Annotated in this window: 906 protein-coding genes, 10 tRNA genes, 3 rRNA genes, 2 other RNA genes, 7 pseudogenes, 7 riboswitches and 9 other annotated features (2 of these 944 running past the window's edge); of the genes and pseudogenes, 726 read left to right on the top strand and 202 right to left on the bottom strand. The window is 42.8% G+C overall.

Annotation, left to right across the window (positions count from 1 at the left end):
• The 6 genes from KS242_RS14600 to KS242_RS14575 form a co-directional block, all read left to right on the top strand.
• Positions 1-878 carry the 3' portion of a phospho-sugar mutase gene (locus KS242_RS14600; protein WP_217322001.1) on the top strand. It extends 841 nt beyond the left edge of the window, so 878 of the gene's 1,719 nt are visible here — the last part of the coding sequence; its start codon lies off the left edge, out of view; it ends in the stop codon at positions 876-878.
• Positions 879-1,135: 257 nt separating this feature from the next.
• Complete coding sequence (locus KS242_RS14595; protein WP_217322000.1) at positions 1,136-1,924, top strand: TerC family protein; 789 nt, start codon at positions 1,136-1,138, stop codon at positions 1,922-1,924.
• A gap of 122 nt (positions 1,925-2,046) precedes the next feature.
• Positions 2,047-2,502 carry an OsmC family protein gene (locus tag KS242_RS14590; protein WP_217321999.1) on the top strand — a complete coding sequence of 152 codons (456 nt, stop codon included), beginning with the start codon at positions 2,047-2,049 and terminating at the stop codon, positions 2,500-2,502.
• A 35-nt stretch (positions 2,503-2,537) separates the two neighbouring features.
• On the top strand, positions 2,538-2,951 hold the full coding sequence (locus KS242_RS14585; protein ID WP_217321998.1) for a Fur family transcriptional regulator: 414 nt from the start codon (positions 2,538-2,540) through the stop codon (positions 2,949-2,951).
• 111 nt (positions 2,952-3,062) lie between these two features.
• Positions 3,063-4,274 carry a metal ABC transporter solute-binding protein, Zn/Mn family gene (locus tag KS242_RS14580; protein WP_217321997.1) on the top strand — a complete coding sequence of 404 codons (1,212 nt, stop codon included), beginning with the start codon at positions 3,063-3,065 and terminating at the stop codon, positions 4,272-4,274.
• A 207-nt stretch (positions 4,275-4,481) separates the two neighbouring features.
• Entirely contained in the window at positions 4,482-5,726 is a 1,245-nt protein-coding gene (locus tag KS242_RS14575) for an aminopeptidase (protein ID WP_217321996.1), read from the top strand.
• Here the strand turns inward: KS242_RS14575 and ligD are convergent, their stop codons facing one another.
• Positions 5,727-7,511 (bottom strand): DNA ligase D, encoded by a 1,785-nt coding sequence (gene ligD / locus KS242_RS14570; protein WP_217321995.1) that lies wholly within the window; start codon positions 7,509-7,511, stop codon positions 5,727-5,729.
• A gap of 98 nt (positions 7,512-7,609) precedes the next feature.
• Here ligD and KS242_RS14565 point away from each other — a divergent pair, with 98 nt between their 5' ends.
• Together KS242_RS14565 and KS242_RS14560 are read left to right on the top strand one after the other, a co-directional pair.
• Positions 7,610-8,458 (top strand): non-homologous end joining protein Ku, encoded by an 849-nt coding sequence (locus tag KS242_RS14565; protein WP_217321994.1) that lies wholly within the window; start codon positions 7,610-7,612, stop codon positions 8,456-8,458.
• Positions 8,459-8,608: 150 nt separating this feature from the next.
• Positions 8,609-9,565 carry an acyltransferase family protein gene (locus KS242_RS14560; protein WP_217321993.1) on the top strand — a complete coding sequence of 319 codons (957 nt, stop codon included), beginning with the start codon at positions 8,609-8,611 and terminating at the stop codon, positions 9,563-9,565.
• A gap of 86 nt (positions 9,566-9,651) precedes the next feature.
• Here KS242_RS14560 and KS242_RS14555 read toward each other — a convergent pair whose 3' ends face one another.
• Entirely contained in the window at positions 9,652-10,389 is a 738-nt protein-coding gene (locus KS242_RS14555; protein WP_217321992.1) for an AraC family transcriptional regulator, read from the bottom strand.
• Positions 10,390-10,604: 215 nt separating this feature from the next.
• Between KS242_RS14555 and KS242_RS14550 the strand changes: the two genes are divergently transcribed.
• The 5 genes from KS242_RS14550 (at position 10,605) to KS242_RS14530 (ending at position 13,654) form a co-directional block, all read left to right on the top strand.
• A complete protein-coding gene (locus KS242_RS14550; RefSeq protein ID WP_217321991.1) occupies positions 10,605-12,254 on the top strand; it encodes an ABC1 kinase family protein in 1,650 nt (549 codons plus the stop codon).
• Between the two features lie 2 nt (positions 12,255-12,256).
• The gene (locus tag KS242_RS14545; protein WP_217321990.1) at positions 12,257-12,562 is read left to right on the top strand and encodes a phasin family protein; all 306 of its coding nucleotides are present in this window, start codon (positions 12,257-12,259) and stop codon (positions 12,560-12,562) included.
• Positions 12,563-12,676: 114 nt separating this feature from the next.
• Entirely contained in the window at positions 12,677-12,817 is a 141-nt protein-coding gene (locus tag KS242_RS14540; RefSeq protein ID WP_217321989.1) for a hypothetical protein, read from the top strand.
• Positions 12,818-12,967: 150 nt separating this feature from the next.
• The gene (locus tag KS242_RS14535; RefSeq protein ID WP_217321988.1) at positions 12,968-13,270 is read left to right on the top strand and encodes a YwdI family protein; all 303 of its coding nucleotides are present in this window, start codon (positions 12,968-12,970) and stop codon (positions 13,268-13,270) included.
• Between the two features lie 15 nt (positions 13,271-13,285).
• Positions 13,286-13,654 (top strand): DUF423 domain-containing protein, encoded by a 369-nt coding sequence (locus tag KS242_RS14530; protein ID WP_217321987.1) that lies wholly within the window; start codon positions 13,286-13,288, stop codon positions 13,652-13,654.
• A gap of 35 nt (positions 13,655-13,689) precedes the next feature.
• On the opposite strand, the gene gerQ is transcribed toward KS242_RS14530, so the two are convergent.
• Positions 13,690-14,187 (bottom strand): spore coat protein GerQ, encoded by a 498-nt coding sequence (gerQ, locus tag KS242_RS14525; protein WP_217321986.1) that lies wholly within the window; start codon positions 14,185-14,187, stop codon positions 13,690-13,692.
• A gap of 480 nt (positions 14,188-14,667) precedes the next feature.
• Positions 14,668-15,417 carry a hydrogen peroxide-dependent heme synthase gene (hemQ, locus tag KS242_RS14520; protein WP_217321985.1) on the bottom strand — a complete coding sequence of 250 codons (750 nt, stop codon included), beginning with the start codon at positions 15,415-15,417 and terminating at the stop codon, positions 14,668-14,670.
• A 260-nt stretch (positions 15,418-15,677) separates the two neighbouring features.
• Between hemQ and pta the strand changes: the two genes are divergently transcribed.
• Positions 15,678-16,652 carry a phosphate acetyltransferase gene (gene pta, locus KS242_RS14515; RefSeq protein ID WP_217321984.1) on the top strand — a complete coding sequence of 325 codons (975 nt, stop codon included), beginning with the start codon at positions 15,678-15,680 and terminating at the stop codon, positions 16,650-16,652.
• A gap of 176 nt (positions 16,653-16,828) precedes the next feature.
• Positions 16,829-17,632 carry a YtvA family blue-light photoreceptor gene (locus tag KS242_RS14510; RefSeq protein WP_217321983.1) on the top strand — a complete coding sequence of 268 codons (804 nt, stop codon included), beginning with the start codon at positions 16,829-16,831 and terminating at the stop codon, positions 17,630-17,632.
• Between the two features lie 12 nt (positions 17,633-17,644).
• On the opposite strand, the gene KS242_RS14505 is transcribed toward KS242_RS14510, so the two are convergent.
• Positions 17,645-18,481, bottom strand: a complete 837-nt coding sequence (locus tag KS242_RS14505) for a lipoate--protein ligase family protein (protein WP_254391724.1) — start codon at positions 18,479-18,481, stop codon at positions 17,645-17,647.
• Positions 18,482-18,666: 185 nt separating this feature from the next.
• Here KS242_RS14505 and KS242_RS14500 point away from each other — a divergent pair, with 185 nt between their 5' ends.
• Both KS242_RS14500 and KS242_RS14495 read left to right on the top strand, forming a co-directional pair.
• On the top strand, positions 18,667-19,962 hold the full coding sequence (locus KS242_RS14500) for an HD domain-containing protein (RefSeq protein ID WP_217321981.1): 1,296 nt from the start codon (positions 18,667-18,669) through the stop codon (positions 19,960-19,962).
• A gap of 12 nt (positions 19,963-19,974) precedes the next feature.
• On the top strand, positions 19,975-20,478 hold the full coding sequence (locus tag KS242_RS14495; RefSeq protein ID WP_217321980.1) for a YwgA family protein: 504 nt from the start codon (positions 19,975-19,977) through the stop codon (positions 20,476-20,478).
• Positions 20,479-20,611: 133 nt separating this feature from the next.
• On the opposite strand, the gene KS242_RS14490 is transcribed toward KS242_RS14495, so the two are convergent.
• Positions 20,612-21,346: a ZIP family metal transporter gene (locus tag KS242_RS14490; RefSeq protein ID WP_217321979.1), complete on the bottom strand. Its 735-nt coding sequence runs from the start codon at positions 21,344-21,346 to the stop codon at positions 20,612-20,614.
• 257 nt (positions 21,347-21,603) lie between these two features.
• On the opposite strand from KS242_RS14490, the gene KS242_RS14485 reads away from it, so the two are divergent.
• Positions 21,604-22,104 carry a YwhD family protein gene (locus tag KS242_RS14485; protein ID WP_217321978.1) on the top strand — a complete coding sequence of 167 codons (501 nt, stop codon included), beginning with the start codon at positions 21,604-21,606 and terminating at the stop codon, positions 22,102-22,104.
• A 444-nt stretch (positions 22,105-22,548) separates the two neighbouring features.
• Here the strand turns inward: KS242_RS14485 and KS242_RS14480 are convergent, their stop codons facing one another.
• A complete protein-coding gene (locus KS242_RS14480) occupies positions 22,549-24,579 on the bottom strand; it encodes a transglycosylase domain-containing protein (protein WP_217321977.1) in 2,031 nt (676 codons plus the stop codon).
• 184 nt (positions 24,580-24,763) lie between these two features.
• Here KS242_RS14480 and speE point away from each other — a divergent pair, with 184 nt between their 5' ends.
• The 3 genes from speE to argS are packed head-to-tail and all read left to right on the top strand — an operon-like array spanning position 24,764 to position 27,753.
• The gene (gene speE / locus KS242_RS14475) at positions 24,764-25,591 is read left to right on the top strand and encodes a polyamine aminopropyltransferase (RefSeq protein WP_217321976.1); all 828 of its coding nucleotides are present in this window, start codon (positions 24,764-24,766) and stop codon (positions 25,589-25,591) included.
• Positions 25,592-25,645: 54 nt separating this feature from the next.
• Entirely contained in the window at positions 25,646-26,086 is a 441-nt protein-coding gene (locus KS242_RS14470) for a YwiB family protein (protein WP_217321975.1), read from the top strand.
• Positions 26,083-27,753 (top strand): arginine--tRNA ligase, encoded by a 1,671-nt coding sequence (gene argS, locus KS242_RS14465; protein WP_217321974.1) that lies wholly within the window; start codon positions 26,083-26,085, stop codon positions 27,751-27,753. The genes KS242_RS14470 and argS overlap by 4 nt, the downstream gene beginning before the upstream one ends.
• 210 nt (positions 27,754-27,963) lie before the next feature.
• Here the strand turns inward: argS and KS242_RS14460 are convergent, their stop codons facing one another.
• Entirely contained in the window at positions 27,964-29,151 is a 1,188-nt protein-coding gene (locus tag KS242_RS14460) for a phospholipase D-like domain-containing protein (RefSeq protein WP_217321973.1), read from the bottom strand.
• Positions 29,152-29,432: 281 nt separating this feature from the next.
• On the opposite strand from KS242_RS14460, the gene rsgA reads away from it, so the two are divergent.
• The 50 genes from rsgA (at position 29,433) to KS242_RS14210 (ending at position 78,124) form a co-directional block, all read left to right on the top strand.
• Positions 29,433-30,491: a ribosome small subunit-dependent GTPase A gene (gene rsgA / locus KS242_RS14455; RefSeq protein ID WP_217321972.1), complete on the top strand. Its 1,059-nt coding sequence runs from the start codon at positions 29,433-29,435 to the stop codon at positions 30,489-30,491.
• 109 nt (positions 30,492-30,600) lie between these two features.
• Positions 30,601-31,146 (top strand): DNA-directed RNA polymerase subunit delta, encoded by a 546-nt coding sequence (gene rpoE, locus KS242_RS14450; protein WP_217321971.1) that lies wholly within the window; start codon positions 30,601-30,603, stop codon positions 31,144-31,146.
• A 176-nt stretch (positions 31,147-31,322) separates the two neighbouring features.
• Complete coding sequence (locus KS242_RS14445) at positions 31,323-32,933, top strand: CTP synthase (RefSeq protein WP_217321970.1); 1,611 nt, start codon at positions 31,323-31,325, stop codon at positions 32,931-32,933.
• A gap of 136 nt (positions 32,934-33,069) precedes the next feature.
• Positions 33,070-33,447 (top strand): response regulator, encoded by a 378-nt coding sequence (locus KS242_RS14440; protein ID WP_217321969.1) that lies wholly within the window; start codon positions 33,070-33,072, stop codon positions 33,445-33,447.
• Between the two features lie 119 nt (positions 33,448-33,566).
• Positions 33,567-34,430, top strand: coding sequence for a class II fructose-bisphosphate aldolase (locus tag KS242_RS14435; RefSeq protein WP_077307082.1), 864 nt, complete (start codon positions 33,567-33,569; stop codon positions 34,428-34,430).
• A 310-nt stretch (positions 34,431-34,740) separates the two neighbouring features.
• Positions 34,741-35,382 carry a fructose-6-phosphate aldolase gene (gene fsa, locus KS242_RS14430; protein ID WP_217321968.1) on the top strand — a complete coding sequence of 214 codons (642 nt, stop codon included), beginning with the start codon at positions 34,741-34,743 and terminating at the stop codon, positions 35,380-35,382.
• Between the two features lie 62 nt (positions 35,383-35,444).
• The gene (locus tag KS242_RS14425) at positions 35,445-36,734 is read left to right on the top strand and encodes a UDP-N-acetylglucosamine 1-carboxyvinyltransferase (protein WP_217321967.1); all 1,290 of its coding nucleotides are present in this window, start codon (positions 35,445-35,447) and stop codon (positions 36,732-36,734) included.
• Positions 36,735-37,515: 781 nt separating this feature from the next.
• On the top strand, positions 37,516-38,802 hold the full coding sequence (gene rho / locus KS242_RS14420; protein WP_217321966.1) for a transcription termination factor Rho: 1,287 nt from the start codon (positions 37,516-37,518) through the stop codon (positions 38,800-38,802).
• Between the two features lie 134 nt (positions 38,803-38,936).
• Entirely contained in the window at positions 38,937-39,182 is a 246-nt protein-coding gene (locus KS242_RS14415; RefSeq protein WP_077307090.1) for a type B 50S ribosomal protein L31, read from the top strand.
• 178 nt (positions 39,183-39,360) lie between these two features.
• A complete protein-coding gene (locus KS242_RS14410) occupies positions 39,361-39,933 on the top strand; it encodes a thymidine kinase (RefSeq protein ID WP_217321965.1) in 573 nt (190 codons plus the stop codon).
• A 72-nt stretch (positions 39,934-40,005) separates the two neighbouring features.
• Positions 40,006-41,076, top strand: a complete 1,071-nt coding sequence (prfA, locus tag KS242_RS14405; protein ID WP_217321964.1) for a peptide chain release factor 1 — start codon at positions 40,006-40,008, stop codon at positions 41,074-41,076.
• A complete protein-coding gene (gene prmC / locus KS242_RS14400) occupies positions 41,057-41,944 on the top strand; it encodes a peptide chain release factor N(5)-glutamine methyltransferase (protein ID WP_254391723.1) in 888 nt (295 codons plus the stop codon). The genes prfA and prmC overlap by 20 nt, the downstream gene beginning before the upstream one ends.
• Positions 41,945-42,062: 118 nt before the next feature.
• Positions 42,063-42,689, top strand: coding sequence for a stage II sporulation protein R (gene spoIIR / locus KS242_RS14395; RefSeq protein WP_217321963.1), 627 nt, complete (start codon positions 42,063-42,065; stop codon positions 42,687-42,689).
• A gap of 63 nt (positions 42,690-42,752) precedes the next feature.
• Positions 42,753-43,121 carry a hypothetical protein gene (locus tag KS242_RS14390; protein ID WP_217321962.1) on the top strand — a complete coding sequence of 123 codons (369 nt, stop codon included), beginning with the start codon at positions 42,753-42,755 and terminating at the stop codon, positions 43,119-43,121.
• 72 nt (positions 43,122-43,193) lie between these two features.
• Positions 43,194-44,210 carry an L-threonylcarbamoyladenylate synthase gene (locus KS242_RS14385; protein WP_217324178.1) on the top strand — a complete coding sequence of 339 codons (1,017 nt, stop codon included), beginning with the start codon at positions 43,194-43,196 and terminating at the stop codon, positions 44,208-44,210.
• A 161-nt stretch (positions 44,211-44,371) separates the two neighbouring features.
• The gene (locus KS242_RS14380; protein ID WP_217321961.1) at positions 44,372-44,977 is read left to right on the top strand and encodes a low molecular weight protein arginine phosphatase; all 606 of its coding nucleotides are present in this window, start codon (positions 44,372-44,374) and stop codon (positions 44,975-44,977) included.
• 49 nt (positions 44,978-45,026) lie between these two features.
• Positions 45,027-46,403: a methyl-accepting chemotaxis protein gene (locus tag KS242_RS14375; RefSeq protein WP_217321960.1), complete on the top strand. Its 1,377-nt coding sequence runs from the start codon at positions 45,027-45,029 to the stop codon at positions 46,401-46,403.
• Positions 46,357-46,797, top strand: coding sequence for a ribose 5-phosphate isomerase B (gene rpiB / locus KS242_RS14370; protein ID WP_217321959.1), 441 nt, complete (start codon positions 46,357-46,359; stop codon positions 46,795-46,797). Before KS242_RS14375 ends, rpiB begins: the two co-directional genes overlap by 47 nt.
• Positions 46,798-46,813: 16 nt before the next feature.
• Positions 46,814-47,353 carry a TIGR01440 family protein gene (locus KS242_RS14365; RefSeq protein WP_217321958.1) on the top strand — a complete coding sequence of 180 codons (540 nt, stop codon included), beginning with the start codon at positions 46,814-46,816 and terminating at the stop codon, positions 47,351-47,353.
• 46 nt (positions 47,354-47,399) lie between these two features.
• Positions 47,400-48,635, top strand: coding sequence for a serine hydroxymethyltransferase (gene glyA / locus KS242_RS14360; RefSeq protein WP_217321957.1), 1,236 nt, complete (start codon positions 47,400-47,402; stop codon positions 48,633-48,635).
• Between the two features lie 253 nt (positions 48,636-48,888).
• A complete protein-coding gene (upp, locus tag KS242_RS14355; RefSeq protein WP_217321956.1) occupies positions 48,889-49,518 on the top strand; it encodes a uracil phosphoribosyltransferase in 630 nt (209 codons plus the stop codon).
• Positions 49,505-50,659, top strand: coding sequence for a non-hydrolyzing UDP-N-acetylglucosamine 2-epimerase (gene wecB, locus KS242_RS14350; protein WP_217321955.1), 1,155 nt, complete (start codon positions 49,505-49,507; stop codon positions 50,657-50,659). Before upp ends, wecB (KS242_RS14350) begins: the two co-directional genes overlap by 14 nt.
• Positions 50,660-50,726: 67 nt before the next feature.
• Positions 50,727-52,913 carry a S8 family serine peptidase gene (locus KS242_RS18225; RefSeq protein ID WP_217321954.1) on the top strand — a complete coding sequence of 729 codons (2,187 nt, stop codon included), beginning with the start codon at positions 50,727-50,729 and terminating at the stop codon, positions 52,911-52,913.
• 441 nt (positions 52,914-53,354) lie between these two features.
• A complete protein-coding gene (locus KS242_RS14340; protein WP_217321953.1) occupies positions 53,355-53,726 on the top strand; it encodes an ATP synthase subunit I in 372 nt (123 codons plus the stop codon).
• Between the two features lie 20 nt (positions 53,727-53,746).
• Positions 53,747-54,475 (top strand): F0F1 ATP synthase subunit A, encoded by a 729-nt coding sequence (gene atpB, locus KS242_RS14335; protein ID WP_217321952.1) that lies wholly within the window; start codon positions 53,747-53,749, stop codon positions 54,473-54,475.
• A gap of 30 nt (positions 54,476-54,505) precedes the next feature.
• A complete protein-coding gene (gene atpE, locus KS242_RS14330; protein ID WP_217321951.1) occupies positions 54,506-54,712 on the top strand; it encodes a F0F1 ATP synthase subunit C in 207 nt (68 codons plus the stop codon).
• A 129-nt stretch (positions 54,713-54,841) separates the two neighbouring features.
• Complete coding sequence (gene atpF, locus KS242_RS14325; RefSeq protein ID WP_254391722.1) at positions 54,842-55,351, top strand: F0F1 ATP synthase subunit B; 510 nt, start codon at positions 54,842-54,844, stop codon at positions 55,349-55,351.
• Between the two features lie 3 nt (positions 55,352-55,354).
• Entirely contained in the window at positions 55,355-55,900 is a 546-nt protein-coding gene (locus KS242_RS14320) for a F0F1 ATP synthase subunit delta (RefSeq protein ID WP_217321950.1), read from the top strand.
• Between the two features lie 18 nt (positions 55,901-55,918).
• Positions 55,919-57,424: a F0F1 ATP synthase subunit alpha gene (gene atpA, locus KS242_RS14315; protein ID WP_077307128.1), complete on the top strand. Its 1,506-nt coding sequence runs from the start codon at positions 55,919-55,921 to the stop codon at positions 57,422-57,424.
• A 59-nt stretch (positions 57,425-57,483) separates the two neighbouring features.
• Positions 57,484-58,350, top strand: coding sequence for an ATP synthase F1 subunit gamma (atpG, locus tag KS242_RS14310; protein ID WP_217321949.1), 867 nt, complete (start codon positions 57,484-57,486; stop codon positions 58,348-58,350).
• A gap of 23 nt (positions 58,351-58,373) precedes the next feature.
• On the top strand, positions 58,374-59,765 hold the full coding sequence (atpD, locus tag KS242_RS14305; RefSeq protein WP_217321948.1) for a F0F1 ATP synthase subunit beta: 1,392 nt from the start codon (positions 58,374-58,376) through the stop codon (positions 59,763-59,765).
• 41 nt (positions 59,766-59,806) lie between these two features.
• Positions 59,807-60,211 (top strand): F0F1 ATP synthase subunit epsilon, encoded by a 405-nt coding sequence (locus tag KS242_RS14300; RefSeq protein WP_217321947.1) that lies wholly within the window; start codon positions 59,807-59,809, stop codon positions 60,209-60,211.
• Between the two features lie 195 nt (positions 60,212-60,406).
• Positions 60,407-60,640, top strand: coding sequence for a DUF1146 family protein (locus KS242_RS14295; RefSeq protein WP_077307136.1), 234 nt, complete (start codon positions 60,407-60,409; stop codon positions 60,638-60,640).
• A 115-nt stretch (positions 60,641-60,755) separates the two neighbouring features.
• On the top strand, positions 60,756-61,463 hold the full coding sequence (locus tag KS242_RS14290; protein ID WP_217321946.1) for a YwmB family TATA-box binding protein: 708 nt from the start codon (positions 60,756-60,758) through the stop codon (positions 61,461-61,463).
• 33 nt (positions 61,464-61,496) lie between these two features.
• Entirely contained in the window at positions 61,497-62,801 is a 1,305-nt protein-coding gene (gene murA, locus KS242_RS14285) for a UDP-N-acetylglucosamine 1-carboxyvinyltransferase (protein ID WP_217321945.1), read from the top strand.
• 546 nt (positions 62,802-63,347) lie between these two features.
• Complete coding sequence (locus KS242_RS14280) at positions 63,348-64,283, top strand: ABC transporter permease (protein ID WP_217321944.1); 936 nt, start codon at positions 63,348-63,350, stop codon at positions 64,281-64,283.
• 2 nt (positions 64,284-64,285) lie between these two features.
• Entirely contained in the window at positions 64,286-65,239 is a 954-nt protein-coding gene (locus KS242_RS14275) for an ABC transporter permease (protein WP_217321943.1), read from the top strand.
• Positions 65,240-65,243: 4 nt separating this feature from the next.
• Positions 65,244-66,245, top strand: a complete 1,002-nt coding sequence (locus KS242_RS14270) for an ABC transporter ATP-binding protein (RefSeq protein WP_217321942.1) — start codon at positions 65,244-65,246, stop codon at positions 66,243-66,245.
• 13 nt (positions 66,246-66,258) lie between these two features.
• Positions 66,259-67,884 (top strand): peptide ABC transporter substrate-binding protein, encoded by a 1,626-nt coding sequence (locus tag KS242_RS14265; RefSeq protein WP_217321941.1) that lies wholly within the window; start codon positions 66,259-66,261, stop codon positions 67,882-67,884.
• Positions 67,885-67,965: 81 nt separating this feature from the next.
• Positions 67,966-68,886, top strand: coding sequence for a S66 peptidase family protein (locus KS242_RS14260; protein ID WP_217321940.1), 921 nt, complete (start codon positions 67,966-67,968; stop codon positions 68,884-68,886).
• Positions 68,883-69,980 carry a mandelate racemase/muconate lactonizing enzyme family protein gene (locus KS242_RS14255; RefSeq protein ID WP_217321939.1) on the top strand — a complete coding sequence of 366 codons (1,098 nt, stop codon included), beginning with the start codon at positions 68,883-68,885 and terminating at the stop codon, positions 69,978-69,980. The genes KS242_RS14260 and KS242_RS14255 overlap by 4 nt, the downstream gene beginning before the upstream one ends.
• A complete protein-coding gene (locus tag KS242_RS14250; protein ID WP_217321938.1) occupies positions 69,977-70,864 on the top strand; it encodes a C40 family peptidase in 888 nt (295 codons plus the stop codon). Before KS242_RS14255 ends, KS242_RS14250 begins: the two co-directional genes overlap by 4 nt.
• Before the next feature lie 102 nt (positions 70,865-70,966).
• On the top strand, positions 70,967-72,001 hold the full coding sequence (gene spoIID, locus KS242_RS14245) for a stage II sporulation protein D (protein ID WP_217321937.1): 1,035 nt from the start codon (positions 70,967-70,969) through the stop codon (positions 71,999-72,001).
• 76 nt (positions 72,002-72,077) lie between these two features.
• Positions 72,078-73,028 carry a stage II sporulation protein SpoIIQ gene (locus KS242_RS14240; RefSeq protein ID WP_217321936.1) on the top strand — a complete coding sequence of 317 codons (951 nt, stop codon included), beginning with the start codon at positions 72,078-72,080 and terminating at the stop codon, positions 73,026-73,028.
• Positions 73,029-73,369: 341 nt separating this feature from the next.
• A complete protein-coding gene (locus tag KS242_RS14235; protein ID WP_217321935.1) occupies positions 73,370-74,437 on the top strand; it encodes an AimR family lysis-lysogeny pheromone receptor in 1,068 nt (355 codons plus the stop codon).
• A gap of 212 nt (positions 74,438-74,649) precedes the next feature.
• On the top strand, positions 74,650-74,919 hold the full coding sequence (gene spoIIID, locus KS242_RS14230) for a sporulation transcriptional regulator SpoIIID (RefSeq protein WP_077307162.1): 270 nt from the start codon (positions 74,650-74,652) through the stop codon (positions 74,917-74,919).
• A gap of 179 nt (positions 74,920-75,098) precedes the next feature.
• Positions 75,099-76,100: a rod shape-determining protein gene (locus tag KS242_RS14225; protein WP_217324176.1), complete on the top strand. Its 1,002-nt coding sequence runs from the start codon at positions 75,099-75,101 to the stop codon at positions 76,098-76,100.
• A gap of 108 nt (positions 76,101-76,208) precedes the next feature.
• Positions 76,209-77,027: a flagellar hook-basal body protein gene (locus KS242_RS14220; RefSeq protein ID WP_217321934.1), complete on the top strand. Its 819-nt coding sequence runs from the start codon at positions 76,209-76,211 to the stop codon at positions 77,025-77,027.
• A 15-nt stretch (positions 77,028-77,042) separates the two neighbouring features.
• Positions 77,043-77,840: a flagellar hook-basal body protein gene (locus tag KS242_RS14215; protein ID WP_217321933.1), complete on the top strand. Its 798-nt coding sequence runs from the start codon at positions 77,043-77,045 to the stop codon at positions 77,838-77,840.
• Positions 77,841-77,860: 20 nt separating this feature from the next.
• Positions 77,861-78,124, top strand: a complete 264-nt coding sequence (locus KS242_RS14210) for a DNA-directed RNA polymerase subunit beta (protein ID WP_217321932.1) — start codon at positions 77,861-77,863, stop codon at positions 78,122-78,124.
• Between the two features lie 35 nt (positions 78,125-78,159).
• Here the strand turns inward: KS242_RS14210 and KS242_RS14205 are convergent, their stop codons facing one another.
• On the bottom strand, positions 78,160-78,318 hold the full coding sequence (locus KS242_RS14205; protein WP_217321931.1) for a lmo0937 family membrane protein: 159 nt from the start codon (positions 78,316-78,318) through the stop codon (positions 78,160-78,162).
• 124 nt (positions 78,319-78,442) lie between these two features.
• Between KS242_RS14205 and fabZ the strand changes: the two genes are divergently transcribed.
• The 9 genes from fabZ (at position 78,443) to KS242_RS14160 (ending at position 88,166) form a co-directional block, all read left to right on the top strand.
• Positions 78,443-78,865 carry a 3-hydroxyacyl-ACP dehydratase FabZ gene (gene fabZ, locus KS242_RS14200; RefSeq protein ID WP_217321930.1) on the top strand — a complete coding sequence of 141 codons (423 nt, stop codon included), beginning with the start codon at positions 78,443-78,445 and terminating at the stop codon, positions 78,863-78,865.
• A 116-nt stretch (positions 78,866-78,981) separates the two neighbouring features.
• Positions 78,982-79,467, top strand: a complete 486-nt coding sequence (locus tag KS242_RS14195; protein ID WP_217321929.1) for a competence protein ComK — start codon at positions 78,982-78,984, stop codon at positions 79,465-79,467.
• 90 nt (positions 79,468-79,557) lie between these two features.
• Positions 79,558-80,184, top strand: a complete 627-nt coding sequence (locus KS242_RS14190; RefSeq protein ID WP_217321928.1) for a hypothetical protein — start codon at positions 79,558-79,560, stop codon at positions 80,182-80,184.
• Between the two features lie 192 nt (positions 80,185-80,376).
• Positions 80,377-81,495: an acyltransferase gene (locus KS242_RS14185; protein WP_217321927.1), complete on the top strand. Its 1,119-nt coding sequence runs from the start codon at positions 80,377-80,379 to the stop codon at positions 81,493-81,495.
• Positions 81,496-81,596: 101 nt separating this feature from the next.
• Positions 81,597-82,271 (top strand): hypothetical protein, encoded by a 675-nt coding sequence (locus KS242_RS14180; RefSeq protein ID WP_217321926.1) that lies wholly within the window; start codon positions 81,597-81,599, stop codon positions 82,269-82,271.
• A gap of 13 nt (positions 82,272-82,284) precedes the next feature.
• The gene (locus KS242_RS14175; protein WP_217321925.1) at positions 82,285-83,544 is read left to right on the top strand and encodes an efflux RND transporter periplasmic adaptor subunit; all 1,260 of its coding nucleotides are present in this window, start codon (positions 82,285-82,287) and stop codon (positions 83,542-83,544) included.
• A gap of 129 nt (positions 83,545-83,673) precedes the next feature.
• Positions 83,674-84,762, top strand: coding sequence for a glycosyltransferase family 4 protein (locus KS242_RS14170; protein ID WP_217321924.1), 1,089 nt, complete (start codon positions 83,674-83,676; stop codon positions 84,760-84,762).
• A 614-nt stretch (positions 84,763-85,376) separates the two neighbouring features.
• Positions 85,377-87,776, top strand: a complete 2,400-nt coding sequence (locus tag KS242_RS14165) for a cell wall-binding repeat-containing protein (protein WP_217321923.1) — start codon at positions 85,377-85,379, stop codon at positions 87,774-87,776.
• 111 nt (positions 87,777-87,887) lie between these two features.
• Complete coding sequence (locus KS242_RS14160; RefSeq protein WP_217321922.1) at positions 87,888-88,166, top strand: AbrB/MazE/SpoVT family DNA-binding domain-containing protein; 279 nt, start codon at positions 87,888-87,890, stop codon at positions 88,164-88,166.
• Between the two features lie 42 nt (positions 88,167-88,208).
• Here the strand turns inward: KS242_RS14160 and KS242_RS14155 are convergent, their stop codons facing one another.
• Positions 88,209-88,979: an SDR family NAD(P)-dependent oxidoreductase gene (locus KS242_RS14155; RefSeq protein ID WP_217321921.1), complete on the bottom strand. Its 771-nt coding sequence runs from the start codon at positions 88,977-88,979 to the stop codon at positions 88,209-88,211.
• Positions 88,980-89,157: 178 nt separating this feature from the next.
• On the opposite strand from KS242_RS14155, the gene KS242_RS14150 reads away from it, so the two are divergent.
• A complete protein-coding gene (locus tag KS242_RS14150; RefSeq protein ID WP_217321920.1) occupies positions 89,158-89,772 on the top strand; it encodes a TetR/AcrR family transcriptional regulator in 615 nt (204 codons plus the stop codon).
• Positions 89,773-89,794: 22 nt separating this feature from the next.
• Here the strand turns inward: KS242_RS14150 and KS242_RS14145 are convergent, their stop codons facing one another.
• The 4 genes from KS242_RS14145 to KS242_RS14130 are packed head-to-tail and all read right to left on the bottom strand — an operon-like array spanning position 89,795 to position 93,140.
• Positions 89,795-90,112 carry an EamA family transporter gene (locus KS242_RS14145; RefSeq protein WP_254391879.1) on the bottom strand — a complete coding sequence of 106 codons (318 nt, stop codon included), beginning with the start codon at positions 90,110-90,112 and terminating at the stop codon, positions 89,795-89,797.
• Positions 90,102-90,458: an EamA family transporter gene (locus tag KS242_RS14140; RefSeq protein ID WP_217321918.1), complete on the bottom strand. Its 357-nt coding sequence runs from the start codon at positions 90,456-90,458 to the stop codon at positions 90,102-90,104. Before KS242_RS14140 ends, KS242_RS14145 begins: the two co-directional genes overlap by 11 nt.
• Positions 90,433-92,172 carry a DUF6020 family protein gene (locus KS242_RS14135; protein ID WP_217321917.1) on the bottom strand — a complete coding sequence of 580 codons (1,740 nt, stop codon included), beginning with the start codon at positions 92,170-92,172 and terminating at the stop codon, positions 90,433-90,435. Before KS242_RS14135 ends, KS242_RS14140 begins: the two co-directional genes overlap by 26 nt.
• The gene (locus tag KS242_RS14130) at positions 92,172-93,140 is read right to left on the bottom strand and encodes a glycosyltransferase family 2 protein (protein ID WP_217321916.1); all 969 of its coding nucleotides are present in this window, start codon (positions 93,138-93,140) and stop codon (positions 92,172-92,174) included. Before KS242_RS14130 ends, KS242_RS14135 begins: the two co-directional genes overlap by 1 nt.
• Positions 93,141-93,432: 292 nt before the next feature.
• Here KS242_RS14130 and murJ point away from each other — a divergent pair, with 292 nt between their 5' ends.
• The 5 genes from murJ (at position 93,433) to KS242_RS14105 (ending at position 98,642) form a co-directional block, all read left to right on the top strand.
• Positions 93,433-94,944, top strand: a complete 1,512-nt coding sequence (gene murJ, locus KS242_RS14125; RefSeq protein WP_217321915.1) for a murein biosynthesis integral membrane protein MurJ — start codon at positions 93,433-93,435, stop codon at positions 94,942-94,944.
• 33 nt (positions 94,945-94,977) lie between these two features.
• Positions 94,978-96,363, top strand: a complete 1,386-nt coding sequence (locus KS242_RS14120; RefSeq protein ID WP_217321914.1) for an O-antigen ligase family protein — start codon at positions 94,978-94,980, stop codon at positions 96,361-96,363.
• Between the two features lie 33 nt (positions 96,364-96,396).
• Positions 96,397-96,867 carry a PssD/Cps14F family polysaccharide biosynthesis glycosyltransferase gene (gene pssD, locus KS242_RS14115; RefSeq protein WP_217321913.1) on the top strand — a complete coding sequence of 157 codons (471 nt, stop codon included), beginning with the start codon at positions 96,397-96,399 and terminating at the stop codon, positions 96,865-96,867.
• Complete coding sequence (pssE, locus tag KS242_RS14110; protein WP_217321912.1) at positions 96,864-97,349, top strand: PssE/Cps14G family polysaccharide biosynthesis glycosyltransferase; 486 nt, start codon at positions 96,864-96,866, stop codon at positions 97,347-97,349. The genes pssD (KS242_RS14115) and pssE overlap by 4 nt, the downstream gene beginning before the upstream one ends.
• 201 nt (positions 97,350-97,550) lie before the next feature.
• Positions 97,551-98,642 carry a glycosyltransferase family 4 protein gene (locus KS242_RS14105; protein WP_217321911.1) on the top strand — a complete coding sequence of 364 codons (1,092 nt, stop codon included), beginning with the start codon at positions 97,551-97,553 and terminating at the stop codon, positions 98,640-98,642.
• Between the two features lie 66 nt (positions 98,643-98,708).
• Here the strand turns inward: KS242_RS14105 and KS242_RS14100 are convergent, their stop codons facing one another.
• Both KS242_RS14100 and tagD read right to left on the bottom strand, forming a co-directional pair.
• Positions 98,709-99,908 carry a CDP-glycerol glycerophosphotransferase family protein gene (locus KS242_RS14100; RefSeq protein ID WP_217321910.1) on the bottom strand — a complete coding sequence of 400 codons (1,200 nt, stop codon included), beginning with the start codon at positions 99,906-99,908 and terminating at the stop codon, positions 98,709-98,711.
• Entirely contained in the window at positions 99,901-100,299 is a 399-nt protein-coding gene (gene tagD / locus KS242_RS14095; protein ID WP_077307210.1) for a glycerol-3-phosphate cytidylyltransferase, read from the bottom strand. Before tagD ends, KS242_RS14100 begins: the two co-directional genes overlap by 8 nt.
• A gap of 689 nt (positions 100,300-100,988) precedes the next feature.
• Between tagD and KS242_RS14090 the strand changes: the two genes are divergently transcribed.
• The 8 genes from KS242_RS14090 to KS242_RS14055 all read left to right on the top strand — a co-directional run bounded on the left by KS242_RS14090 (position 100,989) and on the right by KS242_RS14055 (position 115,907).
• Positions 100,989-101,702: an IspD/TarI family cytidylyltransferase gene (locus KS242_RS14090; protein WP_217321909.1), complete on the top strand. Its 714-nt coding sequence runs from the start codon at positions 100,989-100,991 to the stop codon at positions 101,700-101,702.
• Positions 101,699-102,724 carry a ribitol-5-phosphate dehydrogenase gene (locus tag KS242_RS14085; RefSeq protein ID WP_217321908.1) on the top strand — a complete coding sequence of 342 codons (1,026 nt, stop codon included), beginning with the start codon at positions 101,699-101,701 and terminating at the stop codon, positions 102,722-102,724. Before KS242_RS14090 ends, KS242_RS14085 begins: the two co-directional genes overlap by 4 nt.
• On the top strand, positions 102,725-103,873 hold the full coding sequence (locus KS242_RS14080) for a CDP-glycerol glycerophosphotransferase family protein (RefSeq protein ID WP_217321907.1): 1,149 nt from the start codon (positions 102,725-102,727) through the stop codon (positions 103,871-103,873).
• Positions 103,874-103,891: 18 nt separating this feature from the next.
• A complete protein-coding gene (locus KS242_RS14075; RefSeq protein WP_254391721.1) occupies positions 103,892-105,805 on the top strand; it encodes a CDP-glycerol glycerophosphotransferase family protein in 1,914 nt (637 codons plus the stop codon).
• Positions 105,806-106,060: 255 nt separating this feature from the next.
• A complete protein-coding gene (locus tag KS242_RS14070) occupies positions 106,061-107,959 on the top strand; it encodes a glycosyltransferase (RefSeq protein WP_217321906.1) in 1,899 nt (632 codons plus the stop codon).
• Between the two features lie 385 nt (positions 107,960-108,344).
• The gene (locus tag KS242_RS14065; RefSeq protein WP_217321905.1) at positions 108,345-111,614 is read left to right on the top strand and encodes an N-acetylglucosaminidase; all 3,270 of its coding nucleotides are present in this window, start codon (positions 108,345-108,347) and stop codon (positions 111,612-111,614) included.
• A 191-nt stretch (positions 111,615-111,805) separates the two neighbouring features.
• Positions 111,806-114,856, top strand: coding sequence for a peptidoglycan recognition protein family protein (locus tag KS242_RS14060; RefSeq protein WP_217321904.1), 3,051 nt, complete (start codon positions 111,806-111,808; stop codon positions 114,854-114,856).
• Between the two features lie 310 nt (positions 114,857-115,166).
• Entirely contained in the window at positions 115,167-115,907 is a 741-nt protein-coding gene (locus KS242_RS14055) for a WecB/TagA/CpsF family glycosyltransferase (protein ID WP_254391720.1), read from the top strand.
• A 10-nt stretch (positions 115,908-115,917) separates the two neighbouring features.
• Here the strand turns inward: KS242_RS14055 and tagH are convergent, their stop codons facing one another.
• From tagH to KS242_RS14040, 3 genes are all read right to left on the bottom strand, one after another.
• The gene (gene tagH / locus KS242_RS14050; RefSeq protein ID WP_217321903.1) at positions 115,918-116,700 is read right to left on the bottom strand and encodes a teichoic acids export ABC transporter ATP-binding subunit TagH; all 783 of its coding nucleotides are present in this window, start codon (positions 116,698-116,700) and stop codon (positions 115,918-115,920) included.
• Positions 116,701-116,715: 15 nt separating this feature from the next.
• Entirely contained in the window at positions 116,716-117,549 is an 834-nt protein-coding gene (locus tag KS242_RS14045) for an ABC transporter permease (protein WP_217321902.1), read from the bottom strand.
• A 156-nt stretch (positions 117,550-117,705) separates the two neighbouring features.
• Positions 117,706-119,013 (bottom strand): LCP family protein, encoded by a 1,308-nt coding sequence (locus KS242_RS14040; protein ID WP_217321901.1) that lies wholly within the window; start codon positions 119,011-119,013, stop codon positions 117,706-117,708.
• A 247-nt stretch (positions 119,014-119,260) separates the two neighbouring features.
• On the opposite strand from KS242_RS14040, the gene KS242_RS14035 reads away from it, so the two are divergent.
• The 3 genes from KS242_RS14035 (at position 119,261) to KS242_RS14025 (ending at position 119,922) form a co-directional block, all read left to right on the top strand.
• The gene (locus tag KS242_RS14035) at positions 119,261-119,488 is read left to right on the top strand and encodes a DUF1659 domain-containing protein (protein ID WP_254391719.1); all 228 of its coding nucleotides are present in this window, start codon (positions 119,261-119,263) and stop codon (positions 119,486-119,488) included.
• A 26-nt stretch (positions 119,489-119,514) separates the two neighbouring features.
• Complete coding sequence (locus KS242_RS14030; protein WP_097039296.1) at positions 119,515-119,724, top strand: DUF2922 domain-containing protein; 210 nt, start codon at positions 119,515-119,517, stop codon at positions 119,722-119,724.
• 63 nt (positions 119,725-119,787) lie between these two features.
• Positions 119,788-119,922: a YvrJ family protein gene (locus KS242_RS14025; protein ID WP_077307232.1), complete on the top strand. Its 135-nt coding sequence runs from the start codon at positions 119,788-119,790 to the stop codon at positions 119,920-119,922.
• A gap of 23 nt (positions 119,923-119,945) precedes the next feature.
• Here KS242_RS14025 and KS242_RS14020 read toward each other — a convergent pair whose 3' ends face one another.
• Together KS242_RS14020 and KS242_RS14015 are read right to left on the bottom strand one after the other, a co-directional pair.
• A complete protein-coding gene (locus tag KS242_RS14020) occupies positions 119,946-122,951 on the bottom strand; it encodes an ATP-binding protein (RefSeq protein ID WP_217321900.1) in 3,006 nt (1,001 codons plus the stop codon).
• A gap of 20 nt (positions 122,952-122,971) precedes the next feature.
• Positions 122,972-124,087, bottom strand: coding sequence for a response regulator (locus tag KS242_RS14015; protein WP_217321899.1), 1,116 nt, complete (start codon positions 124,085-124,087; stop codon positions 122,972-122,974).
• 226 nt (positions 124,088-124,313) lie between these two features.
• On the opposite strand from KS242_RS14015, the gene KS242_RS14010 reads away from it, so the two are divergent.
• From KS242_RS14010 to KS242_RS13990, 5 genes are all read left to right on the top strand, one after another.
• Entirely contained in the window at positions 124,314-133,412 is a 9,099-nt protein-coding gene (locus tag KS242_RS14010; RefSeq protein ID WP_217321898.1) for a SpaA isopeptide-forming pilin-related protein, read from the top strand.
• Position 133,413: 1 nt separating this feature from the next.
• Positions 133,414-134,004 carry a class D sortase gene (locus KS242_RS14005; protein WP_217321897.1) on the top strand — a complete coding sequence of 197 codons (591 nt, stop codon included), beginning with the start codon at positions 133,414-133,416 and terminating at the stop codon, positions 134,002-134,004.
• A 212-nt stretch (positions 134,005-134,216) separates the two neighbouring features.
• Positions 134,217-136,310 (top strand): choice-of-anchor I family protein, encoded by a 2,094-nt coding sequence (locus KS242_RS14000; RefSeq protein ID WP_217321896.1) that lies wholly within the window; start codon positions 134,217-134,219, stop codon positions 136,308-136,310.
• 108 nt (positions 136,311-136,418) lie between these two features.
• Positions 136,419-137,345, top strand: coding sequence for an AEC family transporter (locus tag KS242_RS13995; RefSeq protein WP_217321895.1), 927 nt, complete (start codon positions 136,419-136,421; stop codon positions 137,343-137,345).
• Between the two features lie 349 nt (positions 137,346-137,694).
• Positions 137,695-138,990 carry a CitMHS family transporter gene (locus KS242_RS13990; RefSeq protein WP_217321894.1) on the top strand — a complete coding sequence of 432 codons (1,296 nt, stop codon included), beginning with the start codon at positions 137,695-137,697 and terminating at the stop codon, positions 138,988-138,990.
• 46 nt (positions 138,991-139,036) lie between these two features.
• Here KS242_RS13990 and KS242_RS13985 read toward each other — a convergent pair whose 3' ends face one another.
• Complete coding sequence (locus tag KS242_RS13985) at positions 139,037-139,237, bottom strand: DUF2536 family protein (RefSeq protein WP_217321893.1); 201 nt, start codon at positions 139,235-139,237, stop codon at positions 139,037-139,039.
• Positions 139,238-139,278: 41 nt separating this feature from the next.
• On the bottom strand, positions 139,279-140,157 hold the full coding sequence (locus KS242_RS13980; protein ID WP_217321892.1) for a GNAT family N-acetyltransferase: 879 nt from the start codon (positions 140,155-140,157) through the stop codon (positions 139,279-139,281).
• Between the two features lie 172 nt (positions 140,158-140,329).
• On the opposite strand from KS242_RS13980, the gene KS242_RS13975 reads away from it, so the two are divergent.
• The 3 genes from KS242_RS13975 to galE all read left to right on the top strand — a co-directional run bounded on the left by KS242_RS13975 (position 140,330) and on the right by galE (position 142,518).
• Positions 140,330-141,196, top strand: a complete 867-nt coding sequence (locus KS242_RS13975) for an ROK family protein (RefSeq protein WP_217321891.1) — start codon at positions 140,330-140,332, stop codon at positions 141,194-141,196.
• Between the two features lie 2 nt (positions 141,197-141,198).
• Positions 141,199-141,456, top strand: a complete 258-nt coding sequence (locus KS242_RS13970) for a YciI family protein (protein WP_217321890.1) — start codon at positions 141,199-141,201, stop codon at positions 141,454-141,456.
• A gap of 72 nt (positions 141,457-141,528) precedes the next feature.
• Positions 141,529-142,518: a UDP-glucose 4-epimerase GalE gene (gene galE, locus KS242_RS13965; RefSeq protein ID WP_217321889.1), complete on the top strand. Its 990-nt coding sequence runs from the start codon at positions 141,529-141,531 to the stop codon at positions 142,516-142,518.
• A 98-nt stretch (positions 142,519-142,616) separates the two neighbouring features.
• Here the strand turns inward: galE and KS242_RS13960 are convergent, their stop codons facing one another.
• The gene (locus KS242_RS13960) at positions 142,617-143,600 is read right to left on the bottom strand and encodes a GTP-binding protein (protein WP_217321888.1); all 984 of its coding nucleotides are present in this window, start codon (positions 143,598-143,600) and stop codon (positions 142,617-142,619) included.
• A gap of 250 nt (positions 143,601-143,850) precedes the next feature.
• Positions 143,851-144,363 (bottom strand): GNAT family N-acetyltransferase, encoded by a 513-nt coding sequence (locus tag KS242_RS13955; RefSeq protein WP_217321887.1) that lies wholly within the window; start codon positions 144,361-144,363, stop codon positions 143,851-143,853.
• Between the two features lie 116 nt (positions 144,364-144,479).
• On the opposite strand from KS242_RS13955, the gene KS242_RS13950 reads away from it, so the two are divergent.
• Complete coding sequence (locus KS242_RS13950; protein ID WP_217321886.1) at positions 144,480-145,349, top strand: SMP-30/gluconolactonase/LRE family protein; 870 nt, start codon at positions 144,480-144,482, stop codon at positions 145,347-145,349.
• Between the two features lie 50 nt (positions 145,350-145,399).
• Here the strand turns inward: KS242_RS13950 and KS242_RS18220 are convergent, their stop codons facing one another.
• The 4 genes from KS242_RS18220 to KS242_RS13935 all read right to left on the bottom strand — a co-directional run bounded on the left by KS242_RS18220 (position 145,400) and on the right by KS242_RS13935 (position 149,284).
• Positions 145,400-145,528, bottom strand: coding sequence for a hypothetical protein (locus KS242_RS18220; protein WP_256444497.1), 129 nt, complete (start codon positions 145,526-145,528; stop codon positions 145,400-145,402).
• Positions 145,529-145,533: 5 nt separating this feature from the next.
• On the bottom strand, positions 145,534-146,631 hold the full coding sequence (locus KS242_RS13945) for a response regulator aspartate phosphatase (RefSeq protein WP_217321885.1): 1,098 nt from the start codon (positions 146,629-146,631) through the stop codon (positions 145,534-145,536).
• A gap of 197 nt (positions 146,632-146,828) precedes the next feature.
• The gene (locus KS242_RS13940; RefSeq protein WP_217321884.1) at positions 146,829-147,833 is read right to left on the bottom strand and encodes an acyltransferase family protein; all 1,005 of its coding nucleotides are present in this window, start codon (positions 147,831-147,833) and stop codon (positions 146,829-146,831) included.
• 92 nt (positions 147,834-147,925) lie between these two features.
• Positions 147,926-149,284 (bottom strand): MATE family efflux transporter, encoded by a 1,359-nt coding sequence (locus KS242_RS13935; RefSeq protein ID WP_217321883.1) that lies wholly within the window; start codon positions 149,282-149,284, stop codon positions 147,926-147,928.
• Positions 149,285-149,490: 206 nt separating this feature from the next.
• Here KS242_RS13935 and KS242_RS13930 point away from each other — a divergent pair, with 206 nt between their 5' ends.
• The 5 genes from KS242_RS13930 (at position 149,491) to KS242_RS13910 (ending at position 152,007) form a co-directional block, all read left to right on the top strand.
• Positions 149,491-149,841, top strand: a complete 351-nt coding sequence (locus KS242_RS13930; protein WP_217321882.1) for a hypothetical protein — start codon at positions 149,491-149,493, stop codon at positions 149,839-149,841.
• 79 nt (positions 149,842-149,920) lie between these two features.
• Positions 149,921-150,610 carry a Na-translocating system protein MpsC family protein gene (locus KS242_RS13925; RefSeq protein ID WP_217321881.1) on the top strand — a complete coding sequence of 230 codons (690 nt, stop codon included), beginning with the start codon at positions 149,921-149,923 and terminating at the stop codon, positions 150,608-150,610.
• A 176-nt stretch (positions 150,611-150,786) separates the two neighbouring features.
• Positions 150,787-151,194, top strand: coding sequence for an ATP-binding protein (locus KS242_RS13920; RefSeq protein WP_217321880.1), 408 nt, complete (start codon positions 150,787-150,789; stop codon positions 151,192-151,194).
• A 117-nt stretch (positions 151,195-151,311) separates the two neighbouring features.
• Entirely contained in the window at positions 151,312-151,761 is a 450-nt protein-coding gene (locus KS242_RS13915; protein WP_217321879.1) for an AraC family transcriptional regulator, read from the top strand.
• An 84-nt stretch (positions 151,762-151,845) separates the two neighbouring features.
• Positions 151,846-152,007, top strand: a complete 162-nt coding sequence (locus tag KS242_RS13910) for a hypothetical protein (RefSeq protein WP_217321878.1) — start codon at positions 151,846-151,848, stop codon at positions 152,005-152,007.
• On the opposite strand, the gene KS242_RS13905 is transcribed toward KS242_RS13910, so the two are convergent.
• Complete coding sequence (locus tag KS242_RS13905; protein WP_217321877.1) at positions 152,001-153,062, bottom strand: C40 family peptidase; 1,062 nt, start codon at positions 153,060-153,062, stop codon at positions 152,001-152,003. The two genes, KS242_RS13910 and KS242_RS13905, sit on opposite strands and share 7 nt — an antisense overlap.
• A gap of 335 nt (positions 153,063-153,397) precedes the next feature.
• Between KS242_RS13905 and galU the strand changes: the two genes are divergently transcribed.
• The gene (galU, locus tag KS242_RS13900; protein ID WP_217321876.1) at positions 153,398-154,282 is read left to right on the top strand and encodes a UTP--glucose-1-phosphate uridylyltransferase GalU; all 885 of its coding nucleotides are present in this window, start codon (positions 153,398-153,400) and stop codon (positions 154,280-154,282) included.
• Positions 154,283-154,288: 6 nt separating this feature from the next.
• Here the strand turns inward: galU and KS242_RS13895 are convergent, their stop codons facing one another.
• Positions 154,289-155,971: an IS1182 family transposase gene (locus KS242_RS13895; RefSeq protein ID WP_217321875.1), complete on the bottom strand. Its 1,683-nt coding sequence runs from the start codon at positions 155,969-155,971 to the stop codon at positions 154,289-154,291.
• 452 nt (positions 155,972-156,423) lie between these two features.
• On the opposite strand from KS242_RS13895, the gene KS242_RS13890 reads away from it, so the two are divergent.
• The 18 genes from KS242_RS13890 (at position 156,424) to KS242_RS13805 (ending at position 174,605) form a co-directional block, all read left to right on the top strand.
• Positions 156,424-157,191 carry a YveK family protein gene (locus KS242_RS13890; protein ID WP_217321874.1) on the top strand — a complete coding sequence of 256 codons (768 nt, stop codon included), beginning with the start codon at positions 156,424-156,426 and terminating at the stop codon, positions 157,189-157,191.
• On the top strand, positions 157,166-157,858 hold the full coding sequence (locus KS242_RS13885; protein WP_217321873.1) for a CpsD/CapB family tyrosine-protein kinase: 693 nt from the start codon (positions 157,166-157,168) through the stop codon (positions 157,856-157,858). The genes KS242_RS13890 and KS242_RS13885 overlap by 26 nt, the downstream gene beginning before the upstream one ends.
• Positions 157,859-157,965: 107 nt before the next feature.
• The gene (locus KS242_RS13880; protein ID WP_217321872.1) at positions 157,966-158,733 is read left to right on the top strand and encodes a tyrosine-protein phosphatase; all 768 of its coding nucleotides are present in this window, start codon (positions 157,966-157,968) and stop codon (positions 158,731-158,733) included.
• 19 nt (positions 158,734-158,752) lie between these two features.
• Positions 158,753-159,424: a sugar transferase gene (locus KS242_RS13875; RefSeq protein WP_217321871.1), complete on the top strand. Its 672-nt coding sequence runs from the start codon at positions 158,753-158,755 to the stop codon at positions 159,422-159,424.
• A gap of 17 nt (positions 159,425-159,441) precedes the next feature.
• Positions 159,442-159,891 (top strand): PssD/Cps14F family polysaccharide biosynthesis glycosyltransferase, encoded by a 450-nt coding sequence (pssD, locus tag KS242_RS13870; RefSeq protein ID WP_217321870.1) that lies wholly within the window; start codon positions 159,442-159,444, stop codon positions 159,889-159,891.
• Positions 159,891-160,376, top strand: coding sequence for a glycosyltransferase (locus KS242_RS13865; protein ID WP_217321869.1), 486 nt, complete (start codon positions 159,891-159,893; stop codon positions 160,374-160,376). The genes pssD (KS242_RS13870) and KS242_RS13865 overlap by 1 nt, the downstream gene beginning before the upstream one ends.
• Positions 160,377-160,387: 11 nt before the next feature.
• A complete protein-coding gene (locus tag KS242_RS13860) occupies positions 160,388-161,122 on the top strand; it encodes a glycosyltransferase family 32 protein (RefSeq protein WP_217321868.1) in 735 nt (244 codons plus the stop codon).
• Between the two features lie 10 nt (positions 161,123-161,132).
• Positions 161,133-162,041, top strand: a complete 909-nt coding sequence (locus tag KS242_RS13855; RefSeq protein WP_217321867.1) for a glycosyltransferase family 2 protein — start codon at positions 161,133-161,135, stop codon at positions 162,039-162,041.
• Positions 162,042-162,056: 15 nt separating this feature from the next.
• Positions 162,057-163,190: a glycosyltransferase gene (locus KS242_RS13850; protein ID WP_217321866.1), complete on the top strand. Its 1,134-nt coding sequence runs from the start codon at positions 162,057-162,059 to the stop codon at positions 163,188-163,190.
• Complete coding sequence (locus KS242_RS13845) at positions 163,187-164,203, top strand: glycosyltransferase family 2 protein (RefSeq protein ID WP_217321865.1); 1,017 nt, start codon at positions 163,187-163,189, stop codon at positions 164,201-164,203. The genes KS242_RS13850 and KS242_RS13845 overlap by 4 nt, the downstream gene beginning before the upstream one ends.
• Before the next feature lie 10 nt (positions 164,204-164,213).
• Positions 164,214-165,344, top strand: a complete 1,131-nt coding sequence (locus KS242_RS13840) for a polysaccharide pyruvyl transferase family protein (RefSeq protein WP_217321864.1) — start codon at positions 164,214-164,216, stop codon at positions 165,342-165,344.
• A 17-nt stretch (positions 165,345-165,361) separates the two neighbouring features.
• Positions 165,362-166,864: an oligosaccharide flippase family protein gene (locus tag KS242_RS13835; protein WP_217321863.1), complete on the top strand. Its 1,503-nt coding sequence runs from the start codon at positions 165,362-165,364 to the stop codon at positions 166,862-166,864.
• Between the two features lie 29 nt (positions 166,865-166,893).
• Entirely contained in the window at positions 166,894-168,294 is a 1,401-nt protein-coding gene (locus KS242_RS13830; RefSeq protein WP_217321862.1) for a Coenzyme F420 hydrogenase/dehydrogenase, beta subunit C-terminal domain, read from the top strand.
• A gap of 212 nt (positions 168,295-168,506) precedes the next feature.
• Positions 168,507-169,805, top strand: coding sequence for an O-antigen ligase family protein (locus KS242_RS13825; protein WP_217321861.1), 1,299 nt, complete (start codon positions 168,507-168,509; stop codon positions 169,803-169,805).
• The gene (locus KS242_RS13820) at positions 169,802-170,338 is read left to right on the top strand and encodes a serine O-acetyltransferase (protein ID WP_254391718.1); all 537 of its coding nucleotides are present in this window, start codon (positions 169,802-169,804) and stop codon (positions 170,336-170,338) included. Before KS242_RS13825 ends, KS242_RS13820 begins: the two co-directional genes overlap by 4 nt.
• A gap of 58 nt (positions 170,339-170,396) precedes the next feature.
• Positions 170,397-171,413: an acyltransferase gene (locus tag KS242_RS13815; RefSeq protein ID WP_217321860.1), complete on the top strand. Its 1,017-nt coding sequence runs from the start codon at positions 170,397-170,399 to the stop codon at positions 171,411-171,413.
• A gap of 1,207 nt (positions 171,414-172,620) precedes the next feature.
• Complete coding sequence (locus tag KS242_RS13810; protein ID WP_254391717.1) at positions 172,621-173,568, top strand: LCP family protein; 948 nt, start codon at positions 172,621-172,623, stop codon at positions 173,566-173,568.
• A gap of 113 nt (positions 173,569-173,681) precedes the next feature.
• A complete protein-coding gene (locus tag KS242_RS13805) occupies positions 173,682-174,605 on the top strand; it encodes an LCP family glycopolymer transferase (protein WP_371747553.1) in 924 nt (307 codons plus the stop codon).
• Between the two features lie 41 nt (positions 174,606-174,646).
• On the opposite strand, the gene KS242_RS13800 is transcribed toward KS242_RS13805, so the two are convergent.
• Positions 174,647-176,299, bottom strand: a complete 1,653-nt coding sequence (locus tag KS242_RS13800) for a Na/Pi cotransporter family protein (protein WP_217321858.1) — start codon at positions 176,297-176,299, stop codon at positions 174,647-174,649.
• 467 nt (positions 176,300-176,766) lie between these two features.
• Here KS242_RS13800 and KS242_RS13795 point away from each other — a divergent pair, with 467 nt between their 5' ends.
• The gene (locus KS242_RS13795) at positions 176,767-178,059 is read left to right on the top strand and encodes an amino acid permease (RefSeq protein WP_217324170.1); all 1,293 of its coding nucleotides are present in this window, start codon (positions 176,767-176,769) and stop codon (positions 178,057-178,059) included.
• Here the strand turns inward: KS242_RS13795 and KS242_RS13790 are convergent.
• Positions 178,036-178,656, bottom strand: coding sequence for a LysE family transporter (locus KS242_RS13790; protein WP_217321857.1), 621 nt, complete (start codon positions 178,654-178,656; stop codon positions 178,036-178,038). The two genes, KS242_RS13795 and KS242_RS13790, sit on opposite strands and share 24 nt — an antisense overlap.
• A gap of 354 nt (positions 178,657-179,010) precedes the next feature.
• Between KS242_RS13790 and KS242_RS13785 the strand changes: the two genes are divergently transcribed.
• On the top strand, positions 179,011-179,529 hold the full coding sequence (locus KS242_RS13785) for a sigma-70 family RNA polymerase sigma factor (protein ID WP_217321856.1): 519 nt from the start codon (positions 179,011-179,013) through the stop codon (positions 179,527-179,529).
• A 195-nt stretch (positions 179,530-179,724) separates the two neighbouring features.
• Positions 179,725-181,068: a UDP-glucose dehydrogenase family protein gene (locus KS242_RS13780; protein ID WP_217321855.1), complete on the top strand. Its 1,344-nt coding sequence runs from the start codon at positions 179,725-179,727 to the stop codon at positions 181,066-181,068.
• Positions 181,069-181,105: 37 nt separating this feature from the next.
• On the opposite strand, the gene KS242_RS13775 is transcribed toward KS242_RS13780, so the two are convergent.
• Entirely contained in the window at positions 181,106-182,101 is a 996-nt protein-coding gene (locus KS242_RS13775) for a helix-turn-helix domain-containing protein (RefSeq protein WP_217321854.1), read from the bottom strand.
• A 130-nt stretch (positions 182,102-182,231) separates the two neighbouring features.
• On the opposite strand from KS242_RS13775, the gene KS242_RS13770 reads away from it, so the two are divergent.
• From KS242_RS13770 to KS242_RS13735, 8 genes are all read left to right on the top strand, one after another.
• A complete protein-coding gene (locus KS242_RS13770; RefSeq protein ID WP_217321853.1) occupies positions 182,232-183,137 on the top strand; it encodes an ROK family protein in 906 nt (301 codons plus the stop codon).
• Position 183,138: 1 nt separating this feature from the next.
• On the top strand, positions 183,139-184,554 hold the full coding sequence (locus KS242_RS13765; RefSeq protein ID WP_217321852.1) for an aryl-phospho-beta-d-glucosidase: 1,416 nt from the start codon (positions 183,139-183,141) through the stop codon (positions 184,552-184,554).
• 168 nt (positions 184,555-184,722) lie between these two features.
• Complete coding sequence (locus tag KS242_RS13760; RefSeq protein WP_217321851.1) at positions 184,723-187,260, top strand: LuxR C-terminal-related transcriptional regulator; 2,538 nt, start codon at positions 184,723-184,725, stop codon at positions 187,258-187,260.
• Positions 187,261-187,314: 54 nt separating this feature from the next.
• Positions 187,315-187,749 carry an SMU1112c/YaeR family gloxylase I-like metalloprotein gene (locus KS242_RS13755; protein ID WP_254391716.1) on the top strand — a complete coding sequence of 145 codons (435 nt, stop codon included), beginning with the start codon at positions 187,315-187,317 and terminating at the stop codon, positions 187,747-187,749.
• Positions 187,746-188,474: a hypothetical protein gene (locus tag KS242_RS13750; RefSeq protein ID WP_217321850.1), complete on the top strand. Its 729-nt coding sequence runs from the start codon at positions 187,746-187,748 to the stop codon at positions 188,472-188,474. Before KS242_RS13755 ends, KS242_RS13750 begins: the two co-directional genes overlap by 4 nt.
• Before the next feature lie 113 nt (positions 188,475-188,587).
• Positions 188,588-190,135: an exopolyphosphatase gene (gene ppx / locus KS242_RS13745; RefSeq protein ID WP_217321849.1), complete on the top strand. Its 1,548-nt coding sequence runs from the start codon at positions 188,588-188,590 to the stop codon at positions 190,133-190,135.
• A gap of 93 nt (positions 190,136-190,228) precedes the next feature.
• Positions 190,229-192,349: an RNA degradosome polyphosphate kinase gene (locus tag KS242_RS13740; RefSeq protein ID WP_254391715.1), complete on the top strand. Its 2,121-nt coding sequence runs from the start codon at positions 190,229-190,231 to the stop codon at positions 192,347-192,349.
• A gap of 122 nt (positions 192,350-192,471) precedes the next feature.
• The gene (locus KS242_RS13735) at positions 192,472-193,143 is read left to right on the top strand and encodes a hypothetical protein (RefSeq protein ID WP_217321848.1); all 672 of its coding nucleotides are present in this window, start codon (positions 192,472-192,474) and stop codon (positions 193,141-193,143) included.
• Positions 193,144-193,233: 90 nt separating this feature from the next.
• On the opposite strand, the gene KS242_RS13730 is transcribed toward KS242_RS13735, so the two are convergent.
• Both KS242_RS13730 and KS242_RS13725 read right to left on the bottom strand, forming a co-directional pair.
• Complete coding sequence (locus KS242_RS13730; RefSeq protein WP_217321847.1) at positions 193,234-195,495, bottom strand: glycosyltransferase family 2 protein; 2,262 nt, start codon at positions 195,493-195,495, stop codon at positions 193,234-193,236.
• Positions 195,496-195,676: 181 nt separating this feature from the next.
• On the bottom strand, positions 195,677-196,714 hold the full coding sequence (locus tag KS242_RS13725) for an endo-1,4-beta-xylanase (protein WP_217321846.1): 1,038 nt from the start codon (positions 196,712-196,714) through the stop codon (positions 195,677-195,679).
• A gap of 239 nt (positions 196,715-196,953) precedes the next feature.
• On the opposite strand from KS242_RS13725, the pseudogene KS242_RS13720 reads away from it, so the two are divergent.
• From KS242_RS13720 to KS242_RS13690, 7 genes and pseudogenes are all read left to right on the top strand, one after another.
• Positions 196,954-197,870 (top strand): annotated as a pseudogene (locus tag KS242_RS13720) (proline dehydrogenase family protein).
• Between the two features lie 19 nt (positions 197,871-197,889).
• Positions 197,890-199,437: an L-glutamate gamma-semialdehyde dehydrogenase gene (gene pruA / locus KS242_RS13715; RefSeq protein ID WP_217321845.1), complete on the top strand. Its 1,548-nt coding sequence runs from the start codon at positions 197,890-197,892 to the stop codon at positions 199,435-199,437.
• A gap of 846 nt (positions 199,438-200,283) precedes the next feature.
• Positions 200,284-201,294 (top strand): CobW family GTP-binding protein, encoded by a 1,011-nt coding sequence (locus KS242_RS13710; protein WP_217321844.1) that lies wholly within the window; start codon positions 200,284-200,286, stop codon positions 201,292-201,294.
• A 58-nt stretch (positions 201,295-201,352) separates the two neighbouring features.
• A complete protein-coding gene (locus KS242_RS13705) occupies positions 201,353-202,555 on the top strand; it encodes a GTP-binding protein (RefSeq protein ID WP_217321843.1) in 1,203 nt (400 codons plus the stop codon).
• 16 nt (positions 202,556-202,571) lie between these two features.
• The gene (gene rpsN, locus KS242_RS13700) at positions 202,572-202,841 is read left to right on the top strand and encodes a 30S ribosomal protein S14 (RefSeq protein ID WP_217321842.1); all 270 of its coding nucleotides are present in this window, start codon (positions 202,572-202,574) and stop codon (positions 202,839-202,841) included.
• 3 nt (positions 202,842-202,844) lie between these two features.
• Complete coding sequence (locus KS242_RS13695) at positions 202,845-204,020, top strand: GTP-binding protein (protein ID WP_217321841.1); 1,176 nt, start codon at positions 202,845-202,847, stop codon at positions 204,018-204,020.
• A 95-nt stretch (positions 204,021-204,115) separates the two neighbouring features.
• The gene (locus tag KS242_RS13690) at positions 204,116-205,012 is read left to right on the top strand and encodes a quinate/shikimate dehydrogenase (RefSeq protein WP_371747638.1); all 897 of its coding nucleotides are present in this window, start codon (positions 204,116-204,118) and stop codon (positions 205,010-205,012) included.
• A gap of 369 nt (positions 205,013-205,381) precedes the next feature.
• Here the strand turns inward: KS242_RS13690 and KS242_RS13685 are convergent, their stop codons facing one another.
• Positions 205,382-207,388, bottom strand: coding sequence for a methyl-accepting chemotaxis protein (locus KS242_RS13685; protein WP_217321840.1), 2,007 nt, complete (start codon positions 207,386-207,388; stop codon positions 205,382-205,384).
• Positions 207,389-207,617: 229 nt separating this feature from the next.
• On the opposite strand from KS242_RS13685, the gene KS242_RS13680 reads away from it, so the two are divergent.
• Entirely contained in the window at positions 207,618-208,838 is a 1,221-nt protein-coding gene (locus tag KS242_RS13680) for a PucR family transcriptional regulator (protein WP_217321839.1), read from the top strand.
• A 365-nt stretch (positions 208,839-209,203) separates the two neighbouring features.
• Here the strand turns inward: KS242_RS13680 and KS242_RS13675 are convergent, their stop codons facing one another.
• Positions 209,204-210,049: a MurR/RpiR family transcriptional regulator gene (locus KS242_RS13675; RefSeq protein ID WP_217321838.1), complete on the bottom strand. Its 846-nt coding sequence runs from the start codon at positions 210,047-210,049 to the stop codon at positions 209,204-209,206.
• 134 nt (positions 210,050-210,183) lie between these two features.
• Here KS242_RS13675 and gnd point away from each other — a divergent pair, with 134 nt between their 5' ends.
• From gnd to KS242_RS13650, 5 genes are all read left to right on the top strand, one after another.
• Positions 210,184-211,080, top strand: coding sequence for a phosphogluconate dehydrogenase (NAD(+)-dependent, decarboxylating) (gene gnd / locus KS242_RS13670; RefSeq protein ID WP_217321837.1), 897 nt, complete (start codon positions 210,184-210,186; stop codon positions 211,078-211,080).
• Positions 211,081-211,115: 35 nt separating this feature from the next.
• Complete coding sequence (gntK, locus tag KS242_RS13665; RefSeq protein WP_217324166.1) at positions 211,116-212,642, top strand: gluconokinase; 1,527 nt, start codon at positions 211,116-211,118, stop codon at positions 212,640-212,642.
• A 62-nt stretch (positions 212,643-212,704) separates the two neighbouring features.
• On the top strand, positions 212,705-214,030 hold the full coding sequence (locus KS242_RS13660) for a GntT/GntP/DsdX family permease (RefSeq protein ID WP_217321836.1): 1,326 nt from the start codon (positions 212,705-212,707) through the stop codon (positions 214,028-214,030).
• 156 nt (positions 214,031-214,186) lie between these two features.
• Positions 214,187-214,387, top strand: a complete 201-nt coding sequence (locus KS242_RS13655; protein WP_077307385.1) for a DUF3311 domain-containing protein — start codon at positions 214,187-214,189, stop codon at positions 214,385-214,387.
• Entirely contained in the window at positions 214,384-215,841 is a 1,458-nt protein-coding gene (locus KS242_RS13650; protein WP_217321835.1) for a sodium:solute symporter family protein, read from the top strand. Before KS242_RS13655 ends, KS242_RS13650 begins: the two co-directional genes overlap by 4 nt.
• A 653-nt stretch (positions 215,842-216,494) precedes the next feature.
• On the opposite strand, the gene KS242_RS13645 is transcribed toward KS242_RS13650, so the two are convergent.
• Positions 216,495-216,875, bottom strand: a complete 381-nt coding sequence (locus KS242_RS13645) for a hypothetical protein (RefSeq protein ID WP_217321834.1) — start codon at positions 216,873-216,875, stop codon at positions 216,495-216,497.
• Positions 216,876-216,936: 61 nt separating this feature from the next.
• On the bottom strand, positions 216,937-220,134 hold the full coding sequence (locus tag KS242_RS13640) for an efflux RND transporter permease subunit (RefSeq protein WP_217321833.1): 3,198 nt from the start codon (positions 220,132-220,134) through the stop codon (positions 216,937-216,939).
• Between the two features lie 202 nt (positions 220,135-220,336).
• On the opposite strand from KS242_RS13640, the gene KS242_RS13635 reads away from it, so the two are divergent.
• The 5 genes and pseudogenes from KS242_RS13635 (at position 220,337) to KS242_RS13615 (ending at position 225,340) form a co-directional block, all read left to right on the top strand.
• The gene (locus KS242_RS13635) at positions 220,337-221,218 is read left to right on the top strand and encodes a TetR/AcrR family transcriptional regulator (RefSeq protein ID WP_217321832.1); all 882 of its coding nucleotides are present in this window, start codon (positions 220,337-220,339) and stop codon (positions 221,216-221,218) included.
• Positions 221,219-221,341: 123 nt separating this feature from the next.
• Positions 221,342-221,668: pseudogene (locus KS242_RS13630) on the top strand (PTS sugar transporter subunit IIB); the annotation flags it as partial.
• Positions 221,669-221,673: 5 nt separating this feature from the next.
• On the top strand, positions 221,674-223,008 hold the full coding sequence (gene celB / locus KS242_RS13625) for a PTS cellobiose transporter subunit IIC (protein ID WP_217321830.1): 1,335 nt from the start codon (positions 221,674-221,676) through the stop codon (positions 223,006-223,008).
• Between the two features lie 31 nt (positions 223,009-223,039).
• On the top strand, positions 223,040-223,366 hold the full coding sequence (locus KS242_RS13620; RefSeq protein WP_217321829.1) for a PTS lactose/cellobiose transporter subunit IIA: 327 nt from the start codon (positions 223,040-223,042) through the stop codon (positions 223,364-223,366).
• A gap of 66 nt (positions 223,367-223,432) precedes the next feature.
• Positions 223,433-225,340 carry a BglG family transcription antiterminator gene (locus KS242_RS13615; RefSeq protein WP_217321828.1) on the top strand — a complete coding sequence of 636 codons (1,908 nt, stop codon included), beginning with the start codon at positions 223,433-223,435 and terminating at the stop codon, positions 225,338-225,340.
• A gap of 29 nt (positions 225,341-225,369) precedes the next feature.
• Here KS242_RS13615 and KS242_RS13610 read toward each other — a convergent pair whose 3' ends face one another.
• The gene (locus tag KS242_RS13610) at positions 225,370-225,636 is read right to left on the bottom strand and encodes a hypothetical protein (RefSeq protein WP_217321827.1); all 267 of its coding nucleotides are present in this window, start codon (positions 225,634-225,636) and stop codon (positions 225,370-225,372) included.
• A gap of 144 nt (positions 225,637-225,780) precedes the next feature.
• On the opposite strand from KS242_RS13610, the gene KS242_RS13605 reads away from it, so the two are divergent.
• On the top strand, positions 225,781-226,137 hold the full coding sequence (locus tag KS242_RS13605; RefSeq protein ID WP_217321826.1) for a nuclear transport factor 2 family protein: 357 nt from the start codon (positions 225,781-225,783) through the stop codon (positions 226,135-226,137).
• Between the two features lie 36 nt (positions 226,138-226,173).
• Here KS242_RS13605 and KS242_RS13600 read toward each other — a convergent pair whose 3' ends face one another.
• Entirely contained in the window at positions 226,174-226,662 is a 489-nt protein-coding gene (locus tag KS242_RS13600; RefSeq protein WP_217321825.1) for a phenolic acid decarboxylase, read from the bottom strand.
• A 13-nt stretch (positions 226,663-226,675) separates the two neighbouring features.
• Positions 226,676-227,131 (bottom strand): DUF3237 domain-containing protein, encoded by a 456-nt coding sequence (locus KS242_RS13595; protein WP_217324165.1) that lies wholly within the window; start codon positions 227,129-227,131, stop codon positions 226,676-226,678.
• A gap of 101 nt (positions 227,132-227,232) precedes the next feature.
• Here KS242_RS13595 and KS242_RS13590 point away from each other — a divergent pair, with 101 nt between their 5' ends.
• A complete protein-coding gene (locus KS242_RS13590; protein ID WP_217321824.1) occupies positions 227,233-227,805 on the top strand; it encodes a PadR family transcriptional regulator in 573 nt (190 codons plus the stop codon).
• Positions 227,806-228,097: 292 nt separating this feature from the next.
• Here the strand turns inward: KS242_RS13590 and KS242_RS13585 are convergent, their stop codons facing one another.
• Entirely contained in the window at positions 228,098-229,543 is a 1,446-nt protein-coding gene (locus KS242_RS13585) for a glycoside hydrolase family 30 protein (RefSeq protein WP_217321823.1), read from the bottom strand.
• A 56-nt stretch (positions 229,544-229,599) separates the two neighbouring features.
• Entirely contained in the window at positions 229,600-232,251 is a 2,652-nt protein-coding gene (locus tag KS242_RS13580; protein ID WP_254391713.1) for a beta-glucosidase, read from the bottom strand.
• 411 nt (positions 232,252-232,662) lie between these two features.
• Here KS242_RS13580 and KS242_RS13575 point away from each other — a divergent pair, with 411 nt between their 5' ends.
• The 15 genes from KS242_RS13575 (at position 232,663) to pfkA (KS242_RS13505) (ending at position 248,469) form a co-directional block, all read left to right on the top strand.
• Positions 232,663-233,109, top strand: a complete 447-nt coding sequence (locus tag KS242_RS13575; protein ID WP_217321822.1) for a MarR family winged helix-turn-helix transcriptional regulator — start codon at positions 232,663-232,665, stop codon at positions 233,107-233,109.
• The gene (locus KS242_RS13570) at positions 233,106-235,757 is read left to right on the top strand and encodes an MMPL family transporter (protein ID WP_217321821.1); all 2,652 of its coding nucleotides are present in this window, start codon (positions 233,106-233,108) and stop codon (positions 235,755-235,757) included. Before KS242_RS13575 ends, KS242_RS13570 begins: the two co-directional genes overlap by 4 nt.
• Before the next feature lie 516 nt (positions 235,758-236,273).
• Entirely contained in the window at positions 236,274-236,684 is a 411-nt protein-coding gene (locus KS242_RS13565; RefSeq protein ID WP_217321820.1) for a hypothetical protein, read from the top strand.
• Between the two features lie 92 nt (positions 236,685-236,776).
• Positions 236,777-236,974, top strand: coding sequence for a hypothetical protein (locus tag KS242_RS13560; RefSeq protein WP_217321819.1), 198 nt, complete (start codon positions 236,777-236,779; stop codon positions 236,972-236,974).
• A gap of 2 nt (positions 236,975-236,976) precedes the next feature.
• Positions 236,977-237,783 (top strand): alpha/beta fold hydrolase, encoded by an 807-nt coding sequence (locus KS242_RS13555; protein WP_217321818.1) that lies wholly within the window; start codon positions 236,977-236,979, stop codon positions 237,781-237,783.
• Positions 237,784-237,845: 62 nt separating this feature from the next.
• Complete coding sequence (locus tag KS242_RS13550; protein WP_217321817.1) at positions 237,846-238,754, top strand: hypothetical protein; 909 nt, start codon at positions 237,846-237,848, stop codon at positions 238,752-238,754.
• A 189-nt stretch (positions 238,755-238,943) separates the two neighbouring features.
• The gene (locus tag KS242_RS13545) at positions 238,944-240,896 is read left to right on the top strand and encodes an SGNH/GDSL hydrolase family protein (RefSeq protein WP_217321816.1); all 1,953 of its coding nucleotides are present in this window, start codon (positions 238,944-238,946) and stop codon (positions 240,894-240,896) included.
• A 330-nt stretch (positions 240,897-241,226) separates the two neighbouring features.
• A complete protein-coding gene (locus tag KS242_RS13540; RefSeq protein WP_217321815.1) occupies positions 241,227-241,931 on the top strand; it encodes an HAD family hydrolase in 705 nt (234 codons plus the stop codon).
• A gap of 12 nt (positions 241,932-241,943) precedes the next feature.
• On the top strand, positions 241,944-242,693 hold the full coding sequence (locus tag KS242_RS13535) for a Cof-type HAD-IIB family hydrolase (protein ID WP_217321814.1): 750 nt from the start codon (positions 241,944-241,946) through the stop codon (positions 242,691-242,693).
• A gap of 39 nt (positions 242,694-242,732) precedes the next feature.
• On the top strand, positions 242,733-244,343 hold the full coding sequence (gene ggt / locus KS242_RS13530) for a gamma-glutamyltransferase (RefSeq protein ID WP_217321813.1): 1,611 nt from the start codon (positions 242,733-242,735) through the stop codon (positions 244,341-244,343).
• 14 nt (positions 244,344-244,357) lie between these two features.
• On the top strand, positions 244,358-244,909 hold the full coding sequence (locus tag KS242_RS13525; RefSeq protein ID WP_217321812.1) for a chromate transporter: 552 nt from the start codon (positions 244,358-244,360) through the stop codon (positions 244,907-244,909).
• On the top strand, positions 244,906-245,436 hold the full coding sequence (locus tag KS242_RS13520) for a chromate transporter (RefSeq protein WP_217321811.1): 531 nt from the start codon (positions 244,906-244,908) through the stop codon (positions 245,434-245,436). Before KS242_RS13525 ends, KS242_RS13520 begins: the two co-directional genes overlap by 4 nt.
• Positions 245,437-245,597: 161 nt before the next feature.
• The gene (locus tag KS242_RS13515; RefSeq protein WP_217321810.1) at positions 245,598-246,326 is read left to right on the top strand and encodes a ThuA domain-containing protein; all 729 of its coding nucleotides are present in this window, start codon (positions 245,598-245,600) and stop codon (positions 246,324-246,326) included.
• Between the two features lie 67 nt (positions 246,327-246,393).
• The gene (locus tag KS242_RS13510) at positions 246,394-247,410 is read left to right on the top strand and encodes a zinc-binding alcohol dehydrogenase family protein (protein ID WP_217321809.1); all 1,017 of its coding nucleotides are present in this window, start codon (positions 246,394-246,396) and stop codon (positions 247,408-247,410) included.
• Between the two features lie 93 nt (positions 247,411-247,503).
• A complete protein-coding gene (gene pfkA, locus KS242_RS13505; RefSeq protein WP_254391712.1) occupies positions 247,504-248,469 on the top strand; it encodes a 6-phosphofructokinase in 966 nt (321 codons plus the stop codon).
• A gap of 167 nt (positions 248,470-248,636) precedes the next feature.
• Here pfkA (KS242_RS13505) and KS242_RS13500 read toward each other — a convergent pair whose 3' ends face one another.
• The 5 genes from KS242_RS13500 to KS242_RS13480 all read right to left on the bottom strand — a co-directional run bounded on the left by KS242_RS13500 (position 248,637) and on the right by KS242_RS13480 (position 253,149).
• A complete protein-coding gene (locus KS242_RS13500; protein WP_217321808.1) occupies positions 248,637-249,374 on the bottom strand; it encodes an ABC transporter permease in 738 nt (245 codons plus the stop codon).
• A complete protein-coding gene (locus KS242_RS13495; protein WP_217321807.1) occupies positions 249,375-250,088 on the bottom strand; it encodes an ABC transporter permease in 714 nt (237 codons plus the stop codon).
• Complete coding sequence (locus KS242_RS13490; RefSeq protein ID WP_217321806.1) at positions 250,081-250,995, bottom strand: ABC transporter ATP-binding protein; 915 nt, start codon at positions 250,993-250,995, stop codon at positions 250,081-250,083. Before KS242_RS13490 ends, KS242_RS13495 begins: the two co-directional genes overlap by 8 nt.
• A 124-nt stretch (positions 250,996-251,119) precedes the next feature.
• Positions 251,120-252,481, bottom strand: a complete 1,362-nt coding sequence (locus KS242_RS13485; protein WP_217321805.1) for a sensor histidine kinase — start codon at positions 252,479-252,481, stop codon at positions 251,120-251,122.
• A complete protein-coding gene (locus KS242_RS13480; protein WP_217321804.1) occupies positions 252,478-253,149 on the bottom strand; it encodes a response regulator transcription factor in 672 nt (223 codons plus the stop codon). The genes KS242_RS13485 and KS242_RS13480 overlap by 4 nt, the downstream gene beginning before the upstream one ends.
• A gap of 202 nt (positions 253,150-253,351) precedes the next feature.
• Between KS242_RS13480 and KS242_RS13475 the strand changes: the two genes are divergently transcribed.
• The 10 genes from KS242_RS13475 to KS242_RS13430 all read left to right on the top strand — a co-directional run bounded on the left by KS242_RS13475 (position 253,352) and on the right by KS242_RS13430 (position 264,029).
• The gene (locus KS242_RS13475; protein ID WP_371747550.1) at positions 253,352-253,681 is read left to right on the top strand and encodes a metal-sensing transcriptional repressor; all 330 of its coding nucleotides are present in this window, start codon (positions 253,352-253,354) and stop codon (positions 253,679-253,681) included.
• A gap of 12 nt (positions 253,682-253,693) precedes the next feature.
• The gene (locus KS242_RS13470) at positions 253,694-256,078 is read left to right on the top strand and encodes a heavy metal translocating P-type ATPase (protein ID WP_217321803.1); all 2,385 of its coding nucleotides are present in this window, start codon (positions 253,694-253,696) and stop codon (positions 256,076-256,078) included.
• Positions 256,079-256,106: 28 nt separating this feature from the next.
• Positions 256,107-256,313 (top strand): copper chaperone CopZ, encoded by a 207-nt coding sequence (copZ, locus tag KS242_RS13465; RefSeq protein ID WP_217321802.1) that lies wholly within the window; start codon positions 256,107-256,109, stop codon positions 256,311-256,313.
• Positions 256,314-256,491: 178 nt separating this feature from the next.
• Positions 256,492-257,163 (top strand): hypothetical protein, encoded by a 672-nt coding sequence (locus KS242_RS13460; protein WP_217321801.1) that lies wholly within the window; start codon positions 256,492-256,494, stop codon positions 257,161-257,163.
• A gap of 401 nt (positions 257,164-257,564) precedes the next feature.
• Positions 257,565-258,839, top strand: coding sequence for an ABC transporter substrate-binding protein (locus KS242_RS13455; RefSeq protein ID WP_217321800.1), 1,275 nt, complete (start codon positions 257,565-257,567; stop codon positions 258,837-258,839).
• A gap of 13 nt (positions 258,840-258,852) precedes the next feature.
• Entirely contained in the window at positions 258,853-260,181 is a 1,329-nt protein-coding gene (locus tag KS242_RS13450; protein WP_217321799.1) for a carbohydrate ABC transporter permease, read from the top strand.
• A 19-nt stretch (positions 260,182-260,200) separates the two neighbouring features.
• Positions 260,201-261,022, top strand: a complete 822-nt coding sequence (locus KS242_RS13445) for a carbohydrate ABC transporter permease (RefSeq protein ID WP_217321798.1) — start codon at positions 260,201-260,203, stop codon at positions 261,020-261,022.
• Positions 261,023-261,047: 25 nt separating this feature from the next.
• On the top strand, positions 261,048-262,109 hold the full coding sequence (locus tag KS242_RS13440) for a Gfo/Idh/MocA family protein (RefSeq protein ID WP_217321797.1): 1,062 nt from the start codon (positions 261,048-261,050) through the stop codon (positions 262,107-262,109).
• Positions 262,106-263,074 carry a sugar phosphate isomerase/epimerase family protein gene (locus KS242_RS13435; protein WP_217321796.1) on the top strand — a complete coding sequence of 323 codons (969 nt, stop codon included), beginning with the start codon at positions 262,106-262,108 and terminating at the stop codon, positions 263,072-263,074. The genes KS242_RS13440 and KS242_RS13435 overlap by 4 nt, the downstream gene beginning before the upstream one ends.
• A 121-nt stretch (positions 263,075-263,195) precedes the next feature.
• Entirely contained in the window at positions 263,196-264,029 is an 834-nt protein-coding gene (locus KS242_RS13430; protein ID WP_254391711.1) for a lysozyme inhibitor LprI family protein, read from the top strand.
• 246 nt (positions 264,030-264,275) lie between these two features.
• Here the strand turns inward: KS242_RS13430 and KS242_RS13425 are convergent, their stop codons facing one another.
• The 7 genes from KS242_RS13425 to KS242_RS13395 form a co-directional block, all read right to left on the bottom strand.
• Entirely contained in the window at positions 264,276-264,776 is a 501-nt protein-coding gene (locus KS242_RS13425; RefSeq protein WP_217321795.1) for a hypothetical protein, read from the bottom strand.
• Between the two features lie 64 nt (positions 264,777-264,840).
• On the bottom strand, positions 264,841-265,233 hold the full coding sequence (locus KS242_RS13420; RefSeq protein ID WP_254391710.1) for a DUF4176 domain-containing protein: 393 nt from the start codon (positions 265,231-265,233) through the stop codon (positions 264,841-264,843).
• Complete coding sequence (locus tag KS242_RS13415) at positions 265,223-265,528, bottom strand: DUF4176 domain-containing protein (RefSeq protein WP_217321794.1); 306 nt, start codon at positions 265,526-265,528, stop codon at positions 265,223-265,225. The genes KS242_RS13420 and KS242_RS13415 overlap by 11 nt, the downstream gene beginning before the upstream one ends.
• Positions 265,521-265,757 (bottom strand): hypothetical protein, encoded by a 237-nt coding sequence (locus tag KS242_RS13410; protein ID WP_217321793.1) that lies wholly within the window; start codon positions 265,755-265,757, stop codon positions 265,521-265,523. Before KS242_RS13410 ends, KS242_RS13415 begins: the two co-directional genes overlap by 8 nt.
• Positions 265,758-265,778: 21 nt before the next feature.
• Positions 265,779-267,203, bottom strand: a complete 1,425-nt coding sequence (locus tag KS242_RS13405; RefSeq protein ID WP_217321792.1) for an LXG domain-containing protein — start codon at positions 267,201-267,203, stop codon at positions 265,779-265,781.
• Complete coding sequence (locus KS242_RS13400; protein ID WP_217321791.1) at positions 267,200-267,484, bottom strand: DUF5344 family protein; 285 nt, start codon at positions 267,482-267,484, stop codon at positions 267,200-267,202. The genes KS242_RS13405 and KS242_RS13400 overlap by 4 nt, the downstream gene beginning before the upstream one ends.
• Before the next feature lie 13 nt (positions 267,485-267,497).
• Positions 267,498-267,845: a YwqH-like family protein gene (locus tag KS242_RS13395; protein WP_217321790.1), complete on the bottom strand. Its 348-nt coding sequence runs from the start codon at positions 267,843-267,845 to the stop codon at positions 267,498-267,500.
• A gap of 304 nt (positions 267,846-268,149) precedes the next feature.
• Between KS242_RS13395 and KS242_RS13390 the strand changes: the two genes are divergently transcribed.
• The 4 genes from KS242_RS13390 to KS242_RS13375 are packed head-to-tail and all read left to right on the top strand — an operon-like array spanning position 268,150 to position 272,400.
• Positions 268,150-269,010 (top strand): MurR/RpiR family transcriptional regulator, encoded by an 861-nt coding sequence (locus tag KS242_RS13390; RefSeq protein WP_217321789.1) that lies wholly within the window; start codon positions 268,150-268,152, stop codon positions 269,008-269,010.
• A gap of 9 nt (positions 269,011-269,019) precedes the next feature.
• Positions 269,020-269,910 carry an N-acetylmuramic acid 6-phosphate etherase gene (murQ, locus tag KS242_RS13385; RefSeq protein ID WP_217321788.1) on the top strand — a complete coding sequence of 297 codons (891 nt, stop codon included), beginning with the start codon at positions 269,020-269,022 and terminating at the stop codon, positions 269,908-269,910.
• A 15-nt stretch (positions 269,911-269,925) separates the two neighbouring features.
• Positions 269,926-271,302, top strand: a complete 1,377-nt coding sequence (locus KS242_RS13380; protein WP_217321787.1) for a PTS transporter subunit EIIC — start codon at positions 269,926-269,928, stop codon at positions 271,300-271,302.
• 45 nt (positions 271,303-271,347) lie between these two features.
• Positions 271,348-272,400 (top strand): DUF871 domain-containing protein, encoded by a 1,053-nt coding sequence (locus tag KS242_RS13375; protein ID WP_217321786.1) that lies wholly within the window; start codon positions 271,348-271,350, stop codon positions 272,398-272,400.
• Here KS242_RS13375 and KS242_RS13370 read toward each other — a convergent pair.
• Positions 272,312-274,081: an IS1182 family transposase gene (locus KS242_RS13370; RefSeq protein WP_217321785.1), complete on the bottom strand. Its 1,770-nt coding sequence runs from the start codon at positions 274,079-274,081 to the stop codon at positions 272,312-272,314. The genes KS242_RS13375 and KS242_RS13370 overlap by 89 nt on opposite strands.
• Before the next feature lie 145 nt (positions 274,082-274,226).
• Positions 274,227-275,513 (bottom strand): cation:dicarboxylate symporter family transporter, encoded by a 1,287-nt coding sequence (locus KS242_RS13365; RefSeq protein ID WP_217321784.1) that lies wholly within the window; start codon positions 275,511-275,513, stop codon positions 274,227-274,229.
• Between the two features lie 448 nt (positions 275,514-275,961).
• Here KS242_RS13365 and KS242_RS13360 point away from each other — a divergent pair, with 448 nt between their 5' ends.
• A complete protein-coding gene (locus KS242_RS13360) occupies positions 275,962-276,651 on the top strand; it encodes a FadR/GntR family transcriptional regulator (RefSeq protein ID WP_217321783.1) in 690 nt (229 codons plus the stop codon).
• A gap of 53 nt (positions 276,652-276,704) precedes the next feature.
• Here the strand turns inward: KS242_RS13360 and KS242_RS13355 are convergent, their stop codons facing one another.
• On the bottom strand, positions 276,705-277,301 hold the full coding sequence (locus KS242_RS13355) for a class D sortase (protein ID WP_217321782.1): 597 nt from the start codon (positions 277,299-277,301) through the stop codon (positions 276,705-276,707).
• A gap of 182 nt (positions 277,302-277,483) precedes the next feature.
• On the opposite strand from KS242_RS13355, the gene KS242_RS13350 reads away from it, so the two are divergent.
• The 4 genes from KS242_RS13350 (at position 277,484) to nagB (ending at position 280,310) form a co-directional block, all read left to right on the top strand.
• Positions 277,484-277,987: a VanZ family protein gene (locus KS242_RS13350; RefSeq protein ID WP_254391709.1), complete on the top strand. Its 504-nt coding sequence runs from the start codon at positions 277,484-277,486 to the stop codon at positions 277,985-277,987.
• A gap of 129 nt (positions 277,988-278,116) precedes the next feature.
• The gene (locus KS242_RS13345) at positions 278,117-278,257 is read left to right on the top strand and encodes a hypothetical protein (RefSeq protein ID WP_217321781.1); all 141 of its coding nucleotides are present in this window, start codon (positions 278,117-278,119) and stop codon (positions 278,255-278,257) included.
• Between the two features lie 137 nt (positions 278,258-278,394).
• Positions 278,395-279,552 (top strand): N-acetylglucosamine-6-phosphate deacetylase, encoded by a 1,158-nt coding sequence (gene nagA, locus KS242_RS13340; protein ID WP_217321780.1) that lies wholly within the window; start codon positions 278,395-278,397, stop codon positions 279,550-279,552.
• Positions 279,553-279,554: 2 nt separating this feature from the next.
• Complete coding sequence (gene nagB / locus KS242_RS13335) at positions 279,555-280,310, top strand: glucosamine-6-phosphate deaminase (protein WP_371747549.1); 756 nt, start codon at positions 279,555-279,557, stop codon at positions 280,308-280,310.
• Between the two features lie 58 nt (positions 280,311-280,368).
• Here nagB and KS242_RS13330 read toward each other — a convergent pair whose 3' ends face one another.
• Complete coding sequence (locus KS242_RS13330) at positions 280,369-281,001, bottom strand: YigZ family protein (RefSeq protein ID WP_217321778.1); 633 nt, start codon at positions 280,999-281,001, stop codon at positions 280,369-280,371.
• Positions 281,002-281,144: 143 nt separating this feature from the next.
• Between KS242_RS13330 and KS242_RS13325 the strand changes: the two genes are divergently transcribed.
• From KS242_RS13325 to KS242_RS13140, 38 genes are all read left to right on the top strand, one after another.
• The gene (locus KS242_RS13325; RefSeq protein ID WP_217321777.1) at positions 281,145-282,284 is read left to right on the top strand and encodes a sensor histidine kinase; all 1,140 of its coding nucleotides are present in this window, start codon (positions 281,145-281,147) and stop codon (positions 282,282-282,284) included.
• Between the two features lie 167 nt (positions 282,285-282,451).
• Positions 282,452-283,132 carry a response regulator gene (locus tag KS242_RS13320; protein WP_097039536.1) on the top strand — a complete coding sequence of 227 codons (681 nt, stop codon included), beginning with the start codon at positions 282,452-282,454 and terminating at the stop codon, positions 283,130-283,132.
• Between the two features lie 515 nt (positions 283,133-283,647).
• Positions 283,648-284,490 carry a DegV family protein gene (locus KS242_RS13315; RefSeq protein ID WP_217321776.1) on the top strand — a complete coding sequence of 281 codons (843 nt, stop codon included), beginning with the start codon at positions 283,648-283,650 and terminating at the stop codon, positions 284,488-284,490.
• A gap of 48 nt (positions 284,491-284,538) precedes the next feature.
• Positions 284,539-285,933, top strand: a complete 1,395-nt coding sequence (locus KS242_RS13310; RefSeq protein ID WP_217321775.1) for an ATP-dependent helicase ComFA — start codon at positions 284,539-284,541, stop codon at positions 285,931-285,933.
• A gap of 140 nt (positions 285,934-286,073) precedes the next feature.
• A complete protein-coding gene (locus KS242_RS13305) occupies positions 286,074-286,607 on the top strand; it encodes a ComF family protein (protein ID WP_217321774.1) in 534 nt (177 codons plus the stop codon).
• A 117-nt stretch (positions 286,608-286,724) separates the two neighbouring features.
• The gene (locus KS242_RS13300) at positions 286,725-287,132 is read left to right on the top strand and encodes a TIGR03826 family flagellar region protein (protein WP_217321773.1); all 408 of its coding nucleotides are present in this window, start codon (positions 286,725-286,727) and stop codon (positions 287,130-287,132) included.
• 93 nt (positions 287,133-287,225) lie between these two features.
• Positions 287,226-287,483 carry a flagellar biosynthesis anti-sigma factor FlgM gene (gene flgM / locus KS242_RS13295; protein WP_217321772.1) on the top strand — a complete coding sequence of 86 codons (258 nt, stop codon included), beginning with the start codon at positions 287,226-287,228 and terminating at the stop codon, positions 287,481-287,483.
• Positions 287,484-287,501: 18 nt separating this feature from the next.
• Positions 287,502-287,993, top strand: coding sequence for a flagellar protein FlgN (locus KS242_RS13290; protein ID WP_217321771.1), 492 nt, complete (start codon positions 287,502-287,504; stop codon positions 287,991-287,993).
• A 40-nt stretch (positions 287,994-288,033) separates the two neighbouring features.
• The gene (gene flgK, locus KS242_RS13285) at positions 288,034-289,551 is read left to right on the top strand and encodes a flagellar hook-associated protein FlgK (protein ID WP_217321770.1); all 1,518 of its coding nucleotides are present in this window, start codon (positions 288,034-288,036) and stop codon (positions 289,549-289,551) included.
• Positions 289,552-289,558: 7 nt separating this feature from the next.
• Positions 289,559-290,443, top strand: a complete 885-nt coding sequence (flgL, locus tag KS242_RS13280) for a flagellar hook-associated protein FlgL (RefSeq protein ID WP_217321769.1) — start codon at positions 289,559-289,561, stop codon at positions 290,441-290,443.
• Positions 290,444-290,498: 55 nt separating this feature from the next.
• A complete protein-coding gene (locus KS242_RS13275; protein ID WP_217321768.1) occupies positions 290,499-291,092 on the top strand; it encodes a DUF6470 family protein in 594 nt (197 codons plus the stop codon).
• Between the two features lie 11 nt (positions 291,093-291,103).
• Positions 291,104-291,541 carry a flagellar assembly protein FliW gene (gene fliW, locus KS242_RS13270; protein WP_217321767.1) on the top strand — a complete coding sequence of 146 codons (438 nt, stop codon included), beginning with the start codon at positions 291,104-291,106 and terminating at the stop codon, positions 291,539-291,541.
• On the top strand, positions 291,541-291,771 hold the full coding sequence (csrA, locus tag KS242_RS13265) for a carbon storage regulator CsrA (RefSeq protein WP_217321766.1): 231 nt from the start codon (positions 291,541-291,543) through the stop codon (positions 291,769-291,771). The genes fliW and csrA overlap by 1 nt, the downstream gene beginning before the upstream one ends.
• Before the next feature lie 122 nt (positions 291,772-291,893).
• Entirely contained in the window at positions 291,894-292,706 is an 813-nt protein-coding gene (locus KS242_RS13260) for a flagellin N-terminal helical domain-containing protein (RefSeq protein WP_217321765.1), read from the top strand.
• A gap of 73 nt (positions 292,707-292,779) precedes the next feature.
• Positions 292,780-293,292 carry a hypothetical protein gene (locus KS242_RS13255; RefSeq protein ID WP_217321764.1) on the top strand — a complete coding sequence of 171 codons (513 nt, stop codon included), beginning with the start codon at positions 292,780-292,782 and terminating at the stop codon, positions 293,290-293,292.
• Between the two features lie 4 nt (positions 293,293-293,296).
• Positions 293,297-294,973, top strand: a complete 1,677-nt coding sequence (locus KS242_RS13250) for a motility associated factor glycosyltransferase family protein (RefSeq protein ID WP_217321763.1) — start codon at positions 293,297-293,299, stop codon at positions 294,971-294,973.
• 12 nt (positions 294,974-294,985) lie between these two features.
• On the top strand, positions 294,986-295,996 hold the full coding sequence (locus KS242_RS13245; RefSeq protein ID WP_217321762.1) for an NAD-dependent 4,6-dehydratase LegB: 1,011 nt from the start codon (positions 294,986-294,988) through the stop codon (positions 295,994-295,996).
• Positions 295,993-297,153, top strand: coding sequence for a LegC family aminotransferase (locus KS242_RS13240; protein WP_217321761.1), 1,161 nt, complete (start codon positions 295,993-295,995; stop codon positions 297,151-297,153). Before KS242_RS13245 ends, KS242_RS13240 begins: the two co-directional genes overlap by 4 nt.
• Before the next feature lie 2 nt (positions 297,154-297,155).
• Positions 297,156-298,337: a UDP-N-acetylglucosamine 2-epimerase gene (gene neuC / locus KS242_RS13235; RefSeq protein ID WP_217321760.1), complete on the top strand. Its 1,182-nt coding sequence runs from the start codon at positions 297,156-297,158 to the stop codon at positions 298,335-298,337.
• A complete protein-coding gene (neuB, locus tag KS242_RS13230; protein WP_217321759.1) occupies positions 298,312-299,385 on the top strand; it encodes an N-acetylneuraminate synthase in 1,074 nt (357 codons plus the stop codon). The genes neuC and neuB overlap by 26 nt, the downstream gene beginning before the upstream one ends.
• On the top strand, positions 299,382-300,014 hold the full coding sequence (locus KS242_RS13225) for an acetyltransferase (RefSeq protein ID WP_217321758.1): 633 nt from the start codon (positions 299,382-299,384) through the stop codon (positions 300,012-300,014). The genes neuB and KS242_RS13225 overlap by 4 nt, the downstream gene beginning before the upstream one ends.
• Entirely contained in the window at positions 300,011-301,060 is a 1,050-nt protein-coding gene (locus KS242_RS13220; RefSeq protein WP_217321757.1) for a nucleotidyltransferase family protein, read from the top strand. Before KS242_RS13225 ends, KS242_RS13220 begins: the two co-directional genes overlap by 4 nt.
• The gene (locus tag KS242_RS13215) at positions 301,057-301,749 is read left to right on the top strand and encodes an acylneuraminate cytidylyltransferase family protein (RefSeq protein WP_217321756.1); all 693 of its coding nucleotides are present in this window, start codon (positions 301,057-301,059) and stop codon (positions 301,747-301,749) included. Before KS242_RS13220 ends, KS242_RS13215 begins: the two co-directional genes overlap by 4 nt.
• Positions 301,750-302,259: 510 nt before the next feature.
• Entirely contained in the window at positions 302,260-303,105 is an 846-nt protein-coding gene (locus KS242_RS13210; protein WP_217321755.1) for an STAS domain-containing protein, read from the top strand.
• Positions 303,106-303,189: 84 nt separating this feature from the next.
• Positions 303,190-303,957, top strand: a complete 768-nt coding sequence (locus tag KS242_RS13205; protein WP_217321754.1) for an acetoin reductase — start codon at positions 303,190-303,192, stop codon at positions 303,955-303,957.
• Between the two features lie 123 nt (positions 303,958-304,080).
• Entirely contained in the window at positions 304,081-304,434 is a 354-nt protein-coding gene (flaG, locus tag KS242_RS13200; protein WP_217321753.1) for a flagellar protein FlaG, read from the top strand.
• A gap of 15 nt (positions 304,435-304,449) precedes the next feature.
• Entirely contained in the window at positions 304,450-305,982 is a 1,533-nt protein-coding gene (locus KS242_RS13195) for a flagellar hook-associated protein 2 (protein ID WP_254391708.1), read from the top strand.
• 20 nt (positions 305,983-306,002) lie between these two features.
• Positions 306,003-306,401, top strand: a complete 399-nt coding sequence (gene fliS, locus KS242_RS13190; RefSeq protein WP_217321752.1) for a flagellar export chaperone FliS — start codon at positions 306,003-306,005, stop codon at positions 306,399-306,401.
• Complete coding sequence (locus KS242_RS13185) at positions 306,401-306,754, top strand: flagellar protein FliT (protein ID WP_217321751.1); 354 nt, start codon at positions 306,401-306,403, stop codon at positions 306,752-306,754. Before fliS ends, KS242_RS13185 begins: the two co-directional genes overlap by 1 nt.
• A 168-nt stretch (positions 306,755-306,922) precedes the next feature.
• Entirely contained in the window at positions 306,923-307,510 is a 588-nt protein-coding gene (hpf, locus tag KS242_RS13180) for a ribosome hibernation-promoting factor, HPF/YfiA family (protein WP_217321750.1), read from the top strand.
• Between the two features lie 747 nt (positions 307,511-308,257).
• Complete coding sequence (gene secA / locus KS242_RS13175; RefSeq protein WP_217321749.1) at positions 308,258-310,774, top strand: preprotein translocase subunit SecA; 2,517 nt, start codon at positions 308,258-308,260, stop codon at positions 310,772-310,774.
• Positions 310,775-310,865: 91 nt separating this feature from the next.
• Positions 310,866-311,964 (top strand): peptide chain release factor 2 gene (prfB, locus tag KS242_RS13170; protein ID WP_371747547.1). Its coding sequence is split into 2 segments (ribosomal slippage): positions 310,866-310,937 and positions 310,939-311,964, totalling 1,098 coding nucleotides; the frame shifts between segments, so codons are not numbered across the junction.
• A 73-nt stretch (positions 311,965-312,037) separates the two neighbouring features.
• Positions 312,038-312,334 (top strand): c-type cytochrome, encoded by a 297-nt coding sequence (locus tag KS242_RS13165; protein ID WP_217321747.1) that lies wholly within the window; start codon positions 312,038-312,040, stop codon positions 312,332-312,334.
• Between the two features lie 285 nt (positions 312,335-312,619).
• Positions 312,620-313,306: a cell division ATP-binding protein FtsE gene (ftsE, locus tag KS242_RS13160; protein ID WP_217321746.1), complete on the top strand. Its 687-nt coding sequence runs from the start codon at positions 312,620-312,622 to the stop codon at positions 313,304-313,306.
• Positions 313,296-314,183, top strand: a complete 888-nt coding sequence (gene ftsX, locus KS242_RS13155) for a permease-like cell division protein FtsX (RefSeq protein WP_217321745.1) — start codon at positions 313,296-313,298, stop codon at positions 314,181-314,183. The genes ftsE and ftsX overlap by 11 nt, the downstream gene beginning before the upstream one ends.
• A gap of 49 nt (positions 314,184-314,232) precedes the next feature.
• Positions 314,233-315,585, top strand: a complete 1,353-nt coding sequence (locus KS242_RS13150; protein WP_217321744.1) for a murein hydrolase activator EnvC family protein — start codon at positions 314,233-314,235, stop codon at positions 315,583-315,585.
• Positions 315,586-315,731: 146 nt separating this feature from the next.
• Positions 315,732-317,156, top strand: coding sequence for a S41 family peptidase (locus tag KS242_RS13145; RefSeq protein ID WP_217324157.1), 1,425 nt, complete (start codon positions 315,732-315,734; stop codon positions 317,154-317,156).
• A gap of 110 nt (positions 317,157-317,266) precedes the next feature.
• The gene (locus KS242_RS13140) at positions 317,267-318,460 is read left to right on the top strand and encodes a PDZ domain-containing protein (RefSeq protein ID WP_217321743.1); all 1,194 of its coding nucleotides are present in this window, start codon (positions 317,267-317,269) and stop codon (positions 318,458-318,460) included.
• Between the two features lie 423 nt (positions 318,461-318,883).
• On the opposite strand, the gene KS242_RS13135 is transcribed toward KS242_RS13140, so the two are convergent.
• Both KS242_RS13135 and KS242_RS13130 read right to left on the bottom strand, forming a co-directional pair.
• Positions 318,884-322,084, bottom strand: a complete 3,201-nt coding sequence (locus tag KS242_RS13135; RefSeq protein WP_217321742.1) for a DEAD/DEAH box helicase — start codon at positions 322,082-322,084, stop codon at positions 318,884-318,886.
• A gap of 116 nt (positions 322,085-322,200) precedes the next feature.
• On the bottom strand, positions 322,201-322,695 hold the full coding sequence (locus KS242_RS13130; RefSeq protein WP_217321741.1) for a PTS sugar transporter subunit IIA: 495 nt from the start codon (positions 322,693-322,695) through the stop codon (positions 322,201-322,203).
• Positions 322,696-322,942: 247 nt separating this feature from the next.
• On the opposite strand from KS242_RS13130, the gene KS242_RS13125 reads away from it, so the two are divergent.
• The 25 genes from KS242_RS13125 to KS242_RS13005 all read left to right on the top strand — a co-directional run bounded on the left by KS242_RS13125 (position 322,943) and on the right by KS242_RS13005 (position 349,220).
• On the top strand, positions 322,943-324,532 hold the full coding sequence (locus tag KS242_RS13125) for a peptide chain release factor 3 (protein WP_217321740.1): 1,590 nt from the start codon (positions 322,943-322,945) through the stop codon (positions 324,530-324,532).
• A gap of 172 nt (positions 324,533-324,704) precedes the next feature.
• A complete protein-coding gene (uvrB, locus tag KS242_RS13120; protein ID WP_217321739.1) occupies positions 324,705-326,693 on the top strand; it encodes an excinuclease ABC subunit UvrB in 1,989 nt (662 codons plus the stop codon).
• A 5-nt stretch (positions 326,694-326,698) separates the two neighbouring features.
• Complete coding sequence (uvrA, locus tag KS242_RS13115) at positions 326,699-329,578, top strand: excinuclease ABC subunit UvrA (protein WP_217321738.1); 2,880 nt, start codon at positions 326,699-326,701, stop codon at positions 329,576-329,578.
• A 485-nt stretch (positions 329,579-330,063) separates the two neighbouring features.
• Entirely contained in the window at positions 330,064-330,555 is a 492-nt protein-coding gene (locus KS242_RS13110) for a MepB family protein (RefSeq protein WP_217321737.1), read from the top strand.
• A gap of 168 nt (positions 330,556-330,723) precedes the next feature.
• On the top strand, positions 330,724-331,071 hold the full coding sequence (locus KS242_RS13105; RefSeq protein WP_217321736.1) for a YojF family protein: 348 nt from the start codon (positions 330,724-330,726) through the stop codon (positions 331,069-331,071).
• A gap of 15 nt (positions 331,072-331,086) precedes the next feature.
• Entirely contained in the window at positions 331,087-331,761 is a 675-nt protein-coding gene (gene bshB2 / locus KS242_RS13100) for a bacillithiol biosynthesis deacetylase BshB2 (protein ID WP_217321735.1), read from the top strand.
• Between the two features lie 27 nt (positions 331,762-331,788).
• Entirely contained in the window at positions 331,789-332,898 is a 1,110-nt protein-coding gene (locus KS242_RS13095) for a DUF4097 family beta strand repeat-containing protein (RefSeq protein ID WP_217321734.1), read from the top strand.
• Positions 332,899-332,912: 14 nt separating this feature from the next.
• Positions 332,913-333,269 carry a phage holin family protein gene (locus KS242_RS13090; protein ID WP_217321733.1) on the top strand — a complete coding sequence of 119 codons (357 nt, stop codon included), beginning with the start codon at positions 332,913-332,915 and terminating at the stop codon, positions 333,267-333,269.
• Between the two features lie 104 nt (positions 333,270-333,373).
• Entirely contained in the window at positions 333,374-334,330 is a 957-nt protein-coding gene (gene hprK, locus KS242_RS13085; protein ID WP_217321732.1) for an HPr(Ser) kinase/phosphatase, read from the top strand.
• A complete protein-coding gene (gene lgt / locus KS242_RS13080) occupies positions 334,317-335,141 on the top strand; it encodes a prolipoprotein diacylglyceryl transferase (protein ID WP_217321731.1) in 825 nt (274 codons plus the stop codon). The genes hprK and lgt overlap by 14 nt, the downstream gene beginning before the upstream one ends.
• A gap of 15 nt (positions 335,142-335,156) precedes the next feature.
• On the top strand, positions 335,157-335,828 hold the full coding sequence (gene ppaX, locus KS242_RS13075; protein WP_217321730.1) for a pyrophosphatase PpaX: 672 nt from the start codon (positions 335,157-335,159) through the stop codon (positions 335,826-335,828).
• Positions 335,800-336,309, top strand: a complete 510-nt coding sequence (locus tag KS242_RS13070) for an acyltransferase (protein WP_217321729.1) — start codon at positions 335,800-335,802, stop codon at positions 336,307-336,309. The genes ppaX and KS242_RS13070 overlap by 29 nt, the downstream gene beginning before the upstream one ends.
• 31 nt (positions 336,310-336,340) lie before the next feature.
• A complete protein-coding gene (locus KS242_RS13065; protein WP_217321728.1) occupies positions 336,341-336,883 on the top strand; it encodes a glycerol-3-phosphate responsive antiterminator in 543 nt (180 codons plus the stop codon).
• A 271-nt stretch (positions 336,884-337,154) separates the two neighbouring features.
• A complete protein-coding gene (locus KS242_RS13060) occupies positions 337,155-338,000 on the top strand; it encodes an MIP/aquaporin family protein (RefSeq protein ID WP_217321727.1) in 846 nt (281 codons plus the stop codon).
• Positions 338,000-339,490 carry a glycerol kinase GlpK gene (glpK, locus tag KS242_RS13055; RefSeq protein WP_254391707.1) on the top strand — a complete coding sequence of 497 codons (1,491 nt, stop codon included), beginning with the start codon at positions 338,000-338,002 and terminating at the stop codon, positions 339,488-339,490. Before KS242_RS13060 ends, glpK begins: the two co-directional genes overlap by 1 nt.
• 199 nt (positions 339,491-339,689) lie before the next feature.
• Positions 339,690-341,372, top strand: coding sequence for a glycerol-3-phosphate dehydrogenase/oxidase (locus KS242_RS13050; RefSeq protein ID WP_217321726.1), 1,683 nt, complete (start codon positions 339,690-339,692; stop codon positions 341,370-341,372).
• Between the two features lie 125 nt (positions 341,373-341,497).
• A complete protein-coding gene (locus KS242_RS13045; protein ID WP_217321725.1) occupies positions 341,498-342,505 on the top strand; it encodes a tetratricopeptide repeat protein in 1,008 nt (335 codons plus the stop codon).
• A 91-nt stretch (positions 342,506-342,596) separates the two neighbouring features.
• Positions 342,597-343,547, top strand: a complete 951-nt coding sequence (gene trxB, locus KS242_RS13040; protein WP_217321724.1) for a thioredoxin-disulfide reductase — start codon at positions 342,597-342,599, stop codon at positions 343,545-343,547.
• Between the two features lie 292 nt (positions 343,548-343,839).
• Entirely contained in the window at positions 343,840-344,307 is a 468-nt protein-coding gene (locus KS242_RS13035) for an NUDIX hydrolase (RefSeq protein WP_217321723.1), read from the top strand.
• Between the two features lie 15 nt (positions 344,308-344,322).
• Positions 344,323-345,204, top strand: a complete 882-nt coding sequence (gene rapZ / locus KS242_RS13030; RefSeq protein WP_217321722.1) for an RNase adapter RapZ — start codon at positions 344,323-344,325, stop codon at positions 345,202-345,204.
• Complete coding sequence (yvcK, locus tag KS242_RS13025) at positions 345,204-346,145, top strand: gluconeogenesis factor YvcK family protein (RefSeq protein WP_217321721.1); 942 nt, start codon at positions 345,204-345,206, stop codon at positions 346,143-346,145. Before rapZ ends, yvcK begins: the two co-directional genes overlap by 1 nt.
• Before the next feature lie 32 nt (positions 346,146-346,177).
• Complete coding sequence (whiA, locus tag KS242_RS13020) at positions 346,178-347,128, top strand: DNA-binding protein WhiA (RefSeq protein WP_217321720.1); 951 nt, start codon at positions 346,178-346,180, stop codon at positions 347,126-347,128.
• 110 nt (positions 347,129-347,238) lie between these two features.
• Positions 347,239-347,505, top strand: a complete 267-nt coding sequence (locus tag KS242_RS13015; protein ID WP_217321719.1) for an HPr family phosphocarrier protein — start codon at positions 347,239-347,241, stop codon at positions 347,503-347,505.
• A gap of 117 nt (positions 347,506-347,622) precedes the next feature.
• On the top strand, positions 347,623-348,630 hold the full coding sequence (gene sppA / locus KS242_RS13010) for a signal peptide peptidase SppA (protein ID WP_217321718.1): 1,008 nt from the start codon (positions 347,623-347,625) through the stop codon (positions 348,628-348,630).
• A gap of 14 nt (positions 348,631-348,644) precedes the next feature.
• On the top strand, positions 348,645-349,220 hold the full coding sequence (locus tag KS242_RS13005; RefSeq protein ID WP_217321717.1) for an RDD family protein: 576 nt from the start codon (positions 348,645-348,647) through the stop codon (positions 349,218-349,220).
• Positions 349,221-349,266: 46 nt separating this feature from the next.
• Here KS242_RS13005 and clpP read toward each other — a convergent pair whose 3' ends face one another.
• Positions 349,267-349,854 (bottom strand): ATP-dependent Clp endopeptidase proteolytic subunit ClpP, encoded by a 588-nt coding sequence (gene clpP, locus KS242_RS13000; protein ID WP_077307618.1) that lies wholly within the window; start codon positions 349,852-349,854, stop codon positions 349,267-349,269.
• Positions 349,855-350,152: 298 nt separating this feature from the next.
• On the opposite strand from clpP, the gene KS242_RS12995 reads away from it, so the two are divergent.
• A complete protein-coding gene (locus KS242_RS12995; RefSeq protein WP_217321716.1) occupies positions 350,153-350,959 on the top strand; it encodes a manganese catalase in 807 nt (268 codons plus the stop codon).
• Positions 350,960-351,055: 96 nt separating this feature from the next.
• A tRNA-Arg gene (locus KS242_RS12990) sits at positions 351,056-351,131 on the top strand.
• 1,207 nt (positions 351,132-352,338) lie between these two features.
• Here the strand turns inward: KS242_RS12990 and KS242_RS12980 are convergent.
• Complete coding sequence (locus KS242_RS12980) at positions 352,339-353,073, bottom strand: HNH endonuclease (RefSeq protein ID WP_217321715.1); 735 nt, start codon at positions 353,071-353,073, stop codon at positions 352,339-352,341.
• 75 nt (positions 353,074-353,148) lie between these two features.
• Positions 353,149-353,973 (bottom strand): SMI1/KNR4 family protein, encoded by an 825-nt coding sequence (locus KS242_RS12975; RefSeq protein WP_217321714.1) that lies wholly within the window; start codon positions 353,971-353,973, stop codon positions 353,149-353,151.
• Between the two features lie 640 nt (positions 353,974-354,613).
• On the opposite strand from KS242_RS12975, the gene KS242_RS12970 reads away from it, so the two are divergent.
• From KS242_RS12970 to KS242_RS12960, 3 genes and pseudogenes are all read left to right on the top strand, one after another.
• Positions 354,614-355,093 (top strand): hypothetical protein, encoded by a 480-nt coding sequence (locus KS242_RS12970; protein WP_217321713.1) that lies wholly within the window; start codon positions 354,614-354,616, stop codon positions 355,091-355,093.
• Positions 355,094-355,218: 125 nt separating this feature from the next.
• Positions 355,219-355,542, top strand: a complete 324-nt coding sequence (locus KS242_RS12965) for a hypothetical protein (RefSeq protein ID WP_217321712.1) — start codon at positions 355,219-355,221, stop codon at positions 355,540-355,542.
• A gap of 65 nt (positions 355,543-355,607) precedes the next feature.
• Positions 355,608-356,653 (top strand): annotated as a pseudogene (locus KS242_RS12960) (PBSX family phage terminase large subunit); the annotation flags it as partial.
• 151 nt (positions 356,654-356,804) lie between these two features.
• Here the strand turns inward: KS242_RS12960 and KS242_RS12955 are convergent.
• Together KS242_RS12955 and KS242_RS18115 are read right to left on the bottom strand one after the other, a co-directional pair.
• Positions 356,805-357,290, bottom strand: coding sequence for a hypothetical protein (locus tag KS242_RS12955; protein ID WP_217321711.1), 486 nt, complete (start codon positions 357,288-357,290; stop codon positions 356,805-356,807).
• A gap of 624 nt (positions 357,291-357,914) precedes the next feature.
• Positions 357,915-358,010, bottom strand: coding sequence for a putative holin-like toxin (locus tag KS242_RS18115; protein WP_254391706.1), 96 nt, complete (start codon positions 358,008-358,010; stop codon positions 357,915-357,917).
• Positions 358,011-358,322: 312 nt separating this feature from the next.
• Between KS242_RS18115 and KS242_RS12950 the strand changes: the two genes are divergently transcribed.
• The 15 genes from KS242_RS12950 (at position 358,323) to KS242_RS12880 (ending at position 371,788) form a co-directional block, all read left to right on the top strand.
• A complete protein-coding gene (locus tag KS242_RS12950; protein WP_217321710.1) occupies positions 358,323-359,027 on the top strand; it encodes a GntR family transcriptional regulator in 705 nt (234 codons plus the stop codon).
• A 55-nt stretch (positions 359,028-359,082) separates the two neighbouring features.
• Positions 359,083-360,117: a Gfo/Idh/MocA family protein gene (locus KS242_RS12945; RefSeq protein ID WP_217321709.1), complete on the top strand. Its 1,035-nt coding sequence runs from the start codon at positions 359,083-359,085 to the stop codon at positions 360,115-360,117.
• A gap of 39 nt (positions 360,118-360,156) precedes the next feature.
• The gene (locus tag KS242_RS12940; RefSeq protein ID WP_217321708.1) at positions 360,157-361,161 is read left to right on the top strand and encodes a TRAP transporter substrate-binding protein; all 1,005 of its coding nucleotides are present in this window, start codon (positions 360,157-360,159) and stop codon (positions 361,159-361,161) included.
• A gap of 16 nt (positions 361,162-361,177) precedes the next feature.
• Positions 361,178-361,678, top strand: a complete 501-nt coding sequence (locus KS242_RS12935; protein ID WP_217321707.1) for a TRAP transporter small permease — start codon at positions 361,178-361,180, stop codon at positions 361,676-361,678.
• A 37-nt stretch (positions 361,679-361,715) separates the two neighbouring features.
• A complete protein-coding gene (locus tag KS242_RS12930) occupies positions 361,716-362,993 on the top strand; it encodes a TRAP transporter large permease (RefSeq protein WP_217321706.1) in 1,278 nt (425 codons plus the stop codon).
• Positions 362,994-363,033: 40 nt separating this feature from the next.
• Positions 363,034-363,864, top strand: coding sequence for a sugar phosphate isomerase/epimerase family protein (locus KS242_RS12925; protein ID WP_217321705.1), 831 nt, complete (start codon positions 363,034-363,036; stop codon positions 363,862-363,864).
• 33 nt (positions 363,865-363,897) lie between these two features.
• Complete coding sequence (locus KS242_RS12920; protein WP_217321704.1) at positions 363,898-364,725, top strand: citryl-CoA lyase; 828 nt, start codon at positions 363,898-363,900, stop codon at positions 364,723-364,725.
• Complete coding sequence (locus KS242_RS12915; protein ID WP_371747637.1) at positions 364,725-366,158, top strand: aldehyde dehydrogenase family protein; 1,434 nt, start codon at positions 364,725-364,727, stop codon at positions 366,156-366,158. The genes KS242_RS12920 and KS242_RS12915 overlap by 1 nt, the downstream gene beginning before the upstream one ends.
• A gap of 33 nt (positions 366,159-366,191) precedes the next feature.
• Complete coding sequence (locus tag KS242_RS12910) at positions 366,192-367,955, top strand: thiamine pyrophosphate-binding protein (protein ID WP_217321702.1); 1,764 nt, start codon at positions 366,192-366,194, stop codon at positions 367,953-367,955.
• A 16-nt stretch (positions 367,956-367,971) separates the two neighbouring features.
• Positions 367,972-369,165, top strand: coding sequence for a CaiB/BaiF CoA transferase family protein (locus KS242_RS12905; RefSeq protein ID WP_217321701.1), 1,194 nt, complete (start codon positions 367,972-367,974; stop codon positions 369,163-369,165).
• A 166-nt stretch (positions 369,166-369,331) separates the two neighbouring features.
• Positions 369,332-370,168 carry a manganese catalase gene (locus KS242_RS12900; protein WP_217321700.1) on the top strand — a complete coding sequence of 279 codons (837 nt, stop codon included), beginning with the start codon at positions 369,332-369,334 and terminating at the stop codon, positions 370,166-370,168.
• Between the two features lie 110 nt (positions 370,169-370,278).
• Positions 370,279-370,563 carry a holin gene (locus KS242_RS12895; protein ID WP_371747546.1) on the top strand — a complete coding sequence of 95 codons (285 nt, stop codon included), beginning with the start codon at positions 370,279-370,281 and terminating at the stop codon, positions 370,561-370,563.
• Between the two features lie 60 nt (positions 370,564-370,623).
• Positions 370,624-370,950 (top strand): hypothetical protein, encoded by a 327-nt coding sequence (locus tag KS242_RS12890; protein ID WP_217321699.1) that lies wholly within the window; start codon positions 370,624-370,626, stop codon positions 370,948-370,950.
• 218 nt (positions 370,951-371,168) lie between these two features.
• Positions 371,169-371,489, top strand: coding sequence for a hypothetical protein (locus KS242_RS12885; protein WP_217321698.1), 321 nt, complete (start codon positions 371,169-371,171; stop codon positions 371,487-371,489).
• Between the two features lie 20 nt (positions 371,490-371,509).
• Complete coding sequence (locus KS242_RS12880) at positions 371,510-371,788, top strand: hypothetical protein (RefSeq protein WP_217321697.1); 279 nt, start codon at positions 371,510-371,512, stop codon at positions 371,786-371,788.
• Positions 371,789-371,972: 184 nt separating this feature from the next.
• Here KS242_RS12880 and KS242_RS12875 read toward each other — a convergent pair whose 3' ends face one another.
• Both KS242_RS12875 and KS242_RS12870 read right to left on the bottom strand, forming a co-directional pair.
• Positions 371,973-372,323, bottom strand: coding sequence for a P-II family nitrogen regulator (locus KS242_RS12875; RefSeq protein WP_217321696.1), 351 nt, complete (start codon positions 372,321-372,323; stop codon positions 371,973-371,975).
• Between the two features lie 20 nt (positions 372,324-372,343).
• On the bottom strand, positions 372,344-373,555 hold the full coding sequence (locus tag KS242_RS12870) for an ammonium transporter (RefSeq protein WP_217321695.1): 1,212 nt from the start codon (positions 373,553-373,555) through the stop codon (positions 372,344-372,346).
• 639 nt (positions 373,556-374,194) lie between these two features.
• Positions 374,195-374,306: riboswitch (SAM riboswitch) on the top strand.
• A gap of 74 nt (positions 374,307-374,380) precedes the next feature.
• On the opposite strand from KS242_RS12870, the gene metX reads away from it, so the two are divergent.
• The 7 genes from metX (at position 374,381) to KS242_RS12835 (ending at position 382,577) form a co-directional block, all read left to right on the top strand.
• Complete coding sequence (gene metX / locus KS242_RS12865; RefSeq protein WP_217321694.1) at positions 374,381-375,448, top strand: homoserine O-acetyltransferase MetX; 1,068 nt, start codon at positions 374,381-374,383, stop codon at positions 375,446-375,448.
• A gap of 1 nt (position 375,449) precedes the next feature.
• Positions 375,450-375,557: riboswitch (SAM riboswitch) on the top strand.
• Between the two features lie 74 nt (positions 375,558-375,631).
• Complete coding sequence (locus KS242_RS12860; RefSeq protein ID WP_217321693.1) at positions 375,632-377,422, top strand: PLP-dependent aspartate aminotransferase family protein; 1,791 nt, start codon at positions 375,632-375,634, stop codon at positions 377,420-377,422.
• Positions 377,415-378,416: an aliphatic sulfonate ABC transporter substrate-binding protein gene (locus KS242_RS12855; RefSeq protein WP_217321692.1), complete on the top strand. Its 1,002-nt coding sequence runs from the start codon at positions 377,415-377,417 to the stop codon at positions 378,414-378,416. Before KS242_RS12860 ends, KS242_RS12855 begins: the two co-directional genes overlap by 8 nt.
• A 6-nt stretch (positions 378,417-378,422) precedes the next feature.
• A complete protein-coding gene (locus tag KS242_RS12850; protein ID WP_217321691.1) occupies positions 378,423-379,199 on the top strand; it encodes an ABC transporter permease in 777 nt (258 codons plus the stop codon).
• Between the two features lie 16 nt (positions 379,200-379,215).
• Positions 379,216-379,968 carry an ABC transporter ATP-binding protein gene (locus tag KS242_RS12845; RefSeq protein WP_217321690.1) on the top strand — a complete coding sequence of 251 codons (753 nt, stop codon included), beginning with the start codon at positions 379,216-379,218 and terminating at the stop codon, positions 379,966-379,968.
• Complete coding sequence (gene acsA / locus KS242_RS12840) at positions 379,928-381,613, top strand: acetate--CoA ligase (protein ID WP_217321689.1); 1,686 nt, start codon at positions 379,928-379,930, stop codon at positions 381,611-381,613. The genes KS242_RS12845 and acsA overlap by 41 nt, the downstream gene beginning before the upstream one ends.
• A 94-nt stretch (positions 381,614-381,707) precedes the next feature.
• A complete protein-coding gene (locus KS242_RS12835) occupies positions 381,708-382,577 on the top strand; it encodes a manganese catalase (RefSeq protein WP_217321688.1) in 870 nt (289 codons plus the stop codon).
• A 229-nt stretch (positions 382,578-382,806) separates the two neighbouring features.
• Here the strand turns inward: KS242_RS12835 and KS242_RS12830 are convergent, their stop codons facing one another.
• A complete protein-coding gene (locus KS242_RS12830; protein WP_217321687.1) occupies positions 382,807-383,328 on the bottom strand; it encodes a hypothetical protein in 522 nt (173 codons plus the stop codon).
• 185 nt (positions 383,329-383,513) lie between these two features.
• Between KS242_RS12830 and KS242_RS12825 the strand changes: the two genes are divergently transcribed.
• The 8 genes from KS242_RS12825 (at position 383,514) to KS242_RS12790 (ending at position 393,240) form a co-directional block, all read left to right on the top strand.
• Positions 383,514-384,881: an MATE family efflux transporter gene (locus tag KS242_RS12825; protein ID WP_254391705.1), complete on the top strand. Its 1,368-nt coding sequence runs from the start codon at positions 383,514-383,516 to the stop codon at positions 384,879-384,881.
• A 225-nt stretch (positions 384,882-385,106) separates the two neighbouring features.
• Positions 385,107-386,129, top strand: coding sequence for a sugar-binding transcriptional regulator (locus tag KS242_RS12820; protein WP_217321686.1), 1,023 nt, complete (start codon positions 385,107-385,109; stop codon positions 386,127-386,129).
• A 35-nt stretch (positions 386,130-386,164) separates the two neighbouring features.
• Positions 386,165-387,172 (top strand): type I glyceraldehyde-3-phosphate dehydrogenase, encoded by a 1,008-nt coding sequence (gap, locus tag KS242_RS12815; protein ID WP_217321685.1) that lies wholly within the window; start codon positions 386,165-386,167, stop codon positions 387,170-387,172.
• A gap of 391 nt (positions 387,173-387,563) precedes the next feature.
• Positions 387,564-388,745, top strand: a complete 1,182-nt coding sequence (gene pgk / locus KS242_RS12810) for a phosphoglycerate kinase (protein ID WP_217321684.1) — start codon at positions 387,564-387,566, stop codon at positions 388,743-388,745.
• A 24-nt stretch (positions 388,746-388,769) separates the two neighbouring features.
• On the top strand, positions 388,770-389,528 hold the full coding sequence (gene tpiA / locus KS242_RS12805) for a triose-phosphate isomerase (RefSeq protein WP_217321683.1): 759 nt from the start codon (positions 388,770-388,772) through the stop codon (positions 389,526-389,528).
• On the top strand, positions 389,525-391,063 hold the full coding sequence (gene gpmI, locus KS242_RS12800) for a 2,3-bisphosphoglycerate-independent phosphoglycerate mutase (RefSeq protein ID WP_217321682.1): 1,539 nt from the start codon (positions 389,525-389,527) through the stop codon (positions 391,061-391,063). The genes tpiA and gpmI overlap by 4 nt, the downstream gene beginning before the upstream one ends.
• Before the next feature lie 17 nt (positions 391,064-391,080).
• Entirely contained in the window at positions 391,081-392,367 is a 1,287-nt protein-coding gene (gene eno, locus KS242_RS12795) for a phosphopyruvate hydratase (protein ID WP_097039724.1), read from the top strand.
• Positions 392,368-392,526: 159 nt separating this feature from the next.
• The gene (locus tag KS242_RS12790) at positions 392,527-393,240 is read left to right on the top strand and encodes a 3-ketoacyl-ACP reductase (protein ID WP_217321681.1); all 714 of its coding nucleotides are present in this window, start codon (positions 392,527-392,529) and stop codon (positions 393,238-393,240) included.
• Between the two features lie 74 nt (positions 393,241-393,314).
• Here KS242_RS12790 and KS242_RS12785 read toward each other — a convergent pair whose 3' ends face one another.
• From KS242_RS12785 to KS242_RS12755, 7 genes are all read right to left on the bottom strand, one after another.
• Complete coding sequence (locus KS242_RS12785) at positions 393,315-393,572, bottom strand: YesK family protein (RefSeq protein ID WP_217321680.1); 258 nt, start codon at positions 393,570-393,572, stop codon at positions 393,315-393,317.
• A 630-nt stretch (positions 393,573-394,202) separates the two neighbouring features.
• Positions 394,203-395,105: a class A beta-lactamase gene (gene bla / locus KS242_RS12780; protein WP_254391704.1), complete on the bottom strand. Its 903-nt coding sequence runs from the start codon at positions 395,103-395,105 to the stop codon at positions 394,203-394,205.
• A gap of 117 nt (positions 395,106-395,222) precedes the next feature.
• Positions 395,223-396,938, bottom strand: a complete 1,716-nt coding sequence (gene ptsP, locus KS242_RS12775; protein WP_217321679.1) for a phosphoenolpyruvate--protein phosphotransferase — start codon at positions 396,936-396,938, stop codon at positions 395,223-395,225.
• A 5-nt stretch (positions 396,939-396,943) separates the two neighbouring features.
• Positions 396,944-397,210, bottom strand: coding sequence for a phosphocarrier protein HPr (locus tag KS242_RS12770; RefSeq protein WP_077307709.1), 267 nt, complete (start codon positions 397,208-397,210; stop codon positions 396,944-396,946).
• Between the two features lie 77 nt (positions 397,211-397,287).
• Entirely contained in the window at positions 397,288-399,198 is a 1,911-nt protein-coding gene (locus KS242_RS12765; RefSeq protein WP_217321678.1) for a PTS fructose transporter subunit IIABC, read from the bottom strand.
• A 15-nt stretch (positions 399,199-399,213) separates the two neighbouring features.
• Complete coding sequence (pfkB, locus tag KS242_RS12760; protein ID WP_217321677.1) at positions 399,214-400,125, bottom strand: 1-phosphofructokinase; 912 nt, start codon at positions 400,123-400,125, stop codon at positions 399,214-399,216.
• Positions 400,122-400,874 (bottom strand): DeoR/GlpR family DNA-binding transcription regulator, encoded by a 753-nt coding sequence (locus KS242_RS12755; protein WP_217321676.1) that lies wholly within the window; start codon positions 400,872-400,874, stop codon positions 400,122-400,124. The genes pfkB and KS242_RS12755 overlap by 4 nt, the downstream gene beginning before the upstream one ends.
• 212 nt (positions 400,875-401,086) lie before the next feature.
• Between KS242_RS12755 and secG the strand changes: the two genes are divergently transcribed.
• The 3 genes from secG (at position 401,087) to rnr (ending at position 404,529) form a co-directional block, all read left to right on the top strand.
• A complete protein-coding gene (gene secG / locus KS242_RS12750; RefSeq protein WP_077307717.1) occupies positions 401,087-401,320 on the top strand; it encodes a preprotein translocase subunit SecG in 234 nt (77 codons plus the stop codon).
• A 122-nt stretch (positions 401,321-401,442) separates the two neighbouring features.
• Positions 401,443-402,198: an alpha/beta hydrolase gene (locus tag KS242_RS12745; protein WP_217321675.1), complete on the top strand. Its 756-nt coding sequence runs from the start codon at positions 401,443-401,445 to the stop codon at positions 402,196-402,198.
• A gap of 42 nt (positions 402,199-402,240) precedes the next feature.
• Entirely contained in the window at positions 402,241-404,529 is a 2,289-nt protein-coding gene (gene rnr / locus KS242_RS12740) for a ribonuclease R (RefSeq protein ID WP_217321674.1), read from the top strand.
• A 38-nt stretch (positions 404,530-404,567) separates the two neighbouring features.
• Here rnr and KS242_RS12735 read toward each other — a convergent pair whose 3' ends face one another.
• Positions 404,568-405,425 (bottom strand): GNAT family N-acetyltransferase, encoded by an 858-nt coding sequence (locus KS242_RS12735; RefSeq protein ID WP_217321673.1) that lies wholly within the window; start codon positions 405,423-405,425, stop codon positions 404,568-404,570.
• A 119-nt stretch (positions 405,426-405,544) separates the two neighbouring features.
• Here KS242_RS12735 and smpB point away from each other — a divergent pair, with 119 nt between their 5' ends.
• The 3 genes from smpB to map all read left to right on the top strand — a co-directional run bounded on the left by smpB (position 405,545) and on the right by map (position 407,366).
• Positions 405,545-406,006 (top strand): SsrA-binding protein SmpB, encoded by a 462-nt coding sequence (smpB, locus tag KS242_RS12730; RefSeq protein WP_217321672.1) that lies wholly within the window; start codon positions 405,545-405,547, stop codon positions 406,004-406,006.
• Between the two features lie 99 nt (positions 406,007-406,105).
• Positions 406,106-406,471: a transfer-messenger RNA gene (ssrA, locus tag KS242_RS12725) on the top strand.
• A 154-nt stretch (positions 406,472-406,625) separates the two neighbouring features.
• On the top strand, positions 406,626-407,366 hold the full coding sequence (map, locus tag KS242_RS12720; RefSeq protein ID WP_217321671.1) for a type I methionyl aminopeptidase: 741 nt from the start codon (positions 406,626-406,628) through the stop codon (positions 407,364-407,366).
• 376 nt (positions 407,367-407,742) lie between these two features.
• Here map and KS242_RS12715 read toward each other — a convergent pair whose 3' ends face one another.
• The 3 genes from KS242_RS12715 to KS242_RS12705 form a co-directional block, all read right to left on the bottom strand.
• Entirely contained in the window at positions 407,743-407,898 is a 156-nt protein-coding gene (locus KS242_RS12715) for a YjzC family protein (protein WP_217321670.1), read from the bottom strand.
• 140 nt (positions 407,899-408,038) lie between these two features.
• A complete protein-coding gene (wecB, locus tag KS242_RS12710) occupies positions 408,039-409,148 on the bottom strand; it encodes a non-hydrolyzing UDP-N-acetylglucosamine 2-epimerase (protein ID WP_217321669.1) in 1,110 nt (369 codons plus the stop codon).
• Positions 409,149-409,162: 14 nt separating this feature from the next.
• A complete protein-coding gene (locus KS242_RS12705) occupies positions 409,163-410,656 on the bottom strand; it encodes a glycosyltransferase family 2 protein (RefSeq protein WP_217321668.1) in 1,494 nt (497 codons plus the stop codon).
• A gap of 234 nt (positions 410,657-410,890) precedes the next feature.
• Between KS242_RS12705 and KS242_RS12700 the strand changes: the two genes are divergently transcribed.
• Together KS242_RS12700 and murB are read left to right on the top strand one after the other, a co-directional pair.
• Positions 410,891-411,514 carry a nuclear transport factor 2 family protein gene (locus KS242_RS12700; RefSeq protein ID WP_217321667.1) on the top strand — a complete coding sequence of 208 codons (624 nt, stop codon included), beginning with the start codon at positions 410,891-410,893 and terminating at the stop codon, positions 411,512-411,514.
• Between the two features lie 153 nt (positions 411,515-411,667).
• Complete coding sequence (murB, locus tag KS242_RS12695) at positions 411,668-412,591, top strand: UDP-N-acetylmuramate dehydrogenase (protein WP_217321666.1); 924 nt, start codon at positions 411,668-411,670, stop codon at positions 412,589-412,591.
• A gap of 52 nt (positions 412,592-412,643) precedes the next feature.
• On the opposite strand, the gene KS242_RS12690 is transcribed toward murB, so the two are convergent.
• The 4 genes from KS242_RS12690 to KS242_RS12675 form a co-directional block, all read right to left on the bottom strand.
• Positions 412,644-413,612 (bottom strand): sodium:calcium antiporter, encoded by a 969-nt coding sequence (locus KS242_RS12690; RefSeq protein WP_217321665.1) that lies wholly within the window; start codon positions 413,610-413,612, stop codon positions 412,644-412,646.
• Between the two features lie 137 nt (positions 413,613-413,749).
• Entirely contained in the window at positions 413,750-415,204 is a 1,455-nt protein-coding gene (gene katA, locus KS242_RS12685; protein WP_217321664.1) for a catalase KatA, read from the bottom strand.
• Between the two features lie 472 nt (positions 415,205-415,676).
• The gene (locus tag KS242_RS12680) at positions 415,677-416,105 is read right to left on the bottom strand and encodes a BrxA/BrxB family bacilliredoxin (RefSeq protein ID WP_217321663.1); all 429 of its coding nucleotides are present in this window, start codon (positions 416,103-416,105) and stop codon (positions 415,677-415,679) included.
• Between the two features lie 4 nt (positions 416,106-416,109).
• Positions 416,110-417,234, bottom strand: coding sequence for a conserved virulence factor C family protein (locus KS242_RS12675; protein ID WP_217321662.1), 1,125 nt, complete (start codon positions 417,232-417,234; stop codon positions 416,110-416,112).
• Between the two features lie 233 nt (positions 417,235-417,467).
• Between KS242_RS12675 and KS242_RS12670 the strand changes: the two genes are divergently transcribed.
• From KS242_RS12670 to KS242_RS12645, 6 genes are all read left to right on the top strand, one after another.
• Positions 417,468-418,088: a DedA family protein gene (locus tag KS242_RS12670; RefSeq protein WP_217321661.1), complete on the top strand. Its 621-nt coding sequence runs from the start codon at positions 417,468-417,470 to the stop codon at positions 418,086-418,088.
• 12 nt (positions 418,089-418,100) lie between these two features.
• Positions 418,101-418,949 carry an undecaprenyl-diphosphate phosphatase gene (locus tag KS242_RS12665; RefSeq protein WP_217321660.1) on the top strand — a complete coding sequence of 283 codons (849 nt, stop codon included), beginning with the start codon at positions 418,101-418,103 and terminating at the stop codon, positions 418,947-418,949.
• A 94-nt stretch (positions 418,950-419,043) separates the two neighbouring features.
• The gene (locus KS242_RS12660) at positions 419,044-419,217 is read left to right on the top strand and encodes a hypothetical protein (RefSeq protein WP_217321659.1); all 174 of its coding nucleotides are present in this window, start codon (positions 419,044-419,046) and stop codon (positions 419,215-419,217) included.
• Positions 419,214-419,435, top strand: coding sequence for an alpha/beta-type small acid-soluble spore protein (locus KS242_RS12655; RefSeq protein WP_217321658.1), 222 nt, complete (start codon positions 419,214-419,216; stop codon positions 419,433-419,435). The genes KS242_RS12660 and KS242_RS12655 overlap by 4 nt, the downstream gene beginning before the upstream one ends.
• 49 nt (positions 419,436-419,484) lie before the next feature.
• Entirely contained in the window at positions 419,485-419,616 is a 132-nt protein-coding gene (locus KS242_RS12650; RefSeq protein ID WP_084160843.1) for a YfhD family protein, read from the top strand.
• A 66-nt stretch (positions 419,617-419,682) separates the two neighbouring features.
• Positions 419,683-420,297: a spore coat protein gene (locus KS242_RS12645; protein ID WP_254391703.1), complete on the top strand. Its 615-nt coding sequence runs from the start codon at positions 419,683-419,685 to the stop codon at positions 420,295-420,297.
• Between the two features lie 36 nt (positions 420,298-420,333).
• Here the strand turns inward: KS242_RS12645 and tlp are convergent, their stop codons facing one another.
• A complete protein-coding gene (gene tlp / locus KS242_RS12640; RefSeq protein ID WP_217321656.1) occupies positions 420,334-420,567 on the bottom strand; it encodes a small acid-soluble spore protein Tlp in 234 nt (77 codons plus the stop codon).
• 56 nt (positions 420,568-420,623) lie between these two features.
• Positions 420,624-421,358, bottom strand: a complete 735-nt coding sequence (locus KS242_RS12635; RefSeq protein ID WP_217321655.1) for a YqcI/YcgG family protein — start codon at positions 421,356-421,358, stop codon at positions 420,624-420,626.
• Between the two features lie 166 nt (positions 421,359-421,524).
• Here KS242_RS12635 and KS242_RS12630 point away from each other — a divergent pair, with 166 nt between their 5' ends.
• The 4 genes from KS242_RS12630 to KS242_RS12615 all read left to right on the top strand — a co-directional run bounded on the left by KS242_RS12630 (position 421,525) and on the right by KS242_RS12615 (position 425,208).
• Positions 421,525-422,475, top strand: a complete 951-nt coding sequence (locus KS242_RS12630) for an ABC transporter permease (protein WP_217321654.1) — start codon at positions 421,525-421,527, stop codon at positions 422,473-422,475.
• Positions 422,468-423,418: an iron chelate uptake ABC transporter family permease subunit gene (locus tag KS242_RS12625; RefSeq protein ID WP_217321653.1), complete on the top strand. Its 951-nt coding sequence runs from the start codon at positions 422,468-422,470 to the stop codon at positions 423,416-423,418. The genes KS242_RS12630 and KS242_RS12625 overlap by 8 nt, the downstream gene beginning before the upstream one ends.
• Positions 423,415-424,170, top strand: coding sequence for an iron ABC transporter ATP-binding protein (locus tag KS242_RS12620; protein WP_217321652.1), 756 nt, complete (start codon positions 423,415-423,417; stop codon positions 424,168-424,170). The genes KS242_RS12625 and KS242_RS12620 overlap by 4 nt, the downstream gene beginning before the upstream one ends.
• A 96-nt stretch (positions 424,171-424,266) precedes the next feature.
• Positions 424,267-425,208: a siderophore ABC transporter substrate-binding protein gene (locus KS242_RS12615; protein ID WP_217321651.1), complete on the top strand. Its 942-nt coding sequence runs from the start codon at positions 424,267-424,269 to the stop codon at positions 425,206-425,208.
• A 421-nt stretch (positions 425,209-425,629) separates the two neighbouring features.
• Here KS242_RS12615 and KS242_RS12610 read toward each other — a convergent pair whose 3' ends face one another.
• Positions 425,630-426,697, bottom strand: coding sequence for a nitric oxide synthase oxygenase (locus KS242_RS12610; RefSeq protein WP_217321650.1), 1,068 nt, complete (start codon positions 426,695-426,697; stop codon positions 425,630-425,632).
• Positions 426,698-426,833: 136 nt separating this feature from the next.
• On the opposite strand from KS242_RS12610, the gene KS242_RS12605 reads away from it, so the two are divergent.
• Positions 426,834-427,898 carry a methyl-accepting chemotaxis protein gene (locus KS242_RS12605; RefSeq protein WP_217321649.1) on the top strand — a complete coding sequence of 355 codons (1,065 nt, stop codon included), beginning with the start codon at positions 426,834-426,836 and terminating at the stop codon, positions 427,896-427,898.
• 30 nt (positions 427,899-427,928) lie between these two features.
• Here KS242_RS12605 and KS242_RS12600 read toward each other — a convergent pair whose 3' ends face one another.
• A complete protein-coding gene (locus KS242_RS12600; protein ID WP_217321648.1) occupies positions 427,929-429,524 on the bottom strand; it encodes a solute:sodium symporter family transporter in 1,596 nt (531 codons plus the stop codon).
• Between the two features lie 208 nt (positions 429,525-429,732).
• On the opposite strand from KS242_RS12600, the gene KS242_RS12595 reads away from it, so the two are divergent.
• From KS242_RS12595 to KS242_RS12560, 8 genes are all read left to right on the top strand, one after another.
• Positions 429,733-430,917 carry an MFS transporter gene (locus KS242_RS12595; RefSeq protein ID WP_217321647.1) on the top strand — a complete coding sequence of 395 codons (1,185 nt, stop codon included), beginning with the start codon at positions 429,733-429,735 and terminating at the stop codon, positions 430,915-430,917.
• A gap of 66 nt (positions 430,918-430,983) precedes the next feature.
• Positions 430,984-431,544: a GNAT family N-acetyltransferase gene (locus KS242_RS12590; RefSeq protein ID WP_217321646.1), complete on the top strand. Its 561-nt coding sequence runs from the start codon at positions 430,984-430,986 to the stop codon at positions 431,542-431,544.
• Positions 431,545-431,907: 363 nt separating this feature from the next.
• Complete coding sequence (qoxA, locus tag KS242_RS12585; RefSeq protein ID WP_217321645.1) at positions 431,908-432,939, top strand: cytochrome aa3 quinol oxidase subunit II; 1,032 nt, start codon at positions 431,908-431,910, stop codon at positions 432,937-432,939.
• Between the two features lie 20 nt (positions 432,940-432,959).
• Positions 432,960-434,909: a cytochrome aa3 quinol oxidase subunit I gene (gene qoxB / locus KS242_RS12580; protein ID WP_217321644.1), complete on the top strand. Its 1,950-nt coding sequence runs from the start codon at positions 432,960-432,962 to the stop codon at positions 434,907-434,909.
• Positions 434,910-434,924: 15 nt separating this feature from the next.
• Entirely contained in the window at positions 434,925-435,536 is a 612-nt protein-coding gene (gene qoxC / locus KS242_RS12575; protein WP_217321643.1) for a cytochrome aa3 quinol oxidase subunit III, read from the top strand.
• Between the two features lies 1 nt (position 435,537).
• Entirely contained in the window at positions 435,538-435,852 is a 315-nt protein-coding gene (qoxD, locus tag KS242_RS12570; protein WP_217321642.1) for a cytochrome aa3 quinol oxidase subunit IV, read from the top strand.
• 85 nt (positions 435,853-435,937) lie between these two features.
• Complete coding sequence (locus tag KS242_RS12565) at positions 435,938-437,080, top strand: acyl-CoA dehydrogenase family protein (protein WP_217321641.1); 1,143 nt, start codon at positions 435,938-435,940, stop codon at positions 437,078-437,080.
• Positions 437,081-437,156: 76 nt separating this feature from the next.
• On the top strand, positions 437,157-438,143 hold the full coding sequence (locus KS242_RS12560; RefSeq protein ID WP_217321640.1) for a ketoacyl-ACP synthase III: 987 nt from the start codon (positions 437,157-437,159) through the stop codon (positions 438,141-438,143).
• 50 nt (positions 438,144-438,193) lie between these two features.
• Here KS242_RS12560 and KS242_RS12555 read toward each other — a convergent pair whose 3' ends face one another.
• Together KS242_RS12555 and KS242_RS12550 are read right to left on the bottom strand one after the other, a co-directional pair.
• A complete protein-coding gene (locus tag KS242_RS12555) occupies positions 438,194-438,634 on the bottom strand; it encodes a DUF2512 family protein (protein ID WP_217321639.1) in 441 nt (146 codons plus the stop codon).
• Between the two features lie 473 nt (positions 438,635-439,107).
• On the bottom strand, positions 439,108-439,542 hold the full coding sequence (locus KS242_RS12550) for a GtrA family protein (RefSeq protein ID WP_217321638.1): 435 nt from the start codon (positions 439,540-439,542) through the stop codon (positions 439,108-439,110).
• Positions 439,543-439,687: 145 nt separating this feature from the next.
• Here KS242_RS12550 and KS242_RS12545 point away from each other — a divergent pair, with 145 nt between their 5' ends.
• On the top strand, positions 439,688-440,482 hold the full coding sequence (locus tag KS242_RS12545; protein ID WP_254391702.1) for a VLRF1 family aeRF1-type release factor: 795 nt from the start codon (positions 439,688-439,690) through the stop codon (positions 440,480-440,482).
• Between the two features lie 34 nt (positions 440,483-440,516).
• On the opposite strand, the gene KS242_RS12540 is transcribed toward KS242_RS12545, so the two are convergent.
• The 8 genes from KS242_RS12540 to KS242_RS12505 form a co-directional block, all read right to left on the bottom strand.
• Positions 440,517-440,696, bottom strand: a complete 180-nt coding sequence (locus KS242_RS12540; RefSeq protein ID WP_217321637.1) for a 2-hydroxymuconate tautomerase — start codon at positions 440,694-440,696, stop codon at positions 440,517-440,519.
• Positions 440,697-440,709: 13 nt separating this feature from the next.
• Positions 440,710-441,126, bottom strand: coding sequence for a Fur family transcriptional regulator (locus KS242_RS12535; protein ID WP_217321636.1), 417 nt, complete (start codon positions 441,124-441,126; stop codon positions 440,710-440,712).
• Positions 441,126-441,992: a metal ABC transporter permease gene (locus tag KS242_RS12530; RefSeq protein ID WP_217321635.1), complete on the bottom strand. Its 867-nt coding sequence runs from the start codon at positions 441,990-441,992 to the stop codon at positions 441,126-441,128. The genes KS242_RS12535 and KS242_RS12530 overlap by 1 nt, the downstream gene beginning before the upstream one ends.
• Positions 441,989-442,717 (bottom strand): metal ABC transporter ATP-binding protein, encoded by a 729-nt coding sequence (locus KS242_RS12525; RefSeq protein WP_217321634.1) that lies wholly within the window; start codon positions 442,715-442,717, stop codon positions 441,989-441,991. The genes KS242_RS12530 and KS242_RS12525 overlap by 4 nt, the downstream gene beginning before the upstream one ends.
• Positions 442,718-442,917: 200 nt before the next feature.
• Positions 442,918-443,985 carry a YhgE/Pip domain-containing protein gene (locus tag KS242_RS12520; protein WP_254391701.1) on the bottom strand — a complete coding sequence of 356 codons (1,068 nt, stop codon included), beginning with the start codon at positions 443,983-443,985 and terminating at the stop codon, positions 442,918-442,920.
• Between the two features lie 54 nt (positions 443,986-444,039).
• Positions 444,040-444,462 carry a MarR family winged helix-turn-helix transcriptional regulator gene (locus KS242_RS12515; RefSeq protein WP_217321633.1) on the bottom strand — a complete coding sequence of 141 codons (423 nt, stop codon included), beginning with the start codon at positions 444,460-444,462 and terminating at the stop codon, positions 444,040-444,042.
• Positions 444,463-444,596: 134 nt separating this feature from the next.
• Complete coding sequence (locus tag KS242_RS12510) at positions 444,597-444,920, bottom strand: spore coat protein (RefSeq protein ID WP_217321632.1); 324 nt, start codon at positions 444,918-444,920, stop codon at positions 444,597-444,599.
• A 12-nt stretch (positions 444,921-444,932) separates the two neighbouring features.
• Complete coding sequence (locus tag KS242_RS12505) at positions 444,933-445,172, bottom strand: hypothetical protein (RefSeq protein ID WP_306278121.1); 240 nt, start codon at positions 445,170-445,172, stop codon at positions 444,933-444,935.
• A 110-nt stretch (positions 445,173-445,282) separates the two neighbouring features.
• Between KS242_RS12505 and KS242_RS12500 the strand changes: the two genes are divergently transcribed.
• From KS242_RS12500 to yunB, 22 genes are all read left to right on the top strand, one after another.
• The gene (locus KS242_RS12500) at positions 445,283-445,642 is read left to right on the top strand and encodes an arsenate reductase family protein (RefSeq protein WP_217321631.1); all 360 of its coding nucleotides are present in this window, start codon (positions 445,283-445,285) and stop codon (positions 445,640-445,642) included.
• Between the two features lie 82 nt (positions 445,643-445,724).
• Complete coding sequence (gcvH, locus tag KS242_RS12495; RefSeq protein ID WP_217321630.1) at positions 445,725-446,114, top strand: glycine cleavage system protein GcvH; 390 nt, start codon at positions 445,725-445,727, stop codon at positions 446,112-446,114.
• 143 nt (positions 446,115-446,257) lie between these two features.
• Positions 446,258-446,608, top strand: a complete 351-nt coding sequence (locus KS242_RS12490) for a ribonuclease M5 (RefSeq protein ID WP_217321629.1) — start codon at positions 446,258-446,260, stop codon at positions 446,606-446,608.
• Between the two features lie 18 nt (positions 446,609-446,626).
• Positions 446,627-446,926, top strand: a complete 300-nt coding sequence (locus KS242_RS12485) for a thioredoxin family protein (RefSeq protein ID WP_217324149.1) — start codon at positions 446,627-446,629, stop codon at positions 446,924-446,926.
• An 83-nt stretch (positions 446,927-447,009) separates the two neighbouring features.
• Positions 447,010-447,339 carry a hypothetical protein gene (locus KS242_RS12480; protein ID WP_217321628.1) on the top strand — a complete coding sequence of 110 codons (330 nt, stop codon included), beginning with the start codon at positions 447,010-447,012 and terminating at the stop codon, positions 447,337-447,339.
• Between the two features lie 59 nt (positions 447,340-447,398).
• Positions 447,399-447,500: riboswitch (SAM riboswitch) on the top strand.
• A 93-nt stretch (positions 447,501-447,593) separates the two neighbouring features.
• Positions 447,594-448,616, top strand: a complete 1,023-nt coding sequence (locus tag KS242_RS12475; RefSeq protein ID WP_217321627.1) for a methionine ABC transporter ATP-binding protein — start codon at positions 447,594-447,596, stop codon at positions 448,614-448,616.
• The gene (locus KS242_RS12470; protein ID WP_217321626.1) at positions 448,609-449,277 is read left to right on the top strand and encodes a methionine ABC transporter permease; all 669 of its coding nucleotides are present in this window, start codon (positions 448,609-448,611) and stop codon (positions 449,275-449,277) included. The genes KS242_RS12475 and KS242_RS12470 overlap by 8 nt, the downstream gene beginning before the upstream one ends.
• A gap of 13 nt (positions 449,278-449,290) precedes the next feature.
• Positions 449,291-450,133: a MetQ/NlpA family ABC transporter substrate-binding protein gene (locus tag KS242_RS12465; RefSeq protein WP_217321625.1), complete on the top strand. Its 843-nt coding sequence runs from the start codon at positions 449,291-449,293 to the stop codon at positions 450,131-450,133.
• 223 nt (positions 450,134-450,356) lie between these two features.
• Positions 450,357-451,136, top strand: coding sequence for a Fe-S cluster assembly ATPase SufC (gene sufC / locus KS242_RS12460; protein ID WP_097039847.1), 780 nt, complete (start codon positions 450,357-450,359; stop codon positions 451,134-451,136).
• A 17-nt stretch (positions 451,137-451,153) separates the two neighbouring features.
• Positions 451,154-452,458, top strand: coding sequence for a Fe-S cluster assembly protein SufD (gene sufD, locus KS242_RS12455; RefSeq protein WP_217321624.1), 1,305 nt, complete (start codon positions 451,154-451,156; stop codon positions 452,456-452,458).
• A complete protein-coding gene (locus KS242_RS12450; protein ID WP_217321623.1) occupies positions 452,458-453,684 on the top strand; it encodes a cysteine desulfurase in 1,227 nt (408 codons plus the stop codon). The genes sufD and KS242_RS12450 overlap by 1 nt, the downstream gene beginning before the upstream one ends.
• On the top strand, positions 453,674-454,108 hold the full coding sequence (gene sufU / locus KS242_RS12445; RefSeq protein WP_217321622.1) for a Fe-S cluster assembly sulfur transfer protein SufU: 435 nt from the start codon (positions 453,674-453,676) through the stop codon (positions 454,106-454,108). The genes KS242_RS12450 and sufU overlap by 11 nt, the downstream gene beginning before the upstream one ends.
• 52 nt (positions 454,109-454,160) lie before the next feature.
• A complete protein-coding gene (sufB, locus tag KS242_RS12440; RefSeq protein WP_217321621.1) occupies positions 454,161-455,558 on the top strand; it encodes a Fe-S cluster assembly protein SufB in 1,398 nt (465 codons plus the stop codon).
• A 289-nt stretch (positions 455,559-455,847) separates the two neighbouring features.
• Complete coding sequence (locus KS242_RS12435) at positions 455,848-456,327, top strand: DUF2975 domain-containing protein (protein ID WP_217321620.1); 480 nt, start codon at positions 455,848-455,850, stop codon at positions 456,325-456,327.
• A 10-nt stretch (positions 456,328-456,337) separates the two neighbouring features.
• Positions 456,338-456,562: a helix-turn-helix domain-containing protein gene (locus tag KS242_RS12430; RefSeq protein WP_217321619.1), complete on the top strand. Its 225-nt coding sequence runs from the start codon at positions 456,338-456,340 to the stop codon at positions 456,560-456,562.
• A 114-nt stretch (positions 456,563-456,676) separates the two neighbouring features.
• Positions 456,677-457,468 (top strand): DUF817 domain-containing protein, encoded by a 792-nt coding sequence (locus tag KS242_RS12425; RefSeq protein WP_217324148.1) that lies wholly within the window; start codon positions 456,677-456,679, stop codon positions 457,466-457,468.
• Positions 457,469-457,545: 77 nt separating this feature from the next.
• Positions 457,546-458,337: an SDR family NAD(P)-dependent oxidoreductase gene (locus KS242_RS12420; protein WP_217321618.1), complete on the top strand. Its 792-nt coding sequence runs from the start codon at positions 457,546-457,548 to the stop codon at positions 458,335-458,337.
• A gap of 75 nt (positions 458,338-458,412) precedes the next feature.
• Positions 458,413-459,228, top strand: a complete 816-nt coding sequence (locus KS242_RS12415; RefSeq protein WP_217321617.1) for a sulfite exporter TauE/SafE family protein — start codon at positions 458,413-458,415, stop codon at positions 459,226-459,228.
• Positions 459,229-459,242: 14 nt separating this feature from the next.
• Positions 459,243-460,634, top strand: a complete 1,392-nt coding sequence (locus tag KS242_RS12410) for a bifunctional metallophosphatase/5'-nucleotidase (protein WP_217321616.1) — start codon at positions 459,243-459,245, stop codon at positions 460,632-460,634.
• Positions 460,635-460,686: 52 nt separating this feature from the next.
• Positions 460,687-460,986, top strand: a complete 300-nt coding sequence (locus KS242_RS12405) for a YunC family protein (RefSeq protein ID WP_371747636.1) — start codon at positions 460,687-460,689, stop codon at positions 460,984-460,986.
• Between the two features lie 99 nt (positions 460,987-461,085).
• Positions 461,086-462,177 (top strand): HD-GYP domain-containing protein, encoded by a 1,092-nt coding sequence (locus KS242_RS12400; protein WP_217321614.1) that lies wholly within the window; start codon positions 461,086-461,088, stop codon positions 462,175-462,177.
• Between the two features lie 54 nt (positions 462,178-462,231).
• Positions 462,232-463,017, top strand: coding sequence for a sporulation protein YunB (gene yunB, locus KS242_RS12395; protein ID WP_217321613.1), 786 nt, complete (start codon positions 462,232-462,234; stop codon positions 463,015-463,017).
• 1 nt (position 463,018) lies between these two features.
• On the opposite strand, the gene KS242_RS12390 is transcribed toward yunB, so the two are convergent.
• On the bottom strand, positions 463,019-464,011 hold the full coding sequence (locus KS242_RS12390) for a M23 family metallopeptidase (protein ID WP_217321612.1): 993 nt from the start codon (positions 464,009-464,011) through the stop codon (positions 463,019-463,021).
• A 146-nt stretch (positions 464,012-464,157) separates the two neighbouring features.
• Between KS242_RS12390 and KS242_RS12385 the strand changes: the two genes are divergently transcribed.
• The 3 genes from KS242_RS12385 to KS242_RS12375 are packed head-to-tail and all read left to right on the top strand — an operon-like array spanning position 464,158 to position 465,675.
• Entirely contained in the window at positions 464,158-464,439 is a 282-nt protein-coding gene (locus KS242_RS12385) for a YutD family protein (protein ID WP_254391699.1), read from the top strand.
• Between the two features lie 25 nt (positions 464,440-464,464).
• The gene (locus KS242_RS12380) at positions 464,465-464,908 is read left to right on the top strand and encodes a DUF86 domain-containing protein (RefSeq protein ID WP_217321611.1); all 444 of its coding nucleotides are present in this window, start codon (positions 464,465-464,467) and stop codon (positions 464,906-464,908) included.
• The gene (locus KS242_RS12375) at positions 464,908-465,675 is read left to right on the top strand and encodes a TIGR01457 family HAD-type hydrolase (RefSeq protein ID WP_217324146.1); all 768 of its coding nucleotides are present in this window, start codon (positions 464,908-464,910) and stop codon (positions 465,673-465,675) included. Before KS242_RS12380 ends, KS242_RS12375 begins: the two co-directional genes overlap by 1 nt.
• 51 nt (positions 465,676-465,726) lie before the next feature.
• On the opposite strand, the gene KS242_RS12370 is transcribed toward KS242_RS12375, so the two are convergent.
• Positions 465,727-466,230: a spore coat protein gene (locus tag KS242_RS12370; protein ID WP_254391698.1), complete on the bottom strand. Its 504-nt coding sequence runs from the start codon at positions 466,228-466,230 to the stop codon at positions 465,727-465,729.
• 127 nt (positions 466,231-466,357) lie between these two features.
• A complete protein-coding gene (locus tag KS242_RS12365; RefSeq protein WP_217321610.1) occupies positions 466,358-466,855 on the bottom strand; it encodes a phosphatidylglycerophosphatase A family protein in 498 nt (165 codons plus the stop codon).
• 126 nt (positions 466,856-466,981) lie between these two features.
• Between KS242_RS12365 and KS242_RS12360 the strand changes: the two genes are divergently transcribed.
• The 5 genes from KS242_RS12360 to KS242_RS12340 all read left to right on the top strand — a co-directional run bounded on the left by KS242_RS12360 (position 466,982) and on the right by KS242_RS12340 (position 471,629).
• A complete protein-coding gene (locus KS242_RS12360) occupies positions 466,982-467,941 on the top strand; it encodes a protein kinase family protein (RefSeq protein ID WP_217321609.1) in 960 nt (319 codons plus the stop codon).
• Positions 467,942-468,028: 87 nt separating this feature from the next.
• Positions 468,029-469,324, top strand: coding sequence for a homoserine dehydrogenase (locus KS242_RS12355; RefSeq protein WP_217321608.1), 1,296 nt, complete (start codon positions 468,029-468,031; stop codon positions 469,322-469,324).
• 5 nt (positions 469,325-469,329) lie between these two features.
• A complete protein-coding gene (gene thrC, locus KS242_RS12350; protein ID WP_217321607.1) occupies positions 469,330-470,385 on the top strand; it encodes a threonine synthase in 1,056 nt (351 codons plus the stop codon).
• Between the two features lies 1 nt (position 470,386).
• Positions 470,387-471,289 (top strand): homoserine kinase, encoded by a 903-nt coding sequence (gene thrB, locus KS242_RS12345; RefSeq protein WP_217321606.1) that lies wholly within the window; start codon positions 470,387-470,389, stop codon positions 471,287-471,289.
• Between the two features lie 136 nt (positions 471,290-471,425).
• Positions 471,426-471,629 (top strand): hypothetical protein, encoded by a 204-nt coding sequence (locus KS242_RS12340; RefSeq protein WP_217321605.1) that lies wholly within the window; start codon positions 471,426-471,428, stop codon positions 471,627-471,629.
• A 97-nt stretch (positions 471,630-471,726) separates the two neighbouring features.
• Here KS242_RS12340 and KS242_RS12335 read toward each other — a convergent pair whose 3' ends face one another.
• Complete coding sequence (locus KS242_RS12335; protein ID WP_093725868.1) at positions 471,727-471,948, bottom strand: NifU family protein; 222 nt, start codon at positions 471,946-471,948, stop codon at positions 471,727-471,729.
• A 160-nt stretch (positions 471,949-472,108) separates the two neighbouring features.
• Here KS242_RS12335 and KS242_RS12330 point away from each other — a divergent pair, with 160 nt between their 5' ends.
• The 4 genes from KS242_RS12330 (at position 472,109) to KS242_RS12315 (ending at position 474,077) form a co-directional block, all read left to right on the top strand.
• Positions 472,109-472,423, top strand: coding sequence for a YuzD family protein (locus tag KS242_RS12330; RefSeq protein ID WP_217321604.1), 315 nt, complete (start codon positions 472,109-472,111; stop codon positions 472,421-472,423).
• 72 nt (positions 472,424-472,495) lie between these two features.
• The gene (locus KS242_RS12325; RefSeq protein WP_077307861.1) at positions 472,496-472,732 is read left to right on the top strand and encodes a YuzB family protein; all 237 of its coding nucleotides are present in this window, start codon (positions 472,496-472,498) and stop codon (positions 472,730-472,732) included.
• Positions 472,733-472,796: 64 nt separating this feature from the next.
• Positions 472,797-473,660, top strand: a complete 864-nt coding sequence (gene dapF / locus KS242_RS12320) for a diaminopimelate epimerase (protein WP_217321603.1) — start codon at positions 472,797-472,799, stop codon at positions 473,658-473,660.
• 57 nt (positions 473,661-473,717) lie between these two features.
• A complete protein-coding gene (locus KS242_RS12315; RefSeq protein WP_077307865.1) occupies positions 473,718-474,077 on the top strand; it encodes a HesB/IscA family protein in 360 nt (119 codons plus the stop codon).
• A 102-nt stretch (positions 474,078-474,179) separates the two neighbouring features.
• On the opposite strand, the gene KS242_RS12310 is transcribed toward KS242_RS12315, so the two are convergent.
• Positions 474,180-474,785: an esterase/lipase family protein gene (locus tag KS242_RS12310; protein WP_217321602.1), complete on the bottom strand. Its 606-nt coding sequence runs from the start codon at positions 474,783-474,785 to the stop codon at positions 474,180-474,182.
• A gap of 200 nt (positions 474,786-474,985) precedes the next feature.
• Here KS242_RS12310 and KS242_RS12305 point away from each other — a divergent pair, with 200 nt between their 5' ends.
• Positions 474,986-475,462 (top strand): GNAT family N-acetyltransferase, encoded by a 477-nt coding sequence (locus tag KS242_RS12305; RefSeq protein ID WP_217321601.1) that lies wholly within the window; start codon positions 474,986-474,988, stop codon positions 475,460-475,462.
• Positions 475,463-475,484: 22 nt separating this feature from the next.
• Here the strand turns inward: KS242_RS12305 and KS242_RS12300 are convergent, their stop codons facing one another.
• Both KS242_RS12300 and KS242_RS12295 read right to left on the bottom strand, forming a co-directional pair.
• Positions 475,485-476,282: an MBL fold metallo-hydrolase gene (locus tag KS242_RS12300; protein ID WP_217321600.1), complete on the bottom strand. Its 798-nt coding sequence runs from the start codon at positions 476,280-476,282 to the stop codon at positions 475,485-475,487.
• A 102-nt stretch (positions 476,283-476,384) separates the two neighbouring features.
• Entirely contained in the window at positions 476,385-477,368 is a 984-nt protein-coding gene (locus KS242_RS12295) for an NAD(P)/FAD-dependent oxidoreductase (RefSeq protein ID WP_217321599.1), read from the bottom strand.
• A gap of 299 nt (positions 477,369-477,667) precedes the next feature.
• On the opposite strand from KS242_RS12295, the gene KS242_RS12290 reads away from it, so the two are divergent.
• Positions 477,668-478,885, top strand: coding sequence for an NAD(P)/FAD-dependent oxidoreductase (locus KS242_RS12290; RefSeq protein WP_217321598.1), 1,218 nt, complete (start codon positions 477,668-477,670; stop codon positions 478,883-478,885).
• Positions 478,886-479,001: 116 nt separating this feature from the next.
• On the top strand, positions 479,002-479,511 hold the full coding sequence (locus KS242_RS12285; RefSeq protein WP_254391697.1) for a hypothetical protein: 510 nt from the start codon (positions 479,002-479,004) through the stop codon (positions 479,509-479,511).
• A gap of 706 nt (positions 479,512-480,217) precedes the next feature.
• Here the strand turns inward: KS242_RS12285 and KS242_RS12280 are convergent.
• From KS242_RS12280 to deoD, 3 genes are all read right to left on the bottom strand, one after another.
• The gene (locus KS242_RS12280; protein ID WP_217321597.1) at positions 480,218-480,691 is read right to left on the bottom strand and encodes a divergent PAP2 family protein; all 474 of its coding nucleotides are present in this window, start codon (positions 480,689-480,691) and stop codon (positions 480,218-480,220) included.
• A gap of 76 nt (positions 480,692-480,767) precedes the next feature.
• Positions 480,768-481,358 (bottom strand): biotin transporter BioY, encoded by a 591-nt coding sequence (locus KS242_RS12275; RefSeq protein WP_217321596.1) that lies wholly within the window; start codon positions 481,356-481,358, stop codon positions 480,768-480,770.
• A gap of 107 nt (positions 481,359-481,465) precedes the next feature.
• Positions 481,466-482,176, bottom strand: coding sequence for a purine-nucleoside phosphorylase (gene deoD, locus KS242_RS12270; RefSeq protein ID WP_217321595.1), 711 nt, complete (start codon positions 482,174-482,176; stop codon positions 481,466-481,468).
• 193 nt (positions 482,177-482,369) lie between these two features.
• Between deoD and KS242_RS12265 the strand changes: the two genes are divergently transcribed.
• Positions 482,370-482,630: a phosphocarrier protein HPr gene (locus KS242_RS12265; RefSeq protein ID WP_217321594.1), complete on the top strand. Its 261-nt coding sequence runs from the start codon at positions 482,370-482,372 to the stop codon at positions 482,628-482,630.
• 161 nt (positions 482,631-482,791) lie between these two features.
• On the opposite strand, the gene KS242_RS12260 is transcribed toward KS242_RS12265, so the two are convergent.
• The 3 genes from KS242_RS12260 to KS242_RS12250 form a co-directional block, all read right to left on the bottom strand.
• The gene (locus KS242_RS12260) at positions 482,792-483,169 is read right to left on the bottom strand and encodes a kinase-associated lipoprotein KapB (RefSeq protein ID WP_217321593.1); all 378 of its coding nucleotides are present in this window, start codon (positions 483,167-483,169) and stop codon (positions 482,792-482,794) included.
• Positions 483,170-483,171: 2 nt separating this feature from the next.
• Positions 483,172-484,344 carry a MalY/PatB family protein gene (locus KS242_RS12255; protein WP_217321592.1) on the bottom strand — a complete coding sequence of 391 codons (1,173 nt, stop codon included), beginning with the start codon at positions 484,342-484,344 and terminating at the stop codon, positions 483,172-483,174.
• A 69-nt stretch (positions 484,345-484,413) separates the two neighbouring features.
• On the bottom strand, positions 484,414-485,226 hold the full coding sequence (locus KS242_RS12250) for an alpha/beta fold hydrolase (protein ID WP_217321591.1): 813 nt from the start codon (positions 485,224-485,226) through the stop codon (positions 484,414-484,416).
• A 255-nt stretch (positions 485,227-485,481) separates the two neighbouring features.
• On the opposite strand from KS242_RS12250, the gene yugI reads away from it, so the two are divergent.
• Complete coding sequence (yugI, locus tag KS242_RS12245) at positions 485,482-485,853, top strand: S1 domain-containing post-transcriptional regulator GSP13 (RefSeq protein WP_217321590.1); 372 nt, start codon at positions 485,482-485,484, stop codon at positions 485,851-485,853.
• Positions 485,854-485,905: 52 nt separating this feature from the next.
• Here yugI and KS242_RS12240 read toward each other — a convergent pair whose 3' ends face one another.
• Positions 485,906-486,139 carry a DUF378 domain-containing protein gene (locus KS242_RS12240; RefSeq protein WP_077307895.1) on the bottom strand — a complete coding sequence of 78 codons (234 nt, stop codon included), beginning with the start codon at positions 486,137-486,139 and terminating at the stop codon, positions 485,906-485,908.
• 144 nt (positions 486,140-486,283) lie between these two features.
• On the opposite strand from KS242_RS12240, the gene KS242_RS12235 reads away from it, so the two are divergent.
• Positions 486,284-487,630, top strand: coding sequence for a glucose-6-phosphate isomerase (locus tag KS242_RS12235; protein ID WP_217321589.1), 1,347 nt, complete (start codon positions 486,284-486,286; stop codon positions 487,628-487,630).
• Positions 487,631-487,671: 41 nt separating this feature from the next.
• Here the strand turns inward: KS242_RS12235 and KS242_RS12230 are convergent, their stop codons facing one another.
• Positions 487,672-488,673: a potassium channel family protein gene (locus KS242_RS12230; RefSeq protein ID WP_217321588.1), complete on the bottom strand. Its 1,002-nt coding sequence runs from the start codon at positions 488,671-488,673 to the stop codon at positions 487,672-487,674.
• Between the two features lie 70 nt (positions 488,674-488,743).
• On the opposite strand from KS242_RS12230, the gene KS242_RS12225 reads away from it, so the two are divergent.
• Positions 488,744-489,544, top strand: coding sequence for a phosphotransferase (locus KS242_RS12225; protein WP_217321587.1), 801 nt, complete (start codon positions 488,744-488,746; stop codon positions 489,542-489,544).
• Positions 489,545-489,944: 400 nt separating this feature from the next.
• On the opposite strand, the gene KS242_RS12220 is transcribed toward KS242_RS12225, so the two are convergent.
• Positions 489,945-490,502, bottom strand: coding sequence for a thioredoxin family protein (locus KS242_RS12220; RefSeq protein WP_217321586.1), 558 nt, complete (start codon positions 490,500-490,502; stop codon positions 489,945-489,947).
• A 110-nt stretch (positions 490,503-490,612) separates the two neighbouring features.
• Between KS242_RS12220 and KS242_RS12215 the strand changes: the two genes are divergently transcribed.
• Both KS242_RS12215 and KS242_RS12210 read left to right on the top strand, forming a co-directional pair.
• The gene (locus KS242_RS12215) at positions 490,613-491,671 is read left to right on the top strand and encodes a M20/M25/M40 family metallo-hydrolase (RefSeq protein WP_217321585.1); all 1,059 of its coding nucleotides are present in this window, start codon (positions 490,613-490,615) and stop codon (positions 491,669-491,671) included.
• Positions 491,672-491,729: 58 nt separating this feature from the next.
• Positions 491,730-491,876, top strand: a riboswitch (FMN riboswitch).
• A 189-nt stretch (positions 491,877-492,065) separates the two neighbouring features.
• Positions 492,066-492,650, top strand: coding sequence for an ECF transporter S component (locus tag KS242_RS12210; protein ID WP_217321584.1), 585 nt, complete (start codon positions 492,066-492,068; stop codon positions 492,648-492,650).
• 204 nt (positions 492,651-492,854) lie between these two features.
• Here the strand turns inward: KS242_RS12210 and KS242_RS12205 are convergent, their stop codons facing one another.
• The 3 genes from KS242_RS12205 to KS242_RS12195 form a co-directional block, all read right to left on the bottom strand.
• Positions 492,855-493,235, bottom strand: a complete 381-nt coding sequence (locus KS242_RS12205; protein WP_217321583.1) for a TraR/DksA C4-type zinc finger protein — start codon at positions 493,233-493,235, stop codon at positions 492,855-492,857.
• Positions 493,236-493,251: 16 nt separating this feature from the next.
• Positions 493,252-493,638: a hotdog fold thioesterase gene (locus KS242_RS12200; protein WP_217321582.1), complete on the bottom strand. Its 387-nt coding sequence runs from the start codon at positions 493,636-493,638 to the stop codon at positions 493,252-493,254.
• A 91-nt stretch (positions 493,639-493,729) separates the two neighbouring features.
• The gene (locus tag KS242_RS12195) at positions 493,730-494,677 is read right to left on the bottom strand and encodes a 1,4-dihydroxy-2-naphthoate polyprenyltransferase (RefSeq protein WP_217321581.1); all 948 of its coding nucleotides are present in this window, start codon (positions 494,675-494,677) and stop codon (positions 493,730-493,732) included.
• A 211-nt stretch (positions 494,678-494,888) separates the two neighbouring features.
• Here KS242_RS12195 and KS242_RS12190 point away from each other — a divergent pair, with 211 nt between their 5' ends.
• The 8 genes from KS242_RS12190 (at position 494,889) to KS242_RS12155 (ending at position 503,382) form a co-directional block, all read left to right on the top strand.
• Positions 494,889-496,244 carry an isochorismate synthase gene (locus KS242_RS12190; protein ID WP_217321580.1) on the top strand — a complete coding sequence of 452 codons (1,356 nt, stop codon included), beginning with the start codon at positions 494,889-494,891 and terminating at the stop codon, positions 496,242-496,244.
• On the top strand, positions 496,241-497,986 hold the full coding sequence (menD, locus tag KS242_RS12185; protein ID WP_217321579.1) for a 2-succinyl-5-enolpyruvyl-6-hydroxy-3-cyclohexene-1-carboxylic-acid synthase: 1,746 nt from the start codon (positions 496,241-496,243) through the stop codon (positions 497,984-497,986). Before KS242_RS12190 ends, menD begins: the two co-directional genes overlap by 4 nt.
• Positions 497,979-498,794 carry a 2-succinyl-6-hydroxy-2,4-cyclohexadiene-1-carboxylate synthase gene (gene menH / locus KS242_RS12180; protein ID WP_217321578.1) on the top strand — a complete coding sequence of 272 codons (816 nt, stop codon included), beginning with the start codon at positions 497,979-497,981 and terminating at the stop codon, positions 498,792-498,794. The genes menD and menH overlap by 8 nt, the downstream gene beginning before the upstream one ends.
• The gene (menB, locus tag KS242_RS12175) at positions 498,794-499,612 is read left to right on the top strand and encodes a 1,4-dihydroxy-2-naphthoyl-CoA synthase (RefSeq protein WP_077307923.1); all 819 of its coding nucleotides are present in this window, start codon (positions 498,794-498,796) and stop codon (positions 499,610-499,612) included. The genes menH and menB overlap by 1 nt, the downstream gene beginning before the upstream one ends.
• A 71-nt stretch (positions 499,613-499,683) precedes the next feature.
• Positions 499,684-501,168: an o-succinylbenzoate--CoA ligase gene (locus KS242_RS12170; protein ID WP_217321577.1), complete on the top strand. Its 1,485-nt coding sequence runs from the start codon at positions 499,684-499,686 to the stop codon at positions 501,166-501,168.
• The gene (menC, locus tag KS242_RS12165) at positions 501,159-502,256 is read left to right on the top strand and encodes an o-succinylbenzoate synthase (RefSeq protein WP_217321576.1); all 1,098 of its coding nucleotides are present in this window, start codon (positions 501,159-501,161) and stop codon (positions 502,254-502,256) included. The genes KS242_RS12170 and menC overlap by 10 nt, the downstream gene beginning before the upstream one ends.
• 63 nt (positions 502,257-502,319) lie before the next feature.
• Positions 502,320-502,487 carry a YqaE/Pmp3 family membrane protein gene (locus KS242_RS12160; RefSeq protein ID WP_217324143.1) on the top strand — a complete coding sequence of 56 codons (168 nt, stop codon included), beginning with the start codon at positions 502,320-502,322 and terminating at the stop codon, positions 502,485-502,487.
• A gap of 124 nt (positions 502,488-502,611) precedes the next feature.
• On the top strand, positions 502,612-503,382 hold the full coding sequence (locus KS242_RS12155) for a SurA N-terminal domain-containing protein (protein ID WP_217321575.1): 771 nt from the start codon (positions 502,612-502,614) through the stop codon (positions 503,380-503,382).
• Positions 503,383-503,435: 53 nt separating this feature from the next.
• Here the strand turns inward: KS242_RS12155 and KS242_RS12150 are convergent, their stop codons facing one another.
• Positions 503,436-504,275: a DUF6612 family protein gene (locus KS242_RS12150; protein ID WP_217321574.1), complete on the bottom strand. Its 840-nt coding sequence runs from the start codon at positions 504,273-504,275 to the stop codon at positions 503,436-503,438.
• A gap of 367 nt (positions 504,276-504,642) precedes the next feature.
• On the opposite strand from KS242_RS12150, the gene KS242_RS12145 reads away from it, so the two are divergent.
• Together KS242_RS12145 and ytkD are read left to right on the top strand one after the other, a co-directional pair.
• Complete coding sequence (locus KS242_RS12145; RefSeq protein ID WP_217321573.1) at positions 504,643-505,173, top strand: hypothetical protein; 531 nt, start codon at positions 504,643-504,645, stop codon at positions 505,171-505,173.
• A 30-nt stretch (positions 505,174-505,203) separates the two neighbouring features.
• Complete coding sequence (ytkD, locus tag KS242_RS12140; RefSeq protein WP_217321572.1) at positions 505,204-505,680, top strand: RNA deprotection pyrophosphohydrolase; 477 nt, start codon at positions 505,204-505,206, stop codon at positions 505,678-505,680.
• A 45-nt stretch (positions 505,681-505,725) separates the two neighbouring features.
• On the opposite strand, the gene pckA is transcribed toward ytkD, so the two are convergent.
• On the bottom strand, positions 505,726-507,309 hold the full coding sequence (gene pckA, locus KS242_RS12135) for a phosphoenolpyruvate carboxykinase (ATP) (RefSeq protein WP_217321571.1): 1,584 nt from the start codon (positions 507,307-507,309) through the stop codon (positions 505,726-505,728).
• A 191-nt stretch (positions 507,310-507,500) separates the two neighbouring features.
• Positions 507,501-507,606, top strand: a riboswitch (SAM riboswitch).
• Between the two features lie 185 nt (positions 507,607-507,791).
• On the opposite strand from pckA, the gene metK reads away from it, so the two are divergent.
• Both metK and asnB read left to right on the top strand, forming a co-directional pair.
• Positions 507,792-508,991, top strand: a complete 1,200-nt coding sequence (metK, locus tag KS242_RS12130; protein ID WP_217321570.1) for a methionine adenosyltransferase — start codon at positions 507,792-507,794, stop codon at positions 508,989-508,991.
• Between the two features lie 131 nt (positions 508,992-509,122).
• Positions 509,123-511,029: pseudogene (gene asnB / locus KS242_RS12125) on the top strand (asparagine synthase (glutamine-hydrolyzing)).
• A 36-nt stretch (positions 511,030-511,065) separates the two neighbouring features.
• Here asnB and KS242_RS12120 read toward each other — a convergent pair.
• A complete protein-coding gene (locus KS242_RS12120) occupies positions 511,066-511,575 on the bottom strand; it encodes a gamma carbonic anhydrase (protein ID WP_217321569.1) in 510 nt (169 codons plus the stop codon).
• Between the two features lie 92 nt (positions 511,576-511,667).
• Between KS242_RS12120 and KS242_RS12115 the strand changes: the two genes are divergently transcribed.
• Positions 511,668-512,750: a tetraprenyl-beta-curcumene synthase family protein gene (locus KS242_RS12115; protein WP_217321568.1), complete on the top strand. Its 1,083-nt coding sequence runs from the start codon at positions 511,668-511,670 to the stop codon at positions 512,748-512,750.
• A gap of 16 nt (positions 512,751-512,766) precedes the next feature.
• Here KS242_RS12115 and KS242_RS12110 read toward each other — a convergent pair whose 3' ends face one another.
• The gene (locus KS242_RS12110; protein WP_371747544.1) at positions 512,767-513,348 is read right to left on the bottom strand and encodes a tRNA 5-(aminomethyl)-2-thiouridylate-methyltransferase MnmM; all 582 of its coding nucleotides are present in this window, start codon (positions 513,346-513,348) and stop codon (positions 512,767-512,769) included.
• A 177-nt stretch (positions 513,349-513,525) separates the two neighbouring features.
• On the opposite strand from KS242_RS12110, the gene KS242_RS12105 reads away from it, so the two are divergent.
• The 8 genes from KS242_RS12105 to KS242_RS12070 all read left to right on the top strand — a co-directional run bounded on the left by KS242_RS12105 (position 513,526) and on the right by KS242_RS12070 (position 525,119).
• Entirely contained in the window at positions 513,526-514,482 is a 957-nt protein-coding gene (locus tag KS242_RS12105; protein WP_217321567.1) for a BMP family ABC transporter substrate-binding protein, read from the top strand.
• Positions 514,479-516,140: a methyl-accepting chemotaxis protein gene (locus KS242_RS12100; RefSeq protein WP_217321566.1), complete on the top strand. Its 1,662-nt coding sequence runs from the start codon at positions 514,479-514,481 to the stop codon at positions 516,138-516,140. Before KS242_RS12105 ends, KS242_RS12100 begins: the two co-directional genes overlap by 4 nt.
• A 41-nt stretch (positions 516,141-516,181) precedes the next feature.
• Positions 516,182-516,395 (top strand) — a binding site (T-box leader).
• A gap of 78 nt (positions 516,396-516,473) precedes the next feature.
• Positions 516,474-518,888, top strand: a complete 2,415-nt coding sequence (gene leuS, locus KS242_RS12095) for a leucine--tRNA ligase (RefSeq protein ID WP_217321565.1) — start codon at positions 516,474-516,476, stop codon at positions 518,886-518,888.
• Positions 518,889-518,951: 63 nt separating this feature from the next.
• The gene (locus tag KS242_RS12090) at positions 518,952-519,254 is read left to right on the top strand and encodes a rhodanese-like domain-containing protein (RefSeq protein WP_217321564.1); all 303 of its coding nucleotides are present in this window, start codon (positions 518,952-518,954) and stop codon (positions 519,252-519,254) included.
• A gap of 219 nt (positions 519,255-519,473) precedes the next feature.
• Positions 519,474-521,035: ribosomal RNA gene (locus tag KS242_RS12085) — 16S ribosomal RNA — on the top strand.
• 308 nt (positions 521,036-521,343) lie between these two features.
• A 23S ribosomal RNA gene (locus KS242_RS12080) occupies positions 521,344-524,268 on the top strand.
• 251 nt (positions 524,269-524,519) lie between these two features.
• A 5S ribosomal RNA gene (gene rrf, locus KS242_RS12075) occupies positions 524,520-524,632 on the top strand.
• Together the 16S, 23S and 5S rRNA genes form the textbook arrangement of a ribosomal RNA operon.
• 31 nt (positions 524,633-524,663) lie before the next feature.
• The gene (locus tag KS242_RS12070) at positions 524,664-525,119 is read left to right on the top strand and encodes a GNAT family N-acetyltransferase (protein ID WP_256444548.1); all 456 of its coding nucleotides are present in this window, start codon (positions 524,664-524,666) and stop codon (positions 525,117-525,119) included.
• Positions 525,120-525,139: 20 nt separating this feature from the next.
• Here the strand turns inward: KS242_RS12070 and KS242_RS12065 are convergent, their stop codons facing one another.
• Positions 525,140-526,408 (bottom strand): BaiN/RdsA family NAD(P)/FAD-dependent oxidoreductase, encoded by a 1,269-nt coding sequence (locus KS242_RS12065; RefSeq protein WP_217321562.1) that lies wholly within the window; start codon positions 526,406-526,408, stop codon positions 525,140-525,142.
• Between the two features lie 105 nt (positions 526,409-526,513).
• On the opposite strand from KS242_RS12065, the gene KS242_RS12060 reads away from it, so the two are divergent.
• Together KS242_RS12060 and KS242_RS12055 are read left to right on the top strand one after the other, a co-directional pair.
• A complete protein-coding gene (locus tag KS242_RS12060; RefSeq protein ID WP_217321561.1) occupies positions 526,514-528,157 on the top strand; it encodes a putative polysaccharide biosynthesis protein in 1,644 nt (547 codons plus the stop codon).
• 3 nt (positions 528,158-528,160) lie between these two features.
• Positions 528,161-528,883: a pseudouridine synthase gene (locus KS242_RS12055; RefSeq protein WP_217321560.1), complete on the top strand. Its 723-nt coding sequence runs from the start codon at positions 528,161-528,163 to the stop codon at positions 528,881-528,883.
• Between the two features lie 65 nt (positions 528,884-528,948).
• On the opposite strand, the gene KS242_RS12050 is transcribed toward KS242_RS12055, so the two are convergent.
• The gene (locus KS242_RS12050; protein ID WP_077307963.1) at positions 528,949-529,167 is read right to left on the bottom strand and encodes a DeoR family transcriptional regulator; all 219 of its coding nucleotides are present in this window, start codon (positions 529,165-529,167) and stop codon (positions 528,949-528,951) included.
• Positions 529,168-529,334: 167 nt separating this feature from the next.
• Here KS242_RS12050 and pepV point away from each other — a divergent pair, with 167 nt between their 5' ends.
• The 5 genes from pepV (at position 529,335) to KS242_RS12025 (ending at position 534,353) form a co-directional block, all read left to right on the top strand.
• Entirely contained in the window at positions 529,335-530,753 is a 1,419-nt protein-coding gene (gene pepV / locus KS242_RS12045) for a dipeptidase PepV (protein ID WP_217321559.1), read from the top strand.
• Positions 530,753-531,937 carry an MFS transporter gene (locus KS242_RS12040; protein WP_217321558.1) on the top strand — a complete coding sequence of 395 codons (1,185 nt, stop codon included), beginning with the start codon at positions 530,753-530,755 and terminating at the stop codon, positions 531,935-531,937. The genes pepV and KS242_RS12040 overlap by 1 nt, the downstream gene beginning before the upstream one ends.
• Positions 531,934-532,485: an RNA 2',3'-cyclic phosphodiesterase gene (gene thpR, locus KS242_RS12035; protein ID WP_217321557.1), complete on the top strand. Its 552-nt coding sequence runs from the start codon at positions 531,934-531,936 to the stop codon at positions 532,483-532,485. Before KS242_RS12040 ends, thpR begins: the two co-directional genes overlap by 4 nt.
• Positions 532,486-532,491: 6 nt before the next feature.
• Positions 532,492-533,403, top strand: a complete 912-nt coding sequence (locus KS242_RS12030; RefSeq protein WP_217321556.1) for an NERD domain-containing protein — start codon at positions 532,492-532,494, stop codon at positions 533,401-533,403.
• A gap of 164 nt (positions 533,404-533,567) precedes the next feature.
• Complete coding sequence (locus KS242_RS12025) at positions 533,568-534,353, top strand: phosphotransferase family protein (RefSeq protein ID WP_217321555.1); 786 nt, start codon at positions 533,568-533,570, stop codon at positions 534,351-534,353.
• Here the strand turns inward: KS242_RS12025 and KS242_RS12020 are convergent.
• The gene (locus KS242_RS12020; protein ID WP_217321554.1) at positions 534,350-534,634 is read right to left on the bottom strand and encodes a YtzH-like family protein; all 285 of its coding nucleotides are present in this window, start codon (positions 534,632-534,634) and stop codon (positions 534,350-534,352) included. The genes KS242_RS12025 and KS242_RS12020 overlap by 4 nt on opposite strands.
• Positions 534,635-534,720: 86 nt before the next feature.
• On the opposite strand from KS242_RS12020, the gene trmB reads away from it, so the two are divergent.
• Positions 534,721-535,359, top strand: coding sequence for a tRNA (guanosine(46)-N7)-methyltransferase TrmB (gene trmB, locus KS242_RS12015; RefSeq protein ID WP_217321553.1), 639 nt, complete (start codon positions 534,721-534,723; stop codon positions 535,357-535,359).
• A 343-nt stretch (positions 535,360-535,702) separates the two neighbouring features.
• Positions 535,703-537,205: an alpha-glucosidase/alpha-galactosidase gene (locus KS242_RS12010; RefSeq protein WP_217321552.1), complete on the top strand. Its 1,503-nt coding sequence runs from the start codon at positions 535,703-535,705 to the stop codon at positions 537,203-537,205.
• A gap of 111 nt (positions 537,206-537,316) precedes the next feature.
• Here the strand turns inward: KS242_RS12010 and KS242_RS12005 are convergent, their stop codons facing one another.
• Entirely contained in the window at positions 537,317-537,634 is a 318-nt protein-coding gene (locus tag KS242_RS12005) for a PepSY domain-containing protein (protein WP_077307979.1), read from the bottom strand.
• Positions 537,635-537,777: 143 nt separating this feature from the next.
• Between KS242_RS12005 and KS242_RS12000 the strand changes: the two genes are divergently transcribed.
• From KS242_RS12000 to KS242_RS11990, 3 genes are all read left to right on the top strand, one after another.
• Positions 537,778-538,845 (top strand): M42 family metallopeptidase, encoded by a 1,068-nt coding sequence (locus KS242_RS12000; RefSeq protein ID WP_217321551.1) that lies wholly within the window; start codon positions 537,778-537,780, stop codon positions 538,843-538,845.
• Positions 538,846-538,870: 25 nt separating this feature from the next.
• Positions 538,871-539,395 carry a DUF84 family protein gene (locus tag KS242_RS11995; protein ID WP_217321550.1) on the top strand — a complete coding sequence of 175 codons (525 nt, stop codon included), beginning with the start codon at positions 538,871-538,873 and terminating at the stop codon, positions 539,393-539,395.
• Between the two features lie 146 nt (positions 539,396-539,541).
• Positions 539,542-540,954, top strand: a complete 1,413-nt coding sequence (locus KS242_RS11990; protein ID WP_254391696.1) for a hypothetical protein — start codon at positions 539,542-539,544, stop codon at positions 540,952-540,954.
• Positions 540,955-540,994: 40 nt separating this feature from the next.
• Here the strand turns inward: KS242_RS11990 and KS242_RS11985 are convergent, their stop codons facing one another.
• The gene (locus KS242_RS11985) at positions 540,995-542,719 is read right to left on the bottom strand and encodes an IS1182 family transposase (RefSeq protein WP_217321549.1); all 1,725 of its coding nucleotides are present in this window, start codon (positions 542,717-542,719) and stop codon (positions 540,995-540,997) included.
• 213 nt (positions 542,720-542,932) lie between these two features.
• Entirely contained in the window at positions 542,933-545,050 is a 2,118-nt protein-coding gene (locus tag KS242_RS11980; protein WP_217321548.1) for a methyl-accepting chemotaxis protein, read from the bottom strand.
• Between the two features lie 234 nt (positions 545,051-545,284).
• Between KS242_RS11980 and KS242_RS11975 the strand changes: the two genes are divergently transcribed.
• The 9 genes from KS242_RS11975 to KS242_RS11935 all read left to right on the top strand — a co-directional run bounded on the left by KS242_RS11975 (position 545,285) and on the right by KS242_RS11935 (position 553,561).
• A complete protein-coding gene (locus tag KS242_RS11975; protein ID WP_217321547.1) occupies positions 545,285-545,602 on the top strand; it encodes a thioredoxin family protein in 318 nt (105 codons plus the stop codon).
• Between the two features lie 18 nt (positions 545,603-545,620).
• Positions 545,621-546,442 carry a DUF1444 domain-containing protein gene (locus KS242_RS11970; protein WP_217321546.1) on the top strand — a complete coding sequence of 274 codons (822 nt, stop codon included), beginning with the start codon at positions 545,621-545,623 and terminating at the stop codon, positions 546,440-546,442.
• A 1-nt stretch (position 546,443) separates the two neighbouring features.
• Positions 546,444-547,043: a YtpR family tRNA-binding protein gene (gene ytpR / locus KS242_RS11965; protein ID WP_217321545.1), complete on the top strand. Its 600-nt coding sequence runs from the start codon at positions 546,444-546,446 to the stop codon at positions 547,041-547,043.
• Positions 547,044-547,225: 182 nt separating this feature from the next.
• Positions 547,226-550,267, top strand: a complete 3,042-nt coding sequence (locus KS242_RS11960; protein ID WP_254391695.1) for a DNA translocase FtsK — start codon at positions 547,226-547,228, stop codon at positions 550,265-550,267.
• Between the two features lie 241 nt (positions 550,268-550,508).
• Positions 550,509-551,813 carry a UDP-N-acetylmuramate--L-alanine ligase gene (gene murC, locus KS242_RS11955; protein ID WP_217321544.1) on the top strand — a complete coding sequence of 435 codons (1,305 nt, stop codon included), beginning with the start codon at positions 550,509-550,511 and terminating at the stop codon, positions 551,811-551,813.
• Positions 551,814-551,980: 167 nt separating this feature from the next.
• Positions 551,981-552,463, top strand: a complete 483-nt coding sequence (locus tag KS242_RS11950) for a DUF948 domain-containing protein (RefSeq protein WP_217321543.1) — start codon at positions 551,981-551,983, stop codon at positions 552,461-552,463.
• A 28-nt stretch (positions 552,464-552,491) separates the two neighbouring features.
• The gene (locus KS242_RS11945) at positions 552,492-552,878 is read left to right on the top strand and encodes a YtxH domain-containing protein (protein ID WP_217321542.1); all 387 of its coding nucleotides are present in this window, start codon (positions 552,492-552,494) and stop codon (positions 552,876-552,878) included.
• 65 nt (positions 552,879-552,943) lie between these two features.
• Positions 552,944-553,279 carry a bacillithiol system redox-active protein YtxJ gene (gene ytxJ / locus KS242_RS11940; protein WP_217321541.1) on the top strand — a complete coding sequence of 112 codons (336 nt, stop codon included), beginning with the start codon at positions 552,944-552,946 and terminating at the stop codon, positions 553,277-553,279.
• 12 nt (positions 553,280-553,291) lie between these two features.
• Positions 553,292-553,561 carry a YrhK family protein gene (locus KS242_RS11935; protein ID WP_254391694.1) on the top strand — a complete coding sequence of 90 codons (270 nt, stop codon included), beginning with the start codon at positions 553,292-553,294 and terminating at the stop codon, positions 553,559-553,561.
• A 32-nt stretch (positions 553,562-553,593) separates the two neighbouring features.
• Here the strand turns inward: KS242_RS11935 and KS242_RS11930 are convergent, their stop codons facing one another.
• The gene (locus KS242_RS11930; RefSeq protein WP_217321540.1) at positions 553,594-555,717 is read right to left on the bottom strand and encodes a cell division protein FtsA; all 2,124 of its coding nucleotides are present in this window, start codon (positions 555,715-555,717) and stop codon (positions 553,594-553,596) included.
• 189 nt (positions 555,718-555,906) lie between these two features.
• On the opposite strand from KS242_RS11930, the gene KS242_RS11925 reads away from it, so the two are divergent.
• Positions 555,907-556,998 carry a bifunctional 3-deoxy-7-phosphoheptulonate synthase/chorismate mutase gene (locus KS242_RS11925; RefSeq protein WP_217321539.1) on the top strand — a complete coding sequence of 364 codons (1,092 nt, stop codon included), beginning with the start codon at positions 555,907-555,909 and terminating at the stop codon, positions 556,996-556,998.
• Positions 556,999-557,174: 176 nt separating this feature from the next.
• Complete coding sequence (gene ccpA, locus KS242_RS11920; protein ID WP_217321538.1) at positions 557,175-558,170, top strand: catabolite control protein A; 996 nt, start codon at positions 557,175-557,177, stop codon at positions 558,168-558,170.
• Between the two features lie 35 nt (positions 558,171-558,205).
• On the opposite strand, the gene KS242_RS11915 is transcribed toward ccpA, so the two are convergent.
• A complete protein-coding gene (locus tag KS242_RS11915; RefSeq protein ID WP_217321537.1) occupies positions 558,206-560,884 on the bottom strand; it encodes a transglycosylase domain-containing protein in 2,679 nt (892 codons plus the stop codon).
• Positions 560,885-561,040: 156 nt separating this feature from the next.
• Positions 561,041-561,245: a binding site (T-box leader), on the top strand.
• Positions 561,246-561,297: 52 nt separating this feature from the next.
• Here KS242_RS11915 and tyrS point away from each other — a divergent pair.
• The 5 genes from tyrS (at position 561,298) to KS242_RS11890 (ending at position 566,109) form a co-directional block, all read left to right on the top strand.
• Positions 561,298-562,575 (top strand): tyrosine--tRNA ligase, encoded by a 1,278-nt coding sequence (gene tyrS, locus KS242_RS11910; RefSeq protein WP_217321536.1) that lies wholly within the window; start codon positions 561,298-561,300, stop codon positions 562,573-562,575.
• Positions 562,576-562,689: 114 nt separating this feature from the next.
• Positions 562,690-563,199 carry a general stress protein gene (locus KS242_RS11905; RefSeq protein ID WP_217321535.1) on the top strand — a complete coding sequence of 170 codons (510 nt, stop codon included), beginning with the start codon at positions 562,690-562,692 and terminating at the stop codon, positions 563,197-563,199.
• A 134-nt stretch (positions 563,200-563,333) separates the two neighbouring features.
• Entirely contained in the window at positions 563,334-564,179 is an 846-nt protein-coding gene (locus KS242_RS11900; RefSeq protein WP_217321534.1) for a DUF2382 domain-containing protein, read from the top strand.
• A 204-nt stretch (positions 564,180-564,383) separates the two neighbouring features.
• Complete coding sequence (locus tag KS242_RS11895; protein WP_217321533.1) at positions 564,384-565,211, top strand: STAS domain-containing protein; 828 nt, start codon at positions 564,384-564,386, stop codon at positions 565,209-565,211.
• A 148-nt stretch (positions 565,212-565,359) separates the two neighbouring features.
• Positions 565,360-566,109 (top strand): SDR family NAD(P)-dependent oxidoreductase, encoded by a 750-nt coding sequence (locus KS242_RS11890; protein ID WP_217321532.1) that lies wholly within the window; start codon positions 565,360-565,362, stop codon positions 566,107-566,109.
• Positions 566,110-566,365: 256 nt separating this feature from the next.
• Here the strand turns inward: KS242_RS11890 and rpsD are convergent, their stop codons facing one another.
• On the bottom strand, positions 566,366-566,968 hold the full coding sequence (rpsD, locus tag KS242_RS11885; protein ID WP_077308029.1) for a 30S ribosomal protein S4: 603 nt from the start codon (positions 566,966-566,968) through the stop codon (positions 566,366-566,368).
• Positions 566,969-567,356: 388 nt separating this feature from the next.
• Here rpsD and KS242_RS11880 point away from each other — a divergent pair, with 388 nt between their 5' ends.
• Entirely contained in the window at positions 567,357-569,186 is a 1,830-nt protein-coding gene (locus KS242_RS11880) for a sensor domain-containing diguanylate cyclase (RefSeq protein ID WP_217321531.1), read from the top strand.
• Positions 569,187-569,224: 38 nt separating this feature from the next.
• Here KS242_RS11880 and KS242_RS11875 read toward each other — a convergent pair whose 3' ends face one another.
• Positions 569,225-569,710, bottom strand: a complete 486-nt coding sequence (locus tag KS242_RS11875) for a GAF domain-containing protein (RefSeq protein ID WP_217321530.1) — start codon at positions 569,708-569,710, stop codon at positions 569,225-569,227.
• 122 nt (positions 569,711-569,832) lie between these two features.
• Here KS242_RS11875 and refZ point away from each other — a divergent pair, with 122 nt between their 5' ends.
• From refZ to KS242_RS11830, 9 genes are all read left to right on the top strand, one after another.
• On the top strand, positions 569,833-570,468 hold the full coding sequence (refZ, locus tag KS242_RS11870; RefSeq protein WP_217321529.1) for a forespore capture DNA-binding protein RefZ: 636 nt from the start codon (positions 569,833-569,835) through the stop codon (positions 570,466-570,468).
• 153 nt (positions 570,469-570,621) lie between these two features.
• Positions 570,622-572,313, top strand: a complete 1,692-nt coding sequence (gene ezrA / locus KS242_RS11865; protein ID WP_217321528.1) for a septation ring formation regulator EzrA — start codon at positions 570,622-570,624, stop codon at positions 572,311-572,313.
• Positions 572,314-572,395: 82 nt separating this feature from the next.
• Positions 572,396-573,535 carry a cysteine desulfurase family protein gene (locus KS242_RS11860; protein WP_217321527.1) on the top strand — a complete coding sequence of 380 codons (1,140 nt, stop codon included), beginning with the start codon at positions 572,396-572,398 and terminating at the stop codon, positions 573,533-573,535.
• Between the two features lie 4 nt (positions 573,536-573,539).
• Complete coding sequence (thiI, locus tag KS242_RS11855) at positions 573,540-574,742, top strand: tRNA uracil 4-sulfurtransferase ThiI (RefSeq protein ID WP_217321526.1); 1,203 nt, start codon at positions 573,540-573,542, stop codon at positions 574,740-574,742.
• Positions 574,743-574,817: 75 nt separating this feature from the next.
• The gene (locus tag KS242_RS11850) at positions 574,818-575,012 is read left to right on the top strand and encodes an alpha/beta-type small acid-soluble spore protein (protein WP_077308043.1); all 195 of its coding nucleotides are present in this window, start codon (positions 574,818-574,820) and stop codon (positions 575,010-575,012) included.
• Positions 575,013-575,110: 98 nt separating this feature from the next.
• Complete coding sequence (locus KS242_RS11845) at positions 575,111-575,647, top strand: DUF2953 domain-containing protein (RefSeq protein WP_217321525.1); 537 nt, start codon at positions 575,111-575,113, stop codon at positions 575,645-575,647.
• 10 nt (positions 575,648-575,657) lie between these two features.
• Complete coding sequence (gene ytfJ, locus KS242_RS11840; RefSeq protein ID WP_217321524.1) at positions 575,658-576,098, top strand: GerW family sporulation protein; 441 nt, start codon at positions 575,658-575,660, stop codon at positions 576,096-576,098.
• 109 nt (positions 576,099-576,207) lie between these two features.
• Positions 576,208-577,806 carry a DcuS/MalK family sensor histidine kinase gene (gene dcuS, locus KS242_RS11835; protein ID WP_217321523.1) on the top strand — a complete coding sequence of 533 codons (1,599 nt, stop codon included), beginning with the start codon at positions 576,208-576,210 and terminating at the stop codon, positions 577,804-577,806.
• Positions 577,799-578,506: a response regulator gene (locus tag KS242_RS11830; protein WP_217321522.1), complete on the top strand. Its 708-nt coding sequence runs from the start codon at positions 577,799-577,801 to the stop codon at positions 578,504-578,506. The genes dcuS and KS242_RS11830 overlap by 8 nt, the downstream gene beginning before the upstream one ends.
• Positions 578,507-578,582: 76 nt before the next feature.
• Here KS242_RS11830 and KS242_RS11825 read toward each other — a convergent pair whose 3' ends face one another.
• Complete coding sequence (locus tag KS242_RS11825; protein ID WP_217321521.1) at positions 578,583-578,852, bottom strand: hypothetical protein; 270 nt, start codon at positions 578,850-578,852, stop codon at positions 578,583-578,585.
• A 230-nt stretch (positions 578,853-579,082) separates the two neighbouring features.
• Here KS242_RS11825 and KS242_RS11820 point away from each other — a divergent pair, with 230 nt between their 5' ends.
• The 4 genes from KS242_RS11820 (at position 579,083) to ald (ending at position 584,109) form a co-directional block, all read left to right on the top strand.
• The gene (locus tag KS242_RS11820; protein WP_217321520.1) at positions 579,083-580,447 is read left to right on the top strand and encodes a 2-hydroxycarboxylate transporter family protein; all 1,365 of its coding nucleotides are present in this window, start codon (positions 579,083-579,085) and stop codon (positions 580,445-580,447) included.
• A 117-nt stretch (positions 580,448-580,564) separates the two neighbouring features.
• Complete coding sequence (locus KS242_RS11815) at positions 580,565-581,560, top strand: class I SAM-dependent methyltransferase (RefSeq protein ID WP_217321519.1); 996 nt, start codon at positions 580,565-580,567, stop codon at positions 581,558-581,560.
• 105 nt (positions 581,561-581,665) lie between these two features.
• Positions 581,666-582,865 carry an acetate kinase gene (locus KS242_RS11810; RefSeq protein WP_217321518.1) on the top strand — a complete coding sequence of 400 codons (1,200 nt, stop codon included), beginning with the start codon at positions 581,666-581,668 and terminating at the stop codon, positions 582,863-582,865.
• A gap of 125 nt (positions 582,866-582,990) precedes the next feature.
• On the top strand, positions 582,991-584,109 hold the full coding sequence (ald, locus tag KS242_RS11805; protein ID WP_217321517.1) for an alanine dehydrogenase: 1,119 nt from the start codon (positions 582,991-582,993) through the stop codon (positions 584,107-584,109).
• A 37-nt stretch (positions 584,110-584,146) separates the two neighbouring features.
• Here the strand turns inward: ald and KS242_RS11800 are convergent, their stop codons facing one another.
• Entirely contained in the window at positions 584,147-585,244 is a 1,098-nt protein-coding gene (locus KS242_RS11800; RefSeq protein WP_217321516.1) for a M24 family metallopeptidase, read from the bottom strand.
• 103 nt (positions 585,245-585,347) lie between these two features.
• Between KS242_RS11800 and KS242_RS11795 the strand changes: the two genes are divergently transcribed.
• The 3 genes from KS242_RS11795 to KS242_RS11785 all read left to right on the top strand — a co-directional run bounded on the left by KS242_RS11795 (position 585,348) and on the right by KS242_RS11785 (position 588,494).
• The gene (locus KS242_RS11795) at positions 585,348-586,028 is read left to right on the top strand and encodes a metal-dependent hydrolase (protein ID WP_217321515.1); all 681 of its coding nucleotides are present in this window, start codon (positions 585,348-585,350) and stop codon (positions 586,026-586,028) included.
• A 182-nt stretch (positions 586,029-586,210) separates the two neighbouring features.
• Complete coding sequence (locus KS242_RS11790) at positions 586,211-587,527, top strand: DRTGG domain-containing protein (RefSeq protein ID WP_217321514.1); 1,317 nt, start codon at positions 586,211-586,213, stop codon at positions 587,525-587,527.
• 25 nt (positions 587,528-587,552) lie between these two features.
• Positions 587,553-588,494 (top strand): DHH family phosphoesterase, encoded by a 942-nt coding sequence (locus tag KS242_RS11785; RefSeq protein WP_254391693.1) that lies wholly within the window; start codon positions 587,553-587,555, stop codon positions 588,492-588,494.
• Here KS242_RS11785 and ytrI read toward each other — a convergent pair.
• Both ytrI and KS242_RS11775 read right to left on the bottom strand, forming a co-directional pair.
• A complete protein-coding gene (ytrI, locus tag KS242_RS11780; protein ID WP_217321512.1) occupies positions 588,491-588,994 on the bottom strand; it encodes a sporulation membrane protein YtrI in 504 nt (167 codons plus the stop codon). The genes KS242_RS11785 and ytrI overlap by 4 nt on opposite strands.
• On the bottom strand, positions 588,994-589,326 hold the full coding sequence (locus tag KS242_RS11775) for a sporulation membrane protein YtrH (RefSeq protein ID WP_077308069.1): 333 nt from the start codon (positions 589,324-589,326) through the stop codon (positions 588,994-588,996). Before KS242_RS11775 ends, ytrI begins: the two co-directional genes overlap by 1 nt.
• A gap of 128 nt (positions 589,327-589,454) precedes the next feature.
• Between KS242_RS11775 and dnaE the strand changes: the two genes are divergently transcribed.
• The 7 genes from dnaE (at position 589,455) to KS242_RS11740 (ending at position 599,466) form a co-directional block, all read left to right on the top strand.
• Complete coding sequence (dnaE, locus tag KS242_RS11770; protein WP_217321511.1) at positions 589,455-592,727, top strand: DNA polymerase III subunit alpha; 3,273 nt, start codon at positions 589,455-589,457, stop codon at positions 592,725-592,727.
• Between the two features lie 98 nt (positions 592,728-592,825).
• Entirely contained in the window at positions 592,826-594,064 is a 1,239-nt protein-coding gene (locus KS242_RS11765; protein WP_217321510.1) for an NADP-dependent malic enzyme, read from the top strand.
• Positions 594,065-594,217: 153 nt separating this feature from the next.
• Entirely contained in the window at positions 594,218-595,075 is an 858-nt protein-coding gene (gene accD / locus KS242_RS11760; RefSeq protein WP_217321509.1) for an acetyl-CoA carboxylase, carboxyltransferase subunit beta, read from the top strand.
• A complete protein-coding gene (accA, locus tag KS242_RS11755; RefSeq protein WP_217321508.1) occupies positions 595,072-596,025 on the top strand; it encodes an acetyl-CoA carboxylase carboxyl transferase subunit alpha in 954 nt (317 codons plus the stop codon). The genes accD and accA overlap by 4 nt, the downstream gene beginning before the upstream one ends.
• 185 nt (positions 596,026-596,210) lie before the next feature.
• Entirely contained in the window at positions 596,211-597,170 is a 960-nt protein-coding gene (gene pfkA / locus KS242_RS11750; RefSeq protein ID WP_217321507.1) for a 6-phosphofructokinase, read from the top strand.
• Positions 597,171-597,203: 33 nt separating this feature from the next.
• Positions 597,204-598,964 carry a pyruvate kinase gene (pyk, locus tag KS242_RS11745; RefSeq protein ID WP_217321506.1) on the top strand — a complete coding sequence of 587 codons (1,761 nt, stop codon included), beginning with the start codon at positions 597,204-597,206 and terminating at the stop codon, positions 598,962-598,964.
• A gap of 109 nt (positions 598,965-599,073) precedes the next feature.
• Positions 599,074-599,466 carry an FxsA family protein gene (locus tag KS242_RS11740; RefSeq protein WP_217321505.1) on the top strand — a complete coding sequence of 131 codons (393 nt, stop codon included), beginning with the start codon at positions 599,074-599,076 and terminating at the stop codon, positions 599,464-599,466.
• On the opposite strand, the gene ytvI is transcribed toward KS242_RS11740, so the two are convergent.
• A complete protein-coding gene (gene ytvI, locus KS242_RS11735; protein WP_217321504.1) occupies positions 599,463-600,581 on the bottom strand; it encodes a sporulation integral membrane protein YtvI in 1,119 nt (372 codons plus the stop codon). The two genes, KS242_RS11740 and ytvI, sit on opposite strands and share 4 nt — an antisense overlap.
• 46 nt (positions 600,582-600,627) lie before the next feature.
• Between ytvI and KS242_RS11730 the strand changes: the two genes are divergently transcribed.
• The 18 genes and pseudogenes from KS242_RS11730 (at position 600,628) to thrS (ending at position 621,193) form a co-directional block, all read left to right on the top strand.
• Positions 600,628-601,092, top strand: a complete 465-nt coding sequence (locus tag KS242_RS11730; protein ID WP_217321503.1) for a DUF441 domain-containing protein — start codon at positions 600,628-600,630, stop codon at positions 601,090-601,092.
• A gap of 174 nt (positions 601,093-601,266) precedes the next feature.
• On the top strand, positions 601,267-602,385 hold the full coding sequence (citZ, locus tag KS242_RS11725; RefSeq protein ID WP_217321502.1) for a citrate synthase: 1,119 nt from the start codon (positions 601,267-601,269) through the stop codon (positions 602,383-602,385).
• 74 nt (positions 602,386-602,459) lie between these two features.
• On the top strand, positions 602,460-603,731 hold the full coding sequence (icd, locus tag KS242_RS11720) for an NADP-dependent isocitrate dehydrogenase (protein ID WP_097041882.1): 1,272 nt from the start codon (positions 602,460-602,462) through the stop codon (positions 603,729-603,731).
• 21 nt (positions 603,732-603,752) lie between these two features.
• Complete coding sequence (gene mdh, locus KS242_RS11715; protein ID WP_217321501.1) at positions 603,753-604,691, top strand: malate dehydrogenase; 939 nt, start codon at positions 603,753-603,755, stop codon at positions 604,689-604,691.
• Positions 604,692-605,009: 318 nt separating this feature from the next.
• Positions 605,010-605,705, top strand: coding sequence for a response regulator transcription factor (locus KS242_RS11710; protein ID WP_217321500.1), 696 nt, complete (start codon positions 605,010-605,012; stop codon positions 605,703-605,705).
• Positions 605,705-607,078, top strand: coding sequence for a two-component system histidine kinase PnpS (gene pnpS / locus KS242_RS11705; RefSeq protein ID WP_217321499.1), 1,374 nt, complete (start codon positions 605,705-605,707; stop codon positions 607,076-607,078). Before KS242_RS11710 ends, pnpS begins: the two co-directional genes overlap by 1 nt.
• 93 nt (positions 607,079-607,171) lie before the next feature.
• The gene (polA, locus tag KS242_RS11700) at positions 607,172-609,805 is read left to right on the top strand and encodes a DNA polymerase I (RefSeq protein ID WP_217321498.1); all 2,634 of its coding nucleotides are present in this window, start codon (positions 607,172-607,174) and stop codon (positions 609,803-609,805) included.
• Positions 609,806-609,826: 21 nt separating this feature from the next.
• Positions 609,827-610,651 carry a DNA-formamidopyrimidine glycosylase gene (mutM, locus tag KS242_RS11695; protein ID WP_217321497.1) on the top strand — a complete coding sequence of 275 codons (825 nt, stop codon included), beginning with the start codon at positions 609,827-609,829 and terminating at the stop codon, positions 610,649-610,651.
• A 15-nt stretch (positions 610,652-610,666) separates the two neighbouring features.
• Positions 610,667-611,269, top strand: a complete 603-nt coding sequence (gene coaE, locus KS242_RS11690; protein WP_217321496.1) for a dephospho-CoA kinase — start codon at positions 610,667-610,669, stop codon at positions 611,267-611,269.
• 98 nt (positions 611,270-611,367) lie between these two features.
• Positions 611,368-611,790: pseudogene (locus tag KS242_RS11685) on the top strand (cytidine deaminase).
• Positions 611,791-611,967: 177 nt separating this feature from the next.
• Positions 611,968-612,999, top strand: coding sequence for a glyceraldehyde-3-phosphate dehydrogenase (locus KS242_RS11680; protein ID WP_217321495.1), 1,032 nt, complete (start codon positions 611,968-611,970; stop codon positions 612,997-612,999).
• A gap of 236 nt (positions 613,000-613,235) precedes the next feature.
• Positions 613,236-613,610 (top strand): adenosylmethionine decarboxylase, encoded by a 375-nt coding sequence (speD, locus tag KS242_RS11675; protein WP_305852593.1) that lies wholly within the window; start codon positions 613,236-613,238, stop codon positions 613,608-613,610.
• Between the two features lie 195 nt (positions 613,611-613,805).
• A complete protein-coding gene (gene fabF / locus KS242_RS11670; protein ID WP_217321494.1) occupies positions 613,806-615,041 on the top strand; it encodes a beta-ketoacyl-ACP synthase II in 1,236 nt (411 codons plus the stop codon).
• 141 nt (positions 615,042-615,182) lie between these two features.
• Entirely contained in the window at positions 615,183-615,641 is a 459-nt protein-coding gene (gene nrdR, locus KS242_RS11665) for a transcriptional regulator NrdR (protein ID WP_077308113.1), read from the top strand.
• Between the two features lie 36 nt (positions 615,642-615,677).
• Positions 615,678-617,045 carry a replication initiation and membrane attachment family protein gene (locus KS242_RS11660; protein ID WP_217321493.1) on the top strand — a complete coding sequence of 456 codons (1,368 nt, stop codon included), beginning with the start codon at positions 615,678-615,680 and terminating at the stop codon, positions 617,043-617,045.
• Positions 617,046-617,070: 25 nt separating this feature from the next.
• A complete protein-coding gene (gene dnaI / locus KS242_RS11655; protein ID WP_217321492.1) occupies positions 617,071-618,006 on the top strand; it encodes a primosomal protein DnaI in 936 nt (311 codons plus the stop codon).
• A 109-nt stretch (positions 618,007-618,115) separates the two neighbouring features.
• Entirely contained in the window at positions 618,116-618,925 is an 810-nt protein-coding gene (gene ytxC, locus KS242_RS11650; protein WP_254391875.1) for a sporulation protein YtxC, read from the top strand.
• Positions 618,926-619,246: 321 nt separating this feature from the next.
• On the top strand, positions 619,247-621,193 hold the full coding sequence (gene thrS / locus KS242_RS11645; RefSeq protein ID WP_217321490.1) for a threonine--tRNA ligase: 1,947 nt from the start codon (positions 619,247-619,249) through the stop codon (positions 621,191-621,193).
• Between the two features lie 311 nt (positions 621,194-621,504).
• Here thrS and KS242_RS11640 read toward each other — a convergent pair whose 3' ends face one another.
• The gene (locus KS242_RS11640; protein WP_217321489.1) at positions 621,505-621,996 is read right to left on the bottom strand and encodes a DUF1648 domain-containing protein; all 492 of its coding nucleotides are present in this window, start codon (positions 621,994-621,996) and stop codon (positions 621,505-621,507) included.
• A gap of 188 nt (positions 621,997-622,184) precedes the next feature.
• Positions 622,185-622,306, top strand: a sequence feature (ribosomal protein L20 leader region).
• A gap of 98 nt (positions 622,307-622,404) precedes the next feature.
• On the opposite strand from KS242_RS11640, the gene infC reads away from it, so the two are divergent.
• The 5 genes from infC (at position 622,405) to KS242_RS11615 (ending at position 624,500) form a co-directional block, all read left to right on the top strand.
• Positions 622,405-622,911: a translation initiation factor IF-3 gene (infC, locus tag KS242_RS11635; RefSeq protein ID WP_143588928.1), complete on the top strand. Its 507-nt coding sequence runs from the start codon at positions 622,405-622,407 to the stop codon at positions 622,909-622,911.
• Between the two features lie 26 nt (positions 622,912-622,937).
• Complete coding sequence (rpmI, locus tag KS242_RS11630; RefSeq protein WP_077308133.1) at positions 622,938-623,132, top strand: 50S ribosomal protein L35; 195 nt, start codon at positions 622,938-622,940, stop codon at positions 623,130-623,132.
• A 43-nt stretch (positions 623,133-623,175) separates the two neighbouring features.
• Positions 623,176-623,532 carry a 50S ribosomal protein L20 gene (rplT, locus tag KS242_RS11625; protein WP_077308135.1) on the top strand — a complete coding sequence of 119 codons (357 nt, stop codon included), beginning with the start codon at positions 623,176-623,178 and terminating at the stop codon, positions 623,530-623,532.
• Positions 623,533-623,589: 57 nt separating this feature from the next.
• Positions 623,590-623,850, top strand: a complete 261-nt coding sequence (locus KS242_RS11620) for a DUF1294 domain-containing protein (protein ID WP_371747542.1) — start codon at positions 623,590-623,592, stop codon at positions 623,848-623,850.
• 77 nt (positions 623,851-623,927) lie between these two features.
• On the top strand, positions 623,928-624,500 hold the full coding sequence (locus tag KS242_RS11615; protein ID WP_217321488.1) for a TVP38/TMEM64 family protein: 573 nt from the start codon (positions 623,928-623,930) through the stop codon (positions 624,498-624,500).
• Positions 624,501-624,530: 30 nt separating this feature from the next.
• Here KS242_RS11615 and KS242_RS11610 read toward each other — a convergent pair whose 3' ends face one another.
• Positions 624,531-624,908, bottom strand: a complete 378-nt coding sequence (locus tag KS242_RS11610) for a hypothetical protein (RefSeq protein ID WP_217321487.1) — start codon at positions 624,906-624,908, stop codon at positions 624,531-624,533.
• 114 nt (positions 624,909-625,022) lie between these two features.
• Here KS242_RS11610 and KS242_RS11605 point away from each other — a divergent pair, with 114 nt between their 5' ends.
• Both KS242_RS11605 and KS242_RS11600 read left to right on the top strand, forming a co-directional pair.
• Positions 625,023-625,511, top strand: a complete 489-nt coding sequence (locus KS242_RS11605) for a dUTP diphosphatase (protein WP_217321486.1) — start codon at positions 625,023-625,025, stop codon at positions 625,509-625,511.
• 16 nt (positions 625,512-625,527) lie between these two features.
• On the top strand, positions 625,528-626,607 hold the full coding sequence (locus tag KS242_RS11600; RefSeq protein ID WP_217321485.1) for a M42 family metallopeptidase: 1,080 nt from the start codon (positions 625,528-625,530) through the stop codon (positions 626,605-626,607).
• A 33-nt stretch (positions 626,608-626,640) separates the two neighbouring features.
• Here the strand turns inward: KS242_RS11600 and KS242_RS11595 are convergent, their stop codons facing one another.
• Positions 626,641-627,258: a lytic transglycosylase domain-containing protein gene (locus tag KS242_RS11595; RefSeq protein WP_254391692.1), complete on the bottom strand. Its 618-nt coding sequence runs from the start codon at positions 627,256-627,258 to the stop codon at positions 626,641-626,643.
• A gap of 82 nt (positions 627,259-627,340) precedes the next feature.
• Positions 627,341-627,556 carry a small acid-soluble spore protein SspI gene (gene sspI, locus KS242_RS11590; protein WP_217321484.1) on the bottom strand — a complete coding sequence of 72 codons (216 nt, stop codon included), beginning with the start codon at positions 627,554-627,556 and terminating at the stop codon, positions 627,341-627,343.
• Positions 627,557-627,650: 94 nt separating this feature from the next.
• Here sspI and KS242_RS11585 point away from each other — a divergent pair, with 94 nt between their 5' ends.
• The 7 genes from KS242_RS11585 to KS242_RS11555 all read left to right on the top strand — a co-directional run bounded on the left by KS242_RS11585 (position 627,651) and on the right by KS242_RS11555 (position 635,719).
• Positions 627,651-628,391 carry a TrmH family RNA methyltransferase gene (locus KS242_RS11585; protein ID WP_217321483.1) on the top strand — a complete coding sequence of 247 codons (741 nt, stop codon included), beginning with the start codon at positions 627,651-627,653 and terminating at the stop codon, positions 628,389-628,391.
• A gap of 342 nt (positions 628,392-628,733) precedes the next feature.
• Positions 628,734-629,768, top strand: a complete 1,035-nt coding sequence (gene pheS, locus KS242_RS11580) for a phenylalanine--tRNA ligase subunit alpha (RefSeq protein ID WP_097041839.1) — start codon at positions 628,734-628,736, stop codon at positions 629,766-629,768.
• A 17-nt stretch (positions 629,769-629,785) separates the two neighbouring features.
• On the top strand, positions 629,786-632,212 hold the full coding sequence (gene pheT, locus KS242_RS11575) for a phenylalanine--tRNA ligase subunit beta (protein WP_217321482.1): 2,427 nt from the start codon (positions 629,786-629,788) through the stop codon (positions 632,210-632,212).
• Between the two features lie 260 nt (positions 632,213-632,472).
• The gene (locus tag KS242_RS11570; RefSeq protein WP_217321481.1) at positions 632,473-633,690 is read left to right on the top strand and encodes an IS110 family RNA-guided transposase; all 1,218 of its coding nucleotides are present in this window, start codon (positions 632,473-632,475) and stop codon (positions 633,688-633,690) included.
• Positions 633,691-634,628: 938 nt separating this feature from the next.
• Positions 634,629-634,808, top strand: coding sequence for a hypothetical protein (locus KS242_RS11565; protein ID WP_217321480.1), 180 nt, complete (start codon positions 634,629-634,631; stop codon positions 634,806-634,808).
• A gap of 61 nt (positions 634,809-634,869) precedes the next feature.
• Positions 634,870-635,358 carry a GNAT family N-acetyltransferase gene (locus KS242_RS11560; RefSeq protein WP_217321479.1) on the top strand — a complete coding sequence of 163 codons (489 nt, stop codon included), beginning with the start codon at positions 634,870-634,872 and terminating at the stop codon, positions 635,356-635,358.
• Positions 635,359-635,413: 55 nt separating this feature from the next.
• Positions 635,414-635,719 (top strand): HNH endonuclease, encoded by a 306-nt coding sequence (locus KS242_RS11555; protein WP_217321478.1) that lies wholly within the window; start codon positions 635,414-635,416, stop codon positions 635,717-635,719.
• On the opposite strand, the gene rnhC is transcribed toward KS242_RS11555, so the two are convergent.
• Positions 635,716-636,657, bottom strand: coding sequence for a ribonuclease HIII (gene rnhC, locus KS242_RS11550; protein WP_217321477.1), 942 nt, complete (start codon positions 636,655-636,657; stop codon positions 635,716-635,718). The genes KS242_RS11555 and rnhC overlap by 4 nt on opposite strands.
• Positions 636,658-636,775: 118 nt before the next feature.
• Between rnhC and zapA the strand changes: the two genes are divergently transcribed.
• The 8 genes from zapA to KS242_RS11510 all read left to right on the top strand — a co-directional run bounded on the left by zapA (position 636,776) and on the right by KS242_RS11510 (position 645,009).
• On the top strand, positions 636,776-637,051 hold the full coding sequence (zapA, locus tag KS242_RS11545; protein ID WP_077308161.1) for a cell division protein ZapA: 276 nt from the start codon (positions 636,776-636,778) through the stop codon (positions 637,049-637,051).
• The gene (locus tag KS242_RS11540; protein WP_217321476.1) at positions 637,044-637,619 is read left to right on the top strand and encodes a CvpA family protein; all 576 of its coding nucleotides are present in this window, start codon (positions 637,044-637,046) and stop codon (positions 637,617-637,619) included. Before zapA ends, KS242_RS11540 begins: the two co-directional genes overlap by 8 nt.
• A 54-nt stretch (positions 637,620-637,673) precedes the next feature.
• Positions 637,674-639,389 carry a DNA polymerase/3'-5' exonuclease PolX gene (gene polX / locus KS242_RS11535; RefSeq protein WP_217321475.1) on the top strand — a complete coding sequence of 572 codons (1,716 nt, stop codon included), beginning with the start codon at positions 637,674-637,676 and terminating at the stop codon, positions 639,387-639,389.
• Between the two features lie 22 nt (positions 639,390-639,411).
• Positions 639,412-641,754 (top strand): endonuclease MutS2, encoded by a 2,343-nt coding sequence (locus tag KS242_RS11530; RefSeq protein WP_217321474.1) that lies wholly within the window; start codon positions 639,412-639,414, stop codon positions 641,752-641,754.
• 21 nt (positions 641,755-641,775) lie between these two features.
• The gene (locus KS242_RS11525) at positions 641,776-642,180 is read left to right on the top strand and encodes a DUF350 domain-containing protein (protein WP_217321473.1); all 405 of its coding nucleotides are present in this window, start codon (positions 641,776-641,778) and stop codon (positions 642,178-642,180) included.
• A gap of 99 nt (positions 642,181-642,279) precedes the next feature.
• A complete protein-coding gene (gene trxA, locus KS242_RS11520) occupies positions 642,280-642,594 on the top strand; it encodes a thioredoxin (protein WP_097041818.1) in 315 nt (104 codons plus the stop codon).
• Between the two features lie 79 nt (positions 642,595-642,673).
• Positions 642,674-644,479: an excinuclease ABC subunit UvrC gene (gene uvrC, locus KS242_RS11515; RefSeq protein ID WP_217321472.1), complete on the top strand. Its 1,806-nt coding sequence runs from the start codon at positions 642,674-642,676 to the stop codon at positions 644,477-644,479.
• A gap of 47 nt (positions 644,480-644,526) precedes the next feature.
• Positions 644,527-645,009, top strand: a complete 483-nt coding sequence (locus tag KS242_RS11510; protein ID WP_217321471.1) for a YxiJ-like family protein — start codon at positions 644,527-644,529, stop codon at positions 645,007-645,009.
• A 33-nt stretch (positions 645,010-645,042) separates the two neighbouring features.
• Here KS242_RS11510 and KS242_RS11505 read toward each other — a convergent pair whose 3' ends face one another.
• Positions 645,043-645,486, bottom strand: a complete 444-nt coding sequence (locus KS242_RS11505; RefSeq protein WP_217321470.1) for a YslB family protein — start codon at positions 645,484-645,486, stop codon at positions 645,043-645,045.
• A 320-nt stretch (positions 645,487-645,806) separates the two neighbouring features.
• Between KS242_RS11505 and KS242_RS11500 the strand changes: the two genes are divergently transcribed.
• The 4 genes from KS242_RS11500 to KS242_RS11485 all read left to right on the top strand — a co-directional run bounded on the left by KS242_RS11500 (position 645,807) and on the right by KS242_RS11485 (position 649,672).
• On the top strand, positions 645,807-646,427 hold the full coding sequence (locus KS242_RS11500; RefSeq protein WP_217321469.1) for a succinate dehydrogenase cytochrome b558 subunit: 621 nt from the start codon (positions 645,807-645,809) through the stop codon (positions 646,425-646,427).
• A gap of 31 nt (positions 646,428-646,458) precedes the next feature.
• Entirely contained in the window at positions 646,459-648,228 is a 1,770-nt protein-coding gene (sdhA, locus tag KS242_RS11495; RefSeq protein ID WP_217321468.1) for a succinate dehydrogenase flavoprotein subunit, read from the top strand.
• Positions 648,228-648,998, top strand: a complete 771-nt coding sequence (gene sdhB, locus KS242_RS11490; protein WP_217321467.1) for a succinate dehydrogenase iron-sulfur subunit — start codon at positions 648,228-648,230, stop codon at positions 648,996-648,998. The genes sdhA and sdhB overlap by 1 nt, the downstream gene beginning before the upstream one ends.
• Positions 648,999-649,117: 119 nt before the next feature.
• Entirely contained in the window at positions 649,118-649,672 is a 555-nt protein-coding gene (locus KS242_RS11485) for a hypothetical protein (RefSeq protein WP_217321466.1), read from the top strand.
• 242 nt (positions 649,673-649,914) lie between these two features.
• Here KS242_RS11485 and KS242_RS11480 read toward each other — a convergent pair whose 3' ends face one another.
• Both KS242_RS11480 and KS242_RS11475 read right to left on the bottom strand, forming a co-directional pair.
• Positions 649,915-650,433 (bottom strand): TetR/AcrR family transcriptional regulator, encoded by a 519-nt coding sequence (locus KS242_RS11480; RefSeq protein WP_217321465.1) that lies wholly within the window; start codon positions 650,431-650,433, stop codon positions 649,915-649,917.
• Positions 650,426-651,136 (bottom strand): MBL fold metallo-hydrolase, encoded by a 711-nt coding sequence (locus KS242_RS11475; protein WP_217321464.1) that lies wholly within the window; start codon positions 651,134-651,136, stop codon positions 650,426-650,428. Before KS242_RS11475 ends, KS242_RS11480 begins: the two co-directional genes overlap by 8 nt.
• Before the next feature lie 130 nt (positions 651,137-651,266).
• On the opposite strand from KS242_RS11475, the gene KS242_RS11470 reads away from it, so the two are divergent.
• Complete coding sequence (locus tag KS242_RS11470) at positions 651,267-651,455, top strand: hypothetical protein (RefSeq protein ID WP_217321463.1); 189 nt, start codon at positions 651,267-651,269, stop codon at positions 651,453-651,455.
• Between the two features lie 29 nt (positions 651,456-651,484).
• The gene (locus tag KS242_RS11465) at positions 651,485-651,670 is read left to right on the top strand and encodes a hypothetical protein (RefSeq protein ID WP_217321462.1); all 186 of its coding nucleotides are present in this window, start codon (positions 651,485-651,487) and stop codon (positions 651,668-651,670) included.
• Between the two features lie 72 nt (positions 651,671-651,742).
• Here KS242_RS11465 and KS242_RS11460 read toward each other — a convergent pair whose 3' ends face one another.
• The 5 genes from KS242_RS11460 to KS242_RS11440 all read right to left on the bottom strand — a co-directional run bounded on the left by KS242_RS11460 (position 651,743) and on the right by KS242_RS11440 (position 655,325).
• On the bottom strand, positions 651,743-651,928 hold the full coding sequence (locus tag KS242_RS11460; protein ID WP_217321461.1) for a PspC domain-containing protein: 186 nt from the start codon (positions 651,926-651,928) through the stop codon (positions 651,743-651,745).
• Between the two features lie 186 nt (positions 651,929-652,114).
• Positions 652,115-652,267: a hypothetical protein gene (locus KS242_RS11455; protein ID WP_217321460.1), complete on the bottom strand. Its 153-nt coding sequence runs from the start codon at positions 652,265-652,267 to the stop codon at positions 652,115-652,117.
• Positions 652,268-652,439: 172 nt separating this feature from the next.
• Positions 652,440-652,892, bottom strand: a complete 453-nt coding sequence (locus KS242_RS11450) for a DinB family protein (RefSeq protein WP_217321459.1) — start codon at positions 652,890-652,892, stop codon at positions 652,440-652,442.
• A gap of 107 nt (positions 652,893-652,999) precedes the next feature.
• Positions 653,000-653,743, bottom strand: a complete 744-nt coding sequence (locus KS242_RS11445; RefSeq protein WP_217321458.1) for a thermonuclease family protein — start codon at positions 653,741-653,743, stop codon at positions 653,000-653,002.
• A 103-nt stretch (positions 653,744-653,846) separates the two neighbouring features.
• Positions 653,847-655,325 carry an aldehyde dehydrogenase family protein gene (locus KS242_RS11440; RefSeq protein WP_217321457.1) on the bottom strand — a complete coding sequence of 493 codons (1,479 nt, stop codon included), beginning with the start codon at positions 655,323-655,325 and terminating at the stop codon, positions 653,847-653,849.
• 116 nt (positions 655,326-655,441) lie between these two features.
• Between KS242_RS11440 and KS242_RS11435 the strand changes: the two genes are divergently transcribed.
• Positions 655,442-655,594: an oxidoreductase gene (locus KS242_RS11435; protein WP_217321456.1), complete on the top strand. Its 153-nt coding sequence runs from the start codon at positions 655,442-655,444 to the stop codon at positions 655,592-655,594.
• Positions 655,595-655,674: 80 nt separating this feature from the next.
• On the opposite strand, the gene KS242_RS11430 is transcribed toward KS242_RS11435, so the two are convergent.
• The 5 genes from KS242_RS11430 to KS242_RS11410 form a co-directional block, all read right to left on the bottom strand.
• Entirely contained in the window at positions 655,675-656,526 is an 852-nt protein-coding gene (locus tag KS242_RS11430) for an STAS domain-containing protein (RefSeq protein WP_217321455.1), read from the bottom strand.
• A 594-nt stretch (positions 656,527-657,120) separates the two neighbouring features.
• Positions 657,121-657,351: a hypothetical protein gene (locus KS242_RS11425; protein WP_217321454.1), complete on the bottom strand. Its 231-nt coding sequence runs from the start codon at positions 657,349-657,351 to the stop codon at positions 657,121-657,123.
• A gap of 74 nt (positions 657,352-657,425) precedes the next feature.
• The gene (locus KS242_RS11420) at positions 657,426-658,031 is read right to left on the bottom strand and encodes an ABC-2 transporter permease (RefSeq protein WP_217321453.1); all 606 of its coding nucleotides are present in this window, start codon (positions 658,029-658,031) and stop codon (positions 657,426-657,428) included.
• A complete protein-coding gene (locus tag KS242_RS11415) occupies positions 658,024-658,890 on the bottom strand; it encodes an ABC transporter ATP-binding protein (protein WP_217321452.1) in 867 nt (288 codons plus the stop codon). Before KS242_RS11415 ends, KS242_RS11420 begins: the two co-directional genes overlap by 8 nt.
• A 5-nt stretch (positions 658,891-658,895) precedes the next feature.
• Positions 658,896-659,267, bottom strand: a complete 372-nt coding sequence (locus KS242_RS11410; protein ID WP_217321451.1) for a GntR family transcriptional regulator — start codon at positions 659,265-659,267, stop codon at positions 658,896-658,898.
• Positions 659,268-659,582: 315 nt separating this feature from the next.
• Between KS242_RS11410 and KS242_RS11405 the strand changes: the two genes are divergently transcribed.
• The 18 genes from KS242_RS11405 to KS242_RS11320 all read left to right on the top strand — a co-directional run bounded on the left by KS242_RS11405 (position 659,583) and on the right by KS242_RS11320 (position 671,483).
• Entirely contained in the window at positions 659,583-659,834 is a 252-nt protein-coding gene (locus KS242_RS11405) for a hypothetical protein (protein ID WP_217321450.1), read from the top strand.
• Positions 659,835-660,036: 202 nt separating this feature from the next.
• The gene (locus KS242_RS11400; protein ID WP_077308221.1) at positions 660,037-660,261 is read left to right on the top strand and encodes a helix-turn-helix domain-containing protein; all 225 of its coding nucleotides are present in this window, start codon (positions 660,037-660,039) and stop codon (positions 660,259-660,261) included.
• 484 nt (positions 660,262-660,745) lie between these two features.
• Positions 660,746-661,192 carry a hypothetical protein gene (locus tag KS242_RS11395; RefSeq protein WP_217321449.1) on the top strand — a complete coding sequence of 149 codons (447 nt, stop codon included), beginning with the start codon at positions 660,746-660,748 and terminating at the stop codon, positions 661,190-661,192.
• 29 nt (positions 661,193-661,221) lie between these two features.
• Positions 661,222-661,740, top strand: a complete 519-nt coding sequence (locus tag KS242_RS11390; protein WP_217321448.1) for a hypothetical protein — start codon at positions 661,222-661,224, stop codon at positions 661,738-661,740.
• Between the two features lie 284 nt (positions 661,741-662,024).
• Positions 662,025-662,540 (top strand): hypothetical protein, encoded by a 516-nt coding sequence (locus tag KS242_RS11385; protein ID WP_217321447.1) that lies wholly within the window; start codon positions 662,025-662,027, stop codon positions 662,538-662,540.
• A 322-nt stretch (positions 662,541-662,862) separates the two neighbouring features.
• On the top strand, positions 662,863-663,528 hold the full coding sequence (gene ytaF / locus KS242_RS11380) for a sporulation membrane protein YtaF (RefSeq protein ID WP_217321446.1): 666 nt from the start codon (positions 662,863-662,865) through the stop codon (positions 663,526-663,528).
• 263 nt (positions 663,529-663,791) lie between these two features.
• Complete coding sequence (locus KS242_RS11375) at positions 663,792-664,064, top strand: holin (RefSeq protein WP_217321445.1); 273 nt, start codon at positions 663,792-663,794, stop codon at positions 664,062-664,064.
• A gap of 121 nt (positions 664,065-664,185) precedes the next feature.
• On the top strand, positions 664,186-664,509 hold the full coding sequence (locus KS242_RS11370; RefSeq protein WP_217321444.1) for a hypothetical protein: 324 nt from the start codon (positions 664,186-664,188) through the stop codon (positions 664,507-664,509).
• Positions 664,510-664,619: 110 nt separating this feature from the next.
• The gene (locus KS242_RS11365) at positions 664,620-665,066 is read left to right on the top strand and encodes a hypothetical protein (RefSeq protein ID WP_217321443.1); all 447 of its coding nucleotides are present in this window, start codon (positions 664,620-664,622) and stop codon (positions 665,064-665,066) included.
• 152 nt (positions 665,067-665,218) lie between these two features.
• On the top strand, positions 665,219-666,700 hold the full coding sequence (locus KS242_RS11360; RefSeq protein WP_217321442.1) for a potassium/proton antiporter: 1,482 nt from the start codon (positions 665,219-665,221) through the stop codon (positions 666,698-666,700).
• A 15-nt stretch (positions 666,701-666,715) separates the two neighbouring features.
• Entirely contained in the window at positions 666,716-667,198 is a 483-nt protein-coding gene (locus tag KS242_RS11355) for a MarR family winged helix-turn-helix transcriptional regulator (RefSeq protein ID WP_254391691.1), read from the top strand.
• Between the two features lie 2 nt (positions 667,199-667,200).
• Positions 667,201-668,001 carry a glutamate racemase gene (racE, locus tag KS242_RS11350; protein WP_217321441.1) on the top strand — a complete coding sequence of 267 codons (801 nt, stop codon included), beginning with the start codon at positions 667,201-667,203 and terminating at the stop codon, positions 667,999-668,001.
• An 87-nt stretch (positions 668,002-668,088) separates the two neighbouring features.
• Positions 668,089-669,273 (top strand): GerMN domain-containing protein, encoded by a 1,185-nt coding sequence (locus KS242_RS11345; RefSeq protein WP_217321440.1) that lies wholly within the window; start codon positions 668,089-668,091, stop codon positions 669,271-669,273.
• Between the two features lie 173 nt (positions 669,274-669,446).
• Complete coding sequence (locus KS242_RS11340) at positions 669,447-670,046, top strand: XTP/dITP diphosphatase (protein WP_217321439.1); 600 nt, start codon at positions 669,447-669,449, stop codon at positions 670,044-670,046.
• 9 nt (positions 670,047-670,055) lie between these two features.
• Positions 670,056-670,568 carry a metallophosphoesterase gene (locus KS242_RS11335; protein ID WP_217321438.1) on the top strand — a complete coding sequence of 171 codons (513 nt, stop codon included), beginning with the start codon at positions 670,056-670,058 and terminating at the stop codon, positions 670,566-670,568.
• Positions 670,569-670,658: 90 nt separating this feature from the next.
• Positions 670,659-671,213 (top strand): DUF420 domain-containing protein, encoded by a 555-nt coding sequence (locus KS242_RS11330; protein ID WP_217321437.1) that lies wholly within the window; start codon positions 670,659-670,661, stop codon positions 671,211-671,213.
• A gap of 121 nt (positions 671,214-671,334) precedes the next feature.
• Positions 671,335-671,408 (top strand) — tRNA-Gly (locus KS242_RS11325).
• A gap of 1 nt (position 671,409) precedes the next feature.
• Positions 671,410-671,483, top strand: a tRNA-Arg gene (locus KS242_RS11320).
• Between the two features lie 44 nt (positions 671,484-671,527).
• Here the strand turns inward: KS242_RS11320 and KS242_RS11315 are convergent.
• Positions 671,528-673,174 (bottom strand): annotated as a pseudogene (locus KS242_RS11315) (IS1182 family transposase); the annotation flags it as partial.
• Positions 673,175-673,886: 712 nt separating this feature from the next.
• Here KS242_RS11315 and KS242_RS11310 point away from each other — a divergent pair.
• The 19 genes from KS242_RS11310 (at position 673,887) to yihA (ending at position 694,199) form a co-directional block, all read left to right on the top strand.
• The gene (locus tag KS242_RS11310) at positions 673,887-674,207 is read left to right on the top strand and encodes a DUF3784 domain-containing protein (RefSeq protein ID WP_217321436.1); all 321 of its coding nucleotides are present in this window, start codon (positions 673,887-673,889) and stop codon (positions 674,205-674,207) included.
• A 299-nt stretch (positions 674,208-674,506) separates the two neighbouring features.
• Entirely contained in the window at positions 674,507-675,796 is a 1,290-nt protein-coding gene (locus KS242_RS11305) for an ABC transporter substrate-binding protein (protein WP_217321435.1), read from the top strand.
• An 85-nt stretch (positions 675,797-675,881) separates the two neighbouring features.
• On the top strand, positions 675,882-676,775 hold the full coding sequence (locus KS242_RS11300) for a carbohydrate ABC transporter permease (RefSeq protein WP_217321434.1): 894 nt from the start codon (positions 675,882-675,884) through the stop codon (positions 676,773-676,775).
• A 2-nt stretch (positions 676,776-676,777) separates the two neighbouring features.
• Positions 676,778-677,617 carry a carbohydrate ABC transporter permease gene (locus KS242_RS11295; RefSeq protein ID WP_217321433.1) on the top strand — a complete coding sequence of 280 codons (840 nt, stop codon included), beginning with the start codon at positions 676,778-676,780 and terminating at the stop codon, positions 677,615-677,617.
• A gap of 17 nt (positions 677,618-677,634) precedes the next feature.
• The gene (locus KS242_RS11290) at positions 677,635-678,258 is read left to right on the top strand and encodes a YesL family protein (RefSeq protein WP_217321432.1); all 624 of its coding nucleotides are present in this window, start codon (positions 677,635-677,637) and stop codon (positions 678,256-678,258) included.
• A 16-nt stretch (positions 678,259-678,274) separates the two neighbouring features.
• Positions 678,275-679,555 (top strand): Gfo/Idh/MocA family protein, encoded by a 1,281-nt coding sequence (locus KS242_RS11285; RefSeq protein ID WP_217321431.1) that lies wholly within the window; start codon positions 678,275-678,277, stop codon positions 679,553-679,555.
• A gap of 15 nt (positions 679,556-679,570) precedes the next feature.
• Complete coding sequence (locus KS242_RS11280; protein ID WP_254391690.1) at positions 679,571-680,344, top strand: SDR family oxidoreductase; 774 nt, start codon at positions 679,571-679,573, stop codon at positions 680,342-680,344.
• A 755-nt stretch (positions 680,345-681,099) separates the two neighbouring features.
• On the top strand, positions 681,100-682,878 hold the full coding sequence (locus KS242_RS11275; RefSeq protein WP_217321429.1) for a cache domain-containing sensor histidine kinase: 1,779 nt from the start codon (positions 681,100-681,102) through the stop codon (positions 682,876-682,878).
• Positions 682,853-683,599, top strand: coding sequence for a response regulator transcription factor (locus KS242_RS11270; RefSeq protein WP_217321428.1), 747 nt, complete (start codon positions 682,853-682,855; stop codon positions 683,597-683,599). The genes KS242_RS11275 and KS242_RS11270 overlap by 26 nt, the downstream gene beginning before the upstream one ends.
• An 18-nt stretch (positions 683,600-683,617) precedes the next feature.
• Entirely contained in the window at positions 683,618-684,217 is a 600-nt protein-coding gene (locus tag KS242_RS11265; RefSeq protein ID WP_217321427.1) for an SGNH/GDSL hydrolase family protein, read from the top strand.
• A gap of 70 nt (positions 684,218-684,287) precedes the next feature.
• Complete coding sequence (locus KS242_RS11260; RefSeq protein ID WP_217321426.1) at positions 684,288-684,728, top strand: cell wall hydrolase; 441 nt, start codon at positions 684,288-684,290, stop codon at positions 684,726-684,728.
• 127 nt (positions 684,729-684,855) lie between these two features.
• A complete protein-coding gene (locus KS242_RS11255; RefSeq protein WP_217321425.1) occupies positions 684,856-685,170 on the top strand; it encodes a hypothetical protein in 315 nt (104 codons plus the stop codon).
• 112 nt (positions 685,171-685,282) lie between these two features.
• On the top strand, positions 685,283-686,476 hold the full coding sequence (locus tag KS242_RS11250) for a hypothetical protein (protein WP_217321424.1): 1,194 nt from the start codon (positions 685,283-685,285) through the stop codon (positions 686,474-686,476).
• A 74-nt stretch (positions 686,477-686,550) separates the two neighbouring features.
• Positions 686,551-686,889: a hypothetical protein gene (locus KS242_RS11245; RefSeq protein ID WP_217321423.1), complete on the top strand. Its 339-nt coding sequence runs from the start codon at positions 686,551-686,553 to the stop codon at positions 686,887-686,889.
• Between the two features lie 143 nt (positions 686,890-687,032).
• Positions 687,033-688,016, top strand: a complete 984-nt coding sequence (locus tag KS242_RS11240; RefSeq protein ID WP_217321422.1) for a tetratricopeptide repeat protein — start codon at positions 687,033-687,035, stop codon at positions 688,014-688,016.
• A 144-nt stretch (positions 688,017-688,160) separates the two neighbouring features.
• Positions 688,161-689,450: a trigger factor gene (tig, locus tag KS242_RS11235; protein ID WP_217321421.1), complete on the top strand. Its 1,290-nt coding sequence runs from the start codon at positions 688,161-688,163 to the stop codon at positions 689,448-689,450.
• Positions 689,451-689,858: 408 nt separating this feature from the next.
• Entirely contained in the window at positions 689,859-691,139 is a 1,281-nt protein-coding gene (gene clpX / locus KS242_RS11230) for an ATP-dependent protease ATP-binding subunit ClpX (protein ID WP_217321420.1), read from the top strand.
• A 155-nt stretch (positions 691,140-691,294) separates the two neighbouring features.
• Entirely contained in the window at positions 691,295-693,631 is a 2,337-nt protein-coding gene (gene lon, locus KS242_RS11225; protein WP_217321419.1) for an endopeptidase La, read from the top strand.
• Positions 693,618-694,199, top strand: coding sequence for a ribosome biogenesis GTP-binding protein YihA/YsxC (gene yihA / locus KS242_RS11220; RefSeq protein ID WP_077308300.1), 582 nt, complete (start codon positions 693,618-693,620; stop codon positions 694,197-694,199). Before lon ends, yihA begins: the two co-directional genes overlap by 14 nt.
• Positions 694,200-694,232: 33 nt before the next feature.
• On the opposite strand, the gene KS242_RS11215 is transcribed toward yihA, so the two are convergent.
• Positions 694,233-694,715: a LiaI-LiaF-like domain-containing protein gene (locus tag KS242_RS11215; protein WP_217321418.1), complete on the bottom strand. Its 483-nt coding sequence runs from the start codon at positions 694,713-694,715 to the stop codon at positions 694,233-694,235.
• A 235-nt stretch (positions 694,716-694,950) separates the two neighbouring features.
• Here KS242_RS11215 and hemA point away from each other — a divergent pair, with 235 nt between their 5' ends.
• From hemA to KS242_RS11175, 8 genes are all read left to right on the top strand, one after another.
• Positions 694,951-696,306 carry a glutamyl-tRNA reductase gene (gene hemA, locus KS242_RS11210; RefSeq protein ID WP_217321417.1) on the top strand — a complete coding sequence of 452 codons (1,356 nt, stop codon included), beginning with the start codon at positions 694,951-694,953 and terminating at the stop codon, positions 696,304-696,306.
• A 17-nt stretch (positions 696,307-696,323) separates the two neighbouring features.
• Positions 696,324-697,148, top strand: coding sequence for a cytochrome C assembly family protein (locus KS242_RS11205; protein ID WP_217321416.1), 825 nt, complete (start codon positions 696,324-696,326; stop codon positions 697,146-697,148).
• A 26-nt stretch (positions 697,149-697,174) separates the two neighbouring features.
• The gene (hemC, locus tag KS242_RS11200) at positions 697,175-698,107 is read left to right on the top strand and encodes a hydroxymethylbilane synthase (protein WP_217321415.1); all 933 of its coding nucleotides are present in this window, start codon (positions 697,175-697,177) and stop codon (positions 698,105-698,107) included.
• A complete protein-coding gene (locus tag KS242_RS11195) occupies positions 698,104-698,889 on the top strand; it encodes a uroporphyrinogen-III synthase (protein ID WP_217321414.1) in 786 nt (261 codons plus the stop codon). Before hemC ends, KS242_RS11195 begins: the two co-directional genes overlap by 4 nt.
• 1 nt (position 698,890) lies before the next feature.
• Positions 698,891-699,868 carry a porphobilinogen synthase gene (gene hemB, locus KS242_RS11190; protein ID WP_371747537.1) on the top strand — a complete coding sequence of 326 codons (978 nt, stop codon included), beginning with the start codon at positions 698,891-698,893 and terminating at the stop codon, positions 699,866-699,868.
• 13 nt (positions 699,869-699,881) lie between these two features.
• Positions 699,882-701,174: a glutamate-1-semialdehyde 2,1-aminomutase gene (gene hemL, locus KS242_RS11185; protein ID WP_217321413.1), complete on the top strand. Its 1,293-nt coding sequence runs from the start codon at positions 699,882-699,884 to the stop codon at positions 701,172-701,174.
• 126 nt (positions 701,175-701,300) lie between these two features.
• Positions 701,301-703,004, top strand: coding sequence for a LysM peptidoglycan-binding domain-containing protein (locus tag KS242_RS11180; protein ID WP_217321412.1), 1,704 nt, complete (start codon positions 701,301-701,303; stop codon positions 703,002-703,004).
• Between the two features lie 24 nt (positions 703,005-703,028).
• Positions 703,029-704,042, top strand: a complete 1,014-nt coding sequence (locus KS242_RS11175; protein ID WP_217321411.1) for a protein kinase family protein — start codon at positions 703,029-703,031, stop codon at positions 704,040-704,042.
• Here KS242_RS11175 and KS242_RS11170 read toward each other — a convergent pair whose 3' ends face one another.
• Complete coding sequence (locus tag KS242_RS11170; protein WP_217321410.1) at positions 704,043-704,231, bottom strand: hypothetical protein; 189 nt, start codon at positions 704,229-704,231, stop codon at positions 704,043-704,045.
• A gap of 122 nt (positions 704,232-704,353) precedes the next feature.
• Positions 704,354-704,594 (top strand) — a binding site (T-box leader).
• Positions 704,595-704,646: 52 nt separating this feature from the next.
• Here KS242_RS11170 and KS242_RS11165 point away from each other — a divergent pair.
• The 3 genes from KS242_RS11165 (at position 704,647) to KS242_RS11155 (ending at position 708,349) form a co-directional block, all read left to right on the top strand.
• Positions 704,647-707,301: a valine--tRNA ligase gene (locus tag KS242_RS11165; RefSeq protein WP_217321409.1), complete on the top strand. Its 2,655-nt coding sequence runs from the start codon at positions 704,647-704,649 to the stop codon at positions 707,299-707,301.
• Between the two features lie 65 nt (positions 707,302-707,366).
• Positions 707,367-707,924 carry a GNAT family N-acetyltransferase gene (locus tag KS242_RS11160; RefSeq protein ID WP_217321408.1) on the top strand — a complete coding sequence of 186 codons (558 nt, stop codon included), beginning with the start codon at positions 707,367-707,369 and terminating at the stop codon, positions 707,922-707,924.
• 236 nt (positions 707,925-708,160) lie between these two features.
• Positions 708,161-708,349 (top strand): hypothetical protein, encoded by a 189-nt coding sequence (locus tag KS242_RS11155; protein WP_217321407.1) that lies wholly within the window; start codon positions 708,161-708,163, stop codon positions 708,347-708,349.
• 95 nt (positions 708,350-708,444) lie between these two features.
• Here KS242_RS11155 and KS242_RS11150 read toward each other — a convergent pair whose 3' ends face one another.
• The gene (locus tag KS242_RS11150) at positions 708,445-708,957 is read right to left on the bottom strand and encodes a CarD family transcriptional regulator (RefSeq protein ID WP_217321406.1); all 513 of its coding nucleotides are present in this window, start codon (positions 708,955-708,957) and stop codon (positions 708,445-708,447) included.
• A 281-nt stretch (positions 708,958-709,238) separates the two neighbouring features.
• Positions 709,239-709,461: a binding site (T-box leader), on the top strand.
• 36 nt (positions 709,462-709,497) lie between these two features.
• Positions 709,498-709,717: a binding site (T-box leader), on the top strand.
• Positions 709,718-709,837: 120 nt separating this feature from the next.
• On the opposite strand from KS242_RS11150, the gene KS242_RS11145 reads away from it, so the two are divergent.
• Both KS242_RS11145 and KS242_RS11140 read left to right on the top strand, forming a co-directional pair.
• Positions 709,838-711,181: an amino acid permease gene (locus tag KS242_RS11145; protein WP_371747635.1), complete on the top strand. Its 1,344-nt coding sequence runs from the start codon at positions 709,838-709,840 to the stop codon at positions 711,179-711,181.
• A 155-nt stretch (positions 711,182-711,336) separates the two neighbouring features.
• Positions 711,337-711,627, top strand: coding sequence for a DUF3784 domain-containing protein (locus tag KS242_RS11140; RefSeq protein WP_217321404.1), 291 nt, complete (start codon positions 711,337-711,339; stop codon positions 711,625-711,627).
• A gap of 14 nt (positions 711,628-711,641) precedes the next feature.
• Here KS242_RS11140 and KS242_RS11135 read toward each other — a convergent pair whose 3' ends face one another.
• The 3 genes from KS242_RS11135 to KS242_RS11125 form a co-directional block, all read right to left on the bottom strand.
• A complete protein-coding gene (locus KS242_RS11135; protein WP_217321403.1) occupies positions 711,642-712,433 on the bottom strand; it encodes an ABC transporter ATP-binding protein in 792 nt (263 codons plus the stop codon).
• A gap of 135 nt (positions 712,434-712,568) precedes the next feature.
• Entirely contained in the window at positions 712,569-713,414 is an 846-nt protein-coding gene (locus tag KS242_RS11130; protein ID WP_217321402.1) for an ATP-grasp domain-containing protein, read from the bottom strand.
• The gene (locus tag KS242_RS11125; RefSeq protein ID WP_217321401.1) at positions 713,411-714,304 is read right to left on the bottom strand and encodes an ATP-grasp domain-containing protein; all 894 of its coding nucleotides are present in this window, start codon (positions 714,302-714,304) and stop codon (positions 713,411-713,413) included. The genes KS242_RS11130 and KS242_RS11125 overlap by 4 nt, the downstream gene beginning before the upstream one ends.
• A gap of 112 nt (positions 714,305-714,416) precedes the next feature.
• Here KS242_RS11125 and KS242_RS11120 point away from each other — a divergent pair, with 112 nt between their 5' ends.
• The 3 genes from KS242_RS11120 (at position 714,417) to KS242_RS11110 (ending at position 718,071) form a co-directional block, all read left to right on the top strand.
• Positions 714,417-715,634 (top strand): bifunctional folylpolyglutamate synthase/dihydrofolate synthase, encoded by a 1,218-nt coding sequence (locus tag KS242_RS11120; protein ID WP_217321400.1) that lies wholly within the window; start codon positions 714,417-714,419, stop codon positions 715,632-715,634.
• Positions 715,635-715,703: 69 nt separating this feature from the next.
• Positions 715,704-717,440, top strand: coding sequence for a sensor domain-containing diguanylate cyclase (locus KS242_RS11115; protein ID WP_217321399.1), 1,737 nt, complete (start codon positions 715,704-715,706; stop codon positions 717,438-717,440).
• 103 nt (positions 717,441-717,543) lie between these two features.
• The gene (locus KS242_RS11110) at positions 717,544-718,071 is read left to right on the top strand and encodes a YceI family protein (RefSeq protein ID WP_217321398.1); all 528 of its coding nucleotides are present in this window, start codon (positions 717,544-717,546) and stop codon (positions 718,069-718,071) included.
• A 40-nt stretch (positions 718,072-718,111) separates the two neighbouring features.
• Here KS242_RS11110 and KS242_RS11105 read toward each other — a convergent pair whose 3' ends face one another.
• Entirely contained in the window at positions 718,112-719,485 is a 1,374-nt protein-coding gene (locus tag KS242_RS11105) for a prepilin-type N-terminal cleavage/methylation domain-containing protein (protein WP_217321397.1), read from the bottom strand.
• A 38-nt stretch (positions 719,486-719,523) separates the two neighbouring features.
• Here KS242_RS11105 and KS242_RS11100 point away from each other — a divergent pair, with 38 nt between their 5' ends.
• The 30 genes from KS242_RS11100 (at position 719,524) to KS242_RS10955 (ending at position 744,269) form a co-directional block, all read left to right on the top strand.
• Positions 719,524-719,964 carry a prepilin-type N-terminal cleavage/methylation domain-containing protein gene (locus tag KS242_RS11100; protein ID WP_217321396.1) on the top strand — a complete coding sequence of 147 codons (441 nt, stop codon included), beginning with the start codon at positions 719,524-719,526 and terminating at the stop codon, positions 719,962-719,964.
• Positions 719,951-720,349, top strand: a complete 399-nt coding sequence (locus KS242_RS11095) for a hypothetical protein (protein WP_217321395.1) — start codon at positions 719,951-719,953, stop codon at positions 720,347-720,349. The genes KS242_RS11100 and KS242_RS11095 overlap by 14 nt, the downstream gene beginning before the upstream one ends.
• Positions 720,350-720,485: 136 nt before the next feature.
• On the top strand, positions 720,486-722,108 hold the full coding sequence (locus KS242_RS11090; protein ID WP_217321394.1) for a GspE/PulE family protein: 1,623 nt from the start codon (positions 720,486-720,488) through the stop codon (positions 722,106-722,108).
• A gap of 11 nt (positions 722,109-722,119) precedes the next feature.
• Complete coding sequence (locus KS242_RS11085; protein ID WP_217321393.1) at positions 722,120-723,160, top strand: type IV pilus twitching motility protein PilT; 1,041 nt, start codon at positions 722,120-722,122, stop codon at positions 723,158-723,160.
• Positions 723,161-724,363: a type II secretion system F family protein gene (locus KS242_RS11080; protein ID WP_217321392.1), complete on the top strand. Its 1,203-nt coding sequence runs from the start codon at positions 723,161-723,163 to the stop codon at positions 724,361-724,363.
• An 88-nt stretch (positions 724,364-724,451) separates the two neighbouring features.
• A riboswitch (cyclic di-GMP riboswitch) is annotated at positions 724,452-724,534 on the top strand.
• A 51-nt stretch (positions 724,535-724,585) separates the two neighbouring features.
• A complete protein-coding gene (locus KS242_RS18260) occupies positions 724,586-725,014 on the top strand; it encodes a type II secretion system protein (protein ID WP_305852591.1) in 429 nt (142 codons plus the stop codon).
• Between the two features lie 68 nt (positions 725,015-725,082).
• Positions 725,083-725,838 (top strand): prepilin peptidase, encoded by a 756-nt coding sequence (locus KS242_RS11070; protein ID WP_217321391.1) that lies wholly within the window; start codon positions 725,083-725,085, stop codon positions 725,836-725,838.
• 13 nt (positions 725,839-725,851) lie between these two features.
• Positions 725,852-726,802, top strand: a complete 951-nt coding sequence (gene pilM / locus KS242_RS11065) for a type IV pilus biogenesis protein PilM (protein WP_217321390.1) — start codon at positions 725,852-725,854, stop codon at positions 726,800-726,802.
• On the top strand, positions 726,803-727,306 hold the full coding sequence (locus tag KS242_RS11060) for a hypothetical protein (RefSeq protein WP_217321389.1): 504 nt from the start codon (positions 726,803-726,805) through the stop codon (positions 727,304-727,306).
• Positions 727,303-727,791: a type 4a pilus biogenesis protein PilO gene (pilO, locus tag KS242_RS11055; protein ID WP_217321388.1), complete on the top strand. Its 489-nt coding sequence runs from the start codon at positions 727,303-727,305 to the stop codon at positions 727,789-727,791. The genes KS242_RS11060 and pilO overlap by 4 nt, the downstream gene beginning before the upstream one ends.
• A 128-nt stretch (positions 727,792-727,919) precedes the next feature.
• Positions 727,920-728,753 (top strand): hypothetical protein, encoded by an 834-nt coding sequence (locus KS242_RS11050; RefSeq protein ID WP_217321387.1) that lies wholly within the window; start codon positions 727,920-727,922, stop codon positions 728,751-728,753.
• 184 nt (positions 728,754-728,937) lie between these two features.
• On the top strand, positions 728,938-729,612 hold the full coding sequence (gene radC / locus KS242_RS11045) for a RadC family protein (RefSeq protein WP_217324132.1): 675 nt from the start codon (positions 728,938-728,940) through the stop codon (positions 729,610-729,612).
• A 247-nt stretch (positions 729,613-729,859) separates the two neighbouring features.
• Positions 729,860-730,900 carry a rod shape-determining protein gene (locus KS242_RS11040; protein ID WP_217321386.1) on the top strand — a complete coding sequence of 347 codons (1,041 nt, stop codon included), beginning with the start codon at positions 729,860-729,862 and terminating at the stop codon, positions 730,898-730,900.
• Between the two features lie 12 nt (positions 730,901-730,912).
• Positions 730,913-731,809, top strand: coding sequence for a rod shape-determining protein MreC (gene mreC, locus KS242_RS11035; protein ID WP_217321385.1), 897 nt, complete (start codon positions 730,913-730,915; stop codon positions 731,807-731,809).
• Positions 731,809-732,348 (top strand): rod shape-determining protein MreD, encoded by a 540-nt coding sequence (gene mreD / locus KS242_RS11030; protein ID WP_217321384.1) that lies wholly within the window; start codon positions 731,809-731,811, stop codon positions 732,346-732,348. The genes mreC and mreD overlap by 1 nt, the downstream gene beginning before the upstream one ends.
• 35 nt (positions 732,349-732,383) lie before the next feature.
• The gene (gene minC / locus KS242_RS11025; protein ID WP_217321383.1) at positions 732,384-733,070 is read left to right on the top strand and encodes a septum site-determining protein MinC; all 687 of its coding nucleotides are present in this window, start codon (positions 732,384-732,386) and stop codon (positions 733,068-733,070) included.
• Positions 733,063-733,860 (top strand): septum site-determining protein MinD, encoded by a 798-nt coding sequence (gene minD / locus KS242_RS11020; protein ID WP_217321382.1) that lies wholly within the window; start codon positions 733,063-733,065, stop codon positions 733,858-733,860. Before minC ends, minD begins: the two co-directional genes overlap by 8 nt.
• 76 nt (positions 733,861-733,936) lie before the next feature.
• Positions 733,937-734,542 carry a trimeric intracellular cation channel family protein gene (locus KS242_RS11015; RefSeq protein ID WP_217321381.1) on the top strand — a complete coding sequence of 202 codons (606 nt, stop codon included), beginning with the start codon at positions 733,937-733,939 and terminating at the stop codon, positions 734,540-734,542.
• Between the two features lie 148 nt (positions 734,543-734,690).
• Positions 734,691-735,440, top strand: coding sequence for a class I SAM-dependent methyltransferase (locus tag KS242_RS11010; RefSeq protein ID WP_217321380.1), 750 nt, complete (start codon positions 734,691-734,693; stop codon positions 735,438-735,440).
• 97 nt (positions 735,441-735,537) lie between these two features.
• The gene (locus KS242_RS11005) at positions 735,538-736,302 is read left to right on the top strand and encodes a M23 family metallopeptidase (RefSeq protein ID WP_217321379.1); all 765 of its coding nucleotides are present in this window, start codon (positions 735,538-735,540) and stop codon (positions 736,300-736,302) included.
• Positions 736,289-737,143 carry a M50 family metallopeptidase gene (locus tag KS242_RS11000; RefSeq protein WP_217321378.1) on the top strand — a complete coding sequence of 285 codons (855 nt, stop codon included), beginning with the start codon at positions 736,289-736,291 and terminating at the stop codon, positions 737,141-737,143. The genes KS242_RS11005 and KS242_RS11000 overlap by 14 nt, the downstream gene beginning before the upstream one ends.
• Before the next feature lie 8 nt (positions 737,144-737,151).
• On the top strand, positions 737,152-738,564 hold the full coding sequence (locus KS242_RS10995) for a ribonuclease E/G (protein WP_217321377.1): 1,413 nt from the start codon (positions 737,152-737,154) through the stop codon (positions 738,562-738,564).
• Positions 738,565-738,599: 35 nt separating this feature from the next.
• Positions 738,600-738,677, top strand: a sequence feature (ribosomal protein L21 leader region).
• A gap of 12 nt (positions 738,678-738,689) precedes the next feature.
• Positions 738,690-738,998 carry a 50S ribosomal protein L21 gene (gene rplU, locus KS242_RS10990; protein ID WP_097041653.1) on the top strand — a complete coding sequence of 103 codons (309 nt, stop codon included), beginning with the start codon at positions 738,690-738,692 and terminating at the stop codon, positions 738,996-738,998.
• Positions 738,999-739,006: 8 nt separating this feature from the next.
• Positions 739,007-739,336: a ribosomal-processing cysteine protease Prp gene (locus KS242_RS10985; RefSeq protein ID WP_217321376.1), complete on the top strand. Its 330-nt coding sequence runs from the start codon at positions 739,007-739,009 to the stop codon at positions 739,334-739,336.
• Between the two features lie 14 nt (positions 739,337-739,350).
• The gene (gene rpmA, locus KS242_RS10980) at positions 739,351-739,641 is read left to right on the top strand and encodes a 50S ribosomal protein L27 (protein ID WP_077308417.1); all 291 of its coding nucleotides are present in this window, start codon (positions 739,351-739,353) and stop codon (positions 739,639-739,641) included.
• A gap of 129 nt (positions 739,642-739,770) precedes the next feature.
• Positions 739,771-740,301: a Spo0B domain-containing protein gene (locus tag KS242_RS10975; RefSeq protein WP_217321375.1), complete on the top strand. Its 531-nt coding sequence runs from the start codon at positions 739,771-739,773 to the stop codon at positions 740,299-740,301.
• Positions 740,302-740,313: 12 nt separating this feature from the next.
• A complete protein-coding gene (gene obgE, locus KS242_RS10970) occupies positions 740,314-741,594 on the top strand; it encodes a GTPase ObgE (RefSeq protein ID WP_217321374.1) in 1,281 nt (426 codons plus the stop codon).
• A gap of 29 nt (positions 741,595-741,623) precedes the next feature.
• The gene (locus KS242_RS10965; protein WP_077308423.1) at positions 741,624-742,073 is read left to right on the top strand and encodes an ACT domain-containing protein; all 450 of its coding nucleotides are present in this window, start codon (positions 741,624-741,626) and stop codon (positions 742,071-742,073) included.
• An 18-nt stretch (positions 742,074-742,091) separates the two neighbouring features.
• Positions 742,092-742,958, top strand: coding sequence for a prephenate dehydratase (gene pheA, locus KS242_RS10960; protein WP_217321373.1), 867 nt, complete (start codon positions 742,092-742,094; stop codon positions 742,956-742,958).
• 84 nt (positions 742,959-743,042) lie between these two features.
• Positions 743,043-744,269 carry a LysM peptidoglycan-binding domain-containing protein gene (locus KS242_RS10955; RefSeq protein ID WP_217321372.1) on the top strand — a complete coding sequence of 409 codons (1,227 nt, stop codon included), beginning with the start codon at positions 743,043-743,045 and terminating at the stop codon, positions 744,267-744,269.
• A 39-nt stretch (positions 744,270-744,308) separates the two neighbouring features.
• On the opposite strand, the gene KS242_RS10950 is transcribed toward KS242_RS10955, so the two are convergent.
• The gene (locus tag KS242_RS10950; RefSeq protein ID WP_143588877.1) at positions 744,309-744,518 is read right to left on the bottom strand and encodes a hypothetical protein; all 210 of its coding nucleotides are present in this window, start codon (positions 744,516-744,518) and stop codon (positions 744,309-744,311) included.
• Positions 744,519-744,683: 165 nt separating this feature from the next.
• Between KS242_RS10950 and KS242_RS10945 the strand changes: the two genes are divergently transcribed.
• The 7 genes from KS242_RS10945 (at position 744,684) to yajC (ending at position 749,781) form a co-directional block, all read left to right on the top strand.
• Entirely contained in the window at positions 744,684-745,169 is a 486-nt protein-coding gene (locus KS242_RS10945) for a BofC C-terminal domain-containing protein (RefSeq protein ID WP_217321371.1), read from the top strand.
• A 289-nt stretch (positions 745,170-745,458) separates the two neighbouring features.
• The gene (ruvA, locus tag KS242_RS10940) at positions 745,459-746,073 is read left to right on the top strand and encodes a Holliday junction branch migration protein RuvA (protein ID WP_217321370.1); all 615 of its coding nucleotides are present in this window, start codon (positions 745,459-745,461) and stop codon (positions 746,071-746,073) included.
• A gap of 12 nt (positions 746,074-746,085) precedes the next feature.
• A complete protein-coding gene (gene ruvB / locus KS242_RS10935) occupies positions 746,086-747,087 on the top strand; it encodes a Holliday junction branch migration DNA helicase RuvB (protein WP_217321369.1) in 1,002 nt (333 codons plus the stop codon).
• Positions 747,084-747,284 carry a DUF2905 domain-containing protein gene (locus KS242_RS10930; RefSeq protein WP_077308438.1) on the top strand — a complete coding sequence of 67 codons (201 nt, stop codon included), beginning with the start codon at positions 747,084-747,086 and terminating at the stop codon, positions 747,282-747,284. Before ruvB ends, KS242_RS10930 begins: the two co-directional genes overlap by 4 nt.
• 22 nt (positions 747,285-747,306) lie before the next feature.
• On the top strand, positions 747,307-748,335 hold the full coding sequence (gene queA, locus KS242_RS10925) for a tRNA preQ1(34) S-adenosylmethionine ribosyltransferase-isomerase QueA (protein WP_217321368.1): 1,029 nt from the start codon (positions 747,307-747,309) through the stop codon (positions 748,333-748,335).
• Positions 748,336-748,364: 29 nt separating this feature from the next.
• A complete protein-coding gene (gene tgt / locus KS242_RS10920) occupies positions 748,365-749,501 on the top strand; it encodes a tRNA guanosine(34) transglycosylase Tgt (RefSeq protein ID WP_077308442.1) in 1,137 nt (378 codons plus the stop codon).
• Positions 749,502-749,517: 16 nt separating this feature from the next.
• Positions 749,518-749,781, top strand: a complete 264-nt coding sequence (gene yajC / locus KS242_RS10915) for a preprotein translocase subunit YajC (RefSeq protein WP_097041630.1) — start codon at positions 749,518-749,520, stop codon at positions 749,779-749,781.
• 38 nt (positions 749,782-749,819) lie between these two features.
• On the opposite strand, the gene KS242_RS10910 is transcribed toward yajC, so the two are convergent.
• On the bottom strand, positions 749,820-750,194 hold the full coding sequence (locus KS242_RS10910; RefSeq protein WP_217321367.1) for a TIGR04086 family membrane protein: 375 nt from the start codon (positions 750,192-750,194) through the stop codon (positions 749,820-749,822).
• A 109-nt stretch (positions 750,195-750,303) separates the two neighbouring features.
• On the opposite strand from KS242_RS10910, the gene KS242_RS10905 reads away from it, so the two are divergent.
• The gene (locus tag KS242_RS10905; RefSeq protein ID WP_371747536.1) at positions 750,304-750,966 is read left to right on the top strand and encodes a DUF421 domain-containing protein; all 663 of its coding nucleotides are present in this window, start codon (positions 750,304-750,306) and stop codon (positions 750,964-750,966) included.
• On the opposite strand, the gene spoVB is transcribed toward KS242_RS10905, so the two are convergent.
• Complete coding sequence (gene spoVB / locus KS242_RS10900) at positions 750,967-752,520, bottom strand: stage V sporulation protein B (protein WP_371747535.1); 1,554 nt, start codon at positions 752,518-752,520, stop codon at positions 750,967-750,969. It lies immediately after the preceding gene.
• Between the two features lie 115 nt (positions 752,521-752,635).
• On the opposite strand from spoVB, the gene KS242_RS10895 reads away from it, so the two are divergent.
• The 11 genes from KS242_RS10895 to ssrS all read left to right on the top strand — a co-directional run bounded on the left by KS242_RS10895 (position 752,636) and on the right by ssrS (position 765,476).
• Positions 752,636-752,932, top strand: a complete 297-nt coding sequence (locus tag KS242_RS10895) for a post-transcriptional regulator (protein ID WP_217321366.1) — start codon at positions 752,636-752,638, stop codon at positions 752,930-752,932.
• 155 nt (positions 752,933-753,087) lie between these two features.
• Positions 753,088-755,346 carry a protein translocase subunit SecDF gene (gene secDF, locus KS242_RS10890; protein WP_217321365.1) on the top strand — a complete coding sequence of 753 codons (2,259 nt, stop codon included), beginning with the start codon at positions 753,088-753,090 and terminating at the stop codon, positions 755,344-755,346.
• Between the two features lie 85 nt (positions 755,347-755,431).
• The gene (locus tag KS242_RS10885) at positions 755,432-755,815 is read left to right on the top strand and encodes a LapA family protein (RefSeq protein ID WP_217321364.1); all 384 of its coding nucleotides are present in this window, start codon (positions 755,432-755,434) and stop codon (positions 755,813-755,815) included.
• Between the two features lie 57 nt (positions 755,816-755,872).
• Positions 755,873-758,215, top strand: a complete 2,343-nt coding sequence (recJ, locus tag KS242_RS10880; RefSeq protein WP_217321363.1) for a single-stranded-DNA-specific exonuclease RecJ — start codon at positions 755,873-755,875, stop codon at positions 758,213-758,215.
• A complete protein-coding gene (locus KS242_RS10875) occupies positions 758,205-758,720 on the top strand; it encodes an adenine phosphoribosyltransferase (protein ID WP_217321362.1) in 516 nt (171 codons plus the stop codon). Before recJ ends, KS242_RS10875 begins: the two co-directional genes overlap by 11 nt.
• Before the next feature lie 169 nt (positions 758,721-758,889).
• Positions 758,890-761,106 (top strand): RelA/SpoT family protein, encoded by a 2,217-nt coding sequence (locus KS242_RS10870; RefSeq protein ID WP_217321361.1) that lies wholly within the window; start codon positions 758,890-758,892, stop codon positions 761,104-761,106.
• A gap of 15 nt (positions 761,107-761,121) precedes the next feature.
• Positions 761,122-761,583, top strand: coding sequence for a D-aminoacyl-tRNA deacylase (dtd, locus tag KS242_RS10865; protein ID WP_217321360.1), 462 nt, complete (start codon positions 761,122-761,124; stop codon positions 761,581-761,583).
• An 82-nt stretch (positions 761,584-761,665) separates the two neighbouring features.
• A complete protein-coding gene (locus tag KS242_RS10860; protein WP_217321359.1) occupies positions 761,666-761,836 on the top strand; it encodes a hypothetical protein in 171 nt (56 codons plus the stop codon).
• 46 nt (positions 761,837-761,882) lie between these two features.
• Positions 761,883-762,098, top strand: a binding site (T-box leader).
• Positions 762,099-762,172: 74 nt separating this feature from the next.
• A complete protein-coding gene (gene hisS, locus KS242_RS10855; protein WP_217321358.1) occupies positions 762,173-763,465 on the top strand; it encodes a histidine--tRNA ligase in 1,293 nt (430 codons plus the stop codon).
• On the top strand, positions 763,458-765,242 hold the full coding sequence (gene aspS, locus KS242_RS10850) for an aspartate--tRNA ligase (RefSeq protein ID WP_217321357.1): 1,785 nt from the start codon (positions 763,458-763,460) through the stop codon (positions 765,240-765,242). Before hisS ends, aspS begins: the two co-directional genes overlap by 8 nt.
• Positions 765,243-765,297: 55 nt before the next feature.
• Positions 765,298-765,476, top strand: a non-coding RNA gene (gene ssrS / locus KS242_RS10845) — 6S RNA.
• A 58-nt stretch (positions 765,477-765,534) separates the two neighbouring features.
• Here ssrS and KS242_RS10840 read toward each other — a convergent pair.
• Together KS242_RS10840 and KS242_RS10835 are read right to left on the bottom strand one after the other, a co-directional pair.
• Positions 765,535-766,299, bottom strand: a complete 765-nt coding sequence (locus tag KS242_RS10840; RefSeq protein ID WP_217321356.1) for an RsfA family transcriptional regulator — start codon at positions 766,297-766,299, stop codon at positions 765,535-765,537.
• A gap of 106 nt (positions 766,300-766,405) precedes the next feature.
• Positions 766,406-767,674, bottom strand: a complete 1,269-nt coding sequence (locus tag KS242_RS10835; protein WP_217321355.1) for a replication-associated recombination protein A — start codon at positions 767,672-767,674, stop codon at positions 766,406-766,408.
• A 158-nt stretch (positions 767,675-767,832) separates the two neighbouring features.
• Here KS242_RS10835 and cymR point away from each other — a divergent pair, with 158 nt between their 5' ends.
• The 15 genes and pseudogenes from cymR to greA all read left to right on the top strand — a co-directional run bounded on the left by cymR (position 767,833) and on the right by greA (position 782,122).
• Positions 767,833-768,252: a cysteine metabolism transcriptional regulator CymR gene (gene cymR / locus KS242_RS10830; RefSeq protein WP_217321354.1), complete on the top strand. Its 420-nt coding sequence runs from the start codon at positions 767,833-767,835 to the stop codon at positions 768,250-768,252.
• A gap of 15 nt (positions 768,253-768,267) precedes the next feature.
• Entirely contained in the window at positions 768,268-769,416 is a 1,149-nt protein-coding gene (locus KS242_RS10825) for a cysteine desulfurase family protein (protein ID WP_217321353.1), read from the top strand.
• A 5-nt stretch (positions 769,417-769,421) separates the two neighbouring features.
• Positions 769,422-770,534 carry a tRNA 2-thiouridine(34) synthase MnmA gene (mnmA, locus tag KS242_RS10820; protein ID WP_217321352.1) on the top strand — a complete coding sequence of 371 codons (1,113 nt, stop codon included), beginning with the start codon at positions 769,422-769,424 and terminating at the stop codon, positions 770,532-770,534.
• Positions 770,535-770,588: 54 nt separating this feature from the next.
• Positions 770,589-771,263 (top strand): tetratricopeptide repeat protein, encoded by a 675-nt coding sequence (locus tag KS242_RS10815; RefSeq protein WP_217321351.1) that lies wholly within the window; start codon positions 770,589-770,591, stop codon positions 771,261-771,263.
• A 13-nt stretch (positions 771,264-771,276) separates the two neighbouring features.
• Positions 771,277-773,613, top strand: coding sequence for an SF1B family DNA helicase RecD2 (locus KS242_RS10810; protein ID WP_217321350.1), 2,337 nt, complete (start codon positions 771,277-771,279; stop codon positions 773,611-773,613).
• A gap of 58 nt (positions 773,614-773,671) precedes the next feature.
• Entirely contained in the window at positions 773,672-773,872 is a 201-nt protein-coding gene (locus KS242_RS10805) for a hypothetical protein (protein WP_077308482.1), read from the top strand.
• Positions 773,838-774,938 (top strand): AI-2E family transporter, encoded by a 1,101-nt coding sequence (locus tag KS242_RS10800; RefSeq protein WP_217321349.1) that lies wholly within the window; start codon positions 773,838-773,840, stop codon positions 774,936-774,938. Before KS242_RS10805 ends, KS242_RS10800 begins: the two co-directional genes overlap by 35 nt.
• A gap of 42 nt (positions 774,939-774,980) precedes the next feature.
• Positions 774,981-775,192, top strand: a binding site (T-box leader).
• Between the two features lie 50 nt (positions 775,193-775,242).
• Positions 775,243-777,880: pseudogene (gene alaS, locus KS242_RS10795) on the top strand (alanine--tRNA ligase).
• 67 nt (positions 777,881-777,947) lie between these two features.
• The gene (locus tag KS242_RS10790; RefSeq protein ID WP_077308488.1) at positions 777,948-778,214 is read left to right on the top strand and encodes an IreB family regulatory phosphoprotein; all 267 of its coding nucleotides are present in this window, start codon (positions 777,948-777,950) and stop codon (positions 778,212-778,214) included.
• On the top strand, positions 778,207-778,635 hold the full coding sequence (gene ruvX / locus KS242_RS10785; protein WP_217321348.1) for a Holliday junction resolvase RuvX: 429 nt from the start codon (positions 778,207-778,209) through the stop codon (positions 778,633-778,635). The genes KS242_RS10790 and ruvX overlap by 8 nt, the downstream gene beginning before the upstream one ends.
• Before the next feature lie 13 nt (positions 778,636-778,648).
• Complete coding sequence (locus KS242_RS10780) at positions 778,649-778,936, top strand: DUF1292 domain-containing protein (protein WP_217321347.1); 288 nt, start codon at positions 778,649-778,651, stop codon at positions 778,934-778,936.
• 138 nt (positions 778,937-779,074) lie between these two features.
• Positions 779,075-780,202 (top strand): endolytic transglycosylase MltG, encoded by a 1,128-nt coding sequence (gene mltG / locus KS242_RS10775; protein ID WP_217321346.1) that lies wholly within the window; start codon positions 779,075-779,077, stop codon positions 780,200-780,202.
• 22 nt (positions 780,203-780,224) lie between these two features.
• Positions 780,225-780,863, top strand: a complete 639-nt coding sequence (locus KS242_RS10770; protein WP_217321345.1) for an O-methyltransferase — start codon at positions 780,225-780,227, stop codon at positions 780,861-780,863.
• Between the two features lie 28 nt (positions 780,864-780,891).
• The gene (gene udk, locus KS242_RS10765; protein WP_077308498.1) at positions 780,892-781,524 is read left to right on the top strand and encodes a uridine kinase; all 633 of its coding nucleotides are present in this window, start codon (positions 780,892-780,894) and stop codon (positions 781,522-781,524) included.
• A 121-nt stretch (positions 781,525-781,645) separates the two neighbouring features.
• Positions 781,646-782,122: a transcription elongation factor GreA gene (gene greA / locus KS242_RS10760; RefSeq protein WP_097041587.1), complete on the top strand. Its 477-nt coding sequence runs from the start codon at positions 781,646-781,648 to the stop codon at positions 782,120-782,122.
• Between the two features lie 50 nt (positions 782,123-782,172).
• Here greA and KS242_RS10755 read toward each other — a convergent pair whose 3' ends face one another.
• Positions 782,173-782,427 carry a hypothetical protein gene (locus KS242_RS10755; protein ID WP_217321344.1) on the bottom strand — a complete coding sequence of 85 codons (255 nt, stop codon included), beginning with the start codon at positions 782,425-782,427 and terminating at the stop codon, positions 782,173-782,175.
• A 219-nt stretch (positions 782,428-782,646) separates the two neighbouring features.
• On the opposite strand from KS242_RS10755, the gene KS242_RS10750 reads away from it, so the two are divergent.
• From KS242_RS10750 to KS242_RS10740, 3 genes are all read left to right on the top strand, one after another.
• Complete coding sequence (locus KS242_RS10750; protein ID WP_217321343.1) at positions 782,647-783,288, top strand: YrrS family protein; 642 nt, start codon at positions 782,647-782,649, stop codon at positions 783,286-783,288.
• Positions 783,289-783,319: 31 nt separating this feature from the next.
• Complete coding sequence (gene mtnN, locus KS242_RS10745; RefSeq protein WP_217321342.1) at positions 783,320-784,012, top strand: 5'-methylthioadenosine/S-adenosylhomocysteine nucleosidase; 693 nt, start codon at positions 783,320-783,322, stop codon at positions 784,010-784,012.
• 79 nt (positions 784,013-784,091) lie between these two features.
• Positions 784,092-784,319: a YrhC family protein gene (locus KS242_RS10740; protein WP_217321341.1), complete on the top strand. Its 228-nt coding sequence runs from the start codon at positions 784,092-784,094 to the stop codon at positions 784,317-784,319.
• 394 nt (positions 784,320-784,713) lie between these two features.
• Here the strand turns inward: KS242_RS10740 and KS242_RS18215 are convergent, their stop codons facing one another.
• The 9 genes from KS242_RS18215 to KS242_RS10700 form a co-directional block, all read right to left on the bottom strand.
• Entirely contained in the window at positions 784,714-784,839 is a 126-nt protein-coding gene (locus KS242_RS18215) for a hypothetical protein (RefSeq protein ID WP_256444489.1), read from the bottom strand.
• 54 nt (positions 784,840-784,893) lie between these two features.
• Positions 784,894-785,592, bottom strand: a complete 699-nt coding sequence (gene sigK / locus KS242_RS10735) for an RNA polymerase sporulation sigma factor SigK (protein ID WP_217321340.1) — start codon at positions 785,590-785,592, stop codon at positions 784,894-784,896.
• A 116-nt stretch (positions 785,593-785,708) separates the two neighbouring features.
• Positions 785,709-786,095: a monovalent cation/H(+) antiporter subunit G gene (gene mnhG / locus KS242_RS10730; RefSeq protein WP_217321339.1), complete on the bottom strand. Its 387-nt coding sequence runs from the start codon at positions 786,093-786,095 to the stop codon at positions 785,709-785,711.
• Positions 786,076-786,387: a Na(+)/H(+) antiporter subunit F1 gene (locus KS242_RS10725; RefSeq protein ID WP_097041574.1), complete on the bottom strand. Its 312-nt coding sequence runs from the start codon at positions 786,385-786,387 to the stop codon at positions 786,076-786,078. The genes mnhG and KS242_RS10725 overlap by 20 nt, the downstream gene beginning before the upstream one ends.
• Positions 786,384-786,860, bottom strand: a complete 477-nt coding sequence (locus tag KS242_RS10720) for a Na+/H+ antiporter subunit E (RefSeq protein WP_217321338.1) — start codon at positions 786,858-786,860, stop codon at positions 786,384-786,386. Before KS242_RS10720 ends, KS242_RS10725 begins: the two co-directional genes overlap by 4 nt.
• Positions 786,861-788,345: a Na+/H+ antiporter subunit D gene (locus KS242_RS10715; protein WP_217321337.1), complete on the bottom strand. Its 1,485-nt coding sequence runs from the start codon at positions 788,343-788,345 to the stop codon at positions 786,861-786,863.
• The gene (locus tag KS242_RS10710; RefSeq protein WP_217321336.1) at positions 788,338-788,676 is read right to left on the bottom strand and encodes a Na(+)/H(+) antiporter subunit C; all 339 of its coding nucleotides are present in this window, start codon (positions 788,674-788,676) and stop codon (positions 788,338-788,340) included. The genes KS242_RS10715 and KS242_RS10710 overlap by 8 nt, the downstream gene beginning before the upstream one ends.
• On the bottom strand, positions 788,676-791,033 hold the full coding sequence (gene mbhE / locus KS242_RS10705) for a hydrogen gas-evolving membrane-bound hydrogenase subunit E (RefSeq protein ID WP_217321335.1): 2,358 nt from the start codon (positions 791,031-791,033) through the stop codon (positions 788,676-788,678). The genes KS242_RS10710 and mbhE overlap by 1 nt, the downstream gene beginning before the upstream one ends.
• Before the next feature lie 182 nt (positions 791,034-791,215).
• Positions 791,216-791,356: a sporulation histidine kinase inhibitor Sda gene (locus KS242_RS10700; RefSeq protein WP_077308525.1), complete on the bottom strand. Its 141-nt coding sequence runs from the start codon at positions 791,354-791,356 to the stop codon at positions 791,216-791,218.
• Positions 791,357-791,745: 389 nt separating this feature from the next.
• Between KS242_RS10700 and KS242_RS10695 the strand changes: the two genes are divergently transcribed.
• Genes KS242_RS10695 through KS242_RS10660 form a run of 8 tightly spaced genes read left to right on the top strand, consistent with a single transcriptional unit; the run spans position 791,746 to position 796,767 of the window.
• A complete protein-coding gene (locus KS242_RS10695; protein ID WP_217321334.1) occupies positions 791,746-792,261 on the top strand; it encodes a YqeG family HAD IIIA-type phosphatase in 516 nt (171 codons plus the stop codon).
• Between the two features lie 2 nt (positions 792,262-792,263).
• Positions 792,264-793,367: a ribosome biogenesis GTPase YqeH gene (gene yqeH, locus KS242_RS10690; RefSeq protein WP_217321333.1), complete on the top strand. Its 1,104-nt coding sequence runs from the start codon at positions 792,264-792,266 to the stop codon at positions 793,365-793,367.
• Positions 793,368-793,381: 14 nt separating this feature from the next.
• Positions 793,382-794,221, top strand: a complete 840-nt coding sequence (gene aroE, locus KS242_RS10685) for a shikimate dehydrogenase (protein WP_217321332.1) — start codon at positions 793,382-793,384, stop codon at positions 794,219-794,221.
• A 1-nt stretch (position 794,222) separates the two neighbouring features.
• On the top strand, positions 794,223-794,513 hold the full coding sequence (gene yhbY / locus KS242_RS10680) for a ribosome assembly RNA-binding protein YhbY (protein WP_217321331.1): 291 nt from the start codon (positions 794,223-794,225) through the stop codon (positions 794,511-794,513).
• An 11-nt stretch (positions 794,514-794,524) separates the two neighbouring features.
• Positions 794,525-795,094, top strand: a complete 570-nt coding sequence (locus tag KS242_RS10675; RefSeq protein ID WP_217321330.1) for a nicotinate-nucleotide adenylyltransferase — start codon at positions 794,525-794,527, stop codon at positions 795,092-795,094.
• The gene (yqeK, locus tag KS242_RS10670; RefSeq protein WP_217321329.1) at positions 795,081-795,653 is read left to right on the top strand and encodes a bis(5'-nucleosyl)-tetraphosphatase (symmetrical) YqeK; all 573 of its coding nucleotides are present in this window, start codon (positions 795,081-795,083) and stop codon (positions 795,651-795,653) included. Before KS242_RS10675 ends, yqeK begins: the two co-directional genes overlap by 14 nt.
• Positions 795,653-796,009 (top strand): ribosome silencing factor, encoded by a 357-nt coding sequence (gene rsfS / locus KS242_RS10665; protein WP_217321328.1) that lies wholly within the window; start codon positions 795,653-795,655, stop codon positions 796,007-796,009. The genes yqeK and rsfS overlap by 1 nt, the downstream gene beginning before the upstream one ends.
• Positions 796,009-796,767, top strand: coding sequence for a class I SAM-dependent DNA methyltransferase (locus KS242_RS10660; protein ID WP_217321327.1), 759 nt, complete (start codon positions 796,009-796,011; stop codon positions 796,765-796,767). The genes rsfS and KS242_RS10660 overlap by 1 nt, the downstream gene beginning before the upstream one ends.
• A 52-nt stretch (positions 796,768-796,819) precedes the next feature.
• Here the strand turns inward: KS242_RS10660 and comER are convergent, their stop codons facing one another.
• The gene (gene comER / locus KS242_RS10655) at positions 796,820-797,644 is read right to left on the bottom strand and encodes a late competence protein ComER (RefSeq protein ID WP_254391689.1); all 825 of its coding nucleotides are present in this window, start codon (positions 797,642-797,644) and stop codon (positions 796,820-796,822) included.
• A gap of 93 nt (positions 797,645-797,737) precedes the next feature.
• On the opposite strand from comER, the gene KS242_RS10650 reads away from it, so the two are divergent.
• From KS242_RS10650 to holA, 4 genes are all read left to right on the top strand, one after another.
• Positions 797,738-798,346, top strand: a complete 609-nt coding sequence (locus tag KS242_RS10650; protein ID WP_217321326.1) for a ComEA family DNA-binding protein — start codon at positions 797,738-797,740, stop codon at positions 798,344-798,346.
• A gap of 66 nt (positions 798,347-798,412) precedes the next feature.
• Positions 798,413-798,988, top strand: coding sequence for a ComE operon protein 2 (locus KS242_RS10645; protein WP_217321325.1), 576 nt, complete (start codon positions 798,413-798,415; stop codon positions 798,986-798,988).
• The gene (locus KS242_RS10640; protein ID WP_217321324.1) at positions 798,985-801,237 is read left to right on the top strand and encodes a DNA internalization-related competence protein ComEC/Rec2; all 2,253 of its coding nucleotides are present in this window, start codon (positions 798,985-798,987) and stop codon (positions 801,235-801,237) included. Before KS242_RS10645 ends, KS242_RS10640 begins: the two co-directional genes overlap by 4 nt.
• 277 nt (positions 801,238-801,514) lie before the next feature.
• Positions 801,515-802,552 (top strand): DNA polymerase III subunit delta, encoded by a 1,038-nt coding sequence (gene holA / locus KS242_RS10635; RefSeq protein WP_217321323.1) that lies wholly within the window; start codon positions 801,515-801,517, stop codon positions 802,550-802,552.
• A gap of 60 nt (positions 802,553-802,612) precedes the next feature.
• Here the strand turns inward: holA and rpsT are convergent, their stop codons facing one another.
• Positions 802,613-802,879: a 30S ribosomal protein S20 gene (gene rpsT / locus KS242_RS10630; protein ID WP_097041541.1), complete on the bottom strand. Its 267-nt coding sequence runs from the start codon at positions 802,877-802,879 to the stop codon at positions 802,613-802,615.
• Positions 802,880-803,042: 163 nt separating this feature from the next.
• On the opposite strand from rpsT, the gene gpr reads away from it, so the two are divergent.
• From gpr to KS242_RS10445, 37 genes are all read left to right on the top strand, one after another.
• The gene (gene gpr / locus KS242_RS10625) at positions 803,043-804,128 is read left to right on the top strand and encodes a GPR endopeptidase (protein ID WP_371747534.1); all 1,086 of its coding nucleotides are present in this window, start codon (positions 803,043-803,045) and stop codon (positions 804,126-804,128) included.
• A gap of 85 nt (positions 804,129-804,213) precedes the next feature.
• Entirely contained in the window at positions 804,214-805,407 is a 1,194-nt protein-coding gene (gene spoIIP / locus KS242_RS10620) for a stage II sporulation protein P (RefSeq protein ID WP_254391688.1), read from the top strand.
• Positions 805,404-805,730: a hypothetical protein gene (locus KS242_RS10615; RefSeq protein WP_217321322.1), complete on the top strand. Its 327-nt coding sequence runs from the start codon at positions 805,404-805,406 to the stop codon at positions 805,728-805,730. Before spoIIP ends, KS242_RS10615 begins: the two co-directional genes overlap by 4 nt.
• Before the next feature lie 115 nt (positions 805,731-805,845).
• Positions 805,846-807,666: a translation elongation factor 4 gene (gene lepA, locus KS242_RS10610; protein WP_217321321.1), complete on the top strand. Its 1,821-nt coding sequence runs from the start codon at positions 805,846-805,848 to the stop codon at positions 807,664-807,666.
• Between the two features lie 63 nt (positions 807,667-807,729).
• Positions 807,730-808,890, top strand: coding sequence for a radical SAM family heme chaperone HemW (hemW, locus tag KS242_RS10605; protein ID WP_217321320.1), 1,161 nt, complete (start codon positions 807,730-807,732; stop codon positions 808,888-808,890).
• 76 nt (positions 808,891-808,966) lie between these two features.
• Positions 808,967-809,995 carry a heat-inducible transcriptional repressor HrcA gene (gene hrcA / locus KS242_RS10600; protein WP_217321319.1) on the top strand — a complete coding sequence of 343 codons (1,029 nt, stop codon included), beginning with the start codon at positions 808,967-808,969 and terminating at the stop codon, positions 809,993-809,995.
• A gap of 69 nt (positions 809,996-810,064) precedes the next feature.
• Positions 810,065-810,625: a nucleotide exchange factor GrpE gene (gene grpE / locus KS242_RS10595; protein WP_097041532.1), complete on the top strand. Its 561-nt coding sequence runs from the start codon at positions 810,065-810,067 to the stop codon at positions 810,623-810,625.
• A gap of 36 nt (positions 810,626-810,661) precedes the next feature.
• A complete protein-coding gene (gene dnaK, locus KS242_RS10590; RefSeq protein WP_217321318.1) occupies positions 810,662-812,488 on the top strand; it encodes a molecular chaperone DnaK in 1,827 nt (608 codons plus the stop codon).
• 149 nt (positions 812,489-812,637) lie between these two features.
• Complete coding sequence (gene dnaJ, locus KS242_RS10585) at positions 812,638-813,762, top strand: molecular chaperone DnaJ (protein ID WP_217321317.1); 1,125 nt, start codon at positions 812,638-812,640, stop codon at positions 813,760-813,762.
• Between the two features lie 19 nt (positions 813,763-813,781).
• Positions 813,782-814,720, top strand: coding sequence for a 50S ribosomal protein L11 methyltransferase (prmA, locus tag KS242_RS10580; RefSeq protein ID WP_217321316.1), 939 nt, complete (start codon positions 813,782-813,784; stop codon positions 814,718-814,720).
• 15 nt (positions 814,721-814,735) lie between these two features.
• Complete coding sequence (locus tag KS242_RS10575) at positions 814,736-815,482, top strand: 16S rRNA (uracil(1498)-N(3))-methyltransferase (RefSeq protein WP_217321315.1); 747 nt, start codon at positions 814,736-814,738, stop codon at positions 815,480-815,482.
• A gap of 10 nt (positions 815,483-815,492) precedes the next feature.
• Positions 815,493-816,839: a tRNA (N(6)-L-threonylcarbamoyladenosine(37)-C(2))-methylthiotransferase MtaB gene (mtaB, locus tag KS242_RS10570; RefSeq protein ID WP_217321314.1), complete on the top strand. Its 1,347-nt coding sequence runs from the start codon at positions 815,493-815,495 to the stop codon at positions 816,837-816,839.
• 25 nt (positions 816,840-816,864) lie between these two features.
• Positions 816,865-817,530, top strand: coding sequence for a deoxyribose-phosphate aldolase (deoC, locus tag KS242_RS10565; protein ID WP_217321313.1), 666 nt, complete (start codon positions 816,865-816,867; stop codon positions 817,528-817,530).
• A 141-nt stretch (positions 817,531-817,671) separates the two neighbouring features.
• A complete protein-coding gene (gene rpsU / locus KS242_RS10560) occupies positions 817,672-817,845 on the top strand; it encodes a 30S ribosomal protein S21 (protein ID WP_077308578.1) in 174 nt (57 codons plus the stop codon).
• Positions 817,846-817,866: 21 nt separating this feature from the next.
• Positions 817,867-818,313 carry a GatB/YqeY domain-containing protein gene (locus KS242_RS10555; RefSeq protein ID WP_217321312.1) on the top strand — a complete coding sequence of 149 codons (447 nt, stop codon included), beginning with the start codon at positions 817,867-817,869 and terminating at the stop codon, positions 818,311-818,313.
• A 161-nt stretch (positions 818,314-818,474) separates the two neighbouring features.
• The gene (locus KS242_RS10550) at positions 818,475-819,176 is read left to right on the top strand and encodes an NfeD family protein (protein ID WP_217321311.1); all 702 of its coding nucleotides are present in this window, start codon (positions 818,475-818,477) and stop codon (positions 819,174-819,176) included.
• Entirely contained in the window at positions 819,173-820,165 is a 993-nt protein-coding gene (gene floA, locus KS242_RS10545) for a flotillin-like protein FloA (RefSeq protein ID WP_077308584.1), read from the top strand. Before KS242_RS10550 ends, floA begins: the two co-directional genes overlap by 4 nt.
• Positions 820,166-820,187: 22 nt before the next feature.
• The gene (locus KS242_RS10540; protein WP_217321310.1) at positions 820,188-820,631 is read left to right on the top strand and encodes a hypothetical protein; all 444 of its coding nucleotides are present in this window, start codon (positions 820,188-820,190) and stop codon (positions 820,629-820,631) included.
• A gap of 210 nt (positions 820,632-820,841) precedes the next feature.
• Positions 820,842-821,123, top strand: a complete 282-nt coding sequence (gene yqfC, locus KS242_RS10535; protein WP_179106540.1) for a sporulation protein YqfC — start codon at positions 820,842-820,844, stop codon at positions 821,121-821,123.
• Positions 821,124-821,146: 23 nt separating this feature from the next.
• Positions 821,147-822,382: a sporulation protein YqfD gene (yqfD, locus tag KS242_RS10530; RefSeq protein ID WP_217321309.1), complete on the top strand. Its 1,236-nt coding sequence runs from the start codon at positions 821,147-821,149 to the stop codon at positions 822,380-822,382.
• Between the two features lie 2 nt (positions 822,383-822,384).
• The gene (locus KS242_RS10525) at positions 822,385-823,341 is read left to right on the top strand and encodes a PhoH family protein (protein WP_097041509.1); all 957 of its coding nucleotides are present in this window, start codon (positions 822,385-822,387) and stop codon (positions 823,339-823,341) included.
• Positions 823,342-823,398: 57 nt separating this feature from the next.
• Positions 823,399-825,513 carry an HD family phosphohydrolase gene (locus KS242_RS10520; RefSeq protein ID WP_254391687.1) on the top strand — a complete coding sequence of 705 codons (2,115 nt, stop codon included), beginning with the start codon at positions 823,399-823,401 and terminating at the stop codon, positions 825,511-825,513.
• Positions 825,513-825,986 carry an rRNA maturation RNase YbeY gene (gene ybeY, locus KS242_RS10515; RefSeq protein WP_217321308.1) on the top strand — a complete coding sequence of 158 codons (474 nt, stop codon included), beginning with the start codon at positions 825,513-825,515 and terminating at the stop codon, positions 825,984-825,986. Before KS242_RS10520 ends, ybeY begins: the two co-directional genes overlap by 1 nt.
• The gene (locus KS242_RS10510) at positions 825,955-826,335 is read left to right on the top strand and encodes a diacylglycerol kinase family protein (protein WP_217321307.1); all 381 of its coding nucleotides are present in this window, start codon (positions 825,955-825,957) and stop codon (positions 826,333-826,335) included. The genes ybeY and KS242_RS10510 overlap by 32 nt, the downstream gene beginning before the upstream one ends.
• Positions 826,336-827,288: 953 nt before the next feature.
• Positions 827,289-828,197 (top strand): GTPase Era, encoded by a 909-nt coding sequence (gene era, locus KS242_RS10505; RefSeq protein WP_097041504.1) that lies wholly within the window; start codon positions 827,289-827,291, stop codon positions 828,195-828,197.
• Positions 828,198-828,306: 109 nt separating this feature from the next.
• On the top strand, positions 828,307-828,465 hold the full coding sequence (locus KS242_RS18330) for a YqzL family protein (RefSeq protein ID WP_077308600.1): 159 nt from the start codon (positions 828,307-828,309) through the stop codon (positions 828,463-828,465).
• 23 nt (positions 828,466-828,488) lie between these two features.
• Positions 828,489-829,232: a DNA repair protein RecO gene (gene recO / locus KS242_RS10495; RefSeq protein WP_217321306.1), complete on the top strand. Its 744-nt coding sequence runs from the start codon at positions 828,489-828,491 to the stop codon at positions 829,230-829,232.
• 296 nt (positions 829,233-829,528) lie between these two features.
• The gene (gene glyQ, locus KS242_RS10490; RefSeq protein WP_217321305.1) at positions 829,529-830,419 is read left to right on the top strand and encodes a glycine--tRNA ligase subunit alpha; all 891 of its coding nucleotides are present in this window, start codon (positions 829,529-829,531) and stop codon (positions 830,417-830,419) included.
• Positions 830,409-832,496: a glycine--tRNA ligase subunit beta gene (glyS, locus tag KS242_RS10485; RefSeq protein ID WP_217321304.1), complete on the top strand. Its 2,088-nt coding sequence runs from the start codon at positions 830,409-830,411 to the stop codon at positions 832,494-832,496. The genes glyQ and glyS overlap by 11 nt, the downstream gene beginning before the upstream one ends.
• 28 nt (positions 832,497-832,524) lie before the next feature.
• Positions 832,525-833,157: a transcriptional regulator CcpN gene (locus KS242_RS10480; RefSeq protein WP_077308606.1), complete on the top strand. Its 633-nt coding sequence runs from the start codon at positions 832,525-832,527 to the stop codon at positions 833,155-833,157.
• 21 nt (positions 833,158-833,178) lie between these two features.
• Positions 833,179-833,994, top strand: coding sequence for a pyruvate, water dikinase regulatory protein (locus KS242_RS10475; RefSeq protein WP_217321303.1), 816 nt, complete (start codon positions 833,179-833,181; stop codon positions 833,992-833,994).
• 146 nt (positions 833,995-834,140) lie between these two features.
• Positions 834,141-835,241, top strand: a complete 1,101-nt coding sequence (locus KS242_RS10470; RefSeq protein WP_217321302.1) for an acyltransferase — start codon at positions 834,141-834,143, stop codon at positions 835,239-835,241.
• A gap of 170 nt (positions 835,242-835,411) precedes the next feature.
• The gene (locus KS242_RS10465; RefSeq protein ID WP_217321301.1) at positions 835,412-835,882 is read left to right on the top strand and encodes a YaiI/YqxD family protein; all 471 of its coding nucleotides are present in this window, start codon (positions 835,412-835,414) and stop codon (positions 835,880-835,882) included.
• A gap of 23 nt (positions 835,883-835,905) precedes the next feature.
• The gene (gene dnaG, locus KS242_RS10460) at positions 835,906-837,729 is read left to right on the top strand and encodes a DNA primase (RefSeq protein ID WP_217321300.1); all 1,824 of its coding nucleotides are present in this window, start codon (positions 835,906-835,908) and stop codon (positions 837,727-837,729) included.
• A 39-nt stretch (positions 837,730-837,768) separates the two neighbouring features.
• The gene (gene rpoD / locus KS242_RS10455) at positions 837,769-838,890 is read left to right on the top strand and encodes an RNA polymerase sigma factor RpoD (protein ID WP_077308616.1); all 1,122 of its coding nucleotides are present in this window, start codon (positions 837,769-837,771) and stop codon (positions 838,888-838,890) included.
• Positions 838,891-839,063: 173 nt separating this feature from the next.
• Positions 839,064-839,774, top strand: a complete 711-nt coding sequence (locus KS242_RS10450; RefSeq protein ID WP_217321299.1) for a tRNA (adenine(22)-N(1))-methyltransferase — start codon at positions 839,064-839,066, stop codon at positions 839,772-839,774.
• On the top strand, positions 839,767-840,876 hold the full coding sequence (locus KS242_RS10445) for a Nif3-like dinuclear metal center hexameric protein (RefSeq protein ID WP_217321298.1): 1,110 nt from the start codon (positions 839,767-839,769) through the stop codon (positions 840,874-840,876). Before KS242_RS10450 ends, KS242_RS10445 begins: the two co-directional genes overlap by 8 nt.
• A 30-nt stretch (positions 840,877-840,906) precedes the next feature.
• On the opposite strand, the gene KS242_RS10440 is transcribed toward KS242_RS10445, so the two are convergent.
• Positions 840,907-841,854, bottom strand: coding sequence for a 4-hydroxy-3-methylbut-2-enyl diphosphate reductase (locus tag KS242_RS10440; RefSeq protein ID WP_217321297.1), 948 nt, complete (start codon positions 841,852-841,854; stop codon positions 840,907-840,909).
• 174 nt (positions 841,855-842,028) lie between these two features.
• Here KS242_RS10440 and KS242_RS10435 point away from each other — a divergent pair, with 174 nt between their 5' ends.
• Both KS242_RS10435 and KS242_RS10430 read left to right on the top strand, forming a co-directional pair.
• Positions 842,029-843,345, top strand: a complete 1,317-nt coding sequence (locus KS242_RS10435) for a DEAD/DEAH box helicase (protein ID WP_217321296.1) — start codon at positions 842,029-842,031, stop codon at positions 843,343-843,345.
• Positions 843,346-843,355: 10 nt separating this feature from the next.
• Positions 843,356-844,246, top strand: coding sequence for a deoxyribonuclease IV (locus tag KS242_RS10430; RefSeq protein WP_217324125.1), 891 nt, complete (start codon positions 843,356-843,358; stop codon positions 844,244-844,246).
• 45 nt (positions 844,247-844,291) lie between these two features.
• Here KS242_RS10430 and KS242_RS10425 read toward each other — a convergent pair whose 3' ends face one another.
• Positions 844,292-844,567 (bottom strand): DUF2624 family protein, encoded by a 276-nt coding sequence (locus KS242_RS10425; RefSeq protein ID WP_097041474.1) that lies wholly within the window; start codon positions 844,565-844,567, stop codon positions 844,292-844,294.
• Positions 844,568-844,684: 117 nt separating this feature from the next.
• Here KS242_RS10425 and KS242_RS10420 point away from each other — a divergent pair, with 117 nt between their 5' ends.
• A complete protein-coding gene (locus tag KS242_RS10420) occupies positions 844,685-845,008 on the top strand; it encodes a hypothetical protein (RefSeq protein WP_217321295.1) in 324 nt (107 codons plus the stop codon).
• 35 nt (positions 845,009-845,043) lie between these two features.
• On the opposite strand, the gene ispG is transcribed toward KS242_RS10420, so the two are convergent.
• Both ispG and KS242_RS10410 read right to left on the bottom strand, forming a co-directional pair.
• Positions 845,044-846,153 (bottom strand): flavodoxin-dependent (E)-4-hydroxy-3-methylbut-2-enyl-diphosphate synthase, encoded by a 1,110-nt coding sequence (gene ispG / locus KS242_RS10415; RefSeq protein WP_217321294.1) that lies wholly within the window; start codon positions 846,151-846,153, stop codon positions 845,044-845,046.
• 117 nt (positions 846,154-846,270) lie between these two features.
• Entirely contained in the window at positions 846,271-846,618 is a 348-nt protein-coding gene (locus KS242_RS10410; RefSeq protein WP_217321293.1) for a type IV pilus assembly protein FimV, read from the bottom strand.
• Positions 846,619-846,745: 127 nt separating this feature from the next.
• Here KS242_RS10410 and KS242_RS10405 point away from each other — a divergent pair, with 127 nt between their 5' ends.
• The 17 genes from KS242_RS10405 (at position 846,746) to phoU (ending at position 859,490) form a co-directional block, all read left to right on the top strand.
• A complete protein-coding gene (locus KS242_RS10405; RefSeq protein ID WP_217321292.1) occupies positions 846,746-847,372 on the top strand; it encodes an NfeD family protein in 627 nt (208 codons plus the stop codon).
• Positions 847,373-847,490: 118 nt separating this feature from the next.
• A complete protein-coding gene (locus KS242_RS10400) occupies positions 847,491-849,125 on the top strand; it encodes a Na/Pi cotransporter family protein (protein ID WP_254391686.1) in 1,635 nt (544 codons plus the stop codon).
• A gap of 172 nt (positions 849,126-849,297) precedes the next feature.
• Positions 849,298-849,372 (top strand) — tRNA-Asn (locus KS242_RS10395).
• Between the two features lies 1 nt (position 849,373).
• Positions 849,374-849,450 (top strand) — tRNA-Met (locus tag KS242_RS10390).
• Between the two features lie 24 nt (positions 849,451-849,474).
• A tRNA-His gene (locus tag KS242_RS10385) sits at positions 849,475-849,547 on the top strand.
• Positions 849,548-849,562: 15 nt separating this feature from the next.
• Positions 849,563-849,639 (top strand) — tRNA-Ile (locus tag KS242_RS10380).
• A gap of 28 nt (positions 849,640-849,667) precedes the next feature.
• Positions 849,668-849,760 (top strand) — tRNA-Ser (locus tag KS242_RS10375).
• Between the two features lie 4 nt (positions 849,761-849,764).
• Positions 849,765-849,837 (top strand) — tRNA-Phe (locus KS242_RS10370).
• 172 nt (positions 849,838-850,009) lie between these two features.
• Positions 850,010-850,621: a superoxide dismutase gene (locus tag KS242_RS10365; protein ID WP_077308640.1), complete on the top strand. Its 612-nt coding sequence runs from the start codon at positions 850,010-850,012 to the stop codon at positions 850,619-850,621.
• A 98-nt stretch (positions 850,622-850,719) separates the two neighbouring features.
• Complete coding sequence (locus KS242_RS10360) at positions 850,720-851,982, top strand: MFS transporter (RefSeq protein ID WP_217321290.1); 1,263 nt, start codon at positions 850,720-850,722, stop codon at positions 851,980-851,982.
• Positions 851,983-852,051: 69 nt separating this feature from the next.
• Complete coding sequence (locus tag KS242_RS10355) at positions 852,052-854,127, top strand: peptidoglycan D,D-transpeptidase FtsI family protein (protein ID WP_217321289.1); 2,076 nt, start codon at positions 852,052-852,054, stop codon at positions 854,125-854,127.
• A 171-nt stretch (positions 854,128-854,298) separates the two neighbouring features.
• Positions 854,299-855,225, top strand: coding sequence for a phosphate ABC transporter substrate-binding protein PstS family protein (locus tag KS242_RS10350; protein ID WP_217321288.1), 927 nt, complete (start codon positions 854,299-854,301; stop codon positions 855,223-855,225).
• 132 nt (positions 855,226-855,357) lie between these two features.
• Positions 855,358-856,287, top strand: a complete 930-nt coding sequence (pstC, locus tag KS242_RS10345; protein ID WP_217321287.1) for a phosphate ABC transporter permease subunit PstC — start codon at positions 855,358-855,360, stop codon at positions 856,285-856,287.
• The gene (gene pstA / locus KS242_RS10340; RefSeq protein WP_217321286.1) at positions 856,287-857,174 is read left to right on the top strand and encodes a phosphate ABC transporter permease PstA; all 888 of its coding nucleotides are present in this window, start codon (positions 856,287-856,289) and stop codon (positions 857,172-857,174) included. Before pstC ends, pstA begins: the two co-directional genes overlap by 1 nt.
• A gap of 20 nt (positions 857,175-857,194) precedes the next feature.
• Positions 857,195-858,022: a phosphate ABC transporter ATP-binding protein PstB gene (pstB, locus tag KS242_RS10335; RefSeq protein ID WP_217321285.1), complete on the top strand. Its 828-nt coding sequence runs from the start codon at positions 857,195-857,197 to the stop codon at positions 858,020-858,022.
• A 12-nt stretch (positions 858,023-858,034) separates the two neighbouring features.
• Positions 858,035-858,808 carry a phosphate ABC transporter ATP-binding protein PstB gene (pstB, locus tag KS242_RS10330; protein ID WP_217321284.1) on the top strand — a complete coding sequence of 258 codons (774 nt, stop codon included), beginning with the start codon at positions 858,035-858,037 and terminating at the stop codon, positions 858,806-858,808.
• Positions 858,809-858,830: 22 nt separating this feature from the next.
• A complete protein-coding gene (gene phoU, locus KS242_RS10325) occupies positions 858,831-859,490 on the top strand; it encodes a phosphate signaling complex protein PhoU (protein WP_217321283.1) in 660 nt (219 codons plus the stop codon).
• 30 nt (positions 859,491-859,520) lie between these two features.
• Here phoU and KS242_RS10320 read toward each other — a convergent pair whose 3' ends face one another.
• Together KS242_RS10320 and KS242_RS10315 are read right to left on the bottom strand one after the other, a co-directional pair.
• A complete protein-coding gene (locus KS242_RS10320) occupies positions 859,521-859,982 on the bottom strand; it encodes an endolytic transglycosylase MltG (protein ID WP_217321282.1) in 462 nt (153 codons plus the stop codon).
• Positions 859,979-860,326: a helix-turn-helix domain-containing protein gene (locus KS242_RS10315; protein ID WP_217321281.1), complete on the bottom strand. Its 348-nt coding sequence runs from the start codon at positions 860,324-860,326 to the stop codon at positions 859,979-859,981. Before KS242_RS10315 ends, KS242_RS10320 begins: the two co-directional genes overlap by 4 nt.
• 205 nt (positions 860,327-860,531) lie before the next feature.
• Here KS242_RS10315 and rpmG point away from each other — a divergent pair, with 205 nt between their 5' ends.
• From rpmG to KS242_RS10295, 4 genes are all read left to right on the top strand, one after another.
• The gene (gene rpmG, locus KS242_RS10310; protein ID WP_038561326.1) at positions 860,532-860,681 is read left to right on the top strand and encodes a 50S ribosomal protein L33; all 150 of its coding nucleotides are present in this window, start codon (positions 860,532-860,534) and stop codon (positions 860,679-860,681) included.
• A gap of 61 nt (positions 860,682-860,742) precedes the next feature.
• A complete protein-coding gene (locus KS242_RS10305) occupies positions 860,743-861,309 on the top strand; it encodes a 5-formyltetrahydrofolate cyclo-ligase (protein ID WP_217321280.1) in 567 nt (188 codons plus the stop codon).
• A 55-nt stretch (positions 861,310-861,364) separates the two neighbouring features.
• Positions 861,365-861,553, top strand: coding sequence for a hypothetical protein (locus KS242_RS10300; RefSeq protein WP_101896433.1), 189 nt, complete (start codon positions 861,365-861,367; stop codon positions 861,551-861,553).
• Positions 861,554-861,608: 55 nt separating this feature from the next.
• Positions 861,609-863,150, top strand: a complete 1,542-nt coding sequence (locus KS242_RS10295) for a rhomboid family intramembrane serine protease (RefSeq protein ID WP_217321279.1) — start codon at positions 861,609-861,611, stop codon at positions 863,148-863,150.
• Here KS242_RS10295 and KS242_RS10290 read toward each other — a convergent pair.
• Entirely contained in the window at positions 863,144-863,971 is an 828-nt protein-coding gene (locus tag KS242_RS10290; protein WP_217321278.1) for a hypothetical protein, read from the bottom strand. The two genes, KS242_RS10295 and KS242_RS10290, sit on opposite strands and share 7 nt — an antisense overlap.
• A gap of 80 nt (positions 863,972-864,051) precedes the next feature.
• On the opposite strand from KS242_RS10290, the gene KS242_RS10285 reads away from it, so the two are divergent.
• From KS242_RS10285 to KS242_RS10265, 5 genes are all read left to right on the top strand, one after another.
• Positions 864,052-865,086, top strand: a complete 1,035-nt coding sequence (locus tag KS242_RS10285) for a M42 family metallopeptidase (RefSeq protein WP_217324124.1) — start codon at positions 864,052-864,054, stop codon at positions 865,084-865,086.
• 142 nt (positions 865,087-865,228) lie between these two features.
• Positions 865,229-865,450 (top strand): YqgQ family protein, encoded by a 222-nt coding sequence (locus tag KS242_RS10280; RefSeq protein WP_217321277.1) that lies wholly within the window; start codon positions 865,229-865,231, stop codon positions 865,448-865,450.
• Positions 865,443-866,426: an ROK family glucokinase gene (locus KS242_RS10275; RefSeq protein ID WP_217321276.1), complete on the top strand. Its 984-nt coding sequence runs from the start codon at positions 865,443-865,445 to the stop codon at positions 866,424-866,426. Before KS242_RS10280 ends, KS242_RS10275 begins: the two co-directional genes overlap by 8 nt.
• 81 nt (positions 866,427-866,507) lie before the next feature.
• Entirely contained in the window at positions 866,508-868,439 is a 1,932-nt protein-coding gene (locus KS242_RS10270; protein WP_254391685.1) for an LTA synthase family protein, read from the top strand.
• 169 nt (positions 868,440-868,608) lie between these two features.
• Positions 868,609-869,286: an MBL fold metallo-hydrolase gene (locus KS242_RS10265; protein WP_371747532.1), complete on the top strand. Its 678-nt coding sequence runs from the start codon at positions 868,609-868,611 to the stop codon at positions 869,284-869,286.
• Positions 869,287-869,323: 37 nt separating this feature from the next.
• On the opposite strand, the gene KS242_RS10260 is transcribed toward KS242_RS10265, so the two are convergent.
• The 8 genes from KS242_RS10260 to comGA form a co-directional block, all read right to left on the bottom strand.
• Positions 869,324-869,394: transfer RNA gene (locus KS242_RS10260), tRNA-Gln, on the bottom strand.
• A gap of 36 nt (positions 869,395-869,430) precedes the next feature.
• The gene (locus KS242_RS10255; RefSeq protein ID WP_217321274.1) at positions 869,431-869,799 is read right to left on the bottom strand and encodes a hypothetical protein; all 369 of its coding nucleotides are present in this window, start codon (positions 869,797-869,799) and stop codon (positions 869,431-869,433) included.
• The gene (gene comGF, locus KS242_RS10250) at positions 869,774-870,184 is read right to left on the bottom strand and encodes a competence type IV pilus minor pilin ComGF (RefSeq protein ID WP_217321273.1); all 411 of its coding nucleotides are present in this window, start codon (positions 870,182-870,184) and stop codon (positions 869,774-869,776) included. The genes KS242_RS10255 and comGF overlap by 26 nt, the downstream gene beginning before the upstream one ends.
• Positions 870,168-870,491, bottom strand: coding sequence for a Clp protease/crotonase-like domain-containing protein (locus KS242_RS10245; RefSeq protein WP_217321272.1), 324 nt, complete (start codon positions 870,489-870,491; stop codon positions 870,168-870,170). Before KS242_RS10245 ends, comGF begins: the two co-directional genes overlap by 17 nt.
• Positions 870,475-870,918 (bottom strand): type II secretion system protein, encoded by a 444-nt coding sequence (locus KS242_RS10240; RefSeq protein WP_254391872.1) that lies wholly within the window; start codon positions 870,916-870,918, stop codon positions 870,475-870,477. The genes KS242_RS10245 and KS242_RS10240 overlap by 17 nt, the downstream gene beginning before the upstream one ends.
• Positions 870,902-871,213, bottom strand: a complete 312-nt coding sequence (gene comGC, locus KS242_RS10235; protein ID WP_217321270.1) for a competence type IV pilus major pilin ComGC — start codon at positions 871,211-871,213, stop codon at positions 870,902-870,904. The genes KS242_RS10240 and comGC overlap by 17 nt, the downstream gene beginning before the upstream one ends.
• Before the next feature lie 15 nt (positions 871,214-871,228).
• Complete coding sequence (locus KS242_RS10230) at positions 871,229-872,293, bottom strand: type II secretion system F family protein (RefSeq protein WP_217321269.1); 1,065 nt, start codon at positions 872,291-872,293, stop codon at positions 871,229-871,231.
• The gene (gene comGA / locus KS242_RS10225; RefSeq protein ID WP_217321268.1) at positions 872,193-873,248 is read right to left on the bottom strand and encodes a competence type IV pilus ATPase ComGA; all 1,056 of its coding nucleotides are present in this window, start codon (positions 873,246-873,248) and stop codon (positions 872,193-872,195) included. The genes KS242_RS10230 and comGA overlap by 101 nt, the downstream gene beginning before the upstream one ends.
• Positions 873,249-873,440: 192 nt before the next feature.
• Here comGA and KS242_RS10220 point away from each other — a divergent pair, with 192 nt between their 5' ends.
• The gene (locus KS242_RS10220; RefSeq protein ID WP_077308704.1) at positions 873,441-873,608 is read left to right on the top strand and encodes a YqzE family protein; all 168 of its coding nucleotides are present in this window, start codon (positions 873,441-873,443) and stop codon (positions 873,606-873,608) included.
• An 18-nt stretch (positions 873,609-873,626) separates the two neighbouring features.
• On the opposite strand, the gene KS242_RS10215 is transcribed toward KS242_RS10220, so the two are convergent.
• Together KS242_RS10215 and KS242_RS10210 are read right to left on the bottom strand one after the other, a co-directional pair.
• A complete protein-coding gene (locus KS242_RS10215) occupies positions 873,627-874,466 on the bottom strand; it encodes a YqhG family protein (protein ID WP_217321267.1) in 840 nt (279 codons plus the stop codon).
• Complete coding sequence (locus tag KS242_RS10210; RefSeq protein WP_217321266.1) at positions 874,459-876,114, bottom strand: DEAD/DEAH box helicase; 1,656 nt, start codon at positions 876,112-876,114, stop codon at positions 874,459-874,461. The genes KS242_RS10215 and KS242_RS10210 overlap by 8 nt, the downstream gene beginning before the upstream one ends.
• A gap of 198 nt (positions 876,115-876,312) precedes the next feature.
• A riboswitch (glycine riboswitch) is annotated at positions 876,313-876,401 on the top strand.
• A 156-nt stretch (positions 876,402-876,557) separates the two neighbouring features.
• On the opposite strand from KS242_RS10210, the gene gcvT reads away from it, so the two are divergent.
• From gcvT to gcvPB, 3 genes are read left to right on the top strand one after another with little or no spacing between them, the layout of a single operon-like run.
• Positions 876,558-877,658, top strand: a complete 1,101-nt coding sequence (gcvT, locus tag KS242_RS10205) for a glycine cleavage system aminomethyltransferase GcvT (protein WP_217321265.1) — start codon at positions 876,558-876,560, stop codon at positions 877,656-877,658.
• A 13-nt stretch (positions 877,659-877,671) separates the two neighbouring features.
• On the top strand, positions 877,672-879,024 hold the full coding sequence (gcvPA, locus tag KS242_RS10200) for an aminomethyl-transferring glycine dehydrogenase subunit GcvPA (protein WP_217321264.1): 1,353 nt from the start codon (positions 877,672-877,674) through the stop codon (positions 879,022-879,024).
• Positions 879,014-880,477, top strand: coding sequence for an aminomethyl-transferring glycine dehydrogenase subunit GcvPB (gene gcvPB / locus KS242_RS10195; RefSeq protein WP_217321263.1), 1,464 nt, complete (start codon positions 879,014-879,016; stop codon positions 880,475-880,477). The genes gcvPA and gcvPB overlap by 11 nt, the downstream gene beginning before the upstream one ends.
• 36 nt (positions 880,478-880,513) lie before the next feature.
• Here gcvPB and KS242_RS10190 read toward each other — a convergent pair whose 3' ends face one another.
• A complete protein-coding gene (locus KS242_RS10190; protein WP_077308716.1) occupies positions 880,514-880,900 on the bottom strand; it encodes a rhodanese-like domain-containing protein in 387 nt (128 codons plus the stop codon).
• Positions 880,901-881,093: 193 nt separating this feature from the next.
• Here KS242_RS10190 and mntR point away from each other — a divergent pair, with 193 nt between their 5' ends.
• Together mntR and KS242_RS10180 are read left to right on the top strand one after the other, a co-directional pair.
• Positions 881,094-881,513, top strand: a complete 420-nt coding sequence (gene mntR, locus KS242_RS10185) for a transcriptional regulator MntR (RefSeq protein WP_217321262.1) — start codon at positions 881,094-881,096, stop codon at positions 881,511-881,513.
• Between the two features lie 91 nt (positions 881,514-881,604).
• The gene (locus tag KS242_RS10180) at positions 881,605-882,492 is read left to right on the top strand and encodes a patatin-like phospholipase family protein (protein ID WP_217321261.1); all 888 of its coding nucleotides are present in this window, start codon (positions 881,605-881,607) and stop codon (positions 882,490-882,492) included.
• A 14-nt stretch (positions 882,493-882,506) separates the two neighbouring features.
• On the opposite strand, the gene KS242_RS10175 is transcribed toward KS242_RS10180, so the two are convergent.
• Positions 882,507-882,920: an SA1362 family protein gene (locus KS242_RS10175; protein WP_217321260.1), complete on the bottom strand. Its 414-nt coding sequence runs from the start codon at positions 882,918-882,920 to the stop codon at positions 882,507-882,509.
• Positions 882,921-882,963: 43 nt separating this feature from the next.
• Positions 882,964-883,908 carry a DUF1385 domain-containing protein gene (locus tag KS242_RS10170; protein ID WP_217321259.1) on the bottom strand — a complete coding sequence of 315 codons (945 nt, stop codon included), beginning with the start codon at positions 883,906-883,908 and terminating at the stop codon, positions 882,964-882,966.
• A gap of 115 nt (positions 883,909-884,023) precedes the next feature.
• On the opposite strand from KS242_RS10170, the gene KS242_RS10165 reads away from it, so the two are divergent.
• The 28 genes from KS242_RS10165 to spo0A all read left to right on the top strand — a co-directional run bounded on the left by KS242_RS10165 (position 884,024) and on the right by spo0A (position 909,527).
• The gene (locus KS242_RS10165; protein WP_217321258.1) at positions 884,024-884,503 is read left to right on the top strand and encodes a YqhR family membrane protein; all 480 of its coding nucleotides are present in this window, start codon (positions 884,024-884,026) and stop codon (positions 884,501-884,503) included.
• 84 nt (positions 884,504-884,587) lie between these two features.
• On the top strand, positions 884,588-885,016 hold the full coding sequence (aroQ, locus tag KS242_RS10160) for a type II 3-dehydroquinate dehydratase (RefSeq protein ID WP_217321257.1): 429 nt from the start codon (positions 884,588-884,590) through the stop codon (positions 885,014-885,016).
• A 17-nt stretch (positions 885,017-885,033) separates the two neighbouring features.
• Positions 885,034-886,095 (top strand): M24 family metallopeptidase, encoded by a 1,062-nt coding sequence (locus tag KS242_RS10155; protein ID WP_217321256.1) that lies wholly within the window; start codon positions 885,034-885,036, stop codon positions 886,093-886,095.
• Positions 886,096-886,120: 25 nt separating this feature from the next.
• Positions 886,121-886,678, top strand: a complete 558-nt coding sequence (gene efp, locus KS242_RS10150; RefSeq protein ID WP_077308733.1) for an elongation factor P — start codon at positions 886,121-886,123, stop codon at positions 886,676-886,678.
• Between the two features lie 116 nt (positions 886,679-886,794).
• Complete coding sequence (gene spoIIIAA / locus KS242_RS10145; RefSeq protein WP_217321255.1) at positions 886,795-887,709, top strand: stage III sporulation protein AA; 915 nt, start codon at positions 886,795-886,797, stop codon at positions 887,707-887,709.
• Positions 887,706-888,218 carry a stage III sporulation protein SpoIIIAB gene (gene spoIIIAB, locus KS242_RS10140; RefSeq protein ID WP_217321254.1) on the top strand — a complete coding sequence of 171 codons (513 nt, stop codon included), beginning with the start codon at positions 887,706-887,708 and terminating at the stop codon, positions 888,216-888,218. The genes spoIIIAA and spoIIIAB overlap by 4 nt, the downstream gene beginning before the upstream one ends.
• A gap of 22 nt (positions 888,219-888,240) precedes the next feature.
• Positions 888,241-888,447 carry a stage III sporulation protein AC gene (gene spoIIIAC, locus KS242_RS10135; RefSeq protein WP_038561221.1) on the top strand — a complete coding sequence of 69 codons (207 nt, stop codon included), beginning with the start codon at positions 888,241-888,243 and terminating at the stop codon, positions 888,445-888,447.
• 10 nt (positions 888,448-888,457) lie between these two features.
• Positions 888,458-888,850 (top strand): stage III sporulation protein AD, encoded by a 393-nt coding sequence (spoIIIAD, locus tag KS242_RS10130; RefSeq protein WP_077308739.1) that lies wholly within the window; start codon positions 888,458-888,460, stop codon positions 888,848-888,850.
• Between the two features lie 13 nt (positions 888,851-888,863).
• Positions 888,864-890,039, top strand: coding sequence for a stage III sporulation protein AE (gene spoIIIAE, locus KS242_RS10125; RefSeq protein WP_254391684.1), 1,176 nt, complete (start codon positions 888,864-888,866; stop codon positions 890,037-890,039).
• An 11-nt stretch (positions 890,040-890,050) separates the two neighbouring features.
• A complete protein-coding gene (spoIIIAF, locus tag KS242_RS10120) occupies positions 890,051-890,671 on the top strand; it encodes a stage III sporulation protein AF (protein ID WP_217321253.1) in 621 nt (206 codons plus the stop codon).
• The gene (gene spoIIIAG, locus KS242_RS10115) at positions 890,668-891,309 is read left to right on the top strand and encodes a stage III sporulation protein AG (protein ID WP_217321252.1); all 642 of its coding nucleotides are present in this window, start codon (positions 890,668-890,670) and stop codon (positions 891,307-891,309) included. Before spoIIIAF ends, spoIIIAG begins: the two co-directional genes overlap by 4 nt.
• A gap of 12 nt (positions 891,310-891,321) precedes the next feature.
• Positions 891,322-891,888 carry a SpoIIIAH-like family protein gene (locus tag KS242_RS10110; RefSeq protein WP_217321251.1) on the top strand — a complete coding sequence of 189 codons (567 nt, stop codon included), beginning with the start codon at positions 891,322-891,324 and terminating at the stop codon, positions 891,886-891,888.
• 203 nt (positions 891,889-892,091) lie between these two features.
• On the top strand, positions 892,092-893,795 hold the full coding sequence (locus KS242_RS10105) for an ABC transporter ATP-binding protein (protein WP_217321250.1): 1,704 nt from the start codon (positions 892,092-892,094) through the stop codon (positions 893,793-893,795).
• Complete coding sequence (locus KS242_RS10100) at positions 893,789-895,615, top strand: ABC transporter ATP-binding protein (RefSeq protein WP_217324121.1); 1,827 nt, start codon at positions 893,789-893,791, stop codon at positions 895,613-895,615. Before KS242_RS10105 ends, KS242_RS10100 begins: the two co-directional genes overlap by 7 nt.
• 98 nt (positions 895,616-895,713) lie before the next feature.
• The gene (accB, locus tag KS242_RS10095) at positions 895,714-896,196 is read left to right on the top strand and encodes an acetyl-CoA carboxylase biotin carboxyl carrier protein (RefSeq protein WP_217321249.1); all 483 of its coding nucleotides are present in this window, start codon (positions 895,714-895,716) and stop codon (positions 896,194-896,196) included.
• 14 nt (positions 896,197-896,210) lie between these two features.
• Positions 896,211-897,560, top strand: coding sequence for an acetyl-CoA carboxylase biotin carboxylase subunit (gene accC / locus KS242_RS10090; RefSeq protein WP_217321248.1), 1,350 nt, complete (start codon positions 896,211-896,213; stop codon positions 897,558-897,560).
• Between the two features lie 15 nt (positions 897,561-897,575).
• Positions 897,576-897,974, top strand: coding sequence for an Asp23/Gls24 family envelope stress response protein (locus KS242_RS10085; RefSeq protein ID WP_371747531.1), 399 nt, complete (start codon positions 897,576-897,578; stop codon positions 897,972-897,974).
• 121 nt (positions 897,975-898,095) lie between these two features.
• Positions 898,096-898,479, top strand: a complete 384-nt coding sequence (nusB, locus tag KS242_RS10080) for a transcription antitermination factor NusB (RefSeq protein WP_217321246.1) — start codon at positions 898,096-898,098, stop codon at positions 898,477-898,479.
• Between the two features lie 16 nt (positions 898,480-898,495).
• Complete coding sequence (gene folD, locus KS242_RS10075) at positions 898,496-899,356, top strand: bifunctional methylenetetrahydrofolate dehydrogenase/methenyltetrahydrofolate cyclohydrolase FolD (protein WP_217321245.1); 861 nt, start codon at positions 898,496-898,498, stop codon at positions 899,354-899,356.
• A gap of 12 nt (positions 899,357-899,368) precedes the next feature.
• The gene (xseA, locus tag KS242_RS10070) at positions 899,369-900,715 is read left to right on the top strand and encodes an exodeoxyribonuclease VII large subunit (protein ID WP_217321244.1); all 1,347 of its coding nucleotides are present in this window, start codon (positions 899,369-899,371) and stop codon (positions 900,713-900,715) included.
• Entirely contained in the window at positions 900,708-900,941 is a 234-nt protein-coding gene (locus KS242_RS10065) for an exodeoxyribonuclease VII small subunit (protein ID WP_077308763.1), read from the top strand. The genes xseA and KS242_RS10065 overlap by 8 nt, the downstream gene beginning before the upstream one ends.
• Positions 900,942-901,829, top strand: coding sequence for a polyprenyl synthetase family protein (locus KS242_RS10060; RefSeq protein ID WP_254391683.1), 888 nt, complete (start codon positions 900,942-900,944; stop codon positions 901,827-901,829).
• 291 nt (positions 901,830-902,120) lie between these two features.
• The gene (gene dxs / locus KS242_RS10055) at positions 902,121-904,016 is read left to right on the top strand and encodes a 1-deoxy-D-xylulose-5-phosphate synthase (protein WP_217321243.1); all 1,896 of its coding nucleotides are present in this window, start codon (positions 902,121-902,123) and stop codon (positions 904,014-904,016) included.
• Positions 904,017-904,020: 4 nt separating this feature from the next.
• Positions 904,021-904,881, top strand: coding sequence for a TlyA family RNA methyltransferase (locus KS242_RS10050; RefSeq protein ID WP_217321242.1), 861 nt, complete (start codon positions 904,021-904,023; stop codon positions 904,879-904,881).
• A complete protein-coding gene (gene ahrC / locus KS242_RS10045) occupies positions 904,874-905,323 on the top strand; it encodes a transcriptional regulator AhrC/ArgR (RefSeq protein ID WP_097041361.1) in 450 nt (149 codons plus the stop codon). Before KS242_RS10050 ends, ahrC begins: the two co-directional genes overlap by 8 nt.
• Before the next feature lie 24 nt (positions 905,324-905,347).
• Complete coding sequence (recN, locus tag KS242_RS10040; protein WP_217321241.1) at positions 905,348-907,072, top strand: DNA repair protein RecN; 1,725 nt, start codon at positions 905,348-905,350, stop codon at positions 907,070-907,072.
• A 155-nt stretch (positions 907,073-907,227) separates the two neighbouring features.
• On the top strand, positions 907,228-908,493 hold the full coding sequence (gene spoIVB, locus KS242_RS10035; protein WP_217321240.1) for a SpoIVB peptidase: 1,266 nt from the start codon (positions 907,228-907,230) through the stop codon (positions 908,491-908,493).
• A 242-nt stretch (positions 908,494-908,735) separates the two neighbouring features.
• Positions 908,736-909,527 carry a sporulation transcription factor Spo0A gene (spo0A, locus tag KS242_RS10030; RefSeq protein ID WP_217321239.1) on the top strand — a complete coding sequence of 264 codons (792 nt, stop codon included), beginning with the start codon at positions 908,736-908,738 and terminating at the stop codon, positions 909,525-909,527.
• 720 nt (positions 909,528-910,247) lie between these two features.
• Here spo0A and KS242_RS10025 read toward each other — a convergent pair.
• Positions 910,248-910,886: a DUF1349 domain-containing protein gene (locus tag KS242_RS10025; protein WP_217321238.1), complete on the bottom strand. Its 639-nt coding sequence runs from the start codon at positions 910,884-910,886 to the stop codon at positions 910,248-910,250.
• Positions 910,887-911,277: 391 nt separating this feature from the next.
• On the opposite strand from KS242_RS10025, the gene KS242_RS10020 reads away from it, so the two are divergent.
• The 10 genes from KS242_RS10020 to KS242_RS09975 all read left to right on the top strand — a co-directional run.
• Positions 911,278-912,210: a DMT family transporter gene (locus KS242_RS10020; protein ID WP_217321237.1), complete on the top strand. Its 933-nt coding sequence runs from the start codon at positions 911,278-911,280 to the stop codon at positions 912,208-912,210.
• A 256-nt stretch (positions 912,211-912,466) separates the two neighbouring features.
• Positions 912,467-913,762 (top strand): MFS transporter, encoded by a 1,296-nt coding sequence (locus KS242_RS10015; RefSeq protein ID WP_217321236.1) that lies wholly within the window; start codon positions 912,467-912,469, stop codon positions 913,760-913,762.
• A gap of 128 nt (positions 913,763-913,890) precedes the next feature.
• On the top strand, positions 913,891-915,957 hold the full coding sequence (locus KS242_RS10010) for a bifunctional aldolase/short-chain dehydrogenase (protein WP_217321235.1): 2,067 nt from the start codon (positions 913,891-913,893) through the stop codon (positions 915,955-915,957).
• A 12-nt stretch (positions 915,958-915,969) separates the two neighbouring features.
• The gene (rhaB, locus tag KS242_RS10005) at positions 915,970-917,403 is read left to right on the top strand and encodes a rhamnulokinase (protein WP_217321234.1); all 1,434 of its coding nucleotides are present in this window, start codon (positions 915,970-915,972) and stop codon (positions 917,401-917,403) included.
• Complete coding sequence (gene rhaM, locus KS242_RS10000) at positions 917,387-917,701, top strand: L-rhamnose mutarotase (protein ID WP_217321233.1); 315 nt, start codon at positions 917,387-917,389, stop codon at positions 917,699-917,701. The genes rhaB and rhaM overlap by 17 nt, the downstream gene beginning before the upstream one ends.
• Positions 917,702-917,713: 12 nt before the next feature.
• The gene (rhaA, locus tag KS242_RS09995; RefSeq protein WP_217321232.1) at positions 917,714-918,967 is read left to right on the top strand and encodes an L-rhamnose isomerase; all 1,254 of its coding nucleotides are present in this window, start codon (positions 917,714-917,716) and stop codon (positions 918,965-918,967) included.
• Positions 918,968-919,020: 53 nt separating this feature from the next.
• Positions 919,021-919,782 carry a DeoR/GlpR family DNA-binding transcription regulator gene (locus KS242_RS09990; protein ID WP_217321231.1) on the top strand — a complete coding sequence of 254 codons (762 nt, stop codon included), beginning with the start codon at positions 919,021-919,023 and terminating at the stop codon, positions 919,780-919,782.
• Between the two features lie 46 nt (positions 919,783-919,828).
• Positions 919,829-920,848: an autoinducer 2 ABC transporter substrate-binding protein gene (locus KS242_RS09985; protein WP_217321230.1), complete on the top strand. Its 1,020-nt coding sequence runs from the start codon at positions 919,829-919,831 to the stop codon at positions 920,846-920,848.
• Positions 920,838-922,589, top strand: coding sequence for a sensor histidine kinase (locus KS242_RS09980; protein WP_217321229.1), 1,752 nt, complete (start codon positions 920,838-920,840; stop codon positions 922,587-922,589). The genes KS242_RS09985 and KS242_RS09980 overlap by 11 nt, the downstream gene beginning before the upstream one ends.
• A 16-nt stretch (positions 922,590-922,605) precedes the next feature.
• Positions 922,606-922,746 carry the beginning of a response regulator transcription factor gene (locus KS242_RS09975; RefSeq protein ID WP_217321228.1) on the top strand. It continues 1,389 nt past the right edge of the window, so 141 of the gene's 1,530 nt are visible here — the first part of the coding sequence; it begins with the start codon at positions 922,606-922,608; its stop codon lies off the right edge, out of view.

Below are 922,746 nucleotides of genomic sequence, written 5' to 3'. Positions count from 1 at the left end.
AAGAACACCAAGCCTTTGCTCTTGCGATGGAACAAGGGAAAGAAATCGGTGCTGATGTACTCATCGGAACAGATCCTGATGCAGACCGTCTAGGTGTGGCAGTTCAAGATGGAAAAGGTGCTTATCAAGTGCTGACAGGTAATCAGCTCGGTACGCTGATGCTTGATTACGTGCTTACAAATGCATCCGAAGAGGACTTGCGTAATGGGAAGTTAGTGAAGACAATTGTAACTACCGAAATGGGACGTGCTGTAGCTGCATCTTACGGTGTTGATACAATTGACACGCTTACCGGTTTCAAATATATCGGAGAAAAGATTAAGCAGTTTGAATCGACATCTGAGAAATTCTTATTCGGTTATGAAGAAAGCTACGGTTATTTAATTGGTGACTTTGTACGTGATAAAGATGCAGTACAAGCTGCCATAATCGCTTGTGAAATGGCTGCGCATTGGCGCGCTCAAGGCAAGACGCTTCTAGAAGCACTGCATGTATTGTATGAGAAACATGGTTTCTTCCTGGAAGATTTGCATTCGATTACGTTAAAAGGAAAAGACGGAGCGGCTAAGATTGCCAGCATGATGGATGCTGTTCGTGCCGATACGCCAAAAGAGCTAGGCGGCTTAAAAGTGCTTGCAGTTGAAGACTATGCAGCACAAACCCGCCATAATATTGATTCCGGCAGCGAAGAGAAGCTGACACTGCCAAAAGAAAATGTTATCAAGCTATTCCTGGAAAAAGACAGCTGGGTATGTCTGCGTCCATCAGGAACAGAACCAAAAATTAAGAGCTATTATGGCGTCAGCAGCACAAGTTATGACAGCAGCTTAGAACTATTGGAGCAGCTCAAAGCAGACCTTGCGAAGTACTTGCAGTAATAGTTGACTTGAATGGAGATTTCGACTACACTTAATTTGTGATAAGCGCAATTTGCTTTTAAAGGGGAGTAGCTACACAATAAAGTCGTCATTCCGAGAGAAATCTCCGGCTTTATTGGCAACTCAGACGTTGTTAGCGAGACCTTTACCTTCTTGGTAAAGGTCTCGCTTTTTTTTATAAAAAGTGTTATGCCTAAGCCGAGAAGGGGTACGATTGCAAAAAGATCGCATACTAAACTTAAAAGGGGCGTAACCACATGGATGCACAATTACTATTTGAGTACGGGTGGGTGCTGATTGTCCTTGTCGGGCTTGAAGGAATTCTAGCCGCAGATAACGCATTAGTACTCGCAATTATGGTAAGACATTTGCCGGAAGAACAACGAAAGAAAGCACTTTTTTATGGACTCGTAGGAGCATTTGTCCTTCGCTTCGCATCTCTGTTCGTCATTTCCTTCCTTGTTGATGTATGGCAGGTACAGGCGATTGGTGCAGCGTATCTGTTATTTATCTCTATCAAGAACCTGTACGATAAATTTAGCGCAAAAAATAATGATGTTGCTAATAAGAAGCCAAAGAAGGAAAGTGGCTTCTGGATGACTGTCTTCAAAGTAGAGCTTGCTGACTTAGCTTTCGCGGTCGATTCCATTCTTGCCGCTGTTGCACTTGCAGTAGCTCTTCCTCCAACAGGATGGGGGAACGTCGGCAGCTTAGATACTGGGCAGTTCGCAGTTGTTTTAGCTGGAGGTATGATCGGTATTATTATCATGCGTTTTGCAGCGAATATATTTGTGGACCTGCTTCATACGCGACCTGCTTTGGAAATTGCCGCATTTATCATCGTCGGCTGGGTAGGTGTGAAATTACTTGTTAGTACGCTGGCTCACGAATCCCTTGGGGTCTTGCCGCATGATTTTGCGCACTCGACTATATGGAAGCTTATCTTCTATGGTGTGCTTGTAGCGATAGCTGTTATCGGCTGGATTGTCTCTGGCAAGAACAAAGTGGAGCATAAGAAAGAAGATTCCCCTGAAGGAACAGAATAATAAAACATCAGACCCTTCTGCTAATCATCTGGCAGAAGGGTTTTTTTAATCAGACATTTTGTCTTTCTGGCATAGAAGCGTTAAAATAGAAGTAAGAGAAGATAAAGAAAGGGATGCAAACCATGTCAGAACATCATTTTCACTTAGCAGCAGCTTGGCCAGGAGGAAGAAATAGCTCTGGTACAATAGAAGCAGGAAATCTAAAGACAGAAATTAGTATTCCGCCTGAAATGGGTGGTCCTGGCATTGGTACAAACCCGGATGAAATGTTGCTTGGTGCAGCAGCCACTTGCTATATTATTACCTTGGCAGCGATGATAGAGCGAGCAGACTTACCGCTTGCTTCGATGAAATTGGAGTCAGAGGGCATTGTTGACGAAACAAACGGTGTCATAACATATAAACGGATCATTCACCGGCCGACTATCTTTTTAAAAGCAGAAGCTTCAGCTAAGCAATTTCAGATGCTGGAAAGACTGGCCGTGAAAGCAGAAGAAAGCTGTATGATTACAAGAGCAATTAAAGGAAATGTGGAAGTGAGTCTGGAAGCTGATTTAAACATCGAACAAACTTCCTGACAAAGCTTTACTTTACAATAAAGGACGGAAAGCGTATGAATAGTGAACGTGCGATGCATATTCTGAAAGAGAATGGCTTTAAACAGACAAAGCAGCGCGAAAAACTGTTGGATATTTTTCAGAAGCGGTCTCAGTATTCCGCGGTAAACGATCTTTGGAAGGATTTTCGAGAAGATTTTCCAAGCGCCAGTTACGATACCGTATACCGCAATTTATATACAATGGCTGAGCTCGGTATTTTGGAGATGACAACAATTGACGGAGATAAGCATTTCCGTTACCACTGCAATGTAGAAGGCCACCATCACCACTTCATCTGTAAGCAGTGCGGCATAACAAAACCAATTGATGTCTGTCCGATAGCTGATGTGCAAACCGTGCTGCCGGGCGGTTATACGATAGAAAATCATAATTTTGAAGTGTATGGTGTTTGTCCTGCCTGTCAATAATTTATTGATAGGCAGTTTTTTTATGAAACAGACGTAACCATTACTATTTACAAATAGTAATGGTTACGATATAATTTCCAATAGAGTTTATCACGCAACGGGAGGATTATTATGTTCAAGAAATCATTATTTGCTATAAGTACCGCTCTCCTGCTTGTTTTGCTTGCAGCTTGTTCGGACGGCGGCAGTCAAAACAGCACAGAAGACGGTAAGATGAAGATTTACACAACTATTTATCCGATTCAGTATTTTACGGAGCAAATCGGCGGCGATTCAGTAGATGTTGAGTCTGTGCTTCCACCGGGAAGTGATGCACACAGCTTTGAACCAACATCCAATCAGATTGTTGACATCGCAAAAGCAAATGCATTTCTTTATTCCAGTGATGAGCTGGAAACGTATGCTGGAACAATAGCTGATGCAATTGGTGATGAAGATGTGACCATTAAGCAATTGGCAGGAGATATTAACTTATTGCCATTTGGTGAAGAACACGACCACAGCCATGAAGGTGAGGCAGCTGCAGAGGAAGAACACGACCACAGCCATGAAGGTGAGGCAGCTGCAGAGGAAGAACACGACCATAGCCATGAAGGCGAGGCAGCTGCAGAGGAAGAGCACGACCACAGCCATGAAGGTGAGACAGCAGCAGAGGAAGAACACGACCACAGCCATGAAGGTGAGGCAGCTGCAGAGGAAGAACATAACCATAGCCATGGAGATGAGGCAGCGGAAGAAGAACATGATCACAGCGATGAAGGTGCAGCAGAAGAAGCACACCATCACGATCACGGCAGCATGGACCCGCATTATTGGCTTGATCCAGAGCGTGCTAAACAAATGGCCGAAAATATAAAAGATACACTTGTCGAGTTGGATTCCGACAACAAAGCTGCTTACGAAGAGAACTATAAAGAAGTAGCAGAAAAATTGGACGAACTTGATCAGAAGTTCCAGCAAACTGTTGAAGGCAAGGAGAATAAGAAAATTATTGTTTCTCATGCTGCTTACGGATACTGGGAAGACAGATATGGTATTGAACAGATTGCCATCACTGGTTTGTCTCCTACCAATGAACCTTCTCAGCAAGAACTAGAGAATATCATTCATACAGCTGAAGAAAACAAGCTGAATTACGTTTTGTTTGAGCAAAATGTATCGCCGAAAGTAGCGACGATTGTACAAGATGAGATTGAAGCGGATGTGTTGCGTATTCATAATCTGGAGACAATTACCGAAGAAGAAGTGAATGATGGGGAAGACTATTTCAGTCTTATGAATCATAACATTGAAACACTGGAGCAAGCACTGACAAATAAATAAATGGGGATGCTAGTCCTCAGCTTATAGAAAATCTGAACGATGATGAGAATACAGGAATTCTCTCACGTTCAGATTTTTTTATTAGCGTTGCCTGTCTTGAAAAGAACTTCATCTATACAGAATGTACGTCGCTTCAATGTTATGTTTCGTGAATATTCTAATTTTAAGGTATAATGAAGTGATATAGATGTTAGTGGAGGGATACACATGAAGAAATTCGAAAAACAATTGCAGCAATTTGCTGAACTGGCTATCCAGACAGGAGTCAATCTGCAAGAAGGTCAAGGGTTACTGCTTGTTGCACCGATTGAAGCTGTTCGATTCGTTCGGATGGTATCTGAAGAAGCATACAAAGCAGGAGCAAAAGATGTACATACAGAATGGATTGACGAAGAGCTAGTCGTGCAGCGTTATACACATGCACCTCTAGAAGCTCTGGAGAATGTGCCAGCTTGGAAATTCCACGGCCGCAATGAAATGGTAAAAGATAATTATGCTGTTTTGAACATTATAGGAGAGAATCCAGATCTATTGGAAAAAGTGGATGGAGAAAAGGTTTCTGCCTATATGAAATCAGCAGGTAAAGGCCTGAAGCCATACCGTGAATTTATGATGAAAGACAAAATGCAGTGGTCCATCGTTGCTTATCCAACTGTAGCTTGGTCTAAAAAAGTATTTCCGGATAAACCTGTTGAAGAAGCACAGGAAGCTATGATGGAAGAAATCTTGCGCATCAGCCGTGTGACTGGAAATGAAGATCCGAATGCAGCTTGGAAGGCACACAACGCACAGCTTCATATAGCAGCGAATTATCTAAATAAACAGCAGTTCTCGAAATTAATTTATAAAGCAAAAGGAACAGATTTGTCAATTGAGCTTCCGAAGGGTCATATTTGGAGCGGCGGTTCAGGTCCGACAGAAGCAGGTGTTGATTTTAATGCCAACATCCCGACAGAAGAAGTGTTTACAATGCCGCACAAAAATGGCGTAAATGGTACCGTATCTAGTACACTTCCATACAATTTTAACGGCCAGCTGATTAAGGACTTTGAGCTGACTTTTAAAGACGGTGAAGTGGTGGATTACAAAGCGAAAAAAGGCCAAGAAGCACTGAAAAACCTTCTCGAAGCGGACGCTGGTGCGAAGCGTCTTGGTGAAGTAGCATTAGTACCGCATAAATCACCAGTTTCACAATCTGGATTAATCTTCTACAATACTTTGTTTGATGAGAATGCGTCCTGCCACCTTGCTTTAGGAAAAGCTTATCCGACTTGTATTGAAGGAGGCAATGACATGACTGCAGCTGAGCTAGATGCTGCAGGAGTGAATGACAGTATCATGCACGAAGACTTCATGATTGGATCTGCTGATTTGGACATCGATGGCGTGAAGGAAGATGGAACGGTTGTAGCAGTCTTCCGCAAAGGTGCCTGGGCATTCAAATTTAAATAATCACACCAGTTCTAAAATAGAATCCAGCTTTTGGCTGTTCCGCACTTCCTCATACGAAGTGAAGGGGCAGCCTTTTTGCCGTATCCGCTCCGGCATAGTCTCAATAGTGAAGTCTCGCAACGATAAACCTTCTTTCACTTCCTCCCAAAATAAGGGGGCGCTAACGGTTCCGGCGCTGCGCTTTCTGGCAGTGTATGGAACAGGGAGTGTCTTTCCTTTTCCAAATTGCACATAATCAATATACAATCGCTCATGGCGATTCTTTTTCATTCTTTCGATAGTAAAAAGATCCGGATGCTGCTGTACAAGTAATCTGGCCAATGCTTCGGTAAAAGTGCCTGCCTGCTCATAAGAGAGCTGTCTTTCAGGCAGCGGGATAAACAGCTGCAGTCCGCTGCTGCCTGACGTTTTAATAAATGGATGCAGTTCCATTTGATCAAGCCACTCTTTCAGTAAATTGGCAGCCTTAATAGCCAATGGAAGTGCATCATCAGTAGGCGGGTCCAAGTCGATCGCAATCTCGCATGGATAGTCAGCACCAATGTAATGAAAAGGTGCATGAAATTCAATGCTGCCATGATTGGCGTACCAAATTAAACTCTGCAAATCGAGGCACTGCAAGGTCTTGGTAGCAGGAATGAAGTCTGGAGCGTAATCCGGCCTGTGCTTTTGATAAAAAAAATCTGCTTCTACGCCGTCTGGGCAGCGGATAACGGTCAGCTCTCGATTTACCATATGAGGAAGCATAAAAGGAGCAACTTTTCGGATATACAAAAGGTAACTTAGCTTCTCAATGCTTGCTTGCTCCCAATATAGCTTATCCAGCTTACTTAATTCCACCGACTGCGGAAATTGTGCCAAGTCTAAAATTGCTTGCTGAACGGTACAGTCAGAAGCAGCTGTTTGCGGGGACAAGCCTTGAAAACGGGGCTCACGTAATTCTTCATCTGCCTGTCCTAAACAATGAATTTTAGCGCAGACCGCTGGCGGAAGCGTGAGGAGGTTGTTCGCTGATTTTCCGTTTTCTTTGAAAAACGCGGTCAGTGTGTTCCGTTCTTTATCTTCAAGACCATGCTTACATTTACCAATTGGTACGACCATTCCTTCACCAGCTGACAGCTGGGCATGGAAATAGTCATTTTCCGTATCGTAAGCTGTCAGGACGGCTGTAATGGTTCGCCAATTTTTGATCTTGTACCAGTCATGATGTTGTTTTCCAGCTTTGTACGTACTCACAGACCGTTTCGCTATTATACCTTCTCCTTGATGCAGCACAACATCATGAAATAATGCTTCCGGATCAAGTGAATAGTCAACAAAATGGATAGCGGGTGCGTGCACACGGAAAAGCGCTATTAGTTCCCGAAGTGCTTGTTTTCGTGAAGACAGTCGGCGCTTTTCTTGCTTTTTTCCGCTGTCGATTAGTAAATCAAATGCCATGAAAACAGCAGGGCGTTTGGATGCCATTTGCTGGATCCGGTCTGCTGCTTTCATTCTTCCTCGTGTCTGTAGCATACCGAAATCACCACTAAGTTTGTTTTTCGGTATTATTAATTCCCCGTCAATGGAGAAAGGGATATGTTTATGAACGAGTGGTTTTTGCTGCTTACAGAACGAAATCACTTCTGGAAACTGTGCAGTTAAGTCAACACCATTTTTACTAGTCAGTCGAATATGATCATCTGTCACCGATAACACGGCTCGAAACCCATCATACTTCACTTCATAAATCCATTCCTCGCCAACAGGATAGGTGTCTCGGTAAATTGGCTTCATCACCTGCATTGTATCGCACTCCTTTTCTCGTTCTAGTTTGAGAACATTGCCTTAGAATTAAACATGCACCTATCGCACAAACTAGCCAAAAAAGGAGGAAATAAATCATGCATACGATGTGGAAAGGAACCATCAGCTTCGGGCTAGTGAATATTCCCGTCAAAATGCATGCTGCTACGGAAAATAAAGATGTGAAACTACGGCAGCTGCATAAAGCGTGTAAAACACCAGTCAAATATGAAAAAGTCTGCCCGCATTGTGAGAAAGAATTAGAAACGGACGATATTGTGAAAGCCTACGAATACACGAAAAATAAATTTGTTGTATTGGATGAAGACGAACTAAAGGCTTTGCAGAAAGAGCAGGAAGATAAGGCAGTGGAGATTGTTGACTTTGTCAGTCTAGAAGAAATTGACCCCATTTATTTTGAGCGCTGCTATTATCTATCGCCAAATGAAGGCGGTACAAAAGCGTACAGCTTACTTCGTAAAGCGCTGGAAGAGACGGGAAGGATTGGGGTTGCCTCAATGGTTATACGCTCCAAACAACAGCTGGCTGTTATTCGTGTTTATAAAAATGTACTAGTTGCAGAGACAATCCACTATCCAGATGAAGTCCGCAATGTAGCAGATGTACCGAATATTCCTGCTGAAGATGCAGTTGCTGATAAAGAGCTGAAAACTGCCAAGCTGCTTATTGACCAGCTGACCGCCACCTTTGATCCTGAAAAGTACAACGATGATTACCGCGAAGCGTTGCTTGATTTGATCCAATCTAAGCGGGATCATGAAGAAGTTCATATCCCAACAGCTAAAAAGCAGCCGAGTAATGTAACGAATTTGATGGATGCGCTGCAAGCTTCTTTGGATAAAGCGAAAAAAGATAAACCGGCAGCGAAAAAGACGACAAAGCGAAAAACGACAACCAGAGCGAAGAAGAAGCCAGAGGCTGGATAATTCTGCCCCTTTCATTACACACAGATTGCGGGTATGACAGCGGTTTGACAGCATGCTTACAAGTGGATGAAGAATCCGTATAGGTGCTAGCATTCCTGATTTTTGCTCCGTATGATGAAACCATACAAGCAGGAAAAAGGAAGCGATAATATGGAACGTGATATGTATTTTGATAATGCAAGATGGCTTATGATTGCGTTAGTTGTATTCGGACACTTGATTCAGCCATATCAGGATATGTTAATTCTGCAAACAAGCTATACATGGATTTACACCTTCCATATGCCGGTTTTCATTTTTTTGGCGGGATTCTTTGCCAAAGGAATGGGACATAAGGCAGCTATTGAGAAGCTTGTTAAAAAACTGCTGCTGCCGTACTTGTTTTTCCAAGTCATCTACACATTGTTTTATTATGCAATTGGAAAAGAAGATTGGCTGCAGTCTGTACTGATACCACAGTGGGCGCTATGGTTCTTGATCAGCTTATTTTGCTGGCACATGCTATTAATACTTTTCAAATATGTAAGACCGCTCCTTGGCATTCCACTTGCTGTTTTAATCGGTGTGCTGGCAGGTTACGTTGATACAATCGGGTCAGAATTAAGTCTTTCCCGCACCTTCGTTTTCTTTCCGTTTTTCTTAATTGGCTATTGGGCGACAAAAGAGCAGCTCGCTGTCCTCAGGCGCCTGCCAATTCGGATAGGGGCTAGTGTGGTACTTATTTCAGCAGGTGTCATATTGTATCACTTTCCTGATCTATCATCAGGCTGGCTGCTAGGCTCAAAATCATTTGCAGAAATAGGTGCTGACGAATCAGGAGGTTTGATACGCATGCTTGTTTATGTCATATCAGCAGGGATGATGGCAAGTGTGCTGTCTCTTATACCAGCAAAGGAAACGCCATTTTCAAAATATGGGCAGCGAACTTTATACGTCTATCTATTGCACGGATTCGCTATTCAATATATCCGTGTGGAAGACTTGTTCGAAGTCAGCAATACACTTGATATCCTGGGGCTTCTATTCGTCGCTTTCAGTATTGTGTGGATCCTGTCTCAGCGTTGGGTTCTTCGTATTTGGAAGCCATTAATAGAACTGAAAAGCTAATGAGAAGGCAATATTGGAACCAATAAAAAAGTCCGACTATGATCAAACTCTAAAGCAGAATTTGACTTAGTTCGGACTTTTTTTGTTCAGCTAGTGCGTGCATCTCTGAATTGTTTTGGCGTCATTGATGTATAAAACTTAAACTGTGCGGTGAAATAGCTTTGATTGCAGAAGTTGAATTTTTTCGCCAAGTCCGCAATGGACTGACTTGTATGGAGAAGGAAGTATTTTGCTTCCTCAATCTTCTTCTGATTAATAAACTGGACAGTAGATACACCGACTTCTTTCTTAAACAGGTGAGAAAGATAACTTGGGTTTACGTTGCAATGAGAACTGATTGCCTGCAAACTAAGATCCTCGAGAATGTGTGACTGGATATATCCAATTGCTTCATTGATGATATTGGAATACTGCGTGGCTCTGCTTTTATTCAGTCCTTCAATAAAGCGGACGAGCATATCATACTCTAACTCGGAGAGTTCATCTTCGGTCTGACAGTTTTCAATTTCCAGCATGTAGGTCATGTTCAAATTGGAGGCAACTTCCTGTGATGCGCCTCCTCTTAGAATAGCTCGTGTGTACAAGGTGCAGATGCTAATCAATTGGTTTTTAGCAGAACGTAACGGCTGAAAGGCATACTTCGGGCGCTCTGAAGTGGATAGGCTTTCAATAATGGATAATGCCTCCGTAAGATTACCGTCGGATACCGCCTCCATTAGCTGATCTTCAAGCAAGTAGGAAGGATACAGATAGTGCTTTCTTGACTTTACATCTTCCGCGGAACGTCTGTCGGGCAGAACAGCATTTTTAGATATGCTAGACATACTATACCTCCGTTAAGGTTTATTGGTTTTATCATCAGTCGTATATATCAACATTGTAAGCGTTTACCGATAAAAAATAAACTGTTTTAATAAAAAATATTTATAAAACTTTAATTATTAGGTTTTATGACACCATGCCGGGTTAATAGACAACTAAGGATAAGAGTCGTTATAATAATAAGAAAGAAGGCAATTGTCAGAAAAAGAGGTGTGCCATGCGTGTCAGATCCACCCGACGTATTTTGACTATCGTATGGATGGTCATTCGTTTTATGGTTCAGATTTATAAATTTTACCTGCTGCACAGCCGGGTGTGGGATGAACAAGACAAACAGGAATGGGAAGCATTACTTACGAAACAGGCAAGAGAATATCGAAAGAATGCGGAAAAATTGGGAGGATTACTCGTTAAGCTCGGTCAGTTCCTGAGCTCGCGTGCCGATTTGCTGCCGAAGGTTTTCATTCGGGAGATGGAAGGACTAGTCGACCGAGTAAAAGCAACACCATTTACATATTCCGAAGCTATATTACGAAAGGAACTGGGCAGCCGTTATGAATTGGAAATCCAGCATCTCAATCCGCATGCTGTTGCATCAGCCTCTATTGGAGAAGTATACGAAGCTTATTTAAAGAATGGCAAAAAAATAGCTGTTAAAGTACAGCGTCATAATGTAAGAGAGATCTTTCACCAAGACTTTAAAGCATTGCGTATCGTTTTCTTCCTGCTTCGCAAGTTAACAAGTATTGGCAAGAAGTCGGATATGAAGGCGCTCTACACAGAAGTGGTCACAATAATCAGCAGGGAGTTGGATTTTCGGAAAGAATTAGAGCATGCCAATTATTTTAAAAAGAGACTGCAAGATAATTCGGATATCAACGTTCCTACATACTATCCGGAGTTTTGTACAGGAAGAGTATTAGTTATGGATTGGGTGGAAGGACGGAAAATAACAGATACGGACTATTTGGATGCCCAAAAGATATCACGTGAACAAGTTGCGCAGAAGTTATTTGCTTTCTTTTCAGATCAATTCTTAAACAGCGGCACTTTTCATGCAGATCCTCATGCGGGTAACATTATGATACAGCCTGACGGAACGATTGTACTGCTTGATTTCGGCATGGTAGGAGAAATCAAGTCTTCTGATACAGACTATTTACGAGAAGCAATTCAAGGAATTGTGCTTGATGACTATGATGCGGTTGTTCAAGCGCTGTACAAATTGGAGTTCTTGCTTCCATCAGCTGATACATACAAAGTAAAACGAATTATTCGCAAAACAGTGGATTTGTACAAAGGCGGACAGCTTGATATTGGAGATACGGAGTCTTTTCTGCAGCTGATGGAAGAGTTGCAAGCGATTGTGAAGGAACAGCCGATTCAATTGCCGGCCGATTTTGCATTCCTAGGCAGAGCGGTCTCCTTAGCGATTGGTCTAGTTGCCGCCATACATCCTCAAGCTGATCTTGTAGAATGGGGAAAGCCGGTTATTCTGCGCTGGATGCGAGGATCAAAACGGCATCAATCGATTTACACAGGTATTCTCACTAATTCCCTCCGTCCATTTTTATCGATGCCAAGAGCCGTTGTCGACTGGCTGACGGACGGAGAAAAGCAGCGGGGGTGGGAACGGGATAAGCAGAAGAATCAATTGCTGCACCAGTTTTATTTCTTCTATACGGTGCTGCTTCTCGCGTTGACTGCTGGATCTGTATACACAGGTATTCAAGGGATTCTACATCATACGCTATGGCTGCTGTTTGTTGGATTTATCCTTACATTCATTTTCTTTGGATTGTGGCTGATTTTATTTATCAAGCATGTTCTGATGCTCCGTTCCATAAATAAGACTAGGAGGTTATAAATATGGCAGATTTATTACGCAAAGGATTTCTTTTAGGTGTTGGTGCGGCGTTAACTGGGAAAGAAGTGCTGGATTCGAAATTGAAGGAGCTTGTTTCGAAAGGTGAGATATCCCCTCAGCAAGCGAAGGATCTGATTCAGCGATTTGTCGAAAAAGGGGAAGCGAAATCGAGTGAGTGGAACGAAAAAAATCAAGAAAATATGCAAAAGAAAGTGAATGAACTAGGCTTGGCAACAAAAGCAGAGGTAGATGAGTTGAAGCAGCGAATTAGTCATTTAGAGCTCCGTTTGCAAAATACCGAAGAATAACAAGATATTTGGCGAATGTTAATTTGTCGTGAATATTTTGAAAACTTATTGTCAAGCATAGCTTTGTCCATTAGAATGGATTACAGAGGCTATAACCAGAGGAGGTAATTAGCAATGATTAGCTTTTTATCCTTTGTCGACCAAGTGGAGGAGGAACTTAAGCGCCCTTCCACAGCCACAGAATACGACTTTCTCAAATGGATGCATGAACAATACGTTGCTGAACGGTCCGATATAATGAAACAAGCGCTTTAATAACAAGAAGGTTCGCCATGATGGCGGACTTTTTTTGTTCCAAGACAGTTGAGTAAAAAATACCAGTTAATTGTGCGTATTTCGTCATTTAATTTTTTATGACCGATTCTGTTATAATGCATAATGAAGTACATGATGGAGGTGGACGGTTTGTTAAGTGAAAAGGCAGTACTGCGACAGATGGAAGAGGAGCTGGAGCGGGCGCTGCAAATGGATGATGTCCAGAAACAGCGAGAGCACGTACGTGCAGTCCGTTCTATGTGTGATCTGTTTTTACAAAATGATGCACCGGCTAAGATACAAATGCCTGAACCTAAACGCTCAGAACCTTCTGCAGAGCCCTCAGCAGCAGAGTGGGCGGCAATGACAGGAGAATGGCCGGTTCAGCAGCCGAAAAAAACATTCGAAGACGATGATGAGGAATCAAACGGCAAATCTTTGTTTGATTTTTAATAAAGGAGCAGGATGATGAAAGCTTTATTACTAATAGGAGCGATCAGCGGATTTATTACCGTGGCACTGGGCGCATTTGGCGCACACGGCCTGGAAGGCAGATTGTCTGAGAAAGCCATTGCTACATGGGAAAAAGCGGTCCAATATCAAATGTTCCACACGATTGCGATCATTGGTGTTGCGTTATTGCTGCAAAAAATCCAAGCAGGCACGCTGACAACTGCCGGCCGTTTCTTCATAGCAGGTATTCTGCTGTTTTCAGGCACACTGTACCTATATGCTGTCAGTGGAATAACATTGTTTGCTTTAATTACACCAGTTGGCGGGGTCGCGTTCTTAATCGGCTGGATTCTGCTCGGTTATACCGCAATAAAACATTTATAAAGAAAACCCTCTGCCATGCGGGCAGAGGGTTTTTCTTATCGTGGAGGATAAGTTGCGATATTACCTTGATTGGCATAAGGGTACTCATAATTAAGCGGCTCGTCAAAAGTCACATAGTCCAGATAAATCATTAACAGCAAGTAACGTCGGTTATTTTCCGGATCGCGCAGGATAAGATGATCACGCCCGGCAGCTTCAATAACACCTTTAAAGATCTTCGCATTCCAGCGGTCATTATTTTCAAAAGTCATATAAACAGTAGCTAGTTTGTTACGGTTAAGACGTAAAATGTTCTCAATGTACGATTGTTCAACTGGCAGTCCAGTTCCTCCAACGCCTTGCGGGAATCCCATGTTGCCGCCTGCTGTTGTAGGCGGAACTGGCTGTTGCTGCTGCTGTGGATAATACGGCTGGTTCTGCTGGCGATACGGATAGCTGAAGTTAGGAACTTGCGGGTAAGAATAAGCCTGGGTTTGTTCCTGGAATTGCGGAGTGCTCGGAGTTTGGTTCTCTTGGTTTTGATTCTTGCTCATTTTTTCAATCCCCTTTCCATATCCTCTTCGTCCAAAGGTTCCCGGCTGAACTAATACATCAGGTCAGCCGCTTGCTCCTTTTGTCAGATAAACTCATGCCTGTTCTCTTACAAGGTATGTAGGCAATACGGGGAGTAGAACAAGTGCAAATAAAAAAAGCGCCGGGCAAAACAAGATACAATCATCCTAAAAGCAATCGATGACTAGATCCATACTTTTGAATGCAGCCCTCTGACTGCTGCTGCCTAACTTTAGCTGTTATCGTCGGACGGACGGAAATAGCTTTTAAAATAAGTACCGACAAGAAAATCGCTCTTATTTTCGGGGGAGTCTATGTAATCTGTCTACACGAGTGAAGGTTTCCCATAACAAAATCAGCGGAGTGTAGATCCTTAACGCAAAAAATCCAAACAATGCTGCTGTTACTTGCAGTATTGCTTGGATCTTTACATAGCTTAAACAATTATGTCTCAGCCTCTATTATGAAATATGGAAGTATGTTGCAGCGGCATCTTTTTCCAAGATATTACCGAAATAGAAATCACCGAACTCGCCGTAACGCGCACTCACTTCATCAAAGCGCATTTCGTATACAAGTTTCTTGATTGGCAGCGGATCATGTGCGAACAGTGTAACGCCCCATTCCCAATCATCGAATCCGAATGAGCCAGTTATAATTTGCTTAATTTGACCAGCATATTTGCGTCCAGTTTTACTATGTTCGTACATAAGCTTGGAACGCGCATCTTTTTCTAGAGAATACCAGTTATCCTCGTTCATCCGACGTTTGTCCATCGGATAGAAGCACATGTAATCCCAGCGAGGCAGGATTGGTTTCAAGCGTGCTTGCACTTCTGGTTTTTGTTCAATATCGACGCCTGGTTTGCTCATATATTTAGAAAGCTCCACAACGGATAAATAAGAAAAGCTCTTCGTCATAAACGAGGCAATCTTCGTCTTATCAAACGCTGTCTCGATTTCTTGCAGCTCATCCATTGTCGGACGCAAAATCATAAACATAATGTCAGCTTTGTGACCAATAATCTTATAGGCTAACTGACTGCCGTTATTTGCTTCCTCCACTTGTTCCATATCAGACATCCAGTTTTGGAATTCCTCGATTGCTGCTTGGCGATCTTCATCAGACGCTAGTTTCCAGCTTGTCCAATCCATTACACGGAAATCATGCAGGCAATACCAGCCGTCCATGGTTTCTACTGCTTCTGCCATGCCTAAACACTCCTTTTACGTACACATTTTCAATATAGTGTAACACAAACAGCAATGCTGCATCCCTGTCTGTGCTCACTTCTTCTATCTCTATTATACCAAGAGTGAACGCAGTAAAACGTGTATACTTTGACAAAAAAGGGAACATCTATAGAGGTGGTTATTTTAATTAAAAAAATCAGCGGCGGTTTATATGACTTTAAAAGTAAAACAAAAAGATTTACTATAGAAAAGCAGACATATTCTAGGAGGGTTTTTAGATGAGTGATTTATTTCAAACATTGCGGGAAAAAGTGACAGGTCAAAATAAAAGGATCGTCTTGCCAGAGGGCTTGGACGAACGTATTTTGGAAGCAGCTGCAAAGCTTGCAGAAGAGGGCATTATTGCACCGATTCTTATTGGTAATAAAGAACAAGTGGAGAGCAAGGCAAAAGAATTGTCTATCAACCTGCATGATGCAACAATCATCGACCCAGATACTTACGAGAAATTCGATGAACTAGTCGCAGCGTTTGTAGAACGCCGCAAAGGTAAAGCAACGGAAGAAGATGCAAAGAAAATGCTAAAAGATGAAAACTACTTCGGTACAATGCTTGTTTACACTGGCGAAGCAGATGGTCTTGTTAGCGGAGCGGCTCATTCTACAGCTGATACAGTTCGCCCAGCGCTTCAAATTATTAAAACAAAGCCAGGTTATAAGAAAACATCAGGTGCATTCGTTATGGTAAGAGACGACGAGCGTTATGTATTTGGCGACTGTGCAATCAATATTGCACCAGACAGCCAAGATCTTGCTGAGATTGCTGTAGCAAGCGCTGAAACAGCAGCTATGTTCGACATCGATCCAAAAGTCGCACTTTTAAGCTTCTCTACAAAAGGTTCCGCGAAATCTCCGGAAACAGAGAAAGTATCCGATGCGCTAGCAATCGCTAAAGAGAAAAATCCTGATCTTGTTGTAGACGGAGAATTCCAATTCGATGCTGCTTTCGTTCCATCTGTAGCAGCGAAAAAAGCTCCAGATGCTGTACTAAAAGGTGATGCGAATGTATTCGTATTCCCTAGCCTGGAAGCAGGAAACATTGGCTACAAAATCGCACAGCGTCTTGGTAACTTTGACGCAGTAGGTCCGATTCTACAAGGCCTTAACGCTCCGGTAAACGATCTATCCCGCGGCTGTGACGCAGAAGACGTGTACAAGCTTACACTAATCACTGCAGCACAATCCGTACAATAAGTACTGCTAAGAAGTGCTCAAAAAATCCAAACGATGATGAATCTCGACATGAGTTTCATATAAGTTTGGATTTTTTTTGTATTTATCTATCAGTCGACACAAAATACTATCTTTTGTATTTTCTGCCTGACTATAGTAAAATGACGTTGTTTACATGGTTAAAGGAGTGAGTGTGTTTGGTTAAGGATTTCCGCTATTCATCCGAAGTAACTGATCAATTTGTAAAGCATGCTATCGATTACGTAGGTGCAGGAGTGGTAATTACAGACCCTTCACTACCTGATAATCCGATTATTTATACCAATAAAGGCTTTGAAGAGCTTACTGGTTATACTTCCGAGGAAATTATCGGCCATAACTGCCGTTTTCTGCAAGGTGAAGATACAAGTAAAAATGATGTGACAATCATTCGCAATGCTATAAAGCAAGAAGATCCCATTGTTGTGGAATTAAAGAATTACCGCAAAGACGGCGAGATGTTTTGGAATGAGCTGGAGATATATCCAATTTACCTAGATGATGAAAAAAAGACATTTTTCGTTGGGGTGCAAAAGGATATAACTGAGCGAAAACTCAATGAAGAGCTTGTTGCGCATTATTTAGAGGAAGTATCAAGGCTGTCAACACCAATTGTACCAATTACGGATACAACGTCAATTTTGCCTTTGATTGGCGATGTTGATGATCGCAGGCTCAATCAAATACTTGAGAGAGTCGGGGAGCATGTGCAGCAAACCGGAGAGCAGAATTTTATAATTGATCTGCAAGGAATCAGCCGTTTTCACAGTGGTGTCCATGATGGTGTGCTTCGCTTGCATCAGCTTCTTGAATTAATGGGTACTCGCTTGATTGTGACAGGTTTTCACCCGAAGATGGCGATGGAAAGTGTGCGAAGCGTTGATTTCCACGAACAGAATATCCCGTTTTACTCGACAGTAAAACAAGCATTAAGCTTTCTTGAAAAAGAGAAAAACCGCTGACCGGCGAACGGTTTAGCGGTTTTTTTGTTGGAAATCTTCATTTCGTTTTAGCATGAGCTTCATTCGTTCTTGCTGCCACTGCATTTCTTGCTCCGTCATCTTGTCGGAAGGGTTGATGCGTGTAATGGAGGCAAGCCCATCGACAATTCGCTTGCATACTTGCTCGCTTGTTATCGGAACATGCAGCAGTTCTTCTAGGGATGCCATCGTTTCAGGCACTACTTCTGGGAACGTGAAGCGAGTTTCAGCATGTTGTTTTGCTCGCTCATAAAATGCTCGAACAACTTCGGCTCGTCCAGCACCGCTGCCATCCACACATAAGTAGATTTGCACGGCCGAACCATCTTTAACCCGGCGTTGTGAGATACCAGCAAATTTACGGCCATCTATACTTAAGTCATAGGTGCCTGGACAGTAAGAACCTTCTACTTCAAATGCTTCGATTTTGTTCGTTAAATCCTGGAAAATGTATTGAATGAAGGATACCATAGCTTGGTAGCCATCATGGATACCGATATGCTTTGCATCTGGGAAGATAAAAGATAAATTGACGACGCCTTTATCTAAAAGAACAGCTAGTCCGCCTGAATTTCGAACGACTGCTTTGTAGCCTTGTTCCTCTAAATAAGCCACGCCTTCTTCTATATATGGCAGCCGGGAATCGGGAATACCGAGCATAATCGTTCGGTCATGAATCCATAATCTTGCTGTTGGTACAGCTAATTCTTCTCCAACAGATATTGCAAGTGCATCATCAATAGCAAAAGAAGCCATTGCCTGGTCGGGACTGTCTTCCTTGGAATGGTCGATGATGCGGAATTCTGGTGATTCAAATAATGTATGCAACACGTCATACGCGCTCCTTTTCAACAAAATGGCATGAAAACGCCAATACATAGTATAGCAAAAAACAGGGCAGACAAGAAACGAGTAAAAATTACTTTAAGTTATTTACGTAACCAGCAATATTCTATAAACTAAGTCTATTGGACAAAAATAATCGAGATTCAATGACATAAAGTGAGGCAGAGGAAATGGCGTATCGAGACGAAAAGCTAGAGGAAGAGAAAGTTTTCAAAGATCCTGTGCATCGTTATGTACATGTCCGCGACCGGGTAATATGGGATTTAATCGCAACACCTGAATTCCAGCGGCTGCGCCGGATTAAGCAGCTTGGCACCTCTTATATGACGTTTCATGGTGCTGAACACAGCCGTTTTAACCACTCTCTGGGCGTTTATGAGATCGTCAGACGGATTGTCAGCAATTTCGAAAACCGTTTGAATTGGAAAAAGGAACAGCGCCTGCTCGTGCTTTGTGCTGCGTTGCTTCACGATTTAGGACATGGACCTTACTCTCATTCTTTTGAGAAGGTATTCGGTCTGGATCATGAGGAATTTACTCGTAAGATTATTCTTGGTAATACGGGTGTAAATCATGTGCTTCGTAAAGTGAGTGCCAGCTTCCCAAAAAAGGTAGCCGAAGTTATTAACAAGACCTATGGCGATAAATTGATCGTCAGCATTATCTCAAGCCAAATTGATGCTGACAGAATGGACTACTTGCAGCGGGATGCCTATTTCACTGGCGTAAGCTACGGTCACTTCGATATGGAGCGCATTCTCCGGGTCATGCGGCCGCGTGAAGATCAGGTGGTTATTAAAGAATCCGGTATGCACGCAGTCGAAGATTATATCATGAGCCGTTATCAGATGTATTGGCAAGTATATTTCCACCCTGTTACGCGCAGCGCGGAGGTTATCCTGACGAAAATCTTGCACCGTGCAAAAGCGCTCTATTTGAGTGATTATACGTTTAAATTGCGACCAGAGCATTTTATTTCTTTATTCGATGGAGATATAACGCTGGAGGATTATATTCGGCTTGATGAGAACGTCACAGGCTTTTATTTCCAAGCTTGGCTGGAGGAAGAAGATGATATACTAAGAGACTTGTGCGAAAGATTTCTGAATCGCAGATTGTTCAAATATGTCGAATTCAATCCGCTTCTGCACGTAAAGGAAATGGTAGAATTGTCGAAGCTTTTCTATGAAGTCGGCATCGATCCGGAATATTATTTGATTGATGACTCTTCTTCTGATTTGCCGTATGATTTCTACCGTCCTGGGGAAGAAGAGGAGCGGCTTCCGATTCACTTGCAGCTTCCAAATGGGAAACTGAAGGAATTATCCCGCCAATCGGATATAGTGGAAGCAATTTCGGGTAAGAAACGAACAGACCATAAATTATACTTTCCACAAGATATACTAGAAGCTTTGCCGGATGAGAGCACACAGAAGCAGCGGATTTTTGAGATATTATTTCAATAAGGAGGAGCAGCTATGCTAGCCAATCATGCGAATCTCCTGCAGTTCTTTTCTTCCGCGGAAGAAGTAGTAGGCAGGAAGAAATTGCAAAAGATGATCTACATACTGAAGAAAAATGGAGTTCCGTTCGGAGAGAAATATGAATTCCATTTATTCGGACCGTATTCAGAAGAATTATCTTTGCGTGTAGATGAATTGAGCAATCTTGGATTACTCCAGGAGACAAAAGAAGATAAAAGCAGTTATATTCAGTACCGATATACAATGACAGAAGAGGGGCAGCAGTTCCTCACCCATTATGATAATCACTTTCCTGATTACCAACAGGCCGTTCACCTGTTAAAAGAAAAAAGCTCCCGTTTTCTGGAACTCGTTTCGACGATGTTATATTTCGAAGAGCTGCAGCAAGAGGAAGTGGAAGAGAAGGTACGGACAGTCAAGAAGAAACAAAACTATACAGACGAAGAGATGACCCAAGCATGGGAATTCATCGCTTCAATGAAAAAGCTGCAAGCATAAAACAAAGCCGAGCAATTCTGGAGTTAAACAGAACTGCCCGGCTTTTTATATAGTATTGGTGAGAAAGGCTGTCGCTTTGTATTCGATTCCGGCCGAAGCGGTAACTTAAGCACCTTCGTCCTAAGCCCTTTCTTCAAATCAACAGTAGCAATGTTGTATAGCCTGCTGCACCAAGCAGGAAGCTGACTATACTGCTTTGTCTCTCTTCTGGAAGTTCCTCTTTCATTACATTTAATATAATTCCACCTGCAATAAAGGCTGTGAGCAAGGATATGATGAGCTCATTTAATTCTGTCATAACACCAACTATCCAACCCAAAAGGATTGCACCTGTCAGAAGTAATCTGCCATATTTGTCATAGATGTGCTTGTGGTCACTGCGCAGGCTCCGATCGTTCGTAACAAAATGCACACCTAGCGCAATAAAGTAGAAGAGCATACCGAATGGAGATTCATATTCTTCTCGCACTAATAAGTAACCAATAATACTGTTGTACAGGAAAAAAGAGCTCATATGAATCCAAAAGATACCCGATTTTGTCTCATCAGGATTATGCAGCTTAGTCGTTTGTTTTGACACTTTTACCAGTCTTTCCAAACCATAAAATAAGATTAAGCCGATCAGCGCTAGAATATAAATATGGTTCTCTGTATAGCTCCATATGTGGTGCTCTAATTCGTCATTCAGCAGCTCTTGGTAATGATTCAGTTCAGGAAGAAGGTGCACAAACACGTAAGCAACCGCTATTCCAGCTGAAATTGATAGAAATTTACTGCGCGGTGTTTCCTTTAAGAAGCCCATATACTTGGAGCAATAATGAATAAGCGCAAACCCAATTGCAAAAGTCAAACTAAGCCAAAAATACATCAAATCTTCCTTTCTGCAGTCGCTGTGTTGTACTCTTCCCGGGTGATGCATGACTTAATCTGTTTTTGTGAGGGGGCTATTCTTCTTTTAGAATGAAGTAGCTGGTGTTATTTTTGTGATCTAGCAGGTACAGTGATATGTTTAAGTTTGATTTATTTAGCAGTTTTGAGTGACTTGTCATATTGATAAAACAATTGAATTGAAGTAATAATCTGTCGCATGCTACTATAGAAGCAAAAGTCGAGGGAGCGGTAAATATGGAAAAGAAGAAGAATAATGCTTTCACGATTATGAAGGATGACTCAACAGATGGGCATGGCGGTTACGGCGTCGGTGCTATCAGTCTGGAGAACATGAGCCCGGTCATCGTGGATCCGCATGAGAAGACGGCCTATGTAGATATGGCTGCGATGCATGCGCGCAGCCAGGTAGAAAGACGTGTGCGTTTTCAGAATGATAAAGATAAAGTGCAAGACGGCAAACGGTATTGGATTGTTTGGGTTACAGTGCAAAATAGCAAAGACGGTCCATACTATCTTGGTGCAGCTGCCAGCGAGATCATCGTTGACCGTCCAAACCGAATTGCGTACAAGTCCATGCCAGAGCACGTGAAACACATGGAGCAATCGATGAAAGGCATGTACGTGCTGGAACATATGGATGACTTATCAAAAGAATTGCTGCTTGAATTCTTCCAGACATACAAACCTGAATTCTGGGAAAGAACTTCAAAAGACTTGGAAAACCAGCTTCAATAAGCTAAGAAGCCGCTGGGACATCACTGTTTAAGCTATAAAAAATCCAAACAATATTGCATTGTTTGGATTTTTTGCATTGGAAATGAAGGTGAGAGCATCGCTTCGGAAATACACTCCGCTTTCCTGCGGGCGGCTGGTTAGCCTCCTCGTGCAAAAACCGCACTGCGGGGTCTAACCTAGCCTTCCTCCCGCGGGAGTCTCCGTGTATTTCCTACGCTGATTCTTGTTATGAGAGACCTTCACTTTTGTAGAAGAAATACGTAGACTCCTCGAAAATAAGAAGCAATTTTCTTGTCGGTGTCTACTTCAAAAGCCATTCTTGTCCGGCGATAACAGCTAAAGTTGGAAAGGCAGCATCAGAGGGCTGCATTAAAAAGTATGGATCTAGTCATCGTTCGCTTTTAGAGTGAATTGATCTTGGTTTGTTCCAACGGCTCTTTTCATTTAAAATAACCAGTCAAACCAGCGTTTCCGTCTGGCAGGAGTTTCTTCATCTGGATGCAGCGGTTCCCTGTCTATATCTGCGTGACAGTACTGCTTTGGTTCTGTTCCTTTCACAAAATAAGTAAAACGACGCTTCTCGCAAGAAGGTGAAGACAAAAGACCAGAATCGGGGTCGATAAAAACACCGCGAACGCCAGCTGGCGGCTGAAAAGCTTCAATTGGCTGCCCTTTATGGGCATCCTCCATAAACCCAGCCCAAATTTGTTTACTGTAGGTAAGTTCCTTTACTTTATCCATGGAGCGGTTATCATCATAGCCAGTCCAAACGGTTGTCACCAAATCAGGACTAAATCCAGCCATCCAGCTATCAGAGCTGGTAGTCCCGGATTTTCCAGCATAAGGACGGCTCAGCTGGTCTTTAATAGTAGCTCCTGTTACACGCATATAGCTGCTGAGCGTATCGTCAAATATACCTGTCATTAAGTTGGTAAGAACAAATAGTCTTTTCGAATCCAGTCGGCTTTTCTGCTTGGTCGGTTTATGCGTGTAAACTGTTTTACCTTGCTGATCAACGACTTTTTCAATTGTATAGCTTTCTACTGGTTTACCACCATTGGCAATCCGGCTGTAAGCAACGCTCATTTCTTCGACAGTCACCGGCGAGGTCCCAAGTGCGAGGGAGGGAACAGCTTGCAAGTCACTCATTATTCCAAGCTTCTTGGCATCAGCCGCCACATTCTCTGCTCCAACCATCATATTTGTTTTGACAGCATAAATATTATCTGACATCGCAATGGCTTCTTCCATCGTAATCTCTTCATTGGCATAATAGCCATGGTAATTGCCAGGAGCGTACACTTCACCATTTGGCAGATCGAAAGTTGTTTCCTCGCTTTGCAGCTTTGTCGTTGGAGTGAATCCATGTTTTAGCGCTGTGTAATAAACAAAAGGTTTGAAAGCGGAACCAGGCATCCGCTTGGACGACGTGGCTCGGTTATATGTACTTTCGTTATAATCGGTTCCTCCAACCATGGCCGCAATAGCACCTGTTTTTGGATGCATAGCAACAGCTCCTGTTTGCACATCGGCAGAAGATGGGATGGTATCTGCTACTTGATGTTCAAGCTGCTGCTGAAGCACAGGGTCCATCGTTGTATAGACGCGATAACCAGCATCGGACACCTCGTCTTCATCCATCTCCAATACATCGGCAAGTTCATCTGTTATATGGTCTTGAAAGTAACCTGCACGTTTAATCGTTTCGCGTTCTTGCTCAGTCGATAAGGATACAGCAGGCAGCGTTTCCGGTTCCGTAATATAGCCTTCCTTTTGCAGCAGTCCATAAATGTAAGCTTGGCGTTCATTAGCAAGCTCTTTGTTCTGAAATGGCGAGTAATAGGATGGTCCTTTTGGTATACCGGCAAGCAGTGCAGCTTCTGCACCAGAAAGAGAAGCTGGGTCTTTGCCCACATAATAATCGCTGGCAGCTTGAATACCATACATGCCATGCCCGTAATAGATGCTATTTAAGTAGCCTTCTAAAATCTCATCCTTGGAATAAAACATTTCCAAGCGTATCGTGTAAATCGCTTCCTTCAGTTTCCGGGTCCACGTTTTATCATTGGTAAGATACAAGTTTTTCGCATACTGCTGCGTAATGGTGCTGGCACCTTCTACTTTGGCACCGGCCTGAAGATCCTTTAAAGCGGCAGCAAATATCCGTTTCCAAGCAAAACCGTGATGGTTGTAGAAATGCTTGTCTTCTGCCAAAATGGTGGCATGAATTAAATGAGGAGATACTTCCTCTAATGATTTCCAGCGTTTAGGTGTATTGCCATAGTGCTCTCCAAGGATGGTGTCGTCATTTGCATAAAATGTTGTACTCCACTTGCTTGTCATTGGCGGCGGTCCCATCAAATAGCAGATGAGGAGCAGTCCGGTGATTGCCGTAACGATACTTCCAAGTCCGAGTAAGAGCAATCTTTTCGGGCGGAGCCACTTGTGCCAACGTCGTATAGGAATCCGAATCAAGTCTATCGCCTGCTTCCTTCATGGTGTCTAGAACAGTATCGGCATCATGCAGGATAATAAACCTTCCCAAGGGTTGCTTTTTTTCTGATTTTCACTATAATTTGATTGTTTAAAGCTATAAAAATGACCAACACTAGTTGCGAGATGATATAGGATTCTATACACAGAGGGGTTTTGAGTGCTAATGGAACTTTGGTATACAGAAAAACAGACAGAGAGCTTTGGTATTACAGCTAAAGTGAAGCGCTCTTTGCATAGCGAACAGACTGAATTTCAAAAGCTGGACATGCTGGAGACAGAAGAATGGGGCAATATGCTGACATTGGATGGCATGGTTATGACAACAGAACGTGATGAGTTTGTTTACCACGAGATGCTAGCCCATGTACCTTTGTTCACACATCCGAACCCGGAAAACGTACTTATCGTAGGCGGTGGCGATGGCGGTGTTATTCGTGAAGTACTAAAGCATGACAAAGTAAAGAAAGTCATACTTGTAGATATCGACGGCAAGGTAATCGAATACTCGAAGAAATTCTTACCGACCATTGCTGGCATGATAGATGATCCGCGAGCGGATGTGCGTGTGGGAGACGGTTTTATGCACATTGCAGAAAGTGAAAATGTCTATGACGTAATTATGGTGGACTCCACCGAACCGGTAGGACCAGCAGTTAACCTTTTCAGCAAAGGATTTTATGCTGGTATTGCAAAAGCGCTCAAGGAAGATGGCTTGTTTGTAGCGCAGACGGATAATCCGTGGTTCAAGGCGGATTTGATTACGCAAGTCAACAAAGATGTCAAAGAAATTTTCCCTGTAACAGCACTTTATACGGCGAATATCCCAACATATCCAAGCGGTTTATGGACATTTACGATGGGAAGTAAGGTACATCATCCGAAAGAAGTGGATGCATCGGGTCTTCCGCACATAGAGACGAAGTATTACACGCCAGAACTGCACCACGCTGCTTTCGTACTGCCGAAGTTTGTACAGGATTTATTAAAATAAAAAAGAGAGGCGCTTCCTAAGGGAGCGTTTTTCTTGCTGCAAGGGGGAAGCTGCTTGAGTAAGACGAAAATTCCAGTATGGATTGAAATGGATACGGCAATAACAGATGAAGAAGATACAGAGCACACAACATTACAAACAGCTGGCACGTATTCCGCAAATGGCGGGTTGACAGTTGTACGTTTTACAGAGAAATCAGAAGAAGTTGAAGATACGAATACGATGATAACCATCACGGCAGATAAGGTGAGTATCAAACGTACAGGCGGCTTTGAAATGAAGCAAGTTTTTGTAAGAAATCTGCCGACAGAGAACGTATACCGGCATCCTTATGGTACAATGCATATGGAAACAAGCACACACGCGATGCAGTTCTCGCCGCTCGCTGCTGACAGCCCGGCAGAGCTTACAATAAGCTATACGGTAACACTCAATCAAGTGCAGACACGAAAGCATGCATTGACGTTGCGTGTGCAAAAGGAGAGTAACGGATGAACATCGTACAACAAACGGAACAAAAATTAAAAGCGGCAATTCAAGACGCCGTTTATACAGCAGGTCTGGCTGATGAACAGTCTATTCCAGCAATCATTTTGGAGCAGCCGAAAGATAAAGCACATGGCGACTATGCGACAAATATTGCAATGCAGCTTGCACGCGTTGCCAAAAAAGCACCGCGCGCCATTGCAGAAGATCTGCAAAAGCATTTTAATTATGAAAATGCTCCAGTTGAGAAAATTGAAATCGCTGGTCCAGGATTTATCAACTTCTTTATGAGAAACGATTATCTTGGGGAACTTGTATCAACAATCTTAAATGCCGGCGACGATTTTGGCCGCACGAATACAGGGCAAGGCGAAAAAGTACAAGTTGAGTTTGTTTCTGCAAACCCGACAGGTGATTTACACCTTGGACATGCCCGCGGGGCGGCTGTAGGAGATGCGCTTAGTAATATTCTTGATGCAGCTGGATATGACGTTGGCCGCGAATATTATATTAACGATGCAGGGAATCAAATCGACAATCTTGCACGCAGTGTGCAGGCGCGTTACTTGCAAGCATTAGGACAAGACGCTGAAATGCCGGAAGATGGCTACCACGGTAAAGACATCATCGGCATTGGACAAGAGCTTGCCAAAGAACATGGAGACAGCTTAACTGAAAAAACAGAAGAAGAGCGTCTTGCCTTCTTCCGTCAATATGGTCTGACATATGAATTGAAAAAGCTTGAAAAAGATCTTGCTGATTTCCGCGTTCCATTTGATGTATGGTATTCAGAGACTTCTTTATACCAAGATGGAAAAATTGATACAGCATTAGCAACACTTCGCGAAAATGGCTATGTCTTTGAAAAAGACGGAGCTGTTTGGTTCCGCTCAACTGATTTTGGTGACGATAAAGATCGTGTACTGATTAAACAAGACGGCAGTTACACCTACTTAACGCCAGATATTGCGTACCATAAATCAAAACTTGATCGCGGATTCTCCAAGCTGATTAACGTGTGGGGTGCCGATCACCACGGTTATATCCCGCGTATGCGTGCAGCAATTCAAGCGCTAGGTAACAATGCTGATACGCTGGAAGTAACAATTATCCAAATGGTTAACTTGTTCGAGAACGGCGAGAAAGTGAAGATGAGTAAGCGTACTGGTAAAGCTGTAACACTGCGTGAATTGATGGATGAGGTAGGCATTGACGCCATGCGTTACTTCTTCGTTATGCGTTCTAGTGATACGCACTTGGATTTCGATATGGATTTGGCTAAATCACAATCCAACGAGAACCCAGTATTTTATGTTCAATATGCTTATGCGCGAATTAGCACGATGCTGGCGCAGGCTGCGGAGAAAGGCTTCCAAACAGATGATGCCTTTGATGCTAGTCTTCTGACTGCAGAAAAAGAACTGGATCTCTTGAAACGTCTTGGTGAATTCCCGCAAGTTGTCGCAGATGCAGCGGAAAAACGCATGCCGCATCGCATGACACAGTATGCATTTGACCTTGCCAGCGCACTTCACAGCTTCTACAACGCCGAGAAAGTATTAAACCCGGAAAATGAAGCTTTAACAAAAGCGCGTATCGCATTAATGAAAGCAGTGCGAATTACTATTAAAAATACATTGAAACTTATCAGTGTAGAAGCACCGGAGAAAATGTAAGACGAAAACGTGGCTTGGACTAGAGCTAAATTAAAAATCCAAACGAGGCTGCTAATTAAAAGCCAATTCGTTTGGATTTTTTTGTGCACTAAAAACTGGAGAGAGCTTAGGAAATACATGTCGTTGTTTAGGAAACCTACATTAGCGGGGGACATCGTATTGCCTAACATTATTGCTCATATTTACAATTGATTATCTATGCTTTGTTCTTTACAGATAATGACGCAGCGGCCGGAAAAGGATGCCGGTTAGCTTGGCTAGTAATCGGCGTTCTTGCATGACAGCGAGTGATGCCGAGACACTGGCTTTCTCATCTTTTTTCCAAAGTTCCAGCAACTGGGCATAAAAGAGGTCATTTTCACGGATTGTGAGTGTGAGTTCCTTATTAATTAATAAACTCCGGCCATCAAGATTAGCAGAACCTACCGCACATCTTTCCCCGTCACTCAGCAAAATTTTAGCGTGATAAAAGCCATTGTGATATAAGTTTACACGTATCCCATAACGCAGCAGCCGCCGTGCAAAATGAAAGGATACTTGGTTAACGATATAATGGTCAACTTTGTAAGGTAAAAGCAGCCGAACGTCCACACCGCGATCAGACGCCCGCTTGAGCGCTGCTTCTATGCGCTTTGTCGGAACGCAGTAAGGTGTCCCGATATAAAGATACCTCTTCGCTTGGTGAATTTGATGCAGCAGCCAATCTTCATAACCATCTGATTCCGTTATGACAATTTCCACTTGCGCGCCATCAAGCGCTGGAGCTTCTTTCGGAAACGTAGGGAAATGGTGTCCCCAATCTGAGGCGAATACTTGGACGAAGGTGTAAACAGCTTCTCCTTCCAGTTTGACGACAGCATCCCGCCAAAAACCAAAGCGCGGCTCCTTGCTCAAATACTCTTTCCCGATATTGAATCCTCCGACATAAACGGTCCGTTGGTCGATAATGGTCACTTTTCGGTGATTACGAAAGTTAAGATTATACAACAGGTAAGGAAAGCGTGGTATATTGGCAAACCGAAGCATAACACCGGCTTGACGCAATAATCTGCGCTCCTTGCGCGGCAGTCGATAACCGCCGATTCTGTCCAGTAAGAAACGAATCTCAATGCCTTCCTGTGCCCGCTGCTTTAAAAGTTCTGTCAGCTGTTGTGTTGGTTCATCCCATTTTACAAGAAAGAATTGAATGTCTACCGAATGCTTGGCAGCTTTTATATCGCGAATGAGTGCATTATAAAAGCTGATACCATCACCAAATAAGGAAACAAAGGCTTGTTTATGGCCGATCAGCCGATTGACAGCCATTCTTTTGCTCTGCTTTTTGCCAAGTAACAAATCTATTAATACCAGTCCGGCAAAAAGAAGGAATAGTGCCAGCACAAGAAAGAAAATCGACATATACCGCACTCCTTTCTTTATGTAATTATAGGCTTTACAAATATAGCCAATCTCATGTATGATAAGAACAAATCAACGCGATTCGGCAAATAGCCGAGTGCAGAAAGGGATGATGTTTATGTTGACACCTATGATCGAATTAAAGCTGTCCGTCGCAATGCACATCCCTTCTGCCTGGCTGAATTAACAGGATATCCCTGTGATTTTCTAGCTTCTAGTGGAAGGGCTGTGCAAACAGTCCTTTTTATTATGGCCAAAAAAGCTATCACTAGGAGGAAAACATGAACAAAGCATGGAATCTATTAGGATGGAATGATCAATTAGAAGCAGCACGGCAGGAATATACGAAAGACTGGACCCCTGCGCGTATTGTATTAGAGCATAAGCACACGTACAGAGTATTAGATGATCACGGTGAACTGCTGGCAACACCGTCAGGAAAGTTTCGGCAGAGTGGAGATTATCCAGCGGTCGGTGATTGGGTATTAATTGACGCTCGGCATGAGGAAGGCAAGGCGACGATTCACCGCTTACTGCCGCGGAAGAGCAAGTTCTCCAGGAAGGAAGCAGGCAGTGTGACGAAGGAGCAGATTGTAGCTGCAAATGTGGATTATGTGTTTCTCGTCATGGCGCTGAATCAAGATTATAATGTCCGCCGGCTGGAGCGCTATTTACTGGCTGCTTATGATAGCGGAGCTCTGCCTGCTATTGTATTGAGCAAGGGAGACTTATGCGAAGACATCTCAGAGAAAGTGCCGGAAGTAGAAGCAATTGCTCCAGGTGTGGCAGTTCATATTACAAGCGCTGTCGATAGGCAAGGTGTGGATGCTATCTTGGAACAGCTTCAGCCAGGTGTAACAGCTGCTTTTCTTGGCTCTTCAGGTGCAGGGAAATCAACGCTCGTTAATATGCTGTACGGAAAAGAGGTACAGCTGGCGGGTGACATTCGGGAAGCTGACGGCAAAGGCAAGCACACGACCACACACCGAGAGCTTGTACAGCTTCCGGGCGGCGGAATGATTATTGATACTCCTGGCATGCGCGAGCTGCAGTTGTGGGATCAGCAGCAGGATGGTGTGTCGGCTGCATTTGCAGATATCGAACAGCTCGGAGAACATTGCCGTTTTCGAGATTGTACGCACAAAAATGAGCCAGGCTGCCAAGTACAACATGCCATACAAGTTGGGGAGTTAGATGCAGAACGTCTGCGCAGCTATGTTAAACTGCAGCGTGAACTGAAATATCTGGATGGAAAGACGTCTGTTAAAGCACAGCTTGAGCAGCGTAAACAATTTAAACAGCTGTCTAAACATGTCAAACAGAGCAAAAAAAACCGCTGAATTTAAGAAATATTGCATTTTGACAGGCCTGGCAATATAATGTAAGGTATGGTTCAAAAACGGAAGACGTGAACATAACCAACTTATTGACAAAGGGAGTGCTGTGACAGTGGGTTTGAAAGAATACAGCCAAGAAGAGCTTGCTGACTTTTCCCTCGTGGAATTGACGAACTTAATTCTTGAGGATGAAAACAAAGCAACCGATTATAGAGATATATTCAACAAGATTGTCGAAATCAAGCAATTCAGTGCAGATCAACGTGATGACGAATTGCTGCGGTTTTATACAGATCTAAACGTAGATGGACGCTTTATGACTGGAGGATCCAATCTTTGGGGACTGAAGAGCTGGTATTCAGTAGATCAGTTTGATGAGGATGTTACAGTCGAACCAACGAAGAAAAGAAAGAAACGTGCAGCAGACGAAGATGAAGATCTTGATGATCTGGAAGAAGACTTTACATTGGATGAAGAAGGCTTCGATGAAGATTTCGGTGACGAAGAAGATGATATTGACGGCGATGAAGTTGCAGAGGACGATTACGAAGGCGATTACCAAAGCGGGGATACCGACGAAGGAACTCGCGAAGTTGTCGACGAAGATATGCAGCTGACTGGTGACGAAGACGAAGACAATGACGAGGAAGACCGCTAAGCTAATAATCGCTGAATGTTATTGACTTTGACACAAAGAAGCAGTAATATTTTATGTGGGCTCTTTAATTGTCCAAAGCGCGTTCCCTTACAAAAGGGAGCGCTTTTTATTTTTTATATAACTTTTTTTACGGACATGGGTATTCTATAAATAAATGCTAGAAATGAGGGATTACGTTGACAAAGTACATCTTTGTTACAGGAGGAGTTGTATCTTCTCTAGGGAAAGGTATCACAGCGGCTTCTCTGGGCCGTTTGCTTAAAAATAGAGGGTTTCAAGTGACAATCCAGAAATTTGATCCATACATTAATGTTGATCCAGGGACAATGAGCCCTTATCAGCATGGTGAAGTTTTCGTTACAGAAGACGGCGCTGAGACTGACTTAGACCTTGGTCATTATGAACGTTTCATCGATATCGATTTAAATAAATACAGCAACGTAACAACAGGGAAAATTTATTCTACTGTGCTGAAAAAGGAACGTCGCGGCGATTATTTGGGTGGAACAGTGCAGGTTATTCCGCATATTACGAATGAAATTAAAGATAAAGTATTCCGTGCTGGTAAACAGACAAACGCAGATATCGTTATTACAGAAATCGGCGGAACGGTTGGAGACATCGAGTCTTTGCCATTCTTAGAGGCAATTCGCCAAATTAAATCCGATATCGGCCGTGAAAACGTGATGTATTTACATTGTACACTCGTTCCGTTTATCAAAGCGGCAGGTGAACTGAAAACAAAACCAACACAGCATAGCGTAAAAGAGCTGCGTTCGCTTGGTATCCAGCCAGATGTTATCGTTCTTCGTGCAGAAATGCCAATCGGCCAGGACATGAAAGAAAAGATCGCAGCTTCTTGTGATTTAGACATTAATGCAGTTGTTGAAGCAAAAGACGAAGAAACACTTTACGACGTACCGCTTGCATTGCAGCGTCAAAACCTTGATCAATACGTATGCGATCACTTCCAGCTGGAAAGTTCTGCTGCTGATATGACAGAATGGTCTGCTATGGCTGCGAAAGTTACCAATTTGCAGAAGACAGTTCGCATTGCGCTAGTTGGTAAATATGTGGAGCTGCAGGATGCTTATATTTCTGTAGTGGAATCGCTCAAGCATGCAGGTTACCCATATGATACGGATATCGAAGTGAAATGGATTAATTCCGAAGAAGTGACGGCTGACAATGTAGAAGAAATGCTTGGTAATGCAGATGGTATTCTTGTACCAGGAGGCTTCGGTGACCGCGGTATTCACGGAAAACTGGAAGCAATTCATTATGCACGAACAAGAAAAATTCCATTCCTTGGTATCTGCCTTGGTATGCAGCTGGCAACGATTGAATTTGCTCGTAATGTTTTGCAGCTTGAAGGCGCTCATTCCAGCGAGATTGATCCGCTAACGCCGCACCCAGTTATCGACTTGCTGCCAGAACAGAAGGATATATCTGATCTTGGAGGCACATTGCGTCTAGGCGTTTATCCTTGCCGTTTGCAGGATGGAACGAAGACAAAAGAAGCTTACGGAAACGAAGACGTGATTTACGAGCGTCACCGCCATCGCTTCGAATTTAACAATCAATATCGTGCACAAATGGAGGAAAAAGGTTTTGTGTTCTCTGGTACAAGCCCAGATGGCCGCTTGATCGAAACGATTGAATTAGCAGACCATCCTTGGTTTATCGCTTCTCAGTACCACCCAGAGTTCAAGAGCCGTCCAAACCGCCCGCACGCTCTGTTCCATGGCTTTGTAGGTGCTTCTTTACAGAACAAAGAAGGCAAATGATAGAAGTCGATACAATATTTCATAAGAAAAGCAGGAATTCAGAGCTTTTTACTAGAAAAAAGTGTCATTGCGTCAAAGCAGTGAACATTATGTCGAAGCAAGCAGCTGCTTGCTTCGTTTTCTAGGGGGATTACTGATGGATAAACGCGTGCTGATAGTGGATGACCAGCCAGGCATACGAATTTTACTGGAGGAAGTCATTCGGGATGAGGGATATGAGGCCGTTTCTGTCTGTACAGGAGCAAAGGCGCTTGATCAGATTAAAAAACAGGTTCCAGATCTTTTGCTTATTGACTATAAGCTTCCTGTATTAGATGGACCAGCAGTATTAGATAGATTGCAGGAACAAGGTCTGGTGATTCCAACAATCATGATGAGCGGATTGGCAGAGGAGATAGAGGCATTTCGCCAAAGGTATGACTTCTTAATCGATGTGCTTCCCAAGCCTTTCGATATTCTAAAAGTGCGGAATATGGTTAATCAAGCAGTAAATCAAGGTACAAATCAGGTATAAACGTCGAGAAATGTTGCGCCATGACCGGTGACTTGGTATTCTAGTATGGAAGCGATTTAACACGACTAGAAATACATAGTAGCTGACCGTCGTGCAAACTTTGAAGGAGGAACTTTGTTATGCCTTTAGTCTCAATGAAAGAAATGCTAGAAGTAGCGAAAAAAGATAACTATGCGGTTGGACAATTCAACATCAACAACCTTGAGTTCACACAAGCAATTCTGCAAGCAGCGCAGGAAGAAAACTCTCCTGTCATCCTTGGTGTATCCGAGGGTGCAGCTAAATATATTGGCGGCTTCAAAACAGTTGTCTTGATGGTAGAAGGTTTGTTAGAGGATTACAGCATTACTGTACCTGTTGCGATTCACCTTGATCACGGTTCAAGCTTTGATACTTGTGCGAAAGCAATTCATGCTGGCTTCACATCTGTAATGATTGATGGATCTCATCATCCATTGGAAGAAAACATCGCACTTACGAAAAAAGTTGTTGAGCTGGCTCACTTGCATGGTGTATCCGTTGAAGCTGAGCTTGGCCGTATCGGCGGACAGGAAGATGATCTTGTAGTAAGTGATGCAGAAGCTGCATATGCAATTCCTTCCGAATGTAAACAGCTTGTTGAAGAAACTGGCGTTGATTGCTTTGCACCAGCACTAGGTTCTGTTCACGGGCCGTATAAAGGTGAACCAAACCTTGGATTTGACCGCATGGAAGAAATCTTCAACACTACAGATCTTCCGTTAGTATTGCACGGCGGTACTGGAATCCCAACAAAGGATATCCAAAAAGCTATTACCCTTGGTACTTCTAAAATAAACGTAAACACAGAGAACCAAATTGCCTCTGCTGCACGCGTTCGCGAAGTACTAGCAGAAAAACCGAACGAATATGATCCGCGTAAATACCTAGGACCAGCTCGTGAAGCGATTAAAGAAACAGTAATCGGCAAAATGCGTGAATTCGGTTCTTCAGGTAAAGCGTAAGCAGATTTAACAAAGACATATATATCTTAGTCCAAAGAAAATCCGAACGATGATGAAAATTCTTCTTGCAGAATAACATCAGTTCGGATTTTTCTTTTTCATTTCAAAAGTAACTGTAAGATTGTTGAGTTCAATTAGTAAAAGAAGGAAAGTGGAGTGTATTATCGAAGCGGAGCTCTGCATCCGACCTTAGGCTTCAAATTTCTCTGTCTAAGCCCGAAATAATTGATATTACAGGAAAGTTGTGCAATCCTATGCCATATAAAGAAAAGCTGCATAAACTATATCGGAGCGCTTAAGGAGAGGGAAAATGAAATTCTTTTTGGATACTGCAAACTTGGAGGAAATTAAGCTTGCTAACGCGCTTGGTGTGTTGGAAGGAGTGACAACCAACCCCACGCTGGTGGCAAAAGAAGGTGCATCATTTCATGATAGGCTCCGCGAAATAACAGAAATAGATCCTGGCTCTGTCAGTGCAGAAGTTATTTCAGAGCAAGCCAATGGTATGGTAGAAGAAGGAAAAGATCTCGCTGAAATAGCGCCAAACATTACGGTGAAGATTCCGATGACACTCGAAGGACTTAAAGCAGTTAAGTCTCTTTCTGAGTTGAACATTAGAACAAATATGACATTGATATTTAATGCGAATCAAGCATTACTTGCGGCGCGTGCAGGTGCTACATATGTATCGCCATTTATTGGGCGGCTTGATGACATCGGTCATAGCGGGATGGAGCTGATTGGCACAATTGCAGCGATTTTTGATCAGCATGCAATTGAAACAGAAATCATTGCTGCTTCCATCCGCCATCCGATGCATATCACCGAAGCTGCACAACAAGGAGCACATATTGCCACAGTTTCTTTCGATATGCTAAAAAAATTAGCAGAGCATCCTCTGACTGATGCGGGAATCAAACGATTTCTTGCAGACTGGAACAGTCGTATATAGTATAATAATGGTAAAATAGCGAAAACTAACGTTGCTGTTATCCTAAATGTGAGGAGTTCCTTATGCAGAAAATATTAGTAGAGGGCGGAAACCTTTTAAAAGGACGAGTGAAAATCAGCGGAGCGAAGAACAGTGCAGTGGCACTCCTGCCAGCTGCAATTCTAGCTGAATCTCCTGTAACGATAGAAGGGCTGCCCGATATATCAGACGTTGAGACATTGAGTCATTTGCTTGAAGAGATTGGCGGTGTAGTAACGAAGGAAGAAGATCAAGGTCTAACAATTGATCCTGCCAATATGACATCCATGCCTCTGCCGAACGGAAAAGTGAAGAAACTCCGGGCATCTTATTATTTTATGGGTGCAATGCTCGGACGATTCAAACAGGCAGTTATCGGTTTGCCGGGCGGCTGCTATTTAGGCCCTCGACCTATTGACCAGCATATCAAGGGCTTTGAAGCGTTAGGAGCACAAGTGACGAATGAGCAAGGTGCGATTTACTTACGAGCTGATGAGCTGCGCGGGGCCCGAATTTATCTGGATGTTGTAAGTGTTGGTGCTACAATCAATATCATGCTTGCTGCAGTACGTGCTAAAGGCAAGACAGTAATCGAAAATGCAGCGAAAGAACCGGAAATTATTGATGTGGCTACACTGCTTACGAGCATGGGTGCGAAAATTAAAGGAGCAGGTACAGATGTCATTCGTATCGAAGGTGTTGATCAGCTGCACGGCTGTCAGCATACAATTATACCGGATCGAATTGAAGCTGGTACGTACACGATTTTAGCAGCTTCCCAAGGCGAAGAAGTAGTGATTGATAATGTCATTCCACAGCATTTGGAATCATTATTAGCCAAACTGCGTGAAATGGGCGTAGAAATCATTGAGGGAGAAGAGCAGCTCACGGTAAGAACACGGGAGAAACTAAAAAGTGTCGATGTAAAAACACTTGTCTATCCTGGATTTCCGACCGATCTGCAGCAGCCTTTCACAGCACTTTTGACGAAAGCCCAAGGTACTGGCGTTGTAACGGACACAATTTACCAGGCTCGTTTCAAGCATATTGACGAGCTTCGCCGCATGAACGCGCAGGTTAAGGTGGAAGGCGGTGCTTCCATTGTCACTGGCGCTGTCCAGCTGGAGGGAGCAAAAGTAAAAGCAAGTGATCTCCGAGCAGGCGCAGCATTGATTATCGCAGCATTGATGGCTGATGGTATCACAGAGATAACTGGCGTAGAACATATCGACAGAGGCTACGAACGTATTACCGAAAAACTGCTTGCAATTGGAGCCAACATCTGGCGAGAAGAAATGAGCGAACAAGAAGTCGAGCAATTCCAGAATTCTTGAATTTTAATGTCTGCTTTTGGGATGTCGAGTAAGCCAGAATAAAACCATATTCTCTAATACAAAACCCGAACTACGATGTAATTTCTCTACAAGATTTTACATCAGTTCGGTTTTTTAATTAAAACGTCAAGCATGAAGATTAGGTTGAACAACAAGGTATCGCTACTTTTATTTTAATGGAGTTGTTATGAAGTTTAACACTGCCACTAAGCTAGGAAGTCATACTTAGCGTAGGCAGAATACGTAGACTCCTCAAAAATAAAGAACGATTTTATTCGTGCGATGCTGCCGGAGCCTTTCTTGTCCAGCGGGAGCAGCGCGAGGAGGCTGAGGCCGTGCCCGCGGAAAGCGAAGTATTCTGTCGGAGCGGCAATTAAAGCAGTCCCACATTTGATAAGCCCTTTAATTAGAGCCATGTCCCAACCCATATGTCATAGAAAAAATCCACCATTCCGCTAAAAATACAGTTGAATATTACACACTGAAAATGTATGATTAGTTATGCTAAAAATACGCAGCAATGATAAAGTGGTTTAAAAAAGCTGTATTGTGGTAAAAAATGATAGTTATAATCTTCTATTCTAGTTATACACTACCATCCTTCCTTTTCTTCTAGAGATATGCATGGATGCCAGTAGCTTCTCTTGCACCTCTTCGGCCAAGACTGATGGCCAGCAGCTTAATTAGATTCCAACAGTTTAGAGTAAGAATGTTAGGATATTACATCCAACAGCCAAACAGATAAGGACAAGTCCTTAAATACAATAGGTGTGGTGATTTTGTGGCTGAACTATCGATTTCTCATCTAGAAACATTAACATTAAAAGATTTATACGCGATGGCTCGCGAATACCGTGTTTCCTATTATGCAAAGTTAACGAAACGTGAACTGATTTTTGCGATTTTAAAAGCGCAAGCAGAGAAAGACGGATTCCTCTTCATGGATGGTATTTTAGAAATCATCCCTTCCGAAGGTTTCGGATTCTTAAGACCGATTAATTATGCGCCAAGTGCAGAAGATATTTATATTAGTGCGTCGCAAATCCGCCGTTTTGATTTACGTAACGGAGACAAGGTTTCTGGTAAAGTTCGTCCGCCAAAAGAAAACGAACGTTATTATGGTCTGCTTCATGTTGATGCAGTAAACAATGAAGATCCGGAAGTAGCGAAGGAACGTGTGCATTTTCCAGCACTGACGGCTTTATATCCGGATAAGCATATGAACCTGGAAACGGAAGCACGTAAAGTCTCCACGCGGATTATTGATTTGATGACGCCGGTAGGTTTTGGGCAGCGTGGTTTGATTGTTGCGCCGCCAAAAGCAGGGAAAACGATGCTTTTGAAACAGATTGCCAACAGCATTACAACGAATCATCCAGATGCTAAATTAATCATCTTGCTTGTAGATGAGCGCCCGGAGGAAGTAACAGATATTGAACGTTCCGTACACCCGGATGTTGATGTAGTTAGCTCTACTTTTGACGAAGTACCGGAAAATCATATCAAAGTATCAGAGCTTGTACTTGAACGCGCGATGCGTCTTGTGGAGCATAAGAAAGACGTTATTGTACTTATGGACAGTATTACACGATTAGCACGTGCTTATAACTTAGTAATTCCGCCAAGCGGACGTACGCTGTCCGGCGGTATTGACCCTGCTGCATTCCACCGTCCGAAACGATTCTTCGGAGCGGCTCGTAACATTGAAGAAGGCGGAAGCTTTACTATCTTGGCGACAGCACTTGTTGATACAGGCTCACGTATGGATGATGTTATCTATGAGGAGTTTAAAGGTACAGGGAATATGGAGCTGCATCTGGACCGTTCTCTGGCAGAGCGACGTATCTTCCCGGCAATCGACATGGTACGCTCTGGTACGAGAAAAGAGGAGCTGCTCGTGTCAAAAGGACAGCTTGATAAGATGTGGGCGATTCGCAAAACGATGCAGGATTCGCATGACTTTGCAGACCGCTTCTTGCGCCGTCTGAAGCAATCGAAAAATAACGAGGAATTTCTCGCAAATATGGAAGAAGATATGAAGCGAAAAGGCACGAACAAGCGCGCCTGATTACAGTGATTTCCTCTTGCAATGGGATTATCGGACTGTTATAATCACGTTATGTGAGCTTTCACGACAGTTATCGGTCTCTCACAATAAACTCTGTTTCCAAAGGATTCAGGGCAAAAAGGAGTGCTTAACGTATGAAAGAACAAATCCATCCGAAATATAACAAAGTTGTATTTCTAGATACTAGTTCTGACTACAAATTCTTGACAGGTTCTACTCAGTCTTCCGACGAAACAATTGAATGGGAAGATGGCAACACTTACCCATTGATTCGTGTGGAAATCAGCTCAGCTTCTCACCCGTTCTATACTGGTAAACAAAAAGCTGACAAAGCTGGCGGCCGCGTAGATCGCTTCAAGAAGAAATACAACTTGGGCTAATAGCTTAAGATATGACGAAAACAGGCAAACACCCTTTGCCTGTTTTTTCTGCTTTATAACCAATTTAAATAGCCTTATGTACACTGACCATCCAGATTTACATAAATGGTTTTGATATAGTATAGATCAAGATAGTGTGCAGCTGCACTATCTTTTTTATTTGACAAGGAGAAATGACATGGCACAACTATTTTTCAAATATGGCGCGATGAACAGCGGAAAATCGATTGAAATATTAAAAGTAGCCAATAACTACGAAGAGCAGAATAAGTCCGTCCTTATTTTCACTTCAGGTATCGACACAAGAGATGAAGTCGGCTATGTTTCCAGTCGTATCGGATTGCGCCGCAAAGCAATTCCGATCTTTGAAGAGACAAACATCTTGCAATACGTTAAAAACCAGGAGCCGACGCCGCATTGTGTCTTGATTGATGAAGTGCAATTCCTAAACAAAGAGCACGTGCTTCAGCTTGCCGAAATTGTAGATACATTTGATATTCCTGTCATGGGCTTTGGACTGAAAAATGACTTTCAGAATGAATTATTCGAAGGCAGCCGCTATATGCTGATTTATGCGGATAAGATTGAAGAAATGAAGACAATTTGCTGGTTCTGTGCGCGTAAAGCCACAATGAATCTGCGGGTGGATGGTAATGGAAAACCTGTGTATACAGGCGACCAGATTCAAATTGGCGGCAACGATTCGTATTATCCTGTCTGCCGCAGGTGCCACAGCAATCCGCCGCTATGACAAAGCGATTCTTGCAGCGATTGCTAGGCTCCAGGGGAGAAGCTATAATAAAGCAAAGAAAGAGGTGTCGATATGCTAGACCGTTTACAAGCATTAGTAGACCGTTACGATAAACTGAACGAATTGTTAAGCGATCCAGATGTGATCAGTGATACAAAAAAATTGCGTGAGTTTTCCAAAGAGCAAGCAAGCTTGACGGACGTTGTACAAGCTTATCGCGAGTACAAAGATATTAGTGAACAAGTTGAAGACGCGAAAACAATGCTTGCCGAAGAGAAAGATCCAGACATCTTGGAAATGGCCAAAGCTGAAATTTCCGAGTTATCTCCTCGTCTTCCGGAATTAGAAGAGCAAATGCGTATTCTAATGCTGCCGAAAGATCCGAATGATGATAAAAACGTTATCATGGAAATCCGCGGAGCAGCAGGCGGAGATGAAGCAGCGCTGTTCGCCGGCGATCTTTATCGTATGTACAGCAGATTTGCAGAAGCCCAAGGCTGGAAGACAGAGATGATGGAAGCAACAACTACTGGTGTAGGCGGTTATAAAGAGATCATCTTCATGATCAACGGTGCAAATGCTTATTCCAACCTAAAATATGAAAACGGTGCCCATCGTGTGCAGCGTGTACCAGAAACAGAATCTGGCGGCCGAATCCACACATCGACAGCAACGGTGGTTGTTATGCCAGAAGCAGAAGAAGTGGAAGTAGATATCCATGATAAAGATATCCGCGTTGATACATTCACTTCCAGCGGCCCTGGAGGACAGAGCGTTAACACGACAATGTCTGCTGTGCGATTAACACATATGCCGACTGGTATTGTTGTGTCCATGCAGGATGAGAAATCCCAGATCAAGAACAAAGAAAAAGCGATGAAAATCTTACGCGCACGTATTTATGATAAGTTCCAGCAGGAAGCACAAGCGGAATATGATGATGCACGAAAATCGGCTGTCGGTTCTGGTGACCGTTCTGAACGAATCCGAACGTACAACTTCCCGCAAAACCGTGTAACAGATCACCGTATTGGTCTTACAATCCAAAAGCTCGACCAGATTCTAGAAGGAAAGCTTCATGAAGTGATTGATGCTTTAATAATGGAAGAGCAGGCGAAGAAGCTTGAGCAAATTGGAGAATAACAACCAAACACCTACTATCATGGAGGCGCTGAAAGAAGCGGCTGGCTTCCTGCAAGTCCATCAGCGTGAAGAGCGAGTAGCAGAGCTGTTACTGCTCTATCACTTAGGCATCAAAAAAACGGAGCTTCTGATGAAACTGCGGGATAAAGTGGATCCTGTTCTTTATGCTGCTTTTCGAAAGGATTTGGAAGAGCATGTGAACACAGGAATTCCGCTGCAGCATCTTACCGGAGAAGAAGAATTCCTTGGTCGTCGTTATTATGTGAATCGTGATGTACTGATACCAAGACCCGAAACAGAGGAACTTGTTTTGGGCATAGAAAAAATGATACAAGAGCGACTTCCCGGAAAGCAGCTGACAATAGCTGACATCGGCACAGGCAGCGGTATTATCGCGACTTCTTTAAAGTTAGCATTTCCTGCTGCTAACGTCATTGCAACCGATATATCAGAACGTGCCTTGCTCGTTGCTAAGAGCAATAGCAAGACACTCGGTGCCTCCATCACTGTGAAGCAAGGAAGTTACTTGGAGCCCGTTCACCAGCTGAATCAAAAGGTGAATGTACTCGTTTCCAACCCGCCTTATATTGATGAAGCAGACAAGGCCCAGATGGCAGATACAGTGAAATATTTTGACCCTACAATCGCCTTATTTGCTGACGACAAGGGGCTGGCCGCTTATAAGGCGATTGTTCAAGGTTTGCCGGATGTGCTTGCCTTCCCAGCTGTTGTCGGCTTTGAAATTGGCTGGCAGCAAGGAGAAGCAGTCCAAACGTTATTGCAGGACAGATTCCCTGCTGCTGAAGTGGAAGTACGAAAAGATATAAATGGCAAAGACCGGATGGTGTTTGCTTGGATAGAACAATAAAGAAGGAATTGTGCAAAAGCACATTTCTTTTTTTTATACCGAAAACTAGATTCATAGGTTTAAAACGATCTAGCTTGTTCATACTGTTACCAACAACCAAAAGAAAAGAGGTTATCGTATGAAGAAGCTTTTATTATCTCTATTCGCAATCGTCCTTTTATTTTTATATATCTTCTATCCAGGTACTAGTACAGAGGCACAAGTGAGCAATAATTCGCAGGCAGTAAAGCAAATTCCAGATGAAGCAATCCGGCTTCGTATTTTGGCCAATAGTGATTCAGAAGCAGATCAGCAGCTGAAGCGTTTGATTCGGGATGAAGTGAACAAACAAATTAACGAGTGGGTACGGGATATTTCAGATATTGAAGAAGCGCGAGAAATCATTGAAGAACAACTGCCAGAAATCAAGAAAATAGTAGCACGTGTTCTTAATGAGCAAGGAAAGAGCCAGGAATTTAACGTGAAATACAGTGAAGATATTTCGTTTCCAGCGAAGCTTTACGGAACTTACTTGTACCCGGCGGGGCAGTATGAAGCAGTCTTAATCACACTAGGGGAAGGGGAAGGCGAGAACTGGTGGTGTGTTTTGTTTCCGCCTTTATGTTTCTTGGATTTTTCTAGCGGGACGAGTGTAGCAGAAGCAGAGACAAATGCAGATGCAGAACCAATGGACATCGCAGCAGAAGAACCGCCAAAAGAGGAAAAACCAAAAGTAAAGTTCTTTCTATTAGAATGGTTCAGCTAGAATCATATCTTGTTCCTCCAGTTCATATAATCTATTAACTAGAATCTGACAGGAGGAATGAGTATGCAGTTGATACCAGCTCAAGCATTCGAGCTGACGCAATTGGAAGCTTTTTTTGGGGACAGTTTGCCACGATGGGAACAAGAACAGCAGAAGTTATATGAAGAAGGCTACGTTTTGGAAACAAATGATGGATGGCGCGCATTTTTCTGTCTGGAACAAGACGAACAGGCATTGCGTGTCCATTCCATGTATGTAAAGCCGCCGGCAAACGGCACCGTCATATTAGCGTGTATGGAACTTGCCAGCATGGAAGCAAGACGCCGTGAAGCAAGCCATCTGCGGCTGATCAGCCACCATAAGACACTTGATCAGCTCATCTCGCTATACGGTTTTGAAGCGAAGCAAGGCTGGTGGGAGAAAACGCTCTGACATTGGGGAATAGCTTTCTCTGTGGTATCATAGCTCATAGTGATATATAGGAGAAGGAGTATTTGATTCATGATGGAAACGAAGCATTGGACTGTGTCAGAGCAGTCTTTCGATAAACAAGCAATGAGCGAAGCTGCCGCTCTCCTTAAACAAGGGGAAGCTGTCGCTTTTCCAACAGAGACTGTCTATGGTCTTGGTGCAGATGCAACAAACGAACAAGCTGTCCGGAAGATATTTGAAGCCAAAGGACGGCCTTCCGATAATCCGCTGATTGTTCATGTGGCGAATATAAATCAGCTCGAGAACCTTGTTGAAGAGGTTCCAGATGTAGCGTATAAACTGTTGGAGGCATTCAGTCCTGGTCCGCTCACACTTATCCTAAAAAGTAAGGGAACTGTGGCACCGAATGTCAGTGCAGGTCTTGATTCAATTGGTATTCGCATACCGAGCCATCCAGTAGGATTGCGACTGTTGGAGGAAGCAGCTATTCCGATTGCTGCTCCAAGCGCGAACATATCTGGGCGCCCAAGTCCCACCAAAGCAGCGCATGTTGTGCATGACCTGAATGGACGAATTGCCGGCATTATGGACGGCGGACCAACAGGTATTGGCTTGGAGTCTACCGTATTAGATTGTACGGAAGCTGTACCAGTCATCTTGCGGCCAGGTGGTGTGACGGCAGAAGCAATTCAAAAAGTAATTGGGACAGTAATGATTGATCCAGGCCTTGCAGGGGAGCAGAAGGAAAAACCGAAAGCACCAGGTATGAAATACACGCATTATGCCCCAGAAGCACCGCTGTACTTAGTGAAAGAGAATATGCAGCAGCAAGCGGATAAGCTAACAGAAGCCGGAGAAAAAGTCGGCATCATTGCGACAGAAGAACTGGCGGCAACGCTGGATAGTGAGCGGGTTCAAGTTTGCGGTACGAGTAAGGACCTTGCTACTGTAGCAGAGCATTTATATGATGCATTGCGGCATTTCAAGAAATCAGATGTATCCGTCATTTTATGTGAAAGCTTTCCAAAACAAGATGTTGGAGCTGCCATCATGAACCGACTGGAAAAGGCAGCCACAGGCAGTATGTAACGAGGGAGACGTATCCATTAGGTGCGTCTTTTTTTTATCGCCAAATATAAAATATTGATAGTTTTACTTGTTAGACAAGTTCCATATATCGAAGCATGTAAGATAGTCTTTCCTGTTGTATACTAATGCTAGCACCATTTTAAAAGCAAGGAGAATTCTCAATGAAATTACTATTCGTTTGTACCGGCAATACATGCAGAAGCCCAATGGCTGAAGCACTTGTACGGAAGCGGCTTCCGCAGGTGGAAGTACAATCTGCGGGTATTTTTGCCAGCGATGGTTCAGCTGCTTCTCACCAAGCGGTAACTGTTATGGAAGAAGCCGGCGTCTTGTTCGGTCATCAATCCAAGCCTGTTACAAGAGAGCGCGTGGAATGGGCTGACTTGATTCTGACAATGACAGAACAACACAAACAGCTGCTGCTGGAGCAATACCCACACACTGCAGGAAAGCTTTATACGTTGCCTGAATTCGCTTCAGAGGATGCAGGTGCCTCCTGGAAGCTGCTGCAAGAAGCATATGCGGACTTAGAAACAAAACGCGTCCATTTTGCAAGCGGCTATCAAGGTGATCCGAACCGATTCCAAAGTGAATTTATGAAAGCGCACGAGCGAGAAGTCGCACATATTCAGGAGCTGGAGACTGCAATGCCAGCTTCAGATATCATGGATCCTTTTGGCCGTTCGGTGAATGTGTATCGAGAAACCTTGAAGGAATTGGAATTCTATGTTGATAAATTGGCAGAAAAGATTCACAATGAGAAGTAGGTAAAAAGACTCTCATACCAAATTATCAGCATGGAGGCTGGTTCATGTCATGAAAAGCTTTAGCTTGCGTTTTAAACTAGCGATTTTCGCCACAGTTCTTGCATTGGTCACGTACAGCGTGAGTGCCGTTTTCATTTATATCGTACATCCCTTTGTGCAGCAGTATTGGAATGTCGATGCAGCCGTACTTGTGCTTATCACTTTATTTTTAGGTGTATTGTGGACAGGGATTTTAGCGTTTTCTGCAGCGCGTTTCATTACGAAACCGCTAAAGGATTTAGAGAAGGTTGCTACGAGAGCGGCTGAGGGCAGCTTAGAAGGCGAATGGGAAGTTGTTCCTTCTAATGATGAGATTGGTGCGCTCTCACGTGCCTTCCAAAAAATGATGCACAACCTCAAATCAATGATCCGTGATATTGATGCAAATGCAAAAGCAAATGACCAGTACGCCAAACAAATCCAGACCGAGACAATGACGGCATCGGAAAAAGTGATTGAGATTGACGGGATTATGCAGACAATGGCCGAAGGAGCTCAATCAACTTCAGGTGCTGTCGGCAAAATCGTCCGGTCGCTCGATAATGCGACAACTATGTCAGAGGAAGTTCGCAGGAAGACAGATCAGTCCCAGAATCTTTCTAATGGCATGGTTGGCAAATTGCACAGTTCCCAATCTGTTGTGATGGAACTGGTAGAAGGTATTCGGCGTATTTCGGAAAAGCAGGAGCATTCAATTGGGAATGTAAAGCAGCTCGAAAAGAATGCCTCCGAAATTGAACAAATCATCCGTCTCGTCAGCGACATAGCGGAACAGACCAACCTGTTAGCACTCAATGCTTCCATTGAAGCAGCTCGAGCTGGAGAACAGGGGAAAGGTTTCGCCGTCGTAGCCGACGAAGTACGAAAGCTTGCTGATGAAAGCAGACAAGCAGCCCAAGATATTACAGGGAACATCAAGGAAATTCAGTCAAACATCGGTCAAGTTGTAACGGAAATTGATGAACAGTTGGCGCTGACGCGAACCGAAGCAGAAAAAGGTTCGGAGAGCAGTGTTGTGATGGAAGAGATGACAGCTGCGATTGGACAGGTTGTTTCTTCGATTGAGGAAATTGGCAAGCTCACACAGCAGCAAAAAGAAGAAATTGCTTCGGTAACAGGGCAGTCTAAAGATGTAGCAGAGCTGGCAGAACAGGCATCAGCCGGAGCGCAGGAAGTAAGTGCCTCTGTACAAGAACAAGCTTCTGTTATGCACAACCTGGAGAACTTGGCTGCATCACTCGAAGAACAAGCAGGTACGCTCAGAGAACAATTAAAGCAATTCCAATTTACACAACAAACATCCGTGCATCACGCGGAATTCGGAAGGAAGGATGAAGAAAATGAAAGTAATTCTAACATCAGACCACGGTGGAGTAAATCTTCGTAAAGAAATAGCAGACCTTTTGACGGAACTAGGTGTTGAGTATGTAGATACAGGATGTGATTGTGAAGGTTCTGTTGATTATCCGGATTACGGCATTCCCGCAGCAGAGAGAGTAGCAAACGGTGAATTTGATCGCGGTATTCTTATTTGCGGTACAGGTATTGGTATGAGTATTTCGGCAAATAAAGTACCTGGTATTCGTGCAGCGCTTGTACATGACGTTTTCAGTGCCAAAGCAACACGGGAGCATAATGATTCCAATATACTTGCAATGGGAGAGCGTGTTATTGGTGCTGGTTTGGCTCGTGAAATTGTTTCAACGTGGATTGGCACAGACTTTACAGCTGGGCGTCATCAAAATCGAGTAAACAAAATTACAGATTACGAAAACAAGTAAGAAGAGAAGGGTGTACATGAAAGCAATCGCAGATCATATAAAATCCGTTGTTCAGGAGCTTGCCTCTTGTGGACACTTGCACGCAGGGGATTTGTTTCTGATTGGCTGTTCAACAAGCGAAGTGGCTGGAGAGAGAATTGGCAGCGCCGGAAATACGGAAATTGCCAATCTGCTTTACCAGCAGCTGGAATGGCTGCAAAAAGAAACGCATATAAATCTCGTATTTCAGTGCTGTGAACACTTAAATCGTGCTATTGTAGTAGAGAAGCAAATCAGTCGGCAATACGGTTTGACCGAAGTTTCCGCGATACCTGTTGCAAAAGCCGGAGGTTCTATGGCTGCGTACGCCTACAAGCAGTTTCAGGATCCGGTATTGGTTGAAGACATTCAGGCGCATGCCGGAATTGATATCGGAGAGACGATGATTGGAATGCATTTGAAGTCAGTTGCAGTGCCTTTTCGATTACAGCAGCGATTCATTGGCGGTGCCCGTGTCAATACAGCTTATACAAGACCTAAACTAATTGGCGGCGTAAGAGCTGTGTACCCTGACTAACACCGGCTACGACATACATCAACCATACACGAGGAGGCATGTTTCAATGAAACATATTCAAGCGAATGATCCAGAACTATTTAAAGCTATGGAAGACGAAAGAGGGCGCCAGCACGATAAAATCGAGCTGATCGCATCTGAGAACTTCGTATCACAGGCTGTGATGGAAGCGCAAGGCTCCGTACTAACGAACAAATATGCGGAAGGCTATCCGGGCCGCCGCTACTATGGCGGTTGTGAATATGTTGATGTAGCAGAAAATCTAGCAATCAACCGAGCGAAGGAAATTTTCGGAGCAGAGCATGTCAACGTACAGCCGCACTCTGGTGCACAAGCAAACATGGCAGTTTATTTCGCCTTCTTGGAACCAGGCGATACAGTTCTTGGTATGAACCTCAGTCACGGCGGTCATCTGACACACGGCAGCCCGGTGAACTTCAGTGGTAAGCTGTATAACTTCACTGAGTATGGTGTGGATCAGGAAACAGAGCAGCTGGACTACGAAGCTGTTCGTGCTAAAGCGCTTGAAGTAAAGCCAAAAATGATTGTAGCTGGTGCAAGTGCATACCCGCGTGCAATTGATTTTGCGAAATTCCGTGAGATTGCAGATGAAGTTGGTGCCTACCTTATGGTTGATATGGCGCATATTGCGGGTCTAATTGCGGCCGGTGTGCACGCAACGCCAGTTCCTTATGCAGATGTTGTAACGACAACAACACATAAGACATTGCGCGGACCTCGCGGCGGTATGATTCTTACAAAAGAAAAGTACGCGAAACAAATAGACAAAGCGGTATTCCCAGCTATGCAGGGCGGTCCATTGATGCATGTTATCGCAGCAAAAGCGATGAGCTTTAAAGAAATCCTCGATAATGATTTTGAAGCATATGCACAGCAAATCGTTGCAAATGCACAGCGTCTTGCGGAAGGTTTAACAAAAGAAGGCGTGCGTCTTGTTTCTGGCGGAACAGACAATCACTTGCTTCTTTTGGATGTTAGCAAACTTGGTCTTACTGGCAAAGATGCAGAGCATGCTTTGGATGAAGTTGGCGTCACAACGAACAAAAACACCATTCCATTTGACCAAGAAGGACCATTCATCACAAGCGGTGTCCGCATCGGAACAGCAGCCGTTACGACGCGCGGCTTCAAGCTTGAAGAAATGGATGAACTTGCCAGCATTATCGCAGATACACTAAAACATCATGAAGATGCAGCAAAACTAGAAGAAGTTAAAGGCCGTGTCAAAACACTGGCTGATCGTTTCCCGCTTTATAAGTAAGAGAAGAATAGGCTGAAGCAGCAGTCATTCAGCCATTTCGTAGCTGCACGAATTAATAAGTTTTTAAGGACACCCAAAAGTTAACGTAATACTTAACTTTTTGGGTGTTTTTTTAAAGTCAAAAGCAAAAGGAAAAAAAGGGCTCTTTTTATTGTTACTGTCTAACACTGCTTTCCCTTGTCCCTCTTTTCTTTTGCTTTTATCTTCTGTATACTAGTAAAGATTTGAATATTTTTAGAGGGAGTGTTCGGAAATGAGTAATGTTTTTGTTTTAGATCATCCATTAATTCAGCATAAGCTTACGTACATACGTGATAAGCATACAGGTACGAAGGAATTCCGTGAATTGGTTGATGAGGTCGCGGCGCTAATGGCGTTTGAGATTACGAGAGATCTGCCGATGGAAGAGACAACAATTCAGACACCTGTCGTTGAAACGAAAACGAAAGTACTTGCAGGGAAGAAGATTGGACTTGTGCCTATCTTGCGTGCTGGTCTTGGTATGACAGAAGGTATCTTGCGTCTGATTCCTGCAGCGCGTGTTGGCCATGTCGGCATGTACCGTGATCCAGAGACGATGCAGCCGGTGGAGTACTACATCAAACTCCCTTCTGATATTGAAGAACGTGAATTGATTGTCATCGATCCAATGCTTGCAACAGGCGGATCTGCGAATGATGCGATTCATTCCTTGAAAAAACGCGGTGCGAAACAAATTCGCTTGATGTGCCTGATTGCTGCACCTGAGGGTGTAGAAGTGATTCAGAAAGAACATCCAGATGTAGATATTTATTTAGCTGCGATGGATGAGAAGCTTGATGATCATGGCTATATCGTTCCAGGTCTAGGAGATGCTGGGGACCGTTTGTATGGTACCAAATAAGAAGAAAGTCATGCTTGTCTTTGGGACACGTCCTGAAGCGGTCAAGATGGCACCACTCGTCCTTGAGCTCCAAAAACGGACAGAGCAATTTGAAACAATTGTTACGGTTACGGCGCAGCAGCGAGAGATGCTCGATCAAGTACTTACTATATTCGGCATTACACCTGATTATGATTTAAATATTATGAAAGCGCGTCAAAGCCTTACGCATATCACCACAAAAGTGATGGCAGGGTTAGATGAGCTTTATCAGGAGGTGAAGCCGGATATCGTGCTCGTCCATGGTGATACAACAACAAGTTTTGCCGCTTCGCTTGCGGCATATTATAACCAAATTCCGGTTGGCCATGTGGAAGCGGGTTTACGTACTTGGAATAAGTATTCGCCATTCCCTGAAGAGCTTAATCGGCAGCTGACAGGTGTCATTGCTGATCTGCACTTTTCACCAACTGACCAGGCACGACAGAATCTGCTTGATGAAGGCAAGAACACAACATCAATAACTGTGACAGGCAATACAGCTATTGATGCGATGTCCACGACTGTAGATGCGCATTATGAGCATCCGATTTTAGAACAAGCTGCTGGAAAGCGTTTAGTGCTTGTAACAGCACACCGGCGGGAAAATCTGGGTGGTAACATGGAGCATATGTTTACTGCCATTAGACGAATCGCAGACGCACATCCGGACACAATGATCGTTTATCCGGTGCATTTAAATCCAGCTGTTCGTGATATAGCGAATCGAATCTTAGGTAATCATGAACAGATTCAGCTGATTGAACCGCTCGGGTTAATTGATTTTCATAACTTTGCTTCTCGTTCTTACTTGATATTAACGGACTCAGGCGGCGTCCAGGAAGAAGCTCCTTCATTAGGAGTACCTGTTTTGGTATTGCGTGATACAACGGAACGGCCGGAAGGTATCCATGCAGGGACATTGAAACTTGCCGGTACCGATGAAGATAATATCTTTAAAATGGCAGATCATTTGCTGCGTGATGATGAAGCACACGAAGCGATGGCAAAAGCATCAAATCCATACGGTGATGGAGATGCTTCTGTTCGCATTGCTACATATCTCCAATATTATTTCGGTTTCCAGACGGAACCACCTGCTTTTTTTAAACCAGCTGATTAATCTCAGCTGGTTTTTTGTATAGTGGGTTCTTTCTCGTGCATGCTAATGGCACAAAGGGGGAGAGCCTGTGAAGCGTTTGTTCCTATTTTTTTTGGCATCATTTTTTATCATCAGCTTTCAGATACCGGCGCAGGCAGCAGAACAGCAAACAGTCATTGTAGAATTGGATGGAAGTGCTGCTGATTATCGTGATTATGTAGAATTGCACTATCCATTTATTGAAGTGGTCGAGGAATTTGATACGTTGTTTCACGGGCTGGCGCTTCGTGCAACGGAAGATCAATTGCAAGAATTGTCCCAGCAAAGCCATTTGTTGAACGTACATCAAGTACATACGTATAAAGCGACAGCTAAGAAAGTCGATATACCTTTTGTTACAAAAGATTTTCTTGGCACCAAAACAGCAGGCGTGACTGGTAAGGGCGTTAAAGTTGGCATTATTGACACTGGAATTGATTACAACCATCCAGATTTGAAACCCAACTTTAAAGGCGGTTTTGATGTGGTGGATTGGGATGAGGACCCGATGGAAACGCCGTCAGAAGAAGAAGGAGCTACCATTCATGGTACACATGTTGCTGGCATTATTGGAGCTAACGGCAAGATGAAAGGAATTGCACCGGGTGCTGACATATACAGTTACCGGGCGCTCGGACCTGGAGGGACAGGTACTTCGGTTCAAGTCATCGCTGCAATTGAAAAAGCAGTGGAAGATAAGATGGATATTATTAATCTGTCGCTCGGGAGCTCCGTCAACGGTCCAGATTGGCCAACCAGTTTAGCCGTCAATAAAGCAGTGGAGCTAGGTGTTAGTGTTGTAACTGCTAACGGTAATGAAGGACCAGCCAATTGGACAGTTGGGTCTCCCGCTACGGCTACCAAGGCTTTAGCTGTAGGAGCAGTCACAACACCGCAGACAACCGCTGTATTATATGAACGATTTTACAAAAAGATGATTCCAATTCAGCCGCTTCAAGGGACAATCCCTTGGAAGCAGCGTCGCACGCTGCCTGTAATTGATGCTGGCACAGGTGAGCATACGCTGAAGGATGCTTCTGGGAGCATTGTGTTATTCAAACGCGGAAAGATACCTTTCGCACAAAAAGCTCGGATGGCAGAGCGTGCGAATGCTGCAGCTGTTTTAATTTACAACGACCAGCCAGGAGCATTGAATGCCTCGCTTGAGGATGGGGGAGAACCGATCACCATTCCTGTAGCAGCAGTTACCAAGCAGGATGGCCAGTGGCTTTTGAAAAACCACAAAACAGTGCAGTTAGATGCAAAGCAAATAGAGCTGCAAAATCAAATGGCCGCTTTCAGCTCCAGAGGCCCTGTTACACGTAACTGGGCCATTAAGCCAGAGATTGCTGCCCCTGGCGCGCCGGTTTGGAGTACGGTGCCCGGTTCGAGCTATCAGGCACTGCAAGGAACGAGTATGGCAGCGCCTTATGTGGCAGGAGCTTTGGCGCTAGTAAAAGAAGCGCATCCAGAGTGGACGAACGAACAGCAAATAGGAGCATTGCTTACAACGGCACAGCCTTTGCTGCAGCCAGACGGAAGTCTTTATAAACCTATTGAGCAAGGTATGGGCAAGATGCAGCCAGCGAAAGCGATCAAAGCTCCTGTAATCATTGAGAACCCACTGCTTCGCTTTGGAAAGATTGATACAAAGCAAAAGTCCGAATATGAGCTGACCGTTTATAATGCAAGCAGCACAAGACAGGATATTCGTTTTGACCAGCCGAAAGCAACTGCCGGAATTCGCTGGGAGCTGCCAATGCCGCTAGAATTAGCTCCGCATGAGACGAAACGAATAAGAGCTGGAATTTCTGTCAATCCTGATATTCAGTCATCAGGTGTTCACCAAGGATATGTAACTGCTCATATTGGAGAACAACAAATAAATCTGCCATATTTATTTGTCGTAAAGCAAGCGGATAACCCGAAGGCAATGGGCTTAGAGATGGAATGGAAGCCATTGTCCAGACGAGGGGAATATCGTTATCAGATTTACCTGCCTGAAGGAGCAGCTTCTCTGCAAATTGATTTGTATGATCCGAATACGCTAATCTATCAGAGACGGCTGTTAGCAGCGAAACAAGTAGAGCCTGGACTGCTGAAGGGAACGATGACGAGACAGAAGGCAGGCAGGGAAGGTGCATACCTGGCATTAATCCAGCTTCGAACAGTAGATGGAGAAGTAGTAAGTGCAGAACTGCCATTTTATTTGTCAGAGCAGATGCGGATGAAATAGTACAGCCAAGTGAAACATGTGTCACAAAATTGTCATATATAAAGTGCGCAATATCAGATATAATGATTGGGAAAGGCCTATGCGTTTAATACGGGTAGACCTTTCCTTAACCACTTTTGTGGAAGCGTATCCAATGTTGTCGTGTAAGGTTTCTGTTAACTTTGTAAGTTATTTCACAATCTTGTATTGACACTGTGAATAACCCTATTGTATTCTATAACTTGCACATGGTGGGTAATCTGCTTCAAGTGTGTGGCGTGGTTTGCGCGCAGCGCCCAGACAGAGCAGTATAAGTACCAGTGCAGAAGACTATAATGGTGGACAAGCAATTATATGTACTTTGTGGTTTGCAGGTCGATCCAAGAGCTTCACGAATTTACCGCTTTCCATACATAAGTATAAGCAGTAAATGTACGTCTTACACGCATGGGAGTAATGAAAATGCAGCAGGTCAATAAGATGATACATGCACGACAATGCAAATGGATGCTATATTTACTGGCACTTTTGATGCTTGGAGCGGGTTTTACCCCGTACCAGCGCATTTTCCTCGGCTTGTTTCTTGGAGCTTCAGTCAGTTTTTTCTCCATGTGGCTTCTCCAACGGAAAGTCAGACAGTTCACTGAAGCTGTCGCAGCACATGGCAGAATACCTGCCTTAGGCACCTTTTCCCGCATGGCAGCGTCTGTGCTTGCAGTAATGCTCGCACTGCGTTTTGACGCTTATTTCCATCTTATCGCAGTAGTAATTGGATTGGCTGCTGGCTACATCATTATCTTTATAGATAGTTTCTTCACGAGTTTAAAAGACTAGTATGAAAGAGGTGAAATTAATTGAATCACGGATCACCAATGTGGAATAATGCATTCGGTATCGAATGGCTCGACTTTAACTTGTCGACATCTTTGATGACCATCATCTCCTCTATTATCGTCTTTATCATCTGTGTATTGGGCAGCAGGAATCTGCAGCGCAGACCTCGTGCTTTCCAGAACGTGATGGAGATGCTAGTTGACTTCGTAAAGAAAGTAATAGGCGACGCAATGGACTGGAAAACAGGCAAGCAATTCCTGCCATTGGGTTTAACGCTCTTTATGTACATCTTTATTAGTAACATGCTTGGTGTCATCATCATGGTTGTTGTAGGTCACGACCTTTGGTGGAAATCACCGACATCCGATGCAGCATCCACACTCACATTATCAGTGATGGTCATCTTGCTCACCAACTTCTATGGTGTCAAGATTCTTGGCGGAAAAGAATATCTGAAAGGATATATCCGGCCAGTGCCGTTCCTGCTTCCATTGAATTTAATTGAGGAAGCGGCGAATACACTAACACTCGGACTTCGTCTTTTCGGTAACATTTTCGCAGGAGAAGTATTGTTATCTCTGATTGGGGAGTCTCTAGCTGGCGTCAATCCGCCATTCACAACGATTGCGGCATTTGTGCCAATGATCGCATGGCAGGGCTTCAGTTTATTCATCGGGACAATTCAGTCTTATATATTCCTAGTGCTGACAATGGTTTACATGTCGCACAAAGTTTCAAAAGCACATTAATCAGTTTTTAAATACAAGGAGGAAATTAACATGGGTTCATTAGCAGCAGCAATTGCAATTGGTTTAGCCGCACTAGGCGCAGGTATTGGTAACGGTCTAATCGTTAGCCGCACAGTAGAAGGGATTGCTAGACAGCCAGAACTTGCTGGAAGACTTCAAACGACAATGTACATCGGGGTTGCACTAGTAGAGGTTATCCCTATCTTCGCCCTAGTTATCGCGTTCATGGTAATGTAATTCACCTATCGCAAGTACTCTATAATTTGAATGAATGGCGAAATTCTATATCTTGAATATTCGCCATTCTTTTTGTAAAACCCGATTGATTTGGGAAAATGACAGTTCAGCTCGAAAGGAGTGGCACAGTTGCAAACACTTACGATTGGTGCTGCAGTAGGTGGATTACCTATCGGTAGCATGTTGATTCAACTTATCAGCTTTATCATCCTGCTGGCGCTTCTTAAGAAGTTCGCATGGAAACCATTATTAAAAGTCATGCAGGACCGCCAGGAATACATCTCAAATGAGATTGATATGGCAGAAGCAAGCCGCAAGGAAGCTGAAGCAGCAACGAAAACAGCTGCAGAAGAATTAAAACAAACACGTGCGGAAGCACAAGCTATTATAGAAGAAGCAAGAAAAGCCGGGCAGCAGCAGGAAGAAAATATTATTGCTGCAGCACGACGTGAATCAGAGCGTCTGAAAGAGGCCGCTGTGGAAGATATCGCACACGAGAAGGAAAAAGCAATGCAAGCGTTGCAAGCACAAGTGGCAAGCCTTTCCGTTCAGATTGCAAGCAAGATCATCGAGAAGGAGATCTCTTCCGAAGATCAAGACAAGCTTATCAGTGAATATGTGAAAGAATTGGGGCGATAAGCCATGCGTGATGTGACAATTGTAAAACGATATGCAGAAGCACTGTTCGAAGTAGCAGTAAATCGTGATATCGTCGAGAGCGTGCGATCCGAATTGCACACAGCGAAGCAAGTGGCACAGAACGATGCTGCTTTTGTCCGTTTCCTTTCAGAGCCGAAGATTGGCTTGGATAAGAAGAAGACATTGATTGAAACAAGCTTCGCTGCTGGAAGCATCGAAGTTCGCAATACATTAAAGCTGTTATTGGATGCTGGACGAATTGACAGTATTCCTCAAGTAGCAGACAGCTTTCAAGCTTTGTATGACGAAAGCCAAGGCACTGCCCAGGCAACAGTTTATTCTGTACGTGCACTTTCTGAGACGGAGAAACAGACAGTAGCTGAGACATTCGCCCAAAAACTCGGCAAAAAAGCTGTTTCAATAGATAACAAAGTTGATCCGACACTGCTTGGCGGTTTAAAAGTACGGATTGGCAATACAATCTACGACAGCACGATTAAAAACAAGCTGACACGTATCGAACGTAATTTAGTAAATGTGAGCAAATAAGGATAGAGGTGAGACCGCATGAGCATGAAAGCTGAAGAAATCAGTGCATTGATTAAACAGCAAATCGAGAATTATGACACTGAAATAGAAGTAAGTGATGTAGGTACTGTTATTCAAGTTGGTGACGGTATCGCACGTGTCCATGGCCTGGATAATGTAATGTCCGGAGAACTTATCGAGTTCTCAAATGGTGTCATGGGACTTGCACAAAACTTGGAAGAATCAAACGTTGGTGTTGTTATTCTAGGTGAATACAGAGGCATCCGTGAAGGTGACGAAGTACGTCGTACAGGTCGCATCATGCAGGTTCCTGTAGGTGACGAACTAATCGGCCGTGTTGTTAACCCGCTAGGACAGCCAATCGATGGCAAAGGTCCAATCGAATCAAGCAAAACTCGTCCAATTGAAGCACCAGCTCCTGGTGTTATGGACCGTAAATCAGTAGATGAGCCGCTTCAGACTGGTATTAAAGCGATTGATGCGCTTGTACCAATCGGCCGCGGACAGCGTGAGCTAATCATCGGTGACCGTCAGACTGGTAAAACATCTGTTGCAATCGATGCGATTCTAAACCAGCACGATCAAGATATGATCTGTATCTACGTTGCAATTGGTCAGAAAGAATCAACAATCCGCGGAACAGTAGAAACACTTCGTAAGCATGGCGCACTTGATTATACAATCGTCGTTGCTGCGGGTGCATCTGATCCAGCTCCATTGCTTTACTTGTCACCATACTCTGGTGTTGCAATGGGTGAGGAATTCATGTACAACGGCAAGCACGTCCTCATCGTATACGATGATCTTTCTAAACAGGCAGCAGCATACCGTGAGCTTTCCTTGCTTCTTCGTCGTCCTCCAGGTCGTGAAGCGTTCCCAGGGGATGTATTCTACTTGCACTCCCGTCTATTGGAACGTGCAGCGAAGCTAAGCGATGCAAAAGGCGGCGGTTCAATTACTGCATTGCCATTCGTTGAAACACAAGCAGGCGATATTTCTGCTTATATCCCAACAAACGTTATCTCAATCACAGACGGACAGATCTTCTTGCAATCTGACCTGTTCTTCTCCGGTGTACGTCCTGCGATTAACCCAGGTCTATCGGTATCCCGTGTAGGTGGTTCTGCACAAATCAAAGCAATGAAGAAGGTTGCCGGAACATTGCGTCTTGATTTGGCTGCATTCCGTGAGCTGGAATCCTTTGCACAATTCGGATCTGACTTGGATGCTTCTACACAAGCTCGCTTAAACCGCGGTGCTCGTACAGTAGAAGTACTGAAACAAGGCTTACATCAGCCGCTTTCAGTAGAGAAGCAGGTTACAATCATCTATGCATTGGTTAACGGATTCTTAGATGATATCCCGGTAGAACAAGTCGTGAGCTTTGAGAATGAATTCCACACATGGTTCGCTGCAAATCAAGCTGAATTGCTGAAAGGCATCCGTGAAACTGGTAAGCCAGCAGATTCTGACAAGCTTAACAGTGCAATCGAGGAATTCAAGAAAACTTTCGTCGTAAAATAATGCTTTATAAATAACGGAATGCTGCACGTATTCCTTAGCGAAGGGAGGCTGCATGCGCCTTGGCATCCTTAAGAGATATTCAGAGTAAAATTAACTCTACAAAAAAGACTAAACAGATAACGAAAGCAATGCAGATGGTATCCGCTTCTAAGCTGACACGAGCGGAGCAGAATGCGAAAGCTTTCGTTCCATATAGTGAAAAAATGCAGGAGGTTGTGTCACAAATCGCCGCTTCAGGTGATGCGACACATCCCATGCTGCAAACGCGGGCTGTCAAGAAGACGGGTTACCTTGTTATCACTGCCGATCGCGGATTGGCTGGCGGATACAATAACAACGTCATTCGAGAAGTTTACCGCACAATTCAGCACCAGCACGCTTCAACGGATGAATATACGGTGATTGCTGCAGGTCGTTTCGGCCGGGACTTCTTCAAAAAGAACAACCTGCCGATCGCTAAAGAAATCATCGGATTGCCTGATCAGCCGGATTTTGCTGATATCAAGCAGATTGCATCCGAAGCTGTAGAAATGTTCTTAGAAGAAGAGATCGATGAATTGGTCTTATTCTACAACCATTTCAACAGCGCTATTTCTCAGGAAGTTACGTCTCAGAAGCTGCTTCCTTTAACAGATATTACGCCGGAGAGCGGACGTTCTGTACAAAGCATGTACGAGTTCGAACCGGATGCAGAAGGTATTCTAAAAGTATTGCTGCCTCAGTACGCGGAGAGTTTGATCTACGGCGCCCTGCTTGATGCGAAAGCAAGTGAGCACGCAGCACGTATGACAGCAATGAGAGCAGCGACAGACAATGCAAACGAACGAATTGATGATCTGACGCTAACCTTCAACCGTGCACGACAAGCAGCTATTACACAAGAGATTAGTGAGATTGTCGGCGGAGCGGCAGCGCTGCAATCATAAGGATTAAGATAGGAGGGTTCCAGATGAGCAATGGTATCATTACACAGGTTACGGGACCGGTTGTGGACGTACGTTTCCCAAACGGCCACCTGCCTGCCATCTATAATGCACTTGTTGTCCAAATAAATGAAACGACTACCCTCACTTTGGAGGTAGCACTTCATCTTGGTGATGACAGTGTTCGTACAATCGCGATGTCTTCAACAGAAGGCTTACAGCGCGGAAAAGAAGTAGTGGATACAGGAGCAGCAATCAGTGTGCCTGTAGGAGAAGCTACACTAGGACGTATTTTCAACGTATTAGGTGAAACAATCGATTTGGACGAGCCTATGCAAGGCGAAATCAAAAGAGATCCAATTCACCGCGAAGCACCAGAATTCGAGAATCTTGCAACAGAAACACAGATTCTGGAAACGGGTATTAAAGTTGTTGACTTGCTTGCTCCTTACATCAAAGGTGGTAAGATTGGACTCTTCGGTGGTGCCGGAGTAGGTAAAACGGTACTAATCCAGGAATTGATCAACAACATCGCACAAGAGCACGGCGGTATTTCTGTATTCGCTGGTGTTGGAGAGCGTACACGTGAAGGTAACGACTTGTACTTCGAGATGAAGGACTCTGGCGTTATTACGAAAACAGCAATGGTATTCGGTCAGATGAACGAGCCGCCAGGAGCGCGTATGCGTGTTGCCTTGACTGGTTTGACAATGGCAGAGCACTTCCGTGACCAAGAAGGTCAGGACGTACTTCTGTTCATCGATAACATCTTCCGTTTCACACAAGCAGGTTCTGAGGTTTCCGCATTGCTTGGCCGTATGCCATCTGCAGTAGGTTACCAGCCGACACTTGCAACAGAGATGGGTCAGCTGCAAGAACGTATTACATCTACAAACGTAGGTTCTGTAACATCTATCCAAGCGGTATACGTACCAGCGGATGACTATACAGACCCGGCTCCAGCAACAACATTTGCACACCTTGATGCAACGACGAACTTGGATCGTAAGCTTTCTGAGCAAGGTATTTACCCTGCGGTAGATCCGCTTGCTTCCACTTCTCGTGCACTAGACCCAGCAATTGTTGGAGAAGAGCATTACCAAGTAGCACGTCAAGTGCAGCAAACATTGCAGCGCTATCGTGAACTGCAAGATATCATTGCGATCCTCGGTATGGATGAGCTAAGTGAAGAAGATAAACTTGTCGTTTCTCGTGCACGTCGTGTGCAGTTCTTCCTTTCCCAGAACTTCCACGTTGCCGAGCAGTTCACAGGCCAAAAAGGTTCTTATGTACCTGTTAAAGAAACAGTTGCAGGCTTCAAAGGAATTCTTGAAGGCAAATACGACAATGTACCGGAAGATGCTTTCCGTCTTGTTGGTCGCATTGAAGAAGTGCTTGAAAAAGCTGGCGTTAATTAATAAGCAGCAATCATGTAATAGTAGGATAGGAGGGGCTCCGGATGAGTACCGTAACAACCAGTATTGTTACTCCTGATGGCCCTGTTCTGGAAGCAGACTATGAAATGGTTAGCTGTACAGCGGAGAATGGTGAACTTGGTATTTTGCCAGGACATATTCCGCTTGTAGCGCCATTGAAGGTTAGTTCGGTTCGTCTACAGATCCAAGGCCGCACGGATTATGTTGCTGTAAGCGGCGGATTCCTTGAAGTCCGTCCAGACAGGATCACAATTCTTGCTCAGACTGCCGAAAGCGCAGCTGATATTGATGTGGACCGTGCAGAACAGGCGAAGAAACGCGCTGAGAAACGTCTGCAGGATAAGCAGGCTAACTTAGACCAAATCCGCGCTGAACAGGCGCTTAACCGGGCAATCAACCGACTTGATGTCGCGTCACATTCCCGATAATGAAAAACAGCATTCCGACAAGGAGTGCTGTTTTTTTTTCTAGAATCTATTTCCTGGGCAATAATCATAGCGAATCAGCATGATTACCGGTATAATTTGATGAAACGTGTTTAATAGTACGGAAATAAGGATAACTAGGTATTATGTGACAAGAAAGTCAGCATGTATCTGCTTATCCGCTAAGGAGTGTAGCATATGTTTGCTGTATTAGGCCAAGATGCGATGCTTGGGATTGCTTCCCACATTGCTTTTATGGCACTTACATGGCGTATATTGATGGGGGTCAATGTAGACGCATTAATTAAAAAAGGAAAAGTATTTGAAGCAAGAATGTTAATCATCTTTTTGACTATTGTTATTGGTACAACTGTCAGCAATGTATTTCTTCAACTAGTAAGCTGGACGAAGCAGCTTCAGTACTTGTTCTAGCAGGATGGATGAAGAAGCACTAGTATTTATTCTAGTAATCTACCAGACTCTGTATATGTAACCGATTTAGTGTTCATACTGTTCCTATCATGACAGGGACAGGGGAGAAACAAAAATGAAACATTATCTCGCATTAATCGTAATTATATGTATGCTTATCGGTTATGGTATAGAGTCATATGCAGCAGAAGCAGTTCAAGTGACAGAAGATGTTGACCGGATGTACGATGTTTTGAAAAGCGAGGGAGCGGACCTGCTTCAGTATGAGGTTACGATACGGGAAGCTGTTTCACAGCACGAAATACAAGAAGTTTTGACAAGTTTGGAGACACATGGACATATTTCCAAGGAAATTTCGGAAAATGCCGCAAAATTTGTGGTACATACCCCCCATAAACAATTTGCTGCTGTCGAACGTATATTGCTAGTAGTACCGACTGATAAGGCGTATCAAGCGGAAATCGTTTATACTGTTTCCGGTTCAGAATGGACGGATAAAGCACAAGCATTTGTCCAAGACTTGACGGCTGAGGCAGAATCTCGATATTTCACGAGTAGTGCAAAAAAATTCGCTTGTCTGAAAGCGGGTTTCGGTGATAAAATAAGCGAGGATATTTTGTTTCAGAATGTCATGAAAAAATTAGATGTTCAACAACTCACGAATACGGAAGATAACGTTTACACGACTACAACAGGGTATACAACACAATTGAAAGCAAGCCATTCCTTAGCTGACAACATGAATGTTCAGCTTGCATTACATGAAGGGAATGGGCAATCAACAGTAACTGTAGGAACGCCTATCATAACGACTGAATATTAATATAGTGAAATTGGACGCGGAGGAGAATGAAACTTGGAAAAAATCATCGTCCGTGGTGGAAGGCAGCTGAAGGGATCTGTCAAGGTCGAAGGTGCGAAAAATGCCGTACTGCCTGTCATCGCAGCAAGTATAGTTGCAAGTAGAGGGAAAAGTGTTATTCATAATGTACCGGCTTTAGCCGATGTTTATACGATTAATGAAGTACTGCGCAGCATGAATGCTGAGGTTAATTTCAGCGAAGGTACAATCACTGTTGATGCAGCGAAGCCAATGACGACAGAAGCGCCTTTCGAGTATGTTCGGAAGATGCGTGCATCTGTATTGGTACTCGGACCATTGCTAGCTCGTTTCGGTCATGCGAAAGTTGCATTGCCAGGCGGATGTGCAATTGGATCCAGACCTATCGATCAGCACCTGAAAGGGTTCGAAGCGATGGGAGCTAAGGTGCAAGTAGGAAATGGCTATGTAGAATTGCGTACAGAAGGCCGCTTGCAAGGTGCGAAAGTTTATTTGGATGTACCAAGTGTCGGTGCGACAGAGAACATTATTATGGCTGCCGCATTGGCTGAAGGAACAACGGTTTTAGAGAATTGTGCGAAAGAACCGGAGATTGTCGATTTGGCTAACTACTTGAATAAAATGGGTGCCAAAATCGTCGGAGCCGGTACAGAAACAATTCGGATTGAGGGTGTCGAAGAATTAGTTGGTGCTGAGCATACAATGATTGGCGACCGTATCGAAGCGGGAACATTCATGGTTGCAGCAGCAATCACAAAAGGTGACGTCCTGATTGAAGGCGTGGAGTTGGAGCATGTAAGTGCGCTTGCTGCCAAGATGGAAGAGATGGGTGTATCCATTAAAGAGAAAGCGAATGGTATTCATGTCATCGGTCCTGATAAATTAACAGCAACGGATGTTAAAACATTACCACACCCAGGATTCCCAACTGATATGCAATCACAGATGATGGCATTGATGTTATGTGCAGAAGGCACTAGCATCATTACGGAGACTGTGTTTGAGAATCGTTTCATGCACGTGGAAGAATTCCGCCGGATGAATGCGAATATTAAGATTGAAGGCCGCAGCGTTATTATGGAAGGTCCAACAGATTTGCAAGGTGCTGAAGTTGCCGCAACGGACCTCCGAGCTGGAGCAGCGCTCATTCTAGCCGGTTTGATATCCGATGGTTATACGCGCGTAACGGAACTTAAGCACTTGGATCGCGGATACGTTGATTTCCACGGTAAACTCGCTTTGCTAGGTGCGGAAATTGAACGCGTGAATGATGAAGTTTTCGAAGAAGCAGCAGCTGCTGTAGAGGAAACAACATACTAAAGCGTAAAATAGGAATAAGTCTCTTGAAAAAGGGGCTTATTTTTTTTTGCTTTTGTAAGATAACCTTCCGTACAATATCTGAATCTGCCTTCCGCACCTAAATAGGCTGTGCTATAATAATTAGAAAATTCATTAAATAATGTAGCCTTAGCGAAAGGAGGATATACGGAAAACATGCCAAGCAACCCTGTCTTATTAGATTATACATACGGTTGCAGGGAGCAAGCTGGGCGATTCATGTTGGATGCATAATTAGCAGTAGAAACAGATTTGCAGACCGAGAAGGATAACCTGTTGATGACAAAGTTACATGAAGAGGCTTATTTACTAATAAAGATTAGTGTAAACGCTTCCAAAGAGTGCGGAGGGACAAGATTTTTTCATATTTTGCCGCTCAAAGCACTTTAAATCTGGAAAGCGGGTTCCAGACCCTTCTGAGATGTAACGTACAACTTTTAATCGAAAAAGAAATCTACAAAGCGGCACGCGTGCTTTAACCAGATTGGCGCTCGCTGCATACGATCTTCCGTTAGGAGTGAGGAGCTTATGGCGATTTATCTGATTCGCCGATTTCTGATTATGGTTGCAACCATTTTTGTAATCGCGACTTTGACCTTCATCTTGATGCACAGCATACCTGGTAATCCGTTTACAACGCAAGACCGAAGTACGAGCGAAGCTGTCCAGGAAAACTTGAACGCACATTATCATTTAGATGAACCAATGCTTACGCAATATGGAATTTGGCTCAAATCGTTGGTGACGTTTGACTTTGGACCGTCCATTAAACAGCCAACTGAAACAGTGAATGATCTGCTGAGCAGAGGGTTTCCAATATCAGCTGAGCTTGGTATGTGGACAATTACGATTGCCCTTTTATCTGGCATCACGTTAGGTGTGCTGGCAGCACTAAAGCATAATGGCATTATTGATTATATAGCAATGACACTAGCAGTGCTTGGTATCTCGGTGCCCAACTTTATTTTGGCTACCTTATTAATTCAGCAGCTCGCTGTTAATTTGCAGTTATTGCCCGCCGCAACGTGGTCTTCACCAATGCATATGATCATGCCAATCATCGCGCTGGCTACTGGTCCTACCGCCATCATTGCCAGACTGACAAGGTCCAGCATGCTGGAAGTATTATCACAGGACTATATCAAAACAGCCCGTGCCAAAGGACTTTCACCAGTAAAAATTGTTATCAAGCATGCACTGCGGAATGCATTGATGCCTGTTGTAACAATATTGGGAACGCTTGTGGCGGCAATTTTAACCGGTACATTTGTGATTGAGCGCATTTTTGCGATACCAGGAATGGGAAAATACTTCGTTGAAAGCATTAATAACCGCGATTATCCGGTCATTATGGGTACAACCGTCTTTTACAGTGCCTTTCTTATTTTTATGCTGTTCTTAGTTGATGTCGTTTACAGCATCCTCGATCCGCGTATTAAGCTGCATAAGAAAGGAGGCAGCTAACAATGGAACATTCCAATCGTCCAATCAATACAGCAGTACAGCAAATACCCGATGAATGGTTTCAGCCAATTGACAAGGATTTAAGCAAGGCGGAAGAAGTTTCTCGACCTAGTCTGTCTTTCTATAAAGATGCCTGGATTCGTCTGAAGAGAAATCGGCTCGCTGTAACGGGTCTGTTCTTTTTAGTCGTATTAATCTTGGCGGCAATCTTTGCGCCAATTCTTTCGCCATATTCCATTTCAGAAGGTGCTTTGCGAAATCAAAACTTGGCACCTACAGCTGCACATTGGTTCGGTACTGACAATTTAGGTCGCGATGTGTTTACCCGCTTATGGCATGGTGCGCGTGTGTCGTTGTTTGTGGGTATAGCGGCCGCATTAATCGATTTCTTTATTGGTATTATCTATGGCGGCATTGCAGGCTACAAGGGCGGCCGTATCGACAGTATGATGATGCGCATTATTGAGGTGCTTTACGGACTTCCGCATCTGCTCGTTGTTATTTTATTGCTCGTTGTAATGGGGCCGAGCTTGTTTACGATTATTATTGCTTTAACAATTACTGGCTGGATTGGAATGGCCAGAATCGTGCGCGGTCAGGTGATGCAGCTGCGAAATTATGAATATGTGCTTGCTTCCAAAACACTTGGAGCTAGTACTGCTCGAATCATCCGAAGAAATCTTCTGCCGAATACAATGGGACCGATTATCGTACAAATTACATTGACTGTTCCGTCCGCCATTTTTGCGGAAGCCTTCCTCAGCTTCTTAGGACTTGGAATCCAAGCGCCGAATGCTAGTTGGGGATCCATGGCTAATGATGGCTTGTCTGCTATTCTTTCTGGAGATTGGTGGCTGTTGTTTTTCCCGGCGCTATTCATCAGCTTGACGATGTTTGCTTTCAATGTGCTTGGCGATGGCTTGCGGGATGCATTCGATCCAAAGCTGAGGAGGTGACGAAATGGAAAAGATACTTGAAATTGATGATCTGCATGTACACTTCACAACATACGGTGGAACCGTACAGGCTGTCCGTGGTGTGAGTCTATACTTGAACAAAGGAGAAACACTTGCCATCGTCGGAGAATCTGGCAGCGGAAAGAGTGTAACGAGTAATAGTATCATGCAGTTGATACCGTCACCGCCCGGGAAGATTGTCAAAGGCTCTATCCAATTCAAAGGCAGAGATTTAGTCCAGACGTCCAAGAAGGAGATGCGTGCGATACGCGGTGTAGACATCTCGATGATTTTCCAAGATCCGATGACAGCACTTAACCCGACATTAACGGTTGGTGATCAGCTGACGGAAGGGCTAAAACAGCATACGTCGATAAACACCGATAGCGCCAAGCAAAAAGCGATAGATATGCTCCGTCTCGTAGGGATAGCTGAACCGGAAAGCAGATTCAAACAGTATCCGCATCAGTTCAGCGGCGGGATGCGGCAGCGTATTGTGATTGCAATGGCACTTATTTGTGAACCAGATCTTTTAATTGCAGATGAACCGACAACAGCTCTTGATGTAACTATCCAAGCGCAAATTATGGAGTTGTTCAGTGAGATTCAGGAGAAAACAGGTGTATCGATTATTCTTGTGACACATGATTTAGGGGTTGTAGCTCGAGTAGCGGATCGAGTTGCTGTTATGTATGGCGGCAAAATTGTAGAAACCGGCGACAAAGATGCTATTTTCTATAATCCGCAGCATCCGTACACAATTGGCTTATTGCATTCTGTCCCGCGTCTTGATATGCAAGAAGCGGTGCTCCAGCCGATTGATGGTACACCGCCAGATTTGTTTGCACCGCCACAAGGCTGTCCATTTACTGCTCGATGCGCCCATGCGATGCAAGTGTGCGCGAACGTGTATCCGTCTGCAACCAATTTGTCAGCATCACATCAAGTGGAATGCTGGCTGCAGGATGCACGAGCAACTAAAGCAGTCAATCTGATGAAACGCTAAAGGGGGAGAAATGATGAAAAGAAACTGGAAAATGGCTATTATTGCTTGCTTGGCAGCATGTGTTCTTCTGCTTACTGCTTGTACCGCGAATAACAATGCTGGCGGAAGCGGCGGCGAAGGAGATGAAGAGGATAAGAAGGTATTGCGTCTCAACAATGGGCAGGAACCTACTTCCCTTGATCCTCCAGAAGGTTTCGATAGTGTTTCTTGGGTCATGGTGAACAACTTAATGGAAGGTCTGACCCGTCTGGATGAAAATCATCAGCCGCAGGCGGCCATGGCGGAAAACTGGGATATTAGTGAAGACGGCAAAGTGTATACATTCCATTTGCGTGACGATGCCAAATGGTCCAATGGCGACAGTGTAACAGCAGATGACTTCGTGTATGCATGGAAACATATGCTCGATCCGGAGCAAGCTTATCAGCCTGCATTTTTAGCGTATGTTATTGAAGGAGCAGAAGCATATAACAGCGGAGAAGGTCGTGCTGATGATGTTGCCATCAAGGCGGTGGACGACAAGACATTTGAAGTAACGCTGACTGCACCGACTGGCTATTTCCTAAACTTGCTCACCAATCCGGCGTTCTTCCCGGTTAATGAAAAGGTGGCAGAGGAGAATCCAGAATGGTTTGCTGAAGCGGAAAGCTATGTGAGCAACGGACCTTTTAAAATAGACAGCTGGTCGCATGACAAAGAGCTTATCATGGCAAAAAATCCAGAATACTGGGATGCAGACACGGTAAAACTCGATCAAGTGAATTGGGCAATGGTAGCCGATACAAACACGGAATATCAAATGTATCAAAGCGGCGACTTGGATCGTTCGTCTATTCCAGCTGACAACGCCAAGGATTTGATGGGTAGCGAGGAGTTGGTAACCGAGGTACAGGCGGGCGACCAATTCCTTCGATTCAACGTTCAAAAAGAGCCATTCACCAATGAAAAGATTCGCAAAGCGTTTGCGATGGCAATGAACCGTAATGATATTGCGGAGTTTATCCGCGGTATTGGGGAACAGCCGGCACGCGGGTTCGTACCGTATGGCTTCGAGACACCAAGCGGCGGCGATTTTCGTGAAGAAAATGGCGACTTAATTCAAGATGACCCGGATGAAGCGAAAAAGCTGCTTGCAGAAGGAATGGAAGAAGAAGGCTGGGATGAGCTGCCGGCCGTCACCTTAACGTACGGAACAAATACAGAGAATGAACGCTTGGCTGAAGGGATTCAGAGTATGCTGTCAGACAATTTGGATGTCGATGTGGAGCTGCAGACTGTTGAATCGAGTGTGTTTAGTGAAGAGCAGACTAAGCTTGTGTATCAGCTATTCCGCGGTTCTTTCTTAGCGGATTACGGAGATCCTGTTAACTTCCTGGAAAGCTTCACGACCGAGTCTTCTTCAAACCGTACGGGCTGGTCCAACGAACAGTATGATAAGTTAATTGCAGATTCAAAAACAGAGAGTGATGAGGCGAAGCGCTTTGACATGCTAATGGAAGCAGAAAAGATTTTGATGGATGAAATGCCGATTATACCATTGCATTTCTACCAGCATGTGTACCTGCAAAAACCAAATGTGAAAAATATCGTCATGCACCCGGTCGGTTATTTAGAGTTGAAATGGGCGGATATCGAATAGGGCAGACGCGGAAGAAGTGGTGAAAATCACTTCTTTTCCGTTTGCCACCCCATACATATAAATGAAGGAGGAGATGCGCGCATGAAGCCGTCTGCATGGAAAAAAGGAGATACGATTGGGATAGTTGCTCCTGCGGGCCCTGTTAAACAAGAGGAACTATTACGAGGGATTGAAATAGTGGAATCACTTGGTCTAACTATTAAGCTGGGAAAACATGTGTATGACAAGTATGGTTATCTGGCCGGCAGTGATGCGGATCGAGCAGCTGACCTGAATCGGATGTTCCAAGATGATGAGGTAAAAGGTATTATTTGCGCTCGCGGCGGATATGGAAGCGGAAGAATTACCGACTTGGTAGACTATCAACTTATCAAACAAAAGCCGAAAGTGCTGCTCGGATACAGCGATATTACGTATTTACATACGAGCATCCGGCAGCGCACTGGGCTGGTTACTTTCCACGGACCAATGGTTGCTTCTGACATGGGCGAATCTGATTTCGCCAAGCTAAGTTATGATTTGCTGCAGCAGTTTTTCACTCCAACAGATGTTGTGTATACGTCAGCTATTTCTCCGCTAGAAGCGATTGTCCATGGCAATGCTGCTGGGCCTCTGGTTGGCGGCAACTTGTCTTTGCTGGTGAGTACACTCGGTACGCCGGACGAAATTGACACAGCCGGAAAGCTGCTTCTATTAGAGGATATTGAGGAGCCGCCTTATCGAGTCGACAGCATGCTCAATCAATTGAAGCAGGCAGGCAAGCTAGAGAGTGCCAATGGTGTTATCATTGGTGATTTTACAACTAGCATCCCGGAAGACCCGGAGAATTTACTTTCTTATGATCAAGTGTTTGTTGATTATTTAACCGAATTGCAAAAGCCGGTTATGAAAGGATTCCGTATTGGCCATTGCAACCCGAATATTACGGTTCCGCTTGGAACAGAAGCAACAATGGATACCGAAGCAAAAGTATTGCGTGTAACGGCAGGAGTATCAGTGTGAAAGTAGCGCAAATTAACTTGTTTCAGACGCGTGTTCCGCTAAAGAAACCGTTTAAGACAGCACTCCGCACTGTGACGGAAGCAGAAGCAATTGTTGTAAAGGTAACGACAGATGACGGGATTGTCGGCTGGGGGGAGGCTCCGCCAACGCATGTTATTACCGGTGACAGCTTGGCAAGTATTCGTTACAGCATTGAAGCGGTTATCAAGCCAGGCTTAATCGGCATGTCACTATTGGAGCGTGACATATTGTTTGGAAAACTGCAGTCTTGCATCGTCGGCAATACAAATGCAAAAGCAGCAGTCGATATGGCACTGCATGATTGCATTGCCCAATATAGCGGGATACCGCTTTTTCAGCTGCTTGGCGGAGCACGTCAGACGCTGGAGACAGATTACACAGTGAGTGTTAACGAGCCGACAGAAATGGCTGAAGACGCAGCAGCGTATGTGAAAGAAGGATTTCGTACCTTAAAGGTAAAAGTAGGCAAAGACAATATAGATACGGATATTAAGCGGCTCCAAGCCATACGGAAAACAGTAGGAAAAGACGTCGTACTGCGGCTGGATGCCAATCAAGGCTGGGAAAGCAAAACGGCTGTCCGCGCGATCAGCCGGATGGAAGAGATCGGATTGGATATCGAACTAGTAGAACAGCCCGTCCAAGCGGCAGACCTGCGCGGTTTACAATATGTGACCCAGCATGTGCAAACGCCGATTATGGCAGATGAAAGTTTGTTTTCTCCCCAAGATGCATGCACCTTACTGGAAATGCGGGCAGTTGACTTGCTAAACATCAAGTTAATGAAAGCAGGCGGTCTGCAGCCGAGCTTAGACATCGCCCGCATCGCCCGGACATACGGCGTGGAATGTATGGTTGGCTGTATGATTGAATCTCGTATCGGCATTAGCGCGGCCGCTCACCTGGCTGCCAGTCAGCTGCATATCACGCGCGTCGATTTTGATGCTCCGCTCATGCTGCAGAAGGATATCGTAACAGGTGGTGTGCAGTATGAAGGAAGCAAGCTGATACTTAACGATACACCAGGACTTGGTATTACAGCTGTAGATGCACCGGCGGAGATGGGAACATGAAAGCATATACCGTGGCAGCAGCTGTCGCTAATCTGTGGACAAATCCGGCCGCTCCCAGACAAGTAGATGCTTCCATTCTTGCCAATCCTGCTGATCCAGCAGCATGGGTGCATCAACTTTCACATACAGACCGTTTAGAGCTGCATGAGAATAATCTGGTTCAATCACAACTTCTTTTCGGAACATCAGTATGGCAAGTGGAGCGAAGAGAAAGCTGGGTGAAAGTGGTCGTTCCGTCTCAAGCAACACCAAAAGATGCAAACGGCTATCCTGGCTGGATACCAGTACATCAGCTCGCTTCACCGCTTCCGCAAACAGAACAGCAGATTGAGGTGCGTGCGAAGCAGACGAATCTATTCTTACAAGAAAGACGTGAAATCGTCCCGCTCAGCTTTTTGACCAGATTGCCTTATATAGAAGATACGCCATTGGCTTATAAAGTTTTAACCCCATATGGTCCAGGAATTATCCCGAAATCAGCGAGCAGCTTTTGGATACAACGGGCTGCCAGCGGAAAGGGTTTGCTCAAGTATGGAGAGCAATTTTTAGGGTTGGATTACTTATGGGGCGGTATGAGCAGCTGGGGCTATGATTGCTCAGGGTTCACCTACAATATGCATCTTGCTGGCGGCTATACTATTCCGCGTGATGCAAGTGCACAATGCTTGCAAGGCAGTTTTATTCCTTTGAATCAAGCAGAGCCTGGCGACTTATTATTTTTTGCTTATGAGAAAGGCAAAGGCCGTGTGCATCATGTTGGCTTTTATTATGGTAATGGGCAGATGCTGCATGCACCGAAGACAGGCAGGCGAATTGAAGTGCTGAACTTGGCAGGTACGGTATATGAAACCGAGCTTTGCGCGGTTAGAAGATATTGGAGCTGATAGAGTGCATCGTGCGCTCTATTTTTTTAGGCGCAATTGTTCTAGCAATCCCTGTCAGTTACATAGAGTAAAGAGTAGACCAGTCAGAGAAGGAGGTCCTCTATGTCCAAAAAAAGCAGATCGAAACGCCGCCTGAAGTCACATATACTCATCAGCATGCTACTAGCCTGTTTGTTTGCTGTCATTGTGGCACTCCCTACGTTAATTGTAGTACCATTTATAGACCCTGGCGGCAGTGAGAGGACGGCGACAGCAATGGAACAAGAAAAACAAGTGAAAGAAACAGCTAACGTGGCAGTCGAGGTGAGCCGAACAGCGAGCAATACGGTTGAAACCGTACCTTTGGAAACCTATGTAACGCGCGTTGTGGCATCTGAAATGCCGGCTGATTTCGAACTCGAAGCACTCAAAGCACAAGCAGTTGCAGCGCGAACCTTTGTTGTACGTTATATGGAAGATCATCAGGCTGAAGAACCGGAAGCGATCGAAGTATCTGACACAGTCAGTCATCAAGTATATAAGAATGAAGAAGAGCTCAGGCAGACATGGGGCAAAGAATACGAGAAGAAAATGAAGAAGCTGACCAAAGCGGTAGAAGCGACTAGCGGAGAGATACTTACCTATCAAGGGGAGCCAATCACCCCATCTTTTTTCTCTACGAGTAATGGCTACACCGAAAATGCAGAAGACTATTGGGAGAATGCGCTGCCGTATTTAAAATCAGTCGAAAGTCCATGGGATAAGCAATCTCCCAAATTTGCTGATCAAAAGGTTTTTGAAATAGCAGAAGCAGAAAAACTGCTAGGTATTAAAATCAATCCAAATGAGCCGCCAGGTAACATAAAGCGTACGGACAGCCAGCGCGTTGCGGAAGCGGAAATTGGCGGCAAGCAGTTTACTGGCCGAGACATCCGGCAAAAGCTAGGACTCAAATCGACAGATTTCACTATAGCAATGAAAGATGGTCATCTTATTTTTGAAACAAAAGGATATGGTCATGGAGTTGGGATGAGTCAATATGGTGCAAACGGCATGGCAGACGAGGGCAAGTCTTATCAAGATATCCTGACATACTATTATACGGATACGGAGATTAGTAAACTGCCGGCAGATGGGGCGAAATTAGTATCTAAATAAGTATTGGAAATTTTTTCTGCGTACAAGGTATAGGAATCTAGCTTTGTGACCACAATGGTTGCAGAGGTGATGATCTATGAAGGAAAAAAATAACGTTTCAAAATCCAAATGGAAACGTCTTTTCCGTAAAAAATGGTTTTTCCCAGCATTGTATCTTGGTATTTCCGCTTTGCTTCTAACCGCGGTATTGTGGTATCAAAGCGGCACGAATGACGCCGATCAGGCAGAAGAAGACAAAGGTATCTTCGACTCTCTATCTTTTGATAGTAATGAGGAAGCAACTCCTGTAACAGAACAGGATGAAGTTGTGAAGTCACCTGTAGCAGAAGATGCAGAAGCAACAGTCGTAACGAAGTTCTATGACCACAACGCAGACAGCGAATCCCAAGAGAATGCACTCGTACTCTACGACAACAAATACTATCAAAGCACCGGAGTGGATTACGCTGCAGCAGATGGCGGTTCGTTTGAAGTCCTCGCAGCATTAAGCGGGACTGTCACAGAAGTAAAAGAAGACGCTTTGCATGGCAATGTTGTGCAGCTAGAGCATAAAAATGGTGTTACAACATATTATGCTAGCTTGGAAGATGTAAAAGTTGAAGCAGGTCAAGAAGTGAAGCAAGGCGATGTATTAGCAGCAGCTGGACAAAGCTTGTTTGCTAAAGACAAAGCAACGCATGTACACTTTGAAGTGCGTAACGGAGAAACAGCCGTGAACCCAGAAACATTCCTTAACCAGCCTGTAAGCAAGCTTCAAGAAGCAAAAGCTGAATCAGAAGCAGTACAAGAAGATGCAGCAGATACAGCTGGTCAGACCGAACAACAGCAAGCAGATGCTGAAGCACCAGCAGATGAGAACACGGACGCTGAAGCACCAGCAGATGAAAACGCAGATGCAGAGCCAGCACCTTCTGAAGATGAAGAAGAGCCAAAGCCTGACGCTGGTGAAGAAGAAGCTCCTAAACAAGATGACGAGAAACAGCCAGAAGAAGATGCAACATCTTCTCGCTCTTCCGCTCAAACTTGATCTAAAGTGAGCATGAATGGATTAGAAAAAACCGAACCGCTAGAATCCGTAACAGGAATCACAGGCGTTCGGTTTTTTGCTGTTTAAAGAAAGATTCTTTTAATCAATGATAAATTGATCGGTAATTGTCTGGGAGTCGCTAAGTATGCTGCGTCTTAGTCAGAAAGCCGCCCTCCAAAATGAATAGGAAAAGCAGTAATTTGTCGAACGAATCAAACTTGAAAGAGGTTGTAATTATCTGAAAAGATGGAATAATGTAAAGGTGCCATGCATAAATAAAAAGTCGAAGTCAAGTGACTTTATGGGGGTAATATTGGGAAATGTGAGAGGAGAAAAGGAAGTTGAATCAATCTAGTGTACGTAAAGAAGCGATTGACTTGGGCAAGTTATCTGCGGCATCTGGCCGAATAACAGACTTGTGGTCGTTTGTCCAGCTTGTAGCGCCGAGTCATGAGGTGAAGCAGACTGCTGACTTAGCCGCCAGATTTTGTTTACAATCCGCTTCCGCTGACGTTCAGCTGGCGGGAATAGATTACCTTGGGATGAATTTCTATGAAAAAGAACTGCAGCTGCTGATTGACAAAAATAAGCAATCCTTACATGCGCGCAATAAATCATATGCCCAATTATACGAGTTGATTATTCAGTATCAAATATACAAACTGCCAGGAGATGAATATGAACGACAAACGAGCCGAGTTTGTGCTGATTATCCAGAGACAAAGGCACTTGTATTAATCGGCAAGATTTATCAGCACTTCTATTGCTCTGACTACTATATTCTCGGACATTATCTCGACGATCTTCAGGAGACTATCCTGCATATTAAAGATTACATGCTGCAGCGTATGATGACGGTTCGATTAGAAAAACTGCTATTCCAATATCATTGGAAGCGAAACGAATTAATCATAGCCCGGAAGCACAGTAATAATATTCTGGATCATACATATTTGCCAGGCCAGCGAGCGATGCAGCATTATAAGATGGGATTGACATTCCTCTTTGATGACAAAATTGCGAGCTTTTCACATCTAGCTGAAGGAAGTAAGTTAGCGAAACAATACGAGATTACATTTCTTGCCCCGCTTCTGGAGAGGCAAGTCCTGCCGATTGTAGCTGCGCACTTTGATCTGCCGCACAGGTTCGTGACTGATGATCCGTATGCACTCGCTTATATTGAGTTCCAGCTTGGGCAGACGAGCAGTGCAAGAAAACGGTATCCTGTCCGGAAACCTGAAAAACAGACTGCATTTTATAAATACTTCTACGGCCTCATTTATCAAAAGAAAGATTTTCTTGTTGACTCCTATCATCAATTCATCCGACGACATAAAGACTTCTATTTTTCCCGCTTGCCGATGTATGCTATTCAAGATATGGATAACCGCAGACCTTCTCCGCGCTGAGAAGGTCTTTTTTGTGGCATAAAAGAATGAAGCAGCTAATAAGATGTTACAAACCAATGCAAGTGATTGAAGGGAACGAGTGTGAAGCGCTCAACGCCGCGGACACGCCATCATCATTAGACTCCTCATAAAATCGTACATATATGATTCACGTCTGCTTCTCATCTTGTCTCACGAACATCAAGAACCGTCAACTTAAGGAGGCATGAGCTGTGCATGATTATATTAAAGAGCGCACGGTGCGCATAGGCAAGCACATTGTGGAGACGAAGAAAACGGTACGTGTAATTGCAAAAGAATTTGGTGTATCTAAAAGTACGGTGCATAAGGATCTGACAGAAAGGCTGCCTGAAATCAACCCCGATCTTGCAAACGAAGTAAAGGAAATCCTTGATTATCATAAAGCAATTCGTCATTTGCGAGGCGGAGAAGCTACAAAATTGAAATATAGTGTCGAAACAAATACCGAATCACCTGCTTGAAATCCAACTTTTAGCCTGAAAGCGAACATCCATTCTCTTCCTGACATTGCTACTTTTATCCTTATTTTCTTTCATAATTTGCTACTATTCTCCATGTTTTATGCTAGAATATATACTAAGTAGCATTATGTTCTCGAACGGATGCGACAAAGTTTCTATCTTACAGGGAGGATCTGAGGATATTGGCACGAGATATAGGAATTGACCTCGGTACGGCAAATGTACTAATACATGTAAAAGGAAAAGGAATCGTTCTCAATGAACCATCCGTTGTCGCGATGGACAGGAATACAGGGAATGTACTGGAAGTTGGGGAAGAAGCACGACGCATGGTAGGCAGAACACCTGGCAATATTGAGGCGATTCGTCCGTTGAAAGACGGCGTAATCGCTGATTTTGATGTAACAGAAGCAATGCTTCGCTACTTCATCAACAAGATCAATGTAAAAGGTTTTCTTTCCAAACCGCGCATGCTGATCTGCTGCCCGACAAACATCACGAAAGTGGAACAAAAAGCAATCAAAGAAGCAGCGGAAAAATCAGGCGGTAAGAAAGTATACTTGGAAGAAGAGCCGAAAATCGCTGCAATTGGCGCGGGAATGGATATCTTCCAGCCAAGCGGTAATATGGTTGTTGACATTGGCGGCGGTACAACAGACGTAGCTGTCCTATCCATGGGCGACATTGTTACCGCACAATCAATCCGTATGGCCGGAGATAAGTTTGATGCCGAAATCCTGCAATATATCAAACGAAAATACAAACTGCTGATCGGAGAACGAACAGCAGAGAATATTAAAATTGAGATTGCAACTGTCTTCCAAGGCTCACGCCAGGAATCAATTGATATTAGAGGGCGTGACATGGTAAGCGGTCTTCCGCGTACGATTACAGTCTATTCAGAAGAAATCGAAGAAGCACTTCGTGAATCAGTAGCATTGATTGTACAAGCGGCGAGAACTGTACTGGAACAGACACCTCCTGAGCTGTCTGCCGATATTATTGACCGCGGTATTATCTTGACTGGCGGCGGTGCGATGCTGCACGGCATTGATCAGCTGCTTGCAGAGCAGTTGAAGGTTCCTGTTTTCATAGCGGAAGAACCAATGGACTGCGTAGCAAAAGGTACTGGTATTATGCTGGAGAACATTGACAAGTTGGAAAAACGCAAAGTAGTTTAAAAATTAACCTCTTCTGTTTGCAGAAGGGGTTTCATTTGTTTAGCATTCAGCCGATATATAGGGAAGAGAAACAGATAACATGGTAATGAACCTAGGAGGATTTACGCTTTGCTAAAAGGATTATATACAGCAGCATCCGGTATGCTTGCCCAGCAGCGCCGGCAAGAAGTTCTGTCCAACAACTTAGCCAATGTGAATACGAATGGATACAAAGCGGACCAAGGACAGCTGCGTGCTTTTCCTGAGATGCTTTTGAAGTCCATGGAAAGTAAACCGACTTCTATGAACGGATCAGGATTCACCACCACATCTAAGGAGATCGGCAGCATCAATTCGGGCGTATACGTACAAGAAACAATTCCGAATTTCGTGCAGGGTGATTTACGGGAGACTGGTATTCGTACAGATGCCGCGCTTGTAGATGGCAATGTCCCAGATGACAATGGCTCTATTTTCTTCACGGTACAAACAGCTGAAGGAGAAGCGTATACACGGAACGGTAATTTCACGATTGATGCAGAAGGCTTTTTGACAAACGACCAAGGCAGCTATGTTCTGGATACAGAAGGCAATGCTATCCAGACAAACAATCAAACGTATAAGCTAACAGCGGATGGAACGATGCAGTTTGCAGACGGCCGTAATATACAGCTAGGCTTAGCGTATGTACAAGATAGCAACCTGCTGGACAAGCAAGGAGAAAATGTATATAGTGCGAGCGAAGAAGCACAAGTGGCAGATGCTCGAGCGACGGACGGCGTTACCTACAATATGGTCCAAGGCGCAGTGGAAGGATCAAATGTTAACTTGCAGCAAACAATGGCTGACATGATGCAGGCTTATCGGACATTTGAAATGAACCAAAAAGTGATGACAGCTTACGATGGGAGCTTAGGAAAAGCAGTTAATGAAGTTGGGAAGCTGTAAGGGAGGAAGAGCAATATGAGCAGAATGATGACGCAGGCAGCGGTCACAATGGGGCAGCTGCAGAATAAATTGGATGTAATCTCCAATAATATGGCGAACACGAATACAACAGGCTATAAGACACAAAATGCGAATTTCTCTTCCTTGCTTTTTCAGCAGATGAACAATCCGCCCGCTGACGAAGCGAATGAGCAAAATCGCGCCACCAGCGACGGGATCCGCATCGGAGCTGGTTCTTATTTAAGCAGCACCAACCCGCTTATGACTATGGGTACCATCCAGACAACAGACCGAAATTTAGATGCTGCACTTGTGAATGACAACCAATTTTTCACAATTACAGCAGAAGATGGGCAGGAACTATATACACGCGCAGGGAACTTCTATCTGCAGCCGCAAGATAATGGAACAGTTGCCTTAACGACTGCTGATGGAGATTTTGTGAACAGTGCCGAAGGTCCTATTGCATTGCAAGCTGATTTTGATAGTATTACAATCAATGACCGCGGAGAGATTGTGGTAGGCCGTAACGGCGTAAATGCTGTAGAAGCAAATTTAGCAATCACAGCCATTGATAATCCTCGTGTTTTGACACACACAGGAGATAACAAGTATACATTGGCTGACCCAACACTCGCCCGAGCAATAGGGCAAGATGAAGCAGAGCTGCAAGCAGGCAGCTTGGAAGGATCGAACGTTGATCTGAGTCAGCAGATGACAGCAATGATTAATACGCAGCGAGCCTATCAGTTTAATGCTCGCTCCATCTCCATGAGTGATCAGATGAGCGGCCTTATCAACCAGATTAGATAATAGTAAGGAGCCAGTACGTTATGCCGGATAATGCATCCAAACTTCAAACAAAAGAAGAGCACGACAACAAGAAGCAGGCAGAAGGAAAGAAAGCGCCGAAAAAGCAACGCAGAAGAGCCTTCCCCATTTGGCTTCGATTACTTGTCGTGCCGGTCATTTTGATCATATTCCTTCTGCTTGGTATGCTCTTCGGATATGGCGTACTAGGCGACGGCAATGCCTTTGACGTCCTGAAACGAGATACATGGACACATATTTATAACTTGGTTAATGAGAAATCATAAAAGAAGCTGGCTCCGGAATCCGGACCAGCTTTTTTCTATCGCTTACTCCTGCTCTTCTTAATCGCATAAATAACAAACATAATAACCGCGACGACGAGGAGAATATGAATGATTCCTCCAAGAATATTAAAAATGACACCAAGAAGCCAGAAAGCAACAACAATGATGCCAATCCATAGTAATAAATTAAGCATTTGGCTACCTCCCTACAACTGTTTTGTAAAAACATACCCTTCATAGCAGACAAGCTAAACATACACGCCTTGTTTTTGTTATAATACCTTAGGAAAGACAACCATTCAGGAGGCTCACCATATTATGTATGATGTACAACAAATCAAAGAAATAATCCCCCACCGCTATCCATTTTTACTTGTGGATCAAATAACAGAGATTGAAGAAGGCAAACGTGCTGTAGCGAAAAAGAACGTAACAATCAACGAACCGTTCTTCCAAGGCCATTTCCCAGATCATCCTGTAATGCCTGGTGTACTAATTATTGAAGCGCTGGCGCAAACTGGAGCGTTTGCAATGCTAATGAAAGAAGAAAACAAAGGAAAAATTGGCTTCCTTGCAGGTGTTGATAAATGCCGCTTTAAACGCCAAGTAGTTCCTGGTGATACATTGAAGCTTGAAGTGGAGATCATCCGCTTGAAAGGGCCTATCGGCAAAGGAAAAGCAACTGCTACAGTGGACGGCGAGCTAGCTTGCGAAGCAGAAATTACATTTGCGATTAAATAAACGGACGAAGCGACACGCTTCGTTCTTTTTTACTATTTTTTACATTTGCTTTACAGTTTAAAATCCTCTTTTATAGTAATATAGTCTTGTACAAGCGATTACTGAAGGAGGAAACCATGCACACAGAAAAAAGGGAACAGTATACAATTACACGAAATACCGTAGCCATTCTTCGTCTGTATGACCCAATTTATCAATCCCGCGTATTGGAAACAGACAAAGAGATTTTAGTTGAACAATCACCTCTTTCCATAATCGACCATAGCTGCATGCAGTATGGTTCCTCCTATGAAGGCAGGGTACATGCGATTGGCAGACTGCTGCGGACAGATAAGAAGGTGCCAATCCCAGTGCATCCAGCACATGGCGTTTATATGCTTCCATCATCCTCACCTACGAATACACATTGTGTCTGGCTATCCTTCTATCACATCCAATCTTATAAAGAAACGAAAAGCCGCACCCAAGTAGGCTTTTATAATGGTACTGCTTTGTTTGTCGAAACATCGGAGCGTTCCTTTGATCAGCAATACAAACGTACTGGCACTGTAATTGCGTTACTGAATAACGAACATTTTTTCGCTGGACAAAGCTTGTCTTAAGGCTGGCGCATTGCTTCTTCTTCCTAAGCTGAATATGTTATCATGTAAACTATCAATAGTAGCTTAGAAGTGGAGGAGGACAACTGTCTTATGCGCGACACATACACCGAAGTGGGACTTTTAGAGCAGCTGCTGCTGCATAAAGGACAGCTTTTGACATCCATCAGCCAAGACGACATCGCGCTTGATGCGTATTTACGCCGGGAAGCCAGGAAGAACGAACACCACCCGGTATTCCGATACGTGTTAAAGCATTACATAGGTTTAGTAAATCCCAATTTGACCGAGGAATTTGAACAGACCTTTTACCATTTGTTTCAAAGAGCTGCCCAAAACCCGGACAAGCGTAGTATTGTCGAGTTAACAAGAGCACTGTATGAAGTGAAGAACCGCCGGGGTAATCCTTCTATGCAGTTCCCCCAAGTAACACATCTGCTGCATTTACTGAATGTGCATTATCCCATATTCGATCCGGCGCGAGCTGCGTTTTTCGGTATGCCGTCAGCAAATCACTTGGCCGGATTTGAGAAGAAGATGAAACGGTATATCGAACAATACAGCCAGCTATATGAATGGAACCAAGCGATTTTACAAGATAGCCGCTTCGATGAACTGTCTGATATATTCGATGAATATTTCATGCAGCCAGGATGGGAAACGCCGAGCCGTGCTAAGAAATTGGATCTGTATCTAAAGGCATTAGTAACCACCAATTAAGTGCTCACGAAAGTGAGTGCTTTTTTTTATGGAAAAAATAAGGTCTGGTGGATAGAGTTTGTAATCATATTGCACCTAGATTGTATTGTCATTACAGTTCTGTTAAAAGCCTTGTGAGCGGGGCGGCAGGGGGTATATAAAGAAGGAAGGACGGATAGTATTCTGTAGAACAAAGAAAGCAGGTAGATGCACATGACGAGAAATTACTCCATCGACTTTTTTAAATGCTTGGCCATTTTCGGTGTCGTTTGTATTCATACACACACGTTCCGTGATACGGCTGTCCCATTCGGGACTGGGGAAACATGGGCATTCATCATTGATACACTCGCACGATTCTCTGTGCCATTTTTCTTTGCTGCATCCGGCTATTTATTTGCTATGAAATTGGAACGAACGGAAGATACATTTGCTTATTTCAAGCGCTATACCGGCAAGCTCATTGGACTTTTGGCAGCATGGTTTTCCTTTTATTGGATATATGACTTTATTAAAATTATTACCACTTCAACTGGCACGATGAATCAGCAAAAAGCAGCACTCACAGCTTATTTCCAAGATACATTCCAATGGCGTACACTATTAGATGGCATATCTTATACGCAATACCAGCTGTGGTTTATGTTCGCCTTAATCTTTTCCATTATAATCATTTACGCAGCATACCGTTTGCACCTGCTTAAACTGACATTATTGGCAGGTCTCTTGCTCAATCTAATTGGATTGATGGGGCAGTCATATGGTCCCCTATTCCATGTTACGATGGAGGAGACAACACGGAATGGAATCTACTTCGGATTGTTTTATACAGCACTTGGAGCTTGTTTTGGTTTATATGAAAAGCAGATCGTGCAAGCAATGGGCAGCATAAAAGCTAGAACAGTTGGGATGCTTGCGGTATCTGGCTTTGCACTGCATCTGATTGAGCGATTCATCCTTCATTACAACATGGATTTACCGCAAGGAGAGTACCTCATTAGTACGATTCCGTTAACTGTTTTCCTGCTGTTGTTCACCTTGAAGACGCGGAATATCGGCAAGCATCGTTATGTAGGGATTGTCGCTAAAAACGTAGTAGGAATCTATTTGATTCACACACTATGGCGCAGCATCTTTGATCAGGCATTGGAACAGTCACCATTTATCCATACCTTTGCTTGGGGATTGATTTATGCGCCGATCTTATATGGACTATCACTTGTTACGTATATGCTGCTGCAATATGGGAAAGCGAAACTAAGCAGTCCGGTTGTACCTCGTCAGGCCAAAACAAACAGAGCACTCAGACCGAACAGTACATTCGCCAAATAGACTGGTATTTCGCCAGTCTATTTTTTTATTGTAAATAATGTGCAAATTTTAAGAAATTAAGTTAATCTTTTACTATATACATAGAAAAAGGATGGCCGAACATGACATATCATACAAATCCTTTCCGCCTTTTGACGAGTCCAAAAGAGACATTATTCAAGCTGCGGGAGGCAGAAACTCTGCGGGGACATTGGCTATGGACGACTTTGCTCCTAGTTGCTTTTTGCATCGTTTATGCGGCTTTAGGATGGATTGGAGCCGGGACCGAAACATTGAATCAACTGAGAGCCGACTATACTGGAGCGGACTACGAATACGCCAAACTGTGGTTTGTGATTGGGCGGTTAGTGCTTGGGTTCGTAATAGGTCTCCTCGTTTTATTTGTCGTTTCGCTAGTATTCTATTTATTTTATGAAATTTCGTATCAAAAACTGCTGGTTTTGCAGCTAAGTGTTGGTATCGTGTTTCTATTTGAGGCACTTACCTGGCTGGTTTTATTGCCGGCTGCCGGATTAGAATGGAACCGATCGCCATTTTCACTTGGTGTGCTTGCAGACCTGTTTACAGATAAACCGTGGATCATCAGTTTATTTGGCACAGTGTCTATATTCCAACTGTTCATTTTATATTTTCAGACTCGATGCCTGCTTGTCTTATTTCCGGCAAAGCGGTGGCATGTATGGATTGTCGTAAGCATGATATATCTTTGCTATATGCTGTTACTTACTTTGCTTGGCGGTATTGGGAATAAACTTGTTGCATTCATCTTCGCATAGGAGGGCTTAAAGGGTGATCAAGAAAATTTTTCTGCCAGCAGCAGCCGTCCTTGTGCTGCTTAACATAGGTCTTCTGTTCTGGGACGATGAAGGTCGAATCGGACGAACGAATTTTATTCAAGACTGGGAACAGGTGATGGCACAGGATGTGGAAGAGACGTTATCTGCTCCGGCTGTACTCACTTCCGCAGATGAAATTCCCGTGTACCTCCAACCAGCTTCTGGTTCGTTATCGGAAATGCTTGTGGAAAAAGGGGATGCAGTTGAAGAAGGCGATGACCTCTTTACTTATCACGTTAGAGATTATACGACAACGCATCAAGAGCTCTCCGCATCTATTACAACGCTAGAGGAGCAGACAGCCGCTGTCGAACAAGCAATGAACCAAATAGATGAAATAGATGTTGCTGCAGGTGCGCTACCAACGGATATCGCTATTCCGGAAACTTTTGAGAATGCAGATGTGGTAAATGAAGAAAGTGCCGGGACAGAAGCAATAAGTGAAGCATTGCAGCAGGCCTCGGAAGAACAGACAGCTCAAATTCAGGAGCATTATCGCATCAGTCTGGAAAAAGAGCTTGCCGAGAAACAAGCGGCCCTGGCTGCGGCAGAAGAACAGCTGTCAGCGTTAGAAGATACAGGTGAATACATCACGGTCACAAGTCCAGCTGCTGGCACAATCAAAGATATTGCTGTGCCTGGAGAAGCGCCTGTCATTACCATTAATAGCAGCGACTTGGTTATTTCCGGGGAGCTAGAAGAAGCAGAACGAAAACAAGTGCAAAGCGGCATGACAGTAAAAGCAGCGGTAGCAGATGATGGTATTGTTTTAGAAGGCGAAATTACGGAGCTGGCAGATCAGCCTGCATCCATCAAGGATAAGACAAGCTTTTATACCTTTGAAGCAACTTATCAATCCGAGGAAGAACAAGCGGAGAAACTAGTGGCAGGTTATCACCTGAAAACAGATATACTGCTTGCATATGCTAGTCAAGCTCCTGCAGTGAAACCAGATCAGATTAAAGATGGAAAGGTTTGGACAATGGCTAACGGACAGGCCTTCACGACGAATGTCAAAGTCGGAGCTACGAACGACAAGCAAGCAGCTATTACTTCAGGAATGGAACCGGGCACAACGATACCAGCTCGAGCAGGCGATTATTATGACAACGAACCGTTTGTAACACCATGGAAACCACAGCAGATCAGTTGGTCAGACTTCCGAGAATCGTTTACAAGCTATGAATTTCTGCTAGGATTGCTGGATTATTGATTGTTGGAGTTTAGTGGATTGTTAGATCATGGTTTGTAAAGTGTTTTTAAAGTTATCTACAATCATACTGCAACAATTGGTGAATAAGCGTACAATTTGTTTACAATCACGTACGTAAGGGGCTCATTTATGAAAGTTCATTTAATCGCTAACATGTATCCAAGCAAAGAACATCCCAACTATGGCGTGTTCGTCGAGAATACAGAAAAGATACTTGCACAGGCTGGTGCAAGTTTTGACCGCACTGTCGTCACGAAACAATCAAGCTCCATCGGCAAGCTGCTAGCATACGGAAGTCATTTTTTTCGCATAATCGGTAAATCTATCTTTCGGAAGTATGATGTTACTTATGTGCACTATGCCACGCATAATTCCATTCCCGTGTTAATAGCGAAAAAGCTGAATAAAAATATGGTAGTTTATACAAATGTGCATGGCAGTGATGTGGTGCCTGAATTCAAGAAAAGGGAGAAATACCAGCCTTATGTAAAGCGGCTGTTGGAGGTATCTGACACTGTAATTACGCCAAGCGCGTATTACAAGCAGCTCGTACTGCAAAAATACGGACTGACCAATCGGATTGAAATCTTCCCTTCAGGCGGCATTAATAAGGAAACCTTCTATGAAAAAGATCCGCAGCATGCTTATCAAGAATTACAGCTGAATACTTCCTATAAATATATTGGGTTTGTCGGCCGCATCGACCGGGGCAAAGGCTGGGATGTTTATTTGAAAGCTGCGAAACTATTAAAGCAGCAAGGCAGATTGAACAACTACAAGCTATTGTTCATCGGTGATGGTTTAGAAAAGGAAGCATTTGAGGAGATGGTAGACAGCTATGGTCTAAGGGAAGTGCTTGTTCATTTCCCGCTGCTGCCCCAACAAAAGCTGAACAGTGTCTACAATAGTATGGAGATTTTCTGTTTTCCAACCATGCGCGAAGGAGAAAGTCTTGGTTTAGTTGGATTGGAGGCGATGGCCTGCGGCACACCTGTAATTGGCAGCCGTATGGCCGGATTGCTTGATTATATGGAGCATGGCCAAAATGGCTTTTTTTTTGAGCCTGGTTCAGCAGATGAACTGGCTGCCAGCATCATTACCTATATGGATCTGCCGGAAGAAACCAAGCAGATGATAAAAGCAGGTGCCCGAAAAACTGCTGCCTCCTATGAGGTGGACGCAATAAAGCCACGTCTTACAAAGATATTTTCCGTTTAATACCGACCGAAAGAGTCTGAAACAAAACAAGATTAAATAATCCTAAAAGCAAAAGATTACTAGATCCGTACTTTTTTAATGCAACCCTCTGACAGCTGCTGGCTCTAGCTGTTATCGTCTGACAAGAAATAGCTTTTGAAGTAGAAACCGACAAGAAAATTGCTTCTTATTTTCGAGGAGTCTACGTATTCTGACTACACGAGTGAAGACTTCCAATAACAAAAATCAGCGTAGGAAATACACGGAGACTCCCGCGGGAGGAAGGCTAGGGAAGACCCCGCGCAGTGCGTTTTTTTGCACGAGGAGGCTCACCAGCCGCCCGCAGGAAAGCGGAGTATATTTCCGAAGCGATGCTCGCAACTAAGTTTCCAATGCAAAAATCCAAACAACGCTGCTGTTAATCGCAGTATTGTTTGGATTTTTTTATATAGCCAAAGTATCTATGTCCCAGCCGCCTTTTATGTTAACTACATGTAAAACCGTATGATAGAGTGTTAAGTTTCATCTTTGTGTCTAGTAAAATCCACCTGCTCTTTCTATAGTGAAAAAGAAGCAGTTACATTATTCGACAGAAACCTTGAACTGCAAATTTAGAAAAAGAAAGAGGGTAACAGGTGGAAAAGAACAGATCATCGATAGCGTTTGTCCTTTTTGCGGGCCTATTTCTCGCTTGCTTGGCAGTGTTTCAGCCATTACATGTTCAAGCCGAAGAAAATATCTATACTTTTGCCACAGGTACAAACACCGTGCAATTGTCAGATGGAAAAGCAGCTAAGGTTACGAACCAAGAGAATGGCACGCTGCAAATTACTGGAGACATAGGGGAACTTTATACATCCACTATTCCGGATGCAGATGTAGCTTCCATTAAAGAAGCAATCATGAAGAATGAATCTTATTTGGTTGTGGAGTACCGAACGCACGGTACTGCACAGGCGCTGCGGTTTGATATCTTACATGTCACAGCAGAAAGTCTGGAACGTATTTATCAATCTGAATTATTTGAAGGAGCTCGACTGACAGTAGATCAAGAAAAAGCAGCAGTGGAAGTCAGCTATCCAAAGATAGAACAACATGTCCCGTTGGCAGCCCCAACCGAAGTGTATATCGAGGCATTTAAAGTTACGCCGCAGCAAGTACAGTCAGAAGGAAAGCGTACCGAAGCGGCAGATAAGGGTGTGAAACGAAGTATGTTCCGCGCAAGTTCTGTGGATCATGCGAATCCAAGTTATGCTGAAATTAGCCAGAAGCTGACGGACGCAGCCAATGCGTACAATGTGCCGCCGGAGATTGTGAAGTCAATCGCCTTTCGCGAAAGCGGCTGGAAGCAGTACTGGACGGGCAGCACACCTTCCTATCAGCAATCATGCTCAATTGCAGATGGTTCAAATGTCGTAATAGGCTATGATTGTATCGGAATCGGTATTATGCAGGTTTCCGATTATAATCGCGGCGATAAAGAAGAGATAAATCGTCTCATGCATGACATCGATTATAACATTGAGCGCGGAATGAAGATTCTAAAGGATAAGTGGAACGAAGCAAATGCAAAAGCGGAATCGGGCTTGCCTTATAACTTAATTCCGGTAGTAAACGATGGAAATCCTGATAAACTGGAAAACTGGTATTTTGCTATTCTAGCTTATAACGGCAGGTTAGAACGCAATGATCCGATTGCCAACCCCCAAACAGCATATCAGGAGCTTGTTTATAAGGAGATGGAGAATCAGTCGTTAATTTCCACGACACCATTCCCGACGCACTTACTGACTCCTGGCAGGATCACAGGAAAGCTCGGCACGTACTTCTCGTTTCAAACTGATCACATAGCTACTCCAGGCCCCTTGCACGAAAGCACACAGAACTTCCAGAAAGGCAGCACCGCTTATGTCACGGCTAGCAATCTGACATTACGCAGCAGCCCAAATGGTTCAAAAATCGGCTCACTGCCTAGGGGAGAGAAACTAACAATAACAGGAAACTACCAAACAAATAATTCAAATGTGAATCATTACGTTTGGTATCCTGTTCGAACAAGCAGCGGGAAAAGCGGTTACGTTGCTAGTGGGTACTTAAGCAAAGCACCTGTTGTGGTGCACAATTTAGAAGGTGCCCGACGCAACGCGACTAGCGCCAGTATTTCCAATTACGGCTGGCACTTAGAATCTCCGAAAGCAGTTGTGCTGGGACGCAGTGATTTGCCGATTGATGCTTTTACCGGAAGCGTCTTGGCAGCACAGCTGGATTCACCGTTATTACTGACAGACCAAGATCGCTTAGAACAAGTGACGATAACGGAAATTGACAGATTAAATCCTTCAACAATCTATATTATCGGCGCAGAACCAGCTATCTCAAGAAATGTAGAAAATGAGCTGCGTAAAAAGTTCCCAGGAAGCAGCATAAAACGTATTGCTGGCTCCCACCGATATGCAACAGCTGTTGAGGTAGCAGGAGAAGTGAGAGAAGTGGCTAGTAAGCCTTCGGAGATTTTCTTGGCTGTCGGAGATGAAAAATCACCAGATGCGCTGACAATTGGACCGCATGCCGGTAAAGAAGGTATCCCAATCTTATTGACAAGAACAGGTACACTGCACGAAGAAGTGAAGAAGTATATAAGAAACAATGCTATTAGAAAAGTAACCATCATCGGCAGTGAAACAGTCGTTTCAAAACGTGTAGTGAACCAGGTGAAGCAACTAGGAGCATCTGTCGAACGAGTTTATGGACCTGACCGTTATGCAACCAATACAGCTGTTATTAAGAAGTACTATGGATCTAATCCGGATAAAGTGTTCTTTGCTAATGGTCAAACGACAGTAGATAGCTTGTCCGGAGCGCCGCTGGGAGCAAAGTATGATGCTCCAATCGTGTTAACGAGACCAAACGCAGTGACGAAACCTACACGAGCATTCTTAAGCCGAATTGGGAAGCAACCAGAGGTATTCTATCTCGGATCAGAAGCAGCAATAGCGGATCGTACACGCAGCGAGCTTCAACGTATTCTGCAGTAATAGGAAGGAGCATGAACATAGCTATGTTTGTGCTCTTTCTTCAACCATAAGATTTTCAATAATTAGAAAAATATAGTATAGTAAGTCTATCACAGTAAAGGAGGCGTTCTCATGAAAAGCACTGGAATTACAAGACGCGTGGACCATCTTGGCCGTGTTGTTGTACCGAAAGAGATTAGAAGAGAGTTCGGCATTGAGGAAAAAGATCCAGTGGAGATCTTTGTTGAAGGAGATAAGATCATCTTCCGAAAATATCAGCCTGGTTTTACTTGTGCAATAACCGGAGAGATTACAGCAGAGAATAAGCAGTACGCAGATAATTTATACCTTAGTCCGGAAGGTGCGCGTATTCTTTACGATAGATTGAAAGATGAATTAGAGTCCAAATAAAAAAGACGAGACTGACAATCTATGTCGCTCGTCTTTCTTTTTTTATACGGAAGTAGTTCCTTGTCCGCCGTCAATGCGGAAATAAGAACCAGTAATAAAACTAGCTTTATTAGAAGCAAGAAAGAGCATAACATCGGTAATTTCTTTCACTTCTGCATATCGATTCATCGGTACACTCGCTTCAAAACCGCGGCGTGCGGCTTCTTCAAGTCCGCTGGCGGCTTTGGTTTCAATCGCATCCATCCACTCTGTATCAGCTGCCGAAGGACATATGGCGTTCACACGTATTCCATACTCTGCTACCTCTAATGCGGCAGTCTTATTCAAGCCAAGCAGAGCGTGCTTGGAAGCTACATACGTGCTCATGCCAGGACCGCCCAGCAAGCTCCCAGCACATGCAGTATTGACGACAGCACCGCCTTTTTGCTGTATCATAACACGCAGCACATGCTTTAATCCAAGAAAAGCGCCGACAACATTGACTTGGAGCACTTCATGAAGACTTTCTGCTGTCTGTTCTGTTATGGGAAGAAAATCACCACTAACGCCAGCATGATTAATAAATACATCAATACGTCCAAAGCGGTTGAGCGTTTCTTGAACGTAGCGTGCTGTATCTTGTTCATTCGTCACATCAGCCGCCAGCAGAAGCTTTTCTGTATCAATAGAAGCAGCTGCTTCTTCTAAAGCTGTTCGTGATAGATCAACTAAAGCGAGTTTTGCACCTGCTTCTGCAAAAGCTACGGCTGCAGCTGATCCAATACCGCCCGCAGCACCAGTGATTAATATGACCTTATTTTGGAATTCTTTCACTGTGCCAGCCTCCTAAAATTCGAACAGAAAAATTGATAGTTACCTTATTATATTAATCTTAGCTCATTGACAGGGAAGTAACAATACGCAATAATCTGGGTAATGTAACCTAATCAACACTCGTATAAAAATAATACAGCAGCATAATAATAAACGAACAAAAAGGACTGTTTTGTTGATGAATGGGAAGACAGATCGTCGCAGCAGGAGAAGCATCAATGCACTCAAGCGAGCATACGTTGACTTGGTTTTAGCAGAAGAAGAGAAACGTATCAGCATTCAGCAAATTGCTGATAAAGCGGATTATAATCGTGGTACTTTTTACAAGCACTTTGCTGATAAAGAGAGCTTGAAAGAAAGAATTTTGCAGGATTTTTTGGATGGTATTGCAATAGCATTGCTAGAGCCGTATAAACATAGTGCGTATGTTAATCTGCAAGAGCAGGCTCCGTCAACGATGCGGATATTTACGCATATCTATGAGGAGAGACACGTATTGCAGGCGCTGCGCATTTTGTATTCAGATATCCATGACAAGATGCTGAACGTTTTCGTGGAGTGCTTATCTGGTGATATATATATGGAAACGGAGGAACCAAGTATCCCAGTAGATTATGATTTGATGATTCATTTTCAAATGGCAGCTACTGTTGGTTTTATCATGCGTTGGGCGGATACAGACTTTAAGTTTTCCACTTTACATTTATCCCAGCAATTCACAGAGCTCGTGAGGGTGCGTCCTTACAGGCTAATTAATAAGAATATAGCAGAAGAAAAAGACTCCCATTCATGATGTATGAAATGGGAGTCTTTTTCTAGAGGACAAGGCATGCGGCGCCGGCAACAAGCAGCCCGACACCGATTGTTTGCCTCATCTTAATACGCTCCTTTAGAAAATAATACGAAAGTAAGAGCGTCCACACATAGGTGATCGCCGTCAGTGGGAAGACGACCGAGTAGGGAAGCAACGTCAGCACGTAAATATTGATTAAAGCTGCTGAACCGTAGCAGACAAGGCCAATAAATAAAGTACGATAGGTGTTCATCAGCGGATCGCTGGCGCGTTTGAAGTAGAATCCGCCAATGGCTCCGAGCAGTGTGCAAGACAGTAACAAGACCCAGCTAATTGTCACCGCCTCCAATCAAGATAGCACCTACAATAATTAACGCTGTGCCAATGATATGCATGAGCGAAATAGGCTCTTCTAAGAAAAACGCTCCCATGAATAGAGCAAATACATAACCAAGGCTCAGCATCGGATGCAGTACGCTTAGCTTCCCAAATCGAAACGCCGTTATCATCGTTACTGCACCTGCACCATAACAAACGCACCCAACCAGGAGCGGAAAATTAATCTCTCCATCCGCAATTTTCCATAATAGCTGTCCAACACTCGTGAAAGCTGCAGACAGCAGAATTAACGCAAGGCCAAGCTTTGGCTTATGCTGCGGATTACTTTCGGGATGCGTGTACGCCATAAGCTGGCTCCTTTCCTTTCTTATACAGACTAGCAAAGAGCAGGAAGAAGATACTTACCATTGCATTGCTTACAAGGTAACGGTAATCCTGTGCCGGCAAGCCGACAGAGATTGTCGCTGTATTAAAGAGAACTGGTAAGATCGGCAGCCAAGCTACTGCTCCTAATTTACGTGAAGCAATCAAGCTGAAAAAGATGATGAGTATACTGAATACCGCTGGGCGCCAGAACAGCTCTTCTGTATGATAGCGAGATGTCTCCAGTAAATATTCTACCCCATCGTACAATGTTTGGCTGACCGGTTTCGTTTCCAGACCCATTTCATTCGGGTCCACGTCAATTGTGTAAGGATTCGTATAGCCGTCAACTGGCTTATTAATTTGCCATACTAATGACGTTTGTTTCAAATAAGCTTCTACTACCAAGGCGGGATTCTGCTTCACAATATCAAACCATACAGACAAATATTTCCCCATATCTTCTATAATGACATCTTCATGAAAGTTGTCATGGAATTTAATTCGATCGGTTAAATACGGGTTATAAGCATTCCAGTCATTGATTGGCAAAATCGTATCAAGGTAAGCAAGCTGTTCTTCTGTCAGCTCTCCGTCCTGAGAGACAACAGCAGCTATTTGCTGTGTTGGGATGCTCATGGATTCATTCGGATTGGCTGATTGAATGTTATAAGCTGTAAACACGGGTCCCGTCACAATCACATAAAGCGCAGAGACGAGCACAAGCGGTGTCAGCAGCTGCTTCCAAATGTGACGGTAAGCGATTAGCATGCCAATTGCAGTCAGAATGGCAATCGGCAATCCGTTATTTCGGAAAAACGCAATGCCTACTAACACAATGGTAAAAGTAGCAATGCCGCTCCAGGTGCGCAGATTTTTCCCTTCTTGTAATACAGTCTTCATCACAAAGATAGTCAGGAAGACGATAAACGTACTATAAACAACATCTTTCCAGAGAATGGTGGAGAAGATACCGTTGATTGGCAGTACTGCCCAAAGGATTGCGGCTACCCAGGCGATTCTCTTACCAAGTCCATATTGGCGGAAAGAATACAGTCCAAATGAATAAACAAAAGACAACAGCAGCATTTGGAAAATAACAATAACAGCTGGTGAATCCCAAATTTGCGTCAATACAAGAATGACCATTGTATAAGCAAATGGATGCCAGTTATTGAATTCCATGTTCTCCACTTGCCGCCAATGGTTCAAGGAATCTGGACTCATATTTCCTGGGAAGAAGGCAAGCAAGTAAAACATCCAGACAAAAATCATCGGCAGCATATACCACAATATTGTCCACTTGCTTACCTCTGTCCGCTGCCATACATAGCCGCCCTTCAATAAAAGAAAGGCGATAAAGGAAAAGAAACAGAAAATTGTTGCCAGTGAAATGAAATCAATAATCACTGTCTCATACCAAGGCCGATTCAGAAACAGCGGCCAGTCAATTAAGCTAATCAGTGTAAACACCGAGAGAATCATGATACCAACTAATATGTAACGACGCTCCAGAACCGCATGTGTAATCCCTCTGCGAAATGTCAAGAAAGCAAAAAAGAAACAAATGCTAATCACAGTAAGAACAGCATACTTCAAAAGGGAGGTATCCTGTCTTTCCTGCATAACAGCTAATACAGAAATAGTGGCTGCAAATCCTGCAGCCACACTTATTAAAAAGTTCCGGAATTGCAGCATTACATAGAGCCTCCAGTTCTGGTCATACCTTGGACAGGTTTTGGTTTCGTTTCAGCTTGAATTCGATTCAATTCTAATTCGTACTGCTTGCGCTGATTGGAAGCTACAGTATCCAGTATGGCACCGCAGCCGAAGCTCAGCACCGATAGGACAATCAACCCGACAGCCAGAATCGCAGAAGGCACCCGAGTGATGAATTGCGTATTGAAGTATTCAACGATAACTGGTATTCCGACAACTAAACCGAGCACAAAAAACAGCATGGACCACGCTGTGAAAAACAGCATCGGTTTATACTCCTTGAATAGCGTAAAAATCTTATACAATACTTTGCGTCCGTCTGCTAATGTATTCAGTTTTGAATAACTTCCTTCTGGACGGTCCCGATACAAAATCGGCACTTCGACAATCGACAGCCGCTTGTCTAATGCGTGGATTGTCATTTCTGTTTCAATCTCGAAACCAGGGCTCATAATCGGCATTGTTTTAACAAACAAGCGGTCAAAAGCACGGTAGCCGGTCATAATGTCGCTAAGTTTCTTTTTATAAAGAAAGTTGATGCAGTTTTTTACCATCGTATTGCCAAGGTTATGGAACTTGCGTTTATTTTCTTTCACATACGTACCATTGGACAGTCTGTCACCAATAACCATGTTGGCTCGTCCTTCTTGGATTGGTGCAATCAGATCATGGACAAATTCAGCCGGATATGTGTTGTCACCATCCACCATCACATAACAGTCAGCATCAATATTGCGAAACATGGATCGAACCACATGTCCTTTCCCTTGCTGGAATTCTTGGCGGACAATCGCACCATGCTTTCGTGCTACTTCACTCGTTTTGTCTTTTGAATTATTGTCGAACACATATATATCTGCATTCGGCAGCTGTTTCCTGAAAGACTCAATTACGTCACCGATAGTCTGTTCCTCGTTGTAGCATGGAATCAATACAGCTATTTTCAATACGCACACTCCATTCCTTATCTAGGATATGTCGAACCAAGTCTAGCAAAGGATTATTGTGGATCTGTTAATAAAGGGTGAAGTAATTGTAAATAGTCTGTTTATGCGAATATATTGTAAAGAAATCCCCGAGATCAATAGCGTAAAGGGTTCAGGCATCTTGAGCCCATGAGCAAACGTTAAGTTACTGTAAATTGCCTTGAAACGGCTTTCGTTTCCGCCTTATAATTTACCCAGCAATACGCATCTCATCAGCTGCATGCTGTATGGGCATATAGAGAGAGGTCCTATCATGAAGTCGAAACTTCGCATCGCCAGTTTGCTGCTGTTATTGGTGACGCTCTTACTGAAGGTATCTGGTTTGATTCGTGATCAGCTGATTACCTTTTACTTCGGAGCAACCAGTGAAGCAGATGCTTACTATGCGGCATTTGCATTACCGAATATGTTCATTCTGTTCCTGACAACAGGAATGAAGAGCGCATTTGTACCTAGTTTCATTAAATATGAGGAAAAGAATAAAGGCTTGTCTCATCTTCAAAATGTATGGAAAGGCACGCTGCTGTTCAGTTTGCTGCTATCCATTCTGTTCATTGCTATTGCACCTGTTTATATTCAGCTTTTGTTTCCCAACTTAACAGGTGACACAGCGCAGATGGCGACAATCATGACGATTATATTTCTTTCTTCGTTATTATTCGTCGGAGTCAATGCTGTGCTGGAGGCCTACTTTGACGCAGAGAACAAGTATTACTTATCCGTCTTAGCCCAAGCAATCGTCTTGTTAGGAACGATTGGGAGTGCTTTACTCTTTGCGGATCAAATTGGCGCGTATGCTTTCGCTTTCGGTAATTTAGCAGGAGTCATCCTGAGCTTGCTTTTTAAATTAATACTGCTTATGCCAAAACGCACTCTTCGGTTGGAAGGCAAGATTAATTGGGCAGAGAACAAGCGGTTTTTCCACATTTTCATACCTGTAGCACTCACGGCTATGATTGGGCAGATTACATTAACGATTGATACATCGTTTGCTAACAGACTTGGAGACAGCTTCGTTACTTATCTGAATATAGCCAAGAATTTGACGCAATTTCCCCAGAATATTGTCGGCGTTACGATAGGGACGATTGTATTTCCGCTCCTGGCAGCTGCATACACAAAAGGAGATATAGCAGGATTTAAGGCGAATATTACGCGCGGCTTACAAATTATGTACTTCGTGCTTCTGCCAGTTCTGACAGGGATGATGCTGCTCATGCCCGAGATTGTTTCTGTATTATTTGAAAATGGAAAATTTACTGCGCAGCATACAGAAGAGACGAGCATAGCAGCATATTATTATTTTGGAACGATTCTGTTCTACAGCTTGGTTATTATCGTAAACAATGGCTTTTATACAATGGAAAAAGGGCACTACATGATGCGGCTCGGCTTTTTGTCCATTGCTTTAAAGCTCTTGCTAAACTACATATTTACAGCAAGCTTCGGTTTTATCGGCATTCCGCTGTCATCATCGGTAACAGGCTTTATTTATGCGCTGACTTGTTTCCTTTTGTTCCGCAAGCTGATGGGTGAGCTGCCGATTAAAGGAATGCTCCTGGATGTTGCGAAAACGACAATCAGTGTACTTATCATGGGAATTGCTGTTTACCTGCTAAAAGATGTAGTTAATCAGCTGCAGCCGATAATCACGATCCTGCTTTGTTCAATTAGCGGAGTCATCGTATTTCTGCTCTGCGTATTCCTGATGAAAATACAATCATTTTATATCCTATTGGGAAGAGGCGGCTCTGCTGCTAAGTAAATTGGCAAGAGTGGCACGAAGGAGGACATTCAGTTGCAAGCATTGATGCAAAGACTTAAGGATAATCATCATACATTAGAAAAACTATTCATCTTCTTTATACTAGCTCAGCCTTTTCTTGATTTACTGGCGTATTTCTCTATACCGGTTTCCAATCCGATACGACTTCTCGTCATTCCGATTGGCATGCTGTACATGCTTAGTTACCCGGATAGACGATGGAGCAGAAATACGTTCATTTACATGGCTGTTCTAGCTGTTTATTTTGCAGCCAATTTTGCAGTCAATATGGTATGGAAAGATCCCGTCTCGGCTGTGGGTGAGCTGACGTTTATCCTGAAGACTTTCTTCTTCATCACGGCGCTGCTCGTTTATGTCATGATCTTCCGCCATCTTGGTAAGAATCGTGATTGGAAGGTCACGGTGCCAAAGTACCTGTTCATCAATACAAGCGTTGTTAGCGTCGTTATGCTGATTGCCGAGTTAACAGGAACAGGCAAACGAAGCTACGATTACTTGGCGAAACAAGGTCATTCCGGTTGGTTCTTTTCCGGCAATGAAATCAGTGCCATTTTAGGCATGGGCTTCTGCGGAGCAATCATCTACTATCTGTTCGTTAAGAAGGGGATGCTCGCACAAATTATCTGCACAGCACTCGTCGCTGTCATGATATGGGCAATGCTCACAATCGGAACGAAGGTTGCGTTTGGCGCAGCTTTAGTTGTTTTAGGTTTTGCGTTTGTTCTGCTGCTTGTACAAGTCATTGTGAAGCGAAGCAATCTCATACAGGCAGGTGTTGTGCTTGTATTATTGGCGGTGACCATATTTGTTACACCGGAGATGCCAATCGGCAACAACCTCGGTTTATCTGTTGAAATGGCCAATGAAAAAGCGCAGCAGCAGGAAGAGGCCCTAGAAACAGCACCGCTTCCAGAAGAAGTGGAAGAAGGAGAGGTCCCGCCTCCGGGAAGTGTCAGGCAGTGGAGCTCCTGGCAGCTCATGGCTTTAAACGGCCGAGAGGAGTATTTCGGTACAGTTCTTTACTATTTTGAACATGCACCAGTTATCCAAAAAGTCTTTGGTATGGGTATTGGCGGGAACTATACAGGTGAACAACCGCGTATTATTGAGATGGATATTCTTGATTGGTTCTTTGGTTTCGGTTATTTAGGCACATTCATTCTGATACTTCCTTTATTGTTTGTTATCGGCAGCATTCTTGTATTTATTTTCAAACAGCGTTTCCGGACCTTACATGCTTCGGCATTATTTACAGGTGCCGGCGCTTGTATCGGACTTGGAGCAGCGTTCATAGCTGGTCATATTCTATCATCACCAGCATCTGGATTTTATTTAGCACTGCTCCTCGGGTTCCTATATGGATTACTCAGACAGAAACCGGAGAAGTTCTTTCAATAGCATCTAACCATAACGGAATGGAGCGAATTCTTGATGAAAAAGAAAAAACTGCTTCTAATCTCATCCATCGGCGGACATTTAACCCAGCTATTGCAGCTGGAACCATTGTTCAAGGAATATGATTATCATATTGTGACGGAGAAATCCGAAATTACGGAACAGATGAAAGGGAAGCACCCAATGAGCTTTCTTGTCTACGGAGCACGAAACTATCCTTTTCGCTATATTTTTAAGTTCAGTTATAACATCATCAAGTCGATCTTTTTATTCCTGAAACATCGCCCGGATGTCGTTATCTCCACAGGTGCGCATACATCCGTTCCGATGTGCTATATCGCTAAACTCTTTGGGAAAAGAGTTATCTTTATTGAAAGCTTTGCAAAGTCCACGTCGCCAACTTTATCAGGAAAGATGATCTATCCAATTGCCGACTTATTCATTGTGCAATGGGAAACAATGAAGCAGATTTACCCGAAAGCGGTCTACGGGGGGTCCATCTATTGATACTCGTTGTTTTAGGAACCCATGAACTTCCCTTTACACGGCTTTTAGAAGAAGTAGAGCGGCTCAAGAGGGAAGGAATTATAACAGAAACAGAAGAAGTCGTCGTCCAGGCAGGCCACACAAAGTACGAAAGTGATGTATTGAACATCAAGCCATTTGTTAACTATGACGTAATGGATCAGCTAATGGCAGATGCTAGAATTGTCATTACACATGCCGGCACTGGATCCGTTATTTCTGCTTTAAAGAAAGGAAAGAAAGTGATTGCAGCAGCACGGCTGAAAAAGTATGGCGAACATAATGATGATCACCAGCTGCAGCTTTTATCTATTTTCCTGGAACAAAAGCATATTCTAAGCTGGGGAGAAGGCGAAGATCTCGGTAAGGTCATGGAACAGACAGCAAGCTTTGAGCCAGTCCCGTTCAAATCTGGTAAAGAGCAAATGTTCTCCATTCTAAACAACTTCCTAAAAGAAGCCTAAGGAATATTAAGAGAATGTAAACGGCTGTCATAGGCTCGTCATACAAACTTTACAATGGATGTAATTGAGTTTTGCTGCCAGAAACATTATAATAGTACAGAACATGAATAGAATACTGTCGAAATCTAGTAGCTTATAATACTCGGAAAATAAAAAAATACGCATTTACGTTTGCAAGCAAGCTATTTTAGGAGGATACGAATGGTACACATAACGCCTTTAATCATAGCGTTGGCAGCCTGCTTCGTTTTATCGCTAGTGCTGACACCTATGGTGAAAAAGCTGGCATTCGCAATCGGAGCAACGGATAAACCAAACGCTAGAAAAGTACACCAGAAAATTATGCCGCGGCTTGGCGGACTGGCCATTTACATCAGTTTCATTCTTGGTTATCTGATTTTCATGCCAAATGATTCGAATACTGCACCGATTTTAATTGGTGCAACAATGATTACATTAATTGGAATGCTTGATGATAAATTTATCTTATCAGCAAAAGTAAAGCTTATCGGTCAGATTGCAGCAGCGACTGTAACAGTCCTTGGCGGCATTCAGATTGACTTTGTCACACTGCCTTTCACAGGCCGAATTGAATTTGGCGCATGGGCAATTCCAATTACAATTCTGTGGATTGTTGGTATCACAAACGCAATCAACTTAATTGATGGATTGGATGGATTAGCAGCAGGTGTTTCCGCTATCGCGCTGTTCACCATTTCCATGATCGCAATCAGCATGGGGAACCCAATTTCCGCCATGATGGGTGTGCTCCTTTTGGGAAGCACGCTTGGATTCCTAGTCTTTAACTTCCACCCGGCGAAGATATTCATGGGAGATACAGGAGCGCTGTTTCTTGGCTATATGATAGCCGTGCTATCTGTTAGCGGACTATTCAAGAACGTCGCTTTATTCTCCTTGATTGTGCCGATTATCATCCTTGGAGTACCAATCTTGGATACGACGTTCGCAATCATCCGCCGGATCGTACAAAAGAAACCATTGTCAGCGCCGGATAAGTTCCACCTGCATCACTGTCTGTTGAATCTAGGATTCTCGCATCGTCAGACGGTTATCGTCATTTATGCCATTAGCGGTATCTTCAGTATTACAGGTGTCCTGTATACAGAAGCAACGATGTGGGGATCAGCTATCCTAATTATTTCACTGGCAATACTCATTGAACTGATTGTTGAGATTACAGGATTGATTAGTGAACGCTATCGTCCGCTGCTCAATATGGTCGGTTTCCATAAAGAAACAGAAGAAGAAAAACGTAAACGACAGCATCAATAAGAGGAAGAACCCTTCTCTAATCGGAGAAGGGTTCTTTTTGTACAAAAAAAACACGCTGATAGAAAATCAGCGTGTTGTCTGTGCAGACGGCTTTACGGTGGCAGCCACAGCCGTATGGGACGAATACATAGCTTGGACGAGCTGATCGCTCGCATGGCCATTGGAATACTGGTTCCATTGTTTAGCGAAAGCTTGAACTTTTTCCAAATAGAAATCGTTCTTTTTGATCGTTTTAATTATTGCTTTTGTATCTCTTACCATTGGACCAGGTAAAGATTCGAGATATTCATCCGGTACTCCCCGTTTTCTCTGGTAATCTTCTAAGTCATAGGTAAAGAAGATGATTGGCCGATTTAGAAGAGAATATTCAAATGGAATGGAGGAATAATCGGTAATTAGAATGTCTGTCACTAATAAAAGCGGATTGATATTTTTATGGTGTGTAACATCAATGACAAAGTTTGGGTAAACATTAGCCAAATCCCAAGAAACCGCAGGATGGAGGCGCAGGAATAAGACATATTCTTGACCAAGTTCCCGATAGAGACGCTCAATATCGAGTGCTATCTTCGGCTTATCTAATTCATCATCACGGTAAGTTGGCGCGTACATAATGACCTTGCGCTTCTTTAGCACAGGATACTGTTCTAATAAGCTCGCTTCACAAACTGCTATATTGTCCTGGTTGAAAAAGAAGTCCGTTCTAGGCACACCAGTACGCAATATGTTCGTATTAGATAGCCCGAAGCTTTCTTTAAAAATAGTAGCCATCTTTTCAGAACCTACTGTGACATAAGAGAACTTGCTATACACCTTTTTGAATCTTTCCTGTGCTCTGGAGGTTCTCAACTTGGCAGAAGGATCCATTAATCCAAACTTTTTAAGTGCGCCAGCTGCGTGCCATAATTGGATGCACTCCACATTCTCATTAAAGTCAGTTACAGCTAAAAATCCAAAATAGTTATCTACCATGACAATGCGAGAGGTTGCTAGATGATAAATGCCTTTTACATATGCTGAGAAATTTACTAAGGAAAAAGGAATCACTTTTGATTGAATACTACTAAAATCTTCACGACAAGATGGGGTTTTTAATATTATTATTTCTCCTGTATTCCATTTCTCCAACGATTCTGCCGTATATAAGACATTATCCCCAAAAGAAGAAACCAGAGTGGTTTTGTTCTTTTGAGGAAATAACTTACATACTATGAAAATTGTTTTGAAGAAAAGTAGATAAAGAGAAATGGCAAGCTCTCTAACCATTATCCACGTCCAACAAATCACCCTTTATTTTAGTAGTAGATATTCCAATCGTTCTAGGAAGATAAATGACATTACAGTAATCCTTCAAATAGTCAAATTTTCCTTCCCAGTCATCTCCCATGACAAAAGTGTCAATTTCATACTTCTTAATATCCTCAATTTTTTGTTCCCAGCTATCTTCAGCAATCACTTTATCAACGTAGCGAATAGACTCTAAGATCATTTTTCTATTATCAAAACTATGATAAGATTTCTTGTTTTTTTCTTTATTAAAAGCGTCAGAAGAAATACCGACAATCAAATAGTCGCCCATTTCTTTTGCGCGATGAAGTAAATTCACGTGGCCCCAATGCAACAAGTCAAACGTTCCATACGTTAATACCTTTTTCATTGAGAAGCTCCTTCCAAATTTATAGAAATATATATGGAATATGATTGAGTTAAATAAAAAGGTGTAAATGCATATATGAGCAATTTACACCTCCTTAACATTATATTAACGTTTAACTTAAATATCAAGTAAACTCTTTACCTTACATTAATTTCATGTGCAGATACAACCTTTATAAATCGTAAAAATAAAATTTATTTGTTTTTATGGAATACGATCAATTTGTTAACTGCACCTTTTTTCACCTTTTCCCCAAATGACAATAATCTTATAGTTATTCAGATCAATAAGTATTCTTTTCTTAACACGCTTCGTTGAACAGCAGCAAAGTACTAACCAATAAGTAATTTTTAGATTCTTCTTTCTGTAATAACTAGATAACCTCATTTAACTACAGTAATAAAGTTCTTTAATATGGTGCTGTTACTGAAAGAAGCGCTTTTTATCTATTTGGGAATAAGTGTCTGTTTGTCGACAAATACTACTTCTATATTACAGGTAGTGCTAGAATGTTACAGTGTTGTCGTTGCCAAACGTTATGAAATCATATATCATTTATCTGGATATTTTATTTTACAAAAAATGAACAAAATCCATTTTAATTGTGAAACAAACGTAAATGATCAGCTTAACGATTGAATCATTATTTTAGTTAAAGTCTTGAGAAAATTAACCGAAGAGGTGACTATATGATTTACGCTGGAATATTGGCAGGTGGAAAAGGTACAAGAATGGGAAACGTACCAATGCCTAAGCAATTTTTGTTATTAAACGAGAAACCTATTATAGTGCATACAGTAGAAAAGTTTATCTTGAATAGTCAGTTTGATAAAATTATCATCGCAACGCCTAAAGAGTGGGTCAATCATACGTTAGATATTTTAAAAAAGTACAAACTTAACCTTCCTGTAGTAGAAGTAATTACTGGCGGCAGTGATCGAAATGAAACAATTATGAGTATTGTAAATTATATTGAAAAAGAGAATGAACTTACGGATGAAGATATTTTAGTAACACATGATGCCGTTCGTCCATTTTTGACACATCGTATCATTCAAGAGAATATTGAACATGGTCTTGAGAATAGTGCTGTTGATACAGTGATCCCGGCAATAGATACGATTGTAGAGTCGGAAGATAAGGATTATATTACTTCAATCCCTAGAAGAGACCATATGTACCAGGGGCAGACTCCTCAAACATTTAAAATAAGTGTATTTAAAGATCTATACAGTAAGTTATCAGAAGAAGAGAGAACGATTCTTACTGATGCTTGTAAGATATTCTCTTTAAAAGGCGAACAAGTAAAACTTGTACAAGGTGAGATCTTTAACATCAAAGTAACAACACCTTATGACTTGAATGTATCGAATGCTATTATTAAAGGGAGCTTGAACCAATGATTAATCAAGTATACCGTCTTGTCTCTCCAAGACAATTTGAAGTAACCTACCGAGATAAAACCGTAATGGGTAATCAAGTTGTGGTTAGACCTACGCATCTCTCTATCTGTGCTGCTGATCAAAGATACTATACAGGCACTAGAGGAAAAGAAGCGATGAAAAAGAAATTGCCAATGGCTTTAATTCATGAAGGCGTTGGTGAGGTGGTCTATGACCCTACCGGAAAACGTAAAGTTGGAACAAAAGTTGTTTTGGTACCAAACACTCCGACAGAAAAAAATGAAGTGATTGCTGAAAATTATTTACGGTCAAGTAAATTTCGTTCCAGTGGATATGATGGATTCATGCAAGACTACGTGTTTCTTGATGAAGATCGTATCGTAGAACTTCCTGAAGATATAAATATGAATGTAGCTGCTTTTACCGAATTGGTTACAATTGCAGTACATGCGATAAGTAGGTTTGAGAAGAAATCACACATACAGAAGGATTCATTTGGTGTATGGGGTGACGGAAATCTAGGATTCATTACATGCCTTCTTCTTAAGAAATTGTACCCAGAAAGCATTGTTTCCATCTTCGGCAAGACGGACTACAAGCTGGCAAGATTCTCTTTCGTAGATAATGCATATAAGATTGACGAGATACCGGATGAAGTTTCCATTGACCATGCAATTGAATGTGCAGGCGGGAAAGGCAGTCAGTATGCGCTGGATCAGATTATCGATCATATCAAACCTGAAGGTACTGTTTGCTTACTGGGAGTTAGTGAATATCCTATTGAAGTGAACACTAGAATGGTACTAGAAAAAGGATTGACTTTGCTTGGCAGCAGCCGCAGCGGAGCAGCTGATTTCCAAAGAACGGTCGATATCTACAGAGATTATCCAGAGATTGTGGAATACCTTAGTACCATCATCGGAGAGGTACACGAAGTTAAAAAAATAGAAGATGCGACGGACGCTTTTGAGAGCGACTTGTCCAATTCATGGGGTAAGACTGTCATGAGGTGGCTTATTTAAATGGATTCTCTGTCACCATGGAAGAGAATTTTTATCTGGCTGTATAGAAGTTTATTCCGTCTAGCTTATAAACTTTATAGATTTAAGAACAATGGGAATAGAGAGTACTACTTATTTGCTCTATATAGAACTGATAAACCAGAAGGCAATCTGGCTTATGTATATGATGAACTATTGCGCCAGGTGCCGAATGCAAAGGTTCGCTTTATAAGAGGGGCAAATAAGTGGAATCTCTCCATGCTGAAAGAAATTCCCTATCTTGCTGAAGCTAAATGTGTCATCTTAGATGATTACTACTTGCCAGTGTACTTGATTAAGGAAGACCAAAACCTTAAGATAGTCCAATTATGGCATGCCGCAGGAGCATTTAAAAAGTTTGGATACAGCACAATAGGAACCAATTTCGGCCCGAATCCATCTTATTTAAAGCTTGTACCGATCCATGCCACGTATACGCATGTGTATGTTTCTTCTACTAGCGTTGTACCTTTTTATGCAGAAGCTTTTAATCTTCCGCAAGAACGCGTTATTCCTATTGGTGTTCCCCGAACAGATTTATTTACATCCGTTAAGGACGTTGAAGCTGTTGAAAAGAAACTTTTCAGCAGCTTTCCAATTTGGAACAATGTCGATACGGTCCGTGTGTTAATTGCTCCAACTTACCGGGCAGGAGGAGCGCAGCGAGAATCAAATTTGAACATGGAGAAGGTAATCAAAGATATTGCTAAAGCAATTAACCCCAACGTTCAAATTATTTACAAAGCACATCCATATACACCTGTTGAAGAACTGAATAAGCTTGCAGAATTCAGTAATGTATTAGTTGCTTCGTCAGGTTTCATTAATGAATGGATGCTTATAGCTGATGCATTTATGACAGATTATTCTTCTTCCGTTTTCGAATTTGCCTTGTTAAGGAAACCATTTGCTCATTTTATTCCAGATTTGCATGAATACGAAACAAATCGGGGATTATATCAGCAATTAGAAGTCATCTCAGATGGTGATATGTTGGAAACAAGTGAGCAGCTGGTTGAATGGATTAACGCAAGAAGTAAAAATGAGTACTTTGATTCATCACGGATGGTATCACTGAATTTTGATAATACAAGTCGAGTTTCAGAATTAATAGTCCGTGACTTTAAGTAAAAGAGAGAGGCGTTACCTTTGTTTATTTCCTCTATTGATAATAAAAATATACCGGTTGATAGGAATGCTATCGTCGAGAGTGATATCACAGATCTAAGTATAAATGGGCCTTATCTTGAAATAGAAGGGTATGCTTCTGTAAAAGATATTAAGGCATATACGGAAGACCGTACACGAAAATCATTATTGCTTGTTCCAAATCTTGATATTGAGAAGCTTCAAAAAGATAATGAAAATCTACAAGACATAGACCCAATGGAAATACTTGAAATGCATACAATTACTATCGCATTAGATAACTGTAAGTATGGGGAGCTTAAGAATGTTGATCCTTTTATTGCAGAGGATCTAGACTTATTGGATGGTTTTAAGGGCGTTATTAACCTATCGGCAATGAATAACGGAAAACCACTTCAGGCAGGGGAATACGACTGTTTTATTAAATTAGAGCAGATGGCAGCCGAAGAGGATACAATTAAATATGAAAAAATTATTCCCTTGTCAAATGTGAAGACGTTCTTTAAAAGTGACCTTCTAACAACAAAATTGGAATACTTTTCGGCAAAAAAGGTACAGAAGTATAACCTACTTGTATCTTTTAACACGCATACGAAGACTTTAAATCTTAAGAATTCGCTATTACAATCGTATGATCCAAGAGATATGCCGGATAACGAAGAAACAAAAGAGCATAGACTTGTCAAAGCATTTAAGAGACGATTCTTTAGACTATTTTATATGCTGTTTTGTTTGCTTCCAATTAAATCAAAGAAAGTTGTATTTGCTTCTGACAGCAGATCTGAATTAGATGGTAATTTCTACTTTGTTTATGAAGAACTACATCGAAGAAATCTGGATTTGGATATCTTATTTTTATTCAATGAACGGATAAATAATAAGAAAACGATTTCGGATTTATTAAAGATGGCTTATCATTTCGCAACTTCGAAGATTATTTTGCTAGATGATTTCTATCCGTTAATATATCCATTGAAGATTAGAACGAATTCAGAATTAATACAAATATGGCATGCGGCAGGTGCTTTTAAAACGTTTGGTTACAGCAGAATAGGCCGCCCAGGCGGACCATCTCCGCACTCAAAAAATCATCGTAACTATACAAAGGCTGTAGTCAGCAGTGAAGGTGTACGAAAGAACTATTCAGAAGGATTTGGAATTTCTTTAGATAAAGTAGTTCCAACAGGCGTTCCGCGTGCAGATATATTTAGTGATGAGGAATATAAATCATATGTGAGAAATCGACTTTTTGATAAGTATCCTCATTTAAAAGAGAAGAAAGTGATATTGTTTGCCCCGACTTTTAGAGGAAACGGACAGGCATCTGCTCACTATCCTTTTGAAACGTTGAATTTAAAGCAGCTTTATGAGCAGCTACATGAAGAGTATGTATTCTTATTCAAGATTCATCCATTCGTAAAGAATAATCTCACAATACCATATGAGTACGCTGATTTCTTTTATGACTTTAGCGAATATCGGGAAATTAATGACTTGTTACTTGTAACAGATATCTTGATTACCGATTATTCTTCCGTTTGCTTTGAATTCGCCTTGCTAAATCGTCCTATGTTATTCTTTGGTTTCGACGTAGAGAAATATATTCAGGACAGAGATTTTTATTATAATTTCTTTGAATTTATCCCTGGGCCTCTCTTAAAAACAACGGATGAGATGATTTATGCAATTAAGAATCAGGAATTTGAAATGCATAAAATTAAACCTTTTGTCGATTACTTCTTCGATGATACACTTGGAAAAGCTTCACAAAATGTTGTCGATCAATTAATACTGCCAGGCCTTGAGAATAAAGCAGAAGCAGTTGATAAAGAGAAGGTAATTTTGTCTCCTCCAGTTTCACGCATAGAGTTATTTGAGCGGTCAATGCAGAAGAGTGAAGAAGCAGATGACTGATAGTAGAAAACCGAGCATCGAATATATTCGTTGGTCGGTTTCTTTGTAATATATAATGCTTAGGAATACTTTGAGAGAATACAGACGCCTAGTGCAGAGGTAGTAATACGAACACCTAACTAAATGAAAATACTTTTAAGTTTGCGCTTTTGTGTGTAAGCTTTTATAGTATAATTTCTTCCCTTATTAGTTACAGAAAATAGTATAATTAGTAATTGCGGTCATTCATTTTACATATAACATGGAGGTCTTAGTATGAATGTAGTATATATTACGAGCAGGTTAGATAAGGATCACGGTGGGTTAACCGCTTCATTACTTAATAAAGCCAGGATATTGGATGAATTGAAGGACTTAGGATCAACAATACTTACTTTTCACTTGGATCAAAAATTCACAGAAGTTAGAAAAGAGATTGCGGCGCGTTATAATTTATCCAATAATATTCGTATAGAAAATATAAATGATTTTTACAGAAGCAGGAATCAACTCCATGAAATGATTAAGTTCGAGATTCTAGAGAATGACTGTTTAGAGGTAAACATTTCAAATACAAAACGCGAGCTCTACAAAGATGGCATTAAAGTAATGGAAAAAGTATATAAAGATGATAATCTAGCAGAGTTATTATATTTCAACCCTAATAACGAAATGTATAAAAAAGAAACACTGGATCCGGATGGTTACCTATATTCCAGAAGCTTTTATTTGAATGGTTACATATCAAGACAGGTTTTATATAGGAAAGATCAGTCTGTATATCTGACTAGAGAGTTCGATGCAGCAAACGGTAAGGATACAATCAAGAGTATTATATTATTCCTTTCGAATGGAAGGTATCAAAGGTTTACTGATTTTGATGCTTTTAAAAAATATTTTGTTATGGAATTTGTAGAAGCTTCGTTAACCTATCTGGTAGGAGAAGCCAGAGGTTTGGATTCGGTTATACTTAGTATAGACAATGAAAATGTAAGAAAAGTATTTATGACCCACAGTATACATATTCGCCCTGGCACAGATATTATCCGAGCGGGTAATAGACCCGTATTAAATAACTTAAATGATGTCGATTCCCTTGTACTGCTCACGGAAAAACAAAAAAAAGATGTAATTAATAGATTCGGAAATCGAAGCAATTATTGTGTTATACCGCATTCTATTGAAGAGAAAGAAATAAAGCATAAGAAAAATAATAAAGAAGTTGTACTCATTTCAAGATTACATGAGGAAAAAAATATAGAAGATGCAATCAAAGCTTTCAGCATAGTTAGTAAGAAGGTGCATGATGCAAAACTTCTTATCTACGGTGAGGGCCCACATCGAAGTATTTTAGACAAGTTAATTACAGACTTAAAAGTGAAAGATAATGTAATTTTAAAAGGATATTCCAGTAATGTTGATGAGGTACTGCAAAAAGCAGATTGTTCAATACTTACGTCTAACTATGAAGGATTTGGGCTCGTGGTACAGGAAAGTCTTGCAAATGGGACGCCTGTTATAGCTTATGATATAAAATATGGTCCATCTGATATGATTCATAATGGTGAGAATGGTTTTCTGGTAGAAGATAAGAATGTGGAAAGATTGGCAGAGAAGATTACACATTATTTGAATTTGAGCCAGGATGAAAAAGCAATGTTCCAAGAAAAAGCACTGTATTATATTAAGGACTTCACCCATGAAAAGTTTGCAGAGAAGTGGCTGCAGTTATTCAGAGATACTGAAAAGAAGGTTAGTCCATATGATGTAAGCACCAAATTATTAGATATTAAAGAAAGTAATAAGTATGTATACAAGCTTCTAGTAGAAATAACGTGTAAGACGGAACGCGATGTACATCCGACAATTAAAGGTCTGTTTTATTTACGATCAACGTTGGAAAATAAAGAAAAACGAGAGTCTGTTGCTTTAAATGCAGAACTTACAGACAGCAGAGAAGGAAAAAAGATATATTCTGTAACCTTTGATGCAAAATCTATGCAAAAAAATGAAACGTACGATTTCAGTATTGAAGTTCAAGACGGAACTACTTATCATAATATAAGAGTGGGAAATAAAAGAGAAGTAAAAGGGGACTTAAGTAAGATATCAAACCGTAAAGTCAAACCTTATTTCACTGAGAAACATGGTAATTTAAGTTTTAAGATAAATTAATGTCATAGAGCTATATGGAAAAACCAAACAACACTGTCTTTAATTGCAGGTTGTTTGGTTTTTTTTATTTTCTTATATCCTAACCTAGGCGAAGTGGAGTCTATTACTGAACTAATCCAAAAGGGCTACTTTGCACTACTTTCCTTGTGTTTGTTTTAGTAGATTTGCCAACAAATTTATAAATGAGTAAATTTTTGATGATTATTGTTAAAAATTGTTTAAGTTTGTAATATAATTAACATTGGTAAGTTTATATGCGTATAGACTTTATACCTATGAATTCTCTGAAGGTGGTGCTCTTATAGTCTCGGGTTTATAGATAGACATACATATTAGTCTCTATTCTTTGCACATTGAAAATCAAATAAGCCGTTGGGGGAGAATTATGAGAAAAGTCGCAAGTCTTATTGTACTGCTGCTATTATTAAACTTAACTGCACCTGTTTATAGTTCAGCTGCAGAAAATACTGAAAAAACATCATCCCAAACAACAACAGAAGTCATTGATCAGGATAAGGTTGTCCCTGCAACTAGTCAAGATGATGTAAATTTAGAAGCCGAAGTGGAAACTAAAGATACAAAAGCTGTTGAGGTGGAGAAGATAGAAGCTGAAAATCCAGTTGAAACAGAGAAGGAAAAATCAACGGAAGAGGCATCCACTAAACAAGTTACGCCCGAATCATTATCAGAAGAGAACAATAGTGCGACTGAAAATGATGAAGAAGTAAATTCTGCTCCTGAAGAGAAGAAGTCCGAAGATGAAACAAATGCACAAAAAGCACCAGTAGCAGAAGACAAGGTCACACAGGCGAAAGAAAAAGTTCAAGAGGAGAAAACAATTTCTTCATCTGGCAGCATATCCGCAAAAGCTGAGAACGTATTAGAGTGGGGTTCTACGAGCAAGCTAGGACACCTTGGCAACAACTCCCGTATATACGCAGATTTAGCTAGTCTATCATCGTACAAAGTTGCCAAAGAAGCTAGACTTACAAATGCGGTATATTATGCAAAACAACAAGCGAAAAGAAACGGTGAGTTATTTTATCGTATTAGTACGCAGCCGCATAGTGGTGTAGTAGGCTGGGTGAAAGCATCTGAGTTTAATGAACGCACTCACAAATCTATCAGCAATGATAGAAAGACTTTGTATGTAAAAGGAACTGGTGAAGCTTTTACAAAAGCATGGGGCGGTTCTAAAGACAAAGTTTATACATTGTCTTCATTAAAAGGAGAAAAGTTTGAGGTTAATTTAACTGAAACTGTTGGTACCAATACATGGTACCGCGGAATGCTCAATGGCAAGAATGTATTTATCCATTCTGCTTACCTTACAACTAGTCCCAACGGTGCAACAGTGAGTGCAACAAGTAAGTTAGGGCATCTTGGTAATAGTTCTCGTATATACACAGATTTATCTAATCTGTCTTCATACAAAGTTGCCAAAGATACTGGACTTACAAATGCAGTATATTATGCAAAGCAGCAAGCAGATTTGAATGGTGAGTTATTTTACAAGATTAGTACACAGCCAAGCAGTAAACATGGTGTAGTGGGCTGGGTAAAAGCTTCTCAGTTTAATGAACGTACTCATAAATCTATCAGTAATGATAGAAAGACTTTGTATGTAAAAGGAACTGGCGAAGCTTTTACTAAAGCATGGGGTGGTTCTAAAGACAAAGTTTATACGCTGTCTTCACTAAAAGGAGAAAAGTTTGAGGTTAATTTGACTGAAACTGTAGGTACCAATACATGGTACCGTGGAATGCTGGACGGTAAGAATGTATTTATCCATTCTTCTTATGTTAAAGAAGTTGTAGCAAAAGAAAGTTCTACGAGTAAGTTAGGACATCTTGGCAACAATTCACGTATATATGCGGATCTATCTAATCTGTCTTCATACAAAGTTGCTGAAGAAGCTGGGCTTACAAATGCAGTGTATTATGCAAAGCTGAAAGCAGATCTAAATGGTGAATTATATTACAAGATTAGCACGCAGCCAAGCAGCAAAAATGGTGTAGTAGGTTGGGTGAAGGCATCAGAATTTAATGAGCGAACACACAAATCTATCAATAATGATAGAAAGACTTTATATGTTAAAGGAACTGGCGAAGCTTTTACGAAAGCATGGGGCGGTTCTAAAAACAAAGTTTATACACTGTCTTCATTAAAAGGAGAAAAGTTCGAAGTTAATTTGACTGAAACTGTTGGTTCGAACACATGGTACCGCGGAATGCTTAAAGGCAAGAATGTCTTTATCCATTCTTCCTACGTTGAATCATATAAAGACATTGGTGTGGAAAGTTCTACAAGCCGATTAGGCCATTTGAGAAAAGATGCAGTTGTTTATAAGCATTGGTATGATCAGTCAGAAGGAAAAGTTGCCTCCGAGGCAAACCTTACGGATACTGTTTACTACGTTAAACGCCAAGTGAAGGCAGCTGACGAAGTGTTTTATTTGATTAGCTTAGAACCGAGTGCAAAAAACGGAGTTTTAGGCTGGGTGCGAAGCAGAGATCTAAACAGCCGATCTCATAAAGGAATTGATAAAGAACATAAAACTTTCTATGTAAATGGGAAAGGTACATCCTATACTAAGGCTTGGGGTGGGTCAAAAGATATTGTTAAAGCTAATTTATCCGATTATGCGGGCGAAACATTCTCTGTGACACTAACGGAGAGAGTAGGAAGTAATGTTTGGTACCGAGGTGTGATGAATAACAAAACAATGTGGCTTCACGAGTCTTTTGTTACCGAAAGTTATCAAAGAAACACACAGTATGATTTGACTCTTCAAGAAGCAATCAATATTCAGAAAGATGCAGGCGCTCAAACAGATAATGAGTATAGTGCTTATGTATCAATGGATTATATCGATAATAGTAAAGTAACCGCTGACTTACTTAATGTAAGAGGAGGTCCAAGTAAAGATTACTGGATTCTAGGGACTTTAAGTAAAGACTCTAAAGTGAATATTATTGGTAAGTCAGGCAGCTGGTATAAGATTGAATTTACCGGCGATCGTCAATGGGTGAATGCCAGCCCTAGCGACATTGCTTACTACTTAAATCCAAATAATTTTCTAGATAATGAGAAACAAAAGTTTCAATTTCTAGACTTAACACGCGCAAGTGAGATTGATAAAGAAACACTAAATGCTTACATTGAGAAAAAAGCTCCGAAAGACAGTACATTGCGCGGCCAAGCGGAAGCATTCATTGAGGCTAGTAAGCTTTATGGGATTAATGATATTTACCTGGTTTCTCATGCTTTATTAGAGACAGGAAATGGAACGTCTTCATTGGCTAAAGGGAATAGTTACAAAGGTAAGACAGTATATAATATGTACGGTATTGGTGCTTTTGATAAGTGTCCACTTGAATGTGGTGTGAAGCGAGCATATGAAGAAGGTTGGTTTACACCTTATGATGCGATTGTAGGCGGAGCACAATATATTGGGAATGGTTATATAAAAAATGGTCAAAATACATTGTACAAAATGCGTTGGAATCCTGAGGGAATGGCAAATTTAGGTACAGCTAGTCACCAATATGCAACAGATATTGGATGGGCATCCAAGCAAGTTTCAACAATGTTTAACCTTTATCAAGAAATTGGCGTTTACACGCTTTACTTAGACATACCACACTATAATTAATAAAAAGTACATTGTCCTAAACAGGGCAATGTATTTTTTTTGCATTTATAACTTTAAATTGAAAGCGAAATACCGATATATAGGTATGGAGGGGTGAAGTTTATAAAATGAGCTATATGCCCTCTGTAGGCCTAAAGGAGGAAAAAGTTTTACAACTATCTTAGACTTAATCTAACATAAGGGGTTTGTTTATGAGAAGAGTATTAAGTATGATCTTGGTTGCCATATTAGTAGTTAGTTCTATCCCAATAGATGTTAAAGGGCAGTCCATACCAAAAGACACAGAAAAACCTGCAGATATATTAGAGGGTTCACAAGAAACCAACAATCAAAATGTAGGTGAAGAAGAGAGTGAAATAGTAGAGACAGAGGTACCTGCCGAAAAGAATACAATAGAAAACAATGACACAAGTGATGAAAGTGCTGAAGAGCTAACTTCAGATAATGTCACAAAGCAATCAGAAGACACAGAAAGTCTAAATCAAGATAATAGGAATAATGTTCAAGCTGAAAATGAAGATAAGAAAGAAGATACAGCAAGTGAAACAGCAGCTGTAAAAAAGAGTACAGAGAAGGAAGATACCGAGGTTGAAACAGAAGAACCGAGAGTCTCTGAATCTGAGAACGCAGATCCAATAGATGCAACCGATAGCGAATCAAAGGTTAATGAATTTGGAATCAAAGAAGGAACAATGGTTTACGGAATGGACATTAGTAAACTAACGGAAGAAGAGCTTCAATACATACCAAAAGATTGGCGAGATGGTATAGAGGAAAAAGAAGCTGAATCTCCTGAGGAGCCAAAGTTCTATTCGAAGAGTGCATATCCAGATGTGAATGACTGGATCTTAAAGAATACGCCGTCAACTGCAAATGTAAAATATGAGTATAAAAATTTCTTTGCACAATTCAACTATAGATATGGATATGGCAAGGTAGAAGGTGTTGTAGCACATGAAACAGCAAATCCACACTCTACTATCCGTTCGGAAATAGATTTTATGTCAAGAAATCATAACAATGCTTTTGTACATGCCTTTGTTGATCACGGTAACATTATTGAGATTCATCCGACAAATCGTGCAGCATGGGGAGCAGGATTCTTTGCTAATCAACGCTTTGTGCATGTAGAGCTAGTAGAAGAAGATAGATTTGTTGATTTTGCTAAGTCTATTAATAACTACTCTGATTACTTAGCATCGATTTTATATAAATATAATCTTGGTGTAACAGATGCAGAAAGAAGTGGCACTGGTACACTCTGGTCTCATAATGCAGTATCTAAGTTCTTAGGAGGAACAAACCATACAGATCCCATTGGCTACTTTGGAAGATGGGGCTATAGTTGGAATGAATTTGTTGAATTAGTAAAACTAAAGTATGCGGCTAAATCAATAAAAGAATCATCAACTAGTAAGCTAGGTCATATTCGATCCAGTCAATCAAAGATTTACAGCAATCTCGCAAATCTGCAATCTAGCAAGAAAGCGGGCAGCACATACACTAATCAAGTATATTATATTAAAAAAGAAGCAAAGCGTAATGGACAGCTTTACTATCTTCTTAGTAAGAAGCCAAGCAGCACTTCGGGTACTATCGGATGGATGCGCGCCAGTGACGTGACTGTTTACCACCATAAATCCATTGATAAGACAAAGAGAGACTATATCATTAATGGAAATGGAAAAGCTTATACAAAGGCTTGGGGTGGTTCTAAGAACTTTGTATATAATCTTTCTTCTTATAGGGGAAGCACACTTCACGTTAATTTATCAGAAGCTGTAGGCAGTAATTTGTGGCTGCGCGGAACATTGAATGGCAAGCAGGTATGGGTTCACTCCAGCTATGTAACAGCAAAGGGGAAAACATCTTATACAAGTAAGCTAGGGCACTTGAAGAGCAATTCTAAAATATATAAAGACCCATTAAAGCCTAGCACTGTACGAATTGCTGGAAACAAAGACCTAAATCAAGTTTACTATATCAAGAAGCAAATAGACTCGAACGGTGAAAGGTATTACTTAATCAGCTATTCACCGAGCAGTACTAGTGGTACATTAGGTTGGGTCAAAGCAACGGATATGTCAGTTCACGAGCATAAGGGAGTATCCAAAACACCTAAAACACTCTACGTTAAAGGTACAGGTACCGCTTATAATAAAGCTTGGGGCGGATCAAAAAACAAGATTTACAAGCTCTCTTCTCTAAAAGGAGAGAAGTTTAAAGTAAACCTGACAGAAAAAGTCGGCAGTAATACATGGTACCGAGGGATGCTTCATGGAAAGAATGTTTTTATACACTCTTCATTCGTCACGACTAGTATGGAAGTTAAGACGAGTCAGCTAGGGCATCTAGGAGATAATGCACGCATTTATACAAATCTGTCTAATCCCTCTTCCTACAAGGTTGCAGGGAAAGATGGCTTTACAAATGCCGTCTACTATGCAAAAAGACAAGCGAAGCTAAATGGAGAATTGTATTATAAAATAAGCACCCAGCCAAGCAGCACAGCAGGTGTTGTCGGCTGGGTAAAAGCTTCTGACTTTAACCACCGAGGGCATAAATCAATCAGTCATAACAGAAAAACATTGTATGTGAAGGGAACTGGCGAAGCTTTTACAAAAGCATGGGGCGGTTCTAAAAATAAAGTTTACACACTTTCTTCGTTAAAAGGAGAAAAATTCGAAGTGAACCTAACAGAAAAAGTCGGCAGCAATACATGGTACCGAGGAATGCTGAATGGAAAGAATGTGTTTATTCATTCTTCCTATGTGAGCGAGAGTGTGCAAAGCAGAACAAGCATGCTGGGTCATCTTAGGAATAACACGCATATCTATAGGGATTTAGGTAATCTCTCATCTTACAAAGTTGCGGGGAGAGATAGCTATACAAATGCAGTTTATTATGCCAAGAGACAAGCCAAGCTCAATGGGGTACTATACTACAAAATAAGTACAAAACCAAGTAGCTCATCGGGTGTTATCGGATGGGTGAAAGCATCTGAATTTAATCATCGATCACATAAATCAATTAGTAAAAATAGGAAAACATTGTATGTAAAAGGTTCTGGTGAGGCATTTACAAAAGCATGGGGTGGCTCAAAAAACAAAGTTTATTCATTGTCTTCATTAAAGGGAGAAAAGTTTGAAGTTAACCTGACAGAAAAAGTCGGAACCAATACATGGTACCGAGGAATACTACGTGGTAAGAATGTATTTATTCACTCTTCTTATGTCAGATAATTGATGGATATAGTACAGTTACTTTACTTTGTAAATAAGTTCTTATATATATGGCTTACAGTCTGTAAGGTAACCGAAATGAGCAGCTGGAATATCACAAAGTAAGGAAGGTACTGACTATAGTAAACATTGAAAAAAGAACACATTAGAGCTCATCGTGCTCATTGTGTTCTTTTTTATTTGTGTCTCTAATGAATTGAAATGTAAAGTTATTGTGTATAATTGTAAAGTTTTTGTTTTCATGGCATAATGGGAAAGTCTATTCTAGAGACTAAAGAAGTCTGTTATAGTCTTGAAAGGTTGTTAGGACTTGGATAATGAAAAAGTAGAGGTAATGCAAATTCCTTTCGATAAACTAACTCAAAAGGAATTATTAAAGCATTTGTATAAGCGTATAGAGAAGAATCAAAGGACATTTATTGTAACAGCAAATCCTGAAATTGTGATGCAGACACGCATTGATCATATATATAAAGAGAGCGTACAAAGTGCTGATTACATTATTCCTGATGGTGCTGGTATCGTTGTTGCATCGAAAATATTAGGAAATCCAATAGAAGAACGTGTGACGGGCTTTGACTTGATGTTCAGATTGCTTAGTTATGCAGACAAGCATAATTTGAGCTGCTACTTTTTAGGTGCTACCGAGGAGGTAAATGAGCGGGCTGTTAACCACGTGATGTCACAATATCCAGGTATCGTTATTGCTGGAAGGCACAACGGCTACTTTACAAACGATGAAGAAGTTGCTGAGCATGTGGCTGCAACTAAACCTGACTTTGTTTTTGCTGCACTTGGATTTCCGAAGCAAGAAAAGTGGATTGCTGCACATCAACACCTATTTGAAAAAGGCGTTTTGATGGGCGTTGGCGGTGTTTTCGATATACTTGCTGGACAGGTTAGCCGTGCACCGCGTATTTGGATCAAATTAAATTTGGAGTGGGCGTATCGCTTAGTAAAACAGCCATTCCGCTGGAAAAGAATATTAAAGGCATTTGAGTTTATGTTCCGGATTGTTCTCGGTCGAAACAAAAATAAGGCAGGAAGCTAAGCTTCCTGCCTTATTTGCTTTCTAAGACGCTTTGTCGATAAGCGTCTTTTTCTGCTTTTGTTTTCTTCTTATAGTCATTCAAGAAGGCTTCATATTTAGGAATTACTTCCTCAATTGTACCGTATTCACGTACGTGTCCAAATTCCAGCCAAAGTATCTTGTCGCAGAATTGTTTCATCTGGCCGATAGAGTGACTTACAAAAATCATTGTCTTACCTCTATCTTTGAATTCCTGCATCTTTGCCAAGCTTTTTTCAGCAAAAGCTTTATCTCCTACAGAGAGAGCTTCGTCAATAATGAGTATTTCTGGATCGATGTTGACCGAAATCGAAAATCCGAGCCTTGATTTCATCCCGCTGGAATAGTTCTTAACAGGCTGGTCGATAAATTTCTCGAGTTCTGCAAATTCTATTATTTCTGGTTCTAACTTGCGTATTTCTTTCTGGCTTAAACCGAGCATCAGGCATTTCAATTCAATGTTCTGCCTGCCTGTCAGATCTCCCTTTAATCCAGCTGCAACAGCAATTAAGGCTGCTTCACCGTTTAATGTAACGGTACCAGTCGTCTCGGGGACAATGCCTGAGATGATGTTGGACAAAGTAGACTTACCAGAACCATTTATTCCGATAAACCCAACTACGTCTCCTTTGTCTGCTGTAAAGTTGACATTGCGCAGTGCATAGAAGTCTTCACCATAATTCTTCGGCAAGATGATATCTTTAATGCGGTCTGAACTCTTGCTATATAATTTATACTTTTTACTCACGTTCTCCACAATAATTGATTTTTCCATAATAAACCCTTTCGTTTAAAGAAAGTCTATAAAATGTCTTCGGAATCTAACATGTAATATTGAACCTATTGTAAACAGAATAATCGTTACTACCCAGAAATAGATAGAGTATTGCCAGGAGTTGATTAAGTACCAGCCATGTTGACCTAGCAAACCTGCTCGGTAGCCCTCCACTAAGTAATAAAGTGGATTAAGCTTCATTAATGTATCCAGAAAACCGGGAAGATTTTGTGATGTCCATAATATCGGTGTTAAATACAATACCATGCGCAGTACTGCTTGTAACAATAACTGAATATCACGTATAAGTGTAGTCAAAGTCGTCATTAGTAAAGCAAATGCATACGTAAATGCAAATCCCGCAAATATAAAATAAGGTAGCTGAAGGATATAGATACTGATTGTATAACCAGTTATTTGCGCTATAACAAGTGCTATCACAATTAGTATTAAATGCGGATAGAACTTAGAAAAGATCGTAATGTTAGGGATAACACTCATTGGGAAGTTCATCTTAGACAACAATCGCAGCCTTGTATAAATTGATTTGGCTCCTTGAGTAGCAGCAGGCTGGAAAAACATCCAAAGAATGAGCCCGGTTATTAACCACGGCAGAAACTGTATAGGTTCTCCTCCAGATGGATTGTCTATTTCCTTCTTCTCGCCTCCGCTGATAAGATAGCCGAATACAAGCCAGTAAATAGCAATCTGAATAAGAGGGCTTAGAATCTCCCATGCCAATCCAAGATAATTAGCACTATTGTTATTTCTTAATTCATAAAGTGAAATGCGTCGAATGAGATTAAAATGCTTAAATTGTTCTTTTAGAACAGTAATTGCTGATTTCATAAAAGCGTCCTTCCTGCTAGGATGTTCTTTTTGTTCAGACCTCTTAAATTATACTAGCAACAATGCTAGAAAACAATTTTATTTTACATTGCCTTTACTTTCAAGCTGATGGACATAAGGAACTGCCACCCAAAATGAGGTGGCAGTTTTATTAGTTTATGGTGTTGTCGTGCTTTCTGACGTGCCATATGGTTGGCTCGTGCTATCGTAAGAACTGGAAGAGTCAGTACTGTTATAAGTAGAGCCAGTATCTGTGCTGCTCTCTGTATATCCATTAGAACTGCTGCCAGTAGAGTCGTTAGAGCCTGTACTGTCATAAGCAGAGCCAGTATCTGTACTGCTGTCTGTATATCCATTAGAACTGCTGTTTCCAGCAGCATCGGTAGTACCAGTGCCGTCTGTCCCATCAGTCGTTCCTGTACTATCATATACACCGCTGCTTCCAGTTTCAACGCTATCCGTGTCTATCTTCACCGATAACCCAAGATGTTCACGCAGTTCTTTCTGTGCATCTGCCAGGGATGCCGGATCGACTTGGTAATACCAAATGCCGTCGGAGAGTTTGCCTCCGGTACCGTCAAGGTTCAGCGTATTAATTGTTAACTCGTTGCTTGTACCATAAGAGACAAAGCTCTTAATTTGATCAAATGTTAAGCTCGTCGTTAGGTTGTCCCCAACATCTTGAATTAAGTCATCATACTTAAAGATAGAACTTGCAGAGGAAGCTTTGCTGATCATTGCTTTAATGATCTCCTGCTGACGCTTTCCGCGTTCGATATCATTGTCGTAGTGGCGGGTACGTGCAAGTGCAAGTGCTTCTTCTCCATTAAGTTCTTGTAAGCCTTCCTCTAAGTGGATGGCGTTCTTCTGGTCTTTTGAGTTTTGTTCATATAGTTCATAAGGTACTTCTACTTCAATTCCGCCTAGTGTATCGATAATGTCCATGAAGGCGTTGAAGTTGATTTCGGCATAATAATCGACCGGAACGTTAAGGAAGTTTTCTACTGTTTCAACGCTGGCTTGGGCGCCGCCATAAGCATGTGCATGCGTGATTTTCGTCTTTCTGTCCACTTCTGGAACGTACACGTACGAGTCACGCGGAATGCTTAGCAAGTCTACACTATGCTCTTCTTTGTTGAAAGTAGCTAGAATCATGGCGTCGGAACGTGAATTTGACTGATCTCTTGTGTCGCTGTCATCCACTCCCATAAATAAAATCGAAACATTATCTTCAACGGGGTCGACTGCTGCTTCACGCAAGTTGGATTTTTCCCGTGCATCTGCGACATGCGATTTTTCGATAGCACTGGCAGCAGAACTGTACAAGTGCGCCGCATACGCTGCACCGCCAGCTCCCAAAATTAAAATCGGGAGAAGGATGAGCATTATAATTCGCTTTTTTTTGAGTTTCTTCTTTACTGTTCGCCTAGGAGGCTGAGATTGATTAGGTGACCTTCTTGACATAATTAAGCTCCTTTATATGAATGTATCTGTATATTTATTCGTTGTCTGTTATGGGAAAATGGTGCCTAAAGTCATACATACTATCCTTTATTGTACTATGAAAGCCGATCGACGTAAAATTACTATTAGATTACAAGCAGAGTCTGCTCTCATGCGGGTTCTGCAGTGATTGCTGTCATTTTTCTAAACTTTTTCCACACTTTTTTATCGAGAGCGCCGATTATAGGGGTGAAAGGAGGCGAGAGACATGGCAGTTACATCATCCCATATGAAAACGCGACTCAGCATCGTACTAAACGATGGAGTAGACGCGGAAACAGGCAAAGACAAATACAAAACAAAATCTTTTAACAACGTTCGTCTGGATGCAACACCGGAAGAGCTGTACGCATTCACTAGTGCTTTAGTACCCCTTCAGCAGCGTGAATTGTATACAGTAGAGAAAAACGATCAATCCACTTTGCGTAACGCGTAATTCGACAAATGAAGGAGGCGGAAAGCATGAAGAAACTGGACTTGCAGTTTTTAAATGAGATGGGCAGAACGGTAACAATCAGCTTAGAACAGCCGGTAGAACCAGCCGATGAAGCACTTATCAATGAAGCAATGGATACAATTTTAGCCCAAAATGTTATCACATCAAGCGGTGGACTATTGGTTTCGAAAAAGGGCGCCCGCATTGTTGATCGTACTGTCCAAGAAATATTCTGATACCAAGGGGTGCAGCTTTTGGAAGCTGCGCCCTTTTTCTTATAAGGAGAGGAGGCGGTTCTAATGGAACCATGGCTTGCAATCATAAAAGAATTTGGCTTTCCGGCGGCAGTCACCTTTTATCTGATGCACCGGATTGAGAACAAATTAAATACGCTGATTGCTTCCATTCACAGTTTGCCGGAGAAATTGAAATGAAGAGAAGACCAGCTTCCCTGCAATTAGGGCTGCTGGTCTTCTGCATTTTTGTTAGGTAACGGAAGGCGAATTTGAATGGTCGTTCCAACACCTTCTTCACTGCAAACAAGCAATCCGGATCCATTTATTTTTTGCAGACGTGTATGTGTATTAAGCAAGCCAATACTGTCTTTATGTTCACAGAAAACAGATAAATCTTGCAGCTTAGCGGAAGGTATTCCAACGCCGTTGTCTTTAATGAAGATAACCGCTGTGGCATCTTCTTTATATACCTCGATAATAATGGTGCCGCCATCCTCTTTTGCTTGCAGTCCATGAAGTACGGCATTCTCGACCAAAGGCTGCAGCGTGAGCGGGGGAATGCGCAATTGCACATGCCGATCGATATGCCATTTCACTTGAAGCCGTCTGCCAAAACGTTCTTGCTGGATATATAAATAGGAGCGGACCAAATCGAGTTCCTCTTCAAGCGGAATGCAGCTGGATATATTCTTTCCATTAAAGCTGGACTGCAAATAATTACCGAATTCTTGGAGCAAGCGCATCATCCGATCTGTATCTATCGCACTTAAGGAAGCAATCGTATTCAACGTATTGAACAGGAAATGCGGATGAATTTGGGCTTGAAGCCAGGCTGCTTCCATGCGCAAGCGGTCTTCGATGGAGCTTTTAAGCTCCAACATGGAGTTAATTCGTGTTTTTAGCTCCAGCATGTCGATTGGTTTGGAGACGTACTCATTTGCACCTGCCCGAAAACCTGCATACGCATCTGTCGCTTGAGAGCGAGCTGTTAGCAGTAAAACGGGCAATTCCGTCAGACTGTACGTTTGCCGGACGATTTCTGTCAATCGGAAACCAGACATCTCGGGCATCATGACATCAATAACGAGCAGATCATACTGTTCTTTTGTTAAGCACTCCAAAAATGCAGTTGGTGTGGAAACTGTGTGAATATGATAGCCATCTGGTTCTAATGCTTGTCTTAAGACGACCAAGTTAACCGCATCATCATCTATTGCTAAGATACGTCGGCCAGAGGTTGTTGCTAGATCCGTTTCTATTCTTTCTGCAAGGGTAGAAGCCACTTCTGTATAAGCTGGAGTCTTGGAAGTCGAACGAACATACTGATCAACAGCCAGAGGTAAAGATAATGTAAAGACAGAACCCTTATTTATTTCGGACTCGACAGTCAATGTCCCGCCATGCATTTCTGCCAGCTGTTTACTAATACCGAGACCAAGGCCGATTCCTTCACTTTCCGAGATTGTATTATCTCCCTTTTCATAAGGAAGAAAAATGCGTTCTTGTGTATGCGCATCTATACCTATTCCTGTATCAATCACTTTTACATAAAGCTGTGTCTCATCCGCCGAGACAACTAAGCGAATGCTGCCTTCTGGTGTGAATTTTAAGGCATTATGAAGCATGTTCGTCACAATTTGTGTGACGCGGTGTTCGTCAGCATACACACAAGGAAGGGATTCTGGCATGTCTACATGAATGTCCACGTGTTTTTCCTCAGCCATGAAACGAAGCATGTCTACAGTTCCAATAAGAAGAGGCTCTATTTGCATGGCTGCAGGTTCCAGACGCAGCCGATTTTGCTTCATCTGTGTCACATCGATCAAGTCATTCAGAAGATAAGACATCTTCCGGCTGATCGTTTGAATGAGCTGCAGCTTATATTTGCTTTGATTGTTCAGCTTACTTTCCTGCTCGATTACACTTTGGGCCATGTTCATCATCCCATGTAGCGGAGTACGCAACTCATGTGACGTGTTCGCCAGGAACTGATCTTTCCGCTTTTGTTCCGTTTCCAGCTGTTCGATATACCGTTTGTTTTCTGTTTCTGTCTGGAAGAAACGGATAAACCAAAAGCTGCAGAAACATATGAAAGCGACGGTTATATCGAATGGATAAAAGCCGCTTTTAATTGCTGCTTGCAAAGCATCATCAATGAAGGGAAGATTTCCGACTAAAACAGTCCAAACAACGTGTGAGACAGCTGCCGCACCTGCCAGAAACAGCGGCAGTGCTCTTTCCCCGGTTGTAATTACGGTTCGGAATAAAATCCAGCATACGATGGAAAAAGCAATCATTAAAGAAATGCCTATACCGAGTACATAACGCACATAATCAATTGGCGCTAAAAGGATATAAACTAGGTAAGCTGCATACAACAAAGAAAGCACGCGAAAGAACCACTTGTTTGCTGCGTTCGTGAACGTGACTACGGCAAATAGCAGGAAGAAGAAACTCAACCCAATATAACTAAAATAGACAATTCGCACATGCCAGTTGTGAGACAAATTAATTATATATCCGAACGCATTGTAATCAGATGTAACAACAGCTATCCCGGTCAATAGAACAGCAATGGAGAAATAGAACGTCCCTATCTTCTTTGGTCGCATCAAATAAAGGACAAACGCATAAACCGCATGGATAAACAGAATGGCTCCAACAAAAAATTGGACACCTGCAGCTAAAAACGTTTCCTGCTGGATCTGTTTGCTGGAACCAAATCTTGTCTCAATCAATGCTCTCGCATGGTCATTTCCATGGAATGCATGGAATCGCACATGCAGTCTTATATAGCCGTCTCTAGCTGCTTTTAAATTCGAAATAGCAATAGGAGTCGCTGGTCCTTGATGGAAATCTGGTGTTTGGTAGACGAGCTTGTCATTAGCAAACACGGTCACATCCGCATAGAGTGCGCGCATGGAGAGTGCGTATTGCGCTGCGCTGTCTCCAGTATGTATGTCTAATTCGTATGCACCGATTGCATCATGCGTCATGTATGCTGGCAGCGGGCCATATGCATCCGGCGTTTCTGCATCAGTAAACATCCAATCGCCATTCAATTCAATCGAGTGGCTATTGGCCAAATCAATTTCTCGTACATCTAACTGACCATCTACTGCTGTCGGCTGTATAGCCGGTGTCTGAAAGTGATACCAGACGAATCTGCCTAAAGTCAGTAGTACAGCAAAAGCTAAAATAAGGAGCAGCTTTGTTCTACCTCTCATAATGTTCCTCCTGTATGCTGCTACATATGCTGCATTCTCCAAGATTTGTACCACGCTGTTATTTCTGGATCTGGCTGGACGCCGTATTCATCTGCCAGCATAACTTCTAAGCGTTCATATTGGTTCATTACTTCCCCGGATTCTCCTAATGCATCATACAAATGCAGCATACGATGGTAACTATGTGCAATGTACGGAAAATGTGCTTGCATGATGAAGTATAGAGAAAGTGCGTCTTCAACCATTTGCAAATCCTCCAGACATTTTCCTGCTTGAGCAGCAGTATTATACCAAGACTCTCGCAAATGTCTTCGTTTCGTCTCCGCCCATTCATAGCCTTCGGTAGCAAAATAATCTCCTTTATATGCTCGCAGAAATGCTTGATAGCTAGGCAGTGCATCTTGCTGTAAAGGGGGCAATTGATGTAATTGCTCCTCCCATTCCTTCACATCAATTTTGGTATCTCCTACATGAAGCTGATAGCACTGATCCTTGCTGGTTAAGGACAAGGATGGCAGCGATTTAGCTAACGTTTTCCGTATTACATAGATAGTAGAATACAGCTGGGTAGTTGATTTGGATAATTCTGCTTCTCCCCAAAATTCTTCAATAAGGATATCCTTGCGAACTGGCTTTCCTGCATGGTGAAGCAAATAACAAAACACTTCTTTTGCCTTAGACGTCCGCCATTGAACAGGTATTGCTGTATCGTTCTGAATAAACTGTAAAGTGGGCATACACATAATTTCAACGGGTGCCTCAGATGCACTCTCGGTGATATTATCTCGCCGCAAACGTTGAATCGTTTTAATTAATCTATCTTTCTGTATCGGCTTCACAATATAGTCCAGCGCATTTACCTCGAATGCCTGGACTGCGAATTCATGAAATCCTGTCACGAAGACAATGGGGAGCTCCGGTTTCACTTCTTGTATCGTTGATGCCAGCTCGACACCATTTACCGCGCCAATCTGTATATCTAAAAAAAGCAGCTCTGGCTGCTGTTCTATGATTTTTTCCGTTAGTCCCCGTGTAGAGTCATAAGCACCAACAATTGTAAAGTCTCCAATGCTATGTAACTGTGATTCTAAAAATTGCAGTGCCAACGGCTCATCATCAACTAACATAACCCTCATCATCAAGCCTCCCGCATGTCGTTTTCCTAGCTGTATTATAACAATTTTTACTAGATAAGCGTCCTAATTTTGGAAGATTTATTGCCATTCGACAATCTTTGCAGGTCTATTTCCGTGTATTTCTGGATAAAATGTACAGTTTTTGTTCAGAAAGCTTTGCTAATGTGAGAAAAGCTTTGGAGTTCAGTATTTCAAAGACTAGAAAAGCGCAAAGGAGAACGATGCAGTGAAGAGGAAAATTCCTGTAATGTTGCTGATTATGATTCTGCTTATGCAAACGGTGTTATCGGGTTCGCTCGGGACAGCGCAGGTTTTTGCAGAAGGAACAAATGCTGACCCATTTCAAGCAGAAATCGAGCTGACTGATCAAGAAGATAATTTAATCAGTCAAGAACACCGTGCAGAAAGAGACGCGAAACTGAAGCTGAAAGTGAATTGGAACAAAACCCAGCACACATCAGATGAAAATACATACCAGATTATACTGCCAGAACAGCTGGATTTTGAGGCAGTAGAGTCTGCCATTCTTGTAAATGAAGAGAACAAAGAAGTAGGAAAGTATAGTCTGAAAGATGGCCTTTTAACTTTCGAGTTTACAAATGGAGAGCAAGAACCTGCTAAAGGTGCGGTAGAAGTATTAGTTAGCAGTACTCAGGCAGTACAAGAAAGCGAAGAAGAACAAGTGGAACTAACTTTCGCAGTCGAAAGTAAGGTGCAGCTTGTGCCCTTGTATTTGACGGTACCAGCTGAGACAGAGCAAACGCCAGCAGAACCAGCAACGGAGAAAGAACAAACAGAAGAAACACCTGCAGACGATGCAGCGACAGAACAGCCTGCTGATCAACAATCAACAGATGAAGAGAATGCAGCGGCAGAAAAGCTAGCCGATGAAGAACCTGCATCGGAAGAAAGTGCATCAGAAGAAAAGCCAGCGGAAGAAAAAGAAGAAGTAAAGGAGCCTGCTACAGAAGAAACACCTGAAGCAGGAGAAGAGAAAACGGATGAGGTAACGGAAGCGGAAGCAGAAAAAGAAGAAACAGATGAAGAGAAAGCAGAAGAACAAGCACCAGAAGATGTAGAACGCAAAACTGGTGAAATCGAAGAAAACATTATTACAAGTGTTGTTTTGAAAGATGAAAAAGGGGATATCATTGATGCTAAGGAAAACCCTGAGAACCAGCCAGCATTAGGAGAAGCAGTTACGATTGATATGGAATGGGCATTGCAAAATGGGCATCCATATGGGGAAGGATCTACATTTACCTTCAAACTGCCTGATTACTTTAAGCTCTACAATGATGTAAAAGGTGAGCTTGCCTTTGGCAATGATAGTGTCGGATCATACGTTATGAAAATGGATGGCACGGTCGTGATGACGTTCAATGACAACATCAGCAAGCTGTCCAACGTAAAAGGAACCTTGCATTTGTGGACAGAATTCAAGGAAGAGATTGTGGGAAGTGTTGAGCAGGAAATTGTTTTCACCATTAAAGAAGAAGCTATAGACATTATTCCGATAAGATTCACACCAAAAACAGAGATTGCAATCGATAAAGCCGGCAAAGCCGACCGTGGCTATAATGCTAAAGAAATTACATGGACGGTAGATTTCAACAAAAAGCTGGCGACGATTGAAGATGCAGTACTGCAAGATCCGCTTCAAGATAACCTGCAGCTGCAGTCGGGTTCCATTAACGTATATAAACTCGATGTTCAGTTGGATGGAACGGTCAAGCAAGGAGAACTTGTAGATCCTTCTACTTACCAAGTGCAGGAAGAACCGTTTGGCATTAGTTTTGGGCAGCTGAAGGATGCGTATCGGGTTGAGTTTACAACAGATATTACGGACGCTGACGGCAGAAATTATTCAAACACTGCTACATTAACAGGTTCTAATCTTGAGAAGGATTTATCTGCTAAAGCCTCTGTTCATGTAAGGCGCGGAGAACCGTTGAAGAAGACCAACGCCCATTATGATGAGAAAAAGCAAATCATCACTTGGGAAATAGAATACAACTATAATGAAAAAACAATCCAGCAGCAGGATGCAGTATTAACAGATTTGTTTGATGACAGTCATATGCTGCTTGACAATATTAGTGTGGAAAGAATTACGATTGGAGAGAACGGAGAAGAAGTATCAGCAGCAGAAGTTAAAAACTATCATATAGACGAATTGACAGCCAAAGATGGAAAGCGCGGCTTCCAGTTGCAATTTGATGAGGACATTCAAAATGCCTATAAAATCACATATCAAACAAAAGCAGAAGGACGCGTATTAGAGGATGGCCGAATTAATAATACGGTGACAACTGGAGAGTATGAGAAGGGTGCTGGCGGAGATATTAAACAGCAAGTACTTTCTAAGTTCAGTTCGAATGTCAATTACCAAAAGAAAACGAACAATTGGACCATTGACTTCAATAAAGATTCCCATGAAATGAAGAATGTCGTTATTACAGATACGTACCCAAATAAGGGTCTTACGATGAAAGAGGATACATTCAAGATTATTAATAGCGATAGCAATAAAGAGGTATCCAGAGACGAGTATGAACTAACCGTTACACCAGACGGATTTACAGTAGAATTCAAAAATCAAATCAACACACCGCATAAAATCACGTATTCTACTGATTTCAAATATGACAGCTTAACGGAAAATAAAGTATTTAAAAACAAAGTACAGCTGGACTGGACGGATGAATGGGAGAAAGAGCAAACCAAAGAAGCTACAGCAGAGTTCTATCCAGATGACTATACAAAGAACAACGGTTTTAAGAATGGGTCCTATAATGCTGTAACGAAAGAAATCACTTGGAACGTCGGAGTTAACTATGATCTAAAAGATTTGAAGAATATTACGGTTACTGACTATATACAAGGTAAGCAAAACTTGGTAGAAGGTTCCATTAAGGTATATGACACCAACCTTTTGGGCTGGTGGAATGGTGTAAATAAAGGTGAGCTTTTAGCAGAAGGAAAAGACTATACAGTTGAAAAGGTAACTAATGCAAAGGATGAACCAGGCTTTAAAGTGAATATATTGAAAGATAACAGTAAGCCCTACTGGATTGAATACAAAACCAGCCTTGCTGGAGAATTGATTGTCAATCGTTACAATAATACCGCCACGCTGGATAGTGATGGTCTGGAATCTGTTAACCTAGATGCGCATGTATCTGTCATCAATGGCGGCAACTATAACGAAAAAAATGGATCTCAAAATGGGAATGCAATTAATTGGAGAATCGATATTAATAAAGGGCAATCTCATGTGACCGAAGCAAAGGTGACGGATGAACTAAGAGCGGACCAAATCCTTTTGGAAGATAGCTTCAAGCTTTACACAACAAATGTTGATGAAAGAGGCAATCTTTCAAAAGGGGAAGAAGTTCCAAAAGAAGATTACAAGATAGAGATTACGCATGCTGATGATGGCAGCCAAACGTTCGTACTATCTTTCTTGAAAGATATCGATCGTGCTTATATGCTGGAATATCAATCCTACATCAATGCGGCAAATGGACAGCAAGTTAGCAATAAAGCGGTATTCTCAGGAAAGAACATTACGACAGAAACCGTAGAATCAAGTAAAACAATCGTTGTTAAACGAAGCGGAGGCAGTGGTTCTGGATCCGGCGAATACGGCAGTTTGGAAGTTGCCAAAGTGGACGCAGCTACAGGTGATCCGCTGAAGGGCGCAACGTTTACGTTATACGACAGTGCAGGTGAGATCGCGATTCGCAGTGTGACAACAGGTGAAGATGGCAAAGCCGTTTTCAAAAACCTTCTATATGAAAACTATCTGTTAAAAGAGGATAAAGCGCCAGAAGGTTATGTGGTAGGTATCCAAGATACACAAAAAGTAACCGTAGACGGTGAATCGAAAGTTACGATTGAAAATAAAGAAATTACGCGCGATGCACAAATAACGAAAAGAGATGCTGAAACAGGTAAACCTATCGCCGGTGCTGTATTTGAACTAGAGCAGCAAATCGATGGCGAATGGAAACAAAGACAAAACAAGCTCACTACAAATGAAGACGGAATTATTTCTGTCAAAGATTTGGATGCAGGGAACTATCGCTGGGTTGAAACAGCAGCACCAGATTTGTATGAATTGAATGCAGATCCTGTGTATTTCAATATTCAAGAAAATCAAACGTGGGTAACAGAGGTTACTAAAGACAACACAATTAAAAGAGGCAGTGTAAAACTGCAAAAAACAGATGAAGCGGGTGATCCGCTGCAAGGCGCTGTTTTCACAGTGAAAGATGCTGAGGGAAATGCAGTAAAAGAAGGCATCACAAGTGATGAGAATGGTTTGGTTGAAGTAAAAGACCTTCGTCCAGGCACCTATACGATCGTCGAAACAAAAGCACCAGAATTTTACCAGCTGGATCAAACCGTGCATAAATTTACAATTGATCCAAATAAAGAAGCGCAAGTTGATTTAGGTATGATTGAAAACAAATTAGTAACGGGCAGCATGAAACTAACGAAAGTGGATGCCGACCAGAAAGAGAGCTTGCTGGAAGGAGCAGTGTTTGAACTGCAAACAGCAGACGGTGACACACTTCGAGAAGGCTTGACTACAAATGCTGCAGGTGTATTGGTTGTTGACCAGCTAGCACCGGGCAACTATCAACTTGTTGAAACAACTGCACCCAACAATTATCAAGTAGATGCTACACCTATACAGTTTACGATTGAAAAAAGCAACGAAGAAAAAATCCAAGTAGAACGTGAAATCAGCAATAAGCTAACACCTGGAGAAGTAACGCTGACAAAAGTCGACGACAAGGACGGCACTGTCTTGGCTGAAGCAGAATTTGTGCTTTACCAGGAGAATGGGGACCTAGTCAAAGAAGGACTTAAAACAGATGCAGACGGCAAACTGACTGTTGCTGATTTGCATCCAGGTAACTATTATTTCCAAGAATCAAAAGCACCAGCAAATTATAAGCTGCATGATGAAAAACTTCCATTCACGATTGAACGCGGACAACTCGCTGCGGTAGAAGTAACAGCAACGAACACATTGACGCCAGGAGCAGTCGTTTTGGTCAAGACGGACGAAGATGATGATAACTTGAAGTTGGCCGGAGCAGAGTTTAAGCTGCTGGATGCAAATGGTGAGGTAGTAAAAGAAGCACTGGTTACAAATGAAGCAGGGCAAATTGTAGTGGAAGATTTGGCACCAGGGACATATACGTTTGTAGAAACAAAAGCACCTGAACACTATCAGCTTGATGACACGCCAATAGAAGTAACAGTGGAAAAAGGGCAGAAAGCAGCAGCTGTCGTAACAGCAGCAAATGCGCTCATCCCAGGAAGTGTTGTCTTAGAGAAAGTGGACAGTGCGGATCATACGATCAAACTAGAAGGCGCAGTTTTCCAGCTAGTGAACAGTAAAGGCGACGTTGTTGAGGAAAAATTGACAACTGGTGATGACGGACGCATTGTAGTAGAAAATCTGAAGCCAGGTGACTATCAATTTGTTGAAGTAACAGCTCCAAACGATTACGAATTAGACAAAGAAGCAATTGAATTTACGGTAGATAAGAGCCAGCAAGAAGCACTTGTCATTGAACAGACGAACACGTTAACACCAGGTTCACTGGAACTGACGAAAGTGAACAAACACCATACAGAGGAAACATTAGCTGGTGCAGAATATGTGCTGAAGGATGCAGCAGGCACTATCGTAAAAGACAATTTGATCACAGATAAAGATGGCAAAATAGTTGTGAAAGATTTGGCGCCAGGAACGTATCAATTTGAAGAAGTAAAAGCGCCAGAACACTTTGTTTTGGATGGCACACCAATTACAGTGGAAGTGGAACGCAGCCAGGAAAAAACAGTTTCAGTAACAGCGACGAATGAGCTAAAACGAGGCGCTGTGGAAATGAAGAAGGTTGGCGAAGATGATACAGCGAAAGGCTTGGAAGGAGCAGAATACGAGCTTCGTACTTCTGCTGGGGTAACTGTTGCGTCAGGCAAGACCGACGAAACAGGAATACTTCGGTTTAGCAATCTGCTTCCAGGTGAGTATGTGATTGTAGAAACGAAAGCACCATTCGGCTATGACGTGGATCGTACACCAATTCCTGTCACAGTAGAACGCAGCCAAAAAGAAACCGTAACAAAACAGCAAGTCGACAAACTCTCAACAGGATCTATTCTATTGAAGAAAGTCGACAGTGAAGAAAACACAATTGGCTTAACAGGAGCAGAATTTACGCTGCAAGATGAAAACGGAAAAGTATTGCAAACCGGTTTAACAACAAATGAAGCTGGTGAGTTAGCAATCGCCAACTTGAAGCCAGGCGATTATCAGCTAGTGGAAACTAAAGCGCCAGCAGATTATGTGCTGAATGATACACCAATCATCTTTACAATTGACAAAGGACAGCAAGTGATTCCGACAGTGGAAGTGGAAAATACACTTACACCAGGTGCTGTATCCTTGATTAAAGTAGACAAAGACAATGAAGGTGTACCGCTTCAAGGAGCGGAGTACAAATTAGTTGATGAAGCTGGTGCAACCGTACAAGAAAAGCTGGTTACCGATTCGGACGGCCGCATTATCGTTTCGAACTTGGCACCAGGAAAGTATCAATTTATTGAAACAAAAGCACCAGAAAACTACGTACTAGACGAAACACCAATTGGCGTGGAAGTAACGCGCAGTCAAAATGAAGCAGCTGTTGTACGTGCTGAGAATGAACTGATTCCGGGAAGCGTTGTTTTAGAGAAGAAAGACAGCCTGGATGATTCCATCACTCTAGCAGGCGCTACATTCAAACTCGTCGACAGCAAAGGCAACACGGTTGAAGAAAAGCTAACAACAGATGCAAATGGCAGAATCGTTGTCGAAGATTTGAAACCAGGTGCTTACCAGTTTGTTGAAACAAAAGCACCAGCCGATTATGTACTAAACGAAAAGCCAATCGATTTTGAAATAAGCAAGAATCAGCAAGAGCAGCTTGTTGTCTCTGCAGCTAACAAACTCATTCCAGGCAGTGTGGAATTAACGAAAATCAATGCACACGATAGTGAAGAGAAACTGGCAGGAGCTGTTTTCGAACTGCAGAATCAGGATGGCAAGGTAATCCAAGCAGATATGAAGACAGACGAGGCAGGCAGCCTTACAGTCAATGATTTGGCACCAGGAAGCTACCAATTTGTTGAGACTGCAGCACCTGCAGACTTTATAACAGATCAAACACCAATCCCGTTTGTAATTGAAAGAAGTCAGCAGGAAAAATTGACACTTATAGCGGAAAATGATCTGGAAAAAGGATCCTTAGAAATTGTGAAGCACGACAGCGTCGATGAGAAGCTAGGTCTGGAAGGAGCTTCATTCGACTTACTGACAGCTGAAGGAGAAAAGGTTGCGTCTGGTACAACAGATAAAGAAGGAAAGCTTGTTTTCAAAGATCTCGTTCCAGGCAGCTATCTTATCAAAGAAACAAAAGCACCATTTGGCTACGATTTAGATCCGACAGCTAAACCGGTAACAATTGAACGCAGCCAGCAAGAAACAGCAGTCGTTCAGCTGCAAAATGAACTCTCCACGGGAGCAGTTCAGCTGAAGAAAGTCGACAGCGCAGATAACAATATAATGCTTTCCAATGCAGTGTTCCGTTTACTGGACAGCAACGGTGACACATTGCAAGAAGGATTAACAACGAACAGTGATGGTTTGCTGACAATTACCGACTTGAAACCAGGCAACTATCAGTTGATCGAAACAAGCGCACCAGAGAATTATGTGCTGGATGATACGCCGATTGCGATCACAATTGAAAAAGGACAGCAAACAGCCCTTACTGTCACTGCAGAAAATACCCTGCAGCCAGGTATCGTATCACTGATTAAAGTAGACAATGACAATCCGGAGATACATTTGGAAAATGCAGCATTTAAATTGCTAGATGAAAAAGGAAACACAGTAAAAGAACAGCTGCACACAGATGGAGAAGGACGTATTCTTGTAGAAGATCTAGCGCCAGGAACTTACACATTTGTGGAAACAAAAGCACCAGCAGGGTATGAGTTGGATGATACAGCTATCAACGTCACGGTTGAAAAAGGGCAAAAAGAAGCAGCAGTAGTGACGGCTGTTAATGAACTCACAACAGGAAGCGTCGCCCTTGAAAAAGTCGATGCAGATAACAATGAAGTGAAATTGGAAGGTGCAGTCTTCAAGCTTGTGAACGCAGAAGGTGACGTAGTAAATGAAAAGCTCGTTACTGATGAGAACGGCCAAATCACAGTGGATCGTCTAAAGCCAGGAAACTATCAATTTATCGAAACAAAAGCACCAGCTGGTTACGACTTAGATGCAACACCGATTAACGTAAAGGTTGATAAAGGCCAGCAAGAAACAGCCGTTGTCACAGCAGAGAACAACTTAACACCTGGAAACGTTAAGCTTGAAAAAGTCGATGCAGACAACAACACAGAGAAATTAGCAGGCGCGGTCTTCCAACTTGTGAATGCGAAAGGTGACGCAGTAAAAGAACAGCTTGTCACGGATGAGAACGGCGAAATCGCAGTCGAAGATCTGAAGCCAGGAACATACCAGTTCATTGAAACAAAAGCACCAGCAGGATATGAATTGGATAACACGCCAATTGACGTAACAGTGGAAAAAGGTCAGACAGAACCTGTTGTCGTAACGGCAGTAAACGAACAAACACCTGGAACCGTCATTTTGGAGAAAGTAGACGCAGAGGCTAACACAAAACGTTTAGCAGATGCAGTGTTTAGCTTGTTTGATGAGAAAGGTAACACGATAAAAGAAGACCTTGTCACAGACACAGAAGGTCGGATTACAGTGGAAGGATTGCAGCCAGGCGATTATCAATTCGTTGAAACAAAAGCGCCAGCTGGCTACCAACTGGATAACACGCCAATTGTGTTCACAATTGAAATAGCACAGCAAACACCAGCTATCGTCACAGCAACAAACACGATAGAGCCGAATCCAGAACAACCAGAACAACCAACAGATGGCGACACACCGTCAGATCCAGAGCAGCCAACAGATGGTGAAACACCTACAAATACGGGTACAGTAACAGAAAGTCCGAAGTCAGGATCGTCTGTAAAACCTGCTACATCTATTACACCGAGCAGCGGAACAAATGCTCGTCCGGCAGCGAATAACCAGCAAGGATTGCCTGCTAGCTTGCCGCAAACTGGAGAACAGCTGCTTACTATGCTTTGGATGGCTGGTATCCTTTCTGTCGGTATAGGCGGAACATTCATTTGGAATGCTTTCCGTACGCAGACAGTCAGAAAGAGGAAGTAAGATGAAAAAAGGAAAACTGATCATAGGAATTGTCTTTCTGCTGATTGGAGTGGCACTTGTTGCCACTCCCTTCACCATGGAAAAGATGCATGCCAAAGAAGTGACGGAATTGGAGAAAGCTTTTGCGAGTATCGAAGCCGGTGACGCTCCACAAGCAGAGGGAGAGACTAGTAAGAAATGGTCAGAAGAAGAACTAAAAGAAACAATGAAGCTAGAAATTCCTTCTATTGATTTGGAGCAATATGTGCTCAATGAAACAACAGAAGACAATTTAGCTGTTGCCTTAACGCAAATTAAAACAGACCAAGACCCTGCGAAAGATAATTTCACCATCGCCGGTCATCGCGGCTACCGCGACGGGCGATTCTTCCGGCAGCTTCCTGAAGTGAAACCAGGAGCAGAAATTAAGCTGCAAGATAAAGATGCGACCTATGTTTACGAGGTGAACAGCGTAGAAATCGTCAACCCGGAAGCAGTTGACATACTGGATAATAAAGACGAACCAGAGATTACGTTGGTTACGTGTACACTATCTGGTCAGCAGCGGGTTGCAGTAACAGGAAAATTAACAGAGGTTATTGAAAACAGCTAGACAGCGCTCTGAATTGTTCATCTCGTCCTTCAGTGGATGGGGAGATAGTGTACGAGAATAACAGACATAATGACAAGGGATGCCATGAACCGGCATCCCTTTTTGTTTTCTCTTACGATATTACAAGAAATTTAGACAAAGTTAACAGTAACTTCACGGCAGTTCGCTATGATGACTTTCATACATATGACATAGAGGTGGCGTTGATAAAGATGAACAAATGGAAGAAACTCACGGCCATGTCGCTAGCGGCAGCGGCTTTGGCAGTTCCTGCTGTCGGACATGCAGCAGACGACTTGAACGTGTACAGCCAAAATCCGGGACAAGCGCTTCACATCGAACAAATTGGCCGTTATACGAGCGGGGCAGCAGTAGGAGAGGGTGGTACAGAGATTGTCGCGTATGATGCAAACACACAACATGCTTTCTCTGTAAATGGAGCAGCAAAATCATTGGATATCCTTGATTTGGCTGCATTAAAGGATGGGAAAGAAATACCGCTCGTAAAACGAGTTGCATTGGAATCTTTTGGAGTAAGTGCCTCTGATGTAACGAGCGTAGCCATTCATCCTGATGGCAGCTATATCGCAGTCGCAGTACCAAGTGAAGTGAAAACAGATCCTGGTCATGTGGTACTGCTTGATACGGACGGGAATACATTGGCCAGTGTAGAAGTAGGTGCTTTACCGGATATGGTAACGTTCACGCCGGACGGAACAAAAGTGCTTGTGGCGAATGAAGGGGAGCCGTCCGAAGATTACACCGTAAACCCGGAAGGTTCTGTCAGTATTATTAATATCGCAAATGGCACAGATAACTTAACAGCTGAAACAGCGGCATTTACGGATGATATCGTGGAGGATGATGTAAGAAAAGTTAATCCTGATCCAGAAAATTCCTCTTATGCAGAAAATCTTGAACCAGAATACATTACAGTCGACAAAGATAGCCGATTTGCATATGTCGCCATCCAAGAAAGTAATGCCATTGCAAAACTTGATTTGCAAACAAACAGCTTCACGACAGTAAAGAGTTTAGGGTATAAAGATTTCTCTAAAGCTGGTGTAGAACTGGATCCTTCCAATAAGGATGGTGGTATTGAGATTGGAAATTGGCCAGTGCTCGGCATGTATATGCCAGACGGAATGACGAGCTTTCAATCTGGAGGTAATACGTATATCCTGACAGCAAATGAAGGAGATGCCCAAGAATGGGATGGCTTTTCAGAGGAAGAAAGAGTTGCTGACTTAGCAGAAGAAGACATGTATGCACTGAATGCTGACTTATATGAAGGCTACAACCAGGAACAGCTGGATCAGCTTATAGAGAATAGATTGTTCGAAAAGGAGAGCTTGGGACGCTTGAAAACAAGTACCGTTGCTCCTAAAAATGAAGATGGGAAGTATGAAGCAGTGTATGCTTATGGCACACGCAGTTTCTCTGTTTGGGATGCGAATTCACTGCAGCAGGTTTATGATAGCGGTGCAGATTTCGAAAAAATAACGGCAGCGGCAATCCCAGAGTACTTTAACGCAACAAACGACGAAGATAAGTTCGATAACCGCAGTGATGATAAAGGTCCAGAACCAGAGTCTGTTATCACAGGTGACGTAGACGGCACTACATATGCTTTCATCGGCTTGGAACGGACAGGCGGTATTATGGCTTACGACATGTCAAACCCTGCTAGCCCATCATTTTCAACATATTTCACGAGCCGGAATTTCCAAGGAGATGAAGCGGCAGTCGATAGCAATAGCGGTGATGTTGCGCCAGAAGGGCTGACATATATTGCAGCTGATGAAAGCCCGACAAATCAGCCAATTCTCCTAGCAGCGCATGAAGTGTCTGGTACGATTGCTGCATATGCACTTGGCGAAGAACCAGCTGTAAAGCCAGCGCCAGAAGAAGAGGCGGAACAGCCAGAAAATGAAACGAAGAACCCGGCAGAAGAAGAGCCTAAACCAGAAGACACAAAAGAGGAAGAAACAGCAGAAACACCTGAACAGGCTGGGGAAGAAGAAATAGCGGAAAACGAAAAACCAGCTGATGAGACGGAACAAAAACCAGAACAAACAGAAGAAGTAAAAACAGAGATAAATACAGAAAAGACTGACGGGACAGATGCAGCTGAGCAACAAACTGTGCCAACAGCGGCTGCTGCACTTGATGCAGGTGAAGATCCGAAAGGACAGCACCTGCCGAACACGAGTACAAATGTGTTCAACTGGATGCTAGCAGGAGCTGGTGCAATTGCTGCAGGTGTTATATTCTTTGTAATCAACAAGCTTCGCAAGCGCGCTTAATATAAGCAGCCGCCAATTGGTGGCTGCTTTTTTCAATAATTTTATAGAGATTTAAAAACGATAGCAGTATAATACATATGTATCCGCTTTCAAATGAGGAGGGGACTTATGGCTGTATTATCGCTTATTTTCTTGGAAGTAATTGCGCCTTTATTACTGCTGCTTGGTGTTGGTGTCATTTTGCAGCGAAAATTTTCATTACATTTAGGGACGCTGTCCAAGCTGCTGACGTATTGCTTTCTGCCGGTAAATGGTTTTATCAATATGTATCAAAGTAGTATGCCGATAGCTGTGTTTGGACAAATTATTCTATTTTTGCTCATCTTTACGTTGTTTTCGATCAGCTTCACAGAGATTACGAGCAGGTTGCTGAAACTGGATCGCGGAATCGCTGCTACCTATAAAAACAGCGTCGTATTGATGAACTCTGGGAACTACGGTATTCCTGTTAGTCAGCTTGTATTTCAATCAAATCCGCTCGGTGTATCTATCCAGCTCATTGTCATGGTATTTCAGAATCTGCTCACCTTTACATACGGGCTATACAATATGGTGAGCGTCAAAAGTCAGGGCAATGCTATTTTAAAGGAACTTATTCGCCTGCCGATGATCTATGCGATTATCCTTGGGGTACTTTGTGCGACATTCCATGTGGAGATTCCAAATCTTGTTTGGAATCCAATTCAATCCATCGCAGATGCGTTTCTGGCGGTCGCTTTGATTACGCTTGGTGCGCAAGTTGCGCAGATTAAGCTGGTAAAACCGCATATGGTGCTTTATTTAAGTACAGCTTCCCGTCTTCTTGTTGGGCCGTCTGCCGCATTGGGAATCATTTTTTTACTTGGACTGGATGGGACAATCGCGCAGTCACTGTTTATCGCCAGTTCCTTCCCTACTTCCCGAAATAGTTCGATATTTGCTCTAGAGTACAATAATAATCCGGACTTAGCAGCACAGACAGTTCTCGTAACGACGATTGTAAGCAGTATCACCGTTACTTTCGTTGTATACTTGGCGGGAATTTTGTTTGGGTGACAAATATTTTATTATAGACATAAAATATTTGTAAGCTAACGACTCATAGGTTTTATTAAATAGGAAAATGACGAAGGGTTAATAGTATAACTTATTTAGTATGAATAAGTTATACTATACAAGTTCGTTAAGAAGTGAAATACGCGCTTACATAGGTTAATTTACCTGTTTCTTTAAGAGGATTGCTAGTATGGAGCCATTATATCTAACCGCCCCATTTTCTTACTTAAAAAAGTAACAAAAGTATTGAAATTATATTTGGAAGCGCATACAATAGATGTAACATATTATACATTGCTGCTTAGGATTTGGGGGAATTGTTACAGGAGACGATGAGGGGGATTTGAGCATGTTAGCAATAATGGGTTTCTTGATGATCTTTCTATTCATGTACTTAATTATGTCCAAAAAGCTTTCTGCGCTCATTGCGTTGATGATCATTCCGGCAATTTTTGCTGTACTGACCGGGCATGCTGGTGACTTAGGTGAGATGTCACTGGAAGGAATCACAAGTTTGGCGCCAACAGGCATTATGTTGTTATTCGCAATCCTTTATTTTGGCATTATGATTGATGCTGGGTTGTTTAATCCAATTGTAAACCGTATTTTGAAAGCGGTTAAAGGAGACCCAACGAAGATCGTCATGGGTACAGCTGCCTTGGCGCTTGTCGTGTCGCTAGATGGAGATGGAACGACAAGTTATATGATCACGGTGTCTGCATTCTTTCCATTGTATCAGCGTCTGAAGATTAATCCGCTCATTTTACCGGCTATTGCTGTTATGAGTGTTAGTTTAACGAACATGGTGCCATGGGGCGGACCGACAGCACGAGCTGCAGCAGCACTTAATGTAGACGTTGGCGATGTATTCGTACCGCTAATTCCGACGATGATCGGAGGAGCAATCTGGATATTCTTCACAGCCTTCATTATGGGCCGCAGAGAAAAGAAACGTCTTGGTGTTGTGACATTTGATGATGCCGAGAAGCGCACGCTGCAGCAGCAAGCTGCCACAGTGGATGCGTCGTTAAAGCGCCCGAAACTATTATGGGTCAACTTTGGACTCACAGTTTTACTAATGTTCGGATTAATTGAAGGAATTATGCCGCTTCCAGTATTGTTCATGCTTGCTTTCGCTATTGCAATCACAATCAACTATCCTAATTTGAAGCAGCAAAAAGAACGGATTGCAGATCATGCAGGGAACGTACTTGCTGTTGTGTCTCTTGTATTCGCAGCTGGTATCTTTACAGGAATCTTGTCCGGTACAAAGATGGTCGATGCAATGGCATCCAGCCTTATTTCCGTTATCCCGGATGCATGGGGACCTGCTTTTAGTATCATTATAGCTGTTACAAGTATTCCTTTTACCTTCTTCATGTCGAATGATGCCTATTACTTTGGTGTCCTGCCAATTTTGGCAGAAGCTGCTGCTAGCTATGGTTTCTCAGCTGCAGAGATAGCGCGTGCTTCCTTGCTTGGGCAGCCTGTCCACTTGCTGAGCCCGCTTGTTCCGGCTACATACTTACTGGTCGGAATGTCGAAAGTCGACTTCGGAGAATTCCAGCGCTTCACCATTTTGTGGGCGACAGGAACCGCCTTTGCCGTTATCGCAGTAGCGATTGTTACGGGTATCATATTTTAAGCAGCAAAAAATACCGTCCATAGGGGCGGTATTTTTATGAGTCGTACTATTTCGCTTTAAAATGGGCAACAGCACTATAAAATCGGCGGCCATTATCATCTACATGCATAGTGTGTGAGACGTGATGCAGTTCCAGCAGAATCGCTTTGTTGTGCTGGATTTGTTCATTGATTTTCTTCTCCAAAGTGGACAAGTCGTTTGCTTCAAAGAATTCAACTTTATCCTTTAGCATTTCTAAATCTAGCATAAGCTTTCGTTCCTTTCTGTCACAGCGTCTTGTCTATTATATTACGCATGAGACAATTCTGGAAACTGAAAGTCAGCGGGCAGAAGTTCTGGTTTGTTCACATATAGTGCATCACGCTCCGTGTGCTGGTGAACGTATGGCTCGAGATCCGGGAAAGTCGGCGTGAAATGGAAAATAACGTCGGTAATGCCTGGCTGTGCGACATAGCTCTCAATCTGCTGCCAGGAAATCCGGCTCTGGCTGATTACCTCATAGAGATGCATCGTTTGGCCGATTCTTTTATAAAGGAGCAATGCTTCGGGCTCCAACAGCTCGATGATTTCTAAGTCCGGATCATACAGTGTATGAAAGCCAAGTATATGCTGCCCATCGGACACATCAAGCAGATGAGACTGTGGATAGCGTTTTCCGTACCGGTCCAGCAGCACGACCATGTCTTGCGGATTGGCTGTTGGTGTTAGCTTGCGATAATCAGGAACAAGGCGTTGTATTTGCGAAACTGGGATAGAAAATAGTTTCTCTTCCACTGCTGTTAGGCCAAGTTTGTCATAGAAACTTTCTGTTCCAGGACGAGCAAATAAGTAAATGAGATCTGTTTCGGCTTCATATTGTTTAATTACGCGCTGTAAAAGCTGTGTAGCAAGTCCTTGTTGCTGATAAGCCGGGTCTGTCATGACGGTGCCAATTTGTATTGCTCGTCTTTTTACCTTCTGAATATGCACGGTGATGACGCTTACAGAAACATTTGCGACAATATGTGTATCATCAGCAAAAGCATGCGTGTGATAGCGCTCATTCCATAAGCCACTCTTATATAAGGCTTCAAAATCAAAGCCGAACGTCTTTTTTGCTAGTTTGTTAAAACTCTTACGTAAATCTTGTTTGTGTGCAAATGCAGTCACTGCCTGCAGAGCAGTCATCATGCATCCCCCTTTTCTTCTAAACGAATCGTGTTTACAAGATTATTAGAAATATTTTATATTTTAATATTATAACAAATTTAATGCTTGTATTGGGTGCCCTTTTTATTGACGAAAAAAAGGAAAACTTACATAGTAGAAATAAGCGAGCGAGACAAATGAGGTGAGAAACATGCGACTTGGAGCAATTGAGGCAGGCGGAACAAAATTTGTCTGTGCTGTTGGGAACGAGCATGGCCATGTGGAAGAAAGGGTATCTTTCCCAACAACCAAACCGGAAGAAACGCTACAGCTCGTTCTCAGCTTTTTTCAAGACAAAGAAATAGAAGCGCTTGGTGTCGGTGCATTCGGACCAGTAAACGTAAAAGCGGACAGTCCGTCATACGGCACGATCGGCAACACACCGAAATTGCAGTGGACAGACTATCCGCTGCTAACGGTATTAAAAGAGAAGCTCGGTGTTCCCGTCAAACTCGATACCGATGTGAATGCAGCTGCTTTAGGGGAGTATATGCACGGCGCAGCAAAACATGCAGGAAGCTGTTTGTATATCACCGTGGGTACAGGTATCGGAGCTGGCGCGATTGTAAATGGGGAAACAGTACAAGGCTTTTCCCATCCGGAAATGGGGCATCTGCTCATCAGACGTCAGCCACATGATGCTTATCCAGGAAAATGTCCGTATCACAGCGATTGCTTAGAAGGACTGGCTGCTGGTCCTGCCATAGAAGCACGCTGGGGTGAGCAAGCGCAAAAGCTGTACCACCAAGATGAAGTATGGCAATTAGAAGCGCATTACCTAGCGCAAGCAATCATGAGTTACACATTGGTGTTAAGTCCAGAGAAAATCATCATGGGCGGAGGCGTCATGAAAAAAGAAGGGTTGCATAATATGGTGCAGCAGGAGTTGGAAAACCTTATGCAGCGCTATGTTCCGCTGCCAGACAATTACTTAGCAGCACCAGGCTTAGCAGACAATGCAGGGATTGTTGGTGCACTTATGCTTGCGAAAGAAGTACATGAAAGAAGAGGAGAATGAAGATGAACTATTACGCAGCATTTATCAAAATGGAAAAGCCTGAGCTGAATCAGCACTATCGCCAAGCACATTTAGATTATTTAGCGGAGCTAGATGAGAAAGGGTTTATCTTTGCCAGAGGGGCGTTAGCGAATGAAGTAGGCGGTCTGGTTATCTATCAGGCAGATAATGAGGCGGAAGCGAGAGTAATGGCGGAGCAGGATCCTTATGTCGTAAATGGTGTGCGCAGTCTGCACTTGCATGAATGGAATAAGGTATAAAATTTACCATTTTCATAGCAGGAAGCATGTTATAATAAGTGACGATAATATAAGAGAATCGAGGGACAATCGATGAAAGTACTCGTTACAGGCGGTGCCGGTTATATCGGCTCCCATGCAGTAGCCATGCTGCTGGAAAAAGGCCATCAAGCTGTTATTGTTGATAATATACTTACTGGACATTTAGATGCGGTTAATAAAAATGCGGTATTTTATGAAGGTGATTTGCGTGATGCAGCCTTCTTGAATGATGTATTTGCGAAAGAGAAAGTGGATGCAGTTGTCCACTTTGCGGCAAGCTCACTTGTTGGAGAATCGGTTGAAGATCCACTCAAGTACTTTGGCAATAATGTCTACGGTATGCAAGTACTGCTGGAGACGATGCACAAGCACGACGTAAAACGCATCGTTTTCTCTTCTACTGCTGCAACATACGGTGATACGAATGTCGTACCGCTAACAGAAGATTTGGATACAAATCCGGAAAGCCCGTATGGCGAATCCAAGTTAATGATGGAAAAAATGATGAAATGGTGTGACCAAGCATATGGCATTAAGTTCGTATCGCTTCGTTACTTCAACGTTGGCGGTGCACATCCAGATGGTCTGATCGGGGAAGACCACCAGCCGGAAACACATTTGATTCCGATCATTTTGCAGACAGCAATTGGTCAGCGTGAACATATCAGCATCTTCGGTGAAGATTACCCTACCGAAGATGGCACATGCATCCGCGATTATATCCATGTGATGGACTTGATTGATGCGCATGTATTGGCGCTCGAGTATTTGGAAAAAGGCGGCCAGAGTGACATCTTCAACCTCGGCTCCAGCCAAGGGTTCTCTGTAAAAGAGATGATTGATGTAGCTCGGGAAGTGACCGGTAAAGAAATCCCAGCTCAAGTCGGCCCGCGTCGCGCAGGCGACCCAGCTGTGCTTATCGCAAGCTCCGCCAAAGCGAAAGACGTACTCGGCTGGAACCCGACACGCACGGATATGAAAGATATCATTGGCGATGCGTGGAGATGGCATCAAAACCGTCCGAATGGGTATGGTGCGTGAGTATATTTAAATCTAATAGCAGTATCATAAAGGCTGCCACATGTTGGGCAGCCTTTATTTTGAGTGATTGGATATAAGTTAATGTAGATCGATATAAGTCAATCTGCTTTTTTATATGCTTTATATAAATATCCCAAAGTTTCAGCATCTAAATTTATATCATGCTCATAAGCATACTTTAAAGCGTAACCCAGTGTCAGAGTCATACCACCAGCTACGCCTGCCCCGGCTACAGATCCCGCTCCTGGAATTAATTTAGCTACTTGACGAAACAGACTTTTCCCAACGTTTCCTGTCAATGAAGTGATCGTTAATTCCTTTGCTCGTTCTTTAATTATTGGTTTTTCATATAATGTAGCTAACTTTACCATTAAGCCAACTTGTATACTTGTAATGGGCACTATATCGGAGCCAGGGATCGGTGTAGCTCCTACTGCACCAGCAGAGGTTGCTGCGGCCACTATCCATTTATTAGCTATAGCGGACTTTTCTTTTATTTTTTTTGCGAAGAGAATATCTTTTTTTTTGCGTTTTAATATATCCATGATTGCGCCTCTTAGCTCATCAATGTTTTCACCTGTTCTAGAAGAAATAGGGACAATATCGAATTTGTTCTTGGAATGTTTCCTGATATAGCTGACAAGATCAGCTATATCATCCGCAGCGTCAATCTTATTTAAGACAATTATTATGTTTTTGTTTGATTTTTTAATTTCATTGAATGACTTTTTCTCTCCATCAGAGAAGACCGTACCTGCAGCATTCAAAAAGAATAGTATAATGTCAGCTTCTTTGTAAAATTTATACGTTTCCTCTGAATTTTTTTTATTTATGTCATCTAATCCAGGAGTGTCTGCAAAGATTATTCCTTTATGTGAATATCGCTTAATCTTTACAGTTTCCCCAGGCTTGGCTCCTACCTCTGCAACATTATTGCCTACTAATTGATTTATTGTGGATGATTTCCCAGAATTAACGTCTCCAATCATTGCAAAGACTATTTCTTTTCCTAATTGATCATTTACTAGGTTAATTTCTGTTTCATATGCATTATCAAATTCTTCTTCGTTATATTGGATCAATTCAAACCTTCCTTCCTTACATCTATTTCCTAACAAATATTAGTAGATTGTAAGTCTATTATATAGTATCTTTCTACTAGAAAGCGGCTTTTCTATGAAATTGATAATAATCTGAGTTAAGTAGTGATATAGAAAAGGATGTACTCGGCTGGAACCCGACACGCACGGATATGAAAGATATCAATGGAGATGCGTGGAGATGGCATCAAAACCCTCCGAATGGGTATGACGCATAAGTTCTGCCTCCTTCTTAGGAAGGGGTCTTTTCTTTGGCATAAACCAGCACTTCCTTCTCATGACGCTCGATACTTTTCCACATGCGCATACCTAATTTATCCGCAACTCGGCGAGAAGCAAGATTATCGGGATAAATTAAAGCGATGATACGAGTCACATTACATTGCTCAAATGCTACGTCTTTAAAAGCAAACGCAGCCTCGGTTGCATAGCCCTTACCCCAAAAAGCTGGCGCAATCCAATAACCGATCTCCAACTCTGTCACACCATCTACTTCTTGCGGCACAAGCCCAGCATGCCCGATTTTTTCTCCTGTTTCTCGGTCAATCAGCACTTGCAGCCCAAGCTGCGCATTGTCTTTTCGATGCGTTAAGTTCCAATTGAAAAACAATTGAGCACCTTGTTTGGTTCGCGGTTTTCCGTTTCCAATGTAACGGATGACTTGAGGATCTGAGAGGAGGCTTTCCAAAAACGAAAGATCATCATTTGTGTATGGCCGGATAAACAAACGGTTTGTTCCGATCATCGACTTTCCTCCTTTTTTTTCAATTGTCGCTTCGTTAGTGGCAATTCAGGTAATAGGTGGTCATATAGTGTTATTATTACTATAACAGTTCATACATACACAGAGGAGTGGGGAAGATGGCAGAAGCGAAATTATTCCTAGATACAAAGCATAGTCTAGCTGAAGGTCCGTTTTGGCGGGAAGAGACAGAAGAGCTGTATTGGGTTGATATTAACGGGCAATCCATCCACATCTTTAATACCAAAACAGAAGAGAAGCGGGAGATTCCAGTTGACCAAAAAATCGGTGCGGTTGTTTTAAAGAAAGACGGCGGATTGCTTATGGCAATGGAAGAAGGTATTTACGAGACAGACAGTGATGTGAAAGCGAAAGTGCTGCTTCACAGTCCCGAGCAAGACCGACCTTCCAATCGTTTTAATGATGGAAAGGCTGATCCTTACGGCAGATTATGGGCAGGAACGATGCCTAAAAAAGGCAGCGGTTACAAAGGCGCTTTCTACCGCATGGACGTAGATCGGACACTAACAAAGATAATAGATGGTATTGGAAACTCGAATGGACTGGCTTGGAGTCCGGACCACAAGTATTTTTATTATATTGATACACCTACAGGGGATGTACAATGCTTTGATTATGATGGAGAAAAAGGTGAAATCAGCAATCCGCGGACGGTTATTTCCATCAGCGATGGCAGACCGGATGGCATGACAATTGATGAAGAAGGCAAGCTATGGATTGCCCATTATGGCGGAGCAAAAGTATCCCGCTGGAATCCGGAAACAGGCGAGCGGCTAAAAGAGGTTCACTTGCCAGTCAGCCAAGTGACGAGCTGTACATTCGGTGGCCCGGAACGGAAGACGCTATACATCACAACAGCAAGACAGAATCTAACAGAAGAAGAATTAAAGAAAGAACCACTTGCTGGTGGTATTTTTGTTTATGAAACAGATGTAGTCGGAGCGCTAAGCTATAAATTTGGAAAATAAGAAAAACCGGTGCAGTTCAATCACTGCGCCGGTTATTTGCTGTTTACGTATTAGAAATCTGTAAGTACAGGTGCGTTCGGTAGGTGTCCTTTCTCAGCAGTGTCATTAAATGAGATGCCTGCTACACTGCTTAAGATAGTTACAAGTACTAGTAATCCAACGATTCTTTTCTTTGTCATTTTTATCACCTCCTTGAATGAAATATGACGACATTGTTTAGGTTCCCCATCGCTAACCGATAAAAATGATTTGCTTTTTCAAAATTCCTTTTATTGCTGTAATAGTTTGCTAACTCATCTGCATATTTTTGAGTTTCATATACACGGTGCATAGTGGAGAAGTAATCAACAGCCTTAGATAGAGTGTCAATATAATGTTTCGGTTGAATGTACTTTGCATGCAAAATTTTAAATTTCCAATAGTAATCTTTATCAGGTTCGGAAATTAAACGGTTTGTTCCAAGCTTATAATAATAGACACCACTTTGATGATCTTCTTCTCTAAATGAAATATCACTTAACATAAAAATTGTAGATAAATAGTTTTCGAAACTTTTGTGTTCAAGTACCTTTGATAGATAACGCTTAGCAGCTTCGTTCAGTCCTTTTCGATCGTAGAGAATCCCAAGATTATGATAAACACTCACTTGGACCATGATGTTGTGCTTGGTATTAGTATCTTGTAAGGAAGAATGCAAGTACTCCTCAGCCAGATCATACTCACCTATATCAATATAGTTAAGCGCAATTAAATTCTTCATCCTCGTCAGCTTCTTCTCATATGTCGGATATAGCTGATAAATGTATATCGCCTTCTCTGCATAGATGGCTGATCGGTTTGTATAGTCTAAATAGTAGAGAGCGGATGCAAACAGGTCGAAGAATTCCGCTTTTTCGATTTCGTCTTGTATGTAGCACAGGTAGGGTTCGACTTGGCCGTATTCCTCGATGGCGTTGTAATAGTCTTTTGTCGAATAAAGGTACATGCCTTTGAATAGGTGCAGGTAGTAGAGATGCTCTTCTTTGAGATAAGGAGAGAAGCCTTCTACTTGGCGGATGAGCTTGTCTGCTTCTGGATAGTTTTTGCAGAGGATGTGGTGTCGGCTATGAATCAGAAGTGCAAGCTTGACGACGTCGTCAGTCGCTTCTCCTTTAGCGAGCTGTTCGGATACTTCTGATTTCAGCTTGTCCGCTGCTTGAACCTTTTTCAATTTGATATTCATATACCACAAATTGAGCAGTTCCTTTAGCTCTTCTGAGTTGAACGTGACGTCAGAACGCATCTGTTACACTCCTTAGTCTGTAAGTTTTTGCCTGTCTCTAGCATAGCATGACTGTGCTTTGTTTTTTATTGGGAAAGTAGCCCGAATTTCATGACATTATTTCCTGTTTTTTTGCCGCAACTCGGCTCAATTAGGAAAGTTATCAAAGTAACCAATGAAAAAAGCTCCCGTCTATAAAACGGAAGCTGGAATCTAGCTTATGAAATATGTTGGTTGTCTTTTCTGTTCTGATGACGAACCGGAATTCTTCCTAAAAATAAGAAAGAGAGTATAGAAGAAGAGTGGAGTAAATATCCGAGAATCAAAGGAATACTTATGCCGATCACCGTGTATAGTATGAACTCATATTGATAATCGATTAGCAAAACAACGAGCATATTAAGCGGAACATGCAAGTACATAATAGTTGCCGTGCTTTCTCCCAGTTTGGTTATCCAATCAAAGAGAGTTGTTTTTGCTAGAAAATAGCAAACAGAAAGAACGACTAGAACGATAGAGATTGGGACAAGTAAATCCAGCAGCATATGCTCATAGATTCTGTATTTCAAATCAAGTGTATAACGAAGTATGCCACTAACATCTAACCCCATAAAAGCGAACCAAATGAACAGACAGGTCACAATTATTCTTTTGCTGGTAATCCATTTGGTGATGATGCTTTTCATATAATAGCCACATGCAAAATAACCTAAGGTAACAAATGCTACATCTGCATTCCAGGGAAAGGAGAAGTTTGGATAATAAACAGCTAAAAGATGAGAAAGTAGATAACCACTTCCTATAATGATGAACTGGATAGATAACGCGTAACGAAGCAGGAACCCAAAAAGCAGTCTTGTTAATAGAAGGCAGGTAATAAACCAGAATATAGTATGCGCGCCTTTAAGAACCATCCCGCCATAAAGGAAGTTATAAGTTGTATCAATTAAATAGGCACTAGTCGGATTAAAAGGGTAAAAGATAAAGATAAATAAAATACCGTATGACAAGTAAGGAACCATTAATTGGAGGACTTGTTTTTTACTCCATAACAGATAGCGTTCCTTTGCGACGTACTTAAAAATGAGTCCGCTTACAAAAAAGAAAAAAGGCATGCGGAACCAAGCAAGAAAATGATTTATTTCCAAGTGGCCCCAATGCCCAATAACAACAAGTAATATGCTTAACCCTTTTGCTATATCTATCCACTTTTCACGATTCATTCACAGATCTCCTAGTCGTGTAATCTAAGAGAATTATACAGGAATTGGAATATCGTGTCTCCAATTATTTGTCTATAGCGAAGGAAAAAGCTTTAAACTGCCGCCTGCTTTTCCTTCCGCTGAATAAACCGCAGCCGTAAAAAGAACCCGATCGCTGCACATGTGAGTCCTAATGTAATACCGACCCAGAAACCATACGGCTCAAGCGTTGTATAACGAGCCAGCAGATAGCCGCTCGGCAAACCAACAATCCAATACGAAATAAACGCGATAATAAACGGGACTGTTACATCCTTGTAGCCACGCAAGACGCCTTGCAAGGAAGCTTGAGCTGCGTCGGAGAATTGATACATAATCGCAAACAGCATGAATTGCATCGCCAGCAGCACAACGGCTCGGTCAGATGTGTACAAGTAGCTGATTTGCTCCCGGAAGAGGAATAAGAATAAGCTCAATATACCGATAAAGACAATAGCAGAACTAACGCCTAAAATGGCATATTGCTTGGCGTGCTCCATACGGCGAGCGCCAACTTCATACGAAACAACAATCGTCATGCCGATGGAGATGCTTAGCGGCACCATGAACATAAGTGTCGTAAAGTTTAAGGCAGTTTGATGGGCGGCAATAATGTTTGTATCAAACAAAGAGCCCATCAATAAGGTGACAACGCTGAATATACTTGCCTCGAAAAAGGTGCTGAGGCCCATTGGCACACCAATCTTCAATTGTTCCTTCCAAGCTTGGAACGATACTTTATACCAGCGCACAAACAGATAATGACTGCGCATTTCCTTCACTTGGAATGTCAGAAACACGCTGACCCCAAAGATAAACCAATACGTAATTGCTGTTGCATAACCAGCACCAGCACCGCCAAGCTCCGGGAAGCCAAAATTACCGAAGATAAGCAGATAGTTAAGCAGCGCATTAACAGGCAATGCCAAAAGCAAAATAATCATTGTGACACGTGTGTAGCCTTGCGCATCAAAAAAGTTGCGCAGCACGGCACTAGCGAATAATGGGACAATCCCAATAGCTAAGCCGTGTAAATAATCAGTAGCGACAGTATGTACGTCAGTGCTTAGATCCATAATCCCTAATACAGGCTGCAGTGCAAAGAAACCAACGGCCAGCACAATAAGAGAAATAACAATTGCTAAATAAAAGCCTTGTGTGACGGTTCTGCCGACATCACTGCGTTTGTTATTGCCGATCAGCTGACCAACAATCGGTGTTATCGCAAGCATAATGCCGGTCAGCCCTGTGTATACGGGCATCCAAAGACTGGAGCCAACCGCAACACCAGCTAAATCATCTGTGCCGGCACGGCCGGACATCATCGTATCAATCACGGTCATCAAATTATAACTAATTTGTGTAATAAGAATCGGCCATAATATATGAAAGAATAATGTCGTTTTTTCGCGTCGTGTATTTGTCGGGTACATAACTTTCCTCCATTGTCGAAAAATGTGAGATCATAGAATGTTAGTGTACCACAACCCCTTTATCTAAAGCACATTTGCCCCGGTACAAAAGCTTCATAAACCTGTGGATAAGTGGTTTATATTTCCGTTTGCAGGGTAAATAGTAAGTAGCAAGCACAACTTAGAAGAACGCTACATCTGCTCAAGCAGGGAAGGAGTGGTAAGAAATGGCTTGCCCTTCATTGACAATAAGTGTGCAGGATTTTGTCGAAAGAACAAAGAGAGGTTCGTCCATCAACGATAATTACTTTTTCGTTTTCAATCACAAGCCTATTGTGGCGAAGATATATATAGCAAATCATCATATTGAATTACCTGACCTCCATGATATTGTATTGGAGAAAGGAAAGGATGGAAAAAACAGTCTCTTCTTTATGCCGCAATCATTTATATATGAGAATCCAAAAGCGAAACGAACACTGGAAGATATGCCGCGTATCATCCTTGAAGGAGAAGAATTGTCGATGTCGATGGAACAAAATGACGAAGCTTACACCATGACGATTAAAATCCGTTAGTGTAGGCTTTTTTTTATTCAAATTATGTCGGTAATACAGTACAATATAATAGAAAATAAAACGGAAAAGGTACAGGAAAATGGAGATAAGAGATCAGCAGAGAGTTTTATCAAGTTTCACAGCAAGACTATTGCGTAAACATTTTGGCAAAGGACCAGAAAGTGTCTTCGTTTCAGTAGGAGAGGGCATTATCTGTATCTATTTAAGAGATTTGCAGACTCCTGTTGAGAAGGTACTGATTGAGAATGAACAGTACAGCTTGCTTTATGAAACAAGAGACAGCTTGATGGCAAAATGCTTGCCTGAGTTGAAAGAGCAAATTCAAGAGGAGACAGAGCAAGATTTCCCCTACTTTTATTATGATTGGGACATGAAGACCAATGGCGGGGTCATCATCGCCGCAACCGACGAATTCAGTAATCGGCCAGAAGATCCAGCTTTGTCAGAAATTGATAAGTTAGTTGCAAATGTCACAAAGAAAACAGAGAGATTGCCGGACAAGGTAAAATCTGTTAGACTTAATAATAGAACCTTAGTCATCTATCGTCAGGGAATACTTGTCAACATCGAGAAGGAAATTATCCGCGTCGGAGAAACGAAGGTATTGCGTCGGGCAAAGAGAAGTTTAGAGAGGCGAGCATTGCGTGAGGCGTTTGATAAAGAAAGTCAATTGCTGCAAGGTGCTGCACAGGAAGTTTTTGTAGATTGGGCATTCGAAGCGGATCGCAGTATGATCGTTGTTATTATCGATCCGAATAAAATGGAATAAAACATTTTGGCCAACATTAGCTGGGCATAGAACTAGCGATAAGCCAAAGCAAGGACACTACTACCTGTCCTTCGCTTTGGCTTTTTTTAATGGTTTAACCAAATAAAGGGGACCTGTATATTCATATTAGTAGGCTACAAGCAGTCTCAGCTCCTGATAAGGGGAAGGTGTCTGACATGCAGATAACAAGTGAAAAAGATATCGTCACCAGCAGATCACAAGGCAGAAAGCTAGCAGCAGAACTCGGATTCAGCGCCGTAGAACAAGCTCGAATCACCGCAGCTATCTCCGAGCTTGCCCGGAATATCTACAAGTACGCCGGCAGCGGAACGATTTGCATACACAGTGAACAAGATATGAGAAGAATCGGCATCTTTGTCACCGCTAAAGACAATGGTCCAGGCATTGATAACCTACAGGAAGCACTGCAAGATGGCTACACAACAGGCGGCGGATTAGGAAGAGGGCTACCAGGTGTCAAGCGTCTCATGGACAATTTTGACATCACATCTTCTCCCCAAGAAGGAACATGTGTAAAAGTGGCGAAATATCGAATTGTAAAAACAAACGTATTCCGTATATAGGGATGCGTTTTTTTGTATGGGAAGAAATAACCACTTATAAAAAATAGCGTGCATTCTTTTTTATACGGATGTAGATTGGAAAAGTAAGGAAAACAAATAGAGCGGAGATGAAAAGACATGCACATGCAAATCGAAGTCTTGCCCAGTTACAAAGTCGCTTACATACGTCGAGTAGGAGCTTATGGAGATGCTAATTATCAAACGATGGAAGAATTGAAGCAATGGGCTGCAGCAAAAGATTTGTTCACAGGAACTTCTATTATACTTGGTATCTCACACGACGACCCGACATCGACCCCGCCTGAAAAATGCAGATACGATGCGGCTATCGTTTTTGCAGATAATCTAGAAAATGACACGATTGTTGAAGCTGGAAGAACAGCAGGAGGAAAGTATGCTTGTTTTATAGTGGCGCACACAGCGCCAGCTATTCAACAAGCATGGTCAACCATAGCTGAGGAACTGTTAAAACATAAGCTGGAAGCAGACAATCGTCCACTCGTGGAAAGATACAGGGAAGAATTAGTCAACAGACATTATTGCGAACTATGCATACCGATTAAATAGGCGCAAGAATATTGTATGAAAACGAAACCAAACGGTCTGCTCATTCGTCTAATTACATAACAACACAAAAGAGAGGCGAAGCAAATGTTTCAGATGGTCTTCTATATGCTAGGCGTTCTCATCATGCTGTTTCTCGTCGTTGCGGCAGCCCGCCAGCTTACCGATTTGCGCCAGCTTATCACTTCTGAAAGCAAACAAAAAAAGCCTGAGACAGAAGAATCTGTCCCAAGCTCTTGGAATCAATAAAAACGCTTGTAGCTATCGAAATGTTTCGCGTAGTAAGGATTGCTTGTACTTGTAATGCGAACGCCGTCGTTATCCGCGTGGATGAACTGACCGCCGCCAAGGTAGATACCCATATGAGAGATACCAGCTTTATAAGTTCCTTTAAAGAAGATTAAATCTCCTGGCTGCGGGGAACTTACATAATGAGATCGGTTGAAGTAACCTTCCGCAGATGTACGGGAAATATCATAGCCGGCATTTTTGAATGCATAGTAGATAAACCCGCTGCAATCAAATCCTCCTGGTGTAGAGCCGCCCCATGCGTATGGATCACCCAATTGGGATTTCGCAACGCTGATCAGCTTGCTCACACTCTTCGAAGAAGAAGTCTCTGCAGATTCTACTTTAGTATTCGTTGCGGGCTTCGAGGAAGAACCGCTGCTTGCTTTGCCGTTGATCTTCAACGTTTGGCCTACATAGATGATGTCAGATGATAAGTTGTTCCATGATCTCAAGTTTGAAACAGAAACGCCGTTATTATTCGCAATCTTCCATAGTGAATCACCAGACTTTACTTTATAAGAAGAAGAGCTGGAACTAGAGTTATTGTTGTTGGACGAGCTGCTAGTGTTTGAGGAAGAACCGTTCGACGATGAAGAAGAACCTCCTGCAGAAACCTTCAGCTTATCGCCAGGATAGATTAAGTATCCGGAGATATTATTCCATTTCTTTAGATCGTTCAAAGAAATATTATGTTTATGTGCAATACCACTTAACGTATCACCGGATTTAACAGTATATGTAGATGAACTGCTAGAAGATGATGAAGAAGTCTTCGTAGTAGAGTTACTTGTTGATTTAGAAGATCCAGAAGTCTTTAAAACTTGATTTGGAAAAATCAAGCTACTGGACAAGTTATTGATTTTCTTCAATTCGGAAACGGACGTGTCGTATTTGCTCGCAATCTTCCAAAGCGAGTCACCACTTTGTACTTTATAGGATGCAGCGTCAGCTGTCGTGGCATAAGAACTAGCGATAACCGCAGAGGCAGCAAGTGTAACAATCGTCTTTTTCATTCTAGTAAATTGCTCCTTTATTTTCATATTCCAAGAAATTAATCATACTATAGCATATTTTGTCACCTAATTTACCAGAATTTACGTCATTGTAATGTAACTGTAATATTCATTGTATATATTGTAGGTAAATGTAGAAAGGAAGTTATTGAGCGAACTAGTTTCATATGTTACTATTTTTACAGTTTCAGTAAGTGGGTAGGGACTTTCGTATGAGTTGCTAGTTGAAGCTCTAAAAATAGTTTTACCCCTTTTAAATCGGGAAATGTTATTCTTAGATATAAGAAACACTCTATACGCAATCTACATACACTACATAAAGAGGTGCAGAAAGCATGAAAATCAAAAAAGCCATCATCCCCGCTGCAGGTTTAGGTACACGTTTCCTGCCAGCAACAAAAGCACAGCCAAAAGAAATGCTGCCAATAGTCGATAAGCCAACAATCCAGTACATAGTCGAGGAAGCAGTGAAATCCGGTATCGAGGACATTATTATTGTCAGTGGTCGTGGTAAGCGCGCTATTGAAGACCATTTTGACAAATCTTATGAGCTGGAAGATCAGCTTATCAAGAAGGACAAAATGAAAATGCTTGAAGAAATCCAAGGCATTTCGAACCTTGCGGATATTCATTATATCCGTCAAAAAGAAGCCAAAGGACTTGGCCACGCTATTTCTACAGCGAAGAAGTTCATCGGAGATGAGCCATTCGCTGTATTGCTTGGTGATGATATTGTTAAAACGGAAGGTACACCAGCACTAAAACAATTAACAGATGCTTTCGAAAAGTACCGTGGTTCAATTGTAGGTGTACAACAAGTACCTGAGTCGGAAGTATCCAAATATGGTGTGGTTGCTCCACAAGGATCAACCAGCGAGCCTAACCTATTACAAGTAAGCGATCTAGTAGAGAAGCCGAAGAAAGAAGAAGCACCTTCCAACTATGCGATCATGGGTCGTTATGTGTTAACACCGGAAATCTTTGATATCTTGGAAACTCTTCCTGCTGGTGCAGGTGGGGAGATTCAATTAACAGATGCGATTAAGGAATTGAATAAGAAACAAGCCGTTTACGCTTGTGAGTTCAGTGGTGATCGTTATGATGTAGGTGATAAATTCGGTTTCATTAAAGCAACTATTGAATTTGCTCTAGATCGCCCAGATTTGAAGGATCAACTGCAAGAATACTTAAATCAATCAGTAAAGACAGAGAATGAATAATAATACTTAAAAAGAGAGCGGGACATAACTCCTCTCTGACACAAAAAAGATCTCGGTCACCAGGAAAATGGTGACCGAGATCTTTTTTGATCTGATATTTTTTGAATTCCTTACTATACTTGCTGATCGGGCGGTGAACTTCCTGATGTTCACCGCCATGAAGGCGAATCCTAATTCGTTTTCCACTTTCTCTTTACTTCGTACCGAGAAACGAGTGAAACACAAATGAGCCTTCAGAAATCCGAAGACTGGCTCGACATCTATTTTACGTTTCCCGTAAATTTTCCCTGTTTCTTTTTCGCTGAGTAATTGCTGGGTATATGCTTTTTGTTTTTCCCATCTTTCGTTGTAATAGATTTTCCGGTTGTTTCCTTCTTTCGCTTTCGTACATTCTGCACGTAAGGGACAAGCAGTACAATCGTCACATTCATACACGCGATAATGACGCTTGAATCCAAATTTGTCGCATCTTTCGGATAGGTACCGAAACGCTAATTTCCGGTTATTCGGGCAAGTGAAAAAGTCGCCTTCGGCATCGTAATCCCAGTGAGCTACTTGGTAAGGATCTTGTTTATATTTCTTTTGCTTTTCTTTTCGGTAGTGATTATAGGTGATGAGAGGGATGCGCTTCCGATTATTTACCACATCATCATAATTTTGCTCACTGCCATATCCGGCATCCGCGACAATATAGTCGGGCAGCTCAAAAAAGTCCCGTTCAATCTTATCAAGGAAAGGGATGAAAGTTCGCGTATCCGTAGGATTCGGGAACACATCATAGGCCAGGGCATATTGACCTTCAGTAGCCAGCTGCACATTGTACCCAGGTTTAAGCTGGCCATTTTTCATATAATCATCTTTCATGCGCATAAAAGTGGCACCATGGTCAGTTTTGGAGTAGCTATTTCTGTCTCCGAAGATTTCCATGTCGACCTGATATTTTGATTTCCGTTTAATGAAATCATTGACTTGCTTTCGGTACTGTTTTGGTGCTTTACGTTCGGAACGAAGCTGCTTGCGTTCGGCAGTATCATCACTTGCTTCTATGCGACGATCGTATTCCTGCACTTTTTCGTCCAGTTTTTCTGCTACTTTTGTTAACTCTTCGCCCGATAGGGCTTCGGGGTTCTCCAGCTCGATTGCGGGGATAATTTCCTGCTCCAACAGTTCTTCATACATCTGAGCCGATCTTTCCACCAATTGCGTACTGTATTTCTCAGTGGACTTCCGCCATACAAAAGTAAACTTGTTGGCATTTGCTTCGATTTTGGTGCCATCAATAAAAATGGCTTCTTCTTCAATGACTTTTTCTTGAACCAGCTGGCTGCGAAATTGGACAAAGCACTGGCGTAAGAGTTCTTTTACGTGAGGGTTCACACGGAATCGGTTGATGGTGCGATAGCTGGGCTGATAATCTTGGGCAAGCCACATCATGCGTACGCTGTCTTGAAGTAATGACTCAATCTTACGGCCCGAGAAAACGGATTGCGTATAGGCACATAAAATAATCTTCATCATCATGCGAGGGTGATAAGCAGGGTGTCCGGTTTCCCGACGGAAACCGTCAAAAGCTTCATCTGGAATACTTTCTACTAAATGGTTAACGGTAAAAGCAATATCATTTTCAGGTAATTTTCTTTCCAAATCTAGAGGTAAAACGACTTCACACATGGTATAATGTTTAAACATAAGGACCCTCCTCTTTTGTGTTTTGTGTCGTAACTTAATTCTATCAGAGGGGTCCTTTTTTTGCTTCTATAAACGATACATTAACGATAAAAAGATGAGGCAGACATCTCCGAATTCTCGGAGACGCCTGCCTCATCTTAATTACTCATTTTTTGGGTTTTGTCCCAGTCTCTTTTTATTATATTTTGGTAAATCTATGTTCCGACTGGGAATTGTGTGGTATACTCTACTTTGTTTTTACAAGCTAACTGAGAAATTTGTACTATATATTATATAGTTGTTTTCAAGAAAATACATAGTCTGAATATATTTTGTAACACTATTCGACAAAATCAGACATTGCATGGCATCTGAAACCCGATATAATTATATAGGTACTCATAATTTGAAAAGTTAGTATAGTCTTTGTCTTTGGACTTATCATATTAAGTATTCTCATCGGAGGGACATGAATGGAAGAGACAATCTCTTTAAAGGAAATTTTTGCAGTGTTAAGAAAACGACTTTTGATGATCTTATCGCTGATCATAGCTTTTGCAGCAATTGCACTGTTAATTAGTTATTTTTTGATTACCCCGACCTATAAGGCCAGTGCCTCTGTAGTTGTCAACCAAGAAGAAAACGTGGATGTCTCTAGCTTAAATAATGCGATTCAATCCAATATAAGTTTGATAAATACATATAAAATTGTAATGACAAGTCCAGTAATATTAGATGAAGTGGCAAAAGAAATGAATCTCTCACTATCTTCTGATGCAATAGCAGAGAAGCTAGAAGTTGCTTCTGAAGCAGATACACAAATTATTACTGTTACAGCAACAGATATTAGTCAGGAAGCAGCAGCTGATCTTGCTAATACAACAGTAGAAGTTTTCCAAAAAGAGATTCCAGAGTTAATGAACTTGGAGAACGTAAAAACGTTATCACTAGCTGAGGCTGTTGATAATCCATCAGCTACTAGTCCGAATATTCTTTTAAATACAACGATTGCACTTGTGTTAGGTGCGATGGTAAGTATTGGGTTAGCTTTTCTATTGGAATACTTGGACAATACAGTCAAAACCGAAGCTGATGTTGAAAAACGAATAGGTGTCCCAGTTATCGGGATTATCAGCCACATGACCGAGGAAGATATGCAAACAAACAATCACTATAATCCAAGGGAAAAACGCAGTCAAGTTAGGAGAGATTACAATGGCCAAAAGAAAAAAACAGTTTAAATCAAATGTCCGGTCTCTCATTACAAAGTTCAATCCAAAGTCTCCGATTTCTGAGCAGTATCGTACAATTAGAACAAACATTGAATTTGCATCTGTCGACCAAGAGTTGAGTACCTTACTTGTAACTTCCTCTGGCCCATCGGAAGGTAAATCTTCTACTACTGCAAATTTAGGTGTTGTTTTTGCACAGCAAGGAAAAAAAATTCTTTTAATTGATGGAGATTTGAGAAAACCGACAGTACATTATACGTTCAAGCTCGATAATAGAATTGGACTTAGTACTGTACTTGTTGGTGAGAAAACATTAGAAGAAACGGTAAAAGAAACCGATGTTCCTAATTTAGACATATTAACTTGCGGACCTATCCCACCTAACCCATCTGAACTTTTAGGGTCTAAAGCAATGAAGCAAATGTTGCAAATAGCACAAGAAACCTATGATGTAATAGTTTTTGATACACCGCCTGTATTAGCTGTTACTGATGCTCAAATTTTAGCAAATATATGTGATGGTTCTATTATTGTAGCCAGGAGTGAGCAGACAGAATATGATGCAATTCAGAAGGCGAAGGAACTTTTAGAACCAGCTCATGCAAAGATGCTCGGTGTAGTGTTGAACGATGTTGCACAGAAAAAATCAAACACATATTACTATTATGGAAGTTAACAGTATGGCAATATATCCTCGTTATTCGAGGATATATTTTCGTTGTCCACCTAGGACAATGGTCATTGTAATTTTCCTTCTTAATGGAAGTAGAAAGGTGAGAAAATATGATTGATATTCACTGTCACATACTACCAGGAGTGGATGATGGGGCGCGAACTTTAGAAAATAGCATTGAAATGGCAAAAGCAGCAGTAGAACAAAATATCCATACAATTGTTGCTACCCCTCATCATCGAAATAATCAGTTTAATAATTATCAATCCGATATTCTGGTTCGTGTGGATGAATTAAATCGTAAGTTGCAGGAAGCAAATATACCGGTAAATATTCTTCCTGGTCAGGAAACAAGAATTTATGGAGGCTTGGTTGAAGGGTTGACTTTGAGTGAGATCTTACCTGTAAATTTGGATACTCCTTATATAATGGTGGAACTTCCTACCTCAACTGTCCCTAAGTTTACGAACAGACTGTTATATGACATTCAAGTAGAAGGCTTTATACCTATTATTGTTCATCCTGAACGTAACAGCGAGCTGCTAACTAAACCAGAAAAACTCTATGAATTAGTAAAAAATGGAGCATTAACTCAAGTTACAGCTGCGAGTCTAGTAGGGAAATTTGGGAAGAAAATAAAATACTTCAGTCATGAGATAGTACAAGCAAACCTTACACATTTTATAGCTTCTGACGCCCATAACATACATAACAGAGGATTTCTTCTCCAGGAAGCAATGCAGAAAATTGAAGAGTTATACGGCACTAGTATTATTTATACATACCAAGAAAATGCAGAACAAATGGTTGAAGGCAAAACGATTGTGGGAGAAGCTCCAGAGAGGATTAAACGTAAAAAGTTTTTAGGGATTTTTTAGACTAGGGGGGAGTTATATAATGGCAGAATCGAAGCAACAAGTGTATAAGGCCATCGAGTTGGAAAAAGCAGAATCTACGAGTACAAAGAGTTACCTTCTTGCCAAAAGATTGTTAGATATAGTGTTATCTATCAGCGGAATTATCCTACTCTTACCTGTGTTTGTAATATGTGCATTAATTATTAAGGTAGAAGATAGTAAAGGAACTATATTTTTTAAACAAGAGAGAGTAGGAAAGAATGGCCAAGTATTTTTTATGTACAAATTCCGTTCAATGGTTTCAAATGCTGAAGATTTATTAGAAAAATTATTGGAACAAAATGAAGCAAGTGGCCCAATGTTTAAAATGAAAGATGATCCACGAGTAACTATTATTGGTAAGTTTTTACGAAGGACAAGTGTTGATGAGTTACCGCAATTATTTAATGTGTTGAAAGGTGAAATGTCTTTAGTAGGACCTAGACCAGCACTTCCTAGAGAAGTAGAAGAGTACACTTCCTATGAGAAACAACGGTTATTAGTACGACCTGGATTAACGTGTTTTTGGCAAGTGAGTGGAAGGAGTTCCCTGGGTTTTGAAGAGCAAATTAAATTAGATTTAGAGTATATTGAAACTAGAAGTATGAGATTAGATATCTCATTAATATTAAGAACTGTCGGTGTTTTATTAGGTTCTAAAGATGCCTATTGATAAAAGAGGGTGAGAAATTGAAAATATGTTTAGTGGGATCAAGTGGTGGTCATTTAAGTCATCTATACTTATTAAAAAAATTTTGGGAAACAAAGGATCGTTTTTGGGTTACTTTTGATAAGGAAGATGCTAAAAGTATGTTGGCAGCCGAGAAAATGTATTCTTGTTACTATCCAACCAATAGAAATATAAAAAATCTAATCCGTAACACATTTATTGCTTTTAAGGTTCTGATTAAGGAGAAGCCTGACATTATAATTTCATCAGGTGCTGCTGTTGCTGTGCCTTTCTTCTATTTAGGGAAATTATTTGGGAAAAAGGTAATCTACATTGAAGTGTTTGATAGAATTGATAAACCTACACTAACTGGTAAATTGGTTTACCCAATTTGTGATGCATTCATCGTCCAATGGCCTGAACAGAAGCAAGTATACCCTAAAGCAATTGATTTGGGGGGCATATTCTAATGATTTTTGTTACAGTAGGAACACATGAGCAACCTTTTGATAGATTGATTAAAGAGATAGATTCTCTAAAGGGAAATAAAGCTATTAAAGAAGATATCTTCATCCAAACAGGGTATAGTACGTATATCCCGCAGCATTGTTCTTATAAGAAGTTACTGAGTTATGAAGAAATGAATAACAGAGCTGCAGAAGCAAATATTGTGATAACGCATGGCGGGCCTGCTAGTATTATGCTCGCTCTTCAACATGGAAAAATACCATTAGTTGTACCTAGAGAAAAGAAACACAATGAACATGTGAATGATCATCAAGTAGAATTTTGTGATTTTCTTAGTCATAAGTCAGAAAATATAATTTGGATTAGAAATTTGAAAGAACTTAATGCAGCAATTTACAATGCACCTTTGGACAACTTTGACTTTACTAGTAATAATACAAAATTTAATGATGGCTTAGAAAAAATAGTTGAAAAGCTTTATATCTAAGGAGCAAAAATATGATCCCAAAAAAAATACATTATTGTTGGTTTGGTGGAAAAGCGAAGCCTGAAGTACTACTAAATTGCATAAATTCTTGGGAAAGAAACTTACCAGATTATGAAATAATCGAATGGAATGAGACTAATTATAATCTGAACAAATCAAATTTCGTCAAGTTGCAATATGAGCGTGGTAGATGGGCGTTTGTCGCGGACTATGTAAGAATAGACGTACTTAAGAAATATGGTGGTGTTTATCTTGATACTGATATGGAAGTATTAAGATCATTAGACGATTTTTTGGATAATAGTTTTTTCACCTGCTTCGAAAAGGGAATAAGTAAAGATGAATTACTTGTATCTACGGCAATTATTGGGGCAGAAAAGAACCAAGAAATATTAAATGAATTCCTTGATTTTTATGAGGACATCGATATACAGGAAGTAGCAACTTTCAAAGTGCCAAACACCAAAATCTTGTCTAACATCCTAAGTAAAAAGCATAGCATTGATTTTTATAAAAATTCAAATCAAAGTAATGAGAATGTCGCGATTTATTCTAGTGATTACTTTAGCCCAAAAAATTGGGCCACAAAAGAATTAGAGACTAGCTTAAATACATATGCTATTCACCATTTTGATGCCTCTTGGAAATCAAACAAAGACAAATTATTAACAAAAATTGTAATTTTAACCAATAAAGTAATGGGACCGAAAGTAGTTAGAAATATAAAGAAAATACTAAGAAGGTAGTGCTGAAAAAATGGCAACTGTTGGAGTAGTGATACCCACTAAGAATAGGGCGGAGACAATTGGAAGAGCTTTAGAAAGTGTATTTGCTCAGGTTACTAGATCGGAAGTATCTCAAATAGTGATAGTTGATGATGGTTCAGAAGATAACACATCTTCGGTAGTTGAAGGTTTCATAAGAAACGACCAACGTGTCAAATATGTAAAGAATTCAAAGTCTGTTGGAGGAGCGAAGGCTAGAAATCAAGGGGCAGAACTACTTACAAGTGATTATGTAGCATTTCTTGATAGTGATGATGAATGGAAATTAAACCATTTGCAAAACGCTATTGAAGTTATAGAATACGAAGAATCTGGGGGAGTTTTTGGTAGTTATACTATATCAGACGGTATTTCCTACAAGGATAGAATAATCCCCTTACTTCAACCTAATATGAATGTTGCAGAGTATATATTTTCTGACACTGGAGATATTCGAACATCTACAATTGTTATGCGTCTAGATAGCTTTAAGGAAGTAATGTTTGATAGTGACCAACATAAACACCAAGATTGGGATTTAGCGATTAGATTTAGCAAAAAGTATAAGTTATCTATTGACCAACATCCCTCAGTAATCCTGCATGAGGATTTAGATAATAGAATGAGTAAATCGATGAAACACCAAGCGACACAATACTTTATTAGAAAGCACAGAGATATTGTTAGTGATATTCACTTATCTAAGTTTTATTATTCTATGTGTAGAGATACTCTAAAGCTAGAAGGTAAAAACAAATTCTTTTATGAATACCGTCACTTATTTATTACCTATTTTAATAAAGTTAAAACTAAAAATAAATCCATGTTAGTAAGACGCATATCCTTATACTTGCCGAGGAGAACTTTTGTGTACCTATCAAGTAAGCGATCGAAAGCTTAGAAAAGGTGTTCTTAGATGAAAATTTGTATTGTAAATGAAGGCTTTAAGTTGGGCGGAGTAGAGAGAGTTGCTACAATACTTGCCAACGCTCTAGCAGAAGAAAATAACGAGATTTCAATTGTAGATTTCTCGGGTATTAATGAATTTAATTATGAAATTGATAACAAGGTCAATGTCAATAAAGTTATTCATAAGCGGAGTTTAATGAGAAAATTTAAAACAAAGATACATAAAGCTATAAACTTAAATAGTAATCTAAAAGCATATACTATTTACAAAGAACAAACCGATGATTTGGTGCAATATCTGATGGAAAACTCTTTTGATCGTTTAATTTTATGCCAAGGAAACCTAACTGCGTTAATCCCACATATCAAGAGTAGATTACCTTCCATAAGCATAATAGCATGGCAACATAATGAGTTTGATATTTACTTAAATAATTACTATAACCATATTCGAGAAGATTTTGAAAGAGGCTTAATGCAAGCAGACACTGTAGTTTGTTTGACCAAGAAGGATAAAGATAAGTTTAAAAAATACAATGACAATACTCACTACATATATAATCCACTTACACTATCACCAACAAAGCGCTCCTCTTTAACACAAGAAAATATACTATTTGCTGGAAGGTTAGCTATGAATCAAAAAGGTATTGATTATCTATTAGATATAGCTGGGGGTCTAAAACCTGGTTGGCGAGTGTTAATTGCTGGAGATGGATTGGATAGAAATAAAATTAATAATCTTATTATAAAAAGAAATCTAACTAAAAAAGTATTACTTTTAGGAAGTCTTAAAGATAAACAACTTGAAGACTTTTTCTTGTCAGGTTCAGTTTTTATATCAACATCACGCTGGGAAGGTTTTGGACTTGTTATTACAGAAGCAATGTCTTATGGACTTCCAGTTATAAGCTTCGAAAACCGAGGGCCGGATGAGATACTAAATGCTGGAGAACACGGGATAATCATTGAGAAGAACAACATAAAAATATTTACTGAAGAGTTGAACAAGTTAATGAATGATGCTGAAAAGAGAAAATTGTTTAGTGATTTAAGTTATAAGAGGTCCCAAGATTTTAAATTAGATAGTATCCTTAAAAGCTGGATATCAGTCATAAGTACTGAGGTGAAAATTCGATGACTCAAGTAAGTATTATAATTCCAGTATATAATGTAGAAGACTATTTAGAAAAATGTATTAAATCAATTTTAAATCAAACATACAATGATTTCGAACTAATTCTAATTAACGATGGGTCTAACGATGGTAGTTTGAAGATATGTGAAAGATTCAAATTAGAAGATAATAGAATTAAATTAATAAATCAAACAAACCAAGGAGTAGGTATTGCGAGAAATAGCGGATTAAAGATAGCTAGAGGAAAGTATATTTACTTTTGTGATGCAGATGATTATGTGGACAAGGATTTATTGTCAGAGAATATTAGACTGGCAGAAGAATACAACGTTAATATGGTTTTATTTGGAAATAAAGAGGTGTTTACGGACATATCTAAAGACCTCACACATTACACAAAATACTATAATTCTAGCAATGATTTTAGAGAAGTGTTTCCTACGCTGTTTGTAAATCATAATATGCACGTACTTTGGAATAAGTTGTATAAACGAAGTTATATTGAAGAAAAAAAAGTAAGGTTTAGTACTAGAACTTTAGGAGAGGACTCCTTATTTAATAAACAAATCTACAATGATTTGGAAAAGGTTTACGTTAATAATCAAATTTATTACTATCATATCAATAGATTTGATTCTGCACAGAATGCTTTTAGTTCTGACAGGTTTAAATTTAGATTAAAAGAAACAACAGAACTGGAATTATTATTTAATTCTTGGGGCATTTTAAAAAATAATAAAGATTTAATTAAGAATGATTGGATAAAGACGCTATTTATTGGATTAGAGAATGTTTTTCACAGAGATAATAATTCGAATATTATTTTCCAGAGGAAAGCCGTATCTGAGATTGCAAGTGAAGTTAGTATAGTAAATTCCCTTAAAGAAATTTCTATTAGTGACTTAAAAGGGATATTTAAAAAATGTATAGTTTCCATGTTAAAGCTTAGGATATTTTTTCTAATTGTGATTGCTTTTAGATTCAAAAATTATGTAAAAAAACTTATTAATAAGTGAAGGTGATGTTGTGAAAAAGATAGGGATAATAACCATTAACGATTATAAAAATTACGGAAATAGATTACAAAACTATGCTTCCCAAGAAGTGTTAAAATCACTTGGATATTTTCCTGAGACCATAGTAAATTCCCAAAAGAAAAAGGAAGTTATCGGCAACCAAACGGAATCGTTGAGCAGTAAACTGAAGAAACTAACCATAAGAAGAGTAGCAGGTAAGATTAATAATAAGTTGAAATATAATTATGTTTATAAAAAAAAGAAAAGTAAATATAGCCAACAAAAAGAGACTAACTTTAAGAGTTTTACAAACAAATATATAAGAGAATCACAATATACAATTAGTGAAGAATCGTATCATGAAAAATTAGGAGAGTTCGACTGTTTTGTTGTAGGAAGTGATCAAGTATGGAATCCTAATTACAGAAGTGGATCGTCAATTGACTTTCTTACTTTTGCTCCAGCCCAAAAGAGAGTATCCTACGCAGCCAGCTTTGGGATATCCAATATACCAGTTGAATATTCAGGATTGTATACTAAATGGCTCGCAGATTTTTCTGCTTTATCAGTAAGAGAAGAAGCAGGAGCAAAAATTATCAAAGAGTTAACGGGTAGAGAAGCTACTGTTTTGATCGATCCAACTCTTATGTTGTCTAAGCAGGAGTGGATAAATATATCAAGTTCTCCTTCAAATAAACCAAAAGGGCGATATATTCTAACCTATTTTTTAGGAGAAAAGAATAAAAGTGTTAAAGAGCATCTAAAGAAATTGAGTAAAAAACATAACTTGAAAATATATAATCTAGCAGATTTGAATGATAGAGAGAGTTATATCCAAAGCCCAAGTGAATTTATAAACCTGATTAATGACGCGACTTTAGTGGTTACAGATTCGTTCCATGGTTGTGTATTCTCAATTATACTTGAGAGTCCTTTTATTGTATACGAGAGGAATAGTGGAAGTACTAATTCCATGAATTCACGGATTGAAACACTATTGACAAAATTTAGTCTAAGGTCTCGAATGGCTGCTAATTGTAAGGAAGAACATATTTTTGAAATGAATTATTCGGATATTAAAGTTACTTTAGAAGAAGAGAAACAAAAGGCATTGGAATTCTTGGGAAATTCATTGCCATGAAAAGGAAGTTGAATCAATTGAATCAATTTAAAATAGGGGCAGTGCTCTCCTACACTACTGTTATAGTCTCTATAATAATTGCATTATTTTATACGCCTCTCCTTATAAATACGCTTGGTCAATCAGAATATGGACTATACTCATTGATTGGGTCATTAGCGGCATACTTTAGTGTAATGGATTTCGGTTTAGGAAATTCGATTGTTAGGTATACAGCGCGCAATAGAGCCCTTGGAAATAATAGCTTAGAAGCGCAGCTTAACGGCTTGTTTTTCAAAATATACACAGTAATAGGTATGGTCACTCTAGTTGCTGGTATATTGTTGTATCAAAACGTTGATTATATTTTCAATAAAGGTTTAACGGTTGCTGAATTGGATAAAGCGAAAATTATGATTATTATACTTACTATTAATTTCGCCTTTTCATTCCCTCTTTCGATCTTTAATTCTTTGGTTAGGGCTTATGAAAAATTTATCTTGGATAAATTTATATCCTTAGTTAGGATAATTGCAATGCCTTTAATAACAATCCCTCTATTAATGATCGGTTATAATTCTATAATGCTAGTAATCGTTACTACAACTATCAATATAATATGCTTATCAATAATGATGATTTATTGCTTTAAAATTTTAAATGTAAAATTAAAATTTAAAAGTATAGAAGTGTCACTTTTTAGAGAGATACTAGTATATTCCTTTTTTATTTTCTTAGGAGTAGTGGTAGATCAAATTAATTGGAAAACCAATCAAGTTATATTAGGCATTTTATCAAGTACATCAATTGTTGCTATTTATGCAATTGCTATGCAATTCATTAATATATATATCCAGTTTTCTACATCTATTAGTAGTCTGTTCTTGCCAAAGGTTTCCATAATGGTTGCTAATAATGCCACACCCAAAGACTTAACGGCTTTAATGATAAAGTATGGAAGACTACAATACATAGTAATATCATTTATTATGGGAGGTTTTTTAATAAGTGGTTCTAACTTTATAGAGCTATGGGCTGGTTCTAACTTTAATGATGCTTATTATATAGTTTTAATTATAATGATTCCTTTAACTATACCACTTATACAAAATACGGGGTTATCAATGCTGTGGGCAAAAAATCTACAAAAATTCCGTTCTATCACTCTATTAATAATTGGAATTGTTAATGTATGTATATCAATACCTTTGGTTAAAAGCTATGGTGGTATAGGTGCGGCTATTGGCACAAGTGCATCACTTTTTTTAGGTAACGTGTTGATGATGAACTTGTATTATAAGATGAAATTAAAACTGGATATTTTTTCTTTTTGGAAAAATATATTATCCTTATCATTTCCCGTACTAGGATCCAGTTTAATAGTTGGATTAATTAGGTACAGCCTCCCACAATTTGAAGCAATTCAAGGTCTGTTGATAAATACTTTTATTTACTGTGTTCTATTTGTCGCTCTTGGATGGTTGGTTGGGTTAAATAAAAATGAAAAGAATCTATTTATCTCATTTATGATGAGAAGATAATGGAAGAAATATGATATGGGGGTTATAATATGTCATTAAATGACATTATTGAATTAAAGGAAAAAATTATATCAAATGATTATTGTACTGGCTGTGGAATATGTGCTTCATCTACTGATTCCCCATTTAAGATGAAAATGAATGAGGATGGAAGATTTATACCAGTTATGAAAGAGGATTGGCGGACTGAAAATAATGACACAGAATATAACCCAATGGACCTGTGTCCTTTCTCAGATAGAGTAGAAAATGAGACAGACATAGGTCAGCAGCTCTTTGAAAAGTATAAATCCAAGTTTAATGAATATACAGGTTTTACAATAAAAAACTATGCGGGTTACGTAAATGAACAAAATTTTAGGAGACAAGGATCTTCTGGTGGGATGGGCAATTGGATAGCCTATAAGTTACTAGAATCCGGAGAAGTTGATGGTATTATACATGTCAAAGAAACTGACTCCGATAATAAAAAGATATTTAAATATGATATTTCTTATGATTTGGAACAGCTTAAAGATGGAGCAAAATCAAAATATTATCCAGTAGAGTTATCAGAGGTCTTACAATTAGTAAGACAGAATGAAGGAAGTTTCGCTTTAATTGGCATTCCGTGTTTTATTAAAGGAATAAGGTTATTAGCCAAGAAAGATCCTATTATCAATGAAAGAATAAAGTACTGCATTGGATTAGTATGCGGACATCTTAAAAGTGACATGTTTGCGAAGTCAATTGGATGGCAGTTAGGAATCGATCCTAAGGATCTACAAACAATTGACTTCAGAACAAAAGTAGAAGATAAACCTGCCAATGAGTACAGTGTTACTGCATATGGTAAAAACGGTAATGTTGAATCGGGTCCTACTAGAGATTTGTATACAACTAATTGGGGGCAAGGATATTTTAGATTTAATGCCTGTGAGTTTTGTGATGACATAGTAGCAGAAACTGCTGATGTTACTGTCGGTGACGCATGGTTGCCTGAATACAAGTCCGATAGCTTAGGAACAAACGTAATAGTAGTTAGACATCCAATTATAAACAGTATTCTACAAGAAAGTTATAATAGCAATAAGATTTTTATTCAAGAAATATCTTCCGATGATGTATATAAATCTCAACAAAGTGGTTTTAGGCATAGAAGAGAAGGTCTAGCTTATAGAATGTACTTAAAAGATAAGAAAGGAGAATGGAGACCTAAAAAGAGAGTAATGCCCTCAAATGAAATTACAAGAAAGAGAAAAAGAATATACAAACTAAGACAAGAAATATCTTTAAATAGTTTTAGTGCATACAGATTTGCAGAAGAAAATAATGATTTTACTTACTTTATAGATTATATGGAACCTATTATAAAAAAGTATAAGCGTGTCACAGAAACACCGATACATCTGAAAGCTATTAGAAAAATCAAAAGAATACTTTTACATTAAGCATCTAATGATGTTTATTAAAGAGATTAAACATTTATAATGAAAACTTGCCAACCAATTATCGCAGTTAGCTCGATTCGGTAATTGGTTGTTTATATAGTTAATCGGGCTTATGGCTGTTAAACATGATTTCTCTATCACTAAGAGAAAATATAGATATTTAAGTATTACGCATATAGTATATAATCTTATTAAGAGGTGATGTGAATAATATGGAGAGATATTGGAAGGTGCTGCTTTGTGTTTTTGGTTGTATACCTTTGATAGAGTATTTGACAAATCGATTGACTAGACCATCATTTATAAATGATTCTATGAGTAGTGCGTTATTGTTGTTATTAAGGTTTACACTTATAGGAATAATGGTACTTGGCTTATTAGTTTTTAATCAGATTAAAAACTTGTCTAAAACAGAAAGTATCCTGTTTATAGGATTGATATGTTTATTTTTGCCCATGGTTCTGGCAGGGTTCTTTGGTTATGTACCATCTTCTAATTATTCACTCGTAGGATTAATTGTTATCTTTTTATTAATCACCTTTATAAAAAAGCCGAGTCGAGTAGTAATAGAAAATTACTTTATTATAATTGGACGCTTTTATTTATATAGTGGCCTTATATTCTTTATTATTGCAAGAAATCTTGTGGCACAAACTTCATATGATCAGAGCTATTTAGGGTTAGAAATGAGATTAAATGGATTAACAAACCATGCCAATACCTTAGGAGTGATACTCTCCGTATACTTTTTAATGGAATTTTTCTCATCCAATATAGCAAAGAGGACGAAGATTATAAACCTGTCAATTTGTTTACTTGCATTATTCTTAACTCAATCGAAAACTGCTTGGTTGATGATCGCCTTTTTAGTCGTTCTAAAGTTGTTTTATTTTGTTAAAAAGAATATTAGGAAGAGAATAATACTTATGTATTTTTCTATATTTAGTTTTACTACTGGGTTTCTGTTGCTTATACTTTATTTAACTAGGATACCTTCAAAAATTGTTGATTATGTAATTACAAATCGGTTATACGAGTTCACTGGAAGAGACGTTGTGTGGAACTATACTCTCGAATATGCAAATTTAAATAAGATTTTTGGTTATGGCTTATCTCTTTGGGGGAGTGATATGCAACAGAGATTTCTTAATACTTATGGATGGACTCCTGCACATGCTCATAGTCAATTTTATCAAACTCTCGGTGACTCTGGTATAGTAGGTTTGATAGGTTTATCAATATATTTATTAGTAATTATTATAGCTGGATGTATCTATTTTAAGAAAACAAATGGTCTATCGCTTGGATTAGTATTAATTTTTGTTTCAAGAGGTATAACTGAACCCATTTTCTTAAATTCCTTTACTAACATCTCTATTCTGGTCCATTTTTTGTTGGTTGTATACATAATGAGTGCTAGTAAAGAAAAACCAAAATCTCAAATTAAATCTGAAACTAAGGATCAAACAGAGTTACCCTACAATAATGACATCAAAGGAGTACAATATTGATACAGTCTAAAGCAGATTACTTAAGGTATCTTGAGGCAGATAGAAAGGCCCATAAAATAACACTTAAACGACCTAAACTATTTGGCTATCATGAGTGGAAATTTCAAAGATTAATGCGCAAACTTGAATATATAAATAATTGTAAAAAAGATAATATATTATTTAAGCCAATTTATTACTGTTTGAAGTTTAGATATAAAAGAAAGCAGTTAAAACTAGGATTTACTATTCCTATCAATGTATTTGGTGAAGGTTTGAATATTGCCCACGTTGGTACAATAGTTGTTAACCCAAACTGTGTAGTAGGGAAGAACTGTAGAATCCATGTTTGTGTTAATATTGGTGGAACAGACAATAATGTTCCTAAAATTGGAGATAATGTATATATTGGTCCAGGAGCTAAAATATTTGGGAGTATACAAATCGCTGATGGAATTGCTATTGGTGCAAATGCTGTTGTTAATAAATCGTTCTTAGAACGCAGCACAACAATTGTAGGTTCGCCTGCAAGAGTGGTATCAAAACGCAAGTAGTGTTCTTTATAGTTTTTAAAGTATTAACAGACTAAATTATATTTAAGTGGAGGAGAAAGTGAAAAGTAGAATTGAAGAAATAGATATGATGAGGGGATTAGCTATAATAGGAGTTATATTTATACATATTTCCTCAACTACCATTGATATCGTTGATAACGAAAGCTTTTTAGGGGGGGTTACACTTCTTATTAATCAGCTAACGAGATTTGCTGTTCCTGTATTTCTTTTCTTATCAGGATGGGGCTTTGCAAATGCTTATAGTAAAAGTTTCAACTTTACTTCTATACTTTATAGACGAGTTTCAAAAATATTATTCCTATATCTAATCTGGAATTTAATTTACTTTGTTTATAGTCCGGGAACATTGAATCCCCTAACTTTCATGAGAAACTTCATTTTAGGAACAAATTTCTATCATCTTTACTTCGTCCCATTAGTTATATTTCTATATCTCGTTTTCCCTCTTATATTTAAGTTGAGTAAATCAAATGTTGGTATATTTTTGTTTTTCTTATTAACTATACTAAGCCAAATTGGAGATGTATTAACAAATATAGAAACTCTCAATAGCCCTTTGAATTTTCTCAATTGGATATTTTACTTTTCGGCAGGGATATGGTTATCTGATGATTTTAAACAAAAAGTTAGTTTTCTAAAGTTACATAAAAATTGGATAAGTATGATGTTAATACTTTCAATTTTAGGTGTTTTTTTTGAGTCTTATATTCTAATAGATGAACTTGGTAAAAATATCGCTACAACTTCTATGCGACCGAGCATTATAATTATGTCAATTTTATTTATTTCATTTATCTTATGCTTGAAATGGGAAAATAGAATTGCCAAGAAAATTTTGACGAAATTATCTGATTGGTCTTATGGTATATATTTATCCCATGCTCTAATTCTATCGATTTTAATTAATATATATCAAAACGTAGGCTTTTCTATGAGTAATTTTTATATATTGTTTATTTCATTTATTATAGTTGCTTCTATTTCGATTTTAATTACAAATTTATTAGATAAAGCAATAAAGAGAATTTCTATAAAAAAGAGTAACGCAGCTTAGCTGATTCCATAATGGATTAGCAATAATTAAAATATATGAAAAGCAATGTTAATCGCCAAAGGTTGCATATTCATACGGTTTCTTGCGTACAACAGTCATCGATCTGGCGAAAGGTATGTTTTGTCGAAGGTTTACGAGGAGAGTGCAGTACAGTTTGGAATTAAGATAGTTTTTATGCTAATTCGAAACCATCGGAAAATGATTGAGGGCGCCGTCGTTATTCGAAAAGAACCAGAGTAGATTGAAAAGTAATTTAAAAAGAGCCACACAGATACAACTTGTGTGGCTCTTCTATATACTCTTTATTGATAGCAATAAAAGGTAGCCCAGCTCATATTACATGCATATGCGACTTTGCTATTATTATTCAGATAAAGAAGGAAACTGATTCTTTAGAGTAGCTGATTCTATGCTGCGATCTCTAATGTTTGGTTTCCAACTGTTGCAACATTCGCTTCAGAATAGATGTACCAACTAGGAGTCCTATAAAATAGAGTTAGTGCGTATCAAGTGCTTTAGGGACAAATTAATTTGAACATCTTTTTTGTTATTCATTCACTCTGTTTAAGTTTCCTCTCTACACTGTAATATCCAACGCCCAATCACTGAACTGTTTATACCGTAAATCGATCTCTAACACATTTTTTGTGGATCCGGTTATGTAACATGAACATTGCCTCTGAATTACTGGAGAAACCAGTATGCTTTGGGATTTAAGGATTACAATAATCAGCCCTACAGGCTGATACATATCTGGCGTGCTAGTGATAGCCAGTGAGAAGTCACACCCATATACCTGAGATGTATTGTCGTTCAAACACATGGCACGTATTTTGTTAGTGCAGGTCAAGACTACAACCGTATGTAGTCATATTATCTGGACGTAACAGGATATTGCCCATTATTTCTATATTAGTGGATTCAATCAACATAAGACCTTAATAGAAGCTTTAATGATTCCACAGTTACTTCTAATAGCATAATAGTCTGTCTAAGCTTCCTTTAATCCATAATAGCATGACGGGAAGCTAGCTTGAAAGACAAAGTTAGACCAAGCGTGTTAGTAGAATAAGCCCATATTACTCTATATTCCCAAGAAACTCTCCTGTGCAATGAATACGCTTTGCGTTTTGTTTAAAAACTATATTACAACAATGCATTTCATGCTATTATCATTAATAGGCATTTCTAAGAAAGGCGGATCAACGTGACCTTACAACGTCAGACGCGCAAGAAGAAGAAAGTGCGCAAATTCAGAGTGTTTATGGTGGTATTTCTCATCGCTTTTATAGCAATTGGATCTTATGCAGCATTTCAATATTTCAATGCTTCTAATGCTGCAAATGCAGATAACAATCTAAGTGATGACGTTGAATTCAATGGATCAGATGAAAACGTCGATAACGTGAATGTGCTTGTTCTTGGGAGTGATTCTCGTGGAGAAGACAGTGCTCGGTCGGATACTATTATGATTGCCAATTATAGTTCCGATACAAAGGAACCGAAACTCATCTCAATCATGAGAGACACCTATGTGAATATTCCAGGCTACGGATATAACAAGATTAATGCTGCTTATGCCCTCGGTGGACCAGAGCTAATGCGAAAGACGATTACAGAAAACTTTGGTATAGATATTAATTATTACGCTGAAATTGACTTTAAAGGCTTTGAGAAACTCGTCGATGCTGTAGCACCAGATGGAATTGAATTGACAGTAACTCCTGAAATGACAACCGACCAGAAAGCTTTAGGTGTACAGTTAACAGAAGGTACGCAAAAGCTGCAAGGTAAGGAGATATTAGCTTATAGTCGTTTTCGTCATGATGCAAACGGTGACTATGGGCGAGTGCAGCGTCAGCAAGAAGTGTTAACGAAGCTGAAAGAAGAAGTGGCGAGTGTTACAACACTTGCTAAGCTACCGAAGTTGATTGGTATTGCAAATGGCTATGTGAGCACGAATGTTCGAAATGGCTTGCTGTTATCGATGGGTACAGACGTACTGCGCGGTAAGACAGAGGATATGCAAACAATGCGTATTCCAGTGGATGGAAGCTATCACGATGCCCGTTATGACGTTGGTGCTGTGCTGGAATTTAATGTTGGCGGATTGGAACAAAACGCTCAAGAAGCTCAGACTTTCTTAAATCAATAAGTGAGTAGAAAGTAATAGAAACCTCTTCTTTTTTTGAAAGATTTAACAAAAAGAAGAGGTTTTTTATGATATAATCAGATTTCCAGTGGTAACAGATTAAGGGGGATATGGTTTTGGGCAGGAAAGAAAAGCGTAAGAAGAAACGAACTTGGCTGAAAGTGCTATTAAGTATAGTTGCAATTTTAGTAATTGCTGTAGTAGCTACAGGTTTCTATGCTACCAATAAAGCAAAAACAACGGTTAATACAATGCAGAAAAATACAGATACGATTGATAAAAAACAATCAACAACAAAAGTGAAAGAAAAAGAGAAAATAAATATTTTGCTGCTTGGTGTCGATCAGCGTGACGGTGATGCAGGCCGTTCGGATGCTATGATGGTTATGTCACTCGATCCAGTGAATGATGCAATGAAGATTATAAGTGTTCCGCGCGATACACGTACAGAGATTGTAGGGCATGGAACTGTAGATAAGATTAACCATGCGTACGCATTTGGCGGTATTGATATGTCGGTGGCTACGGTAGAGAATTTCTTGGATATGGAAGTGGATTATTTCGCTGAAATGAACATGGAAGGCTTATCTGATTTTGTTGATGCTGTTGGCGGTATTACAGTTAATAACCAGCTGGATTGGATTGATGAAGGTTATTACAAAAAAGGTTATCACTATGCACAAGGTGAGATTCAATTGAATGGACCTAAGGCAATGGGTTATGTCCGTATGCGTCACTTAGATCCGAATGGTGACTTTGGTCGTAACGCTCGTCAGCGCCAAGTTATTCAAGCTGTTATCGATAAAGGTGCAAGCATCAAGTCAGTTAATAAAGTTGATGATATCCTGGGAGCGTTAGGTAATAACGTGAAAACAAACATGGATTTCTCAACCATGACAGATTTGTTCAAGAACTATCGCAATGTTCGCCAAAACGCGGAGAATTACCAGATGCAAGGTGCTGGTACAAAGATCGACGGCGTTTATTATTATGAAATTCCACAGAATGAACGAGATAAAGTGCATGATATGATTTCCTAATAAATAGAGCTCCTGGCAATTTGCCAGGAGCTCTATTTATTTTAATTATTCACTGTATGCATATGCTTTGATTCCCCAAGCACAGCCTCCGCAATATTCACTGCATGGTCGCCGATACGTTCTAGGTTACTGATCATATCAATAAAGATAATACCGGATTGACCGCTGCAGGAGCCTTCTGTGAGGCGCTGGATGTGTTGCTTGCGCAGTTTGCGTTCCATTGCGTCAATTTTATGTTCTTGCTGGATAACGAGTTTTGCTTGCTCTTTATCACTGTTTTGCAGCGAGAGCATCGCATCTCTGACGGTGTCTGTAGTTAACAGGAACATTTCTGTTAAGTCTTCCATTGCAGAGCTGGATACTTTTACTTTGTTTGACTGCTGGTACTCAACAAGTTCAATCATGTTTTCGAAATGGTCACCGATACGTTCGATATCGCTCACGGCATCAAGCAGGGCGCCATGTTCCGCTGATTCCTGTACAGAGAGCGACTCAGCGGAGATTTGAACAAGATAGTCTACAATCTTGCGGTCAAAGTTGTTAATCGCTTGTTCAAGCTGATATGCGTTGTCAGCGTGTTTGACTGACTTGGTTTGCAAGTATTCATTGGTTGCTTCCAACCCTTGGACAGCAACATCACCCATGCGGATAACTTCTTGTTTCGCATTCCCTAATGCAACGGATGGTGACTGCTGAATCATCACTGGATCCAATTTGTTGGCGTTCAACTCAGCTAATTTGTCTTTGCCAGGAATCAGCTTCGTAACAATCCAAGCGAGTACAGCAACAAATGGCAGCTGAATGAGTGTGTTTGTAATATTAAACGTTCCGTGTGCAAATGCGATGGTCATGGCTGGTTCTAGGTCCAATGTGGCTTGCAGCCATTTTACGAGTGCCGTATAAGGAACGAGTAAGATTAGGAATATTACCGAACCGATCACGTTAAACAATACGTGCGTGAAGGCCGCTCGTCTCGCTGCAACAGATGCACCAATAGACGCTAACACAGCTGTAATCGTTGTTCCTAAGTTATCTCCGAAAAGAATTGGCAATGCTGCCTGTAAGTCCACAAGTCCTTCTGCATAAAGTCCTTGCAGGATACCAATCGTTGCACTTGAGCTTTGTACGACAACCGTAAATAGTGTACCTGCCACGGTTGCTAAGATTGGGTTATCACTCATTTGTAAAGTGAAATCATGAAAAGCGTCTAAGCTGCGGAGTGGTTTCATTGCACCGCTCATGAGCTCTAGTCCGTAAAATAAAGCACCAAAACCAAAGAAAATTTGTCCTAAGTTGTTGATCTTTTTATTTTTAAAGAAGAATAGCAAGAAGGCCCCAACTGCTAAGATTGGCAGTGAATAAGCGCCCACATCAAGACCGATAATGAATGCTGTAACTGTTGTACCAATATTGGCACCCATAATAACACCAATTGCCTGGCGAAGTGTCATAAATCCGGCACTTACTAAGCTGACTGTTATGACGGTAGTACCTGAGCTGCTTTGAATCAAGACGGTAACAAGAATACCAGCGAGTACGCCCATAAGCGGATTGGTCGTTAATTTATCCAAAATGTCGCGTAGTTTGTCGCCTGCTGATCGTTGCAGTCCATCTCCCATTGATTTTATCCCAAATAGGAATATACCTAATCCCCCGATAAACGAGAAAATCAGTTCTTGTACGTTAATTTCCACTATCGTCACCCCTAAGGTTTATAATCTGTCGCAAACACGCCTATTATGTCTAATTGTGAAAGTTATGTAAAGGTAATTTTGATAGTATTTACAAAAGCTTTACAAAAGTAGGGCTTTCTATAAGAAAGTGACCAATTAATAGGAAAAGATTGGAGAAACGCAAGAAAAAAGAGCTGTCCGCTAGTGGCAGCTCTTCCATTCAAAGCAAGCTTTTGTATCCGTTAAATACGATATAAATCGTGCCAATCATCATGACAGCAAGTAAAAATAGCATAGTATAGAAAAAGGCTTTTTTCCCTTTGGATGGCATCCTGATGCTCCTTTTGCATAGATAGAATAATCTTATCTTACCACGCCTGTCTTACATAATTCCAACATTACTCCTCATACTAACGAAACGAGGAGGGAACGGTTTGAAAAAGCATCCAGGTAATAAAGGACAAGGCAAAACATCTAATGCAGGCAATATGAAATGGTGGCAGCTGTCACTGATAGGGATTGGCTGTACCATCGGAACGGGATATTTTCTCGGTTCGGTAATTGGCATTCATTTAACTGGATCATCCATTGTTATTTCGTTCGCATTGGCAGCTGCTGGTACGCTTATTGTCTTTCTATCTCTTGCAAAAATGACAGCGAGTGACCCGCAGGAAGGATCATTTTGCTATTACGCCGGCAAAGCCTTTGGTGGCTGGGCTGCCTTAAGCTGCGGCTGGAGCTATTGGTGCTCCAATATCCTTATTATGGGCAGCCAGCTGACAGCGATATCACTGCTAAGTAAGTTTTGGTTTGAGAATATTCCGTTATGGGTCTTTTCCGCGATTTATGCTGCGCTGGCAATTATAGTTGTGCTTGCCGGCGCAAAAGGCTTCAACAAGATGGAGAATGTGTTTGCGGTCGTCAAGACAGCTGCTATCACGATGTTTATCATCTTGGCTCTGCTTGTCTTATTCGGCGGTATCTCGACAGAGTCAACATACAAACCGTTTCAGGAATCATTTCTGCATGATGGCTTCAAAGGTTTATGGGCTAGCTTGATCTACGCGTTTTATGCGTTCGGCGGAATTGAGGTTATCGGACTGATGGCAATGCAGCTGAAGAAGAAAGAAGAAGCAGCCAAAGCAGGTACAATCATGCTGATAGGTCTTGCCATAGTGTATATCATTTCCCTGCTCCTGGCATGCAGTTTAGTCGGTACACATGGTTTTCATACAAATGAAAGCCCGTTTGTTACGGCACTTGAGAAAACACCGCTCGGATTTTTCCCGCATGTGTTTAATGCGGCGGTCATTGTTGCAGGATTCTCCACGCTCTGTGCGGCTCTATTCGCTGTCACCAATTTATTAGTGACGTTAGCGAAAGACAAAGACGCACCGCAGCTCTTTGCGAAAAAATTAAAATATAAAGACTTGCCCCTGGCGAGTATGCTGCTTGCTGCAGTCGGGTTACTCGCCAGTATTATTACGGCATTGTTATTGCCCGGGAAAATATATGAGTACATTACCACGGCAGCTGGTTTGCTGCTGCTGTACAACTGGCTGTTCATTCTGGCGTCAGCTTGGAAAAATGAGGACTATAAAATTGGTAATAAAGTGGTGTCTGTCATCGGTGCTGTCTTGCTGCTAGCGGCTATTAGCGGAACAGCCGTGGAAGCGGAAGTGCGACCAGGCTTATATGCAAGCGGCGGCGCGATTGTGTTGATTTTACTTATAGGTATATGGGTGAAACGCAAGAAATCACAAAACGCTAAGCACGCCTAAATAGCCGAAATACACGCCAAAGCCAAGTAATGACAGACCAGATATGAGTGTTATTCCGCGCAGCAGCTTATCACTGAGGAAGCGGCGTAAACTGCTGGAAAGCAAGGCGATGATATTGTCCCAAAGAAATACACCGACGAAGATGCTGATTGTATACAATAATAAATGGTTACCTTCGCCATGCTCGACAATTTTGGCTAACACAGAGCCGTAAACGCCAACCCAGAACATAATGCTAATTGGATTGACGAGTGCAAGCAAAAATCCATAGCGAAGACCTTGAAGCGGTGCCACAGCTGTCATACTGGCACGTGTTAGTGTCCGAGTCTTGAGCACACTTTCCACACCTAAATAAAGGAAGACAAAGCTTCCGAAGAAATAGAGGAAGGACTGCACAACGGGGATCATGATTACATGATAAAACCCGAGATACACAAGCAGCATATAAAGGATATCTGCCAGCATTGCGCCAACGCCGACAGACAGGCTTTGAAGATAGCCGCCTCGAATGCCTTTTTCCATCTGAGCGGCGTTCACTGGACCGACTGGTGCCGAAAGACTGATTCCTAACAAGATATAATTAAAGATACTTCCCATGCTTGGCCTCCTTTTGGCTGACTTATACAGCCTATTCAGCGACCAAGAAAGCTAGTCCAAGTTTTTATTTTACAAAATATTAATATGCCCGCTAAAACACGCCTTTCTTAATGGAAAACGCGTGTTTTCTTTTTGTTTCGCTTTCAGACGACAAATCCTGCAGTTAAGAAACTGTAAAAATAGCCTGTTTTTGCTTCGTAATGTCGAAATTGGTAAATCCGCCCTTTTCTTGCAAAAAAATCGATTATAAGACAGAATAGCTGTGGATGAACAAAAAGTCCTAAAACAAGGAAAAGGAGGGGCGTCATTCATAAGCTGTTTTACCTAATAAGAATTTAAGGAGTGGATGAAACAATGGATATCCGAAGTAAAGATTTTGACGCAATTCTTGACCAGTACAAAAACATGATTCACTACCACATCCACCGAATGCGAGTGCGAGATCCGCATGATGAGTTTTTATCAGAAGGTATTATGGCTTTATTCCTCGCCTGTAAAGGATATGATGAGACGAAAGGCAATTTTAACTCCTATGTAAGCAGAATGATCCGCTATCGATTGATTGACTACCTCAGAAAAATCATCCGCGAACAAGAAAAGACAGACCTCATTATTAATGAAGCCCACACCCAAGCAGCCATTCAGCAAGAATTGGATTTTCTGGAGAAAGAGGAATTCTGGCAAAACGTCAAACGTACATTAACTGATAAGCAGTATAAATATGTATACTGGCGGTTCGAGCGTAAGCTGCCAATAAAAGAAATTGCTCGTATTGAGAACACGACAGTTGATGCTGTGAAGAATTGGGGGCGTGAAGTGAAACGCAAACTCAAGGAACAGCCGTTTATATTGGAATGTAAGAATAAGAAATAATAAGGAAAGGGTGCGCTGATGCACCCTTTCCTTATTGTTAAATATGTAAATTTAATGAAAAAATCTCGTGAATTATGACCGCAAACTGGATAATTTATAGTAAACTATTAACATTATCATTTCAAAAAAATTAGCTGTAGAACATAGCTTAGTAGAAGTGTTTATTCACTTTGGAAATAAGAAAGGATCGTATAAATGAAGAAAATTGCAATTGTTGGAACAGGATATGTAGGTTTAGTTACAGGAGTGGCGTTATCAGATATTGGTCATGATGTAACATGTGTGGATATCGATGAGACGAAAGTAGCTAAAATGAACCAGGGTAAATCTCCTATTTATGAGCCTGGCCTTTCCGAACTTATGACTAAAAATATTGATAAAGGCAATCTTCATTTCACAACAGATCACAGCATCGCTTTCCGGGATGCAGAGGCTATCTATATTGCGGTAGGCACGCCAGAACGAGCAGACGGTTCTGCGAATCTTGACTTTGTACAGCAAGTAGCAAGAGATATTGCTGCCAATGTATCAGATCAAGGAGCAGTTGTTGTTACAAAGAGTACGGTACCTGTTGGCACAAATAAACTTGTGAAGCATTGGATTACCGAAGCGCTTGATCGTGATGTAGCAATCGAAGTCGTTTCCAATCCTGAATTCCTTCGGGAAGGTTCTGCTGTTTATGATACATATAACGGAGACCGTATCGTAATTGGAGCGGAATCAGCAGAAGCAGCTGAATTAATTGAAACAATCAACAAACCATTCGGCGTACCTGTATTCCGTACCGATATCGAGAGTGCGGAGATGATCAAATATGCTTCCAATGCTTTCTTGGCGGCAAAGATTAGTTTTATCAACGAAATTGGTACCATTTGCGGCAAGCTTGGTGCGAATATTGAAGATGTAGCTGCAGGGATGGGAATGGACAAACGGATTGGTGATAAGTTCTTGAATGCAGGAATTGGCTACGGCGGTTCTTGTTTCCCGAAAGATACGAAAGCACTTATCCAGATTGCCGGCGGTGTGAATCACAAATTTGATTTGCTGGAATCTGTAATCAATGTTAACAACAAGCAGCAGCAGCTTCCGCTTGATATCGCACAAATGGTCGTTCGCGGCGGTTTGGAAGGCAAGAATGTAGCAATGCTTGGCTTAGCATTCAAACCGAACACAGATGATATGCGTGAATCAGCAAGTATCGTTTTGGCGCATAAATTGGCAGACCTTGGCGCAAACATTTCGGCATTTGATCCGATCGCCATGGACAATGCCAAACGTCTGCTTCCAGAATCTGTTCATTATGCTGCATCTACAGAAGAAGCACTGCAGAATGCAGATGTTGCGTTCATCGTCACAGAGTGGGATGAATTCAAAGATCTTCCGCTAACTGTTTTCGAACAAAAAATGAAGCAGCCGATCGTCATTGACGGCCGCAACTGCTACCCGCTCAGCTATGTAGAAACAGCGAATATTGATTATTACTCGATTGGACGTCCGTCTGTCATTCGTGCAGGCAAGTCCAATCAGCCAGCAAACTAACATGGATAAGCCGACAGCTCCTGCTGTCGGCATTTTTTTATGTCTGCTCCCGGTATTGCCGCGGTGTAAGACCAGTATGTTTTTTGAATACTTTTGTGAAATAGCTTTGGTCATGAAAATGAAGCAGTGAACCGATGTAAAGCAGCTGATGATCTGTTAATCGCAACAGTAGCTTTGCTTCTTCAATCCGCAGCTGCTGAATATAAGTGCGTATTGGCATGCCCACTTCTCGTTTGAAGCAGGACGATAAGTATGTTGCATTCATTTGCAGCATATCTGCTAGCTGCTCTAGGTTAAGTGTTTCGTAAATGTTTTGATACATGTAGTGGATACAATGAGCAATCTTTCGGGAATAAGCGCCTGCTTTTCGTTCACGCACTCTTGCCGCGAACGTGCACATCGCTTCTATTTCCAGATTTATAATAGAGGCACTCGTTTTTTGGTCCTCAATTTGCTGGATATACATATCACTCATCGTAAATGCAAGTTCAGATGGCAGAGCTGCGTCAATAGCAGCTCTCGTCGCTAATGTAATCACTGTAATCGCTAAGTTCTTTTGGCTGCGTAATTCATTTTGTCTGGCAAGCTTTCCTTGTAATCCTTCTGGAAAATGATCAAGCTGTTCTCGCACTAAATCCGGCCGGCCTGCTCGAATACACGCAAAGACTTTCTCCTCCATATAAGGATAGTGGTGATACGTTACATTCTGTCTATTCTCTGCAGCTTGAACAAGTGGCTGATCGTCCGGTTGTGCATGTAATTTGCTGCGATCGAGTTCACGTTGATAGAACATGTAATACGCAACGGAGCCAATCGCCGTTAAGGTGTCACCTGTAACGTCCTGCCCATTGGCCATTGTGAGCCGCAAAGTACCTGTTACTTCTCCATCTTGCAAAAGTGGAAGCAAGAAAGTATAACCAAACTTGTCCTTCATCAAGCAAGGAGAAGCGCATGTTTGTGTTTGCTCATAAACAATATGTATCGGATATGCTTCTTGAAGCAGCCGCATGACAACGCTATATTCGTTTACCATCGCTATAACCTCCATGACAGAAAATGAAAAATAACTACAAAAAAACGAAAGAAAATACCAGAAATGTAATCGGTATCATTATACCATGAAGATGCACAATTTCTAACAGAACAGAGCCGGAGGTGCGCTCATGTACGTAGTTGTAGATATAGGCGGTACGTTAGTCAAGGCTGCCTTAATGGACAGAAGCGGGAAAATCATCAAAAAAGAGACACGTCCAGCTTCCAGGGAAAATATCGAGGCATTTGACACTATTTTATATGCGGCGATTGATAGCTTGTACAGCGAAGACGTTCGAGGCATTGCGGTAAGTACGCCAGGAGCGGTTGATGTGGAGACCGGCATTATTTATAACGGCGGTTCGTTCCCGTTTCAGCATCGGGTGAACTTGCAGAAAAAACTGGCTGACAAATACGGTGTCACCGTGGCGGTGGAGAATGACGGTCGCTGTGCGGCGTTGGCAGAGTTATGGCTGGGCAGCATTAAAGGGAAACAAGATGCTGTCGTGCTCGTCTTAGGCAGCGGAGTAGGCGGCGGTATCATTTTGGATGGCAAGCTGCGTCATGGCAAAAATCTGCTAGCAGGAGAAATGAGTTATATCATGCAAGCGGTGGAGCCTGAATCGAACAAAGCCGATTTTTTTGGAGCAAGCGGTTCTGCTGTACGAATGATTCATAGCATCAATAAGCAAAAAGAATGGTCAGATATCTCAGATGGGAAAAAGGCATTTGCGTTTATTCTGGCAGGCGATGAAGATGCGAATACGATATTTGATACGTTTTGTTTCCATATTGCTGCGCAGATTATCAATTTGCAGTACATACTTGATCCAGAAGTCATTAGTATCGGCGGCGGTATTAGCGCGCAGCCCATCGTCGTCGAACGTATCCAGCAGGCAGTGGATGAGCTGAAACAAGTTAATCCCATGCATGTAGCAAAGCCGCGTATTGTCTGCTGTCATTATCAAAGCGATGCCAATTTATATGGAGCACTGTACCACTACTTATTACAATACGAAAAAACAGGAGGAAAATAATATGGCAGAAGTGAAGAAAGTATTTCCTGACGGATTCCTATGGGGCGGTGCCGTCGCGGCCAACCAGCTGGAAGGTGCTCATCAAGCGGACGGTAAAGGTTTGTCTACGGCAGATGTTTCACCAAACGGCATCATGTACCCAGCATCAGAAGATCCAAGCGAACTGAATCTCTATCATAAGGGAATCGATTTTTATCATCGCTATAAAGAGGATCTAGCTTTATTTGCGGAACTTGGCTTCAAATGCTTCCGTACATCAATCGCCTGGACACGTATTTTCCCGAATGGCAATGAAGCGGAACCAAATGAAGCAGGCTTGCAGTTTTATGATAATCTATTCGACGAAATGCGCAAACATAACATCGAGCCAGTTGTGACAATCTCGCATTACGAAATGCCGCTTCATCTTGTGAAGCAGTATGGCGGCTGGCGTGACCGTAAAGTAATTGATTTTTATGAGAAGTTCGCACGTACAGTCCTGGAGCGTTACAAAGGCAAAGTAAAGTATTGGATGACATTTAATGAAATCAATGTTGTCTTGCACGCACCGTTCACTGGCGGCGGCTTACAGTTTGAAGAAGGCGAAAACAAGCTGAATAGTATGTATCAAGCTGCGCATCACCAATTTGTTGCTAGCGCACTAGCGGTAAAAGCATCTCATGAAATCAATCCAGAAGCACAAATTGGCTGTATGATTGCATCGATGACCACGTACCCGCTGACGCCAAATCCGGATGATGTGTTCGCAGCATTAGAGCAGGACCGCAAAACATTGCAGTTCTCGGATGTGCAAGTGCGCGGCTTCTACCCTGGCTATATGAAGCGCTACTTCAAAGAGCATGATATCAGCTTCCACATTGCAGAAGGCGATGAGGAATTAATGAAAAAGCACACAGTTGATTATATTGGCTTTAGTTATTATATGACATTTATTGCCACTACGGATGAAGCGAAGCTGAAAGAAGCAGCTGAAGGGAACTTGATGACCGGCGTTAGAAATCCTTATTTGAAAGCTTCGGACTGGGGCTGGCAAATTGATCCAAAGGGATTGCGTACGACGCTGAATACACTGTATGACCGTTATCAAAAGCCATTGTTTATTGTCGAAAACGGACTTGGTGCGTATGATCAGGTAGAAGAGGACGGCAGTATTCAGGATGATTATCGTATCGATTATTTGCGAGCGCATATGGAACAAATGCGTGAAGCAGTCGCGGATGGTGTCGATTTAATCGGGTATACTGCTTGGGGACCAATTGACCTAGTCAGCGCCTCCAAGGCAGAGTTAAGTAAACGATATGGTTTTATCTATGTGGACCGGGATAATGAAGGAAATGGCACACTGGAAAGAAAGAAAAAGAAGAGTTTTGATTGGTATCAGCGTGTTATTGCGACGAATGGACAAGATTTATCATAATACCTACACCTTGCTGCATTAGCGGCAAGGTGTTTTTGATTTTATTGGAAGTGCAACCAATATACTATTAATATATGTAATTATAGATACAAAAGTGCTAGATTGTACCACAAAATTCTACAAGTTTTGCTATAATTAATGTAACTATGATGAAGAAGGTTGATGGCGATGACGGAACGAAAATCTACTTGGAATCAAATGGCACACACAGGCGCTATTGGACGGATGCACATTGAACGGATTAAGCCTGACAGTGTATGGAACAATCTTGAAACTTGTAAGCTGACAACGGTGACTGCTCCTTCCGGATATGGCAAGACGACGATTTTAAAGGAATGGGCGGCCAAGACCAATTTAGATGTAGGGTGGGTCAGCTTAGGAGAAGAAGATATTCAGCGCGTCGCCTTTTGGAAGAAAGTAATTGTACATATGCCGGGTTTGCCGGAACAAGAACGAATAAACTTACTGGATATTATCCAGAGCACCTCCTTTTCGCCAACCCATTTCATTGCGACGCTTTGTGCGTGTCTTCGTACGTATCAAGAGAGTGGTGCACTAATCATTGATGACTTTCATCTGATGACAGATTCCTCAGAGTTAGATGAATTAATCACTTTTATTGAAGAGATGCCAGATACATATCATATCATTGTCTCGGGACAGTCTTTTTCAGGGGTATCACTCAAGCGACTGCTGCGTCATCAGCAAGTACTGCAAATTACCAAGCAAGATCTTGTTTTCACTACAGAAGAATTGCAGCATTATATCGTAACCTATCTTCACCGAGAGCCATCTGAAGAGGAAGTAGCGAACATCATGCAGCAGACAAAAGGCTGGCCTGCGGGGCTGCAGTTAGTTCACATGTATGAGCATCTGCGTGAAGATTACACTGATTTACAATTTTCTAATGTGACGGTAGCACGTCAGCTGATTCAGGAAATTGTGTATAGTTTATCGGAAAATGAGCAGCATTATTTGCTTTGTTCTGCTGTGCTCAATACAATGCATATTCGCTTGTGTGATCACCTTGCAGGTACAAGGCGCGGGCGTGTCATCATTAGACGATTGAAGACACAAGGACTCCTCGTTGAGGGACAAGAAGGAACGGGTTGGTTTAGCTTAAATAGGCATCTACGCAACTATTTAAGAGAGATGCTTGATATGCAAGATCTTATTGATGTCAAGGAACTTTATAAACGGGCAAGTGACTGGTATGAAACACAGCAGACATTGGTTATGGCCATTCATTATGCCTCAAAGGCTGGTGATCAGGAACTGCTGAAGCGGTTGATAATTAAAGCGGCTCCTAGTCTTCTGCAAGAAGGTCGTATAGCGCAGCTGCAGGAATGGATCAGCATACTTCCGCGCAAGTATATGTATCAGCTGGAGCTTGGCATCATTTATGGATGGGTCGTTTGCTTCCGTTTTCAGCCAGAGCTGGCTGAGCGGCAAGCACATATGATGGAGGAGCAGCTGCTCCGTCGGGAACTGCAGCTGACGGAAGAGGAAGAGAAGCGATATTTCACCGATGTGTATACATTGAAGACGTTCATTTCGATACTGCAGGATGATGCGAAGAGTACACTTAACAATGCCAATAAGGCACTTGTGTATAGCCCGATTACGAGCAGATATTTCTCTCATTCGTTTGATTACAATCGTCATGACGCGACGATCTTGCATTCTACCATTGGCGGTGGAGGGGACTTGCGTTCTGTTTATCGTCTATTTGAAAGCTTAGCACCAAAAATCACAAAAGAATCTGTATTCAGCGGATACTACAATATCTGTTTAGCGGAGATTGCGTATGAATGGGGGCAACCCGGAAAAGCAAAGCGTCACTTGGATGTTGCACTCATGATTGCGGACTTGTTTGGCCTTCCAGGTTTGCTCGTTCCTGTTTATCTATTAAAGGCGCGTTTGGAGATAGAGCAGCAAGGAAATGCACAAGCAGCAAAAGCGACACTGCATGCACTAAAAGATATGCTTACAACGAGCAATGCGCCGTCCGATTGGTTTAAAAAAGCAGAAGCTGCGCGTATCCAGATTGCTATTCAGCAAAAAGATGAAAACAGAATAAGAAATTGGCTGTCGTTATTTGTACTCCAAGAGCTGCCGGTCCAACAGAAAAGCTTGTATGAATATGTCACCCTTGTCCATGCTTATGCGGCATTAGATGAAAGGGAAACTGCGCTTCGTTACATCAAAAAGTTGATGCCTTTCGTAAAATTTGGAGGGCGGATAAGCGTGGAAATTGACCTGCTTGTTACACAGGCTGTGTTGTTGTATACAGAAGATAAAGAAGCAGCTTTCGCATCACTCAAACAAGCGTTGCGACTTAGTGTGGATTCTAAATATTTGCGTACGTACTGGCTAGGCGGAGAAACAGTACGAGACATGATTGAAGAGCTGATCCGATTAGAAGAAATACCAAAAAAACAAATCAAATACATCGAACAAATTCTTGCCTACTGGTCAAACGACACGCAAAATCAACGGCTGCAAAGTAAGCTGACAAAACGAGAATTGCAGCTTGTTTATCAGCTGCAGTTAGGAAAACGTAACAATGAGATAGCACAAGAGCTGACATTATCACTTGGCACAGTGAAGGTTTACTTCCATCGTATTTACGATAAACTTGGGGTTAAAAATCGCAAACAGGCAAAGGAAATTGCAGCAGGTTTAGATTATTCTGAGATATTGTAAAGTTGCGCATATCTTTTGCGGAATATGCTGATTAGAGGAAGTTTTTGTAGTAGAATGGAAGAAATGGAAATGTCGGAAGGAGGCAGCGCTGTGCTGCAAGCTGTGCATCATATTGCAATTATTTGTTCGGATTACGCAGAATCCAAGCGTTTTTATACAGAGATATTAGGGTTGGAATGTATTAGAGAAGTTTATCGGAAAGAAAGAGATTCTTATAAATTAGATCTCGCATTGGGAGATACTTATGTGATTGAGTTATTTTCCTTCCCGAATCCACCCGCCCGGCAAAGCTATCCGGAGGCAACTGGTCTCAGACATCTAGCTTTTACCGTTCATGATGTCGAGCAAGAGGCAGCACGTCTGGAAGCAATGGGTGTCAAAACAGAGCCGGTCCGCATTGATCCTTTCACGGAGAGAGCATTTACCTTTTTCCAGGATCCAGATGGACTTCCGATTGAGCTGTATGAAGAAGGAGGAGAAGCGAAGTGAAGAAAGAAACATTGTTAATCGGTACGTTCATTCTTTTCCTTGGCGTTGCGGTCTCCGCTTTCTTCTACATACAAAATAAGTCTGTTACGAACAGCTCTTTAAAAGCGAATGAACAAAAAGAGCAGTCTCTCGCGGTGAAGGCGAAACTATCAACAGCACCAAAAGAAGTAAAGATTGAACATATCGATGGTGAATTCGCTCTCCAAAAAGAATTGATTGCAGATGAGGAAGAATCTGAATTGCTTGAAGAAGAGGCTGATACGGAAGAAGATGTTTTGACAACAGAAGAGATGGTCGAGACAGAAGAAACAGCAGACGATACATACAGCACGAATTCTGATGACGATACGCCAGTATACAATTACACAGCTCCATCGAGCAGTTCTTCTGGCAGCAGCTCCTCTAGCTATAGAAATAGTGGTTCATCAAGTTATAGCAGAAACAGCAATAACGGCAGTACGAGTGGTGGGTCTTCATCCAGCAATAAAGAGGAAGCATATAAGTCTGAAGAAAAGCCAAAGCAAAAAGAGCCCGAAGAGAAGCCAGTAAAGAAACCAAAACCAAAACCAAAACCGCAACCAGAGGAACCAGCAGATGAACCGGAACCAGTGAAGGAAGAAACAACCGAGCCTGAGGCAGAACCTGAGAAACCGGCATCTGAACCAGATCAAGAGAAAAACGAAGAAACAGAAGAAGAGACAAAGGAAATTAAGGCAGTAGGATAATGTCTGCCAGTCGCACAAGTACACATGTGCGGCTTTTCTTTTAGGCAAAATGTTAGGTAAGGCTTACTTTGGGTAATATGGAGAAAAAGGCTGAAGATGTGAGGGGACTTAGAATGAAAACAAAGTATTACGCCATTATTGATATTGGGTCGAACACGATGCGGCTCGTTGTGTATGTACGGGATAAGAGCGGTCGCATTAAAGAAAGAGAAAATGTAAAAGTTGTCGCACGTCTAAGAAACTATCTTGATACAGAGGGTGTGCTGAATGAGAACGGAATCAAGACACTGATTAAGACGCTGCAAAGTTTTCAAGAAGTGACGCGCTTTTATGAATTGGAGACAACCACATGCGTTGCGACAGCGACTGTACGTCACGCGAAAAACCAGCAAGACATAGTAGATATAGTAGAGCAGAAGACCGATTTCCGTATCAAAGTATTGTCTGACTATGAAGAAGCTTATCTTGGCTATTTGGCAGTAACAAACAGCACACCATTCCGCGATGGGATTACAATTGACATCGGTGGGGGCAGTACAGAACTCACATATTTTGAAAATAAAGAATTGCGCTTCTATCATAGTTTCCCGTTCGGGGCTTTGTCATTAAAGCGGCAGTTTGTAGCTGGAGAAAAGCCGACTGAAGAGGAACTTAGACAAATTCATGCGTATGTTTGTGAGCAGCTCCGGACGTTGGAGTGGCTGGAAAACAAACAGCTGCCAGTTATCGCCATCGGAGGCAGCGCGCGAAATGTCGTGCAAATGCACCAAGAAGAAGTCGGCTATCCATTAGCAGGTTTGCATCAATACAAGATGACCAAGCAGGATATCGAAAACATAGAAGAAGAGATAGCACCGCTCAGCTTTGCAGAATTGCAAAAAGTCGATGGATTGTCCAAAGACCGAGCTGATATTATTTTGCCGGCTATGCAAGTGTTCCGCTGCTTGCTTGATTATGTAGGCACAAGTGATTTTGTACTAAGCCGAAAAGGGCTTCGGGATGGACTGCTGTTTGAAGTGCTGCATCGCCGAGAAGAAATGACACTGTTTACAGATGTGCTCGAGCGCAGCTTTGATGAATTGGCGAAGGATTTTGAGGTTGATGTGAACAAGGCAGCAGATCGGCAGGAAACAGCACTGCAGCTGGCGAAGCTTGTAGAGAAGCAAGGATTGATAACGCTAACGGACCACGATATCTTCTTAGTGCGATATGCAGCGTATGTGTACAACATTGGCGCGTACATCGATACAGAATCAGGCAACCAGCATTCATTTTATTTACTGGCCAATCGTACAATTGATGGATTGCTGCATAAAGACCGAATAATTTTAGCGCTGCTCGCATCTTTCAAAAATAAATCTTTCTACAACCGAAATGCAGAAGTGTTCCAAACATGGTTCCAGGAAGAAGAACTATCTCATTATCGTTTGCTTGGAGCAGTGATTAAACTAGCAAATAGTTTACATGCGACAAAGCGTAATATCGTATCTGCGATTGATTTGCGGCAAGAAGAGGAGGAACTTATCTTAACAGTTACATGTAAAGAAGATTGGCGCGCGGAAAGCTACCAAGTGGAAAAGCAGAAAAAACACCTTGAAAAGCAGCTGCGCCGCACTATCCAGCTAGCATTCCAAGAAGACGCAACTTCCTATATAAGTTAAACTTTACACAAAATTTACAATTGTTTTACTGCTGGAAGAGACGCAGCTGTTATAATAAAAGCGAAGAATATTGTCGAAAAGTGGTGCGTGGAATTGAGAACAGAGGAACAGTTGCGGGTAGAATTGAACAACCCGAAGTATTACAATAACCGAGAGTTGAGTTGGCTTGCTTTTAATGAACGAGTGCTGGAAGAAGCGCTTGATAAGCGCAACCCTTTGTTGGAGAGACTAAAGTTTCTGTCAATTTTCAGTTCCAATTTGGACGAGTTCATTATGGTGCGCGTAGCGGGTCTGAAGGATCAAGTGAAAGCTGGTTTCAATCGGCCAGAGAATAAAGCTGGCATGACACCGAAGCAGCAGCTCCAGAAAATAGGTGCTAAGGCACATCGTCTTGTAGAAGTACAAAATAATGTTTTTCAAGAGAGCATTATTCCAGAACTGCGTGAGGAAAAGGTGGAGCTGCTCAAGATGGACCAGCTTTCCAGTGCGCAGCTGCTTCGGTTGGAAACATTTTTTGAAGAAGAGATTTTTCCTGTTCTCACACCAATGGCAGTCGATGCCTACCGGCCGTTTCCGATGCTGCTGAACAAGAGCTTGAACTTGGCTGTTTCCTTACTGGATGAAAGAGAGCTTGACCAGGAGAAGCAGCATAAGCGAGCGATTGTACAAGTACCTGCCGTGCTGGATCGGTTTATTCCGCTGGCAGATACAAGCGAAGATGCGCTGCATTTCGTCCTGCTGGAAGATGTGATTAGCTATTATATCTACAAGCTCTTCCGTGGTTATCAAATCAAATCATCCACTGTATTCCGCATTACCCGAAATGCAGATTTGACAATTCATGAAGAGGGAGCTCGTGATCTGTTAAAGGTTATCGAGAAAGAACTGAAAAAGCGTAAATGGGGCGCAGCTGTCCGGCTCGAAATCCCAAAACAGGAATATGACCTTAGCATGGTTAACTTCCTAACGGAGACATTAGACATTCACCGAAAAGATGTCTATGAAATTGATGGACCAATTGACCTTACAAAAATGATGCAGTTTTATAAATTAGTTGCTCCAAAACGAGAACATCTTGTATACGAAATGCTTATTCCACAGCCGCCGGCAGAGATTGAGACAGATGAAAATCTATTTGATGCGATTAATGACCGCGATATTTTCCTGCATCATCCTTACGAGTCATTTGAGCCGATTGTAGATTTTGTGTCCAAAGCAGCCGATGACCCAGATGTGTTGGCAATCAAGCAGACGCTTTACCGAGTGAGCGGTGATTCGCCAATTATTGATGCGTTAAAACGAGCAGCCGAAAAGGGCAAACAAGTGACTGTTTTGTTTGAGCTGAAAGCACGTTTCGATGAAGAGAATAATGTACAATGGGCGAAGGAGCTGGAAAAATCGGGCTGTCATGTTATCTATGGTATGACACATCTGAAAACCCACAGCAAAATAACTTTAGTAGTCCGAAGAAAGCATAACCGAATTGAGCGTTTTGTTCATCTTGGTACGGGTAACTATAATGATCAGACAGCCAAGCTATACACAGATATGGGACTGTTCACTTCGAAACGGAAGATGGGTATTGATGCGACGAATTTCTTTAACTATTTGAGCGGATATACCGAGAAGCCGACGTTCCATCATTTATCGGTAGCACCATTCGACATCCGAGTTGATATTATTAAGATGATTGATGATGAAATCCAGATGCATAAGCGTTATAACAATGGACGCATTATTATGAAAATGAATTCCCTTACGGATAAACCAATTATTCAGAAGCTGTACGAAGCATCGGTTGCGGGTATCCAAATAGATTTGATCATTCGAGGAATTTGCTGTTTACGTCCGGGAATCAAAGGAATCAGTGAAAACATCCGCGTCCGAAGCATTGTTGGCAGATATTTAGAGCATACACGTATTTATTATTTCCATCATAATGGGGAAGAGAAAATTCAGTTGTCTTCAGCAGATATGATGACACGGAATATGGAGAAGCGAGTGGAAATCTTATTCCCAATCTATGACGGTCCGATTAAACGTCGGATTCGCAATATTCTTGATTTAATGCTGCAAGATAACAGCAAAGCGAGAGAGCAAGATGAATTCGGCGTCTATCATTATGTAACGCGAGGGGATAACGAAGAACTGGTAGATAGCCAGATGACCTTATTCGCAGAAGCATATCGGTATATGATGGAGGATGAAGAATAGAAAAACAGGACGCTGATTGCGTCCTGTTTTTACATTTCGACAAAAATTACTGGTAAGTATTGTTATAATGGAATCTAGCAATTTTTATAATAGTCATATGATTCGAACAAGGAGGCAATACATTGAAGGCATTTTTTCTTACATTAGTAAGTATTGTTCTAGTAGCTGTCATTGGTACAGGGGCTTACTTTTTCTTATCAAGTGATGGCGGAAGCAGTGCAGATTCAAAACAGCAGGAGCAGTCGGTTGCTGAGCAGGCAGCAGAGGCAGAGGAACAAGAGGTAGTGGAGATTGAGCCAGCAGAAGAAAGAAAAGAAGCGGGAGCATCACAGTTTACAGAGCTTTCAGGCGATACAAAAGATTTTCTTTCTACCCTAACGTACGAGAACTATGATACATCAGTGGCCTATCAGAATGAAGAGCTCGCCAAACAAATTATTAGCGACCAGCATGCCTATTTGAACGATCTTACCGGATGGGGCCATATTAACAGCGTAGATATTGATTATTTGGCGCAATCGGAAGAATGGAAACAGCTGAAGGAAGATGTAGAGCGTCTGCGCACAGAAGGCTTTGCAGATTCTGAAGCGGTAAACGATATGTGGAATGCAGAAGCCTTCATGCGCATTGCAACGGATAGTGCAGATGTGAACAGCTTGCGCTACGTGCATCGCATCTTTCATGACTTAGATGCAGAAATCAATGGAGCAGACGTGGACAAGATATGGGATGCAACGCGGGCATTCGGTGCAGAGGCTGAGACACAGGAACTGTATGAATATATAAAGGGATGAGCAATCGCAGAAAGAGCAGAAGGTTATACTCCTTCTGCTCTATTTTTGAGTTTACTGGCAAGAAAACGAGTAACAGAAACGGGAGACGTATTAAGCAGTATCTGAATCAGCAGTTTCGGTCAGGAAGCGCAGGCCGGCTATATAGCTGCGACCGCGTTTTTGAACCCATTGGACGCGAACATCACTATCACGGAAACTATTATGGCTTGTGGACAAGCGCAAAATCTGTCCTGGACTTAGTGATCGTCTGAGCTCTACTTGGCAGCCGCTCAAGCTATAATCCACTAAAGTCGTCTCTATCTTGTTATTACTGTCGGGTTGCAAGATGGCTGGTACAGAAATAGTTTCTCGAATACTCTGCCGTTCCGCTTGTTTCGGTGCCGCTTGAGTTTGTCGAAAGAAGCGCGATACCGCACGCCAAAGTGTGGAATTCACATATTCTCGGTTAGAGTAAATATCTGCTGCGTCCACGAACAAAATCTGAACGAGTGAACGGTATTGCTCCTGGGTAACATCCTGAAACGAAATGCCGGCATAATAGCTTGTCCCTTGCTGGGATACCCAATGTTTTCGCAGCTGCACGTCTTGAAGCGGTCCGGCGCATAATGTGAGAGAAGCACCAGCTGAGAGCATATGAGCAGACTTGACATCAAGCAATTCTAAACGAGCGCCATATTCGCTTAAGTCAATAATTCTTGCTGGATAAGAGGCGCCATCAAGTGAATTTTTCACTTGAGCTTCTATTGTGACATCAAAACGCTCGGCTTCTCGGAAACGCGGGCGTTCCACTGCGATAATAAGTGCCATCACAAGTGCAACAGCATTATAGAGCACCCAGAAGATATTGATATATAGCATCTCGACATTATGATACAGCTGAATAGGTGTGAATAAATCAATAACAATCATGACGACACTGACAAGACTCATAGCGAGCAAGATGATATACGGCGTACTCGTGCGCCATAGAAAATGACGTCGGTTATTGAGAATTCCTTTGCGGGTGACATTGAATGTAATTGATTTTCGTAAAAAGATCTCTGTCAGAACAGATAAAGCCATGTAAGGTGCAAGTGCTACTTCATAAACATGACTCCATAATGTTGTTCGTTTGTTGTCTGCCATCCGGCGGAAAGCCAGCTGGGATGACAAAAAGGCCGGCAGCCAATATAACACCAAGGTGGAGAAATCTGTTTGCAAACTATAAATACCAAACAGCAGGAACAACAGCGGAGCAAGTAAGTAGACCATTTTATAAATGCCGAAAAACCAATAATGAATACCATCCATATACAACAGACGCTGCATAAAACTTAGCCCTTTGATTGTAAGTGGGTTCCATTTTCGGATGACTTGGATGTTTCCCCGGCACCAACGGTCACGCTGCTTCAGCAAATCCGCATACGTTTCGGGGGATAACCCAACAGCCAGCGTTTCATTGACAAACACCGTTTTTTGACCTTTTGTTTGCAGCAGCATGCCGGTAGCCATATCTTCGGTAATGACACCTGTTGCGAAACCGCCAATAGCTTCTAAAGCAGAACGGCGGAACAGAGCATTACTGCCAACATACATCGTTGCATTAAATCGGTCTTTGCCTTCTTCCAGACGGCGCATAAAGAAATCCTGTTCGTTCGTGATGTTATCCTCGAAGAATAGGTTATATTGAAATGCGTCGGAGTTGTAAAACACTTGTGGTGCTTGCACGAAGGAGACTTTTTCGTCTGTGAAATAACCGAGAGTCCGCTCCAGAAAATTAGCACGCGGAACCATGTCTGCATCCATTGTGACAATAATCTCGCCATCTGTCTTTTTCATAGCCGCGTTCAAGTTGCCGGCTTTTTGATGCTTGTTGTCTGGGCGGTCTAAATAAGAAGCGCCCAATGATTCTGTCAGCTCGCGAATAGCTGTTCGTCTGCCATCATCACAAACGTAAACGTTCAGCTTGTCCTTCGGGTAGTGCATCATCTGGCTTGCTACTATAGTCCGCTTTAATAGATCGCTTGGCTCATTATAAGTAGCAATATACACATCCACTGTTGGAAGTTCTTCAAAAGCAGACAGCGGAATGGTTTTCCGCTGGAACGGTTTCCAAGACAGAATCGTAAAGACGATGGACTGCAAATACCCGGCCCATTCGGTAATTAACAGTAAAATGCCGACAATCAAGCTGATAATACCAACGGTCGGAAGCGTAAAGGCGGTCCGCCAGATAAGATAAACAAGATTTAACCCTAAAAAGGCTGCCAGCAATACATATTTGGCGAATAGGTGTTTTCGGGCAAATAGATACAAGATAAGTAATACGGCTGTGGAAGCAGCCAGCCAAATGATTTCTGACGTTTGCACCATCCATCACTTCCTTTATTTCTAGTATTTATCGAACATTGCTAGGAATCGAGCCTGTCTTTCTTCTTCCCTTAATTCCTTCTGCTTATGTCATAAGTTATAGAAATAAATTGCGGATGAATAGGAAAATAAGCATAAAAAATAGACTATGCCACGAACGGCAGTAGTCTATCTCCTAAGCTAATTAAAATAACAGCTTCCGTTTTATTGTGTGATAGGCCTTTTTGGGCTGGCTGTTTTCATCAAATAATAATGGCTTCCCATCAGGTGATTCTTTTTCGGTAACCCAGCTATAATTATCGGAAATGCCCCAAACAGTGAATGCTTCACAAGCTGTTGTATCCAGACAGACCTCCATAACATCTCCGTACCGCTCTGCTTGGATATTCTTCGCATCTCCATTGTTGAGATTCTGCAATTTCACATCCATCTCTGTGACAGCTACTTGGAATCCAGCATTCTCAATCCGTTGGAACCATTCTGCGATACGCTCCTTGGAAAAGCGGGGATCAGCTGCGTCTATGTGCATCTGTGTGCCGATGCCATCAATTGGAACGCCTTCTTCTTTCCAAGCACTTAATGCCTCTAGCATAGCTTCTGATTTTTCGTTAGACATCTCTGTGCCAAAGTCATTGTAATAAAGTTTAGCATCGGGGTTGGCTTCGTGCGCCCATTGAAAAGCAAGCGGTATATAATCCGGACCGATTGTACGCAGCCATATATTATCCCGGAGCGTACCATTATCGTGATACGCTTCATTTACAACGTCAAAAGTATCAATGCTGCCTTTATAATGTGTGACGATGCTTTGAATATGCGATTTTAGTATACGTTCAGCTGACGTACGGTCGACGGCTTGTGCTTGTACCCAAGCTGGCAGTGCTTCTCCCCAAACGAGTACATGACCGCGGATTGCAATATCATGCTCCTGAGCCATCTCAACCATTTCATCAACTTTGACGTAATTGAAAGCACCTTCCTCGGGCTGCATGGCATCCATCTTCATTTCATTTTCAATCGTCCAGCTGGAAAATTCAGTCGTTGCAAGGTCTTGGTAGTCTTTATCTTCCATTAGTGCATCATACAGAATGGAAGAGCCAATACGTAAATCTTCATCGTCTGCGAGTTTGCCCAAAGCTTGTCTTTCCATCAAATACCCTCCTAGTGCAATCCCGATTAGAAGGATAACGCTTCCAATCCAGATCCATTTACGCTTCTTCATGAAAAGCCCTCCACATTGGTTCGTCATATGATGTAAATCGAACCATTAATAGGTACATGTTACCGTAAGAACAAACAAGTAAACCAGTCAAGCGGAAATAATAATGCATCTAGTTAATCTTTGTGTAAAACACACAAAACCAGGAGAAATGTTTGTCATTATTGCATATTGTAAGCCTTTTCTTATCCGACTACAATGAACATATAGCACATGTGCAAGTGAATTGGGAGGTGTTACAGTTGGAAGCTTTATCTCGCAATTTTTTCTTGTATTTATCAAAGAACCAGCAGTTGAACAAATTGGCCAGCCAATATGGCATTAAGATGGTAAAAGGAAAAATCGTTGGCGGTGTATCCTTCGATCAAGCCATTCCATTTATACAGGAACAAAACAAAGCCGGCATGAGTGTAACAGTGGATCACCTAGGTGAGTATGTTGACGATCCACTAACGACGCTAGAGCGTACAAGCGGAATTGTCGCAGCGCTAGAGATGATCAAAAAGAAAATCTGGATGCGCATGTTTCATTGAAACTGACCTCGCTTGGGCTGGACATTAGTGAAGAGCTTGTCCGCCTGAACTTGCGCCGGATTTTGACAGCTGCGGATCGTCTCGATGTCATGGTGACGATTGACATGGAAGATGCAACGCGATGTGCGCAAACATTAAGTCTTTTTCAAGAATTGAAGGCTGAGTACCAAAATGTGAGCACTGTCATACAAGCGTATCTTTACCGAAGTGATGAAGATTTGGAGAGCATGCAGCATTTGCAGCCATTCGTTCGCTTAGTGAAAGGCGCCTACAAGGAACGGGTGTCGGTTGCTTTCCAAGAAAAGCGGGACGTTGATGCCAACTATCGTAAATTAATCGCCAAACAGCTGGATAGCGGGAACTATACAGCTATCGCTACGCATGATGAGCAGATGATCTCCTTTGCTAAACATTATGCACTGGAAAAAGGAATAGGAAAAGATAAATTTGAATTTCAAATGCTGTATGGCATGCGGGAGCAGCTGCAGGAAGAGCTCGTCAAGCAAGGCTATAAGGTTCGGATTTACTTGCCTTATGGAGATGACTGGTACGGCTACTTTATGCGCAGGCTGGCAGAGCGGCCAGCAAATATTGCATTTGCATGGAAAGGTATGACCAAAAAATAAACAAAAGGAGCGATCTATCGTGACAACACCTTATAAACACGAACCGTTCACTGATTTTACACAGGAGCAAGAGCAACAGGCTTTCCAAGAGGCACTGAAGCAGGTACAACATGTGATGGGAAACAAGTACCCTCTTGTAATCGACGGCGAAAAGGTAACGACTGATGACAAAATCGTCTCCATTAACCCAGCAGATAAAGAAGAAATAGTTGGGGAAGTGTCGAAAGCTTCTCAAGAACATGCAGAACGTGCCATTGAAGCAGCTGCAACAGCATTTGAAACATGGCGTTATACAAAAGCAGAAGAGCGTGCGCACATTCTCATGCGAGCGGCAGCCATCGTTCGCCGTAAGAAACATTATTTCTCAGCGCTGCTTGTGAAGGAAGCCGGCAAGCCTTGGAAAGAGGCAGATGCCGACACAGCCGAAGCAATTGACTTTATGGAATATTACGCCCGTCAGATGATGGAGCTTGCACCGGGCAAAGAGATTCTCTCTCGTGAGGGAGAATCGAACCGCTATATTTATACGCCGACTGGTGTTACAGTCGTTATTTCGCCGTGGAACTTCTTGTTCGCAATCATGGCAGGAACAACCGTTGCACCACTCGTAACAGGTAACACCGTTGTCTTGAAGCCGGCAAGTGCTACACCAGTTATTGCGGCACAGTTTGTCGAAGTACTGGAGCAAGCAGGTGTGCCGAAGGGCGTTATCAATTTTGTGCCAGGAAGCGGCTCCGAAGTGGGCGATTATTTAGTAGAGCATCCGAAAACAAGTATCATTACCTTCACTGGATCACGTGATGTTGGCACACGTATTATTGAAAAAGCAGCCAAAGTGCAGCCAGGACAGCAGCATTTAAAACAAGTTATCGCAGAAATGGGCGGAAAAGATACAATTGTTGTGGATGAAGATGCAGATATTGAACTAGCAGCAGATGCCATTGCTGTATCAGCATTTGGATTCGCCGGTCAAAAATGCTCGGCTGGCTCACGAGCGGTTGTGCATGAAAAAGTATATGACGCTGTGCTGGAGCGCGTCATCGAAATTACGGAGTCTCGTATTACGGCAGCTCCGGAAAGTGCCGATGTGTACATGGGTCCAGTCATTGATCAAGCTTCCTTTGATAAAATTACAGATTATATCGAAGTCGGCAAAGAAGAAGGAAAGCTTGTCAGCGGCGGATCCAGTGACAACAGTAAAGGCTTCTTTATCCAGCCCACCATTTTCGCTGACTTGTCACCAACATCCCGTTTGATGCAAGAAGAAATCTTCGGACCAGTACTAGGATTCTCAAAAGCAGCCAGCTTTGAAGAAGCCATTGATATAGCAAACAACACAGAGTATGGCTTGACTGGGGCGGTGATCACAAATAACCGCGACCACATCGAATACGCCAAACAACGATTCCACGTCGGCAACCTATACTTCAACCGCAACTGCACCGGCGCCATCGTAGGCTACCACCCATTCGGCGGCTTCAAAATGTCAGGCACCGACTCCAAAGCCGGCGGCCCAGACTACCTACAGCTTCATATGCTAGCAAAGACAGTCAGTGAAATGTACTAAGAAAAGCGGAAAAGACCGTTTAGAAACGAAGCGGTAAGCAAGGGAGCCCGGAGTGGGTGAATTTCCCACATAGGGATTCATTGCTTACAGCGCAGTTTCTGGTCTTTGCAGCTAGACATGAAGAAAAGCGGAGAAAACCGTTTAGAAACGGAGGAATAAGCGAGGGAGCCCGGAGTGGGTGAATTTCCCCACATAGGGATTCATCGCTTATACCGCAGTTTCTGGTTTTCGGAGCTAGACATCAAAGAAAAGCGAAAGAAGCCGGTTAGGAACGTAAGGATAAGCGAAAAAGCCCGGAGTAAGGTGAATTTCCTTACGCAGGGATTTAGCGCTTATCCTATAGTTCCTGGCTTCTGTAGCTGGACAATAAGAAAAGCGGAAAAGACCGCTCCGTTTTTGGTTTTCGGAGCTATAAAGAACATCACCAAATCAAACCTGTCCAAAAACGAGGAAAGCGTGCCCAATAGGCACGCTTTTTTCGAGGATATAAAAAAAGAAGGAAGATAGAGGAGAAGGAATTAACCGTCTAGCTCTTCTTCGTTCTCTGGATCATTACTCAATCTTGTGAGCCAATCTCTGAATTCGGCATCGTCTTTGCAATGGATTACTTTCGGTGTTTCGTCTAATTTGCTTTTCATTTCTATTCTCTCCTTTTCGTGGTGTCACCCTTGATTATACCCGGGGTAGGATATATTGAAACCAATTTTACAGACTCTTCATCAATCTAACAAACACTTTGTAAACTTATCTTACATACAATTTTTTTGACTGTGACTTTACAAACCAGGAGTGCTTGTTGTATGATGTAAATCGTAACCGTTACGAATTATAAATGTGAGGTGTAACATGACGGACGAGCAAAAGAAAATACCAGTCAGCATTATTACTGGGTTTCTTGGTTCTGGAAAGACGACGTTAGTAAATCGAATTTTGCGTGATGTGCGCAGCAGCAATACAGCAGTCATTATCAATGAGTTCGGTGCGACCGGCATTGATGGTAAATTTGTCGAAGAAACAAAAGAAGAGATTATTGAAATCAACAACGGCTGTATTTGCTGTAATGTGCGTGGTGACTTGATTAGAATACTCAAAGATTTGCTTGTACGTGCACATAAAGAAGGAACACAGCTGCAAAGGGTAGTAATAGAAACAACCGGATTAGCCAATCCAGCTCCTGTGATACAAACATTTCTTATGGATGATGTGATGCGCTATTGGTTTGAGATTGATTGTGTGAGTACGGTAGTAGATAGCTTGCATATAGACGGGCAGCTTTCCGAACATGAAATTGCTCGGGAACAAATTGCATTTGCCGATCAAATTATTTTGAATAAGCAAGATCTTATTTCACAAGACAAACGCAATGCATTGATTGTGCGAATGCAGCAAATGAACCCAGAAGCTGAGATATTTAACGTCCAAGATAGTGAGGTACCGTTAGATAAACTGCTGCATGTGTACAGTTTTTCACTCGATCATACGCTTCGTATTCGTCCTGATTTTCTCGAGCAGCACCACCATCATCATCATGACGATATCCAGGCAATCGTATTAAGAGACGATCGTCCACTGGATGCCAAACGTTTGGATATGTGGTTTTCGTATTTGGTACAGGTAAAGGGTGAAAGTCTTTTCCGGTATAAAGGGATTCTTCATGTGGCAGGAGAGAAGCGCCGGGTTTTGTTCCAAGGTGTACATATGCTTTTTGCCAGCACTATAGATCGGGAGTGGAAGCAAGGAGAAATGAAGCAAAACGAGCTTGTTTTTATCGGCAAGGATTTGAATGAGGAAGAATTGCGGACAGGATTTGCGTTTTGTCTTGGTGAGGTGGACAAGTTTCAATCTAAAGGTGCTTGAACAGGTAAAAAAATTTAGCTGATTTTAAATCGTAATTATTACATATTGAGGTGAAGATATGAAAAAGAAAATCCCCGTGACTGTGCTGAGCGGCTATTTAGGTGCTGGCAAAACCACATTGCTGAATCATGTGCTGCATAACCGTGATGGATTAAAAGTAGCGGTGATTGTAAACGACATGAGTGAAATCAATATTGATGCTGGTTTAGTGGAGAATGAAGGCACGTTGTCACGTGTTGATGAGCAGCTAGTCGAGATGTCAAATGGCTGCATCTGCTGTACGTTACGTGATGATTTACTCGTTGAGGTAGAAAAGCTGGCGAAAGACGGCAAGTTCGACTATATCTTGATTGAATCTAGCGGGATAAGTGAGCCGGTACCAGTTGCGCAGACATTTTCGTATATTGATGAACAGTCGAACATCAACCTGTCCGATTTTACGACACTGGATACGATGGTAACAGTAGTGGATGCCAATCGTTTTTGGCATGATTTTGGTTCTGGTGAGAGCCTGCTGGATCGGCAGCAGGAGGTTGCAGAAAACGATGAACGAGAAATTGCTGATTTGCTGCTCGATCAAATCGAATTTTGTAATGTATTAATTTTAAACAAATGCGATTTAGTAGAAGCAGAACAACTTAAACAATTGAAACATGTTCTGCGTCTATTACAGCCAGAAGCAAAGATTATGGAAACAACCCACGGGCAAATCGACCCGAAAGAGATTTTGTTTACAGCATCCTTTGATTTTGACAAAGTCAGTGCTTCCGCTGGTTGGCTGAAAGAGCTAGAAAATGGGCCAGAGCAGCATACGCCAGAAACCGAAGAATATGGGATTGGATCATTTACTTACATCCGTCAACATCCGTTCCACTCCCAGCGTTTTATGCACTTTGTCGAGACAATGCCGGAGAACATCGTCCGGTCGAAAGGCATTACATGGTGTGCGACTCGCAATCAATTTGCTTTGCTGCTCTCTCAGGCAGGACCAGCAGCAAATATAGAGCCGGTTTCTTACTGGGTGGCGACGCTGGATAAAGACCGGCAAGCATTTTTACGTCGGGAAAATCCTTCGTTGGATAAAGTCTGGCATCCAACATATGGCGACCGCATGACACAGCTTGTTTTCATCGGAACCGATTTGGACCAGCAAGCGATCACAGAAGAATTAGACCGTTGTTTACTGACTGAAACCGAACTTGCCAGTGATTGGTCACAGCTGCAAGACCCATTTCAATGGAACATCCAAACCGCAAACTAATTTAGGAGGAATAACAATGGCTAAAAAATCAAAAGTGGCAAAAGAGAAGCAGCGACAAGAATTGGTAGCAAAATACGCCGAGCTGCGCAGAGAGTTAAAAGCAAAGGGAGATTATGAAGCATTGCGAAAGCTTCCTCGTGATTCCTCTCCAACCAGATTAAAAAGTCGCTGTGAAATATCCGGACGTCCGCGCGGCTACATGCGTAAATTTGGGATGAGTCGAATTAAATTTCGTGAGTATGCACATAAAGGGCAAATTCCGGGCGTGAAGAAGGCGAGCTGGTAACACATGAAACAGAACATACCTGTAACCGTGCTGAGCGGTTATTTAGGGGCAGGTAAGACGACCCTGTTAAATCATTTGCTTTCTAATAAGCAAAACGTAAAAATAGGTGTGCTCGTCAATGATATGAGTGAAATCAATATTGATGCACAGCTCGTAGAACAAGGTGGGCTGAAGCGTACAGATGAAAAACTGATTCAGCTGGAAAACGGCTGCATCTGCTGTACCTTGAGAGAGGATTTAATTGTCGAGATTGATAAACTGGCAGATTTGGATATTGATTATATTATTGTTGAGTCTACGGGAATTTCTGAACCTATTCCTGTCGCGCAAAGCTTTACGCTGCAAGAGGATATGCTAGGCATTGATTTGTCTGCCAAAACCCGTCTGGATACGATGGTAACAGTTGTGGACGCGGGCAGTTTCTGGCATGACTATCAATCAGGAGAAACATTACTAGATCGACAGCAAGAAGCAGTCGAAGAAGACGAGCGGGAGATTTCCGACTTGCTGCTTGATCAGATTGAATTTGCCGATGTCATTTTGCTAAATAAGATTGATCAGCTAGAACAGAAGAAAGTTAACGAGCTGTACAGCTTGCTTCACACATTGAATCCAGACGCAGCCATCCACCAAACAACATACGGCAAAATTAGCCCTGAACTGGTGCTTAATACCAACACTTTCTCCTTTGAAAAAGCAAGTCAGTCTGCCGGCTGGATTAAGGAACTGAACAATGAACATATTCCGGAGACAGAAGAGTATGGTATTGCATCTTTTGTTTATCGAAGCAGACGTCCGTTTCACCCAGAACGCTGGATGAAATGGCTGGAGCAATGGCCAGCAGAAGTGGTGCGATCAAAAGGCTTTTTCTGGCTGGCATCACGCCCGGACATGAGCGGTTTACTATCACAAGCTGGCCAGTCACTGACGTTGGAAGCTGCCGGTCCCTGGGTGGTGACGTACGCGGAAGAAGAACAAAAACAGCTGCGTGCAGAGGATCCCGATTTGGATAGCAGGTGGCATCCTGACTATGGAGACAGAATGACGGAGATTGTGTTTATCGGCATGAAGATGAATGAAGAGAAAATGACCCACGAGCTAGATTTGTGTTTAGTAACAGATGAGGAAATGAAGCAAGATTTCACAGCATTAGAAGATCCGCTGCCTGCTTTTGTTTAGCAGTTTTTGTTTACAAGGTCATGAGCGGAACCTCCGTATAATAGGGTATAAGTAATGACTTGCTATTATCTGAGACTGGAGGTTTCAAAGTGACCATAAAAGATAAAAACCTTGCCCAAATTGACGGCAAGACGACGTTAATAGGATTGCTTGCGTCCCCGATTGGGCATAGTATAACACCTGCCATGCATAATTTAGGCTACACCATCAGTGGTCTGAATTATGCGTATTTGGCTTTTGATGTTGGAACGGAAGGTTTGCAAGCTTCTGTAAAAGGTATGAAAGCGTTAGGTGCAGCAGGCTTTAATGTATCCATGCCGAATAAAATAGCAATCATGCAGTATTTGGACGAGCTGGATGATTCGGCAAGACTGGCTCGTGCCAGCAATACAGTTGTTCATCAAGATGGAAAATTGATTGGCTATAATACGGATGGCCTTGGATATGTGATGAATTTAAAAGAACAGTGTGTACCGCTGGAAGGGATAAAGGTAACACTTGTAGGATCCGGCGGTGTGGCAGCTCCAATCGCCATTCAATTAGTACAAGCAGGAATTAAAGAACTAAGTGTATTTGCCAGACAAGATAATCTTTTTGCAAATGCAAAAGAGAATGTGGCGTTTATCAATAGGGAGATGAAAGCGTACGGTGTAACGGCTAATGTATTTCCATTTGAAGATAAAAACGCACTTCGAAACGAAATCTCGGAAAGTACGCTGCTCACAAATGCAACAAGCCTAGGGATGAAGCCACACGATAACTTTAGTATCTTGGATGGCATGCTAGATGTACTGCGTGACGACTTGACGGTAAGTGATGTCGTTTACAACCCGATAAGAACCAAATTGCTCGCACAAGCAGAAGCAGCTGGAGCTAAAGCTATCAACGGCTTAGGCATGGTTCTTTGGCAAGGCGCATTAGCGTATAAGTTATTTACAGGAGAAGACATGCCGGTGGAACAAATTCGGAAGATAATGTTCGGAGACAAATGATAAAAAACAAGGTTAATTCATCCTGAAAGCGAACGATTCATACATGCCTACTGTTTTACTGCATTCCTCCGACGGCCGCTGCCTCTTCAACTCTTGCTGTTACCGTTGGACAGGTATAGCAATTGAAGTAAGAGACCGACAAGAAAATCGCTTCTTATTTTCGAGGAGTCTACGTATTTTACCTCCCCGAGTGAAGGTATCACATAACAAAAAACAGCGTAGGAAATACACGGAGACTCACCAGCCGCCCGCAGGAAAGCGGAGTGTATTTCCGAAGCGATGCTCTCATCTTCGTTTCCAATGCAAATGCAAAAAATCCAAACAATGCTGCTATAATTGCAGTATTGTTTGGATTTTTATAGATCTCTTTTATGACAATTTAAACTGCTGCAGCTGCTCTTGCAGCGTATTAGAATCTGCTTCTAACTTCTCTGCCAGTTCTTTCAATTGTTCCATAGAGTGACTTTGATCCGCTACAGAAGCCGTTATTTCTTCTGTGCCGGCTGCCGTTTCCTGGCTGATTGCTGCAATTTCACCCGTATTGGTAGCAAGCGTTGCTTCTCGCTCCATCATGGATTTCATTTCTTCCTTCGTTTGAGCAGTCAGCTCCATATTGTGGGTGATTGCCTCTTGGATCTGAATAAAGATTTCTTTTGTACTATTAACAGCCGTTTCTTGTCCTCTTACTACATCACCTGTTTTAGAGGCAAATGCTGCTGTCTCGGCTGTTTCTGATTGAATCTCTTGTACGATGCTTGCAATATCTCGCAATGCTGTTTCCGTTTGTTCAGCTAGTTTGCGAACTTCATCTGCTACAACAGCGAAGCCTTTGCCGCTTTCGCCAGCACGCGCTGCTTCAATTGCTGCATTAAGAGCGAGCAAGTTCGTTTGTCCAGCGATGTCGGTAATAGTATTCACAATACCGCCAATATTGCTGGATTTTTGCTGCAGACTTTTGACTGCTGCTTCGATCTTACCAGTAGCTTCAATTGCATCCTTCGATTGCTCAATCAAGTCTTGCATCTGTGATCCGCCTACTTTAGCGGATTCTGTCATGACAAGCGCTTCTTCATACACTTGCTGATTGTGTGCATCTACTAGTTTGATATTCTGAGATAGAGCCTCTGTTGCAACAGCATTGCGTTCCATAATTTCTGCTAAGCTTTGTGTTCCAGCAGAAATCTCTTCCATTGTTGCTGCTACTTCACTAGACGTTGCGGCGTTTTCTTCGGCATTAGCAGACAAAGCTTGGGATGCAGATTGAACATTTGCAGAAATCTCCGTGTTATGGTGCATCATGTCGTGTATGTTGCCTATCATTGTGTTAAAGCTGTTTGATAGATCGCCAATCTCATCATTTGATTTTGTTTCCATTCGAACAGTCAGGTCACCATCTTCTACATGCTTCATTTTATCTCGAAGTACTTGAATTGGTCGTACGACAGAGTTAACAACGAAGAAGGTAACAAGAATTGCTATAGCAAGAACGACGAGTACAGTGATTAAAAGAGGCAGGATGATCCCGCTCGCTAAGTCGCTGAATTCTTTTGTCGGAACAATTGCTGCAATTGTCCAACCAGTACGGTCATTCGTTGTGAAGGCTAATGCGCGATCTTCGCCTTCGAATTCATAATGGACAATTCCAGAGCGACCTGAAGCCATCATTTTTTCCCAGAACTCATTTTCCGTCGCATCTGTTCCTAGATACTCTTCATTCGGATGAGATAGGAAGTGACCTGATGAATCAAAAGCAACAGCATAGCCTGTCTCTGCTACTTGCACTTGCTCGGTAAGCTCTTTTAATGAAGAAAGTCTAAATTCAACAATCAGCATTCCTTTTAACTCGTTGTTATTGTCAAAGATAGGCTGTACTGCATCGACAACTTGTTCGCCGGTGGTTGTTGATACATATGGGTCAGTGTAGCCGGGGTTTTCTTGTAACTCTAAACCAAGTTTATACCATGGCCGTGTTGTTGGGTCGAAATCCTCCGGAAGAGTAGCTTCTGGATAAGATAGCATTTCACCTTCCATTGGCTGATAGAAAATGGATTCGATATTGTCATTATCTTTTGCATAACTTTCGAATGTTGCACCCAATCGGTCCATATTGTTATTTCGTAGTGATTGCATCTTACTAATGCTGTCCAGACTATTTTCTATATTCTCAAGGAATAAGTCATAAATACTGTTTAGCTGTACAACCGTTTGATCTTTCATTTGTTCTGTTTGAGATTCCAACATCGTCGTGCGGCTGAATTGGTAACCGAAGTAGGCGGTTACGAGTCCTGATAAAATAAACATCGCAACAATCGGGTAAATGATTTTGCGTAAAATTTTTCGGGTAAAGAAATTACCTCTCTTTTTTGTTTCTTCCATATCTATACTTTATTCCTCTCTGTGCTGTATTACTGGCTACACATTATTATCGGTAGGAAGAAGGGATTATGTAGTACATTTTAGCTATAAATTTTATAAAACAAGAAGATAACGCTTTCTAATTAAATTTAGTAATAATATTTATATATCACATGGAAAAATTGGAAGAGACTAGGCAAAATGTATGGAGTCCGTTATGATAGAAGAAAATGCTTAGGGGAAATGAGTTATGGAGTTATTCGATCGTGTTTTATCCATCAACGATTTGGATGCTGTCATCGATTTACTAAGCTTTGAGCTGGAAAGACCAGTGATCGTTGAGAGTGCTGATTATACGCTGCTAGCGTACAATTCGCACTATGTACATCATTTTGATGATGCAAATCAGCAGACAATATTCACAAAGAAGTGGACACTGCCTATTTATGAAAGATTTATTGAAGCGGGGATCGTTAACAAGCTGAAAACTTACGAACGTCCTTTCACTGTTTTAGCGATGCCGGAGATTGGGTTAAATACTAGGATTGTGGTAAGCGCAAAGCATGAAGAACGTGTCATGGGTTATGTCTGGATTCAGGAGATGGAGCAGCCGTTGTCTGCATCAGATGTTAATTTTCTTTACGAGATTTCTTTCCATATCGGTCGGCTCATCTATGACATCCAAAAATCGAAGCTGAAGCAGGAGGAAAAGAAGGATCAATTTTATCGAAATATTTTCAATAATTTGTATAAGCGCTCTTCTGATTTAGAATGGGGGGCAAAGGAGTTTGGTGTCGTCCTGCCAGATTATTTTGCTGTTGCGGCTGTTGAACTGCCGCAATGGGATGAGAAGCTGCTGTATGATTTGCAGCAAGTCGCACAAACATCGCTTCAGCTAGAGGATAAATTACATCATGTGCTGATTAAGGATGATACATTACTAATCGTTCATGGCGGTAAGCAAGCTGATGCACCAATCGAAACATTAGCCAGAGAAGTCATTCAAAGGATTCGCGATTATGCGAAGGACAAAGGAGCTTGTATTCTTAGCGGTGTCGGCAGTGTTTACCAAGATTCAATTGATATGTTAACGAGCGCCGCACAAGCTAGAGAAGTAATTCAAGCGATAAAACTCACGCATCGGCCAGTACCGTTGTATTATAAGGATTTGCATGTTTGCCGTTATCTGCAAGCCATTGCCGATAAAAACAAGGAACTTGGCTATGAAAGCGAAGATTTAAAAAAGATACGAAGACTTGATCCGAATGATAAAAAAGAATTGTTCAAGACGCTGGAACTATACTTGCTGCATAACTGTAAAATCAAGCCAACTGCGGCAGCGCTCTTTGTTCATCCAAACACAGTCAACTACCGAATCAATCAAATCAATGAAGCGCTTCAGCTGGATATGACAGACGTGATGCAGAAATTTCAACTGCTGCTGGATTTGATGACCAGAGGGAAGGATTGATTTAGAACTGTTTTAAAAGGGCATAATATGAATCTTGTTTTATCTATAAAAAATCCAAACACTACTGCAGTTAATAGCAGAAGAGTTTGGATTTTTTGCATCATGAAAACTTGAACTCCTATTTCCGTTGTACGGCTTACTTTTCATAATAGACTTCAAAAGTGCTAGCAGAAAGAAGCAATGATGAGAGGTACTAGAATGCCAATGTTTTCTCGTTGCAACATCATCCCTCCTGAAGAACGGAAGCGCTTGCTCTTTTATAGATGCTGTTTTACTGAAAGTCATTTGATAGAGATAACGTTCCATGCGTACTATTAGCAGATACTCCCGCACTTTTTCATGTGACCTGTCCTGTTTCCGAAGGGTCACATTTTTGTTGCAGCGATTGCATTCCGAACTTTTTCTACGGATGCTTGGGCTTTGTCTTTTTGGCGCATAATAACTGCGACATACAAAGCATCAATAATACTTAGCTGTGCAATGCGGGAAGCAAGTGCTTCCGATCGGTAAGCTGTTTCTTCGGAGCTTGTATGTAATGCAACGTCTACTTGCTGGCCGATAGGCGATTTTGGAAAGCCGGTAATGGCGATTGTTTTGGCTCCGGATTTCTTCACTGTTTGAAGCAGTTGATAAGCGTCTTTGCTGGCACCTGAATGAGAAAAGATAAAAGCGACATCTTCAGCAGACAGCTGGGAAGCAGACATCAGCTGCAAATGACCATCAGGAAAGGCGAAAGCAGGTACGCCTGAGCGGACAAATTTATGGTACGCATCCATTGCGACCGTATTGGACCCGCCAAAGCCATAAAACTCTACTCTATTGGCATGAAGTAGCAGTTCGGCTGCCTGTTCAAGCTCCTTTTCACCGAGTACTTGCAACGTGTTTTCCAACGTTCGTATATTGGATTGAAAAATTTTTTCAGCTACCATTCTTGCGTCATCACTGTCTGTAATATCTTCATGCAGCATGTCATTCGGTGCCATAATTTCAGGCGCTAATGCAATTTTTAATGCTTGATAGCCCTTGTAACCGATGCGCTTACAAAAACGGGATACTGTAGCATCTGCTACATCTAAGTGGTCGGCTACTTGGCTAATTGTCTGGTGTACGATTGTTTCGGGCTGTTTGAGTATGAAATCGGCTATCTTTTTTTCTTTATCACTTAGTCTCGGGTAGTGAGAGCGAATGCCCGCTAAACCTTGCTGTGCCAAGAAAATCAGCTCGCTTTCGTCTTAATTGTTAGGAGTAGTATAGCATTAATTTACTGTAATCGCTTGCAATATGAAAATTATTTTCTTATTATGGTATCATAAATTGAAAATTATTTTGAAGGAGCATATATATCATGCATATTGGATTAATCGGTCTTGGAAAAATGGGATTCAATCTTGGTTTGAACTTGCTAGACAATAATTTTGAGATTGTTGCTTTTGATGTAAATGAAGAAGCGCGCACAAAATTTGCTGAGACAAAGGGAGAAGCAGCTGCTTCTTTGAAAGAATTAGCGGATAAGCTGCCAAGCCCGAAGATAATCTGGTCAATGGTTCCTGCTGGAGAAATCACGGAAAAAGTGCTGGAAGAGCTAAAGGGGTATCTATCGGAAGGAGATATTCTGATGGACGGCGGAAACTCCAACTACAAAGAATCGGTAGAACGTGCAAAAGCTTTTGCTGAACATGGTATTCATTTCTTTGATGTAGGGACAAGCGGCGGAACAGATGGAGCGCGTCATGGCGTGTGCACGATGATTGGCGGAGACGCAGAAGTGTTCAAAACAATTGAACCAATCTTCCAAGCAATCAGTGTGGAAAATGGCTATCATTACGCTGGCAAAAGCGGAAGCGGCCACTTTTTGAAAATGGTCCACAACGGCGTGGAATACGGCATGATGCAGTCGATTGCAGAAGGCTTTGAAGTACTAGAAAAAAGTGATTTTGACTTTGATTATGAGCATGTTGCGAAAGTGTGGAACAACGGTTCAGTTATTCGCTCTTGGCTGATGGAACTCGTTGAATCCGCATTTAGCAAAGATCCGAATCTTGATGCCATTCGCGGTGTGATGCATTCTTCTGGTGAAGGTAAATGGACAGTCGAAACAGCACTTGAGCTGCAAGCAGCAACACCTGTAATCGCGATGTCACTTATGATGCGCTATCGCTCATTAGATGAAGATACGTTCTCTGGAAAAGTAGTCGCAGCATTGCGAAATGAATTCGGCGGTCACGCAGTGGTGAAACGCTAACAAAAGGGGAGGGGAAGAAGTTGCAAGCTTCCTATATGATCGGCGTAGATATGGGGACGACGAGTACGAAGGCCGTCCTGTTCACAACAACTGGTGAAGTAATTGCAAAGGAAGGTATCGAATATCCGTTGCATTCGCCAACAGCGGAAACAGCTGAGCAAGATCCGGAAGTAATATACCAAGCTGTCATTTCCACCATTCAAGATACAATCCGTATTAGCGGCGTGGACCCGGCAGCGATACGCTGCATTTCCTTTAGTTCTGCCATGCATAGCGTGATTGCTGTCGATGCCAACCATAAACCGCTCACAGCATGTATCACCTGGGCTGATAACCGAGCAACAAAATGGACGGAGCAAATCAAGGAAGAAACAGACAGTCATCGTATTTATGAGCGTACTGGCACACCGATTCACCCAATGGCGCCACTGTCGAAGCTGCGCTGGCTAAAAGAAGAGCACCCAGTGGTTTTCGAACAAACAGCTAAATTCATTTCCATAAAAGAATATGTGTTCTTCAAGCTATTCGGCAGCTATAAAGTCGATTATTCAATTGCTTCTGCAACAGGCATGTTCAACTTGGAGAAGCTCGCTTGGGATGAGGAAGCGCTAGCAGTTGCTGGTGTTACCGCCAATCAGCTATCCGAACCGGTATCAACGACGTATCAATTCGTCGGTCTGACAGAACAGATGGCAGAAGAACTCGGCGTGCTGCGGCAAACGCCGTTCATCGTCGGGGCAAGTGACGGTGTTTTGTCCAATCTTGGGGTAGGTGCAGTAGAAGAAGGCGTTGTAGCCGTCACCATCGGAACAAGCGGAGCTATTCGAGCCGTTACAGACAAGCCTACAACAGATCCAAAGGGCCGTATCTTTTGTTATGCGCTGACAGAGAATCATTGGGTCGTTGGCGGTCCGGTCAATAATGGCGGTGTTGTACTTCGTTGGGTACGTGATGAGCTAGGTGCAGCCGAAACGGAAACGGCGGCACGGCTCGGTATTGATCCGTATGAAGTGCTCACCCAGATTGCATCACTCGTAAAACCAGGATCAGATGGCTTGTTATTCCACCCTTATTTAGCCGGAGAGCGCGCCCCGCTTTGGGATGCGAATGCCCGCGGTTCCTTCTTTGGACTGGGACTGCATCATAAGAAAGAGCATATGATCCGTGCAGTTCTGGAAGGTGTTTTATTCAATCTTTACTCAGTACTGTTAGCGTTGACCGAATTGACAGGCAGTCCGAAAAAGATTCAAGCAACTGGCGGTTTCGCGCGTTCTAGCATGTGGAGACAAATGATGGCCGATATCTTTAACCAAGATGTGCATATTCCGGAAAGCTATGAAAGCTCTTGTCTCGGAGCGGCAGTACTTGGTTTGTACAGCCTCGGTGATATCGATTCATTTGCTGTTGTCAATGACATGATTGGACACACACACCACCATACGCCAAATCCAGAATGTGTAGATGTTTATCAAGAGCTGATGAGCATTTATATTCAGTTGTCTCGGACTTTCGAAACAGAATATGCACGAATTGCTGATTTCCAGCGGAGAATGCTGCAATAATGCGGCTTTCTCTGCTTTAAGGCATGAAAGCGCTTATACAACAGAGAAGAGGGGAAAACGAGATGGATATCTATCTTTTATCTATGACTTTATTAGCTATCATTATCGTTATTATTGGTGTTACGGTTTTCAAATGGCATGCGTTTATCAGCTTAACGGTTGCAAGTCTTTTCCTGGCCATTACGGCAGGTCTTTCATTTGATGAAATTGTAAAAGCTTATGAAACCGGAGTCGGCGGCGTGCTTGGCCACCTTGTCGGCATTCTGGCATTAGGAACAATACTTGGTAAGATGATGGCCGATTCTGGCGCTGGTAATCAAGTAGCGAATTTCTTTGTCGAGAAGTTTGGACCAAAAAGATTGCCGTGGGCTATGTTCTTAGCCGGTTTTATTATTGGAATCCCGGTCTTTTTTGAAGTAGGTATCTTAATCGTACTACCGCTGGTGATTAGTATTTATAAAACGACCAAGCAAAACATTTTGCTGATTTCTTTGCCGGTCATAGCGGGTCTTTCAATCGTGCACGGCCTTGTGCCTCCGCATCCAGGAGCGCTTGCCGCAATTAGTATTTATGAAGCAGATCTAGGCATGGTGTTATTGTATTCCCTTATTATTGCGATACCAGCTGGTATTCTTGGAGGTCCGGTATTTGCAAAATGGGTGCAAAAGCGAGTTATTCCGCAAGGCGAGCCGAATCTCATTAAAGTGACGCAGCCGGAGAGCATGCCGGGAACAGGCATTAGTTTCTTTGTTATTTTGCTGCCGGTGTTACTCATGATTTTGTCAGCGATTGGTCCGTATTTGCGGTGGCTGCCTAATTTGGCTGAAGAACTGCTCGTTTTCATTGGAAGTCCATTAGTAGCATTATTGGTTGCTGTCTTTTTCGCTTATTATCTCCTTGGCTTCCGTCAGGGAATGGACCGCGATCGATTAAAGAAAATGACAGAAGAGTGCATCTTGCCTGTCGGTTCTATCATCTTAATTATCGGAGCTGGCGGCGGATTCAAGCAAGTACTCATCGACAGTGGTGTTGGTGACACAATCGCCCAAATGTCGACGAATTTATCTCTTTCTCCAATTGTGCTAGCATTTCTTGTTGCTGGTCTGATTCGGGTCGCAACTGGATCTGCAACGGTGGCGCTGACAACAGCTGCAGGCATTGTATCGCCAATCATTACGCATATGAGCGGTGTGAATTTGGAGTTGCTAGTTATTGCAACGGGCGCAGGTTCTCTTATGTTATCTCATGTCAATGACGCCGGTTTCTGGATGGTCAAAGAATACTTGGGCTTAACGGTGAAAGAGACATTCCGCACATGGACCGTGCTGGAAACGATTCTCGCATTTGTTGCTTTTGGCGGCGTATTGATTATGGATCTCTTTGTTTAATGCATATCTAGTAAACGATACAGAGAAAATCGAATTTCGGTTTTCTCTGTTTTTTATGCCTTCATGCAGATAAGGTCTTTGCTAATTGTCGAAAGAAAGCATATGATAGCTTCATGAACTTTATAGGTTCTCATTATCTTGGAAGGTGATCACATCATGAAACGATTATATTTTCTGACGATCCTGCCTTTTGTCGGGATGTTAGGATTTCTTCCTCTCGTGAACAGAGTGGAGCCATTTGTACTGTCCATGCCGTTTGTTATGTTTTGGATTGTTTTATGGACTGTACTTACTAGTATTATTCTGGCTGTTATCTACAAGCTGGACCCACGAAATAAAGAGGATGAAGAACAATGAATAGTGCACTTATTATCATATTAGGATTTCTGCTGTTAGCTGTTTTCTTAGGCATTCGATCTACCAAAGGAAAACAGATGGACCTCGAGCAATGGACAGTCGGTGGAAGAGGGTTTAGTGCTATCTTCGTCTTCTTGCTCATGGCAGGAGAGATATATACAACGTTCTCTTTCCTTGGCGGCAGCGGCTGGGCATACGGAAAAGGAGCACCAGCATTATATGTACTAATGTATATCTGTTTGTCGTATGTTGTCTCGTACTGGCTGTTACCGGTCATTTGGCGGTATGCAAAAGAACACAAGCTGGTGTCACAGTCTGACTTTTTTGTGAAAAAATACAACAGCCCGTATCTTGGCGTGCTCGTTGCATTAGTTGGCGTTATCGGCATGATACCTGTTATCGTCGTACAGCTAAAGGGCTTAGGAATTATCGTGTCCCAAGCTTCGTACGGCGCTATTTCCATGGAAACAGCTGTATGGATTGGCGCCATCAGTTTAACGATTTACGTCATGCTTTCCGGCGTGCACGGATCAGCATGGACTGCGTTGATTAAAGATATTGTAATGGTCGTTGTTATTTGTTTTCTTGGTATCTATTTGCCGTTACATTATTTTGGCGGCTTTCAGCCAATGTTCGAAGCGGTTCACACAGCCAATCCAGACTTCCTGCGGTTCCCGGATGATGGCAACAGCGTCACTTGGGTTATTTCGACCGTCTTGCTGCTTGTTTTAGGATTTTACATGTGGCCGCAAGTATTCAGTTCGACGTACACGGCGAAAAATGCACGTGTATTCCGAAAAAACGCGATCATCAGCCCGCTGTATACACTCATGCTTTTGTTCGTCTTTTTCGTAGGAACCGCCGCCATTTTAACAGTGCCTGGATTGGAAGGAGAAGATGTGGATCTTGCCTTAATCCGGATTTCTATGGAAACCTTTGATCCTTGGGTGATTGGCGTGATAGGAGGAGCGGGTTTACTGACAGCTTTAGTACCTGGTTCTTTGCTGATTATGAGCACAGCCACATTACTAGCAAAGAACATTTATAACGTATTTGCTCCGAAATCATCACAACAAACCATCGGGAAACTAGCACGGCTGCTTGTTCCTGTTGTCAGCTTAGTCGCTGTTCTGTTCACCCTGCATGGCGGAGCAACATTGTCCAATATTATTTTAATGGGCTACAGCTTAATGACCCAGCTGGCTCCATCGTTGTTCTTTAGTCTCGGGAAAAAGAACTTCGTCAACAAGTACGGCGCAGGCGCAGGGATTCTTGCTGGATTAGCTACGGTCGCATATATTACGCTGACGCATACTACACTAGTGGATTTATTCCCATTCTTGTCAGGAGCATGGAATGATGTAAATACGGGGATTATTGCGTTGGTAGTGAATCTCGTGGTGATGACTGTTGTGAGTTTGCTAACAGCGAAAAGGAATCAGGAAAAAGAATAAATAAGTGTGAAGCACTTGATTTAAAATGCCTCATTAGAAAGCGTGGCTGAGACATAACTGTTTAAGATATATAAAAATTCAAGCAATACTGCAATTAAATGCAGCATTGTTTGGATTTTTTGCATTGGGAATTTAGTTGAGAGCATCGCTTCGGAAATACACTACGCTTTCCTGCGGGCGGCTGGGGAGCCTCCTTGTGCAAAATACGCACTGCGGGGGTCTCCCCTAGCCTTCCTCCCGCGGGAGTCTCCGTGTATTTCCTACGCTGATTTTTGTTATAGAAGTCTTCACTCGTGTAGATAGAATACGTAGACTCCTCGAAAATAAGAAGCAATTTTCTTGTCGGCGTCTACTTCAAATGCCATTCTTGTCCGACGATAACAGCTAGATTCGGAGAGCAACAGCCGTTAGAGGGCTGCATTAAAAAGTATGGATCTAGTCATCGTTCGCTTTTAGGATGAATTAATCTAGTTTTGTCCCAACCTATTCTTTAAGGCCAGGTGAAAGTGCAAAGGAGAAGTCAGACGAAGCGCTCTTGCACAATGCGCAGCATTTCCTCTTGTATGAGTGTTTCTCTTAACGTCAGTACAATACGGCCATCGACCGAAGCGTTACCTAGAATGTCATTTTCATATGTTAGATGTATGGCAAGATTATCTTTTGAAAAAGGTGTACAAAGAGTTGCCATTTTGAATCCCGAGATACCGTTCAACGGCCATCTTTCCAACCATGTTTCCCCACCATGCTTGGAAAGTTTCCAAACAGCTGTTAAAGCTATCTTCATCATAAAAGAGTGCTTGAAAATCTTCTTTATGATTGTACATATGTATGGAGGGGATAGGTGATAGAAGTGTTTCGTTCCATAGCTGTTTTAGCATCGGCATGAGTACTTTTGGTTCTTGTACTTTCCATGGGTTATTTGGAACTTGTGGAAATGAGTGTCTTTCTTGCTTGGCATAATTATGGACAAACTGCAGGAAATTAAGGGAGTCAGGTGCATCTGTATACAAAATACGATCTTTCTTCTTTTTCATTATCCTTACCTCCATATAAAGGAAAAGCCTGCAGTGATGCACTGCAGGCCTTTCTGTTTAGTTATTCATCTTTTTTTGCCTGTTTTCTTTCCTTGCGGCGCTGTCTTTCTGCTTTATGATGCTCTTGCAGGCTGAAGCGTGTTGTCATTTCGTACACGATTGGCACGATAACAAGTGTCAGCAAGGTAGAACTGATGAGACCGCCGATAACGGTAATACCTAGTCCTTTGGAAATAAGAACCGAACCGCCGCCTTCAAATCCGAAGGCAAGTGGTGCTAGTGCACCGATTGTTGCGATGGCTGTCATCAGGATAGGACGAAGGCGTGTAACACCGGCTTCGAGAATTGCTTCCCGAGTCGTGAGGCCTTCTTTTTCCTTATGAATAATCCGGTCAACGAGCACAATTGCGTTTGTAACAACGATACCAATCAGCATCAACACACCAATTAGGGAAGAAACGCTGATAGTTTCGCCGCCGATAAATAATCCTACTAGTGCTCCAATAACCGTAAACGGTAAGGAGAACAGAATTGCTAACGGTGCAAGTGCTCCGCCGAATGTCAGCACAAGAACAAAGTACACAATCGCAATGGCTGCTAGAATAGCAAGGCCAAGCTGTTTGAATGATTCGGCAATCTGCTCAGATGTTCCGCCTTGATCGATGCTGACGCCATCTGGCAGTTCCAATTCATCAATATCTGCTTGCAGTGCTGCAGTAGCGGATGCCACATCGCTGCTCTTAATATCGGCAGATACCGTACCATAAAGTTTTTCATCACGGCGCTGCAATGTATTTGGAGACTGGCCGTCTTCAATTTCTGCAATTTCGTTCAAAGCAACTTCCGTACCTAGGGAAGTCTGGATGGTTGTGTTCTCTAGGTCTTCTCTATTTTCAAATGACTCGTTCGCTACTTGGACATAAACATCCAATGATTCGCCATCTTCATTTTGAATGGTTGCAAGTGATGGCTGACTGCCAATATTGGTAAGCTGGCCGGTAACTTGAGCTGCTGTCAGACCAAGTGTTGCCAGTTCTTCCTGATTGGCTACAATTGTATATTTATCATATTGTTCGGAAGCATCCGAATCGACATTCGTTAAGTCGTCATTGTTCTCCATAACGTCCATGATCTGCTGTGATGCAGTTTGGATATCTTCGACACTATCACCATACACGTAGTACTGCGCGCTGCTGCCGCCAGTACCTGTCATGTCGATTGATCCCCACTCGCCCTGATCTGTCATTCCTTGCAGCTCTTCAACAACTGCTTCTGTCTCTGCTTGGATATCCTCAAAGTCATCTTCATACCCCAAGTAGAAGAGCGCAGAGTCACCAGCTGACATTGCCATTGGATTTCCGCCGCTGCTAATTGTATATTGAAGTGTTTCTACTCCTTCGCGATCAAGCAGCATGTCTTCGGCTTCCGCTGTGATTGCCTGAATATCCTCGCGTGTTTGGCCTGGTTCTGGAGAATACGATGCTACTACCATCTTCTCACCAGTACTTGGCAGGAAGCTGACACCGATGACTGGGGCTAAGAACAAGCTGCCGACTAGTAAAACAACTGCAATAGCAGATGTAATAATCTTATGTGTTAACGTCCAGTTCAGGATTCGCTTGTAGAAGTTCGCCAGTTTACTAGGTTTTTCTTCTTTGTGCTGGTACGTTTTCGCTTCTTCAGCTGTAATACCGCGATCCAAACGTTTGCGGAACAGCGTATGAGCGACCATTGGTACAACGGTAATGGCAACAAGTAAGGATGCCAATAGTGAAAATACAACTGCCAATGCAAACGGCAGGAACAATTCTCCGATTTGTCCTTCTACCAACCCAAGCGGCAGGAATACGGCTACTGTAACAACAGTAGAGGAAAGAATCGGGATGAACATCTCGCGTGTTGCATCGATAATTAATTCCTTTCCGCGCAGTTTTTCATCTGCTAAGGACATACGTCGGTAAATATTCTCCACTACAACAATGGAGTCATCAATTACCCGTCCAATCGCCACTGTAATGGCACCTAATGTCATGATATTCAAGCTGATATCCATTGCAAAGAGGAAGATTAATCCGATTAAAATCGATAGTGGAATCGAAATGACGGAAATAATCGTAGAACGGATATTGCGCAAGAACAAGAGAATAATGATAATGGCAAAGATAGCTCCAAAGAGGGCTTTGTTCACCATTGTATGGACAGAGTCCTCAATCGGTTTTCCTTGGTCCATCGTTAATGTGATGCTCAATCCATCATAATCTTCTTCAAATTGCTTGATTTGATCTTTTACAGCATTTACAACTTCTACTGTGTTGGCGTTTGGATCTTTTGTAATGTCAATCCCGATGGAATCTTCTCCGTTAGTACGAGAGATGGATTCCACTTCGCCAACTACTTCCACTTCTGCAATATCTTGCAGCTGAACAGTTGGAAGTTCAGTCGGTGCTTGTGCAGCTTGTGCAGCTGCGGCTGCTTGCCCGCCTTGTGCACCCGCTGCTTGCTGTGCGCTTGCCGCGCCAGTTAACGGGATTTCTAGGTTGCGCAAATCGTCTAGATTAATAATGTTTCCATCAACAGCGACGTTCTTTTCACTGTCTCCAAATTGGTACAGTCCAAGCGGATAAGAGTCACTGCTGTTTTGAATAATTTGGCCGACTGTATCCTGTGTTAAACCGTTCTCAGCTAGTGCATCTTCATCGTACGTAATCTGTACTTCCTGCACTTGCTGTCCGGAGATTCCTACAGAACCGACGCCTTCAATGCCTTCTAGTGCAGGCTGTAAGTCTCTTTCAACTGTTTGTGTCAATTCTTCAATGCTTTGATTGCTGTTGGAAGCACTTAACGTAATAACTGGGAAAGCGTCAAAGCTCATCTGTGATGCTGCTGGTTCTTCTGCATCATCTGGAAGCTGCACTTTTTCCAGTGCGTCCTTAAGTTCTGTTTCTGCTTCATCCAAGTCTTTCGAGTACGCGTACTCTAATTGAATAGTGGAAGCGTTTTGCATGGATGTGGAGCTTAAGTTCTCTACACCATCCAAGCTTTGTACCGCCTGTTCAAGCGGCTCTGTTACATTTTCCAATACTTCTTCTGGCGGTGCGCCAGGATATGTAGTGGTTACAGAGAGTACCGGAACACTGATATCAGGCAGTGTTTCCAATTTCATATTCGTGCCGGCATAGATACCCGTCACGACAACCATAATGGTCAGCAACCATACGGCAACTTTGTTTTTTAACGAAAAGTTGATAAACTTTCTCACGGTTCAGCTCCTCTATTCCCTATTTGACCGACTGGTCATTCTTCCTCTATACTATAGTAGTATCACCCAGTTAATGCAACAATTATAACAGGTTTATAATAAAGATTAATAGCTTATTTCATGCTATTATCATAGACTTAATGAAATGTTTATGAACTTTTAATACATCATGACCGACTGGTCAGTCGAAAGGGACAGCAATATGCAGGAGAAAAAAATAATCATCATTGAACGTGCAACCGAGATTATTGCTAAAAAAGGGTATCATGCTGCCAGCATTCAAGAAATTGCGGAGGCAAGCAAACTTTCTAAAGGTGCTTTTTATTCTTACTTTAAATCAAAGGACGAATTGCTGGCAGAGATTGTTCGGTATCATTTTCGTTTAATTTCCGAGGAAATTGAAAAAGTAGATGAGCAAGTTATGCACAATAGCCGTGATAAAGCAAAATTGAAGCTTGCTACGATTATGCGGGAAATGGTCAAACGGGGAAATTTTATTGTCATGCAGCGGCATGAGATTGATTCAGATATAGGAAAAGAAATGGAGCTGTTTTTCCTTGAAGTGAGGGAGACGGGCAGACGGAAGACTGAATTAGATTTATTAGATGTGTATGGGGATGCAAGTAAGCCTTATTTAAAAGACTTGCGAATTCTATTGGAAGGCATGCTGTATCAGTTTATTGGCGATATGCTGCTTGACGGACTGCTGCTTGATTTGGATCGGACGGCAGCGTACATCCTGGAACGAATGGATGATATGGTGGCTGGTTTGCTGAAGCGGAAGTCAGAACCGCTAGTCACGGAAGATACACCTGTTGCATCCTCAGTTTTTGAGAAAGAGTTAAGAGAACAAGAAGTCATGCAAGTGCTGCACCGGATGCAAGCTGTCATCTTGAAGCTCGGTCCTGAACATAGTGAATTAGAAGAACTCCAAGGGGTAGTGGAGTTAATTCAAGAAGAGATGCGAGGAAAGGAACCTAAGAAGCTGCTTATTCAAGGGTTACTCGCTAACTTTAAAGGAATTAGTGAATTAGAAAGCTTGCGTACAGAATTAGCACAATTATTGGATATAAAAGTATTATAGGAGAACACCGGCTGCGAAAACTGCATGCTGGTGTTTTGTATTTAAATATGTTTCCGTTGCGAAACGGCAAAAGACTAGCAGGAAATGTAAACGCTTTCATCGTATAGTAAAAGCAAGAACAAAAAGGGGGATAACGAAATGAATATTTTACTTGTTTGCGCCGCTGGCATGTCTACTAGTCTGCTTGTCTCCAAAATGCAGAAAGCTGCAGAAGCTGAAGCAAAAGGTTACCACATTCAAGCTGTATCCGCTGATCAGGCGAAAAAACATATTGACCAAGCAGATGTGTTGCTGCTTGGACCGCAAATCCGCTATATGCTGCCACAAATGAAAAAGGCAGGCGCAGAACGCGGGATTCCAGTGGAGGTCATCAACAGTGTAGATTATGGAACTGGTAATGGACAGAATGTGCTGCATCATGCTGAGTCGCTTGTTGCGAAGAAGGGGTGAAGAGCATGAGCAAATTCAATGACTTTCTTGAAATGAAAGTGATGCCGTTTGCCGGCCGACTGGCTGCACAGCGGCATCTCGTGGCACTGCGCGATGGTATTATCCTGACAATGCCATTAATAATTGTTGGCTCCTTATTCCTTATTCTTGGAAACCTTCCTATTCCGGGGTATGCCGATTTTATGGCGAATATTTTCGGTGACTCATGGAACACGAAGCTGCAATATCCGGTAAATGTTACCTTTGATGTGATGGCGATTTTTGCTTGTTTTGGTATCGCGTACAGACTGGCGCAAGCTTATGAATCAGATGGCGTAGATCCCTTATCTTCTGGTGCCATCGCTTTGGCTGCCTTTTTGCTGGCAACGCCATTTAGCCCATTCGAAGTAGATGGTGCTGCAGCTAACTTCGTGCCGGTGTCCTTGCTCGGAAGCGGCGGACTATTTGTCGGTATGCTGGTAGCCATGCTTGCGACAGAAGTATATCGCTTTATTGTGAAACGAAATATCGTTATCCGTATGCCAGACGGTGTGCCGCCAGCGGTATCTCGGTCATTCATAGCACTTATTCCTGGATTTGCTGTTATCATCCTTGTTTGGCTGATTCGATTGCTAATTGAAGCGACATCATTTGGCGATATCCATAATTTGATTGCAACGGTAATTGGATCGCCGCTTACATTAGTTGGTTCATCCTTTATCGGGAGTTTTATTGCAGAGTTGATGATTGTGCTGCTTTGGGTTTGCGGTCTTCATGGTGCGAATATTGTAGGTGGTATTATGTCGCCAATCTGGCTGAAAGCAACTGCTGAAAACGCAGCAGCTTTTGCAGCAGGCCAAGAGTTGCCGCATATATTCACTGCCCAATTCTTTGAAGTATTCATTCATGTCGGCGGTTCAGGTTCAACAATCGGATTAGTTTTGATTATGATTTGGCGAGCGAAGCTGAAGCAAAATAAACAACTTAGTAAACTTGCGACTGGTCCGGCAATTTTCAATATCAATGAACCAATCATTTTCGGATTGCCGATTGTACTGAATCCGCTCATGATTATCCCATTTATTACCGTACCGCTCATTATGGTTATCACAACATATATTGGCATGAGTACCGGACTCGTAGCAAAACCTGCAGGTATCGTTGTTCCGTGGACGATGCCGCCATTAATATCGGGATATTTGGCAACGGGCGGAAAGATTTCAGGGGCTGTTCTGCAGCTGATTAACTTGGTGATTGCCATGGCGGTTTATTACCCTTTCTTCCGTGTTTTGGAGAAAAATCAAATCAAGGAAGAGGAAGCGAGACAACGTGAACTGGCTGCAACGAAAACAGACGAGTAAACAATCCATATAGCAGCCAAAGGAGGCAGCGATGAATATAGAAGAGAAAGCATTTCAGTTAATTTTACATGGCGGTGATGGCCGCAGTTATGCAATGGAAGCTATGACGCTGGCAAGGCAGCAGAAGATTGAAGATGCAAAGCAGAAAATTCAGCAAAGCAAAGAAGCAATCAATGAGGCACATCATATTCAAACAGAACTTATCACCGCAGAAGCAGGCGGACAGCAATCACAGGTAAGTCTTTTGATGGTGCATGCGCAGGATCATCTGATGAATGCCATGACGGTCAGAGAAATGGCAGAAGAAATCATTCATCTGCACGAAGCATTAGCAAAACAAGCTGCAGCTCGCGATTAAGGAAGTTTTAAAGGCGGTCAACTGATCGCCTTTTTTGCATAGCATGTGAATATGGAGGTGTGGCTTATGCTGCAGCCAAGGCTTTTAGATGTAGTAACATTCCTAGCTTCTGAAGCAAGCATAAAAACAGCGGAAGAACTAGCAAAAAAATTAGCAGTCTCGGAACGGACAATTCGCTCCGATATAAAGGTGCTGCAGCAGGAGCTTGCTGAGGAGATTGCGGTCATCGCTTCAATTAGAGGACAAGGTTATAAGCTGATTGTTGCGGACGAAAAGCGATTTCAGCAGTACTTGCAGAAAGAAATTCAAGAAAGGCAGAAGCGTCTGTATACAAGAGTGGAGACACCAGCGGAAAGAGTCAACCATCTGCTGCAGCTGTTGCTCTTGTCTGACAGTTATCAGAAGATGGAAGACTTGGCACACGCAGTATTTGTTAGTTTTCCGACAGTGCAAAATGATCTCAAACAAGTGAGGAATCTGCTGCAGAAGGCGGGGCTGGATTTAGAAAAAAGACCGAAGTACGGTATTCGAATTAAAGGAACAGAGACGGAGAAGCGCTATTTTTTGTCGGCATTCTTTTCCCATCAGTCAGGGTGGCAAAATGGTTACAATTTGCCCGATACGATAATATCAGAAAGTGAGATTCAAGCTGTCCATCACATCGTGCACCGTTTTGTGAACGATAAGCAACTCGCGTTGTCTGATGTGGCGGTTCAAAACTTGGTGACACATATTGCGATTGCTTGTAGAAGGATCAGAGATGAACAATATGTAGAGCTTGCTCCTGATGAGATGCAGGATATGATCCAGCAGCCGGCGTTTCGGGAAGCGGCGCAACTCACTGCTGCACTGGAGGCAGAACTGCATCTGTTTTTTCCGCAAGTAGAAGTGGCGTATATGGCAATTCATTTGATGGGTACAAAATACGGGGTACAAGGGAAAATGCAGACGTATATGGGAATGTCGGATTTAGCAGCAGCAATTGTAGCCAGAATACATGAGAAGACGAAGCTGGACCTTCGTCATGATCTGGAATTGCTTCATGGCTTGGCGGTGCATCTCAAGCCGGCTATTCATCGGCATTTGTATGATATGAATGTTCGGAATCCTTTATTGGAAGACATTAAGCAGCATTATCCACTTGCATTTGAAGCGGCAGTCATCGGGGCGTGTGCAGTGGAGGAGGAAATGGGGATTCAGCTGGCAGTAGAGGAGATTGGCTACCTGGCGCTGCACATTGGCGCGGCTTTGGAGAGAGTGCAGCAAAAGATACGGAAAACAAAATGTTTACTGGTTTGTGCCACGGGACATGGCAGCGCGCAGTTGCTGCGTTATAAATTACAATCTCTTTTTCCAGATAAATTAGAAATCGTTGATACGATTGAATACTACCGATTAATCTCGAACAAGAGCTGGGACGCAGATGTGGTAATCAGCACTGTACCGGTGGAGACGGATGTTTCGCCATTGCCAGTTATCCAAGTGCCAGTCATCTTGGATACGCAAGCAATTGAGAAGTTAAAAGCCTTTTTTAAATCCGGACAAGAAATACGCTATATTCAGCCGGCTTACGTACGTCTTCAGCAGGAATATACGTGTAAGGAAGAAGTGCTTGCGCAGATGGCGGAAATGCTACGTTTGGATGGGAAGGTAGGAGAAGGTTTTCTTCAAGCCGTGTACGAAAGAGAGAAAGTGGCGCCGACTAGTTTTGGCAACTTGGTAGCTGTTCCGCATCCAATGGAAGCGCAAGTGGAGGAAACGTTGTGGGTCGTTTGCACCTTGAAAAAACCCATCGACTGGTCCGGCAAGCCGGTGCGATTTGTCTGTCTGTTATGCATTCAAAAAGATAGCGAAGAAGATTTTACCAGTATGTATCAGCAGCTTGTTCGAATTATCGAGCATCCTGATCATGTACAGCGTTTGCTGGAGGCAAACACTTATGAAGCATTTCATCATACCCTTGTCTCTATCTAAAAAGACAACTGTCAGATCGGACAGCTGTCTTAGTTAGGAGAGGGCTTTACTTGCCCTTTTTGGCGAGCAAGCTTCATGTTTGCCCGTTTCGCCATTTTATAAGCATCATAAATATTGTAAATCCAAAAAATGAAAAAGGTAAACAACCCGACCACAAACCACATCAAGAACAAATTTAGCAGATTGACTAGAACAAAGATTGTACCTTTCAGATGCTGCTGATTATAAAACTGACCTAGGCCAGTAAATAGAAAGCTCAACACAGCCGCTATGAGCGGCGTTCTTTTGAATTCCATTTTGGTCACCTCATCTTTTTAATACTGTACCAGTTTTCATAACTGTATACAAATGAGATTTCTGCGTCTTTTTTGGATTATTTTGAAACCCTTTTCATAGATTAGACGTAAGCGTATTATTGTAGGAAAGGAAGGGGCAGAAATATGGATGAACAGCTGCAAGTAAGAGAAACAATTCTTAAAATGGAACAATTGCTGCTAGCAGATGAAACAAGATTATCTGCCGAAGCGATTAGCAATCTATTAACGGATGATTTCCTGGAGCACGGCTCGTCCGGCCGCAGTGTCACGAAGCAGGACCTCGTAGCAGACGGATTGGATTCTGTTCAGCTCGCTATTAAAGATTTTAATGTGCGCGTCTTATCTGAGGATACTGTATTAGCAACATTCCGGACGTACGACACAGCTTCGGGTCATGAACAGCTGCGCAGCTCCATTTGGCGTTATCAGCCAGGAGGCTGGCGGATGCTCTTCCATCAAGGAACACCAGCAAAAACATAAAAGGCGGCTGCAATTTAGCAGCCCGCCTTTTTTACTTTATTGTAATTTCCCAGCACGAATGTCGTCCGTCATACCTGGGTAAGGTGCTTCAGCTACAATTTTCTCATTGTTTACACCAGCTTGATGATGATAAGTAATATCCGCGAATTCCGGTACGACATGTTTCGGATACGTTTCATATTTCTCCCGGGATTCATGCATCAGGTCAATGTGGTCGTTTTGATAGCAGACCGTGATCTCCGGATGTTCATGGACCCATTTAGGGAAGAAGATGATACCATGCATTCTTTTCTCGTTTGGCATGAAATTTAATGATACATCTGTGCCAGTAGGTTCTGTCCAAGAAACTTTGTAGACGCCTTCTGTTAGTTTAACCAGATCAACTTTCTGATCTTTTACCCAGCGTCCGCCAACCATGCCGCTATGAATTCGATAATCAATCGTATCTTCATTTTTAATATACATTTCATATTCCCAGCCGTTTTCATACGTATAAATCATGTGACTGCCAACAAATTCTTGCATGTTTAACTCCTCCTCAATTAACTTGATAGACTTCTAGTAATACTTGATTTTCCAGTCGCGTTGCCGCTCCGATAAAGATTTTGTCCATCAGCCAGCTGTATGTTTCACTGCTCGTTTCAAAAACAGGGACCGTCCGGAAATACACATGCTCCGGCGGGATGATTTCTCCTTGGGCAGCGCGCTTGCGATAGCTAGCGTCAACTTGGCGGATACCGTTATTTTCTAAATAAATAACGTCACCATCTTCTGTTTCAATCAGATAGCGAGCAGATAAATCTGTCCGTCCGTTCGGTCGAATGATTTGCGAGTCGGCACCGCCAGGCAAAATACGTCCTGCAATCTTTCCCGTAACTGTCCCGGATTCAATGGGAATTAACCGACGTAATCCAAGACCTGTTTGGCCAGCACTGACTGGTTTGGCTACATCAATAGTGAGTGTCGCGATTTTCTCTAAATCAGGATTCATGATGTACATCCCCTTAATAGTGTAAGTTTAAACATGTAACTATTTACATGTTAAGCGTAACGCTGTGTTATACTACTGTCAAATCATCAAGAAGGAGATCGTGTATGCGTGTATTAAAATTTGCGATTCTAGGATTGTTGGAACAAGAGAAAATGACTGGCTACGATATCGCAGCAGCTTTTAAGGGAGCACTCGGGCAATTTTGGAGTGCCAAACACAGCCAGATTTATCCGGAATTAAAGAAATTAGCAGCGGAAGAACTAATTGAATTTGAAACAGTAATTCAAGGGGAAAAGCTAGAAAAGAAACTGTATAGGTTAACAAGCAAAGGAATCAGAGAATTAATGGATTGGATCCAGCGGGTAGAAGCAGTCAATGTCTCCAATAAAGATGAATTTATGCTAAAAACATACTTTATCGCAGCCATGGACAAGCAAGAAGCAGAGCAGTTATTTTCCAACCAATTAAACAGCCGACAGCACAAATTAAGCGAACTGGAGCACATCCTAACAGAACTAGAAACAAAACAAAAAACCCCCATCCAATTTTCTTCTCCCGAATTTGGCCATTATTTAGTACTTACCAGAGCCATTGAACGAGAAAAAGGGTATATACAATGGCTGAAGCGGAGTTTAGCGTTGATGGGAGAGGACAGAGACGGAGGTAATATCGTTTAGCTTTATAGAGATTCGAATAATACTGCACTAGTTGAGATCTTTTCACTTAAGTAACCTTCTCACTGACTGTACAGCAGCAAAGGGCACCGCATTCTGCCTGTGCGCTTAGTTGGTTCCACGTAACTAAAATAAGCGCAGGAAATACACGGAGACTCCCGCGGGAAAAAGGCCTAGGTGAGACCCTGCGTGCTTTAGCACGAAGAGGCTCACCAGCCGCCCGCAGGAAAGCGGAGTGTATTTCCGAAGCGGTGCTCTCTTCCCGCAGCTTCGAAGGTGATCCGCTTGTGTATTTCTACTTAGTTTCAGACGCTTTCCAAGTAATTGTAACTGCTGATTGAGGGGGAAGCGTGTAGGCCAAGTAATGCGCTCCTTCCGCTAGTTGAAACTTCTCCGATTTATTGCTAGTGTTCGCTGCTAACAATATGATCTCTTCTGCTTCTTTATCGTAGAAAGCAACTGTATGTATGTTCGGCAGCTGGGTGCTGCTAATACGTACAGCGCCAGGCTGAACAAACTTACTAAGATGGCCGAGTGCGTAATACTCTACATTTTTCGTAATAGCTCCAGTTTGGCTGTTAACAGTTATAACGCCGCGGCAATTGGAACATCCGCCATTTGCAGGGCCGTTCTTTTCATCCAGCGCCATATTCCACATTAACACCGTTTTGGACCAATTCCTCGTTGCGCCAATGATCACTTCTTCCATAAGCCAGCTTAAGTTGTTGCCAAAGTCCGTACTCCACGCACCACCGCTGCATTCGGTAAAGTAAATTCCTTTTTCCGGATACAGCTGATGCACGTCGCTTCCGGTTTCAGCGTCACCCTCATAGCAGTGAAACGCAGTTCCAGCTGTGTATGCAGAAGCGCCGTTCAATACGGTCTCTGCATACGATTTACCTTTGTCCCAATTATGGTCATAAGCCAGTATTGACGTATCTAATCCAGCATTCTGCAAAGCTGGTCCAAGATAGTTTTGGATAAAGTGACGCTGTTCAGCTGCATTCATCGTCATACTTGGGTAAGCATCTGTAGAAAATAAAGGCTCGTTCTGCACAGATAAAAAGTCGATGGGAAGTCCTTTTTGCTTGTAAGCTTTCAAATACCGAACGAAGTAGTCAGCATAAATTTTATAGGTGTTTTGGTTCGTATAATCCAGATAGGAGCCGTTCCAAGTCTGCTCGCCGTATTTCAGCCATGGCGGTGCCGTCCATGGTGTGCCCATAATTTGCAGACTTGGATTATGCTGTTTTGCTTTTTGCAGCATAGTGATAACTGTTTGATCTCGCGCAGTCGAGAAATAACGCAGCGGTTCTTCTGGCGGACCTTGCTGATCGGCGTATGTATAGGTTGCTGGATTTCCGTTAGCATCGACGCTATAATCTGACGCGCCAATTGTATGACGAAGAAAAGATAACTTAATGCCTTTTTCTGTGAACAAATCAGCGAAGAGTGCATCACGTGCTTTACCAGAAAGCTTGTCTGAAAGCAGATATGCGCTTGAGCCGGACATGGCGGCGCCGAAGCCTTCCATCTGCTGATACGTTTTCTGCTTGTCGATTGCTATTGTTTGTATGTGCTGCTGTTTATCTTGTAAAAGCTTGTCGGCCTGTTTTTCCAGAAGATGCCGTTCATCCCCGGTTGTGAGCCAGCTGTGCGCTGCGGGAGGCGTATTTTCTAAACGAAATAGCAGCAGGAATACACAGAGTGCAAGCAAGATAAATAATAGAAGTTTATTCATCTGTATCTCCTTTACAAAAACATCCTGCAGGTAATCTGCAGGATGTTTTCAATGTGTTATGGCAGCGTAATCGTGCTTTCGAGACGAATGTCTTGGGACGAGCTGCCAACATAAATTGGCACCTCACCAGAAGGCATTACCCATTCATTCTGTTCCTCATCATAATAAGAGAAAGCTTTTGGATCAAGCTTGATTTTTATAGGCTGCTGTTTACCGGCTTTCAGTTCTACTTTTTCGAAACCAGCTAGTTGTTTTTCTGGCGTTTCGACAGCGTTAGTTGGTAATTGTCCAGCGTATACTTGGACAACTTCAGCGCCTTGTACATCTCCTGTGTTGCGAAGATGAAGTTTTACTTCAATCGATGTATCGCCTTTTTTCTGTTTTACTTTGCTATGAAGATTTTTGTATTTAAAGTCTGTATAAGACAGCCCGTATCCGAATGGATATGCGACTTGCAGATTTTGTTTATCATAGCCGCGATAGCCGACGAATACACCTTCTGAGTAGCTGTTCACACCATTTGTACCAGGGAATTGGCTTGCAGCATTTGTAGGTGTTGTATCTTCATCTACCGGGAATGTGACTGGCAGTTTACCAGAAGGGTTCACTTGTCCAAAGAGTACATCAGCAATAGCATTCCCTTGTTCTTGACCAGGATACCATGCTTGAACTATTGCTTTTACGTTTTTCTCCCAATCGCCCATTTCAATGGCGATGCCGCTTTCGTTTACAACGATTGTGTTTGGATTTACTTTTGCCACTTCTTTTATGAGCTGCTGCTGGTTGTTTGGCAGTTCCATATCAGAGCGGTCTGTATAACCTTCACTATCATACGTGCGAGTTACGATGACAGCTTTGTCAGCTTTCTTCGCTGCTGTTACTGCTTCTTTAATCTGTGCATCTACAGCACCATCGGCAGGTTCCCAGCCAAATCGTACTTGTCCGCCGTAATCACGGCCGCCTTCTTTCGGGTAATCTGTTTGGTATTCAATCTTAATGTCGTGCTGTTCACCTTTTTTCAAATCGACTTCAACAGTTTTCGTGCCAAGCGTTTCACCAGCATTTTGGATGATAAGCTCGCCATCAAGGTAAAGTTTGCTTGTCCCAAAGCTAGTAGTGGAAAGGTTATACGTGCCGTCAGCTGGCGCCTCGATTACACCTGTCCAGCGGGCAGACATCATGCCGTTTAAGTTTGTCGGCAGTTTTTCCAGTTTCGTTGATTGTGCGTTAAAGCCTTCGTAGTTATAGAAACCAAGATTCATATTCACTTGTCGGTCGGTCCGTTCATGTGACGGATTGCCTTCGAAGTTTGTATTGGTCCAATATTCCGCTTTCATTCCATTTTGCTCGGCATCTGCAGATGGATGAAGCAAGGAAGATGGAACAGCGTCTGGTCCTGGCATGACATCTCCAGCACTAATTGGATCGGTACCAGCTGTGTAGCTGATCTTTGTATCATCTGTCGCATGATTTTTAATCCCTTCAAGCGGGCTTACTGTATACATCGGGTTAACGAGAGAGCTTCCGCCGCCTGCAGCAGAGGCATTATCTGCATCTGGACCGATAACAGCAATAGAATTTGTATTATCTTCAATAGGTAAGGCATTCTTTTCGTTTTTCAATAGGACCATACTGTCAGCGGCAATTTCACGAGCAATTTGGCCATGTGCAGCTGTATCGATTTGCTGGTTTTGTGTTTGGTTGTCAAACAGTCCTTTATCGAACATTTGATACAGCAAGCGGAAAGCACTCGTATTGATGGTATCTTCACTAACACGGCCATCGTTTACCGCTTGGAGAAGCTGCTCTCCCCATTTTCCATAAGGCTCTCCTGGTGTTTCAAGATCCATGCCAGCTTGGATGGATTTTACGGTGCTCAAGTTGGCGCCGTAATCACTCATGACAAAGCCGTTGAAGTCAAGCTGATCGCGAAGCAGGTCTGTCATCAGCTCTTTGTTGTCACAAGCTGCTACCGTATTCACTTTATTGAAAGCACACATCACACTGCTTAGCTTTCCGTCTTCTATTGCAGCTCCGAACGGGCGAGCATAAATTTCGTTGATGGCTCGTTCGCTTGCTTGTGAGTCATTGGTGAATCGAAGTGTTTCTTGGTTGTTCAGTAAATAATGTTTGGCTGTTGCCATAACATGATTATCTTGTATTCCATTTATGTAAGGCACGGCTATACGAGATTGCAGGACTGGATCTTCTCCAAGAGATTCGAAGTTGCGGGAACCAAAAGCGTTACGCGCAATATCCAAGCCAGGTCCTAGCAAGACATTATGAGTTGTGTTAAAAGCTTCGCTGCCGAGCACATCCCCATAAGCCTCTGCTGCCTCGGTATCCCATGATGCAGCCAGTGCAATGGGAGCAGGCATTGCAGTAGATTGTTTGTTTTGAATATCCGGATTGGCAATTCTGACACCGGCAGGACCGTCTGCCATTTTCAATGCAGGGATATCGTATTTCTCCATAGCTTTGTTATAGAAGCCATAATAATTGTTTACGTTTCCTGTAATCAAATCTACCTTGTCCTTCAATGACATGGCATCTAATAACAGATTTGTTCGTTTTGTTGGGGATGCGTTCTCATCCATCCAAGGTTTTGCTGATGTATCAGCTGCGAATGCTTGGAATGGAAGAACAAGCAAACCCGCTAAGAGTACAGCAATAAATCCAATAATAGGTAAGCGTCTAAAACGATGCAAAATAATACCACTCCTTAAGTTATAAATGCTGACAGACGTGGCGGCGTCTGTGCCTCGTTTAATGCTACGGAATCGGGCACTATAAGGAAATAAGCGAAACTGTTTGTTTCACTTTCCGTAATTTGAGCGACTTATACACTAGGGAAAGGAGAAATCTTCTATATATACAGTACGTGCTGCCGATGTTTGTCATCTCCCTGTAATGGCAATATATTCTTTCCAGCACAATAGCCTACCTATTGGATAAAAGTGGACAGATTCTTGGTTCATACGTTGTTTTACCTGCACCTTACGACCCTTATCAGTATTTTTGATTCAATAACCCGGAGATTTACAACATTTTTTAGGTAAATAGGATTGACTGCTTGTAGTTTAGGGTATAAACTACATTGGTATAGGGGGTAAACGATTTTGAACAGATTAAAGGACGCAATTGATTTGTTCCATGAAGTATCCTTCATGGCTACAGAGGTTTTTCATAAAGGTACCTCACATGATATCTTCCAGCATATTTCACCTCAGCAGGTAGAACTGCTTAAATTTTTAAGTTTATCCAGTCCTGCTTCTCCTGGTCATCTGGCGATTGTGCAGCAAGTACATAAAAGTGCAATTTCCAATCGTCTGAAAAAGCTGTATGAGAAGGGGTTTGTAAAATGGATTGATTCAGAGAGAGATAAGCGAACAAAACTTGTTGAAATCACCGCAGAAGGGGAGCGCATGCTGCAGCAAGCAGAAGAAGCCATTTATGATAAATTCTGCACGCTCTTCGAGAATATTAGCAGTGAAGATGTAGAAGCGTTTATCCGCATATTTACCGATGTAAAAGAACAGTTGAAAAAAGGAGAGAAGGAAACGTGAGAACAATTATTCGTTTTAAGTGGCTCATTGCAGTTGCAGTCCTCCTGGTCGCAGTAGGACTAACCATCTTTTCGCCCAATTTGACGCAGCTTGCCTCTGAAAAAGGGCAAACGCAGCTGCCAGAGGATGCTGTTTCGATCCGGGCAAGCGAGATTCTTGAAGATGCCGGAGAGAACAGTAACTCGTTAAGTGCCGTATTTGTGCTTGATGAAGCATTAAATGAAGACAGTGAGAACATGATTCAGAGAGTTATTGATAAGGTTGAAGAAATTGACGGTGTGAGCGAGATTACAACACCGCTGACTGACAACCAAGACATCCAGGATCAAATGACGTCTGAAGATAAAAAGACTGTCATGATGCCGATCACGGTCGAAGGATCAGATGAAGATATAGAAAAAATTACAGATGAAATTTATGAAGCTGTTCCAGAAGATACGACTGCATACGTAACTGGTGCGTCGTTAATCAACCAAGACTTCGCTAATACATCAGAAGAGGGCTTGAAGAAAACAGAGCTGATTACCGTCTTCATCATTGTAGGGCTTCTGTTAATTGTATTCCGTTCCATTGTAACGCCGTTTGTACCATTAATTACGGTCGGAATAACGTATTTAATTAGCCAGGGCATTTTGGCTATCTTAGTAGATACGCTGGACTTCCCGATTTCCACCTTTACACAAACGTTCTTAGTGGCAATATTGTTCGGTATAGGTACCGATTATTGTATCTTGCTGCTAAGCCGTTTCCGGGAAGAGCTGGCGAACGGACATGGTAAGGTCGAGGCAACTGTCACAGCTTACCGGACAGCCGGACGGACGTTGCTTATCAGTGCAATCGCGGTATTTGTAGGTTTTGCATCCATTTTCTTTGCGAAATTTGCGATTTTCCAATCTGCTGTAGGTGTGGCAGTCGGCGTCGCTGTGCTGTTGATTGTGCTTGTCACCGTGCTGCCGTTATTTATGGTAACGCTAGGAGAGAAGTTATTCTGGCCTTCGAAAAAAGCAGCTTCTCATGGAGATAATAAGCTTTGGCATTTCCTTGGTCGTCATTCCGTTGCCAGACCGGTGTTGTTCTTGGCCATTACAGCTGTAATTACGGTGCCGTTTGTATTAACTTATGACGAGCAAGTTTCCTTTAACTCAACAGAGGAAATCAGCAGTGATTACAAGTCCATTAAAGGGCTGAATGCGATTGGTGATGCTATCGGCAAAGGCGAAGCAATGCCAATTCAAATTGTGATAAAAGATGATGAGAATCTTACAACTAGCAATACATTACCTTATCTCGATCCGCTGAGCGATGCAATCAGCAAAGTTGATCATGTAGAAAAAGTTCGAACTGCAACACAGCCGACAGGCGATAAAATTGATGATTTATATGTGGATGCTCAGAACGGCCAAATTGCGGATGGTATCAACGATGCTGTTACCGGAATTGGCGATGTGCAAGATGGCTTGACACAGGTTCAAGACGGATTGAACCAAATTACTGGGCAAACAGGGAATGCTGGCGGCTCTTCAGGCGGCGGGCTGTCTGAGGCAACAGAAGGTCTGGGCCAAGTCAATACAGCACTACAGCAAGTTTCCACACAGCTGCAGCAAACAGGCAACGTGCAGCAGGCATCTGCTCAGCTGACAGGAATCAGCCAGCAGCTCGGAGAAATTCAATCTGGTCTGGAACAGGCGAATACGCAGCTGCAAGGACAGCAGGAGCAAGTAGGCACACTAACAGATTCATTGCAGCAGTTAGCTGATGGTGTTGGTTCTGCCAATGAGGGGTTAACGCAAGTTTCCGACGGGCTTACAACAGCTGCGGATACACTGCAAGCGATTAGTGAAAGTGAGTCTGTACGCGATACAGGCATGTATATTCCGGAAGATGCGCTAGAAGGGGAGTTCCAGCAAAGTATCGATACGTATGCATTCAATGATGGAGAAGGCGTCACGATTGACGTTGTTTTGGACACAGATCCGTATTCCGAGGAAGCAATTCGTACATTGGATACGATTAAAGAGCGTGTCAGTGCCGAAGTAGAAGGTACCCCGTATGAAAATGCGGAAATTGTGTATGGCGGCGTAACGAGTACGAACGCTGATTTAGAGGAACTGTCTACGACGGATCTTTCTCGGACCATGGTAATTATGATGGTTGGTTTGTTCTTAATCTTAACCTTGCTATTCCGTTCGATGATCATTCCGGCGTATATGATTGGATCGTTGCTGCTTACTTACTATACGGCGATATCCATTACTGAATTGATCTTTGTAAACGGCTTGGATTACGCAGGTGTGAGCTGGGCGGTACCATTCTTTAGCTTTGTTATTCTTATTTCTCTCGGAGTGGATTACTCGATCTTCTTGCTCGATCGTTTCACGGAAGAAGCGCGTGACGACTTGAACGGAGGTATGATTCACTCGATGAAGAAGATGGGATCGGTTATCATTACCGCATCCATCATTTTGGCAGGTACTTTTGCTGCGATGATGCCATCTGGTGTATTAACACTGCTAGAGGTTGCTACTGTTATCATTATCGGTCTGCTTCTGTACGGACTGGTTATTCTGCCATTGCTTATCCCAGCTATCGCCGTCACACTTGGTGAGCTGAACTGGTGGCCGTTTAAACGGAAGCGAAATGACGAATAAAAGAAGTAAGAGGCTGAAAGTGTAATGTTTTTAGCTAGTTAAAGATTCAAATGATACTGCGGTTTATAGCAGTACATTTGGATCTTTTTGCATGAGAAAGAAAATAAGATGAGAGCACTGCTTCGGAAATACACTCCGCTTTCCTGCGCTAAATTACGTTACGCGAAGCCTACCCGAGCGTAAGAAGGAACACAGCGCCTTCTCTATTAAAAAAATAATCTTCTCTGTGCGGATGTCTTGCTGAATTTTACTTGTTCAACAGAAATAGCAAAAGTTGAACATTATGCAGAAATAGAATTTCAAACGGAAAGCTCTAAAGACCGCAGTTTCTGCCTTTGTAGCCAGCTAATTACAACCAGTCTGATGAGATTTGCTAACCAACAGTATACGCACTGTGCGCTTCGTAAATTGTAATAGTGGGTTCTTTGAATGGATTGTTGTTACTTTTCCTATTCTATTTTATGGACAAGTTTCCTTGTCTGCTTGCATATAGTAGCAGGGAATGGAGGTTTGCGGATGAAACGAAGCTTTGGGTTGCGTCTCGTTTTGGCTGGGACGATGGTGATGGCTGGGCTGTTGTTTTTCTTTGCCGGTCGCTCTACTCATCCTGTTCCGTATAATGATGTGCATGAAGAGATGATTCGTCATGCATTGGAAGAAGTGAATAATACAGCGGTGGAAGAACTGGCTGTTTATGATACGTATGAAGTATTAGGCGCTGGGTTTGAGCCGGAGGGTATTATCAGTCTGCGTATCCAAATAGAAGCGGAAACGATTGATCATGCGATGCAGCCTGTTTGGGAAGAAGTGAAAGAGGAAGCAGCGGATGTGCTGGAAGCGCATGATTTAGAAGATGATATTAACCGGGAAATCGAGCTGGAGATTGCCTTCCTCAATTCTGAAGGTATAATTATGCATACACATTGAGCATGCGAAAAAGAAGCATGCTCTTTTCTTTTGCTTAAGAAAGGCGTCTAGCGGGTATATAACAAGTAGACTACAGGAAAGGGTGAGGCTAAATGAAGCTGGCAGGCTACTTTGGATTCTTTATCCTGGCGCTTGTTTTCTTACTGTTCTATGCCTTCACCGCCAATACAGTGTTTCTTTTACTCACTGTACTATCCGGTGTTGTAGGTGCATTCTTCTTATTCCGTGAGTTAAGAGCAAGAGAAAAGAAGGAGCCGAGAGAAAGAGATTATAATAGTGAGGAGAGCTAATCATGGGTCATAACATTAAAACAAGAACAGGACATACTATTTTCGCAGAAGATATCGGATCAGGCGTACCAGTTGTATTTCTGCATGGTTGGCCGGTAAACCATAAAATGTTTGAATATCAAATGAATGAACTGCCAAAGCAAGGATATCGCTTTATTGGAATTGACTTGCTTGGTTTCGGAAAATCAGATAAACCTTGGAATACGTACACATACGATGCACAAGCAGAGGTTGTACATGAGGTAGTTGAGCACCTCGGATTGGATCATTTCGTCTTAGTCGGTTTTTCCATGGGCGGACCAATCGCTATCCGCTATACAAATAAATACGGCGCTGCAAAAGTAGATAAACTTTTATTAGTATCCGCAGCAGCTCCTGTATTTACACAGCGTGATGCTTATCCATTTGGTATGAAGAAGGAAGAAGCAGACGATATGATCGCCCAGCTGCAAACCGACCGTCCGAAAACGCTGCATAATTTTGGTGAAATGTTCTTCGCACAAGAACATTCTGATTCGTTTATGCAGTGGTTCTTCCATCTCGGTCTTGTTGCCAGCGGACATGGGACGATTCAAGCAATGGAAGCATTACGCGATGAAGACTTACGTGATGAACTTGTGCATATTAGTGCACCGACATATATCTTCCATGGACAGAAAGATGAAATTTGTCCATTTGACTTCGCTAATGAAATGACAGGCGGAATTGTGAACTCCACCGTTATTCCATTCGAACATAGCGGACATGGACTGCTGTTCGATGAAAAAGAAAAATTCAATACAGAGTTAGTACGAGTATTGCAAGAATAAAGGAAGATAATAGAGCTGACAGTTTCGTCAGCTCTATTTTGTAGTAGGCAGGAGGAGAAAAGTTGAATAATTTATTAACAATAATCGGGATTAGCGTCGTCATCATACTGATAGCTATCGCGATATTTTATAATACAGGAGCACGAAAGCGTCCGATGCAGAATGCTGATCGGCACCGAGAACAGCTAAAGATGGAGTGGGATACACTGAAAGTAAGACCTACTGCTTTAGTGGACGAAAAGCATATTGGACGTCTCAAAGATGCGTTGGACCAATCCTACTTAGAAAAAATTAATGACGCATTCCGGCAAGAGAATTATGATTGGAGCCAATATAAAATTAACACCCAATTCCGCGGCATGTTCCGCTTCTTTTTGTTGGCATCTATTTTCCGCAGCAAAGAACTGTTTGATAAGGACATTCACCGTATATGGAAAGTAATGCGTCGGTTTGAAGAAGAATACAAGGATTTTTGTATTCGTTTCTTTAATGGTGAAATAACTGAGGATGCATCAGAACGCGGGGAGCGCCATGCAGAAGAAAGAGAGCGGTTCGAAGTGAAGTATTTGATGCTTTTTCAATTAGGTGAACGCACACCACAGATATGGGGAGAATTCTTCCAGTATGGTGATGGAAAGGACTTTGTTGCGTTTATCAGCTCGCATGACCTGGATCAAGTAAAACAAGAATACATGGCAGAAAATATTACCCCGGAAGCAGAAAGAACGTTCGAAAACTTCTATCACCATATCAAGTGGGGCATGACAGCAGATGCAGAAGAACTTCGTGCGCATCAAAGCGAGACAGAAGGAGAAGAAGAAGATAAGGATATTGGTGTCAGTGCCCTCTACTTCCTCTCCATTCGCGGCGAAGCGACAGAAGAAGAACGAAACGAGCTTGGAAGGTTTACAGGTAAAGACAGTGGATACCACGCTACGAATGAATCCTACGGAAAGCTGCAGAAAAGATAAGAATAAAAGATACCATAAAAACGAACTCATGCAAATTCATACATTAGAATTTGCATGAGTTCGTTTTTTTAACGTAGTAAATGACACTGATTACTAAACAGGATAGTCTGTTTTTCTTCTACTTGTAATGCAGCCTGGAAGGTAAGATAAAATGTAAGCGTTATCAAAAAAGGAGAGAGGGAGATATTAATGAGAAAATGTAAGAGAAAGAAAGTATTGCCCCTATTACTTGCCTTTTTAATTACCTTTACTTCGTTTTGTACCTTGCCTTTACAAACGGAGGCTGCAGCAGATGCCCCCATTCTAAAATTTGACTTTGGAACTGCTGCAAGTTCTGTACAAGATAGGTATACAGCTGTCACTCCTGAAACGGCATATTCGGAGGCAGCTGGCTATGGTTTTGAAGATATATCAAAAGTGAGCGCAATAGACAGAAAAACGTCAGATCCTTTGAAATCTGACTTTGTTTCCGTTAGTGATACTTCCTTTAACGTAGATGTAGCATATGGAGATTATACTGTTACAATTCTCTCTGGTGATGAGGATGCAGGAACGAACATCGGTATTCAAGTAGAGGATATTCAAAAGGTGCAAAGTACCCATCTAGCCAGTGGAGAATACAAGGAGCAGGAATTCGAGATTTCACTTATAGATGGACAGCTAAACTTTACATTTACAGAAGCAAACTCCAAGATAAATGCAATAATTATTGAGAAAATTCCAGAAAGAACGGAAGCAGATAATCCGACTGTCTATATGGCAGGAGACTCTACAGTACAGACGTATGATGAATATTGGAGACCAGAAGCTGGTTGGGGTCAAATGATTCCGCGTTTTTTTACCTCCGAGATTGAATTTGAAAATCACGCCATTGGCGGAAGAAGTTCAAAGACGTTTATTAAAGAAGGACGCCTAGATGAAATATTAAGGGTAATAAAACCGAACGACTACTTTTTGATTCAATTTGGACATAATGATGCAACAATCAGTGTTCCCGAAAGATATGCTTCTGTACCGGATTATAAAAAATATTTAAAGTCTTATGTGTTAGGAGCCCGTCAAAGGGGCGCTATACCGATTTTGGTCACGCCAATGGGCAGACGAGATTTTAACGAAGAGACGGGCGAGTTCCGTGTCAGCTTTTCAGAGTATGTGCAAGGAATGCAAGAAGTAGCAGAAGAATTAGATGTGAAAGTTATTGACTTAAGTGCACGCAGTGTTGCCTATTATAATAGCATTGGCCCAGAAGGAACGCTTTCTGTGTTCTTGTATACAGATCCTGGTGTTTATCCTGCCTTTCCAAATGGTTCAAAAGATAACACGCATTTTCAGGAATATGGTGCTATTCAGCTGGCGCGTTTGGTAGCAGATGAAATAAGCAACCTGGATATTCCATTATCGGAGCATGTAAAAAAGATAGAAGCTCCTAAAAAGGCTCCTGCCAAACCTTCAAAGGTAACAATCAGTAAAATTAGTAACGCAGGTGCTCTTGTTTCCTGGAAAAAATCCAAGAAGGCGGATATCTATCGGATTTACAGCAAGCCTTCAACCAGTGATGCGTACAAATTAGTTGGTACGTCAACAATTCCACAGCTCTTTTTGACAGGCTTGGATGAAGAAACGAGCTACGATGTGTATGTGACAGCAGTAAATGGAAAGGGAGAATCGGCACATTCGAAGACAAAGCAGTTTACGACAAGTAAAGCGATGAAGAAATTTGATTTCGGCTTAACTGGAAATCCAGTGAAAGAAGGTTTTCAGGAGGTTAATTTGACTACATTGTATACAGCTGAACGCGGATACGGAATCGTTAATGCTGAAAACATGATTGGACGCGATCGCAATATCGGAGACGATGTAGTACGTGATTGGTTAGGTTATTTTGCAAGCGAATGGGAATTTAACGTCGATGTGCCTGATGGTATTTATGCGGTAAAGATATATGTTGGAGATATGACGGGTTCAGCAAGAACCAATTTAGTTATTGAGGGGCAAGACTATGGTCAGGTTTCAGCCCCTAGAAACAATTACACTACGAGGGTTGTACCGGAAGTTCTAGTTGAGGATGGCCAGATTAACTTTGGTTTTGGAGGATCGACAGGTATCGTAAATGGAGTTGAGATTACGGCTGTAGGAAACTAACATGCGCTGGAAATCTGATAGATTAGTTACTTCTATAATTTAAATATCCCTTTTAGGATTCTCATAAGTTTGTAAGCTGTCGCCAATGTCATGACATTGGCGACTTTTTTTATAACTGGGGTGAGGGATACTGGGATATCAGCTTGAGTGGATTTAACCAGTTGAGAAATAGGGGATAAGATAATGGATGCCAATGCCCATAGGATGTCTTAGACTAGCGCCCTTAATGAAACTCCTGATAAATTGATATTGTGATTTTCAAGTATACCAAATTACTGACATTCCTATCTGAAAAGCGTATGATGGAGAAAAAGGAAATGGAGCGACAGGATGAAAGCAATTCTTTTTGATTTGGATGGGACTATTCATGATCGGCAGACAACATTACAGCGGTTTTTAGAGGATCAATATAATAAGTTTCAGAATGACTTGGCTGGTGTTGATCTGTCGGCATTTAAGGAGGCCTTTGTTGCCCTGGATCAGCATGGGTATGTGGAGAAGCCTATTGTTTATAAGGAGCTGCTAATACAATTCGCTTTGGATACGAATTTAGAGCCAGCACTGACAGCGGATTATTTCGACCGTGTGGCGCAGTTTGCGGTTGCTTATCCGGATGCATTGGAAACGCTGCAGGAATTGAGTATGTCGTATACACTGGGCATCGTTACGAATGGACCAGCTTTGCTGCAGCAGCAAGTAATTGAGCAGCTTGGATTGTATTGGCATTGTCAAAGTCTTGTTATTTCCGAAGCAGTTGGACTGAAAAAACCAGATCCGGCTATCTTTGAAATGGCATTAGCAGAGGTGGAAGCACGTGCATCGGAAACCTTTTTCGTCGGAGATCATATTGAAAATGACGTCATTGGAAGCCGAAATGCTGGACTGCAGCCAGTTTTGTTTGGGGGTAAACAAGAAGGTGTACCAAGCTTCAGCAATTGGCGTGTACTACCGGCGCTTGCTGCGAACTGTAAACCATCTGAGAAACAAAGGGAAGACAGCAGTAGCCTGTTAGATAAAGACGAAGCAAATACATAAGGAGCGAATACGATGTCAGAGAAACAGCACCAATATAAAATGATTGCACTCGATATGGACGGTACCATGCTCAACCCGCAGGATGAAGTTTCAGAAGCAAACAAACAAGCGATTCAGCGTGCACAGGAAGAAGGTGTGCATGTCATCCTTAGTACAGGACGCGGTATCCGGACTTGTAAGCCTTATGCAGACGACCTTGGTTTACAGTCGTATCTTGTAACGGTTAACGGCAGTGAAATTTGGACTGCAGACGGAGAACTGCTAGAGCGTGTTTTGATTGAGGATGAATTGATTAAAAAGATGAAACGGCTGGCAGACAAGTATGAGACACATTATTGGGCAGTGAGTACAGAGCATGTATTCCGCGGTAACTTCCCTGCTGATATGGAGAAATATGATTGGCTTAAGTTTGGTTTTGACACTCCCGATGATGACAAGCGTGAAGCAATCGTTAAGGCGCTTTCGGACAAAAATGAATTGGAACTTTCTAACTCCAGTGAGACAAATATTGAAGTCAATGCTGTGGGCATTAATAAGGCAGAAGCAGTGCAAAAGTTATGCGACCGTATTGGCATCAATATGGATCAAGTTATTGCTATGGGTGATAGTTTGAATGATATTAAAATGATTCAAGCAGTGGGCTGCGGTGTAGCAATGGGAAATGCGCAAGATGCGGTGAAAGAAGTAGCAAACTACCAGACAGATACAAACGAAGCAGATGGGGTGGCAAAAGCAATCCACTATTTGCTAGGATGGTCATAAGCCCGGTTTTCCGGGCTTCCTACATAAGGGGGAAACAGAATGAAAACAGATCATTTGTATTACCCATATCACTCACAGCGTACAACAACAATTGCCCGGCAAGGGATGGTTGCCACCTCGCAGCCGCTTGCTGCACAGGCAGGGCTGGATATGTTGAAAAAAGGCGGCAATGCCGTTGATGCAGCGATTGCAGCGGCTGCTATGCTTACCGTTGTGGAGCCAACTTCCAATGGAATTGGCGGCGATGCATTCGCGCTTGTTTGGATAAAGGACAAGCTGTATGGATTAAATGCCAGCGGACCCGCACCAGCATCTATTAGCATTGAAAAAGTAAAGCAGCTGGGCCATGAAGAGATGCCGCTGCATGGTTTCATTCCTGTAACCGTTCCGGGCGCACCAGGCGGTTGGGCTGCGCTTAGTAAGCGTTTTGGCAAGCTTTCCTTAGTAGACGTATTGCAGCCGGCTATCTACTATGCCGAAAATGGATTCGCGGTAACACCAACAGTTGCCAAGCTATGGGAGCGTGCTTACAAGAAGTTCAGTACCACGTGTACCGATAATATGTATAAAGCTTGGTTTGACACATTTGCTCCTAATGGAGATTATCCGAGAATCGGCGATGTATGGAAGTCGCCTGACCATGCAGAAACGCTGCGTCAAATTGCGCGCACAAATGCAGCGGACTTTTATAACGGTGAACTAGCGAATAAATTAGCGGAATTTTCTGCAGATAATGGCGGATTCCTAACAGCAGACGATTTGGCTGCATATGAACCAGAATGGGTAGAGCCGATTTCGGTGAATTATCGTGGCTATGATGTATGGGAGATACCACCGAACGGACAAGGCTTGGTTGCGCTGTCCGCGCTGAATATCTTAAAAGGCTTTACCTTCCATGAAAAAGAATCAATTGATACATATCATAAACAAATGGAAGCGATGAAGCTGGCGTTTGCTGATGGTCATGCTTATTTGACAGAAGAAAAGCATATGCCCGTTACCGTGGAGGAGCTGCTGTCTGATACGTATGCTGCGCAAAGACGGGCGCAAATCGGGGAGCTGGCCAACGAGCCGGAGGCAGGAGAGCCGAAGCAAGGCGGAACGGTTTATTTGGCTGCTGCGGATCAAGAAGGGAATATGGTTTCCTTTATTCAAAGTAATTACCATGGCTTTGGTTCGGGGCTGGTGGTGCCCGGAACAGGTATTGCGCTGCAAAATCGCGGACATAATTTCAGTCTGGATCCAGCTCATCCAAACAGTCTGCAAGGCGGGAAGAAAACATTCCATACGATTATTCCCGGTTTTTTGACGAAAGATAAGCAAGCAATTGGTCCTTTCGGGGTAATGGGCGGCTTTATGCAGCCGCAAGGACATGCCCAGGTAGTGATGAATATGCTGGATTTCGGACTTAATCCGCAAACCGCACTTGATGCACCGCGCTGGCAGTGGATTCAAGGCAAAACGTTTCATGTGGAAGCGGACTTTCCGAAACATATCGCCGAAGCGCTCATACGGAAAGGGCATCACATTGAGGTCAAAGCAGACCGGTCTACATTCGGCCGCGGCCAAATCATTTGGCGCGATCCTGAAACGGGTACATTATATGGAGGAACAGAAGCACGAGCAGATGGCAGTATTGCTTCGTATTAGAAAGGTTGAACAACATGATTTACTGGAACTTATTTTTAGCATTTTTCCGTGTCGGCATTTTGGGATACGGAGGGGGGCCAGCGTCAATTCCCCTTGTGGAAAAGGAAGTCGTACAGCAGTACAAGTGGATGGATGATGAGGAATTCGGCAATACGCTGGCACTCGGCAACAGCTTGCCAGGTCCAATTGCAACGAAGCTGGCCGGCTATATTGGCTACAGAGTTGGCGGCTGGGTGGGCATGATTTGTGCACTTGTCGCTACCGTTATCCCAACTGTTGTGCTGTTGATTATCTTATTTTCTTTTGTGGAGGCGTTGAGCGATCAGCCGTGGATCAGCGGGATGACAACTGCTGTTATTCCGGTTGTTGGTGTAATGCTCGCGGTCATGACAATTGATTTTCTAAAGAAATCTCGCAATGGACTGAAAAGCTGGCAAATTGTCATGCTGTTAGTTGTATCAGTTGTTCTGATTGAACTGCTAGACATTCACCCAGCCTTTCTTATTCTGGCGCTTCTTCTGTTAGCATTGCTGAAACCGGAGAAACAGAAGGAGGAAGGCGCATGATTTACTGGCAGGTTTTCCTAGCTTTCTTTATTCCGGGGATTATCGGATATGGCGGCGGTCCTGCTACGATTCCGCTCATCGAAAATGAAGTGGTAGACAGATATGGTTGGATGTCTACCGCTGATTACAGCCAGACGCTAGCCTTGGCAAATGCGCTTCCAGGGCCAATTGCCACGAAGCTCGCTGGTGTGATTGGCTACCAGCAGGCAGGCGTGCTTGGTGCGGCGATTGGTTTGTTTGCCACTGTTGCGCCGTCGCTTATTTTAATGATTGGATTGCTAAGTTTGTTGGCGAAGTTCAAAGACTCTCCGCGGGTTAAAAGAATGACGGCTTATATTCGTCCAACAATTGCCGTATTACTCGCTGGTATGGCAATCAGCTTTTTCCACACGTCTTATGAAAGTGCGGGTTGGATACATACTGTCATCTTGGTGGTGGCAAGCTACTTACTTATGGAAAGATGGAAGGTACATCCGGCTTTTGTGATTTTAGGGGCGCTTGTATATGGTGCTGTTTTAATTGGTTAGATCCTGCTGAAATCTTAGCAGGATTTTTTTCTCTAGGCAGGAGTTAGCGGGAAAAGGGCTAATGTAATTAGTAAAATGAGATTCCCTGCATAATCTAGTAAAGAACAGGGTAGCTACTTAGCAAGGGGAATAGGAGTAAAAAAAGAAAGAAGGAGCATCTTATGCGCGTTACCATATGGAACGAATTTCGTCATGAGAAGGAAAACGACACGGTAAAAAGCATCTACCCCCGAGGCATTCATGGAGCAATTGCTGAATTTTTAGAGCAAGCAGGATATGCAGTACAAACTCGTACACTTGATGATCCTGAGCAAGGATTGGATCAAGAAACACTGCAGCAAACAGATGTACTGATTTGGTGGGCGCACAAAGCCCATGCAGAAGTGCATGATCATGCGGTCGAGCGTGTGAAGCAGCGCGTTTTGGCAGGCATGGGATTAATCGTGCTGCATTCAGGTCATTTTAGTAAGATATTCCGTAACTTGATGGGAACAACTTGTGATTTAAAATGGCGCGAGGACGGAGAGAAAGAAAGGATTTGGGTGGTGCAGCCGAGTCATCCGATTACACGAGGACTGGAAGAGTATTTTGAACTTCCTCAAGAGGAGATGTACGGCGAGCATTTTGATATACCCGAACCCGACCACACGTTATTTATCAGTTGGTTTGAAGGCGGGGAAGTATTCCGAAGCGGCTGTACGTATAATCGAGGAAAAGGGAAGATATTCTACTTCCGGCCTGGACATGAAACGTATCCGACTTACTACGATAAAAATGTGCAAACCGTTATCTGTAACGCTGTGGAATGGGCAGCAGCACCATCAGCTGTAGTTCCTAATTACGGGAATACAGAAGCCCTCGAGCCAATCTTGCGCTTAGCAAAGAAATGAGCGTACAAAGCCGTCGGATGCGATGACGGCTTTTACATAAACAGACAGAAAAAAGGAGGAGATCAGTATGAAAGCTATTGGTATTTATAAGAACACATCTGTGGATGAGGATAACTGTTTTATCGAAGAACAGGTGGACAAGCCTGCTGCAAAAGCCAAAGACGTCTTGGTGAAAGTAAAAGCAGTAAGTGTGAACCCGGTTGATACGAAGCAGCGAAAAATGAAAGAAGATGATGGGAACTTCCGCATTCTTGGCTTCGATGCGGCTGGTATCATTGAAGAAGTAGGTGAAGATGTACAAGGATTTCAGCCTGGCGATGAGGTCTTTTATGCTGGATCTGTTGCACGTCAAGGGTCGAATAGTGAATACCAGCTTGTCGATTATCAAGTGATTGCGAAAAAGCCTTCCAACCTTAGCTTCTCAGATGCGGCTGCACTTCCATTAACAGCGCTCACAGCATGGGAAGCAATGTTTGAGAAAATGCAGATTCCGCTCGATATCGAAGCAAATAAAGGGAAGACAATTTTGCTGATAAATGCAGCTGGCGGCGTTGGATCCATTGCATCTCAGCTGGCGAAACTTCATGGTTTGACTGTAGTCGGCACTGCTTCACGCGAAGAAACGGAAAAATGGGCCAATCAGCATGGAACAGAACGGACAATTAATCATCACGAACCGCTTCATCCGCAGCTGGAAGCACTAGATCTGGATATTGATACCGTCGATTATGTATTTTGTATGCACCAGCTGGACAAAGCGTGGGATGACATTATCGAGGTAATCAAACCAGAAGGCATTATTGCGGCGATTACAGGGCCGGCTGAAGGAATCAAGCTGACAGATTTGACTTCGAAGAGTTTGACGCTTGTATGGGAGTACATGTTCACTCGTACACTGCATCAGACAGCCAGTCAACATAAGCAAGGTGAGATCTTGACGAAAGTAGCAGAGCTTCTCGAGGAAGGGCGTCTGCGCACAACAAAGACAGAAGAATTGAAAGGTCTTACAGTGGAAAATCTTCAAGAAGCGCATAAGCGACTGGAAGCTGGCAGCATGATTGGGAAACTGGTTATTTCTGTATAAACAAAAGGCAGGCAGATTGCCTGTCTTTTGTACTTCTTTTTACTTGTACTATTGTATAATAAGGATAAGACATATAGTGGAGAGGTGAATAAAATGATACATAAGATAGCCGTCATAACGAGCGGAGGAGATTCACCAGGTATGAACGCAGCCATACGTGCTATCGTGAAAAGTGCAAACTACCACGATATTGAAGTATACGGTGTCGAAGGCGGATACCAAGGGCTAATTGAAGATAAACTGTCCATTTTGCGCACACCAGATGTCGAGACAATCGCCAACAAAGGCGGTACAATCCTAAAGACATCCCGTTCTCTAGCTTTCATGGATGAACCGGGAAGACAACAGGCAGTAGACGTGCTGCGCAATTACGGAATCGCAGATGTTATTGTTATCGGCGGTGAAGGATCCCTACAAGGTGCACAAAAGCTGCAAGAATTAGGCGTCAGAGTTGTTGGTATCCCAGGAACGATTGATAATGATTTGGATTACACCGATTATTCCATCGGCTTTGATACAACACTAAACACCGTGTTAAGTTCCATTGGCAGGATCAAAGATACGGGCTTATCGCATAATAAAACGACAATTGTCGAAGTAATGGGCAGACATTGCGGCGATTTGGCGCTATTCACTGCAATCGCTGGAGAAGGCGATATTATTTCCACACCAGAATACAAGTTAAGCCCCGAACAAATTTGTGAGAAGCTGCAGGATAGAAGAAGTAAAGGCCGGAATGATAATATTATTGTCGTGACAGAACGGATATACAATCTGGATGAACTGCAGCAGTATATTGAAGACAATATGAACATAGAGGTGCGAACAACTGTATTAGGATTTATCCAGCGCGGCGGTGAACCTTCTGCATTTGACCGAATCCTTGCCAACAAAATGGGCGTCAAAGCTGTGCATATGTTAATGGAAGGTGAATCAGGCTACGCCATCGGCATTAAATCTAATCAGCTCATTCAAAAAGATCTCAAAACGATGCTGGACGAAAAAACCGACAAGCAGCCAAATTATGATTTGCTGGAAATGCTGCTGCATACAACGTAACCAAGATAGGCTGCCTAAGGGCAGTCTTTTTTATTGCTTTGCTAGAGTTATAGTGTTATTTGTTAAGTCTTTTTCTTACTTCCTAAAAAAGCCAGACAAATTCATTTATTTGCCTGACTTATTTATCATATATGGAATTGTAGTGATTTAGCTAAATATTGGACGAGCTAAACAGACTTTCTTTGAAAATATAAGTATCCGCCTGCAAAAAACAAAACAAAACTTCCTCCAACAATGAATACTACTTGTTCCCAAGGAATAAAGAAGATGTTGTTTGTATGTTCGCCAATGTACATCATGGAAAAAGGCTGCGCCCATGGATAATAAGGTCCGTAACGTTCAGAGTTTATAATTAATACGGATGGCAATGTAAAAATAACATTAACAGTAAGAGGTGCAGCAAAACTCTTGAATAAAATGGACATCCATAATTGCAAGGCGACTAAAGGAAATGTTGCTACCCATCCGCCAAGGATACTTTTCCAAAAGACTTCCAACGGAAAAGGAGTGGTGAAGCCTTTTATTGCTCCTATTATGTATAGGGTGGCAAGTAATAATAACTGCATAGCCAGTACAAGAAGCATCAATAATATATATTTAGCGATAAATAACTTTCCCCTAGTCACAGGTAGCGTTAACAGCTGTTTCCATCCGCCAGTTTGGTGTTCATATCTGCAGATTGAACTCGCTAAAACACCTGTTATCAGTGGTAAAAATAGTAATGCATATACTAAATTCATGGTAATCGATAATAGTATCCATTGATCACCCACAACCTCAACAATTCTATCGTGGAAGTTATAACTGAACCCAATAACCAGTCCAACAAGTGGTCCGACGAAAATGAGAGGGATTATCTTCGTTTTCCGCAGCTTAAACCATTCTGCATGGAGAATTGAAAACATCTATTTCACGTCCCTTCTGACAAAGTCAATCATACCGAGTATATACACGAAACTGCCAACTGCAATGCCGAGTATGACGCTTAGGACAGGTTCATTCCAGTCACTTACTAATGTTGGCCATTTCCAAATCATCCAATCTGGTAAATCAGCAGCAGAGTAGGTTAAAATAACGCCAATGACTCCCGTTGTGGTTGGTATACTTTGATTTATACTAACAACCGCAATCCATAGCTGTAGTGCTAGAATTGGCAGCGACGCAAAGTAAGGGTAGAAGCTATACTTTAGAAGTTCAAAGAAAGGGATATTGTCACCTAAATCAAGATATATTCCCTGTATGGTAGTAAACAGAAACAATAAAATGGAAGACATCAATAAGAAAACAGCTAGCAACATAAATTTTGATAAGTATACATGTTTCTTAGAAACCGGCAAGGAGAGTAACTGCTTCCATGCATTTGTGTCGTTTTCTATGCTGGCCATAAGCGAAGTTAAAATAGCAATACCAATGACAAGTGCAAAGGAAGCAAATGAATTTATATATGATAAGTAATACGTCCAATCATTTTCGCTTTGCTTTAATAAATATGTTTTACGATCACCGGCGTAATTCACCATTTGCATAGCCACAACACCGAAAGGACCTAAGAAGGTTAACAGCCAGAATCCTTTTCGTTTTATCTTTAAATAGTCTGTCAAAATATATCGTTTAAACATACGCTTTTTCCTCATTCGTCATGTGAAGGAAAATTTCCTCAAGTGACCGCTTTTCCTCTTCAACACGATAAACCGAAAAGTTGTGGTGAACTAAAATGCTAACTGCTTCTGCCACTTTTTCATTGGCGTGTTCCGCTACTAGAAGGCTGTCATTATTGTATTCCGCTTGTATTCCGTTTTCTAATAATGTCCGGCACGCATGCTGCCCATTACTAACTTTTAGCAATATATGACTTTTCGCAAGCTTGCGCATCACATCGATAGAATCTTGGAAGATCATCTTCCCCTTCGCGACAATTCCAACTGTCGTAGCGAGTTGGTCTATCTCTGCTAACAAGTGACTCGAGATCAAGATGGTCATCCCATGCGCAGACGCCAAATGTTTAATCAATTGCCGGATTTCAATAATTCCAGATGGATCCAGTCCGTTAGTTGGTTCATCTAAGATAAGCAGTTCAGGTTGGTGAAGCAGGGAAGCAGCGATACCTAAACGTTGTTTCATTCCAAGTGAAAAACCTTTGACCTTCTTATGGGCCACATCGGATAAACGAACTATATCCAAAACTTCATTGATTCTTTGTTTTGGTGCGTCTAGGATCTTTCGCAGCGCTTCTAAATTTTCATAAGCTGTTAAGTGCGCATAGTAGGATGGATTTTCAACTAGTGCGCCTACCTTTCTCAATATGTGAATGCGCTCTTTTTTTAATTCTTTTTGAAAAATAGTAACAGTCCCATTCGTAGGTTTCATTAATCCTAATAACATGCGAATGGTGGTTGTTTTACCAGAGCCATTAGGTCCTAGAAATCCGTATATCTCTCCTTTTGGAATTTTCATATTCAAACTTGTAACAGCAGTTTCCTTGCCAAAGCGTTTTGTTAAGTTATTTGTTTGCACGACATATTCCATTTTTCTTCACCTCTGCACCTAGCATAGAAGCTTGAGGTTAAACTAGGGGGAGGCAGAAGTTTAAAATCTGTTTAAAAAAAGAGATGTGTGTGAATACAGGAAGTAACTCCTCTATCCACACACATCACTTAGGGTTCTGGATTATAATAGTCGCGCCGTCTGTATTAGACGTAATATCCCATTCCAATTGCATGCCTTTTACCATCATATCTACGATGGATAAGCCGATCCCTGCTCCTTTTTCTTTGGAGGCGTGCTTCCACCCCTTGCCGCGATCGACAATAATAATGCTATCATATTGATCTGTAGATGCTGTCTGCACTTTCAGATAACGACCGCTGCTTGCGTGACGGAATACATTTTGAAGAAGATTATCAAGAATACTGCCTAGCCAAATGGGATCAACTTTCCATGTCGTACGGTCAAAAGAATTTAAATCTATTTCTATCTTAAACTGTTCTTTTTCAAAAACGGGATACCAGGAAGCTAAATGTTCTCGAACAAACCGTACAACATGGATTTCCTTTTGTTCAAATTTGAACTTACTAGCTGCCAATAACGTATAAGACATCAAATTCTCAATTAATTTGTCAACTTCTTCAACTGATTTCGTTAATACGTTTACAGCTTGGCTTGCTGAGGGGGATAATTTCTCCTTGCCGATGGAATAAGTTTGAGCGCTTATTTTGGTTAATGGCGTCCGAAGGTCATGAGAAAGGTTAGCAATTAATTCTCTTCTCAGTTGTTCTTCTTCCTGTTCACGCTGTTTACTTTCTCTTAATTCATGCACCATATGATTAAAGCTTTGTTCAAGCTGACCGATTTCATCTTCTTTTTTAACAGATATCTTCAGCGGGAGATGATCTGTATCTCGAAGGGTCATCGCTTCTTGTAAATGTAATAGTCGCTTTCTAATTCCTCGAAAAAATAAATAAGAGATTGTGATAAATACTAAAATAAATATCACGGAACCAAAGAAAAAGATATTGCTGTATTGATCATAAACTTTTATTAGCGGAGGCTCTAAAACCGATCTTGGAATCTCGAATACAGCAAAGCCGTTACTTTCATCGTCTCCAAGAAACGATACTACCGTAAAAGGATTGCCATTATAATGGTCTTTTAGAAACTTCGCTGTATAAGCGGATGTCCACGTCGAGGGAAGTGTTTCGTTAACATTCACTTGCTGTTCCGTTAACTCTCCCTGTCCATCTACCCAAAACATCGATGCCTCTGGGTATGCCTCTTGCCATTTTGCGAAATGCTGTTCGACGGAGTCAGTCGAGATGTTTTGCAGTGCATGTACTTCCTTGTGCCAGTGTGATTCTATAACTTTCGCAGATCGTTTTCGATCATCTGATTCCTCAGCCGTATCCATCAGGAATGTTCCTAAGGCAGCGGAGAATAGTTGGAGAATAAATAGTAAAAACACTGCCGATAAAATAATGACCATATATCGCGCCTGCAAGGATCGTATTAAATTCATTGTTGTTTCACCCTGTATCCAATTCCGCGTATGGTTTCTATTATAGCTGGTTTAGCTGGGTTTTCTTCAAGCTTTTCCCGTAAATACCGTATATGTACCATTAAGGTTTTGTCACCTTCTATAAAGCTCTCTTTCCATACGCCTTCGTATAACTGTTCCTTTGTTAAAATTTGATTTAAGTGCCGCACAAAGTATTGGAATATGAAGTACTGTTTTCCTGTTAAAAGTATTTCCTTCTCTGTTCGTTTATCCAAGATGTGCATATCTGCTGTACGAATTGTTAAATGACCAATTTCTAATACGTCCTCGTGCTTTTGGAATCTTCTTAGCAATACTTCTATACGAGCCGCCAGTTCATCTGGATGAAATGGTTTTGTTACGTAGTCATCTGCAAAGTGAAGTCCTTCTAGTTTATCTTCTACTGCTGTTCGTGCTGAAAGCATCAAAACAGGCAGATTTTCGTTTGCGGATTTTAGCCGTTTTCCAATAGAAAAACCGTCTAAACCGGGTAACATGACATCTAAGATAACGATATCTGCAGCTAGAGTATAGCTTTCCGCACCTTCGCCAGTTTTTAACCATGTCACATTATATCCTCTTTCCGTTAATTCCTCTGTTACCCAACTGCCGATTTCCATTTCGTCTTCTATATATAAGATGTGAGTCATTTGTTATCCTCCAGTACTACACATTAAGTCTGCATACATAAATTTTATACAATTATTCGAGTGAATGCATGATGATATTTCATAAAAAAGTAAATAATACCAAGTTACGTGCTATCTAACGTAAAGAATATGTATCTACATCCAGAAAGAAAAGGCGGAGTAGTTAATCGGTTGACTTTTATACCGTAGGGGGGTATGGTATATGTATAAACGAAATGGAGGAATGAATGTGGATAAATTTCTGCATGATCACCCAAGTACGCCTAGAACAAAAGATGAGAAGCAAAATGTAATAAATCGTTTAAAACGAATAGAAGGACAAGTGCGCGGTATTCAGAAGATGGTCGGAGAAGACCGTTATTGTATGGATATTTTAGTGCAGCTTAGTGCAATTCAATCTGCATTGAAGAATGTTGGGTTCTCGGTGACAGAGCGCCATATGCACCATTGTGTTAGTGATGCGATTACCAAAGGCGAAGGCAAAGAAGCAATTGAAGAACTGATGAGTGTGATGAAGCAATTTTCCAAGTAAGGAGGGAGTATCGTGAGTGAAACAAATCATACAACGCTTGGTATTACAGGTATGACATGTGCTGCATGTTCAAATCGAGTGGAAAAAGTGCTGAATAAGATGGACGGCGTGGATGCTCAAGTCAATTTAACAACAGAAAGAGCCACTGTTGATTATGATACAGACAAAGCATCGATAGAGGACATAACCAAAAAAATCGAAGCAATCGGTTATGGCGTTCAAACCGAAAAAGCCGAGTTCGATATTACCGGCATGACTTGTGCTGCCTGCTCTACCCGGATTGAAAAAGTGCTGAACAAGCAAGATGGTGTAAAAAATGCATCTGTTAACTTAACGACAGAAAGTGCCGTTATCGAGTACAATGCAGGCTTAATCGAACAGCAGGCTTTGATTGAAAAGATTCGCAATATCGGTTATGAGGCCAAGCCAAAAGCAGAAGCAGAAGAAAGTCGGACGCAGAAAGAAAAAGAGTTAAAACGGAAGAAAACAAAATTAATCATTTCAGCCGTTCTATCTGCGCCTTTATTACTTACGATGCTTGTTCATTTATTTGGCGTCAGCTTGCCTGACATATTAATAAATCCGTGGTTTCAATTTGCGCTAGCGACGCCTGTTCAGTTTATTATCGGCTGGCAATTTTACGTAGGTGCTTATAAAAATCTGAAAAATGGCGGAGCAAACATGGATGTGCTTGTTGCACTCGGCACAAGTGCTGCTTATTTTTACAGTTTGTATGAAGCAGGGAAAACCCTTGGAAACTCTGGCTATATGCCGCATTTATATTTTGAAACAAGTGCTATTTTAATTACATTGATTTTATTTGGGAAGTATTTAGAAGCTAGAGCGAAAAGCCAAACAACAAATGCTTTATCCAAATTGCTGCATTTGCAAGCAAAAGAAGCACGGGTTATAAGAGATGGCAAAGAGATGATGATTCCTGTAGAAGAAGTAAAAGCGGGTGATCATTTACTTGTAAAGCCGGGTGAAAAAATACCGGTGGACGGTATCCTTGTGAAAGGCAGAACGTCTGTAGATGAATCGATGCTCACAGGAGAATCAATTCCGATTGAAAAAGATACCGGAGCGGGACTCATCGGTTCTACCTTGAATAAAAACGGGTCCGTTGAAATGGAAGCAACAAAAGTCGGAAAAGACACGGCGCTTGCATCGATTATCAAAGTGGTCGAAGAAGCGCAAGGCTCAAAAGCGCCAATTCAACGGCTCGCTGATATAATTTCCGGTTATTTTGTGCCAATTGTTATTGGGATTGCACTTGTGACATTTGTAATCTGGATTGCTTTTGTCGAACCAGGTCAATTTGAACCTGCTTTAGTAGCAGCGATTGCTGTTCTCGTTATTGCTTGTCCATGTGCGCTAGGACTAGCAACACCAACATCCATTATGGTAGGAACAGGGCGAGCGGCAGAAAGCGGAATCCTGTTTAAAGGCGGAGAGCACTTAGAAAGAACACATCAATTAGAAGCAGTCGTACTCGATAAAACAGGGACGATTACCAAAGGAAAACCAGAAGTAACAGATTTCACTGGCGATAAAGAAGCATTGCAATTATTAGCCAGTGCCGAAAAAGGCTCGGAACATCCATTGGCAGAAGCAATCGTCGCGCATGCTGCAGAGAACGATCTTCCTTTCTTAGATGTTGACGACTTCTCAGCTATACCCGGGCATGGTATCGAAGCGACGATTGCCGGAAAGCAAATACTTGTTGGAAATCGTAAATTAATGTATGACCGTCATATTGCAATGGAAGGCGCTGAAGAGGCGTTAACCAGCTACGAAATGAGTGGTAAAACTGCTATGTTACTTGCCGTTGACGGAAACTATCGCGGTATTGTGGCAGTAGCAGATACAATCAAAGAATCAGCACCAGAAGCGATCCAGCAATTAAAGCAGCTCGGTATGGAAGTCATCATGCTGACAGGAGACAATGAAAGAACAGCGCAGGCAATTGCCAAGCAAGTTGGCATTACCCACGTAATTGCCGAGGTACTGCCAGAACAAAAAGCGGATAAAGTAAAAGAAATACAATCACAAGGCAAAAAGGTCGCCATGGTTGGAGACGGTGTCAACGACGCACCAGCGCTCGTGACAGCAGATATCGGAATTGCCATCGGCACAGGAACAGAAGTGGCAATTGAAGCTGCTGACGTTACAATACTTGGCGGCGAACTCCTACTTCTGCCGAAAGCGATAAAAATCAGTCATAGCACAATCCGTAATATCCGCCAAAATCTTTTCTGGGCTTTTGGCTACAATACAGCAGGAATTCCAGTCGCAGCAATCGGCTTACTGGCGCCGTGGATTGCCGGCGCTGCAATGGCATTGAGTTCTGTAAGTGTTGTCGCAAACGCCCTGCGGTTAAAGCGGGCAAAACTATAACCCGCAACTTTAAAGGAGGTGAAATAGCATGGAAAAGACACTAAACGTACAAGGCATGTCTTGCGGTCACTGCAAAGCATCCGTTGAAGGTGCTTTGCAAAAACTTGATGGCGTATCAGCAGCAGATGTAAATCTAGAAGCTGGTACAGTCGTTGTATCTTATGACGAAGCAAACGTAACAGTTGATACAATGAAAGAAGCTATTGAAGACCAAGGATATGACGTTACTGCATAATAATAATAAGCATAGACAAAAACGAAGAGGATGAATCTGAATCAGGATTTGTCCTCTTCGTTTTTTATCGGGAGGTAATATTGTCGTCGAATAGGCGGAGGATAAGCTAATTTACATATTCCCTATTAAATTGGTTATGGTATGCTATATTTACCATAAAAGGGAAGGGTGACATTTCTTGAGAATAAGAGATAAATTATTCGCTGCTGTTTTTCTTTCAGTCATTGTTGGTGTACTGGGAGCATGCTCCGGATCAAGCGATGATCAATCATCTGCTGCTGACACAGAAAAGGAGACGAGTGAGACAGTATCTTCAAGCTCATCTAACTTGGAAGAGCATCATCAAGCAGATAGCGAAAAGGAAGAACAAATTTCTGAAACCGTGGATACAAATGAAAACACAGAATTTGATAAAGATAGCCCGGAAGACAAATCTGATGAAAGTCACACTGCATCCGATAAAGAGTCTTTTGATGATAGTAAAGCAGGGAACGAGGAGACGGATTCTACTAGTGAAAATACCTTTGCTATAAAGAACTATTTAGACGAAAACTATGCGATAGAAGGTGTCCACTATGTTACAAATACTTGGAAAAACGAAGAAACAGGTAAAATAGAATACATCGTTAACATCCTACCTGATACAAAGGAGTATAGTGATGACATAAGCGAAGTAATGCATAGTGGTCAAGGTCTTTATGAAGATGAAAGAACAGACAAGCTGGATAAAACGGCAAATGCTATTATACGAGATTTACCTGAAATAAATGGTGCCATACATATCGAATCCGTTAATTGGGTCTCTTACGATGGAGAATTTCATGTCACTTTAGTTCAAGATATAAAATAAGGTATGAAGCAGTCAGCAGCGTTTAAAAAACGGTATAAATAATAGAAGACTTTCGAGCTAAGTTATTGAGCCTAAGTCTTCTTTTTCTGTTTCTTTCCATAGATTCCTCTAGTTATGTTAAGTCTCGGGCAAAGCAACCGAGTCTGCTAACAAATGTCGATGTTGCGGATAAAGAACTGCAAAATATTTTAGGAGAGGCGTTACTTTAACTATATAGTTTGTCTACCGGCACTGTAAGGGATAATTCATTTTAACCCGCATATGAATAGTGTTTATAAATGGTTTTGCATTGTAAGTGATTTGAAATAAAAGGAAATGTATAAGGAACATGCTTAATGTCTCCAGGTTAAGGGTACTGGGGTATTATGAAAGCGTTTACTAAATTGCGAGGAGGAACTGTGATGAAGCGAAGCTTTCTAATGGTTGCCTTACTGGCCGGTCTGGGGCTGGCAGGCTGCTCTGCTTTTACGAGCGGAGATGGCGCGAGTGATGACAAAGTACAAATTACATATGCAAGGGGGACAGATACAACTGGCGCCACAGACGTATTAGTGAAAGCGTTTGAGAAGGAGCATCCAGACATTGATGTTATTGTTCGAGAAATGCCATCCGATTCGGGGCAATCACATAATCAGTATGTGACAATGTTCAGCGGCAGAAGCCCGGAAGTAGATGTGTTTGATGCCGATATTGTCTGGTCGGCAGAATTTGGTCAGGCAAATTACGTGCTGCCGCTTGATCGTCTCATTGAAAGAGATCAAATTAATATGGATGCGTACTTCCCAGCTACAGTAGAAGCGGGCCGTTATAATGGCAGACAATATGCGATGCCAGGTTATGCGGATGCAGGGCTGCTTTATTACCGAACAGACATAACCGATCAAGTACCCGAAACATGGGATGAGCTCGAGCAGCTGGCACAGGAAAATATGGGGAAAGAAGGAGCGGAATTCGGGTATTTGATGCAGGCAGCACAGTATGAAGGGATTGTAACAAATGCCATTGAGTATATCTATTCTTATGGCGGGCAGGTGCTTGATGCGAATGGGAATGTGGTAATCAATAGCCCAGAAGCGATTGAAGGACTTAATAAGATGATTGCCATAGCCAATAGCGACTTTGTTCCGAATAATGTACTTAACTTCAAAGAAATTGACACAGAGTCTTCTTTTAACGAAGGAAATGCCGTTTATGCGAGGAACTGGCCTTACATGAATGATACAGCAAATGACGAAAAAGTATCAAAAGTAGCGGGCAATGTTGGTATTGCGACCATTCCGGCTGGCAGTGACGGAAATGCATCTGCTTTAGGAGGCTGGATGCGAATGATTAACCGCTACTCAGATGAAGTCGAAGCGTCTTGGACGTTTGTGAAATGGATGAGCGGAGAACAAGGCCAAAAAATCAGCGCGCTTGAAGGCGGCAAGGCTCCGACGCTTGAAGCTTTATACGATGATAAAGAGATTACCGATGTTAGTGCAGTACTTGCTAGTGAGGACTTTTACAATTCCTTGCAAAACGCGATACCCCGACCAATTACACCAATCTACCCAGAAATATCTGATATCATGCAAATTGAAATTTCCCGTGCTCTAACTGGTGAAATTACGGCAGAAGAAGCGGTTGAACGAATGGAGACAAAAATGCAAGCTGCGTTGGAATCCGTAAACCAATAAAGGAGCTGAGCGTATGAAGCAACCGAAAAAGAGACGGTTCCAGCTGAATGAACGGCAGCTTGGTTATGCGATGGTCGCGCCGTCCATTATTCTTATTGCAGTTATCATCATTTGGCCTATCCTGTTATCCGCGTGGAACAGCTTATTCGATTACCGCCTCAATGACCCTTCCAAAGCGGAAAGAATTACCTCTTTAAGTATTAATCTCGAAACATATGCTGATAACCGCTATCTTGTTTATGACACGATGGAAGATGTCAGAGATACAATGCCCGGCGCAGCAAATACATTAAACAACGTCACTTCCGCATTAGATGAACAGCACGAAACTTTGTTAAAAACAGATGAAGGACTTGCCGATCGTTATGAAGAAGTCAACACTATGCTGGAGAATTATCAGCCTGTAAATGATGATGATCTCCGGCTGACAGATATTCCGGAAGCATGGGCAGATGGCTTTACTGCTACACTGGATGAGCAAACCGCAGCTGTTCAAGCATTGCGGGAAGATGCGCCCGAGGGTGCCGTTCAGTCACTGACAGATTTAGAGTCTCAGCTGTCAAATACGAAAAATGCCGTCTTGGAACCAAACTTTGTCGGTGTCCAAAATTATACCGATTATCTTGCTAATGGCAGAACATGGACAGCAATGCTGAACACGCTGTTGTTCACCGTCGTGACAGTTGGCGTGGAGCTTGCCGTCGGTATGCTAGTCGCCTTGCTGATTAACCGTGTGTTTATCGGACGCGGACTTGTTCGGGCTGCTGTATTAGTGCCTTGGGCAATACCGACAGCAGTTGCTGCAATGATGTGGACATTCCTGTTTGACGGACAATCTGGCATCATGGCCTACTATATGGCCCAGCTTGGTATTATTGATGATCCAGGCGTCTTGCTTTCTACTGGAGCGGGCGGTATGTTTTCGGTCATGTTTGCTGATATCTGGAAAACAACGCCATATATGGCACTTTTGCTGCTGGCTGGCTTGCAGACTATCCCGCGTTCGATGTATGAAGCAGCGGCAGTTGATGGAGCTAATAAGTTCCAGCAATTTTTCTCCATTACGTTACCAATGATTCGTTCAGCAATTTTGGTAGCTGTCTTATTCCGCGCATTAGACGCTTTCCGTGTGTTTGATCTGATTTACGTTCTTACTGGGGGCGGACCAGCGAACTCAACGGAATCTATCAGTGTCTACGCGTATAAGCTTTTGTTCGAACAGCAGAATTTCGGTGCCGGCTCTGCATTGAGTGTGATTGTATTCTTGAGTGTTGCCTTGCTCAGTACGATCTTTATCAAGCTAATCGGTTCTGATTTGTTCAGCGGAAGGTTAAAACAATAAGACAAAGGAGGAAAATAAAATGACAAAACGTGCCGGTATCGGCTTCTACATTTTCTTGATTATTTTCGTGTTCTTAGTCATGTTTCCGTTCATATGGGTGTTTCTCACATCAATCAAACCACAAGGAGAAATCTTTTCTTCCTTCCAATGGTTTTCAAGTAACATGACTTTTGAAAACTATGTATCGGCTTTGGAAACACGGCCGCTGCTGCTGTACATGCTGAATAGCTTTGTTGTCGCATCACTCACCACCATTATCTCTATTATTGTTGCATCTTTTACAGCTTACGCGGTTACCCGGCTGCCAATTAAGTTTAAAGGATTAATCCTCGGACTCGTCTTGGCAGCATCCATGTTTCCGCAAATTGCCGTTCTATCACCAATCTTTAATTTCGTTACGGATGCAGGGTTGCGCAACAGCTATCTCGGCTTAGTCATTCCGTATATTACAATCAGTCTGCCGCTGGCAATTTGGATATTGTCGACATTCTTTATTAAAATTCCGCTTTCGCTGGAAGAATCGGCAAAGCTAGACGGAGCAACTCCTTTCCAGACTTTCCGGAAAATTATCTTTCCGCTGGCTGCACCAGGCGTATTTACAACCGCTATTCTTGTATTTATCGCAGCTTGGAATGAATATCTATTTGCGCTGACGATTAATACCGAAGATAGCTGGCGTACGATTCCGGTCGGCATTTCTTTCTATCAAAGTCAATTTAGTGTTCCTTGGGGAGATATTACTGCCGCTACCGTTATAGTGACCATCCCGATCGTCGTTCTCGTTCTCTTGTTCCAGCGTCGAATTGTTGCTGGACTGACAAGCGGCTCTGTTAAAGAATAATAACCTTGGAGGTATTGTTTAACTTATGAAAACATTACGCGTAGGAGTTGTCGGACTAGGAAGTATCGCACGCAACCGCCACTTGCCAGAATTGGACCAAAATCCGCATACCGAAATCACTGCCGTCTGTGACGTCGTGCCAAGCCGTTCAGAAGAAATTGCTAAAGATTATCAAGCAACAGCTTATACCGAATACGAAGAATTGATTGAAGATCCCCGTCTTGATGCTGTAATCGTTTGTGCAGCCAACCATCTGCATGCGCCTATCAGCATTGCCGCTTTGCAGGCAGGAAAGCATGTGCTATGTGAGAAACCAATGGCTACGACACTTGCGGAAGCGGATGACATGATTGCAGCGCAAAAGGAAAGCGGGAAGCTGCTGCTGATTGGACATAACCAAAGCTTTGTTCCTTCCCATAAAAAAGCGCGTGAGCTGATTAAAGCCGGCGAACTTGGCAAGATTTACAGCTTCCGAACAACATTTGGTCATGGAGGTCCTGAGCAATGGAGTATTGATGGAAAAAACAGTTGGTTCTTTGAGAAAGATAAAGCATACATTGGCGCGCTAGGTGATTTGGGCGTGCATAAATCCCACTTAATTGAGTTCCTGCTGGATGAACCCATTCAAGAGGTAGCGGCTTTTGTCGACACGTTGGCAAAACCTTATGCCAATGTAGATGATAATGCAGTAGCCGTGCTGCGCACCAAATCGGGTATTATCGGAACGCTCACTGCAAGCTGGTCGTATGTAGCAGAGGAAGACAATTCTACGATTATTTATGGCGAAAAAGGTGTAATCCGATTGGAAGACAGCCCGGATTATTCCATGGTAGTCGAGTATCAAAATGGCGATAGAAGCTACCATTCGCTTGGTGCAATTCAAACGAATGACGCAGACGCCCAAACAAATTCAGGCGTGGTAGACGCGTTTGCCGGCTGTGTGCTGGAGAACAATTCGAATTGTCCGATTACCGCAGAAAAAGGACGCTCTGCACTAGCGGTCATTCTTGCTGCATTAGATTCTAACAGTACGAAAAAGATTATCTCTCTGACGGGCGAAGCGGTAGAAAAGGAGGAACAAGCATGAAGCTAGGCGTCTTTACCGTTCTGTTTCAAGAGTTGTCCTTAGAAGATATGCTCAAGCGCGTCACACAAGCTGGATTAGATACCGTGGAAATCGGAACTGGCGGGTATCCCGGTAATGCGCATTGCCCGATTGATGAGCTGCTGGAAAGTGAGGAAGCGCTCAAGCAATACCAAGATACATTTGAGAAGTACGGTGTAACCATTGGTGCTTTCAGCTGTCATGGGAATCCAATTTCACCGGACAAAGCATTTGCAGAGGAATCAGATTGGCTGTTGCGTAAAACGATCAAGCTTGCCGCCAAAATGGCCGTTCCTGTTGTCAACTGCTTCTCCGGTGTAGCGGGTTCAGAGGAAAATGCCACAAAGCCCAACTGGCCAGTCACAGCGTGGCCGACTGAATACGGTGATATCTTAAACTGGCAGTGGGAACAAAAGCTTGTCCCTTATTGGAAAGAACTCGGAACCTTTGCTGAAGAGCATCAAGTAAAGATTGCCTTAGAATTGCATGGCGGTTTTCTTGTGCATACGCCATACACGATGCTCAAGCTGCGCGAACGCACAAGTGAAGCGATCGGAGCCAATTTTGACCCAAGTCATATGTGGTGGCAAGGCATTGACCCAACCGCCGCCATTAAAATTCTCGGCAAAGCTGGCGCCATTCATCACTTTCATGCTAAAGACACATTCATTGATCCCGACAATGTCAACATGTACGGTCTAACCGACATGCAGCCATACAGCAGCATTAAAACACGCGCATGGAACTTCCGCACCGTCGGACTCGGCCACAGCATAGAAGAATGGAATAACATGATCAGCGCACTCCGCACCTACGACTATGACTATGTCGTAAGCATCGAGCATGAAGATTCCCTCATGTCCATCGAAGAAGGCTTTCAGCGAGCAGTGGATAATTTGAAAAACGTTGTGATTACAGAACCTGCTACGACGATGTGGTGGAGTTGATAAAAGAGCACTTGCCTCGGCAAGTGCTCTTTTTGTGGTTACAAATTTAAGTTAAGCTAACGGGCTCCTTTGTGAAAAATCATAGTGATTATGGTAATATTTTCAAAGGAGGGGAATGAAGATGAAAAATAGAAAAGTGATTTTTGTATCAATGTCTGTTGTAGCTATGCTTATATTAACTGCTTGTGGTTCGGCAGATGAACAGACCGCATCAAATAGTGGGGAAGCTGAAACAAACAATGTTTCTGTACAAGACAAATCAACTAATTTAACAGATACCAGTTCAGTAAATGATGAAGCGAGTACAAACGAGTCTGAAAAGAAAAGTTCCACATCTGCTGAAGATAACGCTCAAATCTCTAGCGGAGATGAAGCTGTAGAATTTCTGAAGGAAGAAATGGAAGAGGGAAAAGACGAAGATATATCTTTTGGTACAGATGGAAAGTTATTGACCGATCAGAAAGGTTCTTATTATGTCATACAACTAGTTGATGTATCTCTGCGAGTTTCTGGGAAAACTGGTAACCTAGGATATTATAAAGTTTATCAAAACGGGACTTATGAAGATTTGCAGGCTGCCGCAGCTACAGAAAATAATGAAGCTTCAAAGAAAGACGAATACCTCAAAGAACTGAAAGCAATGGAAGAAGCAGATAAGAATGCAGAGACTAAATCAACAACACAAGCAATGATTGATCAAGCAAATGAAAAATATAAAAAATGGGATAACAAACTGAATGAGATATATAGTGTACTTCATGAACAATTGTCCGCAACCGAAATGAATGAGTTAAAAGAAAATCAACGAACTTGGATCAAAGAACGCGACGCAGAAGCAAAAGAGGCTTCACTAAAATATGAAGGTGGTACGATGGAGACGTTAGAATTAGTGGCGACGAAAGCAACTATAACTAAAGAAAGATGCTATGAGCTAGTTGAAAGCTATATGAAATGACCGTTCATTAAAATTCTAATCATTTGTGAGGAGAATTAAACATATGCATGCTTGTTTGGAGGAGATTTTTTTGAAGTTAACAGCCAAACATAGTTATAGTCTTATATTGATTTTACTGGTTATATCAGCGGTTACAGGTCTAGTGTCAGAAAATACGGTACTAAAAGACATAGTACCTGTATCCGCTTTTGTACTAATAGTGATCATTGAATTAGTCAGACGGAAAGTAGATAAAGTACAAAAGAATTAATATTTAGGCACCATAGATCGATACCAAAGAGCCAAAACACAAGTACCAAAGTGCAGGAAAGCAGCAATTGATAATGGCATTAATTCTGTGTCTAGAGAACCATTCGGAATAACCCAGAAAATAAACAAGGGGAATACGACGATGCCAAAGACACTAAATACGATGGTATGAATAAGAAGGATAATCCGCAGAGCCTTCTTAACAAAGGATTTCAGCTGTATGACAGATTTGTTATCTTTAATGTGAATATCTATGTCTGGTGTTGTCGCTGGTCGTTTGAAAAATCTTGCTCTAATCCACCAAGCAATGAGGCATGAACTGTATAGAGGTACTAATAATAATGAAACAAATGCAATCATTTTTAGAAAACCAACATTGGGCGGTTCGTACATTAGTATCGTAGCAACTGGTATCGTTCCGCCTATACTAGCAAATATAATATAAAGAAAAAGACCAAAACGTATTACCGTATGGAATCCTAAGTTTTCCGGAAACATATGAGCACCTTCTTTTATTGACAATACAATTATTGCAGATTTTTGTTCCTATAAAGTAACAGAATTAGTCTTTTAACCGGCTATCAGCTTCTTCTCGAAGTTCTTTATCCTCTGGAGTGGAGTAGCCAACATGCAGAACTTCTTCAATATCCTCCCGATTAAAAAAGATGCTGTAATCTGGTCTGATATGACCTTCTGGATATGGAACAGAGATATAATCGTAGAGTTCTTCGGTGCCAACCTCCTGTTGTTCGTAACCATGAATCATAACAGGCTTCTCCGCTTTTTTTAATTTCACAACGGATCCTATAGGTATAAGTTTATCTGTATTGATATTTTCTGTCGTTTCTGTTGGTTCCGTTGTATTATCTGATCCAGAGCTCACTTCAAAGCTGCAGCCTGTAAGAAGCAGGGTAGAAATTAAAATAAGGTGGATTGTAGTCATTCTAAATTTCATCAGTTTTCTCTTTCTTTTTGCTATTTTCTAGATCCTTTTCTACTTGTTCTCTAAGTATTAGTTCTATTGGCGAATCGTATCCTCTATACAATATATTATCTATTGATTCCCTATTGAAAAAGACATTAAAATCGTCAGTTAGGTTTCCTTCTGGATAAGGGACTGCTATGTAATCGAATATTCTTTTTGAACTAGTTTGGATTTGATGTCTTCCATAAATCATGACGGGCTTTTCAACCTTTTTAAGTTTAACTACACTTCCAATTGGGATTAATGTGGTATTAGAATTACTCATTTTTTTTCTCCTTGAAAATTTTTGTTCTTATAAATAATGCCACAGCACAGGTACCATATATAAATAACCCCAACACTATAAAAGGTTCAATAAAATACTGTAACTCTTCTTTTGGAATTAGTATAAGAGCAGCTATGATACTCACAGATCCGGCTAATCCAATAAGGATACTATATAATAGTAAAGAAATACGTAAAATTTTCTTTATATCTTGTTTATTTTGTAACATAGAACATTATGCTCCTTTTTATTAGTCTTCTTCTGGCATAAAGCCGATTTTTGCTCCATAGCCGAGACCATAGGATGCATAGGCACCGGTTTCTTGTCCTACTGAAGCACCGACACCCACAGAGCCAAGTAAAACATCAAAGCCTACGTATGGATCTTTCTTAAGGCCAAACCATTCTTCCAATGGTTCAAATCCAAAGAAATTAAATGGTTCTAATTTAATTTCTATCTTAGCTATTGATGCATTTAAACCTGCACTTACTGTATAATCTTCATAATTAGCTTTACCTTCTGCCTGTCCGAAGTTCACAGTGCCAGATAGGGGTGAGTTCTCATGAGTAGCTTCAATTTTGCCAATCCCAGCTTCGACTTTTGCTCCTATGTGTTGTCCATACAAAATATTGCTCGTTAACGTGTCTAATCCATATGGCAGATAAGACTTAGTTTCACCATAGATAGCCCTTGCTCTAAGAGAATCTATACCTTCTTCTTTGTATTTTGTATCAACCACTGATCCAGATGTGTCCAATCTAATATATTTCTCATCTAAATCCATGCTTGCTAATAAACTGACATTACCAACTCCGTCCTCCCAGCCGTCTTCTGTACTGAATTCACGTTCATATTTTTTGTTGGGTTGAGTAGAGATTTTGTATGCTGATACAGCGTTTCCTTTTTTTCCAATAGATAAAGAACTATTAGTCATATCAAGTTCCATAATTTCTTTAACCAGATCATGAGGAGTAGGATTGGAGAACTTATCAGTATTTGATCTGGTTTCCAATGAATGCTTTGCTGCCTGGTACGGTATTGATAGATTCAATTGAGTTGGTGAATAATTTTCAACACTCAAATTGCCGTCCTTAATCATACTTTCCATTTCGGTTACATACTGCTTCATCAATTGGATATCGTCACCGAAAGTTTCTAATCCTTTATTATTTTTTGTATCGAATTCAATTAAATCCTCTATTGTTTCGTTTGTTACCTTTTGCGCATCATTTATTTTATGAGTAAATGCATCAGCATTTAAATTACTAAGATGGATAATATCATTAATTGAACTAAATATATTATTAGCTTCCTCTACTTTATCGATAGTCATTTTTTTGGATCTATCCAAGCTATCGGTCAATTCTCCTTCTAAGAAATCTTGCCTTATTCTCCCAGTTTTATCAACTTCTAAATCTAACGAGGTATCTCGCAAATTCTTAAGCAGAGATTTATAACCTTTTATCGACTCACAATAAAATGAAATAAAAGTTTGATGAATATCTTGATAGTAACTTCTTATTGAAGTACCAGTTGCGCCAGTGAAAGAATCTTGACTGTGAGATAAATCTACTATAGCATTTTTAAGTTGATCCATTTGGTCTAATTTTGTATCTAACTTGGTTAGCAATTGATTGATATCAGCATGAAGGGACTGATTATGTAATTGTTTCATTTCTTTTCTCCCTTAAATGAATTAGATAGAGAGTTGTCCATCTCGCGAAAAGTTTCAATTGTTTGGAGAACACTTTCGTTATTTTTAATAAGTAGCTGCTTATAAGCTTCTGTCACTTTGGCCAATGCATTATTAAATTCATTTATCTTTCTTACAGTGTTTAGTTCATTTTTATCAGCAAATGAACGTAGGAGGTCAGCTTCAATATTAGCGATGTTTTTTTCAACCTTATTAACTAACTTACTTGCCTCCTCGTATGCTATTTTTATTTCTCCATTCATAATGTTTTCTCCCTCACTTCTCGTCCTTTATACGTTGCTTTTCCCGCTCTATTCGTATTTCAGTTGATTGTACGCTGTTATGTAGTGCGCCCATTCTACTGCTGATTAATTGCACGGCATCATCCATTTTGTTATGTGAGATGTCTTTATAAGAGCGGAGAGCTGCATCACGTTTTTGTTCAAACTTATCTGCCGTAGTTCCTTTCCATGCGTTAGGAGGTAATTCAGGTTCTGTAATATCTCTGCTATGTTGAACCATGTCCATTTGAAGAGTTTCTAAAGTGGATTTAGCTTGACGGAGTCGAGAAAGCTGTTCTAATTTTTCAGTACGTCCTGTCATTAAAGATGCCAAATAAGACAAAGCAAACACCTACTGTCGGTAAATTATAGTATTACTATAGTTATGATACCAGATGGTAAATGCTGTTATGAACAGGAAGAAATAACCCATTTTTATAGTTTAGAAGTCACTTGCTAAAACTATTTACCTAGTTCAACGCTCTCGTTTACATATGATAAAGCTATTTTTTTATCCACATCAACTGAATCTCAATCATCAATCAAAAACTCACTAAACAATCTTTTCAAACACCTTCATGAAATTTTGTTTTAGTAATATACTCTAATTATGAATCTAAATTTTAAAAAAGAGGAAGGTGAACTATATGAAGGGCGGTTTAACACTGCTTCGAGAGAATTTGCAAAGAATTAAGCCTTCTGAAAAGCATGCAGCCAATTACATACTTGCACATCCTGCTGAAGTGGTCCAGCTTACGGTGAAGGAGCTGGCAGATAGGAGTGGATCAAGTGAAGCGGCTGTTATCCGTCTGTGTAAATCGATTGGTGTAACAGGATACAAAAATTTGAAGTTGAAGATTGTTGGTGATTTACAAAATGTAAGCGCTGACAAAGGGGTGTTCCATGAAATCAAGCCGAATGATACGGTTGCGCATTTAATGGAGGCAATTGCGGAGAAGCATACGCAGTCGATCAGAAAGACGCTGCTGGTTAATGATGAAGCGGCGATGGAAGCGGTGGTATCGGCAATCGCACATGCGCGTAAAATTGATTTTTATGGTGTGGGTGCTTCTTATTTAGTTGCAGAAGATGGAGAACAGAAATTTGGCCGGATTGGCAAATGGTGTACGGCGTATAGTGATGCGCATCAGCAACTGGCATCTGCTGCCAATTTAACAGCAGATGATGTTGCTTTTGCGATAAGTTATTCTGGGGAGACAGAACAGCTGCTTCCGGTTTTGCAGCAGGCAAAGCAATCAGGTGCCACAACGATTGCAATGACGAAAGTAGGGCAGAATCGGCTGCAGGAGCTAGCAGATATCAAGCTTTTTACTGTTGCCAGGGAAGCGCAGATCCGCAGTGCAGCTACAAGTTCCCGCATTGTGCAAATGTACGTCATGGACATTATGTACACGGCTGTAGCCGGAAGAAATTATAACCATACTATCGAAGCACTCGAAAAATCACGTCAGGCAATACAGCAAACATTCCAAACAGAACAAAAGTGAGGGAAGCATATGCTAGATAAATTGACGACAGAAAAACGGAATCCAAGCAGTATGCAGCTGGATCAGCTTTCTGTAAAAGAAGTATTGCAGCTTATGAACAAAGAAGATCAAACGGTACCGCTAGCGGTAGAAGCGGCTTTGCCAGAAATCACAGCAGCAGTGGAACAAGTGATTAGCACTTTCCAGGCAGGCGGCAGACTGATTTACACTGGTGCGGGAACAAGCGGCCGACTTGGTATCTTAGACGCAGTTGAATGTCCGCCAACGTTCAGCACAGCAGAAGACATGGTGCAAGGCTTGCTGGCAGGCGGAATGTCGGCTTTTCGGAAGGCAAAAGAAGGAGCTGAAGATAATCCTAGTCTTGGAGCAAAAGAGCTAGAGGAAATAGGATTATGTGCAAAAGATACGGTCATTGGCATTGCAGCTAGCGGCAGGACGCCTTATGTAATCGGTGCACTCGATTACGCAGCAGCTGTGGGCGCTTCTACAGTCAGCATTGCTTGTAATCTAGATGCGGCCGTTTCCAAGCACGCTCGTATTGCAATTGAAGTGGAAACGGGCGCCGAGGTGCTGGCTGGCTCCACACGATTAAAAGCTGGGACAGCACAAAAGCTGGTGCTGAATATGATTTCGACCGCCAGTATGGTCGGCATCGGAAAAGTGTATGAAAATTTAATGGTCGATGTAAAACCGACCAACGCTAAGCTGCAGGAGCGTTCCAAGCGAATCATTATGGACGCGACGGGTTCTGCTTACAGCCTTGCGGAAGATGCATTCCATAAAGCGGATGGTCATGTGAAAACAGCTATTGTTATGCTGCTGCTTGATTTGTCAAAGGAAGATGCTGCACAAAAGCTAGCAGAAGCAGGAGGGTTTGTTCGGTCAGCGATAAAAGCGTAAAGAGGGGGAATCAGGATGGCGAAGATGAATCAATTGGCGGAGCAGATTCTGCGCGAGGTTGGCGGTTCGGATAATGTGGTTGCTTTAACGCACTGTATGACACGTGTTCGCATGCGGGTGAAGGATGACGCATTAGTTAACTTTGATGCATTGAAACAAATTGATGGCGTCATGGGTGTTGTCGTAGATGATACGCTGCAAATCGTTGTCGGTCCCGGAACTGTGAATAAAGTGACAGATGAGATCAGCCGTATGACCGGACTTGGTGTTGGAGAAGAAGCTGCTGATATGGACAATCTGACATTTGAAGAAAAGGCGCAAATCAAACGCGAAAAGATGAAGGAAAAGAATAAAACGCCGCTTAAGTTTTTACTGCGGCGTATCGGAAATATTTTCATTCCGCTTATTCCTGGGTTGATTGCTTCCGGTATCATCAATGGCGGGGTGAGCTTTGCGGTCAATGCAGGGGCTGATCCGACACTTGCTATTGTACAGATTCTTCAGCTCATCGGCGGCAGTTTATTCAGTTTCCTCGCTATTTTAGTCGGGTGGAACACAGCCAAAGAGTTTGGCGGCTCACCAGTGCTCGGAGCTATTGCCGGGATGATTCTCTTTAACCCGGCTCTCGCGACTATTACGTTATTCGGAGAGGCACTTGTACCAGGACGCGGCGGGTTATTTGGTGTCATTTTCGCTGCTTGGCTGATGAGTTTTATCGAGAAGCGTGTGCGCAAGTTTATGCCAAATAGTATTGATATTATTTTTACACCTATTTTGACTGTCCTGTTCGTCGGAGTCGCTTCTTTGCTTGTGATTATGCCGGTTGCCGGTGTATTGTCAGATGGCATTACTACTGGTATTAATGCTGTCTTGGATGTGGGCGGTGTTGTCGCTGGTGCATTGCTTGCTGGGTTCTTCCTGCCGCTCGTTATGGTCGGACTGCATCACGGTTTGACGCCGATTCACGTTGAGCTGATTCAGACATTCACGTTTACGGCTTTACTTCCGATATTGGCGATGGCTGGCGGCGGGCAGGTTGGTGCTTCGATTGCCATTTTTGTAAAAACACGCAACAAACGTCTACGAAACATTATTAAAGGCGCACTGCCTGCTGGCTTTCTTGGGATTGGAGAACCGCTGCTTTACGGCGTAACACTGCCACTCGGCCGGCCATTCGTAACCGCTTGCTTAGGAGCAGCTGTCGGCGGTGCCGTTCAGGCCTTGTTTGCTACAGGTGCAAAAGCCATTGGGGTATCGGGATTATCGTTAATCCCCCTTATTGCAGAAGGAAAATATCTGCAATATATTATCGGAATCGTTGCTGCGTACATTGCTGGGTTTCTTTTCACCTATTTCTTCGGTTTTAAAGAAGAGATGGCAAAGGATATTTGAGGTAAAAGGCGTCGGCTGGCGCCTTTTCTACATAGGAGGGCGAAGATGTTAGGGATAGCTGTCTACTTACATGATTCAGTAGAGATAGAAACAATCAAAAAGTATTATGCTGCAGGATTTCGAAGCATGTTCACTTCCTTGCACATACCGGAAGACGATGCGTCACAGTATCGAACGAAATTGCAGGCCATCGGATCAATTGCTTCGTCACTTGATATGGAGTTTATTGCTGATATCTCTGCAGCTAGCATGGAGAAACTCGGTTTGGATTGGCAATCTGCCGACAAAGTATTGGACTGGGGATTGACGGGCTTGCGAATTGATTATGGCTTGGAAGAAGATGTGATTGTCCGGTTATCGAAGCAGATGACAATTGCACTGAACGCAAGCACGCTGACGGAAGCACAATTAGTTCGTTTACTGGAAAATGGGTTATCTACAGCACATACAGAAGTGTGGCATAATTTTTATCCCCGACCAGAAACTGGATTGTCTCTTGGTGACTTTTTAGATAAAAATCGTATGTTTCAGTCGCACGGACTAAAGGTGCAAGCATTTATTCCGGGTGATTGCAACCGACGTGGTCCGCTGTATCAGGGTTTGCCAACATTAGAGCAGCATCGCACGTATGGTACGTTTGCTGCTTATACAGAATTGAAAGCATATGGGGTAGATAAGATTTTGATTGGTGATTCAGATGTTTCGGAGGAGGCGTTAGAACAGCTGACAGATTCCGAGCGAATTCTTACACTCCGCGCACATGCTTTTGGTGATAGAAACAGAGCGCATCAGCTGCTTGGTAAAGGGACACATAACCGCCCTGATAATGCGCGAGATGTTATTCGTTCGGAGGAATCTCGTATGAGTGGGATGTTCAGGGATATAAAGATAGAGCCCTCCAATTGTATAGAGCGAAGAAAGGGTGCTATTACAATCGACAATGATTTGTATCTGCGCTATAAAGGCGAGATTCAAATTGCTAGACGTGCGTTGCTACAGGACAATAAGGTCAATGTGATAGGTCAGGTAGTCGGTGAGGATTTACCGCTTTTGTACTATATAATGGGCGGCACACACTTTCGCGTTTTGTGGGTATGAAAAAAGAGAGCGGGACATAACTCCTCTCTGACACAAAAAAGATCTCGGTCACCAGGAAAATGGTGACCGAGATCTTTTTTGATCTGATATTTTTTGAATTCCTTACTATACTTGCTGATCTGGCGGTGAACTTCCTGATGTTCACCGCCATGAAGGCGAATCCTAATTCGTTTTCCACTTTCTCTTTACTTCGTACCGAGAAACGAGTGAAACACAAATGAGCCTTCAGAAATCCGAAGACTGGCTCGACATCTATTTTACGTTTTCCGTAAATTTTCCCTGTTTCTTTTTCGCTGAGTAATTGCTGGGTATATGCTTTTTGTTTTTCCCATCTTTCGTTGTAATAGATTTTCCGGTTGTTTCCTTCTTTCGCTTTCGTACATTCTGCACGTAAGGGACAAGCAGTACAATCGTCACATTCATACACGCGATAATGACGCTTAAATCCAAATTTGTCGCATCTTTCGGATAGGTACCGAAACGCTAATTTCCGGTTATTCGGGCAAGTGAAAAAGTCGCCTTCGGCATCGTAATCCCAGTGAGCTACTTGGTAAGGATCTTGTTTATATTTCTTTTGCTTTTCTTTTCGGTAGTGATTATAGGTGATGAGAGGGATGCGCTTCCGATTATTTACCACATCATCATAATTTTGCTCACTGCCATATCCGGCATCCGCGACAATATAGTCGGGCAGCTCAAAAAAGTCCCGTTCAATCTTATCAAGGAAAGGGATGAAAGTTCGCGTATCCGTAGGATTCGGGAACACATCATAGGCCAGGGCATATTGACCTTCAGTAGCCAGCTGCACATTGTACCCAGGTTTAAGTTGGCCATTTTTCATATAATCATCTTTCATGCGCATAAAAGTGGCACCATGGTCAGTTTTGGAGTAGCTATTTCTGTCTCCGAAGATTTCCATGTCGACCTGATATTTTGATTTCCGTTTAATGAAATCATTGACTTGCTTTCGGTACTGTTTTGGTGCTTTACGTTCGGAACGAAGCTGCTTGCGTTCGGCAGTATCATCACTTGCTTCTATGCGGCGATCGTATTCCTGCACCTTTTCGTCCAGTTTTTCTGCTACTTTTGTTAACTCTTCGCCCGATAGGGCTTCGGGGTTCTCCAGCTCGATTGCGGGGATAATTTCCTGCTCCAACAGTTCTTCATACATCTGAGCCGATCTTTCCACCAATTGCGTACTGTATTTCTCAGTGGACTTCCGCCATACAAAAGTAAACTTGTTGGCATTTGCTTCGATTTTGGTGCCATCAATAAAAATGGCTTCTTCTTCAATGACTTTTTCTTGAACCAGCTGGCTGCGAAATTGGACAAAGCACTGGCGTAAGAGTTCTTTTACGTGAGGGTTCACACGGAATCGGTTGATGGTGCGATAGCTGGGCTGATAATCTTGGGCAAGCCACATCATGCGTACGCTGTCTTGAAGTAATGACTCAATTTTACGGCCCGAGAAAACGGATTGCGTATAGGCACATAAAATAATCTTCATCATCATGCGAGGGTGATAAGCAGGGTGTCCGGTTTCCCGACGGAAACCGTCAAAAGCTTCGTCTGGAATACTTTCTACTAAATGGTTAACGGTAAAAGCAATATCATTTTCAGGTAATTTTCTTTCCAAATCTAGAGGTAAAACGACTTCACACATGGTATAATGTTTAAACATAAGGACCCTCCTCTTTTGTGTTTTGTGTCGTAACTTAATTCTATCAGAGGGGTCCTTTTTTTGCTTCTATAAACAGTAAATTAACGATAAAAAGATGAGGCAGGCATCTCCGAATTCTCGGAGACGCCTGCCTCATTTTAATTTCTCATTTTTTGGGGTTTTGTCCCGCTCTCTTTTTAAGTGGTTTTTCTAGTGCTTTTTCATTTAGTTTGAATTTGCCTTCCCATTTGGAAATAACAACAACAGCTAAGGAGTTGCCGACAACGTTCACGGCAGTACGTCCCATGTCTAAAATACGGTCGATACCAGCAATAAAGGCTAAGCCTTCTGCAGGAAGTCCGACTGCGCTCAATGTTGCAAGCAGAACAACGAAGCTTGTCCCAGGTACAGCGGCGATTCCTTTTGATGTGACAATGAGGACACCTAGTACAAGCAGCTGATCCCAAATGGACATATCAATACCATACATTTGTGCGATGAATAGGGTAGCTAACGCTTGGTAAAGCGTAGAGCCGTCCAAGTTAAATGTGTAACCAGTCGGTACAACAAAAGATGTAATCGCTTTTGGCGCACCTAGGTGTTCCATTTTCTGCATGATTTTAGGAAGAACTGTTTCAGAGCTAGCTGTAGAGAAAGCAAGCAGCAATTCATCTTTCAGCATACGCAGCATTTTGAATAAGTTCACGCCGCAGATCTTCGCAATAATTGAAAAGACTACGACAACGAAGAAGATCATGCTTCCATATGTGATAATTGCAAGTTTACCTAGCGGAATTAGTGATTCCAGACCAAATTTGGCTACTGTGACACCAATCAAGCCAAATACACCAATTGGAGCTAGTTTCATAACAAGGTTTGTAATCCAGAACATCGTTTCGCTTACACCTTGGAAGAAGGAAAGTACTGGCTTCCCGCGCTCCCCGATTGCTGCAACTCCAACACCGAATAAAACAGAGAAGAATACGATTGCGAGCATATCCCCTTCCGCCATCGATTGGAAAATATTTGTCGGGATAATCTCAAGGAATGTATCGACAACTGTATGTTCTTCTTGCGTTGCGGCTGTTTCCTCATACTGCGAGATACTAGTTGTTTCTAATTCGGAACGATCAATACCAGCACCAGGCTGGAAGATGTTACCGAAAGCTAATCCAACGACTAATGCGATAGTTGTGACAATTTCGAAATACAAAATTGTTTTAAAACCTAGTTTCCCAACTTGCTTGATGTCACCGACACCAGCAATACCTACAACGATAGAGGCGATAACGATCGGTACAACGATCATCTTAATTGCCCGCAGGAATAAGTCTCCAAGGGGCTGTAATACATTAACGGCAGTATCACTGCCATAGAATATCGCACCAACAATAATACCTAACACCAGTCCAATTAGAATCTGGTAGGCTAGTCCAATCTTAAAACGCTTCATATGATGTCCTCCGTGATGTAAGTATAAAAATACATAAAAATAATGATAGAAACAGTTTTGGCGTCTTGTCAATTTTGTGAGCCGACAGAGAGAGAAGACACAGATGTGCCTTCTCTGGAATATTAGAACGTATTGGAATGCATTGATAATGAATCAACGAACAATATAACACAACACAAATGCCTAATATCTCGCTAATCTAGTAAACGGTCCTCAGATGGACAAGACTTTCGCTAATCTGATTGTAAACGGTATAAATGATAATTTGCAAGATAAATTTGTAAGGCAAAAATATCTTGATGTATGTAAAAGGCATGATAAAATAGAAAATGAGTAAAGAAAATAGCGAAATATCAGCGTTTCAGTGTTGAAAAGAAAGAGTAGTCCGTAACTAATAAAATCTATGAAGAATATTTGTCAGACAAAAAAGGAGAAAAAGAACGTAATCATGAAGAAGGAGAAAATGGCGCATCGAATTGCAGCCGAAATTTTGGGACAAATTGTCGAAGGGGAAATTGAACCTGGTCAAAAACTTCCAACTGAAAAGAAGTTATGTGAAAAATACGGTGTAAGCCGTGCTTCCATTCGAGAAGCGCTAAGTGAACTTAAAGCACAAGGAGCTGTTTCTTCAAAGCAAGGCGGCGGAACATATGTTGAGCAGGCATTTCACGGTGAATATTTTCATCAAGTAATGGTAGATGAATCAGACTTAGCCAGTTTTCGATATTTGTTTGAGATGCGCAAAATTCTGGAGCCAGAAGCAGCCATGCTGGCAGCAGATCGGCGGACAGAAAAGGAACTTGCTGAGATGCGCGCGGCGTTGGAGTTGATGCAGGACGCGGATAGTACGGAAATGCATAAAGGACGGGATGCGGACTTTGCTTTTCATCTGGCTGTGATGAAGGCGACGCATAATCCAGTCATGATACAAACATTTGCTAATTTGGATACAGTATATAAGCGGGCACTGGCTTTGTCGTTTGAAGATAAAGAAGACTTACTGCGTAATAAACAGGTGATTTATATGGAGCATAAAGAAATCTATGAAGCCATTAAAACTGGAGAAGCAGAGTTAGCACGTCTGCAATGTTTGATTCATTTGCGAAATGTAGAGAAGAAATTAAATCCTGGTAACTGAATCGCAGGGGTGCAAGAACTAAACGTAAAACCGAACAGCTGAGGCTGCTCGGTTTATTCTGTTTCTACAGGTACTGCTGTCCAGACAAATCGTTCTGGTGCATCACCTACGTATGAAAATGGATAGCAAGTTGTTACTGTCAATACTTCATCAGGCGCAGTTGGCACAATAACAGTTAGATCGTCTTTATCGACAATTTTTGTGTTTTCAACTTTATAGGTAAAAGAACCGTATGGCATTTCGACAACGAATGTATCGCCTACTTTTACTTCGCCCATATTGCGGAATACTGTATCGCGGTGGCCCGATAAAACAATCTGATCATTTTGAAGTGGATAAGCCGTTCCTTTATAATGGCCGACTCCCTTCGCCAAGTCGTTGGCATCTGTTCCTTCCACAATGGGTAATTCCGCATCGATCTTCGGGACGTGCAGAACACCTGCAACATCGCCTTGACCCGGTTCAAAGGTGCTTGCTTCCGCTTTCTCTTCCTCGGGAGTGAGCTTTTCTGCCGCGTGTGCTTCATGCAGCATGGATTTAGCAGCTGACAAGGACTCTTTTTGCGCTTGGGAGGTGGTATACCATTCAAAGCCTCCGTATCCGACTAACAGCAGTCCAGCAATGACTAATATGACAGCAAATCGTTTCATAAGTTCTCCTTTAGTGTACAAGCATGATTGGCTAGCTTTTCTAACTATATTATAGCTAATTAATTTCCAGTGGAAAAGCTGTTTCGTGTAAAGGTTTAGTAAACAGACACATAGGATACACTGCCCTTATGCAATTGATTATGCTATAATCTAATCTTATCCAAAAAAAGGGAGGGGAACGAATGAGCATGAAAAAATGGGTTTATGGGTTGCTGCCGCTGGCATGCATCATCATTATCTACCTATTTTCCGCCACCCCCTATCAGGAACAGGATATCAAACCGATGCTATCTTCTCACATCGATTTGAGTCCGCTTGTGCCTTATTTGTCACCTATCCAGTTTACCTATCATGGAAACGAAGTTAGTGTGGAGGCAGTGGGCATTTATTCCTTTGTAGAGTTCTTCATCCGAAAAGGAGCTCATTTCACTGTTTATTTCTTTCTAGCCATTTTGGCGTGCACGGCACTATATAAAGGGTTTGGCTTTAAGTACCGCTTATCACTGCAGCTGGCACTAATTATTTCTGTTCTTTATGCGTGCTTTGATGAGTTTCACCAAAGCCTGACGCCTGGCAGGACACCTTATGTTGGGGATGTAGTAATTGATACGATCGGTGCATGTGCAGGGCTAATTGCGGTGATTATCGGGAGAAACTTGTACCATCTCTTCTGGAAACAATCCTAATTGCATCAATATGCTTATTTTTACAAGTTTGGACATCTTCTTGCATGAAATGTGGTATAGTCACTAAGTGTAACGCGATACAGTTTGCGTACATATCGTATAGTATCGATTACCAAACGAGGTGACATAGTGAAAGAGCAGGAAATCTACAAGAATATCCTTGTGAAATTAATCTCACAAACGGAGAACCAGCAAATCAACGACACAACTGACATGATGACAAAGCTAATTCAAGAATTACAATCATATCGAACAGCGAGCCATAATTGAAAGAGCAGCGAACCGACAATCGGCGCTGCTCTTTTTATTTATCTATCAAAGCTGGCGTATGCGTTTACATTCTCGTTTCTTTCTCTTTCGCAATATGCTAGGCTGTAAATGATAATAAGGAAAGAAGGGAAACGGAAATGGGTGACATATTGCTTCGGAATATCCGTATTTGCACACCTAATCACATCATTGACGGTTATATCGGTATAGCAAATGGGGAAATAGTAGAGATAGGCGAAAAGAATCCTGCTATGGAATATGCGCAAGAAGTGGATGGAGAGCACCGCTTGGCATTACCGGGATTTATTGATGGGCATATTCATGGAGCGGCGGGTGCCGATACAATGGATGCCACGCAGGAAAGCTTGCATAGAATAGCAGCATGGCTGCCGAATGAAGGTACAACAACCTTCTTAGCTACAACAATTACCCAAAGTCAATCAGCTATCACATCTGCCTTGGAACAGGTGCGCTTGTTCCAGAACAAGCAAGGTGAGGCTGAATTGATTGGTGTGCACTTAGAAGGTCCATTTGTGAACGAAAGAAAAGCTGGCGCACAACCGCTGCAGCATATTCAAAAACCTGATACGACGCTGTTTTCTAACTGGCAAGAAACAGCGGGAGGTAAGATCAAAGTTGTGACATTGGCACCGGAACGTGACGACAACTACCAGCTTACAAAAAAACTGGCTTCAGAAAATGTTATTGCTACGGCAGGGCACACAGACAGCTCTTTTGAAGAAATAAAAGAAGCTTCTGTGCATGGCGTTAGTCAGCTGACGCATTTGTGCAATCAAATGAATGGCATTCATCATCGTGATATTGGAGCGGTAGGAGCAGGATTTCTGCTTACTTCGTTAACTTGTGAGCTTATCGCTGACGGCATTCACGTTGCACCAGAGATGCTACGCTTAATTTACCAAAATGTCGGTGCAGATAGATTGCTGCTTATTACAGATTCGTTACGAGGAAAAGGCCTGGAAGATGGCACGTATGATCTGGGCGGACAAGCTGTAACCGTGGCAGATGGCAAAGCGCTCTTGCCTGATGGAACGCTCGCGGGCAGTATGCTGCAAATGAAGGATGCAATTCGAAATATGGCTGACTTTGCAGGTGCGTCAGTTGCGGATATCGTGAAGATGACAGCTGAAAATCCGGCAAAACAATTTGGCATTTATGCGCGAAAAGGTTCTCTTGAGGTTGGGAAGGATGCGGATATTGTACTGCTGGATGACGAGCTGGCATTACAGGCAACCTATTGCAGAGGAAAATTGGCTTATCAGAAGGAGAAATGACAATGCTCACTATGGAAAAAGCACAAGATTATAAAGAATTAAGCCAAATGGCAGCTAAAAAGATTATTACAAAACTTTCTCATAAGCCCGAAGCAGTACTTGGGCTTGCAACTGGTTCAACACCAGTCGGTTTGTACGAAGCTTTAGTTGCGGCTTACAAAGAAAAACGGTTTTCTATGGCAAAAGCGACGACTTTTAACTTGGATGAGTATGTTGGCATTCATCCGAGCGATGCGAATAGTTATGCTTATTATATGAATCAGCATTTGTTCAGCCAAGTCGATTTGCCGGAAACGGCAGCGCATCTTCCGAATGGTGAGACAGCAAATTTAGATGCAGCTTGCGCAACGTATGAACAGCAAATAACTTCTGCTGGCGGAATTGATTTGCAGGTGATTGGAATCGGACTGAACGGGCATATCGGTTTTAACGAACCACACACACCTTTTGAGCAGCGGACGCATGTCGTTGAACTCGACAAAACAACAAGGGAAGCAAATGCTCGATTCTTTCCCAACTTGGATGCTGTACCGACACATGCTATTACAATGGGGATTCAAAACATTATGGAAAGCAAAGAAGTGCTGCTGCTTGTAGCTGGCGAACAAAAAGCCGCGGTATTGGAACGACTTGTATATGGGGATGTAACGGAAGCATTTCCGGCTTCAATCCTTAAGGAACATCCGAATGTAACGGTTATAGCGGATCAAGGAGCTTTGAGCGGGTTAAAAGCTGCTGATTATCAAGCTGGGAACTGATAAATTTCCCGGGGAATAATTTTTGTCGAAAAAAAGATGTGCAGACGTCCGACGACGTTTACACATCTTTTTCTACATACTCTTGCCCGCCGAATTTGATTTCAGCTTGGGCGTTGGTCAAATCGGTTATATATGCTTCAAACTCTTGCTCTTGGCCTGATTCCATTGCAGTATGCAGAATAACGCGGTCGGCGTAATCAATATTTTGCAATGTATAAGCAGACTGTCGCAAATCATTCTCGACTTTCCCAAGTAATGTGTAATCGATATGAATCTCCGCTAGCTGCATGAGCTGCCTTTGTACTACGCCGATTGTATCAATCGATTGAGAGGCAGAACCCGAATAAGCACGGATAAGACCGCCGGTTCCAAGTTTAATACCGCCGAAATACCTTGTTACCACTACAGCTGTATCCTTCAGCCCTTTTTTCTTCAGAACTTCTAATATAGGCACACCTGCAGTACCACTCGGTTCGCCATCGTCACTGGCTTTTTGAATTAAATCATGCTCGCCAATCATGTAAGCAGAGCAGTTATGGGTAGCATCTTTATGTTCCTTTTTTATCTTTTGCACAAAAGCGATGGCTTCTTCTTCCGTCTCGACACGCTTTACATGACCAATAAAACGGGATTTTTGGATGACAATTTCGTGTGCGCCTTCCGTTTTTACGGTAAAATAAGTAGTGAGCATCTTGCGTTTTACCTCCTTGAGGACTCATTATATAAAGATAGCAGAAAATGTGTCGAATTACACAGAAAAGTATTCCGTTAACCCCCAAAAGCAGTTAGGTAATTCGAATGATATAGCATAATAGATTGGTGGAGAAAATAAAAATGGCAAAAAAAATCGAAGACAAAGCGCTCGATTCCATCATTAGTGAAATGGTGGAAGCTGTCGAGAATAGCAAGGATGAGATTTTTTACATAGGAGAAGAATCGCGCATAGAGTATGAACAGCTTCTTGCTGATTTGCAGCTCACAAAGGAAAAAGTGGCTGACATCATTAAAGTAGGCGATCAGCTCGAACAGAAGGTCCGCTATTCCAAGATGCGTCTGTCTGATGTGAGCCGCGATTTTGACCGCTATTCAGAAGAGGAAATCCGTGAAGTATACGAGCAGACGCATAAACTGCAAAGTGAGCTTCGGATGTCTCGTGAGAAGGAAAAATTTCTCCGAGAGCGGCGCGATGAAATGCATCGACGGCTGCAAAGCCTGGAATTGAAAATGAAGCGCGCCGAAGGACTTGTCGGCAAAATCAGTGTTGTTCTCAACTATCTGAATGATGACTTCAAACAAGTTTCCCAGCTGATTCATGATGCGAAAGAGAAGCAGGAATTTGGATTGAAAATTATTGAAGCACAAGAGGAAGAGCGGCGCCGCCTTTCCAGAGAAATGCATGATGGTCCGGCACAGATGCTAGCCAATATCTTGCTTCGATCTGAGCTGGTTGATCGGACATTTCGCGAAAGGAGCACGGAAGAGGCGCTGCTGGAGATTCAGAATATGCGTAAAATGGTCCGCAGCTCACTATATGAGGTTCGCCGTATCATTTATGATCTTCGTCCAATGGCGCTTGATGATCTTGGACTTTTGCCTACCATCAAAAAATATTTGAACAATATTGAGGAATTTAATAATATTCACATTGAGTTTACCGCTCTGAAAGCAGATAAGCGTTTGGATCCGAAGTACGAGGTGGCGCTGTTCCGTTTGACGCAAGAAGCGGTCCAAAATGCTGTTAAACATGCCGAACCCACAACAATTAAAGTTCGCTTAGAAGTGATGCAGGAACTCGTCGTCATCAGTATCATCGATGATGGAAGAGGCTTTGATATCACCCAGAAGAAAGAGAATTCATTCGGCATTATTGGAATGCGGGAACGAGTGGAAATGCTCGATGGATCCATTAATTTTTATACCGAAGTCGGGAAAGGCACTCGCGTTTTGATCAAAGTCCCGCTCGCAGACGGATAAGAGTGGCAGGAAACAGGTAATTATGCTTATAATTAGAAGCATGTCACTAACGTCATCCAATACGCGAGACTGGTTAACGGACTTATTTTAAACAATTAATACTTTAAACAATTTTAAACATGCAGTTAAAAGAAAAAAGACATGAACTTGTAGGAGGAGCAAACCACATGAGTACTGGGATATTATTGATTGATGACCACAAGCTATTTCGAGAGGGAGTAAAGCGTATTCTCGAGTTCGAACCAGCTTTCCAGGTTGTCGCAGAGGGGGATGACGGTTCAGAGGCACTTGAACTCGTCGAGAAATACAATCCTGATGTCGTGCTAATGGACATCAACATGCCTACTACAAACGGTGTACAAGCAACAGCAGATCTCATCAAGCACCGACCGGATATTAATGTTATTATCCTTTCTATCCATGATGATGAAAACTACGTCACACATGCTTTGAAAACAGGAGCACAAGGTTATTTGCTGAAAGAAATGGATGCGGATTCTTTGATTGATGCGATTAAGGTTGTAAGTGAAGGCGGATCTTATCTGCACCCGAAAGTAACACATAACCTTGTAAAAGAATACCGTCGCTTAGCAGAGGAAAACAACTCTTCTATCTCCAGTAAAATTGGCGAGCATCGCCGTCCGCTGCATTTGCTTACACGCAGAGAATGTGAAGTGCTGCAGCTGCTTGCAGATGGCAAGAGCAACCGCGGCGTAGCGGAATCTTTATATATTAGCGAAAAAACAGTCAAAAACCATGTGAGTAATATTTTGCAGAAAATGAACGTAAACGACCGTACGCAGGCAGTTGTAACGGCAATTCGCAACGGCTGGGTTGAAGTTTTATAAAATGGGAAGAGGCTTAGACATAACTGTTTAAGTTGGATAAAAATCCAAACAACTGCTGTTGATTGCAGTATTGTTTGGATTTTTTGCTTTTGAAATGAGAGCGCCGCTTCGGAAATACACTCCGCTTTCCTGCGCTGATTGTGTGTGGGAAACCTTCATTAGTGTTAACGGAAACTCGAAGATACAAAGCGATTTTCTTGTCGGTGTCTACTTTAGAAGCTGTTCTCGTCCAATTATGACCGCTAGAGTTGGAAAGGCAGCTACTATCAGAGGACTGCATAAAAAAGTATGATTGTGGTGATCATTCGTTTTTGGGAAGCATGAATCTTGTTTAGTCCCAGAGTCTTTTCTCTTTTTTACAACAGAATAGACGTAAGATCGCGCATTTCCTGTAGAAAAATCCAAAAAATACACGGCTTGCAGAGAATGAATTGGTCATCAGATAGATGCAAAAAGGGCATGCATAAGGTAAGATGAAAAGAAAGAATGAAAAAATGTAAGGGAGACCGATAAGTATGAAAATTGCTGTCATGACTGATAGTACAGCATATCTTACGCCAGAACAGCGAGAAGCTTTTGATATACATATGATTCCATTGCAGGTCGTCTTTGACGATGCAACGTATGAGGAAGAAGTTGATATTAGTACTGCTGAATTTTATGAGAAAATCAAACAGCAGAAAAGCTTGCCGAAGACGTCGCAGCCAGTTGTAGGGAAAGTGATTGAAAAGCTGGAGGAACTGAGCAAAACATATGATGCTGTGATCAGTATTCACCTTTCCAGCGGTATTAGCGGAACATACCAATCGATGGTAGCGGCTGATGATATGGTCGAAGGAATTGATGTGTATGCGTATGATTCGGAATTGAGCTGTATGCCGCAAGCGTATTATGCAATGGAAGCTGCGCAAATGGCAAAACAAGGCGCATCTGTTGAAGCAATTCTGGAACGTCTCGATGAGATGAAACAAACGATGATTGCTTACTTTATGGTGGACGATTTATCCAACTTGCAGCGTGGAGGCCGTTTGAATGGTGCCCAAGCGCTTATCGGCAGTTTGCTTCAAGTGAAGCCAGTGCTTCATTTTGAAGATAAAGTGATTGTCCCATTTGAAAAGATTCGCACCAAGAAAAAAGCACTTAGCCGAATCAAGTCTTTATTCGCTGAACAAGCTGCAAGCGGAGACAAAATGAGAGCTTGTTTTATTCATGCCAATCGTCCCGAAGAAGCGGAAGCACTTCGAGCAGAGATGCAGGCAGAATATCCAAACTCCGAAATAGATGTATCTTATTTTGGCCCAGTCATCGGTACCCATCTTGGAGAAGGTGCCATTGGTCTGACATGGTATAAAGTGTAAAAGGGAAGAGTATATCTTCCCTTTTTTTAATAAGAAAGGAGCAGTTATATGGAAATTGATCCAAAGCGCTATAGCGGGAAAAGGCTATTGCGCCGTGAAATCCCTCTCCCATCCCCTCTCTTTGAACAGGCGCTTCACCAGCGCTTTTTCAAGAAAATCCCCGGTATCCGTAACGAAAAAGGACACTCATACTGCAGCCGCTGTAATGCTAGTGACGCGCACCTGCAAAGCATTACCTGTCAAAAATGTAACCAAACTCATTTATATTGCCGAAACTGTATTCTAATGGGCAGAGTCAGTGCCTGTGAGCAGCTTTATGAATGGGCAGGACCTGAACCGGAATGGCCAACTCATGCTGCTCCTTGTGCTTGGGACGGGGAGCTGACTGTGCATCAGCAAGTCGCAGCAGATGCGATTGATCAGGCGATCCAGCAGAATAAAAGATTATTAACGCATGCTGTTTGCGGTGCAGGTAAAACCGAAATGCTTTTCCAAGGTATCACAAGTGCCCTCCAGCAAGGCAAACGCGTCTGTTTGGCAACACCGCGTGCCGATGTAGTACGGGAATTGCTGCCGCGCTTTCGTGAAGCTTTTCCCACTGTTACGATGCAGGCTTTATACAGCGGCAGCCTGGATAAAACGGGAGATGGTCAGCTTATTTTAGCTACAACCCACCAGCTGCTTCGTTTTTACCAAGCCTTTGATGTGCTTATCATCGATGAAATTGACGCCTTTCCTTACCATGCTGAAGCTATGCTTCACTTTGCCTCTGATAAAGCAAAGAAAACAGTATGTGCCTCTATTTTTCTCACCGCAACTCCTCGAAAAAAAGAAAAGCGGGCCATAAAAGCCAAAACGCTGCCATCTGTGTTTGTTCCGCTGCGCTTCCACGGTCAGCCGCTTCCCGTACCGTCTTCTAAAATTTGCTTTGGGTTACACAAGAAACTGAAGCAGGGACTTTTGCCGAAACAGTTGCTTAAGTGGCTGCAAAAACGTAAAAATCCAACACGTCAGCTGCTTCTGTTTTTGCCGACGGTTGCACTTGCTGATAATCTGCAGAAGGATGCTATCCTAGCATTACAACCCTTTGCTAAAAAAATCCTATCAAAAAATACAGCAGAAACGCTTATCAGGACGGTACATGCTGCCGATAAAGAAAGAGAGGAGAAGGTTCAGGCCTTCCGGAATCGAGAAATTGCCATCATCTTAACGACTACTATCCTGGAACGCGGTGTCACATTCCCGTCTGTTGATGTGGCAATTGTAGATGCCGCGCATGAGGTGTTCGATGAAGCAGCACTTGTGCAAATAGCCGGCCGAGCTGGCCGCAGTCCTGCAGATCCGACAGGGGAAGTAGTCTTTTTTCATGAAGGAAGAAGCACAGCGATGGATCAAGCCGTTCAAGCAATTCAAAAGATGAACCGCCGAGCGAGCAAATTATGAACAGCTGTATATACTGCGGTGAACCAAAAAGTGCCAGACCAATGTGGTCAACCTTTTTCTGGCCGGAACACCTCACGTCTTTGTGTACAAGCTGCGAAAGTGCTTTTCCGCTGCTAACAGAGCAAGGTTGCCCAAGTTGCATGAAGCAAGCAGAGTCGGATATATGCAGGGATTGTTCGCAATGGGAAACTTCAGACTACCAAGCTGTATTAGATAAGAATGTATCGCTGTATGGTTATGATGATTTTATGCGAGATTATGTCGCGCAATGGAAATATCGCGGTGATTATGCACTTGGAAAAGTGTTTGAGCAAGCTTTTCGGCAGCTTTTTCAGCAACACTTCAGCAATCAGAAGTATGTGTCTGTGCCGATTCCGTTGAGCGACGAACGTATGCAAGAGAGGGGCTTCAATCAGGCTGCCGAGCTGGCGGATTTTACAGGAGCTACCACATTAGATGCACTAGCAAGAAAGCATGGGGAAAAACAGTCCAAACGCAGCAAGTGGAGCAGGATGAAGGCAGATAACCCATTTTATCTGTCAGGAGATGTTCCGCGATCTGTGGTACTCATTGATGATATTTATACAACAGGTACCACATTGAGACACGCAGCGCAGGTTCTCAAGGAAAATGGCGCGCAAAAAATAGCGGCCTGTACCTTAATCAGGGGGTAACTTTCCCATATGCCAAATGTCGCGGAAACCGCGGCTTAAGTACCTTAACGTGCTATAATTATACTAAACAGGACACTTTCCGGTGTTCCTATTATACTAGGAGGAGGGCGTTAGCCTATGTTAGAACTAGCAAATTGTGTCCGATGCGGAAGCGTATTCGCAAGAGATTACCGGGATATTTGTCCAAACTGTCATCGAGAGGAAGAACGTTCCTTCCAAATGGTGCACCAATACTTGCGTAAACGAGAGAATCGCCAAGCGACGATTCAGCAGATTACAGAAGTAACAACAGTTCCAGAATCGTTGATTATTAAATTCGTTCGAGAAAAAAGACTGCAGCCGAGTCAATTCCCGATGCTTTCTTATTCTTGCCGCAGCTGCAGCAACCAGATCACCGAAGGCGAAATGTGTACGGACTGCAAAGATAACATGCGCAAGGAACTAGATGTAACGCTTGAATTAGACCGGAAACGGGAAACAGCTAAAGCGAATGAACAGCGCGTATATTATAATGGAAACCGATAAGTGAAATAAATCAGCTAAATTGCTTAACATTTCCTCGATATGAACCGATACTATCTGTAAGAGTGTTAAGAAGTTGGAAAGGGGTGCTGATCTTTGAAAATACAAGGTCCGAACCAATCCGGTTTCAATCCGTACACAAAACAGCTCAAACAGCAGGCTGACTTGCATAAAGCAAGTCAGCGTCAGGATAAATTGGAGATTTCCTCGGAAGCAAAACGGCTTCAGGAAGGCGACAAAATTCAGGCGAGCCGTCAGAGCTATGTGGAACAGATAAAAGCCGCAGTACAAAATGGCGATTACAAAGTCGATGCAGAGAAAACCGCCAAGAAAATGATGGATTTTTGGTCATAAGACCAAGGAGGAGCAACCATGGCTTTACAAGTTTTACTAGAGACGATTAATAAATTGCACACCTTGCACCGCAGTCTGCTGGAAATCAGCCGCTTGAAGACAGAGCATCTGAAAGCAAATGATATGGACAGCTTGCAAAAGCAATTGCTGGCTGAAAAGAAGCATGTGCAAGCAACGGCGCAGCTCGAACAGCTGCGCATCAAGCAGACAGAGATATGGGCAGCAGCTGCCGGTATTCCGGTACCTGAGACGGTGACAGAGCTATTGGAGACAATAAACGATATAACAGCTGCTAAACAATTGGAAGCTGAACTAATCGGACTGACACAAGCCGTAACCGAACTCAAAACACAGGAAGCGCTCAATCAGCAGCTGCTGGAGCAGTCGATGCAATTTGTGCAAATCTCTCTGGATATGCTTGCTCCCTCCATCTCATCATTGAATTACGGTACACCAAATCAACACGAGCAGCGACCGCAAAATCGCTCATTATTCGACTCCAAAGCATAACACAGATACGGAAAAGCTATCGGTAAAAGGGGAAAAATAGATGGGATCTACATTCCAAGGATTAGAAATTGCTCGATCTGCGCTATTTGCGCAGCAAACAGCACTATATACAACAAGCAATAACATAGCCAATGCCAATACGGATGGTTATACAAGACAGCGTGTTAACTTTGAGCAAGCATCTCCATATCCATCTCCAGGACTGAATCGACCGCAAGTTGTCGGCCAGCAAGGAACGGGTGTGGAAGCAGGCTCAATTGAACGAATTCGAAATACATACTTAGATGCCCAGTACCGTTCGCAAACAGGTACAGCATCATATTGGAGTACAAAGGCTGACGCACTCAGCCGCATGGAAGGTATTATCAACGAACCTTCTGATACGGGACTTTCAGCTGTCATGGATGACTTCTGGAGCTCACTTCAGGATTTATCTGCTATGCCAGAAGAATCCGGAGCGCGTTCTGTCGCTTTGCAGAAAGGACAAGCTGTAGCGGAATCATTTAATTATATCTCAAACAGCCTTAGTAACGTACGTACGGATTTGAAAGACCAAATGGATAATGTGTCTGTAAAAAGCATCAATTCTTATATGAATCAGATTAATGAATTGAACAAGCAGATTGCTGACATGGAACCACATGGCATGGTGTCGAATGACTTGTATGATAAACGTGATGTGCTGATTGATGAGCTATCAACCATGGTTAATATTAAGGTGGATTATGAGAAATCAGGCGGGTTAGCACCCCAGGCAGCGCAGGGAATTGCTAGGATTACATTGGTTGATGAGCAAGGTGCGGCACAAGCAGTTTTGGTTGACCCGGAAACAAAAACGTTCCAGGAACTTTCTGTGCAATATGGAGAAGACGAAAATGGTATGCAAGCAGTAAAGAGTGTAACATTTGGCGATACAGCAATCCCAGTAGAAGAGTTTACATCCAAAGGTGAGCTCAAAGGACTTATAGATTCTTACGGCTACTTGGAGAATGGTTCTGTTAAAGGCACATATCCGGAAATGATGCAGAATCTTGATAAAATGGCATTTAGTTTTGCTAGTGCGATAAATGAAGTGCAGCAAACTGGCTTTACAAAAGCCGGAGAAGTATCTGGTATTGATTTCTTTGATGCTGGTAACGAGGTTTCCGGGGCAGCAGCGAACATCAGTCTTTCCAATACGATTGATGGCAACCCAGATCTTATCGCGGCAAGCGCTGATGGAACTTCTGGAAACGGTGAAAATGCGAAGAAACTATCCGAAGCGATGCGTACGCCGATGGAAGGATTAGGTAATACGTCTGTCAGCAGCTTTTACGAAGGTATGATCGGAACATTAGGTGTGAAAGCACAAGAAGCAAACAGACAAGCAGCCAACTCTATTTCTCTAGTAGATCAAGCTGACTTACAGCGCCAATCTGTATCGAGCGTGTCACTTGATGAAGAAATGACAAACATGATCAAGTTCCAGCACGCATACAACGCTGCAGCCCGCAGCATGACTGCTGTTGACGAGATGCTTGATAGAATAATCAACAACATGGGATTAGTAGGGAGGTAAGTAATACATGCGCATAACACAAAGTATGATGTCTAACAGAATGCTTAGTAACTTAAGTAACAGCTATGGCGACTTGAATAAGTACTCTGAACAGCTATCTTCAGGGAAAAAGATTACAAAACCTTCCGACGACCCGGTTGTTGCGACCAAAGGAATGAGCTATCGTACCGAGGTTCGTGATGTGGAACAGTACAAACGTAACTTATCCGAGGCACAGACTTGGATTGACAACTCTGATTCTGCATTGGGCAATGCAACAAGTGCTTTGCAACGTATCCGCGAATTAGCCGTTCAAGCAAGCAATGGCACGTATGATGAAGGTCAGCGCGGCAATATTGCCCAAGAGGTTGATCAGCTGAAAGAACAGCTGGCTTCTATTGCGAATACACAAGTTAATGGTAAGTATATCTTTAATGGATCTGCGACAGATACGAAACCTGTCGTAATTAACGATGATGGCAGTTCCACAGTAGATTTTAATACCAATGCCGTTAGCCTTACTTTATCCAAAGGCGTCGAGGTAAAGATGAACGCTGACGGTGATGCAGCATTTGGGGAGAAGCTATTCGATGATTTGGAGAGTTTCTCAACTGCACTTCGTTCGGACGGTTCTGATGAAGATTTGGATCAGTATATAGGAGCACTTGATGAGAATATAGACAATCTTATTAATGAACGTGCTGATCTGGGCGCGCGTATGAACCGAATGGACTTAGTAGCATCTCGCTTGGACGATCAAGAACTTTCCGCAACAAAGTTAATGTCTGATAACGAAGATGCTGATATGGAAGAAGTTATTATGAATCTGACTTCTCAAGAAGCGGTGCACCGTGCAGCAATGTCAGCTGGTGCACGTATTATTCAGCCGACGCTGATGGATTTTCTAAGATAAACGTATAAAGCTCTGCCAGATGGCGGGGCTTTTTGTATAGAAAGGAGTAATCGACATGGACATGCCACAGGTGCGACTCCAGTCACAGCAAGCTAAAATCAGTCTTCATACAACAGATGCTAAGTTAAGCATCCAACAGCCAGAAGCAGAGCAAATCATCCGTCAGCCAGATGCGGAAATAACCATGCGCACGACACCATCCAAGCTGACAATTGACCAGACACAGGCCTGGAATGATATGGATTTGAAGTCTGTTATGAAGCGGATTGATGATTTTGCAGAACTCGGAAAGAAATCTTATTTAGAAGGTATTGCTCGAACAGTTCAAGAAGGCAAAGAATTGATGCAAATTGAAAAAGGCGGCGATCCGATTGTTGCCCAAGCAAAACGGATTGCAGAACGAAATTTAAAGGACTTTGCTATTGGGTGGGTTCCATCAAACTTTTCTGTCAAAATTGATTATCAGCCTTCTGAGCTGGATATTAATGTGAAGGTAAATGCGCCTGAAATTAGGAATACCCCGCGCCAGCCGGAGTATCAGTATCAGCGCGGACAAGTAGATGTTGGGATTGCTCAGTATCAATCTTTGAAGGTAGATTTTGAGAACTTGAAGTTTTATGGTGTGAATGGGTTTGAGATGAATATATAAGGAGCTTATTAATGGATATAGAAACAAAATACTTTGGTAATATGAATATAGACGAAAAGAAGGTTATCCGATTTGAAAATGGGTTGCCAGGTTTTTATGATGAAAAAGCTTTTGCATTAATTGATTTTCCGGATAACCCAGTATTTCAGATTTTGCAGAGTGTAACTGCAGCTCACGTGGCATTTGTTGTTACTAATCCGTATCACTTTCATAAAGACTATGAGTTCGATTTGAGTGAGCAGGTGAAAGATGAACTCGGAATTAGTAAGGTTAAGCAGGTTAAAGTTCTATCCATCTTAACTTTGCGTGATCCGTTTGATCAAAGCACAATTAATTTGCAAGCTCCGCTGATTATTAATGCTGATGTGTTAAAAGGCCAGCAGGTTATTGTTTCTGAGGATATTTCACCTCGTACTCCTTTACAGCCCGAGAAAGCGAAGGTGGAATAATGCTGGTATTAACGAGGAAAGTTGGCGAGTCAGTTAAAATAGGCGCTGATATTGAGTTGAAGATTCTTAGTATAGATGGCGAGCAAATCAAGCTTGGTATTGACGCGCCAAAGGAAATAGCTATTCACCGGAAAGAAGTCTATTTAGCAATAGAGCAGGAAAATAGTGCAGCAGCAGACACCTCCATCGATTTACTCAATTTATTGAAAAATAATGGAGAAAAAAGCTAAACAATTTGTTATACCCTCCGATATATATAGTACAGCAAAGGAAAGCAGCGGGCGGCCGACCCTGCGGACCAAAGAAACCACAAGGATGTGGGCTGTACTTACACTCAAGGAGGAATTTTATAATGAGAATCAATCACAATATCGCAGCTATCAACACATACAACAAACTAAGCTCTAACTCAGCTGCAACTTCAGGATCTTTGGAAAAACTATCTTCTGGTCTTAAAATCAACAAAGCTGGAGACGATGCTGCAGGTCTAGCAATCTCCGAAAAAATGCGTGGTCAAATCCGTGGTTTGGATATGGCTTCTAAAAACGCACAAGATGGTATCTCTTTGATCCAAACAGCTGAGGGTGCTTTGAACGAAACGCACTCTATCCTACAGCGTATGCGTGAACTTTCTGTTCAGTCTGCGAACGACACTAACACGGATGAAGATCGCGCAGAACTTCAAAAAGAGATGGAAGCATTGTCTACAGAGATTGATCGTATCTCAAATGACACAGAATTTAATACACAGAACCTGTTAGACGGGAGTTTCTCTGGTAAATTGATTCAAATTGGGGCTAATACAGGTCAAACTTTGTCTGTGAGTATTTCTACAATGAATGCTTCTGCATTAGGTATTTCTACAGCGACGATTAGTTCTCAGTCTGGTGCGAATGCATCAATTGATGCAATCGATAAAGCTATATCTGCTGTTTCCGGACAGCGTTCAAGCCTCGGAGCGATTCAGAACCGCCTAGATCACACTATCAACAACTTGAACACATCTTCTGAAAACCTTACTGCTGCAGAGTCTCGTATCCGTGACGTTGACATGGCAAAAGAAATGATGGAATTTACGAAGAATAACATTCTTTCTCAGGCAGCGCAGTCTATGTTAGCTAAAGCGAACCAGCAGCCTCAGGGAGTGCTTCAGTTACTACAATAATAATTGAATGAATGATAATTTGATAGATAGCCACAATTGGCTATCTATCATTTGTTTAAAGGGGAGTATGTAATTGTATAAAATCGGAGATATGGAGTTTTTAAATAATAATAAAGAAGACTTATATGAGGAAATAAAGGTATACCTGCATGAAAAGCAATTTATTATTAATGATGAGAGTGGGGCGCCTTTATCTGAGAAAGCATTTATGGAAATAATAGCTTCTCATTCTTCGTACAGTTTTTCTGTGAAACAAATATCTACAATTGAGAAAGAATTTATTGAAGAACTGGTAATTTATATAGAAAAAGTTAAAGATAAAGTTGATTCATTTTCAAAATCTAATGATAAAGAACTAATTATTAACGGCTTTATTAATCTTATTAATTCATTGATTGAGATTCAAGCTACTGCGGGATATTTCGAAATTGAGATTATTGATATAGAATATATTAATGAACTTGCTACACGTGCTATTTCGCGTATCGAAGATGGTGATTATGACTTTTTAGTAGATGTAATGGAATATGAATTAGTACCTTCGTTGGTTCATTTTAAGAATAAACTGCCTGAAAGGCTATACTGAGAACATGGAAAATTTCTTCATTAAAAAAGTAATTGAACTTAATAAGACTTTTTTTATATACAATCAACCGGATGCAGGAAAGAAAGTATATTTGAACTCGAATTTTTCCTCAGAGAAGGAAGCTGAAAAATTTGTCAAACAAATTAAGTCGGAAGAGCTTAATATTATTATTGGAGTTGGAAACGGCACTATAATTGAGCAGTTAAATAAGTTGGAATTTATACACTGCTTAATTATAGAACCATATACTGATGTGAAGTTAAGCGAAAGAACACAAGATATTATTGACAATAATAATAAAATGACATTCTATCATTATGAAAATATTAATCCTCTCATAATAAATGGCTATATTAAAAAGTTTTTAGGAGTAAAATCTAACTTGCTTATCCACCCTCGATATGAAAAGACAAATGTGGAACAAGTTAACGAAATCTTAGACACGATAAAAAACGGACTTTTAATGTTACAACTCAATAAGAATACTGAAAAATACTTTAAGAAGGACTGGATTATTCAGCCTTTGTTAAATTTAGAATATACGCTCGAATCAACATCAATTGATGTGTACAAAAACAAGTTTAGAGGGGAAACAGCACTCTTAGTAGCTTCTGGACCTTCCATGAAAGAGAATATACCCTTTATAAAAAAAATGAAGGATAAAGCTCACTTGTTCTCAGTTGGATCTGCTTTAAATGGTTTACTTAGCCATAATATTGTACCAGACTATGTTACAGTTATTGATTCAAGCATAAAAAACTATACTGCTCATTTTCAGGGTGTCAATTATTCGGGACCGTTAATTGTAAGTGGTATTATAAATTCAAAAATATTTAAAATGCATAAAGGAAATTCTATTCTTGCTAATATTGATACTGATAGTATCACACCTAGATTTCGAAAAGAAGTACCTTGTTTTCCAGGAGTACCATCTGTTGCTGTATTCTCGTTGCAAATCTTATATTACCTAGGTTTTTCGAACGTGTATCTTGTTGGGCAAGATCTGGCCTTATTAAACGGGGAATATTATGCAGAGGGTGTAAGACAACACGACAGCACCAATAATTATGAATCTCAATTATTAGTTGATAGTAATAACGGGAGCAAAGTAGGCACCCTTTTTTCATTATTTGCCCATTTAGAGTCTTTTAATAACCTAATAGGACTCTTTGATAAAGAGAAGATGAAAATATTTAACCTTTCAAAAAATGGTGCTAGAATAAAGGGTACGGAATATATAAATCCAGAGTCAGTAGATATAATGGGGATAAAAGACAAAAAAAGTATAAAAAATATTCCCATTAAAAGTACACACCAAGATGTTAATGTAATTAAGAATTTTGTAAGTGAAATTAGCCAGGTAAAGAATGAAATTGATGCGATATTAAAGAAACTAAATAAAATTAATGCCAGGGCAGTATCGCTAAATGATTTAAGAAAAGTATTAAAGCTATTTAAAGAGATTAGAAAGAATAAAATGATTGAAGAAATCTTTTTGAATCAGTTATCTTTTTATGTTCAAAGAATTAATAACAAATTCGAATATAACTTTGAAAAAGAGGTTATAACAAACCAAGACCGCGTTGAAATGGTAAATGATATTATTAAATTAACTCGAGAAATTCACATATACCTCATAGAAGTACTATGTGATCCGCGTATTGAGTATTATCTCGAATAGAGGTGTAGGAGCATGAGTCATAAAAAGAGTAAAATTTTAGTTACGGGTGCAGATGGTTTTATCGGTTCACATTTAGTGGAAGAACTTATCCGCCAAGGATATAAAGTAAAGGCTTTTGTCTACTATAATTCCTTTAATTCCTGGGGATGGCTCGATTCATCTCCAGAAGAGATAAAGAATGAGCTTGAAGTTTTTGCTGGTGATATTCGTGACCCTTATGGCGTAAAGGAGGCAATGAAGGGATGCGATGTTGTTTTACATCTGGCTTCATTAATTGCTATACCTTATTCATATCATTCACCTGACACTTATATCGACACGAATATTAAAGGAACGCTAAATGTATTGCAGGCAGCAAGAGAGTTGGGAATCAAAAAAGTTGTCCATACTTCAACTAGTGAAGTTTATGGAACGGCTCAATATGTACCAATAGACGAAAACCATCCCTTGGCAGGACAATCACCCTACTCTGCTTCCAAAATAGGTGCAGACCAAATGGCATTATCGTTTTATCGTTCCTTTGAGACGCCGGTGTCTATCATTCGCCCTTTTAATACGTATGGTCCTAGGCAGTCTGCTCGTGCTGTTATTCCAACGATTATTACCCAACTTGCTGCAGGTAAAAGAAGTATTAAGTTAGGTTCCTTGCATCCTACTCGTGACTTTAATTATGTAAAAGATACAGTGGCTGGTTTTATTTCAATCATGAACGGTACTTATGCGCTAGGTGAGGTAATAAATATCGGCAGTAATTTTGAGGTTTCCATAGGAGAAACAGCTAAATTGATTGCGGAAGTGATGGGAGTTAACGTAGAAATCGAAACAGAGGATGTACGTTTACGACCGGAAAAAAGTGAAGTAGAGCGTTTGTGGGCAGAGAATAGGAAAGCAAAAGAACTATTAGGGTGGGAACCGCAATTTAGCGGAAAAGAAGGCTTGAAACGGGGGCTGAAAGAAACGGTAGAATGGTTTAGTAATAAACATAATCTAAATCGTTATAAGGCAGATGTGTATAATATATGAATAATGTTTGGATTGATATCTCAAAGAAAATAAAGGAACTCTATCCTGTGAAAGATTTTCTACCTTTACATGAACCGACATTTAGTGGTAATGAAAAAGTTTATGTCAATGACTGTATTGAAACAGGATGGGTCTCATCCGTAGGGAAGTATGTTAGCGAATTTGAAAAGTCATTAGCAGAATACACTGGAGTAAAAAGAGCTGTTGCTGTTGTGAATGGTACAGCTGCTTTACATGTGGCATTAGAAGTTGCAGGAGTGCAAATAGAAGATGAGGTGCTCACTCCATCCTTGACGTTCATCGCAACTGCAAATGCTATATCCTATTGTGGGGCAATTCCGCACTTTATAGATATTTCAAATGAAACATTGGGTGTTGATGTACAGAAACTAGCGTCTTATCTCCAAGAAATGACTACTGTCAGAAACAATCTATGTATGAATAAATATACCGGGAAAATAATTAAAGCAATTGTTCCGATGCACACTTTTGGACATCCTGTAGATATGGATCCATTAATTGAGCTTTGTGACCGTTACAATATTGTAGTAGTGGAAGATGCAGCTGAATCGTTAGGATCCTTTTATAAAGGAAAGCATACAGGTAACTTTGGCAAGATATCTGCAATGAGTTTTAATGGTAACAAGATAATCACCACAGGTGGTGGCGGTGCCATCCTTACAAATGATGACAACCTAGCTGATAGAGCAAAGCATTTGACCACTACTGCAAAAGTTCCTCACCGGTGGAAATATGTACATGATGAAGTAGGTTACAATTACAGAATGCCTAATTTAAATGCTGCATTGGGTGTCGCGCAGCTTGAACAATTAGATGGCTTTATCAAAAATAAACGAAGAATCTTCTACAGATATGAACAGATTCTCAAAGGTTATGAAGGTATACAATTGTATAAGGAACCTTCATTTGCAACAAGCAATTATTGGCTGCAGACATTAATCATAGATCCTAAAACGTATATACATGAGGATGTACTAGGGGTATTGAATCAAAGTGGAATAATGGCGAGGCCTGTTTGGACACCATTACATGAGCTTGAGCCTTTTAAACATTGTCCACATTCTGATTTGACTGTCACTAATAAGTTATCCAAACAGATTATCAATATTGCGAGCAGCCCTTACTTAGGAGAGTAATGATGTCAAAAAGAAAAATTTGTATAGTTACAGGAACCAGAGCAGAGTATGGTTTATTATATTGGCTCATGAAAGAAATACAGCAGGATACGGATTTAGAGTTGCAAATTATCGCTACTGGAACACATCTATCACCCGAATTTGGTTCTACATACAGACAAATTGAAGGAGATGGATATACTATTAATGAGAAAATAGAAATGTTATTATCGTCTGATTCTGAGGTTGCTATAGCGAAGTCTGTCGGATTGGGTACCATTGGATTTGCAGATGCCTTAGCTCGGCTAAACCCTGATTTGATTGTGATTTTAGGTGATAGATTTGAATTGTTATCAGTGACCCAAACAGCCTTGCTTCTGAAAATTCCAATTGCACATATTCACGGTGGAGAAAAGACGTTTGGAGCATATGACGATTCTATTAGACATGCTATTACGAAAATGAGTTACTTGCATTTTACTTCTACAGAAGAACACAGAAGAAGAGTTATCCAATTAGGTGAATATCCGGATAGAGTTTATAACGTAGGAGCACCTGGAATAGAGAGTATAAAGAAGCTGAATTTAATGAACAAAAAGGATTTAGAAGTATCACTGAATGTCTCTCTAGACAGACCAATTTTTTTAATCACTCATCATCCTACAACATTAGCGCAGGATCCAATAGAGGGGACAAAAGAGCTACTGGATGCCTTGGATGACTATAAAGATATAACCATGATATTTACAAAAGCAAATGCTGACGATCATGGTCGAAAAATTAACAATCTAATTTCAGGATTTGTAAGTGGAGATCCAATAAAGCGAAAACTTTTCTCTTCTTTAGGACAGATGCGTTATTTAAGTTTACTTAAACATGCAAGTGTTGTTATCGGGAATTCTTCCAGCGCGCTAATTGAAGCCCCCTATTTAAAAACCCCGGCAGTTAATATTGGCAATAGACAAAAAGGCAGAGCGAGGCCAGTGTGTGTGATTGATAGTCTTGCTGATACTGCAAGCATTCGCAGAGCAATAGATAAATCATTAAACTATGATTTTGAAATTGAAAAATCACATGAGATATTTGGAGATGGAAGTACTTCTAAAAAGATAGTAGATGTTTTAAGAAATCTGGAAATCAATTCGCCAGGTAAAGAATTCTATGACGGAGAGATATTAAATGATAAAAACCTTTATAATTGCTGAGGCTGGTGTTAATCATAATGGCTCACTAGACTTAGCATATAAGTTAATTGATGCTGCAGTTGATGCAGGGGCAGATGCGATTAAGTTTCAGACTTTCAAGACTGAGAAATTAGTTACCCGTACGGCAAAACAAGCTGATTACCAAGTGAAAAATATAGGTGCTGCTTCTTCTCAATTCGATATGTTAAAAAGACTTGAATTGAGTTATGAGAATTTTAGACAACTGAAGAATTACTGCGAAGAAAAAAGAATACTATTCTTATCTACACCATTCGATTTCGATAGTGTAGATTTTTTAATTAAGGATTTGGAAGTCAAGTTGATTAAAATCCCTTCTGGAGAGATAACAAATGCTCCTTATTTGCATCGTATCGCTAAATACAATGTCAAAACGATTGTATCAACCGGTATGGCAAGTATGGAAGAAATTCATCAGGCGTTGGCATTTTTAGCGTATGGATATGCTCAAAAAGAGCAGGTGAACTTTTCGAATGTTACTCACTTTTACAATACAGCTGAAGCAAAGTTATTATTATCTGATAATGTGCACATTCTGCACTGTACATCTGAGTACCCTACTCCACCAGAAGATATCAATTTAAATGCAATGGACAGTATTAAGAAAGAGTTCCATGTAAATGTAGGATTGTCTGATCATTCAAAAGGTATAGAAATTCCTGTAGCAGCAGCTGCAAAAGGGGCTCAAATTATTGAAAAACATTTCACTTTAAATAAGACATTGCCGGGACCAGACCATAAAGCATCGTTAGAACCGAATGAATTAAAGGAAATGATTCAGTCTATCCGATTGATTGAAAAAGCATTAGGTAAGGGTGAGAAAAAACCAACTCAGGTTGAAGTTAAAAATAAGGATATTGTAAGAAAGAGTTTAGTGGCATCTAAGCAAATCAAGAAAGGCGAAATTTTTACGACTGAAAATCTTACAGTTAAACGTCCTGGAACGGGTGTATCTCCCTATTATTATTGGGACTATATAGGTAATGTCTCTAATGATAATTACGAAGAGGATGAGGTAATTCATCAATGAGTAAGAGAGCTGTTGTAATTATTGGGAATGGCGGCCATTCAAGAGTATTGACGGAAATTCTTCTCCAGCAAAATACGAAAATCTTAGGATTTACTGCACCAGTCAACGAGAGGAATATATATAACATTCCATATTTAGGAGATGATAGAGAACTTTTAAATTATTCTCCTACCGATATAAAATTAGTTAATGCTATCGGTTCTGTTTCAAATACAAGTGTCCGAAAAGATGTATATAATTTTTTTCGAACAAAAAACTTTGAATTCTTAACTTTAATTCATCCAAGAGCAATTGTTGCAGATTCTGCAGTCTTAGGGAATGGAGTACAAATATTGGCAGGAGTAGTTATTCAACCTTTTGCGAAAGTTGACGATAATACTATTGTAAATACTTTATCCAGTGTCGACCATGACTGTGAGTTAGGGAAACACATTCACGTTGCGCCTGGAAGTGTGATTTCTGGAAGTGTTCAAGTGGGTGACGGAACACATATAGGCACTGGATCAACAATTGTACAAAATGTAAAAGTAGGAAACAATGTACTGATTGGTGCAGGGTCATTAGTTTTAAATGATATCTCAGCACATAGTAAAGTGTTTGGAACACCAGCTAAGGAAGTGAGTAGATGAAGAATTGGGGAAGATTGGTAGTAACTGCTTCGACCTCTATCTTTGAAACAATGAAGATTATTGATCAAAACTCTTCGCAATTTGCTATAGTAACGGATGAGAAGTTAAAACTTTTAGGGACAATTACAGACGGGGATATACGCAGAGGGATCTTAAAAGGACTGTCCTTGGAAGAATCAACGAGCAAGATTATGAATAGAAATCCGATCACAATAACCCAAGAACATAGAAGGTCAGCTATCAGAAAGCTATTCAAGGAAAACAGTGTACGTTACATACCTGTGTTGAATAAATTTGAACAAGTAACGGATCTATATGTATCGGATGCTTATACAAATCAATCAGTTTTGAGCAATAAGGTAGTTATTATGGCTGGTGGTTTAGGAACACGCCTTCGTCCTTTAACTGAAAGTATACCAAAACCAATGCTCACTGTAGGAAATAAACCGATTCTGCAGACTATTTTAGAGAGCTTTATCGATTATGGTTTCCGGCAATTTTATTATTCTGTAAATTATAAAAAGGAACTAATCAAGTCTCATTTCGGCGATGGAACCAACTGGGGCGTTGCTATAGATTATCTTGAAGAGAATCAGAAATTGGGAACAGCAGGAGCACTGTCTCTAGTTAATAAGAGACCTGCAGAACCTTTCTTTGTTATGAACGGAGATATTCTAACTAAGGTAAACTATCAGCAGCTGTTAGATTTTCATAATGAAAATAACTCTGTAGCAACTATGTGCGTTAGAGAAATTCAATACAACATACCTTATGGTGTCGTGAAAACGGAAGGTACAGCTTTGCGATCAATAGTAGAAAAACCAACAGAAAGCTATTTTGTGAACGCTGGTATTTATTTAATAAACCCCGAAGTTTTAGATTTAATTCCTAATGGAGCGTATCTTGATATGCCATCCTTATTTGAGGAGTTAATGGAACGTCAGCTTCCAACAAGTGTTTTTCCTATTCGTGAGTACTGGATGGACATTGGGAGAATGAATGATTTTGAAAGAGCAAATTCAGAGTATATGGGGGTATTTGGTTGATTAACGGAAAAAAAGTTCTAGGTATAATCCCTGCAAGAGGAGGATCAAAGGGAATAAAGAAAAAGAATATAAAACTTCTCAATGGAAAGCCATTGATCACCTGGACAATTGAATCTGCTAGAAGATCTGCCTTTCTTGATAAGGTGATAGTATCGTCAGACGATGAGGAAATCATGGATATCTCAAAAAAATTTGGGGCTGAAGTTCCATTTAAAAGACCGACGAATTTGGCTCAAGATGATACACCTGGAATAGATCCAATTCTGCATGCACTCGAAAACTTCAAAGACTACGAGTACGTTGTTTTATTGCAGCCAACGTCTCCTCTAAGACGGTCAGAAGATATAGATAATGCTATAAAATTATGTATTACCAATAATGCTACATCGTGTATTTCAGTTGTTGAAAATAGTACACCGTTTCAATGGATATACAAAATGAATAATGATAGCAGACTGACTAATCTATTTAACAATGAATATTTTCCGTACCAACGTCAAAAAGCTGAAACAACATATGTATTGAACGGAGCAGTATATGTTGTTGTAAGTAAGTCCTTAATCGAACATAAATCATTTATTCAAAATGATACCGTGGCTTATGTGATGCCGAAAGAAAGGTCAGTTGATATAGACGATTTAAATGATTTTTATTACTGTGATTACTTGCTTAAAAATTTGACTATATAACAGTAAAGGTATTGAACTAGTGCTTGTGCAGTTAAAACTTATAAGGAGTATGAACTTATTTTTTATGTGTTCATATTCCTTTTTGTATATATACTAATATTTTTCCGTTAGTGTTAAATCTTTAGACTATTGCTAGCTTATCTGGGTGACTTATTATAAGGAAAGCGTTTTAAAATGCATTAGCATCAATCACTGAAAATGCTTTTTGGTATAGGCAGGTATACTTACTTGATTAACAAGATAGCCAGTCAACTGCAAGATCGTTGAATTCAGCACAAGCCCACATTAAATCCAGAGTAGAACTGTTGTTATGTAAGGTGAATCAATTTTTAAATTCGATAAAAAAGAGGTTTAGCCATAGCGATAACGGGTATAGACAGAAGTCTATTATGCCTAGTGCGTGAGAAATAGACTTTTTCCAAAAACTAGTTATAAATTTACAAACTTACTGAATTTATTTATATTTAATGAAGTGTTAGTTGCTAAATGAATGCCAGGAGGAACAGAACTATGCATAGGAATAAAGACTTATATGTGTTTTTAGAGCAAAAAGCGAAAGAGCTTAATGAGAAATGGTATGAACAGTTGGATAAGTCAAGCAGCTCTGGTGTCTATGCTGCTACAGATATGGAGACCATTAAGCACCTCAAACAACAAAACTACGAATTTCATCTTCATTTTTTCCGCATCTTTATTGAAGACAAAGGGACGTTTGAAAAGAATTTCCAAGCGTGGATTATGGACACTGCGCGGGATGAAAATCATTTGAATACGCCTATTCATGAGATTATCCGTGAGTTTATGGTGACACGCGGGCAGCATTTGGATTTAATTCGGGAGTTTTATGACCTACATAAAGAAACAACCACACAGGATACGTTTGAGCTGTGGAATCGTGTTATTATTAAAGCATTTGACGAGGTGATTCTGAAATTTACCGAGGAAACGCATTATTACTCCAATCAAAAGCTAAAGGCGCAGCAGGAAATGATTAATGAACTTAGCTCGCCAATTATCTTATTGAATGATACGACAGCTTTATTGCCATTAGTTGGGGATATTGATACAAACCGTGCAAAGCTTATTTTAGAAAACTCACTTCGTGAATGTACCGAGATGGATGTGGATTTATTATTTATCGATCTTTCTGGCGTTATTATTATTGATACAATGGTTGCACAGCAGATTTTTTATTTAGTTGATGCACTAAAACTGATTGGTGTCGAAACAGTCATCTCCGGTATGCGCCCGGAAATTGCCCAAACAGCAGTACAGCTAGGTGTAACTTTTAATGCCAAAACAACAGCAACATTAACGCAAGCAATCCGAACAAGCAGCCAGATTTCAATTAATTAACTTGCAACTGCTTTCAGTTTTTCGTTTCATCCTTTGCTCCTAGTGGAAAAAAATGAGTGACTACTTGAAAAGGAGCTGATGAAAGTGGCAAAAACAGCAGTAATTACAGGTTCAGCACAAGGTATCGGTAAAGCGATCGCAATGCGTCTTGGCAATGATGGGTACAACATTGTCATCAGTGATTTACAAGAAGACAAAGCATCTGAAACAGCACAAGAATTAAAGGATAAAGGCATTGAAGCAACAAGTATTCCGGCGAACGTCAGCAGGCGTGATGAGATGTTTCAGCTTGTTGAGCAAGCAACAGAGGCTTACGGATCGGTTGATGTATTCGTCAATAATGCTGGTACTGACCAAGTAGCACCACTTCTTGAAGTAACCGAAGAGGACTTGAATAAAATTTTCGCTATTAACGTAAACGGTACGGTATTCGGTATACAGGCAGCAGCAGAACAGATGAAAAAACAAGGCGGCGGGAAGATTATCAATGCTTGCTCCATAGCTGGGCATAAAGGTTTCAGTCTGCTAGGCGCGTATTCGGCGACAAAATTCGCCATCCGCGGGTTAACCCAAGTAGCCTCGCAAGAGTTAGCACAAGATAAGATTACCGTGAACGCCTATTGCCCAGGTGTTGTAGGCACAAGCATGTGGGAACGAATTGATGATAAGATGGTCGATTACATGGGACTGGAAAAAGGACAAGCATTCGAGAAATTCACGGGTGACATTGCACTTGGCCGCAGCGAGGAACCTGAAGATGTTGCGAAGTTCGTTTCTTATCTAGCTTCTGATGACGCTGGCTATATGACAGGTCAGTCTGTCCTTATCGATGGTGGTATTGTATTTAATTAATGGTTATAAACAGGTACAGATTGCTGTGCCTGTTTTTTTATTCGATTTTTTGCTTTCCTATCTACACTTCTTCTTCAATTTGCCGATATAAAAAGAAATGCATGTGCAAGGAGCTGGCTTGTAATGATAGAGAAATTACCTTCTGCTTCACAACATGTTTTACAACCGTCGGGAACCGATCATCCCACAGCAGCAGAAAACGTACATAAACAGGACACTGTAAAAGAAGCAAGCAACCCGTATAGTGATTACGACAAAACGGAAATAGAAAAGAAAATCGATACAATGAATACGTTTCTGGAACCGACCCACACCAATTTAAAGTTCGAAATGCATGAAAAGCTAAAAGAATATTATGTGGCCGTGATAGATTCCGAAACCCAGGAAGTTATAAAAGAAATCCCGCCAAAGCAATTATTAGATGCTTATGCAAAAATGGCAGAATTCATGGGACTACTCGTTGACGAGAAGATATAAGGAGCAGGTGATAAAATGGTAGATAGTATATCAGGCAGCAATTCGATGCGTGTCGGAGGACTTGCATCTGGAATGGATACAGACTCTCTGGTGGAACAGCTGATGAATGCTGAAAGACAGAAGTTATATAAGATGGAGCAGGAAGAAACAAAATTGAATTGGCAGCAAGATTCTTATCGGGAGATCAATACGTCTTTATCAAAGCTGGACGATAGTATCTTAGATATGAAATTATCGACTACTTATAATAATAAGTCAACTTCCATTACTGGCTCTGGAGTGACTGCGACTGCCTCTTCTAGTAGTGCGAATGGAACCTACTCTATTAGTGTTGAAAAGGTGGCAACTGCTGCAATAAACTACAGTCTACAACCGATTGCTAGTGCAGATTTTGATCCGGATGCCCCTATTGAAGGACAAGAGTTTACAAACACTGCTGAAATTACAAACGATGACTTAACGTTTTCGTTTACAACCTTTAACGAAGATGGAATTGAACAGGATCCTCCACATCAAATCACATTTGAAAAAAGTGACAGTCTAAATGATATTCTAAAAAAAATAACCGATTCTGATGCAGGTGTAAGAGCATTTTATGATGGAGAATCACGAAAAGTTATATTAGAGAAGAAGGATACGGGTGATTTTAACCCCGAAGTAAACGGACCAGAAATCAAGTTTGAAAATAATTTCCTAACTAAGTTTTTACAATTAGATGCTACAGAGGAAACACCAGGGAAAAATGCCGAATTCACATACAATGGAGCATTAAAAATCACTTCACACAGTAACAACTATACCTTGGGCGGTGTTACATTCAACTTTACGGCAGAAACCACAAACCCTGTGAAAGTGAAAGTTGAAAATGATGTCGACGCTGCCTTTGAGAAAATTAAAGCGTTTGTCGATTCCTACAATAAGATAATTGAGGATGTTAACGGTAAGCTTGATGAAAAGCGATATCGTGACTATCCACCACTGACTGATGACCAGAAAAAAGAAATGTCAGAAGACGAAATCAAACTATGGAATGAGAAAGCTAAGAGTGGTTTGCTGAAAGGTGATTCCGTATTACAAAACAGTCTATACTCTTTGCGATCTGCTTGGTACAACAATATAGAAAATGGAGGCGATTATACACACCTGTCCCAGATTGGTATTAACACCTCTAACGATTATTTAGAACATGGTAAACTTATTATCGATGAGGAAGATCTCAAAAAAAGCCTAAGAGAAAATCCAGAGGGAGTCTATAAGCTCTTCTCTAATGATGTAGAAGGTGCCGGTAGAGGGATTGTAAATAGAATAGAAGATACATTGAGTGCAACAATGGATAATATCTATGAAAAGGCCGGTAAATCAACATACACCAATGAACAGTTTACTCTAGGTAAGCAACTAAATGATGTTCAGGACCGTATCGACGACTTTCAAGACTATTTAACACAAACAGAGGATCGTTACTGGCGCCAATTCTCAGCCATGGAGCAAGCTATCAGCCAAATGAACCAACAATCCGCTTATCTGACTTCACAATTTAGTGGATAAGCGCTAAAGGAGTAATACAAATGTCCGTACAAAATTACCAAGCATATCAGCAGAATTCCGTGCAAACTGCTTCCCCTGGAGAGCTCACGCTCATGCTGTATAACGGCTGTATCAAATTCATTAAATTTGCTCAACAAGCGATGCAAAAGCAAGATATCGAATCAAAAAACACGAACATCCAAAAGGCGCAAAACATCATTCGTGAGTTAATGATTACGCTGGATCAAGAGGTGCCCATTTCTAAAGAGATTATGCCTTTATATGATTTTATCAACCAGCAGCTGATCCAAGCAAATACAAACAATGATGAGCAGGCTCTAAGCACGGCCTTAGAGTTTGTTACGGATTTCCGCGACACATGGAAAGAAGTTGTAAAACAAACTCGTCAGCAGCAGTTTGGAAATGGAGCCAGCGTCTGATGAACCGTGTACAGGCATTGTATGATACGACGCTCCAGCTCGATACGCTCGTTTCGCAGCAGGTAACGGCGGAAAATCGAGAAGAGGTTGTGCAATCCTTAACAAAGCTGATGGAAGTTCGCTCTCAGCAAATGGAGGGGCTGCAGGCGCCTTTCTCTCCAGAAGAAGAGAAACTGGGCAAAGCGTTGCTGCCTCTGAATGAGCGAATCAGCTCTCAAGTTGAGCAGATTTTTGAACAGCTTAAAATTGATATGCGGACGATTAAAAAGCAGAAACAATCAGGCAAGAAGTATATCAATCCGTACGCGAGCATGCAGACACTTGATGGAAGATTTTTAGATAAACGCAAATAAGCGCGCTCGGACTACGTCCGGGCGTTTTCTCATGTAAAGTTTCCTTGTCCAACTTGTGACGGTATTCGACTATATTTCTTATTTTTCTGATTACTTTCTTGGTTTATGAAGGAATTGTAAAGGGAATGTAGAAAGTATCCTCATAAGGATGAAAGGAGGACACTTGTTATGAAGTACAATATTCGTGGCGAGAATGTCGAGGCAACACAGGCAATCAAAGACTACATTGAGAAAAAGGTTGGCAAGCTGGAGAGATATTTTGATTCCCCGGTCAATTCCGAGGTTCACGTGAACTTGAGTGTGCACAACAATGAGTCGAAGATTGAAGTGACGATTCCAATGAAGAACTTGCTCTTACGGGCTGAGGATAATCATGTTGATCTGTATGCTGCAATTGATTTGGTTGTGACGAAGCTGGAGCGTCAAATCAGAAAGCATAAGACGAGAGTGAACCGCCGGTCCCGGCAGAATGGCTCTGCACCGAAGCATGCATTTGCTGAGATGGAAAATGAAGGTGCTGTGAGTGCAACGAATGCCGTTGTGACGACGGAGCCGGATGAGGAAGCTGATGATAGCTCATTCGAAATTGTACGAAACAAGCGTTTTGACTTGAAACCAATGGATTCAGAAGAAGCAATTTTACAGATGGATATGCTGGGTCATAGCTTCTTCGTTTACACAAACTCGGCGACGAACGATACAAATGTCGTCTATAAACGAAAAGATGGAAGATATGGGCTGATTGAGCCTAGTTAATGAAAACATATAGAAGGGGCAGACGCATATGCGTCTGTCTTTTTTCATAAGCCAACAAAAATTTAACTCGTTTTACGAAAACGGAGGATGAATATCTCAATATTGCTTGAAAATTGAGATGAAATCTGTCGGATAGTGCCGAATTTACGTATTTTCTGGAGAAAAGCTTTCATCGTTTTCGTAAAACGGCTGTTTTTCGTTTGGAAACACAGATGGTATAAATAAGTTAGCTACAACAAAGGAGGTACTGACCATCAGACATTCAGATTATGCTGTCGACCGAGTCTCTCATCCACAACTCACACAGCATGAGCAGACGATCACACAGCTGCTTGAGATAATTGCGGCGACCAATCGAAGACTCGCGGAACTTCAATGGAAGCAGCAGCAGCTTGAGCGCTGGTGCATCGAACAAATGCAGCGTGATTTGTCCTCCAGATCACGTGTCTTCTGAGGGACAGTCTTCCTTTTCCCCCGCAAGACTCCACCTGAATGCCGCAGCCTTTCCCTCTTGAGGCTGCGCATTCCCATAACGGTGGATTCAAGCGGAGATGTAGCGATGTCAAGGATTACAAGTACTGCTTATATTCATCATTACTCCTTAAATGAAGGCGACGCTCCCGGGACTGGGTGTCGCTGATTTTTTTATTTTGCAGATGGGTCGATTTCCCTTTCTTGTAAACCGTGAAACCTAGTGTTATTATTATTTTTGGACTATACTTTTTTGATTTAAAGAGGAGCGTTATAATGCGTGGACTACTGAAACGGGTGTTTGGTGACGGTACGCAAAAACAAGTCAGCCGTGCCCAGAAAACAGCCGAACAAATTGAAAGTTTAGCGGATGAATATAGAGCATATACAGATGAACAATTAAAAGAAAAAACGACAGAATTCAAGAATCGCTACCAAAAAGGCGAAACATTGGATGACTTGCTGCCAGAAGCATTTGCAACAGTAAGAGAAGCAGCAGAACGTGTGCTTGGCATGCGTCCGTTCCACGTGCAGCTGCTTGGCGGTATTGCTATTCATAATGGGAATATTGCCGAGATGAAGACAGGGGAAGGTAAAACACTTGCCAGTTCCCTGCCGGCGTATTTGAATGCATTATCCAGCGACGGCGTGCACATCGTGACAGTCAACGACTACTTGGCTGGCCGTGATGCAGAGAATAACCGTCCTTTATTCGAATTTCTTGGATTGACTGTTGGACTGAATAGTGTCGGTATGACGCGTGAACAAAAACAAGAAGCATATGCAGCGGATATCACCTACAGCACGAACAATGAACTAGGATTCGACTATCTTCGTGATAATATGGTGCTGTATAAAGACCAGATGGTCCAGCGGCCGCTTAATTTTGCGATTGTCGATGAGGTCGATTCTATCTTAATCGATGAAGCGCGTACACCGCTAATTATTTCCGGTTCAGCAGCGAAGTCAGCTAGTTTATACGCACAGGCGAACTCCTTTGTGCGTGTGCTGAAAAATGAAGAAGATTATACGAATGATATTAAAACGAAATCGGTTTTGCTGACAGAAGAAGGCATCAACAAAGCAGAGAAGTTTTTTGGTATTGAAAACTTATTCGACTTGAAAAATGTTGCCATCACGCACCATATTAATCAAGCGTTGAAAGCACATGTGACGATGCACCGGGATACGGATTACGTGGTAGAAGAAGGCGAAGTAGTAATCGTCGACAGCTTTACTGGTCGTCTGATGAAAGGCCGCCGATACAGCGATGGTTTGCACCAGTCCATTGAGGCGAAGGAAGGCTTGCAGATCCAGAATGAAAGCATGACACTCGCTTCCATCACATTCCAGAACTACTTCCGTATGTACAATAAGCTTGCTGGTATGACGGGTACAGCGAAAACAGAGGAAGAAGAGTTCCGTAATATCTACAACATGGACGTGCTTGTTATTCCAACGAATAAAGAAATTACACGCCAAGATAAATCGGACTATATTTTCAAATCGATGGAAGGCAAGTTCCGTGCGGTAGTTGAAGAAATCAAGGCGCGTCATGAAACGGGACAGCCCGTGCTTGTCGGTACTGTAGCAGTTGAAACATCGGAACTGATTAGCAAAATGCTGACTCGTGCGCGTGTGCCGCATAATGTCTTGAACGCGAAGAACCACCACCGAGAGGCGGAAATTATCGAGGACGCTGGACAAAAAGGTGCAGTAACCATTGCAACCAATATGGCCGGTCGTGGTACAGATATTAAACTGGGAGATGGTGTGCTGGAACTTGGCGGTCTTGCTGTTATCGGAACAGAGCGTCATGAGTCTCGCCGAATTGATAACCAGCTGCGCGGTCGTGCCGGTCGTCAGGGAGATCCTGGTGTAACGCAGTTCTACTTATCAATGGAAGATGAACTGATGCGTCGTTTTGGATCAGATAATATGCGCAATATGATGGACCGTCTAGGTATGGATGACGATACACCGATTGAGAGCAAGATGGTATCTCGTGCAGTAGAATCTGCTCAGAAACGAGTAGAAGGAAATAACTTCGATTCTCGTAAAACGGTTCTATCTTATGATGATGTGCTTCGTGAACAGCGTGAGATCATCTACAAGCAGCGTTTCGAAGTAATCGACAGCCAAGATCTTCATGCAATTATTGATGAGATGGTGAGAGATACGGTTCATATGGTTGTACGTGCGCATACAGCAGAAGAATCGGAGGAAGCATGGGCATTAGACGCATTAGCAGAATACACACATGCTAACTTATTACCGCAGGACAAGCTGACGGTTGATGAACTGAAAAACAAAGACGAAGAAGAAATCGAAGAACTGCTCATGGAGAAAATCCAAGCGCACTTGAAACAAAAAGAAGAAGAAATGACGCCAGATCAAATGCGTGAATTTGAGAAGGTTATTCTGCTTCGTACAGTCGATACGAAATGGATGGATCATATTGATCAGATGGACCAGCTGCGTCAAGGTATTCATTTGCGCGCTTACGGTCAAAATGATCCGCTCCGTGAATATCAGCTGGAAGGGTACAACATGTTCGAAGAGATGGTAACATCTATTAAAGAAGAAGTAACTCGATATGTGCTGAAAGCAGAAATCCGCGATAACTTGCAGCGTGAGCAAGTTGCCAAAGGCGTGCAAGCTGTCAGCGGAGACGATACACAGGCTGAGAAGAAAAAGAAAAAAACACCAGCCGTGAAAGCTGATACGGTGGGACGGAATGATCCGTGCCCATGCGGCAGCGGCAAGAAATACAAAAACTGCCACGGGCAGTGACGCCGAAGAACCTGTGCTGGTTGTTGCACAGGTTCTGTCGCGGTCATAGCGTATAATAAGATTTGTCAGAGAAACTAATGAGGTGAAGAATATGGAATTAGCAGAAATTAGAAATGAAATTGACCGGATGGAAACACAACTAACAGACTTTAGGGGGTCTCTTTGACTTAGATCAGAAGAAAGCTCGTATTGCTGAACTGGAAGATCTAATGCTGGACCCAACATTTTGGGATAATCAAGAGACAGCGCAAAAAGTAATCAATGAGTCGAACGGCTTGAAAGAAACAGTCGACGGCTATGAAAAACTCGTTTCTCGTCATGAAGACTTGGAAGTTTCCCTTGAATTGGTAAAGGAAGAAGCAGATGAAGATCTTCGCGCGGAATTAGAGGAAGAAATCGTTGCAATGCGCACATCAGTTGATGAATTTGAACTGCTTATGCTATTGAGCGAACCGTATGATAGAAACAATGCGATTTTGGAACTGCATCCAGGTGCAGGCGGTACAGAATCCCAAGACTGGGCGAGCATGCTGCTTCGTATGTATACGCGGTGGGCAGAACAGCGTGATTTCAAAGTAGAAACACTAGATTATCTTCCAGGTGAGGAAGCTGGCGTGAAAAGTGTAACGCTCTTGATTAAAGGGCTTAACGCATATGGATATTTGAAAGCGGAAAAAGGCGTGCATCGTCTTGTCCGTATTTCACCATTCGACAGCTCAGGCCGACGTCATACGTCCTTCGTTTCTTGTGATGTGATGCCTGAATTTGATGACGATATTGATGTAGACATCCGTACAGAAGATCTCAAAATTGATACGTATCGTTCCAGCGGTGCCGGCGGACAGCACGTCAATACAACGGATTCGGCGGTTCGGATTACGCACCTTCCGACAAACACCGTTGTAACGTGTCAATCTGAGCGTTCTCAGATTAAAAACCGGGAACACGCGATGAAGATGCTGAAAGCGAAGCTGTATCAGCTTGAAATTGAAAAGCAGCAGCAAGAGCTGAACGAAATCCGTGGTGAGCAAAAGGAAATCGGCTGGGGAAGTCAAATTCGTTCTTACGTGTTCCACCCATATTCAATGGTAAAAGATCACAGAACGAATGTAGAGTCTGGAAATACACAAGCTGTAATGGACGGACAGCTGGATCCATTTATCAATGCATACTTGCGTTCCACATTATAAGCATTTTTGTAACACTTTTGTAACATAACAAGCTGAACCGTTATTCCACCTTACAGAAAAGGATGCGATTCTCTTGAAAAAACAGGTAATAGTTAGTAGCAGCCTGCTAATTCTCCTTCTCTTAACCGCTTGCGGTGGCAGCGAGGAGGCAGAGACTCCTGCAGAAGCGTTTGAAAACAACTGCGCTATGTGTCACGGCCAAGACTTGAGCGGCGGAAATGGTGGCCCAGCGTTGGATAACCTTGGTTCTGATTATACCCAAGAAGAACTGGTCGATATTATGGAAAACGGCAAGGGCGGCATGCCTGCCGGGCAAGCTGAAGGAGAAGAGGCAGAGAAAATCGCCGACTGGCTGCTAAAACAGCAATAAGAGCAATCGTGCAAATACCCATACAGACGGCTGTATGGGTATTTTGTTGTGTATCCAGCTATGGGAACAAGTGGAAACGACAGAAAACTGCATCAATTGTTTCAAAAAGCGAGCCTATTGTCATATATTGAAACACAAATGTAATATTATTATGTCTAAAAAAATAGAAAGAAGATGTTATAATAGTTTTGGGTTTGAGAGCTAGTTCGATTGCTTTCAACAATGTTCGACATAAAACAACTGATACTTAGCAGATTATGAAATAATAAAAAAGGTGAGTTAAACATGATAGATATGAAAGATGTGCATAAAGATTATGCCAATGGCGTATCTGCGCTGAATGGAGTCAACGTGCATATCGATAGTGGGGAATTTGTGTACCTAGTTGGCCCAAGTGGAGCTGGTAAATCCACATTCGTCAAAATGATCTTCCGTGGAGAAAAGCCGAACACAGGAACTGTGAAAATAGATAATATTGATTTAAGCACATATAAAGAACGTCAAATACCGCAGATCAGAAGAAAGATCGGCGTCGTATACCAAGATTTTAAGTTGCTGCCAAAACTAACAGTCTATGAAAATGTCGCTTTTGCGCTTGAAGTAATAGAAGAGTCTCCTAAGTTGATTCGGGACCGTGTCATGGAAGTGCTGGATCTTGTCGGAATTAAGCATAAAGCTAGATCGATTCCAGATGAACTTTCTGGAGGAGAACAGCAGCGTGTTGCAATTGCCCGGGCCATTGCAAACAAGCCTAAAGTCGTGATTGCTGATGAGCCGACAGGTAACTTAGATCCTGATACATCATGGGGAATCATGAAAATATTAGAAGATATCAATCAGACAGGCACAACAATCATCATGGCTACACACAGCCAAGAGATTGTAAACACAATCAAGAAACGTGTCATCGCCCTGGAAAACGGCCGTATTGTCCGTGATGAAGCAGGAGGTGATTACGGATATGAAGCTTAACACTGCAAAACGCCATCTGCGTGAAGGATCCAAGAACATATTCCGTAACGGCTGGATGACCATTGCTTCTATTGGAGCGGTAACGGTGACGCTCATTTTAGTTGGCGTATTCTTAGCTCTTGTTTTCAACTTGAATAATTTCGCTTCCAATGTAGAATCAGACGTTGAGATGAGTGTATACCTCGAGCCAACGCTTGAAAAAGATCAAGTAGAAGCATTTCAAGAAAAGCTGGAATCAGTAGATAAAGTTGGTACAGTAACGTATTCCTCAAAAGAAGAACAGCTAAACCAGCTGATGGAAGATATGGGGCAAACAGAATGGGATTTGTTCGAACAGGATAACCCGTTAAGTGATACGTATGTTGTGAAAACGTCCAATCCACGGGATATCACTTCAGTAGCTGATGAAGTCAGCAAACTGGAGGGCGTGGAGAAAGTAGATTACGGTGAATCAACGGTAAACAATCTCTTTACTGTAAGTAAGTACTCCCGCATTATCGGTGGGGTATTAATCGTTGGATTGGTGTTTACAGCTATCTTCTTGATCTCAAACACCATTAAAATCACTATCATCGCCAGAAGCAGAGAAATCGGCATCATGAAGCTGGTTGGAGCAACAAACTCGTTTATTCGCTGGCCGTTCTTCATTGAAGGGTTAATGCTAGGCGTACTTGGTGCGATTATACCGATTGCTTTAGTGCTCGGCGGCTATTATTACTTGTCAAACAATGTTTCAAATAATATAGACATAGGTTTTGTAGAAATACTCCCTTATGCACCATTCGCTTTCCAGCTCTCTGGATTACTGCTGGCAATTGGCGCAGTAATTGGAGTCTGGGGCAGCGTTATGAGTGTCCGTAAATTTCTTAAAGTCTAAATCAACTACTATACGAAGCTTATTTAGAAGGAAAGGGAATGAGAGAAGAATGAAGAAGACAATCAAACCTGTTCTTGTAGCTGTATTAGCTGCAGGAGCAATCCTACATACTCCGATTCAAACGTCCGCAAAATCCTCTTCTGAACTGCAGAGTGAGATTAATGAATTAACAGAGAAGCAGCAGGAGACTAACAGTAAGCAAAGTGAATTGCAAAGCCAGATCGACAGTGCAGAATCTAAACAAGCTGATAACCAGGCTGAGCAAGATAACTTAAGAGCAGAACTGGACAATTTGAATAACAAGATTGATAAAAATGAAAATGCATTAGATGATAAAGAAACAGAAATCGACGAGACAAACCAAAAGATCGAAAAAATTTCTGGTGAAATCGTTGATACAGAAAAAGATATCGATAAGCGTGAGGATAAACTATCTGACCGCCTTGTCAGCCTGCAGCAAAACGGCGGCGACGTACAGTACTTGCAAGTATTGATGGGTTCTAAAAACTTTGGCGACATGATCAACCGTTTGAATGCTGTTACAACGATCATGGATTCTGACAAAGAACTATTGAACGGTTATCTAGAAGCTAAGCAAAAGCTCGAAACTCAGAAGCAAGAACGCGAAGATGAAAAGCAAAACTTGCAAGATCAAAAAGATAAACTAGTATCTATTAAAAAGGATCTAAAATCTCAAGCAGCAGAACAAGAAGACTTGAAGCAGCAGCTTGAAGATGAATATGCAGAGCTTGAGGATCAAATTTTGTCTGCTGAAGAGCAAGAGGAGCTTGTAAGAAACCAAGCTGAAGCCCTTCGTGTAGCAAAAGAAGATGCACAATCTCAAAAATCTGATTTAGAAGCAGAGAAAAAAGCTGCGGCAGAAGCTAAAGCTGCAGCACAAAAAGCTGCCGAGAGCACAGAAAGCTCTTCAAGCTCTAAAGCATCTACTTCCAAATCAGCAACAGAGAGCAGTTCTGCAAATACTTCCGCGGTGAAGTCAGCACAAGCTGGTATCTTCTCTTGGCCAGCATCTGGAAGTAAATCATCTGGATTCGGACCTCGCTGGGGAACGTTCCATTACGGTGTTGATATCGCTAACGCAATTGGAACACCCGTTCATGCAGCTGCAAGTGGTCGTGTATCCTACAGCGGTGAAATGAACGGGTACGGAAATGTGATTATCGTAGAACATTCTATCAATGGCCGTGCATATGGTACACTTTATGGACATTTGAGTAAGCGTGAAGTATCTGTTGGGGAGAGTGTTTCTCGCGGACAGGAAATCGCGAAAATGGGTAACAGTGGCGTATCTACAGGTTCTCACCTGCACTTCGAAATTCATGTAGATGGTTCTTGGAACGGTGCGAAAAGTAACGCAGTTGACCCAATGAAGTTTTTCTAATAAGCAATTAAAAAAGGCATTCTCCAATACGGAGGTGCCTTTTTCACATCATCTTTCTCTTTTAGTGATAAGATAGAGGGAGAGCAGCATAGTAGTAGGAGTAACGGATGGGACAAGTGAGGAAAGGGTGAGAGGCGAACGTGCAGATAAAAAAAGCAACATTTATCATTGCGATTATCGTGGCATTGGTTGTTGGGGCAGGAGGCAGCTATGCCTATACATCATATGCAGGTGACGAGGCGGGCTTACAGTCGGCTTCACAGGATTCGGGGAACCTTTCTGAAGTGGAGAATGCTTATGAGCTCATTAAAGATAATGCACTGGCTAAGCCAGATGCGCAGCAGCTGCAGAATGGAGCTATTAAAGGAATGCTCGAAACACTGAACGATCCTTATAGTTCTTTCCTGGATGAAGCATCTTCTACGCAGCTGAATCAGCAGCTGGAGTCTTCGTTTGAAGGTATCGGTGCTGAGGTAAGCATGGTCGAGGACAATGTGACAATTGTAGCGCCAATTAAAGATTCACCGGCAGAAGATGCAGGCTTGCGGCCGAATGATCAAGTGCTTGAAGTAGACGGTGATTCTCTGCAAGGACTGGATTTACAGGAAGCTGTTGGCAAGATTCGCGGTGAAAAGGGGACAACTGTTACGCTATCGGTAAAACGCCCTGGGGTATCCGAAGAGTTGCAAATTGATGTAACACGCGATGAAATACCAGTCGAGACTGTTTATACGGATACAAAGGAATTAAATGGTCAAACAGCTGGTATTATTGAGATTACTTCCTTCTCAGAGAACACAGCTGGTGAATTTGAGACAGCTTTGAAAAAGCTGGAGGCCGATAACATTGATGGACTAATTATTGATGTACGTGGTAATCCAGGCGGCATTTTGACAACGGTGGAAGAAATACTGAAAAACTTTGTGCCAAGTGAGAAGCCGTATTTACAGATTGAAAATAAAGATGGCAAGACACAAAAGTTTTATACAGAACTAGATAAGAAGAAAGACTATCCAATTAATGTGCTTATTGATGAAGGCAGTGCGTCTGCATCGGAAATTCTAGCTGGTGCAATGAATCAGGCTGGTGGCTATGAACTGATCGGCAAGACTTCATTCGGTAAAGGTACGGTGCAGCAGACAGTGCCTTTAGAGAACGAATCAATGTTGAAGCTGACGTTGTACAAGTGGCTGACACCGAACGGCGATTGGATTCATGAAAAAGGTATCAAGCCGACAGTGAAAGTGGAGCAGCCGGAATACTTCTATAGTTCACCAATTCAGTTAGACGACAATGAGACATTAAAATTCAATGATAATAATGACAAGATTAAGAACTTGCAGATCATGCTGGATGGTATAGGCTACGATCCAAGCCGGAAAGATGGCTTCTTTAACGAAAAGACAGAAACAGCAGTCAAGCAGTTCCAACAGGATCAGAACCTTCAAGCTACAGGAGAAGTGAACCAGGAAACAGCAGATCTGCTGCAAACGAAAATCATCGAGCAAGTACGCGATGGCAAACATGATAACCAAATGGACAAAGCGTTGCAAGAACTGTTCGCGGAATAAGAGGAAGCCTTCCAATATGGGAGGCTTTTTCTGTTGTACATAGGAAAACACTGCGTAGCATGTTAAAATAGATAGTATACATATGAGATGGTTATAGGGAGAGACACATAATGGTGAATGATTGGTTAACCGAACTTCTGTATGGGGTCGGGAACTTCTTTTTGAATCCGCTGCTTTATTGGGCAATACTGATAACGCTAATTGTATCAAGTCGCAGAATCCGTAAAGAGCGTATCAACTTCGGTACAAAGGTGTTTGGATTCCGTAAAGAATGGACAGGTACTTGGCCTCTCTCCGTCATTTTTGCTATCTTGCTCACAGCAGTGAGTATCGGAGCTGGAATTGTGATTGCGCCGCCTGTTATGCTGCTCGTAAGCGTTGTGACCATTGTGCTTACAATACTGCTGCAATTCACATGGCTGTCGGCAGCTTACATATTTGGATTCAGTTTTCTGCTTGCTGTAGGTGCCGCGCCATACGCTAGCGATTATTTGCCGGCAGGCTGGGCAGAGGATATTGCAGGATTAAATTGGATTAGTTTTGCACTCATTATGAGCATTATCATGCTAGCGGAAGCAGTTTTGCTGTTACGAACCAAACGGGAAGATACACTGCCAGAACTCGTAAGAGGACCGCGCGGCCGCTGGATTGGCCAGCATCGCTTTCGTAAGCTGCTGTTCATTCCGTTCTTTCTGCTCGTTCCTGCCGGTGCAATTGAACCGTTTGCGCCTTGGTGGCCATTCTTCCATCTGAACGGAACAAGCTACGGCTTGCTGCTCGTACCATTGCTCACAGGCATAAATGGTATTGCGAAAGGGCGTCCAGCTTTTGTCGAAGCACGCCAGCAAGGAAAGGCAATCTTCATATTAGCTTTGTTTACACTCGCATTAAGTGCTGCCGGCATTTACATGTACTACTTATCTATTGCTGCGTTTGTTGCAGCACTTATCGGCAGAGAAGCTATTACACTTTACTTCCGAAACAAAGATCGGAAACGAGCTTTTTATTACACGGAAAGCAGCGAAGGCATGTTTGTGTTAGCTGTTATACCAGATAGTCCGGCTGACAGACTTGGCCTGCTTCCTGGTGAACGAATTGAAAAAGTGAACGGCATCCGCATCGCGACAGAACGTTCCTTTTATGAAGCAATTCAATCAAACAGCCAATATTGCAAAATGGAGATTCGCGACGAGCAAGGCGAAATACGAATCAAACAACGCGCCATGTACGAAGGTGAACCACATGAATTGGGCATTATCTTTGTACAAGAACAGCATAAGCAAGCTGCACCAATTAGCAGCTGAGTTGAACCACTTATCTTATCAAGGATAAGTGGTTTTAGTTTTGGCAGAATTATGAAACTCGTTATTCCTCTATCTCGTAAATAAAGATACTTAATCCTGGTTTGTATTCTGAAAGTTGGGAAAATTATATGAGGAAAGTGTTTGGAATAGCGTCGGTTTTTATTTTACTTTTGTGTTCTGCCGCTATCGTTCTGTGGCTTAGGGGATTGCATATTGTCGATTCGCTCCTTATTTATATTGTTTATGTTTTCCCATTAATTGGACTTTTACTTGGTTTATTCGCAGAGAAAAACAAGCTGCGGGTTACGGGGATAGCAGGAAACCTACTTCTTCTAGCTGTTACCATCCTTTATCCTATTGTTATCCGAATAATTTGGAGCGGACCATAAAAAGAGCAAGCCGATTTGGCTTGCTCCTTTTGTGCTATTCCTGCATGGATAGCAGGCTGCGTATTTCTTCTTCTGTTAAAGTGTTCAGCATTGTTTCGCCGGGTTGAATAATCTGATCTACTAATGCGCGTTTGCGCTGCTGCAGTTCGAAAATTCGTTCCTCGATTGTTCCCCGGGTTAGCAGGCGAATAACTTGCACGACATTTTTCTGTCCAATTCGGTGAGCACGCCCCGCTGCTTGTTCTTCAACTGCAGGATTCCACCACAGGTCAAAGAGTATAACAGTATCTGCTCCAGTCAAATTCAAGCCGGTGCCTCCGGCTTTCAAACTAATCAGGAAGCCATCGTTTTCTCCTTCGTTGAAAGCTTCTGCCATCTGCATTCTTTCTTTGGAAGGGGTGCTGCCGTCCAGATAAAAGACGTCGGTATCATCCAGTGCTTCCCGGATAATTTGCAGCATGCTGGCAAATTGCGAGAAGATGAGGAAGCGTTTGTTATTTTGCTTCAGTTCGCGAATAACTTCCAGTAGCTGTTCCAGTTTACCGGATTGCCCTGTATAGTTTTCAATAAATAGCGACGGGTGACAGCAGATCTGCCGCAGCCTGGTCAGTCCAGCGAGTATCTCCAATTTACCTCGGTCAAAGCCTTTTTCAGCAATTGTCTGGTCAATTTTACGTCGTATTCGTTCGAGATAGCCAACGTAAATTTCTTTTTGTTCTTGTGTCAAATCCGAATATGTTGTTGTTTCAATCTTTTCTGGCAGTTCATGGAGCACGTCAGTTTTTACTCGTCTCAAAATGAACGGGCGAGTAATTTGTGCAATCTTCTCTGGTTCAAATTCTGTGAACGTTTTGCGGCTGCGGAACAACCCTGGTGATATTGTATGGAAAATGGACCAAAGCTCATCCAATCTGTTTTCAATCGGTGTTCCGCTCAAAGCAAATCGTTTGCCAGCCTGGATAAGTCCGACCGCTTTCGCCGTTTGCGTATTATGGTTTTTAATTGCTTGCGCTTCATCTAACACTAAGCTGTCAAACAACTGCCCTGCATACACATGATGATCCACACGCAATAAGGGATAAGAAGTAATGACAATATCATAATCCGTCATGTGAGCAAGCTGACTTTGCCGTTCTGTTACTGATCCGGAAATCACCAATGTGCGCATATGAGGTGCAAATTTCTCGAATTCTTTCTGCCAGTTATAAAGCAGGGAAGAAGGCACAATAATCAGCGATGGACGGGATGCAGGATTGTTTTCACGTTCAGATGTGAGATAAGTAATCGTCTGCAATGTCTTCCCAAGACCCATATCATCAGCAAGAATACCGCCAAGGCCATAATAAGCGAGTGTCTTCATCCATTTGAAGCCTGTCAGCTGATAGTCACGCAATTCAGCGTTCAGCCCGGCTGGCAGGTCGAAATCGATTTGCTCCGGGTTGCGAAGCCGTTCTATAAGTGTTTGAAAGGCAGCTTCCATTTCGGCTCCTTGAAGTGCCTCTTCGACTTGCATGCTCTGTGCCACTGGGACAAAAATATGCTGCTTATCCAGCTGACTTTTCCGTATTTGCAGCTGCTCCAGAAAGTCTTGGAAGTTTTCCATCGAATCCTGTTGCAAATCGAGTAAGGCGCCGTCAGGGATGCGGTAATATTTTTTCTTCTCAATCATTGCTTGCAAAACATTGCTAATATGCGTTTCGGATATACCGTTTATATCAAAGCTGATTTCCAGCATACCTTTTTCCTGCTGCAAGCGAACAGAAGAAGACACTTCATGCTGGTCGTCTGCCTTCATCACCTGTACTCGGTCAGATATATACACTTCCGCTACTTGCTGTAAAGCAGGCAAGTGCTCATGAAGGAATTGATAAATATACTCCATGTTAAGCAAGTGAAAGCGACCTTTGGAAAAACGGAAGCCGGATGTGTGAAGATGCTGCAGAACAGCATCTTCCTGAGCAGACTGCCGTTTGATAACCGGAAGATTTGTCTGCTTCTGTCCCGGTTGAATCACATGCTCCCCATAATGGAAAGCGACACTGGCATGCAGCACATCATCTGTTTCATCCAAGTACACCTTTGCTGTAAGAGGCGCCAGTTCTACTTTGCTGCGGACTGTTTCAGCGATATGTACATGACCAATTTGTTCGAGCTTCCCAACGACTTGGGATACAAATTGATTCACGTTTTTATCGGCAACCGTCTGCGGCGTATCATGCCGATAAGGCAGGATGGAGAACAGTTCTTTGATTAGTTCACGCTGCTCAGGCGGAACCGGGTAAAGCACATCATCTTTAACGAGATAATGATAGTTTTTCATGTATTCATAAGCGGCGATATCTTGGACACCAAATTGCAGCATTTCTTGTTCGTCTGTTGATAAGTAAAAATCCAAACGCGCCGGCTGGCTGCTCACATGAAATGCACGCATCGCATCTGTATGGAGAAGATGAAGAGATGCACCAGCTTCCGCAAGCTCGGGCAGCAAATCTTTGGCCAAAGAAGGTGTCAGTTTAACCGCGCGTTTTTCCGACTGAAGGGAAGACGCTCCGAACTCATGGATAAAACTGTTTTCACAAGCCTCCAGTAATTGTCCCAGTATGTGTCTGTCTTCTGGTGAGACAATATGTACATTCGGATCAAAAGCAAAGCTTGGTGTCAGCTGATAGCGCGTATGGTGCAGCACACTCCGGAGAAAATCCTCTGCCAGACGGACGATATACGTACGGGAAGTTCCAGCTTTGAGCTCCACCTCCAGCACCGTATTGCCATTTGTCTGCAAAAAGCGCTGTTCTACTTTATACTCCAGCTTTAATGTTTCCGGCTGTTTCGATGGCAGGCGTTCATCCGAGGAAGCAAAGGTTTGTACGAGCCGATCCGTGAAATCTGTCTGCTGAGCTGCTGCAGGGGCAGATGTATCTTCCGTTATCGTATAACCGTTGCTGTCAAAACGGTTTTTACTGATTGCGATTAAGACAGCGGCGATATGCTTGCACGTGTAGTGGGTGTGATATGCCGGACAAGAACAAACACCATCAAGGTCATCGTCCTCAAAGAAAAAGATCCGTACAGGATAGTTTTCCGTGCCACGAACAACAGCCTTCCACTGATTGATGGAAGGTGTAAAGCTAAGCCCCTGTACACGGCCTTTGTTGGCATAGTCCAACCCTCTGCGGTAGAAACGATCACCTGTCACTTTGATGATATCTTGTTTATCGAGAAAATAAGATTGCATAAAAGCCCAGTCTCCAGTCTAAAAAATTCATTATCCTATCATTATAACAGATATGACAATAGCCTTCCCCAACCAGGCATAATAAAAAACGGCAGCGTATAACTGCCGTCTTAAACTCACTTCTTTTTCACTTGGAAAATCTGCGTTTCACCTGCGATGGCTTGCTCAGGGAAGAGTGCTTCTAGGGTGACATTACTTTCTTCAAAGTTTGTAACAATGACTGGTGTGATGCTGCTTTTTGCTTTTGCTTCGATTACTGGCTTTTCAAAACGAACTAGTTTGTCTCCGGCAGAAACTTTATCTCCGGCTTTGACAAATGTTTCGAAGCCTTCTCCTTTTAAGTTAACAGTATCAAGTCCGACATGCACAAGCAGCTCTAAGCCCATTTCAGTTTTCAAGCCAATGGCATGCTTTGTTTCGAAGACTTGGATGACTTCTGCGTCAATGGGACTGACGATGGTGTCATCGGACGGTTCAATCGCTACACCGTCGCCCATCATTCTTTCCGCAAATACAGGATCAGGAACTTCTTCCAACGGAACGACTTTGCCAGTGACAGGGCTTACAAAACTTTCTTCCGTAACATTTTTACCGAATAGTTTTTTTAGCATGATTGTCTCTCCTCAGGATAAATCGAATTGTGTTGAAAATCTTATTAGTATTATAGTAAAGCGTTTTCATTGTGCGGGTCAATAAAAAACCATCTAAGAGAAGATATTGCCTAAAGCAACTAATATTAGGTATAGTAGAGAAAGACTGATTTTTGAGCGGAAAGAAGGTTTAACGCAGTGTGATAAAAAACGCCCACGTTGATAGACACGCTCTACGAATGCTAACAGAACGGCAGGTAATGAACCGATGAAAATAAATGAAGAAGTACAAAAACGTAAGACTTTCGCAATTATATCCCACCCGGATGCCGGGAAGACGACACTGACTGAGAAGCTGCTCGTCTTTGGTAACCTTATTCGTTCGGCGGGTACTGTTAAAGGAAAGAAATCTGGTAAGTTCGCAACATCCGACTGGATGGAAATCGAGAAACAGCGTGGAATTTCCGTTACATCGTCTGTAATGAACTTCCCGTATAAAGATTATCAAGTGAATATCCTGGATACACCGGGACACGAAGATTTCAGTGAAGACACATACCGAACATTAACAGCAGTGGATAGTGTTGTTATGATTATTGATGCTACAAAGGGTATCGAAGCACAAACGCTGAAGCTGTTTAAAGTTTGTCGTATGCGCGGTATTCCAATTTTCACTTTCATCAATAAACTGGACCGTGAAGGCCGAGAGCCATTAGAGCTTTTGGAAGAGATTGAACAAGTACTAGATATCGAGACATATCCAATGAACTGGCCAGCAGGTATGGGCAAACGTTTCCTAGGTATCTTCGACCGTCATAACGAACAATTTGTCCGCTTTAACGGGAATGAAGAAGAAACGTATATTCCGTATGACGAACTGGATGACCCGGCTTATGCTGATTTGACTAATCAATCTGCCTTTGAAGACACAAAGGGAGAGCTGGAATTACTAGAAGAAGCTGGCGATCAATTCTCTCTCGACCGTGTACTTGCAGGGGAACAGACACCTGTATTCTTTGGCAGCGCCCTAGCGCCATTCGGCGTGCAGACTTTCTTTGACACATTTGTCAGCATGGCACCTTCTCCAGGAGGCCGCCGCACAACAGACGGAGTTGTATCACCGGATAAAGAAGAATTCTCAGGATTTATTTTCAAGATTCAAGCAAATATGAACCCGGCCCACCGTGACCGGATTGCTTTTCTGCGCGTTTGCTCAGGGAAGTTCGAACGAGGCATGAGCGTCCAGCTTGCACGTTCTACAAAACCGATTAAACTTTCGCAGTCACAGCAATTCGTTGCTTCTTCCCGTGATACAGTGGAAGAAGCTTTTGCTGGAGATATTATCGGGATATATGATCCGAACATTTACCGAATCGGAGATACACTGGTAGAAGGTAAAGCGAACTTTGAATTCGATGAGCTGCCGCAGTTCCCGCCGGAAGTATTTAAAAAGGTAACAGCGAAAAACGTGATGAAAGCAAAACAATTTAGAAAAGGAATTGAGCAGCTTGTGCAAGAAGGAGCGATTCAGTTGTTCCGCGGAAAACGTGATGACAGCTTCATCCTTGGCGCAGTTGGGGAGCTGCAGTACGAAGTATTCGAATATCGAATGAAAAACGAGTATAATGTAGAAGTAGTATTGGAATCCATGGGGGAACGCATCCCGCGCTGGCTGAAAGCTGAGCAAGTGGATGAACGCCTGTTCGACGAGCGCAGTTTGCTCGCGCAGGATCGTGAAGGGGAATACTTGGCATTGTTCAAGAATGATTTTGCCCTTCGCTGGTTCACGGATAAAAACCCGAAAGTTGATTTGATTGATCTGTTTGAGGTCAACCAATACGACCAAACTGCTAACTAATAGATAAAGCCGTCATTTTTGACGGCTTTTTGCTATCTGCTGTGTTTATGTTTCGGAGATTAGGTAAACATCTATACTAGCAGGTATACAGAATTTTAAACGAATGTTTGTTCGTATTTTTATATATTTTATGCTATCATATGAGTAATTAGAAGAACGGAGGAAATTGGCGTTGAAGGAAAATGAAACGTTTGAGTTAGTATCCAAATATAGCCCGCAAGGCGATCAGCCGCGGGCAATTGATCACTTAGTCGATGGTATTCACCAGCAAAAGCGCCACCAAACATTGCTTGGAGCGACAGGTACTGGTAAAACGTTCACGATTTCGAATATGGTGAAGGAAATAAACCGTCCGACACTTGTAATAGCCCATAACAAAACACTAGCAGGACAGCTGTACAGTGAGTTTAAAGAATTCTTTCCGAACAATGCTGTAGAGTATTTTGTAAGTTATTATGACTACTACCAGCCGGAAGCTTATGTACCGCAGACAGATACATTCATCGAGAAAGATGCCAGCATCAATGATGAGATTGATAAACTGCGCCACTCCGCCACATCTTCTCTTTTCGAGCGGAATGATGTGCTGATTGTAGCAAGTGTATCCTGCATCTATGGTTTAGGTTCCCCGGAGGAATATAAGAGCCAAGTTCTTTCTGTTCGTGTCGGGATGGAGAAAGACCGGGATGAACTGCTCCGCAACCTTGTTGATATCCAGTATGCAAGAAACGACATTGACTTCCAGCGTGGTACATTCCGCGTACGTGGAGATTCTGTCGAGGTTATTCCCGCTTCGAAAGAAGAACATTGCATTCGTTTTGAGTTCTTTGGTGATGAAATCGATCGCATTCGGGAAGTAGATGCGCTGACAGGCGAGATAATCGGCGACCGCGAACATGTTGCCATCTTCCCGGCTTCCCACTTCGTAACGCGTGAGGAGAACTTGAAAAAAGCGATTAGCAATATCGAGGAAGAACTCAAAGAACAGCTTGCTGTATTCAATGAGCAAGGCAAATTGCTCGAAGCACAGCGCTTAGAACAGCGTACAAACTATGACTTGGAAATGATGCGCGAGATGGGCTTTTGTTCTGGTATCGAGAACTATTCCCGTCATCTTACTTTCCGTGAAGCGGGAGCAACGCCGTACACATTACTGGACTTCTTCCCAGACGATTTCGTTGTAGTAGTTGATGAGTCTCATGTTACGCTGCCGCAAATCAGGGGAATGTTTAATGGTGACCAAGCCAGAAAGAAAGTGCTTGTGGACCATGGCTTCCGTCTGCCGTCAGCAATGGATAACCGTCCGCTGACATTCCCGGAATTTGAGAAGAAGACCGAACAGCTTGTGTACGTATCGGCAACACCGGGACCATATGAAATCGAGCATACACCTGAGATGGTCGAGCAGATTATCCGTCCGACAGGATTGCTTGATCCAGAAATAGATATTCGGCCAATTGAAGGTCAGATTGATGATCTTATTAGTGAAATTTATAAACGTACAGAAAAGAATGAACGTGTCTTAATTACAACACTTACGAAGAAAATGTCAGAGGACTTAACTGACTATCTGAAGGATATTGGGATTAAAGTTGCTTATCTTCATTCAGAAATTAAAACATTGGAACGTATCGAAGTTATTCGTGACTTACGAGTCGGCAAGTATGACGTGCTTGTTGGAATTAACTTGCTTCGAGAAGGACTGGATATACCAGAGGTGTCCTTAGTATCTATTCTGGATGCAGATAAAGAAGGGTTCTTACGTTCTGAACGTTCTCTCATTCAGATTATGGGTCGTGCAGCGCGTAACGAAAACGGTCATGTCATTATGTATGCAAATCGAATTACAGACAGCATGCAGAAAGCAATTGACGAGACAACCCGCCGTCGTGAAATTCAAATAGCATATAACAAAGAACACGGCATCACGCCGCAGACAATCCGAAAAGAAGTGCGGGATGTAATTAAAGCAACTATTACGTCTGAAGAGAGCGGCGCACCGAATAAGGATACGCCGGATTTGACGAAGCTGACGAAAAAAGAAAAAGAGAAAGTTATTGCCGATATGGAGCAAGAGATGAAACAGGCTGCGCGCGATCTCAACTTCGAACGTGCCGCCGAGCTTCGTGATCTTGTATTGGAACTTAAAGCGGAAGGGTGAAGCAAGTGGCGAAGAAACATATATCAGTCCGAGGCGCACGCGCTAACAACTTAAAAAATATTGATGTAGATATTCCGAAAGACAGCTTGGTCGTACTGACAGGCTTGTCTGGTTCGGGAAAGTCATCGCTCGCTTTTGATACAATTTATGCGGAAGGACAGCGGCGCTATGTGGAATCACTATCTGCGTATGCCCGCCAGTTCCTCGGCCAGATGGACAAGCCGGATGTGGATTCCATTGAAGGACTGTCCCCAGCAATTAGTATTGATCAGAAAACAACAAGCAAAAATCCGCGTTCCACTGTCGGAACGGTAACCGAAATTTATGACTATATGCGTCTGTTGTTTGCAAGAGTCGGGCGCCCAACTTGCCCGCGGCATGGAATCGAGATCAGTTCCCAATCTGTTGAGCAGATGGCTGACCGAATTCTTGAATTTCCAGAACGATCACGGCTGCAAGTATTAGCGCCTGTTGTTTCCGGTAAAAAAGGCGAGCATGTGAAAGTGCTGGAAAAGCTGCGTGCAGAAGGGTATATCCGCCTTCGTGTAGATGGCGAAATGATGGAGATTTCAGATGATATCAAGCTGGAGAAGACGAAAAAGCACTCCATTGAAGTAGTTGTCGATCGGATTGTAATCAAAGAAGGCATCACGGGCCGTTTGACTGATAGCTTGGAAACAGCGCTTACGCTAGGAGACGGCCGCGTAATTGTAGATGTAATGGATGTAGAAGAATTGCTATTCAGTGAGCATCATGCTTGTCCAATTTGCGGTTTTTCTATCGGTGAATTGGAACCGCGGATGTTTTCCTTCAACAGCCCATTTGGTGCCTGTACATCTTGTGATGGTTTGGGCACGAAACTGGAAGTTGATCCTGACTTAGTAATTCCAGATAAAGAGCTGACCCTGCGCGAAGGAGCAATTGCAGCGTGGGAACCGACTAGTTCACAATATTATCCGAAGCTGCTGGAAGCTGCCAGCAGTCATTTTGGTATTGATATGGATGTGCCGGTAGGCGAGTTGCCGGAGTCACAGCTGGATATCTTGCTGAATGGAAAGAAAAAAGAGAAAATCTATTTCCGCTATGAAAATGATTTTGGCAGAGTGCGTGAAAGCAACATTGAGTTTGAAGGCGTACTAACAAATATCGCGCGTCGTTACCGTGACACGACGTCTGATTTCATTCGTGAACAAATGGAAAAATACATGAACACACGCCCATGTCCAAAATGTAAAGGACATCGTCTCCGGGAAGAGTCGCTTGCTGTGCTTATCAATGGCAATCATATTAGCAACATTACCGAGCAGTCTGTATTGGAAGTAAAACAGTTCATGGAAGAACTTGAACTGAATGAAAAAGAACGTCAAATTGCTTTCATGATTACGAAGGAAATTGTAGACAGACTTACTTTCTTAAACAATGTTGGTTTGGATTATCTGACGTTATCTCGTGCTGCCGGAACCTTATCCGGAGGTGAGGCGCAGCGTATCCGGCTTGCCACACAAATAGGTTCAGCGTTAACTGGCGTCCTGTATGTACTAGATGAACCCTCAATTGGATTGCATCAGCGCGATAACGACCGTTTGATAGAAACGATGAAACGGATGCGTGATTTAGGTAACACTCTTATTGTCGTTGAGCATGATGAAGATACGATGATGGAAGCCGATTGGCTGATAGATGTAGGGCCAGGAGCCGGCGAACATGGCGGACAGATATCCAGCCAAGGCACACCTGCTAAAGTGATGAAAGATAAGCGCTCACTCACAGGACAGTACTTGTCAGGGAAGAAATTTGTGCCTCTTCCATTTGAGCGCCGCAAACCAGATATGGATCGTGTAATCGAAGTTATTGGTGCCGAAGAAAATAACTTAAAAAAAGCATCTGCTAAAATTCCGCTCGGTTTGTTCAATGCCGTGACAGGTGTATCTGGCTCTGGTAAAAGTACGTTCGTAAATGAAATTCTGCACAAAACACTGGCGCAGAAGCTCAACAGAAGCAAGCAGAAGCCAGGTAAGCATAAACAAGTCAAAGGCTTGGAGCATTTGGATAAGGTTATCGACATTGACCAGTCTCCAATTGGCCGGACACCACGGTCTAACCCGGCGACATATACGGGAGCATTTGATGATATCCGAGATGTATATGCAAGCACGAACGCAGCGAAAGTACGCGGCTACAAGAAAGGCCGTTTCAGTTTCAACGTTAAGGGCGGACGTTGTGAAGCATGCCGCGGCGATGGCATTATTAAGATTGAAATGCACTTCCTGCCTGATGTGTATGTACCTTGTGAAGTATGTCATGGAAAGCGGTACAACCGCGAGACACTTGAAGTGAAGTATAAAGGCAAGAGCATTGCAGATGTATTAGATATGACGATCGAAGAAGCTGTGGATTTCTTCGAGAACATTCCAAAAATCAAGCGCAAACTGCAAACAATTGCAGATGTTGGGCTTGGCTATGTAAAACTCGGACAGCCTGCAACAACGCTGTCCGGCGGAGAAGCACAGCGTGTGAAACTTGCAAGTGAACTGCATAAGCGCAGTAATGGAAAAACATTCTATATTTTAGATGAACCGACAACGGGCTTGCACGTAGACGACATTGCCCGGTTGCTAAAAGTGCTAGAACGGATTGTGGAAAATGGTGATACCGTTCTCGTTATTGAACATAATCTGGACGTTATCAAAACAGCAGATTATCTCATTGACCTCGGGCCAGAAGGCGGCGACCGCGGCGGAGAAATCGTAGCTACTGGCACCCCGGAAGTAGTAGCCGAAGTGCCTGCTTCTTACACCGGCAAATACTTGAAGCCAATACTCGAGCGCGACCGAAATCGCACGAACAGCGAAATAGAGTATGCAGCACAAGTAGCAGAAAAGTAATTTGTACGGTAAGACCCACCTTCACTGGTGGGTCTTATTTTATAACGAGGCTGGGACATAATTATTTAAGCTAAAGAAAAACCCAAACTTTGACGTGAATCTTTAAACGGGACTGACCCCATAGACTGAGACAAAAAAACAACCAATCATCGATACAATACCGGCAATCGGCTATTTGAAGGTTTTTTGATCCCTGTCTCAGAAACGGGGGTTAGTCCCAACTAAGATTCACTTAAGTTCGTTTTTTTTTGACGTTTATCTAAACTAGCGTAGGCAGAAAACGTAGACTCCTACGGGAATAGCGCGAGCTGAAGACCCCGCAGTGGTGCTTTTCCACGAGGAGGCTGAGGCCGTGCCCGTGGAAAGCGGAGTGTTCTGCCGGAGCGGCGGCTAGATATGTTTGTTCGTTTTTGAGCTCTCGCTTTTTAATTACGTCCCAGCTTCTTATTTTATAACGAAACTGCAAGGCGCGGGGAGGAGATTTGGTGTTTCAATCTTTAAAAATGATAGATGAATTACTAGCTAACTTTGGCGAAGAGCAGTTACATAACGTGTATTATGAAACGCAGAACGAGGAATATGAAGGGGCAACCTTCTTTGTCAGACACTCTATATTTCGAAGTCGGCGGGCTAAGTTAACACCAAATAAGAAAGGGTACTTTGTGGTTTTCTGGGAGAAGAACGCTCATAACCAGAATCAGGCGTTTACATATGAGGAAAGTCCGAAAAAAATCGTCATTACTATTATAGATGGTCATCTTAAAGGTCAATTTATCTTCCCAAAAGCAATTCTACATAAAAAGGGTGTTTTACGAGATGATCATAATAAAGGAAAGGTGGCGATAAGAGTGTATCCCGATTGGGAAGCGGATTTAAATAAAAATGCAACGAAAACACAACAGTGGCAAAGCACGTATTTTTTGGATTTAACAAAACAAATAGACAAGGAGAAATTTGAAGACCTCTATTTTAGTTAATACTTTAAGCTGTGACGAGAAATGTATGAGGTTCCTAATCTGCAGCGCGATGAGGGACAAGTCAGCTCTCTTGGGTATAATTTTCTCCTATAATCAACATTAGGAGCATTCTATTTGAATTTGTAGTAAAATATTTGTTTAGATATAGCTTGGAAGGAGCGACTTAAGTTGAAGCCAATTGATATAAATGAAGTGCAACAACATATAGATGAATTTGCTGGTAAAAAAGTGTTTATACATCTTGAAACGACAAATGGTGCATATGCTAATCATGTAAATGAAAAAGCGTACAATGTGGGTGCATTTATCCGCAATGCACAAGTGACGTATGAGCACGGCAAGATTAAAGGTGCAGGCACTGCCTACCGTGTTGGTCTGAAAACAGAAAACGGCTGGGTATATGCAGAAGGACTCAATGCCTGGGAATTGGATGATAAGAATCGTCTGCTGATGGCTGGTCATGATCGAGAAGGCCGTTTGATGGTTGCATTGGAAATAAGCGAGACAGCGTTCTAAGGAGGAGCAATAATCATGGAAAAACACGTAGTAGTCATCTTTCCGCATCCGGACGACGAAGCTTTCGGAGCAGCTGGTACGATTGCCAAGTTCAGAGAAGAAGGTGTGCCGGTTACATACTTGTGCGGTACACTAGGCGAAATGGGCCGCAATATGGGGAACCCGACATTTGCAACGCGCGAATCACTGCCGGAAATCCGTAAAAAGGAATTGCAGGATGCTTGCAAGGTAATGGATGTGGAATTAAAAATGCTCGGTTACCGCGATAAGGTACTAGAATTTGAAGACCTTTCAAAAGTAAGTGAAAATCTAAAGAGCTATCTGGATGACATTCAACCGTCACTAGTCATTACACATTACCCAGAATATGCTGTACATCCTGACCATAATGCGCTTGGCGCAGCAGCTATTGATGCAGTTTCGAAGATGGATGAAAGCATTCGTCCGACTGTTTGGGCGCAAGCATTCATGCGCGGCTACCAAGAGATTCTGGGGAAACCTGACGTCGTGCAAGATATTCGCCCGTTCGTCAAAACAAAAGTAAAGGCGATTCTTTGCCATGCATCACAGGCACAAGGTGTGCTTGGAAACGTTACTGGTGAACAACTAACTGAAGAAAACATGGAAGCAATCGCGATGGAGCATTTTAAAGAAGAGACTTTCTATACTTGGAACTTCAAAAGCATATAATTCGTATATGTGAAAAGGAGGCTGTGTATGAGAACAGAGAGAAAGCGTATCCTGAAGCAGCTGGAAGAAGGAAATCTGACTGCAGAGGAAGCAGAATTGCAGCTTGCCGCACTGGATGAACGCGCCTTTGGTGCTGTTCAGGAAGAAAAGAAAGAACAGAAGCAAGAGCCGGTCGTGCAGGAGCTGATCTCAGCTGGAAAAGAATCTGAGTCGCAGCGTACAGCCAAGACTGCTAAGCGAAAGCCAGTCGGGCCGAAGGTGCTGCAATATATGCAGCAAGCATTCACTAAAATTAAGAATGCTGATTTGGATTTGAACTTTGGTGATCATTATACAGTGGATCATATTTTTCAGACAGATGAGCTGTTCAAAAAAGTGGAGCTGAAAATTTATAACGGTTCTTTAACGATTAAAAGTTGGAATGAACCGTTGGCTAGACTGGAAACAAAAGCAAAGGTCTACGCAGAAGAAGATGAACAGGCTGCTCGGAAGCGGTTCATCGACAAGGCTTATTTTGCTGTATCAGACGGGAAGCTGCAGTTTTCGCTTCAGGATAAACGAATCAAGCCCGACATCACCCTATACGTGCCGGAAACTGTTTATGATGAATGTATTTTGAAAACATTCAATGGCACGATTCGTTCGGAGTCTGTCAGCAGTGTGACGATGTATTGCAAAACGACAAATGGAAACATTGATTTGCAAGGAGGAGGCGGCTCCATCGTGAGTGCCGAGACATCCAATGGCAGTATTAAGTTGAAGCAAGTTTATGCAAAGGATTTGCTTTGTGAATCTGTTAATGGCTCGCTTCGTCTGGAAGGCAGCTTTCGCAAACTGGATGCACAGACCTTCAATGGAAGTATACATTGCGAATGGCATAACGAAGATCCGGACAGTGCGTTCTTTAAGGCGACCAACGGCAGTATTCGCTTAAAATCATTGGCGGCTATTCCGCTGAATGGGCGAATTACAACGAATATCGGCTCGCTGCATTGTGATTTGGATGAATATATTGTGATCGAAGAAGCAAAGGAAGTCGTCAAGAAGGCATTAAAATTCGAGACGTTTCCTGCTGTAAATGAAAAATTGCATTTGGAAGCGAACACGAAAACGGGGTCTGTCTGGGTGCTGCCATAGGATGGAGGATGTTTATGCTTAAATGGATTTTGACACTTCTGCTGAATGGCGTTTCGCTTATTATAGTAGCCCATCTGTTTGATGCGTTCTATTTGGATGGCTACTGGACTGCTATTCTGGCAAGTTTTATTTTATCCATATTAAATCTTATTGTCCGTCCTGTACTTGTTGTTCTGACGCTCCCGCTGACAGCTGTCACTTTCGGTCTGTTTCTGTTTGTCATTAATGCCATTACGTTGATGATAACACAGGGATTGATTGGGGAAGCTTTTGTCATCGATGGCTTTGGCACGTCAATCCTTGCAGCCATTATTCTTGCGCTGCTGAATCTAATACTTAACTGGCTCATCCGTGACCGTATCACAGATTAAGCGGCCTTGCAGCATGAAGCTGCAAGGCTTTTTTTATGCCTCGGTATCTATCGTTTGAGGAAATATGCTAGAATAAACAAGAATTGTTAGGATGGAGGGTTCGTATGACAAAAGTAGTCATTCAGGATTTATTAGATCGTTTCAATCTGGAATTGCTGACGGGAGAAGCAGGCGTTCAACGCGAAATCTTCATGAGTGATATTTCCCGTCCTGGTATAGAATTAACAGGTTATTTTAAATATTATCCAAAAGATCGACTGCAGCTGTTCGGGAAAACAGAGCTCTCATTTTTAGAGGAACTGACAACAGAACAAAAGAAAGACCGTTTTCTTAGACTGTGTGCAGAAGAAACACCAGCTCTTATCATTACGAGGGGACAAGAAGTGCCAACAGAAATGATGGACGCAGCACAAGCGGCAGGTGTTCCGATTTTGCGCTCTCCGCATAAGACGACACGCGTAATCAGCCGAATTACTAACTTCCTCGAAGCAAAGTTTGCACCATTCACAGCTGTGCATGGAGTATTGGTTGATATCTATGGGATTGGTATTCTCATAACCGGTCAAAGCGGTGTCGGAAAGAGTGAAACAGCATTAGAGCTTGTGAAGCGCGGACATCGTCTCGTAGCGGATGACAGCGTCGAAATTCGTCAGGAAGATTATGATACGCTCATTGGTAATTCACCTTCTTTAATTGAGCATTTACTGGAGATTCGCGGGTTAGGTATTATTAACGTGATGACTTTGTTTGGTGCTGGAGCGGTGCGCAGCCACAAGAAGATTTCCATTGTCATGAACTTGGAGACGTGGGACCAATCAAAACAATATGATCGAGTTGGTCTCGATGAAGAAACGATGAAAATCATGGATGTGGATGTGCCGAAGATGACAGTTCCTGTTCGTCCTGGACGTAACTTGGCTGTCATTATTGAAGTTGCTGCGATGAACTACCGTCTGAAGCGGATGGGCGTAAATGCAGCAGAGGAATTTTCACAGCGGCTCACAAAAATGATTGAGAACGGACAAGACGATGGAGGCGACCTTACAAATGGAAATGTGTGAAGGACAAGCATTGGACCGGGTGTTTTTGCAGCTCGGTTCTATTACAATCTATTGGTACGGCGTCATTATCGCTTTAGGAGCTGCGCTGGGGTTGTGGCTGGCAATCCGTGAATCGAAAAGACTGGGATTACATAAAGACACATTTGTTGATTTTTTGGTTTTTGCTATTCCGACAGCCATTATTAGTGCACGCATATACTATGTTGCTTTTGAATGGGAAAATTACGCCAATGGACCATTTTGGAAAGTGTTTGCGATATGGGAAGGCGGTATCGCCATCCATGGTGCTTTAATTGGTTCTGTTATTACAGCCCTGCTATTCTGCCGTGTAAAGAAAATTTCTTTTTGGAAGCTTGCAGATATCGCGGCGCCAAGTTTGATCCTTGCACAAGGTATTGGACGCTGGGGTAACTTTATGAACCAAGAAGCACATGGGGGACCTGTTTCACAAGAAGCTTACCAAAACTTCATTCAATACCTGCCAGATTTTATTAATAATCAAATGTGTATTGATGGAGTCTTGTATCATCCGACATTCCTATATGAATCGTTATGGAATATTCTTGGATTTGTCATCTTGCTGCTCTTGCGCAGAGTAAATTTGAAGCGCGGGGAAATGTTCTTGTTCTACCTCGCTTGGTATAGCTTCGGACGCTTCTTCATAGAAGGAATGCGTACAGATAGTTTGGTGGCGGAAGGTTTACGCGCGGCACAAGTGGTCTCGATTATCGGTATCGTACTAGCCGTAATCATCTGTATTATCCGGCGTCGCCCAGGGGCAAATACGCCTCATTATAAAGATAAAAAATAGAAAGGAGATAAGATGATGCCCATTACGACATTGCTGTTTGATTTGGATGGCACCTTAATTGAGTCGAACAGCCTTATTCTAGCTTCTTACACAGCAACATTGGAGCACTTTACAGGGCGGAAATATGAGCAGGAGGAATTGCTTCCGTTCATCGGTCCGCCGCTCAAAGATGTCTTTATGAATATTGATCCGGCACGAGCGGATGACATGATTGCAGCTTACCGGAAACACAATTTGGAACATCACGATGCGTATGTAGAAGCTTACCCTTATGTAGTGGAAACATTGCAGCAGTTAAAACAGGCAGGTTTTAAGCTTGGTATCGTCACAACGAAAATCCGAGAGACGGCGGAGCGCGGTATCACTGTGTGCGGACTGGATGGACTATTTGATGTGGTTATCGGGTATGATGATATCAGTCAGCCAAAACCGCATCCTGAACCAGTTTTAAAAGCGCTGGAGGCACTTGGAAGTACGCCGGAGGAAGCAATTATGGTTGGTGACAATTATCATGATATCGAATCTGGTCAAAATGCTGGTGCGAAGGCCGCGGGAGTGGCTTGGTCAATTAAAGGCAAACAAACGCTGGCAGCGTACAAACCGGATTATATGCTGGAGGATATGCGTGATCTACTGGAGATTGTAAAGGAAGAAGCAGATGCGGAAAACGGAAAGTTATCCCGTTAAAGGGCCAAATTCACTTTGGCAGCTATACAAGACGATTTCTTTTTGGAAAGTTGTCAAAAACTTCATCGTTATCCAGGTTGGACGTTACACACCCTTTCTTGGTGTAAAGAATCGGCTGTACCGGTCGATGCTCAATATGAAGATTGGGCAAGAAACAGCTCTTGCTGTTATGGTTGTTCCTGATTTTCTTTATCCGGAGCGCATTACAATCGGCAGAAATACGATAATTGGTTACAATACAACGATTCTGGCCCATGAATACTTGACGTCAGAATACCGGCTCGGTGATGTTGTTATTGGAGACAATGCGATGATCGGTGCGAATACGACAATCCTGCCAGGGGTTACAATTGGTGATGGAGCGGTCGTATCGGCTGCCACACTAGTAAACCGGGATGTGCCGCCTGGTGCAATGGTCGGCGGTAATCCGATGCAGATTATTTATACAGCAGAACAACGTAAGAACAAGCAGACAACTTAGTGTGTCTGCTTGTTTTATAAGGAGGAATAATATGGATTTGGGTCAGCGGATTTTGCCTGCTGCACGTAATGAACGAGATTTTGATGAATTGCTGCAGCGAGACGATATGAATATGATGGTCCTGCTCGAAACAAGAATTGCGCAGCTTCCTTCTCAGATTAAATATGCGAAGAAAGCTGGAAAGAAAGTGTTTTTGCATGTCGATTTAATTCAAGGCTTGAAAACAGATGATGCTGGAATGGACTTTGTCTGTCAGCGTTTAAAACCGGATGGCGTGATTTCTACGCGTACGAATGTGATTCATGCAGCTAAAAAATATAAGATAACTGCAGTACAGCGCTTATTTTTAATTGATGGGCATGCACTTAATCATAATCTTTCACTTATTAAGAAGACCCAGCCTGATTATATCGAGGTGCTGCCAGGGTTAATTCCTCATATGATAAAAGAAGTAGCCGAAAATACACGCATTCCAGTTATTGCTGGAGGGCTGATTCGCAGCTCAGAACATATTGAAGCCGCACTGGAAGCGGGTGCAACAGCGGTCTCCACTTCGAAAAAAAGTTTGTGGTAAGTTGTTGACAACGCTTTCAATTAGGTGTAAAGTCTACCTATAAGTTAATATCAATGATCGGAGATGCGGAGAATCCATTACCTTTTTATTAGAAAGCCACGGGCTGTCTATGTTATATTGGTAATGGATTTTTTATATCCAAAAAGACAGCGCTTCCTAACAATATATTTAGATGCATGCAGCTATTTTCTAAGAAAGCACAGGGGTGCCGTTAATTTGGAAGCTTTATGAAAGCGCTCTCCAAAAAATATCAACAAAGGGGACAATCACAATGAGTATCTTCGCAGCCGAAACAATCGGTACAATGGTACTAATACTCTTCGGTGGAGGGGTAGTAGCAGTAAGTAATCTGAGTAAGTCAAAAGGAGAAGGAACAGGCTGGCTGACCATTACAATTGCATGGGGCCTTGCCGTAGCAATGGGAGCATATGCAGTTGGCGGCTTCTCTGGAGCACATTTAAACCCGGCTGTGACACTCGGCTTGGCAATCAATGGAGATATTACATGGGGGCAAGTTCCGACTTACCTCGCTGGGGAGATGCTTGGCGCATTCCTTGGCGCTATACTCGTATTCTTGGCTTACTTGCCGCATTGGGCGAAAACGTCAGACCCGATGGCAAAGCTTTCTGTTTTTTCAACGGATCCAGCAATCAACAGTCCAATTTCAAACATGCTGACAGAAATCATTGGCACTTTTGCCCTTATGCTTGGTATTCTATTTATTGGAGGCAACTCTTTAGCAGAAGGATTCAATCCAATGTTGGTAGGTTTACTCGTTGCCGTCATCGGGATGGCGCTTGGCGGTCCGACTGGATATGCTATCAACCCAGCTCGTGACTTAGGTCCGCGTATCGCACATGCTTTGCTGCCGATTCCAGGTAAAGGATCATCTAATTGGAAGTACGCATGGGTTCCAGTTTTAGGTCCATTGCTAGGCGGTGCATACGGTGCATTCTTCTATCTCGCATTCTTCAAAGACGATATGCAAATAGGTTTCTGGATTATGTCTGCAGTCATGCTAGTTATCATTATTGTTGCTGTCCGAGGGGAACTTGCAAAAGCAAATGCGGAAGCAGCAGTGAATAATAGTGGAGCAAAAACAAGGGGGATTAAATAATGGAAAAATTCATCATGGCACTTGACCAAGGTACAACAAGCTCACGCGCAATTCTATTCAATCACAATGGTGATATTGTTGAAACAGCGCAGAAAGAATTCGAACAGTTCTTCCCGCATTCTGGCTGGGTTGAGCACGATGCAAACGAAATCTGGACTTCTGTTTCTGCTTGTATGGCAGAAGTGCTTCGTAAAGCAGATATTGATGCTAAACAAGTATCCGCTATTGGGATTACGAACCAGCGTGAAACAACGGTTGTTTGGGATAAACATACAGGGCGTCCGATTTATAAAGCGATTGTATGGCAATCCCGTCAAACAGCTGACATCGTCAATGAATTGAGAGAGCAAGGCCACAATGACCTATTCCGTGAGAAAACAGGTCTTCTGCTGGACGCTTACTTCTCTGGTACAAAAGTAAAATGGATTTTAGATAATGTCGAAGGTGCTCGTGAAAAAGCGGAAAATGGCGACCTATTATTCGGTACAATCGATACATGGCTCGTGCATAAGCTTTCTGGCGGTAAAACACATGTTACAGACTATTCCAATGCAGCACGTACGTTAATGTACAATATTCATGAACTGAAATGGGACGATGAGCTACTTGATATTCTTGGTGTTCCGAAATCCATGCTTCCAGAAGTAAAACCTTCTTCTGAAGTATACGCAAATACAATCGATTACCATTTCTTCGGTGAAGAAGTGCCAATCGCGGGTATTGCTGGTGACCAGCATGCGGCGCTGTTTGGTCAAGCTTGCTATGAGCCAGGTATGGTTAAAAATACTTACGGCACAGGCTGTTTCGTTCTAATGCATACAGGTGAGGAAGCTGTTAAATCGGATCATGGTTTGTTAACAACCATTGCTTGGGGACTTGATGGAAAAGTGGAATACGCGCTCGAAGGAAGTATCTTTGTTGCAGGTTCTGCTATTCAATGGCTTCGTGATGGCTTGAAAATTATTGATTCTTCTCCTGAAAGTGAACGCCTTGCTACTAGTGTTACCGATAATGGCGGTGTTTATGTGGTACCAGCATTCGTTGGCCTTGGTACACCATATTGGGATAGCGATGCACGTGGTGCAATGTTTGGTATCACGCGTGGTACAACAGATGCACATATCACACGTGCAACACTTGAATCCCTTGCATTCCAATCAAAAGATGTTGTGGATGCTATGATTGAGGATTCCGGTATTGACGTGAAGCAGCTTCGCGTTGATGGCGGCGTTGTGAAAAACGACTTCCTCATGCAATTCCAAAGTGATATGCTTGATGTCGATGTAGAGCGCCCAGTCATCCAGGAAACAACAGCATTAGGTGCTGCCTACTTGGCTGGATTAGCTGTCGGCTACTGGGAGAGCCGTGAAGATATCGCCAACAAATGGCAGATTGATCGCACGTTCAAACCAAACCGCTCCAAAGAAGAAAAAGATCAGCTCTACGCAGGCTGGAAAAAAGCTGTGGAAGCGACACGTAGTTTCAAGTAATATAACTTTTCAATTCCGGCCGAACGTGTTATACTGAATTTACAAGTTAATGATTCGGCCCGAGACATTGGAGAGACCGTAAATATCTATACGTTGTATGGATTATTTGCGGTCTCTTTCTGTTTTCTATACATGACTTCTACATGATTGGGGTATAGAAATATAAGGGAGCGCCGAATCAAAAAAGGAGTGTTCATGCATGACTGTATTCTCTAGTAAAAAACGTAATGAAATTTATGCAAACTTAACGGATAAACCTTTGGATGTACTTGTTATTGGTGGCGGAATCACTGGTTCTGGTATTTCTTTAGATGCGAAAATGCGCGGAATGAACGTTGGCCTTGTTGAGATGCAAGATTTTGCGGCAGGTACATCTTCCCGCTCGACAAAATTAGTACATGGCGGATTGCGTTACTTGAAGCAGTTCGAAGTGAAAATGGTAGCAGAAGTTGGGAAAGAACGTGAAATCGTATATGAAAACGGTCCTCACGTAACAACGCCAGAATGGATGTTGCTTCCATTCCATAAAGGCGGTAACTTCGGTCCGTTCACAACAAACATTGGCTTGCGTGTTTATGACTATCTTGCAGGTGTTAAAAAAGCAGAGCGTCGTACGATGCTGTCTCGTGATGAAGTACTTTCAAGAGAACCTTTAGTTAAGTCGGAAGATCTTCTTGGCGGCGGCCGTTATGTAGAATATAAAACGGATGATGCGCGTCTGACATTGGAAGTATTGAAAAAAGCAGTTGAAAAAGGCGTTAACGCGATTAACTATACAAAAGTGACAGAGTTCATCTATGATGCTGGCGGCAAAGTGACTGGCGTTGTAGCAGAAGACTTAATCACAGGCGACAAGCATCGTATCTTTGCGAAAAAAGTAATCAATGCTGGCGGCCCTTGGGTAGATACAATTCGTGAAAAAGACGGCTCTAAAAAAGGTAAAACATTGCATCTGACAAAAGGTGTGCACTTAGTATTTGATAATGAGCGCTTCCCGTTGCGTCAGGCGATTTACTTTGATACACCAGACGGACGCATGGTGTTCGCAATTCCGCGTGAAGGCAAAACGTATGTGGGTACAACTGATACAACCTATAAAGGCGATATCAAACATCCTGTTATGACTGTGGAAGATCGTGATTATATTATTGATTCCATTAATTACATGTTCCCAACTGTAGAAATTACAAAAGACGATGTAGAATCCAGCTGGGCAGGTCTTCGTCCGCTTGTACAGGAAGAAGGCAAAAAACCTGGTGAGATTTCTCGTAAAGACGAGATTTTCGTTTCTGACAGCGGCTTGATCTCTATGGCTGGCGGTAAACTGACAGGTTACCGTAAAATGGCTATCGAAGCAGTCAATCTTGTGGCGGATCAGTTCAAGAAAGAAGAAGGTATTCTGTATTCTAAAGCAGATACGAAAAACCTTCCTATTTCCGGCGGTGAAGTTGGCGGTTCTAAAGGATTCGAACGTTTCAGAGAGCGCAAAGTGGACGAAGGAAAAGCAATCGGCCTTACCGCTGATGATGCACTGAAAGTAGTAAGCCGTTATGGAGCGAACGTTGATAAAATCTTCGAACGCTTTGAAACATTGAAAGATGAAGCACAAGCTGCTAACATTGATCCGCTTGTATTCGCGCAATTACGTTATGCAATGGAAGAAGAACTCACATTCAAACCTGTAGACTTCTTCATCCGCCGTACTGGCGCGCTATACTTTGATATCAACTATGTTCGTACGCACAAAGATGCTGTTATCGATTATTTGGCTAACACATTGGGCTACTCTGCTGAACAAAAAGAAGAATACACGCGTGAATTGGATGTATTAATCAAGGAAGCAGTAGTACCAGTTAAAGAAGACGACTTGCAAACTGTGTAAGGTACATCAAGCTTGAAGACTGCTTTCCCAATAAGGGAAGGCAGTCTTTTTTATCTTCAAGTGTAGGACCAAGTACAGAAATATGGTATACTTCTTGGGATATCTAACGCAGTAGGAGGAAACACATGCAAACGCTGGAACCAGCAGAGCAGCAGGCACGATCGACAAATATTATCCCCTTCATTCCAGAAGGAGATTTCTATTATACAAAAGGCATCGAAGCCTATCAGAACGGTAAGCTGGAAAAAGCTATGAAATGGCTTAATAAAGCGATTGAAATGGAGCCGACGGAAGTGATTTATCACTTGCAGAAGTCGGTTATTTTTACGGAACTTGGTTCTTTCCATAAAGCAATTTATATTTTAGATGACATTATTAAAGAACATGACGATAATTACCCGGAATGTTTTTATATGCTTGCATACAATTATTCAAAGCTTGGTTATATGCACGATGCAGAGAAGTTCGCTAATCTTTATTTAAAGATGGAACCAAAAGGGGACTTTCATGAGCAGGCACAAGAGCTGCTTTCCTACGTAGAAGAAGAAGAGGAAGATGACGAGCTGTGGACGTCAGAGGAAGAAGATGAACTCATCATGTTTCAGGAGTCGGCATTTTATCATTTAGAGCGGGAAGAATGGCAGCTCGCCCTGCCGATTCTGGAGGAAATGATGAGCTTGTTTCCAGAGCATATGCTGGCAAAACACGAATATGCCAAGGCGCTTTTCTTTTCTGGTGACCAAAAGCAAGCGGTGCGAATGGAAGAAGAACTTCTGCTGACAGCGCATGTTTCCGTATACACGCATGTGAATCTAGCTGTTTTCTATCACGATATAGGTAATCTGGATCAGCGGGATGAACATATCCGTTTGCTTCGAAATATTTTTCCGATACATGAAGAACAGCATTTACGCATTGCGTGTGCGTTTTCTATGACTGGCTTTTATGAAGAAGCAGTTGATCGCTTTCTGCATTTGGATAAAAGACGTGTGAAAGGACATGCTTCCTATTATAAGTGGTTCAGTTTGGCTGCCCAGAAAGCAGGGAACGGATCGTATGCGGAAAAGCTATGGAAAGAAGGAAGCCGCCGGTTCAATCATCTGTCAAAAGATGATTTTTATTGGCTTTCCTAATGTATAAGCAGATAGATGGACGCAGGATACAGAATCTTATATGCTTATGCGTAGATACTACGATTGAGTACGACGAAAGGGGTTCATTTTCATGACTGAAGAAAGAATTTATGACGTAATCATTGCAGGAGCAGGTCCAGCTGGTATGACAGCAGCTGTTTACGCATCTCGTGCGAATCTTGATACGTTGATGATAGAAAGAGGAATTCCGGGAGGCCAGATGGCGAATACAGAAGATGTAGAGAATTATCCTGGTTATGACTCTATTCTTGGTCCTGATCTTTCCAATAAAATGTTCGAGCATGCAAAGAAATTCGGTGCGGAATATGCTTATGGCGACATCAAGGAAGTGAAAGACGGCAAAGAATATAAAACAATTATTGCAGGAAACAAAGAGTACAAAACACGCGCAATCATTATTACAACAGGTGCGAAATGGAAGAAACTTGGCGTACCTGGCGAAGATGAATTGAGCGGACGCGGCGTTTCTTATTGCGCTGTTTGTGATGGTGCTTTCTTTAAGAACCGCGAGCTGATTGTTGTCGGAGGCGGCGATTCCGCTGTTGAAGAAGGCGTTTATTTAACTCGCTTTGCTGACAAAGTGACAATTGTACACCGCCGTGATAAATTGCGTGCACAGCCTATTTTGCAGCAGCGTGCAATTGCGAACGAAAAAGTCGACTTTATTTGGGATACAACGGTTGAGGAAATTAATGGTGAAAACAACAAAGTAGGCAGTGTAACATTGCTAAACCACGTAACAGGAGAGAAATACGAAAAATCAGCTGATGGTGTGTTTATCTATATCGGTATGGTGCCATTGAGTGAGCCATTCGCCTCTCTAGGTATTACGAATGAACTTGGTTATATTCACACAAATGACCGCATGGAAACAAATGTACCGGGTGTTTTCGCTGCAGGCGATATCCGAGACAAGGAACTTCGACAAATCGTGACAGCAACAGGAGACGGCAGTATTGCTGCACAAGCTGCACAAGCATATGTGGAAAGTCTGAAAGAAGAATTAAACGCTATCGGTTAAGAGGCAGGCCAGGCTATGTTGTAAATGATTCTTAATGCTGCTGTAACACGGGCGACACATTCATTTGCTATAATGGCTTTAACTAATTGACCCCCTTTTAATAGATAAATTAGTTATTGGCATAGGTGCCTTGCACCTATGCATTTTTTTTTGCTTAATGGAGATAATCGGCTAATTTTGGCAGAGCTTGAGGAAACATTATACTGTTTGAAGCGAAACAGAAATAGTATACTATATAGTGATGTGTAAAATGAATCGACATCTCCACTTACACAGAGAAAGAGGTGGAAGCATGCAACGTGTTGCAAACTGTATTTTAGCAGTTGATAACAAAGTTCTCTTGTTGAAAAAGCCAAGTAAGGGCTGGTACTCAGCTCCAGGCGGAAAGATGGAATTAGGGGAATCTGTTAAGGAAACCGCTGTTCGTGAGTTCCGCGAAGAAACAGGACTATCTGTACATGAACCGGAACTTCGAGGTACATTTACTTTTCTAATAAAAGATGGCGAGAAGGTTGTCCATGAGTGGATGATGTTTACTTTCTTCGCTGATCAATATACTGGTCAACTGCTTGATGAAAGCGATGAAGGCAAGCTGGAATGGATTGATATAGACAAAATAAAAGACCTGCCAATGGCGGAGGGAGATCGGAACATCTTTGCACATGTGTTCAAAACAGATGAGCCCTTGTACGGTACATTTGTTTACACGGAAGATCGGGAGCTGCTGCAAGCAAAGCTGGATCCGAAGACTTCAGAATAAAGTAGGGGGATACGTATGGAGAAACAACTGAATGAAACCAAGCTCGTCATCATCACAGGTATGTCCGGAGCAGGAAAGACGGTTGCAGTCCAAAGCTTCGAAGATTTGGGCTATTATTGTGTGGATAATTTGCCGCCTGCGCTGCTGCCGACCTTTCTTGATCTGATGCGGGATGCTTCAAACGATATTAAAAAAGTGGCCCTCGTAATGGACTTGCGTGGCAGAGAGTTTTTTGATTCGTTGTTCGAGGCGCTGGACAAGCTGTCGCAAGAGCACTGGCTGGAACCGCAAGTATTGTTTCTTGATGCAAAAGATGAAGTACTCGTGACTAGATATAAAGAAACACGCAGAACACATCCTTTGGCACCAGAAGGTCTTCCGCTCGAAGGTATTCAGCAGGAACGTGCGCTGCTTGATCAAATGCGAGGCCGAGCGCAGTATATTGTAGACACATCTGAATTGAAACCAAAAAAACTTCGGGAAAAGATCATGAAGCGTTTCAAAGATGCTGATTATGAAGATTTTACTGTACAAATGCTGAGCTTTGGTTTCAAATATGGCATACCAATTGATGCTGACCTTGTGTTTGATGTTCGTTTTCTCCCAAATCCTTTCTATGTCGAGAATCTAAGACCGCAGACAGGCTTGGATGAGCCGGTATCCTCTTACGTATTCAAATGGTCAGACACCCATACATTCCTGCAAAAGCTGGAAGATATGCTCACCTTCATGCTGCCGCAATACCGCAAGGAAGGAAAAAGCCAGCTTATTATTGCGATTGGATGCACGGGCGGTCAGCATCGTTCCGTCGCGATAGCAGAATACCTGGCAAAACGATACAGCAATTCGTACGCGACACATGTGACGCATCGCGATGTAGAAAGGAAGAGCCACTGATGGTAAAGAAGATGGTCGCAATCGGCGGCGGAACAGGAATGCCTGTTTTGCTGCGAGGGTTAAAAGAGCTGCCAGTGGATCTTTCCGCGATTGTAACAGTAGCGGATGATGGCGGCAGTTCCGGAAAACTGCGAAACGAGCTGGCCATGCCAGCACCAGGAGATATCCGAAATGTGATTGCAGCATTGGCGGAAGCGGAGCCGATGCTGATTGATTTATTTCAGCATCGCTTCACCGGCCAAACTGGTTTGTCAGGGCATTCTATGGGAAATTTGCTGCTTGCAGCAATGACATCCATTTCTGGTGACTTCTATAATGGCATTAAAGAGATTTCACGCGTGCTGAAAGTGAAAGGAAACATCTATCCCATCGCCAATCAGAATGTTGTGCTTCATGCAGAAATGGAGGATGGGGAGATTGTGACAGGTGAGTCGAATATTCCGCTCGCAAACAAACAAATTAAGCGTGTGTTTGTCAGTCCGCTGCCTGTGACACCATTGCCAGATGCAATTGAGGCAATCAGACAGGCTGATTTAATCGTTATTAGTCCAGGAAGTCTCTATACAAGTGTGATGCCCAATTTGATTGTACCGGAGATTGAGCATGCCCTGCGAGAAGCGCGTGGCAAAGTTGTCTATGTGTGCAATGTGATGACACAATACGGCGAGACGACGAATTATACAGCAGGAGATCATATTGAAGCAATTCATAATCATATCGGCGCAGACATTGTTTCGGCAATTGTTGTGAACAATAGCCGAATCGAGCAAGACATCCGAAAAAATTACGCAGAGGAGCACGCTGCTCCAGTAGTATATGATATAGAGCGGTTGAAAGCTTTAGGCCTGGAAGTAATCGAAGCCGACATCATTGATCACCATCAGCGAAAACTGCGCCATGATACACATAAAATAGCGAAACTGCTTTACGACATATTGTAATAGCGAAAAAGCACGGAGAAGGGGGGAACATCATGAGCTTTGCATCAGAAATAAAAAAAGAATTGACGAATATACCGATTGAGATGACAGATGTAAGAAGTGAGCTCGCTGCTTTGATCCGGATGAATGGATCTGTATCCTTTTCAAGACAAGAATATACACTGGATATCCAGACCGAGAATGCGGCAATTGCGAGGCGTATTTATACGCTTCTAAAATCAATTTATCAGCATCCAATTGAGCTGCTCGTGCGGAAGAAAATGAAACTGAAGAAAAACAATGTGTATATTGTCAGATTGACGAAAGAAGTAGAAGGTTTGCTGCGCAGTTTGGAGATTTTGGAAAACCATTTTACCTTTATCCGCACAATCAGTTCTACGTTTACCGAAACAGCGGAGAAGCGCAGAGCCTATTTACGCGGAGCCTTCCTTGCTGGCGGTTCGGTGAATAATCCGGAAACCTCTTCGTACCATTTAGAGATATTTCATACACATAGCGATCATAGTGATGCACTCTGTGAACTGATGAACAGTTTCGACCTGCATGCACGCTGTACCGAGCGCCGTAAAGGTTATATAACGTACTTAAAAGAAGCAGAGAAGATTACAGAATTCCTTAATATTGTTGGTGCCCATAGTGCTTTGTTTAAATTTGAGGATGTGCGAATTGTTCGCGATATGCGCAACTCGGTTAATCGGCTTGTAAACTGTGAAACAGCCAACCTGAATAAGACAATCGGCGCTGCTTTCCGTCAGGTAGAGAATATTAACTTAATCAAAAATACGGTCGGGATTGAAGCACTGCCTGACAAATTGCAGGAAATAGCTGAACTTCGGGTCCAGCATCAAGACGTTTCCTTAAAAGAGCTTGGAGAGCTTGTTTCGACCGGAAAGATTAGTAAGTCAGGAATCAACCACCGCCTGCGTAAGATTGATGAATTCGCTGACAGATTGCGAAATGGGACATCTGTTAAAAAGGCATAAGCAGGTATGAAGCGTATGTAGCTTGTGGTATACTTAGAAGACACTCAAAAGGGTGTTTTCTTTTTCGGTGTATTTGGTAGCGCTTACTTGAAGAATGGGAGGATCCACATGTGATTCAAAAAACGTTACGCGTAACCCTGGATACTGGTTTGCAGGCCAGGCCTGCAGCGAGCTTTGTGCAGCAAGCAAATCGTTTTCACGCTTCAATTTTTTTAGAAAAAGAGAACAAATCGGTCAATGCAAAGAGCATCATGGGGTTAATGAGCCTGGCAATTGCCCAGGATGAATTGATTACCTTGAAGATTGACGGAGCAGATGAAGTGCAAGCTATGAAAGAACTTACCGCATTTATTACAGCTCCCTCAGCAGCTAGCTGATCTTAGCAAAAAGTCCTGGATAATTCAGGACTTTTTTTGCTAATTTGTGGTAAGAGATGCTATCCTAGTGTAGGCTTGTAGTGTACCATTTTTACAGGATAGAAGGGAGATTATAATTTGAACGCAAAACGTTGGGTGGCAATCGGTATTGCAGGCTTCTTGGTTCTTGTTTCTGTAGGATTCCAAACTTTGTTCTCCGTAATAAACAGCAACTTTACAGAAGCATTTGATTCTGCAGCCGGAACCTCCTTTATGAATGAAGAGATAATAGAAGATGGAGATATGATGAAACGGATCGCCGTATTGCATGTCGAAGGCACGATCCAAGATACAGGAGAAGAATCATCTCTATTAGGCAGTGCTACATACAATCACAATACGTTTCTAGAAAGATTGGAAGCGGCCGGACAGGATGACACAGTTGGCGGTGTCATTATTGAAGTGAACAGCCCAGGAGGCGGTGTCGTGGAGAGTGCTGAGATTCATGACAAAGTCGTCGAAATTCAAGAAGAATATGGCAAACCAGTATATATCAGTATGGCCAACACAGCTGCATCTGGGGGCTATTATTTAGCTGCCAGCGCTAATAAGATTGTAGCGCACCCAGCAACACTTACTGGTTCTATTGGGGTTATCATGTCGACAGTCAATTATGCAGAACTCGCAGATAAGATTGGTATCAAACAAGAAGTAATCAAGAGTGCAGAACATAAAGATATAATGTCTGCAACAAGAGATATGACTGATGAAGAAAGAGCAATTCTTCAATCAATCATCGATGATATGTATGCTGATTTCGTACAGGTTATTGTCGATGGACGCGGCATGTCTGAATCTAAAGTACGTGAACTAGGTGATGGACGTGTATACTCCGGTAAACAAGCATTGGATAATGGGTTAGTAGATGATTTAGGAGATCTAGAAGATACGATTGCAATGATGAAAGAAGAACAAGGACTTAAGGGTGCAGAAGTCTTCGAATATACAGGAGATGGCTTCGGTATGGGCTCTTTCTGGGCGACAGCCGCTGAAGGATTGTTTGTTTCTGACGCAGATTTGCTCGGCATCAAGGAACTGATGGGCAAATCGAATTCACCTGAAGCTATGTATCTTTACGCAGAATAGGAGGCGTTATGTATATGGATAAAGATAAAAATGTGCATCCAGATGAACGAACGCCTCTTGATTCAACTGCCAGCCAAACCGAGGAACAACAGGAATGGATATATGAAGACAGAGGAGAAGAGGAGCATAGCGTGCACGGAACAGCAGTACAAGATGCTCCAGCAGACAATCAGCGCTATGCAGGCTTCTGGATGCGTTTCTGGGCATACTTGGCAGACCTTCTCGTTGTATTCGGTCTAACTGGCTTGCTCGTTAAGCCCTTTACCATGATTGAATCCTTCCAGGAAGCAACACTTTGGTTCTGGAGTATAAGCGGGTTGCTTAGCGGACTTGTCTTTTTCGCCTACTTTTTATTTATGACGAAATGGCGAGGACAGACATTAGGCAAAATGATTTTTGGAATTCGTGTCATCCGTACAGATGGTCAGCAGCTGTCCTGGCTGGATGCATTAATCCGTGAAGTTGTCGGTCGATTCATCCATCGCATCTTTTTTTGGATGTTCATTGTTTATATCGTAGTAGCTTTTACCCCGAAAAAGCAAGGTGTACATGACTATTTTGCAGATACACTTGTTATTCACGAAAGATAAAAAATAGCCCTCCAGCTTATACAGCTGGAGGGCTATTTTTATGTTTTTATGAAGGTTTCTTTTCCATTACTTTATCAATCAAACCGTAATTAACAGCTTGCTCAGCAGTAAGGAAGTTATCACGATCTGTATCGCGCTCAACTACTTCAAGCGGCTGGCCGCTGCGTTCTGCCATGATTTCGTTCAGTTTCTTTCTCATTTCGATGATACGGCGAGCATGGATTTCGATATCACTCGCTTGACCTTGTGTACCACCTAATGGCTGGTGAATCATTACTTCACTGTTAGGAAGCGCATAACGCATGCCTTTTTCACCAGCAGTTAACAAGAATGCACCCATAGATGCAGCCATGCCGATGCAGATAGTGGATACTTTTGGCTGGATGAACTGCATTGTATCATAAATAGCCATACCTGCAGTGATGGATCCGCCTGGTGAGTTGATGTATAGGGATATATCTTTTTCTGGATCTTCTGCTGCTAAGAATAACAGCTGAGATACGATGCTGTTAGCAACATTATCGTCGATTGCGCTGCCTAGCATAATGATCCGGTCTTTCAGTAAACGAGAGTAGATGTCGTAAGCACGCTCGCCACGGTTTGTTTGTTCAATAACTGTAGGGATTAGATTCATGATAGATCCTCCTTTGGATATGAGCTCATTATTCTAAGTAATGACTAACCTTATCTTACCTAAAAGGTCAATAAAGGTCAAACAAAACACTAACTTTCTTTCGCCTATTCCATGCTTCCCTTGATTCGAGGCTTGTAAACGCTTGTTTTACTGTCTTTTGTAAGTTTGACTTTTCATCGGCATTCTCCTGCCAAGCGCATTATATTTTGTAAGTATTAATTGATGGATATGTTGGTTTAACTTGGTGCGACAGGTGGAAAGCAAGTAGCATACCAATGATTACACTAGGAGGAATAACATGTTTAGTCATCAAAAAGTACTGCAATACAACTCGAAACCAGACCAACCAGATGCACTTTTCGCGAAGAAGATGCAGGAAATCCTTGGCGGACAGTATGGTGAGATTACTGTTGCCATGCAATACTTATTCCAAGGCTGGAGTACGCGCGGCGAAGAAAAATATAAAGATTTAATTATGGATACAGCGGCTGAAGAGATTGGCCACGTTGAAATGATTGCTACGATGATTGCCCGTCTTCTGGATGGAGCACCAGTGAAAGAACAAGAAGAAGCTGCGAAAGACCCCGTGATTGCCTCTATTCTGGGCGGTATGAATCCACAGCATGCCATCGTTGCCGGTTTGGGACCTCGTCCTGCAGATAGTAACGGAGTACCTTGGAACGCGGGTTATATTATTGCAAGCGGCAACTTACTCGCAGATATGCGTGCAAATATTAATGCAGAATCCCAAGGACGCCTGCAAGTGGCGCGCCTATATGAAATGACAGAAGATAAAGGTGTGCGCGATATGCTATCCTTCCTATTAGCACGTGATTCCATGCACCAAAACCAATGGATTGCTGCTGCACGTGAATTGGAAGAGAAAAACGGCATCGTTGTTCCAGGCTCCTTCCCGAAAGAGTTGGAAGCAGATGGCTTCTCCCATAGCTTAATCAACTTTTCAGAAGGCGAAGAATCCAAAGAAGGAAGCTGGGCATCAGGACAAGCTCCTGATGGCGGTGAATTCAAATACGAATCTAAACCAAAAGCACACGGCGGCCCGCAGGAACTGCAGCCAGCACCGCAGTATGTGTATCCGAAGTAATAATACAGGACCCGCATTAGCGGGTCTTTTCTATGAAAAGACTTGCGTGAAAAGGCGATTAACGATATAATAATCGTTGTCACATTAAATACATATGCGCTCGTAGCTCAGTCGGATAGAGCGGTGGTTTCCGGTACCACGTCTGCCGGGGGTTCGAATCCCTCCGAGCGCGCTAATAAATAAAGAGATAGCAAGGATGGCAGTTTGCCGTTCTTGCTATTTTTTTGTTTATAAGCGCTTGCAACATATTGCAAACCTTCGTGTTCGGAAATAAATTTAATCCCTTCTTTTATTGAAAAGCTGACTCAACATATCAGCAGCTGCTGATTGCATACCTGGAATGCACAACCTTAGGGTGAACTCCCATCTATAATAAAAGAGTTACATGAGTATATCGTATTGAATGAAAGGATATCCACTTTACACCTGAATTTTCTATTGTCCGCCAAATAGCTATATAGGGGGCTACAGAGTGGAAATAGTGAAACGCCAAGGGAAGTAGACATGCAAACAAGATCAGGCACTATTAGCGTAGATGAGCCGGGGGAAATTTATATTGTAACTGACGGGAAATTGTAGAGTATCCTCTCCCGAAATACGGTAGAATAGAGATACCTTACCAGAACTATAAAGTAGGCAAGCCAAAGTATACAATTACTGCAGATTAATATAGCCTAGTCGAAAATCGAGGACACTGAACAGAAAGCGCACTGAGCGCTGCTGTTTGGTGCTCTTTTTTATTGAGGAGTTTTAAAAATGACAATTGCAATCATTATCTTTCTTATGTTTTTAGCTTTAATCATGGCTGGTGGAGTATAGCGGAAAGAAATAATAATCCTGCTCTGGTATGGCCATTTGCAACGATTTTGTGTCACGGCCATTATTGGAATTGTCGTGCTTTCATTTTTTGTCAGATGTTTGTAAGGGGGAGATTTAAGTGAACGCAGAACAATTGACACTGCTACCTGAGATAAATGAAAAGAAGGTATTGGAACTTGTTATTAAAGAGCTGAAGGATTACCGAGCCTTAAAAATACAGATAAAACTAACGTGAAAGGGAGAAAGAGGGTGTGATCGGTTTCCCTCTCTTCTCCAGAACAACCGGGTGAATGAGATTAAAGTACGGCAGATAGAACGTGCACTGGATGGATCACTTGATTTTATTGAGAGACAGATAATCAATCAGAAATACTTAAGCTCTTAGGAAATCAATGATCTCAATAAATACATGGACTTAGGGATTAAGAAGTGGAAGTATTATCAGAAGAAGAGAGTAGCACTTTTTAGAATTGCTACTGCGATTGGAATCATATAAAAAAACGAACTGAATGCACCTTATTAGGCCGAATTCAGTTCGTTTTAGTTTTTAGTATTAGATGTTATAGAGATCCCCAGATTGATTTACCGCCCGTATGGCCAGTTGCTTTGTGCTTAGCTGTGTCAACTAGCTGAAGTTTGCCAGTATTTTGGTGATGATGCCAAGTCATGCCTCTAGGAGTTAAACCGTTTTTTATGTCATTAACCTGACGCATGGAGAATTTCTTCTTAACACTGTCCTTGCCAATTTGCTTCTTTAGTGCAGCATTAGCAGCTCTAAATTGAGAGGAATTACTTGATTTAATCAAACTTGTTGGCAGGGTTGTATTAAATTTAGAAGGGAATTTAGGGAATCCCTTACTATCAAATTTAATACCTGAAGAATGAGTTTTGCCTGCTAGATGTCCATTTCTAATGGTTATATTTTTCGTAGATTTCTTTAAATATTGTTTTACAACTAGTTTACCACCGACTCTACTAACAATAGCGATAGCTGGGGGAATTAAGAAAGCCCATTGTGCTGAAAAAGAATCGTCCGTAGCTGGTACGTCTTCTAATCCTTCGAGAGAGGAATTATCGTCTTCTAGAATTTCTCCATTTTGGAAATCTTCTTCACTTACTTCTTCGGTTTCTGAGTCTGGTGCATCTTCAATAATAGTGGTTGAGGGATTATCTGATGTGTTTGAATCATTAACGTTATTGTTTTCATTCGCTGAAGCATATGTAGGGCCAACAAACCCTAATATTAAAACTAGTGACAGAAGAGAGAAAAAGATTTTATTCAGTTTTGTTTTCATTATACACCTCATAAGATTTTGTGGTGCTAGCACTACTAGATATTACCATGTATGCAAAAAAAAGAAAATATGTTTTCACATATTTTCTTTAATATCTTCCATATAGGATTGAACATCAGGGTCGGTATCGCAATCGAATACATCAATTGCTTTTTCAATTAGTTTTGGATTGATATCTTCATAATTGTATTCAACAATGCTAAGTATTAATTCAGCAGCTGCAACACGGACGGCTGAATGCTTACTTTCGCTTAAATCTATAATTTTTTTAATAACCCAATCTAAATCTTCTGAAGTACTATAAAAAGTGATACCTTCAAGTAACTCTTTTAGGTTATCTTCTGCAATATATTTCTCAAATAAACCTTTATCTGACCATTTATCTTCATTCTCTTGTAGAGCAGCTTCTATCTCATCATCGGTCGGGTCTAAACTCTCTTTATATAGACTAGTTATAAAAGTTTCATAGTCTTTGGCTACTTCGTATGCTTTTAGATTACCTTCAGGCTCATAGATTTTTATAGGGGGATTTTCTTTTTGACTTGAATAATCAAAATAAAAGAAGGCATTATCTTCACTCATAGCAAATACAACTATATTTTCTGGAAGATTCCATTCTTTAATAAGAGTATCAGTATCTAAAATACCATCATCAGATCTAAGTCCAAATAGCACATTAACGTTAGCGTGGTCGGAAGCCCATGTGGTAGGAACATTAGTTGGTATAGAATCTAATACAGGCTTACCACCATTTTTCACTAATATGTGTTCCTTATATAGCGATGGGAGTTCAATTCCTTTTACATCTTCATATGCTTTCAAATCTGCAGATGTAATCTTTAAAACAGGATAATAATCTTCTGCTTCACTGCCTTGCCATAGTGTGGTGTTTTTATTCATACCATTGCTCCTCGTAAGAAATATATGGCAATGATAACAGATTGTACAAGAGATGAATACAAGAATTGGACAATTTACGAACATAAAAGGTACCAAATTGGGTACCTTTTATGTTCGTAAAATTATAACATTTTCTCAGAGGCAAAAAAGTCTCTGGGAGAAGCGCCTTTCCCTTATCAAGACGTACTCGCCTGATTTTGCACGACTGTGAAGGATGCCTGGTTAACGAGGGGAGCATCTGGAGTTGGGAGCGCGCGGCCAGCTTGACTGGTCACCGATTATTCGGTTAGTTGCGATTAAATCAGTCGGGTATTGAATTGTTGATTCTTCATTTTCTTTGAATCATGAATTGACTTCTCAATCTCAGCCTCAGCCTTTCCTCTCGGTGTATTGGGGCAGTCAATAATAAACAAGCATTTAGCATAAGGTGGTGCTTAGAAAGAGAAGGGACATGACGATGGCAAAAATAAGAGACATTATGGATGCCAAATTGAATATGCAGTCGGATAAATGATTTGCTGCTCAGCCTGCTGCAGATCGTAAGCGGCGTGAAGTTGAGGAACTGATGGGTGGAAAACGAGTTCGAAGGAAAAGTTAAACTTTTTGTACATGATCCCGATATATTTGATGAGGTGATCATGTGAAAAAGAAAGATAAGAAGTTTAGACGAGCTATGAAAAATAATGTGGAGCTTGCTAAAGAAGCGGAACATGAGTTAGTAAGCACTATCGATTATTTCCGCAAGAGCTCTCCAAAGAAAAATTACTCAAATGCTCTAATTGAAGTAAGAAAACATGTTAAATCTAGTTTTGAAGCAAGAAAAGCGACTGGTACTTTCCCTATAATATGGACATTTTTAACTTCTTTTGCTGGTTACATATTGATGAATGCTATCTTTAATCCTATGAATCCGAAAAGTTTAATAAACCAAGTTGTAGATATGAATGGAGTACTCGAAATCTTAATAGGATCTATACTGATGGCAATATTTTTTGCGATGGGCGCATTGTACTTCATCTTTTTACTAAGAAGGGCGGATAGAAAAATTAGAAAAGATCTTTTTATTCATGGCATGATGCTAGAAATACTAGATGAAAAGATAAAAAAGCTTGATATATAATTTGGAGTTCTGATGGATAAGAAGTCAACAATAATAAGTTATCATTACATTATTAATCTAATATTATTTATCCAGAATTGTCCAAGTTAAAAAACACCCGATTACTTTCTATTCGTGAGCGGCGCATGCTGCAGCGGATAGCTGATGTGACTGCCGGTCTTACTGAAACAGAGATGCGTGTATTAAAAGAGCGTATTGTTATGAAAGAACCGGTCGAAGTGCATGACAAAAAGACGGGCGATACGAAAACAGTCGTAATGATAAAGCCGCAACTGGTTGTGACACAAGAAGAGGAACAATCATACCGTCGCAACGATGACCTGCTGAAGCTGGAAGAAGCATTGACGCAGATTCAGGCAGCTAAGCAGAAAGCCAATAAGACAAACGATGAAGTGGAGCCAATTCAAATTGTATTCAGCCGCAAGGAGAAGCGGGTAGGTGAAGAGTAATAACAACTACCGCTGTTAAAGAAATAAATCCTCGGTTTGAAGATTACCTTTTTGATTGGAATCAAATGTACCATTTCCTTGTTGGTGGGTATGGCAGCAGTAAAAGTTACAACACTGGACTAAAAGTCATTAAGAAGCTGTTGGAAGAAAAGCGAAAACTGCTGATAGTCCGAGAGGTTTATGATACACATCGTGATTCGACCTTCTCGTTGTATCAAGATATTGTCGAGGAAATGGGACTGGGTCGATTACATTAAGTTCATTAATTCTCCAATGCAAGTCCGCTTTCCTAACGGGAGCAAGATCATCTTCAAGGGAATGGACAAGCCAGAGAAACTGAAATCCATCAATAATGTATCTTTGATTTGGATATAGGAAGCGTCTGAGGTAAAGTATGCCGGCTTCAAAGAGCTTACAGGTCGTTTACGACATCCATCTTTGAAACTGCACATAATTCTAACGAGAAACCCTGTCGGGCAGGATAACTGGACATACAGACACTTTTTTAAAGATGAACTTAATAAGCGTTTTGTATTAGATGACCAGGAACTTTATGAAGAAAAAACAGTCGTTGTCGGAGATACGTATTATCATGACTCCACTGCAGACGACAACTTATTCCTTCCTCAAAGCTATATTAAGCAGCTGGAGGATATGAAGGAATATGATCCAGACCTATATCGGATAGCGCGGTTAGGTCATTTTGGCATTAACGGTAAGCGTATTGCCACAATTCGAGGTGCAGGACCATCAGAAGGTTATGCGCTCAATCTTGGATATTAATAATCCAATTAAGAAAGTCGGCATGGACTTTAGATTTGTTGACTCTTACAACGTTGTTCTACGAATGGCGATTGATCCTAGAAAGTTGTATCTATACATCTATTGGGAATATTACGACCGTGATAAGACGGACGATGTGACCGCATAAGACCTGCAGGAGTTTGTAGAATCGCAGGAGCGGATTAAAGCGGACTCTGCAGAACCTAAGACCATCCGCTACTTTAGAAATCAAGGTTTCAATATGGTTGGCGCTCACAAATACAAAGGGTCTCGCTTTCATTACACCAAAAAGGTAAAGCGATTCCGAAAGATTATCTGTTCTGGAAGGATCTTTCGATTTTATTGAACGACAAATTATTAATCAGAAATACTTCAACTCGCAGGAAATTAACGATCTAAATATATACGTGGATTTAGGAATTAAGAAAGGGAAATATTATAAAAAGAAGAAATTATCATTGTTTAGATTAGCAACAGGCTTAGGGATAGTTTGCCTCAAGCTTTTTGCGATCATCACTGAATACAATACTTATTAGTTCAATGATTGCAAAGATAATGAGCATGCCTATAGCAGATATGTGTATTCTATTAAACAAAGCAGGGACGATTCCTAGAGCTATAATTGTTGCAAGAATTGTCTGAGCAAAAAATGACATAATTAACAATTTTAGAGTAAAAGGAATAGATAAAACTTTGGTAGCTAGTATGAATAGTAAGTCTACTAGAACACCAATTGTATATAGACAAATAACAACCGCGCCAAAATATAAGAAGTTTTTAAATGCTCCATCAAGCAAATCTATTTTTATAATTCCAGTTCTATCAAGAAAAGTGAACAGACCGTAAAAACCGAGTGTTGGTACAGATAAGACAATGATTGTAGCAATAACAACTAATCCAGCAACTAGTATAATTCCAACTAAGTTTCCCGAAGAAACACTTTTAAACATATTTGGTAGTTTCATTTACAGAATCTCCCTCTTATAATATGTTTATATTGTATCATATGTAAAAATATTGACGGCTGTCAGTGCCACTGCGCTAACTTTTGCTTTTGGTACAATTTCTCCAGGTGTTGTAGCAAAAAACGAAGCATGACGGATTTTGAGGCTGCTCATCCTCCCGACAAGGAAGAGTTTGGGCATCTAGAAGGCGATACGATATGCACTAATAAAAGGAAAAGCATAGGAATAAAACCACATGTTATCTCATCATAATTAAAAAGTTGGTTTCCGGTACCACTTCTGTCGGGGGCGAATCCCTCGGAGCGCGCTATTAACGATAGGAATGAAAGTGTTATGCAGTAGCCGCCCTTGCTCTTTTTTTAGATGAACTTTGCAGACTGTCAAGTGGTTGGAGCGGGATTTCTTAGCAACATTACCTGTCCATAAGTAAAATAAAATAATCATGATTGTGTTAATGAAATAAACAAAGTGGTATAGTATACATACAGAATAAGTAAAATAAAGAAGACCAGGGTGTTAGCGCACCCTGGCTGTGTACAAGCGCGACCGTCATGGGCGCTGACTCAAGTAGTTGTCTCTTTAGAGACAGACCACCCTCGGAACTTATCGGAGCTCAAGGGTGGTCTATTTTTTGTCTATATAGGTCAACAATGCAAGTATAAACATGCCGAACATGAACATAAATTTGCCAATAGCCAGCATGAACTCGATTGTCGCCATTTTGCCTCACCCCCCATCGGGGATGAGTCAGACCGCCCTTGAGTGAGTCGTTAACTTGTACAAGGAATATTATACCAAATAGTACACCTTATAGTAGGTGTTTTTTTTATTGTTTCATTACCTGCAGACAAGCATCCCTATTATTAAAAAAAGTGTGAGATTCTGCACTTCTCAAACTTAGGCTTGCCACCCAGGAATATCTCGTAGGCAGCTGCATACAGTGGAGGTATAGGAGCAGACACCCCAAATGCTTTCACTTGTATACTAGTATTATTTTGTCCAGAAAATTAGGCAGATAAAGAGTTGATAAAAGTGAATAAGTTTCCTGGTCAGCGGAAGACATTGGCGCATGATGTGTATAAGCATCTTTATTCAAGTATTATTACGTTGAAACACAAGCCGGGTGCAATGATTTATGAGACGGCGATAGCGGATGAGCTTGGCTTAAGCAGAACGCCTGTCAGAGAAGCGATTCATTTGTTAGCTGCTGAGGGATTTGTGCAAGTTATCCCGCAGAAAGGTATTCGAGTTAGTTTTATCTCAAAGAGAAAAGTGCAAGAAGCGTTTCAGGTTAGGGAGAGCTTGGAAGCTATTGCTTTTCAGGAAGCTGCTCGCCGGTGGGATGCATCTCTTTTACAGACAAAACGGTTTAAGATTGATGTGGCACATATTTTAGACCAGCAAAGAGCTGCGTCAGAGAAGCGGGATGTGGATGGATTTTATCAACAAGATGAAAGTTTCCACGATAAGATTTTGGATATGTGCGATAATCAGACGTTAAGTGCAATTGTGCGGCAGGTGAGGGGGCATGTAAACCGGATTCGGTACTTGGAATTCTTTGAAAGCCGCGATATGGAGCGGATCATACACGACCATGAAGAATTAATTGCCTTGATTGAGCAAAATGATACAACCGGTGTCGTTGAACGACTGAAGCAGCATCTTGGGAAGGCTTTTCATCACTATGATGAGATTATGGAGAAGTATGCGGATTACTTTGTAGCACAAGCTGACTAAGGAACGATACACGATGTAAGACTTGTAACTAGTATGTTAAAAGGAGACTAGTACGATGCAGATTGCGGTTTTAGGTTTGAATCATGGCTACACGTTTGCAAAGCAGCTAAAAGAAATGAAAGGTTTGACTTTAGCGGCTGTAGCTGGCAATAATGCTGCTGCGATTGAGCGGGCAAATGAACTGGAAGTCCCTCTGTACCAAGATTACAAGCAGCTAATCGATCAATGTCAGCTGGATGGTGTCATTATTACACTGCCGAATCATTTACACAAAGAAGCGGTTAAATATTGTGCCGATCAGGGGGTGCATTGTTTAGTAGAAAAACCGATTGCTGATACAACCGAAGCTGCACGTGAGATGATTGCTTATTGCGAGCAGAAGCAAGTAAAGCTTATGGTTGGGCATCATCGCCGGTTCTCTGAGAAAATCAATCACTTAAAGCAATTGTTAGCTAGCGATATAATAGGCGACTTGGTTGGGGTGAATATGGTGTGGGCACTTGCTAAGGATCGAGACTACTATAAAGAAGCTTGGCGCATCAAAGCAAGTGGCGGACCATTATTAATTAATGGCATTCATGACTTAGATAATTTGCTGTATGTAACAAACCTCAAAATTGAAAGCGCTTACGGAGTGGCGCGTAATAAAATACGAGGATTTAAAGTAGAAGATGCTGTAACAGCAATTTTAGAAGCGGCAGATGGAACGGTTATTCATTACTTTCTTACAGATGGCGTGCCTTCCCCGTGGTCTTATGAATTCAATGTAATGGAGAACCCAATTTACCACTTTTATGAAGAAGATTGCTACCACTTTTTTGGTACAAAAGGAAGTTTAGCTTTTCCAAGCTTTCGCTGCTTCCGATACAGTGAGGATCAATATGGGTGGAAGCATGCGCTAACAGAAGAACAATTTCCCTTGGAAACAACAGCAGATCCAATCATTGGGGAATTGGAGCACTTTAAAGCAGTACTAAAAGGGGAGACTGCGCCGCGTGTGACAGGTGAAGAAGGTCTCAAAACGTTAGAAATACTAGAGGCAATTAACCTCTCTGTGCAAGAGAAGAGAAAGGTCAGCCTGCATGAGTGAATAAGCAAATCCATTTATATAGAAGAAAGTGGGTGTTGTATGAAACGTTTGATAGTGTGTTTGTCCTTGCTAAGTATCTTATTTTTTGTAAGCGCTTGCAGTAGCGGTTCTGCAGCAGATGAGGAAGTCAAGATAATGCGTCTTGCAAACGCAACGCCGGATGATCGATCGCTCAGTAAGGCGATGCATTTATTTGAAGAGAGATTGGAAGAAGAGACAAATGGCTCCATTGACGTGGAAGTATTCTCGAACAGTGTGATTGGGGGAGACCGAGAAATATTTGAAGGGTTGCAGTTGAATACCGTTCAGGGTGCATCCATGTCGACAGGTCCGATCGCCCAGTTTGCAGATGAATTCAATGTGATGGATCTTCCTTTCTTGTTCGCCAATGAAGAAGAGGCTTACCGCGTGTTAGACGGAGAGGTTGGAGAGCGTCTTCTGGATGAATTAGATGCGCAGAACGTTGTTGGATTAAATTATTGGGAAAATGGATTCCGGCTTCTCAGCAATAATGTACGAGAAGTGCAAACGGTAGAAGATGTAAAAGGCATTGATATCCGTACATTGGAAAATGAGTGGCATATGAATCTTTGGAGTTCGCTTGGTGCAAATCCAACGCCAATGAACTACGGCGAATTGTATATAGGATTGGAACAAGGGACGGTGGATGCCCAAGAAAATCCTGCAGGAAATGTAGTGAACAGTCATTTTTATGAAGTGCAGGATTACCTAACAGTGACGAATCATATTTACAACGCAAGTCCATTTATGGTGAGTAAGCCGTTCTGGGAGTCGCTTACAGAAGAGGAGAAAAGTGCTGTTAAGAGGATAGCGGATGAAGTACAGCAGGAGCAGCGTCAAATGAATCAGCAAGAGCAAGAGGAAAGCTTCGCATTTTTGAAAGACAAAGGAATGAAGATAACCGAGTTAAGTGAGGAAGAAATGAATCGCTTTCGAGAAGAAACACAACAAGTACGCGATAGCTACAAAGCGGAGTATGGAGATGAATGGCTGAAACAGATAGAGGCGGAAGCCACCAAATAAGACGAAGGAGGTTATTATGAAGCCTATACGATGGTTGAACCGATATGCAGAAGAAAGCATGATGGTGTTTTTGCTGAGTGTCATGGTAGTTATTATAACGGCACAAGTTGGAATGCGGTTTGTTCTTGGTTCGTCGATTGGCTGGTCAGAAGAATTGGCAAGGTATTGTTTTATCTGGCTAGTCTTTATTGGAATCAGCTACGGCGTGAAAAAGCAGCGGCACATAAGGATAGATGCATTTCTTCGATTATTACATGCAAAACAGCAGCTAAAACTTGAAATAGTAGTAAATGTTTTATTTCTTCTTTTCGCCATCTTTCTGCTTATGTATGGCGGGAAGATCAGCGCGCAAATTTTAATGTGGGGTCAGCGTTCTCCAGCACTTCAAGTAAATATGGGGCTGGTTTATATGGCAGCACCTGTTGCGATGCTTTTAACTTCTTTACGTTTAACGCAGCAGCTGTTACTTCAATTCAAGTCACTTCGAACAGCAGAAAAAAACAAAAATCAAGTGTGAACGAGTGTTGAAAACAAGCTGACAAGGAGAGTGAAAAATGACGGCAATCGTTATGTTCGTAAGCTTTGGTCTCTTATTGCTGTTAAGTGTCCCAATTGGGATCGCATTAGTCTTGGCTTGTATTGCGACAATTGTAGCGGCCCAGGATATATCCTTTGCATTTTTGGCACAAAGTCTTATCACGTCGGTAGATTCCTTCCCTATTATGGCTGTGCCTTTCTTTATCTTAGCCGGCGAAATAATGGGCAAGGGAGGCCTTTCCAAGCGATTAATTAACGTTGCAGAGTCGATTGTTGGCAATGTAACTGGCGGGGTGGCAATGACGACAATTATTACCTGCCTATTCTTTGCAGCTATATCCGGTTCTGGTCCGGCGACAGTTGCAGCTGTCGGAGGGATAATGATCCCGATGATGGCAGATATGGGGTACAGCAGACGGTTTGCGGCTGGTATCGTTGCTGCTGCCGGTACGTTAGGCGTTATTCTGCCTCCAAGTATTCCTATGATTGTATATGGCGTAACGAGTGGCACATCTGTTGGTGATTTGTTTATCTCGGGCATCCTTCCAAGTATTTTGATTGCTGTTTTGCTTATGATCTACGTTTATTTCTACGCAAAGAAAAAAGGCTACAGCGGAACAGGAGAGCCATTCCAAATCAAACGTGTGCTGCGTGCAGTTTGGGATGCGAAATGGGCGCTGCTAGTGCCAGTGATAATCTTAGGAGGTATTTATGGCGGGTACTTTACACCAACAGAAGCGGCGGTTGTTGCAGTTGCGTATGGTTTGATTGCAGGTGTATTGCTATATAGAGAACTGAAATTGAAAGACTTATATGATGTGTTTCGCAAAGCTGCTTTGACGACTGCAACAATTATGCTGATTATTGGTGCGGCAACTGCATTCGGAAAAGTAATGATCTTGGAGCAAATGCCAGCGCGCATTGCGAATGCCATGCTTTCTGTTTCGGAAAATCCAGTGATACTCATTTCCCTCGTTGTTATCATGCTGCTTCTGATTGGTATGGTAATGGACACAACGGCAGCAATTATCATTTTCACGCCTCTGTTAGTTCCAGTTGGCATGGAGCTTGGTTTTGATCCTGTCCAGTTTGGTATGATGATAATTTTGGCACTGGTTATTGGCTTTATTACGCCTCCGATTGGCGTAAACTTATTTGTTGCTAGTGAAATATCTGGTTTATCTATTATGAAAATCTCTAAAGCCATCGTTCCTTATATTGTCGTCATGCTCGTAGCACTGCTGCTCGTCATTTTGATTCCAGATCTCACGTTGCTGTTTTTAGGCGGCGAATAAGCAGTACGAATGACCGCGAATTCAGAAAGGTTGGTTATTAGTGGGAAATCAATTTTCTTTAGCGCATCTGACAGCTTTGGCTTGTCCTCCACCTAAGCTGACTTACATTGCCGCTCGGGCAGGCTATGATTTTGTAAGTATCAGGCCTATTTCAATGATGTTAAAAAATGAACCTGATTATAATCTGGCAAAAAATAAATCGATGCTGCGTGATACCAAGACCGCACTCCATCAAACAGGTTTGCAAGTATTAGATATTGAACTGGCCAAAATAGAGGACGGTATGGAGGCAAAGCAGTATGAACCTGCTTTTGAGGTCGGAGCAGAGCTAGGGGCGCGGCATGTACTGTGCAGTGTGTGGACGGATGATGACGTATTTGCGAACGAGCGTTTTATTGAGCTCTGTGAATTGGCCAAATGCTACCAATTGACGATTGAATTAGAATTTGTTCCGGTAGCTTCCGTGGCGACGTTAACACAAGCGATCCGTATGCTGCATGCAGCTGCACAAGATAATGCAGGTCTGCTGATTGATGCCCATCATTTTCATCGTGCACAAGAAAATGTAAGCGATATCAATAGCGTACCTGCATCATGGTTTCATATGTTTCACTTATGCGATGCTGTGAAAGAGATTCCCTCTGCGAAAGAGCAGATGATAAAGATAATGAGAGAAGAACGTCTTTACATTGGGGAAGGCGGCATCCCAATAAAAGAGATATTGCAGCAAATGCCCACCATCCCTTATTCGCTTGAAATTCCGCATTTGCAGCGGGCAAAGGAATTAGGGTTCGAGGAGTATAGCAGAAGGTGTTTAGTATCTGCTAAAAAATATATCAGTCTGTTTCAGGACGATATAAACATATCCTAGTATACAAGTATTTTAGATTAAAGGAGTGAAGGTATGAGCGGTCGCAGTGCGTTAGAACATTACAAAAACGGAGGCGCTTGGTGGGAGACAGAGATTAGCGATATTAAGAAAAATGAGATTGTACTGCGCGGAAAGCGAGTAGAAGATCTAATTGGCAATGTGTCGTACAGCCAAATGCTGTATTTCTTGTTAGTAGGGAAAAACTTGACCAAAGTGCAAGCTGCTTTGTTTGAAAGTGTGCTTGTAGCTGGAGCGGATCATGGCCCGCGTGCACCCTCGATAGCAGCAGCAAGAATGGCAGCAACATGCGGTGTGTCATTTAATTCAGCTGTTGCTACGGGCATAAATATGCTCGGTGACATTCATGGCGGCGCTGTAGAAGGTGCGATGGAATTATTGTATAAGACTGAGGCAGAGCTTGCGACCAATTCAAATGCCGTGGCAGATAACTTACAGCTACTCCTATCTGCAGGTGAGAAACTTCCTGGATTCGGACACCAGCTGCATGATCGTGATCCGCGAGTAAACCGACTGTACGAATTGTCGCAGCAAGTAATAAATAACGGAGAAATCAGCGGCAGTTACCTTACAATTTTAGGGAATTACCGACAAGCTATTTCTGAACAAAAGAAACGTACCTTTACGATCAATGTGGATGGTATTTCGGCAGCTATTCAATGCGAGCTTGGTATTCCGGCAGAAGCGGCAAAGGGGGTTTTTGCTCTTTCTCGGGGGATGGGAATTGTGGCGCATGCGTATGAAGAATTAACGCAAGGGACGTTGATTAAGGGGCCATGTCCGAATGAAGCGCATCTTGTGCGTTATACAGGGGAAGTTCCGGAAAACCAGTCAAAGGAGTGATCGGGATGCGAAAGGCAAGACCTTATGTAAATGGTGTATGGATTGATGATGAACGGGAATCCACACCGGTACTTGGTCCTTATCAGAATGAATGTATTGGGTTCCAACTGGCGGCAGACAAAGCAGAAGTTAATGAGGCTTTGCAAGCAGCACATACGGATAAAAAACAAATGGCTGCTCTGTCTCCGGCATTCCGTGCGAAGGTACTGTACCAGGCTGCTGAATTGCTGGAAGCACGCAAAGAGGAGTTTGCAACGTTAATTGCCAGAGAAGTTGGAAAGGCACTGAAAAATACACGTGATGAAGTGGAACGGTCTATTGAAACATTGAAGCTTTCTGCAGAAGAAGCGAAACGACTGTTCGGAGAAACTTTGCCAGGAGGCGCTTCCGAACGCGGACTTTCCTCGATGGCGTTAACATTTCGGATACCTGTCGGGGTAGTTGCGGCGATCACACCCTTCAATGCACCACTTAACTTGATTTGCCATAAAATCGGGCCGAGTTTTGCGGCTGGCAATGTTACCATCCTAAAGCCAGCTCCGCAAGCGCCATTAATTGCGGCGGCATTAGTAGAATTACTGCTGGAGGCCGGTATGCCAGCACAAGCGATTCATATGGTGTTGGGCGGAAAAGAAATCGGCGAACAGCTCGTACAAGATGAGCGTGTGAATCTTGTTTCTTTTACCGGAGGTGTTCCTGGCGGCAGGCAGATCAGCAAGACGGCAGGTATGAAAAAGGTGTTATTAGAACTTGGCGGAAATGCGGGGACAATTGTACATGAAGATGCCAACATCGAGCGGGCAGCCGCCATTTGCGCGAAAACCGGATTCAGTAATTCCGGGCAAAGCTGTATATCTGTCCAGCGGATTTATGTGCATGAAAATGTTTTAGAAGCGTTTGTATCCAAGCTGAAAGAGCATACAGCAGCACTTATTGTAGGGAATCCCGAAGATGAACAGACGGATGTCGGATGTGTGGTTAACACTCAAACAGCGGAGCGCGTTCGTGACTGGCTGGAAGAAGCGGTAGCGGAAGGAGCTGAACTTCTGTATGGAGGAAAGGCAACCGGTGCTTCCGTCCAGCCTGCAATTTTATATAATCCAAAAAAACAAAGCAAGGTCGTTTGTCAGGAAGTATTCGGGCCGGTTGTCAGTGTACTGCCTTATCGAGAAATCGATACAGCAATCCAAGAAGTAAATGATTCAGAATTTGGCTTGCAAGCGGGTATCTTTTCGAACTCACTTGAGGTAATTAGAAAGGCCGCAATTGAACTGGAGGTTGGCGGTGTTGTCGTGAATGGGTCCTCGAATTTCCGACTAGACCACTGGCCTTATGGCGGTATTAAGAACAGCGGCATTGGCAGAGAAGGTCCAAGATTTGCTGCGGAAGAGATGACAGAATTGAAGATGGTTGTGCTGCAGGATTTGCTGTAAGCGAAACACGGAGAATGAGAGGAGATACGTATAATGAAAAAACTAATCTCAGAACAGTTAGTCACTTACTTGGAATCTCGCGGAGTAAAACATATTTTTGGATTGTGCGGACATACGAATATCGCAGTGTTGGCGGAACTCGAGAAAAGCAAAATCAAGTTTATTAATGTGCGCCATGAGCAGATTGCCTCGCACGCAGCTGACGGATATGCCAGAGTGACGAAAAAAGCAGCTGTTGTCCTGAGTCATTTAGGACCTGGTTTAACGAACGCGGCGACTGGTGTTGCGAATGCTGCCTTGGACTCGACACCAATGGTAGTCATTGCTGGAGATGTGCCGAGCTATTATTACGGAAAACACCCGCATCAAGAAGTGAATTTGCACGCCGACGGTGCCCAATATGAAATTTATCGTCCATTTGTCAAACGTGCGTGGCGCGTAGATCAAGCAGAACTATTCCCAGAAATCTTGCAAAAGGCCTTTCAGCTGGCAGAAAGCGGCCGCCCAGGTCCAGTTTTGGTATCTGTACCGATGGATATCTTTTCGACCAAGATAGAAGAAGACAAATTCCGTCAGCTGCAGCATCATACGCAAGAAGTAGAAAAACCAGCATTAGATGAAGAAACTGCTGCGCGTATCGTAGAAAAACTGGCAAAAGCCCAACGTCCTGTGCTGTATGCCGGTGGAGGTATTGTACTCGCTGACGCTGCTGAGGAGCTGCGTCTGTTTGTTGAACATATGAATATACCAGTTGCGCATAGCTTGATGGGGAAAGGCGTACTGCCGGATGATCATGAACTAACATTAGGCATGACAGGATTCTGGGGAACGAGCTTCATCAATGAGCAAACAAAATATGCTGATTATCTATTTGGAGCAGGAACACGCTTTTCGGAAGCAGATTCCAGCTCTTGGTACAATGATGTTACCTTCAATTTCCCGAAAACCAAGCTGATTCATATTGATATAGACGCAAGTGAAATTGGCCGCAACTATCCCGTTGATATTGGAGCGGTTGCGGATCTGAAAAAAGCCTTTACCGCTTTAAATCGCGTCGCCAAGCGGTTGTATCCAAATGGAATCCAGCGTAATGAGCAATTGAAAAAAGAGATTATTCATTATCGCAAAACGATGCGAGAACAGATTTCAGAAAATGTGAACAGCACAGCTTTCCCAATGAAGCCAGAGCGTATTTTGGCAGACGTACGGAAAGTGCTGCCGCGTGATGCCTACATTACGACAGACGTTGGCTGGAATAAAAATGGTGTCGGTCAGCAATTTCCTATCTATACACCAGGCTCTATATTAACGCCAGGCGGATTTGCGACCATGGGCTTTGGCAGTTCTGCTGCACTTGGAGCAAAGATAGCTGATCCAGATAAGGTTGTCATTTCGCTCATAGGAGATGGGGGATTCGGCCAAAATCCATCGGTGCTTGCAACAGCAAAGGAAGAAAATATTCCAGTCGTTTGGGTTGTGATGAATAATCGTGCTTTCGGAACGATTGCCGGCTTGGAAATGGCGCATTATGATACAACATTTGGCACACGATTCCAAAGTGATGGGAAAAGCTATTCGCCTGACTTCGCAGCAATAGCCCAAGGATATGGCATAAAAGGAATTAAAATTGACAGTGCCGAGCAATTCCAAGCTGCGTTAAAAGAAGCAATCGCCGCGAATGAACCAATTGTTATTGATGCAGCTATGAAGAATGAACCTGTTCCGACTGATGGGAAGTGGAATATCAATGACATTTATTCTCCCGATGATGATAAGTCTCATGTAAGCATTCCATAAGAAAGGAGGCAGCAATATGTCCACACCTTTAGAAGGTGTCAAAGTGCTCGATGTCTCCACCATGATAGCTGCACCATTTGGCACAGCATTGTTAGGTGATTTTGGAGCAGATGTGACAAAAGTCGAAATTCCGGGCAGAGGAGATACGTCCAGAAGTGTCGGTCCATTTAAAGGAAATGAGCCTTTACGCTGGCCAGGATTATCTCGTAATAAAAAGTCTCTCACACTTGATCTGCATAAAGCAGCTGGAGTTGAGATTATGAAAAAGCTGGCTGCCACACATGATATTTTGGTGGAAAACTTCCGGCCGGGAACATTGGAAAAGTGGGGCGTAGGCTATGATGTCTTAAAAGAGATTAATCCAAACTTAATTATGATTCGCGTGTCAGGCTATGGTCAGACAGGGCCTTACCGGGAAAAAGCTGGCTTCGGCACGCCGGCTACAGCATTCAGCGGCTACACATATTTGCAAGGTTTTACTGATCGTCATCCAGTTAGTCCGCCGTTTTCGCTGACAGATTATATTTGCGGCATTTACGTCGCTTTTGCGGCTGTTACAGCGTTATACCACCGTGAAACGGCAGAATCAGGAACAGGGCAGATGATTGATGTAGCGCTTTATGAATCGGTGTTTCGTATGATGGAGTTTCTTGTGGCAGAATATGATCAGCTTGGGAAAGTTCGTGAACGCTCCCCAGGGCTAGCGGGGCATTCCTCTCCATCTGGAACATTTAAAACGAAGGATAATCACTGGGTCGTGCTTGTAACGAGCACAGATACAACCTTTAATCGACTGGCTGCAGTTATGAATCGGAATGATTTGCTGACAGATACGCGCTATTCTACGAATGCAAGCCGCTTAGAAAACAATGAAGCAATGAATCAAATGGTTGCTGATTGGATTAGCGAGCATGAAAGAGAGGAACTATTGGAAAAGCTGGATGCAGCAGGTGTACCAATCAGTCCGGTATTAAGCGTTGCCGACATCTTTGACAATGAGCAGTACCAAGCGCGTGAGAATATAGTAGAAGTAAAGCATCCAAGACTAGGCAATATTAAAGTGCCGGGAATTGTTCCGAAATTCGAAAAGACACCGGGCAGCATTCGTTCCATCGCGCCAGATTTAGGGGAGAATAATGAAGCTATCTTACAAAGTTTAGGTTATTCTTCTGATGAGATTAAAGCATTCAAGCAAAACGGGGTTATATAAGGAAACAAAAGAAGCCGGGCGGATGCTGGCTTCTTTTGCAGTTCTATCAGTCAAAGCGTTCACTTATTACAAAAACTGCTTGTACTGCTGCTTTCGTAGTGCATATTCCCTTATCTGGGCGCATAAAATTCTGCGTTGGGAAAAAAACGAAAGAGGTGGGCAAAGCATGTTTTATCACATCAAAGAGCTGCAATATCAAGCTAAGCCATCCAAGCCGGATCCGGTTTTCGCAAGACAGCTGCAGGAAGTATTGGGCGGACAGTACGGTGAAATCTCTGTTATGATGCAATATTTGATGCAAGGGATGAACACACGTTGTGAAGATAAATATAAAGATTTGCTATTTGATACAGGAACAGAAGAAATTGCGCATGTGGAAATGCTGGCAACCATGATTGCACGCTTACTTGATGATGCGCCATTTGAGGATCAGAAGAACGCCTATGAAACAGATCCGGCATTAAATGCTATCCTAGGCGGAACAAATCCGCAGCATGGTATCGTTGCTGGTCTTGGTGCGATGGCGGCGGATGCAGCTGGTTACCCTTGGAATGCGAAGTATATTATCTCCAGCGGAAACTTGCTTGCTGACTTTCGTGCCAACTTGAATGCGGAATCACAAGGCCGTTTGCAAGTGACGCGTCTTTATGGCATGACAGATGACCCTGGCGTGCGTGATATGCTGTCTTTCCTGATTGCTCGTGATACGATGCACCAAAACCAATGGATTGCTGCTATTAAAGAACTAGAAGAGCGAGAAGGAGACATTGTTGTTCCAACTACGTTCCCGAGAAGCTTGGAAAAAAACGAAGTGGCGTATACACTGTTTAACTTCTCCCGCGGGGATGCCAGTTCCAAAGGCCGCTGGGCACACGGTCCAAGTATGGATGGCAGAGGCCAGTTTAACTATGTAGCAGAGCCAGAGCCGTTTGGGCCTGCGCCAAAACTGAAGCCAGCTCCTTTCCTCTATCACGATACAATGCCGCCAAAATCAATGATGTAACTGGAAGATGCACTGGCATAGAGCCTGTGCGTCTTTTTTAATTTGGGTACCAGCTAACAGCACGTTTTTTCTTGTCCACGCAATGCGCTTTACAAGAAGAAGGTGTGCATATGGAAGCAATTCAGAATGAGACGATGTATCAAGTACTCGTTTTTTCCACGATTCTAGCTCCCATTGTGACCGCCGTAATGGAACTGATAAAGAGAAGCTTACCTCGCTTGGAACCTTATCTTGCGTTGCTTAGTGTTGTCGTTGGAGTGCTGCTTGGCGCTGCAGCTTATCCGTTTACAGTCTTCGAGCTAACGGCAAGACTTTGGGCAGGAGGTATTGCTGGACTTGCAAGCACCGGACTTATAACTCGCTCCTCACAAAAAACTCCACCGCCAGACAAGTAGTTTGAACAGGAAGAAAAAAGGCTAAGGAATAGTAAAATGCTGTTGATGGAGGATTTAATGATGAAAAAACTATTGCTTGCACTTCCTGTCTTTTTACTATTCTTGGCGGCTTGCGGATCAACTTATGATACTGAAATTGAGGATGTAATAGCGTTAGAGGACGAACATCTCTCAGATGAGGGGCAAGATATGGAATTGACACGAGAAGAGTCGGATATTTATGTGTATGCAGACGGCGGCTATGTAGAGCTGCTTTATAATGGTGCAAATGGAGAAGAGCAGCAAATTGTCTATGAAGAAATGGATGGCGGCGATTATACACGGCATGTAGGAATGCCAGAAGAAGTAGCCAATCTGACAAATGAATATGAAGAGCAAAACAGGTAAGCAGATAGGCGGGTTTCAGCAGAAGCCCGTCTTTTTTAATTGTTTGAAATATAGATGGAAAGAATTCTTCTTACCAAAACGCTGTACTGTCCCTCTTTTTTCTCTGTTATACATCAATTTCCATGTATGCCCTCGGTCACTTACACCATACACCCTCTGAAGAGGCTGCATACCTTATAACTGTAAGACGAAAACAAAAAACCAAGGAGGAATGCAAGATGAGTAAAGAGTGGGAAAAGAAAGACCAATATGAAGGAGGAAACCAAACGATGAGCTACAACCGTGAGGATAAAGAGATTAACCGTGTAGAAGCAGAGAACGATTCAGAAAGCAGATCTAGAAACTTCAACTACGCACGAGTAGAAGACAGCGGTAATTCTTATGTTGATGTTCGCGTAAGAGCACGTGCTGATGTGGAAGAAGAAATCGAATTCGAGAACGACGAAGAAAACGGCGGTCACGAAAACGGTAAAAAAAAGAAAGATAAATGCAAAAAGCATGATAAGTGTAAAGGTGACCACGGCCACGGTCACAAATAAATGGAAAAAGGAGAAGAGAAATGAGCAACTTAAGAAAATACGAAAATCCGTTCACAGCAGGAAGAAACGATAACAAATCCCATGTTGCGCATAGTGGCAACTCTGATGTAGATGTAATTGTAGAAGTAAATACAATGCCAATTGCATACGCCATGTTATGCTCTCTGCTTGCGACGAACCAGTTATCCAAGGAAGAATTTGATAAGGCAGTAAAGAAACTAAAAAGCTTAGTAGATGAAGATCGCCACTATGATCGCAATGATCCAAAAACAGCTAAGATTTATCATTTAGAACAGTAATGTAACGTAGAGCTTCCCGCCAGGCACTGCCGGCCGAAAGCGGGAATGCTTCTACATCCTTTCTGCTGCATCATATGCGAACAAATGCCCTAGTGTTACTAGTCTGCTCATCATCTTCTTCTTAGCCAGCCTTGAAAAAGGCTGGCTTTTTACATAGAAAAACGCCCCAAAAGGAGCGTTTCTCTCACAAAGCAGCCGGACCTTGTTTTCCGGTATTAATATCAATCGTTTGCTGAACAGGATAGACGAAGATTTTGCCATCCCCAGCTTTTCCAGTGTGGAGCACGCTGGAGGCCGCCTTGATAATATTGTCTACAGGAACGGAGCTGACGACTATTTCTATTTTTAGGCGATCAAATACGTTTTGTACTTTCTTTACGCCACGGTACAATTCTGTGTAGCCTTCTTCAAGCCCGCAGCCTTGTACGTGAGAAAAAGTCATGCCGGATACACCGATTTCAGCCATTTTCATTTTGAAAGCCTCGAGATCCGTTGAGTTTCTTGTAATAATCTCTACCTTAAACATATCACTCATATACATATCCTCCTTTTAGGTTAATCCTGATAAGCGCGTTCGCCATGCATGGTAAGATCCAAACCTTTTGCTTCTTCTTCTTCTGTGGCACGTGCTTTGAAGATAAGATTCACAATGGAGATTAAGATGAATGTAACCACTCCGACAAAAATGTAGGTTGCAATAATAGCAACTACCTGTCTCCATAATAAATCAATTCCGCCGCCGTAGAAAAGACCGTTATTTGTGACAATGGCGTTGATGGAGTCACTGGCGAACAAACCAGTTGCAATACCGCCCCATGTGCCGCCGACTGCATGCAATCCGAAGGCATCCAAGGCGTCGTCATAGCCTAGTTTCTTTTTCAGCCAGCCAACGCCCCAGAAGCAGACGATGCCGCCGATAAAGCCGATTGGAATGCTGGCAATCGGTGATACAAACCCGGCCGCTGGAGTAATGGCGACAAGACCAGCAATCGCACCAGATACAGCTCCCAGTAAAGTCGGCTTTTTGTTCACAGCCCATTCAATAATCATCCAGCCGAGTACACCAGATGCAGCTGCTGTATTCGTATTTATGAAGGCATACATTGCTACATCATCAAAAGCTAGTTCACTTCCGACATTAAATCCAAACCAGCCGAACCAAAGCAGTGCACCGCCGATTAACGTGAAAATAAGGTTATGTGGTGCGGTAGCGCCGGCATTTTTTCGTTTGCCGATAACGAGTGCGACAACCAAGCCAGCAAGACCAGATGAAATGTGGACAACGTTCCCGCCCGCAAAATCAAGTGCGCCCATTTCTGCAATCCAGCCGCCGCCCCAAACCCAGTGTGCAAGCGGTGAATAAACGATGAGAACCCAAAGTACTGTGAATAAAATGAATGCTGGAAAACGAATACGTTCGGCGTAGGCGCCAGACACGATTGCTGTTGTCAGGATAGCGAATGTCATCTGAAACATCATAAATAAGTTAAAAGGAATTGTGTGACCTTCCGCAGGTTCAAACCCAACGTTATTCAATCCGAAATATTCTAATCCGCCAATAATTCCGTTACCTGGTGAGAAGGCCAGGGAAAAGCCAACCACAATCCAAATGATGGAGACTATCGCCAGTGTCGTGAAACTGTGCATCGCTGTGCTCAGTACATTTTTACTTCTTACTAAACCGCCATAGAAGAGTGCAAGTGCTGGTGTCATCAACCATACAAGTACAGTTGCGACAAACATGAATACCGTGTTAGCCATATCCATTTTCTCTACCCCCTGTGTTTTCTTTAATTGTTTGAAAATTTGAATCTTTTCTCATTATAAGTGCCAGACGAAAAAATGTAACAAACTTGTGAGGTTATCTTACGTGAATATTTCTGACCAAGTTATGTGAGTGTTTTCAGCATTTCTGTCATATAAAGTTACGAAAAGGGGGTGGTGCTAAAAAAATTGAATTAGAATTGGTTTGGAAGCGGAGGAAAAGGGAATAGCATAGTAGCTGCGGAGAGATGCTGCATGATAGGCTTTACATTTATTGTAAAGCGTGATAGAATAGTTTACGTCTTCGTTTTTAAGTAACTTACGCGAAGATCTCTGGCGTTCTGCTATAGTTTAATTAGAAGTACTTATTCAGACTGGAGCGGCCTTGGAGCCGTGAGGATGCAATAGAGGTAGGGATTGTATCGTATAAGTAAAACTACCATGTAGAAAAAAGTACCGCGGCAGGAGTTTGCAGAAAGCATTCTCCACTAACAATAGAAAAGTTACATTTTAGCCCCGCATTGGCAGCTGCCGATGCGGGGCGTCCAAATTATAGAACATTTTTTTCTGGCAAAAAATTCAGAATACATAGTTGACGATGAAAAAAACTCATGCTACAATCCTCTTAACAAATAAATAGAACTCTTATCAAGAGAGGCGGAGGGACTGGCCCGACGATGCCCGGCAACCTATAAGCAGCAATGCTTCTAAGGTGCTAATTCCTGAAAGTGTACACACACTTTAGAGATGAGAGAGACATGACGGTACATATGCCACCCTGTCCTCTCAGGGTGGCTTTTTTATTTGATGGGAGGCAAACGTACTGAAATGAAGACTGCACAGTCATATTATGCAGGCAAAATCAACATTGGAGATGTGAAGCTTGAATCAGGTGAATGCCTCTCGGGTGTAGAAGTAGCCTATGAAAGAAGCGGCCCATCAGACGCAGAAACAGTGTTAATCTGTCATGCACTCACAGGAGATCAGTTTGCAAAAGGTACTGCATCTGAGCCTGGCTGGTGGAGCGGATTGCTTCAGTCCGGCGGATATGTTGACACGAGTACGTACCAAGTAATAGCGTGCAATGTATTAGGCGGATGTAATGGGACGACAAGTTCTTTATCAAGAAATGCTGTAAATGATCAAGTGTATGCGGCGGATTTTCCGCAGATTACGATTCGGGATATGGTGAATGTCCAGCGCCTTGTCTTAGACAAACTGAAAATTACCCATTTGCGAGCAGTAATTGGCGGGTCACTGGGCGGTATGCAGGTGTTGGAGTGGGGCATTATGTACCCTGAGTTTATGGATGTACTCATCCCGCTAGCAGCAACACCTTATGTGAGTGATTACGCAATGGCTTATAATCACATTGCCAAGTCTGCTATTATCTCTGACCCTGATTGGAATAATGGCAAATATACGGCAGACAAGAAGCCAGCTGCCGGACTGGCAATTGCGCGGATGATCGGCATGATCACGTACCGATCTGATCATCAATACAATGAACGCTTCCGCCGTGCGGCATCCTCTGGAACTAACAGTGAATTTGAAGTTGAATCGTATCTCAATCATCAAGGCGAAAAGCTTGTCAGCCGATTTGATGCTAACTGCTACCTAACATTATTGCAAGCAATGAACAGTCATGACATTGGCAGAGGCAGAGGCGGATGGAAGGCTGCTGCCAGCAAAGTGAAGGCATCTGTATTGACCTTCGGATTCTCAAGGGATCTTTTATTCCCATCAGAGGACATTGCTGCGTTTACAGCAGAAGTTCCTGAAGGACGACATGTATGCGTTGATACGATTTACGGACATGATGGTTTTCTGCTCGAGTTTGAGAAATGGGGACATCATATTCGAGAAGTGCTTCAGCAGCCAATGAAAATTTCATAATAGCTTATCAAGAGAGGCGGAGGGACTGGTCCGATGAAGCCCGGCAACCTGCAAGCAGTAATGCTTAGAAGGTGCTACATCCAGCAAGCAAAAGTTTGAAAGATAAGAAGTTTAATGCCTAAAGAGCAGCTTCTTATCCGAAGCTGCTTTTTTCATTACGATAAAAATTGGAGGAATGACAAAATGACAAATTCCGTATACAAAGCAGAGACATTAGCATTACATGGCGGTCAAGCACCAGATCCGACAACAGGTTCCAGAGCGGTACCGCTTTATCAGACGACTTCGTACTTGTTCCATGACACAGACCACGCAGAGCGCTTATTCGCTTTGGATGAGCCTGGCAATATTTACTCTCGTATTGGAAATCCGACCGTAGATGTACTGGAAAAACGAATTGCATTGTTGGAAGACGGGGTCGCTGCTGTTGGAGTTGCTTCCGGAATGGCAGCAATCAGCTATAGCATATTGAATCTGGCAAGTGCCGGTGATGAAATCGTGGCTGCTGCCAACTTATACGGCGGAACGTATAACTTGTTCCAAACAACGCTTCCTCGCTATGGAATTCAAGTGAAGTTTGTCGATCCAACCGATCCAGAGGCATTCCGCAAAGCGATAACCGATAAAACAAAAGCTGTTTTTGCCGAAATTATCGGCAATCCGAGTTTGCATGTACTTGATGTAGAAGCAGTTGCGGAAGTAGCACATGATGCGGGTATTCCGCTTATTGTGGACAGCACCTTTGCTACACCAATTCTAAGCAAGCCAATTACACTTGGCGCAGACATTGTAGTCCATAGTGCCACAAAATGGATTGGCGGTCACGGGACTTCTATTGGCGGATTGATTGTGGATGGAGGAAGGTTTGATTGGAATTCACCGAAATTTCCGACATTTACTGAACCGGATCCAAGCTATAACGGTATCCGCTATGCATTCGATTTCGGCACACTTGCTTTCAGCACGAAGTTACGCGTGCAATTGCTGCGAGATTTAGGTGCTGCGCTCAGTCCGTTTAATGCATGGCAGCTCATTCAAGGGTTGGAAACGTTGCATCTGCGTGTGGAGCGTCATGTGCAAAACGCAGAAAAACTGGCGAACTACTTAGAGCAGCATCCAGCTGTTGATTGGGTTGCATATCCAGGACTTAGCAGCCATCCTGCATACGAAATAGCGAAAAGAGTGCTTCCGACAGGTGCTGGATCCATCGTCAACTTTGGTATTAAAGGCGGAAAAGAAGCGGGTGCTACACTTATTAATCATGTCGCGCTTTGGTCCCACGTAGCTAACGTAGGAGACGCAAAGTCCTTGATTATTCACCCTGCATCCACTACACACCAGCAACTGGATGCCGAAGGATTAGCAGCAACAGGAGTAAAAGAAGAATTGGTTCGTTTGTCGGTTGGGATTGAATCAGTAGATGATTTAATTCATGACTTGGACCGTGCCTTGGAGAAGGCGACAGGTATCCGCTCTGAATCACGTGAGATTGTTATCAATGACGAAGCAGTTATTCGTGAAGCGCTCGGCAGTGATACAGATGCTGATGGTCGACAAAAAACAATTGCAGTGGTTGGTCTGAGCAGTAAAGAGCAGCGCCCTAGTCACCGCTTGGCAAGAAAGATGCAGCGGCTGGGGTATAAAATCATTCCGGTTAATCCGGCAGAAACTGCGGTGTTAGGCGAAACGGCTTATCCGGATCTTACAAGCGTACCAGAGAAAATTGATATCGCGCAGATCTTCCGCAGCCCCGAGGCAGCAGTAGAGCTGGCAAAAGAAGCGGCAGACGTTCGACCAGCTATTTTTTGGTTACAGGAAGGTGTCGTTTCACAAGAAGCAGCTGCAATTGCTCGTGAAGCTGGATTAGAAGTCGTACACAATCGCTGCACTTACAAAGAAGCGCAACGCCTTCGCGGAACAATCAGTACGTACACAGGTGAAGCTAAGCAAAATGGGGTTGGTGTTGATGAGTAAAATCCCAGTTATTGATAAAAGAAGTCTGTTAGCGATAATCAGTTTGTTTCTCATCATTTTCCTGGCAGCATGCGGAAATGCCGGCAGCGCTTCGGGAGATTTAAAGCAAGTTCGTTTAGATTATGCCTATTATTCACCAGCTAGTCTTGTCATAAAGAACAAAGGCTGGGCGGAAGAAGCGTTCAAGGATCAAGACATTGAAGTGACATGGACGCTCAGTCAAGGCAGCAATAAGGCGCTGGAATTCCTCAACAGCAATAGTGTGGATTTCGGCTCTACTGCAGGCAGTGCAGCTTTGTTAGCTAAAGCAAATGGCAATCCGATCCAAGGTATCTACTTAGCATCTAAACCAGAATGGACAGCACTGGTGACGTCAAAAGATAGTGAGATTACGGATCCAGCTGACCTGAAAGGGAAGAAGATTGCAGCTACGGTAGGAACAGATCCATATATATTCCTTCAGCGCACATTGCAAGATGCCGGTCTGGAAGAACAGGATGTCCAAATTGTAAATCTGCAGCATGCAGACGGAGCGAGTGCTTTGCTTTCTGGTGACGTAGATGCCTGGGCAGGGCTTGATCCGCACATGGCAAAACTTGAGTTAGAAAATGATGCGCAGCTATTTTATCGGAATGCAGATTTCAATACGTACAATTTCTTGAATGTTCGAGAAGAATTTGCTGAGAATCACCCGGAAGAAGTAAAAGAAGTATTAAAGCTTTATAACAAGGCAAGAGCATGGATTGACGAAAATCCGGAAGAGACAGCAGAGATACTGGCTAATGAAGCTGGGATTAGCCAAGAAGTTGCCGTAAAACAGCTGGAACGAAATGATTTCTCTGAAGCAGTGCCGGGCGAGGTGCAGCAGGAAATCCTGAACCAGTCAGGTGCCGTTCTTGAGAAAGCGAATTTATGGAAGGGCAGCAAAGCAATAGCGGAAACAGTCGATGCATATGTAGAACCGAAGTACGCAAAAGAACTAGAGGAGGAATGATGCTTAATGTGGAAGAAACTGCGAACACATCCTGTACTGCTCGGTTCCCTGCTGCCGATTCTATTAATAGCAGCTTGGGAGATGATGAGCCGTGCAGGAATCATTCCTGCCTATCAGCTGCCAGCTCCTAGTGCTATTCTTTCTACCATTCTGGCTTATGTGCAAGATGGAACACTGCAAAGTCATATCCTGCTTACTGTTTATCGGCTGTTTGCCGGCTTTGTTATTGGTACTGCCGCAGCAATTTTACTCGGAACACTTGTCGGCTATTCCGAACTAGCGGAGAAGATTTTCGACCCGTTGATGCAGGCATTTCGTTCTATCCCATCGCTTGCATGGGTGCCGCTCTTTATCTTGTGGATGGGTATTGGCGAGACGTCAAAAGTGACATTAATTGCAGTCGGCGTATTTTTCCCAGTTTATTTGAACATTGTGGACGGCATCCGCGGCGTTGATCGGAAACTGATTGAGGTCGGCAGGATGTATGGATTGGATGGTTTAGCACTCGTTAGAAGAATTATCTTGCCGGCATCTTTGCCTTCTTTCCTTACCGGGCTGCGCAGCGGTCTTGGTCTGGGGTGGATGTTTGTCGTTGCAGCAGAAATTATGGGAGCAAGCCAAGGTCTTGGGTATTTGCTTATTCTTGGTCAAAATACATATGCCCCTGATGTTATCATCGCCAGTATTTTCTTATTTGCGCTATTAGGTAAGCTGACCGACTGGGTGCTGAAACTTATTCAGAAAAAATCACTTCATTGGCAGGATACAGCTTTAGCAAAATGATAAGGGGGGAAGCAGCATGACAGTGCGCGTACAATCACTTGGAAGGCGCTTTGGAGAAAAACAAGTATTGCAAGGCGTCGATTTCTCTGTCGGACAGGGGGAAATCGTGAGTCTGCTCGGTACAAGCGGATGCGGCAAGAGTACCGTTCTGCGGGCACTAGCTGGACTGGATAAAGATTACGAAGGAAGTATTACAATCGAATCGGGTCAGCGTATCGGTTTCATTTTTCAAGAACCAAGACTGCTGCCTTGGAAAACGGTGTTAGCGAATACTACTTTCGGACTGAGAGGCGACAAAAAAGAAAACGAGGAAAAGGCGCGCCGATATTTGGAGTTAGTCGGGTTAAAAGAAGCAGAGAAGCTCTATCCGCGTGAATTATCCGGCGGAATGGCACAGCGGGCAGCTATTGCTCGTGCACTCGTCACTGAACCGGATATTCTCTTGCTAGATGAGCCATTCAGTGCACTTGATGCGTTCACGAAGATGCAGCTGCAAGAGCTGCTGCTGAAGATTTGGGAAGAAATCCGCACGACAATTGTTCTTGTAACGCATGATATTGATGAAGCGTTGTATTTGAGTGATCGTGTGCTGCTATTGCAAGGGAAACCATCAACTTTAGCCAAAGATTTAAAAATTGCCTTATCAAGACCTCGTTCGCGAGGTAGTGCTAGTTTAGGAAAATGGAAACAAGATTTACTAGATCTATTAGAAGGGAAGGATCCGGCATATGACTACAGCCTTACCGCCGAAGTTGGGCAGAAAGCATAATCTAGCAAGTTATCAACAAGCATTAAATACACATGATTGGAGTTTGCTGGAAGAAACGTTGCTGAGCAGGAAAAACGGAAAATGCAATGCCGCTTATGAAGCTGTCGACCGGCACGTGGAAGAAGGATATGGCAGCAAAACAGCGCTGCATTATGTAAAAGACGGTGTATTACAGGAAAGTCTGTCTTTTGAACAGCTGCAGCAAAAGGTGGAGCACTATGCAAAGGTTCTTCGTGCACATGGTGTTAAAAAAGGGGATCGTGTCTTTATCTTTCTTCCGAAAAACCCGGAATGCTATGTAGCCATCTTGGCAGCGATACGTGTTGGAGCCATCGCAGGGCCATTATTTGAAGCATTTATGGAAGACGCCGTGCGCGATCGAATCAATGATTGTAAAGGAACATTGCTTATTACAGATCAAGATTTGATTAAACGCGTGCCATCTGACGATATTCCTTCCTTGCGAGAAATCCTTTTAATAGAAGAAATCAATGCAGCTAATCCAGATGCGACTCATTCTGGGGAAGTAGAATGGGTGGATAAAGAAGATGGGCTGCTGATTCATTACACGAGCGGCTCTACAGGCAAACCCAAAGGTGTTCTGCATGCCCATCGTTCCCTTGTCCATCATGCTGTGTCTGGTAAATGGGTATTAGACATTAACGATGAAGATGTCTATTGGTGCACCTCGCATCCTGGCTGGGTAACAGGAAGTGTTTATGGCCTGTTTGCTCCATGGCTTAATCGTGCAACGATTGTCATCCAAGGAGGCCGTTTTCAAGCAGAGGCTTGGTATAACATTATCGAGGAACTGAAAGTGACAACGCTGTACAGTGCACCTACCGCTTTTCGTCTGTTAAAAGCAAAAGGAGAACTGTACAAAGATTATGATCTGTCTAGCTTGCGGCACATCTTAAGTGTAGGAGAGCCGCTTAACCCAGAAGTTATCACATGGGCTTGGGAGAATTTACAGCTGCGGATTCATGATACATGGTGGATGACGGAAACCGGGGGACATATTATTGTAAACCTGCCTGCTGAGCCGATTAAGCCTGGTTCGATGGGGCGGGCATTTCCCGGAATTCAGGTTGGAATTCTGGATGAAGAGGGAAATGAATTACCCGCCAATACGATTGGTCAACTGGCGGTCAAAACACCATGGCCAGGTTTAATGCAGGATATTTGGGGAGACAAAGGCAAGTTCGCTAGCTATTTTGTCTATTCCGGCTGGTATATATCCGGAGACCTTGCATTAAAAGACGAAGATGGTTATGTTTTCTTCCAAGGACGAAATGATGACATGATCAATTCCTCTGGCGAGCGGATCGGTCCTTTTGAAGTAGAAAGTAAGCTGATTGAGCATCCAGCAGTTGCCGAAGCAGGGGTTATCGGTAAACCAGATCCTGTACGAGGAGAAATTGTGAAAGCCTTTATCACCCTGCGGGATGGCTTTGAAGAAACACAGGATCTGCTTGAATCGCTGCGTTTATTTGTTCGCAAAAATCTAGCTGCACACGCTGCACCTAGAGAAATTGAGGTGCTGGCGGAACTTCCTAAAACCCAAATTAGCGGAAAGATTCTGCGTCGTGAATTAAAGCAACAGGAATTGGATAAACAGCTAGCATTAAAAACGTCTTCCGAATGAGGGAGGCGTTTTTTGATGTTACTCGCAGCTGTCTCGAAGAATAGATTGCAGGTGTTCGGACAACTTAAAGGAAACGTTATTAGGGGGTCAATTCATGTTTTATCATGTCAAACAACTGCAATATAATGCGAAACCTACGCGTCCAGACCCAGTTTATGCAAAGAAATTACAAGAAGTACTGGGCGGACAGTTCGGTGAAATTTCTGTCATGATGCAGTATATGTTCCAAGGTTGGAACTGTCGTGCAGAAGGAAAATACAAAGATATGCTATTAGATATTGCGACAGAAGAGATTGCACATGTGGAAATGCTTGCAACGATGATTGCACAGCTGCTTGATGGAGCACCTGCTCACACACAGGATGAGGCAGCAAAAGATCCCGTAGTAGAAGCAGTTTTAGGTGGTATGAATCCCCAGCATGCAATTGTTGGTGGTTTAGGAGCCAAACCGGATGATAGTACAGGGTATCCATGGACAGCACGTTACGTTGTTTCCAGCGGCAACTTGCTGGCAGACTTTCGGGCGAACTTGAATGCCGAATCACAAGGACGTCTGCAAGTATGCCGGCTTTATGAAATGACGACAGATCCAGGCGTCCGGGACATGCTTTCCTTCTTAATTGCCAGAGATACGATGCATCAGAATCAGTGGATGGCAGCAATTGAAGAATTGGAATCTACACAAGGAGCAATTGTTCCGAGCACGTTTAACCAAGAAGCCGAAAAACAAGAAGTGTCTTATTCGTTTATGAATTTCTCAGAGGGAGAAGACAGCAAGAGCGGTCGCTGGGCAAATGGACCAACGCTTGATGTACAAGCAACATTCGAATACGATGCAGCACCAAAGCCGATGGGAAAAATTCCTATTCTGCAGCCGGGACCTGCTTATATGCATGGAACGCCGCCTGAAGATTTGCGCATACAGCGGGGCGCAGGGAAGATGGAACCGCCAGGGCAAGGGTAAGAAAAATCCAAACAATACTGCAATTAAAAGCAGCATTGTTTGGATTTTTTGCATTGGAAATATGAGAGCATCACTTCGGAAATACACTCCGCTGACTTTGTCAGTGTCTACTTCAAAAGTCATTTTAATCCAAGTATTAACAGCTAAAGTTGGATAGAAGCCATCAGAGGGGTGCTTTAAAAAGTATGGATTTAGTCATTGTTCGCTTTTAGGATGAATGTATCTTGTTTTATCCAAGGCTCGTTCTTGTGCGCATAGGAATATAGAATTTATTGTAAACAGCCTGTTGAGACGTCATGTCAGCTAGCGGGATTAGTTCTCCTTCGGTATGCTGCAGCAGTCTGGTGTATGCATCTTGCAGCATGCTGTTTTGATAAGCCATTTGTAAATGTACATGTCTGACATTGCTGTCTTGCATCATCTGTGCTGATTGATAATTCACATTTCCCATCATTTTAGCGGTGCTGCGAAGTTCCAGTAACAGCTCTTGCTCCTCTTGCGTTAGACCTCCGTAATTCATTTGTTCACTTAATTGAAGGGCAGGGAGTGTTACATACGTACTTCGAGCAGGATTGATTAGCTCTAGCATAACTGATGAATGTATATGCAGCATTTGCAGATGGGAATGTAAGATTGCATCTAAGGCAGGATTGGTAATTAGCTCTCTGTATAGATTAAGTTTATTAATCTCGCTTTTATGTGATTGCAGATGCTCTGTCATTAAGCCTAAATCGGCTGCGGGGATTCGCAAATTGCATCCATCCTATCTAGTTCTTTTCTCAATAAGTTATGTCTATTCAAATGAAAACGCTGCCGTGAAAAAGGCCGATACAAACGGAAAAAAATGTTTAAATTAATTAGCGAAAAGCCCTTTACATTCCAGAAAAAAGGATTAATATAGAGTGAGTTTGATTTTAATGAAAAGGAGAATGTCTGTTGGGTCATCCAACTTCTACTGCTTCTGAGCAAACATTGTTTCGTATCTCCTGGCCGCTGTTTATTGAATTAGCACTTCATATGGGAATGGGTATTGTTGCTACACTGATGCTGAGTCATTACTCAGATTTAGCTGCTGCCGGAGTCGGCGTAGCCAATCAGCTGATTAGCATTTTTATTTTGGTTTTTAACGTCACGTCAATTGCTTCTATGATTATTATCGGCCAGAAGCTCGGTGCAGAAGATTTGGCAAAAGCCCGGCAGACTGCCCGGACAGCTTTTGGCATGAACTTCTGGTTCGGTTTGATTGTTTCTGCTGTCGTCGTCCTTTTTGGTTCGGCATTTCTAAGTTTCTTCGATTTGAAAGGTGATACGCTTGCTTACGCGACCACCTTTGTGCAAATATGCGGTGCTTCCCTGTTCTTAGAATCTTTGTCCTTGACGCTAAGTGCGATTCTTCGTGCGAATGGCCGGACAAAAGTATCTATGGTTGTCGCTGTTTTAATGAATGTGTTGAGTGTGCTTGGTTATTTGGTTGCGATATTTGGTTTGTTTGGGATGCCAATTACAGGTGTTGTCGGTGTATCCTGGACAATTGTAATTGCGCGTATCTTCGCCGTTGTTGTCCTGTTTTATTTTGTGTATCGCTACTTGGCAATTCGTTTTACAGGTACACATTTGATTAAACTGCATGTGCAAGACATTAAGGACATCCTTGTTATCGGTGTTCCGTCAGCAGCGGAGAACTTGTCTTATCAATATTCGCAAATTGTCATTACTGCAATTGTTGCGAACTTTGGTGATGCTTCTCTGGCAGCGCGTGTGTACATTAATAATATTTCCATGCTTTGCTATTTATTTACTTTATCTATCGCAGAAGGTACCCAGCTGCTAGTATCCCGTTATATTGGAGGCAAACAATATGACCGGGCGCTGAAACGCGGATTACGAACATTGAAGATAGCTATGGTTGCTTCGTTTATCGTGTCCATGGGCTTTGCGTTAACAGGTGCACCAATCTTACAAATGTTCACGGCTGATCCTGCTATTTTAGCTGTTGGTATTCCAATTCTTTGGGCAGTGGCTTTTACTGAACCAGGACGTGCGATGAACATCGTCTTGATGAGCTCACTTAAATCAGCTGGAGATGCGAAATTCCCGGCTGTTATCGGTGTGATTAGTATGTGGGGAATTGCCGTTCTGTTGAGCTATGTACTCGGCGTCTCCTTTGGTTACGGATTATTAGGTGTCTGGATTGCAATGGGCGTGGATGAATGGTTCCGCGGAATCTTTGCATATCGCAGATGGCGCTCTCGTCCATGGGAGAAAAAAGAAAAAGCGGCTGTTCCGGAAACGGCAATCTCATAACGATAACAGAAAGGCATCGGCACACGTCGATGCCTTTCTGTTATCAAATTGTTAAGTTAAAAAAATATATTAATTAATTGTTTTTTTAAGAGTTTTAAGTTGATTGTACGAGGTCTTACTGTTATGATGAATTTGCAAGAGGAATTTTTTTTATAGCAAGTGGGACAATATATGGCATACCGGGACATTTTTGACCCATTTAACTTTGGTAAAAAGGGGTATGTTATGCGATCGATAATTGATCTACAAAAAAAGCTATTTCCAGAAGTGCTGACAATTATGCAGCGAAGATACGCTATCCTGCAGTTTGTCAAAACGATGGGGCCGCTGGGACGTCGCACACTTGCTGAAAACATGAATCTTGCAGAACGGGTAGTAAGAGGTGAAATAGAGTTCTTGCAAAGCCAAGGATTGATCTACACGACAACAAAGGGAGTGCAGATTACCGAGGAAGGACTTGATGTTCACGAGCAATTGAAAACATTTATGCTCGAAGCCTCTGAAATAAGTGTTTTGGAACAGCGTGTACGGGAAACACTAGGAATAGATAATTGTATAGTAGTCCCCGGTGATAGTGACACCCAGGATTGGGTAAAACAAGAGATGGGAAAACGTTGCGCACAGCTTCTGGAGAAGATGCTGCACCCGAATTGTACGGTTGCAGTTACAGGAGGCACAACGATGGCAGCGCTGGCAGCGGCCATGCCGCCGATCCATACAGCAGAGAATGTGATGTTCGTACCTGCACGCGGAGGTATTGGTGAGCAGGTGGAAAACGAAGCGAACACAATTTGTGCTGCGATGGCTAAGCGAGCTCGAAGTCAGTATCGGCTGCTGTATGTTCCTGATCCAATCGGGGAAGAATCTTATCAGACAATTATTGAGGAACCTTCCGTTAAGGAAGTTCTGTCCATCATCAACCGTTCAGACATAGTTATTCACGGTATCGGTGACGCCATGACGATGGCGAAACGAAGACGAACGCCTGAGCCGCTTGTTGAGCAAATTAAGAGCGGTGTCGCAGTGAGTGAGGCATTTGGTTATTACTTTGATGCTGAGGGGAATGTTGTTCATCGTGTGCGCACGGTTGGACTGCAGCTGGAGGACTTAGATAGAGCGGAAAGTGTAATAGCTATTGCAGGCGGTGCCTCGAAAGCTCGTGCAATTGCCTCCTATTTCAAACTAGGACGAAATAATATTCTAGTAACGGATGAGGCGGCAGCGAACCAGTTAATAAAGGGAGAATAACCCTTTAATTTAGTTATAACAAGGAGGAATTTTTCATGACAGTAAAAATTGGTATTAACGGTTTTGGACGTATTGGACGTAACGTATTCCGTCAGACGCTTGCTAACGATCAAGCAGAGGTGGTTGCCATCAACGACCTTACAGATGCGAATATGCTTGCCCATTTGTTAAAGTACGATTCTGTACACGGTATCCTTGATGCAGAAGTATCTGTTAACGGCTCTAACTTAGTTGTTAACGGCAAAGAGATCAAAGTTCTTTCTGAGCGCGATCCTGCAAACCTTGGCTGGGGAGATCTTGGTGTAGAAGTAGTAGTAGAATCTACTGGTATTTTCACAAATGGTGAAGATGCGAAGAAACACGTTGAAGCAGGAGCGAAAAAAGTTATCATCTCTGCACCAGCTAAAGGCGAAGACCTTACTGTCGTAATGGGTGTTAACGAAGGCAGCTACAATCCAGCTGAACACACAATTATCTCCAACGCTTCTTGTACGACTAACTGTCTGGCGCCGGTTGCAAAAGTACTTCATGACAAATTCGGTATTAAGCGCGGTCTTGTAAACACAGTGCACGCTTACACTGGAGATCAGCAAGTTCACGATATGCCTCACAAAGACTACCGTCGCGCACGTGCTGCAGGAGAAAATATCATTCCTACAACTACAGGTGCTGCAAAAGCTGTAGCTTTGGTACTACCTGAACTTAAAGGTAAATTGAACGGCGCTGCAATGCGCGTACCTGTTAAAGACGTTTCTCTTATCGACTTAGTTGCTGAATTCGATCAAGACGTAACAGCAGAACAAGTAAATGCTGCACTTAAAGAAGCTGCAGAAGGCGAACTTAGCCACGTACTAGGCTACTCTGAAGAGCCGCTTGTATCTTCCGACTACATCGGAAACAGAAACTCTTCTACAGTAGACGCACTTTCAACTATGGTATTGGAAGATAACATGGTGAAAGTTGTATCTTGGTACGATAACGAAATGGGTTACTCCACTCGTTGTGTAGATTTGGCTGTATTCTTGAAAAGCCAAGGCATCTAATAAGCAATGGTAAAAAGGGAGGGGGGAGCACCTCCCTCCCTTTTGGCCTATGCCTGTTCTTTTATGTTTATTCATATGAGAGGCAGAGAGAAGCCGTGTAGAAACGGAAAGATAAGAGAGGTCGTAAAGGAGTGTTAGCCTTGACGGACGATTGCTTATCTGTAATTTCCGGAGCTAGACCTAATGAGAGGCGGAAGTAACTACTTATAAATGAAGATAAGGGAGAGAGCGCAAGAGGTTGTGTTAGCCTTGTAGCGCAATTGCTTATTATCTTATTTCTGGTTTCTAAATACGCTGATTGTTAGTAAGCTAATGCAAGCAGCAATCCTGCCAATGAGGAATACATACAAAGAACAGATACATAGGTACTAGTAATTTGAGGAGGCGTAGTATGAACAAGAAATCTATCCGCGATATCGATGTAGCCGGCAAAAGTGTTTTCTGCCGTGTGGATTTCAACGTACCAATGGAGAATGGCACAGTAACTGATGATACACGGATCAAGGCTGCCCTTCCGACAATCAAGCATCTTGTCGAAAAAGGAGCTAAAGTAATACTTGCCAGCCACCTTGGACGTCCGAAAGGCGAAGCGAAGGACGAATTACGTTTGGATCCGGTAGCACAGCGTCTTAGTGACCTCTTAGATAAAGAAGTTAGCAAAACAGACCAAGTGCATGGTAAAGAAGTAGATGAAGCAATTGCTAATTTAGCTGATGGGGAAGTACTTCTTATTGAAAATGTCCGCTTCGAGCCTGGCGAAGAGAAAAATGACCCTGAACTTGCTAAAGCATTTGCATCCATGGCGGATGTTTATGTGAATGATGCATTCGGTGCTGCACACCGTGCACATGCATCTACTGAAGGCGTAGCAAAGCATTTGCCAGCTGTAGCAGGTCTATTGCTGGAGCGTGAGCTAGAGGTTCTTGGTAAGTCACTATCTGATCCGGAACATCCGTTTACTGCTATTATTGGCGGAGCGAAAGTAAAAGATAAGATCGGTGTTATCGACAACTTGCTTGATAAAGTCGATAATCTAATTATCGGCGGCGGTCTTGCTTATACATTCGTGAAAGCACAAGGCTATGAAATTGGTAAATCCTTGCTAGAAGAAGATAAAATCGATTTGGCGAAGAAATTCATGCAAAAAGCGAAAGACAAAGGTGTCAATATGGTGATGCCTGTCGATGTTATTGTTGCAGATGATTTTTCCGAAGATGCCAATAAAAAAGAAGTAGCGATTGATGCGATTCCAGCTGACTGGGAAGCACTTGATATCGGACCGAAAACACGTGAAAAATATCAGCAAATCGTGAAAGAATCTAAATTGATTATCTGGAACGGACCAATGGGTGTGTTCGAATTGAACGCATTTGCTGGCGGTACAAAAGCAGTCGGTGAAGCATTAGCCGAAGGGGAAGGCTTCTCCATCATCGGCGGCGGTGACTCAGCAGCAGCAGTAGAGAAGTTCGGTCTTGCTGACAAGATGGATCACATCTCAACTGGCGGCGGTGCCAGCCTTGAGTTCATGGAAGGTAAAGAACTCCCAGGTGTAGCAGCATTAAACGACAAATAAATCAGACGAAGGGATGGGAAACAAATGCGTAAAAACGTCATCGCAGGAAATTGGAAAATGAATAAAACACTTTCTGAAGCAGAGGAATTCATCGAAGCAACGAAAACGAAGGTTCCTTCCAGCGACAAAGCGGAATCGATTGTTTGTGCACCAGCTTTGTACTTGACTGAGCTAGTGAAACGTACGGAAGGAACAGATTTAAAAATCGCAGCTCAAACAATGCATTATGAAGAAAACGGAGCTTTTACAGGTGAAATCAGCCCAGCAGCTCTAAAAAGCATTGGCGTTACGTATGCTGTAATCGGTCACTCTGAGCGTCGTGAATATTACAATGAGACAGATGAAACTGTAAACAAAAAAACGCACGCAGCTTTCCAGTATGGTATTACACCAATCGTCTGCATCGGTGAAACGCTTGAAGAGCGCGAAGCTGATAAAACAAATGAAGTTGTTGGCGGTCAAGTAGAGAAAGCCTTAGAAGGTCTTTCTGCTGAACAAGTAAGCAAACTTATTCTTGCTTATGAGCCAGTATGGGCAATTGGTACAGGCAAAACAGCAACAGCGCAGCAAGCAAATGAAGTTTGTGCGTTTATCCGCAATGTTGTAAAAGAGAAAGTATCTGCAGAAGCAGCTGATGCTGTACGCATCCAATACGGGGGAAGCGTAAAGCCAGCAAATGTAGATGAATTACTTTCTGAATCTGATATCGACGGCGCTCTAGTCGGCGGTGCAAGCCTGGAAGCGGAATCCTTCCTAGCGCTTGTGGAGGCTGGTGCAAAATGAGTCAGGACAAACTAGCAGCCCTTATTATCCTTGACGGATTCGGTATCCGTGATGAGGAAAAGGGAAATGCAGTAAAACATGCCAAAAAGCCAAACTTTGACCGTTACTGGAACAAGTACCCGCATAACCAATTGGAAGCTTGCGGAGAGGCTGTTGGCTTGCCTGAAGGTCAAATGGGTAACTCCGAGGTAGGACATTTGAACATTGGTGCCGGCCGCATCGTCTATCAAAGTCTGACTCGCGTAAACAAATCCATTAAAGAAGGCGACTTCTATGATAACGATGTGCTTGTGAAAGCTATCCAGCATGCGAAAAAGAACGACAAGAGTCTGCACCTCTTCGGTCTTTTATCCAACGGAGGCGTACACAGTCATATTGAGCATCTGTTTGCACTCTTAGAACTTGCGAAAAAGCATGACTTAGAGAAAGTTTATATTCATGGCTTCCTCGATGGCCGTGACGTTGGTCAGCGCAGTGCAAAAGAATTTATTGATCAAACAGAAGATAAGATGAAAGAGCTGGGCGTTGGTAAGATTGCGACACTAACAGGTCGCTATTATTCAATGGACCGTGACAAACGCTGGGATCGTGTGGAAAAGGCGTATGATGCCATGGTTTATGGAGAGGGACCTGCTTACAGCAATCCTTATGATGTTATTGAAGATTCTTATAAAAATGAAATCTACGATGAATTCGTGCTGCCATCTGTTATAACAGAGGAGAACGGAGAGCCGGTAGCGAAAATAGAAGATGATGACGCGATCATCTTTTACAATTTCCGTCCGGATCGTGCTATCCAGATTTCGCGTACATTCGCAAACAAAGATTTTCGTGACTTTGACCGCGGCGAACATCCGCCGACAATCAATCACTTCGTCTGCATGACGAATTTCAGTGAAACAGTAGACGGCGATGTAGCTTACAAACCGGTCAACTTAGACAACACGGTTGGGGAAGTGCTTTCCCAAAACAACATCAAACAGCTGCGAATTGCAGAAACTGAGAAGTATCCGCATGTCACATTCTTTATGAGCGGCGGCCGCGAAGAAGAGTTTCCTGGTGAGGATCGCATCTTGATTGACAGCCCGAAAGTGGCGACATATGACTTGCAGCCTGAAATGAGTGCCTATGAAGTGACGGACGCGTTGCTTGATGACTTGGATCAGGACAAACACCAGGCCATTATTTTGAACTTCGCTAATCCCGATATGGTTGGACATTCCGGTATGCTGGAACCGACTGTAAAAGCAATTGAAGCAGTAGACGAGTGCCTCGGCAAGATCGTTGACAAAATCATAGAAAAAGGCGGTCATGCTATTATCACTGCAGATCATGGTAACTCTGATGAGGTCGTGACGATGGATGATAAAGCAATGACAGCCCACACAACGAATCCTGTACCAGTTATTGTGACAAAAGAAGGCGCAGAACTCCGCAGCGGCGGTATTCTAGCTGATTTGTCTCCAACATTGCTTGATCTTCTAGATGTGAAGAAACCAGAAGAAATGACTGGAAGCAGCTTAATTAAAAAATAAGAGGAGAGAATAAAACAATGCCATACATTACTGACGTATATGCACGCGAAGTCCTTGACTCCCGCGGTAACCCTACAGTTGAAGTAGAAGTATTAACAGAATCCGGAGCATTCGGTTCTGCAATTGTACCAAGTGGTGCGTCCACTGGTGAATACGAAGCAGTTGAGCTTCGTGACGGTGACAAAGATCGCTACCTAGGCAAAGGTGTGCAAACAGCAGTTGCCAATGTGAACGAAAAAATTGCACCAGAATTGATCGGTATTGATGTAACTCGCCAAGTAATCATCGATCAGCTTTTAATCGATCTTGACGGTACAGATAATAAAGGTAAATTCGGTGCTAACGCTATTCTTGGTGTATCCATGGCAGTAGCGCATGCAGCAGCAGATCACCTTGGTGTACCGCTTTACACATACCTAGGCGGTTTCAATGCAAAAACGCTTCCAACGCCAATGATGAACATTTTAAACGGCGGGGAGCATGCGGATAACAACGTTGATATCCAAGAATTCATGATCATGCCTGTAGGCGCTCCTACTTTCAAAGAAGCGCTTCGCATGGGAGCTGAAATCTTCCACAGCCTGAAGAAAGTATTAAGCGGCAAAGGCTTGAATACTGGTGTAGGTGATGAAGGTGGTTTCGCACCAAACCTTTCTTCTAACGAAGAAGCACTAGAAACAATCGTAGAAGCGATCAAAGCAGCTGGCTACAAACCAGGCGAGGAAGTAAAACTAGCAATGGACGTTGCTTCTTCTGAATTCTACGAAGATGGCAAATACAACCTAAAAGGTGAAGGCGTTGTCCGCACATCTGAAGAAATGGTTAACTGGTACGAAGAAATGACAAACAAATACCCAATCATCTCTATCGAAGATGGCTTGGATGAAAACGACTGGGAAGGTCACAAACTATTGACTGACCGCCTTGGCGACAAAGTACAGCTTGTTGGTGACGACTTGTTCGTTACAAACACAGTACGCTTGAAACAAGGTATCGAGCAAGGCGTTGGTAACTCAATCCTTGTTAAAGTAAACCAAATCGGTACACTAACAGAAACATTTGACGCGATCGAAATGGCAAAACGCGCTGGCTACACAGCTGTTATCTCTCACCGTTCTGGTGAATCTGAAGATGCAACAATTGCTGACATCGCTGTAGCGACAAACGCTGGCCAAATTAAAACTGGTGCACCATCCCGTACCGACCGTGTTGCGAAATACAACCAGCTTCTTCGTATCGAAGACGAGTTGAAGGCATCCGGCATCTACGGCGGACTAGCATCATTCTATAACTTGGATAAGTAAATATTAGAAAAAGGGTGAGCGAGTAAAATCGCTCATCCTTTTTTGCTAATAAAACTAGTGATTTTTGTATACTTGGTGATACTAGTGAGCAAATAGCTTGTTGAGTTTAAGTCAAGCTGTTACTATAAATCAGGTTTCATTAAAGGGAGGAATACATAAATGGCACAATCGCTAGAAGGTAAAAAAGTAATCATAACAGGCGGAGGCCGCGGTATCGGGCGCGCGGTTGCAACTGCTTTAGCTGCTGAAGGTGCACATGTAGGCTTGATCGGCCGTACAGAAGAAAACGTAAAAACAGTAGCAGATTCTCTTCAAGAAGTGAAGACAGCATACGCTGCAGCAGACGTTTCTAGTCTGGAAGACGTGACAGCGGCAATTACAAAGGTGAAAGAAGAACTTGGCGGCGTTGATATTTTAATCAATAATGCTGGTATCGCTAAGTTCGGCGGCTTTATGGATTTAGATCCTGCTGAGTGGAAACAAATGATTGATGTTAACTTGATGGGAGTTTATAATGCTACACGCGTTGTGCTGCCAGACTTGATCGAGCAAAAATCAGGCGACATTATTAATATCTCTTCTACAGCAGGACAAAAAGGAGCGCCTGCTACAAGCGCTTATAGTGCATCGAAGTTTGGCGTACTTGGCTTGACAGAATCATTGGCTATGGAAGTTCGCAAGCATAACATCCGTGTTACGGCGCTTACTCCAAGCACTGTAGCAACTGATATGGCAGTTGAAAACAAGCTGACAGACGGCAATCCGGAAAAAGTCATGCAGCCAGAAGATATCGCAGAATTTATCGTAGCACAGCTGAAATTAAACAGCCGTACATTCATTAAATCTGCAGGTCTTTGGTCTACGAATCCGTAAGCAAAATAATTTGATTAATAAAGAGGGTAATTCTCCAAGGCGCAGATCTTGAGAATTACCCTTTTGTTTTATAATCACTGGTTTCGTATCTTACCTATAACTCCTAGTACGATTAACGATAATGCAGAAGCGATAAAGACAGCAATGCTTATGATAGCTAAGCTCATACCTGTCCATCGACCGACGATAAAGCTTACGATCAGAATAACAACGCCTAACAACATAAAGATGCATGGTACCAAAAACATGATTGCAGTCTTGTTTTTAAATAACAGGGAAATGCCAATAATAATTAGTGTAAGAATAAAGGCCATAAGCCAAAATTGTTCCATTATGTTCTCCTTTCGTTAGACCTTTTCTTAATCAAAGGATGAAAAGGCTTAAAACATAATACAATGTCATTGCGAAGAGAGCTGATGACAGTGCCGCTATACTACCACGGGCAAGATACAGCTTGAAAGGTTGAGACTTGTATTTAGAGAATTCCAGCTTTTTCGCAACTGTTACACAAGCCAATACCGAACCAAAAACGATTATAATTACAGGTATAGTACTCATTGTTACACGCCCTTCTCTATAATTATTATGATACATAATGCGATAACAAAGATGTTGTTTGCAGCGGATTAGCCGTAAGAGGAAACAAGTTTTGCATACTATATCTTCCAGCAATAGTTCTATTTTGCCATATTCGGATGGATTGGTAAATGATGTATGAAGTAAATGTTTGGTCAGGTAAATATCGCACGAAGAATAAGTAATGATTTTCGAGAGGTTTCCGATTACTTGTTGCGCTAGTATAGCTTTCCTATAACACAAATCTGTCAGTGCTCTAGAACTACGTTTTGATGTGAAAAATCCAAACGATACTGCTATTCTATGCAGTACTGTTTGGATTTTTAAATATAGCTCAACCGAGATATTCAGGCGTCTTAAGAATTAGAGTTGAAGAACAAAACGAATTAATCATTTTCAGAAAGGAGTGTGATAACTTCTTCAGTAGCTGTGGAAATCAAACTATCATCGTATTTTGCGTCTGCTGTATCGCGACTGGACATAATAGATAATACAATTGGTTCTCTGTCAGGTGGCCATAAAATGGCAATATTGTTTCTAATACCATAGGATCCAGCACCGGATTTGTCACCGACTTCCCAATCTGCGGGTACGCCAGCTCGAATCAGTGTGTCACCAGTTGTATTGCCTTTTAACCACTGAATTAGAAGTTGTTGTTTTTCAGACGATAGGTGATCTTCTAACGTAAAAGCTCGCAGGCTTTCTGTCATAGCTTTTGGTGTGCTGGTATCTTGAATCTGATTAGGGTCTACATTATTTAATTCTGGCTCTATCCTCGTAGAGTTTGTTACTTGGTCGCCGACATCTCGTAATTCTTGTTCAAATCCTTCGGGACCGCCTATTTCAGCAAATATTAAATTTGCAGCTGCATTATCGCTATAACTAATAGATGCTTCACTTAACTCTTTTAGTGTCATTTGCGTATTTACGTTTTTTTCAGTAATCGGATTGTAGTTGACAAGGTCATCGTGTGTAATGGAGATTTCTTTATTAAGATCTTCAACAGAATTTTGCAGCAATAAAACTCCTACTGATAAAGCTTTATGAGTAGAAGCAAAACCAAACCGTTCATTTTCTCGGTAAGCTATTGTTTTCCCAGAGCCCGTATCAATTGCAAAAACATCAAGGCGTGCATCATAGGTTTCTTCCAAGTGGCTAAATGCGTCCGTATTTACGGCTGGAGCTTGATTAGCTGGAATCGTTTCATCATCAAATTTAGAGCTGCTGGAACAGCCGGCCAGAATACAAACGATGAAAATCACATTCGCTATGTAGCTTAAAGTTTTCACTAGTAAACCCCTTCCTATATTAAATGACACTTGTAAAGTAACAAAATTCGTCAATTCTGGATAAGGAAATTAAATAAGATGAAAAAACAGCTCTCCTATGCTGGAGAGCTGTTTTTTTTACTGTCCTGTTCTTTGACGGACAAGCTGTTCTACATCATCAGCTGTGCTAAGCGTCAATGCTTCTTGGCTTAGCTCCTGCATGTCTGCTTTAGATAGCTTTGTGATTTGTGTTCTTGCTGGAAGAATGCTTGTTGCGCTCATACTGAATTCGTCAAGGCCTAGGCCGAGAAGAAGCGGAATCGCAATTTCATCACCAGCCATTTCGCCGCACATGCCTGCCCATTTGCCTTCTGCATGTGCCGCTTCAATAACGTTGTGCACAAGGTTAAGGATTGCTGGGTGGTACGGCTGATAAAGGTAGCTTACGCGCTCGTTCATGCGGTCTGCTGCCATTGTGTATTGAATTAAATCGTTTGTACCAACGCTGAAGAAATCAACTTCTTTTGCGAATTGTTTTGCAGCAACTGCAGTAGAAGGGATCTCAACCATGATGCCGATCTCAATTGATTCGGAAACAGATACACCATCAGCTGTAAGCTTGTCTTTTTCCTCAAGGAGAATTGCTTTTGCTTGGCGGAATTCCTCCAAAGTAGCAATCATCGGGAACATAATTTTCAGATTACCGTATACGCTTGCACGCAAGAGAGCACGAAGCTGCACGCGGAAGATATCATCACGCTCCAGGCATAGGCGGATTGCGCGGAAGCCTAGGAACGGGTTCAGTTCTTTCGGAAGCTGCAAGTAGCTTAGCTCTTTGTCGCCGCCGATATCCAATGTACGAACGACAACAGGTTTGTCGCCCATTTGTTCAAGAACTGCTTTATAAGACTCGAACTGCTCGTCTTCGCTAGGAAGCTCGCTCTTGCCCATATAAAGGAATTCGGTACGGTAAAGGCCAACACCTTCGCCGCCATTGTTCAAGACGCCAGTAACGTCTTCTGGTGTACCGATATTTGCTACAAGCTCCACGTGGACGTTGTCCGTTGTGATAGTGGGCTCATCTTTCAGCTTCGCCCATTCTTGCTTTTGCTGTTCGAATGCCTCTTGTTTTGCTTTGTATGAAGCAAGCTCGTCTTCAGTAGGATCAATGATAACAGTACCTTCTATACCGTCAACGATAATCATACTATCTTTCGCAGCAGAGCTTGTGATTGATTTGGTACCGACTACAGCTGGAATCTCAAGAGACCGAGCCATAATAGCGGAGTGAGAAGTACGGCCGCCAATATCGGTTGTAAACCCTTTCACAAATTGCTTGTTTAACTGTGCTGTATCAGAAGGGGTAAGGTCCTCTGCAATAATAATAACTTCTTCATCTATAAGTGCTGGATCAGGGAAGGACACCTGAAGTAGATGTGCCATTACGCGCTTCGTAACATCTTGAATGTCAGCTGCGCGTTCTTTCATATATTCATTATCCATGCTGCGGAACATGTCGATGAACATTGTCGCTGTCTCGTCAAGAGCAGCTTCTGCGTTTAGTTTATTATTACGAATGTTATCTTTAATCGGATTAACCAGTTCTGGATCTGCCAAAACAAGCAAATGAGCCGAGAAAATCTCGGCATGCTCATCGCCGAGTGACACGCGAGCATTCTCACGGATTTTCTCTAGCTCTTGCTTGCTGATGTTTAAGGCAGCATCCAAACGGCTGATCTCTTCTTCAACATTCGCAACTGTCGTTTTCTCGAAGGAGAGGTCTGGTACAGCCAAATGGTACGCTTTTGCGATTGCAATACCATTTGAAGCTGCGATTCCGTTTATCATGCTCATTGGAATTATTCTCCTAAGCCTTCGCTTTTAATTGTTTCCGCAATTGTGTTTACTGCTTCATCAGCATCGTCACCTTCAGCAGTGATTGTGATTTCAGCACCTTGTGGAATTCCAAGGCTCATAACACCCATAATCGATTTAAGGTTAACGCTTTTACCATTGTATGCAAGCTGGATATCAGATTTGAAGCCGCCTGCTTTATTTACCAAGATTGTTGCTGGACGAGCGTGTACGCCAGTCTCATCTGTAATAGTCATTGTTTTTTCTGCCATGTTAATTACCTCCAAAGTAGTGTGTTATGTGAATGCTTTCATTCTAAGTTTTGTGAATGCTTTCATTCTATCTTATTTTATACTTTTCTTAGGTCTTTTTTCAACAGTCCTACAATAATCGCCGTAACAAACGCACCGATTATGATGGAAAGGAAGTAAAGCAGCGGGTTTCCATCAACCAAACTCGCAGCGATGATACCGCCATGTGGTGCGTTCAAGCCGATTTCAAAGAATGCAGACAGTCCGCCAGCTACAGCTGCGCCAATTGCAGTTGCAGGAATAACACGTAATGGATCTGCTGCAGCGAATGGGATAACGCCCTCTGAGATGAAGAAAGCCCCAAGAACATAAGCTGTCTTACCAGTTTCACGTTCTTGCTTTGTAAATTTGTTGCGGAAGATACTAGTTGCAATAGCCAAACCGATTGGCGGAACCATACCACCGGCCATAACTGCTGCCATGAATTCCAGGTTGCCGGCATCCAACATCGCGATACCGAAAGTGTAGGCAGCTTTGTTAATTGGTCCGCCCATATCAATCGCCATCATCGCACCAAGCACAATACCTACAAGTACTAAGTTAGCACCGCCAAGATTTTCTAAGAAATTAGAAAGTCCAACATATACTTGCGTTAGAGACGGGTTGATCAACAGCATGATCATTCCTGTAAAGAAGATACTCAATACAGGGAAGAAAAGAATTGTTTTCAAACCTTCCAGCACTGCTGGAAGACCAGAAAGAGCTTTCTTAATGCCAAGTGTTACATAACCAGCTAGAAAACCGGCAATTAAACCGCCAAGGAAACCAGAACTTGTTGCGTCGCCATGTCCGTACGTAACAGCAATCAAACCACCAATAGCACCAGGTGCGAAACCAGGTTTATCGGCAATACTGCTTGCGATAAAACCAGATAGGACAGGAACAATCAGGAAGAACGCTTGGCTGCTACCAATTTCACTCAGCATTTCGGCGAAGGCGCTGCCAGGGAACAATTCACCGAATAAAATACCAAGTGCAATCAGGATACCGCCGCCGACAACGAATGGCAGCATGTTGGAAACACCATTCATAATGTGCTTATAGAATCCGGAACGCTGTTCTTGCTTTTGTCCGCCTTCTGCGGCAGCTTCTGAGCTGCGTCCGTTATTGTGATGAACTGGAGCATCTTGTGCGACTGCTTTTTCAATGAGTTCCCGAGGTATTTTTAAGGCGCGGCCTACAGGAACCTGCAAAACATGTTTACCCTCAAATGGACTAAGATCAACATTCACATCAGCTGCGACAATGATAGCAGATGCTTCTTTGATATCTGCATCTGTTAAACGGTTTTTAATACCGCCTGCTCCGTTTGTTTGTACTTTAATCGGAACATTCATTTCGGCAGCTGTTTGTTTCAGTTTATCAGCAGCCATAAATGTGTGGGCAATGCCAGTAGGACAAGCTGTAATAGCGAGCACTTTTCCTGGTGTGCCTGGCGCATCTTGTGCCAATTCTACTGCTTCGTTTTCTTGTTCTTCTTCTTCACCAAGCTCTTCTTTCTCCTTGGCATCAATAATCGTCATAATTTCTTCTTCTGTTGTCGCGTTTTCAATATTAGAGCGGAACGTGCTGTCCATTAAGAAGGAAGACAGGCGGGATAATGTCTCTAAGTGCGTCTGATTTGCTCCTTCAGAAGCTGCGATCATGAAGAATAGGTAAGACGGCTGTCCATCGAGTGCTTCGTAATCCAATCCTTCTTTCGACCGGCCAAATGCGATGGCAGGTGTTGTAACTGCTGCCGATTTACCGTGCGGGATGGCGATTCCTTCGCCGATACCAGTTGTGGATTGTGCTTCCCGAGCAAGAATCGCCTCTTTAAATCCTGTTTTATCATTCAATTTGCCTGCATCGTCAAGCTTAGAAACAAGCTCTTCAATAACATCTGCTTTTGTTTGAGACTGCAGCTGCAAAATAATGGTGTCTTTTGTTAATAGTTCGGTAATGCGCATGGTTGAAACCCCCTCTTAGATAGATGTGAGTTTGACTTGGCTGACTAAGTTCTCTATATCTTGCCGTTCGCCAAGATCATCACTGAATGCTGTAGCACTTCCTGCAGCAACTGCATATGTGAAGGCTTGCTCGTAATTATTTGTCTTTTCAAAAGCTGCTAAAAATCCTGCTACCATACTATCGCCTGCACCGACAGAGTTTTTTACAGTGCCTTGTGGCGTCTCTGCTTTCCAAGCATGATACTGGTTCACGAAGATTGCTCCTTCACCGCCCATGGAGACGATGACGTTTTCGATGCCTGTTTCATGAAGCTTTCTTGCATAGCTGACAATATCTTCAATCGAAGAAATGGTTGTATTGAACAGTTCACCTAACTCGTGGTGATTCGGCTTAACAAGAAACATGCGCTTGCCAATCAAGTCTTGCAGTGCTGCACTCGACGTATCGGCGATAAAACGTGTGCCGTTCTTTTCGCAAATGTCAGCCATTCTTGCATAAATATCTGCTGGTACAGAACTTGGCGCATTTCCTGCGGCTACAAGCGCATCGTCTGTTCCGAGACTTCTGATCTGTTCAAGCAGCAGAGCCAGCTGTTCTGTCGTAATTGAAGGGCCTGGTCCATTAATTTCCGATTCTTCTCCTGATTTGAGTTTTACATTGACGCGGGTTGGTTCGTTTATTTCAATAAACTGATGGTTGATACCGGCACTTTCCAGTGTTTCGCGAATAAAGGTACCGGTAAAGCCGCCAAGATATCCTAAAGCTGTTGTTTCTACATCCAATCGATTGAGCAAGCGAGAGACATTAATGCCTTTACCGCCTGCGAAATATGCTGTATTCGTAGCCCGGTTTAAATCACCTGCTCGAAACGTATCAACATGCATAATGTAGTCGATGGATGGATTGAGCGTACATGTGTAATTCATGAGTCCACAACCTTTAATGAAGTAAGTTTCTCGTATGCTGCCTGCACCTTTGTGTTAATAGAGTCAACGATAAGCGTGGCTTCGGACAAATCTGCTATATGAGCAAACGTTGTCTCGCCAAGCTTGCTGCGGTCGGCCAGTATAAATGTTTCATTTGAGCGGAGCATAGCTTGGCGCTTAATGGATGCTTCTTCCGGATCTGGAGTTGTGTATCCATTGTCTGGATGTACGCCATTTGTACCTAGAAAGCATTTATCAAACCGGTATTGCGAAAGTGCTGCTAGAGCGCCTCTTCCGATCAGAGTTCTCGTCTTATCCTTTACTAATCCACCGGTTACATACACCGTGATATCTTTTTCGTAGAGTGCCTCTAAATGCGTGAGGCCATTTGTGACGACGGTTACATTTTTGCCGGTTAAGTAAGGAATCATGGCATTCGCTGTCGTTCCAGCATCAAGAAAGATGCAATCGTTCTCGCCAACAAGGCTGGCAGCAAAGTCAGCAATTGCTTGTTTGCCGGTTTTATTACGCGTTTCTTTCTCCGTATAGCTCATTTCATAGCTGAGAGAGGAAGTAATTGTCGCGCCGCCGTGGACACGAGTCAGGAGCTGTTTCTTTTCCAGCTCGATTAAGTCCCGGCGTATTGTTGAAACAGAAGCATTCGTTGCTTCTGAAAACTCCGGTATCGTTACATTTCGCTGTTCTTGCAACATCTGCAGGATTAATTCCTGGCGCTCAGGTGTAAGCATTTGCACAACCTCCTCCTGAACTTATTCCTAATATAAAGGAAACGGTTTCAACTTGCAACCAGAAAAATTCAAAAAACGTCATAAAAATTCAAGTTTCGCAAAAACTGTTCAATATATTGTAAGGAATTGTCGTATAAACAAGAACATCTTGCCAATTATCAGACGCATATGCTAAAGTTGATGTAGGTATTTGCCGTTTAGGAGGTGTTGGGATGCAGACAGCTTTAGTAGTTCTATTAATAATCGATGCGATTGCGCTAGTCGCGCTAGTTCTTTTACAATCTGGTAAGAGTGCAGGTTTGTCCGGAGCGATTTCCGGCGGAGCTGAACAATTATTCGGAAAACAGAAAGCACGCGGCCTGGATTTATTCCTTCACCGTGCGACAATCATCACTGGAGTCATTCTATTTGTATTGACGTTCTTATTGGCGTACGTCCTACAATAATCGAATAGCCAACTTCATCCCTCGTCACAACTCCTGTGGTGGGGGATTATTTATTATTGTAAAAGGGAAAACTAATGCAGGAATCTACTATAGAAAAAGCTTAAGAAACAGGGGAGATACATATGGTAACAATGAAACAGCCAGAACCGTTTACTTTTGAAGGAAAAGGAGATCGTGCCGTTTTATTGCTACATGGCTTCACAGGTCATTCGGCAGACGTACGGATGATGGGGCGTTTTCTTTCAAGCAAAGGTTATACAGCTCATGCGCCAATCTATCGCGGGCATGGTAAGTCGCCTGATGACATCGTCGCTTCCAGTTCCGCTGAATGGTGGGAAGATGTACAGGCTGCTTTTCAACTTCTAAAGGATAAAGGTTATGAGAAGATAGCTGTGGCAGGGTTGTCACTTGGTGGTGTGCTCGGTTTGAAGCTTGCGTATTCTTACCCTGTAAGAGGTGTTGTGACGATGTGTTCGCCAATGTTCTTCGATAATGAAACACAGCTCAACAAAGGCTTCAAATTATTTGCACGGCAATACAAGCAGTTTCAAGGAAAAGATAACCAAGCAATTGAAGAAGAATTAGCAGAATTAATGGAGGCGCCTGCAACTGCTGATATGTTTCAGCGTCTTGGAGCATTTATCACGGATGTCAGCAAACATGTTGATGAGATTTATGCACCGCTCTTCGTTGTTCAGGCAACCGAGGATCAGATGATTAATACAGATAGTGCGACCTATATTTATGACCAAGCAGAGTCCGATCAAAAAGAGATAAAGTGGTATGAGAACTCCGCCCACGTTATTACGATGGGAAAAGAAAAGGAACAGCTGCACGAAGATGTGTATCAGTTTCTCGAATCACTTGACTGGGAATAGTCCATACTAGATAGAAAAAGCCGAAAAGAAGGTGAAGCCGAAATGGACGAATTAAAACAGAAAATATTAGCTTATCTTAAAGATAACGCAGAAAAACCAATGACCGTAGAAGAAATCGAGCAGCAGCTGGAGCTTGATGAAGCAAGTGAATTCACTGTTCTTGTCAAAGGACTGAATGAATTAGAGGCAGAGGGACAGCTTGTACGCACAAGAAGCAATCGCTTCGGTCTTCCGGAAAAGCTGAATTTGGTGCGAGGGAAGATTCAGATGCATGCAAAAGGATTTGCCTTCCTTATCCCAGATGAAGAGGGAGTGGACGATGTTTACATCCACTATTCCGATTTGCAGTCTGCGATGAATAAAGATGTAGTACTTGTACGTGTGGAGAACCAAGCGGAAGGCGGACAGCGCCGTGAGGGGAAAGTTGTTCGTATTCTGGAGCGTGCAGTTGCGGAAGTTGTCGGCACATATGAAGATAATGGCCGATTTGGCTTTTTAATCGCAGATGATAAACGAATCCCAAATGATATCTTCATTCCGCGCGGCGCTTCAGGCGGAGCGACGGATGGTCATAAAGTTATTGTCCGTATTACGAAGTATCCAGAAGGCCGAATGAGTGCAGAAGGTGAAGTTATTCAAATACTTGGTCATAAAAATGACCCAGGCATTGATATCCTTTCTATCATTCATAAACATGGCATCACGACGGAGTTTCCGCCAGAAGTCTTAGAACAAGCTGCAAATACACCAGAAACAATTGATCCTAGTGAAATAGAAAACCGCCGGGATTTGCGGGACATGATGACTGTAACAATTGATGGTGCAGATGCGAAAGACTTGGATGATGCGGTTGCCGTTAGTAAGCTGGAGAATGGCAATTATCGTTTAGTCGTATCAATTGCAGATGTTTCTTATTATGTAGAAGAAGGTTCACCGATTGACGTAGAAGCATTGGAACGGGCAACGAGTGTTTATCTTGTTGACCGAGTAATTCCGATGATCCCGCATCGACTTTCTAACGGTATTTGTTCCCTAAATCCACAAGTCGATCGTCTGACACTTACGTGTGATATGCAGATCACACCGCAAGGGGAAGTTGTGGAGCACGAGATTTACCAAAGTGTCATTAAAACAAATGAGCGAATGACATACGGTGATGTAAACAGAATCTTACTTGAAGATGACCAGGAATTACAATCCCGTTATGAAACACTTGTTCCAATGTTCCACCACATGGAAGATTTGGCTGCCATTCTTCGGAATAAACGAATGGACCGCGGCGCAATTGACTTTGATTTCCCAGAAGCGCGTGTAGCTGTGGATGAGGAAGGCAAAGCAATGGATGTTGTGCTTCGCGAGCGTTCTGTCGCGGAGAAGCTGATTGAAGAATTCATGCTCGCTGCCAACGAAACGGTCGCAGAGCATTTCCATTGGCTGGATGTGCCGTTTATCCACCGGGTGCACCAAGACCCAGACCCAGATAAATTGCAGCATTTCTTCGAATTCATTACAAGCCTTGGTTATACAGTAAGAGGATCTTCGGCAGATATTCATCCGCAAACATTGCAGAAGATTGTAGAACGTGTCAGAGGTACGCAAGAAGAAATGATTATTAACCGTCTGATGCTGCGCTCGATGCAGCAAGCGAAATATGACCCGCAAGGCTTGGGGCATTTTGGGTTGGCAACAAAATTCTATACGCACTTCACATCGCCAATCCGCCGTTATCCGGATTTGATTGTGCATCGTTTAATTCGCACATATGCTGTGAACGAACAGCTGGATAAAAAGACGCAAGATCATTGGAAAGATCGGATGCCGGAAATTGCTCGGCAGTCTTCTGAGCGAGAACGCGCGGCTGTAGACGCCGAGAGAGAAACGGATGATCTGAAGAAAGCGGAATATATGCAAGATAAGATTGGTGAAGAGTTCGACGGTGTTATCAGCTCTGTAACAGGCTTCGGTCTATTCGTTGAGCTGCCAAACACAATTGAAGGCCTTGTGCACGTTAGCTATCTGACAGATGACTTCTATCACTTTGATGACCGCCGTTATGCTATGGTCGGCGAGCGGACAGGCAACCAATTCCGTATTGGAGATGAAATAACCGTACGAGTAGTGAAGGTCAACATCGAAGAGCGCGTAATTGATTTCGAAGTCGTTGGCATGAAACCGCGTAAGCCGCGGGAAAATCGAGACCGCCCTACGATTATTAAAGCCGAAAAGAAAAATAAGCCGGGTGACCATCGTCCGCCGAAAAATAAAGGCAAACGAAAGCCGCCTGCAAAAGGTAAGAAGAGTAAAAAGCGCAATACAAGAAAACGACCATAACAAGAAAGCCCCGGCAAAAAATGCCGAGGCTTTTGTTATCAAATAGATATACCGTAAATCAGCCAAGGGTCATCATTAGCGACAAAGCAAGGTTTAAAAGCGTCAGGCATGCTGGAGGCAGTCTCCGGGGACACGTCTACTTGAGGGGTGAGCAGCTTGTCTGACTTGTTTATATAATCGAACACTGCAGCCCATAGACCATCCTGTTCAAATAAATCGGACCAGAAATACTGAATCTGAGCAAGTGCTCTGCCTTTGTAATCTTCTTGTAACGCCATCATCTTACTGGAATTTGGATCTTGGAATACAGCAAGCTGTTCCAGATAATCATCTTCTAAAACCGCGGAAGCGAAAGGGATTGGAAAGTACGCTTCATATGGGTAAAAAGCGCGTTGTGTTTCCAGGACAGCTTGCTCAATCGCATCGCGTTTAGCTTCGTTACCTGTGACTTGCTGCCACGGCTGTGCTCCTGCAGCAAGCGTCATGTCAGGAGACTCCATTAATAAACTGATAAACTGGTCAGCCTGCTGCAAGCCGAGCTTATCCAGTACACGCTGTGCGGGCATATTGGACTTTTGCGTAATCGCTCCAACCCAATGCATATTTGAATTCTGCTCACAATCAGCGATTATTTTCTGCAGCAGTGCAGTGGCATGTCCATTTGATTGGTACCGGATATCACTGCGTAATCTGCCGAGAATACCATTGCCGTTAGGCATCCGAACGACGCCCGCTACCGCAGCCAATCTTCCTTCTGTCTCCAAGCCGTATAACGTTTGCGCTGGATTTTCAATCAGCTGCGGGAAGAGGCGAATTACATAATCGTCTTCGATGCCTGTCTGCATATCGAGCACTTGCTGGTAGTCGTTCCTTGTTAATTGTCTAATTGCAGTCATTTATGTACACTCCTATCAATCGAATTGCACTATATGTATACCCGTTTTAGTATAGGAATCGTTAGGATTATCATACAGTTTCTGATAAAATAAAGCACGTAGTTAGGAGGAAGCAGTCTATGGCTAAAGGACATGGTAAAGTACTTGCACAGAATAAGAAAGCCAATTTCGATTATGCGATTGAAGAAACACTCGAAGCGGGCATCGTGTTACAAGGAACTGAAATTAAATCAATCCGGGCTGGCCGGGTGAACCTAAAAGATAGCTTCGCGCGAATTGACCGCGGAGAAGTGAAAATCATTAACATGCATATTTCGCCTTATGAACAAGGCAATCGATTCAATCATGATCCAACTCGTACTCGGAAATTGCTGCTGCATCGCAAGCAGATCGACAAATTGATTGGACAAACACAGCAGCAAGGCTATTCGCTCGTACCAATAAAAATGTACATTAAAGATGGTTTTGCGAAGATTTTGCTTGGTGTCGGAAGAGGAAAGAAGAAATACGACAAGCGGGAAGACTTGAAGAAGAAGCAAATGAAACGTGATGTTGACCGCGCCATGCGGGAACGTGATTAATAAGCTTGCAATTTCCTGCAAAGATGCTATAATGGAAGTTGTCTGGGATTCGAATAAATCCTAAGTGAACGGGTTACTTCCTGTAGCCCCCATTATCATGGGGACGTTACGGATTCGACAGGGGTAGGTCGAGCTCAGGCTGCGTGTCGAGGTTACGGCTCGTAAAACGTTACGCCTAAATATAACTGGCAAAACAAACAACAACTACTCTCTAGCAGCTGCGTAAGTAGTACTAGAGGATCCTTGCTGCTATTGCCCATGTGGCAGATTTGAGGGTCTCAACTTAAAGTGGGCTACGCCATTATCCTCGGCTTGCGGATAATCGGAAGAAGACAATCAAGCTAGCCTCGCTGAAAGCCTGTCGTTAGGCCGAAGCGTGTGCGAATTATAATATATCGACTACACACGTAGATGCCTGAGTGCCGATATCTCTGGACGTGGGTTCGACTCCCACCGTCTCCATCCTTACATATTGGATGGAAAGCAAGGCTTTGAAATGCTGATCATAGTGTTTCAAAGCTTTTTTATTTCTTTTTAAGTCGATTTACATGTTCTCCTAAAGCAGGACCTAGATAAAGATAAATCGTAAAACATGTCAAAAAATAGTGAGGTAGATAAAATGATCGCAAAAACAGAAGAAGACTTTAATGGTTTAAAGGAAATTGGTAAAATTGTTGGTTCGATTAGAAATGAATTGGTACAAAGAACCGTTCCGGGTGTAACGACGAAAGAACTTGATGATATAGCAGGAGAGCTTTTTGCTAAAGAAGGAGCAGTTTCAGCTCCAAAAAGTGAATATGATTTCCCGGGCTATACGTGTATTAGTGTGAATGATGAAGTGGCACATGGTATTCCTGGAAATCGCGTTATCGCTGAAGGAGATTTAGTGAATGTAGATGTTTCCGGCTCAAAAAATGGTTATTTTGCTGATACAGGAATCTCCTTTGTAGTAGGTGAAGGAGACGAAATGAAAACGAAAGTATGCGACGTTGCTAAAAAAGCATTCGAAGCAGGTCTTCAAAAAGCGAAACCAGGTTCTAAAAAAAGCGGAATCGGAAGAGCGGTATTCCAGACAGCAAGACAGCATGATTTAACTGTTATAAAAAACCTTACAGGTCACGGCATTGGTCGTACAATCCATGAAGCCCCTGATCATATTTATAATTTTAAAGAAACATTTGATGATGAGTTATTAAAGGATGGCATGGTTATCGCGTTCGAACCGTTTATTTCGACATTGGAAGAAGAAGTTTACCAAAAAGACGACGACTGGACGTATGCGACAGAAAAAAGCTATGTAGCGCAAATTGAACATACGCTTATCCTTACTAAAGATGGTCCGATTATTGTTACGCTGTAATAGAGATAAAAACAAAAAATCCAAACAATACTGCAATTAAAAGCAGCGTTGTTTGGATTTTTTGCATGTGAAACGAAAGTGAGAGTATCGCTTCGGAAATACACTCCGCTTTCCTGCGGGCGGCTGGGGAGCCTCCGTGTATTTCCTACGCTGATTTGTGTGATGGGAAACCTTTACTCGTGTAGTCAGAATACGTAGACTCCTCGAAAATAAGAAGCAATTTTCTTGTCGGTGTCTACTTCAAAAGCCATTCTTGTTCAACGATAATAATTAGAGGCAGCAGCTGTCAGAGAGCTGCATTAAAAAATATGGATCTAGTAATCGTTCGCTATTAGGATGAATTACTCTGTGTATTGTCCCAGTCTCTTGTTAATTCCTATTCTTGTTTCCAAGTTGTTTCCTCGCCTTTTGTTGGGCAAACAGGAAATACTTCATTTGCTTTTATTTCCACTCTTGCGCCTGACTGGCAAGTATAAACGCCTGTTTGCGGCACACCTTGTCCGGTTCGGTATTCTCGTGTTTCATTACTCACCTTGTACACCTCCTGTTTTATGTCACTTATCTTAACCTTTCCCTATGCCGCTTACTCTGAATCATTATGTGGATATGGCACTTCTCTAAAAGAGAAAAAGCCTTGTTTCACAAATGAATTTGTGAAACAAGGCTTTCTGTTTATAAAGTTGTTTTGTATTTCTTCAGCCACTTAACAATACGCTCACTCGTTCTGCCATCCCCATAAGGATTTGCAGCCGCAGCTGTGCGTTGATAGTATGAAGCATCCGTTAGTAAGGTATCTATCGCTTTCTTGATTGTTTGTTTTTCTGTACCTGCCAGGATTAGAGTTCCGGCTTTTACACCTTCTGTTCTTTCGGTGGAAGAACGTGTTACAACAACTGGCACGTCGAAAGCAGGTGCTTCTTCCTGAATGCCGCCTGAATCGGTAATGACAAGATAGGCGTGACTGTACAGGTGGGTGAAAGAGACATAATCTATTGGGTCAATTATGTGCAGGCGGTTGTGCGCATGAAGAAAGGAGTGTACTTGTTTTCTTACATTTGGGTTAGGGTGCACTGGGAAAATCACTTCTACATCGTCATAATAGTTGAGCATCTGATTTATCGCTTCATAAATATATTGCATGCTTTTCATGTTCTCTCGTCGATGCGTAGTCAGAAGAATTAGCTTTCGTTCGGCGTTTATCATATGTTCCAGGTTACTCATCGAGGAGGGGGCATAATTTTGTATGTAGAAAAGCGCGTCAATGACGGGATTGCCGACTACGTGTATGTTACTTGCGTCAATTTTTTCTTGAAGCAGGTTTTGTTTGTTTTGTTCTGTTGGAGCGAAATGAACAGCAGCGATTCGGGTTACAAGCTGCCGATACATTTCTTCCGGAAACGGTGTATAGTGATCATACGTACGTAACCCAGCTTCTATATGCATGACAGGTATCTGAATGTGAAAGGCTGCAAAGGCAGCAGCAAATGTAGTAGCTGTATCACCTACTACAGCCACCATATCTGGTTTCTCTGCCTTTAGTATGTCAGCGATAACAGGGATAGCGGCAGCAATTACTTGTTCAGCGGATTGGTTTGGTTTCATAAGAGACAGCTGATAATCTGGCTGGATGGAAAATATGTTTAAAACGTCATCCAGCAGATTGGTATGCTGTCCAGTATGGATGACAAGTGAAGAAAAATCACGTTCTTGTTTCAGTTTGCTAATAATAGGGGCAAGCTTAATACCTTCTGGACGGGTGCCTAATATAAAAGCAAGTTTCATATGTTGCTCCTCACTTACTGAAGATAAATTTTAGTGATAGAATCGCCTTCTGTCTTAAACGCAGGGATGCTTATATTATCCCATTGCTGAAGGAGGTACTGCACGACAGCTCGAATCTGATAATTTCGTAAGGTCTTATCCGCAGCATCATCGAATACTCTTTCATGATAGAGTGTGGAATTGAGCCAATGAATTTTAAATGAATCGGCCATTCGACAGAACATCATATAATCTGCAGCCTCCAGTAAGTTTTCCCCATTTATTTCTTCTTGCCATCCGCCTAGTTTATCTAAGGCCGACTTGCGGTACATCCGCGGACTGGGGCATTGTACATCGCTAAGTACGTGAATTTTATCGGTATATTCTGGTCCGCTTACTATCTTCCCTTCCTGCAATCCGGAAGACGGGTTATCATACCAAATCTTTTTGTTGGCATATAATAAGCCATAGGATTTATCCAGCTTGCTAAATTCAGCCAACATGATTTCGACGGCCTTCTCATCCAGCCAGTCATCTCCGTCTAATTCGAGTACATATTTACCAAGTGCATATCGTAAACCAACATTTAGAGCTTCCGCTTTTGTACCGTCCTTAATATGAAGCGGTATGATACGCGGGTCATTCACACTTGTTATCTTCTGCAGGGTATTATCTGTGGAACCAATATCAACGGCGACAATATGAATCTTAGTGTGCGTCTGATTTAATACACTGTTTAAGCATGTGTTAATGTAAGCGCCTTGATTGCGTGCTGTGATTAGAATGGTCACATCAGGAATATCTTTCCGTTTTTTGCGATGATCTAAGCTTGCGTTCATACTTTGCAAATATAATCCTTGAGGGCCGGTGATGGTTGTAAGTGATAAAGCGCCATTAACTCTATATTCCATCAGCGGATCGCGTATCAAACCGATCTCACCTTGCTCAAGCAGCCGGATCCAAAACTCGTAATCAGATACGACGCCATAGTCTGGATCATATCCGCCCGCTTTTTTGTAAGCAGATTGCCGAAATAGAAAAGAAGCGCCAATAAAACAGATAGACATTATTTCTTCTTTATCTCGATTCATCAGCGTTTCCATCGTTCGCAACCATTGTTCTGCATCTGCAAAGCGCTGACCTTCTTCATTGATTAGCCAGTAGTAAGAATAGAGCAGTACAGTATCTTCAGGTGCACGTTTCATATGGTTATAGAGTGTAAGCAGAAATAGTGGGTTTTGCCGATTATCGATTGATATCCATGTAAGATACGGGCAATCGGTTAGATAAGAAAATCCTTCATTTAAAGAATAAGAGATACCCATATTTTTCTTCCGGTATATGATTCTGTAAGGTATCGTCAAGCTTCTGGAAGCTTTGTAAACAGCTTCAACAGTATCTTGATTGGCACCATCAATAACAATGATTAATTTAAAATCGCGGTAGACTTGTTTTTCCATTGCTTCTATACATTCATAAACGTACGCTGCTTGCTGATTATATACAGGTAAGACAACTCCAATAGACATCTTTCTGCCTCCTCACATATGAAAATATGAAGAAAAACAGCAATTCATACTTTATCAGCTCATAAGTTCCTTTTGTTAATCAAAAATATTTTTAATATGCTGCCGCTAACAGGCTAAAATGAGCTGTCTGGCTTTCTAATCGAGAGACATCAAGATACAATTGTGGTAATCGTTTATTTTCGCAGAGAGACGGAGAACCTCTGGATGAGCGAACAAAGAATGGAGTGCAGACAAATGAATCAAACAGTTATAACATTAACGACTGGAGAAAAAATTTATACAATTGCATCAGAAGAGCAGATACTGCAGCAAATCACCAACAACCAAGGCTTGATGAATAAAGCTTTTGTGGTGATAGGAGATGTACATATTGCAACAGCGCATATAGTGAAAATAGAAGGTCCAAAACAGAAACAGGAAGAATTTGTTCATCCTCCGGAAAAGACTGAACAAGCTGAAGAAATAAACAAAACGGAACATACAGGGAAAAAAGAGGATAATCAAAATCAAATAGAACTGCTGGAGCAAGAGCTGCGAGAAGCAATGCAAACACGCGATATTTTTGCATTGGATACGCTATTGCACGATGACCTTGTATTTGTTAATCATGAAGGAACCTATATAACGAAAGAGATGGATTTAGAAGCGCATCGCACACTTGCTGTACGTTTTACCAAAGTCTCTTGTTCTGATCTGCAGATTAAACCAACAAAGGATGGTGCGGTAACCATTTCCAAGGTTCGTTTAGAGGGGCAAGAAGGAGAAGCGAAAATCGAAGGAGATTTCATTTATACTCGCGTGTGGCAGCTGATAGGGGAGGAGTATCAAGTTATCGCTGGTCATTGTACAAAGCTATAAATGATAGCCATTGCTGCAAGCATTGCATAAACTATAGGTGTCTGGCCTAACGGGTAAATAAGAGCATTGTCACGTATGTGAAATGTGGTATACAATAAAAGTTAGGGCACGCTGATATAGAAGCGGCTTAATACAGTTATGAGGGATTAAACGATGAATGTAATGACATTGGAAAGAGACATAAAGCAACTTGTAGAAGCGAAAGATGTTTTGGTTGGTGCACCGCTTGCTGATTACACATACACCAAGGTGGGCGGTAAGGCGGATGTACTAGTATTTCCTAAAAGCTACACCGAGATAGAAAAAGTGGTTGCTTATACAAAAGAAAACAGCATACCATTAACGATTCTAGGAAACGCCTCAAATGTTATTATTCAAGATGGCGGATTACGCGGAGTGGTCTTAATCTTAACGGGACTGGATGAAGTGAAAGTGGAAGGAAACCGGATAACAGCACAGTCTGGTGCAGCTATTATTGATGTTAGCAGAACTGCTCACGACGTGAGTTTGACTGGTTTAGAATTTGCTTGTGGTATTCCAGGTTCCGTAGGCGGTGCATTGTACATGAATGCAGGTGCTTACGGCGGGGAAGTGAAAGATGTGCTAGAGCAAGTGGTCGTTATTACGGATGCAGGAGAGCGAAAAGTGATGACGCGCGACGAATTGGAGCTCAGCTACCGTACGAGTATTTTGCAGAAAAATAACTTTATCGCGGTTGAAGCAACCTTCGTATTAACAGAAGGGGAGCAAACGGCGATTAAGGCTAAGATGGATGAGCTAACGTATTTGCGTGAATCCAAGCAGCCTCTTGAATATCCTTCTTGCGGCAGTGTCTTCCAGCGTCCTCCTGGTCATTTTGCCGGAAAATTGATTATGGATGCTGATCTGCAATTGACACGTATTGGCGGAGTAGAAGTCTCAGGAAAGCATGCTGGCTTTATGGTGAATGTAGACAATGGAACAGCTACAGATTATATTAATTTAATTGGCCATGTACAAAAGACAGTAAAAGAAAAGTTCGATGTTAGTTTGGAGCGTGAAGTGCGGATTATTGGGGATGCACCAGGTCAAGAATAATAAAAAAGAGAAGCTCATGGATTTCATTCCATCTGTGAGCTTCTCTTTTTTATTATCCTGCAAAAATCAAATATCCTATTGTCCCAATGTAGCAGAGTACTACAACCAAGCTGGGCAAGGAATAGGTAAGCGTTGATTGAGAATGTTTACGCATAAGAATTAACATGGCGATGGCAGTCAGTACAAAGCCAATGATTGCAATAAGCATGACATTGTTGCTTGTATCCTGCCAAATGCTTCCTTCTGTATACACAATATCTGCTAATGCAATGACCGCAATATTGAATAAGTTGCTGCCAAAGATTGTTCCGACAGCGAGATTGCTGTTTCCCAGCTTTAATGCTGTATAGACACTGACGGCATCTGGAAGAGAAGTTGCAGCTGCAATTAAGATGCTGCCGACGATAGTAGCGCTTATTCCAGTGGAAGCAGCTAGCGCATCACCAGAGATAGTTAAGACACTGCCGACAATAAGAATCATAACAGCAAATAAAAAGAATCGAAACTTTGCTTGAGAAAGTGATTCTTCTTTTTCATGTGCTTCGTTAGGTTCCGTGTCGATATTTTTCTTTGATGTAATATACATACCAACAACGTAAATGATAACAATGATAAAGCTAGGTATGCTGACGTTGAATAAGGTATAACTGTGGGTAACAGCTAAAGCTGTAATGGCAGCGACACAAAGCGTTAAGGCAATTGTACCTGTATAAAGATGCTGTTTGCTTACTTGTAAAAATAATTGTTTGCTGCGGAAATGCAAATCGAAGAGAAACAAAACAAATAAGTTAAATAATAAACTGCCAAGTCCGTTGCCGACAGCTATATCCGGGTTATCAATAAGACCTGCACTTAATGTTGCAGTTAATTCTGGTAAGGAAGTACCTACAGCGAGCAGAACAGTACCAGTCAAAAAACCATTCATTTTGGATTTTCGGCTGATTGTATCGGCGTGATGAGATAGATGGATTGCAGCATATACAGATAGCGCTGCAGCTGTAATGAATATGACAGCTAGCAATAGAGGTGAAATAGGTCATCTTCCTTTCTGATGAAAAAACCATTCCACTTCTATTACCCTCAAAGGCCGAGCGAATAACAAAAAAATTGGTTTCTTCATAAAAAAGGCCAGGACAATATGTCCTGACCTTCCTTGATTTAGGCAGTTACAGTCGGAATGCTGATACCAAGACCATCAGCAACACGCTGTCCCCATTCTTTATCCGCTTTGTAGATATGACCTACAGCGCGTTCAAGGATTTCTTTTCTTGTTACAGGTTTCATTGCATCAACGAAGTTCTGTACAAGACGTGTTTTTTCATCGTCTGTCATGAGACGGTACAAGTCTCCTGGCTGCGTGTAATGATCGTTTTCATCATAACCAACACTATCTGCTTCGCCGGAAACTTCAAATGGTGCAATTTTGCTTGCTGGATCTTCTTTCGGACCGTTCAAGCTGTTCGGCTCGTAATAAACGCTGCTGCCGCCATTGTTGTCAAAACGCATTTGACCATCGCGCTGGTAGTTGTTTACTTCATTACGCGCACGGTTGATTGGAAGTGCTTGGTGGTTAGCACCTACACGATAACGATGAGCGTCATGATAAGCGAACAAACGACCTTGCAGCATTTTATCTGGAGATACATCAATACCAGGCACAAGTGTTCCAGGAGAGAATGTAGCTTGTTCTACTTCTGCAAAGTAGTTCTCTGGGTTGCGGTTTAATACCATACGGCCAACTTCGATTAGCGGGTAATCTTTTTGCGACCATACTTTTGTTACGTCGAATGGATCGAAGCGATATGTATTCGCATCTTCCATTGGCATGATTTGAACATAAAGCTTCCATTCAGGGAAATCGCCGTTTTCAATTGCATTGAATAGATCTTCTGTATGGTAATCTGGATGCTCACCTGCAATTTTTGCTGCAACAGCAGGATCCATGTTTTTCACACCTTGCTGCGTCTTGAAGTGATATTTCACCCAAACGCCTTCGCCTTGTTCGTTTACCCATTTGAATGTGTGGGAACCGAAACCGTGCATGTTGCGCAGTGTTGCAGGAATACCACGGTCAGACATCAGGATTGACACTTGGTGCAAGCTTTCAGGAGAAAGTGACCAGAAATCCCATACAGCATCTGGATTTTTCAAGTGTGTTTGCGGGTGTCTTTTTTGTGTATGAATAAAGTCAGGGAACTTGATTGCATCGCGGATAAAGAATACCGGTGTATTGTTACCAACTAGATCATAGTTTCCTTCTTCTGTGTAGAACTTAACAGCAAAACCGCGCGGGTCACGAACTGTATCAGCAGAGCCTAGTTCACCAGCTACTGTAGAGAAGCGGATAAACATATCTGTTTTCTTTCCTACTTCAGAAAGAAAAGCTGCTTTTGTATATTTAGAAACATCATTCGTAACTTCGAAGTAACCATGTGCGCCAGCGCCTTTTGCGTGTACAACACGTTCCGGAACACGTTCCCGGTTAAAGTGCGCTAGTTTTTCGAGCAGGTGTACGTCTTGGATCAGTGTCGGTCCACGAGATCCAGCGGTTAATGAATTCTGGTTATCTCCAACTGGAGCTCCCCAGCTAGTAGTTAATCTTTTATCTGCCAAGAAAATCACCTCAGAAATTAAGTAGTTTGTGAATCTATTTTTATAATAACATCTTTTTATTAGAAATCAATACTTAATTATAATAATTATAAACTTGGTAGTATTATAGATAAAAAAAGACAAGACAGCTTTTCGCCATCTTGCCTTCGCGTTTGTATGATATCGTTTACATTATAGTTTATAAAGAAGCCGCCCAAGTAAGCAGAGCGCACCCTAGTATACTGCCGCTAATCATCAGGTTTGTTTTCCACATTGGTACCCCTCCTTTGATAAATTTATTTTAACAAAATTTGAAAAGGCTTTCAATAATAAAATAACAAAATTAATTAAAAAAGGCAGGAGTGGGTCACCAGCCGCCCGTATCTACGATGTTAGCAGACTATAGCACTTGTTTTAATGTAAAAAGGCCGCCCCGTTCTGTGGATCAGTACACAGAACAGGTCGGCCTTTTCAATAGCATTTACCGCTGTTTTTACAAATTATTATTATAAGCAGTTGTCAGATTCGCAACAATTTCTTCTACATCATACCCTTCAATTTGTTCACGAGGAACGAAATGGACTAGTTTGCCATCCTGCATCAAGGCAACGGACGGAGAAGAAGGAGGTTGATCGGTAAAGTACTCACGCATTTTCTCAGTTGCTTCTTTATCTTGTCCAGCAAAAACCGTGACCAAATGGTCTGGTCTTTTCTCATTTTGCAATGATTGACGAACAGCTGGGCGCGCAAGACCTGCTGCACATCCGCAAACAGAGTTGACGACTACGAGCGTGCTGCCTTTTGCTTGTGCTGTGTATTCCTCGACTTGTTCTGCTGTAGTCAGCTCCTGAAAGCCTGCTTGGTTAAGTTCATCCCGCATAGGCTGTACTATTCCGCGCATGTATTCTTCATATGCATTCATTATCTTATTCCTCCTTTTGTTTCGCGGCCTTGGTCATCTGTTTCCAGACAGAACCTTTTGCTTCCTCGCCGCCGGCAATTCGTTCGATTGCCATGTTAAGCTGGAGTTTCACTTCAAACTCCGTTTCTTGCCGAGCTGCTTTTTCAAGCACTGGCAGACTGTCTGTGTCGCCTAGTTCATATAAGAACATGGCTCCGCGCCAGCGAACAATCCGGTTTGCATCAGCAAGTGTTGTTTCCATAGCCGGAGTGGCTTCTTTAAAGCCCAAATCAGACAAACAATCACCTGCTGTTCGTCTAACTGTGACAACTTTATCGCGAAGAGCGCGGTAAAGCAATGGAAGCACAGCTTTATCCTCAATCATGCCAAGATATGCAGTGGCAAGTCTGCGGATAGAGGCTTTCGGATCTTGCAACGCTCTATCCAAAAATGCCAGATGCTTCAAATCTGGTATAAGAGCATCCAGAGCCCGGTAGCGTACACGCCAATCATCTTCTTCCCATATTGCCATTGTCGGGTGAGGCCGTGAGGGAGGAGGAGCTTGTGGATTACGAGCACGTGTCACAAGCTCCTGCAGTCTTTCCGAACTATAGCTTGCCTGCAATTCCTCATAGATATCCTGTCCAACTTGTTCTGGCTCGCCGTAACGAGGATATTGCTCTTCCCATTTGCGAGCAAAAACAATATTATCATCTCCAGCAGCTTTCATCGCAGCTTCGGTGAAATGCGCGGGAAGGCCGATTCGCTTCTCTTGTCCATCAAAAAGCAGCTTGATTTGCATGGGTACCCCGTAAATTGTCTGAATAAGCACATCAACTTGTCCATCGTGTAAATCGTGTTCAGTTGTTGTTGCTTTGGGTCCCTGATTTGTTTCTCCGAATACTTCCCGAACAGAAGGAAGTATCGTTTCCCATGCTGTTTTTGGGTCTCTCTCCAAAGCCAGAAAGTCTGCTACGCGGTAAATGCCTGTCACGCCATCAATTTCAAACAGAGCTTTTATATATGCAGGGTAATCAGACGTAATGGCAGTGTGTTTGTAGTCCATGCTTTTGCCCATTGGCAGCATCTCGTCTATAACGATCTTCATCGAGTAAGGACTCGGGGTAGGCTCGATGGTCACGATTTTCATTTTAATTCCCCCTTAAGTAAGTAATCAATTTCTTCTTATTGACTATATCACAGACACTGCAGCAGGTGCGACAATACAGCACTAGGACTAGAGACGGTACAAATGAAGGCTCTGCTTCTATTAAACTGAAGACAGCAGCCTAATAGAATGTTAATTATCCGTAAAAAATTCCACTTTTCTGTACATAGAATGCTATAATGATTTTGAAAATAATTTACGTTTGGAGTTGTGAAATGGATAATTGGATAACGCAGTTTATGGAGCAATTCGGTTACTTTGCAATCGTATTGCTGATGGCAGGCGAAAACGTTTTTCCGCCGATTCCATCTGAGATCATCCTGCTGTTCGGCGGCTTCCTGACAACTACTTCAGCTAGTGTGACAGTAGTTGGTGTCATTATTGCGGCGACAATCGGTGCAGTAATTGGAGCTGTTATCCTATACGGTATCGGACTTCTCTTGGATGTGGAACGTCTGGAGAAAATCGTAGATCGCTGGGGACATATTTTGCGCATTAAAAAAGAAGACATACATAAAGCGGATGCTTGGTTCGATAAATATGGGGTATGGACAATTTTTCTTTGCCGTTTCGTTCCAGTAATACGGAGTTTAATCTCCATTCCGGCCGGCATGTCCAATATGAATTTTGGCCTGTTTTTAATATTTACGACATTAGGTACGCTCATTTGGAATACGGTATTAGTATTACTCGGTATGTGGCTTGGAGAGTCTTGGGCAACAGTGGAAACTTATTTGGGCTATTACCAAGATGTTGTCATCGTTGTGCTGGCAATAGTGTTCGTCCTGTTTGTCATTTGGTTTATCAGACGTAACAAGAAGAAAAAAAGTAGTTAGAGGAGAAGTAGCATGAGTTTTATTGAGTTTATGTCAGCTCTTATAATGGGGCTGGTTGAAGGATTGACGGAGTTTGCTCCAGTTTCATCCACAGGTCATTTAATCATCGTGGATGATATGTGGCTGAAGATTCATGAATTGTTTAATGATGAGGTTGCCAATACCTTCATTATTGTCATTCAGCTTGGCTCTATATTGGCATCTGTTATCGTCTTTTGGGACAAGTTCATGCAGATATTAGGGATACGTAAACTGCAAGGAAAAGAAGAAAAGCTGCCAGGCCAAGAGAACAGATTCAATTTGGGCATGGTCATTGTAGGGTTGCTTCCAGCTGGTGTTCTTGGTCTTTTGTTTGATGACTTGATTGACAAGTATTTGTTCTCTGTATGGTACGTGATTCTTGCATTGGTTGTGGGTGCTTTCTTAATGATCTATGCAGATCGTGTTTCAGCGAAGAAGGCAGAAACAATTGATTCCTTGGATGGTTTAACGTACAAGAAAGCATTCTTAATCGGGTTATTCCAATGTATCGCTTTGTGGCCTGGTTTCTCCCGTTCAGGTGCAACAATTTCGGGCGGTGTTATTCTCGGATTAAACCACCGCGTGGCTTCAGACTTTACATTTATTATGGCTGTACCAATTATGGCTGGTGCCAGTCTTGTGTCCTTGCGTAATCACTTGCACGCTTTTACACCTGATGTAATTCCATTCTTTGTGGTCGGATTCATCAGTGCATTTGTGTTCGCGTTGATTGCCATCCGAACTTTCTTAAAAATTATCTCGAAATACAAACTTGTTCCGTTTGCTTTTTACCGTATTGGTTTAGCAATCGTGATCTTAATTCTTTTGATCATTAGTTGATCCCTATAATTAGGGGTCTTTTTTTTGGCTAGAAGTGGCTTTCATATTATGAGACGTAAAGCGAAAACTAATGCAGAAAGGAGGAGGAGTAATCATGAAAAAGCAAACACATCGCGTAGATGGCGGTTTATGGATTGATGATACGTATCAGCCAGGCATGGAAGAAGGGCTTACAGCAAACCGTGACGAACAGAATCCGAAGAAGCATGTACAAGCTGATTATGAAGGCAATACGGGAGATAAAAATACGTTAGGGCATTATCGATGACCAGGCGAAACCGAATTCTCGTACCAGGAGCCCGCAAAGGATTAGATGAATTGAAGCACAAAATCATTCGCGAGGCAAACGAGCCTTACCGAGCGGAGCAGGCGGAGGATTTAGGTAGCAAAACGAGCAGGGAGAATGGTAAAGCAGGTGGTAGTATTGGCGGCAGCATGGTCCGTGAAATGGTTCGAATGGCCGAAGAAAATCTAAAGCATCGATAAGGAGGAAAAACGCATGAACGAAAACGACAGATCGTTAGAAAATTATTATATGCGGTATACCGACTTAGATGGGGATGGAAAAGATATTTCCTTTTCGCAGGAAGAAGCAGACGTCGATGATTTAGAAGCGCAAGCTCGGTCTGATGCAGCTGACGCACGAGTTGCAAAAAGGCACAAATAACCGGTTATAAGAGCGCTCACATCAGCCATACTAACAAAGCACGACATTCTCAAGGGGGTATTTACTTTGGAAAATAACATGCAGACAGCACAAACAAACCAGCCGACTACGTTGCATGGCAGACAGAATCATGGAGGTCATGAAATTTATGATACACATGAGATCCTGACTGGGATGATTGGTCTTATTGACCAATACACGATTTATGATCAATTCATCCAGGATCCTGAGTTAAAGACCATTGCGACAAACCAGAGTAACTTCTTAAAACAAACGTATAACACGATGGTTGAATCCTTTAAAACAGGACAAGACCCGACCGTGCCGACAACTTCATATAAAATGCAGCAAAGCAATGATGTTGTATACGGATTGACACCTTCTCAACCGAAAAAGCCAATCACATCGGCTAATGAAGTAACCGAACAGTGTGTGTCGACATATTTGCTTTGTCAGGCAAAAAGTCTTGCAGCCATGAGTGCGCAAAGTGCTTGTGAAATCACCAACCCAGTATTAAGAAGGGTTGTCGCTGATTCTGTGCCAAACTTAATTGAAATGAGCTATGAGATATTCTTGTATCAAAACAAACATCATTATTACCAGGTAGCACAATTGCAGCCGAGTGATATGGCAGCCTTGCTGCAAAGTTATGATACCGTACCAATGAATCAAACGCATTAAATACAAAGAAGGTCCGCCATTTGGCGGACCTTTTGCTTAATGTTCTCTTCGCTGTTGATAATTTGCTTCTTCTTTCAGCTCACTTCGCAAGCTATCTACAGCTGCAGCACGGCGGTCATTTTTTTCCTTTAAGAAGGAAACTTCTTCATCTGTCAAATGCTCGCTATTTGCTTTGACAAAATCCTCCGTTTGATGCACATTCTGCAGTGTATGCTGGATAGTATCTTCAATACGTTCGGCATTGTCGGCACGGTTGTCTGGTTTTGGCATAGAGATATACCTCCTTTTCAAGCAGATAACAATTAGTATCCGCTATCTAAAAAAAGTTATGTATCTCTTAGTTCCTTATGATGAAATGGACATTTACCGAGATCAGGTTCGGCATTGTCTCCAATGAAGTACTGCTTCCATTCCCGATGATCACGATCGCCGAAATGTCCGATATCAGGATGCTTTGGTAGCTGATCCCAGTGTTCAACACGCTCCCGTACCGAGCCTCTGGATTTTACACCTGCTGGCTTATCTCCTTCAAGTCCGTCAAAGATACTGCGCGGCTGCAAACCAATAACAAGAGAAGGGCCCAAGTCACGTGTGATGCGCTGTTTGTATGCCGGCGTATTACCGAACAGAAAGTAAGCTTCTCCGCCGATGTGATAGTCAAACAAAAAGTGATCAGGATCACGCGGACGCTCAAGCGGCCAAGGAACATCATCGACTTCATGCAGCTCCTGCAGAAACCGCCAGAAATAATCCTGGTAGTAAGCTAAGTCTTCTTCTTCCTTTTCAGGTTCAAAAAATAAAAATAATCCCCGCCGCACCTTTTTTTCCTGTGTGTGCATTAACTGCGTAAATGCATTGATCACGTTCAGTGCGCCTTTCCAGTCATTATGAGGAATAAATCCATAGCGCAAATCACCTTTTTTTTGAGCGGCAATACCAAAATAGCAAGGAAAATCTTTTTTACTAACTGTTTCAGCGAATGGCTGATAGGCCTTTAGTGCCCAGTCAGGAAGCTCTTTGTTGTCAGCATGAATATCGTTTTTCTCAAACAGGGGTAACATGTGAACGCTCCTTTGTTATGTTAAAGAATTTCGATAGGAATATTGAAAAATTGAAACGATTTCCAATAACCTATTGACGATGCTATTCTCATTCACTATACTAAAATGAGAATCTAATTGATAATGAATATCAGTATCAATGATGCTGCTGAAGAGGTTGTCGCGTATGAAGTTAATGTATTTAGTAATTGTTACTGTTCTATTAGCTGGTTGTTCCCTTTTTGTAGGTGTAGAAAACGTCACATTTTCTGCACTTTGGAACATGGAACCAGAAGCCTGGAACATCGTTATAATCAGCCGGCTTCCCCGAATGCTAAGTATTATCATGGCGGGGGTAAGCTTGGGGATTTGTGGTTTGATTATGCAGCAGCTGACACAAAACAAATTTGTATCTCCTACAACAGCTGGAACGATGGATTGGGCAAGATTAGGCATTCTTGTATCCTTGCTTTTCTTTACAGATGCAAGTCCAATTTTGAAGATGTGCATCGCTGCTGCTTTTGCACTGTTCGGCACATTGCTGTTTATGGGAATTCTGCAAAGGCTGAAGCAAAAGGATACCATTTTTATTCCCTTGGTCGGTATTATGCTCGGGAACGTAGTCAGTTCTATTGCCACGTTTTTTGCTCTTAAGTTTGACTTGGTACAGAACATGTCATCTTGGCTGCAAGGAGACTTTTCCTTGATTATGGAAGGGCGCTATGAATTGCTATACATAAGTGTTCCGCTTCTCGTTCTTGCATTCTTATTCGCTAACATGTTCACTGTCGCGGGTATGGGTGAAGACTTTGCTACCAATTTAGGGCTGCCTTACAAGTATGTGGTAAATATAGGATTGATTATTGTGGCAATTATTACATCAGTAGTCATCCTGACTGTGGGTACCATTCCGTTTCTCGGATTGATTGTACCGAATATCGTCAGCATGTACCGCGGTGATCATTTGAAAAAGAGCATTTGGCATACTGGGGTTCTCGGGGCGTTATTCTTACTCGTATGTGATATTGCAGGGCGGATCATTATCTACCCATACGAAATTTCAGTTGGATTAATGGTAGGGGTCATCGGAACGGGTATCTTCCTTTATATGCTATTAAGGAGGAACGCCTATGCTTAAGCGAAAGATTATTATTTTAACCCTTGTCGCTTTGTCATTGGCTGGCCTGTACTTATTCATCCATATGAATTTCCAAGCAATGGAGTATCTGCTGCGAACACGACTCGAGAAGATTTTGGCTATGGTTTTATGCGCAGTGTCTATCGGCGTATCAACAGTTGTTTTCCAGACGTTAACGCATAATCGGATTTTAACACCGAGTATTATGGGTCTTGATAGTGTTTATATGTTTATCCAGACAATTGTTGTATTCCTGTTTGGTTCAGGAACATTTGTCATTATGCAGAGTGATGCGTATTTCTTCCTTACTATATTGCTTATGGTCGGGTTTGCTTTTGGGCTTTACCAGCTATTGTTCCGCAGAGGGCATAATAACTTATTCTTGCTCTTGCTGGTCGGACTTGTGCTAGGTACATTTTTCAGTAGTTTGTCCTCATTCATGCAGATGATTATCGACCCAAATGAGTTTCTATTAATACAAGATAAGATGTTTGCTAGCTTCACGAATGTGAATACTGATTTACTGCTTCTATCAACTGTTATCATAGCAGTGTTATGTGTATACATATTCCGTTATCGTCATTATTTTGATGTCATGTCAATCGGCAGAGATCATGCAGTGAACTTAGGCGTACCGTATGAAAAAATTGTTAAACGAATGTTTCTTGTTATTGCAGTGCTGGTAGCTGTTTCGACAGCTTTAGTGGGACCCATTACGTTTCTGGGTCTGCTGACGGCCAACTTAGCGAGAGAGTTTCTGCAGACATTCCGGCACACGTATCTGCTGGCAGCTGCAAGTTTACTCAGTATTATTGCTTTACTCGGCGGACAGCTGATTGTGGAAAGGGTCTTTTCCTTCTCGACACCGATTAGCGTTATTATCAATTTTGTCGGCGGCGTCTACTTCATTTATCTACTAATAAAGGAGAGTAAAAAGATATGATCGTAGCAGAAAAACTTTCCAAGTATTTTGGTTCCAAAAAAGTAATACAAGATGTATCTGTAGAGGTGCAGCGTGGAGCAATCACTTCTTTTATCGGACCGAATGGAGCAGGAAAAAGTACGTTGCTTTCTATGGTCAGTCGTCTGTTGAAGCAAGATGATGGTATTGTCTACTTGGATGGAAAGAACGTACATAAACAAAAGAGCAAGGACCTGGCAAAGACGATTGCGATTCTGCGACAGTCTAATGTCGTGCAAATGAAACTGACAGTGCGAGAATTAGTCAGCTTCGGCCGATTTCCTTACTCAAGCGGGAAGCTGACAGAGGAAGATGAACAGAAGATTAGCGAAGCAATTGCTTATGTGAATCTTGAAGAGTTGGAAGACAAGTATTTGAATGAACTGAGTGGCGGTCAGAGACAGCGTGCATTCATCGCAATGGTTCTGGCACAGGATACAGATTATATTTTGCTGGATGAACCACTTAATAATTTGGATATGAAGCATGCAGTCCAAATGATGAAACTGCTAAGGAAATTAGTCGAAGATTTCGGTAAGACAATACTGCTTGTCATTCACGACATTAATTTCGCTTCTGTTTACTCAGATCGAATCGTGGCGATGAAAGATGGCAGCATTATAGCGGAGGGACCAACCGACGATATTATTCAGTCAGATGTATTGAAGTCAATCTATGATTTGGATATAGACGTGCACAATATAAGCTGTAATCGAATCTGTGTGTATTTCTAAGCAATTGACAGGTTAAAGGGGTGATGCCGTTATGAAGCTAGCAGTCTTACTTAACCAAAAATACATCCACTACATACAAAAAGGAGAAGATCTATTATGAAGAAACTAACATTGCTAATGACTGGTTTATTGTTTGTCTTGCTGCTTGCAGCATGCGGAAGCAACTCGGATACTGCAAGCGGTGCAGATAAAAAAGAAGAGAAGCTGACAATTGAGCATGAACTCGGTACAACAGAAGTTGCCAAAAATCCAGACAAGATTGTAACGTTCGATATGGGCGCATTGGATACATTAGATAAACTAGGCGTCGATGTAACGGGTGTTGCACAGCAAAATCTGCCGGACTATCTATCTAAATACAGCGGCAGCGACTATGAAAATGCCGGTGGGTTAAAAGAACCAGACCTGGAAAAAATAGCAGAAATTAGCCCGGATGTTATCTTCATCTCCGGTCGTCAAAGTGATTTCTACGAGCAGCTTAGTGAGCTGGCACCGACAATATATATCGGAATTGATACAACAGATTACATGAACTCCTTTAAGAAGAATACAGAAACAATTGCACAAATTGTAGGGAAAGAAGAAGAAGCCAAAACTGCATTAACTGAAGTAGATGATGCAATTGCGGACTTAAAGGCGAAAGCGGAAAACATGGATGGAAAAGCGTTAATTACGCTTGTTAATGACGGTAGTGTCAGTGCATACGGCAAGGAATCTCGTTTCGGTGTAATCCACGATGTTTACGGTGTGCCTACTGTGGACGAAACAATTGAATCTTCTACACATGGTCAGTCTGTAGGTTTTGAGTATATTTCTGAGAAGAATCCAGATTATCTATTTGTTGTAGACCGCGGAGCAGTTGTAGGTAAAGGTGCATCATCTGCTGAAAAAGTATTGGATAATGAATTAGTTAATGATACAACAGCAGCGAAAGAAAACCAAATTACGTACTTAGATCCAGGTTACTGGTATCTATCAGGCGGCGGTTTGGAATCTGAGATGGAAAAAGTAAAAGAAATCTCCGACGCTTTGAAATAAGACAAGCAAGAGGAGTCTGGGACATAACTGTTTAAGCTATATAAAAATCCAAACAATACTGCAATTAAAAGCAGTATTGTTTGGATTTTTGCGTTGTAAAGGAATATGAGAGCATCGCTTCGGAAATACACTCCGCTTTCCTGCGGGCGGCTGGGGAGCCTTCCTCCCGCGAGAGTTTCCGTGTATTTCCTACGCTGATTCTTGTTATGAGGACCGATACTAGTATAGAAAGAATACGTAGACTCCTCGAAAATAAAAAGCGATTTTCTTGTCGGCGTCTACTTCAAAAGCCATTCTTGTCCGACGATAACAGCTAGATTTAGAAAGCAGCAGCTATCAGAGGGCTGCATGAAAAAGTATGGATCTAGTCATTGTTCGCTTTTAGGATGAATTAATCCTGTTTTGTCCCAGCCTCTTTTTTTCAATAGGCATTTTCTTGATAGAAATAATTTGGTTTAACGACTTTATTGGAATATGGCTTGTGGAAAATGTGAGTGGCGGCTGGCGACATTGGCGGGATAAGCCAACTCCACATTCCTGTTACATCACGACCGGCTTTTTGTTCTTGTTTTTCAAAGTGTGCAAATTGCTTTGCGGCGGTATGATGATCGACAATCGTAACACCGGCATCTTGAAAGGATTGCAAAACAGCACTATTTAATTCTACTAAAGCGCGGTCTTTCCATAGAGAAGAAGCACGTGTTTGGTCAAGATGGAGAAGTTCTGCTACTTGTGGAAGCATGTTATACCTATCTTCATCTGCTAAGTTTCGAGCTCCAATCTCTGTGCCCATATACCAGCCGTTAAAAGGCGCCGCGCTATATGTGATGCCTCCAATTTCCAATTTCATATCGGACACAATCGGAACTGCATACCAGCGCATTTCCAGTTCTTTAAAAGCAGGATAGTTTTCATGTTCAATGTTTACTTCTTTTATAATGGAAGCTGGTATTTCCTTTAACACAGGCTTTTGATTACCTGTTTGCACAACGATTGGCAGTATGTCAAAGGCAGTTCCTTTCCCTTCCCAGCCAAGCTCTTTACATATGGAAGTAAATTGAATGGAAGCTGGATCTCCGACAACTCCATTTTCTGTTTCATACCCGGCATAGCGGAGTAATTGATGATTCCATATACGAATGTTTGCATGGGGAGAGAATATCGTAATCATTGGTCGTACTTTTCCGTTGTTTGTTGCTTGTTCAATGTGCTGGAACAGCTGTTCTATAATTTGGTTTGTATCTGTTAGGTGTCGCGCATCTTGAACATGAAGGCTATTCCAGAAAAGACGACCGATACAACGGTTTGAATTTCGCCAAGCCATTCTCGCTCCATGTTCTATTTCTTCTATAGTATGGGTATAGGCAGAAGTTGCTTGTATCTCCTGTTTGATTTCTGACAAACGCCTTTCTATTGCCTGACTAGATTTACCGAGTTCATGGTAGCACGCTTGGATGAAAGCTGCTGCTTCTTCTACTATTGTTTGCATGGGCTGCTGCCTCCTTATTCAGCTGTAGTATAGCATGTGATTGGCAATTACATGCTTTTTGGAGAAAAATGTAGAAAAAGGTTCAAAGAATACTGTTCTCAGCCGATAGTAAAAAAGAGGGGAAAGGGGAGCGTATATGAGTAAGAAACTTGTAGTGAGTGTGTGGGGCGCAGGATATCTATATGCAGCTTTTTTGTTTTTACAAAATGAAAGGGTTTTCTCGCTTGGTTTATGGGTGAATCTAATTATTGGTCTTCACCTGGCAAGCGGAAGTGCAGCAATTTTACTTTTATATAGAAGGAACGCATCGGAAGAAACACCTGCTGTTATTGCCAATGATCCTATACAGGAAGAGCTGGCAGCGGCCCTCGAGCCAGCTATTGAAACGGCAAATAATACGGAAATATTTCTAATAGAGCAGACAAAAAAATCTTTACATCAAATTGTAACCGCTTTAGAAGGCGTGACAATTGGATCAGAGAACCAATCACATTCATCTGCTGAGCTGGCAGCTGCGATGCAGAAATTTGCTGAGAACATGATGATGGTCGCATTAAAAGGGGAAGATGCGAAAAAAGTTGCGGCTGAAATGCATGCGTTAACAAAAGAAGGAGCTTCCCATATGGACGACTCTGTGCTTCATATGAATACGGTAGCTGACAAGATCACGTTTTCTTTTGGCAAGGTAAAAGGATTGAATGGCAAAACAGATCAAATCAGCACATTGCTCAAAACAATAAAGGAGATTGCAGAACAGACGAATTTATTAGCTTTGAATGCTGCCATCGAAGCAGCGCGCGCAGGGGATCAAGGGCGTGGATTCGCAGTAGTGGCGGATGAAGTGCGTAAGTTATCTGATCAAGTACGCATTGCTGTGAGCGATATTACGAGTGTATTTCAAGCTATTCAGACAGAATCGAAAGCTGCAGTTGAGGCGCTTGGTGAAGGTAATGCCGCCGCAGCGGCTGGATCTGAAAAGGTAGTAACTACACAACGCACGTTTGCGGAGCTGCAAAAAGAAATTCTGATCACAAGTGAGCAGGTGGAGGGGATAGCCGCAGCTATGTATGACGTGCTTGATAACACTCGAGGTATAACAGACAGCATCAACAATATTGTAACAGTCGCTGAGCAGAATGCCGCCAGTATGCAAGAAGTCACCGCAATCACACAAGATATACAGCAGAAATTTTATCAGTAAAAAAAGCGACCCTTAGCAGGTCGCTTTTCTTTATGCTGCAATTCCCCATGGAGAGAAGAGTATATACAAACCAATCATACAAATCGTAATGAAAATGGCGAATGGTTTTGCGTACTTCCAAGGCGTCATGTCAACAACTTCCGCATCTCCAAGGACATACGGCTCATTCCGCGGTTTCATTTTCCCTAATACAATCATGAACAACAGACTGAACGGGAATAGGACGGCTAGTACATAAAGGAAGTGTACCTCGCCGAAGAAGAGCTTAGACAATCCATATAGGATCAAGTGTGTCACGATTGCTGTCTTCACGGCAAACGCCGGAACACGTTTCGTAAAGAACCCGATAAAGATCGCAGCTACAATCGGAACATTAATGAACCCGAACATTTCTTGCAGATAATTATACAGTCCGCTTGGGAACATTATGATGAATGGCGCAATAATGATAGAGATAACACCAACGACAATTGCAAATGTTCGTCCTGCTTTTACAAGCTCGGAGTCAGTTGCATTTTTTCGGAAAATAGGTTTATACAAATCTAAGGTAAATAATGTCATCGTACTGCTTAGTGCTCCGTTGAACGAGCTAAGAATGGCTCCGAACAAGATGGCAGCAAATACACCGGTAATGGCTGTTGGAAGCAAATCAACAATTAATGTCGGATAAGCATCATCTGCTGTTTTTAAGCTGTCTCCGTATAAGTGGAATGCGATTGTTCCTGGTATTAATAGATACAACACACCAAACAGCTTGAAGAATCCTGTCAGCAGAACACCTTTCTGCCCCTCAGCCAAATTCTTCGCGCCAAGTGATTTTTGAACAATTGCTTGGTTAGCAGCCCAGTAGAACAAGTTATTTACGAGCAAACCGGTGAAGATGGTCGGCCAAGGTACATTCGCATCATTGCTGCTGTCAATGGCATTTAATTTCTCAGGATGATTATTGATGAGTTTATCAACACCGCCAGTAATACTGCTGTCTCCCAATGTCCACAAACCGAGCAGCACAATGCCGATACCACTAATAATGAGTGCGATACCGTACAATGTATCTGCTGCTGTAATGGCACGCAGACCTCCGAAAACAATATAACCCATACTTACTAATCCAATGATACTTGCAATAATAGCTACTGCCCAAAAAGTGCTGATATTTAATCCGCCAGTAATATTGAAAATGGAATCAAGCACAAGTGCCCCGGAGTAAAGAACCGTCGGCAGGAAGGAAGTCATATAACCGATAATGAATAAAATAGAAACAAATTGGCGTGTACGCATGTCGAAGCGCTGTTCGAGAAAGTCAGGTATGGTGGTAATTCCTGCTCGTAAGTAGCGGGGCAGGAACAGGAATGCGAGGACGAACAAAGCGAGTGGTGACGTCACTTCCCAACCCATAGCTGTAAAGTTGCCGGCAAATGTCTGGCCATTCTGTCCGACAAGCTGTTCCGTAGATAAATTTGTCAGAAGCATGGAGCTCCCGATGGCAACACCAGTGAGACTGCGGCCGCCTAAGAAATAACCGTCTGATGTAGCAAGATCAATTCCTCGCGTCTTTCGCCAGGAATAATAGGCAATCCCGACCGTCACGAGTATAAATGAAATGACAATAAAAGTATAAAGCATGCAATTTCCTCCTTAAGTACTCCCGCAGCGATTGAACGCTGCCATATCTCCTAAGGAAATACCCCAGGCTTACTCTCTCAAAACCTATTAAATTATTTGGCTGCAATTCCTATATTTTCTGTTAATTATTCTAGTTATAGTTTGAACCATCCGCTGTTCTATTGTATTGTTGCCAATGTTAAGTCAGATAATGAAGGAGGGAGTCAGCATGTCCTTGACTAGCAGCCGTTTTTCACCGCGCACTGTCATTGTCGTTTTAATGATTTGTGCCTTTTCGATTGGAACGACAGAATATGTTGTAACAGGCGTGTTAACCCATATTGCTGGGGACTTACATGTAACAATTGCATCAGCAGGTCTAGTTGTAAGCATGTATGCGCTTGGAGTAGCCGTCTTTGGTCCGCTTATGACAACATTGTCTGTAAAATTGCCGCGTAAGCCGATGCTTCTAATGTTTATGGTGGTATTCATCGGCAGCAACATTGTTAGTGCTACTGCGCCTAACTTTTCTGTTCTGCTCATCTCCCGTGTTGCTTCTGCTTTTATGCACGGACCATTTTTTGCGCTTGCTTTTGTGATGGCAAGTGAATTGGTGGAGCCTCGTAAACGCGTCCAAGCAATTGCTGCTGTAAATGGCGGACTTACGATTGCTATTATGATCGGTGTGCCGTTTGGAGCGTATCTCGGATCCTTAATTGAATGGCGTCTCGTGTTCTGGCTGATTGCACTTTTGGGTTTAGCAGGACTAGTTGGACTGTTCATCTGTGCACCAAATACGAAACCCGCAGAAACACCTCGGATTAAGCAGGAACTCAGCGTCTTTAAGCATAAACAGGTGCTATTAACAATCGCAATCATCATATTTGGCTATTCAGGTGTATTTACCGCTTATACTTTTATTGAACCATTGCTCCGGACTGTCACTGGATTTGGCGGGATTGGTATTATGATTAGTCTTTTCTTTTTTGGTATGGGCAGCGTTATCGGTAATTTTTCGACTCCGCGACTTGCGGGCGGCAATGTAACAAAAACGCTTATTTATGTATTTACAACACTGACAATCATCCTATTGCTGTTCCCACTAGCAACACAATATGCCGTTACAGCAGTATTCATTATCGGTCTCTTCGGGGCTGGCGCGTTCGGTACTACGCCATTATTACAGTCGAAGATTGTTATGGCTGCTAAAGAAGGACCGACAATTGCAGCAGCAGCTAGTGTATCAGCGTTCAATCTAGCAAATGCGGCTGGAGCCTATTTAGGCGGAATAATACTGGATGCTAATTTAGGATACTCGTGGCTGGTGATATGCGGGGCCGTCATCTCTGTTATTGGGATACTATTATCAGCACTTTCCTATCACGAAGAGAAAAAGGAACAGAAGTTGGCTTGAAGTGTATTGCACACCCTAAATTCTTCCTTCATACTAGAATAAATTACTAGAGGAGGTAAGAAGAGGTTGAATCCAATACTTCAAGATTTTAAAACAGCAATTGAAACAGAACGGCTGCTTATTCGGAAGCCGGAAATTGGCGATGGGAAAGCAGTTAATGATGCAATCAAAGCATCCGTAACGGAATTAAAAAGCTGGATGCCGTGGGTGCAGGAGATTCCTGCACCAGAGGATACAGAAGAAAATATTCGGGAATCAGTTGCCAATTGGATCAACCGGACAGGCCTTCGTATGCTCATCTTTCACAAGCATACAGGGGCGTTTATTGCCTCCAGCGGTTTTCATGCAATCGACTGGGATGTGCCAAAAGTAGAGATTGGCTATTGGATGGACACGCGCTATACTGGTCAAGGCTATATGACAGAAGCAGTAGACGCGCTCACAGCATACGCTTTTACAGTGCTTGGTGTGAAGCGGGTGCAAATACTTTGTGATGAAGCGAATAAAGCAAGCAGGGCAGTGGCCGAACGCGTTGGTTACCAGTTGGAAGGTATTCATTACTGCGACAGCTTGAGTGTTGACCGTAAGACTGTACGCAATACGGTGTACTACAGCATGACCAGATAGCGGATTGTTATCCAATTACTGGATGCGCATTTACTTCAAACGTTCAAATTTTGTTCACTACTTGTTCTTATTCTCTCATTTGACTGGTGTTAGAATGATAATTGAACTGTTTACTTACTAGGCAAGTCTGGTGTTTTTTGCTGCTTTGTATTACACTAGTTTCTGGATTGTTGTCAGAGACTGCCTAAATGGCAGTATGCTTGTATGTTTCAGGTTGAGTTTCTGCTGTTCCTGCCGGATGCAGAAGTTCTAATGTGAAATACTTATCAAAACCCTATTACAGCGAACGGGTTGTTTTCTTATGCAGAGAGGAAACAGCGCTTTTTCGCAGATTCAGGTAAAGAAAGGAAGGGAAGCAGGCGCATGCTTAAAAAATTGAAACCCTTAAGTCTTCTACTGTTCCTTGCCCTGCCGCTAATGCTCGCCGGTTGTTCTACACCGGAAGTACTCGATCCGAAAGGACCAGTGGCAAGTCAGCAGAGTGACCTTATTATTCTATCAATCATTTTCATGCTTACAATCGTAGCGGTTGTATTCGTACTCTTGACAATTATTCTTGTCAAGTACAGAGAAAGAAAGGATCATGACAAGTACAGCCCAGAGCTTCATGGCAGCATGCTGCTGGAAACGATTTGGACGATCATCCCGATCATCATCGTTGTTATCTTGGCTATTCCTACTGTCAGAACGATCTATAACCTGGAGGAAGCGCCTGAAGCTAAGACAGCTGAAGCTGCGAATGAAGATCCATTGGTTATTGAAGCAACATCCATCAACTGGAAATGGGTATTCACTTATCCTGAAGAGGATATTGAAACAGTGGATTATCTGCACATCCCGATTCACCGTCCAGTGGAATTCAAACTAACATCTGCCGATAACATGGCTGCTTTGTGGATTCCAAGTCTTGGCGGACAGAAATATGCAATGTCCGGCATGCAGACAACACTATTCCTTCAAGCAGATGAAGCTGGTGAGTACGATGGCCGAAACGCAAACTTCACTGGTGAAGGATTTAACGAACAGCGCTTTATCGTGTATGCAGAGGAAGAGGCAGACTACGACCAGTGGGTAGAAGAAGTTCAAGATTCTGCTCCAGAACTGACACAATATGAGTATGACAATCTTTTGATTCCTGGCGTTTATGAAGGAACAGCTGAATTCAATGGTACGCATTTGCAATGGATTGATCATTCCAAAGATGCTGAATACACATTGGAAGCATGGGAACGTCTAGGCTATGAGCCGAAGAACCCGCATGCGAAAGACAAATCTCAAAACATCTTGTCAGAAGATGAGATTCCATATTACGAGCAAGACAATACTGTAGACTACTCGGATGAAAACATGGACCATGAAAACATGGAAAATGAAGAACATGCGAGTCACGAGTAACAGAGAGAGGGGGAAATGTTTTGGACTTAAAATGGAATGAGTTTATCATTACCGGCGACCCATTGATTCTTGGCGCACAGATTAGTATCTTGCTTGGATCAATCGCCGTTGTAGCTGCCCTTACTTATTTTAAGAAATGGACGTGGCTATGGAAAGAATGGCTGACTTCTGTCGACCATAAGAAATTGGGTATCATGTATATCCTTAGTGCCCTTTTAATGCTTTTCCGCGGTGGTATCGATGGTTTAATGATCCGTACACAGTTGGCAAAACCGGGTATGGAATTCCTGGATCCACAGCACTATAACGAGGTATTCTCAACACATGGTGTAATCATGATTTTGTTCATGGCGATGCCATTCTTAATTGGTTTAATTAACTATATTGTACCGCTTCAAATTGGTGCGCGTGATGTAGCGTTCCCTTATTTGAACAACTTGAGCTTCTGGACATTCTTTGTCGGTATGGCTCTATTTAACATTTCCTTCATCATCGGTGGTTCACCGGATGCAGGCTGGACAGCATACACGCCGCTTGCGACGAATGAATTCAGTCCTGGTCCTGGTCAGAACTACTACTTACTAGCTATTCAGATTGCTGGTATCGGTACGTTGATGACGGGTATTAACTTCTTCGTAACCATCCTTAAGATGCGTACGAAAGGTATGACATTGATGAAAATGTCTATGTTTACTTGGACATCATTGATCACAATGCTTATCATTATCTTTGCTTTCCCTGTGCTAACGGTAGCACTTGCATTGCAAACATTTGACCGACTATTCGGTTCTGTAATTTTCACCTTGCAAGGTGATGGTAACCCGATGCTATGGGTTAACTTGTTCTGGGTATGGGGTCACCCTGAGGTTTATATCGTTATTCTTCCTGCGTTCGGGATTTTCTCTGAAATCATCTCGACATTCGCAAGAAAACAGCTTTTCGCATACAAAGCGATGGTTGTGTCCATTGTGACGATTTCTGTGTTGAGCTTCCTAGTATGGGTTCACCACTTCTTCACAATGGGTAATAGTGCAGAAGCAAATAGTTTCTTCTCTATTACAACGATGGCAATTTCAATCCCCACCGGGGTTAAGATCTTTAACTGGCTATTTACCATGTATCGAGGACGTATTACCTTTACGACACCGATGCTATGGTCACTTGCTTTTATCCCGAACTTCGTTATTGGTGGGGTAACAGGGGTTATGCTTGCAATGGCAGCAGCCGATTATCAGTATCATAATACGTACTTCTTGGTATCTCACTTCCACTATGTGCTGATTTCAGGTACAGTATTTGCTTGTTTTGCAGGTTTGATTTACTGGTATCCGAAAATGTTTGGTCACAAACTAAACGAAAAGATTGGTAAATGGGCATTCTGGATCTTTATTATTGGCTTTAACGTATGTTTCTTCCCGCAGTACTTCCTAGGGTTGGACGGTATGCCAAGACGTATTTCCACATATACGGAGGCAGATGGCTGGACCGGTTTGAACTTTATCTCTACAATCGGTGCTTTCATGATGGGGCTTGCATTCCTTATCTTCGTTGCAAACATCGTATACAGCTGGAGATTCTCTCCAAGAGAGAAGACAGGCGATGCGTGGGGTCTTGGACGTAACCTAGAATGGGCAACAAGCTCTTCTATCCCGCCGCACTATAACTTTGCTGTTCTTCCAGAAGTAACAGGACTTGATCCGTACTGGGATATGAAAGAAAAGGGACTTGATCGACAGAAGAATGTTGATTATAAACCAATTCATATGCCGAACAACGCAGTTACACCAGTTATCATGTCCGTCTTGATGGGAGCTGCAGCCTTTGGTCTTGTATTCCACTGGTACTGGATCGGTATTGTTGGCGGAATCGGTATCTTCATCACAATGATAGCTCGTTCATTTGATTACAATGACGGCTACTATGTAAGTGTTGAAGAAATTAAAGAAACAGAAGCGAAAGCGAATAAATAAGGAGGTTGTGAAGAAATGGCACATGATCACAATGTGAACCCTAACGCTCCATTGGAATATCAGTCAGAAACCGGCCGTTTGAATATTACCGGTTTCTGGACTTTCCTTGGTGCAGAGATCGCCTTGTTCTCGACTTTATTCGCATCCTATTTCGCGTTGCAAGCACGTGTAGGTGACGGACCAACCTCAAATGAGATGTTCGAAGCAGGACTTGTTATGATTATGACAATGCTGCTGCTCACAAGTAGTTTCACGTGCGGTATTGCCATCCACGAAATGCGTGCGAACAACAAAACAGGCGTCATGATCTGGATGATTATCACACTCATCCTAGGTGCAGGCTTCATAGGCTATGAACTTTATGAGTTTGTACATTATGTACATGAAGGTGTTACACTTAGCACAAGTGCACATTGGTCTATGTTCTTTATCTTGCTCGGAACACATGGACTGCACGTTTCAATCGGTATTGGCTGGATTATCTTGCTGTTGATCCAGCTTGCAAGAAGAGGACTTACACCGAAGACAGCATCAAAAGTCTTCATTTCTAGTCTCTATTGGCACTTCTTAGATGTTGTGTGGATCTTTATCTTCACATGCGTTTACTTGATGGGGATGGTGAATTAATATGAGTCAACAAACGAAAAAGGGACATTTTCCTTGGAAGCATCTCATCGGCTTTTTGATCTCAATCGCGTTGACACTCGTCGCCTTCGCAACAGCATTATGGACTGACTGGTCATCATCAACGATTTTCATCATTATCTTGATTTTCGCTTTGATCCAGGCTGCTTTGCAGTTAGTTATGTTCATGCACATGACCGAAGGAGAAGACGGTGGACTGATTTCCGGTAACACCCTATTCGGATTCTTTATTGCAGTAGTTATCATTGTTGGTACGTACTGGCTGATGACTTCTGGCCACATGCATATGGGCATGTAAATCAAACCCGCTCTCTGAGCGGGTTTTTTTGTGTTTTCTTCAGTCTTTATCTAAAATAGAAGCAGATAGAAGAGGAGGGTGCGGTATGATTTTTCCTAGTAATGTACATATTATAGAAAAAGCGAGTAAAGTAGCTGATGTAGCTAGAGCGTATAAAAGCATTGGCGATGAACAAGCGAGATTAGCAGAAAAAGTGATTGATACTTTCCGTTCTGCTGCGTATACATTGCTGACCATTCCTAACGAACAAGGGGGAGACGGTGCTAATTTGCACGATTTTTTGCTGGCTCAGGAAACACTGGCAGCTGGTGATGGTGCTGCTGCTCTGTCTATCGGCTGGCATCTAAGTACAATGCAGGACTTATGTGAGAATGCAAACTGGCCAGCCGGCATGTTTTCGCGATTTCTGCAAGAGGTGGTGCAGAAGAAGAAAATTGTTAACCGAGCAGCTTCCGAACCAGCTACAGGAAGCCCTACTCGCGGTGGCATTCCGGAAACACATGCAAAAAGAGTCGGAGATGGATATATCCTAAATGGACGTAAAACATTTACATCAATGGCAGCTGATTTAGATTATTATCTGGTGACAGCATATGCAGAAGAGGAAGACACTGTTGGAAGCTTTTTAATTGCCAGGGAAATAAAAGGCGTTTCTGTCGAAAAAACATGGAATCCAATGGGAATGCGGGCAACAGGCAGTGATGATTTGGTACTGGAAAATGTCCATGTTCCAGCAGAATACTTTGTAGAGAAAACGAAAACGAAATCGGGGCCGAAAGGGTCACTTTTGCATATTCCTGCTTGTTATCTAGGCATCGCAAAAAGTGCTCGTGACGAAGCGATTCAGTTTGCGCAGAAATTTCAGCCAAACACATTGGATACGCCGATTATTCATGTGCCGCATATTAGAGAGAAAATCGGAGAAATGGATTTAGAATTAATGCAGGCAAGACATTTTATGTATCATGTTGCAAGCTTGTGGGATAGCTTTCCTGAGAAACGGCATCAGATGGCAGGAGAGTTAGCTGCAGTAAAAGTCAATGCGACAAAGGCTGCCGTGAAGGTGGTCGATCTGGCGATGCGGATTGCCGGCGGAAGAGGATTGGCCAAAAACCAGCCATTTGAACAGCATTATCGGGATGTACGTGCAGGTTTGCATAATCCGCCCATGGATGATGCGGTAGTAGAATTGCTTGCTTCTCAAGCTGCAAATTCCAAAAAAAGATAAAGAAATTCAATCGTTTTAGTACCAGGTATTAAAACTAGATGGTATAATGTATGCAGATGTGAAGGAGGCAGATATAATGGAATCCAAAGCTCGCGTAACTGCGATTGGAACATATATCCCAGAAAAGGTTTTGACAAATGCAGATTTCGAAAGAATGGTCGAAACTTCTGATGAATGGATTGTTCAGCGTACAGGTATTAAAGAAAGAAGAATTGCAAGAGAAGATGAATTTGTTACTGACCTATGTGAACAGGCTGCGCTTAACTTAGCGAAGAACTTCAACAAATCTTTAGAAGATGTTGATTTGATTCTCGTAGCAACAGTAACAGGTGAATATAAATTTCCGAGTGTATCCAGTCAGCTGCAAGCTAGACTTGGTCTGAAGAATACTGGAGCTCTCGACTTAGGCGGAGCATGTGCTGGATTTGTTTACGGACTGCATATGGCTAACGGGCTGATAACTGCTGGATTGCACAAAAAAATTCTTGTCTTAGGAGCAGAGACGCTTTCTAAGATTACGGACTATACAGACCGTACAAGCTGCATTCTATTCGGAGATGGTGCCGGTGCAGCATTAGTGGAATACGATGCAGAGAATCCTGGATTCTTCTCTTATCATATGGGTACGAAAGGGGAAGGCGGACGCCATCTTTATCAAACTGGTATTTCCACAACAATGAATGGTGAAGAACTCGCTAACCCTGGTAAGTTGGTTCAAAATGGACGGGAAGTTTACAAATGGGCCGTTTCAGGAGTTCCAAAAGGTGTTAAAAAGTTAGTGGAATCAGCCGACATGACAATGGATGATATTGATTGGTTTATTCCGCACAGTGCGAATATGCGGATGGTAGAATCTATTTGTGACCGTTTAGATTATCCACTTGAAAAAACATTAACTAGTATGGCTTATGCAGGTAACACCTCATCTGCAACAATACCATTGGCGTTTGACTTTGCACTGCAGGAGAATAAGGTCAAGAATGGTGATAACGTTTTATTATACGGATTCGGCGGCGGTCTTACAGAGTGCGGCATTATCATCAATTGGGATCCGGAAGCATAAAAAAGAGCCCGCGGCATTTTATTCCGCGGGCTTCCTTTATGGTCAGTGAATTAGTCCTTTTGCGGGCCTCTTATTGGCAGTTCGCCAGCTATTCCTGTTCGGAACTGATCTAGGAAAATAACATTATAGTACTGATCACGACCATTTCTGATTACATATTTCCGCACATAAGCATGCAGAAACATTCCATCCATGCTGGCTAATGATAAGCCTGCCGGAATGGCACCGACCAAAGGATGCACCATACTATCAGCGGCAAGAGAAATCAGCATCCAGCAGACAAAGCTGTAGAAAATAATGTCCAGCCATCCTGTCATTTTATTTGTCTTGCCTGGCAGCAACGCCATGTCAATCAAGTAGCCAATCACAGTAAGAATAGCTGTGAGCTGTACTACTTTTGAGAGCGGTAATTGATAGAATAAGCCTGCAAAAAGGTAAAGAACCGCAAACGCAAATATTCCTTTTAAAAGTATGGCTTTGACATGTTTCATTCCAAATTCACCTGCTGCTTTTTTTATACAATATGTCCACTTTCGTATAAAGGTATACACAGGTGCAACAAATAGATAAAATGTGTTAATCGTCATGTGTTAATTGTCCACGCCTAAGAAGGGGCTCGGACATACCTGTTTAAGCTATATAAAAATGCAACCACTACTGCAAGTAACAGCAGCATTAGTTGCATTTTTTGTATTGAAAACGAAGATGAGAGCACTGTTTTGGAAATACACTCCGCTCATTTTTATTATGGTAAGCCTTCACTCGTGTAGGCAGAATACGTAGACTCCTCGAAAATAAGAAGCAATTTTCTTGTCGATGTTTACTTCAAAAGCTATTTCTTTCCGGCGATAACAGCTAAAGTTGGAGAGCCAGCAGCCGTCAGAGGGCTGCATGAAAACGTATAGAATTAGTCATCGTTCGCATTTTGGATGAATGAATCTTGTTTTATCCCGGGCTCTTCTTCTTATTTCTTGCGCTTAAACACGATATATTTCATAAATAAAAAGCTGCTGGCGGATGAGAGAAACATTGCCAAGCCCTTTGCTATATTATTATCTACGTAAGCGGGAAGGTTTACAAAGGTCAAACTTCGCAGGATAGACAAACCAGCAAGGAAGACTAGATTGCTAATGACTAATGCTACTAACCCTTGTGCGAAGAACATTCCTTTTTCTGTTGTACTGGATTGCTTTTGATTCCGGAAAGTAAATCTGGAATTCCAATAGTAACTATTCCAGAGACATGCCAGATAGCTAATCGTATTAAAAAGTAAAAGAAGTAAATTATTTTTGGTCGGCCAGATAAGTAGCAGAATATTAAGTACAACTAAATCAACTGCGGCATTCAGCACGCCAATTGAGGTAAACTGCAGGATCTGTGTCCGGGTGCGCTTTAACATAATTTTTCACAGCCTTATCGTAACGTGATTATATCTTATCATTGTTCCCTAAGTTAGGTCTCTTTTAACGTTTCAACTTATGTGCGGGTGGTAAGTAGAGCTATAAGCTTTGCATAAGCAAATCTGGAAGAGGAGTGATTGCAGTTTGTGTTACGCATTGGAAATGAATCAACTCGCACAAAAAGCCAGCCGCCATCCTCAGAAAGTACTTAGCATGTATGTGAACACAGATCCAGCCAACCGCGATCAAACGGGAGGCGAGTGGAAGATACACGTTAAAAACGGATTAAAAAATTTTGAAGCCTATCTGGAAGATGATGAAGAGGAACGGAAGCAGTTTCTGAAAGTAAAAGAAAAAGTGAAGACCTTCTTGGAAAATAATAGTCAAAGCATGAAGAAGAGTTGTGTTGTTTTTGCTTCAGCAGATAACATATGGTTCGCCGAATGCTTGCAAATGCCAGTGACAACGGAGTTCTTCTGGGAAACAGAGCCCAAGCTTGATCAGTTCCGCAAACTGTATCAAACTTTCCCGGAATCGGGTGTTATCCTCGTACAGAAGAATCAAGTGAAAGTTATAGATGCAGTCCTCGGGAAGGTAAAGGAAACGAAGCTGTTTGAGATGGATCTCGACACGGAACAATGGAAGGTGCAAGCCAGTCCGCAGCGAGCTTTGTCAGTCAAAGGAAAGGGCGGCAAAGGATCAAAGAAGGATACAATCGAGAACCGCATCGAAGCGAATCAAAAGCGCTGGTACAAATCGTTAGCACCGAGTCTGGACAAGCTAGCAAAAGATAAAGAATGGAAGAGCATTCACCTGGTTGGAAATAAAGAAGAAGCGAGAATGATAGAAAGTTATATGCAAAAGCAAGTCCAGCATATGGAAGGAAAGAATTTGTTTGATCAGGAAGAACGAAAAGTGCTGGACGAAGTAATTCAATAACAAAAGCAGTATGCCTGCTCAGGCATACTGCTTATTAGATTAACCGTTTTCCGGCATGGCCATAATTTGCTTTGTTCATTTCTTCTATAACAACAGTCACTGCTTCTGTACGAGCACCGGTTGTTTCGACCATAACTTCTGTCATTTTTTTAATCATTTGTTCTTTTTGTTCATCTGTACGGCCTTCTAGCATTTTAACTGTAATAATTGGCATTTAAATCGACTCCTTACGAATGGTGACATGTTGGGCATAGTCCATAAAGCTCAAAAGCATGTGTATGAATATGATAATCTGCAAGTTCTTCTGTGTAAACGGGCAGCGGGCATTTTTCGAGCGGTTTGGTCAGTCCGCAGCTTTCGCAGACAAAGTGATGGTGATGGGTGCCGCTTTTACATGCAATTTTGAACAGTTTTTCACCGTTCTTTTCACGTGATTCCAATAATTCCAGCTGCTCAAACAGCCGAAGATTTCGATAAATAGTATCAAGGCTGATGCCTTGATAGCTTGTCTCCATAAAGGTAAGCAGCGCTTTTGCACTGCGATACCCTTTGGCATGGACAAAATAGGAAAGAATGTCTGCTCGTTTGTCGGTGTACTTGTGACCGTTTTTCTTTAGAACAGCAATACCTTCATCCACTTGCATCAAGATACCCCTTTCTCAAATGCACGATTCCGTTTCGCGACCAGCATAATCTTTTGTGCTAGAAAACTGAACAGAAGAATCAAGATGGACACGACAACAATCGTACCTCCAGGCGGAATTTCGAAATAATAACCAGAAAACAAGCCGGCAATAACAGATGTTTCACCGAAAAGAATAGATAAAATAATTGTCTGCTTAAATCCTTTTGCTACGCGGATAGCAGCTGCTACTGGAATAGTCATCATTGCTGAGACAAGTAACACGCCGACGATACGGATGCTGGCAGCTATTACTAAAGCAGTCAGCAGCATGAAGATAAAGTGAATCACACGTGCATGTAAGCCGCTCACACGAGCATGTTCTTCGTCAAAGGAAAGGACAAGCAGCTGTTTATACAAGATACCGATGACAAGCAGTACAATCACGCTGATGACCAAGATGACGCGTAAATCTTCACTGCTAACAGCGGAGACAGAGCCAAACAAATAAGAGAATAAGTCAGTCGTGAACCCGTTTGCCAAGGAAATGAATATAACACTCAGCCCGACCCCTCCAGAAAGAATAATCGGAATGGCAATTTCCTCGAAGTTACGAAACATATTCCGAAGCTTCTCAATAAGTAAGGAAGCTAGAACAGAGAATCCGAGTCCTGCATAAAAAGGTGACAGCACAGGTGTTGCCATCTTTTTCTCAAGCAGCAAACCAAATGCAATACCAGCCAACGTAACATGTGATAAAGCATCAGCGATAAGGGAAAGTCTGCGAACGACGATAAAGCATCCTAATAGCGGGGCAATTAAGCCGATCAGCAAGCCGGTATATAAGGTGTTACGTAAAAACTCAAATTGAAGAAAATCAGCAATCATGCTCGAATACCCCGCAATACTTGGAAGTCGGTTTCAGGAAGCGTGAAGTGTTCAGGTTCGCCTTCGTATTGAACTTGCTGATCCAAATAAACGAGCTTGGAAGCATGCTGTGCAATGCCGGCAAGATCATGGGTAATCATGACTAATGTAAGTCCAGTCTCTTTATTTAATCGATGCAGCAATTCGTAAAAGCCTTTGACATTGGCATGGTCAATGCCGACTGTTGGCTCATCGAGAATGATTAATTCAGGCTGGCTAACAAGTGCTCTTGCGATAAACACACGCTGCTGCTGACCGCCAGACAAACTGCTAATGTTCTGGTGCAAGTAATCTGACATGTCCACTTGCGCTACTGCTTGCTTTACAGCAGCTCGATGTTTTGCTGTAAATCTTTTAAAGTAACCGATTTTTGGCGTAAGGCCCATTGCGACAACTTCAAACACTGTTGCAGGAAAGGCTTTATTAAAGGAGCTCGCCTTTTGGGAAACGAAACTGACTTTATTCCAATCTTTAAAGGAAGATACAGACTCACCGAAGAGCTCAATGTCACCTTTGTTTGGCTGTAAAAGTCCAAGCGCCAATTTTATCAATGTTGTTTTACCACCGCCGTTTGGTCCAATCAAACCAAGGAAGTCACCGCTTTTTACATCAAGCGAAACATCACGCAGCGCAGCTTTATTTTCATAAGAGAAGTTAATACTATTTATATGAAGGATAGATTCCATTTTCTATCACCTTTCTAATTCCGTACTCGTTCACAAGAGACTATTCTATCGTAATCATTTCGATTTGTAAATCATAATCGTTTCGATTTATATGTTTAGAAGGAAGTGGCTGCTGCCAATTGCTGATCAGCTAATGTGCGGAATACTTTAATGAAATAAAAAAATCCAATCTACGTAAAGATTGGATTTTTCTATGACGCTTACACTGCTGCTGTTTTATTGTCTTTTGTAACGTATGGAACGTGCTGTTTCTTCAGCATAACTGCAGCACAAGTTAATGCAAATGTAACAACCAAAATCAATACAAGGTGAAGAACATTTGCAGATGCACCTTCTCCATTATAGATAAGCTGTGCAAATCCTTGTACACCATTTGATGCAGGAAGAATATCTCCAATAAAACGGAACACAGGAGATAGCATGTCTACAGGAATAATATTGCCTGCAGTCATTAACATGAACGGAATCATTGCAACGTTGAACAAAGCGCCCGCATTGCCGAAAATAGCAAAGCTCATTTGTGTGAAGCTGATACAGGCAAACGCTACAAGCAGTTCAAAGCCCCATAACTGCATGTATGAGGAAGCTGTATCATTCGCAAGGGCGTGTATGGTAACAATAATTGTTGGAACAACAACACCGATAATAGCCAGAAGCAGCTGTTTATTCCAGAAGACTTGCCACTTGCCGAATTTGCGATTCAAGATTTGTGTGACAATATTAAATTGGATATTCATTGTCATGAAAGCAATGAATACGATGAAACCTAGCATCATTGGTACCATGGACGTAGCAAAATTAGAAATAGAATTTTCTTTAATAATATCTGCTTGTACATGGGAACCGCCGATAGAGGCAGTCATCTGCCGAGCTGCACTTTCAGCTGCAGATAAAGCAACCTGCGAATTGGCGCTGTTCATATGGAATTCCAAAGAAGTGTCCGCTTGCGCAGCTAAATGCTTCGTGAATGCTTCCGGGATAATAATCATCATGGTGATGTCATTTGCATCCAATTGTTCTCGTGCATCTTTATAGGACATAGCTTCCGCAGAAAACGGCAGATTTGCCGTCATTTGTTCTGCAATTGAATCAGCCTGATTGCCGTCCTCGTTGACTACAGCAACTTTCAAACGGTCAAAATGCGTCGTAGCATCGTGATAGCCTGTCAGCCAAATAATAGCAAATAATAACGGAACGATAATAGCAAAAGCGATTCCTACTTTTGTATTCGGGATTTTCATCATTTCCCGTAAAGGTTGTAAACGCAAAATAAAAACTCCTAACTGTATTTTAATTGCATGTGCATGTATTTAGCGAAAAAATCACTGCAAATTCTGATGCAGTTTTCGCATCAGAGTATGCAGTGTTTTTATATCTTCTTGATGGAAACCTTGATACGCGTTTGTTTCAATTTCGTCTACCTTTGGTATGATTTCAGAAACCAACTGCCGCCCTGCTTCTGTAATCAGCAAGCGGATAGCTCTCCGGTCGTGTGGATCATGTCTCCGGTTGACGAGGCCTTTCTTAACTAGTTTATCAACTATCTTAGTAACAGTCGTTTGCTCTCTTTCGGTAACATCAGCAAGTTCTTTCTGCGTGACATCATCGTGCTTGTCCAATTCAGCAACAAGAGAGAATTGTTCAGGCGTCAGTTCGAATTGCTGAAGCATGCGTGACGTTTCCCGCTTTAAGGACAGATAAGTTCTTGATAAAAGAAGACCCAACTCGTCATTTCTCGTGTTCATGGTCTGCTCCTTTCAGATAGCTCCATAAAGTTGCACATGCAAGTATATTACTCGTTTGAAAGTATTTCGTCAATAAGCTCTTTTGGTGCACAAGAGAAAAAACGGACAACCATTGCAGATTGTCCGTTCGCTTTTCATGTATACGGCAGTTCTTGACGTGTTTGGCTGAACTGCTGGTAAGCTTGCTCTACTTTTTGCTGAGGAGCTTCTTCTAAGCTGTACCAGCCATGCTGAAACATGAGATTATACAAATTGCGCTGGGCGTCCTGCGTTTCCTTAAATATGCGAGCAACTGTTTCGTACAATGACTGATTGCTCATTTCATTTAAAGCGGTACTATAAGATGCTGTCATGTATTTCTCTGTAGCAAGCAAGTCAGTAATATGATCACGGTCGTTCATGCCTTGTGTAGTCGGTACAGGTGTTTGGGTATTTTGGATCTTTTGGCTCTCTGACATTGTGTGACCTCCTTAATTAAGCGGTTTTGTTTTAAGATGCTCAAGCAGCATATCGTAATGACGCTGATGCATTTGGCCAACGGTGTGCAATGCTTCCTGCGCATCTGTCAGCTGCAATTCGCCGGCAGCATGCTGCGCTTTTTTGGCTGCATTCAAGTTCCAATTGAGCATATCACTTAAATACAGCAAATCTTTTCCTGAAATCATTTCCGGCGGCTGGAGCATCACATCTTGTGAATTATCTAACGGCACGAGAATCCCTCCTTTTTCCTATTTATCGTGTCCGATTTTCTGCTGATTATTCTGCACCATGATGGAGAGGACTATGCTAAAATAGCAGTATTAAAAGGAAGGAGATCTGTATGTTCCGATTTTATTGGTATCCAAATTGCAGTACATGTAAAAACGCGAAAAAGTGGCTTGAGGAGCACCAAATCCCTTATGAAGCAATACATATTGTAGAAACACCTCCCAGTCCGGAAGAGCTGCAAGAAGCAGCGGATAAAAGCGGCTTGCCATTGACGAAATTATTCAATACAAGCGGCAAAGTGTATCGCGAAGGCGGCTACAAAGACAAAATCAAAGAAGCGGATGATGCGCAGTTAAAAGCTTGGCTCTCTGAGAACGGCATGCTAATTAAACGTCCGCTCCTTATTGGCGAAAATCAAGCGGCTGTCGGTTTTAAACCAGAGGTATATACGTCTGTGACAGCTGCAAATTAAGCTAAACGGTGGTAATTTTAGCTATTAGCTTTTATAGTAAATATGTTAGCTATTCTTGTAGAAAATAGGTGGAGGAATTATTATGAGCAACTTACCGAAAGATCTTCGTTATACAGATGAACATGAATGGATCAAAAAAGAAGAAGGCAGCCAGTACCGCATTGGTATTACTGACTTCGCTCAAGATGAACTAGGCGACATCGTATTCGTCGAGCTTCCGTCGGTTGGTGACGAATTAAAAGCGGACGAGCCATTTGGCAGCGTAGAATCTGTCAAAACAGTTTCTGAACTGTATGCTCCGCTCAGCGGTAAAGTCGTATCTGTCAATGAAGACTTGGACGACAGCCCGGAATTCGTAAATGAATCCCCATATGAGAAAGCATGGATGATCGTAATCGAAACAGATGATGAAGCAGCCTATGAGCGTCTTCTTTCCACTGAAGAATATGAGGCGAAAATCAAAGAAGATTAACTTTTTGGAGCCCTTGTTGATATCTGTTGGCAAGGGCGGCGGTTTCTGTTCATATAATATGGCAAGCGTCATTGCTAAGCTGCCTTTATTCGGAGCACGGGCAAAGAAGCAATCAAATATCGATCAGAATAGGTGATGCCAAAATGGGTGATGAGGAAAAAGTCATTATCGTAGAAGGACGTTCGGATAAAGAGCAGATAAGAAAGATCATCGATGAGGAAGTGACGATCATCTGCACCAATGGCACGTTGGGTATCGAGCGGCTGGAGCAGCTGTTGTATGACTATGACTTGGATCACAAGGAAGTATATATTATGGTGGATGAGGACAGCGCCGGTCATAAGCTGCGAAAACAGTTAGCCCGTGAGCTGCCGCATGCCCAGCATATTTACGTAGACAGAACCTATCGAGAGGTAGCGGCTACCCCGGCCCCTGAATTAGCCACAGCCCTGCTTAGCAGAAGTATCATGGTGCATCCATTCTTCCTCGTCTGAAGAAAGAAGGGATGAAATATTAATATTATTGAAACGAATGTCGAGGCCATCATCCAAGAAGGACAGGCAAAGATCTTCGTGCATACGCCATTTTGCGGCACCTGCCAACTGGCTGAAAAGATGCTGCAGACAGTAGAGGCGGTCATGAAAACAGAATATTATCATAAACTGAACGCCTCTTTGTTCCCAGACTTTATGCAGCAGCATCAAATTGAAAGTGTACCTTGTCTCATTACTTTCCAAGATGGTCAAGTAAAAGATAAGACATATGCTTTTCAGTCAGTCCAGCATATGCTGGCAAAGACGATCAGCGAATAAAACAGCTTTCATACGGAAAGCTGTTTTTTCTTGCAGGAAAATAGGGTGTAAAGAGCCAAATACAGGTGGAGGAGGGATGCTGGATGATCATGGAACATTTGACGAAGCTAAAAAGGCAAATTGAAGAGAGAGAAGATTTACTGCCGTTATGCAATGATAAACGGCTGAAAGTCTTCATTGACTGGGGTCATGACCATTACGATTTGTATATTGATCGAAGCAGCCTCACAACACCTGCTCCAAAGCCCTATGGTTTGTTGCATATCCGGACGGATGAACAGACGGTGCAGCAACTTCTTAAGGGTACGATAAAACTGCGCAGTCTTCGGACCGAGCAGGAAGTCGATGGTGATTATCAGCATATACTGCTAATGGAAGCACTGCTGCTTCTTGGAGCGGAGAATAGTCTGTAAAATATATTGACAGAATTATTGACTAATGCTAAACTCCAATATAGCAATCATATACGAAACTCTTATCCAGAGTGGCGGAGGGACTGGCCCGATGAAGCCCGGCAACCACAGGTAATCCTGTATGGTGCCAATTCCTGCAGGGAAACCTGTACAGATGAGAGAACAATTATTGACACTTAGGAAGCGTCTTTTTGTTCTCAAACAAAAAGACGCTTTTTTTATGCTTAAAAAGCACATAGAAAGGAGGAGCGGAATTGATCACTATCAAGAACCTCTCCAAGACATATCGCACGAAAAAACAGAATATTACAGCAGTCGATCAACTGAATATGACAATCGATTCAGGTGAGATCTTCGGCGTTATCGGCTACAGCGGTGCTGGTAAAAGTACATTTGTACGCCTGCTGAACCGTCTCGAAGAACCGACTTCTGGTGAAATAATTATTGATGGCAAAGACATTGTCAAACAGAAAAAGAATGAGTTGCGTCTTGCCAGACAGGAGATCGGCATGATCTTCCAGCACTTTAACTTGCTTTGGTCCCGAACTGTGCACCAGAATATTGCTTTTCCATTGGAAATTGCAGGTGTACCGAAGAAGGAACGAAAAGTAAAAGTAGACCGTTTAATCGAGCTGGTTGGATTGAAAGGACGGGAAAATGCTTATCCATCTCAACTGAGCGGCGGACAAAAGCAGCGTGTTGGTATTGCTCGTGCCCTTGCCAATGATCCGAAAGTACTGCTTTGTGACGAAGCAACTTCTGCACTCGATCCAGAAACAACAGATTCCATCTTAGACCTGTTAGTAGACATCAACAAACGTCTAGGGTTGACGATTATTCTTATTACTCATGAAATGAACGTAATTAGTAAGATTTGTCACCGTGTAGCTGTTATGGATACAGGTAAAGTTGTGGAAGAAGGGGATGCCGTACATGTATTCCAGAACCCGCAGCAGGCAGTCACGAAGCGTTTTGTGCAGCAGCTTGATGGAAGTGAGAAATATGAGTCCTTGTCATCAGCTGTATTGAATGAAGGAACAGGAACGATTATTAAACTTTCTTTCTCAGGTGAAAATGTGAATCAGACTATCGTTAGTCAAACTGCAAAGCAATGTGATGTAGACATTAACATTCTGCAAGGAAACGTGCTTCAGACACACAGCGGAGCGGTAGGCAGTCTATTTTTGCAATTAGTAGGCAGTGAAACAGAAGTGGAGAAGGCACTGGACTTCATCCGCAGTGCAAATGTAAAAGCGGAGGTGCAGGAGCTTGCTTGAGAAATGGTTTCCTAATGTAGATATAGCAGATTTGAACACAGCCATCTATGAGACATTCTATATGACCATTCTTTCGTTGATTGGGACATTTATTATTGGTATTATCCTTGGATTATTGCTTTACCTGACTAGTAAAGGAAAGCTTTGGGAGAATAAAATTGTTTATGGCATTGTAGCAGCAGTCGTGAACGTTTTCCGAGCGATTCCGTTTATTATTTTAATTGTTTTGCTGCTGCCATTTACTGATTTCCTAATGGGTACGATTCGCGGTCCTTCGGCAGCATTGCCGGCTTTAATCATTGGTTCAGCACCATTTTATGCAAGACTAGTAGAAATTGCACTTAAAGAAGTTGATCATGGTGTAGTAGAAGCAGCGAAAGCAATGGGAGCTAAGAACGCAACAATTATGGTCAAAGTATTGTTGAGAGAGTCGACTCCGGCTTTGGTTTCCGGTCTCACAGTTACAGCAATTGCACTTATTGGTTCTACGGCAGTAGCGGGCGTGATTGGAGCAGGCGGATTAGGTGACTTTGCTTACTTCTATGGATTCCAGCGCCGCCAGACAGATGTTGTTATTCTGTGTACTGTCTTAATTATTATATTGGTATTTGTTATCCAGTTTATAGGTGACTATATTTCCAATAAATTAGATAAACGTTAAAGGAGAGATTTACATGAAAAAGTCATTATTAGTTATTTTATCGGCTGTATTTATGATTTTCTTGGCAGCCTGCGGTTCTTCTGATTCTTCAGACAGCAGCTCAGACGAGAAAACAATCAAAGTCGGTGCCTCAAGTACACCGCACGCAGAAATTCTTGAAGCAGCAAAACCACTGTTGGAAGATGAAGGTATTGATCTTCAAATTGAAGAATATCAAGACTATATCTTCCCGAACCAAGACTTGGCAAATGGTGATCTTGATGCGAACTACTACCAGCACATTCCGTATCTAGATAATTATAATGAAGAGACAGAAGGCGAAGAAGATGACATAATCAGTCTGGGAGCGGTCCACTTAGAGCCGATGGGTATCTACTCTAAGAACATTAAAAGTGTCGAGGATATTAAAGAAGGTACAGAAGTGCTAGTGGGTCGAAATCCTGCTGAGCAAGGACGTGTGCTTTCTATCTTCCAGAATGCAGGTCTAATCAAAATTAGTGATGATGTCAAACCTGTCAATGCGACATTTGATGACATTGCTGAAAACCCGAAAAATTTGAAATTCAGCATGGAAGTAGATCCAGCAATTCTGCCTGAGACGTACGAGAGAGAAGAAGACGCACTTGTAGTTATCAACACAAACTACGCATTGGAAGCCGGTCTTAAACCTTCTGAGGACGCGCTTATACTTGAAGAAACAAACTCTCCTTATGGAAATATTATTGCTGCTAATCCGGAAGATAAAGATAACGAAGCATTGCAGAAACTAATGGATGTGCTTCATTCTGATGATATCAAGCAATTTATTGAAGAAGAGTACCAAGGGGCAATCCTGCCTGTAGATACAACAGAATAATATTCTCATGCCCTTTGTTGGATTCTCAACAAGGGCATTATTTTTTGTCGAAAATAGAAATGTGTTACAATAGAAGATGAACATGTTAAAAGCGTGTTTTTATCTGGTAAAAAAGTTGATAAGTGTTGTACAATGCTTTAAGATTATAATGAGAATAAATTGATAATGTGTTTAAATAAACATTATCAAAATTTATAAAATAGCAGCTATCGGAGGGTTAATAATGGCAGGTTCAGTTTTAGAGATTAAAGACCTACATGTTTCGATTGAAGATAAGGAAATACTTAAAGGTGTAAACCTTACGATAAAAAGCGGAGAATTCCATGCGGTAATGGGACCAAACGGTACTGGTAAATCCACATTGGCATCCGCAATCATGGGTCATCCAAAATATGAAGTAACAAGCGGAAGCATCACGCTTGACGGCGAAGATGTATTGGAAATGGAAGTGGACGAGCGTGCTCGTGCCGGTCTATTCCTTGCTATGCAGTATCCAAGTGAAATCAGCGGAGTAACAAACTCTGACTTCTTGCGTTCTTCTATTAACGCACGCCGCGAAGAAGGCGACGAGATTCCATTGATGAAGTTCATTAAAGAAATGGACGAAGCAATGGACTTCCTTGAAATGGATAAGAACATGGCACAGCGCTACTTGAACGAAGGTTTCTCCGGCGGTGAGAAGAAGCGTAATGAAATTCTGCAGCTGCTTATGATGAAAGCAGAAATCGGTATTCTTGATGAGATTGATTCCGGTCTTGATATCGATGCACTGAAAGTTGTTGCAAAAGGTATTAACAGATTGCGCGACGAAAACTTCGGCTGCCTAATTATTACCCATTATCAGCGTTTGCTAAACTACATTGAGCCTGACTTCGTTCACGTTATGATGCAAGGCCGTGTCGTTAAATCCGGCGGTTCTGAGCTTTCTAAACGTTTGGAAGCTGAAGGATATGACTGGATTAAACAAGAGCTTAACATCGAAGACGAAACAATTAACGCGTAAACTGGAGGAGGGATCTTATGACTGTTGAAACGAAGCAACCATATAACGATGAATATATCAGCCGTTTTTCCAGTTCCCGCAATGAGCCTGAATGGATGAAGGATCTTCGTCAGCAAGCTCTTTCTCAATCGGAATCTTTGGACATGCCAAAACCCGATAAGACTGGGATCAAAAACTGGGACTTTGATACGTATGTGCATGAAACAGAAGGCAGCAAAATTGATGCATTGGACAAGCTGCCGGCAAGCGTTGCTGCTTTAATTGATGCAGACAATGCACCTAACTTGTACATTCAGCGCAACAATAGTGCTGCATACCTTGCACTTGATGAAAAATGGAGCAAGCAAGGCGTTATCTTTACGGATATCTTCACTGCGCTGCAGCAGCATGCTGACCTTGTGAAGCGCTATTACATGAAGGATGCAGTAAGTGTAGATGAAGACCGTTTGACTGCTTTACATGCAGCTCTAATGAACGGCGGTGTCTTCGTCTATGTTCCGAAGAATGTCGTGGTAGAAGAGCCGCTTCAAACAATCTTCTGGCAGGAAGATGACAGTGTTGCTTCCTTTAACCATATCTTGATTGTTGCAGAAGCGAACAGCTCGGTAACGTATGTAGAAAACAGCATTTCTCACAATGCTGATACAGCAACATTTGCTAACGTGGTAACGGAAGTAATTGCCGAAGACAATGCGAACGTATCTTACGGCGCAGTGGATAACTTTGCTGCAGGTACGACTGTTTATGCGAAACGCCGCGGTGTTGCTTATCGTGATGCACGCATTGATTGGGCAATCGGTCAAATGAATGACGGAAACACAATCAGTGAACATATCACACACTTAATCGGAGATAACTCTGGTTCAGAAGCGAAAAGTGTTGTTGTGGGACGCGGAAAACAAATCCAAAACTTTACAACGAACATTATTCACTTTGGTAAGAATTCCGTCGGAAACATCTTATCCCATGGTGTTATGAAAGAACAGGCAAGCTCTGTATTCAATGGTATTGGTAAAATCGAGCATGGTGCCAGCAAATCAGACGCTACCCAAGAAACACGTGTCTTAATGCTTAGCCAAGGCGCTCGTGGTGATGCCAACCCGATTCTCTTAATTGATGAAGATGATGTAGTTGCCGGACACGCAGCTTCTGTAGGCCGTGTTGATCCGCTTCAGCTTTATTACTTGATGAGCCGCGGAATCACCAAGCAGGAAGCAGAACGTTTGATTATCCATGGATTCCTTGCACCTGTTGTAAACCAGCTGCCAATTGAAACAGTAAAAAATCAGCTGACACAGGTAATTGAAGGGAAAGTAAACTAATGGATGCCCGCTCTATCCGTGAACAGTTCCCGATTCTGAATCAAGAGGTCAACGGACATCCGCTGGTCTACTTGGACTCTTCTGCAACTTCCCATAAACCGCTTGCGGTTTTGGAAGCTGTGGATGCTTATTACCGGAACGATAACAGCAATGTGCATCGCGGTGTGCATACGCTGGGAACCCGGGCTACGGATAAATATGAAGGTGCCAGGGAAAAGGTGCAGCAGTTCATCAACGCCAGAAGCACGAAGGAAGTCATTTTTACACGCGGTACAACGACTGCCATCAATACAGTTGCGCATAGTTATGCTCGTGCAAACTTGAAACCTGGTGATGAAGTAATCATTACACCGATGGAGCATCACAGCAACATCATTCCTTGGCAGCAAGCTGTCAAAGCGACTGGCGCTACATTAAAATACTTTGAATTAAATGATGATGGTACACTGAACATGGACGATGTGAAAAAGTCGATTGGTCCGCAAACAAAAATCGTAGCTTTGACACATGTTTCTAATGTTTTGGGTACAATCAATCCAATAAAAGAAATCGTCGAACTTGCTCATCGGCAGAATGCTGTTGTACTCGTAGACGGTGCACAAGGGGCTCCTCATCTGAAAGTAGATGTGCAGGAAATCGATTGCGATTTCTATTGCTTTAGCGGTCACAAAATGTGCGGCCCAACAGGAATCGGAATCCTTTACGGAAAGCAGGAATTGCTGGAAGAAATGGAGCCGGTGGAATTCGGCGGTGAAATGATTGATTTCGTCCATTTATACGATTCCACATGGAAAGAGCTTCCCTGGAAGTTTGAGGGAGGAACTCCGATTATTGCTGGTGCCATTGGTCTTGGCGCTGCGATTGATTTTCTTAATCAAATCGGTATGGATGAGATCGAAGCACATGATCAGAAGCTGACAAATTACGCAATGGAACGTATGCGCGAGATTGAAGGTCTGGATATTTATGGACCTGGAGCTGACAAACGATCTGCTGTTGTTACTTTCAATATTGACGGTGTGCATCCGCATGATACGGCTACAGCTCTCGACAGTATGGGGATTGCAGTACGTGCCGGCCATCATTGTGCACAGCCGCTTATGCGCTGGCTGAAGGCGACAGCAACTGCCCGAGCAAGTATGTACGTCTATAATACCGAAGACGATATCGACCAACTTGTCAGCGGTCTGACAAGAACGAAGGAGTTTTTCGGCAATGTCTTTTGATAATTTAGATACACTGTACCGCCAAGTGATCATGGATCACTATAAACATCCGCGCAATCGTGGTAAGCTGGAAGGAGACGCACTTGTAGTCGATATGAACAACCCGACATGCGGTGACCGTATCCAGCTTCATCTCGAAGTAGAGGATGGCAAGGTAAAAGATGCAAAATTTGATGGAGAAGGCTGTTCGATCAGCATGTCTTCTGCTTCCATGATGACACAAGCTGTCAAAGGAAAACGTGTAGAAGATGCGCTTCGGATGTCAGAGCTGTTTTCTGATATGATGTTAGGGAAAGAGATTGATCCTGGTGATTTGGAGCTTGGTGATATTGAGGCACTGCAAGGAGTTGCAAAATTCCCAGCCCGCATTAAATGTGCGACACTCGCCTGGAAGGCGATGGAGCAAGGCGTCGAAAAGAAATAAATTGTGAACACTGTCGTGTGTAGAATAGATAAATCTTGAAGGAGGCTTTACCATGGCTAAAAAAGCGCCTGAAATTGGAGATTACCAATATGGCTTCAGCGACCGTGATGTGTCCATTTTCCGTACGGAAAAAGGCCTTACACCGAAGATTGTTGAAGAAATCTCTAAGTTAAAAGAAGAACCACAATGGATGCTGGACTTCCGTCTTAAATCATTGGAGCAGTTCTACAAGAAGCCAATGCCACAGTGGGGCGGAGACCTTGCTGAGCTTGACTTCGATGAAATCACGTATTACGTAAAACCTTCTGAGCGTTCCGAGCGTTCTTGGGATGAAGTACCAGAAGAAATCAAAAACACATTTGATAAACTTGGTATTCCAGAAGCTGAACAAAAATACCTTGCAGGTGTTTCTGCGCAATATGAATCAGAGGTTGTTTATCATAACTTGAAAGAAGACCTGGAAGAAATGGGTATCGTCTTCAAGGATACAGATACAGCGCTTAAAGAAAATGAAGATCTTTTCCGCGAGCACTTCGGTAAATTGATTCCGCCATCTGATAATAAGTTTGCTGCACTAAACTCTGCTGTATGGTCCGGCGGTTCCTTCATTTATGTACCGAAGGGTGTTAAAACGGATACACCATTGCAAGCCTACTTCCGGATCAACTCCGAGAACATGGGGCAGTTTGAGCGTACACTTATCATTGTAGATGAAGGTGCTTCTGTGCATTATGTAGAAGGTTGTACAGCTCCTGTTTATACAACGAATTCTTTGCATAGTGCGGTTGTAGAAATCTTCGTTAAAAAAGATGCTTACTGCCGTTATACAACGATTCAAAACTGGGCAAACAACGTCTACAACTTGGTTACAAAACGTGCGACAGTTGATGCGAATGGTACGATGGAATGGATTGATGGTAATATCGGTTCTAAACTTACAATGAAATACCCTGCGGTTATCCTTAAAGGAGAAGGCGCTCGCGGTATGACATTGTCCATCGCCCTAGCTGGTAAAGGCCAGCACCAGGATGCCGGCGCGAAAATGATGCACTTGGCACCAAATACTTCTTCAACGATTGTTTCTAAATCCATCTCCAAGCAAGGTGGTAAAGTGACGTATCGCGGAATCGTTCATTTCGGTAAGAAAGCAGACGGTGCACGCTCTAATATCGAGTGTGACACGCTGATTATGGATAACAAATCCACTTCCGATACGATTCCATACAACGAGATCTTCAACGAGAACATCTCCTTGGAACACGAAGCGAAAGTTTCCAAAGTATCCGAAGAGCAATTGTTCTACTTGATGAGCCGTGGTATCTCTGAAGAAGAAGCAACAGAAATGATCGTAATGGGCTTCATCGAGCCATTCACGAAAGAACTTCCAATGGAATATGCCGTAGAAATGAACCGTTTGATTAAGTTCGAAATGGAAGGTTCTATCGGTTAACAAAAAAACGGAGTCACGTCTCAGAAGACGGACTCCGTTTTTTTATTATTTATTATGATGGCTATTTCTAGTTTTGGAAGTATAGACTTCGTCAGCAAGTGACCATATCTTTTATATTAAACTGACAAGATCCTTGCAGTTAGTAAGATAAAATGATTTTCTTTACATCTCCTTGTGGGGATGTTTTTTATTTAAACAATAATAAAATAATACTTATCGGCAATTATTTATTGTAAAACGATAAATGATGTATTAGAATCAGTTATAGAAATGAAATGAGGTGCTTAGTATGAAACGAGAAACACTCTTTTTAAAGGCTGCTTTATTGTTCATGGCTTTACCGGTTCTTGCATTATGTATCTTTGCAATTCCGAATATAGCTTTTGGTTCAGCAGATTATTATCCAGAAGTAGAATTTTTAAAATATCTAGTCTTGGTTGGCTTGTATGTAACAGCATTGGCATACTTTTTAGCTCTTTATCAATCTTTCCGCTTGCTTGGTTTTATTGATAAAAATGTAGCTTTTTCCGATTTGTCTGTTAGGGCATTAAAAAATATTAAACTCTGCGCAATGGCGATTAGTGTTGTTTACATTATTCTTTTGCCGTTAATTTATGTTGTGGCTGAGAGGGATGACGCCCCAGGTCTAATTTTGGTAGGAATGGCGCTTATATTCGGACCACTAGTAGTAGCGATTTTTGCTGCTGTTCTGCAAAAGCTGCTGAAAAATGCCATTGATATAAAATCAGAAAACGACTTGACGGTCTGAGGAGAATAAAATGGCGATTATAATAAATATTGACGTAATGCTGGCAAAAAGAAAAATGAGTGTGACAGAACTATCAGAGCGGGTTGGCATCACAATGGCCAATCTCTCTATTTTAAAGAATGGTAAGGCAAAGGCGATTCGTGTTTCAACATTAGACGCGATTTGTAAAGCATTAGACTGTCAGCCAGGTGACATATTGGAATATCAAGCTGAAGAAGATAATCACAGCCAGTAATTCTACGAATACAAAAATTGGATACAGAGAGGAATGGAAGTGATGGAGAAGAATAGCGTGTATGCAAATCAGGATACGATAGCATCTGATAGAAGCACATGGGAATCTAAGGGAATTCGAGCCGTAAAGCAGCTGATTCATTTCGGCTGGGGTCAGGCACTATCTTGTTTATTTCCAGTTGTTATTTTTGCATCTTTGGCGCTGACACAAATCTTTCCGCTTCCTTTTCTTCCACGCTATGATTGGCTGCTGGTTATCTGTGTACTGATGCAACTAGTGATGGTGCGTGCGGGCCTTGAAACAAAGGATGAATTGAAAGTCATTACGTTGTTTCATATAATCGGACTTGCTTTGGAACTCTTCAAAGTGCATATGGGCTCCTGGTCTTATCCTGACGAAGGATATTCGAAAATATTTGGAGTGCCGCTATACAGCGGGTTCATGTATGCAAGTGTCGCAAGCTATTTATGCCAAGCTTGGAGAAGATTGAAGGTAAACTTGGTAAATTGGCCGCCTTTTCTAACGGTTGTTCCCCTAGCTGCTGCAATCTATGTGAATTTCTTTACGCATCATTATTGGATGGATGTAAGGTGGATTTTATCAGGACTCGTTATTATCGTATTCTGGAGAGCTTGGGTTACATACGAAGTGAACCAAGTTCGTTATCGTATGCCGCTTGCACTGTCCTTTGTTCTTATCGGCTTTTTTATCTGGATTGCCGAAAATATTGCCACGTTCTTCGGTGCTTGGGAATATCCAAATCAAGCAGATGCATGGAGTCTCGTGCATCTTGGCAAAGTAAGTTCATGGCTTTTATTAGTCATTGTCAGCTTCCTCATTGTAGCGACGCTAAAATTGTATAAAGAGAAGTTGCCTCACAAAGGCATTGATGATTCTAAGCAGTAGATTGAATCTTACTGATGTTTGTTTTTTTCATACAATGGGAACATCTCTTTTATGTGAAAGATAAGGGAGATGAAACCATGAGCTATAATTTGAAAAATAAAGTAGCCATTGTAACTGGTGCCAATGACGGAATTGGTCTGGCTGCAGTGCGAGCGTTTCTTGATGAAGGGGCGAAAGTAGTTGGTGTGAGTTTGCAGACCGATTATGTAGAGGAAGATGCCTCGAATCGTTCTGCCTTTTTGCCGCTCGAGATTGATTTGACAGAAGAAGGTGCTGCGGAGAAAGTAGTCGAGACGGCTGTCTCTCATTTCGGGAAGCTCGATGTTTTGGCCAATGTAGCTGGAATTGCCACTTATAAAGATAGCTTTATGGAAGTGACAATGGATATTTGGAAAGAAACGTTTGAAACCAATTTGTTCTCGGTGGTGGCATTAACGAAGGCGGCCATCCCTGAGCTGAAAAAGCAGCCGGGAGCGAGTATCGTAAATATTGCTTCTGAAAGCGGGCACGTACCAGATTCATTTGCAATTGACTATAGCGGCAGCAAAGCAGCAGTGTTAAATTTGACGCAAGCATTGGCGGACGAGTTTGGCGGAGATATCCGCGTAAATGTCGTTTCTCCTGGCCCAACCCGTACAACACTGTGGAATAAGCCGGGTGGCATGGTCGACATGCTGTCAAACAAGTTTGACAGAGAAGGCGAAGAGGCTGTCAGCTATTTTGCGAAAGAAGTCCGGCAGATACCGCGCGGTGAAATTGGACAGCCGGAAGAGATTGCCAATGTTATTGTCTTTCTTGCTTCGGATAAAGCATCCTATGTCAATGGAGCTGAATTCCCAGTGAACGGCGGATCGGTCAAATATAAATAATTTCTGTTATAATGGTGTGACTGTGTTATACAGTCACGCCTTTTTTAAATTACATAGAAGATGGAAGGGATAATGATGGTCTTTGCCGTAAGTTTACTAATAGGGCTTCTCGCTGCCGCATTGGGCAGTTTGGTAGGTTTAGGAGGAGGCATTATCCTCGTTCCGCTGCTGTTAATTTTAAGCAGTTTTTGGGATAAGTTCAGCTGGGCAACACCGCAAACAATCGTTGGTGTTTCTGTTATTGTCATGATATTTACTGCTTTATCATCTACGCTAACCTACATGAAAAGCGGAAGAGTCGATTACAAAAGCGGCCTCATTTTCTTGGCGGGCGGAGTACCGGGAGCAATTCTGGGCTCATTCCTGAACCGGTTTGTATCGGGAGACGGTTTCTCGCTTTATTTTGGTATATTAGTATTAATTGTTTTCTTTATGTTCTTTGTAAAACGGAAAGAGCAAGAGAAAACCAATCTGAAAGGAATCATTGTTACAAAAGAACTGGATGGAAACACATACACGTATAGTTTCCGATTTCTTGCAGCCTTCTTATTATCGCTGTTCGTTGGGTTGCTTTCGGGGATGTTTGGAATTGGCGGAGGCAGCTTTATGGTGCCGGCGATGATTCTGTTGTTTGGATTTCCGGCTCACGTTGCTGTAGCGACAAGTATGTTTATGGTGTTTTTCCTCAGTATTGTCAGTACGATTACGCATATTTCGCTCGGCCACGTGGAATGGGTTTATGTATTCGCCTTTATACCAGGAGCAATTCTGGGCGGAATTATTGGGGCGAAGATTAACCAGTTGCTAAAAGGAAATACAGTTGTCTGGATATTACGTATTATGCTTATATTAGTTGCCATCCGTTTAATCTGGGATGGCTTGTCGTCATAAAGGAGTAGAGAAGGATGCAGAAAAAGCTGACGATCAACTACACAAACGATTTGCATAGCTATTTCGAAAATTGGTCGAAAATTGTCGGCTATTTGAAAGAGAATAAGCAGAAGCTAAAAGATGCCGGAGAGACATGCTGGCTGATTGATATTGGTGATCATGTGGATCGATCCCGGCCGATTGCAGAAGCTTTTCGCGGGAAAGCCAATATAAGCTTAATGAACGAAGCAGGCTATGACTTTGCTACAATCGGAAATAACGAAGGCATCACCCTTGATTACGAGGATTTGTATCATCTTTATGATGAGGCGGAATTTCGCGTGGCGGTTGCGAATCTCCACTCAAAGAAAGAAGAAGATCCGGACTGGATGGAACCATCTTGGGTCGTAGAAACAGCAAGCGGCGTAAAGGTAGGCATGATAGGGCTTACTGCACCGTTCCCGGATTTTTATAACCTGATCGGCTGGGATGTTCAAGACCCAATGGAAATTCTGGAGCAAAGAATTCATACCCTCCGCGATTCCTGTGATGTACTCATTCTTCTTTCACATCTCGGGTTATATGCAGATAGAGACATTGCTGCTGCTTTTGATGAGATTGATGTTATCATTGGCGGCCATACGCATCATTTGCTGCAGGAAAGCGAATATGTGAATCAGTGCTTAATTACAACTGCGGGCAAGCAAGGTTTTTATTTTGGTGAAGTAGAAATAACATGGGATACAGAACTTGGCTGTTTGACAGATAAGCAGGCGCGCGTGATTCCGGTTGCTGACTTGAAGGAGGATGAAGCTGCAAGAGAGCATGTCGCAGCTTATGAAGAAAATGCGGCAAAAGCGATGCAGCAGTCAGCTGCCGTTTTATCGTCGCCGCTGCCAGTTTCTCCGTATGAAGATTCTCGTGCAATGGATCTTTTAACAGATTATATGCGACGCTGGACAAAGGCAGATTTTGCTTTTCTCAATGCAGGTGTACTGTTGGAGAGTTTCCCGGCAGGTAATGTTTCCTACATGGATATTCATCGAATTTGTCCCCATCCAATTAATCCGGCGACTGTTCAGTTAACAGGAAGTGTCTTAGAGGAAATTGTCACCGCTGCCCTGCAGCCTGATTTTGTAACTTTCCCGCTCAAAGGATTTGGCTTCCGCGGTGAAGTGATTGGAAAAATGGTTTATAGCGGATTGACATTCGACATTGCCGGAACAGCTGAAAAACCGCAAGCAATAAACCTGAAAATAGCAGGAGAATCGCTAGACCGGAAAAAAGTTTATTCGGCAGCAATGGCAGACACATTCACATTTGGCAATCTGCTTCCGGGTATTAAGCAAGCAGAAGGAAAAAAGTACTTTATGCCGGAAATGCTTCGTGATTTACTTCTCGGTGCATTGCGGGAAATTGAAAAATGAGCTAACACCTCCGATTATCCAACATAGGATATAGCGGAGGTGTTTTCAATTGATGACTGTTGAACCGATGTTTATAGAAGGCAAGCCGTTTACAGCTGTGACAGTGAAACTACCGAAAACAACATTGCTTGTCATATCAAATGATGTTGGCTATATTATGTGCGGCGCACTGGACGTGGATTTACTTAACGAGAAGCTCGCGGATCGCAACATTATTTCAGGGCGAGCAGTTGGAGTCAAAACAATCCAGCAGCTGCTTGATGCACCGCTGGAAAAAGTAACAAATGCTTCCATAGCATATGGATGGCGAGCTGGATTGATCGGTAAGGAAGCTTTAATGCTAATTTCGTAAAAAAATTGTCGAACCTTGGCTTCTTCAATCTAGATTGTTTTCCGATTTTCTGGTACTATTTTATCAGAATGGAATGTTGGAGAGGTTAGGAGTGCAACAATGAGACTAGTTGCGACAAAATCAGTAAAACCCGGCAGCAAGCTTGCACAGCCTGTATACAACGACAAAGGCAGCATTCTGGTTCAACGAGACGTTGAACTGACGAGAAAAATGATTAATCGTTTGAAGGCACTGCGATATACCTACGTTTATATACGGGATGACCGGCTTCTGGACGTCGAGCTTGAATTCTCCACTTCCAGCGAGGAACGGCTAAAAGCGATGCAGGTCATTTACAAATCCTTTCAAGAGATTAAACAGAGCGACAATGGGAAGTATTTGACGGAAAAGATGACAGATAAGATTACAACATCGATTCAAGAGATGGTGAGTAATCTGCGGCCTAAACGTCAGACGCTGACAATTCTTTCCGATATGCTCATATTTGATGATTATATTTTTTCACATTCGGTTAATGTTGCACTATATGCGATGGCTATCGCTAATGAGATGAAGCTGCCTGTTTCGGTCGTGGAGGAAATTGGTTTCGGAGCCATATTGCATGACGTTGGAAAGATGTTTGTACCCCAGGAAGTGCTGCAGAAGACTGGCAAATTAAACGATGAAGAATTTGAGAAAATTAAAGAGCACACAACAAAAGGTTTCCATTACCTACGTAAAATGAATAACATTCCGCTTGTCATTGCACATTGTGCCTATCAGCATCATGAACGAATGAACGGATCCGGTTATCCGCGCGGCATTCAAGGTTCAGATATTCATTTATACGGAAAGATTATTGGAATTGCCGATGTATTTGATGCTGTAACAAGCAACCGTGTCTACCGGGATGCAATGCTGCCGCATGAAGGCTTGGAGATATTATTTGCTGGTGCGGGAGAGCTGTTTGATATGGAAATGGTAGAAGCTTTTAAACGAAGTGTGGCTATTTATCCGACCGGTTTAACTGTCCGTCTGAGTGATGGGCGGGCAGGTATTGTCATCCGGCAGAATGAGGATATCAACACGAGACCGATTGTCCGGATCTTAGAGGAAGCAGATGGGACAGAACCTGATCCTTATGAGGTCAATTTATATGAACATCTGAATATAACGGTTGTAGCTTGTTCGACAGCTGCAGAGTCACACTAGTTCCTATTCTAAGCCCCCTTGGGCAAGCATATGCTTGACCAAGGGGGTTTTTTCATGCGTCCATGGCAGCGCAGAGCTTCTAAAGCACCACCTTCCTTTCGTCATGTGCTTTTCATGAGTCTCTTGCTTTTTGCATTGTTTATTTCGCTGAGTTTATGGCTGGTAAACAAAGGGCTCGAGCCAACTTTAATGGCAATTGCAGAAACAAAAACAGAGCAATTTGCCAAACAGGCAATTAACCAGGCTGTGCAGGCGGAAAAGGAAGCTGATTTGGACTTGAATGCATTCGTGCAAGTAGAGAAAGATACAAATGGAAATGTTACACATGCCAGCTGGGATGCAGCAACGGTTAATGAAGTGCTGCGTAAAGTGACGTTCCGAGTGCAAAATTATCTTCGGCTTATGGAAGATGGCAAAATGCCTGCAGTGAGTGAGGAACAGCTTGCTGAGGAAGCGGCAGCGGATATTATTCAAGAGCAGCTGGAAGAAGACCCAACACTTGTTGACATTCCACTTGGCCAAGCAAGCAATAATGCTTTGCTAGCTAATCTTGGTCCGAAGATACCTGTTAAATTTGAAATGATCGGTTATGTGGAGTCAGGTGTAGATGTGAAGGTCGAGGAGTATGGCATCAATAACGCTATGTTTGTGTTTATGGTCGAAATTAAAGCAAATGTTCGGATTATTATTCCTTTCTCCACCAAGACAACAACTGTGACGCAGGATGTGCTGCTTGGCAGTACCGTCATCCAAGGGCAGGTGCCTGAATTTTATAGTGGCGGAGGGGAAACTGGATCTTCACCATCTTTTTCTATTCCAATGCAAAAGGAAGGCGAATAAATCAGCCTTCCTTTTTTTGCTGTTTTGATTTCTGTTCCCATATACGTAAGTACGGATACGGGTCGAACGAAAACTCAGAGCGTCCGTTATCCTTGTACATACCATAATGCAAATGAGGAGGAAATTTGCCCGACGTACCCGGCGGTCCATATCCGCTTGCCCCGACATAGCCGATTACATCACCAGGTTTGACGATATTCCCAACAGATACACCCTTTTCAAACCCATTCAGATGCGCGTAATAATGGTAAATATTATTGCTGTCACGCAGACCAATGCGCCATCCGCCATACAAATTCCAGCCTTTCAATTCGACAACACCATAAGTCGTAGCATAAACAGGAACACCGTAGTTAGCGAAAATATCAGTACCTTCATGAATACGTCGTCCCCCAAAACCGCGGGCATCTCCCCAAGTATTTCGATAGCTGTAATTATGATGGAGTGGGAGCGGGAAGGAACGCTTGTCCAGTTCAATTGTACCGAATTGCTCATAAACCTTTGCGGTATTCATAATCGTCTGGACAGTTAAATCGCGCTCATAATAATTCCAAAGGGCAATTTTAATATCGTTTTTAGTCGTGCCAGTGCGCTGAATAAAGGAAGCGATTGTAAAAAGTACATCCTCTGGATTATCCGGATCAGCTAAAGCATCGCCATTGCCATCCCGCCCGAGTCCTTGAAACCAAGAAATAGTGGACTCATTCGCCGCTGCTTTTTTATGTTCTGTTATCCCAAACCATTTCTCCTCAGGAATCGTGATAGCAATCAGTTTCTCTGTGTCTGCTTTTGTTGCCGCTGGCAGATTATGTTCGTATTGATCGATGGCAGCTAAATAGTACCACGGCAGCCCTGTTGCCGCTGCTGTCTTCTTGTAGAGGGCCATGCGCTCAAGTTTTGCATTACTTTCTTTGTTTGCTTGCTCCGCGGAAGCAGGCAATGGACAGCTGCTCAGCAGGACAACTAGCAGTATGACAAGATGCAATTTTTTCATATGCTGCTCACCTTTCTTTACTTGTTTGCCGTTAGTTTGTACAGTGTTTGAAATTTCATAACTGCTATTAGCGGATCAATGGAAGAGGAGCGAAATTACAGACAAAATATGCTACACTAGAAACAAGATAGGGGAGTCGATAGCTGGTGAAAACTACCATACAAGGCAAACAGTACGAAGTAGTACAGGATGTTAAGAATGCCTTTCAAGAACAGGCATTTCACGATCGCTATAGCGAGATCCTGACAAAATATGATTATATTGTAGGAGATTGGGGATATGAGCAGCTGCGTTTAAAAGGCTTCTTTGACGACGAAAACCCAAAATCCACCTTTGATACGAAAATAAGCACATTGGAAGATTATCTGTATGAGTATTGTAATTTTGGCTGCGCGTATTTTGTTGTGAAAAAAATAGCGGCAAAGTGAACGTGTAAAGAGAGGGGCTAATACGATGTACTTTGTGGATAAACAAAAGATTGAAGGAATACTTACATATATGGAAGAGCTGCTTGCTGCTGATATAACGTCAGCTGAAGAGCTCACAAGCAAGCTAGCGATGGAACGCCGCGTGCAGCTGCTCATTGAAGCGATATTGGATACGGGCAATAGTGTAATTGATGGATTCATCATGCGTGATCCGGGCAGCTATGATGATATTATCGATATTCTTGCTGATGAGCAGGTAATCGCCGAAAACACAGCCCCAGCTTTTAAAGAAATTATTGCGCTGCGTAAAATGCTTACGGGGAATTATTTGCATGTAAACCATCAAGTGCTGGCAGACACGATGGACAAGCACCATGCACTTCTTGCACAATACGTGGAATGGGTCAGAGCTTATTTAGTGAATGAGACGCGGACAGCTTCCGCTTTCGCAAGGAGCGATCAAGATTGATGAAAGCATATGACGGCTATTTAATTGATTTAGATGGAACCATGTATCTCGGCAGCAAACGAATAGAGGCTGCTCCTGGATTTATTCATAGACTAAGGCAAGCTGGCAGGAAACATTTGTTTGTGACGAATAACTCGACGCGCACACAAGAGCAAGTAGCTGCCAAGCTGCGCCAAATGGATATTGAAGCTGATCCTGAAGACGTGTTTACAACCAGTATGGCGACAGCAGCGTATATACGGGAACAAAAGCCAGCTGCCCGTGTTTATGCCATAGGGGAGGAAGGTTTGTTTGATGCTTTAGCGAAAGAAGAACTCACTATCGCTGATGACAACTGTGATTACGTCGTTATTGGATTGGATACAGCTATTACCTATGAAAAGCTGGCAAAAGCATGCTTATTAGTTCGGGCAGGTGCTACGTTCCTATCTACGAACAGTGACAAAGCGCTTCCGACTGAAGCAGGAATGATGCCAGGAAATGGTTCTTTAACAGCTGTTGTGTCCGTAAGTACAGGAATAGAGCCAATCTTTATTGGTAAACCGGAAAGCATTATGATGGAACAGGCGAGAAAGCTGTTAGAGCTGGATACAGAGCAGGTCGTCATGGTCGGAGATAATTACCTAACCGATATTACAGCTGGCATTCGAGCAGGTATGGACACGCTCATGGTTTGCACTGGTTTTACAAAGCGAGATGAGCTGCCAATGCTGCATCCGAAGCCAACCTATACAATTGATTCATTGGATGAATGGGAATTTAAATAAGGAGCACGCCTAGGAGATTAGGCTGCTCCTTTTTCTATGTCTGACTAGCAGTTAATATCCCATCTTTAATGCTTTGCTGGCATTTTGAATATCACTTTGCAGCAGCTGTTCTAAATTATAGGATGGATAAAGTCCGCGTCTGTACATAAAGTCAAAGATTTTTGCGTGCGTATCAATGGCGCGCTGCAGTTGTTTTCGCAGTGTTTCTCTCAGTACTGGAGTGGCTGTTTCTGTGATAGCAATAGCATAGTTACGAACAGAAGTTTTCGCAAAGACGAGCAAGTCACCAGCAAAAAAGGCAGTATATGTATTTCGTGTTTCTGCTTGATCTTGCAGGCTGGGTGCGGAAGGGTAGAAAGCCAGCAATTCGTTCAAATTCGTCTCAAGGCCTTTAATCGTCTGCTCATAAATAGAGCGCAGTTCACCATCATTCACATTTCCAATGAATTGTTTCAGCTTCATTAAAGCCACAGCTTGGGAAGCGACTAGTTCATGTAATTCGAGTGTTTCATGCCATGCCAAGTGATTTGGGTAGCCTGCGTTTGTGTTTTCCAAGTAATTTCCTCCTTGTGTATCAGACGTTTACACTATATGAAGGAAGCCTAGTTTTGGCTACTCATGAGGTAAAATAATTCGCTTTGCATGAAAGAAGAGCAGCCTTATGATGCAGGCTGCTCTTCTTTCATCCGTCTATATTTTCTTCTTCATTTTGACTATGCGCGAGTCTGCTGGCAGCGGCTGCTGCGATGGCTCCGACGATGTCATCCAGGAAAGTATGACATTCCCCGCTGCTCTTATCGTTAAGCTTCTCCAAAATACCAGGCTTTTGTTTATCGATATAGCCGTAATTCGTAAATCCGATTGATCCATAGAGATTGATGATAGATAGAGCGATGACTTCATCAATTCCATACAAGCTTTCATCACGTTTTAATGTATCCTGCAACGGCTGTTCCAGTTTTCCCTGTTCTGCGAGAACATCCAGCTGGATACCAGTCAGGATGGCGTTTTGGACTTCTCTTTTGGATAATACACGCTCTACATTATAAATACACCGGTCCATTGTCAGACCAGGATAGTATTTTTCCTGCAGGTAATGTACCAGTTCAGCGATATCTTCTACTTGTACACCTCGTTCAATCAGCCATTCGCGTGCTTTTTTCTCTAATTCTGCTGTCATATGATCACGTCACTTTCTATGTATGATTCGGTTAGCAGTATACCCTGTTAGCTTATGCGTCAACCCTCTGCTCTGGAACATGATTCTTCTAGTTGTTTCATAAAATGTAGCAGGAGGTGTTTGTGTGTGCTACAGCTGATGCAGCAATATATACCGGGATTCACCGGAAAACCCGTCTCTTACCGGAATTATCACGCTTATCAGACAATGGAGCATCTTTATGTCATTATACCAGCTCGAACGGAACAAGACAGTTATTATGAATTGGCAGCGATAACGGCATATATGCAGGAAAACGGATTTCCGCGCATTGCACAGCCGCTGATCACGACAGAAGGTCAAATTATTACTGTGTATGAAAATACCCCTTATCTTGTCGTGGAGATGCCGCCACCTTATCCTTTGCGACTAGGTGCGCACGGAGCAGAATTAGCAGCTTTTCACGAGCTGGGAGCTGCTTGTCCATTCGCTCCCGACACGTTGTCCAGTTACGGTATGTGGAGTGAGTTATGGACGGCTCGCTTAGCGCAGGGAGAAAAGCTGTATGCGGAGATTTATCAAAAACGTCCGCTAACGCATGGAGAACGATTTTTTTTAGATACTTTTCCTTATGTGATGGGCAGATCAGAACTGGCTATTCAATATGTAAATGAGACGAATGGCGAGTTCCGTTTTACGGAGGCCGACCAGGCTGCGACTGTTTTTATGAAATATCAATCTGAATTAAAAGAAACGTATGTCCTGCCGCATCAGATTATTTATGATCACCCAGCACGTGATTTAGCTGAATATACCCGAGTTGCTTTTGGAAAAGAAGAAGAGGGAGACATCAAAGAATTTCTTCCTGCTTATATGCAGGCACGTCCACTGTCTGTTTTTGGCATGCGTCTATTGTATGCGCGTCTCGTTATGCCATTGCACATATTTGATCAAATGGAGCAAGGGTTAACCGGAACAGCAGGCGCAGCATATGAAACACTTGTCATGCAGCAGCATATGTATGAGCAGCGTTTGGCGGGCTTGTTTCAGTATATGCAAGTGGATACTCGTTCCCTCGAGATACCTGTGTTGGAAAATTATTTGTAAATGTGGTTGCGGTAATAGATTCATAGCGTTATAATGTCCATTATATAAAAACATTTGTTTATTTCAGGCGGACAGGAGATGGGCGAGATGAAACAAAAGATTCAAATCGGCTTATGCGGACTAGGAACAGTCGGAAGCGGAGTCGTACAGATTTTACAGAATCATCAAGAACAAATCCGCTACAAACTTGGCTGTGAAGTCGAAGTAGCCAAAGTACTCGTGAAAAACAAAGAAAAGAAACGGGAATACATCGGGGATGCTAGCATTCTGACGACAGAACCGTCAGATATTACCGATAACCCTGCTATTGATATTGTAGTCGAAGTGATGGGCGGCATGGACGATACGTATCAGCTGCTCGAACGCAGCATCCGCAACCGCAAGCATATCGTAACAGCTAACAAAGACTTGATGGCTGAGCAAGGCGATAAACTGTTTGCATTGTCGCAGGAATATAATACCGATATCTATTACGAAGCAAGTGTGGCTGGCGGTATTCCTATACTCCGAACCTTAAGTGACGGACTTGCATCCGATAAAATTCAAAAAGTAATGGGAATTGTTAATGGAACAACAAACTTTATTTTGACGAAGATGACTGATGAGAATCTTGCTTTTGAACCAGTATTACAGGAAGCGCAAGCACTTGGATTCGCTGAAGCAGATCCGACTTCGGACGTTGAAGGTTTGGATGCAGCGCGCAAGATGACGTTATTAGCCAATTTAGCATTTAAGATGCCTGTCGCTTATGAAGATGTTGAAGTTTCTGGTATCACTTCTATAACGCAGGAAGACATAGATTTTGCCGGAAGATTAGGCTATCAGATGAAATTGATTGGTATTGCAGCAATGGATGATGGCAAAGTCGAAGTAAGCGTGGAGCCTACTTTGCTGCCGACAGCCCATCCGCTGGCACAAGTGAAAAATGAATATAATGCGGTTTATGTATACGGGCAAGCAGTCGGCGAAACGATGTTCTACGGTCCGGGCGCTGGTGGATTGCCAACAGCTACGGCAGTTGTATCGGATTTGATGGAAGTTGTCAAAAATGTCCGCCTAGGGGTCAGTGGAAAAGCTTATGTGACACCGCAGTACAAAAAAGCATTAAAAGACAATTCACAGAAACATGCGAAGTATTTTGTTCGCGTAGAAGCAGAGGACCAGACAGGTGCTTTCCATGCGGTGACGAATGTATTCGCCGGTGAAAATGTATCGTTTGCAAAAATTCTTCAATTACCGCGTGCAAACTCCAAAACAGCTGAGGTTGTAATGGTGACACATAAGCATAGCAAACAGCAAATCGAAAAAAGCATACAACAGCTGGAAAATTTAGATGTCGTAAAACGAGTTATCAGCTGTTATCGCGTAGACGGAGAGGATTGATTAAGATGGTATGGCAGGGACTTTTGGAAGCATACAAAGCACATTTACCTGTTTCGGATGAAACACCAGCAGTAAGTTTAGGAGAAGGAAACACACCGCTCATCAAACTCGAAAAAATATCGGCCGCCTATGGAATCCAAGCCTATGCCAAGATTGAGGGAGCGAATCCGACTGGCAGCTTTAAAGACCGCGGGATGGTCATGGCGATAGCGAAAGCAAAGGAAGCGGGAGCGAAAGCAGTTATCTGCGCTTCGACGGGTAATACGTCCGCCTCCGCTGCCGCTTATGCTGCTCGAGCAGGTATGCGCTGCTTTGTCGTAATTCCAGAAGGAAAGATTGCCCAAGGCAAACTGGCGCAAGCTGTCATGTACGGTGCAGAAATATTTTCAATCGCTGGCAATTTTGATGATGCTTTGCGCGTTGTCCGCAATTTGAGCGAAACAGAACCAGTAGCACTTGTAAACTCTGTTAATCCTTACCGACTCGAAGGACAAAAAACGGCAGCTTTCGAGCTGTGCGAGCAATTGGGACAAGCACCTGATTATCTGTTCATTCCAGTCGGAAATGCTGGTAACATAAGCGCTTACTGGAAAGGATTTAAAGAGTATGAACAGGAAAAAGGCTACAGTCTGCCAGTCTTAAAAGGTTATCAAGCTAGCGGGGCGGCACCAATTGTCCACGACCGTGTATTTGAAAATCCAGAAACAGTCGGCACTGCTATCCGGATCGGAAACCCAGCAAGCTGGCAGAAAGCAACCACAGCAAGAGATGAATCAGGCGGAACGATTGACGAAGTAACAGATGAGCAAATTATCGCTGCTTATCAGAAAATCGCCCGTGAGGAAGGTATATTTGCTGAACCTGGATCTTGTGCTTCCTTTGCAGGATTGCTGAAAGCATTGGAGCAAGGAGAAGTGGCTAAAGGTGCTACCGTAACTTGTGTACTAACTGGCAATGGACTGAAGGATCCGCATACCGCTATCGAATACAGCACAATTAAGCCGGTCGTTCTTCCTAACGAAGAGCAAGTGATTGCCCAAGCAATCAAGGAGCGGATGTAAAATGAAACGCTGGCAAATACGTGTACCTGCAAGTACAGCTAATATCGGACCAGGGTTTGATTCCATTGGCATTGCATTAGATTTATACTTGGAGCTGGAAGTACAGCCTGCTGCTGAATGGGAATTCATTGCAGCATCAGAAGCTGTGCAAGGTCTTCCATCTGGCAAAGATAATATGATCTATGAAACAGCACTTTATGTTGCCAAGCAGTATGGTTTGGAGGATTTGCCAGCTTGCTCCGTTCGAATGACGAGCGAGATCCCGCTCGCCAGAGGACTGGGAAGCAGTGCCACTGCACTGGTCGCAGGAATTGAGCTTGCAGACTGCTTGCTATCATTAGCGCTTAGTGATGCAGAGAAACTCGATCTTGCAGTCAGTCTTGAAGGCCATCCAGATAATGCTGCGCCGTCAATTTTAGGCAGCTGTGTGATTGGGTATTATGATGGCAGCGTCCATTATGTCCAAACGCCGATTGATCACGTACGTTTTTTAGCTGTCATTCCGCCATTTGAGCTGGCAACATCAGCTGCCAGAGCTGTACTTCCAGATCAATTAGCATATAAAGAAGCAGTGCAAGCGAGCGGTGTCGCCAATGTCGCCGTAGCAGCTTTGCTGCAGCAAAATTGGAAGCTGCTTGGAGAAATGATGAAAAAAGATCTTTTTCATCAGCCATACCGACAAGCAATGATTCCGCATTATAAAGAAGTAGCAAGCTCCTTGCAAGAAGCGGCGTATGGTGTTTATTTGAGCGGCGCTGGACCTACCATGATAGCCGTAGTCGATGAAGCGCAAGCTGTTTCTGTACACACACACTATCAGGAGAAGTATCCGCAGTTTGAATGGATGTTGTTGTCTTGTGCCAAACAAGGAAGCTGCACAGAAGAGCTAGCTGTTGAAGCATAATAAAGCCCACAGAAATTTTGAGGATTTCTGTGGGTTTTGTGTTAGCAACTGCTATAATTGGGAAGCTGGTTTTAATCCAGTGTATATACATAATTAAGAGAGATTTTATCTTTTAAGAGTTCTAGGAGGACCTAAAGTGCGTATAGTGGGATTAATCTTCATGATAACTGCATTGATAGTGATGCTTTTCAACTATTCAATTGGTATTTTACTATTTGGGATAAGTTTACTAGTATTCGGAATAAGTAATCTGAAACGAAAACATAACCGAATTGCATACGTTTACTTGACAGCAGGTGTCGTTTTTGTTGCAGCAATTTCATTAAGGGATTTCCTCTGAGTTAGTCATAACAACTAGGAATCGTATTTTTTCTTAAAGAAGGTCAAATAAAAACCCGCATGGAAAATAATATTTCCACGCGGGTCTATTCAGTCTATTAAAATACTTGCTCGATCTCACGTACGCCAGGTACTTCTGCCATCAAGGCACGTTCAATACCGGCTTTTAATGTGATCGTAGAGCTTGGGCAGTTCCCGCATGCTCCCATAAGACGCAGGCGCACGATACCTTCATCAACATCGACTAATTCGACGTCACCGCCGTCACGCAGCAAGAATGGACGTAATTTGTTTAATACTTCTTGTACTTGGTTTTCCATCATCCATTATCCCCCTTACGATTATATATCTATTATAAATCGTTTCTGATAAAAAATCCACGTTAGCCAACTGAGAAATTTTATCAATTAAAATTTTCCATTCCAACATGTGGTTTGTTACGGTAAACTGAAGCTACTAGCAGACGAAAGGGCGGATCAGATGGCAACAAAAATTAGCGTTTATGGGGCCGATATTATATGTGCGAGCTGTGTAAATGCACCAAGCTCAAAGGATACGTATGAATGGCTGCAGGCTGCATTAGGCCGAAAATTTAAAGACAATCAGTTTGAATTTGCGTACATTGATATCCACGAACCCCCTGCAGAAGAGAAACACAAGCAGTTTGCCGAGAAAGTAATAGAAGACGATTTGTTTTATCCAGTTGTCCTTGTGAATGGGGAAATAGCCGGAGAAGGTATTATTTCATTGAAAGCCGTAACAAAGGCTGTCGAGAAGGCTGTCAGCGCAAGCTAGTTGTGCTCCTATCCCGCAGTGTGGTAGCATTATCTTTTGATAGTGTTACATCCTAGAATAGGAGTGAGCGGGATGAATCCGATCATTGAATTTTGCGTAAACAATCTGGCCACCGGTTCACAGGAGGCTTTTGAAAAGCTCGACAGTGATCCTGGTCTTGATGTAATAGAATACGGCTGTACAAGCTTTTGCGGCATATGCGCCCAGCATCTGTTTGCGTTAGTAAACGGAGAGCCGGTGACAGCAGAGACAGCCGATGAGCTTGTCCAAAATGTTTACAAGTTCATTGAAGAAAATCCATTGTTTTAATAGGCTATGTGTCTGCCAAGCGCAGACCATGGCTTTTTTCATACATAGTAGAGGAGACGAGAAAATGGACATACCCTTTGTAAAACTGCATGGCCTGAAAAACAGCTATATCTTTGTGGATTTATTTCAGTTTCAGCTAAAAGAGGAAATGCTGGCACCGCTTGCGATAGATATAGCTGATCGTAATACCGGTATCGGCTCGGACGGTTTGATTTTGATTCATCCGAGCGACACATGCAATGTTGGTATGCGCGTTTTTAACTTGGATGGTTCAGAGGCGATGAATTGCGGTAATGGACTTCGCTGTGTTGCCAAATATGCTTTTGAAAACAATTTGGTGGACGCTGATACGTTTACAATTCAAACAAAAGCCGGCCAAGTGGAAGCACAAGTGCATGGCACACGAGAGCATGTACACGAAGTGACGGTCGACATGGGAGCGCCTATTCTGCAGCGCGAGCTCATTCCGATGCTAGGGGAAAAAGGGCAGCAAGTTGTAGACGAAGCTTTTGACTCAGGAGAAGAACAGTTCCGCGTAACCGCAGTAAGCATGGGCAACCCGCATGCAGTATTCTTTGTCAATCACATAGACAATGCTCCGCTGTATACAGCGGGACCTGTGATTACAAATGATCCTCGTTTCCCAGAGGGAGTGAACGTTGAATTCATCGAAATGGTGTCTGAAAAAGAAATGCATTTCCGCGTATGGGAACGTGGTTCTGGCGTGACACAGGCATGCGGGACAGGAGCTTGTGCGGCGGTTGTCGCAGCTATTCTGAACAACAAATCCCCTTATGAAGAAGAAGTGACAGTGCATCTTAGCGGCGGAGATTTATTCATTCGCTGGGAAAAAGGTGGATCCGTTTGGATGCGCGGTGCTGCCGAAAAGACGGTATCTGGCACATTCCATTGGGAGCACGGTGCTTGAGCATCCGGCAATAGGAGCGTATACTAAGAGTAAGATGAAAATGGGAGGTAAACCAATATGGTCTTAAATATAACAGACAGTGCCAGCCTTCAAATTAAAGAGATGCTGAAAGAAGAAGATGCCGAAACTGTTTTCTTGCGCTTTGGTGTAAAAGGCGGCGGCTGCAGCGGCTTATCTTACAGCCTTGGCTTTGAATACGAGAAGAATGAAGAACTAGACACATACGAAGTGAACAACGATATCCCGGTTATTATCCGTTCCATGGACATTCCGGTTATTGAAGGCACAACGATTGATTTCAAACAAAACATGATGGGCGGCGGGTTCACGATTGATAACCCGAATGCCATCGTTTCATGTGGCTGTGGGTCATCGTTTAAAGCGGCAGCCCGTGAAGGCACGCCGGAGAACTGCTGATGCGAAAACAGGAAGAACCTGATGTGTTATTTTAACTACACATCAGGTTCTTTTACTAAGAAAGGGGTGATTCCTAGGAATCGCCCCTTTTTAGGTTATACATTAGTTTTGAAGTGCATCTTTGATATGAGCCTCTACTTGGTAGCTATTTAGCAGCCCAATATGGGAAATACCATAAAGGCGAATGTTGTTGGCGCCATATAGGACAGAGAGATAGGAGCTTACAATTCTATCGCTTGTAGAGTAGATGGAGGTTGTGTCAATTCCGTCAGGGGCGCGGCTAGTAGTAAGGCGATTTGCACCGCCTAATGTCACAAGCTTGTCTACTTTGTTACTGCCGCCGTAGTTCTGGATATAATAAAGGCTGTTTGCGCCGCCCATGCTGTGTGCCACAATGTTTACTTTATCACTTCCAGTTTCCGCTCGTACATTGTCAACAAAACGTGAGATGGCCGCAGCGTTCAGTTGCTGCTGTCCTTGCTTACTAGGAAGGTCGATCGCATGAAGCTCATCACGGGACCAGCCTTGCCCTTGCAAATATCTCTCAATAAAGTAGAAATTAGAGTCTGAACCGCCTAAACCATGTACAAATACAACAGGTGTGTTGTTTGTTGCGGCTGCTGCTTTTGATGGCTGGAACGAAAAAGTCAGTGAAAATACAACAGCCAAGCCAACGAGCAGAAGTTTCATCCATTTACTATTTTTCATTACGTATTCCTCCTAAAAATGTGGTATGTAATTCTATTAAATTATAAGATGAATGAATAGATTTCTGTATTGGGAAAAGAACATCAGCGGAAGTGCATTTTGTTAGGTTATCTGCCCATTACTTTCCAGATTTTGTACACACTTCGCAGGATAATTGAACCGTAATATGTAGAAGAACTATTGATAGCTGGAGGGATGATATGATTTTATTAGCTAAACTTTCTCATGCTGAGGAAATACACCGCACCATGCTGGCAGCATTTGAAGAATATCGGTTTAGTAATGCGCCATCCAGTGCGTTGGAGGAAACGGTAGACACCATTGCATCTTCTTTAAGAAATGGAGAAGAAAAAGCGTTTTTGTTTTGGAGAGAAAAGAAGGTTATCGGAGTTGTTCGATTTAAAGAACAAAAAGAGCATGTGTATTTCTTTCGCTTATCTGTCCGTCCAGAAGAGAGAAGGCGAGGGGTTGCGCGGCAATTAATAGCTGCATTAGAGCGTTACGCGGCTTCACGAAGACTTTTTACACTTCAATGTCAGGTAAGACTGTCGGTGGCAAAAAATATTGCTTTATATGAGCAAAATGGATTTTACATAAGCGACAGAACAACAGTAAGAAAACAGAATGGAACAAGGATAGAAACAGTTCATATGACGAAGGAATTAATGCAAAAATAGGAGGAAGGGGATTCCTTCGCTCCTATTTTTTTATTTCTGTAAGTTTTTTCAGCCCTGCTGCTAATTCATCTGCAAATGCGGGCATGCCGTGGCCAGTGCCAGCTGCTTGGGGGTGCAGCTGTTGCAGTTTACGAATGGAGAGGAAGGCGGTTTGTTCGTCCATCGTAAAGTAGCGGGGAGGGCCGTTGAATTCTTTTTGCTGCGTTAATACTTTGTGCAAAGATTCCTGTTGAACCGTTGTAAATGCATCTCCGGCCACCAGAACTTGGTCTTCTGGGTGGAAAAGGCTTATATGTCCCGGTGTATGACCTGGTGTGTGAATCCATTCCCAGCCTGGCAGGTGCGGTACTTTATGATCCAGCGGAATGAGTCGTACATGTTCGCTCAAGTCAATTCCTGTATTTGGGAATGACTTAGAAAGCTTTGTAATCATACCGCCGCCAGCTTCGGTATCTGCTTCCGGATAGTCCTGCTGTCCGGTAAGGTAAGGCATCTCCAATTCATGAGCGTAAACTGGCACATTCCACTCTTTTACTAACTCGACAATACTTCCCACGTGGTCAAAATGACCGTGCGTCAAAATAATACAAGCAGGTTTTGCTCCTTCACCAAACAAATGGGCGGCAGCTTGTTTAATTTTCTTAGCAGTATCGGGCATTCCAGCATCGACGAGCACCCATTCTTTTTCGGCAGGATTTTCAATGAAAAACACATTTACAATTTGGTCAAGGTAGCCGTGAACAGTTGGAGAGACGGTTGTTTCTTTGCCGCTCTTTATAGAGGCTAAGGGCATCAAGCGATGTTCGAATTCGTTTTCCATACAGCTCCTCCTTTATCGCTACTAGTGTGTGAAAGAAGCGCGTCCTTATACAAAGAGCATATAAAAAACACCGGCCCTCCGTAAAGGAATCCGGTGTTTGAATTAAAACATGCTTGTAGAGTGCTTCGGCTGGACACGTGCATCTGGATCGATATACGTTTTGGCATTATTAATTGCTGTTGGCCCTTCACCGAAGCCAGAGGCAATCAAGTTGACTTTTCCTGGGTATGTGCAAATATCACCTGCGGCATAAATGCCGGCAATATTTGTTTCTTGCTTCGTATTAACGACAATACTGTTTTTCTCAATTTCCAAATCCCATTGCTTGATTGGACCTAGAGAAGAGATGAAGCCGTAGTTTACCAAAACTTCGTCTACATCGATTGTTTCTATTTCTTCGCTTTTCACCTTTTGCAGCACAACTTGTTCGATTCGATCTGTACCTAGCATCTCAACTGGTACGTATGGCGTCATAATTCTAACGTTTGACTGCATCAAGCGTTCCACACTATGTTCGTGCGCACGGAATTGGTCCCGGCGGTGAACAAGGATGACTTCCTTTGCAATCGGCTCTAGCATGAGTGCCCAGTCAACAGCGGAATCGCCGCCGCCTGCTAACAGCACGCGCTTTCCAGCATACTTCTGCATATTGTCTACGTAATAATTCAGGTTGACACCCTCAAACTCATCGCAGCGCTCTACTGTTAAACGGCGCGGCTGAAACGCACCATTACCAGCAGTGATAATAATTGTTTTCGAGTAATGTACATCCTTGTCTGTTTCAATACGGAATGTATTATCTTCTAAGCGCTCGACCTTATCAACTGACTCGCCAAGCGCAATAGAAGGGTCGAAGCGGTTTAGCTGTTCCATCAGGTTGTCCACTAATTCCTGAGCACGGATACTAGGGAAGCCTGCTATATCGTATATGAATTTTTCTGGGTATAAAGCAGAAAGCTGTCCGCCAACATGGGGAAGACTTTCAATGATTTTGACACTTTGCTGACGCATCCCACCATAGAACGCAGTGAAAAGTCCGACTGGACCTGCACCGATGATGGTCACATCATAAACTTGATCTGACATACCGGTTCCTCCTAATATTTTTAAACGTATCATGTGGTATTTTATCATAGATGTTGAAATATGAGTAAGAAGAAGGGTTTTTCATCATGTTGTAGTATGCTCCAAACCATGAGAACGCTTCCCTTTTTGATTGATAAAAGGAATTAAAACGATTACCATAATAATGATGACAGTTTTATGACAGTTTTATGTTTTCATCTGCCTTATAAAGTGAATAGAATCACAAACAAAAAAATTAATGTGTTGTTAGGTTATGCAGCTGTTGAAAGACCAAACTATATTAATGGATGTGATCAAAGATGAACAAACCGAAAATCGTAATTGCAGGTGCTGGTTATGGCGGCCTAATCACGACAGTCAAACTGCAAAAGCTAATTGGAACGGAAGAAGCAAGTATTACACTTATTAACAAGCACGACTATCATTATCAAACCACATGGCTTCATGAAAATGCAGCCGGTACAAGACATCATGACCAAACAAGAATAGCAATCAAAGATGTGATTGATCCGAGAAAAGTAAATTTCGTCCAAGATACAGTGACGAAAATTGATCCTGACGCGAAAAAAGTTACGATGGAAAATGGCGAGATTTCTTATGATTATCTTGTCATTGGATTGGGCTTTGAGCCTGCCAATTTCGGAATTGAAGGATTGCTGGACCATGCTTACAATATCCGCAGCATTAATTCTTCCCGTTTAATCCGCGAGCATATTGAACATAATTTCGCTATGTATAATAATGAAAGTGAAAAGAAAGAAGAGCGTTTGAATATTGTTATCGGCGGTGGTGGCTTTACAGGGATTGAATTCGCTGGTGAATTAGCGGAACGTATCCCAGAGCTGTGCAAAGAGTATGATATTGATCGTGACAAAGTCCGCGTTACCGTTATTGAAGCAGGACCATCCGTCATGATGGGGTTTGATCCGCAGCTTGTGGAATATGCTTTGAACTCCTTGGAGTCCCGCGGGATATCGTTTCAGACGAATGCCTTCCTAAAGGAAGTTGCGGCTGACAGCATTGTTTACGAGAAAGCTGACGAAAAACATACAATCAAAACGAATACAACCGTTTGGGCAGCCGGTGTACAAGGCAGCTCTGTCTTAGAAAAATCCGGTTTTGATGTAAAGCGCAATAAAGTCATGGTTACAGAAGATCTGCGCGATCCGAATTATGAAGATATCTTTATTGTTGGTGACTGTGCAGCGGTTATGAACGAAGAAACAGGCAAGCCGTACCCGCCAACAGCGCAGATTGCTACACAAATGGGCTTCAACTGTGCGCAAAATCTCAAAGCCCTTATTCGTAAAGAAAGCAACACACAGAAATTCGTACCAGACCTAAAGGGTACACTTGCTTCCTTGGGCGGAGGCGATGCCATGGGTACCGTTATGGGCAAGAAACTTTACGGAAAGCCGGCAGACGTTATGAAAAAAGCATCCGATAACCGCTATCTGTATCAGCTTGGCGGCGTTGGACTTGTGCTGAAAAAAGGGAAATTTAATATTTTCAGCTAAGTGTGAAATCTAGTAAGCTAGCAGGTGTGAACAGCCTGATAGAACAAACGGCCAGTGCATGTGTCACTGACCGTTTTTGTTATCTGCTTTTTTAGCAATTGGATTTCCTAGTGCTATTGGTTACAATTACGATTATATTATCAATGGGAGTTGTTATTATAATTGCCAGAAAAGTTATAAGTGCTTCCATGTCAGGAACGTTATTTGCTGTTATTCTAGGATTTATGATGCCAAATCCTTTTGGAGAAGAAAATCTCAGTCAATTCAGTAACTATTTGTTTTCATCCCTTACGATTATACCGGTATATATCATCTATAGCTTTCCGGTAATTATCCTTTATGGGGTAGTCACTTCTGTCATTAGTGAGAAAACGGGGGAAGCTATAGCAGCAAAGATGCAAGACAAAAAGGCAGAGATAATTGTTTCAGGAGCCATGCATGCAGTTTTTGGTCTAATTCTTTTGTGGTTTAGTTTAGGAGCATCTATACTATTTTTTATAACGGATAGAATCTTGAAATACCGTTGTGATAAGTATCGATGGATAGATGCGGTCAAAAGTTTGGCCGTTCCTTCTATAGCTTGGTGCTCATGTATGGCAGTTGCATGGTGGCCGGACTTGCTTTAAGTTAAGATGCAAATAAGAGTCTGAGACATAACTGTTTAAGCTATATAAAAATCCAAACAATACTGCAATTAAAAGCAGTATTGTTTGGATTTTTGCATTGAAGGAATAGGAGAGCATCGCTTCGGAAATACACTCCGCTTTCCTGCGGGCGGCTGGGAAGCCTCCTCGTGCAAAAAGCGCACTGCGGGGTCTACCCTAGCCTTCCTCCCGCGGGAGTCTCCGTGTATTTCCTACGCTAATTCTTGTTATGATGCCCTCTAGTGTAGACAGAATACGTAGACTCCTCGAAAATAAAAAGCGATTTTCTTGTCGGCATCTACTTCAAAAGCCATTCTTGTCCGACGATAACAGCTAAATTTGAAAAGTAGAAGCCGTCTGAGGGCTGCATTAAAAGTAAGGATCTAGTCATCGTTCGCTTTTAGGATGAATTAATCTTGTTTTGTCTCAGCCTCTTTTGTATTCCCTAATCTTATCATCTATCTTATCAGCTTATCGGTATAAGCTATTTTCCATTTGTCGATGCTGTAAGAAGAGGTGAGAGGAAATGATCCGTTGGTGTAAAAGAATTGTCCTGTGTATGCTTCTGTGTACCGCTATGTATGTAACGTGGAGCCAGCTTACCAATTTGACTGTACAGGATGTGATCACATATGAACAGCAGCCCGTACAGGTAAAGGAACTTGTTTCAAAACAAGTGCATCTTCCATCAAAACAGCAAGTAAATGATGAGGGAAATCGCAATGCCGGTTAAAGCACCGAAAAATACTTCGATCGGCTGATGCCCGAGCATTTCTCTAATTTCGCGATTTTTTTCGAACTCCTGCTTGCTTCCCCAGTTTTTCGCTTCATCAACAAAGCGCTGGAAATCTTTCAGCAGTAAGTTGAGCAGAATTGCTTGTTCTCCAGCTGCTCTTCTCACACCAGAAGCATCGAACATAATGATAATACTGAAGACAAAGGAAGCAGCGAAAACAGGTGAATCAAGCCCTGTCTCAAAGCCAATCGAGGTCGTCAAGGCAGCTACTGCTGCGGAGTGGCTGCTTGGCATTCCGCCTGTACTAAATGCCAAATCTGGCTGCACCTGCTTTTCGGTAATTGCGCGAATCGGTACTTTGATTACTTGCGCTACAATAATGGCAATAAGTGCGCTCCATAAAGGCATATTTTGTAATAATGACATGCAGAGCTACATCCTTTCAGTGAATAAGCTATAATGTGTGATGTAATCATTATAACTAAACTTCCCTGAGAAAATGTCATTTAAACGAAGTATTATAAGACACTTTACTTTTTCCGAAAGCATGGGCGACTTTTGAAAAGAAAAAGGCTGCCAGCATGCTGAAGCAGAAGTCTTTGACGAGGAAGGGGAGCATACTGATCCAAGCAGTTTTATAGCTGATAGCAACCCCAAGCCAAAGATGCATGCTGCCGTACATATAAGTCACGCCGAATAGGTAATTCACGAGCAGGCCGGCAAATGCTGCCGCAAATACGCGGTGGCGAAAAGCGGTCTTCTCCATAATAAATCCAGCGGAAAACGCAATGGCAATAAAGGATAGCAGAAATCCGCCAGTTGGCCCTGCAAACACACCGAAACCACCGGTAAGGTCAGCGAAAATCGGCAATCCAGTCAGCCCGAGCAGCACATAACAGCTCATGCTGTAAGCACCCCATTTATATCCTAACAAGAGACCCGCCAGAATTGCGAAAAACGGCTGCAGAGAAAGCGGTACAGTTTGCCCGCCGATAGGCACAGCCAGAAAAGGCAGCCATACTGATATATTCGCACCTACTGTCATCAAACCAACAAACATAGCACTTGCAGTCAATTTTCCAGTTCGATTCATCCATATCAACTCCTTGGCAAAATAGTAAACAAGATGCTTTGAAATGTCAACTTAAATTATTATTAGGTTTACAATCAGAACATAGAAAAAGGCGCAGAAGCCTTCTTCTACGCCTGGATTGCAGCGTCTAACGCGATTTCCATCATGTCACTGAAAGTGGTTTGACGTTCCTCTGATGTTGTTTCTTCGCCAGTCAGTATATGATCGCTTACAGTTAAAACAGATAATGCCTGACAATCATATTTTGCAGCAAGTGTATAAAGTGCCGTTGTTTCCATTTCTACAGCTAATACGTTGTAATCGGCTAGTTTACCGTAGAATTCTAACGTGTTGTCACGATAGAAGCGATCACTTGTAAACACATTACCTACACGAAGATTAAGACCTTTTGCCTTACCAGCTTCATATGCTTTCAACAGGAGGTCGAAGTCAGCAGTCGGAGCGAAATCAACGGAACCGAACTCCTGTCTGTTCATTTGAGAATCAGAGCTAGAAGTAGAAGCAAGGATTACGTCACGCACGTTTACGTCTTTTTGAATGGCACCGCAAGTACCGACGCGTATCAATTTTTTCACGCCATAGCTTTGAATAAGTTCATTCACGTAGATGCTGATAGAAGGAACACCCATGCCTGTACCTTGCACAGAAATTCTTTCTCCTTTGTATGTACCTGTGTAACCATACATGCCTCTTACATCATTATAAAGTTCAGCATCTTCCAAAAAAGTTTCTGCGATATATTTCGCACGCAGCGGGTCACCTGGGAGCAAAATTTTGTCTGCAATCTGACCAGCTTCCGCATTTATATGTACACTCATGACAGCACTCCTCTTTTCTAGATGAGTCAAAATTACCACAAAAGCTAGAGAAACTCAATGTTCTGGTAAAAAGCTGTTTTTAAACTTAAAAAAGTGTCTGTTGCATTTAAAACCGCTTTCTTTTCTCTTATAATAGTAATGTTACATTATTCACATGATCATACATGTGAAATTTGCTTTGGAGGGAAACGCAATGCAAGAAAAAACATTTACGGTTACGAGCGAGACTGGTATTCACGCACGCCCTGCAACATTGCTCGTTAATAAAGCTAGCCAATTCAATTCCGAAATTGGGCTTACATATAAGCAGAAGAAAGTGAATCTTAAATCCATCATGGGTGTTATGTCACTAGGCGTTTCACAAGGCGGAGAGGTTCTGATTACAATTGACGGACAAGATGAGGAAGACGCGATGGCGGGCATTCAAGAAGTGCTGGAAACCCATTTGAGCTGACGGAAGAATCGGAGATAATCTCCGGTTTTTTTCTGCTCTTTTATGAAGGCGGGGGTGCGGACAGACAGCCAACACACGGCTTGCTAGTTGATTTGGAGCACGTTGGTCTTTGTTCGCAGTACAAGAAAAAGGCAGGAGCATACGCTTCTGCTTTTTTCTGTTTATCCAAAGTAGTCTTTCTCCAATGAAGCCAAATTGGCAAGCGCCAGCTGCTGATAGGCAGAAGCGGGTTCATTATGTAACGTTTGCTGAAGCTGCTCGAGGGCTGTCCGCAGCGAATCCGCGTAATCAAGTACTTCTTCTTCATATCGAGATACAGCTGTCTTTGGTATATTTGCTTTTTCGTAGTGAGCGAGCGCTCGGCGTTCATGGAAGAAAACATCTTCCGTTTGTTTCGGATTGTGTAAGTCTCCTTGCTGCGGATGTTTAAGGACAGCAAGAATTTCTACTAACAAAAACTTCCCGCGTTCTTCTTTTACCTTCCCTACATAGCTCCCTGTTTTATATCGAGCTTTCACGATACTGCCAATACTAATCATGGTTACACCTCAAATTCTTTTAAACTGTTTGTCAGACGCTGTAAGGCATCACGCATTGTTTCTGGCGGGCATGCGATGTTCATACGCACGTATCCTGTCCCAGCATCTCCGAATTGTTCGCCGCCGTTAAAACCAAGTTTTGCTTTATTCGCAAAGAAATCCATTAGGTCTTTTTGGTTCAGCTTCATATTACGACAATCCAGCCAAACTAAATACGTCCCTTCCAACGGAATTGGCTTTATTAGCGGAGTGGCTGCCAAGGCCTCTTCTACCAGCTTCTTATTCACGGCCAAGATGTCGAGCAAACCTGTCAGCCATTCTTCGCCTTCCGTATAAGCGGCTTCCAACGCCGCTACAGCCATCGTATTCAGCATGTGAATGCCTTGCTTCGTAAATGTATCCTGCAGCTGTTGGCGCTTTTCTTCTTCCTGCACAATTGCATAAGATACTTGCAGTCCAGCAATGTTGAATGTTTTCGATGGAGATAAGAACGACAGCGTACGTTTACTCATATCTTCCGATAAAGAAGCAATTGGGATATGCTGATGGCCGCTATGAATCAAATCAGCATGAATCTCATCTGAAAGAAGTAAAACATCATATGTCTGACATAAGGCAGCCAGCTGCTCCAGCTCCTGCTTCGTCCAGACACGTCCAACTGGGTTATGAGGATTACATAGAATCATCGCTTTTGCTCCATTTCGGAAGCATGTCTCTAAGTGCTCAAGATTCATTGTATATACACCTTTGTCTTCGATTAATGGATTTTCCACTAATTTCCGATCGTGCTGTTTAACTACGCTATAAAAAGGAACATATACTGGTGTTTGTATGATAACTTGGTCACCTGGGTTGGTAAATGTCTGAATCGCCATATGTAAGCTCGTTACGACACCAGGACTGTATAAGAGCCAGCTCGGTTTGATTCTCCAGCCGTGGCGCTTTTCCACCCATCTGCTGACAACTTTCGCAATGCTGGCGTCTGTCATCGTGTATCCATAGATACCATGCTCTGCCTTATCTTTCAGTGCATGAATCACTGCGCGCGGAGATTGAAAATCCATATCTGCAACCCACATCGGCAGGACGTCTTCTCCGCCATATAATGCCTGTAAGTTATCCCATTTTACGGAACGAGTTTTCCTCCGGTCATGTACGGTTTCAAAATTATGCATATCCCGCACTCCTTTCCCCACTTCTATCCCCATTATAGGCTAGGACGATTCGAAAAGCGAAATGGATGATCACGACATAAAAGCTATCAGTGTGTCGGGGATTTCTTCCGGCAGCAGGTGTCCTGCATCTGGGAAAACGTGCAGTGTTGCGCTCGGTATTTCAGCTAGCAGCCTGTAACCAATCGATGGTGGCAGTAACGGATCTTGACTGCCCCAAAATATTATCGCAGGAGTTTGTATTTGTTGAATGCAGTCATTTGGCAAGTCGCCGCCTCGGTGCTGAATAAAGGTAGCCAGGGAAGAAAAAAAACGTTGGTTCATAAATGGAATACTGTATGCAACCACCATGCGAAGCGAAATGCTCTGCGGATTGGCAACGAGATGTTCCAAAAATCGAACAACACTGCCCGCCTCAAAAATTAATTTCATAAAGCTGGGAAAAAAATGACGCGAAGCAACAAGGCTGCTAAAAGCATCTGTCGGCAGCATATAGCTGGATGGCGCAAACAAATATAACCGATTAACCATCTTAGGATAGTGAAAGGAAAAGCGCATGGCGATTTGACCGCCCATGGAGTGGCCTGCAATATCCAGTCGGTTGATATTTAAATGCGCTAAGAGAGCAGCCACAAGGCGGGTATAATCATCATACGAAAAAGCCGTTTCTGGATGTTTGCTGCTTTGACCAAAAGGCGGGAAATCTAAAGTGAGCACACGGTGATTACGCCGCAGCTCTGGAATAAGGTGATGAAAACAATATTGGGAAGCAAGAAAACCATGGAGAAGAAGGATTGTTTTGGAGGTTCCTGTATTGTATGAAGGATATGTTTTATAGTCGACCGCAACACCGTTAAAATTGAATATACCTGTTGAACAAGACATTTGCGCTGCCCCTTTACCTGCAATTAGGTATAGTCTCGCTCGTTTCAATCTTTATATGCAAAAAAAAAAGCAAAGCGATGCGCATCGCTTTGCCTACAGGGGGAATACGAGAAAGTCTTACAGTAGTATGTATTGCCATAATGAAGAAAACATAAACATAATTTGTGAAATTCTTGATAAATTTTGCCGAATCCGACTGACTATGATAAAATTGTTTATTGCGACTAAAGTAGAAAATATCAGGAGTTGTTTAGTATGGCAGAGAAGTTCGAACAAGGACAAGTATTGACAGGAAAAGTAACAGGTATTCAGCCTTACGGTGCGTTTGTCGCATTGGATGAGCAAGTACAAGGTTTGGTTCACATTTCAGAAGTAACACATGGTTTCGTAAAAGATATCAGCGAGCATCTTTCTGTTGGTGACGAAGTTAAAGTTAAAATTTTAGATATCAATGAAGATAGCGGTAAATATTCTCTATCTATCCGTGCTACAGAAGAAGCACCAGCGAAGCCGCAAAACAATCAAAAACAAGCTGTAGCTGCTACTCAAGAAGCACCAGCTGGTTTCAACACGCTGAAAGACAAGTTGCAGGATTGGATTAAACAAACAGAAGATAAACGCAACTAAGACAGAACAGACCCCCTGCACCAGGCAGGGGGTCTTTTTTTTGATTTATCGTTTATGCCTTGTTTGTTGATGCTTGCTCGACTTCTTTACGCTCTAGGAACAAAGCGGAAATCGACACGAGACCAGCCAAGCCGACTAGGCTGTAAATAATCCGCGGGAAAGCAGCAGCTTGGCTGCCATTACCGAAGATACCTGCTACCAAGTCGTAGTTGAATAATCCGACTAGTCCCCAGTTAATTGCACCGATGATGACAAGAACGAGAGCAATACGTGTAACTAAATTCAACTGCATAACCTCCATTTCGTTAAGCGGATGATAAATCTTTATTAGCATGCTTTGTTTAGCGGATTTTATTCCTATAACAATTCTTGCTAAACATTGGGAGATTCGGTAAAGTGAAATAAGAAAGCAGTTTCAAGGAGGATGATTATGACACACATCGGATTTGATTACAAAAAAGCAATGCCCTATATTGGTGAACAGGAACTGAATTATTTGGCGCCGCTCGTACAAGCTGCGCACGATCAATTACATAATAAAACAGGTGCGGGCAATGATTATTTAGGCTGGCTGAACCTGCCGACAGATTACGACAAAGAAGAATTCGCACGTATCAAACAAGCAGCGGAGAAGATTAAATCAGATTCCGATGTTTTGCTAGTAGTTGGTATCGGCGGATCTTACCTTGGTGCTCGTGCAGCAATTGAAGCATTAACACATAGTTTTTTCAATGTGCTCTCAAAAGAAGATCGCCAAGCCCCTCAAGTATTCTTTGTCGGCAATAGCATTAGTGCGCCGTATTTGAACCAGCTCAAGGATGCAATCAAAGGGAAAGACGTCAGTGTAAATGTTATCTCTAAGAGTGGTACAACAACGGAACCAGCTATCGCTTTCCGTTTCTTCAAGAAATATCTGGAAGATAAATACGGCGTGGAAGAAGCACGCAAGCGTATTTATGCAACGACCGATAAAGAAAAAGGTGCATTGAAGACACTCGCATCAAAAGAAGGCTACACGTCATTCGTTATTCCTGATGATGTCGGCGGACGTTTCTCTGTGCTCACAGCAGTGGGTCTTTTGCCTATAGCTGCAGCTGGTGTGGACATCGACAGCATTATGTCTGGAGCAAAACAAGCACAGGAAGAGCTCTCGAATGCGAATGTACAAGAAAACCCAGCATATCAATACGCTGCTGTTCGTAATGTACTTTACAATAAAGGAAAAACAATTGAGCTGCTCGTCAACTATGAGCCCGCGTTGCAATACTTCAGCGAGTGGTGGAAGCAATTATTCGGTGAAAGTGAAGGTAAAGATTTGAAGGGATTATTCCCGGCATCTGCTAATTTCTCAACCGATTTGCATTCTCTAGGGCAATACGTACAAGAAGGCCGCCGCGATTTGTTTGAGACAGTTGTGCAAGTGAAACAGCCTGTTACTGATGTGACGATCGAAGCAGAAGAGGAAGATCTTGATGGGTTGAACTATCTTGCAGGACAAACTGTTGACCAAGTGAACCGCAAAGCCTTCCAAGGAACATTACTGGCGCATACAGATGGCGATGTGCCGAACTTGGTTGTTGAAGTGCCTGCATTGGATCCATTCAGCTTCGGCTATCTTGTGTATTTCTTCGAGAAAGCATGTGCCATTAGCGGATACTTGCTTGGCGTTAATCCATTTGATCAGCCAGGAGTAGAAGCGTATAAAAAGAACATGTTTGCGCTTCTTGGCAAGCCTGGGTTTGAGGAAGAAAAAGCAGCATTAGAAAAGAGACTATAAAATGATAAAATCCCTTCTCGCCATGCAGCGGAAGGGATTTTTTATTTGATATGCTGTAAGGTGATGATGCTGTCTTCTGCATGCAGCGGTTCTTGAAAATCGGGACTCATATCAATGATATCTCCCCGCATAAATCCAATCGCAGTTTTGTCCTTACGAGCGAAATAGCGTGTCACTTCAAAAAAACTTGCATCCACTAATTCCAGAGGCAGCGGACTCATTCTGATTTCCTGCTCCTGCAAAAAATGTAATAGCAGTTCTAAATGACTTTTTGTTTCTTTGTGAAATAATTCATGATAAAACAGTGTGCTAACAAAGTCATTAGATCGGATGACGGTATCAGCGCCAGCTCGCCGCACATTCTCTTTTTGACTTTTTGTTAATACTTCTGCAATGATCATAAGCTCTGTGTTATTGCCTCGCATTGCAATGGTGGTCATAATTGTCATATAATCACTCTGCTTTTCGTTATCTCCTGTGTTCGCCGTTATAATAGCCGCTTTTGCTTGTTGGATATTCGCCTTCTCTAACGTTTTATCTTCTGATGCATCTCCGCGGATGAAATGTAGGGCGTGCTTTTTGTAAGGAAGGCTAGTCAATGTTCGATCAATTAGCACGACCGGCAGTTCTGGATGTTTGTCTTGCAGTCGTTCCAGCAGGCTTCTTGCACGCTCGTTCCAGCCAACAATAATGATATGATTGGTACCTTTAAAAGCTGTCAGCCCTTTTGATAAGTTCTGTGTGTACTGCACCGTCGACGCAGCAATTGTTGATAAATAGATACTAACAAGGCCTGCGCCTGAGAGGATAAGAATAACGGCGAGAATTTTTCCGTTCAATGTCTCCGGAATTAAATCACCATAGCCAACTGTTGAAGCAGTGACAAAAGCCCACCATATACCATCAAAATAAGTCGGGAATTGTTCTGGCTCAATATGACGCATACAAATGCCAAACACGACCATAACAAGCAGTACTGTAGATATGAGCCGGATAAATATAGGGAGCCGGAAATAAAAGCGCCGCAGAAATTGGATGACCATGCTACCCCTCCTTGATGTTTGTTAGTATATGTATAAAAAATAGCTTTAAACAAAAGGAGGCGGGGGGAGAATGGAAGTGAACAATCTTAACTGGCTTGAGACATATTTGGATGAACCGGTTAGACATCTAGAAACAAATGATACCGGCTGGGATCATCAAGTTTATGTTATTAACCAGCGATGGATACTGCGTGTGCCAAGACATAGGCGAAGCATTTCAAAAGAAGAGGGCAAGCTGCTGAAGGATTTGCGGGCAAGAACAACGGTCGCACTGCCGTCATGGCGTGTTTGTACAACTGCAGACGGACAAGAAGCGATGCTTTATCCGTACATACCAGGTCGTCCTATTCATGCAAGAATGTCAAAATCTGATTTAAAGCAGGCTGCTCGCCAGCTGGGAAGCTTTCTGACCGAGCTGCATCGTGTATCTGTCACATTTAAACTGCCAAGACGAGATAAAACGTACTATGATCGTTTCTTAAATCAAATCAGAACCTTCTACCCTAAGCTGCCAAATAGAGTGGCGGCCTATACGGAAAAACTGTTTAGTAACTATCAGCCAACTTACAGTTCTGTCGTTCATGGCGACTTACGGCCAGCTCATCTATTAGCAGAGCAGCCTTTTCGAAAACTTGGTGTACTGGATTTCAGTGACATGCATATGGGTGATCCGGCAATTGATTTTGCTGGAATAGCACAAGTGAGCACAGAATTTATGGAGTTAGTGTTATCGAGCTACAAAAGCGAAGAAAAGAATATGATTCGGCAAAGGGTTAATATGCTTTCCAAGCTAAGTTTGTATTATCAGCTGCTAGAAAAAGGCCCGAATAGTTATGTACTGGCTGAACTGGAGAGACAAATAACCACTTAAAATAAGTGTGTAAACAAAAGAGGTAGGGACAAAACAAGATTAATTCCAAAAGCGAACGATGACTAGATCCATACTTTTAATGCAGCCCTCAGACGGCTGCTACTTTCCAAATTTAACTGTTATCGTCGGACAAGAATGGCTTTTGAAGTAGATGCCGACAAGAAAATCGCTTTTTATTTTCGAGGAGTCTACGTATTCTTTCTACACTAGTAAGGAGCACCATAACAAGAATCAGCGTAGGAAATACAAGGAGGCTCCACAGCCGCCCGCAGGAAAGCGGAGTGTATTTCCGAAGCGATGCTCTCATCTAAATTTCCAATACAAATAATCCAAACAATGCTGTTGTTGCTTGCAGTATTGTTTGGATTTTTATATAGCTTAAACAGTTATGTCCCAGCTTCTATGCTTCCTGCAAGCCTCTTTTCATGCTTGCATACACACGCTGCCAGAAGTCTTTGTTATCACGATAAGATTTCGTGATAAAAGTAAGCATCTGATCACGCTTTTCCTCATATTCAGGTGCGTCTTTGTCAGGAAGGCTGCTGAATGATTCATCGATGTACACTTGCAATTCAGGTGCGCGCGGTCCCCATTTTGCTACTTCGTCCCCATTCTGGTTAATGAAAATAATAATAGGAATCGACCGGCTTTTTCCATTCGTCAAGTACTGATCCATCAATTCCAGATTTTGATCACGATAGAGAATGCTGACTTCAATTGCGCCAGCTTGGGCGATATGGTAGAAAATCGGTAAGTTCAGCATTGCATCACCGCACCAGTCTTCCGTTAGTATGATCGCCCGCAGTTTTTGCGTGCGAAGTATGTTGAAGAAGTCCGTATCTGCTGGCAGTTCATAGTGATCATAAATGTGCATTGCATTTTCTTTATGTGTTTGCATCGCGTCCAAGTACGCATCAATGCTTATTCCTTTATCAAACCATTCATTTAATGTCGTCATATTTCTCATCCTTTCTGCTGTTTAGTTTACCCGAGGAGTCGGCTAAACTAAACAAATAAGCTTCGCTTATGCTACAGTGTAAGCAGACTACATAAAAAAGGCGGATAGATATGCAGCTAGATAATCAAGATTTTCTAATGGAATTACTACGTACAGCGTCGCCATCCAGCTATGAGATGGAGATACAGAAAAAATGGATAAATGAATACGCGCCTTTCGCAGATGACATGCGCACGGATGTATCAGGAAATGCCATTGCAGTAATGAATCCGGAAGCAGACTTTAAAGTGCTGCTTGCAGGTCATTGTGATGAAATCGCGATGGTTGTGACTGGCATTGACGATAATGGATTTTTGCGTATTGACGAGATGGGGAGATTTAACGCTAAATCAGCATTGGGAATGACCGTGCAAGTTCTGGGCTATAACAAGACCATTCCTGGTGTTGTTGGTGTAAATGCCATGCATCTTGGCGGTGTAAAAGGAGATTTTGAGCTTCCAGATTTGTATATTGATTGCGGAGCAGTTTCTAAGCAAGAAATCGAGCAATATGTACAAGTAGGTGATTTGATTGTGTATCAGCGCCAGCCATCTGTCCTCATGGATCGCTATCTGACAGGACGCGGACTCGATAACCGCACCGGCTCTTTTATTGTTGGTGAAGTAATGCGCAGACTGAAAGAAGAAAAAGTGAATGTTGGCGTCTATGCGGTGAGTACGGTGAATGAAGAAACGAATATGGGAGGTGCTTATTTTGCAGCTGCAGGTATTCAGCCTGACCTTGCCATTGCTTGTGATGTAACATTTGCAACGGATCACCCTGGCGTGAACAAAAGGAAGGTTGTTGATGTCAGCTTGGATGGCGGTCCAGTTCTGGCTAAGGGAGCACCTATTAATCGAAAAGCGAACCAGCTGCTCGAGCAAGCTGCCAAAGAGTTGGCTATTCCGCTTCAATATGAATTAACACCTCGTCATACAGGCACGGATGCGGATAAGATGCGTTATGCAGGAAAAGGCGTTTCAACCGCACTTGTTTCGCTTCCTTTACGCTATATGCATTCACCAGTTGAAACGGTCAGCCTGCATGTCATTCAGCAGGAAATTGACTTGTTGGTAAAATTCCTGACAAATCTCTCTGGTGAAGAAAGTCTGAACCCATTAGACTTGTAAGCAAAGGGGTTGCAAATCTGCGGAAAGCAGGTATAATAAAATAATAAATCCATATCGATTCTATCTTCGGGGCAGGGTGTAATTCCCGACCGACGGTGACAGCAGAATATCTGCTGAAGTCCGTGACCCGCAGGGCAATTGTTCTGCGGCTGATCCGGTGCAAGTCCGGAACCGACAGTGAAAGTCTGGATGGGAGAAGATACGAAGCAGAAGAGGGATGCCAATTTGGCTATCCTTGCTTTCCGTACGGGTTCCGTATGTGAAACGTCTTCCGCTTATTTGCGTATATTCCAAGCCCCAGAGCATTATGCTCCGGGGCTTTTTAACGTAGATAAGCTGCTTCCCCTTCATCAAGAGTTAGAATCGATGAATATGATGAAGGAGGAGAACGACTATGCGTTCATCCAATTTAACAAAAACAATTACAATTGCTCTGATGGGAGCGATTAGCATGGTGCTCATGCTGCTCAATTTTCCGCTTCCCATGCTGCCTGCTTATTTGAAGATTGACTTTAGTGAAGTGCCGGTATTACTAGCTGCACTGCTGTTTTCACCAATGGCCGGTGTTGCAGTCGAAGCAATTAAGAACTTATTATATCTGATCTTTACAGGAGCGGGTGATCCTGTAGGTGTTGTAGCTAACTTTCTGGCAGGTATGATGTTTGTCTTGCCGGTTGCATATTTCTATCATACATTTAAAGCGAGCAAACGTACGCTCGTTTCCGGTCTCGCAACGGGTACGGTGGTGATGGCAATCGGAATGGGATTACTGAATTATTTTGTCGTGTTACCGCTTTATATCATGTTCGCAGGTTATCCATCCATGAGTCCAGAAGCGAAATGGCTAGCAGTCACTGCTGGTATTGTTCCATTCAACCTTATTAAAGGTATCATTATTGCAATTGTGTTTGTCCCGCTATTTGCAAAACTGAAACCATGGTTCGCGAAGCGGAAACGTTCTGGTTCTGCAGCAGCATAAAAAAGCTCCCGATGGGGAGCTTTTTTATTAGATGAAATAGTTGTTGCAAAGGCTACTTGTCCGTGCTACAATAGTCTAGCGATGAGCTGAATTGCATAAGTCGGTAAAGCACGTCTTAGACACGTGTGGATGTGGCCACATGGCTTTACACGCCGCAATTAACAAAGGCACCCTGCGAGGGTGCCTTTTCTTATGCTTATTTTTTTAAGCTCTTCTTGCTTCTTCTTCAGCTTGTTCTTCGACTAGTAAACGTGCTGTCGGTTCTGCCTGCAAACGTTCTTCTGGAATCGGCTTGCCGGATTTTTCACTTACGCCATATGTGCCTTCTTCAATCCGATCCAATGCATCCTCAATATCGCGTAAGCGTTCACGAGCGGACTCTTTTAATGTTTGTGCTGTTTCTCGGTCATGCAGCTCTGTGCCAAGGTCGCCAGGGTGGTTTGCAACGGTGGACATTTCACCGATTGAATCATCTGGGAATTCTTTCGCGCTGTTATAACTGTCGTTGCCCTCAATTTGTCCTTCTGCTTCTTCCTTCATAGTAAGCAATTGCTCGCGATAATTTTCCAATTTATTTTTATCCATTACTTTTCCATCTCCTTTACTGCCGTTTCGTTTTTACAGCTAGCGTGCAGCGTGCGATAGAGAGCAGGTCGCTGTTCTCATCCGAGATGTTAATTTGCCAAATCATTGTCGTTTTACCGATATGAATCGGGGTGGCGACAGCTGTCACGATACCTGATCGGACGCTGCGAATATGATTCGCATTAATCTCTAAGCCGAAGACAGCCTGCCTGGCTGAATCTGCGTGCAGATTTCCGCCGATGCTTGCTGCTGTTTCAGCTAATGCGACACTTGCCCCGCCATGTAAGTAGCCCATCGGCTGCCGATTATGCGGGCCAACTGGCATTTCCATGATCACTTGCTCTGGATTTGCTTCGATAACTCGCATGTGCAGCTGCTCCATCATTGTGTTTGAAAAATCCATTGTTACAACCTGCTTTCTGTATGTATTGTATTTCCCGTGCATTTCAACATTAAACCTATAGAAAAAAGCGGGCAGGCTGCCCGCTTCTTCATTAGAATGAAAATGGTACAAATTGCTGGATCAGCAGTGCAATCACAAGCAATAAACCATAAATCGTATTCGTTTGTCCAGTTGCTTTCATAGCCGGCATCATTTCAAGCGGCTGTGTTTTACCAATAAAGCCTCGGTATGCGTCACGCGCTTTCTTAATAGATAGGAACGTGATAACTGCCCAAATTGGCAGCAATCCGACTGCGATGTACACAGCTGTAATCACATAGCTGACAGCAAAGCAGATGCCCATAAAGGAAACTCCTTTTGGACGGCCGAGTAAGATAGCTACCGTTCGTCTGCCATTTGCTTTATCTCCATCGTGATCTCGCAAGTTATTTGCGAAATTGATGCAAGAAATAAAAATGGTAGTCGGAATGCTGATCAGTACGACACTTCCAGTCAAATCTGAGGTCTGGATGTAATACGTGATGCAAATGATAATAGCACCCATGAATACGCCGGATGTTAATTCGCCAAACGGTGTATAAGAAATAGGGTAGGGACCGCCTGTGTACAAATAGCCGCACAGCATACATGCAAGCCCAATCAAAGCGATATACCAGCTGGACTCTATACAAATATAGATGCCTAACAGCATGCTGATGGCATAAAAGACCAGCGCAAGTGTCAATATAGTTTTCGGCTTAATACCATCGCGTACAATTGTACCGCCGATTCCGACAGACTGTTCATTATCCAGCCCGCGGACAAAGTCATAGTATTCATTGAACATATTTGTTGCGCATTGGATCAGGATACAAGCAAGCAGCATGGCTCCGAAAAGCAGCCAGTTGATTGATCCATCTAATGCAGCAAGCATCGTTCCGATGAAAACAGGCACGAAGGATGCTGTCAATGTATGTGGACGCATAAGACGCCACCACACCTGAAAGCCATCGCGCTCATTCAGTGCTTGGCGCACATTATCGTTTCCGATAGATTGCATAGTACTTTCTCTCCTTATAAATGCAGAGCATTATATCATATTAATTTTAGGGAAACAGACAAAGCATGTCAACGTAAATTACTTACTTAAGATAAGTAATCAAGTGCTAGTCCTTGTTAATCAGCGAAAAAGAGAATAGAATAGGGAAGGACATCTGAAATGTACGTTAACGAACAAACTTGTCCTTGCAGTAATGTGGAGGTCGGAAAAAATGATTCAACAATATATGACAGACTTCGAGTCTTTTCTTCGAAATGCTGCTGTACCAGCTGGGCAGCAGACACTAGTAAGCTGGACAGAAAAGATTAGTGGCATAGATCCGCTCCTTTTCTTCGCCAATGGCTCTTCCTTAAAAGGAGAGCGTCATTTCTGGTATAGCCAGAAAGATGATTTTTATTTAGTTGGTGCAGGACCAGCCATTATGGACATGCGTTCGTCTCAAGAATGGGAGCATGTTATAGAAAGTGCAATAGTTCACAATCTTTCAGCGGTACCCGGGACAGGGCCAGTCGCCTTTTGCGGAAACAACTTTCAAACAGAGCAGTTGCGTCAGTTGTGGAAGGACTTTCCTGCTGCGCAATATCGTATTCCTGCTTTTACTTTGACCAAAACAAAGGCAAACTATTATTTAACAATTAACCAGCTTGTAGATGGCACCGATGTAAACGAGGCTGTTACGATTATTTTGGAACAGCTTGAGACACTGATGGCTGATTGCACACAATCAGATTCCCCAATGAAGCTGACAAATAAGCAAGAGTTGGAGCCTGAAATGTGGAAACGATTAGTCAAAGAAGCAACGGACACAATAAAAGCAACAGACTTGGATAAAGTCGTGTTAGCTCGAGCAATGAAACTGGAATTTGCAGAAAAACTGCAAGCGGCTACTGTACTTCGAAACTTGATGAACAGGCAGCAAGATAGTTTCATTTTTGCTGTAGAAAATGGTACGGCATGTTTTATTGGAGCTACACCAGAGCGACTCGTTCGTGTTGAAGCAGGAACATTGCACACAAGCTGTGTCGCAGGCACGGCGCCACGCGGAAAAGATGCTGCAACGGATGCAGCGATTGGAAAAGCATTGCTTGAAGACAGCAAAAACCGTGAAGAGCACCAATATGTGGTCGAGATGATTACAGGTGTTATTCGCAAATATACCGTTAATTTACAGCTTCCTGCTGGACCGGAATTGATGAGGTTACGTCAGCTCCAGCATTTATATACGCCTGTTTCGGCAGATATACGAAACGGAGCTTCCATGCAGCAAATCGTACAAGAACTGCATCCAACGCCAGCTTTAGGCGGGCTGCCAAAGGAAAAAGCACTTGCTTTTATCTCGGACAGAGAACCGCTGGAGCGCGGCTGGTACGGTGCGCCGATTGGCTGGATGGATAGCTATCAGAATGGTGATACAGCAGTAGCAATTCGTTCTGGATTGCTGGACGGCAAGCAAGCTGTCTTATTTGCAGGCTGCGGCGTTGTAAAAGATTCCGATCCAGAATTGGAATTTGAAGAAACTGCAATAAAATTCCGTCCGATGTTGGAAGCGCTGGAGGTAACAGAATGAGTCATATACAAACGTTAACCAAATATGTCGGACATTTTGTGGATGCTCTTTGGCGAAGCGGAGTCGAGCAGGTGGTCATTTCACCAGGCTCCAGATCGACGCCGCTTGCTTTATTAATGACAGAACATCCGCATATGAAGCAGTGGGTAAACTTGGATGAGCGTTCGGCTGCATTTTTTGCGCTTGGTTTGGCAAAGCAAAGTCAAAAACCGGTAGCGCTTGTATGTACATCAGGAACAGCAGCAGCTAATTATATGCCAGCTGTTGTGGAAGCATTTTACAGCAGAGTCCCGCTAATTTTGTTGACAGCTGATCGCCCGCATGAATTGCGTGATGTAGGAGCGCCGCAGGCAATCAACCAGATTCAACTGTATGGCGGGTTCGTCAAATGGTTCCATGAAATGATGCTGCCGGAAGCAAATCCTGCCGCATTACGGTATGTGCAGCAGCAAGCTGCCAGAGCGATGCAGCAAGCACTAGAAGGCAATGCAGGTCCTGTTCATCTTAATTTTCCTTTCCGCGAGCCGTTAACACCGGACTTCACGATGGAGAATATATGGTCTTCAGGCGAAAATACGGTTGAGCCATCTTTATATGGAACTTCACAAATAAATGAACAGCTAGTCAGCCAGCTTGCCGAAATCCTGGCATCTGGTAAGAAAGGGCTATTAGTCGTTGGACCGCAAGAAGACAAGGCACTCGCACAGGCTGTTGTGCAGGTAGCCAAAGCATGGCAGATCCCTGTATTGGCAGATCCGTTATCACAGCTGCGAAGCGGAGATCATGACAAAGAGCCGATTATCGAAACGTACGATACAATTTTGAAATCAGCGTCTGTTCGAGAACGGCTGCAGCCAGATTATATTATTCGTTTCGGTGCAATGCCAGTATCTAAGCCATATTTATTCTTGTTGAAAGAAAACCCAGCGGTCAAGCATATTGTAGTTGAAAACCATGCAGGCTACCGAGAGCCAGTAGGAATGCATACGCAATTCATTTATTGCAATCCGGCTGCGCTTTGCGAAGCATTGGCAGAACAATCTGCTGGAACACGCGATACTTGGCTTCCGGTGTGGCAACAGATGAATCGCATTGCTTGTGACGTGCTGCAAGATGATGCAGCGCAACAAGAACTGACAGAAGGTACAACGGTGCAGGATATCCTGCGGGAAACACCAGCAGACAGTCATGTATTCGTCGGAAACAGCATGCCGATACGTGATTTGGACAGTTTTTTCTTTGCAACCGATAAACACGTCCAACCTTGGTGCAATCGCGGAACAAATGGTATTGATGGTGTTGTCTCTACCGCATTAGGAGTTGCAGCCAGTGGCAAACGAACAACGCTTGTCATTGGAGATCTTTCTTTCTATCATGATATGAATGGTCTGATGCTGGGGCGAAATTATGGTCTCGATTTAACCATTGTTGTGATTAACAATAATGGCGGGGGCATTTTCTCCTTCCTGCCGCAGGCGCAGGAAGCTGCCCACTTTGAGGCACTATTTGGAACACCAACCAATTTAGATTTCGCCCATGCAGCGAATTTGTATCAGCTGCCATACACATTGGCAGCTGACCGCAATGCTTTCTCGCATGCTTTACAAGAAAGCTATCAGACAAAAGGGATGCACCTTATTGAAGTGCGTACCGAACGGGAAGCGAATGTCAGCTGGCACCGGGGAAAATGGCAGCAAGCCGAACAGCAGCTGTTAACATATTTGGAGCAGCATCATGCTTGATTTTCATTATGTGGAAACTGGCAGTAAACAAGCAAGCTCGACACTGCTGCTGTTTCACGGTTTCACAGGTACAAACCAGACATGGGTGCCTTTTCTTGAATCATGGAGTGCGGCGCATCGAGTGATTGCAATTGATATGCCAGGGCATGGTAAAACAGAGAGCTCTGATACAATCACGATGGAAAGCTTTACAGATGCTGTTGCGGCGTTTCTGGACAAGCATGCTATAAATGAAGTAAAGCTATTAGGCTACTCGATGGGCGGCCGGGCAGCTCTTTCGTTTGCTTGCCGTTATCCAGAAAAAGTGAATGGCCTCCTGTTAGAGAGTGCTTCTCCAGGTTTGAAGACAGAGGAAGGCAGACGTGCCAGGCAGCAGCAGGATGAGCGGCTGGCACAGCGTTTGGAAACAGGGGGGCTGGAGGAGTTTGTCGGCTTCTGGGAAAAAATTCCGCTGTTTGAAACGCAAAAAAGTTTGCCAATATCCATTCAGAAACAAATTAGGCAGGAGAGGCTTTCGCAGCAGGCAAGCGGCCTGGCTGCATCGCTTCGGACGATGGGAACTGGCAAGCAAACTTCGAATTGGGACAAGCTTTCCCTTTTGGATAGACCAGTTGTGCTGGTCGCTGGTGCAATGGATCACAAGTTCGTCGGCATCAATCAGGAGATGGAGAAACAGCTGCCAAACGCATCTTTACATATCGCTGCAGCAGCTGGTCACAGCGTCCATGTTGAACAACCGCGAATTTTTGATAAAATAGTAAGAAGATACTTGCTTCATGATGAAGCAGACATAATGGAGGAATCATAATGACAATTACATGGGAAGCTACCCGTACGTATGATGATATTTTATACGAAGAGTACAACCAAATCGCAAAAATCTCAATTAATCGCCCGGAAGTACGCAACGCGTTTCGTCCGCATACGGTAAATGAATTGATCGATGCGTTTACATACGCACGTGACGACTCAAACATCGGCGTTATCGTTTTAGCAGGTGTTGGCGAAAAAGCATTCTGCTCCGGCGGTGACCAGAAAGTTCGCGGTCATGGCGGCTATGTTGGAGAAGACCAAGTGCCGCGCTTGAACGTACTAGATTTACAGCGCTTAATTCGTGTTATTCCTAAACCAGTCGTAGCGGAAGTTTCCGGTTATGCAATTGGCGGCGGTCATGTACTGCATGTAGTATGTGACTTGACAATTGCTGCAGACAACGCAATCTTCGGACAAACTGGTCCTCGTGTCGGCAGCTTTGATGCAGGATACGGTGCTGGTCTGCTTGCGCGCAATATTGGTCAAAAGAAAGCCCGCGAAATTTGGTTCCTATGCCGTCAGTACAATGCACAAGAAGCATTGGATATGGGCTTAGTTAATACCGTTGTGCCTTTGGATCAGCTGGAAGCAGAAACGGTTAAATGGTGTGAAGAGATGCTATCTATGTCTCCAACAGCATTGCGTTTCTTGAAAGCTTCTCTCAATGCAGATACAGATGGACTTGCTGGTTTGCAGCAAATGGGGGGAGATGCAACATTGCTTTATTACACAACAGATGAAGCGAAAGAAGGCCGCGACGCGTTTAAAGAGAAACGTACGCCTGACTTCAAAAAATTCCCGCGTTTCCCTTAATAGACAGAAAGACAGAACCTTTGCGATTTGCTGCAAAGGTTCTTCTTTATGAAAAATAGGAGTTGATAAAGATGTCAGATAAGATACCGCATTGGCTGCAAAAGCAGGCAGAACTTAATCCTAACCGTTTGGCAGCTGAGACACCAGAAGGAAGGAAGCTGACCTTTCGCCAGCTGCATGGAGCGGCGGATAATGCTGCAGGACGTCTCGCTACTCTCGGTATTACAAAAGATTCGCGAGTTGCTGTGCTGTCGCCAAACAGCGTAGAAATGATTGTGCTTATTCATGCGTTAAGCTATATCGGTGCAACGCTTATTTTGCTGAATACAAGACTGACTACTTCGGAATGGGCGTACCAGCTGCAAGATAGTGAGGCAGATGTGTTGCTTGCCGCTGCAGCTTATGAGCAAGCGGCTGGGGAGACGGGCGCTGCTGTGTACACAATGGAGAACTTGGAGCAGCAAGCAGTATCTCCCTATACTCGCTGCACAGAGCTTTCGCTCGATAACGTGTTCAGCATCATTTATACGTCCGGCACAACAGGCAATCCGAAAGGGGTAGAGCATACTTACGGCAATCATTGGTGGAGCGCAATTGGATCGGCACTGAATCTGGGACTTTCTCAACATGATAAGTGGCTGTCACCGCTGCCAATGTTTCATGTAGGCGGCTTATCTACTATCTTTAAAAGTGCAATTTATGGAATGCCGTTGTATGTGACAAAAAGCTTTGATGAGCAAACTGTTCAAACAGCGATTCTGCAGCATGGCGTTACAATTGTATCAGTGGTGACAGTCATGCTGCAGCGTTTGCTGCGACTGCAAGAGCAAGACGGTGTCACGTATCCGGAGACGTTTCGCTGTATGCTGCTCGGAGGGGGACCTGCCCCGCTTCATCTGCTTGAAGAAGCAAAAACGCGCGCCATCCCTGTGTTCCAATCCTATGGCATGACAGAAACTGCATCGCAAATTGTTACACTAAGCCCAGAAGATAGTATCCGGAAACTCGGATCGGCTGGCAAGGCACTCGTCCCGGCGCAGTTGCGGATTATGGGGACGTCTGGTCTCGCGCAACCAGAGGAAGCAGGGGAAATTCAAGTGAAAGGCCCGATGATTACAAAAGGCTATTACCGCAATGCAAACGCTACGCTATCGGCATTTCAGGAAGGATGGCTTGCGACAGGTGATATTGGCTATACCGATGGAGATGGCTATTTGTACGTTTTGGATCGCAGAAAAGATTTAATTATCTCTGGCGGTGAGAATGTGTACCCGGCCGAGGTGGAGAATGTTCTTTCCAGTCATCCAAGCATTCAGGAAGCCGCTGTTGTTGGGAAAGCAGATGCACGCTGGGGGATGGTGCCAGCCGCTTTTCTTGTAAAACAGCAAGAAGTAAGTATAGAAGAACTGCAAGCATACTGTGAAGAAAGACTGGCGCGTTATAAGATTCCAAAGAACTGGCAATGGGTAGGAGAGCTGCCGCGAAATGCCAGCAATAAGCTGATGCGATATAAGCTGCAAGCGTTATTGGAAGAGGACAGTGAATCATGCAGATAAGAAGTTATCGGTTATTCCACTACACGCTGCCGCTGAAACAGCCGTTCACCACACATGCTGGTGCAATACAGGAACGAGAAGGAATTATTTTAGAGCTGCAAGATACAGATGGGCGTATCGGCTATGGAGAAGGAGTGGCTTTTGCGGTTCCTTTCTATACGAGCGAGACAGTCGCGTCCAGCTGGATGCTTCTGCAGCGTTCGCTGCTTCCGTTTCTATTCGAGAGTCAGATAACGCATCCGACGGATATTCCGGGGCTGTTTGCTGGCATTGTTGGCAATCAAATGGCCAAGGCGGCGGTAGAAGGTGCCGTATGGGATTTGTATGCAAAACAGCAAAATAAGAGTCTTGCTTCCTGTATTGGCGGGACGCAAACGAAAGCGAAAGCTGGAGCTGTGATTAGTCTTTCGGATAACTTGGAGCAGACGATTGAAATGGTCCATCAACAAGGATTTGAACGCGCAAAGCTGAAGGTGGAGAAATATAAAGAGCGGCAGGCGATCGAACGAGTGATGCAAATCGATGATAGCTTGTCACTCATGATTGATGGAAATGGTATGTATAAGCAAGCTGACATACCATTGCTTGCCGACCTGGACAGTTTAGAGCTGCAGATGATTGAGCAGCCGTTTGCACCAGGAGATGTGGTGCTGCATCAGCGGCTGCAAAAGCAGATGAAAACACCTATCTGCCTAGATGAAACTGTGGAAAGCTGGGAAGATGCTTGGCAGGCGTTGGAACTGCAAGCTTGCCGAACGATCAATATTAAAATTGGACGCGTTGGCGGAATGACCGCAGCAATTCGCATTCATGATCTTTGTCAGCAAGCCGGCTTGCCTGTTTGGTGTGGCGGGATGGTCGAATCAGGAATTTCCAAGGCGCATAATCTTGCGCTCGCATCACTGCCTGGTTTCACAATTCCGGGAGATTTATCTGGCTCTGACAGACACTTTACGCGTGACATACTGCAGCAGCCACTTCGTGTGGAAAAAGGCAGTATCGCCATTCCAGACGGTCCGGGAATAGGTGTTGAGGTGGACGCAGAATATTTAGCTTATGTCTCTCGTGACATCGTACAAGGCGGATAGGTGTCAAAAGACATAGATATGGGTATATCTATACTAGTGCAACTTAGAGGAGGAATACCTATGTTGATGTATATATTAGCAATTCTATTACCGCCAGTAGCCGTGTTATTTACCGGCAAACCGTTCAAAGCATTGCTGAATTTAGCTTTAACACTGCTATTTTTCGTCCCAGGTGCAGTACATGCTGCCCTTGTTGTAAAGGACCATAAAGACCGCAAAAAGTTTGCCTAAGAAAGGCGCCCTGCAAATGGGCGTCTTTCTCTTACTTTTCTACTAAAAAGACGTGGTATACTTGAGTTGTGTATCTTTAGATGTTACATTCGTAACCATAGAACAAGAGAGGGGTTTCTGTAATATGAAACGATTAACGACCCTATGCTTGATGCTGGTGCTTGCATTAGTATTAGCCGCATGCGGGAATGATGAGGATAAATCCGATAATTCATCCAGCGCCGACACAGAGGAAGCGCAGAAACAGCAAGAAGAAGCACAAAAGCAAATGGAAGAAATGCAGAAGAAACTTGAGAAACAGCAAGTAGATGCGGATAAAACAGTTGCTACCGTCAATGAAACAGAGATTAAAGGCGAAGAATATAATGCCCTTCTAGCTCAAGCTCAACAGCAATCGCAAACTAGCGGCGCTGATCCGACGACGGATGATGCTGCCAAGGAACTGAAAGATCAAGTGCTAAAGAGCCTAGTTGGCAATGAATTACTGCTTCAAGCCGCGACAAATAATGATTATGAAGTATCCGATAAAGAAGTAAACGAAGAATTGCAATCAGCAAAAGACCAGCTTGGAAGTGAAGATAAATTTGCAGAAGCGTTAAAAGCGACAGGCTCAACGGAGGAAGAATACAAGCAGCAATTAAAAGAAGGTTTGCTTGTAACGAAGTACGTTGAAAACGAACTGTCACCGAAAGAAGTAACAGAAGACGATATGAAGAGTTATTATGAAAAAATGGAGCAGCAAGCAAAAGAAAGTAAGCAAGAAGACAGCTTGCCGAAATATGAGGAAGTAAAAGAGCAGCTTAAAACAGTAATGGAACAGCAGAATCTGCAGACCGTTATGCTTGATAAGGTGGACGAGCTGGAGAAGGATGCAGACGTAGAATATAAGATTTAAGTTTAAAAAGACATCACAAGGAGGCGGTACTCCCAGTGATGTCTTTTGTTATATTAATACGTTATCGTTGTCTCTGGTTCACTTGGCGCAGTTTCCGCCGAAAGATCTATAGCGGTTTCCGCTTTTGAAGGAAGCTCGATTGTCTCAAAACCGTTAAAGTTAGACATATCCATATTGAGAACGCCGTCGAAATGTGTTTCTGAACCAGATTCTGTCATGCTGCCTGCTATATCGAATTTTGTATTTGTCATATAATTTGTCTGCTTATCTATCGTAATTGTGTAATCAAACGCATCAAACGTGACGTCTTCTACACCGCGCACTTCCGCCATAGAAGTACCTAATTCTTGTTCCATGACTTCCATCATTTTGTCCTCAGCAATGGCTACATCCAGCACGTACGCTGAATCTGTCTCGGAGACTTCAATGCTGTCAGACAGTTCTTGAATCTCTTTGAGTCTGTCAGTAGGATTTTGTGTCGCTTCACTTGTATCAGGAATAGTTGATTGCGAAGCACTGTCCATCTTCAGCCACATATCTGTGGTCGGTTCATACATATAAATCATATCATCCTTTAAATACGTTTCCAGCTCTTCTCCCATAACTTCCATCTTCAGTTTAAACTCAAATGGATCCTGCATAATGGATCCGCTATAGTTTGATTCGGTAGTCTGTTCTAATCCATCCATCATAATAGTTGCGTTTGTAGTCATGCTCATATCAAAACTATTCAGTTCTTCATTTGCTTCGTAACTTTTGCTAAGAATTTCTTCTGCTGTAGGTGTTTTTTCTTTTTCTTCCTCACTTGATGAGGAGGCTCCTTCTGCCCCGCAGCCTGTCAAAAATAATGCTGCCGCAAGTATAAACAATCCTGCATGCTTTTTTCTTTTCATAAAAATCCCTCCAAAAATGTAATCGTGCTGATTGTGAATCCAAGACGCGTATTTCGATAAACATTGTTACAGAAGCATATGGATCAGCTGTTATGGAAACAATACCCAATTGGTGTCGAGATTATTACGATTTTTTTCGGATATATTACAAAAAGTGACAATTAAGGAGAATATACTATATACCTTATTCGGCTTGCGCAACATAAAGATAGGAATTACCTATCCATATCAAGATTAGTAGGTGTTTGGGAGGAGGTTAATGAGATTGATGCCATTGGAGACAAAGTTAACTAAAGCAAACATATGGGTTTTAAATAACCTAAGATGAGGAATACCTAATACTAAGACTAAATAAGGAGGAATACATATGAGACGTTCATCTTGGAAGAAAGCACTTGCTGTCATAATCACACTCCTAGTCCCAATTACATTTGCGCTATCATACCATTCAGAGAATATATTCGCAGTAACGACAGAGAGCAGTCAGGCAGCGGAAGACCAAACAACTGAAAAGCAAGAGCTGACACAAGCTCAAATTAATAAACTGACAGCTGCATTTATGGACAAGATTACACAAGATATTGATGCAAACTATAAGGTCATCAACTACGATACGAAGGAAGAACTATTGAAAAGCTTCGATGAGGTGGCTGCCAGAACGGTAAGCAAACCTATGGTTGACTTTTACTTCACAGAGAAGGCAGACGGGTTATATATTGTGCCAACTGAAACACCTGCATGGTACAATCCAGATAATTCATACAAAGTAAAAACAGAGTCCGATAAGTATGTTACAATTACACAAAGCAATGCAGATGAACTGCACGGTAATTATACAATCGAAATCAAATTCTTGTATGACGGAGGCTGGAAGATCGCAGAAGTCAAATACTTGTAGGTTTGATGTGAAGAAGAAGGCAGTGGGACGATGATTACATTCAGAGATTACTACAATAATGAAGTGAAGATGTCTTTCGCCGACCATCCATTTTCTGATCACCCTAAACATGTTTGGGTCATATGCCGGTATGGCAGTAAGTGGCTGTTAACGCGGCATAAAGATCGGGGATTGGAATTCCCGGGCGGTAAAGTAGAAAAAGGCGAGACCGCAGAACATGCGGCAATGCGGGAAGTAATGGAGGAGACAGGCGGTGTTGTACAGCAGCTTAAATATGTTGGCCAATACTTTGTAGCCGGCAAGGCAGGTCATATTGTGAAAAATGTCTATTACGCCATTATTTCGGAGATGAAAAAGAAGTCTAACTATCTGGAAACATATGGTCCGGTGCTTGTTGATCGGTTTCCTTCCCATTTGGCGCAGCAGGCTGATTACAGTTTCATGATGAAAGATAAAGTATTGCCAAGTGCACTGCACCACATAAATAACTTAGAGAAATCCATGTAAAAGGACTGCCCTGAAGCGTTCGGCTTCGGTGGCAGTCCTTTTCTGTTATTTATATAACGGACCTGCTTGGCGAATGGCCTCATCAATAAAATCGAATTTCTCAAAATTACGATGAAACTTCGTTGCTAGTTCCTGTGCTTTTTCTTTGTAAGCAGTTTTATTCTCCCATGCATTTTCAGGCATTAAGAGGGCAGTCGGTACGTCTGGGCAAGAAACTGGAACATGCAAGCCGAAAATCTCGTCCTCGGCTGTACGGATATCTTTCAGCTCTCCTGACAGTGCCGCTTGCACCATTCTTCTCGTATACGTAAGTTTCATTCTCGCGCCTGTGTGATAGTCGCCGCCAGTCCAACCTGTATTCACGAGATACACCTCTGCATGGTGTGTGCTGATCTTATCGCCTAGCATCTCTGCATAAACAGCGGGTGCAAGCGGAAGGAATGGAGCGCCAAAACAAGTAGAGAACGTTGCTTCTGGTTCAGTAACACCTCGCTCTGTGCCGGCAAGCTTACTCGTATACCCACTTAAGAAATGATACATTGCTTGTTCGGTCGTCAGTTTGCTGATAGGGGGAAGTACTCCGGTAGCATCAGCAGTCAGAAAAACGATTGTCTTCGGTTGACCAGCCTTGCTTTTTGGAAGGCTTCCTTCTATATAATCAATCGGATAAGCGGCACGGGTGTTTTCAGTTACCGACCCATCATCATAGTCACATACGCCATTCTCATTTACCGTGACGTTTTCAAGGATAGTGCCGAATTTGATTGCTCCGTGGATTTCCGGTTCTTTCTCAGCAGATAAGTTAATGCACTTAGCATAGCATCCGCCTTCTATGTTGAAGACGCCGTCCGGAGACCACCCATGTTCATCATCTCCAATCAAAGGGCGATTGGAATCTGCAGAAAGTGTTGTCTTGCCTGTGCCTGATAAACCGAAGAATAAAGCTGTATCTCCGTCTGCTCCGACATTGGCAGAGCAATGCATGGGCATGACTTCCTGCTGCGGCAGTAAGAAATTCATAACAGAGAAGATGGATTTCTTCATTTCACCGGCATATTCTGTTCCGCCGATAACGATAACACGCTGTTTGAATGATACAACGACAAATGCTTCCGAGTTTGTGCCATCAACAGCTGGATCTGCTTTCACACCAGGTGCCGAAATAACAGTGAAAGCAGGTTTATGTGCTGCCAGCTCTTCATCAGATGGCCGGATGAACAGCTGATGAGCAAATAAATTGTGCCACGCGTACTCATTGATTACTTGAATTGGTAAATGATAACGTTCATCCGCTCCAGCAAAACCCTGGAAGGAGAAAACTTCTTCTTGAGCCTGTAAGTAATTCACAGCCTTATCTAATAAATGCTCAAATATTTCTTCGCTGATGGGCTGGTTCACTTTACCCCAGTCTACTTTATTTTCGGAGAGTTCGTCTTGTACGATAAATTTATCCTTAGGTGAGCGTCCAGTATACTTTCCGGTAGCTGCTCGCAAGGCGCCTGTTTCTGTCAGACGCGCTTCATGACGGGATAGTGCCGCCTCTGTCAGCTGTGCCACAGATAAGTTTCTTTTTACATTTGGCTGATTGCGTAATTCCTCTAAAGCTGCTGCTGCATGCATCATTCGCATTTAAGATCCCGCCCTTTGTTTTGTTTAATTTATAATAGTATAACACATTAAGATATTAATACATACTATTTTAAATTGCAATGAAAATGTCAAATTGGAACGTATAGCAATCCCTATATACACAGTCGGTATTTGTAGGATTTTATTGACTTATGGGCGTTGTTTCGATAACATAAGTGCGAGCGGAAACACTCTTATTCAGAGTAGGCGGAGGGACAGGCCCTAAGAAACCCGGCAACCGTCACAACACGTGAAATGGTGCTCAACCTGAGCAAGGGATACCTTGAACGATAAGAGAGGGAATAAGCCAGCCTTCTGTTATGCATAGAAGGTTTTTTTCATGTCACGGCTTAATACTAAAAAAAGAGCAATACTAATTGTAGTGCTCTTTCAAACCTTCACCCATTATCAAGTTTCTTAATAACATACTTGGAAAGAGTAGAACTTCCGTATTAATTGTAGTTGAAGGGGGATTTGGCAGAATGACTGCTAATCGTCGATTATTTACCTCAGAATCCGTTACTGAAGGCCACCCGGATAAAATCTGTGACCAAATCTCGGATGCTATATTAGATGAAATCCTGTCCAAGGATCCAAATGCCCGTGTTGCTTGTGAGACAACAGTGACCACAGGGCTAGTGCTTGTCGCAGGTGAAATCACGACAAGTGCTTATGTTGATATTCAAAGTATCGTGCGCAACACGATCAAAGAAATTGGTTATACCCGTGCAAAATACGGCTTTGATGCTGATACGTGTGCTGTTTTAACAGCAATCGATGAGCAATCCCCTGATATTGCAGGCGGAGTCAATCAAGCATTGGAAGCTCGCGAAGGGCATATGTCAGACGAAGAGATTGATGCAATTGGTGCTGGCGACCAAGGATTAATGTTTGGTTATGCCAGCAATGAAACGCCTGAATTTATGCCGCTTCCTATTTCGCTTGCTCACCGCCTTTCCAAGCAATTGGCTAAGGTGCGGAAAGATGAGGTTGTGGACTACTTGCGTCCAGATGGTAAAACACAAGTAACAGTAGAATACGATGAAAATAATCAGCCGGTGCGGATTGATACCATCGTCATTTCCACACAGCACCACCCAGAAGCAGAACAGGCGCAGATTCATGCTGACTTAAAAGAGCTTGTCATCAAGCCTGTTGTTCCTGCTGAATTGCTGGATGAAGATACAAAATACATTATTAACCCGACAGGACGTTTCGTTATTGGGGGTCCTCAAGGTGATGCTGGTTTGACTGGCCGTAAGATTATCGTCGACACGTACGGTGGCTATGCACGTCACGGAGGCGGTGCTTTCAGCGGAAAAGATGCTACAAAAGTGGATCGTTCCGGAGCTTATGCAGCGCGTTATGTGGCGAAAAATATCGTCGCAGCTGGTCTTGCAGATAAATGTGAAGTACAGCTTGCGTATGCAATTGGTGTTGCTGAACCGGTTTCTATCAGTATTGATACATTCGGAACAGGCAAACAAACGCAAGAAGCTTTGGTGAATGCAGTACGCGATCTATTTGATTTACGTCCAGCTGGTATCATCAAGATGCTGAACCTGCGTCAGCCAATCTACAAAGATACAGCTGCGTACGGTCATTTTGGACGCACAGACAAAAACTTCCCTTGGGAGCAGACAGACAGAGCAGCACAGCTGAAAAGCTATACATTCGCATAATCTGTTAAAAGCAAGAGCGCAATTTTCGCTCTTGCTCTTTTTGTGCCGGCACCCATATTCTTGATACAAGATTCGAATTGTTTTGTGCTATAATTAAAGGCTAGAAGGAATGAAAGAGAGGCTAAATGTAAATGTGTGGTTTGATTGGCGTCATTAGAAAAAACGTAAAACAACTAACGCAAGCTGAAAAGGATAAATTCCAACAACAAAACAACATCATCACCCACCGCGGACCGGATGATGAAGGATATTACCATGATGAGCATGTCTCATTCGGTTTCCGCCGTTTGAGTATTATTGATATTGAAGCTGGTGTACAGCCATTGAGTTATGATGACGAGAGAATTTGGATGGTCTTCAATGGTGAGATTTACAACTATGTTGAGCTGCGCGAAGATTTGCTGAAAAAAGGTTCAACCTTTAAAACAGAATCCGATACAGAGGTCATTGCTGCGATGTACCATACATACGGAGCAGAGGCTTTTAAAGAGCTTCGCGGTATGTTCAGCATTTTGCTATGGGACAAAGAGAAGAAAACATTCTACGGAGCGCGTGATCCATTCGGAATTAAACCGCTCTTCTACAAAGAAACCGACGATGACATCTTCTTTGCATCTGAGAAGAAGAGTATTACGCTTCTTGAAGAAACCGAGACAGTTGATACGGAAGCATTGCAGCAGTATTTGAGCTATCAGTACGTACCGGAACCGCTTACGATGACAGAAGGGATTAAGCGAGTGGAGCCAGGTCATTACTTTGTGAAGCGTGAAGGGGAGCCGATGGAATTGCATCGCTACTGGCATGCGACATTCTCACCGAAAATCATGGACAAGCAAGCTTGGATTACACGCATTCAAGATGTGCTGCATGATTCTGTCAGCAAGCATATGCGCAGTGATGTGCCGGTAGGATCGTTCCTTTCCGGGGGATTGATTCTTCGATTATTGTAGCAATTGCCAAGCAATTTAACCCGAACTTGAAAACTTTCTCGGTAGGATTTGAACGCGAAGGCTTCTCTGAAGTGGATGTAGCGAAAGAAACCGCTGAGAAAATTGGTGTGGAGAACTACTCGCATATTATTACGCCAGAAGAGTATTTGGAAAAACTTCCGAAAATCATGTGGCATATGGATGACCCACTAGCGGACCCATCCGCAATTGCGTTGTATTTCGTAGCGAGAGAAGCGAGTAAACATGTGACAGTTGCACTGTCTGGTGAAGGTTCTGATGAGCTATTCGGCGGGTATAATATTTACCGCGAACCAGAATCTCTGCGTATGTTTGACAGCATTCCAGGTCCTGCTAAAGCCCTGCTTAATCGTGTGGCAAAAGTTCTTCCAGAAGGCGTACGCGGAAAGAGTTTCTTAGAGCGCGGTACAACACCACTGAAAGATCGCTATATCGGTAATGCGAAGATGTTTGAAAAACATGACTTGCAAAAACTGTTGAAAACGTACGATGATTCCATTAGTTATCAGCAGCTAACGGCGCCATTGTATGAGAATGTTAAAAACGAATCACTCGTTGATCAGATGCAATACATCGACATTCATACATGGCTGCGCGGAGACATCTTGTTGAAAGCAGATAAAATGACGATGGCGCATTCTCTTGAGCTGCGCGTGCCTTTCCTTGATAAAGAAGTATTCCGTGTTGCACGTGAGATACCAGAAGATTTGAAGATTGCAAACAACACGACGAAAAGCTTGCTGCGTGAAGCGGTAGAAGGCATTGTGCCGGATCACGTACTAAACCGTAAGAAACTTGGTTTCCCGGTACCAATGCGCCACTGGTTGAAGAACGAACTAAACAGCTGGGCGAAAACATTGATTCACGAAAGTCAGACAGATCATTTGCTGCATAAAGATTATATTTTGAATTTACTAGAGGCGCACTGCCAAGGAAAAGGGGATTACAGCCGTAAGATCTGGACTGTACTTGCCTTCATGCTATGGCATCAAATCTATGTGGAGCGCAAATATGACTTCGCAGAGTTCCAAAAAGTTGATAAAGTAGGAAGTAAATTACAGACTACTTAAGTAGAAAAGCCGTTCCTGCTGCAGGAACGGCTTTTCTTACGTTGTCTCTTTATATTGCTTGCTTTTAGTTATATATTCTATTCGGATGCGTTCCATATCCCGGTAATCAGCATCCGTCAAATCCCGTACAACTTTTGCTGGTCTGCCAAAGGCAAGTTTGCCCGCAGGTATCGTCTTTCCGGGAGGCACGAGAGAACCTGCGCCAAGGTATGCGCCATCTTCAATAATAGCGCCATCTAGTACGAGAGAACCCATACCAACAAGAGAATTTTTACCAATTGTGCAAGAATGCAGTGTAACTTGGTGACCAATCGTAGCTCCTTCCTTTATAATAAGAGGAAGGTTAGGACTTTGGTGAAGCATGCAAAAATCTTGTACATTGGCACCTTCTCCAATTACTACGGGAGAAACATCTCCACGAATGACTGTCTTAAACCAAATACTCGCATCCTTTTTAATTGTGACATCGCCTGTGATAACAGCATCCGGAGCTACATAAGCTTCCTTATGAACATGTGGACGTTTCTTGTCGTATTCGTAAATCATTTGAATACTCCTTTCGTTTATGTTCTTATAGACTTACTAGTTTTTTTAGAAAGAAAGAGATAATACCGGAATTCGAGGAGCGAAATCATACTATGGCCCAACAAATACCGAAATCATCAGTTTTACTTATGCATCAAGTATATCGGAAAATTTTCCCGGAAGTACATAAAGAATTAGAAGTGTGGACAAAACGAGCAGAGGCAATTCCTAATCCGGAACTTCGTAAACAGGCTTTGGAAAGTATTCGAACGAAGCGATTTCACTGTCAAGGCGGAGCTGTATACAGCCTGCTCGCTGGCGATGCCTGGAAACAATCGATTAAATTTATTATTGCTTATCAAACTATCAGTGACTACCTAGATAATCTTTGTGACCGCAGTACTTCACTTGATCCCGATGATTTTCGTCTGCTGCACCAATCCATGCTGGATGCACTGCAGCCTGGTGAGTCTTTAAAAGATTATTATGCGCTCCGTGAAGAACGGGAAGATGGCGGCTACTTGCATGCGCTCGTGTCTACATGTCAAACGATTTTAAGCAAGCAGCCGAATCTGAAGATAATTCAGCCGTATTTGCTAAAGTTATCTGGTTTGTATGGTGACTTGCAAGTGCACAAGCATGTTGCGAAAGAAGAGCGGATGGAACGACTTACAAATTGGTTTGCTGACCACCAAGCGGAGTATCAGGATTTAAGCTGGTATGAATTTTCCGCCTGCAGCGGTTCCACGTTAGGTATATTCTGTTTTGTATCTTATGGTATGGGTATGGAACTTCATCATCAGCTGGCAGATGATATTTACCGCAGTTATTTCCCTTATATGCAAGGATTGCATATTCTGCTGGATTACTATATTGACCAAATGGAAGACGAAGAAGAAGGCGATTTGAATTTCTGTCATTATTACAGAGATTCAGAGGAGATGCGCGAAAGACTTCTCTATTTTATCGACCGGACCAACGAAAGCGTTCAGCAGCTTCCGCACGCTTCCTTCCATGAGATGGTGCATCACGGCCTTGTGGGCCTGTACTTAGCAGACCGGAAAGTGAACTTGTTAGCAGATGGCAAACAAACGATTAAGTCTTTGCTGCGTGCAAGTGGGAATAAGTCGAAATTTTTCCATCTGAATGTAAAAGCTTATAACAAAATGAAAGAAGCGCGTACCCCGATTAGCTAGGGGTGTCGCGCTTCTTTCATTTTTTCTTTTTCTTCTCAATTGCAATGATGAACGGGGGATTATTTTTTTGGTTAAGGAAGCGGTACTGCAAGACAGCGTACTGCTTTTGATCATACTCTTTAACGTGTGCAAGCAACCCTTCTTTTTCAATGGCGCCTTCCGCATGCCCATGATAGACAACGAGTACAATTCTTCCTCCAGGTTTCATGCTGTGGCGAATCTTCTCAATAGCTGTAATGGTACTTTCAGCATTTGTTGTAATGGCTTTGCTGCTGCCTGGAAGGTAACCGAGGTTAAAAATAGCGCCCGCAAGTTTTCCTTCATCCTCAGCGGTTATATAATGGTCGACGCGCTGGTGGCTGTCCAGAATCAACGTTGTATTTGTAACATCATGCATCGTTAGGTGTTTGCTTGTCATTTCGATTGCTTGTTCCTGTATATCGAATGCCAGCACCTTTCCTTTATCTCCAACTAACCGGCTCAATACGAGTGTATCGTTTCCGTTACCGCAAGTTGCATCAATGACGGTATCTCCTGGATGAATGACTTGTTCCATCAGTTCGTGCGCGTAAGCAATAACATGTTTTAACATTTCCATGAATCCTCTCTCTGACAAATTGTTCTCTCTTATTTTTACGCTACCTGCGGTTATTTAGCAAATCAAATCTCTCTTTTGTAAAAGAAAATTTACAAATACTTAACGGAAGACATGTAGAAACTTGTCGGAATAAGGACCATAGTAGGGGAGGTAGTAACATGAAGGGGGCACAAATACATGTTTAAGCGTATCCTATTACCTATATGCGTCCTCATCCTCTGCTATTTAGCTGGGTGTGCTGCTAATCCAGCTGCAGCTAAATTGGATGAAGAGAAACGTGTAGGAATCGTTCTGACAGAAGCAGGTCTCGGGGATCAGGAATTGAATGACCTGGCAATCGATGGGCTTACAAAAGCAAGAGACAGGCTCGATATTATTTATACATATAAAGAAATTACGGCAGACATGTCATATGAAAAGGCACTTCAAGAGCTGGCGGGAGAAAAGATGAATATAATCATCACACTTGAAGCTGAAGCAGGAGACGCTGTCGCTGAACAGGCCAAAGCCAATCCTGATATAACATACATAAGTTTTGGAACTGATTTAAAAGCGGATAATTTGTTTGGCTATCAATTCGATGCAGAAGAAGCTGGCTATTTGGCAGGCGTAACAGCAGCAACAATCACTAAGAGTGGAAAGATAGGATTTATTGGAGAATCGGACAGTCTGTATTTGGCGGGTTTTAGAGAAGGGATTGAAAACACCAATTCGGACACGCGGCTTTTAGTCCAAGAAGCGTCACCAGATGATCAGCGTGCTGGAAGTCAGTTATCAAAGGAACTGCTGAAAGAAGGGGCAGATGTACTTTTTGCTGATCCTGGAAAAGCAGGCAAAGCGGTGATAACACAAGCTGCACTGGCACATGCCTATGCTATTGGAGCTGGCGGCGATCAAGCCTATCTGGAACCTGAAGCAGTCGTCACATCAGCTATGCTGCAAGTTGACCATATTATTTTTGAGCTGCTCAAGCAGGACGACAAAGGTGAAGAGCTGCCGAGTGATGCAAATGTGGGCTTAGAAGAGCAAGGAGTTGGATTAAGTCCGATTGCAGTTGTCAGCATCACGGATAAAGTGGAGGGCAAAGTCCATGCTGCTGCTCAAGAGCTGATAGAAGCGGAGCGAGCCAAATGAAACTGACAAGGAAATTATTGTGGCAATCTATTTGTACAAGTGCGCTTGCTTTTGTACTGATTGCTTTCATCATTATGAGTATGATTCGTATTAATGCTTCCAGCTACGAACAAGTACAGCATCTGCTTCAGCTGCAGCAGCTCGACAGTGAGCTGCATAATGCCGGGCAAGTTTTACGGAATACTTCCACGATACGAACGGAAACATCAGCAGCGGATTTGCGCACCTATTTAGATCGAACTGAATCAAATTTTGAGCAGCTTTTATCTTCTTCTGAGGGACAGTCTGCAGTATACCTGGAGGCAGGTAAGGAGAAGTATGAGGAATGGCAAGGGGACGTAACCAGCCTTCTGACAAATGTAAACGAGATGGAGTCGCTGCGGTTATCCAGCCGCGTGGAAGGACTGCTGAATGATGTTTACATGGCAAACGCCTATAGTACGGCTGCTTATGAAGATGAACAGCTTGCTTTGCAAAATCAAATAACGTTTGTCATTGTGGTGTCTTTAATTGGTGTTTTGCTGCTTATTGTCGTCACAAATTATATTTCACGAAGAACAAGTAAATCCATTGCAGATCCTTTGTTGGCGCTTGCTTCCAGAACGAATCAAATTGCTGCCGGTGATTTGACTGTCGAGCCGATAGATAAGGCTGGTTCTTTGGAAATTAAACAAATGAACGAAGCATTCGGGCAAATGACGGAACAGCTGAAAGGGCTGATTGGTTCCATTGAAAAAGCAAGCAATGAGGTAGCTGGCATGTCACAAGAGATTGATAAAGATAATCAAGATCTTCAATCGCTGCATAATGACATTGCTGCTTCTGTAGGGGAAATCACGTCCGGTTCTCAGCGTATATCTGCTGATCTTCAGCAGACGGTGGAACTGATTGAGCAGATGGACAAGCAAGGCAAAGCGAACACTGTACTTGCGACAGAAACTGTGGAGCTCGGCAAACTTGCGTCTGGAGCTGCCACGCGCGGCCGGGAGACAGTAGTGAATCAACAGCAGCTTACGGTGAAGAATAACGAGAGCAGAGAACTGATGGAAGCCTCACTTCGAGACTTTACACAATATTCTCACCAAATTGAACAAATGGTTGCTTCTGTTTCTTCTGTGGCAGAGCAGACCAATTTACTTGCTTTAAATGCAGCAATAGAGGCTGCACGGGCCGGGGAAGCTGGGAAAGGCTTTGCAGTTGTGGCAGATGAAATTCGGAAGCTTGCGGATGAATCAAAAGTATCTGCAGATGCTATTTATAAATCGGTCGGTGCAATTCGCCAAGGCACAATGAGTCTATCGGATGCCGTTCAGTTCGGAAATGAGCTGGCGAAAGCGGAGGCTGCATCGATGGAAAGCATGGAGACATCCTTTGTCGAAATAGAAGAGAAGTTTCAAGCTATATCTGGTCGGCTGCAGCAAATTCAAAGCGGAAATACGCAATCAGAACGGCTCGGCGGTGACGTGTTGTCCCGTATGGAGCAAATCAACAGCACGTTGCAAGAAAATACAGCCAAAACGGATATTGTCCATCATTCGACAAATGAACAATATGAAGCTTATGAACAGCTGGCTGTAACAGTCAGTGAACTTGAGCGTGTAACAACTGACTTGCAGGAAGCAGTTTCTGTATTTCAGACAGAAGCTGCCGAATCTTGACAAACGCGGGACTGTTTCGTACACTGAACACAACAATACTGTGAACGATGAGGAGAAGGAGCAGTAGCAAGTTTAGCTCGGTCTAGAGAGACGGCACTTTTGGTGCAAGCCGTCCCAGCAGCTTGTGAACTCGCCTTCATAATTGCAAAAGGGAACTGCCAGTACTTTTTGCCGTTTTCCGCGTTAAGGAATGTCGAGCGGGCGCATTTGCGCTAAAGTTGGGTGGTACCGCGGGAGAAGTCTCTCGTCCCATTATTGGGATGAGAGGCTTTTTCTTTGTTTCACGGTCAGATTGTTCAAGTCAAGTTGAAGAGAGTACAGGAGGCACACAATATGTCATTCAACCATCATGAAATCGAAAAGAAATGGCAAGCTTATTGGGAAGAAAACAAAACATTTAAAACAAATACTTCCTCGGAAAAACCGAAGATGTACGCTCTGGATATGTTCCCGTATCCATCTGGGGCAGGTCTGCACGTCGGTCACCCGGAAGGTTATACGGCAACTGATATACTTTCTCGGATGAAACGGATGCAAGGTTATGAAGTACTTCATCCAATCGGCTGGGATGCATTTGGACTTCCGGCAGAACAGTATGCGCTTGATACAGGTAATGATCCAGAGGAGTTTACGAAGAAGAATATTGCTACGTTTACGAGACAGATTAAAGAGCTAGGTTTCTCTTATGACTGGGATCGTGAAATTAATACAACAGATCCGGATTATTATAAATGGACGCAGTGGATTTTCCTTCAATTGTATAAAAAAGGACTTGCTTATGTAGATGAAGTGGCTGTGAACTGGTGTCCAGCGCTGGGCACGGTACTTTCCAATGAAGAAGTTATTGATGGGAAGAGTGAACGAGGCGGCCATCCTGTTATCCGAAAGCCGATGAAACAATGGGTGCTTCGTATAACTGCTTATGCAGATCGTTTGCTGGAAGACCTTGATGAACTTGATTGGCCGGAAAATCTAAAAGAAATGCAGCGTAACTGGATCGGACGTTCAGAAGGTGCAGAAGTGACCTTCCGTATTGATGGAACAGAAGAAAGTTTTGATGTGTTTACTACACGTCCGGATACACTATTCGGAGCGACTTTCGCTGTTATTTCTCCAGAACACCCGCTTGTTGATACGATTACAACAGAAGCGCAGCGAGAAGCTGTAGATACGTATAAGCAGGAGGTAGCGGCGAAAAGTGATTTAGAGCGGACTGACCTTGCGAAAGAAAAAACAGGCGTATCCACTGGTGCTTATGCCATTAATCCTGTCAATGGCGAGAAGATGCCAATCTGGATTGCTGATTATGTTCTAATGAGCTACGGATCTGGAGCTATTATGGCAGTGCCGGCTCACGATGAGCGTGATTATGAATTTGCCAAAGCTTTCAATTTGCCGATTAAAGCTGTAATCGAAGGTGCTGATATCGAAAAAGAAGCACATACTGGCGAAGGAGCTCATATTAATTCTGATTTCTTAAATGGTATGAATAAGGAAGAAGCAATCACAGCTGCAATTGACTGGCTGGAAGAAAACAATCATGGATCAAAGAAAATCAGCTATCGCCTGCGTGATTGGTTATTCAGCCGTCAGCGTTATTGGGGAGAACCGATTCCAGTTATTCATTGGGAAGATGGCTCTATGACAGGCGTTCCAGAAGAAGAGCTGCCACTTGTTCTTCCGAAAACAGATGAAATTAAACCTTCAGGTACTGGAGAGTCACCGCTTGCTAACATTACTGACTGGGTGAATGTAACAGATCCGGAAACAGGTATGAAAGGGAAGCGCGAAACGCATACAATGCCGCAATGGGCAGGCAGCAGCTGGTACTTCCTTCGTTATATCGATCCGAAGAATGCAGATAAACTTGCTGACTTCGACACGCTGAAGGAATGGCTTCCGGTGGACGTTTATATTGGTGGGCAAGAGCATGCTGTACTCCACTTGCTGTATGCGCGTTTCTGGCACAAATTCTTATACGATATTGGTGCAGTACCAACAAAAGAACCTTTCCAGAAGCTGTATAACCAAGGCATGATTCTTGGAGAGAATAATGAGAAGATGAGTAAGTCCAAAGGGAATGTTGTAAACCCGGATGATGTCATTGACTCACATGGTGCGGATACGCTTCGTATGTACGAAATGTTCATGGGTCCTTTGGATGCTTCTATTGCGTGGTCTACAAATGGGTTAGACGGTTCCCGACGCTTCCTTGACCGCGTATGGCGTCTGTTTGTAACAGAAGAAGGAGAGCTTTCTGATAAAATCCAAGATACAGAAGCCGATGAACTGCAGAAGAGCTATCATGAAACAGTGAAAAAAGTGACAGAGGATTTCGAGGCACTGCGCTTTAACACGGGTATCTCTCAGATGATGGTCTTTATCAACGATTGTTATAAAGCTTCAGTTATCCCGCAGGAATTTGCGGAAGGTTTCGTAAAGATGCTTTCTCCAGTTGCACCGCATCTTACGGAAGAGTTGTGGAGTAAGCTGGGTTATGAAGATACAATCACGTATGCAGCATGGCCGGTATATGATGAGTCGAAACTCATTGAACAAGAAGTTGAGATTGTATTACAGGCGATGGGCAAGCTGCGGGCAAAAGTAACGGTGCCGCATGATGCATCAAAAGAAGAATTAGAGAAAATTGCACTTTCCAATGATCAAATGGCAAGCTGGCTTGAAGGAAAAACAGTTCGTAAAGTAGTCGTTGTTCCAGGCAAGCTAGTGAATGTAGTAGCAAATTAAATTAACAGTCCCTTCCGTATGACGGAAGGGGCTTACCTATTTGATAAGGGGGATTGATCACTAATGCGTAATATACAACCAGAAGAATTAGATGAACTAGTCGAAAACGGTACTTCATATAAGATAATCGATGTTAGGGAAGATGAGGAAGTTGAGCATGGTATGATACCAGGCGCAATTCATATTCCGATGCAGCAAGTGCCCGAGAAGCTGGCTGAGCTGCCGACAGAAGATACGTATGTACTTGTATGCCGGGGCGGTCATCGCAGCATGAACACTGCTATGTTCATGGAGAACCAGGGTTATGATGTCATTAACATGGATGGCGGTATGCTGGAATGGAAAGGTGAATTGGTATTCAAGTAAGGTGACAAGATACTGAGGAAGGCGTTCCGACGCTTTTCTCGCATTTATTCTATTTCTCTTTGAATCTATGTTGACAGACGCGGATAATGGTGATAGTATATATTTACTGTCGAAGGGCAGTTATTGATCTTTGAAAACTGAACAAAACAACCAATTACGAACTAAACGACATGGTCTTTTATAAGATCAACGTCAGCGCAAGAAGCAAAGCATCACACTTTCATGGAGAGTTTGATCTTGGCTCAGGACGAACGCTGGCGGCGTGCCTAATACATGCAAGTCGAGCGCAGGAAGCTAGATGATCCCTTCGGGGTGATTCTAGTGGAATGAGCGGCGGACGGGTGAGTAACACGTGGGCAACCTGCCTGTAAGACTGGGATAACTCCGGGAAACCGGGGCTAATACCGGATAGTATTTTCTTTCTCCTGATTGAAAATGGAAAGACGGTTTCGGCTGTCACTTACAGATGGGCCCGCGGTGCATTAGCTAGTTGGTGGGGTAATGGCCCACCAAGGCGACGATGCATAGCCGACCTGAGAGGGTGATCGGCCACACTGGGACTGAGACACGGCCCAGACTCCTACGGGAGGCAGCAGTAGGGAATCTTCCGCAATGGACGAAAGTCTGACGGAGCAACGCCGCGTGAGCGATGAAGGCCTTAGGGTCGTAAAGCTCTGTTGTCAGGGAAGAACAAGTACGAGAGTAACTGCTCGTACCTTGACGGTACCTGACCAGAAAGCCCCGGCTAACTACGTGCCAGCAGCCGCGGTAATACGTAGGGGGCAAGCGTTGTCCGGAATTATTGGGCGTAAAGGGCGTGTAGGCGGTTTCTTAAGTCTGATGTGAAAGCCCACAGCTTAACTGTGGAGGGTCATTGGAAACTGGGGAACTTGAGTGCAGAAGAGGAGAGTGGAATTCCACGTGTAGCGGTGAAATGCGTAGATATGTGGAGGAACACCAGTGGCGAAGGCGACTCTCTGGTCTGTAACTGACGCTGAGGCGCGAAAGCGTGGGGAGCAAACAGGATTAGATACCCTGGTAGTCCACGCCGTAAACGATGAGTGCTAGGTGTTAGGGGGTTTCCGCCCCTTAGTGCTGAAGTTAACGCATTAAGCACTCCGCCTGGGGAGTACGGCCGCAAGGCTGAAACTCAAAAGAATTGACGGGGGCCCGCACAAGCGGTGGAGCATGTGGTTTAATTCGAAGCAACGCGAAGAACCTTACCAGGTCTTGACATCCGCTGACAACCTTGGAGACAAGGCATTCCCTTCGGGGACAGCGTGACAGGTGGTGCATGGTTGTCGTCAGCTCGTGTCGTGAGATGTTGGGTTAAGTCCCGCAACGAGCGCAACCCTTGATTCTAGTTGCCAGCATTCAGTTGGGCACTCTAGAGTGACTGCCGGTGACAAACCGGAGGAAGGTGGGGATGACGTCAAATCATCATGCCCCTTATGACCTGGGCTACACACGTGCTACAATGGATGGTACAAAGGGCAGCAAGACCGCGAGGTTAAGCAAATCCCATAAAACCATTCTCAGTTCGGATTGCAGGCTGCAACTCGCCTGCATGAAGCCGGAATCGCTAGTAATCGCGGATCAGCATGCCGCGGTGAATACGTTCCCGGGCCTTGTACACACCGCCCGTCACACCACGAGAGTTGGTAACACCCGAAGTCGGTGAGGTAACCTTTTGGAGCCAGCCGCCGAAGGTGGGATCAATGATTGGGGTGAAGTCGTAACAAGGTAGCCGTATCGGAAGGTGCGGCTGGATCACCTCCTTTCTAAGGATAAATTGGAAAAGGTGAAGCGACTGTTTAAAAGCGTACGGATAGATTAGATCGGTTACAGTCTCCTGGTTTTGGAGTCGGGAAACGAGATGAACTATACGCTAGCTTTTAGGAGCGGAACCTAGACAATGGAACTACTACTTCGTAGTAGACAAGTCGTAATTGGTTGTTTGTTCAGTTTTGAGAGATCAATCTCTCTTGTGAACCTTGAAAACTAGATAAGAAACAACATGCCAGAACATCAAACTTTAAAGCAAAGACAATTTTTATTGTCGCGAATTTTTAGCATCATGCGTTTAATTAGTTAAGTGAAGAAGGGCGCACGGTGGATGCCTTGGCACTAGGAGCCGATGAAGGACGGGACTAACACCGATATGCTTCGGGGAGCTGTAAGTAAGCTTTGATCCGGAGATTTCCGAATGGGGGAACCCACTATTCGTTATTGGATAGTACGTATCACTGAATACATAGGTGATATGAGGCAGACCCGGGGAACTGAAACATCTCATTACCCGGAGGAAGAGAAAGAAAAATCGATTTCCTGAGTAGCGGCGAGCGAAACGGAATTAGCCCAAACCAGAAGGCTTGCCTTCTGGGGTTGTAGGACACTCCTTTGGAGTTACAAAGAAACCATGTAAATGAAGCGGCTTGGAATGGCCCGCCATAGAAGGTAAGAGCCCTGTATTTGAAATGTGGTTTCCTCCGGAGTGTATCCTGAGTACGGCGGAACACGTGAAATTCCGTCGGAATCCGGGAGGACCATCTCCCAAGGCTAAATACTCCCTAGTGACCGATAGTGAACCAGTACCGTGAGGGAAAGGTGAAAAGCACCCCGGAAGGGGAGTGAAATAGAACCTGAAACCGTGTGCCTACAAGTAGTCGAAGCCCGTTAATGGGTGACGGCGTACCTTTTGTAGAATGGACCGGCGAGTTACGATCCCCTGCAAGGTTAAGTTGTATAGACGGAGCCGCAGCGAAAGCGAGTCTGAATAGGGCGATATAGTAGGTGGTCGTAGACCCGAAACCGTGTGATCTACCCATGTCCAGGGTGAAGGTCAGGTAACACTGACTGGAGGCCCGAACCCACGCACGTTGAAAAGTGCGGGGATGAGGTGTGGGTAGGGGTGAAATGCCAATCGAACACGGAGATAGCTGGTTCTCTCCGAAATAGCTTTAGGGCTAGCCTCAAAGGATGATGGTTGGAGGTAGAGCACTGATTGGACTAGGGGCCCTCATCGGGTTACCGAATTCAGTCAAACTCCGAATGCCAATCAATCTACTTTGGGAGTCAGACCATGGGTGATAAGGTTCATGGTCGAAAGGGAAACAGCCCAGACCGCCAGCTAAGGTCCCAAAGTGTGTGTTAAGTGGAAAAGGATGTGGCGTTGCTTAGACAACCAGGATGTTGGCTTAGAAGCAGCCATCATTTAAAGAGTGCGTAATAGCTCACTGGTCGAGTGACGCTGCGCCGAAAATATACCGGGGCTAAACACACCACCGAAGCTGCGGATTGACATCTACGATGTCAGTGGTAGGAGAGCGTTCTAAGGGCAGTGAAGGTCGATCGTGAGGACGGCTGGAGCGCTTAGAAGTGAGAATGCCGGTATGAGTAGCGAAAAAAGAGTGAGAATCTCTTTCATCGAAAGCCCAAGGTTTCCTGAGGAAGGCTCGTCCGCTCAGGGTTAGTCGGGGCCTAAGCCGAGGCCGAAAGGCGTAGGCGATGGACAACAGGTTGATATTCCTGTACCACCTAAATCCGCTTGAACGATGGGGGGACGCAGGAGGATAAGGAAAGCGCGCTGCTGGTTATGCGCGTCCAAGCCGTGAGGAAGTTGAGCAGGCAAATCCACTCAACAATATTCCAGGCGGTTATGGGGAGGGAAATTTAGTACCGAAGTTCCTGATTTCACACTGCCAAGAAAAGCCTCTAGTGAGGAAATAGGTGCCCGTACCGCAAACCGACACAGGTAGGCACGGTGAGTAACCGAAGATGATCGGGAGAACTCTCGTTAAGGAACTCGGCAAAATGACCCCGTAACTTCGGGAGAAGGGGTGCTTCTTTTTAGGAGAAGCCGCAGTGAAAAGGCCCAAGCGACTGTTTAGCAAAAACACAGGTCTCTGCAAAGCCGTAAGGCGAAGTATAGGGGCTGACACCTGCCCGGTGCTGGAAGGTTAAGGGGAATGGTTAGGGACTTCGTCCCGAAGCTGTGAACCGAAGCCCCAGTAAACGGCGGCCGTAACTATAACGGTCCTAAGGTAGCGAAATTCCTTGTCGGGTAAGTTCCGACCCGCACGAAAGGTGCAACGACTTGGGCACTGTCTCAACGAGAGACCCGGTGAAATTATACTATGCGTGAAGATGCGCATTACCCGCGACAGGACGGAAAGACCCCGTGGAGCTTTACTGTAGCCTGATATGGAATGTTGGTACAGCTTGTACAGGATAGGTGGGAGCCTTAGAAACCGGAGCGCTAGCTTCGGTGGAGGCATCCGTGGGATACCACCCTGGCTGTATTGACATTCTAACCCAGAACCGTTATCCGGTTCGGAGACAGTGTCAGGTGGGCAGTTTGACTGGGGCGGTCGCCTCCCAAAGAGTAACGGAGGCGCCCAAAGGTTCCCTCAGAATGGTTGGAAATCATTCGTAGCGTGCAAAGGCAGAAGGGAGCTTGACTGCGAGACCTACAAGTCGAGCAGGGACGAAAGTCGGGCTTAGTGATCCGGCGGTGCCGTATGGAAGGGCCGTCGCTCAACGGATAAAAGCTACCCCGGGGATAACAGGCTTATCTCCCCCAAGAGTCCACATCGACGGGGAGGTTTGGCACCTCGATGTCGGCTCATCGCATCCTGGGGCTGTAGTCGGTCCCAAGGGTTGGGCTGTTCGCCCATTAAAGCGGTACGCGAGCTGGGTTCAGAACGTCGTGAGACAGTTCGGTCCCTATCCGTCGTGGGCGTTGGAAGTTTGAGAGGAGCTGTCCTTAGTACGAGAGGACCGGGATGGACGCACCGCTGGTGCACCAGTTGTTCCGCCAGGAGCATAGCTGGGTAGCTACGTGCGGAAGGGATAAGTGCTGAAAGCATCTAAGCATGAAGCCCCCCTCAAGATGAGACTTCCCATCATTTTAAATGAGTAAGATCCCTCAGAGACGATGAGGTAGATAGGTTCGAGGTGGAAGCGTGGTGACACGTGCAGCTGACGAATACTAATCGATCGAGGACTTAACTAAAATGAAAAGCGGAAAAGGCCGTTTAGAAACGTAAGGATAAGTAAGAGGCTGTAAAGGGGAATTTTCCCTTGAAGGGCTATTGCTTATACTGGAGTTTCTGGCCTTTGGAGCTGGATCTAGCTCAACGCAGCTAGAACTTAGTAAGTCAACGCCAAAGACCAAGCACTCCGGTGCTTGGCAGCGCATGAGATGTAAAAGCATGAAGTTTCTTATCTAGTTTTGAGGGTTCATTCAATTGAATCTTTGAATTGTCTGGTGGTAATAGCGAAGAGGTCACACCTGTTCCCATGCCGAACACAGTAGTTAAGCTCTTCAGCGCCGATGGTAGTTGGGTTCGCCCTGTGAGAGTAGGACGCTGCCAGGCAAGATAAATCCCTGATCATTTTTGATCAGGGATTTTTTGTTATAGAGAAAGGGGAGGAGAAAGTTATCTTTCGCCGGAGGATTTTGAAGAGTTGATTAAATCAGATCAGCAAGAACCATATAATCTTTGTCTTGTAGCTTGTGATGACAAAAGCGTTATCGGTTATTGCAGATGCGAAGGGAATAAATTGAAACGTCAGCAGCACCAAGTCACATTCGGCATTGCAATACGAAAGGACTATTGGGGATACGGGATAGGTAAGCAAATGCTACACAAGGTAATAGATTGGGCAGAGGATTATCAAATACATAAAATTAATTTATCCGTACTGAAAGCTAATAAACGTGCTGTAGCTTTATATGAAACGTTTGGGTTCCAAATGGAAGGCTGTTTAAAGGACGATAAAAGACTTCGTGACGGTAAATTATACGATACACTACTTATGGCATGGTTTAATGTTAAGAAATACAAGAAACCCTCCATTTAGATGATGGAGGGTTTCTTGTATCAATTTTTAACGGATGAAGCTTCCCACGCTGCATGCATACCAGCTACGCGGCCAGTTACTAAAGCAGAAGTAATATTATAACCACCAGTATAGCCATGAATATCAAGAATTTCACCACAGAAATATAAACCGTGCATGAACTTTGATTGCATCGTAGTTGGAACCACTTCTTTCACTGAGACGCCTCCGCCAGTAACAAACGCTTTTTCAATTGGCTGTGAGCCGTTAACAGGGAAAGTGAAACCTTTTACCAAGCTAATAAACTGCACAAGATTTTCCCGGGAAATATTTGCTGCTTTTGTCTCGGAAGATATTTCTGCCTTTTCCAGCAGAAAATCTAAATAACGCTCTGGTACGATGCCTTTTACAAGATTGCGAAAAGCTTTCTTCGGCTGATCAGTCATCGTTTTTGAAATTTCTTCTGTTAAGACATGTTCTTTCTTATTTGGTACAGCGTCAATATGAATTGTTACTTCTTCTCGGCCTTTCATAAATTCTTTGACCACATATTGTGAGCAGCGTAAAACAGCTGGGCCAGATATACCGAAATGCGTAAATAGCATGTCCATCTGATGTGTGATGATAGTTTTATCCTTCGCATTCAGCACACTCACCGCTACATCGCGTAATGCGAGCCCTTGCAGCTGTTTCTGCTTGATGAAAGCTGCAGAAGAAAGAAGCGGCACTTCGGTCGGATAAAGCGTGGTAATCGTATGCCCAGCTTTTTTAGCCCATGCATAGCCATCGCCTGTACTGCCCGTGTGCGGTACTGCTTTTCCACCAACGGCAACAATAACAGCCCCAGCACTGATTTTTTCTCCGTCTTTTAAAATAACATCGTGCTGCTCTTCTCCATAGTGAACAGCTTTTACAGGCGTTTCTGTGCGAACATGTACATGCAGCGCATCCATTCGATTAAGCAGTGCTTGTACAACAGATTTTGCTGAGTTGCTGACCGGGAACATACGACCATGGTCCTCTTCCTTGAGCTTTACCCCAAGATTCTCAAAGAAATCGATAATATCGTAATTATTAAATATAGAGAAAGCACTATATAAAAATTTTCCATTACCCGGAATATGTTTGATGACTTCATCCTGCGGCAGGCGATTTGTCACATTACATCTGCCGCCTCCGGATATAGCGAGTTTGTTACCTAGTTTCTTGCCTTTATCAATCAAAAGCGTGGCAGCACCGTGCTCAGCAGCTGAAATGGCTGCCATTAGTCCAGATGGGCCGCCTCCGATTACAATTACATCGTAATTCATGCGTGTTCTTCCTTTCTGCTGATGGGATTCAATCGAATTCTTCCATCAGGTCTACTTTATGATAAAATAGATTCATTGGATTTTAAAGAGGAGTTTGGTGAATAAATGGCTTTGTCGACTATAATTCGCGGGACTTTGCTGCTAACAGCAGCTTCTTTCCTGTCGAAGTTTCTAGGGATTATTTATGTTATCCCATTTAATGCTTTAGTAGGTGCCTCTGGTGGGGCGTTATTCAGTTATGCCTATGTTCCTTATAATATACTAATTAGTATCTCGACAATCGGTATACCATTAGGTGTATCTAAGTTTGTATCAAAATACAATGGTTTGGGTGATTACCGAACAAGTCAGCGTGTCTTGCATAAAGGTATGTCTATTATGGTTGTTACAGGAGCAGTAGCCTTTTTAGTCATGTACTTTGGAGCTGACCTCATTGCACAATGGAGTGTAGGAGGCAATGAGGAAGGATTCTCAAGTGAAGCAGTTGCTTATGTTATTAGGCTTGTGAGCTTTGCTAACCTCATTATTCCTGCTATGAGTATTGTGCGAGGATTCTTCCAAGGAAATCAATCTATGGGACCTACTGCTGTATCTCAGGTAGTGGAACAGGTAGTACGTATTGTCTTTTTACTACTTGCCGTTTATCTCGCTATCAATGTCTTTCATCAGAACACAGCTGTAGCTGTAGGATATGCGACATTTGCAGCTTTTATAGGTGCACTAGCTTCCTGTGTTGTATTGTATGTATACTGGAGAGCCAGAAAACCACATCTTAAGTTAAGAATGAAACAGCAAAAAGTTCAACCTGCGCAAATAACGGATAAGACAATCATAAAAGAATTGTTAAGTTATGCTGGACCGTTCGTTGTAACTGGTATTGCAACTACACTTTACCAGTTTATTGATCAGTTTACGATGGTGAGAGCGCTCACAGCAATTGGTCAAGATGGAAAGGTAGCGAAAGCGCTGTATGGGATTATTAACTTATATGGACACAAAATAATCACTATACCTATGACTCTTTCTATAGGACTTTCCTTAGCCGCAGTACCAGCACTCACACGAGCATTTTTCTCAAATGATCGGAAATTGTATCTGAAGCAAATAAATCAGTCATTACAAATTGTCTTATTTTTAATATTCCCAGCCAGTGTAGGTATTGCGCTATTAGGTAATGAAGCGTACACAGCTTTCTATGGTACAAGTGACGTTTTAAACCTAGGAGCGGGTAAACTAATGATGTGGTACGCGCCTGTGGCCTTACTGTTTGCCCTATTTACAACAACGTCATCCATTTTGCAGGGAATCAATGAGCAGCGCTTCTCTGTCATTAGTTTGACAGCAGGGCTGTTAGTAAAGATTTTCTTCAATATTCCGCTTATGCATGCTTTCGGAGCGAAGGGTGCTATTTTTGGGACGGCTTTGGCTGTCGGAATCGCGACAGTATTGAATTACATTAAAATGAAGCATGCATTAAAATTTCCAGCGCAGCAGCTAAGAAAGCGGGCCATGTTAATTTTAATCTTCACAGCTATCATGTCTGTTGTTGTCTTAATCGTAAAATTCCTGCTTGGGTTTGCATTAACTTATGAAGATGGAAGAATTGCATCAGCTGTTATGGTCATTGTGTGTGCGATAGCTGGTGGGTCTGTTTATATGATCCTTGCTTATAAATCTACCTTGCTGGAACGGGTGCTAGGAAATCGTATTGGATTTTTAGATCGTTTAATGAAAAGAAAGAAGGACTAACAAATGAGATTAGACAAGTTACTTGCCAATATGGGTTTTGGCAGCAGAAAAGAAGTAAAAGGGTTATTAAAAAATGGTGCCATTACCGTAAATGGCACTCCGGTGAAGTCGCCATCAATTCACGTGGATGAAAACAAAGATAATGTTCAAGTGAATGGGGAGAAGGTAGAGTATCGGGAATTCATTTATTTGATGATGCATAAGCCGCCGGGTCTTGTGTCGGCAACAGAAGATAAGCGTGATGAAACGGTGGTAGACATCCTGCAGCCGGAAGATCGACTTTTTGAGCCGTTTCCTGTTGGTCGTTTAGACAAGGACACGGAAGGCTTGCTTTTATTAACAAATGACGGCACGCTTTCTCATCAGCTGCTATCGCCAAAAAAACATGTGCAAAAGCTTTATTATGCTCAAATTAATGGAGAAGTTACCGAGCAGACAATTAAACAATTCGAAGCAGGCGTTACGCTGGATGATGAGTATGTTACAAAGCCGGCTATTTTGAAGATACTGAAGGCTGGACCTGTTTCTGAGATTGAAATCATTATTACAGAAGGCAAATTTCATCAGATTAAGCGGATGTTTGAAGCTGTAAATATGGAAGTAACGTATTTAAAGCGTCTTCAGATGGGCAGTTTGAAGCTGGATGAAGATCTTCAGCTAGGCGAATATCGGGAACTTTCTGATGAAGAACTAAGCAGTTTAATGGAGCACACAAAAAAGAGCTGATCTGAGAACAGATCAGCTTGCCTTATAGGTAAGTTATGTTTGTTACATAGGTTGTACGATTTGAATCAAGAGATTTTGACTTTTTTTGATGTCGTAGACCAAACCCCCCGATGAGGACTTTGTACTAAACCGTTATACTCCAGCACGTTAAGATCGCGCTGCACTGTACGGTCTGTAATACCAAATTCTTCAGCCAATTCAGTAGTAGAAACTGTTTCCCTTTCTCTGATAAAAAGATAGACAGCTTTTACCCGGTTTAGCATTCGGGATGTTGATTGATTCAAAAAACCACTCCTTAATTTTACATAAGAATCGGTGGTGCTTCTAAATCTCTTTCTACCCGTATTTTACAATAATTAATCAAAGAAGGCTAGGAGATAGGTTAAATTTTCTGTTAATTTATTTTACAATAAGTGTATAAGAATATTAATAAAGCTTTAGGAGGCGATGAATGATGGAGAAAATCGACTGGTATGAAAAGGCATCTGCTTATAAGGACAATTATGTAGATATGTTAAAAGGTCTTATATCGATTCCAAGTGTGTATGACGAATCGTCAAAAACAGACAAGATGCCGTTCGGCGAGCAAATTGATTCAGCGCTTCGTTATATGCTGGATACAGGCAAGCGCGATAGCTTTGTCACGAAGTATGTGGACGGTTATGCGGGCCATATCGAATATGGCCAAGGCAGCGGTTTGGTTGGTGTGCTCGGCCATTTGGACGTTGTTCCTGCAGATGGAGAATGGACGTATGGTGCGTTTACTCCGACGCTTTCAGAAGGTCGTCTTTTTGGCAGAGGAACATTGGACGATAAAGGACCGGTTGTCGCTGCCTACTTTGCGATGAAACTGCTGAAAGACAGCGGTTATGAGCCAAAAAAGCGAATTCGGCTCATTATGGGGACCGATGAAGAAAGAGACTGGCAGTGCATGGAGCATTATTTTAAATATGAAGAAATGCCAGATACCGGCTTCACACCTGATGCTGACTTTCCGCTGATTTATGCTGAGAAAGGCATTATCGACGGCTACATTTCGCTGCCTCCTGTGGCAGCACAAAGCGACATGCTTCGACTTGTTCGCTTTCATGGAGGAAAAGCTTTAAATATGGTTCCCGGCAAGGCCGAGGCCACCCTTTCAGGGACAGATTTAACAGCTGTAGAGCAAGCATTCGCTGTGTATTTAGCGGCTGCAGGGATCAACGGCAAAGCAGAAGTGAAAGAAAATAATATTTTACTGAGCGTGTCTGGCAAAGCGGCACACGGCTCAACTCCGGAGAAAGGTCGCAATAGCGTTATCGTACTGGCTAAGTTTCTCCAATCGCTCCCACTTCATGCTGATGTAACCGACAAGCTGAATTGGCTAGTGGAGAAATTCGAGGATTACAATGGGAAAGGAATAGGATTGGGATTATCGGATGATGTATCTGGTCCATTGACGCTCAATCTTGGTGAATGCACGATGACAGAGACGGATAGCTGGTCCATTGGCGTTAATATTCGTTACCCTGTAACAGTAGCATACGATACGGTGAAAGAAAATCTATTGAAACAGCTTGCTGAAACGGGGGCCGGATTCAAACAAACATCGCATTTAGCTTCGCTTTATGTAGAGAAGGATGATCCATTAGTCGAAACATTGGTCGATGTTTACCGCCGACAGACGGGTGATCAAACAGATATCTTGGCAATCGGAGGAGGAACATATGCGCGTGCGATGAAAAAAGGAGTCGCTTTTGGTCCGCTATTTCAGGGCGCACCAGACAGTGCCCATCAACAGGATGAGCATATCCTGCTTGATGATATGCTTCGCGCTATTGCCATTTATGCAGAATCACTTTACCTGCTGACGAAGGATGATCAGATCTAATGCGTGCTGAAACGAAAACAACTTACCGATCTTTTCAGTACTTTTACCTGACAGCTTTTCTTTCTAATGGATCTTTATTTCCGCTGTTGGCAGTGTTTCTGCAAGAAGAGAAGCAGCTGAATTCAGTGCTAGTTGGTCTGATTGTGGCAGCAATTCCGCTTGTAAACACAGTTATGGAGCCAGTTTGGGGTCTATTGAGTGATTACACTCGAAAACCATTGCGTTTGTTAGCAGCAGCATTAGCTGCTGCTGCAGCGCTTGCATTCATTTATTTATTTTATGATCATTACGCTTTGCTGTTAATTGGCATGCTGTCTATTGCTGTTTTTCAAGCAGCAGTTATACCTTTATCGGACAGTATGGCTTTAGGTTTTGTGGAGCAACACAAACTGGTCTATGGAAATATCCGCTTGTGGGGCGCTATTGGGTTTGCTGTCGCTTCTTTCTTAATGGGATATATAACGGATATGGCCGGATCATTGGATTGGATCTTTGTTGCATACGGGGTTTGTTTGCTGCTGGCATTACCGGCTTTGCGTAAATTTCCGCGGCAAGGATATGACATTGCTGCTGTCTCCATGAAAGAAGGACTGCAGACTTTACGCAAAAACAAACCGTTCTTGCTGTTTCTGGCGTCTAACTTTCTTATCTTTGGTCCCATACTGGCAAACAATTTTTATTTTGGGACATTCATTTTGGCTGCCGGAGGCACACTAAGTGCTGTAGGTATTGCTTTCTTCCTTGGAGCTGGCAGTGAAGCACCTTTTATGAAACTGGCGCACCGTATTATTGGGAAGATGAGCATTTTGCATGTTGTTATATTAAGTGCCAGCGTCTCTGGAGCACGGTGGGTACTTTATATGTTCGATCCGCCGCTCGCAGTTATTTTTATCACAACCATTATTCAAGGATTGTCCATTGGCCTCTATGTGCCGGCTGCTTTACTTTATATAAGAAGCGCTGCACCATCGTCTGTGCAGGCTACTGCAATTGCCCTTTATTCTGCCGTCGGAACTGGACTGGGCAATGCGTTCTTTAATCTTATCGGCGGTGTCGTTATAGAGACTGCTACTGTTTATCATATGTATGGCTTGTTCGCAGTAACGACATTCTTGGGCGTTGTTATTCTGTTTGTCGTAAAACGCATGACGAACGCATTAACAGGGAAAAGAGGGATAGCGTGAGTACACATTATTTCATCGGAATTGGATTAGGCACCTCGATTCAAGCAGCGCTCGCTGACTGGCAGGACGAATTGAAAGCTTATGTGCCGATGAAACAATGGCCAAGACCAGAGGAATTTCATATAACATTGCAGTTTCTTGGTGCTACGTCAGACCAGCAGCTGGATCAATTGACTGAAGCATGGCAAACGCAGCAGTTCGGAAAGGCATTTGCATTGGATGCAGCTGGTGTTGATGTATTTGGCAGTCCAAAACAGCCCCGTGTTGTCTGGGCAGGTGTAAAACCGCATGATCCGCTGCAGCAGCTGTACCAACATGTAATAACTGCAACAGCAAAAGCTGGATTCGAACAAGAAAACCGGCCCTACCGCCCTCATATTACGCTCGGTAAAAGATGGGGATCAGGCAACGTGGAGGGGCCGCTGCCGCTGCCGGAAAAACAGCTTGCTAAAACGATTTTAGTAGATAAAGTGACGCTATATCGAATTGAACCAGGTAAACGTCCAAAGTACGTTCCTGTACTGGTGAAAGATTTGGAAAAGGAGTGAAACAATGTGGCTCAATTAATTAAGCTGCATGAATATATATCGCGGTATGAGCAGCATCCTTATCGATACCCCAGCCAATTCATTAAGTTGAAGAAAGAGAACTGGGGAAAAACACAAAAAGATTGGGAGCAGCAGCAAGCTGCTCCATTCAATACAGAGGTAGAAAAAGCAGAAGAACCAGCAAAAAAGCCATGGTATCAAGTTTTTCAAAGAAAAGAAGATCAACCTGATTCTGAAGAAGAACAAAAAACTGTTTATACAGCGCCTACAGAACAAGTATTAAAACAGGATTTCCTAGAAGAGCTTTTTGAGTTTCAGCTGAAGTGGGCAACATCTACCTTGGGAGAATTCTCTTTTTATGATCATCAATTTAAGAAAGACCCTATTCTTCGTTATTTTTTAAAACGGTTTCCCGATACGTTCTTTGTGATGTATAAACCTGTCTTCGAAGTAAAGCAGACAACGATGGAAGCTGAAACGATTTTGATTCATCCGCTTGGTATTGAGATTATTTCTGTATTGGAAGACAAGCCGGATGTCCTATTTTGGGCTTCGGAAGAACGGACGTGGAAAAGAGAGAAGAAAGGGCAGTTTACAAACTTCATCAGTCCGATGCTGTCACTTAACCGAACAGAAAGATTAGTTCAAAGTATCTTGCGTAAACACGAGGTAGAACTGCCAGTAACAAAAGTTGTATTGAGCAGAGAGAATGCCATACGATTTAACAGTGAACCGCGGAACACACAAATTATTGGCAGTCAAAAGCATGCAGATTGGCTGATGGGAAAACGGCAGGAGCAGATTGCGTTAAAGCATGTGCAGCTGCGTGCTGCTGAAGTCCTGCTTGAGCACGCGTATACGAAGGCTGTCCGACGTCCGGAATGGGAAACAGAAGAGAAAGAAGAATTTTTTAGTTAAATAAGCGGTTTTTGCAGATAATCGTATTGATAAAACCATAGAAAATGTTGTAATCTAAAGTATGTCTGTCGATTTTGATCGGGAATGTACTTGCCTTGTGTCACGCTGGGCTTGTTTACAGCTAGTAATGCAGAGCGATTGCACTAGGAAAGTAGGAATGAACGGTGAATTGGTTAGAACACATACTGGGAAATGAGTGGAAGATCGCTCCTGCAGGCGGTGTAACTGGAGAAGCATATTATGCAAGCAGTGCGAATCGGCAGCTTTTCCTGAAACGTAATTCTTCTCCTTTCTTGGCAGTCCTATCGGCGGAGGGAATTGTTCCAAAGCTTGTATGGACGAAGCGAATGGAAAATGGGGATGTAATAACTGCTCAGGAATGGCTGCAAGGACGCGGGCTGACGTCTTCTGAGATGAACGATTCCCGAGTGGCCCAGCTGCTCAGCAAAATTCATCATTCTTCTGAGATGCTGAATATGCTGATGCGCATGGGTAAAAAACCATTGCAGCCAGAAGCGAAATTGGAAGAGCTGCGGGAGAAAGCAGCTGGCTTCCAAGATCGGCTGCCTGCTTTGCATCAAGTAATGAAGAGTCTGGCGCTGTTCTTACCTGAGATGCCACAACAAACTTTGGCTGTCTGCCATTTTGATATTGATCATAACAACTGGATGATAAGCCGCCATGATGAACTTTATCTAGTAGATTGGGACAGTGCCCTCATTGCCGATCCGGCAGCAGACATAGGCATGCTGCTCCGGAAATACGTTCCGCAAGCGGATTGGGAAGCTTGGATGGCTGCGTATGGCAAGCCGCTGGATGACGGTCTGCTTAAACGAATTTATTGGTACGAAGCTGCCCGCCTTATCATGTCCCTTCGAGAAGACAATCTGGAACGGAAATGCAAGGATTTGAAGCTGTTGATTTCGGAAATAAAACCGCTGATCTGTTAACCCTGCAGACTGTCGATTGTCTCGACCCAGTTTTCAAGCTGGCCTCTGTTGGTCGTGATATGTGCATTAATATCGGCAGCTTTCTCACCAGCTGAGCTGTAGGAGTGGATACCGGGAAGCATCGCCAAAATCTCATGCTGATCAGATGATTTATTAGATAAAATAGAACGTGCTAATCGTGATATTTGTTCGCATTCAGATTTACTGCCGCAGCAGGATTCGCAATGCTCACTGAGAATATCACGCAGCAAACCGAGTTGATTATCAACGGAAAGTGACATCGATTTTCTCCTCCTTCCTAAGCATAGCGTGTGCGTTTTGGCACCAAACTATGCAGGAGGGAAGGACAGTAATAGGAGTGAGATATATGCGTGTGCGCCATAAACCATGGGCAGACGATTTTTTGAAAGAACATGACCATATCGTCATCCATGAACCAAAGCAACATAAAGGAAAGTGGCGGGAGTTATTTGGTAATGATAAACCGCTATGTGTAGAGATTGGATCAGGTAAAGGGCAGTTTATTACCGGAATGGCAGCCCAGCACCCAGAATTCAATTTTATCGGCATCGAATTGGCAAAAAGTATTATCGTTACAGCGGTTGAGAAAGCAGCGGAGTCTGCACTACCGAACGTACGGCTGTTAAATGAAAATGCTGCCGATTTTCGTGAATTGTTCGAAGAGAATGAAGTAGATACCATCTATCTCAATTTCTCCGACCCATGGCCGAAAAACAAACATGAAAAGCGCCGATTAACATTCAGCAGCTTTTTAGAGCAGTATAAGGCAGTTCTAAAGGAGAATGGCGAAGTTATCTTCAAGACGGATAACCAGAAACTCTTTGAATACTCTCTATCGAGCTTTTCTCGCTTCGGAATGATTTTGCAGGAAGTGAAGCTTGATCTGCACGCAGAGAATGATCCGCTGAATGTGAAAACAGAGTATGAGGAGAAATTCTCTTCCCGAGGCTACCGTATTTACCGGAGTGTCGCTTCGTTTCAATAAGCTCTTATGTTAGGTGCTAACACAATATTTATTGCCCTTAGCTGGCATGGAACTGGTATTGTACCAGATTCATGCCAGCTTTTTTGTATGCTGAAAATGCCTAACAATTAATATGGCCAGAAGGTTATAACAAAACAGATAATCAAAAATATCTCTCTTTAGCAGGGAGGTAAGTTGTCGCTGTGGAAGATAATCTTCATTGGAAGCGAATATATATAAAGAGCTGCAGCTGTTATAGCAATCATTGTGACTTTGATAGGAATGAACTGCCACACGTACTTACGTAAACAAACAAATACTCGCTAGAAGATCCTATCCATATTAAGAAAGGATTTGTATAGAAATGTCTTTTAAAATCGTATTCGTCGGAGCGGGAAGCATTGGATTCACGCGTGCCTTGTTACGGGATATTCTAGCTGTACCTGCTTTTAAAGATGTTGAGATTGCTTTTACCGATATTGATGAAGATAATCTTAAGATGGTGACCGCGTTGTGTCAGCGAGATATAAGAGAAAATGGATTATCCATAGAGATTCAATCTACTCTTAACCGCAGAGATGCATTAAAAGATGCTCGCTATATTATATCTGTTTTTCGAATTGGCGGGTTAGCAGCATTTGAACAAGATATCAATATTCCCCTGCGTTACGGAGTGGATCAGTGCGTGGGGGACACATTAAGTGCTGGCGGAATCATGTACGGACAGCGAGGTATTCATGAGATACTCGAGATCTGCAGAGATATTCGCGAAGTAGCGGAGCCGGATTGCTTGTTACTGAACTATGCTAATCCAATGGCGATGCTCACATGGGCATGCAATACGTATGGAGGTGTCAAGACAGTCGGTCTTTGTCATGGTGTGCAAGGAGGACATCGTCAAATAGCCGATGTATTAGATTTGGAGCAGAAAGATGTAGATATTATTTGCGCAGGAATTAATCATCAGACGTGGTATATTCAGATCACCAATAATGGAGAAGACTTAACTGGCAAACTCCTTGAAGCGTTTGAATCACACCCGGAGTATAGTAAAACAGAAAAAGTACGTATCGACATGCTCCGTCGTTTTGGATATTACAGCACGGAATCAAATGGACATTTAAGTGAATATGTACCGTGGTACCGTAAGCGATTGGATCAGATTACAGAGTGGGTTGACTTAGGTTCCTGGATTAATGGTGAAACAGGAGGATACCTGCGTGTTTGCACAGAAGGCCGAAACTGGTTTAAGGAAGACTTTCCAAATTGGATGAAAGAGCCTGCCTATCGTTATGATGAAAAAGAGCGGGGGCAAGAACATGGTTCCTATATTATAGAAGCGATGGAGACAGGCAGAACGTATCGCGGCCACTTTAACACGATCAACAATGGTATTATTCCAAATTTACCTTCAGACGCTGTTATAGAAGCACCTGGCTATGTTGATCGGAACGGCATTAACATGCCGATTGTTGGCGATTTGCCGCTTGGTTGTGCGGCTGTATGTCAAGCAAGTATTTCTGTACAGAGACTTGCAGTAGAAGCGGCTGTCAATGGGGATGATTTACTCTTAAGGCAGGCATTTATGATGGACCCGCTAGTTGGTGCTGTATGTACACCACCAGAAATCTGGCAAATGGTAGATGATATGCTCATTGCGCAAGAGAAATGGCTGCCGCAGTACAAAGACAGCATCAGTCAAGCCAAGCAGCGTCAGCAAAATGAAAAGCGGCTGCCGACGAGAGATTATATAGGAGCTGCACGATTAAAAACGAAATCAATTGAAGAAATGAAGAAGAGTCGGGAAGAGGCTTCCAAAAACGCAAGAGAGGCAGATAAAGCGGTTGATCGACCTGTAGGAAAGTAGTTAAATAGCTCAAACCATCTTAAACGAATGCGATGTTCTCTAAAGAAACACAGTGTAAAAATACACCCCAAAGGTTACATGTTTGTAACTTTGGGGTGCAGTTCGTTTTTATTAAGATGCTGTCTCAACAGCGTCGATAACGGATCCAGTTTCTACATCAACGAAGAATTCATACTGAGCTGGTTCTCCATCAATTGTACGTGAGATACCGCCACGGTATACATTATACGTGAGGCCATGCTTCACTTTTTCTTCTGGCTTCATATAAATCCAAGAACCGCTAATTGGTCCTTCTTTCTTAAACGCTTCTTTTGCGAATTTGAGTGCTTTTTCTGGAGTTACTTTTTGTTGTTTTGCAATCTGCTTCTGAAGGAAATATCCAGCTGCTAGACCTGCACCCACAACGGCTACTGTTTTTTTAACGCCCATTTTGGTCACCTCTTCAACATAAGTTATCTTCTAGTATAGCTTATTACCGCTAAAATATAAAACGAAACAACCTTTATGGCATGTTGATGTTCAATAGTTTACAATAGATATACAATAGTCTGACAAAAAGGGAGTACATATAGATGAACAAAAATACATTAGATTTATTTAAACAGCTGACCGAGCTGCAGGCAGCTCCAGGAAATGAACATTTAATGCGTGCGTTCATGAGAGAAAGGCTGAAGCCATATGCAGATGATATTATCCAGGATAAACTTGGTGGTATCTTCGGTGTAAAAAAAGGCGACGGACCAAGAGTAATGGCCGCAGGTCACATGGATGAAGTTGGCTTTATGGTTACTGGTGTTACACCAAATGGCTTGATCCGCTTCCAGACGCTAGGAGGCTGGTGGAGTCAAGTTCTGCTGGCGCAGCGCGTGCAAGTTATGACAGATGCGGGTCCAATTCCCGGCGTAATCAGTTCAACACCGCCGCATCTTTTGACACCAGAACAGCGGAACAAACCAGCATCAATAGAGGGTATGCTGATTGATATTGGAGCAGATGACGAACGAGATGCTTATGAAATTGGAATCCAGCTTGGTCAGCAAATTCTGCCGTACATGCCGTTTACGCCAATGGCAAATGAAAAAAAGATATTAGCTAAAGCATGGGATAACCGTTACGGCTGCGGATTGGCTTTAGAATTGATGGAGCAAGTGGCAGGCGAAACACTTCCTAATGAATTGTATGCTGGTGCGACTGTTCAGGAGGAAGTTGGTCTCCGTGGTGCCCAAGTTGCTGCTAACATGATCAACCCGGATATCTTCTACGCACTGGACGCTTCACCTGCAAACGATGTTGGAGGAGACAAGCAGGCGTTCGGACATCTTGGCCAAGGTGCTTTGCTGCGTATTTTCGATGGGACAATGATTATGAATCGCAATATGCGCGAATTCATTTTAGATACAGCTGAATCAAATAATATTAATTATCAATATTATGTTGGAAAAGGCGGAACAGATGCAGGACGTGTGCATTTGGCGCATGAAGGCGTGCCATCTGCAGTTATAGGGATTGTTTCACGCTATGTGCATACAAGTGCGAGCATTATTCATGTCGATGATTACGCGGCCGCTAAAGAGCTGCTGTTAAAACTTGTCCGTTCTACCGATCAGTCGACAGTAGATCTTATAACAAAGAACGACTAAGCAGCAGGGAAGGAAGCACGGGAACATGAAGATGATTATTGGATCCAAAAATCCTGCAAAAATTCAAGCTGTTAAAGCTGTTTTCGGAGATTGGAATTTAGAGGACGCCAGCGTAGATTCTGGTGTGCGTGCACAGCCGATGAGTGATGAGGAAACACGTCAGGGAGCCATTCAACGTGCGAAGGCTTGCAGTAGTTTACCTGGCGCAGCGGCCGGTATCGGACTAGAAGGCGGTGTCACGTTAATGGATGACGGTCTGTATATCTGTAATTGGGGAGCTTTATCGATTGGCGAAAACGTGTGGAGTGCAAGCGGTGCAAAACTGCTGCTGCCAGAATTTATTGCACAACCAGTGCTTGCCGGTGAAGAGCTGGGTCCAGTTATGCGCGCATTTACGAGTAAAGAAGATATCTCAACAACAGAGGGGGCAGTTGGTGTTTTCACGAATGGCCACATGTCCCGCGGCACTATGTTTGAGCATATTTGCTTGCTGTTAAAAGGGCAATATAGCTTTTATCGATTCAATCAAAAGAAGGAAACGGAAAAATAATCCGCTTCCTTCTTTTTTGTTGTTTCCTTCAAACCTGCTGCTACACATACGGAATATCTCTATGATGATGCAATTAAGCAAATAGTCACCGGTTTCTTCTGTCTTACATAGGCTAAGGCACATGCTGAGATAAAGGAGGAAACCGCTTGACAGACTTAACGATGGCTCACTGGATGTATCTGTCAGGAACGCTTTTAATAATTTTAACGATGCTTGTTCGGCAGAATGTATTGGTTCCATCATTATTGATGACCTTCTTAGTCGGTTGGGTGTATACCGGGACACTTGTAGAGGGTTTGCAGGTAACTTTCAGTGCCAGCCTCACAGCTGCCTCCGAGCTGTTTAATATCTTTTTAATTATTACTGTTATGACTGCTTTGCTGCAGTCTTTAAAAGCATTGCGGGCTGATGAACGAATGATTCGCCCTTTTGGTTATATTATGACGAACGGCCACACTTCTTTTTGGGTGCTGGCACTTATTACGTACTGTATTTCTTTATTCTTTTGGCCTACACCGGCAGTACCGCTCGTAGGTGCGATTCTGCTTCCAGTTGCAGTCAAAGCTGGTTTGCCGCCATTAGCAACTGGTGTGGCCATGGCAATTTCCGGCCAAGGTATGGCGCTTTCTGCTGACTATATTATTAAAATTGCACCGATGCTGAGTGCTTCTGCTGCTGGTGTAGAAACCGCAGCTGTGGCAGATAAAGCGCTTGTTTTATCGCTAATCACTGGCATTACAGCTTTGCTACTGGTGTACTTTCGTATTCGAAAAAAAATCTCTTCTCCTTCCATCAAACACCTGGAAAGGTGGAACGGATACGATGTGTCTAGTGAGGATCATGCAGGTGAAAAACCGAGGTTCAGTATGTTGTTTGCAATTTTGGTGCCCGTAGGCTTTCTTATTGTTGTGATTTATATGGCTTATGCGACCTTCCGTAATACTGCGTCGCTTGAAGGCGGGGATGGTGCTGCTTTAATCGGTGGTGCTGCTATCTTACTTATGATGGCAGCGGCGATTGCTTACAATTGGAAGCAGTCATTGCATAAAGTGAGTGACCATTTGGTGGATGGCTTTACCTTTGCTTTTCGGGCAATGGGGCCGGTCATTCCGATTGCTGGTTTTTTCTTTTTAGGAAGCGGAGAAATATCAGCCAAGATATTCGGTCTGGAAGATGCAGCGCAGGCTCCTTCATTTCTGTTTGATTTAGTAGAGGCTGGTCAGCATTATATTCCAGAGAATCCAATTTTCGCAGGATTTGGATTGCTGATAGTCGGTATGGTAACTGGACTGGACGGTTCAGGCTTTTCCGGACTTCCACTCGTCGGAGCGCTTTCAGGCGCCCTAGCACCTGCTGTCGGCATGGAAGCCTCTACGCTTGCTGCAATTGGACAAATGGGAGCAATATGGGTTGGTGGCGGCACGCTGATTGCCTGGTCATCTATTGTAGCAATTGCTGGGTTTGCACGTGTGCCGGTGATGGAATTAGTGCGGCAATGTTTTATCCCAGTCGTTATCGGGCTGTCACTCTCTACCATCATCGGAATTTGGTTGTTGTAAAAGATTTAGAATTCATAAAAGCTGAAACAAGCATACAAAGCTATAACCTATTACAACCAATACAGACGACAGCGGTACCTAAAAAAGATGAGAGCGGGACATAACTCCTCTCTGACACAAAAAAGATCTCGGTCACCAGGAAAATGGTGACCGAGATCTTTTTTGATCTGATATTTTTTGAATTCCTTACTATACTTGCTGATCTGGCGGTGAACTTCCTGATGTTCACCGCCATGAAGGCGAATCCTAATTCGTTTTCCACTTTCTCTTTACTTCGTACCGAGAAACGAGTGAAACACAAATGAGCCTTCAGAAATCCGAAGACTGGCTCGACATCTATTTTACGTTTTCCGTAAATTTTCCCTGTTTCTTTTTCGCTGAGTAATTGCTGGGTATATGCTTTTTGTTTTTCCCATCTTTCGTTGTAATAGATTTTCCGGTTGTTTCCTTCTTTCGCTTTCGTACATTCTGCACGTAAGGGACAAGCAGTACAATCGTCACATTCATACACGCGATAATGACGCTTGAATCCAAATTTGTCGCATCTTTCGGATAGGTACCGAAACGCTAATTTCCGGTTATTCGGGCAAGTGAAAAAGTCGCCTTCGGCATCATAATCCCAGTGAGCTACTTGGTAAGGATCTTGTTTATATTTCTTTTGCTTTTCTTTTCGGTAGTGATTATAGGTGATGAGAGGGATGCGCTTCCGATTATTTACCACATCATCATAATTTTGCTCACTGCCATATCCGGCATCCGCGACAATATAGTCGGGCAGCTCAAAAAAGTCCCGTTCAATCTTATCAAGGAAAGGGATGAAAGTTCGCGTATCCGTAGGATTCGGGAACACATCATAGGCCAGGGCATATTGACCTTCAGTAGCCAGCTGCACATTGTACCCAGGTTTAAGTTGGCCATTTTTCATATAATCATCTTTCATGCGCATAAAAGTGGCACCATGGTCAGTTTTGGAGTAGCTATTTCTGTCTCCGAAGATTTCCATGTCGACCTGATATTTTGATTTCCGTTTAATGAAATCATTGACTTGCTTTCGGTACTGTTTTGGTGCTTTACGTTCGGAACGAAGCTGCTTGCGTTCGGCAGTATCATCACTTGCTTCTATGCGGCGATCGTATTCCTGCACCTTTTCGTCCAGTTTTTCTGCTACTTTTGTTAACTCTTCGCCCGATAGGGCTTCGGGGTTCTCCAGCTCGATTGCGGGGATAATTTCCTGCTCCAACAGTTCTTCATACATCTGAGCCGATCTTTCCACCAATTGCGTACTGTATTTCTCAGTGGACTTCCGCCATACAAAAGTAAACTTGTTGGCATTTGCTTCGATTTTGGTGCCATCAATAAAAATGGCTTCTTCTTCAATGACTTTTTCTTGAACCAGCTGGCTGCGAAATTGGACAAAGCACTGGCGTAAGAGTTCTTTTACGTGAGGGTTCACACGGAATCGGTTGATGGTGCGATAGCTGGGCTGATAATCTTGGGCAAGCCACATCATGCGTACGCTGTCTTGAAGTAATGACTCAATTTTACGGCCCGAGAAAACGGATTGCGTATAGGCACATAAAATAATCTTCATCATCATGCGAGGGTGATAAGCAGGGTGTCCGGTTTCCCGACGGAAACCGTCAAAAGCTTCGTCTGGAATACTTTCTACTAAATGGTTAACGGTAAAAGCAATATCATTTTCAGGTAATTTTCTTTCCAAATCTAGAGGTAAAACGACTTCACACATGGTATAATGTTTAAACATAAGGACCCTCCTCTTTTGTGTTTTGTGTCGTAACTTAATTCTATCAGAGGGGTCCTTTTTTTGCTTCTATAAACAGTAAATTAACGATAAAAAGATGAGGCAGGCATCTCCGAATTCTCGGAGACGCCTGCCTCATTTTAATTTCTCATTTTTTGGGGTTTTGTCCCGCTCTCATCCCCTCAAGAAGCTGCAGAGTTTCTTTGTTGTCTTTATTTAGGATGTTTTCTTCAAATCTTCTTCTTTTGCTTGTTCAGTGTGTTCCTCTGTGTAAGAAGATACAGACTCTATAAATGTATCTTCTTGCTCTTCTTCTTCGGCAAAGGATTCATTTTCACTATCAGTGACCGGAACAGCTGCAAATTCAAACTGTGACACTTCAGTGGCTAAATCTTTGGCAAGCTGCTGCAATTGAGAAGCGGCATTTGTGAGCATGTCGATAGAAGCAGCTTGCGTATCACTGGAAGCTGCAACCTCTTCAGCGGTGGAGGCTGCTTCTTCGGCAATTTGATTGATGTGCCCAAGCATGTCGGCGACTGCCTCATTATTATTAGCTACATCAGACACCGAGGATGTAATATCTTTTACCTTTGTGCTGCCTTCCTGCAGCTGACGATGAATACGGTCAAAAGCATTTCTTGTTTCTTCAACGCTAGTTGCTTGCACTTGCTGGAAAGCGTCAAATGCTTTCGCTTCTTCTGCCAAACCTGTCATTTGCTGATTCATCGACCCAACAAGTTTATGAATTTGCTGCGCTTCTTGCTTTGATCGCTCTGCTAGCTTTTTCACTTCATCAGCTACTACAGCAAACCCTTTACCATGTTCGCCTGCACGGGCGGATTCAATAGCCGCATTTAATGCCAGCAAGTTTGTGCTCTCTGAAATTTCTTCGATAGTACTTACAATCGAACGAATTTGATCAGCTTGTTTAACAGCTTGCTGGATTTCGGTTGTTAAAGTTTGGGCAAGTGTCAGGAAGCTGGCGGATGTATGGTGCAATTGCTGCATCTGTTCAAGACCGTGACTGCCTTCTACCTCTGCTTGTTTCATTGCTGATTCTACATGAGCTGTTTCTGACTTCATCATCTGAATGCTGTGTCGGACTTTCTCAAGTAATGTGCCGCTTTCTTCTAATTGCGCTGCTTGATCCTGTGCGCCTCCTGCAACTTGGCCAATTGCTTGATTTACTTCTTCGTATTGAGCCGCTGTCTGCTGGGAAGCTGCTGCTAAGTACGAGGAAGACGCATCCATTGTTTTAGAAGCATCTTTTACTTTCACCATGGATTGTTCCATTTTGGCAGCCATTTGATTAAACGTTTTGCCAACATCGGCCATTTCATCCTTTGTTGTAATCGGGACTCGGTAAGTGAGTTTGCCGTCTCCAATAATTTCAGCAGCTTCTTTCAGTTGTGAAATAGATTTTGAAATTGCGCGTATAAGCGGCCAGCCGATACAAAGTACGAGTAGGAAGCTTAGTGCGATGACGGTAAGTAAAATGATTCCTAGAATGGTGGAAGTCCGTTGATTCGCTTCTTTCATCCCATTCATCTGCTCAATAGCTGTCTGCCCGACACTATCTACTGTAGTTGTGACCTCCAGCGCAGTTGTTTCAAAATTAGCCGCTAGCTCTGCCGCCTGTGTGCGTGTGCTAGATAGCGTCGACATAGCGGATGTATATTTTAAAAGACTGGAATTAATAGCACTTAAGGCGTCACTATCTAAATTCGCCTCAGATATAGCTGATTTAAAAGCACTGACAGCTTCATCGAAGGCTTTCTTATTTGGAGCAGCACCACTTGGCGGCTGAATGATGTCACGCTCTGTTCGAAGTACCTGTTCTAAATTGCTTGATACATCATCTCCTGTGCTGGACGCAATGCTTTTGAAACTGTCAGAAGCATCTTGAATAATTTTTCGCAGTCCTTCATCGGATGTGTAGCCAATTGTTTCGTTCATATTCGTCACTTTGTCAAGCTCTTGCTCATATGCAGCAGCACTTTTTTTAATTTGTGCGAAGTATTCCCGCAGCTCCTTTGTATCCTTATATTTGTCTTCATAAGTAGCTGCTGACTTATGTACACTAGCAATAGCGCCTAATACTGTCTCTTCATTTGACGCAGAAGGCTGTGCCAAATATGTATCTTGCTTCTCAATCGTGTCTTGCATGTCATCCTTAATATATTGACTGGATACATACGCTTCCTGGTACTGCTGTGTTTTATCTGTCATTTTGTTTTGCTGATAAAAATAGTAAAAACTGAAAGCTCCAAGAATAAGTATACTGGCAAGCGATAAAAACATGATTAATCGAATACGTTGTCGTATCGTATACATATGATTCCCCCTACATGCTAGTGTGTGCTCTCTTACATTATAGGTATAACTTACCATGTTTACAATAAATTAATAAAAGTTTGACAATTTTATAGTTTGTTGGAACTATTTGTTTGAAATATCATAATTAGCTTTGGATTTTGCATGATATTAGCAGGACGAGCGCAGTATATTCGCATTTGCTGGCTGGCTTTGATAAAATAAGCTAAAAGATAACTAATGGGGGCTTTACGAATGAAACATTTAGAATCAGAAGCACAATTACAAGAAATACTGCAAAATGGCAAAACAATTTTAATGTTCTCTGCTGATTGGTGCCCAGACTGCCGCATTATTGAACCAGAGCTGCCGGCAATCGAAGCCAAGTACAAAGAGTACGAGTTTATCTATGTAGATCGTGATCAGTTTATCGATGTATGTCAGCAATATGATGTATTCGGAATTCCTAGCTTCGTAGCATTCAGCGAGAACGAGGAAACAGGTCGGTTCGTATCGAAGGACCGCAAAACGACAGCGGAAATCGAGTCGTTCATTGAATCCCTACCGCAATAACTGCAAGGAGAATAGAGTATGAAAATGACGGCTTTGAAAATGAAGAAGAAATTGGAGGAGCGCTTGCAGAATCCTGCATGGCGCACTGCCTATGATCGCGATAAGAACAAATTCCGCGTCGAATGGCAGGATACGAAGGAAGGCGTAACACTCGCACTTCCTAACATTATTGCGAAATATGAAACAAAAGGCGAAAAAGCACTTGATGACCTCGAAGGACATGTAAAAGAGGCGTTGCGTGTCATGCATGAGGAGCAGCAGCTTGAAGGAAATGAACAGCATGTCTATCCTGTTATACGGGCAACGTCCTTCCCATCGAAGACAAAATCAGGATTAAATATGGTGTACACCGACCACACTGCCGAAACAAGAGTATATTATGCATTGGACCTCGGAAAATCATATCGTCTTATTGATGAACAAATGATGAAGGAACAAGGCTGGAACTTAGAAAGACTTCGAGAAATTGCTGCGTTTAATGCAAGAAGTCTCTCTGCGGAGCTAAAAGAAGACAGAGTTGCCGGCAATTCTTTTTATTTCATTGCGACACAGGATGGATATGACGCCAGCCGTATTTTAAATGAATCACTCCTTGAAGGATTTCGGGCGAATGCAAAAGGTGAAGTGCTTGTTGCAGTCCCACACCAAGATGTACTGATACTGGCGGATATTGAAAATAAGACTGGTTATGATATATTAGCACAGATGACCATGAAATATTTTGCAGAAGGCCGCGTACCCATTACTTCCTTACCATTCATCTATGAAGAGAAGAAGTTGGAGCCAGTATTCATTATGGCGCGGAATAGACCAGAATCTGCCAAGGGAGAGGAAAAGTAAGATGCAAGCATTTTATAACAAACAAGGAATCGGTGATGTACTGCTAATCGCAATCAAGCAGGGAGATCGTCATTCCATTAAAGAAGAAAGATTCGGAGACGTTGTCCGAATCACAGATAATGGCGAAATAGTTGGTTATAACATTTTCCGTGCTTCCGCGTACTTAAAAATTACAACTGCCGGCACGGTACAAGCTGATGAAGAATTTGTTGATAAGATTCGTGATATCTTCCGTCAAAATGAGCTGGAAGATAGTTTTGATGTGGATCTTACACCTAAATTCGTCGTAGGCTATGTGAAAGAAAAAGAAAAGCATAGCAATGCTGACAAATTAAGTGTCTGCCAAGTAGATCTTGGTGAAGAAACGGTACAGATTGTCTGCGGCGCACCGAATGTGGATGCTGGCCAAAAAGTAGTTGTAGCGAAGGTAGGCGCTATCATGCCGAGCGGCTTGGAAATAAAAGCTGGCAACTTGCGCGGAGAGGACTCTTTCGGAATGATTTGTTCACAGAAAGAGTTGGGTCTTCCAAATGCGCCGGAAGAAAAAGGAATCTATGTGTTGGATGACTCCTATAAAGTCGGACAGGCATTTGAAGCTTAATAGGTAATTGAGCACCGGATACACATGTATCCGGTGTTTTTTTTATAGGCAGATAGAATGGTTATAGACAATAACCACCATATTTTTTAGGTGTAGGAAGAATGTTTTTAGGGTAAAGCTCTTCACGGCTTGTGAAAACCTGCTAAAATGAAGTTAATATACTGAAAAAAGGAAGATTTATTATGTGGGAGCGTCTAAAACAAGCTCTAAGTAACTTTTTTATAACCGAAGTAGTAGTAGAGGAAGAACCAGAGCTAAAACCGAGGAACGCTTCTGAGCACAACGTACAGAATCAATATCATGCGAATCAGCAGCCACAGGCTAAAATGGCCTATACATATCCTAAGGAACGCGCTTTTCGCTTTCCAATGATTCCGGATGAGGTTAACAGCAGTAGCCCGAAAACACCAGAACGACCTGTACGGTCTGTTCCGGAGCAAGAAAGACAAAGGTCAACGATGGAAAATCGGCAAAAGCAGCAGCAACAGAAAAAGTCAGATTATCCAGAACGCTCTTCTAACCCGCCTAGGCAGCGGCAGACACAAACACAAAGGCCGAAGATGGTGGAACCAAAAGAAGATAAAAAGCCGTTCCAACCGTCTGAAGTGCCTTCGCCGGTCTATGGTTTCCGCAAGCGCAAGGAAGAATTAGAAGATGTGGTAACAATGGCATCCATTCAGGATCGTGCTGATTGGAAGAAAATCGCCGCCACTGGCGCACCTTTTTATAAACAGAAGGATAATGCTAATGTAGCTTCTATTCGGACGTCTGTAAGTGAACCTCCTGCTCAAGAAAAGGGTCTGAATGCGGATGAAGCTGCTGTGAAGGAACAAACAGCAGCATTGGCTTTTGAACAAGAAGGAGAACAGCTTACTTCTGATAAGAAGTCAGAGGACCTTCCAGCACCAATTTTGGAAGCTGAACCAGAAACAACAGTCAACGTGCAAAAGATTGATCTCGAAGAGGCTGAAACTGCAAATCTGGAATCGAACCAAGTAATCCAGGTGCAGCAAGCAGCTGTGGTAGAGGTTGAACAGTCAGCAGCATTACGCCAGGAAGACAGTCCAGATTTAGAGCGGACAGCAGAGTGGACCCAGGAAGCAACACTGGAATCAGAGCAGGCTGCTGAACAGCAGGCAGAAGGCGAAATAACAGCAGAGCAGCCGCTGCAACTGGATCAGCAGGAAGCCGTTGTAGCAAGAGCGGCTGAATGGGAACAAACTGTATCTATGGATTCTAATCCATCAACTGAATTCAGTCAGGAAAAAATAGATAAAACAAACCAACAAGCAGAACAAGATTACGATGAAATAATGGAATTCGAATCAGCTGAATTGGATGAAAATGAACAAATTGAATTAGATGAGTTTAGCAGCTCAGACTTTGATAAGCTATTGGAAACAGAGCAAGCCTCTAACATGGACAATGACCAATTGCTGGTGGCCAGCCAGCCTGAACACGAGCAAGCAGAGGCTGCAAGAACAGAACAATCTGAAGAATCTGCGCAAAGTGACAATGCTTTTCAAATTCGCGAGGCTCGCAATCCAGTCCGGAAAGCAGTTCCGTTCAATGTTTTCATGACGCCTCGGGACAAGCGGAATCAGATGGAACGTGCGAAACAGCCAGTCCAGGAAGCCCCTGAGGAGCAGGTAGATCAACCAGCAGAACGAAGAGAGAACGAACCAGTTCTCGATAAGCAGCCAGTTCATTCTACAGAAAAGCAAACCAGTTTGAATGATACAAATACAACTGTGCAACAGCATCAAATTGCAGAGAAGCAGGAAGCCGCGGAAGAAGTCCGGCAGCAAGCAGAACCGGTATTTGCCCGGCCGCCTATGCATCTTTTAAATGATCCTGTAGAGCAGACGGTGGAGAACGACGCCTGGGTGGATCAGCAGACGCAGCTTCTGGAAACAACACTGCAGCATTTCAATGTGAATGCCCATGTCGTGAATGCTATGCAAGGGCCGTCGGTTACGCGTTTTGAGGTCCAGCCGGATATGGGTGTGAAGGTCAGTAAGATTAAGGGCTTGACGGATGATATAAAACTAAATATGGCAGCAAAAGATATTCGAATGGAAGCGCCAATTCCTGGTAAGAACGCAATTGGAATTGAAGTGCCAAATGCGGTTGCCAAGCAAGTCGGACTGCAAGAGATTTTAGAGACAGAAGATTTTATGGATAGCAGTTCTCCGCTGGCAGTTGGACTAGGGCTGGATATTTCAGGAGATTCTATTGTTACGAACTTGCAAAAAATGCCGCATGGTTTAATTGCAGGAGCAACAGGTTCTGGTAAAAGTGTGTGTATCAACACAATCCTGCTCAGCTTGCTGTATAAAGCCAATCACAAACAAGTGAAATTCCTGTTGATTGATCCGAAAATGGTAGAGCTTGCTCCTTACAACGATCTTCCACATCTCGTATCGCCTGTCATTACCGATACGAAAGCAGCCACTGCGGCTTTAAAGTGGGCTGTTAATGAGATGGAAGAACGTTACCTGAAGTTTGTCGGTGAAGGAGTGCGCGATATCGGCAAATATAATGAGAAGCTTGATAAGCAAGGCCGTTACGCTGATAAACTGCCGTATTTGGTTATTGTAATTGATGAGCTGGCCGATTTAATGATGGTCTCACCGCAAGATGTAGAAGATGCCATTTGCCGTATTGCGCAAAAAGCGCGAGCAGCCGGTATTCACTTGCTCTTGGCCACACAGCGTCCGTCAGTAGATGTTATTACAGGATTGATCAAAGCGAATATCCCTACCCGGATTGCGTTCAGTGTTTCTTCAGCTGTTGACTCCCGTACAATTATTGATAACAATGGAGCGGAGAAACTTCTAGGAAAAGGAGATATGCTCTTCATTGAAAATGGTGCCCGCCAAGCGCAGCGTATACAAGGCGCATTTGTTTCGGATGAAGAGATCGAGCGGGTAGTCCAGCACGTGAAACAAACAGCTCCTCCTGAGTATCTATTCCAGCATGAAGATTTGCTGGAGCGCAGAGAATCAGAAGAGGAAGAAGATGAGCTGTATCAAGAAGCTTTAGAGTTTGTCATTGAGCACAACAGTGCCAGTGCGAGTCTGCTGCAGCGCCGCTTTAAAATCGGCTATAACCGTGCAGCCAGATTGATTGATCACATGGAAATGAGAGGCGTCATTTCTGAGCAAAAAGGGAGCAAGCCTCGTGACGTTCTCGTCTCGCTGGCACAGCTTCAAGCAGAATAAACGGCAGCCTGGAAGTTGTCCTTTGGACAGTCCAGGCTGTATTATTTTCATGACACCTATAAGGGGTGCGAAGTATATACTGTATAAAGCGCGGCAGAAGAGATTCTGCATTTAATAAATACAGACAAAATGCTATACTGTTGCTAGTATGCTTTTTTCATGTATATGTGACACACAACGCTTTACATACTTATACTAACACCATACAAAAGCGATATATCATTATGTGGAGGTTCCTATTATGACAACTTACCATTTCATTGGTATTAAAGGATCTGGTATGAGTGCATTAGCACAGATCCTGCATGATGCAGGCGAGAAAGTTCAAGGTTCTGATGTAGAGAAAGTATTCTTTACGGATCAAGCCCTAAAAGATAAAAAAATTTCGATACTGCCTTTTGCAAAAGAAAATATTAAACCCGATTTGACAATCATTGCAGGGAATGCCTTCTCTGATGAACATGAGGAAATTGTCGAAGCGAAGCGACTCGGACTTCCGTTCTATCGCTACCACGATTTTCTCGGTGCTTACGCAGATAAATTCCGCAGTGTTGCCGTTACAGGGGCGCATGGAAAGACATCAACAACAGGCTTATTAGCATATACGCTAAAACAGTCACATCCGATTTCTTATTTAATTGGCGATGGTACTGGAAGCGGTCAGCCGCAGAGTGACTACTTTGTATTTGAAGCATGTGAATACCGCCGTCATTTTCTTGCTTATAAGCCGGATTATGCGGTTATGCTGAATATTGATTTTGACCATCCGGATTATTTCAAAAACGTTGAGGACGTCTTCCAAGCTTTCCAGGAGCTGGCCAGCCAAGTTAAACACGCTATCATTGCTTGCGGTGATGATGCTTATTTGCGTGATTTGCAAGCCAGTGTCCCAGTTCATTACTACGGTTTTGACCCATCCAATACGTATCAAGCCAGAGATGTACATGAAGATCCATCTGGAACTACATTTGATGTATACGTAGAAGGCAGCTTCTATCATACATTTGTTATTCCGGGATATGGGAATCACCAAGTACTCAATGCACTAGCTGTCGTTGCTTTATGTCACCAAGAAGGCATGACAACAGACCAAATGAAAGAAATGTATGGATTTACTGGTGTGAAACGACGCTTTTCGGAAAAGAAAGTGGGCAGTCAAGTATTAGTAGATGATTATGCACACCATCCGAAAGAGATTGAAGTTACGATTGAATCTGCACGGAAAAAATATCCGGATCAGCAAGTAGTAGCTGTCTTTCAGCCACATACATTTACAAGAACAAAGACATTTTTACAAGAATTTGCGGACAGCTTGAAGCTTGCAGATGCTGTATACCTATGCGATATATTTGGTTCTGCTCGTGAAGCTAAAGGAACATTAACCATTCATGATCTGCAGAAACTGATACCAGACTGTGAAGTGCTGCAGCTGGAGGATGTACATGTACTGAAGCAGTATGACGATAGTATCCTTCTATTTATGGGTGCCGGGGATATACAGAAATTCCAGGCTGCCTATGAAGATTCATTGCAAGCTGTACAATAATCCATTACACTAAAAAAGAGGAGTGCTGCTCCTCTTTTTTTATTTGTGCTTTTATGTTTAACGATTTATTTCGGGGGAATACCGTAGTTAGACAAAAGAGTACAATTAGCATGAGATGTGCTGGAACTACTCATACTACATACCAAAGAAGGAGCTGACTATTCATCATGGAAATTCTAGGGTACATTGCTGCATTAATCGCAGCTGTCGCATTCGCAGTTTTAGTAATCTTTCTCGCCAAAACATTGAAAGCTGCTTCTCGCACATTAAATGATGTTGCAAGCACATTAGAAGGCGTCGAAAAACAGATGCAGGGAATCACAAGTGAAACAGCTGAGCTGCTCAGTAAGACAAATCATCTTGCTGAAGATATTGGAGAAAAAGCACAAAAGCTCAACACGCTTGTGGACGGTATTGAAGGTATCGGTGATACAGTCAACAGCTTGAACAATTCCATTCGCAATGTCTCCAATAAAGTGGCATTGTCTGCAGAACAAAATACAGAACAAACTGGTCAAGTGCTTAAATGGGGTTCCGTAATACTTGACTTATGGAAGAAAAAGAAGCAGAATGAAGCCAATGAGAGCGTCTCTGTACCAGCTGTACAACCAACAGAGCAGCCTTTACCAGTAAAAGAAACATCTTATTAAACCAAGCGACGCTAGGAGGCAATGCACTATGTCAACGAAGAAGACAAATGGAAGAGACTTTCTGATTGGTTCCATCATCGGCAGTGTGGCAGGAGCTATAACAGCACTTGTATTGGCACCTAAATCAGGTAAAGAACTGCGTAATGATATCACAGAACAAGCAGGCACTTTAAAAGGCCGAGCGGGTGATATGACGTCTCAGTACAGTGAAAAAGGCATGCAATGGAAAGAGGCTCTTACGGATAAAGTGAAAAACATGAAATCCGGTAATGACCAATCCAATGACGAACCTTCTGCCAATGACAAAGAAGCAGAAGATGCTGCTGAAGAAGTAGCACGTGCAATTGAGGAAGCTGCAAGAGAGTTAGAAATGGAGCAGCAAAAATCCGCAATTGAACGTAATAAGGATCTTTAATGAGAAGACTCCTAAGCATCTTGCTTAGGAGTCTGTTTTATTATTAGAAAGGGAGCTGATCAGAAATGGAAGCAAAAGTTATTCAAAACGCAGAGGAATTTCAAGATGTACTAAATCGTGAGGCGGCTTTTTATTTGCTCAAGCATAGTCTGACTTGCCCGATTAGCGCAGCTGCAAAACAGGAATACGATCGTTTTAGCTTGGATACACAATTGCCGCTATACACCTTGTATGTACAAGAAGCGCGAGAATTGTCTAATAGCATTGCCGAACGTTACGGAGTAAAACATGAATCACCGCAAGTACTGCTTTTTGAAAATAACCAAATTATCTGGAATACATCACATTATGAGATTAAAGAGGAGGTTTTGCGGGAAGAGATACAGAGATTTAACAAGTAGGTGGTGTCTGATTTGGAAGATAAGGATAGTTCAGGAAATAAGGAAGAAGTGGTTCAGGTAGGAAAATACGGAATCTTTTTTAAACGGCCATATCAAATTCTGTATATGCTGAATGACTTTCTCATTGGACTCATTTTTCTCGTAGGCAGTTTCTTCTTTATGTATGAGTCTTTAAAAATGGCTGGATGTTGGTTGTTTGCAGCAGGTAGTTTTTTGCTTTTGATACGGCCAACCATTCGTGTCATCCATGATATCAACTATAAGAAATACAGGAACCAATGAAAAAAGCTGTACGCCATCGCGTACAGCTTTTTTCACGTTGTCAGTTCAATTTTGTCATGCGGTGCTAGAGCATCGTGAAAAGTTGCTTCGGAATCATTTTTATAGAGACGAAAGTTCCCGCTCATTTTTGTCAGATCAATATCAACAAAGCGAAAGATGTCTTGAATGATAAACGAATCAGATGCTGTGCGCAGGGCAAGTCTTTCGCCGCATAGAATATGGTCATCGGATGCTACAGGCTGTCCATCTTTATAGAGCTGTGCTGCTGGCGGAGTCAGTTTGATTGTCCTGCCATTGAATGTTACGGTAATATTTGTCTCGTTGTCTGCTGGCAGCTGAGAAAGAAGCTCGGATGCCTTAGGTGTGGTGCGTTCTTGGAAACGGATGCTGTCGCCATCAGTAACTGTATCACGCAACCTAGCTGGAACCTCATTAATAGTGAATTGTTGGCTGAAAGCATCAATTGTTATTAATCGATCATTGATATATACCTCATAATCTGATGCCTCGGTTAGCGCTGGCAATGGCAGCTGCTTTTCGTGCAAAAAGCGTTCTGCTGTTGTTGTGCGCTGCACGACAAGTTCATCTCTGTCTTCAAGTCGATGATTAGCAGGAACAGATTGCCCATTCACTAACACTTGCTGCTTCACGATGTACGATTTTCCATTATAGAAAACAGTAATTGGTTCTAGATTACCAACAATATCTGCTGCCGTAACTTGTGCAGGTAGACCATCTGCACCTGCTTTGACTTCTATGATGTCTCCATCTTGAATCTGTGTCTCCAAACTTGCCCTCTGTTGATTGCATATAATGGTTGGTGCTTCACCAAGCGTCCCAGGGATGGTTAATGGCTTACCTTGGAATGAAATCATGCAAGCGGCTCCGGGTTTTCCATACAGTCGGGAAATATGTATGCCAGAAGCCAGCAGTGCGTCGCCAACAGAAAGCTGTTTCATATCAAACAATCGTGTGAGACGTCCGTTAACTTGTATGCTTACATAATGAACTGGACTTTGTTTCGCTGCCAATGCAATACCAATTGGTGTAATAAATGCAGGACCTTCGGGCACGTTAGACGTTCTTGCTAGAGACTGGATGGCATCTGTTCCGCGAATCGCCACACGGTTATCGGGCAAATCAAGCAGTTTGGCTAAACGAGACGGAAGTCCAGGCGTCTGACTGCCGCCGCCAACTAGCATGACAGCTTTTGGAGCTTTGGCATTTAATTGAATAATAGTGGAAGCAATGGCCTCAGCCAGCTGATCGACTGCCGCGCCTATATCTTGTTCCACTTGGTCCGATTCCAGCTGTTGTTCAAAACCAAGGATATCCATTGTTGTAAGAGATCCTTTGTCAGCCCAATCGCGTTTTGCTGCTTCCGCAACATAGAAGTCCAGCAAATAATGATCACTTATCGCTTCTGTAATCTCATCTCCAGCTTTCGGAACCATTCCATAAGCTGTAATGGTTCCTTCGTTCGTTATCGCAATATCACTTGTTCCGGCTCCAATATCAACTAATGCGACATTCAGGCGGCGCATGGAGGCGGGAATAAGCACATGTATGGCTGCAATTGGTTCAAGCGTGAGTGCGTCCATCTCCAAATCACAGCGTTTTAGTGCAGACAGCAGGGACTCCACCACAACTTTTGGCAGAAAAGTAGCGATAATTTCGGCGCTTGCTTCCTGGCCTTGCTGATCAATCAGCGAACCAATCTCTTGATCGTCTAACTGATAACGCAATACAGAATAGCCAACACAATAATAATCTGTCCGCGAATCTTCAGACTGGGCAATTTCATATTGTGCATGCTGCACCGCGCTAAGTTCCAAATGCTGCACTTGTTCTTTATCTAATACACCGCGCTCCGCAATACTATGATTTACTGTCGCACGCTTTGTCTGCAGCGAACGACCAGCAGCTGCCACACAAACTTTGGACAATTTCCCGTGCTTTTCCTCTAATTTCTGTTTCACTTCTGCAATCACGTTAGCAACTGCCACAACATCGTGAATTTGTCCATCCAGCATGGATCGTTCATTATGTTCTACCATCTCGTAATCTAGTAATGTATAAGTGTCAGCTTCTGCTTCCAAAAGCATTCCGACAACTGTTCTTGTGCCAATATCCAAGGCGAAAACTCTTTCTTTCAAAGCGATAATCCTTTCTGCATTGAACTCTTCGTTTTAGTAACAGGAAAGCAAGGCGTATATATCCTATACCGTGACTGTTCTTCATACATTCATTCTACACTATTTGTAGGTGACAGCGCGTAAACTTTTAGCTATAATGATTGCTAATTACTTGAGCTGGATATACTAGAAAGAGAGTGGGAGAGAGCGATGATGAACGACGAATTAGCCGTCTTGCGAAAAAAACTGGATGACGTAAATTTGGACCTGCTAGCTTTGATAAATGAACGAGGAAAGCTGGTTCAGGAAATTGGAAAAGTGAAAGAAAAGCAAGGAACGAAGCGTTTTGATCCGGTTCGGGAACGGGATATGCTGAACGTGATTGCAGATAACAACCAAGGACCTTTCCAGGATGGAACACTGCAGCATTTGTTTAAGGAGATATTCAAGGCGAGTTTGGAGCTGCAGGAAGATGATATGCATAAAGCATTACTTGTATCACGGCAGCGGAAACCGGAAAATACAGTTATTAAGATTAAGAATACCTCTATTGGAGATGGTGTCCCGCAATTCGTATTCGGACCTTGTTCGGTTGAAAGTTACCAGCAAACGGCAAAGGTTGCAGCATCACTTCAAGAAAAAGGATTAAAGCTGCTTCGCGGCGGAGCTTTCAAACCGCGTACATCTCCATATGACTTCCAAGGTTTAGGCGAGGAAGGGTTGCGTATCTTAAAAAAGATAGCTGATACATACGACTTGGCTGTCATTAGTGAAATTGTCGCACCTGAAGATGTAGAAAAAGCAGCTGACTATTTGGATGTCATTCAAATTGGCGCGCGGAATATGCAAAATTTTGAATTGCTGAAAGCAGCTGGTGATGTAAGAAAACCAATTTTGTTAAAGCGGGGGATGTCGTCTACCATCTCTGAGTTTATCCATGCTGCTGAGTATATCAGCTCTCGCGGAAATAATGAGATTATTCTTTGTGAGCGGGGTATCCGCACATTCGAAAATGCAACTCGGAATACACTGGATATAACTGCAGTACCCATTTTAAAACAAGAAACGCATCTGCCGGTAATGGTTGATGTTACACATTCTACTGGCAGACGAGACTTACTGCTTCCAGCTGCTAAAGCAGCGCTGGCTATCGGAGCAGATGGTATTATGGCAGAGGTTCACCCCGATCCGGCTGTTGCACTATCGGATGCTGCCCAGCAAATGGACCTGGGACGCTTTGATGCATTTTATCGGAATTTAACGTCTCATAGCAGTTATGCAAGTCGTGTCCCTGCTGAATAATAGGTGTTTAGAAACACAGCAAGCCCATAATATCAAGGGTTTTTGTATCTCTTTCTACTGAAATGTTCGAAACTCTGGTATAATGGGTAAAGAATATGTGAATAAACATACAAATTGCTAATATCATCTTTAGATGATTGGAATCGTGTAAGGTGTATATAGGAGGAAATGACACAATGAATGTAACCATATACGACGTTGCCCGCGAAGCAAATGTATCAATGGCAACTGTCTCCCGTGTGGTAAATGGCAACCCAAACGTTAAACCTGCAACTCGGAAAAAAGTACTTGGCACCATAGAGACGCTCGGCTATCGTCCGAACGCAGTAGCAAGAGGGCTTGCAAGTAAGCGAACAACGACAGTCGGAGCAATCATACCGGATATCTCCAGTATTTTCTTCTCGGAGCTTGCCCGCGGGATAGAGGATATTGCAACGATGTATAAATACAATATGATCCTAAGCAATTCCGATCAAAACACGGATAAAGAATTAACGCTTTTCAATAGCATGCTGGAAAAGCAGGTAGATGGTATTGTTTTCATGGGCGGAAAAATTAGTGACGAATTGCTTCAGCAGTTTGAGAAGTCACCTGTGCCAATTGTTATTGCAGCTACAGTACAAGGGACAGGCGATATCCCAACTGTTGCAATCGACTACGAACAAGCGGCATATGAGGCGACTAATTTACTTGTCAGTCACAATCATCAGCATCCGGCATTTGTTGCGGGAGAAACAGAAATCGAAACAAATAACCAGAAATATAAAGGTTATCTTCGTGCTGTAACCGAGCATAATAGTGAAGTGAAGCAAGAGTACATCGTGAAGGCAGCCAACACGTATGATGCTGGCCTTAAGGCAGCTAAACAGCTGGCAGAACTTTCCGACCGACCGTCTGCTGTATTTGTTTCTTCAGATGAAATGGCTCTTGGTGTAATTCATGGCTTCCAGGATATCGGCTTACAGGTACCAGAAGATATCGAAGTAGTAGGCTATGATAATACAAGACTTGCGACAATGGTGCGTCCGACGTTATCTACTGTTGTACAGCCGACGTATGATATCGGAGCCGTGGCTATGCGTCTTTTGACAAAACTAATGAATAAAGAGGAAGTCACAGATAAAAATGTTACCTTGCCTCACCGAATTATCGAACGTAATTCGACAAAATAAAAACTAGCGTATCCATTTGGATACGCTAGTTTTTTTCATAGTGTAATGGTCGACGACTCTTTATCATTCTTGCCGACAGCTTTAATTTGATAGGAAGAATCGCTATCCGGCAAATTGTAGGACGATTGATCGCTGAATCCAATTTGTACATAGTTGTCGCCTTGTTTTTGCAGGATGCGATAACCTTTTACATCTTTTGTTTTGGACTGTGTCCATGAGAGTTTCTTATCTGATTTCTTTACATTGGTTGGCGGCAGCGGAGCACCGGAACTTGTCGTTATGGTGTTCACTTTATCTTCTGCTTTTGCTGCCGTTTTGCCAATTAGATTTTGTGCTTTTTCATTGCGAGGGAAGAGCTGTTCAACACTCACTCCTTGCAACTCGTTTGCTTTAAGATAATCAGGGTTTAATACAATGCTGCCGCCTTGTCTGATTAAGCTGTTATCAGCTTCTGTTGGTGCATATTTTGTATTAAAGAGATCCGTTTTCACCATGCCGGCTTGATTGCACAGATCTGTTGGTTTACCGCCGTCAATCGCACAATAGGAAGCACTTGTAATCCCGCTAGGCTGCTTAAAGGAGGAACTAGGAGCCATAAGCTCTGGATCTATTTTTGTTGCACTGTTGACGAGCTGCGTCCAAAGAAGCTGGTTTCGCTGGCTGTAACTCATTCCAGCAGCTTGAATAGAAGCCTGCTGATCGTAGCCCATCCATACACCGACTGTCACATTCGGGTTTGTTGCAACGAACCAGGAATCATGATAATTCTGTGATGTTCCGGTTTTACCGGCCCAATCGACATTTTTATTCGCCAGCTGTGAATTGGTATAGGTGGCAGTACCGCTATCAAGGACACCGCGCATCATATCCAACATCAAGTAGTTCGTTTGCGGGCTGAAAACTTTAGTGGATTCAGACTTGTGCTTATAGATTTCTTTGCCGTCTTGCGTTTTGATAGATTCAATCATATAAGCATCCGTGAATTTCCCGTTATTCCCGAACGTTGCGTAGGCATTAACGTTTTCTTCAACTGTTGTACCATAAGCAATCCCGCCTAATGCTGCGGAAAGGTTATGGTGATCGCCTTCTGTTAATGATGAAATCCCCATCTTTTCTACATATTTGCTAGCCGGGTCCAAGTTGACAATGTCTTTATAAGCTCGTATTGCCGGAATGTTATAGGACTGCTCTAAGGCTTTTCTGGCAGTTACCAAACCATGGAAGTTTCCAGCATAGTTACCAGGTGTATAAGGCTTTTGACCAGGTACGGAGAAGCTTTTACGTATGTCTGCAATAGGACTTCCGGGCTGCAATGCACCTTCTTCCATTGCTGGTGCATACACTAACAATGGTTTCATTGTACTGCCGTTAGAGCGTTTCGTGTCTGTGGCATGATTCACTTGGTTCTTGTCATAATCTCTGCCGCCAACGAAACTTAAAATCTTACCAGTGCTGTTCTCAATCATAATAGAACCAGCTTGAATCGGTTCAGAATATGCCTCTGCTTCCTCCGGTTCCACCCAGTGATCAGGCTGGTAATAGGCATAATCCTTTGCAATTTTTTGCTGGGTTTCATACATTTCCTTATTAATTGTTGTATGAATTTGATAGCCATTTTGACGGATAGCACGTGCAGCTTTATCCAGATATTCATTTTTTAGGTCGTTATCTTTGTTTAGTTCCTTCTCAGAATGTCCATCTGCTTTCGCTAGCTCGACTGAAATAATATCGGCTGCGCGCTGCTCGACTTCGGTTGTCAAATAGCCGGATCTTGTTTTAGAAGATGCGCTGCTTTCGATGAAGTCTTGTGTAATATCATAGCTCATCGCTTCTTCGTATTCTTCGTCATTAATATACCGCTCATCCAGCATGCGGTTGAGCACTTGTTTCATTCGGTTTAAACCAGGCTGCATCGCTGCTTCTTCCTTCAGCTTTCCGCTGTTCGTAAACGGAGAGTATGCTGTCGGACTTTGTGGCAATCCTGCTAGAAATGCAGCTTGAGGCAGTGTAAGATCTTTGGCATCAATACCGAAAATACCTTGCGCTGCCGTTTGGACACCGGCAATATTATCACCTGCTGCGTTTCTTCCGAATGGAACGATATTCATATAAGCTTCTAATATTTCATCTTTCGTCAATGCTTTTTCCAAACGCATTGCCAATACAATTTCTTTCGCTTTTCGCTCGAAGGAAACTTCGTTGGTCAAGATTTGATTTTTGACGAGCTGCTGTGTAAGCGTACTTCCTCCGGATTTTGTCTCCGCGTTTGTCGCTTCCTGCATAATGGCACGCAAAATAGATTTTGGTACGACACCATCATGTGTTTCAAAGTTATCATCCTCTGTTGCAATAACACCATCAATTACATACGGCGATATTTCATCAAGTTTAATGTCTTCCCGGTAAAGGTCTGCCTTAATATTGCCAAGAAATACATTGTCTGCGTAATAAATCGATGACGTCTCTTCATAATTATTGATATCCTCTTTCATCGACGCATACGTACGAACAGGTTCATCTTTTACAAGTGATGCGAAATACCCTGCACCGGCCCCGGCAGCGAAAAAGATTCCGATACCAGCAAGAAGCAGGAAAAAGAGAAATAAGTTCCAAATGACATCATATGTTATACGAGAATTCCGCTGAATCTTGCCAGCTTTCCAAGCTTCCGCAACCCGTGTCCGAAGTTTATTCCAAATTGCTTTGATTTGCATGTTTCACCCCCGAATTGGTTTATCTATTATACCATAATAGTCAATTTTCGTTGTGAGTCCATCTTCCTTGTTGAGATTTGTAGATTAACTTATCTGCTGAAAAAAACTTGTATTTTATAAGTGTATATGGTAATAATGTAGGAACAGTCAATATAAAATATTGCGTTGAAGGTTATAGTAGCGGAACAATTCCCTGTTGCAGAGAGCTGACGGCCGGTGCGAGTCAGTATACAGTTGTTTTGCCAAGTACAGACCGGAGCTTCTTCTGTGCAGGCAGAGGACGGATGTATATCCGTTAGCAAACCGAGTGGCAGGTCAACTGCAACAAGGGTGGTACCGCGAGTCATGTCTCGTCCCTTTTTTGGGGATGGGGCATTTTTTTTGTTTCTATAAAGTGTTGAGGAGTGTAAAATATGTCAATTTTGAAGGATTTGAGAGACAGAGGTTTGATACAGCAAACAAGTGATGAGGAAGGTTTGGAAAAACATCTATCCAGCCAGCAAGTAAGCTTGTACTGCGGGTTTGATCCGACTGCTGATAGTCTGCACATCGGGCATTTGGTGCCGATGCTTATGCTAAAACGTTTTCAGCAAGCAGGTCATCGTCCCATCGCTCTTATCGGCGGCGGTACGGGTATGATTGGAGATCCGAGCGGCCGTTCGGATGAGCGTAACTTAAATGATGCAGCTACTGTGGACAGTTTCAGCCAAGGCATCGCCAAACAGCTTGCCGGCATCTTGAATTTCGATGAGGGCGAGAATGCTGCCAAAGCGGTAAACAATAAAGACTGGCTCGGAGCGATGAGCATTATCGATTTCCTCCGTGATGTTGGGAAGCATTTTGGTGTCAATTATATGCTGGCAAAAGACTCTGTCGAATCCAGATTAGCGAATGGCATCTCTTTTACAGAATTCAGTTACATGATCTTGCAGTCACTCGATTATCTTCGCCTGCACGAAAGAGAAAATGTCACGCTGCAAATTGGCGGCAGCGATCAGTGGGGGAATATTACTGCTGGAATGGAATTAATCCGTCGTACACATGCAGGAAACGATGAAGAAGCAGCAGACAAGGCCTTTGCGCTTACAGTGCCGCTAATCACAAAGGCTGACGGTACGAAATTCGGGAAAACTGCTGGAGGAGCTGTTTGGCTCAGCCCGGAACGGACGACACCATATGAGTTTTACCAGTTCTGGTACAACACAGACGATCGTGATGTAATCAAGTTCATGAAATACTTCACATTCATGTCGCTGGAAGAAATCGCAGCATTTGAAGAAAGTGTGGCAAAGGAACCAGAAAAACGCCTAGCACAGACAAAATTGGCAGAAGAAATGACGACACTTGTACACGGTAAAGAAGCGTTGGAACAAGCTATCAAGATCTCTGCAGCTTTGTTCAGCGGTGATATTGCATCTCTTAATGGTGCGGAAATAGAACAAGGCTTTAAGGATGTGCCATCTTACACGGCAGCGGATGAAGACAAAGGTCTTGTTGACATGCTTGTAGAAGCAGGCATCTCATCCTCTAAACGTCAGGCGAGAGAAGATATTACCAATGGCGCCATCCGTGTTAACGGAAATAAAGTCGAAGATACAGCTCGTGTCCTCGTCGAAGGTGATCGTATCGATGAAAGATTCATTATCATACGCCGCGGAAAGAAAAAATACACATTGCTTAAATTTGCATAATAACGAAGCACTGTCCATTTGGGCAGTGCTTTTATGTTTTATAAGGAACGGAGGGGGAAAAGAAAGAACCATAGAGATAGCCAAAATGAGAATACACACAATAGGAGGCATAATATGCGTAACACGATAGAATCATTCAACAATGAAGCAAACGCAATTGTACGTCTTAATGAATTGGTTACTGCGGGTGTACCAGAGGAAGATGTGACCGTTATTGTGGATAAAAAACCGGACGACAGCATCTTAGCGGATAAACGAGAAGTGAATTATAAAGAGGCAAATGGCTCTTTCGGCAACAAGTTTTCTTCTTTCTTTTCTAGCAGTGACCCAGAAGAGAAAGTATTAAAAAATCTCGAACTTTCGGATACGGAAAAAAATCGCTATACGGAGGAATTAAAAGCAGGTAAGGTATTGCTTTATGCAAAAAACAAACCTGCAGCTGAAACAACCGGACAAGTAATATCTCAACCGGGCAGCAAAAAACGCAGTAACCATGCAACAGAAGCCGAAAAAGGGATGACGGCAGATGGGCTGTATGCGGCAGATAAACCGAATGATGGAATTCATGCAGAACCGAACACGAAAGATCAGGTTGCGAATGAGCTTAACAAGGACAGAAAATAATTATATTTTGTTAGTGGTTAATGCCTATAAATATGAGTGTGAAGACAAGATGTAAAAAATATTGTTTAACATTAATATCGTCGGGAAAACAATTACTAAACAAGATTACATTACAATAGTAGGAGGTACACAACATGTTAGCACAAAATATTGAAACCTACCAAAACGAGAATGACGTAATCGTGAGAGTGAATGAACTTAAATCTAAAGGTATCCAAGAAGATAAAGTAACTGTTATTACAGATAAGAAACCAGACGCTTCGATCCTAGCAGATCGATTAAGTGTAAACTACAAAGAAGCTAAAGGGTCATTCGGTGATAAAGTTTCTGCAATGTTCTCTGGAGATAAGCCAGAAGAAAAAACGCTGCACGAGCTAAACTTAAATGAAAGAGAAACAGACCAATATGCAGATGAATTGAAGAACGGAAAGATTCTGCTGTTTATCGATCCAGCTGCTAGAAAGACGTTGGAAAAGGAAGACGACTCTATTGCACAGGACCCAATAGATGCTAACAATACCGCTTATACAGAAACAGATAACACTGCTTTCACAGAGGTCAATAAAAACCCAGCTGCACAGCCAGGAACTTCTCAAAAAGAGCAAATGGAACTGCATGAAGAGGTTGTCGATGTAGAGCGCGATACATTCAAAGCTGGTGAAGTAAATGTTGATAAGCGTACTGTGACAGATCGTGAAGAATTTGATGTGCCAGTTAATAAGCAGGAAGTAAACATTGAACGTCGCCCAGTAAATAAAGTAAGCGATAAAGCAAATGCTGCTGGAGCTTATACAGAAAAAGACGGCATTCATGTTCCTGTATATGAAGAAAAAGTAGACGTAGACAAAAAAGATGTCATTAAAGAAGAAATCGTCGTAAATAAAAAAGATGTGCAGGAAAATGTACACGTAAATGAAAATGTGAAACGTGAAGAAGCAGAAATAAAAGATACTACGAAAAAAGATAGTGATTTGAAATAAGCATAATCGAGCAAGCGAAGAACTCCAGCCGTTAACACAACATGTGCCGGCTGGGGCTTTTTTTGCTGAAAATAATTCGTTCAGTTTAGGAGAATGGTCGTATTTTTCCTTTTTTTCAGGTTCCCAAAGGTATTCTTTCATAAAAGATGCTATAGTAAATAGTGTTCATTTATTATGTAAAGATTTGATAAAAGGAGCAGGAAAATGCAATATCAACAGGACTTACATCAGCATTATCTTGAAAATATAGATCAAATAGTTGACGAATGGTATAGCGCTGCCGATAAAACGAGTGGTGTATATGCTTCTGAAGATCCAGATGTCATTGCCAAGCTTAAGCAACAAAATAGAGGATTTCATGAGCGATTCTGTGAGGTGCTGAATCCCGATACAGATTTATCATGTAATGCATTTGAAGATTGGGTTATTTCGACTGCCAGAGATGATCGTCATTTAAATACACCCATTGAAATAGTTGTTCAAGAATTCCATCGCAATCAAGAAATTTATTTGCATATTCTGCGTGAGTTTTGTGATGCAAAAGATGTAGATGCCCAAACTGCGTTGGATTATTATAAGAAAATTACGGAATCATTCAATGAAGTCATTGTTTGGTTTATCCGCGAAAGTGCCAAACAGTCAGAATTCCAATTAAAGGCGCAGCAAGACTTAATCTTGGAACTAAGCACCCCAGTTATATCACTTACGCCGACAGTCGCACTGCTGCCGCTTGTAGGTGATATAGATACAAATCGTGCTCAATATATGATGGATAATGTCTTGCACAGCTGTTCGAAGCTTGAGGTAGATCACCTATTTATTGATATGTCCGGAGTTGTTGTGATAGATACAATGGTGGCGCAGCGAATATTTTCTATTATAGAAGCATTAAAACTGCTCGGCGTGGAAACAATCATTTCTGGTATGCGTCCTGAAATTGCCCAAACGTCTACACAGCTGGGCATCCCATTTGGCAAAATTAAAACGACAAATTCTTTAAAAGATGCTGTGGAGAAAATTTTGTTTCAATAAAATAAGCAATAATAAAGAGGGCTGTAATAGCTCTTTTTTATTTGGGAAGCATAATGCTGTTGATATAAGTCGACTTTCTTCAAACTATAAGAAGTAAGTAGTAAAATAGTCAGTATATCATTCATACTATCTATTGGAGGGAATGCAGATGGGAAAAACAGCAATTATAACAGGTGCAGGAAGCGGACTAGGACAAGCGACAGCAGTTCGTCTTGCAGAAGAAGGCGTTAATATCGCTGTGGTTGATGTAAGTGAAAAAGGGGCCAACGAAACAGTTGACTTGGTAAAGAAAGCTGGAGCAGATGCTGTTTTCATTCAAGCGGATGTGTCTAAAGAAGCGGAAGTGAAGAATTATGTAGATAAGACGTTAGAACATTTTGGATCTATCGACTACTTCTTCAATAATGCTGGTATCTCTGGAAGCGGGAAGTATTTCCTTGAATCAGACGTTTCTGAAATTGAACGTATCGTAGGCATCAACTTGCTTGGAGCACTGTATGGTATTCGTTACGTAGCAGACGTGATGGTGAAAAATGGCGGAGGTTCGATTGTGAACACATCTTCGAGCGCAGGAGTCATTGGGCAAGATTCAGTTGTTACTTATGCGGCGACAAAACATGCCATCGTCGGGATGACAAAAAGCTTGGTAGCAGAGTATGCGAAAGACGGACTGCGTGTAAATGCAATTGCACCAGGACCTACCGAAACAAAAATGGTAGCCGAGTTTTATGCAGCTAATCCGCAAATGAAAGAAAATGCAACTGGCGGCATTCCGCAAAAACGACTAGGAACACCAGAAGAGGTAGCAGAACTTGTTGCATTTTTGCTTACATCTAAAGCGCAATACATCAACGGCGAAGTAGTCCGCATTGATGGCGGTTTTACGAGTACAAAATAAGTTATGCAGGAGAGCTTGTTATTTCAAGCTCTCTTTTTGTTTAGTGTAGATGAAACTGCTGCTTAGTTTAGTTATTAATTTTTTAAGCAGAAGCTGCTGGAAAGGAGAATATACGATGGAGGAGCGAAAAAAGAAGAGGAAACGTAATAAAAGTAAGATAGTGCGGTTTGGCAATCTAATTGCAGTAATAAAAAAAGCAGCTCCGAAATGCAGTAGCGTTTCGGAGCTGCTTACTATCGTTGTGAAAGTCTTCCCATTAACGGGAGTAGAACTCAACGATAAGTGCTTCGTTAATTTCAGCAGGAAGTTCAGAACGCTCAGGGTAACGAGAGTAAGTTCCTTCCAAGCTGTTGTTATCGAATGTCACGTAATCTGGTACGAAGTTGTTCGCTTCAACAGATGTAGTGATGATATCAAGTTTACGGGATTTCTCACGAACACCGATAACTTGACCAGGTTTTACGCGGTAAGATGGGATATCTACGCGTTTACCGTCAACTTCGATGTGGCCGTGGCCAACGATCTGACGAGCTTGTCTGCGAGTACGAGCCAAGCCAAGACGGTATACTAGGTTATCAAGACGAGATTCAAGAAGCGTCATGAAGTTCTCACCATGAATACCTTTCATTTTACCAGCTTCCTCGAATGCACGACGGAATTGGCGTTCGTTCATGTTGTACATGTAACGAAGTTTTTGTTTCTCTGCTTGCTGCAAGCCGTATTCGGATTGCTTTCTGCGTTGGTTTGGACCGTGCTGACCTGGTGGGTAAGGGCGTTTGTCAAGCTCTTTACCTGTTCCGCTTAGGGAGATACCAAGACGACGGGATTTTTTCCATAATGGACCTGTATAACGTGCCATGGATAAATTCCACCTTTATTATTTTATTTGCATAAAATAAAAACAGAGAGTGTCCTCGAGTCACTTGCTGATTATGTTTTCATGTACCATCGCTCCGACAGCAGAGAGTTACACGATACACCTTCTGAAACAAGGAGAAACGGTAATCCGTCTCGCTTTGCGCCTTGCCAAGAAAGGAACAAAATCAGTCAAATGGGAGTTCACGTAGGCCGCCATTTATTTTACACAAAGAGTATTATAAACTTTTTAGTCGTATAAAGTCAAGACTAATATAAAAAGGAGGGTAGATACCATCATTGATAAGTAATAAGGACTATAATTATCGTTGAGAAATAAGTCTATTATCTTATATAATAGAATAAAACTACCAAAATGTAGGTGAGATGTTATGGAGCGGCTAACGGATAACAAACTTGAACAAGCAAAACTATATTTCTACCAGCTCCTTGTCTCAGGAGAAAGCTATACATACAGGGAGATACTCGCTCTTGTAACGGAAAAATTAAAAAACATTCTGCAGGCAGAAAGCGTGGCTCTTTACATATTTGATTGCTGGCAGAAGCGATTAGAGCGCGTTAGCTATGCTGGACCGACACAAAGCGGATTTTATCTGTCTGTCGATTATCCATATACGGCGCCTTGCATGCCAGAACAACTGAGAGAGTTTCCGCATGCATCAGATACAGTGCTGCCGCTGCAAGAACATGGAGCGCCTGCAATTGGATATTTGTACATTGGCAGTGCTGCCGACCAATTGCTGAATGAACGGGAATTGGCCGGAGAGATAGGCAAGTTCGTTTCCCATCTTACACAGCTGCAGGAGTCAAAAGAAAACGAACAGCACATCAACCAGCTATACGAAGCGACGACGAACTTGCATGCTTCTATTGATATGCACGATGTCTTAACAGTACTTATCAACACGCTGCAGCAAAGCTATCCGCAGTTTGCTTACGCGCTGCTGCTTGCACAGGATTATCATGGAGATACAAATTTACCTATAAAAAATCTGGTATACGACTATTCGGTACATGAGGCTAGTGCAAAGGCTTATATGACCGGAGAGGTGCAGGTGGATCGTAGTGCTGATGGACAAGTAATCAATCGCTATGTACCGCTGCATGGCAAGCAGGGGATTTATGGTGTGCTGCATGTTTCCATGCCATCATTTGTTCCTTATACAACCGCTGATGATAGTTTTATTTCCAAACTTGCGGATTCAGCTGGAAATGCATTAGAAAATGCTCGGTTGTATCAGCATTCCAAAAAACTGATCAGTGATTTACAGCTCATCAATGAAACGTCCAAAAAAATAAATGCGAATCTACGTCTTTCCGATACGATTACGTTAATGCATGAGCAAATTCACGATACATTTGGCGGGGAAGAGATTGGGTTTATTCTATATAAAGGGGATCAAGAAGCGGGTACCGTACTAGACGGCAGTACAGGATTTTTCTTTGATCCAGCTTCTGCGCCGTTCCGTAATTTCATTGCACGACTTTACCGGAATGAATCCTCCAAAGAAGCTATGTTTGTCAGCAACTTCCCAAACCGCTATCCGGAGATTAACCTTCCGTATCGCTCGCTGCTTGTTGTACCGATGGTAGGATCCGAACAGCTGCAAGGTGTTGTGCTGGTGCTGCATCGCAACCCAAGTTTTTTTACTTTCGAATCTTTCCGGTTGATCGAGTCTCTGGTGCAGCACTCTTCTTTGTCGATTGTCAATTCGATGCTGCAGGAAAAACTTGAGCGATTAGTCATAACAGATTATTTAACCAATCTTTGTTCGCGCAGCTATTTGGACGATCGGATGCGCACGCACATCCAAGATGATGCACAAGGAGGCTTTATCTTGATTGATGTGGATGACTTTAAGAAAGTAAACGATACATATGGCCACAATACTGGCGATTATCTCCTGATTCAAGTGGCAAATTTAGTGAAAGATCTGCTTGGTCCCAACGATGTGGCTGCCAGGTGGGGAGGAGAAGAGCTGGCGGTTTACATGCCGCATGCTACCTTTGAACAGACCATTAAGAAAGCAGAAGAAATTGTAGGAAGTGTAGCAAGCTCAACCCGTCCAGCAGTTACGGTTTCTTGCGGTATATCCACGTGGACAGAGAAAGCGCGTCCGGAAGTGCATCAGCTGTTTTCCCAAGCTGATTGTAAGCTGTATGATGCGAAACGATTAGGTAAAAACAGATATTGTGTATAACAAAAAGCAGCCTTCCGTGTTGGGAGGCTGCTTTTCTTTTATTTTTGTAGGTGCTTGATGAGTACAGCAACGAATTTTTCTAGGTATTCCTTATCCGTTTCGTCAAAGCGAGCTTTAGACGGGCTGTCAATATCCAGTACACCGTAAGATTTGCCGTCAACTGTAATTGGAACTACAATTTCAGATTGGCTGGCAGCGTCACAGGCGATATGACCTGGGAACTGATTTACATCTTCTACAAGCTGTGTTTTGTTTTCAGCGACTGCTGTTCCGCATACGCCTTTTCCGATTTTGATGCGCACACAAGCTGGAAGCCCTTGGAATGGGCCGAGGATTAATTCCTCTCCTTTATGAAGATAAAATCCAACCCAGTTTACATCATCTAAAAACTGATTTAGCAGGGCGGAGGCATTTGCCAAATGGGAGATTTCATCTTCTTCTCCTGTTAGCAATGCGTCAAGCTGTTTTACAAGTAAATCATAATCTTTTTCGCGGGAACCGCTATAGGCTGCAGTTTCAAACATAATTTTATTTCCTCCATACAATTATTTTCGATCATTCGACAGATAGTGCGAGATTTGACGAGTGAAAGACGCAGGAATGCACCACTCACTGTCGTATACAACTAAGAAAGGAGCTGAAAAGATTGAAAAAAAATGACACGAAACAGAAAGTGATGGACGCTGCTTGTCAATTGTTCTACACAAAAGGCTATCATGGGACATCCGTCCGCGATATTGCGGGAAAAGCTTCGGTCAATGTCTCCTTAATTAACTATTATTATAAAAGCAAGCAAGGTCTTTTGGAAGCAGCTGTCGTGTTGTATTACGAAGACTATCTGGCTTATCTGGATCAAGTTACGCCTGCTCAGCAGGATAACGCCAGTATCTATCTGAAACGATTAATTGAAGCAATTATACAATATAAGCTTACTCGCAATCAATTCTCTGCTTTTATCCAGCGCGAACTAATGCTGGATTCCATCTTTGTCCGAGAAATGGCTGTCACGTACTTGGCAAAAGAGACCCATATACTAAAACAAGCGTTTAGGGACTATTTGGAGATGCATGACATACGGGAACGTGAAGGTGTTTACCTCTATATGCAGCTGTCAGGTATGCTGGCAGCTCCATTTACGATGAGTAAAGAGATGAAAGGTGTGTTGGTCACAGAGGAATCCCGTGCTTACTTCTGTTCGATGTATACGTCAAGCATTCACCATTGGCTCGATACATTGGCGACCGTCTCCTCCCATCGTTTACGGGCTGTCTCAGCCAATTAAAAGCACGTACAAGGGAATAGGTGGAAATTACCTGAGAAATTTGAAAAAATTTAGCCAAATTTGTCCTTAACATGGTATCATTGTAGTATTAAAAAGATAACGACTAATAGGGTATTACTCCTTTTTCCCGAGTATTGGTTAGGAGGCTGGACATTGCCGTACATCATCGGAGGAATTATAGTAATCATCGCCCTTATTATCCTGGGGCTGATTATGAGAAAGCGGGTTTATGATGAAGTGGATCGGCTCGAGAGCTGGAAACTGGACATTACAAACCGCAATGTATCAGAAGAATTAGCAAAAGTGAAAGCGTTGAACCTATCTGGGGAGACACAGGAAAAATTTGAATCGTGGAAGGAACGCTGGGATCATATCGTGACGAAAGAGCTTCCAGATACAGAAGAGGCTCTTTTTGATGCGGAAGAAGGAGCGGACCGCTACCGTTTCAAGAAAGCGAGACAGCATCTGCAGCAAGTGCAGGATATCCTTACTCAGGTAGAAGAGAAAATTGAAGAGATGTTCCGCGAGCTTGATCATCTGCTTGCTTCAGAAGAAGAAGCTCGGAAACAGGCCGAGGAATTGCAGCCGACATTACAGGGGCTGAAACGCACCATTTCGCAGCAGCGTCATCAATTTGGTAAAGCGGATGTGCGCTTTGAAGCAGCGATTGCAGAGCAAATCGCACAGCTGGCTGCTTATCATGCACTAATTGAATCTGGAAACTACTTTGAAGCCAATCAGCTTATTATGGACGTTAAGGAAAAGACAGAAACGCTAGCAGCAGAGATTGAAGCGTTCCCTACAGCCTATAAGCAGGTAAAACAAGATTTGCCGGCACAAATTTCCGACCTTTTAGGAGGAATCCGGGAAATGAAACAAGATGGATATCGTGTCCATCATCTTGGTTTTGAAGACGAATTGAAAAAAGAAAATGAACGGCTTGGACATTTGATTCAGCAGCTGGAATCCGGAGACGCAGAGGAGACGAAATTAGTTATTCCTGCTTTAGAAAGCCGAATCAAAGAAATGTACCAGCTTCTGGAAAATGAAGCTGTGGCGAAGAACTATGTCGATTCGAAGTTTGATCAGTATGTTCAAACGGTTGAAAAGAAGGCAGAGGCATTTCTTGAAACGAAAGAAGAAGTTGATCTGCTGCGAGAGTCTTATTTCTTTACAGACAATGATGTAGAGTTTCATGTAAAACTTGAATCTAAGATTTCCAGGCTGGCGCATCAGCTTGATAACTTACAACAAGAAATTGACGACGATCAGTTTTCACATGCAAAACTAAAAGAAGAGTTAGAAGCAGGGTTCCGGGAACTAAGTGCAATTGAAGAAGAGCATGAAGTAATTCGAGAGAAGATAAAGACGCTTCGCAAAGATGAATTGGATGCCAAAGAGAAGATTGCTGATATGCGTCAGAAGCTTTACGATGTAAATCGGAAGCTGCAAAAAAGCAATATTCCTGGAGTACCGCAAGAAGTTTGGAAGATGGTAGAAGAAAGTCAGGAGAAAACTTCTCAAGCAATGGAAATACTTGATGGGCATCCGCTTGATATGGCGGAAGTTAGTACGACTTTGCAGCAAGCAGAAGAAGTAAGCAATGCAACTGTTGAGAAAATTGAACTTCTGCTCGAACAAGCTTATTTAGCAGAAGTAGTCATCCAATACTCCAACCGATATCGGAGTCAATATCCAATGCTGGCGGCTGAAATGCTGGAAGCGGAGAAGTTATTCCGGGAATATCAATATGAGCAGGCTTTAGAGCGTGCGGCGCGTGCCTTGCAAGATATAGAACCGAAAGCATTGGAACGCTTGGAAAAACATATCAAGGTTCCCAGCTGATTCATAAAGCAATCCCTTGTCACAAACGAGGGATTGCTTTATTTTAGTAAAAGACAGTTTTGAAACAGAGGAGAGATGGACGATGATCTACTTTGATAATAGTGCGACCACCAGACCGCATCGAGATGCGCTGTCTAGCTATACCGAAGCGGCGCAGACGTATTTCGCTAATCCGTCTTCTCTTCATCGTATGGGCGGCAAAGCAGAACAGCTGTTGACTGCTTGCCGCAAACAGGCAGCACAACTGCTCCGTGTTGGAGAAAATGAGATTATTTTCACCTCGGGCGGTACAGAGGGAAATAATCTGGCGATAAAAGGAACAGCATTCCGAAAGAAAAGAATCGGAAATCACATCATTACGACAACGGTGGAGCATCCTTCGGTTCTGGAAACATGTGCGGAACTAGAAAAACAAGGCTTCCAAGTGACGTATGTAGATGTGGATAAATACGGGTATGTTACAGCAGATAAAATTAGAGCTGCCATTACAGACAAAACAATACTGGTAAGTGTCATGCACGTGAACAATGAGATTGGGACAATTCAGCCAATTCAAACCATCGGCAAGATGCTGACAGAATATCCGAATATCTCCTTTCATGTGGATTATGTTCAAGGAGCGGGAAAGGTAGAACTGGATCTGAAGAAAAGCCATATTCATCTTTGTACACTATCTGCGCATAAGTTTCATGGCATGAAAGGAAGCGGCATACTTTTTAAAGACAAAGATATATTTATTGCGCCGCAGCTTTCCGGAGGCGGACAGGAACAGGCATTGCGTTCCGGAACCGAAAATGTACCGGGCATAACAGCTATGGTAAAGGCTTTCCGTTTGGCGACGGAAAATGTACAGAATCAGCCAGCTCGTTTATTTGAATTGCGGGAAAAACTATGGGAAGGGCTTGCGGAAATGGAAGATGTTATCCTTCATTCTCCACCCGCTGGTGCACCGCATATCGTTAATTTCTCTGTACCTGGGTTAAAGCCGGAAGTACTTGTTCATGCACTTGGGGAGAAAGATATTTATGTATCAACCAAGTCGGCTTGCTCGTCAAAAAACAGTGATGCCAGTGCTGTACTGCTGGCTTGCGGTGTTCCTGAAGCGCAGGCAGAATCAGCAATTCGTGTTAGTTTCTCTTATGACAACACGATGGAAGAAGTGAAATATTTCCTTGTAGTGCTGCAAGAAGCACTAACACAACTAAAGAAAGTGATGAGATAAACAAATGCAATATGATCATATATTAATACGTTACGGAGAAATGGCACTAAAGGGAAAGAACCGGAAGCATTTTACCAGACAGCTGGAGCATAATGTGAAAGATCAAATTAGATCTTATCGAAAAGCGAAAGTGGAGCGTACGCGCGATCGTATGTATATCCATCTGCACGGGGAAGACCATGAACCTATCGTGGAAGCATGCCGTCATATTTTCGGTATTCACAGCTTTAGTTTGGCAATACGGACAGCGAATGAAGAACTGGCAATCAAACAAGCCGCGCTTCAGCTGCTGCTCGACAACCCGGCAGGCACCTCTTTCAAGATATCGTGCCGCCGGACGAATAAGAAATTCCCGATTGACTCGCAAGAAATGAATCAGCGTATTGGCGCATACGTTTTGCAAAACAGTGAAGGTTATCCTGTGGACGTTCATAAGCCTGGTGTTGATATTATGGTTGAAATTCGCGAGCAAGCAACTTATGTAACAGGGCAAAAGATAAAAGGGCCTGGCGGATTGCCAGCTGGAAGCTCAGGAAAGACACTATTGATGCTCTCTGGCGGAATAGACAGCCCAGTAGCTGGATATTTGGCTATGAAACGTGGTGTTGAGATTGAAGCAATTCATTTTCATTCCCCTCCTTATACAAACGAACGAGCGAAGCAGAAAGTCATTGATTTGGCCCAGACGCTTTCTAAATTTGGAGCGAAAGTAAAAATTCATGTTGTACCATTTACCGATTTACAGGTGAAAGTACATCAAGAAATTCCTTTCGGTTACAGCATGACCGTTATGCGCCGTATGATGCTCAAAATAAGTGAGCGGATTGCGGAACAAAACGGTATCTTGTCTTTAACATCTGGAGAAAGCCTCGGTCAAGTTGCCAGTCAGACGATGGAAAGTATGCATACGATTAACGAAGTAACGAATTATCCCATTTTGCGACCGCTTATTACAATGGACAAGTCAGAGATCATCGATATTGCAAAGCAAATAGACACCTATGACATATCCACGCGTCCTTACGATGACTGCTGTACCGTTTTCGTGCCAGACTCACCAAAAACAAAGCCTCGTCGTGAGAAAGTGCATTTGTATGAAGGCACAATTGATTTCTCATCGGAGATTGAAAAAGCCGTAAAAGGAACGGAAATTATTACGGCTGTTCCTGAGCTGGAAGAAAAAGCACCATTCGCTGATTTGCTGTAAGAACTTCCCATTAAAATAATCTGTATGTTACCTCCCTTGATGACACATGCTACATGTACAAGGAGGTGACATCAAATGGCTAACAACAACTCAAGCAATCAGCTAGTAGTACCTCAAGCGCAGCAAGCTCTAGATCAAATGAAGTACGAAATTGCACAGGAATTCGGTGTACAGCTTGGCGGAAGCGAAACTTCTCGTGCCAACGGTTCTGTTGGAGGAGAAATCACAAAACGTCTAGTACGTACAGCACAAGAGCAATTAAACAGATAATTTCATATGAATGGCACAAAAGGGGCAGCATCAGCTGCTCCTTTTTCTGTGTAAAAACGATGAAGCTGACCCATGCTATAGGTAGGGGAGGGCTGGACATGTGGATGACTATTATCATTGGCGCAATTATAGTATTGGTTCTTCTGATTATCACTTTATCAGCAAATGTTATGCTACATATTTATTACGAAGAAAAACGTTGGCGAATGAAAGTAAGTATAGTTGGAATAGTGGTGTATAAGAAACGGTTTTCCCAGCAAAAGCCAATTCAATCGGCAGCAGCTGAGGAACTGAAAGAATCACTTGATACAATGACAGAAGATCTGCGTAAGCTTTGGCACGCCTTTCCTTATTTGCTGCATATAACGAGGACAGCTGAATTACATCAATTACGCTGGCATACAACAGTTGGTACAGCGGATGCTGCATCTGCCGCCGCTTTGGCAGGCGTTGTCTGGACATTTAAAGGGATTGTACAGCAGCTTATATCGTTGCATATAAAAGTGAACAAGCCAATTGATATCCAAGTGAATCCGGTATTTCATACAGCTGTCTTCCATAGTAACTTTCAGTGCATAGTGTCTTTTCGTACTGGGAAAGCTATACAAGCTATTATATCCAATGTCAGAAGATAGGGGGCTTACTATGGGAGACCATCCAATTCAAGGGTTAATGAAAACTGCAATGGAAAATCTAAAAGAAATGATTGATGTTAATACAATTGTTGGCGATCCGGTTGAAACGCCGGATGGGAGTATTATTTTAACTGTATCACGTGTTGGTTTCGGTTTTGCAGCCGGAGGAAGCGAGTTTGAGGGAAGCAGTTCCCAAGGAAAAAGTGAAAATAATGAGCTGCCATTTGGCGGAGGAAGCGGTGGCGGTGTCTCGATCACACCGATAGCTTTCTTAATTGTAGGTCATAAAGGCGTGAAAATGATTCATCTGGATGAACAGACTCATCTTTATGAAAAACTGATTGAGGCGGCTCCGGCAGCAGTAGAGAAGATCCAAGAAATGCTGAAACAAAATCCTAAGCAAAAGAAGCAGCAAAAGCCCCAGCGCTTTGATGATGAGACCGTGTATTAGGAAAAAGCCACCTCATGGTGGTTTTTTTTGGTTTATAATCCTGTATTATTCCGCTATAATTTAGAGAAATGAGCTTGATTCGGGAAAGCGGAAAGAGAGAAGGTTATACTTGAAACAAAAGATAAAGCTGCGGACGCAAATGACCGCACTCGTTTTTGTCGTTGTTATACTTGCTGTCACAACGACATTTATTATGATTGGAATAGAGACAAGCCAGAATATCAAGTCCCAAGAACGGGCGCAAGTGCTACAAACAGCCAAGCTGATGGCGGTTGATCCGTCCGTAGTTCAAGCGGCAGATCAACAAGATTCAGAAATGCTTCAGCAGTTTACGCAACAAGCAATGCAAATCACAAACGCTGATTTTGTTGTTGTCATGAACATGGACGGAATTCGTTTAAGTCATCCAGATCCAGATAAAATAGGGGATCCTTTTGTCGGAGGAGATGAAAAATCGGCTTTGGCAGGAGAAGAATCCGTCTCAAAAGGAAAAGGAACGCTAGGGTTAAGTCTGCGTGCCTTTTCGCCGATTTATAATGAGCAAGGAGAACAAGTCGGAGTTGTGGCTGTCGGAATCACCATGAATGAATTGAATGAGATTATCCGCAGCAACCGTATGCCATTGTATTTAGCGACGGTATTAAGTCTTTTAATCGGACTTATTGGAGCAGTGCTGCTTGCGCGGAAAATCAAGCAAATCATGCACGGCATGGAGCCAGATGAAATTGCTGCGCTTCTTAGTGAGCGAATTGCCATGCTCGAATCCATTAAAGATGGTATGGTAGCTGTTGATACAAAAGGTAAGATTCAAATGGTCAATAAAGAAGCTAAAAGATTGCTGGAAGAGATGGGAATCAGCGGAGAGCTGAAAGGCCGGCAAGTGGATGATGTGCTTCCTGTCACAAAGCTTCATCAAGTTATTGCTTGGAACAAACCGATAATTGGTCGTCAAGTAGAGCATAACGGTCTCGCGCTCGTAATGAACGAAATCCCAATCCAGCTCAAAGGAAACACAGCAGGCGCTATTGCTACATTTATTGACCGGACAGAATACAATCATTTAAATGAAAAGCTCACAGATACCATGCTGTATGCAGATGCCCTGCGAGCGCAGACGCATGACTTTATGAACAAGCTGCATGTTATACTTGGGCTTTTAGAACTGGAAGATTATGACCAGCTCGAACGTTATGTGAAAAATGTTGCCGGTAAAGAACGATCCGCTACGATTGCGATGATTCACTATTTGAAGAATCCAATATTAGCTGGTTTCCTATTAGGAAAAAAGAGCTATATGGCGGAAAATGGCGTACAGCTTGAAGTGGATTGCAGCGATACAATACCAAATACTTCAGAAAAAACAAATCAAATGCTAATTACGATTTTAGGTAATCTCATGAATAATGCTGTAGACGCAGTCGATCAGCAGCCGGAAAAACGTGTCCAGCTGTCGATGAAGTTTTCTGATGGCCAGCTATTTCTTGAGCTGACCGATACAGGCAAAGGAATTAGTCAAGAACAGCAGGAAACGATTTTTAAACAAGGTGTTTCTACTAAAGGTAGCGACCGTGGTTTCGGACTATATCAAGTGGAAGACTATGTGCAGAAGTTGGGCGGCTACCTTGTCCTGACAAGTGAACTAGGTGAAGGGACGACGTTTAGTCTCCAGCTGCCGTATGATATACAGGAGGATGCAATAAATGATTAAAGTACTCATTGTAGAAGATGACCCGATGGTTAGTGAATTAAATAAACGCTATGTGAAACAAATGAGCGGTTTTGCGGCAGTAGGTGCTGTTCAAAATTACAAGGACGCGCTTGATTTTATTCAGCAAAACGATGTAGACTTGCTGCTTTTGGACGTTTATATGAAAGGCAAGAATGGAATTGAATTACTTAAAGAAACACGAAAACGGGACTATCAAGTGGACGCTATTATCATTTCAGCTGCCAGTGAAAAACCAATGATCCGGGAAGCACTGCAGTATGGAGCTGTAGACTATCTGATAAAACCATTTGAATTTGATCGGTTCCAGCATGCATTAAGCGGCTATCGCAAGCGCCAGCTTATCTTTAGCAACAAAGAAGAAATGACCCAGCAAGAACTGGATAATCAGCTTCTGCTGCTGCCGGAACAGGAACAAATGATGCAGCTGCCGAAAGGACTCACCAGAAGTACTTTGAAGGTAGTATGGAATAGCATCCTCACTTTCCGTTACAACTTTTTCACCACAGAAGATATTGCCAACGAAACCGAAATGTCTCAAGTATCGGTACGAAAATACTTGAAGTTCTTGGAAGATGTACAGCTGTTGGAAGTGGAAATGCATTATGGCAGTATCGGACGACCAGTATTTAAATATCGCGTTAATGCCAATACATCGCATCATATCAGTCAATATATTTAAGAAGAAGCCTGGGACAAAACAAGTTAATTCAGCCTAAAAGCGAACGATGACTAGATTCAAACTGTTTAATGCAGCCCTAGACGGCTGCTGCCTTTCCAACTTTAACTGTTATCGCCGGATAAGATTGGCTATCAAAGTAGATACCGATAAGGCAATCGCTTCTTGTTCTCATCTTCGCTTCCAATGCAAAAATCCAAACGACGCTGCTGTTACTTGCAGTGTTGTTTGGATTTTTATATAGCATAAACAGTTGCGTCCCAGCTTTATTTTGACCTTTTTTATTGTAAAGATACAAAAACTGCTTAAATTCTAATGTTTTCACAACGGATACTGAAAGGGCTTCCATAAAATAACTTGTCCGAAAACAAAGATTTATATTATTAACTTTTCTTTCAAATATTCGGTCATTTCAACGTTTTTTGGATAACAAGCGCCTGTTTAGTGAATAATTTAATAAGTAATTCAGCTCGATTTTTCTAATTACAAAAGTTATATTACATTTAGTTTAGTTAAATAATAACACAGGTAAATTAGGTTAAATTAGAATAGTCGTATCTACTTAGAGGGGGAAATACTATGGAAATGAAATCGCATACAAGCGATAACCATTCTCATGACAATAAGCCAAAAGGCTTTAAAAAAGTCATGGATTGGAAAGTTGGTGTTATACCACTTCCTGTGTATATAGTTTTAGCTATTATTGTACTTATTGCTGCATACACAAACCAATTACCTACTGACATGATTGGCGGATTTGCTGTCATCATGGTAATCGGAGTGCTGCTAGGGGATATTGGGCAGCGAATTCCGTATTTCAACAGCATCGGAGGACCAGCAATTCTATCGTTGTTCGTTCCTTCTGTACTTGTGTTTTATAACACATTAAGCTCAACAACATTGGAAGCTGTCGATCAGCTGATGACTTCAAGCGGATCAAACTTCCTTTATTTCTACATCGCATGTCTTGTAGTAGGTAGTATTCTTGGAATGAATCGGACAGTCCTTATTCAAGGCTTCATCCGCATGTTCATCCCATTGGTTACAGGAACTATTGCTGCCGTAACAGTTGGTACCCTAGTTGGTATGCTGTTCGGATACAGTGCACATCACGCTTTCTTCTATATCGTTGTACCAATCATTGCTGGTGGTATCGGTGAAGGTATCCTTCCTTTATCTGCAGGTTATGCAGGTATTCTTGGCGGTGGCGCTGGAGAATATGTTTCTCAGCTTATCCCTGCTGCGATCATCGGTAACGTTTGTGCGATCATTATCGCTGGTTTGATGAAAAAGCTTGGTGAAAAACGTCCGGAACTTGCTGGACATGACAAACTTGTTCGCTCTGAAAAAGGCGATAAAGTATTGGAAGCTGCTAAACAGAACACAAATAAATCAATTGATTTCAGCTTGATGGGAGCGGGTCTCCTTGTTGCAATGAGTTTGTTTGTTCTTGGTGGAGTAGTAGAACATTGGATTCATGTATTCGCTGGATTTACTTTATCCGGAGCAATTATCATGATCGTTGCTGCTACAATTATTAAATCTGGGAACTTACTTCCGGAGAAACTGCAAACTGGTGCACAGCAGCTGTACAAGTTTGTATCTACTGCCTTCACATGGCCGCTAATGGTCGGTTTGGGGATTGTCTTCATTCCACTTGAAGATGTAGCAAGCGTATTCACAATTGGCTTTGCTGTAACATGTATGTCTGTTGTTATCGCAATGGCTGCAACAGGTTACTTTGTCGGTAAATTGATGAAGATGTACCCAGTTGAGTCTTGTATCGTAACAGCTTGTCACAGTGGACTGGGCGGAACAGGTGACGTTGCGATCCTATCTGCATCTGGTCGTATGGCTTTAATGCCATTCGCACAGATCTCCACTCGTCTTGGTGGTGCTGCAACAGTTATTGGTGCAACAGCATTGATGCATTTCGTCTCTTAATAAGATTAAAAAGCTCAGCTTCGGCTGGGCTTTTTGCTTGCATAAATGCCTGTTCTCGCTTCTGCCTGCAGCATTTGATACAATAAGACAGATGTAGAGGAATGGAGGAACTTGAACGTGGAACAACAAAATGTAGAAAAAGTGTACCAGGCGCTAGACCACATGGCTGAGTCACTGGAAACACGTGAAAACATAGCTTATCTTGATGCACTAGGTGCAGCAATGGAATATATAATTGATCGCGAAACGGAGCTTACAGATCAGCCGCTCGTTAAGCAGCAGCTGGATAAACATGCCGCCATTTTCGATAAACAAGGCTATAAGAAAGAAGAAGTTCGAAAAGGAATTCAGCTCGCAATTCTGAAAGGCATGAAAGGGGCAACACAGCAGCAGCACATGCTGACACCTGACACCGTTGCCATGCTAATTGGGTATTTGACGAATAAACTAGTTGGGAAAAATGATAATTTCCGTTTGTTTGATCCAGCAGTTGGAACAGGTAATTTGCTCACAGCTGTGCTCAACCAAGTAGAAAAAGAAGTACAAGCATACGGAAGTGATGTTGATCCAACCTTGATTCAGCTGGCGGTAATGAGTGCGAATATGCAGGAAAGGCAAATTGAATTTTTCCATCAAGACAGCTTACGCCCATTTTTGCTGGAGCCAGTTGACCTTGTTGTAAGTGATTTGCCAGTAGGTTATTACCCTGATGATGTCCAGGCAGCTCAGTATGAGTTGAAGGCAGAAGAAGGACATTCGTATTCTCACCATTTATTCATCGAGCAAAGCTTGCATTACACGAAAGAAGGCGGCTACCTGCTCTTTGTCGTTCCAAATTTCTTATTTGAAAGTGACCAAGCTCGCTCCTTGCACGCATTCCTGCAGGAGCATGCACATATTGTCGGATTGCTGCAGTTCCCTGATAGTATGTTCAAAAATGAATCTCAGGCGAAAAGCGTTTTGATTTTGCAGAAAAAGGGGACGCTAACAACAGCGCCGAAGCAAGCGCTACTCGTGCAGCTACCTTCGTTTAAAAATCCAAATGCCATGTCCAATGTCCTGAAGCAGATCAATGATTGGTTCGATAACGAGTTATCTGGTTTAAAAAACTAAAAAAATTAATGAAATCCCAAACAAGTTCTCGACACATCTTGCAAAAGACTTGTCGACACAGGTAAAATAGGGAAGTACGTAAAAGTTTACAAGGGGCTGAACATGTTGAGTAATATTCTAGCAATTAATGCTGGTAGTTCTTCTTTGAAATTCCAGCTAATCCGCATGCCTGAGGAAGAAGTAAAGGCAGTGGGTCTAGTAGAACGTATTGGACTGAAAGATTCCATCTTCACTATCAAATTCAATGGTGAAAAAGATGAAACAACTAAAGATATTGAAAATCATGAAGAAGCTGTAAAAATGCTTCTTGAGAAGCTTACTTCTACAGGTGTTATTAAATCTCTTGATGAGATTGACGGCGTAGGCCACCGTGTTGTTCACGGCGGAGAGAAATTCAGTGACTCTGTTGTAATTACAGAACAAGTAATGGACGAGATTGCAGAAGTTTCTGAGCTAGCACCTTTGCATAACCCGGCAAACTTGACAGGCATCCGCGCATTTAAAGAGATCCTGCCAAACATTCCAGCGGTTGCTGTGTTTGATACAGCTTTCCATCAAACAATGCCGCCTGAATCGTATCTTTACAGCCTGCCTTATGACTACTATGAACAATATGGCATCCGTAAATACGGTTTCCATGGTACAAGTCATAAATACGTATCACAGCGTGCAGCTGAATTGCTTGACCGTCCAGTAGAAGATCTTCGTCTGATTTCTGCTCACCTTGGTAACGGCGCAAGTATCGCAGCGATCGAAGGCGGTAAATCTGTTGATACATCTATGGGCTTCACACCGCTTGCAGGTGTAACAATGGGTACTCGTTCTGGTAACATTGACCCTGCCTTGATTCCATTCATCATGCGTAAAACAGGCAAAACTGCTGACGAAGTACTGCATGTCTTGAACAAGGAAAGCGGAATGCTTGCACTATCTGGTTTCTCCAGTGACTTGCGAGACATTGAGAGCAAATCTGAAGCAGGCGATGAGCGTGCAGAGCTAGCACTTGATGTGTTTGCTGAAAGAATTCACAAATATATCGGTTCTTATGCTGCGCGCATGAGTGGTGTAGATGCAATTATCTTCACAGCTGGCGTTGGTGAAAACAGTTCTGAAGTACGTGAACGCGTACTGAAAGGTCTTGAATTCATGGGCGTTTATTATGACCCAGCATTGAATAATGTTCGCGGTAAAGAACAATTCCTAACATACCCGCATTCTCCGGTAAAAGTTATTATCATTCCTACAAACGAAGAAGTAATGATTGCCAGAGATACAGTTCGTCTTTCTGAAACTGTAGCAAAATAATTTAGCAAAGAGCTGGTCCCAGACTTGATGGGACCAGCTCTTTTTTGCGTTTTCATGACAATTAGAAATGGTATACTGAAAAAGTAAGTGAGTTCCTTTTACATATAAGATGGGGGGAAGCAGGCATGAAGATTGGGGTACCCAAGGAAATTAAAAATAGTGAAAATCGTGTAGCGATGGCTCCATCTGGTGTTACGCTCTTACGTGATGCAGGGCATGACGTATTCGTTGAGACCGGCGCAGGTCTCGGCTCTGGTTTTACGGATGAACAGTATGAACAAGCTGGTGCTGTAATACTTCCGACAGCGAAGGAAGTGTGGATGCAGGAAATGGTTATGAAAGTAAAAGAACCCCTTCCAGAGGAGTACGGTTATTTCTATGAAGGTCTCATTCTTTTCACCTATCTGCACCTTGCAGCTGAAGGTCCTTTGACAAATGCGTTAATCAACAAGAAGGTCGTTGGAATAGCGTACGAAACTGTGCAGCTGGAGGATTACTCCCTACCACTGCTGACACCTATGAGTGAAGTGGCAGGCAGGATGGCATCACAAGTCGGGGCGCAATTTTTGGAGAAGCCTTACGGGGGAAGCGGCATTTTGATGTCTGGTATTCCTGGGGTGAAACGAGGGAAAGTTACCATTATCGGCGGAGGTGTTGTTGGTACAAATGCGGCTAAAATTGCCGTCGGACTTGGAGCGGATGTCACTATCATTGATTTAAGTCCGCAGCGATTGCGTGAACTGGATGATTTGTTCGGCAAAACCATTAACACACTCGTGTCTAATCCATTAAATATTGCGGAAGCTGTACAAGAATCTGATCTGGTGATTGGTGCAGTTCTTATACCAGGAGCCAAAGCACCAAAGCTTGTCACGGACGGAATGATTGCAAGCATGAAAGCGGGTTCCGTAATCGTTGACGTTGCCATTGATCAGGGTGGTATTTTTGCTACTACCGACAAAATCACAACCCATGATAATCCTACGTACGCCAAACATGGCGTCCTTCATTATGCTGTTGCCAACATGCCAGGAGCTGTACCGCGTACCTCTACAATTGGATTGACAAATGTAACGGTACCTTACGCGCTGCAGCTGGCGAACAAAGGGTATAAGAAAGCTTGCTTAGATAACCCTGCTTTGGCAAAAGGCATTAATACGTTAGATGGATTTGTTACGTATCAAGCAGTTGCAGAAGCGCATGATCTTGTCTATAAGCCTGCTAGTGCATTACTTTTATCATAAAACAAGAGCATCTGCATAAGCAGATGCTCTTTCTTTATTAACCGATAATTTGCAAATCGCGCGGATAAGCAGTAAGTACATCCGGTCCGTTTTTCGTTAAGAAGATATCATCTTCAATTCGGACACCGCCAACGCCAGGCAAATAGATGCCGGGTTCAATTGTATAGCACATGCCTTCTTGCATTGCTTGCGTGTTATTGCTCGAAAGTGATGGGTACTCATGTACGCCAATTCCTAAGCCGTGTCCGACGCGGTGTGTGAAATATTGACCGTATCCTGCTTGTTCAATGTGGCTTCTGGCAGCCTTATCAATCTCTGAGATAGCAGTTCCGGCTTGTGATGCTGCAGTTGCTTTTTCGAGAGCAACTCGCACTGTATCGTGAATGTGCTGCTGATCTGCTGTTACATGCTTGTAACCAACAGTGCGAGTAATATCAGAGCAATACCCTTCAAATACCACACCGAGATCAAACAGAACCAAATCACCAGGTGCAATCTGTTTGCCGTCAGGCGTACCGTGAGGAGAAGCAGTTTTTGCTCCGGAAAGCACAGTTGTGGCAAATGACATGCTAGTAACACCTTCTTGCTTCAGAGCATATTCCAGCTCGGCAGTTATTTGCAGTTCGCTTTTGCCGGCAGCAATCGCTTCAATTCCTTTCTTTACCCCATAATCAGCTAAAACAGCTGCTTGTTTGAGTAATGTATATTCTTTCTTGTCTTTGGTGATGCGCTGGTTCTGCAGGAACTCTGTTGCATCATCAAAGGATACCTGTGGCAAAATTTTCTGCAGCATTTCCAAGCGAATAACAGACATATGATCTTTCTCAATTCCCATGGATGCTGGCATGCGCCCGCGTTCCTTTAAATAAGCTTTAAACAACTGCCATACATCTTCATGGTCATGGTATGTAAGCATTTCTTCTTTCCAGCCGGCCTTCAAGGCATCTTCTTTCTCCATTGCCGGCAAAATGAGCAGCGGTGCATCCTTCTGATCGGCGAATACAGCTACAAGTCGCTCGTGCGGATCTGTATAATAATTACTCACATAATATACATTTTCCATGGAGGTGATGAACACGCTGTCTGTTTGGTTATCCTTTAGTTGGCGTAAAAGTGTATCAATTCTGTGTTGCATAAGTTAGCCTCCTTTTTTCTTATTATAACAAAAAACGTATCACGTTTCTTCCAATGGTGACTGTGGTAAACTAGATGCGATAAAATGAAAAGGGGTTGGAAACTTGAAACTTTCATTCCATGGACAAGCTGTTGTACAGATTGTGACCGAGAAACATACCATTCTAATCGACCCATTCATCACTGGAAATGGCACATGTGATTTGAATGCAGATGAAGTCCAGCCGGATGTCATTCTGCTGACGCACGGCCATAATGATCATGTTGGAGATACAGTTTCCATAGCGAAACGCACAGGTGCACTTGTCGTAGCGCCAAATGAACTGGCTGTTTACTTGGAAGGCAAAGGGTTGCGCACACACCCAATGGGAATTGGTGGAGCGTACAACTTTGAGTTTGGACGTGTCAAACTGACTCAAGCATTTCACAGCAGCGCTTTCACTGACGAAGATGGCCAGACGCATTATATGGGCATGCCGACAGGGATATTATTTACAGCTGAAGGAAAGACAATCTATCATGCCGGAGATACTGGGCTGTTTTCTGATATGAAGCTAATTGGAGATACAAACAGCATAGATGTTGCTTTCTTGCCGATTGGAGATAACTTCACCATGGGACCGGAAGATGCATTAATTGCTGCTGAGTGGGTCAAGGCAAAACAAGTTATTCCGATGCATTACAATACTTTCCCGCTAATTGAGCAGGATGGTGCAGCATTTGCAGAAAAAGTTAAACCGGGTAAAGGTGTCCATTTGGAGCCTGGCCAATCCTTTACAATCTAAAGAAAACAGCACCTTTCCAAAAGGTGCTGTTTTTTTAGCTGTTATAGTAAAAAACTGATAAATGAACTGAAAGACTAGCGTGGAAGCAGCTAATTTTCTTCTGAAATTGAAACCTCCTCGTAAAAACTGTACAATAACAATAGATAAATAATGATTAGTACAGATGAGAGCATGGTGAAGGAATGTCAACAAAACACGATCAAATAATTAAATATATTGAAAACCTTCCAGTTGGCGGAAAAATATCCGTTCGAGCAATTGCAAAAGAGTTGAATGTAAGTGAAGGAACTGCATATCGTGCGATTAAGGAAGCGGAAAACAAAGGACTGGTCAGTACGATTGAGCGTGTCGGGACTGTACGCATTGAGAAAAAGATGAAAGAAAACTTTGACCGACTTTCCTTCGCTGAAATTATAGGTATCGTAGACGGGCAAGTGCTTGGCGGTAGAGATGGCTTGCATAAGACATTAAATAAATTTGTCATCGGGGCAATGGAGCTTGATGCCATGATGCGGTATACCCAAAAAGATGCCTTGCTTATTGTCGGCAACCGCATTGAGGCACATGAACTGGCGATTAAAGCGGGTGCAGCCGTCCTGATTACAGGTGGATTTGATACAGATGACCGCATTAAACGGCTGGCTGACGAAAAAGAACTGCCTGTCATTTCTACAAGCTACGATTCATTTACAGTCGCTGAAATGATTAACCGGGCAATTTACGACCAGATGATAAAAAAAGAAATCATCGTAGTTGAAGATATTTATACACCTTTAGACCATACATATTATTTGCAGGAAACAGACACGCTGGAAAAATGGTATACATATAACGCTGACACAACACATACAAGATACCCCGTTACGAATGATACGGAAAAGGTAACAGGGATGGTTACTTCCAAGGATATTATCAATAAAGAAAAACAGCTCTCTGTGGCAAAAGCTATGACGAAAAATCCACTCACGGTGCAGCCGCACACAACGCTTGCTTACGCAGCCCATATGATGGTATGGGAAGGAATTGAGATAATTCCTGTCGTGGACCAGCAGCATAAATTGCAAGGGCTTATCTCCAGACAAGATGTTCTAAAAGCACTTCAGCAGATTCAGCTGCAGCCGCAAATCGGAGAAACAATTGAAGATATCATTACAAGGGAAATTGAGCTGCTCGAAGACGAAGCGCCGGACATTGTATTCAGCGGAAAAGTAACACCGCAAATGACAAACCAGCTAGGAAGTCTTTCGACAGGCGTTTTAACCACATTCGTTACGGAAGCCAGCCGTCGTTTTGTTCGTAAAATGAAAAAAGGCGATATGGTAGTTGATAATGTGTCTGTTTATTTTTTGCGCCCTGTTCAGCTTGAGAGTACGATTTTAATTAAACCGCGCATCCTAGAGGTTGGGCGCAAGTTGGCAAAAATGGACGTTGAAGTGTATAGTAACAAGAAAACACTTGTAGCAAAGGCACTGCTTATGGCGCAGCTGCTGGATCGCTAACAGTACTGTTATGGAGGAGGATAGGATGCACAAACATATCTTAGAGAAAATAAGAGCATATCACACAATCATCATACATCGGCACGTCCGCCCGGATCCAGATGCATACGGATCACAAGTAGGGCTGTGCGAGATTATCAAGGCTTCCTATCCTGAAAAGCAGGTGTGGGTCGTAGGTGATGAAGATCCTTCCCTAACATTCCTTGCGAAAATGGATACAATCGAGGACCATGCGTTCGAGGATGCGCTGGTCATTGTTTGTGACGCAGCGAACCGGCCGCGAATATCCGATCAGCGATATAAGTTAGCGAAAGAAATCATCAAAATTGACCATCATCCAGTAGTCGATGAATATGGCGATATACAGTGGGTAGTTCCGACAGCGAGCTCGACTAGCGAGATGATATATGAGCTGTTTGCGTCTGATTCAGACCTGCAGCTGTCAACACGTGGTGCCATGCTGTTATATGCAGGCATTGTCGGTGACACAGGCCGTTTTCTTTTTCCGTCAACGAGTGAAAAGACGTTCCGCTATGCCGGGGAGCTTGTCGAGTATGCATTTGACCGTACCTATCTGTATGAAAACTTGTATGCTAGCAGCCAAGATGTTGCCAGACTGCAAGGCTATATACTCCAGCATTTCACCGTACATGAAACAGGCGTGTCGTCCATCCGGATTACCAAAGATATTTTAGCGTCCTACAACGTAACGTCTTTGGAAACAAGTCAGCTTGTTGGAACAATGGCCAATATGGAAGGCGTTAAAGCATGGGTCTTTTTTGTAGAAGAAGAAGAACAAATCAGAGTGCGTATTCGCTCAAAAGGTCCTGTAATCAATGGCTTGGCTGGAAAATATAATGGCGGCGGTCATGCATTTGCCTCAGGGGCGACCGTATACAGCTGGAATGAAGCGGCCAACCTGGAGCGGGACTTACAAGAAGTATGCCGCGAGTTTGACTGGAATTAATTAGCTGTTTCCACTGTCACTGTCAAGTAGAGGATCTCCGAAATGATCAGCTGCTTGACAGCGACCTTATACCGAAACCCTTCCAATTCGTATTCTTTATTTTCGATTGCTCCGAGCAATAACGGGGTGCTTTGGACCGCGCCGTTGACACTTCTGCCAATCATATGCCGCGCTTCTTCTTTAATAGCTTCCTTTAATTCATGCTCAATCAGCTTATCCAGTTCCAGACTTTCAACTGCTTCTAGCTGTACTGTAATCTCATCAATAACCATACCCTCTTGTTTAAGCTCATTTATTTCTTCATTGTTATTTTTTAATACTTCTATGTCTCGTTCCAGGTCGTGAATGGTTCCTTCCATTTCGGCTTTTTCTTTGACCCATTCTTCATACAATGTGCCATGCATGAAGAGATAAACAAAGTAAGAGATAATACCGCCGAGGAAGAAACCGACTAAAAAGCGCTGCCAGCCAGCTTGTTTATAAAGAGGTGGAATCCGCATCAGGAAATATCCTCTTGAACGAACCAGCCAATAATCAGCAATGCTGTTTTCACACCGCCCATCGCTGCCACAATGATTAGAATCTGTTTAATAACATCAAATGTTGCACCTTGATAAATTCCTTTTTCGAAGTTGCTAATAGCATCAAATGTGCCGCCGATAGCAGCAATAATTGCCCAAATTCTTATCCCATTCGAAATACGTTTGATTGCTGTCAATGGCGGTTCGCCAGTTGCAAACGCTCCGATACTGCCAACGAAACAGCCTCCGATCATAACTCCTAATGCAATGAAATAACAATGCATCATTGAAATGATTACGCGTTCTTCCATGCTGAAGCTCCTTTATTTTTGTACTTTTTCTACCCTATGGCTGTAATGGACAAGTTATGTTAGTCATTTCAAAGTCGAAAGGAATTCGTATATAATAGAGCTAGTGTAAAAAAGGGCGGTAATGTTGTATGGATTTCACACATCTGCAAATCAGAAGCAGCTACAGTTTTTATCAAAGTACAATCAAAATTCCACAGTTAGTAAGTAAAGCTAAAGAAGCAGGTTTTGAAACGTTGGCATTGGCGGATGATGGGGTAATGCATGGCGCAGTGCCATTTTACCTTGCTTGCCTGGATGCTGATATAAAGCCAATTATCGGAGTGCATGTCCCAGTTGAAGCAGAAGAACAAGTTATGAAAGTTCTCTTATTGGCGGAAAATGATTCAGGGTATCAAAGACTTGTTGAAATAAGCACCTTTCTGCAGTCCGGCAGCGCCGAACGGCTGACACTGTCTGATCTGGATAAGTATGCACAAGGAGTCATTGCGATTGTCCCTTCTCATACGCTGATTCAAATGGATATCATGCCTTGGCGAGCGATTTATGGGGAGCGGCTTTACGCTGGCATTAGTCCTGATGAAGTACGCTTTCTGGACGAGCAGACACTCATCAACTGGCAGCAGCAGACGGATGTACGCTTTACAGCAACCGGAGATGTTCGCTATTTAGAGGAAGAAGATAGGGATGCTTATGAATGCTTACTTGCAATGCAGGAAGGAGCCACATGGCAGCCAACACCGTTTGATTCTCCATCACTGTACCACTTACGAACCCAATCCGAAATGATGGAGCTTTCTCAAAGTGAAACGTGGCAGCAAGCATTAACTCAAGCCGGAGCCATTGCAGAGCGCTGTACCGTGCAGCTTGAAATAGGCAAACGACGCTTGCCGGCTTATCCTGTACCAGAAGGAGAGACGGCTGATGCTTATTTAAGAAGTATATGCGAGCAGCAACTAACGGAGATATATCACAATCGTCAAGATGCACAAGACAGGATTGCTTATGAGCTGGGCGTCATTAAAGAGATGGGCTTTAGTGATTATTTCCTTATTGTTTGGGATTTTGTACGCTATGCAAAGGAACAAGGCATCCGAGTCGGTCCTGGTCGGGGGTCGGCTGCAGGATCTCTCGTCGCTTATGTGCTTGGCATTACAGCTGTTGATCCGCTGGCTTACGAATTATTATTCGAGCGTTTTCTTAATCCTGAAAGAATCACAATGCCTGATATTGATATTGATTTCTCTGACTATCGGCGAGATGAAGTTATTCGTTACGTACAAAACAAATATGGAGCAGATCGGGTAGCGCAAATTATTACATTCGGCACGTTCGCCGCTCGTTCGTTGCTGCGTGAATTAATTAAAACAATGGAAATACCGCAAGCAGATGCAACGTTTCTGTTAAAAGCAATTCCAACTAATGCGCCTACTTTATCGAAAGGACTGCGAGCGTCTGAGGAGCTAACCGCTTATGTGAAAGAATCGGAGCAGCTGAAACGCTTATTCCGGATTGGAGTGAAGTTGGAAGGGCTGCCGCGTCATGCGTCAACGCATGCGGCTGGCGTGGTAATTAGTGCTGATCCGCTCGTAAACACAGTTCCGCTTACCGAAGGGCATGATGAAGTAGCGCTAACGCAATTTGCCATGAAAGAACTGGAGCAGCTGGGGATCTTAAAAATGGATTTCCTAGGGCTGCGCAACCTTACATTAATGGATCAAGTGCTGTCCAGTGTGGCCAGACAAGCTCCTTCACTCGATTTAGACCGTATCCCGCTTGATGATGAGATAACGTTTCAGTTATTCCGCGATGGCCGAACGAATGGTGTGTTCCAGTTTGAATCAAGCGGTATGAAGCAAGTACTTCGGCAGCTGAAGCCTACTTCATTTGAAGATATTGTTGCCGTCAACGCGTTGTATCGTCCAGGCCCGATGAGTTACATTCCTGTCTTTGTTAAGCGGAAGCATGGAGAAGAAACAATCAGCTATCCGCACGAAAATCTAGCTCCAATCCTGGAAAAAACGTACGGAGTACTTGTGTATCAGGAGCAGATTATGCAGATTGCTGCTTCGATGGCTGGCTATAAAATGGGAGAGGCAGATATGCTGCGCCGAGCTGTCAGTAAGAAGGATGCCAAGGTGCTGGAACGAGAGGAATCCCGCTTCTTGTCTGGCTGTATAGAAAATGGTTACACAGCCGATACTGCCAAGGAAGTATTTTCCTGGATCGTTAAATTCGCCAACTACGGTTTTAACCGCAGTCATGCAGTTGCATACAGCTATCTAGCGTATCAGCTTGCTTATTTAAAAGCGCATTACCCAGCCAGCTTCTTTGCTGAATTAATGAGCGGTGTTGCGAATCAGCCGGATAAAATCCGCCAGTATATGCGGGAAGCAAGCGGAAGCGGAATTGATATTTTACCTCCTTCCATAAATAAGAGCTTTGGTAAATACACTGTCGAGTATACGAACATTCGAATGGGGATGCTGACAATAAAGGGCATCGGTGCTCAGGTTGTCCGTGAAATTATCTCGGCCCGGAAAGAAGGAACATTTAAAAATCTGTTCGACTTCTGTATCCGCGTCACAATTAGCAAAACCGCCTTAGAGCAGCTTATTCTGGCGGGTGCCTTTGATTCTATACACAGCAATCGAGCATCTTTATTAGCTACCATTGACAAAGCAATGGAACAAGCTGAATTATTCAAGGAACTTTACGAACAGCCTTCCTTGCTCGGAGAAGTAGAATTTGAAGCGTCGTACGATGAGCAAGAACCATTTTCACCGATGGCAATTTTAAAGTACGAAAAAGAAGTGCTCGGACTGTATATTTCCAGTCATCCGCTCGCAAGCTATCGAAGTACCCTGCGCAGCAGTGGCTATATAACGGTACAACAGCTCGAAAGCATGCCGCCAAAAAAGCAGGTGCGACTAACCGCTGTTTTACTTCAGCAGCGCGTCATCCGCACGAAAAAAGGACAGCCAATGGCGTTCTTAACGTTAGGTGATGAAACAGGCGAAATGGAAGCGGTAGTTTTTCCCGATTTGCATCGGCAAATTGGCCGATTCTTAGAAGAAGAAGCATTGCTGGATTTAGTTGGAAAATTGGAAGAAAGAAATGGAGAAAAGCAGCTCATTCTGCAAGAAGGACGACCATTCCATGAGGACCAGCTTCAGCAAAGTAAGCAGCGATTATTTATTCGTTATGATGATGAAGACCAAGTGCTTGAAGTGCTTCGGAAATATACGAAAACATACCCTGGCAACGTACCTGTCATTGTTGTGCAAAAAGAAACGCGCAAGAGCTATCAGCTGGCAGAGACATACTCTCTTGAATTAAGTGCAGCATGCTTGGCAGAGCTAAGGAAACAGTTTGGCAAGGAGAACGTGGCAGTATCCAAATAAAGCAGTTCACCTGCCTTTACACTGCGCGTTGTTGTCCCTATAATGATAAACGTCTGCACAGACCATCATGTTATAAACTACACAAAGGATGAAAAAATATGTCCAATCTTAGAGAAGATGCACTGAAAATACATCGCGAAAACAAAGGGAAACTGACAATGAAGTCGAAGATCCCTGTTCGTAACGCGACAGACTTAAGCCTTGCCTACTCTCCCGGAGTAGCAGAGCCTTGTAAAGAAATACATCAAAATAAAGAAGACGTTTATGAATATACAATGAAAGGCAATATGGTTGCCGTTGTCAGCGACGGTTCTGCTGTACTTGGCCTTGGAAATATCGGCCCAGAAGCATCTCTGCCAGTGATGGAAGGAAAATCGGTTCTATTCCAGAGCTTCGCAGGTGTGGACAGCTTCCCAATCGTGCTGGATACAAATGATGTTGACGAAATCGTCCGTACAGTTAAACTAATGGCGCCAACATTCGGCGGTGTCAATTTGGAAGATATCTCTGCACCGCGCTGCTTCGAAATTGAAGAACGCCTAAAAGCAGAAACAGATATCCCTGTATTCCATGATGATCAGCACGGGACTGCGATTGTAACAGTTGCTGGTCTATTGAACGCCCTTAAATTGGTTGGCAAAAGCTTTGACAATATCAAAGTTGTTGCCAACGGTGCTGGCGCGGCTGGTATTGCTATTATCGAATTGCTGCACAGCCTTGGCGTAAATAACGTTATTATGTGTGACTCCAAAGGCATGATTTACGAAGGCCGCCCAGAAGGCATGAACAAAATGAAAGACCGCGTTGCGAAAATTACAAACCGTGACCGTCAAGAAGGAAGCCTGTCTGATGCGATCAAGGACGCAGATGTGTTCATCGGTGTATCCCTTGCGAATCTGCTTTCTCAAGATGACGTGCGCACAATGGCGAAAGATCCAATCATCTTCGCAATGGCAAACCCTGATCCAGAAATTTTGCCAACCGATGCGAAAGAAGCTGGTGCCCGTGTTATCGGTACCGGCCGTTCTGATTTCCCGAACCAGGTGAATAACGTGTTAGCTTTCCCTGGAATCTTCCGCGGTGCACTGGATGTTCGCGCAACCGGTATTAACGAAGAAATGAAAATCGCCGCTGCCAAAGCGATTGCTGAGCTAATTGACGAGAGCGATTTGAACGAAGACTACGTAATCCCAGCTCCATTCGATCCTCGCGTTGCTCCAGCTGTTGCCAAAGCTGTAGCGAAAGCAGCAATGGACACTGGTGTGAACCGTATTACGATTGATCCAGAAGAAGTAGCAGAGAAAACGCGTCAGCTTACACTTATCGACGAAGATTGATAATAAACCTGCCAAGGCAGATGCTTCCATTGTTGGAAATTGTCTGCTGGACGCAGGTTATCTGTTTTTACATAGTGGAATTATACGCGCACTTATAACGAAATGATGGTACAATAAATAGTTAGATGCGTTTGTTCAAAAGGAGGAATTACCTTGCTTAAAGATTTTTTTAGCAAGAAGAAACATGCTTCCAAGCCTAGTGAAGAGGCGAAGCAGGATATTCCTGAGGGACTCATGCTCAAATGCTCGGGTTGTGGGAAAATCTACTACCGAGAAGAGATGAGAAAGCAATTATATGTGTGCCAGAAATGCGGTCACCATCATCAATTGCCCTCTGACGAGCGAATTAATAGCTTGTTTGATGAAGGTTCATTCTTGGAATATGACAAAAATTTAGAAACGGGTAATCCGCTTGAATTCCCGAGTTATTCACAAAAGCTTGAGAAAGATCAGCTTAAGACGGAGTTGAAAGAGGCCGTTGTGACTGGAGAAGGCACAATTAACGGTTTCCGCACAGCATTCGCTGTCATGGATTCTCGTTTTCGAATGGCAAGTATGGGATCCGTTGTAGGAGAGAAGATCGCGCGTGCGCTGGAAAAAGCTCGTGAGGAGAACATCCCATTTATTATCTTTACAGCGTCTGGCGGTGCCAGAATGCAAGAAGGTGCGCTAAGCTTGATGCAGATGGCGAAAACATCAGCAGCAGTTCAGCGTTTCCGTGATGCGGGCGGATTAATGATTTCTGTTATGACAAACCCGACATATGGCGGAGTGTCTGCAAGTTTTGCTTCTTTAGGCGATTATAATTTTGCTGAGCCAGGTGCATTGATTGGTTTTGCCGGCCGTCGAGTTGTTGAAGAGACAATTCGTGAAAAGCTGCCGGATGATTTCCAGACAGCAGAATTTCTGCTGGAGCATGGTCAGCTTGATGCTGTCATCAACCGCCATGATATGAAGAAGTACCTGACTACTATCCTCGATATTCACCAAGCAGGAGGAAACGTATCATGAGACAAGTATTGGAATTCGAGAAGCCGGTTATTGCCCTGCGTGAAAAGATTGCGGAGCTGAAGAAATTCACAACGGACAGTGACCTGGATCTGTCTGAAGAGATTGTAAAATTGGAAACAAGGCTGGAGAAGCTTGAGAATGATATTTACACAAATCTTAAGCCTTGGGACCGTGTTCAAATGGCACGGCATGCAGACCGTCCGACGACGCTTGATTATATTGAACACCTATTTACGGACTTCCTGGAATTTCACGGCGACCGTTATTACGGAGATGATGCAGCCATTGTTGCTGGTATCGCAAAGTACAAAGGTCAGCCTGTCACGGTTGTCGGGCATCAGCGAGGAAAATCGACGAAAGAAAATATTCGCCGTAATTTCGGGATGCCGCATCCAGAAGGGTTCCGTAAAGCAGCACGTCACATGCAGCAAGCAGCCAAATTCGGCCGCCCTATCATTTGCTTTATTGACACAAAAGGAGCATTTCCCGGCCGCGCAGCAGAAGAGCGCGGACAAAGTGAAGCAATCGCCCGCAATCTAATGGAGATGGCTGGTTTTGAAGTACCGATCATCTGTATCGTTATCGGAGAAGGGGGAAGCGGCGGCGCACTAGCGTTAGGAGTTGGAGACCGACTGCTTATGCTGGAGAATTCTACTTTCTCTGTTATCTCCCCTGAAGGAGCTGCTTCTATTCTTTGGAAAGATGGCGGAAAAGCAAAAGAAGCTGCTGAAAAACTTAAGATAACAGCACAAGATTTGAAAGAATTAGGTGTTATTGATAACATCATTCCTGAAGTTCGCGGCGGTGCTCATCGAGACCTTGCATCACAAGCTGAACTAGTCGATCACGCCCTCACAGAGAATCTTGCACAGCTGGAAAAAATGGACAAGCAAGTATTACTAGAGAGAAGATGGGAAAAATATAGTAATATCGGTGCTTACACAGAATAGATCACTTAATAGATTCTCTGCATTTTCCGCTTCTGTAAACGTTTTACATAGGATTTTTGCAGATTTTCGACGCTCACTTTTTTTAATAAGAAAATTATATGTTTTTATTTGATAATTAGTCGGATAAGGATTATCTTTGAGAGGGTACAAAAGTTCTATAATCGAAATTGTGTAGAGGTGAGTGCATGAAAAAGATAGGTGTTCTAACAAGCGGCGGAGATTCTCCGGGCATGAATGCAGCAATTCGTTCCGTAGTCAGAAAAGCTATTTATCATGAATTAGAAGTTTACGGTATATACAACGGTTATCAAGGGTTGATTGATGGAAATATCAAACAGCTGGATCTTGGTTCTGTCGGTGATATCATCCAGCGGGGCGGAACGGTGCTTCATACTGCGCGCTGTTTAGAGTTTAAAACCGATGAAGGACAGGAAAAGGGTATTGAACAGCTGAAACGTTTCGGTATCGAAGGATTAGTAGTAATTGGCGGGGACGGCTCGTTCCGCGGAGCTGAAAAGCTGACACAAAAAGGTTATCCTTGTATCGGTGTTCCTGGAACAATTGATAACGATATACCTGGTACCGACTTTACCATTGGCTTTGACACAGCACTCAATACTGTAATAGAAGCGATTGATAAAGTGCGCGATACGGCTACTAGTCATGAGCGTACCTATGTTGTTGAGGTAATGGGCCGCCATGCAGGAGATATCGCCCTTTGGGCAGGACTTGCTGATGGTGCGGAAAGTATTCTTATTCCGGAACAGCCGACTGACTTCAACGACGTTATTGATCGTTTAAAGCGCGGTCAAGAACGCGGAAAGAAACATAGTATCATCATCGTTGCGGAAGGAGTCGGAAGCGGCTTCGAATTCGGCAAACGTATTGAAGAAGCAACTAATATGGATACGCGTGTAACAATCCTGGGACATGTGCAAAGGGGCGGATCACCTACTGCAAATGATCGCGTGCTAGCCAGCCGTTTAGGCGGTAAAGCAGTCGATCTCTTGCTTGAAGGCAAATCCGGGCGCATGGTGGGAATCCAGAACAATAAGCTTGTCGACCACGACATACTTGATATTCTGGATCAAAAACACGAAATCGATTTGGATATGTACAAGCTATCCCAAGAACTATCTATCTAATAGATGTTGCACTACTGAAGGAGGATTCTCATAATGAGAAAAACAAAAATCGTATGTACAATCGGACCAGCGTCTGAGTCCGTAGAAACACTAGTCCAGCTTATTGAGTCAGGCATGAATGTCGCCCGCCTTAATTTCTCCCACGGGGATTATGAAGAGCATGGTGCTCGTATCAAGAATATCCGCGAAGCAGCACGCCGTGCGGGCAGAACAGTTGGTCTCCTGCTGGATACGAAGGGCCCGGAGATCCGTACTGGTATTCTGCAAGATGGCGAGGCGAATATTGAAAAAGGTGACGAGATTTTCGTTAGCATGAACGAAATGGAAGGGACAAAAGAAAGATTTTCTGTCACTTACCCAGGCCTGATTAATGATGTTCACGTTGGATCTAAGTTCCTGCTGGATGATGGTTTAATTGAGCTGGAAGTATTGGACATCGATAAAGCGAATAATGAAATTAAAACAAAGGCATTAAACTCTGGTTTGTTGAAAAACAAAAAAGGAGTGAATGTCCCGGGTGTCAGCGTAAACTTGCCAGGTATTACTGACAAAGATGCAAATGACATTCAGTTCGGTATCGAACAAGGAATTGATTTCATCGCAGCTTCCTTCGTTAGACGCCCATCTGACGTTTTGGAAATCCGTGAATTGCTTGAAAAAAATGAAGCTGGTCATATTCAAATCATTCCAAAAATCGAAAACCAAGAAGGTTTCGACAATCTGCAAGCAATTCTGCAGGTGAGTGATGGCTTAATGGTTGCTCGTGGTGACCTGGGTGTTGAGATCCCGGCAGAAGATGTACCATTGGCTCAAAAAGAAATGATTAAGCAATGTAATATTGCAGGTAAACCTGTTATTACTGCTACACAAATGCTGGATAGCATGCAGCGCAACCCTCGTCCGACAAGAGCAGAAGCGTCCGACGTTGCGAATGCCATCTTTGATGGAACAGATGCGATTATGCTTTCTGGTGAAACGGCAGCTGGTAATTATCCAGTTGAAGCAGTGCGTACGATGAACAATATCGCGAAAAAAGCAGAAACAGCACTTGATCATAAAGCGATTCTTGATAAGAACTCTAAAGCAAGTGATATGACGATTACAGACGCAATCAGCCAGTCTGTTGGTCACACGGCAATCAATTTGAGTGTGAGTGCGATTGTAACGGCTACTTCCAGCGGCTATACAGCTAAAATGATTTCGAAGTATCGTCCGAAACAGCCGATTGTTGCTGTTACATTTGATGAATCTACCAATCGTAAGCTTGCACTTGTTTGGGGTGTGGAAGCTATCACAGGAGAGCGCGTAGAATCAACGGATGATATGCTTGATCTTGCAGTTGACACTGGCCTTTCTACTGGTCTCTTCAAACGCGGCGACCGCATCATTATCTCTGCAGGTGTTCCAGTCGGAGAAACTGGTACAACGAACTTGATGAAGGTTCATGTAATTGGTGATATCCTTGCAAAAGGACAAGGCATCGGCAAAGGCAGTGTGTACGGCAAAGCAGTAGTTGCTAAAAATGCGGAAGAAGCATTGCAAGAACTTCAAGAGGGCGATATCCTTGTAACATACGGTACGGATAAAGACATGATGCCTGCAATCGAAAAAGCGGGCGGCCTGATTGTAGAAGAAGGCGGCTTGACTTCCCATGCAGCAGTTGTCGGACTTAGCCTTGGTATCCCAGTTGTTGTAGGAGTTGCAGAAGCGACTTCTAAAATCAGCAGCGGTGCCTACGTAACAGTAGATGCAGCCAAAGGTGATATTTACGATGGACATGCCAGCGTCCTGTAAAAAAGAAAGTTGAAGGAAGGAGAGGGGGATAAGTCCCTTCTCCTTTTTTTGTTTGGTAAGACGGCTGTGGTAAACTATTAGTAATCTAAATGATGATGGAGCGTTGTATATGAAAAAAGCGTTACTGTTTCTATTTATCTTATTTCCGGCGCTTGAGGTTACGGTGTTTATCTGGACAGGGGCAGAAATCGGGTTTTTGTGGCTGTTTCTTTTAATTATGCTAACAGGCGTGCTTGGAGTGGCATTGGCTCGGCGTGAAGGTCTGCAGACTTACAGGAGAGCACGAGAGCAAATGCAGAACGGACAGCCCCCGACGGATGAACTATTAAACGGTATGTGTATATTAATTGGCGGCTTTCTGTTATTGCTGCCAGGCTTTATTAGCGACTTGCTAGGATTGTTGTTTTTGCTCCCATTCAGCCGCAGGAAGCTGCGCTATTGGGTGCAAGCATTGTTAATGCGGCTGGTAGCGAAAAATACTATTCGTGTGTATCGCCGTTAAATTTGTTTGCCATATTTCACATAGTTCCATAACAGATGCAGCACACCTGTCTGATGAAGGGTATGCAGGATCACCAGCAGCACGGGGCCGGCCAGCAAGCCAATAAAACCGAGTAATTGGAAACCTGCAAAAACAGCAATTAACGTTGCTAATGGATTCAGTCCAATCTGAACAGAAAGCAGGTTCGGCTCCATAAGCTGCCGCTGAAGCACAATGATAAGGTAAAGGACAGCTAGTCCTATTGTTACAGAGAATTTTCCGGTTAGAAAACTGTATAAAATCCATGGAACAAAGACAATACCAGTGCCCATATACGGGACAATATCAACGAGTGCGATAAAGAAGGCAGTAGCAAAAGGATGCTCAATCCGCAGCACCGTAAAGCCTATGCACATGATAAGGAACGTAAGACTTAGCAGCAATGCCTGGGCCTTGAGAAATCCAATGCATGCTTTTTTTAAACCCTCGCCAACTTGTCTTCCAGAAGACAGCAGCATGACTGGTAGAACACGTTCCAAAAATCGACTGATTCTCTCCCAGTCTTTACATAAGAAAAATGTGCCGAGTAAAGCAAACACACACACGCTTATATAGAGCGGGGCCTTACTAAGAAGCAAAGGAACCGCTTCTAATGCTGCTTGAATCCCTTCGCCTAGAGTGACAGATAAATGCTGGGCAACAGCTTGCAGGTTTTCATCAAGTGCATCTTGCTGACTGGAATCCAGTTCCTGCTGAAAAGACATCAGCCGCTCATAATAAGGCATTACATATTGTTCCGAAAGCTTCTGGATATAGCTCACAAAATCCGTAAAATGTGCGGGAACTGTTTTAGCTAAATAAGTGGCGCCTTGGGCAATTTCTGTAACTGCTAATGCTAACCCGCCAATACAAATTCCTAAAAATATCAATAGAACAAGAACAACGGCTGCTGTCCGATTTAGCGCCGTTTTATTTTCTAATAGGCGGATGAGCGGGTTTATTAGTATCGCTAAAATGAAAGATATAATAAATGGATAAACATAAGGTGCAGCAAGCATGATGAATGCGATACAGCCAACGATAGAACCGAGAACAATACACGTTCGAAGCAGCTGATGGAGCAGCGTCATCTGCATGAACTCACCCCTTTTATATATTTATAGAAATTTGGAGGAAATAATCTTGTTAAACACATCTTCATTGTTTTTAGTCATCATTTTACTTTTGGGAATAATTGGAAAAAATCAATCCATTACCATAGCGGCGTATGTGCTGCTAGGCATAAAAGTACTGCAGCTCGATGATAAGCTGTTTCCTTTTCTTGCATCCAAAGGCATGAGTATCGGAATAACCGTACTGACGATTGCTGTGCTTGTCCCTATTGCAAGCGGAGAAATTGGCTTTAAGGATTTATATGCAAGTGTGAAATCATATTATGCCTGGGTGGCACTCGCTGCCGGTATCTTAGTAGCAATTCTTGGCAAGTATGGTGTCAATCTGATGGCATCTGATCCACAGGTTACGGTAGCGCTTGTAATAGGCACTATCCTTGCTGTTGTACTGTTAAACGGAGTGGCAGTCGGCCCATTAATTGGAGCAGGTATCACCTATATGATTCTTCAGGTGATCGGATTGTTTACAAAATAACAAAAAATTAAAACGAATCAGATTATAAAGAAAACAAAAAAATTAAAACGTTTTCATTTCACAAATAGGCAGATTATGTTTATAATGAAAGTGCTTCACTCAAAGACCTGGCAATTTGAAGTTTTTATTACACATGTTATTGATTTTTACTTTTACTGAAGGGGAGAGATTAACATGGCAGTAGTTAAGGGGCTTGAAGGAGTTATAGCGGCAGAGTCAAAGATTAGCTCAATTATAGATGATCAGCTGACGTATGCAGGTTATAACATTGATGATCTTGCTAGTAATTCCAGTTTCGAGGAAGTAATTTATTTGTTATGGCATAATGAGCTGCCGAATGAGGAGCAGCTTGCACAGCTGAGAGGGGAACTGGCTGCGCAGGCAAAGCTTCCGGATCCAGTGATCGAGCATTTGAAATCCTATGATTTGAAAACGGTTCATCCGATGTCGGCACTGCGTACAGCAGTATCTTTGCTTGGATTGTATGACGAAGAGTCAGAAGTAAATACGCCAGAAGCCAATGCTAAAAAAGCGATCCGTCTGCAGGCGCAAATCGCAACATTGGTAGCAGCATTTTCACGTATTCGTTCTGGTCACGAGCCTGTGGCTCCAAGAACAGATTACAGCTATGCAGCGAACTTCTTGTATATGTTTAACGAGAAAGAACCAGAAGACATTGAAGTCGAAGCAATGAACAAAGCACTCGTACTTCATGCGGATCATGAATTAAACGCATCTACCTTTACAGCACGCGTTTGTGTCGGTACATTGTCTGATATGTATTCCGGTCTTACGGCAGCTATTGGAGCGCTTAAAGGGCCGCTTCATGGCGGAGCCAATGAAGCAGTAATGGAGATGTTGTTCGATATCAATGAGATTGAAAATGTAGAAGCATATTTGGATGATAAGTTCGCCAAAAAAGAAAAAATTATGGGTATGGGGCACCGCGTTTACAAACAAGGTGATCCGCGAGCGAAATTCTTAAAAGAAATGTCTCGTGAATTAACCGAAATTTCAGGACAATCGAAATGGTATGAAATGAGTGTGAAAGTAGAAGACATCGTCAAGCGGGAAAAGAACCTCCCAGCGAATGTTGATTTCTACTCCGCAACTGTATATTACAGCTTGGGAATTGATCATGATTTATATACACCAATCTTTACGGTGAGCCGCTTCTCCGGGTGGATTGCACATATTCTGGAACAATTCGCAGATAACCGTTTGATCCGTCCGCGAGCAGAGTATGTCGGAGAAACGCATCGTACCTATACATCACTTGAAGAAAGAATCTAATATTTTTACAACAATAGAGGCCAATATTTGCTAAACTGATAGAGTATCATATTTTATTTTAGGAGGAATCGAACATGGCTGAAGCAAACAAAATCACAGTAACTAACGGAGCGCTGCAAGTACCAGACCGACCGGTTATCCCTTTCATTGAAGGAGACGGAACAGGTCCTGATATTTGGGCTGCCGCAAGCCGTGTACTCGAGGCTGCAGTAGACAAAGCTTACAAAGGCGAGAAGTCAATTGAATGGAAAGAAGTTTATGCAGGGCAGAAAGCATTCGACAAGACAGGTGAATGGCTGCCGGAAGAAACACTTGAAGTCATCCGTGATTACAAGATCGCTATTAAAGGTCCATTGACAACACCTATCGGCGGCGGTATTCGTTCTTTGAACGTAGCGCTTAGACAAGAGCTTGATTTGTTTACTTGCTTGCGTCCGGTCCGCTACTTTAAAGGTGTACCTTCACCAGTGAAGAAGCCGGAAGATACGGATATGGTTATTTTCCGCGAGAACACGGAAGATATCTATGCTGGTATTGAGTGGCAAAAAGGCTCACCGGAAGTGAAAAAAGTCATCGAATTCCTTGAGAATGAAATGGGAGTACATAACATTCGCTTCCCGGAAACTTCTGGTATTGGTATCAAGCCAGTGTCAGAGGAAGGAACGCAGCGTCTCGTGCGTGCTGCAATTGAGTATGCTATCCAGGAAAATAGAAAGAGCGTGACGCTTGTCCATAAGGGCAACATCATGAAATTCACTGAGGGTGCCTTCAAGAACTGGGGCTATGAGCTTGCAGAAGCTGAATACGGTGATAAAGTATTTACTTGGAATCAGTATGACAAGATTGCAGAAGAAAAAGGCCGAGGAGCTGCTGACGAAGCACAAAAAGAAGCAGAAGCTGCGGGCAAAATCGTCGTGAAAGACGCAATCGCTGATATCTTCCTTCAGCAGATTCTAACACGTCCGGCAGAGTTCGATGTTGTAGCAACAATGAACTTGAACGGAGATTATATCTCTGATGCACTTGCTGCACAAGTTGGCGGTATCGGTATTGCACCGGGAGCAAATATCAACTATGATACGGGCCATGCCATTTTCGAAGCAACACACGGTACAGCACCGAAGTATGCAGGCTTAGATAAAGTAAACCCGTCTTCTGTTATCCTTTCTGGTGTGCTTCTTCTTGAGCACCTAGGCTGGAGAGAAGCGGCTGACCTCATTACAAAAGCAATGGACAAAACGATTGCTTCTAAAGTTGTCACGTATGACTTCGCTCGTCTCATGGATGGCGCAACAGAAGTAAAGACGTCCGAATTTGGTGACGAACTAATCAAAAACATGGACTAACTTGTCGAAGGAGGAATCATCATGGCAATAAAACGAAGAAAAGTATCCGTAATCGGTAGTGGTTTCACTGGAGCAACAACAGCATTCCTCATCGCACAGAAAGAACTCGCTGATGTTGTATTGGTCGATATTCCGGATATGGAAGATCCGACAAAAGGCAAAGCATTGGATATGCTGGAAGCGTCTCCTGTTCAAGGCTTCGATGCCCATGTAAAAGGAACAGCAGATTACGCTGACACAAAAGACTCTGACGTAGTAGTTATTACGGCCGGTATAGCGCGCAAGCCAGGAATGAGCCGTGATGATCTTGTAAACACAAATAGTAAGATTATGAAATCTGTTACAGAGCAAGTTGTAAAGTATTCACCAGACAGTGTGATTGTCGTATTGACCAATCCAGTTGATGCTATGACATACACGGTCTACAAGACTTCCGGGTTCCCGCGCAATCGCGTTATCGGCCAATCCGGTGTGCTGGACACGGCTCGATTCCGTACATTTGTAGCGGAAGAACTAAACCTTTCCATCAAGGATATTACCGGTTTTGTTCTTGGCGGACACGGAGACGACATGGTGCCGCTTATCCGTTATTCCTACGCTGGGGGTATTCCGCTTGAGACATTGATTCCAAAAGATCGCCTGGATGCCATCGTGGAACGCACACGTAAAGGCGGCGGTGAGATTGTGAACTTGCTTGGAAACGGAAGCGCATATTATGCGCCAGCTGCATCCTTGCTAGTCATGGTGGAAGCAATCCTTAAAGATCAGCGCCGTGTCCTTCCGGCTATTGCTTACTTGGAAGGGGAGTACGGCTACAACGATCTATTCCTAGGCGTACCGACAATCATTGGCGGAAACGGTCTGGAGGATGTTATTCAGCTTGAACTTACAGACGATGAAAAAGCCCAGCTAGACAAATCTGTCGAATCTGTACAGAAAGTCATGAGCGTTCTTCAGTAATCGCAGCTGAGACTAGAATAATAAAGTGTTAATCTAAAAGAAAACCGAACCATGAAAATTCTTCTGCAGAGTTTTCATAGGTTCGGTTTTTTAGTGTTTGCAGTTTGTGCAGTTTCTTTAACCGAATTAACAAAACTTTATATGTTGTCCGTGTCACCCAACCAAAGGAAAGCGCAAGAATCCTTTATATGCTAATGTTTCCGGTGTTTAGCTTATCTATTTTGCTTTATTTACAAACTCTTAACAGAGAAAGCGAATTAGTACTGTTCACTTTACAGTTAGAAAACGGTATGATGGGCATAGAGGGGGCTGGTATCTATGGCACAAAAAGTACTAATTGTAGATGACGAAGAATCTATTGTAACGTTATTACAGTTCAATATAGAAAGAGCCGGATTCGAAACAGAGACAGCTTTCGACGGTATGACTGGTCTGCAGAAGGCATTGCAAAATACATATGACATTATTGTGCTTGATTTGATGCTGCCGGAACTGGATGGCACAGAAGTTTGTAAGCAGCTGCGTCAAAAGCAAATTGATACTCCAATTCTAATGCTGACTGCACGTGACGAAGAACTGGACAAGGTATTAGGTCTTGAGCTTGGTGCAGATGACTATCTTACAAAACCATTCAGTCCAAAAGAAGTGGTCGCACGAATTAAAGCTATTCTGCGCCGAACAAACAAAAATGATAGTTTTATGGATAGCGGTGAAATTAAGATTTCGGGCTTGTCTATTTTTCCTGATCAATATGAAGCATCCATTAACGGTGATTCTTTAAGTTTCACCCGCAAAGAATTTGAACTTTTAATGTATTTGGCGAGAAACAAAGGCCGGGTTATGTCGCGTGACCAGCTTCTCAGCTCTGTATGGAATTATGACTTTGTTGGCGATACACGTATTGTAGACGTTCATATTAGTCATTTGCGTGAAAAGATTGAACCTGATTCCAAGCATCCTGTGTTTATTAAAACAATTCGCGGTTTGGGCTATAAGATGGAGGAGCCGCAATAATGCGTCGCAGCTCTTATGGGATTGTCGTGTATGGATCACTTATTTTGCTGATCTTTGCGGCAATCGGTTTTATCCTTATGCAAATCACTTCTGAGTGGTTTATCCTTTGGAGTGTCTTGCTAATAGGCGCTGCGTTGATCACATCTGTGCTTTACCGGCTGCAAGAGCGCTATATCAAACCCGTTTCCATGACTGCTGCCGTAGCAGAAGAGCTAGTGAAGGGCAATTACAAGGCTAGGAATTATGAGAATTTCTATGGAGATGCCGGCCGGCTGATTCGCTCGGTGAATCAGATTGCACGAAATCTCCACGAACTAGAATTGCTGGAAAAGATGCAGGAAGACCAGCTGGAGACAGTGATCGACAATATGGAAAGCGGTTTGATGCTTGTGGACGAAAGAGGATATGTTCATCTGGTCAATCGCAAATTTCTGTCTGTATTTGGCGGGAAAGATAAGGATTATATCGGTCATGTCTATCACGACACTATTTCCCAAAGTGATATCCATCATGTTGTATCCGAGGCGTTCCTTTACGAAGAGAAAGTCCGCGATGCTTTCATCTTGCAGCGGGAAAAGGAAAAACGCTTTTTTGAAATTGTTGCTGCGCCAATTTTTAATGATTCCTATGACTTAAAAGGCGCGGTACTTGTATTCTATGAGATTACAGAGTTGAAACGGGTAGAAGAGATGCGTAAGGACTTTGTTGCTAATGTATCACATGAGCTTAAAACGCCATTGACATCTATTCGCGGTTTTTCAGAAACGCTGCTGGAAGATGGAGCGTTGGAGGACCGAGAACTTACCGAGCGCTTTCTTACTATCATTAACAACGAGAGTCAGCGACTTCAAGCATTGGTAAAAGACTTGCTTGAGCTTTCGCGGTTGGAAAAGGATGAACTGCAGATACGAATGGAGCGTCTGGACTTCCGTACGATGGTTGATACAATCATGCCAATTATTGAACAGCATGCGGAAAGTAAGCAAATCCAAGTGCAGTTAGAACTGCCGGATAGCGTAATCATGCGAGGAGACGAAGATCGCTTGAAGCAGCTTGTTATCAATCTTATGAATAACGCAGTGAATTACACGTCGTCAAATGGCAGCGTGAGGCTGCAACTCACCCAATCTAATGATAGCGTTTTTGCTGAAATATCCGATACAGGGCTCGGTATACCAGAAGATTCACTTGATCGGATATTCGAGCGATTTTATCGGGTTGATAAGGCGCGCAGCCGGAATACCGGCGGAACCGGACTCGGACTTGCTATCGTCAAGCACGTCGTCGAGGCGCATGGAGGTACCATATCGGTCAGCAGTGAAGTAAATAAAGGTACGACATTTTCCATCCGTCTGCCAAAAGCACTTGGCTAAAGATCGTCCACTTGGACGATCTTTTTTGTTTCCAGAAAGAAACATGGTAAACTAAAAAGAAGAGTAAGGAACGATGGAAAAGGAGCTTGATGTATGACGAAAAAATTGGTCTTAATTGATGGGAACAGCATCGCATATCGTGCATTTTTTGCACTGCCGCTGTTAAATAATGATAAAGGTATTCACACAAATGCTATCTACGGTTTCACAACAATGCTGCTTCGTATTCTGGAAAACGAAAACCCAACGCATATGCTTGTTGCTTTTGATGCGGGCAAGACGACATTCCGACATGAAACGTTTAAGGAATACAAAGGCGGCCGACAAAAAACTCCACCGGAATTATCAGAGCAGTTCCCGCTGCTTCGTGAATTGCTGGACGCTTTTTCGATTAAACATTATCAGCTCAGTCAATATGAAGCGGATGATATTATCGGTACATTAGCAAAACAAGCAGAGCAGGATGAATTTGAAGTGAAAGTCATTTCCGGAGATAAGGATCTTCTGCAGCTTGTTAGTGATAAGACGACAATTCAGCTGACAAGAAAAGGGATCAGCGAAACAGATTCCTACACGCCGAATTTCTTGCTGGAGAATATGGAAGTCACAGCAGATCAGATTGTTGATATGAAAGCGTTAATGGGCGATAGTTCCGATAACATTCCTGGTGTTCCAGGTGTCGGACAGAAGACTGCTGTGAAGCTTCTAAAGCAATTCCAAACGCTTGATCACATTTACGAGCAACTGGATGAAGTATCAGGAAAAAGCATCAAACAGAAGCTTGCTGATAATAAAGACTCTGCTTATATGAGCCGAGAGCTTGCTACCATTGATACAAAAGCGCCAATAGAAGTAAGTCTTGCTGATATTAATTATGATGGCTACCAGACGCCAGCTTTAAGTACAATCTTTAAAGATCTTGGTTTCCAGTCCTTGCTAACTCGGATTGGAGAAGAAGGAGAAACAGAAGAAGTTTCACAAGAGCTTGCGCCGCTGGGTGTAATCATTGTTGATGACATAAAGAGCGAGCTGTTCACTGGTGAAGACGCCCTAGTCGTTGAGATGCTGACAGACAATTATCATACAGCGCAGGTAGAAGGATTTGGTCTTGCCAATGCGAATGGTGCCTACTTTATCCCATCTGAAGTCGCATACAATTCGGACGTATTCAAGGAATGGGCACAAGACAGCTCAAAAGCGAAATGGGTATTTGATGTGAAACGAACAGTCGTAGCGCTGCTGCATCACGGTATTACATTGGAAAATGCTAATTTCGACTTGCTATTAGCATCCTACTTAATCAATGCGTCGGAAAACCATCACGATATCCCAGCGATTGGGCATCGTTTCGGAATGAAAGATGTTTTGTATGACGAAGAAGTGTACGGAAAAGGCGCGAAGATGAAGGTTCCGGAAGTAGATGCACTTGCCGAACATTTAGCTAGAAAAGCAATGGTGATTTATAACTTGAAGCCAGAAGCAGAGGCAAAGCTTTCCGAGAACGAACAGCTGGAGCTGCTCCAGAGTTTAGAACTGCCGCTTGCTGCTATTCTAGGTGAAATGGAGTACCTTGGCGTGCAGGTTGATGTTGAAAAAATTCAGGAAATGAAAGAACAACTGGGCGGCAGATTAACTGAAATTGAACAAAAGGTATATGAATTGGCTGGCGAAGAGTTCAATCTTAATTCACCAAAACAGCTCGGTCCGATTCTGTTTGAGAAGCTGGGCTTACCGGTTATTAAGAAAACCAAAACAGGTTATTCTACTTCTGCAGATGTATTGGAACAGCTGGCAGACCAGCATGAGATTATTGAGCAGCTTCTCTTGTACCGCCAATTAGGCAAGCTGCAGTCCACCTATATTGAAGGTTTGCTGAAAGTGGTGGACAAAGACAATAAAATTCATACGCGTTTCAACCAGGCACTAACCCAAACAGGTCGTTTAAGTTCAACAGAACCCAATCTGCAAAACATTCCAATTCGACTGGAAGAGGGTCGTAAAATCAGACAAGCATTCGTTCCTTCGAAAGACAATTATGTTATTTTTGCGGCTGACTATTCCCAAATCGAGCTGCGTGTACTAGCGCATATTGCCCAAGATGACAAGCTGATTGAAGCGTTCAATGAAGATATGGATATTCACAGCCGAACAGCAATGGATGTATTTCATGTAGAAGAAAAAGACCTTACCAGTAATATGCGACGCCAAGCAAAAGCTGTTAACTTTGGTATTGTTTATGGAATCAGTGATTATGGACTGTCTCAAAGTCTCGGGATTACAAGGAAGGAAGCACAGCAGTTCATCGATCGTTATTTCAAGAGCTTCCCAGGTGTAAAAACATATATGGAAGACATTGTTCAGGACGCGAAGCAAAAAGGCTTTGTAACAACGATTATGAATCGCAGACGTTACCTGCCGGATTTGACTAGCCGTAACTTCAATGTGCGCAGTTTTGCTGAACGTACTGCGATGAATACACCTATCCAAGGCAGTGCCGCAGATATTATTAAAAAAGCGATGATTGACTTAGCAGAACGTTTGGAATCAGAACAAATGGAAGCGAAGCTGCTGCTTTCTGTACACGATGAATTGATTCTTGAAGCGCCTGAATCAGAGATTGAGAAGCTGAAAGAAGTCGTTCCGGATGTGATGGAACATACAGTGAAGCTCGATGTGCCGCTAAAAGTGGATTATTCATACGGCAAGACATGGTATGATGCGAAATAAGCACGGAAAGAAGGACAGGAAATGCCGGAATTACCAGAGGTTGAAACAGCAAGAAGAACATTGGAACAGCTGATCGTCGGCAAAACAATTGCTGATATTACTGTCCGCTGGCATAAAATTATTAAATTTGATGAAGGCACAGATGCTTTTATCGAACGATTGAAAGGACAGACGTTTCGATCTGTCGGGCGGAAAGGGAAGTTTCTTTTATTCTATTTAGATGGAGATGTTATTGTCTCTCACTTGCGAATGGAAGGGAAGTTCTCGGTAAAGCCGGAAACAGAGCCAGACGATAAGCATACGCATGTTATTTTTCAGCTGACAAATGGGGAACAGCTGCGTTATAACGACGTGCGCAAGTTTGGTACAATGCATTTGTTTAACGAAGGACAGGAAAACGACGCACCGCCGTTAACGTTAGTTGGCCCGGAGCCTTTTGATGAATCTTTTACACTGGACTATTTCAAAGAAAAAGTACAAAAAAGCAGCCGGATGATCAAAAATATTCTGCTTGATCAAACAGTTGTAGCCGGCTTGGGTAATATTTACGTGGATGAAACATTATTCAAAGCGGGTGTTCATCCAGAACGACGCGGCTCTTCCATAACCGATATGGAATTGGTCCGGATTCAGCAAGCAGCTGCAGAAACACTGCTCGAAGCAGTCGAAAAAGGCGGCAGCACGATTCGCAGCTATGTGAACAGCCAAGGAAAAATTGGGTCGTTCCAGAACGAGCTGCAAGTTTACAGCCAGCAAGGTACACCATGCCCGAATTGCGGCCGGGAAATTATAAAGATAAAAGTAGGCGGCAGAGGAACGCATCTCTGTACTTCTTGTCAGCAGTAAAGGAGGGATCCAGCTATGAGCTTGGTGATTGGATTAACTGGGGGCATTGCATCCGGGAAAAGCACCGTCAGTGACTTGTTTAGAGAATACAACATTCCAGTGGTTGATGCTGATGTTGTGGCACGGGAAGCAGTAGAACCCGGTGAGCCAGCTTTAAGAGCAATCATTGAAAGTTTTGGGGAGGATATTCTGCTCCAAGACGGAACACTTAACCGCCCAAAGCTTGGCAGCATTATCTTCCAAGATGAGAAAAAACGAGAGCTGCTGAATAATATTGTGCACCCTGTTGTGAGAGAGAGAATGACAGCAGAACGTGACCGGCTGAAAAAAACTTATCCAGCTGTTGTGCTGGATATTCCGCTGCTTTTCGAAGGCAAGCAGCTGCAGCTAGTCGATAAAGTGGTTGTTGTTCATGTCGATTCATCCGTCCAGCTGGAACGGCTTATGCAGCGAAATGAATTAACGGAGCAAGCAGCACTGGATCGAATCAACAGTCAGATGTCGTTAGATCAGAAAGCGAGCAAAGCGGATGCTGTCATTGACAATAATGGCACCCGTAAGCAGACACGCGACCAGCTTGAAAAGCTCCTAACTGCTTGGGAAATGATAGACAAGTAATAAAGGGCCAAATCACATTATGATTTGGCCCTTTGCTTTATTCCTCCATCTTCTGGGTTACAATGGAAATGATAAGGAATGCAGGATGGGGGAAGAAACTGTTAAGATATAGACCGCTAGATGACCAAGATAGCCAGCTAATAAAAGAAGCAGAGAAAGTTATTAAACAGAACTACAGCTATGGTCGTCACCATATTGGCTCAGCCGTACGATCAAAATCAGGTAAAGTTTTTTCGGCAGTACATATCGAAGCAAATGTCGGCCGCATTACTGTTTGTGGAGAAGCGATAGCTATCGGCAAAGCCATATCAGAAGTAGAAACTGAATTAGAAACCATTGTAGCAGTTGCGCACCCTCATTCGTAAGAAGATATAGACAATTGCTGGGTTGTCGCTCCTTGCGGTATGTGCCGTGAGTTAATAAGTGACTATGGAAGAGATACCGACGTTATACTAACTTATAATAGACAGTTAGCAAAATGCAGGGTGTTAGAGCTCTTACCAGAAAAATACGCAAAATAACAAGGTAGTATTTATTATTGTGCGAGAAACGTTTGGAAAAATCCAAGCGTTTTTTATTTGATTAAATGTTCTTTATCTAAAAATTAGGTGTCTTTTTTATTCGCAATACTTCCTTAATGTGTTATACTATATATGCTGATAAACAATATAGAGTGACACATTAAAGGAGGCAATACAATGACAATACGTATCGCGATTAATGGGTTTGGCAGAATTGGAAGATTGGTTTGCAGACGAGCAATGGAGCTGCCTGATTTCGAGATTGTGGCGGTGAATGCCTCCTACCCGGCAGAAACTTTGGCTCATCTGCTGCGTTATGACAGTGTTCACGGTAATGTAAATAAAGAGGTCTATGCAGACGCAGATGCCATTATATATGATGGTAAAAAAATCGCTGTAGTAGGAGAACGCAGCCCGGAACTGCTTCCATGGAAAGAACTTGGGGTGGACGTTGTCATCGAAGCTACAGGTAAGTTCTGTTCTCAAGAAGCTGCATCTGCACATCTGGATGCTGGCGCGAAGAAGGTTGTCATTACAGCTCCTGGTAAAGATGTGGACGCAACAATTGTTATGGGTGTAAACGAGCGGACATATAAAAGCGATATCCATCACATCGTTTCCAATGCTTCCTGCACGACAAATTGCCTCGCACCAGTTGTCAAAGTACTCGATGAACGTTTCAACATTAAAAATGGGTTAATGACGACGGTGCACTCCTTTACAAATGATCAAAAAAATATCGACAATCCGCACAAAGATCTGCGCCGGGCGAGAGGCTGTACGCAGTCCATCATACCGACTACCACGGGTGCAGCTAAAGCACTTGCAGAAGTACTTCCGCATTTGAAAGGCAAACTGCATGGTATGGCTTTACGTGTGCCGACTCCGAATGTATCACTTGTAGACTTGGTAGTAGATGTAGAAGCGTCTGTTACGGCGGAGCAAGTGAATGATGCTTTCCGGACAGCTGCTCAGACGGATATGCGCGGTATTATTTCTTACAATGAAGAGCCGCTTGTATCCATTGATTACACAACCACAGAACAGTCGGCAACCATTGATGGATTGTCTACTATTGTTATGGAAGAAAACAAGATAAAGGTTATTGCTTGGTATGATAACGAATGGGGTTATTCGTGTCGTGTAGTCGATCTGGCGAAATTAGTCGGTAACGGCGTAAGAGAAGCGAATAGCGCAGAAGTTATATAATCTTTGTGTTTCCCCTGCTTATATTTCGGAGGTTGGCTTGCCAAACAGGTACAAACATTATATACTTCTTTTTGCATGCATTTATGCAGCAAGAAAACGTACGTTAAAGCCTGTTTTCCTAAGGAATCTATGCAGCAAGTGATTTGCTTAAAGGGTTAGGACCTCTCTGGACTAACTTTCCCCCGTGGCAATTCATGCATCTATTTTTTAGGTGAATATTCTAAGGGGGAATTACATTGGATACAATGGGAAGACATGTAATTGCAGAACTATGGGATTGCAATACTGAAACGTTGAACGATATGCAGCAGATTGAACAAATCTTTGTTGATGCTGCACTGAAGTCAGGTGCTGAAGTACGGGAAGTCGCTTTCCACAAATTTGCGCCGCATGGCGTAAGCGGAGTGGTTATTATCTCGGAATCACATTTGACAATCCATAGTTTTCCAGAACATGGTTATGCGAGCATTGATGTTTACACTTGCGGTAACATCATTGATCCGAACGTAGCTACTGATTATATCATTGACGCACTTGAAGCTAAAACATGTGAGAAAGCCGAGCTTCCGCGGGGCATGGGTCCTGTGGCAGTGCAGCCGAAATCACGTTAATATTTGGACAATCAACCTCGCTCTTATTCTGGAGCGGGGTTTTCTAATTCGTATTGGTACATGAAAAGATGGTAAACATATATAGTGTGAAGCAGTCATTGTACTGCTTGAAATAATGCATTTATTCGCATTTATTTATTACTTCGGATATAATAGCAGGTACTAATAGTTACTGCTAGAAAGAAGGTATTTATTTTGAATAGACGTGTCGTAGTTACGGGATATGGTGCTGTCACACCGCTTGGTTCGGATGTGGAGACATTTTGGAATAACATAAAAGCAGGGAAATCCGGCATTAAGCAATTAGATGCAGAGAAATTCGCAGGAATTGCGTCACAAATTGGCGGAACAGCAACTGGGTTTGAACCAGAGAAATACCTCGATAAAAAAGATATTGAAAGGTACGATTTATATAGCCAGTTTGCTTATGGAGCAGCAGTTGAAGCGATGGAGCAGGCTAATTTAAACAAAGAAACAGTAAATCCAGAACGAGTAGGGATTTATATTGGGTCTGGAATCGGCGGGGTCAATACGCTTTTAGACAATCACGAAAAGCTTTTGGATAAAGGACCGCGCCGTGTGTCGCCATTTATGGTACCGATGATGATTAGCAATATGGCAACAGGAATTGTTTCTATTAAAACAGGCTTTACTGGACCTAGCTTTGCTCCTGTTTCTGCTTGTGCTACAGGTAACCATGCGATTGGGGAAGCATTCCTGAATATTAAGCATGGCTACTCCGATGCGATGCTTGCTGGCGGAGCTGAAGCATCCATTACACCATTTGCTTATGCTGGTTTCACAAAGATGCGTGCAATGAGCACACAAAACGATACACCAGAAACAGCGAGTTCACCATTTGATACAAACCGTGATGGTTTCGTTATGTCTGAAGGTGCCGGTATTTTAGTACTGGAAGAACTTGAGCATGCGCAAAATCGCGGTGCAGTTATCCTTGGAGAAGTTGTCGGATATGGATCGACAACAGACGCTCATCATATTACATCTCCAAACTACTTAGGACCTGCAAAAGCAATGAAGCTGGCGATGCAAATGGCAGATTGGGAAGCAGATGATGTTGATTATATCAATGCGCACGCTACGAGCACACCAGAAGGTGACAAAACGGAAACAAAAGCCATTAAAGAAGTATTCGGTGACAAAGCACATGACTTACTGATTAGTGCTACCAAGTCTATGACGGGTCATTTGTTTGGCGCAGCTGGCGGAGTGGAAGCGATTATTACACTAAAAGCACTGCAAGATGGCATCGTTCCTCCGACAATTAATTACCGAGATGCCGATCCGGAATGTGATTTAACATATGTGCCGAATGAATCGGTCAGCAAAGATATGACACAGGCTTTGTCTAATGGATTCGGTTTTGGCGGTCATAATGCGGTGCTGGCACTGCGCAAGTGGAAAGGGTAGCCCTCGGCTGCCTTTTTTGTTTCTGCTGCGCTCCTTCGATTTTTCACTTGAATCATGGTAGAATAAGAAAAAGACGATACAAACGTGTCGTAAATGCGCGAAGCCTGTCGAGGCTTGCAAAGAATAATGGGGTGGATCGGCATGAAATGTCCAAACTGCCAATATAAAAGTACAAAGGTATTAGATTCCCGTCCCATAGAAGAAGGACGTTCCATCCGGCGCCGCCGGGAATGTGAAGAATGCGCCTTTCGTTTCACTACATTTGAGCGGATTGAAGCCACGCCGCTGATTGTTGTGAAAAAGGAAGGGACAAGGGAAGAATTTAGCAAAGAGAAGCTTATGCGCGGACTAATCAAAGCTTGTGAGAAGCGTCCTGTAGCGCTGGAGCAGATTGAACATATCGTTTTGGAAGTTGAAAAAGAATTACGCAATGGCGGTACCTCGGAAATACAGAGCAAGGAAATCGGTGAAATGGTCATGGAGCGTCTGTCTGATGTGGACGAAGTCGCTTATGTTCGCTTTGCCTCTGTATACCGGCAATTCAAGGATCTCAGTGTCTTCCTGGAAGAATTGAAAGACTTGATTAAAACCGATAAATAAGTGTAACAGCTTGGAAGAATGGAAAGGACAGATTGTATGAAAAGTCAGCATATCGGGAAACTGCTGCCAGCTGACGGGTATCAGATCCGGATGAAAAGATCCCTTCATGATGGATATTCGGTTGCCTTAACGCATTTGTATCAGCCGCTGCTAGGGTTAAGGGCTGTTACTTTATACCAAACAATGGTGAATGACTATGTGATGCATGGCGGCATGTACGCTCCAAAGACTCATCATTTGTTAATGACATTGCTGGATATGCCGATGGACCAATTATACGAAGCGAGGCTGCAGCTGGAAGCGATTGGCCTTATCCGAACGTATAAACAGCAGGGAGAGCAGCGCGTGTTTACCTACGACGTGTATCCGCCGTTTACACCAGCTGCCTTTTTTGCTGATGATATGCTTTCGCAGCTGCTTTATCATCAATTGGGCGAAAGCCGTTATAAGGACATGCAGCAAGCCTTAGTAGCCGCAGAAGAGCTGCCTGACGCAGCGGAGGAGATTACAGCATCATTTGAAGCTGTGTTTTCTGCGGACAAGCTGGCTAAACAAGGTGTGCTCCCGATGAAAGCTCCCGCTGCACCAGTCGCGCAAGAGAATTCTGGTCCTTCCTTTGAGACGGACGTCGTAGATTTTGAGTGGCTGCGTCAATCGCTCAAGCAGCGGATGCTGAATCCGGAAGCGGTTCTGACACCTCGTAATCAAAAACTGCTCGAATCAATGGCCGTGCTTTATAACCTTACTTCGCTCGATTTAGACAAAGCGATGCAATGGGCTGTTTCGGAAGACAATGTGCTTAATCCGGCTGAATTTAAATCGGCTTGTCACGATCTGTTTTTAGCACGACCGAAGACAGCAGAAGTAAAAGTAATGGAGCTTACCCAGAAGGATGCCAAACAAGAAGTGCAGGCAACTTCCAAGCAAGAGAAGCTTGTGCACATGCTGGAGACAATATCGCCAAAACAGCTGTTAGAAGATATTTCAGGCAACGGAACAGCAGCAGCGTCTGACTTGAAAGTTATCCGGGACGTAATGGCAGAGCAAGGCATGGCGCCAGGAATTATGAATGTGCTCGTTTATTACGTGCTGCTGAAATCAGATATGAAATTATCAAAAGCGTACATGGAGAAAATTGCCGCACATTGGGCGCGAAAAAAGGTAAGCACAGTAAGAGAGGCAATGGAGATTGCCAAGAGCAGCAATCAGCCATGGAACGCGACAGCTAACAATAACAATGTGAAGCAGCCAGCAGCAAGGCGGAAAAACGGAGGCCGGTCCGAGATTGTGCCGGAATGGTTTGATCAGAAAGGCAAAGCAGAAGCACCGAGCACGACGGCTGTACCAGATGCGGATGTTGCAGAAATGCTCAAACAGTTTAATGCCAATAAGCGTGGCGTTTAAGAGATAGCGGGAAGGGGGTGCGCGTATGGAGCCCATTCAGGCATCATTAAAAAAATGGATGCAGGAAAACAATAATTTCAAAGAGAACTTTGAACGTATGCAGCAGCAAGTTAGAGAAAATCCAGAAGTCAAAGCGGTGCTGGAAGCAAATCCGCAGCTGACAGAACAGGATATTCAGCGTAACTTGATGCGGCTTTACGAATATACAACAGCATCAAAAGCATGTCAGGATTGTCCGGCGCTTGGTCAATGCAAAAATATATTGAATGGCTATACACCAAGATTGGAAGTAGAGGGACATGTTATCCGACTCGCTTACGATAAATGTCATACCCGTCTTCAGCATGAAGAGCGCGAGAAGCAGGAAGCTCGCATTAACAGCTTGTATATGCCAAAAGATATTTTAGAAGCATCAACAGAAACGCTCGATCATGGAGATGCCGAACGCCAGCAGGCTATCCTGAAAACGCTGCAGTTTCTGCAGCAGACAGGCGATACAATTCCGGAAAAAGGTCTTTATTTCTATGGGCCGTTTGGTGTCGGCAAAACATATTTCCTAGGTGCTATCGCTAATTATTTGGCAGAACGGAATATCTCCAGCATGCTCATTTATATGCCCGAATTTGTACGAGAGATTAAAGCATCTCTAAAAGATGATTCGGTTAATGAGAAAGTGGAGATGTTTAAAAAAGCACCAGTTCTCATGCTTGATGATATTGGAGCGGAGTCACAGTCTGCTTGGTTCCGCGATGAGATACTTGGTTCGATTCTTCATTATCGGATGATGGAACGATTGCCAGTCTTTTTCACCTCTAACTATTCTATTAATCAATTGGAGCAGCAAATCGCGACAACGAATCGCGGTGATGTGGAAAGAGTGAAAGCAGGACGAATCATGGAGCGCATCAAGCGTGTCGCAACCGAGGTTCCTTTATTTGGTGAAAACAGAAGAAATGATTGAATAGAAAAGGCAAGCCCATGCGGCTTGTCTTTTTTTAAACTCATAATTCCATTTTCTGCCCATATAATGTAACAGTTGATAGTGGCGAGGGTGGTTGATATTGCGTAAAGTGTTTATCAAATCAAAGAGAGAGATGGATACATTTTGTTCTTGTTTAGCAATGCTGGATGGTACGAAACAAGTATACGTGGCTGAGGATGAGCAGTGGGGGTATGAAGCGACGATCCAGGATGGCTACCATCGCCGTATAGCAACGGCGCTTGTAGAAACATTTCTCCATCATCGTGAAACAGCATGGATCAAGCAAATTGCCAGCGAAGTGTACTACTATAAGGACGAGGAAGCGATCAAGCGCATAGCAGAGCTGACGCACACGATTCTCGTCGGAGATAAGTATGAAGAAAAGAAGGAACCGAGCTTACCGCGTCAGCAGATTACGCAAATCTTTCAAGAAATAGCCGCAAAGCATATACGAGTTTTCTTTGATGCTGTTATCCAGTTTCGCAGCAGTGCTTATAAAGAAGCACTTACAGCAGTTGTCGGTGATGCTATAGACGAATACAAACTGGAAGAAGAGTATCAGCTGTACGTGGAGTCGCTGCGCCAGTACATTAGCAAGAAGCCAATTCGTGATGAAGCTGTTCATATTATTCAAGGAACTGATTTCTCTTTTTACAAAGAAGATGGAAGCTTATTTTCCGGTAAAGAAATCAAAACACTGGCAACCCAAGAACCACTTGCACTTGCAGGAATTGGCAAGCAAGAGATAAACCTGACACCTTTGATAGCCATGTCACCCCGCAAAATATATTTGTATGGGGAGCACCCAACGGATCCAAAAACACAGACTGTTATTAACATTTTCCAAGAAAGAGCCACCTACCTTCCTTTACATCAATTCCCTTTCGTATCTTTTTGACTGCTCTTGCATTTTCCGGCTGATGCGCTTATACTGTACAATATATGAAGAAGCGACAATAAAGGACACGATAGTAAAACCCGTTTGCTTATAAGAGAGGGAAGCCAAGGCTGGGAGCTTCCTGCATACGCTTTGCTGTTACCACCTTTTACAGCTCTGCCGGAGGACGAAAGAAAACCGGCAGCGTTCAATCGACGTTACCGATTCTTGAGCCGGAATTATATTTCGGGAATTAGGGTGGAACCACGAGACAAACGCTCGTCCCTTTGCACATCAATTGTGCAAAGGGACGGGCTTTTTATATTTAGGAGGAAAACACAAATGGCAGATGTACTAGAATTCATTTTTCCAGATGGAGCAAAAAAAGAATTTCCTGCTGGAACAACTGGTGAAGATATTGCCGGTTCTATTTCTTCAGGACTAAAAAAACAAGCGATTGCAGTTAACGTTGATGGCATTGCCTATGATTTGCGCACAGAGCTTCCAAACGGCGGCGCAATCGAAATTGTCACACTGAAACAAGAGCAAGGCGTAGAAATTATGCGTCATTCTGCAGCACACTTGCTAGCGCAAGCAATAAAACGTCTGTATGGCAACGTACAGTTTGGCGTTGGTCCAGTCATCGAGAATGGTTTTTATTATGATATGGACTTAGAAGCTTCTATCACACCAGAAGACTTGCCGAAAATTGAGAAGGAGATGCAGCGAATCGTTGATGCAAATCTTCCAATTGTACGCAAAGTTGTTTCTCGTGAGGAAGCAAAGGCGATGTTCCGCGAAATCGGTGATGAGCTGAAAATAGAACTAATTGATGCAATTCCGGAAGACCAGGATGTAACGATTTACGAACAAGGTGAATTTTTCGACCTTTGCCGCGGCATTCACGTACCATCTACAGGTAAGATCAAAGTATTCAAGCTGCTTAGCATTTCGGGTGCATACTGGAGAGGCGACAGCAATAATCAGATGCTGCAGCGTATTTACGGTACAGCCTTTGAGAAGAAAGGCCAGCTTGACGACTATTTGAAAATGCTTGAAGAAGCAAAAGAGCGTGACCATCGCAAATTGGGGAAAGAGCTTGAATTGTTCACTGTTTCCCAAAAAGTCGGTCAAGGTCTGCCGCTATGGCTGCCAAAAGGTGCGACAATTCGCCGCACAATTGAGCGCTATATCGTAGACTTAGAAGAAAAGCTTGGTTATGATCACGTTTATACGCCAGTACTTGGCAGTGTAGATCTTTACAAAACAAGCGGACATTGGGATCATTACAAAGATGATATGTTCCCGACAATGGAAATGGACAATGAAGACCTTGTTCTTCGTCCAATGAACTGCCCGCACCATATGATGGTTTATAAAAACGAATTGCACAGCTACCGCAGCTTGCCAATCCGTATTGCTGAGCTCGGTACGATGCACCGTCATGAAATGTCTGGCGCGCTTGCTGGCTTGCAGCGTGTTCGTGCCATGACATTAAATGATGCGCACATCTTTGCTCGTCCAGATCAATTGAAAGATGAATTCATTCGAGTGGTGAAGCTTGTAGAAGCTGTGTACAAAGACTTTGGTATCGATGATTACAAATTCCGCTTATCTTACCGTGATCCTGAAGACAAAGAGAAGTATGTAGATAATGATGCGATGTGGGAAAAAGCACAAGCAATGCTGAAAGAAACAATGGAAGATCTAGAATTGGATTATGTAGAAGCAGAAGGCGAAGCAGCATTCTACGGTCCGAAACTGGATGTACAAGTGAAAACAGCACTCGGCAAAGAAGAAACATTGTCTACTGTACAGCTTGATTTCCATTTGCCAGAACGCTTTGATTTAACTTATATCGGAGAAGACGGAAAAGAACATCGTCCAGTTGTTATCCACCGCGGTGTTGTATCGACAATGGAACGTTTCGTGGCCTTCTTGATTGAAGAATACAAAGGTGCCTTCCCAACATGGCTTGCACCAGTCCAAGCGAAAATCATCCCAGTTTCTCCTGACGCGCATCTTGCGTATGCACGCCAAGTAGAAGATGCACTTCGCATGGAAGGTATCCGCGTTCAAGTAGACGAGCGGGAAGAAAAACTCGGCTATAAGATCCGCGAAGCACAAGTACAAAAAGTGCCGTTCGCCATCGTCTTAGGTGACCAGGAAGTAAAAGACCATGCAGTAAACATTCGCCGCTACGGTGAAAAAGACTCTGAAACGAAAGATTTGAAAGCTTTCGTAGCAGAAATCAAAGAAGAAGTAGACAAGCGCGTATTGCGTAAGTAATCGAAAATCCTTTCACTGCCACTATGGCGGTGGAAGGATTTTTTGTTTGGTAAAGTATTAAATAAAGAGGGGAATTTCTAGTTTGTTTTGTCGGTGCTTCTTGGAAAAAGAAAAGATATAACAATGATAACGAAGGCGGAGAGTGTGCCGAAGAAGACCCACGTATCTAGATACTCCGGATTTATTTTCGAAAAGCTTTTTAAGATAGAAGCAGGAATTAAAGAGCCCAATAAAAGTAGTGCAGCTGCAGTTCGTAATACATTTCGCATATTTTTCATAGAGTTTCTCCTTTTTTTGTATGTAAAAGCAAGTTACTTTATCTTACGCTGCTTCCATATCACTTCAACTATCGGATAAAGATAAACTGGCAATGCAATTATCATCAGCCACGTACTGCCGTGATTTATCCACCGCATTCCAATCATACTGAATTCCACTGCTATGGAAGATAAAAGCAGTACACCTAGATTCTTTAGCTTGTTCACCGTTTTACGGCTTAGCAGATAGAATGCGGCTGCATTTTTCTCGTTTAGGCGTTCGGGTTGATTGTGCAGGCGCGGATTCTTTTCTAACAAATGGAGAAGGAGGAAGTTGATCACACTAAGTGCGGGCAATAGCAGCAAACTTTCTTTTGCGGCCCAATCATCGACTTTACCGGTTATGCCCATGTGAAGCGGCGTTTGCTCAGGTAGGTGCGGCCAGATAATAATTAAGAAGAGGACAGTAGTTAACCAGCTGCTGATTCCAATAATATCCCAGACTTTTTCGCTCTGAGTTTTCGGCAGGTGAAGCTGTTTTTGCATTATTTTATCACCTCTTTGTTTACCTACGGACCAATTGGGGAATAAGTTTCGTCTAGATAATTTTAAATCGATGGTTGTCAGTATCGTAAGAATATGTTACATTAATTGAGCAGGATTAACGGGCTTCAATATGATTGACAGTTAACATCAGCTATGATAAGATTGTAAAAGTGAAATAAATAATGATCTGAGACAAGCAGAAGTACCCACTTCTCACCTGATTGACGCCGCTTGGCAGTTGGCAGGTTTGATAAACAGTGTTTTAGGACAAGTGTGGGTGCCGTATGCGTACCGGCATTTTTTTTATGCTTTTTTTACAACCATGTGTAACTGATTAGCGGCGGATATCTTGTCCCCGATCATAAGTTTCCCAAAATATCCTGGAGGTGGATGATTATTAGCAAAGAAATGAACGTCAATGAGAAAATTCGTGCACGTGAGGTGCGACTCATTGATTCCAACGGTGACCAGCTTGGCGTTAAATCCCGTCAGGAAGCATTAGAAATCGCTCAGACGAGAAATCTTGATTTGGTGCTTGTGGCTGCAAATGCAAAACCACCAGTTTGCCGGATTATGGACTATGGTAAATACCGCTTCGAAATGCAGAAGAAAGAAAAAGAAGCGCGTAAGAACCAGAAAGTAATCAACGTAAAAGAAGTACGCTTGAGCCCCGGTATCGAGGATCACGACTTCAATACGAAGCTTCGCAACGCGCGTAAGTTTCTTGAAAAAGGCGATAAAGTAAAGGCTTCTGTTCGTTTCCGCGGACGTGCCATTACGCATAAAGAATTAGGCCAAGAAGTTCTCGAAAAGCTTGCTGGAGAGTGCAAAGATGTTGCAACGGTTGAAATGAGACCGAAAATGGAAGGCCGCAGCATGTTCCTAATGCTTGCTCCTATAGCTGAGAAACAGTAAGCCGAAGGATATAAGGAGGAAATACGATGCCAAAAATGAAAACCCACAAAGGGTCTGCTAAACGTTTCAAAAAAACAGGTTCTGGAAAAGTAAGCCGTCATCACGGTTATACTAGCCACTTGGCTGCTAACAAGTCTACGAAACAGAAACGCAAGCTTCGTAAAGATGCACTAGTTTCTGCTGGCGACCTTAAACGAATCAAACAAATGCTACCAAAATAATAAAAACTGAAAGTTAAGCTTTCGTCCTATAGGAGGGAATACAATGCCACGTGTAAAAGGTGGAACAGTAACGCGTCAGCGTCGTAAACGCGTTCTTAAGTTAGCAAAAGGTTACTACGGTGCGAAACATGCACTATTCAAAACAGCAAAACAACAGGTTATCAAATCAGGTCAGTACGCTTATCGTGACCGCAGACAGAAAAAACGTGATTTCCGTAAACTTTGGATCGCACGTATCAACGCTGCTGCACGTATGAACGAACTTACTTACAGCCGTTTGATGCACGGTCTTAAGCTTGCTGGTATCGAAGTTAACCGTAAAATGCTTTCTGAGCTTGCAATCTCTGATGAGAAAGCATTCGCTCAGCTTGCTGCAAAAGCTAAAGACGCTTTGAAATAAGCTAGAAAAGCCGCTATCACTTGATAGCGGCTTTTTGTATAAAAAGGGGAGAAAAATGTGTGGCTGTTTCTAGGTTTGTATCTAATCATTGTAAACCTGCTGCTGTTTAGCTGGATGGCGATTGATAAGCGAAGAGCCCGCGCGCATGCGTGGCGTATCAGTGAGAAGCGGCTGTGGATAACTGCTGTTATTGGCGGAGCTGCAGGCGGCTGGATGGCGATGCAGATTTTTCGGCATAAAACGAAGCATACAGCCTTTGTTTTTGGCTTTCCTTGTCTTATCGTCATGCATGTCCTACTTATTCTGTATCTTCTCTGAGAAAAGTATTGTGTGCTTGTCATAAAGGCTCGTCTCCTGTCATATATATTAGGGACATCTGAGAGGAGTGAGCAGCAATGAACCAGGTCGGCATGGAGATGATGACAGTCGTCGCAACAGGTGGGTTGTTTGCACCGCTTTTGTTCATCCTCGTGCATCTGCTTCGGCCCGCCTTATTTCTGCCTGTTGTATTTCTTTGTATTTCAGGCGGTATCTTATTTGGTGCGGTAGCTGGAACGGTTCTTTCCATCATCGGTATCACCGCTTCAAGTTTGTTATTTTATTTTATTTCTCTGCGTTTTCCGAAGTCAGCGAAACGAATCCTTTTTTTAAAACAAAAGCTGATTGGCAAACACTCGAGTTTTACGACGACGCAGGTCGCGCTCATGCGGATGATTCCATTCATTCATTTTCATATGCTGAGTGTGTGTTTGATGGAAACGAATCGGGATTGGAAATCGTACGGAAAAGCATCCTTTATTTCCAGTATACCGCTGGCAGCGCTGTATTCCTTTGCGGGAACTTGGCTGCGCTACTTGCCGCCAGCAGCAATAGGAGGCGTCATGCTCGTTTTGCTTGTGTTTATCTACTTAATGCGAAAAAAAGAGTTCACCTACAAATGGGAAGAATTCTTCAAAGAAAGTGCATAGAGCACGAAGCTTCAAGCTTCTGTGCTCTCTTTAGATTTCTGTCAGGACAAGCTCATTTATCGGATGGCGCCATTCAATGGAGGTGTAGGGGAAGTGCTGGAGGATGCATTCTTCCATCCGATACAAATCATTCCGAGAAAAACCAGTTAACCGGGTCGGCTGTGCAGCAGTCATGACCACCTTTGTTACTTCAATGCTGTCTTCTTTTGGCTGGATATGTTTTTCGCCAATCATACGGTATCCTCGGTAACTTAATGTAAAATACTGATCAAGCTGCTGGTCGTGAAATTCGACATCATCCGTTTCTGCGTTAGAAAGATCTTTGGCAGCATAATTCTTTGCTTTCATCACAGTATAAAACAAAAGAAGCGCCGCACCTGCCAAAAGCAGGAGAAAAAAGATTTTCATCAGCGAGCAGGCCCCCTTTACATTTTGTATAGATACGATTACGCTTAAGAAGAAGTTTCATCTTTACTACTATACCCTCGTTACATAGCAAAAACGCAAGAAGGAGTCTTATACATGGATTACGAATATCTATTCAGGAAGCAGCGGGAGCTGGATTCCTATATTGAAGAGAACCTAGAGTCAGCAAATCGGGAAGATCTTTTCCGGAAAAAAGTACTTGCATTGCAAGTAGAAATTGGCGAATTGGCCAATGAAACGCGCTGCTTCAAATTTTGGAGCCGTAAAGGGCCAAGTGAGCAAGCTGTTATTTTGGAGGAATATGTAGATGGCCTGCATTTTATTTTGTCTGTAGGATTGGATAAAGGCTTGACGTATGCATCAGCACCGCTTCCTAATCAGGAGTGGGATCAAACAGATGCATTTCTGGAGCTTTACCGTACCATCCATGCGTTTTATGCCGCACCAAATCAAGACAATTACAACACATTGTTCCGCAGCTTCTTGCTGTTAGGTCAGCTGCTAGGCTTTGATGAACAAGCGATATTGAAGGCATATCAGCAAAAAAATGAAGTGAATCATATGAGACAGGACGAAGGCTATTAAACAGGGAGGCACATAGATGAATGACAAACTGAAGATGTTGAAAGACTTAACTGACGCACCTGGTGTATCTGGAGACGAAGCTGCAATTCGAAATGTAATGCGAGATTATATATCACCATATGCACAAGAAGTGTCTACCGATAACTTGGGCAGTTTAATTGCGAAGCAAAAAGGCTCCAAACCAGACGGTCCGAAAGTAATGGTCGCTGGCCATCTGGATGAGATTGGATTTATGGTGACACGCATCGATGCGAACGGCTATCTATTTTTCCAAACACTTGGCGGCTGGTGGAGCCAAGTAATGCTGGCACAGCGTGTTACCGTTCATACACGTAAAGGAGAGCTTGTCGGAATTATCGGCTCCAAGCCGCCGCATCTGTTGTCTCTCGAAAAACGGAAGAAACCAGCTGTCATAGAAGAAATGTTCATTGATATTGGTGCCAGCAGCAGGGAAGAAGCAGAGGAATTTGGTGTTCGTCCGGGAGATTCGGTCGTGCCGTATTTTGAATTCACAAAGATGAAGAATGAAAAGCTGCTGTTAGCGAAAGCTTGGGACAACCGGATTGGCTGTGCTGTTGCCATTGATGTATTGAAAAACTTACATCATACAGACAAAGAAGCAACAGTCTATGGCGTTGGAACTGTGCAAGAAGAAGTCAGAAGACGCGGGGCTACTACTTCTGCTAATAAGATTGGGCCGGATATCGCTTTTGCGGTTGATACAGGGATTGCTGGCGATACACCAGGTATTAGCGACAGAGAAGCGAATGGCAAGCTTGGCGGTGGTCCGCAAATCGTCTTATACGATGCTGCGCATATTTCTCATAAAGGCTTGCGTGATTTGGTTATTCAGACGGCACAGGAGCTTAAAATTCCTTATCAATACGATACAATCAAAGGCGGCGCAACGGATGCAGGCAGCATTCATTTGACCGGTGAAGGTGTTCCAGCTCTAACGATTGGTATTCCGACTCGTTATATTCATACACATGCTGCGATGCTGCATGAAGATGATTATGACAACACTGTTAAATTGCTTACCGCAGTTATCGAGAAGCTTGACAAAGAAACAGTTGAGAAGATTACCTATGGCTAATAAAAAACCAGCTTCCCCGAGGAAGCTGGTTTTTTATGCGAGATAACTGCCCATTACTTTACGGACATAATTCGTTGTTTCGTTGAACGGCGGTATGCCGTTATATTTATCCACATTACCTGGCCCGGCATTATAAGCCGCCAGTGCTAAGCTTGTATTGCCATTATAACGGTCAAGCATCTGGCTGAGGTATTTTGTACCTGCCATGACGTTCTGCTCTGGATCAAAGCTGTTCGTAACGCCAAGTCCTGCTGCTGTAGCCGGCATAAGCTGCATCAAGCCTTGCGCTCCCACACCGCTCTCCGCTCTCGGATTGAAGTTTGACTCCATTTTGATAACAGAACGGATAAGCTTTTCATCCACGCCGTACCGGGAAGCTGCGCTGGAGATAATACTATCAATCGCACTATTCCCTGAACTGGCTGGTGCGCTTTCCATGATGGACTGCACAGCCGTGACGTTCTGTACTGGTGACGGGGTGCTGGTAGTTACATAAGGGTTCAAACGAACTGGCATGTTTGCTTGCATAGACTGCATCAGCACATCGCTGAATGACTGGCTCGGACTAGACAATTGGGAAAGTCCTGTCTGCTGCTGGTAAGATGCGCGGATAAGAGGACTAAGTGTCGAAAGCAGATAAGATGTATCCAAAAAACATATCTCCTGTCACATATTGTTAGTCCAATTGTAGCTCAAAAGAACCAGGCGGACAAGACTTTCTTTCGTCCCATAATCAGCTTTGCGTCGCTTGTACGCCTTTTGCTAGTGCATCAACCATTTCGGCTTTTTCGTTATCATCAGCATGCTGCCAAATTAATTCAAACAGTACGCCAAGACCAGGCAGCAATACTTCTCTGCCGCCAATGGAATCTGTGATAGTCGCTTCCAGCTGTTCTTCATTATTGTTTTTGATATTGGCCAAAATAGCGCGTCGGATGTCCAAATCCATACATGAACACCTCCTTATCTTTTTTATAGTTTGACCGGGCTTTGTAAAACTATGTATGATAGAGGATATGTCGAGAAAGGGAAGTGAACGTGCGTTGATTACATCAACACAAAATGCCCAAGTAAAACAGTGGCAAAAATTAAAACGAAAAAAAGAACGGACAAAGACGAACACCTTTCTTGTGGAAGGTTTCCATTTAGTTGAAGAAGCAATTACAGCTGGCTGGACGATTGAACAGCTTATCCTTCGAGAGGAGACGGAACTGCCAGAATGGGCATCTCATTTAGAAGCAGAAACAGTCAGTGAGCATGTGTTCAAGTCAATTACAGATACAGAGACGCCTCAAGGCATCGCTGCTGTCGTGCAGATGCAGGATAAAAAGCTGAAACGCCATAATCGAATTCTCTTATTGGATGCCGTCCAAGATCCAGGCAATTTAGGGACAATCATTCGAACAGCTGATGCTGCTGGCTATGATGCAATATACGTTGGCGAAGGATCTGTTGATCGCTACAACGACAAAGTGATTCGTGCAACACAAGGATCTATTTTCCACTTGCCAGTATTAACCGCGGACTTGGAATTATTGCTTCCTGAGCTGCAGGATAGTGGCTATACCGTCTGGGCAGCTGCACTAGAGGGAGCAGTGGATTACCGAGCAGTAACGGCTCCGGAGAAAACAGCATTGCTAGTCGGAAATGAAGGCGCAGGAATCGACAAGCGGCTAATCGCCCAAAGCGATATGGCTGTCAAAATCCCGATTTTCGGCAAAGCCGAATCACTCAATGTTAGTATTGCAACTGGAATCCTGCTTTATCACACAGTAAACAAATAAAAGCAGGTTGCAAGTTGCGCCGGGATTTTCTATAATAAAACAAGATTCATATTGAGATGCGTGGAAAGAGTCAGTAATCCCTTGCGAATCGCAGCACCAGGAAGGCATGCCTTAGACTGAGAGCATGCTGGCTGCGGCAGCGGATGAACCTTCACTCTGGAGCAGGCGCCGGGACCTTGTCTATTTTTGACAAGTAAAGGCGTATCCGGATGCAAGATCCGTTATCAAGCTTCAAGTTGGGTGTACAAGTGTATACCAACAAGGGTGGTACCGCGAATGAAAGCTCGTCCCTTTTCGGAGGGAGGGGCTTTTTTTATGCTCAAAATCATAGGAGGCAAAAGCATGAGAGAAAAACTCGAAGCACTACAAGCAGAAGCCATCGAGAAAGTACAGCAAGCTGATAACCTGCAAGCTTTGCAGGACGTGCGTGTTGCTTACTTAGGTAAAAAAGGACCAATCACAGAAGTACTGCGCGGAATGGGGAAACTGTCTCCAGAAGAACGCCCGGTAATCGGCGAATTGGCAAACAAAGTTCGCGAAGCCATTGCAACAGCATTGGATAATAAAAAGAACTTGCTCGAAGAAGCAGCATTAAATGAACAGCTGCAAAAAGAAGCGATTGACGTGACGCTGCCTGGACGTCCAGTTAAAACAGGCGGCCCGCACTTGCTTACGAGCATCATTGAAGAAGTAGAGGATCTGTTCCTTGGAATGGGCTTTGAAATTAAAGAAGGACCAGAAGTAGAAACGGACTATTTCAACTTTGAAGCATTGAACTTGCCGCAAGATCACCCAGCACGTGATATGCAAGATACATTTTATATTACAGATCATCTGCTTTTACGTACACAAACATCACCAGTGCAGGCGCGTACTATGCGGGAATACAATGGCGACAAGGCAATTAAGATGATCTGCCCAGGTATTGTATACCGCCGTGATAGTGATGATGCGACACATTCTCATCAATTCACTCAAATTGAAGGACTGCTAATTGATAAGAATGTTCGCATGAGCGATTTGAAGGGCGTACTGCTTGAATTCTCTCGTAAATTGTTTGGTGCTGACCGTGAAATCCGCTTGCGTCCAAGTTTCTTCCCATTTACAGAGCCATCTGTAGAGGTTGATGTGACGTGTAAAGTTTGTGACGGTAAAGGCTGTAATGTCTGCAAGCACACTGGCTGGATTGAAATCCTTGGTGCCGGCATGGTACATTCCAATGTTCTTCGGATGAGCGGTTATGATCCAGAAGAATACTCTGGTTTCGCATTCGGTATGGGTGTCGAGCGTATCGCAATGCTTAAATACGGCGTTGACGATATCCGTCACTTCTATACGAATGATGTACGATTCCTATCGCAATACCATAAGGCATAACGGGAGGTTAGATAACGATGTTTGTATCTTTAAATTGGCTGAAACAATATGTAAATATAGATAACATTACACCGGAGGAGCTAGCAGAAAGAATTACGCGCTCCGGTATTGAAGTAGAAGGCATTGAGCGCGTTGCTCCAGAAAGCACGAACGTAGTAGTCGGCTATGTGGAAAGCTGCGAACAACATCCAAATGCAGACAAATTAAATCTTTGTCAAATCAATGTTGGTTCAGAAACTTACCAAATCATTTGTGGTGCACCGAATATTGCACAAGGGCAGAAAATCGCAGCCGCACTTCCGGGTGCACGTCTTCCTGGCGGCATGAAGATCAAAAAAGCAAAACTGCGCGGCGTCGAATCGCACGGAATGGTTTGCTCGCTTCAAGAACTAGGAATTGATGAGAAATTTGTACCAAAAGAATTCGCAGAAGGCATTTTTGTTTTCCCTGAAGATGCGGAAGTTGGAACTCCTGTTGCAGAACTGCTTAACTTAGATGATGTGATTCTGGAGCTTGGTTTGACACCTAACCGTGCTGATGCGATGAGCATGTTTGGTGTTGCTTACGAAGTAGCGGCAATCCTGAATAAGGAAGTTAACTTGCCGGAGGAAGCGTATGCGACAAGCGACAGCAAGGCAGCAGATTTTGTACAAGTGAAAGTAGAAGATGCTGAGCTTAATCCTTATTATGGCGCTTATGTAATTGAAAACGTAAAGATTGCACCATCTCCGCTTTGGATGCGCAATTACTTAATGGCAGCAGGCATTCGCCCGATCAATAACGTTGTCGACATTACAAACTATGTGCTGCTTGTTTACGGACAGCCGCTGCATGCTTTTGATTATGACAAAGTGGCAACAAAAGAAATTGTTGTCCGAACTGCGAACGAAGGCGAAACAATGCAAACTCTGGATGATCAAAAACGCACACTAAAAGGTGATGAGCTAGTTATCACAAACGGCAAGGAGCCGATTGCGCTTGCAGGTGTGATGGGCGGCGCTAACTCTGAAGTTTCTAATCAAACGACAACTGTATTGCTGGAAGCAGCTTACTTTGATTCCCGTGCAATCCGCCGCTCCAGCAAGCATCATAACTTACGCAGTGAAGCGAGCTCGCGCTACGAAAAAGGCATTGATCCAAATCGTGTCAAAAAAGCAGGCGCTTATGCTGCTCGCTTACTAGCAGAATACGCTGGCGGAACGGTTGCCGAAGGTGTTGTTGAATTCGACGAATTAGATCGCCAAGAGAAAAAAGTCGAGCTAGATACGACAAGCGTAAACGCACGTTTAGGTACTACAATCTCTGATGATGAAATCGCATCGATTTTGACTAGATTGCAGTTCCGTTTTGAACAAGATAAGAGCCAATTCACGGTTTTTATCCCAACAAGACGCGGCGACATCAGCTTGTTTGAAGACATGCTCGAGGAAATTGCTCGTATCTACGGATATGATAATATTCCTTACACGCTGCCAGAAGGAGAAGCGTTTGCTGGTAAACTGACTACAAAGCAATATTTAAAACGTCAGCTAAAACAGTATTTGCAAGGTGCTGGCTTGATGGAAACAATCACTTACTCGCTAACGAGCAAAGCACGCACAGAAATGCTTGTCAGCCCAGAAGTAAAAGAGAAAAGCGTACACGCTGTTGCATTAAAAATGCCGATGAGTGAAGATCACAGTCACCTGCGCATTAGCTTGCTTCCAGAACTTGTTGACACACTGTCTTATAATGTGGCACGTAAACAAGATAACTTAGGCTACTTTGAATTTGGTCGTGTTTTCCTTTCAGAAGAAGAGCAAACGACAGAGCAGCCTAAAGAAACGGCCCGTCTTGCAGGTGCAATTACTGGTACGTGGATGGAGCAGCCATGGCAGCAAGAGAAGAAGCCAGTTGATTTCTATGTTGTAAAAGGAATAGTTGAAGGCATCTTCGCACAGCTTGACCTTGAACCTGTTTTCCAGCAGGCACAAGTAGAGGGCTATCATCCTGGACGTACAGCAACGGTTTCCCATAACGGCCGCACAGTTGGTGTGGTAGGACAATTGCACCCAACCGTACAAAAAGCGTACGATTTGAAAGAAACATATGTATTCGATTTAGACGTGGCTTATTTGATGGATCAGTATAAAGAAGAACCAAGCTTCCGCACAGTACCGCGTCACCCGTCTGTCACGCGTGATATCGCGCTTGTTGTTGATGAAACAGCACATGCTGGCGACATTCAGCGGACGATCAAAGAAGCAGGTGGTGAGCTAGTGCAGCAAGTGCAAATCTTTGATGTATACCAAGGCGAGCACATGGAAGCTGGCAAGAAGTCCATTGCTTATACTGTGCTGTACCAAGACCCAACACGCACACTAACAGATGAAGAAGTAGAAGCATCTTATAACAGCATTAAGGAAGCTGTGAAAGCAGCGCATGGTGCGGAATTGAGAAGTTAATATAAAACATACTAAGATTAGTGGGTAAGGTCATCGACGGATGACTTTGCCCACTATTTTTCTTTTTAGGAGTATAGTGAGAGGTGAAAGAAAGCTCGATCAGCCTCTGGGATCTTGAATCCGAATTTAAAACCGAGCTTCTTCACTTTCATTTCTGAATCAGATTTAAGTATGTTGGGGCCAATGGAGCTCGTGTATAGGAAATTGGAATCGAAATGAAAAAGTGAAGACCTTTCAAAACACGTGAGAGGAGATATAAATTGGAGTATGTAATTGCTTTAGATGTATCAATGGGGAAAAGCTATAAAGTCATTTATCAGGGTGAAATCTGTTTAGCTGAAGGGGAACTAAGACACACGCAGACAGGCTTTAACACCTTACTTGAGGAAATCCGGAATCTCCCTGGTGACCCGGTTCTTGTGTTTGAATCCACCGGCATTTATTCGAAACCAGTGGAAACCTTCTGTCAAAAGAATCAGTTACGTTATTGTCTGTTGAATCCCCTTGCGGCTAAAAAACAGCTCGAAATGGCTACTCTCCGAAGCTGGAAAACAGACAAAAATGATGCGCATAAATTAGCGCAAGCTCACCACCTGCACTCCAGGGAAGAAAAAGTTCAACAGCCCGACCTTTATCATCGACTCCGTGATTTTGCGCGTTTCTATCAAGAAATAGAGGGTGAGATAAAGCGTATGCGTATGTATCTGCACCATGCCCTTCAATTAAGTTTTCCGGAGCTGGAACAATTCTTCTCAAGCAGGATTACACCTTATGCCTTAACACTTATCAGTTTGTTCCCTCATCCTGTGCTTGTTTTGAAATCGAGCCAGACCAAGATAAAAAATCTATTGATTAGAAGTACCACTAAGAAAATTTCCGAAAATCGTGCAAAACAAAAGGCTGTTCAAATAATAGATTATGCCAAAGAATCCTATCCTGCAGTATCTCCAGATAGTATTCAAACCCAAAAAGTGCAGTACTATGCGCTCCAGCTACTTCAACTATTAGAGGAAAAAGAGAAAATTTCTAATCAAATGATTGATGGTTCAAAAAAACTGCCTGAGTTCGAGTTACTAACCAGCCTTCCAGGAATTGGAGAAATTAGCGCAGCGCTTTTTATCGGTGAATTTGGTGACTTGTCTCGCTTCCCAGATCATAAGAAAGTCAACGCTTTTGTAGGAATTGATATCCGAAGATATCAATCTGGAAAGTATCATGGCCAAGATCACATTAATAAACGAGGAAACCCTAAGGGAAGAAAAATATTATACTTCATTGTCCGAAACATGATCCGCCAACAAAAAGCAGCTCCCAATCACATTGTCGACTATTATTACAAACTAAAAAAGCAACCTGTACCCAAGAAGGATAAGGTTGCCACCGTAGCTTGCATGAACAAGCTTCTCAAATGTATTTATTCCATGATCAAGAATAATACATTGTACGATTACTCGTACACGGTCTCTATGGACCACTAACTTCATTGTATCACGAATTCTCCCTCGTTTTAAAAATAAATACAACGAGGTTTATTTCCTATACCCAAAAAAGGCTATAACCTATATTAAAAAGCTATGAATAAGTACTTGACTAAACGTAGGAAGATAAGGCTGAGACAAAACTGTTTAAGCTATTTAAAAAATCCAAACAATACTGCAATTACAGCAGCGTTGTTTGGATTTTTTGCATTGGAAATTAAGGTGAGAGCACCGCTTCGGAAATACACTCCGCTTTCCTGTGGGCGGCTGGTGAGTCTCCGTGTATTTCCTACGCTGATTTTTGTTATGAGAAGTCTTCACTCGTGGAGAAGGTAGAAGACGTAGACTCCTCGAAAATTAGTAGCTATTTTCTTGTCGGTGTTTACTGTAAAAGCCATTATTGTCCGACGAAACAGCTAAAGACAGCAGCTGTCAGAGGGCTGCATGAAAAAGTATGGATCTAGTAATCGTTCGCTTTTTAGGATGAATTAATCTTGTTTTGTCTGAGTTTCTTTCTTTTTTAATGCAAGTTTGTGAGGAGGAATTCTCAAATAAAAAGATGAATCTGAGATAAAATCAGGTTCATTTTTTATTGTGTAAAATAAATGAAAGCAACTAAAACCAGCATGATAGGTAAAATAAAATTATCTGCTTTCGACATGCGTTCAACTAATGCGTCATATGCATTATCATTTGCATTATTTTTACTAAGCGCTCTATATTGTTTGTAATAAATCAAAAAAGGGATGAGATTGACTACGAACAATAAAGTCAAGAAAGTGAAAGCCACAAAAGCACTTTTTATCGATTATAGTTTATCCTTGTAAGCTAATAAAAAGGTCGCTTACTACCTCTATTTTAAACTATAGATGTAATTTATGTTATAATTTAACAATTAAATGATGTAATTAATTTATTAGTTGACTAGGGGTGATTGTTTGCAATTTACAATGCGAAATATATTATACCTTGCCTGTTTCGTACTCTTCCTATCATTTACTGTCTATGCAACCATTGTGAGCAATGCGATTGGTTACGGAATGTTAGTCTTTATCGGGTTAAACATTGCAGTATTCTTAATAAGCAAATTCAAATCGAAAAAAGAAACAGAGCAGTAATTATGGTTAGAAGGATCAGCACCTTGGTGTTGGTTCTTTCTTAATAAAAAGGAGAGCGGAAATGATCAAAAAACCAGAACTAAAACACGCAGAAGCAATAGCAGCCATCTGTTCCAAAGGGTGGCGGCAAACGGTTGCTGGGCAGCTTAGTGAGCAGTTTCAGCGGCAAAATGTCGAATATTGGTATAACCTTGATCGAGTAAAAGAAGAAATCCAATCCGGAGGTTATCATTCTGTGGCAATGCAAGCTGGACAAGTGATTGGCGTCATTGGAGGGGCAATGACAGGACAAGCGACTGGGGAAGTGTTTGTGTTGTATGTCGATGAATCGGCGCGTTATAAGGGTGCTGGAAAGCTGCTGCTGGAGGCATTGACAAAGGATCAAAAGCAGCAAGGTGCTTCAGAACAATGGGTATCCGTACAAGCAGGCAATATGTTAGGCATTCCTTTTTATGAAGCAAGAGGCTTCCATCTGCGGGGCAAGAAAGTCAATCTGACGGAAACAGGCGAATCACAAGTGTCGCTGCGGTATTATCGGGAAATAGACTAATGTACGTTAAAAGCGGAGATTACTGTCTATACTGGTACTAAGTGAGGGGATGAATGTGGCAAAACAGCATATTGGCAGATGCGAGCTGTGCGGCCGAGATGAGGTTACGTTAACAGAACATCATCTTATACCAAAGGAAATGGGCGGTACATTTCTAAATACAGCGATGATTTGCATTCCGTGTCACAAACAAATCCATGCATTGTATACCAATGAGGAGCTGGCAGGACGGCTTGGTACGATCGAAGCGCTGCGGTCAGATGAAAAATTGTCCAAGTATATAAAATGGATCCGCAAGCAGCCTGCTGGCAGGCTCGTGCGGACCAGGAAATCAAATAGTCGGCGAAAATATGGACGTTAGACGTACTTTTCGGCTTTGGCGCTATTTGCAAAATGCATTTTCGTGAATACAGGAAGCGCTTGGCGTCCTTTGCTTCGGATAAGTCGGCCAGCTGCTTGATCAACAGCTGCACTGGCGCCTTTCGGAATCGTAAAACCTGCCTGCTTGGAAAGCTTGTCCATCTCTTTTAAGAAGCTCGCTCGGGAGATAATCGAAGCTGCTGCTACTGCAAGAGAATAGCTTTCCGCTTTCGTCATAAAGCTCACGTCTGGCTGCAGCTTTTCTCCTTCAGAAGCAAGATGCTTTATATAAGTGGACGGCAGCTGAAACTGGTCAATCAGAATGCCCTCTGGCTTAATCGGGGCAATCTTCGCAACTAGCTTTTGGATGGCATGATGGTGCATCATCGTTTTCATCTTGCCTTGCGACCAGCCGCGCTGCTGCAGCTGATTGTATTTTTCATTGCGCATCACTAAGAGAGAGTAAGGCATCTCTGCGTGCATAAGATCCTTTGCAATACGCTGGATTGCATCATCCTTTAACAGTTTAGAATCTTTTACACCCAGCTCTTTCAGCAGTGCAACTTGGCTTTTATCTACATACGCACTCGCAACAGTGATTGGGCCAAAGAAATCACCTGTACCTGCTTCATCTGAGCCGATGTGAGAGGCGGTAAATAAAGAAGGATCTGGCGCATACTTATGATCATTCACACTTGGTTTTGAGGAGCTGGTGCTTTTAGAAGCTGCTGGAGCAGTTCCCCATTTATCTGCCTCTGTTTCCGGAGCTTTGCCTTGGAACAGCACTTTGCCGGATTTATAGGCAGTGATACTGCAGCTAGGTGTTTTGGCGGCAAATACAGCTCCGGGTGGTGCTGCTTTTGCTGTTTGGCTGTAGGTTGTTTTCATTTCCTGGATTTTGTCCATTGTTACTTGCAATACGATTTGTCCCACGTTCATCTCTCCAATCTGACACCCAGTATAGCATGCCGATAAAGCTATATTGAATTGTTTCCTAAAATGGCACCTTCATGTTACTATAAGGTTTAGTATTATAAGAGAAGTGAGGGGGGATAACGTGTCCCAGTCAGATAAAACACGTGTTACGGTAGAAATACATAACCGATCCTATACAATTGTAGGCCAAGAGCCAGCCCATCGCATGCGCATGGTGGCGAGCCTAGTCGACCAGAAGATGTCGGAGATCTCTGCTGCGAATCCGAATCTTGATACAGCGAAATTAGCCGTACTAACGGCTGTAAATACGACAAATGATTATTTGAAACTAAAAGAAGACTATGCACAATTGCTAGGTTCTATTACAAGGAAAGAGGCAAGCAAGGACAATGATTGATTTACTCATTATCGCGTTGCTTCTGTTTGGCGTTCTCGTCGGCCTGAAGCGAGGCTTCATTATGCAGCTGTTCCATTTGGCAAGCTTTATTGTGTCATTTATAGTTGCTGCTATTTATTATGATCAACTGGCTCCGAAATTGGAATTATGGATTCCGTATCCGGATGTGTCATCAGACAGTACATGGTCTGATATATTTGGAGCTGTGCCCTTAGATCAAGTGTTTTATAACGCCATTGCGTTTGCGATTCTCTTTTTCGCAACAAAAATTGTTTTACACATTATCGGTTCGATGCTTGATTTTATCGCCGATTTGCCGATCTTACGTTCTGTCAACAAACTTCTTGGCGGCGCGCTCGGCTTCATCGAGATATATTTAATTGTATTCGTCATTCTATATCTCTCCGTATTGCTGCCGATTACACCAATTCAGGAAGCACTGGATAAGTCGATACTCGCAGCTTGGATAGTAGAGCATACACCATATATATCTGGTGAAATTAAAGATTTATGGCTGAATCATGTTGCAAATAAATTACCCAGCGAAATGATGGGATGGAATAACTAACCCTTGCGGCATCGTGCGCAAGGGTTTTCTACCTTGGTCGAAAGGATGAGACACATGGCTATTAACAAAAAGGACGTTGTTAAACTATTAGAGACAATTGCAATTTATCTTGAACTAAAAGGGGAAAATACATTCAAGGTATCCGCATACCGAAAAGCTGCGAATGCGCTGGAAACAAATGATCAGTCACTAGATGAGATTACGGACTTTACAGCACTAAACGGTATCGGCAAAGGTACGGCTGCTGTGATAGAAGAATATATTCAAAACGAAGAGTCTGATACACTTCGACAGCTGCAGGAGGAAGTGCCAGAAGGCCTTGTGCCGCTGCTTGATTTGCCAGGATTAGGCGGGAAGAAACTGGCCAAGCTTTACCAGGAGCTTGGCGTAGTGGACGGAGCATCGTTGAAAACAGCAGTAGAATCAGGAAAAGTTGCAACACTAAGCGGTTTTGGCAAGAAGTCTGCTGAAAAGATTCTCGACGGCTTAGCAAATGTCGGTTCCAGACCAGAGCGTATTCCAATTGCGATGATGCTGCCATTAGCAGAACGAATTGAAGCATTTTTAGAAAGCCTGGATGGTATTGAGCGCTATGCCCGGGCAGGGAGCTTGCGCCGCATGCAGGAAACGGTGAAAGATTTGGACTTTATTATCGCAACCAATGAGCCTAAACAAGTCCAAGAACAGCTGCTGACGATTGAGAATTTAAAAGAAGTTATTGCCAATGGAGAAACAAAAGTATCCGTCACATTAGAAGAAGGTTATGACATTAACGTCGATTTCCGATTAATCGAACCAGAAGCTTTTGCGACGACATTACATCACTTTACTGGTTCTGCTGACCACAACGTCGCGCTTCGCCAGCTGGCCAAAAAACGCGGCGAGCGGATTAGTGAATATGGTGTGGAGAATGTGGAAACAAGTGAACTGACAACATTCCAAACAGAAAAGGACTTTTTCCAGCACTTTGATTTAACTTTTATACCTCCTGAAATTCGGGAAGCACACGGCGAGTTAGACAGCTTCAAACAAGAAATGCCGCTCATTCAGCTTTCCGATATTCAAGGCGATTTGCACATGCACTCTACATGGAGTGATGGTGCGCAGTCAATTGAACAAATGGCAAAGCAAGCAATCGAACTAGGTTATTCTTATATCGCCATTACCGATCACTCGAAATATTTGAAAGTGGCAAACGGATTGGATGAGAAGCGGCTTCGAAAACAGCGGGAAGAAATTGAGCGTGTCAACGCTTTGTTCCCTGACTTTCATATTTTTGCCGGCGTGGAAATGGATATTCTGCCAGACGCCCGCTTAGACTTTGATGATGCATTTATGCAAGAGATGGATTACGTTATCGGTGCAATTCATTCCAGCTTTTCACAATCAGCTGATCAAATAAAGGATCGTTTGACAGCAGCACTGGAACATCCGAATGTTAATGTAATAGCTCATCCAACAGGCCGTCTTATCGGCAGAAGAGCCGGTTACGCGGCCGATCCGGATTGGCTGTTAGAGAAAGCGGCAGAAACAGGAACAGTTATTGAATTGAATGCCAATCCAAACCGACTGGACTTGTCATGGACGTACTTAAAGAAAGCGCAGGAGCTCGGTGTCAAGATTGCTGTCAATACCGATGCCCACAGCTATGCGACTCTATCTTTTATGGAAGTAGGAGTCGCTATGGCCCGAAAAGGCTGGCTTAAACCGGAGACAGTCATCAACACATGGTCGAAGCAACAGTTGATGGAGCTTTTTCAGCGCAACTAACTGCTAAAAGTGAGGGGAAAAAATGAACAAACGAATATTCCGCGTATTGGAATTCGATAAGATCATCCAAATGCTGAGTGAACAAGCTGCATCTTCACTTGGCAAAAAAAGAACGATGCAAATCCAGCCAGCAACCGAATTAGAAGCAGTTGAGCAGCTGCAAGCGGAAACGGATGAAGCGGCATCTATTATCCGTCTTCGAGGAGGAGTTCCACTCGGCGGAATTCATGATATCGGTGCTAGCGTGAAGCGAGCGGTAATCGGCGGCATTTTAAATGCCAATGAGTGTTTGGATATTGCAAGTACGATTTATGGCGGAAAAAATCTGAAACATTTTGTAGAAGAATTGGAAGACCTTGAACTACCGATTATTCGGGCACTTGTTGAACAGCTTATTTCGTTAAGCGATCTGGAACGCCATATCAAAAACGCCATTGATGATCATGGTCGTGTCATGGATGGCGCATCGGACCGTCTGCGCGGAATCCGTACTAAAATCCGCACGAATGAAAGCAGAGTAAGAGAAAAATTAGAGTCTTATACCCGTTCAAAAAGCAAGATGTTATCCGATTCTATTATTACAATTCGAAATGACCGCTATGTACTGCCGGTTAAACAAGAATATCGCGGAGCAATCGGCGGTATTGTACATGACCAGTCTTCCTCTGGCCAGACATTGTTTATGGAGCCGCAAGCAGTTGTAGATATGAATAACCAGCTGCAGGAAGCACGAGCACAGGAAAAAGCAGAAGTCGAACGCATTTTAAAAGAGATTAGTATGCGAGTTGCTGAAGACGAAGCGATCTTGCTTGCGAATATTGACATTCTAGGCCAGATTGACTTTATTGCAGCTCGAGCAAAGCTGGGCGCGGTGATGCGCTGTTCTATGCCGAAGATGAACGATCAAGGCATTATCCACTTGAAGCAGGCAAGACATCCGCTCATCGATCCAGACGAAGTGGTAGCAAATGATATTGACCTTGGAGAAGAATATTCCACCATTGTAATCACCGGGCCTAATACCGGCGGTAAAACGGTCACCATCAAGACAATCGGCCTTTGCACACTTATGGCGCAGTCTGGTTTGCAAGTGCCGGCACTTGATGGCGGTGAGATGGCTGTTTTTACTGATGTGTTTGCAGATATCGGCGATGAACAGTCTATCGAACAAAGCTTGAGTACATTCAGTTCGCATATGGTGAACATCGTGGATATTTTGCAGCAAGTCGATCATCAATCACTTGTTTTGTTCGATGAACTTGGCGCCGGAACTGATCCTCAGGAAGGTGCCGCATTAGCAATGAGTATTCTGGATGAAACAATCAAGCGCGGTGCGTCCGTTGTAGCGACAACCCATTATCCGGAGCTGAAGGCATATGGATTTAACCGAGAGCGTGTTGTGAACGCCAGCGTGGAATTTGATGTAGAAACGCTAAAGCCAACGTATCGTCTCTTAATTGGCGTTCCAGGACGCAGTAATGCCTTTGAAATATCACGCCGTCTCGGCTTGAAAGAGTCTGTCATCGACAGTGCAAAAGAACTGATTGGTACTGATTCGAAGAGTGTGGAAAATATGATTGCTTCCTTAGAGACTTCTCGCCGTCAAGCAGAACAGGATTATGAAACTGCCAGGATACAGCTTGAAGAAGCAGAAGCACTGAAGCAGGATCTGGAGAAGCAATGGCAGGAGTTTGACGCCAAGCGGGAACGCCTTTACCAAAAAGCAGAAGAAAAAGCTGCTAAAGCGGTAGAGAAAGCACGGGAAGAAGCAGAAGAAATTGTCGGCTCGCTTCGTACGATGAAAAATCAAGCAAGCGTAAAAGAACATGAAATTATTGAAGCACGCAAACGGCTGGAGGATGCTTCACCGGAGCTTGCTAAAAAAGGCGCAAAAGCTGCGCCAAAATCGAAGGAATCGCAGCAGCTTATGCCTGGTGATGAAGTACTTCTGCTTACGCTCGGTCAAAAAGGAACAGTTGTTGAGAAGGTCAGCGACAAAGAATATTTACTCCAAATTGGAATTATGAAAATAAAAGCGAAACGAAAAGACATTGAATTCGTAAAGAGACAAGATACATTAAAAGAAAAGCCGGTAGCCACTGTAAAAGGCTCCGCCTATCATGTAAGCACAGAGCTGGATTTGCGCGGAGAACGATATGAAGATGCACTGCGCCGCGTAGAGAAATATGTGGATGATGCACTATTAGCGGGTTATCCGCAAGTCTCGATTATCCACGGTAAAGGAACAGGCGCATTGCGGACAGGTGTGCAGGAATTTGCCAAGCGTCATCGTGCCGTAAAAAATCATCGCTCCGGCGGTATGAGTGAAGGCGGAACTGGTGTTACCGTGCTGGAATTTCAGTAACGACCGGGGGAATTCGAAGTTATGGAGTCATTTTGGGAAAATACGTTTGTCCTGACAGCTGCTCGCTACAGTGTGGCGGTATTGAGCATTATTGTATTTATGGCTATTTTCGAGCTGGTTACTTCTTATAAAAACTGGGAAGAAATCAGACGAGGAAACTTATCAGTAGCGTTGGCGACAGGAGGAAAGATGTTCGGAGTTGCGAATGTGCTTCGTTATTCTTATGAACATAATGATGGTATTTTAGAGAGTATCGTATGGAGTTCTGTCGGCTTCGTCATGCTGCTGATCGGTTATTTTATCTTTGAGTTCCTTACGCCGACTTACAAGATTGATACAGAAATTGCAAATGATAATCGCGCAGTTGGGTTTATATCGCTTGTTATTTCCGTAGGATTGTCTTATGTTATAGGAGCAAGTATTTAGTACAATGTTTAGGAATGGAGCCTTATAAGCAAACTAGTAGCGTTCCGGACTTCAGCAGTGCTATACTCTGGTGAAAGCTTTATTTAGGAGGAATAGACAATGGCAATTGTAAATGCAACGGATTCAAACTTTAGTACAGAAACTGGTCAAGGACTTGTCCTTGCTGACTTTTGGGCAACTTGGTGCGGCCCTTGTAAAATGATCGCTCCAGTATTGGAAGAAATCGATGGCGAAATGAGCGATAAAGTCAAAATCGTAAAACTTGACGTTGATGAAAACCAAGCAACTGCTGGTAAATTCGGCGTAATGAGCATCCCGACTTTGCTTCTTTTCAAAGATGGCGAAGTTGTAGACCAAGTAATTGGCTACCAGCCAAAAGAAGCTCTTGTTGAGCTAGTAAACAAACACGCGTAAGCAATCATGAATTGGATCCCTTGTTACTTTCTGTAGCAAGGGTTCCTTTATGTAAAGAATTGTATAGAGGGGAAAGCGAATGAACAAGACGATTACAGATAAACTCGCTGTTCTGCCGCCGCAGCCTGGCTGTTATTTGATGAAAGATAAAAATGGGACAGTCATCTATGTTGGAAAATCGAAGACACTCCGCAACCGCGTGCGCTCCTATTTTACTGGTGCTCACGACCGCAAAACACAGCGGCTTGTCACAGAGATTGTCGATTTCGAATATATTGTCACTTCCTCCGAAATCGAAGCACTCATTTTAGAAATGAATTTAATTAAAAAATACGATCCCAAATATAACATCCTGCTAAAGGATGATAAGACATATCCCTATTTAAAAATCACAGCAGAAGAACAGCCGCGCTTGCTGGTGACACGAAAAGTGAAAAAAGATAAAGGCAAATACTTTGGGCCGTACCCGAACGTCATCGCAGCCAGGGAAACGAAGAAACTGCTGGACAGGCTTTACCCGCTGCGTAAATGCAATACGATGCCGGACCGCGTTTGCTTGTATTACCATATGCACCAATGCCTTGGTCCTTGCGTATATCCTGTCTCTCAGGAAACAAACCGTAATATCGTACAAAATATTACGACCTTCTTAAATGGCGGACACCATCAAATTAAGAAGGATTTGCAGCAAAGAATGCAGGAAGCGTCTGAAGAACTTGATTTTGAGCGGGCAAAAGAATTGCGTGACCAAATTCAGCATATTGAATCTGTCATGGAGCAGCAGAAGATGACATTGACGGATCAGACAGACAGAGATGTTTTCGGCTTTGCTTATGACAAAGGCTGGATGTGTGTGCAAGTATTCTTTATCCGCCAAGGCAAGCTGATTGAACGTGATGTCAGCATGTTCCCATTCTTTGATGAACCCGAAGAAACATTCCTTACCTTTGTCGGACGTTTCTATTTACATCAAAACCATTTGATGCCAAAACAGGTGCTCGTACCAATTGGCACAAACGTAGAAGGGTTGCAGCAGCTACTAGATACCGATGTTGCCATCCCATTCCGAGGCCGGAAAAAAGAATTAGTGGAGCTTGCCAGAAAAAATGCGAAAATCGCTATTAAAGAAAAATTCTCACTTATTGAGCGTGATGAAGACCGAACAATCAAAGCAGTAGAGTCACTCGGAGAAAAGCTGCATATCGAAACACCGCACCGCATTGAAGCTTTTGATAACTCGAATATTCAAGGAACCGACCCAGTATCAGCGATGATCGTTTTCACTGATGGACGTCCTGATAAAAAAGAATATCGAAAGTACAAAGTACGTGATGTAAAAGGGCCGGATGATTACGATACGATGCGGGAAGTCATCAGACGCCGCTATAAGCGTGTATTGCAGGATAACCTGCCGCTGCCTGACTTAATTGTCATTGACGGCGGAAAAGGCCAAATGAGCGCTGCCTTGGAAGTACTGGAGGATGAACTTGGATTAGATATCCCGGTTTGCGGTCTTGCGAAGGATGACAAGCACCGAACGAGTGAATTGCTTTACGGCACACCGCCAGAAGTCGTTCAGTTTGACCGAAATGCACAAGATTTCTATTTGGTGCAGCGGATACAGGATGAAGTTCATCGCTTTGCCATCAGCTTCCACCGACAGCTTCGCGGCAAGAGTGCGATTAAATCCAAGCTGGATGATATTCCTGGCGTAGGGGAGAAGCGCAGAAGACTGCTTATGCGCCATTTCAAATCAGTACCAGCTATCCAGGAAGCTTCCGTCGAAGAAATTAGCAAGCTTGGCATACCAGCACCAACTGCGCAAGTTATTTTGAATCATTTGAATAACCCTGTTGAAAGTGAAGCAGAGGATGAACAAGAATAGACTAGGCTTATGATGGCCTGGTCTATTTTTTTAGGGATAGGAGTATTATGAAAGAAGGAAAATATAGTGTAATGCCAACCGCGTACTATCAGCAGCTTAAACAAGCAGTTGTACAAGAAAACTGGACTAGAACCATGAAGGAAATGTTATCCCTGCCTCTGCGGGATTCTTTCCCTTATGAGGATTTGAAGCATTTGATTGCAGACCATCCAAGAGCAGACATGCTGGACGGAGCAGATTGGAATACATATTGGATGGATATTGCCGCTGCCGTCTACCATGTATGCAGAGGCAAGCTTCCTAGCAGAACTTTGATTGCGTGGTGCAGCCAAAACTTCTTTTCACGTCATCCAGAATGGATCCTTCAAGATAACAGTTATGTTAAAAAGTATCCTGTATTTTATCGTGAATATAAAACGTTTGAGCTGGCCCGTTTTTACGTCTTATTCTTATGTCATCAAAAGACACGCGGCTGCATGAGCCTTGAAAAAGAATTAAAAAGAATAAAAATAAACAAAAAAGACGTGTGAGAATATTCACACGTCTTTATCAGATCTGCAACATTAACTTTCTTTAGCAAAATATACATGAAACTGAACATGTTCACGTTTGGGAACGTTTTCGTCTACCACTTCACACATAAGCTCTTTAATTTGTTCGATGCTGGCAGCGAGGAAGCCTGCTTCCATGCGATATTCCTTCCCGAGACCAACTTTCCATCTATGTACAACAGGAGCTCCGGAGAGTTCGAATGTCATTTCATGCCGCTTTTGTTTGACGAGACTAAGGTTGCCCCAGCCCATTTGAATAAAGAAATCCTCGATTTGTTCCATGGACGCCGGGTTTACTTTCCGTGCCAGCTTCTTACCGAGCACATAAAGGATAGAGGAGGCATCCTCGCCTAATAAGTCTGGTAAACTGACAAAACGCAATATATCATGACCAGCTCCGTGGGTGATGAGCTGCTCCATATAATCTCTGTCGAATTCTTGCATTCTTTTTTGCATGCATGTCTTCCTTTCCCGCCTTGTTGCAATTACAAGTTATCTGTATTCACTTTAACATGAAATCAGTACTTACCGCTAATGTCTTTTGACGGAATTAAGAATGTTTACAAAGCTGACAAAAATCGAATTGCTTCGACATAATTTAACAAAATAAAAAAATTGTTTATTAATTTTTTCTAAGCGTTTTCTTGACGCCTAAATTTGATAGTTATACAATAATATTGTTAATAACGGATTTAAGTTTTCAATCGGTGTTATTTTTGACTGGTTATGAAAACGCAATCATTCTGTTAATTCAGAGAGCTACAGAGGGGGTACGTATGAACGAGAATCGAGAGTTTTTCTACCGCAGGCTTCATTCGTTGTTGGGAGTGCTTCCAATTGGAATCTTCCTTATCCAGCATTTGGTGATCAACCATTTTGCTGCATACGGGAGCGACAGCTTTAATCAAGCTGCCGGTTTCATGCATGATCTTCCATTCCGCTTTGTCCTTGAATGGGTGGTTATTTACATACCGATCCTTTACCATGCCATTCTCGGTGTGTATATTGTATTGACAGGTAAGAACAATGCGAGAAGATATGGCTACTTCCGTAATTTAATGTTCTTGCTGCAGCGGATTACTGGTATCTTGACATTGATTTTCATTGCGTGGCATGTCTATCAAACTCGTATTATTACAATCTTTACACAGGAAACGATTGACTTTGATTTTATGGAAGCGATTCTTACGCAGCCATTTTTCTTCTGGTTCTACTTGATTGGCGTCATTTCCACAACGTTCCATTTCGCGAACGGTTTATGGAGTTTTCTGGTTACATGGGGCATTACCGTGTCTCCGCGCTCTCAGCGAATCGCGACATATGCGACGCTGCTTGTATTCCTGGGCGTTACGTATTTGGGAATACGTTCCTTGCTTGCAATTGGAATGGGCGTATAGACAGCAGCTTTAAGAAAGGGGACTTAAAGATATGAGTAAACGTAACATCGTAGTCGTCGGCGGGGGACTTGCAGGCTTGATGGCAACCATCAAAGCTGCAGAAGCTGGCGTTCATGTAGATTTATTATCCATTGTTCCAGTGAAACGCTCCCACTCTGTTTGCGCCCAAGGCGGTATTAACGGAGCTGTTAATACAAAAGGGGAAGGCGACTCCACGTGGGAACATTTTGACGATACAGTATATGGCGGGGACTTCCTTGCCAACCAAGGTCCTGTTAAAGGAATGTGTGATGCTGCACCAAGCATTATTCATATGCTCGACCGGATGGGTGTTATGTTTAACAGAACGCCTGAAGGACTGCTTGATTTCCGCCGTTTTGGAGGGACACAATACCACCGGACAGCTTACGCTGGTGCGACAACTGGCCAGCAGCTGCTTTACGCGCTGGATGAACAAGTCCGCCGCTTCGAAACAGCTGGACTGGTAACGAAATATGAAGGCTGGGAATTCGTTCACGCAATCATTGATGAAGAAGGTATCGGGCGCGGTATCCTGACACAGAACATCCAATCCCATGAATTGCGCGCATTGCGTGCAGATGCTGTCATTATGGCAACAGGCGGACCTGGGATTATCTTCGGTAAATCGACAAACTCCATTATCAATACGGGTTCTGCTGCTGGTGCTTTGTATGAACAAGGCGCAATTTATGCGAATGGAGAGTTCATCCAGATTCACCCGACTGCAATACCAGGTGACGATAAACTTCGCTTGATGAGTGAATCTGCCCGCGGAGAAGGCGGCCGTGTATGGACGTATAAAGATGGTGAGCCTTGGTACTTCCTGGAAGAAAAATATCCGGCATACGGAAACTTGGTGCCGCGTGACATTGCCACTCGAGAGATTTTTGATGTGTGTGTGAACCAAAAGCTCGGTATCAACGGGGAGAACATGGTATATCTGGATCTATCTCATAAAGATCCGAAAGAATTGGATGTCAAACTGGGTGGAATCATTGAGATCTACGAGAAATTCGCTGGAGATGATCCGCGTAAAGTACCAATGAAGATCTTCCCGGCCGTACACTATTCAATGGGCGGACTATGGATCAGCGATGATCAAATGACAAACATCCCAGGAATATTTGCAGCTGGTGAATGTGACTACTCGCAGCATGGCGGAAACCGTCTGGGCGCCAACTCGCTATTATCAGCAATCTATGGCGGTATGGTCGCAGGGCCTAATGCCATCAAATACATCGATGGATTAGATAAACACGCAGACGACCTTTCCAGCAAGCTATTCGACGATGCCCTTGCAAAAGAGCAGGCTTCCTTCGATAAGATGCTTAAAATGGACGGGACGGAAAATGCGTACAAGCTGCATCGTGAGCTTGGCGAGTGGATGACAGATAATGTAACAGTTGTTCGCGAAAACAGCAAGCTGCTGAAAACAGACGATAAACTGCAGGAGCTTCAGGAACGCTGGAACAATATCAACATCCACGATACGTCCCTTTGGAGCAACCAAGGTGTCATGTTCACACGTCAGCTGAAGAATATGCTTCACTTAGCGCGTGTGATGACAATTGGTGCCTACCAGCGAAATGAAAGCCGCGGAGCTCATTACAAGCCGGAATTCCCGGAACGAAACGATGAAGAATTCTTGAAAACAACAATGGCTAGATATGATGAATCTACCAACTCACCACATATCTATTACGAAGCAGTCGACACTTCCTATATCGAGCCAAGAAAACGTGACTACAGCCAAGCGAAAGCGAAGGAGGCAAAAGCATAATGGAAGCGACCAAACAAGAGACGGTTACCCTGATTGTTACGCGTCAGAACGATCCGAGCAGCGCTCCTTATGAAGAAACGTTTGAGGTACCATACCGAGAGAATATGAATGTCATCTCTGCTTTAATGGAGATTCGCAGAAACCCAGTGAATGCGGAAGGAAAAGAGTCAACGCCGATTTATTGGGATATGAACTGTTTGGAGGAAGTATGCGGAGCCTGTTCGATGGTGATCAACGGCGAGCCTAGACAATCTTGTGCCGCACTGATTGATAAATTAGAGCAGCCAATCCGACTTGAGCCAATGTCTACTTTCCCAATCGTTCGTGACTTAGCCGTAGACCGTTCCCAAATGTTTGACAGCTTGAAAAAAGTCAAAGCATGGGTGCCAATTGACGGTACGTACGACCTTGGACCAGGACCTCGTATGCCAGAGAAAAAACGCCAGTGGGCATATGAACTCTCCAAGTGCATGACTTGCGGGGTATGCTTGGAAGCATGTCCGAACGTCAATGACAAATCCGACTTTATCGGCCCCGCACCGATTTCTCAAGTACGTCTGTTCAACTCCCACCCAACAGGAGCAATGAACAAGGGGGAACGTCTGGAAGCTCTAATGGGCGAAGGCGGCATCGGCAGCTGCGGTAACTCCCAAAACTGCGTCCAAGTTTGTCCAAAAGGTATCCCGTTGACAACATCCATCGCTGAGATGAACCGCGCAACGAATATCCAGTCGTTTAAGAACTTCTTTGGTAGTGATACGAATTATTAACAACAGAGAAACGGAACTCATACGTTGAGTTCCGTTTTTTGTAGGATGAGGAAAGAAGGGATGCCAGAACATGTGGACAGCATATCAATCGTATGCATAAAAGAAAGGTGTGCTATAAAATGGAGATACAAGTGATACAAGACTTAGAGAAGGAACTAGATTGGGTAAAAGCAGATGGTAATTTTGAGCATTTTCATATAGTGGGAGTTAATGACGATTACGTCGAGGATACAAAACTTCTAATGCAAAAAGCTGTGTCTAAGTGCTTTAAGTATCCACTGTATATCCATTTTGAAGGGTACGATGATATTATTGACTCAGTGTTGTTAAAGCGTAACAAATACAAAATTGAGTATCGGGATACAGGAAGAAAAGTACTTACAATGAGCGTTGGAAAAACGTACCGCGCTAAGATACCATCCTTTACAATCACCGTTCCAAGCGAGAACATATTAAAAAGTGCATTTACTCACTGGTTTCATTTAGCGCAGGAAAACAATATGTGGCTAATCACTCAATATCCAATAAGCTATCGAAATAAATTTGCAGCTGTAGACATGACTAAAGAATCGACTATTTTGCTGGCAGATCACGATGCACAGAGCTTATCTATCGTTACCAATGATCCCTTGTACCAAGGAAAAGAAAATGTACGAGTCATTTTTGAAAAATGATCTTTAGTAATCAGGAGTAATCAAGATAGAAAGAGGCAGAAAGCATATTCGGTAAGTAAATAGGTTTTCTGCCTTGTTATCATGTTTACATGTGCATTTTTCTTATCAGCAATGAAGCAACCCGAAGCAGCTTATGGCGTGTTGTTTTATTGGCTTGTAGATATAACCGCTATTAAAATAGAATCTTCGTCAGTAGCACGGTTGTTAACTACTCCATTCTGGCAAACAAGTTAATCAGGGTGTTAACAACCCAATCCTCGCTCGAAAACACTAACCATCTTCACAAGCGATTCCTCCAGATCAACATCCATCTTAAACCCCTCGTAATACTGTAAATCTATAAATCCATGCACCATACTCCGGAATCCGCGGATGGCATGGGTTCTCTCTGTTTCCTCTAATTCAGCCAAAATGGGTGTAGTGGCAAAGAGTTGTACGATTGCGTGACCTGTTTCACCTGTACCCCCGCACAGAGAAGCGGTATACAAACCAGCGTGTAACTTAGAAAAATTCACGTAACTCTTGGCTAATGACAGGAGTGTATCTTGGTCTTTCAAAGCTTCATACAGTTTTTGTTGCGCAATGAGTGCCATGGCTATTTTTATCTCTTCTAAGTTCTTGAAATGATTATACAAAGAGGGGGGTTTAATGGATAGAGCGCGTGCGATATTCGCCATTGTTACAGCTTCAAAGCCTTGCTGTTCAGCAATAGAGAGTGCTGTGTCTGTTATTTTGGATTGTGTAAGCTGCATTTTAGGCATTAAAATGCAATCCCTTTTTAGCTCGCTGGATGGCTTGTTGCATGTTGGGTACTGGATGATGCAGAAGATCACCATGCCCGACAGCAAGAAGCTTTGGTTCTAGATCGGTTAATTTTTGTGCAGAAGTGATAGAAAGTTCTTTGTTCCACGTCCCCCATGCTGGGAATGGAAAGCGCCAGCGAATATCACCAGCTACTGCCATGCCGCCGCGCAGCTGGAAGCTATCTCCGGCAATAAGTGCCCCATTTCGATGATCAAAGAAAGCAAGCATACCGGGGGAATGCCCAAGCGCAGCGATGACCTCCAGTGAATCTATTCGATCGCCTTCTAACAAAAAATCATTCGGCTTTGTCTTAATATTTTTTGGAAACCCACCTTTTATAGGTGGATCATTAGCTTTTAATGTGAATGCACCCGAAAGTAATTTCCACTCTGTTTCCGACATAAACACTTCTGCATATGGTAAGGCTTCTTTTAACTTGTCTAATGCGCCGATATGATCAGCATGTGCATGTGATAATACAATCTTACGAATCGGTTTACCAATTGTTTCTGCGGCAGATAAGATGGCTGCTGCCGAAGAAGTCATAGCTGCATCCACCAGTGTCAGACTATCTCTTTCTTCAATCAGGTAACAATTAACAGGAAACAAACGCGGCATAAAAGTAAGCTGATAAAGATGTTGATGCTTTAGTATACGCACATATATCACTCCTAACTAATGGTGTTAGTTAAATCTTAGACTAATACCATTAGTTTAACAAGGATTTATTTTCCAAATTCAAGTAATTTATGATACGGTGAGTATAGGCTGAATAAAAGGAGGGGAGAGAATGAATAGATCCAAGTTTCAGATTTGGGGAGTTGGTTTACTTTTATTAGCCTCCTCATTGATGCTAATAGGAGCAGCAACAGAGGGTGCAGCGTTTCTTATAACAGGACTTATTTTGCAAGTGATTGCGATGATACTTTTAATAAAGCATTTGGGTAAGAGAAGTATAAATAAAGATGACCTTTACTAATTTTCCGTAAACATAAGGGGGGAAGCGCGATGTTTCAATCTAAGTGGCATTTGTGGGGAGTTGTATCACTGCTTTTCGCTTCTGGTTTTTTTGGATTTTTCGCATGGATAAAGCAGCCAATTCTATTTTTTGTTGGAGCGGTACTTCAAGTAATCGCACTAGTATTTATAGTGAAAAATATGAATGATAAGGAGCTTGCAAGGCGGGAGGATTAGTGAATGTTCTTCCCGCTTTGTTTTTTTAGGAGGAAGTTTAAGAAGGTGTCTCAGCTTAACAAGTAGATAAAGCTATCTTAATAATGTTGGTTTTTCATCTAAAGACCAAACGAGGAAGAGATAAACCCAAATAGAAACAGAAGATGTAAAAATAAATAATAGCCTTACAATTAAAGAAGGTATCCCAAAGAATTCAGCAATACCGCCGCATACCCCATACAAAGTTTTGTCAGTTGTTGATTTAAATAGTTTCCTCACTCTATATCCCTCCTATATTATGGATGCTAAAAGTCATTATATCAGAATGTGATCTTTCGTTGATAATAATCAAGTACCTACTTATAATGCATATTAAGAAACGGAAGTCTGCTTATCAAATAAAAAACAAGCAGCCGGGGCTTCCTCGAAAGCGATTCCGACTACTTGTCTGTTCTAATACAGGAATTACATTTCCACAATAAACCAGCGGATATGCGATGCAGTCTCAACAGCGAGTTGCTTTTTCATCAATTTGGCTTCTTCGAATGTAGCAAACAACTTACACATGGCGGTTCCGGCCTCAGTCAGGCAGCGTACGTCCTCTTTTTCTTCACGCATGATTACGAATGCTATGTTTCATCCCTCTTTCCATGTTTTCTAAGGTGTTTAGAAGATTATATATCGAGAGGGAATTGTTGTATAGCAGTTTTTGAAAATATTTGAAAATATACAGCGTAGCATACTAGAGAAAAAGATCCTGCGGCAGGCAAACCGCAGGATCTTTATAAGGTTAACGGAAGAAAGGAAGATCTGTTGCTCCAACGAGCCGTGCATAGACGAACAATTGTCCTTTGTGATGCAGTTCATGGTCATACATCGCTTGCACGTAGACTTCTCTTTTTCCTTGCATGGTTGGTATTTTTGCTTGGTTATCTTGTGCCAATTCCTCATCCGTAATACTGTCGAATATAGCTGCTGTTTTATCAGTGAATTGGCGAACTGCTTGACGCAATTCGTCCATTGATTGTACTTCTGGAATTTCTGGATTGTACATCTCGTCTGTTTTTACCATCTCAAGGATCATAACATTAGATGATGCTACATGAAGCACTAAGTCTTTCAGTGTCATTGCATCTTCCCAAGGCTGATAATCTAAATGCCCATCCTCGATTTGGTCAAGCAGGTTATTTAATACGTTGCGATGCTGAAGCCAGCTTTCTTTCCAGTGAGCTGCTTTTGTCATTAGTCATTCTCCTTTGTTATGTAGATAACCTCACTATATACAAAAAGTACAGCTGTTGTCATGTAAGAGGAATTGTACGAATGGAATGGGAACATTATATTCTCCGATCATTCACAAGCATAATTATCTTTGTCTCGGTCAAATTTGCGCTGATAAGCAGGATGTGTGCTAGGTACACCTTCTGGATATGTTTCTCGCAGGGCTGTACAGTTAGCAAAACTTGTCGCCTTATCGGATTGGCCTTGGTCAACATGACTTGATGCATTATCTTTCTTTTCGAAAGAGCAGCCATTGAATCCTTCGTCCGTTGCGTAACCATCTTGCTGCCATACTGCTTTGTGAGCATTTATTGCATATGCTTCTGCGTCTTCAAATAAATCAAGATATCTGGTATTGGGCGGATACACATATGCTAACCGCGCCAATCCTTCTTTTAGCAGTGTTTCTTGAACGCTTTGTCCGTCTGCATACACGTAGGCAAGCAGCCGTCCGTATTTATCTTTTCGTTGTCCGACATCGAATTCCAGTTCCAGCTTCCCGTTCTCAACGAGCTCCTCATTGCGCTTGGAGGCTTTCTTTCCGTATGGCTGTACGCATTTATTTGGAGCTTTCGTTTCCGGAGTATCAATAAGCAAATAGCGAACTGTTTCTTCCTGGCCGTTATAATTTACTTTAATCGTATCACCATCAACAATACGGATCAGCGATACTTCCACTTTATCGGTTGTGCCGGAAGTTGTTGTTGCATGGCTGTTTGTTTCTGTTGACTGATTAGAGCTGACTGTTCCACAAGCACTTAGTAAGAATAGCGTAACGATCAGCCAAACTGTTAGTTGTAATGGTTGTTTCATGCTGTTAAAGACTCCTTCGCTGTTTCTACATCCATCATACGGACGAGAGCGACAGCTTACAAGAGCAAAAAGCAGTGCATCAGGGTAGATGCACTGCTTTTTGTCATTCCGGTATATAAGGTAAATCTAAAGACTTCGGCATATTGATAACATGTGTTTCCGCATATGCGAGGAGGCCTTCTTTGCCGTACTCGCGCCCGATTCCAGACTGTTTGACGCCGCCGAATGGGAAGCGAACATCTAAGCCTTGGACAGCGGCCGTATTAATCATCGTTGTACCTGCTTGGATGCGTTTAGCAACCTTTACAGCGTGCTCCTGATTTCCCCAGACAGAACTCGTCAATCCAAAGATGCTCTTATTGGCAAGGTGAATGGCATGCTCGTCGTCTTTAAACGGTAAAATTGGTACAGTAGGACCGAACTGCTCTTGTTCCACAATTGGATCGTCATAGTCTGCGCCTAAAACGAGTGTCGGCTGCATGAAATAACCCTGCTCGAAGAGATCTTCATCCAATATTTTACCGAGTTTAATCACTTCTGCGCCTTTTTGTTTACTATCATCGATGAGACTTTGTACAAATTCAATTTGTTTCTTATTATTGACCGCACCAACTGTGACGTTCTCGTCAAATGGATCACCAACTCGAATCCATTTGTCGGCAGCTTCGCGGTATTTTTTTATAAAGGTATCATAAATAGATTCGTGAACATAAACACGTTTCGCAATCATACAGATTTGACCTGCTGTTAAGAAATTGGAAACAACGAGTCGGCGCATGGCTTTTTCATCGTTTACATCAAAATCGTCCAGTACAATAGCTGCGTCGTTTCCGCCAAGCTCTAGTGTCATATGCTTAATAGTATCAGCTGCTGCTTTCATAATATGCTTAGCAGTTTCTGTGCCGCCGGTGAAGGCGATTTTTGCTACTTTCGGGTTGGAAGTAAGTTCGACACCAACTTCTGCTTCACCATGTACCAAATTCAGTACGCCAGGAGGAAACTCTTCCGCGATTAGTTCGGTTACTTTGCTGACAGCAAGCGGTGCCAGCGGACTAGGCTTCAGCACCATCGTGTTTCCGGCGAGCAGAGCAGGAGCAATCTTAATGGTGGAAAGGGAAATAGGATAGTTCCAAGGCGAAATGGCGCTAATAACACCAATCGCATCTCGAGCAATAATCGTCTTACCACCATCATGCTCGTGTTCTTCGTCTTTGAGAACTTCAGCCACATTATCACAAGCGAACTCCATCCACATAAGCGAAACGGCGATTTCGCCTTTGGCATCATATAATGCTTTCCCATGCTCACGAGCAAGCAGCTCTGCAATTTCTGGTGTTTTGTCTTTGATTTTCTGAATGGCACGGCGCATCCGATTAATTCGCTCATCAAATGATGTGTCTCGCCATTCGGTAAAGGCTTGATCTGCTGCATCAATTGCTTGAACGGTTTCCTCTTTTGTGTTGAGAGGAGCGTAGCCAACAATTTCATCAGGATGAGCCGGATTTTCACGAGGGGCCTGGTTTTCTGCTTTATGTTTTTCTCCGTTGATAATCGCTTCAATTATGATTGGCTCGATTGCCACAGATTATCACTCCGTTTCTAATAGGGTCAGTCATAACTTACCCCAAAACAGATACGATAATCGTCTCAAGTAGTTAGTGGGTATGATAACACCAGAACATAGCAGGAGGTAGACAAATGAATCTTACTGGAAATAACATTGTAATAACAGGCGGTGCATCTGGAATCGGATTTGTGTTTCAATCTGTGGACGCTATATTTGAGGGTCTGAAAGGGGGGAACAAAGAAATAGACTGCGGAACGTTTTCCAAGGCAGTGCGAATGGTGTGAGATGAGGTTGGTGGAAAAAATATACAGAATCGTGAAGTGAGAATAAAGGAGCTGATTATTGTGATCAGCTCCTTTTAATCTTATTGCTCGTCCAGCTTCCCGTAGCCGAGAAGATGCAGTGCATTTTTTAGCGTGGACTGTGTTGTAATCGAACGGAATTCCAATCCGAGTGATACCATAGTTTGTGCAATCTCCGGTCGAATACCAGTAATAATCGTTTTAATACCACTTAATCGAAGTGACTGTACGATATGAAAAATTTGATCGGCAACCATCGTATCAATCATCAGAACACCGGAAACATCTAAGATAATATTATCCAAATCCAATGCGCTCCCTTGGGTTAACGCTGTTTCCATAATCAATTTGGCGCGATGTGTATCAATTTCCCCAACAATCGGTATAACAGCCAATCCTTCATAAATAGGAACGACTGGAACCGACAGTTCTTCCAGCGCACTATACGCGATGCTTACCATCTTTTTGTTATGGCTCTCGAATTGTCGGCCGATTTCAAAGCTGACAGTTTCCAGCATCGGATCAATAATCTTCGATACATCGAGCATCGTAATCGCCGCAAAATGCCGCTCCTCCAGCTCCTCAGTGAAAATATCCCAAATGACACTGCGGAAATTGGAAACATACTGCAAGGTAGCCGTTAAAGAAATGTTCATATCAGTTGCTGCTTGGCCTGCTCTCGATCCCCAGCTAAGGAAGTGCTGTTTTACTTCTTCTTTATTTTCCTCCGGCAGAAGAACTGAACCAATTATATACACGAGTTCAGCGTTAAAATCATAAAGCTCCTCGTTAGGAAGAGATAAAAGACGAAGATCATGACCTAAATTCGAATCAAGGCGTTGAAGCACAGACTTAGCTATTATATCTTTATTCTCCTGTATCTTCTCTCCTATGTATCTCAATTCATCCTTCATAACTAACGTCCCCTTTTATTGTCGTACTTCCTTAAGGATAAGCCAAGTGACAACCGAAGGGAAGTGAAAAGTGGTATTTAATATACTTCAATTCCTATCATAAAAATTCAAGCCAACAACATGGCTATATTCGTCATAATGTACAATAATGACTTTATAAATACCCAAAAGAGAAAAAAGAGTGAGGAATTAGTGGATGGGAAAATATGTGCGGTTCTGTATGTATCATACACGTAAAGAAGAAGTAATGGATACGATATGATTTAATCTTTTTTCAAAGAAAAGGGTATGGCAGATTAGCAAGGAAACTCCTGCTTATAAGAAGAAAGACATTCTTCAAACAGATAAGGTCTTTGTGGGCTATCATCCAGAGAATCATGGTGCGCATAACGTGTATGCAGGATTAGGATTTGTTGATGAAGGAGATAGATTTGGAAAAGAGATGTGTGTGGTTAAGTATTAGAATTGATTAGCATACACCGTTTGTACTGTGAACACATCAAAGGATAGCGCGCAACAGAACTTCTTTGTTTTGTGATCTGCGAAAATTGTAAAAACCAGGTTTGCTGGCACAGACCTGGTTTCTTATAACCACTACACACCGTTATTCTCTTCATCTGCTTTGATAGCCTGGTCAAGTTTATCGATTAATAATGACCAGATGATTCCCAATAAAATTGAGTAAATGGCGATGATACATAAGATATCTACAGCAGCTTCCATTAAATTGTTCCCTCTGACATACTGTATGGCGAGATGTCCAAAAAAGTAAATACAGGGTGCAAAAACATGTAGAGTTAGATAAATCAGTTTCTTAGGTTTCATTATAACCACCCCTAGAACATGCTGGAAATTGGATGCCATTATTGTAGCAGAGATGATTAAAGTATCCTATACATCTATAAAGCTTTGCGCTGATAAATAAAAGTGGTTATCCCCCATGAAGTACCATAGACTACCAAGATTGCTAGTGCAGTCCCTGTATACAATATAGGTACAGATATATTGGCAAGAAAGTCAATTACAGTTGTCAGGTATTGATGATAGTTAGAAGCAATCCTAGAGATTAAAATTGTTGTAAGGATAAAACTAAACATTAAAACACTACTAATATGTCCCTGTTTAAATATATAGAATAGAGGAAAGCTGATGGCGACAAATAATAAGAATAAACTTGTACTAATCACAATATGTGTCATTGTAAAAGGCTTGTGGAAAACATATAATGCAGCGCTGGTTATTCCCGTTGCAATAACCATATAGATGACTGCTCCTAGATAGCGCGATGCAATAATTTCATTCCGTGTGTACGGTAAAGAATTTAATAAAATATTTGTCTCCGTTTTTTCATCATAAGCATACGTGTTAAATGGAATATATATACTGGCAATCAGAAAGATTATAATTGGATGTGCCTTCATAATGATAAAGAATAATATAAAGGGTATAAGGACAAATAAGCCCCATTTTTGAAGTATAACATCTCGTCTAATTAAATTAAACATGCTGTATACCGCCTTTCACATAGTACATAATGTCTTCCAACGTAGCGCGTTCAATAACCGCGTTATCTCCAAATGTATTTTCCGCTCCGGCAGGATCATCTGTTAATGCTTCGAATCCAGCGGAGGATTGATGAATATGAACAAAAGCTTCTTTCGTGTCTCGATCCAGCAACTCTGTTTTTCCTTTCACAATTGCATAATTTTCACTTACCTCGTGAATCGTCTTATTAAATATCAGTTGTCCTTTGTGTAGGAAAGCTATATAATCTGCGATGCGGTCTAAATCTGTGGTGATATGAGTGGAGAAAAAGATGGTGCGGTTGCCATCTAACATTACTTCTTGTAATAACCCAAGCAATTCTCGTCTGAAAATAGGGTCCAGCCCAGCAGTAGGTTCATCCATAATGATTAGCTCGGCATTGTGGGAAAGCGCGATAGCCAAGGAAGCTTTCATTTGCATGCCCTTTGAGAATTTCTTTATTGATTTGTTCAGCGGTAATTCGAATTGATCCGTATAGTGAGAGAATAGAGCATTATCCCAATGTTTATATGCTGGTGCAACAATGCGTTTAATATCTTTTAGATTAAGACCTTCATAAAAAACGTTACTATCATACACAAAACCTATGCGTTCCTTGATTTCTTTTTCATGCTTTTTGTAATCCAGTCCAAAAACTCTCACTTCACCAGAATCAGGCCTTAATAAATTCATCATCATTTTAATTGTCGTAGACTTACCAGCACCATTAGCGCCGATAAAACCATGCACAAACCCGCGCTTCACTTGCAGGTTCAGGTCCTTAACAGAGAAATCCTTGAATTGCTTTGTCACATTGTTTAATTCCACTACATTATCCATGCACGTCACTCCTCGTATAAAATCTTCATTATCTGCTGCAGCTCATCAAGGGAGAGGCCGATTTCTCTGCTGTTTGTTATAACTGCGCTAAGCTGCTCCTCAATGACCTTCAGTTTTTTCTCTTTTATGAGATCGAGATTTTGCTCCGCAACAAAAGATCCTTTTCCAATAATGGAATAAATAAATCCTGCTTTTTCTAATTCTTCATAAGCCCGTTTTGTTGTGATAACGCTAATCTGTAAATCCTTAGCGAGCTTGCGCATGGAAGGGATAGGAGATCCTTCTTGCAGCTCACCGGTTAAAATAGACGATTTAATCTGATTCGTAATTTGTTCATAAATCGGCTCCTTCGAACTGTTTGAAATTATAATTTGCATGCCGGTCCCTCATCTGCTTTTTAGTAGAACGCATTCTTTTGTGTATGTATTCAAAGCCACTGATTTTGTTGTAGAAAGCCAACTCAAGTGTGAGTAGATATTCGTTATAATGTATATACACTGTATGTACAATATATACAAATTTGAACCGTTTTGCAACCTTTATATTGAAATGATGGAAAAAATAATACTTACTGTAGGAATTTATAAAGTATAAGTAAATTAACAGATATGTTTTGTAAGATCTTCTTGAGTCAAATAATACAGGTAACAGAAAAAAAATAAATTTATGGATATAGAGGAGGGAAGATTTATATGGAAATAATCTATTTGGTGATCATTTTTGTTGTCTTTTTCGTATTTCTATTTATCCCTAATTCAGCCAAAGCGTTATTTTATGTATTCTTGATTAGCGCAGTGATATCTTTAGGTATATTCGTATACAAACTTTACACAATGCAATCAATTAAACGTACATTGCTGGATTCATTCGGATTAATTGACGTCCTCGTTCTTGCGCTTGCGGTTTTCTTAGTTGTTGATAAGCTGTCGAAGAAGAAAAAGTAAAATAAGTAAATAATGTAAATGCGGCAGAGAGTATTATCTCTGAGGAGAAATGTTATGGATAAGATCATAATGGAATCTATAAAACAAATCGTTAACATTCCGCTAATTCCTGTTCACCCTCTGGCATTCCTTTACATAAGCTACATGGACTAAATAAATACCTGACGCAGCAACCCTGAAGAGAGCAAGGAGGGGTTAAATTTTGAAGGATAGTGACTACAGGCCAAAACAATTACTCACCAAACGAGAAAAAGAAGTCTTTGAGCTACTGGTACAAGATAAGACGACCAAGGATATCGCACAAGAGCTTTTTATTTCAGAGAAGACGGTGCGAAACCACATTTCGAATACGATGCAGAAACTGGGAGTAAAGGGACGGTCTCAGGCTGTAGTGGAGCTCCTTCGTATGGGGGAACTGAAGCTCTGACGGGCGATTGATCTGCCTGTTGCTTGACATAGCTGACTGTAAGCAGAAAGAAATAATCGCTTGCTTTAATGGCTGCTGAAAACCGACTGTGATGGTCGGTTTTTTTGTTTTGGGGAAAAGCAATTATGATGATGTGCTGACGAATGCAGTCGATGAGGCTGATGGAGTAAGCGTTATTCTAAATTGATGCTGGACTAAAAATACAGATATGATTAAAACTATAAGAGAGTTGCCGGAACAGCACTTTTTGCTTTATACATACATATGGCTATTATCATTCATCAGGATTGCTTCTAGCCAGTTGAGGGGGACTTTTTTGTTTATACACAATGGTGAAGAGAAGAGGAAACGAATGGAGCGACTTTTCTAAGGTGTCGTCCATATTGTGCGCCGTGGTAAAGGGATAACTTATAAAAAGTTCTATTAAAACTTAGTGGGAAAACTGTTACAGTTACATTTACAGAGTAATAGGTGGGGGATTTGTATGTCTACTAAATTTAAACAATTAATACTAAAAGGTAGATTTGCAGAGGCGAAAAGCTTCTTGAAGCACTTATCTTTTGAAGAACTTGACGGGGAATTAACAGATATTGCTTTTACTTGTCCAAGTATGTCTGTTTATACATTCATGGTAAGTTTACTTATAGAAGATGAAAAAATAGAATTTCATGAAATAGCTTTTGAATTGCTTGTTAATCCGCTTTGTCATATAGAGGGAGCCTATCATGCGGCTCTTTATCACGCAAGACGCTGTATTGCGTTAGCTGATCAGCAGGAGTTAGCTGGATACTTATCATATTTATTGTTCTTACATGAAGTACCGGACAAAGTAATTGATGGTGAAGAAGCACTTGCTGCTGCTAGAAAAATAATAGAGCTAGACTCTGATAACAAAGTCGCTAAAGAATTTCTAGCAGATAAAATCCGATAATTGATCTCAATCTCTAGGAGTATGGTTATATGCTGCAGATTAAACAATTTATAGTCATTAAACCAATTAGGAATCTGAACAATAGTTTGATAAATACAGACGAACATGTTTGTTTCCTTGAAGATAATAAAGAAAAATTCATTGATCACTTGAAAACGAACTTAGAAGAACTCCTTGATGACAATCTCTTAAGTCTTGATGGCGGTCTTTCATTTAGGTTTAAATCTAAGGAATACTTGGGTGTAGAGTATTGGGATGATCTGCCAATGCTTTGGGCGTTCCTGTTTAACACGCTGGAAGAATGTTTAGAATTTGGTGAAGGTAAGTGCCTTTTTCCGGGTCAGCCTATTCTATTAGCAATGAAAGATGAGGGTGCAAACATTCAAGTCCAATTTGACCATAAAATTGTAAGTATCGACAGAGAGCTATTCGTGAAAGAGCTGTCGACTCATGGTAAGTTATTCTACAGCACGCTTGTAACAGATATTAATCTTGCTTCATACAAGTATAATCTCGACAGGGTTAAGCGCCTAGTATCTATGTTGTGAATAAAGCGTTGTTTTATAGATGGAGGTATTCTGTGAAATATGTTGTGATGGCTATATATGCGTTTGTTATCTTCTATACATTCGAATTAGTGTACCCTGATAGAAATTTCGCTCGCTTAGTTATAGTAGCGGTGTTGCTATTTGGTGGCTGTTTTACTATTGAAAAGTTAATGGATAGAAAAAAGTAATCTTAGATACAACCCTCCTTAATAGTGCAACTCCCTTTCTCGTAAGGGACAAGATTGACATAATTATTACAATTAAAAGAATGGTGACGAACCGTAATGATGCTGAATGAGATAGATATTTATAGTAATGAAGAAACCCCATACTTTCAAACAACTGACAAGTATAGGATACGGTTTGTATATAACTTGTTTTATAAGTATCGGAACAGAGAATTATTAAGAGATATTATACATCTAGTTACAAGTGAAGATACGCTTATTAAAGCGACATTTTGTGTCGCTTCTTATAGTGGCGGCAAAAGGTATGGCAAAAAAATAGGTGTTGGTAAATTCCTGAAGATCACAAATTGGAAAGAAAAAATTATCGATTATAGTGAGAGTTTTAAACTAATATATGCTGAGGTCAATTTTAGAAATGAGGATGTTTTTAAACTTATTTCTTATATTATTGAAGATCGGATATACGGTCCTATTGTTTTTCAAACCAAACAATATATTATTTATACCAGCACGGACGTGTTAGATATAATGGCTGAAGAAGTACAAATAAACCAACTAAAAAAAGAATTTAGTGGTTTGGTTATTACAATCGGCTGTTTGATAACTAACTGAAAGGTGTCAGTCACAGTCTTGTAAAAAGTCCGGAAGCTTACTATTATAAACTTCTATGTTATAAAAAGGCAGAACATAGTGCTGTAACTATACATATAGAAACGCAGAGTAGTCCTGCTTCATTAACATTCAGTGATGGTAACATACATAAATATTTAGAATTGCTTTCCTAACTTCAACTCTTCTACATAATTGATGCCCCAATATGTGTATAAAACGCATAGCGAGAAGTGAGACATTTCCCACCTAATGCATTAGTTCACATTTATCGCATTCCTTCATATAATTAATTCAGCTTTAAATAAATGAAGGATGGGATAGTATGGCCTATTTTGCAGGAATGATGCTCTTGATCATTGCCGTGAGCTTGGACGGTTTTGGTGTTGGAGTTACTTATGGTATGAGGCGAATCCGCATTTCTTTATTGGCGTTACTAATTATTATGTTATGTTCAGGAGTTACAGTTCTGACATCGATGTCGATTGGGAGCTTATTAACTTCTTTTATTCCTCCCGATTTTGCAGAAGTAATTGGGAGCATGATCTTAATTTCAATAGGGGGATTTAGTCTGTATAATGTTCTCCGATCTAAGAAGATTGATGAAAATGTGGAAGAGGATTTAATACCTAAAAATAAAATGGAGAACAAAGAATGGAAGATTGAAATAAAGAAATTTGGTCTGTTCATAACTGTGCTTAAAAAACCACAAATGGCTGATTTAGACCGTTCAGGTACAATTTCAGCGAAAGAATCGCTATTATTAGGTATAGCTCTTGCTTTAGATGCATTTGGTGCTGGAATTGGTGCTGCTATGATCGGGGGTTATTCACCAGTTGTAACAGCCATACTAGTTGCTTTAATGAGCGGCTTATTTGTTTTATTTGGTATTAAGTCAGGTTTTGTTTTAGCAAAAATAAGATGTCTGCAAAAAATAGTTTATTTATCACCGTGTTTATTAATAACTCTTGGATTATTTAAGATGCTTTAAATTTTTTTTCTTCTCCTATTAAGTTTGTTGTTTAGGTTTTAAGTTTAACGCTGAAATTCTCTTAGTTTAAAAGGCTAACATAAGATAATGATGTATGTCGTAGTTTATGACATCATAGCCTAAAATGAGCCAGGTGAATGGTTTTGGAGGCAGTGAAGGCGCTACAATGCTAAGTACAACAAAAAATAGATGAAGGAGAACTAGGTACAGCATGGAGAAGTAATGAGGGGTAAGTATTAAAATCGTCGGGGAGGCAAGGTTAAATGGAAGAAGTGATGACTTTTGCATCAATTATTAGCCCTATTGTAATTGCTTTAGTACAGCTGGTAAAAAAGACAGTCACTGTTAACAAACGATTCTTGCCATTGCTTAGCTTGCTGACTGGTTTGCTTATTGGTTTTCTTGCTTGGCCATTAACGGATCTTACCCTCGTTTTGCGGATTTGGTCAGGCGGTTTAGCTGGTCTGGCTGCATCAGGATTGTATTCTTTAGGGAAGAGAACTATATCTAATAGCGATAAAGATAAGGCTGCCTAAGGGCGGCCTTATTTTATTACAAGAGCCAATACAAGTGCAGCTAAACGTGTAAATATTTGTATGTTATGATGGTAAAGGATTGATTTTTACATAGTAATAAATTTTGTGAGGAGCGAGATATATGAATAACATAACAACTGTTATCGTGATTGTTGGTCTCATTGTATTGGTAGCAGTTGCGGCGCTGGCGATTGTGAAGACAAAGAAAAAGAACGCTTCCCGCACTGATCAGTATCAGGAGCATAATAAAAAAACAAAGCATGACAACAATGGAGATGTTTCTGTTTTAGCTTCTATGACAGCGTTTGAATCGGCTGATTTGGATGGAAATCATAAAAAATACCACGACACTGACTTGAGTTCCCAATCCCTTGATGCAGGCTCGAGCAGTCCAAGCTATGACGGTGGGGGCTCAGACGGCGGAGTAGGCGGCGGAGGAGAATAACTGCACGTATTCTCTAATCTGTGAAATTAGCGGTTTGTCTGGGTTTTCACCTAATATTTGCAGGTATCCCTCTTGTTCTGTCGAAACTGTACAGAAAAGGAGGGTTTTCCATGGAAATTGTGAAAAGTCTGTCTGTCGCTCCAGTCATTGCAGCATTGCCAAAATTGCAGCAGCAAATTTTCAAAGATGTTCGTGAAGCCTTTGTGCAGCAAACAGGGGCAGGGGAATTCTACACGTCCGATGAAGATGATTCAATTGTGATGCAGCCGTTCGCGGCGTTGTACAATTTATCTGTTGAGGAGATAGCAATACATTACAGCGGTGCAGAGTGTATGATTGCGCAGTTTCAGGAAACACAGTTTGGAAACTCTCCGCCAGCGGATTTTGAAAAGTGGGCGATGAAGAAAGGAAATACAGTAGTAAGTCGTTATGATGAAGAACAGAACTGTATTTTGGTCAGCATTAACGGATGCCGTACCGTTGCTTATCGTGATTTGCCGGTATCTTCTTTTTCGGAGCTGTTTCGCTCGTATACATTCAGCCCTATGTTTAAATAAAGAAGCAGACAAACAGCCGACACATGTGTGTCGGTTTTTTGCTGTTCCAGGGTAAATAGGGCGTATTCCATGCAGGTATGCGTTTTTAAAGGTATCATAAAGGGTAGGATAAAAAAGTTATAAAAAGCTCGAGAAGTTGTAGGGGGATGTACATGCAGGATTATGTGATAACAAATCAATTCATCTTTCTGTTCGCGCTGCTGCTCGTTGTGAGTGTTGTAGTGACGAAATTTTCGACTAGGTTCGGTGTTCCGGCGCTCGTTCTGTTTATCGCGGTCGGTATGATTGTCGGGAGTGATGGTTTTGGTCTCGTATATTTTGATAATGTGTATTTAGCGGAAGGAATCGGTATTTTTGCGCTGATTGTTATTTTATTTGAAGGTGGTTTGCACGCAAATTGGCAGACAATGAAGCCGGCGCTTGCTCCGGCGATTACGATGTCTACAATAGGCGTATTACTCACATCTGCTATCGTGGCAGTTGCTGCGCGTTACATATTTGATTTGCCTTGGCTGGAGTCTGTATTAATTGGATCCATTGTCGGTTCCACGGACGCTGCTGCTGTCTTTTCTGTCTTGAAAGGACAAAATGTGAAAGAAAAACTTACTTCCACATTGGAAGCAGAATCCGGTACAAACGACCCGATGGCAATGTTTTTAACCATTACTTGTATTGAATTAATTAGCGGACATGGCTCCAGTGTTGTTTCCATGATTGGCAGCTTTATCTGGGAAATGGGTGCTGGTGCCGCGATGGGGCTTTTAATCGGTTTTATTGCCGTTACAGCAATCAACCGTATCAATTTGGATACGAGCGGACTTTATCCATTGTTTGCCCTTTCTTTTGCGTTGGCAAGCTATGGCATTACATCGCTTATCCATGCATCTGGCTTATTAGCTGTGTATGTAAGTGCCTTGTATATCGGTAATGCCGAAATTACTTATCGCCGTGCCATTATACGTTTTAATGAAGGCTTCGGCTGGCTGATGCAGATTAGTATGTTTGTCTTGCTCGGATTGTTTGTATTTCCGTCAGAGCTGTTTACACCAAGCTTAATGCTTAAAGGATTTTTGCTTTCACTTGTGCTGATTTTCTTGGCGCGTCCGCTGGCTACTTTCCTCAGTCTTATTCGTTTCAGATATTCTGCGAAAGAAAAGCTGTTCATTTCCTGGGCTGGCTTAAAGGGGGCTGTGCCAATTGTGCTGGCTCTCTTCCCGTTAATTGCCGGCATCGAAAACAGTCAGCTCATCTTTAATGCTGTCTTTTTCGTCGTACTGTTGTCAACCGTCTTGCAAGGGTCAACAGTGACAGCACTCGCAACCAAGCTGAAGTTAGTAGAGCCACAGTCAACGAATGAAATTGAAACGCTCGAATTAATCAGCATGGGACGAAATAATCTGGAGATGGTAGAATATAAACCAACCGAAGTAAATGAAATTACTGGAAAATCATTAGAGCATCTGGAATTGCCAGAGACAACTTTAATTAACGCCATCCTAAGAAATGGCGAGATTATTTCGCCTAATGGTCAGACAGTCATTGAGTCCGGCGATACATTGTATATTATGGTTTCCTTACAATATAAGAAAAAACTAGCGAAATACTTACGCAGGAATACTTTAACGAAGAAGTAGCAGGGGGAATGGAACGTGTACGACACATTGACAGCCGAACGAATTGCAGCCATTGAGAAGGAATTGCGGCATATTGCTGTGATTATTAAGCAAAAAGGACGAGAGATTTTGCTGCAGTATCCAATTACAGCACCGCAATTCGTCGCGCTGCAATGGCTGGCAGACAAAGGCGATTTAACGACAGGGGAACTATCTCAAACAATTAAGCTGGCCATTAGTACGACGACAGATATCGTGGATCGGCTGGAGAAAAACGAACTGGTAAAGCGTGTGCGTGATGAAAAGGACCGGCGCATCGTGCGTGTGCATATCCTGGAAAAGGGAGAGCAAATCATTACGGAAGTGATCAAGAAACGACAAGCTTATCTCGGACATCTGCTGGAAACTTTTTCGCCGGATGAAGCAGATCAGCTGCAGTTGCTCTTACATAAGTTACACGGTAAAATGAATGATTACGAACAGCTAGAGGCTAAAACAGAGAAGAAAAAGAGGAGATAAACGTGGATTATCCAATAGGGGTCATCGATTCAGGAGTAGGGGGACTGACGGTTGCCAGAGAATTAATGCGGCAGCTGCCAAAAGAGAACCTTATTTACGTAGGTGATACGCTGCGCTGCCCATATGGTCCGCGGCCAGAAGAGGAAGTTGTGGAATTTACTTGGGATATGGTAAATTTCCTCCTGGAGAAGAATATTAAAATGCTTGTGATTGCTTGTAACACGGCGACAGCTTTTACTTTAGAAGAACTGAAGCAAAAGCTGGACATACCAGTTGTCGGTGTTATTGAACCAGGCGCACGGGCAGCAATCAAAACAACGAACACCAATCATATAGGCGTACTAGGTACAGAAGGCACGATTCGCAGCCATGCGTACCGTAAGGCGCTTAAAAATATCAATAGTGAGCTGGAGATTGAAGGACTTGCTTGTCCGACATTTGTGCCGATGGTGGAAAAAGGCGTCATTTCTGGGCCTCTTGCACACCAGGTTGTCCAAGAGGCGTTAAAGCCGTTAGAGAATTGGAAACAGATGGACACGCTCATTCTCGGCTGCACGCATTACCCGCTCATCAAATCAGTCATTGAGGACGTGGTCGGGGATCAAGTAGAAGTTATTAGTTCTGGAGATGAAACAGCAAGGGAAGTAAGTGCCATTCTCGGTTTCAAACGAAAACTATATGAAGGAACGCGTCCTGTTTCCCATCAATTTTATGCAACAGGTGATACACATCTGTTTATGAAAATCGCAAACATGTGGCTGCAGCGGCCAGTTACGGAAGTAGGCAGAATTAAATTCGGCTAATCGCACTCTATCTAAATAAAGATGGTCTAAATCCTTTGATGGCTCGTATACATGATAGTACAAACCATCAAGGGGGAAGAAGTGCGTATGAATAAGAAAATAGCAGGTCTTTTCACTAGCGTAATAGGCCTTTCCATTTTACTGGCCGGATGTTCACTAAAAGGAGAGCAAGCAATCGATGAAGTAGATGTGCCGCAGGATACCACATATGTGGACAAGCTGGAAGAAAGTGCACTTGAGCCAGGCGCAACTGACGCATCGCCAGCAGAGGGAGAAACACCTGTTGAAGGTGAATCCGCAGGAAGTGAAGAAGCACCTGCTGAAGGCGAAGAACCAGCAGAAGGTGAAGAAAAGCAGCCTGAAGATGAAACGAACAAAGGAGAAGTCGCTGAATCTGCTACTGCCAAACGTCAGCTATTCCTGATGGATGCGAATAACATGGTAGTACCGATGACGTTTGAATTGCCGCAAACAAATGAAGTAGCCAAAGAAACATTGGAATACCTTGTCAAAGACGGTCCTGTAACGGACATGCTTCCAAACGGATTCCAGGCTGTATTGCCGGCAGGTACAACGATCAACGGCATTGATGCCAAAAAAGACGGCACATTAGTAGTCGACTTCTCAAAAGAATTCAATGAATACCAAGCAGCAAACGAGAAGAAAATTCTCGAGTCGATTACGTACACACTCACGCAGTTTGAAAATGTAAAAAATGTGTCTGTCCGTGTAGAAGGACAAGAATTGGCGAAAATGCCAGTCGATGGTACGCCAATCGGCAAGAGCTTATCTCGTGCTGATGGTATTAACTTGATGGACAACGGTATTACAACAGTTGATAGTAAATCTGTGACACTATACTTCCCAGCAGAAGCAGTCGATGGAGCAGCTTATGAAGTGCCAGTCACAGAGCGTATTAGCAGCAACGCAGAAAATAGTTACGAAGCAGTAGTTAAATCCTTGATTGACGGTCCTGCGATGGACAGCAGCCTATCCAACGTATTTAACACTGGCTCTGCTTTAACATCTGAACCAACGTTGAAAGATGGCGTACTGAATCTCGAATTCAACAAAGAAGTGCTGAGCAACGCAGACGAAGCAGCCATCTCTGATCAGCTGATGGAAACGCTAGTAATGAGCTTAACGGAAATGGCAGATGTGGAAGCAGTAAACGTGAAAATAGAAGGCGTGGAAGAAGTGTTCAATGAACAAGGCGAAGCATACGCAGAGCCAGTGACAAGAGAACAATACGTACCAGCCGAAAAATTATAAGTATGAAAAAGTCCGGTCAGCTGACTGGACTTTTTTTGTGCTTGAAAAGAATTGCTGAACTTTTGCAATGACAGCGGTTAGAAGGATATACTTTAGAAGTAAGAATTACATAATATTTAGCAAGTTTCCATTTAGGGTATAGAAACAGAGTTACGTTTATTGGAGGGATTATGATGAATAAAATAATTATCGCAACAAAAAACGCTGGAAAGCTAAAAGAATTTAAAGCATTCTTCGAGCAATATGATATGACAGCATATGGTCTCGACGAATTAGACAAGCAATTTGATGATGTTGAAGAAACTGGGACAACTTTTGAGGAGAACGCAGCCTTAAAGGCAGAAACGATAGCGGGCTTTTTGCAAGTCCCAGTTCTTGCCGATGATTCTGGTTTGGAAATTGATGCTTTAGATGGTCGCCCGGGTGTTTATTCTGCTCGTTATGCTGGAGAAGCTAAGAGTGATCAAGCGAATATGGACAAAGTACTGGAAGAGCTCCAAGGTGTTCCAACCGTCGAACGCACAGCGCGTTTTGTCTGTGTACTTGCTGTTTCACAGCCTGGTAAAGAAACGTTCTACGCGCGAGGACATGTGGAAGGTATCATAACCGAAGCGCCACAAGGTGAACATGGTTTCGGTTATGACCCAGTCTTCCAGCCAGAAGGCTATGAGAAAACGATGGCGCAGTTAGATCCGGCTGAGAAAAACCAAATTAGCCATCGTAAACAAGCGATGGTCCATTTGGAAAAGTGGCTGAATGAACAAGCGAAGTGAGGGAGATAGATGAAGCTATTAATCACAAGTGATAGTCATGGGCTTACATCAGAAGTAGCATTGCTGAAACAGCGTCATGAAGAGGAAGTTATCGGAAGTATCCACTGTGGTGATTCGGAGCTGCCTTTTGACGCGCCGGAAATGGCAGGGTATTACCGTGTTGCAGGTAATTGTGATTTTGACAGAGCATATCCCGAAGTAGAGCAGCTAACTGTTGATGACTTACCAATCTTGATCACACACGGTCATCTATATGGGGTAAAAGCCAGCCTGCGTTCTTTGGAGCAGCTGGCGATGGAAAAGGATGCGAAGATAGTTTGCTACGGACATTCCCATGTGGCGAGAGCTGATGTGATCAATGGCCGGCTTTACATCAATCCTGGAAGCATCCGCCTGCCAAAGCAATCGCCGCACCCGACTTATTGTATGTTGTCCTACGAAGACAAAATTGCGACTGTCCGTTTTCACACAATGGATGGAAAAGAAGTGCAGGAACTGGAGAAATCTGTCTCGTTCAGCTGATTCCGGACAAAAAATTGTAACCTTTTGCTTGCCGAATTGCCTCGAACTTACGTTATACTAGTGTAATGTTACGAATAGAGGTGATTCTGAATGAATGAATCCGATTTCGGTTATAAACCAAATCATAAAAAACGCAATTATCGTCCGCTTGTCATTTGGCTGACTATCATTATTGATGGATTGGTTGTTGTATTAAGCGGCTTACCGCCTGTCGAAGATTTTGATTTATTCGACGTTCACATCCTGCCAATGCTAAACGCAATATTCAACAGCTTTACGTTCATCTTCCTGCTGTTGGCATTAATCTTCATCATGAAGAAGAAAATAATATGGCATAAGCGCTTCATCTACGCAGCGTTTATCACAACCACATTATTTTTAGTGTCTTATGTGTCTTATCACTACTTAGCGGGAGATTCATCCTTCGGCGGGGAAGGTATCATTCGTCCTATTTATTTCTTTATCTTAATTACGCATATCGTGCTGGCAGCAGTCATCGTACCGTTAGCTCTTGCATCGATCACGCGTGCCTGGAACATGGACGTGCCAAAACACCGCAAGATTGCTCGCTGGACAATGCCATTATGGCTTTATGTCAGTCTAACAGGTGTCATCGTTTACCTAATGATCCGCCCGTATTATTAATGAAATTGCTCCGGGATACCGGAGCAATTTTTAAAATCTAAAAAAACTGTTGACGAATAGAAACATATCGTGTATTATTAATCTTGTCCTTGAGAGAGGGCAACATACATAAACGCATTACGCGGGTGTAGTTTAGTGGTAAAACCTCAGCCTTCCAAGCTGATGTCGAGGGTTCGATTCCCTTCACCCGCTCCATGTCCCAATAGCTCAGCTGGATAGAGCAACAGCCTTCTAAGCTGTGGGTCGGGGGTTCGAATCCCTCTTGGGACGCTAATTGAAAAGGAAGAGAGCGGGACATAACTCCTCTCTGACACAAAAAAGATCTCGGTCACCAGGAAAATGGTGACCGAGATCTTTTTTGATCTGATATTTTTTGAATTCCTTACTATACTTGCTGATCTGGCGGTGAACTTCCTGATGTTCACCGCCATGAAGGCGAATCCTAATTCGTTTTCCACTTTCTCTTTACTTCGTACCGAGAAACGAGTGAAACACAAATGAGCCTTCAGAAATCCGAAGACTGGCTCGACATCTATTTTACGTTTCCCGTAAATTTTCCCTGTTTCTTTTTCGCTGAGTAATTGCTGGGTATATGCTTTTTGTTTTTCCCATCTTTCGTTGTAATAGATTTTCCGGTTGTTTCCTTCTTTCGCTTTCGTACATTCTGCACGTAAGGGACAAGCAGTACAATCGTCACATTCATACACGCGATAATGACGCTTGAATCCAAATTTGTCGCATCTTTCGGATAGGTACCGAAACGCTAATTTCCGGTTATTCGGGCAAGTGAAAAAGTCGCCTTCGGCATCGTAATCCCAGTGAGCTACTTGGTAAGGATCTTGTTTATATTTCTTTTGCTTTTCTTTTCGGTAGTGATTATAGGTGATGAGAGGGATGCGCTTCCGATTATTTACCACATCATCATAATTTTGCTCACTGCCATATCCGGCATCCGCGACAATATAGTCGGGCAGCTCAAAAAAGTCCCGTTCAATCTTATCAAGGAAAGGGATAAAAGTTCGCGTATCCGTAGGATTCGGGAACACATCATAGGCCAGGGCATATTGACCTTCAGTAGCCAGCTGCACATTGTACCCAGGTTTAAGCTGGCCATTTTTCATATAATCATCTTTCATGCGCATAAAAGTGGCACCATGGTCAGTTTTGGAGTAGCTATTTCTGTCTCCGAAGATTTCCATGTCGACCTGATATTTTGATTTCCGTTTAATGAAATCATTGACTTGCTTTCGGTACTGTTTTGGTGCTTTACGTTCGGAACGAAGCTGCTTGCGTTCGGCAGTATCATCACTTGCTTCTATGCGACGATCGTATTCCTGCACTTTTTCGTCCAGTTTTTCTGCTACTTTTGTTAACTCTTCGCCCGATAGGGCTTCGGGGTTCTCCAGCTCGATTGCGGGGATAATTTCCTGCTCCAACAGTTCTTCATACATCTGAGCCGATCTTTCCACCAATTGCGTACTGTATTTCTCAGTGGACTTCCGCCATACAAAAGTAAACTTGTTGGCATTTGCTTCGATTTTGGTGCCATCAATAAAAATGGCTTCTTCTTCAATGACTTTTTCTTGAACCAGCTGGCTGCGAAATTGGACAAAGCACTGGCGTAAGAGTTCTTTTACGTGAGGGTTCACACGGAATCGGTTGATGGTGCGATAGCTGGGCTGATAATCTTGGGCAAGCCACATCATGCGTACGCTGTCTTGAAGTAATGACTCAATCTTACGGCCCGAGAAAACGGATTGCGTATAGGCACATAAAATAATCTTCATCATCATGCGAGGGTGATAAGCAGGGTGTCCGGTTTCCCGACGGAAACCGTCAAAAGCTTCATCTGGAATACTTTCTACTAAATGGTTAACGGTAAAAGCAATATCATTTTCAGGTAATTTTCTTTCCAAATCTAGAGGTAAAACGACTTCACACATGGTATAATGTTTAAACATAAGGACCCTCCTCTTTTGTGTTTTGTGTCGTAACTTAATTCTATCAGAGGGGTCCTTTTTTTGCTTCTATAAACGATACATTAACGATAAAAAGATGAGGCAGACATCTCCGAATTCTCGGAGACGCCTGCCTCATTTTAATTACTCATTTTTTGGGTTTTGTCCCAGTCTCTTCCTTTTTTGTTTTAGTAGATAGGCTGATCCGTTGTTATTTAGTTAGCTCTAAAATAACTAGTATGATTGTTAATACATATCAGTAATGTCTAAAAAAATGAATTATAATGAAAAAATACCATCTTGCGCTAAACTAAAAAGAGCAGATGGAGATTTTCTTTGATGCACATGAACAAAGATAAAATTGTTTTGTGCTTTTTAATTAGTCATAAATGTTATTATTAATTATTTTACAGGGGACTTGTTAGGTTTATGATGTTGTATTTGATTTTAATGGCGTTGCATGCAATACATGCTACGATTATAGACTTTTATAACGAGTGGAAAAGCAGGAGGTTGTTTTTTATACGAAGGGGACATATGCAAACCATTATAAATGTGAATTAGTAAAGGGATCTAGTTTAGAGCTAGATTTCTTTACTAATTACGTGCGGTAAGCATGTAATAATGCTTGCATTTTTCCTTAGTAAAAAACCATTCGAGTGAAGTGCCTAACCAAATATCGGGTACATATAGGAGTGAAAGGGGCTGCTATCTCATGGGATTTTTAATATTTTTACTATACATTAGTTCTATTGTAAGTTTCTTGTTGGGTTATGCGTATTTGAATGATAAAGCTGAAGATTTACTAATGTGGAGTTTTACAGACAAACTTGAGAAAGTAACGGACAAAGATGGATATAAAAAACAACAAGGGACCTATTCAATTGTAATGGGCATTATATTTTTTTTAGTTCCTGTTTCCATATTTACAATTGAAAAGTTTGCTATTAATCCTAAATTTCTATATGGATGGATAGTTGTTTTAGCGATTGTTTCTATATCAAATGCTATTTTGATTAGAAAGTATTTTAGATAGATATACCGAAGTTGTCGGTTTTAAAATAACCTCAAGTAATCTTCCTTTTTATATGTGTTCAACCTGTTCAGCCATCCTTTTTTCGTTCTTTCCTCTTCAATGCACTTGTTTTAATGCACCAGTACGAGTAGCTAATTGTTTTTGCAGCTTTATAAATTGTGACTATCCTCCTCAGCCGAAAACACTTCCTCCAATTTTTAACCATTTACCTCTGTTTTCTGTAATGCCAATTACCCACCCTTTTGATAAACTAAATATTGTAAACGCTTACATCAACAACAAACAAAGGGGGATGTGGGATGAGAAGAAAGTCTGTATTGGTTGCATGGGGTTTGATCTTGGTTTTGCTGCTTGCTGCTTGTAGTGGCGGAGGCAGCAGTTCGAGTGGTGGTTCTGGTTCAGAAGATGGCAAGGTGACGCTGCGGATGGCTTGGTGGGGTGATCAGCCGCGAAATGATTATACGGCTAAAGTTATTGAGATGTATGAAGAGCAAAATCCTGATGTAAATATTGAAGCAGAGTATGCGAGCTGGGATGACTATTGGCAGAAGCTTTCTCCTCAGGCTGCCGCAAATGAACTGCCGGATATCGTGCAGATGGATGTGTCTTATCTAGCGCAATATGCACAAGGCAATAAATTGGCCGATCTGACACCTTATCTTGGTGAGCAGATTGATACGAGCAACATGACCGAAGACTACGTGAATGGCGGAAAGATAAATGATGGGATTTATGGTATGAATACGGGTGTAAACGCCGTTGGGTTCCATTATAATCCGGACTTATTAGAAGAAATAGGACTTGATCGTGAAATTCCAGAAGAATGGACATGGGAGGATTACCAGTCCATGTCTGATAAAGCAGCTGCGAAAGGTATTTACTTTGACACACACTTAAAACCAGATGTGTTCTTTGATTATTATCTTCGCAGTAATGGTGCTCGTTTGTATGCGGAAGATGGCAGCGGTCTTGGCTACAAAGATGATCAGTTGTTCGTCGATTATTTCGACATGATAGCCAAGCAAGTAGAAAAAGGTTCTACGCCAACACCTGATGTACTTGCGCAGATAACAGGCATTGAAGATGATCCAGTTGTAAAAGGAGAAGGCGTTGGGATTTTCCAATGGTCCAACCAGTTTGTCGGTTTGAAGCAGGTGGCAGAGAAGCCGCTTGAAATCGCGCCAATGCCGGGACCGGGTACATCAGATGGCTTGTACTTAAAGCCGGGTATGTTCTTCTCTGTTTCACAAAACTCCGAACATAAAGAAGCTGCTGCTGATTTCTTGAACTTCTTTATGAATGACATTGAAGCGAACAAATTAATTCTAGGTGACCGTGGTGTGCCGGGCTCATCGGAGGTTAAAGAAGCATTGATGAGTGAAGTGTCGGAAGCGCAGGCACAAGTATTTGAATACGTAGCTTGGGCGGAACAGAATAGTTCGCCGATGGGAGCACCGGATCCTGCAGGTGCTGGTGAGGTGATCGAGCTGTTAGACACAATTTCTGAACAAATCAGCTATGGTCAGGTTACACCGGAAGAAGCAGCAAAAAGCTTCCGCAGCCAAGCAGAAGGTATGCTCGGGCAATAGAAGCGCACCGTGATAAAGCGGAAAGCTGATTCAGAGGTCAGCTTTCTGTCTTCATCACACTTCTAAAAGAGAGGGGTGGAGTGGGTTGAATTCACGTTTGCAACGTAATTTATGGGGTTATGTTTTTATCGGTCCATTCGTTATTGGCTTTTTATGCTTTACGATTATTCCTATGCTGGCTTCCTTATATTTCTCGTTTACAAGTTATGGTCTGTTTGATGCGCCGAAATGGATAGGATTAGATAACTATATAAAAATGTTCACAGAGGACCCGCGTTATCTGCAGTCATTGAAGGTAACGGTCATTTACGTACTAGGCGGTGTACCTTTAAGATTGGCATTTGCGTTACTTGTTGCCATGCTGCTAAATGCTGGATCAAGAGCAGTTGGTTTGTACCGGACTATGTATTATCTGCCTTCCTTAATCGGCGGAAGTGTAGCGGTTGCAATCATGTGGCGTAATATCTTTGGTGATGAAGGAATCGTGAACTTAGCTTTAGGTGGTCTTGGTTTGGATGCTGTTCGCTGGTTTGGAGAGCCGACAGCTGCTTTATGGATGTTGATTTTCTTGTCTATATGGCAATTTGGATCATCGATGCTGATCTTCCTGGCTGGATTAAAATCCATTCCGTCCAGTTTTTATGAAGCAGCTAGTGTAGATGGAGCAAACTTCTTCCAAAAATTCTTCCAGATTACCTTGCCAATGTTAAGCCCGGTTTTGCTTTTCAACATCATCATGCAGACTATTGCTGCATTTATGACATTTGTACCGGCATTTATTATCTCCAAAGGCACAGGCGGCCCGCTGGATGGTACGCTGCTGTACTCCCTGTATCTTTTCAAACAAGGGTTTGAGTACTTCAACATGGGATATGCTTCCGCGATGGCGTGGGTAATGCTGCTGATTGTAGCTGCTTTGACAGGGATTATATTCTGGACGTCCAAGTACTGGGTGCATTATGAGTCGGAGGTGAAGTAGCTTTGGCTAATTCAAAAGTTAAATATCTTCTTTATCATATTTTAGTCGGAGGCTTTGCAATCCTGCTGCTGTATCCGGTGATCTGGCTGTTAGTCAGTTCATTTAAGGAAAGTAAAGATATATTTGTCACGGCAGGTTCGCTTATTCCGAATCCATTCACGCTTGTCAATTACCCGCAAGGATGGGAAGGGTTTGGCGGATACGGGTTTGGGACATTCATTAAAAATACGATTGTATTTGTTTTCTGGATGCTTGTTGGTCATTTGATATCTTGTTCATTAATTGCTTTCGGATTTGCCAGATTAAAGTTTGTTGGCCGTGGATTTTGGTTTGCCATTATGCTGGTGACATTGATGCTTCCTTACGAGGTAGTCATGATCCCGCAGTACATCATTTTCTCAGAACTAGGCTGGCTTAACTCACTGAAACCGCTTGTTGTTCCAGCTTTCTTTGGACACCCATTCTTCATCTTCTTGCTCGTTCAATTTATTCGAACGATACCGAGGGAGCTGGATGAAGCTGCGACAATTGATGGCGCTAACACATTCCAAATCTTTTATAAAGTAATTCTGCCGCTGATTGTACCTGCATTAGCAACGACGGCAATCTTCACATTCTATTGGACATGGGATAACTTGCTTGGACCGGTACTGTATTTAAATAGTCCGGAAAAGTACACCGTTTCGATGGCACTGAACATGTTCCTAAGTAATGAGACAGTCTCCAACTGGGGAGCGATGTTTGCCATGTCGATGGTTACACTTGTCCCGGTATTTGTCATCTTCTTCATCTTCCAGCGTTATGTTGTAGAAGGTATCAGTACAACTGGTCTAAAAGGCTAGGAAAGGAGCGGTATGGAATGGCTGCAATTAATAAAGGGTTGGAGTGGGTTACGAGAATGGCTTATGTGAACATTCTCTGGCTGCTCTTCTTATTACCAGGGCTGGTACTGTTTGGGTTCTTCCCGGCTACTACAGCTCTCCTGCATGTGATGCAGCAATGGCTGCAAGGAAAAACAGACTTTCCGATATTTCAAACTTTCCTGACCACATATAAAAAAGAGTTTTTAAACAGCAATAAACTGGGATATATTTTTGTTTTATTAGGATATATCCTTTACCTGGATTTTCTTTTCTTAACTTCAGCTGCAAATGGCGCCGCATTATATCTCACGATTCCTTATCTAGTTCTTACATGCCTCGTTGGACTGACAAGTTTATATGCATTTCCGATGCTCGTTCGGTATGAAATGAACCCGATGCAAATTGTCAAGCGTGCTTTCTTTATGATAATGCTCAATCCTGGCCAAACCTTTCAAATGTGTGTAGCAGTTGGGGGTATAAGTGCAATTCTGTGGTACTTCCAAGGGCTGGCTTTGTTTTTCAGTTTCAGTATTCTGGCCCTGATTATCATGATGCCAGCTGTAAGAGCATTTGAAAGAACAGAGCAAAAAGCAACCAAATTACTGGCTAAACGAGCCTGAGTAAGGGGAATATCGTATGAAAAAATATGCACTCGTTGGCACAGGTGGCCGGGCAGAATTTTATTACGGCGCGATGGCGAAAGATTTCAAAGACACATGTAAATTGGTAGCTTTCTGTGACTCAAATCAGACACGGATGGATTATGCAAATCAGCTTTTGCAGGGGAAATATCAGCATCCCAGTATTCCTTTGTATCATGCTGCAGATTTTAAAAAGATGATTCTGCAGGAAAAGCCGGATGTCGTAATGGTCACAACGATTGATCGTACACATCATACGTATATCATACAGGCGCTGGAACTTGGCTGTGACGTAATAACTGAAAAACCGATGACAATTGACGAACACAAATGCCAAGAGATTTTAAATACTATTCAGCAGACTGGAAGAGAAGTGCGCGTTACATTTAATTACCGATACGCACCGCATAATACAAAAATCAAAGAGCTTATCAGCTCAGGCATCATTGGCCAAGTGAATGCTGTGCATTTTGAATGGGCGCTTGATACAAAGCATGGAGCTGATTATTTCCGCAGGTGGCACCGAGATAAACGAAACAGCGGTGGTCTGCTGGTGCATAAGTCCACGCATCATTTTGACTTGGTTAACTTCTGGCTGGATACAATCCCGGAGCGTGTGTATGCGGTCGGTGATCTGCTTTTTTACGGCAGAGAAAATGCCGAGCAAAGGGGCGTAACAAACTTTTACCAGCGCGCTCATCAGAGTGAACTGGCGAAAGATGATCCATTCGCGATAGACTTGGCAAACAATGCGCATTTAAAAGCGATGTATCTGGATGCTGAAAAAGAAGATGGCTATCAAAGAGATCAAAGTGTTTTTGGAGATGGCATAAGTATTGAGGATACTTTAGGCGTGCTGGTGAATTATAAAAACAAAAGCATTCTGACGTACTCCTTGAACGCTTACTTGCCTTGGGAAGGTTTTCAAGTCTCTTTTAATGGTACTAAAGGAAGAATTGATGCGCGTATTATTGAAAAGTCTTATGTGAATTCGGGAGGAAACAAAGCCGAAGAAGGTCAGCTGGAGCAGTTGTCCATCGTCGTTAGTCCCATGTTTGATACGCCTTACGAGGTTGAAGTGCAAACGAAAGCAGGCGGGCATGGAGGGGGCGACACAGCTTTGCTGGAAGATTTGTTTGGCAATCCGCAGCCGGATGTGTTCAAGCGAGCAGCATCGCATGTGGATGGTGCGATGAGCATTATGACTGGCATCGCAGGAAATCATTCCTTGAAAACAGGCAACGCCGTTCTTATAAAAGACTTAATCAATCTATAATTGGAGGCAATATTCGTGGAAAAAACGGCCGTCATCTCTGGCGGAGCATCGGGAATCGGCAAGGCTGCTGCACGTAAGCTGGCCAAAGCAGGTTTCCGTATTTGCTTACTGGATGTTAATAAAGCAAAATTACAAGCAGTTCAAGAAGAAATGGAAGCTCAAGGCGATACTGTATTGGCAATTCCTTGTGATATGGCGGCGTATAATCAAGTAGAGGCGGCGGTAGAAAAAGTGATGCAGCATTACGGCAGGATTGATGTGGTATTTGCTAACGCCGGCATTGTCGGTGAAACCTCCTCAATAGAGTCAATGAGCATTGATAATTGGAGCCAGGTGCTCAGCATTAACTTAAATGGGACATTCTATCTTGTTAAGGCAGTCATTCCTTATCTAAAGCAGCATGGCGGCAGCGTTATTATCACTAGTTCAGTGAGTGGCAACCGTGTCTTTTCACAAGCAGGTTTCACAGCTTACTCTACTTCCAAAGCAGCGCAGGCAACATTTGCTAAAATGGCTGCATTGGAGCTGGCGCAATATCACATTCGTGTAAACGTCATCTGTCCGGGCGGCGTTGAAACTGATTTTAAACAATCGATAAAACCATCAGCGGATTTAGAAGAAGTAGAAGTGCCTGTCACATTCCCTGAAGGCAGCAAGCCATTGGATCATCGATCAGGAAAGCCGGAAGAAGTAGCTAACTTAGTGAAATTTTTGGCCTCGGATGAATCAAGTCATATTACAGGTACAGAAATCTATATTGATGGAGCGGAATCGCTGCTGATAGGGTAGGAACAGAGGTATAAAAATCCAAACAATACTGCAATTATCAGCAGCGTTGTTTGGATTATTTGCATTGTGATCGAAGATGAGCGCATCGCTTCGGAAATGCACTCCGCTTTCCTGCGGGCGGCTGGGGAGCCTCCGTGTGCAAAAAACGCACTGCGGGGGTCTCCCCTAGCCTTCCTCCCGCGGGAGTCCCGTGTATTTCCTACGCTGATTTTTGTTATGAGAAACCTTCACTCGTGTAGGGAGAATATGTAGACTCCTCGAAAAAGATAGCGATTTTCTTGTCGGGGTCTGCTTCAAAAGCCATTCCTGTCCGACAATAACAGCTAAAGTTGGAGAGGCAGCAGCCGTCAGAGGGCTGCATGAAAAAGTATGGATCTAGTCATCGTACACATTTAGGATGTATTAATCTTTTTTTGTCCCAGTTTTTTGTTTTATTCCCTAGAAAATGAATGCATTAGTTCGGAAGAGGTGTATGTTGTACGGGAAAGAAAAGGAGTATAAGAATTATTATCAGAACTATATATAATAAATAGGAAAGTCTACAAGGCAACGCTGACGTTTTAAAAAAATGACGTGGCATTGTTTATGTGATAGGAAAAATATATGTTACAGCATTACCTAAAAGAAATATACAAAAGAGGTTGTGAAACTGTGTATCCAAGAAGAAGGGAATATCGTCAAATTAGCGAATTAAATGGAGTAGGAGTGAATTAGAATAGAAAGATTGCACCCAAAGTTAGAGGGGAATAACCATCATGAAAAGATTCATCCGTTTATTTTCTGATCTAAAAATGAAGCATAAACTGTTTTGCTTGCTGTCCCTTATCTTGATTTCGTTTAGTGTAGGCGGTTTATTACTTATCCAGTACGCCCTGCATGTGTACAATGAAGAAATCCACCGGCAGTCTGCCCAGTCTTTGAAGGTATCCTCTGCTTTGGTGGAAAAAGAGATCGCAAAAATGAAAAGGCTTTCATATACATTAGCTACGGATCCCTACCTTCAAGCCTACTTAGCTGACCTAAAAGAAAGTGAGGGCAGTTATGAATCATATCTGATTGGTGTGAGTATGGAAAGAAGACTTGTCGAACTAGGCGCATTTGAGAATTATATTGATTCTATTCAGTTATATGACACTGCCGATCGCAATTATAGTATAGGGAAGCGCGTTGTGGCGATTGAAGACGAACAGTTAATGACGTATAAGCAAGCAACAATGGAAAAGGATGGCGGCGTGGAGTGGTTTGTGGCGGATGAGCAGGATGAATCATTTGTAGCTGCCAGAGAGGTGAATGCATATGCAAATTTATCGTTCGAGCGATTAGGAATGGTTATTGTTCGATTTAATATGAATGAGATGGTGTCTTCATTCGAAGACAGTGCAGCAGAACAAGGCACGAAGCTGCTGATTACGAATGCAGACCAAGAGGTAATATTTCCTCAAGAAACAGCTGAAAAGGATGCATATTTAGCCTCCAACTTGCTAAATGATGCAGGCTATCGTGTAGTCAATTATGAGGGTGAGAGATATTTTGTGACTTATACCTCGGCTAATTTCACAAATTGGAAGTATATGATTGCTTCTCCTTATAATCAATTGTTTGAAGCAGGTTCTTTTGTAATGAAAGCCGTCATCAGTCTTTATTTGCTGTTGTTTGTCTTGCTCCTTTTGCTTGGCATTCGCTTTATAAAAGGAATAACGAATCCGATTGAAGCGTTAAACAGAAAGATGAAAAGAGTCGAATCGGCAGAGGTTGTGGATTTTTATGATAATCATGATCGAAAGTTTACCAACGATGAGGCGGGACAAATGCATGAGAACTTCAATAAAATGATGCGTCAGATCCATTCGTTAATTGAAGAAAACTATGAGAAACAGCTTGTCATAAAAGACGCAGAGTTCAAAACGCTTCAAGCCCAAATAAATCCGCACTTTTTATACAACACATTAGAATCTATCAATTGGTCAGCGAAACTAGGCAAAGCGCAGGAAACATCACGTATGGCTACTTCACTAGGCTTTATTTTGCGTTCATCGCTTGAAACGAAAGAGCCGCTCATCACGCTTGCCGAAGAAATGGAAATTGTAAACCATTATATTATGATTCAATCGTACCGTTTCCAGAATCGTTTAGTCTTTCACAATCGTCTGCCTGATCACCTTCTCACTTGTAAGGTACCCAAATTCAGCCTGCAGCCTTTAGTGGAAAATGCAATCCGATATGGTGTGCAGGAAATAGTTGGCGTCTGTACGATTACAATCGAGGCAGCGCAAGTTGGAGAAGATACCGTTATTTCTGTTATAGATGATGGTCCCGGCATGGAAGATGCATTCATTTGTAATCTGCAAAGCGGCGTGTACCGTACGAAAGGAACAGGGTTAGGAATTAGAAATATAAACAACAGGTTAAAGATGCTGTTTGGCCCAGCATATGGGATTGAAGTAAGAAGTAAACGTGGTTCCGGGACGACGGTCATGCTGACAATTCCTTATAAAGGAGGGAGTGATCATGTTCAAAGTGCTGCTGGTAGATGATGAACCAATGCTGCTCGAGGGTATTTCTTCGATTGTAGAGTGGGAGCGGCACGGAACAAAACTAGAAGGAGTGGCCCGAAATGGATTAGAAGCGATGGAGTTTATTGAAAAGCATGCTCCTGACATTGTTATTACGGATATTACCATGCCTGGACTGGATGGAATGGGGTTGATTGAACAAGGAAGTAAATTATCACCTCTTATCAAATGGATATTATTGTCCGGTTTTAACGAATTTGAATATGCACAGAAAGCGATGCGTTTTGGGGTAAAGCATTATTTGCTCAAACCATCCAGTGAGGAAGATATCCAGGAAGCGTTAGCGGAAGTTGTGAAGGAACTTGGCGAAAAGAGGGAACAAGTGAAAAAGGTCCCAAGCGAAACGAAGCGATATTCTAGTGTGGTGAACAAAATGATAGACAGCATACGTGACAATATAGAGAATCCGGATTTATCGCTGCGCTGGGTGGCTAGTGAAGTACTTTATATGAATACAGATTACCTTGGCAAATTGTTTAAAAAAGAAGTGGGAGAGAAATTTTCAGCGTATGTATTAAATAGGAAGATAGACAAAGCGCTGGAAATTATGGAGAAACAAAACGATATTAAAGTGTTTGAGCTAGCTGAACAAGTAGGGTATGGCAACAATCCGCAATATTTCAGTCATATCTTTAAGAAGAGAACGGGCAGTACACCTACAGAGTGGATCAAAAAAAGATAAGAAAAGGAGTGCTTTTACATGGCGGAAAAATGGGTTTTTATCGGTGACAGCATAACAGAGTGCGGAAGGTTTGAAGATCCGCTGGCGATAGGAGACGGTTACGTAAAAATGATTCAAGATGACATCCAGCAGAAAAAAGAAGCAGAGGTTATTAATAAAGGAGTGGGAGGTCATCGCGTTACCGATTTAGCTGCAAGATGGGAAGAAGATGTACTCCGTTTAGCCCCCGACTTAATTTCTGTTTCTATTGGTATCAATGACGTTTGGAGACAGCTGGATCAGCCGCAAATAAAGCAGGTTTCACCTGAGGAATTCAAAGACGTCTATAACAAATTGCTGGCTGAAACCGTCAAGCTTGAAGCAAAGCTGTTCCTCATGGAGCCAACAATTATTGAGGAAAATAAGAATTCAAAAGGAAATCAGCTGCTGCTGCCGTATGTAGAAATTGTACGAGAATTGGCTACAACATACAAAGCAACATTAGTCCCGACGCACACAGCATTCCTGGAAACAGAAAAGACTGATTTGACAACGGATGGCGTTCATATGACGGAAGCGGGCAACCAGCTGATGGCTGATACATGGCTGAAAGCATATTATGCCGCAGAAGGAATGTAATCCTTATAAAATCTAAAATACGCTGGCATTAGACAAGGTTCTTCTTCATACGTTGTTCTGAGGTGATAAAATGGCACGAGTCAAGTACACCAGCAAAGATGTAGATCTCATGGCCAGAATGATGCGAGCAGAAGCTGAGGGAGAAGGGCAGCAAGGCATGCTTTACGTTGGAACAGTTATTGTGAACAGAGCGGTAGCTGATTGCTTAGATTTTGGCGATGTTCGAGCAATCCGTGATGTTATCTTTCAAGTACAAGGCGGCAACTATTCGTTTGAAGCTGTACAGAAAGGCAACGTCTTTTATCAGCGAGCACGCGATTCAGAAAGAAGGCTGGCCGAAAGGAATTTAAAGAATTGGCGCGAGCAGCCCGCACGGTATGCCCTTTGGTACTTCAATCCTTACGCGCCATGCCCGCCTACTTGGTATGATCAGCCGTTTACCGGCCAGTACAAAGACCATTGTTTTTACGAACCGCTGCCGGGGACTTGTGAGAGTGTGTATATAGGGTGATAACGGAGAACAGAAAATGGGCCTTCCTTGCTATGGAGGGCTTTTTTGCATGATGGTTATTTATGATTTATATTCCATAATTTATGTTATTATTACAAATGATGTGTTTGTGGCAAGGAGGTTGTGTATGAAGTATTTCGAATTAGAACGCATTTCACTAACATCTTTAATTGTCTTTGTATCAGGTTATATTATATTGTTCGTGCTGCCATTAGCATCAGCAGGCGCACCTTTAGGAGAATTGCTAGTTAAGAGTGGTACTTTTCTTATGATAGCGTTAGGAGCGGTTCCAATTGTTGGTTTCTTCACATCATTCTTCGCCTACGAAACTAGCAGTAAAGTAGCATTGGCCGTAACTCACGTTGTGTTGTTCTTAGTGTACTGCTTTTTCGGCTTCTGGGTATTATTATTTTCTTATGCTGCGTTAGCAAACGTCTATTAATGAATGTGCAGCAGCCTTAATTTGTACTAGATTTATTAATTTCACCGCTGAAGATTGAATGCATTCCATATCGGTTAAGAATAAGTATTGATAATGATATGGAGGAGTCAGCATGGAGACAGTGCAAAACAGTACAGAGACATTTATGTATTTGGCAGAAAATCTGCGTAACATCAGCAAAACAACAGGTCTTTTAAAAGAAAAGTTAATAACTGCACGTACAATAGTAGCCACAGATCATCCGCTTGTCAGAGCTGATGGAAGGCGAGACGATGCAAGAGGTATCCAGCAGCTTTTACGTTTGGCTGATAAAAAGGGGATACATATTATTTTTCCGCCTGGGCGCTACATACTGCGCCGCCCCTTGCGTCTCCGGGAGCATACTTATTTGGAAGCAAGTGATGCGGCGGTATTTTTGAAAGAGCATCATGGACCTATGCTGTTGAATTTGCGCCGGCGTGATCGGATGCGCCATTATACCGGCAATGGCAACATCATTATCAGCGGCGGTAAGTGGAATGCGAACTACCCTGCATTTGGCGGCGGGACAAGTTTTGTGTTTGCGCATGCTAAAAATATTTTGATAGAAAAGGTACAGCTGCTTGAGCATGGCGGCGGACATGCAATTGAATTGAATGCTGTTCAGCATGCAGAGGTGAGAGATTGTCAATTTTGCGGCTATGATGACCGCAATGGCAAGCGGTCTTATAGTGAAGCAATCCAGCTTGACTTGGCAAAAACGCGTCGTGTTTTTCCATGGGGCGGGTCTGTATTTGACCAAACAGCATGTCAGGATATTTGGATTCACCATAACTATTTTGGACCCTCGCAGACAAAAGGAAGCTGGGGCAGAGCAGTTGGGTCGCATGCTGCTACAGCAGACAGATGGCATGAACGAATTTATATAACTGATAACAAAATGAAAGAGACTCTGCAGTGGGCGGTCCGGGCCTTTTCGTGGCGCGATGTTGTTTGCTTTCATAACTGTCTGGATACATGCGGTGGCGGAATTGCCATTCATCTCAATCACGTGGACGGACGAAATGATACAGATGTGAACAACAGACCTACAGGGCGTAGTAACCCAGTTAAGAATATACTACTTATCAAAAATCAGATTAGCGGCGGCGGAGGTTATGGATCGGCAGTCAGATTGAAAGGCAGCCAAACATCACCAATTGAAGGTGCTATTCTTTATGATAACTATGTCGACATGTATAAAGGAAAGAAAGCCCATATCACTGATACCGCTTATAGACGTGTTTCTGTTAAGAAAAAAGCAGATATATGTGTGAACAAAATGTAATTTTTATGTATATTATGGCGAAAATATACATAAATGCATCGATATACATGCTACACTTTGGTTGGAGGTGGCTTATGTACTTAGATGAGACAAAACGATATCGGTTTATCGAATCTGTTCCTTATGGCAAATACTTTATGGTCCGCATCTATGACCTGGAGCTGCAAGAGGAGTATACGGTAACCGACTGGCTGTTGAGCAAGTATACGGATAAGGCACTGAAGGAATTCTATCTTCAGATTAAGCGCGATATCTTTGCAACAAATAACAAACAAGAAGAACTGACTTCAGAAATGGGAGATATGCAGCAGCGGCTGTTTGATTTTCTGGATGAAGAAGACGAAGATGATTTGCCAGTAAGCATGGAGAATGTGATACCATTCCCGATTCCTGCATCCAATGCAGACAAATAATTTGTTACGTGGCACAGGCTGTGAATGGTTTGATTCACAGCTTTTTGCTATTATAAGTTTTCAACAAGCGTTTTCTTTGTTACATTTAAGGGTATAGCTGATACCAGTGTCTCTGAACTGAAAATCTGATAAGGATGTTGCCGATGGATAAAGAGAATAATGTAGTACTGTTTCCCGGTCTGAAGACACGGTTGGAGCAGGAAGGGATGAAGGAGCTGCAGGAGAAAAATTATGCCGAAGCGATTCAGAAATTTGAGCAGCTGTTGGATTATGGCTACCGACAGCCGGAAATTCTGACAGGTCGACTAATCTGCTTGATGGAACTTGGCAAACATGAAGAGGCGGAAGAGATGTCCTTGCAGCTGCTGGAAGCGAAGGACAAGGATTACCTGCAATACTTACATATTCATTTGACGCTGCTGTTCCAGCTCGGTCGCTACGAGGAGGTAGTGGAAATGCTGGATGAGGTATATGAACTGGAGACTATTCCTGTGCCGCTTCGAACGTCGTTTGACCAGCTGCAAAAGGTGAGTCGGAAAATGGCAGAAGATAAGTATCAAACGGCAGCCGATCAGCTGATACATAACTTTGAGAAAGCAAGAACGAATCAGGATGTCTCTGCTCAATGGCAGCTCATTCAAAAATGCCACCTGCTCGACTTAAGTCCTCATGTACAAAAGATGGAAGCGTATCTGCTTGATGAGGAATCTGATCCGGTGGTGCAAACAGCCGTACTGGAGTGGTTCATCAAGCAGGAAATAGAATTTCCGGTTTCCATACATAAGATGAAAGAAACAATTACGGTGATACCTGAGAATTTACAGCTAGTAGACAAATCAGAAGGGATGGAGCGTGTACTTCAGCATCTGCATTTGCTTGAGCAGCAGAATCCATCACTTTTCGACTTGGTGTACAAATTATTGTACCGATATACGTATGTAAAATATCCTATTATTCCAGATGAAAACGAGAGCTTGACACTGGCTGCAGCGCTGCAGAAGCTGGCAGGCAGCTACTTACAAATAGAGCAGCCGCCTGTCTCAGATGAAGAAGCACAGCAAATCGCTTCTATGATGGAAGAAATTATCACTTTTGAAGCAAAATATCTGACTGTTGCCGAGGAATGACACAGTTCGTGCTGTAAGTGTTGAAAGCGACTATGAATATGTTATAATGAGATGGTTGTAAACCAGTACTAGTTAATAACTTCTTTAATGCTAGAATTGAGAACGATTAACAGGTAAGAAACGATAGATGTTGGAGGGAATATTATGTCAGCAAAATTCGAAAGAACAGAAGGCAAGAACGAGGGTGTCTTAACAATTACCCTATCCCCTGAAGAGTTGGACAACGCGCTTGACCAAGCGTTTAAAAAAGTTGTCAAAACTGTACAGGTACCAGGTTTCCGTAAAGGAAGAGTACCTCGTAAAATGTTCGAACAACGCTTTGGTGTAGAATCTCTATATCAAGACGCGATTGATATCGTGCTTCCTCAAGCTTATATGAACGCTGTTGAAGAGACTGGTATTGAGCCAGTTGCACAGCCGGACGTAGATCTTGAGCAAATCGAACAAGGTAAAGAACTTATCTTCAAAGCTACTGTAGCAATCAAACCTGAAGTAGAACTTGGTGACTATAAAGGTCTTGAAGTAGAAGCAGAAGATACAACTGTTTCTGATGAAGATGTAGAAAAAGAAATCGAGACGCTTCGCAACAACCAAGCTGAATTGGTTGTTAAAGAAGAAGGTACAGTTGAAGAAGGCGATACAGTTGTAATGGACTTCGAAGGCTTCGTTGATGGCGTTGCATTCGAAGGCGGAAAAGCAGAGAACCATAGCTTAGAAATCGGTTCTGGCAGCTTCATTCCTGGATTCGAAGAACAGCTTACAGGCAAAGAATCCGGCAGTGAGTCTGATATCACTGTAACATTCCCTGAAGAATATCATGCAGAAGAGCTTGCTGGTAAGGAAGCTGTCTTCAAAGTGAAAATTCATGAAATCAAAGCAAAAGAACTTCCTGAGCTTGATGATGAATTCGCAAAAGACGTAGACGAAGAAGTAGAATCTTTGGATGCACTTCGTGAGAAAACGAAAAACCGTTTGCAAGAAGAAAAAACAAACGCAGCTGAAAACAACAAGCGTGAACAGCTAATCAACCTTGCTACAGACAATGCAACTGTAGAAGTTCCACAAGCAATGGTAGATACAGAGCTTGATCGTATGGTTCGTGAATTCGAACAGCGCTTGCAAATGCAAGGTATGACGCTTGAGATGTATCAGCAGTTCTCTGGTCAAGATGAAGCTGCACTTCGCGAGCAAATGAAAGAAGATGCTGGCAAACGTGTGAAAACAAACTTGACTCTTGAAGCAATCGCAAAAGCGGAAAACCTTGATGTAACTGATGAGGATGTTAACGCTGAGCTTGACAAGATGGCTGAAATGTACCAAACAGACAAAGAACAATTAACACAAATGCTTGGTGGCAACACAGACGCTATTAAAGATGATCTGAAGTTCCAAAAAGCAATTGATGTGTTGGTTGACAACAGTAAAACTGCATAAGATAGACATAGAGAAAAACAAGGCAGCAACCACTGGGCCTTGTTTTTCTAAAACATAAACGTATGCACAGAGGAAGGGATTCTTCCCCTCTCTGTGGAATACGTGCATGAACGACTTTTTTGTTTACATATACTACATACATATGATTTGACTTTTACAAAAAAAACTCCATAATAAAACGTACCTCTTTTTTCGTATATGCAGTATTTGCCAGCAGGGATAGAAAGAGAAATCTTTCGAAGCAAGGGTTTATACCCCGTTATTTGGCTAATACTGAGGGAAAAAGTGTTTTGCTTTTTAATACTGCTGTTATCTGATATGATTGGCTAAAGGAAGGCTGGGCGCATCCAGAATGTGTTTGATCTTTCGAGATATCATATATAGATATTACATTCGAGGGGTGAAATGATGTTTAAATTTAATGAAGAAAAAGGGCAGCTGAAATGCTCTTTCTGCGGCAAAAGCCAAGACCAAGTACGTAAATTAGTAGCCGGACCAGGCGTCTATATATGTGATGAGTGCATCGACTTGTGCACAGAGATCGTGGAAGAGGAACTTGGGAATGAAGAAGAAGTAGAATTCAAAGAAATTCCGAAACCACAAGAAATTCGCGACATCCTAAATGACTATGTTATCGGACAGGACAAAGCGAAGAAAAACCTTGCTGTTGCGGTATATAACCACTACAAACGGATTAACTCCACAAAAGGTTCAGACGATGTAGAATTGTCTAAGAGTAATATTGCGATGATCGGACCGACTGGTAGCGGTAAGACATTGCTTGCACAGACTTTAGCGCGTATTCTTAACGTACCGTTCGCCATTGCGGATGCTACTTCTCTAACAGAAGCAGGTTATGTTGGGGAAGACGTAGAGAACATCTTGCTTAAACTGATCCAATCTGCGGACTACGATGTAGAAAAAGCAGAAAAAGGTATCATTTACATTGATGAAATCGATAAAGTTGCTCGTAAATCCGAAAACCCATCCATCACACGTGATGTATCAGGGGAAGGTGTGCAGCAAGCACTTCTTAAAATCCTTGAAGGTACGGTAGCGAGCGTACCGCCACAAGGCGGCCGTAAGCATCCGCATCAAGAATTCATCCAGATTGATACGACAAACGTTCTGTTTATTTGCGGTGGTGCGTTTGATGGTATTGAGCAAATTATCAAACGCCGTCTTGGTAACAAAGTAATCGGCTTCGGTGCAAGTGAAGAAGGCAGCCAGACGCTTGATAAAGGCGAATTGCTTGCTAAAGTATTGCCGGAAGATATGCTGAAATTCGGTTTGATTCCTGAATTCATCGGTCGTCTTCCAGTTATCGGCGCTCTAGAGCCGCTTGATGAAGAGGCATTGATTGAAATTTTAACGAAACCGAAAAACGCATTGGTTAAACAATACGAGAAGTTATTCCAGATGGACCATGTAGAATTGGTAATCGAGGAAGAAGCCTTGCGCGAAATTGCCAAACTGGCAATTGAACGTAAAACGGGTGCACGTGGTTTGCGTTCCATTATGGAAGGTATCATGCTTGATGTTATGTATGAGCTGCCGTCCCGTGATGATATTAAGCAATGCATCATAACTAAAGACACCGTACTGCTTGAAAACGGCCGTCCGAAATTTGTTCTTCATGATGGCACCGTTACAGATGAAAATAAACAATCTCCAAAAGAGAGCGCATAAGTTTCATCGGTCAGGCAATATAACATGTACAGCAAATCCCTTGTTACAGTTGGTGGCAAGGGATTTTTTTCTTTAAATGCACAAAGTGTGGGTACTGTACCGCTGTTGTGTATATACTTTAAAAAGGACTCAAGAAGACATATGGAGGTGTCACGATGGGAGAAAAAGAAAAGACACTAGTAACGCCTCTCTTGCCCTTACGAGGATTGCTTATTTTTCCTACGATGGTGTTGCATTTAGATGTAGGCAGAGAGAAATCGGTGCATGCATTGGAACGTGCGATGTTGGAAGAAGAAACAATCTTTCTTGCTGCGCAAAAAGAGGTAGACCTGGATCAGCCGACGGAAGAAGAGATTCATCGAGTCGGTACTGTAGCAAAAGTCAATCAGATGATGAAGCTGCCGAACGGTACCATGCGCGTGCTGGTTGAAGGATTATATAGAGCGGAAATCATTCGTTTTGTTGAAGATGAAAAGCAATTCATCGTCGAAATCGAAGAAAGACCAGACGAGCACGGCACGAAGAATGAAGAAGAGGCGCTCATGCGTGCGTTGTTGGAACAGTTTGAGCAATACATAAAGGTTTCGAAGAAGATTGGCCAAGAAACATTGGCAACCTTAACAGATATCAAAGAGCCGGGACGGATGGCGGATATTATTACATCGCATCTTTCTTTGCGATTAGAAGATAAACAGGAAATCTTGGAGATGCTGGATGTTAAAGAACGGCTGCGTCACATCATCACCATTATTACCAATGAGCGAGAAGTATTGGATTTAGAGAAAAAAATCGGACAGCGTGTGAAGCAGTCCGTTGAGAAGACGCAAAAGGAATATTACTTGCGTGAGCAAATGAAAGCAATCCAGAAGGAGCTGGGCGACCGGGATGGCAAGTCCGGGGAAATCGAACAGTTCCGTGAGGATATCAAGAATTCGGACATGACAGACCATATGAAAGAAATTGCAGAGAAGGAACTGAGCCGATACGAACGAGTACCGCAAAGCTCAGCGGAAAGCTCTGTTATCCGCAACTATCTCGAATGGTTAATTGCCTTGCCGTGGAAGAAACAAACAGAAGACAATTTGGATATTCCGCATGCAGAGGAAACGTTGGATGCCGATCATTATGGCTTGGAAAAAGTGAAAGAACGGATTTTGGAGTATTTGGCTGTACAAAAGCTTACCAATTCCTTAAAAGGGCCGATTTTGTGCTTGGCTGGACCTCCTGGGGTCGGGAAAACATCTTTAGCTACAAGTATTGGGAAAGCGATCAACCGTAACTTCGTCCGTATATCATTAGGTGGTGTTCGAGATGAAGCGGAGATTCGCGGTCACCGTCGGACGTATGTTGGCGCGATGCCTGGACGTATCATGCAGGGAATGCGCCGTGCAGGAACAACCAATCCAATTGTCCTTCTTGATGAGATTGACAAGATGTCAAATGATTTCCGAGGCGATCCATCTTCCGCGATGCTTGAAGTGCTGGATCCGGAACAAAACAGCACATTCAGTGATCACTTCATTGAAGAAACGTATGATCTATCCAATGTGATGTTTATTGCTACAGCGAACAATCTCGGTTCTATTCCAGGACCACTGCTGGATCGGATGGAGATTATCAGCATAGCAGGATACACCGAAGTGGAAAAGCTGCATATTGCCAAAGAACACTTACTGCCAAAGCAGATTAAAGAAAATGGATTGAAAAAAGGCAATATTATTTTAAAAGATGAAGCATTGCAGCATATTGTTCGCCGCTACACGAGAGAAGCTGGTGTCCGCGGGCTGGAACGTGAACTTGCTGCTGTATGCCGAAAAGTTGCCAGAATCATTGTGTCAGAAGATAAGAAGCGAATTACCGTTACCGAAAAGAAAGTGGAAGAATTACTTGGACGTCCGCGCTTCCGTTATGGTTTAATGGAAGAGGAGAATCAAGTTGGCGCAGCGACAGGTCTTGCTTATACAACAGCCGGCGGAGATACACTATCTATCGAAGTTTCTTTATCTCCAGGAAAAGGAAAACTGACGCTCACTGGGAAACTTGGCGATGTGATGAAAGAATCTGCTCAGGCAGCATTCAGCTATATCCGTTCGAATGCGGAGAAGCTTGGTGTGGATCCGGCGTTCCACGAACAGTATGATATCCATATCCATGTGCCAGAAGGAGCAACACCGAAAGATGGGCCTTCCGCTGGTATTACGATTGCGACCGCTTTGACTAGTGCATTGACGGGCAGACCGGTACGAAAAGAAGTGGGTATGACTGGTGAGATTACGCTTCGCGGGCGCGTGCTGCCGATTGGCGGTCTAAAGGAGAAATCCTTGAGCGCACACCGAGCCGGAATATCAACGATACTTTTCCCAGCTGACAATGACCGGGATTTGGAAGACATTCCGGATACAATTAAGCAGGACATGACGTTTATTAAAGTCAGCCATCTTGATGAGGTATTAAAATACGCATTGGTGGAAGATAAACATGAAAGTAACTGAAGCAGAAATAGTAATTAGCGCGGTATCGAAAAAGCAATATCCGGAGACGCATATGCCGGAGATTGCTTTAGCTGGCCGCTCTAATGTTGGGAAGTCATCTTTTATTAATAAGATGATTAACCGAAAGAACCTTGTCCGCACATCACAGAAACCAGGAAAGACGCAAACATTGAACTTTTACAAGATCAATGAGCGTTTCCATTTCGTCGATGTGCCGGGCTATGGCTATGCAAAAGTTTCCAAGCGGGAACGTAACGCATGGGGCAGAATGCTTGAAGAATATTTTACAGAGCGGGAAAACTTGAAGGCAGTCGTGCTGTTAGTTGATATTCGGCACAAGCCAACCAAGGACGATGTGACCATGTATGATTTTCTCAAGCATTATGAACTGCCGGTAGTTGTGGTTGCAACGAAATTGGACAAGATTCCAAAAGGCAAGCGTGTGCAGCATATTAAACGCGCAGCTGATGAATTGCAGCTGGAACAAGAAGACATCATATTGCCGTTCTCATCTGAAACAGGAGAAGGTAAGGAAGAAGCATGGGGAGTATTAAAACAATTCCTATGAAAAATAACCGTACAAGCCGCTGAGCTTGTACGGTTATTTTTTTCGGAACAAAAGGTATGCGCCAGCAAGTATGAGCAGCACAGGCCAGAAATCACGAATGACACCAGCTATTCGGTCGAGCCAGCCAAACCATGCCGGCTGTGCAGGGGCGGCAATCGCAAAAATACCAAGTGCCAGCAGCAAAATCGCCCATATGTAGCCTTTTTTGGTTTTCAGCGCTGCCAGTAAAAGCGCAGCTCCAACCAAGAGCGGATAGGCACCCCAGCTATCCGTCCAAAACGTGTAGTGGCGCAGCCCATGAAAATGGACTCCCAGACCAAGCAGTGTATAGCCGGCGAATAAGTTTTTATGATCTTTCGCAAGATAAGCATGCAATAACAGTGCGGCACCGATAATAATAAGTAATGTTGGCCACGAATAAAAGTCAACAAAAAGGGGTACACGCAACTGACGCAGCAAAAAGTAAGCGCCAACTCCAAGTAATAAAAATCCGGCAAAAGCATTTTTCTTTGACATAACATCTCTCCACATAATAATTATTATTAAATAAGATTAAATCGTTGATTATCATGAGTAGCTGTGTTAATTTGTTATATGTACTTATTAAATTATTCACAAACTCACACCTAAATGCAAGACACACTTTATCCTAACACAATTGTTTACGTTCTGTTCACAAATTAATCGAGGACAGAAATTGCGTAGTGTTATACTGGTATGAGCGATACGGTTTTCAAGGGGGAAAAAGGGAATGTACATGTTAGTTGCAGGAATCAATTATCGCACAGCCCCGATTGAAATAAGAGAAAGATTAACCTTCAAGGAAGAAGAGCTTGGATTAGCGATGCAAGCACTCTCCAACCAGAAAAGCATGCTCGAGAATGTGATCGTTTCTACATGCAACCGCACGGAGATATATGCAGTAGTCGATCAAATGCATACCGGGCGCTATTATATAAAGAAATTCTTATCTGAATGGTTCGGTATAGAGAAAGAAGAGATCGCATCTTATCTTACATTTCATGAGGATGAACGAGCTGTGGAGCACCTGTACCGCGTAGCAAGCGGGCTGGATTCTATGGTTGTAGGGGAAACACAAATCCTAGGCCAGCTGAAACGCGCTTTTCAAAAAGCACAGGAGCTGCATACATCGGGCACAATATACAATGAGTTATTTAAACAAGCAGTTACAGTAGCAAAACGGGCACATACAGAAACAGGAATCGGTGAGAATGCGGTTTCTGTCAGCTATGCAGCAGTGGAGCTATCGAAGAAGATATTCGGTGATATCGCTTCAAAACGAGTTGTTATTCTTGGCGCTGGTAAAATGGGGGAACTGGCAGCAAAAAATCTGCAAGGTTCAGGCGTAAAGGATGTAACAGTTGTTAACCGTACGAAAGAAAAAGCGGAACAGCTAGCAGCATTGTTCAACGGCAAAGCAGCTGGCTGGGATGAATTAGAGTCTGCTTTGCAGCACGCAGACATTGTCATCAGTTCTACTGGGGCACCAGGGTATGTGCTGGATAAACAAATTCTCCAGCCTATTCTCAAAGCACGAAAAGGCCAGCCACTATTCCTGGTCGACATTGCTGTGCCACGCGATATTAATCCGGATGTAGACGAATTGGAAAGCACATTCTTATATGATATCGATGATTTACAGGATGTCGTGGACGCGAATTTAGCTGCCCGTCAAGAAGCTGTTGAAAAGATCGAAATTATGATCGAAGGCGGTATTGTTGATTTTAAAGTATGGCTGCAAACATTAGGCGTTGTACCCGTAATTACGGAGCTTCGCCGCAAAGCAGCTTCCATACAGACAGAAACAATGAAGAGCCTCGAACGTAAATTGCCGAATTTGAATGAACGGGAAATCCGCGTGTTGAACAAGCATACGAAAAGTATCGTGAACCAAATGCTAAAACAGCCTATTACACAGGCGAAAGAGCTTGCCGGCCGTGAAAACAGCGAAGAGCTTATCCAGCAATTCGCAGAGATCTTTGGTATTGAGAAAGCTGTCCTGGACAAACAGAATAATATCATTAAACTGGAGCGGCATGAGGCACAGAATATTGTATCTGTACCTAATGCATCCACTACTAGATAAAAAAGAAGGGCTCCCAAATGCAGGTACCTGCTTATCTTTATGAAATTATATTAGTTTTATATGCAGCCAGCATTTTCAGCTATTTTATCGACTTTATACAAAAAAATCGGAAGGCGAATCAACTCGCCTTCCGTTTGCTTACATTGGTTTGGTTCTTTCAGAGCCTTTTTTTATTGCAGGAAATGATTTCACATGGCGGTCTGCCAGTTAAAGACGTCTATGAAGGGTTATATTTTTATGCTTGGGTGCTTGTGTCTTTGTCCTTATTTATTAATCGGATTTACAAAGTCGATTTTCTCACGTTCTTTTTGAACGTGGTCGGCTTTTTTATGATGTTGTTATATATTACGAGCTCCGCTTATGAGCGGCAGTGGACGAGAACAATTCCGTTTATGAATGAAGTGCTGATTGCACATATTACGTTAGCAATACTCGCTTATGCATTCTTTACGCTGTCCTTCGTCTTTTCTGTCATGTATGTTATGCAGTATCAGCTTCTTAAACAGAAAAAAGGGTACCGATTTTGGACGAGACTCGGTGACTTGGGTAAGCTAGAGACATACACCTTTACATCGATCACTATTGGCACGCCATTATTGCTGTTATCAGTTATTATGGGTGTTGTTTGGGCATACACGACAGCGGCGGTCTTTTATTGGTATGATTGGAAGACGATCGGCTCACTGACCGTTTTAGCTGTTTATGCCGTCTATCTATTCCTGCGTTTAGCAAGAGGTATTCGAGGAAAAGGATTAGCAATCTATACAATAGCGGCATTCCTAATTCTTATCATTAACTTCTTCTTGCTGAGCACGTATTCATCTTTTCATTTTACAGAGTAACGACCCATCTTCCAGGAGGTATTGCAATGCGAAAAATTATCGTAGGTTCAAGAAAAAGTAATCTGGCGCTCACGCAGACAAAGTGGGTAATCGAACAGCTGAAACGAGCTGGCGCACCATATGAATTTGAAATAAAGAAGATTGAAACAAAAGGCGATAAGATCCTCGACGTGACATTATCCAAAGTCGGAGGAAAAGGATTGTTTGTGAAGGAAATTGAGGAAGCTATGTATAACGAAGACATTGATATGGCTGTACATAGTATGAAAGATATGCCATCAGAGCTTCCAGTCGGTCTGACAATTGCCAGTGTACCTGTACGAGAAGACTATCGTGATGCCCTGATCTCAAAGAATAACCTTCCTTTAAAAGAACTGCCTGAAGGTGCGGTTGTAGGAACGAGCAGTTTGCGACGCGCTTCGCAAATCCTTTCCATTCGTCCGGACGTTGAAATTAAACCGATTCGCGGTAATATCGATACACGTCTGCGAAAATTGAAAGAAGAAAACTTTGATGCAATTGTCCTCGCAGCTGCTGGTTTAAAACGGATGGGCTGGAGCGATGACATAGTGACTGAGTTCCTGGAAACAGATCTATGTCTGCCGGCAATCGGACAAGGAGCTTTAGCGATTGAGTGCCGTGATACAGATATGGAATTGATTGAGCTGCTAGCGAAGATCAATGATTCGTATACACAGCAAACGGTATTGGCTGAGCGTACTTTCCTTTATCTGATGAACGGCAGCTGCCAAGTACCCATTGCAGGTGTTGCACATATGGAGGAAGATGAAGTTGTTTTAACAGCTTTGATTGCCTCTCCGGATGGTAAGGAAGTATACAAAGAAGAAGTACGCGGAGCCGATCCGCAAGACGTAGGGAAGATTGCTGCAGAACGTATGCAGGAACAAGGTGCACAGGAGATTGTCAACAAGGCGATTCAGGAGTCTGAATCTAAATGAGCCGGCTGCCGGCTGTCAAGGTGCTGGTAACGCGTCCGAAGCAGCAGACAGCGCGGTTCGCTGAGCAGCTCTCTCTTGCAGGCGCAGACCCGATAGAGGTGCCGTTATTAACTTTCCAAACGAGAGACGATGAACGCAATCAATTGCTTTCTCGGCAAGCAGATCAGTACAATTGGCTGTTCTTTTCCAGCAGAAACGGTGTAAAACATTTTCAAGCAATCGTAGAGAACTATTCCCATTTGGACAATTGGCGTCATTGCCGAATAGCTGCTGTCGGACAAAAGACGGCTGATGCGATAGAGGAGATAATTGGCCGGAAAGCTGATTTGGTTCCAGAAGCATATACGGCAGATGATTTAGCAGTTGCCTTTGCAGCAGCACACCAGACTGTCAGCCGTATTTTGCTTGTTCAAGGCAGTCTGTCCCGGCCAGCTTTGGCAAATGGTTTAAGCCAGAATGACTATGCATTTGAGAAAATGGTTGTATATGATACGGTAGAAGAGCAAACAAATCAGACGCTTTTAAACGAGGTGCTGGAGCAAGAGAAACCAGAGGTGCTGACTTTTACGAGTCCCTCTTCCATTGAGGCCTTTTTCAGGTTTATCCGCAGCTCTCGTATGAAATTCGCACAGCTAGACAAGCTGTGTCTTGTAATTGGTCCGACAACAGAAAGAGCTGCCAAGAGGCACGGCTTTCATAACATTCTGGTGCCGGATGTGTTTACGGCAGAAGCAATGATTGATACATTAGTACACTTCTATGAACAAAGGACAGGTGATTAATATGGCTGAATTTAAACGCCACCGCCGTTTGCGTACATCTGCGAACATGCGGGCATTAGTAAGAGAAACACAAGTAACGGTAGATGATTTGATTTATCCGGTATTCGTAGCAGAAGGGGAGAACATCCGTAATGAAGTTTCCTCCATGCCGGGCGTATTTCAGCTGTCACTTGATAACTTAGCAGCTGAAATGAAGGAAGTTAGCGAACTTGGAATTAAATCTGTCTTATTCTTTGGTATCCCGGCAGAGAAAGATGAAGTTGGCACGGGCGCATTCCATGATCATGGCATCGTGCAGCGGGCTATCACACAGACGAAACAAGAATTCCCGGACTTGCTTTTGATTGCCGATACATGCCTTTGCGAATACACGTCTCACGGCCATTGCGGTATTGTTCATGACGGAATAATCGATAATGATGAATCACTGGGCTACTTGGTAGATACAGCTGTAAGCCAGGCGAAAGCAGGAGCAGATATTATTGCCCCTTCCAACATGATGGACGGGTATGTACAAGCTATCCGTAAAGGATTGGATGAAGCTGGATTTGCAAACATACCGATTATGGCTTATTCCGTCAAATACGCTTCTGCTTTCTATGGTCCGTTCCGTGAAGCGGCAGATGGTGCTCCGCAGTTTGGCGATCGCAAAACATATCAAATGGATCCTTCTAACAGAATGGAAGCACTGCGCGAAGCTGAATCTGATATAGAAGAAAATGCAGACTTCTTAATTGTCAAACCTGCACTTGCTTACTTAGATATTATTCGTGATGTTCGCAATAACTTCAATGCGCCAGTTGTTGCGTATAACGTAAGCGGAGAGTACAGCATGGTTAAAGCAGCTGCGCTGAACGGCTGGATCGATGAGAAAGCCATTGTTATGGAAAAAATGATCGGTATGAAGCGTGCGGGTGCTGATTTGATTATGACGTACTTTGCTAAAGATGTAGCAAGATGGCTGAAGGAAGATAATTAAAGGAGGAATCGCAATGAAGGACTTTGAAAAATCAATTGCAGCATTCGAAGAAGCTAAACAGCACATGCCTGGCGGCGTGAACTCTCCAGTTCGTGCTTTTCGTTCTGTCGGGATGGACCCAATTTTTATGGAAAGCGGGAAGGGTTCAAAGATTACCGATATTGATGGGAATACGTATATTGATTACGTACTAAGCTGGGGTCCGCTCATTTTAGGTCATGCAGATGAGCGTGTCGTGGAAGGGCTTAAAAGCGTTACGGAAAAAGGAACAAGCTTCGGTGCTCCAACAGTTATCGAAAATAAGATGGCTGCTTTAGTAAAAGAGCGTATTCCTTCTATGGAGATTGTCCGCATGGTTAACTCAGGTACAGAAGCTACGATGAGTGCTTTGCGTCTTGCACGAGGCTTTACTGGGCGTGACAAGATTCTGAAGTTTGTCGGCAGCTACCACGGCCATGGAGACTCGCTATTGATTAAAGCAGGCTCTGGTGTAGCAACACTCGGTCTGCCAGACAGTCCAGGAGTACCAGAGACAATTGCCCGAAACACTATTACGGTTCCATATAATGATTTAGAAAGCGTCAAATATGCGTTTGAACAGTTTGGTGACGATATTGCTGCGGTAATTGCTGAGCCAGTTTGCGGTAATATGGGTGTTGTGCCGCCGCAGCCTGGTTTCCTGGAAGGTATCCGGGAGATTACAAAGCAGCATGGCTCGTTGCTTATCTTTGACGAGGTAATGACAGGTTTCCGCGTTGGCTACCATTCAGCGCAAGGTCATTTTGACGTGGAGCCGGATTTAACTTGTCTAGGTAAAATCATCGGCGGCGGTCTTCCAGTCGGTGCGTATGGCGGCCGTAAAGATATCATGGACCGAATTGCGCCAGCTGGTGATATTTATCAAGCAGGTACGTTATCAGGTAACCCATTGGCAATGACAGCTGGTTATGAGACATTGGCTGCGATGGATAAAGCAGCGTATGAAAAAATCAATGCGCATGCTGACCGTCTTGCGGAAGGGTATAAAGCAGCGGCAGAGGAATTCGGTATTCCTTTGCAAGTGAACCGAGCGGGTTCGATGATCGGCGTATTCTTTACGAACGAACCGGTTATCAACTTTGATACTGCAAAAACAGCTAATTTAGATCACTTCTCTACCTATTACCGAGAAATGATTGAAGCAGGCATCTTCCTGCCGCCGTCCCAGTTCGAAGGTTTATTCCTGTCAGCTGCGCACACAGATGAAGATATCGAAGCAACAATTGAAGCGGCAAGACAAGCGTTCAAAAAAATAGCAGCATCATAAACGAAAGTCCAAGCTTATTGCTTGGGCTTTTTTTCTTACGGACAAGGGATTTTCCTACATATGTGCAGCAGCACCTGCATAGGTTTTAGTACAGAGAATGCTTAAATCTTGGAGGGAGGATTCCACTTGTCTAAAAATGAGACAACGCCTTTTACGTTTGATATAAAAGAATCACTCAGTTTTCGAGCTGAAGACCAGCTGCAGGATCTTATCGGAATCGCATTGGAGCCGGAGATCAATATCCAGGAGTTTGAGCATGATATTTCTGTTCATGGTGTCATTGAACTAACAGGTGAATATCATCCTGTTGAGGAAGTTGTGGAAGGCAGTGCAGTAGCTGTAAGTCCAGGTACAAGAGAAATTGAGAATGTAGAAAAACAGCAAACTGGCACCAATACATTTTATCATCGCTTTCCCGTTGAAATATCTGTTCCTAAACATCGTATACGCCAGCTGAACGAGGTGTATGTAGCGATTGATCAGTTTGATTATGACATTCCCGGCACAAATGTGCTGGAACTTCATGCTACTGTTGCAATCTATGGTGTCACAGAGGAACAAAGGCAGCCGGAAACACAAGCTCCAGCGCCAGAGCAGCCTTACTACCCTATTCCAACATTTGAGCAAGGCGAGCCAGTGCAGTCTTATACAGACGAAATAGCTGAACAGATTGAAGCTGCAGCTCGTGAGAATTATCAAGATGAGAAGCAAGCTTATTCATTCCAAACAGAACAAACTGAAAATGTAACGTCAGAAGCTGCAGCGGAGCCACGTGACGAGCAGCAGCCGTACAACTTTAATCAAGAAGCATATAGCGCTTCTCCGCAGCCAGAGGAAACGGAACAGCTTGAAACACAGAGCTATTCCTTCTCACAAGCACAATACGAAACAGATGTGCCAGCAGATTCAGCAGATGAAGCGGAAGACGAGCAGCCAGACGAATCTGAAATTGAAGAAGCTTATCTGCAAGAGCAAGCAATCCAGGAAGCGCACTTACAAGAGCAAGCATTGGAAGAAGCGCACGCAGAGGCTTTGCGAGCAAATGAAGCATATGAAGAGTTGCGAAAGCAAGCAGCGTATGAAGCAGATCAGATACCTTCCATTTTGCAAGAAGAAGAAGCTGATGCTGCTGAGGATGACGAGCAGAAGCCAGAGGAGCCGTATGTGCTGCCGGATGAACTGGAGGACGCTTTTCAAGCAGCTGATTTCCGCCAAGCAGCCCCTGAAGACGATAATGTGTACACACTGGATCGTGAGCTGCCGCATGAGGCGCCTGCAGAAGCTCCTGACTTTACTTTTACGTACCAAGCGAAGCAGGAAGAAGACGTACCGCCACCCCCGGCATTTGAAGCTCCGCCTGTGTTAGCGTCTGAGGAAGATGATCGTTGGAAGTATAAAGAAACGAAAACGCTAAGTGAATTCTTCGGCAGCAAAACTGCAGAGCCGACGGAAGTACCGCAAGCCGATCTTGAAGAAGATGACATCGATGACAATCCATACACAGATTCTTATAAAGATTTATCTGTTCAAGAAGTACCAGTTAATCAAGAGCTTCAGCCGCAAGACTTGGCAGAAGAAGCGGAAGAGCAAGAAACAGCAGATGATCGCAGTAATACAAACTTCCTCGTTAGTATGTTTGGTGCGAGAGAAGAAACATTCACCAAGGTACGTGTTTGTATCGTGCAGGAAAGAGATACGTTAGAGAAGATTGCTACGCGCTATGATGTGCCGGCGAGCTCAATCCTCAGCTCAAACAAATTGGAGGAAGATGCAGTTGCAGAAGGGCAGCTTCTTGTCATTCCGCAGCAGCGCCGTGCAAAGAAAGGCTAATTATATGAGAACGAGGTGAGCTAGATGGAAAATGTGGATCGTATCCTAGCTGCCTATGGCATCACGCCAGCCTCTGTTCAAGCTATTTCAAGTCGCCTGTTAAAAGTGCAAACGCACCAGGCGGCTTTTGCTTTAAAAAGGTCATCCCTCCACCCAGAGCGGCTTGACCGCTGGCTGATGGTTGTCCAAGGCAAGCATAATTTTTACCGGGAAGGTGTGCCGCCCGTTTATCAAACATTGCAGGAAAGTTTCTACGTAATCGATGAAGGAGAAGTTTATTATCTTATGCCTTGGTTGGAGCGGCATCGAACAGATGAACCAGATCATCCGTATGAAATGATGTTTACTACACTTGGAAAAATCCACGCGTCCACCAGCAAACGATACCCCATTGATTACGAAGCTTATTCGCTGGCAATCACAAAACAAAAAGAAAAGCTCCAGCAGGACCGTGATGAGCTGCTTGCTATTGTGGAGCGGTTTGAATCGCAGACATACATGGGGGCAGTCCCGCTGCTCGTCTGCACCCAGTACAAAGATATTGAGCACGTTTCTGCCATGCTCGACAAATGGTACGACCATTATGATGCTGACTTAAAAGAAGACCCAGAGATGGAACATAGTGTCTTGCACGGCAATTTGCGTCCGTCTCATGTGCAAGATGGCAGTCCGCTGCATCTGCTTAACTGGGAAAAGACCAAGCTCGGCAATCCTAGTCTTGATCTTGCTGGCTATTACCAGGAAGAATGGCGGTTTGTCGACAGCAATGTGATAAATCCTCCTTATTATATGCACACATATGAAGAACACCGGCAAATGAAGAAAAACGAAGAGAGCCTGCTCATGCTGCACCTGCTGCATCCGGGAAGATATCTCAAGCAAGTAAGGCAGTATGTAGATGCTCCGCAAAAAGCGGATGCCCCTGCTGTTGTAATGGAGTTGACCCAGACACATCGGCAGCTGGCGCAGGCACTCAACGCGCAAGCTTACTTCCAAGATCTCCGTGATCAAGAAACCCAGGAAGAGGAAGATGCGTAATTAGATTGCTTTTGACTGAAAACTAAAGTACAAAGCAATTAATCCGCCCAGCAGCAAGACATCTAATAGTGATGGAAACAAAATGGTCCGGATAAATTGAAAGATGATTAACGGAATCATAGCCTTCTCGGTGACAGAAATCCAATACCGGAGAAAGCCCGGCATATTGTTGCGGTTAATTTTACTCATTGTCATCCCTCCTGTAGACAGTATATGTTCCAAATCACGTGGGCGTTTACCCTTTTTTGAAAAAAATATGCGACTGCATTGACTTTTTTACTGCCAAGTGGATACAATAAGCTATACATGACATAAATGCTTTGACAGGGAAGAGTATAGTGTAAGGATCCATACTAGAGAGGGAAGCAATTGGTGGAAGTTTCCCGGATACCTGCAGTAGAAGGTCGCCCTGGATGCAGCAACCCCGAACACGATTGTCAGTAGGGGAAGCCGGTGAAGAGCCGTTATCTCCCTTGAGTGTACGACACAGCTTTATTATTTGTGCCGTAAATGAAGGTGGTACCACGGAAACTAACCCTTTTCGTCCTTTTGGATGAGAAGGGTTTTTATATGTTCACCAAAAGCATTAAAGGAGGAACTAGGCATGACAACAGACAAATCACAAGAACAAACAGCATTGCCATCCAAATATGATCCGTCCAGTATTGAAGCTGGCCGTTATCAGTTCTGGCTGGATGGTAAATATTTCGAAGCAACAGGAGATGAGAGCAAACAGCCTTACTCCATCGTAATTCCGCCGCCAAACGTAACAGGTAAGCTGCACCTAGGCCACGCATGGGATACGACATTACAGGATATTCTAACTCGTATGAAGCGTATGCAAGGCTACGATGTGCTTTGGCTGCCAGGAATGGACCACGCCGGTATCGCTACGCAAGCAAAAGTAGATGCAAAGCTGCGTGAGCAAGGTATTAATCGTTATGAGCTTGGCCGCGAAGGTTTCTTAGAGAAGAGCTGGGAATGGAAAGAAGAGTATGCCAGCTTTATTCGCACCCAATGGTCGAAAATGGGGCTTGGTTTGGATTATTCTCGTGAGCGTTTTACATTAGATGACGGGCTCTCCGAGGCAGTGAAAGAAGTATTCGTGACGTTATATGAAAAAGGCTTACTGTACCGCGGCGAATATATCATCAACTGGGACCCGGCTGCTAAAACAGCACTATCTGACATTGAGGTAATTCATAAAGACGTGCAAGGCCACTTCTATCATATGCGTTATCCATTGGCAGACGGAACAGGGCATATCGAAATTGCGACAACACGCCCGGAAACATTCCTTGGTGATACTGCCGTAGCTGTTCATCCGGATGATGAGCGCTACCAGCACTTGATTGGCAAAACGGTTATGCTTCCGGTCGTTAACCGTGAGATTCCGATTGTTGCAGACGATTATGTAGACATGGAATTTGGTTCTGGCGCAGTAAAAATTACACCTGCACATGACCCGAATGACTTTGAACTAGGAAACCGTCACGACCTTGAGCGCATTCTTGTAATGCATGAAGACGGCACAATGAATGAAAAAGCAGGCAAATACAACGGCTTGGATCGTTTTGAGGCCCGCAAGCAAATTGTAAAAGACTTGCAGGAGCAGGGTGTTCTTTTCAAAATCGAAGAGCATATGCACAGTGTCGGACATTCCGAGCGCAGCGGTGCTGTTGTAGAACCTTACTTGAGCACACAATGGTTTGTTAACATGGAGCCATTAGCGAAACAAGCATTGGAAATGCAAGCAGGCGAAGAAAAAATCAACTTCGTACCAGAACGTTTTGAAAGAACATACGCTTACTGGATGGAAAACATCCGTGACTGGTGTATTTCCCGTCAGCTTTGGTGGGGCCACCGCATCCCGGCTTGGTACCATAAGGAAACAGGAGAAGTTTATGTAGGCAAAGAAGCGCCAGCAGACATTGAGAATTGGCAGCAGGACGAAGATGTATTGGATACATGGTTCTCTTCTGCATTATGGCCGTTCTCGACAATGGATTGGCCTGACACAGAAGCTGCTGACTTCAAGCGCTACTTCCCAACAGATGTGCTCGTAACAGGTTATGACATTATCGCATTCTGGGTAAGCCGCATGATCTTCCAATCAAAAGAATTCACTGGCGAGCGTCCATTTAAAGATGTACTTATTCATGGACTTGTTCGTGACGGAGAAGGCCGTAAGATGAGTAAGTCGCTTGGTAACGGTGTAGATCCGATGGATGTGATTGAGAAGTATGGTGCCGACTCTTTGCGTTACTTCCTATCAACTGGTTCATCACCAGGTCAGGATTTGCGCTTCCAGTGGGAAAAAGTTGAATCAACTTGGAACTTCGCCAATAAGATTTGGAACGCATCCCGCTTCGCTTTGATGAACATGGAAGGATTGAAATACGAAGATATTGATTTATCCAAAGAGAAGAGCTTGGCAGATAAATGGATTCTTACCCGTTTGAACGAAACGATTGAAGCTGTGACATACAATGCAGAGAAATATGAATTCGGTGAAGCTGGCCGTCATCTGTACAATTTCATTTGGGATGATGTATGTGATTGGTATATTGAAATGGCGAAGCTGCCGCTATACGGGGAAGACGAAGCGGCAAAACAGATGACGCGTTCTGTGCTTGCACATGTATTGGATCAGACAATGCGCATGCTGCACCCATTCATGCCATTCATCACAGAAGAAATTTGGCAGCAGCTGCCGCATGAAGGCGAGTCTATTACAATTGCAGCATGGCCTGCAGTTAATAAAGACCTTCATGATGAAAAAGCAGCCGAAGAAATGAAACGCTTGGTTAGCATTATTCGTTCTGTTCGGAACATCCGTGCAGAAGTAGATACACCAATGTCTAAGCAAATTAAGCTGCTTATTCAAGCAGAAGACAGCACAATTGAAACAGAGATGAAAGCGCAGCAGCACTATATTGACCGCTTCTGTAACCCAAGTGAACTGACAATTGCTACAGAGGTTACAGCACCAGAAAAAGCAATGTCAGCAGTTCTTACAGGCGTCGAGCTTTACTTACCGCTAGAAGGCTTGATTGATATCTCCAAAGAAATCGAACGTCTGGAGAAAGAACTCGACAAATGGTCAAAAGAAGTAGAACGTGTTGAGAAGAAACTTTCCAACCAAGGCTTCATCAGCAAGGCACCAGAAAAGATCGTCGAAGAAGAACGTGCTAAGCAAGCAGATTATGAAGACAAACGCGCACGCGTACAGCAGCGTATCAATGAATTAAAAGGCTAATGCCAGTAAAAGACGCACTAGAAAACAAAGCTAGTGCGTCTTTGGCTTACATAAGGAGAGATATCATGCTCACATTCCAGAAGCTTGAAACAAAGCGGATTGTATTAGATCAAGTGAAGATGCAAGATGCACCGTACCTTTTTGCCACCTTGTCTAATGAAAATGTGACACAGTTTTATGGCATGGATCCGCTTCAGTCAATTGAAGAAGCAGAGCGCGTCATATCTTCCTTTCGCTGTGGGCTGCAAGAAGGCAGAGTGATTCGCTGGGGCATGTACTGCAAAGAAGCTGGCCGCTTCCTCGGCACAATCGGCTTGCACCAAGTGAATCGCAGCAATATGCGGGCCGAAATTGGCTACGAACTTCATCCTGATCATTGGAAAAAAGGCTTTGCAAATGAAGCCATGCAAGCTGTACTTCGTTATTGCTTTGAAGAGATTGAGTTGCTGCGAATTGGAGCAATGGTTTATCCCGAAAATACCGCATCAGCTTCACTTCTGGAAAAGCAAGGATTCCAAAGAGAAGGACTATTACGCAGTTATTATTATCATGGCGGAAAAACACATGATGCGCATGTATATGGACTTTTGCGAGAGGAATGGGAGGCAGGGAGCAAGAGCTAACAGAATATCGTTATTAAAAGGAGTTGTCTCTGCGCTGATGAGATAACTCCTTTTTCAGTTCTGAAAGATAGATTTACGAATGAAGCTATTCGGAGTCACAGCATTGTCGCATGAAGGAAAAGCCCGTTTAGAAAGGTATTTCTTGAGGGTAGTGTAAAAGAACGGCACCAGTAGCGTTTAGATAAGACAAACGGCTGTTCAGGTGAATCAAAATGTGGAAAGAAGGAGGACAAACCATGAAAAACAAATATACCTTCCTTTTAGGGGCTTTGCTTTCTGTTTTTATTATCAGCGGCTGCAGCGGTGATGCAGATGACACGAGTGATACGAAAACGGAAGACTCCAATCGTGTAAATCATGAAGAGCCATATAATGAAGCTGGTGATGAGGAAGTAGATAAGGAAGCAGAATCGGTGGAAGGTTAGGCAATTATGAACATATAAAAACCCTTTCCGTAAAAAGTTTGGTAACTTTAACGGAAAGGGTTTTCGTATATAGTAGCTTCTTTGCTAGGTCTGAATTATTTAAATGTGGGAGCAGCGATATTAAAGCGATTCCCAATTTCCGATTTCATTTCTGAAGAAGCTTCCGAGAAGGAGATATTCTTTATTAGTTCAATCTCTTCCGTTAAGAATGCTTCTGCATCATGATAGGTTTTCTTGTCTAGTGGTGAGAGCTTACCTACCGTTATATGGAAGTGCAGCAAGTCTCGCATGATATGGAAAAGATCTGAAGTAGTACCTGACTTCATTTTCTTTTCTAAGAATTTTGACCGTTCACTTACAGAGGAAGGTAAAGGAACACATTCATCATAGAAATCTTTTTTCACCGTTTCGAATTGATCTAAAGAAATGATTGGACGAAGACCATTCCAGTTCTTATCCTGATTCGGTACAAAAATGTGCATCTTCCGATTAGGGAAAAACACTTTAAAAAATTCTTTTTCTTGTTCTTTGACCGTTATATATTCCTTAGATTCTATGGTTCCAGTCCCATGATATGGATAGAATACACTATCTCCACCTTTGAGCAAATTAAAATCTCCCTTCCGTTCTAACTCCATTATAACACAGATTGTCTTTGTTGGTTTTGTGGCTTTGTGTTGCCGAGAAGCTCTGCCTAAAATTATTGTTTAAATATGTAAAAAAGTGTTGCATGTTTTGAATCGAAAAGAGATCAAAATACAAGCTGCATCAGGTTTTTCAGCCGCAAGAGCTCCTGTCAGTAACATGCTAAATAGTTATTTAAAAAAATAAATTCTAACAACATATTGACCTTTTAACAGCTATGCTGTAGGATACTAAATATCTTAATAAATGAGCGTTGAATGGAACACAGTAGTGTATGTTCTCCCTGCCAAAGCGAGCTGACGGTTGGTGCAAGTCAGTGCAAAGAACAACGTGAATTACAATCCAGGAGCATCTTCTTCGAAACCAAAGCGTGAGGAGAAGACGGTGATGAGCCGTTATGCAGAATGAGAGATCAACATACGTATGTTGATAATTAGGGTGGTACCGCGTAAATCCACGTCCCTGCTGATATTTTCAGCAGGGACTTTTTTAATTTGAATAGTAATGAAGCAATGAATGGAAACGAGTAGTGTATGTTCTCCCTGAACCAGAGAGCTGACGGCGGGTGCGAGTCAGTGCAAAGAACAGCATGAATTACAGTCCAGGAGCATCTTTCTCGAAGCCAAAGGTGAGGGGAAGACGGGGAAGCGCCGTTATGCTGCATGAGAGATCGACATACGTATGTCGATAATGAGGGTGGTACCGCGATAATTCGTCCCTGCTGATAGAGATGTCAGCAGGGACTTTTTGTTTTTGTTCGCACGTTAAGGAGGTGGTTAACCATGGAAGATGGTTATTTTTATACAGCATTTCGGAAGAAGATATTAAGAACGGAAAGAGGAGATCAAGATGAGTCAGAATGGTTTGCGGAAAGAGCTACTACCTAGACATGTTCAATTTTTAGCATTAGCTGGTATGATTGGTACTGGTATTTTTAAAGGGAGCGGCGAAACAATCGGAATTGCTGGCCCGGGTGTTGTTGTTTCTTACTTGCTGGGCGGCGTCCTTTTGTTAATTGTTATGGTTGCTTTAGCTGAGATGGCAGTGATGTATCCAAATCATAATGTACAGCATTTAGTTCATAAAGCATTTGGTTTTCATATTTCATTTATTGTTGGCTGGCTGTACTGGATCAACTGGACACTCGTTACCATTGTAGAAATTCTGGCAGCGGGATCTTTCTTACAATTTTGGTTTTCTGAAACGCCGCTTTGGCTGTTAAGTGCGATTTGTGCCGCAATCATCATTAGTATAAATAGTCTGCAAGTAAAGTTTTACGGGGAAATGGAATTTTGGTTTGCTAGTATTAAAATTATCGCACTCGTACTCTTTATTATATTAGGCGGAGCAGTTTTGTTAGGCTTAACAGACTTTGCTCCTGACACACCAACACAGCATTTGCTCGGTCATGGCGGATTCTTCCCGAATGGCTTGCAAGGTGTATTCAGCGCTTGTTTAATTGTTATGTTCTCCTTTGGCGGATCTGAGCTGATTGGTGTAGCCATCTCTGAAACGAAAGACGTAAAAAAAGTATTGCCAAAAGTAATCCAAGGTGTCGTTTGGCGGGTGCTTATCTTTTACATTATGCCAATCACCATTATCGCTGGATTAATACCTTGGGACCAAGTAGCCGGTATGGAAAGTCCATTTACCCAAGTAATGGATGCAATCGGCATACCGGGAGTTGCGCATGTGATGAACTTCATTTTATTGACTGCCGTTCTTTCAGCAGCAAACTCCGGCATGTTTGCGACTTCCCGAACGATGTTTGCTTTAGCAGAAAAAAGAGAAGCGCCACAAGCCTTGACGAAAACTTCTAAATCAGGAGCTCCTATCAATGCGATCGCATTAAATGGCGGCTTACTGCTGGTAGGAGCCGGCTTAGCTTACTTTGCCCCAGAAAGCATTATCGGAACGATGATGACAATACCAGGCTTCACGATGCTATTGCTGTGGTTAAGCATATGCGCAGCACAGCTGAAACTGCGCCCTAGCTATGCAGAAATGCCGCATTTCAAAATGAGGCTGTTTCCAACAACCACAATCGTCGGCATGGTGGGATTAGGTGTCATCTTAATTGGATCTACGTTTAGTAAAGGAATCTCGGTAGGAACGGTAGTTTGTTTTACAGCTTTAGCGATATTGATTGTCTTGGCTTTGGTTGTAGGTCGGAATCGAAAAGGTTGAGATGACTAAGTTGACGCGCGCACTTTAAACAAATCAAGAATTCAGATAAAATAAAATGGAAAAGAATGCTATATAACTATTATGTAGCATTCTTTTTTCTATATCATCCTTGATTGCTTACACAAGACTCTGAATTTATTTATGGAGGCGAAGCAATGGAAGTTCAAATCATGTCTGTTTTTGTAGGCGTCGTGTTTGTTATCTTGTCTTACTTTATCAACGTGAAAAAAGAGCTGCGTTTCCTGCGCGGGTATAACCAAGAACGAATCCGAGATAAAAAGAAATTTATTGAACTTGCCAGCGCCTTCTATTTGGTTGGTGGATTCATATTAATTTTAGTGCCGATTGTATTTCCAGCTGAATGGAGCATAGCTGCTGTTCAGTATGTGGTACTGGCGAATCTTGTGCTGATTATATATGTGAATGTAACGATGGTTGATAAATAAAGCGTCATTGTCATTTACTTGTTCAGCGAGTGTGCGCGAGATAAAAGCGGGCGATCTTGGTGCCATAATACGTTGACGGGAATGCCAAAGAAGGCTGAAAGCTGGTCGCTGGAGATGAGTTCTTTCGTACCTCCGGATGCGAATACTTTTCCGTCCTTGAGCAGCAGTGTCTGATTAAATATCGGTAAGATTTCCTCGATATGATGCGTGACATAAATAATAGTCGGTGCGTTTGGCTTGCTGCTGATTCTTTCGATGGATTCTAACAAAGCTTCCCTTGCTAGAAAATCTAATCCATTGGCAGGCTCGTCCAAGATGAGCAGCGGCGGATCTGCCATTAAAGCACGAGCGATTAATACACGCTGTCTTTCACCGAGTGAAAGTGTTTCGTAGCGGCGATTTGCGTAAGCAAAACAGCCGAGATCATGGAGCAGCTGCACAGCTCTTTCTTTCATTTCCTCCGTAGGTTTCTCATAGAGTCCAATGGATGCAAAAGCACCGCTCAAGACAACTTCAAAGGCATTATTGCCCAAGTCGAACTTCTGCTGAATAGAAGAGGAAACAAAACCAATTTGAATGCGCAGCTTTTCAGCAAGGTATGTACGGCCAAACTCTTTGCCTAATACTTGCATGTTTCCTTCTGTCGGAAAGCTGTATGCATTGAGCAAATTCAACAGAGAGGTTTTGCCAGATCCGTTCAATCCGAACAATACCCAGTTTTGCCCTTTCTGCACTTGCCAATTCAGGTTCTGTAATATCCAGCTTCCATCTCTTTTTAAGGACACATTCTCTAACGCTAGGATCATATGTACTGCCTCCTGTCATTTCTTAAGTTAAACAGATATAAGTTTTATATTCAAAACTTTCGAATAATTCGAAGCAGGAGACGCCCTGTATTGCTTAAGCGTCTCTATCATTGTAATGCTCGGGTGTTATTTCCATTATCTACTCAAGGATTGCTTTATATATTCCAAATACAGCCGAACGATATTCACGTCACTCACTTGGCTAAGCGTTCTGCTTCCAACTACATCTTCTATTTCATTAAATAAAAAGCTTCCATCCTCGTCAAAGAGAAAATCAATCCCCACAAAGCTGAAGTCGTAATAATCTACAATCCGCTGCACGAGCTGTTGTTCTTCTCGACTTAAATGGTAGAGAGAGGCACTGCCGCCAAGGGAATAATTTGCACGAAAATCTTGTTCACTGCTGCGAAGAACGGCCGCAATAATCGTTTTGCCAATTACAAAAACGCGCACATCTTTTCCTGCACTCGGTGCTAGCTGCTGCATAAGAATAGGCTGGTTGATGTATTGCTGCTGCAGGTGCTGGTATTGAGCCAGTGTTTCTACTAAATGAACGTCCTTGCCGCCACGGCCGCCTGCTGATTTCCACACAAAAGGGTAAGCTAGTGGCGGCTGGGGGATAGGGGCATTCGTTTGGAAAACCATATCTACCATCGGGATACCAAGCTTTGTTAATTCCAGGTGGGTTTTTATTTTGTCATTCGCCAAGGCAGCTACTTGTGCATTATTGAAACAAGCAACGCCTGCTTGCTCGAGGTGTGCCGTCAGCAGCGGATCAATGGTCCGTACAATAGCAAAGTCGGGAATGTCCTGTTCTCTGTGATTCAAGGCTGCTTGTCCGCGCATTATCGAGATAGACAGCTCATCTGTGAAGACGAGACGCAATTCCAGGCGAAGCTGTTCACTTTCCGAAAGAAACCAATCAATAAAAGCGGCGTTTCGTTCGGCATCTGCTCGATTATAAATCAGCCAGCCATTCATGATAGCATCTCTTTAATATGTGACATAATAGCATCAGAGACATCGACGCCCGTGCAGTCAAAGATAGAACGGATATGTGCATTGGAATTCACTTCACAGACAATTGGTTCCCCTTGAGGTCCAAATAGCAGGTCAACACCTGCAAAGTTAGTTCCGACAGTGTGCGCAGCAGCAATCGCAAGTTCTGCCTCTTTATCTGATGGTGTATAAGGCTGCATGCTGCCGCCTCGTGAAACATTGGCGCGAAAATCCGTGTCTGATGCTCGAATCATAGAGGCAACGACCTTATCGCCGACAACGTTTATCCGGATGTCACGGCCATGACTTGTATGGATGTATTCTTGCAGAACAAAGGGCTCGGTACCGATTTCTCTTATTTTCTTATGTAGTTGTTCTTTTGTCTCGATAAGATACACTTGTTCCCCGAAAGATCCAAATGCTTCTTTAACAATCATCGGGAAGCCGAGTTCTGTTATTGCTGGTTCAAACGTATCCAGCTGCACAGGCAAGGTACCTGGAAATATTTTTGGTGCGATAATCGTTTTCGGTATGGCAATGTTTGCTGCTGCAAGTGCTTGGTACATCAAAATTTTATTGTCACAGAGAGCAATCGATTTGCTGGAGTTGAATAACGGGATTCCTAAGGTTTCCAGCTGCTGCGCAAGCGGAATATCTTTGTCACTAAAGACGACAAAGTCCGGCATATCCTCTGCTTCTTTGAGTAAACCGTTAGCTGAACCAACGACGCCTAACAAGGCGTTATTTTTAATGATTTTCATATCAATCTGCTGTGCTTTGGCGGCGCGCTGCATCCATTCTGCAAAGTCGAGAAACTTTTTCCCGCCAAGATGGCCATTGTAGATGACCCAGCCAAGTTTCGGTGTAGCCATAGTTGAAGTTCCTTTCTTTAGGAGATGCGCTACATATGAAGAAATTATTTCTATAGTGGCAGCACGATCTAGTTTGTTATAATAGTCCATTATACATGGAAGGAGATGCTTTATGTTTGAAAACCTAGCACAAGCAGAAGCTTTTTTAGCCGGTCGCAGGCATCTTGGCATTAAGCCGGGGCTGCATCGGGTGCAGCAGCTGCTAGAAGCATCAGGCAATCCGGAGCGGCGAATGAAAACCATACATATTGCAGGTACAAATGGCAAAGGCTCGACAGCAACTTATCTTGCCCGGGCCCTTACAGCAAATAACTGGAGAGCAGGAAGTTTTACTTCACCAACTCCCGGCGGCTTTTTGGAAAGTATACAAGTGGACGGTCATTGGATAACAGAGGAAGCATTTGTACATGAATGTAATTCGCTTCTTGCAATAATTGAAGAAATGGACGGTCAAGATGCGCATCCGAGTGAGTTTGAAATTCATGTTTGTATTGCTTTTTCATATTTAGCCAAACATGCTGACATTAGCCTGATTGAAGCAGGCATGGGCGGAAGAGGCGACGCGACCAATGTCTTGCAGCCGTTACTCAGCATTATTACCAATATCGGCCTTGACCATCAGAAGTTCTTAGGAAATACCATTGCAGACATCGCGGCAGAAAAAGCAGGAATTATAAAAGCCGGAGCACCAGTACTTAGTGCGGCAACCCAGGAGGAGGCTATTAACGTTATAGAAGCGCATGCAAAGGCAATAAAGGTGCCTCTAACTTGGGTAAGGGCAGAAAATGCAGAACGGTTCCAAGTGCAACTAAAAATGAGAGGTCAGCACCAAAAGCTGAACGCAGCACTTGCCGTGGAAGCTTGTCAGGTTCTTCAGGGGCTAGGGATTACTTTAGAGGAAGAGAAAGTAAGACAAGCAATAAGCCAGACACAGCTGCCAGGAAGATTTGAGCTTATCAAAAAAGAGCCTCAAATTATCCTTGATGGAGCGCATAATGCAGAAGGTATGGCTGCTTTTGTTAAAACGGTACAAGCACATTACCCAGACAAAAAAATAAAGGTTCTATTCGGTGCGTTTCAAGACAAGCCATTCGAACAGATGATACAGCAGCTTCAAGAGATTACAGATGACATTACATTGACGACGTTTGAACATGAACGTGCTGCAGATTTGAGCACATTGACAGAAGCATTTCCGGGAGCGAATAGGGTCCGGTGGACGGAGTGGGTCGACCAGGCATGTACAGCTAATCAAAGAGATACGGTTTATTTTGTGACTGGATCACTCCACTTCATCTATCAAGTAAGAGCTTATATTGTTAAAAATTGAAAAATGTGTTAATTTTAATTATCTGAAATTTTATGAGGTTTTGGGGTATAGCAGGAAGGAAGAAACGAGATGGTGAGCAGCAGCAAGAGACGTTGGATTTGGGTAGCGTGGTTGATTATTTGGCCTGCTTCTTTGTATATGATCTGTCAACATACTAATTTTCAGGAGATTAAATGGCTGGATTTAAGTGCATTTACTGCGCTGGCTGTTGTTGTTGCACTTTTCCCAATCATGGTTAACCAAATACCCGTTTTCTTCCTCAATGGCATCACCTTGGTTATTTATCTCAACTTCGGCTTATTTATCGAATTAATCATTACAACACTCAGCATCACAATTGTGCTGCTGCAAGTGCGGATGACAAGAAAAGATATCTTCCGAATCCCTTTAAATTATTTGATGTTCTTAGTAATGTCTGTAAGCGTAGCTGGTGTGTATCATTTATTTGAATTGCCTGGAAGTGAAGAAAAGACACTGGAAACGCCGTTGCACATTATAGCGATATTGGCTTATTCCTTAACACTTTTTCTATTAAATCATGTTTTAATTACTTTAACTAGAAGACTCATATATGGTAAACGGGACAAAATTTTTGAACGCAGCTTTTTCTGGGAATTTATGACGACTTTTTATATTTTACCAGCAGCACTTCTTCTGCATTTGCTGTATCACGAGATTGGTGCGATTGCTGTCGTATTTATCGGTTTTTCCATTGTCAGTACCTCCTATATTTTACGGCTCTACTATGGCAGCCGCAGCATGAATGAGCGGCTGCGAATGGTCAGTGAAATAGGACATGAGCTGACCGCTCAGTTGAATGTGAAAGAGACGCTTGATTTGTTTATGGAGCGCATTGTGGAACTTGTCCCAGTCGACCAGGCTTTGCTCTTCGATGTGAGAGAAGAGGGCGAATTAAACTTGATTCGTTTGTATGACCCTAAAAATCATTCTCCCTATAAACAAGGAATTCGGATAAATAAAGGGGAAGGGATAGGCAGCACATTTTGTGCAAATGGCGCTGGCATACGATATGGCAAACGGCAACAATGGCTGCACAATTGGAAAGGTACTGCGCCAGTGCACAGTGAAAGTTTAATGTGTGTACCAATACAACGTGAAAGTCAAATGATCGGTATGCTTGTACTATTGTCTGATCAGCGAAACGTATACGAAAAATACCAATATACGCTCGTCCATTTGCTCGCGGATTTTATGGCCGTCAGCTTGCTGAATGCGGTTAACTATGAACAAACAAAGAAAATCAGTGAGCGCTGTGCATTAACGGGATTGTATAATTATCGCTATTTCGAGAAAGAAATGCAAAAGCAGTTTGAATATCGAGACAAATCAGAGCCGGTATCTTTGATTATGCTCGACTTAGATTACTTCAAACAAGTGAATGACATGTATGGACATGAAGCAGGCAATGATGTGCTGCGACAAGTAGCGGACAGATTGCGTCTGGCCGTAGCTGAAGAAGGAGTGCTGACCCGTTATGGCGGAGAAGAATTCGCCATTATTCTTCCAGGATACTCTTCTGACAAAGCAGCAGCGATTGCGTCAAAGGTGCAGCAGCGCATAACGGAGCGCATTTTCATCACGCAGCATTTTCTAGAGGACCAGTCGCTTGTAACACTTGCTGTGACGGCAAGTATCGGTGTTGCATCTTACCCGGAAAACAGTGAAGATCACCTCGAGCTTGTCCGGCATGCCGACCGCGCCATGTATGTCGGTGCGAAACAGCGGGGCCGGAACAGAGTAGCTATATATGATCAAATTGAACAACCAGAAAACATTCCTTCTTAAAGGGATGTTTTTTTGTATTTGCTGTTGACGTAATGAAGTGATTATTATATAGTTACTTACGTAAAGTAACTTAATGAAAAAGTGAAACTGAGGAGGAACGAACATGGCAGTATTGAATTTAGATAAAGCACACAGTGGTATTTCTTTTACGGTGAAACATATGATGGTTTCCAAAGCAAAGGGGAAATTCGAAGACTTCGACGTACAATTCAGCGGAGATTTGAATGATTTGGATAATTCATCTGTTACAGTAACAATTCAGTCTGCTTCCATCAACACAGGCAACCAGGACCGCGACGGTCACCTGCAGTCTGGAGACTTCTTCGATGCAGCCAACCATCCTGCCATGACATTCAAAAGCAAATCCGTTAAACAAGTTTCCGGTGACGAATACGAAATCATTGGCGATTTCACTATTAAAGAAGTAACAAATGAAGAAACTTTCAAAGCAGAATACAATGGCACATCCAAAAACCCAATGGACGGCAGCACAATCGCCGGCTTCGAAGTAGAAGGAAAAATCAACCGCGAAGCATACGGCCTAACCTACAACGCAGCACTAGAAACAGGCGGCGTATTGATTGGGAGAGATGTTAAATTCACAGCGGACTTCGAGTTTGTTGTAGAATAAGAGAGTATAAGGAAAGACCTATCCCGGGTGGGGTAGGTCTTTATTTTTGGCATTTATGATTTTCTTTAATAATCATGTCTTTGCCATTATTATTTTTTATTCTTATGTCTCCACCGGCGCATATAGTCGCTTTTGACCAGTTAGGACCACTGGAACCCTCTATTGTAATATCACCCTCTGCTATTATTTTGACAGGGGTATGAATGTCTAAGTTACCCAGAACCTTTAAATTACCTTTTACGTATAGCGATCCGTTAGTCGCAGTAAGATCTCCATTTACTAGTACGTTTCCTCCAATTTCAAACTTAGTTTCTCTCTGAAAATATATATTTCCAGATATCAGAGTATCTTTACCTACATACAGCTCTGCTTTCGATAATAAATTCAGGTTTGTTGCTTCTAGATTTCCCGCTATATGAAAAGTACTAAAATTTTGAAACTCAGAGTTGCCTTTTAAATATGCATCTCCACCTACACATCCTGAACTTTCAGTAAAGAAGTGAGCCCCTTCTCCAGTTTCTACATTACCATGCACCATAAGAACTGATTGATTTTGTGCTTGAAGTTTTTTAGATACAGTTAGACTTGTAGTTTCTAGGGATGACTTACTAAATAATCCTAAGCCATTTTGCGTGTATGTTTGCTTTCCGATGTTTGTATCTGCAGTATTATAAAGCGACAATTCGCCATTTACTTTCAAACTCTGATCCACTTTAAACGGTATATCATTAATACTAGTACTATGTGTTACAGTCATACTACCATCTGTAACTTTTACACTGCGGTGGTTATTCAGATCAAATTGCCACAAAGAAGATGTAGTGTCACCTGTAAACTGTAATCCTTTTGAATACTGATCATTGTTAGTATCTGTGATTATTTGTTTCTCAAGTATTTTGCATTTTTCTATTACAGCTGAACCTTCGTCAGGCTTAACTAAAGACACTGTAAGCTCATCTTTAGTCGGTTTTGAGAAAGCAGTATCTACGTCAAAAGTCTCATTTTCTTCATTGTTGTTTTTATGAGAAATAGTAAAATTTACTTGCAAAGTTTTGACTTCTGATTGAGAATTAAAGCAATTAGGTTTAGAAGGGTCAGAGCCTTTATAAGAAAATTCGATAGCTGAAAGTTTATTATCATTTAACTGTAACTTGATTATTTCATCACTTTTTGATCTAAGTATATTTTCCTCTTCCTTATTAAGACACATACCATCTAAATTACCGTTTTCATATGCAGTACGCAAAACTTGTGTTACATAAGTAGCATCGTTTCTTAAACTGTTCGTCGCTTCTGCATTTGTATTGTTATGCATCGCTTGAACAGTTAGGGACACTGCAGCTACGGATACAATGCTGAATAAAAGCAAACCGGCAAGCAGTTCGATGAGCGTGAATCCTTTTTCGTTCGACATGTTACAACACTCCTGAAAGATTAATAGAGGTGAGTCTATTGAAATCATATAAACTTAATGAGAAAGGCTTTACCTTAATTGAAATATTGGTGAGCCTAACGATTTTAGCCATAGTGATTGTTGCTTTTGTTCCTATGTTCACTCAAGCTGCTATGCACAACAAGATAAATGGCAATACATTAAAAACAAATGAAGCGGCCCATGTTGTTGCAGCAGAATATGAAAAGATCTCTGATTTGAATGTTTCGGTAAGTCAGCTGGCAAGTTGCAGCAGCGCAGAAAAGAGCAAGTTACCACCTTTCAAGAAAACAATCGGTGGTAAAAAATATACAGTTTATGTAGATGTATGTAGGTACGAAACAGGGCAGGTAGAAAACCTTGTTCAAGCTGTTTTTACCACAACAAATGAAGAAAGACCAGAAACAAAAGGGATAGCGAGAAAATTTTTAACAGTGGGTGAAACCAATGTCCAAAATTAATAATGAAAAAGGTGCAGCATTGGTTTTAGTTCTCTGGATTATTGTGCTGTTTGTTGTTTTAGGAACCATTCTATTCGCGCAACTGCTTACTACTTCTAAACAAATGGTAAAGCAAGAAGAAGCTGCTGCTGAAACAGACATTATAAATATGTCTGTTGTTTATGTGAGTACATACTTAAAACAACAAGGCGGAGAAGATGGTATTACAGAGAAAGAATTAACTAGCCTACTTCATACCGTACCTAATCCTATAATAATTGACGAATATACTGCTACGCTATCGAAGCCTGAACTCGAAGAAAGCCAGATTAAGTTAACCATTACAGTAAGCGATGAAAAGGGTAATGAACGTACAGAAGTGGAATACATTCCAATCTCTAAATAGTTCCAAAGTTCCATCAGAATTCCTATTTATGTTACTTTAGTATTGATTACATTTTAATCTAAGACTATATTAATAGTAATCTATTGACAAGAGACAGTGAAGATTTTTGTAGAAACTTAAGATTGGAAGTGGAAGTATGGCGAAAAAGAGAAAACTGGGTGAACTGCTTAAGCGGGCGGAGCTTGTTACAGAGGAGCAGATTGTAGCGGCAATTAAAGAGCAGCGTCCGGGTCAAAAATTAGGGGATGTACTGCTTGAAAAAGGATATATCACCGAACAGCAACTCATAGAAGTGTTGGAATTTCAGCTAGGGATTCCGCATGTTTCGCTTTTCCGTTATCCATTCCAATTTGACTTAGTAAAGCTTCTGCCGATTCAATTCGCACGGAAGAGTGTCGTAATTCCGTTAAGCAGAGAAAATAATGTACTGACAGTTGCGATGCATGATCCAATGGACTATTACGCGATTGATGATATGGAAATGTATACCGGATTCTCGATTAAACCGGTCATCGCTGCTAAAGCAGAGATTTTGGAAGCAATAACGGCTGTTTATAAAGAAGCCGAATCTGGTGAATCACGTGCCGAGACGGCGGCAGAAGCGGCGCCAGCGATTCGTATCGTAGAGCAGCTCATTAGCTCAGGTGTTCAGCTGAAAGCTAGTGATATACATATGGACCCTTACGAAACAGAAGTGCAAGTGCGTTATCGAATTGATGGTGACCTTCGCCGAGAGAGAACGTTGCCTAAATCAATTCAGGCGGCGGTTGTCGCTCGCGTTAAAATTCTAGCTAATATGAACATTACAGAAACGCGACTGCCTCAGGATGGTCGAATTAAGTTGAAAATGGAAAACACTCATGTGGACCTTCGGATAAGTGTCCTGCCAACTGTTTACGGAGAAAAGGTCGTTATTCGTATTCTTGACTTAAATAACGTAATTAAAGGACTGAACGAGTTAGACTTTAGCGAAGATAATTATAAGAAATACAGTAGGCTTATTGAGCAGCCCTCTGGTCTTGTATTGTTTACCGGCCCGACTGGTTCTGGTAAATCTTCAGGTCTGTATGCATCTATTAATCACTTGAATCGCGAGCAATTTAATATTATCACGGTTGAAGACCCGGTAGAGTTCGAGCTGCAAGGTGTGAACCAGATGCAAGTGAACAGCAGCATCGGACTAACCTTTGCCACAGGACTGCGATCCATTCTTCGACAAGATCCAAACATTATTATGGTCGGGGAGATACGGGACAGTGAGACAGCAGAGATTGCTATTCGAGCGTCCCTTACTGGTCACCTTGTTTTCAGTACATTGCATACAAACAATGCCATTGCCTCTATACCACGTTTAATGGACATGAAGATAGAGCCATATTTAGTTGTCTCTTCCGTGACAGGAGTGGTGGCGCAGCGTCTTGTAAAACGAATTTGCCGAGATTGTAAACAAGCATATACACCGACAAACGTAGAAGAGGAACTATTAGCAAGACATGGATTAGAAAGTGACCAGTTATATCGCGGTATGGGATGTAACAGCTGTAAGCAGACAGGTTATAGAGGCCGGATGGCTGTGCATGAGCTGCTCGTTGTCGATGATCATATCCGGGATTTGCTTATTCAGCAGCGTTCTGTGGATACAATTAAGCAAGCAGCTGTTGAAAATGGAATGAAGATGTTAATTGATGATGGATTAGAGAAAGCAATACAAGGCATGACAACAGTGGAAGAAGTATTGCGGATTACGGTAGATAGTTAAGGAGCGTCCAGATGAAAGAGACTTTTGATCAGCTATTGATAGCAGCAATGGAAATGAACGCATCAGATATTCATTTGACTGTGGCAGTTCCGCCAATCTTTCGTGTGCACGGTGTGCTTCGTCGGCATCGGGGTAAAAATCTAAACCCTGAGGACACGGAAGGCATGGCAAAAGCGATTTTAAGTGAAAAAAACTGGCTTCGATTCAAAGAAGCAGGCGAAGTCGATTTTTCCTATAGTATTCCTGGTATTTCACGTTTCCGAATTAATGCTTATCACCAAAGAGGCTGCGTTTCTTTAGCTGTCCGTGTTGTACCGACCAACGTGCCCACGCTAACCGATTTAGATTTGCCAGACGTTCTGCGCATGCTATCTGGGAAACCTCAAGGCTTAATTTTAGTAACAGGTCCAACTGGCAGCGGGAAGAGTACCACTTTAGCGGCGATGATTCACCATATGAATTCGAGCATGCAGCGTCACATCATTACATTGGAAGACCCGATTGAGTATTTACACAAGCATAATCAATGTATTATCGACCAGCGGGAAGTGGGCTTGGATACGGATAATTTCGCAAATGGTCTGCGCGCTTGTTTGCGCCAAGATCCGGATGTCATTCTCGTCGGAGAGCTACGAGACTTAGAAACAATCTCGACGGCTATCACGGCAGCTGAGACGGGTCATCTTGTATTAGCGACGCTACATACGAGTTCCGCGTCACAAACAATTGATCGGATTATTGACGTATTTCCTGCTGAGCAGCAGCCGCAAATTCGTATTCAGCTGGCTAGTGTACTGTCTGCAGTTTTATCACAGCGGCTCGTTCGCCGTGCTGATGGACAAGGGCGCAAAGCATTAACGGAGTTACTCATCAATACGTCGGCAATCAAAAACTTGATCCGCAACGGGAAGATGCATCAGATTCCAAGTATTATGCAAACGTCACGTGATCAAGGTATGCATACGATGGACATGAGCATTCGCAAGATGGTATCCGCAGGAATCGTAACAATGGATCAAGTGACACCATTTTTGGAAGAGCGAGGGGTATAAATGCATTACTTTCAATACAATGCTCGAGATATGCTTGGCAAAGCAAAGCGAGGAAAAGTGCAAGCTGAAAACCGAAGTGAAGCATTGGAAAAGTTACAATCGCAACAGCTCATTGTCTTTGAGCTTCGCGAATTAAATCGCACTTTAAATAAAGAACTTTCTTTTGGTAAAAGAGTGAAAAAGAAAGAATTTATTATCTTCCTTCGTCAATTATCAACACTGATTGAAGCGGGTGTTTCGCTAGTAGAGGCAACAGGTTTGCTACAGGAACAAACAAAGGACAAGTTTTTAAAAGATACCCTGAAGTATGTGCGAATAGACCTGGTGGAAGGTGTCCGTTTCTCGCATTCAGTTGAAAAGCATCCGAAAATCTTCCCAGAGCTATTCGTGAATATGATTCGCGCGGGAGAAGCGAGCGGGGAACTGGACGATGTCTTAAATAAAATGGCAGTTTATTATGAGAAACAATACGACATGCGGCAGAAAGTCATTACGGCAATGAGTTATCCAGTTCTTGTCGGATTTGTCGCGGTTGCAATTTGTGTAGCGCTTCTCGTAGTAGTATTTCCGCAATTTACAGGCATGTTCTCTACAATGAATGCTGAACTTCCCGCGTATACAGCATTTGTATTGCGTTTGTCAGAGACTATGCAAAAGTACTGGTACCTTGGTGCTCTGCTTTTGCTGCTGTGTTTTATTTTATATAGAATTATTGTGGTAAGACCAACAGGCAAATTATTTTTAGATACACTGAAACTAAAGATCCCAGTACTCGGCAGCTTTTATCAAAAAGCAATCCTTGCCAGGATGACAAGGACTGTGAGTTCGCTGTTAGAAAGTTCTGTTCCAATTCTTGATACGCTGCAAATTTCTGGACGTGTTATACAAAACACCGTGATGGAACAGGTAATGCAAGAATGCTATAAAGCGATTGAGAAAGGTGACTCGCTAGCTGGGCCGATGGAGGCCCACTGGGCATTTCCGCCAATGGTGACACAAATGATACGTGTAGGAGAAAAATCTGGTTCGTTGGATAGTCTTTTGCAAAGAGCGGCTAATTTTTATGAACAAGAGCTGGATTATGCTGCTGAAAGACTGAAAGCATTATTAGAGCCTGTTTTAATTTTGGTGCTATCCGTTATGGTTGGAGGTATTGTTACTGCAGTGATTCTCCCAATGTTTTCATTATATGAAAACTTGTAGTAGTAAATAACTAGTAAAGTGACAATTTCAATGTAAATTTTTGAAATTTCGGGTAGATTTTCATGTATTGTCTGTTATAATCGTACTAGATTGATAGGAAGCGATGATAAAATAACTCTATGTGGGCACTTGGTTATTTTTGAGCTAGTAGTGCAACCGGCCATATTAATCCATTGCTTTCCACGTGGCCGGAAACAACTACATAATAAAGGAGTGTCCACAATGAAAAAGTTTTTGAAAAAGAAAATGAAGTCCGAAAAAGGTTTTACGCTTGTTGAGCTGCTTGCAGTTATTGTGATTTTAGGAATCTTAGCTGCCATCGCTATTCCTGTCATTTCAGGTTTAATTGGTGATAGTAGAGAAGATGCGCATAATGCTACAGCCCAGCAAATGATTGAAGCAGCACGATTAGCTTCTGTGAAAGATGGAGGGGACGACACAGCTTCCTATACATTAGATGCTTTGATTAAAGAAGGATATCTAAGTGCTCCGCAAAATCCAGAAGATGGTAAATCCTATGACAAAGCAACAAGTAAAGTTACACTAGAAAATGGTCAATATAAAGCAGAAGTTTACGAGTTTGGAAAAGATGATGAACCTGTAGGTACAGCAGGCGCTGAAGCTAACGAAAAAGCTGATACTCACTCATAACATGCATGATTAACAGAAATCTCTCCTCGTGAGAGATTTCTGTCTTTACATATGGAAGGGGAAACTGAATGTCAATATTTTTGATGAGTTATTTTATTATATTTGGTTTAGTACTTGGTTCCTTCTACAATGTAGTCGGCATGCGCGTACCAGAAAAAAAGATGTTCCAATCCGAACGCTCTTATTGCCCTAATTGTAAGCAGCAGATTAAAGCGTACGATCTAATACCTGTAATCTCCTACATACTCCTTGGCGGAAAATGCCGCAGCTGCAAACAAAAAATTTCCCCACTCTATCCCTTCACGGAACTAGCAACAGGCTTATTATTCGGCTATAGCTATTATGTAATCGGACTGGAATGGGAGCTGATTACTGCATTTGTTTTGGTATCTATGGCTGCGATTCTGTTCGTTACGGATATGAAATTTATGCTGATTCCAAATAAGATATTGCTGTTCTTTCTTCCTCTATTCATTATTCTCCGCGTCTTCACCCCATTAGATCCTTGGTGGGATTCTATCATTGGAGCTGTTGTGGCTTTTGTGCTGCTTTTCCTTGTCATTTTATTCAGTCGAGGCGGAATGGGCGGCGGGGATTTGAAACTGTTTGTCGTACTGGGAGTCGTGCTTGGCTGGAAGGGTGTTTTACTTACATTCTTTTTATCCTCTGTAATTGGAGCTGTAATTAGTTTGGTACTCCTTTCAACGAAGGTGCTGAAAAGGAAGCAGGCAATTCCCTTTGGTCCGTATATTTTGCTGGGTGCACTAATTACTTACTTCCATGGGGAAGCAATGATTAGCTGGTACATTAATTCATTCTTTTAAATGAGGGTCGTTCATGTTTAAAAAGCAAAGCAAACAAGTGTACATCATCATTCAAGAAAACGTTTTGCGTTATGCTGCAGGAGAGCCTGCAGGATTTCGCAATGGCAATACATATGGCAGTTTGGAATTGCCGGCTGGAACCATCCGAAACGGAAAATTGGAATCTGCAGAACAATTCGTAAAGGTTGTCCGAAAAGTAGTGGAAGAAAACAACTGGCGCGGACGCGATCTTATATGTACAATGCCTGACCAAGCGGTAACGCTGCGGCAGCATCAAGTGCCGAAGCAATTGAAACGGGAGGAAATCAAACCGTTTCTGTATACCGAATTACAGCATACAATTCAGCTGCCTTTTGAGGATCCGGTTTTGGATTTTGAATTGCTGTCGGAAGGGGAAGAGGAACATACCATTCTGTTAGTCGCTTATCCGGGCAAGCGTGTTGATACGTTTCAGCAAGCATTTAAAGAAGCGGGGCTTCAGCCCATAGCAGCAGATTTAGCATCCTTATCTCTTTACCGTCTATACGCAAAACAGTACGAGGAAACGGCAGCTGATCATTTGCTTTTATTGCAATGGAATCACAGTGGTCTTATTTTAACAGCCTTTCATCAAGACATGCCTTTGTTTATCCGACAGTCACAATCCAGTTTCGGTAATTTGCAAGACCATATGGAACAAGACTTGTTTTATACAGAAGAAACAGACCGGGCATACGCTTATTTACAAGAACAGCTCACCGAGATCGAGCGATTTATGGATTTCTACCGTTATTCCGTAATGAACGGGGAATCTGGTATAACAAAGCTGCTTATTTCCGGAGATTATGAGCAGCTGAGTGAAGTAACGGATGAACTTAGACAGCGCCTGCAAATCGAAACCGTAACATTCGAGCGGAAGGTTATGGAGGAATTGCCTCTTGCCTATGCTGATGTGCTTGGTTTGTCGATGAAAGGGGAGAAATAGATGCTGGATATTAACTTACTCCGAAATCAATCACAAGAGCATCGTTCCCCGGTTCTTTTTCTTAGTATTTTAGGAGCTGTTGTTCTTGTTTGTGCTGCAATATTTGCGTGGCAGCTGCTTGCCGCGAAAGGACAGCTGCAAGACTTGGAGGCCCAGCAAGCCGCGAATCAGGCAGAGCTGGATGCTCGGACAACCTCCGCGTCTGGCAGTGCAAGTATGGCAATGCCTTATCCTGTTGAATTAATGGACAGATTACACGGGTTAATACCGAAAGGGTCCGAATTGATAACATACGCAGGACACGGTTTAGAGCCGATAACGGTAACACTTCTAGTGGAAAATGAGGAAGCTGCTGCCGATTATATCCAAGCGGCTCGAGAAACTGGATTTGTCTCTCGTTCTTCCTTACAGTCTATAACACCGCAAGGAGCAAATAGTTTTCAAGCAGTATTTATCTTTACTATCGATCAAGCTGCTTGGACAAGCGAGGTGACCGCAGAATGATAAACTGGTCAGATGCATCACAGCGACGGAAAGTTATGGTTTTTTCGTTCTTGCTGGTTATTTTGCTGACGGTAATGTGTTTTGTTTTATATGTGATACCGATAAAGAATGACACTGCCTCAGTGGAAACTGCTGTAGCGAACCAGGAACGTGTTCTGGGAACGTCGGTGGCTCCGAAAGAACAAAGTCAAATGCCGGATGCACCGCTTGAAGATGAATTGCTGAGAAAATTAACGGAATTAGCAAAAGCTAATGATACGACGATTACATCGATTTCCAATGATACAACTACCGAATCGGATGGGTCCTTTGTCTATCAGCTCAGCATAACTTCTTCTGATTACAATGCATTGCACCAATTCCTAACAGAAGTCGATGCTATGCAGCGTAAGGCAGAAATAGAACAAATTGACGTGACAAATGCTTCGGAAAACAGCTATATTGCAACGATATCTTTACGGGTATTTTATAATCCTGCTTCTTAATTCGTAGAAAAGGGTGTTTGATAGGTTCTTCCTGTCGAACACTCTTTTTTTGTCTCGACAGCATTTCTCTTACTTCTAGTTTTAGCTGTGCTAGAGTTAGTCCAAATCATTCATAAAAGAGGTGCAGAATGGAAGAGAAAAAAGGATTTTCCGTCAAAATGGGCGGCAAAAAGCAGAGAAACCAACAGCAGCAGGCAAAAGAAGAGATGGTCGGCGAGGGAAGCTACACACTTTATGACGAAGAAGCGGCAGCAACAGTCGAAAAAGATGTGCCTGTATTGGATCAGCTGAATAAGAAGCCGTCAGATAAAAGTAGGCTGGCGATGTCGCCAATTGCCAAGAAAATGACAGCAGCTGCGCTTGGTGCAGCGTTAATTGGAGTGGTGCTGGGGTTCTTGCTGTTACGTTATACGGCAGGTATCGAATCCGAGACAAATGGCGTTGCAGCGCCAGTAGCGACACAAGAAGCTTCTGCTAATGCAGGTGCATTTGGAGACTTGACTGCATATGTCGTGCAAGGCGGTGTCTATAATCAAGAAGACATTGGACAAGAAGTAGCCCAACGCTACGTGGAAGCTGGAGTTCCTGCTGTTCTATGGGAAAAGAACGGACAATTCTTCTTATTAACAGGCATGGGCGGATCAAAAGAAGAGGCGGATGCTGCAGCAGCACAACTGCAAGCACAAGGTTATGAAAGCTACGTGAAAACGTGGGATCCAGGAGTAGAAGCCACAAGCAATGGCTGGCAGGACGAGCTTGCTGTATTGTTGGCAGCAGGTGACAATCAAGAACCAGCTCTATGGAAAGCATGGCAGGAGAAAGTACCAGCTGAAGCAGCAGAAGTGAAAGCAACATCAACCGAAGCAATCAGCGCAATGGAACAAGGGACGTTCACGGCTAGTATGATGCTGCCAGTATGGCATGAAGCAGCAAAACTATCAACGGAAGCTATCTCCAATTAAGCCAAACAGATTATTCGGAAGTTTATTTTCTTGAGCAGAATTAGTCATTATGTGCGTCTTAACAGTCATAGATTTCTTAAATATGAATTTGAAACAATAGCCGCCTTCCGTTACGATGCTCTTAACCTGTCAGCCACACAGGATTCCGAGTCTAAAGGAAGGCGGTATTTTGTTGCAAACAGAAATGAAGATAAAGTCGGTGCCAAAAGAGGATCGGCCGCGAGAGAGGTTGCTGGAGCTGGGGCCGGCTCATTTATCCAATGCGGAACTATTCGCAATTCTGCTTGGGAGCGGGACGAAGGATGAGCCTGTCACATTGCTTGCCCAGCGTTTGTTAATGCATTTTGAAGGGTTACAGCTGCTGCGTGATGCGACAATTGAAGAGTTGACCGCCATTAAGGGGATTGGCACAGCTAAAGGCGTACTTATCATTGCAGCAATTGAACTTGGACAGCGGCTGCATCGTTACAAGCCGGCCGACAGATACACAATCCGCAGCCCAAAGGATGGTGCGGATTATGTTATGGAGGAAATGCGTAATCTTCAGCAGGAACATTTTGTCGTCTTATTTTTAAATACGAAAAATCATATCGTTCATCGGCAGACAATCTTCATCGGAAGCCTTAACGCATCTATCGTACATCCTCGTGAAGTGTTCCGCGAAGCTGTCCGGCGGTCTGCGGCTTCTATCATTTGTGCTCACAATCATCCGTCAGGAGATCCTTCCCCATCACAAGAAGATATCCACGTTACCAAACGTCTGCAGGAGTGCGGCAAGATGATTGGTATAGAGCTTCTGGACCATCTTGTAATCGGTGATCGGAAGTTTATTTCACTGAAGGAAAAAGGATATCTGTAATTACTATCTATTTTTTTAGTTTTCTCGTATAATTATAACTAGCTTTGAAGATAAGCGCCTAGCATGGTAGTTCTTACTAGCTGGCGCTTCTTCTGATGGTATATTTTCTTACCTGATAAAACAATGTCTGGCTGATGGAAATCTGCTATGATAAAGTACGACAAAATGAGACAAGATATGAAGAAGTTTGCACGGCTGTTTGCAGCTATGCTGAAACAGGAACGGACTCGGAAAAGGAGAATTAATTGTGGCGAAATTCAGTTTATCACAAGACTTAGGAATTGACCTAGGTACAGCAAATACATTAGTTTTTGTAAAAGGGAAAGGCGTCGTTGTCCGTGAACCATCTGTAGTGGCAACCAACGTAGAAACAGGTCAGGTAGAAGCAGTCGGAAGCGACGCTCGTAATATGATTGGCAGAACTCCTGGAAATATCCGTGTGATCCGTCCAATGAAGGATGGCGTCATTGCGGATTACGATACAACAGCAACGATGATGAAATATTATATTAAGCAAGCGCAGCGCAATCGTTCTTCTTTTGCGAAAAAACCAAACGTCATGGTGTGCGTTCCATCTGGTATTACGATGGTAGAAGAACGTGCAGTTATTGATGCAACGAAACAAGCTGGAGCAAAAGATGCATTCCCAATTGCTGAGCCATTTGCAGCTGCAATTGGTGCCGGACTTCCTGTTTGGGAACCAACTGGCAGCATGATTGTCGATATCGGCGGTGGTACGACAGAAGTTGCAATTATTAGTTTGGGCGGTATTGTAACGAGCCAGTCGATCCGTACTGCTGGTGACGACATGGACGAAGCAATCACGCAATATATTCGGAAGACGTACAACCTTATGATTGGGGAGCGTTCCGCAGAACAGCTGAAGATGGATCTTGGTCATGCTGGTGTACCGGAAGCAGACGAAGAAACAGAGATTCGCGGTCGCGACCTTCTCACAGGATTGCCGAAAACAATTAGTGTTAATGCGAAAGAAATTTCTGGAGCGTTGGCGGATACGGTTAGTGCGATTGTGGATGCTGTAAAGCTAACATTGGAAAAAACGCCGCCTGAATTGGCAGCGGATATAATGGACCGCGGTATTGTGCTTTCTGGTGGCGGCGCTATGCTGCGCAACTTGGACAGTGTTATTAGTGAAGAAACGAAAATGCCTGTTTTTGTAGCAGAAAACCCGCTGGACAGTGTCGCTATTGGTACGGGAAAATCGCTTGAATTTATCGAACATTTCCGTGCGCATCCGCATGTATTTTCCAAAGCTACCAAAAAATGAGTTGGGTGAATTATGAATTTCTTTAAGAAAAAACGGATGTTCCTTTTTCTGATTGCCATCATCATCCTAGTAGGTTTGATCGGTTTCTCAACCAGAGATCGGAGCAGCCAGACATTACCAGAACAAATCGTAAGTGATACAGTTGGATTTGTGCAGAATATCTTTTCTGTTCCTGCACAGTTTACTACCACAGTGGTCACAAACATAAAAGACTTGAAGAACACGTATGAAGAAAACCAAGTACTTAAGGCGAAAGTGGATGACTATAAAGGATTGCTTTCCCGCTATCAAGAACTGGAGCAGCAGTATGATGAGTTACAGCAAACCAATGATGCCTTCAATGAACACACATCAATGGATTATAACCCAATTCCAGCTGATGTGATTGTCCGCAGTCCAGAAGGCTGGTTTGATCAGCTGACCATTGATAAAGGGTCGGACGATGGTGTGGAGACAAATATGGCCGTTATGACTGCAAGCGGCTTAGTTGGCAAGGTAGAAGATGTGAGTCGCGGTACAGCTTCTGTTCAATTGCTGAGCGGATTTAATGAAACCAACCGTATTTCCGCAGTAATCGACGGTGGAGAAGATGAGGACGGCAAGCAGCAGGATCCTATCTTTGGTTTGATTGAAGGATTTGACGAAAAAGAGGGCATGCTTCTATTTACTGGTGTTAAACCTGACCTTGAAGTAAAGAAAGGGTCTTTGGTTACCTCATCGGGACTTGGGGGCGTATTTCCGAATGAACTTACTATCGGTGAAGTTGATTCCGTAGACTTGGATGAGTACGGCTTATCTCAAACAATTCACGTCAAACCTACTGCTGATTTGTATGATATTGATAAAGTTTTAGTCATCGACGCAGCCTCTGAAGATGCTTCTTCAGCTACCGGAGATGAGGGACTTTAATGAAAAAGCTCTATTTGCCGTTAATACTACTTTTAATTGTTAGTTTAGAAGGCGTAGCTACCGCCATGCTGCCTAAGCAGTTTATTGGCGGTGACACGTGGCTGATTCCGCACTGGACGCTTTTATTCCTGGTGCTGATTGCGATGCTTTATGATTTGGATAACTCGTATTACAGTTTGCTTTATGCGCTTATTTTCGGACTGCTGAAAGATATCGTTTATACAGATATTTTAGGCGTGTATATGTTCACATATGGTTTCAGTATTTATTTAATTCTGGAATTACGCAGAGTGCTGCATGGTAATATTTTTGTGGCTGCACTGCTTGGTCTTTTGTCAATTGTATTTGCGGATGTGATTGGTTATTTGATTTATCATGTGATCGGAATTGCACCGATGGACTTTGTTACGTATTTGCTGCATAGGCTTTTGCCAACGCTCGGTGCCAACCTTATCATGCTAGTAATCTTGTATCTGATTTTCCAAAAGCCTCTGCAGAAATGGTCCGATTCGCAGCTTAGAAGAACGACTAGCTTATAAATAAGAAAATCAGACGACGAACGGAGGTGACCATCTTGATTGGAAACAAACAGATCATCACAATTAAAGGTACCCGGGAAGGGCTGTCTTTGCACATGGATGATGCCTGCTCTTTTGAAGAATTATTGAAGGAATTAGAAGCAAAACTTGCTGCTAATCGAATTGATTCGGCTGACCAGATTGTTGGTGTACATATTCAATTAGGCAACCGTTATTTAGAAAAGGAGCAAGAGGAGCTCCTTCGTCGAATGATTACGAGCAAGCAGCGTCTGCGGATTGAGTCTGTTCACTCTGATGTTATTACGAAGCAAGCTGCAATAGAGTGGAAGGAAGAAGCGGAAGTAAAGGCAGTCAGCCGTGTTGTCCGTTCTGGCCAAGTGCTGGAAGTGAAAGGTGATTTACTGCTGCTTGGGGATGTGAATCCTGGCGGCTGTGTTACTGCAACCGGTAATATTTTTGTTATGGGTAATTTACTCGGGATAGCGCATGCGGGGAAAGACGGTAACGCCGATGCTGTTATTGCTGCCTCGTATATGAATCCGACGCAGCTTCGAATCGCGGAGTATATCAGCCGCGCGCCCGATCATGAGACAGATGGTGTTTATATGGAATGCGGGCACATCGATGACGAACAGCAAAAAATCATCATCGACCGTTTGCAGGCAGTAGTCCGCAAACGTCCGGGCATCAGCAGTTTCGAGAGGAGAATGTTAAATGGGTGAAGCAATCGTTATTACGTCCGGTAAAGGGGGAGTAGGTAAGACGACTACTTCTGCCAACCTGGGAACAGCGCTTGCTCTAATGGAGAAGAAGGTCTGTTTAATTGATACAGATATTGGTCTTCGTAATCTAGATGTTGTGATGGGGTTAGAAAACCGTATCATTTATGACATTATTGATGTTATTATCGGCAGATGCGCTCTGAAACAGGCATTGATTAAAGATAAGCGCTTTGATCATTTGTACTTACTGCCTGCTGCCCAGACAAGTGACAAATCTGATTTGACAACAGAAGGTATGGAAAAGATTGTCGCTGAACTGAAGCCGGAATTTGACTATATTATTATTGATTGTCCTGCCGGTATCGAACAGGGCTATAAAAATGCTGTGGCAGGAGCAGATAAAGCGATTGTTGTCACCACACCGGAAAAACCGAGTGTACGTGATGCTGATCGTATTATTGGCTTGCTTGAGCAGGAAGATATTGAACCGCCTAAATTGATCGTTAACCGAATTCGTAATCACATGGTAGAAGATGGAGACATGCTGGAAGTAGATGAAATCGTCCAAGTGCTATCAATCGACTTGCTTGGTATCGTTGCGGATGATGAGCAAGTTATCAAAGCTTCCAACCACGGAGAGCCAGTCGCTTTCCAGCCGAATACGAAGGCGAGTATTGCTTATCGTAATATTGCCCGCCGTATACTGGGAGAGTCCGTGCCGCTTATGAGTTTTGAAGATGAAAAAGGCATGTTCAGCCGATTGAAAAAACTTTTTTCCAAAAGCAAATGAACTTATGATAAACTCGTAGCTCTAGAGAGAGTTACGAGTTTTTTTATGTCCAAAATCAGCAAGGGGAATGTTCAGCATGACATGGGAGATTTTTAGCATAATTGGCACGGCAGCATTTGCTATTAGCGGTGCACTTGTGGCGATGGAAGCAAAATATGATGTTTTTGGCGTTTTTATTTTAGGATTTGTAACGGCATTCGGCGGCGGAGCTATTCGAAACCTTCTGATAGGCTTGCCGGTTTCTTACTTATGGTCGCAAACGAGTTTATTCTACATAGCTTTCCTATCGATAACCATCATTCTTATTTTTCCGAAATGGATTAGTCATCCATGGAAAAAGGCCGGTTTGTATGCCGATGCAATTGGCTTAGCAGCATTCGCTATCCAAGGGGCGCTGCACGCTGCCAGTTTAGATCATAGTCTTCTGGCGATAATGGTGGCTGCCTTCTTGACAGGAAGCGGCGGCGGAATTCTGCGCGACTTGCTGGCCGGACGAAAACCATATGTGTTTAAGGCAGAGATTTATGGCAGCTGGGCTGCATTGGCGGGCCTCATTATCGGACTCGGAGCGGCTAATCATCCTGTCTTGTTATATGCCCTGTTTGCTGGCATTATCTTCTTACGTATTTATTCATTCCACCGCAAATGGCAGCTGCCAGTTCCAAAGATGCATTATCAGTAAAAGATCAGCAATTCTGCTGGTCTTTTTTGTTATAATAAGGAAAAAGGAGGAAGGACACGTGCAAAAGGAGCACCCTTTATAACAACGGATACGCGGTCCTCCTGCTCTGCCTGTATACAAATACTTATACAAAAGAGGAGGAGAAACAATGGAATTAGTTGATCAGCTTCTACAAGACGCACAAAAATCTTTTTCTGGTTGGGATTTTTCTTTTATAGAAGATACTGGGCGAATTCAATCTGAACTTTTACCATGGTCTTATGGTAGTAAAGCGAGAAAATTACTATTGGAAGCAACTAGCCTGTTGGATATGGGAACTGGCGGAGGAGAGTTTTTGTCCAAGCTGCTGCCACTGCCGCATTACACAGCAGCAACAGAAGCTTATCGGCCGAACGTGCCAATCGCTAAGGAAAGGCTGGACCCGCTCGGGGTGGAAGTCTTTCAGATTGAAAACGATGATGAACTGCCATTTGCTGCTGAAACATTTGATCTTGTTTTAAACAAACATGAGTCTTATTCTGTGGCCGAGGTACAGCGTATTTTAAGACCAGAGGGACTTTTTCTCACCCAGCAGGTAGGCGGAACAGATTGCAAAGCACTGAATGAAATGCTTGGTGCTCCTGTGAACGCAGCTTATCAAGATTGGAAGCTTCAAACAGCAGCAGAAGAGCTGGCGAGTCAGCTCTTCTTGCTCGAGCAAAAAGAAGCGTTTCCTTCCATGCGGTTTTACGACATAGGAGCGGTAGTCTTCTATTTGAAAGCAATACCTTGGCAAATTCCTTCCTTTACAATGGAAGGTTACCGAGATTGTTTAATGGAACTGCATCAATTTATCGAGAAGAAAGGCTTTTTAGATGTAAAGCAGCATCGCTTTCTGCTTGCTGCGACGTGTAAGTAACACAAAGTCTCCCTAACAGGAGGCTTTTTTCGCTTCTTTTAATAACTCGTCCCTATTGGTCATAGACTTGTACAAAGACCTAGAGGGAGGGTTCGTTATGGGAAAGAATTTACATTCAGTGCGAAAAGGCATTGCAGATCGTAAACGGCTTAAAGGAGAGCAGATACAAAAAGGAATAGCGGAGACCGTTACGCCTTTTACAATTGAAGAGGAGGAGTCTCACGGGTTTGGTCCCACTCCAAAATATGAACCGCCGCGTACGGAACATACATCCAAGTTTGCTGCGCGTTTTATGTTTCGGTTGATTGTATCCGCGAGTTTGTTTTTCGGAACAGCACTTTATTTGCAGGCTGATCATCCAATTGTAGAAAAAACGAAAGCAACCGTGTTAACGGCGTTAACGGAGGAGTTTCCTTTTGCAACAGTGAATAGCTGGTATCAAGATAGATTTGGAGACCCGGTAGCATTAAAGCCTGGGGGAGAGGGAGCAGAAGCAATAGAGGTGCAAGCAATGCCTGTAAATGGAACGGTTGTGCAGCCGTTTGATGAATCAAAAGAAGGTATTCTCATTGAATCGGAACAACAATCAGACGTAGTGGCTGTTGATGAAGGAATCGTTATATTTGCTGGAAACGACAGAGATACAGGAAAAACAATCATCCTTCAGCATGCCGATAAAAGCAAAAGTATTTACGGCCATTTGCAAGCTATTGAAGTAAATCAATACCAGCGGATTGATTCAAATGAAAAAATCGGAGAATTTGTGCCAAATGAAGAGAATGCCCAATCCATCTACTTCGCTCTTCAGCAAGGAAACAAGTTTCTAAACCCGATTCAAGAGGCACCAGTTGACGCACCATAACTGGCTGCCGCCAATTCATTTGCATCCTATCTTTTGGGCATTCTTGCTGGCGGCCATACTGACAGGAATGTTGATGGAAGTTATGGTTTTGTTCGGAATTGTTCTTCTTCATGAAATGGCTCATTTTCTTGCTGCGCGTCATTTTCGCTGGCGTATTCGCCGGGTTATGCTTTGGGTGTTTGGCGGTGTGATGGAAACAGAAGAGCATGGAAACAGACGCATCCGGGAAGAAGTAATTGTTGTACTGGCAGGACCTGCTGTTCATATCGTCCTGTATGCGGTGCTGTTTCTGCTAAATGAAACAACTGCTGTTCCTGAAGGTGTATTGGAGACAGCTTCTATGTATAATACGACGATTCTTTTATTCAACTTATTGCCAATTTGGCCGTTAGACGGCGGAAAGCTAGTAGGACTCATCCTCTCGATGCAGCTTCCTTACCGCAAAGCGCACGCCGTTCTAATTGGCTTTAGCTGTTTTGTTGGAGCGGTTATTCTTCTTTATGTGTGTATTGCATTGCCTTTCACCTTAAGTACAGTCAGTCTTCTCTGTTTTCTATTGTGGGAAAATCGGCTAGAATGGAAACGACGCTATTATGTGTTTCTGCGCTTCTTGCTGCAGCGTACAACGTGTGGACCAACAGGCGTCCTATGCACACCCATCTTCGCAAGCCTTGATACAACGCTTCTGGATATCCTTTCTCAATATAGGAGGAACAGGCGGCATATAATTGTTGTCAAAGGGAAGAATGCAATACTGGATGAACAGCAATGCAGTGATATGTATTTTAAAAACAAGCAGGCACATTGCACAGTAGCGGATATATTGCAAAAAAGACAGTGAGGAAATTCATGCTATCATTATATTTGTTTTTTAAAGGTACCGAAAAAGTAGCGCTTGCAACAGAGCGTGGGCAAGTGATGGAAGTATTTCTTGACCGGCCTGGTGAAACATCAAAAGTGGGCAGCATCTACAAAGGAATTGTTCGCTATGTAGATAAAGGTTTGCAAGCCGCCTTTGTTGATTTTGGAGATGAGCGGCAAGGCTTTTTGCAGCGCCAGGAGATCCCTGCATGTAAACAGAACGCATCGCTGCGGATTGAACAGGCCATACAGGAAGGACAAACGCTTTTTGTACAAGTGCAAAAAGATGCACATGGAACAAAGGGAGCAAAGCTTTCCGCCATTATTACGCTGGCCGGACAAACCCTAGTTTATCTGCCGAATGGACAGTATGTAGCAGTGTCCAAGAAATTGCCGTCGGAAAGAGCTGAGAAGTGGAAAACGCATTTTACGGAATTGCTGGAGCCGGAAGAAGGTGTCATTGTGCGGACAGAAGCTGATCAGCAATCAGAAGCTGCACTATCGGAAGAATTACAGCGGCTTCGGAACAGGTGGAAGGAACTTGCTGTCAATGCTAGCACGCCGCCGACACCAGTCTTCCGTGATGCACTTATACCGGATCAGCTGCTCCGGCGAATGCCGCCAGGTGCGATTGAGGAGATTATTGTGGATGATGGTTTTGCCGCCCGCCAGCTGCGACAGCAGTTCCCCTCATTCCAAGAGAAAATCAGATGGGAAAAAGGAGCAGAGATGCTGCTGCCACTGCCTTTAGCGGTACTATGGGAGCAGCTGATTTCACCAGTTGTGCAAATTGATAGAGGTATTACGTTACATATCGAACAAACAGAGGCATTGACGGTAATCGATGTCAATAGTGCGGGTTACAAAGGACATTCCGATAAACAGCAAACTGCAGCCATGGTCAATCAGCTTGCGGCAAAAGCAATTGCCCGGGAAATGAGACTAAGAAACCTTTCCGGTATCATACTAATTGATTTTGTTTCAATGAACCGCACCGAACAGCAGCGTGCTGTTCTGCAGACTTTCCGTCAGGCGCTTCATCAAGATAGTCAGCGGACAGAAATATACGGCTTTACCAAACTTGGTATATTAGAATTATCCCGAAAACGAGAACGGCCCTCCATACCAAATCAATTGCAGAAAGCCGTAACACCAGAACTTTCACTAGAATCGAGATGCTTCCAGCTGGAGCGAGACCTTCTGAACGCCTCGTCGGATTGCAGTTATGTGCTATCCGGCAAAAAATCAGAGATTAGGCGTTTTCTAGAGCTGACGAAAAAACCTGCTGTTTCTGCAGCTGTTTATGTTCGTTATTATGACAATCCGGTATTTAAACTAGAGAAGATAGATGAAGCGACTGTTAAAAGAGATGCGTTAGAGAGTCTTGACAATCTTTTTTGATGTGTGATAACATCAGTATGTTACACGAAGTAGCACCCGTGCTACAACCGCGCAGATCAGGTGGGTATACCATAAGCCGCGAGGCGCCTGTGATGGCGAGTCTGAGTGAATAGAGGAGGTGCGTTATGTACGCAATTATTGAAACTGGTGGTAAACAAGTTAAAGTAACAGAAGGACAAACTATCTTCGTTGAGAAATTGGAAGCGGAGAACGGTGCGGAAGTTACTTTCGACAAAGTATTGGTAGTTGGAGGCGACGATGTTAAAATCGGTGCTCCATTCGTAGACGGTGCGACAGTTACTGCAACTGTTGAGAAACAAGGCCGCGCGAAGAAGATCAACGTGATCAAATTCAAAGCGAAGAAAAACTACAAACGCAAACAAGGCCATCGTCAGCCATATACTAAATTGACAATCGGCAAAATTAACGCGTAAGGCAGACCATGATTACTGTTACAATCAACCGTGATGACGAAGATATTCATAGCTTTGAGCTTAGCGGACATGCAGAGAGCGGCCCTTATGGCTACGATCTTGTGTGCGCAGCTGTTTCGGCAGTAAGCTTCGGAGCGGTGAACGGTCTTTTCGTTCTCGGTGAGTTTGAACCAGAGGTAGAGCAGGGTGGTGACGGTGGGTATCTTCGTGTGGTACTTCCCGATCACTTGTCCGAGGAGCAGCTTGATAAAGCGTCGCTTCTGCTGGAAGGTATGCTCGTATCGCTCCAAACAATTGAACAGGACTATGGGAAGCATATAAGAATTATCGAACAATAAGGAGGTGCACCACTATGCTACGTCTAGATTTGCAGTTTTTCGCATCCAAAAAGGGTGTTGGTAGTTCTAAAAACGGACGTGACTCCGAATCCAAACGCCTAGGCGCGAAACGTGCTGACGGTCAGTTTGTTACTGGCGGGTCTATCCTTTACCGTCAACGCGGTACAAAAATCTACCCAGGTACAAACGTTGGACGCGGAGGCGACGACACATTGTTCTCTAAAATCGACGGTGTTGTCAAATTCGAACGCTATGGCCGTAACCGTAAAAAGGTCAGCGTATATCCTGTAGCTCAAGAAGCTTAATGTTTGCAGAGAGACTCTAGCCTTCGGGTTAGGGTCTTTTTTTCTAACCCACATCTAATTGCACCACATAATGCTAGAATGGAAAAGAAGCTGCCCTCTCGACTGCTTTTCCGTAAAGGAGGAATATAGTTGGAATATCATGAAGTTATGACGCTGTTAGGCTATACTCGGCATGAATGGATGAATCGGCTTCAACTCCTACATAGCTATTCCAAATTAGGTAAGGATGAAAAGGTACAAGAGAAAATCGAGGAAGCGATTCGCTTAGCTGATGAAGAGCGAAAGTTATCCAATTTGAATATACCAGAGACTTCGGTGTGGATTCTGGCCTTCAATTGGACGTACAGTCAGTTTCGGATAAAATTCCAAGTGGATGAGCAAATACCAAGTATTTGGGAATACGATCGAAACATCCGCGGAAACTTAGAAGCAGTAATGGATGAGCTGATTGATAGTACCCAGGAGATGGAGCTTTACGAAGGTGTGCTGCATGTGAAAACGAAGCAGGACAAGCCAATCATCGAGCTGGCATTTGATGGAAAGTTTGCTGGCTGGGGCAATTTGCAGATGGTTGGACAGAAGGATTGTGTGCAAGAAGTGAAGATTGAATCATTACCAGAGGAAAAATCTCGCTGTACAATTGTACTTGCGTGTAATTAATGAGGTGAAACGATGTTTGTAGATCAGGTCAAGGTATATGTAAAAGCAGGCGATGGCGGTAATGGCTTAGTTGCTTATCGTAGAGAGAAGTATGTTCCGTTAGGTGGACCGGCAGGCGGAGATGGAGGAAATGGCGGGGATGTCATTTTTAAAGTTGATGAAGGTCTTAACACATTGATGGACTTCCGTTATCAGCGCCATTTTAAAGCGCAGCGCGGAGATAATGGTATGAGTAAAGGACAGCACGGCAAAAATTCAGAACCGCTAATTCTGCCAGTACCGCCGGGAACACTTGTACGTGATGAAGAAACGGGAGAAGTAATTGCGGATTTGACGAAACATGAACAAGAAGCTGTAATTGCAAAAGGCGGACGCGGCGGACGCGGTAACTCTCGTTTTGCAACACCGCGCAACCCGGCGCCGGATTTTGCGGAAAATGGCGAGCCTGGAGTAGAGCGCAATTTGCAAATCGAGTTGAAGCTAATTGCTGATGTTGGTTTGGTCGGTTTCCCAAGTGTAGGAAAATCAACATTCCTGTCAGTTGTTAGTGCAGCGAAGCCGAAGATAGCTGATTATCATTTTACGACGTTAGCGCCTAACCTTGGCGTCGTCGAAACAAAAGATCAGCGCAGCTTTGTTCTGGCAGATTTGCCAGGGTTAATTGAAGGCGCACATGAAGGAATCGGACTTGGTCACCAATTTTTGCGTCATGTAGAGCGGACACGCGTTATCGTGCACGTGATTGATATGGCTGCAACAGAAGGCCGAGATCCTTATGATGACTATGTGACAATTAATGAAGAATTAAAAGAATACAATGTAGATCTGCCGTCTCGTCCGCAAATTATCATTGCGAATAAGATGGACATACCAGAGGCAGAAGAGAATTTGGTTGTCTTCAAAGAGAAAATCCCAGAAGGAATCGATATTTTCCCAATTTCGGCTATTACACGCGATGGCTTGCAGGATGTACTGTACGCTATTGCTGACAAGCTGGATCAAATTCCGAAAATCGAGAAACCGGTTGAGGATCAGACGGAGCGCGTTGTGTACCGTTTCGAGGAATCCGAGAAACAGTTCGAAATCACACGTGATCCGGATGGTGCGTATGTGCTATATGGTGAGCCGATTGAGAAGCTATTCAAGATGACAGACTTTAACCGTGACGAAGCTGCGAGACGCTTTGCAAGACAAATGCGCGGTATGGGTGTCGATGAGGCGTTGCGCAAACGCGGCGCGAAAGATGGCGATATTATTCGTCTATTGGAGCATGAATTTGAATTTGTTGACTGATTCTGTTTGAATCAAGGTGGGGAGAGCATATGGCTGAAAAGGAAGAACAATTTTATCTTGTGCGAAGTGATGTGCTGCCAGAGTCAATGAAAAAAACACTGCAGGCGAAAGAATTGTTGGAGCGCAATAAAGTGGCTTCGGTTTTTGATGCCGTACAGCAGGTGGACCTTTCCCGAAGTGTCTTCTACAAATATCGGGATGCGGTATTTCCATTCCGCGCAATGGTTAAGCAGCGAATGATCACATTGTTCTTTCATCTGGAGGATCGTACTGGTACGCTGTCTGAGCTATTGGCAATTGTTGCTGGATCAGGCGGTAATATCCTGACAATACATCAAACGATACCTTTGCAAGGAAGAGCCAATGTGACGATCTCTTTAAATACAGCAGGCATGCATACGGACATCCAGTCTTTACTGGATGACCTTCGTGCCTTAGCGTATGTGGATAAAGTAGAGGTATTGAGTTCGGAAGCTTAGGCAAGGGAGCAGATACGTATGAAGATTAGTTATCTAGGACCAAAAGGAACATTTACAAAAATGGCGGTGGATGTGCTATTTCCTGGTCAGGAAGCGTATAGCTATGCGACAATTCCGCAGTGTATGGATGCTGTTGTGAATGGGGAAATGGATTATTGTGTCGTTCCAGTCGAAAATACGATTGAAGGCACGGTGCCAATAACAATGGATTATTTAATTCATCAAGCGAAGCTGCCTATTGTGGGGGAAGTTGTCATTCCAATTAGACAGCATTTGTTAGCGAAAGGCACACTGGAGCTTTCAGAAATAAAAGATGTCTATTCTCATAGTCATGCAATTGCACAATGTCACCATTACTTACATACCGAGCTTCCGCATGCTGTCACACATGCCGCTTCTTCTACTGGAACGGCAGCAAAGATGGTAGCGGATATGGAGGATGGATATGCTGCAGCAATTGGGAATGAACTTGCAGCGAAAGAGTTTGGATTAACAATATTACAAAAAGATATTCATGATTATGCGAATAATCATACGCGTTTTTTTGTTCTGGCTAGCGATGCAGCAAGCAATCCTGCGCAACATGATACTGACGCAAAAAGAAAAACATCTTTATATGTAACCCTTCCATCAGATTATGCCGGCGCGCTGCATCAAGTATTAGCAGCTTTTGCTTGGCGTAAAATTAACATGTCGAAGATAGAATCCAGGCCGATGAAGACTGGTCTCGGAAACTATTTCTTTATTATGGATGTTTCCTGTGAAGCGGAAGATATCCTTTTTCAAGGGGTCCAGCAGGAGCTTGAAGCGCTGGGCTGCAGTCTTACTGTACTTGGCAGTTATCCAATTCATCAATATGAGAAAAAAGCCGGCGCGTGTTCATAACGTGCCGGCTTTTTTCAACCTTTTCGAACTTGCTGCATAAGATGGTGAAGTAATGCGTCAGTTCATGAAAGGGGAGTTTCAGACTTGAAGATTCATATCGTACAAAAAGATGACACCATGTGGAGTATCGCTAGAAAATATGGGGTCAGCTTCGATGCTTTGCGGGAAATTAACGGTCATATCCGTGAACCAGAGCTCGCCATACCGGGCATGAAGCTTAAAATACCTTCCACAGCCAAAGCGGTTTCAAAAGAACCTGTACATCGTTCGGAGACATCTGCAGAGAACAGTAATACGGGGCAGCAAGTACCAGCTCCGACATTCCACAATTCACCAGCAATACAGGAAGACGACGTGTCCGCTGCCCCGTATCCATTTGTACCGCATATGCCGCAAATTACTGCGCCAGATCAAGGAACAAATGTATATCCAACACCGCAGCAGCAGAATTATGTTGACGTACCGCCACAGCAGCCTGTGAATATGACACAAGACCAGCATATGCAAGGCTATCCATTTTATCAGCAAGAGAATGGTCCATGGCCGATGCAAGGCCAGCAGCACATGCAACAAGATTGGAACGTCTTGCAGCCGGGTCAGCAAGGTTTGTATGGTAACTGGAACACACCAGAGCAAGGCCAGCCAGGTCAGCAGCCGCTGCACGGAGATTGGAACATGCAAGGAATGCAGCCGGGACAGCAGCCGCTGCAAGGAGACTGGAACATGCAAGGCCAGCCAGGTCAGCAGCCGCTGCACGGAGATTGGAACATGCAAGGAATGCAGCCGGGACAGCAGCCGCTGCAAGGAGACTGGAATATGCAAGGCCAGCCAGGTCAGCAGCCGCTGCAAGGAGACTGGAATATGCAAGGAATGCAGCCGGGACAGCAGCCGCTGCAAGGAGACTGGAATATGCAAGGTCATCCAGGTCAGCAGCCGCTGCAAGGGGATTGGAACATGCAAGGTAATCCGGGACAGCAGCCGATGTATGGAGACTGGAACATGCAAGGTAATCCGGGACAACAGCCGATACAAGGAGACTGGAATATGCAAGGAGTGCAGCCGGGCCAGCAGCCAATGCAAGGAAATTGGAACATGCAAGGCCAACAGCCAGTTCCGCCTCAGCATATGGCGCTGCCGTACCCGAATGCGCCTATTCGTTCCTGTTGCGGACCGGCAATTCCTTTTCCTGCAGGACCTCAATTTGCGCAGCCAGATTATCAAAACCCCTATGGCGTGGAGCCAGCGCGCAATGATTTCTATGAACCATCTCCGGCGCAAGATTTACCGGGCGATGAGCAAGAAGATAAATAATATCAAAAAAGCCCCTTCCATTTTGAAGGGGCTTTGAATTTATAATATACCATGTTCCTCGAAAATGCGGTGCATATCCTGACGGTACTTATCTTCCAAAGCGGATACTTCTGCTTTTGACAGTCCGGCATGCTGAATATGATTCCTAAGTATCAGGGTCGCTTTTTCTTCTGAGAAAATGCTCGCCATGTTCGCCTCGCTCTTCGCTTCCACGTAGTGAAGGTACTTTTGCTGCGCAGTGTTTCTCAAATCTATCCCCGCCTTCATGATTATCTGTCTTTTTCTATACCACATATAATCGTAAGTTAAACCAAAAAAGTGTGGGTCTTTGTGAATTTTTTTTGAAAAAAAGCGGATAGTAACCTGCTTTTAGGTGAAAATAGAGAAAAAGAAACGGAATAGGGGTGGAAGATAATGAGACGTTTACTTGCCATTTGCGGTCTTTTCTTAATTATTTTTCCGAGTTTGACAGCTGAGGCTGCGGATCCGGTTGAAGTAGAGGTCGTTTTAAAGCGGCATTATATTGACGGCAACGAGACCGTCGTCACCCATCTGGAGAAGATTTATGCCATGGAGGATTTCTGGTCGACCTACCATGATTGGCAGTTAGTTACTCAGAAAGAGGGACAAGTTGTCTTAAAACAGGATGTGATGGATATTTCTCCTTCGCTTAAAAAAGATGGCTATTTTGGAATATACAAAGGTAAGTTAACCATTTTTGAGGGACGTCCAATAGATCAGCAAGCTATCCAATCATTTTATCAAATCAATAAAGGAAAACTGGAAAGCCATCAGGCAAAACAACTGGAAGAAGGAATAAGAATTCAATCGAAAGAAGTTTATGAAGAAGTTCTAGAAGCCTTTCGATCCAAAAATGAGTTAAAAGCATTGCCAAGTTAGAAATAAATAACCTAAGTAAAATCCGAGCTATGAAAATTCTTTAAATAGAATTGGCATTAGTTCGGATTGTTTTATATGCATTGCATCTTGTAACTGCCGCCTGCTAAGCGTTCGATTGGTGCTTTGAATGATGCAAAAATGTCCTATCCAATTATGAAGTTATTCGGAAGCAGCATACAACAGTTATTGGTACCTGTCCGGTCCTGTTTTTCGCTTTAAGCCTTATACGAACATACGCTTGTGTGGTAAACTAGTAACAAGTTATTGTAGCAGGTAGGAGAGAAGCAGGATGATAGCGTATATAAAAGGTAATATCACAGGAATTACAGAGGAAGCAGTACTCGTGGAAGCCCACGGTGTCGGTTATGAAATTATCTGTCCGAACCCTTTCCAATTTCAAATGGAAGAAGGCAAGGAGGCGCTTGTTCATACATACCACTATGTACGCGAAGATGCGCAAACGTTGTTCGGATTTAAAAATACAGAAGATAAGTTTTTATTTCAAAAATTGCTTGGTGTATCAGGAATAGGGCCGAAAAACGCGTTGCAAATTCTTGCTGGCGTAAACGTGGAGGAATTTGTGGCAGCCATTGAGCGGGAAGACGATAAGTTCCTGACCAGTTTCCCTGGTGTAGGAAAGAAGACGGCCCGTCAAATGGTGCTCGATTTGAAAGGTAAGCTCGTCTATATGGTCTCACTCACTGCGATTGAAGCATCGGCAGGAACGGAGAGCAATACATCCCAGAAACGTGCTGCACTAGAAGATGCCGAAGACGCCATGCGCGCACTTGGTTATCAGGATCGCGAAATTAAAGCGGTCTTGCCGCAGCTTAAGAAAGAAGACAGCGATAGTGCCGATTATTTAATAAAGAAAGGTTTGGCTTTGTTAAGTCAAAAGAAATAAAGGAGTGCGAAGATGGAAGATCGCATGATTACGAACGAATTGAAGCAAGAAGACGAAGTAATCGAGTTGAGTTTGCGCCCGACTACACTCAAGCAATATATTGGGCAGCATAAGGCAAAAGAAAATTTAGCCATCTTTATTGAAGCTGCCAAGATGCGTGACGAACCGCTGGATCATGTGCTGCTGTATGGGCCGCCAGGTTTAGGTAAAACGACGATGGCATCCATCATTGCGAATGAAATGGGTGTGTCGTTTCGAACGACAAGCGGACCAGCCATTGAGAAGGCAGGAGACCTTGCCGCGATACTCAGCTCACTGGAAGCTGGTGATGTGCTGTTTATTGATGAGATTCACCGGCTGCCGCGTGCGGTTGAGGAAATTCTTTATCCGGCTATGGAAGACTTCTGCCTGGATATTGTCATTGGCACAGGGCCGAGTGCCCGCAGTGTCCGTCTTGATCTTCCGCCATTTACATTGGTTGGGGCAACAACACGTGCAGGCCTTTTATCAGCACCGTTACGAGATCGTTTCGGCGTGTTGAGCAGGCTGGAATTTTATCAAACAGAAGATTTAGCTAGTATTGTGGAGCGGACGGCGGTCATTTTTGATGTGGAAATTGAACCTTCTGCTGCGCTTGAAGTAGCATTACGATCAAGAGGAACACCTCGTATTGCAAATCGACTGCTGAAACGGGTGCGCGATATCTCCCAAGTAAAGGGTGAAGATTATATTACGAAGGAAACAACGCATATAGCTTTAAATAAGCTGCAAGTGGACGCCAAAGGACTTGATCATATTGATCACAAACTGCTGACAACGATTATTGATCATTTCCGCGGCGGGCCGGTCGGACTGGATACAATCAGCGCCACTATCGGAGAAGAATCACAGACGATTGAAGACGTTTATGAGCCGTATTTGCTGCAGATTGGCTTCATACAGCGTACACCGCGCGGGCGAATTGTCACGCCGCTTGCTTATGCCCACTTCGACCGCGAGGTGCCAAAGGCTTGACCGGCATTGGAAAAATCTTTATTCTTATAGGCGTTGTGTGTATTTTAATCGGCCTGGTTATGTCGTTTATCGGCAAACTGCCGGGAGATATCGTTTTTAAGAAAGGGAACACGACAGTTTACTTTCCGATTGTCACGTCGATTGTAATTAGTATTGTACTGTCGCTCATTTTGTTCCTATTCAACAAATTTCGCTGATACAGACTAGGAGTTAACAGGTATGGATATACAGGATTATGATTTTCATTTACCAGAAGAACTAATTGCCCAAACACCGCTTCAGGACCGCACGTCGTCAAGGCTGCTCGTGCTGAATAAGGGAGAGCAATCAATGGAGCACCGTCATTTCGCAGACATCGGTGACTATCTGCATCCTGGTGACTGTCTTGTCCTAAATGATACACGTGTGCTGCCGGCAAGGCTGTACGGTATCAAGTCGGGCACAGGAGCTAAGTGCGAGATACTGCTGCTGAAACAAGTGGAAGGCGACAGCTGGGAAGTGCTTGTCAAACCAGCTAAAAAAGTAAAAGTAGGCACAGAGCTTTCCTTTGGAGATGGCAAGCTGACTGCTGTGTGTAAGGAATTGTTGGAGCATGGCGGACGAATTGTAGAGTTTCACTATGAAGGTATTTTTTATGAAGTACTAGATCAGTTAGGTGAAATGCCGCTTCCGCCTTATATTAAAGAACAGCTTCCTGACCAAGAACGTTACCAAACGGTGTATGCAAAAGAGCAAGGTTCAGCTGCGGCACCGACAGCAGGCCTTCATTTCACAAAAGAATTGCTTGCCAGTCTGCAGGAGAAAGGCGTAGAGATTGCTTTTATAACGCTTCACGTTGGGTTGGGTACTTTCCGTCCCGTGAGTGTAGAGTCGATAGAGGAGCATGAAATGCATGCGGAATTTTACCAGATGTCGCAGGAAACAGCAGATCAGCTGACACGAGTCCGTGAAAACGGTGGTCGAATTATCTCTGTAGGTACAACATCTACACGCACGCTGGAAACAATTGCAAGAGATAATGATGGTAAATTTGCAGCGGCGAGCGGCTGGACAGACATATTTATCTATCCAGGTTTTACGTATCGTGCTATTGATGGTTTAATCACGAATTTTCATTTACCAAAATCAACGTTGATTATGCTTGTCAGTGCGTTCGCTGGCCGAGATTTTGTACTCGATGCTTACCGTACAGCTGTTGAAGAACGTTATCGTTTCTTCAGCTTTGGCGATGCAATGCTGCTCGTATAGAATGAGAATAGAAAGGGAATTACTATAATATGGCAATTCGTTATGAATTCATCAAACAAGATAAACAAACAGGCGCGAGGCTCGGTATTGTACATACGCCGCACGGCAGCTTTGAGACGCCTACATTTATGCCAGTAGGCACATTAGCAACAGTAAAAACGATGAGCCCGGAGGATTTAACCGAGCTTAACGCGAAGATTATTTTATCAAACACTTATCATCTATGGCTGCGTCCAGGTCATGAGATTATCCGCGAAGCTGGCGGATTACATAAGTTCATGAACTGGGATGGTGCGATTCTGACAGATTCGGGCGGTTTCCAAGTGTTCAGCTTGAGCGATTTGCGTGATATCCAAGAGGAAGGCGTTCACTTCCGCAATCACATCAGCGGAGAAAAGCTGTTTCTTTCTCCAGAGAAAGCAATGGATATTCAGAATGCACTTGGCAGTGACATTATGATGGCGTTTGATGAATGTCCGCCATACCCTGCGTCATATGATTATATGAAGGCTTCTGTGGAGCGGACAAGCCGCTGGGCAGAACGATGCCTGACTGCACATGCACGACCTGACGTACAAGGTTTATTTGGAATTGTACAAGGAGGCGAGTATGAAGATTTACGTAAGCAGAGTGCGCAGGATCTTGTTAGTCTTGATTTCCCGGGCTATGCTGTCGGAGGACTTTCAGTAGGAGAACCAAAAGACGTCATGAACCGAGTATTGGAGTATACAACGCCTTGGCTGCCGCAAGATAAACCGCGGTACTTAATGGGTGTCGGTTCGCCGGACTCGTTGATTGACGGAGCTATTCGCGGAATTGATATGTTTGATTGTGTGCTTCCGACTCGGATTGCCCGCAATGGAACATGCATGACGTCAAACGGCCGTTTGGTTGTCCGCAATGCGCAGTATGCACGAGATTTTGGACCAATTGATGAAAATTGTGATTGTAAGGTATGTAAAAACTATTCTCGTGCTTACATTCGCCATCTTATCAAATGTAACGAAACTTTCGGATTCCGTCTTACTACTTACCATAACTTGCATTTTCTGATAGAATTGATGAGGAAGGTCAGAGAGGCGATTAAAGAGGATCGACTTGGCGATTTTCGAGATGAATTCTTCGAGAGTTATGGTTTCAACAAGCCGAATGCGAAGAATTTCTAGAAAGGGGGAGCAGTAAATGAATGTACAAAGTATAATACTTATCGTATTAATGTTTGTTATTTTCTACTTCCTGTTGATTCGTCCGCAGCAGAAGCGTCAAAAACAGGTTAGAGAAATGCAGGCTAGCTTGAAAAAGGGAGACAGCATCGTTACTATTGGTGGTTTACATGGTAAGGTGCATGCGATAGACGAGGCTTCTGTAGTATTGACTACGGAAGATGGCAGCAAGCTTACGTTCGATCGTAACTCGATTCGTGACGTAAAGCCAGCAGAAGTATAAAAAGATAAAAGACAGGAGAGTTGCTCTCCTGTCTTTTTTTACGTTGCGCTCGTTTTAATATTAACGCCAATCATACCGCCGATCAGAGAAGCTAGCAGGAAGCCGCCATGTGTCAGCAGCTGTGCTCCGGAGAAGCCAACCTGATAACCAAGGTATTGATAGAGAAGAACGAAAACTGTAAAGCCCATTGCTGTCATACCGCCCAGCATCCATCCTTTGTCTTCTCCTTTTACTCCGGCAATAAATCCGCCAATAAAGAGGCTGAGAATACCTGCTCCCAAGGTTGTCCAGTCGAGCATTCCTTCCCCCATCTTTGTAAAACGAAGCAGTAACGCCAATGTAAAGCTAATAAACAATAGCAGCGAAAAAACAGTAATCCAACCATACAAGATTGCTTGTACATTTTTTTTCACAAAGATCCCTCCAGCATGTCTATATGACTACTGTATGCCTGTTCATACAGTTTGAGAACGTATATAACCCCTCCTCTTGCACAAAATAGGTGAAAAGGGAGGCGAGCGTTTGTTGGATACGTTGGAATGGGCAATAATAGGCAGGACAATTCTTTCCTATATTGTTATCGTAATAATTTTCCGCTTAATGGGAAAACGTGAAATTGGTGAACTGAGCATAATTGATTTAGTTGTATTCTTAATGCTAGCCGAAATAGCTGTCTTTTCTATAGAAGACCCAAGCAGCCATTTGCTTCATTTTATTGTCCCAATGGTCGTTCTTTTAATCATTCAACGGGGTACTGCATTTCTTTCCTTAAAGTTTCCTAAAATGCGTGACTTTATGGAAGGAAAACCATCGATTATTATAAGCAGGGGCAAGATAGATGAACATGAAATGCGTAAACAGCGATACAGTTTCTCTGACTTGCAGCAGCAGCTTCGTGAGAAAGGTGCAAAAAGTATACAAGATGTTGACTTTGCCATCTTGGAAACGTCCGGTGAATTATCTGTATTTGAAAAAAAAGATACTGCTGATGGAAGCAGTGGTTATGTCATGCCGCTAATTGTCGATGGAGAAATTCAGCAGGAAGCCCTAAAGAAGATAGATAAATCTCCTTCCTGGCTCCGTGGTGAGATGAAACGGCATGGTCATCCAACGATTGATACGATCTCTTACTGTACGCTGGATAAAGATCATAAGTGGTATATTGATCGAAAAGATGAGAAATGATTATCGTTTCTTTCTCGAAAGGAATTGTTCGTATTCCGCTTTCGTAATAAATCCAAAACAGAGCAGAAACAGACAATAAAGGATGAGTAAGCAAAGCAGCAGCAGGAGGAAAGAAGGAAGCTGATATAAAGAGCCAGCAAATATTCCTTTTAGCATATAGGCGGTAGCAAATGTAAGTCCCAGCAGACTGAACATACGGCCTAGCTCTTTCCATGACAGTTTAAAGCCTGCCACACGAGCGAGAGAAATCAAATGTAATAACGTGATTAGTACAACTGTGACAATAAGACTGATAGCAATGCCGATAATACCAAACTTGGCATTGGAGCCTAAAGAGACGAGTATAACGATTTTTGCGCCAGCGCCGATAACCGTATTCCACATCGCTGACTTGGCAGCATCCAGCGCTTGAAGAGCGGTACTGAGCGGCATCTGAATGTACATCATAATGTAAAATGGTGCCATCAGCAGGATAAAACGCTCTGCGCTCTCGCTACCATACATATAATGCAAGATTGGTCCGGCAAATATAGTCAGTGTTACAGTCGCAATCGCGCCGGAAGCGAAACTCAGCCGAATTGCTTGATGAATTCGATAATGGACAAACTGATGGCGATTCTGTTCATTTGCTTCGCTGATAGATGGTAATAAAGCAGTCGCTAACGAATGGGTAATGAATGTTGGCAGGAACAGCAGCGGCAGGGCATAGCCTGTCAGCTCACCGTATTGTCGTGTCGCCAAGGCTGTACCAACACCTGCAAGTGCTAAGCTTTGGGCCGTTAGAATTGGTTCTAAGAAATGTGTACCGCTCGCGATTAGCCTGCTGCCTGTTGCCGGTAGTGCAATTGAGAATAATCGCTCCAGCGTTTCTTTACCGCCTTTTAATGCTGTGAGAAATTGAGATCGTATTTTTACGGTCTTTTTTCGTTTGAATTGATACAGCATATACAGCAGTGAAATGAACTCCCCGATAATGACAGAAATCATAGCTCCTAAAGCAGCGAATTCCACTCCATAAGGCAGCAATAGTTTTACAAGAAAAACAGTACAGCTGATGCGGACAATTTGTTCAATAACTTGGGAGAAGCTTTGCGGCTTCATGTTTTGCTTTCCTTGGAAATACCCTCGCAGTACGGCTGCAACCGCTAAAATTGGAATGATTGGTCCAATGGCGAACAGCGGATAAATGACACGGGCATCTTTTAGCAGCTTGTCCGCTAGGAATGGTGCAATAAAATAAAGAAAACCAACAAATACAATACTAATACTCAAGGTGATGGATAAGGAAACGACCACAATTTTTTTAATCTGTACTGTATCTCCGCGTACATCCGCTTCGGCTACCCGTTTGGAAATGGCAATAGGTAGACCAAATTGGGTGATGGCAATGGCCAAGAACAGCGTTGGCATCGCCATCATGTATAGTCCGACCCCCTCTTCTCCCATGACACGTGCGACGACAATTCGATTCACGAATCCTAGGAAGCGGGTGATCAAGCTGGCAGCAATCAAAATGAGAGCTCCTTGTAGAAAAGTCTGCTTTGTCACATCCACAACCTGCCTTCTCAAATAATAGTTTTTCGGCTACAATTAAGTGTATGCAGAAGATGTGTCCAAGCATGACTAGCCTGCACAAAAGCAAGGCAAGTTGTTACAGGAGGTAAAAAGCGTGTACGAATTAAAAACAGTAAACGAATGGAAGGCAGAAGTGATGCCTGCTATTATCAGCAAGAAAGATGAATTTCACTTGCTCGGATATGAGAAAGCATCAGCTGCAGATATTTGGAGCTGTATGGAAAAAAAAGTGTGGAAAAAAGATACAGAGAAACAGAAACGTTTGTATGAAGTAGTTGCAGACATTATGCAGCTCAATATATCTGTTTATATGGGCTATTTGACTATGTCTGTGTATGAGGAAGATGACGATTTAATGGCTTCCATTGCAGCAATCAATGGTCAATCATGATGGAGGGTATCGTTGACAGTGCTGGCTCGGCTTTTCTATACTATGGAAGTATTTGACGAACGAGCACAGCATGTACATACATGCAGTAAACATTGCAGGCTTTGCTTGCAGTATATTAGGTTTCCGTTTAAGCGGATATGGGAGGCAGTTGCATCATGGTGAAAAGAGGCAGAATTGTTGCCTTCTTCTTAATCGTTCTATTACTTTTGGGAGCGATGGGAACGACAATTCAAGGTATTGCAAAAGATTTGAATTTAGGACTTGATCTGCAGGGCGGATTTGAGGTGCTTTATGAAGTACAACCGCTTGAGGAAGGCGACGAGGTGGATACGGCTACGCTGAACGCAACAGCACAGGCGCTGAATGAGCGTGTCAATTCACTTGGCGTCAGCGAAACAAATATTGATATCGAGCAGCCAAACCGAATTCGTGTTCAGCTTGCTGGAGTAGAAGATCAGAATCAGGCGCGCGAGATGCTGTCTACGACTGCAAATCTATCATTCCGGGATACGAACGACAAAGAATACTTAAATGGAACTGATATTGAAGCTGGCAGTGCCAAGCAGGCGTTTGATCCGCAAACAAATCAGCCGCTTGTTACAGTCGATATGAAAGATGCTTCAAAATTTGCAGAAGTGACGAGCGAAATTGCTCAGCTTCCTTTTCCTGAAAACAGACTAGTCATCTGGCTGGACTATGAAGAAGGAGATTCATACGAAGAAGAAGCGCAAAAACCGGAAGATGAACAAAAATTCATCTCTGCACCGTCCGTTTCGCAGACAATTAATAGTAAGTCTGTACAGATTGAAGGGAATTTCACGGTTGAAAGTGCTCAAGAACTTGCTGATCTTTTGAATGCCGGTTCTCTGCCAGTGAAAATGGAAGAAGTGTATTCAAACTCTGTTGGTGCTCAATTTGGACAACAAGCGCTGGATGAAACGATGTTGGCAGGTTATATTGCATTTGCCCTTATCCTGCTATTCATGATTGTTTATTACCGCCTTCCAGGTTTAATAGCGTCGATTACACTTGCTGTGTTTGCTTATTTAAATCTTGTTGTCTTTGATTTTCTCAATGTAGTACTGACATTACCAGGAATCGCTGCTTTGATTCTCGGTGTCGGAATGGCAGTAGATGCAAATATTATTACGTATGAACGAATTAAGGATGAACTAAAAACAGGCAAGTCACTGAAAGCAGCCTATAAAGCTGGTAATAAGAATTCCTTAGCAACTATTACAGATGCGAACATTACAACTTTAATAGCTGGTATTGTGCTGTTTATTTTCGGTACTAGTTCAGTAAAAGGATTTGCAACAACACTTATCATCAGTATCCTGCTAAGCTTTATCACGGCTGTAGTAGGTTCACGTGCTTTGCTTGGTTTGATGGTGAAGAGCCGTGCATTTGATAAAAAACCAGCATGGTTTGGCGTCTCCAAGAAGAACATCCGTAAACTGGGTGACAAAGAAGAACGAAGCGCCACCTTCTACGGCATGAAACTGAATCTCGTAAAAAACCGAAAAGCGTATTTCGCATTTTCGATTGCGCTCACAATTGCTGGTATAATTTGCTTGAGTATTTTTAAACTGAACTTAGGCATAGATTTTACAAGCGGTTCGCGTGTGGAGTTTGATTCGAATGAAACGTTAACAACAGAGCAAGTGGAACAGCGATTCGAGGATATTGGATATACATCTAAAGAAACGCAGTTATCTGCAGATGGGACGCATGCTTCCGTCCGCTTGGATGACACGCTCTCCAAAAACGAGGAAGATGACGTAAAGAGCAATATAACAGATGCTTATGGCAGTGCGCCAAGCATTAGTACCGTTTCGCCTGTTATAGGCAAGGAACTGGCAAAAAATGCAATGTACGCCGTCATTTTTGCATCGATTGGGATTGTGTTGTATGCAACGATCCGATTTGAGTTTAAATTTGCGATGGCAGCCATTGTGGCACTCGTGCATGACGCCTTCTTTATCTTGGCTATATTCAGTATTACAAGATTGGAATTCGATATCACCATTATCGCGGCTATCTTGACCATCATTGGTTATTCGATTAATGATACAATCGTAACGTTTGACCGTATTAAAGAAAATATACGAATAAAACGAAAAGTGAAAACGTTCGAGGAGCTAGCGAAAATTGTGAATGACAGCTTACTGCAAACACTAGTACGAAGTGTAAACACGGTGGCAACTGTCATTGTGGCAGCGATTATTCTCTGGATTTTCGGAGCTGCACCGATTACAAACTTCTCGATTGCACTGGTTATCGGATTGGCAGCAGGAACATACTCTTCGCTGTTCATCGCGGCTCAGCTATGGCTCGTATGGCGCGGCAAGAATATTGACAAAAAGCCAATTATTCACGAAGAGAAGAAGAAAGTGGAAGGACCGCAAGTTTAATAAATAACTCCCGTAGCAGTACGGGGGTTATTTTTTTGTGAAATAGGGAATGTAAGTAATAGCCGCATTCGAAAGGAGTCAGCATATGAAAGCACAATGGTATATCATTCTAGCAGTTATCTTTGCAGTACTTATTGCAATATTCGCAGTTATCAACGTTGACAGTGTACAGGTGGACTACCTATTTGGAGTTGGGTCTGCTCCCCTGATATTAATCATATTGTTCTCCGTTTTGATGGGCGTCTTAATTACAGCATCTGTAGGAGGGTTGCGTATGTTTAAATTAAACCGGGAAGTGCGCACTTTGCGAAAAGATAATGATAAGAAAGCAGCTGAAATTACAGAGATGCAAGAAAAGCGTGCAGAGTACGGACACGAGGAAACGGAGAGAACGACAACAAATATTTCCGATCCGACAACAAACACGTATCCTACTTCCGAACGAATGAAAGACGAATACAATAGATAACACATTGCCCCGCTGGCCAGGCTCTAGTATAATAGCTTGGTTAGGGGGTCTTTTTTTATGTTGAAAAGCACAATGAGATGGAAGGAAAACAGCGGCCCTTCTGCTCATACAGCAATGGGTTTTGGTGTGTCACCGCTTGTCGAGCAATTGCTCATACAGCGTGGAATTACATCGGCAGAGGACGCAAAGCGGTTCCTTCGTCCGTCTCTTGAGGACCTACATCGCCCGGAACACTTACGTGATATAGATGTTGCAGCTGAACGTATCCATGCTGCAATAGCGCAAGAAGAAAAAATACTCGTATTCGGCGATTACGATGCAGATGGTGTTTCTTCCACTGTTGTCCTGCTAGAAGCGCTTCGGGAGCTTGGCGCCGATTGCGATTATTATATACCAAACCGTTTTACGGAAGGCTACGGACCGAATGAGGAAGCTTTCCGTGCAGCTAAAGACAATGGCTATGGGTTAATTATAACAGTCGATACAGGCATAGCTGCCAATCATGAAGCTGAGGTCGCGAAGCAGATTGGAATTGATTTGATTATTACAGATCACCATGAGGTGCAGGAATCTGTTCCGGCTGCTATAGCGGTTGTCCATCCGAAATGCTCACCTGATTACCCATTCCACGAACTTGCGGGAGTAGGTGTGGCATTTAAACTGGCAGAGTACTTGCTCGGATACTTCCCGAAACAGCTGCTTGATTTGGTTGTCATTGGCACGATTGCGGATTTGGTTCCGCTCGTTGATGAAAACAGAATATTAGCTGCCGAAGGATTAAAGGCAATTACTTCGTCCCAAAGACCTGGTATACGCGCCTTAAAGGACAGCTGCGGTTTGGATGGAATGGTAACAGAAGAAGATATCGGCTTCAAAATCGGACCGCGCATTAATGCAGTCGGACGCTTACAGGATGCTGACTTAGCGGTGGAATTACTGCTGGCGGCGACGTATGAAGAAGCAGCTGAAATGGCAGAAGAGATGCAGTCACTGAACACAGAGCGGCAGAATATTGTTGCGAAAATTGCCAAAGAAGCTGAAGCAATGGTTCGAGAACAGCCGGAAGCAGACAGCAGCCACGTTATTGTTGTAGCGAAGGAAGGCTGGAACGAAGGTGTCTTAGGAATCGTTGCGTCAAAATTGGTACGCACCTTTGATCGTCCCGCTATTGTGCTGGCAGCTCACCCGGAAAAAGGTACAGCGAAAGGTTCGGCCAGAAGCATCGATGCTTTTGATTTATTCCACCACTGCATGCAAGTTCGGGATCACTTTGTTGCTTTTGGAGGACATGCCCAAGCAGCGGGAATGACAGTAGAGCTTGAACAAGTGGACAAGCTGCGGAAAGCATTAAACAAGGCAGCCAGTGAAGCACTGACTCCAGAAGACTTTAAACAGTCATTGTCCATTGATTTAGAAGTGAACGTACAGGATGTTTCCATTGATTTAATCAAAGATATGTCACAGCTGGCACCATTTGGTATGCAAAATCCGAAGCCGCTTGTCAAACTTTCGGCGCCAATGCGGGAAGTGAAGCTGATCGGAGCAAATAAAAATCACTTGAAGTTTGTTTTTGCGGAAGAAAATGTACAGTTGGATGGTGTTTGTTTCGGGAAAGGAGATCTTTATCCGTTTTTAGCACCAGCAGATGAACTGGAAGCTGTCGGAGAGCTGTCTATTAACGAGTGGAATGGCAGACAGAAGGCTCAAATTCTAATTGAAGATATAGCAGTCCGTTCTTGGCAGCTGTTTGATTACCGAGGCAGCAAGCAGCTTCAAAAAACAGTTCAGCTGAAGCAGGAAGAAGAAACAGCTGTTATTCGTTTCCGTGCAGATACGGATATCAATTGGCTGTCAGAACAGGTGCGCGTACTTGATTACGAAACGGAAGGATTGGCAAATGCAGCAGGTAATATAACGGCTGTTGTTCTGGCAGATTTGCCGCACCGGCTGGAGGATATAACGTTTGCTTTACGTCATTTACAGCCAGATCTTATTTATGCTTGTTATGATGTGAAAGAGAACGCCTACTTGCAAGGATTTCCGGATCGGGAACAATTTAAGATTTTCTACGCTATTCTGCTGAAACAGAAAGTGATTTCCTATCAACAGCTGGAGAATCACCTTAAAAATAGCCGTGGCTGGAGTGCCCAGCGTACCAAGTTTATTTCCGAGGTGTTTTTTGAGCTCGAATTTGTTAAACTAGATAAGGATCAAATTTCAATCAACCAAAGTCCTTCTAAACGAGATCTGGCGGACTCACAAGTCTATCAGGGATTGAAGGAAGCGATAGAAGTCGAGAAGATCTTATATTATTCCGGCTACAACGATTTGAAACAATGGCTGGAACATGCGCTTGAGCGCGGGGAAGTTATCGAGGAGGAAGCAGTAAATGGATTATAAAAAATATATTACAGTCGTAGAGGACTGGCCAAAACCGGGGATTAAGTTCAAAGATATTACAACTTTGATGGATAATGGCCCGGCATATAAATCAGCAGTTAATGAAATTGTTGAATTTGCGAAAGACAAAAATGTAGACTTGATCGTCGGTCCGGAAGCACGCGGATTTATCGTAGGCTGTCCGGTATCTTATGCGTTGGATATAGGCTTTGCACCTGTACGGAAAGAAGGTAAGCTGCCGCGTGAAGTGATTAAAGTATCTTATGGCCTTGAATACGGCGAAAACGTTCTGACAATCCATAAAGATGCAATTAAGCCTGGTCAGCGTGTTCTGATTACGGATGACTTGCTTGCGACTGGCGGTACAATTGAAGCAACAATTAAGCTCGTTGAACAGCTTGGTGGTGTCGTTGTCGGATGTGCTTTCTTCGTAGAATTGGGTTATCTTGACGGCAGAGAAAAGCTAAATGGTTACGAAGTTCTTACGCTAACTACTTACGAATAATAACAGCCATGATGAAGAGTGCTCCATTTGGGGCACTCTTTCTTGCATCTGCAGGATAGAGATACTTGTCGAATTGATTGGATATTTGTTAAGCTAATAAAAATAACATGTGACAGTTTATAATCCTCGTCGCATTCGCGGACGATGAGAAGGAGTTTATGGAAATAGAATGCCAAAGGATAAAATTCTAACGGCCGAAGAGGTCATTCAAGAAGCAACTGGATATCTGTCGGACGAGCATGTCGCTTTTATCCGGAAAGCGTATGAGTTTGCTGAGAGAGCGCATGAAGGCCAATATCGCCGTTCTGGGGAAGCGTATATTATCCACCCGATACAAGTAGCAGGTATACTCGTTCACTTGGAACTAGATGCGGAAACAATAGCTGGCGGATTTCTGCATGATGTAGTGGAAGACACACCAGTTACTATTGAAGAACTGGAAGCCGCGTTTAATGCCGAAGTGGCAATGCTTGTCGACGGGGTTACCAAGCTAGGCAAAATCAAATATAAATCCAAGCAAGTCCAGCAGGCAGAGAACCACCGGAAAATGTTTGTAGCGATGGCGAAGGATATGCGTGTCATTCTTATCAAACTGGCGGATCGTTTGCATAATATGCGGACACTCAAGCATCTGTCTCCTGAGAAGCAGCGACGTATTTCGAATGAAACGTTAGAGATATTTGCACCGCTTGCACATCGACTTGGTATTAGCACGATTAAATGGGAGCTGGAGGACACCGCACTCCGTTATATGAATCCGCAGCAATATTATCGGATTGTTCATTTGATGAAGCAAAAGCGTGAAGAACGAGAAAGCTACATCGGAGACGTAATGGGCGAAATTCGCAGTCAGCTTCATGATATTCATATTGACGCAGATATATTCGGCCGGCCAAAACATCTGTATAGTATTTACCGCAAAATGGAGCATCAGCATAAGCAGTTTAATGAAATTTATGATTTGCTCGCAGTGCGTGTAATCGTGAAAAGTATTAAAGACTGTTATGCCGTATTAGGTGTTATTCATACATGCTGGAAACCGATGCCAGGTCGTTTTAAGGACTATATTGCGATGCCAAAGCTGAATCTTTATCAATCGCTGCATACAACTGTGATTGGACCAAAAGGTGATCCGCTTGAAGTGCAAATACGAACAGAAGAGATGCATGAAATTGCAGAATACGGGATTGCAGCGCATTGGGCTTACAAAGAAGGCAAGCAGATGCAAGCGAATAATCCGAAGAAATCATTTGAAGAAAAGCTAACGTGGTTCCGTGAAATTCTTGATTTCCAAAATGAGTCGGAAAATGCCGAAGAGTTTATGGAGTCGCTCAAGCTTGATTTGTTTAGTGACATGGTATATGTGTTTACGCCTAAAGGAGACGTCGTAGAGCTTCCGTCTGGTTCGATACCGATTGATTTTGCGTACCGTGTGCACACCGAGGTAGGCAATCATACTGTCGGTGCGAAGATTAACGGAAAGATGGAGCCACTGGAGTATAAATTAAAAAATGGCGACATCGTGGAAATGATGACATCTAAGCATTCTTACGGTCCTTCTCAAGACTGGGTGAAGCTCGCGCAAACAACGCATGCGCGAAATAAGATTAAACAGTTCTTTAAAAAGCAGCGGCGTGATGAGAACGTTGCAAAAGGAAAAGAACTCGTGGAGGAAGAGGTAAAGCAGTCTGGCTTCGATCCAAAGCTCGTGTTTACAACAGAGAACATACGCAAAGCGGTTGAGAAGTTTAATTTTACATCCGAAGAAGATATGTACGCTGCTGTCGGTTATCAAGGAATAACAGCTGCACAGATTACGACAAGACTGACAGAAACGCTTAGACGTCAAAGCGAGAAACAAGAAGCGATAGACAAAACCATCGAAACAGTCAAGATGGCAAATGCGTCCAAATCGGCAGCATCGAGCCGCAAACGTGATTCAGGCGTTCGGGTCGAAGGTGTCGATAATATGCTGGTCCGCTTGTCTAAATGCTGCAATCCAGTACCAGGTGACGAGATTATTGGCTATATAACAAAAGGCAGAGGTGTTTCTGTTCACCGCAACGACTGTCCGAATATGCAGACAGAAGAAGCGCAGACTCGTAAATTGCAAGTCGACTGGGAAAACAGCGCAACAAGTGCCAAACAATATCATGTAGATTTGGAAATTAGCGCGTTTGACAGACATGGATTAATGAACGAAGTCTTGCAAGCCGTAAATGAGACTCGTACACAAATTACAGCAGTCGATGGAAAATCTGATCGTAATAAGATTGCAACGATTCATCTGACAATACTGATTCATAATGTCGGCCATCTGCGGAAAATTGTCGAGCGGATTAAGCAGATTAAAGATATTTATACCGTAACGAGAATGCTGCAATAGAAGAGAGGCTGGAAAATGAAAGTAGTAGCACAGCTGGCAAAGGAGGCGTCTGTTACTGTCAATGGCGAGGTTATTGGCAAGATTGGCAAGGGATTTATGCTGCTAGTCGGCATAACGCATGAAGATACAGAAGCAGACTTGGATTATATCGTAAATAAGTTAATCCATCTTCGCGTTTTTGAAGATGCTGATGGTAAAATGAATGATTCCCTTCTTCAAACAGGCGGTGAAGTTCTGTCTGTTTCGCAATTTACGTTATACGCAGATACGCGGAAAGGGCGTCGTCCCAGCTTTACTGATGCCGCTAAGCCGGACATTGCCAATACGTTATATAAAAAGTTCAATCAAAAGCTGACAGAAGCAGGCGTTATCGTCGAAACAGGCGAATTCGGTGCGCATATGGAAGTCCAGCTTATCAATGACGGCCCTGTTACGATTGTACTTGATAGTGCTGATAGACCAAACAAGGAAGCATAATGCTTTCTTGTTTTTTTTGTATAGAGAAATGGAAATAGGTAAATGCTAGTAGCAGATTAAAAAAGATAAAGGTGTGAACAGCATGCGCAGCAGCGAAGCACAGAATCGTGTATTTGGTACAGTTGGATTAGATGGAAAACAGCAAAGACAGGATCCGTCTTCTCTATCAAGCGATCCGTATATTCCTGCATTTGGCGGAGCAGCAGATACACTGGAGCGAAAAAAATTACAAGAACAACTAAAACAATCTTGACAATCTTTCTTACAAACAGGTACTATTATTACAATCTAAAGAATCCGGAAATCCAATGAGGGAAAAAGTAAGTCGAACTCCCTGTGAACAGAGACTAGGCGCCATAGGCTGGAAGCGCCCGGCACAGCTTCGACTGAAAGACATTCCTTAGGAGCATTGTCGAACTAACAGTAGACAATGACGTAGCAGGCGTTAACTGCCCAAAGTGGGATACAGCTGTATCCAACTAGGGTGGCAACGCGGGAAAACTCCCGTCCCTTGATGCAAAGGGACGGGGGTTTTTTGTCGTTATTTGGTATTTCCGGAGATTGGGTCACTAGTCGAGGAGGTAATCGTATGGATATGAAAGCGCCAAGAGGTACGCAGGATATTTTACCTGGTACATCAGAAAAATGGCAGTACGCTGAAAAAGTGCTGACGGATTTGGCAAGCAAATTCAATTACAAAGAAATTCGGGTGCCAATTTTTGAGCACACAGAATTATTCCTGCGTGGAGTTGGAGAAACAACCGATATTGTACAAAAAGAAATGTACACATTTAAAGATAAAGGTGACCGCAGCTTGACGCTCAGACCGGAAGGAACAGCTTCCGTCGTTCGTGCGTATGTGCAAAATAAGCTTTACGGTCAGCCAGAACAGCCGACTAAACTTTTCTATCATGGGCCAATGTTCCGCTACGAACGTCCGCAGCAAGGCCGAATGCGTCAGTTCGTTCAGTTTGGCGTTGAAGCTTTAGGAAGTGAAGATCCGTCCATCGATGCAGAAGTGATCTCCTTAGCGATGAGCGGTTATCAGCAATTTGGCTTAAAATCATTGAAGCTGATCATTAACACACTTGGTGATAAAGAGAGCCGTGATGCACACCGAACAGCTTTGATTGAACACTTCACACCTGTAAAAGATGAGCTGTGCAGCGACTGTCAAAACCGTTTGGAAAAGAACCCGCTGCGTATCCTTGACTGTAAAAAGGACCGGGAACACCCGAAAGTAAAAAGTGCACCATCCATCCACGATTACTTAAATGCAGAATCAAAAGCTTATTTTGAAGAAGTAAAAGCAAATCTGGATGCAATGGAGATTCCTTATGTAGTGGATCCTAACCTAGTTAGAGGATTGGATTACTATAACCACACAGCATTTGAGATTATGAGTGATGCAGAAGGCTTTGGCGCACTGACTACATTGACAGGCGGCGGACGCTACAATGGATTAGTTGAAGAAGTGGGCGGTCCGTCTACTCCTGGTATCGGTTATGCACTAAGTATTGAACGTCTCTTGTTTGCGCTAGAAGCAGAAGGAATCGATCTGCCTGTGAACACAGGTACCGATGTGTATGTTGTTGCTCTAGGAGATGATGCTGTACAGAAAGAGGCTGCGAAGCTTACATTCCAGCTTCGTCTGGCAGGAGTAACAGCAGATAAGGATTATCTTGGCAAGAAGATGAAGGGCCAATTTAAATCAGCTGATCGTCAACAAGCGAAATTTGTTGTTGTATTAGGAGAAGATGAGCTAAATAAAGGTGTTATCTCTTTGCGCAACATGCAGGATGGACAGCAAAATGAAGTAGCAATCAAGGAAGCTGTGGAGACTATTAAACAGCAGTTGGATGGAGGAAAAGCGGATGAGTGAAAGACAAAAGGCAGGTTTGCTGCGAACGAGCCATGCAGGCGAAATCGTAACAATTAAAGGATGGGTGCAGAAGCGACGTGACTTAGGCGGATTAATCTTCGCCGACATTCGCGATCGTTCAGGTATTGTGCAAGTTGTCTTTAATCCGGATGTATCCAAAGAAGCGCTGGCAACTGCTGAGCAAATCCGTTCCGAATTCGTTGTTAGTATCACTGGTAAAGTGCTGGAACGTGAAGAAGCAACGAAAAACAGCAACATGGCTACAGGTGCTATTGAGATTGCAGCTGAAGAAATAAACATTTTGAACAAAGCGAAAAGTCCAGCGTTCCAAATTGAAGATGACGTCGATGCATCCGAGGACGTGCGCTTGAAATACCGCTACTTAGATTTGCGCCGAAAGCCGCTGCAAGAGACATTCCGTTTACGCCATCAAGCTACACAAGCAATCCGTAATTTCTTGAATGAAGAAGAATTCTATGAAATGGAAACACCGATGCTGACGAAGAGCACTCCAGAAGGCGCTCGTGATTATCTCGTTCCAAGCCGGGTGCACCCTGGCGAATTTTATGCGCTTCCACAGTCACCGCAGCTATTCAAACAGCTGCTTATGATTTCTGGTTTTGAAAAATACTATCAAATCGCGCGATGTTTCCGTGATGAAGATTTACGTGCTGACCGTCAGCCGGAATTTACACAGATTGATATTGAGACTTCATTCATGACAACAGAAGACATCATCAGCATGACAGAGCGGATGATGAAGCGTGTGATGAAGGAAGTAAAAGATGTAGATGTGCAAGTGCCATTCCCGCGCCTGCCTTATGCGGAAGCAATGGAGCGTTTTGGATCTGACAAGCCGGATACACGTTTCGGATTAGAGCTGGTAGATGTGAGAGAAGCTGTGCAATCTGCGGAATTCAAAGTCTTCCAGGATGCTATTCAGAATAACGGCCGCGTTAGTGCCATCAACGTCAAAGGACAAGCAGCTAATTTCTCTCGAAAAGATATTGATGCGCTAACGGACTTTGTCAAAATTTACGGCGCAAAAGGTTTGGCATGGGTAAAAGTCGAAGAAGACGGCGCATTGAAAGGGCCGATTGCTAAATTCTTGGACGAGAACGTACAGAGTCAGCTGAAGGATGTTCTTTCTGCTGAAGCTGGTGACTTGCTTGTGTTTGTGGCGGATAAAACAAAAGTTGTATTTGACAGCTTAGGTGCGTTGCGCAGTAAACTTGGCCGTGAGTTAGGTTTGATTGATGAATCACTGTTCAACTTCCTGTGGGTAACAGATTGGCCGTTGTTTGAATACGACGAAGAAGAAGGCCGTTACTATGCAGCGCACCATCCGTTCACAATGCCGGCAGCTGCAGATATTGACAAACTGGAAACAGACCCTGCGTCTGTTAAAGCAGAAGCTTATGATATCGTATTAAACGGTTATGAGCTGGGCGGCGGTTCGCAGCGTATCTATCAAATGGATTTGCAAAACCGCATGTTTGAAGTTTTAGGATTCTCAAACGAAGAAGCACAAGAGCAATTCGGTTTCCTATTGGATGCTTTGGAATCTGGTGCGCCTCCGCACGGTGGTATTGCACTTGGTTACGACCGTTTTATTATGCTTTTGTCTGGCAGCACAAACCTTCGGGACACCATTTTGTTCCCGAAAACAGCTTCTGCGGCGGATCCGTTAACAGATGCGCCTGATCCAGTAAGCAAAAAACAGCTGGATGAACTATATTTAGATATTCAAAAGAAATCTGCTGGAAAAGACGAATAGACTTACCAGTTGAAATATGAATTTATCCATGCTAAGATAAATTCATAAACAAATAGCAATCCTGATGTGTACGTTCTTCATATGTTTTGACCGATTACAATGAAGTACGGGAGCCCGAAAGTCTTCACATGGCATGCAAGCCTCCATCGAGTGGAAGCATAAAGTGTGAATCAGGGCACCCACCTGCTGAGAGCGGGTTCAAAACTTCAATAGGACGGCACAATTGGGATTGCTATTTTCCTTTTAAAACGAACAAAGCAGCACAACCTCCTCTAGGAGATGTGCTGCTTTTTTATTTGGCAACTTGTTCTAAGTTGCCGTTTTTGTCCATTCGAAAAGCGGCTGGAGAGAATGCATCTTGGTCGTCGAAGATTACCATCTTGCGCGCCCGATCCATGATTTGGATGAGTACTTGATAATCTCCTTTCATCGTTTTTAACTGATGTTTTAAAGACTCGCATTCGTCAGATAGCTGCTGGTTTTCTTGTCGAAGATTATAATTTTCTGCCTCTAACTGATGAATCGTATGCTGGTTCGTTTCGCTAGTTTGATAACCTTGCTCTATTGTTTGCAAATACGTAATAACTTGGGATAAATTTAGTTCTTCTGCTTGCTGCTGTTCGCTCGCAGCTGGCTGCTTTTCAGTATCATGATTAGGGAACTCGGTATGTTCACCAACAATAAACGTCTCTTGCGCTATCTCGGCTTCAAATCGAGCTGTATCTTCGTCCATTGTAATTGGAAAAGCGCCTTGTCTTTCGGGAACTTGCGCCACAGGCTCGGTGCGCATTGCCGGAACAGCTTTTGATTGTGCTCTTTGTTCCGCGCGTTTTTTCTCTTTGCGCTGGCGTTTGGCGATTGCTACTGCTTGTTCGTAGCGGTTGCGAATCTCAGCATTCCAGCGGAAACCGCAAGCAGCTGAGGTACGGTTCAATTTGTCTCCAACTTCATCAAAAGCGCGCAGCTGGGTGCTGCCTTCTCTTATATGACGAAGCACGGTTTCGGCTAGTAATAAATCGTCTTCATGACTCCAAGCATCTTGTCTTACTTTAACCATATGAGCTAACACTCCATTTCTTATCTGTTAATCTACAAACATAGAAAGTAATAAAAACTGTTAGCCACATTGTTACCGCAAGCAGCTGCTCCTATACATGAACAAGTTATTTTCTTTTCGTTACACGTTCATAGACTTGCTTGAGTGCTTGTTCAAATTTACCAGTGTCGACTGGTTCATAATAGCGTCGTTTCTTTAATAGATCCGGCAAGTATTGCTGTTCTACCCAGGCACCGGGATAGTCATGCGGGTATTGATACCCGACGCCGCGTCCCATTTGTTTGGCCCCTGTATAATGCGCATCTTTCAAGTGAGCAGGTACCTCACCGACTTTTCCGGAACGAATATCAGACAGCGCGGCATTAATACCTTTATAAGCACTGTTTGACTTCGGCGACAAACATAGCTCAACGAGGGCATTCGCGAGAGGAAGACGAGCTTCTGGGAAACCGACTCGCTCTGCTGCTTCCACAGCAGCCAGTGTCCGGGGCCCTGCTTGCGGATTAGCTAGACCAATATCTTCATATGCGCATACAATCATACGACGGCCAATGCTATCAAGATCACCGGCTTCAATTAAGCGAGCCAAATAATGCAATGCTGCGTCTACATCGCTTCCTCGAATGGATTTTTGAAATGCGCTGAGCACATCATAATGCGCATCGCCATCTTTGTCGTGAGAAAAGCTTTTTTTCTGCATACAAGCTTCTGCTACTTCTAAGTCTATTTTGACGATACCATCTTGTGCTGGCGTGGAATAAGCAGCTAGTTCAAGTCCATTCAACGCCGATCGCAAATCGCCGCCTGAAGACCCAGCCAAATGATCCAGTGCGTCTGCGGTTATATCCAGCTGCATGTCGCCTAAGCCTTGTGTGGTATCAAGGACTGCTCGCTGCAGGGCTTCTTTTACGTCGCTAGGTTCCAGACTATGCAACTCAAACAAATGACAGCGGCTTCGGATTGCCGGATTTATAGAATGATAGGGATTGCTGGTCGTACAGCCGATTAAAGTAATCAAGTTGCTTTCAATGTGGGGCAGAAGAAAATCCTGCTTCGCTTTGTCGAGTCGATGCACTTCATCTAGTATAAGCACAAGCTGTCCGCTCATTTTTGCTTCTTCGACCGCAATTTCCATGTCTTTCTTTTTATCTACTACAGCATTTAATAATTTATATCGAATTTGCACACTTGAAGCGAGCGCGATTGCCATAGAAGTTTTTCCCGTGCCGGGCGGACCATAAAGAATCATCGAGCTTAGGCGGTCTGCTTCCACCATTCGGCGAATCATTTTTCCTTCTGCAACGAGATGTTTTTGTCCGATGATTTGACTGATGTCTTGCGGCCGCATACGGTATGCTAATGGTTGCTTCGCCAATTTTATTCCTCCATCCTGTTTCTGCTTGTCTTAGCGTATCCACCAGTTCGGTAAAATGCAAGCCACTTGCTATTCATGATATAATATTTTCTGGTATAATAATCGGTATTGTTTTTGGACTCAAGAATTATTGAAGCAGTTATGAGGAGTTTTTAGAGATGAAAATATCGACTAAAGGACGATATGGTTTAACGATTATGATCGCTTTAGGAAAACAGTATGGAGAAGGACCTGTTTCCTTGAAGACGATAGCGACTGAACATAAATTATCCGAGCATTATTTGGAGCAGCTTGCTGCTCCCCTTCGAAATGCTTGTTTAGTGAAAAGTATCCGCGGAGCAAAGGGTGGCTATATGTTAGCGTCACCGCCCGCTGCTATTACAGCTGGAGATATTATTCGAACGCTGGAAGGACCAATCACGCCTGTTGAAGGAATCGAAGAAGAAGAGCCGGCAAAGCAGCAGTTGTGGCTTCGTATTCGTGATGCGGTGAGAGATGTTTTGGATACAACGACGTTAGAGGATCTGTGCCGTCACGGTGATGAAGAAAGCAAAGATCCTTATATGTTCTATATTTAATGGAGGCAAGCAGTTATGAAATCAATTTATCTTGATCATGCGGCTACGTCACCGATGCACCCGGATGTCATTCAAGCGATGATTCCCGTGATGGAGGGCACATTCGGCAATCCATCCAGTGTGCACGCCTTCGGCAGAGAAGCGCGTCATATCGTTGATGTTGCCCGTGATAAAGTTGCCGCAAGTATCGGCGCATCAGATAAACAAATTATATTCACAAGCGGCGGAACAGAAGCAGATAATATGGCACTTATCGGTACAGCTATTGCTCGTAAGGAACAAGGTAAGCATATTATTACGACAGCCATTGAGCATCATGCTACACTACATGCAGCCAACTATCTGGAAAGCCAAGGTTTTGACGTCACGTATTTACCTGTAGATACAACTGGTGCAGTGAAACTGGAAGATTTGCAAGCAGCGCTACGTCCGGATACAATCCTCGTTTCCGTTATGATGATTAATAATGAAACAGGTATCATCCAGCCGGTGCAAGCAATCGGCGAATTGCTGAAGTCACATGCTGCCTATTTTCATACAGATGCTGTCCAGGCTTATGGGACCGAGGAGATCGATGTGGTCTCACTTGGCGTGGACCTTTTAAGTGTTTCTGCTCACAAAATCAACGGGCCAAAAGGAATCGGTGCGTTGTATGTGGCAGATCATGTCCGTATTAAACCGATAACTTATGGCGGAGAGCAGGAGCGAAAACGCCGTGCCGGGACAGAGAATGTCGCATCCATCGCCGGCTTTGGAAAAGCTTGTGAATTGGCAATGCACCAACGAGCAGAAAGAAAAGCTGTTTACCAGGATCTGCAAGATACATTTGTGTCCGAGCTTGAAGCAGCAGGCACCAACTTCTTCATTAATGGAGATACAGATCATCGTTCCGCTGGGATTGTCAATCTTAGCTTTCCGGGAACAAATGTGGAGTCTTTGCTGATGAACTTTGATTTGTCTGGTGTAACTGTCTCAAGCGGAAGTGCCTGTACAGCAGGTTCTGTTGATCCATCACATGTGCTGAAGGCTATGTATGGAGAAGATGAGCGTGTTACAAACAGTATTCGTTTTAGTTTCGGATACGGCAATACAGCAGAAGCTGTCGCAGAGGCTGCACAGACGGTCGCTGCTATTATAAAACGTCTGACAAAAGGAAAGGAGTGACAGAAATGAAAGAAAATAAAGATATCCGTGTTGTTGTCGGTATGAGCGGCGGTGTCGATTCTTCCGTTGCAGCGCTATTGCTTAAACAGCAAGGCTATGACGTAGTCGGCATCTTCATGAAAAACTGGGATGATACGGACGAGAATGGCTTCTGTACTGCTACAGAAGATTATGAAGATGTGAAAAAAGTTGCCAATCAAATCGGCATTCCATATTACGGGGTGAACTTTGAAAAGCAATATTGGGATAAAGTTTTCACTTACTTCTTGGATGAATATAAAGCAGGACGCACACCGAACCCCGATGTGATGTGTAATAAAGAAATTAAATTTAAAGCTTTCATGGATCATGCGATGAGCCTGGGAGCGGATTACTTGGCAACAGGTCACTATGCACAAGTAGCGGAGCGCGACGGCAAAACTGTTATGCTGCGGGGACTTGATGAGAATAAGGACCAAACGTACTTCTTGAACCAGCTGACGGAATCCACGCTTTCTAAGGTAATGTTCCCGCTCGGCGGAATGGACAAGAAAGAAGTGCGCCGTATTGCAGCAGAGCACAACCTTGCTACAGCAACCAAGAAAGATTCTACTGGAATTTGTTTCATCGGAGAGCGTAACTTCAAGAGCTTCTTAAGCGAATATTTGCCTGCACAGCCAGGTGTGATGTCCACACTTGATGGGGTCGTAAAAGGCCAGCATGACGGTTTAATGTATTATACAATTGGGCAGCGTCAAGGTTTGCGAATTGGCGGAGAAGGCGAGCCCTGGTTTGTTGTTGGTAAGAATCTGAAAGAAAACATCCTTTACGTGGAGCAAGGCTTCGAGCATGACAGCTTGTATTCAGATGCATTAATTGCAAGTGATATGAGCTGGGTTTCTGAAACAGAACTAACTGCTCCGATTCATGTAACAGCGAAATTCCGTTATCGTCAAAAAGACAGCGGCGTAACGGTTACCCCGTTAAGTGACAACAAAGTACGTGTTGACTTCCACGAAGCGCAGCGTGCGATTACACCAGGACAAGCTGTTGTCTTTTATGATGGCGATGTTTGCCTGGGCGGCGGAACGATTGATGAAATCATTAAAAATGAACAACAATTAGAATACGTCGGTTAATTTAGAAACCCTTGTCATTAGGCAAGGGTTTCCCTTACATAGAGGAGTGAAACAATGGATCATATAAAAGAAGGTATTGACTGTCTGCAAAAGCAGGATCTAGAAGGAGCGGCGAAGCATTTTAACGCAGCTATTGAAGAAAAACCAAATGACCCTGTTGGTTACGTTAACTTTGGTAATCTGTTAATGCGTATGAATGACTTGGAAAAAGCGGAGCGCTTCTTCCAGCGCGCCATTGAACTGGACAGCAACGCAGCGACTGCATACTATGGTTTGGGAAGCTTGTATTATACTGGCGAGCAGTATGAAAAGGCGGTAAAGCAGCTGATGGAAGCAGCAAAGCTTGGATTAGAAGAAGCGGATGTGCATTTTCTTCTAGGTATGTCTTTGCAGCAGACAGGCAAGGAAAAGCTGGCTCTGCCTTACTTGCAGCGGGCGGCAGAACTCGAAAACCGCGATGCAGCGATTGTCTTTCAATATGGCTTAGCATTAGCCAATGCTGGAGAAGTCGATACAGCGCAGCAAGTGCTGCTTGATTTGCTGGAATGGAATCCAATGCATAGTGATGCCCTTTATAATGTTGGCGTTGCTTATCTGTATCAGCAGCAGCTCGACAAAGCGCATGCTTACATGGAGAAGGCGATTGAAGCACAGCCGGATCATGAGATGGCGATTCACGGTAAAGCACAGATCGAACTGATCAAGGAGCAAATCGAGAACGAAGAGTAAGGAGCACAGGCGTATGGAATATGGGGAGACAGCCGAAAGCCCAAAAGGGTTCGTCAAAGGTGAATTGCTGCATACGATTTTCAGGAAAGAAGAAGAACAGTTTTCCATCGTGCGCATCAAGGTATTGGAAACGAACGAGAAAATCGAGGAAAAGGATATAGTGATTAAAGGATATATTGGTGAGCTCGATCAAGGTGAACCGTATATGTTTTTCGGCTCGATGGTCAGTCATAAGCGTTTTGGTGACCAATACGAAGTCACAGAATATAAGCGTTATGTACCGGAGACGAAGGATGGGCTGATCCAATACCTTTCCAGCGATCTGTTTTATGGTATCGGCAAACGAATCGCCGAACGGATTGTAACGAAGCTAGGAGAAAACGCGATTGCTGATGTCTTGTCTAACCCTGACTTACTGGACGGCATCCAGGGACTGAACGATGAGAAAAAGGAACGTTTCCTCCATGATTTGCGCGCACACCAAGGCTTTGATCATGTTATGGTGCATTTATCAAAATATGGCATTGGCTTAAAGCTCGCACAAAAGATTTACAAAGCATACCGCGACGAAGCAGTGGCTGTATTGGAGAAGGATCCGTACCAATATGTATTCGATATTGAAGGCTTTGGCTTTCACCGAGCGGATGAGGCGGCACGAAAAAATAATCTGCCGATGGATCATAACAGCCGGCTGCAGGCAGCTTGTATGATGGTGCTGCAAGATAGTATGCAAGCTGGCCACGTATACTTGCCAAATGAAGAAGTGCTAAAGCAAGCCGGCGTTTTGCTGCGCAGCTCACAATTCGGCATTAGTCCGGAACAAGTGGAGGAGCAGCTAGGTGTGCTGCATGCCGAGAAAAAACTTATCAAACAGGAAGACAGGATTTATCATCCTATGCTTTATTATGCAGAAACTGGCTTCTGCAGTTCTTTGCAGCGAATAGCAGAAAAAGAAACAGAGACAGAAATCGTACAAGCAGAACTTCTCAAAATCATCGGAAAGCTGGAGGAAGCAGAAACAATCAGCTACGGCAAAGAACAGTTCGAAGCGATTGAACAAGCCCTTCAATCAAAAGTGATGATTTTGACTGGTGGACCTGGTACTGGAAAAACGACGGTCATTAAAGGTTTCATTAAATCGTACGCTGAGCTGCACGAGCTCTCGCTGGATCCGCAAGATTATAAAGACAAAGATGAAAGCTATCCCTTCGTTTTAACGGCTCCGACAGGAAGAGCAGCAAAGCGTATGCAAGAATCAACAGGAGTGCCGGCGAAGACCATTCACCGGTTGCTAGGCTGGGACGGTACGGAATCTTTTGAGCGTGATGAAGATAATCCGCTTGCTGGGAAGCTGCTCATTGTTGATGAGTTTTCTATGGTTGATATTTGGCTGGCAAACCGTTTGTTCAAAGCAATTCCAGATGATATGCAAGTGCTGCTCGTTGGGGATGAAGACCAGCTGCCTTCTGTCGGACCTGGTCAAGTTTTATCCGATTTGCTTCGTTCAGAGGCAGTGCCGCGTGTCATGCTGAAGGATGTGTATCGACAGAAAGAAGGCTCGAAAATTATCACCATTGCCCATGCGATTAAAAATGCTTCGCTTACGGAGAATGAGCTGGAGAAGGACAAGGACTTCAATTTCATTCCGTGCCGGGAGCATCAAGTGGTTGATGTGATTACCCAGATTGTCGGAAAAGCGGTCGACAAGGGCTGGGATTTACGTGATGTGCAGCTCCTCGCTCCTATGTACCGTTCACAAGCGGGTATTCATGAACTAAACAAACAGCTGCAGCAGCTCGTCAATCCGAAAGATAAGCAAAAGCGGGAAATGAAAACAAAAGATACTGTCTTCCGAAAAGGCGATAAAGTAATACAGCTAGTTAATGACCCGGAAGAGGGCGTTTTCAATGGGGATATTGGTGAAGTAGTTGCGATTTTCCGGGAAGAAGAAAACGTCGAACAAAAAGAGCAGCTTGTCGTTGCTTTTGAGGAAAAAGAAGTTGTTTATGAAAGCAAGGATCTATCGAATTTGATGCATGCTTACTGTATCTCGATTCATAAATCACAAGGAAGTGAGTTTCCGATTGTCATTTTGCCGGTTGTGCCTGGCTACCGGCGTATGCTGCGGAAAAACCTTCTTTATACTGGTATTACGAGAGCGCAAAAGTCTTTAATTCTAGTGGGGGAAAAACAGGCGTTTCTGCAAGGCATTCAAACGGAAGATACGAACCAGCGCTATACATCTTTGCTGGAACACCTTGGTGTTACAGAATCAGGCGACCTTATCGACCAAATGCTTAAAGAAGCCGAAGCAGAACAGGAAGAAATCTCTCCTTACGATTTTATGTAGTATATCCCCGGTAATAATTGGACATTCTAACATGTAAAAAGAATTGGAGTGATCCAATATGTTAAAATGTCCAAACTGCACAAGCAAGGATATCGGAAAGATTGGTCCCGAGCAGTATTATTGCTGGAGCTGTTTTATTGAATTGTCATATAAAGATGAGATGCTTTCGCTGCATCAAGTAGAAGAAGATGGTTCACTGAGTTCGTTAGACGACTTGTTCACTGATGAAGAACGGAAATGCGACGGCGCATCATTCTAGTCACATGAAAGAGGTATCCCGTCTGTCTCGTGTGCTTTTATGGATGGTGACGGTTGTCGTCGCACTGCTGCTCTGCTTTCTATTAATCAAGCTCTATCCTTTCTATCGTTCGTTTTTGCTATTTTTAGGCGGGTTATTCCTGCCTTTCATTATCGCCGGTCTGATTGCCTATTTGCTGCACCCTGTTATTGACCGGCTCGCTGCTTGGCGTCTGCCTCGCTGGCTTTCAATCCTGATCATTTATGTGCTGTTCTTCGGCTTTAGCGGTTTTTTGTTATACAAAGGTGTCCCAGCCTTAATCAACCAGGTAAAGGATTTCAGCCATAATCTTCCGGAGCTGACGCAGCGCTACGATCATTATGTGCAATATATGTATCAGAGGACTGCATTCCTTCCAGAGACAGTGCATGACAAGATGGATCAAGTGCTGCATAACCTGGAAAGTCGTGCTGAAAATTTCCTTACCAAGCTGCTTCGCTTGTGGAATAAGCTGCCGCAGCTGATTATCTTTCTCGTCGTGACGCCTGTTATCGTTTTTTATATGCTGAAAGATGCAGATAAGATTGGATCAGCCGGATTGCGGCTGCTGCCGCGCAAGTACAGAAGCAAAGTAAAAAGCCTCGTGCTGCGAATTGATGATAATCTCGGTCGTTATATTCGAGGTGTGCTGCTCGTCAGCTGTATTGTAAGTTTGCTGACATGGACAGCATTTACGTTGATTCGGCTGCCATATTCCTTAGTGCTGGCACTTGTGGTAGGAAGCACGAACATCATTCCCTATTTCGGACCAATTATTGGGGTTATTCCAGCGATACTAGTTGGCATTACAATCAGTCCGAAAACGGCGATTCTTGCCGGAATTGCTGTTTTTATCATTCAGCTGATTGAAGGAAATCTGTTGTCTCCATACATTGTCGGCAAAAGTATTCATATTCACCCGCTTTTGATCATCTTTGCTTTACTCGTAGGAGGGGAGCTAGGGGGGATTATCGGGATGATTGCAGCTGTGCCTGTCCTGACAATTATCAAAGCGTGTGTGGATACAGCAAAAGATACGGATGTTTGACAAATTCCGCTTTTTTCTCTATACTAACGCTTAGATTTATAACAAAAAGCAATGAAGGTACAAGTACATGACGTCCTTTTATAAAGAGAGGAGATTCCTTGGCTGGAAGAATCTCCATAAGAGTGTGATGGAAAGCTATACCGGAGCTCTGAGTTAATCCTTATCGGCTGCGCACCGTTATCTGCGCTTAAAGGTGATAGGCTGTTGGCAGCCTATAATCAGGGTGGTACCGCGACCATACTCTCGTCCCTGCTATTGCAGGAACGGGAGTTTTTTGTGTTTACATACTAAAGGAGGCTTATATATGGAAAATTTAACGTCTGCTCAAGTAAGACAGAAATTCCTTGATTTCTTCAAGGAGAAAGGGCATAGCGTCGAGCCTAGTGCGTCGCTTGTTCCAGTAGAGGATCCAACTCTGTTATGGATTAACAGCGGTGTGGCAACTTTGAAAAAGTATTTTGATGGCCGAGTTGTTCCGGAAAATCCGCGCATCGTAAACGCGCAGAAAAGTATCCGGACTAATGATATTGAGAACGTTGGCTTTACTGCCCGTCACCATACATTTTTCGAGATGCTCGGAAACTTCTCAATCGGAGACTATTTCAAAAAAGAAGCGATTATGTGGGCTTGGGAATTTTTAACGGATAAAAAGTGGATCGGATTTAATCCGGAACGCTTATCTGTTACGGTTCATCCAGAAGATGAAGAAGCATTCCAAATGTGGCGTGATCTTGTCGGTCTTCCGGAAGAACGTATTATCCGTACAGAAGAAAACTTCTGGGACATCGGGGAAGGTCCAAGTGGTCCGAACTCAGAGATTTTCTATGATCGCGGCGAGGAATTTGGTAACGATCCCGCAGATCCTGAATTGTACCCAGGCGGAGAAAATGAACGTTATTTAGAAATCTGGAACTTAGTATTCAGTCAGTTTAACCACAACCCGGATCACACGTATACACCGCTTCCAAAGCAGAACATTGATACAGGTATGGGCTTGGAGCGAATGGTTTGTGTTATTCAAGATACGAAAACAAACTTTGAAACAGATCTGTTTATGCCTATCATTGAAAAGACTGCACAATTCGCCAATGCGGCGTACGGAAAAAACACGGCTGATGATACAGCATTTAAAGTAATTGCTGACCATATCCGTACGGTTTCGTTCGCAATCAGCGATGGCGCACTGCCATCCAATGAGGGCCGCGGCTATGTTTTACGCCGTTTAATTCGCCGAGCTGTGCGTTATGCGAAAAATATTGGAATTGAAAAGCCATTTATGAAAGAGCTTGTGCCAGTTGTAGGCGAAATTATGGATGCCTTTTACCCGCAAATCATGGAAAAGCGTGAGTTTATTGAGACAGTTATTCAAACAGAAGAAGAACGTTTCCATGAAACGCTTGCTGATGGTCTTGCCATCCTGAACCGAATCGTGGCAGAAGAAAAGGAAAAAGGCAGCAACGTTTTTCCTGGTACGGAAGTATTCCGTCTGTATGATACGTATGGGTTCCCGAAAGAGCTGACGGAGGAATATGTTAGCGAAGAAGGGTTCATCATTGATGAAGCAGGTTTCGAACAAGAGATGAAGCAGCAGCGTGAACGTGCGCGTGATGCTCGTCAAAAAGTGAACAGCATGCATGTACAAGATAGTGTGCTGCAAGAAGTAGAAGCAGAAAGCACATACGTTGGTTATGACCGGACCGAAACGGAATCTAAGATTACAGCAATCGTAAAAGATAAGCAGCTTGCTGATGTAGCGGTCGAAGGCGACGAAATCTTCTTCATCTTGGATGAAACACCATTTTATGCAGAAAGCGGCGGCCAAGTAGCAGATGAAGGCTGGGTAACAACAGAAACAGCAACTGTTCTTGTTCAAGCGGTCAAGAAAGCGCCAAAAGGCCAGAATCTGCATCAAGGAATCGTAAAGCAAGGTCAAATTCACGTGAAAGAAAATGTTCATGCGAAAGTAGATACAAAAAGACGTCAGCATATCGTCAAGAACCATACAGCAACGCATTTGCTTCATCAAGCATTAAAAGATGTTTTAGGTACGCATGTTAACCAGGCTGGTTCTTTGGTAGCACCAGACAGACTTCGATTTGACTTCTCTCATTTCAACGCAGTCACGAAAGAAGAGATGGGACAAATTGAAGAAATTGTTAACCAAAAGATTTGGGAAGAACTCTCTGTCAGCACGTCTTACCAGAGCTTGAGTGATGCAAAAGAAATGGGTGCAATGGCGTTATTCGGTGAAAAATACGGAGACGTTGTACGTGTTGTGCAGGTAGCTGATTACAGTTTAGAACTTTGCGGCGGTGTCCATGTTCAAAAACACTTCCCAAATCGGCTTGTTTAAGATTGTATCCGAAAGCGGAATCGGTGCTGGAACACGACGTATTGAAGCAGTTACGTCTAAAGAAGCATATCGTTATACACAAGAGCAGCAGCAGACGCTTGCGCAAGCTGCAGCTGATCTGAAAACGACGAATGAGCAAGTTCCTGCTCGAATCGAAGCAGTATTTGCAGACCTTAAAGAAGTACAGCGTGAACGCGACAGCTTGCGTGCGAAATTGTCACAGCTTGAAGCTGGCAGCATTCTCGACAAAGTCAAAGAAGTAAAAGGTGTTCATGTACTTGCAGAGCAAGTAGATGTTGCCGACATGAACCAGCTTCGCGGCATGGTAGATGACTTAAAACAAAAGCTTGAGAGCGGTGTGATTCTGCTTGCTTCAACTGCTGGAGGGAAAGTCCAGTTGGCTGCGGGCGTGTCGAAGGATCTCATTGACCGCGGCTTGCATGCGGGTAACTTGATTAAAGAAACAGCAAAACGCTGCGGAGGCGGCGGAGGCGGCAGACCTGATATGGCACAGGCCGGCGGTAAGAATCCAGAACAAGTACCAGAAGCACTCGCATATGCAACAATATATGTCGAAGAACAGCTTTAATTTTTCAAATCCGACAGAAAAGTATATACTGAAGAAAAAGACTGGCAAATTAAGTGAGGTGGCTTCATTGAGTTCGATGGATAACACGATGAAATTCAATTTCCCGGAAGAGCCAATGGACGAAAATGTCCGGGAAGTGCTAATGTCCGTTTATGAGGCATTGCGTGAAAAAGGGTATAATCCGATCAATCAGATAGTAGGTTATCTTTTGTCAGGAGATCCGGCTTATATTCCGCGGCATAATGATGCCCGCAACCTAATCCGCCGTATGGAACGTGATGAGATTGTCGAACAGCTGGTAAAATTTTATTTGGAACAGAACCACAATGACTGACATACTAAAAACAATTGGCTTGGATGTCGGATCCAAGACAATTGGCGTGGCAGTCAGTGATGGACTTGGCTGGACTGCACAAGGTCTGACTACCATCAAATGGAACGAAGAAGATTACGAAACAGCAAGACCGGAATTAGAACAGATTATCAAGACACATGAAATCGCAAAAGCTGTCATTGGCATGCCGAAGAACATGAATGGTACAATTGGTCCGAGGGGAGAAGCATCGCTTGCTTTCTCCCAATGGATCGAGGAACAATTTGGTATCGAGACAGTACTTTGGGACGAGCGTCTGACGACGATGGCAGCGGAGCGTGTATTACTGGAAGCTGATGTAAGTCGAAAGAAACGGAAAAAAGTAATCGATAAGATGGCAGCGTCCATGATTCTGCAAGGTTATCTTGATTCAAAACAATAAGGAGTGAAGCCGCATGGCATTAGAAGAAAAAGAACGTATTGTTATCCCGGACGAAAATGGGGAAGAGCATTTATTTGAAGTATTATTCAACTTTGACGTTGATGAAACAGGTCATTCCTACATTGCAGTTGTCCCAGCTGAGCAAGCTGAGTCAGAAGATGAAGTTGAAGTATTCGCTTTCCGTTACGAGGAAACAGGCGATGATAAAGATTTGACATTATTCCAGATTGAATCAGAAGAAGAATGGGAAATGGTCGAAGAAATGCTGAATGCACTAACTGATGAGGAAGACGGCATCTAATCTTGTAATAGGCAGTCCTCTCTTTCCGATAAGGCAGAGAGGATTTTTTCTTGCCTTTTATCCGCATTTATTGTCAAGCGGCTGGAGATATGCTTGACGTTTATTGTATAATAAGGCGGATAAAGGAGGAAAGATAGCTTGACTGCCTCGAATGATGATCTTTATCAACAGAATCAGGACAGAAGAATGGAGGAAGCAAGCGTCGTGCGGAAAATAGTACTTATGACCATATCCGTAATAATTGTTCTTCTGCTAATTGGAGCACTAGGAACCTTTATTTACGTGAATGCCAGTATGAAAGCAGTCGATTCAGATAACGATACGACACAGGTAGTCGAAGTTCCGATGGGATCAACGGCATCCTCAATCGCTGCCTCTCTGGAAGATCAAGGTCTGATAAAAAATGCTTTCATTTTCCGGCTATATGTAAAATTTTCTGGTGAAGCCAATTTCCGTGCGGGAAACTTTGAGCTGTCCCCTTCCATGTCCATGCAGCAGATCGTCGACAAACTGAACGATCCAGAGGCGGGGAGCACCCCCTCTGCGTCGGCTGCAGTCCCGGAAGGTTCTGACATCGAGGAAATTAGCAGCATCTTGTCTGAAACACTAGGAATAAACCAACAGGATTTTCTGGATAAGATGAAAGATGAAGCATATATCAGGCAATTAATCAGCGAATATCCAGGTATACTGACAGATGACATTCTGCAAGAAGATATACGTTATCCGCTCGAAGGGTATTTGTTTGCAGCAACGTATAGCTTTTTATCCGATGACAGTTTATCTATAGATAACATTGTGCATATGATGCTCGACAAGTCACAGCAGATTATCACGCCTTACTTAGACGACTTCAAGCAAAGAGATTTAACAATCCATGAAGCAGTCACTTTTGCCTCGCTTGTTGAGAATGAAGCGAGGAATAAAGAAGAGCGTAACATGATTGCCGGTATTTTCTATAATCGACTGGCTGATGACATGAAGCTGCAGACGGACCCGACTGTTTTATATGCGCTAGGCGAGCATAAGCCCCGCGTGTATTACAAGGATCTGGAAGTAGACTCTCCTTATAATACATATAGAATAAAAGGGCTTCCAGTTGGGCCAATTAGTAATTTCTCAGAGAGCTCGCTGCAATCGGTCGTAAATCCGAAGACTTCCGACTACTTATATTTCCTGGCGGGAGACAACGGACAGATTTATTATGCTAGAACGTTCGATGAACACGAAGAGCTAATTGAGAAGCATATGCATGTGAATGAGTAAGCAGGCAAAGTGAGGAAATGATATGTTACAAGCAATAATGGAATATTTGGAGGAGCACGTCGAACCTTCGCCGGAGTGGGCTGTGAAATTGGAAGAATTGGCTGCAGCAGAGCAAGTACCGATTATGGAGCCGCTTGGCATCCAGTTCTTGATGCAAGTCATTCGGCTGCAGCAGCCAAAGAAGATACTCGAAATTGGCACAGCAATCGGTTATTCCGCACTTATGATGCGGCATGCCAAACCAGATGTTAGCATCGTGACTGTGGAGAGAGATGAGATTCGTTACAATCAAGCGGTCGCTCATATTCAAAAGCAAGGTGCACAGGATGATATTGTAACGCTTAAAGGGGATGCGTTTGATTTAGAAGAAACAATCAAAGCGCACGGTCCGTATGATTTTGTATTTATCGATGCAGCCAAAGGCCAGTATCAGCGGTTTTTCGAAGCTTATAGCAGCATGCTGAGTAATCACGGTGTTATTGTCAGTGACAATGTGCTTTTCAAAGGCTATGTAGCAGACGATAAAGAAGCGACACCTCGCAAAGCGAATATTGCCAAAAAAATCCGCAAGTACAATAACTGGCTATTTGAGCATGAAGCATACCACACGACAATCCTGCCGGTAGGCGATGGAGTAGCTGTCAGTGTGAAAAAGAAATGAATGAGCAGCAGGAAGAGGAGTAGAAACAATGGCAAAAAAACCTATCATTATCGGTGTTGCAGGTGGTTCGGGGTCAGGTAAAACGTCTGTTACCAGATCCATTTACAAACGTTTTACAGATAAAACAATTCTCGTAATAGAACAAGATTCGTATTATAAGGATCAATCTCATCTTCCTTTTGAGCAGCGCCTTAATACGAATTACGACCATCCGTTTGCTTTTGATAATGAGCTGCTTATGCAGCACCTGCGTGATCTTGGCAGCCAAAAGCCAATTGAAAAGCCGATTTATGATTATAAGATTCATACCCGCTCGGAAGAGACAATACCTGTAGAGCCGAAGGATGTTATCATCTTAGAAGGTATTCTGATTCTGGAAGATGAGCGTTTGCGTGATATGATGGATATTAAAGTATTCGTAGATACCGATGCAGATTTACGTATCATCCGTCGTCTGCTGCGCGATATCAAAGAACGCGGACGGACGATTGATTCGGTTATTGAACAATATGTAAATGTCGTACGGCCGATGCATCTTCAATTTATTGAACCAACAAAACGATATGCAGATATTATCATTCCTGAAGGCGGCGAGAATCATGTTGCTATCGATTTGATGTCTGCTAAGATCGAAACAATCCTATCTGGCCGGACGAACTGAACTTGTACAGATAAGTATTGAATTTTTAACGCTAATCTGCCATAGTATGGAATATGTATGAAAACGCTATAGCGATTAGGCAAAGGGAAAGCAATCTTTTAGAGCTCAAGGAGTGTTTGAATTGGCTACAGAAAAACAATATTACATGACTAAAGAAGGTTTGGCGAAATTAGAGGAGGAATTGGAGTTTCTGAAGACAACACGTCGTCAGGAAGTTGTAGAGCGTATCAAAATTGCTCGCGGTTTCGGTGACTTGTCCGAGAACTCTGAATATGATGCGGCGAAAGATGAACAAGCATTCGTTGAATCTAAAATCGCTACAACAGAAAATATGATCCGTAATGCGGTCATTATTGAAAGTGATACAGATAACCCTGACATGGTCGGCATGGGTAAGACAGTTACCTTTATCGAATTGCCTGACGGCGACGAAGAAAGCTACACAATCGTCGGCAGCGCAGAAGCAGATCCATTTGAAGGCAAGATCTCAAATGATTCTCCAATTGCCAAAAGTCTGATTGGCCATGAAGTTGGAGAAGAACTTTCTGTCGCAACACCAGGCGGCGACATCCAAGTTAAAATCACAAAAGTTGAATAAGCTAGACATAAAACAAAAGCTGCTTCCGAATTGTATGGAAGCAGCTTGTTTTATTGTGCCTGATTTACGAGCGGCCCGGAAGATTTCTCTAACGGGAAAAAGGGTATAAGTTTTTGCAGGATAAAACGCTCTTTATCAAGTGCGAGCAGAAAAGAGAAGACGACATGTTCTTTCACACTAGTAAAGGATAAACAACATCCTTCTAATAAGAAGATAGAGAAGGTCTCGGCTTCCTTATCATAGCCGACATACTCGAACGATTCGTGCCCCCAAAGGTTCGTATCCATTCTTGTCACATTCATCATGGTTATCTTCCTCTCTTTCCACAGGAAGCTTGAAGACTGATCAAAGATGTTCCACCTGCTTTTCTGTTTATATAGTTAGATACTTATGCTCGTATTCCTTCCTGTATGCCAAAATTAGCGAGACTTCAACAAAAATACCGAATAAAAATTCTGCCTATATTATGACTTTGGCTATGATGCTGTTCATAGTATAATAGAAACCAATGAGGAGGGATGAACATGGCTGATGAAAATAAGGATTATTCCAGATTAAATAATCGGAACCAGCGAAGAAAACCGAAAAAGTGGCTGAGCCTTGTCTTGGCTTTAGCCGGAGCAGCAGTAGTCGTCGTGTTGCTTATCGCCGTTCTGAATGATAAACCAACTGCCTCAAATGAGACAGCGGATGACGACCAAAATAAGCAGACCATCGCGGATCAGGTGTCAGGTAACAATGCTTCTGATGACGAGAATAAAGAGCAAAGCGATGAAGAAAAGAAAGAAGAACAGGATAAAGAGGAAAAGGATAGCAAAAAAGAAGAAGTCGAGCCATCCGATGATAATGTAAAGGAAGCGTATAAGAAAGATTGGGAGCCGATTGGTACAGAGCAGTCTGGTGCCCATACGACGACTTTCCAGGAGGAAACGAAGGATTGGCAGGAGATTGAGCAAGCAGCTGCGGGTGCAGTTGGGTTAGATCCGGCATCCATGACAACGTGGTATATAGGAAATGACGGTAACGGTGGCAATGATGTCGTTGCAACCATTTCAGGTTCTAACTCTGCGGAGACATTCCGTGTTTACGCAAGTTGGGTAGATGGAGAAGGCTGGCAGGCAACAAAAGTAGAAGTATTGAAAGAGAATGATAAAAAGAATATTTAAATGAAATTGAGAAGTTAAAGGAGCAAACAGTATGACAATCGGTATTATCGGAGCAATGGACGAAGAAGTAGCACTATTAAAAGAAACAATGACAAATAAGAAGGAAACCGTTGTAGCAGGTTATGAAATTACCGAGGGTACCTTATCGGAGAAATCTGTTGTACTTCTTAAATCCGGAATCGGAAAAGTAAATGCAGCACTTGCAGCAGCTATGCTGATTGAACGTTACGCTCCTGAAGCAATTATTAATACAGGATCAGCTGGCGGATTCGCGGAGAAACTTGAAGTAGGTGATATTGTCATTTCGGATGCAGTTGTTCATCATGACGTAGATGTAACAGCGTTCGACTATGCTTATGGACAAGTACCACAAATGCCGCCAGCATTTCAAGCGGATCAAGCTCTTGTAAAGCTGGCTAAAAGTGTGATTGATCAATTCCCTGATACAAATGCAGAAATCGGTTTAATCGCTACAGGTGACAGCTTTATGTCGGATCCGAATCGTGTTGCATTTGTCAGAGAGAAGTTTCCGGCGATGCTGGCAGCGGAGATGGAAGCTGCTGCTGTAGCGCAAGTTGCTTATCATTACAGCACACCTTTCGTTATCGTACGTGCATTGTCCGACATAGCAGGTAAAGAATCATCGGTATCCTTTGATGCATTTTTGGATCAAGCGGCCCGTAATGCAGCTAATCTAATCATGAAGATGGTAGAGCACTATTAATAGAGTGACAGCAATTACCAGGTAATTGCTGTCTTTTTTTGTGTTACAATGTTGCTAGATTAGAAGAGGGGGCGACAAAATGGAGAAAAGACAACAGCAGCTGCTTGACAAGATTGCAGATTATCGCCGTTTTGCATTGGCGCTTCTGATTCTTGGAAGTTATTTATATCTTGGATCAATAATTAATGTCTATTTGGCACCTTCAGACAAAGCAAATATACTTTTCGCACTTACCGGCGGATGTGTCGTTACAGCGATACTTATCTGGTTTGCAATAGAGCGCTGGCAGAAAAAACTAGAAAGCTAAAAGAGGCTGGGATAAAACAAGATTAATTCATCCTAAAAGCGAACAATGACTAGATTCATACTTTTTCATGCAGCCCGCTGACGGCTGCTGCTTTCCAAATCTAGCTGTTATCGTCGGACAAGAATGGCTTTTGATGTAGACGCCGACAGAAAATCGCTTTTTATTTTCGAGGAGTCTACGTATTCTTTCTATATAGTAAGGGTCCTCATAACAAGAATCAGCGTAGGAAATACACTCCGCTCCCCAGCCGCACGCAGGAAAGCGGAGTGTATTTCCGAAGCGATGCTCTCATATTCCTTTACAATGACAAAATCCAAACAATACTGCTTTCAATTGCAGTATTGTTTGGATTTTTATATAGCTTAAACAGATATGCCCCAGAATCTTTTTTTGATTAATCCCATATATTTTCCCAAGCAAAAGTGCCGCCGATAAAGAGTAAAACGAGAAATGCTGCAATCAATGCACCAGTACTGACGCGCTGCTTGTAAGGGCCGTGAGGAAGAGGATGAGGGTACATAATGGTTTACCTCCTTTTTACCTTAGCGTATGCAGCTGGCAAGATATAAGCTTCTTACGTTCGATGTTGACGATAATATTCATGGAAGATCTTCATCAACGCTCGTTTCTCAATGCGAGAAACGTAACTGCGTGATATATTTAACTTTTTTGCAATCTCCCGCTGTGTCATATCTTCCTCATTGTTAAGTCCATACCGGCTGACGATTACTTCTTTTTCCCTTCCATCAAGAATACCAATGTATTCTTTAATCTTTTCTACTTCCATATTAAGCTGAATATATTCAATAATGTCGTCATTCTCCGCTTGAAGGATGTCAATCAAGCTGATTTCATTGCCTTCTTTATCCTGACCGATTGGATCATGCAGGGATATATCTTTCTTCGTTTTTTTTAAAGCACGCAGATGCATGAGTATTTCATTCTCAATACATCTTGCCGCGTATGTAGCAAGTTTGGTTCCTTTGTCACTAGAATAGCTTTCAATGCCTTTAATTAATCCGATTGTACCAATCGAGATGAGATCCTCTGCGTCTTCCCCTGTGTTTTCAAATTTCTTCACAATATGGGCGACAAGACGCAAATTATGTTCAATTAATTTGTTGCGGCTCACTTCATCCCCTTGTTTCATGCGTTCAATATGGACTGCTTCTTCCTCAGGGGGGAGGGGCTGCGGAAATGCATGGTTCTTCACATAGGAAACGAAGAACATAGCTTCTTTTAAGAGGAGTCCAATTGCACCAATAATACTCAATTTCTTACACCTCCTAATGCGCTTCAGGCTAAAGCCTATACAGACACTTTATGTAAAGGAGTCTCTGAAAGTGTCTGTCCATTAGAAAAAGAAAAAAAGTGAATGCCCGCAGGCATTCACTTTGCATTTTTATTTTGTTTTCGTTTTTCTGCATCAATTGCTTCTTGGTACTGATCTTTTAACGTACCATATGGTTTGGCTCCGCGCAGGTGAGCGGCTCTTGAAATTAAGTGGCTGGCTACCGGTGCGGTTAGCATGATAAACAGCACCCCAAGAATCAGCCTGCCGCTGACAATTCCATATTCCATATAGTGAAAGATGAAGGCGCCGATAAGGATACCTGCCACACCAAGTGTGGAGCCTTTACTCGCAGCGTGAAGTCTCGTATAAATATCAGGGAAGCGCAGAACACCTACAGAAGCAGTAAACACGATAAACGCACCGCCAAGTAAGAAGAGAATGACTAGGATATCCAGGATGATTTCAATTATCGTCTGTATCAATTAAATCACCCTTTTCCAAATAAATTGCGATAGCTACTGTTCCGATAAACAGCAGGATACCAATTAGCAATACAATATCATTAAAGTTCGGTGTTACCAAAATGATGGCTAGTAAGGCTGCAAAAGCCATTATATTAACTCCGATAGCATCTAATGCAACTGCTCGGTCTGCATTTGTCGGTCCCTTCAGCACGCGGATAATTAACAAAATGATAGAGACACTTAGGACAATCAAGCAAATGATGGATACCATCTGAACAATTGATGCGAAATCATCTTGCAAGGCACTCATCGTGTCACCTCCATGATATGCTTCTCAAAGCTGTTCTTAATGGAATGAACGGCATCCTGCATATCGACAATGTCCATCGCATGGATATAGAGTTTCTTCTTATCAGGAGAGACAGCAACTGTTACCGTTCCTGGCGTTAATGTAATTAAAATAGCTAAAAGTGTGATCTCCAAATCTGTTTCCAAATCTGTTTCCAAGGTGAATATGCCAGGATTAATATTTAAACGTCTGGCATATATAAGCTTTGTAATATCCAGGTTAGAGAGCAGCAGCTCTTTTATAAAAATGAGCACTAAGATAACTATATTATACACACGCTTCAGGTAAAACGGTCCTTTTAAGAAACGTCTTAGGGAGAACAATAAAACAATACCGACAAGATAACCGATCACGAAACCGGAGAAGTTATAGGACTCGCCAAGAAAAGTCCACATTACGGCAATCAGTAAGTTTATACATATTTGAAAAGCCATTTAGTGATCCCCCTTTAAAACGAGTTCAATATACGTTTGCGGTTCAAGCAAGTAATCTGCAATCTGTTGGACACTAGGCAGGATAGCTTCTGCACCAATGCCAAGAAAGACGGTAAACAGCATGAGGAAACCAGCTGAATAGAATTGAGATCTATGTTTGCCAGCAGGTTCTGCTCCTGTATTGCCTTCTCCCCAGAATACACGGATAAAAGCTCTGACGATGGAAAGCAAAATCAATAAGCTAGTGACCAGCATAATAATAACCGTAACTGTTTCGCCTTTTTCGAAAGCGCCGCGGACCAGCAATAACTTGCCGATAAAGCCGCTGAACGGGGGTACGCCGGCTAACACAAGTCCTCCGATAAAGAACATCCATCCAAGCATTGGATGAGAGCGGATCATACCGCCCATTTTATTTATATCTGTTGTACCCGCTAGGCTTGCAATCGTACCAGCGAGCAAGAATAGAGCGGCTTTAATAATCATGTCCTGCAGCAGATAATAAATGCTTCCGCTCAAACCATCATTATTAAACATGCCGATACCGACTAACATGAATCCGATTGCCGGAATAATGTTATAAGCGACAATCAATTTAATATTTCGAGAAGCAAGCGCACCGAGTACACCGAACAGCATTGTCAAATTGCCGACCCAAATGAACAGATTGTCAATGATTTCCGGCTGCTGATGAAATATTAGTGTGAAAGTCCGAATTAAGGAATAAACACCGACTTTCGTCAATAAGGCACCAAATAAAGCGGAAATAACCGGATTTGGAACAATGTAAGAACGCGGCAGCCAATAATAAAGCGGGAATGCTGCGCCCTTCGTAGCAAATACAAAAAATAACAGTATGGCGACAGTGGTAATAATGCCTGGTGAATCAGAAGCCGCTGCGCGCTCTGCCAATTGTGCCATATTTACTGTTCCTAGTACCGCATATACATAAGAAACAGTTGTAACAAAAAGCATGGACGAAAAGAGATTGATGAGCACATACTTGATCGACTCTCGCAGCTGTACCTTCTTTCCTCCATGCGTGATAAGCGCATAAGAGGCCATTAATAACACCTCGAAGAATACAAACAGGTTAAATAAATCGCCTGTTATAAATGCTCCAGACACACCTGTTATTAACAGGAAAACAAATGTATAGAAATAAAAGCTTTCCTGTTCCTCAGACACGCTGGACGGTGCATACCAGACAGCAGCAACTAAGATAATGCTCGTTGTCAGGACGAGCAGAGCACTTAACGGATCCAATACAAGTACAATTCCGTATGGAGCGATCCAATCCCCTGCTTGGAGTACAATGCTTCCTTCTGTAAGCACATGAAACGAAAGGAAGCCCATCGTGATGAGGTGAGCGAAAGCAAGCAGCATGGCTAATGTTCGCGTCAACCCCAGCCGATTGTGGGTGAATGCCACTAGTACACCAGATAGGAGAGGGATTAGAATCGGTAAAATAGCAAGATTAGTCATGGTTATTACCTCTTAATTCTTCCATATTATCTGTTCCGTTCATTTTGACTGCCCGGTATGCTAATACGAGAAGCAAGCTCGTAACACCGAAACTGATAACAATGGACGTCAGAATCAGTGCTTGCGGCAGCGGATCAGTATAATTCTCTGTACCTTCTCTAAGAACGGGTGCAGCACCACGCTTTAATTTCCCCATTGTCAGGATGAAAAGGTGAGCAGCATGGGATAGCAAGGCAGTTCCAATAATGATACGGAGCAGCCGTTTTTGTAAAATGTTATAAACCGCAAATCCAAAGAGGATGCCTGCGAGTACGATCATAATGATTTCCATTAGCGCCCCCCTCCCTTATGGCGCAGCTTGATAAGTGAATAAATGCCTAAAGCTGCAATAGCTAGAACTGTAATCTCAAATAGGGTATCCAGTCCGCGGAAGTCTACCAGGATAACGTTAACGATATTATCTCCGCCGCCCAGTTTGTACGAATACTCAACAAAGTAGTCGGAGATGGAAGGGAACTGACGCTGGCTGTAAACTGCAAGTCCGACAAGTGTCATCATGAGCCCGCAAGCAGCGGCTATAACGATATTTGTAACTTTTTTTGATATTTTCTCTTTTCTGTCCCGCTCCATTTCAGGCAGATGCCGGAAGCATAACAAGAAAAGAACAACTGTGATTGTTTCAATACTTAATTGTGTTAGAGCAAGATCCGGTGCCCGGAAAAGAACGAACAAAATCGATAAGCCATAGCCGACAACACCAAGGATAATAATAGCTGTCAGTTTCTTCTCAGAGGCAGTTGTCCCAAATGCTGCTGTAATCATAATCAGAGCTACTGCCAGTTCAGGCAGGCTTCCTGGCAAGGATACAGGAGACACATCGATATTCGTTAAATTAAAGGCATTTGTTCCGAATAGTATGGCTAATGTCACAATGGATATGACGCTGATAATGACCATATTATATTGGCGGAGTGAGCCGTTAACTAGACGGTCATTAACCGTTTTTGTTTGTTTTTCACTTACAGTCAGCAGCATTCTGTAAACAGCATTGCCAGACAGCTTGCCGGGAAGAATCTGATACAGACCAGCCCAGTATTTTCTCGTCAAGTAGAATGCAATACCGAGAATAACGACAATTAAGGACATGACCAAGGCAGGTTCCAAGCCATGCCAGAATTTAATGTGATGTTCTTTCATGGCTTCCCCGTAAACTGCGTCCGCTGCGGGATGAAGCAAATGGTGACTAAACCAATTCGGGAAGATACTGATAATAACAACACCGCAGACAAGTAAGAATGGTGAAATGAGCATACCGAGATTCGGATCATGCGCTTTTTCAGCTATATCCTTGTCTTTTTTCCCAGCAAATGTACCGAAGAAGAAGTACATGCTGTAAACGAATGTGAATATACTTCCTGCTACAGCAGCGTAAGGGACAACATGCATTAACACTTCAGCGAATCCGGTGCTGAATGTACGTGTTTGCGCAAGTTCCCAGGAACTCGTAAAGAACTCTTCTTTACTTAAGAAACCATTTAATATCGGCAGCGGTACCCCAGCCATTGAGAAGGAGGCTAGTACGCTGATGATTCCTGTAATCGGCATAAGTCTCCATAACCCGCCAAGCTTGCGAATATTACGTGTGCCGGTTTCATGGTCGATGATGCCAACTGCCATGAACAAGCTTCCCTTAAACGTAGCGTGGTTTAGGATATGGAAGATGGCAGCAAATAGAGCAGCTTCTGTTCCGTAACCAATCATCGACATAATCATTCCGAGCTGGCTGATAGTAGAATAAGCCAGTATGCCTTTTAAATCTGTCTGTCTGACTGCCATATAAGAACCCCAGAATAACGTCAGTAGACCAATGATTGATACTGCTATGAAAAATGTTTCACTTTCTCTGAATACAGGAGTAAAGCGAAGAAGCAGGAACAGACCGGCTTTTACCATCGTGGCAGAATGTAAATATGCACTAACTGGTGTCGGTGCTTCCATTGCATCAGGCAGCCAAATATGGAAAGGGAACTGTGCTGACTTTGTACAAGCTGCCAAAAGCAGGAGAACAATGATAAGCGGGAACCAGTCGCTGCTTAGAATTAAGTTTCCTTCTGAAAGAATGGTACGTATGCTTGTACTGCCTGTAACGATTTGCAGCAGAACCAAGGCACCAAGCAAAGAGAAACCGCCCAAAACCGTAATGAGCAAGGATTTCATGGCACCATCGGTAGAAGCTTTTCTCGTAAACCAAAAGCTGATTAATAAGAAGGAAGAAACAGAAGTCAGCTCCCAAAAAGTATAAAGAGCATAAATATTATCCGATGTAACGATACCGAGCATTGCACCCATAAATAGAAGCAGATAGACATAAAAATGTCCGAGTCGTTCATTTTTAGATAGATAATGAACAGAGTAAAAGGCTACCAGTGCTCCGATACCGCTAATCAGTAACGCGAAGAACAAAGCAAGTCCATCGGTATAGAATGTTAAATCCAATCCAAGCGATGGTATCCAGCTGTAACGGTAGAATATGTTCGTATCTCCGCTGATAAGGAGTGTGAGGAAATAAACAAAAATAGATAAAGCAGTTGCGAATACCACGTATCCAGTATGTATCTTGGTTTTAAATCTTGCGATGAATGGGATGCACATAGCAATTATGAATGGCATCAGGATGGCAAAAATCATGTATTGGCAATCCTCCCTTAGAATTTGTTGGAAATTGAAAGAAATTTCTCGGTAAATGTAACACTATTTCAAAGCATACTATACCCAATTGTAAAGGAGTGCAAGCCAATACTGCAACTGTGATGTGTCTACTTTATGAAAAAAAACCCCGCCATAACGGCAGGGTTTGAAGGAGATCATGTTTAACTAGTGTAACGGATCTTATGTGATAAGCCCCGTGATTGAATTTCTTTTTCTATAAGATGAATAAACTCTTGGCTCAAGTGGAGTTCGTTGGCCTTGTGGTAAGATTCGATCAGCAATTCGTCAGACATATGTTCCATCTTGCATTCCTCCTGATGGGAGATCTTAATACCTTGCAGATCTTTCTATTCGTGGGTTGGGGAGTTGATAAGTTATTAATAATGTATCACGAAAAAAAAAGGTGGACAAGGCGATAGTTATCTACACTTAACTGTTCATAACCTGTAGATAATTTGTTTATAACTGTTGATAGTGACTGATTCTTGCAGTGGATAATGTGGACATAGTTATCCACAAAACGAAGTATGTAGAGATTTGTCGAAAGATTTTACGTCTAAAATGAGCTATCAAGCCTATACAAGAGTCGAAATTAAGCGATTTGATGAAAGATTTTTTTGAAACCGTCGTAAAAATGCCTTATGATGGGTAAGTAACTGTTGAAGTGTACGAGAACGGAGGAATTCCACAAATGCTAAAGAAGTTCTTGCCGAACGAGCATGTGAAGAGCATATTTGACATAAAACCGGAAAAATTGAAAGCGCAGGGGATTAAAGGAATTATTACCGACCTGGACAACACACTGGTTGCCTGGGACGTAGCGGATGCCACACCAGAAGTAACAGAATGGTTCCGTGAAATGCGCGCGCATGATATTAAAATTACGATTATATCTAATAATAATGAACAACGGGTCAAACTCTTTTCTGAACCGCTTGATATCCCATTTGTTTACAGTGCCAGAAAACCGCTTGGACGAGCCTTCAAGCAGGCAGTAAAACAAATGAAGCTGGAGAAGGATGAAATCGTTATGATCGGTGATCAGCTCCTAACAGATGTGTTAGGCGGGAATTTAGCTGGTTTCTATACGATAGTTGTCGTACCGATCGTCAAAACGGACGGTAAGATTACAAAAATCAACCGGATGATTGAAAGACGGATACTAAATTACTTTAGAAGAAAAGGAAAGATAACGTGGGAGGAATAAATGTGGAAGAATTGATTTGCCAAGGCTGCGGCGCCCCAATTCAGACAGAGGATGCATCGCTGCCTGGTTATATCCCCGCATCAGCATTAGGAAAAAATGATGAAGTCATCTGTAAGCGCTGCTTCCGGCTAAAGCATTACAATGAAGTCCAGGATGTCGCAGTGACCGACGATGACTTCTTTACTTTAATTAGTGAAATTAGTAACAAAGACGGGCTCGTTGTTAAGCTCGTCGACATTTTTGATTTTAACGGAAGCTTCATCGGCAGTATTAAACGTCTAGTTGGTGACAAGCCAATTATCCTTGTGGGAAACAAAGTTGATTTGCTGCCAAAATCAACAAATCATGAGCGTGTTAAGCAATGGCTTCGAGGTGCTGCCAAGGAATATGGTATTCAAGTAGCGGATGTGCATTTGATTTCCGCTAAGCGCGGAATTGGAATGGCCGAGCTTGAGGAAAGCATTCAGGAACTGAGACAGGGTGAGGATGTATTTGTAGTTGGAAGCACAAATGTAGGTAAATCCACCTTTATTAATGCTTTGATCAAGCATTCCACGGGCATTAATGATGCAATTACAACATCTTATTTCCCAGGGACAACACTTGGGTTTATTGATATACCGCTAGATGATTCCAGTTCGCTTTATGATACGCCGGGTATTGTTAACCGACAGCAGATTGCACATTATGTGACAGACAAGGAATTGAAAACAGTTACACCGAATAAAGAGATTAAATCGCGTATCTTCCAATTAAATGAAAAGCAAACACTTTTCATCGGCGGACTAGCGCGTATTGATTTTGAATCTGGTGAAAGGCAGCCCTTTGTTTGTTATTTCTCCAATGCACTTGATATTCATCGAACGAAGCTGGAGAATGCGGATGACCTGTACGAACGGCAGAAAGGGGAATTACTCGCGCCGCCTCATAAAGAGCAGCTCGATAACTTCCCGGAATTCCAGAAAGCTTCATTCCGGATAAAAGAACAGAAAACAGATATCGTCATACCGGGACTCGGTTGGATTACACTGACAGGGGAGCCTGCATCCATAACCGTACACACACCAAAAGGCGTGCCAGCTACTGTACGCCGGTCGCTAATTTAAGGGGGAAGTTGTTCATGAAGACGTTGAAGCTAGGCTTAATTGGCCATCCTGTAAAGCATTCTTTATCACCATGGATTCATCACCAGTTTATGAAGCAAGCTGGTATAGAAGGAGAATATCATCTCTATTCAATTGAACCAGAAGTATTTGAAGAAAAGATCAGCAAATTACTGGAGAGCGGCATCAACGGCTTCAATATCACTGTTCCATATAAACAGCGTATCATTCCGTTTTTGGATGAACTCGATCCGGATGCCGAAAAAATTGGCGCGGTCAACACCGCAGTATACAAGGATGGTAAATGGATTGGGTATAATACCGATGGAGCAGGATATGTCCGCGCTTTAAGACAAGTGTTACCTGCTGGCAGCAGTGCGTCGCGCGTACTTATGCTCGGAGCTGGCGGAGCTGCCAGAGGGATTTATCGCGCATTAGTGACAGAAGGGTTCTCCTATGTGGATATTGCCAATCGTACACGTGAGAAGGCTGAGCAGCTGCTACAATTACAAGAGCCGGAAACGGCCACAGAAATTCTTACATTCGCAGAAGCGGAAAAACAAATTAAAAATTATGACATTATCATTCATACGACAAGTGTAGGCATGAGCCCTGCCGATAATGAACAAATTGTTTCTTTATCTGGGTTGAAACCTAATACAGTTGTAAGTGATATCGTATATAAGCCGATTGAGACGAAACTGCTTCGCTCTGCGAAAGAGCAGGGAGCAGCAATCCATCATGGTCACAGCATGCTGTTGTATCAAGCGCAATATGCGTTTGAGATATGGTCTGGCAAGCAACTAATTATTGGAGACTTGCTTGATCGGCTGGAACAAAAAGTAACGGAGGCATAATATGTTAACAGGTAAGCAAAAGAGATTTCTTCGTGCTGAGGCACATCATTTAAAACCGATTTTCCAAGTAGGAAAGATTGGCGTAAACGATAATATGATTGTACAAATCAGTGAAGCATTAGAAAAGCGGGAACTAATTAAAGTAAGCCTGCTGCAAAATTGCATTGAAGATAAAGACGAGGTGGCGGAAGCAATTGCAGCGGGAACAGACGCGCATGTTGTTCAAATTATCGGCAGCACAATCGTCCTGTATAAAGCATCTCAAGAGAATAAGCAAATCAAGCTGCCATAAAGGAGTACCTTATGAAAAAAGTCGGGTTATTGGGCGGCACATTTGATCCGCCGCATATAGGACATCTATTTATTGCACAAGAAGTCCAGCAACGGCTCGGACTAGATGAAGTTTGGTTCATCCCAGCTTATGAAGCGCCTCATAAGGCGAAGTCCAATACCGATGCAGATCTGCGTTTGCAGATGGTTCAAGCTGCAATTCATGATAACCAACGGTTCCGCATGAATACGATTGAGGTAGAACGTTTAGGGAAGTCGTATACGTTTGATACAATAAAGCTGTTACAGGAAAAGCATCCAAATACTGCATTTCACTTTATCATTGGTGCCGATTTGGTTGAAAGCCTGCATACATGGCATCATATTGATGAATTAGTCAATATGGTGACATTCGCAGGTGTTGGCAGACCTGGCTATAAGCTGGAGACTGCCTACCCGGTTACCTTTATCGAGATACCCGAACTTGAGATTTCCTCAAGTATGATTCGATCTCGCGTCGAACAAGGCGCTTCTGTGCGCTATCTTGTTCCAAATGCAGTGTTTGATGTCATAAAGGAGCAAGAGCTGTATGCAGAGAGATAAGGCTTTAGCAATCGTTGAAAAACATTTAAAAAAACCAAGGTACGAACATACCGTTCGCGTAATGGAGACGAGTATAAAGCTTGCAGAAAAATATGGTGCGGATGAGAAAAAAGCAGAAACCGCAGCTATTTTTCATGACTATGCAAAATACCGTCCGCTTGAAGAAATGCAGCGCTGGATTGAAATGGAACAACTTCCAAAAGACTTGCTGCATTATCACCATGAATTATGGCATGGACCGGTAGGCGCATTAATGGTGGAACGGGAAGTCGGCATTCGAGATCCAGATGTACTGCACGCGATAACCGTGCACACAACTGGCTGTGCGGGGATGTCTGTCTTAGATAAGGTTGTATTCCTAGCCGACTATATTGAACCAGGACGTGCATTTCCTGGCGTAGATGAAGTACGTAAGGTGAGTGAAGAAGATTTAGACAAAGCGTGCTGGATGGCATCACGTAACACAATTAACATGCTTGTCTCGTTACATCGAAAAGTGTATCCGGATACGTTCCACGCTTATAATGATTTATTAAACCCTAATGGAGGTAACGCTTAATGGAAAGTATTGATTTAGCACAATTAGCGGCAAATGCCGCAGACGCAGTAAGAGGGGAAGATGTCGTATTAATGGAGATGGCAGAAGTCTCCCTTATTGCTGATTATTTCATGATTTGTCATGGTACAAGTGAAAGACAAGTGCAAGCGATTGCCAGACGTATTAAAGAGAAAGCTGAAGAAGCAGGTGTTGAGGTTAAACGGCTGGAAGGGCTGGAGCAGTCACGATGGGTGCTTGTTGACCTTGGCGATGTAGTTTGTCACGTGTTCCACGTGGATGAAAGAAGATATTATAACTTGGAACGCCTGTGGGGAGATGCACCGCAAGTGGAACCAGTATTTTCTCAGGAAAGCTAATGGCAGCTTATGAACGGCTTGCTGCCGTCTATGAGCGGCTTATGCAGGATGCGCCGTATGAAGAATGGCAGCAGTTTATGCAGCAAATATTTCAACGTTACGCAAAGATTCCCATTAAAACAGTAGCAGATTTGGGCTGCGGTACGGGATACGTGACGAGGCAGCTTGCAGAATCAGGTTATGAAATGACGGGAATTGACCAATCTGAAAATATGCTTGCCTATGCTGCAAGTATGGATGTCAACCAAACAGTCCGTTGGGTGCAGCAGGATTTGCGTTCATTGGAAAACATCCAGGCAGATGCGGCAATCAGCATGTTTGATGTGGTCAACTATATAACGTCACCAGAAGATGTACAAGCAGCTTTCAGACGGATTTGGGATATGCTTGCTCCAGGCGGAGTCTTTCTTTTCGATGTCCATACGATAAGGCATATGGAAGAAGATTTGGCTGGGGAGTTATTTGCTGAGGTGCATGAGGATCTTGCTTATACGTGGTTCTGTGAAGCAGGACAACAACAAGGCGAAGTATTCCACGATCTCACTTTCTTTACGAAAGAATTGGAGTCAGAAAAGTATGACCGATTTGACGAGTATCATCACCAGCGTACATATCTGCCAGATACGTATAAGAAGTGGCTCGAATTAGCAGGATTTCAAGTTTGCGGGCTATTTGGTGACTTTGATATAGAAAAAACAGAGCAATTGGACCGGGCGGATCGACTCTTTTTCGCTTGTTTGAAAAACCAGGAGGCATAATGCTGCAACCTGGTTTTTTTGTGCAGGAATAAGAGGGAATATGTCGAAAGTTTTATTTGTACGCCCCTTTTTTAATCGCATCTTTCTCTTCGTAGTATTTCCGGTGTGTCGCTTGAAAGAGATGATCGAACATCTCACCTGTCTCCTTCTCCAATACGGCTATACCTTCTCCGGTAATACCGCCTTTCACGCACACCTTCTTGATCAGTTCATCCAGTGTATAATGACCTTTCCCCAGTAAAGTACCGAGACCAATCAGCATTTCAGCAGTGAGCTGTGTTGCTTGTTCGCGAGATATCTCCGTCTCTTCGGCTGCTCCTTCAATAAAGCGCTGTGCCAGATAGCTGAAAAACGCTGGACCGCATGAAACAATATCAGAAGCAACGCGTGTGATGTCTTCTGGGATATAAACAGGATCAGAGTAACTGCTGAACAGATCAATAAGGGCAGCTTTATTTTTGTTTGTGAGTGTTGATCCAAATGTTAAAAGGGTAGTGCCAGCTGCTGCGCGGTTCGTGATGCTTGGAATGGCTCGAGCAACTTGGGAGGATAGGCGTGTTTCCAATTCCGCGACTGAAAAAGGGCTGGTAATAGAGACGATAACTTGATCCGGGCGTACCAGCGAGTAAAGCTCAGAACATACACCTGGCAAATGCGGCGGTCTTACGCAAAGGAATAAAAAATCAGCATATTCTGCTATCGTGCTCAGTGAATCGGCTATTTGTATGCCAGGATAAGACCTTTTTAACGCTACTGCTTTTTCAGCTGACCGGTTCAGCACCATAATTTCTTCTTCCTGAATCGCTCCCGCAGTTACCCAGCTTTCGAGCAACATACTGCCCATATTTCCGGTTCCGATTATTCCCCATTTTGACAATGTAACTCCTCCTCTGCAGTTCTGCTGTCTGCGCCCAATACGCTGTTACCCAGTTTATGCGCACTAGTAAAGTAATATGAAAGGAGGCAGCCAATGCAAATCTTGAAACAATACAGCTGGCTCATTTTGTTGGCGGCTGTTGCAGCTGTATTTTTGTTCAGCCGCATTCCAAAACAGGAGACAGAGCCAGTGATGCAGCCAGCTGCAGAAGCGGATGCGGAGCTGGAACGAACAGCTGCTGCAAAGGAGACTTCTGCGGAAGAAACGGGAGAAGCAGCAGTAATGGTAGATATTAAAGGAGAAGTGAAAAATCCGGGAGTTTATGAACTTGCTTCTGGCAGCAGAGTAGAAAAAGCAATTGAAGCGGCAGGAGGACTGACTGAAAAGGCGGAGCTGCGCAGCATTAATCTTGCACAGAAAGTAAAAGACGAGCAAATGATTTATGTGGCAGCTATTGGCGAAGCTTCATCGGCTGCCGCAATTCAGACTCCAGGCACAAGTGATGCTAGCGAAAAAATTAATATTAATCAAGCAGATGTAAAGCAGCTGACAGAGATAAAGGGTGTAGGAGAAGCAAAGGCACAAGCAATCATTTCTTATCGAGAGGAAAATGGGCCGTTTACTTCCATCGACCAGCTGACAGAGGTATCGGGGATTGGGGAAAAATCGCTGGAGAACATGAAAGATCAAGTTAGCTTATAACGGTTGGTTGACGGATGAAGAGAGGGGATTGTACACTTATTCTAGAATAGAAAGGTGGCTAGCACCATGGAACGAATAGCATGGAATCAATACTTTATGGCGCAAAGCCATTTGCTCGCTTTGCGCAGCACCTGCCAACGGTTGATGGTCGGAGCGACAATTGTCCGTGATAAACGAATGATTGCCGGCGGCTACAACGGCAGCGTATCCGGCAGTAAACATTGCATCGACGAAGGCTGTTATGTCATTGATGGACATTGTGTACGTACTGTACACGCCGAGATGAACGCGCTTTTGCAATGTGCTAAATTTGGGGTGCCGACGGAAGGAGCAGAAATTTACGTCACTCACTTTCCTTGCCTCCAATGCTGTAAAGCACTAATCCAAGCAGGTATCAAAACAGTATATTATGCAAGTGATTATAAAAACCATCCTTATGCAATTTCATTGTTTGCAGAAGCGGGAGTAGATACGCAGCAAGTAGCATTGGAAGAGGTGGTAGTAGATACACACCCTCAGGAAACACGTCATCTGATGGAAAAGGTTGTAGACAAGCTAATACAATCTGGTGATCAAGAAGGCCGTGATCTTGCAGTTCAAACGAAAAACCGTTATCAGCTGCCTGATAAAGAGCGTATATGACGGGGAAATGGCATATTGTTGCGTTAGCGGCCCTCGGAGGGCTGCTGGCGCATACATTGCATGCAATACTATTGTTAGGTCTGCTTTCCTGGCTGGCGCTGTTGGTGCACACCAGACGAATCTCATTTGTATTATTTCTCTTCTCGATGTCAGTGTGTTTACTATTTTTCTTTCTTAGCACCCTCAATCAAGATTCTCCACCTGTTCTTCCTCTGGATGAGCCATTGCAGCTCACTTCAACGATATCCCATCTTTCCGAAACAGATGAACATCTATCATTTCGGGTTCAAACACCAACACATTCTTCCTTCATTTTAGTAACTTATTTCAAACAAGATGCACGCAAACATTTGCCTGGTTTAGCACCTGGTGCAACATGCGTGCTGCAGGGAATACTCAGTGAGCCTGAACCTGCCACGAATCCAGGGGAATTCGATTATAAACAATACTTGCAGCAAAAAAACATTTATTATGAGCTCGAATTAAAAAAGGAGCAAGATATTTCTTGCAAAGGCACGTCTTTCTTCGCATTTCCTCTGAAAATACGCAGTGCATTCCTGGATAAAACAGATAAGATACTGGATAGTCATACTGCTGCTTGGGTGCAGGCGATGATTGCCGGAGAAGACAGCAATTTGAATGAGCAGACGGTACAATTGTTTAATCGCTGGAGCTTATCTCATATCTTGGCGATAAGCGGCATGCATATTGCGTTATTTTCTGCTATTCTTTACTTTCTTTTAACAAAACTTCAGCTTCTGACGCAGGAGAAAACATATGCTTTCCTTTTTGGATTTCTGGCTGTTTATCCTATATTTGCCGGCGGAGAACCATCTGTTTGGCGGTCAGCGCTAATGGTCATGCTAATCATGCTGTTTAAGGTATTAGGAATTAAGCTTCCGATTATAGATAGCATCAGTATCGTTTTTTTACTTCTGCTCCTATTTGATCCGAATTATCTCTTCCATGTAGGCTTTCAATTCAGCTTTCTTGTCAGCTTGGCATTGCTTTTATCCGCAAAAATTTATACGGGATCTTTTATCAGTGCCTTGCTCGAAACAAGTTTGTTAAGTCAGCTCGTAATACTTCCGCTGCAAGTTTCCCAATTCTTCTTCTTAAATCCGCTTTCTGGCTTGATGAACTTGTTTGCAATACCGTTTTACACATTCCTCGGCATTCCGCTCCTTCTGCTTATTAGTGTCTTACTTTTTCTGTCTCCAGGGGCAGCAAATAAGCTTGGATCTTTATTTAAACTGCTTAATGAGACTGTCATTGAATTGTTCCATTTAGTGGATGATGTTGCTTTTTTTCCGTGGGTGACAGGAAAACTGCCTATAGGTATTTCGGTACTTTATTTTGCAGCGCTGGTGCTGTTTTGTGCTGCGTGGGAAACAGGTAAACGGAAAAAAGCAGTACACTATGGCGCTGTTCTTACGGTTATACCGCTTGCAGCTGTACTTTGGCCATATGCAGATCAAACAGGACGCGTGACGATGCTTGATATTGGCCAAGGAGATGCATTTGTAGTCGAGTTGCCGTACCGAAGAGGTGTTTATTTGATTGATGCTGCCGGGAGTGTCGGGATGGATTTTCAGCCGACAGACAAGACTTTTGAACAAGTAATAAAGCCATATTTGTATCAAAGAGGAATCAGCAAAGTGGATGGCATTTTTGCCAGTCATGCTGATCATGATCATATTGGCAGTATTGGGAGGCTGACCGAGGAATTCCATGTCGATTGGGTGCGAACATCTCTTTATTTTGAAAAGCAGCAAGCCCAGCAATGGAACCCCGATACAAAACTAATCTATTGGAAAGCTGGAGAGCTCTTACAGCTTCCTGGCTGGGAGATTCAGTTATTAGGTCCTGTAACCGATAAGTCAGAACCAAACGAAAATTCACTTGTCATGTATACGAAGCTTGGAGGGAAAAGCTGGCTGTTCATGGGAGACGCAGGAAAGGAGGAAGAGGCGGAAATAATGGAGCGCTATCCCTCTTTGCGTGCAGATATATTAAAAGTAGGTCACCACGGCAGCAATACATCAACTGATCCGGCATTCCTTCGACAGCTGGAGCCAGAAGAAGCGCTTATTTCTGCAGGTCGCAAGAACAGGTACGGTCACCCGGCTCCAGAAGTTGTAGAAGCTTTAAAAAATCAAAACATCCGTATCTGGCGTACAGATACGGATGGGGCAGTCGTCTACAGCTTCTCTGGCAAGACAGGCACATTTAGCCCGTATCTTCCATAAGATACGGTAGATATCATCGAGGCAAACAATCTTCCTCAATCGTTGTACGGCATGTACTTACCTCCATTGACAAGAGTTGTCACCTATAAGGTGAAGCATATAGGGAGAAGCTAGGGGTAAGAAAATACCGCTTCGCGTTACAGCCTCCGGAGCTGATTAACAAGAGCGTTTATATAGATAGGAGGGGAGCAATAAACTTTGTTCTCCTCTGTTCCATCTTGCGTTAATCCTGATTTGCCGATACGATAAAGGGTAGGATTTACGTAGGAGTGAGAGCATGTCATATACTGACGCTTTAAAAGCAATCAAGAAAAAGGATTTTTCACCTATATACTTACTATATGGCACAGAATCTTATTTCATGCAGGATATAAAGGAAAAAATAGAGAAACAATTCGCCCTTTCTGACGGAACGAATGTATCTGTGTATGATTTAGAAGAAACGCCAATTCAGGAAGTCATTGCGGACGCGGAGGAATATCCCTTTTTCAGTGACCACAAACTGATTGTGGCCCACCATCCATTCTTTTTAAAAGCAAAACCGGACAAGTCTGCTGTCGATCATCGTTTGGAAAGCTTGGAACAGTACGCCCAAACGCCAGCAGAATGGACAACGCTTGTATTACTGGCGCCATATGAAAAAGTGGATGAGCGGAAAAAAATTATCAAGACAATCAAAAAAAACGGACAAGCTGTCGCTTGTATGCCGGTAAAAGAATGGGATCTATCAGATTGGATTGTTACGCTGTGTAAGGAAAACAATATCTTACTGGAAGATGCCGTTACTGATTTACTTATCCAAGAATCAGGCAGTGACCTATCTATGCTTCGCAGTGAGATCGAAAAACTTGCGTTATATGCGGGCGAAGGTGCGAAAGTTACGTTAGAAATGGCTGAACCGCTCGTATCTCATCAGCAAACTAGCTCTGGTTTAAAATTGGTGGATGCGCTAATGGCAGGCAATTTAGCAAAAGCTATCTATATTTATCACGATCTAATCAAGTTAAAAGAAGAGCCAATCGCTTTGATTGCATTATTAGCTTCGCAATTCCGAACCATCCTGCATGTGAAGCTGCTGAAGCAAAAAGGATATAATCAAGCAAAAATGGCTGAAGTAATAAAAGGCCATCCATTTGTCATTAAACTGGCTTTGAAGCGGGAAGCACATTTTTCTGAAGATGAATTAAAACATATCTTGCTGCGCGCGGCTGAAACAGATGCAGATTTAAAGCAAGGTCGCATGGAGAAGAACTTAGCATTTGAACTGCTGCTCCAGCAAATTGCAGCAATACGAAAAAAAGCCCGGATGGTTTGAACTTCCGGACTTTTTCCTATTAAAAAACGATTCCCAGTAGGAATCGTTTCTCTTAGCTTATTATGCACCAATAGCGTTGACTTTTTTAGTCAAGCTAGACTTTTGACGGTTAGCTTTATTGCGGTGGATTACGCCACCTTGAGCTGCTTTGTCAATTTTGCTGGAAGCAGTTAGAAGTGCTTTTTTAGCAGTTTCTGCATCGTTGTTGGAAACAGCTGTTTCCACGTGCTTCACTGCAGTACGCAAGTCACTTTTCAAAGCTTGGTTTCTTAGACGGCTATCGTTGTTCACACGAATGCGTTTAACCGCTGATTTAATATTTGCCATGTTTGTTTCACCTCCGGCACATTTCATCTTACAACAAAAGCCATTGTACCAAAGCACAGCGATGTTTTCAATAGTTGTTTCATTGTTGATGTCACTTTTCGTATGAATAGCAGCGAAACTGCTTATGCTAATGCTGACATTTGTAGAAATTGGAGGGATAACATTGATCAAACAGCTGCAAGTACGTACAGATTTAGCTATCGAGGCAAAGGATCTCTACTTATCCAGTGAACAGAAACAAGGGACGGCAGCAGGTATTTCCGTTACAGAGAAAAAAACCGATGAAATAACCGTGAATTATGTGCAGGTAAATGAAGAAGGCGCCAAGCAAATCGGAAAAAAAGCCGGTATTTATATTACTATCTATACCGAAGGAGTAAAAAATCAAGATACAAAGCAGCAGCAGGAAACAGCGCTCGTACTAGCGAAGGAACTGGAGCAGATGTTAAAAGAAAATAAGATTGCTCCCGACGCAACCGGCTTAATCGTCGGATTAGGGAACGGAAATGTTACTCCTGATGCACTTGGGCCGGATGTGGTGGAAAAAATTATGGTCACCAATCATCTTTTTCGTCTGCAGCCGGAATCTGTAGCAGAGGGATACAGACCTGTATCAGCTGTGTCACCAGGGGTAATGGGGACGACGGGTATTGAAACAAGCACCCTTATTCACGGAATCATTGAAAAAACAAAACCTGATTTTGTCATAGCTGTCGACGCATTAGCGGCCCGCTCTGTCGAACGAGTGAATAGCACCATTCAGCTTTCTGACACAGGTATTCATCCTGGTTCAGGCGTGGGAAACAAACGCAAAGAATTAAGTAAGGAAACACTCGGAATTCCGGTATTTAGTATCGGTGTCCCGACCGTCGTTGATGCAGTGACTATTACTAGCGATACAATTGATTATCTATTTAAGCATTTCGGGCGAGAGTGGAATGAGAAAGATAAACCTTCCAAGGCATTAGTGCCAGCAGGAATGCGATTTGGCAAAAAAGAGCTAACAGAAGAAGATATGCCTAGTGAGGAGCAAAAACAAGCTATATTTGGTATGGTAGGCGGCCTCAATGAAGCAGAGAAACGGCAGCTGATCCACGAAGTATTGACGCCGCTTGGGCATAACTTGATGGTGACACCGAAAGAAGTAGATGGCTTCATCATTGATATGGCACACGTGATTGCATCAGGTATTAACGGTGCTTTGCATGAAAAGGTTGACCCAACCAATACTTCTGATTATACACGCTGATTTCTTTCAGCGGTTCTACTTGCAGCTTCTCTCTCATAGATTCTAGTAGAGTTCAGCTAGATTCGAAAAGAGAGGAGCTTCTTTTGTGAGAAAAAAGAAGAAAGGCTATCAGCGCAAACGCACGGGTGTGCTGTTTATTTATAAACGTACCTTAATTCTAATCTGTTCTGTTTTGTTTTTGCTGACTGGTATCGCAGCAATGACATCTGCTGGTCCGGCTTATCGATTGTCTTCTCAAGCGCTCACAGAGTGGACAAGGCAGATGGACAGCGGTGTCTACCTGCATCTGCTCAGCAATGAAAATAAAGTCTTTCAAAGTATGCAAACAGATGAAACACCTTCCATTCAGCTAGCAGATCTTTTGCTGCAGATGATGACTACGATAAAGCCAGATGATCCAAGAACATTGCTGGGGTCGGAAATTCCGGGCTTCTCGCTCTATGAGAATCAAATCGTTATCGCAGGTGAAGGAACGAACTATACCAACCTTCCGATAGAATCCGGCCAGCCGGACCATGTGATAGAAGAAGAACCACCGGCCGATACAGAGAAGGAAAAGGAACCAGAAGAGGAGAAAGAGACAAAACCGGAAGAAAACAAAAATACAGCTCCTTCTACTGGTGATAAAGATGTTGTGTTCATCTACTATACCCACAATCAAGAGTCTTACCTGCCATCATTAGATGCTAAGCAGCAAGAAACAGCGTATAACAAAAATGCAAATGTAACTGACGCAGGTGAAGCAATGGCGAAACGATTGGAAGAACTCGGTATTGGCACAGTTACTGACCAAACAGATATAGGGGCTATTCTCAATGAGAAAGGTATGGCATATCACCAATCATACGAGGCGTCGCGCCCAGTAGTAGAAGCGGCTGTATCAAAGAATAAAGATCTTGCTTTTGTATTTGATATTCATCGTGACAGCTTGAAGCGGAAAGATACGACCAAGGAAATTAACGGTGATGTGTATGCCAAAGTCGTATTTGTAGTTGGTGCGGAAAACAAAGATTACGAAAAGAACTTAAAGCTAGCCACAGATCTTCATGAGAAAATCGAAGCTGAATATCCTGGGCTTAGTCGCGGCGTAATAACAAAACAAGGCGCGGGTGTTGATGGGGTGTATAACCAGGATGTTTCTGATAAGGCTGCACTTTTGGAAATCGGAGGAGCTGGCAATACTGTAGAAGAAGCAACTAGAACAGCTGAGCTGTTTGCGGAAATATTTGCGGATTATTACTGGGATGCTGAAAAAGTACAAGGAGGGCAAGCGCAATGAAATATGTTGTAATGATACTGGCTATGCTGACATTGTTTTTTGGCGGTATTCTGATTGGCATGGAAAAAGAGGATGTCCAGCAAGCTGAGCTGCCAGTAAGTAAGCAGAACGAGCAGCTGACCGCCTCTGCGTCCATCGGTATTCCCGAGGATGAGGGCGCAAAGGGAGAGCAAATAAATGAAAAGACACCACCGATTTCGGATGAAGACGCAGACAGCTCGGTCATCCAGCAGCTGGCTAGCGGCCTTGGAAGTGTGTTCACTGGTATCTGTTCTGTTATCATTACAGCGATTGAACAGCTCTCTATCGCCTTGTTTGGCTGATGCAAAAGCGCGTAAAAACATTGAATAAACGAGGTGCAATTGCTATAATCAATGCTAGTTATTGTTACGGCTGTCTCTTAGCAGACAGCTTCGGACAATTTAGGAGTGATTTTGATTGGTAGAGAAGAACAGACGAAATCAGCAGCATGTGCGTAATTTCTCGATCATTGCCCACATCGATCACGGGAAGTCTACATTGGCTGACCGTATTCTGGAGAAAACAAAAGCATTAACTGCGCGTGAAATGAAAGCACAGTACTTAGATGGAATGGATCTGGAAAGAGAACGCGGGATTACGATCAAATTAAATGCAGTCCAGCTGGAGTATGAACGTGAAAACGGCGACACTTATATATTCCACTTGATAGATACACCGGGACATGTCGATTTTACATATGAGGTTTCTCGGAGTTTGGCAGCCTGTGAGGGTGCAATCCTAGTAGTGGATGCAGCGCAAGGTATTGAAGCCCAAACATTAGCCAACGTCTATTTGGCGATGGACAATGACTTGGAAATCATTCCGGTTATCAACAAGATTGATTTGCCAAGTGCCGATCCAGATCGCGTGAAACAGGAGATTGAAGATGTTATCGGAATTGATGCAAGTGATGCTATTTTGGCGTCCGCAAAAGCCGGTATCGGTATAGAAGAAATTCTAGAGGCGATTGTGGATCGAATTCCGCCGCCGCAAGGAAATGATGAGGAGCCGCTAAAGGCGTTAATCTTTGATTCTCTATACGACTCTTACCGAGGGGTTGTAGCGTATACGTGTATCAAAGAAGGTTCTGTAAAAGTCGGTGACAAGATTAAAATGATGGCGACGGGCAAGGAATTTGAAGTCAACGAAGTCGGTGTCTTCAATCCAGTACCTATTAAAAAGGACGAGCTTGTAGTCGGTGATGTTGGTTACTTAACGGCTTCCATCAAAAATGTCAGTGACACACGTGTTGGTGATACAATCACGCTTGCTAATAACCCAGCTGCCGAGGCGCTGCCTGGCTATAGAAGATTGAATCCAATGGTGTATTGTGGATTGTTCCCAGTCGATGCGAGCAATTACAATGACTTGCGAGAAGCACTTGAACGACTGGAATTGAATGATAGCTCCCTGCAATATGAAGCAGAAACTTCCCAAGCGCTTGGGTTTGGCTTCCGTTGTGGATTTTTGGGGCTTTTGCATATGGAGATTATTCAAGAACGTATTGAACGTGAATTCAATATTGATTTAATTACCACAGCTCCAAGTGTTATTTATAATGTTATTATGACTGACGGCAGTGAAGTGCGTGTCGACAACCCAGCAGATATGCCAGATGCACAATCCCGTACAGAAGTACAAGAACCGTACGTGAAAGCAACAATTATGGTACCGAATGATTATGTTGGTACAGTGATGGAGTTATGTCAGAAAAAACGCGGTGATTTCCAAGATATGCAGTACTTGGATGATGTGCGCGTGAACGTTGTCTATGAGATTCCGCTTTCAGAGATTGTTTACGACTTCTTTGATCAACTGAAGTCTCAAACAAAAGGCTATGCCAGCTTCGATTATGAACTGATTGGCTACAAAGCATCTGAGCTTCAAAAAATGGATATTCTTCTTAATGGTGATACCATTGATGCGCTGTCTTTTATCGTACACAGAGACTTTGCCTTTGACCGCGGTAAATCTATTGTGGAAAAATTAAAGGCACTTATACCTCGTCAGCAGTTTGAGGTACCTGTGCAAGCGGCAATCGGGAACAAGATTGTGGCACGATCCAATATTAAAGCAATACGTAAAAACGTTCTTTCCAAATGTTACGGCGGGGATATCTCTCGTAAACGTAAATTGCTTGAAAAGCAAAAAGAAGGTAAGAAACGGATGAAGATGGTTGGTTCTGTAGAAGTTCCACAAGAAGCATTTATGGCCATCCTTCAAATGGATGATGAATAATAGAAAACAGACAACCCTTGTCCTTTATGACAAGGGTTTGTCATTGCGGAAGGAGGCATCATGATGGACGAAGTAAAATCCGCTTATATCCATATCCCATTTTGTGAACAGCTCTGTCATTATTGTGATTTCACAAAGTTTTTCTACCGGGAAGACAGTGCAGATGATTATGTCGAGGCATTGCGGAAAGAAATCCAGCATTATGTTCCGAACAGAAAGCAAATGAATACTATTTTTGTCGGCGGCGGTACGCCGACGGCTTTGAATATGCGGCAGCTGGAGCATGTGCTGAAAAGTGTTGATCAGGCATTTGATGTACATGGAGCGAAAGAATATACATTTGAAGCTAACCCTGGTGATTTGACGAAGGAAAAAGCCGACCTGTTGAGAGCTTACGGTGTAGACCGGATCTCTCTTGGTGTCCAGGTTTTCGATGATAAACTACTGGAGGCTATCGGCAGGCTGCATCGAGTAAAACATGTCTATGAGAGTCTTGATTTGCTAAAGCAAGCTGGTTTTGACAATATTAGTATTGATTTGATTTATGCCTTGCCAGGGCAGACATTGGAACAGTTTGGGCATACTGTGGAAGAAGCACTGCAGTTTGATCTTCCGCATTATTCTTCTTATTCGCTGCAAATTGAGCCAAAGACAGTCTTTTACCAGCGTTATAAAAAAGGGACATTAAAAAAAGCGCCGGAAGAGTTAGAAGCAGAGATGTACAATCTGCTGCGTGATGAAATGAAAGCGCACGGCCGCCAGCAATACGAAGTAAGCAACTTCGCAGTTCCTGGCAAAGAGAGCCAGCATAATCTTGCTTATTGGAACAATGACTTTTATTATGGTCTTGGTGCTGGTGCTCATGGCTATTTGCCGGAACGCCGTATCATTAATATTCGTCCGCTTCCTGCTTATTTAAAGCAAGCAAACGAAAATGGTATACCTGTACTGCACGAAGATCCTATTGGTCGAAAAGAACGAATTGAAGAAGAACTGTTCCTCGGACTGCGAAAAAAATCTGGAGTCAGTAAAGAAGCATTTCTACAGAAGTATGGCATTGCACTTACAGATGTCTACCGCGAGGCATTGGATCGCCTGATTGCGAAGGGCTGGCTCATTGAAGATGACGCGCATGTTGCCATGACGGAGGACGGTTTCTTGTTCGGAAATGACGTCTTTCAAGAGTTTCTTTTAGAGGAAGAACCAGCAAGCGTTTCGAATTGACAATTTATCTAGGCTTTGTTACCTTATATGTATATTTAGCACTCACCAAACAAGAGTGCTAATCGAGGTGATGATCATGCTGACAGAAAGACAGCTGCGTATCCTTCAAGTGATTGTCGACGACTTTATTGAAACGGCGCAGCCAATTGGCTCGCGTGCTATTTCAACGAAGCAGGAAGTTTCCTACAGCGCGGCGACGATCCGCAATGATATGGCTGAACTGGAACAGCTCGGCTTGATCGAGAAGACGCATACCTCTTCGGGAAGGGTTCCTTCCGAAAAAGGATATCGCTTCTACGTGGATCATCTACTGACGCCGTTTCATCTATCGCGGCAGGATACGTCAGCAATTAAACAGACATTCTCGGCTAATATGCGCGAGATGGAGGAAGTTGTGCAGCAATCAGCAGCACTTTTATCGGAGTTGACCAATTACACTAGTATTATATTGGGACCTGAGATGCTGGAGACGAAGCTGAAACACATACAGCTTCTGACTTTATCTGATTTTACTGCTGTCTTACTCCTTGTAACAGATACAGGACATGTGGAGCATAAATCTTTTCGTATACCGGATGGAATGCACCATAGCGAGATGGAACGAGTTGTGAACATCCTGAATGACCGTTTGGCTGGTGTGCCGCTCATGATGGTGCCTGGCAGATTACGAACGGAAGTACGGGAACTGCTGAAGCAGCATACGGAAAACTTTGATACAATTTTCGCTTATCTGCGTTCATTCATTGATTCCGACCAGCCGCTGAAGCTTTATTTTGGAGGCAAGGCAAACATTTTGATGCAGCCTGATTTTCAAGATATAAACAAGATACGCTCTCTTTATACAATGATAGAAGAAGAAGGCGAGAGTTTGGCCCATCTTCTTAGAGGTGAGCAGAACGGTTTGCATGTTGCAATCGGCACCGAAAATAAACTAGATGCCATGCAGGATTGCAGCTTTGTGACTGCCAGCTATTCAGCGGACGGCGTGCATATGGGAACAGTTGCACTGCTAGGACCTACGAGGATGGAATATTCCCGGGTGCTGTCGCTGATGCATGTCTTATCGAACAAACTGACCAGTGCGTACCAGGACTGGCAGAGATGAAGTTGAATATGGCTTGCTTTCACTAGCAAGCCTTTCATATAAGCAATGCTTTTTCAGGAGGTGACCATCATGGCAAATGAAGAAAAAGAAAATTTGAACCAAAGCGAAGAACAGGAAGCTGCAGAAGCAGAAGTAATTGATGCAGATACAGCTGAAGAATCCGAAACGAACGCTGAAGGCAGCGAAGGTCTGACACAGATTGAACAGGAGAAAAATGATCTCCAGGAACGTCTGTTACGCGTACAAGCGGAATATGATAACTTCCGCAAACGTACACAGAAGGAAAAGGAAGCTGCCAGCAAATATAGATCACAGGATTTAGCGGAAGCCTTGCTTCCAGTTGTCGACAACTTGGACCGCGCTCTTCAAACTGTACAAGATGAGGAAGCGAATAAAGGGTTTGTCGATGGAATCCGCATGGTACATCGTCAATTGTTAGAGGCTTTCGACAAGCAAGGAATCGAAGCTATCGAAACAGTTGGACAGCCTTTCGATCCGCATCAGCACCAAGCAGTTATGCAGGTGGAAAATGCAGATTATGAGCCAAATACAGTTGTACAAGAACTGCAAAAAGGCTACAAGTTAAAAGACCGCGTCATTCGACCGGCTATGGTACAAGTGAATTCATAAGCACTACATATGCTTTAAAAGGAGGAAAAATACAAAATGGGTAAAATCATTGGTATTGACTTAGGTACAACAAACTCTTGTGTGTCTGTAATGGAAGGTGGCGAAGCACGCGTCATTCCGAATCCGGAAGGAAACCGTACAACACCATCTGTTGTTGCTTTTAAAAACGGAGAAAGACAAATCGGTGAAGTAGCGAAGCGTCAAGCGATTACGAACCCGAACACAATCCAGTCCATCAAGCGTCATATGGGTACAGATTATAAAGTAGAAATTGAGGGCAAATCTTATACGCCTCAAGAGATCTCTGCTATCATCCTGCAGTACATCAAGTCATTCGCAGAAGAATATCTTGGTGATACAGTTGATAAAGCAGTCGTAACTGTTCCTGCATACTTCAACGATGCAGAGCGTCAAGCTACAAAAGATGCTGGTAAAATCGCAGGTCTTGAAGTTGAGCGTATTATCAACGAGCCTACTGCCGCAGCACTTGCTTACGGTATCAACACAGAAGAAGATCAAACAATCCTTGTTTATGACCTTGGCGGCGGTACGTTTGACGTATCTATCCTTGACATCGGTGACGGTACGTTTGAAGTAGTATCCACTGCAGGTGACAACCGTCTTGGCGGTGATGATTTTGACCAAGTAATCATTGATCATCTTGTTGCGGAATTCAAAAAAGAAAATGGCATTGACCTTTCTAAAGATAAAATGGCAATGCAGCGCTTGAAAGATGCAGCTGAAAAAGCGAAAAAAGATCTTTCTGGTGTAACACAAACACAAGTTTCCTTGCCGTTCATCACAGCAGGAGCAGAAGGTCCGCTTCACTTGGAACTTTCTCTATCTCGTGCGAAATTCGATGAGCTGTCTGCTGACTTAGTAGAACGTACAATGGGACCAACTCGTCAAGCATTGCGTGATGCAGACCTTTCTGCAAGCGAAATTGATAAAGTTATCCTTGTTGGTGGTTCTACTCGTATTCCTGCAGTTGTAGAAGCAATCAAAAAAGAAACTGGTCAAGAACCTTCTAAAGGGGTTAACCCGGATGAAGTTGTTGCACTTGGTGCAGCAATTCAGGGTGGTGTCTTGCAAGGTGATGTAAAAGACGTTGTACTTCTTGACGTTACACCACTTTCTCTTGGTATCGAAACAATGGGCGGCGTGTTCACGAAGCTAATCGAAAGAAACACCACGATTCCTACAAGTGCGTCCCAAACATTCTCTACTGCAGCTGACAATCAGCCTTCTGTAGATATTCACGTACTTCAAGGGGAGCGCGAAATGGCAGCAAACAATAAAACGCTTGGCCGTTTCCAATTGTCCGATATCCCGCCAGCACCACGCGGCGTACCGCAAATCGAAGTATCCTTTGATATCGATTCTAATGGTATCGTAAACGTACGTGCGAAAGATATGGGTACAAATAAAGAGCAATCTATTACGATTAAATCTTCTTCAGGTCTTTCTGATGATGAAGTAGAAAAAATGGTAAAAGAAGCGGAAGAAAACGCGGAAGAAGATAAAAAACGCCGCGAAGAAGTAGATCTTCGCAATGAAGCAGATCAGCTTATCTTCCAAACAGATAAAACGTTGAAAGATCTTGCTGAGAATGTTTCTGATGAAGACAAACAAAAAGCAGAAGCAGCAAAAGAAGAACTTCAAAAAGCACTAGAAGGTACTGATCTTGAAGAAATCACAGCGAAGAAAGATGCGCTCTCTGAACAAGTGCAAGCACTTTCTGTGAAACTGTATGAGCAAGCTGCACAAGCACAGCAAGCTGAAGCAGGTCAAGATGGCCAACAAGCAGGCGATGATGTTGTCGATGCTGACTTTGAAGAAGTAAAAGACGAAGACAAGAAATAAGCAACTAGCAGAATGATGTAACACCCTACAAGTCAAAGCCGCTCGTGAGCAGGCTTTGACTTGTTACATGTTCAGCGGGTTTGCTGACTGTAATGCTTAATGGTATGATAAAATTTATGCAAAAAGAAGAGTCGGGAGAGTGATTGTCAGTGAGTAAGCGGGACTACTACGATGTGCTGGGCGTCGGCAAGGACGCACCAAAGGAAGAGATTAAGAAAGCATATCGTAAACTTGCGCGCAAATACCATCCAGATGTGAACAAAGCAGATGACGCTGCTGATAAGTTCAAAGAGGCAAAAGAAGCGTATGAAATACTAGGAAATGAACAAAAGCGCGCACAATACGATCAATTCGGTCATGCAGGGCCGCAAAGTCAAGGATTCGGCGGAGCAGGAGCGCAGGACTTCGGCGGTTTCGGTGATATATTTGATATGTTCTTTGGCGGTGGCGGCCGTCGCCAAGACCCTAATGCACCGCGGCAGGGTGCAGATTTGCAGTATACAATGACACTCAAATTTGAAGAAGCCATATTCGGAAAAGAGACCGATATCGAGATTCCGAAAGAAGAAGAATGTGATACATGTCACGGATCCGGAGCCAAACCGGGAACGAAGCCGAAAACATGTACGCATTGTAACGGGAGCGGCCAGCTTAATGTGGAACAAAACACACCATTTGGCCGTGTCGTAAACAAACGCGTATGTAATACATGCAGCGGAACGGGTAAAATCATTCCGGATAAATGTAAGACTTGCGGAGGATCCGGTCGTGTACGTAAACGCAATAGCATCCATATTAAAATTCCTGCAGGTATTGATGATGGCCAGCAAATCCGTGTATCCGGAAAAGGGGAAGCCGGCGTCAATGGTGGACCTCCAGGAGACCTATACGTCGTAATTCAAGTTCGCAGTCATGAATTCTTTGAGCGTGATGGCGACAACATCTACTGTGAGATGCCAATAACCTTCGCGCAAGCTGCACTAGGTGATGAGATTGAAGTGCCGACAGTACATGGCGCAGTAAAACTGAAAGTTCCTGCAGGTACACAAACAGGACGCGTCTTCCGACTGAAAGGCAAAGGTTCGCCAAATGTCCGCGGGTATGGTCAAGGAGATCAGCATGTCAAGATTCGCGTTGTGACACCTACCAATTTGTCAGATCGTCAAAAAGAACTCTTGCGTGAACTAAATGATCTTAGCGGCAATGATTCAGCTGGTGAACAGCATGATAGCATCTTTACACGTATGAGACGTGCATTCAAAGGTGAGTCTTAATAAAAGGAGTGACGTGTACGTGAAATGGGCGGAACTGTGTATTCATACGACGAACGAAGCGATAGAACCAATTTCCAACATCTTGCATGAGGCAGGTGCTAGCGGCGTTGTAATTCAAGATCCAGAAGACTTGGTAAAGGATTACGAAACAACGTTTGGAGAAATTTATGAGTTAAATCCAGATGATTATCCTGCAGAAGGTATTTACGTTAAAGCTTATTTGCCAACAAATAGTTTTCTGAATGAAACAGTAAATGAAATAAAAGCAGCCATTACCAACTTGGTAGATTATCAAATCGATATCGGAACAAATCATGTGACGGTTAGTGAGGTAGACGAGGAAGATTGGTCTACGGCTTGGAAGAAATATTATAAACCAGTCAAAATATCTGAGAAATTTACCATAATCCCTACATGGGAAGAATATACGCCTGTGGCTAGTGATGAAGTGATCATGGAACTTGACCCCGGTATGGCGTTTGGAACAGGAACCCACCCGACTACTGTGTTGAGCGTTCAGGCCATCGAACGGTATATCCAAAAGGGAGATACAGTTATTGACGTTGGTTCTGGTTCAGGTGTTTTAAGTATTGCTGCTGTTTTACTCGGTGCCGCCCATGTACATGCTTTCGATTTGGATGACGTTGCAGTAAAGAGCACCTTAATCAATGCGGAACTTAATCATACTGCTGACAAAATTACTGCGAAGGCAAATAACTTGCTTGAAGGAGTAGCTGTGGAAGCAGATGTTATTGTTTCTAACATCCTTGCTGAGATTATATTGAAATTTACGGATGATGCTTACAAACGAATTAAACCAGGCGGCTTGTTCATTACGAGCGGCATTATCAGCCAGAAGAAGGGCGACGTCAAACAAGGATTAATAGATGCCGGTTTTGAGATTGTTGAAGTAAATGAAATGGAAGATTGGGTTGCGATTATTGCAAGAAAGAATTAAGGCAGAGGTGAGCGGATGCAGCGCTATTTCGTAGAAACTGCCAATTGGCAGGACGACCAAATTACGTTAGATGGACAAGATGCACATCATATTATACGTGTTATGCGTATGAATGAAGGCGATCAAATTATCTGTGTCCATCCGGACGGACATGCGGCAAAGTGTACGATAGACGCTTTTACTGCCGACTCCGTCTTGGTTTCTGAAACAGAGTCCTTGGACTTGAATACGGAAATGCCGGTATCGGTCACGATTGCGCAAGGATTGCCAAAAGGCGATAAACTGGAGTTGATTGTGCAAAAAGGTACAGAACTTGGAGCAGCTGGTTTTGTTCCTTTTCAGGCGGCCAGGTCCGTTGTAAAATGGGATGAGAAAAAGAAAGACAAGAAACGTCAAAGGCTTGAGAAGATTGCCAAGGAAGCTGCAGAGCAGTCCAGCCGTCAGACAATACCTTTAATAGAAGATGTATTATCTTTTCAGGCCTTGCTGCAGAGCAGCGATACATACAAGCATAAATTGTTCGCTTATGAAGAAGCTGCTAAAGGACTGAAAGCAGACCCGCTGCGTGTAGTTTTTGAGAGTATTTCTCCTGAAGATAATGTACTAGTTGTTGTCGGACCAGAAGGCGGATTTAGCGAAACAGAGGCAGATTCGCTGCAGCAGAATGGTTTCTTACCTGTTCGTTTGGGACCGCGTATTTTACGCACGGAAACTGCTCCCATGTATATGTTGGCTAGTTTATCGTACCATTTTGAAGAATGAGGTGTTTTTCATGCCTACAGTGGCATTTCATACATTAGGCTGTAAAGTGAATCATTACGAAACAGAAGGTATCTGGCAGAAATTCAAGGCAGAAGGCTATGAAAGAGTTGATTTCGACCATCAGTCTGATGTGTATGTAATCAACACTTGCACAGTTACGAATACGGGTGATAAAAAAAGCCGTCAAATTATTCGCCGAGCTGTACGTAAGAACCCAGAGGGCGTTATTTGTGTAACGGGTTGTTATGCGCAAACATCTCCTGGTGAAATTATGGAAATTCCAGGAGTTGATATCGTAGTTGGTACACAAGGCCGCGATAAAATGATTGCGCACATCGAAGAATTCAAGAAAACGAAGGAACCAATTAATGGTGTTTCCAACATTATGAAGAACCGCGTATTCGAGGAAATGGATGTGCCGGCATTTACAGATCGTACACGTGCCTCTCTGAAAATTCAGGAAGGCTGTAACAACTTCTGTACCTTCTGTATCATCCCATGGTCCCGCGGTCTTTTGCGCTCTCGGAACCCCGAGGATGTGATGAATCAAGCACAGCAGCTTGTAGATGCCGGCTATAAGGAGATTGTTCTTACAGGCATTCATACGGCTGGTTACGGCGAAGATATGCAAGATTATAATTTTGCTAAATTGTTACGTGAATTAGAAGCAAACGTTCGCGGCTTGAAACGTATTCGTATTTCTTCTATTGAAGCGAGTCAAATTACCGATGAAGTGATTCAAGTGCTGGACGAGTCCGAGAAGATTGTCCGTCATTTGCATATCCCGCTGCAGTCGGGATCTGACTCCGTGCTGACACGTATGCGTCGTAAATATTCCGCAGATTATTACCGCAGCAAGATTGAAAAAGTGAAGAAAGCATTGCCTAATTTAGCGATTACAAGTGATGTTATCGTAGGTTTTCCAGGTGAGACGGAAGAGGAATTCATGGAGACATATCGGTTTATCCAAGAAGTTGGTTATAGCGAGCTTCATGTATTTCCATACTCCAAGCGGACTGGGACACCGGCTGCACGTATGACCGATCAAGTGGATGATGAAACCAAAAATGAGCGTGTGCATCGTCTGATTGCGCTTTCTGATCAGCAAGCGAAGGAATATGCTTCCCAGTTTGAAAATGAAGTGTTAGAAGTTATTCCGGAAGAACTTTATGATGAGAACGAATCAAATACAGTATATGTTGGCTATACAGACAACTATCTGAAAGTGAAATTTGAAGCAACACCAGATATGATCGGTAAAATTGTCCGCGTAAAACTGACAAAAGCCGGTTATCCATATAACGAAGGCCAGTTTGTCCGCGTCATGGAAGAGGAAAAAACAAGCGTATCTATTTAACTTGACTATAAAGGGGTTAGTTCACTTGGAAAACATTGCAGCATATATTGATCACACACTCTTAAAACCGGATGCTACGAAAGAACAGATTGATGTCATTGTCGAGGAAGCGGCAGCACATAAGTTTGCTTCTGTTTGTGTAAATCCATACTGGGTTTCTTATTGTGCAGATAAATTGCAAGGCACAGATGTAAAAGTTTGTACGGTTATTGGCTTCCCGCTTGGTGCATCAACTAGCGCTGTAAAAGCGCTGGAGACAAAGGATGCAATTGAAAAAGGCGCTGGAGAAATTGATATGGTCATTAATATTGGTGCTTTAAAATCAGGTGATTTGGTAACGGTTGAGTCTGATATTCGTGCGGTTACAGAAGCAGCTAACGGCGTTTTGACAAAGGTTATCATTGAAACAGCTTTGCTGACAGAAGAAGAAAAAGTAACAGCTTGTGAGCTTGCCGTAAAAGCTGGAGCAGACTATGTTAAAACGTCTACTGGATTTTCCGGCGGAGGAGCGACAGTGGCTGATATCGCCTTGATGCGTAAAACTGTCGGACCAGATATCGGCGTCAAAGCTTCCGGCGGCGTTCGTGATCGTGAAGCTACACTGGCGATGATTGAGACAGGTGCTACTCGAATTGGTGCTAGCGCAGGCGTACAAATTATTGCCGGCGGTGCAGGTACAAGCGACTATTAATAGTATTTTTCATGAAATATGCTGTATTATGCACCTTTCTATTGACCAGGATTTAGCATTATATTATAATGAGCAAAGACATATGCAGCAGTGCATATGAGATAGCACATTGTTGTATGCTTCGGAGGGAGGGAAATTAGCATGTCAAACACTACTCGCGTTCGCAAAAACGAGTCTCTTGAAGATGCTCTTCGTCGCTTTAAGCGCACAGTTTCTAAAAGCGGTACTCTATCTGAATACCGTAAGCGTGAATTCTACGAAAAACCTAGTGTTCGTCGCAAGAAAAAATCTGAGGCGGCTAGAAAGCGTAAGTAAGTAAAGAGGGTGCAAAGAGATATGTCATTAACAGAACGTCTGAACCAGGATATGAAGACTGCGATGAAAGCAAGGGACAAGGAAACGCTTAGCGTAATCCGGATGGTGAAAGCCAGCTTGCAAAACGAAGCAATTCGTACTGGTAATGACACGCTGTCAGAAGATGAAGAACTTACCGTTTTATCTCGAGAGGTAAAACAACGAAAAGATTCCCTCCAAGAATTCCAAGAAGCTGGACGCGATGACCTGGTACAAAAACAAGAAGCTGAGCTTCAAGTTTTAAAAGGTTATATGCCGGAACAGCTTTCGGAAGAAGAACTTGAAGACGTCATTAAACAAACCATCACGGAGGTAGGAGCTACTTCCAAGAAAGACATGGGCTCAGTAATGAGTGCTGTCATGCCGAAAGTAAAAGGTAAAACTGATGGTTCTTTAGTTAATAAAATCGTGAATAAGCACTTGTCTTAACTGATAGTTATATGAATATCTGAGAAAATCCCAGTCACTAATGTGGCTGGGATTTTCTTTTAGAAAATACTGCCGCCAAAAATGAAACCTTTTCTTATTTGAGACGTAAGAGTAAACTGTACATAACAACTGCAACAAACAAGTCGTTCAGGAGGATTCACATGCTGCACTATATTGAGGTTAGTACCCTGCAAACGGCAACATTCTCTTTTGGCGATACTATCGCGTCGTGGATTACATCACCAATTATTGTAACAATTCTTTTGTCCATCGCATTTGCTGGACTAGCGGTTGAACTGTTCACTCCTGGTTTTGGAGCAGGAGGGATACTTGGAGTAGCCGCTGCTGGAGTTTTCCTTTATGGTCACATTGCAGGAGGGTTCTTATCCGGTACGGATATACTTCTTTTGACTGCAGCTATTATTTTACTTGTCCTGGAGTTATTCGTACCAGGCGGCATGATGGGACTGCTTGGTATGATCGGTCTGCTTTGGGTTTTATTTCGCATAGCGGCAGACAAAACGGATATGATGATAAGTATAAGCATTGCATTTATTGTAACCGTTGTGGCTGTTGTTTATGTTATCCGCATTGTCGGATTTGAAAAAGGCATGTTCAAACCGATGATTCTCCAAGATACGCTAAGACCCGATAGCATCCCCAGTTTGGATTCGCTTATTGGCAAACGTGGCACAACGACTACGCCTTTGCGTCCAACAGGTGTGGCAGAGATCGAAGACAAAAAGCTGGACGTGATCACCGACGGAAGATACATTGCCAGTGGAGAAGAAATAGTTGTTATTCGTACAGAGGGAACGAAAATCATCGTCAGCTCTTTGGCGAATGAGGAGGAAAACAAATGAACCAAGAAATTCTTGTACCAATTATTATCGCTGCAGTCATTTTGATTGCATTGATCATCCTGTTTACATTCGTACCAGTGGCATTGTGGATTAGTGCCTTAGCTGCGGGTGTTAAAATCAGCATCTTTACGCTTGTTGGAATGCGGTTGCGACGTGTTATACCATCACGTGTTATCAGCCCGCTCATTAAAGCACATAAAGCGGGACTGAAGGTCGATACCAACCAGTTGGAGAGTCATTACTTGGCTGGAGGTAATGTAGACCGTGTCGTCAACGCACTCATTGCAGCGCATCGTGCGAACATTGAATTGCCATTTGAACGCTCTGCAGCAATTGACTTGGCAGGCCGTGATGTGCTGGAAGCTGTTCAAATGAGTGTTAATCCAAAAGTAATTGAAACACCTTTTATCTCTGGTGTTGCGATTGATGGTATCGAAGTAAAAGCGAAAGCCCGAATTACTGTACGAGCGAATATCGACCGTCTAGTCGGTGGTGCCGGTGAAGATACGATCATCGCACGTGTTGGGGAAGGTATTGTTAGTACAATTGGTAGCTCGGAGAACCATTCCAATGTCTTGGAAAATCCAGATAAAATTTCTCATAATGTATTGAACCGCGGCTTGGATTCCGGAACAGCTTTTGAAATTCTGTCTATTGATATTGCTGATATTGATATTGGCAAAAACATTGGCGCAATACTGCAGACAGACCAAGCTGAGGCGGATAAAAATATCGCACAAGCAAAAGCAGAAGAGCGCCGGGCAATGGCGGTCGCACAAGAGCAAGAAAACTTGGCACGTGTACAAGAGATGCGTGCAAAAGTTGTGGAAGCGGAAGCTGATGTACCACTTGCCCTTGCTGAAGCGCTTCGTTCCGGGAACATGGGTGTAATGGATTATATGAACTATCAAAATATCAATGCTGATACGACGATGCGAGACAGCATCGGCGGTTTACCGCAAGGCGACAAAGAAGATAACGAGCTGTAAGCTTTAGAAAGGTGGCGGGAACATGTCCGACTTACTGCAGTTTCTTGTTCCGCTCGTAATTGCTGGCATTGTATTTTTGGTCAATCAAGCTGGTAAAAAAGGTGACCAAGAAAAACAAGATCCAAGGCGGACGCAGCCTCCAGTGAAAAACTGGCAGGAGAAACAGTCTAGCAAAAGCAAGGAGCGCCCCGCAGCGCAGCATACACAAACAAAAGCACCTGAATTAGTGCAAGCAGAGCAGACAGCAGAAGAGCTGATACACAGAGCTGATAATGCGATTGAACAGGTAAAGTCAGTTCAGAAAGCCGTTCCTGCTCGTCAGCATGCCAACAATTCTGCTGCCAAACCAATTCGTATAACGCGCCCAAGTAGCAGACAACTGGCAGAACAGGTCATCTGGTCTGAAATACTGGGAGAATCGCGAGCAAAAAAACCGCATCAAGCATTTAAAAAGCGAGTCCGCTAAGGGCTCGCTTTTTTGCCTTCCAGATTGCCTTCCAGATTGCCTTCCAGATTGCCTTCCAGATTGCCTTCCAGATTGCCTTCCAGATTGCCTTCCAGATTGCCTTCCAGATTGCCTTCCAGATTGCCTTCCAGATTGCCTTCCAGATCTGCCCATCAATTGTTCTTTCTTGCTTCTCTGCAACATAGAATGTGCTGAGGGGAGCTGATGAGGATGAAAAAATGGCAACAGCGGATCGGAAACTGGTTCACTGAGCACCTAGATATGCCTGCTGATGTGGTGCTGGAACTCCCTCGTATAACGACCATTGGTCACTTTCACGCCTATATCGAGAATCACAGAGGGTTAATCCTCTTTTCCGATAACGAACTTCGACTGCGGCTTAACACAGGTTTCCTGCTCATAACAGGAGAGTCCTTCGTATTGAAGGTCATGCTGCCGGAGGAAATACTGCTTGAGGGAAAAATGAAGGAATTTAAATTCATCGAATCATAAGCATGCGGAGCGGGGAGGTACGTATGAAGAAACACACACAGGACATCTACTTTACTGGATATGTAACAGTCCTAATAAAAGGCGATAGACCAGAGCTGTTTTTTAATCAGCTTGTTCAGGAGAAGGTTCTGGTCTGGGATATCGTCAAGCAGGACCATCAAACATGCGAAGCGAAAATCAGAAAGCAGGATATAAGTAAGCTTCGCATGAAACGAAGGAGGACAGGCTATAAAGTTCAATTTCGTTCAAAGCATGGCTTTCCGTTTCTCTTCACTTCAATTTTGCGTAAAAAACCTTTGCTGCTAGGTATTCTTATAAGCATATTAAGTATCTTTCTCCTTTCCAATACCGTCTGGAAGATTGATATTAAAGGCGTTAGTCCCGAATTGGAGCATCAAATTGAAACGCAGCTCGACGAATATGGCGTACGTCTAGGAGCATTCAAATTGACTTTAGGTGCGCCGGTTGATATTCAGCAGCGGTTATTACAGGATATTCCTGAGCTTTTATGGATAGGAGTGCAAGAAAAAGGGACAACCTATGCATTAGAAGGTGTGCCAAAGACGATTGTAAAAGAAAAGGAACAACCTGGACCACGTCATCTTGTTGCGAAAAAAAAGGGTGTCATTGTGGACATGTTTGTCTCAGAAGGGGCGCCGCAAGTTGGAGTCCATGATTATGTGGAACCTGGAGATGTTTTAGTATCCGGTTTAATTGGTAAGGATCCGCCTGCTGCAACAGATGAAGAGGAAGCAGAAAAACCGGAAGACACGCGTAAACAGGTTGCTGCTACAGGCAATGTTATTGCTCGTACGTGGTATAATGTATCTGTATCTGTTCCGCTTAACGAAACGTATACCGTACTGAGCGGCAACCAGAAGACCAAATACGCTGCACAGTTTGGTGAAAAGTTTCGAGTGCCGTTTTGGGGGTTCGGTGATTCCGGCTATCAAGACGCACAAGAACAAACCTCTACCCGTTATTTACGTTTTCTCCGCTGGAAGCTTCCTTTAGGAGTTACGAAAACTACCGAATATGAGCGGGTCTCCAAACAGGTGAAGCGGACGAAAGAAGAAGCCAAAGCGCAGGCGGTAAAGCTGGCTAATCAAGATCTTCAGCTGCAAATCGGCAAAGAGTCTGACATTATTTCTCAAAAAATTTTACATGAGACTGTCGAGAATGGTAAAGTTAAATTAATCTTATACTTTCAAGTTAATGAAGATATTGCAACATCTCAACCTTTATCTCAAGGAGATTGATTATGCCCGAAGACGTGAAACGTGTGAACTTACAATTAAAAGATACCAATGAAACATTAGCTTTATTCGGTACAGAAGACCGTCATCTTAAGCAAATTGAAGAACAATTTCAAGTATCCATCGTGACTCGCGGTGAAGAAGTTCGGGTAACCGGAAGAGAAGAAGATGTACGATTAACCGAAGAGCTGCTGCAAGCCCTGTCAGCTGTCATTAGACGTGGAATCCCAATTGGGGAACGTGATGTTGTATATGCAGTCGAATTGGCTAAAAAGGACAGCCTTGATCAATTTGAAACATTATTTGATGATGAAATAACAAAGAATGCAAAAGGAAAATCAATTCGAGTCAAAACGTTAGGTCAGCGCAGCTATGTGAATGGCATCAAATCGCATGACTTAGTTTTCGGTATTGGTCCTGCCGGTACGGGTAAAACCTACTTGGCAGTTGTCATGGCCGTCAATGCTTTGAAAAAAGGTATTGTCAAACGGATTATCCTGACCCGGCCAGCAGTGGAAGCTGGGGAAAGCCTTGGATTCCTCCCGGGTGATTTAAAGGAGAAGGTAGATCCGTATCTCCGTCCTCTGTACGATGCACTGCATGATGTTATGGGACTGGAGCAGACAACAAGACTGATTGAGCGCGGTACAATAGAGATTGCGCCGCTTGCATATATGCGCGGACGTACGTTGGATGACGCATTTGTCATTTTGGATGAAGCTCAGAATACAACGAATGCCCAGATGAAGATGTTTCTGACACGACTTGGCTTTGGTTCTAAAATGGTTATTACAGGCGACATTACACAGATTGACTTGCCAAAAGGCGCAGCTTCTGGTTTACGCTCTGTGGAAACAAGGCTTAGCAATGTAAAAGGTGTCTTTTTCACTTACTTGAAACAGACAGACGTTGTGCGTCACCCGCTTGTACAACGTATCATTGACGCATACGAATCAGAATAAAAAGCGAAAGGCCCGATATCGGGTCTTTTTCCGTTCGAGCGGACAGGAGGATAGAAAGTGGCTGGTAAAAAGTTCACAAATCTGTTCAAAAGGAAAGCCAAAACCGGTAATCGTACGATTATCCTAATCGGAGCTTTACTGCTTGGGTGCTTTTTCTTTATTGCGACAGCTTCTAACGTAATGACGAGAAATTATGATGTGCAGATCTATGATACAGCGAGTGAAACAATCCGGTCGCCTATTACAATTGAGAACGAAGCAGAGACAGAAAGGCAGCGGCAGGAAGCGGGACAGCAAATAGACGATCGCTACACCGTTTCCGCAGAGATCACCGAAGCGAAGACAGATGCTGTAGATGAAATTTTCACTGCAATTGGGCAAGTCAATGATAGTGAAAAGTCGACAGATAAAAGAGTCGAGGACATCAAGCAGCTGCTTTCGGAATCGATTAAGGAAGAGCTGACTGATCGGCAAATCGCCCAGCTTGTCCAAATACCAACAGAAGAAAGACAGATCAGTGAAAAGGTCTTTACGGATGCGATGACAGACTTTTTGGAGGATGGTGTAAAACGGGATGAGGTGCAGAAGAGACAGGAAGAAATGCGCGAGCGAATTAACTATGCGGATGTTTCCAGCAATACGAAGGAAGCCCTGCGTTCTCTGACAAGTTTTGCAATTGTGCAGAATGCTTCATTTGATGCGCAAGCAACTGCTTCTCAAAAAGCAGAAGCTCGGCAAAACGTTGCATCTGTTATGATCCGTGCAGGAGAGATAATTGTACAAGAAGGCCAGACAATTACAAATGATGTATATGAGGAATTAGAGCTTGTTGGTTTGTTAAATTCAACGAGAAATGTGCTGCCACTGATTGGACTCGTCTTGCTGCTAGCACTCCTGACTGGCATATTATCATTTGAAACCATACATACAACAAAGAAAAACACGAAAGCAAATAAATCGGTACTGCTATTTGTATTCTTGCTAATTTGCGTATCTGTTATCCTGCTTAAGTTAATTAGTGTGATAGGATCTACCGAAACGCATTATTATTTGCTGCTGCCAACTGCAGTTGCCGCTGTGCTGTTTCGACATTTATTAAGTGAGCGATTTGCTATCTGTTACAGCATCGTCTACAGTATACTGGCTGGGGTTATCCTGAATGATGAGATACCCGGTTCACTCAATATGGAGGCTGCGCTTTACTTTCTCTTTGCGCAGCTCGCGGCAGTTTATGCTATACGTTATGTGAAAGAAAAAGGAGCAATGGCAAAGGCGCTATTATTCTTGGGAAGTGTACAAATTATTAGTGTTTTGTTATTTGTATTCTTTGCTTTCGAGAAATATACCTGGGATGTAATAATCATTTATTGCGGTTTTGCAGCATTGTCAGCCTTGCTTACTGTTATTCTTGTTGCTGGTATCCTACCGTTTGCTGAAACAGGTTTTGGCGTTTTATCGGAGACAAAACTGCTCATGCTCTCGAAGCCAAATCATCCGCTGCTGAAAAAGATTTTGACTGACGCACCAGGAACATATCATCACAGCATCATGGTAGCAAATCTGAGTGAAGCGGCATGCGAAGCCATCGGAGCCGATGGTTTGCTCGCCAGAGTAGGTGCTTATTATCATGACCTCGGTAAAACAAGACAGCCGCAGCTTTTCATTGAGAATCAAATGGGCCGAAAAAACCCGCACGATCATTTATCACCGCGCCAAAGTGCAGAGATTATTATTCGTCATCCTTATGATGGAGCCAAAATGTTGCAGGACAACCATTTTCCGAAAGAAATTGTGGATATGGCAAAACAGCATCATGGTACGTCGTTATTGAAGTTTTTTTATTACAAAGAAAAGGAATATAATAAAGATGTAACCGAAGACACGTATCGTTACCCTGGCCCAAGACCCGCTACAAAAGAAACTGCGGTTTTGTCGATTTGTGATTCGGTAGAAGCAGCTGTACGTTCCATGAAGGAACCGACACAGGAGAAGATTCGCAGTCTGGTCGATTCTATTATCAAAGACAAATTAATGGATGGCCAGCTTGATTGTGCACCTTTGACCATGCAGGATTTGCAGGAGATAAAAGATGCAATCTGCCAGGCGCTTACGGGGATATTCCATTCCCGTATTGAATACCCAGATGAAGAGAAAGTGAAGGAGGCAAATTAATGCATATTGATTTTCATGATAATACAAATTCTGTCACAGAAGACTATATTGATCTGATTGACAGATTAATTCAATACGCTGCAGATGCAGAGGACATTACGAAGGAGGCGGAGATCTCTATTACGTTTGTTGATAATGAGGAGATTCAGGTGATTAACCGAAATTATCGCCAAAAAGATACCCCGACAGATGTTATCTCTTTTGCCATGCAAGAAGAAGGAGAAGGCGAGACACAGATTATTGGAGAAGAACTTCCAGTCGTCTACGGGGATATAATTATTTCCGTTGATATGGCGAAAGAGCAGGCGGAGGAATATGAGCATAGTTTGGAGCGCGAGCTTGGTTTTCTTGCTTTACATGGATTCCTCCACTTGCTTGGCTATGATCATATGAATGAAGCAGATGAAAAGAAGATGTTCGGAAGACAAGAGGAGATTTTGAATGGCTTCGGACTCAAACGAGAAGAAAACTAAGACCGGCATTGGATTTCGCTATGCGTGGAACGGTATTCGATGGACATTTGTCCATGAGAGGAATTTTCGGATCCATACAATAGCGACGTTCCTTGTTCTGTTAGCGGGCGTGCTGTTTCGTATAGAAGCAGCAGAGTGGGCGGCTGTGCTCTTAAGCATCGGTTTTGTCATCGTGACAGAGATGATTAACACAGTCGTCGAACTCATGATGGACCACCTGTCACCAGAACAAAGCAAAGCAGTCGGCCTAATCAAGGATATCTCAGCGGGTGCTGTCTTTGTTGCAGCCATTACCGCTATTTGTGTCGGCTTGATTGTTTTCATACCGGAATTGCTTTCTGTTTTGTAAAAACCGTTCTTTATGGACGGTTTTTCTTGTGAGGACAGGAGGCAGGAGAGAGGCTGGGGTTTCTTACGTGTTCTCGGATTTAGTTTTCTGCATCCAGCTCCGAGAACCAGAAACTTCGCCATAAGCGATAAATCCCTGCGTAAGGAAAAACGCCTTACTCCGGGCTTTCTCACTTATTTCTTCGTTTCTGAACGGTCTTTTCCGCTTTTGATTGTCGTCTAGCTCCAAAGGCCAGAAACTACACCATAAGCGATAAGTCCCTGCGTAAGGAAAATCGCCTTACTCTGGGCCTTCTCACTTATCGTTCCGTTTCTAACCGGCCTTTTCCGCTTTTGATTGTCGTCTAGCTCCGAGAACCAGAAACTTCGCCATAAGCGATAAGTCCCTGCGTAAGGAAAATCGCCTTACTCTGGGCCTTCTCACTTATTTCTTCGTTTCTAACCGGTTCTCTCCGCTTTTGATTGTCGTCCAGCTCCGAAGACCAGAAACTGCGTTGTAAGCAATAAATCCCGACGTGGGAACAGCACCCACTCTGGGCTTTCTTGCTTACCACTTCGTTTCTGAACGGTCTTCTCCGCTTTTGATTGTCGTCCAGCTCCGAAGACCAGAAACTGCGTTGTAAGCAATAAATCCCGACGTGGGAACTGCACCCACTCTGGGCTTTCTTGCTTACCACTTCGTTTCTAAACGGTCTTCTCCGCTTTTGATTGTCGTCTAGCTCCAAAGGCCAGAAACTACACCATAAGCGATAAGTCCCTGCGTAAGGAAAATCGCCTTACTCTGGGCCTTCTCACTTATCGTTCCGTTTCTAACCGGCCTTTTCCGCTTTTGATTTTAATAAGACCTTTTGTCGAATGGGTGAAGTGGCGGGGGATTTGTAGTAAGATAGAGATACAACATTTTAATAGTACTTGAGGTTATTGTCGTACTAGTACTTGGAGGAATATAACAGCATGGTAGAAGAATTTCGTTCTGGTTTTATTTCCATCATCGGGAGACCGAATGTAGGAAAATCAACTTTGTTAAATCGTTTCGTGGGGCAGAAAATTGCTATTATGAGTGATAAGCCGCAGACGACGCGTAATCGGATTCAAGGGGTGCTTTCACAAGATGACGCACAGTTCATCTTTATTGATACGCCTGGTATCCATAAACCGAAGCATAAGCTCGGTGATTTTATGGTAAAGACTGCAGAAAACACAATGAATGAAGTGGACGCTGTCATGTTTATGGTCAATGCAGAGGAAGGCTATGGACGGGGAGATCAGTTCATTCTTGAGCGGCTGCAGAAGGTTAACAATCCAGTTTTCCTTGTTTTGAATAAAATTGATAAGATTCACCCAGATAAGCTTTTTGAACTTATCGAGCAGTATAAGGACAAGTTGGATTTTGCAGAGATTGTTCCTATTAGTGCACTGGAAGGAAACAACACGGCTCATTTATTGGATACGTTAAAGGGCTATCTTCCAGAAGGACCGCAGTATTACCCTGAAGATCAAGTAACAGATCATCCGGAGCGTTTCATTGTTAGTGAATTGATTCGTGAAAAGGTACTGCATTTAACACGTGAAGAAATACCGCATTCAATTGCTGTGGTTATTGAAGCAATTGAGAATCGTCATAGCACAACCGAGAAAGTTTTCATTCAGGCGACAATTGTAACGGAACGTAAATCCCAAAAAGGAATCATTATTGGTAAGCAAGGCAGTATGCTGAAACAAGTTGGTAAACTTGCGCGCAGAGATATAGAAATGCTGCTTGGTAGTAAGGTATTTCTTGAACTTTGGGTGAAAGTGCAGCCAGACTGGCGGAACAAGCAAGCGCAGCTTAATGATTACGGATTTAGCCGCGACGAATATTAAGTCAATGGTAATATTTGAAGCACATGGATTCTGAAGAAGGTGTCATCCTAAGAAGGAGATAGTTTTGTATTTCATTTCTAAAAAAAACACATAGAAAGGTGGACTTCCTGTGATTGATTTCCATTGGCAAATCTTTAGCAAGACCGGGAGTATTGAAACCTACTTATTGATGAAAGAAATTGAAACGATGTACAATTCACTCATACCTCCAAGACAAGATAACATCATAGAACTTCCGAACTATAATCGGCTTCAATCGAAAATGTAAGCAACAGGAGTGGGGAGAGAGCGTTGCTCCAAAACATAGAAGGAATTATTCTGCGCACGCAGGATTACGGGGAAACTCATAAGATTATTACAATCTTTACGGAAGATCGCGGCAAGGTTGCTGTGATGGCCCGAGGGGCGAAGAAACCAAAGAGCCGGATGGCGGCTATTGCCCAGCCGTTCATCTATGGATCGTTTCTTGTACAAATTGGTTCAGGTATGGGAGCCATGCAGCAAGGCGAGCCGCTTCAAAGTTTCCGTGGCATTCGAGAAGATATCGTAAAGACAGCTTATGCTTCTTATATCGCAGAAATGACAGATAAACTGACAGATAACAATAAGCCTGACCCAGACTTGTTCCGTCAGCTGCTTCAAGTGCTCGAATGGATCAATGACGGAAAAGATGCAGATGTATTACGTATTATTTATGAGTTGAAGATGTTCCGCCGCGGCGGCTTTGCACCGGCCGTGCATCAATGTGTAAATTGCGGAAATACAGAATTGCCTTACAAATTTTCTATACCAGAGGGCGGCATGCTTTGTCGTCGGTGTATGCATTTGGACCACGATGCTTACGTTTTATCCGATAAGGTAACAAAGCTTTTGCAGCTTTTTACCAGTATTGATATTACCAGGATAGGTAATATATCCGTCAAGCCGGAAACAAAACGGTTGCTCAATGAGCTGCTGGATGCCTATTACGAACGTTATGGCGGATACTTCCTGAAAAGCAAAAAGTTTTTATCTCAACTAGATAAACTGCAATAAAGCTTTGTTGACAAGTAGTATGGCATTTTAGTATCATTAAGACAAAATCGACGGCTTGCGTTGAAGAAGAGTAGTATCCGTCTTACCCCCCTTTGAATAGCGAATCTGGGATAGTGAGAGCCAGATCAAAGGCAGACGGAGAAGGCACTTCTGAGCAAAAGGCAAAAAAGTGGCTTCCTTTTGGAGGCAAATAGGGTGGAACCGCGGTAATCCCGTCCCTATGCTGTTCAAACAGCATAAGGACGGGATTTTTTCGTCCATCCTGACGTTGATGAAAACAAGATGGAGGGAATCCAATGAATATCCAAAATATGATTTTGACATTACAAAAGCATTGGTCAGATCAAGGCTGTCTTCTAATGCAGGCATATGATGTAGAAAAAGGTGCCGGAACGATGAGTCCGATGACTTTATTGCGCAGCCTCGGCCCTGAGCCATGGAATGTGGCTTATGTGGAGCCTTCACGCCGCCCGGCAGATGGTCGCTACGGTGAGAATCCAAACCGTCTTTATCAGCATCACCAATTCCAGGTTATTATGAAACCATCACCTGATAATATTCAGGAACTTTATTTAGAGTCTCTTCGCAAACTGGGTATTGATCCATTAAAGCACGATATTCGATTTGTAGAAGATAACTGGGAAAACCCGACACTTGGTGCTGCTGGACTTGGCTGGGAAGTATGGTTGGATGGAATGGAAATTACCCAATTCACTTACTTCCAGCAAATCGGAGGCCTAGAAGCAAAACCAGTCTCTGTTGAGATTACATATGGTTTGGAGCGTCTTGCTTCCTACATTCAGGACAAAGAAAATGTATTTGATCTTGAGTGGACGGATGGTGTGACGGTTGCTGATATTTTCAAGCAGCCTGAATTCGAGCATTCTACGTATACATTCAAGGAATCCGATACGGATATGCTGTTCCAGCTGTTTGATATGTACGAAAAAGAAGCAAAGCGAATCATGGATCAAGGGCTTGTTTTCCCAGCTTATGACTATGTACTCAAATGTTCGCACACATTTAACTTACTTGATGCGAAGGGAGCTATCTCTGTAACAGAGCGTACCGGTTATATTGGCAGAGTGCGAAACCTAGCTAGATCTATCGCGAAGAGCTATGTAGCAGAGCGGGAGCGATTGGGCTTCCCGATGCTGAAAGAAGGAGCGGATGAGCATGCAGAATAAGGATGTATTATTCGAAATCGGTTTAGAAGAAATGCCGGCACGTTTCTTGCCTGGAACAATTAGCCAGCTAGAGGCGAAAACAGCAGAATGGCTGAAAAATCTAGGTCTTTCCTTTGATAAAGTAAAGGTACAGGCAACACCAAGACGTGTCGCAGTATCTATTTTGTCTCTATCTGAAAAGCAGCCCGATGTTGAAGAAGAAGTAAAAGGACCAGCACTTCGTATCGCGAAAGACGACGCAGGTGAATGGTCAAAAGCAGCACAAGGCTTCACACGCGGACAAGGCGCGACTGTCGAAGATATTTACACAAAAGACGTAGAGGGAACAGAATATATTTTTGTGAAGAAATTCGTAAAAGGACAGCATGCAGAAGAGCTGCTGCCATCGTTTAAGGATGTGCTTTTAAGCCTGCACTTCCCGAAAAATATGCGCTGGGGCTCTGGCAGTTTGCGTTATGCACGTCCAATACGCTGGATTGTTTCGCTTTATGGTGAATCAGTCATTCCAATGGAGGTTGCTGGAACGAAAGCATCCAATTTGACGTATGGCCACCGTTTCCTTGGAGAGACAGCAACAATTGATGAGCCTGCTAATTATGAAAAGGTATTGGCAGATCAGTTTGTTATTGTAGATCAAGTGAAACGCCAAGAGATGATTGTAGATGCTATTCATCAATTGGAAACAGCGAATGGCTGGCAAATTCCAATTGATGAGGATTTGTTGGAAGAAGTATTGTATCTGGTTGAATATCCAACCGTGTTTCATGGTGATTATGCAGCGGAATTCTTAGAATTGCCGCAAGAAGTACTAATCACAAGCATGAAGGAACATCAGCGTTATTTCCCAGTCAGAGATACTGCTGGCAAGCTGCTTCCGCATTTTATCGGTGTGCGTAACGGGAATAGTGACCACTTGGAAAACGTTGCACGCGGTAACGAGAAAGTATTACGTGCAAGACTTCAAGATGCGGAATTTTTCTACGCCGAAGATAAAGCACAGTCAATTGAGAAAAACTTAGAAAAGCTTTCTAAGATGATTTATCAAGTAGAGCTTGGTACTTTGCAGGATAAAGTCAATCGCGTGACGAAGATTGCAAGCATGATCAGTGACGCTGCAGGCGTAGACAAAGAGACTGCTGCTCGCGCCGAACGCGCAGCAAGTATTGCTAAATTTGATCTTGTAACGAACATGGTAAATGAATTTACTGAACTTCAAGGAATCATGGGGGAAAAGTATGCCCGTCATTTCGGAGAAAACGAACAGGTAGCACAAGCCATTCGGGAACAATATATGCCGAACTCCTCTCATGGCGCGCTTCCAGAGTCAACAGAAGGTACAATTGTTAGTATCGCAGACAAACTCGATACGATTATTGGAAGCATGGTCATCGGCAATGTTCCGACAGGTTCCCAAGATCCATACGGGTTGCGCCGTCAAGCAGCTGGTATTATCCAGATGCTTTTGAAAACCGATTGGCAGGTTACGGTTGAAGAACTAGTAGAGCGCACGATTGCATTATTCGAGGAACAATCGCTGCCAACTGTAGAAAGAGAAAAATACACAGAGGATATTCGCAGCTTCTTTTATCAGCGTGCGAACCAGCTGTTGAAAGAAGAACAGATAACGTATGATGTAATTGATGCCGTACTGGCCGTTCAGATTGGCAATTATCCATATGCGCTTGCCAGAGCGAAGGCGCTTGAACCGCTGCGTCAAGATGAAGCTTTTAAATCTGTCCAAGAAGCGCTTGGCCGAGTTATTAACTTGGCGAAAAAAGGATCAGATGAAGGAGTAGATGAAGCTCTATTCGAAAACGAATATGAAAAAGAGCTATATCGTATGCTGCAAGAAAAGCGTAGTGTATACATGGATGCGGCTGCGAACAGACAGGCGAAAGAAGCGCTGGATACGCTTGCGTCATTTACTGACAGCATTCACGCATTCTTTGACCATACGATGGTAATGACCGAAGATAAGAATCTAAAAACAAACCGCTTGTCGCTGTTAAATCAATTGGCTGCATTGATTTTAAGCTATGCAGATGTGACAAAAATACAGTGGAAGCAGGTCCAATGAGGGCAGTTCTTGGATAGAGGTGATGAACATGGATTTGTCTAAACGACAACAGCAAATAATTGCGATTGTAAAAGAAGCAGGTCCGATAACGGGTGAACAGATCGCGGAACGTTTGAATCTGACTCGAGCAACGCTTCGTCCAGATTTAGCAATTCTCACGATGGTCGGTTTCCTTGATGCAAGACCTCGTGTTGGTTACTTCTATACAGGCAAGACAGGCTCGGAGATCATTACAGAAAAACTGATGAAATACAAAGTGGATGCATTCCAATCAATGCCTATCGTCGTAAAGGAAGATGATTCTGCTTATGATGCCATCAGTGCCATGTTCCTCAGTGATGTCGGTACATTGTTTGCGGTGGACCAGGATAACAATCTTGTTGGGGTAGTTTCTCGGAAAGATTTGCTGCGAGCGAGTATCGGGAATCAAGTACTGCAGGAAATTCCAGTCCATATTATCATGACGCGGATGCCAAACGTGGCGGTCTGCTATCCAGATGAGCTATTAGTTGAAGCGGCTAATCGTTTGATTGAAAAACAAATCGATAGTTTGCCTGTTATCGAGAGATCGAGTGAAGCAGGTGCCAAGGTAGTTGGCCGTATTACAAAAACGACAATCACAAAAGCATTCGTTGAACTTGCTAGAAATGAACTTATGTAAATGAATCCGGGAGGGAAACCGATGGAGAAACCAATTGTCTTTGTTGTATCAGACTCAGTAGGGGAAACAGCGGAGTTAGTTGTGAAAGCGGCGCTCAGCCAATTTCACATGGAAGAGCCTTTTGAATTGCTGCGGGTTCCTTATGTAGAAAACACGACGATACTAGAAGAGACGCTAAGGCAAGCCAGTGAACGACCATCCATCATTGCATACACAATGGTGAACCCAGATTTTCGCTCATACCTTACCAATGAAGCAAAAGCACAAGGAATTGCTTGCATTGATTTAATGGGACCGCTCATGGATGCAATGGCGGATATGTTCCATCAAGAACCAAAGCTCCAGCCTGGTCTTGTTCACCGTCTGGATGAAGATTATTTCCGCCGAATTGAAGCAATTGAGTTTGCTGTGCGCTATGATGATGGCCGCGACCCGCGCGGTATCTCTCGTGCGGATATTGTGCTTATCGGTGTATCTCGTACATCTAAAACGCCGCTTTCTCAGTATTTAGCACATAAGCGATTGAAAGTAGCCAATGTCCCAATTGTCCCGGAAGTCGAACCGCCTCGAGAATTGTTTCAAGTTGACCCGGCTAAATGCATCGGTCTTCGTATCAGTCCGGAAAAGTTGAACAACATCCGCAAAGAACGTCTGAAAGCACTTGGACTTGGTGATCAAGCGAGCTATGCTAATATTGATCGCATCAACCATGAATTGGAGCATTTTGATAAGATTGTGGATCGAATTGGATGCCGCGTAATCGATGTATCCAATAAAGCAGTTGAGGAAACAGCGAATAGCATCTTAACAGTCCGCAGCCAGCTGTTTTCTGATTAAGAACCAATAAAGTTATTGTTAAGATTTTGTAATTCGTGTTGACGGTACCTAGCTCGAATTTTATGATACCAACAGAAGAGGTAACGACAGGCAGGCTGTTGTTACCTTTTCTTTTTCGTAAACGCGCTTGGTGAGGAGACCCAAACATGAAAAAACAACAGATTCAATCCATTTACTTAATGCGGCTGTTAGCAATGTCACTCGTCGTACTTGTTCACGTTACGGGTGCCTATGCGAGTGTATTGCCGTTTGCAGGTGATGCATATGAAAAGTACCACTTCTTTAACCGAATTATCCGGATCGAAGCAGGTTTATTTATCGCAATCACTGGATTGGTCTTCTTTTATCAATACAAGCATAAGACACTAACGAAGAAATTATGGAAAGATTATTATAAGAAGCGGGTTAGCTTTATACTGATTCCTTACATTATTTGGGCACTTGTTTATGAGCTGCATAAAGTGATGCTTGGTTTCGGAGATTTAAATCCGGCAGCTGTCGCTAAACGTATCTTTTTTGGCGAAAGCTATTATCAGCTGCATTTTATCTTTCTAATCGTTCAAATTTATCTGGTGCTGCCGCTGTTCATTTGGCTGGATCACAAGGTGGCTTTCTTTCGAAAATACATGTTTGTTTTTGGATGTTTCTTGCAGCTTGGCTATATTGCTCTTACAACATATTATCCTGTCAGTCCATTTCCACTGTTTCTTCAGCTTATGGGCACGCTTCTTCTTGGCGGTTGGATTGGGCTCCACTATGATAGGGAAAGAGCGAAAAGCCGCAGCTGGACAACAGCAGGCTGGCTATCTGTCAGCTTATTAGCAGGTTCTGCTATCGCAATATACTATTATCATGCCGGAACACTTAATAAAATGGAATGGGACAATATTCCGTATGAAACAGTGAACTATATTTTCTTGGCAGCGGGATGCTATGGAATCTTTAGGCTGGCAGAGACACTGTCTGACATTCTTTCCGTTTCAGCAATGTCAAAATTACAGCAAGTCGCGAGTTATTCCTTCGGGTTTTACTTATTGCATCCGCTTGTATTAGATTATGTATCAAGAAGTATACCAGCGTACAGCAACTATCTTTTTCACGTACAGATTTTGCTGCGTTATCTGCTTACGATGGGAACCTGCTTTATTATTATCTACCTATTTCACCGCTTTGTTCCGTATTCGGCACTTTTTTTTGGAAAATTACCGAGGCGGAGCAAGCAGAACGAGCAGGATAAAGCATCTTGATAATTAGTTAAAATGATGGTAATTTTAATTAGTTTGTATTATAATTGATTTTTGTGAAAAAATGTTGTTAGTATGATTTACGTATAAATGGCAACGCTTGTGTTAAAAAGCTTTATAAAAATTTTACGAAAAAGGAAGGATTCCGCAATTTATTGTAGAATTAGTGAGTCATGAAATTGCATAAGCCTTTTGTTTATGTGGATGCGGATAGCTGTCCTGTTAAACAGGAGATTATCTCCACATGTGCAGCCTATCACGTCCCCGTACGTTTCGTAACAACAATCAATCATTTGAGCGGTGAATCTGATGAAAATTGGATCGTGCTTGATCCAATGGACCAGGCAGTGGATTGGTATATCTTAAATCGCGTTCGCCCTGGTGCATGTGTGATAACGCAGGATCTTGCCCTGGCTACCTTGCTTACTGCCAAGGATGTAACAGTTATTACACCGCGCGGTGAGCAGATAACGGATGCAGATGCAGATGAGATACTTTTGCGAAAGCATATGCGAATCCAAAACCAGCGGCAAGGCAAACGGATAAAAGGACCTTCCAAGCTTACAGCAGCAGATAAACAAAGATTTCTTGATTTTTTTTCGTCATATTGTCGAAAAATGCAGGAATTCGACGAGCGTTGTTGAATTATATAAGTTGGTGATGTGAGATGGCTGGTACAATACCAGAGGAGTTTGTGGAAACAGTCCGTAAAACGAATGATATTGTCGACATTGTCGGCGAGCATGTTCAATTGAAAAAACAAGGCCGTAACTACTTTGGTTTGTGTCCTTTTCACGGGGAGAAATCCCCATCTTTTTCCGTTACACAAGAAAAGCAGATTTTCCATTGTTTTGGGTGCGGTAAAGGCGGGAATGTGTTCACTTTCCTAATGGAACTGCAAGGTCTTTCCTTTTCACAAGCTGTTCAGCAGCTTGCACAAAGAAGCGGAACAGAAATTCCAGACCATGTGGTACAACAGCAGGATAGCGGGACCTCTCGTGAAGAACAAACAGCCTTAGAAGCGAATGAATGGGTTGTAAAACTTTATCATAACTTGCTTCGCAATACAAAAGAAGGTAAGTCTGGTTATGAATACTTGCTCGGCCGAGGGTTAACGGAGGAAACAATTGACACGTTTAAGCTTGGTTTTGCTCCGAACAGCCGAGACTTTACGGTGAAATTCCTCGATGGGAAAGGGTACAAGCCGCATGATTTGCTTCATACCGGTCTGTTCTCAACCGATAAAGAAGGCAACCCTCAAGATCGCTTTCGCGGGAGAGTTATTTTCCCAATTCGGAATCATCTCGGGAAAACAGTCGGGTTCGGCGGACGTACTTTGGGAGATGGACAAGAACCAAAGTACTTGAATAGTGCGGAGAGCGATCTTTTCCAAAAAGGAAGAATGCTGTTCAATTTTGATTTGGCTCGGAGTGAAATTCGCAAAACTGGACAAGTTGTCGTATTTGAAGGCTATAATGACGTGATTGCCGCTCACCAAGCTGGCGTACGGAATGGAGTGGCAACGCTCGGTACTTCTCTTACTGAAACGCAGGCACGGCTTTTGAAACGATATGCTGAGCAAGTTGTCATTTGCTACGACGGTGATAAGGCAGGGTTTGAAGCGTCTTACAGAGCGCTGCAAATCCTAAAAAAGACAGGCAATCATGTGCGCGTCGCCATGCTTCGAGACGGGCTTGACCCTGATGATTATATTCGTGAGCATGGAGCAGAGAAATTTAAACGCTCCATTATTGAGGCCGGACTGACGGCGACGTCCTTTATGATGCAATATTTGAAACAGGACTTCAACTTAGCGGTAGAAGGAGATCGTCTCCAGTATGTAGAAAAAGTGTTGGATGAGATTGCGCAGATTGAAAGCTCTGTAGAAAGGGAACACTATTTGCGGGAGCTTTCTCATGCAATGGATCTATCCCTGGAGACGCTCGCCTCTGATTTGGAGCCGCGGCTCCGAAAACGTGCTGCGAAAAAGCAAGTGAGCATTCCGGAGGCTACTCCGGCAGCGAAGCAGAAATCGCGTCATTATGAAAAAAAAATGCCATCTGCATTTCAAGCGGCAGAAAAACAGCTGTTGGCGCATATGCTTAGAACAGCGACAATTGCAGATAAGGTGCAAGAAGAAGTTGGCGCTTCTTTCATAACCGATCAGTTTCAAGTAATTGTCACACATCTGTATGCTTTTTATGAAGAAGGCAATGAAGCGGATGTCAGTCAGTTCGTTTCAACATTGGAAGATCCAAGCTTGCAGCAGCTGGTTATCCAGACAGCTATGCTGCCGGTGACCGAAGATGTAAGTGACCAGGAAATTAGTGATTATATTCGTACGATTAAGCGCGAACAGGTTAATAAAACAGATATTGGCCAACTGCTTGCCGAACAGCGGCAGGCGGAACAAGAGAATGACCCGATACGGGCAGCTCAAATAGCCATGAAGATCATGGAAATACGTAGAACTTTAAAAAGTTCTCTGTAATAATAGATAGCTTTTGATGTTTTGGAAGGAGGAGGACTAATGGCAGAGAATAAGCCAGCAGGTTCTAAAGTGAATGAGACTGAAATGACATTGGAGCAAGCAAGAGATCTCCTTGTTGAAATGGGTAAGAAGCGCGGAGTTCTCGCTTATGAAGAGGTAAGTGAGCGTTTGGCGAACTTTGAATTGGATTCCGATCAGATGGATGAGATTTACGAACACTTGAACGAACAAGGTGTAGAAGTAATCGGAGAATCTGACCAAGACCCTAATATGAAGCAAATAGCAAAAGAAGAAGAATTTGATCTGAATGATCTTAGTGTGCCGCTTGGTATTAAGATTAATGATCCTGTTCGTATGTATTTGAAAGAAATCGGCCGCGTGGATCTTTTGTCAGCGAAAGAGGAGATTGCACTCGCTGAACGAATTGAAGCCGGAGATGAGATGGCGAAACGCCGTTTGGCGGAAGCCAACTTGCGACTAGTCGTTAGTATTGCAAAACGTTATGTTGGTCGCGGTATGCTGTTCTTGGATTTAATCCAGGAAGGTAACATGGGACTAATTAAAGCGGTAGAAAAATTTGACTATCGTAAAGGTTTCAAATTCAGTACGTATGCAACATGGTGGATTCGACAAGCTATTACGCGTGCCATTGCGGACCAAGCTCGTACGATTCGTATTCCGGTACACATGGTGGAGACAATCAACAAGCTAATCCGCGTGCAGCGTCAGCTATTGCAGGATTTAGGCCGTGAACCTTCTCCAGAAGAAATCGGTGAAGAAATGGAACTTACACCTGAAAAAGTAAGAGAAATCCTTAAGATTGCGCAAGAACCAGTTTCACTCGAAACGCCAATCGGTGAAGAAGACGATTCCCATCTTGGTGATTTCATTGAAGACCAAGAAGCAACTTCTCCTTCTGACCATGCAGCATATGAATTGCTGAAAGAACAGCTGGAAGATGTATTGGATACGTTAACGGACCGAGAAGAGAACGTTCTTCGCCTTCGTTTCGGTTTAGACGATGGCAGAACGAGAACACTGGAAGAAGTCGGCAGAGTGTTCGGCGTTACTAGAGAGCGTATTCGTCAGATTGAAGCGAAAGCACTTCGTAAGCTTCGTCATCCAAGCCGAAGCAAGCGGTTGAAAGATTTCCTAGAATAAGAAGGCTGCGCTCAGCTGTTATGCGTTTTTAACCGCATATGGCTGGGCTTTCTTATTGCCTTGGGATACATATATTTTACAGAATCTGATAGTCGATTGCAAATTACCGCGGGAAAAAGTATAAGAGGATATATTACAAAAAACACGTATATGTGACAAAGGAGTTGGACATAATGAACGTTTTATCGTTGTCAGAGCGGCTTACAGCGGTTGCAGCACATTTGCCAGAATCGGCGCATTTTGTCGATGTTGGCTCTGATCATGCCTATTTGCCTTGCTATGTGTGCCTGCAGGATCCATCCAGCCGTGCAATTGCTGGTGAAATCAACCATGGCCCATACAAGAGTGCCGAAAAGCAGGTAAAGCTACAGGGGTTAACCGATCGAATTGAGGTGCGTAAAGGAGACGGACTTGCAGTCGTAGAGCCGAATGAAGTGAAGCAAGTTGTAATCGCTGGGATGGGCGGACCGCTGATTGCCTCTATATTAGAGCAAGGTAAGGATAAGCTTGGCCAAGTAGAACAGCTAATTGTACAGCCTAATATAGACGCCAGAGTATTACGCAAATGGTTCCTAGCAAATGGATTCGTCTTGCAAACAGAAGAAATCCTAGAAGAAGCTGGACATATTTACGAAGTGTTGGTGGCCGTACGAGCGGGTAAGGAACTGTATGATGAAGACGCGATCATCCGTGATAAGCAGCTCTTATTTGGTCCACAGCTGCTGCAAGAGAAAAATGCAGCTTTCCGAGCTAAGTGGCAAGAATACAAACGAAAGCTAGAGCGAAACGTTGCAAATATGCAGCGCGCACAGCAAGTCGATGAAGCAAAACTGGCATCTTTCAAAACCGAACTTATATGGCTTGAGGAGGAATTGGATGACTGATAAGCGATTACGTATAGCGGATGTGGTGACGCATTTTGAGTCTTGGTGTCCGCCATCGTTGGCTTATAAGTGGGATAACGTTGGTTTGCAGGTTGGAGAGCTGCATCAAGAGGTGACAGGGGTACTAACGACTCTTGATGTAACCGAAGCAGTAGTGGACGAAGCAATCCAACTAGGCGCAAATCTTATTATCGCGCACCACCCGCTTTTATTTGCAGCTCCCAAAAAACTGGACACCACTGCACCAAAAGGGCGCGTAGTAAAGAAACTGATGCAGCATGATATTACAGTATATGCAGCGCACACGAATTTGGATATTGTAGAAGGCGGCGTTAATGACTTAATGGCAGATGCCCTAGATTTGAAAGAGGTTCGCGTGTTTCTCCCTGAAGGACATGACACTTATAAAAAGGTAGTCGTTTTTGTTCCCGCTACACACGAACAAGTAGTAAAAGATGCCCTGCATACAAACGGTGCGGGTAACATTGGCAACTATGAGAAAGTAACCTTTGTTTCACAAGGGAATAGTTACTTTCAGCCTAATGCAGAGGCGCAGCCTTTTATTGGAGAAGCTGGCAAGTTGGAAAAAGTAGAAGAAGTACGCATTGAAGTGCTTGTTCCAAGTAAGCATGTAAACCAAGCGGTGAAAGCAATGATTGCTGCTCATCCATACGAAGAAGTGGCTTACGATATATTTGCAGACGAGAAAAAAGGTAAACCTTTTGGGTTAGGGCGTGTCGGCGAACTGCCTGCACCTACAACGCTGAAGGATTTAGCGTCACACGTAAAACAGCGGTATAACGTCCCACATGTTCGCTTTGCAGGAGATGCATCGGCCACGGTAGAGACGGTTGCAATTCTTGGCGGCAGCGGCAGAGATTACGTTGATCAGGCGCTGCAGCAGGCTGATGTTTACATCACAGGCGATTTAATCTTCCATGAAACACAGGATGCTGTGGAAGCGGGCTTGAAGCTAATCGACCCAGGCCACTATGCGGAACAGATTATGAAGAAAAAGGTAGCTGATTACGTTCAAACTGCGTTCAGTGATGTAGCAGTACATGTTTCGGAAACAGATACGAATCCATTTCAATGTATATAAAAAGACCGAGTCCAGCTGGACTCGGTCTTTTTATGCTTTTTTCACTTTTACTTTTGGAAGTATCTTTTTCGGGTCAACACTGAACTCTAATTTTACATCTTCCAAATTAGCTGGATCAAATTTTTCAATAAAGTTAATAACTTCTTTTGTTACCGGAGTAGGAGTAGAAGCACCTGCTGTGATGGCAACTGTTTCAACGCCTTCTAACCATTCCAGTTTCAACTGAGAAAGGTCTTCAATACGATAAGCCTTTGTACCAGCAACTTCTTCTGATACTTGGGCAAGACGGTTGGAGTTATTGCTTCGCGGATCGCCGACAACTAAAGTGAGGTCAGCTTCTTTTGCCTGCTCAGCAACAGCTTCTTGACGTACTTGTGTTGCCATACAGATCTCTTGAATCATCTCTGTTTGCGGGAATTTCTCTTTTACAAGCTGCATGACATCGTATACGTCCCATTGACTCATTGTCGTTTGATTCGTAACGATTAGCTTGTCTGCATCGAGTTCAAGTGCTTGTACGTCTTCTTCGGTTTGCACAAGGTGAACCTTGCCAGGTGCAACGCCTACAGCGCCTTCAGGCTCCGGGTGACCTTTTTTACCGATGTAGACAACTTCATATCCTTCCGCTACTCTTTCGCGAATTAGGTCATGTGTGCGAGTTACGTCCGGGCAAGTAGCATCCAAGACAGTCAAACCTTTTTCATGCGCGCGTTGTTTTACTTCAGGTGAAACACCATGAGCGGTAAATACAACCGTACCGCTTTCTATTTGTTCTAAAAGCTCCATCCGGTTTTGCCCATCAAGCGTGATGACACCTTCCGTTTCAAATGCATTGGTCACATGCGCATTGTGCACGATCATGCCAAGAATGTAGATTGGACGGGGCAAATTCTCATCCCGCACGGCATTCTGAGCAATTACCATAGCATCTACCACACCGTAGCAATAACCTCGAGGTGCTATTTTTATTATGTTCATTCGTGTGTTTCCCCCTTCTCCGTTTGCACGGTTCATCTATTTCTGGGTCTACTCTATTATAAAGGCAATTAAAGAATATGACAAAGATTGTTTATTATCCGCATGCAATCGTGCAAAATAAGACAAAGTCCTCTATAATGAAAGAAGTAAGAGAATGCCCAAAAGGAGTTACACATGAAAAATCATCATTTTAAACAATACGCGCTTCAGCCAGTCATCAATGAAGCGATTGATAAACTAGGCTTTACCAAACCAACTGCAATTCAAGAGAAAGTCATTCCTGCAGTTTTGCGTGGAGAAAGTGTTATTGGTCAGTCACATACTGGATCGGGTAAAACACATTCTTATTTGATTCCTCTGTTCAGCAAACTGAAAGAAGAGGATCAGAACGCTCAATTTGTAGTGACAGCACCAACGCGCGAGTTAGCTATTCAAATTTATGAAGAAGCTCGTCATTTTATTAAACTTGCTGGAAAAGAGAACGATTGGCATACAAAGCTATTTATCGGCGGTACAGATAAAAAACGGTCAATTGAGAAACTGAAAACACAGCCCCAAATTATTATCGGTACACCAGGACGTATTTTGGATTTAATGGAAGAGCAGGCACTTGATTTGTATCCTGCTACCAGTTTTGTTGTCGATGAAGCAGACTTAATGCTGGATCTTGGTTTCATCAAAGAAGTGGATCAAATTTTAGCGCGAATGAATCAAGATGTTCAGCTTCTTGTGTTCTCAGCAACAATTCCAGAGCGTCTGCAGCCATTTTTGAAAAAGTATCTGGATAATCCGAAGCACTTTGAAATTGGCGGTCACCTTTCACCGGAAACAATGGAGCACCGCTTAATTCCGATGCGTCACCGTGACGAAGCCGAATTGATTATGAAAATAGCAGATGTAATTCAGCCGTATATGGCAATCATTTTTGTAAATGGAAAAGATGCAGCCAATCGATTAGCTGCTGAATTAACGGATAAAGGACTGGAAGTCGGTCTATTGCATGGCGGTCTGACGCCGCGTGAACGAAAACGGGTGCTTCGCGACATTCAAGAACTTCGTTTCCAATACCTTGTTGCGACAGACTTGGCAGCACGCGGTATCGATATTAAAGGTGTCAGCCATGTTATCAATGCGCAGCTTCCAAAAGAGGAGCCATTCTATGTGCACCGTGTTGGCAGAACGGCACGAGCTGGTTTGGAAGGAACAGCGATTAACCTTTATCATGATTATGATTTGGAGCTTATCCAGAAACTTGATAAAAAAGGCCTTGAATTCACAAACTATGATATCAGCAATGGCGAATGGAAAGAATTAAAGCCATGGAACGAGCGGGTTACACGTAAGAAAACGGAATCCGACAACGAAAACCAAGCATGGAAACAAGTTCGTAAACCGAAAAAGGTAAAACCAGGCTATAAACGAAAAATGAAATATGAAAAAGATAAAATCAAGAAAAAGTTAGACCGTAAAGACCGTTTTAAGCGGAAGTAAGGAGAAAGAGATTATGATTATCGGATCACATGTAAGTATGAGCGGCAAAAAAATGCTGTTAGGATCAAGTGAAGAAGCGCATTCTTATGGCGCTAATGCTATGATGATTTACACTGGCGCTCCTCAAAACACGAGAAGAAAGGCCATTGAAGACCTGAATATTGAAGCGGGCCGTGCGCACATGCAGGAGCATGGTATCACTGATATTGTGGTTCATGCGCCGTATATTATTAATATTGGCAACTCCATTAAACCAGAGACTTTCGAATTGGGTGTCAACTTCCTCCGCAGTGAAATTGAGCGCACAGAAGCACTCGGAGCGAAACAGATCGTACTGCATCCAGGCGCTCACGTAGGAGAAGGTACAGCAGCTGGCATTCAGAAGATTATTGAAGGCTTAAATGAAGTGCTAGAGCCGGAACAGAAAGTTCAAATTGCATTGGAAACAATGGCTGGTAAAGGTTCTGAAGTTGGTTCCAACTTTGAAGAAATAGCGCGCATTATTGATGGGGTTAATCATAATGACAAGCTTTCCATTTGCTTTGATACGTGCCATACGCATGATGCTGGCTATGATATTGTGAACGACTTTGATGGTGTCCTAAATCAATTCGACAAAGTAATTGGTCTGGATCGATTAAAGGTTCTGCACATTAATGATAGCAAAAATGAATGCGGAGCACGCAAAGATAGACATGAAAACATCGGTTTTGGACATATCGGTTACGATGCGCTTCGTTATGTCGTGCACCATGAACAGCTGATGACAGTTCCGAAGATATTGGAAACACCATTTGTTGGAGAAGACAAGAAAAATAAAAAAGCGCCGTATGCGCATGAAATTGATATGCTGATGAACAACAGTTTTAATCCGAAATTAAAAGATCATATCATGGCATAATTAATACCCAGCTTGAGGTTAAATCCTCACAGCTGGGTATTTATTTTATAATTTAATACCATGTTCCTTTGCCAGCTGCAAGAAGATTTGATGCGTTTTTTGTGCAGTTTCGGCATCTGTAATCTGTGCTAGTGCTTTCAACATTTGCATGCGGTCTGCTTCCTTGAATGGATCTAATTTGTTCTGGCGCAAAAATTGTACAATTTGAGACGCCTGCAGCTGCGTAAGCTGTACTTGATAAGCCTGGCTTTGCTCCATGATCTCTTCAACGGTTAAATTGCGCAGCTTATTCAGAACAAGCTTGTGAACAATAAAATTCATGTGAAACCTCCGCTCTAAGATGGGAATGGTCTGTGGATTCCTTTATCTACCTGGTTAGTTTATGTCCTGTGTACACAAACTAGAACCATACCTTACCCCAGATAAGGAGGATTTCATATGGATAAAGAAAAATACGAGCAAGACATTCATTCTAAAGATGATGTTGAAACAGCGGCTGAAATATCTCCAGCTGAAAATAGTTACCAGCGTTCTGCAAAAACGGAAGGGGACCAAACAACAGGTTCTGGAAAGATGTTCGGTTATATTGCTTTAATTTTATCAATCGCTTCTTTCTTTATTGCACCGATACTTGTCGGGGCGGCTGGTATCGTTTTTGGCGTCTTAGCAAAACGCAAAGGTGCCAATGCACTTGGGAATATCGCTTTAATTGTAAGTATCATCGCCATTGTTCTTTCATTATTTACAGCACCATATGTATAAAAAAAGATCTGACTCCAAAACGGAGTCAGATCTTTTTATGCTTCTGCAGTTTCTTTCTCTGCAGCTTGCTTGGCGAAGTATTCTTCAGCAAGCTTGTCAATCTCAATTTTCAGCTCATCAACCATTGTTTCTTCCGGTACTTTACGAATGATTTCTCCATGACGGAACAGTAAGCCTTCACCACGGGCGCCGGCAATGCCGATATCGGCCTCGCGAGCCTCACCAGGGCCATTTACCGCACAGCCTAGTACTGCAACCTTAATTGGAGCTTTTATCGTACTGATGTACTCCTCAACGTCATTGGCGATGCTAATCAAGTCAATCTCGATTCGGCCGCAAGTAGGGCAGGAGATTAGCGTTGCTGCGTTAGAAGACAAGTTAAAGATCTTCAGCAGTTCACGCGCAACTTTTACTTCTTCAACTGGATCGGCACTCAAGGAAATACGCATCGTGCTTCCGATACCTTTACTTAAAATCGCGCCAAGTCCAGCTGCACTTTTCACTGTTCCGGCAAACAATGTACCGGACTCTGTAATACCCAGGTGCAGCGGATAAGGAATAACCTCAGCTGCTTTTTCGTAGGCTTCAATCGCTAACGATACATCGGACGCTTTTAGCGAAACAATGATATCGTGGAAATCAAGTTCTTCAAGAATCTTAATGTGGTGCAATGCACTTTCCACCATACCTTCAGCGGTTGGATAGCCATATTTCTCTAAGATATGACGTTCCAAGGAACCAGCGTTTACACCGATACGAATTGGTATACCTTTTTCTTTCGCCGCATTTACGACAGCTTCAACTTTTTCTCGTTTACCGATATTACCAGGGTTAATCCGGATTTTATCTGCTCCGCCTTCAATTGCTTTTAAGGCTAGTTTATAGTTGAAATGAATATCCACTACAAGTGGAATGTTAATGCGTTTCTTGATCTCAGGAATTGCATCAGCAGCACGCTGGTCTGGGCAAGCAACTCGTACAACTTGGCAGCCTGCTTCTTCCAATCTGTTGATTTCTGCCACTGTAGCTTCCACGTCATGTGTTTTTGTTGTTGTCATCGACTGAATAACAACTTCGTTTTTACCGCCGATTGTAAGATCGCCTACTTTAACCGGACGGGTGTCTTGTCTGTGTATTAATGCCATTTATATATCGCTCCTTTGATTATCGCGAGGAAAAACAGAGAAATATCCTTATATTTTCCCATTATAATGCTAATACTGCTAAATTAGAAGTAACTAGGCTCAAGTTTAATAAAATCTTCATCTTGGGTAATGGGGAAAATAATAAGCTGAACCTGCATTCAGTGCATATGGATCCTTCTCCGGATTCAATTCCTCGAAATCCTGGATCACTTGTTCCATCGTAACGTGCAATTCGTGATTGTTCAACTCATTTGTAATGGAAAGAAGTGTGTCACCTTGCTTTACCTGCAGGAGGACTGGCTGAAACGTCTTTTTTATATTATTTTTCTGTGTAGCCGTGTCGGGCTGTGTTGGTTCATTCTCGGCAGTAGAAGCGGCGGGGATGGGGCTTCCTATCGTAAGATCCTTCCAAATACTAAGAATTAAAGCACAGCAAAACAGAAACACACCAATCCGTTTCCACATGGAAGTTCCTCCGATCTCGTTACAATTCATTTTATAAAGTATTAGATATCCGATAGAAAAAACCTTTAATATGAAACAAAAAAGCGCTGTCTTCGTATATAAATAGTAGGAGAAAGGAGCATGAAAGATGCTGGACTATAATTGGGTTTCGATATTTATGACTGGTCTTGGAACAATGTTTTTAATTGGGGAAATCCTTGTAAAGGCTAGAGGAATACTATTTTTATTAGGTGCAGGCTTTATCGGTACGTTCTTTCTTAGCTATCTCGACCCATCGGCAATTTGGTATATGCTGCCGCTTTACTTTGTCGGGATGCTGCTGATTATTATTGATGGAAAATTACTGAATGATGGCACGCTTAGCGTAATAGGGTTGTTAACCATGCTATTAACGGTAGGGTTTACTGCGCCAAATTGGACAGCGGGCATATATGCAATCCTAGGTGTCATTATTGGAGCATTCGCTTCTTTCCTTTTCTTGAAAGCATTTCCGAAAAGAGATATGTGGGGCAAGATTGCGCTTTTGGACTCATTAAGCTCTGATAAAGGCTACAATAGCGTAAACGAAACATATGCAGCACTTTTGGAGCAGGAAGGCGAGACCATTACCGATATGCGCCCTTCAGGTACTATTCGAGTGAATGGGAAGGAATTGAGCGCCATAACAGATGGAAAATGGCTGGATCGCGGCACCCGAATTAAGGTGAAGCATGTTAGCGGAGCAAGAATACTGGTAGAAAAAGTAAAGCCCTAACTGTATTTAACCAAATAAAGTAATTTTAATCGTAAATTTCCTAACAAGACCTTTACAACCCTTCAAACTAATTTAATAATTGAAGAGGGAATATTTGAGAAGGGAAGGAAGGCTTGTATTGTCTAATTGGGAATATATCGTCTTTGAATTTATAGGCGGCTTAGGCTTGTTTCTCTTTTCCATTCGTTATTTAGGCGATGGATTACAGCGAGCATACGGCAAGCAGCTGCAGCTGGCAATGCACAGATTTACGGTACATCCGCTAATTGGGATTCTTTCCGGGCTTATTGTTACAGTACTCGTTCAGAGCAGCACGGCGACCAGCATTCTGGTTGTCGGGTTGGTGAATGCGAGCTATCTAACATTAAGACAGGCTATTTCTGTTATTATGGGCGCAAATATAGGTACAACATTAACTGCCTTTTTTATTGGAATTAACTTAATTCAATATGGTCTTCCAATCATGGCGGTCGGAGCATTTTTAATTTATTTCTTTGCAAATCAGCGAACACAGCAAATCGGTAAAGTGCTTTTTGGAGCAGGCGGTATTTTCTTTGGCCTGACGCTAATTGGGGACGGACTGCATCCTATACTGAATATAGAGGCATTTCAATCGCTATCTGCCAGTATGCACAGCAATCCAATTGCTGGAGCGGCAATTGGTACTTTTATGACAATTGTTGTACAAAGCAGCGGTGCTACAGTAGCGATTCTTCAGGAGCTGTATGCGCAAAATGGTATTGATTTACAAGGAGCTTTGCCGGTATTGCTAGGAGATAATCTCGGCACAACACTAACAGCCATGTTAGCGGCAATTGGAGCCACCGTCCAGGCAAAGCGAGCGGCGCTGAGCCACGTAATGTTCAATGCAATTGGTGCAGTCGTTTTCCTGTTGATTCTGCCGTTATTTGTAGATGTTGTTGCCTGGATGCAGAACATATTCAACTTGAATGACAAATTAACCATTGCTGGTGCGCATGGACTATATAATATTGCCAATACATTTATATTGCTCCCGTTCCTTGGTTTCTTTGTTTGGCTTATTACAAAAGTTATCCCAGGAGAAGAAGAACGGCCGATGGCGCTGACAAACCATCTGGATCCGCTATTTATTCAGCAGTCTCCTGTGCTGGCATTAGAACAAGCTAAGCTGGAAGTCTTACATATGGGAAGACTGGCAGTGGACGGCTTAGAACAGGCCAGTACTTATGCGAACAACCATGAAAGACAATTTGCCGACCTTGCCATGCAGCTGGAAAAGGAAGTCAATCGAAAGGACCGTGAAATTACCGAATATCTTTCTAAGATTTCTACAAATACGCTTTCCAATGAAGAAAGCGAAAGGCATGCAGCTTTACTGGATGCTATTCGGGATATTGAACGTATCGGGGATCATTTCGAAAATATTGTTGAATTTGTCGACTTTCAATTATCAAGTAATATTAAATTAACCAAAGAAGCACAGCAAGAACTTAACAGCATGTTTGATTTGACAATTATTACAGTGAAGCAGGCAGTGGAGGCGTTGGATAAACAAGATCGGGAAGTTGCCATTGCGGTATTGCAGAAGGAAGATCAAATTGACAGGATGGAACGCAGCCTGCGCAAAACGCATCTGATTCGATTAAATGAAGGAAAGTGTACTGGTTCAGCTGGAATTGTTTTTGTAGATATTATTAGCAACTTGGAACGTATTGGAGATCATGCTGTTAATATTGCACAGTTAATACTGAATGAAAAGACAGAGAGTTAAATTCTCTGTCTTTTATATTTTTCTCTTGTAATGATGGAGAGGACATGCTATAGTATTCCTGTCAGTTAAAAGGACGCAAAAATTATAACAAAAACTTATAGAAAAATGATTGACAAGTTATTGAATGCATGATAAATTATATATCGTCGCTAATACATAACATATTAATTATTCCACAGTAGCTCAGTGGTAGAGCTATCGGCTGTTAACCGATCGGTCGCAGGTTCGAATCCTGCCTGTGGAGCCATGGCGGTGTAGCTCAGCTGGCTAGAGCGTACGGTTCATACCCGTGAGGTCGGGGGTTCGATCCCCTCCGCCGCTACCATAAATCTTAATAATTTGTAACATGGCGGTTGTGGCGAAGTGGTTAACGCACCGGATTGTGGCTCCGGCATTCGTGGGTTCAATCCCCATCAATCGCCCTTGAAAAAAGTATTGGACCCTTAGCTCAGTTGGTTAGAGCTATCGGCTCATAACCGATCGGTCGCAGGTTCGAGTCCTGCAGGGTCCACCATACGATTTTCAACTTCATATTGCAACGCGGAGGAATACCCAAGTTTGGCTGAAGGGATCGGTCTTGAAAACCGACAGGGGCTTAACGGCTCGCGGGGGTTCGAATCCCTCTTCCTCCGCCATCTTGGCTCGGTAGCTCAGTCGGTAGAGCAACGGACTGAAAATCCGTGTGTCGGCGGTTCGATTCCGTCCCGAGCCACTCCAGTAACAGCTGTTCCTTTGAACAGCTGTTTTTTTTTGTTTTAAAACAAAAGCTGCGAGTAATTTAAGGAAGGACTGCGTGCAAAATACTTGCTGTTTCAGACAAGCTTTGGTACGCTTTACGAAAAGGTGATAACCTTTTATTACATATCACTTAAGGAGGAATAATCATGGCTAAATTTGAACTACCAGAATTGCCTTACGCATACGATGCACTTGAGCCTCATATCGATAAGGAAACAATGAACATCCACCATACGAAACATCACAACACATATGTGACAAAGTTAAACGGTGCAATCGAAGGAAAAGCTGACTTAGAAAGCAAATCCCTAGAAGAACTTGTTGCAGGTGTGAATGACCTTCCTTCTGACGTACAAACAGCAGTACGCAACAACGGCGGCGGTCACTACAACCACAGCCTATTCTGGAAACTTCTTTCCCCGAATGGCGGCGGAGAGCCTACTGGCGAAGTAGCTACTGCAATTGCTAATAAATACGGTACACTAGATAAATTCAAAGAAGAATTCGCAGCAGCAGCAGCTGGCCGTTTCGGTTCCGGCTGGGCATGGCTTATTGTAGAAAACGGTGAAGTTGATATCGTATCAACTCCAAACCAAGATAACCCAGTAATGGATGGTAAAACACCTATTCTTGGACTAGATGTTTGGGAGCACGCTTACTACTTGAAATACCAAAACAAACGTCCGGATTACATTAGTGCTTTCTGGAATGTTGTAAACTGGGATGAAGTAGAGCGCTTGTATCGCGAAGCTAAATAAGTAACGAAAAGACATCAGCAAAAAAGCTGGTGTCTTTTTTTTGTGCATATCTCCTTTTCAATAGAAAATACTAACTAGAAGTAAAAGGAGATGGCATTATGAAGCCGAACTTATTTACCTTGGATTCGAGCAGAAAAGAACTGAATATGCTCCTTATTATCGGAGCGCTTTATTCTCTCGGGATATTCCTATCGAACACGTTCGTTAATATTTACTTATGGAAGCAGACGAATGATTTAGTTAACATCGCCATGTATAACTTGGCAATATATGTGGCGCAAGCAGTGCTGTTCACCTTATCCGGACGCTGGGCTAAGCGGATTGACCGTATCATCATCCTTCGTATCGGCGTAGTCTTCCTCAGCATCTTTTTCCTTCTTGTTTTGTTTACCGGAGAGAAAGCTGCCACGTATAATGTACTGCTTGGTACGGTGCTAGGCGTAGGTTATGGCATGTATTGGCTTGCTTACTCCGTATTAACCTTTGAAGTGACAGAACCGGAGACGCGGGACTTCTTTAATGGTGTATCTGGTTTATTGCAATCATTTACAGGCATGATTGGACCCTTTGTGGCTGGGTATATCATTACCAGAATGAACAATAGCCATGGTTATACGCTGATATTTGCTGTGAGTTTTGTACTTTTTCTTTTGGCTGTTATATGTACAGCGGGACTTGGCAGAAGAAGGGCAGAAGGAAAATTCGGTCTCAAGCTTGCTTGGAAAGAAATAGGGCGTGATCCAGCATGGCGCAATATTGTTATTGCACATGTTTTTCAAGGAATTAGAGAAGGAATCTATACGTTCATCATTTCCGTATGGATTTTCATTGTCACAAACAGTGAGCTGTCACTTGGTACATTTAACCTTGTGTATTCCGCTTTTTCATTAATCTTCTATTATATAGCAACTCGATATATCAAAAGTCCGCAGCGAAAGATGGCAATTTTCTTAAGTGGTGTCGCCTTGTCGTTAAGTATTGTATTGTTGCTTGTAAAACTTAATTTTACTACTTTGTTGATATATGCAGCATTAATAGGCGCATTTTACCCAGTGCTCTATGTGCCTTATTTATCCCTATCTTATGATGTTATTGGCAAAGCAAAAGATGCAAGAAGTTTACGGGTTGAATACATCGTATTAAATGATGCAGCTGCAAATGCAGGCAGAATTTTATCTGTTTTGGCACTGCTAGTTGGGATTGGTATTTGGAAAGATGCTTCTATCCCATACTTGATGCTTCTATTAGGAGCTGGACCATTTTTCATTTATTACTTTACCCGGCGTATTACCAACTTTACTGCAGAACCATCCATAAAAAAGCTGCCTAAAAACGAAATTGCAGGAGATGACAAACGCTGACAGACTTTAGTAGAAGGAGACGGAAGTTGATGATATAATGGGAGCAGTATGTAAGAATGGGGGAACATTATGTCTAAAAAAAGGAAGAAAAAGCGTGCGCTGCTTCCTTTCCGTCTCAATGTCTTGTTTGCGATCGTTTTCCTGCTGTTCTCTGCTTTGATTCTGCAGCTTGGCGTAGTGCAGATCATCAACGGAGAAGAACACCAGGCAGTCCTAGAAAAAACAACAAACGATATAGCAGAAATATCTGTTCCGCGCGGTATGATTTATGATAGTGAAGGAAAAGTAATTGTCGGTAATGAACCAGTTTATTCAATTACTTACACACCGCCTAAGAATGGCGACTCTGCTGACGAACGATTAGAACTTGCAAAACAGCTAGCAGATATTATTAAGATGGATGAAGAAGCAATTGAGAAGATCACGGAAAGAGAGTTTAAGGAATATTGGTATCTTCTGAATGCAGAAGAAGCAAACGGCAGAATTACTGCTGCTGAAAAAGAGAAGCTTGATGATAGTGAAATCTATAACCTGACGCTCGAGCGAATAACAGAAGCCGATTACAAAGAGCTCATGACAGATGATCAGGCAAAACAGATAATTGCGATAAAACGTGAACTTGACAGTGCGACAGAGCTTGTTCCTCACGTTATAAAAAATGAGAACGTTACGGAGAAAGAATACGCAACCATAGCAGAAAATATGGAGCAAATGCCAGGCGTCAATGTTGCCACCGACTGGAAACGCTACTATCCGTTTGATGGTTCTCTCCAAGGTGTTCTGGGGAGTATTAAAACGGGAATTCCAGAAGGCGAGAAGGATTACTATCTTTCCCGCAACTATCAGCTGAATGACCGAATTGGCACAAGCGGTCTCGAAATGGAATACGAAAGCCTGCTAAAAGGTGATAAAAAACGTGTTCGTTATATAACAGATAATGATAACAATATTGTGTCTCAAGAAGTCATTTCAGATGGACAGCGCGGACAAGATCTGCAGCTTTCCATTAATATGGACTTTCAGAAGGAATTGGATAAGATTGTGCGGGAAGAGTTGAAAGGTGCAATTAACAAATATCCTGGTGCCAACCGCTATTTGGAGAATGCTATGGCCGTTATGCTTAACCCTAATACTGGTGAAATTTATGCGGCCAGTGGGCAGCATTACGACCGCGAAAATAATGAGTATGAATCTGCAGATATGAATACTGTCTTTACAGGCGGTGAAGTTGGATCTACCGTTAAGGGTGCGACATTGCTTGCTGGGTATCAGGAAGGTGTTCTGGACCCAGGAGATTACTTTGTAGATAAACCTGTAAAAATTAAAGGGACTCCAGAGAAATCTTCCTATAAAGATATGGGGACGATAAATGATTTAACAGCATTGCAGAAATCTTCAAACGTATATATGTTTAATATTGCTTTGCGTCTCGGTGGAGAATACAACTATCAGTACAATCAAAGTGTTTCTTTTGATCCTGATTCATTCAGAGTATTAAGAAATTACTACAACCAAGTTGGACTTGGAGTGGAAACTGGTATCGATCTTCCCTCAGAATCAACGGGGTATCAAGGATCTACTGGAATAGCTGGTAATCTGCTTGACTTCTCTATTGGTCAATATGATACGTATACTACTATGCAGTTAGCGCAGTATATTTCCACAATTGCCAATGGTGGTTATCGAATCAAACCGCATTTTGTAAGTGAGATTCATGAGCCATCAAATGAAAAAGACCAACTTGGTCCGCTTGCAGAGACGATAAACCCTGAAGTTTTAAATAAGATTACTGCAACAGATGCCCAAATTGAGCGAGTCAAAAAAGGATTTAAGATGGTATTTCAGACAACGGATGGAACAGCTTATCGTCATTTAACTAAAGAAGCAAAAACCTACGATATTTCTGGAAAAACTGGTACAGCAGAAACAAACATAGACGGTACCAATTTAGAAAACTGGACTCTAATCGGCTACGCAGATTCTGAAACACCAGATATCGCGTTTGCCGTAATGGTTCCTAATTTAGGTATAGTAAGTGGTGGCACTGGTCAGTACCCAATTACCTACAATATCGTAAACAAAGCACTGAAATATTACTACGAGCACACAGCGCCAGAAGACAAAGATAAAGAAGAAGCTGAATAAAGTATTGCCGAAGAACCACCCAAACAAACGGGTGGTTCTTTTTATTTCTACAAAAACTGACCTCAATTTACACAACCTTTACATTGAGTTTATTATTCCTTAATGATGACAAGCTATTATGTAGTTGTAAGGCAAAGGAACTAATCGAATTTCGTAGGGGGAAAATCAAACATGAAGAAAATGAAACTATCTGTATTGCTTGCAATGTTTGCACTAGTAATTGGTGTACTTGCAGCATGTGGCGGAAACGCTGGCGGCGAACAATCTGAAGACAGCAACAGCGGGAACAGCAACAGTGGAGGCGGAGAAACTTCCGATAGCTCAATCGTTGTATCTGGTTCCAGTGCAATGCAGCCTTTAGTAGCAGCAGCAGCTGAAAAGTACAAGGAAGAAAACCCGGATGCAGACATCCAAGTAAACGCAGGTGGTTCCGGAGCTGGCCTGAGTCAGGTTCAGGAAGGTTCTGTTGCAATCGGTAATTCAGATGTATTTGCTGAAGAAAAAGAAGGTATTGACGCAGAAGCTCTAGTTGATCACAAAGTTGCAGTTGTAGGTATGACAGCAGCAATCAACCCAGAAGTAGGCGTAGATAACCTTACAAAACAGCAGCTGAAAGATATCTTCACTGGCAAAATCACGAACTGGTCTGAAGTTGGCGGAGCGGATCAAGAAATTACACTTGTAAACCGTCCAGACTCTTCTGGTACGCGTGCAACTTTCGTAAAGTTTGGTCTTGATGGTGAAACTCCAGCAGAAGGTGTTACGGAGGATTCTTCCAACACTGTTAAGCAAATCGTTGCTGATACACCAGGTGCGATTGGCTATCTAGCTCTTTCTTACTTTGATGATGATTCTATAACAAAAGCAAGCATTGATGGCGTAGAACCTACTGATGAAACAATCGGTTCTGGCGAATTCCCAATCTGGGCTTACCAGCATTCTTATACAAATGGAGAAGCTGAAGGTCTTGCTAAAGAATTCCTTGATTACATGCTTAGCGAAGAAATTCAAACTACTATCGTTCCTGAACAAGGCTATGTTCCAATGACAGCGATGGAAGTTGAACGTGATGCAGAAGGAAACCAAACTGATAAATAATGTGTAAAACATAAGGTAGATGCGGTGTTTAACTGCATTTACCTTACTGTGGTTATAAAATAGCTATCACAGGCAGCGGAAGGCACATTGTACGTGTTCCTTTCTGTTGTTTTTTAAGAGGAGTTGTAGAAGTTGGCAAAAGCAACAGTTAACACATCAGCTGAAGATAGGCTGATTCTGACCAATAAAAACAGACGCTGGGATGAAGTGCGCGGTCGTTCACTTGTAACGTTTTGTGCAATCATAATGATTGCTGCGACAATCTCAGTAACTGTTTTCCTAGCCCAAAAGGGTTTGCAATCATTTACTGTTAATAATATTAATCCTATTGCCTATCTAACCAGCACAAACTGGAATCCAGTAGGCAGTGGAGAAGCTTCATATGGTATCTTTCCTTTCATTTTCGGTTCTCTAGCCGTAACCTTCCTTTCTGCATTGGTAGCAGCACCGCTCGGTATTGGTGCAGCGATCTTCATGTCTGAAATCTCACCGAAATTTGGTAAGAAGGTTTTACAGCCGGTAATTGAACTGCTAGTTGGTATACCATCTGTTGTTTATGGTTTTATAGGACTTGTCGTGCTAGTGCCATTAGTAAGGGATAACTTACCTGGTATTGGGTTTAGCTTGTTTGCAGGTGTTGTTGTTTTGACTGTGATGATTCTCCCTACGGTTACAACTATAGCAACTGACGCTATGCGGTCATTGCCGGATAGTCTTCGACAAGGATCTATGGCATTAGGCGCAACACGCTGGCAGACAATTCGTAAAGTATTGATTCCAGCAGCATTGCCATCACTGCTGACAGCTATTGTGCTTGGTATGGCACGAGCTTTTGGTGAAGCATTAGCTGTACAGATGGTAATCGGTAACTCACGAGATATTCCGGAAACCATCTTTGACACTTCCGCAACATTAACAACTATCGTAACGCTTAATATTGGGCACACAACATATGGAAGTATTGAAAATAATACACTATGGTCGATGGGTCTTATCTTACTTGTTATCTCATTCATATTCATCTTTATTGTCCGTTACTTGTCAGGCAGGAGGAAAGTTTAATGAACAGCAGAATTACAGATCGTATTGCAACAGGAGTTTTTTACACGATTGCAGCAATAATGGTTGCTTTGTTGCTTTATCTTTTCTATTTCATCTTATCTAATGGAATTCCGCAAATTTCATGGGATTTCTTAACGTCCCCATCCAGTGCTTATCAAGCTGGCGGCGGTATTCGAGACCAACTATTTAATTCATTCTATATCCTATTCATTACAATGATTATTACTGTACCGCTTGGTGTATGCGGCGGGGTGTACATGGCTGAATACGCAAAGCCTGGAAAGATCACAAACTTTATCCGTACATGTATTGAGATGCTGGCATCTTTGCCTTCTATCGTTGTTGGTTTGTTCGGTCTATTAATTTTCGTTAATATTACAGGCTGGGGATATACAATAATTGGTGGAGCTTTAGCTTTAACAATCTTTAACATTCCTGTTATGGTTCGAGTTACGGAGGACGCAATTAACAGTGTACCTAAAGAACAAAAAGAAGCGAGTCTTGCGTTAGGTATTACAAGATGGCATACAATCAAAACAGTGTTACTGCCATATGCTTTCCCTGGTATTTTGACGGGTGCAATTCTAGCATCTGGACGTGTATTTGGAGAAGCAGCAGCTTTGCTTTATACTGCGGGTCTTTCTACGCCGACATTAGATTACGGAAACTGGAACCCACTTGCTGAGGATTCACCTTTGAATATTTTCCGACCTGCGGAAACATTAGCGGTTCATATTTGGGCAGTTAACACACAAGGTTTGATTCCGGATATTCGTGAAGTAGCCAACGGTGCTGCTGCGGTTCTAGTTATTGCTGTCTTAGTGTTCAATCTCCTCGCGCGCTGGTTGGGCAGTGTCATCCATAAGAAATTGACAGCAGGTAAATGATGAAGAGAGGAGTTCGCGACATGAACTATACAGCAGATCGACCAACTAAAATAAAAACCGAAGAGACTATATCTAAAAAAACAGCTTCCCATAAGGAGGTTGTACTTGATGTTAAGGATTTAAGTATTTTCTATGGCAGCAAGGAAGCAGTGAAACGGGCTAATATGGGAATTGAGAAAAATGCAGTAACTGCATTAATCGGTCCGTCAGGTTGTGGTAAATCTACATTTATACGTTCCATAAATCGAATGAACGATTTGATTCCTTCCAGTCGAGCTGAGGGAGAAATCATTTATGATGGCTTGAATATCCTTCGCAGAGATATCAACGTCGTAGCATTAAGAGCAGAAATTGGTATGGTGTTCCAAAAGCCGAATCCATTCCCTAAATCTATCTACAATAATATTACACACGCATTGAAGTATAACGGGCAGAAGGATAAGCAAGCTCTTGACCAAATAGTTGAGGAGAGTTTGCGTAAGGCAGCACTATGGGATGAAGTAAAAGACCGTTTGCAACAATCTGCATTATCTTTATCCGGCGGTCAGCAGCAACGGCTTTGTATTGCACGTACTTTGGCAATGGAGCCGCAAATCCTTCTGTTAGATGAACCAGCTTCTGCGCTAGATCCGGTATCTAACGCTAAGATAGAAGAATTGATTCTTCAGCTCAAGGAGGATTATTCCATTGTCATCGTGACACATAATATGTCCCAGGCATCACGTGTATCAGATAAAACAGCATTTTTCTTCAATGGAGACATTGTAGAATATGATGATACAAAGAAAATCTTCACTAATCCTTCTGAAACGAAAACAGAAGAATATATTTCCGGCAGATTCGGGTAGGAGGCAACAGCTATGCAAGCGGCAGCAACGAAAGAATCAATATTCCAAGTGAATGATTTAAATTTATGGTATGACGATTATCATGCTCTGAAGGATGTTAACCTAGAAGCATTGAATAACGAAATCTATGCCATTATCGGACCATCTGGCTGTGGTAAATCCACTTTTATTAAAACACTCAATTTAATGATCAATACGGTACCAGGTGTCCGAATGACAGGGGAAATCAACTATAAAGAAAAGAATCTCCTTGATTCCAGAGTTGACTTAGTTGATTTACGCCGTAATGTCGGTATGATTTTCCAGAAAGGTAATCCTTTCCCACAGTCAATTTACGATAATATTGTGTACGGACCAAAAATTCATGGTATAAAGAAAAAGAGTGAGTTAGATGAAATTGTTGAAACAACGCTGAAAGATGTAGCATTATGGGATGAAGTAAAGGATCGTCTAAAGTCTTCTGCGATGGGTCTGTCTGGGGGACAGCAGCAGCGTTTGTGTATCGCACGTGCGCTTGCAACAACACCAGATGTTGTATTAATGGATGAACCGACATCCGCACTGGATCCAATTTCTACGTTGAAGATTGAAGAGCTCATGACAGAGCTGAAGAAAAAATATTGTATTGTTATTGTAACGCATAACATGCAGCAAGCTTCCCGTATTTCTGACAAAACGGCTTTCTTCCTGCATGGACATGTAGTAGAGGCTACAGAAACAAGTAAATTATTCTCAAATCCGGAAGATAAGCGCACAGAAGACTACATTAGCGGTCGTTTCGGTTAAATGATGCACTGGAGGAGAACATATGGTAGCTAGAGAGCAGTTTTCAGCAGATTTAGAAGCAATTCAAAAATTAATCATCTCATTTGCGTTTGAGGTAGATACGGCATTAAAGCAAGCAATTGATGCATTGTATGAACGAAACAGTGACCTTGCGTATAAGGTTATAGAGAATGATGAGATTTTGAATAAGCGGGACCAAGATATAAATGAGGCAACAATCCAGCTTATTGCGATGCAGCAGCCAGTAGCAACTGACTTGCGCCGATTGGTGGCATTTCTCCGTGTATCCACTGATTTGGAACGGATGGCTGATCACGCAAAGAATATTGCCAAAAGCGTAAATCGGTTAAATGTGCTCAGTCCGTATGAAATTCCTTTGGCAATTCGTGATATGCAGGAGGTTGTCAGCAAAATGATTCATAGCGCTGTACAAGCCTTTGAGGAAGAAGATATTAGCAAAGCGAAAAAGTTAGCGGACCTTGATAACGTAGTGGACAGTATGTACGGCGAATTATTCCGTGACATGCTGGATGAGCGTAAGGCAGAAGCAGGCAAACATCAGCAGATGATGCAGCTTGTATTCGTAGGGCGCTTCGTTGAACGTGTCGGGGACCATATTACAAACATCGGTGAAGGTATCTTGTATTTGGTTAAAGGTACGTCGATTGATTTAAACAAATAAAAAGCAGCGGCTGCTGGATGCCGCTGCTTTTTATTTTGTTAGTAAGTCTGTAATTTCGTCATAAGACATGTCAGAATTGACATCATAGGTTCCTACTTGTAATGATTTACTTGCATTCGTAACGTTCAAATAAGTGAGGAAAGCATCTCCGTCTTCCAGAATGCTCTTTTTCTCTAATAGTTGAGCAACTTCATCACTCGTCATACCGCTTTCAAGCTTCAGTTGGAACTTTTTCGTTTGTTCTGATGCTGTTTTCGCCTTATCTTTCGTTTCTGTCTTTTTCTGAAGTTCTTCATAGTCTTTGCTGCTTAGAATATAATAATCGTCTTTTTCTAAACGCGTTTTCATTTCTTCTGTGTCGAGTTCTTCCTTTTTTATTGGAGCTGCCGAGGTTGTTTTTGCTGTTCCATCGTCAGATGCGAAATAGAGAACCAGCATGCATGCGCCTGCGAGCAGAAGAGCGGCAGCAAAGCCTTGGATTACTTGCTTCATCGTTGTCCTCCTGTTTGTTTCGCAACACGGTATACATCGTCCTCTGCTAAGCCTGTCTCGTTCGCAATTTCTTTGATGCTGTAGCCTTGTTGATGCAGATTCTGAACCTTCTGGAAGATGGCTGGTTTTTGTGAGCGGCTTTGTTTTAATTCGCGCTGAGTTGTCGGCAGCAATTCTTCTTCCAGTACTTTGATTTTTTTGTTCATGGTATAATTTTCCTGCATGGTAGATAAAGTCAATTGTTCGATTTGCTGATCCATATGTTTAAATTTGTCCTGCATAAAGAAAGAAAAAATCCAAAGTATGATGCCTGCTGCAAGAAAGGTGATGGCAGCGATTAACATGATGTGTGTTACCTCCTAATTATTGCTATCCTATTTATATCATATTGCTGCTGACAGGGATATAGAGAATTCGACAAAATACTGTTTTCTTATTAAATTGTTGAGGATAAAGGTTGATATAGCACTGTAATTCTGCTATTATTAGGTGGTCTGAAGATCGTTATGTTTTCATACAATTATTTAAGATTGTTGGGAGGGATTATACATGCGTGTAAACATTACTCTCGCCTGCACAGAAACAGGAGATCGTAACTACATTACAACAAAAAACAAGCGTAAACATCCAGAACGCATGGAGCTTAGAAAATATAGCCCACGCTTGAAAAAGTATACGCTGCACCGCGAAACAAAATAAGTTCGTATAAAAAGACTCCCCCTATTGGCGGGAGTTTTTTTGCATACAGGGAGGTTTCGTGATGGAAGAGAAAAAACGGCTTCGTCAGGAAGCGATTCAGCTGCTGAGAGAAATGCCGCCAACTGAAAAGCTCCGTGTAGAACATCAATTGGCTTCGTTTCTCTTTTCGTCAGCTATCTGGAAACATGCGAACACGATTGGTCTCACAATGGCGCTGCCGCATGAATGGGATACCACGAAGATTATTCAGCAAGCTTGGTTGGAAAAGAAAAATGTGTGCGTGCCGCTTACGCTGGAAAATAGAGGAATGCAGTTTTATTATGTAGACAGCTATAATCAGCTGACAGACGGTGCTTTTCAAATTAAAGAGCCCGTCCCCGAACGATGCGTACCTGCTTTCAAAGACGACATCGATTTGCTCCTTGTTCCTGGACTTCTATTTGATAATTCAGGGTACCGGATAGGGTATGGCGGCGGTTATTATGACCGGTATATTGCCGATTATCGTCATACGACCATTGCCATTGCCAGCAGTCAGCAGCTGAGACAATCTTTGCCTGTTGGTTTTTATGATCGGCCTGTTGGGCATCTTCTGACAGATGATGGTTTTATTGACTTAACCGAATAGCAGCCTTCTGGTTCGGGACACACTAAGGTTATCCCGGAGGAAAGGATGGGTGCTGATGTGGAAGTCGATTATCACGGCTGTGTCACTCACAGCCAGTGTGATATTTTTAATACGAGAGCGCTATCGTGTGCTGAATGCAATTTTAGCCGTTACGGTTCTTCGAAAAGGACTTATTCGGCTGTCGATGGGATTCGGACCCTTGCGTTCCCGGATGCTGCCAATGTTATTTAAACGCTCAGTGTAAACTGAGCGTTTTTCCATGACTTTTTTGATACACTGTAGGCAAGAGGGGGAGAGGTATGACCTACAACGAAGAAACGGCTTACTATCGAATGATTAATCATCTGATTGCCGTGCATGATTTTACTTTTGTAAGAGCAAATGAAGACTTGCGTGTTTGCTGGCTGGAAAGAAAGCGAAATGGAATTGTGCAGATGGTAAGATTAACATCACGCACCTTCGCGTGGGCCAACCATTTGAAACGGGACATTCTAAGGGCAGCTAGCGATATACAGCAAATGACAAAAGGCATCTTCGCCAAGAAGGTTCAGATACATAATGTCTATTTTGGTGATCAAGGACCTGCGGATGAATGGTCAAAATTAAAGAAGCCAATGATTATTAAAAGCAGAAGACCAATCCCGATGCAAACGTATTACTTGGATCGCGATACTTATCAGTCTGAAATGGAGAAACTCTTTCGCCATTTGAAGCTTAGCGATTCGGTGTCGCTTGTATCAGTCGAGGAAGACAGTGAACAGAAGCTGGAAATGGAGAAAAGCAGACTTCGGAGTTTGCTTGTACAGCAGCAGCAGGCAGACCAAGCTGTATTTCACCGCAAGAAGCCATTGCTTGTATATGTTCTTATCGGCATTAGTTTACTTCTGTTTCTTTTAGAGGTGCTACTTGGAGGCTCAACTAATTCTGCTGTACTCATTGAGCTTGGAGCCAAATATAACCCCTTAATATTAGCTGAGAATCAATGGTGGCGGATTATCACCTCTATGTTCTTGCATATCGGCGCTTTGCACTTGATGACGAATATGCTTTCTTTGTATTATCTGGGAACATTAACCGAGCAAGTATTCGGTCACCGACGATTTTTCATTGTCTTTCTGCTTGGTGGAGTAATTGGCGGTTTAGCCAGTTTTGCTTTTTCGCAAAACTTAAGTGCAGGCGCATCCGGAGCTATTTTTGGTTTGTTCGGCGCATTGCTCTATTTTGGGACTGTTTATCCGAAGTTATTCTGGCGGACAATTGGAAACGGATTGATTGTCATATTGCTGATCAATCTAGTGATTAGCTTTGCTGCTAGTCATGTTATTGATGTTTATGCGCATATAGGCGGGTTAATTGGCGGCTTTGCCAGTGCGTTGCTCGTTGGTCTGCCAGGTAAAAAGATGTTAATAGCGCGAGTAGGCGGGGCTGTATTAAGCCTTGTCTTAATAGCCGGTTTGATTGTTTATGGTCTGCTGGGACCAGTCAATACAGCATTACATGAAGGTTTGAAAGCAGAAGCTGCCTACAAGCAGGGTGATTATCAAATGGTCATACAGCATGCTACAGATGCTTTAGATAAAGGAAGCAGTGATGCGGCTCGGCTGCCATTGTTTTATCGAGGGTTAGCTTATTCTCAAACCGGAGAATTAGAGAAAGCGATTCAGGATTATGACAGGCTCGTCCGTTTAACACCTGAAGATTCTGCTGTTCATTATAATCTTGCCCGTATTCTCCAGCTAAACGGGCAAGAAGAGGAGAGCTTGCAGCATGCGCAGCGTGCGGCTGAGCTTGAGACCAGCAACAAACAGTATCAGCAGCTCGTACAAGAGCTTTCTCAGTAATACTGCAGAAGCTCTGCGTGTTTACCGAATTCGTCCTGGTAAATAACGCGTAAGTGCTTGCCATTTTTATCAAACAGGAGCAGTGGAATATACGTTTTCACTGTTCCTTTTTCTACTGCAGGACCGATTGGCAGCAGATAATTTCGGTAGAGCCCTTCCCAAAGTCTGCTGATGATTTCCTGTCTTTTTTTATCGTCTGAAAGCCCGTTTATAACGGTTAAATCAGCGGTCGGGAGTGCTGTGAGTGGAACCTCAATATAGGTAGCAGCAGGGATGGAAAGCTGTTGTTTGGCCTCTGTCCATACGTGCTGAAGGGTGCTGTTCGTTTGGGATTCTGCCAGATGCTGTGCATTCGTTTCTGAATCGCTTTTGGGAAAAGAAAACAGCTCAAACTTATCTGAAGTGTACGTACGAATACCAGTCATCTTGGATGTACTCGTAATGTCGTTGTGATGAAGTTCTGCAAAGTGATAAGAAATAGCATCCAGCTGTTTGTTTGGATGCAGAGTATGGGTTGTCTGCTGCTGCACGGTACGTGCTGGCTGCTGCCATTTGTTCAGTACGCCGACTAATTCGCCATTCTCATACAAAAGCCCAATATCCTGACGTAAATATGCTTCTTGTTCAAGTGTACTTTGTATATGCAACTGGATACGCCGAAAATCGATTTTTTTCAGAGAAGTGGCTGCATTTGTAAATGCTGCAGACGTGTTCAGCGGAAAGTGCTGAATGACCGGCTGTGGCTGCTGAAGTCGTATGAAATAAAATGAGCAGAGGACACACGAGAAGAAAACACAACTAATAATAAGCCATTTACGCAATTGCTCGCCTCCTAAGTGGACAAACTGTAGCTTATTGATACTATGTAAGAGAGCGATATTTTATGAAAGTAGGGGATTTTATGCAGCGTATTGACCGCATTGCAAGTACGTTAAAGAAACTAGTACATATACCTAGCCCATCCGGCTATACAGATGAGGCTATTGCATTTTGTAAAGATTTTGCCGATTCACTTCGTCTTACTTCCCATGTCACTAATAAAGGCAGTTTGCTCATTACGGTTCCGGGAACAGACGAGAAGCAGCATCGCCTTTTAACGGCGCATGTGGACACATTAGGAGCAATGGTGAAAGAAATCAACGCAGACGGGACACTTTCGTTAGCAATGATTGGCGGTTTTCGCTGGAATAGCGTGGAAGGCGAATATTGCACAATACACAGTAAAAATAAAACGTACTCTGGCACCATTCTTATGCATCAAACATCTGTACATGTGTATCGGGATGCTGGGGAAGCCAAGCGGGATGAAAACAATATGGAAGTACGCATTGATGAACAAACGCACTCTGGGGAAGAAACAGAAGCGCTTGGAATCCGTGTCGGTGATTTTGTTTCCTTCGATCCACGATTCACTCGCACTTCTTCCGGATTTATTAAATCTAGGCACTTAGACGATAAAGCAAGTGTAGCTATTCTGCTGGAACTACTTCGGGATTTAAAGGAAACGGAAACCCAGCTGCCGTATACGACGCATTTCCTTATCTCTAACAATGAGGAAATTGGCTATGGCGGGAATTCCAGCATACCAGCCGAAGTAACAGAATACCTTGCAGTTGATATGGGAGCGATTGGTGATGGCCAGGCGACAACGGAATATGATGTCTCTATCTGTGTGAAAGATTCGAGCGGACCGTATCATTTTGCTTTAAGAGAAAAGCTAGCTGAGCTATCTGAAACAAACAGCCTTTCCTACAATCTGGATATTTATCCATACTATGGTTCAGATGCATCAGCAGCAATTCGCGCCGGTTACGATATCCGGCACGGTCTAGTGGGACCAGGCATTGCTGCTTCTCATGCTTATGAACGTACACATGAGCAAGCTTTAACAGCTACGTATACGTTATTGAATGCTTATCTCAAGAGCAGCATGTAAACATGCTAAAGATATGACCTGAAGTTCATAAACTTCAGGTCATTTTTTTTTCAAGAACGCATAATGTTAAAAAGGTGTAAACGCAGTCTTAAAACATTTTCAATTTTAAGTGAAGGTTGTTATAATGTGTTAGGTGATATAAATGAAAACGGTTTATGATGTTATGCAGCTATTAAAGACATTTGGAATTTTTGTATATATAGGAGATCGTAAACTAGATTTGGCGATGATGCAGTCTGAACTGCGAGAACTGTATACCAATAATCTGCTGCCCTTGGAAGAATATGGACAAGCGAATATGATTTTAACAAAAGAGATAAGTGCTTTATCGGATAGTCATGAAGGAGCGGGAAACAATGAGTAAGGAAGCAGAGCGTATTTTAGTCGGTGTTGATATCGGCGGAACAACAATCAAACTTGCTCTCATTAATGAGGCAAGCGATATTGTGGAAAAGTGGGAAATTAAAACAGATAAGCAAGAACAAGGTTTACACATTCCAAAACAGATTTGGAAAACCGTTCAGTCAAAGCTGACTGAACTTGGGATCGAGAAAGATCGTGTAAGAGGGATTGGTGTTGGAGCGCCAGGATTTATTGTGCCGCGCAATGGTGTTATTGCAGAAGCGGTTAACGTTGGCTGGCGTAATTTTCCTCTTTCGGCTGAGCTTGGTGTTTTGTCCGGCTTGCCAGTTTATATTGATAACGATGCGAACTTAGCAGCACTTGGTGAAGTTTGGAAAGGTGCTGGCGCGATGAAAGAAGATATTATCGCCATTACACTCGGTACGGGAGTAGGCGCTGGTATTATCTCAAATGGACATATTGTAAATGGCATTAATGGCACAGCTGGTGAAATAGGACACATTACAGTAGAAGAAAATGGCGCACCGTGCAATTGTGGACGAAAAGGCTGCTTAGAGACAGTTTCTTCTGCAACAGGCATCAGCCGCTTAGCGTCAGAAGCCGCGCAGGAACAACCTGAAAGCGAACTGGGAAAACGTCTGGATGAGAACGGAGAAGTATCTGCTAAAGACGTGTTCGAGCTCGCTGCGGCTAAAGACGAAAGTGCAATAGCCGTTGTAAACAAAGCTACAACAGTTCTGGCAAAGGTTCTAGCAAGTGCGGCTATACTTACGAACCCAGCCCGCATCATTATCGGGGGCGGCGTTTCGAGAGCGGGTGATGCATTGCTAGATCCTATTAAAGCGGCTTTTAACCAAGCTGCTTTACCTCGAACAACCTATGAATGTGAAATTGTACCGGCACAGCTTGGCAATGATGCTGGCGTTTACGGTGCCGCTTATCTTGTTAAACAGCATTTAGATGAAATAGCGCAATAAAAAAGAGACGCGTGCATGACAGCAGCGCAAGCTGCTGTCATTCGTTTACGCTTTGTTCTACTATGAGGAGGCTTTTAATTCTTGAAACGATCTGCTGCACCATTATATATATTGGCGACAGTTTTGTTTGGTTTAAAGACGTACATTGTTTATCGCTTCTTATTTAATATTAGTTTAGATAATGCTATGCAGGAATTTATTCTGTTCCTAAACCCGTTTGTCAGTGCATTTTTTGCTTTTGGACTTAGCGTATTGATTTCGCGGAAGTGGCAGATGCATTACATTCGATTCATCAGTTTAGCAGGCTCCATCATCTTGTACATCAACTTAATTTTTTACCGTCACTTTAGTGATTTCTTAACAGTGCCGGTCCTCATGCAAGGAAGTAATGCAGCAGATCTTGGCGGCAGTATACTGAACCTTATTTATCCACAAGATATTTTGCTATTACTGGATGTTAGCATCATCTGGTTCCTAAGCTTCCGTTATAAAGAAAAAATGACGGTTAACTACCTGCGAAGAAAGAAAATATCTACCATGGCAGCAATTGCCGCACTCATCGTCGTAAATGTAGGTCTTGCCGAAGCAGAACGACCGCAACTGTTTACACGAGGCTTTGACAGAGAATACCTTGTAAAAAACATTGGCGTATTCAATTTCCATGCTTATGATGCAGTCATGCAATCTAAAACAGAAGCCCAGCGTGTTTTTGCCGATGGGAATGAGCTCCCGGAAATTCTTTCGTATGTAAATGAAGAAGTCGAGACGGAGAAATCGGCAAAGTTCGGGCAAGCGGAAGGAAAAAATGTAATATTCATTTCCTTAGAATCCATGCAAAGCTTTTTGATTCATAACACACTGAACGGCGAAGAAGTGACACCTTTTCTTAACAGTTTAACAAAAGACAAAGATACGTATTATTTCGAGAATTTCTATCACCAGACGGAGCAAGGCAAAACATCTGACTCGGAGTTCTTGGTGGAGAATTCGATTTATCCGCTGCCTCGCGGGGCTGTATTTTTCACCCACGGTCAGAATGAATATAACGGTACACCCGAGATCTTAGGACAAGAAGAATACAAGACTGCTGTATTCCACTCTAATAATTCTAGTTTCTGGAACCGTGATGTTATGTACGACAGCTTAGGTTACGATACATTTTATGATGAAAACAGCTATAACGTCGTTTCAGATGGAGAAGACAAAAATGTAGTAGGCTGGGGCTTGTTGGATAAACCTTTCTTTGAACAGTCTATTCCGTATTTGCAGGAGATGGAAAAGCCTTATTACTCAAAATTCATCACCTTAACAAATCATCATCCATTTGATTTACCGGAAGAAGACGCGTCCATCGATCAATTTGATTCTAACTCCCAGACATTAAACAAGTATTTCCAAACAGCTCGGTATACAGACGAGGCTGTGGAACAATTTTTTAATCAGCTGAAGGAAGCTGGAGAATATGAAGATTCAATTATCGTGATGATGGGCGATCATTATGGCATTAGTGAATACCATAATAAAGCCATGAGTCAGTACTTGGGCAAAGATATTACCCCTTATCAGCAGGTGCAAAATCAGCGTGTGCCGTTCTTTATTCATATTCCAGGAGATGACAATGGGCAGGTCATGGAACAAGTAGCCGGACAAATAGATGTGAAGCCAACAATTCTTAGCTTATTAGGAATTGAAGCAGAGCATGATATACAGTTTGGAAATGATTTGTTCACGGAAGATCGAAAAGAATACACAGCGCTGCGAAATGGTGACTTTATTAGTGAAGACTACGTGTACACCAATGATATGTGCTACGACCGTCAGACTGGTGAACCAGCAGATGAATTAGAAGGGGAAGAAGCTGAGCTTTCCGGGGAAACAGGAGAACAGATAGAAAGTGTCTGTGAGCCAATTCAGGAACAGGTGACAAAAGAGCTTAATTACTCTGACCGGATCATTTATGGAGATTTACTGCGCTTCTATGATTTTGAAAAAGGAAAAGAGAAAACAAACTAAAAGGATCGCTGCCTCGTGCAGCGATCCTTTTAGTTTGGTGGGGGTTTTGTATTCTTCGCCTTTAAATACTTTAACATTCAAGTATTACGTTGAAATCAGTTATTGTTTCACAATGGGCAAATTTGCTGGTTTCCTGCTATACTGATAAGGAAAAGTTTGGCATGCTTCCATGGTTGCTTGCCGAGTCTTTTCAGAAGATTCCAAATGGAAAGGAGCTGGCGAAAAAATGCAAATACATACATTAAGTCTAGGACCCATGGGGACAAATTGTTACATAGTAGAAGCGAAGAATGAGTGCCTTATCGTCGACCCAGGTGGAGACAGCGTGAAATTAATCGAGTGGATTAAACAGAAGGAATTGCGTCCACAGGCAATCTTGCTGACACATGCTCATTTTGATCATATTGGTGCAGTAGATGATGTCCGAGATGTTTATCATATCCCGGTATATCTGCATGAGGAAGAAGCAGATTGGCTTGGAGATCCCGGTAAAAATGGATCAAAGATGTTTCCTGTTAAGCAAATTACGGCAAGAGATTGTGATGAAACATGGAAGCTTGGCGATATGCAGGTTGATCATTTTCATTTTGAAGTTCGTCATACGCCAGGACATTCACCTGGCAGTGTCTCTCTCGTATTCCATAAAGAAGGATGTGCTATCGTGGGGGATGCTTTATTCCAACGCGGGATTGGTCGTACCGATTTGTACCGCGGTGATTTACCTACGCTAATGACTAGCATTACTGAACAGCTTTTGACGCTGCCGGAAGATACTGTCGTTTACCCAGGTCATGGGCCGACAACAACAATAGGCGAAGAAAAAGCAAAAAATCCATTTTTAACATAAGAAAAGATCCTGCACAAACTGGTGCAGGATCTTTTTACTGGGCTAGCTGGATTCGAACCAACGATAACGAGACCAAAACCCGCTGCCTTACCACTTGGCTATAGCCCATCAGTACATCTATTATTGTGTACAATGCTGGACGAATTATACATCAGCTGGATATATTTTTGTAAATTCGAGGGGTTCAGCATTTTTATCTGCTTGTACAACATACATAACGAGTATTTGCTGCTCTTTTTTGTTGGCTGTAATCAATGCAGTTACTGCTTGATTAGTAATTGTCCATTTTTCTTCGTCTGCATCCAAATGAGGGAGATAGTGCTGTTCAACGGTTTGCACTGCAATGGAGATAGCTTGCTCCAATCTGTATTGTTCAAATAACAGGTCGGTTGATTTGACATTGGTTTGAAGCAGCAAGGTGCCTGAAGTAAGCAGCAAAAGAAAGAATGCAGTAACAAATAGCAGAAATGGATGCAGAAACCCCCTTTCATTGAATAGAAAGTCGTTTTTCATATAATTCATCCTTATTTGCTTTAATGGTTATGACAATAGTGTCACCATGCTGCATGACCTTCCAATCCTTTATACGGTGCAGATAAACTTCGTGTCCTTTGCCATTCACTTGCCTGCGAATCATATTTTTATATTTCTCGAAGACCGCTGTTTGCCCTTGCTGGTTTTGAATATATAATTTACCATCTTCTGCTTTTATATTACTTCCTTTATAAATCTCCAGGGAGATAAAGTACAGGCCTTGTCTTATTGATACAGCCTCTGCGTTAGGTTCGTGCTTTAAAGGAGTCAATAGGAGCGGAAGTGAGGAAACAATTAAAACAAGAACCCCTAAGCTAATCAATGCTTCTAATAACGTAAACCCTTTATCATTCGAGATACCCATATAAGCAGCGCCTCTCATTACGTTCTTTTGCCGTTATCTCCATACAACCTTTTTTTAGGCCATCTTCGTTTGTAAAGCGGAGAGAAATAGTAAAATCATCTTCAATTATTTCTTGATTGTTTGGACTGTTTTTTGCTAATTCATTTTGAAGTAAACTGTAATAGTAGGAACGCTTTTCCTGTAGATGCAGCTCTTTTTTATAATCCAACAGTAAAGGCAGCAGCAAGGTACATAAAACAATGAATATTGCGAACGCAATCAAACTCTCCAACATAAGGAAGCCTGCTTGATCAAATTTCTTCTTCATAATAGCCTCGTGCTTTCCCGAGTGGAAAAATAAGCATCTCTGTTCCGTTTGGTGTATCCATTAAAAAACTGCCTGCTAAATGTATCGAACCATATTTACTGAATGAAAAATTACCAGCGTGTGTGTAGGTGCGAATGCGAATGTTATCAGGTATAGGATGTACCAAGATATTTTTCTCGTCTCGGGCAGAGTAGATTTCATATCTGTCTTTTTCCAAGTAAAGTTTTGCGGAGTGATCGAACTGGTTATATTGCTGGAGAAACAATAAATCTTGTTCAAACTGCTTTTTAAATTGCTTCACTTCTGCCTCCTCTAGCAAATGCTGGTTTACACCTGCACCAATTGCAATCAAGAGAGAAGCAAGTCCGAGGACAATGGTTAATTCTAGTAAACTGAATCCTTGTTCTTCTTTAGGAAGTTGGCACATCAATTAAAGAAACCTCACCGGCAGAGCTGATTGTGAGCTGACGCTTGCCGCCTTGACACGTACTTTCAGTCAAGTAACCGTCTTCTAACTGAGAAATAGATGTCGGTGCTGTGCCATGGTCAATCCGATATGTTTCAACTTGGCTTTCGGCTAATTTTACAAGGGCTTCACAGCCTTCTGATTGCACGTGTTCATTTTTATCGGCTAAATTGGGAACAATTAGAATCATCAGCACAGAAATGACTAGCAGGACAATAAGCATTTCAATTAAAGTAAATCCTTTTTCATTCTTCATGATTATCCCTCGCTTCTATAATGTATGAACCATTTGAAACATCGGAAGCAGCAGTGACAAATAAACAATAATAATACATAGAGCCATAATACAAAGCAGTGCAGGTTGAAGAAGGTGTAGGACCGTTTTCATATTCTCTTCCATTTTAGAAGTCGTAATTTCGGCATACATAAGTAAATCTTCTGCTTGGGAATCAACATCTTCTTGCGTGCGCAAAATATTCTGAAGCTGTGCATCCAGAAGCGGGTAAGCAGGAAGGCATTCGGTTAGCGTATGACCGGAGGTGAGCTGATGAAGTAAGGAACTGCAATACAATTGGAGGATATCATGATAATGCTGCTTACTTAGCAGCTGCAGACTTTCGTAAAAAGATAGACCTGCGGTGAGAAGGTTGCCTAGCTGAATAGCAAATTGAAAACTAGTTTGTGTGCGAAAAATCCGGCTTATCAGAGGAAGCTTTTCCAAATATGGACGTTTCTTTGCGGCCGTCCAGTTTCTTCGGATGTACCTTTGAAATAGGAAGGAACAAACAGCAGCAATTGCGAGAAGAAGACTTCCAATGAGCAGCAAATTGACAAGACCAGAGAAGAAACGCAGAAGATCTGCTGACTCAGCTGAGTAAGTAAAGAGGTTAAGAAAAGAAGGGTAAACATATAGCTTCACAAATAGCAGCAGCATAAAGATACTGGCCAGCAGAAACAGTGGATAACGGGTAACCTTCTTAAACTTGTTCAACTGCTGCATTTGTTTTTGTAAGGTACCGTAACTCCTGGCAAGGGCTTCTTCCAGATTGCCATCATGATGTGCAACGTATAGATGAATAACAATGACTTCCGAGAAGCGGGCGAAAGAAAAAGCTTCATCCAGTCTCATCCCTTGCTGCAGTCCCGCTTGCAGCTTTTTGGTAACAGCTTGCCATTGCGGCTGCCAGTGGAGAAAATCCAGCGAACGCGCCATATCATATCCTCGTGTTCGCAGCCTATGGAGCTGCTTTAGAAACTGTATTTGCTGCTCCGTAGATAGAAGCTTGTCTGTCTTTTTGATTGTGATCCATTTCTTCTTTAACGAAACCGTATGCATAGGCTTTCCTCCTAAGTTCAGCGAAAGTCAGGAAAGAAGACGTTGAACGCTGTAGCAGGCAATGTATTTGCTGGGCATTTGCTAGTTCCATAATAGCGGCACGAGACTGATACGGCTGCTGAATCGAAAGTAACTCCAGTGAGGCAACACCAATTAGCGTGTGCTGGAGATCTGCCATCGGAATTCCCATTTCTTGCAAACGATGAATAGCGCCTGCTGCATTTCGTGCATGCAAGGTGCTGATGACGAGATGGCCGGTGCGTGCTGTTTCAAAAGCAAAGCTGGCGGTAGATTCATCTCTTATTTCGCCAATCATTAACACATCTGGATCATGGCGAAGTGCTGCTTTCAATCCTGCTTGGTACGTGAGTCCAGCTTTCTCATTCACCTGTACTTGCAGTAAATTGTCCATCTTTTTCTCGATAGGGTCTTCTAACGTAATGGCTTGGCATGCTTTGCTGCGAAGCAGATCTTGGAGAATAGCATACATCGTTGTTGTTTTACCGCTGCCAGTTGGCCCAGTAAACAATATAATGCCTGTCCGCTCCGTTAATAGATGCCGCAGTAACTGCAATTGAAATGGAAAAAGGAAAAGTTTTTCTAGCATGGGGGCATCACTTTGAGGCAGAATGCGAATGGCTAAGCTTTCTAACTGTTTTAGGGGCAAGGTAGATAATCGAAGTGAATAGTGCTGCTGGCCTTTATACGTAAATGGCATCGCTCCATCCTGGGGTTTTTGCATTTCTCCAATATCCATGCCGCTAATAAATTTGTAATAAGCAATCAGCTTTCGAAATGTTAACGTAGAGATGCGGTTTGCAAGAACTCTTTTTCCGTGAATCCGCATGTAAACATTTGTTTCATTGGTATCTGGTGTGAAATGAATATCAGATGCTTGCTGCTCAATTGCTTTTTCCATTAAACTTTCTGCAATCACGGAAGGACTTTCCTGCATGAGCATCACCTCCTTTGAGCATACAATACTCGAAAGACAATAAGTTTGTCACCTTATGAAATGAACCGTTTCTATGGTACTCGCATGGTAAAAATGTTAATTTTAATAACAAAACATGCCGTTTTACCATTCTGGTATAGAGGAGAACGAAATTGGTTACCCTACAAGTAAAAGTAAGAAGGGGTACTGTCTATGTCTTCGAATGATTACTTCCGATTCGTGACCCAGGAACTGGTGAAAAAAATGGATACACCAAAACCTGAAAAGAAGCTAAAAGAAAAGGAAAAACATCAGCTGCACGGAAAGTGGTTCGGTGTCTTGCCGTTCGCATTTAAACTATTATTCCGTCGCAAAAAGTAAGAGGCCCGAACGCTACGTTCAGGCCTCTTTCCTTTGAAGCAGCTGCCGGGTTGTATCTTCTGATAAGTAAAAGATGCCGGCATTAATCGTTTCGATGTGGATGGTAGGCGTTAGCCGCCGGCTTAAGGCTGCTAGCTCGTTATCGTATAAAGCTGCTCGTTCTTGCCGAATTTCCTCATCCTGTTCTTCTTGGCTGCTTGGATCAAAAAAGTGGGCTAATAAACTTTTTTCTTGTTCGAGTACGCTAGTCGTTTCCGTCACCCAGTCTGTGTCAAGTGTATCCAAATACGCTTGCATGTAGCTGCTGATCCGCTGGTAGCCGCTCGGGTAGCGGATAATAGGGGATAAGCAGTAGCAATGATCACTAATCTGCTGCTTGAAATCTACCTCTGTAAAGTTTTCCATTGCATTGGTCATGAATTGCCCGTTTAAGAGCTGCAAACCGACAGAGTGCGTTTCCGTTCGTTTGCGTTTACCGGAAAAATGCACACTCATGTTGCGGATTAGCCATGGATATAAAGCGGTCCTGGAATTGGTGTCTAGTTTCTCATAAAGCCGGGCCACTTGAGCAGAAGAGCGAATAAGACGAAAAATTTGATGCAGACGTGGACTGCCAAAATGGATTTGCTCTGCTTTTTCGGCTGTCTGTTCTGGATCCGTTAGCAGAGTGAGCTCCATTGGCTCGCCTTCTTGTCCGAGCTTCTTTTTATAACGCCAATAAAAGGGGCGGTTCATCAATTCTTCATCCAGTGCAGGTGTAAGCTGAATGCGAAGCAAACCGTCGTTTTCCTCTAACAGCTGACAGCCATTTGAGACAAAGAACTTGCGCAGGAATTGATGCAGTATATGTCTATCCATGCATTTTACTCCTTTCGAGCTGCTCGCCAGTTTCGCTGATCACGGCAGTCAGATTATCAAGCTTCACTTTGATTTCGCCGTCTGACCTGGAATCAGCGAAAATACGTTTGATTTCTTTTTCCATATCCGACACTTGCAGTTCGGCAAGAATGTGGTCTAGATTGCCAATAACTCGTTCAAATAGATTGATCTTTTTATATAACAATTCAAGAATATGTGCTTCTAATGTATCTCGCACAGCAAAGTTATAGATTTGGACGTCATTTGCTTGGCCAAAACGGTGGATTCGTCCAATGCGCTGTTCCAGCCGCATCGGATTCCATGGCAAATCATAGTTAATCATATTGCTGCAAAATTGCAAGTTGATTCCTTCGCCGCCAGCTTCAGTAGCAATTAATACTTGAGCATGTTTCTCAAACAATTCGCGCATCCAATCTTTTTTACCTGCTTTAAAACCGCCGCGGAACGGAACGGAAGAGATGTCATGCTGCTTTAACATCCATTGCAGATAAAACTGCGAAGCGCGATATTCGGTGAAGATGATAAACTTTTCTCCCGCCGGTGCTGCTTTAATGAGTTCAATCACTTTCAATGCTTTGCTGTGATGAGGCAGTTTTTCAATAGCTTGCATGAGTGGAAGATACACATCGCTTGATTGCGGATTCTCCTCAACCATTTTCTTCATCGACAGATAAGCTGCTTCTCTGGAACTGCATAGTTCACGAAGCAAAGTGATTCTAGCGAAAGTGGCAGCGGCGCTAGTAGTGTCTTGCATCGTATCGTAAACGTCTCTTTCTGCATCTTCAAAATCAATCCAAACGGTCTCAACTTTCCGTTTCGTCCACTGAAGCCCTGTGTCATCGCGGCGATTGCGGACCATCACTTTACGAATCAGCTCTTTTAAATAATGATGCTGCTCTAAATCATTGCGGTCGTCTCCGTATGTATCTTTGAATTGTTTGTAACTGCCTAAGTAACCAGGCTTCAAAAGAGATACAAGGTTATAAATATCGCTAAGCTTATTTTGTACAGGTGTAGCGGTAAGAAGCAGGCAATATTTCTTTTTTAGTGATTGAATAAAGCTATAATTCTTTGTTCGGCTGTTTTTCAATTTATGTGCTTCATCAATCAGTACAAAATCATAATCTTGTTGCAGAATGATTTCCCTGTGCGGCGTACGTTTTGCTAAATCAATGGAAGAGACAATCACATCATAATGTTCCCAGACATATTGCTTGCGCTGTGAAGCAGCAGGAATATGGAATTTGCTGTTCAGCTCATTTACCCACTGATTAACAAGCGATGCAGGAACGAGTAATAGAACCTTTTTTACCAAACCGCGAATCATCAATTCCTTTAACACAAGTCCGGCTTCAATTGTCTTTCCAAGACCAACTTCGTCCGCCAGGATTGCGCGGCCATTCATGTCTTCTACAACCCGTCGGCTTGCTTCCAGCTGATGGGGGTGAAAGGTCATATGGGGAAGATAGCCAGGTGCGACTAAACCGGTAAATGTATCAATATTCGTTGCTTTAGCAGCTGTGTAGGCCATTTGGAAATGTTCCCATGACACTGTTTCTGCTTCTTGCTGTACAATATCATGCATCTTTTCGATGAATAATTGATCATCTTTTACATGCGTCTGCATAATGGTTTCATCTCCTTATTCTTCGGAGTTTCAGAGGAAAAACTATAAAAAGATCGACACTTTCCCAAAATGTTGTGTTATAATGATGCTGAAACCAAACATTATTCAATAAATTTATTAGAATGTTTGGATTTTGCTTTTTTAATAAGTTGATTGTCTGTTAGTATGCCCGCGTTTTCCTAATTTCATAAATCGCGAGTGAATGTTGGAGGAGAGACCGCGTTTATGCGGCGCCGAAGGAGCAAATATTGAGTGAATCTCTCAGGCAAAAGAACTCCAGCACGACGCAACTCTGGAGAGTGCTTCCGCGGAAGCCACCCAAGAAGCAATTATCGTCTCTTGACGACTAAGAAACTTTCTGGTAAATGGACAGAGCCCCTCAAGCAGTATTTGAGATGGGCTCTGTTTTTATGTTGCGAGGTACATAAGAGAGGAGAAGGATGATGAGTGAGTTGAAAAGAACACCAATTTATCCTGCCTATCAGGCAAACAGCAAGACAATTGATTTTGGCGGTTGGGATCTGCCTGTTCAGTTCAGCGGCATCCAAGAAGAGCACCATGCAGTTCGCAAAACAGCTGGCTTATTCGATGTATCTCACATGGGTGAAATACTTGTTCATGGACCGAATAGCAAGGACTTCTTGCAATATGTTTTGACGAATAATATCGAACTGCTCGTTCCAAATAAAGCACAATACAGTATGATGTGCTATGAAAATGGCGGTACGGTGGATGATCTGATTGTATATATGCTGGACGAAAATCAGTATTTGCTAGTCGTGAACGCTGCAAACACAGAAAAGGATTACCAATGGCTGCTTTCGCATAAGCGTGATGGCGTAGAGATTGAAAACCAATCAGCAGCTTATATGCAAGTTGCTTTACAAGGACCACATGCGGAGAAGATTTTGCAGCAGCTTACGGATGAGAAATTATCGGAAATTTCATTTTTCCGTTTTGCTTATCCAGTTCAGCTAACTGGTGTCGAGGGAGAATTTTTGATTTCCCGTACCGGTTACACAGGTGAAGATGGCTTTGAAATTTATGGACCGGCTTCTAGCGGCCAGGCTGTCTGGGAAAAGTTGCTGGAGGCGGGAACGGCGTTTGGTCTTAGCCCAGTAGGTTTGGGAGCCAGAGATACACTTCGCTTTGAAGCAAATTTACCTTTGTATGGAAACGAACTGACAAAGGATATTTCGCCAATTGAAGCAGGTATTGGGTTTGCTGTGAAAACGAACATCGACGCTGACTTTATTGGCAAGGCAGTCTTAAAAGAGCAAAAAGAGAACGGAACAGCAAGAAAGCTTGTAGGCATTGAGATGTTGGATAAAGGAATACCGCGTCATGGCTATCCAATTTATGCCGGCGAAGAACAAATAGGTCACGTAACTACAGGAACCAAGTCACCAACGCTGGATAAATCGATCGGACTGGCGCTGTTACGTACCGATGCAGCCAAAGGAGGTGACATCGTCAACGTGCAGATTAGAAAGAAACGGCTGCAAGCCAAGGTTGTTACACTACCATTTTATAAGCGGACATAGGGGGATATTAGCCATGGATTTCAGATACTTACCGATGACAGAGCAAGATAAGAAAGACATGCTGCAAACGATAGGTGTAATGGATACCGAAGCGCTTTTTGCAGATATTCCAGATGCAGTACGGCTTAAGAAGCCCCTTCAGATTAAGGAGCCAAAAAGTGAAGGCGAATTAAAAGCAGAACTTGCCATACTGGCCAATCAAAATGTGACGATGAAAACACATGCATCCTTCTTAGGTGCGGGCGTGTATGATCATTACATTCCTTCCATCGTCGATCACGTCATTTCCAGGTCGGAGTTTTATACAGCTTATACACCGTACCAGCCGGAAATATCGCAAGGCGAACTTCAAGCTATCTTTGAGTTCCAAACGATGATTGCCGAACTGACAGGAATGGATGTGGCGAACAGCTCGATGTATGATGGCGGAACGGCACTTGCAGAAGCTGCAACATTAAGTGCTGGTCACACCAAAAAGAAAAAGATTATCGTATCGGAAGCCGTCCACCCGGAATCGCGACAGGTAATTGATTCTTACTGCAGAGGGCAGCACTTGGAAGTAGTCACAATTCCGCATCAAGACGGTGTAACAGATTTAGAAGCACTGCAAGAAGCTATCGATGAGGAAACTGCGAGTGTCATTGTGCAGTATCCGAACTTTTTCGGCCAAGTAGAAGCACTAGCGGACATTCGTACGATGCTTGATACACAGCCGAAAGCAATGATGGTTGTTTCCAGCAATCCGCTAGCACTAGGCTTCTTAACACCACCAGGTAATTTCGGAGCTGATATCGTTGTAGGTGATACTCAAGTGTTTGGTATACCCGCACAATTCGGCGGGCCGCATTGCGGTTATTTTGCCAGCTCAGCTAAATTGATGCGAAAGCTGCCTGGACGACTGGTCGGACAAACAAAGGATGAAGAAGGAAGGCGCGGATTCGTCTTGACGCTGCAAGCACGTGAACAGCATATCCGCCGAGACAAGGCAACATCCAATATTTGTTCCAACCAAGCGCTGAATGCTTTGGCTTCTTCTGTGGCAATGAGCGCATTAGGGAAACAGGGCTTAGCTGATATGGCTTACTTAAATGTACAAAAAGCGCAATACATGAAAAAGCAGCTTGAAGCACACGGGCTGGAAATTGTGTTTCACCATAGCTTTTTCAACGAAATTGTTTTCAAAGTAACTGGTGATATACAAGCTTTGCAAGATCATCTATTGGCACAAGGGTTTATCGGGGGGTATCACTTGGGACGGACGGATGATCGAATGAAAAACTATATGCTAGTCGCTGTGACGGAGCAGCGTACAAAAGAACAGATTGACACATTTGTAAGAGAGGTGGCGGCTTTCCATGCAAAATAAAACTGATTTCCCGTTGCTATTCGAACTTTCTCAACCTGGAAGAACAGGATATAGCTTGCCGCCGCTTGATGTACCGGAAACGGACACAACAGAAGCATTTGATTCGGCATATATCCGCACAGAGCCTGCAGCACTGCCTGAGCTGAGTGAGTTGCAAATCATCCGGCATTATACGGCATTATCAAGAAGAAATTACGGCGTCGATTCGGGTTTTTACCCACTTGGTTCTTGTACGATGAAATACAATCCGAAGATAAACGAAGATATTATTCGGATGGACGGTTTCAGTCATGTACATCCGTATCAAGATCCAAAAACGGCGCAAGGTGCGCTGGAGCTGATGTTTGATTTGCAGGAACAGCTCAAGGAAATTACCGGCATGCACGAAGTGTCCTTACAGCCAGCAGCTGGTGCACATGGCGAATGGGCTGGTTTAATGATGATTCGAGCACTTCACGAAAAGAACGGGGAGACACAGCGTACGAAAGTGATTGTACCGGATACCGCGCACGGTACAAATCCTGCTTCTGCTACTGTAGCAGGTTTCGAAGCTGTCACAGTGAAATCAAATGAACAGGGACTTGTGGATTTGGCTGATTTAAGGCGTCTTGTTGGAGAAGATACAGCTGCATTGATGCTGACCAATCCAAATACACTTGGACTTTTTGAGAAAGATATTTTGGAAATGGCTGAAATTGTACATGAAGCTGGCGGAAAACTTTATTATGACGGTGCCAACTTAAATGCCATTATGGGCTATACCCGTCCTGGCGATATGGGCTTTGATGTGGTGCATTTAAATTTGCATAAAACATTTACCGGACCGCATGGAGGCGGCGGCCCAGGTTCCGGCCCGGTCGGTGTTTCTGAAGAACTGGCTGCCTTCCTGCCAAAACCTGTTGTCCGCAAACAAGATGGCATCGTCATACTTGATGACAATCGTCCCGAATCAATCGGGCGGGTGAAGCCTTATTACGGAAACTTTGGTATCAATGTACGTGCTTATACGTACATTCGGACGATGGGGCCAGAGGGACTGAAGCGAGTGAGTGAATATGCGGTTCTGAACGCCAATTATATGATGCGCCGCCTTAGTGAAGTATTTGAATTGCCTTACACACAGCATTGTAAGCATGAGTTCGTGCTGTCAGGGCGCAAACAGAAAAAACTTGGGGTGCGTACACTCGACATTGCCAAACGATTGCTTGACTTCGGGTATCATCCGCCGACCATTTACTTTCCGCTGAATGTAGAAGAGGCATTGATGATTGAACCGACCGAAACAGAAGCTAAAGAAACACTAGACAGCTTTATAGATACGATGCTGGAAATTGCAAAAGATGCAGAAGAGAATCCAGAAATTGTCCAAGAAGCCCCATATACAACGATTGTAAGCAGAATGGACGAAACAACAGCGGCTAGAAAGCCTATTCTGCGGTATATTCCAGAATAAAAAAAGAAGCTTTGCACCAGCGTGCAAAGCTTCTTTTTAGTCGCCTTTTCGTTTGATCTTACCGCTCCAGGCTTTGAAACCGCCTTTTAGCTGATTAAGATCTTGATATCCTTTTTTTCGCAGAAGCGCTGCAGTACGAACAGTACGGGTACCATTCTGGTCATACATGTACACAGGCTTGTCCTTGCGAATCTCCGCTAAGCGATGACGAAGCTGTGTAAGCGGGATATTCCGGGCACCGAGAATGTGTCCGCCGTCGAACTCTTTCGGCTCACGAACATCAATCAATTGCGCTTTCCGGTAGCCTGCTCTGAACTCTTCTTCTGTAAGAGTTTTCAAATGTCTCTTTTGAATAAAGTAGCGGATTACACTAAACGCGATGAATACGACCAGTGCAATGCCGATAACTAGTACTGCTTCCATGTCATTTCCCCCATCTGCTGATACTCCAACTTCCATTATAGCAAGCAGGCGCATAATTTCAAAGATTTTTTCGTCACGCTGCTGGAGAAGTAACTTTTTTGTTCGCGGTCAACATTGTTGGCTTGTTTGTCCACTGGAAAAGGTGTATCATGTAAAGATGTAGAATGGCAGTGGATTCGAATGGAGGAGTTTTATGCCTACCCCAAGTATGGAAGATTATATCGAGCAAATTTACATATTAATGGAACAAAAGGGATACGCCCGCGTGTCTGATATTGCTGAGAATTTACAAGTTCACCCATCCTCTGTTACGAAGATGGTCCAAAAACTGGACAAGGATGAATACTTAAAATATGAGAAATACCGCGGTTTGATATTGACTGATAAGGGAGAACAAGTCGGTAAACGGCTTGTATACCGTCATAAACTGTTGGAAGACTTCCTGCGTATTATTGGCGTGGAAGAAAAAAATATTTATCAAGATGTTGAAGGAATTGAACATCACATGAGCTGGAATTCTATCGATCGCATCGGTAATTTGGTTCAATATTTCCAAGAAGATCAGGATCGAAAAGAAGCGCTCATTAAAATTCAGCAGCAAACAAAGTCTTAAGCAAGGCCATCCATTATGGGTGGCTTTTTTTTGTTCTAAATAACCAGCTCCTTGCTTACGTATAAGTAAAAAGTCATCTTGGAGTGTGCTTATGAAAATAGACGGTGTTTTCTCAGGAGGCGGCGTAAAGGCATTTGCTTTCATTGGGGCGGTGCAAGCGGTAGAAGAAGAGGACTATATATTTGAAAACATTGCTGGCACATCTGCTGGAGCCATTGTTGCCGGGTTGCTGGCAGCAGGCTATAGCGGAAAGGAAATGGAACAGCTGCTGCAGGAAACAGATATCAGCAAGTTTACTGACCCAATTAAACTGACAAAGTATGTTCCGTTCGCTAATTGGCTGACGCTTTATTTTAAAATGGGGCTGTATAAGGGAAATGCATTGGAAAGATGGTTGTATGAAGCATTAGCTAAAAAACAGGTTTATACGTTTCACGATGTAAAGCCGAGAGCGTTAAAGGTCATTGCAGCGGATGTCACGCTAGGCAGATTGATCGTATTTCCTGATGACCTGGCCGAAACATACGGGATTGATGGGGATAGTTTTCCGGTAGCACGAGCGATACGCATGAGTGCGGGTATTCCTTACATCTTCATGCCTAGCAAGCTGCTGTATAAAAACAAAAAGCGCAGTTTGCTGCTTGATGGAGGTCTGCTCAGCAACTTCCCGCTTTGGACGTTAGAAGGAGAGGAACGAAGCCGAAAGCGGCCGATTCTAGGAATGAAACTGAGTGAATCAGTTCAAAAGTACCCAATTCAGAAAGTACATCAATCTTTAGATTTGTTTTATGCGCTGTTCAGGACGATGAAGGTAGCACATGATATGCGTCATATCAATCAGGACACAGCAAAAGATATCATTTTCATCCCAGTAGAAGGAGTGGGAATGGCAGATTTTGCAATCTCATCACTAGAAAAACAAAAATTAATAGCAGGAGGCCGGCAGAAGGCAGAACAATTTCTAAAGCGTTGGCCATAAAAAAAAGTCGGGCATCAGATGCTCGACTTTTTCCGTTTGTGCTTATTCCCTTCAATCACACGCAGCTGCGGTGAACGAGAACGATCCTTGCTGGAACGTTTTTTCCGGGCTGCAGATGCTTTCGTAATAGAAGCAGCTGATTTGGTTGTTTTTTTGGCAGGGGCGGTTTTTGGCTGCTTGTATTTCTGCTTCGATTGCTTCACAGCTTGCTTATATTTTTGCATATCGCTGCTGCTGCCACCTGTAGAACGGCCGCGTAAGCGTGTAAGGATGAAATAAAGCAATGCACCGAAAAGTACTGCACCTCCAACCCAAACGAGTACATTCTGGAAGAATGCAGCTGGATTTGTGACGAGCTGCATGCCGATTCCGATGACAGCAAAACCGACTAGTACAAAAACAATAATGGAAGACCCAGATTTACGCAACCCATTTTCCTCCTTTCCGTGTCTGACTGCCGACACGGTTTCGTTATCTTACTATCTTTATACCACTATTCACCTGTAAAGAATCATTTTCGAGCACTTTTTTAAAAGAAGCTAAAGCAACTTCTACTTGATCATCTTTTGGTTCCTTTGTTGTAACCATCTGCAGCCAGAGACCTGGATAGCCAAGAAACCGCAGTACTGGTATACCGCGCATTTTGTTTGTCAGCTGCAGTACTTCAAATGATAGCCCAATTACGAGCGGCAGCAGCATGATACGGTTTACCATACGCCACCATAATGGATCTGTCGCAACAAACATGTACACAATAACACCGACAATGACGGTAAACAGCATAAAGCTTGATCCGCATCGGTAATGCAGGCGTGACTGTTTTTGTACATTCTCCACCGTTAGCGGAAGTCCGTTTTCATAACAGTTAATAACTTTATGCTCTGCACCATGATATTGAAATACACGTTTTATCAAAGGTGTAAGTGATACGAGATACACGTAAGCAAGCAGCAAGATAAGCTTTAATAACCCTTCTAAAGCAACCTGCTCAAACCGAGAAGGCAGCCACTTATCGAAAAAGTCAGCTACAAGTGCTGGTGTGAGTGTAAAAATCAGTTTTCCGAAAATAAAGGAAAGCACGCCTACTGCTCCAATTCCAATAACCATTGCGAGCTTGGATTTCTTCTCTTCCGGTACAATTTTTTCATCGTCCGCTGGATCAACACCATAGCGTTCCGAGGAAAAATTTAAATGCTTTGTGCCATTAGCGCTGGCATGGATTATTGCTGCGATGCCCCGTATAATCGGTATCTTTTTCCATTTGGTCCATTTCGAATTTTCTTTTCGTTCGACGGTTAGATAATCAATACTGTCGTCATTTCTGCGAACGGCTGTTACGAAGCTGTTTTTTCCCGCAAACATGACACCTTCGATGACGGCTTGCCCGCCATACGTATTGGTTTGTTCATCTGACATAATTTCACCAGCCTCGTTTCGATTTCCTTCTATTTTACTAAAAAAATACAGATAACACTAGGTAGCCTGATAAAAAACGCGCAACTTAGGCAAACTACCTACCGAGGTGAGACTTATGCAGCAAAATCGAAAAGCAGCATCACGTTTTAATTTAAGCGATATGGTAACAGGGTTTATTGGCGGTGTGCTCTGGTCAACAGTGGCTTGGCTGGCTTACTTTTTTCACTTTACCGATTTATCGGTTGCAGACTTTGTTTTGCGTTCATGGATTTGGATGCCATGGGCTGATTCGTGGGCAGGAGAACTAATCAGTATTTTGCTTGTCGGAATTTTATCCGTACTAGTCGCTTTCCTTTATTACGTTTTCCTGAAAAAATCGCAAGGCATTATTCCTAGTATTCTTTTCGGTGTCGCACTTTGGGTGCTTGTCCAAATCGTACTTGCTCCAATCATCTATGGAGTGGACAGCGCATTTCATGCAGACCGAAATGCAAATATCACGACAATGTGCTTGTATTTGCTTTATGCTGTGTTTATCGGGTACAGCATCAGCTATGAATACCAGCAAAGCCAAGCCTATCAGGACAAGACGTAAGCATTTCGAATTTTCAATCACAAAGCTATCTTCTTGTGTTACACTATGTGAAAGTTAAAATAATGTAACCAAAGGATGAAGAAAGTGAATCGCTTAATGTTGATTAATGGACCCAATTTGAACTTGCTCGGCACAAGGGAGCCTGGCATCTATGGAAGTCATACACTTCAAGATGTAGTAGCAGAAGTAAAACATGTGACGGACGACTTTGGATATGAACTGGAAGATTTTCAGTCCAATCACGAAGGTGCTATGGTTGATAAGATCCAAGAAGCTGGCCGTACGTGCAGCGGGATCATCTTAAATGCGGCTGCTTACACACATACGAGTATCGCAATTCGAGATGCGATTGCAAGTATTCCGGTACCAGTAATCGAAGTGCATATATCCAATATTCATACCCGTGAGGAGTTTCGTCATCATTCGATGCTGGCTTCTGTATGCAAGGCACAAATCGTCGGTCTCGGTATTAAAGGCTATCGGTATGCAGCCTTAGCATTGCTGGAGAAATAAGGGAGAGGAAGAAACAGATGGAGAAATTGGAGAAACTGCGAGCTTTAATGGAAAAGAAAAATTTAGATGCGCTCATCGTAACAAGTGCGCAGAACCGCCGATACATATCAGGCTTTACCGGAAGTGCGGGGCTGTTAGTCATTACAAAGGCAAAACAGCTGTTTATAACAGATTTCCGTTATATGGAGCAGGCAGCGGAACAGGCGCCGAGTTTTGAACTTATTGAGCACAAGCAATCCATTGTGCAAGAAGCAGCTGACCAGCTGCAGCAAGCTGGTGTACAGCAAGTGGGCTTCGAACATGAAGATGTAACCTTCGCTTTATATCAGCAGTTCCAGCAAGCAGTGAAAGCTGAACTGGTTCCGGCATCTGGATTGATCGAAGAATTGCGCTTGATTAAGTCAGAATCAGAACTTGCTATTATGAAGACAGCAGCAGAAATTGCTGATGCTGCGTACACGCACATTCTTACCTTCGTCAAACCAGGCATGAAGGAAATTGACGTATCCAATGAACTGGAGTTCTTTATGCGTAAGCAAGGTGCAACAGAGTCGAGTTTCGATACAATTGTTGCTTCCGGTTATCGCTCGGCACTGCCGCATGGCGTGGCGTCCGGCAAAGAGATTCAAAAGGGTGAATTGGTAACACTGGACTTTGGTGCTTTATATAATGGTTATTGCTCTGATATTACGCGAACTTTTGCTGTAGGCGAGATAAGTGACAAATTACGCGAGATTTATGATATAGTACTAGAGGCGAATCTTCGAGGAGTAGCAGGCGTGAAACCGGGTATAACTGGTAAAGAAGCCGATGCGCTGACACGAGATTATATTACGGAGAAAGGCTACGGCCAATACTTCGGGCATTCTACAGGGCACGGCCTTGGGATGGATGTGCATGAATCACCGGCGCTGTCCTTCCGTTCTGACACTGTATTAAAGCCGGGAATGGTCGTTACAGTTGAACCTGGTATATACATACCGGAAGTTGGCGGCTGCCGGATTGAGGATGATCTCGTGCTGACTGCAGATGGCAGCGAGCGTCTGACGTTCTCCACTAAAGATTTAATCACTTTGTAATTGCCGTTTTTGAAGGAGGAAAACAATGATTTCAGTAAACGATTTTCGTACGGGCCTTACTATCGAAGTAGATAACGGTCTTTGGCAGGTACTTGAATTCCAGCACGTAAAACCTGGTAAAGGTGCAGCTTTCGTACGTTCTAAATTGCGTAACTTGCGTAATGGTAACATTCAAGAAAAAACTTTCCGTGCCGGAGAGAAAGTATCTCGTGCTCATATCGAACATAAGAATATGCAGTATCTCTATTCTTCTGGAGATACACATACCTTCATGGATACAGAAACATTTGATCAGCTGGAGCTTCAAACAGCTCAAATCGAGTATGAATTGAAGTTCTTGAAAGAGAACATGGAGATCAGCGTGATGACATTCGGCGGCGAAACACTTGGTGTTGACCTTCCAAATAACGTTGAATTGAAAGTTGTAGAAACAGAACCGGGTATCAAAGGCGATACAGCAAGCGGCGGTACAAAACCAGCCATCGTTGAAACTGGTTTAAGTGTACAAGTACCATTCTTCGTTAACGAAGGTGATGTATTAATCATTAATACATCTGACGGTAAATATGTATCTCGCGGATAATAGCGAGCAAGCCTCTTCCCCCCAAGGGAAGGGGCTTTTTTTTGTGCATAAACAGTTATGCAGCACATACATTACAGTATGGGCAACTTGTCCAATCAAAGCTGAGGTGAGCAGCAATGAAAGAAATCCAGAAACTGTTTCGGCCGCTTATTCAATCCGTGCTGTCAGAAAGGATTGGGAGTCGCTGGGACACGCTGCAAGAGATTCGATGCCGAACTGGTCAGCAGCTTGAGTTATGCTTCGACGACGAGACCGAGTGGGTAGAAGCGCCGATTATGGATGCAGCGGATGCGCGATATTTGCTGAACCAATTGAGCGACTTTTCTTTATATGCATTAGAAAATGAACTGCGGGAAGGATACATCACCATTGCAGGGGGGCACCGAATTGGACTGAGCGGGCAAGTGAATACCGAAAGAGGCACGGTAAAGGCGCTAAAGCATATCTCATCTTTTAATATTCGAATCGCCAAAGCGAAACCAGGTGCTGCGAAAACAATTATGCCAGCGCTTTACGATGCAGCAGGCAATTGCCGTCACACCCTTCTCATCGGACCGCCTAAGTCCGGTAAAACGACAATTCTTCGGGATATCGTTCGCTCGTTATCCACCGGCTGGCAGCATTATCCTGCACTGAAGGCAGCTGTTGTAGATGAGCGCTCCGAAATAGGAGGCAGTATCAACGGCGTACCGCAGCATGATTTAGGCAAAAGAACGGACATTATGGATGCTTGCCCGAAAGCAGAAGGGTTAATGATGCTCATTCGCTCTATGTCGCCAGATGTCATTATAGCAGACGAAATTGGCAGTGAACGAGATGTACAAGCCTTACTGGAGGCACTAAATGCAGGTGTGAAAATCGTCTGCAGTGTGCATGGTGATAGCTTGGAAGCTATTCGAAGCCGGCCTTCACTCCGGCCATTATTTGAGCAAGGAATTTTCGAAAGAATTGTTATTTTAAAGAAAGATCGGACGCCTGGTGTCGTACAAGCAATTTTACGGACAGCAGAATTAGAAGGTGTACGAAGATGAAGGTAATCGGCGCGCTATTAATATTAGTTGCTGCCACGTGGACTGGCTTTGAATTATCCAGGAAGCTGCAACAGCGGCCAAAACAAATACGTCAGCTGGTTAGCAGTTTGCAAGTACTTGAAGCAGAAATTCTTTATAGCCAAACGAGTATTATTGAAGCAAGTGATAAATTGGCCGGCCAGCTGCCAAAGCCTATAGGAGCTTTTTTCCGGCTGCTTGCTGACAATTTGCAGCTGCAGCCTGCCAGGCTTTATGACTGCTGGGAAGAGACAACTGAAAGCTGGATTAATGGCACAGCATTGAAACCTGCTGAAAAAGACATCTGGCTGCAATTCGGTCAAACATTAGGGCAGCATGATTTTGAGCAGCAGCAAAAACATATCCAGCTGGCAAAAACACATTTGGAACGGGAGCTGCTTGACTCAGAGGAAGTGAACCAGCGTTATGGAAAGATGGTGCGGAATCTTGGCTTCCTGACAGGACTGCTGATTGTGCTGCTGCTCATCTGAACAAGAGGAGGATAAGGCCGTTATGCTCGGAGAAGCAATGATTTTATTCCAAATAGCCGGTATTGGTATGATCGTTGCCATCATCCATACGGTGCTAAAGCAAATGGGGAAGGAAGAAATTGCGCAATTCACGACTTTGATGGGATTCATTTTAGTTCTGCTCATCGTATTAGGGAAATTATCAGAACTATTCCAGCAAATCAAGTCGGTGTTCTTATTCCAGGGATGAGGCGATCGGAATGGATATTATTATAGTCGTATCCATCGGCATTGTAGCAAGCTTGCTTGCACTTATTGTCAAAGAACAAAATTCATCAATTGCTTTCTTTGTCGTCGTAGTTACAGGAATCATTATTTTCTTGTTCGTCCTGCAAAAGATTACTGGCATTCTGTTGTTAATTGAACAGCTGGGCGAACGAGCAAATGTAGAAGGTCTTTATATCAAAACAATATTAAAAATAATCGGCATTGCCTACATCACGGAATTCGGAGCACATTTAACTCGAGATGCCGGATTGTCGGCGATTGCTGCCAAAATAGAGCTTGCCGGTAAGATTATTATCATTACGGTGGCCATACCGATTCTGACAGCAGTCATCGAGACGATCCTGCATTTTATGCCGGGCGGATAAGGAGCTGGATACGTTGAAACGCTGCTTGGTAGTCTTTTTCGTTATGCTGACCTTATTTTTTTTTCCGGCATCCGTTGTTGCCCAAATGAATCAGCCGGAAGAGGAACAGGCTGCCATTACCGCATTTGAAAACCTTCCCACAGAAGAATTAACTGGTTATTGGGAGATGCTGTCAGATAAGTATGGCGATTATATTCCAGAGTTGGAAAAAGGGTCATTGCTCGAATTCATCCAGAACCAGGGAGACTTGTCGATTGAGTCTTGGCTGAAAGGGCTTTTCGAATATCTTTTATATGAATTACTGCTCAATGGCAAGCTGTTAGGCACTTTAATACTGCTCTCTTTGTTCAGCAGTATTTTGCAAACCATACAAACAGCTTTTAATAAAGGATCCATCAGTAAGGTTGCGTATCTGATTGTGAGCATGGTCTTGCTGACACTTTTATTGAATAGCTTCCGTTTATCGGTAAATTACGCCATGGAAGCAATTAACGGAATGAGCGACTTTATGCTTGCGCTTATTCCATTGCTGCTCGGATTAATGGCATCCTTTGGAAGCTTAACTGCTGTAGCCTTTTTTCATCCCATCATTGTTTTTCTCATCCACGCAAGCGGTCTGTTGATTGCCAAAGTCATCATTCCGCTGTTCCTCATGAGCGCGCTCTTACATCTGGTGAGTACCATTAACAAAGAATACCCAGTTACCCAGCTTGCTGATTTATTGAAGAACATCGCACTTTGGCTGCTGGGCATCTTTTTCTCCGTCTTTCTTGGCGTTATTTCTGTGCAAGGAGCAGTAACAGCAGTTCAGGACGGCGTTGCCATGAAGACTGCTAAATTTGTGACAGGGAATTTTATTCCTGTCATTGGTCGGATGTTCACAGACGCAACGGATACGGTACTCAGTGCATCACTGCTCCTGAAAAATGCGATTGGCATCGTTGGTGTGCTGATTGTCTTGGCTATCGCATTATTTCCGGCAATTAAAATACTCGCCATTGCATTGATTTATAAACTAGCGGCCGCTTTGCTGCAGCCGCTCGGTGACGGACCAATTATTAAATCAATGCAGGTGATGAGTAAATTCATTCTTTACATTTTCGCTTGCTTGCTCGTCGTTGCTTTTATGTTTTTCATTGCAATCGTCATCATCGTTGCTTCAAGCAATGTCACATTAATGCTGAGATAGGAGCTGGTCACTTGGAAGCTTTACAATCCTGGGTGATGCAGATCATCCTGTTCATCCTCCTTGCGATTGTGCTGGACATGGTTATGCCGGATACCGATATACGAAAGTACACAAAGTTAGTAATGGGGCTTATTTTGCTCTTAATCTTCATGAAGCCTGTTTTCGCTATTTTCCAGGTTGACTCTACAAAAGCTGTGCAAGAGGCTATGTCCGGGTTTGCTGCATTAACAGAGACGCCTTCCTTAGAAAATTCGATTGAAGAGAAGAAAAGTGAAATAGATTCTGCACAGCGTGCATATATTGAAGAACAGATGGCTGTCCAATTAAAGGACCAAGCAAATCAAACACTGCAAGAAAAATTCCAAATGCAAATTACAGACATCGCAGTTGCCTTTAAGGAGGGGGAGAATGAAGAAACGGCTGAAGCAATTGAATCTATCACAGTAACGGTGCAGGATTCCGGTCAGGAGATGCCAGAGGGGGACATTCGTGATGTCGTCATCGACAGTTCCAGCCCGATTGAGGATGACAAACAAACAGAGGATATGGAAAGAGTGAAATCTTATTTATCTGAACTCTGGGAGCTTGAGAATCTGCCGCTTGAGGTCACCCAAAAAGGGGGGACAGGATGAAAAAACTACTAGACAAGCTATCTAATCAATGGAAGCTGAAGGATTCCCAGAATAAGAAACCGACCAAACTTGGCTATCTCGTAATTGTTGGACTTCTTGGTACATTGCTTCTGTTAGTTAGCGGATTATTTACCGAACAGAAGAGCCAGACTGGCCCGGCAGCCCAGCAGCAAGCCCCGACAACACCAGCAGAGTCAGAAGAAACATTTGCTAAGAAAGAAAAAAAATCTTCTGGTTCCGCATCTGATTTGGAGGCTGCTTATGAGCAAGATTTAATCGGTTTATTGGAAAAAATAAAAGGGGTTTCCGAAGTGGAAGTGATGGTGAACTTGAACAGCACCCATAAGAAAGTGTACGAAAAGAATTTAATTATTGGTCAGCAAACTTCTGAAGAAACCGATCAAAATGGCGGAGAGCGTGTCGTCGAGGATGAAAACGAAGAACAGCAAGTCGTCCTTGTCAGACAAGGAGACCAAGAGGTGCCGCTGCTCGTTGAAACAAGAAAACCTGAAGTAAGAGGCGTGCTTGTTGTTGCGAAAGGCGCTGAGAAATCGACTGTACAAGAATGGGTAATCGAGGCAGTATCGCGCGTGCTGGATGTACCAACGCATCGAATTTCGGTAATGCCGAAAAACTAAGGGGGAATTGGGATGTTGAAAAAACAAACAGTGTGGTTATTAACAATGCTGAGCTTGCTAATCGTATTGAGTGTTTATTACATGACTTCACCAAACGGGGATGAGCTTGCTTTTATCAATGACAGTGCAGAAGAAAATGGGACAAGCACCACTTCAGGTGATTCTGGGGAAAAACCTGATACAGGTGAAAAAAGTGAAGCAGATGTAACAACAGAGCCTGCCAATGTGGATGAACTTTTTGCCAGCATCCGAATGGAGACAACGGATCAGCGAAGTGAAGCAAAAACAAGACTCGAAGAAATTGTTGCAAGCTCCTCGACTAGCACAGAAGAAAAGAATGAAGCAGTCAGCCAAATTGAGCTGATGGAACAATTCGCATCAAAAGAATCGATTTTGGAAGAGTCCATTATAGCTGAAAAAGGATTTGAGGAAGTTTTAGTTCGTGCACAAGAAGATCACGTACAAATCACAGTTAAAGCTGACAAACTTTCTGCACAAGAAGCTAACAGCATCATGCAAATGGCTGCAGATGAATTTAGCGGTGCGCAAGTGGATGTGAAGTATATCCCGCAAAAGTAAGCAGGAATGAAATGAATTAGCTGCAGTCCCAAAGACTCGAACAGTATGTGATTCTTTTACTAGAATCTGCATAAGTTCGAGTTTTTTGTGTAATAAAAGCATATCTCACTCAAGAATCTGTTTAGTACGATTTTGTTTAAAGTGGTGGTATGCTAGGGTATGAATAGCAGCAGGTTATACATAAGCAGGGAGAAGGAAAAACAGTGAAAACAGTTTTTAGTTATCTACGGCCTTATTGGCTTCTTATAAGCATATCGTTGTTCTTTATCCTCATCGAACTGTCTGTTGAGCTTCTGCAGCCGTTTTTATTGCAATTGCTTATCGATGATGGAATAACTGCTGGAGATAATCAGCTTGTTATCGAGCTTGGTATGGGGATGGTAGCAATAGCTTTAATCGGCTTTGGAGCAGGCATTGTAAATATATTTCTGGCCGATCATTTGGGCCAAAGCTTTGGCAAAAACTTGCGCGACGAGATGTATAAAAAAATCCAGCAAGCGGAGCTGCAAGAAACACAGCGCTTTGGTACGAGTACGCTTTTGACGAGACTGACGAATGATGTAAATCAAATACAGCTTACACTGGTCATGTTCTTCCGGTTTATGATCAGAGCTCCATTTTTGATTGTTGGCGGAACAATTATGGCTTTTGTTGTGAATGCTCGCCTTGCGCTCATTTTACTGATTGCGATTCCAACACTGCTCGTTTTTCTCCGTTTTATTATGAAAAAAAGTATTCGCTATTTTGGTATTGTCCAGCGAGGCGTAGACCAGGTTAATCACGTGATGCGTGAAAACCTAGCAGGGCTGCGACTTATTCGGATTTTTGTACGGGAAGAACATGAGCAAAAACGTTTTGAAACTGCCAGCAATCAGCTGCGGCAGAATATGCTTCGTGCGTTTCGTTATACGCAGTTGTCCGTACCGCTGCTCACATTAGTCATGAATATAGCCATTCTTATCATTTTATATATCGGGGGTATCCGCCAGCAGACAGATGTTGGGGATATTGTCGCTGTCGTGAATTATGCAACACGAATTACTGGTGCTTTAAGCGTCGTTGGGATGCTGATTACGTTTTACGCAAGAGCAAAAGCATCCACTTCCCGTATTAGCGAAGTTTTGACATTGCAGGCGCAAGAAGAAACCGTTACTGAAAAGCCGCCTTTCCGCGGCGAAATAGCACTTGATCATGTAACATACACGTACCCGAATGGGAAACAGTCGATTATCGATGATTTCACACTTCATATCTGTGCGGGCGAGCGTATTGCCATACTCGGAGAAACGGGTTCTGGTAAATCGACACTTTTGCATTTGCTCATTGGGTTGTTTGAACCAGATCAAGGGCAGGTGCTGGCAGACGGAAAGCCGGTGCGAAGCGAGGATATGAGGAGTCTGCGCCAGCAAATCGGCTTTGTATCACAAGATGTACAGCTCTTTTCCGGAACGATTCGGGAGAATATTGCGTGGGGGATGGAAAATGCCAGCGATGAAGCAATTATTTCTGCTGCCAAAAATGCGCAGCTTTATGAAACGATTGAAAAACTTCCGGATAAGCTGGATACAAAGCTCGGTCAGAATGGCATTAATCTATCTGGCGGGCAGAAACAGCGGTTAACAATTGCCAGAGCACTTGTCTTGCAGCCGTCGCTGCTGCTGCTGGATGATAGTACAAGTGCGCTCGACCTGGACACGGAGCGCAGATTACTTCAGGCATTGAAGCGGTATCATTGTACAACAGTGCTTGTCACACAGAAATTAAGCACTGCCATGCAGTGTGACCGTATTTTGATTGTGGAAGACGGCAAAAAGACCGCATTCGGTACAGCAGATGAATTGATGGAACAATCTGCGCTGTTTCGCGCAATTCAAGCTTCTCAGCAGCAAAGGGAGGCGTCATCATGAAAAATATTTTAGCTGCGTTTCGGTATAAACGACCAACTTACATCGAAAATAAACAAAAACAAAGAGCGAAAGTAGAGAATCCAAAAGCAACACTTCTTCGAATTTGGAAGTATATGCTGCTGGAAAAAAAGCTGCTTCTTGCTACACTTTGTATGATTCTTCTAACCTCTGTTCTGACATTGGTTGGCCCGGTTATTCTGGGCCATATTGTTGATCAGTTTGTCAGCGGAACTTTTACGGTGCGTTATCTTTTGCAGCAATTAGGGTGGCTGCTGCTCTTATATTCAGCTGTAGCAGTGATGACTTTTCTTCAAGGTTATTGGATGATTACCATATCGCAGACAGCCGTTTTCTCTATCCGAAAAGACTTATTCAAACATTTGCAGAAGCTGAAACTAGCTTTCTTTGATAAAAGGCAGCATGGTGAATTGATGAGTCGAATGACAAATGATGTAGATAATATATCAACAACACTCAATACCTCAATGGTGCAGATTGTGTCCAGTATAATTACGTTTGTTGGTATTCTATCTGTTATGCTCGTTCTGAGTCCTGTTTTAACGATTGTGACAGTATTAGTAGTGCCAATTATGTTTGTCGGAATCAAATGGATTACAAACAGGACAAGACACGCTTTCCGCGCGCAGCAGGAGGCAGTTAGCAGCGTGAATGGGTATGCGGAAGAAAGCTTATCCGGACAGGCCGTTATAAAGGCATATGCGCAGGAACAGCAAGTGATTGACAGTTTTAGGAAGAAAACGGAGAACCTTCAGCAGGCCGGCTTTTGGGCGCAGACATTTTCTGGATTTATACCAAAGTGGATGAACATGCTGAATAATATCAGTTTTGCCGTTATTGCCGGTATTGGTGCACTTTTGATTGGATACAACCAAGCGGGAATAACCGTAGGAACGGTCGTCATCTTTTTGGAATATTCCAGGCAGTTTACTCGTCCGTTAAATGAACTCGCTAACCAATTCAATTCGTTGTTCTCAGCCCTTGCTGGTGCGGAACGCGTATTTGGTATTTTAGATGAGCAGGAAGAACATCAGGACGTGTCGAAACAAACAATAACCAAGCTGCAAGGAAATATCAGCTTTAATCATGTCACATTTGCCTATGAAGGTGAACCAGCATTAAGAGATGTTAGCTTTACGATTCGTTCGGGAGAAATGGCCGCATTTGTCGGTCCCACTGGTTCCGGAAAAACGACAATTATGAACTTGATTGCAGGTTTCTATCAGCCAGATAACGGCCAAGTAATCATTGATGGAAAAGAGCTGTCTGCTATTGATTTAAACAGCTACCGTCATCATATTGGCGTGGTGCTGCAGCAGGATTTTCTATTTAAGGGAACGATTATGGAAAACATCCGCTATGGCAAGTTAGAAGCAACAGACGAAGAAGTAATCCAGGCTGCCGAGCAGGCGAATGCCCATCGATTCATCTCCCGGCTGCCGGATGGTTATCAAACACTTATAGGGCAGGATGGCGGCGGTCTCAGTCAAGGTCAGCGTCAGCTCCTTTCCATTGCCAAAGCGCTGCTCCGAGACCCGGATATACTGCTGCTGGACGAGGCGACATCCAGTATTGATACGATTACTGAATTACGAATTCAGCAAGCGATGGAGACATTAATGAGGGGTCGGACCAGTATTGTTGTCGCTCATCGTCTTAATACAATTGAACAAGCTGATACAATTTTTGTACTCGAAGATGGTAAGATTAAAGAACGGGGAAATCACGCACAGCTGCTGCAGGAAAAAGGTTTTTACGCTGCTCTTCAGAACCACAAGGATCAGCCTGCCTCCTCCAGCTAAAAGCGTTAGGTGTTGCGCTTTTTTAGACGTTTGCGTAAAATATGTTAGTGATTAACTTGCAGACTTATCATGAAGGACTATTGTAAAGGAGTGCCAAAATGCTTAAATTAGAAGAATTAAAAGAACTTATTACGTTAATTGACCAATCATCCATAGATGAATTCGATTATGAAACAGAAGGGGAAAAGGTCTCCCTTCGCAAACTGAAAGAAGAAGTTGTGCAGGTGACACAGCAAGCGCCGCAGCAAGTAATGAACGCGCCGCAAGCTCCTGTTGCTCCAGCACAGCAAGAACAGCAGACAGCACCAGCTCCGGTACCGGAAGCAGCTGCTAAAAATTACGATTACGAAATCACATCTTTGATGGTAGGTACATTCTACAGCAAACCGAATCCTGACTCTGAGGACTTTATTAAAGTCGGTGACCGAGTGGAAAAAGAAACGGTTGTATGTATTGTAGAAGCAATGAAACTATTCAATGAAATCACAGCGGATGTAACTGGTGAAATCGTTGAAGTACTTGCAGAGAATGGAGAGCTTGTTGAGTATGGACAACCTCTGTTCAGAGTGAAGGCTAACTAAGGGGTTGACTTGTTTTGATTAAGAAACTACTGATTGCTAACCGTGGAGAAATTGCTGTTCGAATTATTCGTGCCTGTAAGGAAATGGGCATTGAGACAGTGGCGATCTTCTCGGAGGCAGATAGAGAAGCATTACATGTACAGCTGGCTGATGAAGCATTTTGTGTAGGGCCGGCACCTAGTAAAGACAGTTACTTAAACTTTTCCAATATCATTAGCGTGGCGACGTTAACTGGCGTAGATGCAATTCATCCTGGATACGGTTTCTTAGCAGAGAACCCAGATTTTGCAGAGCTTTGTGCAGAATGTAATATTACATTCGTTGGTCCAAGTGCTTATGCTATTAACAAAATGGGGACGAAAGATGTTGCGCGTGAAACGATGCGAGCAGCGGGCGTACCGATTGTGCCAGGATCAAATGGTATTGTAGAAGATGCTGAAGAAGGCAAACAAGTTGCTGAAGAGATTGGCTATCCTGTGATTATTAAGGCAACAGCAGGCGGCGGCGGTAAAGGTATCCGCATTGCTCGTACGGAAGAAGAACTTGTCAAAGGTATAAGTGTTACACAGCAAGAAGCTGCTACAGCTTTCGGTAATCCTGGAGTCTACTTGGAGAAGTACATAGAAGATTTCCGCCACGTAGAGATTCAAGTGCTTGCTGATAACCATGGGAATGCAATTCACTTAGGTGAACGTGATTGTACAATTCAGCGCCGTATGCAGAAACTGATTGAAGAATCACCGTCTCCTGCAGTAACAGAAGATATTCGCGCGAAAATGGGAGAAGCCGCTGTGAAAGCTGCCCTTGCTGTGGATTATTCTGGAGCAGGTACAATTGAATTTATCTTTGATCGCAAAGAGCGTACATTCTACTTCATGGAAATGAATACACGTATTCAAGTAGAGCACCCAGTTACAGAGCTTGTAACAGGAGTGGATTTGATCAAGGAACAAATCCATATTGCAAATAACGAACCGCTTCGCTATGCGCAAGAAGATATTACGTTTGAAGGCTGGGCAATTGAATGCCGTATAAATGCGGAGAATCCTTTCAAGAATTTCATGCCGTCACCAGGTAAGATCGATCTTTATCTTACACCAGGCGGTTATGGCGTTCGTGTAGACGGTGCAGCGTATCCTGGATACTCTATACCGCCATTCTATGACAGTATGGTAGCAAAACTAATTACTTACGGAAAAACAAGAGAAGAAGCCGTCGCTCGAATGAAACGTGCATTAGGCGAGTTTGTGGTGGAAGGTGTACATACAACTATTCCATTCCACTCTCGCATGATGGAGCATCCTGTCTTCGTCGAAGGCGACTTTAACACGAATTTCCTTGAGAATTATACGATTATAGAATAATAAAACCTAAAGGATGTGAGATCTTTGCAAGAACATTCTTTCGTATCAATCGGACATAAGGGTCAGCTTGGAAATGTCATGCTTTCACCTGCAGTTGTCGAGGTGATTGCAAGTATTGCGGCGAGTGAAGTGAAGGGTGTCAGTTCCATGCGCGGAGGATTTGCTACAGGTGTGGCAGAGAAGCTCGGCCGAAAAACGCACGGCAAAGGAATTAAAGTTGAGCTCACAGAACAAGGCGTGCTGATTGATGTCTATGTTGCCGTGAGTGCTGCTAGCAAAATGCCGGAAGTCGCCAAAAAAATCCAGCAGCATATCCGACAAGCATTGGAGACAATGACATCGCTTGCGACGAAAGAGATCAACGTCCATATTGTAGGTATACAACTTGAACAAAAAGCGGACACTGTCGAATAGACTGAAATCGCTGGAAAAGACCTTAGCTGGCTATGCTTAGGTCTTTTCTTTTGTTCAAGGATAGATTTTAAGATATGTGTCATGTTATGATTTGATGAGATGAGTTAAAAGGAGATAGATTATGAAACGACGTATGGCACGTGAAACTGCCTTTCAAGTCCTTTTTCAAATGGACATGAATGATATCCAGCCGGGTGAGGCAGTGGAAAATGTGATGGGAGAGCCGTTAAAAGATGCTTTCCTGACAAATTTAATTAATGGTGTAATCGAGCATCAAACAGAAATCGACACAAAAATCAGCGAACATTTGCAGAATTGGTCATTCGATCGGCTTGCAAGTGTTGAGAAGACAGCATTGCGAATTGCTGTGTATGAGCTAATGCATCATGAAGATGTCCCGCAAGGCGTTGTCATCAATGAAGCAATTGAAGTGACGAATTTATTCGGCGATGAAAAATCCGGGAAATTTGTCAATGGGGTACTATCCAGAATTATTAAAAGCTAAAGGGAGCGGATACATAATGACAGCAGAATTAATCTATGGAAAAGAACTTGCAGCAACGATTCGGAAAGAATTGAAAGAGGACGCGGCAGCACTAAGAGAACAAGATATTCTGCCTCATTTAACCGTGGTTTTAGTTGGAGACGATCCTGCCTCCAGATCTTACGTAAGAGGAAAAGAAAAAGCTTCAGCGGAAATCGGCATTAGTTCTGATCTAATCGAGCTGCCAAGCTCAACGACACAGACAGAGCTATTGGCTTTAATCGAGCGTTTAAATCTTGATGCGAAGGTGAATGGTATCCTTGTTCAGCTGCCGCTTCCAGCACATATTGACGAGCAAGCAGTTATTGACAGCATTGATCCTGAAAAAGATGTGGATGGTTTTCATCCTGCGAATGTTGGAAAGATGATGTTGGGAGAAGATACATACTATCCTTGTACGCCGTACGGAATCATACAGATGTTAAGATCCAAGGATGTTCAAATCGCTGGCAAAACAGCTGTCATCGTTGGCCGCAGCAATATTGTCGGCAAGCCAATTGGCCAGCTGCTTCTGAATGAACATGCAACTGTGATTCATACGCACTCTCGAACACCTGATCTTAGACATTTTACCAAGCAAGCAGACATTCTTATTGTTGCAGTCGGCCGTGAGCATATGATTAAAGCGGAAGATATCAGAGAAGGCGCTATCGTAATTGATGTGGGTGTCAATCGTAATGCAGCAGGCAAGCTGACAGGAGATGTCGACTTTGAAAATGCCAAGGAAGTTGCTTCTATTATTACACCTGTCCCTGGCGGTGTAGGCCCGATGACAATTACAATGCTGATGCTTAACACAATTAAAGCGGCTAGACGTCAAGCAGCTGCAGTCGTATAAGGAGCTCGAAGTATGAGTGATGACCGTTATTTGACCGTAACTGCGCTAACCCGCTACATGAAGCGAAAGCTGGAAACGGACAAGCATTTAAAGGACATTTGGCTGCGTGCTGAGATATCTAACTTTAAGCATCACAGCCGCGGGCATATGTATATGACTTTAAAAGATGATGGTGCTCGCATTCAGTCTGTTATGTTTGCTGGCCAAAATAAAGGACTTAAATTTACTCCAGAAAACGGGATGACCGTGTTAATTCGTGCTGAGATAGGGCTGTATGAACCGCAAGGGCAATATCAGCTGTATATTCAGCATATGGAACCTGATGGGGTAGGGGCATTGTATCAAGCATATGAGCAGCTGAAAGAAAAGCTCGATAAGGAAGGCTTGTTTTCTGCTGTCCATAAAAAGCCTCTGCCTGCTTATCCTGAGCATATTGGAGTTATTACTTCTCCAACAGGTGCGGCGGTTCGAGATATACTAACCACAATCAGACGGCGCTATCCGATAGTAAAAGTGACGGTGCTGCCAGTAGCTGTGCAAGGGGAGCGTTCGGCGCCTTCTCTTGTACAAGCTCTGTCTTACGCGGAAAATCATAACTTCGATGTTCTGATTATAGGCAGAGGCGGCGGTTCGATTGAGGAACTTTGGAGCTTTAACGAGGAGAGCGTAGCACGTGCCATACATAAAGTCAGCATTCCAATCATTTCAGCCGTTGGTCATGAGACAGATTTCACTATTAGTGATTTTGTAGCTGATGTTCGGGCAGCAACACCGACTGGTGCCGCTGAAATGGCAGTGCCAGCTCGTGAGGAGCTGCTGCATCGTTTAACGCAGCTAAAAAACAGAATGCAATATGTTGTACGGCAGTCCTATAGACAAGAAGCAAACAGGCTGGCAAAAATAAAGGCATCGTATGCTTTCCGTTATCCAGAACAAATGCTCAGACAGAAGGAAATCGAACTGGACAAGCTGTCTGATCGATTAAGCAGATCAGGAATAGCAGCAGTATCTGCTGGGAAACAGCGTTTTACCACATTGGCAAATCGGCTCAGTCTCGTTCATCCTGGCAGACAGGCAGAAAGATATAGACAGCAGCTGGATGCTCTTGAGCACCGACTGCGACAAGCAATGGGAAAACAGCATGAGCGTGAACAGCAGAAGTTTGTTCACCAGCTTAATAAGCTTTCTTTACTAAACCCGCTTGAGACAATGAAACGTGGGTATAGTATTTCCTATAAGCAGGATACGCTCTTAAAAAGTGTAGAGCAGGTTACGACAGGCGATGATGTGCAAATCCATCTTGCTGATGGCACGATAGATTGTATCGTCAAGGATGTAAAGGAGGATACAAATGGCTGAGGAGAAAAAACAGAGCTTTGAAGAAGCGATGGAACAACTGGAAGAAATTGTAGGCAAGCTGGAGCAGGGAGATGTGCCGCTTGAGCAAGCGATCGGCTTCTACCAAGAAGGTATGAAATTATCCAAAATCTGCGGTGATAAGCTCGAGCAAGTTGAAAAGCAGATGGTCGAAATTGTGAACAACAGCGGCGAAACGGAGCCTTTCACGGTACAGGAGGAAGAATAAGTGGTTGAATCGTTGCAGGATTACCTTACATCAGAACAGCAGCGTGTGAATAGCTATGTCCTGGAATTGCTCGCAAATGACGCTATGCTTCCACCGTCGCTATCAGAGTCTGTACTTTACAGCATGCGTGCTGGCGGCAAACGTCTGCGTCCAATTTTAATGCAGGCATCGTACGAATCTTTTGGCGGGCAAGGGGAGAAGGCGCTTCCTGTTGCTGCTGCTTTAGAAATGGTACACACTTATTCGTTAATTCACGATGATTTGCCGGCTATGGATAATGATGATTACCGACGCGGACAGCTGACCAATCATAAAAAATTCGGCGAAGCGACTGCTATTCTTGCAGGTGATGCATTGCTTACAAGAAGTTTCTCTGTTATTGGACAAGCAAAGGAATTGCAGCCAGAAGAGAAAGTATACCTTATGACTTATTTGTCGGAAGCCGCTGGTTCTATTGGCATGATTGCTGGTCAGTCATTGGATATGGAAGCGGAGGACAAAGAAAGCACATTGCAGGAATTAGAGCAAATACATAATCTGAAAACGGGCAAGTTATTAACATATGCGATTGTTGCCGGAGCTTATTGTGCTGGCGCTGGGCACGAAACATTGGAGCTGATGAAAAAGTTCGGTAAGTATATTGGCCTCATATTCCAAGTGCAAGATGATATTTTGGATGTGACGGGCGATGCCGCCGTTATAGGCAAGCCTGTCGGCAGTGATGAAGGAAACAACAAAAGCACGTATCCAAAACTGCTTGGACTGGATGGAGCGAAGGCGCAGATGAACAAATACGTTGAGCTGGCACATCAATGTCTGCTGGAAGCGAACATTGAGGCGTCCAGATTGCAGGAGTTGACTGTTTACCTCAGTAAAAGGTCGAGCTGACTGTTATTGATTGTAAGCCGCTAGCATATTGTGATATATTTCTACTAGGAATATAGGACAAAACTGATACGAACGAACATAGAAAACGCCGTTATCACATATGTGCTAGCGGCTTCTTTTTGATAAGCTCCCGTACGGCAAAAAGTGCAGAAATTGTCTGAAATTGAAGTAGGGAAGATAAAAACAGGGTATAGACCTACAGGAATGATTTCTTCATCCGGCGAGAGAAATGCACCTATTTATACTATGCTGTCAGGGCTGATCTGGCCGGTGACAAAAGGGGAAGGTAATATGGATTTAACAGCAATTAAAAATCCGGCATTCTTAAAGGAAATGTCGAATGAAGAGCTTAAGGACCTTGCAGCTTCAATCCGGAAGTTCCTGATTGAGAAGCTGTCAACTACAGGAGGGCATCTCGGAGCGAACCTTGGGGTAGTGGAACTTACGCTCGCATTGCATAAAGCATACAACAGCCCGCAAGATAAATTTATTTGGGATGTAGGACATCAAGCGTATATCCATAAGATCTTAACAGGGAGAACGGCTGACTTTGATACGCTTCGCCAATATAAAGGCATGTGCGGTTTTCCAAAACGAATTGAGAGCGAGCACGATGTTTGGGAAACTGGTCACAGCTCGACGTCGCTTTCTGCTGCAATGGGTATGGCTGCCGCTCGCGACATGATGAACGAAAAGTTTGAAGTGGTGCCGGTTATTGGAGATGGCGCCTTAACAGGTGGTATGGCACTAGAAGCATTAAACAATATTGGTGATGAGAAAAAGAACATCACTGTTATTTTAAATGATAATGAAATGTCAATTGCGAATAATGTTGGTGCGCTGCATCATGTGCTTGGCAGAATGCGCAGTGCCGGTAAATATAATCGAGCAAAAGATGAAATGGAGACATTGCTGAAGCGCATTCCTGCGGTTGGCGGAAAACTCGCAACTGCCGCAGAACGGATGAAGGACAGCATGAAATACTTTATGGTTCCTGGCATGTTCTTTGAGGAACTCGGCTTTACTTATTTTGGACCAGTCGACGGGCACGATCTGCGCGATTTAGAAGAAACAATCAACTACGCAAAGAAAACGAATGGTCCGAAGATTATCCATGTTGTAACGCAAAAAGGAAAAGGGTATCAGCCAGCTGAATTGGACACAACTGACAATTGGCATGGTGTCGGTCCTTACAAAATTGAATCTGGTGAGAAGATTAAAAGCAGCGGAGCAGCTCCGGCGTGGAGTAAAGTTATTAGCGAGGCTGTATTGGAAAAAGCACGAGAAGATAAGCGGATTGCCGTTATCACTCCAGCCATGATTCTCGGATCGAAGCTGGACAACTTTAAGCGTGAAATGCCGGATCGCTTATTTGATGTCGGAATTGCAGAACAGCACGCAACAACAATGGCCGCTGGAATGGCTGCTCAAGGTGTTAAACCTTTCTTGGCTATTTACTCCACTTTCCTGCAGCGGGCATATGACCAGCTGCTGCATGATATAGCGAGACAAAATCTCAATGTATTCGTTGGAATTGACCGAGCTGGCTTTGTTGGAGCAGATGGGGAAACACATCAAGGTGTATATGATATTTCCTTCCTTCGTGCGATGCCGAACTTTACCATTATGATGCCAAAAGACGAAAATGAAGCGCAGCATATGGTGCATACCGCATTAAGTCATGAAGATGGACCGATTGCGTTGCGCTACCCTAGAGGAAATGGCCTTGGTGTCGAGATGGACGAAGAAACGCATATTTTGCCGATTGGAAGCTGGGAAGTGCTGCAAGAAGGAACAGATGCAGTAATTCTAACGTTTGGAACAACCATTCCACTTGCGCAGGAAGCAAGTGCATCATTAGCTGAAGATAATATTTCCGTACGCGTTGTGAATGCACGGTTTATTAAACCGATGGACGAAGCTATGCTGCATGAGATTTTCGCATCTGGCCTACCTGTTTTAACGATTGAAGAAGCTGTCTTAAAAGGCGGATTCGGCAGCGGTGTCATGGAATTTGCCGAAGAACACGGTTATAATACCGCTTCTGTGAGAAGAATGGGAGTACCAGACTATTTTGTAGAGCATGGCAGTGTGCCAGAGCAAATGGCGGAAATTGGTCTTACAAAAGAAGGCGTAACGGACAAAGTGCGCCAAATGATACGATTGAATGAACAGCAAAGGGCTTGAGTGAATGGCAAAAGTGAGATTGGATGTACTCCTCGTTGAGAGAGGACTTATTGAAACAAGAGAAAAAGCAAAACGAACGATTATGGCCGGACTCGTTTATTCCGGTCAAGTTCGTCTTGATAAACCTGGCGTGAAAGTGGATGATACGGCGGAGCTGACTGTTAAGGGCAAAGTTATTCCTTACGTTGGCCGAGGCGGATTGAAGCTGGAGAAAGCATTAGATTATTTCGGTATTAATGTGGAAGACCGGACGATGGTTGACATTGGATCGTCTACAGGTGGGTTTACAGATTGTGCTTTACAGCGAGGTGCTGCGCGCAGTTATGCAATAGATGTCGGCTACAACCAGCTTGATTGGAAACTCCGAAATGATCCGCGAGTTGTCGTAATGGAACGGACGAACTTTCGTTATGTAACACCTGATATGCTGACAGAAGGGCTTCCGAACTTTGCTTCAATAGATGTTTCATTTATTTCGTTGCGATTAATTTTGCCTGCGTTAAAAGAAATTCTTGCTCCTGGAAGTGATATCGTGGCGCTGATTAAACCTCAATTTGAGGCTGGACGTGACCAAGTAGGACGAAAAGGAATCGTGCGGGATCGCAATGTTCATTTGGACGTATTGGAAGATACATTGAAATTTAGTGAATCGCTTGGATTTCAGTATAAAGATCTAACCTTTTCGCCAATAACTGGAGGAGACGGGAATATCGAATTCCTTGTCCACTTGTCATGGCATAACGGGGATGCTGCCAGTCATTATCCTGACTCACATGCAATTAAAGCAGTCGTCGATGATGCGCATCAGCAATTGTCTGCAAGAAAGGGCGCATCTGAAGAAACGATGGAGGAAGACAATGAGTAAAATTCAACGGCATATTAAAATTCGCGAATTAATTACAAATTATGATATCGAAACACAAGATGATCTAGTTGACCAATTGAAAGATTTGGGATTCAATGTAACGCAAGCTACCGTTTCTCGAGACATTAAAGAACTGCACCTCGTGAAGGTGCCAACATTTGAGGGGGCCTATAAATACAGCCTCCCAGCTGACAATCGCTTTAATCCGCTGGAGAAATTAAAACGACTTATTATGGACGCGTTTGTCAGTATTGATACGACGAGCCATTTTATAGTGTTAAAAACGCTTCCCGGTAACGGTAACGCGCTTGCTGTATTATTGGATAATCTTGATTGGGAAGAGATTCTTGGTACAATCAGCGGTGACGATACAATTTTGATTATCTGTCGTACCGAAGATGATACGGAATTTGTAAAAGATAAACTGCTGGCCATGTTGTAATTGGAAGTGAAATGAGGGGATACAATGCTTACAGAGCTTTCCATTAAGGATTTTGCGATTATTGATCACATCCGAATCCATTTTAAGGAAGGACTTACAGTGCTGACTGGGGAAACCGGAGCAGGTAAGTCTATTGTCATTGATGCCGTTCAGCTGTTAAGCGGCGGTAGAGGTTCCGTTGAGTTTATCCGTCATGGTCAGAAGAAAGCCGAACTGGAAGGTCTTTTTATTATTGATTCCGAGAACCATCCCATTTATGCTGTAGGCGCTCAATTTGGTGTCGACATTGATGATGGAATGATTGTGCTGGAAAGAACCATGACTGCGAGTGGAAAAAGTATTTGCCGTGTAAATGGCAAGCTTGTGACGTTGGCAATTTTGCGTGAGTTTGGAAAATCATTAATCGATATTCATACCCAGCATGAAACGCAGTCACTAATGGATGCTGACAGACATATTGAATTGCTTGATTTATACAATGCTGAGGCAATTGGCAAAGCGAAGGAAGCGTATTCGCTTCAATTCAAAGAACTTCAAAAATTGAAAAAACGTTTTAAAGAATGGAATACAAATGAACAGGAAATGGCACAGCGTCAAGACTTGCTTCAGTTTCAATACAATGAATTGAAAGAGGCTGCGCTTCAGCCTGGTGAAGACGATCAGCTTACTGAAGAGCGGACAAAACTGATGAATTATGAACGCATCTATCAAGCACTCCATGATTCGTATAATGCACTCTACGGCGAACAAAAGGGATTAGATTGGGTAGGACACGCTTTAGCAAGCTTAGAATCAGCAAGCGCCTATGATGAAGAGATTCAGAAGCATCATCAGTCAGTTAGTGAGCAGTATTATATGCTCGAGGACTTAACATTCCAACTGAGCAGTCAGCTCGACAGTTTGTCTTACAACCCAGAGCGATTGAACGAGATTGAAATGCGATTGAATGAAATTAACCGATTGAAGAAGAAGTACGGTTCTTCCGTAGAGGAGATTTTAGAATACGCATCTCGTATTGAAGAAGAAATTGATCAAATTCAAAATCGTGATTCACATGTGCATCAGCTGGAGCAGCAGATTACCGAGATGAGTGAGGATGCCTTGCTTGAAGCAAAGCAGCTGCATGACTTGCGTGTGCAAGCAGCTTCGCAATTAACGGAGGCAATTCATGAAGAGCTAAAGGATTTGTATCTTGAAAAAGCACGCTTTCATGTACATGTAAAGATGAAATCAGGCTCAGCCGGTGATCCGGAAATGGACGGCAAACCTGTTCAATTGACGGCGGATGGTTTTGACTCAATTGTCTTCCACATATCCACTAACCCTGGAGAACCTCTAAAAGAACTGCACAAAGTCGCCTCGGGCGGAGAATTATCGCGAATCATGCTTGCGCTGAAGCGAATTTTCTCTCGCCATCAAGGTGTAACAAGTGTCATTTTTGATGAAGTTGACACTGGTGTAAGCGGAAGAGTCGCACAAGCAATTGGCGAGAAGATATACGGCATTTCTGTCGGTTCTCAAGTGCTTTGTATTACGCATTTGCCGCAAGTGGCTTCTATGGCTGATTCTCATTTGCTAATTGAAAAGCATGTAGAAAATAATAGTACGCATACATCTGTAACAGAACTCGTACAGGATGCGGCTGTTGAGGAAATCAGCAGAATGATGACAGGAACGGTACTGACAGAGAAAACAAAAGAACATGCGAAAGAACTGATTACGCTAGCCGGTCAATTCAAACATTCCTAATCCTGCCCAAAAAGGGCAGGATTTTGCTTTTATATAGGAAAAGATAGCCGCTATTTCTCATGTTTTCTGGGTTTAAAAAGCGCTTGTGAAACTCAAACTAGAAGTACATATAAAGCATGAACTGCTGTGGGGTTGGACTTCTAGGAGATGAGAAAATGAAGAAAAGGATAGCAGCTTTACGCATCGCCATTGGTCTCTGTCTGCTGGCAGTACTAGTGGCAGCGCCATTGACAGCACCAGTACAGTCATTTTTGAGTATACCAAACACAATGACGTTGTTTTCAACGAACGATCCAGCCGATGCGCTTCCTGCATTTGGGGATGGCGAAGCTGTAAAAGCAATCGATCAAGAAGCCTTTCGCGGGCAATCAGCTGATAAGCAAGAACTTATTTACACGGTAGGAAGCATACCAGTCAAAAAAGTCTCCGTTGATGTACTTCCCGACCTTCGCATTGTTCCGGGCGGCCATTCTGTTGGCGTAAAGCTTCATACATTAGGTGTTCTTGTTGTCGGGCATCATCAGGTCCGTACAACGGAAGCGACCGTATCGCCAGGAGAAGAAGCAGCTATTTACACGGGTGATGTATTGTTGGAGATTAACAATCAAGAAATACGCAAAATGGAAGAAGTTGCACCGCTGATTGAGCAAGCAGGAAAAGATAAGAAGTATGTTCGTATCAAAGTAAAACGCGGCAACGAAACAATGACAACAAAGTTGCGTCCAGCACTGGATGCAAAAGACAAGCAGTATCGAATGGGTCTTTATATCCGAGATTCAGCAGCTGGAATCGGTACAATGACGTTTTATGATCCAGTATCGAAAAACTATGGGGCATTAGGGCATGTCATTTCGGATATGGATACACAAAAGCCGATTGAGATTCATGATGGCACTATCGTTCGCTCGAATGTGACAAGTATTCAAAAAGGAAACAACGGTCAACCAGGTGAGAAGCTCGCCGAATTCAGCATGAACCGCAATCATATTGGAAGCATCACGAAAAATAGTCCCTTTGGTATTTTTGGCAAATTAGAAAGTGATATGCGTAAAACGGAAGAAACAAAAGCATTGCCAATTGCATTAAGCAATGAAGTGAAAAAAGGACCGGCAGTTATCCGAACAGTGTTAGAAGGAGAAAAGATTGAGGAATTTGATGTAGAAATCGTCAACAGTGTTCCACAAGATCATCCAGCAACTAAAGGAATGATCATTAAAGTGACAGATAAAAGGCTGCTGGCTAAGACAGGCGGTATCGTCCAGGGGATGAGCGGAAGTCCGATTATTCAAGATGGTAAGTTAATTGGTGCCGTAACACATGTTTTTGTGAATGACTCCACCTCTGGTTATGGTGTGCACATCGAATGGATGCTGCAGGAAGCAGGTATCGATATTTACAAATCAGATAAAAAAGCTGGCTAAAAAAAGACATTTCCTATTCGATAACGAATGGGAGTGTCTTTTTCTTTTTCAAGTCATACGTTATAATGAAAAGACAAGAAACATCTGTTCGGAAGATTCCGCGTCATATGCTGTCGAATGGTGGGCAAAAGTTCATGCTATGGAAATAAAAGCGAGGTTTTTTTCAATTTGGCAGGAATTGACCTTGATATGTCGAAACTGTAACGTGGAATCATAAGGGATATTAAGGGAGGAAGCAGGTAATGGAAAAGATAAAAGCAGTTTTGGTCGATGACAATCGAGAACTTGTGCAGCTTATGGAGGAATACTTTGAAGACCAATCCGATATAGAGGTAATTGGTACAGCTTATAATGGAAAAGATTGTTTAGATATGCTGGAAGATCTCCAGCCGGATGTTGTCGTACTTGATATCATCATGCCGCATGTCGATGGTTTGGCAGTTCTTCGCACATTACGAGAAAGAACGTCAGCTCCAATGCCGCATGTGATTATGCTGACAGCTTTCGGACAGGAAGAAGTAACGAAAAAAGCAGTCGATCTTGGTGCTGCTTACTTCATACTAAAACCGTTTGATTTGGAGAACTTAGCAGCGCAAATTCGCCAAGTCAGCGGACATGGCAGCAGTTACGAATCATCGTCTAATCCAATTCGTGTTACAAGAGAGAAAAAACACAAAAAACCGAATTTGGAAGCAAGCATTACGAATATTATCCATGAAATTGGCGTTCCTGCTCATATTAAAGGCTATATGTATTTGCGTGAAGCAATCACAATGGTCTACAATGATATCGACCTGCTTGGATCCATCACAAAAGTGTTATATCCGGATATCGCCAAAACATATAACACAACTGCTTCCCGTGTGGAAAGGGCCATTCGCCATGCAATTGAAGTAGCCTGGAACCGCGGTAACATGGATTCCATCTCCTCCCTTTTCGGATATACTGTCAGCGTTTCAAAAGCGAAACCGACAAATTCAGAGTTTATCGCAATGGTAGCAGACCGTCTGCGGCTTGAGCATCGCGCCAGTTGATACTGAATAAAATGATTCTTAAGATTCATTAGCGCAAATAAGCTGATAAACGGTTATCGGAAATTATAAAATACTAATGAGAAATATACGCGCGTCCTTATTTATCGGGTCAGTCCGGTAAGAAGGGCGTTTTTGTTTTGAGCATTAAATAGTGGGAAGGCATGTGAATGTAGATTGTTGTGATAGGCCTCTTTGCAATTGCCATGACGAGAATACAGCGAGGGATCATGTAACAGATTGTTTTATTTAATCCGGAATAGAAAAGTATTCCTCGCCATTTCGAACACGCCTTTCAGCACAGCAAAACAAACCACAAAAGCTACTGATTTTGGTAAGAAAGTTAGTGAAACGACGTATACATTCTTCAACACAACGTCAATGCGCTTTTCAATTATTTAAACAGGTAAAGAAATACCTTACGAAGGAAGAGAAAAGGTAGTTATGAGGGTTACTCATCGAAACTGGGTAGTCCTTCATGCAAATGTAAATGTAAATGTGTATTGCGGGAGTATGGATTTATCCTTTGACTTAGAATTTTAAACTTTTTATAAAGCTGATTGGATTTAATTAGTTAGAGGGGATATGTACGGTATTAGTTGGAAACTCTCGCAGCTGTACACGGCATTTAGTAGCACATCGGATCCTAGCGGAAGTGATTAATCAATTCAAATACATTAACAGCTGAAAACGAAAAAAGCTGCCTTTTGGCAGCAAGTTGGATTATAAATAAGCTTCATTTGGATCAGAAGAAAGTTCAGTTATTGTTAGAAAATCAAAGCGTACAGATTGGTCCTTGCCCTGGGGACTGCATGCAAACAATCCGGCTGAAATGGAAGCATCATCAGGAATGTCCAAATGAGCGATACGCATTTGCATCCATTCCTCGCCATCCCAGGAAAAATCAATATAACAATTCTGAGCAATTCGGGATATCTGGAAGTATAACTCAATATCTTTATCTTTTACATATTGTGTGGACCAATCCGAGTAGCCTTGATTTGTAACCACAGCGCCCAATTTACTTATATTACTTGTTATATATTCTAAAGAAGTTTTAACCCATACATCCTTTGAATAACGAATCATTAATCCAGCATGGTCATACTTTGAATTTGGTAATGCTTTCACCTTAGTGATCATTCGAAAATTCTTATCTGTATTCATATACAGAAAATGCCCATTATCATTTTCAAAGCCATAATGTGTTTTTTGCCAGAAATCAGTTTTGGAATCGGTTTTTAGAATTAATTGAGAAGTCTGCTTATCAATAAACCAATGATGAGGCTCAAAACGCCATTGCAGTACATGATTCAATTTTTCATTTCTAAATTGTTCTTCTAAAAGTACCTGATTTGTCATCTTTATCCCCCCGGTTTCTATAGATAAATCTCATTATACGTTTTCTTCCATACACCAAGAATAGGGACATATACTTCTTTTATGGCTAAATATAAGGATCAAGAATAGTTCTGGCGGAATCGTTAGCGCGTTAAAATAGCATACCATGTTAAAATAAACCGACAAAGAGATTTATTTCTGGCATAATAGTAAAAGGAAAGGTATGAACGCTTCTGTTTATCGATTGCTGATAAAGAGAGGCGTTTTTATCTTAAGGGAAAAGCAGCAGGTGAAAAGTAACTGGCTAGAGAGGAAGATACATACGAAAGATATATGGTACAACGCACTATCGCCTCCGTAACTTTATCAATAAGCGGATAAAAAAAGATAAAATATTAGGGAGTTCTTATTTATGATTGCTGCGTTATTAGGTGTATTAATTGGTTCAGGTTTGTCATTTCAAACAGCTGTAAATGCACAGCTGCGTAAGTTTGTTATTAGCCCATATTTAGCTTCGATGATTTCTTTTACAATAGGGGCAGTTTTCTTATTTGTTACTACATTGGTTTCTGGTGCACCGCTCGGAATTTCATGGGAGCTTATTTCTAATCAGCCAATCTGGATTTGGCTTGGCGGAATGCTTGGTGTTATTTTTCTTACGGTTAACATTTTGTTGTTTCCGAAGCTGGGTAGTGTTCAAACAGCGATTATGCCGATACTCGGGCAAATCATTATGGGGATGCTCATCGATAACTTTGGATGGTTTTCTTCCATGAAAGTTCCGTTTGATGTTAATCGCGTCTTCGGAATTGCTTTATTATTAGTTGGCGTATTCCTGGCAATTGCCATTCAGGAAGTAAGATCACGCAAAGAAGTTAAGAACAACCGTAATCTTATGCAATGGGTATGGCGACTTATTGGTGTAATTTCAGGTATGCTGGCGTCAACACAAGTAGCAATTAACGGCCAGCTTGGAGTAGTGTTAGATTCATCTGTTCAAGCAGCGTTTATATCGTTCTTTGTGGGAGCAGTAACGCTGATTATAGTAGTTGCTGTGAAAGAGCGCTCTTTTGCAGGAGTAAAAACGCCTATTAAACAGAAAGCACCTTGGATGGTATGGATTGGCGGACTAATAGGTGCGGTATATGTCTTAGTAAACGTTTATTTAGTCGGACAGATAGGAACCGGCCAAACGGTTATCTTAGTTTTATTCGGTCAGATAGCCGGAAGCTTGTTTATTCAGCGTTTTGGTTTGATCAACTCACCGAAAATGCGAATTGATTGGATACAGATTGTCGGGTTGGTGCTGATTTTAAGTGGAGTAATCTTAATCAAATTGTTTTAAGTTGAACCCATGTGTGTTCCTTATGAAAGTAGTATAGAAAGGCAGGCTTGCATTCTCATGTAGATGATGCAAGCCTTTTTGTTTATCATAATATAGTTATGTTAACCTGAGGGGATGGCTTTTAGGATCACTTTTTTTCTAAAACAAAAATAATTAAATATAAATAAACACAAATAAAATAAAATGGTGTATAATCCAAAACATAAAGCGAAAATGAAAGCGCTTTATGTTGTATGAACACAGAGGAGGGTGAACAATGTCGGAAAAGCAGGGGAGTTTAAAGGCTACTATCACAGTAGCGATGTCTAACTATCTGGAAGCGGGTTCGATCGTAGCAGGTGCTGGTGGTTTGACTTTGTGGATGGAGTATTTGAATTTGAATGATGCAAAGCTAGGTTTGCTTGGTGCATTGAGTGCCAATGGTTTTGGTTCAGCAATCGGTGCATTTCTGGGCGGTATTTTAGTGGACAAGTTTGGGAGGAAATTTATTTATAAATATGATTTGCTCGTGTACATGCTTGGTATACTGCTCATCACATTTTCATTCAGTTTCCCAATGCTTCTAGTAGGTTATGTTGTTACCGGAATTGCTGTCGGGGCAGCTATCCCAGCGGCATGGACTTATATTGCGGAAGAAGCACCAAAAGGCGAGAGAGCCGCTCGCGTTGGCTGGGGGCAATTAGCTTGGTCAATTGGACCGGCAATTACTTTATTTTTATCCGTAATGCTAGCGCCATTAGGTCTGCTTGGCAGTCGAATTATTTTTGCGCAGCTCTTTGTTGTTGCTTTAATTACTTGGATTTTGCAGCAGCAAATAGGCGAATCAAAAATTTGGACTGAAGAAAAAGAGAAAGAAAAAAGCCGTAAAGTTGTTGGATCACAAGATGTATCTTGGAAGCAATTATTTACCATAAAAGCAAATCTCAAGGCGCTTATGCTGCTTGTTGGTATCTATGTTTTCTGGAACCTTGTAGCAGGTGTAATGGGTTATTTTATGCCGTATATTTACGAAACAGTGGGTGGTTTATCTGCCTCGCAGGCGAACTTACTACAAGGGTTCCTATGGACACTAACAGTTGCCGGAACTTACTTCGTCTTCATAAAGCTTGGTGACCGTGTAAATCGGAAACTGTTATACGGAATAGGTGCAGCTATGGGGATTGCAGCCTGGCTGGTACTTACTTTTGGTGGTATGGGAATGTTCGAGTTATTTACATTCGTCGTTTTATGGGGTATTGCTGCCGGATTTGGCGCACAGGCATTTTATGGCTTATGGGCTGGTGAACTGTTTCATACACGTTACCGGGCCAAAGCGCAAGGATTCATATTTGCTCTAGCGAGAGTGGCAGTTGGTTTGATATCGCTAGTTGTTCCGCTAATGATTAGTTCGTTTGGTTTCCAGGCAGCGGGTATGGTCATGATTGGTTTCTTGCTGATCGCAGCAGTCATAGGATTGATCATGGCACCAGAGACAAGAGGAAAGTCATTAGAACAAATTCAAGAAGAACGATACGGAAGTATACCGGAGAACAGAAAACAAGCAAAAAATTAACTAAACAAAAATAAACAAAAAAATATAAAGAAAAACACACAAAACTACATTTGTTTCGTGTATAATGAAATCAGTTATTGAAAGCGCTTAATAAATAGCGTACATTCTTAGAAAGAGGAGTGTTAAAATTGGTACAAAACAAGTGGGATGACAAAAAAGCGGATTTGCAAGAAGGTTTGGGAGAACTTGTGTATCGTTCTAATTTAATTGGAAGCGATCGCTCGGTTTGTAACTGGGGCGGCGGCAACACCTCCATGAAGACGACAGTAGAAGATTTCCGTGGACGGCCTGTAGAAGTTATGTATGTAAAAGGCAGCGGTTCTGATTTGGCAACGATGGGAGCGCATAATTTTACGGGTCTTCGAATGGAAGATATACGTCCGTTAATCGAAAGAGATGAAATGCCAGACGAAGAAATGGTTGCATACCTGACAAACTGTATGATTGATGCGAGTCATCCTCGTGCCTCCATTGAAACGCTGCTGCACGCTTTTCTTCCTTTTAAACATGTTGATCATACGCATCCCGATAGCATTATCAGCATTTGCTGTGCAGATAACGGGCAAGCCATTGCCAAAGAAATATTCGGAGACCGCTATGTCTGGGTTCCTTATATCCGTCCTGGTTTCACGCTATCTAAAATGATTGCAGAAGCAGTCGCAGCGAATCCGCAAGCCGAGTTAGTTCTAATGGAGAAACACGGCTTAGTCGTATGGGGTGACACTGCTAAGGAAAGTTATGATCGAACAATTGCTGTGATTAGTAAAGCAGAAGCATATATTAAAGAAAAACAATCTACTTCCGCACCATTCGGCGGCGAGAAAGTTGCTAGTCTGGATAAAGATGCTCGTCACACATTAATTACGAAGGTTATGCCAATCATCAGAGGGGCTGTTAGTGAAGAGAAAAAAATGATTTTAAGCTTTGATGATAGGGACGATATTTTGGAATTTGTAAACAGTGAGCAAGCAGAGCAGCTGAGTCAGGTAGGTGCTGCATGTCCGGATCATCTTGTACATACGAAGCGCACGCCATTATACGTGCCATTTGATCCAGCTTCTGATAGTGCAGAGGATTTGCAGCGTATGGTCCAAGCTGGCATCCAAGCTTTTGCAGAAGATTACAAGGATTATTTCCAGCGCAACGCATCTGAAGGTGATGTTATGTTCGAACCAGTACCAAGAGTCGTCCTTATTCCTGGCGTCGGAATGATTACTACTGGTAAGGACAAAAAGGCGGCAAATATCAGCTCTGCTTTGTACCATCGTGCTGTTGCGGTGATGAAAGGAGCTACTGCACTAGGGGCGTTTGTATCTCTATCTGAATCGGAGTCATTCTCCGTAGAATATTGGCCGCTAGAGTTGTATAAGCTGTCTTTGGCTCCGGCTGAAGCTAGATTCAGCCGTACTGTCGTTCTTGTTACTGGCGGGGCAGGCGGCATTGGAAGCGAGACGCTGCGTGTATTCTTGGAAGACGGTGCTCATGCTGTCGTGACCGATATCAATATCGAAGGCGCAGAAAAAGTTGCGACTGAGCTGAACGAGAAGTATGGCGAAGGCCGCGCTGTTGCAGTCAAAATGGATGTAACCTCAGAAGAAGCAATTGCTGAAGCGTTTGAGACTGCTGTTAGACAGTATGGCGGCGTTGATCATATTGTAAACAACGCAGGTTTGGCAACTAGCAGTCCGTTTGATGAAACAACATTGAAAGAATGGCAGCTTAATATGGATGTGTTGGGTACAGGTTATTTCCTCGTTGCCCGTGAAGCATTCCGATTAATGAAACAGCAGGGAATTGGCGGAAGCATGGTGTTTGTTGGTTCGAAAAACTCAGTTTATGCCGGTAAAAATGCAGCTGCATACAGCTCAGTGAAAGCAATGGAAATGCACTTGGCCAGATGCATTGCTGCTGAAGGTGGCAGTTATGGTATCCGTGTGAACGGCGTCTTGCCTGATGCGGTGCTGCAAGGTTCCGCAATTTGGGGCTCAAAATGGCGGGAAGAACGCGCGGCAGCTTACAACATTGAACCAGATGAGCTGGAAGAGCATTATCGAAAACGAACAACATTGGGTGTAAACATTTATCCAAGAGATATTGCCGAATCAATTGCTTTCTTTGCCTCAGATGCTGCTCTTAAAACAACAGGCTGCATGATCACAGTAGACGGCGGCGTACCGGCTGCCTTTACAAGATAAGGGGGATATCATATGCATATAGCGGTTGATATCGGTGCATCAAGCGGTCGTCTTGTAACAGGTGAACTGAAAGAAGGGAAGCTTGTTATACAGGAGATTCATCGTTTTGCAAATGGCTATCAGAAACAAGGAGAATTTAACTGCTGGGATATTGACCATTTGGAGGAACAGATTCTTAGCGGTTTGCAAAAGGCCAAACGGCAAGGTATTACTGCTTGTACGTTAGGAATAGATACATGGGCAGTTGATTATGTACTGATCGGGAAGGATGGTGAGCGGTTGCGAGATGTGATCGCTTACCGGGATTCCCGGACAGATGGCATAATGGAACAGGTATGGGAAGCGATGTCGAAGAACGAAATCTATCGTAAAACAGGCATTCAATTCCAGCCTTTCAACAGTCTTTACCAGCTTGCTTCAGAAGAAAAGGAAATTATAAGTCAGACGGACAAGATACTGCTTGTTCCTGATTATTTGAACTACCGACTGACAGGAAAGAAGCTAATGGAAGCAACAAATGCTTCTACCATGCAGCTTCTGAATCCGCTTAATCGGACTCTTGATGAAGAGCTTCTAAATCTGGCAGGTGTTCATACCAGTCAGTTTGCAGAACTGGTTGAACCAGGCACTGTGATTGGCAGCATACGTGAAAAGCTGCGAGATGCCTATGACTTGCCAGAGTGTAAGGTCATTGCAGTAGGTTCACATGATACGGCATCAGCCATTGCCGGTGTGCCTGCAAGCGGTGAGAATTGGGCTTATTTGAGCAGTGGTACATGGTCACTGCTTGGCACAGAGCGCAAGCAGCCGATACTGGATGACAGCAGCCTGGAGTTAAATTTCACGAATGAGTGGGGTGTTGACCAAACATACCGCTATTTAAAAAATATTATTGGTATGTGGATAATCCAGGAGATTAGAAGATTATATCCAGTAGATTATAATTACGCTGAAATAGTGGAAGAGGCGATAAAGGCCGATTTAAAGCAACCGCCGACCGTTCATTTGAATGATGTCCGCTTTCTGAAGCCGGATAATATGATTGAAGAACTGCAGGATTATTGCCGGGGAACAGAACAGTACGTGCCGAAAACGATTGGAGAGCTGAGTTTTACAGTCTTTCATAATTTGGCAGTCATCTACAGCGAAGCATTAATCGAATTGCAAGAGCTTACAGAAGAAAAACTGCAGACACTTCACATAGTAGGCGGCGGAGCACAAAACCAAATCCTGAATCAGCTGACCGCTGACTACAGCGGTTTACAAGTAATAGCAGGACCTACAGAAGCAACCGCGCTTGGTAACCTGATTGTACAGATGATAGCAGCGGGTGAGCTTGCTTCCTTGGATGCCGGAAGACAGCTAATAGAGTCGTCCTTCCCACTGCGAACCTTCTCACCAGCTGGTGCAGAGAAAGGAAGTGCAGTTTATGATTCGAAAAGCTAGTGTTATGTACGTGTATCGCGATAAATTCGAGGAGTACAAGAAGCGTCACGATCAGCTTTGGCCGGAGATGGAGCAAGTGCTAAAGGAACATGGTGTGAGCAATTATGGTATCTTCCTGCACGAACCTACGGCAATGTTATTTGCTTACTTAGAAGCTGAATCAGAGGAATTACACGCGCAAATTGCTGAAACAGAAGTATGTCAGCGCTGGTGGGTGTATATGCAGGATATCATGCAGACGAATCCGGATCATAGTCCAGTTAGCGAATCGTTAAAAGAAGTATTTCATTTAGCTTAAGGAGGAATAACAATGACAGTAATAAAAGCGTATGAAATGGCGAAATCGATGTACGAGACACTTGGAGTAGACGTAGAAGCAGCACTGGAAAAATTGAAAACGGTACCACTTAGTATTCACTGCTGGCAAGGTGATGATATCGGCGGGTTTGAAGTGCAGCAGAACGAACTATCAGGCGGCATTGATGTGACTGGTAATTATCCTGGAAAAGCAACAACACCAGAAGAGCTGCGTTCCGACTTGGAAATGGCGCTGCGTTTGATTCCGGGGAAACATCGAATTAATTTGCATGCTATTTATGCCGAAACGGATGGTCAGCATGTTGAACGTAATGAAATAAAGCCCGAGCATTTCCGTAATTGGGTTGAATGGGCGAAACAGCATGACCTTGGACTTGACTTTAATCCTACTATTTTTTCCCATTTAAAAGCAGCTGATGGACTGACACTTGCACATCCAGATGAGGAAATTCGCCAATTCTGGATTGAACATTGCATTGCCGCACGCAGAATTGGAGAGTACTTCGGTAAGGAACTTGGCACACCAAGTCTGACAAATATTTGGATTCCGGATGGTTATAAGGACGTTCCGAGTGACCGATTAACGCCGCGAAAAAGGCTGAAGAATTCGCTTGATCAAGTATTCGCAGTAGAAATTGATGAAAAGTACAACATAGATGCTTTGGAAAGCAAACTTTTTGGAATTGGTTCCGAGTCTTATGTAGTGGGCTCACATGAATTTTACATGGGTTACGCTTTGACACGCGGCAAATATCTGCTCATGGACACAGGTCATTATCACCCGACAGAAATGGTGTCGAATAAAATTAGCGGCATGCAAGTTTTTACAGACAAAATTGCACTGCACGTATCCCGCCCCGTACGCTGGGATAGTGATCATGTTGTCACGTTTGATGACGAGCTAAAAGAAATTGCAAACGAGCTTGTCCGCAATGATGCATTAGATACAATCCGAATTGGTTTTGATTTCTTTGATGCCAGTATCAACCGAGTGGCGGCTTGGGTAATCGGTACCCGCAATATGCAGAAAGCGTTGCTTTATGCATTATTAACACCGCACGCGGAGCTGAAAGACTATCAAGAAAAAGGCCAGTTTACAGAAAGATTGATGTTAATGGAAGAATTGAAGAGTTATCCATTTGGTGCCATCTGGGATTATTTCTGCCAGGAGATGCAAGTTCCGCGCGGCACGGCTTGGCTGCAGCATGTTCAAGAGTACGAAAGAAGCGAATTGGCACGCCGGTAACACGGAAGATTATGCTACACTATAATCAAAACGTGGCAAAGGCAGGAAAAGGTATGTTAGTTGCAGAAAGACAAAGGAAGATTGTGGATGTTGTAAATGAACGGGCCAGTGTTCGAGTGTCCGAGCTGAGTACGCTCTTTCATGTGACCGAAGAAACGATCCGGCGCGACTTGGAGAAGCTGGAGAAGGAACAGCTGCTTCATCGTAGTCACGGCGGAGCTGTTCGGATCGAAGAAGGTGCATCCGAGATTGCGCACGAAGCGCGGGAAGTCATGCACATGGATGCGAAACAGGCAATTGCGAAGGCTGCTGTTGCGGAAATCCAAACAGGCGAACGTATTATTCTTGATGCCAGTACGACAGCGTGGTACATGGCCAAGGAATTGCCAAACATGCCGCTAACGATTATCACCAATAGTATTAAGGTTGCGATTGCCTGCAGTACAAAGGACCAAATTCGTGTTATCTCACTTGGCGGTCAGCTGCTAGCGAAATCGTTATCATTCGTCGGTCCGCTAGCCGAAAGATCACTGACAACGTATTACGTTGATAAAACCTTCCTTTCTTGTAAAAGCGTGCATGTGGAGCATGGTTTGAGTGACTCCAATGAACAACAAGCGATTATCAAGAAACAAATGATCGACATAGCCGGTCAAACTATTTTGCTTGCTGATTCTAGTAAATTCGGTAAGCGTGCGTTCGCAACCATCACCGAGCTAAATCGAATACAGAAGGTATACACCGATACAAGCATAGATGGTGATACAAAAACGTATTTGGAAAAACAAAATATAGAGTTCCAAGCAGTGAACTAATCAATTGACCCCGCAGGATTACTGCGGGGTTGCTAAGGATGGTTTTATGCGCAAGTTACTTCTAATCTTGTTATTCTTGTTGATTTTTGTAAGCGCTTGCAATAAAAGTAGTGTCCTTTATGTCCAAAATACTGCATCTTCTGACAAGCAAATTGAACCTAAAGAGCAAATTGATATTGCGATTGTCCCGAAAGTAATGGAAATACCGTACTTTCAAGCTGTACAAGAGGGGGTAGCAGAGGCAGCAAAATACACTGGAGCAACTGTACATTTTGAGGGTCCGGCAACAGCAAATGCAGCACAGCAAGAAAAAATTGTTCATCGCTTTATCAGCCAAAAAGTAGATGTACTAGCTGTAAGTGTTATTGACCCAGACCGTCTAACGCCAGTTCTTGAAGAAGCTAAAAAGCAAGGCATAACGGTCCTGACATGGGATGCAGATGCGCACCCAGAAGCTAGAGACTATTTTATAAACATGGTAGATGCAGAAATGCTAGGACAGCACTTACTGGATAGTTTAGTAAAACAAATCGGCGAAAAGGGGGAGTATGTCATCCTGTCTGGGTCTGCATCATCGTTGAATCAAGAAGAATGGCTGCATTGGATCAAGCAGCATAATCGCACTTATTATCCGAATTTAGAACTTCGCGAAGTAGCCTATACAGATGACAATCCCGTCACAGCTTATCAAGAAGCAAAACGAGTTATCACGACTTATCCAGAACTGAAAGGCATAATCGGCATTGCCTCGCTTGGCCCGCCAGCAGCGGCATCTGTTTTGAAAGAAGAAGGATTAACAGACGCTATTACTGTTGTAGGTTTGGCCTCACCACGTGACATGAATACGCATTTAAAGGAAGGCAATGCGCGTACTGTTACATTATGGAGCCCAAAGAAATTAGGGTACTTGACGGTTATGGTTGCAAAACTTTTACGTGATGGAACCGTTATGGACGATGGGATGCTGATTGATGGGGTCGGGAGAATACAGGTGAATGGAGATCAAATCATTATGGATGAGCCAATTGATTTCACGGTAGAAAATGTGGATCAATATGAATTTTAAACAGATATTCCGTCATTTACCTTTAATGCAAAAGCTGCTGTTCTCTTACACATTGCTGACAATTATCCCAGTTTCCCTGTTAGGCTTCTTTATTTACGCGGCTTATATGAATGCGGCGGAAGAGCAAATCGGCGCATTAGTACCGCAAATGCTCGAACAGGCAAGTCAGCAAATCGATCGTAATGTACAAGATGTCACCATAATGCCGGAAAGGCTATATCAATCACAGCAGACGATTGAGATATTGCGTGCGGATGCATTTCAATCACACGCAGAGTCAATGCAGCAGCAATATGAAATGGAACGCTATTTGTCTAATAGCTTCCTTCACTCCAGCACATCCGATTTACTTGGTGTATTTGTTTTTTCTAAAAATCGGATATTTGCCGCAACAACGGAGGATTATCGCGGTTTTTCTAAAACCGAAGCTGCTGTTTACGGACAAAGCTTGGAGCTGGAAAAAGGCAGCATCCTCTTGCTTCCGCATGAAACGAACCTCGTATTCAACAACGGTGCTGACTATTTATTAATTGGCGTACCACTTCAAGACCGCGACAATCAAACCTATCTTGGGACCATGTTTCTAGCATTAGACGTTTCGTTTGTGGATCGTATTACAGCATCCATGAAAGACCATCGTGCTGCTCGTATTATGCTTGTAGACAAGATGTCAGGAAGACTTGCTTATGATTCTAGCGGCAGGGACAATGAATCAGTCGATCTTAATGCTTATCCGATTGAAAATGGCAGTTTTCTGCAAGACGGGAAGCTTATCGGCATTACACCAGCGATACAGCAGACATATGCATTGGTATATGAAGTGCCGACAGAGATACTATTTGCCAAACAGCAGCATACACGTACGATATCCATTGTTTTATTTCTTGTATTTATTTGCTTTAGTCTCTTTTTCTATAGTCTTGCTGCCTATAATGTTTCCCAACCAATCAAACAGTTGATGCAAAATATGCGCAGCGTGCAGCAAGGTGAGTTTCAAAGAATACTGCCGGTAACGAAGCAGGATGAAGTCGGCAGGCTGACAGAAAGCTATAACATAATGATCGAAGAGATACGAGATCTTATTCAAAAAAACTATATGATTAAATTAAAACAGCAGGAGGCTGAACTATATGCGCTCCAGACACAAATCAATCCGCATTTTATTTTTAATACATTAGAAACAATTAATTACGCGGTAGAAGCAGGAGAGCAGGAGGAAGTGATGCGCATCATTACAACCCTCGGCAGAATGCTGCGCTATTCCTTGGATAATGGTGTTAAATTTGTATCGCTTGCCGAGGAAATTGGACACGTCAAAGACTTTCTCTCTATCCAGCAATTTCGCTTTTTTGACAGACTTACTTGGTCGACAGATTATCCCAACGAAGCAGGGAGCTTACAAGTACCAAAATTCATCCTTCAGCCTATTGTAGAGAACAGCATTAAATATGGCCTTGAAGTCCAAACTTCCATTCATATTGGCATCAAGATTCAGCAGATTGAAGGCTTACTTGTACTGACAATTAAGGATGACGGACCAGGATTTGATCCGGTCGTAAGAGAAAAACTGGAGAAAGAGCTAGCATTAGAGCCCGGCATCACTTCCAAATCAGCACATTATGGTTTAAGCAATGTTGCAAATAGAATTAAAATGCTGTATGGGGCTGACTATGGTATATCGTTGGAAAATAATCGTCATGGAGCGACTGTATTACTTTATTTACCGTTTCAACAAGTTTGAGATTGGGGGGATCTTGATGGAAGATTTACGGGTGATCATTGTGGAAGATGAATACCGTATTCGGCAAGGACTGGAGCGTCTGATTGCCAGCCATCCGCATTGTACGGTAAGCGGGGTATATAGCAACGGACAAGAAGCAATGGATAGCTGGAAACAT

The sequence above is a fragment of the Terribacillus sp. DMT04 genome (assembly GCF_019056395.1).
GTDB lineage: Bacteria > Bacillota > Bacilli > Bacillales > Amphibacillaceae > Terribacillus > Terribacillus aidingensis_A.
This window is presented reverse-complemented; position numbering and strand designations above follow the sequence as displayed.

Excerpts from the sequence above, each read along its gene's own strand:
- KS242_RS10365 (WP_077308640.1), top strand. The coding sequence starts at position 850,010 with ATGGCTAAATTTGAACTACCAGAATTGCCTTACGCATACGATGCACTT.
- KS242_RS11005 (WP_217321379.1), top strand. The coding sequence starts at position 735,538 with ATGGGAAAGAATTTACATTCAGTGCGAAAAGGCATTGCAGATCGTAAA.
- KS242_RS11345 (WP_217321440.1), top strand. The coding sequence starts at position 668,089 with ATGAATAAGAAAATAGCAGGTCTTTTCACTAGCGTAATAGGCCTTTCC.
- KS242_RS12415 (WP_217321617.1), top strand. The coding sequence starts at position 458,413 with ATGGTCTTTGCCGTAAGTTTACTAATAGGGCTTCTCGCTGCCGCATTG.
- qoxD (WP_217321642.1), top strand. The coding sequence starts at position 435,538 with ATGAGTCAACAAACGAAAAAGGGACATTTTCCTTGGAAGCATCTCATC.
- KS242_RS11470 (WP_217321463.1), top strand. The coding sequence starts at position 651,267 with ATGAATAGATCCAAGTTTCAGATTTGGGGAGTTGGTTTACTTTTATTA.
- ytfJ (WP_217321524.1), top strand. The coding sequence starts at position 575,658 with ATGGGAGACCATCCAATTCAAGGGTTAATGAAAACTGCAATGGAAAAT.
- KS242_RS13195 (WP_254391708.1), top strand. The coding sequence starts at position 304,450 with ATGGTAGATAGTATATCAGGCAGCAATTCGATGCGTGTCGGAGGACTT.
- KS242_RS11155 (WP_217321407.1), top strand. The coding sequence starts at position 708,161 with ATGAAAAACAAATATACCTTCCTTTTAGGGGCTTTGCTTTCTGTTTTT.
- KS242_RS12300 (WP_217321600.1), bottom strand. The coding sequence starts at position 476,282 with ATGGAAAACGAATTCGAACATCGCTTGATGCCCTTAGCCTCTATAAAG.
- KS242_RS11385 (WP_217321447.1), top strand. The coding sequence starts at position 662,025 with ATGATGCTGAATGAGATAGATATTTATAGTAATGAAGAAACCCCATAC.
- pstB (WP_217321285.1), top strand. The coding sequence starts at position 857,195 with ATGAACTATACAGCAGATCGACCAACTAAAATAAAAACCGAAGAGACT.
- KS242_RS13330 (WP_217321778.1), bottom strand. The coding sequence starts at position 281,001 with ATGCTCACTACTTATTTTACCGTAAAAACGGAAGGCGCACACGAAATT.
- KS242_RS12325 (WP_077307861.1), top strand. The coding sequence starts at position 472,496 with ATGAATCCGATCATTGAATTTTGCGTAAACAATCTGGCCACCGGTTCA.
- KS242_RS12450 (WP_217321623.1), top strand. The coding sequence starts at position 452,458 with ATGGATGCCCGCTCTATCCGTGAACAGTTCCCGATTCTGAATCAAGAG.
- KS242_RS13490 (WP_217321806.1), bottom strand. The coding sequence starts at position 250,995 with ATGGAATATGTCGTGCAAACAAATAACTTAACAAAACGCTTTGGCAAG.
- KS242_RS10875 (WP_217321362.1), top strand. The coding sequence starts at position 758,205 with ATGGATTATAAAAAATATATTACAGTCGTAGAGGACTGGCCAAAACCG.
- KS242_RS12390 (WP_217321612.1), bottom strand. The coding sequence starts at position 464,011 with ATGAAAAAATTGCATCTTGTCATACTGCTAGTTGTCCTGCTGAGCAGC.
- KS242_RS12335 (WP_093725868.1), bottom strand. The coding sequence starts at position 471,948 with ATGGAAAACCAAGTACAAGAAGTATTAAACAAATTACGTCCATTCTTG.
- KS242_RS10265 (WP_371747532.1), top strand. The coding sequence starts at position 868,609 with ATGGTTGCTTGCCGAGTCTTTTCAGAAGATTCCAAATGGAAAGGAGCT.
- KS242_RS12295 (WP_217321599.1), bottom strand. The coding sequence starts at position 477,368 with ATGTCAGATCAAGTTTATGATGTGACCATCATCGGTGCAGGTCCAGTC.
- phoU (WP_217321283.1), top strand. The coding sequence starts at position 858,831 with ATGGTAGCTAGAGAGCAGTTTTCAGCAGATTTAGAAGCAATTCAAAAA.
- secG (WP_077307717.1), top strand. The coding sequence starts at position 401,087 with ATGCAGACAGCTTTAGTAGTTCTATTAATAATCGATGCGATTGCGCTA.
- obgE (WP_217321374.1), top strand. The coding sequence starts at position 740,314 with ATGTTTGTAGATCAGGTCAAGGTATATGTAAAAGCAGGCGATGGCGGT.
- tyrS (WP_217321536.1), top strand. The coding sequence starts at position 561,298 with ATGTCAATTTTGAAGGATTTGAGAGACAGAGGTTTGATACAGCAAACA.
- KS242_RS12090 (WP_217321564.1), top strand. The coding sequence starts at position 518,952 with ATGCGTAATATACAACCAGAAGAATTAGATGAACTAGTCGAAAACGGT.
- KS242_RS12250 (WP_217321591.1), bottom strand. The coding sequence starts at position 485,226 with ATGTCTTGTTCAACAGGTATATTCAATTTTAACGGTGTTGCGGTCGAC.
- KS242_RS10025 (WP_217321238.1), bottom strand. The coding sequence starts at position 910,886 with ATGACAAATCAGGTACTTTTAGAAGAACAATTTAGAAATGAAAAATTG.
- KS242_RS12215 (WP_217321585.1), top strand. The coding sequence starts at position 490,613 with ATGCAGCTAGATAATCAAGATTTTCTAATGGAATTACTACGTACAGCG.
- KS242_RS13450 (WP_217321799.1), top strand. The coding sequence starts at position 258,853 with ATGAAGCAACCGAAAAAGAGACGGTTCCAGCTGAATGAACGGCAGCTT.
- ybeY (WP_217321308.1), top strand. The coding sequence starts at position 825,513 with ATGCATATTGATTTTCATGATAATACAAATTCTGTCACAGAAGACTAT.
- KS242_RS14240 (WP_217321936.1), top strand. The coding sequence starts at position 72,078 with ATGAAGGAAAAAAATAACGTTTCAAAATCCAAATGGAAACGTCTTTTC.
- KS242_RS12430 (WP_217321619.1), top strand. The coding sequence starts at position 456,338 with ATGGCGATTATAATAAATATTGACGTAATGCTGGCAAAAAGAAAAATG.
- hemA (WP_217321417.1), top strand. The coding sequence starts at position 694,951 with ATGTACATGTTAGTTGCAGGAATCAATTATCGCACAGCCCCGATTGAA.
- KS242_RS13860 (WP_217321868.1), top strand. The coding sequence starts at position 160,388 with ATGATCCCAAAAAAAATACATTATTGTTGGTTTGGTGGAAAAGCGAAG.
- KS242_RS12005 (WP_077307979.1), bottom strand. The coding sequence starts at position 537,634 with ATGGGCGTTAAAAAAACAGTAGCCGTTGTGGGTGCAGGTCTAGCAGCT.
- KS242_RS10295 (WP_217321279.1), top strand. The coding sequence starts at position 861,609 with ATGACCTACAACGAAGAAACGGCTTACTATCGAATGATTAATCATCTG.
- gcvPA (WP_217321264.1), top strand. The coding sequence starts at position 877,672 with ATGGATTTCAGATACTTACCGATGACAGAGCAAGATAAGAAAGACATG.
- KS242_RS13070 (WP_217321729.1), top strand. The coding sequence starts at position 335,800 with ATGCGGAAAACGGAAAGTTATCCCGTTAAAGGGCCAAATTCACTTTGG.
- KS242_RS12560 (WP_217321640.1), top strand. The coding sequence starts at position 437,157 with ATGGAATCCAAAGCTCGCGTAACTGCGATTGGAACATATATCCCAGAA.
- menD (WP_217321579.1), top strand. The coding sequence starts at position 496,241 with ATGAGTCATATACAAACGTTAACCAAATATGTCGGACATTTTGTGGAT.
- KS242_RS12680 (WP_217321663.1), bottom strand. The coding sequence starts at position 416,105 with ATGAATGCATATGAAGAATACATGCGCGGAATAGTACAGCCTATGCGG.
- KS242_RS10425 (WP_097041474.1), bottom strand. The coding sequence starts at position 844,567 with ATGAATTTTATTGTTCACAAGCTTGTTCTGAATAAGCTGCGCAATTTA.
- spoIIIAC (WP_038561221.1), top strand. The coding sequence starts at position 888,241 with ATGCTCGGAGAAGCAATGATTTTATTCCAAATAGCCGGTATTGGTATG.
- KS242_RS13935 (WP_217321883.1), bottom strand. The coding sequence starts at position 149,284 with ATGTACCCGACAAATACACGACGCGAAAAAACGACATTATTCTTTCAT.
- KS242_RS13260 (WP_217321765.1), top strand. The coding sequence starts at position 291,894 with ATGAGAATCAATCACAATATCGCAGCTATCAACACATACAACAAACTA.
- KS242_RS11125 (WP_217321401.1), bottom strand. The coding sequence starts at position 714,304 with ATGGCTACACCGAAACTTGGCTGGGTCATCTACAATGGCCATCTTGGC.
- lgt (WP_217321731.1), top strand. The coding sequence starts at position 334,317 with ATGGAAATGTGTGAAGGACAAGCATTGGACCGGGTGTTTTTGCAGCTC.
- accB (WP_217321249.1), top strand. The coding sequence starts at position 895,714 with ATGCTTAAATTAGAAGAATTAAAAGAACTTATTACGTTAATTGACCAA.
- pepV (WP_217321559.1), top strand. The coding sequence starts at position 529,335 with ATGATGGAGAAAATCGACTGGTATGAAAAGGCATCTGCTTATAAGGAC.
- KS242_RS11925 (WP_217321539.1), top strand. The coding sequence starts at position 555,907 with ATGATGAACGACGAATTAGCCGTCTTGCGAAAAAAACTGGATGACGTA.
- KS242_RS10985 (WP_217321376.1), top strand. The coding sequence starts at position 739,007 with ATGATTACTGTTACAATCAACCGTGATGACGAAGATATTCATAGCTTT.
- KS242_RS12265 (WP_217321594.1), top strand. The coding sequence starts at position 482,370 with ATGCAAGAAAAAACATTTACGGTTACGAGCGAGACTGGTATTCACGCA.
- KS242_RS10110 (WP_217321251.1), top strand. The coding sequence starts at position 891,322 with ATGTTGAAAAAACAAACAGTGTGGTTATTAACAATGCTGAGCTTGCTA.
- KS242_RS13455 (WP_217321800.1), top strand. The coding sequence starts at position 257,565 with ATGAAGCGAAGCTTTCTAATGGTTGCCTTACTGGCCGGTCTGGGGCTG.
- KS242_RS12850 (WP_217321691.1), top strand. The coding sequence starts at position 378,423 with ATGTGGAAGAAACTGCGAACACATCCTGTACTGCTCGGTTCCCTGCTG.
- ruvB (WP_217321369.1), top strand. The coding sequence starts at position 746,086 with ATGGAAGATCGCATGATTACGAACGAATTGAAGCAAGAAGACGAAGTA.
- KS242_RS10615 (WP_217321322.1), top strand. The coding sequence starts at position 805,404 with ATGAAATATGTTGTAATGATACTGGCTATGCTGACATTGTTTTTTGGC.
- KS242_RS12535 (WP_217321636.1), bottom strand. The coding sequence starts at position 441,126 with ATGCAAGTGGATGAAGGTATTGCTGTTCTAAAGAAAAACGGTCACAAG.
- KS242_RS10315 (WP_217321281.1), bottom strand. The coding sequence starts at position 860,326 with ATGTTAATCGCTGCCATCACCTTTCTTGCAGCAGGCATCATACTTTGG.
- KS242_RS12755 (WP_217321676.1), bottom strand. The coding sequence starts at position 400,874 with ATGCTTACACCTGAGCGCCAGGAATTAATCCTGCAGATGTTGCAAGAA.
- KS242_RS11825 (WP_217321521.1), bottom strand. The coding sequence starts at position 578,852 with ATGGAAGCCCTTTCAGTATCCGTTGTGAAAACATTAGAATTTAAGCAG.
- KS242_RS11895 (WP_217321533.1), top strand. The coding sequence starts at position 564,384 with ATGCAATATCAACAGGACTTACATCAGCATTATCTTGAAAATATAGAT.
- KS242_RS13680 (WP_217321839.1), top strand. The coding sequence starts at position 207,618 with ATGGAGTTATTCGATCGTGTTTTATCCATCAACGATTTGGATGCTGTC.
- KS242_RS12635 (WP_217321655.1), bottom strand. The coding sequence starts at position 421,358 with ATGTTACCCCTGTTTGAGAAAAACGATATTCATGCTGACAACAAAGAG.
- KS242_RS13475 (WP_371747550.1), top strand. The coding sequence starts at position 253,352 with ATGTATAAACGAAATGGAGGAATGAATGTGGATAAATTTCTGCATGAT.
- yajC (WP_097041630.1), top strand. The coding sequence starts at position 749,518 with ATGAATGTACAAAGTATAATACTTATCGTATTAATGTTTGTTATTTTC.
- KS242_RS14415 (WP_077307090.1), top strand. The coding sequence starts at position 38,937 with ATGAAAGAACAAATCCATCCGAAATATAACAAAGTTGTATTTCTAGAT.
- KS242_RS12940 (WP_217321708.1), top strand. The coding sequence starts at position 360,157 with ATGAAACGTTTGATAGTGTGTTTGTCCTTGCTAAGTATCTTATTTTTT.
- sufC (WP_097039847.1), top strand. The coding sequence starts at position 450,357 with ATGGCAGGTTCAGTTTTAGAGATTAAAGACCTACATGTTTCGATTGAA.
- spoIIIAB (WP_217321254.1), top strand. The coding sequence starts at position 887,706 with ATGAAGGTAATCGGCGCGCTATTAATATTAGTTGCTGCCACGTGGACT.
- yqeK (WP_217321329.1), top strand. The coding sequence starts at position 795,081 with ATGCAGAGAGATAAGGCTTTAGCAATCGTTGAAAAACATTTAAAAAAA.
- KS242_RS11425 (WP_217321454.1), bottom strand. The coding sequence starts at position 657,351 with ATGAAACCTAAGAAACTGATTTATCTAACTCTACATGTTTTTGCACCC.
- KS242_RS13540 (WP_217321815.1), top strand. The coding sequence starts at position 241,227 with ATGAAAGCAATTCTTTTTGATTTGGATGGGACTATTCATGATCGGCAG.
- KS242_RS13560 (WP_217321819.1), top strand. The coding sequence starts at position 236,777 with ATGAAGCTGGCAGGCTACTTTGGATTCTTTATCCTGGCGCTTGTTTTC.
- ispG (WP_217321294.1), bottom strand. The coding sequence starts at position 846,153 with ATGGCATTAATACACAGACAAGACACCCGTCCGGTTAAAGTAGGCGAT.
- gcvT (WP_217321265.1), top strand. The coding sequence starts at position 876,558 with ATGAGTGAGTTGAAAAGAACACCAATTTATCCTGCCTATCAGGCAAAC.
- KS242_RS10770 (WP_217321345.1), top strand. The coding sequence starts at position 780,225 with ATGTTACAAGCAATAATGGAATATTTGGAGGAGCACGTCGAACCTTCG.
- clpP (WP_077307618.1), bottom strand. The coding sequence starts at position 349,854 with ATGAATCTAATCCCTACAGTTATTGAACAAACAAACCGTGGCGAGCGT.
- KS242_RS14440 (WP_217321969.1), top strand. The coding sequence starts at position 33,070 with ATGGATAAACGCGTGCTGATAGTGGATGACCAGCCAGGCATACGAATT.
- KS242_RS12410 (WP_217321616.1), top strand. The coding sequence starts at position 459,243 with ATGCAGAAAAAGCTGACGATCAACTACACAAACGATTTGCATAGCTAT.
- KS242_RS10435 (WP_217321296.1), top strand. The coding sequence starts at position 842,029 with ATGAAAAATCATCATTTTAAACAATACGCGCTTCAGCCAGTCATCAAT.
- clpX (WP_217321420.1), top strand. The coding sequence starts at position 689,859 with ATGTTTAAATTTAATGAAGAAAAAGGGCAGCTGAAATGCTCTTTCTGC.
- KS242_RS13925 (WP_217321881.1), top strand. The coding sequence starts at position 149,921 with ATGGAGATAAGAGATCAGCAGAGAGTTTTATCAAGTTTCACAGCAAGA.
- mreC (WP_217321385.1), top strand. The coding sequence starts at position 730,913 with ATGAATTTCTTTAAGAAAAAACGGATGTTCCTTTTTCTGATTGCCATC.
- KS242_RS12855 (WP_217321692.1), top strand. The coding sequence starts at position 377,415 with ATGAGTAAAATCCCAGTTATTGATAAAAGAAGTCTGTTAGCGATAATC.
- KS242_RS13785 (WP_217321856.1), top strand. The coding sequence starts at position 179,011 with ATGGATATCCGAAGTAAAGATTTTGACGCAATTCTTGACCAGTACAAA.
- KS242_RS13910 (WP_217321878.1), top strand. The coding sequence starts at position 151,846 with ATGTTTCAGATGGTCTTCTATATGCTAGGCGTTCTCATCATGCTGTTT.
- KS242_RS14435 (WP_077307082.1), top strand. The coding sequence starts at position 33,567 with ATGCCTTTAGTCTCAATGAAAGAAATGCTAGAAGTAGCGAAAAAAGAT.
- KS242_RS14275 (WP_217321943.1), top strand. The coding sequence starts at position 64,286 with ATGGAACATTCCAATCGTCCAATCAATACAGCAGTACAGCAAATACCC.
- spoIVB (WP_217321240.1), top strand. The coding sequence starts at position 907,228 with ATGAAGAAAAGGATAGCAGCTTTACGCATCGCCATTGGTCTCTGTCTG.
- lon (WP_217321419.1), top strand. The coding sequence starts at position 691,295 with ATGGGAGAAAAAGAAAAGACACTAGTAACGCCTCTCTTGCCCTTACGA.
- celB (WP_217321830.1), top strand. The coding sequence starts at position 221,674 with ATGAGCAAATTCAATGACTTTCTTGAAATGAAAGTGATGCCGTTTGCC.
- KS242_RS10255 (WP_217321274.1), bottom strand. The coding sequence starts at position 869,799 with ATGAAAAACGACTTTCTATTCAATGAAAGGGGGTTTCTGCATCCATTT.
- gcvPB (WP_217321263.1), top strand. The coding sequence starts at position 879,014 with ATGCAAAATAAAACTGATTTCCCGTTGCTATTCGAACTTTCTCAACCT.
- KS242_RS11740 (WP_217321505.1), top strand. The coding sequence starts at position 599,074 with ATGAAAAAAGCGTTACTGTTTCTATTTATCTTATTTCCGGCGCTTGAG.
- KS242_RS13950 (WP_217321886.1), top strand. The coding sequence starts at position 144,480 with ATGGCAGAAGCGAAATTATTCCTAGATACAAAGCATAGTCTAGCTGAA.
- KS242_RS12670 (WP_217321661.1), top strand. The coding sequence starts at position 417,468 with ATGGATAATTGGATAACGCAGTTTATGGAGCAATTCGGTTACTTTGCA.
- KS242_RS14460 (WP_217321973.1), bottom strand. The coding sequence starts at position 29,151 with ATGTCGATTTTCTTTCTTGTGCTGGCACTATTCCTTCTTTTTGCCGGA.
- KS242_RS10750 (WP_217321343.1), top strand. The coding sequence starts at position 782,647 with ATGGCTGATGAAAATAAGGATTATTCCAGATTAAATAATCGGAACCAG.
- KS242_RS12305 (WP_217321601.1), top strand. The coding sequence starts at position 474,986 with ATGATTTTATTAGCTAAACTTTCTCATGCTGAGGAAATACACCGCACC.
- KS242_RS11485 (WP_217321466.1), top strand. The coding sequence starts at position 649,118 with ATGGAGATACAAGTGATACAAGACTTAGAGAAGGAACTAGATTGGGTA.
- KS242_RS10165 (WP_217321258.1), top strand. The coding sequence starts at position 884,024 with ATGCAGCAAAATCGAAAAGCAGCATCACGTTTTAATTTAAGCGATATG.
- KS242_RS11845 (WP_217321525.1), top strand. The coding sequence starts at position 575,111 with ATGTGGATGACTATTATCATTGGCGCAATTATAGTATTGGTTCTTCTG.
- KS242_RS11995 (WP_217321550.1), top strand. The coding sequence starts at position 538,871 with ATGAAGATGATTATTGGATCCAAAAATCCTGCAAAAATTCAAGCTGTT.
- KS242_RS11530 (WP_217321474.1), top strand. The coding sequence starts at position 639,412 with ATGAACAAACGAATATTCCGCGTATTGGAATTCGATAAGATCATCCAA.
- KS242_RS13315 (WP_217321776.1), top strand. The coding sequence starts at position 283,648 with ATGAAAATTGCTGTCATGACTGATAGTACAGCATATCTTACGCCAGAA.
- ytaF (WP_217321446.1), top strand. The coding sequence starts at position 662,863 with ATGGCCTATTTTGCAGGAATGATGCTCTTGATCATTGCCGTGAGCTTG.
- queA (WP_217321368.1), top strand. The coding sequence starts at position 747,307 with ATGGATATACAGGATTATGATTTTCATTTACCAGAAGAACTAATTGCC.
- glyQ (WP_217321305.1), top strand. The coding sequence starts at position 829,529 with ATGAATATCCAAAATATGATTTTGACATTACAAAAGCATTGGTCAGAT.
- KS242_RS11500 (WP_217321469.1), top strand. The coding sequence starts at position 645,807 with ATGAACGAGAATCGAGAGTTTTTCTACCGCAGGCTTCATTCGTTGTTG.
- KS242_RS11115 (WP_217321399.1), top strand. The coding sequence starts at position 715,704 with ATGGTGAGCAGCAGCAAGAGACGTTGGATTTGGGTAGCGTGGTTGATT.
- KS242_RS14015 (WP_217321899.1), bottom strand. The coding sequence starts at position 124,087 with ATGAGGGTTATGTTAGTTGATGATGAGCCGTTGGCACTGCAATTTTTA.
- KS242_RS12405 (WP_371747636.1), top strand. The coding sequence starts at position 460,687 with ATGACTGTTGAACCGATGTTTATAGAAGGCAAGCCGTTTACAGCTGTG.
- KS242_RS12890 (WP_217321699.1), top strand. The coding sequence starts at position 370,624 with ATGAAAAAACTATTGCTTGCACTTCCTGTCTTTTTACTATTCTTGGCG.
- folD (WP_217321245.1), top strand. The coding sequence starts at position 898,496 with ATGACAGCAGAATTAATCTATGGAAAAGAACTTGCAGCAACGATTCGG.
- ftsE (WP_217321746.1), top strand. The coding sequence starts at position 312,620 with ATGATAGATATGAAAGATGTGCATAAAGATTATGCCAATGGCGTATCT.
- KS242_RS11175 (WP_217321411.1), top strand. The coding sequence starts at position 703,029 with ATGGAAAATGTGGATCGTATCCTAGCTGCCTATGGCATCACGCCAGCC.
- deoD (WP_217321595.1), bottom strand. The coding sequence starts at position 482,176 with ATGAGTGTACATATAAATGCGGAAGCTGGTCAGATTGCAGACAAAATT.
- KS242_RS13990 (WP_217321894.1), top strand. The coding sequence starts at position 137,695 with ATGTTAGCAATAATGGGTTTCTTGATGATCTTTCTATTCATGTACTTA.
- KS242_RS10405 (WP_217321292.1), top strand. The coding sequence starts at position 846,746 with ATGCTGGACTATAATTGGGTTTCGATATTTATGACTGGTCTTGGAACA.
- KS242_RS14540 (WP_217321989.1), top strand. The coding sequence starts at position 12,677 with ATGATTAGCTTTTTATCCTTTGTCGACCAAGTGGAGGAGGAACTTAAG.
- KS242_RS12550 (WP_217321638.1), bottom strand. The coding sequence starts at position 439,542 with ATGTTAAAGCGCACCCGGACACAGATCCTGCAGTTTACCTCAATTGGC.
- KS242_RS13095 (WP_217321734.1), top strand. The coding sequence starts at position 331,789 with ATGAGAACAGAGAGAAAGCGTATCCTGAAGCAGCTGGAAGAAGGAAAT.
- tpiA (WP_217321683.1), top strand. The coding sequence starts at position 388,770 with ATGCGTAAAAACGTCATCGCAGGAAATTGGAAAATGAATAAAACACTT.
- KS242_RS13415 (WP_217321794.1), bottom strand. The coding sequence starts at position 265,528 with ATGAGTAATTCTAATACCACATTAATCCCAATTGGAAGTGTAGTTAAA.
- KS242_RS10420 (WP_217321295.1), top strand. The coding sequence starts at position 844,685 with ATGGATAAAGAAAAATACGAGCAAGACATTCATTCTAAAGATGATGTT.
- KS242_RS13955 (WP_217321887.1), bottom strand. The coding sequence starts at position 144,363 with ATGATCGGAACAAACCGTTTGTTTATCCGGCCATACACAAATGATGAT.
- KS242_RS10240 (WP_254391872.1), bottom strand. The coding sequence starts at position 870,918 with ATGTGCCAACTTCCTAAAGAAGAACAAGGATTCAGTTTACTAGAATTA.
- rhaB (WP_217321234.1), top strand. The coding sequence starts at position 915,970 with ATGCATATAGCGGTTGATATCGGTGCATCAAGCGGTCGTCTTGTAACA.
- KS242_RS12530 (WP_217321635.1), bottom strand. The coding sequence starts at position 441,992 with ATGATTGCTGATTTTCTTCAATTTGAGTTTTTACGTAACACCTTATAT.
- KS242_RS10360 (WP_217321290.1), top strand. The coding sequence starts at position 850,720 with ATGAAGCCGAACTTATTTACCTTGGATTCGAGCAGAAAAGAACTGAAT.
- spoIIIAD (WP_077308739.1), top strand. The coding sequence starts at position 888,458 with ATGGATATTATTATAGTCGTATCCATCGGCATTGTAGCAAGCTTGCTT.
- KS242_RS10300 (WP_101896433.1), top strand. The coding sequence starts at position 861,365 with ATGTGGAAGTCGATTATCACGGCTGTGTCACTCACAGCCAGTGTGATA.
- efp (WP_077308733.1), top strand. The coding sequence starts at position 886,121 with ATGATTTCAGTAAACGATTTTCGTACGGGCCTTACTATCGAAGTAGAT.
- KS242_RS12975 (WP_217321714.1), bottom strand. The coding sequence starts at position 353,973 with ATGAATAAAAACACCACACTATGGCAAGGCAGTGAAGCAGAAGATTAT.
- KS242_RS14390 (WP_217321962.1), top strand. The coding sequence starts at position 42,753 with ATGCAGTTGATACCAGCTCAAGCATTCGAGCTGACGCAATTGGAAGCT.
- mreD (WP_217321384.1), top strand. The coding sequence starts at position 731,809 with ATGAAAAAGCTCTATTTGCCGTTAATACTACTTTTAATTGTTAGTTTA.
- KS242_RS14035 (WP_254391719.1), top strand. The coding sequence starts at position 119,261 with ATGGCAGTTACATCATCCCATATGAAAACGCGACTCAGCATCGTACTA.
- KS242_RS13535 (WP_217321814.1), top strand. The coding sequence starts at position 241,944 with ATGTCAGAGAAACAGCACCAATATAAAATGATTGCACTCGATATGGAC.
- wecB (WP_217321955.1), top strand. The coding sequence starts at position 49,505 with ATGGTACCAAATAAGAAGAAAGTCATGCTTGTCTTTGGGACACGTCCT.
- spoIIIAG (WP_217321252.1), top strand. The coding sequence starts at position 890,668 with ATGAAAAAACTACTAGACAAGCTATCTAATCAATGGAAGCTGAAGGAT.
- KS242_RS10710 (WP_217321336.1), bottom strand. The coding sequence starts at position 788,676 with ATGGAAATCATTATGATCGTACTCGCAGGCATCCTCTTTGGATTTGCG.
- KS242_RS10280 (WP_217321277.1), top strand. The coding sequence starts at position 865,229 with ATGAAAACGGTTTATGATGTTATGCAGCTATTAAAGACATTTGGAATT.
- KS242_RS11430 (WP_217321455.1), bottom strand. The coding sequence starts at position 656,526 with ATGAAGGATGAATTGAGATACATAGGAGAGAAGATACAGGAGAATAAA.
- KS242_RS11285 (WP_217321431.1), top strand. The coding sequence starts at position 678,275 with ATGAAAAAATATGCACTCGTTGGCACAGGTGGCCGGGCAGAATTTTAT.
- KS242_RS14190 (WP_217321928.1), top strand. The coding sequence starts at position 79,558 with ATGCGCGACACATACACCGAAGTGGGACTTTTAGAGCAGCTGCTGCTG.
- KS242_RS14575 (WP_217321996.1), top strand. The coding sequence starts at position 4,482 with ATGAAGAAATTCGAAAAACAATTGCAGCAATTTGCTGAACTGGCTATC.
- KS242_RS13885 (WP_217321873.1), top strand. The coding sequence starts at position 157,166 with ATGGCCAAAAGAAAAAAACAGTTTAAATCAAATGTCCGGTCTCTCATT.
- KS242_RS13050 (WP_217321726.1), top strand. The coding sequence starts at position 339,690 with ATGACTGTATTCTCTAGTAAAAAACGTAATGAAATTTATGCAAACTTA.
- pta (WP_217321984.1), top strand. The coding sequence starts at position 15,678 with ATGAGTGATTTATTTCAAACATTGCGGGAAAAAGTGACAGGTCAAAAT.
- KS242_RS10965 (WP_077308423.1), top strand. The coding sequence starts at position 741,624 with ATGGCTGAAAAGGAAGAACAATTTTATCTTGTGCGAAGTGATGTGCTG.
- KS242_RS12845 (WP_217321690.1), top strand. The coding sequence starts at position 379,216 with ATGACAGTGCGCGTACAATCACTTGGAAGGCGCTTTGGAGAAAAACAA.
- KS242_RS13225 (WP_217321758.1), top strand. The coding sequence starts at position 299,382 with ATGAGTAAGAGAGCTGTTGTAATTATTGGGAATGGCGGCCATTCAAGA.
- KS242_RS11340 (WP_217321439.1), top strand. The coding sequence starts at position 669,447 with ATGAATAAAATAATTATCGCAACAAAAAACGCTGGAAAGCTAAAAGAA.
- KS242_RS11265 (WP_217321427.1), top strand. The coding sequence starts at position 683,618 with ATGGCGGAAAAATGGGTTTTTATCGGTGACAGCATAACAGAGTGCGGA.
- sdhB (WP_217321467.1), top strand. The coding sequence starts at position 648,228 with ATGGAAGCGACCAAACAAGAGACGGTTACCCTGATTGTTACGCGTCAG.
- KS242_RS13705 (WP_217321843.1), top strand. The coding sequence starts at position 201,353 with ATGAAAAAGAAAATCCCCGTGACTGTGCTGAGCGGCTATTTAGGTGCT.
- yvcK (WP_217321721.1), top strand. The coding sequence starts at position 345,204 with ATGGTAAAGAAGATGGTCGCAATCGGCGGCGGAACAGGAATGCCTGTT.
- KS242_RS11820 (WP_217321520.1), top strand. The coding sequence starts at position 579,083 with ATGGAAATGAAATCGCATACAAGCGATAACCATTCTCATGACAATAAG.
- KS242_RS14490 (WP_217321979.1), bottom strand. The coding sequence starts at position 21,346 with ATGTATTTTTGGCTTAGTTTGACTTTTGCAATTGGGTTTGCGCTTATT.
- KS242_RS10445 (WP_217321298.1), top strand. The coding sequence starts at position 839,767 with ATGACTGATAAGCGATTACGTATAGCGGATGTGGTGACGCATTTTGAG.
- KS242_RS12605 (WP_217321649.1), top strand. The coding sequence starts at position 426,834 with ATGAGTAAGAAACTTGTAGTGAGTGTGTGGGGCGCAGGATATCTATAT.
- KS242_RS10050 (WP_217321242.1), top strand. The coding sequence starts at position 904,021 with ATGGCAAAAGTGAGATTGGATGTACTCCTCGTTGAGAGAGGACTTATT.
- minD (WP_217321382.1), top strand. The coding sequence starts at position 733,063 with ATGGGTGAAGCAATCGTTATTACGTCCGGTAAAGGGGGAGTAGGTAAG.
- yugI (WP_217321590.1), top strand. The coding sequence starts at position 485,482 with ATGGCAGAGAAGTTCGAACAAGGACAAGTATTGACAGGAAAAGTAACA.
- hisS (WP_217321358.1), top strand. The coding sequence starts at position 762,173 with ATGGATATGAAAGCGCCAAGAGGTACGCAGGATATTTTACCTGGTACA.
- rnhC (WP_217321477.1), bottom strand. The coding sequence starts at position 636,657 with ATGAACGTGGGACAAATCGTATTGCAAGTAACAATGGACAAAATCCAG.
- KS242_RS11505 (WP_217321470.1), bottom strand. The coding sequence starts at position 645,486 with ATGCAAAAAAGAATGCAAGAATTCGACAGAGATTATATGGAGCAGCTC.
- KS242_RS12170 (WP_217321577.1), top strand. The coding sequence starts at position 499,684 with ATGTCAGATAAGATACCGCATTGGCTGCAAAAGCAGGCAGAACTTAAT.
- KS242_RS14550 (WP_217321991.1), top strand. The coding sequence starts at position 10,605 with ATGCGTGTCAGATCCACCCGACGTATTTTGACTATCGTATGGATGGTC.
- KS242_RS14000 (WP_217321896.1), top strand. The coding sequence starts at position 134,217 with ATGAACAAATGGAAGAAACTCACGGCCATGTCGCTAGCGGCAGCGGCT.
- gntK (WP_217324166.1), top strand. The coding sequence starts at position 211,116 with ATGATCGGCGTAGATATGGGGACGACGAGTACGAAGGCCGTCCTGTTC.
- KS242_RS10860 (WP_217321359.1), top strand. The coding sequence starts at position 761,666 with ATGCGCAGCAGCGAAGCACAGAATCGTGTATTTGGTACAGTTGGATTA.
- KS242_RS10320 (WP_217321282.1), bottom strand. The coding sequence starts at position 859,982 with ATGAAGCAAGTAATCCAAGGCTTTGCTGCCGCTCTTCTGCTCGCAGGC.
- KS242_RS12540 (WP_217321637.1), bottom strand. The coding sequence starts at position 440,696 with ATGCCAATTATTACAGTTAAAATGCTAGAAGGCCGTACAGATGAACAA.
- trxA (WP_097041818.1), top strand. The coding sequence starts at position 642,280 with ATGGCAATTGTAAATGCAACGGATTCAAACTTTAGTACAGAAACTGGT.
- prfA (WP_217321964.1), top strand. The coding sequence starts at position 40,006 with ATGCTAGACCGTTTACAAGCATTAGTAGACCGTTACGATAAACTGAAC.
- KS242_RS13865 (WP_217321869.1), top strand. The coding sequence starts at position 159,891 with ATGATTTTTGTTACAGTAGGAACACATGAGCAACCTTTTGATAGATTG.
- KS242_RS12260 (WP_217321593.1), bottom strand. The coding sequence starts at position 483,169 with ATGATTAGTATTGGCAGTATCGTGAAAGCTCGATATAAAACAGGGAGC.
- atpE (WP_217321951.1), top strand. The coding sequence starts at position 54,506 with ATGGGTTCATTAGCAGCAGCAATTGCAATTGGTTTAGCCGCACTAGGC.
- gap (WP_217321685.1), top strand. The coding sequence starts at position 386,165 with ATGACAGTAAAAATTGGTATTAACGGTTTTGGACGTATTGGACGTAAC.
- KS242_RS11405 (WP_217321450.1), top strand. The coding sequence starts at position 659,583 with ATGGAAATAATCTATTTGGTGATCATTTTTGTTGTCTTTTTCGTATTT.
- KS242_RS10555 (WP_217321312.1), top strand. The coding sequence starts at position 817,867 with ATGTCATTAACAGAACGTCTGAACCAGGATATGAAGACTGCGATGAAA.
- gerQ (WP_217321986.1), bottom strand. The coding sequence starts at position 14,187 with ATGAGCAAGAATCAAAACCAAGAGAACCAAACTCCGAGCACTCCGCAA.
- KS242_RS12555 (WP_217321639.1), bottom strand. The coding sequence starts at position 438,634 with ATGAAACATGTCAAAGCCATACTTTTAAAAGGAATATTTGCGTTTGCG.
- pheT (WP_217321482.1), top strand. The coding sequence starts at position 629,786 with ATGTTTGTATCTTTAAATTGGCTGAAACAATATGTAAATATAGATAAC.
- gcvH (WP_217321630.1), top strand. The coding sequence starts at position 445,725 with ATGAGCAACTTACCGAAAGATCTTCGTTATACAGATGAACATGAATGG.
- KS242_RS10015 (WP_217321236.1), top strand. The coding sequence starts at position 912,467 with ATGTCGGAAAAGCAGGGGAGTTTAAAGGCTACTATCACAGTAGCGATG.
- KS242_RS11135 (WP_217321403.1), bottom strand. The coding sequence starts at position 712,433 with ATGATCCTAGCGTTAGAGAATGTGTCCTTAAAAAGAGATGGAAGCTGG.
- KS242_RS12310 (WP_217321602.1), bottom strand. The coding sequence starts at position 474,785 with ATGAAAAATAGTAAATGGATGAAACTTCTGCTCGTTGGCTTGGCTGTT.
- KS242_RS12705 (WP_217321668.1), bottom strand. The coding sequence starts at position 410,656 with ATGTCTATTGGAGTTGTCTTACCTGTATATAATCAGCAAGCAGCGTAC.
- secDF (WP_217321365.1), top strand. The coding sequence starts at position 753,088 with ATGGTGAAAAGAGGCAGAATTGTTGCCTTCTTCTTAATCGTTCTATTA.
- KS242_RS14085 (WP_217321908.1), top strand. The coding sequence starts at position 101,699 with ATGATTAATCAAGTATACCGTCTTGTCTCTCCAAGACAATTTGAAGTA.
- secA (WP_217321749.1), top strand. The coding sequence starts at position 308,258 with ATGCGTGGACTACTGAAACGGGTGTTTGGTGACGGTACGCAAAAACAA.
- KS242_RS13485 (WP_217321805.1), bottom strand. The coding sequence starts at position 252,481 with ATGAATTTAATACGATCCTTGCAGGCGCGATATATGGTCATTATTTTA.
- KS242_RS12885 (WP_217321698.1), top strand. The coding sequence starts at position 371,169 with ATGAGTAAAGAGTGGGAAAAGAAAGACCAATATGAAGGAGGAAACCAA.
- KS242_RS13185 (WP_217321751.1), top strand. The coding sequence starts at position 306,401 with ATGAACCGTGTACAGGCATTGTATGATACGACGCTCCAGCTCGATACG.
- KS242_RS13600 (WP_217321825.1), bottom strand. The coding sequence starts at position 226,662 with ATGCAAGAATTTGTTGGCAGTCACATGATTTATACGTATGAAAACGGC.
- KS242_RS18220 (WP_256444497.1), bottom strand. The coding sequence starts at position 145,528 with ATGACAAAGAAAAGAATCGTTGGATTACTAGTACTTGTAACTATCTTA.
- pstA (WP_217321286.1), top strand. The coding sequence starts at position 856,287 with ATGAACAGCAGAATTACAGATCGTATTGCAACAGGAGTTTTTTACACG.
- KS242_RS14425 (WP_217321967.1), top strand. The coding sequence starts at position 35,445 with ATGCAGAAAATATTAGTAGAGGGCGGAAACCTTTTAAAAGGACGAGTG.
- KS242_RS11260 (WP_217321426.1), top strand. The coding sequence starts at position 684,288 with ATGGCACGAGTCAAGTACACCAGCAAAGATGTAGATCTCATGGCCAGA.
- KS242_RS12880 (WP_217321697.1), top strand. The coding sequence starts at position 371,510 with ATGAGCAACTTAAGAAAATACGAAAATCCGTTCACAGCAGGAAGAAAC.
- KS242_RS14280 (WP_217321944.1), top strand. The coding sequence starts at position 63,348 with ATGGCGATTTATCTGATTCGCCGATTTCTGATTATGGTTGCAACCATT.
- coaE (WP_217321496.1), top strand. The coding sequence starts at position 610,667 with ATGAGCTTGGTGATTGGATTAACTGGGGGCATTGCATCCGGGAAAAGC.
- murC (WP_217321544.1), top strand. The coding sequence starts at position 550,509 with ATGACAACTTACCATTTCATTGGTATTAAAGGATCTGGTATGAGTGCA.
- KS242_RS12920 (WP_217321704.1), top strand. The coding sequence starts at position 363,898 with ATGAGCGGTCGCAGTGCGTTAGAACATTACAAAAACGGAGGCGCTTGG.
- KS242_RS10645 (WP_217321325.1), top strand. The coding sequence starts at position 798,413 with ATGGAACGAATAGCATGGAATCAATACTTTATGGCGCAAAGCCATTTG.
- udk (WP_077308498.1), top strand. The coding sequence starts at position 780,892 with ATGGCAAAAAAACCTATCATTATCGGTGTTGCAGGTGGTTCGGGGTCA.
- KS242_RS12065 (WP_217321562.1), bottom strand. The coding sequence starts at position 526,408 with ATGAATTACGATGTAATTGTAATCGGAGGCGGCCCATCTGGACTAATG.
- KS242_RS12785 (WP_217321680.1), bottom strand. The coding sequence starts at position 393,572 with ATGGAACAATTTTGGCTTATGGCCTTTATTCTTACACTAATTATTATT.
- KS242_RS10675 (WP_217321330.1), top strand. The coding sequence starts at position 794,525 with ATGAAAAAAGTCGGGTTATTGGGCGGCACATTTGATCCGCCGCATATA.
- smpB (WP_217321672.1), top strand. The coding sequence starts at position 405,545 with ATGGCTAAAGGACATGGTAAAGTACTTGCACAGAATAAGAAAGCCAAT.
- yunB (WP_217321613.1), top strand. The coding sequence starts at position 462,232 with ATGCGTCCATGGCAGCGCAGAGCTTCTAAAGCACCACCTTCCTTTCGT.
- murQ (WP_217321788.1), top strand. The coding sequence starts at position 269,020 with ATGCTAGATAAATTGACGACAGAAAAACGGAATCCAAGCAGTATGCAG.
- uvrC (WP_217321472.1), top strand. The coding sequence starts at position 642,674 with ATGAACAAGACGATTACAGATAAACTCGCTGTTCTGCCGCCGCAGCCT.
- KS242_RS14320 (WP_217321950.1), top strand. The coding sequence starts at position 55,355 with ATGCGTGATGTGACAATTGTAAAACGATATGCAGAAGCACTGTTCGAA.
- KS242_RS13970 (WP_217321890.1), top strand. The coding sequence starts at position 141,199 with ATGAACTATTACGCAGCATTTATCAAAATGGAAAAGCCTGAGCTGAAT.
- KS242_RS12315 (WP_077307865.1), top strand. The coding sequence starts at position 473,718 with ATGGTCTTAAATATAACAGACAGTGCCAGCCTTCAAATTAAAGAGATG.
- KS242_RS14270 (WP_217321942.1), top strand. The coding sequence starts at position 65,244 with ATGGAAAAGATACTTGAAATTGATGATCTGCATGTACACTTCACAACA.
- hemC (WP_217321415.1), top strand. The coding sequence starts at position 697,175 with ATGCGAAAAATTATCGTAGGTTCAAGAAAAAGTAATCTGGCGCTCACG.
- KS242_RS11980 (WP_217321548.1), bottom strand. The coding sequence starts at position 545,050 with ATGTATACGATACGACAACGTATTCGATTAATCATGTTTTTATCGCTT.
- KS242_RS10155 (WP_217321256.1), top strand. The coding sequence starts at position 885,034 with ATGGAGAAATTGGAGAAACTGCGAGCTTTAATGGAAAAGAAAAATTTA.
- era (WP_097041504.1), top strand. The coding sequence starts at position 827,289 with ATGGTAGAAGAATTTCGTTCTGGTTTTATTTCCATCATCGGGAGACCG.
- KS242_RS10800 (WP_217321349.1), top strand. The coding sequence starts at position 773,838 with ATGAAGAACGGAAATGCGACGGCGCATCATTCTAGTCACATGAAAGAG.
- qoxA (WP_217321645.1), top strand. The coding sequence starts at position 431,908 with ATGCTTAAAAAATTGAAACCCTTAAGTCTTCTACTGTTCCTTGCCCTG.
- KS242_RS11395 (WP_217321449.1), top strand. The coding sequence starts at position 660,746 with ATGTCTACTAAATTTAAACAATTAATACTAAAAGGTAGATTTGCAGAG.
- KS242_RS13890 (WP_217321874.1), top strand. The coding sequence starts at position 156,424 with ATGGAAGAGACAATCTCTTTAAAGGAAATTTTTGCAGTGTTAAGAAAA.
- KS242_RS13755 (WP_254391716.1), top strand. The coding sequence starts at position 187,315 with ATGGAAGAAATGGAAATGTCGGAAGGAGGCAGCGCTGTGCTGCAAGCT.
- eno (WP_097039724.1), top strand. The coding sequence starts at position 391,081 with ATGCCATACATTACTGACGTATATGCACGCGAAGTCCTTGACTCCCGC.
- aspS (WP_217321357.1), top strand. The coding sequence starts at position 763,458 with ATGAGTGAAAGACAAAAGGCAGGTTTGCTGCGAACGAGCCATGCAGGC.
- KS242_RS13350 (WP_254391709.1), top strand. The coding sequence starts at position 277,484 with ATGAGCATGAAAAAATGGGTTTATGGGTTGCTGCCGCTGGCATGCATC.
- KS242_RS14250 (WP_217321938.1), top strand. The coding sequence starts at position 69,977 with ATGAAAGCATATACCGTGGCAGCAGCTGTCGCTAATCTGTGGACAAAT.
- KS242_RS10720 (WP_217321338.1), bottom strand. The coding sequence starts at position 786,860 with ATGGCTTTTCAAATATGTATAAACTTACTGATTGCCGTAATGTGGACT.
- KS242_RS14045 (WP_217321902.1), bottom strand. The coding sequence starts at position 117,549 with ATGAAATCAGCAATTACTGTTCTAAAAGAACAATTTAAGCATTTTAAT.
- KS242_RS11170 (WP_217321410.1), bottom strand. The coding sequence starts at position 704,231 with ATGAGTAAAATTAACCGCAACAATATGCCGGGCTTTCTCCGGTATTGG.
- KS242_RS14590 (WP_217321999.1), top strand. The coding sequence starts at position 2,047 with ATGTCAGAACATCATTTTCACTTAGCAGCAGCTTGGCCAGGAGGAAGA.
- ytvI (WP_217321504.1), bottom strand. The coding sequence starts at position 600,581 with ATGCAGATGACGCTGCTCCATCAGCTGCTTCGAACGTGTATTGTTCTC.
- tig (WP_217321421.1), top strand. The coding sequence starts at position 688,161 with ATGTCAGCAAAATTCGAAAGAACAGAAGGCAAGAACGAGGGTGTCTTA.
- KS242_RS10410 (WP_217321293.1), bottom strand. The coding sequence starts at position 846,618 with ATGTGGAAACGGATTGGTGTGTTTCTGTTTTGCTGTGCTTTAATTCTT.
- KS242_RS11985 (WP_217321549.1), bottom strand. The coding sequence starts at position 542,719 with ATGTTTAAACATTATACCATGTGTGAAGTCGTTTTACCTCTAGATTTG.
- KS242_RS12615 (WP_217321651.1), top strand. The coding sequence starts at position 424,267 with ATGAAGAAACTAACATTGCTAATGACTGGTTTATTGTTTGTCTTGCTG.
- mbhE (WP_217321335.1), bottom strand. The coding sequence starts at position 791,033 with ATGATTTTTGCCATCCTGATGCCATTCATAATTGCTATGTGCATCCCA.
- KS242_RS10440 (WP_217321297.1), bottom strand. The coding sequence starts at position 841,854 with ATGAACATAATAAAAATAGCACCTCGAGGTTATTGCTACGGTGTGGTA.
- KS242_RS11640 (WP_217321489.1), bottom strand. The coding sequence starts at position 621,996 with ATGCAAAAACAGCTTCACCTGCCGAAAACTCAGAGCGAAAAAGTCTGG.
- KS242_RS12040 (WP_217321558.1), top strand. The coding sequence starts at position 530,753 with ATGCGTGCTGAAACGAAAACAACTTACCGATCTTTTCAGTACTTTTAC.
- KS242_RS14170 (WP_217321924.1), top strand. The coding sequence starts at position 83,674 with ATGAAAGTTCATTTAATCGCTAACATGTATCCAAGCAAAGAACATCCC.
- KS242_RS12930 (WP_217321706.1), top strand. The coding sequence starts at position 361,716 with ATGACGGCAATCGTTATGTTCGTAAGCTTTGGTCTCTTATTGCTGTTA.
- KS242_RS13435 (WP_217321796.1), top strand. The coding sequence starts at position 262,106 with ATGAAGCTAGGCGTCTTTACCGTTCTGTTTCAAGAGTTGTCCTTAGAA.
- KS242_RS12230 (WP_217321588.1), bottom strand. The coding sequence starts at position 488,673 with ATGGTCATCCAATTTCTGCGGCGCTTTTATTTCCGGCTCCCTATATTT.
- KS242_RS13405 (WP_217321792.1), bottom strand. The coding sequence starts at position 267,203 with ATGAAACAATTACATAATCAGTCCCTTCATGCTGATATCAATCAATTG.
- accA (WP_217321508.1), top strand. The coding sequence starts at position 595,072 with ATGAGACAAGTATTGGAATTCGAGAAGCCGGTTATTGCCCTGCGTGAA.
- KS242_RS11370 (WP_217321444.1), top strand. The coding sequence starts at position 664,186 with ATGAATAACATAACAACTGTTATCGTGATTGTTGGTCTCATTGTATTG.
- csrA (WP_217321766.1), top strand. The coding sequence starts at position 291,541 with ATGCTGGTATTAACGAGGAAAGTTGGCGAGTCAGTTAAAATAGGCGCT.
- KS242_RS11950 (WP_217321543.1), top strand. The coding sequence starts at position 551,981 with ATGGAAATTCTAGGGTACATTGCTGCATTAATCGCAGCTGTCGCATTC.
- pgk (WP_217321684.1), top strand. The coding sequence starts at position 387,564 with ATGAACAAGAAATCTATCCGCGATATCGATGTAGCCGGCAAAAGTGTT.
- KS242_RS12955 (WP_217321711.1), bottom strand. The coding sequence starts at position 357,290 with ATGAAACTACCAAATATGTTTAAAAGTGTTTCTTCGGGAAACTTAGTT.
- KS242_RS12110 (WP_371747544.1), bottom strand. The coding sequence starts at position 513,348 with ATGGAAATGTTAAAACATGTTATTGCTTACGCGCACGAACTGATGGAA.
- KS242_RS13880 (WP_217321872.1), top strand. The coding sequence starts at position 157,966 with ATGATTGATATTCACTGTCACATACTACCAGGAGTGGATGATGGGGCG.
- pssD (WP_217321913.1), top strand. The coding sequence starts at position 96,397 with ATGAAAAAGAAAAAACTGCTTCTAATCTCATCCATCGGCGGACATTTA.
- spoIIR (WP_217321963.1), top strand. The coding sequence starts at position 42,063 with ATGAAGAAGCTTTTATTATCTCTATTCGCAATCGTCCTTTTATTTTTA.
- pfkA (WP_254391712.1), top strand. The coding sequence starts at position 247,504 with ATGATACATAAGATAGCCGTCATAACGAGCGGAGGAGATTCACCAGGT.
- yqfD (WP_217321309.1), top strand. The coding sequence starts at position 821,147 with ATGAAGAAACACACACAGGACATCTACTTTACTGGATATGTAACAGTC.
- KS242_RS13975 (WP_217321891.1), top strand. The coding sequence starts at position 140,330 with ATGCGACTTGGAGCAATTGAGGCAGGCGGAACAAAATTTGTCTGTGCT.
- KS242_RS11255 (WP_217321425.1), top strand. The coding sequence starts at position 684,856 with ATGAAGTATTTCGAATTAGAACGCATTTCACTAACATCTTTAATTGTC.
- KS242_RS11455 (WP_217321460.1), bottom strand. The coding sequence starts at position 652,267 with ATGCGTGAAGAAAAAGAGGACGTACGCTGCCTGACTGAGGCCGGAACC.
- KS242_RS11090 (WP_217321394.1), top strand. The coding sequence starts at position 720,486 with ATGGCGAAAAAGAGAAAACTGGGTGAACTGCTTAAGCGGGCGGAGCTT.
- ptsP (WP_217321679.1), bottom strand. The coding sequence starts at position 396,938 with ATGAGCATGATAAACGGAATCGCAGCTTCAAATGGTATTGCAATCGCA.
- KS242_RS13610 (WP_217321827.1), bottom strand. The coding sequence starts at position 225,636 with ATGGAATTCAAAAGAACGCCGCTCATAGCGGCTGTGTTGAGCTTTCTA.
- KS242_RS11070 (WP_217321391.1), top strand. The coding sequence starts at position 725,083 with ATGTCAATATTTTTGATGAGTTATTTTATTATATTTGGTTTAGTACTT.
- KS242_RS10700 (WP_077308525.1), bottom strand. The coding sequence starts at position 791,356 with ATGGAACATATGTCTGACGAATTGCTGATCGAATCTTACCACAAGGCC.
- KS242_RS12020 (WP_217321554.1), bottom strand. The coding sequence starts at position 534,634 with ATGTCACTTTCCGTTGATAATCAACTCGGTTTGCTGCGTGATATTCTC.
- KS242_RS12280 (WP_217321597.1), bottom strand. The coding sequence starts at position 480,691 with ATGTCATTATTACAAAATATGCCTTTATGGAGCGCACTTATTGCCATT.
- KS242_RS14005 (WP_217321897.1), top strand. The coding sequence starts at position 133,414 with ATGAAAAAAGGAAAACTGATCATAGGAATTGTCTTTCTGCTGATTGGA.
- acsA (WP_217321689.1), top strand. The coding sequence starts at position 379,928 with ATGACTACAGCCTTACCGCCGAAGTTGGGCAGAAAGCATAATCTAGCA.
- KS242_RS10815 (WP_217321351.1), top strand. The coding sequence starts at position 770,589 with ATGGATCATATAAAAGAAGGTATTGACTGTCTGCAAAAGCAGGATCTA.
- infC (WP_143588928.1), top strand. The coding sequence starts at position 622,405 with ATGAACGTCAATGAGAAAATTCGTGCACGTGAGGTGCGACTCATTGAT.
- KS242_RS11445 (WP_217321458.1), bottom strand. The coding sequence starts at position 653,743 with ATGAAACAACCATTACAACTAACAGTTTGGCTGATCGTTACGCTATTC.
- KS242_RS12420 (WP_217321618.1), top strand. The coding sequence starts at position 457,546 with ATGAGCTATAATTTGAAAAATAAAGTAGCCATTGTAACTGGTGCCAAT.
- KS242_RS12765 (WP_217321678.1), bottom strand. The coding sequence starts at position 399,198 with ATGCGCATTACCGAACTATTAACAAAAGACACCATTATTTTGCAGCTG.
- KS242_RS13770 (WP_217321853.1), top strand. The coding sequence starts at position 182,232 with ATGTACGTAGTTGTAGATATAGGCGGTACGTTAGTCAAGGCTGCCTTA.
- sufB (WP_217321621.1), top strand. The coding sequence starts at position 454,161 with ATGGCTAAAAAAGCGCCTGAAATTGGAGATTACCAATATGGCTTCAGC.
- KS242_RS12525 (WP_217321634.1), bottom strand. The coding sequence starts at position 442,717 with ATGGAATCTATCCTTCATATAAATAGTATTAACTTCTCTTATGAAAAT.
- KS242_RS11330 (WP_217321437.1), top strand. The coding sequence starts at position 670,659 with ATGAATGAATCCGATTTCGGTTATAAACCAAATCATAAAAAACGCAAT.
- sufD (WP_217321624.1), top strand. The coding sequence starts at position 451,154 with ATGACTGTTGAAACGAAGCAACCATATAACGATGAATATATCAGCCGT.
- KS242_RS13045 (WP_217321725.1), top strand. The coding sequence starts at position 341,498 with ATGCAAACGCTGGAACCAGCAGAGCAGCAGGCACGATCGACAAATATT.
- KS242_RS10210 (WP_217321266.1), bottom strand. The coding sequence starts at position 876,114 with ATGCAGACGCATGTAAAAGATGATCAATTATTCATCGAAAAGATGCAT.
- KS242_RS11890 (WP_217321532.1), top strand. The coding sequence starts at position 565,360 with ATGGGAAAAACAGCAATTATAACAGGTGCAGGAAGCGGACTAGGACAA.
- KS242_RS12870 (WP_217321695.1), bottom strand. The coding sequence starts at position 373,555 with ATGGATATGGCTAACACGGTATTCATGTTTGTCGCAACTGTACTTGTA.
- KS242_RS13060 (WP_217321727.1), top strand. The coding sequence starts at position 337,155 with ATGAGTATCTTCGCAGCCGAAACAATCGGTACAATGGTACTAATACTC.
- KS242_RS13290 (WP_217321771.1), top strand. The coding sequence starts at position 287,502 with ATGGCTTTACAAGTTTTACTAGAGACGATTAATAAATTGCACACCTTG.
- pfkA (WP_217321507.1), top strand. The coding sequence starts at position 596,211 with ATGAAAAAGATAGGTGTTCTAACAAGCGGCGGAGATTCTCCGGGCATG.
- KS242_RS11360 (WP_217321442.1), top strand. The coding sequence starts at position 665,219 with ATGCAGGATTATGTGATAACAAATCAATTCATCTTTCTGTTCGCGCTG.
- KS242_RS14080 (WP_217321907.1), top strand. The coding sequence starts at position 102,725 with ATGGATTCTCTGTCACCATGGAAGAGAATTTTTATCTGGCTGTATAGA.
- KS242_RS10215 (WP_217321267.1), bottom strand. The coding sequence starts at position 874,466 with ATGGATAGACATATACTGCATCAATTCCTGCGCAAGTTCTTTGTCTCA.
- KS242_RS10885 (WP_217321364.1), top strand. The coding sequence starts at position 755,432 with ATGAAAGCACAATGGTATATCATTCTAGCAGTTATCTTTGCAGTACTT.
- KS242_RS12965 (WP_217321712.1), top strand. The coding sequence starts at position 355,219 with ATGCTGCAGCGGATAGCTGATGTGACTGCCGGTCTTACTGAAACAGAG.
- xseA (WP_217321244.1), top strand. The coding sequence starts at position 899,369 with ATGAGTGATGACCGTTATTTGACCGTAACTGCGCTAACCCGCTACATG.
- spoIID (WP_217321937.1), top strand. The coding sequence starts at position 70,967 with ATGTCCAAAAAAAGCAGATCGAAACGCCGCCTGAAGTCACATATACTC.
- KS242_RS10755 (WP_217321344.1), bottom strand. The coding sequence starts at position 782,427 with ATGATGAATGTGACAAGAATGGATACGAACCTTTGGGGGCACGAATCG.
- KS242_RS10190 (WP_077308716.1), bottom strand. The coding sequence starts at position 880,900 with ATGGAAGCAGTACTAGTTATCGGCATTGCACTGGTCGTATTCATCGCG.
- ftsX (WP_217321745.1), top strand. The coding sequence starts at position 313,296 with ATGAAGCTTAACACTGCAAAACGCCATCTGCGTGAAGGATCCAAGAAC.
- KS242_RS10470 (WP_217321302.1), top strand. The coding sequence starts at position 834,141 with ATGAAAAAACAACAGATTCAATCCATTTACTTAATGCGGCTGTTAGCA.
- KS242_RS13525 (WP_217321812.1), top strand. The coding sequence starts at position 244,358 with ATGATTTACTGGAACTTATTTTTAGCATTTTTCCGTGTCGGCATTTTG.
- KS242_RS14410 (WP_217321965.1), top strand. The coding sequence starts at position 39,361 with ATGGCACAACTATTTTTCAAATATGGCGCGATGAACAGCGGAAAATCG.
- KS242_RS13140 (WP_217321743.1), top strand. The coding sequence starts at position 317,267 with ATGGTGAATGATTGGTTAACCGAACTTCTGTATGGGGTCGGGAACTTC.
- KS242_RS13605 (WP_217321826.1), top strand. The coding sequence starts at position 225,781 with ATGGATGAACAGCTGCAAGTAAGAGAAACAATTCTTAAAATGGAACAA.
- KS242_RS12365 (WP_217321610.1), bottom strand. The coding sequence starts at position 466,855 with ATGACAGCAGAATTAGAGAAAAAAGCACGCGAATGGCTGATTGAACGA.
- KS242_RS13565 (WP_217321820.1), top strand. The coding sequence starts at position 236,274 with ATGAAACGAAGCTTTGGGTTGCGTCTCGTTTTGGCTGGGACGATGGTG.
- KS242_RS10180 (WP_217321261.1), top strand. The coding sequence starts at position 881,605 with ATGAAAATAGACGGTGTTTTCTCAGGAGGCGGCGTAAAGGCATTTGCT.
- KS242_RS12620 (WP_217321652.1), top strand. The coding sequence starts at position 423,415 with ATGATCGTAGCAGAAAAACTTTCCAAGTATTTTGGTTCCAAAAAAGTA.
- KS242_RS14065 (WP_217321905.1), top strand. The coding sequence starts at position 108,345 with ATGAGAAAAGTCGCAAGTCTTATTGTACTGCTGCTATTATTAAACTTA.
- KS242_RS12195 (WP_217321581.1), bottom strand. The coding sequence starts at position 494,677 with ATGCAATCTATCGGAAACGATAATGTGCGCCAAGCACTGAATGAGCGC.
- KS242_RS11310 (WP_217321436.1), top strand. The coding sequence starts at position 673,887 with ATGGGATTTTTAATATTTTTACTATACATTAGTTCTATTGTAAGTTTC.
- gpmI (WP_217321682.1), top strand. The coding sequence starts at position 389,525 with ATGAGTCAGGACAAACTAGCAGCCCTTATTATCCTTGACGGATTCGGT.
- nusB (WP_217321246.1), top strand. The coding sequence starts at position 898,096 with ATGAAACGACGTATGGCACGTGAAACTGCCTTTCAAGTCCTTTTTCAA.
- dnaE (WP_217321511.1), top strand. The coding sequence starts at position 589,455 with ATGGATTTCACACATCTGCAAATCAGAAGCAGCTACAGTTTTTATCAA.
- KS242_RS10995 (WP_217321377.1), top strand. The coding sequence starts at position 737,152 with ATGCTATCATTATATTTGTTTTTTAAAGGTACCGAAAAAGTAGCGCTT.
- KS242_RS13065 (WP_217321728.1), top strand. The coding sequence starts at position 336,341 with ATGGATTTGGGTCAGCGGATTTTGCCTGCTGCACGTAATGAACGAGAT.
- KS242_RS10275 (WP_217321276.1), top strand. The coding sequence starts at position 865,443 with ATGAGTAAGGAAGCAGAGCGTATTTTAGTCGGTGTTGATATCGGCGGA.
- KS242_RS12565 (WP_217321641.1), top strand. The coding sequence starts at position 435,938 with ATGATTTTTCCTAGTAATGTACATATTATAGAAAAAGCGAGTAAAGTA.
- KS242_RS12610 (WP_217321650.1), bottom strand. The coding sequence starts at position 426,697 with ATGCAAACAATAGTAGAAGAAGCAGCAGCTTTCATCCAAGCGTGCTAC.
- argS (WP_217321974.1), top strand. The coding sequence starts at position 26,083 with ATGAACATCGTACAACAAACGGAACAAAAATTAAAAGCGGCAATTCAA.
- KS242_RS11860 (WP_217321527.1), top strand. The coding sequence starts at position 572,396 with ATGATCTACTTTGATAATAGTGCGACCACCAGACCGCATCGAGATGCG.
- pheS (WP_097041839.1), top strand. The coding sequence starts at position 628,734 with ATGAGAGAAAAACTCGAAGCACTACAAGCAGAAGCCATCGAGAAAGTA.
- KS242_RS13035 (WP_217321723.1), top strand. The coding sequence starts at position 343,840 with ATGCAACGTGTTGCAAACTGTATTTTAGCAGTTGATAACAAAGTTCTC.
- KS242_RS12150 (WP_217321574.1), bottom strand. The coding sequence starts at position 504,275 with ATGAAAAGAAAAAAGCATGCAGGATTGTTTATACTTGCGGCAGCATTA.
- dtd (WP_217321360.1), top strand. The coding sequence starts at position 761,122 with ATGAAAGTAGTAGCACAGCTGGCAAAGGAGGCGTCTGTTACTGTCAAT.
- KS242_RS11660 (WP_217321493.1), top strand. The coding sequence starts at position 615,678 with ATGAAAAGTCAGCATATCGGGAAACTGCTGCCAGCTGACGGGTATCAG.
- ald (WP_217321517.1), top strand. The coding sequence starts at position 582,991 with ATGAAGATTGGGGTACCCAAGGAAATTAAAAATAGTGAAAATCGTGTA.
- whiA (WP_217321720.1), top strand. The coding sequence starts at position 346,178 with ATGAGCTTTGCATCAGAAATAAAAAAAGAATTGACGAATATACCGATT.
- KS242_RS12995 (WP_217321716.1), top strand. The coding sequence starts at position 350,153 with ATGTTTAGTCATCAAAAAGTACTGCAATACAACTCGAAACCAGACCAA.
- KS242_RS12945 (WP_217321709.1), top strand. The coding sequence starts at position 359,083 with ATGCAGATTGCGGTTTTAGGTTTGAATCATGGCTACACGTTTGCAAAG.
- yqfC (WP_179106540.1), top strand. The coding sequence starts at position 820,842 with ATGAAAAAATGGCAACAGCGGATCGGAAACTGGTTCACTGAGCACCTA.
- KS242_RS14260 (WP_217321940.1), top strand. The coding sequence starts at position 67,966 with ATGAAGCCGTCTGCATGGAAAAAAGGAGATACGATTGGGATAGTTGCT.
- KS242_RS13775 (WP_217321854.1), bottom strand. The coding sequence starts at position 182,101 with ATGGTAAACGAATATAGCGTTGTCATGCGGCTGCTTCAAGAAGCATAT.
- KS242_RS14105 (WP_217321911.1), top strand. The coding sequence starts at position 97,551 with ATGGTACACATAACGCCTTTAATCATAGCGTTGGCAGCCTGCTTCGTT.
- gnd (WP_217321837.1), top strand. The coding sequence starts at position 210,184 with ATGCATATTGGATTAATCGGTCTTGGAAAAATGGGATTCAATCTTGGT.
- KS242_RS11085 (WP_217321393.1), top strand. The coding sequence starts at position 722,120 with ATGAAAGAGACTTTTGATCAGCTATTGATAGCAGCAATGGAAATGAAC.
- hprK (WP_217321732.1), top strand. The coding sequence starts at position 333,374 with ATGACAAAAGTAGTCATTCAGGATTTATTAGATCGTTTCAATCTGGAA.
- KS242_RS12895 (WP_371747546.1), top strand. The coding sequence starts at position 370,279 with ATGGAAGCAATTCAGAATGAGACGATGTATCAAGTACTCGTTTTTTCC.
- KS242_RS14205 (WP_217321931.1), bottom strand. The coding sequence starts at position 78,318 with ATGCTTAATTTATTACTATGGATTGGCATCATTGTTGTTGCTTTCTGG.
- KS242_RS13400 (WP_217321791.1), bottom strand. The coding sequence starts at position 267,484 with ATGAATGGAGAAATAAAAATAGCATACGAGGAGGCAAGTAAGTTAGTT.
- ahrC (WP_097041361.1), top strand. The coding sequence starts at position 904,874 with ATGAGTAAAATTCAACGGCATATTAAAATTCGCGAATTAATTACAAAT.
- mdh (WP_217321501.1), top strand. The coding sequence starts at position 603,753 with ATGGCAATAAAACGAAGAAAAGTATCCGTAATCGGTAGTGGTTTCACT.
- nagB (WP_371747549.1), top strand. The coding sequence starts at position 279,555 with ATGCTCACTATGGAAAAAGCACAAGATTATAAAGAATTAAGCCAAATG.
- KS242_RS10810 (WP_217321350.1), top strand. The coding sequence starts at position 771,277 with ATGGAATATGGGGAGACAGCCGAAAGCCCAAAAGGGTTCGTCAAAGGT.
- KS242_RS12210 (WP_217321584.1), top strand. The coding sequence starts at position 492,066 with ATGCGTTCATCCAATTTAACAAAAACAATTACAATTGCTCTGATGGGA.
- rnr (WP_217321674.1), top strand. The coding sequence starts at position 402,241 with ATGGACGAATTAAAACAGAAAATATTAGCTTATCTTAAAGATAACGCA.
- KS242_RS11450 (WP_217321459.1), bottom strand. The coding sequence starts at position 652,892 with ATGACAAAAGCAGCTCACTGGAAAGAAAGCTGGCTTCAGCATCGCAAC.
- KS242_RS10945 (WP_217321371.1), top strand. The coding sequence starts at position 744,684 with ATGAGACGTTTACTTGCCATTTGCGGTCTTTTCTTAATTATTTTTCCG.
- KS242_RS11375 (WP_217321445.1), top strand. The coding sequence starts at position 663,792 with ATGGAAGAAGTGATGACTTTTGCATCAATTATTAGCCCTATTGTAATT.
- KS242_RS18260 (WP_305852591.1), top strand. The coding sequence starts at position 724,586 with ATGAAAAAGTTTTTGAAAAAGAAAATGAAGTCCGAAAAAGGTTTTACG.
- comGA (WP_217321268.1), bottom strand. The coding sequence starts at position 873,248 with ATGCAGGAAAGTCCTTCCGTGATTGCAGAAAGTTTAATGGAAAAAGCA.
- yihA (WP_077308300.1), top strand. The coding sequence starts at position 693,618 with ATGAAAGTAACTGAAGCAGAAATAGTAATTAGCGCGGTATCGAAAAAG.
- KS242_RS10350 (WP_217321288.1), top strand. The coding sequence starts at position 854,299 with ATGAAGAAAATGAAACTATCTGTATTGCTTGCAATGTTTGCACTAGTA.
- pilO (WP_217321388.1), top strand. The coding sequence starts at position 727,303 with ATGATAAACTGGTCAGATGCATCACAGCGACGGAAAGTTATGGTTTTT.
- glpK (WP_254391707.1), top strand. The coding sequence starts at position 338,000 with ATGGAAAAATTCATCATGGCACTTGACCAAGGTACAACAAGCTCACGC.
- KS242_RS10285 (WP_217324124.1), top strand. The coding sequence starts at position 864,052 with ATGCAGCGTATTGACCGCATTGCAAGTACGTTAAAGAAACTAGTACAT.
- KS242_RS11785 (WP_254391693.1), top strand. The coding sequence starts at position 587,553 with ATGCACAAACATATCTTAGAGAAAATAAGAGCATATCACACAATCATC.
- KS242_RS12515 (WP_217321633.1), bottom strand. The coding sequence starts at position 444,462 with ATGAACACGAGAAATGACGAGTTGGGTCTTCTTTTATCAAGAACTTAT.
- KS242_RS13940 (WP_217321884.1), bottom strand. The coding sequence starts at position 147,833 with ATGAATCGTGAAAAGTGGATAGATATAGCAAAAGGGTTAAGCATATTA.
- KS242_RS11305 (WP_217321435.1), top strand. The coding sequence starts at position 674,507 with ATGAGAAGAAAGTCTGTATTGGTTGCATGGGGTTTGATCTTGGTTTTG.
- galU (WP_217321876.1), top strand. The coding sequence starts at position 153,398 with ATGAAAATCAAAAAAGCCATCATCCCCGCTGCAGGTTTAGGTACACGT.
- KS242_RS13555 (WP_217321818.1), top strand. The coding sequence starts at position 236,977 with ATGGGTCATAACATTAAAACAAGAACAGGACATACTATTTTCGCAGAA.
- KS242_RS13425 (WP_217321795.1), bottom strand. The coding sequence starts at position 264,776 with ATGTTTCCGGAAAACTTAGGATTCCATACGGTAATACGTTTTGGTCTT.
- KS242_RS13710 (WP_217321844.1), top strand. The coding sequence starts at position 200,284 with ATGACGGACGAGCAAAAGAAAATACCAGTCAGCATTATTACTGGGTTT.
- neuC (WP_217321760.1), top strand. The coding sequence starts at position 297,156 with ATGTCAAAAAGAAAAATTTGTATAGTTACAGGAACCAGAGCAGAGTAT.
- KS242_RS14265 (WP_217321941.1), top strand. The coding sequence starts at position 66,259 with ATGAAAAGAAACTGGAAAATGGCTATTATTGCTTGCTTGGCAGCATGT.
- KS242_RS10550 (WP_217321311.1), top strand. The coding sequence starts at position 818,475 with ATGCTGCACTATATTGAGGTTAGTACCCTGCAAACGGCAACATTCTCT.
- mtaB (WP_217321314.1), top strand. The coding sequence starts at position 815,493 with ATGCCTACAGTGGCATTTCATACATTAGGCTGTAAAGTGAATCATTAC.
- KS242_RS13520 (WP_217321811.1), top strand. The coding sequence starts at position 244,906 with ATGATTTACTGGCAGGTTTTCCTAGCTTTCTTTATTCCGGGGATTATC.
- KS242_RS09990 (WP_217321231.1), top strand. The coding sequence starts at position 919,021 with ATGTTAGTTGCAGAAAGACAAAGGAAGATTGTGGATGTTGTAAATGAA.
- polA (WP_217321498.1), top strand. The coding sequence starts at position 607,172 with ATGACGAAAAAATTGGTCTTAATTGATGGGAACAGCATCGCATATCGT.
- KS242_RS14180 (WP_217321926.1), top strand. The coding sequence starts at position 81,597 with ATGACATATCATACAAATCCTTTCCGCCTTTTGACGAGTCCAAAAGAG.
- rpmA (WP_077308417.1), top strand. The coding sequence starts at position 739,351 with ATGCTACGTCTAGATTTGCAGTTTTTCGCATCCAAAAAGGGTGTTGGT.
- KS242_RS13420 (WP_254391710.1), bottom strand. The coding sequence starts at position 265,233 with ATGAAATTTAGAATGACTACAATCCACCTTATTTTAATTTCTACCCTG.
- KS242_RS13645 (WP_217321834.1), bottom strand. The coding sequence starts at position 216,875 with ATGAAAAAGAAGAAAGATCGTATTTTGTATACAGATGCACCTGACTCC.
- ggt (WP_217321813.1), top strand. The coding sequence starts at position 242,733 with ATGAAAACAGATCATTTGTATTACCCATATCACTCACAGCGTACAACA.
- KS242_RS13920 (WP_217321880.1), top strand. The coding sequence starts at position 150,787 with ATGCAGATAACAAGTGAAAAAGATATCGTCACCAGCAGATCACAAGGC.
- KS242_RS12100 (WP_217321566.1), top strand. The coding sequence starts at position 514,479 with ATGAAACTGACAAGGAAATTATTGTGGCAATCTATTTGTACAAGTGCG.
- polX (WP_217321475.1), top strand. The coding sequence starts at position 637,674 with ATGGCTATTAACAAAAAGGACGTTGTTAAACTATTAGAGACAATTGCA.
- KS242_RS13245 (WP_217321762.1), top strand. The coding sequence starts at position 294,986 with ATGAGTCATAAAAAGAGTAAAATTTTAGTTACGGGTGCAGATGGTTTT.
- KS242_RS13325 (WP_217321777.1), top strand. The coding sequence starts at position 281,145 with ATGGCAAAAAAAATCGAAGACAAAGCGCTCGATTCCATCATTAGTGAA.
- ytkD (WP_217321572.1), top strand. The coding sequence starts at position 505,204 with ATGATTACATTCAGAGATTACTACAATAATGAAGTGAAGATGTCTTTC.
- rpmI (WP_077308133.1), top strand. The coding sequence starts at position 622,938 with ATGCCAAAAATGAAAACCCACAAAGGGTCTGCTAAACGTTTCAAAAAA.
- pnpS (WP_217321499.1), top strand. The coding sequence starts at position 605,705 with ATGCGTCGCAGCTCTTATGGGATTGTCGTGTATGGATCACTTATTTTG.
- KS242_RS13845 (WP_217321865.1), top strand. The coding sequence starts at position 163,187 with ATGACTCAAGTAAGTATTATAATTCCAGTATATAATGTAGAAGACTAT.
- KS242_RS12000 (WP_217321551.1), top strand. The coding sequence starts at position 537,778 with ATGAACAAAAATACATTAGATTTATTTAAACAGCTGACCGAGCTGCAG.
- KS242_RS11480 (WP_217321465.1), bottom strand. The coding sequence starts at position 650,433 with ATGCCTAAAATGCAGCTTACACAATCCAAAATAACAGACACAGCACTC.
- KS242_RS13830 (WP_217321862.1), top strand. The coding sequence starts at position 166,894 with ATGTCATTAAATGACATTATTGAATTAAAGGAAAAAATTATATCAAAT.
- KS242_RS13895 (WP_217321875.1), bottom strand. The coding sequence starts at position 155,971 with ATGTTTAAACATTATACCATGTGTGAAGTCGTTTTACCTCTAGATTTG.
- hrcA (WP_217321319.1), top strand. The coding sequence starts at position 808,967 with ATGCTGACAGAAAGACAGCTGCGTATCCTTCAAGTGATTGTCGACGAC.
- wecB (WP_217321669.1), bottom strand. The coding sequence starts at position 409,148 with ATGAAACTTGCTTTTATATTAGGCACCCGTCCAGAAGGTATTAAGCTT.
- ytxJ (WP_217321541.1), top strand. The coding sequence starts at position 552,944 with ATGGAAGCAAAAGTTATTCAAAACGCAGAGGAATTTCAAGATGTACTA.
- rapZ (WP_217321722.1), top strand. The coding sequence starts at position 344,323 with ATGGAGAAACAACTGAATGAAACCAAGCTCGTCATCATCACAGGTATG.
- ruvA (WP_217321370.1), top strand. The coding sequence starts at position 745,459 with ATGATAGCGTATATAAAAGGTAATATCACAGGAATTACAGAGGAAGCA.
- metX (WP_217321694.1), top strand. The coding sequence starts at position 374,381 with ATGAAGACTGCACAGTCATATTATGCAGGCAAAATCAACATTGGAGAT.
- mtnN (WP_217321342.1), top strand. The coding sequence starts at position 783,320 with ATGACAATCGGTATTATCGGAGCAATGGACGAAGAAGTAGCACTATTA.
- KS242_RS11080 (WP_217321392.1), top strand. The coding sequence starts at position 723,161 with ATGCATTACTTTCAATACAATGCTCGAGATATGCTTGGCAAAGCAAAG.
- KS242_RS13510 (WP_217321809.1), top strand. The coding sequence starts at position 246,394 with ATGAAAGCTATTGGTATTTATAAGAACACATCTGTGGATGAGGATAAC.
- KS242_RS10510 (WP_217321307.1), top strand. The coding sequence starts at position 825,955 with ATGGCTTCGGACTCAAACGAGAAGAAAACTAAGACCGGCATTGGATTT.
- cymR (WP_217321354.1), top strand. The coding sequence starts at position 767,833 with ATGAAAATATCGACTAAAGGACGATATGGTTTAACGATTATGATCGCT.
- KS242_RS13915 (WP_217321879.1), top strand. The coding sequence starts at position 151,312 with ATGCACATGCAAATCGAAGTCTTGCCCAGTTACAAAGTCGCTTACATA.
- KS242_RS11905 (WP_217321535.1), top strand. The coding sequence starts at position 562,690 with ATGCGTAACACGATAGAATCATTCAACAATGAAGCAAACGCAATTGTA.
- hemL (WP_217321413.1), top strand. The coding sequence starts at position 699,882 with ATGAAGGACTTTGAAAAATCAATTGCAGCATTCGAAGAAGCTAAACAG.
- rsgA (WP_217321972.1), top strand. The coding sequence starts at position 29,433 with ATGAACAAAGCATGGAATCTATTAGGATGGAATGATCAATTAGAAGCA.
- KS242_RS14215 (WP_217321933.1), top strand. The coding sequence starts at position 77,043 with ATGAGCAGAATGATGACGCAGGCAGCGGTCACAATGGGGCAGCTGCAG.
- copZ (WP_217321802.1), top strand. The coding sequence starts at position 256,107 with ATGGAAAAGACACTAAACGTACAAGGCATGTCTTGCGGTCACTGCAAA.
- KS242_RS12355 (WP_217321608.1), top strand. The coding sequence starts at position 468,029 with ATGAAACAAAAGATTCAAATCGGCTTATGCGGACTAGGAACAGTCGGA.
- KS242_RS13650 (WP_217321835.1), top strand. The coding sequence starts at position 214,384 with ATGAATAGTGCACTTATTATCATATTAGGATTTCTGCTGTTAGCTGTT.
- KS242_RS13250 (WP_217321763.1), top strand. The coding sequence starts at position 293,297 with ATGGAAAATTTCTTCATTAAAAAAGTAATTGAACTTAATAAGACTTTT.
- KS242_RS11195 (WP_217321414.1), top strand. The coding sequence starts at position 698,104 with ATGAGCCGGCTGCCGGCTGTCAAGGTGCTGGTAACGCGTCCGAAGCAG.
- rhaA (WP_217321232.1), top strand. The coding sequence starts at position 917,714 with ATGACAGTAATAAAAGCGTATGAAATGGCGAAATCGATGTACGAGACA.
- pyk (WP_217321506.1), top strand. The coding sequence starts at position 597,204 with ATGAGAAAAACAAAAATCGTATGTACAATCGGACCAGCGTCTGAGTCC.
- nagA (WP_217321780.1), top strand. The coding sequence starts at position 278,395 with ATGGGTGACATATTGCTTCGGAATATCCGTATTTGCACACCTAATCAC.
- rpsU (WP_077308578.1), top strand. The coding sequence starts at position 817,672 with ATGTCAAACACTACTCGCGTTCGCAAAAACGAGTCTCTTGAAGATGCT.
- KS242_RS12625 (WP_217321653.1), top strand. The coding sequence starts at position 422,468 with ATGCTTAAGCGAAAGATTATTATTTTAACCCTTGTCGCTTTGTCATTG.
- glyS (WP_217321304.1), top strand. The coding sequence starts at position 830,409 with ATGCAGAATAAGGATGTATTATTCGAAATCGGTTTAGAAGAAATGCCG.
- KS242_RS13695 (WP_217321841.1), top strand. The coding sequence starts at position 202,845 with ATGAAACAGAACATACCTGTAACCGTGCTGAGCGGTTATTTAGGGGCA.
- KS242_RS11420 (WP_217321453.1), bottom strand. The coding sequence starts at position 658,031 with ATGTTTAATTTAATTAGACGAGATGTTATACTTCAAAAATGGGGCTTA.
- KS242_RS13795 (WP_217324170.1), top strand. The coding sequence starts at position 176,767 with ATGAAATGGTGGCAGCTGTCACTGATAGGGATTGGCTGTACCATCGGA.
- KS242_RS13390 (WP_217321789.1), top strand. The coding sequence starts at position 268,150 with ATGAAGGGCGGTTTAACACTGCTTCGAGAGAATTTGCAAAGAATTAAG.
- upp (WP_217321956.1), top strand. The coding sequence starts at position 48,889 with ATGAGTAATGTTTTTGTTTTAGATCATCCATTAATTCAGCATAAGCTT.
- thiI (WP_217321526.1), top strand. The coding sequence starts at position 573,540 with ATGCAATATGATCATATATTAATACGTTACGGAGAAATGGCACTAAAG.
- spo0A (WP_217321239.1), top strand. The coding sequence starts at position 908,736 with ATGGAAAAGATAAAAGCAGTTTTGGTCGATGACAATCGAGAACTTGTG.
- KS242_RS13930 (WP_217321882.1), top strand. The coding sequence starts at position 149,491 with ATGGCTTGCCCTTCATTGACAATAAGTGTGCAGGATTTTGTCGAAAGA.
- thrB (WP_217321606.1), top strand. The coding sequence starts at position 470,387 with ATGAAACGCTGGCAAATACGTGTACCTGCAAGTACAGCTAATATCGGA.
- galE (WP_217321889.1), top strand. The coding sequence starts at position 141,529 with ATGAAAGTACTCGTTACAGGCGGTGCCGGTTATATCGGCTCCCATGCA.
- KS242_RS14020 (WP_217321900.1), bottom strand. The coding sequence starts at position 122,951 with ATGAGAGGTAGAACAAAGCTGCTCCTTATTTTAGCTTTTGCTGTACTA.
- KS242_RS12820 (WP_217321686.1), top strand. The coding sequence starts at position 385,107 with ATGCGATCGATAATTGATCTACAAAAAAAGCTATTTCCAGAAGTGCTG.
- KS242_RS13905 (WP_217321877.1), bottom strand. The coding sequence starts at position 153,062 with ATGAAAAAGACGATTGTTACACTTGCTGCCTCTGCGGTTATCGCTAGT.
- tagD (WP_077307210.1), bottom strand. The coding sequence starts at position 100,299 with ATGAAAAAGGTATTAACGTATGGAACGTTTGACTTGTTGCATTGGGGC.
- KS242_RS13500 (WP_217321808.1), bottom strand. The coding sequence starts at position 249,374 with ATGTTTTCAATTCTCCATGCAGAATGGTTTAAGCTGCGGAAAACGAAG.
- KS242_RS12375 (WP_217324146.1), top strand. The coding sequence starts at position 464,908 with ATGAAAGCATATGACGGCTATTTAATTGATTTAGATGGAACCATGTAT.
- KS242_RS10480 (WP_077308606.1), top strand. The coding sequence starts at position 832,525 with ATGGATTTGTCTAAACGACAACAGCAAATAATTGCGATTGTAAAAGAA.
- atpD (WP_217321948.1), top strand. The coding sequence starts at position 58,374 with ATGAGCAATGGTATCATTACACAGGTTACGGGACCGGTTGTGGACGTA.
- speE (WP_217321976.1), top strand. The coding sequence starts at position 24,764 with ATGGAACTTTGGTATACAGAAAAACAGACAGAGAGCTTTGGTATTACA.
- dapF (WP_217321603.1), top strand. The coding sequence starts at position 472,797 with ATGGACATACCCTTTGTAAAACTGCATGGCCTGAAAAACAGCTATATC.
- KS242_RS10650 (WP_217321326.1), top strand. The coding sequence starts at position 797,738 with ATGCAAATCTTGAAACAATACAGCTGGCTCATTTTGTTGGCGGCTGTT.
- KS242_RS10230 (WP_217321269.1), bottom strand. The coding sequence starts at position 872,293 with ATGCATACGGTTTCGTTAAAGAAGAAATGGATCACAATCAAAAAGACA.
- pckA (WP_217321571.1), bottom strand. The coding sequence starts at position 507,309 with ATGCGAATGATGCATGCAGCAGCAGCTTTAGAGGAATTACGCAATCAG.
- KS242_RS13655 (WP_077307385.1), top strand. The coding sequence starts at position 214,187 with ATGAAACGATTATATTTTCTGACGATCCTGCCTTTTGTCGGGATGTTA.
- KS242_RS11290 (WP_217321432.1), top strand. The coding sequence starts at position 677,635 with ATGGCTGCAATTAATAAAGGGTTGGAGTGGGTTACGAGAATGGCTTAT.
- KS242_RS13090 (WP_217321733.1), top strand. The coding sequence starts at position 332,913 with ATGCTTAAATGGATTTTGACACTTCTGCTGAATGGCGTTTCGCTTATT.
- rpsD (WP_077308029.1), bottom strand. The coding sequence starts at position 566,968 with ATGGCACGTTATACAGGTCCATTATGGAAAAAATCCCGTCGTCTTGGT.
- murJ (WP_217321915.1), top strand. The coding sequence starts at position 93,433 with ATGAAGTCGAAACTTCGCATCGCCAGTTTGCTGCTGTTATTGGTGACG.
- KS242_RS11250 (WP_217321424.1), top strand. The coding sequence starts at position 685,283 with ATGGAGACAGTGCAAAACAGTACAGAGACATTTATGTATTTGGCAGAA.
- KS242_RS11680 (WP_217321495.1), top strand. The coding sequence starts at position 611,968 with ATGACAATACGTATCGCGATTAATGGGTTTGGCAGAATTGGAAGATTG.
- icd (WP_097041882.1), top strand. The coding sequence starts at position 602,460 with ATGGCTGAAGCAAACAAAATCACAGTAACTAACGGAGCGCTGCAAGTA.
- KS242_RS10020 (WP_217321237.1), top strand. The coding sequence starts at position 911,278 with ATGATTGCTGCGTTATTAGGTGTATTAATTGGTTCAGGTTTGTCATTT.
- KS242_RS12465 (WP_217321625.1), top strand. The coding sequence starts at position 449,291 with ATGAAAAAGTCATTATTAGTTATTTTATCGGCTGTATTTATGATTTTC.
- KS242_RS13125 (WP_217321740.1), top strand. The coding sequence starts at position 322,943 with ATGAAAATAAATGAAGAAGTACAAAAACGTAAGACTTTCGCAATTATA.
- KS242_RS13635 (WP_217321832.1), top strand. The coding sequence starts at position 220,337 with ATGCAGGAGAAAAAAATAATCATCATTGAACGTGCAACCGAGATTATT.
- KS242_RS12055 (WP_217321560.1), top strand. The coding sequence starts at position 528,161 with ATGAGATTAGACAAGTTACTTGCCAATATGGGTTTTGGCAGCAGAAAA.
- KS242_RS11880 (WP_217321531.1), top strand. The coding sequence starts at position 567,357 with ATGGAGCGGCTAACGGATAACAAACTTGAACAAGCAAAACTATATTTC.
- fabZ (WP_217321930.1), top strand. The coding sequence starts at position 78,443 with ATGTATGATGTACAACAAATCAAAGAAATAATCCCCCACCGCTATCCA.
- KS242_RS12665 (WP_217321660.1), top strand. The coding sequence starts at position 418,101 with ATGAGTTTTATTGAGTTTATGTCAGCTCTTATAATGGGGCTGGTTGAA.
- KS242_RS13825 (WP_217321861.1), top strand. The coding sequence starts at position 168,507 with ATGGAGAGATATTGGAAGGTGCTGCTTTGTGTTTTTGGTTGTATACCT.
- hemB (WP_371747537.1), top strand. The coding sequence starts at position 698,891 with ATGGCTGAATTTAAACGCCACCGCCGTTTGCGTACATCTGCGAACATG.
- KS242_RS11275 (WP_217321429.1), top strand. The coding sequence starts at position 681,100 with ATGAAAAGATTCATCCGTTTATTTTCTGATCTAAAAATGAAGCATAAA.
- KS242_RS14495 (WP_217321980.1), top strand. The coding sequence starts at position 19,975 with ATGCTAGCCAATCATGCGAATCTCCTGCAGTTCTTTTCTTCCGCGGAA.
- KS242_RS14485 (WP_217321978.1), top strand. The coding sequence starts at position 21,604 with ATGGAAAAGAAGAAGAATAATGCTTTCACGATTATGAAGGATGACTCA.
- KS242_RS10170 (WP_217321259.1), bottom strand. The coding sequence starts at position 883,908 with ATGTCAGATGAACAAACCAATACGTATGGCGGGCAAGCCGTCATCGAA.
- KS242_RS14565 (WP_217321994.1), top strand. The coding sequence starts at position 7,610 with ATGCATACGATGTGGAAAGGAACCATCAGCTTCGGGCTAGTGAATATT.
- KS242_RS11365 (WP_217321443.1), top strand. The coding sequence starts at position 664,620 with ATGGAAATTGTGAAAAGTCTGTCTGTCGCTCCAGTCATTGCAGCATTG.
- KS242_RS11945 (WP_217321542.1), top strand. The coding sequence starts at position 552,492 with ATGTCAACGAAGAAGACAAATGGAAGAGACTTTCTGATTGGTTCCATC.
- KS242_RS12380 (WP_217321611.1), top strand. The coding sequence starts at position 464,465 with ATGTACTTTGTGGATAAACAAAAGATTGAAGGAATACTTACATATATG.
- KS242_RS11790 (WP_217321514.1), top strand. The coding sequence starts at position 586,211 with ATGTCAACAAAACACGATCAAATAATTAAATATATTGAAAACCTTCCA.
- KS242_RS13765 (WP_217321852.1), top strand. The coding sequence starts at position 183,139 with ATGGCAGAAGTGAAGAAAGTATTTCCTGACGGATTCCTATGGGGCGGT.
- thrC (WP_217321607.1), top strand. The coding sequence starts at position 469,330 with ATGGTATGGCAGGGACTTTTGGAAGCATACAAAGCACATTTACCTGTT.
- menH (WP_217321578.1), top strand. The coding sequence starts at position 497,979 with ATGCTTGATTTTCATTATGTGGAAACTGGCAGTAAACAAGCAAGCTCG.
- KS242_RS11110 (WP_217321398.1), top strand. The coding sequence starts at position 717,544 with ATGGCAGTATTGAATTTAGATAAAGCACACAGTGGTATTTCTTTTACG.
- KS242_RS13135 (WP_217321742.1), bottom strand. The coding sequence starts at position 322,084 with ATGCAATCTTATTTTCTCGATAAACAAGATATCATCAAAGTGACAGGT.
- rpiB (WP_217321959.1), top strand. The coding sequence starts at position 46,357 with ATGAAAGTAATTCTAACATCAGACCACGGTGGAGTAAATCTTCGTAAA.
- hemQ (WP_217321985.1), bottom strand. The coding sequence starts at position 15,417 with ATGGCAGAAGCAGTAGAAACCATGGACGGCTGGTATTGCCTGCATGAT.
- KS242_RS13780 (WP_217321855.1), top strand. The coding sequence starts at position 179,725 with ATGAAGAAAATTGCAATTGTTGGAACAGGATATGTAGGTTTAGTTACA.
- KS242_RS12330 (WP_217321604.1), top strand. The coding sequence starts at position 472,109 with ATGGCAACAAAAATTAGCGTTTATGGGGCCGATATTATATGTGCGAGC.
- KS242_RS13685 (WP_217321840.1), bottom strand. The coding sequence starts at position 207,388 with ATGGAAGAAACAAAAAAGAGAGGTAATTTCTTTACCCGAAAAATTTTA.
- KS242_RS13365 (WP_217321784.1), bottom strand. The coding sequence starts at position 275,513 with ATGAAGCGTTTTAAGATTGGACTAGCCTACCAGATTCTAATTGGACTG.
- KS242_RS13240 (WP_217321761.1), top strand. The coding sequence starts at position 295,993 with ATGAATAATGTTTGGATTGATATCTCAAAGAAAATAAAGGAACTCTAT.
- pilM (WP_217321390.1), top strand. The coding sequence starts at position 725,852 with ATGTTTAAAAAGCAAAGCAAACAAGTGTACATCATCATTCAAGAAAAC.
- KS242_RS10715 (WP_217321337.1), bottom strand. The coding sequence starts at position 788,345 with ATGACTAATCTTGCTATTTTACCGATTCTAATCCCTCTCCTATCTGGT.
- floA (WP_077308584.1), top strand. The coding sequence starts at position 819,173 with ATGAACCAAGAAATTCTTGTACCAATTATTATCGCTGCAGTCATTTTG.
- KS242_RS13005 (WP_217321717.1), top strand. The coding sequence starts at position 348,645 with ATGGATAAAGATAAAAATGTGCATCCAGATGAACGAACGCCTCTTGAT.
- rpoD (WP_077308616.1), top strand. The coding sequence starts at position 837,769 with ATGGCAGAGAATAAGCCAGCAGGTTCTAAAGTGAATGAGACTGAAATG.
- KS242_RS13660 (WP_217321836.1), top strand. The coding sequence starts at position 212,705 with ATGGATATCTATCTTTTATCTATGACTTTATTAGCTATCATTATCGTT.
- KS242_RS10065 (WP_077308763.1), top strand. The coding sequence starts at position 900,708 with ATGGCTGAGGAGAAAAAACAGAGCTTTGAAGAAGCGATGGAACAACTG.
- KS242_RS10870 (WP_217321361.1), top strand. The coding sequence starts at position 758,890 with ATGCCAAAGGATAAAATTCTAACGGCCGAAGAGGTCATTCAAGAAGCA.
- KS242_RS13760 (WP_217321851.1), top strand. The coding sequence starts at position 184,723 with ATGACGGAACGAAAATCTACTTGGAATCAAATGGCACACACAGGCGCT.
- KS242_RS12745 (WP_217321675.1), top strand. The coding sequence starts at position 401,443 with ATGGTAACAATGAAACAGCCAGAACCGTTTACTTTTGAAGGAAAAGGA.
- KS242_RS10825 (WP_217321353.1), top strand. The coding sequence starts at position 768,268 with ATGAAATCAATTTATCTTGATCATGCGGCTACGTCACCGATGCACCCG.
- KS242_RS14150 (WP_217321920.1), top strand. The coding sequence starts at position 89,158 with ATGAATGGGAAGACAGATCGTCGCAGCAGGAGAAGCATCAATGCACTC.
- tgt (WP_077308442.1), top strand. The coding sequence starts at position 748,365 with ATGGCAATTCGTTATGAATTCATCAAACAAGATAAACAAACAGGCGCG.
- KS242_RS12630 (WP_217321654.1), top strand. The coding sequence starts at position 421,525 with ATGAAGTTAATGTATTTAGTAATTGTTACTGTTCTATTAGCTGGTTGT.
- KS242_RS11160 (WP_217321408.1), top strand. The coding sequence starts at position 707,367 with ATGCTCACATTCCAGAAGCTTGAAACAAAGCGGATTGTATTAGATCAA.
- KS242_RS11525 (WP_217321473.1), top strand. The coding sequence starts at position 641,776 with ATGGAGTCATTTTGGGAAAATACGTTTGTCCTGACAGCTGCTCGCTAC.
- KS242_RS13725 (WP_217321846.1), bottom strand. The coding sequence starts at position 196,714 with ATGAAGAAGCGTAAATGGATCTGGATTGGAAGCGTTATCCTTCTAATC.
- ruvX (WP_217321348.1), top strand. The coding sequence starts at position 778,207 with ATGACTGACATACTAAAAACAATTGGCTTGGATGTCGGATCCAAGACA.
- KS242_RS12400 (WP_217321614.1), top strand. The coding sequence starts at position 461,086 with ATGAGACTAGTTGCGACAAAATCAGTAAAACCCGGCAGCAAGCTTGCA.
- KS242_RS11120 (WP_217321400.1), top strand. The coding sequence starts at position 714,417 with ATGTTTGAAAACCTAGCACAAGCAGAAGCTTTTTTAGCCGGTCGCAGG.
- spoIIIAA (WP_217321255.1), top strand. The coding sequence starts at position 886,795 with ATGAAAGAAATCCAGAAACTGTTTCGGCCGCTTATTCAATCCGTGCTG.
- KS242_RS12910 (WP_217321702.1), top strand. The coding sequence starts at position 366,192 with ATGAAAAAACTAATCTCAGAACAGTTAGTCACTTACTTGGAATCTCGC.
- KS242_RS11105 (WP_217321397.1), bottom strand. The coding sequence starts at position 719,485 with ATGTCGAACGAAAAAGGATTCACGCTCATCGAACTGCTTGCCGGTTTG.
- KS242_RS12435 (WP_217321620.1), top strand. The coding sequence starts at position 455,848 with ATGAAACGAGAAACACTCTTTTTAAAGGCTGCTTTATTGTTCATGGCT.
- KS242_RS13130 (WP_217321741.1), bottom strand. The coding sequence starts at position 322,695 with ATGCTAAAAAAACTATTCGGTAAAAATGTTACGGAAGAAAGTTTTGTA.
- KS242_RS13790 (WP_217321857.1), bottom strand. The coding sequence starts at position 178,656 with ATGGGAAGTATCTTTAATTATATCTTGTTAGGAATCAGTCTTTCGGCA.
- KS242_RS14380 (WP_217321961.1), top strand. The coding sequence starts at position 44,372 with ATGAAATTACTATTCGTTTGTACCGGCAATACATGCAGAAGCCCAATG.
- KS242_RS11510 (WP_217321471.1), top strand. The coding sequence starts at position 644,527 with ATGAAAGAAGGAAAATATAGTGTAATGCCAACCGCGTACTATCAGCAG.
- KS242_RS18215 (WP_256444489.1), bottom strand. The coding sequence starts at position 784,839 with ATGTACCCTCATCCTCTTCCTCACGGCCCTTACAAGCAGCGCGTCAGT.
- tlp (WP_217321656.1), bottom strand. The coding sequence starts at position 420,567 with ATGCCAAAACCAGACAACCGTGCCGACAATGCCGAACGTATTGAAGAT.
- map (WP_217321671.1), top strand. The coding sequence starts at position 406,626 with ATGATCGCAAAAACAGAAGAAGACTTTAATGGTTTAAAGGAAATTGGT.
- KS242_RS11050 (WP_217321387.1), top strand. The coding sequence starts at position 727,920 with ATGGAAGAGAAAAAAGGATTTTCCGTCAAAATGGGCGGCAAAAAGCAG.
- KS242_RS11600 (WP_217321485.1), top strand. The coding sequence starts at position 625,528 with ATGAATGACAAACTGAAGATGTTGAAAGACTTAACTGACGCACCTGGT.
- KS242_RS12105 (WP_217321567.1), top strand. The coding sequence starts at position 513,526 with ATGTTTAAGCGTATCCTATTACCTATATGCGTCCTCATCCTCTGCTAT.
- KS242_RS10305 (WP_217321280.1), top strand. The coding sequence starts at position 860,743 with ATGGAAGAGAAAAAACGGCTTCGTCAGGAAGCGATTCAGCTGCTGAGA.
- menC (WP_217321576.1), top strand. The coding sequence starts at position 501,159 with ATGCAGATAAGAAGTTATCGGTTATTCCACTACACGCTGCCGCTGAAA.
- mntR (WP_217321262.1), top strand. The coding sequence starts at position 881,094 with ATGCCTACCCCAAGTATGGAAGATTATATCGAGCAAATTTACATATTA.
- rplU (WP_097041653.1), top strand. The coding sequence starts at position 738,690 with ATGTACGCAATTATTGAAACTGGTGGTAAACAAGTTAAAGTAACAGAA.
- ytrI (WP_217321512.1), bottom strand. The coding sequence starts at position 588,994 with ATGCGGATTCCACCTCTTTATAAACAAGCTGGCTGGCAGCGCTTTTTA.
- KS242_RS14210 (WP_217321932.1), top strand. The coding sequence starts at position 77,861 with ATGCCGGATAATGCATCCAAACTTCAAACAAAAGAAGAGCACGACAAC.
- KS242_RS12935 (WP_217321707.1), top strand. The coding sequence starts at position 361,178 with ATGAAGCCTATACGATGGTTGAACCGATATGCAGAAGAAAGCATGATG.
- KS242_RS14290 (WP_217321946.1), top strand. The coding sequence starts at position 60,756 with ATGAAACATTATCTCGCATTAATCGTAATTATATGTATGCTTATCGGT.
- KS242_RS12255 (WP_217321592.1), bottom strand. The coding sequence starts at position 484,344 with ATGCATAATTTTGAAACCGTACATGACCGGAGGAAAACTCGTTCCGTA.
- rpsT (WP_097041541.1), bottom strand. The coding sequence starts at position 802,879 with ATGGCAAATATTAAATCAGCGGTTAAACGCATTCGTGTGAACAACGAT.
- KS242_RS12225 (WP_217321587.1), top strand. The coding sequence starts at position 488,744 with ATGGAAGTGAACAATCTTAACTGGCTTGAGACATATTTGGATGAACCG.
- KS242_RS13995 (WP_217321895.1), top strand. The coding sequence starts at position 136,419 with ATGGCTGTATTATCGCTTATTTTCTTGGAAGTAATTGCGCCTTTATTA.
- dnaI (WP_217321492.1), top strand. The coding sequence starts at position 617,071 with ATGGAGCCCATTCAGGCATCATTAAAAAAATGGATGCAGGAAAACAAT.
- comGF (WP_217321273.1), bottom strand. The coding sequence starts at position 870,184 with ATGGGTATCTCGAATGATAAAGGGTTTACGTTATTAGAAGCATTGATT.
- KS242_RS13945 (WP_217321885.1), bottom strand. The coding sequence starts at position 146,631 with ATGCGTTCTGACGTCACGTTCAACTCAGAAGAGCTAAAGGAACTGCTC.
- KS242_RS13275 (WP_217321768.1), top strand. The coding sequence starts at position 290,499 with ATGGACATGCCACAGGTGCGACTCCAGTCACAGCAAGCTAAAATCAGT.
- KS242_RS09980 (WP_217321229.1), top strand. The coding sequence starts at position 920,838 with ATGAATTTTAAACAGATATTCCGTCATTTACCTTTAATGCAAAAGCTG.
- yhbY (WP_217321331.1), top strand. The coding sequence starts at position 794,223 with ATGTTAACAGGTAAGCAAAAGAGATTTCTTCGTGCTGAGGCACATCAT.
- recJ (WP_217321363.1), top strand. The coding sequence starts at position 755,873 with ATGTTGAAAAGCACAATGAGATGGAAGGAAAACAGCGGCCCTTCTGCT.
- KS242_RS14300 (WP_217321947.1), top strand. The coding sequence starts at position 59,807 with ATGAGTACCGTAACAACCAGTATTGTTACTCCTGATGGCCCTGTTCTG.
- KS242_RS14140 (WP_217321918.1), bottom strand. The coding sequence starts at position 90,458 with ATGGCGTACACGCATCCCGAAAGTAATCCGCAGCATAAGCCAAAGCTT.
- KS242_RS14385 (WP_217324178.1), top strand. The coding sequence starts at position 43,194 with ATGGAAACGAAGCATTGGACTGTGTCAGAGCAGTCTTTCGATAAACAA.
- KS242_RS11605 (WP_217321486.1), top strand. The coding sequence starts at position 625,023 with ATGGATTACGAATATCTATTCAGGAAGCAGCGGGAGCTGGATTCCTAT.
- KS242_RS13445 (WP_217321798.1), top strand. The coding sequence starts at position 260,201 with ATGACAAAACGTGCCGGTATCGGCTTCTACATTTTCTTGATTATTTTC.
- mutM (WP_217321497.1), top strand. The coding sequence starts at position 609,827 with ATGCCGGAATTACCAGAGGTTGAAACAGCAAGAAGAACATTGGAACAG.
- KS242_RS11335 (WP_217321438.1), top strand. The coding sequence starts at position 670,056 with ATGAAGCTATTAATCACAAGTGATAGTCATGGGCTTACATCAGAAGTA.
- KS242_RS12735 (WP_217321673.1), bottom strand. The coding sequence starts at position 405,425 with ATGACTGCAATTAGACAATTAACAAGGAACGACTACCAGCAAGTGCTC.
- KS242_RS14580 (WP_217321997.1), top strand. The coding sequence starts at position 3,063 with ATGTTCAAGAAATCATTATTTGCTATAAGTACCGCTCTCCTGCTTGTT.
- comGC (WP_217321270.1), bottom strand. The coding sequence starts at position 871,213 with ATGAAGAATGAAAAAGGATTTACTTTAATTGAAATGCTTATTGTCCTG.
- KS242_RS12980 (WP_217321715.1), bottom strand. The coding sequence starts at position 353,073 with ATGAAAACAAAACTGAATAAAATCTTTTTCTCTCTTCTGTCACTAGTT.
- recN (WP_217321241.1), top strand. The coding sequence starts at position 905,348 with ATGCTTACAGAGCTTTCCATTAAGGATTTTGCGATTATTGATCACATC.
- KS242_RS13150 (WP_217321744.1), top strand. The coding sequence starts at position 314,233 with ATGAAGAAGACAATCAAACCTGTTCTTGTAGCTGTATTAGCTGCAGGA.
- KS242_RS10640 (WP_217321324.1), top strand. The coding sequence starts at position 798,985 with ATGACGGGGAAATGGCATATTGTTGCGTTAGCGGCCCTCGGAGGGCTG.
- KS242_RS11095 (WP_217321395.1), top strand. The coding sequence starts at position 719,951 with ATGTCCAAAATTAATAATGAAAAAGGTGCAGCATTGGTTTTAGTTCTC.
- trxB (WP_217321724.1), top strand. The coding sequence starts at position 342,597 with ATGACTGAAGAAAGAATTTATGACGTAATCATTGCAGGAGCAGGTCCA.
- KS242_RS11060 (WP_217321389.1), top strand. The coding sequence starts at position 726,803 with ATGCTGGATATTAACTTACTCCGAAATCAATCACAAGAGCATCGTTCC.
- KS242_RS12235 (WP_217321589.1), top strand. The coding sequence starts at position 486,284 with ATGACACACATCGGATTTGATTACAAAAAAGCAATGCCCTATATTGGT.
- ppx (WP_217321849.1), top strand. The coding sequence starts at position 188,588 with ATGAAAACAAAGTATTACGCCATTATTGATATTGGGTCGAACACGATG.
- KS242_RS13545 (WP_217321816.1), top strand. The coding sequence starts at position 238,944 with ATGAGAAAATGTAAGAGAAAGAAAGTATTGCCCCTATTACTTGCCTTT.
- metK (WP_217321570.1), top strand. The coding sequence starts at position 507,792 with ATGACTGCTAATCGTCGATTATTTACCTCAGAATCCGTTACTGAAGGC.
- KS242_RS13515 (WP_217321810.1), top strand. The coding sequence starts at position 245,598 with ATGCGCGTTACCATATGGAACGAATTTCGTCATGAGAAGGAAAACGAC.
- KS242_RS12595 (WP_217321647.1), top strand. The coding sequence starts at position 429,733 with ATGTCCTTGACTAGCAGCCGTTTTTCACCGCGCACTGTCATTGTCGTT.
- KS242_RS12500 (WP_217321631.1), top strand. The coding sequence starts at position 445,283 with ATGTTCCGATTTTATTGGTATCCAAATTGCAGTACATGTAAAAACGCG.
- KS242_RS14160 (WP_217321922.1), top strand. The coding sequence starts at position 87,888 with ATGAAAAGCACTGGAATTACAAGACGCGTGGACCATCTTGGCCGTGTT.
- rplT (WP_077308135.1), top strand. The coding sequence starts at position 623,176 with ATGCCACGTGTAAAAGGTGGAACAGTAACGCGTCAGCGTCGTAAACGC.
- KS242_RS12770 (WP_077307709.1), bottom strand. The coding sequence starts at position 397,210 with ATGGCAGAAAAAACAATGACTATTACAGATGAGACTGGCGTACACGCT.
- KS242_RS12220 (WP_217321586.1), bottom strand. The coding sequence starts at position 490,502 with ATGACGACATTAAATGAATGGTTTGATAAAGGAATAAGCATTGATGCG.
- KS242_RS11140 (WP_217321404.1), top strand. The coding sequence starts at position 711,337 with ATGGAAGTTCAAATCATGTCTGTTTTTGTAGGCGTCGTGTTTGTTATC.
- KS242_RS11390 (WP_217321448.1), top strand. The coding sequence starts at position 661,222 with ATGCTGCAGATTAAACAATTTATAGTCATTAAACCAATTAGGAATCTG.
- KS242_RS12200 (WP_217321582.1), bottom strand. The coding sequence starts at position 493,638 with ATGGATTTTTCAAACACAATGATGGAGCAGCTGCACATGCGAGTTATC.
- KS242_RS12700 (WP_217321667.1), top strand. The coding sequence starts at position 410,891 with ATGAATCAAACAGTTATAACATTAACGACTGGAGAAAAAATTTATACA.
- radC (WP_217324132.1), top strand. The coding sequence starts at position 728,938 with ATGAAGATAAAGTCGGTGCCAAAAGAGGATCGGCCGCGAGAGAGGTTG.
- KS242_RS10575 (WP_217321315.1), top strand. The coding sequence starts at position 814,736 with ATGCAGCGCTATTTCGTAGAAACTGCCAATTGGCAGGACGACCAAATT.
- KS242_RS13875 (WP_217321871.1), top strand. The coding sequence starts at position 158,753 with ATGGCAGAATCGAAGCAACAAGTGTATAAGGCCATCGAGTTGGAAAAA.
- trmB (WP_217321553.1), top strand. The coding sequence starts at position 534,721 with ATGCGTGTGCGCCATAAACCATGGGCAGACGATTTTTTGAAAGAACAT.
- KS242_RS14560 (WP_217321993.1), top strand. The coding sequence starts at position 8,609 with ATGGAACGTGATATGTATTTTGATAATGCAAGATGGCTTATGATTGCG.
- KS242_RS11615 (WP_217321488.1), top strand. The coding sequence starts at position 623,928 with ATGAACCAGGTCGGCATGGAGATGATGACAGTCGTCGCAACAGGTGGG.
- KS242_RS14090 (WP_217321909.1), top strand. The coding sequence starts at position 100,989 with ATGATTTACGCTGGAATATTGGCAGGTGGAAAAGGTACAAGAATGGGA.
- KS242_RS11765 (WP_217321510.1), top strand. The coding sequence starts at position 592,826 with ATGTCCAATCTTAGAGAAGATGCACTGAAAATACATCGCGAAAACAAA.
- KS242_RS12875 (WP_217321696.1), bottom strand. The coding sequence starts at position 372,323 with ATGAGTGATATGTTTAAGGTAGAGATTATTACAAGAAACTCAACGGAT.
- KS242_RS10695 (WP_217321334.1), top strand. The coding sequence starts at position 791,746 with ATGCTAAAGAAGTTCTTGCCGAACGAGCATGTGAAGAGCATATTTGAC.
- rsfS (WP_217321328.1), top strand. The coding sequence starts at position 795,653 with ATGGAAAGTATTGATTTAGCACAATTAGCGGCAAATGCCGCAGACGCA.
- KS242_RS13210 (WP_217321755.1), top strand. The coding sequence starts at position 302,260 with ATGCATAGGAATAAAGACTTATATGTGTTTTTAGAGCAAAAAGCGAAA.
- KS242_RS13300 (WP_217321773.1), top strand. The coding sequence starts at position 286,725 with ATGTTAGAACTAGCAAATTGTGTCCGATGCGGAAGCGTATTCGCAAGA.
- KS242_RS11410 (WP_217321451.1), bottom strand. The coding sequence starts at position 659,267 with ATGCAAATTATAATTTCAAACAGTTCGAAGGAGCCGATTTATGAACAA.
- KS242_RS10780 (WP_217321347.1), top strand. The coding sequence starts at position 778,649 with ATGGCATTAGAAGAAAAAGAACGTATTGTTATCCCGGACGAAAATGGG.
- nrdR (WP_077308113.1), top strand. The coding sequence starts at position 615,183 with ATGAAATGTCCAAACTGCCAATATAAAAGTACAAAGGTATTAGATTCC.
- KS242_RS13730 (WP_217321847.1), bottom strand. The coding sequence starts at position 195,495 with ATGGTGCAAACGTCAGAAATCATTTGGCTGGCTGCTTCCACAGCCGTA.
- KS242_RS11010 (WP_217321380.1), top strand. The coding sequence starts at position 734,691 with ATGGAATTAGTTGATCAGCTTCTACAAGACGCACAAAAATCTTTTTCT.
- KS242_RS12060 (WP_217321561.1), top strand. The coding sequence starts at position 526,514 with ATGGCTTTGTCGACTATAATTCGCGGGACTTTGCTGCTAACAGCAGCT.
- KS242_RS11015 (WP_217321381.1), top strand. The coding sequence starts at position 733,937 with ATGACATGGGAGATTTTTAGCATAATTGGCACGGCAGCATTTGCTATT.
- KS242_RS12650 (WP_084160843.1), top strand. The coding sequence starts at position 419,485 with ATGCGGTATACCGACTTAGATGGGGATGGAAAAGATATTTCCTTTTCG.
- KS242_RS14500 (WP_217321981.1), top strand. The coding sequence starts at position 18,667 with ATGGCGTATCGAGACGAAAAGCTAGAGGAAGAGAAAGTTTTCAAAGAT.
- KS242_RS11560 (WP_217321479.1), top strand. The coding sequence starts at position 634,870 with ATGATCAAAAAACCAGAACTAAAACACGCAGAAGCAATAGCAGCCATC.
- KS242_RS12600 (WP_217321648.1), bottom strand. The coding sequence starts at position 429,524 with ATGCTTTATACTTTTATTGTCATTTCATTTATACTCGTGACGGTCGGG.
- hemW (WP_217321320.1), top strand. The coding sequence starts at position 807,730 with ATGGACGAAGTAAAATCCGCTTATATCCATATCCCATTTTGTGAACAG.
- KS242_RS09985 (WP_217321230.1), top strand. The coding sequence starts at position 919,829 with ATGCGCAAGTTACTTCTAATCTTGTTATTCTTGTTGATTTTTGTAAGC.
- KS242_RS10805 (WP_077308482.1), top strand. The coding sequence starts at position 773,672 with ATGTTAAAATGTCCAAACTGCACAAGCAAGGATATCGGAAAGATTGGT.
- KS242_RS14135 (WP_217321917.1), bottom strand. The coding sequence starts at position 92,172 with ATGCTGCAATTCCGGAACTTTTTAATAAGTGTGGCTGCAGGATTTGCA.
- KS242_RS11850 (WP_077308043.1), top strand. The coding sequence starts at position 574,818 with ATGGCTAACAACAACTCAAGCAATCAGCTAGTAGTACCTCAAGCGCAG.
- KS242_RS13980 (WP_217321892.1), bottom strand. The coding sequence starts at position 140,157 with ATGACTGCTCTGCAGGCAGTGACTGCATTTGCACACAAACAAGATTTA.
- KS242_RS14070 (WP_217321906.1), top strand. The coding sequence starts at position 106,061 with ATGAATGTAGTATATATTACGAGCAGGTTAGATAAGGATCACGGTGGG.
- ytpR (WP_217321545.1), top strand. The coding sequence starts at position 546,444 with ATGCAAGCATTTTATAACAAACAAGGAATCGGTGATGTACTGCTAATC.
- neuB (WP_217321759.1), top strand. The coding sequence starts at position 298,312 with ATGATAAAAACCTTTATAATTGCTGAGGCTGGTGTTAATCATAATGGC.
- KS242_RS11465 (WP_217321462.1), top strand. The coding sequence starts at position 651,485 with ATGTTTCAATCTAAGTGGCATTTGTGGGGAGTTGTATCACTGCTTTTC.
- holA (WP_217321323.1), top strand. The coding sequence starts at position 801,515 with ATGTCATATACTGACGCTTTAAAAGCAATCAAGAAAAAGGATTTTTCA.
- citZ (WP_217321502.1), top strand. The coding sequence starts at position 601,267 with ATGGCAGTAGTTAAGGGGCTTGAAGGAGTTATAGCGGCAGAGTCAAAG.
- KS242_RS13370 (WP_217321785.1), bottom strand. The coding sequence starts at position 274,081 with ATGTTTAAACATTATACCATGTGTGAAGTCGTTTTACCTCTAGATTTG.
- tagH (WP_217321903.1), bottom strand. The coding sequence starts at position 116,700 with ATGGAAAAATCAATTATTGTGGAGAACGTGAGTAAAAAGTATAAATTA.
- KS242_RS11205 (WP_217321416.1), top strand. The coding sequence starts at position 696,324 with ATGCAGGTACCTGCTTATCTTTATGAAATTATATTAGTTTTATATGCA.
- fsa (WP_217321968.1), top strand. The coding sequence starts at position 34,741 with ATGAAATTCTTTTTGGATACTGCAAACTTGGAGGAAATTAAGCTTGCT.
- KS242_RS11240 (WP_217321422.1), top strand. The coding sequence starts at position 687,033 with ATGGATAAAGAGAATAATGTAGTACTGTTTCCCGGTCTGAAGACACGG.
- KS242_RS12205 (WP_217321583.1), bottom strand. The coding sequence starts at position 493,235 with ATGGATAAAAATAAATTGGAAAATTATCGCGAGCAATTGCTTACTATG.
- KS242_RS13320 (WP_097039536.1), top strand. The coding sequence starts at position 282,452 with ATGAGTACTGGGATATTATTGATTGATGACCACAAGCTATTTCGAGAG.
- dxs (WP_217321243.1), top strand. The coding sequence starts at position 902,121 with ATGGATTTAACAGCAATTAAAAATCCGGCATTCTTAAAGGAAATGTCG.
- KS242_RS11975 (WP_217321547.1), top strand. The coding sequence starts at position 545,285 with ATGAAACATTTAGAATCAGAAGCACAATTACAAGAAATACTGCAAAAT.
- KS242_RS12480 (WP_217321628.1), top strand. The coding sequence starts at position 447,010 with ATGATCATGGAACATTTGACGAAGCTAAAAAGGCAAATTGAAGAGAGA.
- KS242_RS10740 (WP_217321341.1), top strand. The coding sequence starts at position 784,092 with ATGGAGAAAAGACAACAGCAGCTGCTTGACAAGATTGCAGATTATCGC.
- menB (WP_077307923.1), top strand. The coding sequence starts at position 498,794 with ATGACAATTACATGGGAAGCTACCCGTACGTATGATGATATTTTATAC.
- KS242_RS13615 (WP_217321828.1), top strand. The coding sequence starts at position 223,433 with ATGCTGCAGCCAAGGCTTTTAGATGTAGTAACATTCCTAGCTTCTGAA.
- KS242_RS12900 (WP_217321700.1), top strand. The coding sequence starts at position 369,332 with ATGTTTTATCACATCAAAGAGCTGCAATATCAAGCTAAGCCATCCAAG.
- KS242_RS11970 (WP_217321546.1), top strand. The coding sequence starts at position 545,621 with ATGAAAATGACGGCTTTGAAAATGAAGAAGAAATTGGAGGAGCGCTTG.
- KS242_RS11710 (WP_217321500.1), top strand. The coding sequence starts at position 605,010 with ATGGCACAAAAAGTACTAATTGTAGATGACGAAGAATCTATTGTAACG.
- grpE (WP_097041532.1), top strand. The coding sequence starts at position 810,065 with ATGGCAAATGAAGAAAAAGAAAATTTGAACCAAAGCGAAGAACAGGAA.
- KS242_RS13590 (WP_217321824.1), top strand. The coding sequence starts at position 227,233 with ATGCGTGTATTAAAATTTGCGATTCTAGGATTGTTGGAACAAGAGAAA.
- KS242_RS11775 (WP_077308069.1), bottom strand. The coding sequence starts at position 589,326 with ATGGAAGAACGCGTAATCATTTCAATGATGCATTGTTATTTCATTGCA.
- KS242_RS13855 (WP_217321867.1), top strand. The coding sequence starts at position 161,133 with ATGGCAACTGTTGGAGTAGTGATACCCACTAAGAATAGGGCGGAGACA.
- pstB (WP_217321284.1), top strand. The coding sequence starts at position 858,035 with ATGCAAGCGGCAGCAACGAAAGAATCAATATTCCAAGTGAATGATTTA.
- dnaG (WP_217321300.1), top strand. The coding sequence starts at position 835,906 with ATGGCTGGTACAATACCAGAGGAGTTTGTGGAAACAGTCCGTAAAACG.
- KS242_RS10540 (WP_217321310.1), top strand. The coding sequence starts at position 820,188 with ATGTCCGACTTACTGCAGTTTCTTGTTCCGCTCGTAATTGCTGGCATT.
- flgL (WP_217321769.1), top strand. The coding sequence starts at position 289,559 with ATGCGCATAACACAAAGTATGATGTCTAACAGAATGCTTAGTAACTTA.
- KS242_RS10525 (WP_097041509.1), top strand. The coding sequence starts at position 822,385 with ATGCCCGAAGACGTGAAACGTGTGAACTTACAATTAAAAGATACCAAT.
- flgK (WP_217321770.1), top strand. The coding sequence starts at position 288,034 with ATGGGATCTACATTCCAAGGATTAGAAATTGCTCGATCTGCGCTATTT.
- KS242_RS11435 (WP_217321456.1), top strand. The coding sequence starts at position 655,442 with ATGAATCTTACTGGAAATAACATTGTAATAACAGGCGGTGCATCTGGA.
- rpmG (WP_038561326.1), top strand. The coding sequence starts at position 860,532 with ATGCGTGTAAACATTACTCTCGCCTGCACAGAAACAGGAGATCGTAAC.
- KS242_RS10660 (WP_217321327.1), top strand. The coding sequence starts at position 796,009 with ATGGCAGCTTATGAACGGCTTGCTGCCGTCTATGAGCGGCTTATGCAG.
- KS242_RS11540 (WP_217321476.1), top strand. The coding sequence starts at position 637,044 with ATGATTGATTTACTCATTATCGCGTTGCTTCTGTTTGGCGTTCTCGTC.
- KS242_RS14030 (WP_097039296.1), top strand. The coding sequence starts at position 119,515 with ATGAAGAAACTGGACTTGCAGTTTTTAAATGAGATGGGCAGAACGGTA.
- KS242_RS13585 (WP_217321823.1), bottom strand. The coding sequence starts at position 229,543 with ATGAATAAACTTCTATTATTTATCTTGCTTGCACTCTGTGTATTCCTG.
- KS242_RS14555 (WP_217321992.1), bottom strand. The coding sequence starts at position 10,389 with ATGTCTAGCATATCTAAAAATGCTGTTCTGCCCGACAGACGTTCCGCG.
- KS242_RS13380 (WP_217321787.1), top strand. The coding sequence starts at position 269,926 with ATGGCGAAGATGAATCAATTGGCGGAGCAGATTCTGCGCGAGGTTGGC.
- KS242_RS10245 (WP_217321272.1), bottom strand. The coding sequence starts at position 870,491 with ATGAAGAAGAAATTTGATCAAGCAGGCTTCCTTATGTTGGAGAGTTTG.
- ppaX (WP_217321730.1), top strand. The coding sequence starts at position 335,157 with ATGCCCATTACGACATTGCTGTTTGATTTGGATGGCACCTTAATTGAG.
- KS242_RS14375 (WP_217321960.1), top strand. The coding sequence starts at position 45,027 with ATGAAAAGCTTTAGCTTGCGTTTTAAACTAGCGATTTTCGCCACAGTT.
- KS242_RS12510 (WP_217321632.1), bottom strand. The coding sequence starts at position 444,920 with ATGTCAGAGAGCCAAAAGATCCAAAATACCCAAACACCTGTACCGACT.
- fliW (WP_217321767.1), top strand. The coding sequence starts at position 291,104 with ATGGATATAGAAACAAAATACTTTGGTAATATGAATATAGACGAAAAG.
- flaG (WP_217321753.1), top strand. The coding sequence starts at position 304,081 with ATGATAGAGAAATTACCTTCTGCTTCACAACATGTTTTACAACCGTCG.
- KS242_RS13850 (WP_217321866.1), top strand. The coding sequence starts at position 162,057 with ATGAAAATTTGTATTGTAAATGAAGGCTTTAAGTTGGGCGGAGTAGAG.
- KS242_RS11245 (WP_217321423.1), top strand. The coding sequence starts at position 686,551 with ATGTACTTAGATGAGACAAAACGATATCGGTTTATCGAATCTGTTCCT.
- pheA (WP_217321373.1), top strand. The coding sequence starts at position 742,092 with ATGAAGATTAGTTATCTAGGACCAAAAGGAACATTTACAAAAATGGCG.
- KS242_RS11215 (WP_217321418.1), bottom strand. The coding sequence starts at position 694,715 with ATGTCAAAGAAAAATGCTTTTGCCGGATTTTTATTACTTGGAGTTGGC.
- KS242_RS13430 (WP_254391711.1), top strand. The coding sequence starts at position 263,196 with ATGAAAAATAGAAAAGTGATTTTTGTATCAATGTCTGTTGTAGCTATG.
- KS242_RS12905 (WP_217321701.1), top strand. The coding sequence starts at position 367,972 with ATGTCCACACCTTTAGAAGGTGTCAAAGTGCTCGATGTCTCCACCATG.
- KS242_RS14185 (WP_217321927.1), top strand. The coding sequence starts at position 80,377 with ATGACGAGAAATTACTCCATCGACTTTTTTAAATGCTTGGCCATTTTC.
- KS242_RS14040 (WP_217321901.1), bottom strand. The coding sequence starts at position 119,013 with ATGTCAAGAAGGTCACCTAATCAATCTCAGCCTCCTAGGCGAACAGTA.
- sufU (WP_217321622.1), top strand. The coding sequence starts at position 453,674 with ATGTCTTTTGATAATTTAGATACACTGTACCGCCAAGTGATCATGGAT.
- KS242_RS14530 (WP_217321987.1), top strand. The coding sequence starts at position 13,286 with ATGAAAGCTTTATTACTAATAGGAGCGATCAGCGGATTTATTACCGTG.
- KS242_RS13620 (WP_217321829.1), top strand. The coding sequence starts at position 223,040 with ATGAATATAGAAGAGAAAGCATTTCAGTTAATTTTACATGGCGGTGAT.
- KS242_RS14060 (WP_217321904.1), top strand. The coding sequence starts at position 111,806 with ATGAGAAGAGTATTAAGTATGATCTTGGTTGCCATATTAGTAGTTAGT.
- bshB2 (WP_217321735.1), top strand. The coding sequence starts at position 331,087 with ATGGAAAAACACGTAGTAGTCATCTTTCCGCATCCGGACGACGAAGCT.
- KS242_RS12835 (WP_217321688.1), top strand. The coding sequence starts at position 381,708 with ATGTTTTATCATGTCAAACAACTGCAATATAATGCGAAACCTACGCGT.
- glyA (WP_217321957.1), top strand. The coding sequence starts at position 47,400 with ATGAAACATATTCAAGCGAATGATCCAGAACTATTTAAAGCTATGGAA.
- KS242_RS12155 (WP_217321575.1), top strand. The coding sequence starts at position 502,612 with ATGAAACGATTAACGACCCTATGCTTGATGCTGGTGCTTGCATTAGTA.
- KS242_RS12120 (WP_217321569.1), bottom strand. The coding sequence starts at position 511,575 with ATGATTTACGAATACGACAAGAAACGTCCACATGTTCATAAGGAAGCT.
- KS242_RS12115 (WP_217321568.1), top strand. The coding sequence starts at position 511,668 with ATGGCCCAACAAATACCGAAATCATCAGTTTTACTTATGCATCAAGTA.
- murB (WP_217321666.1), top strand. The coding sequence starts at position 411,668 with ATGAATGTAATGACATTGGAAAGAGACATAAAGCAACTTGTAGAAGCG.
- KS242_RS12190 (WP_217321580.1), top strand. The coding sequence starts at position 494,889 with ATGATTCAACAATATATGACAGACTTCGAGTCTTTTCTTCGAAATGCT.
- KS242_RS13310 (WP_217321775.1), top strand. The coding sequence starts at position 284,539 with ATGGAAATTGATCCAAAGCGCTATAGCGGGAAAAGGCTATTGCGCCGT.
- KS242_RS12790 (WP_217321681.1), top strand. The coding sequence starts at position 392,527 with ATGGCACAATCGCTAGAAGGTAAAAAAGTAATCATAACAGGCGGAGGC.
- KS242_RS13375 (WP_217321786.1), top strand. The coding sequence starts at position 271,348 with ATGTTAGGGATAGCTGTCTACTTACATGATTCAGTAGAGATAGAAACA.
- KS242_RS11960 (WP_254391695.1), top strand. The coding sequence starts at position 547,226 with ATGTGGGAGCGTCTAAAACAAGCTCTAAGTAACTTTTTTATAACCGAA.
- KS242_RS11875 (WP_217321530.1), bottom strand. The coding sequence starts at position 569,710 with ATGTTTGAAACTGCAGCCTATAGCGGTTCCCGCGAAAAAGATTATGAT.
- KS242_RS13480 (WP_217321804.1), bottom strand. The coding sequence starts at position 253,149 with ATGACTCACATCTTATATATAGAAGACGAAATGGAAATCGGCAGTTGG.
- KS242_RS12290 (WP_217321598.1), top strand. The coding sequence starts at position 477,668 with ATGAACAAACCGAAAATCGTAATTGCAGGTGCTGGTTATGGCGGCCTA.
- KS242_RS12675 (WP_217321662.1), bottom strand. The coding sequence starts at position 417,234 with ATGAAAATCGTGACCATCGAGCCTACCCCGAGTCCTTACTCGATGAAG.
- mnmA (WP_217321352.1), top strand. The coding sequence starts at position 769,422 with ATGAAAGAAAATAAAGATATCCGTGTTGTTGTCGGTATGAGCGGCGGT.
- KS242_RS12490 (WP_217321629.1), top strand. The coding sequence starts at position 446,258 with ATGGGTGATGAGGAAAAAGTCATTATCGTAGAAGGACGTTCGGATAAA.
- KS242_RS11415 (WP_217321452.1), bottom strand. The coding sequence starts at position 658,890 with ATGGATAATGTAGTGGAATTAAACAATGTGACAAAGCAATTCAAGGAT.
- KS242_RS12660 (WP_217321659.1), top strand. The coding sequence starts at position 419,044 with ATGAAAAAGCAAACACATCGCGTAGATGGCGGTTTATGGATTGATGAT.
- KS242_RS14585 (WP_217321998.1), top strand. The coding sequence starts at position 2,538 with ATGAATAGTGAACGTGCGATGCATATTCTGAAAGAGAATGGCTTTAAA.
- KS242_RS14295 (WP_077307136.1), top strand. The coding sequence starts at position 60,407 with ATGTTTGCTGTATTAGGCCAAGATGCGATGCTTGGGATTGCTTCCCAC.
- KS242_RS13495 (WP_217321807.1), bottom strand. The coding sequence starts at position 250,088 with ATGTTTAAACGATATATTTTGACAGACTATTTAAAGATAAAACGAAAA.
- KS242_RS11165 (WP_217321409.1), top strand. The coding sequence starts at position 704,647 with ATGACAACAGACAAATCACAAGAACAAACAGCATTGCCATCCAAATAT.
- rhaM (WP_217321233.1), top strand. The coding sequence starts at position 917,387 with ATGATTCGAAAAGCTAGTGTTATGTACGTGTATCGCGATAAATTCGAG.
- KS242_RS13360 (WP_217321783.1), top strand. The coding sequence starts at position 275,962 with ATGAAGAAGGAGAAAATGGCGCATCGAATTGCAGCCGAAATTTTGGGA.
- KS242_RS14545 (WP_217321990.1), top strand. The coding sequence starts at position 12,257 with ATGGCAGATTTATTACGCAAAGGATTTCTTTTAGGTGTTGGTGCGGCG.
- KS242_RS12860 (WP_217321693.1), top strand. The coding sequence starts at position 375,632 with ATGACAAATTCCGTATACAAAGCAGAGACATTAGCATTACATGGCGGT.
- KS242_RS14100 (WP_217321910.1), bottom strand. The coding sequence starts at position 99,908 with ATGGTTAGAGAGCTTGCCATTTCTCTTTATCTACTTTTCTTCAAAACA.
- KS242_RS18115 (WP_254391706.1), bottom strand. The coding sequence starts at position 358,010 with ATGGCGACAATCGAGTTCATGCTGGCTATTGGCAAATTTATGTTCATG.
- sdhA (WP_217321468.1), top strand. The coding sequence starts at position 646,459 with ATGAGTAAACGTAACATCGTAGTCGTCGGCGGGGGACTTGCAGGCTTG.
- KS242_RS14195 (WP_217321929.1), top strand. The coding sequence starts at position 78,982 with ATGCACACAGAAAAAAGGGAACAGTATACAATTACACGAAATACCGTA.
- KS242_RS13985 (WP_217321893.1), bottom strand. The coding sequence starts at position 139,237 with ATGCTAGATTTAGAAATGCTAAAGGATAAAGTTGAATTCTTTGAAGCA.
- KS242_RS10725 (WP_097041574.1), bottom strand. The coding sequence starts at position 786,387 with ATGAGTGCCTTGCAAGATGATTTCGCATCAATTGTTCAGATGGTATCC.
- KS242_RS10220 (WP_077308704.1), top strand. The coding sequence starts at position 873,441 with ATGTCTTCGAATGATTACTTCCGATTCGTGACCCAGGAACTGGTGAAA.
- KS242_RS11610 (WP_217321487.1), bottom strand. The coding sequence starts at position 624,908 with ATGAAAATCTTTTTTCTCCTGCTTTTGGCAGGTGCGGCGCTTCTTTTG.
- KS242_RS11900 (WP_217321534.1), top strand. The coding sequence starts at position 563,334 with ATGTTAGCACAAAATATTGAAACCTACCAAAACGAGAATGACGTAATC.
- atpA (WP_077307128.1), top strand. The coding sequence starts at position 55,919 with ATGAGCATGAAAGCTGAAGAAATCAGTGCATTGATTAAACAGCAAATC.
- dnaK (WP_217321318.1), top strand. The coding sequence starts at position 810,662 with ATGGGTAAAATCATTGGTATTGACTTAGGTACAACAAACTCTTGTGTG.
- hpf (WP_217321750.1), top strand. The coding sequence starts at position 306,923 with ATGAAGTACAATATTCGTGGCGAGAATGTCGAGGCAACACAGGCAATC.
- KS242_RS11800 (WP_217321516.1), bottom strand. The coding sequence starts at position 585,244 with ATGCAACACAGAATTGATACACTTTTACGCCAACTAAAGGATAACCAA.
- KS242_RS14595 (WP_217322000.1), top strand. The coding sequence starts at position 1,136 with ATGGATGCACAATTACTATTTGAGTACGGGTGGGTGCTGATTGTCCTT.
- KS242_RS14365 (WP_217321958.1), top strand. The coding sequence starts at position 46,814 with ATGAAAGCAATCGCAGATCATATAAAATCCGTTGTTCAGGAGCTTGCC.
- KS242_RS13355 (WP_217321782.1), bottom strand. The coding sequence starts at position 277,301 with ATGAAACGATTTGCTGTCATATTAGTCATTGCTGGACTGCTGTTAGTC.
- KS242_RS13305 (WP_217321774.1), top strand. The coding sequence starts at position 286,074 with ATGAAGCAAGCAGAGTCGGATATATGCAGGGATTGTTCGCAATGGGAA.
- KS242_RS13410 (WP_217321793.1), bottom strand. The coding sequence starts at position 265,757 with ATGTTACAAAATAAACAAGATATAAAGAAAATTTTACGTATTTCTTTA.
- KS242_RS14025 (WP_077307232.1), top strand. The coding sequence starts at position 119,788 with ATGGAACCATGGCTTGCAATCATAAAAGAATTTGGCTTTCCGGCGGCA.
- sspI (WP_217321484.1), bottom strand. The coding sequence starts at position 627,556 with ATGGATTTGGACATCCGACGCGCTATTTTGGCCAATATCAAAAACAAT.
- KS242_RS11130 (WP_217321402.1), bottom strand. The coding sequence starts at position 713,414 with ATGAATGGCTGGCTGATTTATAATCGAGCAGATGCCGAACGAAACGCC.
- KS242_RS10840 (WP_217321356.1), bottom strand. The coding sequence starts at position 766,299 with ATGGTTAAAGTAAGACAAGATGCTTGGAGTCATGAAGACGATTTATTA.
- fliS (WP_217321752.1), top strand. The coding sequence starts at position 306,003 with ATGTCCGTACAAAATTACCAAGCATATCAGCAGAATTCCGTGCAAACT.
- KS242_RS11270 (WP_217321428.1), top strand. The coding sequence starts at position 682,853 with ATGTTCAAAGTGCTGCTGGTAGATGATGAACCAATGCTGCTCGAGGGT.
- KS242_RS10465 (WP_217321301.1), top strand. The coding sequence starts at position 835,412 with ATGAAATTGCATAAGCCTTTTGTTTATGTGGATGCGGATAGCTGTCCT.
- KS242_RS11830 (WP_217321522.1), top strand. The coding sequence starts at position 577,799 with ATGATTAAAGTACTCATTGTAGAAGATGACCCGATGGTTAGTGAATTA.
- rpsN (WP_217321842.1), top strand. The coding sequence starts at position 202,572 with ATGGCTAAAAAATCAAAAGTGGCAAAAGAGAAGCAGCGACAAGAATTG.
- pfkB (WP_217321677.1), bottom strand. The coding sequence starts at position 400,125 with ATGAATTACACATGTACGCTCAATCCATCCATCGACTACATTATGCAT.
- KS242_RS12010 (WP_217321552.1), top strand. The coding sequence starts at position 535,703 with ATGTCTTTTAAAATCGTATTCGTCGGAGCGGGAAGCATTGGATTCACG.
- KS242_RS10475 (WP_217321303.1), top strand. The coding sequence starts at position 833,179 with ATGGAGAAACCAATTGTCTTTGTTGTATCAGACTCAGTAGGGGAAACA.
- leuS (WP_217321565.1), top strand. The coding sequence starts at position 516,474 with ATGTCATTCAACCATCATGAAATCGAAAAGAAATGGCAAGCTTATTGG.
- qoxC (WP_217321643.1), top strand. The coding sequence starts at position 434,925 with ATGGCACATGATCACAATGTGAACCCTAACGCTCCATTGGAATATCAG.
- KS242_RS11915 (WP_217321537.1), bottom strand. The coding sequence starts at position 560,884 with ATGCAAATCAAAGCAATTTGGAATAAACTTCGGACACGGGTTGCGGAA.
- KS242_RS12655 (WP_217321658.1), top strand. The coding sequence starts at position 419,214 with ATGACCAGGCGAAACCGAATTCTCGTACCAGGAGCCCGCAAAGGATTA.
- aroE (WP_217321332.1), top strand. The coding sequence starts at position 793,382 with ATGAAGACGTTGAAGCTAGGCTTAATTGGCCATCCTGTAAAGCATTCT.
- KS242_RS10450 (WP_217321299.1), top strand. The coding sequence starts at position 839,064 with ATGAACGTTTTATCGTTGTCAGAGCGGCTTACAGCGGTTGCAGCACAT.
- ccpA (WP_217321538.1), top strand. The coding sequence starts at position 557,175 with ATGAATGTAACCATATACGACGTTGCCCGCGAAGCAAATGTATCAATG.
- ligD (WP_217321995.1), bottom strand. The coding sequence starts at position 7,511 with ATGCAGGTGATGAAGCCAATTTACCGAGACACCTATCCTGTTGGCGAG.
- thrS (WP_217321490.1), top strand. The coding sequence starts at position 619,247 with ATGGCAGATGTACTAGAATTCATTTTTCCAGATGGAGCAAAAAAAGAA.
- KS242_RS12145 (WP_217321573.1), top strand. The coding sequence starts at position 504,643 with ATGAGACGTTCATCTTGGAAGAAAGCACTTGCTGTCATAATCACACTC.
- KS242_RS14340 (WP_217321953.1), top strand. The coding sequence starts at position 53,355 with ATGCAGCAGGTCAATAAGATGATACATGCACGACAATGCAAATGGATG.
- KS242_RS13440 (WP_217321797.1), top strand. The coding sequence starts at position 261,048 with ATGAAAACATTACGCGTAGGAGTTGTCGGACTAGGAAGTATCGCACGC.
- KS242_RS13220 (WP_217321757.1), top strand. The coding sequence starts at position 300,011 with ATGAAGAATTGGGGAAGATTGGTAGTAACTGCTTCGACCTCTATCTTT.
- KS242_RS10355 (WP_217321289.1), top strand. The coding sequence starts at position 852,052 with ATGTCTAAAAAAAGGAAGAAAAAGCGTGCGCTGCTTCCTTTCCGTCTC.
- KS242_RS12275 (WP_217321596.1), bottom strand. The coding sequence starts at position 481,358 with ATGAATCGAACTGGAAAATTGACTGCAAGTGCTATGTTTGTTGGTTTG.